788 protein-coding genes, 13 pseudogenes and 3 riboswitches (2 of these 804 only partly in view) are annotated in these 922,746 nt (G+C 48.1%); of the genes and pseudogenes, 387 read left to right on the top strand and 414 right to left on the bottom strand.

From position 1 onward, the window contains the following. The 29 genes and pseudogenes from NST99_RS19940 to NST99_RS19800 form a co-directional block, all read left to right on the top strand. Positions 1-323: the end of a 1-deoxy-D-xylulose-5-phosphate reductoisomerase gene (locus tag NST99_RS19940; protein WP_341093968.1), read on the top strand. 817 nt of this gene lie to the left of the window's left edge; the window shows 323 of its 1,140 coding nt (coding positions 818-1,140); its start codon lies beyond the left edge, outside the window; the stop codon is at positions 321-323. Between the two features lie 150 nt (positions 324-473). After that, the gene (rseP, locus tag NST99_RS19935; protein WP_341093967.1) at positions 474-1,748 is read left to right on the top strand and encodes an RIP metalloprotease RseP; all 1,275 of its coding nucleotides are present in this window, start codon (positions 474-476) and stop codon (positions 1,746-1,748) included. A gap of 105 nt (positions 1,749-1,853) precedes the next feature. After that, the gene (proS, locus tag NST99_RS19930; RefSeq protein WP_341093966.1) at positions 1,854-3,302 is read left to right on the top strand and encodes a proline--tRNA ligase; all 1,449 of its coding nucleotides are present in this window, start codon (positions 1,854-1,856) and stop codon (positions 3,300-3,302) included. Between the two features lie 306 nt (positions 3,303-3,608). Next, positions 3,609-7,937 carry a PolC-type DNA polymerase III gene (locus NST99_RS19925; protein WP_341093965.1) on the top strand — a complete coding sequence of 1,443 codons (4,329 nt, stop codon included), beginning with the start codon at positions 3,609-3,611 and terminating at the stop codon, positions 7,935-7,937. 233 nt (positions 7,938-8,170) lie between these two features. Then, on the top strand, positions 8,171-8,638 hold the full coding sequence (gene rimP / locus NST99_RS19920; RefSeq protein WP_038593427.1) for a ribosome maturation factor RimP: 468 nt from the start codon (positions 8,171-8,173) through the stop codon (positions 8,636-8,638). Between the two features lie 26 nt (positions 8,639-8,664). Continuing rightward, positions 8,665-9,762, top strand: coding sequence for a transcription termination factor NusA (gene nusA, locus NST99_RS19915; RefSeq protein WP_341093964.1), 1,098 nt, complete (start codon positions 8,665-8,667; stop codon positions 9,760-9,762). A 32-nt stretch (positions 9,763-9,794) separates the two neighbouring features. Further along, positions 9,795-10,103: an RNase P modulator RnpM gene (gene rnpM, locus NST99_RS19910; protein ID WP_038593419.1), complete on the top strand. Its 309-nt coding sequence runs from the start codon at positions 9,795-9,797 to the stop codon at positions 10,101-10,103. After that, positions 10,096-10,414: pseudogene (locus tag NST99_RS19905) on the top strand (YlxQ family RNA-binding protein); the annotation flags it as partial. The gene rnpM and the pseudogene NST99_RS19905, both read left to right, overlap by 8 nt. After that, entirely contained in the window at positions 10,412-13,117 is a 2,706-nt protein-coding gene (gene infB / locus NST99_RS19900; RefSeq protein WP_341097705.1) for a translation initiation factor IF-2, read from the top strand. The pseudogene NST99_RS19905 and the gene infB, both read left to right, overlap by 3 nt. Positions 13,118-13,135: 18 nt before the next feature. Beyond that, positions 13,136-13,489, top strand: a complete 354-nt coding sequence (rbfA, locus tag NST99_RS19895; RefSeq protein ID WP_341093963.1) for a 30S ribosome-binding factor RbfA — start codon at positions 13,136-13,138, stop codon at positions 13,487-13,489. A 20-nt stretch (positions 13,490-13,509) separates the two neighbouring features. After that, positions 13,510-14,487 carry a DHH family phosphoesterase gene (locus NST99_RS19890; protein ID WP_038593408.1) on the top strand — a complete coding sequence of 326 codons (978 nt, stop codon included), beginning with the start codon at positions 13,510-13,512 and terminating at the stop codon, positions 14,485-14,487. After that, positions 14,484-15,398 carry a tRNA pseudouridine(55) synthase TruB gene (gene truB / locus NST99_RS19885; RefSeq protein ID WP_341093961.1) on the top strand — a complete coding sequence of 305 codons (915 nt, stop codon included), beginning with the start codon at positions 14,484-14,486 and terminating at the stop codon, positions 15,396-15,398. The genes NST99_RS19890 and truB overlap by 4 nt, the downstream gene beginning before the upstream one ends. A 37-nt stretch (positions 15,399-15,435) precedes the next feature. After that, on the top strand, positions 15,436-16,383 hold the full coding sequence (locus NST99_RS19880; protein ID WP_341093960.1) for a bifunctional riboflavin kinase/FAD synthetase: 948 nt from the start codon (positions 15,436-15,438) through the stop codon (positions 16,381-16,383). 150 nt (positions 16,384-16,533) lie between these two features. After that, entirely contained in the window at positions 16,534-16,803 is a 270-nt protein-coding gene (gene rpsO, locus NST99_RS19875; protein ID WP_019910460.1) for a 30S ribosomal protein S15, read from the top strand. 302 nt (positions 16,804-17,105) lie between these two features. Then, on the top strand, positions 17,106-19,208 hold the full coding sequence (gene pnp / locus NST99_RS19870; RefSeq protein WP_341093959.1) for a polyribonucleotide nucleotidyltransferase: 2,103 nt from the start codon (positions 17,106-17,108) through the stop codon (positions 19,206-19,208). A 279-nt stretch (positions 19,209-19,487) separates the two neighbouring features. Further along, a complete protein-coding gene (locus tag NST99_RS19865; RefSeq protein ID WP_341093958.1) occupies positions 19,488-20,474 on the top strand; it encodes a polysaccharide deacetylase family protein in 987 nt (328 codons plus the stop codon). An 80-nt stretch (positions 20,475-20,554) separates the two neighbouring features. Then, positions 20,555-21,820, top strand: coding sequence for a M16 family metallopeptidase (locus NST99_RS19860; RefSeq protein WP_341093957.1), 1,266 nt, complete (start codon positions 20,555-20,557; stop codon positions 21,818-21,820). After that, positions 21,798-22,244: a dUTP diphosphatase gene (gene dut, locus NST99_RS19855; RefSeq protein ID WP_197073606.1), complete on the top strand. Its 447-nt coding sequence runs from the start codon at positions 21,798-21,800 to the stop codon at positions 22,242-22,244. Before NST99_RS19860 ends, dut begins: the two co-directional genes overlap by 23 nt. A gap of 212 nt (positions 22,245-22,456) precedes the next feature. Beyond that, complete coding sequence (gene dpsA, locus NST99_RS19850; RefSeq protein ID WP_341093956.1) at positions 22,457-23,353, top strand: dipicolinate synthase subunit DpsA; 897 nt, start codon at positions 22,457-22,459, stop codon at positions 23,351-23,353. After that, positions 23,354-23,950 carry a dipicolinate synthase subunit B gene (locus NST99_RS19845; protein ID WP_038593383.1) on the top strand — a complete coding sequence of 199 codons (597 nt, stop codon included), beginning with the start codon at positions 23,354-23,356 and terminating at the stop codon, positions 23,948-23,950. A gap of 171 nt (positions 23,951-24,121) precedes the next feature. After that, positions 24,122-25,021: a dipicolinate synthase subunit DpsA gene (gene dpsA, locus NST99_RS19840; protein WP_341093955.1), complete on the top strand. Its 900-nt coding sequence runs from the start codon at positions 24,122-24,124 to the stop codon at positions 25,019-25,021. 143 nt (positions 25,022-25,164) lie between these two features. Next, positions 25,165-26,385 (top strand): aspartate kinase, encoded by a 1,221-nt coding sequence (dapG, locus tag NST99_RS19835; protein WP_341093954.1) that lies wholly within the window; start codon positions 25,165-25,167, stop codon positions 26,383-26,385. 16 nt (positions 26,386-26,401) lie between these two features. Next, the gene (dapA, locus tag NST99_RS19830) at positions 26,402-27,277 is read left to right on the top strand and encodes a 4-hydroxy-tetrahydrodipicolinate synthase (protein ID WP_341093953.1); all 876 of its coding nucleotides are present in this window, start codon (positions 26,402-26,404) and stop codon (positions 27,275-27,277) included. Positions 27,278-27,888: 611 nt separating this feature from the next. Continuing rightward, positions 27,889-29,568, top strand: coding sequence for a ribonuclease J (locus NST99_RS19825; protein ID WP_038593375.1), 1,680 nt, complete (start codon positions 27,889-27,891; stop codon positions 29,566-29,568). 231 nt (positions 29,569-29,799) lie between these two features. Further along, the gene (locus NST99_RS19820) at positions 29,800-30,294 is read left to right on the top strand and encodes an RNA polymerase sigma factor (protein WP_341093952.1); all 495 of its coding nucleotides are present in this window, start codon (positions 29,800-29,802) and stop codon (positions 30,292-30,294) included. Further along, the gene (locus NST99_RS19815) at positions 30,291-31,301 is read left to right on the top strand and encodes an anti-sigma factor (protein WP_341093951.1); all 1,011 of its coding nucleotides are present in this window, start codon (positions 30,291-30,293) and stop codon (positions 31,299-31,301) included. Before NST99_RS19820 ends, NST99_RS19815 begins: the two co-directional genes overlap by 4 nt. A 130-nt stretch (positions 31,302-31,431) precedes the next feature. Further along, the gene (locus tag NST99_RS19810) at positions 31,432-32,211 is read left to right on the top strand and encodes a ClpP family protease (RefSeq protein ID WP_341093950.1); all 780 of its coding nucleotides are present in this window, start codon (positions 31,432-31,434) and stop codon (positions 32,209-32,211) included. Continuing rightward, the gene (locus tag NST99_RS19805; protein ID WP_341093949.1) at positions 32,208-32,423 is read left to right on the top strand and encodes a YlzJ-like family protein; all 216 of its coding nucleotides are present in this window, start codon (positions 32,208-32,210) and stop codon (positions 32,421-32,423) included. The genes NST99_RS19810 and NST99_RS19805 overlap by 4 nt, the downstream gene beginning before the upstream one ends. 124 nt (positions 32,424-32,547) lie before the next feature. Continuing rightward, complete coding sequence (locus NST99_RS19800; RefSeq protein ID WP_341093947.1) at positions 32,548-35,208, top strand: FtsK/SpoIIIE family DNA translocase; 2,661 nt, start codon at positions 32,548-32,550, stop codon at positions 35,206-35,208. Between the two features lie 56 nt (positions 35,209-35,264). On the opposite strand, the gene NST99_RS19795 is transcribed toward NST99_RS19800, so the two are convergent. Further along, entirely contained in the window at positions 35,265-35,432 is a 168-nt protein-coding gene (locus tag NST99_RS19795) for a hypothetical protein (RefSeq protein ID WP_341093946.1), read from the bottom strand. 234 nt (positions 35,433-35,666) lie between these two features. Between NST99_RS19795 and sleB the strand changes: the two genes are divergently transcribed. From sleB to NST99_RS19690, 21 genes are all read left to right on the top strand, one after another. Continuing rightward, positions 35,667-36,527, top strand: coding sequence for a spore cortex-lytic enzyme (gene sleB / locus NST99_RS19790; protein ID WP_341093945.1), 861 nt, complete (start codon positions 35,667-35,669; stop codon positions 36,525-36,527). Between the two features lie 205 nt (positions 36,528-36,732). After that, positions 36,733-37,971 carry an EF-P 5-aminopentanol modification-associated protein YfmF gene (gene yfmF / locus NST99_RS19785; RefSeq protein ID WP_341097704.1) on the top strand — a complete coding sequence of 413 codons (1,239 nt, stop codon included), beginning with the start codon at positions 36,733-36,735 and terminating at the stop codon, positions 37,969-37,971. A gap of 2 nt (positions 37,972-37,973) precedes the next feature. Further along, positions 37,974-39,254: an EF-P 5-aminopentanol modification-associated protein YfmH gene (yfmH, locus tag NST99_RS19780; protein ID WP_341093944.1), complete on the top strand. Its 1,281-nt coding sequence runs from the start codon at positions 37,974-37,976 to the stop codon at positions 39,252-39,254. Next, entirely contained in the window at positions 39,254-40,021 is a 768-nt protein-coding gene (gene ymfI, locus NST99_RS19775) for an elongation factor P 5-aminopentanone reductase (RefSeq protein ID WP_038593352.1), read from the top strand. The genes yfmH and ymfI overlap by 1 nt, the downstream gene beginning before the upstream one ends. A 153-nt stretch (positions 40,022-40,174) precedes the next feature. Further along, positions 40,175-40,435, top strand: a complete 261-nt coding sequence (locus tag NST99_RS19770) for a DUF3243 domain-containing protein (RefSeq protein WP_341093943.1) — start codon at positions 40,175-40,177, stop codon at positions 40,433-40,435. Between the two features lie 177 nt (positions 40,436-40,612). After that, positions 40,613-41,380, top strand: coding sequence for a DUF3388 domain-containing protein (locus NST99_RS19765; protein WP_038593346.1), 768 nt, complete (start codon positions 40,613-40,615; stop codon positions 41,378-41,380). A 91-nt stretch (positions 41,381-41,471) separates the two neighbouring features. Continuing rightward, entirely contained in the window at positions 41,472-42,452 is a 981-nt protein-coding gene (locus NST99_RS19760; RefSeq protein WP_341093942.1) for a RodZ domain-containing protein, read from the top strand. A gap of 83 nt (positions 42,453-42,535) precedes the next feature. Beyond that, the gene (locus NST99_RS19755; protein ID WP_341093941.1) at positions 42,536-42,697 is read left to right on the top strand and encodes a hypothetical protein; all 162 of its coding nucleotides are present in this window, start codon (positions 42,536-42,538) and stop codon (positions 42,695-42,697) included. Positions 42,698-42,905: 208 nt separating this feature from the next. Further along, complete coding sequence (locus NST99_RS19750) at positions 42,906-43,397, top strand: YajQ family cyclic di-GMP-binding protein (RefSeq protein WP_038593340.1); 492 nt, start codon at positions 42,906-42,908, stop codon at positions 43,395-43,397. A 150-nt stretch (positions 43,398-43,547) separates the two neighbouring features. After that, positions 43,548-44,135, top strand: a complete 588-nt coding sequence (pgsA, locus tag NST99_RS19745; protein ID WP_038593337.1) for a CDP-diacylglycerol--glycerol-3-phosphate 3-phosphatidyltransferase — start codon at positions 43,548-43,550, stop codon at positions 44,133-44,135. A gap of 46 nt (positions 44,136-44,181) precedes the next feature. Then, the gene (locus NST99_RS19740; RefSeq protein ID WP_341093940.1) at positions 44,182-45,471 is read left to right on the top strand and encodes a competence/damage-inducible protein A; all 1,290 of its coding nucleotides are present in this window, start codon (positions 44,182-44,184) and stop codon (positions 45,469-45,471) included. 297 nt (positions 45,472-45,768) lie between these two features. Further along, the gene (recA, locus tag NST99_RS19735; RefSeq protein ID WP_341093939.1) at positions 45,769-46,833 is read left to right on the top strand and encodes a recombinase RecA; all 1,065 of its coding nucleotides are present in this window, start codon (positions 45,769-45,771) and stop codon (positions 46,831-46,833) included. 114 nt (positions 46,834-46,947) lie between these two features. After that, positions 46,948-47,682, top strand: a complete 735-nt coding sequence (locus tag NST99_RS19730) for a regulatory protein RecX (RefSeq protein ID WP_038593328.1) — start codon at positions 46,948-46,950, stop codon at positions 47,680-47,682. 307 nt (positions 47,683-47,989) lie between these two features. Beyond that, positions 47,990-49,531 carry a ribonuclease Y gene (gene rny / locus NST99_RS19725; protein WP_038593326.1) on the top strand — a complete coding sequence of 514 codons (1,542 nt, stop codon included), beginning with the start codon at positions 47,990-47,992 and terminating at the stop codon, positions 49,529-49,531. Positions 49,532-49,657: 126 nt separating this feature from the next. Continuing rightward, positions 49,658-50,452, top strand: a complete 795-nt coding sequence (locus tag NST99_RS19720; RefSeq protein WP_038593324.1) for a TIGR00282 family metallophosphoesterase — start codon at positions 49,658-49,660, stop codon at positions 50,450-50,452. 200 nt (positions 50,453-50,652) lie between these two features. Then, positions 50,653-50,913, top strand: a complete 261-nt coding sequence (locus NST99_RS19715) for a stage V sporulation protein S (RefSeq protein WP_019910496.1) — start codon at positions 50,653-50,655, stop codon at positions 50,911-50,913. A 165-nt stretch (positions 50,914-51,078) separates the two neighbouring features. After that, positions 51,079-52,056: a dipeptidase gene (locus NST99_RS19710; RefSeq protein WP_341093938.1), complete on the top strand. Its 978-nt coding sequence runs from the start codon at positions 51,079-51,081 to the stop codon at positions 52,054-52,056. A gap of 164 nt (positions 52,057-52,220) precedes the next feature. Continuing rightward, on the top strand, positions 52,221-52,793 hold the full coding sequence (gene pduL, locus NST99_RS19705) for a phosphate propanoyltransferase (RefSeq protein WP_341093937.1): 573 nt from the start codon (positions 52,221-52,223) through the stop codon (positions 52,791-52,793). A gap of 606 nt (positions 52,794-53,399) precedes the next feature. Next, entirely contained in the window at positions 53,400-54,908 is a 1,509-nt protein-coding gene (locus NST99_RS19700; protein WP_341093936.1) for a DEAD/DEAH box helicase, read from the top strand. A gap of 548 nt (positions 54,909-55,456) precedes the next feature. Next, entirely contained in the window at positions 55,457-55,840 is a 384-nt protein-coding gene (locus NST99_RS19695; RefSeq protein WP_341093935.1) for a nuclear transport factor 2 family protein, read from the top strand. Positions 55,841-55,885: 45 nt separating this feature from the next. Beyond that, positions 55,886-56,299, top strand: coding sequence for a VOC family protein (locus NST99_RS19690; RefSeq protein WP_341093934.1), 414 nt, complete (start codon positions 55,886-55,888; stop codon positions 56,297-56,299). Between the two features lie 111 nt (positions 56,300-56,410). Here the strand turns inward: NST99_RS19690 and dapA (NST99_RS19685) are convergent, their stop codons facing one another. Beyond that, the gene (gene dapA / locus NST99_RS19685; protein WP_341093933.1) at positions 56,411-57,286 is read right to left on the bottom strand and encodes a 4-hydroxy-tetrahydrodipicolinate synthase; all 876 of its coding nucleotides are present in this window, start codon (positions 57,284-57,286) and stop codon (positions 56,411-56,413) included. A gap of 119 nt (positions 57,287-57,405) precedes the next feature. Here dapA (NST99_RS19685) and NST99_RS19680 point away from each other — a divergent pair, with 119 nt between their 5' ends. The 3 genes from NST99_RS19680 to NST99_RS19670 all read left to right on the top strand — a co-directional run bounded on the left by NST99_RS19680 (position 57,406) and on the right by NST99_RS19670 (position 61,500). Next, positions 57,406-58,302 carry a LysR family transcriptional regulator gene (locus NST99_RS19680; RefSeq protein ID WP_341093931.1) on the top strand — a complete coding sequence of 299 codons (897 nt, stop codon included), beginning with the start codon at positions 57,406-57,408 and terminating at the stop codon, positions 58,300-58,302. A gap of 387 nt (positions 58,303-58,689) precedes the next feature. Next, positions 58,690-60,570: a molecular chaperone HtpG gene (htpG, locus tag NST99_RS19675; protein ID WP_341093930.1), complete on the top strand. Its 1,881-nt coding sequence runs from the start codon at positions 58,690-58,692 to the stop codon at positions 60,568-60,570. Positions 60,571-60,768: 198 nt separating this feature from the next. Continuing rightward, positions 60,769-61,500 carry an MOSC domain-containing protein gene (locus NST99_RS19670; RefSeq protein ID WP_341093929.1) on the top strand — a complete coding sequence of 244 codons (732 nt, stop codon included), beginning with the start codon at positions 60,769-60,771 and terminating at the stop codon, positions 61,498-61,500. A 77-nt stretch (positions 61,501-61,577) separates the two neighbouring features. Here the strand turns inward: NST99_RS19670 and NST99_RS19665 are convergent, their stop codons facing one another. After that, positions 61,578-62,447, bottom strand: coding sequence for a LysR family transcriptional regulator (locus NST99_RS19665; protein ID WP_341093928.1), 870 nt, complete (start codon positions 62,445-62,447; stop codon positions 61,578-61,580). 151 nt (positions 62,448-62,598) lie between these two features. Between NST99_RS19665 and NST99_RS19660 the strand changes: the two genes are divergently transcribed. Together NST99_RS19660 and NST99_RS19655 are read left to right on the top strand one after the other, a co-directional pair. Further along, positions 62,599-64,335 (top strand): ABC transporter ATP-binding protein, encoded by a 1,737-nt coding sequence (locus tag NST99_RS19660; protein WP_341093927.1) that lies wholly within the window; start codon positions 62,599-62,601, stop codon positions 64,333-64,335. Continuing rightward, the gene (locus tag NST99_RS19655; RefSeq protein WP_341093926.1) at positions 64,332-66,071 is read left to right on the top strand and encodes an ABC transporter ATP-binding protein; all 1,740 of its coding nucleotides are present in this window, start codon (positions 64,332-64,334) and stop codon (positions 66,069-66,071) included. Before NST99_RS19660 ends, NST99_RS19655 begins: the two co-directional genes overlap by 4 nt. A gap of 165 nt (positions 66,072-66,236) precedes the next feature. On the opposite strand, the gene NST99_RS19650 is transcribed toward NST99_RS19655, so the two are convergent. Both NST99_RS19650 and NST99_RS19645 read right to left on the bottom strand, forming a co-directional pair. Next, the gene (locus tag NST99_RS19650) at positions 66,237-67,367 is read right to left on the bottom strand and encodes a YARHG domain-containing protein (protein ID WP_341093924.1); all 1,131 of its coding nucleotides are present in this window, start codon (positions 67,365-67,367) and stop codon (positions 66,237-66,239) included. 151 nt (positions 67,368-67,518) lie between these two features. After that, positions 67,519-68,385, bottom strand: coding sequence for an AraC family transcriptional regulator (locus NST99_RS19645; RefSeq protein ID WP_341093923.1), 867 nt, complete (start codon positions 68,383-68,385; stop codon positions 67,519-67,521). 213 nt (positions 68,386-68,598) lie between these two features. On the opposite strand from NST99_RS19645, the gene NST99_RS19640 reads away from it, so the two are divergent. Beyond that, the gene (locus NST99_RS19640) at positions 68,599-70,677 is read left to right on the top strand and encodes a beta-galactosidase (RefSeq protein ID WP_341097703.1); all 2,079 of its coding nucleotides are present in this window, start codon (positions 68,599-68,601) and stop codon (positions 70,675-70,677) included. Between the two features lie 139 nt (positions 70,678-70,816). On the opposite strand, the gene NST99_RS19635 is transcribed toward NST99_RS19640, so the two are convergent. After that, the gene (locus NST99_RS19635; protein WP_341093922.1) at positions 70,817-71,362 is read right to left on the bottom strand and encodes an NUDIX hydrolase; all 546 of its coding nucleotides are present in this window, start codon (positions 71,360-71,362) and stop codon (positions 70,817-70,819) included. Between the two features lie 233 nt (positions 71,363-71,595). Here NST99_RS19635 and NST99_RS19630 point away from each other — a divergent pair, with 233 nt between their 5' ends. The 5 genes from NST99_RS19630 (at position 71,596) to NST99_RS19610 (ending at position 76,609) form a co-directional block, all read left to right on the top strand. Further along, entirely contained in the window at positions 71,596-72,747 is a 1,152-nt protein-coding gene (locus tag NST99_RS19630; RefSeq protein WP_341093921.1) for a stalk domain-containing protein, read from the top strand. Positions 72,748-72,889: 142 nt separating this feature from the next. Beyond that, the gene (locus NST99_RS19625; protein WP_341093920.1) at positions 72,890-73,360 is read left to right on the top strand and encodes a hypothetical protein; all 471 of its coding nucleotides are present in this window, start codon (positions 72,890-72,892) and stop codon (positions 73,358-73,360) included. 63 nt (positions 73,361-73,423) lie between these two features. Further along, a complete protein-coding gene (locus NST99_RS19620) occupies positions 73,424-74,098 on the top strand; it encodes a response regulator transcription factor (RefSeq protein ID WP_341093919.1) in 675 nt (224 codons plus the stop codon). Next, positions 74,095-75,462 (top strand): sensor histidine kinase, encoded by a 1,368-nt coding sequence (locus NST99_RS19615; RefSeq protein ID WP_341093918.1) that lies wholly within the window; start codon positions 74,095-74,097, stop codon positions 75,460-75,462. Before NST99_RS19620 ends, NST99_RS19615 begins: the two co-directional genes overlap by 4 nt. Before the next feature lie 220 nt (positions 75,463-75,682). Then, entirely contained in the window at positions 75,683-76,609 is a 927-nt protein-coding gene (locus NST99_RS19610; RefSeq protein ID WP_341093917.1) for a phosphotransferase enzyme family protein, read from the top strand. Between the two features lie 126 nt (positions 76,610-76,735). Here the strand turns inward: NST99_RS19610 and kduD are convergent, their stop codons facing one another. The 3 genes from kduD to kduI all read right to left on the bottom strand — a co-directional run bounded on the left by kduD (position 76,736) and on the right by kduI (position 79,185). Beyond that, positions 76,736-77,491, bottom strand: coding sequence for a 2-dehydro-3-deoxy-D-gluconate 5-dehydrogenase KduD (gene kduD / locus NST99_RS19605; protein ID WP_341093916.1), 756 nt, complete (start codon positions 77,489-77,491; stop codon positions 76,736-76,738). A gap of 70 nt (positions 77,492-77,561) precedes the next feature. Continuing rightward, on the bottom strand, positions 77,562-78,317 hold the full coding sequence (locus tag NST99_RS19600; protein WP_076110042.1) for a DeoR/GlpR family DNA-binding transcription regulator: 756 nt from the start codon (positions 78,315-78,317) through the stop codon (positions 77,562-77,564). A gap of 34 nt (positions 78,318-78,351) precedes the next feature. Continuing rightward, entirely contained in the window at positions 78,352-79,185 is an 834-nt protein-coding gene (kduI, locus tag NST99_RS19595) for a 5-dehydro-4-deoxy-D-glucuronate isomerase (protein WP_038593270.1), read from the bottom strand. 258 nt (positions 79,186-79,443) lie between these two features. Here kduI and NST99_RS19590 point away from each other — a divergent pair, with 258 nt between their 5' ends. From NST99_RS19590 to NST99_RS19570, 5 genes are all read left to right on the top strand, one after another. Then, entirely contained in the window at positions 79,444-81,123 is a 1,680-nt protein-coding gene (locus NST99_RS19590; protein ID WP_341093915.1) for a hypothetical protein, read from the top strand. A gap of 145 nt (positions 81,124-81,268) precedes the next feature. Beyond that, positions 81,269-81,631 carry a hypothetical protein gene (locus NST99_RS19585; RefSeq protein WP_341093914.1) on the top strand — a complete coding sequence of 121 codons (363 nt, stop codon included), beginning with the start codon at positions 81,269-81,271 and terminating at the stop codon, positions 81,629-81,631. A gap of 77 nt (positions 81,632-81,708) precedes the next feature. Continuing rightward, positions 81,709-82,188, top strand: coding sequence for an SRPBCC family protein (locus tag NST99_RS19580; protein WP_341093913.1), 480 nt, complete (start codon positions 81,709-81,711; stop codon positions 82,186-82,188). A gap of 98 nt (positions 82,189-82,286) precedes the next feature. Further along, positions 82,287-82,487, top strand: coding sequence for a hypothetical protein (locus NST99_RS19575; RefSeq protein ID WP_341093912.1), 201 nt, complete (start codon positions 82,287-82,289; stop codon positions 82,485-82,487). A 729-nt stretch (positions 82,488-83,216) separates the two neighbouring features. Further along, positions 83,217-83,468, top strand: a complete 252-nt coding sequence (locus NST99_RS19570) for a YolD-like family protein (RefSeq protein ID WP_341093911.1) — start codon at positions 83,217-83,219, stop codon at positions 83,466-83,468. A 230-nt stretch (positions 83,469-83,698) separates the two neighbouring features. Here NST99_RS19570 and NST99_RS19565 read toward each other — a convergent pair whose 3' ends face one another. Further along, entirely contained in the window at positions 83,699-83,911 is a 213-nt protein-coding gene (locus NST99_RS19565) for a hypothetical protein (protein WP_076109421.1), read from the bottom strand. A 195-nt stretch (positions 83,912-84,106) separates the two neighbouring features. Between NST99_RS19565 and NST99_RS19560 the strand changes: the two genes are divergently transcribed. The 9 genes from NST99_RS19560 to ybaK all read left to right on the top strand — a co-directional run bounded on the left by NST99_RS19560 (position 84,107) and on the right by ybaK (position 99,782). Beyond that, a complete protein-coding gene (locus NST99_RS19560; RefSeq protein WP_341093910.1) occupies positions 84,107-86,407 on the top strand; it encodes a hypothetical protein in 2,301 nt (766 codons plus the stop codon). Positions 86,408-86,445: 38 nt separating this feature from the next. Beyond that, positions 86,446-89,532: a glycosyl hydrolase gene (locus tag NST99_RS19555; RefSeq protein ID WP_341093909.1), complete on the top strand. Its 3,087-nt coding sequence runs from the start codon at positions 86,446-86,448 to the stop codon at positions 89,530-89,532. Between the two features lie 225 nt (positions 89,533-89,757). Next, entirely contained in the window at positions 89,758-90,621 is an 864-nt protein-coding gene (locus tag NST99_RS19550; RefSeq protein WP_445745038.1) for an ABC transporter permease, read from the top strand. Between the two features lie 76 nt (positions 90,622-90,697). Then, entirely contained in the window at positions 90,698-91,600 is a 903-nt protein-coding gene (locus NST99_RS19545) for a carbohydrate ABC transporter permease (RefSeq protein ID WP_341093907.1), read from the top strand. Between the two features lie 108 nt (positions 91,601-91,708). Continuing rightward, the gene (locus NST99_RS19540; protein WP_445745037.1) at positions 91,709-93,337 is read left to right on the top strand and encodes an extracellular solute-binding protein; all 1,629 of its coding nucleotides are present in this window, start codon (positions 91,709-91,711) and stop codon (positions 93,335-93,337) included. Positions 93,338-93,477: 140 nt separating this feature from the next. Continuing rightward, positions 93,478-95,052, top strand: a complete 1,575-nt coding sequence (locus NST99_RS19535; protein WP_341093905.1) for a response regulator — start codon at positions 93,478-93,480, stop codon at positions 95,050-95,052. Then, positions 95,015-96,769 (top strand): sensor histidine kinase, encoded by a 1,755-nt coding sequence (locus NST99_RS19530; protein ID WP_341093904.1) that lies wholly within the window; start codon positions 95,015-95,017, stop codon positions 96,767-96,769. The genes NST99_RS19535 and NST99_RS19530 overlap by 38 nt, the downstream gene beginning before the upstream one ends. Positions 96,770-96,811: 42 nt before the next feature. After that, the gene (locus NST99_RS19525; protein ID WP_341093903.1) at positions 96,812-98,599 is read left to right on the top strand and encodes a glycoside hydrolase family 36 protein; all 1,788 of its coding nucleotides are present in this window, start codon (positions 96,812-96,814) and stop codon (positions 98,597-98,599) included. A 709-nt stretch (positions 98,600-99,308) separates the two neighbouring features. Continuing rightward, entirely contained in the window at positions 99,309-99,782 is a 474-nt protein-coding gene (gene ybaK, locus NST99_RS19520) for a Cys-tRNA(Pro) deacylase (protein WP_038593236.1), read from the top strand. A gap of 61 nt (positions 99,783-99,843) precedes the next feature. Here ybaK and NST99_RS19515 read toward each other — a convergent pair whose 3' ends face one another. Beyond that, on the bottom strand, positions 99,844-100,590 hold the full coding sequence (locus NST99_RS19515; protein WP_341097702.1) for a YdcF family protein: 747 nt from the start codon (positions 100,588-100,590) through the stop codon (positions 99,844-99,846). 248 nt (positions 100,591-100,838) lie between these two features. On the opposite strand from NST99_RS19515, the gene NST99_RS19510 reads away from it, so the two are divergent. From NST99_RS19510 to NST99_RS19485, 6 genes are all read left to right on the top strand, one after another. Further along, a complete protein-coding gene (locus tag NST99_RS19510; RefSeq protein ID WP_341093902.1) occupies positions 100,839-102,437 on the top strand; it encodes a response regulator in 1,599 nt (532 codons plus the stop codon). Positions 102,438-102,470: 33 nt separating this feature from the next. Continuing rightward, on the top strand, positions 102,471-104,219 hold the full coding sequence (locus tag NST99_RS19505) for a cache domain-containing sensor histidine kinase (protein ID WP_341093901.1): 1,749 nt from the start codon (positions 102,471-102,473) through the stop codon (positions 104,217-104,219). A gap of 30 nt (positions 104,220-104,249) precedes the next feature. Further along, the gene (locus tag NST99_RS19500) at positions 104,250-105,602 is read left to right on the top strand and encodes an ABC transporter substrate-binding protein (protein WP_341093900.1); all 1,353 of its coding nucleotides are present in this window, start codon (positions 104,250-104,252) and stop codon (positions 105,600-105,602) included. A 362-nt stretch (positions 105,603-105,964) separates the two neighbouring features. Further along, complete coding sequence (locus NST99_RS19495) at positions 105,965-107,320, top strand: ABC transporter substrate-binding protein (RefSeq protein WP_341093899.1); 1,356 nt, start codon at positions 105,965-105,967, stop codon at positions 107,318-107,320. Positions 107,321-107,404: 84 nt separating this feature from the next. Next, a complete protein-coding gene (locus tag NST99_RS19490; protein ID WP_052092152.1) occupies positions 107,405-108,337 on the top strand; it encodes a carbohydrate ABC transporter permease in 933 nt (310 codons plus the stop codon). A gap of 1 nt (position 108,338) precedes the next feature. Next, positions 108,339-109,175 (top strand): carbohydrate ABC transporter permease, encoded by an 837-nt coding sequence (locus NST99_RS19485; RefSeq protein ID WP_341093897.1) that lies wholly within the window; start codon positions 108,339-108,341, stop codon positions 109,173-109,175. Positions 109,176-109,206: 31 nt separating this feature from the next. Here the strand turns inward: NST99_RS19485 and NST99_RS19480 are convergent, their stop codons facing one another. Next, positions 109,207-109,575, bottom strand: a complete 369-nt coding sequence (locus NST99_RS19480) for a cupin (protein ID WP_341093896.1) — start codon at positions 109,573-109,575, stop codon at positions 109,207-109,209. Between the two features lie 24 nt (positions 109,576-109,599). Continuing rightward, entirely contained in the window at positions 109,600-110,538 is a 939-nt protein-coding gene (locus NST99_RS19475) for an AraC family transcriptional regulator (RefSeq protein ID WP_341093895.1), read from the bottom strand. A gap of 176 nt (positions 110,539-110,714) precedes the next feature. On the opposite strand from NST99_RS19475, the gene NST99_RS19470 reads away from it, so the two are divergent. The 3 genes from NST99_RS19470 to NST99_RS19460 all read left to right on the top strand — a co-directional run bounded on the left by NST99_RS19470 (position 110,715) and on the right by NST99_RS19460 (position 115,328). Then, complete coding sequence (locus NST99_RS19470; RefSeq protein WP_341093894.1) at positions 110,715-112,826, top strand: glycoside hydrolase family 52 protein; 2,112 nt, start codon at positions 110,715-110,717, stop codon at positions 112,824-112,826. A 217-nt stretch (positions 112,827-113,043) separates the two neighbouring features. After that, complete coding sequence (locus NST99_RS19465) at positions 113,044-113,412, top strand: BlaI/MecI/CopY family transcriptional regulator (RefSeq protein WP_445744976.1); 369 nt, start codon at positions 113,044-113,046, stop codon at positions 113,410-113,412. Then, positions 113,409-115,328 (top strand): M56 family metallopeptidase, encoded by a 1,920-nt coding sequence (locus NST99_RS19460; protein WP_341093893.1) that lies wholly within the window; start codon positions 113,409-113,411, stop codon positions 115,326-115,328. The genes NST99_RS19465 and NST99_RS19460 overlap by 4 nt, the downstream gene beginning before the upstream one ends. Before the next feature lie 82 nt (positions 115,329-115,410). On the opposite strand, the gene NST99_RS19455 is transcribed toward NST99_RS19460, so the two are convergent. Further along, positions 115,411-116,517, bottom strand: a complete 1,107-nt coding sequence (locus tag NST99_RS19455; protein WP_341093892.1) for a glycoside hydrolase family 88 protein — start codon at positions 116,515-116,517, stop codon at positions 115,411-115,413. A gap of 246 nt (positions 116,518-116,763) precedes the next feature. On the opposite strand from NST99_RS19455, the gene NST99_RS19450 reads away from it, so the two are divergent. Further along, on the top strand, positions 116,764-118,215 hold the full coding sequence (locus NST99_RS19450) for a glycosyl hydrolase family 28 protein (protein ID WP_341093890.1): 1,452 nt from the start codon (positions 116,764-116,766) through the stop codon (positions 118,213-118,215). On the opposite strand, the gene NST99_RS19445 is transcribed toward NST99_RS19450, so the two are convergent. Next, a complete protein-coding gene (locus NST99_RS19445) occupies positions 118,212-119,069 on the bottom strand; it encodes an AraC family transcriptional regulator (RefSeq protein WP_341093889.1) in 858 nt (285 codons plus the stop codon). The two genes, NST99_RS19450 and NST99_RS19445, sit on opposite strands and share 4 nt — an antisense overlap. A 136-nt stretch (positions 119,070-119,205) precedes the next feature. On the opposite strand from NST99_RS19445, the gene NST99_RS19440 reads away from it, so the two are divergent. Together NST99_RS19440 and NST99_RS19435 are read left to right on the top strand one after the other, a co-directional pair. Beyond that, positions 119,206-120,795 (top strand): glycoside hydrolase family 43 protein, encoded by a 1,590-nt coding sequence (locus tag NST99_RS19440; RefSeq protein ID WP_341093888.1) that lies wholly within the window; start codon positions 119,206-119,208, stop codon positions 120,793-120,795. A gap of 34 nt (positions 120,796-120,829) precedes the next feature. Continuing rightward, positions 120,830-122,263: a DUF5605 domain-containing protein gene (locus NST99_RS19435; RefSeq protein ID WP_341093887.1), complete on the top strand. Its 1,434-nt coding sequence runs from the start codon at positions 120,830-120,832 to the stop codon at positions 122,261-122,263. Positions 122,264-122,552: 289 nt separating this feature from the next. Here the strand turns inward: NST99_RS19435 and NST99_RS19430 are convergent, their stop codons facing one another. Beyond that, positions 122,553-122,747, bottom strand: coding sequence for a hypothetical protein (locus NST99_RS19430; protein WP_341093886.1), 195 nt, complete (start codon positions 122,745-122,747; stop codon positions 122,553-122,555). Between the two features lie 458 nt (positions 122,748-123,205). On the opposite strand from NST99_RS19430, the gene NST99_RS19425 reads away from it, so the two are divergent. Further along, on the top strand, positions 123,206-127,960 hold the full coding sequence (locus tag NST99_RS19425) for a LamG-like jellyroll fold domain-containing protein (protein ID WP_341097700.1): 4,755 nt from the start codon (positions 123,206-123,208) through the stop codon (positions 127,958-127,960). 101 nt (positions 127,961-128,061) lie between these two features. On the opposite strand, the gene NST99_RS19420 is transcribed toward NST99_RS19425, so the two are convergent. Continuing rightward, on the bottom strand, positions 128,062-128,376 hold the full coding sequence (locus NST99_RS19420; RefSeq protein ID WP_038593196.1) for a winged helix-turn-helix transcriptional regulator: 315 nt from the start codon (positions 128,374-128,376) through the stop codon (positions 128,062-128,064). Positions 128,377-128,576: 200 nt separating this feature from the next. On the opposite strand from NST99_RS19420, the gene zwf (NST99_RS19415) reads away from it, so the two are divergent. The 5 genes from zwf (NST99_RS19415) to NST99_RS19395 all read left to right on the top strand — a co-directional run bounded on the left by zwf (NST99_RS19415) (position 128,577) and on the right by NST99_RS19395 (position 133,738). Continuing rightward, a complete protein-coding gene (zwf, locus tag NST99_RS19415) occupies positions 128,577-130,115 on the top strand; it encodes a glucose-6-phosphate dehydrogenase (protein ID WP_341093885.1) in 1,539 nt (512 codons plus the stop codon). A 71-nt stretch (positions 130,116-130,186) separates the two neighbouring features. Beyond that, a complete protein-coding gene (gene gnd / locus NST99_RS19410) occupies positions 130,187-131,080 on the top strand; it encodes a phosphogluconate dehydrogenase (NAD(+)-dependent, decarboxylating) (protein WP_038593194.1) in 894 nt (297 codons plus the stop codon). 216 nt (positions 131,081-131,296) lie between these two features. After that, positions 131,297-132,586: an L-cysteine desulfidase family protein gene (locus NST99_RS19405; protein ID WP_341093884.1), complete on the top strand. Its 1,290-nt coding sequence runs from the start codon at positions 131,297-131,299 to the stop codon at positions 132,584-132,586. Between the two features lie 496 nt (positions 132,587-133,082). Then, complete coding sequence (locus tag NST99_RS19400) at positions 133,083-133,400, top strand: transposase (RefSeq protein ID WP_341093883.1); 318 nt, start codon at positions 133,083-133,085, stop codon at positions 133,398-133,400. Positions 133,401-133,411: 11 nt separating this feature from the next. Beyond that, the gene (locus tag NST99_RS19395) at positions 133,412-133,738 is read left to right on the top strand and encodes an IS3 family transposase (protein WP_341093882.1); all 327 of its coding nucleotides are present in this window, start codon (positions 133,412-133,414) and stop codon (positions 133,736-133,738) included. Between the two features lie 182 nt (positions 133,739-133,920). On the opposite strand, the gene NST99_RS19390 is transcribed toward NST99_RS19395, so the two are convergent. Then, positions 133,921-134,676 (bottom strand): DeoR/GlpR family DNA-binding transcription regulator, encoded by a 756-nt coding sequence (locus NST99_RS19390; RefSeq protein ID WP_341093881.1) that lies wholly within the window; start codon positions 134,674-134,676, stop codon positions 133,921-133,923. Positions 134,677-135,036: 360 nt separating this feature from the next. On the opposite strand from NST99_RS19390, the gene NST99_RS19385 reads away from it, so the two are divergent. From NST99_RS19385 to NST99_RS19360, 6 genes are all read left to right on the top strand, one after another. After that, entirely contained in the window at positions 135,037-136,188 is a 1,152-nt protein-coding gene (locus tag NST99_RS19385; protein WP_076109447.1) for an iron-containing alcohol dehydrogenase, read from the top strand. A 26-nt stretch (positions 136,189-136,214) separates the two neighbouring features. Then, the gene (gene rhaB / locus NST99_RS19380) at positions 136,215-137,693 is read left to right on the top strand and encodes a rhamnulokinase (protein ID WP_341093880.1); all 1,479 of its coding nucleotides are present in this window, start codon (positions 136,215-136,217) and stop codon (positions 137,691-137,693) included. Between the two features lie 205 nt (positions 137,694-137,898). Further along, positions 137,899-139,155, top strand: a complete 1,257-nt coding sequence (gene rhaA / locus NST99_RS19375) for an L-rhamnose isomerase (protein WP_341093879.1) — start codon at positions 137,899-137,901, stop codon at positions 139,153-139,155. 57 nt (positions 139,156-139,212) lie between these two features. Then, on the top strand, positions 139,213-140,058 hold the full coding sequence (rhaD, locus tag NST99_RS19370; protein ID WP_341093877.1) for a rhamnulose-1-phosphate aldolase: 846 nt from the start codon (positions 139,213-139,215) through the stop codon (positions 140,056-140,058). Between the two features lie 172 nt (positions 140,059-140,230). Then, positions 140,231-141,325: an NADH:flavin oxidoreductase gene (locus NST99_RS19365; RefSeq protein WP_341093876.1), complete on the top strand. Its 1,095-nt coding sequence runs from the start codon at positions 140,231-140,233 to the stop codon at positions 141,323-141,325. 154 nt (positions 141,326-141,479) lie between these two features. Further along, positions 141,480-142,670, top strand: coding sequence for a beta-ketoacyl-[acyl-carrier-protein] synthase family protein (locus NST99_RS19360; RefSeq protein WP_341093875.1), 1,191 nt, complete (start codon positions 141,480-141,482; stop codon positions 142,668-142,670). Between the two features lie 12 nt (positions 142,671-142,682). Here the strand turns inward: NST99_RS19360 and NST99_RS19355 are convergent, their stop codons facing one another. After that, complete coding sequence (locus NST99_RS19355; protein WP_341093874.1) at positions 142,683-144,260, bottom strand: alpha/beta fold hydrolase; 1,578 nt, start codon at positions 144,258-144,260, stop codon at positions 142,683-142,685. Positions 144,261-144,739: 479 nt separating this feature from the next. Between NST99_RS19355 and miaB the strand changes: the two genes are divergently transcribed. The 10 genes from miaB to NST99_RS19305 all read left to right on the top strand — a co-directional run bounded on the left by miaB (position 144,740) and on the right by NST99_RS19305 (position 156,598). Then, complete coding sequence (miaB, locus tag NST99_RS19350) at positions 144,740-146,347, top strand: tRNA (N6-isopentenyl adenosine(37)-C2)-methylthiotransferase MiaB (RefSeq protein ID WP_341093873.1); 1,608 nt, start codon at positions 144,740-144,742, stop codon at positions 146,345-146,347. Positions 146,348-146,365: 18 nt separating this feature from the next. Next, positions 146,366-146,824, top strand: coding sequence for a RicAFT regulatory complex protein RicA family protein (locus NST99_RS19345; protein WP_341093872.1), 459 nt, complete (start codon positions 146,366-146,368; stop codon positions 146,822-146,824). A gap of 138 nt (positions 146,825-146,962) precedes the next feature. Then, positions 146,963-147,733: an NUDIX domain-containing protein gene (locus NST99_RS19340; RefSeq protein WP_038593164.1), complete on the top strand. Its 771-nt coding sequence runs from the start codon at positions 146,963-146,965 to the stop codon at positions 147,731-147,733. A 161-nt stretch (positions 147,734-147,894) separates the two neighbouring features. Then, entirely contained in the window at positions 147,895-148,437 is a 543-nt protein-coding gene (locus NST99_RS19335) for a cysteine hydrolase family protein (RefSeq protein ID WP_341093871.1), read from the top strand. A gap of 52 nt (positions 148,438-148,489) precedes the next feature. After that, the gene (locus NST99_RS19330) at positions 148,490-149,941 is read left to right on the top strand and encodes a nicotinate phosphoribosyltransferase (protein ID WP_341093870.1); all 1,452 of its coding nucleotides are present in this window, start codon (positions 148,490-148,492) and stop codon (positions 149,939-149,941) included. Positions 149,942-150,264: 323 nt separating this feature from the next. After that, positions 150,265-151,494, top strand: coding sequence for a glycosyl hydrolase family 8 (locus NST99_RS19325; RefSeq protein WP_341093869.1), 1,230 nt, complete (start codon positions 150,265-150,267; stop codon positions 151,492-151,494). A 425-nt stretch (positions 151,495-151,919) separates the two neighbouring features. Next, on the top strand, positions 151,920-152,930 hold the full coding sequence (locus NST99_RS19320; RefSeq protein ID WP_341093867.1) for a 2-oxoacid:acceptor oxidoreductase family protein: 1,011 nt from the start codon (positions 151,920-151,922) through the stop codon (positions 152,928-152,930). 26 nt (positions 152,931-152,956) lie between these two features. Continuing rightward, a complete protein-coding gene (locus NST99_RS19315; RefSeq protein ID WP_341093865.1) occupies positions 152,957-155,263 on the top strand; it encodes a thiamine pyrophosphate-dependent enzyme in 2,307 nt (768 codons plus the stop codon). Positions 155,264-155,609: 346 nt separating this feature from the next. After that, a complete protein-coding gene (locus NST99_RS19310; protein ID WP_341093863.1) occupies positions 155,610-156,212 on the top strand; it encodes a DUF1349 domain-containing protein in 603 nt (200 codons plus the stop codon). A gap of 80 nt (positions 156,213-156,292) precedes the next feature. Beyond that, a complete protein-coding gene (locus tag NST99_RS19305; protein WP_341093860.1) occupies positions 156,293-156,598 on the top strand; it encodes a hypothetical protein in 306 nt (101 codons plus the stop codon). A 151-nt stretch (positions 156,599-156,749) separates the two neighbouring features. On the opposite strand, the gene NST99_RS19300 is transcribed toward NST99_RS19305, so the two are convergent. From NST99_RS19300 to NST99_RS19280, 5 genes are all read right to left on the bottom strand, one after another. Continuing rightward, the gene (locus NST99_RS19300; RefSeq protein ID WP_341093858.1) at positions 156,750-157,568 is read right to left on the bottom strand and encodes an ABC transporter permease; all 819 of its coding nucleotides are present in this window, start codon (positions 157,566-157,568) and stop codon (positions 156,750-156,752) included. Continuing rightward, positions 157,565-158,584 carry an ABC transporter ATP-binding protein gene (locus tag NST99_RS19295; RefSeq protein ID WP_341093857.1) on the bottom strand — a complete coding sequence of 340 codons (1,020 nt, stop codon included), beginning with the start codon at positions 158,582-158,584 and terminating at the stop codon, positions 157,565-157,567. The genes NST99_RS19300 and NST99_RS19295 overlap by 4 nt, the downstream gene beginning before the upstream one ends. A 22-nt stretch (positions 158,585-158,606) precedes the next feature. Continuing rightward, positions 158,607-159,404: an ABC transporter permease gene (locus NST99_RS19290; protein ID WP_341093855.1), complete on the bottom strand. Its 798-nt coding sequence runs from the start codon at positions 159,402-159,404 to the stop codon at positions 158,607-158,609. 31 nt (positions 159,405-159,435) lie between these two features. After that, entirely contained in the window at positions 159,436-160,470 is a 1,035-nt protein-coding gene (locus NST99_RS19285; protein ID WP_341093854.1) for an ArsR/SmtB family transcription factor, read from the bottom strand. Between the two features lie 274 nt (positions 160,471-160,744). Beyond that, entirely contained in the window at positions 160,745-161,278 is a 534-nt protein-coding gene (locus NST99_RS19280) for a MogA/MoaB family molybdenum cofactor biosynthesis protein (protein ID WP_038600027.1), read from the bottom strand. Between the two features lie 209 nt (positions 161,279-161,487). On the opposite strand from NST99_RS19280, the gene NST99_RS19275 reads away from it, so the two are divergent. The 6 genes from NST99_RS19275 (at position 161,488) to NST99_RS19250 (ending at position 165,989) form a co-directional block, all read left to right on the top strand. Beyond that, positions 161,488-162,519, top strand: coding sequence for a CobW family GTP-binding protein (locus NST99_RS19275; RefSeq protein ID WP_341093853.1), 1,032 nt, complete (start codon positions 161,488-161,490; stop codon positions 162,517-162,519). Between the two features lie 93 nt (positions 162,520-162,612). Next, complete coding sequence (locus NST99_RS19270) at positions 162,613-162,960, top strand: four-helix bundle copper-binding protein (protein WP_038593119.1); 348 nt, start codon at positions 162,613-162,615, stop codon at positions 162,958-162,960. 212 nt (positions 162,961-163,172) lie between these two features. Then, positions 163,173-164,132, top strand: coding sequence for an ABC transporter ATP-binding protein (locus NST99_RS19265; RefSeq protein ID WP_341093851.1), 960 nt, complete (start codon positions 163,173-163,175; stop codon positions 164,130-164,132). Then, complete coding sequence (locus tag NST99_RS19260) at positions 164,129-164,839, top strand: hypothetical protein (protein ID WP_341093850.1); 711 nt, start codon at positions 164,129-164,131, stop codon at positions 164,837-164,839. Before NST99_RS19265 ends, NST99_RS19260 begins: the two co-directional genes overlap by 4 nt. Positions 164,840-164,910: 71 nt before the next feature. Beyond that, positions 164,911-165,375, top strand: a complete 465-nt coding sequence (locus tag NST99_RS19255) for a hypothetical protein (RefSeq protein ID WP_038593114.1) — start codon at positions 164,911-164,913, stop codon at positions 165,373-165,375. Then, entirely contained in the window at positions 165,372-165,989 is a 618-nt protein-coding gene (locus NST99_RS19250; RefSeq protein WP_341093848.1) for a class I SAM-dependent methyltransferase, read from the top strand. The genes NST99_RS19255 and NST99_RS19250 overlap by 4 nt, the downstream gene beginning before the upstream one ends. A gap of 89 nt (positions 165,990-166,078) precedes the next feature. Here the strand turns inward: NST99_RS19250 and NST99_RS19245 are convergent, their stop codons facing one another. After that, complete coding sequence (locus tag NST99_RS19245) at positions 166,079-167,332, bottom strand: winged helix-turn-helix domain-containing protein (protein WP_341093846.1); 1,254 nt, start codon at positions 167,330-167,332, stop codon at positions 166,079-166,081. 176 nt (positions 167,333-167,508) lie between these two features. Between NST99_RS19245 and NST99_RS19240 the strand changes: the two genes are divergently transcribed. Beyond that, positions 167,509-167,865, top strand: a complete 357-nt coding sequence (locus NST99_RS19240; RefSeq protein WP_341093844.1) for a hypothetical protein — start codon at positions 167,509-167,511, stop codon at positions 167,863-167,865. Positions 167,866-167,901: 36 nt separating this feature from the next. On the opposite strand, the gene NST99_RS19235 is transcribed toward NST99_RS19240, so the two are convergent. Further along, positions 167,902-169,989, bottom strand: coding sequence for an ABC transporter ATP-binding protein (locus NST99_RS19235; RefSeq protein ID WP_341093842.1), 2,088 nt, complete (start codon positions 169,987-169,989; stop codon positions 167,902-167,904). 54 nt (positions 169,990-170,043) lie between these two features. Beyond that, positions 170,044-171,792 carry an ABC transporter ATP-binding protein gene (locus NST99_RS19230; RefSeq protein ID WP_341097699.1) on the bottom strand — a complete coding sequence of 583 codons (1,749 nt, stop codon included), beginning with the start codon at positions 171,790-171,792 and terminating at the stop codon, positions 170,044-170,046. A gap of 512 nt (positions 171,793-172,304) precedes the next feature. Between NST99_RS19230 and NST99_RS19225 the strand changes: the two genes are divergently transcribed. After that, complete coding sequence (locus tag NST99_RS19225; protein ID WP_341093840.1) at positions 172,305-172,622, top strand: HesB/YadR/YfhF family protein; 318 nt, start codon at positions 172,305-172,307, stop codon at positions 172,620-172,622. A gap of 141 nt (positions 172,623-172,763) precedes the next feature. Here NST99_RS19225 and NST99_RS19220 read toward each other — a convergent pair whose 3' ends face one another. Then, complete coding sequence (locus tag NST99_RS19220) at positions 172,764-173,279, bottom strand: ADP-heptose synthase (protein ID WP_076109478.1); 516 nt, start codon at positions 173,277-173,279, stop codon at positions 172,764-172,766. Positions 173,280-173,403: 124 nt separating this feature from the next. Here NST99_RS19220 and NST99_RS19215 point away from each other — a divergent pair, with 124 nt between their 5' ends. The 3 genes from NST99_RS19215 to NST99_RS19205 all read left to right on the top strand — a co-directional run bounded on the left by NST99_RS19215 (position 173,404) and on the right by NST99_RS19205 (position 176,281). After that, complete coding sequence (locus NST99_RS19215; RefSeq protein ID WP_341093839.1) at positions 173,404-175,152, top strand: ABC transporter ATP-binding protein; 1,749 nt, start codon at positions 173,404-173,406, stop codon at positions 175,150-175,152. 143 nt (positions 175,153-175,295) lie between these two features. Then, on the top strand, positions 175,296-175,715 hold the full coding sequence (locus tag NST99_RS19210; RefSeq protein ID WP_341093836.1) for a MerR family transcriptional regulator: 420 nt from the start codon (positions 175,296-175,298) through the stop codon (positions 175,713-175,715). Next, a complete protein-coding gene (locus NST99_RS19205; protein WP_341093834.1) occupies positions 175,712-176,281 on the top strand; it encodes a hypothetical protein in 570 nt (189 codons plus the stop codon). Before NST99_RS19210 ends, NST99_RS19205 begins: the two co-directional genes overlap by 4 nt. A gap of 87 nt (positions 176,282-176,368) precedes the next feature. Here the strand turns inward: NST99_RS19205 and NST99_RS19200 are convergent, their stop codons facing one another. Next, positions 176,369-176,812, bottom strand: a complete 444-nt coding sequence (locus NST99_RS19200) for a DUF441 domain-containing protein (RefSeq protein ID WP_341093833.1) — start codon at positions 176,810-176,812, stop codon at positions 176,369-176,371. Between the two features lie 21 nt (positions 176,813-176,833). After that, entirely contained in the window at positions 176,834-177,817 is a 984-nt protein-coding gene (locus tag NST99_RS19195) for a YpdA family putative bacillithiol disulfide reductase (RefSeq protein ID WP_341093831.1), read from the bottom strand. Between the two features lie 193 nt (positions 177,818-178,010). Here NST99_RS19195 and NST99_RS19190 point away from each other — a divergent pair, with 193 nt between their 5' ends. The 4 genes from NST99_RS19190 (at position 178,011) to rsgA (ending at position 181,643) form a co-directional block, all read left to right on the top strand. After that, on the top strand, positions 178,011-178,607 hold the full coding sequence (locus NST99_RS19190; RefSeq protein ID WP_341093830.1) for a DUF2087 domain-containing protein: 597 nt from the start codon (positions 178,011-178,013) through the stop codon (positions 178,605-178,607). 121 nt (positions 178,608-178,728) lie between these two features. Next, positions 178,729-179,184 (top strand): DUF3939 domain-containing protein, encoded by a 456-nt coding sequence (locus NST99_RS19185; RefSeq protein WP_038593064.1) that lies wholly within the window; start codon positions 178,729-178,731, stop codon positions 179,182-179,184. Positions 179,185-179,340: 156 nt separating this feature from the next. Further along, positions 179,341-180,012 (top strand): HAD family hydrolase, encoded by a 672-nt coding sequence (locus NST99_RS19180; RefSeq protein ID WP_341093827.1) that lies wholly within the window; start codon positions 179,341-179,343, stop codon positions 180,010-180,012. A gap of 539 nt (positions 180,013-180,551) precedes the next feature. Beyond that, positions 180,552-181,643: a ribosome small subunit-dependent GTPase A gene (gene rsgA / locus NST99_RS19175; RefSeq protein WP_341093826.1), complete on the top strand. Its 1,092-nt coding sequence runs from the start codon at positions 180,552-180,554 to the stop codon at positions 181,641-181,643. Positions 181,644-181,858: 215 nt separating this feature from the next. Here the strand turns inward: rsgA and NST99_RS19170 are convergent, their stop codons facing one another. Beyond that, complete coding sequence (locus NST99_RS19170; RefSeq protein ID WP_341093824.1) at positions 181,859-182,485, bottom strand: FMN-dependent NADH-azoreductase; 627 nt, start codon at positions 182,483-182,485, stop codon at positions 181,859-181,861. 292 nt (positions 182,486-182,777) lie between these two features. On the opposite strand from NST99_RS19170, the gene NST99_RS19165 reads away from it, so the two are divergent. Next, complete coding sequence (locus NST99_RS19165) at positions 182,778-182,951, top strand: hypothetical protein (protein ID WP_340899901.1); 174 nt, start codon at positions 182,778-182,780, stop codon at positions 182,949-182,951. 109 nt (positions 182,952-183,060) lie between these two features. On the opposite strand, the gene NST99_RS19160 is transcribed toward NST99_RS19165, so the two are convergent. Further along, positions 183,061-183,300, bottom strand: coding sequence for a hypothetical protein (locus NST99_RS19160; protein ID WP_038593052.1), 240 nt, complete (start codon positions 183,298-183,300; stop codon positions 183,061-183,063). A 255-nt stretch (positions 183,301-183,555) separates the two neighbouring features. On the opposite strand from NST99_RS19160, the gene NST99_RS19155 reads away from it, so the two are divergent. After that, positions 183,556-184,140 (top strand): hypothetical protein, encoded by a 585-nt coding sequence (locus tag NST99_RS19155; protein WP_341093822.1) that lies wholly within the window; start codon positions 183,556-183,558, stop codon positions 184,138-184,140. Here NST99_RS19155 and NST99_RS19150 read toward each other — a convergent pair. After that, a complete protein-coding gene (locus NST99_RS19150) occupies positions 184,127-184,399 on the bottom strand; it encodes an alpha-glucosidase C-terminal domain-containing protein (RefSeq protein WP_341097698.1) in 273 nt (90 codons plus the stop codon). The two genes, NST99_RS19155 and NST99_RS19150, sit on opposite strands and share 14 nt — an antisense overlap. A gap of 9 nt (positions 184,400-184,408) precedes the next feature. Then, positions 184,409-184,636: pseudogene (locus NST99_RS19145) on the bottom strand (alpha-amylase family glycosyl hydrolase); the annotation flags it as partial. Between the two features lie 281 nt (positions 184,637-184,917). Here NST99_RS19145 and NST99_RS19140 point away from each other — a divergent pair. The 8 genes from NST99_RS19140 to NST99_RS19105 all read left to right on the top strand — a co-directional run bounded on the left by NST99_RS19140 (position 184,918) and on the right by NST99_RS19105 (position 192,815). Beyond that, positions 184,918-185,157: a hypothetical protein gene (locus tag NST99_RS19140; RefSeq protein ID WP_341093819.1), complete on the top strand. Its 240-nt coding sequence runs from the start codon at positions 184,918-184,920 to the stop codon at positions 185,155-185,157. A 208-nt stretch (positions 185,158-185,365) separates the two neighbouring features. Further along, positions 185,366-186,373 (top strand): ABC transporter substrate-binding protein, encoded by a 1,008-nt coding sequence (locus NST99_RS19135; protein ID WP_341093818.1) that lies wholly within the window; start codon positions 185,366-185,368, stop codon positions 186,371-186,373. Positions 186,374-186,408: 35 nt separating this feature from the next. Beyond that, positions 186,409-187,188, top strand: coding sequence for an ABC transporter ATP-binding protein (locus NST99_RS19130; protein WP_341093817.1), 780 nt, complete (start codon positions 186,409-186,411; stop codon positions 187,186-187,188). Beyond that, positions 187,185-188,021, top strand: coding sequence for an ABC transporter permease (locus NST99_RS19125; RefSeq protein WP_341093814.1), 837 nt, complete (start codon positions 187,185-187,187; stop codon positions 188,019-188,021). The genes NST99_RS19130 and NST99_RS19125 overlap by 4 nt, the downstream gene beginning before the upstream one ends. Positions 188,022-188,110: 89 nt before the next feature. Beyond that, positions 188,111-189,091 carry an aromatic acid exporter family protein gene (locus NST99_RS19120; RefSeq protein WP_341093813.1) on the top strand — a complete coding sequence of 327 codons (981 nt, stop codon included), beginning with the start codon at positions 188,111-188,113 and terminating at the stop codon, positions 189,089-189,091. 226 nt (positions 189,092-189,317) lie between these two features. Beyond that, on the top strand, positions 189,318-190,340 hold the full coding sequence (locus NST99_RS19115; protein WP_038593039.1) for an HD-GYP domain-containing protein: 1,023 nt from the start codon (positions 189,318-189,320) through the stop codon (positions 190,338-190,340). Positions 190,341-190,645: 305 nt separating this feature from the next. Then, positions 190,646-191,203 carry an outer spore coat protein CotE gene (locus tag NST99_RS19110; RefSeq protein ID WP_038593037.1) on the top strand — a complete coding sequence of 186 codons (558 nt, stop codon included), beginning with the start codon at positions 190,646-190,648 and terminating at the stop codon, positions 191,201-191,203. A gap of 148 nt (positions 191,204-191,351) precedes the next feature. Then, complete coding sequence (locus tag NST99_RS19105) at positions 191,352-192,815, top strand: putative amidoligase domain-containing protein (RefSeq protein WP_341093812.1); 1,464 nt, start codon at positions 191,352-191,354, stop codon at positions 192,813-192,815. Between the two features lie 29 nt (positions 192,816-192,844). On the opposite strand, the gene NST99_RS19100 is transcribed toward NST99_RS19105, so the two are convergent. Next, complete coding sequence (locus NST99_RS19100; RefSeq protein ID WP_341093811.1) at positions 192,845-193,675, bottom strand: GNAT family N-acetyltransferase; 831 nt, start codon at positions 193,673-193,675, stop codon at positions 192,845-192,847. A gap of 256 nt (positions 193,676-193,931) precedes the next feature. Here NST99_RS19100 and mutS point away from each other — a divergent pair, with 256 nt between their 5' ends. The 15 genes from mutS to NST99_RS19025 all read left to right on the top strand — a co-directional run bounded on the left by mutS (position 193,932) and on the right by NST99_RS19025 (position 213,231). Further along, positions 193,932-196,763: a DNA mismatch repair protein MutS gene (gene mutS / locus NST99_RS19095; RefSeq protein WP_341093810.1), complete on the top strand. Its 2,832-nt coding sequence runs from the start codon at positions 193,932-193,934 to the stop codon at positions 196,761-196,763. Between the two features lie 70 nt (positions 196,764-196,833). Beyond that, positions 196,834-198,942 (top strand): DNA mismatch repair endonuclease MutL, encoded by a 2,109-nt coding sequence (gene mutL, locus NST99_RS19090; RefSeq protein WP_341093808.1) that lies wholly within the window; start codon positions 196,834-196,836, stop codon positions 198,940-198,942. 103 nt (positions 198,943-199,045) lie between these two features. Then, positions 199,046-199,825 carry a class I SAM-dependent methyltransferase gene (locus tag NST99_RS19085; RefSeq protein WP_341093805.1) on the top strand — a complete coding sequence of 260 codons (780 nt, stop codon included), beginning with the start codon at positions 199,046-199,048 and terminating at the stop codon, positions 199,823-199,825. Next, positions 199,815-200,795 (top strand): tRNA (adenosine(37)-N6)-dimethylallyltransferase MiaA, encoded by a 981-nt coding sequence (gene miaA / locus NST99_RS19080; protein ID WP_341093803.1) that lies wholly within the window; start codon positions 199,815-199,817, stop codon positions 200,793-200,795. Before NST99_RS19085 ends, miaA begins: the two co-directional genes overlap by 11 nt. Positions 200,796-200,814: 19 nt before the next feature. Then, positions 200,815-201,054: an RNA chaperone Hfq gene (gene hfq / locus NST99_RS19075; protein ID WP_019910673.1), complete on the top strand. Its 240-nt coding sequence runs from the start codon at positions 200,815-200,817 to the stop codon at positions 201,052-201,054. A 141-nt stretch (positions 201,055-201,195) separates the two neighbouring features. Beyond that, positions 201,196-203,847 (top strand): transglycosylase domain-containing protein, encoded by a 2,652-nt coding sequence (locus NST99_RS19070; RefSeq protein WP_341093801.1) that lies wholly within the window; start codon positions 201,196-201,198, stop codon positions 203,845-203,847. 89 nt (positions 203,848-203,936) lie between these two features. After that, positions 203,937-205,495 (top strand): IS3 family transposase gene (locus tag NST99_RS19065; RefSeq protein ID WP_341091255.1). Its coding sequence is split into 2 segments (ribosomal slippage): positions 203,937-204,570 and positions 204,570-205,495, totalling 1,560 coding nucleotides; the frame shifts between segments, so codons are not numbered across the junction. Between the two features lie 227 nt (positions 205,496-205,722). Continuing rightward, positions 205,723-206,277: a DUF402 domain-containing protein gene (locus NST99_RS19060; protein WP_038593019.1), complete on the top strand. Its 555-nt coding sequence runs from the start codon at positions 205,723-205,725 to the stop codon at positions 206,275-206,277. 3 nt (positions 206,278-206,280) lie between these two features. Then, positions 206,281-206,937 carry a YdcF family protein gene (locus tag NST99_RS19055; protein WP_341093798.1) on the top strand — a complete coding sequence of 219 codons (657 nt, stop codon included), beginning with the start codon at positions 206,281-206,283 and terminating at the stop codon, positions 206,935-206,937. 101 nt (positions 206,938-207,038) lie between these two features. Next, complete coding sequence (locus NST99_RS19050) at positions 207,039-208,010, top strand: AAA family ATPase (RefSeq protein ID WP_341093797.1); 972 nt, start codon at positions 207,039-207,041, stop codon at positions 208,008-208,010. A gap of 63 nt (positions 208,011-208,073) precedes the next feature. Continuing rightward, positions 208,074-209,360 carry a GTPase HflX gene (gene hflX, locus NST99_RS19045; protein ID WP_341093796.1) on the top strand — a complete coding sequence of 429 codons (1,287 nt, stop codon included), beginning with the start codon at positions 208,074-208,076 and terminating at the stop codon, positions 209,358-209,360. Between the two features lie 155 nt (positions 209,361-209,515). Then, a complete protein-coding gene (locus NST99_RS19040; RefSeq protein WP_341093794.1) occupies positions 209,516-210,769 on the top strand; it encodes a methionine gamma-lyase family protein in 1,254 nt (417 codons plus the stop codon). Between the two features lie 83 nt (positions 210,770-210,852). After that, positions 210,853-211,263: a MerR family transcriptional regulator gene (locus NST99_RS19035; RefSeq protein WP_036656080.1), complete on the top strand. Its 411-nt coding sequence runs from the start codon at positions 210,853-210,855 to the stop codon at positions 211,261-211,263. 30 nt (positions 211,264-211,293) lie between these two features. Further along, positions 211,294-212,622, top strand: coding sequence for a type I glutamate--ammonia ligase (glnA, locus tag NST99_RS19030; RefSeq protein ID WP_038593006.1), 1,329 nt, complete (start codon positions 211,294-211,296; stop codon positions 212,620-212,622). Between the two features lie 441 nt (positions 212,623-213,063). Beyond that, positions 213,064-213,231, top strand: coding sequence for a hypothetical protein (locus NST99_RS19025; RefSeq protein WP_341093792.1), 168 nt, complete (start codon positions 213,064-213,066; stop codon positions 213,229-213,231). Between the two features lie 69 nt (positions 213,232-213,300). Here the strand turns inward: NST99_RS19025 and NST99_RS19020 are convergent, their stop codons facing one another. Then, positions 213,301-213,459 (bottom strand): hypothetical protein, encoded by a 159-nt coding sequence (locus NST99_RS19020; protein ID WP_341093790.1) that lies wholly within the window; start codon positions 213,457-213,459, stop codon positions 213,301-213,303. A 104-nt stretch (positions 213,460-213,563) separates the two neighbouring features. Then, a complete protein-coding gene (locus tag NST99_RS19015) occupies positions 213,564-214,280 on the bottom strand; it encodes a sensor domain-containing protein (RefSeq protein ID WP_341093788.1) in 717 nt (238 codons plus the stop codon). A gap of 1,485 nt (positions 214,281-215,765) precedes the next feature. Between NST99_RS19015 and NST99_RS19010 the strand changes: the two are divergent. Further along, positions 215,766-216,267, top strand: a pseudogene (locus NST99_RS19010) (hypothetical protein). Positions 216,268-216,561: 294 nt separating this feature from the next. On the opposite strand, the gene NST99_RS19005 reads toward NST99_RS19010, so the two are convergent. Both NST99_RS19005 and NST99_RS19000 read right to left on the bottom strand, forming a co-directional pair. Continuing rightward, complete coding sequence (locus NST99_RS19005) at positions 216,562-217,014, bottom strand: hypothetical protein (protein ID WP_341093786.1); 453 nt, start codon at positions 217,012-217,014, stop codon at positions 216,562-216,564. A 96-nt stretch (positions 217,015-217,110) separates the two neighbouring features. Continuing rightward, positions 217,111-217,534 (bottom strand): annotated as a pseudogene (locus NST99_RS19000) (FtsX-like permease family protein); the annotation flags it as partial. A 189-nt stretch (positions 217,535-217,723) separates the two neighbouring features. On the opposite strand from NST99_RS19000, the gene NST99_RS18995 reads away from it, so the two are divergent. Continuing rightward, a complete protein-coding gene (locus NST99_RS18995; protein WP_341093783.1) occupies positions 217,724-218,143 on the top strand; it encodes a hypothetical protein in 420 nt (139 codons plus the stop codon). A 295-nt stretch (positions 218,144-218,438) separates the two neighbouring features. On the opposite strand, the gene NST99_RS18990 is transcribed toward NST99_RS18995, so the two are convergent. Next, positions 218,439-219,179, bottom strand: coding sequence for a hypothetical protein (locus tag NST99_RS18990; protein ID WP_341093781.1), 741 nt, complete (start codon positions 219,177-219,179; stop codon positions 218,439-218,441). Between the two features lie 297 nt (positions 219,180-219,476). Between NST99_RS18990 and NST99_RS18985 the strand changes: the two genes are divergently transcribed. Both NST99_RS18985 and NST99_RS18980 read left to right on the top strand, forming a co-directional pair. Next, on the top strand, positions 219,477-220,028 hold the full coding sequence (locus tag NST99_RS18985) for a TetR/AcrR family transcriptional regulator (protein WP_341093780.1): 552 nt from the start codon (positions 219,477-219,479) through the stop codon (positions 220,026-220,028). Next, complete coding sequence (locus tag NST99_RS18980) at positions 220,029-220,406, top strand: DMT family transporter (protein ID WP_341093779.1); 378 nt, start codon at positions 220,029-220,031, stop codon at positions 220,404-220,406. It begins immediately after the preceding gene. A 415-nt stretch (positions 220,407-220,821) separates the two neighbouring features. Here NST99_RS18980 and NST99_RS18975 read toward each other — a convergent pair whose 3' ends face one another. Beyond that, positions 220,822-221,160, bottom strand: coding sequence for a L,D-transpeptidase (locus NST99_RS18975; protein WP_341093776.1), 339 nt, complete (start codon positions 221,158-221,160; stop codon positions 220,822-220,824). Between the two features lie 175 nt (positions 221,161-221,335). Then, positions 221,336-221,962 (bottom strand): transcriptional repressor LexA, encoded by a 627-nt coding sequence (gene lexA / locus NST99_RS18970; RefSeq protein WP_038592979.1) that lies wholly within the window; start codon positions 221,960-221,962, stop codon positions 221,336-221,338. A 292-nt stretch (positions 221,963-222,254) separates the two neighbouring features. Between lexA and NST99_RS18965 the strand changes: the two genes are divergently transcribed. From NST99_RS18965 to NST99_RS18875, 19 genes are all read left to right on the top strand, one after another. Next, positions 222,255-222,668, top strand: coding sequence for a LysM peptidoglycan-binding domain-containing protein (locus tag NST99_RS18965; protein WP_341093774.1), 414 nt, complete (start codon positions 222,255-222,257; stop codon positions 222,666-222,668). 110 nt (positions 222,669-222,778) lie between these two features. After that, entirely contained in the window at positions 222,779-222,988 is a 210-nt protein-coding gene (locus NST99_RS18960; protein ID WP_038592973.1) for a DUF896 domain-containing protein, read from the top strand. 50 nt (positions 222,989-223,038) lie between these two features. Next, entirely contained in the window at positions 223,039-223,566 is a 528-nt protein-coding gene (locus NST99_RS18955) for a hypothetical protein (protein ID WP_341093773.1), read from the top strand. A gap of 35 nt (positions 223,567-223,601) precedes the next feature. Continuing rightward, positions 223,602-224,387: an HAD family hydrolase gene (locus NST99_RS18950; protein WP_341093772.1), complete on the top strand. Its 786-nt coding sequence runs from the start codon at positions 223,602-223,604 to the stop codon at positions 224,385-224,387. Between the two features lie 238 nt (positions 224,388-224,625). After that, positions 224,626-225,048: a FixH family protein gene (locus NST99_RS18945; protein WP_341093770.1), complete on the top strand. Its 423-nt coding sequence runs from the start codon at positions 224,626-224,628 to the stop codon at positions 225,046-225,048. 179 nt (positions 225,049-225,227) lie between these two features. Continuing rightward, on the top strand, positions 225,228-228,605 hold the full coding sequence (metH, locus tag NST99_RS18940; protein ID WP_445745036.1) for a methionine synthase: 3,378 nt from the start codon (positions 225,228-225,230) through the stop codon (positions 228,603-228,605). Between the two features lie 204 nt (positions 228,606-228,809). Next, positions 228,810-229,772: a ribonuclease Z gene (rnz, locus tag NST99_RS18935; RefSeq protein WP_341093767.1), complete on the top strand. Its 963-nt coding sequence runs from the start codon at positions 228,810-228,812 to the stop codon at positions 229,770-229,772. Between the two features lie 249 nt (positions 229,773-230,021). Beyond that, positions 230,022-230,810, top strand: coding sequence for an HAD-IIA family hydrolase (locus NST99_RS18930; RefSeq protein WP_341093765.1), 789 nt, complete (start codon positions 230,022-230,024; stop codon positions 230,808-230,810). 47 nt (positions 230,811-230,857) lie between these two features. Beyond that, on the top strand, positions 230,858-231,673 hold the full coding sequence (locus tag NST99_RS18925; RefSeq protein ID WP_341097697.1) for an Fpg/Nei family DNA glycosylase: 816 nt from the start codon (positions 230,858-230,860) through the stop codon (positions 231,671-231,673). Then, the gene (locus NST99_RS18920) at positions 231,663-232,526 is read left to right on the top strand and encodes a deoxyribonuclease IV (protein WP_341093763.1); all 864 of its coding nucleotides are present in this window, start codon (positions 231,663-231,665) and stop codon (positions 232,524-232,526) included. The genes NST99_RS18925 and NST99_RS18920 overlap by 11 nt, the downstream gene beginning before the upstream one ends. After that, positions 232,523-232,867 carry a cyclic-phosphate processing receiver domain-containing protein gene (locus tag NST99_RS18915; RefSeq protein WP_341093762.1) on the top strand — a complete coding sequence of 115 codons (345 nt, stop codon included), beginning with the start codon at positions 232,523-232,525 and terminating at the stop codon, positions 232,865-232,867. The genes NST99_RS18920 and NST99_RS18915 overlap by 4 nt, the downstream gene beginning before the upstream one ends. Then, positions 232,864-233,196, top strand: a complete 333-nt coding sequence (locus NST99_RS18910) for a thioredoxin family protein (protein WP_341093760.1) — start codon at positions 232,864-232,866, stop codon at positions 233,194-233,196. Before NST99_RS18915 ends, NST99_RS18910 begins: the two co-directional genes overlap by 4 nt. After that, positions 233,197-233,973 (top strand): ABC transporter ATP-binding protein, encoded by a 777-nt coding sequence (locus NST99_RS18905; RefSeq protein ID WP_341093758.1) that lies wholly within the window; start codon positions 233,197-233,199, stop codon positions 233,971-233,973. It begins immediately after the preceding gene. Position 233,974: 1 nt separating this feature from the next. Further along, on the top strand, positions 233,975-235,042 hold the full coding sequence (locus tag NST99_RS18900) for an SAM-dependent methyltransferase (RefSeq protein WP_341093757.1): 1,068 nt from the start codon (positions 233,975-233,977) through the stop codon (positions 235,040-235,042). Positions 235,043-235,212: 170 nt separating this feature from the next. Further along, positions 235,213-236,718 carry a serine/threonine-protein kinase gene (locus tag NST99_RS18895; RefSeq protein ID WP_341093755.1) on the top strand — a complete coding sequence of 502 codons (1,506 nt, stop codon included), beginning with the start codon at positions 235,213-235,215 and terminating at the stop codon, positions 236,716-236,718. 144 nt (positions 236,719-236,862) lie between these two features. After that, the gene (locus NST99_RS18890) at positions 236,863-238,416 is read left to right on the top strand and encodes an ABC-F family ATP-binding cassette domain-containing protein (protein WP_076109534.1); all 1,554 of its coding nucleotides are present in this window, start codon (positions 236,863-236,865) and stop codon (positions 238,414-238,416) included. A 78-nt stretch (positions 238,417-238,494) separates the two neighbouring features. Further along, complete coding sequence (locus tag NST99_RS18885) at positions 238,495-239,565, top strand: ThiF family adenylyltransferase (protein WP_038592940.1); 1,071 nt, start codon at positions 238,495-238,497, stop codon at positions 239,563-239,565. 18 nt (positions 239,566-239,583) lie between these two features. Then, positions 239,584-239,886, top strand: coding sequence for a Dabb family protein (locus NST99_RS18880; RefSeq protein ID WP_341093753.1), 303 nt, complete (start codon positions 239,584-239,586; stop codon positions 239,884-239,886). A 122-nt stretch (positions 239,887-240,008) separates the two neighbouring features. Then, positions 240,009-240,758: a response regulator transcription factor gene (locus NST99_RS18875; protein WP_341093752.1), complete on the top strand. Its 750-nt coding sequence runs from the start codon at positions 240,009-240,011 to the stop codon at positions 240,756-240,758. A gap of 42 nt (positions 240,759-240,800) precedes the next feature. Here the strand turns inward: NST99_RS18875 and NST99_RS18870 are convergent, their stop codons facing one another. Further along, positions 240,801-241,310 (bottom strand): C40 family peptidase, encoded by a 510-nt coding sequence (locus NST99_RS18870; protein WP_341093751.1) that lies wholly within the window; start codon positions 241,308-241,310, stop codon positions 240,801-240,803. Positions 241,311-241,592: 282 nt separating this feature from the next. Then, on the bottom strand, positions 241,593-242,234 hold the full coding sequence (locus NST99_RS18865; protein WP_341093750.1) for a thiamine diphosphokinase: 642 nt from the start codon (positions 242,232-242,234) through the stop codon (positions 241,593-241,595). A 170-nt stretch (positions 242,235-242,404) separates the two neighbouring features. Here NST99_RS18865 and NST99_RS18860 point away from each other — a divergent pair, with 170 nt between their 5' ends. Then, a complete protein-coding gene (locus NST99_RS18860) occupies positions 242,405-242,869 on the top strand; it encodes a low molecular weight protein-tyrosine-phosphatase (protein WP_341097696.1) in 465 nt (154 codons plus the stop codon). Between the two features lie 147 nt (positions 242,870-243,016). On the opposite strand, the gene NST99_RS18855 is transcribed toward NST99_RS18860, so the two are convergent. Further along, complete coding sequence (locus NST99_RS18855; RefSeq protein ID WP_341093749.1) at positions 243,017-243,748, bottom strand: alpha/beta hydrolase; 732 nt, start codon at positions 243,746-243,748, stop codon at positions 243,017-243,019. Between the two features lie 276 nt (positions 243,749-244,024). On the opposite strand from NST99_RS18855, the gene pdhA reads away from it, so the two are divergent. From pdhA to NST99_RS18820, 7 genes are all read left to right on the top strand, one after another. Further along, positions 244,025-245,092: a pyruvate dehydrogenase (acetyl-transferring) E1 component subunit alpha gene (pdhA, locus tag NST99_RS18850; RefSeq protein WP_038592926.1), complete on the top strand. Its 1,068-nt coding sequence runs from the start codon at positions 244,025-244,027 to the stop codon at positions 245,090-245,092. 15 nt (positions 245,093-245,107) lie between these two features. Then, positions 245,108-246,085: an alpha-ketoacid dehydrogenase subunit beta gene (locus NST99_RS18845; RefSeq protein WP_038592923.1), complete on the top strand. Its 978-nt coding sequence runs from the start codon at positions 245,108-245,110 to the stop codon at positions 246,083-246,085. 152 nt (positions 246,086-246,237) lie between these two features. Further along, entirely contained in the window at positions 246,238-247,878 is a 1,641-nt protein-coding gene (locus NST99_RS18840) for a 2-oxo acid dehydrogenase subunit E2 (RefSeq protein ID WP_341093747.1), read from the top strand. A gap of 3 nt (positions 247,879-247,881) precedes the next feature. Next, entirely contained in the window at positions 247,882-249,294 is a 1,413-nt protein-coding gene (lpdA, locus tag NST99_RS18835) for a dihydrolipoyl dehydrogenase (protein WP_038592917.1), read from the top strand. Positions 249,295-249,576: 282 nt separating this feature from the next. Next, complete coding sequence (locus NST99_RS18830; protein ID WP_341093746.1) at positions 249,577-250,086, top strand: hypothetical protein; 510 nt, start codon at positions 249,577-249,579, stop codon at positions 250,084-250,086. Beyond that, positions 250,058-251,032 (top strand): S66 peptidase family protein, encoded by a 975-nt coding sequence (locus tag NST99_RS18825; protein ID WP_341093744.1) that lies wholly within the window; start codon positions 250,058-250,060, stop codon positions 251,030-251,032. The genes NST99_RS18830 and NST99_RS18825 overlap by 29 nt, the downstream gene beginning before the upstream one ends. A gap of 413 nt (positions 251,033-251,445) precedes the next feature. Continuing rightward, positions 251,446-252,948 carry an alkaline phosphatase family protein gene (locus tag NST99_RS18820; RefSeq protein WP_341093743.1) on the top strand — a complete coding sequence of 501 codons (1,503 nt, stop codon included), beginning with the start codon at positions 251,446-251,448 and terminating at the stop codon, positions 252,946-252,948. A gap of 34 nt (positions 252,949-252,982) precedes the next feature. Here the strand turns inward: NST99_RS18820 and NST99_RS18815 are convergent, their stop codons facing one another. Beyond that, positions 252,983-253,759: an alpha/beta fold hydrolase gene (locus NST99_RS18815; RefSeq protein WP_341093742.1), complete on the bottom strand. Its 777-nt coding sequence runs from the start codon at positions 253,757-253,759 to the stop codon at positions 252,983-252,985. A 464-nt stretch (positions 253,760-254,223) separates the two neighbouring features. On the opposite strand from NST99_RS18815, the gene NST99_RS18810 reads away from it, so the two are divergent. From NST99_RS18810 to NST99_RS18800, 3 genes are all read left to right on the top strand, one after another. Next, positions 254,224-255,018, top strand: coding sequence for a thymidylate synthase (locus NST99_RS18810; protein WP_341093741.1), 795 nt, complete (start codon positions 254,224-254,226; stop codon positions 255,016-255,018). A 48-nt stretch (positions 255,019-255,066) separates the two neighbouring features. Then, positions 255,067-255,558 carry a dihydrofolate reductase gene (locus NST99_RS18805; RefSeq protein ID WP_038592908.1) on the top strand — a complete coding sequence of 164 codons (492 nt, stop codon included), beginning with the start codon at positions 255,067-255,069 and terminating at the stop codon, positions 255,556-255,558. 233 nt (positions 255,559-255,791) lie between these two features. After that, positions 255,792-257,279: a glutamate synthase subunit beta gene (locus tag NST99_RS18800; protein WP_341093740.1), complete on the top strand. Its 1,488-nt coding sequence runs from the start codon at positions 255,792-255,794 to the stop codon at positions 257,277-257,279. 118 nt (positions 257,280-257,397) lie between these two features. Here NST99_RS18800 and NST99_RS18795 read toward each other — a convergent pair whose 3' ends face one another. Continuing rightward, a complete protein-coding gene (locus tag NST99_RS18795; RefSeq protein WP_341093739.1) occupies positions 257,398-259,401 on the bottom strand; it encodes a methyl-accepting chemotaxis protein in 2,004 nt (667 codons plus the stop codon). A 569-nt stretch (positions 259,402-259,970) separates the two neighbouring features. Between NST99_RS18795 and NST99_RS18790 the strand changes: the two genes are divergently transcribed. The 4 genes from NST99_RS18790 (at position 259,971) to NST99_RS18775 (ending at position 267,519) form a co-directional block, all read left to right on the top strand. After that, positions 259,971-261,686, top strand: a complete 1,716-nt coding sequence (locus NST99_RS18790) for a proline--tRNA ligase (protein ID WP_341093738.1) — start codon at positions 259,971-259,973, stop codon at positions 261,684-261,686. Positions 261,687-263,251: 1,565 nt separating this feature from the next. After that, the gene (locus NST99_RS18785) at positions 263,252-264,511 is read left to right on the top strand and encodes a DNA polymerase IV (protein WP_341093736.1); all 1,260 of its coding nucleotides are present in this window, start codon (positions 263,252-263,254) and stop codon (positions 264,509-264,511) included. Continuing rightward, positions 264,508-264,981, top strand: a complete 474-nt coding sequence (locus tag NST99_RS18780; protein ID WP_341093735.1) for a hypothetical protein — start codon at positions 264,508-264,510, stop codon at positions 264,979-264,981. Before NST99_RS18785 ends, NST99_RS18780 begins: the two co-directional genes overlap by 4 nt. Before the next feature lie 255 nt (positions 264,982-265,236). After that, positions 265,237-267,519: a type IA DNA topoisomerase gene (locus tag NST99_RS18775; protein WP_341093733.1), complete on the top strand. Its 2,283-nt coding sequence runs from the start codon at positions 265,237-265,239 to the stop codon at positions 267,517-267,519. A 97-nt stretch (positions 267,520-267,616) separates the two neighbouring features. On the opposite strand, the gene NST99_RS18770 is transcribed toward NST99_RS18775, so the two are convergent. The 3 genes from NST99_RS18770 to NST99_RS18760 form a co-directional block, all read right to left on the bottom strand. Further along, entirely contained in the window at positions 267,617-268,345 is a 729-nt protein-coding gene (locus NST99_RS18770; RefSeq protein ID WP_341093731.1) for a DsbA family protein, read from the bottom strand. 96 nt (positions 268,346-268,441) lie between these two features. After that, positions 268,442-269,194, bottom strand: a complete 753-nt coding sequence (locus NST99_RS18765) for an HAD family hydrolase (RefSeq protein WP_341093730.1) — start codon at positions 269,192-269,194, stop codon at positions 268,442-268,444. 100 nt (positions 269,195-269,294) lie between these two features. Continuing rightward, positions 269,295-270,218 carry an ArsR/SmtB family transcription factor gene (locus NST99_RS18760; protein ID WP_341093728.1) on the bottom strand — a complete coding sequence of 308 codons (924 nt, stop codon included), beginning with the start codon at positions 270,216-270,218 and terminating at the stop codon, positions 269,295-269,297. 255 nt (positions 270,219-270,473) lie between these two features. Between NST99_RS18760 and NST99_RS18755 the strand changes: the two genes are divergently transcribed. The 5 genes from NST99_RS18755 to NST99_RS18735 all read left to right on the top strand — a co-directional run bounded on the left by NST99_RS18755 (position 270,474) and on the right by NST99_RS18735 (position 275,860). Then, on the top strand, positions 270,474-271,601 hold the full coding sequence (locus NST99_RS18755; RefSeq protein WP_341097695.1) for an MFS transporter: 1,128 nt from the start codon (positions 270,474-270,476) through the stop codon (positions 271,599-271,601). A gap of 90 nt (positions 271,602-271,691) precedes the next feature. Then, a complete protein-coding gene (locus NST99_RS18750) occupies positions 271,692-272,417 on the top strand; it encodes a phosphonate ABC transporter ATP-binding protein (protein WP_341093726.1) in 726 nt (241 codons plus the stop codon). Positions 272,418-272,452: 35 nt separating this feature from the next. Further along, the gene (locus NST99_RS18745; protein WP_341093725.1) at positions 272,453-273,736 is read left to right on the top strand and encodes a hypothetical protein; all 1,284 of its coding nucleotides are present in this window, start codon (positions 272,453-272,455) and stop codon (positions 273,734-273,736) included. Continuing rightward, entirely contained in the window at positions 273,729-274,427 is a 699-nt protein-coding gene (locus NST99_RS18740) for a response regulator transcription factor (RefSeq protein WP_038592865.1), read from the top strand. Before NST99_RS18745 ends, NST99_RS18740 begins: the two co-directional genes overlap by 8 nt. Then, positions 274,424-275,860, top strand: coding sequence for a sensor histidine kinase (locus NST99_RS18735; RefSeq protein ID WP_341097694.1), 1,437 nt, complete (start codon positions 274,424-274,426; stop codon positions 275,858-275,860). The genes NST99_RS18740 and NST99_RS18735 overlap by 4 nt, the downstream gene beginning before the upstream one ends. A gap of 121 nt (positions 275,861-275,981) precedes the next feature. Here the strand turns inward: NST99_RS18735 and NST99_RS18730 are convergent, their stop codons facing one another. Continuing rightward, a complete protein-coding gene (locus tag NST99_RS18730) occupies positions 275,982-277,211 on the bottom strand; it encodes a glucose-1-phosphate adenylyltransferase (protein WP_341093724.1) in 1,230 nt (409 codons plus the stop codon). 216 nt (positions 277,212-277,427) lie between these two features. On the opposite strand from NST99_RS18730, the gene glgB reads away from it, so the two are divergent. Continuing rightward, the gene (gene glgB, locus NST99_RS18725) at positions 277,428-279,353 is read left to right on the top strand and encodes a 1,4-alpha-glucan branching protein GlgB (RefSeq protein ID WP_341093722.1); all 1,926 of its coding nucleotides are present in this window, start codon (positions 277,428-277,430) and stop codon (positions 279,351-279,353) included. 34 nt (positions 279,354-279,387) lie between these two features. Next, the gene (glgA, locus tag NST99_RS18720) at positions 279,388-280,812 is read left to right on the top strand and encodes a glycogen synthase GlgA (protein ID WP_341093720.1); all 1,425 of its coding nucleotides are present in this window, start codon (positions 279,388-279,390) and stop codon (positions 280,810-280,812) included. Positions 280,813-280,899: 87 nt separating this feature from the next. On the opposite strand, the gene NST99_RS18715 is transcribed toward glgA, so the two are convergent. Continuing rightward, positions 280,900-282,645 (bottom strand): alpha-glycosidase, encoded by a 1,746-nt coding sequence (locus NST99_RS18715; RefSeq protein WP_341093719.1) that lies wholly within the window; start codon positions 282,643-282,645, stop codon positions 280,900-280,902. Between the two features lie 480 nt (positions 282,646-283,125). Between NST99_RS18715 and NST99_RS18710 the strand changes: the two genes are divergently transcribed. From NST99_RS18710 to NST99_RS18695, 4 genes are all read left to right on the top strand, one after another. Further along, the gene (locus tag NST99_RS18710; protein ID WP_341093717.1) at positions 283,126-283,947 is read left to right on the top strand and encodes a transporter substrate-binding domain-containing protein; all 822 of its coding nucleotides are present in this window, start codon (positions 283,126-283,128) and stop codon (positions 283,945-283,947) included. Between the two features lie 136 nt (positions 283,948-284,083). Beyond that, complete coding sequence (locus NST99_RS18705) at positions 284,084-284,743, top strand: amino acid ABC transporter permease (RefSeq protein WP_341093716.1); 660 nt, start codon at positions 284,084-284,086, stop codon at positions 284,741-284,743. Beyond that, positions 284,730-285,452, top strand: coding sequence for an amino acid ABC transporter ATP-binding protein (locus tag NST99_RS18700; RefSeq protein ID WP_341093715.1), 723 nt, complete (start codon positions 284,730-284,732; stop codon positions 285,450-285,452). Before NST99_RS18705 ends, NST99_RS18700 begins: the two co-directional genes overlap by 14 nt. A 117-nt stretch (positions 285,453-285,569) precedes the next feature. Continuing rightward, the gene (locus tag NST99_RS18695; RefSeq protein WP_341093714.1) at positions 285,570-287,099 is read left to right on the top strand and encodes a Ppx/GppA phosphatase family protein; all 1,530 of its coding nucleotides are present in this window, start codon (positions 285,570-285,572) and stop codon (positions 287,097-287,099) included. Here NST99_RS18695 and ppk1 read toward each other — a convergent pair. Further along, positions 287,047-289,161, bottom strand: a complete 2,115-nt coding sequence (ppk1, locus tag NST99_RS18690; protein ID WP_341093713.1) for a polyphosphate kinase 1 — start codon at positions 289,159-289,161, stop codon at positions 287,047-287,049. The genes NST99_RS18695 and ppk1 overlap by 53 nt on opposite strands. A 393-nt stretch (positions 289,162-289,554) precedes the next feature. Between ppk1 and NST99_RS18685 the strand changes: the two genes are divergently transcribed. Continuing rightward, positions 289,555-290,217, top strand: coding sequence for a 3D domain-containing protein (locus NST99_RS18685; RefSeq protein WP_341093712.1), 663 nt, complete (start codon positions 289,555-289,557; stop codon positions 290,215-290,217). Positions 290,218-290,405: 188 nt separating this feature from the next. Here NST99_RS18685 and NST99_RS18680 read toward each other — a convergent pair whose 3' ends face one another. After that, positions 290,406-291,293 (bottom strand): polysaccharide deacetylase family protein, encoded by an 888-nt coding sequence (locus NST99_RS18680; protein ID WP_341093710.1) that lies wholly within the window; start codon positions 291,291-291,293, stop codon positions 290,406-290,408. A gap of 190 nt (positions 291,294-291,483) precedes the next feature. Here NST99_RS18680 and NST99_RS18675 point away from each other — a divergent pair, with 190 nt between their 5' ends. From NST99_RS18675 to mobB, 9 genes are all read left to right on the top strand, one after another. Next, positions 291,484-292,524 carry an NADH:flavin oxidoreductase/NADH oxidase gene (locus tag NST99_RS18675; protein WP_341093708.1) on the top strand — a complete coding sequence of 347 codons (1,041 nt, stop codon included), beginning with the start codon at positions 291,484-291,486 and terminating at the stop codon, positions 292,522-292,524. A gap of 86 nt (positions 292,525-292,610) precedes the next feature. Then, on the top strand, positions 292,611-293,315 hold the full coding sequence (locus tag NST99_RS18670) for a dihydroorotate dehydrogenase electron transfer subunit (RefSeq protein WP_341093706.1): 705 nt from the start codon (positions 292,611-292,613) through the stop codon (positions 293,313-293,315). Then, the gene (locus NST99_RS18665; protein ID WP_341093705.1) at positions 293,308-294,240 is read left to right on the top strand and encodes a dihydroorotate dehydrogenase; all 933 of its coding nucleotides are present in this window, start codon (positions 293,308-293,310) and stop codon (positions 294,238-294,240) included. Before NST99_RS18670 ends, NST99_RS18665 begins: the two co-directional genes overlap by 8 nt. Before the next feature lie 90 nt (positions 294,241-294,330). Then, a complete protein-coding gene (gene lpdD / locus NST99_RS18660) occupies positions 294,331-294,663 on the top strand; it encodes a prenylated flavin chaperone LpdD (RefSeq protein WP_341093704.1) in 333 nt (110 codons plus the stop codon). A 76-nt stretch (positions 294,664-294,739) separates the two neighbouring features. Next, positions 294,740-295,408, top strand: coding sequence for a PspA/IM30 family protein (locus NST99_RS18655; protein ID WP_341093703.1), 669 nt, complete (start codon positions 294,740-294,742; stop codon positions 295,406-295,408). A gap of 127 nt (positions 295,409-295,535) precedes the next feature. After that, on the top strand, positions 295,536-295,946 hold the full coding sequence (locus tag NST99_RS18650; protein WP_341093700.1) for a DUF350 domain-containing protein: 411 nt from the start codon (positions 295,536-295,538) through the stop codon (positions 295,944-295,946). A gap of 23 nt (positions 295,947-295,969) precedes the next feature. Next, complete coding sequence (locus NST99_RS18645; RefSeq protein ID WP_076109570.1) at positions 295,970-296,476, top strand: DUF4178 domain-containing protein; 507 nt, start codon at positions 295,970-295,972, stop codon at positions 296,474-296,476. Between the two features lie 224 nt (positions 296,477-296,700). Beyond that, a complete protein-coding gene (locus NST99_RS18640) occupies positions 296,701-297,981 on the top strand; it encodes a molybdopterin molybdotransferase MoeA (RefSeq protein WP_341093696.1) in 1,281 nt (426 codons plus the stop codon). A gap of 61 nt (positions 297,982-298,042) precedes the next feature. Continuing rightward, entirely contained in the window at positions 298,043-298,759 is a 717-nt protein-coding gene (gene mobB / locus NST99_RS18635; protein WP_341093695.1) for a molybdopterin-guanine dinucleotide biosynthesis protein B, read from the top strand. A gap of 133 nt (positions 298,760-298,892) precedes the next feature. On the opposite strand, the gene NST99_RS18630 is transcribed toward mobB, so the two are convergent. Both NST99_RS18630 and xerS read right to left on the bottom strand, forming a co-directional pair. Then, a complete protein-coding gene (locus tag NST99_RS18630) occupies positions 298,893-299,759 on the bottom strand; it encodes a pentapeptide repeat-containing protein (protein ID WP_341093693.1) in 867 nt (288 codons plus the stop codon). Positions 299,760-299,864: 105 nt separating this feature from the next. Next, the gene (xerS, locus tag NST99_RS18625; protein ID WP_340899802.1) at positions 299,865-300,947 is read right to left on the bottom strand and encodes a tyrosine recombinase XerS; all 1,083 of its coding nucleotides are present in this window, start codon (positions 300,945-300,947) and stop codon (positions 299,865-299,867) included. Positions 300,948-301,439: 492 nt separating this feature from the next. On the opposite strand from xerS, the gene NST99_RS18620 reads away from it, so the two are divergent. From NST99_RS18620 to NST99_RS18610, 3 genes are all read left to right on the top strand, one after another. After that, positions 301,440-301,853, top strand: coding sequence for a TetR/AcrR family transcriptional regulator (locus tag NST99_RS18620; protein WP_341093692.1), 414 nt, complete (start codon positions 301,440-301,442; stop codon positions 301,851-301,853). Then, the gene (locus NST99_RS18615; protein ID WP_341093691.1) at positions 301,843-302,721 is read left to right on the top strand and encodes a hypothetical protein; all 879 of its coding nucleotides are present in this window, start codon (positions 301,843-301,845) and stop codon (positions 302,719-302,721) included. Before NST99_RS18620 ends, NST99_RS18615 begins: the two co-directional genes overlap by 11 nt. Positions 302,722-302,876: 155 nt before the next feature. Continuing rightward, the gene (locus NST99_RS18610; RefSeq protein ID WP_341093690.1) at positions 302,877-303,068 is read left to right on the top strand and encodes a flavodoxin domain-containing protein; all 192 of its coding nucleotides are present in this window, start codon (positions 302,877-302,879) and stop codon (positions 303,066-303,068) included. 772 nt (positions 303,069-303,840) lie between these two features. Here the strand turns inward: NST99_RS18610 and NST99_RS18605 are convergent. Further along, entirely contained in the window at positions 303,841-303,996 is a 156-nt protein-coding gene (locus NST99_RS18605; protein ID WP_341093689.1) for a Gfo/Idh/MocA family oxidoreductase, read from the bottom strand. 80 nt (positions 303,997-304,076) lie between these two features. Between NST99_RS18605 and NST99_RS18600 the strand changes: the two genes are divergently transcribed. From NST99_RS18600 to NST99_RS18565, 8 genes are all read left to right on the top strand, one after another. Continuing rightward, a complete protein-coding gene (locus NST99_RS18600) occupies positions 304,077-304,604 on the top strand; it encodes a GNAT family N-acetyltransferase (RefSeq protein ID WP_341093688.1) in 528 nt (175 codons plus the stop codon). A gap of 422 nt (positions 304,605-305,026) precedes the next feature. Further along, entirely contained in the window at positions 305,027-305,530 is a 504-nt protein-coding gene (locus tag NST99_RS18595; RefSeq protein ID WP_341093686.1) for a hypothetical protein, read from the top strand. A 372-nt stretch (positions 305,531-305,902) separates the two neighbouring features. Next, the gene (locus NST99_RS18590) at positions 305,903-306,523 is read left to right on the top strand and encodes a TetR/AcrR family transcriptional regulator (RefSeq protein ID WP_341093684.1); all 621 of its coding nucleotides are present in this window, start codon (positions 305,903-305,905) and stop codon (positions 306,521-306,523) included. 33 nt (positions 306,524-306,556) lie between these two features. Beyond that, positions 306,557-307,030 (top strand): flavodoxin domain-containing protein, encoded by a 474-nt coding sequence (locus NST99_RS18585; RefSeq protein WP_341093683.1) that lies wholly within the window; start codon positions 306,557-306,559, stop codon positions 307,028-307,030. A 221-nt stretch (positions 307,031-307,251) separates the two neighbouring features. Then, entirely contained in the window at positions 307,252-308,055 is an 804-nt protein-coding gene (locus NST99_RS18580) for an undecaprenyl-diphosphate phosphatase (RefSeq protein ID WP_038592788.1), read from the top strand. A gap of 165 nt (positions 308,056-308,220) precedes the next feature. Beyond that, positions 308,221-308,787 carry a MarR family winged helix-turn-helix transcriptional regulator gene (locus tag NST99_RS18575; protein WP_341093681.1) on the top strand — a complete coding sequence of 189 codons (567 nt, stop codon included), beginning with the start codon at positions 308,221-308,223 and terminating at the stop codon, positions 308,785-308,787. A gap of 108 nt (positions 308,788-308,895) precedes the next feature. Next, positions 308,896-309,405 (top strand): hypothetical protein, encoded by a 510-nt coding sequence (locus tag NST99_RS18570; RefSeq protein WP_341093680.1) that lies wholly within the window; start codon positions 308,896-308,898, stop codon positions 309,403-309,405. Continuing rightward, positions 309,402-310,268 (top strand): SDR family oxidoreductase, encoded by an 867-nt coding sequence (locus NST99_RS18565; protein ID WP_341093678.1) that lies wholly within the window; start codon positions 309,402-309,404, stop codon positions 310,266-310,268. Before NST99_RS18570 ends, NST99_RS18565 begins: the two co-directional genes overlap by 4 nt. A 344-nt stretch (positions 310,269-310,612) precedes the next feature. Here the strand turns inward: NST99_RS18565 and NST99_RS18560 are convergent, their stop codons facing one another. After that, entirely contained in the window at positions 310,613-311,560 is a 948-nt protein-coding gene (locus NST99_RS18560; RefSeq protein ID WP_341097693.1) for a Gfo/Idh/MocA family protein, read from the bottom strand. A 121-nt stretch (positions 311,561-311,681) separates the two neighbouring features. Here NST99_RS18560 and NST99_RS18555 point away from each other — a divergent pair, with 121 nt between their 5' ends. Next, positions 311,682-312,638 carry a helix-turn-helix transcriptional regulator gene (locus NST99_RS18555; RefSeq protein WP_341093677.1) on the top strand — a complete coding sequence of 319 codons (957 nt, stop codon included), beginning with the start codon at positions 311,682-311,684 and terminating at the stop codon, positions 312,636-312,638. 134 nt (positions 312,639-312,772) lie between these two features. Beyond that, a complete protein-coding gene (locus tag NST99_RS18550) occupies positions 312,773-313,474 on the top strand; it encodes a hypothetical protein (RefSeq protein ID WP_341093676.1) in 702 nt (233 codons plus the stop codon). 308 nt (positions 313,475-313,782) lie between these two features. Here the strand turns inward: NST99_RS18550 and NST99_RS18545 are convergent, their stop codons facing one another. Then, positions 313,783-315,012, bottom strand: a complete 1,230-nt coding sequence (locus NST99_RS18545; RefSeq protein ID WP_341093675.1) for an MDR family MFS transporter — start codon at positions 315,010-315,012, stop codon at positions 313,783-313,785. Positions 315,013-315,153: 141 nt separating this feature from the next. Here NST99_RS18545 and NST99_RS18540 point away from each other — a divergent pair, with 141 nt between their 5' ends. From NST99_RS18540 to NST99_RS18530, 3 genes and pseudogenes are all read left to right on the top strand, one after another. Next, on the top strand, positions 315,154-316,941 hold the full coding sequence (locus tag NST99_RS18540) for an ABC transporter substrate-binding protein (RefSeq protein ID WP_341093673.1): 1,788 nt from the start codon (positions 315,154-315,156) through the stop codon (positions 316,939-316,941). 125 nt (positions 316,942-317,066) lie between these two features. Beyond that, a complete protein-coding gene (locus NST99_RS18535; RefSeq protein WP_341093672.1) occupies positions 317,067-317,615 on the top strand; it encodes a hypothetical protein in 549 nt (182 codons plus the stop codon). Between the two features lie 231 nt (positions 317,616-317,846). Further along, positions 317,847-318,023: pseudogene (locus tag NST99_RS18530) on the top strand (cation diffusion facilitator family transporter); the annotation flags it as partial. Positions 318,024-318,121: 98 nt separating this feature from the next. Here the strand turns inward: NST99_RS18530 and NST99_RS18525 are convergent. Together NST99_RS18525 and NST99_RS18520 are read right to left on the bottom strand one after the other, a co-directional pair. Then, positions 318,122-318,289, bottom strand: coding sequence for a hypothetical protein (locus NST99_RS18525; RefSeq protein WP_341093670.1), 168 nt, complete (start codon positions 318,287-318,289; stop codon positions 318,122-318,124). A 222-nt stretch (positions 318,290-318,511) separates the two neighbouring features. Then, positions 318,512-319,261 (bottom strand): SDR family oxidoreductase, encoded by a 750-nt coding sequence (locus tag NST99_RS18520; protein WP_341093669.1) that lies wholly within the window; start codon positions 319,259-319,261, stop codon positions 318,512-318,514. A 215-nt stretch (positions 319,262-319,476) separates the two neighbouring features. Between NST99_RS18520 and NST99_RS18515 the strand changes: the two genes are divergently transcribed. Then, entirely contained in the window at positions 319,477-320,052 is a 576-nt protein-coding gene (locus NST99_RS18515; protein WP_341093668.1) for a TetR/AcrR family transcriptional regulator, read from the top strand. Between the two features lie 422 nt (positions 320,053-320,474). Further along, positions 320,475-321,695, top strand: coding sequence for an aminotransferase class I/II-fold pyridoxal phosphate-dependent enzyme (locus NST99_RS18510; protein WP_341093667.1), 1,221 nt, complete (start codon positions 320,475-320,477; stop codon positions 321,693-321,695). Positions 321,696-321,708: 13 nt separating this feature from the next. On the opposite strand, the gene NST99_RS18505 is transcribed toward NST99_RS18510, so the two are convergent. Next, a complete protein-coding gene (locus tag NST99_RS18505; protein ID WP_341093665.1) occupies positions 321,709-323,031 on the bottom strand; it encodes an outer membrane protein assembly factor BamB family protein in 1,323 nt (440 codons plus the stop codon). A gap of 175 nt (positions 323,032-323,206) precedes the next feature. Between NST99_RS18505 and NST99_RS18500 the strand changes: the two genes are divergently transcribed. Then, positions 323,207-323,563, top strand: coding sequence for a hypothetical protein (locus tag NST99_RS18500; RefSeq protein WP_341093663.1), 357 nt, complete (start codon positions 323,207-323,209; stop codon positions 323,561-323,563). A gap of 200 nt (positions 323,564-323,763) precedes the next feature. Here the strand turns inward: NST99_RS18500 and NST99_RS18495 are convergent, their stop codons facing one another. Continuing rightward, positions 323,764-324,714, bottom strand: coding sequence for an alpha/beta hydrolase (locus NST99_RS18495; RefSeq protein WP_341093662.1), 951 nt, complete (start codon positions 324,712-324,714; stop codon positions 323,764-323,766). Between the two features lie 182 nt (positions 324,715-324,896). On the opposite strand from NST99_RS18495, the gene NST99_RS18490 reads away from it, so the two are divergent. After that, the gene (locus NST99_RS18490) at positions 324,897-325,040 is read left to right on the top strand and encodes a hypothetical protein (protein ID WP_341093660.1); all 144 of its coding nucleotides are present in this window, start codon (positions 324,897-324,899) and stop codon (positions 325,038-325,040) included. A 204-nt stretch (positions 325,041-325,244) separates the two neighbouring features. On the opposite strand, the gene NST99_RS18485 is transcribed toward NST99_RS18490, so the two are convergent. After that, positions 325,245-326,540 carry an APC family permease gene (locus NST99_RS18485; protein ID WP_341093658.1) on the bottom strand — a complete coding sequence of 432 codons (1,296 nt, stop codon included), beginning with the start codon at positions 326,538-326,540 and terminating at the stop codon, positions 325,245-325,247. Between the two features lie 142 nt (positions 326,541-326,682). Here NST99_RS18485 and NST99_RS18480 point away from each other — a divergent pair, with 142 nt between their 5' ends. The 3 genes from NST99_RS18480 to NST99_RS18470 all read left to right on the top strand — a co-directional run bounded on the left by NST99_RS18480 (position 326,683) and on the right by NST99_RS18470 (position 329,935). Beyond that, a complete protein-coding gene (locus NST99_RS18480; RefSeq protein WP_341093657.1) occupies positions 326,683-327,618 on the top strand; it encodes a LysR family transcriptional regulator in 936 nt (311 codons plus the stop codon). 31 nt (positions 327,619-327,649) lie between these two features. Next, a complete protein-coding gene (locus tag NST99_RS18475; protein ID WP_341093656.1) occupies positions 327,650-328,567 on the top strand; it encodes a tyrosine-type recombinase/integrase in 918 nt (305 codons plus the stop codon). A gap of 396 nt (positions 328,568-328,963) precedes the next feature. Further along, the gene (locus tag NST99_RS18470; protein ID WP_341093654.1) at positions 328,964-329,935 is read left to right on the top strand and encodes a glycoside hydrolase family 113; all 972 of its coding nucleotides are present in this window, start codon (positions 328,964-328,966) and stop codon (positions 329,933-329,935) included. Between the two features lie 231 nt (positions 329,936-330,166). Here the strand turns inward: NST99_RS18470 and NST99_RS18465 are convergent, their stop codons facing one another. Further along, the gene (locus NST99_RS18465) at positions 330,167-331,093 is read right to left on the bottom strand and encodes an L-lactate dehydrogenase (RefSeq protein WP_341093652.1); all 927 of its coding nucleotides are present in this window, start codon (positions 331,091-331,093) and stop codon (positions 330,167-330,169) included. A gap of 147 nt (positions 331,094-331,240) precedes the next feature. Between NST99_RS18465 and NST99_RS18460 the strand changes: the two genes are divergently transcribed. The 18 genes from NST99_RS18460 to murB all read left to right on the top strand — a co-directional run bounded on the left by NST99_RS18460 (position 331,241) and on the right by murB (position 349,688). Further along, positions 331,241-331,867, top strand: coding sequence for a LysE family translocator (locus tag NST99_RS18460; RefSeq protein WP_341093650.1), 627 nt, complete (start codon positions 331,241-331,243; stop codon positions 331,865-331,867). 40 nt (positions 331,868-331,907) lie between these two features. Then, positions 331,908-333,290 (top strand): amino acid permease, encoded by a 1,383-nt coding sequence (locus NST99_RS18455; protein WP_341093649.1) that lies wholly within the window; start codon positions 331,908-331,910, stop codon positions 333,288-333,290. Between the two features lie 26 nt (positions 333,291-333,316). After that, a complete protein-coding gene (locus NST99_RS18450) occupies positions 333,317-334,609 on the top strand; it encodes a WD40/YVTN/BNR-like repeat-containing protein (RefSeq protein WP_341093647.1) in 1,293 nt (430 codons plus the stop codon). 149 nt (positions 334,610-334,758) lie between these two features. Further along, the gene (locus NST99_RS18445) at positions 334,759-335,385 is read left to right on the top strand and encodes a pyridoxamine 5'-phosphate oxidase family protein (RefSeq protein ID WP_341093645.1); all 627 of its coding nucleotides are present in this window, start codon (positions 334,759-334,761) and stop codon (positions 335,383-335,385) included. Between the two features lie 158 nt (positions 335,386-335,543). After that, positions 335,544-335,720 carry a hypothetical protein gene (locus tag NST99_RS18440; RefSeq protein ID WP_179091757.1) on the top strand — a complete coding sequence of 59 codons (177 nt, stop codon included), beginning with the start codon at positions 335,544-335,546 and terminating at the stop codon, positions 335,718-335,720. 221 nt (positions 335,721-335,941) lie between these two features. Next, positions 335,942-336,334, top strand: coding sequence for a DUF2500 domain-containing protein (locus NST99_RS18435; RefSeq protein ID WP_341097691.1), 393 nt, complete (start codon positions 335,942-335,944; stop codon positions 336,332-336,334). Positions 336,335-336,634: 300 nt separating this feature from the next. Beyond that, positions 336,635-337,057, top strand: a complete 423-nt coding sequence (locus tag NST99_RS18430) for a cell wall hydrolase (RefSeq protein WP_341093643.1) — start codon at positions 336,635-336,637, stop codon at positions 337,055-337,057. 152 nt (positions 337,058-337,209) lie between these two features. After that, entirely contained in the window at positions 337,210-337,719 is a 510-nt protein-coding gene (gerQ, locus tag NST99_RS18425; protein ID WP_445744975.1) for a spore coat protein GerQ, read from the top strand. Positions 337,720-338,170: 451 nt separating this feature from the next. Further along, entirely contained in the window at positions 338,171-339,487 is a 1,317-nt protein-coding gene (locus NST99_RS18420) for a hemolysin family protein (RefSeq protein ID WP_341093642.1), read from the top strand. A gap of 311 nt (positions 339,488-339,798) precedes the next feature. Continuing rightward, complete coding sequence (locus NST99_RS18415; protein ID WP_341093640.1) at positions 339,799-340,527, top strand: DsbA family protein; 729 nt, start codon at positions 339,799-339,801, stop codon at positions 340,525-340,527. After that, positions 340,527-340,958: a disulfide oxidoreductase gene (locus tag NST99_RS18410; protein ID WP_341097689.1), complete on the top strand. Its 432-nt coding sequence runs from the start codon at positions 340,527-340,529 to the stop codon at positions 340,956-340,958. Before NST99_RS18415 ends, NST99_RS18410 begins: the two co-directional genes overlap by 1 nt. 227 nt (positions 340,959-341,185) lie before the next feature. Beyond that, a riboswitch (cyclic di-AMP (ydaO/yuaA leader) is annotated at positions 341,186-341,345 on the top strand. 125 nt (positions 341,346-341,470) lie between these two features. Next, positions 341,471-343,288, top strand: a complete 1,818-nt coding sequence (locus NST99_RS18405; protein WP_341097688.1) for an APC family permease — start codon at positions 341,471-341,473, stop codon at positions 343,286-343,288. A 174-nt stretch (positions 343,289-343,462) separates the two neighbouring features. Further along, positions 343,463-344,494, top strand: a complete 1,032-nt coding sequence (locus NST99_RS18400; protein WP_341093638.1) for an iron-hydroxamate ABC transporter substrate-binding protein — start codon at positions 343,463-343,465, stop codon at positions 344,492-344,494. 225 nt (positions 344,495-344,719) lie between these two features. Next, a complete protein-coding gene (locus tag NST99_RS18395) occupies positions 344,720-345,781 on the top strand; it encodes a FecCD family ABC transporter permease (RefSeq protein WP_341093636.1) in 1,062 nt (353 codons plus the stop codon). Further along, entirely contained in the window at positions 345,778-346,812 is a 1,035-nt protein-coding gene (locus tag NST99_RS18390) for a FecCD family ABC transporter permease (protein ID WP_341093634.1), read from the top strand. The genes NST99_RS18395 and NST99_RS18390 overlap by 4 nt, the downstream gene beginning before the upstream one ends. A gap of 117 nt (positions 346,813-346,929) precedes the next feature. Continuing rightward, positions 346,930-347,736: an ABC transporter ATP-binding protein gene (locus NST99_RS18385; protein ID WP_038592689.1), complete on the top strand. Its 807-nt coding sequence runs from the start codon at positions 346,930-346,932 to the stop codon at positions 347,734-347,736. A 44-nt stretch (positions 347,737-347,780) separates the two neighbouring features. Next, positions 347,781-348,590, top strand: a complete 810-nt coding sequence (locus NST99_RS18380) for a (2Fe-2S)-binding protein (RefSeq protein WP_341093633.1) — start codon at positions 347,781-347,783, stop codon at positions 348,588-348,590. Positions 348,591-348,776: 186 nt separating this feature from the next. Beyond that, complete coding sequence (murB, locus tag NST99_RS18375; protein WP_341093631.1) at positions 348,777-349,688, top strand: UDP-N-acetylmuramate dehydrogenase; 912 nt, start codon at positions 348,777-348,779, stop codon at positions 349,686-349,688. Between the two features lie 83 nt (positions 349,689-349,771). On the opposite strand, the gene NST99_RS18370 is transcribed toward murB, so the two are convergent. Beyond that, complete coding sequence (locus NST99_RS18370) at positions 349,772-350,107, bottom strand: hypothetical protein (protein ID WP_341093629.1); 336 nt, start codon at positions 350,105-350,107, stop codon at positions 349,772-349,774. 163 nt (positions 350,108-350,270) lie between these two features. Here NST99_RS18370 and NST99_RS18365 point away from each other — a divergent pair, with 163 nt between their 5' ends. From NST99_RS18365 to NST99_RS18310, 12 genes are all read left to right on the top strand, one after another. Further along, positions 350,271-350,483 carry an ATP-binding cassette domain-containing protein gene (locus tag NST99_RS18365; protein ID WP_341093628.1) on the top strand — a complete coding sequence of 71 codons (213 nt, stop codon included), beginning with the start codon at positions 350,271-350,273 and terminating at the stop codon, positions 350,481-350,483. Between the two features lie 152 nt (positions 350,484-350,635). Then, positions 350,636-350,878, top strand: a complete 243-nt coding sequence (locus tag NST99_RS18360; protein ID WP_341093626.1) for a hypothetical protein — start codon at positions 350,636-350,638, stop codon at positions 350,876-350,878. Positions 350,879-351,009: 131 nt separating this feature from the next. After that, positions 351,010-351,053: riboswitch (PreQ1 riboswitch) on the top strand. Between the two features lie 172 nt (positions 351,054-351,225). Further along, positions 351,226-351,726 (top strand): preQ(1) synthase, encoded by a 501-nt coding sequence (gene queF / locus NST99_RS18355; protein ID WP_341093623.1) that lies wholly within the window; start codon positions 351,226-351,228, stop codon positions 351,724-351,726. 30 nt (positions 351,727-351,756) lie between these two features. After that, positions 351,757-352,419, top strand: a complete 663-nt coding sequence (gene queC / locus NST99_RS18350) for a 7-cyano-7-deazaguanine synthase QueC (RefSeq protein ID WP_341093621.1) — start codon at positions 351,757-351,759, stop codon at positions 352,417-352,419. Then, complete coding sequence (locus NST99_RS18345) at positions 352,419-352,901, top strand: 6-pyruvoyl trahydropterin synthase family protein (protein WP_341093619.1); 483 nt, start codon at positions 352,419-352,421, stop codon at positions 352,899-352,901. The genes queC and NST99_RS18345 overlap by 1 nt, the downstream gene beginning before the upstream one ends. Then, the gene (gene queE / locus NST99_RS18340) at positions 352,894-353,616 is read left to right on the top strand and encodes a 7-carboxy-7-deazaguanine synthase QueE (RefSeq protein WP_341093617.1); all 723 of its coding nucleotides are present in this window, start codon (positions 352,894-352,896) and stop codon (positions 353,614-353,616) included. The genes NST99_RS18345 and queE overlap by 8 nt, the downstream gene beginning before the upstream one ends. Positions 353,617-353,731: 115 nt before the next feature. After that, positions 353,732-354,250, top strand: coding sequence for a cysteine hydrolase family protein (locus NST99_RS18335; protein WP_341093614.1), 519 nt, complete (start codon positions 353,732-353,734; stop codon positions 354,248-354,250). Further along, positions 354,247-355,086: a VanW family protein gene (locus NST99_RS18330; RefSeq protein ID WP_341093613.1), complete on the top strand. Its 840-nt coding sequence runs from the start codon at positions 354,247-354,249 to the stop codon at positions 355,084-355,086. Before NST99_RS18335 ends, NST99_RS18330 begins: the two co-directional genes overlap by 4 nt. 7 nt (positions 355,087-355,093) lie before the next feature. After that, the gene (locus NST99_RS18325; protein ID WP_341093612.1) at positions 355,094-355,279 is read left to right on the top strand and encodes a hypothetical protein; all 186 of its coding nucleotides are present in this window, start codon (positions 355,094-355,096) and stop codon (positions 355,277-355,279) included. A 119-nt stretch (positions 355,280-355,398) separates the two neighbouring features. Beyond that, entirely contained in the window at positions 355,399-356,535 is a 1,137-nt protein-coding gene (locus NST99_RS18320; RefSeq protein WP_341093611.1) for a zinc-dependent alcohol dehydrogenase, read from the top strand. Between the two features lie 197 nt (positions 356,536-356,732). Beyond that, a complete protein-coding gene (locus NST99_RS18315) occupies positions 356,733-357,647 on the top strand; it encodes a DMT family transporter (RefSeq protein ID WP_445744974.1) in 915 nt (304 codons plus the stop codon). Positions 357,648-357,697: 50 nt separating this feature from the next. After that, entirely contained in the window at positions 357,698-358,531 is an 834-nt protein-coding gene (locus tag NST99_RS18310; RefSeq protein WP_341093607.1) for a class I SAM-dependent methyltransferase, read from the top strand. A 320-nt stretch (positions 358,532-358,851) separates the two neighbouring features. Here NST99_RS18310 and NST99_RS18305 read toward each other — a convergent pair whose 3' ends face one another. Continuing rightward, positions 358,852-359,748, bottom strand: coding sequence for a LysR family transcriptional regulator (locus NST99_RS18305; RefSeq protein WP_341093606.1), 897 nt, complete (start codon positions 359,746-359,748; stop codon positions 358,852-358,854). Between the two features lie 256 nt (positions 359,749-360,004). Here NST99_RS18305 and NST99_RS18300 point away from each other — a divergent pair, with 256 nt between their 5' ends. From NST99_RS18300 to NST99_RS18255, 10 genes are all read left to right on the top strand, one after another. After that, positions 360,005-360,958, top strand: a complete 954-nt coding sequence (locus NST99_RS18300; protein WP_341093604.1) for a phosphate ABC transporter substrate-binding protein PstS family protein — start codon at positions 360,005-360,007, stop codon at positions 360,956-360,958. 101 nt (positions 360,959-361,059) lie between these two features. Next, entirely contained in the window at positions 361,060-361,962 is a 903-nt protein-coding gene (gene pstC / locus NST99_RS18295; RefSeq protein ID WP_341093603.1) for a phosphate ABC transporter permease subunit PstC, read from the top strand. Further along, positions 361,959-362,855, top strand: a complete 897-nt coding sequence (gene pstA, locus NST99_RS18290) for a phosphate ABC transporter permease PstA (protein WP_341093602.1) — start codon at positions 361,959-361,961, stop codon at positions 362,853-362,855. Before pstC ends, pstA begins: the two co-directional genes overlap by 4 nt. A 37-nt stretch (positions 362,856-362,892) precedes the next feature. Further along, positions 362,893-363,669: a phosphate ABC transporter ATP-binding protein PstB gene (pstB, locus tag NST99_RS18285; RefSeq protein ID WP_341093600.1), complete on the top strand. Its 777-nt coding sequence runs from the start codon at positions 362,893-362,895 to the stop codon at positions 363,667-363,669. 195 nt (positions 363,670-363,864) lie between these two features. After that, positions 363,865-364,467, top strand: a complete 603-nt coding sequence (locus tag NST99_RS18280) for a nitroreductase family protein (protein ID WP_341093598.1) — start codon at positions 363,865-363,867, stop codon at positions 364,465-364,467. A gap of 182 nt (positions 364,468-364,649) precedes the next feature. After that, positions 364,650-364,850 carry a helix-turn-helix transcriptional regulator gene (locus NST99_RS18275; RefSeq protein WP_340898044.1) on the top strand — a complete coding sequence of 67 codons (201 nt, stop codon included), beginning with the start codon at positions 364,650-364,652 and terminating at the stop codon, positions 364,848-364,850. Between the two features lie 2 nt (positions 364,851-364,852). After that, the gene (locus NST99_RS18270; protein ID WP_341093597.1) at positions 364,853-365,317 is read left to right on the top strand and encodes a DUF6773 family protein; all 465 of its coding nucleotides are present in this window, start codon (positions 364,853-364,855) and stop codon (positions 365,315-365,317) included. A 92-nt stretch (positions 365,318-365,409) separates the two neighbouring features. Beyond that, a complete protein-coding gene (locus tag NST99_RS18265; RefSeq protein ID WP_341093596.1) occupies positions 365,410-366,126 on the top strand; it encodes an MBL fold metallo-hydrolase in 717 nt (238 codons plus the stop codon). A gap of 1 nt (position 366,127) precedes the next feature. After that, positions 366,128-366,700 (top strand): TetR/AcrR family transcriptional regulator, encoded by a 573-nt coding sequence (locus NST99_RS18260; protein ID WP_341093594.1) that lies wholly within the window; start codon positions 366,128-366,130, stop codon positions 366,698-366,700. Positions 366,701-366,756: 56 nt separating this feature from the next. Then, complete coding sequence (locus tag NST99_RS18255) at positions 366,757-367,446, top strand: AlkZ-related protein (RefSeq protein WP_341093592.1); 690 nt, start codon at positions 366,757-366,759, stop codon at positions 367,444-367,446. Positions 367,447-367,900: 454 nt separating this feature from the next. Here the strand turns inward: NST99_RS18255 and NST99_RS18250 are convergent, their stop codons facing one another. From NST99_RS18250 to NST99_RS18230, 5 genes are all read right to left on the bottom strand, one after another. Next, positions 367,901-369,046: an alpha/beta hydrolase gene (locus NST99_RS18250; RefSeq protein ID WP_341093590.1), complete on the bottom strand. Its 1,146-nt coding sequence runs from the start codon at positions 369,044-369,046 to the stop codon at positions 367,901-367,903. Positions 369,047-369,158: 112 nt separating this feature from the next. After that, positions 369,159-369,818: a TetR/AcrR family transcriptional regulator gene (locus NST99_RS18245; protein ID WP_341093589.1), complete on the bottom strand. Its 660-nt coding sequence runs from the start codon at positions 369,816-369,818 to the stop codon at positions 369,159-369,161. 233 nt (positions 369,819-370,051) lie between these two features. After that, positions 370,052-370,225, bottom strand: coding sequence for a hypothetical protein (locus NST99_RS18240; RefSeq protein WP_156130888.1), 174 nt, complete (start codon positions 370,223-370,225; stop codon positions 370,052-370,054). Between the two features lie 284 nt (positions 370,226-370,509). Then, complete coding sequence (locus NST99_RS18235; RefSeq protein ID WP_341093586.1) at positions 370,510-371,739, bottom strand: aminopeptidase; 1,230 nt, start codon at positions 371,737-371,739, stop codon at positions 370,510-370,512. Positions 371,740-371,771: 32 nt separating this feature from the next. After that, the gene (locus NST99_RS18230; protein ID WP_341093585.1) at positions 371,772-373,004 is read right to left on the bottom strand and encodes an aminopeptidase; all 1,233 of its coding nucleotides are present in this window, start codon (positions 373,002-373,004) and stop codon (positions 371,772-371,774) included. A gap of 163 nt (positions 373,005-373,167) precedes the next feature. On the opposite strand from NST99_RS18230, the gene NST99_RS18225 reads away from it, so the two are divergent. After that, entirely contained in the window at positions 373,168-373,446 is a 279-nt protein-coding gene (locus NST99_RS18225; RefSeq protein WP_038592629.1) for a hypothetical protein, read from the top strand. 84 nt (positions 373,447-373,530) lie between these two features. On the opposite strand, the gene NST99_RS18220 is transcribed toward NST99_RS18225, so the two are convergent. Continuing rightward, a complete protein-coding gene (locus tag NST99_RS18220; RefSeq protein WP_341093582.1) occupies positions 373,531-374,883 on the bottom strand; it encodes a TrkH family potassium uptake protein in 1,353 nt (450 codons plus the stop codon). A gap of 145 nt (positions 374,884-375,028) precedes the next feature. On the opposite strand from NST99_RS18220, the gene NST99_RS18215 reads away from it, so the two are divergent. Beyond that, positions 375,029-375,382, top strand: a complete 354-nt coding sequence (locus NST99_RS18215; RefSeq protein WP_341093580.1) for a VOC family protein — start codon at positions 375,029-375,031, stop codon at positions 375,380-375,382. Positions 375,383-375,418: 36 nt separating this feature from the next. Beyond that, positions 375,419-375,958, top strand: a complete 540-nt coding sequence (locus tag NST99_RS18210) for a GNAT family N-acetyltransferase (RefSeq protein ID WP_341093579.1) — start codon at positions 375,419-375,421, stop codon at positions 375,956-375,958. A gap of 65 nt (positions 375,959-376,023) precedes the next feature. On the opposite strand, the gene NST99_RS18205 is transcribed toward NST99_RS18210, so the two are convergent. Continuing rightward, the gene (locus NST99_RS18205) at positions 376,024-377,346 is read right to left on the bottom strand and encodes a hemolysin family protein (RefSeq protein WP_341097687.1); all 1,323 of its coding nucleotides are present in this window, start codon (positions 377,344-377,346) and stop codon (positions 376,024-376,026) included. 115 nt (positions 377,347-377,461) lie between these two features. Here NST99_RS18205 and NST99_RS18200 point away from each other — a divergent pair, with 115 nt between their 5' ends. The 5 genes from NST99_RS18200 to NST99_RS18180 all read left to right on the top strand — a co-directional run bounded on the left by NST99_RS18200 (position 377,462) and on the right by NST99_RS18180 (position 384,829). Next, positions 377,462-378,229, top strand: coding sequence for a DUF1836 domain-containing protein (locus tag NST99_RS18200; protein ID WP_341093577.1), 768 nt, complete (start codon positions 377,462-377,464; stop codon positions 378,227-378,229). Positions 378,230-378,318: 89 nt separating this feature from the next. Then, entirely contained in the window at positions 378,319-379,521 is a 1,203-nt protein-coding gene (locus tag NST99_RS18195; RefSeq protein ID WP_445745035.1) for an MFS transporter, read from the top strand. 195 nt (positions 379,522-379,716) lie between these two features. Beyond that, positions 379,717-381,306, top strand: a complete 1,590-nt coding sequence (locus NST99_RS18190; protein WP_341093573.1) for a TerB N-terminal domain-containing protein — start codon at positions 379,717-379,719, stop codon at positions 381,304-381,306. 8 nt (positions 381,307-381,314) lie between these two features. Further along, positions 381,315-382,634, top strand: coding sequence for an ATP-binding protein (locus NST99_RS18185; protein ID WP_341093571.1), 1,320 nt, complete (start codon positions 381,315-381,317; stop codon positions 382,632-382,634). Next, a complete protein-coding gene (locus tag NST99_RS18180) occupies positions 382,631-384,829 on the top strand; it encodes a DEAD/DEAH box helicase (protein ID WP_341093569.1) in 2,199 nt (732 codons plus the stop codon). Before NST99_RS18185 ends, NST99_RS18180 begins: the two co-directional genes overlap by 4 nt. Before the next feature lie 364 nt (positions 384,830-385,193). On the opposite strand, the gene NST99_RS18175 is transcribed toward NST99_RS18180, so the two are convergent. Next, entirely contained in the window at positions 385,194-386,135 is a 942-nt protein-coding gene (locus tag NST99_RS18175) for a zinc-binding dehydrogenase (RefSeq protein WP_341093568.1), read from the bottom strand. A 121-nt stretch (positions 386,136-386,256) separates the two neighbouring features. Between NST99_RS18175 and NST99_RS18170 the strand changes: the two genes are divergently transcribed. The 6 genes from NST99_RS18170 to NST99_RS18145 all read left to right on the top strand — a co-directional run bounded on the left by NST99_RS18170 (position 386,257) and on the right by NST99_RS18145 (position 393,713). After that, positions 386,257-387,129 carry a hypothetical protein gene (locus tag NST99_RS18170; protein ID WP_341093567.1) on the top strand — a complete coding sequence of 291 codons (873 nt, stop codon included), beginning with the start codon at positions 386,257-386,259 and terminating at the stop codon, positions 387,127-387,129. 320 nt (positions 387,130-387,449) lie between these two features. Beyond that, the gene (locus tag NST99_RS18165) at positions 387,450-388,814 is read left to right on the top strand and encodes an extracellular solute-binding protein (protein ID WP_341093566.1); all 1,365 of its coding nucleotides are present in this window, start codon (positions 387,450-387,452) and stop codon (positions 388,812-388,814) included. A 117-nt stretch (positions 388,815-388,931) separates the two neighbouring features. Further along, positions 388,932-389,822 carry a carbohydrate ABC transporter permease gene (locus NST99_RS18160; protein ID WP_038592609.1) on the top strand — a complete coding sequence of 297 codons (891 nt, stop codon included), beginning with the start codon at positions 388,932-388,934 and terminating at the stop codon, positions 389,820-389,822. Between the two features lie 17 nt (positions 389,823-389,839). Further along, entirely contained in the window at positions 389,840-390,664 is an 825-nt protein-coding gene (locus NST99_RS18155) for a carbohydrate ABC transporter permease (RefSeq protein ID WP_340898057.1), read from the top strand. A 77-nt stretch (positions 390,665-390,741) separates the two neighbouring features. Continuing rightward, positions 390,742-392,508: a cache domain-containing sensor histidine kinase gene (locus NST99_RS18150; protein WP_341093564.1), complete on the top strand. Its 1,767-nt coding sequence runs from the start codon at positions 390,742-390,744 to the stop codon at positions 392,506-392,508. Further along, positions 392,505-393,713 (top strand): response regulator, encoded by a 1,209-nt coding sequence (locus NST99_RS18145; RefSeq protein WP_341093563.1) that lies wholly within the window; start codon positions 392,505-392,507, stop codon positions 393,711-393,713. The genes NST99_RS18150 and NST99_RS18145 overlap by 4 nt, the downstream gene beginning before the upstream one ends. 86 nt (positions 393,714-393,799) lie before the next feature. On the opposite strand, the gene NST99_RS18140 is transcribed toward NST99_RS18145, so the two are convergent. From NST99_RS18140 to NST99_RS18120, 5 genes are all read right to left on the bottom strand, one after another. Next, positions 393,800-394,147, bottom strand: coding sequence for a DUF4190 domain-containing protein (locus tag NST99_RS18140; RefSeq protein ID WP_341093562.1), 348 nt, complete (start codon positions 394,145-394,147; stop codon positions 393,800-393,802). Positions 394,148-394,233: 86 nt separating this feature from the next. After that, positions 394,234-395,019 carry a GNAT family N-acetyltransferase gene (locus tag NST99_RS18135; RefSeq protein ID WP_341093560.1) on the bottom strand — a complete coding sequence of 262 codons (786 nt, stop codon included), beginning with the start codon at positions 395,017-395,019 and terminating at the stop codon, positions 394,234-394,236. Positions 395,020-395,037: 18 nt separating this feature from the next. Beyond that, positions 395,038-396,297 (bottom strand): MFS transporter, encoded by a 1,260-nt coding sequence (locus tag NST99_RS18130; RefSeq protein WP_341093559.1) that lies wholly within the window; start codon positions 396,295-396,297, stop codon positions 395,038-395,040. 55 nt (positions 396,298-396,352) lie between these two features. Then, the gene (locus NST99_RS18125) at positions 396,353-397,288 is read right to left on the bottom strand and encodes a LacI family DNA-binding transcriptional regulator (RefSeq protein ID WP_341093558.1); all 936 of its coding nucleotides are present in this window, start codon (positions 397,286-397,288) and stop codon (positions 396,353-396,355) included. Between the two features lie 162 nt (positions 397,289-397,450). Further along, on the bottom strand, positions 397,451-397,621 hold the full coding sequence (locus tag NST99_RS18120; RefSeq protein WP_341093556.1) for a hypothetical protein: 171 nt from the start codon (positions 397,619-397,621) through the stop codon (positions 397,451-397,453). Between the two features lie 166 nt (positions 397,622-397,787). On the opposite strand from NST99_RS18120, the gene NST99_RS18115 reads away from it, so the two are divergent. After that, complete coding sequence (locus NST99_RS18115; RefSeq protein ID WP_341093555.1) at positions 397,788-398,315, top strand: GrpB family protein; 528 nt, start codon at positions 397,788-397,790, stop codon at positions 398,313-398,315. Here NST99_RS18115 and NST99_RS18110 read toward each other — a convergent pair. After that, positions 398,258-398,911, bottom strand: a complete 654-nt coding sequence (locus NST99_RS18110; RefSeq protein WP_341093554.1) for a C45 family peptidase — start codon at positions 398,909-398,911, stop codon at positions 398,258-398,260. The genes NST99_RS18115 and NST99_RS18110 overlap by 58 nt on opposite strands. 137 nt (positions 398,912-399,048) lie before the next feature. Continuing rightward, entirely contained in the window at positions 399,049-399,240 is a 192-nt protein-coding gene (locus NST99_RS18105; RefSeq protein WP_341093553.1) for a hypothetical protein, read from the bottom strand. A gap of 234 nt (positions 399,241-399,474) precedes the next feature. On the opposite strand from NST99_RS18105, the gene NST99_RS18100 reads away from it, so the two are divergent. Both NST99_RS18100 and NST99_RS18095 read left to right on the top strand, forming a co-directional pair. After that, positions 399,475-399,873 carry a hypothetical protein gene (locus NST99_RS18100; RefSeq protein WP_341093551.1) on the top strand — a complete coding sequence of 133 codons (399 nt, stop codon included), beginning with the start codon at positions 399,475-399,477 and terminating at the stop codon, positions 399,871-399,873. A gap of 189 nt (positions 399,874-400,062) precedes the next feature. Beyond that, complete coding sequence (locus NST99_RS18095) at positions 400,063-400,386, top strand: YolD-like family protein (RefSeq protein ID WP_341093549.1); 324 nt, start codon at positions 400,063-400,065, stop codon at positions 400,384-400,386. 73 nt (positions 400,387-400,459) lie between these two features. Here the strand turns inward: NST99_RS18095 and NST99_RS18090 are convergent, their stop codons facing one another. Next, on the bottom strand, positions 400,460-400,681 hold the full coding sequence (locus NST99_RS18090) for a hypothetical protein (RefSeq protein ID WP_341093548.1): 222 nt from the start codon (positions 400,679-400,681) through the stop codon (positions 400,460-400,462). A gap of 369 nt (positions 400,682-401,050) precedes the next feature. Between NST99_RS18090 and NST99_RS18085 the strand changes: the two genes are divergently transcribed. Then, positions 401,051-401,311: a hypothetical protein gene (locus tag NST99_RS18085; protein WP_341093545.1), complete on the top strand. Its 261-nt coding sequence runs from the start codon at positions 401,051-401,053 to the stop codon at positions 401,309-401,311. 56 nt (positions 401,312-401,367) lie between these two features. Here the strand turns inward: NST99_RS18085 and NST99_RS18080 are convergent, their stop codons facing one another. After that, a complete protein-coding gene (locus NST99_RS18080; protein ID WP_341093543.1) occupies positions 401,368-402,228 on the bottom strand; it encodes an AraC family transcriptional regulator in 861 nt (286 codons plus the stop codon). Between the two features lie 273 nt (positions 402,229-402,501). Here NST99_RS18080 and NST99_RS18075 point away from each other — a divergent pair, with 273 nt between their 5' ends. From NST99_RS18075 to NST99_RS18055, 5 genes are all read left to right on the top strand, one after another. Then, a complete protein-coding gene (locus NST99_RS18075; protein WP_341093542.1) occupies positions 402,502-403,800 on the top strand; it encodes an alpha-glucosidase/alpha-galactosidase in 1,299 nt (432 codons plus the stop codon). Between the two features lie 169 nt (positions 403,801-403,969). After that, a complete protein-coding gene (locus NST99_RS18070) occupies positions 403,970-404,650 on the top strand; it encodes a succinylglutamate desuccinylase/aspartoacylase domain-containing protein (RefSeq protein WP_341093541.1) in 681 nt (226 codons plus the stop codon). Between the two features lie 164 nt (positions 404,651-404,814). After that, complete coding sequence (locus tag NST99_RS18065; RefSeq protein ID WP_341093539.1) at positions 404,815-405,195, top strand: GntR family transcriptional regulator; 381 nt, start codon at positions 404,815-404,817, stop codon at positions 405,193-405,195. Beyond that, complete coding sequence (locus NST99_RS18060; RefSeq protein ID WP_341093537.1) at positions 405,192-406,061, top strand: ABC transporter ATP-binding protein; 870 nt, start codon at positions 405,192-405,194, stop codon at positions 406,059-406,061. The genes NST99_RS18065 and NST99_RS18060 overlap by 4 nt, the downstream gene beginning before the upstream one ends. Continuing rightward, positions 406,054-406,692: an ABC-2 transporter permease gene (locus tag NST99_RS18055; protein WP_341093536.1), complete on the top strand. Its 639-nt coding sequence runs from the start codon at positions 406,054-406,056 to the stop codon at positions 406,690-406,692. The genes NST99_RS18060 and NST99_RS18055 overlap by 8 nt, the downstream gene beginning before the upstream one ends. Before the next feature lie 84 nt (positions 406,693-406,776). Here NST99_RS18055 and NST99_RS18050 read toward each other — a convergent pair whose 3' ends face one another. After that, positions 406,777-407,118: a ribosomal protein L7/L12 gene (locus NST99_RS18050; protein WP_341093535.1), complete on the bottom strand. Its 342-nt coding sequence runs from the start codon at positions 407,116-407,118 to the stop codon at positions 406,777-406,779. A 136-nt stretch (positions 407,119-407,254) separates the two neighbouring features. Here NST99_RS18050 and NST99_RS18045 point away from each other — a divergent pair, with 136 nt between their 5' ends. Then, positions 407,255-407,599, top strand: coding sequence for a hypothetical protein (locus NST99_RS18045; protein ID WP_341093533.1), 345 nt, complete (start codon positions 407,255-407,257; stop codon positions 407,597-407,599). 301 nt (positions 407,600-407,900) lie between these two features. Here the strand turns inward: NST99_RS18045 and NST99_RS18040 are convergent. Together NST99_RS18040 and NST99_RS18035 are read right to left on the bottom strand one after the other, a co-directional pair. Beyond that, positions 407,901-408,095: pseudogene (locus NST99_RS18040) on the bottom strand (SDR family NAD(P)-dependent oxidoreductase); the annotation flags it as partial. Positions 408,096-408,156: 61 nt separating this feature from the next. Then, positions 408,157-408,375: an SDR family NAD(P)-dependent oxidoreductase gene (locus tag NST99_RS18035; RefSeq protein ID WP_341093531.1), complete on the bottom strand. Its 219-nt coding sequence runs from the start codon at positions 408,373-408,375 to the stop codon at positions 408,157-408,159. A 590-nt stretch (positions 408,376-408,965) separates the two neighbouring features. Here NST99_RS18035 and NST99_RS18030 point away from each other — a divergent pair. Further along, the gene (locus tag NST99_RS18030; RefSeq protein ID WP_341093530.1) at positions 408,966-409,613 is read left to right on the top strand and encodes a FusB/FusC family EF-G-binding protein; all 648 of its coding nucleotides are present in this window, start codon (positions 408,966-408,968) and stop codon (positions 409,611-409,613) included. Positions 409,614-410,401: 788 nt separating this feature from the next. On the opposite strand, the gene NST99_RS18025 is transcribed toward NST99_RS18030, so the two are convergent. The 3 genes from NST99_RS18025 to NST99_RS18015 form a co-directional block, all read right to left on the bottom strand. Then, the gene (locus NST99_RS18025) at positions 410,402-411,067 is read right to left on the bottom strand and encodes a hypothetical protein (RefSeq protein WP_341093529.1); all 666 of its coding nucleotides are present in this window, start codon (positions 411,065-411,067) and stop codon (positions 410,402-410,404) included. A 564-nt stretch (positions 411,068-411,631) separates the two neighbouring features. Next, positions 411,632-412,000 carry a hypothetical protein gene (locus NST99_RS18020; RefSeq protein WP_341093528.1) on the bottom strand — a complete coding sequence of 123 codons (369 nt, stop codon included), beginning with the start codon at positions 411,998-412,000 and terminating at the stop codon, positions 411,632-411,634. 175 nt (positions 412,001-412,175) lie between these two features. Continuing rightward, the gene (locus NST99_RS18015) at positions 412,176-412,382 is read right to left on the bottom strand and encodes a DUF1657 domain-containing protein (RefSeq protein WP_341093526.1); all 207 of its coding nucleotides are present in this window, start codon (positions 412,380-412,382) and stop codon (positions 412,176-412,178) included. 205 nt (positions 412,383-412,587) lie between these two features. On the opposite strand from NST99_RS18015, the gene NST99_RS18010 reads away from it, so the two are divergent. Then, positions 412,588-413,448, top strand: a complete 861-nt coding sequence (locus NST99_RS18010; RefSeq protein WP_341097686.1) for a DUF421 domain-containing protein — start codon at positions 412,588-412,590, stop codon at positions 413,446-413,448. 400 nt (positions 413,449-413,848) lie between these two features. On the opposite strand, the gene NST99_RS18005 is transcribed toward NST99_RS18010, so the two are convergent. The 3 genes from NST99_RS18005 to NST99_RS17995 all read right to left on the bottom strand — a co-directional run bounded on the left by NST99_RS18005 (position 413,849) and on the right by NST99_RS17995 (position 420,630). Continuing rightward, complete coding sequence (locus NST99_RS18005) at positions 413,849-415,438, bottom strand: alkaline phosphatase family protein (RefSeq protein WP_341093524.1); 1,590 nt, start codon at positions 415,436-415,438, stop codon at positions 413,849-413,851. A 92-nt stretch (positions 415,439-415,530) separates the two neighbouring features. Beyond that, positions 415,531-417,144 (bottom strand): 2-hydroxyglutaryl-CoA dehydratase, encoded by a 1,614-nt coding sequence (locus NST99_RS18000; RefSeq protein WP_341093521.1) that lies wholly within the window; start codon positions 417,142-417,144, stop codon positions 415,531-415,533. A gap of 42 nt (positions 417,145-417,186) precedes the next feature. Continuing rightward, positions 417,187-420,630, bottom strand: a complete 3,444-nt coding sequence (locus NST99_RS17995; protein ID WP_341093520.1) for a BadF/BadG/BcrA/BcrD ATPase family protein — start codon at positions 420,628-420,630, stop codon at positions 417,187-417,189. 145 nt (positions 420,631-420,775) lie between these two features. Here NST99_RS17995 and cls point away from each other — a divergent pair, with 145 nt between their 5' ends. The 3 genes from cls (at position 420,776) to NST99_RS17980 (ending at position 423,808) form a co-directional block, all read left to right on the top strand. Beyond that, positions 420,776-422,188: a cardiolipin synthase gene (gene cls, locus NST99_RS17990; RefSeq protein WP_341093518.1), complete on the top strand. Its 1,413-nt coding sequence runs from the start codon at positions 420,776-420,778 to the stop codon at positions 422,186-422,188. 865 nt (positions 422,189-423,053) lie between these two features. Further along, the gene (locus NST99_RS17985) at positions 423,054-423,599 is read left to right on the top strand and encodes a class I SAM-dependent methyltransferase (protein WP_341093516.1); all 546 of its coding nucleotides are present in this window, start codon (positions 423,054-423,056) and stop codon (positions 423,597-423,599) included. 44 nt (positions 423,600-423,643) lie between these two features. After that, a complete protein-coding gene (locus NST99_RS17980; RefSeq protein ID WP_341097685.1) occupies positions 423,644-423,808 on the top strand; it encodes a DUF1657 domain-containing protein in 165 nt (54 codons plus the stop codon). A 349-nt stretch (positions 423,809-424,157) separates the two neighbouring features. Here NST99_RS17980 and NST99_RS17975 read toward each other — a convergent pair whose 3' ends face one another. After that, positions 424,158-424,502 carry a hypothetical protein gene (locus NST99_RS17975; protein ID WP_341093514.1) on the bottom strand — a complete coding sequence of 115 codons (345 nt, stop codon included), beginning with the start codon at positions 424,500-424,502 and terminating at the stop codon, positions 424,158-424,160. A gap of 34 nt (positions 424,503-424,536) precedes the next feature. On the opposite strand from NST99_RS17975, the gene NST99_RS17970 reads away from it, so the two are divergent. Next, positions 424,537-424,785, top strand: a complete 249-nt coding sequence (locus tag NST99_RS17970; protein ID WP_341093512.1) for a DUF3951 domain-containing protein — start codon at positions 424,537-424,539, stop codon at positions 424,783-424,785. Positions 424,786-424,827: 42 nt separating this feature from the next. Here the strand turns inward: NST99_RS17970 and NST99_RS17965 are convergent, their stop codons facing one another. The 4 genes from NST99_RS17965 to NST99_RS17950 all read right to left on the bottom strand — a co-directional run bounded on the left by NST99_RS17965 (position 424,828) and on the right by NST99_RS17950 (position 426,519). Then, complete coding sequence (locus tag NST99_RS17965; RefSeq protein WP_341093509.1) at positions 424,828-424,971, bottom strand: hypothetical protein; 144 nt, start codon at positions 424,969-424,971, stop codon at positions 424,828-424,830. Positions 424,972-425,066: 95 nt separating this feature from the next. Next, on the bottom strand, positions 425,067-425,237 hold the full coding sequence (locus tag NST99_RS17960; RefSeq protein ID WP_341093508.1) for a hypothetical protein: 171 nt from the start codon (positions 425,235-425,237) through the stop codon (positions 425,067-425,069). Positions 425,238-425,292: 55 nt separating this feature from the next. Continuing rightward, on the bottom strand, positions 425,293-425,502 hold the full coding sequence (locus tag NST99_RS17955; protein WP_341093506.1) for a hypothetical protein: 210 nt from the start codon (positions 425,500-425,502) through the stop codon (positions 425,293-425,295). A 159-nt stretch (positions 425,503-425,661) separates the two neighbouring features. Beyond that, positions 425,662-426,519: a DNA cytosine methyltransferase gene (locus tag NST99_RS17950; protein WP_341093505.1), complete on the bottom strand. Its 858-nt coding sequence runs from the start codon at positions 426,517-426,519 to the stop codon at positions 425,662-425,664. 225 nt (positions 426,520-426,744) lie between these two features. Here NST99_RS17950 and NST99_RS17945 point away from each other — a divergent pair, with 225 nt between their 5' ends. Beyond that, positions 426,745-427,092 carry a RidA family protein gene (locus tag NST99_RS17945; RefSeq protein ID WP_036684125.1) on the top strand — a complete coding sequence of 116 codons (348 nt, stop codon included), beginning with the start codon at positions 426,745-426,747 and terminating at the stop codon, positions 427,090-427,092. A 411-nt stretch (positions 427,093-427,503) separates the two neighbouring features. Here NST99_RS17945 and NST99_RS17940 read toward each other — a convergent pair whose 3' ends face one another. Continuing rightward, complete coding sequence (locus NST99_RS17940) at positions 427,504-427,650, bottom strand: hypothetical protein (RefSeq protein ID WP_341093503.1); 147 nt, start codon at positions 427,648-427,650, stop codon at positions 427,504-427,506. Positions 427,651-427,663: 13 nt separating this feature from the next. Beyond that, the gene (locus NST99_RS17935; RefSeq protein ID WP_341093501.1) at positions 427,664-427,903 is read right to left on the bottom strand and encodes a hypothetical protein; all 240 of its coding nucleotides are present in this window, start codon (positions 427,901-427,903) and stop codon (positions 427,664-427,666) included. 200 nt (positions 427,904-428,103) lie between these two features. Between NST99_RS17935 and NST99_RS17930 the strand changes: the two genes are divergently transcribed. From NST99_RS17930 to NST99_RS17920, 3 genes are all read left to right on the top strand, one after another. Continuing rightward, entirely contained in the window at positions 428,104-428,592 is a 489-nt protein-coding gene (locus NST99_RS17930) for a GNAT family N-acetyltransferase (RefSeq protein ID WP_341093500.1), read from the top strand. 105 nt (positions 428,593-428,697) lie between these two features. Beyond that, positions 428,698-428,907, top strand: a complete 210-nt coding sequence (locus NST99_RS17925) for a hypothetical protein (RefSeq protein WP_341093497.1) — start codon at positions 428,698-428,700, stop codon at positions 428,905-428,907. A gap of 205 nt (positions 428,908-429,112) precedes the next feature. Continuing rightward, the gene (locus tag NST99_RS17920; protein WP_341093496.1) at positions 429,113-429,529 is read left to right on the top strand and encodes a VOC family protein; all 417 of its coding nucleotides are present in this window, start codon (positions 429,113-429,115) and stop codon (positions 429,527-429,529) included. Positions 429,530-429,600: 71 nt separating this feature from the next. On the opposite strand, the gene NST99_RS17915 is transcribed toward NST99_RS17920, so the two are convergent. The 8 genes from NST99_RS17915 to NST99_RS17880 form a co-directional block, all read right to left on the bottom strand. Beyond that, positions 429,601-429,777 (bottom strand): hypothetical protein, encoded by a 177-nt coding sequence (locus tag NST99_RS17915; RefSeq protein WP_341093495.1) that lies wholly within the window; start codon positions 429,775-429,777, stop codon positions 429,601-429,603. 291 nt (positions 429,778-430,068) lie between these two features. Next, positions 430,069-430,647 (bottom strand): TetR/AcrR family transcriptional regulator, encoded by a 579-nt coding sequence (locus NST99_RS17910; protein ID WP_341093493.1) that lies wholly within the window; start codon positions 430,645-430,647, stop codon positions 430,069-430,071. A 107-nt stretch (positions 430,648-430,754) separates the two neighbouring features. After that, positions 430,755-431,525, bottom strand: a complete 771-nt coding sequence (locus tag NST99_RS17905) for an SDR family NAD(P)-dependent oxidoreductase (protein WP_341093490.1) — start codon at positions 431,523-431,525, stop codon at positions 430,755-430,757. Positions 431,526-431,663: 138 nt separating this feature from the next. Then, the gene (locus NST99_RS17900; protein ID WP_341093488.1) at positions 431,664-432,014 is read right to left on the bottom strand and encodes a thioredoxin family protein; all 351 of its coding nucleotides are present in this window, start codon (positions 432,012-432,014) and stop codon (positions 431,664-431,666) included. Further along, positions 431,998-432,318, bottom strand: a complete 321-nt coding sequence (gene trxA, locus NST99_RS17895) for a thioredoxin (protein ID WP_341093486.1) — start codon at positions 432,316-432,318, stop codon at positions 431,998-432,000. Before trxA ends, NST99_RS17900 begins: the two co-directional genes overlap by 17 nt. Positions 432,319-432,425: 107 nt before the next feature. Next, entirely contained in the window at positions 432,426-432,713 is a 288-nt protein-coding gene (locus tag NST99_RS17890; RefSeq protein ID WP_341093484.1) for a hypothetical protein, read from the bottom strand. 169 nt (positions 432,714-432,882) lie between these two features. Then, positions 432,883-433,842 (bottom strand): zinc-binding dehydrogenase, encoded by a 960-nt coding sequence (locus NST99_RS17885; RefSeq protein ID WP_341093483.1) that lies wholly within the window; start codon positions 433,840-433,842, stop codon positions 432,883-432,885. Positions 433,843-434,060: 218 nt separating this feature from the next. After that, on the bottom strand, positions 434,061-434,714 hold the full coding sequence (locus NST99_RS17880) for a metalloregulator ArsR/SmtB family transcription factor (RefSeq protein WP_341093482.1): 654 nt from the start codon (positions 434,712-434,714) through the stop codon (positions 434,061-434,063). Between the two features lie 731 nt (positions 434,715-435,445). On the opposite strand from NST99_RS17880, the gene NST99_RS17875 reads away from it, so the two are divergent. Genes NST99_RS17875 through NST99_RS17865 form a run of 3 tightly spaced genes read left to right on the top strand, consistent with a single transcriptional unit; the run spans position 435,446 to position 437,760 of the window. Continuing rightward, positions 435,446-436,111, top strand: coding sequence for a metalloregulator ArsR/SmtB family transcription factor (locus NST99_RS17875; RefSeq protein ID WP_341093480.1), 666 nt, complete (start codon positions 435,446-435,448; stop codon positions 436,109-436,111). Beyond that, a complete protein-coding gene (locus NST99_RS17870) occupies positions 436,108-436,428 on the top strand; it encodes a DsrE/DsrF/TusD sulfur relay family protein (RefSeq protein ID WP_341093479.1) in 321 nt (106 codons plus the stop codon). The genes NST99_RS17875 and NST99_RS17870 overlap by 4 nt, the downstream gene beginning before the upstream one ends. A gap of 45 nt (positions 436,429-436,473) precedes the next feature. Continuing rightward, complete coding sequence (locus NST99_RS17865; protein ID WP_341093478.1) at positions 436,474-437,760, top strand: MFS transporter; 1,287 nt, start codon at positions 436,474-436,476, stop codon at positions 437,758-437,760. Positions 437,761-437,852: 92 nt separating this feature from the next. Here NST99_RS17865 and NST99_RS17860 read toward each other — a convergent pair whose 3' ends face one another. The 13 genes from NST99_RS17860 to NST99_RS17800 form a co-directional block, all read right to left on the bottom strand. After that, positions 437,853-438,071: an SHOCT domain-containing protein gene (locus NST99_RS17860; protein ID WP_341093477.1), complete on the bottom strand. Its 219-nt coding sequence runs from the start codon at positions 438,069-438,071 to the stop codon at positions 437,853-437,855. Positions 438,072-438,085: 14 nt separating this feature from the next. Next, entirely contained in the window at positions 438,086-438,832 is a 747-nt protein-coding gene (locus tag NST99_RS17855; RefSeq protein WP_341093476.1) for a sensor histidine kinase, read from the bottom strand. Next, complete coding sequence (locus tag NST99_RS17850; protein WP_341093474.1) at positions 438,826-439,440, bottom strand: hypothetical protein; 615 nt, start codon at positions 439,438-439,440, stop codon at positions 438,826-438,828. The genes NST99_RS17855 and NST99_RS17850 overlap by 7 nt, the downstream gene beginning before the upstream one ends. A 324-nt stretch (positions 439,441-439,764) precedes the next feature. Continuing rightward, the gene (gene cntE, locus NST99_RS17845) at positions 439,765-440,946 is read right to left on the bottom strand and encodes a staphylopine family metallophore export MFS transporter CntE (protein WP_341093472.1); all 1,182 of its coding nucleotides are present in this window, start codon (positions 440,944-440,946) and stop codon (positions 439,765-439,767) included. After that, complete coding sequence (locus tag NST99_RS17840; protein WP_341093470.1) at positions 440,943-441,746, bottom strand: ABC transporter ATP-binding protein; 804 nt, start codon at positions 441,744-441,746, stop codon at positions 440,943-440,945. The genes cntE and NST99_RS17840 overlap by 4 nt, the downstream gene beginning before the upstream one ends. Continuing rightward, entirely contained in the window at positions 441,733-442,554 is an 822-nt protein-coding gene (gene cntF / locus NST99_RS17835) for a staphylopine uptake ABC transporter ATP-binding protein CntF (RefSeq protein WP_341093469.1), read from the bottom strand. Before cntF ends, NST99_RS17840 begins: the two co-directional genes overlap by 14 nt. 5 nt (positions 442,555-442,559) lie before the next feature. Beyond that, the gene (gene cntC / locus NST99_RS17830; protein ID WP_341093467.1) at positions 442,560-443,453 is read right to left on the bottom strand and encodes a staphylopine uptake ABC transporter permease subunit CntC; all 894 of its coding nucleotides are present in this window, start codon (positions 443,451-443,453) and stop codon (positions 442,560-442,562) included. Further along, complete coding sequence (gene opp1B, locus NST99_RS17825; protein WP_341093465.1) at positions 443,454-444,386, bottom strand: nickel/cobalt ABC transporter permease; 933 nt, start codon at positions 444,384-444,386, stop codon at positions 443,454-443,456. It abuts the gene before it with no gap. A gap of 25 nt (positions 444,387-444,411) precedes the next feature. Beyond that, positions 444,412-446,013, bottom strand: a complete 1,602-nt coding sequence (gene cntA, locus NST99_RS17820; RefSeq protein ID WP_341093463.1) for a staphylopine-dependent metal ABC transporter substrate-binding lipoprotein — start codon at positions 446,011-446,013, stop codon at positions 444,412-444,414. Further along, positions 446,010-447,302, bottom strand: a complete 1,293-nt coding sequence (locus NST99_RS17815) for an opine metallophore biosynthesis dehydrogenase (protein ID WP_341093462.1) — start codon at positions 447,300-447,302, stop codon at positions 446,010-446,012. The genes cntA and NST99_RS17815 overlap by 4 nt, the downstream gene beginning before the upstream one ends. 15 nt (positions 447,303-447,317) lie before the next feature. Beyond that, complete coding sequence (locus tag NST99_RS17810; protein ID WP_341093461.1) at positions 447,318-448,112, bottom strand: SAM-dependent methyltransferase; 795 nt, start codon at positions 448,110-448,112, stop codon at positions 447,318-447,320. Between the two features lie 29 nt (positions 448,113-448,141). Continuing rightward, positions 448,142-448,972 (bottom strand): diaminopimelate epimerase, encoded by an 831-nt coding sequence (locus NST99_RS17805; RefSeq protein WP_341093459.1) that lies wholly within the window; start codon positions 448,970-448,972, stop codon positions 448,142-448,144. A 962-nt stretch (positions 448,973-449,934) separates the two neighbouring features. Then, on the bottom strand, positions 449,935-450,246 hold the full coding sequence (locus NST99_RS17800; protein ID WP_341093457.1) for a MazG-like family protein: 312 nt from the start codon (positions 450,244-450,246) through the stop codon (positions 449,935-449,937). Between the two features lie 234 nt (positions 450,247-450,480). On the opposite strand from NST99_RS17800, the gene NST99_RS17795 reads away from it, so the two are divergent. Beyond that, positions 450,481-450,660, top strand: coding sequence for a hypothetical protein (locus NST99_RS17795; RefSeq protein WP_341097684.1), 180 nt, complete (start codon positions 450,481-450,483; stop codon positions 450,658-450,660). Positions 450,661-450,722: 62 nt separating this feature from the next. On the opposite strand, the gene NST99_RS17790 is transcribed toward NST99_RS17795, so the two are convergent. The 12 genes from NST99_RS17790 to NST99_RS17735 form a co-directional block, all read right to left on the bottom strand. Further along, a complete protein-coding gene (locus NST99_RS17790) occupies positions 450,723-451,715 on the bottom strand; it encodes an alpha/beta fold hydrolase (protein ID WP_341093456.1) in 993 nt (330 codons plus the stop codon). A gap of 18 nt (positions 451,716-451,733) precedes the next feature. Continuing rightward, on the bottom strand, positions 451,734-452,546 hold the full coding sequence (locus NST99_RS17785; RefSeq protein WP_341093454.1) for an alpha/beta fold hydrolase: 813 nt from the start codon (positions 452,544-452,546) through the stop codon (positions 451,734-451,736). Positions 452,547-453,204: 658 nt separating this feature from the next. After that, positions 453,205-453,963, bottom strand: coding sequence for an ABC transporter permease (locus tag NST99_RS17780; RefSeq protein WP_341093452.1), 759 nt, complete (start codon positions 453,961-453,963; stop codon positions 453,205-453,207). Continuing rightward, positions 453,960-454,745, bottom strand: a complete 786-nt coding sequence (locus NST99_RS17775; RefSeq protein ID WP_341093451.1) for an ABC transporter permease — start codon at positions 454,743-454,745, stop codon at positions 453,960-453,962. The genes NST99_RS17780 and NST99_RS17775 overlap by 4 nt, the downstream gene beginning before the upstream one ends. Further along, positions 454,742-455,455 carry an ABC transporter ATP-binding protein gene (locus NST99_RS17770; RefSeq protein WP_341093450.1) on the bottom strand — a complete coding sequence of 238 codons (714 nt, stop codon included), beginning with the start codon at positions 455,453-455,455 and terminating at the stop codon, positions 454,742-454,744. The genes NST99_RS17775 and NST99_RS17770 overlap by 4 nt, the downstream gene beginning before the upstream one ends. Before the next feature lie 92 nt (positions 455,456-455,547). Then, positions 455,548-456,549 carry a HAMP domain-containing sensor histidine kinase gene (locus NST99_RS17765; RefSeq protein ID WP_341093448.1) on the bottom strand — a complete coding sequence of 334 codons (1,002 nt, stop codon included), beginning with the start codon at positions 456,547-456,549 and terminating at the stop codon, positions 455,548-455,550. Continuing rightward, a complete protein-coding gene (locus NST99_RS17760) occupies positions 456,546-457,223 on the bottom strand; it encodes a response regulator transcription factor (RefSeq protein WP_341093446.1) in 678 nt (225 codons plus the stop codon). The genes NST99_RS17765 and NST99_RS17760 overlap by 4 nt, the downstream gene beginning before the upstream one ends. 677 nt (positions 457,224-457,900) lie before the next feature. Further along, positions 457,901-458,788 carry a sensor histidine kinase gene (locus NST99_RS17755; RefSeq protein WP_341093445.1) on the bottom strand — a complete coding sequence of 296 codons (888 nt, stop codon included), beginning with the start codon at positions 458,786-458,788 and terminating at the stop codon, positions 457,901-457,903. Between the two features lie 15 nt (positions 458,789-458,803). Continuing rightward, positions 458,804-459,601 (bottom strand): ABC transporter permease subunit, encoded by a 798-nt coding sequence (locus NST99_RS17750; RefSeq protein ID WP_341097682.1) that lies wholly within the window; start codon positions 459,599-459,601, stop codon positions 458,804-458,806. 25 nt (positions 459,602-459,626) lie between these two features. Then, a complete protein-coding gene (locus tag NST99_RS17745) occupies positions 459,627-460,541 on the bottom strand; it encodes an ATP-binding cassette domain-containing protein (protein ID WP_341093444.1) in 915 nt (304 codons plus the stop codon). Between the two features lie 81 nt (positions 460,542-460,622). Continuing rightward, positions 460,623-461,288: a response regulator transcription factor gene (locus NST99_RS17740; RefSeq protein WP_341093443.1), complete on the bottom strand. Its 666-nt coding sequence runs from the start codon at positions 461,286-461,288 to the stop codon at positions 460,623-460,625. A 639-nt stretch (positions 461,289-461,927) separates the two neighbouring features. After that, positions 461,928-462,083, bottom strand: a complete 156-nt coding sequence (locus NST99_RS17735; RefSeq protein ID WP_341093441.1) for a hypothetical protein — start codon at positions 462,081-462,083, stop codon at positions 461,928-461,930. 181 nt (positions 462,084-462,264) lie between these two features. Here NST99_RS17735 and NST99_RS17730 point away from each other — a divergent pair, with 181 nt between their 5' ends. Next, positions 462,265-463,923 carry a beta/gamma crystallin-related protein gene (locus tag NST99_RS17730; protein WP_341093440.1) on the top strand — a complete coding sequence of 553 codons (1,659 nt, stop codon included), beginning with the start codon at positions 462,265-462,267 and terminating at the stop codon, positions 463,921-463,923. A 154-nt stretch (positions 463,924-464,077) separates the two neighbouring features. Here the strand turns inward: NST99_RS17730 and NST99_RS17725 are convergent, their stop codons facing one another. Then, entirely contained in the window at positions 464,078-464,401 is a 324-nt protein-coding gene (locus NST99_RS17725; protein ID WP_341093438.1) for a winged helix-turn-helix transcriptional regulator, read from the bottom strand. 144 nt (positions 464,402-464,545) lie between these two features. Between NST99_RS17725 and NST99_RS17720 the strand changes: the two genes are divergently transcribed. Both NST99_RS17720 and NST99_RS17715 read left to right on the top strand, forming a co-directional pair. Beyond that, positions 464,546-465,430 (top strand): SDR family oxidoreductase, encoded by an 885-nt coding sequence (locus tag NST99_RS17720; RefSeq protein WP_341093436.1) that lies wholly within the window; start codon positions 464,546-464,548, stop codon positions 465,428-465,430. 1,167 nt (positions 465,431-466,597) lie between these two features. Beyond that, positions 466,598-467,563 carry an NAD(P)H-dependent flavin oxidoreductase gene (locus NST99_RS17715; RefSeq protein ID WP_341093434.1) on the top strand — a complete coding sequence of 322 codons (966 nt, stop codon included), beginning with the start codon at positions 466,598-466,600 and terminating at the stop codon, positions 467,561-467,563. 313 nt (positions 467,564-467,876) lie between these two features. Here the strand turns inward: NST99_RS17715 and NST99_RS17710 are convergent, their stop codons facing one another. From NST99_RS17710 to NST99_RS17640, 15 genes are all read right to left on the bottom strand, one after another. Beyond that, positions 467,877-468,308 carry a hypothetical protein gene (locus NST99_RS17710; RefSeq protein ID WP_341093432.1) on the bottom strand — a complete coding sequence of 144 codons (432 nt, stop codon included), beginning with the start codon at positions 468,306-468,308 and terminating at the stop codon, positions 467,877-467,879. Positions 468,309-468,981: 673 nt separating this feature from the next. Continuing rightward, entirely contained in the window at positions 468,982-469,479 is a 498-nt protein-coding gene (locus tag NST99_RS17705) for a hypothetical protein (protein ID WP_341093430.1), read from the bottom strand. A gap of 2 nt (positions 469,480-469,481) precedes the next feature. Then, the gene (locus NST99_RS17700) at positions 469,482-469,706 is read right to left on the bottom strand and encodes a hypothetical protein (protein WP_341093428.1); all 225 of its coding nucleotides are present in this window, start codon (positions 469,704-469,706) and stop codon (positions 469,482-469,484) included. Next, positions 469,699-469,821 (bottom strand): hypothetical protein, encoded by a 123-nt coding sequence (locus NST99_RS17695; RefSeq protein WP_341093426.1) that lies wholly within the window; start codon positions 469,819-469,821, stop codon positions 469,699-469,701. Before NST99_RS17695 ends, NST99_RS17700 begins: the two co-directional genes overlap by 8 nt. A 220-nt stretch (positions 469,822-470,041) precedes the next feature. After that, on the bottom strand, positions 470,042-470,236 hold the full coding sequence (locus NST99_RS17690) for a hypothetical protein (RefSeq protein WP_341093424.1): 195 nt from the start codon (positions 470,234-470,236) through the stop codon (positions 470,042-470,044). Beyond that, entirely contained in the window at positions 470,233-470,601 is a 369-nt protein-coding gene (locus NST99_RS17685; protein ID WP_341093422.1) for a transposase, read from the bottom strand. Before NST99_RS17685 ends, NST99_RS17690 begins: the two co-directional genes overlap by 4 nt. 110 nt (positions 470,602-470,711) lie before the next feature. After that, positions 470,712-471,008, bottom strand: a complete 297-nt coding sequence (locus NST99_RS17680; protein ID WP_341097681.1) for a helix-turn-helix domain-containing protein — start codon at positions 471,006-471,008, stop codon at positions 470,712-470,714. 163 nt (positions 471,009-471,171) lie between these two features. Next, positions 471,172-471,699: a hypothetical protein gene (locus NST99_RS17675; protein WP_341093420.1), complete on the bottom strand. Its 528-nt coding sequence runs from the start codon at positions 471,697-471,699 to the stop codon at positions 471,172-471,174. Next, complete coding sequence (locus NST99_RS17670; protein ID WP_341093418.1) at positions 471,700-472,254, bottom strand: CdiA C-terminal domain-containing protein; 555 nt, start codon at positions 472,252-472,254, stop codon at positions 471,700-471,702. A 640-nt stretch (positions 472,255-472,894) separates the two neighbouring features. Beyond that, a complete protein-coding gene (gene cdiI, locus NST99_RS17665; protein ID WP_341093415.1) occupies positions 472,895-473,278 on the bottom strand; it encodes a ribonuclease toxin immunity protein CdiI in 384 nt (127 codons plus the stop codon). 11 nt (positions 473,279-473,289) lie between these two features. Beyond that, the gene (locus NST99_RS17660) at positions 473,290-476,541 is read right to left on the bottom strand and encodes an EndoU domain-containing protein (RefSeq protein WP_341093412.1); all 3,252 of its coding nucleotides are present in this window, start codon (positions 476,539-476,541) and stop codon (positions 473,290-473,292) included. Positions 476,542-476,564: 23 nt separating this feature from the next. Next, positions 476,565-477,257 carry a PAAR-like protein gene (locus NST99_RS17655; RefSeq protein ID WP_341093410.1) on the bottom strand — a complete coding sequence of 231 codons (693 nt, stop codon included), beginning with the start codon at positions 477,255-477,257 and terminating at the stop codon, positions 476,565-476,567. Between the two features lies 1 nt (position 477,258). Then, a complete protein-coding gene (locus tag NST99_RS17650) occupies positions 477,259-477,783 on the bottom strand; it encodes a hypothetical protein (RefSeq protein ID WP_341093407.1) in 525 nt (174 codons plus the stop codon). Beyond that, a complete protein-coding gene (locus NST99_RS17645) occupies positions 477,776-478,927 on the bottom strand; it encodes a pentapeptide repeat-containing protein (protein WP_341093405.1) in 1,152 nt (383 codons plus the stop codon). The genes NST99_RS17650 and NST99_RS17645 overlap by 8 nt, the downstream gene beginning before the upstream one ends. A 27-nt stretch (positions 478,928-478,954) precedes the next feature. Then, the gene (locus NST99_RS17640; RefSeq protein ID WP_341093403.1) at positions 478,955-480,511 is read right to left on the bottom strand and encodes a contractile injection system protein, VgrG/Pvc8 family; all 1,557 of its coding nucleotides are present in this window, start codon (positions 480,509-480,511) and stop codon (positions 478,955-478,957) included. Positions 480,512-480,848: 337 nt separating this feature from the next. Here NST99_RS17640 and NST99_RS17635 point away from each other — a divergent pair, with 337 nt between their 5' ends. Together NST99_RS17635 and NST99_RS17630 are read left to right on the top strand one after the other, a co-directional pair. Continuing rightward, positions 480,849-481,511, top strand: a complete 663-nt coding sequence (locus NST99_RS17635; protein WP_341093402.1) for a TetR family transcriptional regulator — start codon at positions 480,849-480,851, stop codon at positions 481,509-481,511. Then, positions 481,508-482,788: an MFS transporter gene (locus tag NST99_RS17630; protein ID WP_341093400.1), complete on the top strand. Its 1,281-nt coding sequence runs from the start codon at positions 481,508-481,510 to the stop codon at positions 482,786-482,788. The genes NST99_RS17635 and NST99_RS17630 overlap by 4 nt, the downstream gene beginning before the upstream one ends. 178 nt (positions 482,789-482,966) lie before the next feature. Here the strand turns inward: NST99_RS17630 and NST99_RS17625 are convergent, their stop codons facing one another. The 19 genes from NST99_RS17625 to NST99_RS17535 all read right to left on the bottom strand — a co-directional run bounded on the left by NST99_RS17625 (position 482,967) and on the right by NST99_RS17535 (position 535,784). Beyond that, positions 482,967-484,439, bottom strand: a complete 1,473-nt coding sequence (locus tag NST99_RS17625) for an amidase family protein (RefSeq protein ID WP_341093398.1) — start codon at positions 484,437-484,439, stop codon at positions 482,967-482,969. Between the two features lie 23 nt (positions 484,440-484,462). Beyond that, complete coding sequence (locus tag NST99_RS17620; protein ID WP_341093396.1) at positions 484,463-485,218, bottom strand: GNAT family N-acetyltransferase; 756 nt, start codon at positions 485,216-485,218, stop codon at positions 484,463-484,465. A gap of 81 nt (positions 485,219-485,299) precedes the next feature. Beyond that, the gene (locus tag NST99_RS17615) at positions 485,300-486,058 is read right to left on the bottom strand and encodes a VOC family protein (protein WP_341093394.1); all 759 of its coding nucleotides are present in this window, start codon (positions 486,056-486,058) and stop codon (positions 485,300-485,302) included. Next, the gene (locus tag NST99_RS17610) at positions 486,055-486,939 is read right to left on the bottom strand and encodes a stalk domain-containing protein (RefSeq protein WP_341093392.1); all 885 of its coding nucleotides are present in this window, start codon (positions 486,937-486,939) and stop codon (positions 486,055-486,057) included. The genes NST99_RS17615 and NST99_RS17610 overlap by 4 nt, the downstream gene beginning before the upstream one ends. A gap of 28 nt (positions 486,940-486,967) precedes the next feature. Continuing rightward, positions 486,968-493,588, bottom strand: coding sequence for an amino acid adenylation domain-containing protein (locus tag NST99_RS17605; protein ID WP_341093391.1), 6,621 nt, complete (start codon positions 493,586-493,588; stop codon positions 486,968-486,970). A 25-nt stretch (positions 493,589-493,613) separates the two neighbouring features. After that, positions 493,614-500,186: an amino acid adenylation domain-containing protein gene (locus NST99_RS17600; protein WP_341093389.1), complete on the bottom strand. Its 6,573-nt coding sequence runs from the start codon at positions 500,184-500,186 to the stop codon at positions 493,614-493,616. Next, complete coding sequence (locus tag NST99_RS17595; RefSeq protein ID WP_341093387.1) at positions 500,186-503,341, bottom strand: type I polyketide synthase; 3,156 nt, start codon at positions 503,339-503,341, stop codon at positions 500,186-500,188. Before NST99_RS17595 ends, NST99_RS17600 begins: the two co-directional genes overlap by 1 nt. Positions 503,342-503,346: 5 nt before the next feature. Next, positions 503,347-506,682, bottom strand: coding sequence for a non-ribosomal peptide synthetase (locus tag NST99_RS17590; RefSeq protein ID WP_341093385.1), 3,336 nt, complete (start codon positions 506,680-506,682; stop codon positions 503,347-503,349). Positions 506,683-506,698: 16 nt separating this feature from the next. Further along, complete coding sequence (locus NST99_RS17585; protein ID WP_341093383.1) at positions 506,699-508,330, bottom strand: non-ribosomal peptide synthetase; 1,632 nt, start codon at positions 508,328-508,330, stop codon at positions 506,699-506,701. Beyond that, the gene (locus tag NST99_RS17580) at positions 508,327-509,649 is read right to left on the bottom strand and encodes an ACP S-malonyltransferase (RefSeq protein WP_341093381.1); all 1,323 of its coding nucleotides are present in this window, start codon (positions 509,647-509,649) and stop codon (positions 508,327-508,329) included. Before NST99_RS17580 ends, NST99_RS17585 begins: the two co-directional genes overlap by 4 nt. Before the next feature lie 37 nt (positions 509,650-509,686). Further along, positions 509,687-510,814 (bottom strand): acyl-CoA dehydrogenase family protein, encoded by a 1,128-nt coding sequence (locus NST99_RS17575; protein ID WP_341093379.1) that lies wholly within the window; start codon positions 510,812-510,814, stop codon positions 509,687-509,689. Then, positions 510,814-511,071, bottom strand: coding sequence for an acyl carrier protein (locus NST99_RS17570; RefSeq protein ID WP_341093377.1), 258 nt, complete (start codon positions 511,069-511,071; stop codon positions 510,814-510,816). Before NST99_RS17570 ends, NST99_RS17575 begins: the two co-directional genes overlap by 1 nt. Before the next feature lie 19 nt (positions 511,072-511,090). Further along, entirely contained in the window at positions 511,091-511,942 is an 852-nt protein-coding gene (locus NST99_RS17565) for a 3-hydroxyacyl-CoA dehydrogenase family protein (RefSeq protein ID WP_341093376.1), read from the bottom strand. A gap of 26 nt (positions 511,943-511,968) precedes the next feature. Further along, positions 511,969-516,420, bottom strand: coding sequence for a type I polyketide synthase (locus tag NST99_RS17560; RefSeq protein WP_341093375.1), 4,452 nt, complete (start codon positions 516,418-516,420; stop codon positions 511,969-511,971). A gap of 4 nt (positions 516,421-516,424) precedes the next feature. After that, on the bottom strand, positions 516,425-526,342 hold the full coding sequence (locus tag NST99_RS17555) for a non-ribosomal peptide synthetase/type I polyketide synthase (RefSeq protein WP_341093373.1): 9,918 nt from the start codon (positions 526,340-526,342) through the stop codon (positions 516,425-516,427). Between the two features lie 11 nt (positions 526,343-526,353). After that, positions 526,354-527,061 carry a thioesterase II family protein gene (locus NST99_RS17550; protein WP_341093371.1) on the bottom strand — a complete coding sequence of 236 codons (708 nt, stop codon included), beginning with the start codon at positions 527,059-527,061 and terminating at the stop codon, positions 526,354-526,356. Then, on the bottom strand, positions 527,058-528,623 hold the full coding sequence (locus tag NST99_RS17545) for a serine hydrolase domain-containing protein (RefSeq protein WP_341093369.1): 1,566 nt from the start codon (positions 528,621-528,623) through the stop codon (positions 527,058-527,060). The genes NST99_RS17550 and NST99_RS17545 overlap by 4 nt, the downstream gene beginning before the upstream one ends. A gap of 13 nt (positions 528,624-528,636) precedes the next feature. Next, positions 528,637-533,109: an amino acid adenylation domain-containing protein gene (locus tag NST99_RS17540; protein WP_341093368.1), complete on the bottom strand. Its 4,473-nt coding sequence runs from the start codon at positions 533,107-533,109 to the stop codon at positions 528,637-528,639. Positions 533,110-533,111: 2 nt separating this feature from the next. After that, positions 533,112-535,784, bottom strand: coding sequence for a type I polyketide synthase (locus tag NST99_RS17535; RefSeq protein WP_341093367.1), 2,673 nt, complete (start codon positions 535,782-535,784; stop codon positions 533,112-533,114). 397 nt (positions 535,785-536,181) lie between these two features. Here NST99_RS17535 and NST99_RS17530 point away from each other — a divergent pair, with 397 nt between their 5' ends. Continuing rightward, entirely contained in the window at positions 536,182-536,865 is a 684-nt protein-coding gene (locus NST99_RS17530) for a 4'-phosphopantetheinyl transferase family protein (RefSeq protein WP_341093366.1), read from the top strand. Positions 536,866-537,121: 256 nt separating this feature from the next. Here the strand turns inward: NST99_RS17530 and NST99_RS17525 are convergent, their stop codons facing one another. From NST99_RS17525 to NST99_RS17455, 15 genes are all read right to left on the bottom strand, one after another. Next, entirely contained in the window at positions 537,122-537,574 is a 453-nt protein-coding gene (locus NST99_RS17525) for a hypothetical protein (protein ID WP_341093365.1), read from the bottom strand. A gap of 308 nt (positions 537,575-537,882) precedes the next feature. Then, complete coding sequence (locus NST99_RS17520; RefSeq protein ID WP_445744973.1) at positions 537,883-538,446, bottom strand: hypothetical protein; 564 nt, start codon at positions 538,444-538,446, stop codon at positions 537,883-537,885. A gap of 120 nt (positions 538,447-538,566) precedes the next feature. After that, complete coding sequence (locus NST99_RS17515; RefSeq protein WP_341093364.1) at positions 538,567-539,337, bottom strand: ABC transporter permease; 771 nt, start codon at positions 539,335-539,337, stop codon at positions 538,567-538,569. Further along, positions 539,338-540,099 (bottom strand): ABC transporter ATP-binding protein, encoded by a 762-nt coding sequence (locus NST99_RS17510; RefSeq protein WP_341093363.1) that lies wholly within the window; start codon positions 540,097-540,099, stop codon positions 539,338-539,340. Beyond that, a complete protein-coding gene (locus tag NST99_RS17505; RefSeq protein WP_341093362.1) occupies positions 540,096-540,449 on the bottom strand; it encodes a DUF1048 domain-containing protein in 354 nt (117 codons plus the stop codon). The genes NST99_RS17510 and NST99_RS17505 overlap by 4 nt, the downstream gene beginning before the upstream one ends. A 2-nt stretch (positions 540,450-540,451) precedes the next feature. Beyond that, positions 540,452-540,826 carry a DUF1048 domain-containing protein gene (locus NST99_RS17500; RefSeq protein WP_341093361.1) on the bottom strand — a complete coding sequence of 125 codons (375 nt, stop codon included), beginning with the start codon at positions 540,824-540,826 and terminating at the stop codon, positions 540,452-540,454. A gap of 5 nt (positions 540,827-540,831) precedes the next feature. Further along, positions 540,832-541,134, bottom strand: a complete 303-nt coding sequence (locus NST99_RS17495) for a PadR family transcriptional regulator (protein ID WP_341097680.1) — start codon at positions 541,132-541,134, stop codon at positions 540,832-540,834. A gap of 430 nt (positions 541,135-541,564) precedes the next feature. Continuing rightward, positions 541,565-542,374 carry an AAA family ATPase gene (locus NST99_RS17490; RefSeq protein WP_341093359.1) on the bottom strand — a complete coding sequence of 270 codons (810 nt, stop codon included), beginning with the start codon at positions 542,372-542,374 and terminating at the stop codon, positions 541,565-541,567. 216 nt (positions 542,375-542,590) lie between these two features. Then, positions 542,591-545,215 carry an ABC transporter permease gene (locus NST99_RS17485; protein WP_341097679.1) on the bottom strand — a complete coding sequence of 875 codons (2,625 nt, stop codon included), beginning with the start codon at positions 545,213-545,215 and terminating at the stop codon, positions 542,591-542,593. A 29-nt stretch (positions 545,216-545,244) separates the two neighbouring features. Continuing rightward, positions 545,245-545,931: an ABC transporter ATP-binding protein gene (locus tag NST99_RS17480; protein ID WP_341093358.1), complete on the bottom strand. Its 687-nt coding sequence runs from the start codon at positions 545,929-545,931 to the stop codon at positions 545,245-545,247. 87 nt (positions 545,932-546,018) lie between these two features. Further along, positions 546,019-547,278: a HAMP domain-containing sensor histidine kinase gene (locus NST99_RS17475; RefSeq protein WP_341093357.1), complete on the bottom strand. Its 1,260-nt coding sequence runs from the start codon at positions 547,276-547,278 to the stop codon at positions 546,019-546,021. A 3-nt stretch (positions 547,279-547,281) separates the two neighbouring features. After that, positions 547,282-547,977 (bottom strand): response regulator transcription factor, encoded by a 696-nt coding sequence (locus tag NST99_RS17470; RefSeq protein ID WP_341093356.1) that lies wholly within the window; start codon positions 547,975-547,977, stop codon positions 547,282-547,284. A 182-nt stretch (positions 547,978-548,159) separates the two neighbouring features. After that, positions 548,160-548,348 (bottom strand): hypothetical protein, encoded by a 189-nt coding sequence (locus NST99_RS17465; RefSeq protein WP_341093355.1) that lies wholly within the window; start codon positions 548,346-548,348, stop codon positions 548,160-548,162. A gap of 111 nt (positions 548,349-548,459) precedes the next feature. Beyond that, the gene (locus NST99_RS17460) at positions 548,460-549,881 is read right to left on the bottom strand and encodes a flotillin family protein (protein WP_341093354.1); all 1,422 of its coding nucleotides are present in this window, start codon (positions 549,879-549,881) and stop codon (positions 548,460-548,462) included. Positions 549,882-549,903: 22 nt separating this feature from the next. Continuing rightward, positions 549,904-550,422, bottom strand: a complete 519-nt coding sequence (locus tag NST99_RS17455; protein ID WP_341093353.1) for a hypothetical protein — start codon at positions 550,420-550,422, stop codon at positions 549,904-549,906. A 186-nt stretch (positions 550,423-550,608) separates the two neighbouring features. Continuing rightward, positions 550,609-550,796: riboswitch (cyclic di-AMP (ydaO/yuaA leader) on the bottom strand. Between the two features lie 320 nt (positions 550,797-551,116). On the opposite strand from NST99_RS17455, the gene NST99_RS17450 reads away from it, so the two are divergent. The 3 genes from NST99_RS17450 to NST99_RS17440 are packed head-to-tail and all read left to right on the top strand — an operon-like array spanning position 551,117 to position 554,808. After that, positions 551,117-552,541: a spore germination protein gene (locus NST99_RS17450; RefSeq protein WP_341093352.1), complete on the top strand. Its 1,425-nt coding sequence runs from the start codon at positions 551,117-551,119 to the stop codon at positions 552,539-552,541. Positions 552,542-552,577: 36 nt separating this feature from the next. Beyond that, complete coding sequence (locus NST99_RS17445; protein WP_341093351.1) at positions 552,578-553,672, top strand: GerAB/ArcD/ProY family transporter; 1,095 nt, start codon at positions 552,578-552,580, stop codon at positions 553,670-553,672. Further along, positions 553,669-554,808, top strand: coding sequence for a Ger(x)C family spore germination protein (locus tag NST99_RS17440; RefSeq protein ID WP_341093350.1), 1,140 nt, complete (start codon positions 553,669-553,671; stop codon positions 554,806-554,808). The genes NST99_RS17445 and NST99_RS17440 overlap by 4 nt, the downstream gene beginning before the upstream one ends. 38 nt (positions 554,809-554,846) lie before the next feature. Here the strand turns inward: NST99_RS17440 and NST99_RS17435 are convergent. The 3 genes and pseudogenes from NST99_RS17435 to NST99_RS17425 form a co-directional block, all read right to left on the bottom strand. Further along, positions 554,847-554,948, bottom strand: a pseudogene (locus NST99_RS17435) (ABC transporter permease); the annotation flags it as partial. Positions 554,949-555,143: 195 nt separating this feature from the next. After that, on the bottom strand, positions 555,144-555,950 hold the full coding sequence (locus tag NST99_RS17430; protein WP_341093348.1) for an SPL family radical SAM protein: 807 nt from the start codon (positions 555,948-555,950) through the stop codon (positions 555,144-555,146). Between the two features lie 278 nt (positions 555,951-556,228). After that, positions 556,229-557,140, bottom strand: coding sequence for a helix-turn-helix transcriptional regulator (locus NST99_RS17425; RefSeq protein ID WP_341093347.1), 912 nt, complete (start codon positions 557,138-557,140; stop codon positions 556,229-556,231). A gap of 121 nt (positions 557,141-557,261) precedes the next feature. Here NST99_RS17425 and NST99_RS17420 point away from each other — a divergent pair, with 121 nt between their 5' ends. Continuing rightward, positions 557,262-557,717 carry a VOC family protein gene (locus NST99_RS17420; protein ID WP_341093346.1) on the top strand — a complete coding sequence of 152 codons (456 nt, stop codon included), beginning with the start codon at positions 557,262-557,264 and terminating at the stop codon, positions 557,715-557,717. Here the strand turns inward: NST99_RS17420 and NST99_RS17415 are convergent. The 10 genes from NST99_RS17415 to NST99_RS17370 all read right to left on the bottom strand — a co-directional run bounded on the left by NST99_RS17415 (position 557,706) and on the right by NST99_RS17370 (position 570,734). Beyond that, positions 557,706-557,876 carry a hypothetical protein gene (locus NST99_RS17415; protein WP_341093345.1) on the bottom strand — a complete coding sequence of 57 codons (171 nt, stop codon included), beginning with the start codon at positions 557,874-557,876 and terminating at the stop codon, positions 557,706-557,708. The two genes, NST99_RS17420 and NST99_RS17415, sit on opposite strands and share 12 nt — an antisense overlap. A 198-nt stretch (positions 557,877-558,074) precedes the next feature. Further along, on the bottom strand, positions 558,075-559,694 hold the full coding sequence (locus NST99_RS17410) for a response regulator transcription factor (protein WP_341093344.1): 1,620 nt from the start codon (positions 559,692-559,694) through the stop codon (positions 558,075-558,077). A 119-nt stretch (positions 559,695-559,813) separates the two neighbouring features. Next, a complete protein-coding gene (locus tag NST99_RS17405; protein ID WP_341093343.1) occupies positions 559,814-561,550 on the bottom strand; it encodes a sensor histidine kinase in 1,737 nt (578 codons plus the stop codon). A gap of 200 nt (positions 561,551-561,750) precedes the next feature. Continuing rightward, positions 561,751-562,596, bottom strand: coding sequence for a carbohydrate ABC transporter permease (locus tag NST99_RS17400; RefSeq protein ID WP_341093342.1), 846 nt, complete (start codon positions 562,594-562,596; stop codon positions 561,751-561,753). Next, positions 562,593-563,555, bottom strand: coding sequence for a carbohydrate ABC transporter permease (locus tag NST99_RS17395; RefSeq protein WP_341093341.1), 963 nt, complete (start codon positions 563,553-563,555; stop codon positions 562,593-562,595). The genes NST99_RS17400 and NST99_RS17395 overlap by 4 nt, the downstream gene beginning before the upstream one ends. 244 nt (positions 563,556-563,799) lie before the next feature. Beyond that, on the bottom strand, positions 563,800-565,872 hold the full coding sequence (locus NST99_RS17390; RefSeq protein ID WP_341093340.1) for an alpha-glucuronidase family glycosyl hydrolase: 2,073 nt from the start codon (positions 565,870-565,872) through the stop codon (positions 563,800-563,802). A 131-nt stretch (positions 565,873-566,003) separates the two neighbouring features. After that, positions 566,004-567,332, bottom strand: coding sequence for an ABC transporter substrate-binding protein (locus tag NST99_RS17385; protein ID WP_341093339.1), 1,329 nt, complete (start codon positions 567,330-567,332; stop codon positions 566,004-566,006). 454 nt (positions 567,333-567,786) lie between these two features. Next, complete coding sequence (locus NST99_RS17380; RefSeq protein WP_341093338.1) at positions 567,787-568,857, bottom strand: SGNH/GDSL hydrolase family protein; 1,071 nt, start codon at positions 568,855-568,857, stop codon at positions 567,787-567,789. A gap of 159 nt (positions 568,858-569,016) precedes the next feature. Continuing rightward, positions 569,017-569,835, bottom strand: coding sequence for an alpha/beta fold hydrolase (locus tag NST99_RS17375; RefSeq protein ID WP_341093337.1), 819 nt, complete (start codon positions 569,833-569,835; stop codon positions 569,017-569,019). 140 nt (positions 569,836-569,975) lie between these two features. Next, on the bottom strand, positions 569,976-570,734 hold the full coding sequence (locus tag NST99_RS17370; RefSeq protein ID WP_341093336.1) for an AIR synthase related protein: 759 nt from the start codon (positions 570,732-570,734) through the stop codon (positions 569,976-569,978). A 255-nt stretch (positions 570,735-570,989) separates the two neighbouring features. Here NST99_RS17370 and NST99_RS17365 point away from each other — a divergent pair, with 255 nt between their 5' ends. Further along, positions 570,990-571,760 (top strand): EcsC family protein, encoded by a 771-nt coding sequence (locus NST99_RS17365; RefSeq protein WP_341093334.1) that lies wholly within the window; start codon positions 570,990-570,992, stop codon positions 571,758-571,760. Between the two features lie 38 nt (positions 571,761-571,798). On the opposite strand, the gene ppsA is transcribed toward NST99_RS17365, so the two are convergent. The 5 genes from ppsA to NST99_RS17340 all read right to left on the bottom strand — a co-directional run bounded on the left by ppsA (position 571,799) and on the right by NST99_RS17340 (position 583,777). Continuing rightward, complete coding sequence (gene ppsA, locus NST99_RS17360) at positions 571,799-574,414, bottom strand: phosphoenolpyruvate synthase (protein WP_341093333.1); 2,616 nt, start codon at positions 574,412-574,414, stop codon at positions 571,799-571,801. A 308-nt stretch (positions 574,415-574,722) separates the two neighbouring features. After that, a complete protein-coding gene (locus NST99_RS17355; RefSeq protein ID WP_341093332.1) occupies positions 574,723-581,118 on the bottom strand; it encodes a rhamnogalacturonan lyase family protein in 6,396 nt (2,131 codons plus the stop codon). Between the two features lie 417 nt (positions 581,119-581,535). Then, positions 581,536-582,540: a phosphotransferase enzyme family protein gene (locus NST99_RS17350; RefSeq protein WP_445744972.1), complete on the bottom strand. Its 1,005-nt coding sequence runs from the start codon at positions 582,538-582,540 to the stop codon at positions 581,536-581,538. 269 nt (positions 582,541-582,809) lie between these two features. Then, on the bottom strand, positions 582,810-583,274 hold the full coding sequence (locus tag NST99_RS17345) for a hypothetical protein (protein WP_038592309.1): 465 nt from the start codon (positions 583,272-583,274) through the stop codon (positions 582,810-582,812). Between the two features lie 23 nt (positions 583,275-583,297). Then, complete coding sequence (locus NST99_RS17340) at positions 583,298-583,777, bottom strand: GyrI-like domain-containing protein (RefSeq protein ID WP_341097677.1); 480 nt, start codon at positions 583,775-583,777, stop codon at positions 583,298-583,300. Between the two features lie 109 nt (positions 583,778-583,886). On the opposite strand from NST99_RS17340, the gene NST99_RS17335 reads away from it, so the two are divergent. Next, positions 583,887-584,849, top strand: a complete 963-nt coding sequence (locus NST99_RS17335; RefSeq protein ID WP_341093331.1) for a helix-turn-helix transcriptional regulator — start codon at positions 583,887-583,889, stop codon at positions 584,847-584,849. A gap of 201 nt (positions 584,850-585,050) precedes the next feature. Here the strand turns inward: NST99_RS17335 and NST99_RS17330 are convergent, their stop codons facing one another. From NST99_RS17330 to NST99_RS17320, 3 genes are read right to left on the bottom strand one after another with little or no spacing between them, the layout of a single operon-like run. Next, positions 585,051-585,482: a protein-tyrosine phosphatase family protein gene (locus tag NST99_RS17330; protein WP_341093330.1), complete on the bottom strand. Its 432-nt coding sequence runs from the start codon at positions 585,480-585,482 to the stop codon at positions 585,051-585,053. 17 nt (positions 585,483-585,499) lie between these two features. Beyond that, positions 585,500-585,919, bottom strand: coding sequence for an arsenate reductase (thioredoxin) (gene arsC, locus NST99_RS17325; RefSeq protein WP_341093329.1), 420 nt, complete (start codon positions 585,917-585,919; stop codon positions 585,500-585,502). Positions 585,920-585,939: 20 nt separating this feature from the next. Beyond that, positions 585,940-587,229: an arsenic transporter gene (locus NST99_RS17320; RefSeq protein WP_341093328.1), complete on the bottom strand. Its 1,290-nt coding sequence runs from the start codon at positions 587,227-587,229 to the stop codon at positions 585,940-585,942. 303 nt (positions 587,230-587,532) lie between these two features. Between NST99_RS17320 and NST99_RS17315 the strand changes: the two genes are divergently transcribed. From NST99_RS17315 to NST99_RS17305, 3 genes are all read left to right on the top strand, one after another. Continuing rightward, entirely contained in the window at positions 587,533-587,982 is a 450-nt protein-coding gene (locus NST99_RS17315; protein WP_341093327.1) for a MarR family winged helix-turn-helix transcriptional regulator, read from the top strand. Between the two features lie 86 nt (positions 587,983-588,068). Continuing rightward, on the top strand, positions 588,069-588,875 hold the full coding sequence (locus NST99_RS17310) for an arsenite methyltransferase (RefSeq protein WP_341093326.1): 807 nt from the start codon (positions 588,069-588,071) through the stop codon (positions 588,873-588,875). A 20-nt stretch (positions 588,876-588,895) separates the two neighbouring features. Then, entirely contained in the window at positions 588,896-589,393 is a 498-nt protein-coding gene (locus NST99_RS17305; RefSeq protein WP_341093325.1) for an arsinothricin resistance N-acetyltransferase ArsN1 family A, read from the top strand. Between the two features lie 120 nt (positions 589,394-589,513). Here the strand turns inward: NST99_RS17305 and NST99_RS17300 are convergent, their stop codons facing one another. From NST99_RS17300 to NST99_RS17270, 7 genes are all read right to left on the bottom strand, one after another. Continuing rightward, positions 589,514-589,945: a GNAT family N-acetyltransferase gene (locus tag NST99_RS17300; protein ID WP_341093324.1), complete on the bottom strand. Its 432-nt coding sequence runs from the start codon at positions 589,943-589,945 to the stop codon at positions 589,514-589,516. A gap of 97 nt (positions 589,946-590,042) precedes the next feature. Then, positions 590,043-591,041, bottom strand: a complete 999-nt coding sequence (locus NST99_RS17295; protein ID WP_341093323.1) for an NADP-dependent oxidoreductase — start codon at positions 591,039-591,041, stop codon at positions 590,043-590,045. Positions 591,042-591,155: 114 nt separating this feature from the next. Continuing rightward, entirely contained in the window at positions 591,156-591,908 is a 753-nt protein-coding gene (locus NST99_RS17290; RefSeq protein ID WP_341093321.1) for an SDR family NAD(P)-dependent oxidoreductase, read from the bottom strand. Positions 591,909-592,284: 376 nt separating this feature from the next. Then, positions 592,285-592,872, bottom strand: a complete 588-nt coding sequence (locus NST99_RS17285; protein ID WP_341093320.1) for a sugar O-acetyltransferase — start codon at positions 592,870-592,872, stop codon at positions 592,285-592,287. A 228-nt stretch (positions 592,873-593,100) separates the two neighbouring features. Next, the gene (locus tag NST99_RS17280) at positions 593,101-593,475 is read right to left on the bottom strand and encodes a VOC family protein (protein ID WP_341093319.1); all 375 of its coding nucleotides are present in this window, start codon (positions 593,473-593,475) and stop codon (positions 593,101-593,103) included. A gap of 73 nt (positions 593,476-593,548) precedes the next feature. Continuing rightward, the gene (locus NST99_RS17275) at positions 593,549-594,070 is read right to left on the bottom strand and encodes an SMI1/KNR4 family protein (protein ID WP_341093318.1); all 522 of its coding nucleotides are present in this window, start codon (positions 594,068-594,070) and stop codon (positions 593,549-593,551) included. 15 nt (positions 594,071-594,085) lie between these two features. Continuing rightward, positions 594,086-594,622 carry a DUF2262 domain-containing protein gene (locus NST99_RS17270; RefSeq protein WP_341093317.1) on the bottom strand — a complete coding sequence of 179 codons (537 nt, stop codon included), beginning with the start codon at positions 594,620-594,622 and terminating at the stop codon, positions 594,086-594,088. A 323-nt stretch (positions 594,623-594,945) separates the two neighbouring features. Here NST99_RS17270 and NST99_RS17265 point away from each other — a divergent pair, with 323 nt between their 5' ends. Continuing rightward, positions 594,946-596,121 carry a serine hydrolase domain-containing protein gene (locus tag NST99_RS17265; RefSeq protein ID WP_341093316.1) on the top strand — a complete coding sequence of 392 codons (1,176 nt, stop codon included), beginning with the start codon at positions 594,946-594,948 and terminating at the stop codon, positions 596,119-596,121. Between the two features lie 39 nt (positions 596,122-596,160). Here the strand turns inward: NST99_RS17265 and NST99_RS17260 are convergent, their stop codons facing one another. From NST99_RS17260 to zwf (NST99_RS17245), 4 genes are all read right to left on the bottom strand, one after another. Further along, a complete protein-coding gene (locus tag NST99_RS17260; protein ID WP_341093315.1) occupies positions 596,161-596,679 on the bottom strand; it encodes a GNAT family N-acetyltransferase in 519 nt (172 codons plus the stop codon). 388 nt (positions 596,680-597,067) lie between these two features. Then, positions 597,068-598,486 (bottom strand): NADP-dependent phosphogluconate dehydrogenase, encoded by a 1,419-nt coding sequence (gndA, locus tag NST99_RS17255; protein ID WP_341093314.1) that lies wholly within the window; start codon positions 598,484-598,486, stop codon positions 597,068-597,070. 35 nt (positions 598,487-598,521) lie between these two features. After that, positions 598,522-599,190 carry a fructose-6-phosphate aldolase gene (fsa, locus tag NST99_RS17250; protein WP_341093313.1) on the bottom strand — a complete coding sequence of 223 codons (669 nt, stop codon included), beginning with the start codon at positions 599,188-599,190 and terminating at the stop codon, positions 598,522-598,524. 39 nt (positions 599,191-599,229) lie between these two features. Further along, the gene (gene zwf / locus NST99_RS17245) at positions 599,230-600,741 is read right to left on the bottom strand and encodes a glucose-6-phosphate dehydrogenase (RefSeq protein WP_341093312.1); all 1,512 of its coding nucleotides are present in this window, start codon (positions 600,739-600,741) and stop codon (positions 599,230-599,232) included. A gap of 99 nt (positions 600,742-600,840) precedes the next feature. Here zwf (NST99_RS17245) and NST99_RS17240 point away from each other — a divergent pair, with 99 nt between their 5' ends. Then, positions 600,841-601,728 carry a LysR family transcriptional regulator gene (locus tag NST99_RS17240; RefSeq protein ID WP_038592247.1) on the top strand — a complete coding sequence of 296 codons (888 nt, stop codon included), beginning with the start codon at positions 600,841-600,843 and terminating at the stop codon, positions 601,726-601,728. 129 nt (positions 601,729-601,857) lie between these two features. Here the strand turns inward: NST99_RS17240 and NST99_RS17235 are convergent, their stop codons facing one another. Beyond that, positions 601,858-603,030 (bottom strand): MFS transporter, encoded by a 1,173-nt coding sequence (locus NST99_RS17235; RefSeq protein ID WP_341093311.1) that lies wholly within the window; start codon positions 603,028-603,030, stop codon positions 601,858-601,860. A 439-nt stretch (positions 603,031-603,469) separates the two neighbouring features. On the opposite strand from NST99_RS17235, the gene nrdI reads away from it, so the two are divergent. Genes nrdI through nrdF form a run of 3 tightly spaced genes read left to right on the top strand, consistent with a single transcriptional unit; the run spans position 603,470 to position 606,900 of the window. Then, a complete protein-coding gene (gene nrdI, locus NST99_RS17230; protein ID WP_038592234.1) occupies positions 603,470-603,829 on the top strand; it encodes a class Ib ribonucleoside-diphosphate reductase assembly flavoprotein NrdI in 360 nt (119 codons plus the stop codon). Further along, complete coding sequence (nrdE, locus tag NST99_RS17225) at positions 603,816-605,900, top strand: class 1b ribonucleoside-diphosphate reductase subunit alpha (protein WP_341093310.1); 2,085 nt, start codon at positions 603,816-603,818, stop codon at positions 605,898-605,900. The genes nrdI and nrdE overlap by 14 nt, the downstream gene beginning before the upstream one ends. A 40-nt stretch (positions 605,901-605,940) precedes the next feature. Then, positions 605,941-606,900, top strand: a complete 960-nt coding sequence (gene nrdF, locus NST99_RS17220) for a class 1b ribonucleoside-diphosphate reductase subunit beta (RefSeq protein ID WP_341093309.1) — start codon at positions 605,941-605,943, stop codon at positions 606,898-606,900. Positions 606,901-606,993: 93 nt separating this feature from the next. Here nrdF and NST99_RS17215 read toward each other — a convergent pair whose 3' ends face one another. From NST99_RS17215 to NST99_RS17195, 5 genes are all read right to left on the bottom strand, one after another. Further along, positions 606,994-609,249 carry an excinuclease ABC subunit UvrA gene (locus tag NST99_RS17215; RefSeq protein WP_341093307.1) on the bottom strand — a complete coding sequence of 752 codons (2,256 nt, stop codon included), beginning with the start codon at positions 609,247-609,249 and terminating at the stop codon, positions 606,994-606,996. A gap of 466 nt (positions 609,250-609,715) precedes the next feature. Then, positions 609,716-610,756, bottom strand: a complete 1,041-nt coding sequence (locus NST99_RS17210; protein WP_341093306.1) for an NADH:flavin oxidoreductase — start codon at positions 610,754-610,756, stop codon at positions 609,716-609,718. A 57-nt stretch (positions 610,757-610,813) separates the two neighbouring features. After that, on the bottom strand, positions 610,814-611,842 hold the full coding sequence (locus NST99_RS17205) for an NADH:flavin oxidoreductase/NADH oxidase (protein WP_341093305.1): 1,029 nt from the start codon (positions 611,840-611,842) through the stop codon (positions 610,814-610,816). Between the two features lie 82 nt (positions 611,843-611,924). After that, complete coding sequence (locus NST99_RS17200; RefSeq protein WP_341097676.1) at positions 611,925-612,569, bottom strand: SDR family oxidoreductase; 645 nt, start codon at positions 612,567-612,569, stop codon at positions 611,925-611,927. A gap of 151 nt (positions 612,570-612,720) precedes the next feature. Further along, complete coding sequence (locus tag NST99_RS17195; protein ID WP_341093303.1) at positions 612,721-613,179, bottom strand: MarR family winged helix-turn-helix transcriptional regulator; 459 nt, start codon at positions 613,177-613,179, stop codon at positions 612,721-612,723. 176 nt (positions 613,180-613,355) lie between these two features. Here NST99_RS17195 and NST99_RS17190 point away from each other — a divergent pair, with 176 nt between their 5' ends. After that, the gene (locus NST99_RS17190; RefSeq protein WP_341093301.1) at positions 613,356-614,063 is read left to right on the top strand and encodes an alpha/beta hydrolase; all 708 of its coding nucleotides are present in this window, start codon (positions 613,356-613,358) and stop codon (positions 614,061-614,063) included. Between the two features lie 98 nt (positions 614,064-614,161). Here NST99_RS17190 and NST99_RS17185 read toward each other — a convergent pair whose 3' ends face one another. The 3 genes from NST99_RS17185 to NST99_RS17175 form a co-directional block, all read right to left on the bottom strand. Then, positions 614,162-615,037 (bottom strand): DMT family transporter, encoded by an 876-nt coding sequence (locus NST99_RS17185; protein WP_341093299.1) that lies wholly within the window; start codon positions 615,035-615,037, stop codon positions 614,162-614,164. Between the two features lie 146 nt (positions 615,038-615,183). Continuing rightward, complete coding sequence (locus tag NST99_RS17180) at positions 615,184-616,299, bottom strand: sensor histidine kinase (RefSeq protein WP_341093297.1); 1,116 nt, start codon at positions 616,297-616,299, stop codon at positions 615,184-615,186. A 1-nt stretch (position 616,300) separates the two neighbouring features. After that, positions 616,301-617,029, bottom strand: coding sequence for a response regulator transcription factor (locus NST99_RS17175; protein WP_341097675.1), 729 nt, complete (start codon positions 617,027-617,029; stop codon positions 616,301-616,303). Positions 617,030-617,221: 192 nt separating this feature from the next. Between NST99_RS17175 and NST99_RS17170 the strand changes: the two genes are divergently transcribed. The 4 genes from NST99_RS17170 to NST99_RS17155 all read left to right on the top strand — a co-directional run bounded on the left by NST99_RS17170 (position 617,222) and on the right by NST99_RS17155 (position 621,666). Next, on the top strand, positions 617,222-618,097 hold the full coding sequence (locus tag NST99_RS17170) for an ABC transporter ATP-binding protein (protein ID WP_341093295.1): 876 nt from the start codon (positions 617,222-617,224) through the stop codon (positions 618,095-618,097). After that, positions 618,094-619,692: a hypothetical protein gene (locus NST99_RS17165; protein ID WP_341093293.1), complete on the top strand. Its 1,599-nt coding sequence runs from the start codon at positions 618,094-618,096 to the stop codon at positions 619,690-619,692. The genes NST99_RS17170 and NST99_RS17165 overlap by 4 nt, the downstream gene beginning before the upstream one ends. After that, complete coding sequence (locus tag NST99_RS17160; RefSeq protein WP_341093291.1) at positions 619,689-620,300, top strand: DUF4097 family beta strand repeat-containing protein; 612 nt, start codon at positions 619,689-619,691, stop codon at positions 620,298-620,300. Before NST99_RS17165 ends, NST99_RS17160 begins: the two co-directional genes overlap by 4 nt. A 221-nt stretch (positions 620,301-620,521) precedes the next feature. After that, a protein-coding gene (locus tag NST99_RS17155; protein ID WP_341092810.1) for an IS3 family transposase occupies positions 620,522-621,666 on the top strand; the annotation gives its coding sequence in 2 pieces (ribosomal slippage) (positions 620,522-620,795 and positions 620,795-621,666; 1,146 coding nt in all). An 84-nt stretch (positions 621,667-621,750) separates the two neighbouring features. Here the strand turns inward: NST99_RS17155 and NST99_RS17150 are convergent. The 3 genes from NST99_RS17150 to NST99_RS17140 form a co-directional block, all read right to left on the bottom strand. Continuing rightward, positions 621,751-627,459 (bottom strand): HAMP domain-containing protein, encoded by a 5,709-nt coding sequence (locus NST99_RS17150; RefSeq protein ID WP_341093289.1) that lies wholly within the window; start codon positions 627,457-627,459, stop codon positions 621,751-621,753. 4 nt (positions 627,460-627,463) lie between these two features. Next, a complete protein-coding gene (locus NST99_RS17145; RefSeq protein WP_341093288.1) occupies positions 627,464-629,107 on the bottom strand; it encodes a response regulator in 1,644 nt (547 codons plus the stop codon). Positions 629,108-629,316: 209 nt separating this feature from the next. Further along, positions 629,317-630,627 carry a YheC/YheD family endospore coat-associated protein gene (locus tag NST99_RS17140; RefSeq protein ID WP_341093287.1) on the bottom strand — a complete coding sequence of 437 codons (1,311 nt, stop codon included), beginning with the start codon at positions 630,625-630,627 and terminating at the stop codon, positions 629,317-629,319. 161 nt (positions 630,628-630,788) lie between these two features. On the opposite strand from NST99_RS17140, the gene NST99_RS17135 reads away from it, so the two are divergent. The 8 genes from NST99_RS17135 (at position 630,789) to NST99_RS17100 (ending at position 640,572) form a co-directional block, all read left to right on the top strand. Continuing rightward, positions 630,789-631,568 (top strand): collagen-like protein, encoded by a 780-nt coding sequence (locus NST99_RS17135; protein ID WP_341093286.1) that lies wholly within the window; start codon positions 630,789-630,791, stop codon positions 631,566-631,568. Between the two features lie 253 nt (positions 631,569-631,821). After that, a complete protein-coding gene (locus tag NST99_RS17130) occupies positions 631,822-632,562 on the top strand; it encodes a LytR/AlgR family response regulator transcription factor (protein ID WP_341093285.1) in 741 nt (246 codons plus the stop codon). Position 632,563: 1 nt separating this feature from the next. Next, positions 632,564-633,847, top strand: coding sequence for a GHKL domain-containing protein (locus tag NST99_RS17125; protein WP_341093284.1), 1,284 nt, complete (start codon positions 632,564-632,566; stop codon positions 633,845-633,847). Between the two features lie 150 nt (positions 633,848-633,997). Continuing rightward, entirely contained in the window at positions 633,998-636,049 is a 2,052-nt protein-coding gene (locus NST99_RS17120; RefSeq protein ID WP_341093283.1) for a serine hydrolase domain-containing protein, read from the top strand. 251 nt (positions 636,050-636,300) lie between these two features. Beyond that, a complete protein-coding gene (locus NST99_RS17115; protein WP_341093282.1) occupies positions 636,301-637,896 on the top strand; it encodes a spore germination protein in 1,596 nt (531 codons plus the stop codon). 40 nt (positions 637,897-637,936) lie between these two features. Next, entirely contained in the window at positions 637,937-639,139 is a 1,203-nt protein-coding gene (locus NST99_RS17110; protein WP_341093281.1) for a Ger(x)C family spore germination protein, read from the top strand. A gap of 46 nt (positions 639,140-639,185) precedes the next feature. Next, entirely contained in the window at positions 639,186-639,437 is a 252-nt protein-coding gene (locus tag NST99_RS17105; protein ID WP_341093280.1) for a hypothetical protein, read from the top strand. A gap of 16 nt (positions 639,438-639,453) precedes the next feature. Next, positions 639,454-640,572, top strand: a complete 1,119-nt coding sequence (locus tag NST99_RS17100; protein ID WP_341093278.1) for a GerAB/ArcD/ProY family transporter — start codon at positions 639,454-639,456, stop codon at positions 640,570-640,572. A gap of 162 nt (positions 640,573-640,734) precedes the next feature. Here the strand turns inward: NST99_RS17100 and NST99_RS17095 are convergent, their stop codons facing one another. Together NST99_RS17095 and NST99_RS17090 are read right to left on the bottom strand one after the other, a co-directional pair. Beyond that, the gene (locus NST99_RS17095; protein ID WP_341093277.1) at positions 640,735-641,985 is read right to left on the bottom strand and encodes an MFS transporter; all 1,251 of its coding nucleotides are present in this window, start codon (positions 641,983-641,985) and stop codon (positions 640,735-640,737) included. 207 nt (positions 641,986-642,192) lie between these two features. Next, entirely contained in the window at positions 642,193-643,548 is a 1,356-nt protein-coding gene (locus tag NST99_RS17090; protein ID WP_341097674.1) for a DHA2 family efflux MFS transporter permease subunit, read from the bottom strand. A gap of 441 nt (positions 643,549-643,989) precedes the next feature. On the opposite strand from NST99_RS17090, the gene NST99_RS17085 reads away from it, so the two are divergent. Further along, complete coding sequence (locus NST99_RS17085; protein ID WP_341093276.1) at positions 643,990-644,262, top strand: hypothetical protein; 273 nt, start codon at positions 643,990-643,992, stop codon at positions 644,260-644,262. A 9-nt stretch (positions 644,263-644,271) separates the two neighbouring features. On the opposite strand, the gene NST99_RS17080 is transcribed toward NST99_RS17085, so the two are convergent. The 4 genes from NST99_RS17080 to NST99_RS17065 form a co-directional block, all read right to left on the bottom strand. Beyond that, positions 644,272-645,927 carry a DUF6138 family protein gene (locus NST99_RS17080; protein ID WP_341093275.1) on the bottom strand — a complete coding sequence of 552 codons (1,656 nt, stop codon included), beginning with the start codon at positions 645,925-645,927 and terminating at the stop codon, positions 644,272-644,274. Positions 645,928-646,052: 125 nt separating this feature from the next. After that, positions 646,053-646,475: a chemotaxis protein CheW gene (locus NST99_RS17075; RefSeq protein WP_076112872.1), complete on the bottom strand. Its 423-nt coding sequence runs from the start codon at positions 646,473-646,475 to the stop codon at positions 646,053-646,055. A 575-nt stretch (positions 646,476-647,050) separates the two neighbouring features. Further along, the gene (locus NST99_RS17070) at positions 647,051-647,593 is read right to left on the bottom strand and encodes a GNAT family N-acetyltransferase (RefSeq protein ID WP_341093274.1); all 543 of its coding nucleotides are present in this window, start codon (positions 647,591-647,593) and stop codon (positions 647,051-647,053) included. Positions 647,594-647,728: 135 nt separating this feature from the next. Then, complete coding sequence (locus NST99_RS17065) at positions 647,729-648,820, bottom strand: hypothetical protein (protein ID WP_341093272.1); 1,092 nt, start codon at positions 648,818-648,820, stop codon at positions 647,729-647,731. Between the two features lie 103 nt (positions 648,821-648,923). On the opposite strand from NST99_RS17065, the gene NST99_RS17060 reads away from it, so the two are divergent. Next, positions 648,924-649,157: an ankyrin repeat domain-containing protein gene (locus NST99_RS17060; protein WP_341097673.1), complete on the top strand. Its 234-nt coding sequence runs from the start codon at positions 648,924-648,926 to the stop codon at positions 649,155-649,157. 82 nt (positions 649,158-649,239) lie between these two features. Here the strand turns inward: NST99_RS17060 and NST99_RS17055 are convergent, their stop codons facing one another. From NST99_RS17055 to NST99_RS17030, 6 genes are all read right to left on the bottom strand, one after another. Continuing rightward, positions 649,240-651,891, bottom strand: coding sequence for an endo-beta-N-acetylglucosaminidase (locus tag NST99_RS17055; protein WP_341093271.1), 2,652 nt, complete (start codon positions 651,889-651,891; stop codon positions 649,240-649,242). Positions 651,892-651,903: 12 nt separating this feature from the next. Further along, positions 651,904-653,436, bottom strand: coding sequence for an ABC transporter substrate-binding protein (locus NST99_RS17050; RefSeq protein ID WP_341093270.1), 1,533 nt, complete (start codon positions 653,434-653,436; stop codon positions 651,904-651,906). A 70-nt stretch (positions 653,437-653,506) separates the two neighbouring features. Further along, positions 653,507-654,457, bottom strand: coding sequence for a carbohydrate ABC transporter permease (locus NST99_RS17045; RefSeq protein WP_341093268.1), 951 nt, complete (start codon positions 654,455-654,457; stop codon positions 653,507-653,509). Positions 654,458-654,484: 27 nt separating this feature from the next. Then, entirely contained in the window at positions 654,485-655,414 is a 930-nt protein-coding gene (locus tag NST99_RS17040; RefSeq protein WP_341093267.1) for an ABC transporter permease, read from the bottom strand. A gap of 253 nt (positions 655,415-655,667) precedes the next feature. Further along, positions 655,668-657,221, bottom strand: a complete 1,554-nt coding sequence (locus NST99_RS17035; protein WP_341093265.1) for a response regulator transcription factor — start codon at positions 657,219-657,221, stop codon at positions 655,668-655,670. A 4-nt stretch (positions 657,222-657,225) separates the two neighbouring features. Next, a complete protein-coding gene (locus tag NST99_RS17030; RefSeq protein WP_341093263.1) occupies positions 657,226-659,052 on the bottom strand; it encodes a sensor histidine kinase in 1,827 nt (608 codons plus the stop codon). Between the two features lie 232 nt (positions 659,053-659,284). Here NST99_RS17030 and NST99_RS17025 point away from each other — a divergent pair, with 232 nt between their 5' ends. Continuing rightward, the gene (locus NST99_RS17025) at positions 659,285-662,428 is read left to right on the top strand and encodes an alpha-mannosidase (RefSeq protein WP_341093261.1); all 3,144 of its coding nucleotides are present in this window, start codon (positions 659,285-659,287) and stop codon (positions 662,426-662,428) included. A gap of 74 nt (positions 662,429-662,502) precedes the next feature. Here NST99_RS17025 and NST99_RS17020 read toward each other — a convergent pair whose 3' ends face one another. The 7 genes from NST99_RS17020 to NST99_RS16990 form a co-directional block, all read right to left on the bottom strand. Then, complete coding sequence (locus NST99_RS17020; protein WP_341093260.1) at positions 662,503-663,972, bottom strand: glycoside hydrolase family 32 protein; 1,470 nt, start codon at positions 663,970-663,972, stop codon at positions 662,503-662,505. A 109-nt stretch (positions 663,973-664,081) separates the two neighbouring features. Continuing rightward, a complete protein-coding gene (locus NST99_RS17015; RefSeq protein WP_341093258.1) occupies positions 664,082-665,887 on the bottom strand; it encodes a hypothetical protein in 1,806 nt (601 codons plus the stop codon). A gap of 10 nt (positions 665,888-665,897) precedes the next feature. Then, complete coding sequence (locus tag NST99_RS17010) at positions 665,898-666,791, bottom strand: carbohydrate ABC transporter permease (RefSeq protein ID WP_445744971.1); 894 nt, start codon at positions 666,789-666,791, stop codon at positions 665,898-665,900. A 16-nt stretch (positions 666,792-666,807) separates the two neighbouring features. Beyond that, positions 666,808-667,710, bottom strand: a complete 903-nt coding sequence (locus NST99_RS17005; protein WP_340899813.1) for an ABC transporter permease — start codon at positions 667,708-667,710, stop codon at positions 666,808-666,810. A gap of 120 nt (positions 667,711-667,830) precedes the next feature. Beyond that, positions 667,831-668,811, bottom strand: a complete 981-nt coding sequence (locus tag NST99_RS17000) for a LacI family DNA-binding transcriptional regulator (protein ID WP_341093254.1) — start codon at positions 668,809-668,811, stop codon at positions 667,831-667,833. A 260-nt stretch (positions 668,812-669,071) separates the two neighbouring features. Beyond that, positions 669,072-670,049: an alpha/beta hydrolase gene (locus tag NST99_RS16995; protein ID WP_341093253.1), complete on the bottom strand. Its 978-nt coding sequence runs from the start codon at positions 670,047-670,049 to the stop codon at positions 669,072-669,074. 182 nt (positions 670,050-670,231) lie between these two features. Next, the gene (locus NST99_RS16990) at positions 670,232-672,847 is read right to left on the bottom strand and encodes a fibronectin type III domain-containing protein (RefSeq protein WP_341093252.1); all 2,616 of its coding nucleotides are present in this window, start codon (positions 672,845-672,847) and stop codon (positions 670,232-670,234) included. Between the two features lie 232 nt (positions 672,848-673,079). Here NST99_RS16990 and NST99_RS16985 point away from each other — a divergent pair, with 232 nt between their 5' ends. Next, entirely contained in the window at positions 673,080-673,988 is a 909-nt protein-coding gene (locus tag NST99_RS16985; protein ID WP_341093251.1) for an AraC family transcriptional regulator, read from the top strand. A gap of 118 nt (positions 673,989-674,106) precedes the next feature. Then, positions 674,107-674,448 carry a nitrous oxide-stimulated promoter family protein gene (locus tag NST99_RS16980; RefSeq protein WP_341093248.1) on the top strand — a complete coding sequence of 114 codons (342 nt, stop codon included), beginning with the start codon at positions 674,107-674,109 and terminating at the stop codon, positions 674,446-674,448. Between the two features lie 98 nt (positions 674,449-674,546). On the opposite strand, the gene NST99_RS16975 is transcribed toward NST99_RS16980, so the two are convergent. The 5 genes from NST99_RS16975 to NST99_RS16955 all read right to left on the bottom strand — a co-directional run bounded on the left by NST99_RS16975 (position 674,547) and on the right by NST99_RS16955 (position 678,087). Further along, entirely contained in the window at positions 674,547-674,675 is a 129-nt protein-coding gene (locus NST99_RS16975; RefSeq protein ID WP_231578275.1) for a DUF6254 family protein, read from the bottom strand. A gap of 106 nt (positions 674,676-674,781) precedes the next feature. Further along, a complete protein-coding gene (locus NST99_RS16970) occupies positions 674,782-675,525 on the bottom strand; it encodes an amino acid ABC transporter ATP-binding protein (RefSeq protein WP_445744970.1) in 744 nt (247 codons plus the stop codon). Positions 675,526-675,540: 15 nt separating this feature from the next. Continuing rightward, positions 675,541-676,200, bottom strand: coding sequence for an amino acid ABC transporter permease (locus tag NST99_RS16965; RefSeq protein WP_341093247.1), 660 nt, complete (start codon positions 676,198-676,200; stop codon positions 675,541-675,543). A 29-nt stretch (positions 676,201-676,229) separates the two neighbouring features. Continuing rightward, positions 676,230-677,000 carry an amino acid ABC transporter substrate-binding protein gene (locus tag NST99_RS16960; protein WP_340898263.1) on the bottom strand — a complete coding sequence of 257 codons (771 nt, stop codon included), beginning with the start codon at positions 676,998-677,000 and terminating at the stop codon, positions 676,230-676,232. 211 nt (positions 677,001-677,211) lie between these two features. Beyond that, positions 677,212-678,087 (bottom strand): LysR family transcriptional regulator, encoded by an 876-nt coding sequence (locus tag NST99_RS16955; protein ID WP_341093245.1) that lies wholly within the window; start codon positions 678,085-678,087, stop codon positions 677,212-677,214. A 110-nt stretch (positions 678,088-678,197) separates the two neighbouring features. Here NST99_RS16955 and NST99_RS16950 point away from each other — a divergent pair, with 110 nt between their 5' ends. Beyond that, positions 678,198-679,583, top strand: coding sequence for an MFS transporter (locus tag NST99_RS16950; RefSeq protein WP_341093244.1), 1,386 nt, complete (start codon positions 678,198-678,200; stop codon positions 679,581-679,583). Positions 679,584-679,664: 81 nt separating this feature from the next. On the opposite strand, the gene NST99_RS16945 is transcribed toward NST99_RS16950, so the two are convergent. Beyond that, the gene (locus NST99_RS16945) at positions 679,665-681,017 is read right to left on the bottom strand and encodes a sodium-dependent transporter (RefSeq protein ID WP_341093243.1); all 1,353 of its coding nucleotides are present in this window, start codon (positions 681,015-681,017) and stop codon (positions 679,665-679,667) included. Positions 681,018-681,218: 201 nt separating this feature from the next. Between NST99_RS16945 and NST99_RS16940 the strand changes: the two genes are divergently transcribed. Beyond that, a complete protein-coding gene (locus tag NST99_RS16940) occupies positions 681,219-682,421 on the top strand; it encodes an MFS transporter (protein ID WP_341093242.1) in 1,203 nt (400 codons plus the stop codon). Then, positions 682,414-683,052, top strand: a complete 639-nt coding sequence (locus tag NST99_RS16935) for a TetR/AcrR family transcriptional regulator (RefSeq protein ID WP_341093240.1) — start codon at positions 682,414-682,416, stop codon at positions 683,050-683,052. Before NST99_RS16940 ends, NST99_RS16935 begins: the two co-directional genes overlap by 8 nt. A 52-nt stretch (positions 683,053-683,104) precedes the next feature. On the opposite strand, the gene bshB2 is transcribed toward NST99_RS16935, so the two are convergent. Genes bshB2 through NST99_RS16920 form a run of 3 tightly spaced genes read right to left on the bottom strand, consistent with a single transcriptional unit; the run spans position 683,105 to position 684,487 of the window. Then, the gene (bshB2, locus tag NST99_RS16930) at positions 683,105-683,788 is read right to left on the bottom strand and encodes a bacillithiol biosynthesis deacetylase BshB2 (RefSeq protein WP_341093239.1); all 684 of its coding nucleotides are present in this window, start codon (positions 683,786-683,788) and stop codon (positions 683,105-683,107) included. 23 nt (positions 683,789-683,811) lie between these two features. Continuing rightward, a complete protein-coding gene (locus NST99_RS16925) occupies positions 683,812-684,156 on the bottom strand; it encodes a YojF family protein (RefSeq protein ID WP_341093238.1) in 345 nt (114 codons plus the stop codon). 22 nt (positions 684,157-684,178) lie between these two features. Continuing rightward, positions 684,179-684,487, bottom strand: coding sequence for a hypothetical protein (locus NST99_RS16920; protein WP_341093236.1), 309 nt, complete (start codon positions 684,485-684,487; stop codon positions 684,179-684,181). A 159-nt stretch (positions 684,488-684,646) separates the two neighbouring features. Here NST99_RS16920 and NST99_RS16915 point away from each other — a divergent pair, with 159 nt between their 5' ends. Together NST99_RS16915 and NST99_RS16910 are read left to right on the top strand one after the other, a co-directional pair. After that, the gene (locus tag NST99_RS16915; protein ID WP_341093234.1) at positions 684,647-685,168 is read left to right on the top strand and encodes an RNA polymerase sigma factor; all 522 of its coding nucleotides are present in this window, start codon (positions 684,647-684,649) and stop codon (positions 685,166-685,168) included. Further along, complete coding sequence (locus NST99_RS16910) at positions 685,152-686,765, top strand: DUF4179 domain-containing protein (RefSeq protein ID WP_341093232.1); 1,614 nt, start codon at positions 685,152-685,154, stop codon at positions 686,763-686,765. Before NST99_RS16915 ends, NST99_RS16910 begins: the two co-directional genes overlap by 17 nt. A 69-nt stretch (positions 686,766-686,834) precedes the next feature. Here NST99_RS16910 and NST99_RS16905 read toward each other — a convergent pair whose 3' ends face one another. The 18 genes from NST99_RS16905 to NST99_RS16820 all read right to left on the bottom strand — a co-directional run bounded on the left by NST99_RS16905 (position 686,835) and on the right by NST99_RS16820 (position 710,203). Next, a complete protein-coding gene (locus NST99_RS16905) occupies positions 686,835-687,287 on the bottom strand; it encodes a MarR family winged helix-turn-helix transcriptional regulator (RefSeq protein WP_341093229.1) in 453 nt (150 codons plus the stop codon). Between the two features lie 357 nt (positions 687,288-687,644). After that, complete coding sequence (locus tag NST99_RS16900; RefSeq protein ID WP_341093225.1) at positions 687,645-688,715, bottom strand: glycoside hydrolase family 76 protein; 1,071 nt, start codon at positions 688,713-688,715, stop codon at positions 687,645-687,647. A 24-nt stretch (positions 688,716-688,739) separates the two neighbouring features. Next, a complete protein-coding gene (locus NST99_RS16895; RefSeq protein WP_341093224.1) occupies positions 688,740-689,804 on the bottom strand; it encodes a glycoside hydrolase family 76 protein in 1,065 nt (354 codons plus the stop codon). A 42-nt stretch (positions 689,805-689,846) separates the two neighbouring features. Beyond that, positions 689,847-690,734 carry a carbohydrate ABC transporter permease gene (locus NST99_RS16890; RefSeq protein WP_038592017.1) on the bottom strand — a complete coding sequence of 296 codons (888 nt, stop codon included), beginning with the start codon at positions 690,732-690,734 and terminating at the stop codon, positions 689,847-689,849. 35 nt (positions 690,735-690,769) lie between these two features. Beyond that, positions 690,770-691,657 carry a carbohydrate ABC transporter permease gene (locus tag NST99_RS16885; RefSeq protein WP_038592014.1) on the bottom strand — a complete coding sequence of 296 codons (888 nt, stop codon included), beginning with the start codon at positions 691,655-691,657 and terminating at the stop codon, positions 690,770-690,772. Between the two features lie 74 nt (positions 691,658-691,731). Further along, positions 691,732-693,042, bottom strand: a complete 1,311-nt coding sequence (locus NST99_RS16880; RefSeq protein ID WP_341093223.1) for an ABC transporter substrate-binding protein — start codon at positions 693,040-693,042, stop codon at positions 691,732-691,734. A gap of 44 nt (positions 693,043-693,086) precedes the next feature. Further along, a complete protein-coding gene (locus tag NST99_RS16875; RefSeq protein WP_341097670.1) occupies positions 693,087-694,385 on the bottom strand; it encodes a glycoside hydrolase family 125 protein in 1,299 nt (432 codons plus the stop codon). A gap of 167 nt (positions 694,386-694,552) precedes the next feature. Next, positions 694,553-695,713 carry a GntR family transcriptional regulator gene (locus tag NST99_RS16870; RefSeq protein WP_341093220.1) on the bottom strand — a complete coding sequence of 387 codons (1,161 nt, stop codon included), beginning with the start codon at positions 695,711-695,713 and terminating at the stop codon, positions 694,553-694,555. Between the two features lie 201 nt (positions 695,714-695,914). After that, positions 695,915-698,005 (bottom strand): beta-galactosidase, encoded by a 2,091-nt coding sequence (locus NST99_RS16865; RefSeq protein WP_341093218.1) that lies wholly within the window; start codon positions 698,003-698,005, stop codon positions 695,915-695,917. Positions 698,006-698,064: 59 nt separating this feature from the next. Next, entirely contained in the window at positions 698,065-698,943 is an 879-nt protein-coding gene (locus NST99_RS16860; protein ID WP_341093216.1) for a carbohydrate ABC transporter permease, read from the bottom strand. A gap of 16 nt (positions 698,944-698,959) precedes the next feature. Further along, a complete protein-coding gene (locus NST99_RS16855; protein ID WP_076112903.1) occupies positions 698,960-699,841 on the bottom strand; it encodes a carbohydrate ABC transporter permease in 882 nt (293 codons plus the stop codon). A 33-nt stretch (positions 699,842-699,874) separates the two neighbouring features. Further along, positions 699,875-701,209, bottom strand: coding sequence for an ABC transporter substrate-binding protein (locus NST99_RS16850; protein WP_341093215.1), 1,335 nt, complete (start codon positions 701,207-701,209; stop codon positions 699,875-699,877). Positions 701,210-701,342: 133 nt separating this feature from the next. Next, positions 701,343-702,569 (bottom strand): response regulator transcription factor, encoded by a 1,227-nt coding sequence (locus NST99_RS16845; RefSeq protein WP_341093214.1) that lies wholly within the window; start codon positions 702,567-702,569, stop codon positions 701,343-701,345. Further along, positions 702,536-704,257 (bottom strand): cache domain-containing sensor histidine kinase, encoded by a 1,722-nt coding sequence (locus tag NST99_RS16840; protein WP_341093213.1) that lies wholly within the window; start codon positions 704,255-704,257, stop codon positions 702,536-702,538. The genes NST99_RS16845 and NST99_RS16840 overlap by 34 nt, the downstream gene beginning before the upstream one ends. A 108-nt stretch (positions 704,258-704,365) precedes the next feature. After that, the gene (locus tag NST99_RS16835; protein WP_341093212.1) at positions 704,366-707,368 is read right to left on the bottom strand and encodes a glycoside hydrolase family 2 TIM barrel-domain containing protein; all 3,003 of its coding nucleotides are present in this window, start codon (positions 707,366-707,368) and stop codon (positions 704,366-704,368) included. 29 nt (positions 707,369-707,397) lie between these two features. Beyond that, the gene (dgoD, locus tag NST99_RS16830) at positions 707,398-708,546 is read right to left on the bottom strand and encodes a galactonate dehydratase (RefSeq protein WP_341093211.1); all 1,149 of its coding nucleotides are present in this window, start codon (positions 708,544-708,546) and stop codon (positions 707,398-707,400) included. Positions 708,547-708,549: 3 nt separating this feature from the next. Further along, positions 708,550-709,215 (bottom strand): bifunctional 4-hydroxy-2-oxoglutarate aldolase/2-dehydro-3-deoxy-phosphogluconate aldolase, encoded by a 666-nt coding sequence (locus NST99_RS16825; protein WP_341093210.1) that lies wholly within the window; start codon positions 709,213-709,215, stop codon positions 708,550-708,552. 31 nt (positions 709,216-709,246) lie between these two features. Further along, entirely contained in the window at positions 709,247-710,203 is a 957-nt protein-coding gene (locus NST99_RS16820) for a sugar kinase (protein ID WP_341093209.1), read from the bottom strand. Between the two features lie 298 nt (positions 710,204-710,501). Between NST99_RS16820 and NST99_RS16815 the strand changes: the two genes are divergently transcribed. After that, complete coding sequence (locus NST99_RS16815) at positions 710,502-711,176, top strand: FadR/GntR family transcriptional regulator (RefSeq protein ID WP_341093208.1); 675 nt, start codon at positions 710,502-710,504, stop codon at positions 711,174-711,176. 141 nt (positions 711,177-711,317) lie between these two features. On the opposite strand, the gene NST99_RS16810 is transcribed toward NST99_RS16815, so the two are convergent. The 17 genes from NST99_RS16810 to NST99_RS16730 form a co-directional block, all read right to left on the bottom strand. Further along, positions 711,318-712,874: an extracellular solute-binding protein gene (locus NST99_RS16810; protein ID WP_341093207.1), complete on the bottom strand. Its 1,557-nt coding sequence runs from the start codon at positions 712,872-712,874 to the stop codon at positions 711,318-711,320. A gap of 56 nt (positions 712,875-712,930) precedes the next feature. Next, positions 712,931-715,222, bottom strand: a complete 2,292-nt coding sequence (locus NST99_RS16805) for a DUF4962 domain-containing protein (protein WP_341093206.1) — start codon at positions 715,220-715,222, stop codon at positions 712,931-712,933. 2 nt (positions 715,223-715,224) lie between these two features. Next, positions 715,225-717,309 carry a heparinase II/III domain-containing protein gene (locus tag NST99_RS16800; RefSeq protein WP_341093205.1) on the bottom strand — a complete coding sequence of 695 codons (2,085 nt, stop codon included), beginning with the start codon at positions 717,307-717,309 and terminating at the stop codon, positions 715,225-715,227. Further along, positions 717,306-718,067 carry an SDR family NAD(P)-dependent oxidoreductase gene (locus NST99_RS16795; protein WP_341093204.1) on the bottom strand — a complete coding sequence of 254 codons (762 nt, stop codon included), beginning with the start codon at positions 718,065-718,067 and terminating at the stop codon, positions 717,306-717,308. The genes NST99_RS16800 and NST99_RS16795 overlap by 4 nt, the downstream gene beginning before the upstream one ends. A gap of 46 nt (positions 718,068-718,113) precedes the next feature. Further along, positions 718,114-719,910, bottom strand: coding sequence for a cache domain-containing sensor histidine kinase (locus NST99_RS16790; protein ID WP_341093203.1), 1,797 nt, complete (start codon positions 719,908-719,910; stop codon positions 718,114-718,116). After that, positions 719,910-720,941 (bottom strand): response regulator transcription factor, encoded by a 1,032-nt coding sequence (locus NST99_RS16785; protein WP_341093202.1) that lies wholly within the window; start codon positions 720,939-720,941, stop codon positions 719,910-719,912. Before NST99_RS16785 ends, NST99_RS16790 begins: the two co-directional genes overlap by 1 nt. Positions 720,942-721,006: 65 nt before the next feature. Continuing rightward, entirely contained in the window at positions 721,007-721,888 is an 882-nt protein-coding gene (locus NST99_RS16780) for a carbohydrate ABC transporter permease (protein WP_445744969.1), read from the bottom strand. A gap of 24 nt (positions 721,889-721,912) precedes the next feature. Then, entirely contained in the window at positions 721,913-722,869 is a 957-nt protein-coding gene (locus NST99_RS16775) for an ABC transporter permease (RefSeq protein WP_341093200.1), read from the bottom strand. Continuing rightward, a complete protein-coding gene (locus tag NST99_RS16770; RefSeq protein WP_341093199.1) occupies positions 722,859-723,065 on the bottom strand; it encodes a tautomerase family protein in 207 nt (68 codons plus the stop codon). Before NST99_RS16770 ends, NST99_RS16775 begins: the two co-directional genes overlap by 11 nt. A 103-nt stretch (positions 723,066-723,168) precedes the next feature. After that, a complete protein-coding gene (locus NST99_RS16765) occupies positions 723,169-726,096 on the bottom strand; it encodes an alpha/beta hydrolase fold domain-containing protein (RefSeq protein ID WP_341093198.1) in 2,928 nt (975 codons plus the stop codon). A gap of 123 nt (positions 726,097-726,219) precedes the next feature. Beyond that, a complete protein-coding gene (locus NST99_RS16760; protein WP_341093196.1) occupies positions 726,220-727,776 on the bottom strand; it encodes an extracellular solute-binding protein in 1,557 nt (518 codons plus the stop codon). Positions 727,777-727,781: 5 nt separating this feature from the next. Then, positions 727,782-728,858: an SGNH/GDSL hydrolase family protein gene (locus NST99_RS16755; RefSeq protein ID WP_341093194.1), complete on the bottom strand. Its 1,077-nt coding sequence runs from the start codon at positions 728,856-728,858 to the stop codon at positions 727,782-727,784. Positions 728,859-729,079: 221 nt separating this feature from the next. After that, complete coding sequence (locus tag NST99_RS16750; protein ID WP_341093193.1) at positions 729,080-730,441, bottom strand: extracellular solute-binding protein; 1,362 nt, start codon at positions 730,439-730,441, stop codon at positions 729,080-729,082. 158 nt (positions 730,442-730,599) lie between these two features. Continuing rightward, positions 730,600-731,310, bottom strand: coding sequence for a Crp/Fnr family transcriptional regulator (locus tag NST99_RS16745; RefSeq protein WP_341093192.1), 711 nt, complete (start codon positions 731,308-731,310; stop codon positions 730,600-730,602). A gap of 46 nt (positions 731,311-731,356) precedes the next feature. Continuing rightward, the gene (rd, locus tag NST99_RS16740; protein ID WP_038591984.1) at positions 731,357-731,539 is read right to left on the bottom strand and encodes a rubredoxin; all 183 of its coding nucleotides are present in this window, start codon (positions 731,537-731,539) and stop codon (positions 731,357-731,359) included. Between the two features lie 28 nt (positions 731,540-731,567). Beyond that, positions 731,568-732,782 carry an NAD(P)/FAD-dependent oxidoreductase gene (locus NST99_RS16735; protein WP_341093191.1) on the bottom strand — a complete coding sequence of 405 codons (1,215 nt, stop codon included), beginning with the start codon at positions 732,780-732,782 and terminating at the stop codon, positions 731,568-731,570. A gap of 16 nt (positions 732,783-732,798) precedes the next feature. Continuing rightward, complete coding sequence (locus NST99_RS16730) at positions 732,799-734,037, bottom strand: FprA family A-type flavoprotein (RefSeq protein ID WP_341093189.1); 1,239 nt, start codon at positions 734,035-734,037, stop codon at positions 732,799-732,801. A gap of 314 nt (positions 734,038-734,351) precedes the next feature. On the opposite strand from NST99_RS16730, the gene NST99_RS16725 reads away from it, so the two are divergent. Then, entirely contained in the window at positions 734,352-735,368 is a 1,017-nt protein-coding gene (locus NST99_RS16725; RefSeq protein ID WP_341093188.1) for a CapA family protein, read from the top strand. Between the two features lie 116 nt (positions 735,369-735,484). On the opposite strand, the gene NST99_RS16720 is transcribed toward NST99_RS16725, so the two are convergent. Then, a complete protein-coding gene (locus NST99_RS16720; RefSeq protein ID WP_341093186.1) occupies positions 735,485-736,045 on the bottom strand; it encodes a GNAT family N-acetyltransferase in 561 nt (186 codons plus the stop codon). A gap of 144 nt (positions 736,046-736,189) precedes the next feature. Between NST99_RS16720 and NST99_RS16715 the strand changes: the two genes are divergently transcribed. Then, positions 736,190-738,115 carry a PAS domain S-box protein gene (locus NST99_RS16715; protein WP_341093184.1) on the top strand — a complete coding sequence of 642 codons (1,926 nt, stop codon included), beginning with the start codon at positions 736,190-736,192 and terminating at the stop codon, positions 738,113-738,115. Between the two features lie 200 nt (positions 738,116-738,315). Here NST99_RS16715 and NST99_RS16710 read toward each other — a convergent pair whose 3' ends face one another. The 12 genes from NST99_RS16710 to NST99_RS16655 form a co-directional block, all read right to left on the bottom strand. Beyond that, positions 738,316-739,179: an alpha/beta fold hydrolase gene (locus tag NST99_RS16710; protein ID WP_341093183.1), complete on the bottom strand. Its 864-nt coding sequence runs from the start codon at positions 739,177-739,179 to the stop codon at positions 738,316-738,318. A 254-nt stretch (positions 739,180-739,433) separates the two neighbouring features. Further along, positions 739,434-740,327 carry a hypothetical protein gene (locus NST99_RS16705; RefSeq protein ID WP_341093181.1) on the bottom strand — a complete coding sequence of 298 codons (894 nt, stop codon included), beginning with the start codon at positions 740,325-740,327 and terminating at the stop codon, positions 739,434-739,436. A gap of 179 nt (positions 740,328-740,506) precedes the next feature. Then, positions 740,507-741,712 carry an MFS transporter gene (locus tag NST99_RS16700; protein ID WP_341093180.1) on the bottom strand — a complete coding sequence of 402 codons (1,206 nt, stop codon included), beginning with the start codon at positions 741,710-741,712 and terminating at the stop codon, positions 740,507-740,509. A 70-nt stretch (positions 741,713-741,782) separates the two neighbouring features. After that, positions 741,783-742,997: a Xaa-Pro peptidase family protein gene (locus NST99_RS16695; protein ID WP_341093179.1), complete on the bottom strand. Its 1,215-nt coding sequence runs from the start codon at positions 742,995-742,997 to the stop codon at positions 741,783-741,785. Between the two features lie 5 nt (positions 742,998-743,002). Further along, positions 743,003-743,836, bottom strand: a complete 834-nt coding sequence (locus NST99_RS16690) for an ABC transporter permease (protein WP_341093178.1) — start codon at positions 743,834-743,836, stop codon at positions 743,003-743,005. Beyond that, on the bottom strand, positions 743,829-744,746 hold the full coding sequence (locus tag NST99_RS16685; RefSeq protein WP_341093177.1) for an ABC transporter permease: 918 nt from the start codon (positions 744,744-744,746) through the stop codon (positions 743,829-743,831). The genes NST99_RS16690 and NST99_RS16685 overlap by 8 nt, the downstream gene beginning before the upstream one ends. Then, entirely contained in the window at positions 744,743-745,870 is a 1,128-nt protein-coding gene (locus NST99_RS16680) for an ABC transporter ATP-binding protein (RefSeq protein ID WP_341093176.1), read from the bottom strand. The genes NST99_RS16685 and NST99_RS16680 overlap by 4 nt, the downstream gene beginning before the upstream one ends. Positions 745,871-745,911: 41 nt before the next feature. After that, positions 745,912-747,081, bottom strand: coding sequence for an ABC transporter substrate-binding protein (locus NST99_RS16675; RefSeq protein ID WP_341093174.1), 1,170 nt, complete (start codon positions 747,079-747,081; stop codon positions 745,912-745,914). Between the two features lie 72 nt (positions 747,082-747,153). Further along, positions 747,154-749,133, bottom strand: a complete 1,980-nt coding sequence (locus NST99_RS16670; protein ID WP_341093172.1) for a hydantoinase B/oxoprolinase family protein — start codon at positions 749,131-749,133, stop codon at positions 747,154-747,156. Further along, positions 749,130-751,196, bottom strand: coding sequence for a hydantoinase/oxoprolinase family protein (locus NST99_RS16665; RefSeq protein WP_341093171.1), 2,067 nt, complete (start codon positions 751,194-751,196; stop codon positions 749,130-749,132). The genes NST99_RS16670 and NST99_RS16665 overlap by 4 nt, the downstream gene beginning before the upstream one ends. A 5-nt stretch (positions 751,197-751,201) precedes the next feature. Beyond that, positions 751,202-751,945 (bottom strand): FCD domain-containing protein, encoded by a 744-nt coding sequence (locus tag NST99_RS16660; RefSeq protein ID WP_341093170.1) that lies wholly within the window; start codon positions 751,943-751,945, stop codon positions 751,202-751,204. Between the two features lie 323 nt (positions 751,946-752,268). Further along, entirely contained in the window at positions 752,269-755,079 is a 2,811-nt protein-coding gene (locus tag NST99_RS16655; RefSeq protein ID WP_341093168.1) for a sugar-binding domain-containing protein, read from the bottom strand. Positions 755,080-755,406: 327 nt separating this feature from the next. Here NST99_RS16655 and NST99_RS16650 point away from each other — a divergent pair, with 327 nt between their 5' ends. The 5 genes from NST99_RS16650 (at position 755,407) to NST99_RS16630 (ending at position 762,546) form a co-directional block, all read left to right on the top strand. After that, positions 755,407-757,176, top strand: coding sequence for a sensor histidine kinase (locus tag NST99_RS16650; protein ID WP_341093167.1), 1,770 nt, complete (start codon positions 755,407-755,409; stop codon positions 757,174-757,176). Beyond that, positions 757,169-758,728: a response regulator transcription factor gene (locus NST99_RS16645; RefSeq protein WP_341093165.1), complete on the top strand. Its 1,560-nt coding sequence runs from the start codon at positions 757,169-757,171 to the stop codon at positions 758,726-758,728. Before NST99_RS16650 ends, NST99_RS16645 begins: the two co-directional genes overlap by 8 nt. A gap of 124 nt (positions 758,729-758,852) precedes the next feature. Next, on the top strand, positions 758,853-759,812 hold the full coding sequence (locus NST99_RS16640; protein WP_341093163.1) for an ABC transporter permease: 960 nt from the start codon (positions 758,853-758,855) through the stop codon (positions 759,810-759,812). Positions 759,813-759,821: 9 nt separating this feature from the next. Further along, a complete protein-coding gene (locus tag NST99_RS16635) occupies positions 759,822-760,724 on the top strand; it encodes a carbohydrate ABC transporter permease (RefSeq protein WP_341093161.1) in 903 nt (300 codons plus the stop codon). Between the two features lie 76 nt (positions 760,725-760,800). Next, on the top strand, positions 760,801-762,546 hold the full coding sequence (locus NST99_RS16630) for an ABC transporter substrate-binding protein (protein WP_341093160.1): 1,746 nt from the start codon (positions 760,801-760,803) through the stop codon (positions 762,544-762,546). 259 nt (positions 762,547-762,805) lie between these two features. Here NST99_RS16630 and NST99_RS16625 read toward each other — a convergent pair whose 3' ends face one another. Both NST99_RS16625 and NST99_RS16620 read right to left on the bottom strand, forming a co-directional pair. Next, complete coding sequence (locus NST99_RS16625; protein WP_341093158.1) at positions 762,806-763,801, bottom strand: Gfo/Idh/MocA family protein; 996 nt, start codon at positions 763,799-763,801, stop codon at positions 762,806-762,808. Between the two features lies 1 nt (position 763,802). Next, complete coding sequence (locus NST99_RS16620) at positions 763,803-764,822, bottom strand: Gfo/Idh/MocA family oxidoreductase (protein WP_341093156.1); 1,020 nt, start codon at positions 764,820-764,822, stop codon at positions 763,803-763,805. Positions 764,823-764,967: 145 nt separating this feature from the next. Here NST99_RS16620 and NST99_RS16615 point away from each other — a divergent pair, with 145 nt between their 5' ends. Next, a complete protein-coding gene (locus NST99_RS16615) occupies positions 764,968-765,834 on the top strand; it encodes a MurR/RpiR family transcriptional regulator (protein ID WP_341093155.1) in 867 nt (288 codons plus the stop codon). A gap of 132 nt (positions 765,835-765,966) precedes the next feature. Here the strand turns inward: NST99_RS16615 and NST99_RS16610 are convergent, their stop codons facing one another. The 5 genes from NST99_RS16610 to NST99_RS16590 all read right to left on the bottom strand — a co-directional run bounded on the left by NST99_RS16610 (position 765,967) and on the right by NST99_RS16590 (position 770,626). After that, the gene (locus tag NST99_RS16610) at positions 765,967-766,377 is read right to left on the bottom strand and encodes a MerR family transcriptional regulator (RefSeq protein ID WP_341093153.1); all 411 of its coding nucleotides are present in this window, start codon (positions 766,375-766,377) and stop codon (positions 765,967-765,969) included. Between the two features lie 54 nt (positions 766,378-766,431). Further along, positions 766,432-767,502 (bottom strand): NAD(P)-dependent alcohol dehydrogenase, encoded by a 1,071-nt coding sequence (locus tag NST99_RS16605; protein WP_445745034.1) that lies wholly within the window; start codon positions 767,500-767,502, stop codon positions 766,432-766,434. 262 nt (positions 767,503-767,764) lie between these two features. Then, positions 767,765-768,640, bottom strand: coding sequence for a sugar phosphate isomerase/epimerase family protein (locus tag NST99_RS16600; RefSeq protein ID WP_341093151.1), 876 nt, complete (start codon positions 768,638-768,640; stop codon positions 767,765-767,767). A 41-nt stretch (positions 768,641-768,681) separates the two neighbouring features. Continuing rightward, the gene (locus tag NST99_RS16595) at positions 768,682-769,539 is read right to left on the bottom strand and encodes a sugar phosphate isomerase/epimerase family protein (protein ID WP_341093150.1); all 858 of its coding nucleotides are present in this window, start codon (positions 769,537-769,539) and stop codon (positions 768,682-768,684) included. Positions 769,540-769,567: 28 nt separating this feature from the next. Further along, positions 769,568-770,626 (bottom strand): Gfo/Idh/MocA family protein, encoded by a 1,059-nt coding sequence (locus NST99_RS16590; RefSeq protein ID WP_341093149.1) that lies wholly within the window; start codon positions 770,624-770,626, stop codon positions 769,568-769,570. Positions 770,627-770,709: 83 nt separating this feature from the next. Here NST99_RS16590 and NST99_RS16585 point away from each other — a divergent pair, with 83 nt between their 5' ends. After that, positions 770,710-771,558 carry an AraC family transcriptional regulator gene (locus tag NST99_RS16585; protein WP_341093147.1) on the top strand — a complete coding sequence of 283 codons (849 nt, stop codon included), beginning with the start codon at positions 770,710-770,712 and terminating at the stop codon, positions 771,556-771,558. A gap of 19 nt (positions 771,559-771,577) precedes the next feature. Here the strand turns inward: NST99_RS16585 and NST99_RS16580 are convergent, their stop codons facing one another. Both NST99_RS16580 and NST99_RS16575 read right to left on the bottom strand, forming a co-directional pair. Continuing rightward, positions 771,578-772,210: a type 1 glutamine amidotransferase family protein gene (locus tag NST99_RS16580; RefSeq protein ID WP_341093146.1), complete on the bottom strand. Its 633-nt coding sequence runs from the start codon at positions 772,208-772,210 to the stop codon at positions 771,578-771,580. A 127-nt stretch (positions 772,211-772,337) separates the two neighbouring features. Next, the gene (locus NST99_RS16575) at positions 772,338-772,550 is read right to left on the bottom strand and encodes a hypothetical protein (protein WP_341093145.1); all 213 of its coding nucleotides are present in this window, start codon (positions 772,548-772,550) and stop codon (positions 772,338-772,340) included. A 164-nt stretch (positions 772,551-772,714) separates the two neighbouring features. Between NST99_RS16575 and NST99_RS16570 the strand changes: the two genes are divergently transcribed. Next, positions 772,715-773,428: a YwiC-like family protein gene (locus NST99_RS16570; RefSeq protein WP_341093144.1), complete on the top strand. Its 714-nt coding sequence runs from the start codon at positions 772,715-772,717 to the stop codon at positions 773,426-773,428. Positions 773,429-773,504: 76 nt separating this feature from the next. Here the strand turns inward: NST99_RS16570 and ilvB are convergent, their stop codons facing one another. The 11 genes from ilvB to NST99_RS16515 form a co-directional block, all read right to left on the bottom strand. Beyond that, positions 773,505-775,181: a biosynthetic-type acetolactate synthase large subunit gene (gene ilvB, locus NST99_RS16565; RefSeq protein ID WP_341097669.1), complete on the bottom strand. Its 1,677-nt coding sequence runs from the start codon at positions 775,179-775,181 to the stop codon at positions 773,505-773,507. A 34-nt stretch (positions 775,182-775,215) separates the two neighbouring features. Beyond that, complete coding sequence (gene moaA / locus NST99_RS16560; RefSeq protein WP_341093143.1) at positions 775,216-776,232, bottom strand: GTP 3',8-cyclase MoaA; 1,017 nt, start codon at positions 776,230-776,232, stop codon at positions 775,216-775,218. Positions 776,233-776,251: 19 nt separating this feature from the next. Then, the gene (locus NST99_RS16555; protein ID WP_341093142.1) at positions 776,252-777,742 is read right to left on the bottom strand and encodes an MFS transporter; all 1,491 of its coding nucleotides are present in this window, start codon (positions 777,740-777,742) and stop codon (positions 776,252-776,254) included. A gap of 307 nt (positions 777,743-778,049) precedes the next feature. Further along, positions 778,050-778,577 (bottom strand): hemerythrin domain-containing protein, encoded by a 528-nt coding sequence (locus NST99_RS16550; RefSeq protein WP_341093141.1) that lies wholly within the window; start codon positions 778,575-778,577, stop codon positions 778,050-778,052. Positions 778,578-778,601: 24 nt separating this feature from the next. After that, positions 778,602-779,249 carry a response regulator transcription factor gene (locus NST99_RS16545; protein ID WP_341093140.1) on the bottom strand — a complete coding sequence of 216 codons (648 nt, stop codon included), beginning with the start codon at positions 779,247-779,249 and terminating at the stop codon, positions 778,602-778,604. Between the two features lie 7 nt (positions 779,250-779,256). Continuing rightward, positions 779,257-780,309: a sensor histidine kinase gene (locus NST99_RS16540; RefSeq protein WP_341093139.1), complete on the bottom strand. Its 1,053-nt coding sequence runs from the start codon at positions 780,307-780,309 to the stop codon at positions 779,257-779,259. 11 nt (positions 780,310-780,320) lie between these two features. Further along, positions 780,321-780,779 carry a GAF domain-containing protein gene (locus NST99_RS16535; protein ID WP_341093138.1) on the bottom strand — a complete coding sequence of 153 codons (459 nt, stop codon included), beginning with the start codon at positions 780,777-780,779 and terminating at the stop codon, positions 780,321-780,323. A gap of 49 nt (positions 780,780-780,828) precedes the next feature. Further along, positions 780,829-781,515, bottom strand: coding sequence for a respiratory nitrate reductase subunit gamma (gene narI, locus NST99_RS16530; RefSeq protein WP_341093137.1), 687 nt, complete (start codon positions 781,513-781,515; stop codon positions 780,829-780,831). After that, entirely contained in the window at positions 781,512-782,078 is a 567-nt protein-coding gene (narJ, locus tag NST99_RS16525; RefSeq protein WP_341097668.1) for a nitrate reductase molybdenum cofactor assembly chaperone, read from the bottom strand. Before narJ ends, narI begins: the two co-directional genes overlap by 4 nt. After that, a complete protein-coding gene (gene narH, locus NST99_RS16520) occupies positions 782,071-783,642 on the bottom strand; it encodes a nitrate reductase subunit beta (protein ID WP_341093136.1) in 1,572 nt (523 codons plus the stop codon). The genes narJ and narH overlap by 8 nt, the downstream gene beginning before the upstream one ends. Further along, a complete protein-coding gene (locus NST99_RS16515; protein WP_341093135.1) occupies positions 783,632-787,306 on the bottom strand; it encodes a nitrate reductase subunit alpha in 3,675 nt (1,224 codons plus the stop codon). The genes narH and NST99_RS16515 overlap by 11 nt, the downstream gene beginning before the upstream one ends. A gap of 319 nt (positions 787,307-787,625) precedes the next feature. On the opposite strand from NST99_RS16515, the gene NST99_RS16510 reads away from it, so the two are divergent. After that, positions 787,626-788,045, top strand: coding sequence for a hypothetical protein (locus NST99_RS16510; RefSeq protein ID WP_341093133.1), 420 nt, complete (start codon positions 787,626-787,628; stop codon positions 788,043-788,045). 16 nt (positions 788,046-788,061) lie between these two features. On the opposite strand, the pseudogene NST99_RS16505 reads toward NST99_RS16510, so the two are convergent. Further along, positions 788,062-788,487 (bottom strand): annotated as a pseudogene (locus NST99_RS16505) (RrF2 family transcriptional regulator); the annotation flags it as partial. A 151-nt stretch (positions 788,488-788,638) separates the two neighbouring features. Here NST99_RS16505 and hmpA point away from each other — a divergent pair. After that, positions 788,639-789,820, top strand: coding sequence for an NO-inducible flavohemoprotein (gene hmpA, locus NST99_RS16500; RefSeq protein ID WP_341097667.1), 1,182 nt, complete (start codon positions 788,639-788,641; stop codon positions 789,818-789,820). A gap of 57 nt (positions 789,821-789,877) precedes the next feature. Here the strand turns inward: hmpA and NST99_RS16495 are convergent, their stop codons facing one another. The 13 genes and pseudogenes from NST99_RS16495 to NST99_RS16435 form a co-directional block, all read right to left on the bottom strand. Then, the gene (locus NST99_RS16495) at positions 789,878-790,258 is read right to left on the bottom strand and encodes a DUF488 domain-containing protein (protein WP_341093132.1); all 381 of its coding nucleotides are present in this window, start codon (positions 790,256-790,258) and stop codon (positions 789,878-789,880) included. 212 nt (positions 790,259-790,470) lie between these two features. Then, positions 790,471-791,652, bottom strand: a complete 1,182-nt coding sequence (locus NST99_RS16490; RefSeq protein WP_341093130.1) for an alpha/beta hydrolase family protein — start codon at positions 791,650-791,652, stop codon at positions 790,471-790,473. A gap of 218 nt (positions 791,653-791,870) precedes the next feature. After that, positions 791,871-792,926, bottom strand: coding sequence for a HAMP domain-containing sensor histidine kinase (locus tag NST99_RS16485; RefSeq protein WP_341093128.1), 1,056 nt, complete (start codon positions 792,924-792,926; stop codon positions 791,871-791,873). 1 nt (position 792,927) lies between these two features. Then, positions 792,928-793,623, bottom strand: coding sequence for a response regulator transcription factor (locus NST99_RS16480; RefSeq protein ID WP_341093126.1), 696 nt, complete (start codon positions 793,621-793,623; stop codon positions 792,928-792,930). Positions 793,624-794,186: 563 nt separating this feature from the next. Further along, entirely contained in the window at positions 794,187-794,621 is a 435-nt protein-coding gene (locus NST99_RS16475) for a hypothetical protein (protein ID WP_341093125.1), read from the bottom strand. Next, positions 794,590-794,859 (bottom strand): hypothetical protein, encoded by a 270-nt coding sequence (locus tag NST99_RS16470; protein ID WP_341097837.1) that lies wholly within the window; start codon positions 794,857-794,859, stop codon positions 794,590-794,592. The genes NST99_RS16475 and NST99_RS16470 overlap by 32 nt, the downstream gene beginning before the upstream one ends. Further along, a pseudogene (locus NST99_RS16465) lies at positions 794,825-795,120 on the bottom strand (alpha-amylase family glycosyl hydrolase); the annotation flags it as partial. The gene NST99_RS16470 and the pseudogene NST99_RS16465, both read right to left, overlap by 35 nt. Positions 795,121-795,169: 49 nt before the next feature. Beyond that, positions 795,170-796,804, bottom strand: coding sequence for a glycoside hydrolase family 13 protein (locus tag NST99_RS16460; protein WP_341093122.1), 1,635 nt, complete (start codon positions 796,802-796,804; stop codon positions 795,170-795,172). Between the two features lie 62 nt (positions 796,805-796,866). Further along, on the bottom strand, positions 796,867-797,760 hold the full coding sequence (locus NST99_RS16455) for a carbohydrate ABC transporter permease (RefSeq protein WP_038591843.1): 894 nt from the start codon (positions 797,758-797,760) through the stop codon (positions 796,867-796,869). Between the two features lie 13 nt (positions 797,761-797,773). Next, positions 797,774-798,688, bottom strand: a complete 915-nt coding sequence (locus NST99_RS16450; RefSeq protein WP_341093120.1) for an ABC transporter permease — start codon at positions 798,686-798,688, stop codon at positions 797,774-797,776. Between the two features lie 60 nt (positions 798,689-798,748). Beyond that, positions 798,749-800,485: a sugar ABC transporter substrate-binding protein gene (locus tag NST99_RS16445; protein ID WP_341093119.1), complete on the bottom strand. Its 1,737-nt coding sequence runs from the start codon at positions 800,483-800,485 to the stop codon at positions 798,749-798,751. A gap of 370 nt (positions 800,486-800,855) precedes the next feature. After that, complete coding sequence (locus NST99_RS16440) at positions 800,856-802,262, bottom strand: response regulator transcription factor (RefSeq protein WP_341093118.1); 1,407 nt, start codon at positions 802,260-802,262, stop codon at positions 800,856-800,858. Continuing rightward, positions 802,259-803,971, bottom strand: coding sequence for a sensor histidine kinase (locus NST99_RS16435; protein WP_341093117.1), 1,713 nt, complete (start codon positions 803,969-803,971; stop codon positions 802,259-802,261). The genes NST99_RS16440 and NST99_RS16435 overlap by 4 nt, the downstream gene beginning before the upstream one ends. A 614-nt stretch (positions 803,972-804,585) precedes the next feature. Here NST99_RS16435 and NST99_RS16430 point away from each other — a divergent pair. Next, positions 804,586-805,242: a DJ-1/PfpI family protein gene (locus tag NST99_RS16430; RefSeq protein ID WP_341093116.1), complete on the top strand. Its 657-nt coding sequence runs from the start codon at positions 804,586-804,588 to the stop codon at positions 805,240-805,242. Between the two features lie 951 nt (positions 805,243-806,193). Here NST99_RS16430 and NST99_RS16425 read toward each other — a convergent pair. The 3 genes and pseudogenes from NST99_RS16425 to NST99_RS16415 all read right to left on the bottom strand — a co-directional run bounded on the left by NST99_RS16425 (position 806,194) and on the right by NST99_RS16415 (position 808,321). Next, positions 806,194-807,083, bottom strand: a pseudogene (locus NST99_RS16425) (IS110 family transposase). 220 nt (positions 807,084-807,303) lie between these two features. Then, positions 807,304-807,792 carry an NUDIX hydrolase gene (locus tag NST99_RS16420; protein WP_341093115.1) on the bottom strand — a complete coding sequence of 163 codons (489 nt, stop codon included), beginning with the start codon at positions 807,790-807,792 and terminating at the stop codon, positions 807,304-807,306. Positions 807,793-807,967: 175 nt separating this feature from the next. After that, on the bottom strand, positions 807,968-808,321 hold the full coding sequence (locus NST99_RS16415) for a hypothetical protein (protein WP_341093114.1): 354 nt from the start codon (positions 808,319-808,321) through the stop codon (positions 807,968-807,970). A gap of 570 nt (positions 808,322-808,891) precedes the next feature. On the opposite strand from NST99_RS16415, the gene fabV reads away from it, so the two are divergent. Beyond that, complete coding sequence (gene fabV, locus NST99_RS16410) at positions 808,892-810,085, top strand: enoyl-ACP reductase FabV (RefSeq protein WP_341093113.1); 1,194 nt, start codon at positions 808,892-808,894, stop codon at positions 810,083-810,085. A gap of 213 nt (positions 810,086-810,298) precedes the next feature. Further along, positions 810,299-811,363, top strand: coding sequence for a LacI family DNA-binding transcriptional regulator (locus NST99_RS16405; RefSeq protein ID WP_341093112.1), 1,065 nt, complete (start codon positions 810,299-810,301; stop codon positions 811,361-811,363). 8 nt (positions 811,364-811,371) lie between these two features. Here the strand turns inward: NST99_RS16405 and NST99_RS16400 are convergent. Beyond that, positions 811,372-811,482: pseudogene (locus tag NST99_RS16400) on the bottom strand (SDR family oxidoreductase); the annotation flags it as partial. 32 nt (positions 811,483-811,514) lie between these two features. Between NST99_RS16400 and NST99_RS16395 the strand changes: the two are divergent. After that, positions 811,515-811,709, top strand: a pseudogene (locus tag NST99_RS16395) (winged helix-turn-helix transcriptional regulator); the annotation flags it as partial. A gap of 78 nt (positions 811,710-811,787) precedes the next feature. Here NST99_RS16395 and NST99_RS16390 read toward each other — a convergent pair. The 4 genes and pseudogenes from NST99_RS16390 to NST99_RS16380 form a co-directional block, all read right to left on the bottom strand. After that, on the bottom strand, positions 811,788-816,614 hold the full coding sequence (locus NST99_RS16390; RefSeq protein ID WP_445745033.1) for a carbohydrate binding domain-containing protein: 4,827 nt from the start codon (positions 816,612-816,614) through the stop codon (positions 811,788-811,790). Between the two features lie 630 nt (positions 816,615-817,244). Beyond that, positions 817,245-818,804, bottom strand: a pseudogene (locus NST99_RS33740) (alpha-amylase); the annotation flags it as partial. 246 nt (positions 818,805-819,050) lie between these two features. Then, entirely contained in the window at positions 819,051-819,773 is a 723-nt protein-coding gene (locus NST99_RS16385) for a response regulator transcription factor (protein WP_341093110.1), read from the bottom strand. Between the two features lie 643 nt (positions 819,774-820,416). Continuing rightward, positions 820,417-820,902 (bottom strand): GNAT family N-acetyltransferase, encoded by a 486-nt coding sequence (locus NST99_RS16380; protein WP_341093109.1) that lies wholly within the window; start codon positions 820,900-820,902, stop codon positions 820,417-820,419. Between the two features lie 140 nt (positions 820,903-821,042). Between NST99_RS16380 and NST99_RS16375 the strand changes: the two genes are divergently transcribed. Further along, positions 821,043-821,486, top strand: a complete 444-nt coding sequence (locus tag NST99_RS16375) for a MarR family winged helix-turn-helix transcriptional regulator (protein ID WP_341093107.1) — start codon at positions 821,043-821,045, stop codon at positions 821,484-821,486. Between the two features lie 89 nt (positions 821,487-821,575). Then, the gene (locus tag NST99_RS16370) at positions 821,576-822,799 is read left to right on the top strand and encodes an epoxide hydrolase family protein (protein WP_341093106.1); all 1,224 of its coding nucleotides are present in this window, start codon (positions 821,576-821,578) and stop codon (positions 822,797-822,799) included. On the opposite strand, the gene NST99_RS16365 is transcribed toward NST99_RS16370, so the two are convergent. From NST99_RS16365 to NST99_RS16260, 23 genes are all read right to left on the bottom strand, one after another. Next, a complete protein-coding gene (locus NST99_RS16365) occupies positions 822,796-823,755 on the bottom strand; it encodes an NAD(P)H-dependent flavin oxidoreductase (protein WP_341093105.1) in 960 nt (319 codons plus the stop codon). The two genes, NST99_RS16370 and NST99_RS16365, sit on opposite strands and share 4 nt — an antisense overlap. 22 nt (positions 823,756-823,777) lie before the next feature. Further along, a complete protein-coding gene (locus NST99_RS16360; protein ID WP_341093104.1) occupies positions 823,778-824,581 on the bottom strand; it encodes an energy-coupling factor transporter transmembrane component T family protein in 804 nt (267 codons plus the stop codon). Beyond that, complete coding sequence (locus tag NST99_RS16355; RefSeq protein WP_341093103.1) at positions 824,582-825,454, bottom strand: ATP-binding cassette domain-containing protein; 873 nt, start codon at positions 825,452-825,454, stop codon at positions 824,582-824,584. After that, a complete protein-coding gene (locus NST99_RS16350; protein WP_341093102.1) occupies positions 825,415-826,215 on the bottom strand; it encodes an energy-coupling factor transporter ATPase in 801 nt (266 codons plus the stop codon). The genes NST99_RS16355 and NST99_RS16350 overlap by 40 nt, the downstream gene beginning before the upstream one ends. After that, positions 826,216-827,037 carry an SDR family NAD(P)-dependent oxidoreductase gene (locus NST99_RS16345; RefSeq protein WP_341093101.1) on the bottom strand — a complete coding sequence of 274 codons (822 nt, stop codon included), beginning with the start codon at positions 827,035-827,037 and terminating at the stop codon, positions 826,216-826,218. After that, entirely contained in the window at positions 827,037-827,387 is a 351-nt protein-coding gene (locus NST99_RS16340; RefSeq protein ID WP_341093100.1) for a MaoC family dehydratase, read from the bottom strand. Before NST99_RS16340 ends, NST99_RS16345 begins: the two co-directional genes overlap by 1 nt. Then, positions 827,380-827,754 carry an FAS1-like dehydratase domain-containing protein gene (locus NST99_RS16335; RefSeq protein WP_341093095.1) on the bottom strand — a complete coding sequence of 125 codons (375 nt, stop codon included), beginning with the start codon at positions 827,752-827,754 and terminating at the stop codon, positions 827,380-827,382. Before NST99_RS16335 ends, NST99_RS16340 begins: the two co-directional genes overlap by 8 nt. Then, positions 827,751-828,902, bottom strand: a complete 1,152-nt coding sequence (locus tag NST99_RS16330; protein ID WP_341093093.1) for a thiolase family protein — start codon at positions 828,900-828,902, stop codon at positions 827,751-827,753. Before NST99_RS16330 ends, NST99_RS16335 begins: the two co-directional genes overlap by 4 nt. After that, a complete protein-coding gene (locus NST99_RS16325; RefSeq protein WP_341093091.1) occupies positions 828,899-830,389 on the bottom strand; it encodes an AMP-binding protein in 1,491 nt (496 codons plus the stop codon). The genes NST99_RS16330 and NST99_RS16325 overlap by 4 nt, the downstream gene beginning before the upstream one ends. A gap of 6 nt (positions 830,390-830,395) precedes the next feature. Continuing rightward, positions 830,396-830,938 carry a biotin transporter BioY gene (locus tag NST99_RS16320; RefSeq protein ID WP_341093090.1) on the bottom strand — a complete coding sequence of 181 codons (543 nt, stop codon included), beginning with the start codon at positions 830,936-830,938 and terminating at the stop codon, positions 830,396-830,398. 452 nt (positions 830,939-831,390) lie between these two features. Next, the gene (locus NST99_RS16315; RefSeq protein WP_341093089.1) at positions 831,391-833,610 is read right to left on the bottom strand and encodes an NPCBM/NEW2 domain-containing protein; all 2,220 of its coding nucleotides are present in this window, start codon (positions 833,608-833,610) and stop codon (positions 831,391-831,393) included. A gap of 384 nt (positions 833,611-833,994) precedes the next feature. After that, positions 833,995-836,385 (bottom strand): polyprenyl synthetase family protein, encoded by a 2,391-nt coding sequence (locus NST99_RS16310; RefSeq protein ID WP_341093087.1) that lies wholly within the window; start codon positions 836,383-836,385, stop codon positions 833,995-833,997. A 177-nt stretch (positions 836,386-836,562) separates the two neighbouring features. Then, a complete protein-coding gene (locus NST99_RS16305; RefSeq protein WP_341093086.1) occupies positions 836,563-838,041 on the bottom strand; it encodes an Lsa family ABC-F type ribosomal protection protein in 1,479 nt (492 codons plus the stop codon). A gap of 313 nt (positions 838,042-838,354) precedes the next feature. Next, a complete protein-coding gene (locus tag NST99_RS16300; RefSeq protein WP_341097666.1) occupies positions 838,355-839,686 on the bottom strand; it encodes a voltage-gated chloride channel family protein in 1,332 nt (443 codons plus the stop codon). A 39-nt stretch (positions 839,687-839,725) separates the two neighbouring features. After that, complete coding sequence (locus NST99_RS16295; RefSeq protein WP_341093085.1) at positions 839,726-840,592, bottom strand: DegV family protein; 867 nt, start codon at positions 840,590-840,592, stop codon at positions 839,726-839,728. Positions 840,593-840,618: 26 nt separating this feature from the next. Beyond that, positions 840,619-841,197 (bottom strand): TetR/AcrR family transcriptional regulator, encoded by a 579-nt coding sequence (locus NST99_RS16290; RefSeq protein ID WP_341093084.1) that lies wholly within the window; start codon positions 841,195-841,197, stop codon positions 840,619-840,621. A 145-nt stretch (positions 841,198-841,342) separates the two neighbouring features. Next, positions 841,343-843,649 (bottom strand): histidine kinase, encoded by a 2,307-nt coding sequence (locus NST99_RS16285; RefSeq protein WP_341093083.1) that lies wholly within the window; start codon positions 843,647-843,649, stop codon positions 841,343-841,345. 70 nt (positions 843,650-843,719) lie between these two features. Continuing rightward, positions 843,720-844,340: a potassium-transporting ATPase subunit KdpC gene (kdpC, locus tag NST99_RS16280; protein WP_341093082.1), complete on the bottom strand. Its 621-nt coding sequence runs from the start codon at positions 844,338-844,340 to the stop codon at positions 843,720-843,722. 38 nt (positions 844,341-844,378) lie between these two features. Then, positions 844,379-846,412 carry a potassium-transporting ATPase subunit KdpB gene (gene kdpB / locus NST99_RS16275; RefSeq protein ID WP_341093081.1) on the bottom strand — a complete coding sequence of 678 codons (2,034 nt, stop codon included), beginning with the start codon at positions 846,410-846,412 and terminating at the stop codon, positions 844,379-844,381. Positions 846,413-846,431: 19 nt separating this feature from the next. After that, positions 846,432-848,108, bottom strand: coding sequence for a potassium-transporting ATPase subunit KdpA (kdpA, locus tag NST99_RS16270; protein WP_341093080.1), 1,677 nt, complete (start codon positions 848,106-848,108; stop codon positions 846,432-846,434). 72 nt (positions 848,109-848,180) lie between these two features. Beyond that, positions 848,181-848,258 (bottom strand): K(+)-transporting ATPase subunit F, encoded by a 78-nt coding sequence (gene kdpF, locus NST99_RS33735; RefSeq protein WP_076112028.1) that lies wholly within the window; start codon positions 848,256-848,258, stop codon positions 848,181-848,183. Then, on the bottom strand, positions 848,255-848,398 hold the full coding sequence (locus NST99_RS16265) for a hypothetical protein (RefSeq protein WP_341093079.1): 144 nt from the start codon (positions 848,396-848,398) through the stop codon (positions 848,255-848,257). Before NST99_RS16265 ends, kdpF begins: the two co-directional genes overlap by 4 nt. 91 nt (positions 848,399-848,489) lie before the next feature. Beyond that, positions 848,490-848,615: a hypothetical protein gene (locus NST99_RS16260; RefSeq protein ID WP_341093078.1), complete on the bottom strand. Its 126-nt coding sequence runs from the start codon at positions 848,613-848,615 to the stop codon at positions 848,490-848,492. 454 nt (positions 848,616-849,069) lie between these two features. Here NST99_RS16260 and NST99_RS16255 point away from each other — a divergent pair, with 454 nt between their 5' ends. Further along, on the top strand, positions 849,070-849,828 hold the full coding sequence (locus NST99_RS16255; protein ID WP_341097665.1) for a hypothetical protein: 759 nt from the start codon (positions 849,070-849,072) through the stop codon (positions 849,826-849,828). A gap of 265 nt (positions 849,829-850,093) precedes the next feature. Here NST99_RS16255 and NST99_RS16250 read toward each other — a convergent pair whose 3' ends face one another. The 7 genes from NST99_RS16250 to NST99_RS16220 form a co-directional block, all read right to left on the bottom strand. Continuing rightward, entirely contained in the window at positions 850,094-850,714 is a 621-nt protein-coding gene (locus tag NST99_RS16250) for a hypothetical protein (protein ID WP_341093077.1), read from the bottom strand. Positions 850,715-850,826: 112 nt separating this feature from the next. Beyond that, positions 850,827-851,537: a response regulator gene (locus NST99_RS16245; RefSeq protein ID WP_341093076.1), complete on the bottom strand. Its 711-nt coding sequence runs from the start codon at positions 851,535-851,537 to the stop codon at positions 850,827-850,829. Next, entirely contained in the window at positions 851,530-854,229 is a 2,700-nt protein-coding gene (locus NST99_RS16240) for a sensor histidine kinase KdpD (RefSeq protein ID WP_341093075.1), read from the bottom strand. Before NST99_RS16240 ends, NST99_RS16245 begins: the two co-directional genes overlap by 8 nt. 98 nt (positions 854,230-854,327) lie before the next feature. After that, positions 854,328-854,900, bottom strand: coding sequence for a 5' nucleotidase, NT5C type (locus tag NST99_RS16235; protein ID WP_341093074.1), 573 nt, complete (start codon positions 854,898-854,900; stop codon positions 854,328-854,330). 184 nt (positions 854,901-855,084) lie between these two features. Then, positions 855,085-856,068 (bottom strand): alpha/beta fold hydrolase, encoded by a 984-nt coding sequence (locus tag NST99_RS16230; RefSeq protein ID WP_341093073.1) that lies wholly within the window; start codon positions 856,066-856,068, stop codon positions 855,085-855,087. Positions 856,069-856,219: 151 nt separating this feature from the next. Continuing rightward, entirely contained in the window at positions 856,220-857,662 is a 1,443-nt protein-coding gene (locus NST99_RS16225) for a hypothetical protein (RefSeq protein WP_341093072.1), read from the bottom strand. Between the two features lie 21 nt (positions 857,663-857,683). Then, positions 857,684-858,193, bottom strand: a complete 510-nt coding sequence (locus NST99_RS16220; RefSeq protein WP_341093071.1) for a sigma-70 family RNA polymerase sigma factor — start codon at positions 858,191-858,193, stop codon at positions 857,684-857,686. A 223-nt stretch (positions 858,194-858,416) separates the two neighbouring features. Between NST99_RS16220 and NST99_RS16215 the strand changes: the two genes are divergently transcribed. Further along, a complete protein-coding gene (locus tag NST99_RS16215; protein ID WP_341093070.1) occupies positions 858,417-858,602 on the top strand; it encodes a hypothetical protein in 186 nt (61 codons plus the stop codon). Between the two features lie 50 nt (positions 858,603-858,652). Here the strand turns inward: NST99_RS16215 and NST99_RS16210 are convergent, their stop codons facing one another. Beyond that, positions 858,653-859,243: a TetR/AcrR family transcriptional regulator gene (locus NST99_RS16210; protein WP_341093069.1), complete on the bottom strand. Its 591-nt coding sequence runs from the start codon at positions 859,241-859,243 to the stop codon at positions 858,653-858,655. A 205-nt stretch (positions 859,244-859,448) separates the two neighbouring features. On the opposite strand from NST99_RS16210, the gene NST99_RS16205 reads away from it, so the two are divergent. After that, the gene (locus NST99_RS16205; protein WP_341093067.1) at positions 859,449-860,642 is read left to right on the top strand and encodes an MFS transporter; all 1,194 of its coding nucleotides are present in this window, start codon (positions 859,449-859,451) and stop codon (positions 860,640-860,642) included. Between the two features lie 206 nt (positions 860,643-860,848). Further along, positions 860,849-861,652, top strand: coding sequence for a polysaccharide deacetylase family protein (locus tag NST99_RS16200; protein ID WP_341093066.1), 804 nt, complete (start codon positions 860,849-860,851; stop codon positions 861,650-861,652). A 57-nt stretch (positions 861,653-861,709) separates the two neighbouring features. Here NST99_RS16200 and NST99_RS16195 read toward each other — a convergent pair whose 3' ends face one another. From NST99_RS16195 to NST99_RS16175, 5 genes are all read right to left on the bottom strand, one after another. Further along, positions 861,710-862,303, bottom strand: coding sequence for a TetR/AcrR family transcriptional regulator (locus NST99_RS16195; RefSeq protein WP_341093065.1), 594 nt, complete (start codon positions 862,301-862,303; stop codon positions 861,710-861,712). 43 nt (positions 862,304-862,346) lie between these two features. Beyond that, a complete protein-coding gene (locus tag NST99_RS16190; RefSeq protein ID WP_341093064.1) occupies positions 862,347-863,117 on the bottom strand; it encodes a flavodoxin family protein in 771 nt (256 codons plus the stop codon). Between the two features lie 196 nt (positions 863,118-863,313). Then, positions 863,314-866,760, bottom strand: coding sequence for a discoidin domain-containing protein (locus NST99_RS16185; protein ID WP_341093063.1), 3,447 nt, complete (start codon positions 866,758-866,760; stop codon positions 863,314-863,316). A gap of 165 nt (positions 866,761-866,925) precedes the next feature. Beyond that, a complete protein-coding gene (locus tag NST99_RS16180) occupies positions 866,926-867,603 on the bottom strand; it encodes a DUF6273 domain-containing protein (protein WP_341093062.1) in 678 nt (225 codons plus the stop codon). A 278-nt stretch (positions 867,604-867,881) separates the two neighbouring features. Continuing rightward, positions 867,882-870,554, bottom strand: coding sequence for a family 78 glycoside hydrolase catalytic domain (locus NST99_RS16175; protein ID WP_341093061.1), 2,673 nt, complete (start codon positions 870,552-870,554; stop codon positions 867,882-867,884). A 134-nt stretch (positions 870,555-870,688) separates the two neighbouring features. Here NST99_RS16175 and NST99_RS16170 point away from each other — a divergent pair, with 134 nt between their 5' ends. Further along, the gene (locus NST99_RS16170; RefSeq protein WP_341093059.1) at positions 870,689-871,561 is read left to right on the top strand and encodes an AraC family transcriptional regulator; all 873 of its coding nucleotides are present in this window, start codon (positions 870,689-870,691) and stop codon (positions 871,559-871,561) included. Positions 871,562-872,007: 446 nt separating this feature from the next. Here NST99_RS16170 and NST99_RS16165 read toward each other — a convergent pair whose 3' ends face one another. The 6 genes from NST99_RS16165 to NST99_RS16140 all read right to left on the bottom strand — a co-directional run bounded on the left by NST99_RS16165 (position 872,008) and on the right by NST99_RS16140 (position 880,060). After that, on the bottom strand, positions 872,008-874,269 hold the full coding sequence (locus NST99_RS16165) for an amylo-alpha-1,6-glucosidase (RefSeq protein WP_341093058.1): 2,262 nt from the start codon (positions 874,267-874,269) through the stop codon (positions 872,008-872,010). A gap of 33 nt (positions 874,270-874,302) precedes the next feature. Then, complete coding sequence (locus NST99_RS16160; protein ID WP_341093057.1) at positions 874,303-876,150, bottom strand: glycoside hydrolase family 13 protein; 1,848 nt, start codon at positions 876,148-876,150, stop codon at positions 874,303-874,305. A 44-nt stretch (positions 876,151-876,194) separates the two neighbouring features. Further along, the gene (locus NST99_RS16155) at positions 876,195-877,388 is read right to left on the bottom strand and encodes an MFS transporter (protein ID WP_341093056.1); all 1,194 of its coding nucleotides are present in this window, start codon (positions 877,386-877,388) and stop codon (positions 876,195-876,197) included. A gap of 152 nt (positions 877,389-877,540) precedes the next feature. Next, positions 877,541-877,843, bottom strand: a complete 303-nt coding sequence (locus NST99_RS16150) for an ArsR/SmtB family transcription factor (RefSeq protein ID WP_341093054.1) — start codon at positions 877,841-877,843, stop codon at positions 877,541-877,543. 31 nt (positions 877,844-877,874) lie between these two features. Beyond that, positions 877,875-879,074 (bottom strand): PdaC/SigV domain-containing protein, encoded by a 1,200-nt coding sequence (locus NST99_RS16145; protein WP_341093053.1) that lies wholly within the window; start codon positions 879,072-879,074, stop codon positions 877,875-877,877. Positions 879,075-879,154: 80 nt separating this feature from the next. Then, positions 879,155-880,060: an NAD(P)/FAD-dependent oxidoreductase gene (locus tag NST99_RS16140; protein ID WP_341093052.1), complete on the bottom strand. Its 906-nt coding sequence runs from the start codon at positions 880,058-880,060 to the stop codon at positions 879,155-879,157. A 149-nt stretch (positions 880,061-880,209) separates the two neighbouring features. Between NST99_RS16140 and NST99_RS16135 the strand changes: the two genes are divergently transcribed. Together NST99_RS16135 and NST99_RS16130 are read left to right on the top strand one after the other, a co-directional pair. Next, positions 880,210-881,259, top strand: coding sequence for an ArsR/SmtB family transcription factor (locus tag NST99_RS16135; RefSeq protein ID WP_341093049.1), 1,050 nt, complete (start codon positions 880,210-880,212; stop codon positions 881,257-881,259). A 149-nt stretch (positions 881,260-881,408) separates the two neighbouring features. After that, positions 881,409-883,121 (top strand): ABC transporter ATP-binding protein, encoded by a 1,713-nt coding sequence (locus tag NST99_RS16130; protein WP_341093048.1) that lies wholly within the window; start codon positions 881,409-881,411, stop codon positions 883,119-883,121. Between the two features lie 88 nt (positions 883,122-883,209). Here NST99_RS16130 and NST99_RS16125 read toward each other — a convergent pair whose 3' ends face one another. After that, positions 883,210-884,025: a GNAT family N-acetyltransferase gene (locus tag NST99_RS16125; protein WP_341093047.1), complete on the bottom strand. Its 816-nt coding sequence runs from the start codon at positions 884,023-884,025 to the stop codon at positions 883,210-883,212. 13 nt (positions 884,026-884,038) lie between these two features. Continuing rightward, positions 884,039-886,219 (bottom strand): PEP/pyruvate-binding domain-containing protein, encoded by a 2,181-nt coding sequence (locus NST99_RS16120; protein ID WP_341093043.1) that lies wholly within the window; start codon positions 886,217-886,219, stop codon positions 884,039-884,041. A 197-nt stretch (positions 886,220-886,416) separates the two neighbouring features. On the opposite strand from NST99_RS16120, the gene NST99_RS16115 reads away from it, so the two are divergent. Beyond that, the gene (locus tag NST99_RS16115; RefSeq protein ID WP_341093042.1) at positions 886,417-887,214 is read left to right on the top strand and encodes a YheC/YheD family protein; all 798 of its coding nucleotides are present in this window, start codon (positions 886,417-886,419) and stop codon (positions 887,212-887,214) included. A gap of 139 nt (positions 887,215-887,353) precedes the next feature. After that, the gene (locus NST99_RS16110) at positions 887,354-887,944 is read left to right on the top strand and encodes an AAA family ATPase (RefSeq protein WP_341093041.1); all 591 of its coding nucleotides are present in this window, start codon (positions 887,354-887,356) and stop codon (positions 887,942-887,944) included. An 86-nt stretch (positions 887,945-888,030) separates the two neighbouring features. On the opposite strand, the gene NST99_RS16105 is transcribed toward NST99_RS16110, so the two are convergent. Beyond that, on the bottom strand, positions 888,031-888,852 hold the full coding sequence (locus tag NST99_RS16105) for an AraC family transcriptional regulator (protein ID WP_341093040.1): 822 nt from the start codon (positions 888,850-888,852) through the stop codon (positions 888,031-888,033). A 165-nt stretch (positions 888,853-889,017) separates the two neighbouring features. Here NST99_RS16105 and NST99_RS16100 point away from each other — a divergent pair, with 165 nt between their 5' ends. Both NST99_RS16100 and NST99_RS16095 read left to right on the top strand, forming a co-directional pair. After that, positions 889,018-892,131 carry a glycoside hydrolase family 2 TIM barrel-domain containing protein gene (locus NST99_RS16100; RefSeq protein ID WP_341093038.1) on the top strand — a complete coding sequence of 1,038 codons (3,114 nt, stop codon included), beginning with the start codon at positions 889,018-889,020 and terminating at the stop codon, positions 892,129-892,131. A 218-nt stretch (positions 892,132-892,349) separates the two neighbouring features. Continuing rightward, complete coding sequence (locus NST99_RS16095; protein ID WP_341097664.1) at positions 892,350-892,922, top strand: acetylglutamate kinase; 573 nt, start codon at positions 892,350-892,352, stop codon at positions 892,920-892,922. Positions 892,923-892,997: 75 nt separating this feature from the next. Here NST99_RS16095 and NST99_RS16090 read toward each other — a convergent pair whose 3' ends face one another. The 9 genes from NST99_RS16090 to NST99_RS16050 all read right to left on the bottom strand — a co-directional run bounded on the left by NST99_RS16090 (position 892,998) and on the right by NST99_RS16050 (position 903,683). Then, positions 892,998-894,776 (bottom strand): ABC transporter ATP-binding protein, encoded by a 1,779-nt coding sequence (locus tag NST99_RS16090; RefSeq protein WP_341097663.1) that lies wholly within the window; start codon positions 894,774-894,776, stop codon positions 892,998-893,000. Beyond that, entirely contained in the window at positions 894,757-896,529 is a 1,773-nt protein-coding gene (locus tag NST99_RS16085; protein ID WP_341093036.1) for an ABC transporter ATP-binding protein, read from the bottom strand. Before NST99_RS16085 ends, NST99_RS16090 begins: the two co-directional genes overlap by 20 nt. Continuing rightward, entirely contained in the window at positions 896,526-896,978 is a 453-nt protein-coding gene (locus tag NST99_RS16080; RefSeq protein ID WP_341093034.1) for a hypothetical protein, read from the bottom strand. Before NST99_RS16080 ends, NST99_RS16085 begins: the two co-directional genes overlap by 4 nt. Positions 896,979-897,201: 223 nt before the next feature. Beyond that, positions 897,202-898,080, bottom strand: coding sequence for a metal ABC transporter permease (locus NST99_RS16075; protein WP_341093032.1), 879 nt, complete (start codon positions 898,078-898,080; stop codon positions 897,202-897,204). Continuing rightward, on the bottom strand, positions 898,077-899,000 hold the full coding sequence (locus NST99_RS16070) for a metal ABC transporter permease (RefSeq protein WP_341093030.1): 924 nt from the start codon (positions 898,998-899,000) through the stop codon (positions 898,077-898,079). The genes NST99_RS16075 and NST99_RS16070 overlap by 4 nt, the downstream gene beginning before the upstream one ends. Further along, positions 899,000-899,728, bottom strand: coding sequence for a metal ABC transporter ATP-binding protein (locus NST99_RS16065; protein ID WP_076109367.1), 729 nt, complete (start codon positions 899,726-899,728; stop codon positions 899,000-899,002). Before NST99_RS16065 ends, NST99_RS16070 begins: the two co-directional genes overlap by 1 nt. Position 899,729: 1 nt before the next feature. Further along, complete coding sequence (locus NST99_RS16060; protein WP_341093028.1) at positions 899,730-900,695, bottom strand: metal ABC transporter solute-binding protein, Zn/Mn family; 966 nt, start codon at positions 900,693-900,695, stop codon at positions 899,730-899,732. A gap of 290 nt (positions 900,696-900,985) precedes the next feature. Continuing rightward, positions 900,986-901,759, bottom strand: a complete 774-nt coding sequence (locus NST99_RS16055; protein ID WP_341093026.1) for a DUF817 domain-containing protein — start codon at positions 901,757-901,759, stop codon at positions 900,986-900,988. 139 nt (positions 901,760-901,898) lie between these two features. Next, a complete protein-coding gene (locus NST99_RS16050) occupies positions 901,899-903,683 on the bottom strand; it encodes an SgrR family transcriptional regulator (protein WP_341093024.1) in 1,785 nt (594 codons plus the stop codon). A 115-nt stretch (positions 903,684-903,798) separates the two neighbouring features. Between NST99_RS16050 and NST99_RS16045 the strand changes: the two genes are divergently transcribed. Further along, positions 903,799-905,043, top strand: coding sequence for an MFS transporter (locus tag NST99_RS16045; RefSeq protein ID WP_341093023.1), 1,245 nt, complete (start codon positions 903,799-903,801; stop codon positions 905,041-905,043). 7 nt (positions 905,044-905,050) lie between these two features. On the opposite strand, the gene NST99_RS16040 is transcribed toward NST99_RS16045, so the two are convergent. The 3 genes from NST99_RS16040 to tnpB all read right to left on the bottom strand — a co-directional run bounded on the left by NST99_RS16040 (position 905,051) and on the right by tnpB (position 908,920). Continuing rightward, entirely contained in the window at positions 905,051-905,659 is a 609-nt protein-coding gene (locus NST99_RS16040; protein WP_341093022.1) for a hypothetical protein, read from the bottom strand. 16 nt (positions 905,660-905,675) lie between these two features. Next, positions 905,676-907,655: a sedoheptulokinase gene (locus NST99_RS16035; protein WP_341093020.1), complete on the bottom strand. Its 1,980-nt coding sequence runs from the start codon at positions 907,653-907,655 to the stop codon at positions 905,676-905,678. 176 nt (positions 907,656-907,831) lie between these two features. Next, positions 907,832-908,920 (bottom strand): IS200/IS605 family element RNA-guided endonuclease TnpB, encoded by a 1,089-nt coding sequence (tnpB, locus tag NST99_RS16030; RefSeq protein ID WP_341093018.1) that lies wholly within the window; start codon positions 908,918-908,920, stop codon positions 907,832-907,834. Positions 908,921-909,147: 227 nt separating this feature from the next. Between tnpB and NST99_RS16025 the strand changes: the two genes are divergently transcribed. Next, positions 909,148-909,906: an SDR family oxidoreductase gene (locus tag NST99_RS16025; RefSeq protein WP_341093016.1), complete on the top strand. Its 759-nt coding sequence runs from the start codon at positions 909,148-909,150 to the stop codon at positions 909,904-909,906. Between the two features lie 134 nt (positions 909,907-910,040). Here NST99_RS16025 and NST99_RS16020 read toward each other — a convergent pair whose 3' ends face one another. Both NST99_RS16020 and NST99_RS16015 read right to left on the bottom strand, forming a co-directional pair. Further along, on the bottom strand, positions 910,041-910,373 hold the full coding sequence (locus NST99_RS16020; protein WP_341093014.1) for an antibiotic biosynthesis monooxygenase family protein: 333 nt from the start codon (positions 910,371-910,373) through the stop codon (positions 910,041-910,043). Positions 910,374-910,401: 28 nt separating this feature from the next. After that, entirely contained in the window at positions 910,402-911,184 is a 783-nt protein-coding gene (locus tag NST99_RS16015; protein WP_341093012.1) for a SagB/ThcOx family dehydrogenase, read from the bottom strand. Between the two features lie 127 nt (positions 911,185-911,311). Here NST99_RS16015 and NST99_RS16010 point away from each other — a divergent pair, with 127 nt between their 5' ends. Then, a complete protein-coding gene (locus tag NST99_RS16010; protein ID WP_341093009.1) occupies positions 911,312-912,187 on the top strand; it encodes a LysR family transcriptional regulator in 876 nt (291 codons plus the stop codon). A 184-nt stretch (positions 912,188-912,371) separates the two neighbouring features. Here the strand turns inward: NST99_RS16010 and NST99_RS16005 are convergent, their stop codons facing one another. From NST99_RS16005 to nirB, 5 genes are all read right to left on the bottom strand, one after another. Beyond that, positions 912,372-912,692 carry an iron-sulfur cluster biosynthesis family protein gene (locus tag NST99_RS16005; RefSeq protein ID WP_341093007.1) on the bottom strand — a complete coding sequence of 107 codons (321 nt, stop codon included), beginning with the start codon at positions 912,690-912,692 and terminating at the stop codon, positions 912,372-912,374. 95 nt (positions 912,693-912,787) lie between these two features. After that, the gene (gene cobA / locus NST99_RS16000; RefSeq protein WP_341093006.1) at positions 912,788-913,555 is read right to left on the bottom strand and encodes a uroporphyrinogen-III C-methyltransferase; all 768 of its coding nucleotides are present in this window, start codon (positions 913,553-913,555) and stop codon (positions 912,788-912,790) included. Further along, the gene (locus NST99_RS15995; protein ID WP_341093003.1) at positions 913,552-914,424 is read right to left on the bottom strand and encodes a formate/nitrite transporter family protein; all 873 of its coding nucleotides are present in this window, start codon (positions 914,422-914,424) and stop codon (positions 913,552-913,554) included. The genes cobA and NST99_RS15995 overlap by 4 nt, the downstream gene beginning before the upstream one ends. 29 nt (positions 914,425-914,453) lie before the next feature. After that, positions 914,454-914,765, bottom strand: coding sequence for a nitrite reductase small subunit NirD (nirD, locus tag NST99_RS15990; RefSeq protein ID WP_341097662.1), 312 nt, complete (start codon positions 914,763-914,765; stop codon positions 914,454-914,456). A gap of 19 nt (positions 914,766-914,784) precedes the next feature. Next, positions 914,785-917,214: a nitrite reductase large subunit NirB gene (nirB, locus tag NST99_RS15985; protein WP_341093001.1), complete on the bottom strand. Its 2,430-nt coding sequence runs from the start codon at positions 917,212-917,214 to the stop codon at positions 914,785-914,787. Positions 917,215-917,545: 331 nt separating this feature from the next. Here nirB and NST99_RS15980 point away from each other — a divergent pair, with 331 nt between their 5' ends. Further along, positions 917,546-918,142, top strand: coding sequence for an ANTAR domain-containing response regulator (locus tag NST99_RS15980; RefSeq protein WP_341092999.1), 597 nt, complete (start codon positions 917,546-917,548; stop codon positions 918,140-918,142). A gap of 12 nt (positions 918,143-918,154) precedes the next feature. Then, the gene (locus tag NST99_RS15975; protein ID WP_341092996.1) at positions 918,155-919,189 is read left to right on the top strand and encodes an anthranilate phosphoribosyltransferase; all 1,035 of its coding nucleotides are present in this window, start codon (positions 918,155-918,157) and stop codon (positions 919,187-919,189) included. 86 nt (positions 919,190-919,275) lie between these two features. On the opposite strand, the gene NST99_RS15970 is transcribed toward NST99_RS15975, so the two are convergent. The 5 genes from NST99_RS15970 to NST99_RS15950 all read right to left on the bottom strand — a co-directional run. Beyond that, a complete protein-coding gene (locus NST99_RS15970) occupies positions 919,276-919,770 on the bottom strand; it encodes a DMT family transporter (RefSeq protein WP_341092995.1) in 495 nt (164 codons plus the stop codon). 35 nt (positions 919,771-919,805) lie between these two features. Further along, entirely contained in the window at positions 919,806-920,519 is a 714-nt protein-coding gene (locus NST99_RS15965; protein WP_341092993.1) for a Crp/Fnr family transcriptional regulator, read from the bottom strand. A 19-nt stretch (positions 920,520-920,538) separates the two neighbouring features. Continuing rightward, positions 920,539-920,964 (bottom strand): DMT family transporter, encoded by a 426-nt coding sequence (locus NST99_RS15960; protein WP_341092992.1) that lies wholly within the window; start codon positions 920,962-920,964, stop codon positions 920,539-920,541. A gap of 170 nt (positions 920,965-921,134) precedes the next feature. Then, positions 921,135-921,536, bottom strand: a complete 402-nt coding sequence (locus NST99_RS15955) for an NUDIX hydrolase (RefSeq protein ID WP_341092991.1) — start codon at positions 921,534-921,536, stop codon at positions 921,135-921,137. Positions 921,537-921,639: 103 nt separating this feature from the next. Continuing rightward, positions 921,640-922,746: the 3' portion of a translation factor GTPase family protein gene (locus NST99_RS15950; RefSeq protein ID WP_341092989.1), read on the bottom strand. It continues 858 nt past the right edge of the window; only the last 1,107 of its 1,965 coding nucleotides appear in the window; its start codon lies off the right edge, out of view; the stop codon is at positions 921,640-921,642.

The raw sequence follows: 922,746 nt of genomic DNA, 5'->3' as shown, positions 1-922,746 counted from the left end.
ATCCGGAACGTTGGGAGTCGCCTGCCGCGCGGCTGTCTCTTGCCGCAATAGGACGCCTGACTTTCCGGGAAATGGATTTTGTACGGTTTCCAGCCTTGAAGCTGGCGATTGAATGCGGGAAAGCGGGAGGGACGGCAACCACAGCCTTCAACGCGGCTAATGAAATTGCAGTTGCCCGTTTTCTCCGGCATGAGATTCCCTTCCTGCGTATTGAAGAGATTATTGAAGAAGTGCTCCAGCGCCTGGTGAATGTCAATCAACCGGATTTACAGCAGATTCAGCATTGCGATGAGATGACCCGGGAGCTTGCAGCTAAACTTTAAATAAATCACTTTATGTACTTAAAAAATGGAAATATATGCTTTGCCCTGAAAAATTGGGTGGGACAGTTGATTCTCTTGTGCAAGGCCTTGGAATAATGATAAATTAAGAGGACATACTTCGGTCTTACACCTTAAGGGGGAATGTAACGCATGGAAATGGTAAGAGTCGTCTTTTTAACGGTGTTCATGTTCTTTGTTTTGGTGACCGTGCATGAATGGGGGCATTATTACTTTGCCAAACGCGCGGGTATCCTTGTAAGAGAATTTGCTATCGGTTTCGGTCCGAAACTGTTTTCTTATAAACGCAATGAAACCCAGTTCACGCTTCGCCTGCTGCCTTTTGGCGGTTATGCACGGATGGCCGGTGAAGATCCCGAAATTATTGAGATCGGTCCAGGGCAGACGATTGCCGTAAGACTGGGGCAGGATAACAAAGTTAAAAGCATCTTTCTAGACGCGCTCGATACCCGCAGAAATGTAATCCGTGGGGAAGCGCAATATACCGACCTTGAGAACGAGCTGAAGATCCGCCTTGATGTCGATGGAGATGTAACCACTTATGATGTTCATCCACAGGCAATGATGATCAAACGGGGTCAGCAGACACAGATTGCGCCCAAAGACCGTCAATTCGGCAGTAAAACTGTAGGTCAGCGTGCTTTGGCCATCGTTGCCGGGCCGGTGATGAACTTTCTGCTTGCTTTTGTGCTATTTGCAGTACATCTGCAGATGGCCGGTATCGTCATTGAGAATCCAACCTTTGTGAAGATTGGAGATCTCAGCGAAGGTATGCCTGCTCAGGAAGCCGGAGTACAAAAAGGTGACATTGTCGTCTCTATTAATGGAGAACAGATTGGCGGAGACTACCAGAAGATGATCTCATTAACTTCCGCTTCCAAAGGTAAAGAGATGCAGTGGACACTTCAGCGTGGCGATGAAACCTTAAATGTGGCCATGATTCCCCGCAGTATGGAGGGTGAAGAAGGCGGCAAAGTGGGGATCACTCCTGAGTTGCCTACAAGGCAGCCAGGTTTTGGCGAGACCATTACTAAATCAGGAACTGCCATGGTGGATTGGACCAAAACGATTTTTGTAAGTTTTAAAACACTGATTAATAACTTTAATATGGATGATATTTCAGGTCCGGTCGGAACAGCGAAGATGACGGGGCAAATCGCTCAGCAAGGCATTCAATACCTGACCTATTGGGCGGCTATTCTAAGTCTGTACCTGGGTATTTTTAACCTGCTGCCGATCCCTGCACTTGACGGAAGCCGTCTCGTCTTCCTGGGCGTAGAAGCACTTCGCGGCAAGCCGGTAGATCCAAGCCGTGAAGGGATGGTTCATTTTGTCGGATTTGCCTTGCTATTTCTGGTTATGATCGCCGTTACCTATAATGATATCCTGCGGCTAATCACCGGTTGATTTTTACTTGAATGAATATGAGCTTTGGCAGTCCCCGCAAAGGACTTGAACGATGTTGTGAAACCAAAGCCACACTTTGCAGGGCATTAGGAGGAGTTCCATCATATGGCAAAAGATAAGCAGTTTGTTACGGAAATCACCCCACAGAGCGAGGATTTCTCGCGCTGGTATATTGATGTAATTAAGAAAGCGGATCTGATGGATTACTCTCCGGTTCGCGGCTGTATTGTTTTCAAACCGGAGGGATACGAGATTTGGGAGCATATTCAGGAGGAAATGAACCGCCGCCTTAAGGCAACGGGTCACCGTAATGCTTATTTCCCGGTCTTTATTCCGGAAAGCTTCTTCCAGAAGGAGAAGGATCATATCGAGGGCTTTAACCCTGAGCTGCCTTGGGTTACGGAAGCTGGCGGTGATGTGCTGGAAGAACGTCTGGCGATTCGCCCGACCTCCGAAACCATGTTCGGGCATATGTATTCCAAATGGATTCAATCCTACCGCGATCTTCCGGTATTGATCAACCAATGGGCCAACGTAGTCCGCTGGGAGAAGCGTACGCTGCCGTTTATCCGTACCACAGAGTTCCTGTGGCAGGAAGGCCATACGGCGCATGAGAATGAAGCTGAGGCACGTGAGGAAACGATGCGGATGCTTGAGAATTACCGTGATTTTGTCGAGACCTATTTGGCAATTCCAGTCATCACTGGACAGAAGACACCTTCCGAGCGTTTTGCCGGGGCGGTTGACACGTATTCTATAGAAGCCATGATGAAGGATGGACGAGCTGTACAGGCGGCAACCTCACATTATCTGGGAACCAAGTTTGCTGCAGCATTTGATATTCAATATTTAAGCCGTGACAATGTGCTGGAATATGTTCATACAACCTCATGGGGCTCCACAACACGCTTAATCGGCTCGCTTATTATGGTGCACGGGGATGACCGCGGCTTGGCTTTGCCGCCTAAGGTCGCTCCAACACAGGTAATCATGATTCCAATCGGACCTCCTAAGACCCGTGAAGCGGTCATTGGACGGACGGACGAGCTGTTCAAGGATCTGAAAGACGCAGGCATCCGTGTGCGTGTAGACGACCGTGCTGATGTTACTCCAGGCTGGAAATTCAATGAATACGAAATGCGTGGAGTGCCAGTCCGTCTTGAATTAGGTCCTCGTGATATGGAAAACGGGGTTTGTGTTCTGGTATCGCGTATTACAGGCGAGAAGAAAATCATTCAGCAGGAGAACCTTGTCGCAGAGGTTAATACCATGCTGGAGCAAGTACACAATGAAATGTTTGAACGCGCGTTGAAATTCCGTGAGGACCATTTCTATTCAGTGGATACGTTAGCAGAAATGAAGGATTCGATGGAAGAACAGCGTGGTTTTGCATTGGCAGGCTGGTGCGGTTCCGAAGAATGCGAGTCTAAAGTCAAGGAAGAAACGGGTGCAGGCAGCCGTAATATTCCGTTTGAGCCTGCGGTGAATAAGGATACCTGTATTTGCTGCGGGAAGCCCGCTGCGCATACGGTTGTTTTTGCCAAGGCGTATTAATTCTTTGCCCAATACTATATAATTCTTCAGTATCTGAATGTAGCTTCTGGGAGAGGAGTCGGCGGGCCGAAAGAACCCAATGCTTTCACCTCCCGGGAGCTTTTTAAAATAGTGGACTCAAGGCTTCCTTATGTCTTCTTTGGTTTTGGAAATTAGGTTTTTCAAAATATATGAATTTATATGCTGCACGCTATAAATTATCCTTCTATTTCTCGCTGAAACGGTTTCCGTCCTTTTGAGGACGGCGAAGCCCTTTCTACTTGCGGGGAGATTTTATTATCTGTTTAAAAGTTAGGTGGGGGAAGCATGGAACAGAACGTGGAAAGAAGAAAAAGATTCGAGCTGTTGATGAAGCAGGGAGAGATTCCGCCTGCACTCATTGATCCCTACTTTTTGGACGGGCATATCGAACGTGTGGAAATCAGCCGCGGTAACCGGGACTGGCACATCGTCATTGCCAAAGATACTCTTGTTCCGGCACAAACCTACCGGACATTTTGTTTGAGAATGCGTGAGAAGCTACAGCATATCGCCAAAGTCAGCTTCTTGTTTCTATATGATGAAAAAGTAAGCAGAGCAGAGCTTGTACAGGAATACTGGGGTTTATTTCTGGAATGGGCGCAGCGCGAGATCCCTTCAGTGAATGGTTGGCTGACCCGCTCCACTCAGGAGCTTCAAGACAGTACACTTCTGCTCAGCCTAAATGATTCGATGTCGTTAGAGCTGGCCCGTAAAAAGGGAATCGAAGGCGCCATAATTAAATTTTACGATAAATATTTTGGCCTGCCCCTGAAAGTGAAGCTGCAGATTGCCGAGAACGAAAACAGCAAAGCGGATGCTTATGAAGAGTTCCAGCAGAAGCTTCAGCAGGAGCAGCGCGAACTCGTTGAAATGATGATGATGGCCAGCGAGCCGGATGAACCGGTTGATGAGGGAGATCCGAATGAAGTCATTAAGCTTCAGGTCGGATATGAAATCAAGGAGCAGGCTGTACCTATTCTGGAAATTCAGGATGAAGAGAAGAAAATCACAATTCAGGGTACGATCTTCGGACTGGACAGCAAGGAGCTGCGGAACGGTAATACCTTGTTCACCTTCTGTATCACAGACTTTACTGATTCTCTGCAAATGAAGATGTTTGCGAAGACCAAAGAAGATCTGAAGGTTATGGGCCAGCTGGCCAACGGCAAATGGGTTAGAGCGCGCGGCAAGGTTGAATATGACCGCTTTATGCAGATTCCGGAGCTCGTAATGATTCCATCGGATCTGAACGAAGTATCGGCACCGCCGGCACGTAAGGATAATGCGAAGCAGAAGCGGGTAGAATTCCATCTGCACACGACTATGAGCACGATGGACGCAGTGGCGCCAATTGACGCGTATGTCAAGACCGCAGCGAAGTGGGGGCATCCGGCAATTGCCGTCTCTGACCACGGGGTTGTGCAGAGCTTTCCGGACGCCAACCATGCTGCACATAAGCATAAGATCAAAATGATCTACGGCGTCGAAGCCAATGTGGTAAATGACTCGGTAAATATTGTGGAGAATGCTCAGCCGCTGGACCTGAAGACTGCCACCTATGTCGTATTCGATATAGAAACCACCGGTTTGTCGATCACCCGGAATAATATTACCGAACTTGCTGCGATTAAAATGACCGGCGGCCAGGAGATAGACCGCTACTCAACGTTCGTGAATCCGCATGAGAAAATTCCATACCATATTCAGCAGCTGACCAATATTACTGATGAGATGGTTAAGGACGCTCCTGATTTGGAGCCGGTGCTGAAGAAATTCGTAGAGTTCATAGGCGACAGTATCCTGGTTGCCCATAATGCCAGATTTGATATGGGGTTCATTCAGGCTTCCCTGGTGAAACTGGGTCTGCCTGTGCTGCCCAATCCTTCCCTGGATACGCTGGAACTGGCACGTCTGTTGTATCCGAGCATGAAGAACCACCGGCTGAATACACTCGCCGACAAATATAAGGTTCTGCTGGAAAGCCATCACCGTGCGGTGGATGATACCATTGCCCTGGGAGGTATTCTGAACGGTCTGCTGGCTGATGCCGAGAAGATGAAGGGGATGACCCGGCTTGACCGGCTGAATGATTATGTAGGCAATGACCTGTCGAACACCCGGCCGTTTCACTGCGGCATCTATGCACTCAACCCGACTGGCAAGAAGAACCTTTACAAGCTGATATCCATGTCGCATACGGAGTATTACAAGCGCGTTCCCTGCATTCCTAAGTCCAAGCTCGAAGAGCACAGGGACGGTCTGCTGGTCATTTCCGGCTGCGAACGGGGAGAGTTCTTTGAGGCTGTGCTCAATAAGTCTACTGAAGAAGCGATGGAGGTTGCCCAGTTCTACGATATTCTGGAGATTCAGCCGCTGACGATGTACATGCATTTGGTAGACAAGGGATTCGTGGCCAGCGCAGAGGATTTGCGGGGCGTAGTGCGCAAGGTTTGTGAAATCGGCGAACAGCTGAACAAGCCTGTTATTGCAACAGGCAATGTGCATTATCTGGAGCCGCGGGACAAGCTGTTCCGCGATATTACGATTCACGGGATTACAGGATTCAGCCCGCTGAAAGACCAGCGCAAGCCGGATGCCCATTTCCGCACTACGGAAGAAATGCTGGCCGAATTCGAATTCCTGGGCGCGGAAAAAGCAATGGAAGTTGTCGTCACCAATACGGTGGAGCTGGCTGACCGCTTTGAGGAATATGACCTGTTTCCGGACCAGCTGTTTACGCCGATTATCGAAGGCGCTGATGACGAAATCCGCAACACCTGCTATGAGACGGCAAAATCAATCTATGGTGAGGAATTGCCTGAGGTCGTCGTTGCCCGGCTGGAAAAAGAGCTGGCGCCGATTATCAAATTTGGGTTCTCTGCCAACTATCTGATTTCTGAGCGTCTTGTGAAAAAATCGAACAAGGATGGCTACCTCGTGGGTTCCCGTGGTTCGGTAGGTTCGTCTGTAGTTGCCACCTTCCTCGGAATCTCCGAGGTAAATCCGCTGCCTGCTCATTATATATGTGTAAATCCGGAATGCCGGCATAGTGAATGGTTCCTCGACGGCAGCGTGCCAAGCGGCTTTGACCTGCCGGACAAGGTATGCCCGGACTGTGGCGGCAAGCTCAAGGGTGAAGGCCAGGATATCCCCTTTGAAACGTTTCTGGGCTTTAAGGGTGATAAGGTTCCCGATATCGACCTTAACTTTTCGGGTGAATATCAGCCGAACGCCCATAACTTTACCAAAACAATGTTTGGTCCGGACAACGTATTCCGTGCCGGCACCATCGGTACGGTAGCGGAGAAAACTGCCTTTGGATTCACGAAGAAATATGAGGAACATCATCAGAAGCGCTGGCGGGGAGCGGAAGTGGGACGTCTGGCCGCAGGCTGCACCGGGGTCAAGCGAAGCACTGGCCAGCATCCCGGCGGTATTGTCGTTTTGCCGGATTATATGGAGATAGAGGATATTACACCGGTGCAATTCCCGGCAGATGATGTCAATGCGGAATGGAAGACCACCCACTTTGACTATCACGCCTTTGATGCCAACCTGCTAAAGCTCGATATTCTGGGCCACGATGATCCGACAATGATGCGGATGCTGCAGGATTTAACAGGAGTGGACCCTACAACCATCCCGATGAACGATCCGAAGGTCATGAGCATGTTCAACTCTACTGATGCACTTGGAGTAAGGCCTGACCAGATCCGGACCCCTGTGGCTACCTACGGAGTTCCGGAAATGGGTACAAAATTTGTCCGCCAGATGCTGGTAGAGTCGAAGCCTTCCAGCTTTGCCGATTTACTGCAAATCTCCGGGCTGTCGCATGGTACGGGAGTTTGGCTTGGCAATGCCCAGGAACTGATCAAGAACAACACCTGCAACATCAAGACAGTTATCGGCTGCCGCGATGATATTATGCTGTTCCTGATTTACAAGGCTGGAATGGATGCGGGACTGGCCTTCAAAATTACCGAGAGCGTGCGTAAAGGGAAAGGGCTGTCTGCTGAATGGATCGAGGAAATGAAAAAGTGCAAGGTTCCTCAGTGGTACATTGATTCCTGCCTGAAAATCCAGTACATGTTCCCGAAGGCGCACGCCGCCGCCTATGTTATTTCTGCGGTTCGTACCGCCTACTTCAAGTTGTATCATCCTATTGAATATTATGCGACATACTTCACGGTGCGGGCGGCTGATTTTGATATTGAACTTTGCTGCCAGGGTTATGAAGCCATCGCCCGCCAGATTGTAGATATTGAACAGAAGGGCTTCCAGGCGCTTCCAAAGGAAAAAGCGATGCTGCCGATTCTTGAAATGGCGCTTGAGATGACAGCCCGAGGTTTTACTTTCAAAAATATTGATTTGTACCGTTCCGATGCCAACAAATTTACCGTTGACGGCAAAAGCCTCATTCCACCGTTCTCAGCACTTGCGGGAATCGGTGAGAATGCCGCCTATAACATTGCCGCCGCCAAGGATGCCGGAGAGTTCCTCTCCATCGAGGATTTCCAGCAGAAATCCAAGGCGAGCAAGACGGTAATTGAGCTGCTGACCGGGATGGGCTGCTTCCGCGGCCTGCCGGAAAGCAACCAGCTATCCCTGTTTTAAACTACCCCCTAGTAGGGGGGAAGCTGCGAGTGCTTTGCGGGGCTAATGGGTAAAAACAAGTGAAATTGGATGCCTGAAAAGTGGCAGTCAAGGGCTAGCACTTGTCAGTGCTGATGCACTATGGTATAATTTTTTTGGTAATAATGAGATAAGTCCGTTGTGTAAAGAGTGGGGAAACCCACTCTTTATCTTTGGTATATAGCAAAAGACAAGTTCGTGGAGGTTAATTTCTTTTGAGCACACCCAAATCCAAAATTAAACAAACGGTAGAGCAGATGCTCGGGTCCTATCTCGAGGACAATGGTTTCGAACTGGTGGACGTTGAATACGTGAAGGAAGGCTCCAACTGGTTTTTGCGCATATTCGTAGATAAAGAAGGCGGCATAGATATTGACGACTGCGGTGCCATCAGCGAATATTTCAGCTCAAAGCTGGACGAGAATGATCCTATACCTGAGGCTTATTTTCTTGAGGTTTCCTCGCCGGGTGCTGAGCGCCCGCTTAAGAAAGCGGCGGATGTTGCCAAAGCGGTAGGCAAGGACGTGTATGTGACAGTTTATGAGCCGATTCAGGGACTCAAAGAATTCGAAGGTCGTTTGCTCTCATTCGAGAACGAGGAACTGCTCATCTCCGCGGGCAAAAAAGAACATGTAGTACCGTATGCCAAAGTCGCCAGCGCGAGATTGGCCATTATTTTTTAACGTCTTGAAAGGGGGACCGGATTTTCATGAGTATGGATTTTATCGAAGCTATGAATGAACTGGAGAGGGAGAAAGGCATCAGCAAGGATGTGCTGTTTGAAGCCATCGAAGCTGCGCTGATCTCCAGCTATAAACGCAATTTTAATGCGGCGCAAAACGTGCGTGTGGACATGAACCGCAACACTGGCGTAATCAAGGTATTTGCCCGCAAGCTGATTGTTGAAGAGGTTCTGGATACCCGGACCGAAATCTCACTGCCGGCTGCACGGGAAATCAACCCGCACTTCCAGCTTGAGGATATCGCCGAGCTTGAAGTAACGCCGCGCGATTTCGGCCGTATTGCTGCACAGACTGCCAAGCAGGTAGTCACCCAGCGTATTCGTGAAGCGGAGCGCGGACTTATCTATAACGCTTTTATCGACAAGGAAGATGATATCGTTACCGGGCTTGTACAGCGCCAGGATATGCGCAACATCTATGTTGACCTTGGCAAAATCGAAGCGGTTCTGCCGCTTAGCGAGCTGATGCCTGGAGAAAAGTTCAAGCAAAGCGAGCGCATCAAGGCTTATATCACCAAGGTGGAGAATACGACCAAAGGGCCGCAGATTATGTTGTCCCGCAGTCATCCCGGATTGTTGAAGCGTCTATTCGAGCTGGAGGTTCCGGAAATTTTTGACGGTGTGGTTGAAATTCGTTCTGTAGCCCGCGAAGCAGGCTTCCGTTCGAAAATTGCCGTCTTCTCGCGCAATTCCGAAGTGGATCCGGTTGGCTCCTGCGTAGGCCCAAGAGGCACACGCGTGCAGACCATCGTCACAGAGCTGCGAGGCGAGAAAATTGACATTGTCCGTTATTCTGAGGCTGTACAGGAATATGTGGCCAACGCGCTCAGCCCGTCCAAAGTTCTTGAAGTTCAAGTCTTTGAAGCGGAAAAAATGGCCCGTGTCATCGTGCCTGATTATCAATTGTCACTGGCGATCGGCATCAAGGGGCAGAATGCCCGTCTTGCTGCCAAACTGACCGGCTGGAAAATTGATATCAAGAGCGAGACCCAGGCAGAGCAGGAATACGGCAGACCTAGAACGGTAAGCGATGAAATGCATCAGGATTCCGTCTCCATTGATTAATTAACCTGCTCACTAGAGGGGAGGCGTTTATGATGAAGCAAAGAAAGGTGCCGCTGCGCAAGTGCGTTGCCAGCCAGGAGATGATGCCCAAAAAAGAGCTGATTCGCGTGGTTAGAACGCCCGAGGGCGAAGTGCTGATCGACCTGACAGGCAAAAAGTCAGGCCGGGGCGCTTATATCTGCGGCAAGCTTGAATGCTTTAAACTGGCACAAAAGAATAAAGCACTTGACCGTGCGTTAAAATGTCAAGTGAGTCCTGAAATCTATGCCCAGCTTGCCCGGGATTTTGCATCCGTGGAGGAGCAATTTTTGGCAGCAAAGGATAGTGAGGACGATGAGTAAGGCACTTTCTTATTTAGGGCTTGCGATGAGAGCAGGCAAGATTGTCACCGGCGACGAGGCCGTGCTTAAAGCGGTACGGTCTTCAGAGGCGAAGCTGGTCGTTCTGGCGGGTGACGCTTCAGATAATACCCAAAAAAAGTTCCGTGATAAATGCGGAACCTACGATATTCCACTAGTAATCGCATTTCACCGGGATGAACTCGGTGCAAGTATTGGTAAAGACCAGCGCGTTGTGCTGGCCGTTACGGATAAAGGATTCGCGGAAATGATCTCCAAGCAACTCGGAGATACTGTCGGAGGTGGAGTTATTGACTAAAGAAGACAATAAAGATAAGCTGCGCGTTTATGAATACGCGAAATCTTTGAACATGAGCAGTAAAGAAATTATTACAATTCTGAAGCGTTTGGATGTCCCTGTGAATAATCATATGAGTGTCATGGAGAATGGCTCTGTGACCAAAGTAGAACAGTTCTTCAAGGATATTAAGTCAAACGCTGCAGCCAAGCGGGATCCCGGCACCAGCAGCCGGCCGGTAACTACCGGCTCGGTAACAGCCGAACCTCAAAGTGCTCAGAATGCCAACAAAAATCAACCGGAAAAGCAGGTAGGTATGAACAGTAACCAAAACAACAACCAATCGACGACGTCCCCAAGGCCCCAAAGCGGACAAGATTCCCGCAGAACAACAGGATCCACTCAAAATTCCCGCCCTCAGGGCAGCTCCACTAGCGGCAGCCGCCCGCAAGGCAGCTCCACTAGCAGCAGCCGTCCGCAAGGCAGCTCGACTAGCGGCAGCCGTCCGCAAGGCAGCTCGACTAGCAGCAGCCGCCCGCAAGGCAGCTCCACTAGCAGCAGCCGTCCGCAAGGCAGTTCGACCGGCGGCAACCGTCCGCAGGGCAGCTCGACTGGCGGCAGCCGCCCGCAGGGCAGCTCGACTGGCGGCAGCCGTCCGCAAGGCAGCTCGACTGGCGGCAACCGTCCGCAAGGCGGCTCGACTGGCACCCGTCCGCAAGCTCAAGGCGGCGCACCACGCACTGGCGATAACCGTCCGCAAGCTCAAGGCGGCGGCACCGGCGGAGACTTCTCACGTGGCGGTGGCGGTGACAGAGGCGCTAAGAGAAACACTACAGGCGGCAGACCGAACAACAACAGCGGCCAAAAGCGCTTTGAAGACGGCAAAGGCGGCAACTACCGCGGCCGTGGCGGCAAGAACAACCGTGGCAGAAACCAGTCAATGGAACGCCGCGAAAAGATTGACAACACACCGAAGAAAATTATCGTACGCGGCAGCATGACCGTTGGTGAAACTGCCAAGCTGCTTCATAAGGATGCTTCTGAAGTGATCAAGAAGCTGATCTCGATGGGTGTTATGGCAACCATCAACCAGGAACTTGATATTGACACCATTCTGCTGCTGGCCGGTGAGTTCGGCGTAGAAGTAGAAGTGAAGATTCCAGTGGATGAAGACAGCTTCGAGACCGTTGAAGAGAATGACTCCGAAGAGGATCTTCAGGCTCGTCCTCCGGTAGTAACGATCATGGGTCACGTTGACCATGGTAAAACAACACTGCTTGATGCCATTCGTTCCACGAACGTAACTGGCGGCGAAGCTGGCGGAATTACTCAGCATATCGGTGCTTATCAAGTTGAAATCAACCACAAGAAAATCACATTCCTGGATACACCGGGTCACGAAGCGTTTACCGCGATGCGTGCTCGTGGTGCCCAAGTAACAGATATGACGATTATCGTAGTAGCTGCCGATGACGGTGTAATGCCTCAGACGGTTGAAGCCATCAACCATGCAAAAGCTGCAGGTCTTCCGATTATCGTTGCAGTCAACAAAATCGACAAGCCGGGTGCAGACCCTGATAAGGTAAAGCAAGAGCTTACAAGCTATGAGCTGGTTCCGGAAGAGTGGGGCGGAGACACCATCTTCGTTAACCTGTCGGCCAAACAGCGCATCAACCTGGAAGAACTGCTGGAAATGATCCTGCTCGTTGCTGAAGTGAATGAGTACAAGGCTAACCCGGACAAACGGGCACGCGGTACTGTAATCGAAGCTGAGCTTGACAAGAACCGTGGACCGGTTGCCCGTATTCTCGTGCAGAACGGTACGTTGAAAGTCGGGGACGCTTTTGTAGCAGGTAACTGCTTCGGACGCGTACGCGCCATGGTTAATGACAAAGGACGCAAGATCAAGGAAGCAGGTCCTTCCACACCTGTGGAAATTACCGGTTTGACTGAGGTGCCTCAGGCAGGCGATCCGTTTATGGCCTTTGAAGATGAGCGTAAAGCCCGTGCTATCGCAGACAGACGTTCTACAACCCAGCGTCAGTCCGAGCTGAACACGAATACCCGTGTAACCTTGGATGACCTGTTCAAGCACATCAAGGATGGCGAGATCAAAGACCTGAACGTAATCATTAAAGCGGACGTGCAGGGATCGGTTGAAGCGCTGAAGGGCTCTTTGGCCAAGATCGAAGTCGAAGGTGTACGCGTGAAGATCATTCACAGCGGTGCAGGTGCCATTACGGAATCTGATATTACACTCGCTGCTGCATCCAATGCTATTGTTATCGGCTTCAATGTTCGTCCGGATGCCCAGACGAAAGCGGCTGCCGAGCAAGAAAAAGTGGATGTTCGTCTGCACAACATCATCTACAACGTAATTGAGGAAATTGAAAGTGCGATGAAAGGGATGCTTGATCCGATCTATAAAGAGAACGTTATCGGTCATGCAGAAGTGCGCAACGTCTTCAAAATCAGCAAAGTGGGTACCATTGCAGGTTGTATGGTTACTTCCGGCAAAATTGCCCGCAATGCCGAAATGCGCTTGATCCGCAGCGGTATCGTTGTCTTCCAAGGCAAGATCGACACCTTAAAACGTTTCAAAGATGATGCCAAAGAAGTGGCGCAGGGTTATGAATGCGGCATAACTTTGGAACGCTATAATGACGTCCAAGAGGGCGACATTATCGAAGCGTTCATTATGGAAACGGTAGAGCGCTAAGCGAAGAGGTGAATATAGATGTCTAAAATCAGAGCGGGACGGGTTGGCGAACAGATCAAGAAAGAACTGAGCCAGCTTATCCAAAGCGGACTGAAGGACCCGCGCATCGGGTTCGTAACAGTAACAGGGGTAGATGTAACGAACGATCTCTCGCAGGCCAAGGTATACCTGAGCGTGTTCGGAGACGAAGAGCAGAAGAGCGATTCGCTAAAAGCGATTGAGAAAGCCAATGGCTTTCTCCGCTCCGAGCTTGGCAAGGCAATCCGCCTGCGCCACACGCCTGAGCTGATCTTCAAGATGGACGAATCCGTTGCTTACGGAAGCCATATTGAGAAGCTGCTCGGCGAGATCGGCAAGAACCAAGAAAGTTAGGAAAATAAAGGAGACGGCGAATGCAGAGCTATGAACAAAGTCTCCAGCAGACCCGTAAGTTTCTGCTGGAACACGACGATTATCTTGTAGTGTCGCATGTTCAGCCGGACGGAGATGCAGTCAGCTCCACCCTCGCGGTGGGCTGGCTTCTCTCATGTCTGGGCAAAAAATATACTATGCTGAATGAAGGCCCGATTCCCAAACGGATGGAATACTTATGGCATGCCGATGAGATTGTCAATCTGGCGGACGGTGAATTGCCCCGGACGTACAGTAACGTCATTTGCGTCGATTGTGCAGATTTTCAGCGTGTGGGGCTGACCCAGCGCTTTTTTGCTCAGGATGCCCTTATCGCAAACATTGATCATCATCCCACCAACAACGGTTACGGATTCGTTACGCTGATTAAGCCGGATGCTGCTGCCACTGCTGAAATTTTGTTCGACCTGCTGAAGACGTTTGAGGTGGAATGGGATATAGATATTGCTACAGCAATCTATACAGGATTGCTGACCGATACCGGCGGCTTCCGCTACACCAATACCTCACCTAAAGTGATGGCGGCTGTCTCTGAGCTGCTGGCACTGGGAGTTAACGGTCCCGAGCTGGCGGAGACGTTGCTGGAGGAAATGACATTAGCTCAGGTGAAGGTGCTGAACCGGGCACTGAACACTTTGCAATTAACTCCGCAGGGCGATGTTGCCTGGGTTTATGTAACACCACAGGATATGCTCGAATGTAATGCCGCCAATGAGGATCTTGAAGGCATTGTTAATTATCCGCGTAATATCCGCGGTGTAGAGGTCGGTATGCTGTTCAAGGTCATCGATGAGACTGCTGTGAAGGTCAGCCTGCGTTCGGCCGGCAAGGTCGATGTCGCGGCGCTGGCTCAAGTCTTCGGAGGCGGAGGACATACCCGCGCAGCAGGTGCCCGGGTTGAGGGGACGCTGGAGCAGGCAATACCACGGGTGCTGGAGGAGGTCAGACGTCTTTTATGAGTGAGCTTACAGGTGTTTTGGCTGTTTTTAAGCCAGCAGGGTACACTTCACATGATGTTGTGGCCAAAGCCCGGCGGATTCTTGGTATGAAGCGCATCGGACACACCGGAACTCTGGATCCTCAAGTGACAGGCGTATTGCCGCTTTGTCTTGGAAGGGCAACCCGGGTTGTGGAGTATATCCAGGAGCTGCCTAAGGAATATGTAGCCACACTGAGACTAGGTATGGCAAGCGATACCGAAGACTTAACCGGGACCATTACGGAAAGTGTGGATGAAGTGAAAGTTACCGAGGAAGAAGTTCTGGCGGTACTGAACTCCTTTAAAGGAGTAATCTCTCAGATTCCCCCGATGTACTCGGCGGTGAAAGTGGAAGGCAAACGCCTCTATGAGCTGGCTAGAGAAGGCAAGACTGTAGAGCGAAAGAGCCGTGAAGTGGAGATTTACGAAATTGAGATGACGGATATGGTGTACAGCGGCAATTATCCCGATATTACCTTCCGTGTGCTGTGTTCCAAGGGTACATACATCCGTACGCTTTGCGTAGATATCGGCCGGGCGCTTGGAGTGCCCGGTGTGATGGTCAAGCTGGAACGGACGATGTCCGCAGGGATATCTGCCAGTCACTGTCTAACTCTTGAGCAAATTGCCGAGCATAAAGAAGCAGGCACACTCGATGAACATCTGATCGCGGCGGATGAAGCGATTTCCCATCTGTCCCGGCATTCGGTAATGGATGAGAAGAGGAAGGCCGCCCTGCAGGGGCAGCGCCTTTCAACACGTTACGTAGCACCTGAAGTAAAGCAGGCCGGCCATTTTCGGCTTTATGATCTACAGGGAGAGTTCCTGGGCATTTATGAATTGGATGACACAGGAGCTATAGCCCCTGTAAAGGTATTCGCACAAGCATAATATTAATTTTATTAGTGAATTGTAGGTGAGAAACAGCGTGAGAACCGTAACCTTAAGTTATCCAATGCCAGCGGAGACCGCAGCGCAGTGGGCGCAGCCGCAAGTGACTGCCCTTGGCCAGTTTGACGGACTGCACCGCGGACATGCCAGCGTCATTACTTCCGCTGTAGCTCTGGCCCGTAAACAAGGCGTACCGGCAGCAGTCATGACCTTTCATCCTCATCCCAAGGATGTAATGGGCAAAGGTGACTATGATGGATATTTGACCCCAGCGAAGGACAAGCAGGAACTGCTTGCCGGCATGGGGGTCGATATTTTGTATGTAATTGAATTTAATGAGCAGCTGTCCCGGGTTAGCCCGCAGGATTTTGTCTCTGTAATGCTGCTGCCGCTGCATATTGTAACTGCAGTTATCGGCTTCGATTTCCGCTTTGGCTACATGGGCGAAGGGGATGCCGATATGCTCCGTGAGCTGGGGGACGGTGTGATGAATGTGGAGACGGTGCCTCCTTTTCTGCTTGAAGGAGAGAAGGTAAGCAGCTCCGGCATTCGGAAGAGCCTTCAGAACGGAGATCTAACTCTGGCCAACGCATGGTTTGGGCGCTGCTATCATCTGCGCGGAGTTGTAGGGCACGGCGAGAAGAGAGGCCGCACGATTGGTTTTCCGACTGCAAATCTTCAGCTTGAAGACCTTTATGTCATCCCGGCTAAAGGGGTGTATGCAGTGCGGGTCTTTTATAAGGAAGACGTTCTGTACGGCGTAATGAATGTCGGCGTGAAGCCAACGTTCCATGAGGGGATGATTGCCCCGAGCTTTGAGGTGCATCTGTTTGATTTTGCAGGAGACATCTATGAAGAGGAACTTAGGGTAGAACTGGTCTCCTTTATCCGGCCTGAGCGTAAATTTGAGTCGATTGATGCCCTGATTTCACAGATTGCTGCAGATGCCGAAACGGCTAAAGAGCTGCTGGGCTATCATTCTTAATCTGCACGGGACAAGCCGTTTACTTTTCTTTCCGATAATGCTATACTGATTAACGTTGCTGGAAAAACAGCATCATAACCATAGCTTGGTTGCGCGTTCTCACCGACGGTGACGAGGCTACTGGCGATTATAATGAAGGAGGTGAACAGGATGGCATTGACTCAAGAACGTAAACACCAATTGATCGACGAGCACAAAACTCATGAATCCGATACTGGATCCCCTGAGGTGCAAGTTGCTATCCTTACGGAGAACATCGTTAATTTGACTGACCACTTGCGTACGCACAAGAAGGATCATCATTCCCGTCGCGGATTGCTGAAGATGGTTGGACAACGTCGTAAACTGCTGGCGTATTTGAAGAACAAAGACATCAGACGTTACAGCGCCCTGATCGAAAAACTGGGATTGCGTCGTTAATTTTCCATAAGATTACCCTTAAAGCAGCCTGGTTGTATACCGTATGTCCTTCTCGGAGCGACAGCGGGACAGCCGGGTTGCTTTTTGAAAATTTAGGGAAAACTTTTACAATTAGGCAAGCTTAACTTATTCGCAAAAACGGCTATTTTACCTCTTATGGAGGACAAGCCGTTTTTGCTTGTATAAAACATAGAGAACCGGCCCTTGACCCCAAAGTGATCAAGACATCCGTTTCAACAATGACAATTCACTGAACCTGCGATAATGTACAGCGGGTCTACTACCATTCAAGGAGGGATTTTATGGAACAACGTGTAGAAATGCAGCTTGGCGGAAGACGCCTTGTGCTGGAAACAGGCCGACTGGCCAAACAAGCGAACGCAGCCGTAATGGTTCGTTACGGAGATACTGCTGTATTGTGTACGGTTACAGCGTCTAACGAACCTAAAGATCTGGATTTTTTCCCGCTTACGGTTAACTATGAAGAAAGATTATACGCAGTGGGTAAAATCCCGGGCGGATTTATTAAACGCGAAGGCAGACCGAGTGAGAAGGCTATTTTGTCCAGCCGTCTGACTGACCGTCCGATTCGTCCGCTGTTTCCGGAAGGATTCCGCAATGACGTGCAAGTATTGAATATGGTTATGAGCGTGGATCAGGATTGTGCGCCGGATATTGCTGCTATGATCGGTACTTCCGCAGCACTCAGTATTTCCGATGTTCCTTTCAATGGTCCTATCGGCGGTGTGGCTGTCGGCCGCATTGACGGTCAATTCATCATTAATCCTGACGTTGCACAGCAGGCTGCAAGTGACATCTACGTGGTGGTAGCAGGAACTAAAGACGCCATCATGATGGTGGAAGCGGAAGCCAACGAAGTGCCGGAAGATGTAATGCTGGAAGCCATCATGTTCGGTCATGATGAAGTCCGTAAGATCGTAGCAACAATTGAGCAGCTGGTAGCGGTTGCCGGCAAAGAGAAGATGGCTGTGAAGCTGCATGCGGTTAACGCTGATGTCAACACAGAGGTTCGCGCTTATGCTGAAAGCCGTCTGGTAGATGCCGTGAAAATTGCCGAGAAGCACGCCCGTCAGGATGCCATCGACTTGGTCAACAATGAAACGGTGGAGTATTTCGTTGAGAAATACATAGAGACACCTGAACTTCTTAAAGATGTGAAGGAAGTCCTGCACGATATCGTGAAGGATGAAGTCAGACGTTTGATTACACATGATAAGATTCGCCCGGATGGCCGTAAGCTGGATGAAATCCGTCCGATTGAATGTGATACTTCCCTGCTTCCGCGTACGCACGGTTCCGGACTGTTCACCCGTGGACAAACACAAATCCTTAGCGTATGTACACTGGGTGCACTGGGTGATGTACAGATTCTTGACGGTATTGATCCGGCAGAAACCAAACGGTTTATGCATCACTACAATTTCCCTCCGTTCAGCGTAGGGGAGGCACGTCCGCTTAGAGCACCGGGACGCCGCGAGATTGGCCACGGAGCCCTTGGAGAACGCGCGTTGTCCAAAGTCATTCCTAGTGAAACCGAATTCCCGTACACCATCCGTTTGGTATCTGAAGCGATTGAATCCAACGGATCTACTTCCCAGGCAAGTATCTGCGCAAGCATTCTGGCAATGATGGATGCGGGTGTGCCGATCAAAGCCCCTGTAGCGGGAGTAGCGATGGGTCTGATCAAGGATGGAGAGCATGTGTCAATCCTGACAGATATTCAAGGTATGGAAGATCATCTTGGCGATATGGACTTCAAGGTAGCAGGTACGGCTGAAGGTGTAACGGCGATCCAGATGGATATCAAAATCGACGGCATCGACCGTAAAATCCTGCAGGATGCTTTGCAGCAGGCTAAAGAAGGACGTATGTTCATCTTGGGCAAAATGATGGAAGCTATCTCCGAGCCTAGACCAAGCTTGTCGAAATACGCTCCTAAGATCATTATCATCAATATCAATCCGGACAAGATCCGTGATGTTATCGGTGCAGGTGGTAAGATTATCAATAAAATCATTGAAGAAACCGGCGTGAAGATCGACATCGAACAGGATGGCCGTGTCTTTATCGGATCTTCGGATGAAGAAATGATTCAGAAAGCCCGCGGCATTATCGAAGGCATTGTGCGTGAAGTGCAGGTCGGCGAAATTTATGTGGGTACCGTTAGACGCATCGAGAAGTTCGGCGCATTTGTTGAACTGATTCCGGGTAAAGATGGATTGGTGCATATTTCCCAGCTCTCCACTGAGCGCGTAGCTAAGGTAGAAGATGTTGTTGCCATCGGCGACACTATCACTGTAAAAGTTACCGAAATTGACCAGCAGGGCCGTGTGAATCTGTCGCGCAAAGCGGTATTGACTTCGGAAAGCGGAGCAAAGGCGTAAGCCGGCCTCTCCCTTTTGGAAACAGTGTCAATTGTATAATTGAGAAGAGACAGAAGCTTATGCATTCTGGCTCTTTTTTAAAAATATAAGAATTTATAGGCTTCACACTATAAATTATCCTTATATTTCTCGGGCCCCACTTTGTGGGGTTATTTTAATTTGCGTAAGGCGCAGGTTGTATGCATATTCTTCTCCAACCATACATAGGCTGGGACAAAGCGTCCTTGCACCCTGTGCGGGGACGAGCGTGAGACGTTTCTGCCGGGGAGGAAAGACGTCATGAAGACGGAAAAAGCTGCGCTTGTGCTTGCCTGTATTGCTGTAGTAATCGGCCTTGGCAGTACATTTGGACCGGTGAAGGAAATGCTGGCCGAGCTTAAGCCGCAGGATGGACTGGCTGTGTGGAGTAATATTCCGAAAGAGCGTGATCAGGAGCTGCGTTCTTTGATTGAAAGCAAAGCGGCCAAGCTGAATGCCGCACCGGTGGATGCTGTTGTAGACCGGGTGTGGAAGGCAATTCCGGGTTATAATGGCCTTGAAGTGGATGTAGAGGCCACGTACCGCAGTACACTGCTGCAGGGGCCGGGAGAGGGTCTGAAATGGGTGTACCGGCAAATCCCGCCAAAGGTGTCGCTGAATGATCTGGGTGCTCACCCGATTTACCGGGGGAATCCGGCTAAGCCGATGGTCTCGATGATGATCAATGTAGCATGGGGCAATCAATTCATTGTACCGATGCTTAACATTTTGGATGAGGAAAAGGTAAAGGTGACCTTTTTTCTGGATGGAAGCTGGCTTAGCCATAACCGGGAGCTTGCGGCCGAGATGCTGAAACGCGGGCATGAGATGGAGAATCATGCGTATACCCATCCCAATATGAGCACTTTAAGCCGGGCCCGGGCGACCGCCGAGATTGAGAAAACAAAGAGTCTGCTGAAAGAGAGTCTTGGAGTAACCAATACCTGGTTTGCGCCTCCGTCCGGTGATTTTGATCAGGAAACAGTGGATATCGCCGCCTCATTGGGGCTGAAAACGGTGCTGTGGACACTGGATACCGTCGATTGGCGTAACCCTTCTCCAGAATCCGTTGTCGTTAAAATCAGCAGCCAGTCCGAGCCGGGCACATTGATATTGATGCATCCGACAGCTTCCTCCTCCAAAGCGCTGAGAGGCATGATCCGGGGGATTAAAGCTAAAGGTCTTCAGCTGGGTACGGTCAGTGAAACACTGTCAGCGGAGCGGCTGGCCCCTTCAGAAGTTGAGTGAGCGGTTAATTTCTGGTAGGATAAGAGTCGCGCGTAACAAATACAAAGATAGATACAGGGCTATGCCAGGAGGACGTAGAAGTGGAAAAAATAGTATTGTCGAACGGCCTGCGGGTGGTTACGGAGAAAATTCCTACCGGACGCTCCGTTTCCTTTGGAATCTGGGTCAAGAATGGCTCCCGCAATGAGAACCCGCTGAATAACGGGATTTCTCATTTTATCGAACACATGCTTTTTAAAGGCACCGACCGGTTCAGTGCCAAGGATATTGCCGAGCAGTTTGATGCGATTGGCGGCAACGTCAACGCATTTACCTCGAAGGAATATACATGTTATTATGCAAAAGTATTGGATGAGCATCTGCCGATCGCCGTGGATGTGCTGTCCGATATGTTTTTCCGCTCGCGGATTGATGCCGAAGAGCTGGCCAGGGAGAAAAATGTCATCCTGGAGGAAATCGCCATGTGCGAGGATACGCCGGATGATCTGGTACATGATCTGATGTGCGCTGCGGCGTACGGCGAGCATCCGCTGGCTTATTCCATTCTGGGCTTGAAGGAACGGCTGGCGGACATGACGGCCGATGATCTCCACGCGTATATGAAACAGCAGTATACCATTGAGAATACGGTAATCAGCGTAGCAGGCAATATCAATGACGGACTGGTTGAACTGTTGGAGGCCCATTTCGGATCATTCGATAATCATGGTGAATCCGCGCCTTTGACAGCTCCTGATTTCCATGGCGAACTGCTGTTTCACCGCAAAAAGACGGAGCAAAACCATATTTGCCTTTCCCTCCCGGGCGTAGAGGGCGGCGGGCCGCTGCAATATGCCATGGTGCTGCTGAATAATGCCATCGGCGGCGGGATGAGCTCCAGAATGTTCCAAGAGATTCGCGAAAAACGCGGTTTAGCCTATTCCGTATACTCCTATCACAGCTCCCAGGCAGACAGCGGCCTGTTTACCGTCTATGCCGGCACTGCGCCGAAGCAGACCAAAGAGGTGACGGAGCTGATCAAGGAAATGATGCATGATCTTGCCGTTAACGGTCTTAGCGAAGATGAACTGAGAAAAGGCAAAGAGCAGCTCAAGGGAAGCCTGATCCTCAGCCTGGAGAGCACCAGCAGCCGGATGAACCGGATTGGCAAAAATGAGCTGATGCTTGGAAGGCATGATACACTTGACGATATGATCACCAAAATCGGACTCGTCACTATGGATGATATCAATCGATTACTGGACCACATGTTTGCTGAGCCCCTCGCATTAGCGATGGTCGGCTCCTCTGATAAAGCTATTGCCAATGTTAGGAGAGATGATCTTGTCTTATTACGTTCAAATTAACAAACTGCCCGGCAACGAAGATGTGCTGCTGCCCCGCAAAATGTCAGAACAGGCTTCCGGCTATGATCTGTATGCGTCTGTGGACGGTGAGGTTGTGCTTGCTCCGGGCGAGCGGGCCCTGATCCCTACGGGAATTTCGCTGGCGATGCCGGACGGGCTGGAGGCGCAGATCCGTCCGCGCAGCGGCCTTGCTCTAAAGCACGGCATTACCTGTCTGAATACTCCGGGAACGATTGATGCCGATTACCGTGGTGAAATTAAAGTTTTACTGATTAACCTGGGTCAGGAGCCGTTTGCCATCGCACGCAATGAGCGGATTGCCCAAATGGTGTTCCAGGCTGTGCCGTCCGTGAACATGGTGGAGGTGGACGAGCTGTCCGAGACACAACGCGGCGCCGGAGGCTTTGGCCATACGGGCAAATAGCAGACGGAATTTTTGTTTTACTCATACCTGGAGCTTGCGGATGTAGCCTGTAAAGGCCTTCTTCGCAGGCTTTTTTTGTTGAATTGACCTTGATTTGAGTCAATCCATTTATCAGTTTCCCCTGTATTTCTTCTCTGCTCTTCACCCATGGGCGGCCCCCGGCATAAGATGATTTATAGTCGATAGTGTATGTGGAAAGGAGCGTCATCCCTATGCTTACTGGCATCAGGATCGTGTTCCTGGGCGGGGACGCGAGACAGATTGAAGTGATTCGGAAATGTGTGGAAATGGATGCGACGGTAAGTGCTGCCGGATTCGATAAGTGGGAATCCCCTAGCCCGGGGGTGAACCTGGCAGAGCTGTCGGCAGAGCTCTTAGGCAATGCGGATGTGCTGGTACTGCCAACCGTTGGTTGTGATGATGAAGGGAATATTAATGCGCTGTTCTCCTCTCACCGTCTGCAGCTGCTGGATGAGCACATCGCTGCGATGCCGTCCCGATCCACGGTGTATACCGGTATGGCCAAAAGCTACTTGCGCAGCCTGTGCGCCAGACATTCGCTAAAGCTGGTGGAACTGCTAAACCGGGACGATGTGGCGATATACAACTCCATCCCTACAGCAGAAGGCGCGCTGGTTATGGCCATTCAGAATACCGATTTTACTATTCATGGTTCCACATCGATGGTACTCGGGATGGGAAGAACCGGGTTTACGATGGCGCGGGCGCTTCAAGGGCTCGGTTCCAGCGTAAAGGTGGGGGTAAGAAGACAGGAGCATTATGCGCGGGCGGAAGAGATGGGCTGGAAGCCTTTTATGACAGGTGAGCTGCTGCTTCATGTGCCGGATGTTGATCTAATCTTCAATACCATCCCAAGCATGATTATTACCGCGCAGGTGTTATCCCGCCTTCAGAGGCACTGCGTAATTATTGATTTGGCCTCCGCACCGGGCGGATGTGATTTCCGCTATGCGGAGAAGCGCGGGATTAAAGCGATGCTGGCTCCGGGATTGCCCGGGATCGTTGCCCCCAAGAGCGCCGGAATTATTATGGGTAGTGCGCTGGTACAGTCGATATCTGACGAGACTACAATCAGGGGGGACGATTAAATGGATTGGCATGGTAAAACAGTAGGTTATGCAATTACCGGTTCACATTGCACGTTTGCCGAAGTGATGCCGCAGATTCAGCGCTTTATGGACGACGGTGCAAATGTGGTGCCGATTGTTTCCGCATCGGTGCTGAACACGGATACCCGCTTCGGCACATCGGAAAATTGGTTAAAACAGTTGAAAGATATAACAGGGAATGATATCATTTCTACAATTGTTGAAGCGGAACCGCTGGGTCCTTCCAAGCTGCTGGACGTTCTGACGATCGCCCCTTGCACGGGGAATACGACGAGCAAATTGGCGAACGCCATGACAGACAGCCCTGTACTGATGGCAGCAAAGTCCCAGATGCGTAACGGTCGGCCGCTAGTGCTGGCCATCTCCACGAATGACGGCCTTGGCCTGAATGCGGCGAATATTGCAAAGCTTTTGGTAGCCAAACATATTTATTTTGTGCCGTTCGGCCAGGATAATCCTGTAGGCAAGCCCAACTCGCTTGTAGCACGTATGGATCTCATACCCGAGGCCTGCTACGCAGCTTTGCAGGGCAATCAGCTGCAGCCGATGATTATCGAACGGTTTCATTCAGCATAATTAGCATGTTTCGATACATTAATCATGCTCGAACATAGGCTTCACTTTTGCCGCCCTCATTCTGAGGGCGGTTCAGCTCTTTTTTAGCTTTCAAAGGTTGGACCTGGCCGCGTCTATTGTCATTACTTGATTTGGGCAGGTCCCGTGTAATTAGAAAGGAGCGTCATCCTTATGTTTACTGGCATCAGGATCGTGTTCCTGGGCGGGGACGCAAGACAGCTGGAGGTTATTCGTAAATGCGTAGAGATGGAAGCGACGGTAAGCGCCGCCGGGTTTGATAAGTGGGAAACTCCAAGTCCGGAAGTGAACATGAGTCAGCTTTCGGCCGGACTGCTCAGCAGCGCGGATGTGCTGGTGCTGCCTACGGTGGGGTGTGACGAGGAAGGAAATATTAATGCCGTATTTTCCTCGGATCGCCTACAGTTGCTTGACGAACATATCGCGGCGTTGCCGCCGAATTGCACAGTGTATGCCGGTGTAGCCAAAAGTTATTTGCGCAACCTGTGCGCCAGACATTCGATTAAGCTCGTGGAACTGCTGAACCGGGACGATGTGGCGATTTACAACTCCATTCCAACAGCAGAGGGTGCACTGGTTATGGCCATCCAGAATACCGATTTTACAATTCACGGCTCCTCTTCGATGGTGCTCGGCATGGGCAGAACCGGATTTACAATGGCGAAGGTATTGCAGGGACTCGGTGCCAGTGTAAAGATAGGCGTCAGGAGGCAAGAGCATTACGCACGTGCGGAGGAGATGGGCTGGAAGCCATTTATGACCGGAGAACTGCTGCTGCATGTGCCGGAGGCTGATCTCATCTTTAATACCGTACCGGGCATGATTATAACCGCGCAGGTACTTTCACGTCTTCAGAAGCACTGTGTAATTATCGATCTGGCCTCCGCCCCGGGCGGATGCGATTTCCGCTATGCGGAGAAGCATGGAATCAAGGCGTTGCTGGCTCCAGGTCTGCCTGGAAGGTTTGCCCCAAAAAGCGCAGGGATGATTATGGCTAATGCGTTGGTGCAGTCGATATCTGACGAGACATTGCGCACAGCGGACAATAAATGAATTGGCTTATAAATGAGTAGGTTATATTATTATTCAGCATTTCAAAGTAAAGATCTTGCGTACATGAGCCGTTCCTTGGATAGAGACAGTTCTTCAGTGCATATAACGCATGCTTGCTTAGAGAAGTAATGGAGGAATTATAAATGGGTATTTTGGTGCAAAAGTTCGGCGGAACCTCATTGTCCACACCGGCAGCGAGGGAGCATGTCATCCGCCACGTCAAACGGGAGATGGCCAGCGGCTTTGATCTGGTTATTGTCGTCTCCGCTATGGGACGCAAAGGGGAGCCTTACGCAACCGATACGCTGCTTGACTGGGCAGTGCAGAACGGGAATTCCCTGCCGGACCGGGAGAAAGATCTTTTGATGTGCTGCGGAGAAATAATCTCCGCCACTACACTGTGTGGTCTGCTGGAGCAGGAGGGCATCCGCTCTACTGTGCTTACAGGCGCACAGGCTGGCTTCCTTACCGACAACAACTACGGCAACGCAAGAATTCTTGATGTGCAGACCGAACGCATTTTACGGGAATTGCGAGAGCATAAAGTAGTTATAGTAACCGGGTTTCAGGGTCAGACCGAAGCCGGTGATTTTACGACCCTTGGACGCGGAGGAAGCGATACCTCAGCAACTGCGCTTGGTGCAGCGCTCCGTGCGGATATGGTCGATATTTACACCGATGTGGACGGGATTCTTACAGCCGATCCGCGGATTGTCGAGGATGCGAAGCAACTGACCTATGTCAGCTATACAGAAATCTGCAACATGGCCTATCAAGGGGCTAAAGTTATACATCCCCGTGCGGTGGAAATTGCCATGCAGGCCCAGATTCCTGTACGTGTGCGTTCAACGTTCTCGGAAGCCGAAGGTACACTTGTCACTCATCCTGAAGGGTTCAGCGATGTTTCACATGGGGTAGTGGACCGTTATGTGACAGGGATTGCTTATGTCAGTAACATTACACAGATCTCCGTGGAATGTCCGGACGGCAACGGTACCGGAGTACAGCTGCAAATCTTCAAAAGCATGGCCGACAATGAAATCAGTGTGGACTTTATCAATGTAACGCCTTCGGAGGCGCTGTATACTGTGAACGATGACAAATCGGAGCAGGCTATCGCTGCGCTGCAAGAGTTGGGGCTTCGTCCCAAGAGCTTGTCCGGCTGTGCCAAGGTCTCGGTAATCGGCGGAGGCATTAACGGCGTTCCGGGGATTATGGCCCGCATTGTCGAGGCGTTAACCTTGCAGAACATTCAGATTTTACAGTCTGCCGATTCCAATACAACAATCTGGGTACTGGTGAAGAAGGAAGATATGGTACAGTCGCTGCGCGCACTGCATGCCAAGTTTGAATTGCACCGCTGACAAGGAGGAATTCAAAGTGGATTTCGGAAGATTAATAACCGCGATGGTAACCCCTTTTGACGGGGATGGAGAAATCAACTGGGAAGCAACTTCACGCCTTGTTGACTATTTGATTGAGGAACAGAAATCCGAAGCGCTGGTAGTCTGTGGTACCACTGGAGAATCACCCACACTAAGCGAAGAGGAGAAGCTCCGGCTTTTTTCCTACGTTCTGGAGAAAGCGGACGGACGCTGTAAAATCATTGCCGGAACGGGTAGCAACAGCACGAAGAATTCGATTCATCTTACGAAGGAAGCGGAGAAAATCGGAGTAGATGGTGTTCTTCTCGTCGTTCCTTATTATAATAAGCCGAACCAGGAGGGGCTATACCGGCACTTTTCGGCGATCGCTGCGGAAACAAGCTTGCCCTGTATTCTTTACAATGTTCCAAGCCGTACCAGCGTAAGCATGAGTGTGGCGACGACATTAAGACTTGCTGAAATCCCCAATATTGTGGCGACCAAGGAATGTGCCTCAGTCGATCAGATTACTCTGATCGCTTCGGCTTGTGCGGATGATTTCCACGTATACTCGGGGGATGATTCTGCGGGACTGGCAACACTTGCCGTCGGCGGTCACGGCATTATTAGTGTAGCCAGCCATGTGGTGGGAGTTGAGATGTCGGAAATGATCGAAGCCTTTATCTCCGGCAATGTGCACCGGGCCGGCGAGCTTCACCGCCAACTGTTCCCTGTGTTCAAAGGGTTGTTTGAGTGCCCGCAGCCGCTGCCGAACCCTTCGGCTGTTAAGTATGCATTGGAACTGCGGGGTATTCCTGTCGGATCCGTGCGTCTGCCACTGGTGGGACCGAGCGATGATGAAGCCGAGTTCATTAAAGCGCTGCTGAATTAGAAGGTCAAATCTCTTGAATAAGCATTGCAGCAAGAAGCCGGCTTCCCGCGTGGGGAACCGGCTTCTTGCTTTTTGTATTAAAACTGTAAGCTGACGGTTAATTCTCAAACAGTCGAAATGTTGTGAAATAAGCGCAAATGTTAAGGATTGCAACATAGTTTCTGCTTGTCTTTTCCTCAAATAATGCAGGTTCTTTAAGGAAAGAATAGGCTTACGAAGCCGATGACTTGTCTTTTGCCAAAAAAATCATGTATAATGTTCTTAAGTGACTGGGTGCGGCAAAAATTAAATATGCGGTAATCTTCCGTCAATGTAATTTTACATTGTGTGACAGGATAGGTCCTTGTATAAGTCTGTGCAATTGCTGCCAGATTTACGCGCGAGGGGCGCGGCGGTGAAGTTTGACGGTGTTTGTCCGCTTCAAGAAGGTGCTCACTGCCCGAATTCGGGGGTTTTTCGCTTTGCGTAATTATGCAGACTTACGGAATTTCTTGTTCATCGTGGAAACTATCGGCAATTTGAAGAATGTGTTCAGCGCCGCTGAAATAATGAAGCTCATTGTTTACAAATAAAAAGTATGACGTCCAACATCATAGGAGGGTTAGATTCATTTGTCCAAAAAAAACAACAACGATAAATTGCTGATATTCGCATTGGGCGGAGTCGGAGAAATCGGGAAAAACATGTATGTCGTTCAATACGGAAACGACATTGTAGTCGTGGATGCCGGTCTGAAGTTCCCGGAGGAAGATATGCTCGGTATTGATATTGTAATACCTGACATTTCGTACCTGACAGAAAACCGCGACAAGGTAAGAGGTATTGTGCTTACCCACGGACACGAGGATCACATCGGCGGATTGTCTTATGTGCTTAAGAACCTGAATGTTCCGGTTTATGGAACAAGACTTACCCTTGGACTTGTGGAGAACAAGCTTAAGGAAGCTAATCTGCTCGGAGAAACGAAACGGATTCTAATTAACGAAGATTCGGAAATTGAACTGGGAACTTCATTGAAAGCAACCTTCTTCAGAACCAATCACAGTATTCCTGACTCCGTCGGAGTATGCATCGAAACACCGGAAGGCAATGTTGTCCATACAGGTGACTTCAAATTTGACCACACCCCAGTCAATGGTCAATTTGCCAATCTCCACCGTATGGCTGAAATCGGCCAGAAAGGCGTACTGGCGCTTATGTCTGACAGCACGAACGCAGAGAAGCCAGGCTTCACGCCTTCGGAGAAGAATGTCGGCATCGTACTGGAAGATATCTTCCGCAAGGCTGAACAGCGTGTTGTTGTGGCAACCTTTGCTTCCAACGTGCACCGTATTCAGCAGGTGGTTAACGCCGCTGAATCCACTGGCCGCAAGATTACGGTTATTGGCCGCAGTATGGTGAATGTGGTATCCATCGCTTCCGAGCTGGGTTATCTGCATGTGCCGGACGGCATGCTGATTGAACCGGAGGAAATGAATAGAATGGCCGGCAACCGTGTAGTTGTGCTGTGCACAGGCAGCCAGGGCGAACCGATGTCAGCTCTTACACGCATGGCGCGCTCCAGCCACCGCAAAGTGGATATTCTTCCGGGCGACACCGTTATCATTGCGGCAACGCCGGTACCGGGTAACGAGAAATATGTAGGCCGTACGATTGATGAATTGTTCCGTCTTGGCGCTAACGTGATTTACAGCGGTTCCAATTCCGGCGTTCACGTCTCCGGTCACGGCAGCCAGGAAGAGCTGAAGCTGATGCTCAACCTGATGAAGCCTAAATACTTTATTCCTATCCATGGTGAATTCCGGATGCAGCGCAAACATGCGCTTCTGGCAGAATCAGTCGGAGTGGAACCAAGCAACATTTTCATTACCGAAATCGGTGAAATTGTTGAAATTCAGGGCGGATCAGCCCGCAAAGCCGGCAAGGTTACTGCAGGCAACGTGCTGATTGACGGTCTTGGCGTTGGCGATGTCGGCAATATTGTACTGCGAGACCGCAAGCTGCTGTCCCAGGATGGTATCCTTGTTGTCGTTGTGACACTGAGCAAGCAGAACGGAGCAATCGTATCCGGACCGGATATTATCTCCCGCGGCTTTGTCTACGTGCGCGAGTCCGAAGGACTTCTGGATGAAGCGAACCGGATTGTCTCCAGTACGCTGCAGCGCCTGATGAGCGAGAAGGTCAATGAATGGGCTTCGCTCAAAACAAGCGTCAAAGATTCACTCGGCCGTTTCCTCTATGAGCAAACACGCCGCAGACCGATGATCCTCCCGATCATTATGGAAGTGTAAGAAGCAACTAGCTTCTTATAATATAAATATGCAGGGCCAAAGGCCCCTTCTCCCCGGAAATATTGGACGGTTTCTTGGGGAGGAGGGGTCTTTGTGTTGTGCAGCATTATCCCCTGTGTCTATGCAAAATTTGAATGGCAGGTCCGGCTCCGATGCCGATGTGCCCAAATAATTTATTGGCAGGGACAACATTTAGGCCCTTCAATCGTTATATAGCCAAGGAGGTGCAAGATGGGCCCGAAACTGAAGGAGCAGCAGCTTCAATCCAAAATGGCAGAAATCCGCAAGTATTTAATCCGCTTGGGCGCTGGCACCGCCGATGCGGAGGATATCGTGCAGGACACTGTGTACAAGGCACTGCTGTATCTTGACGGGATTGACGAACATAAGATCAGCGCGTGGCTCTACAAGGTGGCAATTAACAGCTACTATGATTTATGCCGAAGGCAAACACGGTTCCAGTATTCCGAAGAAATCGATCTTGAGGCACCTGCAAATGAGCTGCCCGAATCAATGCTGCTGCAGCAGGAGCAAAAGGTGCTTATCGAAAAGGTTCTTGGAAAGCTGAATCCGGCGAACCGCCAGCTGATATTGCTGAAATATGAGATGGAATTCTCCTATAAACAAATCGCGGCGCTTTTAGGCATAACGGAAGGGACGGTAAAGGCTTCACTATACCGCGCCAGACAGCAGTTTCAACAAAATTACGGAGGTGAGGCTGAATGACTGCTCCATGGGAAGAACAAGAGGATCAGAATCTGGTATATACACTGAAACAAGCCAAACGCAAAAGCCTGTTCCGCAGCATTGTCATTTCGCTGCTTGTTAGTATTCTTACACTGGTAGCTATTTTCTTCGGTGCTGCACAGCTGGTGGAGCGGAGATCGGCTGAGTCCCGCTACAGCGAATGGATGTATATGAGGATCAGCAGTCCCAATGAATTTCCGTCCGGATTTAGAGACAACCGTGGATTTCTGTCGGGTGTCATGGAAGTGAATACGTACAAAATCATTGAAGGTGTACCTGTTCCGTGGAATGAGAAATGGTTCAATTACAACGAGTGGTGGTTTCCGTTTGCTACCGGTGCATATGGAGGTACAACCCATCTTAGTGGGACTGACCCGCAGATGAAAGTGGAGGGCTATAAATACAACAGGCAGTACAATCCCTACAACGGACAGAGGGAGATGGCTTATTATATTCCGGAAGTGAATTACGGTAAAATCCTGAATGACCTTTCCTTGCTTACGAAGATGGAGCCTGACGAACTGATGGAGATGGCTTTATCTTTCGATAAGCCTTATTCCTTTGATGAAGTGAAGAAGATGCTGCCTGAAGGAGTGAGACCTGTATGGTATTGGGTCGATACGTATGATGAAACCTCACGGTTCAATTTGGAACCCCATGAAGACGGGAACGGCGGGATGATAGACCCAGAGCCTATGGCATCTTCATCTGGTGTATACGGTTTTGGGATCGGGCCTAACCGGGATGAGGCGTCACCGGATGATTTTCTTGAGCACATCAAGAGCGGGCTTAAACTAAAGGACAATTACCACAGTGAATACAAGCGGATCCATCAATACCTAAAAAAAGACAAAAATGAACCTGAAGCCGGAGATGTCCGCATTCTGGGTGTCGTGGTCACCGGCTCCGCAGCCGGTCTGAAGAACCTGAATGGGCAGTCCTATATCCGCGGTGTTGTGCTGGGAGCCGTTGCGGATAACTATTAAGATAGGAGGAACCAAGCTATTTTTTGTAGAAGTTCATTGCATAAGGGAGTCCCCTGGAATGTCATACTATTGAAAGATAGTACGGCTGCAGCAGATTAGCGCTGTAAGCGGAAAGGGTGAACTGTGCATAATGGACTTTACAGCAGATACTGATACTGGCAAGAATGAAGAGATCCTTCCGGGAGAAATAAAGCCCGTAACGAGTGAACCCATCCCACCGGGTACTGTGGGGGTTCTGAAGGAGCTGGGGCAGACGGTAGTTCCAACGGGAGAACCCGATATTTTCTGTATAACGATTATTGGGCAGATTGAGGGGCATTTCGTACTGCCTCCGCACAACAAAACGACTAAATATGAACATATAATTCCGCAGCTGGTGGCTGCCGAACAGAACAAAAATATAAAAGGGCTGCTGATAATTCTGAATACGGTCGGCGGTGATGTGGAGGCAGGGCTGGCGATTGCAGAAATGATCGCGTCTTTGTCGAAACCGACGGTGACCGTAGTCATTGGCGGGGGCCACAGCATCGGAGTTCCGATTGCCGTGTCTTCCAGCTATTCCATTATTGCGGAGAGCGCAACTATGACGATTCATCCAATCCGCATGAACGGCCTTGTTATAGGTGTGCCCCAGACCTTTGAATACATGGAGCGCATGCAGGAGAGGATGGTCAGATTCGTCACTTCCCATTCACATATTTCAGAACAGCAATTTAAAGATTTAATGTTTAAGACAGGGGAGCTTAATCGTGATATCGGTACAGCTGTTGGCGGCTCTGATGCCGTCAAATATGGTCTGATGGATGAGGTAGGAGGTATCGGAGCAGCGCTGGCGCATCTGAATAGGCTGATTGCCAAGGATGATCTCCAAAGAACAGATGTGTTGCTGCCGGGGGGGCTGACTCAATGACCTTCTATACGGTGCTTCCGATGGAACAAGTTTTTGAAGGGGCGATCCACTTTTCACAGCCCTTGCGGGAGGTCAGCATTCAGGGAATGTTGATGCAGGTTGAACCGCTGGAGGGGGGACAAGCACGGATTGTAAGGTTGCTTCAATGCCCGCTGGACAAATATTTGGACCCGGCATTCGCTCCGGGAGCCGTCGTGTTTTACGATAGATGACAACTACCCCCGGAATCCTTAAGGGAAATGCGAACAGAGAACATAAAGATGCATTTTCTGACAAAACAGAACATAGGTACGCCACGCCATTATATGGTATAATGTTGTTCCGGGGGTGGCTGTTGTGGCTAAACGAAAAAAGAAGAAGAAAAAAGCGCTGCTCGGCAGTGTTCTAAAATATGAAATTTACGGCATTATGCTGATAACGATTTCCGTCATTGCATTGTCCGGCGAGGCTGCGGTTGGACGTTCTCTTTCGAGTATGGCAGGTTATTTATTAGGCCGTTTTTATTTTGTGCTGCCGTTGGCCGGTATTTTTTACGGGCTGATGGTGATGATTCACAGAAGATGGCCTTCGAGTTGGAACAGCCGCCATTCCGGCGTGCTGCTGCTTGTGCTGTCCTTGTGTCTGATGAGTTCGATCTCAGCGATGGAGCAGAAGCTCGGTCCATTGTCGATGCTGCATCCTGGCAATGTTATGGCGCAAATACATACTGATCTTTCCGGTGCACTTTCGCCCGGTTCCAGCAACAGCAGCGTATATATGCTTGGCAAAGATATTAGCGGAGGCTATATCGGGGCGCTGGAGTTCGCAGCCCTGTTGTGGCTTTTCGGCACGCTTGGTGCCAAGCTGCTAATGATTGTAATGATGGCCATCAGCTTCATGCTGGTCACGAATCTGTCATATGTAGAGCTGTTCTCGCTGCTGCGGGTCCGTGCTGGGAAGCTGCTGGAAGGGATTCGCCTGAAAGCGGCCAACCGTCCAGCTGCAGTTCCCGTTGCGGCCCGTTCCTCCAGAACAGGCAGAACACCAGCACCACATCCTGTTCAAGAGCTTGAGGAGGATGAAGAGGAGGAGGACGAGCAGGCTTTGCCAAGACGAAGTCAACCGCTGTTTTTCCGGCGGATTGGGGGTTGGCTGAGCGGGACTTCACGGACAGAAGGGCAAGGCGAAGAAGACCGGGAGGAAGATCTCACAGCAGATTTGCTTAACGGTCCGCCCAATAGCCCGATTATTAGCGGACTCGATGCCGGGAGGGGGCGTGCTTCCCTCGATAATCTGGAGGATGATTTCGCTGGAGAAGAGCTGGAGCCCGTTACACCGATTATCCGCGATTTCTTCGAGCATATCCGTTCAGAAGGACTGAATGAAGAAGACCGTGAGGACTGGAGCGAATTCTCTCCTGCGGCGCGAAGCGGGAACGGCTTGAGAGGTTCTGTGTTAGACGGAGTTCCGGCAGATACCCAAGCTACTGATGGGGATGCGCCGGAAGATCCTGTGGTTGTGGAGCTGGACGGGCTGCTGGCTGCTGGCGAAGACGGAGTCCCTGTGCCTGCTGCCCCGCTTCCTCCGCCGCCCAAACCGTATAAGCTACCTTCCTTCCGGCTTCTGGCCAAGCCTAACAATGGAGCCAAGGCGGGAGACCAGAACGATTACATGCAGACTGCCCGCAAGCTGGAAGCTACACTAGAGAGCTTTGGTGTCCGGGCGAAGGTACTTGAGGTGGTAAGAGGCCCGGCCGTTACCCGTTACGAAATTCAGCCGGATATCGGTGTGAAGGTAAGCCGGATCGTCAATCTTACGGATGATATCGCGCTTGCGCTTGCAGCGAAGGATATCCGTATGGAGGCGCCAATACCGGGCAAATCAGCAATCGGGATTGAGGTGCCTAACTCTGAGGTATCCGTCGTAACCATGCGGGAGGTTATGGAAACACAGGTGTTCCAAGATGCCGAGTCCCGGTTGTCGATCGCGTTCGGACGTGATATCTCCGGCCAGACGATTGTCGGCAATTTAGCCAAGATGCCCCATCTGCTCGTAGCCGGTGCTACCGGATCGGGTAAATCTGTCTGTATCAACGGTATCATCACAAGTATCCTTTACAAAGCGAAACCAAATGAGGTCAAATTTCTGATGGTTGACCCGAAGATGGTTGAATTGAATGTATATAACGGGATTCCCCATTTACTTGCCCCGGTAGTTACGGATCCTAAACGGGCAAGTCTGGCGCTGAAAAAGATTGTCGTGGAAATGGAAAAGAGATATGAGCTCTTCTCCAAATCGGGCACACGCAATGTGGAAGGCTACAATACACTGATGAAGGATAATCCTGCTGCAGTTCTGCCTTATATTGTTGTTATTGTGGACGAGCTTGCCGACCTAATGATGGTTGCAGCGAATGATGTTGAGGATGCCATTTGCCGGCTGGCGCAGATGGCCCGGGCGGCAGGCATTCATTTGATTATTGCCACCCAGCGTCCATCGGTGGATGTTATTACTGGACTTATTAAGGCAAATATTCCCTCCCGTATCGCATTCGGTGTGTCGTCAAATGTGGATTCCCGGACGATCCTGGACATGCCGGGGGCCGAGAAGCTGCTTGGACGCGGAGATATGCTCTTCCTGCCGATGGGCGCATCTAAGCCAATCCGTGTGCAGGGGGCATTCATGAGCGATCAGGAAGTCGAGACCATCGTGCAGTATGTCAGCAGCCAAGGGGAAGCCAATTATGACGAGACCCTGGTGCCTGAAGTAGATGACATGGTCACAGAGGACCAGGAGCCGCAGGACGAGCTCTATGAGCAGGCGGTACAAATTGTACTGGAAGCGAAGCAGGCCTCTGTATCGCTGCTCCAGCGGCGGATGCGCGTAGGTTATACCCGTGCTGCGCGGCTGATAGATGCCATGGAAGCCAGAGCGGTTATCGGGCCGTACGAAGGCAGCAAGCCGCGGGAAGTACTTATGTCACTGGAGCAATATCAACAGAACAGAATAAGCTCATAATATAGCCAAAAGAGCTGTCCCCTTACCCGGGATCAGCTCTTTTTTGCATGTGATATTTAGTTTGCTTTTGGCGCTGCAAGGAGACGTTCAACGATGTATTCGAGCTGAGCATTAAGCGAAAAGATGTCGCTGTAGTACGCCAGTCCAAAGTCTATTTCCATTAAGCGGCCCGCTTTTACCGCGGTAATGCTGTTCCACAGCGGATCTTCGGTCAGATCAGCCATGCCGTCATAGGATGATCCAGAAGGAACTCTGCCGGATATCTATAATTTCTATAATTTTTATAAGTGCTTTATTCCGCAGCAAAATATGATCTTGCAAATTCATGGCCGTATCTCAACTCCTGTCGGTTCATCTTTTGCCTTCTCCGGGTTGCAATGCATAGGATCACCTGTCAGTCGTCATAATAACTTTAGCCATCAATGTTGAACTTACAAGAGAAAGGTAGAGCGAACCCAATGAAAAAACATAAGCAATGGATTTTTGCCGGCTTAACCCTTGCACTGGCCACCTTGCCGCTTGCAGGTCTATTCTTTGAGGATCAGAGTGCGGTCTACGCCAGTCCGTATCATGCTTCGTCTGATCTGTCGGAAACTGCTGCTCCCGATGGTGAGGCGTTGCCTGCTTTTGGAACAACACCGCTTAAGGTCGGCTCTTCCGGACAAGATGTTTACGAACTGCAGGGAAGATTGAAGCATCTGGGGTATTTCTCGGGCAAAATAGACAGCCAATTTGGATCTAAAACGAAAAATGCGGTAACCTGGTTCCAGTGGAAATTCGGCATAAAATCTGACGGTATCGTCGGTGCCAAAACAAAGTTGAAACTGTACAATGCCACCAAGGCTTGGAAGCCGACAGAGCCTTCAACCAGCACAGCAAATAAAAATACCGGAAACAAAAGTAAAACTGCCGATTCCGGCAAGTCGAATACAGCGGAACTGTCCTCAGGGAATACAATGGGCCTGACCGAAAATGATTTGAAAATCATGGCCAATGCCGTTTATGGGGAGTCGCGGGGTGAGCCGTTTGAAGGACAGGTTGCCGTTGCTGCGGTTATTCTGAACCGTGTGAAATCCCCAAGCTTTCCGAATACACCTTCCGGCGTTATTTTTCAGCCAGGGGCGTTTACGGCCGTAGCTGACGGGCAGATCTACCTAGAACCCAATGAGCAGGCACGCAAAGCTGTTCAGCAGGCGCTTAATGGCTGGGATCCTTCAGGCGGCTGCCTTTATTATTTTAATCCGAAGACGGCTACTTCCAAATGGATTTGGACCCGTCCGCAGGTGAAAACAATCGGGGAGCATATTTTCTGCATGTAGCAGCAGACCTGTACTTGCCGCAATTTAACCCCCTGTATAAAACCGACCCAGAGCAACCGGTAAGCTTTTCTTCCGGTTGCTTCCTTACTTTGGAATGGTTTAGAATGGATAATACTTCATAAACTTGTTGTAGAGCATCTATCCACGCCGTAAAGGAGTTTTAGACTTGACAAATAATGGATTTCAACATGGCAACGCCGCAGGCATGCGCATTCATGTATTGCCGACCAAGGCGTTCAAGACCTTCGCCATTTCACTTTATGCTGGGGTTCCGCTGGACGAAAGTACGGTCACTTCCACAGCGCTGGTTCCTTTTGTGCTTCGCAGAGGTACAGCCAACTATCCGGAAACAACCCAGTTCCGTGAACGTCTGGAGGAACTTTATGGTGCCGGATTTGGTTTTGATATCTACAAAAGAGGCGATTATCAGATTGTCCAGTTCCGGATGGATACGATCAACGACTCCTTTGTGCAGAGCAAAGAGAGCCTTCTCGGGGAGTCTTTTGCTTTCCTAGGAGAAGTACTGACCCGGCCTTTGCTGGAGGACGGAAGCTTCCGTGCATCGTATGTCGCAACAGAACGTGAGACGGTACGCAAAAAGCTGGAAGCGATTGTTAACGATAAGATCCGCTATGCGGCTGAACGCTGTATTGAAGAAATGTGCCGTAAGGAGCCTTACCGTCTGCATCCCCTTGGCCAAAGAGCCGACCTTGACAGCATTACTCCAGAAAACCTGTATAAATCCTACAATTCCTGGTTGAACGGAGCGATCCTCGATCTTTACGTCGTTGGTGACACTACACCTGAGGAAGTTGAAAAGCTGGTCGTTCGCCATTTTGGCCGTGCACATAAGGAGACCACAGCGTATTCCTCCAACTTTTCACCGGTAGCCGTTACAGAGGTCCGGACTGTGGAAGAGAAGCTGGATGTTAATCAGGGCAAGCTTAACATGGGGCTCCACACTTCCATAACTTACAAGGATGACAATTACGCCTCCGCGCTGATGTATAACGGAATATTAGGCGGTTATCCTCACTCGAAGCTGTTCGTCAACGTTCGTGAGAAGGAGAGCCTTGCCTATTATGCGTCCTCCCGCTATGACGGACATAAAGGCATTGGAACCATTCAATCGGGGATCGAAACCCAAAATTACGGCAAGGCCGTCGATATTATCCGCAAACAGCTGGAGGAATTGAAGGCTGGAAATATCAGTGACCTGGAGCTGAACCAGACCAAGGCAATGATCCGCAATCTGCTTTCCGAAATTCAAGATTCGGCGTTTGAACTGATCTCGTTTGATTTCAACCGTCAGTTGTCCGGAAAAGACCGTTCCGCACTGGAGCTGCTGGCTCAAGTCGATGGCACCGGAGTGGAAGATGTGAAGGCGGCTGCCGACACGTTCCAGCTGGATACGATTTATTTCCTGACAGGGAAGGAGGAATAGCGGTGAAACAGATTCATTACGAAAGACTTCAAGAAACACTGTACCACGAGGTTATGGATAACGGTCTGCAGGTCTATGTGCTGCCTAAGCCCGCTTTCCAGAAAACCTATGCCACCTTCGCCACTAAATATGGCTCTGTGGACAATCACTTCAAAGTTGCCGGCGGTGAAGAAACCACTGTCCCTGACGGTATTGCCCACTTTCTGGAGCATAAAATGTTCGAAGAGCCGGAAGGTGACATTTTTGCCACCTTTGCTTCTAACGGTGCGTCGGCAAATGCTTTCACGAGCTTTGACCAGACAGTGTATCTTTTTTCGGCCACAGAAAATATTGAGACCAATCTCAGTACCCTCGTTGATTTTGTACAGCGGCCTTATTTCACCGACGAGAATGTCGAAAAGGAAAAAGGAATTATCGGCCAGGAAATCAATATGTACGCGGATAATCCGGATTGGCGCGTCTATTTTGGTTTGATTGAGGCCATGTACGCCAAACATCCGGTACATATCGATATCGCCGGAACGATCGAATCAATTGCCACCATTACCAAAGAAACACTGTACACCTGCTACAATTCCTTTTATCATCCCAGCAATATGCTGCTGTTTGTAGTCGGCGGCGTAGAACCGGAGAAGGTATTCGAGCTGATCCGCAGCAACCAGGCCGGTAAATCATACGAAAAGCAGGGTGAAATCTCGCGTATTTTTGAAGAGGAGCCCGTTCATGTTGCAGAGAAACACAAGGAAAGCCGTCTCGCCGTATCTATGCCGAAATGTCTCTTCGGCTTTAAAGAGAAGGTAGAAGGCCTCACCGGTGAAGCGGCAGTCCGCCGTGATCTGACCACTAAGCTAATGCTGGATCTGTTGCTGGGCAGCAGTACGACGCTGTACCAGAAGCTCTATGACGAGGAACTGATCTCCGACAGCTTCGGACATGAATTCAACAGCTCACCGCAGTACGCGTTCTCGGCGATTGGCGGCGATACGAAGGATCCGGATCGGCTCATCAGCAGGTTGAAGGAAGAAATCAGTGTTATTCTGAAGACTGGCTTCGCCGAGAAGGATTTCGAGCGGGCGCGCAAAAAGAAAATCGGCGGCTATCTGCGCATGCTGAACTCGCCGGAGAGCATTGCTCACGAATTCACACGCTACCAGTTTAGAGGCGGCGATTTGTTTGAAGTGCTGCCGCTTTATGAATCCATTACGCTGGATGAGGTCAATGCCCGCTTGCGTGATCATGTAGACTGGGAACAACTCGCTGTGTCGCTTGTGGTGAGTCCTTAATGGCGTTATCGGGAGAGGGCAGCAAGCCTATAGGAGAAATGACCGTGCTTGTCACTGGAGGCAGCGGAGGAATTGGCGGGGCCATCGCCGAACGTTTTGCTTCCGTGGGGATGAACATTGTTATTCATTATATGAACTCGCACGAAGCGGCGAATGATGTGGCCCGGCGCTGTATGGCGCTGGGGTCCAAGGTGTTGACTGTGACCGCTGATATGAAGGACCGCAGCCAGCTTGTCCGCATGGCAGAAAAGCTGGAAAGCAGCGGAATGCAGCCGGATATTCTGGTTAATAACGCCGGAAAAGCACATTATGGCATGCTGGCTGATGTGACGGAGGAAGAGTGGGACGATATTATGGCGGTGAATCTGAAAGGCACTTTTTTGTGCAGCCAGATTTTTATGCCTTATATGGTCAGCCAGCGGTATGGGCGGATTATTAATGTCTCCTCCGTTTGGGGCATCTCAGGCGCTTCCTGCGAGGTTGCCTACTCCGCCAGCAAGGGTGGGGTGAATGCCTTCACTAAGGCATTATCCAAAGAGCTGGCACCCTCAGGAGTCACGGTGAATGCCGTGGCTCCCGGTGCTGTCCATACGGCCATGCTGGCCAATCTGCAGGAGGATGAGATGCGGATGCTTGAGGAAGAGATTCCTGCGGGACGACTGGCTTCCCCTCATGAAATCGCCTCGCTTGTTTATTTTCTCGCCTTGCCTGAATCCGGGTACATTACCGGCCAGGTAATCAGTCCGAACGGCGGATGGATCACCTGATGAATCCGGTTACTGGCGTGGAGGCTTGGAGAAATGCTCCAGCATAAAAACGTACCGCCCGAGACATATTATAACTGTTGCTTTTAAATCTCACGTAAGGCGGCTGTCACCTGAACAAGGCGGGCGGACCGTAAACATGAAGGAGGATTTAAGATGTCAACAGAAACCGTAGTGAAAAACTTTGATACCTGGAAAAGCTTTTTGGGTGAACGGGTCATTCAAGCTGAAAAAATGGGGATGAGCGAAGATACCATTTCCAAGCTGGCTTTCGAAATCGGGGAATTCCTTGATAAGAAAGTCGATCCGGGAAACTATTCCAACCGGGCAATCAAAGAGCTGTGGGATGTCGGTACAGACGATGAGAAGCATACCATTGCTTCCCTCATGGTCAAGCTGGCGAAGAAAAACGCATAGGCATGCGGAACAAGCTCCCCTCGCGGGAGCTTTTCTGCAATTATTACAGTAGTGTCCTTGCCTTTCAATTTCATTTTATATATCATTAACATGACCCGTGTTTCAGAACGCTTGCCGAAGCAGGTTTTTTTAATGTATGGCAAAGTGCAGGGAAAAGGAATCTATGAGGTGTAACAAGTGGAATATAAACAATGGTATATGGAGTACAAGATACATAAGAACAGACCTGGTCTGCTTGGAGATATCGCTTCTATGCTCGGAATGCTTGAAGTCAACATCCTGACTATCAACGGTGTGGAAGGCAAGACGCGCGGAATGCTCCTGGAAACAAACGATGACGAGAAGATTATGCTGATGGGTGAAATGCTCAAAAAAGTAGATAATATTACGGTTACGGCGCTGCGTTCTCCACGGCTTGTGGATAAGCTGGCTGTCCGGCATGGACGATATATTGACCGCGATTCGGATGACCGCAAGACGTTCCGTTTTACCCGGGATGAACTGGGACTGCTCGTGGATTTCCTCGGCGAACTGTTTAAAAGGGAAGGGAATCAGGTTATAGGACTACGGGGAATGCCCCGCGTCGGCAAGACGGAGTCTATTATCGCCGGTAGTGTCTGCGCCATGAAGCGCTGGACATTTGTTTCTTCGACGCTTTTGCGGCAAACGGTCCGCAGCCAGCTGGCTGAGGATGAGATGAACCCTCATAATGTCTTTATTATTGACGGGATTGTAAGCACGATCCGCTCCAATGAGAAGCATTATAATCTGCTTCAGAATGTGATGAGTATGCCCAGCACAAAAGTAATTGAGCATCCGGATATTTTTGTGCGGGAATCCGAATATACCTTTGATGATTTTGATATCATTATTGAGCTGCGCAATATGCCGAACGAAGAGATATTGTACGAGTCGTTTACGACAAGCTACAGTGATGATCTTTAGAATATAAAACAAAGCGGATGCTTTCGAAGCGGGTTTTGTACGATGCTCTTCAAGAAAGCAAATGCTGACAAAACTTTTAGGAGGTGATGGCATGTCGGAACTGGGCCGGCATTTGAAGGAGGCTCGTCTGCAAAAAGGGATGAGTCTTGACGATGTCCAGGAAGTAACAAAGATTCGAAAAAAATATTTAGAAGCCATCGAGGCGGGTGACTATAAAGTGCTTCCCGGGAGCTTCTATGTTCGGGCGTTTATCAAAACCTACGCTGAGGCAGTGGGTGTGAACCCGGACGAGCTCATGGAAGAGCATGGCAATGTCCCGGCTGCCCCGGTAGAAACAACAACGATGGAGACCGTGATTCAGAAGCGCAGCCGCAGACCTGAAACGGAACGGAATGCGAAGTGGCTTCCGACAGTCCTGATGTGGACCTTCCCTATATTGATTATTGTAGTAATTTATTTGTACGCTTCTTCGAATATGAACAAAGCTGATCCTGAAAATGCTGCTCCCGAGAATTTGACCAACGAACAAAAGGATCCTTCTAAGAATCAGCCTTCCCCGACAGCGGTCGGGGGCGGAGTGGTGTCTCCTTCGGAATCAGCAGGCAGCCCTGAAGCGACTGCAACGGCTACTGTGGCTCCGACGGCTACACCAGTTCCTTCACCAAGCTCTCAGGCGGTTACGGTCACACAGGACCGTAAATCGGGCAAAACGACGATTTACAAAGTTTCTGCTCCTTCCGGAAGCGCTGTGCAGGTTGAGATTGCAGCAACCGGTGTAAGCTGGCTTGAAGTTTACAAGGGTGAAAATTCCAAAGGTGAGAAGCTCAGCTTTGGCAACACTGCTGCCGGTGAGAATAAGAGCTTTACACTCGGCAGTGAAGGGATCTATATTAAATCCGGTTACTCGCCAGCTACAAATATTACTGTTAACGGACAAGTGATCACTGACGGCAAAACCTCCTCCCGCATTCTGCTTGAACTGGATGAGGGCACTTCAGCCGACAGTGAATCCGGAAACACAGATGAGTCACAGGACAGCGTTACTAGCCAGAATAGCAATTCAGGTCAATAAAGGTAACCACGTATAGACTTTGGCTTTTTGGAGAATATAAGAGTGATTTACAGTTCTTACGCCAAAGTGAGGTGTATACTCTCATGACCGTTAGCTGGATTGTAACAGGGCTGGGCATTATCGTCAGTCTCCTCGGTTATTACTTGACGCCGAGCGCCTGGGGCTATGGAATTCTTGGCTTCGGACTGGCACATATTGTGCTGGGGATTCTGGATATGTTTCGGTCTCCCGCTCGCAGCAGATAAAGCCGCTGTATGAACGTCTCCCGGCAGTAGTTATTGCCGGGGGGCGTGTTTTTAGCCTTTGATTATCAAAGGCTTGCACTTGGCTCCACATCTGTGGGGCTGTTTTGCATGCGGGGGTGCGGGTGCCTTATTCTTGCCATAATTAGACTTAAGAAGCCCTTTCTCATATAATAGGAGCAGAATAATTGTTAGCAAAGGACGTGGATTCATGAGTTCAGAAAGTTCATTTGACATTGTATCCAAAATGGATATGCAGGAATTGACCAATGCTGTTCACCAGACCGAGAAGGAGATTGATAACCGGTTTGACTTCAAGAACAGCAAAAGCAGCCTGAAGCTGGAAAAGGATGCGCTTATGATCGCCTCAGAGGACGAGTATAAGCTGGGCGCAGTCATTGATATTTTGCAATCCAAGATGGTCAAACGTGGGATTACCCTCAAGAATCTGGATTTCGGAAAAGTCGAACCGGCTTCCCTTGGGACAGTGCGCCAGCGTCTTGGCCTTAAGCAGGGAATCGATCAGGAGAACGCCAAGAAAATCAATATTCTGATCCGGGATTCCAAGCTGAAGGTGAAGAGTCAGATTCAGGGAGATCAAATCCGCGTTACCGGCAAAAGCCGCGATGATTTGCAGCAAATTATTCAGATTTTGCGCAAAGCCGATTTGCCGCTGGATTTGCAGTTTAACAATTTAAAGTAAGCTTTTGTACCCCGCAGTGCTTACGCACCGGTTTTTGCGGGGTGCTTTCTGTTTTTTTGACACGTACATATAGCTATAATATACTTGCTTAAGCAGTTTTGAAGAAAATAGTGGAATTTCGGATTCGTAACGATCAGGGGAGGAACTTCAGTGAATTTGCCCAACCGCATCACGCTAGCCCGCATTTGCCTTATCCCGATTATGATGTTTTTTTTGCTGGTGGATTTCAGATTTTATCCGGAGCCTTTACATTGGGGCTCGTTCCAGCTTTCAATTAATCATCTGATCGCGGCTGTAATCTTCCTGCTCGCGGCCAGCACGGACGGTATAGACGGCTATATAGCCCGGAAATATAACATGGTCACTAATCTCGGCAAGCTGCTCGACCCGCTGGCGGACAAGCTGCTGGTTTCTGCGGTGCTGATTTCTCTGGTTGAGCTGGGAAGATGCGATTCATGGATCGCCATTGTGATTATCAGCCGTGAGTTCGCCGTAACCGGGCTGCGCCAGGTAGCGCTGCTCGAAGGCAAAGTGGTTGCCGCCAGCAAATGGGGCAAGATAAAGACAGTCGTGCAGATTGTCGCCATTTCCCTTCTGCTGCTCAACAACTTTCCCTTCCAGTTCGTCAGTATCCCTCTTGATGATATTGCCATTTGGGCCGCTGCGCTCATCACTATTTATTCGGGGATTGATTATTTCGTGAAGAACAAGGATCTGCTCCAACTTCATGATGCTTAGAACTTAATCACCCATCCACTTTATAACCAGGAGGAGAAAGCCAGCTATGAAAGCGGAAATAATTGCCGTCGGGACGGAGCTTTTACTTGGACAAATCGTGAACAGCAATGCCCAGTTCTTATCTGTAGAGCTGGCCGCGATGGGAATTGATGTATATTTTCAAACTGTGGTCGGGGATAACAGCGGCCGTATTCAGGAAGCAACAGAGATTGCAAAGAGCCGTGCAGATGTCATTTTGTTCACCGGTGGAATCGGTCCGACCGAAGATGACCTGACCAAAGACGCACTGGCGTTAACGCTGGGCCGTTCGCTTTATATCGACCCGCTTGCGATGGATCATGTACAGCATTTTTTTGATGACCGAAAAATTGTGATGACAGAGAACAACCGTAAGCAGGCACTTATTATTGAAGGAACTACGCCGCTTTCCAATGAAATCGGCCTTGCTGTCGGGATCGCGTTCGCCCATGAAGAGAAGTATTATATCGTGCTTCCAGGCCCGCCGCGTGAGATGAAGCCAATGTTTACGGACAAGGCTAAACCATGGCTGCTGCAGCACGCACTGACAGACGAAATGCCGATTTACTCCAAAATGCTCAAATTTGCCGGTATCGGCGAGTCTCTGCTGGAGGACAAATTGATCGATTTGATCCGGAGTCAGACTGATCCAACTATCGCTCCTTATGCCAAGGAAGGGGAAGTGACGGTCCGCATCTCTACCAAAGCGACTTCTGAACACAGTGCCATGGAGAAGCTGGATGTGTTGGAGAAGACAATCAAGGATATTCTGCCGGAGCATATGTATGCCAATATAGATGTGCCGCTGGAACAGCTTATTGTCGATTGGATGGCAGATGCCGGACTGACCTTAAGCGCCGCAGAGAGCTGTACAGGCGGTTTGCTGATGGAGAGCATCACGAATATTCCGGGCAGCGCAACCATGTTCAATGGGGGTATAGTTTGCTATTCCAATGACATGAAGAAGAAGCTGCTGAATGTGCCTGCTGCTCTTCTTGAGGGTCCTGATGCTGCCGGAGCGGTCAGCCGCGAAGTGGCTGAGGTGCTGGCGGAACAGGTAAGAATGATAGGGGACAGTGATTTCGGGTTATCAGTTACAGGCGTTGCCGGTCCCGGCTATTCCGAACGCAAGCCGGTAGGGCTTGTCTATGTCGGCTTAGCCGAACGGGGGCAAAAGACTGAGGTGTATGAGCTCAATCTCAAAGGGACGCGTGAGAACATCCGGCTGCGTTCAGTCAAAGCGCTATTATACCGTCTCTGGCGCAGGCTCGAGGAGCGCAAGGTGGCTACTCCGCCGGATGGATCAGCCTTGCAATAACCTGCTAAGACGGTATATAATTGTATATACGGAAGAACCGTAGCACTGAGAACTCTCTGCTGCGGTTTTTTGTTTTATGCGGCGCCGTGGACTACAGCGGAGCTCCTGCGAGCATAGGCCGTTGATTTCCGGTGACTGAAGGATTTGTATTGAATTCAACATCCGGAAGGAGGCTTACAATAAAAGGGAGTATTCTCCCGGAAGACAAAAAAAACGAATGTATGTTCGAAAAAAAGCTTGGCAAGACCTCCAAAACACGTTATTATATTACTATAAACAGTGAAGGAAGTGGTCTGATTGTCAGATCGTCGTGCAGCGCTTGATATGGCGCTTCGTCAAATAGAAAAACAATTCGGTAAAGGTTCGATCATGAAACTGGGAGAATCCTCGCATATGAAAGTCGAAGTCGTACCTAGCGGCTCCTTAGCACTTGATATTGCTTTAGGTATTGGCGGACTTCCTAAAGGACGCATTATTGAAGTATACGGACCGGAATCTTCCGGTAAGACGACTGTTGCTCTACATGCGATTGCAGAAGTTCAGAAGCTTGGTGGACAAGCTGCTTTCATCGATGCAGAGCATGCGCTTGACCCTAAGTATGCTAATGCTCTCGGCGTAAACATTGATGAACTGCTGCTCTCCCAGCCGGATACAGGCGAACAGGCACTGGAAATCGCCGAAGCGCTCGTCCGCAGTGGCGCAGTAGACATTATCGTCGTGGACTCCGTAGCGGCACTGGTGCCGAAAGCGGAAATTGAAGGCGATATGGGAGATTCCCACGTTGGCTTGCAGGCACGTCTGATGTCTCAAGCTTTACGTAAGCTGTCCGGAGCGATCAACAAGTCGAATACAATTGCCATCTTCATTAACCAGCTCCGTGAGAAAATTGGCGTTATGTTCGGTAACCCGGAAACAACTCCAGGCGGCCGGGCATTGAAATTCTACTCTTCCGTTCGGCTTGATGTGCGCCGCGTAGAGAGCATTAAGATGGGAAATGATGTTGTCGGTAACCGTACGAAGATCAAGGTCGTGAAGAACAAGGTTGCACCTCCGTTCAAGCAGGCTGATGTTGATATTATGTACGGTGAGGGTATTTCCAGAGAGGGAAGCCTTGTTGATATCGGTACTGAAATGGATATCGTTAACAAGAGCGGTGCCTGGTATTCCTACGAGGGTGAACGTTTAGGCCAAGGTCGTGAGAATTCCAAGCAGTTCCTGAAAGAGCATCAGGACATTGCTCTGGTGATCGAGAATAAGATTCGTGAAGCCAGCAATTTGTCGACGATTGTAGCGGCTCCGAGTGAATCTGAGGTTGCTGCAGAGCAAGAGGAAGAAGAAAACTTGCTGCTCGAAATCGAATAAATTTAAGTGAATAATATATAAGGTATTAGGCGCCCTGTGAATGATCTTAACAGGGTGCTTTTTCATAAGATCAGAAGAGTATAAGAATCAATAGCTATGAGGTGACAGACAGCCATGGTAATACAATTGAACCCTGAACCGGAAGAACAGGAAGAACAACCGCTGGACAATTTCCCTGAAGGCGAGCTGCTTGTCATCACACGGGTTGAGCGGCAGAAGAAGTCCGATCACCGTTACATTATTCATTTCGGCGCATATAACATGACTGTTCATGAAGATGTCATGATTAAATATCGGATGATCACCGGCAGTTCGTTCATGAAGGAAGATCTGGTGGAAATTGTTGTTGCGGATGAACGGCAGCGTGCTTATGTAGAGGGACTGCGGTATTTGGAACGAAAGCCTCGGACGTCTCAGGAAATGGCCCGTCGTTTACGTGAGAAAGAAATAGGAGAGACTATTATTGCCGAGGTGCTGCTGCGGTTGCAGCAAGAGCGTTTCCTTGATGATCCCTTGTATGCCAAGCAGTGGGCGGAACAACGCATTGCAAACCAGCGTAAGGGCAAGCTATGGATCCGTCAGGAGCTGCGGGAGAAAGGAATCGACAAGTCGCTGATCTCGGAAGCGCTGGAGAATATCTCTCCGGAACAGGAACTGGAGAGTGCTCTGCAGACAGGGCGCAAGAAATGGAATCTGATTCGCGGAGACGTTAATGACAAGCGCAGAAAGACCGGAGCCTTCCTCATGCGGCGCGGATATTCCGGTGAAATGGTACGGCAGGTACTGAATGTTTTACGCCAGGAAGAGGATTTTGAGGGTGAAGAAGAGGAGATTTACTTCCCTGACTGATTCTCTTGACTTAAATGCGGTTATCGACTCTCTTGACAAGGTCTTTTTATAAATAATAAAATATAACATGAATCGGCATAAACTAAGAATCCTTTTTCCTTCCCAAAAAGCAGACTCTTATGTACCGGTTCGCGTACAACTCATATGAAATGTAATCGCCGGATAAGGCGGGCAGTGTGCATGTGCAGCATGTGCAGTATGGCAATCGGTGTATTACCGGTTTTTTGTATGGTGATGAACGGATAGTTTAACAACTGCACAATTCCCAAGGCATTTCCCTTGGAGGAACCAACGAGGAGGTGAACAGATGGTAACTGCAATCTGGGTCATAATCGTTCTCGTTGTAGCTGCATTATTCTTTGGATTCGGTTATTTTATTCGTAAATCCCTTGCAGAAGCTAAGATTTCAAGCGCAGAGAAAGAAGCCGTAGTCATCGTGGAGAACGCGAAGAAAGAGGCGGAGGCGCTGAAGAAGGAAACGGTACTCGAAGCTAAGGACGAAGTCCACAGAATCCGTACTGAAGCTGAGAAAGAAACTCGTGAACGTCGGAATGAAATCCAACGGCAAGAGAGACGTTTGCTGCAAAAGGAAGAATCACTGGATAAAAAAATGGAATCGCTTGAACGAAAAGAAGAACAAGTAGCTAACAAAGAGAAACGAATTGACGAAACACAACAGCAAATTGATGTAATTTACAAGAACCAGGTCACTGAACTGGAACGCATTTCCAATTTGAGCATCGATGATGCCAGAAGTATCATTCTTAGCAATGTAGAACAGGAAGTTCGCCACGAGACCGCTCAGATGATTAAGGAAATTGAACAGCAGGCCAAAGAGGAAGCGGACAAGAAAGCCCGCGAAATCATTACACTGGCTATTCAGCGCTGTGCAGCTGATCATGTGGCGGAAACAACCGTGTCTGTAGTTACATTGCCGAATGAAGAAATGAAGGGCCGGATTATCGGCCGTGAAGGCCGCAACATCCGTGCACTGGAAACTCTAACTGGTATTGATCTCATTATTGATGATACGCCGGAAGCTGTTATTTTGTCGGGCTTTGATCCAATTCGCCGCGAAGTGGCCCGTACGGCACTTGAGAAGCTGGTCGCTGATGGACGTATCCATCCGGCACGGATTGAAGAGATGGTGGAGAAATCCCGCAAAGAAGTGGATGAGCGGATTCGCGAATACGGTGAACAGGCTACCTTCGAGGTTGGCGTTCACGGATTGCATCCGGATCTGATCAAAATTCTGGGCCGTCTGAAATTCCGTACGAGCTACGGTCAAAATGTACTCAAGCACTCCATGGAGGTTGCTTATTTGACTGGACTTATGGCCGGTGAGCTTGGGGAAGACATCGTGCTTGCTAAACGTGCTGGTCTGCTGCATGATATCGGCAAAGCGCTGGATCATGAAGTGGAAGGTTCGCACGTCGAGATTGGCGTCGAACTGGCGAAGAAATACAAGGAGCATCCGGTTGTTATCAACAGTATCGCGTCTCATCACGGTGACTGCGAAGCTACTTCGGTTATTGCCATGCTGGTTGGAGCTGCTGACGCCTTGTCGGCTGCACGCCCTGGCGCACGCCGTGAGACACTGGAAACGTATATCAAACGTCTGGAAAAGCTGGAGGAAATCTCCGAAAGCTTCGACGGCGTCGAGAAGTCCTACGCCATTCAAGCGGGCCGCGAGGTTCGTGTGATGGTGCAGCCTGAGAAGATCGACGATGCGGAAGCATTCCGTCTGGCCCGCGATATTACGAAGATGATCGAGAGTGAACTGGATTATCCGGGTCATATCAAGGTTACCGTTATCCGCGAGACACGGGCTGTTGAATACGCTAAATAAGCAAGGAAATCGGCCCCCCTGCGGGGCCTTTTTTCTTTCATACAGAATATATGCTTACGAAGCCGGATGTGTACGAAGAACATTCAGCACGGATTAACCCATTAAAACTTTTAGGAGGAGAACAACATTAAAGTTTTATTTATAGGTGATATTGTAGGCAATACTGGCAGAAAAGCGCTGCGCGAAATGCTGCCTTCGCTGAAGAACAAATACCAGCCGCATATAATCATTGCGAACGGAGAAAATGCCGCAGCGGGAAGGGGTATTACATCCGCTATTGCCAATGAATTTTTCAACTGGGGCGTTCATGGCATTACAATGGGCAATCATACATGGGATAACAAGGACATCTTCGAATTTATCGACGACGAGCCCCGGATCATCCGCCCGGCTAATTTCCCTGCAGGAACACCTGGCAGAGGATATACGATTATTAAAGGCAATGGCAAAGAGCTGGCGATTGTCAATTTGCAAGGACGGACCTTTTTGCCGGCAATTGATGATCCGTTTCGGGTGGGCGAAGAGATTGTGGACGAGCTGCGCCGGAATCACAAGTGTATTCTGGTGGATTTTCACGCTGAGGCTACATCCGAGAAGATCGCCATGGGCTATTTTATGGACGGGCATGCTTCCATTGTTGTAGGAACCCATACACATGTGCAGAGCAATGACGATGTTATCCTGCCGGGAGGCACTGCTTATCTGACGGATGCCGGCATGGTTGGTTCAAGAGAAGGGATTTTGGGTATGGAAAAGGATGCGGTCCTCTATAAGTTTACTACCCAGCTTCCGGCCAGATTTGTGGTTGACGAAGGTAAATGGCAGTTGCACGGTTTATTCGCAGAGATTGACGAGGCTACGGGCAAGGCAACACGTCTGGAGAAGATTCGGCTGCGTGAAGATGAATGGGTAATGAGTTAATGAGGGCATCAAGGAATTAGGCTTTTCGGGAATAATCGCTGATTTTGGGTAAAGTGTGATATTTTTTATATCGGAAAAGAGTATCTTTTGTACCATTTTCTCCGGAGTAGTCCGCAAAAAGAAGGAATTATTTCTTCTCTCGCGAATAACATCTACAGTAGTGGAAGAACACCATCATTTTCCCAGGGGAGGTACTTACTATGGATGTATTAAAAGTATCAGCTAAATCCAATCCGAATTCCGTTGCCGGCGCACTAGCGGGTGTTCTTCGTGAACGTGGATCGGCCGAGCTACAAGCTATTGGAGCAGGAGCACTGAACCAAGCAGTCAAAGCAGTTGCCATCGCCCGGGGATTTGTCGCGCCAAGCGGTGTCGACTTGATCTGCATTCCAGCATTTACTGACATAGTGATTGATGGAGAGGATCGGACGGCGATTAAACTCATTGTAGAGCCTAGATAATTAATGAATGCCAGAACTTACGGGATGAACCTGTTTACCTATGTAAACAGGTTTTTTGCTGTGCAGGTGAAGTGCGGGTCATCCTCTGCATAAACTATAAGCAGGAGCGCTGGATGCGAAGTGGCGCGGCAACTGGATGACAAGTAAGAAAGTGAGGCCGATCTCATGGGAAGAGCGGAGCAACTACGGGTGGCGGATTTTCATTGTGATGTTCTGAGCAAACTGCAGGCTTCCCCCCATCTTAATTTCGACAAGGACAGCCGGCTTGATGTAACTGCAGAACGGCTTGCAGCGGGTGGCGTCGGCCTGCAAGTTTTTGCGATTTATCTGTCTATGGTTAGAGGGAGACCTAGTTTTGAAAGTGTGCTGGGACAAATTGAGCTATTCCAGGGCAAAGTACTAGGCTCAGGAGGCCTACAGTGGCTGCGCTGGAAGGAGGAAGCAGTGGAACTGGTTAGAGTGCCCCCCAGATGGGGGCTGCTGTCTCTGGAAGGCGTAGACGGTCTGGAGGGGAATCTATTCTATGCTCAGTTGTGTTTCGATCTCGGTGTGCGCTTCCTTGGAGTCACCTGGAACTATGCGAACTGGGCAGCGGATGGCGTACTGGAACAGCGGAATGGAGGATTTACCGAAAAAGGCCGGGAGCTGATCGAGTGGTGTAACAGCAGCGGTATGCTGCTGGATGTGTCTCATTTGGCCCCGGCAGGCTTCTGGGAGTTGGCTGAGCGGAGCAAGCGTCCGTTTATCGCCTCCCACTCCAACGCCGCAGCTGTGTGCGGCCATCCGCGTAATCTGAGCGATGAACAGATCAAAGCGTTGATTGCCATGGACGGCCGGATGGGACTTACCTTTGTTCCATGGTTTGTTAAAAATGGAGGCGGCGCCAAAGCTGATGATCTTCTAAGGCATATCGATCATGTCTGCAGCCTGGGGGGGACAAGGCAGCTGATGTTTGGTTCCGATTTTGACGGGATTGATGTCTGGGTAGAGGGACTGGAGCATCCTGGGAAATACGCCGAGTTTGCTGAGCTGCTGCTCCGCTACTATCCGGAGGATCAAGTGAAGGGGTGGCTGTACGAAAATGCTTGGAGTTTTTTAAGCCTGCATTTGCCGCCAAAACTAAACGACCATAAAATACCATAAAGTAGCAGAACATGACAAAATCGTGACAATCCAGCTTCGAAAGCTCAAAATGTCGAAAAAGGGACTCTCATTGTGCAGAGGGTCTTTTTATTTTTGGGTAATAAGAGGTATAATGTTCAATGGCTTGTACAGATACTAGAGAAAATACAAGGAGTGACTTTACAATGAGCAAGACTGTACCCGTAGGTGTGTCGGCTAGACATATTCACCTTACGCAAGAGCATGTGGAAGCGTTATTTGGCGCAGGTTATCAACTGACTGAGTTCAAACCACTCTCCCAACACGGACAATTTGCAGCTAACGAGCAAGTAGCAGTAATCGGCACCAAAGGTAAATTCGACAAAGTAAGAATTCTAGGACCTGTCCGTCCGGCATCACAGCTGGAGATTTCCCGCACAGATTCTTTCAGCCTCGGCGTGAAAGCACCTGTCCGTGAATCCGGACATATCGAAGGCACCCCGGGCATTACCCTTAAGGGACCAGCCGGTGAAGTAGAACTGGAGACTGGCGTAATTATTGCTGCACGTCACATTCACTTCCACACTTCTGAAGCAGAAGCTTGGGGCATCGCCGACAAGCAGCTTCTAAAAGTACGTTTGGGCGGCGAACGCGGCCTGGTACTGGAAAATGTTCTTGCCCGCGTATCGGACAAATTTGCGCTTGATATGCATATCGACACCGACGAAGCCAATGCTGCAGGTGCTAACAACGGCGACACAGCTGAAATTGTAGATTAGTATTTATTTATAAGCAGGTCAAGACGCGGAGGAGCCATCCTCCGCTTTTTTATGTTCTGTTATCTTATGGGTTTAGGATGATGCCTGGAGTTGAGGGTAGTGAGATGAGAAAGTGGTTATTTTGATATAGCTGCAGTGCTTACGATGGTTCCTACGGGCTGCGTTCTTCGAGCAAAGTCTTGCTGAGTTTGGCAGCGGCGCGGTTTTTGTACCACATATAGCTATAGTGCTTCTTGCAATAGCCCTTGGCATAATGTCTCGCTGAACAGTTGGGGATTGTGCATAATGATGGATTTGCTGTTCTTTTTTTACCCATGATTCAAAGCGCTCCTTTGCGTCATTTGTGATTTGCATAATTACTGTACACCAGCAATCTAAACCAAATCTGAACAACCCTGCTTTGCTGATGGAATAGGAGGCGTGAAAGGAATGGACGAAGGTAACACTAGGACTAACGTAAAAAATTTCCGATGATGTTTCTCTTATTGTTCAATTTGTGTTATCATTATGTGTTATGACTTTGATGAGCGCTATGTGGAGACGCTGCAAACAAGGTACAGCAGTTACCTGATTGATAATATATGTATTTAAAATTAAGGAGACAACATGACTTTTAATGATTTGAATTTGATCCCAGCGATCCTCAAGGCGTTAAGCCAAGAAAATTATACATCACCCACCCCTATCCAGGAGGAGTCTATTCCCGCGGCTTTGGCCGGCAGAGACGTTCTCGGCTGCGCACAGACCGGAACAGGCAAAACAGCCGCTTTTTCCTTGCCGATTATTCAGCTGCTAAGCCAGCAGCCTTCTGCAACCGGCGGCAGACGCCGGATTCGTTCGCTGATTCTCACACCGACAAGAGAGCTTGCACTGCAAATCTCGGAAAATATTCAGGCCTACAGCAAATTCACCAGTATCCGTTCAACAGCTATTGTTGGCGGTGTATCGCAAAAAGCTCAGGAGCGGGCATTAAGCCAGGGTGCGGATATCCTGATTGCCACGCCAGGCCGGCTCATCGACCTGATTACCCAGAAGCATGTTGATCTGCAGTATGTGCAGATTCTTGTACTAGATGAAGCGGACCGCATGCTGGACATGGGCTTCATTCATGATGTGAAGCGGATTATCGCCAAAATGCCAAGCAAAAAACAAACATTATTTTTCTCGGCTACGATGCCGACAGAAATTTCGAATTTGATCAAAACACTGCTGGTAAACCCCGTGAAAATCGAGATTACGCCAGTTTCCTCCACCGTGGACAGAATTGAGCAGTCGATCTATCTGCTGGAGAACGGCAACAAGCAGAATCAATTAAACCGCCTTCTTCAGGACAAATCGATTGTCTCGGCACTGGTCTTTACCCGCACCAAACGCGGTGCTGACCGGGTTACCCGTGATTTGACGCGGATTAATATAACTGCTCAAGCGATTCACGGCAACAAATCCCAGAATGACCGGCAAAATGCGCTGCGCAACTTCAAAAGCGGAGCTACCCGCGTGCTTGTTGCTACAGACATTGCCGCCCGGGGGATTGATATTGACGAGCTGTCGCATGTCATCAACTTCAATCTGCCGAACATTCCGGAAACTTATGTCCACCGGATCGGCCGTACGGGCCGTGCCGGTATGAGCGGAATCGCCATCTCTCTCTGTGAGGCCGAAGAGATCCCGTACCTCAAGGATATTCAGAAGCTGATCGGCAAGACGATCCCTGAAGTTAAGGACCATGCGTATCCGATGTCTAAGAGCGCACAGGCTCTGCTGAATGAACGCCCGGCAAAAGCTCCTGCGAAGCCGGCAGCCAAGGCGAAGACCAATCCGGCACGCAAGCCAAAGTCGGAATGGTTCACACAGGGCAACCGTTCAGGCAGCACTTCCGGCGGAAGCAAGAACAGCGGCCAGGGCGGCAGACCGAACGGAGAAACGGCTCATCAAGCAGGAGCGGGTGCAAGACCCGGGAGCGCTTCGGCCAGTGGAGCTGGTTCTAGCGGCAGAGTAAGCGGAGGGAACGGCAGCGGAGCAAGTGCTAGCAGCCGCCCAGGCGGCAGACCCGGTAACAACCACAGCAACCGCCCAGGCGGCAGACCTGCAGCCAAAGCGGGCAGATCGCAATAAACGGATGCTCATAGATTAGACAGCAGCCTTCCCTGAGCGGGAGGCTGTTTTTTGTGCGTTATGAGTTCTGCTTTTCGAAGCTGTAAGCTAAACTGGAATAAAAGAGGAGCTCCTGATATAGAGAAAAGTAAGGGGTAGTATCAAGTGAAATGAGGTGAGCAATGTGATAAATGAATTTGTTTGGGGAATTTTCGTCGTCTGATAATTATCAATTACTTCGAATGCCGATAAATAATAGCTTCGCATACTATCATAAAAAGAGTGGTGAATTGGTTGGTATGGACGGGATCCACCATGAACATTTTCATTTTAAAGATGGTTCTAAGTGAAGCTGAGTAAATTTGTTGCTAAGCTTGCGAGTCTCGTCAGTTACACAAAAACAGCGGCAGTCTAATACTTTATTTTCTCCGAACAGCTTTTATATTGGTATCGCAGGAGTACAGGCAGCTAGCTATCCGGTTCGAAAGCTTCACGAGACAGCAAATAAAGGGAAAACTATCCAATCTGAAGAATATGGATAGAGTACAATCTAAGAGAGGAGTATGACTATGATTAGTGGAGAAAACCAAGCAATCATTGATAATTATGTTGAGGCCTACAATGCGTTTAATGTCGAGGGCATGGTTAGACTTTTAGATGCTGATATTTTGTTTAAAGATTTTTCCAATGGTGAAATCACGACAGAGACCAGGGGAATTCAAGAGTTTAAAGAACTGGCAGAAAAGTCTTCACAGGTTTTCTCTAATCGTCGTCAGACCATTACCCATTACAGCGCTGTAGATGACAGAATAGAAATACAAGTTGATTATGAAGCAATACTGGCTGTTGATTTACCTAATGGATTAAAGACTGGAGATACACTTCAACTAAAAGGGAAGTCGGTATTTGAAATTAAAAATGGAAAAATAGCATTGATTGAAGATTATGGTTAAAGATTATAAAACAGTTGATATCTCTGAAAAGGTGGAATTGGGAGTATGAGATTGAAATTAGAAGGAATTACGGTTTTGGCGCATGATGTTCCTAGATTGACTAGCTTTTATCGTGATGTACTCGGATTTAAGACCGTTGTTGAAGAAAACCATTATGCTGAATTTGTAAATGGCGGCATTCGCCTTGCGATTTGTTCAACACCATTGATGGCGGATAACACAAACGGTCATTATTCCTTTATAGAAGAGCGTAAAGGGCAAGCCTTCGAGCTTAACTTCGAATGTGATTCACCGGAGGCTGTTCACACGATGTATGAGGAGCTTATTTCAAAAGGGGCTACAGGGATCACTGCACCGAAGCCGATGTCTTGGGGGCATACCACGGGCTTCTTCGCAGATCCGGAAGACAACATTCATTCTATTTTTGCGGTGAATCCGGTTGCAGCGGATAATCAATAATACCTAGATTACGCTGAAAATGGTAGTCATAACAACAACCGCCTTGGACAGTCTGTGACTGCACCGTAGCGGTTGTTGTTATGCGTAAATATCCGGTTATGGATTCAGGTGTTATCCGGCCAGATAAGCCCCCAGTTCCTCACGCAGCTCAGAGCTGATCGAGGTCATCGGCAAGCGGAGCGTATCAGAGGAAATCTCTCCGTAGGCGCTAAGCAGCCATTTGATCGGAGCCGGATTGGACTCCTTGAAGAGCAGCTTCATCAGCGGCAGCAGCTGGTCGAACGCTGCTGTAGCTTCAGCGGTCTGCCCGGCTTTGAACTGCTCGTAGATACCGAGGAACTTCGCGGTATGCACGTTGGCCGAGGCCAGCATGCCCCCGGCGGCTCCGCAGCCCAGCATATGCAGGAACTGCAGGTCGTCGCCGCACAGCACCGGCTTCGATCCCAGCCGGGACAGCTCGGAGACTAGCAGCGGAGAGCCGGAGCAGTCTTTTAAACCTACTACGTTATTCATCTCAAGGATGGTGCGTGCGGTATCAACCGACATGCCGACTCCGGCGCGGCCCGGGATATCATAGGCGATGACCGGAATGCCCACTTCGGCGGCTTTGCGGAAATGCTCAATAATGCCTTGCTGGGAAGGGCGGCTGTAATAAGGGACAACCACGAGTACAGCATCAGCACCTGAATCGGCAGCCAGCTCTGTGCGGGCTATAGTGGAGGCCGTATCATTAGTGCCTGTGCCGACCACCAGCGGAACCGGGCTCGATTTCAATAATTCCCGTGATGCATCCACGAGAGTCTGTAATTCCTGTATGTTGACTGTCGGCGATTCTCCAGTGGTTCCATTGACGACCAGACCATGAATATTGTTCTTGATGATGTTGTTCACATAACGCTGATATGATTCCAGATCAATCTCGCCAGCTGTATTGAACGGGGTTACCACGGGAACATAGATTCCATAAATCTGTTCTTCTGTTAACATGAATATCGTCCTCCAAAATGTTGAAATCCTTTTATCTTACTGTAGCATGGAATATTCCATCGGCGTTAGCTATAATAAATGATGTGGGTTATCAATAATATTGATGTTAGGGTGAGGTTATGGATTTAACATATATGCGGACCTTCCGCGAAGTCGCGAAACGGCAGAGCTTTACCCGCGCGGCTGAAGAGCTGGGCTATGCGCAGTCCAGTGTGACGATGCAGATTCAGAAGATTGAGAAGGAATACGGGGTTCCACTGATAGAGCGGCATGGACGTGCGTTGCGCCTGACTCCACCTGGAGAAGAGCTGTTGAAGCTGTTTGTGGAGATTCTGGATTTGTATGACCGTTCCAAGGAAACGATCGCCCAGCAAATTGGCGGGACGCTGACGATCGGGACCATTGATTCCTTGGCTGCGTTTTATTTGCCGCCGTTCCTGCAGCAGCTGCGCACGACTTTTCCCGGACTGAACATTCATCTGCAGACCGAGCAGGAAGCCAATCTGGTGGCGAAGATCCGGGACGGTGAAGTGGACATCGGCTTAATGCTGGACCGGAATGCCAATGACTCCGTGCTTGAGCGGACGATCATCAGAGATGAGCCCCTGGTGCTGGTTGCACCTGCCACCCATCCGCTGGCCCAACTTGCGGACGTGACACTGCAGGATCTGAACAACTGTGAGCTGATCGTTTCCGAGGAGAGCTGCATTTACCGCAGCCTGTTCGAGAATCTGCTGCGGGAGCACGGGATTATTTTCCGCATCGGCTTTGAGCTGTCGAATCTGGAGGCGATCAAGCGTTGCGTACGCAACGGGCTGGGCATAGCCTTGCTGCCAAGAATCGTCGCCGAGGAGGAGATCGAGCGGGGGAACCTGGCGGAGCTGTCTTTTGCCCATCCGGAAATTCATTTTGATCTGCAGCTGCTGCTCCATCCCAAGAAGTGGAAATCACTGCCGCTGCAATCGCTGATTCAGATGCTGCTGGCAGATGCAAAGGCGAAGACGGTGGCGCTGTGAAATGCTCGGATGAACGACAGTTAAGTGGATTTTTAATGGGCTATATAGATTGAACTTGAGAATTACATGTAGGGAAAAGTGGCGGAGGGGAATTTTGGAACTGGAGGAGCGACAGCGTCCGCTTTTAGGTTTGGATTTCTACTGCGATTCGTGGTTAATTCAAGAAATCCAAACCTAACAGCGGCCGGAAGTCCAAACATTCTCTGGAGTCACGGCCAATCCCAAAATAAAAGAATATAAGTTCAATCTAAATAGTATGCAGCAAGATATTGACATCAAAAACGAGAATATGGTATATAAAAGGAAGTGTTAGCACTCATTCGAGTGGAGTGCTAATTTCCAGAGAGCAAACAGAAGAGTTATTTTTGAAAGGAGATTATTTTATTCATGGCCAAAAAAGAGTTTAAAGCCGAATCGAAGAGACTACTAGAGATGATGATTAACTCCATTTATACACAGCGGGAAATTTTCCTGCGGGAGCTGATCTCCAACGCAAGCGATGCCATTGATAAAATCTATTACAAAGCGCTGGCAGACGATGCGCTGGTGTTCAATAAAGAGGATTATTTCATTAAAGTCACTGCCGACAAGGACAGCCGCACGTTGACCATCTCTGATACAGGGATCGGGATGACACAGGAAGAATTGGAGAACAACCTGGGGATTATCGCGAACAGCGGCTCTTTTGCATTCAAAAAGGACAACGAGTCGAAGGACGGCCACAATATTATCGGCCAGTTCGGTGTCGGGTTCTACTCTGCATTTATGGTAGCGGACGATGTTACTGTAATCAGCAAGGCGCTGGGCAGCGACCAGGCGTACAAATGGGAGTCCCAGGGCGCGGATGGATATACAATCGAACCGTACGAGAAGGATGCCGTCGGCACCGAGATTATTTTGAAGATTAAAGAGAACAGTGAAGAAGACAATTACGATGAGTTCCTGGAAGAATACCGCCTGAAATCCATCATCAAGAAATATTCTGACTTTATCCGTTTCCCGATCAAGATGGATATTACCGGCAGACAGCCTAAGGAAGGCAGCGAAGGCGAGTTCGAGGAAACCAAAGAAGAGCAGACTGTGAACAGCATGGTGCCGATCTGGCGCAAGAACAAAAACGAGCTGACCACAGAGGACTATGACAACTTCTATGCCGAGAAACGCTACGGCTTCGATAAACCGCTGAAGCATATCCATATCAGTGCCGATGGTGCTGTAGTCTATAATGCGATCCTGTTCATTCCGGAAAATACACCGTTTGATTATTACACCAAGGAGTATGAAAAAGGTCTTGAGCTGTACTCCAACGGTGTGCTGATTATGAACAAATGCGGGGATCTGCTGCCGGATTACTTCAGCTTTGTCAAAGGGATGGTCGATTCCGAGGATCTGTCGCTCAATATCTCCAGAGAGCTGCTGCAGCATGACCGCCAGCTGACCCTGATTGCCAAGAACATCAAGAGCAAGATTAAGAGCCAGCTCCTGAGCCTGCTGAAGGATGAAAGAGAGAAATATGAGACATTCTACAAGTCTTTTGGCAGACAGCTTAAATTCGGAGTCTACAATGACTATGGCATGGAAAAGGAAACCCTCCAGGACCTGCTGATGTTCCACTCCTCCAAGGAGAAGAAGCTGGTTACGCTGGCTGAATACGTGGAAAGAATGCCGGAAGACCAGAAGTATATCTATTATGCTTCCGGGGAATCGGTAGAGCGGATCGAGAAGCTGCCACAGACTGAAATGGTATTGGACAAGGGTTATGAAATGCTCTACTTCACTGATGATATTGATGAGTTCGCCATCAAGATGATCATGAACTATAAGGAAAAAGAATTCAAAAATGTATCCAGCGGTGATCTGGGGATTGAAGCGGATGCCGCTGACAAGCCTTCGGAAGAAGAGGAGAACGAGAACAAAGGGCTGTTCGACGCGATGCAGGGTATTCTGTCAGGCAAAGTGAAGGCAGTCAAAGCCTCCAAACGGCTGAAAAGTCATCCGGTCTGCCTGTCCACGGAAGGCGAGCTGACCATCGAGATGGAAAAAATCCTCAAAGCGATGCCGAACGGACAAGAGGTGCAGGCGGATAAGGTACTGGAAATCAATATTAACCACGATGTCTTCAAGTCCTTGAAGGCTGCTGCCGAAGGGGATCAGGAGAAGCTGGGCCTTTACACGAACCTGCTCTACAATCAGGCGCTGCTGATCGAGGGGTTGCAGGTTAATGATCCTGTACAGTTCACTAATGATATTTGCAAAATCATGGTATAGAATGGCGGCATTTGCCGAACTGGAGCATCACTAAAATGCTTCGCCCAACGGCTGCCCGGAGAGAGGACGTCTCATCGTAAAGATGAGGCTTCCTTTTTTTGTGGGGGCCTGAGGGCCTGCTTCAAGAGAGCTACAATTTAAAGCGAAATCGCGTACAATAAGCTTATGTAATTTCTAGAACAAATGGAGGAACAGACTTTGACATTGACTGTTGGTGTGATCCGTGAAATCAACCGGTATCCGGTCAAATCGTTCGCGGGAGAGCAGCTGGAGGCTTGCGACATTGAATCCTACGGCGTCGTAGGCGATCGGGTTTGCTCTTTTTATGATGAAGGGAAGCAGGGCTGGAAGCGATTCGTTACGGCCCGCAATATACCGGATATGCTCACTTATCAAGCGCGTTACCGGGAGGGGGAGGTGGCTGTCACTGCAGCGGACGGGCGGACCTTTCGCTGGGACGAGCAGCTGCTTGTGGAGATTCAAAGCCAGACAAAAATCCCGGTCAGCATGTCCGGCCTGAAGCAACCGCACCCGGAGAATCCGCATTTGCTGTCGGTGGATGAGGCCAGTATTCTGCTTGTTACCGATGGCAGTCTGAGAAAACTGGAGGCGCTCTGGGGACGCGAGGTCGATCAGCGCCGGTTCCGCGGGAATTTTGTGATTGCATTAAGCGATGAGTCGCTGTTTGAGGGAGACTGGACCGGGCGGAGGCTGCGGATTGGCGGGGTAGAGCTGCAGGTGAATGAGCTGTGCGAGCGATGCGTCATGACGACGATGGACCCGGATACTGCAGAGAAAACCCCCTCGCTTCTGAAAATTGTCAACAAAGAGCTGGGGCTTCATTTCGGCGTGTACGCTTCCGTTATCCAAACCGGGCGCATCTGCGTTGGAGATGAGGTTCATCTGGCTGATAGGCCGGCAAGCCAATAAGTTTAAGCGAAATGCCAGCGCTGTTCCGGGTAATGCCGGTTCAGCGCTTTTTTCATTTTGTGTATCCATACCCATGCCTACTCCGCTCTGAAGCATTCAATGAATTTCTCGGCCAGCGACGACAAATATTTATCCTTCATCCAGACAGCGGCGACCCGGGTGCGGAGCGATTCGCCACGGATTTCTTTATAACGCAGATTGTCGCTTCTCATGAGGCCGAAGGCTGATTTTGGAAGAATGCCGATGCCGAGACCGGCATTGGCCCAGAGCAGCGTGGTGCGGGCATCGTCGTTCATGCAGAACACATCCGGATTGAATCCGTGCTCCAGGCAGGTTTCACGGATCAGCTGCTCGAAGCGGCGGTAAATAATCAGCGGCCTATCCTTGAGTTCCCCGATATCAATGGAGGACTCTCCGCCCGTCCAGTCATAACCCTGAGTCATCACGGCAATCATAGGTTCAGCCCCGGCATATACACATTCGAGACTTGTGCTGTTAAAGGGCGTTCGAACAATGCCGACCTCGATGATTCCTTTGCTGAGCAGATCAATCACCTTATAGGTGTTGCCTTCATGGATTTCGAATTTGACGCCGGAATAGATTTTGTGAAAATCAAAGAGCCGATCCTGCAGCAGAGTTGCCGCGGAGGAGGATACTGTCCCAATGGAGAGCGTTCCCCGCAGCCCGCTTGCAAAATCACTAATCTCACGCGTGGTGGCATCGGCCAGCTCCAGAATCTGCTGTGCCCGGCCCCGCAGAATTACTCCGGCATCGGTCAGCTGTATACTGCGCGGTCCGCGCTCCACCAATTTTACGCCAAGCTCCTCCTCCAGCAGCTTCAGCTGCTGACTGAGCGGGGGCTGGGCCATTTGCAGCTTCCGTGCAGCGGAAGTAATCTGTCCTTCCTCAGCAATCGCCAAGAAGTATTTGAGCTGTCGGATATCCATTTGTTAAACCTCCGGATTTGGCATATGAATTAAGTATGGCATTGATACGAAACCAATATTATTAATATGTAAACAGGTATGACATAATCATAACGGGTCTTAACGCTATTTCATAGTGATTACATACTACATAAGTTAGGTGAGGGTTACTGTGTTCAAAATTGCCGTTTTTCTTAAACCGTACAGAAAAGAAGTTATACTCGGGCCGATCTTTAAGCTGCTGGAGGCGATCCTGGAGCTGCTGCTGCCGACCATCGTTGCGCTGATCGTGAACAACGGAATCGGCGGGCAGGATAGTGCCTATGTGTACCGGATGGGCGGGCTTATGCTGCTGATGTCGCTTCTCGGTTTCGGCTGCTCGATGGTCTGCCAATATTATGCCGCCCGGGCATCCCAAGGCTTTGGCACTTCGCTGCGCAACAAAATGTTCAAGCATATTTCTTCCTTGTCCTATGCCGAGCTGGATACCTTCGGTACACCGTCGCTAATCAACCGGATCACGAGTGATGTGAATCAGCTGCAGGTTGCTGTGGCCATGCTGATCCGTCTCGTAGTCCGTGCGCCGTTTATCTGTATCGGGGCCATCATAATGTCGATGATTCTCGATTTTCGGCTATCGCTGATTCTGCTCGCGGCCACACCTGTTTTTGGCGTCATCCTGTACTTTATCATTACCCGCAGCTCGCCGCTCTACCGCAAATATCAGCAGAAGCTGGATCATCTGGCACTGGTGCTGAGCGAGAATCTTTCCGGTATCCGCGTCATCCGCGCCTTTGCCGAAGCACGGCGGGAGAAGCAGCGCTTCAATGAAGCTTCGGATGATTTGACGGCAACGGCGATCCGGGTTGGACGCATCTCTGCCTGGCTTGGCCCGATGACTACTCTGGTGGTGAACGCAGCGATTATTGCCATTCTGTGGGTTGGCGGCATACACATTGATGCCGGCCGTTTATCACAGGGTGAAATCATTGCGTTTATCAACTATGTAACCCAGATTCTGCTGGCGCTGATTGTTGTATCGAATCTGGTAATTCTCTTTACCAAGGCTGCGTCCTCTGCGAATCGTGTGAATGAAGTGCTGGCGGCTGAAACCTCAATCTCGGATGAAGGGAACAGCGCCCTGCCAGTGATGGAAGCGGCAGCTCCTGCTATTTCTTTCGAGCATGTATCCTTCGGTTACAACAAGACTGGAGAGCTTGCACTGCAGGATATCTCAGTGGTGATCAACCGCGGAGAAACGGTGGGGCTTATCGGTAGCACCGGCTCCGGCAAGTCCACCTTCGTGAATCTCATTCAGCGTTTCTATGATGCGGTGGAGGGGGAAGTCAGAGTAGGCGGCGTCAACGTCAAAGAATACCGGCTGGATCAGCTGCGGAGCCTGATCGGCATTGTGCCGCAGAAGGCGCTCCTGTTCACCGGGACGATTGCCGATAACCTCCGCTGGGGCAAGCAGAATGCGACGAAGGAGGAAATGATGCAGGCAGCCGTTGTAGCCCAGGCCGATGAATTCATCCGCAAGCTGCCGGAAGGTCTGGATACACCAGTCGCGCGTGGAGGGTTGAACTTATCCGGCGGACAAAAGCAACGGCTTACCATTGCTCGCGCTGTCGTGGGTACCCCTCCGATCCTTATCCTTGATGATTCCTCCAGTGCGCTCGACTTTGCGACTGATGCGGCACTGCGCAGGGCACTGAAGGAGAGCAGCAGGGATACGACCGTGCTGCTGGTATCCCAGCGGGTCAGCACGGTGCGGCAGGCGGATCAGATTATCGTATTTGACGAAGGACGGATTGTTGGGAAAGGCAGTCATCAGGAACTGCTGGAGAGCTGCGGGGTTTATCAGGAAATCTGCCAGTCCCAGCTTTCCAGCGAGGAGGCGGGACAATGAGGGGCAATAATACCTGGAAGAGATTGTTTGGCTATACAAGTCATTTTAGAGGCATGACCATAACCGCGGTAATCTGCGCCATCATCAGCGTGATTGCCAGTCTGATCGGGCCGCTGCTGATCGGCCGGGCTGTCGATCATATGGCGGGTCCGGGCGATGTTGATTTCGCCGGAATCCTCCGGCTGCTGCTGATCCTGGCTGCAGTATATATTGTGGGCAGCTTTTTTGGCTGGCTGCTGACTTATTACACCAATCGGATAGCTTATAAGACGGTCTACGATATGCGCCGTGAGTTGTTTGACAAGCTAAATGTGCTGCCGCTGAAATTCCATGACAATCATCCGCAGGGCGACAGCATCAGCCGTTTTGTTAATGATATGGACGCTGTTTCGGACGGGCTGCTGCAGGGTTTCTCCACGCTGCTGACCGGTATTGTGACCATTGCCGGTGCAATCGGGCTGATGCTGTACATTAGTCCGGTGATGACGGTAGTCGTGCTGCTGTCGGCTCCGGCAACCTATTTTGTCGCCCGGTTCATCACTACGCGTTCCCAGAAGCTGTTTCGTGAGCAGGCAAAGATCCTCGGCGGATTAAACGGATATGTGGAAGAAATTATCGGCGGGCAAAAGGTGGTGCAGGCTTACCACTACGAGGACCGTTCATTCGCCCGTTTCTCGGACCGTAATAATGAACTGTACCAGACAGGCGTCAAATCCCAGTTTTACGGTTCATTGGCTAATCCGACAACACGGCTGGTCAATAATATTACCTTCTCGGTCATTGCGATGATCGGCAGCGCGCTTGTAATTGGTGGGCATTTTTCGGTCGGGGATTTGTCCAGTTTCCTGATTTATTCGAACCTGTTCGCAAAGCCGTTTAATGAGATTACCGGTGTCATCACCCAGCTGCAGTCAGCGACGGCTTCGGCACAGCGGATCTTTGCCATTCTAGACCTCCCGGCGGAGACGCCGGATGCTGCAGGGGCTCACGTCATGGACACCAGCCAGGGCACAATCACCTTCGATAAAGTAAGTTTTGCATATGATCCCGGGCGTCCGCTAATCAAGAATTTCAGCCTGGAAGTGAAGCCGGGTACCCGTATAGCGATTGTAGGACAGACTGGGGCAGGGAAGACGACGCTGGTCAACCTGCTTATGCGTTTCTATGACGTAGACAGCGGGACAATCCAAATTGACGGAATAGACATTAATAAGATCACCAGGGACAGTCTGCGGCGGAATTTCGGAATGGTGCTGCAGGATACATGGCTGTTCGGAGGCTCCATCCGCGATAATATTGCTTATGGCAAACCGGATGCGACAGAGGAAGAGGTCATAGCAGCAGCCAAAGCAGCGAATGCGCACAGCTTCATCAAACGGCTGCCGGAAGGGTACGCTACGAAGATCAGCGGTTCTGGAGACAATCTGTCCCAGGGACAGAAGCAGCTGCTTACCATCGCCCGCGTTATGCTCGTGGATCCGCCGATGCTCATCTTGGACGAAGCAACCAGCAGCATTGATACATTGACGGAGATTCGGATTCAGAAGGCTTTTCTCGCCATGATCTCAGGGCGCACCAGCTTCGTCATTGCCCACCGGCTGTCCACGATCCGCGAGTCCGATCTCATTCTCTACATGAAGGATGGAGACATCGTCGAGAGCGGCACACATGAGGGACTCCTGGACAGCGGGGGTCACTATGCCCGGTTGTACAACAGCCAGTTTGCGGTGGTGTAACGGCTTAACGTGGCAGGTTATGGAGGAGGAGTTGCTACTTTGGCAGAGCTTACGCTCTTTTATTGACCCCATATATACAAACAGCGGCAGTTCATGGACGGTAAAGAAACGTCCTGGACTGCCGCTGTTTTATTGAGAGTTAGTTCTTCGTTAGTTTAAGCTGCTTCAATCATATAATATCAGCCCTTCGAAATAATCCGTGAAATCATACTTATCCCCTACCTGAAACCAACCAGTTAATCCTGTGGAGAGCTCAAACTTAATATAACCCCGGTTGTCTTCTCCTAAGAAACTCACTTGATCACCAGGGTTGATTTGAAGAAATTCTTCATCTGAGTTTCTTAGTTTTTGCAATTTTAGTTCTTTTTTGGCGGTTAACACAGTAGGGGGAGACATAGAGTAGAAATCTTGTTCTTCTTCACGAAGCTGATGCTCTGCATCTAACCGGAATACGAGTTCACGATACCATGTCTGCAGCTCCTTCGCTCGGTCAATCCCTTTAACAGTGCCAAGCCCGTCAATCATAGAAGAATGTGCGGCGAAATCGGGAACGGTACCAACGGATCTGATTTTGTGACCGTCATAGTAATAAAAATAAGTCTCTCTAAAAAAATCATACTGACTATCAAATTGAAAAGCGATTTCAAAGTAAGGATCATTCATATTAAGATCGACAATTTCAAAATAAGGAAACATGTCTTCACCGTCAAATTGAAGAGATGCTCCATTTACTTTAAGCGTCCATGTTGTATCGCCTTTCGCAGCAGGGATCTTTAGCTCAACATTATCACTAATTCCATCTCCATTAAGATCAATAACCATATGTTGCTGTTTAAAGGTATTGGAACCCTCGTAATTTTTGACACGATAATCATCCGTATGTGTTGCGATTAACTGATAAGCTGCGTACTTTGCTTCATAGGTATGTAATAATTCGATATTTTTCTTTTCTATGTCCGTGAAAGTTTCCCTATAGTTTTGGTTCTTTCTGTACCATTTCTTTGAAGAAAAGTAGTCAGTCAAATCCTTACGTTTGAATATATATCCATGCCGGGCATAAATCTCATTACGCGCCAATTCCATGATATGACTATCCATATTACTAACGTTGTCGGCACTCAGCAATACCTTGTTACTGTCCTTTATGATGTATTCCCTGACCGGATTTGCCGGGCTTACACCCTTATTGCCATTTACTTCCTTTGATAAGTTCGATGGTTCCTTTGCGGAACAGCTTGACAAGAGAATCAGAACCCCAAAAATGAGACCCATTCTTCTGAGATTGTGGTAAAACAAATTGCATCCCCCTTAGTTGACTTCGACATCCTAAAATTTGGATCTAGAAAATATACCATAAAAAAGGGGGCAGCTCCAACGAGTTTTTTTATATTATCTTACCTGTTATTTTAAAAATAGCCCTAGAGCCTAGTATCTGGAGCAAAAGCACTTATTGCTTCTGCCGGTTCGCTGCTTGACTCTGGCTTCGCTGCAGCCGTTCCCTCATTACACCCGGCGTGCAGCCGTAAGTCTTGCGGAATACCCGGATGAAATAGTTTGTTTCCATCCCGAGATTCAAAGCGATATCCTGCACAGGGATGCCGGGACTTTCAGTCATCATTTGAAGCCCCCGCTCCAGCCTCAGGTTCTGGAGGTATTTATGCGGGGTTACGCCATACTCCTGCAAGAACAGTCGCTGGAAATGCTGCACGGAATAGCCGACGGCGGCAGCCAGATTAGCGACCAGTAACGGTTCGGTGAAATGCTCATTGATTAGTCTCACCGCTTTTTGCAGTGCCTCGTTGCGGACATGCTCATTTTCCAGGCGGCTGGCTGTACCGGCAGAAGGATCGCCCCGGCGCATCATAAGGATCAGCCGGTAGAGGCTGACGGACAGTTCCTGCGTGGCCTGTTCCTCCTGGCGGCTGACATTCCCTCCATTTACGGTCTGCCAGATTCCGCCGATGGCTTCCCAGCATTCCTCGAAGCGCGCAAGATGATAGGCGGAGGGCGGCAATAAGCCGAGGCTGTGAAGCATTGGCCCTGTCTGGCTGCCGTAGATGCCGGTAAAAGCTACATGCCACGGCTCATGAGACAACGGGTAATATTCATGTCCGCGGTCAGGCGGGAAAACGAAAGCCATTCCGGGTGCCAGCACCGTTTCTGTTCCGTCCGTGAGATCACGGAATATTCCCTTTCCACTGCGGATCAGGAAGAGCTGATGGACAGGGAATCCAGCCGGGCGGACATGATGGTACTGAATGTGCCTGCCGACAGAATAAGGGTACAGGGGAAAGTCCTCCAGGTTACGCGGCATTTCAACCAAAGAAAAGGGCAGCAAAGCTGTTCACCTCATATTCATTTTGTGCTATCTAATCGCGAGTATAATCCTACTGTGAATCTGCGGTTATCCTATATTATAAATAGTATAAACGTTTGTCCGTGAAAAAGACAGAGACACAGAATGACTTGAATCAGAGAAAAGTCTCATTCTGACACGGATCAAAAATGAGAGGATGAATATACAATGATGAGCAAAAAACTCCCTGCGGTCAGCAGCAAGGCTCCCGTGATGCTTCATGGGGCCGACTATAATCCCGAGCAATGGCTGAGATATCCTGAAGTTCTCCGCGAGGACATCCGCCTGATGAAGCTGGCGGGCTGCAATGCAATGTCTGTCGGGATTTTTTCCTGGGTATCGCTGGAGCCTGAAGAGGGCGTATTTACATTCGATTGGCTGGATCATGTGCTGAACACTTTTGCTGATAATGGTATATATGCTTTCCTGGCTACTCCAAGCGGAGCACGGCCAGCCTGGATGTCCGAGAACTACCCTGAGGTGCTGCGCGTGGAACGAAACCGTGTGCGAAATCTGCATGGATTCAGGCATAACCATTGCTACACTTCCCCGGTCTACCGGGACAAAACGGCAACGCTGAATGCCAAGCTGGCTGAACGGTATGCTCATCATCCGGCGGTCATCGGCTGGCATATTTCGAATGAGTTCGGCGGCGAGTGCCATTGTGATTTGTGCCAGACCGCCTTTCGGGAATGGCTGAAGGCCAAATATAAGGGCAGCCTCGACGAACTGAATCATGCCTGGTGGGCCGCTTTTTGGAGCCATACCTACACTTCGTGGGAGCAGATTGATTCACCGGCACCGCATGGGGAGACACAGGTCCATGGCCTGAACCTGGACTGGCGGCGGTTTGTCAGTGAGCGGACGATTGATTTCTGCCGGCATGAAATTGCAGCCGTACGAGATTTTAACCCGGATCTGCCCGTGACCACCAACATGCATATGATCGACGGTATTGATTACCGTGAGCTGGCCAAAATTCTGGATGTCGTCTCCTGGGATGCATACCCGGAATGGCATTACACCGAGGACGATGATGATGTCCGGCTGGCGGCTTGGACAGCTCTGAACCATGATATGTTCCGCAGCTTCAAGCATAAGCCGTTCCTGCTGATGGAGAGTACGCCTTCGCTCACGAACTGGCAGTCAGTCAGCAAGCTGAAACGGCCGGGCATGCATAAGCTGTCTTCCCTGCAGGCGGTCGCTCATGGCTCTGATTCTGTGCAGTACTTCCAGTGGCGCAAGAGCCGCGGCTCCAGCGAGAAGTTCCACGGTGCTGTGGTCGATCACAGCGGCCATGCAGAAACCCGTGTATTCAGGGATGTCGCCGAGGTTGGCAAAACTCTGGCGGGATTAACCGAAGTAGTGGGCACCGTCACACCGGCGGAGACGGCGATCCTGTTCGATTGGGATAACCGCTGGGCAATCAAGGATGCCCAAGGGATCCGTAATTCCGGACTGAAATATGAAGAGACCGTGCTGCAGCATTACCGTGCCCTCTGGGAGATGGGCATTCCAGTTGACGTGATTGGTTCAGGAGATGACCTCACACGCTACAAGCTGGTCATCGCTCCGATGCTGTACCTGATCAGTGAAGAGAACGGTCAAAGAATCGAGAAATATGTGGAGCAGGGAGGAACCTTCCTGGCAACCTACTGGTCTGGAGTAGTAGGCGAAACAGATTTGTGTCACCTCGGCGGGTTCCCGGGACCGCTGCGCAGAACGCTCGGCATTTGGGCTGAAGAGACGGAAGGCTTGCACAGCCGGGATGTGAACGGTCTTGTATTGCAGGCAGGCAACGCCTTGAAGCTCTCGGGCGATTACGATGCGCATGAAATTGCCGAGCTGATCCATCTGGAGGGGGCGGAGGCACTAGGCCATTACCGCAGCGATTTCTACGCCGGGCAGCCGGCATTGACACTCAACAAGCTCGGAGCAGGCAGAGCGTACCATTTGGCTACCCGCGTCAAAGACGCGGCGTTTTACGTAGAGCTGTATGCTGCAATTACCGCTAAGGCGGGAATTGGCCGCGTGCTGGAAAGCGAACTGCCAGCAGGTGTAACGGCGCAGCTTCGTACAGACGGTGAACATGACTATATTTTCCTGCAGAACTTTAGCGGTACTGAAGCGTCAGTGACACTGGATGGTCTGGTTTATACAGACCTGGAATCAGGCGAGCCAGCCCCGGGAGTTGTTGCACTTCCTGTGAACGGGCTAGTCATGCTGAAACGGAAAGTAGCACAGAAATAGATAGAATTACAAAAGGCAGGACCCGGTCATCAGGGTCCTGCCTTTTCATTGTGGAAACGGAAGCAGCCTGCGGGTGCAGGGTAGAATCTTGCTATGCCATAAGGGAATGGTAAAATAGGTAATGATTGAAGAAGGCTAATCAGCCAAAGGCTGCCTCAATGCCCTCAATGATGCGCCGATAATAATTGATCTCATGCGGCACAAAGTGGCTCCTGTCCACAGTCTGGCTGATTGGAATCCGCGTACCGCTGCTTTCCACACTAAATCCTTGGATTTGCAGTGTAGCGCTGTCTCCCAGCCACAAACTTCGAAAGCCGGTGAAATCGGCTGTTACAATTCCCGCAACCTCTTCCTGTTGCAGCTTAAAGTCACTTAAAGGGGTGGTGTTTGTGTACAAAAAGACATGCGCCCGCTCTCTGTCGAGAAAACCCTCCTTGTCCATGCTGTAAGGGATGATCCCAAGGGGGATCAGCTGCTCAAAAGCAACGCAGATTCCAAGCTCCTCCTGCACCTCACGGACGCCATCCTCCGGAACCTCATCAGATAATAAATGTCCGGCGGCCGTGATATCCAGCAGACCGGCATAATCTTTTTTGAGTTCGCTGCGCAGCTGAAGATAAATATGGAGCATGTCCTGTTCCTTGCTGACGAACCAGCAGTGGAAGGTTTCGTGCCAGAGTCCCAAACGGTGCCTTCATCACGGGGTGCGGTCCCGGTAATATTGCCATTGTCATCAAAAGTGGTCAGTAGCTCGTCATTCATGCGAAGGCTCCTTTATTAATGTTAACATCTGGTGATGCCGATCCTGCTTCGTCGGCTAAATATATCATAGCATTTGCCGCACAGGCAACGGCTTGTCCACATAGAATCCCGATATGAACGAGTAAGAATATCCCATCATCCCAAGGAGGAATTTTTATGAGCAACTCGTTACATTCAAGGCTAGGCAAATTGTTTCTGGTAGCTTCAATAGTTTTTTTTGGTTGTTTTTTTGGAAATAAACAGGAGACTGTGCATGCAGACTCGCCCATAACCTCGACGGCAATTTATGAAGCTTATCTTGATGTAGATATGGTTACTGAGGCCTTGAAGAACGGATTAGGTGTGAAAGTTAACGATTTTTTATCGTCGGGAACCACACCGCTGGATCAAAAAGCGGCAGTAATAAATGCGCTGTATTCAGTTCAAGGATGGGAGGATAGAGATCTGACAGAGGAGTATTCACTATCTGTTTATGGAAAGAAAGCAGATTCGCTGGATAAAGCGAAGCTGACACCGCAGGAGATTTTTGTCCTTGGCTATATGAAGGTTCTGGATCATTATCTTGATCCTGATTTGTATTGGATCACTGAGGCCAAGAAGGCGTCGCCGGACAGTATGACGGTAGCCCTGATCCATGCGCTTGCCGTGTCCCAAGAGAGCTTAATGTGCAGCTGGAATAATACGGAGGCGGTCCTTGCCGATAAAAGTCTGAAACAGGATATTCGACCAGAAGCTATCGACATTATCGTTAAGTATATGGAACTGTATAAGGGTGAACGATGTCAAAACGGTGGCCAGCAGCAGGCAGCAATCAATTCCTTGGTGGATGATATTAAGAGAGACGCTATCGTTCTGTCTATCGGCCAGGGTAACGTGCTTGCCAAAGGAAAGCAGACAATGATAGATGATACGAATTCAAAGATCACCCCTTATCTGCGGAAAGGGACAACAATGGTTCCACTGCGTTTTATATCAGATCAGTTCGGTGCCGCAGTACAGTTTGATTCCAAGAAGCATGAGGTCACGATTCAATACAGAAATCATAAGATCATAATCAATGAAGCGGATTCCACCATTTCAGTCAATGATCGTTCCCCAGCAAAAAACACAATGATCGTGACAAAAAACGGACGGACGTTTGTCCCCCTGAGAGTGATAATGGATGTGTTTAGCAAGAAAACGTATTATCATCGGGGATTGATTATCATCTCGGATAAGCTTGTGCTGAATCCCCTTAATGCAATGGACAATGAAGCGGCAGAGAAAATCAAAGTTGAACTGGCAGCTATCGGCAGTAAAATAAAATAGTGAACAGCCGGACTTGTGGAGTGTATGATAATTATTCGCTCTCGGTTTTATTAAATGAGAAAAGGGGAATGTAATGAGTTTAGTGACGATGAATCGGGAATCCTTTTATAGCTTAGGTGATGAAAAACTTGGGAGTGCGTGTATGGAGCCGACTTTTATGCAGATACGCGGTAAATCGCCGGCGGTTAAGGCAGAGGTGATCTCGCAGCTGACAAGGGGACAACAGGCACTCTGCATGTTCCGGGTGATGTATGGTCACAGTTATAAATCGGCGGCCGAGTATTATGCCTGGATCTCTTACATGCTGAGTATACCGGGGTATTGGGACCGGATGATGGAGGGGGTGCGGTTTTTTGACGAGCCGGGAATGGGAGCGCTGCTGGAGGAAACCAGGGGGCAGCTTGAAGCGAGAAACAGCAGGTTAAAGGTCAACTGGGGAGATGCAACGCTTATGGATCTGGAGCGGGATGACGAACTGATGCAAATGATAAAATCCCTGTTTGACCGATTTGAGCAGGTTGCCCCGATGACCCACTCCATTATTGCGAAATATATTCGTTCCCGTCCCGAGGAGTTTGTGTTATTGCATTTAACAGACGGTTCCTTTAGTTGAACGTTTATTTTGGGTTGATTCAAAGTATAATGCTAGGATCTACAACAGGAAAAGAGGGAACGAATGCCTACTATACTGGTTGCTGACGACGATGCGAACATTCGCGAACTTGTTTGCTTGTTTCTGCGCAACGACGGATTTGAGACAGTTGAAGCTGTGGACGGCAAAGAAGCACTGAACGTCTACGCCGCAACGCATGTTGATCTTGTCGTGCTCGATATAATGATGCCAATTATGGATGGATGGACGTTATGCAAGGAGCTCAGAAGAGCCAATCCTGATCTTCCATTACTTATGCTGACTGCGAGAGGTGAAACCTGGGAGAAAGTGAAAGGGTTCGAACTTGGGACGGACGATTATTTGACGAAACCATTCGATCCGTTAGAGTTGACCGCTCGTGTCAGGGCATTGCTGAAACGATACCGGATTGGCTCTACGCAACCGATCCAGTTCGGCAACGTCATCCTTGACCGGCAAACCTATAAGGTGATGAGAGGGACGGAGTCGCTCACGTTGCCGCTCAAGGAATTCGAGCTGTTGTATAAGCTTGCTGGAACACCGGGGCAAGTGTATACCCGTGAGCAGCTGATTGATCAAATTTGGGGGATCGATTACGCTGGAGATGACCGAACGGTCGACGTACATATTAAACGGCTGCGCGAACGGTTCGCGACTACACCACAGTTTCGCATCGAGACGGTGCGCGGGCTTGGCTACCGGCTTGAGGTTTACGAATGATCAGATCCTTATATACACGTATCGTCCTGACATTTCTAGTCTCCGTCATCGGGGGCACAGTCCTTGCCCTGTATGTGGCCGTTTGGGTATATAAAGATAAATTGAACGAAAACATGCTAATGCCTTTACTTCACTTTGGCCAGGATGTCGCCCGGCTTTACGAAACCCTTCCATTGACTGAAGCGGACGAGTTCGTAAGTGGAATGTATCAGCTCAAATCTTTTTATGTTCGAATTTACGAAGAAACGGGTAAATTCAAGTCTTTTGGATCGCTTAACGGAGACAAACCTGTCACTGTGAGTATGGAACAACTGAAAAAAGTAATAGATGGAGAGATAGTTCAAGTAAATCCCAGTGGTTATGCTACTGTTCTCTTAGGGCTGCCTTTGACAACTGAAACGGGTACGAAAGCGATGTTTTTAGAATCAATCGGCCCCCCTTCTGCCGCTTTCACCCGAAAGTGGATTTTGAATTTTATAACTTATTCGTTGATTGCAGGTAGCCTATTGATTCTGGTTGCAGCCATGTTCTTAGTCAGACCGATCAAAAAGCTGACCATAGCGACTAGGCGTATCGCTGATGGAGATTTCAGTGTGAAGCTGAATATTAAGCAAAAGGATGAGCTAGGTACTCTGGCTCGCAGCTTTGAAGAAATGACGCACGACCTGCAGCAGCTGGAGCAGCTGCGCAGGGAATTCGTATCGAACGTGTCGCACGAAATCCAATCACCGCTCACCTCGATATCCGGTTATGCTATAGCGCTCAAACAAGAAAACATCGGGGTTCATGAGCGAATACGTTATCTCGATATTATCATCAATGAAGCGGATCGGATGTCCAAGATGAGCGCTAGCCTGCTTAAGCTGAGTTTGCTTGAATCGCAGTCACAGCAATTGACTCTGTCAACACTCAGTCTTGATGAACAGATCAGGCGGGTCATTGTCGCGATTCAGCCGCAATGGTCGGCTCGCAACATCACCTTCGAGCTCGATTTGAAGGCAGTTATGCTAACGGGAGATCATGACCAGCTAAATCAGGTATGGACCAACATTCTCGGCAATAGCATTAAATTTTCCAAAGATGGCGGCATTATTACCGTCAGCATTACACAGGATAACACTAACGTGACAGTTACAATATCCGATACTGGCATTGGTATTTCCCCCGAGGACCAGAAACGTATATTTGAGCGGTTTTTTAAGGCAGATCGTTCCCACAGCCGTAAGTATGAGGGCAGCGGTATGGGGCTTGCCATCGTTAAACAGATCGTATCGCTTCATCAAGGTGACATCCGGTTAGAAAGCGAACCTGGCAGGGGAACAACATTCATTGTCACCTTACCAATCGTAACGCCGGCAGTGTGATAAGATTCATACTGCATCAATCTCCACGCTCCGGTAACCTGTGCAAACTCACTTGCCTGTGATACCGGGGTGTTTTTTCGTACGTGCTTAGATTGACGATTCAGCTTGAAATTAACGCACAATTATTTATAAAGAAACTTTACCTGCCATAGAGGGAGTCTGCTTGTTATAATCTTGTTGAATGATGAAGCAGCATTTAGAAAGTTGAGGTAAACAACGTATGGAAGAAAGAATTTTGCGATTTCTAAATAATACATATCCTATTAATTTTTATGATGTTAAAGCCGTAACAAATGAAATGTACCGTTGCCAATCTCAAAAAGGTGTTTTTTTTGTTCGGATAACGAATTATAAGTCCTATCAAGAACAATTAGATGAAGTGAATTGGACGAATTATCTTTTTAACCAAGGCATAGGGGTTCCCCAGGTTATAGGCACTATTAATAATTCATTCATTGGGAAAATAATGTTAGAGGAAGAGAAGCGGGTCGTTGTATTTCAGGCTGCATCAGGAATCCATCTGCCACGTTCAAAATGGAACAAAAAAGTATTTAGAGATCTTGGACAACAAATAGGCAGAATGCATCGAGTCAGTAAAGGATATATGAATTCTGAGACTACTGCACATATCAATCATTGGCATGAGTGTAAAGAATACGATTTTCTCAAGTACATTCCTACAGAAGAGAAGACCATACGGGAAATTGCATACGATGTTGTAAACAAAATTAAGGAACTACCGCAGGAGTATTCAAATTATGGCTTAATACACGGAGACCTATGGCTGGAAAATATCCTTGTAGACAGTGACTCCAACCTTACGATGATTGATTTTCAAGATTGTGAAAAACATTATTATGTATACGATTTAGCCGTTCCTATCTATTCTGCACTGGAGTTCTCCTTCTCAGGGGGAGAGAACCTTAGAGATTATGAAAGATCCATTACCAGGGCGTTAGTAGATGGATATAAAGAGGAGAATGAGCTCTCTTCCGAGATGCTTACGAAACTACCGCTGTTCATGAAATTAAAAGAATTGTTCGAATATAATTTAATGCATATGTATTGGAATGCTAAAGAGCTAAGCGAGGAGCAGGTCCGAATCTTGAATTTATATAGAAGTCGGATGGAGTACAGCCATTCTTGAACTATGGTGAATAAGGGGCAGAATGAAGTTGTCGGAGAACGATTGTCAAAAACACAGCAGCAATCTGGGACTTTACTTTCTCATCCCTGACTGCTGCTGTTTCTATTATTGAGTTCAGTAAAATACTTATCTGGCCAGCCATCCGCCGTCTACATTCAGGATATGACCGTTCAGGTAGTCGGAAGCAGCGGAAGCCAGGAATACGGCAGGTCCCTTAACATCTTCTGCAGTTCCCCAGCGTCCGGCAGGAATGCGGTCCAGAATCGAGTCAGAACGGCTTTGATCCGCGCGGATCGGAGCGGTATTCTCTGTGGCCATATAACCTGGAGCAATCGCGTTAATGTTCAGACCGGAACCGGCCCATTCGTTGGCGAAGGCTTTGGTCAAACCGGCAACAGCATGTTTGCTTGCAGTATAGCCCGGAACATTGATCCCGCCCTGGTAGGAAAGCATGGAGCAGATGTTGATAATTTTACCGGACCCTCTTTCCAGGAAGTGGCGGCCGGCAATTTGCGACAGCAGGAATACAGTATTCTGGTTCAGGTTGATGACATCGAACCAGTCTTTTTCGCTATGGTCTTTGGCCGGAGTACGACGGATCATGCCTGCACAGTTGACCAGAATGTCAACGTGGCCGGTCAATTCTAGCGCTTTGTCGAACATGCCCTGCAGGGTAGTGTGGTCACTCAGGTCAGCTTCGATGCTGAGAGCTTTCACGCCGAAAGCTTTGGCGGCTTCAACGGTTTCCGCACTTGTGTTCAGGGAGGCAGAAACAACGTCTGCGCCAGCTTCCGCAAAAGCAAGGGCAATACCTTGTCCAAGACCTTGGGCAGCGCCCGTTACGATGGCTGTTTTACCAGCCAGACTGAATAATGATGACATATTAATATTCTCTCCTTTGAGTGGGGATTGTGGAATTTGTACTTAAGTTTTTTAAATAAAGTGCAATTTATTATCCGCATTCAATATTGACGCCCGCACTGCGGAACTGTTCCACCGTTTCGGGTGCAAGGCCGCTGTCCGTAAGCAGCACATCCACTTCCTGCAGTGAAGCGAAGGTGCGCAAAGCGGTATGCCCGAATTTATGATGATCGCAGGCGGCGAATACTTTGCGGGCCGTGGAGACCAGGGCCTGTTTGAAATCAATTAAATCACCGGTGTAAATAGACAGCCCATGCTCGATATGCACGGCTGTAGCCGACAGAAATGCTTTTTCTATATTTAGCTTTTGCACGTATGAGACAGCTTCGGGACCTGCGAGCATGTTGCGGACGCGGTAGCCTCCGGGAACGACCAGACGTATGTTGTCTTTGGGAACCAGTTCGCTGATGATGTACACATCATTGGTGACGACCGTCAGAGGCATATTGTCCAGCCGCCGGGCAATTTCAAGCGTGGTGCTCCCGCCGTCCAGCGCAATGATGTCATCCTCTTCGATATGGGCAAGCGCGCGCAGCGCAATCTCCGTTTTCTCGTCGGAATATTTATCCAGCGGGTTCTTGGAAGGCAGAATGCCGAACTGATCACTTTGGGCCAATACAGCACCGCCGTGTACACGCACGATCAATCCCTGTTCCTCCAGCTTGCTTAAGTCCTCGCGGATTGTTTTTCCCGTCACCTGGAGCTTGTCGCTCAATTCGTTTACCGTTACGTCCTTCTGGTTCAGCATAACTTCCATAATCATCTCGTGTCTCCGTATCGGGTTCATCCGCCTGCCTCATCTTTCCGTAGTTGATTTCTTTCTATTGTAATTCTTTCATACCTACGGGGTCCATATCATCATAACGTTTGTTGTCCCCGGCCATGCTCCAGATGAAGGTATAGTTATGTGTGCCTACACCGCTGTGGATTGACCAGCTTGGGGAAATGACGGCCTGTTCATTGTGCATCACGATATGGCGGGTTTCGGTAGGTTCGCCCATCAGGTGGAACACGATAGAGTCATCTGGAAGATCGAAATAGAAGTAGGCTTCCATCCGGCGCGGATGAGTATGCGAAGGCATTGTATTCCACATGCTGCCCGGTTTGAGCTGCGTCATACCCATGACGAGTTGTGCGCTTTGTACGCCATTGGTATGAATGAAGCGGTGAATCGTACGCTCGTTGGAGTTCTCCAAACCACCCATTGCTCCGGATTCGGATTCGGCGAGTGTAGTTTTGGTTGTAGGATAGGACTGGTGAGCCGGAGCGGAGTTCAGGTAGAATTTCGCCGGTTTGGCGCTGTCTGCGCTTTTGAACACCACATCTTTGGAACCTTGGCCGACATACAGGCATTCTTTGAAATCTATTTCATATTCTGTTCCGTCTACAACAACTGAACCTTTGCCGCCGACATTGATGATACCCAGTTCACGGCGTTCCAGGAAGTAAGTGACTCCCAGTTCCTTCAGATCCGTGGTAAGCACAACATCTTCGGTTACGGGATTGGCACCGCCGACGATCATGCGGTCTTCATGGGTAAGCACGAGCTTCAGTTCATTCGGAGCAAAAATAACGGGAATGTGGAACTCTTTGCGCAGGCGCTCAGTATCAAACTGCTTAACTTCGTTGGGATGTGAGGCGAAACGTCTTTCCATTGGATATTCAATCTCCTTCAAAAACGTATTTTCGTTCGTATAGGTACAATTTAATCCATTTACGTTCATTTGGCAAGTGATAATCTTTTTTAGTGCGTTTAATTTAGTTTGTTTGTCGTTTTAGAGATTGCCATATGAACCGAAAGCGTGCACAATAGACTGAAATACAAGGTTCAGGGAGAGTGAAGGGGATGTTGTTGAAGTCGTGATTCCTGAGAGTGGGCAAGGATCGATAAAAAGAAACTTAAAATATGGAGGGTGAAGCCGGTAATGGTGGATTTCAATCATACTCAGAGTCCTTATAAAATTCGACAGGATGAAATTATATATAATGTAGCGCTGGAAGCGGAGAGCCGTCCGCTGCTGGAGAGCGGTCTTTGGTTCCACGATGATGTGCGTAATAATTTTTATTATGCCTCTTACCTGTTCGCAGCTGCCGCAGACCCGTCTCGCGAGCTGCCCTTTGACCGTGTAGCAGCGAAGCAGAAAGCAGAAGCCGTGCTGCTGGAAACCGTTCTGCTGCAGAACAGACAGCCCGGGACTGCGCTATACGGACACTGGCCGCTTGGCCTGAACCCGGTGCCGCGGGAGGCCTTGCCGCATGAGCTTCCGGTGGAAATTATGGGCAGCCTGATGGCTTGGTTCTGCAAGCGGTATTCCAGCGAGTTCAGTGCAGGACTCCGAATTGCTTTTCATACGGCCATCGGCCATATCTACCGTAGCGGATTTTACCGCAAACCGGTGGTGACCTTCGGGCATCATGAAGCTAAATATACTGCAGCGAAGCTGATCTTCGGCAAGCTGTTTGATGATGAGGAGTTATGCGAAGACGGACTGCTCAGCCTGCAGAATACACTGGCCTATATCCGCGGGAATGGCATGCCGGAGTATGGCAGCCTGCCGTGGTTCTGGCATTGGGTGCAGGCATTTACCTGTGCCTGGGAGCTGGAAGAGGACCCTAAAATCAAAGACATTCTGGCAGAAATGCTGGATTATCTGTGGAAGGAACGGGGGCACTTCTACCTGCAGGGCGCCTGGGTAGGCGCACATTCCCGGGGGTGGCCGCATGATGTTCCGGCGGACGGCAATGTGCTGCATGATTATGTGCAGTTTGGAGACTTCAAATTGCCTGCGGAGATGCCGCGAACCGAATATGCCGGATTATTATTCTATGAAGCGCCGGAGCAGGTACGGTCCGCTGCTTTGGACCGGAGCGTACCTGTCGAAGTCAAGAAGCTGACCCGGAAGGTTGTGCCAAGTGACCCGGATCCTCAGCCGCTGCTGCATTCATACGCTTATATCACGGAGGATTATGCGGCTGGAGGTATGTGGGGGCGGGTAGAGGAATTTGACAACGAACAGCTGCGCTGGGCCTTCTCACTGCCAATTGGCGTACAGGGAGGGAGCAACCGGCTGTATTTCTTCCATCCCGGTCAAGGCTATCGGGAAGGCGATCCCCGCCACCAGAGTCCGCATACGGAGGTGCTGTTTCACAAGAGTACGGTCCTTTCCTTGTATCCCGTTCCGGAAGGAGAGAAAGACTCCATCGTAGGGGTTTTGCCCAAAGGGGAGTGGATCAAGTCGCAGGAGGCGCTGTTCGGGAAGGCAGGCAAAGTCTACTTTGCTGTTTACTTGTCCCAGCGCTTCGAGTTGAAAGAACGGCAGGACTACCTGGAGGTTACGGCTACAGGAATGCCGGGAGGAGTTGTCGTGGAGGCTGTTCCGGTGAAAGAGGCAGCAGAGCTGGGATTTGGCGACTTGCCTGCTTTTGCAACAGTAATGACGAATAAAGCGCCGGAGTTCAGCACCGGAGATGACCTGTCGGTCCAATATCAGACTTTAAGCGGCGATCAGGTACAGCTGACCCTTGGGGTGGGTGCGGGCCCTCAAGCCAGTCTGGGCGGCAGCCGGATTTCACTGGAAGACTATGTTGTTTAATAAGTTTCTATCCTAAATACGGGTTAAATGAACGGGCAACCTTGCGGTTGTCCGTTTGCGTGTACGCTGCACCATAAACTGAAGGAGAGGTTTGCAATTTACATAAAGAACCAAATGGTTTAAGGTTTTCACAGGAGGGGATGAAATGGAGAAGACTTATGATGTAAACCCAGGAAGAACTACTCACAGATCCACTAAGAAAAAGACGGGTATGGTGCTCGGATTGATAATCATTCTGATCCTACTGGCAGTCTCAAATCCGACTAGAGCTGATTTTGTGGATTATGCAATGAATCGGCCAGATGAGATATTTAAAGTCGGGGAGTCAGGAGCAATTATGAACCAGATCGCAAAATCATTGCTGGATTCACTGACTTTAAGAGAAAATTTTATCTTGTTCTCCGTCTACAGCGTTCCTGATGTAAAAGACAATACTCATTTTATAGGTGATATTCAAGAAAAAAAGAAATATCTGGGTTTTTTCAAAATTATATTTATTGAACTTTAGGCATCACTTCTTCTTGCGGATCACTTTACAGTTTAAAGGATAAGCATATTATTGATCACAGGAAAGGGGGACTATCAATGATTGCTGAGATTATAGCGGTTAAGAAAGGCTTCACAGCCACCTTTGAATTCCATTACAAGCATTCTGTGGATCGCGTTTGGGCGATGTTGACTCAAAATGAACTGCTGAAGGAATGGTTCTCCGAGCTGAGGGTAAAGGATTTACGGACTGGCGGGATCATCGAATTTGATATGCAGGACGGTACCTTTTTGGAATTAGAGATTACTGATTTTGAGCGGAACTCCGTATTGGAATTTATATGGGGAGAGGACAAGGTTCGTTTTGAGCTGCTTACGGAGCGGGAAGGCTGCCGCCTGCAATTAATCGAAACCATAGGCAAAATTACGGACCATACAGCCAAAGACCTCTCCGGGTGGCATGTCTGTCTGGAGGTGATCTCAGCGCTGCTGGACGGTAAGCCATTCGATAACCGGAAAATAGTATGGGAGAACAGATATGAGGTGTATAGTGCGCTTGTGGACAAGTTCCGGAATTGAGTCCAACACGTTTTCGCATTCGCCAGAGGAGCCGTTCTTCATACTTTCGAGGTATGGAATCTCTTTTGCAGAACTATTGAGCAGGAGGGGTTTTTGGCATGTTATCCATTCGTGAACTATGTTTACTGATCATGCCGTTTCTAATTTTAGGGGCAAGCTTCATTATTCCTGGGTATTTCATCAACCGTATGAAAAAGGGTCGGCTTAGAAATATTCTTGGTGCGATATTTATTTTATTTTGGTTCTTAGCATTTGTAGCCCCACAAATATATTTTAATGTTTTGAGAGGAGGTCGCTGATTAATCAGCGGCTTTTTTCTTTGGAGCAAGCAGCATGCAGAATCAGAGCGAATTAAAGATCCGTAAATGATTTTGATTTCATCGAGCAGTTTCTGGATTACATGCTAAAAGAATAGTTGCTTCAGTGAGTTAATCGGTTTATTATCTGGATATGGAAAAATAAGGGGTGAATCAATGAAATTACTAGACGGACTCTAGCTTCCCTTAAGGAGGTTAGAGTTGATTTGAGTAGAAGCATTAAGAAAACACCCGTAAGTAAAGACCAGGCAAGTCGTTGGATAAAACGACAGGCAAGTAAGGCCGTACGAAGATACTCTCAAGACATTCCATTCGGAAAATTTTATCGAAAAATTTATTGTTCCTGGGATATTAGTGATTGGCGATTTTACACACCTTATAAGCAAGCTGTTAACGAGTGGGAAACCACTCATAGGACTTGGCGCAGACAGGTGAGTTTTCAAGAAATGACATTAAGTTGGGCTAAGAGCTATAAAAGAAAATAACAAAAGGAGTTGTTGGCAGGGAAGCGCCAGCGACTCCTTTTATTTGAGCGCGAACTGGAGCTGATGAGTTGCACCGATCAGCTTCCCAGGTCGATTCTGAGATTCGTGACATGAGTGGAACTACTCTCTACAGCAGAAGGAGTAAATCACGATTACCTTGTTCAGACCTGCAGGAAATGTTAAGCTACGTAGAGTGGAAACAGTTTTAATTTAACGGAGGAATAGTGTGGCAAAAGCAAAGGTGGCCAAACGGCCGACAAGAGATGAATTTGTGCTGGAGGAAATCGGCAATCAACTGACGGAAGCGATGCAGGAGGCCTCTGAAGTGCTATTGACGGTTTGGGGCAAGGAAGATCAGGTCCGGGGGCAGATTGTCGGCATGGACCCGCGCACGGGTAAGGTGCATCTCAGCTGTAAGGAAGAGCTGGTCAAGGTGCCTTTTATGGATATAATGGCAATGGATTATCCAAGAGATTAAAGCATGCGAAGATAGATTTCCAGAACTGGCACTCCGGCTACAGCCGGAAGAGCAGGAAAGCCGTGCTTAAGCCGTCTTGGCAACAGAGAACAGAGCATTCGGGGAGAGTCCCGGTGCTCTTTTTTTTTCGGATATAAAGGATCAGCCTACAAAAAAAGGGCATCCCAAAGGATGCCCGATAAACTATTTCACAGGATACCTGCTACTGCACTAACTTCAGCATAATCCGGTTACAGCACACTGCGCAAAAGCCGAATGGCGATGGCATTTAAACGCAATGCTTCTCTGATAGCTACCCTCGCTGCCAAAAGTTCCCGTCTGGCCCGGCTTGGATTAGGCACTCTGCGTAAATTCTCATTAATTTCTTCCAGCTGTTCGCGCAGAATGGCTCTTTGCGCACGCAGTGCAGCAATGGCCCTGCGAATTCTTGCACGTTCTGTCATAGTTAACACCTCTTTCCGGTTGGATAGTATAAGAGATGCAATGACTACCATTTCTGTTTGTGTGAATGGGTAGTTTTATAACTTTTTGATGAAAATATCTTCCTTGCCCAGCGGCACAATTCGTTGTTCGCAGGGATGCCCATAACTGAAGCCCGGGTGTAAGCTTGAAGAGATGTAGAGGAGGTATTAAGCATTATGGATAATATCGAAAATACCGCGCATGTCTGGACTCCGGCTACACTGGGTGGAGGCGGGTATATCACGGGGCTTATTCAGCACCCGGGCATAAGCGGGATTGTGTACGCCCGCTGCGATGTCGCGGGTGTCTTCCGCAGCTCCGATGGCGGGGAGACCTGGGAAACGCTGAATGGCGGGCTGACGAAGGCGTATCACCATCAGGTGCAGAGCTTTGCGATCAGTCCGCATCACCCGGAGGTGCTGTTTCGCTGCTCCGGGGAGGTCAGGAGCCGGAAGTTCTACGGATCGGTCCATAAATCCGCCGATGGCGGGCATAGCTGGCGGGAAGTCTGCACGGGTATGGGATTCTACGGCAATGGTCCTACCAGGATGTACGGTGAGGTGATCGCGGCAGACCCTCACCACCCGGACATAATGGCCGCCGGAGGGTATACCGGCGGCTTCTGGATCAGCCGGGATGAAGGCGAGACCTGGAGACGCACGGGGCTTCCAGAGGAACGGTTTGGCTGCGTTGCGTTTCACCCCTCTGTTCCCGGTGTCTTGTATGCCGGAACAATAAGCGATGACGATTTGAACATGGATTATGTAGAAGTCGGCGAAGGCGGTGTATTGGGTCTGCTTCAGGATCAGCCCCGTGGCAGGTCAGGCAAGCTGTATGTCAGCTCTGATCTGGGAGAATCCTGGGAGCTGCTGCAGGAAGGGCCCAGCTTTGCCGAGCTGTCATTCGACAGCCTTGATAACCAGCATCTGCTGGCGGCTACGATCTGGGGTGGAATCCGGAGCAGCACCGATGGCGGCAGGACTTGGTCTTCCACGGAAGAAGGTCTGCTGCCCGGCAGACAGAGATACGGGACCGTTGTGCAGGACTGCCATCGGACGGAAAGATGGTACACGGCCCCGGATCTGCGGCCGCATATGAAGGAGTGTCCGCCGATTCCACTGTATGTTTCCTGTGACGGGGGTGGACATTGGCAACTGCTCCATCCTTATTCCGATGAAGACCTCAGCGGCTTTCCAGCGTATATGGATCATTTCAGCGGAGGATCCCGGGCGGCGGCAACAGGCTGGGCGATCTCCAAAATCATCGTAGACCGCTTCAGCAAGGACCGCCTCTATCTATGCAACTGGTATGGAGTTGCAATCAGCGAGGATGGGGGGAAGAGCTGGCGGGCGAATCATTTCCGGGGGCTGGAAACGACCTGCATGGAAGCGGTGATCGCTGACACGGTGCAGCCGGGGAAGTTCTGCGTCACGATGGCAGACCATCCGCCCAAGATCACGGAGGATGGCGGGCAGACCTTCCGCAATTTACCGGGTCTGGATGGCTACTCAGGCAGTACTGCTGCCGTCATGTCCGGAACAGACGACAAGCATTATCTGTACGGGCTTGTCGGACATGGGCGAACGGCCTGCATTGCACGGAGCCGTGACGGAGGCGGCAGTGCGGCAGCCGTACTTTCCCTTGGTCCGGGTCTGTTCGTCCAGGCACTGCGTGAAGATAGGGGCAAGCCAGGGACATTCTATGCTTTTGTGGACGGTGAGATGGCCTCCGGAGCTGGAATCTACCGCTCCAGAGATGGGGGAGAATCCTGGGAACGGACGGCATTCCGTCCTCCGGTGCATATAACAACTTTGCCGCATCAGAAGAAGTGGATTGAAGCTGAGCTGCTGCCGGTAGTTGTCTATCAGGTCAAAAATGCCTGTGGAGCCAATCAACTGCTGGACACGGATTACCATCAGGCAGGACATCTTATGCTCGGGGAATGGACGGAGGGGATCTGGAGCTCGAAGGATAGCGGGGACACTTGGCAATCCATCGGTGCGGGACTTCCTTTTCAGTACAGCAGCCCGTCCTCTGTATTAAATGCAGTGGCGTTTTCGCCCACTCATGCAGGCACCCTATATGCGGGATTTATCTCGGAAGGGTTATGGCGCAGCGAGGATAACGGGCAAAGCTGGAGCAAGCTGTTCCCGGCCGGGGAGGGAGAACGGTTCAATGTGTCGGCGCTTGCTGTGGGGAAGGGGAACTCCGGCAAGGACCTGCTGATTCTGGCCTGTGAGCCGATGGTTCGTACCGGAACGGAGGCCCGGGTCGTCTGCAGCCGGGATGGAGGTTTGTCCTGGGAGGAGTGGGAGAATCTATCTCTTGGCGCCCCCCGCTGGAAGGGGATTGCTGTCGATTGTGCAGGCGGACAGGTGCTCGCCGTCTCCTGCGGCAACGGAGCTTTTCGTACATCGGCAGTTGCGGACAGGGATAAACAGCAGCAGGGGGGACCTTTTCAAATTAGTCGTTGCTAAAACAAACTTTTCGTTGCAAATGATTCTTGTTCAGTTAAATGGTAACGCTTACATTGAAGGGGCCGGACGATGTCAATATCGAATATAAACCGGCTTTTTCAAATGGAGGCCTGAACAAAGTGGTTGCACAAACGGGCAAAAAATGGTTCCATGGTTGGCTGGCCGTCGCTCTGTTTATTGCATCGATCGCTGTGTTTCCTGCTCCATCGCGTGCGGCAGGAGAGAATCTGCTCGGTAATCCGGGTTTTGAGTCAGGTGATGTCGGCTGGGAGAAGTGGGGTAGCCCTGTAGTGACTGCCAGTGAAAAGCATGGAGGGGATAAAAGTCTTCAGGTGAAACGGAATACCGGGGGAGCCTCGGCGTCTGTGGCGGTGCAGCAAGGCAAAACCTATCGTGTCGGTTTATGGGTCAAATTCGCCGGAGCAGGAGTGACTCATGCTGTAATTGATATGGATTCATTCGGCACGCAGCAGGGCAAACAAAGTCTTCAGTTCTCGGGTTCGACGAGTTGGGAATACCGTCAGCTGCTGTATACCCCCGCTCCCGGGGATCAGCATGTCCGTCTATCGTTCTGGAACAGCACCAGCAAGGATTACTATATTGACGATGCAGTCATTCGTGAAAATGTGGATATCGAACGGCCGACAACGCCCGGTGTCTGGCAGGCCGAGCATGAGCCGGAAGCGTTAAAGCTGACTTGGGCGGGATCAACGGATGATATGGGCGTAGCATCCTACCAGCTGTCGTACAAAAAAACAGACGCGCCGGACTGGAGCACAGTGACCATACCCCATCAGGAGACAGTCACAATGCACACTTATACGCTAAGTCAGCTGGATCCATTTTCAGTGTACGCTATTATGCTGTGCTCCAAGGATGCGTCAGGCAACATTTCAGATGCGGTGATGGGACTGGAAGCAACTCCGGGGACGAACCTTGTCTCTAATAGCGGTTTCGAGAGCGGAAGTACAGAACCTTGGGAAACCACGGGGACCGTGCAGACAGTAACTTATGACACGTACTCGGGAGGGTATGCGCTAAAGCTCCTGAACCCATCAGGAATTAAGACCTCTGAGATGGCCGCCGAAGGTGATGCTTCTTATCTGGTTTCGTACTGGAGCAGATCTTCAGCTGCCACGTCTGTCCCGCCTGCTACAGTAAGTCTTGCCGTCTATCAGGACAACGACATAATTACGCACCCGCTGCCAGCGGAGGCGTCTTTAGGCTGGAAACGGCTGGAGCAGCAGGTACTCACCGGCGCAGCAGCCCAGTCCATGCATCTTGCAGTGAGTAACACTACGGGTGCGGAGCTGTTCCTTGATCAGGTTGTTGTCGGCAAACTTCCGCAGCTTCCGCTGGAGCTTGCACCCGGGGCACCCGAGGGATTCTCAGTGACGGGTAAGGATGGTGTATCCGCCGATCTGGAATGGGAAGCTTCTACAGGTCCTTTTGGCGTAAAGTCTTACCAGATTTCGTATAAAAAAGAAGCCGATACCGAGTGGCAACATGTAACGGTGCCGTATGTTCCCGGTCAAGCACTATATGCGTACAAACTGGAGGGCTTGTCCCCGGAAGGTTTGTATGACATCGAGGTGAAGGCGGTCAGCGAAGGCGCTGCGGTGTCAGCTGCGAGTGCGCTCCAGGTGACCACAGAGAAGATGTATCCGGTGAATCCGAATGCTTCAGAAGAGGCGGTGGAGCTGCTGGACCGACTGTATGCCACGGTGGGCAATGCCGTTTATACAGGGCAGCATAATTATTACGAACAACCCAGCCTGTGGTATGACACGGCAGCAGAGCTGACCGGGTATTACCCGGCATTGTGGGGCTCGGATTTCGCCTATTACACCGGCGGGGACTTCGGGGCATTACGCCAGGCGATGATCGACGAGGCCATTGTGAAAAGCGAAGAGGGAGCCATGGTGACGCTGACCTATCATGAGCCTAGGCCGATGGATGCGCCGACGGCTGGCTGGGAAAGTGTCACGGGCGATGTTACGGTTGCCCAGATGACGGATATCGTAACTCCCGGTACAGCCTTGTATGACCAGTGGGCGGCACAAATGGACGAAGTAGCCTGTTATCTGCAGCAGCTAAGGGATGAAGGAATCCCGGTGCTGTGGCGGCCTTATCACGAGATGAACGCTGAATTCTTCTGGTGGGGGGCGCGTCCCGAGCTGTTCCGGCAGCTGTGGCACAATATGTACGACCGCTTCACCAACCTGCATGGGCTGGACAATTTAATCTGGGTGTGGAGCCCGAATGCGGAAAGCTCCTGGGCCTATGATTCAGCCCCTTATTATCCTGGACATGATGAGGTGGATGTGCTGGCGATGGATATTTACAACAACGATTACCGTGATACGTATTACAACAAGCTGGTGCAGCTGAGCGGCGGCAGACCCATTGCGATCGGAGAGAACGGGGAGCTGCCGGATATGGAGATGCTGCAGGAGAAACAGCCGAGGTACGTATATTTCATGACCTGGTCCGGATATTTGACCGATAAAAATTCACTCAGCGGCATTCAATCTCTTTACAGCCATCCCCGCGCATTAAACAACGGTGAAACCGGAAACGGTCCGTTTGTCCCTCCGCCGGTGGACAGCTATATGATCGATGATTTTGAGGAGTATGGCGGTTCGAACAGCAGTCTGCGTGCGAAATGGCAGCGCAACATCTCAGGCAACGCAGCGACGGTAACACTCGACACCTACCATACGAACAGCGGCACCTACGGCCTGAAGCTGGATTACACGATCGGGAATCCCGGCTACGCGGGGGTCTACCGCAGCATGGGCAAGGAATGGCCGGGGATGGAAGCGATATCCTTCTGGCTGCAGCCGGATGGCTCGAACCGCCAGCTGGCTGTCCAGTTCCATGAGACGAACGGTGAAGTGTGGGAAGCCGGCTTCAAGATCCAAGGTACTGCACCAGTGCTGGTCACTCTTCCATTTACCGGTTTTGCCAAACCGGGGTGGGCCACCAGCGGCAACGGTGTGATTGATCTGGGCTCTATCAAGGAATTTGCTTTCTATGTGGCCCAAGGCAGCGGAACCCAAGGCAGTGGTACGTTGTACATTGACAACGTGAAGGCCATCAAGCTGCCGGAGGAAGAGGAATAGATAATTGGGCCGCATTCAAGCTGCTGATTGTCATCATTGCCAGACCACATTTTTCGTTGACCACGGTACTGGTACGTCCTTCCTGTGCGACATAAGATTAAGGTGTAAAGCAAAGACACAGGAAGGATGACAAATGTGGAAATCGAACCAAGGGCCTTATCTTACAAGAAAGGGAATTCTGTTTCTTCCTGGTCCAGATGGATCAGGCAGTGGGATCTTCAGCTGATGGTTGTACCGGCAATGATCTTTATCTTCGTATTCAGCTATCTGCCGATGTATGGGGTGCTGATGGCCTTTCAGGATTATCAGCTGTTCGGCGGTTTTTTTCAAAGTCCTTGGGTCGGGCTGAAGCACTTTGAGGCATTCTTCAATTCGCCCGACTTCTGGACGGTGATGCGCAACACGATTGTCATCAGCCTGATGAAGCTATGCTTCGGATTCCCGGCACCCATCCTGCTGGCACTGATGCTGAATGAGGTGCGGAGGATGGCGTTCAAGCGGATCATTCAGACTGTCAGCTATTTGCCGCATTTTCTCTCCTGGGTCATAGTCGGCGGGTTCGTAGGGTCGATGCTTTCGACGGATAATGGAAGCGTAAACATGCTGCTGATGAGCCTGGATCTTACCTCAGAGCCGATCAGCTTTCTGTCAGTGCCGGAATACTTCTGGGGCATACTCGTTGGAACGGGGGTGTGGAAAGAAATCGGTTTTGCGGCGATTGTCTATCTGGCAGCCATTGCCGGCATTGACCCGCATTTGTATGAAGCCGCTTCCATTGACGGGGCGGGCCGCTTCCAGCAGATTGGGCTAATCACGCTGCCCTGTATCCGGCCGGTTATTATCATCTTTATGATTCTGGCAGTGGGCAACATTCTGAATGCCGGTTTTGAGGACATTCTGATTCTGGCTACCAATCCGATCCTGCGGGACGTCTCGGATGTCATCGACACCTATGTGTACCGCATGGGGATTCTGAACAGCCGTTTCTCTTATGCGGCGGCAGCAGGATTGTTCAAAGCGGTTGTCAGCGTCAGCTTGCTGGCTATCGCCAACAAAGCGGCCAGGAAAATGGGCTCAAGCCTATGGTAAGCAAAGGGACGTCGAATGGGTTTTTGGAAACTTGGTCTAGTGTGGGTACAGTCTATCGGAAAGCGGGGAACAGGTTATGATGAAGCTGTCGCGGGGAGATAAAGTACTGCAAGTGATCATCTATTTCCTGCTGATCCTGCTGGGTTTCGTCACCCTGTATCCCTTCTGGAATTCACTGGTGATCTCCTTCAATACGGGCGCGGATACGGCGTTTGGCGGCATTACATTCTGGCCACGCAGCCCGACGCTCGACAATTATGAAGTGGTGTTCCATGACAGCCGGATCAGTCAGGCGTTCCTGGTCTCCGTTCTGCGGACAATAGCCGGGACGATTCTGTCGGTGCTGTTCACAGCCATTCTGGCTTATGGGTTATCCAGACAGGAGCTGATGGGCCGGAAATTTTTCATGGTGTTCTGCGTCATTACAATGTATTTCAGCGGCGGACTGATTCCAACTTACTTGCTGCTGCGCGAGTTTGGCATGATGGACACCTTCTGGGTGCTGGTGATTCCCGGATTAATCAGCGTATATAACATGATTATTTTCCGGACGTTTTTTCTGGGGCTGCCCTCAGGTCTGGCCGAGTCGGCACGGATTGACGGCTGCAATCACATCGGTGTACTGATCCGGATTATTTTACCGATTTCCGGACCTGTTGTGGCGACCCTGTCACTGTTTACTGCGGTATGGCACTGGAATGACTGGTTCTCGGCCAGTATTTATATCAATAATCCGAATCTCATTCCGATCCAGACTCTGCTGAAGCAGATTTTGAATTCCAATATCGTAACGGATCAGCTGCAGTCCATCGGTGCCAATGCGGCGGCTCAGGACCGGCTGGCGCTGATGAAATCGGTCACATCCAAATCACTGATCATGGCCACAACCATGGTGGCTACCTTGCCGATTATTATGGTCTATCCGTTCCTGCAGAAATATTTTGTCAAAGGTGTGCTGATCGGTTCATTAAAGGAATAGGCGGCTTCACTTGAAGTGAATGGTTTGCTTATGATTCAGAGTTTGCGTGCGTATAGTAAGCATTAGAGAGGGGTTACTCATTTGAAGCGTAACAAGAGCTTGCCGGTAATGACGGCTGTATTGTGTTCGGTGCTGCTGATGTCGGGTTGTGGCGGAGCGAACAATGCAACCGTTCAAAGCACCGCTGAACCGACAAAAGAACCTGTTGCTGCGGAAACTGCCAAAGCTACTGATACTGCGCCTGCCATAGCGGTAGGAAGCACCGTAAAGCCGGTCACTTTCAGTTACTACAGCAATTACGATTGGGACACTACAGAGCCGTGGGGCAAGGATTCCACAACCGCCTGGATTAGAGATACCCTTAAGGTAAATATGACACCCATCCAGTCCAGCGGTGCCGCAGAAACCAAGTTCAGCACGATGATTGCCTCGGGCAGTCTTCCGGATGTTATTATGATGGACCGTGGTGCCAATGTGGAGCGTTTGCGGCAGGCAGGAATGCTTGTGGCGCTGGATGAATACCTTGATCAATATCCGAATCTGAAAAATAATGCCGGTGAAGCCACGCTGGGCATGCTCCGCTCCGACGACGGCAAGCTATACCAGTTCCCGAACTGGTACACCTCAAGTCCCAATGGCAATGGCGGGTGGATTATCAACCGGAAGATTTATAAAGAGCTGGGTTCCCCGAAGCTGGAAACCTATGATGACCTGTATGCCTACCTGAAGCAGGTCAAGGAAAAGTACAGTGATGTGATTCCGCTGGAGATTGGGGCTAAGGGCCGGGGCATTGATACGATGTATGGCGGTTTTGCCGAGAATAAGCCTTATCTGCCCAAGGCGAATCCGGTGGGAAATGCGCTGGAGTCAATTTTTGAGGATCCGATATTCACCGAGAACATGCTGTACGCCAGCAAGCTGTTTCGTGAGAAGCTGATCACCCAGGATGCGTTCACACAAACGGGCAATCAAGTAACAGAGAAGCTTGTGACGGGCAGGGTTGCTGTATTCGTGGAGGGTGATGTGGTCAATCCGGGCCGGGATGCGAACAACGCGCTGCGGACCCTTGATCCGGAGTCCGGGTACGACATCATCTGGCCGATTCATAAGGCAGGGCTTGACGCGAAGAAGATCACTCCGAACAATTACAGCTCGCTCGGCTGGAATGTGCTTGTGATTACGAAGAAAGCGAAGGACCCGGAAGCGATCTTCTCCTATTTGGACTGGGCAACGGGTGAAGAGGGACAGCGTATCCTGAATTTTGGACGCCAGGGCCTGTACTGGGATGAATCGGATGCTGATGGGGTGCCGATTCAGAATGAGGCCGGGCTGAACACTCCACAGGCTGATAAAGACAAGGAAAGAATCGGCCGTTTCAATTGGGTGGGCAATACCACCTTCATCGATCAGACCAAGGCTTTGATGGATGCGCAGCTGCCGGAAGAGAAACAAAATTGGACGACATTGGCCCAGAAAAAAGTCACATGGAATACTTCGAAGAACTTTACGGAGTTTGCGAATCTGGACCCGCTGCCGGATTCGGAAGAGGGAACGATTGCGACGGCTGTCAACGATATCTATCAGGAGGTTTTTGCTAAAGCGCTGTATGCCAAAAGCGATGACGAAGTGCGCTCCCTCTTAAGCAAAGCCAATGAGGATGCTAAACGTGCCGGCTATGACAAGCTGCTTAAATTCCAGACGGAAAGATGGCAGAACAACCTCAGCAAGATGAAATAAATAACGCTAGAGTCTACTGTACCTGTGGGGTATACTGTAACCAAGTATACCCTTTTGCTAAAAAATGTAAGGTTGGATAAGGAACTGCGTGGCAGACTATGGGTTAAGCTCATCTATACAGATTTGAAGGATGGGATGATATGTACAAGGTGCTGCTGGTTGACGATGAACTGCTGGATTTGGAAGGACTGCAGCGCTTCATGAACTGGGAGAGCCTGGGCATGGACGTTTGCGCAGCCGCGAGCAGCGGCTTTGAAGCTCTGGAGGTGCTGAGGTCACAGACCGTGGATATCATTGTCACCGATATCAGAATGCCGATTATGTCGGGGATGGAGCTGGCTCGCAGAGCACTTGCCTTGGAGCTTAACCCAAAGCCGAAGATCATCTTTGTTAGCGGTCATGAGGATTTTCAGTATGCCAAGCAAGCGATTTCGATGAGTGCTTCCGGCTATGTCCTGAAGCCAGTAGATGATGCAGATATGCGCAGGACGCTTGAAGAGGTGCGGGGCATGCTAGACCGGGAACATGCGCAATCCCAATTGCAGCGCTGCTTCTCAGATTCGGAGCCCCTGTTGAAGCGGGAGCTGTTCATGCAGCTGCTGGATGACGGCATGCCGGATGCAGACAAGATGCTGCCCCTGCTCCAGCAGGTTGGGATTACATGGAATCGGACCGTGCTGTACACCGCGCTGCTGGAACCGGATGATTTATCCTGGAAACTGAACGGCTTTGGGGGAGAAGCCAAGGCTGAGATGGAGAGAAGGCTGGAGACAGCGGTGGAGCAATTTTGTGCACAGGAACGGATTCAGTTCTGCCGGCTGGACCGGTTCCGGTATGCCCTCATCGTGGAAGAACGGGTGGACAGCAGCCGGCTGCAGGGACTGATTGCTATGGCGGTCAGCGGGACACCGCTTACAGTGACTATTGGGGTTGGTCCCCCTGTGACAAGTCTTACCAAGCTGCATCTCTCCTTCCGGCGGGCCAAAGAGGCGCTGGGACTGAAGCTGTTTCTGGGCAAGGGCAAGCTGATTCTCCATACGGATGCCAAAGGTCTGATCTCGGCCACGGCGAAGGATCTGGATGATATTCTGCAGTCTTTATTTCTGGCGGTATCTTCTTACCGTCTGGTCGCTGTCGACGATTGCAATGAGGAACTGTTCGTATGGGTCGGCAAAATGGAAACCAAGCTGGAAATCTACCAGCTGTTTCTGCACATTGTCTCCAAACTGGATGCTTTTTTGCATACGATTAACGAGGACTTTTATATTCTGCTGGGGCTGGACAGAAAACATCTCAGTATTTTATATCAATTTGAGACAACCCAGGATATGAAATCCTGGCTCCGCCGCCGGATGTTTGAGCTCTCTGAACGGCTTCAGCGGAAACGGCAGGGCAAGAAATACAAGCTTATCGAAGAAATTAAAGCCTACATTGAGGTGGAGCTGGAAAATAACGTCATGCTGCGGGATGCGGCGATCCATTTCTCGTTCTCCCCCAATCACCTGGGTCAAATCTTCTACGATGAGACAGGCATTTATTTCTCCGATTATGTCTCCATAAGGCGGCTGGAACGCGTCAAGCTGCTGCTCGGAGATCCGAAGCTGAAGGTCTATGAAGCTGCACACCAGGTCGGATATAAGAATCTGTCTCATTTCAGCAAGCAGTTCAAGGATTATTATGGCGTCAGTCCGGGCGATTACCGGAGGCATCTATAACATGCGCCGCATGCTGAATGTGCCTTTTGGATATAAGCTGATAGTACCTTATGTACTCTGTCTGCTGGTTGCCGTCCTTACCGTCGGCATGTTCGCCTATGCGCATTCCGTGAACTCACTTAGAGAGAAGACACGGGAAAATATACAAGGCACGCTGCAGCAGATACGGGACAACATTCGTTACCGTACGGATGATGTTGAACGGATTTCCAAAATGCTGTATTACAATTACAGTCTGCAGAGCGCTCTGCGCCGCTACGAGCAGGGATGGTACAGCTATGAGACGATGACGAAGACATTGATGCCGACGCTTGAAAATCTTCTGAATTACACAGCCAGCAATATCGGCTTGTCCCTTTACCTCCAGAACGATACCCTTCCGGAATTATACTACACAGATATTGATCAGAATCCGCTGCTTTCGATTAAACGTTATGAGATTTATCATCTGAAACGGATACAGGAGACAGACTGGTACCGTGAATTGGAGTTCCAAGGAAGCATGGCGGACCAAAGACTCTGGCGCCAGATTCTGCGTGATGAGAGCTACGGCAATATTTCGCTGCTGCAACAGTTGTACGATGTCCATCGGGGGCAGAACATCGGGCTGGTTCGCGTGACTGTCCAAATAAGCGACCTGCTGGACTCCGTGGATTATCACAAGATTGGAGAGCACACGACTCTTGAAGTGCTGGACGGCAGCGGAAATGTGGTGCTGGAATCAGCCCCGGTAGCGGAGGAACTGAAGGGTTCCCGGACCGGAAACCGGCTGCTGCTGAGTGAACCCCTGAACGGCCTGGGCTGGGAGCTGCGGGCCTACATTCCGAATAGCCTGTTCGACGAAAGTGCGAATAACGTGCGGAGGATGACATTGATCGTCTGCCTGATCAGCGCTTTTGTGCTGGCTTTCCTGGGTATTGGAGTCTCCAGTTATTTTTCCCGCCGAATCCAAAAAATTGTTGGTTCACTGAATGCTTTTCGCGATGGCGACTTCCAGAAAAGAATCCACTATAAAGGAAACGATGAACTGGCACAGATTGCTGCAGCGTTTAACCGGATGGGCAGCAATATCGAAGAGCTGATCCACAAAAACTATGTTGCCGGTCTCCAGAAAAAAGAAGCGGAGCTGGAATCGCTCCAGGCGCAGATCAATCCCCATTTTCTATATAATACCCTGTCCTCGATCAACCGTCTGGCACAATTCGGAGATATTCAGAAGCTGCACATTCTCGTTCAGGAATTGGCGAAATTCTACCGGCTCTCCTTGAACCGCGGGGAAATTCTCACTACAGTCGGCAAGGAAATTGAACATGCCAAAGCCTATATTGCCATTCAGTGCATCAAATATGGCAACCGGCTGTCCGTCTATTATGATATTGATCCTGCGGCGCTTGATTATATGACCGTCAAGCTGATTTTGCAGCCGATGCTTGAGAATGCGCTAGAGCATGCCTGGTTCGGAAGTACGATCGGAATCCGGCTTGTCGTGGAGAAGCGGGAAACGGACATTATATTCAAAATTATTGATAATGGTGTGGGCATGAACGCTGACACCATAGAGCAGATTCTGGCACCGGAAGGACCCCGGATCGGCTACGGCATCCGCAATGTCGATTCCCGGATCAAACTGCATGGAGGGAACGGGTACGGCGTAGCTATCGCCAGCCGATCCGGAATAGGTACCTGTATACAGATCACCATCCCCTGCCGGATGTAGCCCGTTACTGGCCTCATCCGCTTTAAAGGAGTTCGGATTTCATTGAAGACCTTAACCACGGATTGTTATGAAATCACACTGGAAGGCCATGCTGACGGATTCGATACTTCGCTTGCTCTTGAGAGCGGGGAAGACAGCTTGCAATATGTCCGGCTAACGCTTAAATCTCCCGTTCAGGCAGTTCCTGCTGCTCTTTCACTGCGCTGGAGCTGCCCCGCGCTGGATGTTCAAGGCTTATGGCATCCGGCAGCCGGACGCAGCAGAGAACTGATTCCCGACTGGCTCGAAGGTTTCGCTTCGAGGTCCACCTCCTCTGCACCAGTTGTATGTCTGTACGGTAACACGGGTAACAATGTCCTGAGCTTCGCCTGCTCAGATGTCCTGCATCCGCTGCGGCTGCATGCAGGACTTCATGAGGAGACGGCCACCTTTCATTGCGCTGTGACGCTGTTCACGGAGCCATGCTCTCCGTTTACAGATTATGAGGTTGTCCTGCGTCTGGATTCCCGCAACATCCCCTATTATGAATCGCTGGCGATGGTGGCAGAGTGGTGGGCTGGCCTTCAAGGAAACAAGCCGTCAGCGGTGCCGGATGCTGCCAGGGAGCCAATGTACTCCACCTGGTACAGCTTTCATCAGCAGCTGACGGCAGAAGAGATAGAAGCCGAGTGTAGAATTGCGGCAGAGCTGGGCTGCAAGGCGGTTATCGTAGACGATGGATGGCAGACCGAGGATGAGGCAAGAGGTTATGCCTACTGCGGAGACTGGCGGATCAGTCCCGGTAAAATACCGGATATGAAGGCCCATGTGGCCGTGGTCCATGAGCTGGGACTGAAATATTTGCTCTGGTATGCCGTGCCATTCATCGGTAAGCACAGTGAGGTTTGGCAGACCTTCGGTGACAAGCTGCTGTATTACGACGATGGGGTTGGAGCTGGAGTTGTCGATCCGCGTTATCCGGAAGTGCGGGCTTACCTGACCTCCATCTATGAACAGGCGCTGGTGGAGTGGGATCTTGACGGCTTTAAGCTCGACTTTGTAGACAGCTTTTATGAGGTACAGACCCTGGATGCTCAAGCGCAGAATGGGAGCGGACGCGATACCCATTCCGTGCCGGAAGCTGTTGATATGCTGCTCGGCGGCGTGATCTCCCGTCTGCGGCAGCTGAAACCGGAGATTTTGATCGAATTCCGCCAAAATTACATCGGACCGCTGATGCGCAAATACGGCAATATGTTCCGTGCCGGCGACTGCCCGAATGATGCTCTGCAGAACCGGATCAAAACACTGGATATCCGCCTGATCTGCGGCGGCACTGCGGCTCATGCCGATATGCTGATGTGGCATCCGAAGGAGTCTGCGGCTAATGCCGCGCTGCAGTTTATCAATGTGTTGTTCTCCGTTCCGCAGATTTCGGTCCGGCTGGACCGGCTCCCGCGGCCGCATTTGGAGATGCTGGCCTTTTGGCTGTCATTCTGGCGCCAGCATCGGGATGTGCTGTTAGACGGATCTCTAGAACCGTATCATCCCGAACTGCTGTATCCGCTGGTCATTGCCCGCACGTCTCAGAAGTGGGCAATGGCTGCCTATCAGGATACGGTTATTCCCTTGAGCGGGGACCTGCCAGATCTGGTCTTGATTATAAACGGTACCTTGCTCTCCCGTATCGTAGTGGAACTGGACCGGGAATCAAGTCAACGGGAGGTCATTGTCCGGGATTGCCAGGGAAACGTGGTTTCGATACAGTCAATGGCTTGGAACAGCGGGGTTTACGCCATGGAGGTTCCGCCGGCGGGGGTTATCACGATTCGTGCTGTTCTGGCGGAGTGACGAGCAAGTAAACCAGTACGTCCATAGGGATAGAATCGTATTATAACCGCTGATTGAATCAGGAATGAGCATAGATGCTGCCGATCCAGTCGATGTGGTGGAATGAGCGCGGATGTTGTGATCCAGCTGGAGTGGTGGAATGAGTGTGGTTGCCTTGATCCAACAGATCTAGTGGAAAGAGTGTAGAAGCCGCTGGCACATTTCGGCAGCGGTTTTTTGCCACACGGAGGCGGTTAGGAGGAAGGCATGCAATGAGCGGTTGTATAACATCAAACTACCGTCTCATAACACCGATCTTTTTTAACGGGAAAAGTTACCGCTAGGTAAAACTGAACAATCTGATTGGAGTAACTAGCGGGAATTTCGCCTGCTAATAATTCTTATAACAATAGAATTTGAATATTCATCAATATTAACGGTACGGATTCCCGCTACATAGTTCAAAAGAAGGATATATTCATAATTAGCGGGTGATATTCCCGCTACAAATGTTTAAGCATTTTTGATTAGGCGGTGGATGATTTTTACAGGTTGGACCTTATCTGTTTTGGTGTTTTTGATAATTGGTGTTGTTAATGTTTGAAGTCATTCATGAACTTGTTAAGGTTGATGTTATTGATGAAGTAAATGTCCATGATATAATAGATAGAAGCAATTACGCTGCAAAAAATCGGTAGCTAAGAGGGGCTGCCGGAAAGGCTGATGAAGGATGCAAATAACCAAAACGAATGCCATGCGGATGCTGGATGCCAAGGGAATCGGCTATGAAATACATACCTATGATAATGAGGACGGGGCTATCCACGGAACTGCGGTAGCGGAGAAGATTGGCAGACCGCCGGAAACCGTCTTTAAGACACTGGTCTCGCATAGCGGAGCAAACCTGTATGTGTTTGTCATTCCGGTTGCCGAAGAGCTCGATCTGAAGAAAGCCGCGAGAGCTGCGGGTGAGAAGAAGATTGAAATGCTCCCGCTGAAGGATCTGTTGAAATGGACCGGTTATGTCCGGGGCGGCTGTTCGCCGGTCGGGATGAAAAAGCTGTATCCGACCTATATCGAGCAAAGCGCGGAGGAGCTGGAGAGCATAGCGGTTAGTGGCGGTAAGATCGGTATGCAGATTGAGCTTGCACCGGATGAACTCGCCGGAATGGTCAATGCGAAGTATGGCGATCTGATTAAATAGAATGAAGCAGAAAAAGCAGCGGCCCGGGGAAGCTTGGGCCGCTGCTTTTTTGTGTCTGCTCTTAAAAATGTGCTGCCAGAATCCCCAGATATTCCTTCAGTGCGATTCCGGTGTTCTCCGCTGAACCGGGGGAAGGGGAGAACTTGCCGGGATAGAAGGAAGATTCCCGGCTGGCAATGTAATCAGTGGGAAAGGCCAGCGGAGATAGCCCGGCATGTTCAAACTCCAGCATGGCACGCGCCATATGAAAGCCTGAGGTTACAAGCACGGGACGGCTAAAGCCGTGAGCCTTCATCAGCGCAGCCGTATTTACGGCATTTTGCTCTGTGTTCAGCGACTGGTTCTCCGCCAGTACATCAGCCTCGGGGATTCCTAACCCGATGAACTGGCGTTTGGCGATGTCAGCTTCATTCCCGCTATCGGCATAGACCTGTCCGCCGGAGAATAGAATCGGCAGCCCGGTCTCGCGGTACAGCCGCGCAGCAGTCAGCAGCCGGTTCGCCGCCGGTCCCAGCAGGTTGCCTTCACCGTCCAGATCCCGGTTGCCGGAGGAAGCGCCGCCGCCTAGCACCACAATAACATCGCCGTCAATGGTGTTTGGCTGGTCATATTTCCGCTCCAGACTGCCGATTAGCGGATCGGCAATCAGGCTGGTCATGGACAGGTAGAGTAACAGCGTGATGCCCAGCAGCACCAGGGCGGGGCGGCGGTTTTTTCGCCATAACCACACGGCTACCGCGGCGAACAACAGTACAAACAGGCCCGGCGGCAGAATGAAGCTGTAGACGAATTTAATAATATAGATCAGCAGGATCAACCTCCGTTCCCTTTATATGTATACTCTATAGCCGTATTGTACCACGTAAGCTCCCCATATAGATGCTTAAGACATCTTAAAAAACTGCGCTTATCTGTTAAAAAAGCTGCACCCGGCATTCCTTTCTTCCGTGGTAAAGTATAGGTGGAGCAATCTGGTTATAATGACACTGTACAATAGGGGAAGCTAGTCTGCTAAGATGGGAACTAATGAACGAACATACAAGCGGAGGGAAAGCGATGAACAGAAATATTCGGGTGCTGCTGGCGGATGATGAACCGGTAATCCTGCGCGGGCTCAAGAAGCTTATTTCCTGGGATGCGCTTGGTCTGGATATTGTCGGAGAAGCGTGTGACGGCATTGAGCTGAAATCAATGATAGCTGCCTGCAATCCCGACCTTGTAATTAGCGACATCAGCATGCCGGGATTTACCGGAATTGATATTATACGCGATATTCATGAGTCGGGGCTTCCGATCAAGGTGGTGTTTATCAGCGCCTATCAGGAGTTTTCGTACGCCCGGCAAGCCCTGCAGTACGGGGCTCTTGATTATCTGGTGAAGCCGGTGAACACCGGTCAGCTGGAGCAGGTCGTGAGCAGAGCCGTCGCCGTAATCCGCCAGGAAACGGAAGAAGAGCGGAACAAGGAAATGCTCAAATCCTATGAACGGAAGAATCATTCCGTAACCATTGAAGAATTGCTCGAACAGATTACCGACGGCAGCAAAGGAGCGGCGGCGGCACTGGCACGAATGGGCAATATAGCCATCAGCCGTTATGCCACCGTATGTGTCGTGGAGATTGACGAATACAGCGGGATGCCCACCCGCTGGGAGGAACGCGAACGCAAGCTGGTAGAATTCGCTTTGTCCAACATTATCAAGGAAGCCGTAGAAGAGGCGGGCAGCGGTTATGTGTTCCGCAAAGGAGAGCGCTTCGGGATACTGCTTCAACACGAGCATGAAGGGGAGCCGCAGCGCTTGATGGAAGATCTTCACCACAAAATCAACAGCTTTCTGAAGCTGCAGGTGTCTATCGGTGTCGGCAAGTCCGTGAGTGGCATCGAAGAGGCGGTGGAATCTTACCGCAGTGCGCTCAAAGGCCTCAAGGCCCGATATTTTGCCGGATTAAACCGGGTTATCCCGGATATTGCGGAGCGCCAGGAAGCCTCGTTCCCATTATCCGAATTGGTCTCCCTACAAGCTTCACTTTCGGAAGCGCTTAAATCGCTGGATAAGGAGCAGCTTGCTGAGAGCTCCGGGAAACTGCAGGAAGCGGTACAGCTTCTGTCAGGAGACAGCCGGAATCAGGCGGTTTCCCATATCTACAATGCCATTATTCAGCTGGAGCAGGAGCTTGTCGGCTATGGTGTGGACGCCGGGCTGCTGGTTCAGGACGACAAGCCTCTGCTGGAGATATTGACCGATGCGCCAACCTATGCTGAGCTGCAGCAGTCATTTGAGGATGTCGTCAATAAGATGTATGACCAGCTGGCCTGTAAGGCTGGCGGGAAAGAGATGCCGCAGCTCATGCAGGTGAAGGCTTATGTGGAAGAGCATTATGCGGAGAACATTACTCTGGAGTCAACAGCGTCACTGGTTTATATGAATCCATATTATTTCAGCAGTTTCTTCAAAAAGCATACCGGGCAAAATTTCAAATCCTATCTCACAGAAGTCAGAATGGGCCATGCGCTGCGCCTGCTGCTGCAGAGCGACCTGATGGTGTATGAAATTGCCGAACTGGTGGGTTATAATAATGCCCGGCATTTCAGTGATATGTTCAAGAAGAAATATGGCAAGCTGCCGCAGGAATATAAACATTCAGTCAGAAATTAACAGATATTTTTCTTAGAGAAAAGAGGGGTGTTCGTGTTGATCTGGGGACGCAGATCCAAGAGCATTTTCGTGAAGTTTTCCGCTTCCTTTTTATTGGTCGGGCTGATACCGCTGCTTGCACTCAGCTTCTTCTCCGTGAAGACCTTCTCCGGCTATGTGGAGCGCTATACTACCAGTAATTTGCAGCAGATGGTACTGTATATGAGCTACAATCTGAATACCGCATTTAATCAATATAATGAAACCTCTAAGCTGATGTATACCGGCCGTTATGAAGGTTTTATTGAGAGCTATACACAGAACCAGGCGACCAATGTCAATGAGCGGGAGCAGATCAACACCATTCCGATCGACTCCTTTCTGAAGACGCTGCTATTCAGCGATCCTTATATTACAGGAGTGCAATTTGTCCGCCAGTCTGACGGCAAGATATATTCCCAGGAGAAAGAGAACCGGTCGTTGTCCGGTGAACCGGTCCCAATCCCGGCATGGCTGGCGAAGATGGAAGAGAACCCCTCGAAGGTAGAAATCTTTCCTACACATATAGATAACTATTTCTTCCAGTCGCAAAGACAAGTGTTCACCATCGGGCGCAGTCTGATTGATACCTCAGGGCGTGTGACTAAAGAACCGAAGGTTGTAGGAACACTTTTTCTCGATATCGATACCGCTTTGTTCCAGCAGTTCTTCAGAGAGCTGAATCTTGGGGAGAAGGATGAACTGTATTTGCTGGACGGTGAAGGCAGAGTCTATTTCAGCAATCAAAAAGAGACTTCAGACGTCATCGCTCAGCCAGTTCAGCAGAACAATGAAATGATTATCCTCAGTGAGGATATCCCTTTCTTGCAGGGAAAGTTAATCGCCAAGATCCACCGGGGCAGCTTGTTCGAGCAGCTTCTGTCTGCCAGAACCACCGTATACATCGCCATTCTGATCTGTGCCTTTGTAATGATTATTATGGGGGTCTGGTTTTCCCGCAGGCTTGCCGCTCCGATCCGTGAACTCATAAAGCAGATGACGGTGGTGGAATCGGGCAAACTGGACATTCAGGTCAGCGTGAACACCAATGATGAAATGGGCCGGCTGGCGCATGGATTCAACCGGATGGTGGAGCGGCTGCAGGTCTATATTGATGAGGCGTACGTGGCCCAGATCAAGCAGAAGCAAACAGAGCTGAATGCGCTGAAAAGCCAGATCCGCCCCCATTATCTATATAATACGCTTGAAGTTATCCGTATGAATGCGGTGGACAAGGAAGCCGGGGAAGTAGCCGATATGATTCTTGCCCTCTCCAACCAGCTGAAATATGTCATTGATTACGGGGAAGACCGTGTAAGCCTTGGCAGTGAGCTGGAGCATTTGCAGAATTACTTTTATATTATTTCCGTCCGTTTTGAGAACCGGTATGAGCTTCATCTGGACATTGCTGCTGACATTCAGATGGATTGGCAGATTCTGAAACTTTCGCTGCAGCCCATTGTGGAGAATGCGGTTCAGCACGGCCTGCGGCTAAAAGGAAAAGGTAAGGTAGGCATCACGGTGGAACGTCGGGGGAATGTCCTTGCGGTCACCGTGTACGATGATGGTATCGGCATGAACAGGGAAGAACTGGCGCGTATTACCCAATCATTGAATGACGCCGAAGCCCCCAGCAAAAATGTTGGTTTGAAAAATGTGCATGAGCGTATCCGATCCAGCTTCGGTGAGGCGTACGGATTGTCCGTCAGCAGCCGTGAGCATATAGGGACCTCCATTACACTGCTGTTTCCGATTAGCGAATAATCCCACATTACATCCGGGAGGTCCCTGCTTATGTTCTGTAAAAAAATGTTTAACCTGCTGTCTTTACTGCTGCTAATGACCACCGGCATTCTGACAGCTTGTGAAAGTAATCATGGCTATAACGGTAATTCTGCGAATCATGGGGCTGACGTTACAGGAGCTGACGATGCTGAAGCAGAGAGCGGGAGAAAGGTTCAATTCAGCATCGCTTATGCAGCCGGTGACCCGGCAACCAGACAGGCTATTGCGGCGGCGATCAAAAGCTACATGCAGCTCTATCCCCATGTGATGATCAACGATGTTGCCGAGATGTCCTCAAACGCTTACCTGGATTGGCTGAAAATCAAGGATGCGGTGGGCGAGTTTCCGGATTTGGTTGAAATGCGTGATACCGAAGCCTTTGCTGCTGCCGACAAAATTGTCCCGCTGCCGTCCGATTTAGTGGAACTGTTCGATCACCCGCCGCAGGTAGAGGGCAAGGTCTGGAACGCACCGCTTTTCATAAACATGCCAGAAGGGATTATCTATAGTAAAAAAGCCTATGCCGCTGCCGGGATTACCGGGCTGCCGGCAACTTACGATGAATTCCTGGACATCCAGGAAAAGCTGAAATCGAGCGGCATTACTCCCCTGGTTGTCGGCGGTAAGGATATATTCCACATGGGCTTCTGGGTGAATAAATTTCTGATTGATGAGGTGTACGCCAAGGACCCGGACTGGAACTCCAAGCGTACTGCGGGAATCGTCAGCTTCACAGATGATAATGTGATTCAGGCGATGAGTGATTTTAAGGATCTGTTCACTAATTATGTGAATAAAGACTGGCTCAGCACCGGAGATAACGAGACGGCTTCCATTCTCGTATCCGGCAAGGCGGCACAGCTCTTCTCCGGAACCTGGATGTTCTCGCAGATAGAGGAGGCTGATCCAAGCTTCGAATATGGCTTTTATGCTGTACCAGACCGTAAAGGCAACATAAATATTGTGGGACTGCCGTCTCCCTCAGGCTGGTCCTTGTCGGCGGAAGCCGCAGGTGACCCTGACAAAAGAGAGGCGATTAAAGACTTTATCCGGTTTTTCTTTGCCCCCGAACAATATTCCTCCTTCCTGGCCCGGCTGAACGTGATTCCCTCAACCACAGACAAGATTACCTATAATACGGGTGAACAAATGAAGGCAGCTCTGGACCTGATCAAGGATCCGAAGGTGATCAAATCACTGAAGATCAACAACTGGTGGGGCAGCAATCTTATCCCTCAGCAGTTCCGCAACTGGTACTACAAGCTGCTGCAGGAGATGGTAGTGAAGGGGGGCAGCGTAAGAGATTATATGAAGCTAGCGGATGCAGAATACGACAGGCAGGTAAAGGAAAACCAGCCTTAATAAGGGCAAGTATCTTGAAGAAACTTGATTATAAAGTAGCCTATTTATACAGACGGAGGTCCCCGGACCTCTGTTTTTTTGAGTTTTTTGGGAATGGACCAGCCATTGCTGCTTGGTTATTTCTCTTAAATTTACCGCACATGAGCCTTAAGAAACTTCATTCTAACCCGAATCGGCGGGTGCTATGCTAGTAGCAAGGAAACGCTTTCGAAAAGATGATGCGCACATCAAACCCCAGTTTCCAGTCTGAAGCCTACTTCCGGTTCCACAGCAGGTTCCAAAATTCATAGTCAGTTTTGTACGAAGGTACGAAGTGTTTTCCTGTAATGATGCTAACAAAATATTAGGGGGTTGTCCTACAGATGATTACAAAAACAATGACAAAGCTGTCTGTGACGCTGCTCGCTGCAACGGCTATCCTGTCGGCTTGCGGCAGCAACAACAATAATAACGGGAATGCCAATACCGGTGATAAGTCGGCGGCATCCAATGCTCCGAGCGCGGCAGCGACGGATACGAAGAAAGAGGTTAGTTTCACCATCGGATACGCCGCCGGTGATCCTGCAACGAAACAGGCGATTGCCAATTCGGTCAAAGCCTTTATGGCAGCTAATCCGAATGTGAAGATTAAAGATCTCAGCGAAACGACCTCCGCCGCTTATCTCGATTGGCTGAAAACCAAAGATGCGGTAGGCGAATTCCCGGATTTGGTGGAAATGCGTGATACCGAGGTATTTGCCGATGCCGGAAAAATTGTCGAGCTGCCAACCGACCTGCTGGATTTATTCGATAATCCTCCGCAAGTAGAAGGCAAGGTCTGGAACGCTCCTCTGTCCGTCAACGTGCCACAAGGCATTATTTACAGCAAAAAAGCTTATACCGATGCCGGAATTACTGAACTCCCCAAAACCTATGATGAGTTCCTGGCGATCCAGGAAAAGCTGAAATCTGGCGGAATCACCCCGCTGGTGGTTGGCGGTAAGGATATTTTCCACATGGGCTTCTGGGTGAATAAATTCCTGATCGACGATGTGTATTCAAAGGATCCGGATTGGAACTCCAAACGTACGGCCAAAACAGTCAGCTTTACAGATGCCAATGTGGTTAAGGCCATGACGGATTTTAAAGACCTGTTCAAGAATTACGTCGACAAGGGCTGGCTAAGCACCGGTGACAACCAGACGGCATCTATTCTGGTCTCCGGCAAAGCCGCTCAGCTCTACTCCGGCACATGGATGTTCTCACAAATTAAAGAGGCCGATCCAAACTTCGATTTCGGGTTCTATGCGATTCCTGACCGCGAAGGCAAAGTGAACGTAATTGGCCTTCCGTCACCTGCCGGCTGGTCTCTGTCCGCTGAAGCCGCCAAAGACGCCGACAAAACACAAGCCATTAAAGACTTTATCCGTTTCTTCTTTGCACCTGAACAATATTCACCGTATCTGGCCAGCGTCAATGCCATTCCATCCACTAAAGAGAAGGTAACCTACGAGACGGGCGAGCAAATGAAGATAGCCCTGGATTTGATTGCTGATCCTAACGTTACCAAATCCCTGGCGATCAACAACTGGTGGGGGGATAACCAGATTCCGCCGCAGTTCCGCAACTGGTACTATAAATTGCTGCAGGATTTGGTTGTGAATGATGAAGATGTAGCTAGTTATATGAAACAAGCCGATACAGAATACGATGCACAAGTGAAGGCTAACCAACAGTAAAGAAAGAGCGTCCGGAAGAGGAGTGCCTTCGTATAAGGTGAACCACTCCTCTTCACCGGCGCATCTCCGGGAGGGAGAGTAACTATGGCTACAGCAATAGAGAGAGCAGACAAGCCGCTGGCGGCAGCCGTTCCGAAGAAAAAGAAGAAGTGGCAGTCCTACGCATTCATGTTTATTTTGCCATCATTTTTGATTTATACATTGTTCGTTATTGTTCCTACTGTAGGAAGTATATATTTAAGCTTCACCTCATGGGATGGCATCAGCGAAGATGTGAGGTACATCGGGTTCGCTAACTTTGTGGAAATCTGGCATAGCCCCCGCGTTCACAACGCGCTGAAGAATACTTTGCTTATGACGGTCAGCCTGGTCGTGCTGGAGAATATCGCCGCTATTGCCTTGGCCATTCTCGTAGATAAAGTGCGCTGGTTCCGCAATCTGTTCAGAAGTATTTTTTATTTCCCTACTCTGCTCAGCGGGATTGTAATGGGGTTTGTCTGGGCCATGATTTTGAATTACAACTTTGGTGTGTTTAATCAGATTCTGGATAGTGTCGGGCTGGGAAGCTGGATGGTAGACTGGCTCGGGAATCCGAAGTATGCGATGATTTCGATCATTTTGTCCACGGTGTGGAAAGGCGCGGGGTATTACATGATCATCTATCTGGCAGGGCTGCAAGGCATTCCTGCTGAGCTGAATGAAGCGGCAAGCATTGACGGTGCGAACGGCTGGCAGCAATTCCGCCACATTACCTTCCCGCTGTTAGCCGGATCGATGACCGTATGTATGGTGCTCTCCATGATCAGTGCGCTGAAGATTTTTGATCAGATTGCAGTAATGACCGATGGGGGCCCCGGCTTTGATACCGAGACATTGACCTATATTATTTATAAAGTCGGCTTTGGCGAACTAAGGCAGGGCTTTGGTACGGCGCTGGCAATGGTGCTGTTCCTGATCATTATGATTATTACGGTCATCCAGGTTAAATTCCTCCGGAAACGTGAGGTGCAGATGTAATATGACGATTCATACGAAAAAAAGACTCTGGGAGATTTCCCTGTTTATTGTAACGCTGCTGCTGGCGATCATTTTCTTTTTCCCGATCTTCTTTAACCTGATGTCTGCCTTTAAAAGCAACGCTGAAATCATGAAGGATGCCATTGCGTTCCCTAAGGGATTATATCTGGACAGCTTTAAATATCTGCTCACAGAAACCGAATTTCCCCGGGCGATCCTGAACAGTCTGATTCTAACACTGGTTTCGATCGTTGCTCAGGTCTTGATCATTCCTATGGCAGGTTACGCCATCGAACGCAGAAATGTCCGCTGGACCAAATTTATGTTCCTGTATTTCCTGGCCGGGATGATGATTCCGTTTCAGGCATACATGATCCCTTTGTTCAAAGAGCTGAGAATGTTCGGGTTGTACGGAAGTCTTGCCGGTCCGATTCTGGTCTATGTGGCCGGGGCCGTCGGCTTTGGCTGCCTGCTCTACACCAGCTTCGTCAAAGGCATTCCGCAGGAAATTGAGGAAGCGGCAGAGATTGACGGCTGCTCCCGTTACGGGATTTTTTGGAAAATTGTCTTCCCGCTTATGGGACCGGTTACGGCAAGCATGGTTGTGCTTAACGGTCTGGGGATCTGGAATGATTTTCTGCTGCCGATGCTCGTGCTTCCTTCAGGCGAAGCCAAAACGATGGTCGTGGAAATCTACCGCTATATCGGTGAATTTTCCTCCCGCTGGGATATGATTTTTGCCGGAACGGCGATGTCCGTTGTGCCTGTGCTGATTGTTTTTGTATCGCTGCAAAAGTATTTTGTTAAAGGTATCGCCGCAGGCGCTACCAAAGGTTAAGCATAAATATATTGTTGAGGCTGCCCCTAGATCACAGGGGGCGGCCTTGCTGCATTTTCATAAATGCTTCCGGATTTAACGTCTCACTTTCAATAACAATCGCGGTTAATCCGGTATCTGTTCTGGTTTCATGCCATTCGTCTTTCTCCCAGAATACTGCATCCCAGGCCTGCACCGGGACATATTCTGCTGCTTCTCCCCGGACATATCCTTCTCCTTCTATGATCAGCAGCAGCTGCGGCACAACGGCTTGGTGATAACCGATTACGCCATTCTCTTGTAGATGCATACATCCGATATGGGCAGCCTGTTCGGTTTGTACAATACGCGACATTATAAAATTTGAATTGAAAGCCGTAATGGACTTACCGCTCTCTTTGGCAAAGCTGTATATCTTCATATGATCCTCCCGGTTCCCTGATGTTTAGCTTGATTTATCGTTTGACAGCTTAGGATCAGCTGTAAGCCTGCGGTAGCCCATTGGAGGCAGACCGGTCCAGCGCTTAAATTGTTTGCTGAAATGGGAGACGTCGCGATAACCGAGCCGATGGGCAATCGCTTCGACGGACAGGCTGTTGTCAAGCAGCAGCAGCTTGGCATGGCGGATAATCAGATCGGAGAGATATTGTCTCGGAGACATCCCGTAGATCTGGCGGAAGGCCCGGTTGCAGTGATTCGGGCTATAACCCAGCTGTGCTGCGATGCCTTCAATACCGTCGCCACGGCTGCCTGTAGCTTCTGCCGTGAAGACGGATTCCTGCAACAGGCCTTCGATGGCATTCGCCAGGGCAACGGTATTCTCCGTGACTCCCGGAAGTGCGCTTCCAGAAGCAACAGGCATTTCGGCCAAGACCCAGCCGCTGAGTGCGGTGAATAGCTGCAATGAGGCGTTCAGTATCATTAACCGGTTCAACTGCGAATCGCTGGCTTCGGAGAGAATCACCCTGCTGATGATAATGTCCAGCGCGGAACGGATAGACCGCAGCTCCGGGCTGCTCCCGCTGAGACTGACCGTATCCATCGTCATTAGGGAACGCCGCAGAATCAGATCATCAATATCAAAATGCAGGCAGAAATAAGTCATTTCATTGCCGGAATCCGCGCCGAGGCTGGAATGCTGTACACCGGGGCGGATGAATAGAATATCTCCGCTTTCCTGAACATAAGAGCGGCCGCCGACCGTCATTTGCTGCCTGCCCTGCAGAACTATATTGATTTCAAACATTGGGTGGGTATGTACTGGATACTGCCACTGCGTATTTACTTTGCGCCAGTGGGCGGCAAAAATATGAAAAGCTGCCTGGATGTCCGGAGACATCCGGCCGTCCAGGGAATGCTGAATGCCGGGATCATTTGACTTCATTGCCATCCTCATTTTCGAATAGAATATGGGTTTATTATAGCATAGCTTGCTCCAGGCGATTGATTTGCCCAAATAATAGGCGGCTTTGGCCCTGTCGCACCCAGGGCGGCATAGATAACATAGAGATAGAGCCCGGCCGCCGCCGGGAATCAGCCTGGAGGGAGTGTTTTTACGATATGCCGCAGAATCAGTTTTTCAACGCCCATCATTCACCGATCGGCTCTTTTGCCAGCTTTACATTAGGATTTAAGGGTGCGGGAGGCGGCTTTGATCTGGAAGCCGGGAAGCCGCCCAGACAGAATATATTTATCGGACTGCAGCGGAAGGATGGCAGCGGCTTTGATACACTGCCGTTTCACGAGCATGACGGGGAGGATGAGAGCAAGCGCTACGATATCGAGAATCCTGATCCTAAACCGTCTAAACCGCGGATCCTCTTTCCGTTTGCGGACGGGGAAATTGTCCGGGATTTCAAGCTGACTACAGACAGCTGGCAGGTCGGTGATTTGACCTTCCGCATTTATTCGCCGGTGCGGTCCGTGCCGGACCCCGAGACGGCCTCAGAAGAAGAGTTGAAGGGGATTTTGCTGCCGGCGCTGCTGGTGGAATTTGAAGTAGATAACACTGCCGGTGAAGTTGAGCGGCGTGCATTCTTTGGCTTCCAGGGCAACGATCCCTATAGTGCGATGAGAAGACTGGATGACTGCTCCGCAGAGCTTGCCGGTGTCGGGCAAGGAAGATTTGTGGCGATTGCCGCAGAGCAGGGAACGGCAAGGTCGGCCATGCATTTCAAATTGGAGGATATTCTGCTGTCGGAGCTGGAGGAGAACTGGACCTTTGGCCTTGGCCGGGTAGGAGCTCTTGTCATGGATGTTCCGCCTGGCGTCCGGAAGACCTACCGTTTCGCTGTCAGCTTCCACCGGTCAGGTTACGTTACCTCCGGTATGGATGCTTCCTATTACTACAACCGCTATTTCAACAATGTGGAGTCCGTGGCTGAATATGCGTTGTCGCATTTTGATGAATTGAAGCAGCAGGCGCTGCAGGCGAACAGCCTTCTGGAAAATACAGGCCTTAGTAGGGATCAGACCTTTATGCTGGCTCACGCTATCCGCAGCTATTACGGCTCGACGCAGCTGCTGGACTACAAGGGCAAGCCGTTCTGGATCGTAAATGAAGGCGAATACCGGATGATGAACACCTTCGACCTTACCGTCGATCAGCTGTTCTATGAACTGAAGATGAATCCATGGACGGTGCGCAACGAGCTGGATATGTTCGTGGACAGATTCAGCTACGTCGATACGGTCCGCTTCCCTGGCGACCAAACGGAGTACCCTGGAGGTCTCAGCTTTACCCATGATATGGGGGTGGCAAATGCTGTATCACGTCCTGGCTATTCCGCCTATGAGATGTACGGCATTGACGGCTGCTTCTCGCATATGACTCATGAACAGCTGGTCAACTGGGTTCTTACGTCGGCCGTCTACCTGGAGCATACAGGCGATCTTTCCTGGATGGAGCGGAATCTGACTGTGCTGGAGAGCTGCCTGCAAAGTATGCTGAACCGTGATCATCCGGACCCGGAGCAAAGGAACGGAATTATGGGCCTCGACAGCTCGCGCACAATGGGTGGTGCCGAAATTACCACCTATGACAGCCTGGATGTTTCGCTTGGCCAGGCCCGCAACAACATCTATCTCGCCGGGAAGTGCTGGGCGGCTTATCTGGCCATGGAGAAGATTTTCCGGGAGAATGGAAACACAGAACTGTCAGAAACAGCCGGAGTTCAAGCGGAACGCTGCGCAGCAACGATTGTTGCCAGCGTGACAGAAGAGGGTTATATCCCGGCAGTGATTGGGGAAGGGAATGATTCGAAGATCATCCCGGCTATTGAAGGTCTGGTCTTCCCGTATTTCACAGGCTGCAAGGAAGCACTGGAACGCGGAGGCCGGTTCGGCGCTTATATCGCGGCATTGGAGCGGCATCTCGAGGCGGTTCTTGTGCAGGGTGTCTGCCTGTTCGAGAACGGCGGCTGGAAAATCTCCTCCACCAGCAACAACAGCTGGCTGAGCAAAGTGTATCTCTGCCAATTCATCGCCAGACAAATTCTTGGGCTGGAATGGAGTGAAGCCGGCCGGGAAGCGGACCGGGCGCATGTGGAATGGCTCACACATCCGCAGCTTTCCATCTGGAGCTGGAGCGACCAGATTATCTCCGGGGAAATTACCGGCAGCAAATATTACCCTCGCGGGGTAACAGCTATCCTATGGCTGGATGAACAATAAGCAGAGGGCTCCTGCAACAAGCGGGTACCTGATATAGAGAAACACCAGAATAAGCGGTTTCTCCGGTTAGATCATGACCGGGGAACCGTTTTTGTTATTTTGAGATTAGGAAATCCTGTAAGAGAAAAAATATTTAGAAACTACTGTAATAGTCTTGATTATTGTAGACGATCGTAGTAGTATGGTGTTACAAACTATTGCAATAGTCTGAAAGGAGATGATCCACATTCAAATTAAACTTTTTGACTCTGAGCTCAAAGTCATGGATGTTTTATGGAAGGAAGGCACCATAACCGCCAAGAAGCTTGCTGAAATCCTGAGTGAGCAGGTGGGCTGGAACAAGAACACCACCTACACCGTAATCAAAAAATGTATCGACAAGGGCGCCATAGAACGGCTTGAACCTAATTTCCTCTGCCGGGCTATTCTTCCTAAAGAACAGGTACAGGAACAAGAAACGGCTGAATTGATTAACAAGGTCTTTGACGGCTCCACAGAGCTGCTGTTTGCTTCTCTTTTGAACACGAAAAAACTATCCGCTAATGAAATTGCCAGACTCAAGCAGCTAGTGGAGCAACTGAAATGAGCTGGCTTATGGATGTTTTTCAAATGAGCCTTACTGCGGCTGTACTCATTATTGCGATCGTGGTTGTTCGTGCATTGACCTTGCATAAGCTGCCGAAGAAAACGTTTCTTGTACTTTGGGGCGTGGTGCTCTGCCGCTTGCTTATTCCGTTCTCGATCCCGTCTACCTTCAGCTTCTACACAGGCTTAGATAGGCTGGAACGGGTATTGAAGACAACATCATCAACCCCGCCTCCTGCAGAAGCAACAAGAACCTTACATTATGTGAATTTTTCTGGGACAGCGGAGTCCATTGGAAATGTCACGTCTTCGGTACCAGCATCGGCACCAGCACCAGCATCCATTTCACTCCTTACGGTCATTGGGCTGCTGGGAATGTGTGCCTTTGCCCTGTTTTTTATCGTGACCTATATTAAATGCCGCAGAGAATTTCAAACCTCTTTGCCGGTCGGGAATGATTTCGCCGCTCGATGGCTGCAGGAACATCCCCTGCGCCGGCAGGTACAAATCAGGCAATCGGATAAAATCAAAGCGCCATTAACCTATGGGGTTTTTCAGCCTGTAATTCTCATGCCTAAAGATATGGATTGGACCGATGAAACGCGGCTGCGGTATATTTTCACCCATGAATTTGTGCATATCCGGCGTTTTGATGCTCTGACAAAGCTGGTGTTGACATTTGCCCTGTGTCTGCACTGGTTCAATCCTATGGTGTGGGTGATGTATATCCTGGTCAATCGTGATATTGAACTCTCCTGTGATGAAACCGTTGTGAGGACATTCGGAGAACCCATAAAAGCGGCGTATGCCATGACGCTGATTGGGATGGAGGAGAAGAAAAGCAAGGCGACTCCGTTATTTAACAGCTTCAGTAAAAATTCAATTGAAGAGAGGATTATCGCGATTATGAAAATGAAAAAAACGACAGTCTTTGGATCTGCTGCGGCATTGCTGCTGATTGCGGGTACCGTCACTGCTTTTGCAACCAGTGCGGCTAAGCCTGTTTCCGGCAGTGGTTTTGAAGAGAATTCGATGGCGGTTTATGAACCCTACGGCCTGGTCTATGATGCTAAAAGCCATGAGTTAATGTATCAAAATGAAGAAGTCCGTGATTTCTTTGATGAACAGGCGGGAGTCGGCCAGTCCATGATGGATGGAACAGTAGATGTATATGCAGTCTATAAGAATGGCAAACTGGCCGGTATCAAAAAGCGGAGCACGGAAGAGTTCAGCAAGACAACAGCCGAGAAGGAAGCATTGCAGAAGGAGTTCGCAGAGAAAAGAAAGGAACTCGGTATTGCGGACAATGAAGACTTCGCCTATTCGGATGATTCTGAGGGTGAGGCAGGTGCAACGGGTCAGTCGTCTGGTACTGCTTATTCCTATAGCGATGAAACTGGGGCAGTTCAAATCAGCACCGATGACGGGAAAACGTGGACGAGTGAAGAAGCCTATGAACAAGCAAATCCAAAGCCAAAGGTTGTATGGTGGACCTATGAAGAATATAAAGCATGGCTTGCGGAAGAAAAGAAATCGCTGCAATCCATCATTGGCGGAAAAGGCTGGAATCCGACCGATGGCTGGTATGAATGGACACCTGAGAAGGTTAATAAGGCCATAGCCATGTATGAGGGGATATTGGAGGATATTAAGAAGGGGGTAAAGGTTTCAAAATCGGTGGATGGAAAAGATGACATGATATTGTCGTATAACCCTGGAGAAATAGAGGTATCTACAGCTCACGAAATGACAATTTCCGATGACAACGGGAATACATCAGACATCGGTCCCTATGATACCAAAGAAGAATTGCTGGCTGCAATAAAGCTTTATTGCGAGAGACAGGTGAAAGCTGGAAAGTTAACTCCAATAGAAGCTGAAAAACTGATCAGCGAAGCTAATGCACAGCATCAATAGACTTATTAGTGTCAATAAGAAACGCCTTGTCCTCTTAGGGAGAGCAAGGCGTTTTTTATGGTCACATGCTTCATTCTCAAGCTTAGAAAATGCGATGTTTCCATCCGTTCAATTTCGAGACAGCTTCCACATAGTAGTAGTCTCCATAAATCAGTGACACGTCGATGAAGGAGGTTCCGCTGCCCGTACCGTGCAGCAAAATGGCTTCATGCTCCGGCTGGTCCCAGGTGGCGTAGTTCTCTGTCAGCGAGCGCAAGATCCGTTCTGCAGCATTAGCGTAAAGTCTCTTCTCACCGGGCGGAACAACTTCAGCGAGTTCCAGCAATCCGGAGGCAGCGATGGATGCAGCCGAGCTGTCTCTGAACATCCGCTTGTCATCCTCCAAACGGAAATCCCAATATGGCACCTGATCCTCAGGCAATGCCGCGATGAAATAATGGGCAATCCGCTTGGCCGTATCCAGAAAACGCTCATCCCCGGTGTGGCGGTAAGTGTTGATGAAGCCATAAAGTCCCCAGGCTGCCCCGCGGCTCCAGCAGGATTCGGCGGAATAGCCCTGCCCGCCAAAGTTCCCGATGTATTCTCCGGTTTCCGCATCGAAGGAAAGAATATGTTTGGTCGATCCGTCTTCATTGACGCCATATTTCATCGCCGTTTCGGCATGGCTCACAGCAATATGCTTGTACCGCGGATCGCCGCTGACCTTGCTCGCCCAGAACAGCAGAGAGATATTCAGCATGCAGTCGATAATCACCCAGCCGTATTTATCCTCATTCCACGCACGGATGAATTTGCCCACCGGATTGTAGCGTGCAGCGAGGAAATTGGCGGCTTCAAGTCCTCTGCGCAGCCCATCCTCATCTCCGGTCAAAGTATGCTTAATTACGGCTGTCGGCAGAAATTGAAAACCTACATCATGATGTAATTCAACGGTCGGTTTAACAAACCATTCCTCAAGTGTGGCGTCCCAATGCCAGGCGGCTTCCTTGTACAGGTCCTTTCCGGTCATATCATGCATAATCCACAGGAGGCCCGGCCAAAAGCCCGTCGTCCACCAGTCTGAGCCGATATCGTCAAATTTGCCGTCTGCTCCGGCGAAATGAGGACATTTGCCGCCGATTTGCTCCACCATGCGCGTTACCTTTGTATCGAGTCTGTCCATGACTTCCTGCCAATACGTTTTACTCATTGCGATTCCTCCATTGGATTAGATGTGCCCCCAGTATATCGCTATCCGTACGGTCAAAGTTGTGATTTGATATTCGAAAATATCGAAATATTGTCATGATCATAGCTGGATAAAGACCACTCGCGAATCCCACAACTGCTGCTAAAGCGACAAAATACAAACATTTTCTTATAACGTTGCCAAACTTTTGTGCAGTCCCTGAACTTTATAATATAAATAGGAAAATTACAGGGGGGACTCAGGTCAATGAACCAAGTGCAAATCTATAACGCTCCCAATAACATACCGCTCAGGGAGGATTTCAGGGTTAAGGTTCGTCCGGTTGGAGGGGAATGGCAGCCGCTTTTGATTTACGAGGTCAAAGTGGACATGCATCAGGTCCGCCAGGCATCGCTCGCTTTTTTTGATCTGCAGGGTATGGCTGAAGTGGAAATTACATGCCTCTATACAGAAATTACTCATGTGAACATTGCTCCGGCAGCAAGAAATATCAAATTTGAGCAGGATGGCCGCAAACTCACTTTCCTGTTGTATGGCCCGCAAAAGCTTTCGGTGGAAATTAACGGCGACCGTTTCCGTAATCTGCATCTGTTCGCGAATGAGCAGGAGGAAAATGTGCCTCAGCCTGGGTGTGCCAACGTGCACCTGATTCAGCCGGGGATTCACCGGACCCCTGATCTGTTAAGCCTGCTCGCAACGGCCAGAGAGGCCGAAGGCGGAATGCCGCAAACACTCTATTTTGCATCAGGCACCCATTACATCGAAGAAACGGTATTTCCGGTGCCCTCAGGAACGACCGTATATCTTGCCGGAGGGTCAGTCCTAGTAGGTTCACTGGTGTGTGAAGGAGTAGAGGATGTAACCATCCACGGGCGGGGTGTCATTTATTTGGCGGACTTCCACCGGTTTTCGGCTTTTCGCGGTGTGCGAATTGTCTTCTCGCAACGGGTGAATGTGGAAGGAATTACCGTCATTGATCCGCCGCATTACAGTGTGTTTATCGGGCAGTCTGCTAAGATTTCGATCAACAACCTGAAGTCATTCAGCACACGGGGCTGGAGCGACGGAATCGACATCATGGCGAGCAGCGATATTGACATCCGTGATGTCTTCATGCGGAATTCCGACGACTGCATCGCCATTTACGGCTCCAGATGGGATTTCTATGGAGACAGCCGGGACATTAGTGTACGGGACTCCATTCTATGGGCCGATGTGGCTCATCCGCTGATGATTGGCACCCATGGAGATCACCGGCGGAGCGGGGATTTGATCGAGAACATTGTGTTCGAGAATATCGATATTCTGGAGCATCATGAACCTCAGGAGAATTATTGGGGAGCATTGGCTATTAATGCCGGGGACCGCAATACGGTGCGGAATATCCTGTATAGCGATATCAGGGTGGAGCGGATTGAGCAGGGTCAGCTGCTGGATCTGCGTGTGGTGATGAACAAGGATTACAATCCGGAACCGGGCTCGGGCATCGAAAATATTACGTTCCGCAATGTACGCTTCGACGGCGCTGACATCCAACCTTCCCGTATTTATGGATACGATGGAAAACGGGGCGTAGACGGTGTATCATTTATCAATTTGCAGATCAATGGCGAAGTGATAGGAGAGGCGCGCACAGACCTAATGCTGATCAATGAATATGCGCGCAATATTGTTTTTGTGAGCGAAGATACCCGTTAGTTACTCTTCCGGTATTTTAGGGGAGTGGTGCCGAGGACTCTTTTGAACAGCTGGTTGAAATAGGAGGCATTCGGGAAACCGACCGTGATACCGATCTGCTCCACAGGCATGTCCGTTGTGCTGAGCAGGCGGCAGGCTTGCTTGATCCGCCGGGCGGTCAGATAGTCGACCAGGCGGCTTCCCGTTTCCTGGTGGAAGATCCGCGAGACATAAGACTTCGACAAATGGGTCTCCGCTGCGAGCTGCTCGAGGTTCACCTCTTCCTGGTAATGCTCCTCGATCCAGTTCATGATCTGCTCGGAATAGCGGAGATTCCGCCGTTCCTCCGGTTGGATCAACATGTTGCCGCCGGTTCCCAGGCAGCTCAGTAATTGCGTAAGCAGCATTGTAATATCCTCGGAATCTTCCACTGGGGAATGGGTCCGGCACTGATCATACTGGTTATAAATCCATTGTATGGCCTCATTCTGACTGCCGAGATCAAATCCGCAATAGGTGTTCTTGCCCTGCCATAAGGCAGAGAAGAGCGCCTTGCGCTTGGGGAAGTACTTCAGCAGATTCTCGGCGGTATGCGGATCCACATAGAAAATGCTGCGCACAAATGGGTATTCCGCAGAGACCTCCGAATAAATCCGGTGCAGCTGATAAGGCTGGAAAAAAAACAGCATGCCGGAGCGGATATCGTACATTTGCTGATTGACGACAACATTGCCCTGACCGCTGTGGATATACATGATCTCGCAGCACTGGTGCCAGTGGTAGTAGCCCTTGTAATAGTCATCAGTGTATAGCTGATAGTCCCAGATTAGCGACTTGTGATCCGTGAAAATAACAGGTTCGAATAGCTGCTTCATAGTTCCTCCATCATGACAAAATACAAACATTTTATAATAACTCATTATAACTTTCAACCGCTGCAAGCGCTACGATATTAACTGTAAATCCAAAATTTAAATAGACAATTCTATCATCCCTGGAGGTTTAGAATTTATGGCGCAACCGATTGTGAATCCGGTATTGACCGGTTTTCATCCCGATCCGTCCTTTTTACGGGTTGGGGATGATTATTATATTGCTACATCCACCTTTGAATGGTTCCCGGGTGTTGAGATCCACCATTCACGTGATCTGATTCACTGGCACTCGCTTACCCGTGTGCTGACGGAGTCTTCGCAGGTTGATCTGCGCGGCAACGTAAGTTCTGGTTCCATTTGGGCACCGGCGCTTTCATTTGATAACGGGTTGTATTATCTGCTGTTTACGGATGTGAAATCCCGCAAGAGCGTGTATAAGGATCTGCATAACTACCTCATTACAGCGCCCGATATTAGGGGGCCATGGAGTGAGCCGGTCCGGCTGAACGGCAGCGGATTTGATCCCTTTCTGTTCCATGATACAGACGGCCGGAAATGGCTGCTTAATATGCGCTGGGATTTCCGCAAGAGCCACAGCAATTTCTCCGGCATTATTATGCAGGAATATGATCTCTCAACCGGTAAGCTGACCGGTCCGGTGCACGAAATCTATAATGGGACACCGACCGGTGTTACGGAAGGTCCACAATTGTACAAACGTAATGGTTATTACTATCTGCTTGTTGCTGAAGGCGGCACAGGTGTGAACCATATGGTCACCATGGCGAGAAGCCGCTGCTTGACCGGACCCTATGAAACAGATCCCGATTATCCGATAATGACGACCGCCCATGATCTGACCTATCCCTTCCAGCAGGCCGGTCATGGGTCACTGGTGGAAACACAAAATGGCGAATGGTATATGGCCCATTTGTGCACACGGCCGATTCCCGGGACGGGGACGATGAATCCGCTCGGCAGGGAGACGGCGATCCAGCACTGTGTATGGACCGAAGACGGTTGGCTGCGGCTGGCGCATGGCGGGAAGCTGCCTGCTCTTGTGACAGAGGCGCCGGATCTGCCGCCGCATCCCTTTGAATCGTTGCCGGAACGTGATGAGTTCGATAGCGAAGAGCTAGGGTATCCCTATCAGGGACTTCGTATTCCTTTTGATCCTTCATGGGTCAGCTTGACGGAGCGTCCGGGTTTTCTGCGTCTGACTGGCAGAGAATCGCTGGCTTCCCTGCATAATCAGAGTCTAGTCGCCCGCCCGATCCAGCATTTTGCCTGCAGGGTGTCCACTTGTATGGAGTTTAGTCCTGTTAGCATGATGGAAATGGCGGGACTGGTACTTTATTACGATGACAGTGACTATTATTATTTGCGGGTGACGGCCGATGAGATCCGCGGCGTGAGCCTTGGCGTTGTGCTGTGCAGAGCCGGTAAATACGATGAAATCTCCTCCATGCAAATCTCGGTGAAGGATTGGGAGCGCTATTATCTCAAGGCAGAGATCAACGGGCGGGATATCGTGTTCTATGCTTCCCCGGACGGGGAGGTTTGGACAGCGATGTGCACACCGCTTGATTTCGGCACACTTTCCGATGAATATGGCGGCAAACTCGGGTTCACCGGCTCCTATGCAGGAGTCTGCGCTCAGGACCTGGACCAGCAGAGTAAAAAGGCGTATTTTGACTTTTTTGAATATAAAGCACTGGAAGGATAATGGCGCAGGTAATAAGAGGAAATGGGGCTTGTGAATGAAACAGGAAGCTGAACGCTGGGGTTTGTTTGAATTGGAGCTGAACGGGCCTTGCAGCGGCAATCCATTTGTGGATGTTGACCTGACCGCCGAGTTTAAATACAACAACCGCGTGCTCCGGCCAGATGGTTTCTATGATGGCGAAGGACGCTATAAAGTCCGTTTCATGCCTGACACCGTGGGGACTTGGACATATATAACCCGCTGCAACATCGCGGAGCTGGATGGTATCAGTGGAGAATTTGTCTGCGTGGAAGCTGGAGAAGGTAACCATGGGCCGGTACGTGTGAGCAATCAATATCATTTTGCCTATGCGGATGGCTCACCACATTTTTCCTTCGGCACCACTTGCTATGCCTGGACTCATCAGAGGGAAGAACTGCAGGAACAGACCCTGGCAACGCTGAAGTCCGGGCCGTTCAATAAAATCCGCATGTGCATTTTCCCCAAGCATTATGACTATAATCTGGTTGATCCAGCGGACTATGCTTTTCAGGGCTCTGTATCCGGGGGCTGGGACTTCCGCAGATTTAATCACGTCTTTTTTGCCAATCTGGAGCGGCGTATTCTGGATTTGCAGCAGCTGGGGATTGAGGCGGATATTATTCTTTTCCATCCGTATGACCGCTGGGGTTTCTCCTCAATGGACCGTGAAAGTGATGACTTCTATTTGCGTTATGTCGTTGCACGGCTGGCGGCTTTCCGGAATATTTGGTGGTCGATGGCCAATGAACATGATCTGATGCGGGCGAAAAAAACGGAAGACTGGGATCATTATTTTCAGCTGGTGCAGGAGCTTGATCCATACCAGCATTTGCGTTCCAATCATAACTGGCAGGGCTTCTATGATCACGGCAAACCGTGGGTGACTCATTGCAGTATTCAGCATCCTGATCTTCTGCGGGTCAAGGAATGGCGCAATACCTACCGCAAGCCGGTACTTGTTGATGAATGTTGTTATGAGGGCAATATCAACCATGACTGGGGCAATATCACAGCCCAGGAGCTAGTGCGGCGTTTTTGGGAGGCGGCGGTGCGGGGCGGATATGCCGGACATGGCGAAACCTATGTGCATCCCGGCGATATTTTATGGTGGTCTCATGGGGGAGAACTTCACGGGGACAGTGCCGAGCGGATCTCCTTCCTCCGCAGTATCATGGAGGAGGGACCTGAAGAGGGTATCGACCCGCTCCCCATGCCCATGCTGGATGGAGGTGCAGGGAAGGCAGGCGAATATTATCTCTATTATTACGGCAATCAGCGGCCGGCTTATAAGAAGCTGATTTTGCCACCCGATCATGATTACCGGCTTGAAATTATCGATACGTGGAATATGACCATCACTGCTGTGCAGGAGCTAGTAAGAGGAGACTACCGCATCGAGCTGCCTAATAAGCAATATATGGCCTTACGGATTACTGTAGTGAATTAGCCCAAGGACCTCCATTGCTTGCGGTAAGTAAGCGGAGTGCAGTCTTCGCATTTTTTGGATTCTGTACATGGATAGTTATCAAAGAAGCCTGCATGCGCATTTGTGCTTGCAGGTTTTTTTAAAAGATAAGAATTTATATGCTTCACGCTATAAATTATCCTTCTATTTCTCGCTGAAACGGATACCGTCCTTTTGAGGACGGCGAAGCCGTTTCCACTTGTAGTGACAATATAAATGATCCCGTTATCATTTAATGCCGACTCGATCTATAATAGTCATCGGTTTTTGCTTATTTCTTCGATGAATCCTTTAACTGCCGGATCTCTTTCTGCCGCTGTTCGTACCGCTTGAGAATATTCGGTATTGCCTCCTCACGTGCCTTTTGAAGCCGTTCCTCTGCCAGAAGCTCCAGCTGTTCTTTCTGCTCCGGGCTTACCTTGTACACATTCGCCGTGATGACCCCGGTTGTTTCAAACTTTGACACGAACTTCCACCTCCACATTTTGGCTTTCGTTAGTGTTCTTATTGTATCATAAGCACTCCCTCGTCAACGACTCCTGTAGCAGTGATATACATTCGTTTGCTAGCCTGAAGCTTATCACAGCGTTTCATTTCATATTTTTTATTTTGCTGAAGTTTATAATCAACATAAATATAAAACGATTTATTTTAATATAAAATTCTAATTGACTAATTGTCGATTGTACCGTTAAAATAAAACCGTTCAAGCCGACTTATGATATTTTAGTTTTAATTTATCTAAAATAAACTAAACCTTACGGCAGAACATTTTTTTAATGACTACATGAAAGCGTTTTATTTGTAGGTGATAAAAGGGGAGGTGCCGCATACCAGAAAGTAGTCCGCTAATTTCCTGATATTGTAATCGCAAGGCCAGGCATGACTATTTTTTAGAATCGGAGGATCTCACATTTGAACAAGATGACTGGCAAGCTAACGTCTTCGTTTCTTGCGCTGCTGCTGCTTGTACCTTCGCCGATCATGGCGGCTTCCGGGACTGTGAACGATAACAGCAAGGCGGGGCAGCTTACCGCCAAAATCTCAGCGCCTGACTATACAGGCCACTGGGCACAGGATGATTTTCAGACATGGGTAGATAATGGTCTGCTCACGGGTTATGGGAACGGTGTTTATAAACCGGAGCAGAACATCACCCGTGCAGAGTGGGTTTCACTTGTAGGCAGAGTCTTTAATCTGCTGACTCTGAGCGAGAGCAGGTTTAGTGATGTTGCGGAAGGAAGCGTTTATTATAACGATGTTATGAAAGCGGTATCAGCCGGTTTTTTGTCGGGTTACAGCGACGGAACCTTCCGTCCCAACCAAACGGTCAGCCGTCAGGAAGCGGCCGTGATGCTGTACCGGTTGTTCCAGCTTGATGCTTCGGCCGCTGCTACAGCGCCGAAGGATGCCGCGGAGCTGCCGGAGTGGAGCAGGGAAGCTGTACTTACTTTGCTGGGAGACGGTTTCCTCAGCGGGTATGAGGATGGCAGCATTAAGGGGAAACGAGCGGTAACGAGAGCTGAGGCACTACGGTTAATCAGTAAGCTGTCCGGGAAAATCATCCTTAAGAGCGGAACCTACAGCGATTTGACTGCCCGGAATGTTATTGTCAGCACCGCCGGAGTGGAGCTCAAGAACGCCAGCATTGCGGGCAACTTGTATCTCACCGAAGGCATTGCTGAAGGGGACATTACCCTCGACAACGTAAAGGTCGAAGGCAAAATAGTTGTCACTGGCGGCGGTGAAAACAGCGTTGTCATGAGCAATTCAACGGCTTCCAGGCTGGTGGTGAACAAAAAGAACGGGAAGCTGCGCGTCATAGCCAAAGGCAGCAGCTCTGTAACGGACGTCATTGTTCAGTCCGGCGTCAAGCTTGAGGAGGATGCAGCTGCAACCGGGACGGGCTTCAGTAAAATTACAGTGGAACAGACGTTGTCCAAAAATTCGGTGGTACAGCTTAGCGGCAGCTTCGACTCGGTAGTCGTGAATGCACTGGGTGAGCCGACATTGGTATTAAACAGAGGCAGCATCACGGACATGACGCTTAACGGTAAGACGGGACTGCGTGTGGAAGCGGGCACAGAGATCAAAAATCTGAAGGTCGGCGTGAAGGAGCAGATTACTGTCCAAGGCAGCGGCAAAGTGATTTTTGACCCGGCCTACAGTTCCCTGATCAAGCTGGAAACACCAGCGGCAACGGCAACGGCTACGGCGACTGCGGGCAGCTGGGGAGGGACCCCGATATCACCGACAGCGACACCAAGTCCGATGCCAAGTGCGACACCAAGTGTGACACCAACGCCGTCACCAACGGCGACACCGGTGGTTTCGCCGGAAGCGACCGCGCCGGTGTTCAGCAATGTATCTGTGCATGATCCCTCAGTTGTGAAGGACGGCGATACGTATTATGTCTTCGGTTCGCATATCGAGGCGGCTGAGTCGCAAGATTTGATGAATTGGAGCACTTTCACCAACGGCTATAAAACGCCGGATAATGTACTCTACGGTGATCTTTCCGCGAATCTGGCGGAATCCTTCGCCTGGGCCGGGGAGAACGATTCCGACAGCAAAGGCGGTTTCTCCGTTTGGGCACCTGATGTTTTCTGGAATACGGACTATGTAAACGAGGATGGAACCAAGGGCGCTTATATGATGTATTATTCCACTTCCTCCACCTATATTCGTTCAGCCATTGGCTACGCCGTTTCGCAAAATATTAAAGGACCTTACACCTACGGGGGAACCGTGCTGTATTCCGGCTTCACGGCAGGCGAAGCTTATGATACGAACAGTGATGTTAACAAAAAATGGACGAATACCAACATTCAGGCGCTGATAGATGATGGAACACTGGAGGCAATGAATCCGGCCTGGTTTAATACCGACGGTACGTATAACAATAAAATGTACACAAACGCCATTGACCCTACGCTGTTCTATGACAAGGACGGCAAGCTGTGGATGACCTACGGATCATGGTCGGGCGGGATTTTCGTGCTGGAGGTTGATCCTGCAACCGGGGGGCCAAAGTATCCCGGAGAAGACGGGATGACAGCGGACGGCAGAATCATCGACCGCTATTTTGGAACCAAAATCTCGGGAGGCAATTATAAATCCGGTGAAGGCCCGTATGTAATGTTCGACAAAAAGACTGACTACTACTATCTGTATGTAACCTATGGCGGTCTTGCGGCAGATGGCGGCTACAGTATGCGGCAGTTCCGTTCGAGCAGCCCAAGCGGACCTTACAAGGATGCAGCAGGGCAGGATGCTGTGCTCACCACAGATGGTGACCACTCGGCATACGGCAACAAGCTGCTGGGCAACTTCCTGTTCACCAACGTGAATGGCGATCCGGAATTCCCGGTCTATGGCTATGTCTCATCCGGTCACAATTCGGTATATTACGATGAAGACAGCGGGAAGACGTTTAACTTCTTCCATACCCGGTTCCCTTACCGGGGCGAAGCTCATGAGCTTCGCGTACATCAGATGTTTATGAACGAGGACGGCTGGCCGGTGGCCGCGCCGCACCGTTATTCCGGCGAAACTATCGGCAAAGTAGCGGCGGAAGACATTGCCGGTGCCTACCAGTTTATCAACCATGGCAAGGATATCAGTGCCAAAATTAAATCAAGCGTTGGTATTGAACTCCTGGCAGACGGAACCATTACAGGACCGGTGACCGGGACCTGGAAACTGAAAGACGATTATTATGCTGATCTGCTCATCAACGAGACACAGAACGGCACTGCCGTTAAACGGCTGTACAAAGGTGTATTCGTCAAGCTGTGGGATTCCACGCGCCAAGATCATGTCATGTCCTTCACCGCCATGTCAGATCAAGGTGTTGCCGTCTGGGGCAGTGCGCTGGAAACACTAAGCGATGAGCAACTGGTGGCTAATGCTACAAGCGGCCTGACACTTGGCAACACAAGTAAAGTGTACAAGGATCTAACCCTGCCGAGCGAAGGTGTACGCGGTATTGTGATTTCCTGGTCTTCGTCCAATGAAGCCATTGTTGGAAATGACGGGAAGGTAACACGGCCGGAGGCCGGCAGCGGTGACACGTCTGTGGAATTGACAGCTACGATTCGGCTTGGCAATGCGACTGCTACCAAAACCTTCACAGTAGGTGTTGTAGCACTTAGCGGCAGTCAACTGGAGGATGGTTTAGTTGGCGCTTATGACTTTGAGGGCAATCTCAAGGAAAGCGGCGGACGGCTTGAAGCGGGGACGGTAACGGGGGAGCGGGTGAACAACACCGGCGGTACGGTCACTTATGTAAGCGGTGAAGACGGACAGGCAGCACAATTAGATGGCAGCTCCGGCATCCGTTTGCCAAACGGTCTGATTTCCGGAAGCTCCTATACCGTGGGCATGTGGCTGAATCCGGATGAATTGACGGCCTTTACGCCTGCGTTCTTCGGAGCGGAGTCCGATACGAACTGGATCAGTCTGCTTCCATACGGCAACGGTGTCGCAACCACCCGGCTGTGGTTTGGCAGCGAGGCCTGGATGGATGCGGATACGGGCCTGCAGATTAAGGCAGGTGTATGGTCTCACGTGGCCTTTACCTACGATGCCGGTACAGTCAAAATGTATGTGAATGGTGTGCTGAAATCGACGAAAAGCGGATTTACCAACGTATTTACAGATGATTCCGGCGTGTTTGCCCTCGGCGTCAACTATTGGGATATCCCGTACAAAGGTCTGGTTGACAAGTTCCGGGTCTATGAAAAAGCATTGTCAGAGGAAGCCGTGGGCTGGCTGGTGAATGGTGAGCCGGAAACGGATACGAAGGTGACCTCGATATCCTTCGGTACAGCAGTTCAACAAGTAGCTGTAGGCAACAGTTATACCCCGGTGGTCAGCATACTGCCTGCCAATGCCGGCAACCAGCAGCTGGAGTGGAGCTCAAGCACTCCCGAAGTCGCAGTTGTCGATGCAGTTACAGGTGTAGTAACGGCTCTGAAGGTCGGGGATGCAAGTATTACTGCAAAGGCGACAGATGGCAGCACGGTTACGTCCAGCTATCAAGTGAAGGTTACAGACGGGAAAATAGCCTATTATGCGTTTGACGGCAATTTGCAGGATTCGCTGCAGCTGTCTGCGGCGGGCAAGGTAACTGGTGACAAAGTGGACAGTGCAACGGTCGGCAGTATTACCTATGGGACAGGTGTTGCCGGACAGGCGGCTGTCTTCGATGGTGCATCCGGGATCCGGCTGCCTGACGGGCTTTTGAACAGCAGCACCTACTCTGTCTCCATGTGGTTAAATCCTGCGCAGCTGACGGATTTCACTACCGCCTTTTTCGGTGCAAGCACCACGGACAGCTGGATCAGCCTGGTCTTGCAAAATGCCGGCGGACAGACGCTGCTGTGGTCAGGAACGGCCTGGTATGATGCTTTGACCGGTCTGCTAATCCCGCTGAATGAGTGGACACATGTCGCTTTTACAGTGCGTGAAGGTGAAGTCAAAGTGTACATCAACGGATCGGAGAAATTCTCCGGCACGGGTTTCCCGGATGTGTTTACCAATAAGAATGCCGTGTTTACTTTGGGCATTAATTACTGGAATCCACCGTTCAAAGGATTAATCGACGAACTGAAGGTCTATAGCAATACGCTTTCGGCGGAAGACGTGCTGGCAGAGTACATTCTGAACAGTATTTAGAAATTGAAAGACATTTACAAGCAATAGTAACCCAAAAAGAGGGAGAACCAGAAGCCTTTAAGGCTTGGGTACTTCCTCTTTTTTGCGGTAGGGGGCTGGAGCTACAACCATTTCATCGCCCATACCTCCACATGGCAGAGTGCTGCTCCAAGCTCCTGCCCTTTTTCCGTTAACGAGTATTCCGTTTTTACGGGGCGGTCCGGGATGACCACACGATTTAGCAACCCGCACTCTTCAAGCTCCTTCAAGCGTTCATTCAACATTCGTTTGCTTAAATCCGGGATGATGGCATGCAGCTCGCTGAAGCGCTTGGGCCCCTCCATTAAAACGTGGATGATAAGATTAACCCATTTCTTCCCGATGATATGATAGGCATGTTCCACCTTGGCGAGCAACGGTTTGAAATCCTGCTTCATAGCCTTTCCCACCCCTAACAGTTATTATTAATATCCTTCTTACTATAACATAGTGATAAGTTCGTGAAAATAAGTACTTTTCGTAAATGTCAGAATGAGGTTGACGGATACTTTTTGCAGTCGTATGATGGGTGTTATAAAAGTTTGCGAGTAATAATAAGTAACCTCATAAACATTTGATAACAACGGGAGGAATGAAAGTGGAATCATCAACCTTTGTACTTTTTGGCGCCACAGGAGATTTGGCAAAACGTAAAATATACCCTGCATTATATAACTTGTTCGCAGATGGCAAGCTTTCCGGTCCTCTCTCGGTCATTGGTCTCGGCAGAAGAGAGCTCAGCAACGAAACCTTCCAAGCGCAAGTGCTGGATTCGCTGCGCACCTTTTCCCGGCGGAAGGTAGAAGAATCGGCGGAGCTGCAGGATTTCCTGCTGGCTTTTGAATATAGCGTCCTGGACGTTGGACGTCCGGAGGATTATAAGAAATTGCTGGCGCATGTGCAGCGCCGTGAGGAACTGCTGAGCATTCCGGAGAACCGGATGTTTTATTTGTCTGTAGGTCCTGAATTTTTCGGGCCGATTGCCGGCAACATTAACACAAGCGGACTCGGTGACACCAAAGGCTGGAAACGCCTGATCATCGAGAAACCGTTCGGCAGAGATTTGAAATCGGCGCGGGAGCTGAATGACAGCCTGAATGCAGCTTTTACAGAAGAGGAAATCTTCCGGATCGACCACTTCCTGGGTAAACCGATGGTCCAGAATCTTGAAGTGCTGAAATATTCGAACCCGGTGCTGAGAGCGTTGTGGCAGAACCGCTATATCGCTAATGTTCAGATTACAGCCGCTGAGACGGTTGGGGTAGAGGAACGGGCAGGTTATTATGACAAAGCCGGCGCTCTGCGCGATATGTTCCAGAACCATATGCTGCAGCTGCTGATGATGATGGCGATGCAGCTTCCCAAGGGCAGTACGCCGGAAGATGTCCGCAGCAAGAAGCGGCATGTGATCCGCTCGGTGCGTCCCTTGCTGAAAGAAGATGTGGACCGGCATGTGGTCCGTGGACAATATGCCGCTGGTGAAATCCGGGGCAATGAGGTAGCCGGCTATACTTCCGAGCCGGGTATTGAAGCTTCTTCGCAGAATGAGACTTATATCGCGGCCCGCCTTTGGATTGATGATCCATTATGGAGTGAGGTGCCGTTTTATATCCGTACCGGTAAACGGATGAAAGAGAAATCAACAAGAATCGTTATAGAGTTCAAAGAACCGTTTAATGATTTGCATAACAAAAACAGAGGGAAGCTGGATCTTGATCCTAACCTGCTGGTGATCGAAATCGGTCCCGGCGAGGGCATCTCGCTGCAGCTGAACACCAAAAATCCGCGCCAGCACGGGCAGCTGGAGCCGGTCAGCATCAAGCATGAATCCGGCAATCCGGATCTGCCGGAAGCTTACGAGAACCTGATTTACGATGCTATGCTTGGAGATGCTACTTTCTTTGCCCATTGGGAGGAAGTCGAGCTGTCCTGGCAGTGGGTGCAGCCGATTATTGAAGCCGCTGAGGAAGGCACTCTGCCGCTTCATTCGTATGCTGCGGGCTCCTACGGACCAGATGCAGCCGATGAGCTGCTTGAAGAGGATCATTGGTGGTTGGATGAAGAGCTCCCTGCGGAGCAGCATGAGCCGAATGATGTTCATGAGACCGATCCTGTGGCCATCCGGCCGGGTGCTTGATTAAGCCCATTGTAACTACTTGCGCACTTGGTTTTATAAGATCCAATTAATATTTTTCGGAGGGATATCTAATGAAAGTAGGATTAGTCGGTTTAGGAAAAATGGGCTTCAATCTGGGCCAGAACCTGCTGGAGCATGATCATGAAGTTGTAGCGTTTGATGTGAATGCCGCTGCGGTGGAGGAGATGGGTTCTAAAGGTGCAGCTATGGCGAAAAGTCTCGCCGAGCTTGTTAATAAGCTGGAAACCCCGCGGGTTGCCTGGATTATGGTTCCGCATCAGTTTGTCGATTCTGTTATTGCTGAGCTTACACCGCTGCTGTCTAAAGGCGATATCATTATCGAGGCCGGAAATTCACATTACAAGGAATCGATCCGCCGCCATGAGGCGTTGAGCAAGGAGGGAATCTATTTCCTGGATGCAGGAACCTCCGGAGGGATGGAAGGCGCCCGCAATGGCGCTTGCTATATGATTGGCGGAGACGAGGAAGCCTGGGCAGTGGTCGAACCGCTGTTCCGTGATACGTCTGTGGAGAACGGGTATTTGTACGCCGGAAAGTCCGGCAGCGGCCACTTCCTGAAGATGGTGCACAACGGGATTGAATACGGCATGATGGCTGCAATCGGCGAAGGTTTTGAGGTGCTGGAGAAAAGCGGTTATGACTTCAACTTTGAAGAAGTTGCCCGCGTGTGGAACAACGGTTCCGTCATCCGCTCATGGCTGATGGAGCTGATAGAACGCGCCTTCTCCAAAGACGCCAAGCTGGACGAGATCAAAGGGATTATGCACTCCTCGGGTGAGGGCAAATGGACGCTGGAAACGGCATTTGACCTGCAGGCAGCGACACCGGTCATCGCCATGGCGCTGCTGATGCGCTACCGGTCGCTTGAAACCGATACGTTCACCGGCAAGGTGGTCGCCGCACTGCGCAACGAATTCGGCGGCCATGCAGTGGAGAGCAAATAAGAAGTTCTGGAAGCACATAGGATAACAAAAGGCAGCAAGACTTAATACCATCGCGGTATTGGGGCTTGCTGCTTTTTTGCAATGCAAACAGGTTAAGACCGCCAGAGAAATGGCATGAACGGACAATTTCCAGAGAAGAAGGGTCGATCTCTCGGCAATATTCCTGTACTATATAAAGAAATGCTCCGACAACAAGAGGAAATGGTGATATCGAACATGGTTAATTTATTGGATGTTTTGAAAAAGGAAGTAGTTCCGGCGGAGGGATGTACGGAGCCGATCGCCGTCGCTTATGCAGTCTCCTTAGCAGCGGAGCTGGTTCAGGAAGAAATCACGTCGATTCAGCTGTTTCTTAGCGGGAATATTATTAAAAATGCTATGGGGGTAGGTATCCCCGGTACCGGACAAAACGGTCTGCCCATTGCAGCTGCCTTGGGGGCGGTGATTCACCGTTCCCATAAGAAGCTCGAGATATTGTCAGGGCTGTCCCAGGCAGAGCTTAGTAAAGCCAACGAGATCATTGACCGGAAGCTGCTTGAAGTGGAGCTGAAAAACACGCCCGAGAAACTGTATATTGAGGCGCGGGTACACAGTGAGAGCCACACAGCTACAGCGATTATTGCCAAAGAGCATACGCATGTGATCTTTCTGTCCAAGGACGGGATCACACTTGATCTGCCAAAAGACAAGGCGGATTGTGAGGGATCCGAGGAATTGGACCCTGAGGTTTATGCGGTTTCCCTGGACGGGATTTTTGAGTTCGTCCGGACCGCCGATTTCTCCAGCCTTCAGTTTCTTTTGGAAGGTGCGGTAATGAACAAGGCCATCTCCGATGAGGGATTAAGGGGAGATTACGGACTGCAGGTGGGTAAAAAAATGTTGCAGCAATCGGCGGTCAATCTGTTTGGCAATGATGTGGCCAACAAGGTTATCGCTGCTACGGCTGCAGCCTCCGATGCGCGGATGGACGGCAGTGCAATGCCGGTGATGACAACGGCAGGCAGCGGGAATCAGGGCATAGCGTGTACGCTGCCGGTGATTGAGCTCGCCCGGCTCATGAACAAAGACGAGGAGACGCTGGCGCGGGCACTGGCCCTCAGCAATCTGATCACCGTCCATGTCAAACATTATATCGGGCGTCTGTCCCCGCTATGCGGATCGGGCATCGCAGGCGGAGTAGGGGCCAACAGCGGGATCATCTTTCTGATGGGCGGGAGCCTGGAGCAGATTAAGCACGGGATACAGAATACGATAGCCTCATTGTCAGGCATGATCTGCGACGGTGCGAAATCCACCTGCGCGCTGAAAATCTCCACAGCTACCAATGCAGCAATTCAGGCAGCTACACTGGCCATGAACAATATTTCGCCCACCGATAGGGATGGGGTGATTTTTGAAGAGGTGGAAGATACGATCCGCAACATGGAGAGGCTGGTCCAGGAAGGCCTTGCCGCAACGGATACGACAATTCTTAACATCATGCTGTCTAAGGGAGAGGTAATGTAATCAGGCAGATTGGGTAGGTAGTGAGACGAGGCTGCTGTCTGACGTTTTAGATGCTGTGAATGGGTGGCTGATGTGACTGATGTGAGAAGTGTGACTGATGTGAAAGGCGTGACTAACGTAAATTGATGCGACTGATACGACTGACGCAACTCATGCAACTGTTGTCTAAGCTCAAACGATACAGCATTCTGCGTTACCAGACCGGCTAACGGACCGTAAAGCCGCTATTCTATAATAATAGGCCGTAATGTCTTTCTTATGGACCGTATAGCCGTTATTCCCGGAAAAAACGGCGAAATGGCGCTGGGAATGAAAAATAACATCTCTGGAGTCCGCTTTGTGACCGGAAACAAGGTATTTTCCGAAATAACGTCACTGGAGTCCGGTACGCATTGTATAGAACCGCCGCCATGCACATATTGCGCTGCAATTAGAATAAATAGTGGATACCCGTTAACGGACGGACCGATAATGATAGCAACGGAGGTGTGTTCACATGGGAGAACAAAGACAACGGTATAACGAAGAATTCAAAAAGCAAACCGTGAAGTTCATTCAAGAACAGACGAAGACCTTGGGTGACTTAGCGGAAGAGCTTAACATCCCGAAAAGTACGCTGCATCAGTGGATGGGTCAATATCGGGAGCTAAAGAATGAACCGGTGGCGAGCATGGACCGGGTACGGGAACTCGAAGCACAGTTGAAAGAGGCGACCCGTCAGCTCCAGGAGAAAGCACTCAAACTTGCCGATACAGAAGAAGAACTGGCGATTGTAAAAAAAGCGGTGAACATCTTCAGCAAACCAAGGAACTAAGATTCCAGTTTATGGAGGACCATCGCTCCGAGTTTCGCTTGGAGAAGATGTGCGACACCCTACACGTTTCAAGGAGCGGTTACTACAAGTGGCGGACGGGAGAAACCAGCACACAGAAACTCCGCAAAGCAGCGATCATGGAGCGAATCCAGTATCATTTTGCCGATCATAAAAAGCGTTATGGAAGTCCGAAGATCACCCGTCTGCTGCACCAAGAGGGCTATACCGTTACCGAACGCACCGTGAGTGTGTACATGCGGCAAATGAAGCTCCGCTCTGTCGTGTCTAAACCCTACCGTGTACAGACTACCGACTCTAAGCATGAACTATCCCAATAAGAGCAGCCTTTCTCATCCTTAAAGGAGGGAAGTGCCGCTCTTATTTTTTATAACACCCCTATTGTAGCCCTGTTATTGCCCCAGTAATATCCTCGTATTGCCACTTTTTACTCTTCCATTGCTTTCATACGTTTCCTATTGCCACAACTATCTTCCTGGGCGTCCAGGCCTTCCCGCAGAGGTCAGTACAGCACCTCAACATGCTCCTTCGCGAGCCGCTTGAGCCAGGCTTCTGACGGTTTGCGGTCCGTGATCAGCACGTCGATTCGGCTAAGCTGGACCAGCTGTGTAAAGGCGGTCTTGTCGAATTTGGTATGGTCGGCGAGCAGAACAACCTTTTCGGCCTGGCGCAGCATGTATTTCTTAAGCTCGCACTCCGGTTCGTTGGAATCGGTGATACCGCGTTCCATATCAATACCCTTGCAGCTGATCACGGCAGTGTCGACATTGTAGCGCTGGATTGTGTCATGGGCGACTGGGCCCACAAGAGAGAGTGAACGATGGCGCAAAGATCCGCCGGAGGAAATAATATTCATACCGGAGCTGGCGAACTCATGCAAAATATTGATGGAGTTCGTAATGACCGTCAGATTGTTTTTGTTGCCCAGCAGCTTGAGGAATTCAAAGGAAGTCGAGCTGGGATCGACCATCAACGTATCACCGTCATTAATCAGCTCAAGCGCCTTAAGCGCGATGTTGCGTTTGATATCAGTATTGATAGCGCCCCGGGTGACAAACGGCAGATCCTCATTGGTATGCCTGTTCAGCATAGCCCCCCCGTATGTGCGGCTTAAAATGCCGTCCTTTTCCAGCTTCTCCAGATCCCTGCGGATCGTTTCTTCCGTTACTTCAAACATGCGGCTTAAATCAGAGACCAGAACTCTTTTATCCTGATGCACCAAATCTATTATTTTTTTGCGTCTTTCAGCTGCGAGCATATAATCACCTTTCCGGAGTTAGAACTATTTTATAAATATAGACCTAACGATCTGTGTTTTGCAATAAACTAAGGAGAAACAACATTAATTCTATTATAACCTTCGTGAAACAGACAATAAACAAATAAAAACAACATAATTATTATTTTAAATGTTGACAACAAAGATCGGGGGCGATACGATGAGGATATCATTATTCCTTTGAAAGCGCATGCCTCTTAGAGGAGCGCCAGAGCCGGTCCGCTGCGAATCTTCAGAGACCAGCCTGAAGTGCCACAGCCGAATGAAACCAAGCTTGCAGAGGAAAGAGTGTTAACTTGTAAACGCTGTATATAAATTGCCTGGGAGGCTGGTCAATCAATGAGTACTCATGTTTATTATGTTCCTTCTATCAACATTATGGGAAAAGGCTGTCTGAAGGAAATCGGCCCGTACATTCAAGAGCTGAATTTGCAGAAAGCGCTTGTGGTCACCGATAAGTTTCTGGTCAAGAGCGGAATCGCCGGCAAGCTGCTGGCTGTTCTGGATGAAGCAGGAATTAATTATGTCGTATATGATGAAGTCAAGCCTAACCCGACCTGTAAAAATGTCCATGACGGCGTTGATTTCCTGAAGCAGCATGAATGCGACTATCTGGTGTCTATCGGCGGTGGTTCGCCGCAGGATACAGCCAAAGCCATTGGCATCGTTGCTACCAATGGCGGACATATCGCAGAGTACGAAGGTGTACACAAGTCACAGCATAAATCGCTGCCTATTATTGCGGTGAACACTACCGCCGGAACTTCAAGCGAAGTGACGATCAACTATGTCATTACGGATGAGGAACGCAAGGTGAAGATGGTTATGGTGGATAAGAACAGCATTGCCACCATCTCGGTGAATGACCCTGAGCTGATGGTCGACAAGCCGGCCGCGCTTACTGCGGCAACAGGAATGGATGCCCTGACTCATGCTATTGAAGCATTAGTGACGCCAGGAGCTTATCCGGTCACCGATGCAACGGCATTAGCTGCGGTGGAGCTTATTTTTGCCAATCTGGCCCGCACGGTGAAAGACGGCCATGATATTGAAGCGCGTGAGCAGATGGTTTACGCAATTTTCCTTGGAGGCTTGGCTTTCAACAATGCCGGACTCGGATATGTGCATGCCATGGCGCATCAGCTTGGCGGAGTATATGATTTGCCGCATGGGGTGTGCAATGCGATGCTGCTGCCATATGTAGAAGAAGAAAACGCCAAATATGTACCGGAGAAATTCAGAAGTATCGCCAAGGCGATCGGCCTGCAGGTGAACGGCAAAAGCGACAAGGAATGCGCCGATTTCGTAATCGAATCAATTAAAGCGCTGTCCAAGGAAGTCGGCATACCGGCCAAATTATCCGAGCTGGGTGTAGATGAGGTTGATCTTGACCTGCTCGCTGAAAATGCGATGAAGGATGCCTGTGCACCAGGAAATCCATTCATTCCTACCAAAGAAGAAGTCATTGCCCTATTCCGCAAAATCCTCTAGAACATCTTTTAATAAGGAGATTCCCTATGAACAATCATATCGCCGTCGATATCGGCGCCTCCAGCGGGCGGCTAGTGCTCGGAACCATCGTGGACGGGAGTCTCACCCTGGAGGAGATCCACCGTTTCAGCAATGGATTCACCGAGCGCGACGATTCCTGCTTCTGGGATGTGGATTACTTACTGGAGCAGATCCTTATCGGGCTGCAAAAAGCAAAAGCCGGAGGCGTGACGAAATGCACCCTAGGGATTGACACTTGGGCTGTAGATTACGTCCTGCTGGATGCTGAGGGAAACCGAATCCAGGAGGTATATGCTTACCGGGACCGCAGGACGGATGGGGTCATGGAAGAGGTGGCGAAGCTCATTTCTCCGGAAGCTGTTTATGCCAAGACGGGGATTCAGCAGTTAACATTTAATACGTTATATCAGCTGTATGTCCATGACCGTGAGGAGCTGGCTAAGGCGGATCAGATTTTGCTGGTGCCCGATTATCTCTACTATAGATTGTGCGGCCGGAAGATCAACGAGGTCACCAATGCTTCGACCACACAACTGCTCAATCTCGCAAGCCGTGATTTCGATCCTGAGCTGCTTGCATTGCTTCAGCTTGAGCGAGAGCAGTTCGCCGGGCTGACCGAGCCCGGTGAAGATCTAGGCAGCATCAGTGATTCACTGATGCAGCAGTATGATCTGCCGGAATGCCGGCTCATTTGCGTGGCAACCCATGATACGGCTTCCGCCGTCCTTGGCATACCGGCGCAAAGCGGGCGATCGTCAGCATATATCAGCAGCGGCACCTGGTCGCTGCTTGGCGCTCAACTGGATCAGCCGATTAATAACCGGAGTGCAAGAGAAGCCAACTATACCAATGAATGGGGTGCTTATGGCACCTACCGGTTCCTCAAAAACATTATGGGACTGTGGCTGATCCAGGAGGTGCGCAGGCTGGACGGCAACCGCTACAGCTTCGCTGAGCTGGCTGAACAGGCCGCTGCCGCTGAAGGCTTCCGCAGCCTGATTGGCTGCAATGATCCGCGTTTTTTGAATCCGGACGATATGATAGAAGAAATCCGCCTATTCTGTGCCGAGAGCGGCCAGCCTGTTCCGCAGTCGCCGGGTGAACTGGCACGCTGCATCTTTGACAGTCTGGCGTTGTCCTATCGCAGCTATTTGAAAGAGCTCGAAGCGCTTACTGGCACAGCCATCGAAGTGCTGCAAATCGTCGGCGGTGGAGCAAACAACGAGCTGCTGTGCCAGCTGACCGCAGACGTAATCGGCAAGGAGGTCCTTGCAGGACCCGCTGAAGCTACCGCACTGGGAAATATTGCGGTACAGCTGATCCAGTCGGGCAAGGTCTCGGACATCCACGAGGCCAGAGCACTGATCGGGCAATCGTTTGAGATCAAATCCTATCTACCCCGGCCTATGCCGCAGCTTGGCGGGCTGCTGGTCCGCTGGGAGGAGCTGAATGCAGCGGAAACGGCTGCAGGTGAAAGCGCATAAGCTCCGCTTTCGAAGCGGGTTTTGCCCGAAGTAAACCGATGGAGCAGATGCTCACAAAACTAAATCGTATGCTTCCGGAGCAAGTTTGCTCGAAGAGTATTCCCGGAAGCATCGCTCACAAAACTAAGCCTATGCTTTCGAAGCGAGTTTTGCCCGAAGTAAACCGATGGAGCAGATGCTCACAAAACTTTTAGGAGGATGCACCATGGATCAGAGCATCATGAACAGCTTTAACGAAGCCAAGATACTGTACGCCGCTCATGGCATTAATGTGGATGAAGTACTGGAGAAGCTGGCACAGATCAAGATTTCACTGCACTGCTGGCAGGGAGATGACGTTAGAGGTTTTCTGTTTAAGGATAAGGAGCTTAGCGGCGGGATTGCCGTAACCGGAAGTTATCCCGGCCGCGCCGGCACACCAGAGGAGCTGCGTCAGGATTTGGAGAAGGCCTTATCGCTGATTCCGGGCAAGCATAAGGTCAACCTGCATGCGATTTATGCCGACACAGATGAAAAGGTGGATCTGGACGAGCTGGAACCGCGCCACTTTGCATCGTGGGTAGACTGGGCCAAGGAGCAGGGGCTTGGACTTGATTTTAATCCGACCTGCTTCTCCCATCCGAATGCGGCAGACGGGTTCACTTTGAGCCATGCAGACGAAGCCATCCGCAGCTTCTGGATTAAGCATTGCAAGGCTTCCCGGCGGATCGCCGAGCATTTCGGGCGTGAGCTTGGACAACCCTGCGTCACCAACTTTTGGGTGCCTGACGGTTATAAGGATAGCCCGGTGGACCGGCTGGCGCCGCGGATACGGCTGAAAGAATCGCTGGATGAAGTGTTCAGCGAAGAGATTGATCCACAATATAATATTGATGCCGTGGAGAGCAAGCTGTTCGGCATCGGCTCGGAGAGCTATGTGGTCGGATCGCATGAATTTTATATGGGCTACGGGCTGACCCGGGGCAAAGCGATTTGCCTCGATGCCGGTCACTTCCATCCGACTGAAGTGATTTCGAATAAGCTGTCCTCCATTCTGATGTTCAGCGAGCAGCTGCTGCTGCATGTCAGCAGACCGGTCCGCTGGGACAGTGACCATGTGGTGACCATGGATGATGAACTGCTGGAGATTGCCCGGGAGCTGGTCCGCGGAGATTTGCTGCCGCGCACGAATATTGGTCTGGACTTCTTCGACGGCAGTATCAATCATATTGCGGCATGGGTTATCGGCACACGCAACACGCTCAAAGCCTTACTGCGTGCGATGCTGGAACCAGTAGCGGAGCTTAAGGCTGTTGAACTGGCCGGTGATTACACTTCCCGGCTCGCACTTGTCGAAGAATTTAAGTCTTATCCATTTGGCGCGGTGTGGGATTATTACTGCGCTTCGAAGAATACACCGGTCCGTGAACAATGGCTGGCTGAGGTCAAGAGCTACGAGCAGGAAGTGCTGGCGGCAAGATAGGCAACGGCTAACCAAGACGTGACTAATTAAGCAGTGTATATAAAGGAGAGAAGACATATGAGTACATCCGTAATGAAGTCCAAAGGATACATTGCCGGCATCGAGGCGCCATTTATTCAGGAAATGTCGGAGATTACCCATCACATGTGGTCGCTCGGCTGGGATGAGCTGAACGGCGGCAACGTCAGCTATTTGCTGGAAGAGGATGAGGTAGCTAAATACATTAACGTACGGGAGCCGCTGCGGACGATTAACCTGACCTTCCCGGTCGCTGAGCTGGCCGGCAAATATTTCATCGTCACCGGCTCCGGCAAATATTTCAGGAATGTAATCAAAGACCCGGAAGCCAATCTCGGGGTGCTGCGTGTCACGGACAGCGGCGAGAGTGTAGAAGTGCTCTGGGGTCTGCGCAACAACGCCGTGCCAACGAGCGAGCTGGCTTCCCATTTCATGAGCCATATTGAGCGCCTGAAGGTGGACCCCAACCACCGGATCGTACTGCATACCCACGCTACCAATGTCATTGCCATGACCTTCACGCATGATCTGGATGAGCTGAAATTCACCAAAACCTTATGGGAAATGTGCACCGAATGTCTGGTGGTTTTCCCGGACGGCGTGGGTGTTATTCCTTGGATCGTTCCCGGCAGCAGTGAAATCGGCCGCGCAACAGCTGATAAAATGAAGGAATACCGGGTAGTTATCTGGCCGCAGCATGGCATTTTTGTGACCGGCGGCACGATGGATGCTACCTTTGGTCTGGTGGAAACGATTGAGAAAGCGGCGATTGTCTATAACCTGATCGCTGGCAGAGAAATCAAACAGAAAATTACCGACCGCCAGCTGGCGGATCTGGCGGCGGCTTTCCATGTTACACCGAAAGCCGGCATCCTGGAGTTATAAAATACACTTCATAGCGAAGGGCAACCGGACATGGGCAGATTATCTGCCTTTGTCCGGTTTTTTGCGCAGCAGCGGCTGTCCTGAAGATCTGCTGCCAGGATTTGCAATTGCCTTCAACTAGCGTCATAATATCCTTACTTAAAGTAATTATATTATTAAATGGAGGTAGTATATGAATACCGATAAATTGTTTACACCTTTTCAGGTTGGAACGCTTTCCCTTCAAAACCGGATCGTAATGGCGCCAATGACCCGGGCATATTCACCGAACGGGGTAGCAACCGAAGCAGTTGCCGAGTATTACCGCAAACGTACAGAGGGTGGAGTGGGCCTGATTGTAACCGAAGGCACAGCGATCAACCATCCGTCAGCCGTCAGCCATCCGAATATTCCGAATATTCACGGGGAGGCTGCTTTGGCCGGCTGGGCTAAGGTTGTGGAGGAAGTTCACGCCGCCGGCGGCAAAATCATTCCGCAGCTCTGGCATGTCGGCATGGCCCGCAACATTGGCGAGCTGCCGAATGCTGAAGCGCTGCCAATTGGTCCATCCGGGCTGAATTTGGCCGGCCAGCAGATTACAGAGCCGATGACGCAGCAGGAGATCGACGGTATCATCGCTGCTTTTGCCCAGGCGGCCGTAGACGCCAAGCGGATTGGTTTTGACGGCATTGAGCTGCATGGGGCACATGGTTATCTGATCGACCAGTTCTTCTGGGAGAAGACCAATCAGCGCACCGATCAATATGGCGGTGATCTTGAAGCGCGGACTACCTTTGCGGTCGAGGTTATTGATGCCTGCCGCCGTGCAGTTGGACCGGATTTCCCGATTGTGCTGCGCTTCTCGCAATGGAAGAGCGGAGATTACTCTGCCAAGCTTGCCCAAACACCGGAAGAGCTGTCCCGTTTCCTGACACCGCTCAGCAATGCCGGAGTCGATATCTTCCACTGCTCCACACGCCGCTTCTGGCTGCCGGAGTTCGAAGGCTCCGAGCTGAATCTGGCCGGCTGGACGAAGAAAATTACCGGCAAACCAACCATCACGGTAGGTTCTGTAGGTCTCAACAGCGAGTTCACCAGTACGGTGAAGGAGGAAAATGAGGAAGATAACATCGAACGCCTGCTGGAGAAGCTGCAACAAGCGGAATTTGATCTGGTGGCGGTCGGCAGAGCGCTGCTCAGTGATCCGCAGTGGCCGGCCAAAGTGCAAAGCGGCAGAATGGACGAGATCATTCCGTTTACGTTCGAGTCTACAAAGACACTGAACTGAACGGAAGCCGGCTAACTTTAGGAGGAAGGCAATCATGAGAGAGAGGGCTTCAACCGCATGGGAGAGTTTTGGATGGAGCATCCAAAACGCGCAAGTGGGAGAAGTCCTCTTTGTGTTTTCTTTTTATTAATTATCAGGAAAAGGGTGGAGAACGATGAATAAGCGAATAGCAATTACCGGTTTTGGCGTGAAGGTTCCTAATGGAGAGAACAACAACGATTTGTTGGAGCATCTGATCAGCGGCGAGTATGATTTCACAGCCAGAAATGATATTACACCGAATCAGGAGCCTTTATGGGTTGGTGAAGTTCTTGGGGATTTGGGGACGCTGGAGGATAAGCAGTACCGGGTTCTGCCGAGAATCTCCAAGCTGGCCATTAGTACAAGCGCCGAAGCACTAGTGATGGCTGGACTAGATTTGACGGACCCTGGTAATAAGACGGGGGTGTTCTTTGGGACCACCATGGGCGGTACAACTCCGCTGGAGGATATGGTCCATTACGCATCTGCCGGCAAGTTCAGAGAAATGCCTGTTTACTGCTGCGGGTTGGTGCATTATCACAGTCTGGCTTCCTCCATCTCCAGCTTTTTTCATCTGACAGGAATCTCGAAGACGGTAACGACCGGCTGCACTGCCGGACTTGAAGCGCTGGAGGACGCCATGCTGTATCTGCAAAGTGGAAAGATAAACACGGCAATTGTAGGGGCAGCGGATAGCAGCAACAATAAAGTGACAGTGTACGGGTTCGGAAAAATAAGAGCGCTGCCATTCAATCAGGAAATCTGGAACTCCGGCTCGCCGTTCAACAAAAAAAGCAAAGGCTTCATATTGTCGGAGGGGGCAGCCAGCCTGATTCTGGAAACCGAGGAACATGCGCTTAGCCGCAATGCAACTATTTATGGGTATATAGATGCCGTGTCTACGAATAATGACGCTGAATCGGTGAATGGCCAGGACAAAACCGGAAGGAATATGAAGCAGGCGGTAAATGATGTGCTGGGCAACAAAAGACCTGACTATTTTAACAGCCAGGCCTTGGGCTACGACGCTAATGACAGAATCGAGGATATAGTCTCCAGGGATATCTTTCAGCATGAAGTACCGCTGACCTCGATCAAAGGGCTGATCGGCCATCCGTTCAGTGTCAGCGGCCTGGCGCAGATTATTGCCTCCTTGCTCGGCTTTCAGCATCATTTTATTCCCGGAACCATCCGGACAGATCAACATGGCTATGAGCATCTTCCATTAATCACAAAGACTCTCCAGAAAGCCACATCCGAAGTACTGATTACAAGCCATGGGTACGGAGGCAATAATGCCTGTGTCTATTTAACGAAGCAATGATGATTTAACAATTTACATACTTTTGGTGTGCTGCAGCTGTTCCGCCTTGAGCCGCCATTTCTTCGCTTCATGCTTTTGATGGTTTTGTTCATACAGGTTAGCGATTCGCTCGTAGGCATCGAACTCTTCCGCATTAAATAAAAGTACATATTTTAAAAACGCTATAGCCGCAGTGAACTTGCCTTGAGACGCGAGATAATCTGATTGCTGATGGGCAAGTGTAACCAGTTGAATCTCTATCTTAACTCTCAGGTGCAGGTTCCATTCCTGGTTTAGATTTCTGAATAGGTCAGGCTGGATCTGCGCAAAAACAGAATGAATCAGTGGCTCCTTCAGTTCAGGATTAGTTTCCTCATTAGCCCGGTTAATCTCCGCCAGCAGAGTCAGCACATCGGAGTCTACGGCAGTCTGCAGAGCAATTTGCTGTTTATCGCTGTAGATCAGCTTCGTGGCTTCATTGTTCAGCAGCTGCTTCAGATGGGTAAGGCATACCCGAAGCTGACCTCTGGCTTTGACAAGATCCATATCCCGCCATAATTCTTCACAGAGCCGGTCTCTGGTGACGACGGGATTCAGCAGCAAATAAATCAGCAAATCCTTGGCGCTTCTCCTTCCCCAGCCACTAATAATCGGAATATCATCTACGGCAACCGTAAATCTGTTGAGTAAATTGATCTTCAATTGTACGGATGGGGCGTTATCGGCCGGATTATTGTTAACCATGTCCAGTAATTCGGAATGCAAATTTAACAGCAAAGGGTCCAAAGGAGCCCTGTTCATCCACTTACTCTTCAGAAAGACTTCAATCTGTTTAAAGGTTTCCTCCGGCTGATCATAAAAAACCATGTTGGATGCATTGTACAAGGTCATAAACCGGCAATTCGGATTGGCCGATGCAATCAGGCTGGACAGATAGGGAGGATACATCGGGTCCTGTTCCCCGGTCAACATTAATGTCGGATGGGTATGCTGTTTGAACAGATCCATAATCTCGTTATGTGCATACGCAAAGAAATCCAGCAGTTCCAGATAAACGTCAAAGGTGACTTTGGCAAAAGCGCTGTACAGCGCTTCCGTTTCAGCGCTATGGCGCGGATAAAGGGTGGCGTTAGGAATCACGTGATCCGCAAGCGCCAGCATGGATTGATAAGTCATCAGCTTTTTGCGGTAATCCTTATATTTATTGGCTGTCCCAGACGAATTGAACAAGGGAAGCGACAAAAGAACAGTGCTTCTTACTCGATCCGGATACGCTTTGGCAAAATAAAGGGCAATAATGCTCCCTGCCCCATGGGCGATGATATGGAAGGATTGAATCTGGAGATCATCCAGCAGCATTCGCAAATTTTCGACAAATAATGCGGCCAGTTTATCAAGGGTAGTCTTAGAGCTTCCGCTCAATCCATGTCCCCGGAGATCATATCTTACAATATGGTAGTTGTCAGTCATATATGGAACCATAAAGTCCCAGCTACTCAGATTAAAGCCCAGACCATGGATAAGTACCAAGGTTTCTGTGCGGTCACTGGTGTTTTTTGCCGTCTCGTATTCATAATGGATGTCGGTGTCATCCCTTGAAATATAAGCCATTGCTGTACCCCTCTACGTTGCGTTATAGAATGATTATATCTGAAAAATATATAATATTTTATCGTAATATGTGGTTTTTTGTAGAAATGTGTAACGTATGTGTAGCGGTGCTTTGTTAAACTTGGAACAAGCAATACTTTTCAGGGGAGATGATGTGCAGCTATGAAGATGTTTTACTGTATTTGCGTCAAGGATTCCAAGTTCGATTTGGTCTATTTACGGATGTATATCCGCAGATAATAGCAGATAATAAATGTACGGAATAATAATTTTAGACGAACCTTCTTACTTATTATGTAGGAGGGTTTATTAGTATGTAGAATTCTAATTGTATCAGGGGATTTAATTTATTCTACCAGATTGTCTTTTAAAATTGTAAAACTTGGATTGCATTTTATCCTTATGCTATAATTTTTTATTAGCAAGAATAAAATTCTAGAGTTTATTTTACAAAGCTTCAATATAAAGGACGTGGAATAATGACAATGGGGAATAACTCACCGGACTTAAAATTCGGCAAGGGTGGTTCGAAAGATTACTCGAAGTATTTTGATTTTTCTGATGCCAAAGTCATCAGTGAAGAAGAAGGCAAAACTACGTATAGAATTAAAGGACGTACCGTACAGATCAATTCCAACCCGGACTATAAAGAGGGTAAGCGCAGGGGTAAGCAGGAAATAGAAGTTATAGACTTTGAAGATACCGATACTAACCAGGCCATGGAGCAATTCCGGGAGATAAACCGCCACAAACAGCATTATTATTTCATCGCCACCTACGGCTGCCAAATGAACGAGCATGATACGGAGACGATGAAAGGTATGCTGGAGCAAATGGGTTATCTAGCCGCCGAAGACCGCAATGAGGCAGATATTATTCTGTTGAATACTTGTGCGATCCGCGAGAATGCCGAAGACAAGGTGTTCGGGGAGCTGGGCCATCTCAAGACGCTGAAGCTAGAGAAACCGGGTCTGCTGCTTGGAGTCTGTGGCTGCATGTCACAGGAGGAAGGCGTGGTTAACCGTATCATGTCCAAATACGGCTTCGTTGACATGATCTTTGGCACGCACAATATCCACCGGCTGCCGCAGCTTGTTAAGGAAGCGGTTTATAGCAAGGAGCTTGTAGTTGAAGTCTGGTCCAAGGAAGGCGACATTATCGAGAACCTGCCGAAGAAGCGGGAGGGGATGCGTGCCTGGGTGAATATCATGTACGGCTGTGATAAGTTCTGTACCTACTGCATCGTACCGTTTACCCGGGGCAAGGAGCGCAGCCGCCGTCCGGAGGATGTCATCGCCGAGGTTCGGGAGCTGGCCCGTCAGGGCTTTAAGGAAGTGACTTTGCTGGGGCAGAATGTGAATGCATACGGCAAGGATTTTACGGATTTGGATTATACATTCGGGGACCTCATGGACGATATGCGCAAGATCGACATTCCACGCATCCGCTTCATGACTTCGCATCCCCGCGATTTTGACGATAAATTGATTGAAGTACTGGGAAAAGGCGGCAATCTTGCAGAGCATATTCATCTGCCGGTACAGTCCGGAAGTACTGCCGTTCTGAAGAAAATGAGCCGCAAATACACACGCGAGGCTTACCTGGAGCTTGTCCGCAAGATTAAGGCCAGTGTGCCGGCTGCCGTGCTGACGACAGATATCATCGTGGGGTTCCCCGGTGAAACCGAGGAACAGTTCGAAGAAACACTGTCGCTGGTGCGTGAAGTAGGATATGATATGGCTTATACCTTCATTTATTCACCACGCGAGGGTACGCCTGCAGCTGCGATGGAGGACAATGTACCTGCTGAGGTGAAGAGCGAGCGCCTGCAGCGGCTGAATGACCTCATTAAAGAACAGAGCCGGATCAGCAATGACCGGATGCTGGGCGAACTGGTCGAGGTGCTGGTGGAAGGGGAGAGCAAGAATAACGCTCAAGTGCTTTCGGGCCGTTCCAGTGCCAACAAACTGGTGCATTTTGAAGGTTCGAAGGATCTCATCGGCAGTTTGGTGCAAGTCAGAATTACCGATACGAAAACATGGTACATTAAAGGGGATTGCGTGGCGGAAGCCGCGGCTGTCCTCTAATTATAGAGGAATGGAGCGATGTCAGTGACCCAGGAAGAACCGCGTTTGAACGAATACGGCATGCCGACCTACAATACCCGCGATCTGATCGTGCGCGAGGATATTATGGGCAAAGCCAAGGAGCTCGCTTCACTCATTTCGACCAGCGAAGAGGTGCAGCATTTCCAGCAGGCCGAGCAAAAGATTCTGAATCATGAGCGGGTGCAGGGACTGATCGCCACGATCAAGAAGAAGCAGAAGGAGATTGTGGCCTTTGAGAGCTTCAAGAATAAAGAGATGGTGGCCAAGATTGAGCGTGAAATTGAAGTGCTGCAGGATGAAATTGACGGCATACCGGTCGTGAACGAATTTCAGCAGAGCCAGAGCGATATTAACTATCTGCTGCAGCTCGTTATTTCTGTAATCCGAGACACCGTGTCGGAAAAAATCAATGTGGAAGCCGGCACTGAAGCGCCTCCGTCCACATGCGGCGATTAAATAAGTTTCTGGGGGCGGATGCAGATCCGTCCCTTTGTTCAGGTAGGACATCATAATTAATTGATTTTAGAAGTTCAGGTTTGGTACATTAAAAGATACGAACAGTTAAATTAAAGCTGCAGCAAAGGATGATCTAGAGTGAGCGAGAACGCGGAACAAAACTATAACGCCAAAAAGTACCGTACACCGGACGGAGTTCCGGCCGATATTGTCATGTTTACCTTGACCAAGCGGGAACGGAAGACGGTCACGAAGACACTTCCGCTGCGCGAACTGAAAGTCATGCTGATCCGTCGGAAGAAATGGCCTTGCGAGGGCATGTGGGCCTTGCCGGGTGGCTTCTGCCAGGAAGATGAATCTATATATGATGCAGCCACACGTGAACTGAAGGAAGAAACCGGTGTGGACGGCGGACATTTGGAATACCTTGGTGTCTACAGTACACCGGGCCGGGATCCGCGCGGCTGGATTATCAGCCACGCCTTTTTCGCACTGGTGGAGGAGTGGATGCTGGAGCAGAGACAAGCCTCCGATGACGCGGGTGAGGTAGGGCTGTTTACACTGCAGGAAGCGCTCGAAGAGCTGGAGCTGGCTTTTGACCACCGTGATATTATTAACGACGCCTATCTGCGGATTCAGCAGCAAATGCTGCAGACGACGATAGCCAGACAGTTTTTACCGCGGCATTTTACGCTGAGCGAGTTGTATCAGGTCATTCAGACCGTAGTGCCGGAATTTAAGGAACCGAACTTTATCCGCAAAATTACGTCAACCCGCAGCAGGCAGGGTATATTAAAGGAAGTAAGCGATGAAGCAGGCAATCCGCTCAGCTCCAACCAATACTCCCAGCGCCCTGCCCAGCTCTATATGTTTACGGACCACGAGCCATTATTATCAATTTATACTTAAAGCAGATACTTACAAAACCAGGCGGATGCTTTCGAAGCAGTTTTGTACGAAGCTATTCAATGGAGTAGATGCTCACAAAACTTAGCGTATGCTTTCGAAGCAGTTTTGTACGAAGCTATTCAATGGAGTAGATGCTCACAAAACTTTTAGGAGGTCACTAGATGAAGGCATTAATCGTGATCGATTTCACCAATGATTTTATTGACGGCAGCCTGCCTGTTGGACAGCCCGGCATAGACATTGCGTCCAGAGTGAACCAGTTGACGGAGCAATTTGTGAAGAGTGGCGATTTCGTGGTGATGGCGGTTGATTTACATGAAGCCAATGATTCCTATCATCCGGAGAGCAGACTGTTTCCACCGCATAATCTGCGCGGCAGCCGGGGGCGTGAGCTGTATGGGGAGCTGCATAACGTATATGAAGCGAACCAGAAAGACATCTATTGGATGGACAAAACCCGTTACAGCGCCTTTAGCGGCACGGAATTGGAGCTGAAACTGCGTGAACGCGGGATTGCCGAGCTGCATCTGATAGGGGTATGTACAGATATTTGTGTGCTGCATACTGCAGTGGATGCATATAACAAAGGTTTTGAAATCATCATACACGAAGATGCTGTAGCGAGCTTCAATGCCGATGGGCATGTCTGGGCGCTGGGTCATTTCCGGGGCAGCCTCGGAGCAAAAGTGGTTACTGCAAAATAGAGAAAACTATAGACCTGCAGATGCAGCAGTGAAGATACTAGGAGATGAGGATATGAGGAGAGAGCTTGCTCTACATACGGACAAATATCAGATTAATATGATGTACGCCCATTGGGTCAACGGGAGCCACAAACGCAAGGCCGTATTCGAAGCCTATTTCCGCAAGCTTCCCTTCGGGAACGGCTTTGCTGTGTTCGCAGGCCTGGAGCGGATCGCTCAGTACATCAGTGAACTGCGTTTCACTGAGGAAGACATCCGTTACTTGTCCGAGCAGGAAGAGAATTATGCACCTGCTTTTCTGGAGGAGCTGCTGCAGTTTCATTTCCAGGGCAGTATCCATTCCATGAAGGAAGGAGCGCTTGTCTTTCCCGATGAGCCGCTGATCCGAGTGGAAGGAACGATCATGGAGGCTCAGCTTGTGGAGACAGCCATCCTGAACTTCATGAACTATCAGACGCTGATCGCCACCAAAGCTTCCCGTATCAAGCAGGTGGCACCGAATGATATTCTGCTGGAGTTTGGCACGCGGCGTGCTCAGGAAGCCGACGCGGCGGTGTGGGGAGCACGTGCGGCTTATATCGGCGGCTTCCATGCCACCTCCAATATGCTGGCCGGTAAAATGTTCGGCATACCCACGAAGGGCACACATGCCCATTCCTGGGTACAGAGCTTCGCCAGCGAACAGGAGGCGTTTGATGCTTATGCCAAGGTGCTGCCGGATGGCGTTACGCTGCTGGTGGATACATTTGACACGCTGCGCAGCGGTGTGCCGCATGCGATTAACACCGCGAAGAAGCTAGAGGCGGAGGGTAAACGCATGAACGGCATCAGGCTCGACAGCGGAGACTTGGCCTATTTGTCACGCCAGGCACGCAAGATGCTCGATGAAGCTGGACTGCAGTATGTGAAGATCGTCGCTTCCAATGATCTTGATGAGAACACGATCATGAACTTGAAGTCGCAGGGAGCTGCCATAGATACCTGGGGTGTGGGAACACAGCTGATTACGGCATCTGATCAGCCTTCCCTAGGCGGAGTGTACAAGCTGGTGGAGATGGAGTCCCCTTCCGGTGAAATGGTACCAACGATCAAAATCTCCTCCAACCCCGAGAAAGTATCTACGCCAGGGAAGAAGGAAGTGTTCCGGATTGTCGGCACCAATGGCAAGGCGCTGGCCGATTATATCAGCTTCCCTGAAGAAACGGGCCCGCGCAGTGGTGCCCGGCTGAAGCTGTTCAATCCGCTGCACCCCTATATGAAGAAGCATGTGGAACGTTACGAGGCGCTGCCGATGCTGGAGCCAATCTACGTCAATGGTTTCCAGGTTTATAAATTACCGGAGCTGGATGAGATCCGCCGCTACCATCAGGAGCAGCTCGACCTGTTCTGGCCTGAGTATCTGCGCATACTTAATCCTGAGGTGTACCGCGTGAATCTCAGCGAGCAGGTGTGGGACCGCAAGCAGCAGCTGATTGCAGAGCATATGCAGCAGGATATCGAGTAGAAGAGGCTTTTTAATAGAATGTGATAGACAAGCTGTCCCCTGCAGGCAATCTGCGGATGGGGCAGCTTTTTACCTTCAATTCGGTGTGCAAGACACAATACGGATTGACAGAAAATAACAGAGATTATATATTAAAGATGTTCTTACTTTCATGACGAATTCAGGAAACTGAATTATCTTTTTTGTCATGAAAGTTAAAACGCTTTAACTTTCATTTCTGCTGCCGGAAAGTTTCATTGATCCAATTGAGAGGGGGGAGTTCTGGTTTCGCCGGTTTATTTTCGCAATTGATTCTTATTCTACTATTGAGGAGTGAATCATTTATGAAAAGTCGAGGCAAGCATAAACTTGGCTGGAAAAGCTTCTTGTTACTCTGTCTGGCGCTACTTCTCCTACCGGCTGGTTCGGCATTTGCTGCTGTAAACAAACCTTTCCCTCAGCATACGACTTATACGAGCGGCACAATCAAGCCTAACCATGTCACACAGACAAGTATGGACAACTCTGTAAAAACAAAATGGAATGCCTGGAAAGCGGCTTATCTGAAACCGGCAGGCACAGGCAAATATTACGTTAAATATAATTCGGCTGGCGAAACCGTTTCCGAAGCCCATGGCTACGGTATGCTGTTCACGGTACTTATGGGTGGTTATGACAGCAACGCACAGACTTATTTCGATGGACTGTATAATTATTACACTGCACATCCCAGCTCTCTTAATCCTTACCTGATGTCGTGGAAGCAGAACAGCAGCTTTGAGAATATCGAGGGGGAAGATTCTGCTACGGACGGTGATATGGATATCGCCTACTCGCTCCTGCTCGCAGACAAGCAGTGGGGCAGCAGCGGCACAGTTAACTATCTGCAGGCAGCCAATCATATTATTAATGCAATTATGGACGATGAAATCAATCAGACGCAGTGGACCATCCGTCTCGGCGATTGGGCGAACAGCGGCTCTTACAATACCGCTACCCGGCCATCGGACTTTATGCTGAGTCATTTAAAGGCATTTCAAGCGGCAACCGGGGATACCCGCTGGAAAAATGTTACAGATAAAACCTATACGATCATCAACAGCCTGTATACAGGCTATAGCGCTACCACCGGTTTGCTGCCCGACTTCGTGGTCTATTCCGGAGGGGTCTACAAACCGGCGCCAGCCAATTTCCTTGAGGATGCCAACGACGGGCACTATAATTATAATTCCTGCCGTACCCCATGGCGGATTACAACCGATTACCTGATCTCAGGAGACAACCGGGCCTTATCCCAGCTTAACCAGCTGAGCAGCTGGATCAAGACTAAAGCCAGCAATACGCCGGGCAATATTAAGGATGGCTACAAGCTCAATGGGACCACCTTCGGAAGCTACAACAGCGGTGCTTTTTATGCTCCGTTCGGGGTGAGTGCCATGACCTCTTCGGCTAACCAGAGCTGGCTGAATTCACTTTGGAGCCATACGGCAGGCAGCGCAGCGGAAGATTACTATGAAGACAGCATCAAGCTGTTCTCGATGATTGTGATGTCGGGTAACTGGTGGACTTACTAAACCTTTGAGAATTACAGCAATCCTAGCCCATCTCCGGATGGGCTTTTGCGATTTTCAGACCCGTTTTTTGCTGGGAAGTGTATGCTAACTGTGATATTTATCATGATTAATGTGATAAATTTAACATCTTAATTTTTAATTTTATTGCTAAATTAAGGGTGACCTTGTATCCACAAAAACCTTGGGAAACACGGATTTTTCACACAATTTTCATATATTGTTGCTTGTATGGCAGATTACCTTCTATTAAAGTAACGCCACTCTGTCGCGTATAAAGAAATCATCTAAAATCCATAAATAAATGTGATTCCCAAAGCGTGGAAAATGCAAGATATGTCACTTCGCGACTTGCAAATTCAAGTTACAATCGTTGAAAAAGTCAAAAGGATGTTATTCTACTTGACACTAAGGAAGGGGTTATGTCGGTGGTACAATTACCAAAATTGAACGATCTCGGTTTCTTTGAGATTCGTCTGGAGTCCATTGGAGGGCTGGGAGCGAATCTGGCCGGTAAGATGCTCGCGGAAGCGGGCGTGGTGGGCGCGGGTCTGAACGGCGTCAGTTTTTCGTCTTACGGCTCGGAGAAGAAGGGGTCAGCAGTAAAGGCCCATATCCGTTTCTGTGATTTGGACACACATATCCGCGATACTTCGCCGGTTGAGCGTCCACACGTCGTTGGGGTTTTCCATGAAGCACTGGCCAAAACCGTCAATGTGACCAGCGGCATTTATGAGCACAGTACCGTTCTTGTGAATTCGGCCAAGACGCCGGAGGAGCTGAAAGAGCTGCTCAAGATGAAGGCAGGCACGATCGCGGTGATCGATGCGACAAGCATTGCCCTGAAAGAAAAGAACCGGGTCAATATGGCGATGCTGGGTGCGTTGTTCCGGCTTTGTCCTTTCCTGGATACCGAAACCATGAAGGGCGTAATTGAGAAATCTCTTGGCAAAAAATATCCGCAAGCTGTACAATCGGCGATTACCACCTTTGAACGGGGCTTCAATGAAGTGAAGTTTATGGACTTTGAGCTGCCTGAGGGCGACAGCATGCCGGAATATGTACGTTCCGACATTTCAGCGCTGGGCTATGAGACCCAGCCGATGGGCGGTACCATCATTAACCCGGGCAGCAGCTTCCTCAAGAATCTGAGTATTTCCCGTTCCGGAATGATTCCTGCATATGAGAATGAATCCTGCATCCACTGTGCACAGTGCGATACTGTTTGCCCCGATCAGTGTTTTGTCTGGGAAGAACGGCTCGACCGCAAGGGCCGCTCGCAAATGTTCCTGCTGGGCATTGACTATCAATATTGCAAGGGCTGCCTGAAATGTGTAGGCGCCTGTCCGACCTCTGCGCTGTCCATTCTGCGTGAGAAGGAAGGCTATGCGGACAGTCATACGGTGCATCATCAATTCGATCTTATATCGCAGTCTTAATCTTCTGAAGAAAGGTGGAATGAACAGTGGCTATTGATTATGAAAAAGAAGTAGGTTCCGCCAAGGTGGAACAGAAATTCCTGTATGAATCAGGAAATGAAATGGCGGCATATGCCGCACATCAGATTAATTACCATGTCATGGGTTATTTCCCGATCTCCCCGTCGACGGAGGTTGCCCAGTTCCTTGATACGATGAAAGCTAGCGGACAGCATGATATTATGCTGGTTCCTTCGGATGGCGAGCACAGCTCGGCAGGGATTTGTTATGGTGCTTCTACAGCAGGCGGACGCGTATTCAACGCGACCAGTGCTCAAGGCTATATGTTCATGCTGGAGCAATTGCCTGTACAAGCCGGTACGCGGATGCCTATGGTCATGAACCTGGTCTGCCGCTCCATTTCCGGTCCGCTGAATATTCATGGCGACCATTCGGATTTGTATTTTGCCCTGAACACCGGATGGCCAATCCTGATGTGCCGTGATCCGCAGTCCGTCTACGACATGAACCTGATGGCGCTGAAGCTGGCAGAGCATGCCAAGGTCCGTCTTCCGGTTATGGTTGCTTCTGACGGCTATTTCACCTCCCACCAGAAACGTCGTGTGCAGGCTTTCGCCCACCGCGAGGATGTTCAGAAGTTCGTAGGCGAACAGCCGCCAACCGGTTTTACCGATACGTTGGACCGCAATAATCCGGTTACGGTAGGTCCTTATATGAATGAACCGGATTATATCAACAACCGTTACCAGCAATCGGTAGCGATGTACAATGCCGGTGAAGTGTTCGAGGAAATCGCCCAGGAATTTGCTGAGCTGACCGGACGCCATTACCCTATGATTGAGGAATACCGGATGGAGGATGCGGACGTAGCGGTATTTCTGATGAACTCCGCTTCCGAAATTATCAAGGATGTGGTAGATCAGCTTCGCCTGCAAGGCATCAAAGCCGGTGCGATCTCGCCAAATATGATTCGTCCTTTCCCGCAGAAGCAAATTGCCGAAGCGTTGAAGAATGTTAAAGCGATCACTGTCGGGGACCGCGCTGACTCTGTTGGCGGACACGGCGGCAATATGGTCAACGAAATCAAGGCGGCCCTGTTCACTTACGGCAACACCACTACCAAAGTAATCAGCCGCATTTATGGACTGGGCGGTAAGGATTTCTTCGCTGAAGATGGACATCATTTCTTCCAGCTCGCCATGGACGCTGTGGTCGCGGATCGTGTAGAAGTGCCGTTCGATTATTATGGACATAATCCTGGTGAAGCTGAAAAAGCTCCGAAACGTTTGCTGAAACCGATGAATTTCGAGTCGCTCAAGACCGGCCTGATTACGGTGAAGCAGGATGAAGTGACCGGCAAGCTGAGTGTGAAGGTGCCTCCGGTCCGTAGCCTGATGAAGAAACCTAGACGGTTGTCACCGGGTCATGGCGCTTGTCCGGGCTGCGGTATTTTCTCGGGCCTGGAGCTGCTCTTCAAAGGGATTGAAGGAGATATCGTAGCGCTTTATCATACGGGCTGCGCAATGGTAACCACAACAGGTTATCCGTACTCGTCCCACAAATCGACGTTTATCCATAACCTCTTCCAGAACGGTGCAGCTACGCTGTCCGGTGTGGTGGAAATGTTCTGGGAACGGAAACGCCGCGGTGAGCTGGATGGACTGGGCCTGCAAGAGGACTTTACCTTTGTCATGGTTACCGGCGATGGCGGGATGGATATCGGTATGGGACCGGCCATTGGTGCAGCGCTGCGCGGCCACAAGATGATCATCGTGGAGTACGATAACGAAGGTTATATGAATACAGGCGCACAGCAATCGTATTCTACACCGCTCGGACACCGTACTTCGACATCCAGCATCGGGAAAACCCAGCAGGGCAAAGTAACACAGCATAAAGACACCGCGCAAATTATGGCGGCTACGAACATTCCTTATGTGTTCACCGGCTGTGAGGCTTACCCGCAGGATCTGCTGAAGAAAGCGGCCAAAGCACAATGGTATGCTCAGAATGAAGGTCTGGTCTATGGCAAGATTCTGATTGCCTGCCCGCTGAACTGGATGTCTGAAGACAAGGATGGAACCGACATCGTATCCCTGGCTGTCGAGTCTTGTTTCTTCCCGCTCTATGAAGTAGAGCAAGGATCGACGAACATTACGTATAATCCGGAAGACAAGAATAAACGGGTGGAGGTCTCCGCATGGCTGAAGACGATGGGCAAAACCCGCCATCTGCTGAAGCCTGAGAACGAGCCTGCGCTACGCAGCTTTGAGAACGAAGTACAACGCCGCTGGAACCGTCTGAAAGCGAAACATGAGCATCCAGACTTGTAAGATCAAAGTCAACCTGTAAGCCATTATATATATTATTTTTCACTATTTAAAAGAATATAAGCACAAAGCCCGGCGGATTCTTCTGCCGGGTTTATTTGCACAGAATCAAGCTTACACTTGGCAATAATGCTTCTCCATAGTTCGGATCAGGCAGAGCTGTTGATAGAAAATTCATTAGCGTTCCCGCATAAATCAGGTATTATTTTGCCTCCACACCGTGTTTAACTTAAGCGGACAGCATTTATAAGCTTCATCCCGACGCAATGTTAGGTTATATTGTTGTTATGGTAACTTGTGCCTAGCTAAGTTAATGGCTGATGTGAAAACGGAATGTGGAGGTGCCTAAATGGTAAAGACGAACAACTGGCAGGACGGGATATGGACCAATGAACCGAAGAGCTGTACCGTACAGGGAGATCAATTGATTGTCGAAGCAGTAGAGGGCAGCGATTATTGGCAAAAAACGATGTATGAATTTCAGCATGACAACGGGCATGCACTGCTGGCTCCATGGAAGGAGGGAGAAGCTGTTGAGATCAGCTTTTCATTGCAGGACATCACGGAACTATATGATCAGGCGGGAATTATGCTGTGGCATAGCCCTACAGTCTGGATTAAAGCAGGCATAGAGATGAATGATGGCGTGCCTCATGCCGGTGCGGTTGTAACTGACGGATACTCCGACTGGTCGTTGTCTCCCGTGGCAGAATGGGCCGGAGAGACCGTAACTTTCCGCGCTTCGCGCATGAAGGATGCAGTCATCATCAGAGCCAGAACGCAGTCGCATCCCTGGCGGACCCTGCGGGTCGCCCGTTTTCCTTATGAGTCCGGTGTACAGGCGGGTCCTCATGTCTGTGCTCCTACAAGAGCGGGATTAAAGGTTGTCTTCACACGCTGGATAACCACGGATCCCGATAAAGACGTACATACGGATCCCCCGCTACTCTAATCCTGCTGTATATATTTTGAACCCCCAGCCATCCTATAGTTAACAGGATCTAAGAATACTTGGCTTAGGGGGTATCGGATATGAAGCGCTATATTGCTGGTTGGCTTGCTGCCGTTTGGACTGTAGGAACTATGCTGACAGGCTCTTACCAGCCTTCACAACATGATGCAGATCAATTATTCACCATCCGGGCAGAGCTAAGAGGCAATATTCCGGACGTATATGGAGCGGTCGCACCAGGAGAAACGTCTGTGACAGAATCAGAAACGGGCAACAAAGCCGGGATTCCAATTGTGTACACCTCGATGGATAAAGAGAGGGGCAAATATTCTAAAAAGGTAAAAGCGTTCTTTAACGGACTTTGGGGACATATGGGTGCCCATTGAATGGTGGTAAAATGCAAAGAACCAGCAAACTGAGGGAGATCCCGCAACGGATAGAAACAGGCCAGCCCGATTCCCGGCTGGCCTGTTTCTATCTGTATTTCTTGTGTATAAGGTGAGCTAAATCTTATCCATGCGTAATGCTGTGATAGTATCAAAATAAAGTCCAGTTGCCTTTCATTCTGGCATGTCTTTCTGCCCGGTGGAGCGTGTAGCGGGTGCAGCCGATCAGCGCGAGGCTGCCGATAATCAGGATGACGAGAGACCACCACCAGCCTGTGCCGATGTTGTTATATAGTGCCCCGCGTACCAGAATCAAGCTGTAGGTGACCGGGAACAGTGCAGATAATCCTGTAGCCCAAGCCGGGAAGACCGCCGGAGGTATGCGTACGCCCCCGAACAGCTGCATCGGTGCCTGGAAGATATAGTACAGAAACGAAGATTCCCTGGAGAACAAGGATACCGCGCAGAGCAAGGCTCCCCAGACTATGGCCGCTGCCAGCGTTACCAGGAGGACCAGCAGCAGCGCTAGCCAGTTTACAGAGGACATATCCGCTACAAAGATGAAGGTGAGCAGTGAAAAGGAGGCGAACATCCAGATGCCGTGAAGCAGAGAATACAGAGAACGCCCATACAGAAAACCCATCTTCGAGGACGGGGTCAGGAAGACGGTCTCCACCGTTCCGCCTTTGCGCTCCAATTCGAACAGCCATGCCGATTCTACAGCTGTCCAGAACAGCTGAAAGACTAGATAACCGCTCAGCAAAAAAAGGGGGATTCTGCCGTCAGGGATAACCTGCGAGAGCGTGGAGCCCTCTCCGCTGCGATAAGGCTTCATCGAATAATAGGAAGTCAAAAAGGCGAGCGCCGGCCAAAACAGCAGGGAGAAAAACACAGTCCGGCCCTTCGTTCGGTTCTGGTGCTGCTTGCGCAGCTCGGCTGCAACCGTCAGCCATAAACCGCCGGGCCTCATGACACCCGTCCTTCTGAGAGCAAAATGATCGCATCCTCCAGATTGGGCTTGTCGCAGGAAAAACCGGTGATCACCAGACCGTTGGCTGCGGTCCAGGGCAGCAGCTCCGTAATCAGCCTGTCGGCGGAAGGGGTCTGCACGGAGATGCGGTAGAAGGCATCGCTCCCGAATGAGGATTCATCGCTTCGGCAGCTGCCCGCCAGCTCTGCCGGATGGCCCAGCTGGCCCAGATGCTCCAGCAGTTGCGGGCGCAAGGCTTCATCCCAACCGGTGACATCGAGATGGGCGGTCTGCGATCCGGCAACCTGCCGGACAATCGCTTCCGGCTTGTCGCACAGCAGCAGCTCGCCGCGATTCAGTACATACACCCGGTCGCAGAGCTCTTCAACCTCCTGCAAATAATGGCTGGTCAGGAGGATGCCTTTGCCTTGCTCTTTGGCGAGCTGCCGCACAGTGCTGCGCAGCTGCCTGGCAATAGGCGCATCCAGCCCGAGTGTCGGCTCATCGAGAAATAAATATTGCGGGTCATTGATTAGACCGCGGGCAATCTGCAGGCGCTGCTTCATTCCTTTGGAATATTGCTCCACAGGCTGGTCTGCGGCTTCAGTCAGGCCGACTTCAGTAAGCAGTCGATCACTTTCCACACGAATTTTGGAAGCACTGAGACCGTATAATTTGCCGAAATATTGCAGGTTTTCTCTTCCTGTGAGTCTCCAGTAGAGCATGCGTTCTCCACCGGCTATCATGTTGACCTTCTGCTGCACATCACGCCGGTTTCCGGCCAAAGAGACGCCGTCAATCTGAATATTCCCTGAGGTGGGATCAAGCAGGGTGGATAACATACGGATGGTTGTCGTTTTGCCAGCACCATTCAGGCCCAGCAATCCGACAATTTCCCCTTTATCAATGTTCAGCGACAGGTTTTTAACGGCAGTCACTCTTTTTAGCTCGGAGCGGAATAAGCCGGTTCTGTTCCTCGTTTCGTACGTTTTGGTAACCTCATTCATTTGAATCATTTGCTATTCACTCCTTCACTGGCTAAAATCGTTCAAACATTCCACGCTCAACGCGCCGGTTGCACCATAAGCCTACTGCGATGTAAAGGAACGACAGCAGCAGGACCAGGGGAACATCACGCAGTCCAACTTCCTCCCCGGTAAGCAGACTGCTGCGCAGAAGCTCAAGTGCAGAGGTCAGCGGAAAAATCTCGGCTGCCTGCTGCAGATAACCGGGCAAATATTGCCGCGGGAACTGAAATCCGCAGAGCAGCGTAGTTACCGCAAAAAAAGTGTTTTGTACGATGTATGTATCTCTTGTGTACAGCATGATGCTTCCCAGCACCAGAGCCATCGCATAGCAGGACAGCAAGAAAAGCAGTCCGCTGGTCAATACCGACAACAGATGGGGGGTGGGGAGCCGAAGGCCTGCCAGATATCCGAACAACAGGATCGTGATCAGTTCAAAACCGCTGCGGTACAGCTGCTGGGCGGCGTTGCCCAGAAAATATCCGTTCCGCCTGGAAGGGGAGAGCAGCAGCGCTTCCAGAGTTCCTTCCCGCCATTCTGTCATCAGCGCACGGGAGACATTCATGATCATGCTGGTGGAGAAAATGCTTAGTGCTCCTCCAATGATTACATAGGCCAGATAGTTGCTGCTGCCTGCAAAAACAGAGAACTGCGTATCCAGTTCGCCCCGGATCAAATAGTAATACGAGAAATAAGAAATGAGGACAAGATAGCCTCCTTCAATAATATGACCGAAGGTAAAGGTCCAGGGGTAAGCTCTCAGATTGGATCTCTGGTTCCTGACTGCGGTTGCGATTGCGGTTTGCCACACAAAGAAACAACTCCTTTTTCAGTAATCAACGTTATTGTTCGAAAAATTGCCTTTGCAGGTTGATCAGACTGTCAAAGGCTTCCTTGTTGCAGAAGTAGAACAAGTAATTGCCTTTCCTCTCGGAACCCGCCAGTCCGGCCTCAACCAATTGCTTCAACTGCTTCGATACAGCCGCTTCTGAGATGCCGAGAAGCGGGGCCAGCTGTTTCGTGCAATGCGGAGCCTGCCACAGCAGCTTTAGAATTCGCAGGCGGCTTCCATCACCGAGCGCCTTCAACTGGCGCAGCAGATCCTCCGGAGGTGCTTCGCTGTAAGGCAGGCCAGGGATATCCACGGCCAGCGGAAGGGTCAGTGTATCCTCGCTCCAGTCCATTAGCAGATGCGGGTGGATGAAGGTTGAAGGCAATACATACACCTGCTGCAGACGCTCATAGGGAAAATAGTAGGTGACTGCCTTCTGGGCGGTAAAGGTTCCGTTCCCGGCGAGCAGGCGCGGGTGCAGCGAATTCAGTGCCTTCTCAGCCGAGCGGATTACATCTGCCTGAAACTGTGTGGCGGCTGTGCTAATCCACGGAGCGATGTAATCCCATTCCTTGCGGAAATACTCCCTCTCGTAGGTCTCCAGCACAACAAGCAGCAGGTGGCGGACGTCTTTCAGATTCTTCAGCAGAAACAGCCCGGCTTCATCCGGCTGTTCTCCGTGAGGGTTTGCTAACTTGCCCTGCTGCCATTCAAGAATCGTTCCAAGCGAGACCTTGCTGTTCAGCAAAAGGTGCATAAATTCTGCATCGGGCAGACTCTTGAGCAGTGCGATGCCTTCTGAGCATGTCAAGGAGGAGCCGGGACGTTCTGGTGTCATCAGGGACAGCCATCCGTCCGATATCTTCCCGATAGTCTGAATCTCCTCGCACAACAAGTGCGGCATTTGCGCTGTAAGTTCCCTGGCCCAATGCAGCCGTTTCGGATGATGCTGAGGCTGATGCAGCACATGCAGACTGCACAGCAGTTCATGATACGGACTAATGACGGTTTTGATCTTGCGTTGCAAGGTTAAGAGTGAGCTCATCTCGTTCCTTTCCGATTAACCATTTGGTTAATCAAAAACCACTTTCGCGTAAAGTGTTCAATAGTATAAATTTCACAGCCCCGGTTGTCAACGGATTTTTCCACAGCTGAAAAAGGCGAAAGAACACCGCGTGAATAAAGTACACGCATTTGTTCTTTCGCCTTTAAGGGCAGCATTATTGTGATCTGCAAGATCTGTTATCTCTTTATGGGATTGCTCATTTGTTCATCCTCCAGTAAAAATGGGCATTCCATTACTCTGTCCTATATTCCAGTTACGGCTGTTTATATATTTCACGCATGACATGGCGCAGCTCAGGAATAATCAGCCGTTCCATGGCCAGCTTAATTGCACCGGTGGAACCGGGCATGGAGAAGATAGCCGTATTGCCGATCGTCCCGGCTATAGCCCGGCTGAGGATCGCAGCGGAGCCGATATCTTCCGTGAAGCTCAGCAGCCGGAAAATCTCCCCGAAGCCCGGCAGCGACTTGTCAAGCAGGGAAGCGACGGCTTCGTAGGTGGTATCCCGCGGTGAAATCCCTGTTCCCCCGGTCAGCAGTACGGCTTCGATGCCGGAGTGCACGGAGCTTTTGTAGACCAGCTCGCGGATATCTTCGTAATCGTCCTTGACGATGTCGCGGCCTGTGACTACAAATCCAGCCTCTTTAAGCATAGATTCTATCAGGGCGCCTCCGGTGTCGGTCTCCAGGGTACGCGTGTCCGAGACCGTTATAATATGGCAGGCCACCGTTTGGGGCGCTTCACGCCGGTGTTCCTCTACAGATGACATGCAGACCAGCTCCTTCATCATTCATTATGGCTGACAGCTGTCCAACGGGACGGCATGCGCTCAGCCTAATCCTTCTTTAACCCATATTAGGGGAAGGATTAGTCAAAGACAAGCTGCGGCCTTGACAGGAGTCGAAATCCCCCGCTCGACTCCGGCCTCCTTGCGTGCATATGGGCACTTGTAGTACACTCGCTACCATAACGGAATTTTGTAGGGAGAGATGAAACTTGGAACAGGCATTGCCAGTTTACATATTGTCAGGATTTCTGGGGAGCGGCAAGACGACTCTGCTGCAAAGGCTGCTGGCTCACTGGAAGACACAGGGACTTAGCCCGGCAGTTATCATGAACGAGCTTGGCGAGGTGAACCTCGACGGGCTGCTGGTTGAACAATCCGTACCGATGGCAGAAATGCTGGGTGGCTGCATCTGCTGCACAAGCCGCGGTGATCTCAGTACGGAACTGACTACGCTGGTGAAGAAAGAATCACCCGATGTTGTTATCATTGAAGCGACAGGTGCGGCGAACCCGCTGGAAATCGTAGATGCCGTAACCGAAACCTCGCTGTATCAGCTGGTAGAGCTTAAAGGGCTGATTACCGTTGTGGATACCGCACATTTGCTGGAGCTGTACCGGTCCCAGCAGGGCGCTACCTACAGGCTGATGCAGGAGCAGATCCGCTGCGCGTCCGTGCTGATACTGAACAAAACCGACCGCGTAACCATAGAGGAAGCGGAAGAGATATCCGCCGTGCTGCGCAAATGGAATGCCTACGCACAGATCATGCCTGCGGTGCGCTGTGAATTGGAGCCGGAAGTGCTGCTTGGCAGCGTCGGCGGAGTTCATGCGGAGGCCCGTCCAGAGGCGGATGCAGAGGATGAAGCAGCCGGTCCGGCAGACGGCGGTTTAAGTACGGAGACTGGGGGAGAATCCCATCATACCCATGACCATGTAATGGCATATACCCATTATTTTAAACGTGCGGTGAACAGTGAGGAGTTCGAGCAGTTCGTTAAGGAGCTTCCACGGGATGTATACCGGGCTAAGGGGATCGTAACTTTTAATGACACTGCGAGCCGCTTTCTGTTCCAATATGCCTACAGGGAAGCTGATTTCATGAAAATAACTCCTCAGGGCGATGTCCCTGATGTTGCAGTATTTATCGGTGAGCACTTCTCTTCAAGCGAGCTGCGCAGCAGGCTGCTTCAGCTGGAGAAGCGTACTTTGATCCGGCCGGGTACAGTGAAGAGGAGCCTTTAATTAAGCTTCCTTTGACAGGGGAATTGGTTCGTTCCTTTTCTTGCAGGTTAATAGATAGGCATACCCTATAATAATTGCAGGAGGTATTAGGCTATGACCCGAATTCAATATCAGGAGTGCATTGACGCTTGTATAAAATGTATGAACGCCTGTAACTACAGCTATGTCTCAAGCCTGAAAGAATATGATCTAGCATCACTTCGGGAGAGCATCCGGCTTGACCGGGAATGCGCGGACATTTGCTCTTTCGCCGTTCAGGCAATGACCCGCCAAAGTCCATTTGTAGCGGAAATCCTTCGCTTATGTGCTGAAATTTGCGAACGTTGTGCCGACGAGAGCAGCAGACATGAGCATACTCATTGCCAGGAATGCATCGATTCCTGCCGCAATGCCGCATTAGCTTGCCGTCTAATCAGCGATGTCGTTGAGGTGTACGCATAAATTAAAATTTCTGTTTTGCAGCAGACTATACAAGACCAGACCAACCAGTAATTATACTGACGGTTCTGGTTTTTTTGTATGGAATGGATCCTCAATCTGTTCTTTCTCAAAGGAATTCAGTGCAGTTCCGGCGAATTATAGAGTGGAAGAACCAGTTGTCCATTAGATGCGTTAAGCAAGCTTGGCTTCTGGCTAAGGGGGAAGACAGCCGAATGGCGTTTCGAAGTATTAGTGAACACCGATTGACGGACTGCAGCGGCCCTTTGATTGAACTTACCCGGGCTACCAAGGTTTATGGAGGACGCCCAGTTTTACGTGAAGTCTCACTCGCGGTGGAAAGTGGAACGGCTCTGGCTTTGATCGGACGTAACGGTTCCGGCAAAAGTACGCTGCTCTCCATTTTAGCTGGACTTACCCAGCTTACATCCGGGGTAATTGAGCGCAGCAAGGGGACGATTTCGATTGGTTATGCACCCGAGGCTTTCCCGGGTCTTAAATTTTCTGCTGAACAGTACTTACGCAGTATGGGCCGGATCGGCGGGATGCCGGAGGCGGGACTGAAAGAGCGCATAACAGCGCTACTGGAGGCTTTTCATCTGGAGCAGTTCCGGACGTATCCCATGACCAGCTATTCGAAAGGTATGCTGCAAAAGGTGAATCTGATTCAAAGTCTGCTTCCGAAGCCAGAATTGCTGCTGCTTGACGAGCCTATGTCCGGCCTGGATCTTCCGGCACAGCATACGCTGATTGAACTTCTTCAAGAGTTGAAGCAAGGCGGTACAGCGATGGTATTCTCCGTTCATGAGCCGCTTTGTGTGGAAACCCTTGCCGATGGCGTACATGTGCTTCAAGCAGGCCAAACGGTCATGAAGGTATCAGAAACAGCGGATCTGCAGGATAAGCCTTCCACATACATAATGTGCACAGCTAATGCTCCTCAACAAAAATCGGCTTTGGCGGAGATGCCCGGGGTGATCTGTATAGAAGCGGTTCGGGATGAGTACGGGATGGAATGTTCCGGTTTAACTGTGGAAAGGGAATGGACAGATCAATGTCTCAGGTATGTGCTTGATGCGGGCGGATCGGTGATTTCTGTAGAACGGCGCCGCGGCTTATCGGGGCTTATGCAATGGATGGACCCGAAGACTGTCCAGGAGGAACAACCTTTATGAGATCGCTGATCGCGTATTTTCTCCGCAGTTATACCTTTTCTCAGCGGTATTTCGCTCCCGTTGCCGGAACTCTGATCGCTGTGCTGATTCTCTACTCCTATAAGCCTAACCCGGTGATGAACAGCTATGCGGCGTCGGCAGTGATGTTATTCGTCGGTTGTGCCTGGCTGGGACTGAGCTTTCTGAATCATCAGCAGGCGGTGCAGCGGCAGGTAGCTGTGGTTCATCTGCGAAGTGCGGTTAAGCACAGCATTGGGGAAATGCTGACAATGGGGGTGCTTACTCTGCTGCTCAGCCTCGTGATTGTGCTGTATCCTATAGTTACGGGGAATTTTAGCGATCCCGTGGGAGGGTACCGTTTATTTCTTGCTTTAGCCGGACATGCGCTGCTGGGGTTCCTGGGAATTGCAATCTCGCTCTATTTGCAGTCCTCCTGGGTTTCCAAAAACAGCTATGCTGCGGGATCAATGCTGATCATCATCACACTGTCTATAGGCGGTACCAAACTGCAGGAGCTTGTCCCGGGTCCTGTCATGCCTATCCTGCTGCCGCCGGTGTCACCGGTTATGGATGCTTTGATGAACGCGGATGATTTGCCTGCTTCATCACTGCTGGGTTCCTTCGCCCACGCGCTGGCCTATATTTCCGTGCTGATCTGCTTTTATTTGTACCGCACCAGCCGAATGGATGTTAACAAAAACTTGTGAGAAACAGACTTGGCGTGAAGCCATTAGAATTCATTTTATGAAAAAATGAAGAGAGAGAAACGGGAGGAAAGATGAAGGATACACAAATACCGGAGAGTGAACAATCCAAAGAGCTATTTGCTTATTTCGGGCTGGCAGTCTATTATTGTCAGGCTCTTGAGCAGCAGTTGACCAATTTGCTGCTGCTTACGAAGCTGTCTCAGGGGAAGACACCTACTGAAGCGGATCTCGCAGATCTGTATCAGCGCAAACTCAGCAATTCACTCGGCCAGCTCATCAAAGAAATCCAGCATCATTTTCCATTCTCGGAAGAGGAGACGGTGCAGCTGCAAGCAGTCTGGAAGCAGCGCAACCATATTGTCCATGACTATTTCAAGGAACGCATTCAGGAGACCTTCACTCCGGCCGGCAGGGCCCACATGATCCGTGAGCTGAAGCGTTTCAAGAACAAGGCCAGAAGATTGGAAATCAAGCTGCAGGGCTACTGCACGGAGATGTACACGAAATTGGGTCTTGAGGAGGAGGATTTAATGTGAATGAAGTTTATAAGCAAATTCCACTGTACAGATACCTTAGTTTCTGTAATGAAAGTGATCTTGAGCGGACTGTGCTGGATTGCGGAGCAGGTGGAGACAGTCCTCCACTTGGCTTATTCGCCCAGTATGGGTATGTGGCCAGCGGCATAGACTGTAATCCGGAGCAAATAGATATAGCTCAGACCTGGGCTGCAGAAAAGGGCTATGAACTGGATATACAGCGAGGGGATATGCGGCAGCTTGCCTTTGATGATGAGTCATTCAGCTTCGTCTACTCCTATAATTCTATCTTTCATATGAGGAAATTGGAGGTCGTCCAATCCATAGAAGAGATGAAGAGAGTGCTGAAGCCTGGTGGGATCATGTTTGTTAACTTTTTGACGGTGAATGATTTCCGCTGCGGTGAAGGCGGCGATCTTGGACAGAACCAGTACGAGCAGTTTGACGATGATCTGCCGGTGATCCACTCTTACTATACCGCTACAGAACCGGATGAATTGTTCAGCGGGATGAAGTTGCTGTATAAGGAAGACAGGGTGCTGGAGCGAATATATGACGGTCAACTGATCACTCAGGGCTTCGTAGATTATATCGTGCAGAAACCGCTTCGCTAACGTGTATACATAGAAGGGCAAAAAGACTCTCCCAGATAGCAGAAATGCTGTTCATAGGAGAGTTCTTTTGTGTTTAATGAGGAGCTGTGCTACAGATTTGCTGTCTCCAGCGCTTCAAGTCCACATGCCTTGATTACCTCCGGGGCAAATTGAATAGCGGATGCTCCAGTGCAGCGCGCTAGGGAGGACAAAGCTTGCCGCAGTGCGGGTACCCTCTCTGCAGTAAGCACCTCCTCAGGCTCCCACCACCAGCGGGTAATGGTAAGGATGCCGCTTTTTCTGTTCATGACCGGCTCAAACCGGCCGATAAAACGGTCACCATAGAGGAGCGGAAGCACGTAGTAACCATATTCCCGTTCCAACACAGGTTTGTATACCTCCCAGCGGTAATGAAATCCGAACAGCTGCCGGATCAGTTCTCTATCCCACAACAGATTGTCCAAGGGAGCCAGAGCAGCGGCGAAACTTCCCGGAGAAAAACTTCTTGAATCTTCAGCCTCTTCCCCCAGCTGCAGCACAGCTTCAAGCTCGGGCGCATCCATTGTCCGCATGTAAAGCGGCAGCTTAATACCCTCCACCTGCACCTCACGCAGGCTGTCCTTCTGCAGCAGACGCTGCACTGCCGCGGTCCGCTCTTTGCTCTTCAGACCGGAGATGCCAAGCCATCCGTCCCCCGACTTATTCCACTGGAGTCCGATGCTGCCAATGCGCCGCAGCACGTACCAGTCATGGTATTGTTCAGTCGTGGGATTGGGATCGGCTGCTGCAACGACCTGCTCCGGCAGCAGGCGTGACGTGAAATCGTAGTAGCGGCGTGTGTGCACACGGTGATGAATGGACACTTCACCCCGGAAGTACATGGTTTCCAGAGCTGCCCGAGACAATCTGGCAGGGGCCCAGGCCCAGTTAATCTTCTCTTTGCCTTCCAGGTCCAGAGAAGAGAGGGGGCCGCGCTGACTTAGCGCATCACGGACTTGCAGCACCGTTGCTTCCAAAGGTTCATTTCCCTGGTGACGCCCGGAGGCTGCTTCCCTCAGCCGCTGAAAGCAGGGCCAGTCCTCTGTGCAATAGATCGACATGTTCTTGTCCCAGCCGTCGATCAGCAGCCTGTCCTGGTACAGAAGCTCATTGGCTTGAGAGGGAATAAAGCCGGGAATCCGTGCCTGAAGCACAAGCTCATGATTATGCCCGGCAATATTGAGCGGATCATACTGAATACAGCCTACATGGCGCACGAATTCATAAATCCCCGTCTTGCCGCCAGGAAGACCACCGGAGATTAGCCCCTGATGCTGCAGCAAAAAAAGTCTAGCCTGCTTCTTGCTTATATTGTAAGTAATCATTATCAATCACTCCAATCCTATGAATTAGTTTCCATTATATAGAACAAATGTTCTGTATACAAATACAATTTAGCAGGACTAAGGGAAGTTTAGTGATAGACTGGAAAGTGTCATTAAGTTAATATGACAATTGGTGGTAAAGGGGATTTTTCGTGTGAAGACTGGTGGTGTTTAAAATGATCCATTTAATAATGATAATTCAAATAATAAGCTTCTTTTTTATTTATCAATCCGTTTCCCGCTATTACTTTAGTGTCAAAGAAATAATAATTTGGCTAATGATATTCATAAGCATTGGAGTTGGTTCTACATATTTTATCGGAGTATGGGGGGCCGTTGCTCTATTTTTCTGTTTTGTGGGCATGTCTTATTTTAAAAATCAAAAAACGTTTACCTCTTTAGGTGTGTTTTACGGTGCGTATGCCTTGGTCATGAATTCATTTTTAGGATATCTCGCAGCAGATCCGATTACAAACTTACAGGAAGTATTACTATTAAGTAAATTAAAAAGAGACAGGCTCCTCAATACATGAGGAACTGTCTCTTTTTGGGGAGAAGCTGTTGAATCACTAGCCCTGCTTGAACGAAGGCTGCAGGACTGCGGCAGAGGCGGAAGAAGATGCGGAAGCCGAGTTGGCTACTGCTTCGGCACCGGCACCGAGTTGAAGCTGGTACATGCGGAAGTAGCGTCCACCCAGCGCCATGAGCTCATCATGGCTGCCGCGCTCAACGATTTCACCGTGATGCAGGACAAGAATCTGATCCGCACTGCGGATCGTGGATAAGCGGTGAGCGATGATGAAGGTGGTGCGGCCTTTCTTCAGCACCTCCAGCGCTTCCTGTATGATGCTCTCTGTCTCCGTATCGATGTTGGAGGTCGCTTCATCCAGGATAAGAATGGCCGGATCAAAGGACAACGCCCGGGCAAATGAAATCAGCTGACGCTGGCCGGCTGAAAGCGTGCTGCCTTTCTCCACCACCGGCTCGTCGAAGCCCTTGGGCAGATGAGCCAGCAGCTTATCCGCACCGACTTCCCGCAGTGCCCGTTCCACCCGCTCCCGTGTGATCCGCTCGTCTCCGAGACTGACATTGGAAGCGATGGTCCCTGTGAACAAGTAAGGATCCTGAAGCACAATACCCATATGGCTTCGCAGCCACTGCTTCGGCAGATCTTTAACTTCTTGACCATCAATGGTAATGCTTCCGCGCTGCGGATCATAGAAGCGGAACAGGAGATTGATGATCGAGCTTTTACCGGAGCCGGTATGCCCCACCAGAGCGACAGTTTCACCAGAGCGGGCCTCAAAGGAAATGTCGCGCAGGACGAAGTCTTTTTTGTAAGCAAAGGAAACGTCTTTAAACACCACATCTCCCTTGTAACGCGGCATGGAACCATCGGTCACCGGTTCGCCGGGTTCATCCATAAGTGTAAATACGCGGCCGGCAGAGACCATCGAGGAATCCAGATTGGCCAGTTGGTTGACCATCCCGGTAATCGGCTGGAACATCCGTCCGAGCACGTCGACGAAGGCGTACAGCACACCCAGCGACACAAAGGTAGAGCCATCCAGGCTGCCGAATCCAAAGTACCATAATACCAGTACAAAGGAGAGGCTGCGCAGCGAGTTCACCAGGTTGTGCGAAGTGAAGGCATTCAGGTTAAGCATTTTATTCTGATATTTCAGATAATCATCGTTCAGGCGCTCGAATTCTTCACTGCTCTGCTTCTGGCGGCGGAAAATGCGGATGATTGACATCCCTTGAATCGATTCATTGATAATGGCGTTGATCTCACTAAGCCGCGAGCGGATGATGGTATTGTATTTGGTGGCAACTTTGCGGTACAGCACGATCCAGAGAATCACAATCGGGACAATGAACAGACTGACCAGTCCGAGGTGAATATCCAGCAGGAACAGGGCGACATAAACGCCGATAATATTGATAATCCCTGTGCTGAAGTTGGATAATACGGCAATGAACAGATCCTTGACCGCTTCTGTATCGTTCGTAACCCGGGAGACGACCTTACCCGCAGGCAGATTGTCGAAGAAATAAACCGGCAGCCGCTGGATATGGGCGTATACATCGGTCCGCAGCTTGCGGATGACCTGATTGGCCGACGATTGCAGCCAGTAGGTTTTACCGAATTCCGCTATGATCGAGATGACCAGGAATATCGCGTACAGTCCTACCAGTTTATAAATGCCGGGGAATTCAGGCTTGTAAAAAGCGAATAATTCATTTGCCGAGAGCTTCTCGGCAGGATAGACACTCAGAGTGTCTCCGTATTGGATATGCATCTCTCCGTCACGGAAGGTCCGCTCGCCTTCAGGCTGCGCTACGGCTTCATTGATAAAGTAGAAGCTTTTTCCAACCTGTAGCAGGCGGATTTCCTGGCCCTTGGCTTCGCCTTCGGCAAACCGGTCCCCGCGTTTGTAGAAGGAATTATTATATTCAGCGGCATCCTTGGAAGAGTCTGTCTGGAAGTAGGGCTTCTCTATGGCCAGCAGATGATTGTCGATCATGCTCTTGGCGATAAAAGGCCCTGCCAGCTCGGCTCCCACTCCGATAGTAAGCAGCAGTAGTGCTGCGATAAATGTTTTTTTGGCAGTTAATGCGTACTGCAGCAGGCGTTTGCCCGTACTTTGTGTCAACAGGGACACCTCCTAAACGTTTTTAGGGAGCTTCAAAAAGCCTATGCTCATCATTTATTCATTCGTTAAATTGTTCTCCACCTGCTGGCGGTCAAACTGCTCACGATACCAGCCGTTCATGTTCAGCAGCTCCTCATGGGTGCCCCGCTCTGTTATATGTCCGTTATCCAGCACAACGATCAGATCGGCATGCTCAATAGCAGAGAGACGGTGAGTGGAGATCAGCGTGGTTTTGCCGGCCCGCTCCGAGCGGATGTTCTCGATTATTTTGGCTTCTGTACGTGCGTCAACGGCAGAAAGCGCATCATCCAGGATCAGAATATCGGGATTTGAGATAAAGGCTCTGGAGATCGAGACACGTTGTTTCTGGCCTCCGGAAAGAGAGACACCGCGTTCACCCACTAAGGTATCCAGGCCGTCAGACAAGGTACCGAGGTCATTCTGGAAAGCTGCTGCCGTGATGGCTTCCATAATCCGTTCGTCGCTGGCGTTATTGTAGCCGAACTGGATGTTCTCGCGAACCGATTTGGAGAACAGAATTTGCTCCTGCGGCACATAACCCATCCAGCCGTGCAGGCGGTCGAGGGCAATTTGCCCAATCGGCACACCGGAGATCAGGATGTCGCCTTTACCGGACGGATATTCGTGAAGCAGCTGTTTCAGCAATGTCGATTTGCCGCTGCCTGTGCGTCCGACTACCCCGAGCGTCTGTCCCTGGGAGAGGGAGAAGCTGACGCCGCTCAAATTGTCGATGGTCGAAGTGGGGTAACGGAACGTTACATCCTTCAGCTCAATACGCGTCGGGTGTTCAACCGGAACCGGATGAGCAATATCCTCAACATCGGGACGGGAATTCAGCGTCTCATCGATCCGTTCAAGGGATGCTCCGCCGCGCTGCATAATATTGATCAGCTCACCGATCGCAAACATCGGCCACACGATCATCCCCAGATACATATTGAAGGAGACTAAATCTCCGAGTGTAATTTGATTGCGGAATACAAGATAAATACCGTAGGTAAGCGCGATAATATAGCTTAGTCCCACACAAAAGCGGATCGTTGGTTCGAAAAAGGCATCAACACGGGCTACCGCCATATTTTTGAGGTATACATCCTCCGTAATGTCGGAGAATCGTTTCTCGTCCATACGTTCCTGTACGTAGGCCCGGATCACACGAATACCGGATACGGATTCCAGTACCTGGTCGTTCATATCTCCGAAGGCATCCTGTGCCAGACTGTACCGGTCATGAATGGCCTTACCATAGTAAATCATGGCGATGGCGATCAGCGGAAGCGGCAGCACTGCCGCGAGTGTCAGCTTCCAGCTGACCAGAAAGCCCATGGCCAGCAGCACAACAGTAAGGTAAACCGTTGAATCTACCAGAGTCAGCATCCCGAAGCCTACGGTTGACGATACGGCCCGGATATCATTGGTTGCCCGGGCCATAAGGTCACCGGTACGGTTGCGCTCGAAGAAGGAAGGAGTCATCGTCATGAGATGATTCATAAAGCGGGAGCGGAGCAGACGCTCCACAAGGTTGGAACCCCCGAACAGTTTATGCATCCATATGTAGGTGATCCAATAAATAATTAGAAGCATGAGGACGATCAGGCCAATATACTTCATGAGGGAACCGGAGGTTATCGAGCCGCGTACGATTTCGTCAATGGCATTGCCGAGCAGACGAGGAGGCAGCAGTTCAAGCACACCAACTACAATTAATAAAATCAGGCCTACAGTGTAGCGCCTTTTCTCCCGGCGGAAGAACCAACCGAGATTTCGGAGAACGGAGAACAAGGGAAATCCCTTCCTTTCGTATTGAAGTATTGTCGGCTGTTGGAATGGTGTCAATAGTGGTTCAGCCCTTAACAGCATACAAAAAGGCATATCATCCGAAAACGGATGATATGCCTGTGATATACAGCAGTTATCATGTCAACGGTGCTAAGACAGCACTGAGACATGGAAGAGACTTGCATAACCTGAAATCAAGATGTACGCGTTACATACATGATTCTTCAGGTGCTTTCCACTACTTGGGCTGCTTTGGTATTCAGTTGTGTACAGTTGCCGACAATAGTATAAAAATCAACTTTAACAAGGTTAAACACCGCGCTCACCCTTTCCTTAGTTTTGGTAATAACTTGAAGACGCTTCGTTATGTTCAGAGTTTATCATCCGCAGTTAAGAATTGTCAAATGTAATTTTGAACAAATTTCGAATTAGCAGTATGATAAAATACGTTGCGATAATTTGGAATATGGACTTTTTTTCAGTATGATAAGTAAAAACGGGAGGAGCTAAAAGACATGAAGATGGTAATCAGCCCAGAAGCCGCCACCTGGTTTAAGCGGGAATTAGATCTGCAGACAGGGGCGCACATTCGGTTATTTCCCCGTTACAGTTCAGGAGGAGGCCTGCATCCCGGGTTTTCACTGGGGATCGCCACCGAACTGCCGGGACGTCCTGCTGTGAAGACTGAGCAGGGAGGCCTGATTTTTTATATGGAAGAGCAGGACTTGTGGTATATGGAGGGATACAGCCTATCCATTGTCTATGTGGAGGCTGAGGATGATATCGACTACCAGTATGAGCTTCTGCCGGTGGCCGGTGGAGTGCAGGAGTAATTCTGCCCAGTGCAGTCTGGCTATGCTACAGCACAGGTTGCTGTCTGAAAAAGCCCTTGCCAAAAGGCAGGGGCTTTTTCAGATAGAGAATTTACGGATACAAGAATCTATAAGGTTGGGCCTATAAATTCTAAAACGTCATTAGTGCGAGCTGCGGAAAGTCTCTTCCTCCATAGCGAAATCAAAGTCATCAATGTCATACACCTGGACGGGGACTCCGCCTTCGATGATGCGCTGAATGAGCTCGAACTGGTCGGTCAGAATCGGTACTTTCTCACGCTGGGAAGAGAGCAGCAGCTCAGTTTCAATCGGATCAAACAGTTCTCCGTATGTAGCATTATCAATGCTGTTGATGATGGTGATCTGTGCCTGCCCTCCTAGCAGAATGCCGGAGCTCTTGGCCCATGGAACAGCCAGACAGCGGTTGATCTTCTTGGAATTGAGCGGTTCCTCGAAATAGGCGATCAGTTCACGGATCTTCAATTTGACGTGCTGATCATCATCCGCCCGGTTCATTAACGGCTCGTCACTGTCCCGCAGTTCATACAATTCCATGATGGTTGTATAGGGCACTATATATTCTACAGGGCTTTGCGGGATGAGAAGCTGGCCATAAATTGCCATCATGACCGCTTCTGTCACAAATTGTCTAGACATCGTTATCCTCCTGAAGTTCAGGTACTGCAATCGTACTGATGGACTTAAAATTATAAAAACACTGTGGAGCGCAAATGTCAACAGTACCCAGTCAACAAGGTGAAGAGAAAGGGCGTAACCATCTGTGAAACAATGGAAATCTTATTTTGTTTTTGTCCGGCCTTATATGAAATGGATTGTGCTGACGCTTATTATCGGTATGATCAAATTTAGCATTCCGTTGACACTGCCGCTGATTCTGAAATATGTGGTGGATGATCTTCTGAGCAACTCCGCACTGACTGTCGCGGAACGTGTCTCGAAGCTGATGTATGTCCTCGGAGGCGCATTATTCCTATTCGTCATTGTTAGAGGTCCTGTTGAGTATTTCCGTCAGTATTTTGCCCAGCTGATCACAAGCAAAGTGCTGTTCGACATGCGCAACAAGCTGTACAGCCACTTGCAGCGCCTGTCACTGCGTTACTATCAGAATACTAAGGTTGGCGAGGCTATATCCAGATTCATCAATGATGTGGAGCAGTCAAAGAATCTCGTGGAAGTCGGGATGATGAACGTGTGGCTGGATATGTTCACGCTCGTGTTTGCACTAGGTTTCATGTTCTACCTCAATCCGGTGCTGGCGCTTGTATCCATAGCCATCCTGCCGCTGTACGGCATTGCCGTGAACACACTTTATAAGCGGCTCAAGCTGCTGACCAAGGACCGTTCCCAGGCGCTGGCAGCGATTCAAGGCTATTTGCATGAGCGGATTCAGGGCATAGCGATTATCCGCAGCTTCACGATGGAGCGGGTGGACCAGAAGCAATTTGAGGCTATCAACGGCAAGTTTCTGGAAAAGGCGATGGCCCAAACGCGCTGGAACGCCGTTACTTTTGCTATTATCAATACCTTAACGGACATCGCCCCGCTGCTTGTGATCGGTTATGGGGGATATCAGGTGATACACGGCAATCTGACGCTGGGTACCTTTGTTGCCTTCTTCGGTTACCTGGACCGGATGTATGCCCCGCTGCGGCGGCTGATCAATTCTTCCACCGTGTTGACTCAAGCCTCTGCATCGCTGGAGCGGGTCATGGAGCTATTGGACGAACCTTACGATATCGTCGATCAGCCTGGAGCAAAGCCGCTGAACAATCCGACAGGAGATATAGAGTTCGATCAGGTATGGTTCAAATATGGCGATGAGAACGAATATGTGCTGAAGGATATTAATCTGCGGATAAACCCCGGACAGACGGTGGCCTTTGTAGGGATGAGCGGCGGGGGAAAGTCCTCCCTAATCAGTCTGATCCCGCGGTTCTATGATATCAGTGAAGGCAATCTGCGAATGGATGGACATGATATCCGGGGGCTGACACAGGAGAGTCTGCGGCGGACTGTCGGCATGGTACTGCAGGATAATTTCCTGTTCAGCGGTTCGGTACGTGAGAATATTCTCTTCGGCAATCCGGCGGCTGGTGAGGCGGAAATTGTCTCTGCAGCGCAGGCGGCGAACGCGCATGATTTCATCATGCAGCTTCCTGATGGCTATGAAACTGAGGTAGGAGAGCGGGGGGTGAAGCTGTCAGGAGGCCAGAAACAGCGCGTGGCGATTGCGCGGGTATTTCTCAAGGACCCGAAGGTGCTTATTCTTGACGAGGCTACCTCGGCACTGGACCTGGAATCGGAGCATCTGATCCAGCAGGCGCTCCAGTCGCTTTCATCCGAGCGCACAACGCTGATTGTCGCCCACAGACTGTCCACGATTACCCATGCAGACCAGATTGTTGTGCTGGAGAATGGAGAGATCACCGAGCGGGGTACCCACGAAGGGCTTATGGCGCTTGACGGAAGTTACGCCCGGCTGTTCAATGTGCAGCGGCTGGATGCATGAATAGAGTGTACTGCCATGCGGTTCCTTCGGGAGCCGCTTTTTCTTTGCATTTGAATTTAAGTTACAGTATACTGTAACTATAACAGTGAAGTGTAACTAATGTCGGAAGTTTAAATCATTTTTGCGAAGTGGAGGATGGTTGGATGAATACCTATACCGGCAAACAGCTTGCCGATCTTCTTCAGCGGGAAGAGCCGGATATGAATCTAAGAACGATACGGTACTATACGCAAATTGGGCTTCTGCCACCGTTGGAATTATTCGGCAACAAACGGGTCTATACCGGCCGGCATCTGGAATATTTGCGGGCGATCCTCACCTTGTCCAAAAGCGGGGAGAGTCTGGCAGATATTCAAGAGAAGCTTGCGGAATTGCCTGCGGAGGAAGTGGCTAAGATTGGCGATCGTCTGCGTTTCTACCAAACGGAGCATATTTTCCGCAATGAGACCCTAGTCATTAATGAAGATGTGATGCTTACGGTTAGTCCGCGCATATCTGCAGAGTTAAAGTCCGAGTTGGTTGAAACGGTGAACCGGCTGCTGAAGGGAGGCAATACCCAATGACTGGAGCAGAAATTACGATCGAGGTGCGTCTTGCAAAATCTGTGCTGGAGAATGAAGAGGGAATGAATCACCTCTGGGTCCATTTGGAGCCACTTGGCGGGGTGAAGCAAGCGGTACTTGCACTGCAGCTTCCAGCAGGGATCCATTGGGACGGGGAAGCGAAGGGTTATCCACAAGATACCAGTGGCAGAGTCATTATCGAGCAGCCTGAAATGCCAAATGACCTTTTATTGGGGATCTATACAATGCAGGCTATAGATTGCGGCTCAGTCAGCTTGAGCATTCATGTGTCATTCATAGAACACAGTGGCATGGAGATCTGTAATACAGTGCTCGTCCCGCTTAGCATTGTTGATGCAGAAGTTGTGGATGAGGAAACGGTAGAAATAGACGAGGAGGTTGTCAGAAGAGTCAAGGAACAGGCCCTAACTGAGCCAACGGGCACTCATCCGGACGGCAGCGACAGCGGAATGCCCGATTGCTCACTTCCCAAGCTCATTCGCTATGACCCCCATTACCGCTCAGAACTCGAGGAGAAATACCGGGTTGAGGGAACAGGTTTATAAGCTTCATCCCCATCTGGACATGCCAAACAGGCAGGCCACTCCGCTCACAGTGAGTAGAGTGGCCTGCCTGTCTCCATCTTTAAACTATTATCCACGTCCAATCAGCAGGGAGAGGATACCTGCCGCGATCAGCGGACCTACGGGTACGCCCTTGAAGAAAGCGACACCGATAACCGTGCCGATCAGCAGGCCGGCAACGATCGTAGGCTGGCTGCCCATAAGCACTGCTCCACGCCCGCCCAAATAGGCAACAAGGATACCGATCCCAATGGCAAGCAGCGATTTCCAGTGGTAAAAGGAATGCCAGATCATTTGCAGCGATATTTTACCGCTCGCCAGCGGGGTCATCACGCCAATGGTAAGGATGATGATCCCGACAGTCAGGCCATACTTTTCGAGCCACGGAAAAGCCTGCTGCAGTCTAAGCACCCTCAGCAGCAGCAGCACAACCATTGCGATCGTTACCGGCGAATTGCTGCTGATAATGCCGAGGGCTGCGAGGCCCAGCAGGAGGAGCGAGGTGATATCCATCGTAACGAAACACTCCTTATCCTAAATAAGCCGTTTTGAAATGATGTGATCCGCAATCAGCTTCCCGTGACCCCGTCCGGTTTCGATGAATACCTCATTTGCATTACGTCCGGAGGCGATAACTCCGGCTACATAAAGTCCCGAAATGTTAGTTTCCATCGTGGACGGGTTATAGGCAGGTTTATCCTGTTCGTCGTCCATGATTGCCCCTGCGGAAGACAAAAGTGTCCTGCTGGGGCGGAAGCCGGTTAAGGCGAGTACAAAATCATTGTCGAGTTCAAGTGTCTCACCGTTTGATTTAGTAACAATGACTGAACCGGGGGTGATTTCGGTTACCCGTGACTCCAGATGGAGCGTTATCTTTTCTTTAGCCACCATGCTTTCAAAGATTGGCCGTACCCACGGTTTGATGTTCTGCGAAATGCTGGCTCCCCGGTAAACCATATCTACGGAAGCGCCCACCCGCATTAACTCAAGTGCCGCATCCACAGCTGAATTGCTGCCGCCGATGACAGTAACCTTCATCCCCGTATAGGGATGGGCTTCACCGAAATAGTGCGTGACCTTAGGGAGCTCCTCCCCGGGGATGCCGATCATATTGGGCTGGTCGAAGTAACCGGTGGAGATCACCACGTTTGAGGCTGCATGGGTTAGCTGTTCCCCCCGTTTAGTGATCGTATGTACTGCGAAGCTTCCGTCCTCCAGACGTTCGACTGTGAGCGCTTCTTCGTAAGCGGCAATATCGAGCCCATGCTGCTCGGCGGCGCGGCGGTAATAGACGAGTGCTTCATGGCGGTAAGGCTTGTCATTGGGTGAGGTAAAAGGTACATTACCAATCTCCAATAAAGAGGTTGTACTGAAGAACTGCATGCTGGTCGGATACAGATAAATGGAGTGGACAATAAAGTTTTTTTCAATAATCAGGCTGGACAGCCCTTGGCGCTGGCATTCCATTGCGGCCGAAAGCCCGCACGGACCTGCCCCGATAATAATGACGTCTTTCATATGGATGGCAACCTCCTGGTGTATACTTTCTTTTCTCTAAATCGTACCTTAAATTTAATGTTTTTGCTATCTGTGCAGCATATTCAGCTAATCGTTATTGCTCTGGAGTTTGGATTAGAGTATAATTAGATATATATCTAAACATAGTTTGATTGTGAAAATTGCTTGCAAATGTTATAGGAGAGTGACCCCGATGCAGCTGGAGAAAATTGTGAATTACCATAAAGCTTTATCCGACCCGACACGCCTGCGCATGCTGCTGCTGCTGTCCAAGGGGGAGGTGCACGGACAGGCGCTGGCAGAGAAACTTAATTTATCACAGCCTACCGTAACCCATCATGCTGCCAAGCTTCGTGAGGCCGCAATGATCAAGGAGCGCAGAGACAAGAATACGGTTTACTTTTCGCTGAACCCCGAGTTTATCAAGGCGGGTTCAGAGGCATCGCTTAAATTTATTTTTGCCAAGGGGGCAGACGATATGGACGAGTTATCTACAGACAAGAGTCTGAAGGACTCAGTGCTGCGCAACTTTTTTGCCAAAGACGGCCGGCTGCGCCAGATTCCCGCACAATACAAGAAGAAGCTGATTGCACTGCAATATATGGTTGAGAAGCTTGAACCCGGTGTGATGTATACGGAAAAAGAAATCAACGAGTTTATCAAACCATTCCATGAAGATTATGCCACGATCCGCCGGGAGTTCATCATGCACCAGTTTATGTACCGGGAAAATGACAAATACGAGCTTAACCCTCCGGAGATGTGGACTCACTGGGAAAATGTCAAATAATGATCTAATATATGGGGATTTTTTGTGACAATTGAAGGTTCGACTGATTAAATGTCCGAATAACGAATAAACTGGAATTGTAAGCGTTATCTGACATATACTTCGAAAGGAGACTTTCAGTATGATATTCAAACGCGCGAAAAAAAATACACCTCCCGTTCATCTCACTGTTACTTTGCCGCAGATCAAGCAAGCTGTTAGGCAATTTGAAGAAGATATGCCTGCTCCGATCAATCGTACCGCACTGATTCTGGAGGATAAGAGCATTGACCTTATCCGGCTCAAGAGATATTTGGGCGGAGTGCCTCATCAAAAGTTTTACATGTCGCGGGAAACCTTCGAAATTTTTGAGGAAGCTGACAAGATGGTGCCTTATTATATTGATATGGTTCAGTCGGCTGTGGATAATTATATTAACGACACCGGCAAGCTGCCGCTGCTTGAGGATACCTGGCTGCCGGAGGTTCATTACCGCCTGCTGCACACTGAACGTTATCTGAAAGAAACACCGCCATTTCCGCTGTACATCACGGAGGAAGAGATGATGCTGACCCATCGCCCGGAGCATTTTGAATGAATGAACGATTTACACTTAACACGAGGAAGACTGTTCAGTTGAGGGGCACTGAGGTGCCTGTCAGCAGAACGGTCTTTTCTTTGTTCATGCTGGCATAGTACAATGAATTACTGGTAACACGTTCCGGAAGAATTTATAGATTAGGAGAATTATTGCATGAACAAAGTACAAGCACTACTGTTTGATCTGGATAACACGCTCATGGACCGTGATTCAACCTTCCGCAGTTTCAGCGAACAATTTGTAAGTGATTTCCTCGGGCATTTGCAGCCGGAAGAAGCACGGCGGGTAGTAGAGGATATTATTGTGCGGGATGCCGACGGGTACCGGGACAAGGATGGTTTTTTTGCCGAGCTCAGCGAGGTGCTGCCGTGGGCGAAGGCAGTGTCGGCTGCGGACATCCGGGCCTATTATGATGAGACCTACACCGGGCACGGAGCGCTTATGAAGTACGCCGAAGATATTTTGAACTACTGCCGGGAGCAGGGGTATATTCTGGGTCTGGTTACGAACGGCAAGAAACAGATCCAATATGGCAAAATCGATCTTCTTGGACTGCGCGGCTTCTTTAAGACGATAGTCATTTCCGGCGAAGCCGGAATCAGCAAGCCGGATCCGGCTATTTACCGTCTTGCACTGGAGCGTCTGGGCACAACAGCGGAACAGACGCTGTTCATCGGCGATCATCCGGTGAACGATATCTGGGGTGCAGGCAAGGCGGGTATGGAAACAATCTGGCTGAAGCGTAATCATGAATGGGATGACAAGCTGGATGTGCATCCATGGAAAACCATCCATGAGCTTGATGAGTTGAAGGGGATTCTTTAGCTTTGATGTTGACAATATGCTGCCGGCAAGTTTATTATTACAGCATATTAGTTCGGAAGGAGACGATGTTATATGACAGTTTATATTGCAATTGCGCGATTGGTAACAACTGTTGTGGATACGTGTCTTCCGGGAACAGCAGCTGCAGTGTAAGTAACACGCAGCTTTGCGGGTAAGCTCTACGATGCCTTTTAGAGCCGCCGGGAACCGTATGTGTTCCGGCGGCTTTTTTGTGTGGATCGGTAAGTACGGATACGGTTATTGTATTCGTGCATACCGGATTCACGCACAGAAATGTGCTGATCCTCCTCTTCGTGGTGGGGACCGGCATGCTCTGATCTTGACTTCACAGAAATTGTCCCTTGCCATAGTGCAGGGGAGAGTTTCTGTGAAGTCCGCCGCCGGAATGAGGATTCCGGCGGCTTTTTGTGTTCCCGTAATACACGTTAGTCAGAAGAAACGAAGTGATTTATTTCCGCCGCCGGCTTCTTTCGAAGCCGGGCCGGGAGTGTACGAACTAAACAATCAGGAGGATTTAGATGACAATAGAACAATATGGCTGGAATGAAACCTGGATGAACAAGTGGAACGAATTGCATCAAAGTCTGGAAAACAAAACATTTGTACCCGGCAGAATTGTCGGCGATTTCGGCAGCAAGTACAGGGTTATGACAGAAACGGGAGAAACCTGGGGGGAGCTGGCAGGCAGGCTCAGACATACCTTAAACGATTCCGGGGATTATCCGGCAATCGGTGACTGGGTGTCGCTGGTGATGATGGATGGCGGAGAACATGCCGTTGTTCATGGCGTGCTGCCCCGGCAAAGTGTGATTTCGCGGAAGGTAGCGGGAAATACAAATGAGGAACAGATTGTGGCCTCCAACGTAGACACTTTATTCCTTGTCAGTGCGTTAAATGACGATTTTAATGTCCGGCGGATGGAAAGATATCTGATCATGGCCTGGAACAGCGGGGCAAACCCGGTGATCCTGCTGACCAAAGCGGATTTGTGTGATGATGCAGAGAGCAAAATTGCAGAGATGGAGCGGGCAGCACCCGGAGTGGCCGTGTACGCAGTCAGCGCCTTGCTCGGAGACGGGCGGGATAAACTGCTGCCCTATATTGGCAGCGGTCAGACAGTGGCCCTGACCGGCTCCTCGGGCTGCGGGAAGTCAACGTTGGTTAACTGGCTTAGCGGAGCAACCCTGCAGCTCACCCAGGATGTCAGGGAAGGGGACAGCCGGGGGCGGCACACGACCACTCACCGGGAACTGTTCATCCTCCCGGACGGCGGTATCATTGTCGATACCCCGGGAATGCGTGAACTGCAGCTGTGGGAGGATGAAGGCGGACTTGATCTCGCATTCGGGGATATCAGCAGTCTGGCAGCAGATTGCCGCTTTAGCGATTGCAGACATGAACGAGAAGAGGGCTGCGCAGTCCTCGCGGCAGTATCGACCGGAGAGCTGGAAGAAAAACGGCTGCTGAATTACCGCAAAACCCAGAAGGAGCTGCTGTACCAGAGCAGCAAAGAAGTGAAGCAGAAGCGCAAAACAGCAGCCGCTGCGACCAAGGCAGCGCCTTCCCGTTCCAGAAATTCCGGCTGGCGCCGGGAGCTGGAGGAATATTGAGGAACAGTATAATTAAGCTACAGTAACCTGAACAAGAGGGTCCCTTGAAGCCTTAGAATGGCTGTAAGGAGCCCCTCTTGTAACGCAAGGGCGCAGCTCCAGAGAAGCTGCGCCCTTGCTATATATAAATAAAAGTCCGGCTAATTGCAATGCATATATCTAATTAAAGTGCAGATGTCTATCTTTAGAACCGGACCTTTAATGCTGGCGTGTTCTTAGAACGATGCAGCAGCAGTCTTGGCCAGTTGCAATCCGCTTGCGATGATTTCTGCGGATTGTGCAGGGTTCTGGTTGTGGCCTTCGATGATCACTTGAGTAGTATCTTTGAAGCCCCAGAAGTTCAGGTTGCCCATGATGAAGTTGACGGCCATTTCAGCGCTTGCTGCCGGTCCTTCGGAATAGATGCCGCCTCTGGCATTGAGTACAGCTGCTTTTTTGCCAGTCAGCAAGCCAACTGGACCTTCAGCAGTGTATTTGAATGTAGTGCCAGCCTGGTTCAGGTAGTCGATGTAAGTGTGAAGTACAGCCGGAACGGTCATGTTCCAGAGCGGGAAAGCAAATACTACTTTGTCAGCGGCAAGGAACTGATCCAGGTATTTCTTAACCAGTGCAGCACCGGCAGCTTCTTCAGGAGTAGCTTCGTAGCCTTGTGCAGCTTTATAAACACCGGTAATCAGCGTGTTGTCATAATAAGGAAGTTGCTCCGCGAACAAATCCAGTTCAGTGATTTCGTCTTGCGGGTGGGACTCCTTGTAGCTTGCCAGGAATTCGTTGTAAAGCTGAACGCTTACGGATTGATCTGCAGGGCGGTTATTGGCTTTGATGAAAAGTACATTAGACATATGATTTCTCCTTAAATATATATTTAATACTTACTATCAATAATATAGCATTTAATAATTAGTTTGTAAATAACAGTCGAAATAAATTTTTATTCGCTCGACAGCAAAGGCCTTTTCTTTGCAGGGCTACTACATCTCTTTATAAACGAATTGTTTTTTTGGCAGAACATCAATATGTAGTAAAAGCGCTCTGACTCAGCTTCTTTTTCATTTTTGGGCAAAGTTTAAGGAATACAGGACCCGGTTATATAGGTGTTACAAGGATTATAGGAAAAGATTTCCTCACCTCAGGTTGGCAATACAACTTATTGAAGAAGGAGCGATTGATATGTCCATTGACCGTTTTATCATTAAAAAACTGGACAACTGTCACGAAGAGCAGACTCGTCGCAACTTAGTGAAGTTGTTCAAACTGCGGATTCAGAAGGCAGAAAAGGAAGAGAACAGAAATCACCGGATTAGTTGAGATATGCCGCTGACGTACAGATACCCGGCCAACATATAGAACGAGCGGAGCTCATCCCATCTTAATGAAGGGGTGTGCTTTTTTATTGCATAAAAAAATACCCCTCTAATTAATAGAGGGATAGAGCCAATGAATCATTTTCACTATAACTGTGCAATATAGCTTCAGAGCCTTTAATTTCGATACTAATCAGAGAATTTAAGCATTTCTGAAGAGCACTTTTGCCCTTCTGGATTTTGAGCTCCAGCGTGCTGTTCAGCAACCGGATAACCTTCTGGGTGGGCTGTTTGTTTTCTGTAGTGAAGTATACAGGTACAAGCTTGTTCTGAAATGTGATGAGCATTCTCATTTTGAAATCACCTCGCTACAAGTATTTCATGATATAGATCATACCCCTCGTTTCTTAATTTTACCTTAAAATTAGCTTATGATAACATAAAGATTACAAGTTTTATAGTTTGGGACTTTTTTATTGCAGTGTGATTCCAAGGTTAGCGGGATCCGGGAAGGATATATCAATGTGAATAAAAAGGATAAGGTATATTTAGCTAATTTTCTGTTCCCAGATAAGCCAGCGGGGAAGGAAATTTCGGATCTGATGCAAATGGCAGCATCCGCGGACCGAATATGCCGGTTAAAATACTGTGAAGGTGAGCAAGTACAGGATATCTGCCTGCAGGTACATAAGGATGTAACATTGATCGCAGGCATTGAGCCCTCAGATTCCTTCGTCTATAGACTGAGCGATCCACAGAAGGTGCAGCGTGCTTGTTATTATCTGTTTAATTGCTTTGAGCCTGCAGAGTTTACCGTAGAGGATGTACCATGTCTGCATCTGTCCAGACGGAGATATGAGGAGCTAAAAGAAAGCGCCGCAACCTACAGCTTGTGTTTTTTGGCAGAATGTCTGACAGCGGAAACAGGGGATTTGCTGCAATCCGCACAGCTTGCGAAGGTCATGAAGAACAAAACGGCTGAAGGAGAGCTTAAGCTGTGTTCACGCAGCAAAGAGGAGTGTAAGCTCCAGCATGCCTTTTTTATTGAAGATACCTCCAGCGGCTGGCTGCTGCGTATGAGCTGCGAAGCCGCGGAGGACTGGATGGTTGCCATTCCGGTTACGAAAGCGCAGATATGCTCTGCTCTCTATGAGTGGGTGCTGCAAACATCTCCAGTGTTTACTCCAGAATAATTGTGGAATAAGCAGGCAGTGTAAGCATGTTGTCCGCCTGACCCGCTTTTCCCCGGAACGTCTTGATTATTGAAGAATAAGTAACGGTGTTCGTGCCGGGATGTAGCGAAATGTTCTGTGTCCCGCCAGTTAAATTGTGAACCACCAATACCTGCTCTCCGGCAGTGATCCGTTCGAAGGCCATAATGCCTCTGTTTCCGGAAGAATATTCGCGAATTCCACCGTCTCTCAGTGCAGGTACTTCATTGCGCAAGGAAATAAGCTGACGTTAATGCTCCAGCAGAGAACTTCTGTTCTGCAGCTGACTCTCCACATCAGCACCGGAATTAGCGGTGTTATTCATCGCCTGCTCCCAGGTGGTCTGGCCATCTCCTTGACCATCGGCAGTCCATTTCATAGGCTCACGTAGGCCTTCATCGGGCTTCACTGCAAGCATTCCTATCTCTTCCCCATAATAAATAAACGGGTTGTCCGGCAAGGTCAGCAGAATAGCTGCGCCATTCTGGCATGATCCGGATTGTTCGCCAGTTGGCTAAGGCTCCCCCCTGAAATCTGCGAATATAGCTTATAAGTTCGCTCCAGAGTAAAAGGCAATCCCACTGTCTTTTTCTGTATTGGCAGAATTCAGCACTGCTTCGGCCAGGCTGAAATTAAACCCCGAATCAAAGGCATGATCCAGATAGGCCCCCTACGTAAACAGCTGAATTCTCCCATACCTCCCACACGATATAAGCTAGCGGTTTACCTCGATTATCGCTTTGCGGAATTCCTGCCACCATGCCACGTTTTTGGCAGTTGTTGCCTCGCTTCTATCCGATACCTGATCTTCGTAGATATGCTTTGCCTGCTGCCGCTAACCGGAATCATTCAAGTAATCCGCCGCTTGAAGGCGCAGGTGAAAGTTCTGGTGCCGTAGAAGCGGTAGCCTGGACGGCGTTTGTGTTGTTGTCAGAGCATCCGGCAAGCATGGTAGTGATATTCCTGCAAATGGTCAAAGTGCGCAGCATGAGCGATTAGGCAAGGTCAAAGGCTTGTATTTCATCTGTTGCGGACCCCTCCAATAAATAGCTTCATTAATATGAAAATATAGTAAGCGCTTTATTGATATCTTAGTCGAATCGCGCCAGTTCTTTCACTTGAAAGTTACTCTCTTTAACCTTTCTTTTGGTATTCGCATATGCTGTAAACAAGGGCAAAAAGACCCGGGAAGAAAGGAGAATGAAGAATGAAAAACAAGAAAAAGCTGTCACTGTCGCTCATGATTCTCGCCTTGTGTTTTTCAGTGCTCGCCGGCTGCGGCGGAGACTCGGCTGCGGTAAAAGTGAAGATCGGCGAAGTAACCCGATCCGTCTTTTATGCGCCCGAATATGTGGCATTATCCCAGAACTTCTTCAAGGAAGAGGGGCTGGATGTGGAGCTTCAGACTATACCCGGCGGTGACAAAACAATGACCGCATTGCTCTCAGGAGCCATTGACGTGGCGCTTGTTGGTCCGGAGACTTCAATTTATGTTTATCAGCAGGGAGCGGATGATCCCGTTATCACTTTTGCCCAGCTGACCCAGCGGGACGGTACATTCCTGTTCGCCCGCAAACCGGATGCGGACTTTAACTGGGATAAAGTAAAGGGGTCGACCTTCCTCGGACAAAGAAAAGGGGGTATGCCGCAAATGGCGGGTGCCTTTACTTTGTTTAACAAAGGGATTGATGCCGAAAAGGACCTCACGCTGATTCAAAATATCGACTTTGCCAATATTGCCGGTGCCTTTGCCTCCGGGACAGGTGATTATGTACAACTGTTTGAGCCACAGGCTTCCATTTTTGAGAGGGAAGACCGGGGCCAGGTGGTGGCATCCTTTGGGGTGGAGAGCGGTTACCTACCTTATACGGCTTTTATGTCCAAGGGTAGTTATATCAAGAAAAATAGTGATACTGTGCAAAAATTTACCAATGCAATCCAGCGTGCACAGCTATGGGTGAAAGAGCATAGTCCGGAAGAGATTGCCGATGCGGTACTTCCGTATTTTGATAAAACGGAGCGTGAGATTGTGATCTCCGCGATCAAGCGCTATAAAGAGCAGGACACCTATGCCGTCGATCCGGTCGTGGAAGGCGAAGAGTGGAACAATCTGCTGGATGTTATGGATAATGCCGGAGAGCTGAAAGAACGGGTTCCGGCGGAGAAAATTGTGAACAACAGCTTTGCGGAAAATGCGAAAGACAACGTCAAGTAGCGTTGTCTTCAGACTAAGGGTTAGGAGGGGCTGATATGCTGCCAGTAGTGCAATTGGAGGAAGTGACGCATGCCTATCTGGGTGACCGCGAGGCTTCTCTGGCCATTGAGGACCTCAGCCTCAGTGTAGAACAAGGAGAGTTCGTCAGTCTCGTCGGGCCGAGCGGCTGCGGCAAGACGACACTGTTGTCGATCATAGCCGGGCTGCTCAGTCCATCCCGCGGCGAAGTGTTCGTTAACGGACATCGTCTCAAGGGTCCCTCCCCGGAGGTAGGGTATATGCTCCAGCAAGATTACCTTTTTCCTTGGCGGACGATCATGGACAACGCTCTGCTTGGACTGGAGCTCACCGGAAATCTGAACGAAAACACACGTCAAAAGACGCTGGAGCTGCTGAAGGATATGGGGCTGGAGGGCAAAGAGCAAGCCTATCCGTCACAGCTGTCCGGCGGTATGCGCCAGCGTGTGGCACTGGTACGGACACTGGCTACCGACCCGGGCCTGCTGCTGCTGGATGAACCGTTCTCTGCGCTTGATTATCAAATCAAGCTGCAGCTCGAGGATCTGGTATCTGAGACGCTGCGCCGCCGCGGGACCACTGCGGTACTGGTTACCCATGATCTGTCAGAGGCGATCGCCGTCAGCAGCAGGGTGATACTGCTGCAGCGGAACCCGGGGAGAATACGTAAGATATTTACCGTTCCGGAGGAAATCCGCAATACGCCCCCGCTGTATGCGAGGGACTTGCCCGGTTTCGCGGAGCTTTTTCATGGCGTCTGGAAGGAAATGGAGTTGGCTGGGAGGGAAGACGTATGAAATCAAGTCAGCAAAGCGAAATAACGGCTTCCCGCGCACAATGGCTGGAGCAGAAACATAACGATTACAGGAAGAAAAAACGGCGCTGGCAGAGCAGGGTCATGGCCGTGCGTGGCAGTCTGCTGCTGCTGTTTTTTCTGCTATGGGAAGCAGGGGCCCGGCTGGGCTGGATTGACGAACTGCTGTTCAGCTATCCGACGAAGGTCTTCCGTCAGATCTGGGAAGACATGATCAGCGGAAGCCTCTGGCCGCATTTGGGCATAACCGTAGGGGAGACCGTGGTCGGCTTTGTACTCGGAACGCTGCTTGGAACATTGCTGGCAGTGATCATCTGGTGGTCGCCTTTTTTATCAGCGGTGCTTGACCCGTACATGGTCGTTTTCAACAGTATGCCTAAGGTGGCGCTGGGGCCTATCTTTATCGTGATGTTCGGTGCCGGATTTACTGCAATCGTCATCACTACTTTATCCATCACTGTTCTCATTACGACTCTTGTTGTGTATAACAGTTTTTGCAGCGTAGACCCGAATCTTGTGAAGGTGGTCAGGTCGTTTGGGGCGACAAGAGTACAGGAGTTTTTCAAGGTTATCCTGCCGGCATCCTTCCCTACGGTTGTTTCTACCTTGAAGGTAAACGTTGGCATGTCCTGGGTGGGTGTAATTGTCGGTGAATTTTTGGTAGCGAGGTCGGGGCTTGGATATCTGATTATATATGGTTTTCAGGTGTTCAATTTCACTCTTGTCATGTCCAGTCTGCTGATTATTGCAGCGGTGGCTACGGCGATGTACCAGATGGTTGTCTATGTGGAGAAGCTGTTATTGTCGAGACGGTGAGAAACATGTCATATTGTGTCTCCCCGGAAAATCTTGTACCATGTTTATATCTTTACCTGAATGATGAAACGCCAAGGAGAGGTATTTACATGGGATTTCGAATTATCAAAACAGCGGCGGCGACGCTGCTGTCCATTCTGCTGGCAGCCGCAATAGGCATACCTAACGCGCAGAGCGCAGGCCTGCTTGCGATCCTCGGAGTGGAAACTACGCGTAAAAGGAGTCTCCGAACGATAATGGCACGTTTCTCAGCCTCGCTTGTGGGACTCTTTTTAGGCTGTATTCTGTTTTTCATCCTGGGCTTTCATTATTGGGTACTTGGCTTGTATGTGCTGTTCGGTTTCCCGCTGATCGTTAAATCGGGCTTTAAGGAGGGCATCGTTACCAGCTCGGTAATCGTGTTCCGCGTGTTCGGACAAGCTGAACTGTCACTTCATGTTCTGCTGCAGCAGATTGAGCTGCTGGTTGTGGGCCTGGGATCGGCGGGGCTGGTCAATCTGATCTATATGCCGCAGACCGGCGGGGTAATTGCGGGTATCCGCAAGGAGGTCGACAAGTACTTTTCGATTATATTTGTACAAATGGCAAGGACGCTGCGGGACCCGGGTTATATCTGGGACGGTAAGGAGCTTATCGGTGCGAACGAGGCCGTACAGCGGGGGCTGACGGCTGCGTCCAGGGAAATGGAAAACCATGTGATTCATCCGGATGAGGCCTGGAATATTTATTTCTATATGCGAAAGGAGCAACTGGAGTCGATCCAGAATATGATGCAATTACTCTCCCAGGTGTACCGGCAGCTGCCGCATGGAGATATGGTTGCCGAATTGTTCGATCAGCTCTCTAATGATGTACTGGCAGAGGAATACACTGGACGGACGGAGAAGCTGTTGGATGCGCTTGAGCAGGAGTTCGAGCGGATGGAGCTGCCGGAAACCCGTGAAGAGTTCGAGGTCCGTTCTGCGATTCTGCAGCTCTGCCGGGAGCTGGCGCTTTATCTGAAAATTGCCAAACGCCATAAGGTTCCGGTTGAAGCCAAACCGCTGAAACGACCGGCCACTTTCCGGTGATCCTCGTAATCTAAAAAATGTAAATGTCGGTGAGGTATTAACATTGCCGCGTAAAATAACGATAAGAAATGTAAGAACTAAAAGTGAGCTGGTAATTGTCCCGTCATTCAGTTTTTGTTCAGGCAACAGGATTAACGTGTTATTCATTAGAAGATGGGGCAGTGAAAGTTCCAATTACTGCAGACAGTTCGCATAGGTGAATTTCTGCGCAGGTAGGTGAGGACTGTTGAACAACAGCAATGAACAATATATCGGTAAACAGCTTGTTGAGAATCTCTTCAATCATAATGGCGTGTTTGTTCTGCCCGCACTGACTTTGTTAAGCAGTGATCATATCCGTCTGATCAGTCAGCACAAAATCTTTCTCGAGCCGCATGATGTGGTTCAAGTGGACAGTGCAGCTTTCTATCAGATTGCGGTTGACGAGTGCACGTCTGCGATGGAGAGTATCTTTGAGCAACTACGTTTTAACAAGAGCAAACGGCTGCCCATGATTGAGCTGCGCAATGAAGTCATTCCCTTTATCCAGCGGGTTAGTGAGAAAAACGATTTTTACGGAATATTGGCTGCGTTGCAGTCTAAGGATGATTATACATACAGACATAATGTTGCAGTCGGAATTTTGTCTACACTTCTGGGGAAGTGGCTCAAGCTGAAACCGGAAGAACTAAGTATGCTGACCATTGCCGCAACGCTTCATGATATCGGGAAAATTATGATACCTGCTGAAATTTTGTCCAAGCCCGGACCCCTGAATGAAGAAGAGCTTGCGATGATGAAAAAGCATACCACTATTGGATACGAGATGATCAGGGACACGGTCGGCACCAATCATATGCAGGCACTCGTTGCGCTGCAGCATCATGAACGCATGGATGGCAGCGGATACCCTTTCGGTGTTCTGGGTCACCGGATTACGGATTTCAGTAAAATAGTTGCCGTGGTGGATATTTTCCATGCGATGACTTCTGACCGCTACTACCGGAAGGCCTCGCCTTTATATGAGGTTTTGAGGCAGATGGAGGATAATGTCTACGGCAAGCTTGACCCTTATATTTGCAGTGTCTTTATCAATAAGCTGATGCAGTCAATGATAGGCAACGAAGTAGTGCTCTCGGATGGGCGGATAGGCAAAATCATCATGATTCTCGCGCATGATCCGCTGCGGCCATTGGTTAATATTGATGAGGATTTCATTGATCTCAGCAGGCACCGGGATTTGGGGATTATGCGGGTAATACCGCTATAAAACCCCGTATGAAGACACCCGCAGGCGGTTGCTGCGGGTGTCTTTGCTGTTCTGATATTAAGAATAACGGCTACAATAGCGGGAGTGGAGTCGCGGCTTAACGGAAGTTCTACGGTTGCCCTATGGGCTGTCCGTTTTTTTGCTATGTACTCATAACCGGGGGATTTTTGCAATAAAATGAACTATGAATCTTATAACGGGGCGCATGGAGGGCTTACCCAAATTTATTTCTACTCTAACAATCAACAAATGCCCAGAACGTGCATACACTTGATAGTGAATGATTGTATGGAGGAGGTTTAAAGATGTCATTAAGTCATAAACGTCAAACAAGGGAGATCATTACGAAGGCAATTTGCGGCAAAGGTCGTAAGTTCTCTACCGCAACTCATACCGTGACTCCGCCACATCATCCGACAAGTATTCTGGGGGCTTGGATTATTAACCACCAGTACGAAGCGGTTGCCGCCGGAAACGGAATCGAAGTAATCGGTACTTACGATGTGAACATCTGGTATTCGTACGACAAAAACAAGCAGACCGAGGTAGCCAAGGAAACGGTCTCCTATGTGGAGCTCATTCCGCTGTCGTATCTGGATCCGAGACACCGTGCTTCCACGGTAGAGGTCTCTGCGGAGGCAACGCAGGAACCCAATTGTGTGGAAGCCGGTGTCTCTCCGGGCGGCGGCAGTGTGACACTTCGCGTAGAGCGGGAATTCGAAGCGGAACTGGTGGCTGAGACCAAGGTTCGCGTGTTTGTCACTGACCAAACGGATGATCCGGAAGACAAGGATTACGATTTCGACGGTGAAAGCTTTGATTTCGATGATCTGGATCCTGACGCCCTGGATGATGAGCTGTAAGGAAGGAATGCGCCGCCGCCAACTGAATATCGGGTGGGTTATAATCCATTATATGTAGTGAGGGCGGCGGCGAGAGGGCGAATGCCCTCCTTTTTATTTTTTATTTATTTCTAAAGTTAGGGGAACGAACCACTAGGGAGGAGCCAGCGTGAATGAAGGATTAAAGGAGTACCTGCAGCTAACTCCGGAGCAACAAGAGCTCCGGCTGCGGCGCTGTGGACTGGAGGCTGCTCTGTCTGCCGGCGGGAATCGCTTGGAGAGGGATGCAGGGCAAGCCGGAAGAATAGCTGTTGCAAATGGCCATACATATAAGAAGGGTCCCGATATGGACAGACACAAACAGCAATACTTGGTTAAAGTATTCAATTTGGCGGTGCTTGTGATCACACCGCTGGGTACCGGCCGGGCCATGAGTGCTGCAGCGGGGAATACCCGCCCAGCTGCCTCAATCGGTAGGGATAGTGTGTCCGGGGGCACCGGTGTTAGCTTGCTAGATGAGGGTGAAATTGATAGCCATGAAGATCATGGAGACCCTGGAAATCCCGGAGATTACGGAATACTCGGTGAACAGGCGCATTACAGTCCCGTCCCGGAGCGGCGCGGAACTGCCGGACTGGTGAGGGGAATTGCTGTTAGAGCTTTATACAGCCTGGGCCTGGACAGTGGTGAAGTCCGGCTAAAGGCTATGGGGGGAAGGCGATACCTTGTGGAACAGATCCTCCCGCTTGCGGAACCTGCCGGCAAGCCGCTGCCGGAGCCTTACCGTACAGCGTCGCTGGCGCTGGACCGCGACCTGGCCCGGGAGCTGCCTGGCCGTCCAGGCATGCTGATGGGCATGGACCCGGAGTTTCTTTTGCTCCGGGAAACCTCCGGCCGCGTCGTGCCCGCATCGCGGTTCCTGCCCGTAGACGGCGTCGCGGGCTGCGACGCCGGACCTCCGGGAACGCGCGGCATGTTCCCGGTCGCCGAGCTGCGCCCTGCGCCGCGCGGGGAACCGCGCGCACTGCTGGCGCAGCTGATGTCCGCCGCAGCCACGGCGGACCGGATGGTATCCGACCGCTCGCTCCGCTGGCGGGCGGGAGGCATGCCGCTGCAGGGCTGGGCCCTAGGCGGCCACCTGCACTTCAGCGGCGTCCGGCTGACGGCGCCGCTGCTGCGTGCGCTCGACAACTATCTGGCGTTGCCGCTGCTGCTGCTGGAGGACGCCCGGGCTGCGGCGCGGCGTCCGCGTTACGGGGTGCTCGGCGATTTCCGTATTCAGCCGCATGGCGGCTTTGAATACCGGACCTTGCCGAGCTTCCTGGTGTCCCCGGTCATCGCCAAAGGCGCGGTCTTCCTGGCTCACCTGATCGTGAGCCGCTATGAAGACCTGACCTTGCGCCCGCTGGACCGGGAAGAGCTGCATGCCGCCTATTACAGCGGCAGCAAAGATCCGCTGCGCCCCGCCTGGGCTCCATTGCAGGACCAGCTTCGCGCACTGGACGGCTACGCACGCGCAGCCCCTTACGTAGAACCGCTGTTCCGCTGCATCTCCGCGGAACAGACCTGGGATGAATCGCGGGATATCCGTCCGCTGTGGACCGGGAAAGAGTCCATGAGGAATCAGCGGTAATCGTGTTGGAAATTCTGTCGCCCTGAGGCTTATATACCTGCGCCTGTAAGTTGATTTTCTTTATGTAAATAAGTCATGGACCATTTGTCGATATCACGGAAACCGAGTTTTTTGTAGATTAAGCCTGCTTGAGGATTGTTATAAAAAAGGCATAGTGATTTTCCCTCGGCCAGAATATCGGCACAAAGCTGTGCGACTACCCGTGAAGCTAATTTTTGTCCCCTGTATTCCGGGTGGGTGGCTACGGCGACTATCATCGCCGACCGCGAATTTTCCGCTGCGGTTGACGCAGTAGCAATTACCTCCCCGTTCTGTTCGACGAAGTAGGTGCGTCCGGTTCCGCTTTCCAGCGTTTTATGCAGGGTTTTACGCGCGTCCTCCGGACTGCTGGTGAACTCTGAAATAACATCCGTCAATGCACAAATAGCATCCACATCCTGTGTCGTGGCTTTTCGGATGGGCACAGGAGCGGATGCCGCTGTACGGATTTCCTCATTCATCTCTGTCAGCTCGGCGAAAAGCATCTCTTTTTCCTGCCGGATATTCAACCATTTACTGAGTGTCCGCACGACCTCTAAAGAGCCGGAGATCATTTCGGCGTTTTTGTTTCTGCCCAGCAGTTCCGCAAAACCCTCCGCATCAAAAGGCCCCTCTGAATATGGCAAATAACTTCCGTAGAAACGCAGTATCACTGCTTTTAACGGCCCGTCTACAGAGTCACTTTCTCCCCAAAGCTCCATGAAATCCTGCTCGAACCCGAAATTTTCCACGTCTCCGATAATGTATAAATTGATAGCCGGATTTTTGCCTACCAGTTCCATCAAATTTTCCCGGTCGGCTTCATTCAGTTTGCGTATCAAGCTTGTACCTCCTTCAGTTTCAGTAATGTATAATAATTCCTTTATAATTTTACAGCAAATTATTGAAAAAGCACATCATATGGTCATGCTGATCTTCAATGGCTATAATTAACAATATCTGTAATGCACCCGATGCAGGCAGCGTTCCAGCTCTGGTGTTCTCTTGGTGTTCTCTTATTGTGACTTCCCGGGGTGACTTTGCCTTGCAGGTTTCTGTTATAATAGAGAACACAGAAGATAGGTATGGAGGTCAATGATGGCAAAATATACGCCGATGATAGAACAGTATTTAAAGGTAAAGGAAGGGGCAAAGGACGCTTTCCTTTTTTTCCGGCTGGGCGATTTTTATGAAATGTTCTTCGAGGATGCGGTTCTCGCTTCGAAAGAGCTTGAGATTACTTTAACCGGCCGTGAGGGTGGGGGCGAAGAGCGCATTCCGATGTGTGGAGTGCCATACCATGCCGCGGAAGGTTACATACAGCGTTTGATCGAAAAGGGATACAAGGTTGCGATTTGCGAGCAGCTGGATGATCCCTCTGTAACAAAGGGCATGGTGCGCCGGGATATTGTCCGCGTAGTCACACCAGGTACAGTAATGGACGGCAAAATTATTACGGACAAAAGCAACAACTACCTCGTTTGCGTGACCGAGCAGGACGGGATGATGGCTCTGGCTGCCTGCGATTTGACTACGGGTGAGCTGTATGTCACTTCCGTTCTTTCAGGTTCGGAATGGCTGCGTGACGAGATCGGCATTTATGAGCCAGCCGAGATTATCGGAGATGCTAACCTGCTCGAGAGTCTGCGCAGTGAGGCCTCACTTCTGGCGAAGCCGGTCGTGTACACACCTTGGGAGAAACGCGAAGAGGAATTGGCCCGCCGCCAGTTCGGCGAAGCGGCCTGGGTGCGTCTGGAGAGTGAACGGGGCAAATGTCTGGCGATGCTCATTTCCTATTTGAGTGAAACCCAGCGGCGTTCCCTGGGACAGCTTAGCCAGATTTCGCCGTATGAGCCTGGCAACTATATGATTCTGGATCCGTTCACACGCCGCAATCTGGAACTCACTGAAACGGTGCGCGAGCGCTCCAAAAAAGGTTCACTGCTCTGGCTGCTGGACCGCACCGAAACTTCGATGGGCGGGCGTCTTTTGCGCCGCAGAATTGACAAGCCGCTCCTGCAGCGGGCTCCGATTGAGCGTCGACTGGAGGCAGTAGATTATCTCTATAACCAGTTCATTGTCCGTGAGGATTTGCGCGGGGCGCTGAAAGAAATCTATGATCTGGAGCGGCTCGTCGGGCGCATCGCCTTCGGCAGTGCCAACGGACGCGATATGAATGCCCTGAAGCAGTCACTGGCACAAATACCGGCCCTGAAAGATATGTGTCTGACTTCAGGTTCAGAGACGCTGAGAGAGATCGGTTCCACCATGGATGAATGTGCAGAGCTGCGTGAGGATATCGAGCGGGCAATTACCGAAGATGCGCCGGTGTCTGTGCGGGACGGGGGAATTATCCGGACAGGCTATCATGAGCGCCTGGACGAGCTGCGGGAAGCGAGCAGCAGCGGTAAACGCTGGATCGCCGAGCTGGAGGCGAAGGAGCGCCAGGCTACAGGCATCAAGTCGCTGAAGATCGGCTACAACAAAATTTTCGGCTATTATATAGAAATTACCCGCTCCAATCTTGCTTCCTTGCCGGAAGGAAGATATGAACGCAAGCAGACCCTGGCGAATGCAGAGCGTTATGTTACCCCTGAGCTGAAAGAGAAAGAAGCGCTGATTCTCGAAGCCCAGGACAAAATGACTGATCTCGAATACAGCCTGTTTACCGAGCTGCGGGACCGTATTGGCGCACAAATTCCCCGGCTGCAGGCCTTGGCGGAGAAGGTTGCGGAAATAGATGTGTATCAATGTCTTGCTGCGGTCAGCGCCGAGCACCGGTTTGTAAAACCCAAGCTATCCGACGGTTATGACATGAGTCTTACAGGTGGACGGCATCCGGTAGTAGAAGCGGTGCTGAAAGATTCTGCATTTATAGCAAACGGCAGCACACTGAGCAAGAATGAAGGCAATATATTGCTTATCACCGGCCCTAACATGGCTGGCAAAAGCACATACATGCGCCAGGTGGCCCTGATCTGCATTCTGGCCCAAATCGGCTGCTTTGTTCCGGCAGAAAGCGCGGAGGTTCCGCTGATAGACCGGATCTTTACACGGATTGGAGCGGCGGATGACCTGATCGGCGGGCAGAGCACCTTTATGGTGGAGATGGCCGATATTCAGGTCATGACTGAGAAAGCAACATCGCGCAGCCTTATTATTATTGACGAGCTGGGCCGGGGCACCTCAACAAGCGAGGGCATGGCTATTGCCCAGGCGGTTATTGAATACGTGCATGATACCATTGCCTGCAAAGCACTGGTCTCGACGCATTTTCATGAGCTGGCCCATTTGGAGCAGAGCCTGCAAGGGCTGAAGAATTATTCTATGGCCGTGCAAGAAAGCGGAGACAAAGTGAACTTCCTGCGCAAGCTTGTGCCGGGAGCTGCCGACAGCAGCTATGGCATCTATTGTGCCCGGTTGGCCGGATTGCCGGAAGGTATTATTGACCGGGCATATGGTCTGCTCCAGAGCATTGAGCAGTCGGCACCTCCGGGCTCGCCTGCGCTGCAATACGGAACTGCCTATGAGAGTCGTCACAGTGTGAAGGAACAGGCAAGTGGACTATCTGCAAGCCGGACGCAAGACACGGATGTATTGCCATCAGGAGAGGATGCTGCCTTCATGCATGCGGGCAATGCAGCCGCCGTGAGCAAATCAGGCGGATCAGCTTACACCGAAGCTGCCGTCTCGCTGGCCTCCTTGCCGGATGCAGAAGACGCTGAAGTCGTACAACTGTCGATCTTTGGGGAAGAAGAGCCGCGCAGGAACCGTAAAGGTGGAGCGGCTTCCGCACCTGCACCTGTTAAAGAAAATCCGCTACTGAAAGAGCTGGTTGCCGCTGTTCAGGGTGCAGATCTGATGAATATGACCCCTCTGCAGGCAATGGGCCTGTTGAATGAGCTTAAGCAAAAAGCCAAGGAGCTGTAACTTAGGGTTTTTCCAAGTAAGCGTAATTCTAGCGAAGAACAAACATCACTATTGGCGAGGTGAATACAAAATGGCTAAAATTCATGTACTGGACGAGCATATTGCCAACCAGATTGCAGCGGGTGAGGTTGTGGAGCGGCCGGCTTCCGTTGTGAAGGAGCTGGTGGAGAACGCGATTGATGCCGGCAGCACCCGAATTGAGGTTTCTGTTGAAGAGGGCGGATTGCAGAGCATCCGCGTCAAAGACAACGGCTCAGGTATTGAGCCAGAGGACTGCGAGACCGCCTTCTACCGCCATGCGACCAGCAAGATTGCGAATGGACGCGATCTGTTCCTGATCACGAGCCTTGGCTTCCGCGGCGAGGCTTTGCCCAGTATCGCCGCTGTCTCGAAGGTGTCCCTTCTGACTGCCAGCAGTGATGATGGTAAAGGCAGATTGATTGATATCGAAGGCGGGAAGCTGATCCGCAACGAGGATACACCTTCCGGCAAGGGAAGTGATCTTGCAGTAAGGGAATTATTTTTCAACACACCGGCAAGGCTGAAATATATGAAGAGCATCCAAACCGAGCTGGGGCATATTTCGGATGCGATGTACCGGATGGCTTTGGCTCATCCGTCCATCTCCTTTACGTTGCATCACAACGGTAATCAGCTGCTGCATACACTTGGCAATGGCGATCTGTTACAGGTGATTGCTGCCGTTTACGGTACATCAGCGGCCAAGGCGATGCTGCCGATCTCAGCAGAAGATCCGGATTACCGGATTGCCGGCTTTGTCAGCAGGCCGGAGTGGACCCGCTCCAACCGCAATGCGGTCACCACGATTGTAGGCGGAAGATACATCCGCAGTAACGGGCTGAATGCGGCTATTATGCGGGCTTATCACACGCTGCTGCCGATTAACCGCTATCCGCTGCTCGTATTGCAGCTGGACATGCATCCGTCTCTCGTCGACGTCAATGTACACCCGGCGAAATTGGAGGTGCGTTTCAGCAAGGAGATCGAACTGTACGCATTTGTTGAACAGGAGATCCGCAAGGTTCTGCTGGGCCAGAGTCTGATTCCGCGGCCGGGCAAAGAAATAATAGGCGCCAAGGGCAGCAGTTCCTTTATCCAGGAGCAGTTTGCCTTTCCGAAAGGAGCCATTCCTCAGCCAGCCGATGGCCTGCCAGGAATGGCCCGTAATGACCAAGACAGTCAAGACCCGCGGACCGCTGGTCCGCGAAGTGATATGCCCTCCGGTGTTGCTCCGCAGAGTGATCTGCAGCAAGCGGGTACATTGGATGCTAACCATCCTGCAGAGAGACCGGGCTCCTGGAACAGCGGAATCAGCGGTGCTTCCTCCTTCGGTAGCGGTGCTGCAGGAGGAGAACGCTACTCGGGCAACACACAGCAGCGGACAGGAGAGCCTCAGAGCGCAATGCCGGTGGCCCGGGAGACTGCTGCGTCATACAGCGGCAGTACTTCTTCATTGCCGCGTGAAGGGACTGGCGGCAGCTACCGCCAGCCTGCCGGGGCAATGCCGACCCGGGGAGGGATGCCATCAGCAGAGGAGCTGTATGCTCCAGCCGGCAGTGAAGATCCTGCGCTTCCTCAGTTCCCTGAGCTGAATTATATCGGCCAGCATCATGGGACATATCTTATTGCCCAGAATGACAGCGGGCTTTATCTGATTGACCAGCATGCGGCACATGAACGGATTAATTATGAATATTATTATGAGAAATTCGGGCGTCCCGAGGATGCTTCGCAGGAGCTTCTCCTGCCGATCACCCTGGAATTCACCCCTTCGGAGAGCCGCCAGCTCAGTGAAAGGCTGCATTGGTTCGAACAGGCAGGTGTATTTCTTGAGCATTTCGGAGGACAGACTTTTCTGGTCCGTTCCTTGCCGTACTGGTTCCCTGAGGGAGATGAGAAGGCGGTCATTGAGGAAATGGCGGAATGGGTGCTGAGCGAACGTTACATCGACCTGGCCAAACTGCGTGAGAAATCCTCCATTCTCTGCTCCTGCAAGGCGTCCATCAAGGCCAATCAAAAGCTTACAGAGCAGGAGGTAGAGGCTCTGCTGTCCAGGCTGGCAGCTTGCCGCCAGCCATATACATGTCCGCATGGACGGCCGATCGTGGTTTCTTTCTCTTCCTATGACCTGGAGAAGCTGTTCAAACGTGTCATGTAAGTGCAGCTGCACTGAGGTAAGCCAGCTCACTTACAGCTCTTGATCTGCAATCTCTGTTCATTTCTATTTTTAGCGCTCTAATGCGTACCAGATCGGAGGCATCATGATTATAACAACGGGCTTTGACCCGATACCGGAAATTGAGCTGCGGGCTAAGCAGCTTGCCGGGCGCACGGGTGCACCTTATGTGCTTAGGGCTAGGTTCTCCATGCCAAAGCTGGCGGAACGTTACGGGGACGAGGAGATTCTGGTAGTTCTGCAGGAGGCGGTACGGCTGATCTCGCCGGGTCTGCCACCGATGGAGTTTCATCCCAGTATGGGCTTTGTCCGGGCGAAACGCATCCTGAAGGGCGAATCTGATCCCATGCTGGAAGCTGCCGGAATGCTGCCGGGAGACAGCGTGCTGGATTGTACGGCGGGGCTTGGCAGCGATTCTCTGCTGTTTGCCGTCCACGGCGGAGAAGATTCCGTGGTGACTGCGCTGGAAAGCTCCTTGCCGCTGTATGCGCTGCTGCTTGAAGGCATGAGCCAGTACATTTCCGGCCAGCAGAAAGTAAACGAAGCGCTGCGCCGCATCCAGGTTGTGCACAGCGAACATCTGGGGTACCTGCGGGAACAGCCGGACAATAGTGTCGATATCGTCTACTTCGACCCGATGTTCCGGGTTCCCTTGACGGATTCTGCGGCGATATCCCCCTTGCGCCGTTTCGCTAACACAGCGGCCTTGACCGGGGAGAGTGTCGCTGAGGCAGTCAGAGTAGCACGTAAGGCTGTCCTGCTCAAAGAGAAGGCCTTAAGCGGTGAATTCTCACGGCTGGGCTTTACCGAACAGCTGCGCAGCAGCTCCAAAACATCGTACGGGGTGATACACATTGACAACTGAGACTAAACCTAAGGTTCTGGTACTGCTGGGGCCGACTGCAGTCGGCAAAACAAGGCTAAGCCTGGAGCTCGCGGAGACATACAGTGCAGAGATCATCTCCGGTGATTCCATGCAGGTCTACCGCGGAATGGATATCGGCACAGCCAAGATCACACCAGCGGAGATGAAGGGGATTCCGCATCATTTAATTGATATCCATGATCCGCAAGAAGCCTATTCCGCCGCAGAATTTCAGGTGCAGGGCGTCCGGCTGATCGAGGAGATCAGCGCCAGGGGCAAGCTTCCTTTTATTGTGGGTGGAACGGGACTGTATATTGAATCCCTGTGTTACGGTTTCCGCTTCTCTGAGGCCGTGGCGGATGAGGCGTTCCGCAGCGAGCAGGACGCCTTTGCCGAGGAGCATGGAGCAGAAGCCCTGCACGCCAGACTGGCGGCTGTAGACCCTTCCAGCGCTTCCAGATTGCATCCGAATGACCGCCGCAGAATCATCCGTGCACTGGAAATTCATCACCAGACAAAGGTTACGCTTTCGGCGTCCCATGAGGCTCAGAAGAAGGAGTCTCCATATGAGTTATGCCTCATAGGTTTGACAATGGACCGGAAAATACTATATAAACGTATTGAAGACCGAATCGATCAGATGCTGGCGGAAGGTCTCGTCGCCGAGGTGAAAGGACTGCTGGATCACGGCTACAGCAGAACTCTTGTGTCCATGCAGGGATTGGGCTACAAGGAAATTGCCGCTTATCTCGCGGGAGAAACGACGCTGGACGAGGCTGTGACACTGCTGAAACGCGATACCCGCCGATTCGCCAAACGACAATTGTCATGGTTTCGCCACATGAAGGAAATCCAGTGGATCGACGATTTCAATGAGCAAAACTTTTCAGAGAATTTTGCAAAAATACGTGCTATAATAGCAGGAAAGTTTCTCTCAGGTCTTGAATATACTTCTGAACAATCTAATTGAACCATTGGGGGTACGTCATATGAACAAGTCCATTAACATCCAAGATACGTTCTTGAACCAGCTGCGTAAAGAGAATATCCCTGCTACAGTATATTTGACCAACGGCTTTCAAATCCGGGGAATCATCAAAGCATTTGACAATTTTACAATTGTCATCGACAGTGACGGACGCCAGCAAATGGTGTACAAGCATGCCATTTCCACCTTCACGCCACAGCGCAGCGTATCGCTGATGCAGGACAGCGGAAGCGAAGAATAACATTTTTTACAACCTTGTAGTGAAACCTTTTTGTTTATAAAGCGTTTGAATAGAGAGTGCGAGAGAGCAACCTGTGAAGGTTGTTCTTTTCATTCGTGTATACAATTTCAAGATGTTTCCGAAAGGGAGTCAGGAGGCAGCATGTCTAGAGACGATTTTTCCAGGACGAACCGCAATAGAGACAGGGGCACCACCCCTGCGAGTCCCAAAGGGAAGCCTAAGAAAAAGAAGAAGTTTCTAACCAAGAAACGCGTACTGTGGAGTTTATTTTTTGCAACGGCGCTGGCGATTTTTTGTGCGCTTGGCGGTTACCTGTTTATTATGCTGAACGGGCAGAAACTGCTGAATGAGAACGAGGATAAATTAAGCGTGAACCCGCCGACACAGATTTTTGACCGCAATGCAAATTTGATCGGTGAACTGTCACTGGAAAAAAGTGATCCGGTAGAGTATGAAGATATTCCGAAACAGCTGATCGAGGCTTTTGTTGCTACAGAAGACAAACGTTTTTTTGAACACAAGGGTGTGGATTTATGGTCGATCGGCCGAGCAGCCGTCAAGGATATCGCTGCACGCAGCATGGTGGAAGGCGGCAGTACGATCACCCAGCAGCTTGCGAAGAATATCTTTCTGACACGCGATAAGACATTTTTCCGCAAAGCGACTGAGGTTTCCATTGCTGTAGCGCTTGAGAATGAGAAGACCAAAAATGAGATTATTACGTTATACCTGAACCGGATTAACTTTGGTGGCACAATCTACGGCATCAAGGCAGCATCTATCCGTTATTTTGGTCAAAGCAATCTTAACCAACTTAAGTTGTGGCAAATCGCCACATTGGCTGCTATGCCGAAGGGGCCGTCCCGTTACAATCCGCTGCGCAATCCGGATTTGTCCAAGGAACGCCGCGGTGTAGTGCTCCAACTGATGTATGAACAGGGGAAAATTACTGAACAGGAGCGGGCTGAAGCCGCAGCGGTCAATTACAACTACAAACCGCCCGAAAGCAAACAGCGTTATCAGGCTTTTATTGATTATGCTATAGACGAGGCGGAAGATAAGTTTGGATTAACCGAAGATGATCTCAACATCGGCGGATACAAAATTTATACAACGATGGATAAAAACGCCCAGCAGACGGTAGAAGATGCATTTGCCGACAGCGACAATTTCGAAAAAAGTGTGGATGAGGAGCTGGTACAGGGTTCGATGACCATCATCAACCAGGAGAATGGCAGCATCGTTGCGCTGATGGGCGGACGGAATTATGAGAAGAAGGGCTACAGCCGTGTTAATGGCAGCCGTCGTTCTCCGGGCTCTTCCTTCAAACCCTTGGTTTCTTACGCTCCTGCTCTGGAGTCGGGGAAATTCTCAAGCTCCTCAATACTCAGCAATGAAAAGCAGTGCTTCGGCAAATACTGTCCGAGAAACCTGCATGGCTACTCATCAACGATCAGCATGAGTCAGGCGATAACGAAGTCGGAGAACATCCCGGCGGTCTGGCTGCTGAATGAGATTGGTGTGGATACCGGCTTCCAGTTTGCGAAGAAGCTGGGGATCAGCCTCAGCGATGAAGACAAGAACCTGTCACTCGCCCTCGGCGGGATGAGTAAAGGAACCAATACGCTGGAAATGGCTCAGGCTTACAGTGCTTTTGCCAGCGGCGGTGAACTGCGTGAGGCGTATTCGATTAAATCGATTGCCAACAGTGACGGGGACACGGTCTATAAGGCCAATACAAAGCCTGAGCGGGTGATGAGTAAGGATACAGCTTACCAAATGACCCAAATGATGCAGGAAGTTGTACAGGACGGTACAGGTAAAAAAGCGAAAATCAACCGTCCGGTTGCCGGCAAGACCGGTACTACCCAGAGCGGGTACGACGGGATCAAATCCAACCGTGACGTGTGGTTTGTCGGTTATACACCGGAATGGACCGCAGCAGTGTGGATGGGTTATGACAAGCCGAGCAAGACACATCTGCTCAAGAACAGCAGTCCGCTTGCAGCGGCCTTCTGGGGTAAAGTTATGGAGAAGGCTCTGGAGGGGATTCCGGAAAAATCTTTCCCTAAACCGGAAGGTGCGAGTGCGCCCGAACCAACGGCTACTCCAGAAACGGTACAGCCTGTCACGGGTCTATCCGCTGAATATGATCCTTCAACATTGACTGTGAACCTTGGCTGGGAAGCGGCTCAGGTTGCAGGAGTGGAATACCGGATTTACCGCCGGGAAACCTCGGAGACGGAATTCACTTCACTTCTCAGTACAAAGTCTCTCACAATGGGTGATATTAGTGCCATGCCTGGACTGACTTACGAATATTATGTAACAGCTTATTATCCCGAACTGGATGTGGAGAGCGAGCCATCGGGCACCGTTACCGTAATGGTTCAGGATGAACTGCAGACACCGGAACCGGAAGCAACGCCTGATCCGAATCTTCCGACAGATGATCAAGGCAACGGACAGGGTAACGGAAACGGCGAAGGCAACGGCAATCCCGGTGGAAACAATGGGAATGGCAACGGCGATGGTAACGGGAATGGCAACGGCGATGGTAACGGGAATGGAAATGGCAATGGGAACGGCAATGGCAATGGAGGTGGCAACGGTAACGGGGGTGGAGTTGTAACCCCGCCGGAAGCAACGGCTACTCCGCTTCCACCAACCCCGCTGCCAACTATTACACCTGTTGAAACCTCCGGTTCAGGAAATGCTGGTACGGATAACAGTACTGAGGCGGGAACAGTTCCGGAGAACGGATTTTCAAATGAGGGTCAATCTCCTCAATAACATCCAAAGGACTATCCTTTACTGATATGCTCCCCATATAGTAGACAGGTGAAATAATAAAAACCTGTTACTGTATGGGGAGTATTTTTATGGAACAAAAGAAGTTTACAGCATTTGAAAAATTAACGATTCTCCAAGAGGTTGAATGCGGCCAGATCGGGCTCAAGGCTGCAGCTCGAAAGTACGGATTATCTAAAACATCTCTAGTGAAGTGGCGACGACGTTATCAATTGTACGGTTTTGAGGGGCTGGAAGTCCGGTCCTGCAACCGAAAATATACTGTGGAAATTAAGCGCCAGGCCGTTAAAGATTATATGGAGGGGGCATTGTCGCAATATCAAATCATCGACAAGTATAAGATCGCAAGTCGAACCCAACTCGCCAACTGGATTAAGAAGTATAATGGTCATAGCAGCAGCTTAACAGCTAATTCAGGAGGAACTAGAGCTATGACCAAAGGACGCGTAACCACTTGGCAGGAACGGATGGATATCGTGCTGTACTGCCTGTCGAATGGACAAGACTACACAAAGGCAGCAAACCATTTCCAGGTTTCTTACCAACAAATATATAGCTGGGTGAAGAAGTACGAAATAGGGGGCGAAGAGGCATTACGAGACGGCAGAGGACGTACCAAAGCACCTGAAGAGCTCACAGAAGCAGATCGCCACAAACTCGCGATGCAAAAGCTGGAATATGAGAATGCGCGGCTGCGTGCAGAGAATGCTTTTCTAAAAAAGTTAGAGGAACTCGAAAGGAGGAGACGCTAAGTCACGTTCGTCAGGAGAACATCTACCTGGCTATTCAGGCCATTCAGCAAGAGGAGTCTTGCTCTATTCAGCTTTTGTGTAACATCGCAGGGATCTCACGGTCAAGCTACTACAAATGGTTGAATCGTGAACCCAGTTCCCGGGAGACCGACAACGTGAAGCTTACACAGGCCATGCTTCTCCTGTATGAGAAGGTGGAACGAATCTTTGGGTATCGTCAATTGACCCTGCATTTGCGCAGACAAATGGGTAGAGTCATTAACGCGAAGCGAGTGTACCGTCTCATGAGGCTCCAAGGCATCCAGTCCGTCATCCGCAGAAAGAGGAAGAAGTACGTAGGCTCTGCGCCTCAGCAGGTTGCAGAGAACGTACTGAACCGTAAATTCGAGGCGGAAATGCCAAACCAAAAGTGGGTAACCGATGTAACGGAATTTAAATATGGTAACGGGCGGAAGGCGTATTTAAGTGCAATAAAAGATCTGCATGACAAGTCCATTGTTGCTTACGTTCTGGGTCATTCTAATAATAATTCGCTGGTTTTTAAGACGCTGGAGTTGGCTTTGCAGGCAGCACCAGAGACCCACCCCTTACTTCATAGCGACCGTGGTTTCCAGTATACCTCTCTGCACTTTAAGCAGATGCTGGACGAGGCAGAACTAACGCAGAGCATGTCCCGGGTGGGCTGCTGCATTGATAACGGACCCATGGAATCCTTCTGGGGGACACTGAAATGTGAGAAGTATTACTTGCATACCTACCGGACCTTTGAAGAGCTCCAAAAAGACATTGATAATTACATACATTTTTACAATTACGAACGGTTACAGGCAAAACTAAACGGCCTCAGTCCCAATGAATTCAGGACTAAGGCCGCTTAAGGATCTTTTATTATTTACGCTGTCTACTTGACGGGGTGCAGTTCATACCCCTCCAAGATGGGGAAGGATAGTCCTTTTTTTTGAATGGACCTTTAAATATTTCCTTTAATCCAGAAGCAGTAACCTTTGATTACGTTACCGGCAGTTCTGTTTTTTTACGGGATGTTTTGAGTGTGTCTCTTAAATGTGTTAAGCTGAAGACACCATTTCTTGAGAGGGTAATTCATATGAAACGTAAATTCGGAGACCGGGCCAACTGGCGCCGGATTACGCGCCGACATTTCGCCTGCCGCTATGTGGAAACCCGGGAATTCAGCGGTTATATCACTCTTTATACGATTTACGGGCTGAAGGAACCACTGTGGAAGAGCTATGGAAGGCATACATACCGCATAGCGGACAAAGGGTATTCTTGGCTGCAATATTTTCCCAAGGATAGCCACTATATTGTGACGGCTATGTTCGACGAACGACAGAATATCGTACAATGGTACATTGACACCTGCAAAGTTCAAGGCGTCACGGATCAAGGCGTTCCATGGTTTGATGATTTGTACCTGGACGTTGTGGTTCTTTGGAACGGAGAGGTGTTTTTGCTGGATGAGGATGAGCTTGAGGAAGCGCTAGAAAGGGAAGACATTACGGACAGCGACTATAATTTGGCCTGGGCAACAGCCAAGAGCATTCTACGCAGTATTGACGCACATGCCTTTCCTTATTTCTCTCTCTCACTGAAGCATCGTGCCGAATTATTCCATCACGGAGAATTCAGGAGGAAATAAAAAATGGAATGGTACGTTTACCAAAGAGGTTCATCCCCAATACGCAAAGTGTCCAGAAAACGCCGCTCCCGGCGTAAGCGCAACCTGCTTATTGCAGGTATAACGATTGTGGCAGCAGGCCTCCTATGGTGTGCGGTTGTGTTTAATAACATTAACAGTGCAGCTACAACATCGCCTATGGCGAAAGCGGATGCAGGTATTATTCTCGGCATGTCCATGTGGGGGGATAAGCCAAGCCCGGGCCTAAAGGAGCGGCTGGATTGCGGGCTAAAGCTCTACCGGGAGGGAATGTTCAGCACCTTTATTGTTTCGGGGGGGCTGGATGATCCAGACTACAAATTTACTGAAGGTCAAGGAATGCGGAATTATCTGGTGGAGCAAGGTGTGCCGGAAGAAGATATTCTTATGGAGAACAAGTCTACCAGCACGTACGAGAATCTGCTGTTCAGCCAGGAAATCATGAAGCGTGAGGGGATGACGTCTTCGGTTATTATTACGCATAATTTTCATGGACGGCGGGCGCAGGAAATTGCCAGAGAATTGGGCTATGCTGCACCTGAGCTGGGGCTTACAGAGTCAGAGGTAATGTCGATGGCCAAGTATAAATCCCGTGAAATCCTGGCCTACACCAAATGGAAGCTGCAGCAGTTATTTCTGTAAATCATTTGCTAAGTATAAAAATCCTGAAACTGCTAATAAGACCTCATGTACCGGAATAGACTTACTTAGAGCAGTCAGCCCTGGATAATGAGGTGAATAAGGTGAACGGACGCGTAGCGGCAGCAAGCGGGCGGGAGGAAGGCAGACCGTCAAGGCAAATCAATATTGTGCTGCGGAATCAAGATCCCCCTCCGATGAGCAGTGCGGTGATCGACAGCAGCAGTGGAACCGCGCTCCCCAAAAATCACGGCCATAGCGGACTGTTCCAGGAGTTAAGCCGGGAACTTGATGGTCTTGTTGGCTTGGATAATATCAAGGAGCTTGTATTTGAGATATATGCGCTTCTGCAGATCACCCAGATGCGCAGCGAGGCAGGGCTTGCCAGTGGCGGCCAGGCTTACCATATGGTCTTCAAGGGCAATCCCGGAACCGGTAAAACGACGGTAGCGAGAATTGTCGCTAAGCTGTTCCAGCGAATGGGTGTATTAAGCAAGGGGCATCTGATCGAGGTAGAGAGAGCAGATCTCGTCGGCGAATATATTGGACATACCGCCCAGAAGACACGTGACCTGGTGAAAAAGGCGCTCGGAGGCATCCTATTTATTGATGAAGCCTACAGTCTTGCCCGCGGCGGGGATAAGGATTTTGGAAAAGAAGCCATTGATACGCTGGTAAAATCCATGGAGGATCACCGCAGCCAGTTTGTGCTGATCCTGGCCGGGTATTCCGGCGAGATCGATTATTTTCTGATGAGCAATCCGGGGCTGCCTTCAAGATTTCCTATACAGGTTGAATTTCCCGACTATACAATTGATCAGCTGCTGCAGATTGCCGAACTTATGGCCAAAGAGCGCGATTATATTTTGATGCCGCAGGCGATACTCAAGTTAAAGCAGCATTTGCTGGTGGAGAAGACGGAAAGCCTTCATGCCTTTAGCAATGCGCGCTTTGTGCGCAATTCGATTGAGAAAGCCGTGCGTGCACAAGCAGTACGTTTGCTGAACCAGTACGAGAGCAACAGCCCCGGCAAGCAGGAGCTGATGACACTGCGGACTGAAGATTTTAAGCTGTAAAACAAAATACGATTAACGGATGATATACCTCAGTGGGGTATGGAGATAAGGAGCATTGAATGCATGGCGACAACACATGATACACAAACAGATATCCAGGACCGGGCAATATTAGTCAGTTTGGTGACGGACAAAATTAAGCGCACCGGCATCGACCCGGAGCTTTCCCTGCAGGAATTGGTGCAGCTGGCAGAGACAGCCGGTGTCGAAGTGCTGGACGTGCTGCGCCAGAACAAGGAAACTCCTGATTCCAAATGGTTCATCGGCAAGGGGAAGGTAGAAGAGCTGCGGATGGCTGCAGATGGTTTCGGTGCGAATACGGCAATCTTTGACCAGGAGCTGTCCGGAGCGCAGGTGCGCAATCTGGAGGAAGCTCTGGATCTGAAAATTATCGACCGCACCCAGCTGATCCTGGATATCTTTGCCGGACGGGCGAAGACGCGGGAAGGTATTATTCAGGTAGAGCTGGCACAGCTCTCCTATCTGCTGCCGCGCCTCTCCGGGCAGGGCAAGAACCTGTCCAGGCTCGGCGGCGGTATCGGTACAAGAGGACCAGGGGAAAGCAAGCTGGAGACGGACCGCCGGCACATCCGCAACCGGATTGATGAACTGAAACGCCAGCTCGACGAAGTGGTGAAGACCCGTGAGCTGCATCGTGAACGCCGCCGCAAGAGCGGTGCCGTACAGGTGGCCCTTGTCGGATACACAAATGCTGGAAAATCGACACTGTTGAAGCAGCTTACGGATGCGGATGTATATATTGAGAATCAGCTATTCGCCACACTTGACCCGACTTCACGTGTACTGCAGCTCCCTTCAGGCAAAGAGGTTGTGTTAACAGATACGGTTGGATTCATACAGAATCTGCCGCATGATCTGGTGGCATCCTTCCGTGCCACTCTGGAGGAAGTGAATGAAGCGAATCTGGTGCTGCATGTAGTCGACGCCTCTTCTCCAATGCGTGAGGAACAAATGGAGGTTGTCCAAGCGATTCTCACGGATCTGGGAGCTGCCGGAAAGCCGCAAATTACATTGTTCAACAAAAGCGATATCTGTCAGCCGGAACAGCTGGAAATGCTTCCTGCGGGCCCGGGATATTTAAAGATCAGCGCTTTTAACCCTCAGGATCTAACCCTGATCCGGGAGATCATCGAAGATTCGCTGGCAGGGGATACTCTGACCTTCCGGATTCCGGGTGACCGTGGCGACCTGTCTTCATTGCTCTACCGTGTAGGAGAGGTGCTCGAGCAGCAGTACGAGGAGAATGATGTGCTCTACAATGTCCGCTTAAACAAAGAGGATTATGAGAAATGGGGCTACAAGTTAACGGAGTTCGTAGTGCAGGAATAAACCATCATTTTGAGCAAGTCTCAAATAAATTAAGGAATGCATTGAGTGTCCCCACAAAGCATGGATATCTCCTTCTGTTTTCGAAGCCGAATCCTACTGTGTGGGGCTAATTCTTGATGTTAAGTAAATGTAATGTAAGGGGAGAACAAGGGGAAATGGCTGTTTTTGCAGAGGATATTTTACATGCGGCGGAGGCTGCAGAACTTGAAATTGAAAGTGCGGTAAAAAAGCTCGACCGGATAGTGGATCACAATCAATGGAAGGTTATTGAGGCGTTCCAGCGGCAGCAGGTGAGCGATTTTCATTTTGCCGGTTCTACCGGCTATGCCTATAATGACCGGGGCCGTGAAGTACTGGATCTTGTATATGCTGAGGTATTTGGTGCGGAGGCAGCGCTGGTTCGGCCTCATTTTGCTTCTGGTACGCATACCATCTCTACGGCGCTTTTTGGCGTCCTGCGTCCAGGAGACGAATTGCTGTACATCACAGGACGCCCATACGATACGTTGCATAAAGTAGTTGGCAAGCCCGGTGACGGGACAGGCTCTTTGGCCGATTTTGGTATCGGCTACCGTGAGACCGCTTTAACTGCCGAGGGGAAAGTGGATTGGGACGAAGTAGCACTTACTATAAATGACCATACAAAAGTTATCGGAATCCAAAGATCGCGGGGCTATGATTGGCGTTCTTCCTTTACGGTCGCTGAAATCGGCGATATGGTAACAAAAGTGAAAACGTTGAAACCGGATGTCATTGTATTCGTAGACAACTGTTATGGAGAATTTACGGAAGAGCTTGAGCCTCCCCAGGTGGGAGCCGACCTCGTCGCAGGTTCACTGATCAAGAATCCGGGTGGGGGAATCGCTGAGACAGGCGGATATATTTGCGGACGCAGCGATCTTGTTGAGCTGGCGGCCTACAGGCTCACAGCACCGGGGATAGGCGGAGAAGTGGGCGCGATGCTGGGAACAACACGCGGACTCTACCAAGGGCTCTTTATGGCTCCACACACGGTGGGGCAAGCGCTCAAAGGGAGTATCTTTGCAGCTGCTGTCTTTCAGCGCTGCGGGTTTACGACCAAACCAGCCTGGGATGAACCGCGTACGGACCTGATCCAGGCGGTTGCTTTTGACGGGCCGGAGCATCTGATTGCCTTTGTGCAGGGGATTCAACGTGCTGCAGCCGTTGACAGCCATGTTGTGCCTGAGCCTTGGGATATGCCCGGTTATGAACATCCTGTCATTATGGCGGCAGGAACGTTTATTCAGGGTGGCAGCTTGGAGTTATCTGCGGATGCGCCGATCCGGGCGCCCTATATTGGCTATATGCAAGGCGGATTAACCTATTCTCATGTGAAGTACGGTGTGTTGATGGCACTGCAAAGTATGCGGGATAGAAATCTTCTGTAAGAAAAACTCACACACCATTGACACGCGAAACCAGGAAATGTACAATGAGATGAGAAAAAGATCATTGGAAGGTTGGATGAGTCATGGGTGATGAAATCCGCAGAAATATGGCACTATTTCCTATAGGTATTGTAATGAAGCTAACCGATTTATCTGCCAGACAAATTCGTTATTATGAGCAGCACAGTCTGATAGTGCCCGCTCGTACCTCCGGCAATCAGCGTTTGTTCTCATTTAATGATGTGGAACGCCTGTTGGAAATCAAAGCATTAATCGAGAAGGGTGTTAACATTGCCGGCATCAAGCAGGTGATGAACCCAGTCACGAAGGAATCCGAAGAAGCTACGGTTATTACCCCTGATACAGAGGTTAGACGTAGAGAGTTGTCCGATTCACAGCTTCATCGTTTGCTGAAGCAGGAACTGGTTTCCGGTAAAAGACCGGGACAAGTCTCTCTTATTCAAGGCGAACTTTCCCGGTTTTTTAATAAATAACATAAAGAGACATGAAAGGGAGAGGGTATAGTGAGCTTTTCTAAAGAGGATATTATGCGCATCGCCAAGGAAGAAAACGTCCGTTTTATTCGCCTGCAATTTACCGACTTGCTCGGAACGATCAAAAATGTAGAGATTCCTGTTAGCCAGCTCGAAAAGGCGCTCGACAATAAAATGATGTTCGATGGATCCTCCATTGAAGGTTATGTACGGATTGAAGAATCCGACATGTATCTCTATCCTGACCTCAGCACATGGGTAATCTTCCCTTGGGTGACGGACAGCCGGGTTGCCCGTCTGATTTGTGATGTGTACATGCCTGACGGAACACCGTTTGCCGGAGACCCGCGTGGTATTCTGAAGCGTTGTCTGGAAGAAGCCGAAGAAATGGGTTATACCGCGATGAACGTTGGACCTGAACCTGAGTTTTTCCTCTTCAAAACTGATGAGAGAGGGAACCCGACTACGGAATTGAATGACCAAGGCGGATATTTCGATTTGGCGCCGATGGATCTTGGAGAGAACTGCCGCCGCGAAATCGTTTTGACTCTTGAAGAGATGGGCTTTGAAATTGAAGCTTCCCACCATGAAGTTGCTTCCGGCCAGCATGAAATTGACTTCAAATATGCTGATGCCATCAAAGCTGCTGACCAAATTCAAACCTTTAAGCTTGTCGTGAAGACGGTAGCCCGCCAGCACGGCCTGCATGCTACTTTTATGCCTAAACCACTTTTTGGAATGAACGGATCCGGTATGCACGCTCACCAATCCCTGTTCAAAGGCAAAGAGAATGTGTTCTACGATGAGAGCGACACACTTGGCCTGAGCAAGACAGCCCGTTACTACATGGCAGGTATTCTGAAGCATGCCCGTGCGTTTGCTGCAATCACGAACCCGACAGTGAACTCTTACAAACGTCTGGTTCCCGGTTATGAAGCCCCTTGCTACGTAGCATGGTCCGCCAGCAACCGCAGCCCGATGATCCGTATCCCTGCTTCCAGAGGGCTGAGCACTCGCATCGAGGTCCGCAATCCGGATCCGGCAGCTAACCCTTACCTTGCACTTGCTGTAATGTTGAAGGCAGGTCTTGACGGCATCAAGCGCCAACTGGATCTTCCGGCTCCAATCGACCGTAACATCTATGTGATGTCCGAAGAAGAGCGGATTGAAGAAGGCATCCCTAGCCTGCCATCCGATCTGAAGGAAGCGCTGAACGAAATGATTCGCAGCCATGTCATCACCGAAGCCCTCGGCGAACATGCACTGGCTCACTTCTACGAGCTGAAAGAAATCGAGTGGGATATCTACCGCACCCAGGTTCACGAGTGGGAAAGAGATCAGTACATGACTCTTTACTAGAATACAGCAGCCCTTGACGCGTAAGCGTTGGGGGCTTTTCTTTTTGTGGGAAGGAAGGGCGATTTGTCTTCGAGGAGATGGGTTACCACAAACTCACCACAAATAGATGCGGGCATAAAGAAGTTATTTGCACATCATTTCAGCCCCGGAATAGGGGGTGATCCAAGATTAAAGTAGCTCGACAGCAGGCAGGAAGCACATAAAACATTCTGGAAGCCGAAAAGCAGATTAAGGAGAAAAAGACCTATAGTAGTCTGGGATCAAATAAACCGAAGGCCAAAAGGAAATTCCAGATTGGAAGAAGGATCTCCTTGCTCATCACAAAATCAAATCCAACTAAAGCAGACAGAGGGGAATTTACTGGAGATATCGTAAAAGCGGCTATTGACGATCAAAAGGCAGTTCCAGTATTATAAGAAAGATCTTTTGCGACGACTCATCATGTTTTGGTTCGCGGAAGAGGTTGACGTGGAGTTCTCAGTAACGCTTGTGAAGAGCTTCCCCGGAAACAAGCAATCCTACAACAGAAAGAACACGAGAAACAAGAACGCCAGAGTCAGATTAAGCCAGTTGTTGACCTACTCAGCACGGCTGCTGGCCGGAGCCTAAAGGCTAAGGAGTTGCGCTTGCTTCAATCATTTGAAGATAAGGATATTGCTGTATTTGCCACTCTTATGTCTACGTATTTGGAAGATCACTGGAAGGCATTGTTGCCGTGTCGGATTTGCTCACCGCCAGCCATAGAGAGATGGCAGAGGCGGCATATAACACGCTTAGTAGTGTTAAAGAGTAGATCAGTGTCGCAGTAGACGCAAACTGTGAAACTGCCTTCGCCATTCGGGACTTTAATGCAAGAGATAGCGCTAATACTGGGCGCACTAAAAAAATGAGCTGTCCCAGACAGCCATTTCATGGCTTAGGGACAACCCTCTTCATTACTATTAATACTGCTGTACTTCCTCGTAGGGTACAAGCAGCATTCTACGCTGTACATCCATAAGCAACCGAATCGCCCAAGATGCGATCACGGCAACGACCAATCCAGCTACAACATAAGAAATATACTGTTGAGGTAATGTCCAGTGGATATTAAACAAAGCAAACACACTATTCTCAAGAATGTTCAAATCCATCGTTTGCAGAAAAATCTGATGAAGCACAGGTAGTGTAATCAGACTCAATGCAGTCGCTACCATCGCTACCGTAAGTGAAAAGAAGACAATACTGGAAACGAACCGCCCCATAATCAACATGATGTTACGTGCAAAATCCGCACCATGAAAACCCAATTTTATTCGTTGAAGGAAGCTTGCTACCTCCTTCTGCATATCTGATCTGTGTTCCTCGGTCGATCTAGGAATATCCAGCAATGATCTTACTAGCTCTTGTTCAAAATTTACGATGTAATCTAATCCCTTAGCTACTGCAAAAAACAAGGGAATGCCGATGAAAATTGGTGTTAATCCAATGGATAACGCTAGCCCTGTCACCATAAACACGAAATAGACAATCGTGATCGGCAATGATATTAAGAAATACAAAATACTCCGATATGTCTTGGGACTTCCTCCACGTTTGCGAGGTTTAGATTGTGATTCTACAGGAACTTGTATGGAATCCAGCACTCCAATCGGCCTAGTATACACTTTATCATTCATTTTCCCTGTCCTTCCTCTCACGTTTTTCAATTACTTTCATTATACGTGGTGAAGAGAAGGCTCAAAACAGTCTTGGGAATGGAGTTGTACCAGACCTAAGGCTAGGATTTGTTTCTCCGAGCAGCAGGAAATATAAGTCCAAATATCCAAGGCAGCATGAATCCAATAATGTTATGACTAAAGCACTTATAACAAATCTGATTGCGTTGAGGTTAATGCACAGTGCGAAGATACATGACATAAGGGGATAGAGTAGGTTACAGCCCTTCTCTGCCTCCAAGGGAGGATAAGTAAGATGGACGTTCTACTTGACAAGGTAGTTAAAACACGGAAGCCTCATAAATGTTTCGGATGCAACGAAGTTATTCCTGAAAAAACGGAAGGCGTTAGGTTTGCAACTATGGCAAATGAAGGCAGTGTTTATTCCACTTATACGTATGCGATGTAAAGAATGGATAAAAAACAACCACGGATATTCCAAGAGGGCGAATATTACAGAGGAGATATCAAAGACACCTAAGTTTACGAGAGGGAAAGAGATCAGTACATGACTCATTACTGAAATAAAGGAGCCCTTAACGCGTAATTATTGAGGTTTTTTTGTTTGAGGGAAAATTTTATCCATGAGTGAAAAAAGGTCTATCGTATAGATTTTGTATAATTAGGTTTAAGGGGCTGTCATAGCCCATTAATTAAAGTCTAAGTGCTTACTCTGAGTAGGTAAAGGCATTAAACTCTCGATTCCTATCCGAATCCCATCTGCTGTGCAAAAAAAGGAATAGGGTATAAATTAATTCATTTGACGGTACGAAGGTCGTATTTGATTCAAAAATTACCGGACTATTTATTAACTCCAATTAAACCAGCCAAATTTATACCCGGCAATAAAAAATAAAATGATCCATTCCCACAACATCAACAGACGAAAGGTACGAGGGATAATTAAATACTCGGTGTACAGTTTATTTAGTATTCTCAAGGTAATTCCCCCTTTGTTTTCATAATAACACACAGAGGGGGTTAACCGCCCAATCCCCTTTATCAGTGATTCATTTTTTCTTACTCTGCTTTAGAATCAAGGGTGCAGCAGCTATGATGATTATTATCATAATGGAAATCCATGTAGTAGTAGTCAAGTATACACCTCCATACTCCAAATACTACCATCTTAAGATTTGTAACATGTGCTTTATTTTATAAGAAGAGGCATGATTGGTATGAGCGGGCAACCGAAATACTGCGCGTGGAGCAAACGCATTTGATCTCCTTTGTAGAGATGCATGTCTGGACCATACTACGAATATTTATTATTGAAGTAACCAACAGGGGAATCTAATAAGTTTCAGTAGAACATCTTACATTCATTTGAAGAAAATGTTATGATTATTAGATCAGTGTGTAGAGATATCGGTCTTTTTATTGACCGAAAATATATGTCTCATGATACGTCTGCCATCTGAAATATTATTCACGGAGATGACAAACATGCATGGAGACACAAGACTGCCTAGAAACGCAAAAGAAGGTATATTATTTTTATTGATTATTTCAATTCTTTCAGTAAATACTATTGCTCCTATTATTGTGGGGTTGGAACTTGGTTTCAGTAAGGAAGTGTATATAGATACACTAAAGATTATTCCATTCATGTGGATAATCGTAGTTTTATTGGTAAGATTACTTGCAGGACCAGTGGTTGGGAAAGTAATGCCAAAATTCATGGGACAAACCGACGGATTTAACGCCAGGGTTCTATTGAATACTTTATTGAATGTCACAGTGTTATCTATTTTATTATCGGATTATCGGTACATGGGTTGGGACCAAACAAATAAGCCTAGAACCGTTTAAAAACTTCCTTCACATCTGGCCAAGAAACTTTGGGATAGCTTTTTGGATTGAACTGTTGGTTGCGCAGCCAATAGCAAGATTTGCAATGAAAACATTACATGCAAGTCAAGAGCGTAAAACAGAAAGTAATGCGTAATTAGCTGGAATGTTGAAAATGAATAAAGAAAATTAGGGAACGTCCTTGGTGGACGTTCTTTTTTTGCACATTTGGACCATGCTGTGCAGAAGCTACTCGTATTAGACGATTATTCTTAGGAGAAGTATGCTGCAAATGTACCGGGGGATTGTTATGAGATTTATAAGTGTAGACAAGGAGCGCCGAGGTATAAAACTGCGGGCCTCAGAGGATGATTGGGATTGGATCAAGTTAGATGAGAGTGACTAAATAAAAAATCCCCGTAGTCTCCGGGGATACAAACTAAAAAGATCATTACCCATTACCTGCTACTGCGCTCCCACTGAAGCATCTTGCTCCTAAAGTAATGCCATAATTAGTAACTACATAAATGGTATATCTGAGTTGACCTGAAAGTACATCTGCAGCAGGAGGGTAGTCAACGGCGGTCAGTCCGCTCATTTCATAGATAGACTCAAATTGCGTAGCTGGCTTTTGGTAGACGGTGGAAAAGATCTGAGTACCGTTTCGCAGTATGGTAAAGGTAGCATTAGGGACGACAGTTGAACTTGAAGAAGCGGATAACGTTAGCCGGGCATACGCATTTAGTGTCACCCGGACCAAGCCAACATTTTCAGGGGAAACACTTGTTGTCTGTAATCCTATATCTCCAAACGTGTAGGGAAAAGAAGATGAACTTAGCCCTAACGCTGGTGTATCAGATGTACTATCTTGGGCAATACGCATATCTAAAAATTGAATACTCATATATTTCACCTATCCTCTCATGTAGCTAATACAGCTTATGAGAGTGAATGATAGATTGTTTGTATTAAGATAAAAAAAGTAAGAGAAATTAGCTATTTATTCAGCTGTCCGAAGCCGTTCCAAAATACTTTTTCTGCCGCTTAGAGAATAGCCGGCTAGTGGAATACAGATTCCAAGTAATAATAGAATAGGCAGTACACCGAGCAAGGGCCAGATAATGAATTTATAACTCATAAACCACATTAAATCAGTAAAGGGTTTTGCAATCAAGAGTAAGGATAGACTTCCTAATAAGCTTGAGCATACTCTGGTACCAAGTACAAAGTACAGCCCTTCATAGATAAGCATTGTTTTCAATTGTTTATTGGTCATACCAATGCTTTGCAATATGGCAAATTCCTGGCGACGGGTCAAAATACTAGTTAATATCGCATTTGCAAATCAGTACACCAATTAAACCAATAATCAAGCTAAGTGTTCCGCCAATCACTACTACTGTATTTTGCATACCTGTGATTTCATTCTTTACAATACCATCGCTCAAAGCGATATCATCTTCAACTATTAATATGTTATTCATTATTTTTCTCCGATCCTGTCAGTTTTACTTAGCGCAATAACTAAAAAAGATGTTTAGCCGGGTGTTATTAATCTACGCATTAACATCTCCCAAGAATAGTATAAAGCAGAACTGGGAGGAGATGATGAAATGGCAGAAACGGTTATTGCGTATAGTGATAATGTTGTAACTCCTATTACTAATGGTATCAGTTTGCCTATTCCTAATAATGGTGGAGGCGTACAGATTGCATCGTTGTCGGTGTTTATTGACCCTGCAAATCCCAAGTCATTCAACCATAGGGTGGAATTAAGGGCCTTAATTGGTGTTAGATTAGTCGGAGCCGGAAATATTAGACTTCTTGTGCGTATTTGGCGGGCTGGTACTGAAATTTACTATAATCTGGTAACTAATGTCTTTGATAATAATATAACACTTGAAGAATTGTTTATAGAAACAGCGCCACTGGGTGTACAAAACTATCAATTGATCATTGAGAATCAGACTCCGGCAACTACTGCTTTTGTCTCCGGACCTTTAGTCTTTACGGCTACTGTAACTGGAAAATAGTTCACCATCCTTTGACGAACAATACCCCGTCAGTGTTTATAATGACGGGGTATTGATGTCTATGTTTAAGCTTTTCCCATACAGGTGCCGAAAGTGATTATGGATTTTATGGAGCAAATGAAACATTTTGCACAATATATCGAATTACGAAGAATGCAATAATGAACACGGAGGCGAAACCAAGTAAAAAGGAAACGATAGCTTTGTCTGAACGCGTGAGTTTACTCATTGCGGTCACTCCTAGTTAATATTTAGTAGATTATACAATTAATCGGTGTACATCACAAACTACTTATTAATTTACTTGGATGAACTGCTCAACGAATTGTTGCCGGTCTCTTTTGTTGAAGTGTGGATTGCTTACTTTCTCTCTCCATATCTCATTGGAAGCCAGTGTACTGAAGTCCACGTTATAAAATCGCTCGATTTCTCCTTGCGTGAGAGCTACGGAATAGATTTGCCCATCGTAGGGAATCACCATGTCAATCGAAGCAGCTCCGGGGAATTGCGCAAATAATCGGCTTGTTTCTTCCATGAGCAGTTTGTTTATTTGGTCGCCTGTAGAAAAGTAATCGATGTAATCTTCTTTTGTAATGCCGGAGGTTGGGTTCGCTTCTTTATATGCTTGGTAAGTCTCAAAAAAAGTAACCGTTATATTGTCTGTCCCGACGTTTACGTCTTTTATAAAAGTTTTACCTGTAAGATTGGCAGTAAAAGCCAGCACCTCGTCAGCAGATAAAGGTACTTGATCAGCAGACGTTGCTTGAGTGGCGTTGACAGTTCGTTCGGCTGAAGGTGAAAGGGGTGGGGCAGTTGTAGGTTCTGCTGTAGGCTTAGTCGTTGGTTTTGTTGCTGGAGATGGACTTGATTCAGTTGTTGGCTTGGCAGTAACCATCGGTGTTGCTAGCGCCGTAATCGAAGAAGTATGATCATCTGACTTGTCATCGTTCCCGAGGGTAACCAACCCTATGATGCCGGCGGCTACTAAGACCACCCAGAACCACCAAATTGTATAGAATGGTTTGTTCTTTTTCATCTTTTTCCTCCCGCCTGTAAGGTTGAATTCCTGTATAACTCTAGGATAGCCCATTCATTCACCTTACATAAGTATGGATAAGACATATGCGCGTAACCAAACTTATAGAGAACGGCCAATAGCGGAACGAATAGCTGATCTTCAAACTATATGGTAGTTATTACCCATTTTGTGGGCATTGCAAGCGGATAGCGTATTCACAATATATTTTTGCTTGCGGAGTAGTCAGGTTATTTATACTTATATTTGTTTGACAAAAAACCGTCCAGACGGTACAGTTCAAATGGGGGTGATAAGGTGACTGTACATAACAACAGCTCTAAGAAAAAAATGATTTTGCAAGCGGCTTCCTCCATTGTTCGTGATCAAGGGGTGGAGCACTTAACTCTGGAAGCTGTGGCCAAAGCGGCCAACGTGAGCAAAGGCGGTTTACTGTATCACTTTCCTAACAAGGAACAACTGGTTTCCGGTATGGTGGATGAGCTGACCCGAAACTTTACGGAAGATGTTCAGAGCCGTGTAGAGCATGACCAGCGAGAAGCTGGTAAATGGAGCAGGGCGTACATTGAATCTACTTTTTATGGTTTTGGAGAAGGCAGTGACATGAACTCGGTGCTGGCAGCAGCTTTATTTACGAATCCAGGGTTGTTGACAAACATGCAGGAGAAATATGCTGAATGGCAACACAATTTTGAAAATGACGGTGTGGATCCACTTCGTGCAACCATTGCCCGACTGGTGACCGACGGACTCTGGTTTGCAGAAAAGTTTGGACTGGCACCGCCAGATCAGGAGTTAAAAGAACGCATTTACAAAGAATTGATGGACGGAGTAAAGGAGGAGAAGTAAGTGCCGTATCTGTTTTTGGCGATATCCATTGCCAGCGAACTTGTAGGAACTTCGATGCTCAAAGCATCGCAAGGATTCACCAAAATTATTCCTGTAATCGTAATGCTGATTAGTTTTATTTGCTCGTTCTTCTTTTTGTCGTTATCACTGAAGACTATTCCATTAAATACGGCCTATGCAATTTGGTCTGGAATCGGGGCGGTAGCTACAGTTCTTATCTCGGTACTGATCTGGAAAGAAAAAATAAATACAGGCAGCGTAATAGGAATAACCTTAATCGTCATTGGTGTGATTGTGCTGAATTTGCTGGGTCCCGGACATGGTTCCTCTGATGAGGCTGCCGAAACACAACAAACCAGCCTTTCCGATAGAGCCTAAGCTGAAGCTGATGAAATAAAGATCATATACAATTTGTTCCAAACAATAGTATAGTGACGAAATAACAGTACCCTGCCAGAATGGTGGGGTATTTTCATATTCAAGAATCCAGGGGAGTGAGTGAAAGTTGTTTGTGCATAGAGGAAATTTATTCCTTAATGGAATTGGCGTGTTTAGCGTATTGATGTGGCTCATATCGGTTGTAGCTTGTATTTACGCATTCGTACTGTTGGTTAAACTTGCCCGGAGAGGAATAATAGCTTTGGATTTGTACATATATGCTAAAAATCGTGAAATACGCGACCGGTATGAATCGGCAGACAGGAAGGACCCATATTAAGCACAATGAAAAACACCCTCGATCATTTTTTTGTGATCCTTAGGGTGTTTTTGCTTTTGTCTGATCACCATGCTGTTAATCCCTTATTGTAACCCGTGTTCCAATAGGCACGATTGCTGCAAGGGCCAGCACATCCTCATTGTACATGCGGATACAGCCATGGGAGACCATATGTCCGATGGAGGAAGGGTCATTCGTTCCATGAATGCCGTAATGTGGTTTGGATAGACCCATCCAGAATGCACCGAAGGGTCCGCCAGGCTTAGGCTGTTTGTTAATGATAGTGTATTCTCCCGCCGGTGTAACGGTAAGCATGGTGCCAATACCGACAGGGAACCCTCTGGTAACGATGTTATTGTCAAGCAAATAAAGCATGCGCTGCGACAAATCAACAATAATCCGATAATTAGGCATAGATTCAGCACTCCTTTGCTATCAGAATATGTGCGGAGTGCTGTTGCTGTTCGAAGGAATTGTTATATGGGATAAACAGAACAAATGTTCGTGATGAGTAAAATGACCATTTGAAAAGGGGAAAGGGCTGCTTCACTTTTTCAAGTGAAGCAGCCCTTAAATATGAACAAAAATATTAATGGATATCGCGGAAGAGACCGATAACTCGTCCCAAAATCGTAACGCGGTTAAGACGGAGGGGTTCATAAGCCGGATTCTCCGGCTGTAGACGAATGTGGTCACGTTCTTTGTAGAATGTCTTGACTGTAGCTTCGTCTTCTTCGGTCATGGCAACGACGATATCGCCGTTGTCAGCAGTCTGCTGCTGGCGGACGATTACATAGTCACCATTCATAATACCTGCTTCCACCATGCTGTCACCGAGAACGGAGAGCATAAATACCTTGTTATCTCCCACATAGTGGGAAGGTAGTGGGAAGTAATCTTCGATATTCTCCGTTGCGGTAATCGGCACCCCGGCGGTGACCTTACCTACGACAGGAATACGGGTAACCGTCTGTACGAATTGATGTACATTCTCGGAATCTTCCTGGCCGAGCAGCTCAATTGCACGCGGTTTCGTAGGGTCGCGGCGGATAAGGCCTTTCTTCTCAAGCCGGTCCAGATGGCCGTGCACTGTGGAGCTTGAGGCCAATCCTACAGCTTCACCGATTTCCCGGACGGACGGAGGATAACCCTTGCTACGGACTTCGTTACGTATAAATTCCAGGATCGCCAGCTGACGACTCGAAATCTTTGACATCGGAATCAACCCCATATAGTATGTTTGGGAAAATTATAACATAGAACTTCCGTTCGTACAAACATAAGTTCTAACAATCTGAGATTAATAGTGGAAATAGTAGCCTTTTACCATATTAGTATCCAATAACGGTTTGAAAATGGCGGGAAAAGGCAATGCCGGTGCTGAAAACTGACACATTTATGGATACGGAAAAAAGCGAACAATTGTTCTAAAAAATCTATTGATCAAAACACATGTTCGTGTTATATTATTTTCGAAAGTAAGAACAAGTGTTTGGAGGACGATGACAATGTTAAAATACAGTACATACCGCAGCATCTACGAAGAGGCCGGTGAAGTTAATTCAACTAGAGGACATTCTGCTTCTAATCATATGAATGAAATGAAACAATCCGCCGCCGCTTTATTTTCGGAGATCATAGGACTATGCCGGAAAGAGTATCTGGTGAAGCTAATGCTGGTCTTTATGCTTGTTGTATCGGGATTTACAGTTGTTGGTAATGTTTTTGCGAGTTCAGCATCATTAGTGAAGCAGGAAAAGCGGGTAGTAGTTGAACGCGGAGACACGCTCTGGAGTATCGCCCTTAAGAACAAACCAGCGGGAATGAAGACGGTCGTATATATAGAAGGAATTAAAAAAACAAGCGGTTTGAAGAACGGGAACATTCAGGCCGGAGATATACTGACATTGCCTGTGTATTAACTTCATCATAAGCAGTATAGACTGACGTAAAGAGCTTTCAGGGGGTAGACCTTGACAAGCTCTTTTTCTCATGGCAAAGTTAGAATGAATTTATAGGGGAGGGGAAAGCATTGAATATTGACGAATTGGTCGCACGCATCAATGAACTGGCACGCAAACAGAAGAATGGCGGCCTGAGTGAAGAGGAATTGGCTGAACGGGCCAAGCTCCGCGAGATTTATCTGGGCAACATCCGCAGCAACTTCCGGGCCCAGCTCGACACTATTGAAATCGTGGATAATGATGAGCATGAACAAGGCAACAAGGGACTCAAACATTAGTCCAGTGTGTCTTTTTCATAGATATTACAGGATGACTAGGGGGAACTGACATGGCCCGTTCTTGGGAAAGAATGGTTCAACGCAACACACAGCAGATCAACAAGCAAAGAAAGAAGCAGGGCAAGGATTCCATTTATGCTTCTTCGTCAAAATCAGCTGCGAAAAATAGTGATATCTTTAAGGGCCGCAACATTGCATTTCCTGTTGTTCTAATGCTGCTTGGAATTATGTTCTGGGTGGTAGGCTCGATCGACGAGGCCAGAGGCAGTGGCATCCTTGCCAATTGGCTGGGCGTCGTTCTTTACTTTGCGCTGGCGGCACTTCTATTCTTCCGGCGTCCGTATCTGAAGGTTGAGCGCAACAGAGTGTCTACGATTAAGTATAACCGTGAACGCTGGCTGCAAGCTGGAGATATTGAGAAGATCACTTTGTCCCGTGGAGTGGTCGTGCTTAAATATAAGGGCAAGCGCAAACAGTGGATTTTCTCCAAGCTGATTAACCGCTATAACACTGAGGCCATGGGTGTACGCCTGGAGGAGTTCGGCAAAGCCAATAACATCGAAGTAGTACACGAGTAGGAAGATATAACAGCGTAGGGAGAGGGAGAAATCTAATGCCAATTACCGCCGTACTATTTGATCTTGACGATACATTGCTCTGGGATGAACGGAGTGTTGAAGAAGCCTTCCGCAATGCATGTGAAGCTGCAGGTGACTCCATTGATCCTAAAGAGCTTGAAGTTGCTGTTCGCAGGGAAGCCAGGAATCTTTATGAAACTTATGAGACGTTCCCTTTTACAAAGATGATCGGGATTAATCCTTATGAAGCACTTTGGTCCAATTTCTCAGCTGGAGAACAGCCGGAGTTCCGTAAGCTCCAACAGTTGGCTCCTGTATACCGTAAAGAATCGTGGCGGCGTGGTCTGGCCTCCCTCGGTGTCGAAGATGAGGTGCTTGCCGAAACGCTGGCAGACAGGTTTGCTGCCGAGCGCCGTAGCCTGCCGTACATGTATGAAGAGACGTTACAGGTGCTTGATGCACTACGTGGTAAGGTGAAACTACTGCTGCTTACGAATGGTTGCCCGTCACTGCAGCAGGAGAAGCTCGACGGAGTGCCTGAGCTTATCCCCTATTTTGATCATGTAGTTATCTCAGGCAGCTTTGGCAAAGGAAAACCGGACAAGGATATCTTCCTGCATGCTCTTTCGCTGCTGGATATAACCCCTGAACAAGGGATCATGGTCGGCGACAAACTCACGACGGATATTAAGGGCGGCTTGGCCGCTGGTCTGACTACTGTCTGGATCAACCGTACCGGCAAATTACCAAATCCTGAGATTCAGCCGGATTATAGAATCGGCCATCTCTCTGAGCTCCTCCCCCTGGTACAATCGCTATAGTGTAACCTTTGAGAAGCCGGTATCCCTAATGGGATGCTGGCTTTTTTGCGCTCAAACAAAGAGGTTGGCCAATTATAATAGGGAGATAATCCATCTGTATATGACTAACTTCACGAAAAAGGCGTGAAAGTTTAAGCAATCTTCTAAAATTGCGAATATGTTGTGTATAATAGTAAAAGAATGCAACCACAAGCTGGAAATATCATTATAAATTCTACCTTGGTCGGGAGGACTCCGGATGATAAAACCCAAGAAGCTGATTACTCTTTTTACGATTGTGACGATGTCAATGATTGTAAGCTGTTCAGGTAATAGTGGGAAATCAAGCCATATGCATGACGGATCAGAGCACTCTATGGAGCCGATTCACGTCGAACTGAGCTGGAATCCGGTGGACGTATCGGTAAATCAAAAGGTGGTTTTTGAGGCTGTGGTCTCCCAGGGGAGTGAAGCTGTGGATGATGCGAAGGCGGTGCTTTTTGAGATTGTGAATAAGAATAATGAAGAAGACAAGCAGGAGCTTGAAGGCAAGCTCTCCGGCAACGGTACATATAAAGCTGAGGCGATCCTGATGAAGGAAGGCAAATATGATGTGACTTCGCATGTAACAGCTAGAACACAGCACTCTATGCCGACTAAAGAACTTACAGTGCAGCCATAATGAAATAGAGATAGCGGCTGGCTATAAAGAAAAACTATTATGCAGAGTGGAAAGGAAGGCTTTTCGATTCCGCTTTATTCTGCTAAACTTACTCTAATGTTTTACTGGGGGGATATGAAGTGGCTAAATACACACTTGCTGAAAGCTTGCAGCAGCGGATACTGATTTTAGACGGAGCAATGGGCACGATGATTCAACAGGTGCCACTTACCGGAGAGGATTTTGGCGGGGATGAGCTGGATGGCTGTAATGAGATGCTTGTGCTCACCCGTCCGGAGGTTATACAGACTATTCATGAGCAATATCTTGAAGCAGGCGCAGATCTGATCGAGACGAATACCTTCGGCGCAACCTCGGTTGTGCTTGCCGAATACGATATCCCTCAGCGGGCCCGGGAGATTAACCTGGAAGCTGCGAGGCTGGCCAGAAATGCTGTTGAAAAGATTGAAACGCCCGATCACCCGCGTTACGTAATCGGGGCGATGGGCCCGACAACAAAAACGCTTTCGGTCACCGGAGGCGTAACATTCCAGGAGCTGGTGGATAGCTACGAGGAGCAGGCTATAGCGCTGATTGACGGCAAAGTGGATGCCCTGCTGCTGGAAACTTCCCAGGATACTTTGAATGTGAAAGCCGGAAGCATTGGGATCCGCAACGCCTTTGAGAAGGCAGGCATCACTTTGCCGGTCATGATCTCGGGTACTATCGAACCGATGGGCACGACGCTTGCTGGACAGAATATTGAGGCGTTCTATATCTCGCTGGAGCATCTGAAGCCGATCTCCATCGGGCTGAACTGTGCAACCGGACCCGAGTTTATGCGCGATCATATCCGGTCACTCTCGGCAATCTCTTCGGCAGCAGTTAGCTGCTATCCCAATGCCGGGCTGCCGGATGAGAACGGGAACTATCATGAGTCACCGGATTCACTTGCCCGCAAGCTGGCCGGTTTTGCCGAGAAGGGCTGGCTGAATATTGCCGGCGGGTGCTGCGGAACGACACCGGATCATATCCGGGCGATGGCTGAGACATTAGCAGCTTATCCGCCGCGCCAGCTGGAGGGAAATCATCCGCCGGCATTGTCAGGCATTGAGCCTGTTTATGTTGAGAGTGACAACCGTCCTTATATGGTAGGAGAGCGTACGAATGTACTCGGCTCACGGAAATTCAAGCGGCTGATCGTGGAGGGGAAATACGAGGAAGCCTCGGAGATTGCCCGGGCACAGGTCAAAAGTGGAGCTCAGGTCATTGACGTCTGCGTACAGGATCCGGACCGCGATGAGATCGAGGACATCAAGCTGTTTCTGGAGCTGGTAGTCAAAAAGGTGAAGGTTCCATTGATGATCGATACAACCGATCCCAAGGTTATTGATCTGGCGCTGCAATATTGCCAGGGTAAAGCGATTATTAACTCCATTAACCTTGAAGATGGTGAAGAAAAATTCGAACTGGTTACACCGCTGATTCATAAATACGGGGCTGCGATTGTCGTAGGCACGATTGACGAATCCGGACAGGCCATTAAAGCGGAAGACAAGCTGGAGGTTGCCAAACGCTCCTATGATCTGCTGGTGAACAAATATGGGCTGGCGGCAGAGGATCTGATATTTGATACACTGGTGTTCCCTGTTGGTACAGGGGATGAGCAGTATATCGGCTCTGCTAAAGAGACTATTGATGGCATCCGCATGATCAAGGAAGCCCTGCCTTCCGTGCATACGATACTGGGGATCAGTAACGTTTCTTTTGGACTGCCGGAAGCGGGCCGTGAGGTGCTGAACTCGGTCTTCCTGTATGAATGTACGAAGGCCGGACTGGATTATGCCATTGTGAATACGGAGAAGGTAGAGCGTTATGCTTCCATCCCGGAAGAAGAGCGTCATCTGGCTGAACAGCTGATTTACAATACGAATGATGAGACTCTGTCTGCCTTCGTTGCCGCCTTCCGTGAGAAAAAGGTTGAGAAGAAAGAGAAGATCTCCAATCTTTCGCTGGAGGAACGGCTCGCTTCCTATGTGGTTGAAGGAACGAAGGAAGGTTTGATACCTGACCTTAACGAAGCGCTGACCAAAAGTGGTCCATTGGAAATCATCAACGGGCCGCTTATGGCTGGAATGTCCGAGGTGGGGCGGTTATTTAACAACAATGAGCTGATTGTCGCTGAAGTGCTGCAAAGCGCTGAAGTGATGAAGGCCTCTGTCGGCCATCTGGAGCAGTTTATGCAGAAGGACGAGACATCGGTGAAAGGCAAGATTATGCTGGCCACCGTCAAAGGGGATGTCCATGATATCGGTAAGAATCTTGTGGAGATCATTCTCTCCAACAATGGTTACCAGATCGTTAATCTGGGTATAAAAGTACCACCTGAAAATATCATTGAGGCTTTCCGCCGGGAGAAGGCCGATGCAATCGGCCTGTCCGGCCTGCTCGTCAAGTCGGCGCAGCAGATGGTCCTGACTGCCCAGGATTTGCGCTCAGCAGGTATTGATGTGCCGATCATGGTAGGCGGTGCCGCGTTGACCCGTAAATTCACTAAAAATCGTATCCGGCCTGAATATGACGGCCTGGTACTGTACGCTAAAGATGCGATGGATGGTCTGGATATCGCTAACCGGCTGATGAATCCGCTGGAGCGGGCCAAGATCGAAGAAGAGGTCCGCCTTGAAGCGGAGGCGGCGGTTGCGGTGGCACCGCAGCAGGAGCTTCCGGTGCTGACCCGGGCCGTCCGGTCCAAGATTTCAGCAGATGCACCTGTATTTACTCCGCCGGACGTAGAGCGCCATGTGCTAAGGGGTTATCCGCTTGGTCATATCATTCCATATGTGAATATGCAGATGCTGCTGGGCCATCACCTGGGATTACGCGGTTCGGTGGAAGCACAGCTTGCCGCAGGGGATGCCCGCACCGTGGAATTGAAGGAGACAGTGGATGACATCCTGCATCACGCGATGCTGGAGGGCACCATTAAGCCTCATGCCATGTATCAATTTTTCCCGGCACAGTCCCGGGGCAACGATATACTGATCTATAACCCGCAGAACACTGCAGAGGTTCTGCATACCTTTACTTTCCCGCGGCAGAATGTCGAGCCGTTTCTCTGTCTTGCCGACTTCCTGAAGCCAGTGGAGAGCGGAATTATGGATTATGTCGGGTTCCTGGTCGTTACCGCCGGTCATGGTGTCCGTGAATTATCGACCGAACTGAAAGACAGGGGGGATTACCTCCGTTCTCATGCTTTGCAGGCAGTGGCGCTTGAGGTTGCTGAAGGGCTTGCTGAGCGTGTTCATCACATGATGCGGGATACCTGGGGCTTCCCGGACCCTGCAGATATGACGATGAAGCAGAGACATGGTGCGCGGTACCAAGGGATCCGCGTTTCCTTCGGATATCCCGCCTGCCCGGACCTGGAGGATCAAGGGCCCCTGTTCAAGTTGCTTATGCCGGAGGATATCGGCGTCCATCTTACCGAAGGCTTCATGATGGAGCCGGAAGCGTCGGTATCAGCGATGGTCTTCGCCCATCCAGAAGCGCAGTATTTCAACGTAGAGAAGCTGTAAGCTTCCCACTCCCCATGGACTGGTCTGAAGGTGAAATCCTTCTAAGCGGAACCTCCCGTAATCGGGAGGTTTTTTGCTGGGAACGAAGCTGGAGCGGAAGAAATGCAGAGAAAGATGATTTCGCATCGTAAAAGAGGTAGAATGCATTTCATAGGTGTAAGGAAGATGTTTTTGTCTTTACAGAAAAAAGAGAGGAGGATTATTATGGAGGTTTATTTTCTGGGCACTAATGCAGGTGTGCCGACCCTACAGCGCAATGTTACCTCAATTGCCCTAAGGCTGCTTGAGGAACGGCGCAGTTTCTGGATGTTTGACTGTGGAGAAGCCACTCAGCACCAGGTCTTGCGTTCTCCATTGCGACTGGGTAAGCTGGAGAAGCTGTTTATTACCCATCTGCACGGTGATCACCTGTTTGGCTTGCCGGGTCTGCTGTCGAGCCGCGGATATCAGGGTGGAACTGCTCCGCTAACTGTATATGGTCCACCGGGCCTGAAGGCTTTTCTGGATATTTCATTATCCGTCAGCCAGTCCCGTATTCCATATAAGCTTGATATTGTAGAGCATACCGGAGGTCTCGTGTTTGAAGACGACAGCTTTAAGGTGGAGGCTGGCCTGCTGGAGCACCGGATTGACAGCTATGGTTACAGGGTAACAGAGAAAGACAGTCCGGGGAGTCTCAATACCGAACTGCTCCGAAGCTATGGGTTGAAGCCGGGGCCGCTTTACGGCAAGCTGAAGAAAGGTGAAAATGTTATTACCGATGAAGGAACGCTTATTAGCGCTGCAGATGTGGTCAACGAGCCGAAAAAAGGACGCATCGTGACCATTCTGGGCGACACACGGCCTTGTAAGGGAAGTCTGCCGCTGGCACAGGGTGCTGATCTTATCGTCCATGAGGCAACCTTCGCCCATGACCTGGCGGATATGGCCTATCAATATCATCACAGCACTGCCCGGCAGGCGGCTATGCTTGCTCATGAAGCGGAAGGACGGGAACTGTTACTGACACACTTCAGCTCGCGTTATATCTCGCAGGAACAGCTTGCTCCACTGCTGGAAGAAGCGCAGGCGATCTTCCCGAATACACTGCTTGCAGAAGAGTTCTGCACCTTTCCGGTGTATCGGCGAAACTCCCTGAAGCCAGAGGGAAATGGCCCGGGGAATTAAATTATTTTCCGGGAAAGCGCAGGAAATGACACTGTACTGCCATAAAAAGACCAACAGGACAGCGGTTCGCTATCGTTCGACGATGTATGTTAAATTTTAAAGATTAGACTCGTTAAAACAGCACGAAGCAGTAGAGAAAATGCCGAACCGTTGCGGGTTTGTCTGCTATTGCTGTGGTTTATTTAATGTTAATTAATTGAGTGATTTATTAATTGCATTAATTAATATTCTGGGGATGGAGGGAGCGGTATGAAAGATATCGGAGGTTTGCTGATTGATCTTGACGGGACATTATTTCACGGAGGCATGATGATTCCCGGCGCTGACAGACTGATAGCAGGACTGCGCTCAGCGGGAATCCCCTTTCTGTTTGTAACAAACAATTCGTCACGGACAGCGGCGGCTGTCGCCGCACATCTGAACGGGATGGGCATTGAAGCTAAGGCGGAAGAGGTCTGCACTTCCTCAATGGCTGCAGCCCGTTATATTGCCGAGGAATCACCGAAGGCAAGGGTGGCGATACTTGGGGAAGAGGGATTGATTGAAGCTTGTACAGCTGCAGGATTGTCAATTGTGACGGAGAAACCGGAGTATGTGGTGCAAGGGATTTACCGTTCTTTTACATATGATTCACTGGCGCAGGCTTCCCGCTGGATTCAGGAAGGTGCGAAATTTGTGCTGACGAACCCGGATTTGATGCTGCCTTCCGATGATGGGATCATGCCGGGAGCGGGATCACTGGGGGCGGCGATCGAAGCCGCAAGCGGTGTGTCCCCTGTAGTCATCGGCAAACCGGAATCGCACCTGGTCACCTATGCAACGGCGCTGCTGGGAATTAAACCGGAGACGGCTGTAGTTGTCGGGGATAATATGCGGACTGACATTTCGGCCGGGGTAAAAGCCGGCTGCCGGACAATATTGGTGCTTACCGGCCTGACTACAGCGGACAATTATGAACATTATCAACAGATAACAGGCGTAACACCAGATGAAATTTATGCTGATTTAGCTGAATTTATGGTAAGGCTCGGTGTATAATGTCAATGTTGTGATTGCTTTACCAACCTAGAAGGGACGATGTGAATATGCCGGAACTGCCGGAAATGGAGAATTACCGAAAGCTGCTTAGCCAGCATCTTATAAATGTTCCAATCACGGGTGTAACTGTGAATAGAGAAAAAACAATAAATATGGACACTGAAGCCTTTGTCAATGCACTGGTAGGTGCGCGCATTGTGTTTGTAGAACGCCGTGCCAAGCATATTCTGTTCCACCTTCACGATGGCCGCAGGCTACTGCTGCATTTAATGCTCGGCGGATTGCTTTACTATGGAACAGAGGAAGAACGTCCGGATCGCAGTACACAGGTGGAATTGGCCTTTGGCGAGAACATCCTGTACTTTATGGGTCTGCGGCTCGGATACCTTCATCTGTTGTCGGTTAAGGAAAGCGAAGCGGCAATGGGCAAGCTGGGCCCTGAGCTTCTGGACCGCAGAATGACCGCGGAACGTTTCGCAGGACTACTGAAGGGACGCCGTGGCGCACTTAAGAGCCTGCTCGTGAACCAGCAGGTTATGGCCGGTATCGGCAACTGCTATGCCGATGAAATTGCTTTTGAGGCAAGGCTGCTGCCCTCGGTATTGGTTCAGAATCTATCGCCGGAGGCGATTACACGCTTGTATGAGAGTATCCGCAAGGTACTGGCGGAGGCAACGGAAATCGGCGGTTATATGGAGATGCCGTTTATGGCCGGCGATATAGTTACCGGCTCTTACAATGACCAGTGCAAGGTATATGACCGTGAGGGCGAACCATGCCTGCGCGGCGGGGGAACGATAATTAAGACGGAGCAATCCGGGCGTAAAGTGTTCTATTGCCCGGATTGCCAGCATGAAGAATAACCCCAAAATCGGGGCTCATGTCAGCATTCGCGGCGGATACGGGCGTGCGGCCCGGTTCGCCTGGGAGAGCGGTGCGGCATGTTTTCAATATTTTCCGAAGAATCCGCGCAGTCTGAAGCTGAAGCCGGTGGACAGGCGGGATGCCGAGGACTGCGCTGCCTTCTGCAGGGAGAAGGGAATCGTGTCTATCGCGCATACCCCTTACCCGACGAATATGGCGGCCGGTACCAAAGGTGCGGCTCCCCGTGAGATCATGGTAGCGTCGCTGTTGAATGATCTGGAAATCGCAGAGGCCTGCGGTTCGCTGGGGATAGTCGTGCATTTCGGACATTTTGCCGGAATAGAGCCGTTACAAGGCTATCAAAATATTATACAATGTATGAATGACACGCTGGTCGCCTGGAATGGCCGGACCAAACTGCTTATTGAGAATCAGGCCGGGAATCATGGCAATGAAGGCATGACGCTGGAAGAGCTGGTTAAGGTACGCGAGCTTAGCCGCTTTCCGGAGAAGATCGGATTTTGTTTTGATACCTGTCATGCTTTTGCATCGGGGATCTGGAATCCGCAGCATACGGAGGAACTGCTGGAACGGGGGGCTGCGCTGCATTACTGGCCGCATCTCGTTGCCGTACATCTGAATGATTCCCTTTATCCCTATGGGCTGCGCCGTGACAGGCACGCGCAAATCGGACAAGGCCATATTGGTGCAGAGAATCTGCGGAAGCTGCTGACCTCAGAGCCGTTTCGTCATCTGGCAGTTGCCTTGGAAACCGGAAAGGGGCCGGACGGCACCCACCGTCAGGAGATTGCTGCCGTGCTGGACTGGTATGAAGCGGAGGACAGACCGTGATAAATATTTATATGGATGATCTAAGAAAGCTGCCTACCGGCTTCACGCTGGCCCGGACAACGGAAGAATGTCTGCTGCTCTTGCGTGAATGCGAGGTCGGTATCCTGGCGCTGGATTATGACATGGGGCCGGAAGATTACAATGGGGCTGAAATGGCCAGACGAATCGTGCTGGAAGGCTTGTATCCCCGGGAGATCTATCTGCATACCTCAAGTACAGCTGGCCGCAAAGAGATGTATGAGCTGTTGTATACTGCAAGACCTGAGGGAAGCGTATTGCATCATGGCCCGATCACAGCTGAGAAACTAGTGGGAATTGCTGCAGGAGCGGGATGCATATGACTGAAATTACTGAAATGGATCAATCCGGGCTGCTGGATTTGCTGAAGCAGGGGCGTGAACCACTTGTTGTTTTTCTGTATACCCCGCTTTGCGGGACCTGTAAGGCTGCCCGGCGGATGCTGGAGGTAGCGGCTCATCTGCTGCCCCAGGATTTGATAATGGCTGGCGGGAATGTGAACATGCTTCCGGAGCTCGTGAACCTCTACCGTATTTCAAGTGTCCCTGCACTGCTGGTGGTCCCGGCGGACCGCTGCTCTGAACCGGAGATTCATTATGCAGTGGGTTCTGTAGAACAAGTGCTGGAATACATAAGGAGAGTGACCTCATAAATGATATCTTTACAACATCTTACCCTTAGACGGGAGCAAAGCCAGATTCTTTACGATGTGTCGCTGGAAATGAAGCAAGGCGAAAACTGGGTTATTCTTGGACGGAACGGTTCCGGTAAAACAACGATTCTGGAGATGATGACTGGTTATTTGTTTCCAAGCAGCGGATCTGTTGAGGTTCTGGGCTATAAATACGGCCAGTGCGATCTGCGGGAAGTGCGCAAGGAAATCGGCTATATCGGCCCGTCACTGATGGAAAAGCTGTCGCTCACCGACCCTGTGTGGGAAGTGGTAGCTACCGGTGCTTATGCTTATCTGCGATTTTATCAGGCGATTCCACAATCTGTTCAGGATCAGGCGAAAAGGCTGCTTGAAGAGATGAATCTCGGAGAAATGGCCTATCATCCGTTTGGCACCTTGTCCCAAGGAGAACGCAAAAAGGCGATGCTGGCCCGCTGCCTGATGGCCGAACCGAAGCTGCTGATTATGGATGAGCCCTGTGCCGGCCTTGATCTATACGAGCGGGAAAAAATGCTCGCCGAGATCGACAAGCTGAAGCAGCGTGATGTATCCGTAGTTTACGTTACACATCATGTGGAAGAGATTGTGCCGCTCTTTACTCATGTGGCGCTGATCCGTGACGGGAAGCTGGCAGGCTCCGGCCCCAAAGAAGAAGTATTAACCAAAGAAATGATCTTGGCTACTTTTGATATTCCCGTAGAAGTTGAATGGGATAGCGGTCGTCCCTGGATTAAAATCAGACCTGGAGGCAAATGATTTGAACGATAGTATACAAGAGAACGGTGAGCAGACAGCTGCTCCGGAAGAAAAGACCCTTTCACGTTATATCTGCACCGCCAATCACGGCTTTGCACCTTATGCCCAGGAAGAGCTCCGCCGCCTGTTCGGCGCGGTGAAGAGTACGCTGCTGCTGCCGGGTGAGATCTTCTTGGCGACACTGGAAGCGGAGCCGGAAGAGGTATCCAGCCTGCTGGCGCAGAATCTGCCGATCTTTCTGCGGCATATTCAACCCGTGCAGTTCCAGGATCAGGGCAACCCGTCTGGCCTGGAACGGCTTGTAGCCTATCTGAGCCGGCGCAAAGAATTGGAAGGCGGGAAGGTTTCGCTGCATGTGCGCAAAGGCGGAAGCTCCTTCTGGCAGGACAGTCCCGGCGAGCTTCGGGAATGGCTGCAGGAGCAGCTCGTGAGTCTGGGTGCGGAATTCACCGTACAGGAACCGGCGTGGGTGATATCTGTATATGCAGACGGAGAAGCGCTGTATGCCGGAGTGTCCCGGCCTGAGGACAACCTGTCCAGCTGGAACGGAGGAATGATCCGTTTCCGCAAGGAGGATGGACAAATTTCACGCGCGAAGTTTAAGCTGATGGAGGCGGAGAAGGAATTTGCCATTCCGTTCTCCAGCTTTCGCAATGCGGTCGATATTGGTGCTTCTCCGGGCGGCTGGACATCATTCCTGCTGGAACGCGGCCTCAAGGTGACGGCAGTTGACCCGGCACTGATGCATGAATCGCTGCGCAATCAGCCAGGACTGAAGATTCTGCGCAAAAATGCGGGTGAAGTGAAATTCCGCGAGAACGAGTTTGATCTGCTGGTCTGCGATATGAGCTGGAGCCCCAAGCTGATGGCGAAGCTGGTTACGGGGCTGCTGCACAGTCTCACGCCGGGTGGAACGGCGGTTGTTACAGTGAAGCTAATGCATAAGAAGCCACTGGCGATGATTAAGGAAATCATCAGTATGTTTGAAGGTGAACGGATGCAGATTCAGCGGGCGAAGCAGCTGTTTCATAACCGTGACGAGATTACACTGTATATGATCAAGTATTAAGTGAATCTTTGTTTAGGTAACAGCAGTAGTTCATTCCATAAATAATTTAGTTTTAGAGGGAAAGCATCCCGTTATCTACGCTTCCGGCGAATCGCCGGATTAAGCTTGTATAACGGTGGCTCTCCCTCTTTTTTTTGTTTGTATCAGGCTAGGACAAGGAGGAAATAAGGATGAATTATGAATCGAAGCTTGTAGTGGGGCAGCTTCTTGGAGACAGGTACCAAATCACTGCTTTAATCGGTACGGGCGGAATGAGTTATGTATATCTAGCGGAGGATATAAGGCTGGCAGGCAAACGCTGGGCCGTGAAGGAAAGCATGTGCTTTGAAGGCGAAGTGAATTACGGATCCGTTCTGGCGGAGGCAGATATGCTCATCTCGCTGAACCACAAGCTATTCCCGAGAGTTGCCGACTTCTACCCTCCGGATGAAGAAGGATATTGTTATCTGGTTATGGATTATATCGAAGGTGTGACCCTTAGCCAATATATGGACGGGCATCCTGTACCGATACAGACTGAACGGCTGATCAGCTATGTCAAACAGCTGCTGGAGGTATTGTGTTATTTGCACGGGCATCAACCGCCGATTATTTACCGTGATTTGAAGCCCTCCAATATTATGCTGACCGGATCGAATTCGCTGATGCTGATTGATTTTGGTATTGCCCGCAGCTACAGAGGCGGTGCAGGTGAAGATACCGAGAAGCTGGGGACCGTCGGCTTCGCCGCCCCGGAACAATACGGCAGCGGGCAGAGCGGGCCTTTCTCAGACCTCTATGGTTTGGGAGCGCTAATGTTGTATATGGCCTCTGCAGGTCAATACAGCCGCTGGCAACCGGGCATGGAGGCCAAGCTGCGCCGGGTAATTCCAGATAAGCTGATTCCTGTCATCAGACGTTTGCTGCGCCATCATCCCGAAGAAAGATATCAATGCGCCGAGGAGGTGCTGCGTGCGCTGGAGCCGATTGAAGCAGCGGTGGAGAATTACACATTCCGGGAGATGCAGGTTTCCGGTCCGGAGACGAAACGGGAAATGATCATTGTGGCGCTGCTCGGGACAGCTTCGGGCCTCGGCACGACACATACCTCTCTGGCAGTGGCCAGCAGCCTTTCCAGGAAGGGGATGACGGCCTGGGTGGATTTCAGCCCGGATTCATCCGTTTATGATCGTATCCGCAGCCTATTTGATTTTCCGGTGGCCGGGGGATTCCCCACCAGTAAAGTTCTTCCTCTGGAATGGAAAGAGCTGCATTTCTGGCAGCGTCCAGAACATGGGAATATGAAAGAAATACTGGAGAGGGGATATCAGTTTGTAGTACTCGACCTTGGAACAGGCGGTTATGAGGCTGCGTTTGAGGCGTTCACGGACAGCGAGGTTCCGATGCTGATTACATCGGGAGCTGAATGGAGACTGGAAGATACTCTTCACTGGCTGCGCCGCAACGGGCTTGTACCACAGCCGAAGTGGCGGATTTGTCTGCCGTTTGCCGGGAAATCAGCAGCACTGTTACTGGAATCTGCGCTCGGTATTGGGAGGGTATACAATTTGCCGCTCCAGCAGGATCCTTTTCAACGGAAAGGGAAGCTGCTGGAGGTTCTGGATGAACTGCTAAGTGAAAGCATGAAGAAGAAGAATTATGAAAAACGCTATGGTTTTTTTCAGAAAAGAACGTAAATGAATGGAATTATATTGCAATATATCTTTCCTTCAGTTAAATTCCTATTTCAGGCTTGCGCTTACTTGTGCTAAAATGGTCGTTGTATGTATTGACAGAATACTGCTTATTTTTAAATATAGATAGGAGCTTACGGAGAATTTATGAGTTTACTTACAGTAGAAGACGTTTCCCACAACTTCGGAGACCGGCAGCTCTTCAAGAATGTGAATTTCCGGCTGCTCGACGGAGAGCATGTTGGTCTGGTGGGGGCGAATGGCGTCGGTAAATCGACGCTGATGAATATTTTGACCGGAACTTTGCTGAAGGACAGCGGGAGAGTGGAATGGACTCCCAAGGTGCGTTATGGCTATCTGGATCAACATACCAATCTTACGCCGGGTAAAACCGTGCGCGATGTGCTGAAGGATGCTTTCCTGCCGCTGCTTGAGCTGGAGAATGATATGATGGCGATTACCGAGAAAATGGGCGATGCCTCTCCGGAAGAGCTGGAACTGCTTCTGGAACAGATGGGGGAAATCCAGGAACAGCTGGATATCGGAGACTTCTATTTGATTGATGTGAAGGTTGAGGAAATGGGCAACGGGTTGGGATTGACGGCAATTGGCCTGGACCGTGATGTCGCTTCGCTCAGCGGAGGACAGCGGACTAAGGTGCTGCTGGCCAAGCTGCTGCTGGAGAAACCGAATGTGCTGCTGCTCGATGAGCCTACCAACTATCTGGACGTAGAGCATATTGACTGGCTTACTAACTACCTGAAGCAGTATCCTTATGCCTTTTTGCTGATTTCCCATGATACAGAATTTATGAACAAGGTTGTTAATGTCGTGTACCATCTTGAATTTGCCAAGCTGACCCGCTATACGGCCAACTATGAGCAATTCCTTGATATGGCTGACATGAACAAGAACCAGCATATTGATGCTTATGAGAAGCAGCAGGAATTCATTAAGAAGCAAGAGGATTTCATTCAGCGAAACAAGGCGCGTGCTTCCACCTCGGGACGGGCGAAGAGCCGTGAGAAGCAGCTCGACCGTCTGGAACGGATTGAACGTCCAGAAGAAGCGGCCAAGCCGACGTTTTCGTTCAAGGAAAGCCGGGCGAGCGGCAAGACTGTGTTCGAAGGCATCGACTTCGAGATTGGCTATGACCGTCCGCTGCTGCCAAAGCTGAATATGACGATAGAACGCGGGGAGAAGATTGCAATTGTCGGCTGCAACGGTGTAGGTAAATCCACGCTGCTGAAGACGATTCTCGGCGTGATTCCCGCATACAGCGGAAAAACGTACTTGGGCGATTTCCTCAGTTCCGCCTACTTCCAGCAGGAGGTTAAGGCTGCTAACATTACACCGATTGATGATGTCTGGAATGAATTTTCCAGTCTCAACCAGCATGAAGTGCGCGCCCATCTGGCCCGTTGCGGATTGAAAAATGAGCATATTACCCGTCCGCTGAGCATGTTGAGCGGTGGTGAACAGGCGAAGGTGCGTATATGTAAGCTGATGATGCGCGAAAGCAATTGGATTCTATTCGACGAGCCTACAAATCACCTTGATATCGTCGCCAAGGCAGAGCTGAAGCGTGCCCTGCAGGAATACAAAGGTACCATTCTGCTTGTATCTCATGAACCTGATTTCTACGAAGATTGGGTGACAAAGACTTGGGATGTTGAGCAGTGGTCGGCGCAATCTGTATAGTTGAATTTCAAAGTCCGGGGAAGAGCAATGTTATTGGTGCTGTTCCCCGGCTTTTAAATATGGGGGGCTGTTTCCGGGATGAGCCATAATGAACATGAAAAAGAGTCTGCTGTCCATTCTTCAGGCCGGGATGGACGATATTCACGCCAGGTACGCTTTACACCTTTCGGGATTGAGGGGCAGCAGGGGCTAGCACGTTCCAGTGTACTTATTGTTGGAGCTGGCGCACTTGGCACGGGGATTGCCGAGACACTGGCGCGTTGCGGAGTGGGACGCCTGATTCTTGCCGACCGTGATTATGTGGAGTGGAGCAATCTGCAGCGCCAGCAGCTGTACACCGAGGAGGACGCTATCGGGCGTATGCCCAAAGCGGAAGCGGCCAAAGCCAGGCTGGAGAACATCAATTCCGAAATAAAGGTTGAAGCGCATGTGCTGGATGTACGTGCTGAAGAACTGGAAAGCCTGCTTCACGGCGTGGACCTCATCATGGATGGCACTGATAACTTTGATACCCGGCTTATTATAAATGATATGGCGATGAAGTACGGTATTCCCTGGATCTATGGGGGCTGCGTAGGCAGCTATGGTATTACCTATACGATTCTGCCTGGAGAAACACCATGTCTGAACTGCCTGCTGGGGACTATACCTCTGGGTGGGGATACCTGTGATACGGCGGGGATTCTGCCGCAGGCAGTGCAGCTCGTTACTGCTAACGCTACAGCAGAGGCGCTGAAGCTGCTCGGAGGACGGAAGGAACAGCTTCGAAACAAGCTCTTGACCTTTGATGTGTGGCGCAATGAACATCAGGAGATCGGTGTCAAAGCTGCCAAGAAGAGTGATTGTCCGTCCTGCGGCAGCCAGCCGGTTTATCCTTATCTGACCGCGGCGAATACGGAACGGAGCGATGTGCTCTGTGGCCGGGACACCGTGCAGATCCGTCCGGCACGGCGGCAGAAGCTTAATCTGCAGGAAACGGCAGACCGGCTGTCCAGACTGGGGGCCGGCAAGGTAGAGAGCAATCCTTATCTTGTTTCCTATACAGACGGGCCTTACCGCATGGTCATTTTCACTGATGGACGGGCTTTGATTCATGGAACCAGTGATATTGCAGCAGCCCGCAGCTTTTATCACCGGTATTTCGGATAATGAAGGGGAGAGAATAGAATGAACAATGGAACGATCCGTCACATGGCAATCTTTACGTTAAAACATCCGGTGAATTCTGAGGAAACGGCGGCATTTCTGAAAGCCGGAGAGGATATTCTCAGCGCTATTCCGGTGGTGCGCAATTTTGAGATGCTGCGCCAGGTGAGTGCCAAATGTGAATATGACTTTGGCTTCTCGATGGAGTTTGATAATCAGGAGGCTTACGAGGCCTATAATAATCACCCCAGTCATCAGGCTTTTGTGCGTGAACGCTGGGACACTGAGGTGGCTGGCTTTCAGGAGATTGATTTTGTGAAATAATTGTTAATAGAAGTCAGCAAAGAGACCATTTCTTAGGAATGGTCTCTTTGCTTTGCGGGAACTCTAATGAATATCTGCGGCTGCACGGCCGCTATCGAACGATGAGTGAGGCGGGGATGTCCATGAATGAGGTAGTCGTATGGTTTGCGCCCGGGGCAATCCTTGGCAGTAAAGAATCTGCGGAAGACAGAACCAGGAGGGAAGAGGAGCATCAATTCATTGAGCTCACTCTGCATGAGCTTGGACTGCAAACAGCATTAAGCGAAGATCTTGAGGATCTTCGCTTAATGCTGTCCAGAGTGGAGCCCGTACTGCTCTTAACGGAGCTGTACGACGCCCGAGGATGGGAGGGATGGGAAATTATAGCGGATCTTAGAGAACGCGGCGTGTTTCTGCCAGTAGTAGTCATATCCAGCGGCAATTCGGAAGGAGAGGTAGTTGCGGCTTTTGAGGCGGGCGGCAATGAATACTTGAAGAAGCCGCTTCATGCAGGCGAGTTCAAATGCAGGGTAATGAATCTGTTATGGCTCACCGGACACCGGAGGGGCCATGAGACAAGGCTTAAGGTCGATGGACTGGTGCTGGACCCCAGCCGCAGGCTGGTTAGCCGGGACGGAAATTCCCTTACACTGACCCCCAAAGAATTTGATCTGCTGTATTACCTCGCCGTGCATTTGGGGGAAATCTGTCCCCGCGGCGAGATTCTAAAGCATGTCTGGGGATACCATTTTCAAGCGGATACGAATGTAGTAGATGTCTACATCCGGCATATCCGGTTGAAAGTGGACAAGGGCCATCGGAATAAGCTGATTCATACCGTACGTGGAACCGGATATGTAATGCGCGCACCGGAAGGGGGAGAGACGGAGTGACTTCCGGTGCAGAGTAAGCGCTAAAAAATATTTAATAGAAAACTACAGTACGCGACGGGCTTTGAGGTAGGTTCTTTTCCAGTTTCCGGAGTTCAAATCCGAAATCGTTACACCCGGAGAGCCATAAGTGTGAAGAATCTTGCCATTTCCTGCATATACAGCTACGTGAGTTACGTTTCTGCCGTTAGCTCTGCTGCCGCTGGAGAAAAATACCAGATCGCCTGGACGAAGGTTAGCTTTGGAAACATAAGTTCCGACTTTCGATTGCGCTGCAGATGTGCGCGGCAGATTGACGCCATATTTGGCGAAAATGTATTTGGTAAAGGAAGAGCAGTCAAAATATCTGGTAGTAGAAGTGGATGCGCCGAACTGATAACGGGTACCCAGATAGTTTTTACCGAAATTAACAACCTTTTGTCCAGTAGAGGACGACGTCACGGATGCAGCAGCAACGGGTGCTGTACCGGCTCCTGTCACCATCAGTGTACTCAGGCCAATTGTGGTGCACATTCCTACGACGATTGCTTGCTTAAACCATTGTTGCTTTTTCATGTTGTAATACCTCCCAGGTTTGTATCTATCTTTCATTCGTCTTTCTCTGTTTCGTAGTATAGCAGGTTATACATGCCCTAAAATATGGAACAGAGGGTTCAAAACCAAGCTGGGTATGGGTTGTAAGCGTTTTATTAAAATCGCATTAAAAGTTACAAAATATTAATATTTGACGGTTATCTCGATATAAAAAAGCCGGAAAACCCTGTTGTGACAAGGGTTATCCCGGCTTTTTCGTTTTGAAACAAAGGTTACAACGATGTCTCCAAATTCATATGTAAATCAATCTTTACTCTGAATAATCAGCAGCAGACCGCTCTCAATAGTAACTGTTCCGCACCCCTCTAACAGACGGTTGCTTACAGCAAGAGACTGGCCAAGCTTAAGCGTGGCATCGGTAAGCGGGTATTGGAAACCTTGAAGTGTAATCCCTGTAACTTCAGGAGTCAGAGGAAGTAAAGAGACATAAGTATACCCCCGCTCATGCACCAGCGCCTGTGAACCGGTCAGGGTGATATAATTATGAGTATCCATCACAGAGCAGCTTACCTGGCGCTGTAGTGCTCTTGTCATCATCTGGATCCCGGCCAGTGTATGGTCCATCCGTGTGCCGGTCACACCGATCAGCAGAATCGACTCGGGCTGGGTGTTGAGTGCAAGTTCAAGTGCCATCTCGCTGTCGGTCAAATCCTTGTCCACAGGGTCACAAGTGATAGTTTTTTTGCTTCCTGCCTCAATCTGCTGCAGGGCTTCCGGGGAGACAGAGTCGAAATCGCCAACGGCAATGTCGGGTGTATACCCATGGGATATTAGAAACAAGGCACCACGGTCAGCGCCGATAATAAAATCTTCTTCATCTAATAGAAGTAAAAACTCCTCTGACAGCTCGCCGCCGGCAAAGATAACAACACGTTTGGATGGCAATACAATCCCCTCCTTTAAATCTGCTATATAGTTTGTCATCCTGACCAAGTATAATGCAGATTGAAAAGTTGTACAATTGATGCGGACAACGCTAAAATGAATAGAGTACGTTTCGTTTATGAAATGTGCAGATTAAATAACTGAGGAAACAATTGCAGGAGGTGAGAGAAATCGTAAGTGTATTATTCGTTTGTCTGGGCAATATTTGCCGCTCGCCTATGGCAGAAGCGGTGCTCCGCCATAAAATTGGTGAACGCAAGCTATCCGATAGAATCTCGGTGGATTCTGCCGGTACTGGTGACTGGCATATTGGCAAAGCACCGCATGAAGGAACCCGCCGTATTCTCGATCAGTGGGGAATCAGCTATGAGAATATGACAGCTCGCCTGGTTAGCAGCGGTGATTTTGAAAAGTTTCAATATATAGTGTGCATGGACAAGTCGAATGCGGAGAATGTCCGCAAGCTTCCCGGGGGGAAGGACGCTGAGCTGCTGTTCTTCATGGATTTGCTGCCGGATGAAGAGCTTCGCGAGGTTCCAGACCCTTATTTCACCGGTAACTTCGAGCAGGTCTATGATCTGATCAGTGCCGGCTGTGATGTACTGCTGGAGCGGATTATTGCAGAGAAGCTCTAGACAGGGCGCCACATTCCAGAATATCGGTTGGCGCCCTTGCAAAAAAAGGAAGGGCACCGTAATGCCCGTCATGATTTGAAAGCGTAATCAGTTGGCAAACATACATATGTTCGCAGTATGTTCACTATTTTGCCCATTTTACCTGTTTCATGAGTTAAAGAAATAGAGTAATGATTCTGGGAGCTCTTTTTGCCAAAATCCCCAGAGATGACGCCCGTCTTTTTCGCGGTAGGATACTGTAGCGCCCCGCGATTCCAGCAAAGCCTTGGTATCCCTGTTCATCTGCACGAAATCGTAAACTCCGGTATCCGTCTGGTATTCAGTTTCTTGCAGTCCTACTACCATATTAATAGTAAGCCAGGAGAGGTCCTCTTCCTGCTCAATGATTTCGCGTGACTCCGGATAATATGCACCGGAAAGACTAAGGACACGGGTGAAAAGCCCGGGATATGCCAGTGCCAAATGCAGAGAAACACTGCCGCCCAAGGAGTCTCCGGCGATGATCCGCTCATCAGGGGTGCGGCGAACCGGATAATTATGTTCAATGAAGGGAATAATCTCTTCGGCAAAGCAAGACAGGTATTGCTTAAACCTGCTGCCAAAGGGGGCGTACTCCTGTGTTCGCACGGGGACATTTACTTCCACTCCAACAATAATGAAAGGTTCCACATCTTCTTCCACAATCAGCTGCCCGGCAAGAGTAGCGATGCGGCCGAAGTTGAAGAACTCCTCCCCATCCTGGCAGTACACTACCGGATAACTGAGGACTTCGTTATAACCGGGGGGGAGATAAATGCGCAGCCTGCGTTCTTCCTGGAGAAATTCGCTCCATAATGTTTGCTTAATAATTGTACGTTTCAGAAAAACAGGTTCGCTCATAGCTGAATCGTCACCTTTCTTGTCGGATTTTGCATTAAACGTAGCGGTGCGTTAAAATTACCCAAGCGGTAAATGTGGCATTAATCATTTACTTGCTTAAAAAACCCTAATCTGTTATAGGATATTTATCAACCTGTTATACATACAAAATTTATGAAAACATAAATTTTATGCGTATTTCTTTGACGAAACAGATAAAACAGGTGTATAATAATTCTATAACAGAGGCCACTGATATTCAAATGGTATTCAAATTTTTTTATTGAGGTGAAAATGATGACTAGAGTTCCTTATGAAGTGTATACAGAGGACGTAGAGGCCCTTTCGGTACTTTCCCCGGATGGAGAAGTTATCAACAAGGATAAGATGCCTACACTTACCGATGATCAATTGAAAGAAATCATGTATCGTATGGTATTTACCCGTACTTGGGATGACCGTGCGGTCAACTTGGGCCGTCAAGGCCGCCTGGGATTCTACGCGCCGGTATCCGGACAAGAAGCAACCATGGTGGGCAGTGAATACGCCCTGCAGAAAGAAGATTTCGTATGCCCTGGCTACCGTGACATTCCGCAGCTGGTATGGCATGGACTTCCATTATACCAGGCTTTCCTATATTCCCGCGGCCATCAACATGGCGGTGAGATTCCTGAAGGTGTAAATGTTCTTATGCCTCAGATTATCATCGGTGCACAAATTCTGCACGCTACCGGAATTGCAATGGGCTTCAAATTGAAGAAACAACAAAACGTTGCTATTACTTACACTGGTGACGGCGGTTCTTCTGAAGGCGACTTCTATGAAGGTCTTAACTTTGCCGGACGCTTCAAATTGCCGGTAATCTTCTTTGTTCAAAATAACGGCTATGCGATTACGACTCCGTTCGCGAAGCAAACGGCTGCCAAATCCATCGCACATAAAGCAGTAGCAGCTGGTATTCCCGGTATTAAGATCGACGGCATGGACGTCTTTGCAGTAATCTCCGCGGTGCAGGAAGCTGCAGAACGCGCACGCAAAGGCGAAGGAGCTACGCTGATTGAAGCTGTGACTTACCGTTTCCGTCCGCATTCCCTTTCCGACGACGCCAGCAAATACCGTTCCAAAGAAGAAGAAGGACAATGGAACGAGAAGGACCCGATTGCCCGTCTTGCCAAGTATTTGGAGAAGAAAGGCCTCTGGACCGAAGAAGATACGCTGCGCGTAAGAGAAGAAGCGAAAGCGACTGTTAACGAGCAGATTAAAAAAGCAGAGCAAACCGAAAAAATGACCGTTCCTGGCTTGATCGACAGCATGTTCGAGGTAACTCCGAAACATCTGGAAGAACAAAAAGCCGATTTTGAATAAGGGGGATATCAGGCAATGGCACAAATGAATATGAAAGAAGCAATTCGTGACGCAATGCGCGTTGAACTGAACCGTGACCCTAACGTTCTTATCTTCGGTGAGGATGTAGGGAATGTAGGGGGCGTCTTCCGTGTAACGGAAGGGCTGCAAAAAGAATTTGGCGAAGATCGTGTTTTTGATACTCCGCTTGCTGAATCCGCCATCGGCGGTCTGGCTTTTGGTCTGGGCGTGCAAGGATTCCGTCCGATTGCTGAAATCCAGTTTGTTGGTTTCATCTTTGAAGCACTCGATCAAATCGTCGTTCAGGCTGCACGCCTGCGCTGGCGTTCGGGGGGCAGATTCAATGCTCCTGTAGTATTCCGTACTCCATTTGGCGGCGGCGTAAAAGCGGCTGAACTGCATACCGATTCCCTCGAAGGCCTGATCGCTCAAAGCCCGGGGATCAAAGTGGTTATTCCTTCCAATCCATACGATGCAAAGGGACTTCTGATTGCCTCGATCCGTGATAATGACCCGGTATTTTTCATGGAGCACTTGAACCTGTACCATGCATTCCGTGCAGAAGTGCCTGAAGGTGAATATACCGTCGAGCTGGGCAAAGCAAATGTTGTCCGCGAAGGTTCGGATGTTACAATTATCTCTTACGGTCTAATGGTACATACTGCTACCAAAGCGGCCGATCAGCTGGAAAAGGAAGGCATCAAGGCTGAAATTATCGATCTGCGTACGGTTAGCCCGATTGATATTGATACCATCGTTGCTTCTGTGAAGAAGACAAACCGTGCGATCGTTGTGCAAGAAGCGCAAAAGAGCTCCGGTGTGGCTGCAGAGGTAATCGCACAAATCAATGAAAAAGCTATTCTTCATCTGGAAGCGCCAGTGCTTCGTGTTGCCGGTCCGGACACCATTTATCCGTTCGCGCAAATCGAGGATAGTTGGATTCCTACACCAGCACGCGTAGTTGCAGCTGTTAAGAAAGTTATGGAATTCTAAGAAGAAACGTCCTTGCCGTCCTTGTAAAAGGGCGGCACCCGTTTCTGATTTGCTTTTGAGGTATTCACAAACTAAGCGGATGTTTTTGAAGCGAGTTTCTGAGAAGTTAGTTGAAGAAGCATCGGCTATATAACTATTAGGAGGTTATCAAGGTGGCAAAATTTGAGTACCGGTTCCCTGAGCTGGGCGAAGGTCTGCATGAAGGCGAAATTATCAAAATGCATATCAAAGCCGGCGATAAAGTAACCGATGACGATATCGTAATGGAAGTACAGAATGACAAGGCAGTTGTAGAAGTTCCTTGTCCGGTCAACGGTACAGTGCTTGAAGTCTTCACCAAAGACGGTCAAGTCTGCCGCGTAGGCGAAGTAGTGGCAATTATTGATGCAGAAGGCGATGTTCCTGAGCAGGAGGGCGGCCATACGGAAGCACAGGCTACTCAAGAAGCAGATGCAGCCAAAGGCGGAGCTGACACTAAGTCTTCTCCGGCAACCAGCAGCCCTGCAACTGGCGGCGCTGTAAACTTTGAATACCGGTTCCCTGAACTGGGCGAAGGTCTGCATGAAGGCGAAATTATAAAGATGCATATCAAAGTCGGCGACAAAGTAACCGATGACGATATCGTAATGGAAGTACAGAATGACAAAGCTGTAGTAGAAGTGCCCTGCCCTGTTAACGGCACAGTGCTTGAAGTACGTGTGAAGGACGGACAGGTATGCCGTGTGGGCGAAGTTGTAGCGATCATTGCTGCAGAAGGCGAAGTTCCACAGCAGGAAGGCGGCCACGCTGAAGCTCCGGCTGCTCAAGAATCCGCACCGGCAGCAGCTGCACCAGCAGCGGTTCCTGCTCCAAACCGCGATGTACTTGCTACGCCAAGTGTGCGCAAGTTTGCCCGTGAGCAGAGTGTTGACATCTCCAAGGTGAACGGCTCCGGCAAGAACGGCAAGATCACTCATGAAGATGTTGAAGCCTTCCTGAAAGGCGGCTCCGCTGCACCGGCAGCAGTTGCACCTGCTGCTGCACCAGCAGCATCGGAAGCACCAAAAGCCAAGGCCAAAGAAGCTGCACCAGCAGCATCCGGCAATGTAAGCCTTGAAGAAGAGCGCGTTCCATTCAAGGGTATCCGTAAAGCGATCTCCAATGCGATGGTTAAATCTGCATACACTGCGCCTCACGTTACCATCATGGACGAAGTGGATGTTACCGAGCTGGTAGCTTTCCGTGCCCGTATGAAACCAGTTGCTGAGAAGAAAGGCGTGAAGGTGACCTATCTTCCGTTTATCGTCAAAGCACTCGTGGCCGCTTCCCGTCAATTCCCGGCGCTTAACGCCATGATTGATGAAGAGTCCAATGAAATTGTCTACAAGAAATACTACAATATCGGTATCGCTACAGATACAGACAACGGTTTGATCGTTCCGGTTATCAAGGATGCTGACCGTAAGAGCATCTGGATGATTGCCAGCAGCATTACCGATCTGGCTGTGCGTGGACGTGACGGTAAGTTGGCAGCTAACGAAATGAGAGGCAGCACAATCTCCATCAGCAACATCGGTTCCGCTGGCGGTATGTTCTTTACACCGATCATCAACTTCCCTGAAGTGGCGATCCTCGGTACTGGACGTATCACTGAGAAACCAGTTGTGAAGAACGGCGAAATCGTAGCCGCTCCTGTTATGGCGCTGTCCCTGAGCTTTGACCACCGCATCATCGACGGTGCAACAGCACAGAACTTCATGAATTATATTAAGACCCTGCTCGCAAATCCTGATATGTTAGTTATGGAGGTGTAATTAATGGTAGTCGGAGACGCTTCAATCGAAATCGACACATTGGTAATTGGTGCAGGTCCCGGCGGGTATGTGGCGGCAATTCGTGCCGCCCAGCTCGGCCAGAAGGTTCTGATTGTGGATAAATCGGAACTCGGCGGTGTATGTCTGAACCGCGGATGTATTCCTTCCAAGGCTCTGATCTCTGCAGCCCATCAATTCGAAGCTGCACAGCACGGTGAAGTTTTCGGTGTCACTGCCGAGAACGTCAAAGTGGACTGGGCAAAAACACAGGAATTCAAAAACGGCGTTGTCAAAAGAATGACAACCGGCGTAACCGGTTTGATGAAGGGCAACAAAATTGAAGTATTCAGCGGTGAAGCTATGTTCATCAATACAAACGAAGCCCGTTTGTTCAATGAACATGAATCTCCCCGCTACAAATTCAACAACTGTATCATTGCTACAGGTTCCCGTCCGATCGAACTGAAGCCTTTCCCATTTGGCGGACGTATTCTGTCTTCGACCGAAGCGCTTGATCTTCCGGAAATTCCGAAGAGCATGATCGTTATCGGCGGCGGCTACATCGGAGCCGAGCTTGGCCAAATGTACTCCAAATTTGGCACTAAAGTAACCATCATTGAAGGTCTGGATACAGTTCTGCCTGGCTTTGACAAGGATATGACCCGTCTGGTTGCCAAGAACATGGCGAAGACTGGGATTGAGATTGTTACTAATGCCAAAGCGGAAAGTGCTGTACAGAACGACAAGGAAGTAACCGTGAAATACTCCGTGGGCGGCGAGTCCAAGGAAATTACTGCGGATTACCTGCTTGTAACTGTAGGACGTCGTCCAAATACGGATGGCGAGCTGGGATTGGATCTGATCGGTATGGAACTTGACGAGCGCGGCTTGATCAAAGTTGACCATCAGGGCCGTACCAACATTCCTAACATCTATGCAATCGGCGATATTGTTCCAGGCCTTGCTCTGGCACACAAAGCTTCTTACGAAGGCAAAATTGCTGCTGAAGCGATCTCAGGACACAAATCCGTTGTTGACTACAAAGTCATCCCGGCTGTTGTGTTCACCGATCCAGAATGCTCCAGTGTGGGTCTGACCGAGAAAGAAGCGAAGGATAAGGGCTACAAAGTAAAAGCCGGCAAATTCCCGTTCGCAGGTAATGGCCGTGCAGTTTCCTTGAACGCTCCGGATGGCTTTATCAAGATTGTGGCAAACAGCGAGAACAACCTCGTATTGGGCGCACAAATTGTGGGTATCGAAGCTTCCAACCTGATTGCTGAACTGGGTCTGGCGATTGAAATGGGCGCTACGCTCGAAGACATCGCATTGACAATCCACGCGCATCCAACCCTTGGCGAAATCGTCATGGAAGCGGCTGAGCTTGTGGAAGGCCACCCAATTCACGTAATTAAATAATAAATTATAAATTATAGACTGCTTCGGCAGACAACAATAAGAGGATGTCCGCCGAGCCATGCAAATGGCTTGGTAGACATCCTCTTTTTTTAACGCATTACATATAGTTATTCAGATGGCAGCCGAAACTACTTGTGGTAAGATCAAGAAAGAAACGGGCCTATACAGCTGTCCTTTCATCGTAAGCGGGTAAATAAGGAGGAGAGGAACATTACACACAGAACTTGTGTTATCGCCATAGCAGCCGTCTCAGGGGGCGGCAAAACGACTGCCGTCAGAATCTTGCAGGAGCGGCTGGTGAACTCGGCTGCTTTGTTTTTTGATGACTATGATTTCCCTTGGCCTGATGAGTTTGACCGGTGGATGGAACGTGGGGCAGACTATAACGAGTGGAAGCTTGAGCCCCTGGTGGCTGACCTGAAAGGGCTGCTTGCCCGAGCGGACCGGCCGGAGTATATTTTACTCGATTATCCTTTCGCCTATGTACATAATGAACTAAGCCGGCTTATTGATTTTGCTATATTTATCGACACTCCGCTTGATGTGGCTATGGCCAGAAGATTCATCCGAGATTATAAAGATTCCGCAAGCAGCGATGTGACCCGGGAGATGGAAGGATACCTGCGTGGAGGCCGGGAGGCATACTTGGCAATGCTTCATACCGTTCTCCCCTCATCCGACTATGTGGCAGACGGTACGCTGCCTGTAAATGACCTTACAGATCTGCTGCTGGAGCAAATCAAGTACAAGGGGAGTGAAGACTATGAAGCCAGCAAAACTGCAAGCCGGTGATGAAATCCGGATTATTTCACCTTCCATGAGCTTAGGGGTTATAGCAGAAGAGCAAATCGTGGCAGCAACAAAGAAATTGGAGGCTTTTGGGTTTACCGTTTCTTTTTCCAAGCATGCTTATGAAAGAGATGACTCCGATTCGTCTTCGGTGGACTCCAGACTTGAGGATCTCCACAGCGCGTTCAGCGACCCTGCGGTAAAAGGGATATTGACGACGCTTGGTGGCTTCAATTGCAACCAGCTGCTGCGGGGGCTGGATTTCGGCTTGATTGCAGCAAATCCCAAACGGTTATGCGGCTATTCCGACATTACGGTGCTGCAGAATGCCATTTATGCCAAAACAGGACTGATCACCTACTCCGGTCCTCATTTCTCTACACTGTCCATGCGTCACGGGATTGAATACACTGTAGATTATTTTGTCAAAATGATGATGGAAGATGAAGAAGTGGATGTGCTGCCTTCGGTGCAGTGGAGCGATGATGCCTGGTTCTTAGATCAGGAAAATCGTGTATTCGAAGCAAACGCCGGGCCTTATGCCATTCACGAAGGTTATGCGGAAGGCATTATAATTGGTGGTAATCTATGCACACTGAATCTGCTGCAGGGGACAGAGTATATGCCCAGCCTGAAGGACGCGATTCTTTTTGTGGAAGATGACTATGAATCCCGCCCGGGGAACTTTGACCGCGATCTGCAGTCGCTGCTTCTTCAGCCCGGCTTCGCACTGGCCAAAGGGATTGTGATAGGCAGATTTCAAAGAGCATCACGAGTGACACAGGAGTCACTGCGTACAATTATCAACACCAAAAAGGAGCTGGCACAACTCCCTGTCATCGCCGATGTGAACTTTGGGCATACCTCGCCAATAATTACTTTTCCAGTAGGAGGAAGGGCTGTGTTAAAGGCAACGTCACAAAAAGTAGAACTGAGGATTAGTGAATAAAAAAGGCCAAAACCATGACTATATCGTATATTCCAATGCCTTGCGATATCCCAAGTATAGCTTGCCCTATTCTTCTGAGGCCGTCAGATTCGTGATAGAGGCTTGGCGTACAGCATAGAGTTTGGCTGGATCAGCCGATAATTAGTTCGTCCGGGAATATGGTGCAGTACCGCAATGATGAAAATGAGATCTACGGTTTGATCCGGTATCTGATCAGCTTTATGGAACAGTTTGCTCCGGTTGCGAGCTGAAATCCAATATATCCCTTGAATAACATTTAGATCTCCGCGACAAAATGTATATTAAGTAGGTGATCTGTTATGCGAAAAAAGTGGAATCGAATTTTGCCGGCGATGCTTATCTTTATCCTGGTTTTTGGATGCCAAAATCCGAAACCTAAAGAAACGGATTTAATGAGGATAAAATCAGCAAATGAAGAAAATACGAAGAAAGTCATTTTATTTGTTGCGGACTCTTTAATGGCTCAGGCAATCGACCAAGGAATCAGAAAGCAAGAGCTTCCCGCCTTTAAATTCCTGATCGATCACGGGCAATATTATAAAGACCTCGTCAGTTCTTTTCCCACGATGTCCGTCACGATCGACAGTTCGTTGCTCACCGGAAAGTATCCGGATGTTCACCGTGTACCGGGTCTGACCTGGTATTCTGCGGACAACAAGAAAATAATCAATTACGGGACCGGGCCGCTGGAAGTGCTCGGACACGGAATTCACCCGGTTTTAACCGATGCGCTAATCCATTTAAACGGGAGTCACTTAAACCGGAATTTACCCACGATCTATGAAGATTTAGCCCGGCTGGACTTAAAGTCCGGATCGATAAATGGCTTGATTTACCGGGGGGCTTCCGATCATAAGTTGTCGATTCCTGGCTGGATTCAAGGCGCTGCCTCTTTGCCGAAAGAAATTCAGGTGAAAGGTCCGGATTTTTTCTCCTTGGGTTCGTTGTCTAATCCGTTTGAAGGTATAAAAAATTTGCCCGATAGTGTGATAAACCGGATGGGGATTAATAATAATTTCGCTATAGAAGCCGTGAAATATTTGATTAAAAACAAGACATTGCCGGATTTTTTATTTGTATATTTGCCCGATATGGACCGTAAGCTGCACAAGCAAGGCCCTACGGAGTTAAATGGGGTTAGAAAGTTGGATCAACAGCTTCAGTCTCTGATGGAAACATTCGGTTCGCCGGAAAAAGCTTTGCAGGATGCGATTATCATCATTGTAGGGGACAGTGGAATGACTCAAATTCTGCCTGCTGAACAAAATCCGGTAATCGATCTGCCTTCTTTGTTTGGAGATGCCCAAGTTTTACGTCCGGGTGAACCCGTAACAAAGGAGACCGAAATCATTCTCGCAGTCAATGAAACCATGGCCTATGTGTATTCATTAAAAGCGGATCGTTCCCTTAGAGATGTGGCAAATGTACTGAAGAATGACCCGCGTATCGATTTTATTGCTTGGAAAGAAAAGGATTGGATTTACGTAATTCAGGGATCAACAGTCAAACAGCTCAAGTTCAAAGCCAAAGGCAATCTGACTGATGCTTATGGACAATCATGGACGGTCGAACAGAACAGTGAGGTACTGGATATCAAGGTAAACGCTGCTGCTCATTCACTGAATTATGATGAGTATCCCGATGTGCTGAAGCGGTTGTCAGGTGCGCTCCATTCACATCAAGGGGAATTTTTGGTGGTCACAGCAAAACCGGGATATGAATTGGCGGACAGAAGTTCTCCAACGCATAAGGGTGGCGGCGGGCACGGTTCCATTCGTAAAATGGAATCGCTTGTTCCCTTGATCATCGCCGGAACGGATCAAAAACCTGACTATTTACGAATTATCGATTTAAAAGCTTATTTGCTTAACCTTTTGACAAAGAGAACGGAGTAGATGTACTGCAGGTTATTTCAAATGCTTTCCTATATCATTGCCCGCAGCGATGAATAAACTGCTCGATTAGCACGTTCAATTTACCCGCTGCTTTTGTAGGAATTTGGTGTTTGGTGTTTTTGATAAAAACAAGCTCACTTACAGGCAGTCGTTCTTGCAGCAGCATGGCGTAAGGGTGGAAGGGTGTGTCCTTTTCTCCATAAATCAACAATACGGGTTGATGTATCTTTCCCAAATCTGCCGTACAGTTATAATTCAAACTGTATTGATAATACTGTTCAGCGTTTCTGGCGTTTGTTTTTTTAGCATCGTTAAATATTGATCGCATCAAAGACAGCTTGGGTTTCGCTTGAGTCCAAGCAGTGGAGAGGGCAATTGCAATGACAGCGCCGATTTGAGAGAGGAAGCGTCCGCGCGCTATTTTGTTTCTTAACCTATTGTCGCTTACTTCCGACATTCCGCCAATCACAATGCCTCCCAATGTCCGATCGGGACAGGTTAACATAAAATCGAGTACAACCGAGCCGCCGGTTGAGTATCCGCACAAAAATGCCTTTTCGATCTTCAAATGATCCATCAACTGCCTGATATCCTCAACGATTAACGGATAGGTAATTTCCTTCTTGGAAGCCTCGCTTCGACCATGGCCCCGAATATCAAAAGCGACCGTTCGAAAATTTGCCGACAATTTTCTCACCTGATATTGAAAATTCAAGCTTGTCAATACCGGAGGATGAATGAATACAATCGCTGTTCCTTTTCCGCAATCTCCATAATACATGTTGTATCCATTTATATAGTTTCGGGGCATTGAATATCACCTTCTTCATATTATCATCAGCCGGTTTATTAGATACCCGGCTGATTATTTTTGATGTTATTAATTTTGTACTTAGAATATTCTTCGCACAGGCTGAATCATCTGATTCCAGGCATTCCCGTTTAATCTGCGCCGCTGTCTAATCCCAAAAACAGTAACTCCAACACCTAATGCCAATAAAGAAGACATAATAGTTCTTCGATTATTTACCATTCCTAGAAAGGAACGCATCCATTGCATACCAGTTCACCGCCTCTTGTTGAGAATTTGTTCTTCATATATGTCGGTCTTTATTTTGCGGATGATCCGATCTCTTCATTCATGGAAATAATGTTGTCCATTCCCAATGTATCAGCAAAGATGGCGAGTATGATAATGCCTTTTTTTTGGCATGTTGCAAGGCGGCCAGCTCATGGTAAAATGATTAAAGAAAAAGAGGAGAGGAGCGCTGACTGTTGCGTAAATATTTGGATTTACTTCAGGATATATTGGATCATGGCACGGAAAAAAGCGACCGGACAGGTACCGGTACGATATCCGTATTTGGGCGCCAGCTCCGCTTTGATCTGCAAGAGGGTTTTCCGCTGGTGACAACCAAGCGCATTCACTTGAAATCGGTAGTTTATGAACTGCTGTGGTTTCTTAGAGGAGAGACGAACACTTCCTATCTGAAGGAGCACGGTGTTTCGATCTGGGACGAATGGGCAGATGAGAACGGGGAGCTGGGACCCGTATACGGGTCCCAATGGCGGTCCTGGGAGAGCGCCGACGGCCGGATTATTGATCAGATTTCGAATGTGATCGAGTCGATCAAACATAATCCCGATTCCCGCCGTCATATCGTCAGTGCCTGGAATGTGGGAGAGATTGAGCAGATGAAGCTGCCGCCTTGCCATTTTGTGTTCCAATTCTATGTTGCGGACGGCAAGTTGTCCTGCATGCTGACGATGCGTTCAGTGGACACTTTCCTGGGATTGCCTTTTAACATTGCCAGCTACGCCCTGCTCACACATATGGTCGCCCAGCAGACCGGCCTTGAGGTTGGTGATTTCATCTGGTCCGGAGGCGATGTGCACATTTATACAAATCATCTGGAGCAGGTCGCCAAGCAGTTGTCCAGAGAGCCTTATGCGCTGCCTACACTGAAGATTCTCACAAAGCCGGACAGTATTTTTGATTATACCTTTGAAGATTTTGAATTTACAGATTATGTTCATCATCCGGGAATTAAAGCACCAGTGGCCATATAGTCTTTGTTGGATACATTTCTGATGATTCCTTGAAAAGGGGGCTAAAATATGAGCATCAGCATGATATGGGCAATGGGTGCTAACGGTGTAATCGGCAAGGACAATGATATGCCCTGGCATTTGCCGCGTGATTTTGCCTTTTTTAAATCCGAAACTTTTGGCAAAAGAATGCTAATGGGCCGTAAGACATGGGAGTCGCTCGGGGGCAAGCCGCTTAAGGACAGAACGAGTATTATTATTACCCGGGACCGCAGCTATGCTCCGGAGGGAGCAAAGGTCGTGCATACCGTGGAGGAAGCGCTGGCTGAAGGCGGCAAGGGTGATGAACTGATGATTATTGGCGGTGCGGAGATCTACCGGATGTTCCTGCCGTATGCCGATAAGCTGATTGTGACCCGGATTGAACATGAGTTTGAAGGCGATACGAAATTTCCTGAGGTAGAGTGGAGTGAGTGGACAGAGATTTCCAACACCCCAGGAATTCGCGATGAGAAAAATCCGTATGATTACCGATTCTATGTTTATGAACGTACGGTTTGAAGAAAAAGCGTTTTCTCTGACACAACATGTGAAATAGTACAAATAATCAGCAGATTAATCCATTACAGTGCGAAAGTATAGAATGCTACTATAATTAAAATTAGAAATGCTAAACTTAAAAGTAGTATAGAATGTGCAGGTACTTCATTGCGCTGAAACGACATGAGTCTGCCGCAATATGTTACAATGTACTATACATCAACACGAAGAGAACGGATGGGGGAAACGTAAATATGTCTACACCTACTGGATTTATGGAGTATAAGCGCCAGCTCCCAGGAGACCGGGATCCTGAACAGCGCGTGAAAGACTGGGAAGAATTCCACCATCATTTAACCGAGGACGAGCTTCGGACACAAGGCGCCCGTTGTATGGATTGCGGAACCCCTTATTGTCATACAGGTATTGATATGGCTGGCGGAACTTCAGGATGCCCTGTCCACAATCTCATTCCCGAATGGAATAATCTGGTGTACCGGGGACTGTGGAAGGAAGCACTCGAACGCTTGCATAAGACGAACAATTTCCCTGAATTTACGGGCAGCATCTGTCCGGCACCTTGCGAAGGCTCCTGTACCGTCGGTCTGATCGGCCAGCCGGTTACGATCAAGACGATAGAGCTTGCCATCATTGATAAGGGCTTTGAGGAAGGCTGGGTTGTGCCTTGTCCGCCGGAGAAGCGTACCGGCAAGTCAGTAGCCATCGTCGGCTCCGGACCCGCTGGTCTGGCTGCAGCGGCCCAGCTTAACAAGGCAGGACATACTGTAACTGTATTTGAACGCAGTGACCGTGTAGGCGGCCTGTTGACATATGGAATTCCGACCATGAAGCTGGACAAACGTGTCGTGCAGCGCCGTGTTGACTTGCTGGCTGCCGAAGGCGTGAACTTCGTAGTGAATACAGAGATCGGCAAAGACATTCCGACACAGCAGCTGGTCGATGAATTTGATGCGGTTGTCCTCTGCGGCGGAGCGACTAAGGCACGCCGTTTCAACGTCCCGGGAGCTGAGCTTAAGGGCGTCATGTATGCGATGGATTATTTGAACGGCACGATTAAGAGCTACTTGAACTCCAATCTGCAGGATGGCAACTTTGTCTCTGCTGCAGGTAAGGATGTTATTGTGCTTGGCGGCGGTGACACCGGTTCTGACTGTGTGGCAACTTCGCTCCGTCATGGCTGCAACAGCATTACCCAGTTTGGTACGCATGACAAAGCCCCGCTTGAGCGAGATCCGATTGCCAATCCTTGGCCGCAGTTTCCGAATGTGTATACGCTTGACTATGCACAGCAGGAAGCCAAGGCAATCTTCGGTGATGATCCGCGTGAATTCTCCATCATGACTACGAAATTCGTAGGTGATGAAGAAGGCAACCTTAAGGAACTTCATACCGTGCAAATCCGCCGGATGGTGGATGAGACCGGACGTAAGATTTATCAGCCGGTTCCAGGTACTGAGGCTGTATATCCGGCTCAGCTTGCGCTGATTGCGATTGGGTTCGACGGACCGGAGCAAGAGATGATCGAGGAGTTGAACCTTGAGACAGACCGCCGCAGCAATGTGAAGGCCCGTTACGGCAAGTTCAACACGAACGTGGATAAAGTATTTGCCGCCGGTGATATGCGCCGCGGGCAAAGTCTTGTGGTCTGGGCGATCAATGAAGGACGCGAAGCTGCACGTGAAGTCGATAAATATCTGATGGGATCGACAGTTCTCGTCTAATCTATAATGAATATCTGAACATGAAACCTTAAAAGCCGTCTTTCACAGTATAAGCTGTGGAAGACGGCTTCTTTAAATTAGAGCTGATTTAGCTGACAGGTGAAGATTAGGCGGCTGCCTAATCTTCAAGCTTGAAGTGTTCGACTTTTTGCTGCAAATCTCCGGCCATTTTGGACAGCTCACCCGATGAAGAGGTGATCTCTTCCATCGAGGCAAGCTGCTGCTGGGTAGCAGCTGTTACATTCTGGAAGGCATCGGAAGCGGAACGCGAGATGTTCGAGATCTCCTGGACAGATGCTGCGACTTCTTCTGCACCTGCTGACATTTGTTCAGTGATCGCAGAGATGTCATGGATCTGTCCGTTGATCTTGGCTGTGGAATGTTCAATGCTCGCGAAGGCTTCTTTGGCTTCTTCGGTTACTTGCATCCCAAGCTCGACATCTGCCGACACTCTATTCTGGATAGTTTCATAGGTCTGATCGATTAGTTCAGTCATCTGAACAATAGTGTCTTGGATATTGCCGGCAGTCATTTTAGACTGATCAGCCAGCTTGCGTACCTCGGCGGCAACTACTGCAAATCCTTTGCCATGTTCCCCGGCGCGTGCGGCTTCGATTCCTGCATTCAATGAGAGCAGATTAGTCTGTACAGCGATAGTGGAAATGGCGCTGCTCATTTCCGAGACCTCGCTGTTTAGGCCATTTAATTGTCCAATCAGCTCAGCTGACAGTTGTGTGGATTCCCGGATGGCGTTCATCTGCTTGCTGACCTGCTCGATCTTGCGGCTCCCGACGAGCACATCTGCTCCTGTATCGGTCGAGGAATCAACGATGGATGAGGCGGCTTCGGCTATTTTTTGAATGCCGGAGGACATTTCTTCCATCGCCCGCGACGTTTCAATCATCGCTGCGGTTTGAGTTTCGGCACCATTCGAAGACTCCTCTGCCAGCCCGGCTACATAGGCTGTTGCTTTGGAGTTCTCCTCGGTAGTTGCTGTCAGCTGCTGGCTCGAAGCAGCCAAGAGTCCGGACGTATCCGAGATATCAATCACGATATTCCGTAAGGAGTCGACCATGAGATTGTAGTTCTCAGCTAATTGGCCGATCTCATCTGTACGGTCAATCACAATTCGTTCATTCAGATAACCCTCGCTTACACGGCGTGCCGAGTTGTTGAGGTTGGCGATAGGACGGGAGATTGCCCGGACAATAAAGTACATCAATACCAATGCAACAATCAGGGCTGCTCCAAGAACCATTAAGCCGGTATAGAGTATAGGCAGGGAGGCATCCGAGAATTCTTGTGTGGTTAAGACACCGACAATCGTGAAGCCGGTAATTGGATCAGTCGTGTAATATCCCCGCATTTCAAGACCCGAATCCGGATTAGTATAGGATAGCGTTCCACCCTCATTTGTAAGCAGCTTCACCACATAGTCGTCGATATCTTCTCCTGCTTTTTTGACGGGATGGGACACAAATTTATGATTGCGGTCAACGACATAGTAGTAGCCGTGATCTCCCAGCTTCACCTGGTTGATTCGTTCGCTCATCGCTTTAAGGCTAAGGCTGGTGGTGACTGCTCCTTTGCCGTCTTTTAGTGTTTCAGAGATGAACAGGTTATAGTTGCCTGTAGTGACGGAAACGAATGGATCCACGATGGTAACTTTGCCGGCATTTTGCATGGCCGCCTTGTACCATTCTCTGGTTCGCGGATCGTAATCCTGCTGCTTGCCGGGATCCGGAGCCTTCATCCAGGAGCCTTTTTCATTACCCACCGTAAGGATCTCCAGCTCTGGATGTTCTTTCATGAACAATTCAATGAGTTCACGGGCTTCCGGTGTTTGAGCATCAATGTCCGCGGAAGTGAGCTGCTGGCTGAGCTGCTGAACATTTTTCATAGCTGCATTTACCGTTTCATTGATTGTAGTTTTTAGCAAATTCACACTGGCCTGTGTAGATTCCTGCATCTTCAGCTCCAATTGTTTGCTTGCACTGGAGTAGGAGAAGTAACTCACGAGAAGGACTGGGATAACCAGCATAATCGTGAAGATTAACATCATCCTCCTCTGAAGTGAACGGGATGTGAGTTTGCGGATGATTTTTCTAATATTTGTGTACATTGTTATGACTCCCCCTTGATTGCATAGAAGCAGATTAGGTCGTAAGCAGCTGCTCCTTGAATGTTATAATGATATATTCGGTTTATTGACACAATAATTTCATATGTCTATATTTGAATATGAAAGAATTAACATACATTCTGATATAATTTTACATTGTAAAGGATTAATTGCACTGAAATTGGAGAGATTGGAAACTGATGGACCTCTCAGCAGGCTTGACGAATTTTTCATTATCCTTTAAATTGAATACCATACTAATAGCGTAATAGCGTTGATCAAGGATCTACGTTTCTGGAATCGCTTGGATCAGAGAGGGGACTCACCGGCTGAAAGGTCCTTCATGAAGCGAGAGAAGTGTACCCTGCCTTGAAAGCTGCTGCACTTTGGAAGACATTAAGGTGCTGCCGGCCCCGGCCGTTATCCGGATTTGAGGACTGCCAGGCACAGATTGGCGGTTGAAATAGGGTGGTATCACGACGCATTCGTCCCTGACGAATGTGTCTTTTTGCGTTTTCTTAAGAAGATTTGAGAAATTGCGTTAACCAAACCAGAGAGGGCTGAACCTTATGCGTCAAAGTCAACTACTTGCCACAACCCTTCGCGAAGCTCCGGCTGAAGCCGAGACCGCAAACCACCAGCTGCTGCTGCGTGCAGGATACATCCGCCAGCTGGCGGCCGGAATCTATACCTACTTGCCTCTTGGCCGCCGCGTGCTCCGCAAGATTGAACAAATTGTCCACGAGGAAATGGATGCCGCGGGTGCACAGGAGATCCTGATGCCCGCGATGCAGCCTGCTGAGCTGTGGAAAGAGTCGGAGCGATATGAGGTCTACGGCAAGGAGCTGATCAAGCTTCAAGACCGTCATGACCGGGAGTTTGTACTGGGGCCAACCCATGAGGAAGTAATAACTTCATTGGTGCGGGGGGAGATCAATTCCTACCGGAGGCTGCCACTGACTGTGTTCCAGATTCAGACCAAGTTTCGTGATGAACGCCGGCCGCGTTCCGGGCTGCTGCGGGGCAGGGAGTTCCTGATGAAGGATGCCTATTCGTTCGATACCAGCTGGGATGGGCTGGACGAATCTTATGTGCGAATGTATAACGCCTATCAAAGGATTTTTGAACGCTGCGGTTTGCTGTACCGGGCAGTACATGCCGATTCCGGGGCCATAGGCGGTGAAGGCGGGAGCCACGAGTTTATGGCGCTTTCCGAAATCGGAGAGGACACCATTGGCGTCTGCTCCGTCTGCGACTATGCTGCAAATCTGGAACTGGCTGAAGTTCGGTCTCCTGAGGGAGTGCAAGAAGTACGCACGATAAGAGGGGACCAACCTGCGGTGGAGAAGTTCCATACGCCGGACATCCGGACGATTGAACAACTCGAGCTCGAATTGCATATCCAGCCTGAGGAAATCATCAAGACGCTGATTTATGAAGCTGGCGGTCAATTTTATGCCGTACTGGTTCGCGGTGATCATGAGGTCAACGAACATAAGGTGGCCAAAATGATCGGGGTTAGCAACATCTCCCTGGCAGATTATCATGCTGTGCAGCATGCCGCGGGAGTAGAGAGCGGTTATATTGGTCCAGTCGGTCTTTCGCTGACCGTGCTGGTTGATTCGGCAGTTGCGGCCATGGAGTCAGGCATAACAGGTGCCGGAGAGAAAGACTACCATCTGCGCGGTGTCGTACCCGGACGGGATTTCAGCCTCAAGCATGCGGGTGATCTCCGAAATGCCGTGGAGGGTGAGGCTTGTCCGAATTGCGGCAAAGGGGTACTGCACTTTCATCAGGGAATTGAAATCGGCCATGTTTTCAAGCTGGGAACCAAGTATAGTGAGAAGCTGGGAGCCACGTATTTGAACGATTCAGGCAAAAGCGCTCCGATGATTATGGGCTGCTACGGGATCGGCATCTCGCGGCTGCTGGCTGCCGTAGCCGAGCAAAATCATGATGAACAGGGTCTTATCTGGCCCCAAGCGCTCGCGCCTTACAATGTTCATATTCTACTGATGTCAACAAAGGACAAAGAGCAGATTGCGGTGGCTGAACAACTGTATGCGCAGCTTACCTCTCTAGGGATTGACACGCTTTATGATGACAGGGATGAGCGTGCCGGGGTGAAATTTAAGGATTTCGGCCTGATCGGTATTCCGGTTGCGATTGTTGTAGGCAAGGATGCTACAGCGCAGAAGGTTGAATATATGGACCGCAAAGCCAGTACTAAGGAAGTACTGGATATTACAGAAGCGGTTATGCGGATTGCCGGGACTTTGAATTGAATTGAAAGTTTGATAGCAGCTTGCGGCGGTTTTGATGCGGCAATTCCGCTGAAGTTTCTCGCCTGAACGTTATTAATGTATCTGTGGCAGCTGCATTGGTGAAGATTTCAACCGTATACTGAATTTGCCCGGTTGCCACAATGGCAGCAGGGGGGACATCTGCAGCAGAGAAACCAAAAGCTTCATTTTCCCTGCTGATCGCCACCCCGAATGTTGTGGTAAAAATAATAATGGTTCCATTTCTGCGAACTCTAAGGGTATTCGTATTGAACAAGGGATTTGTCAGGCCACTCCAAAGCGCAAAATTCTCCTGAACGAGATCCGCTAAACAACAAATAATAAAAGGGTTCTAAATCATCGTCGATGCCAGACTCCTCTAAGACATTTCAAAGTTCATCAAGTTCATTTCGATCAAGGTAAAGAAGGGCAGCAGAATTGGGCTGAGACTGACAACGTTCATGTGGATAGAGATCAGTGAGAGAGTCTGGAGGTAGAAATGGCTGACCGGCGAGGGAGACGGCAATAAGTTAAAGATGAAGAAAGTGGAAGTGTTTCCGGAGGGAATGTCAGCGAAGGCAACCGGGGCGAGGAACAAGACACCGAATGCGATGGTACTTCAGAAGACGTAAGTAAGGAAGCGCTGAAAGCCTTTATCCTGACCAACTGCCTTGTTTATGACAACATCGAGATTGGATGTCACAACGATTCTGTTTCCCGAGCTACTTCAGGAACGTTTGGATCTGAAAAAGACTCGGAAGGAAATTGCCTAGGAGGAAAGAAGTTAGTCCGGCCTTTGTCAAAGTAATACGTATACAGGTTGCGCCTATTATAGATGGATAAAAAACATAAAACATTGGGAGCGACCTCATAGAGTGTGATAAGGAAACTCCCCTATGTGCTCTTTACTTAAAATCTTTACGGACTTTGTTACTAAGGAGAACAAGATCATTTTACTAACCTAATAAAATGAGAGTCAAAAACTCCTGACACGATTTCAAGATTTTATTGCTATTCACCCTCAAATATCCTCGAACCATGAGTAAGTACTATTAGTAATTTTAAAATCAACTTTAATATCTCGAATGAAAAGGAATCTGAGATTAGAGAGAATGTGTATAGAAATTTCGACAAGTAAAGATAAATTTGATAATTTGGTTCAATGTATTTTAATAGAGTAAGAAAAATAGTTTAATATTGCCCACTGCCTCCGGTGGGTTTTTTTGTAATTTAATCTTTTTCATTGTATGCAATAAGGTAAGTGAGTAATTCTTTTTCTTTTTTATCCCATTCGAAGAATATCTTACTTATTGTATAAGGAACGTATGTTTGGTTATAATACAAACAAATGTTCTTATTTTATCGGAGGCGATCAATCATGAAAATGAGCATCGGCCAAACCATCGAAATTATATACCTGGACAAATTGGGAGAGATCACTCAGAGGCGAATTGAAATATTGGACATACGAAATGGGCGTATTCGGGCTACTTGCTTAACAGTCTGCCGTCCACGAGTTTTTCTGCTTTCTAATATCCTCGCGTGGCATCCATCACGGGAGCAGCGATATGCCTAAGGACCGAATCATTTTACTTTCAGATTGCCAATCGTTTTACGCAAGCGTTGAAAAAGCTGCCCACCCTGAATACAAAGATAAGCCTGTCGCAGTCGGAGATCCAACGCGGATGAACGGCATTGTCTTAGCGGCCTGCCCCATAGCTAAATCCTATGGTGTAACCACCGCGTCACGAGTGGGAGAGGCAATGACTAAATGCCGGGATCTCGTGGTCATCCGGCCACGGATGAGTACGTATATAAAGGTCTCTCTGCTGATTTCAGAAATCTATCACGGGTATACCGACCTTGTTGAAGCCTTCAGTATCGACGAGCAATTTTTGGATGTGACAGGCTCATTGAGCTTTTTTGGAGGAGATTTGCAGGAGGTAATTCACTCCATTCAGCAGCATGTCATGTTATCAACTGGTGTTTGGACCCGAGTGGGGATTGGACCGACAAAAATACTTGCTAAGATGGCAAACAACTTTGCCAAGAAGAAGGACGGCGGAATTTTCAGGCTTGATTACGACAATTTAGATAAAGAGCTCTGGCCGTTGCCAGTGCATGAAATGTTTATGGTGGCTGGTCGAATGAGCAAAAATTTTTACCGCATGGGTATTACCACAATTGGAGATATCGCCCGTATGGAGTTGGGTGAGTTTAAGCGGAGAATGCGCACGACCATGGGCAAGCAGAGTGATATCCAGGCGGAGTATTACTGGCAGACTGCCCGTGGCATAGATCCCAGCCCGGTAGTTACCGGCATACGCCATCAGATCAAATCAGTAGGACACGGTAAGGCTCTACGCTGGAATTTGTATACCCGACTACCTGAAATTGAGGTTGTCTTGCTTGAATTGGTGATTGAGGTTTGCCAACGAGCGCGGAAATACCGTTATATGGGAGCAACGGTGTCTATAGCGGTATCAGAAACCGATGGTGATAAATCAAATTCATACAGCCGACAAATGACACTGCCGGAGCCATCGTCTTTAACTCATGAGGTGGCAGCAGCGGCATATCGCTTATTCTGTGATAATTGGACCGGTATGCCTATAAGCCGTTTAGCTATATCTATATCGCATTTGAGCGATGACAGTGTCATGCAGCTTACCTTATTTGATGACCGTATCCGCACATACAACAGAGAACGGGCAATTGATCAAATCAAAACCCGGTACGGTAGCCGAGCGCTTATACGTGCTTCTTCGTTGCTCGAATCTGGAGTTGCCCTGGAACGGGCCGAACAGATTGGAGGACATTATAAATGAGTAAATTAAACGGGAATGAGAGATGGAAAACCAAAATGTTAATGACCGAACATGTGGAGCAGTATGAGCAGAAGCAGGATGATGAGGTAAGTAAAATGATAACCGTCGCTGAACGGACAATGGTTCGTGACCTCATACTGCTCCCTTACCTAGATACTATGGTTAGCAAGAGCCTGAAGGAGATCGAACATTCAGGAAACATCCTTAAACGCGCCTTTTTAATGGCCGGGCAAGCCATACAGCGCAGAATTATTGAGGATACCTATCAGTTACAAAAAGAGCTGAAGCAGCGGAATATCAGGGTGCTGGCGGATGAACAGGAGGAATTTTTGGTATATTATAAAATTTTTTGCCGGGGGTACCAGGAACGCTTTGGACTAACTCGTGATGTTATGCGTACAGAGATAAGCTTAAGGTTGACCAAGTATACCGCTGACCTTGGGGCAGTATTAAGAGACCTGCAAAAATAAAACGACAACCCGTCAGTGATTATACTAGCGGGGTATTTTTTATTCACATCCGGTTCCATCACCGTTAACTGGAGTTGCAAAGGAAGCTGGAGCCGCTCTTTGTATTTAATGATAAAAAAGCTTGGTATTCTCCATGAACGCATGTATTTGGTGCTCAATTTATACTGATTAATAGCAGGTAATACGTTAAACATAATGGTATAATAGACTACTGGACGTATTTTGGAAGAATGAAAGGTTAAGGAGCGATACTTTTTGAAGACACTCATTATTGCGGAGAAACCGGATATGGGGCGGAATATCGCCGCCGCAATAGAACCGAAGGCCAAAAATTACCGTTCCTATCTGGAAGGGGAGCAGTACATCATCACATGGGCGATTGGACATCTTATCGGGCTGGCCGAGCCTGAAGCCTATGACGACAAATATAAAAAATGGAATATCAATGATTTGCCGATCATCCCCGAGCAGTTCAAGCTGGTACCCAATGCGCGTACCATTGACCAGTTGAAAGTTATTGGTGAACTGGCCAAACGCAGCGACTTATTGGTCAATTCCTGCGACGCGGGGCGGGAGGGGCAGCATATCTTTTCGCTGATACAGCGGCATCTGAAGCTGAATCAGCCAGTGAAACGGCTGTGGATTTCCGATTTGACTCCGGAGACGATCCGTAAAGGGTTCCAGGAGCTGAGGGACGGTTCAGAGTACGAAAACCTAACCAAAGCCGCCAGAGCACGCAGCGAGGCGGATTGGCTGATTGGCATGAACGGCTCACGGGCGTTTACGACCAAACATAATGTGCTGCTGTCCGTCGGGCGGGTGCAGACTCCAGTACTTGCGCTGATCTATGACCGCCAGAAGACGATCGAAGCTTTTTCATCGCTTAAATTTTTTGAAGTGGAGGGGCAGTTCGCTCAGAACGAGATGACCTACAAAGGGATGTGGCAAGGGGAACGCCTGACGGATGGAACCAAAGCTGAAGCGCTGGCCGCCAAGGTCAAGGGCAAGCCGGGCAGGATAGCTTCTTATGAGGTCAAAGAGACGAAAGAGTATCCGACTAAGTTATATGATTTGACGCTGCTGCAGCGCGAGGCGAACGGCAAGCATGCTTTTTCCGCCAAAAAAACGCTCGATATTGCTCAGGCATTATATGAAAAGCATAAGGTGATCTCCTATCCCCGGACCAACTCCAACTATGTGACCGAGCAGAACATCCCGGAGATGCACAAGACGCTTTCCGCCCTGCAAGGAACATCGTATGACGAATGGGTCAAAGGCGCCAACCGGAATCTGGTCCATAAAGGCAATAAGTTTATCTGCAATCCCTCGAAGGTTGAAGATCACCATGCCATTCTGCCGACTAACCGCAAAGCATCGGGACTTAGCACAGATGAGGCCAAGCTGTACGACTTGATTGTGCGCCGCTTCCTCTCGCAATTTTATCCGGCTGCTGAATATAAGGTTCATACCGTACTTACTGAGGTGGAGAACGAAAATTTCAAAACTACGGTCAAGGAGCTGCTGTCCCTCGGCTGGAAAGTGATTTACGGCGATCAGAAGAAGGACAAGGCCAAGCCGTCCAAGGGCAAAGGCAAGGAAGATGAAGAGGAAGAAGAAATTGAAGTGAATGAACCGTTCTCAGTGGTTCCTGCTGATGAGGTACTGTGCAGTGATGCGATCGTCAAAGAGAAGGACACCCAGCCGCCTAAGCACTACACGGAGGGCACGCTGCTGAAAGCAATGGAAAGTGCGGGCAAACAGATTGAGGATGAGGAGCTGCGCGACGCGATGAAGGACTCCGGCCTTGGCACACCGGCTACGCGCGCGGCGACGATTGAACGGCTTAAGAACGTGGGTTATGTGGAAATGCAGGGCAAAAAAATCGCCATTACGCAAAAGGGCAGGACTGCCATTGAGCTTATTCGTGGTGCAGGTGTTGAACTGCTGACGTCACCGGAAATGACCGGCCAGTGGGAGCGGCGGTTGAATGAAATCGCCAGAGGCACGGCGGCGGACGGGCAGTTTATGGAGAACGTCAAACGCTTCGCCTCGATGATTGTGGACAAAGTCCGGGTACAGTCCCGGGCAGCCAAAACCTCCTTTGAAGGGGAGACGCCATCCTTGAAAGGCGGAGCCAAGGGACGAAGCGGAGCCGGTGCGGCACGCAAGCCGGCAGGCAAACCGGTTGAGGCGAAGCCCCGCAAAGCGGCTGGAGAGTCAGGAGCGGAAGCTGCCGGAAAAGCGGCTGCGGCCAAAGGGGATGACGGACCAAAAATCATCGGGAAGTGTCCGCGGCCCGGCTGCGGTGGAACGATTTTTATGGGCCGCAAAGGGTATGGCTGTTCCCATTACAAGGAAGGCTGCAAATTTGTCATTTGGAAGGAAAATCACGGCCGCACCCTTAGTGATGCCCAGGTCAAGGCGCTGATTGAGAAAGGCAAAACAGGCAAGCTGAAGCTTGCCGGCGAGGACGGCTCGCCGCAAGAGGGCAAACTGGTACTCTCTGATGTGAGCACAGGTCAACTGACCGTAGAATAAAACGCAAAGTTTAAATCTTACGAGCAATCAAAGAGGATGCACCCTGGCCTAATGATTTCCGGCCGGAGCGCATCCTCTTTTTAAACGCATTACTTTCTTATTTGACCAGTTCGGCTTCGATTGCAGCGGCCAGTGTTTCATATGAAGAGTTCGGCAGGAGAACGCCGTTCACCATGAATTTAGGTGTGCCATTCACTCCATAAGAGCCGGCAATCTTAAAGTCTTCCTTCACATCATACATGTAGGTGTGATTCTGAACATCCTGCTCAAATTGAGCATAGTCCAGGCCATCGATATTATCCTTCACGAAGTCTAGGATGAACTTTTGGGTAATCCAGATCTTGCTCTCGTCACCCTGATTCTCATATAGCTTGTGAAGATACTCCCAGAATTTCTCGTTACTCTGCTTATAGATGGCTTCGCCGGCACTTGCGCCAAGATAAGAATCCCGGTCAATAAATGCAAAGTTCATGAAATAAAATTGTACTTTGCCACTATCTACATAATCTTTAATGAACGTATCCAGATAAGTTGCCGTCCATTTCTTGCAGGCAGGGCATTTGAAATCGGCGAATTCAATGACCTTGACCTTGGCATCTTCGCTTCCGAGATGCGGCTGCTTCTCATACTTCAGCCCGTCAACCACGATGGTGCCTTTTACATCCGTGTAGTTAGGCAGGTTGTCGAATACTATGGCCTCATCGTCTTTGTTGCCCGTCGTGATATAGACAAGCACACCAAGGAGGATAACCACAACTACAGCCAGCAGCATGGGGAGTAAGCGTCTGTTATCCGAAGCGTTCTTAGGGTTCGTCTTCTTGTTCATTCCTACCTCCTGCATGAGATGAAAATCTTCTCAAACAGTATAATCACACTGCCAGGAGGTTGCCTATGTCATTTGTAACAAGGACTTGTCTTTTTGTCACCCGTGATTTTGCCGCAGAGCCGCTGTCCGGATTACCGGGGTTACTTCGTGAATGGAAGAAATGGTTACTACAGATTGCTGCATTTCACGTTGAAGCTCGATCAGGTTATAGAGCCATTCGTTCTGCTGCTTCAGATAAATGCTGTTGATGCCTGCGGTCACGGCTGGGAGTACATCGGTGCGCAAAGAGTTGCCGATCATCCAGGTGCGCTGGCGCTCGAACGGGTAACTGCTCAGAATATTTTCCAGCGATTCTACATTTTTGTGCTGGCGGATAAAAATCCGGTCGTTGAAATATACATCCAGCTTCATCTGTTCAATCTTGCGCTGTTGAATCGTATCGTCGCCGCCGGTATACAGATATAAATCATGACCGTCCTGTTTCAATGAATCAAGCGTCTCCACCATGCCCGGATAGGCTTCGATTTCCTGATCATAGACACTGAGTCCAAGCTTCATCAGCTGCTGCTCCTGATAGGGATCGGTCGGCCGGTTAAATTTGGCGCAAAAATAGTGGTAGGTTGCGATGAGGGACTTGGGGAAATTTTCACTGGCCAGTCCGCTGGTGCTTACCGTCTCTACATCAATCTCGGCCTGTTTGGTGCGGACTTCACCCGTAGTAGGACCGAAGCCGCTGAACCAGTCGGACATGAGTTCGAAATACTGCCCCAGAATGAGGTCAAAATATTTGTTGCAGTGCACCAGGGTGTCGTCCAAATCGAAAATTACTTGCTGTGTTGAATATTTCATAACGCTCACTCCTAAAAGTTTTGTTAGCAGATACTTATCGGCCGGGCTTCGTACAAAACTCGCTTCGTAAGCATTCGCTTATCTCTGTTTGGTACTGTTATTATAAACGAATATAGGATTCCAGGAACATCTGAAGATCCGAGGCGCCGTCCGCGCGGATGCTGTAACGTTCATTGCCTTCTCCTTCACTGCCCAGATGGACGCGCAGGAGACCGGCGACCCGCAGGATAAGCAAATGATGCATAAGCATTTCACTGGACTGGCTCAAATCGGACTGCATGTCCCATAGGGTCTTGGGCTCATTAGCCACATAGCGCAGCAGTCTTAGACGCGTCGGGTCCGACAGCGCCTTGGTCAGGCGCAGCAGTACGGTAGGCGGCTCGTCCTCGTCTTCAGAAGGCACATCTACAGGGTACTGAATGATCATTAAGGTATTATAGAAGCAATACGTATTAATCGGCCTGTTGTGCACTGTAGGCAGCAGCACAATAGTCTGCAAATCCGGGATGTCTCCGACTACCACTCCGCCTGAGGCGTATTCAATCAGCGCTCCAGGGTCCATTTTACTCTCCAGCAGCTTCTTCTCCGAGGCGTCCTCGATCAGCAGCGGCAGAATCTTATGCTCCACATGACGGAAGTACTGATCATACCAAAGGCGAAGAAGCGGAGCATAGCTGTCCCTGATCCGTTTGCATTCTTCAATCGTAAAATCGGGGAACAGGGGAGACAGGCGCCCGAAGCGCTCCTCCAGTGAGGAGGACTCCAGTTCGTCCAGGAACTGCAGCACTTTGGAGCCTGGCCCGCGGTTATAAGCCCAGGCATACAGCACATCATAGTCAGTAAAAGGCCATTCGGCAGCCTGCTTCAGAGCGGATACCTGCTGCGGCGGTATGCGGCCGTCGAGATCACGGACCCAGTCGGGACCTATATCCAGATTGGAGATCCATTTACCGGTAACATATATCATGAAACTGTCCAGCAGTTCATATACAGGCGAGACATCAATTTTTAGTTCATAGCTCATGAAGCATACACCCCCAGGGAAATCCGTCACTTCTATATATTATCTCTTGTTTTGAAGAGGGTTGTCCACTATAATGTTCGGTGTTTGCCGTTTCACGTCCGTTGGCTTAACTATTGTATTACATAGCCCTGAGCTTCCGAAGCCAGGTTTGTTCGAAGTGACTAAGGAAGCATATGCTCACAAAACCTTTAGGAGGATTCATTCGTGTCAGACCGGCTCAGCGCAACAAGCAAACTGAACAACAAATGGAATTATATGATTCTAATTACAGTTATTATCGCTGCCGGGCTCAGCCAAGGGCTGCTGCTTCCGGTGCTCTCCATTCTGCTGGAGCAAAAAGGGGTTTCTTCCTCGCTCAACGGCCTTAATGCCGCTGCTTTATATGTAGGCTCTTTTGCGATGACGCTGGTAGCCGAGCGGGTTCTTGGCGCCATCGGCTTCAAGAGGCTGATCGCTGCCGGGCTCAGCCTTGTGCTGGTGGCGCTGCTCTTGTTCCCGCTGCTGCCGGGCATCAAGGTCTGGTTTGTCTTGCGCCTGTTTGTGGGCATTGGAGACTCAGCCATTAACTATGCCGCGCAGCTATGGGTGCTGCTCATGACACCTGCGGAGCACCGGGGGCGCAATCTCTCGCTGTATGGGATGTCCTACGGACTCGGATTTAGTCTCGGCCCGATTGGGATCAGCCTGCTGCGATATGGCCAGGCTGCACCGTTTTTGATCATCGCTGTGCTTTTTGTACTGGTGCTGCTGCTGGTCCTTATCAAGCTGCCGGATTCTCACCCGGATAAAGTGGAGCATGGGGAGGGACAAGCGCGGCGTTTCGGGCGGAGCTACAGCCTCGCTTGGTATGCCCTGATTCCTGCACTTCTTTACGGCTATATGGAAGCTAGTCTGAACAGCAATTTCCCTGTGTACGGACTGCGCATTGGCTACAGCACGGATCAGATTGCTGCGCTGCTGCCATTCGCCGGTATTGGCGGTCTGCTGCTTCAACTGCCGCTGGGGTTATGGAGCGACCGCTACGGCCGAAAGAAGATTCTGATCTTTTCCGGTGTGAGTGGCGGTCTGGCCTTTACCTTGCTGCCGCTGTCCGGTAATCATTTCCTGCTGACGCTGGTTGTGCTGATGGCGGCAGGCGGTCTGGTAGGTTCTTTCTTCTCGCTGGGTCTAAGTTACGCTGCGGATATTCTTCCGCGCAATTTGCTGCCTGCGGCAAATGTGGTTTCCTCCTTTCATTTTAGTATCGGCAGCATTGTGGGACCGGGCATCGGCGGACTGCTGCTAGAATTTGGCTGGGGAAGCGGTGTTTTTGTCCTGCTGGGCGCTTTTTATATATTGTTCGGTTTAGCAGGGTTATTATTCTCGCCACGCCAGCTGAATTGAGGTAAGATAAGAACGGATGCTCGCATGGAAATCGATCACGCTTTCAGAGTACACTATAGAGTAGAGTCAAAGACAGGGAGAGGCTGAACTATGATCACAGTTGAACATTTAGCCAAAGCAGTCGGGGAAGAAAAAATGCCTGTTCTGCAGGACATTGGCTTTCAATTAGAACCAGGTGAGCTTGTTGTACTGCTGGGAGCCAGCGGGAGCGGCAAGTCAACGCTGCTGCGCTGCCTTGCGCTGAAAGAGAAATGGGACAGAGGGAACTTCAGGGTGGATGGAGTCAATATTCTCGGAAATGTCTTTACCGGCAAACGGAAGATCCGCCGGGAGTGGGCTTATCTGGAGCAAAATGCAGAGCTCAATCCGAACCGGACTGCGCTTAAGAATGTGCTGATAGGCCAGTCCTCACAAACACCCCTCTGGCGGATGGTAACAGGAATGGTCCGTTCAGACGACTACATGGGCGCGATGGACGAGCTCGATTTATTGGGTCTGCTGGATAAGGCCAAGATGAAGACAAGCCAGCTAAGCGGCGGAGAACGCCAGCGGGTGGCGATTGCCCGGGCACTGGTTCACGGAGCCAAGGTGATTCTGGCAGATGAACCGGTTACCGGTCTTGATCCGCGTACAGCGGAGGGAGTGCTGGAAACCCTGCGCAAGCTCTGCAAAGAGACAGGGCTGACGGTAGTGACGGTGTTGCCCCTAGAGCTGGCGGAACGTTATGCTACACGGCTGTGGGTGCTTGAAGACGGCCGGATCAAACATGATGTAAAGGGCCGCCGTCTGACATCACAAGAACGCTTGCATCTGTAAACATTACACCACGAAACAAGGAAAGAGTGATGAAGTTGAATAATCGAGTTCTGAGACGTCTGGCGGCGGTAGCTCTTTCTCTGTCCATACTGTCGGGCTGCACCTTCATCAGCGATCCTGTTTTGCGGATGAAGGCGCCGGAGCTGTCTGCCGACAAGGCTTCGCTGATGACGGCGATCACGTCCCACATGCCGGCGGGAGCTTCGCTGATCCGTCCGGTGAGTGACGATGACAGCTCTATTTTCACTGAGGATCTGGACAAGGACGGAACGATGGAGACGCTCGTCTTCTATTCGACGAAGAACGAGGCCGTACTGATTCACGGCATGATCCTGGAGAAGCGGGATGATGTCTGGGAGAAGAAGCTGGTATTTGACGGTGGCGGAACGGAATTGGATTCCGTTGATTTAAGGGATGTAACCGGTGAGGGGAAGCAGAATATCATTGCCGGTTATTCACGCGGTGTAGAGAAAGGGATGGTGGTCTACTCCTATTCCGGCGGAGAACTGGAGGAAGTGCTCTCCCAGCCCTACACGAAATATATGGTCGATGATCTCAATGAAGACGGGATTGAAGACATCACGGTTGTATATTTTAAACGCAATGAGTTTGCGACAATTACTACCTATCAGTACAACGACGGCTTTAAGGTTTTGGATGAGCTTGACGATCTTGATCCTTATTTCAGTAATTATTACAATATTGTCTCAGGTAAAGTGGCAGAGCATAAAGAAGGTATAGTACTGGATTCGGCAGTGGATTCACGCTCAGCATACACGACAGTGGTAGTGATGGAGAATAATAAGCTGCGTGTGGTGATCCCCGGAGATGCCCGGACCTTTAAGGACAGGAAGATTGTCAGCGAGGATATCGACGGCGACGGTGTTATCGAAATCGGATTGCTGGAGCCGCCGAAGGGCTGGGAATATTTTGATCCTGAAACGATCCCCTATTTTAATTCTTATTACAAATGGGACGGCAAAAACGGCTTAACCTTTTCCGCGCTGCAATATCGTGATCCGTCGGACCGCTTCAGGATTGATCTTTTACCGGAATGGCATGAGAATGTTACAGTGGATACCAAGTCGGTTCAGGACAAATCACTTAAATTTATTTTGTCTAATACCGGTGAGACGGTTGCAGAAATCTCATTCTTTTCTCCGGCGGAGTGGGAGCGTGTAAAGAGCAGTGGATGGAAAATATTAGGATTTGATCTTGATAAGTTTATCGGCTACCGGGGAGAAGTTGAGCAGAACACAAGCGGGGGCGACAACAATAAAATCACCTCGCCTATAGAAAGGAAGGGAATCGATGAGTAAGGTATTAATCCTGGAGGATGAAGAATCCATCCGCAGTTTTATAGTTATTAATCTCAAGCGCAACGGATTTGAGGTGCTGGAAGCCGCTGACGGCAATGAAGCACTGCACAAGCTGACTACGGTTCCTGATATTGATATTGCACTCCTGGACGTAATGGTTCCCGGCATTGACGGGTTTGAGGTGTGCAGACGCATCCGGGAAACGAATGAACGGCTTGGGATTATCTTTCTTACGGCAAAAGTCCAGGAGCAGGATAAGGTTTACGCCCTTTCAGTCGGTGCGGATGACCATGTCAGCAAACCATTCAGTCCTACGGAGCTGATCGCCCGTATACAATCGCTGCTGCGCCGTGTCAATGTTCACCGGGAGCAGTCTGCAAAGGTCTCATTTCATTCGGGGCCGTTTACGCTCGATCTGATTTCTAAACAGTTTAAGCGCAGCGGAGAAGGCATCGAACTGACGCCAACTGAGTTTTCCTTGGTGCAATTTTTCCTGGAAAAAGAAAACACGCCGCTCAGCCGCGACTCGCTCTTGGATCATGTCTGGGGCAAGGAGTACATGGGCGATCCAAAAATTGTTGATGTAAATATCCGCCGGCTGCGCCAAAAGATTGAGAATAATCCCTCAGAACCCGAATACCTACAGACCGTATGGGGACACGGCTATAAATGGAAGGGTCAAGGACAATGATCAAGAAGGGGATGCGCAGACAGATTGTACTGCACTATATTCTTGTAGTCTTCGTGGCGCTCCTCCTCGTTGAGGTTATTTTTCTGCTGGCCATCCGGACGTATTATTACGATAGTGTTTATAATAAAATCACTACCCAGATCGGAATATCGGAAAACTTCTATAAATTTACATTTTCCAACGAGGGTTCGCCCGTTCATTTTCAGAAGCTGCTTGAATATTTCGATATGGATAATACGGAATTGGAAATACTGACCCTAAACGGTGATATCCTTACCGGATCTACGCCATTTCAGCCTGACCGTACGATTACTACCAGCGATGTATCAGAAGCGGTTGGCGGAAGCATCGGACGCTGGGTAGGCAGACAAGCAGGGACGAATGAGAGCGTTATGGCGGTATCCAAAATGCTGCACATTAACGGCCGCGATTCTTTTATTGTAAGGTACCTTACGTCCATGGAGAGAATCAACTCAGATTTGCTGAATCTTACCTTGGTATCCATCGGTATCGGTGGAGCAGTAATGGCTATTGTTATGCTCTTCAGCTTCGGTCTTGCCAATTCCATCGTAAAGCCGCTCAATAATATTACGGCAGTATCGGCGCAGATGGCCAAAGGCAGATTTACGACCCGGATCAAAGGTGACTACAAATATGAGATTGGTGATTTGGCAACCACACTCAACTATATGGCAGATGAAATTATCCGCAGCAATCAGATTAAGGATGATTTCATTTCCTCGATTTCCCATGAGTTGCGGACGCCGCTGACCAGTATCAAAGGCTGGAGCGAAACACTGGTTTCAGGTGGCTACGACCCGGAGGAAACTAAGCTGGGTATGGGGATTATATCTAAGGAAAGCGACCGGCTGATCGGGTTGGTGGAGGAAATCCTCGACTTCTCCAAGCTGCAGCAGAATGAGATGAAGTTATCCATTGCTCTTATCGATATCAAAGTGGTGCTTCAGGAGACGATATTGAATGTATGGGCCAAAGCGGAGAAGAAACGTATACATCTGCTGCTGGAATGTGAAGGGACGATCTATATCAAAGGAGATGCCAACCGGCTGAAACAGGTATTCCTGAATTTGGTGGACAACGCCGTGAAATTCTCCCCCGAAGATTCCAGCATTGTTTTGTCCACCCACATTCTCTCCAAGGAGGAGCTGGCTGTCATTGTCAGGGACAGCGGGATTGGCATCAGCGAAGCCCACCTCTCCAGAGTCCGCGATCGTTTCTTCCAGGTCGACGCGCTGAACGGAGGAACCGGACTGGGGCTTGCCATTTCCCAGCAAATTGTGGAGCTTCATCACGGAAAGCTGGAATTGGATAGTGAGCTGGGCAAAGGAACGCAGGTTACTGTTATTTTGCCGCTGACCGAGGAACAGCCTCCAGTTGCAGCAGAGGGTGGAACCGGACCCGAATTACTGTAATAGGCTCTTTATGAGTGTAAAGCGACAGGAAGTAAATATACAAGAAAAAAGCAGCAGCTCCGGTTATCAGAGACTGCTGCTTTTTCTTGTATAGGTTGGAGACTGACGGGATGCTGATAACTTAAGAAGGAAGTCCTTCAGCCCGCAGACGTCCGGTTTTTTCGTACACTTCCTGCAATAGGCGGGAAGGCTGAGTACGAATGACAGGTTTGGCGGCCACAATCTCATTAGGACCGACAACGACAATGTTGTCCACACTGCCCTTAATTACAGCACCGTCTTTGATAACAGCTCCTTCACCGATAATTGCATTTTCAATTACTACGCCCCGGCCGATACGTACACCCGGCATAATAACGCTTTGTTTAATCATGGTCATTTTGCCGATTTCCACGCCGCCGAACACTACAGAGCGCTGCAGGCTGCCTTCCAGAAGGCAAGTTTCATTTATGAGGCAATCTGCTGTTTTGATCTGCGACGGCATACGTGGTTTAACTGCAGCGGGTTTGGTCCGGCGGGCCCGGCTGTACATTGGCCACTTCGAGTTGTCGAGCTTAAAGCCATTATCGGCTTGCAGAAGATCCATATGCGCTTCCCAGAGGCTGCCTACTGTACCTACATCTCTCCAGTAGCCTTCAAAACGGAAGGCAAACAATTCATCATTGGCCTCCAGCATCGTCGGGATCACATCTTTGCCGAAGTCATGGCTGGAAGCCTGATTTGCGGCATCACGGAGAAGATGTTCTTTCAGGTATTTCCACTCGAATAGATAAATCCCCATCGAAGCGAGGTTGCTTTTAGGGACTTTTGGTTTTTCGGCAAATTCAGAAATTTGCAGCTCCTCATTCACATTCATCACACCAAAGCGGCTTGCTTCATCCCAAGGCACTTCCATTACCGAGATGGTGGCTTTGGCGGATTTGTCGATATGGTAATCCAGCATTTTTCGATAGTCCATATGGTAAATATGATCTGCCGAGAGGATCAGTACATGCTCAGGATTTTGATTGTCAATAAACTCAATGTTCTTATAAATGGCATCAGCTGTTCCAGAATAGCTCTCACGGCCTTCAACTCCCGAAGGAAGCAGTCTGACCCCCTGATCAGTTGTGCTGTGAAGCCCCCAGGGCTCCCCTTCACCAATATGTTGATGCAAGGAAGTAGCTTCGTACTGCGTCAGTACGCCTACAGTGTCGATATTGGAATTCACACAGTTGCTGAGGGGAAAGTCAATGATTCTATACTGTCCTCCGAAAGGGACTGCAGGCTTTGCCATTGTGCTGGTCAGGGGGGCCAATCTGCGGCCTTCACCACCCGCCAGGAGCATGGCGATACATTTTTTATTACTCATTTGTTATCCCTCCCATTTTTTTGTCAATGCTTGTAATATAAACTCCCCACAAGCGCTTGAAACGACATAGGTGAAATATATTGCGTTACCGCAAGAAAGATTACATGAATATTTTCTTTATTCTGTGAAAGCTTATTTTGCTTGTAAAATCATTTTCAAACGCCCAACATTCGGGTAATGTTATAGGTGCATCCTATATAATAAGGTGGTGATGATTTGCCTGACATACAAGAAGCAGAAAACCTCCCGTCATTTGAAGATATTTACCTGTTCCATGAGGGCACGAATTATCGCAGCTATACGATGCTGGGCGCGCACATTGCCGCTGAAGAAGGAATGACCGGCGTACGCTTTACCGTGTGGGCTCCTCATGCGACATATGTAGGACTGGCTGGTAATCATAACGGCTGGGATGGAACGCAGGACGTGGACTCGTTATATAAGATACCCGATTCAGGATTTTGGAGTCGTTTTTTTCCGGGCATAGAGCCGGGAACTTTTTACAAATACAGGATTGTCGCAGCGAATGGCGAAAGCTTCCTTAAAGCTGATCCTTATGCTTTCAAGGCTGAAGTGCGTCCGGCGACGGCATCAGTGGTGGCGGAGCTTAGCGGCTACAGCTGGGGAGACGCTGCCTGGAGGCGGCGGAATAAAGCACCATATAACGCGCCGATGAACATTTACGAAATGCATTTCGGGACTTGGCGTCAGAAGGAAGACGGAGAATTCTACACTTACCGGGAGATGAGCGATCTGCTGATCCCTTATCTGCAGGAGATGAGTTATACCCATGTGGAGTTTATGCCGCTGGCTGAACATCCTTATGATTTATCCTGGGGTTATCAGGGAACCGGATATTTTGCCGCAACGAGCCGTTACGGAGAGCCGCATGAGCTGATGTATTTAATTGATCAGCTGCATCAGGCAGGCATTGGGGTTATTCTTGACTGGGTTCCGGCCCATTTTGCGAAGGATGCACATGGACTGAGAATGTTTGACGGTTCACCACTATATGAGTATGCGGACCCTATGCTGGCCGAGAAGCCGGGCTGGGGCACGCTTTCCTTTGATTTCAGCAAGCCGGAAATTTCCTCCTTTCTGATTTCAAATGCCTTGTTCTGGTTCGAGCAGTATCATATAGATGGCATGAGAGTTGATGCGGTTACAAGCATGCTGCGGCTCGATTTTGAGAAGCAAGGCCATCAGTTCAGACGCAATCAAAACGGGGGTCTTGAGAATCTTGAAGCCATACGTTTCATACAACAGCTGAATAAAGCAATCTTCCAGTATTATCCGAAAGCATTGATGATGGCGGAGGAATCCAGCGCCTGGCCTGGCGTTACGTCTCCAGCTCATCAAGGGGGACTCGGTTTCAATTACAAATGGAATATGGGCTGGATGAATGACACACTGGGCTACATAGAACATGATTTCGGGGTACGGCCCGCTCATCATAATTTGTTGACCTTCCCAATTTGTTATGCCTATGCCGAGAACTATACGTTACCGCTCTCTCATGATGAAGTGGTCCACGGCAAGAAATCGCTGCTGGACAAGATGCCAGGCTCTTATGAACAGAAATTTGCCGGTCTCCGGTTACTGCTGGGCTACCAGATTACCCATCCCGGCAAAAAGCTGCTGTTCATGGGTGGAGAATTCGGACAATTTATCGAGTGGAAGGATCAGGAGCAGCTCGATTGGCTGCTGCTGGATTATGAAAGCCACCGCGGAATGCTGGCCTATACCGCTGCGCTGAACAAGCTGTATTTGGCGGAAAAAGCATTGTGGGAGCTGGATCATGATATGGAAGGCTATCAGTGGATTGATGCCGACGATAATGGCCAAAGTATTGTGTCCTATATCCGCAGAGGCAAGAGACCCGTTGATACCTTGCTTGTAATTATCAATTTTCAGCCGGTGGAACGGCGTCAGTACCGGATTGGCGTACCCCGCCCGGGAACTTATGAGGAGATATTCAGCTCTGAGGATATTCGGTTTGGCGGCTCGGGTGCCAGCAATGAGCCTATGAAGAGCAGCAAGCAAGAATGGCATAACCAGCTGAACAGCATAGAGCTGACCATTCCGGCACTTGGATTTCTGGTGCTCAAGAAATCCGGCCGCAAGGTGGTCAAACAAGCTTGAAATAGAGAATTCGTACATTTAAGGGGGAATCTGAATGAAAGTTTTATTTGCTGCAGCCGAAGCCCATCCTTTTGTTAAGACAGGTGGTTTGGCTGATGTCATTGGAGCTCTGCCCAAGGCGCTAAAGGGCGCAGGAGTGGATGTACGGGTGATTTTGCCAAAATACCGGGGAATTCCGGAGAAGTTCACTTCGCAAATGGAGCATGTAGCCGTAGTGGATGTTCCTGTCGGCTGGCGAAATCAGTATTGCGGCATTGAACAGATTATTTACGAGGGTATTCCGGTCTATTTTATCGACAATGAATATTATTTTGGCCGTGACGGCATCTATGGATATCTGGATGATGGTGAACGGTTTGCATTCTACAACCGGGCGGTTCTGGAATGCCTGCCGGCCATTAATTTTCAGCCGGATGTGCTGCATTGCCATGATTGGCATGCTGCAGTCATTCCGATGCTGCTTCAGGGCCATTACCGGCATGTTCCGTTCTACAGCGAAATGCGCACTGTCTTTACCATTCACAATCTGCTATACCAAGGCGTGTTTCCTTATTCCGTGCTGGGTGAGCTGCTTGGCCTGGATGACAGCTACTTCAGCGGTGTAGAGTATTACGGTAACGTGAACTATATGAAGGGCGGGATTGTCCACAGTGACCATGTGACTACGGTCAGTCCGACTTATGCGGAAGAAATCCGTACGGCCTATTATGGATATGGTCTGGATGGCTTGCTCTCTTCCCGGGCAGACAGTCTCAGCGGGATTGTTAACGGCATTGATACCAAGAGCTACAATCCCAACACCGATCCGCAAATCTTTACGCGTTACCGTTCAAATCTGGCGAAGAAGGCTGAGAATAAGCTGGGCCTGCAGCAGGAGTTAGGGCTACCGGTAGCCCCGTATATTCCGATGGTCGCAATGGTTACGCGGCTGGTTGATTCCAAGGGCCTTGATCTCCTGACACGCGTGCTGGATGAGCTGCTGTATTACGATGATATTCAATTTGTACTGCTTGGCACAGGGGACGAATCCTATGAACGCTGGTTCCGTGAAGCGGCATGGCGGTACCCGACCAAGCTTTCTTCGCAGATTCTGTTCAATGACGCTTTATCGCGCAAAATTTATGCGGCCAGCGATCTGTTCCTGATGCCATCAAAGTTCGAGCCCTGCGGAATCAGCCAACTGCTGGCGCTGCGTTATGGAAGTATTCCTGTAGTCCGTGAGACGGGGGGACTTAATGATACCGTTCATGCCTATAACGAGGAAACTGGCGAAGGCAACGGCTTCACATTTAAGGATTACAACGCACATGACATGATGCATACACTGCGCCGGGCTGTATCGTTCTACCGCAAGCCGGAACACTGGAAAAAAGTTACGAAAAACGCTTTTGCCGGTGACTACAGCTGGAATGTTTCCGCCCAGCAGTATATCGACATATACAACAAAATTACACAATAATTAAATTCGAGTGGATATAGCATAACAAAACCAGTCAGACACTTTATCGTGCTTGACTGGTTTTATTATGGGCTGACGCCTGTTTCTTCAATTTAACGCACGGCACAGAATCCGGTAACCATAAGGGTCAAGCGAGATATGCATAATCCCCTCTTTCGGGGCAACCGGTTCGCCGGTAAGCGCATCCTGCCAGTCATCAGTTTCCATCGGATGTCTAAGCGTGCGAGGCTCCGGGGAATTGTTCATCCAGACCGTGAAATGAATGATTTCATCCGCACGTTCGTACACGATGCAGGGGTCATTTTCACAGGCTACCAGAATGCGGAATCTGCCTTCCCGAAGGGCTTTGTGCTCTTTGCGCAGGAAGATCATCATCCGGTAAAAATCATACAGCTCGCGGTCTTGCTTCTTTTCATCCCACTCCATGCATTTACGGCAGTCGGGATCTTCTGATCCGGTCAGGCCGATCTCATCCCCGTAGTAAATACAAGGTGTTCCCATAAAGGTGAAGAGGAAAACAACCGCCAGCTTGAGGCGCCGTTTATCTTCTCCTACCACCGTCAGCAAACGGGGAGTGTCGTGGCTGCCGAGCAAATTGAAGACCACCTCGTTTGTCTGCTGCGGATATCTCATCAACAAAGCGCCGATCCGTTGTCCGAAGGTGATACCATCCATACCGCCATTAAAGAATTCCAGCACCGTTCCTGAGAACGGGTAGTTCATCACCGAGTCGAACTGATCGCCCAGCAGCCACGTAAGGGAGTCACTCCACACCTCCCCAACGATATAGGCCTCCGGATTGGCGGATTTCACTACTTTGCGGAAGTCGCGCCAGAAATGATGATCCACCTCATTGGCAACGTCCAGCCGCCACCCGTCTACTTTGATCTCCTTGATCCAATATTCGGCGACTTCCAGCAGGTAGGCTCTGACCTCGAAGTTAGCTGTGTTGAATTTGGGCATATTGCCAAAAAAGCCGAAAGTGTCATACGTAGGAATACCGTCGACTATCTCAGCCGGGAAGGAGTTGATATGGAACCAATCTTTATAAACCGAATATTCACCCTTCTCCAGCACGTCCTGAAAAGGCGGGAACTTGTCGCTGCAATGATTGAAGACGGCGTCCAGCATCACCCGTATTCCTCTTCGGTGGCATTCCTCGACTACATGTTTCAGCAGCTCATTATCTCCGAAATGAGGGTCGACTTTTTTATAATCCATGATGTCATATTTATGGTTGGAAGGGGAGAGGAAGAGCGGAGTGAAATATACAGCATTGATACCCAGCTCATCCAGATCGTCAAGATGATTCAGTACTCCCTGCAAGTCTCCGCCGAAAAAATTATCCAGCTTCGGAGTTCCGCCCCAGGCTTCGGTTCCTTCCGGGTCATTGGTGGGATCGCCATTGGCGAAACGTTCGGTCATAATTTGATAAAACACCGCATCCTTGGCCCAGTTGGGAACCTTGAACAGATCAATTTGATGTATATAGGGAAACTCGTAGAAGTGGTTAGGTGGCTGAGGGCATTCCGAACGGATGCCGTTATCAAGCAAATATACATTTTCCTGTCCTTTGCTGACGCGAAAAGTATAGCTGAGCCGTTTATATTTAGGCCGGACCGCAGCCTCCCAATAATCGAATCTGTCGTCGGAAGCGGCTTTTTCCATCATGATTTCATAAAAAGTATGATCCCAATCATATTTATCACCTGTAAGGGCTGCTACACAGTCCACATCGTCACGTTTGGTGCGAACACGCAGATGTATAGTTTTTGTATCGTAGGCATAAGCCCATTTGTCACGGGGAACATGGTACATTGCTTCCAACAGCATGGCCTGCACCTCCTAAATGTTTGTGAGCATTCTCATCATTGAAACACTTCGAACAAACTGACATCGAAAGCATAAGCTTATGTTTGTGAGCATTCTCATCATTGAAACACTTCGAATAAACTGACATCGAAAGCATAAGCTTATGTTTGTGAGCATTCTCAGTATTGAAACCACTTCGAACAAACTGACCTCGCAGGCATCCTTTTCACACAGTTTGCATGTTATTACCACTCCAGAGGTCGTTGTGAACCAATTCCGTTTATTCCAGGAAGTAGCTGGAGATAGTAAATAGTATATACTTCAAGTCAGGGTGTGTGCAAAATGAGGGAACGTAATGCATGCTTACACCATATTCTTCTAACCTTGATTTACGGGGGCTTTGTCACAAATTTGTCTTTGCATATTCATGCGGAGTGATTTATAATAAATCGGTCAAAGGCACAACTTAGAGTACCAAAACAGGATAGGGGAGATATACAGATGAAAAAATGGGGTAAACTTTCTTTAGGCATGCTGCTGGCGGTAGGACTTATGACCGGCTGTGGTACCAATAACAATGATGATAATAAAACTGCGGCATCGAATGGCAACGCGGGCAGCGAAACTGCAGCCAAAACACTGACGCTGGGAACCAGCGCAGAATTTCCGCCCTACGAATTCCATAAAATGATAGATGGCAAGGATACGATCGTAGGCTTTGACATCGAGATTGCCAAGGACATCGCTGCTGATATGGGTGCTGAACTGGTTATCAGGGATCTTCCTTTTGATTCCCTGTTGAATGAGCTGTCGAGCGGAAGAGTGGATATCGTTATCTCCGGACTGAGCTATACACCAAAACGTGCAAAAGCAGTCGGCCTCTCCGATGTTTACTTTAAAGCAGAGCAAGCGGTTGTCGTTCGTGAAGCTGATAAAGATAAATTTGCTACTATGGATGCCCTGAAGAATACCAAGATTGGCATTCAGACAGGTTCGATTCAGGAAGATATCGCCAAAGAAATTGAAGGGGCGAAGCTGACCTCGCTGACCAAAATGACTGAGATTGTTATGCAGCTGCAATCTAACCGTGTAGATGCTTCTATTATGGAAGGGCCTGTTGCCGAATCGTTCGTGAAGAACGTGAAGGGCCTCGTCATTACTGACGCCAAACCTGTGGTAGAAGATGACGGATACGTTATCGGAGTGAAGAAAGGCAATACAGAATTGCTGGATCAAGTGAATGCAACCTTGAAACGTTTGACGGCAGACGGCAAAATTGAAGAGTACGTATCGGCTGCAAGTGACCTTTCCATAAGCAAATAAAGGAAGCTCGGGTTCCGGCACTTTCAGAAGTAAAGACAGTTATGCAGAGTACAGTTACACTATTCAGAAAATGGCGGTGATCCGCTGTTTTCTATTTTTTTGAAATCCTACTTGAAGACAGGAGGTTAGACCTGCAATGAATTTATTCGATATGGCATATGAATACCGCAATCTTTTTCTCTCCGGTTTAAAATATACCCTGCTCCTGGCATTGATTGGGGTATTCTGCGGCTTTGTCCTGGGAATTATAGTTTCCCTGCTGCGCATGTCCAAGTGGAGCGTGCTGCGGTTTATAGCTACTGCATGGGTTGAATTTCTGCGCGGTACGCCAATGCTGGTACAGCTCTTTCTTATCCATTACGGCTTAGTGGAGTTAGGTCTGGAATTTTCGGCGATTCAGTCCGGTGCGATTACACTCACGATTAATAGTTCCGCTTATCTGGCCGAGATCTTCCGTGCCGGTATTCAAGGCGTGGACCGCGGCCAAATGGAAGCAGCCCGTTCTCTCGGGATGAAACAAGGGATGACCATGCGCTACATCGTGCTTCCCCAGGCGTTGAAGAATGTGCTGCCGGCTATCGGCAATGAGTTCATTACGATCATTAAGGAGTCGTCCATTGTGTCGATGATCGGGGTGGCGGATCTTCTTTTCCAGGCCAGAAATATTACAGCCATTACTTATGAGGGGCTTACACCGCTGATTATTATCTCCATCATGTATTTCATCCTTACATTTACTTTATCTAAGCTGCTTGGCATTCTCGAAAGGAGGCTGAATACGGATGATCGCCGTTAACAACCTGCAAAAACATTTTGGCAAGCTGGAAATCCTGAAGGGCATTGACCTAGAAATCCAAAAAGGCGAAGTCGTGGTGGTCATCGGACCCAGCGGCTCCGGCAAAAGCACCTTTTTGCGGTGTCTGAATCTGCTGGAGCAGCCCACTGGGGGAGAAATCACCTTTGAAGGCGAGTCCATCACAGCGAAGAAACATGATATTAATGTAACGCGTGAAAAAATGGGCATGGTGTTCCAGCAGTTCAACCTGTTCCCGCACAAATCGGTGCTGCAGAATATCATGCTGGCTCCGCTCAAAGTAAAAAAGCAACAGCCGGCGGAAGCTGAAAAAATTGCGATGCAGCTGCTGCGGACGGTTGGGCTTGAAGATAAACGCGATGCTTACCCGGCTCAGCTCTCCGGCGGGCAGAAACAACGGATCGCCATCGCCCGTGCACTGGCCATGCAGCCGCATGTGATGCTCTTCGATGAGCCGACATCGGCGCTTGACCCTGAGATGGTCGGCGAGGTGCTGGAAGTGATGAAGAAGCTGGCCGAAGATGGGATGACGATGGTTATTGTCACTCATGAAATGGGCTTTGCCCGTGAAGTGGGTGACCGGATTCTTTTTATGGATGGCGGCTATATCGTAGAACAGGGGACACCCGCGGAAGTCTTCGGCCATCCGAAACATGACCGGACCCGCGATTTCCTCAGCAAAGTCTTATAGAAACGCACAAAACGGCCCTTGGAAATAACTCCGGCGGCCGTTTTGCTTTTGGTTAAGACCTAAATGGGTGATATAGTATATAAATATGCTCGATCAACTTGAAGGGGGTACATACAGATGAGCGATGATCTCTGCCGGATAGGCATCATTGATATTGGTTCCAACTCCATTCGTCTTGTGATTTATGATACAACGCGGCAAGGAGGTTACAAAATCATCAAGGAATGCAAATACTCTGCAAGGCTAAGTGAGAAGATTACAAAAGCGGGCAGGCTCGAGCGGAAAGATATGGACACCATTATTCCTGTCTTGCGCCAGTTCAAGGAGATTTGCAGCGCTTTTGAGGTGGATAGGATCCGTGCAGGAGCGACAGCGGCCATCCGCAACGCCGCAAATTCTTCCGAGATCATTACATACCTTTCAGAGGCTTCCTTGATTCCAATTGAGGTGATCAGCGGCTATCAGGAAGCTTACTTTGGATTTCTTGGCGTCATTAATGCCTTTGATGTTCAGGACGGGTTCGTGATTGATATTGGCGGCGGCAGTACGGAGGTTACCCTGTTCCGCGGACGGCGCTATCAGCACAGCATTTCCTTTCCATTCGGTGCGGTCAACACCAACCTCATGTTCAGCCACCAAGGCAACTGGAACAGCGAACAAGTGAAGAAGCTCCAGGCTTATGTGACTGGCAGGCTAGTCGAGCATGAGTGGCTGGGCACCAGTGCTGGTCTGCCGTTATACGGCCTCGGGGGAACGCTCCGTTCATTAGGCAAGCTGGACCAGAAGATGAGGGAGTATTCCTTGCCGAATTCTCATGGTTATGTACTCTCCAGTGAAATGATAGACCGGTTTATGGAGATACTGCCTGATACGCCTTATGAGAAACGGAAAGATATGGAAGGGTTGTCCAAGAGCCGGGCGGACATCATTGTGTCGGGGCTGGTCATTTTCCATACAGTTTACAACTATATCCGAGCCAGTCAGGCACTCATCAGCGGGGAAGGTTTGCGGGAAGGCATGCTGCATGACCTCTTAAATCCTGAGCAGCCGGTGTGTGACAGTGCGCTGGAGTTCAGTCTGGATACGATAATCCGCTTCGATATCCGCACTTCTAAAGGGCATCTGGAACATATCTGCAAGCTTGCGATTAGTCTGTTTGGCGCATTGGGACATGAAGGTGACCGCGAAGAGCAGAAGATGCTGATCTATGTCTCCATCATGCTGCATCGTACAGGGTCGAATATTAACTACTACCAGTCGAAACGGCATACTCGCTACTGGCTGATGAATTCACCGATTCGGGGTCTTACCCACCGGCAATTGATTCTCAGTGCGCTTATTGCTTCCTACAGCACAAAAAGCCGGAAGCAGAAATTGTCCCAGACACATAAGGACATTTTACTGGCTTCCGACGAGGAGTGGATTCATAAGCTGGGTACGCTCGTACAGCTGAGCATTGCTCTGGACAGCACCGAGATCGGTGTAATCCGCGGATTGAATGCTGAGCTGCACGGCAATACTCTTCATCTGGAGCTTGAAGGTGTAGGTGAGGTGCATATCGGACAGGAAGACATTGAGAACGCCCTAAAAGCATTTAAGAATGCTTGGTCGGTGAAGGTAAAGCTCGGCTCCCTTTCCAATGACTGACCTCCAAAGCGGCTACTTGGCTCCGGAAGGGAGCCTTTTTGTCGTCCGGCCTTTCGTAGTATCCATTCGGCTGAAGGAAGCTGGCTTTCACGTTATCCTTAAGCGACAGATCAAGAATCTTGACGATCTGCTTACGGATGCCACTGTCTAACACCGGACACATCAGTTCAATCCGCCGGGTCAGATTGCGGGTCATCCAGTCGGCGCTGGATAAATACACTTCCGGCTTGCCGCCATTCTCGAAATAATAGATGCGTGAATGCTCAAGAAAACGGTCGACGATGCTGCGGACTGTGATCCGCTCACTCAGGCCTTCAATGCCCGGGCGCAGGCAGCAGACGCCGCGTACAATCAAATCGATGGAAACACCGGCCTGGGCTGCACTGTACAGGCTGTCGATGACCTCCTGATTGGACAAAGAGTTCATCTTGGCTATAATCCGTGCCGGTCTGCCGGCTGCCGCGTGCTCGGCTTCGCGGAGAATCAGCTTTTGCAGCGACAGGCTCATGTTGGTCGGAGCGACGATGAAGGCATTCCAGTCATAATTGGCGGAATAACCGGTCATTTGGTTGAACAGCTCTGAGGCATCCAGCCCAATTTCATTATTGGCAGTGAACAGGCTGAGGTCGGTGTAGGCTTTGGCTGTGCTGTCATTGTAGTTCCCGGTACCGACATGTACATAGCGGCGCAGCTCGTTCCCTTCCTGGCGGACGATCAGCGTTACTTTGGCATGCGTTTTGAGCCCGACCAGGCCATAGACAACATGGCAGCCGGATTGTTCCAGCTTGCGTGCCCAGGCAATGTTCCGCTCTTCGTCAAACCGGGCTTTCAGCTCTACTACCACGGTAACCTGTTTGCCCGATTCTGCGGCATTGGCTAGGGCGGTAATCAGCGGCGAGTTGCCGCTGACCCGGTACAGGGTCATCTTGATGGCCATGACATGCTCATCCTCGGAAGCCTGAATAATAAAGTCGCTCATCGCATCAAAGGATTCGTATGGATGGTACACTAGCACATCGCGCTCGCGCAGCACTTCGAAGAAATCCTCATTCTCCTCAAATTCCGCCGGATATTGCGGCACTATCGGAGCATCAAACAGGTAACTGAAGCCCTTTAGGCTGCCTGCGAATCCCCGCAGGAACCCTAGGTCAAGGGGCCCGTCAATTTCAAAGACAAAATCCTCAAGCTCGAACTCGGCCTGCAGCTGTTCAAGGGCATAAGGATGAATCCCTTTTTGCACCTCAAGCCGGGCGGGAACACCCCGGCGGCGTTTGCGCAGCTCCTTTTCAATCTCTTCGAGCAAATCCTCTGCGCCTTCCTCATCAATCGTCAGATCAGAGTTGCGGGTTAGACGGAACTCGCTGACTGCTACCGGCTCATAGCCGCTGAATAACGTTTGAATATGATGGCGGATAACATCCTCAATAAAGACGAACTGCCGTTTTTTGCTGTTGGAACGGTGAGGGAGTGGAATACACCGCGGCAGGTTGGAAGGGATCTGCAGGATGGCGAAATAGGGATCCTCTTCCTGGCTGTTCTTACGGGTCAGCACCACAGCCAGATAGATGAACTGGCTGTGCACAAGCGGAAACGGACGGCTCTGATCAACGGCCATCGGAGTCAGAACAGGGAAAATAATGTCGCGGTAATACTGCTCAATCGACAACTCCTGAGCATGGGTCAGATCCTCATAGTTAACAAAGACAATGCCTTCTTTATGCAAATGCCGGGAGATATCGCGGAAGGTGCGGTATTGGTCGGCAATAATTTTGGTGACCCGCTTGATCAGACGTTTATACAATCCGGAGGGGGTATAGCCGGTAAAATCTTTTTTCGTATAGCCGGCTCTAATCTGATCCTGAATTCCGGCTACACGCACACTGATGAACTCATCCAGATTGCTGGATACGATCGCGAGGAATTTGGCGCGTTCCATCAGCGGATTATCCAGATCTTGCGCTTCAAGCAGTACACGGCGGTTAAATTCGATCCAGCTTAAGTCCCGGTTGAGGTAAGCAGTAGCTGGACTGCTATGGTTGTTTTTTTTCTCTTCTGCGTTCATAGACCCTCCAAGTGTGCTTCAATGTCTTAATAACTTTATCGTATTCTACCATTCTACTATTTGCCGAAGGGGGAATTGTTAAATCTGTGTAAAATTTTCGCGGATAATATCCGAATATCTTAAAAAACCTCTTAATGTAATGGGAAAATATAATTACTATGTAAAAGTATTCCTCTGAATGCGTGGAGAAAAAGTAAATTCTATCAGAATGGTAACAATTTCTTAGGCATTGGTTACAAAATTGTGATATATTCAATACTGTTAGTTTACAAACTACTGCACTGGATATGCCGGCATAAGGCATAAGAAGAAGGTACATACGTCCAGAGTTATCTTGGTGCGAGATATTCCCTCACGGGAACCCTCTTGCACCCACTAATGAAGGAGGCAAATATGAAGATCAGATTCAGAGCCATTACAGCCCTTGCTGCTGCTGTTGGCATCAGTACATTGCTGCATGCAGTCCCCGCCAAGGCGGACAGCGTACATATTGCAGGAGAAACTACCACCTATTATACACTATCGAACTACTACGGTATCGGTGTCGATGAACTCATGAACGCCAACAAGTCGGTTGCGAGCATGAATATTTATCCGGGGCTTAAGCTCACCATTCCACGTGAGAATAAACTTATTGCTGCTGCAGACACCTCGTTCCCAGCTTCCGTCATTTCGACCAGCCTGAACGTGGAGAAGGAATCCAATATAGTACAAGCCTGGGGGAAAGAATTCAACTATGCCAAGATTATTCAGGCCAAAGCTACAGCTTACTCCTCAGCAGCCAGTGAGAACGGCAAATGGGGGGCGGTCGATTATTTCGGCGATGCGCTTAAGCTGGGCACGATTGCTGTAGACCCGAATGTGATTCCGCTCGGCACGAAGGTGCTGGTGACCGGACATTCGCATCCCGGGCTGCCGAAGCAGGCATTTCTGGCCACGGCCACGGATATGGGAAGTGCGATCAAAGGCAACCGTATAGATATCTTTATTCCCGGAAGCCAAAGCTTCGTATCGGATTTTGGATTTCAGTACGTGAATTTGTACATTATTGAATAGTCTGCTTTTAAGGCTCCACGCCGCTATTAAGCCACACTCAAAAGGAAACGATGAATGCCGGAGATCATGGCAGCTCGTTTCCTTTTTATTTTAATTTCATACGAACACCGTTCCTAAATGGACGGCGAAGCTTTTGCTATTATCAGTTGAAATAATGAACAACGTAGAGGCTAAAGCCAATTAAATAGTTACTTATTTTTATCCACCTGAAGCATCTGGGGGACCGTTACAAAAGTGTAGCCCCGCTTGCGCAAGATATTAATAACTTCCGGGAGCGCCTGGATCGTCCCCCGAAGATTGCTTCCTTGGCCGCCGCCGCCATGCTGCAGCACAATCGCCCCCTTGCCCGCATGGGACAGAATGTTGTTTCTCACCTGTGATTTTGACAACCCCCGCCAGTCCAAAGAATCAACATTCCAATGGATCAGCTTGTAGCCGTGACTTTTTGCCCATTTGAGTTGTTGCTCACTGATATCTCCATACGGTGGGCGAATTAATCGTGGCTTATACCCGGCAAGAGCAGCAATAATATTTTCGGTACGCACAATTTGTGTCCGGAATTCATTTACACTAAGCTTCCCGAATTCCGGATGATTATAGGAGTGGTTGCCGACAACATGGCCTTCCCTGATCATCCGCTGCACCAGTGCAGGATGTTTCTCCGCCCGGCTTCCGACGACAAAAAAGGTCGCTTTCACATGATATTTACGGAGAACATCCAGCAGCTGCGGTGTGAAACGCGGGTCAGGAACATCATCAAACGTCAGGGCGATCATCCTGTTCCGGGGCCCCTTGGTCATAATCGTCTCCGGATATTTGCGCATCAGCTGGCTTAGAGTCAGAGTTCTGCTGCGTTTTTGCCGCCGGGCAGCCGCTGCGGAAGAAGAAGAACCGGGTGCGATAGCCTCTACTTCGTCTTCGGCAGCATTTTGTGGCTGAGGGGTTCCGTGCTCTTCCGGTTGCTGCAGCAGGGGAGAAGAGGCTGAAACAAGCTCTGCAGAGGTCGCGGGGCTAAGCAGAACCATTGTAATTGCTAAGAGAATGAGCAGTTTCCGCCCTTTTAGCAGCTTATCCATTCATCCACACCTCCTATGTAACTTCGCGCACTGCTGTTTCTCCCTTGTTATCCCCAAGCGGAGGCTAATTTATGCTGGACTTCCATGCTCACAGTTTGAGATTTATTGCCGTGAATTTTACGTGTATACTAATGAAATGGGAGATTCGCTTCCACTATAAATCGGATAACCGGAAAGGTTGGAATCGGAAATGACTGATTTATTCAAGCCTTATGAATTGAAGGCTTTAGTTTTAAAGAATCGGATAGTTATGCCCCCAATGTGCCAGTATGCGGTGCACAAGCAGGACGGAATACCGGATGATTGGCATTTCGTGCATTATGTCAGCCGCGCCGTTGGCGGAACCGGCTTTATTATTGTAGAGATGAGCGGTGTGCATCCAGATGGGCGAATCACTAACCACGACACCGGGATCTGGAGCGATGACCAGATAGCGGCCTACCGTAAGATTACGGATGGGGTCCATGCGTACGGCGCCAAAATTGCTATTCAGTTAGGTCATGCAGGCCGCAAGGCTCTGGATGCGGAACCGCCGGTTGCTCCGTCGGCAATTCCGTTCGATGAGAAGTCCAAAACACCTCAGGCCCTCTCTAAAGAAGAGATCGCAGAGCTTGTCTTGGCTTACCGTGAGGGCGCGCGCAGGGCAGTGGAAGCCGGTTTTGACACGGTAGAGATTCACGGTGCCCATGGATACCTGATTCATCAGTTCCATTCACCGCTCACCAACATTAGAGAGGATGAGTACGGAGCTGATTTAGCACTGTTCGGCGAACAGGTGGTCCAAGCAGTTAGAGAAGTACTGCCCGCAGAGATGCCGCTGCTGATGAGAGTATCAGCCAGAGAATATGTCGAAGGCGGCTATGATGAAGCCTATGCTCTGGACATTTGCCGCCGGTATAAAGACGCTGGCGTAGATATGTTCCATGTATCTTCTGGCGGAGAAGGACCGGTCGGCTCTAATGGCGGACCTAACGCGGGTCCGGCTTATCAGGTGGATCTCGCTGAATATATCAGAAGCGGACTGCAGGTTCCGGTTATAGCGGTAGGACGTCTTGAGAACTACGCAGAAGCCCAGTCCATAGTTGCCGAAGAGAAGGCGGAACTCGTAGCTATTGGCCGGGCAATGCTCAGTGACCCTTACTGGGCGCTGCATGCAGAGGAAGCGCTTGGCGGGGTAGACGAAGCGAATGTGCCGAAACCCTATGAGCGCGGGGTATGGCACAGAAAATAGCACTCTACCAATGTGAAATATGTCACAGATTTTAAATTCCTTCTAGGGCATGGTTAATAAGATTAAATTTGAAGGAGCTTGATAACGTGGCGACAGTTATAACTAACGAGCGGCTGGCTGATGGAGTGTACCACCTTCGGGTTGAAGGGAATTACGGCGGTGAAATGGGTCAATTCTACATGTTGCGGGCATGGGGAGCCTATCCGCTGTTGTCCAGACCGCTTAGCATACATCAAGTAAACGATGACGGTGTCGAATTTCTCTATCATGTGGTCGGGGAAGGCACTGAAATCTTTGCCGGTCTGACACCCGGAGATAACATTGATCTTGAAGGGCCGTTTGGCAGTGGCTTTCCCGAAGTTGAGGGGAAGGTTGCTCTGGTAGGCGGGGGGATTGGCATTGCTCCGCTTTATTATTGTGCGCAGAAGCTTCCGAACAGCGACATTTATTTGGGATTCAGCCGGGAAGCCTTCCGTACGGAAGCATTTCGTCCCTTGGCGGCGGAGCTGACGGTCAATGTCGGCGGCCTGATTCTCGACAATGTTGATTTTACCAGCTATGATCATATTTTTGTCTGTGGACCGCACCCTATGCTGAAAGCAGCACAATTAAAAGGCTTCGCAGCCGAGACTGCAGGCAAAATACCGGGCGTGTATCTTTCACTGGAGAACCGGATGGCCTGCGGGATAGGTGCATGTCTTGTATGCAGTGTGTCCTGCCGAGACGGGCAGCGTAAGGCATGTGCGGACGGGCCGGTCTTTTTGGCGGAGGAGGTGCTCTTCCATGATTAATTTAACTGCCAATATAGCAGGCGTACATTTCAAGAATCCGATCGTCATGGCTTCTGGTACCTTCGGCTTCGGCCGTGAGTATGGCAAGCTTTATGATGTGTCCATGCTGGGAGGAATCTCCGGCAAAGGTCTTACTCTTAACGCCAAGGCCGGAAACCCCGGTGTTCGTGTCTATGAGACGGCTTCCGGTATGCTGAACAGTGTGGGTCTGGAGAACCCTGGAGTGGAAGGGTTTCTGGCCAAGGAACTTCCCTATTGGGAGACCCTGGATACTGCGCGGATTGTGAATCTTGGCGGCAATACATTGCATGATTATGTGCTCGGTGCCGAGCTGATCCAGCGGGATGCCGAAGCCCGGAGTCTAGCCGGTACAACTGCGGTGGACATGATTGAGCTTAATATTTCCTGCCCCAATGTAAAAGAAGGAGGCATCGCTTTCGGTGTCAAGACTCCTGCTGCACAGGAGGTCGTCCGTGCGGTCAGAGCAGCAACGAAACTTCCGCTCGCCGTGAAGCTGTCACCCAACGCCGAGGATATCGCCGAAATGGCTGTGATGTGCCAGGAAGAGGGAGCGGATGCGGTTTCGCTGATCAACACGATCTCAGGGATGAAGATCGATGTCCGCCGCCGCCGCAGCGTGTTCAATAATCTGTATGCCGGACTGTCCGGTCCGGCGATCAAGCCAGTGGCGCTGCGTATGGTGCATCAGGTAGCCAAACGGGTGTCCATTCCGGTAATCGGTATGGGCGGAATTACCTCGGCAACGGATATTATAGAATTTATTATGGCCGGAGCAACGGTTATCCAGGTTGGAACCTATAATTTCATGAACCTGCGGGCAGGCAGCACGCTTGTGGAGGAACTGCAGCAGTTCATGCTAACAGAGAACATCTCTTCCCTGGACGAGATCCGCGGTATTGTGTGAGCTCTCCCAAGTTTTGCAGGTACTGTTTTTCCGCTGACCTGAGATATCTTCGTGCTTCAAGGTTAATATAATGGGAAGGGGGAGATCGGGTTGGTTGCTTATGAGTTCCATCCAGAGGACATTGAACTGTCTGCAATAGCTGTAGGCCGTGATTTACTGCTGCTCATTACCGGAGGAGTCCGCCATATCGGTGCGGCAAGCACCGCATATGTTGACGGTGATAACATCAGCGTATCCACCTCTGCCGTCCCCCATCACAAAGAACATACAATCAGTGAAGCCATCGCGCTCAAGGTATCGGCTGCACTGGGTAAGACGGTCACGGTGGTTATGGGCATTCATTATGATGATTTGAGCAAAGAGGACATCACTAAAGTTGTAGAAATCGTATACAGCAAGGTGGATCAATATTTAACGCAATAAATTTGAAACGATTCTCGCCACTCTGCGTAAAAGATACCAAATGAGAAATTAACTTTTATTTTGGAGGAATGAACCGATGTCTATATTTAAAAGATTGCGTGATTTGACCATGTCCAATGTGAATGCGATTATTGACAAGGCGGAAGACCCGGTCAAAATGACGGACCAATATATCCGTGACATGACCGAGGATTTGGAGGATGCTGAGAAAGCGGTAGCTGCCCAGATCGCCATCGAGAAGAAATTCAAACAGCTGTATGAAGAGCAGGAAGCACTTGTAGCCAAGCGAAACCAGCAGGCGCATACGGCAGCCCAAGCCGGCAATGCCGATCTGGCCCGCCGCGCGCTGGAAGAGAAGAAATCCGCTGAAGTCAAGCTGGTGGAGTACAAAACAAGCTTCGAGCAGAATAAAGCTTCAGCCGACAACCTGCGTGCCAAGCTGGATGAAATGCGCAAGCAGCTCACACAGATGAAGAACAAACGTGAGACTCTGGTAGCCCGCTTCAATGCCGCAAAGGCGCAAACAGAAATTAATAAGGCAATGAGCGGTTTCAGCTCTGACTCGGCTTCTGCCGGATTGAAGCGCATGGAAGAAAAAATGCTGCAAGCTGAAGCTCAGGCAGAAGCCAGCAATGAGATGAGCTCGGGGAACAAATCGCTTGACGATGAATTCGAGAAGCTGGGCAAGGACCAAGCTGTAGAAGATGAGCTGGCTGCGCTGATGAAGCAATACGACAAACAATAGGATATGGACTTACCGGTCCTAAAGCCGGTGTTCACAGGCGAAGGGGAGACGGAACTAGCGGTTTCTCCTTCGCCTTCTCTATGTGGTCGGATAGGAGCAGCAATCTGAATAAGCGGGGGCTAAAGCAATGGATTTCCAAACACTGGTGTCCATGGTTGTATGGACGGTGAGCGGCGCAGTGCTTCTATGTGTACTGATGTTCGTGGATTCGCTGTTTACCCGTTATAATGATTTGGAGGAACTGAAGGCAGGTAATATGGCGGTCACAACGCGTTTCGTACTGAAACTGCTGGCCCAAGCCTACATATTATCGGCATCCATTTCCACTTCAAAGGGTCTGGGAGATGCGCTTATTGTCTCGATAGTATCTTTTGTTCTTTTGTTTTTCCTTGAAAAGTCAGTCCGCCTGCTGCTGAGCCGCTGGGGTAAGCTTAATCTTGATTATGGCACCCAGCTGGGCAAAATCGGTTATGGATTATTGGCTGGCTCGCTGCATGTAACGGGGGCATTAATTATTGCGGCTTATATACGAGGTTAAATATAGCAGGAGGATGATGGAGTTTGAGTATATGGAAACGTATAGGTAATCTTTTTTCCAAAACAGAAGCACCGGCTGCACCAAAAAGTATGCTGAATCTCTCCCCGGGAGATATTTGCGAAGTGTCGCTGGTTACTTATGAAGTAACGGGACGGACGAAAACCAGCGGCCGCAATGCGGTTGTCTTGACACTCCGTGACGGAAGCAAGATCTCCTATCTCTATATCGAGGAGCGTGAACAGCTGCAGTACAGTCTGTATCAACCGATTGACGGGCGGCTGGATGATCCTGCTGAGGTACCTTCTACGCTGGAGCTGGATGGTTACACGTTCCACCTTGAGGAAGAATACGAAGGGTTCGCAGCGGTAACAGGACAGACGCCGTATACCAATGGCGGAGAGCAGCATGTCTGGCAGTACCAGTCCGATGATTACCGGCTGCTGCGGGTGGAATGGCAGAACGGGCGGTTTATGCTTTATGAGGGCGAGAAAGTAATTCCGGGAGATGTCAAAGTGATCCGGGCTTCGTAATTCAACACCTGTTTTTTTTGCATCCCAAATGGGGATTAGAGGATACCTTCGCTTCTATAGCGGGTATCCTTTTTTCTTTGTCTTGTAAAGCTAAGGGGGAAATACCGAGAACAGACACTCATATCCAATATCACTTTCCCGGGCCTCATGTTAAAATAGTTCTGTACCGGAGCAGCAAACAGTAAGCACATGATGCCACATGAGACAGAGGACGGAGGGTTCTTATGAATAGCAGACAGGATACGCCGGATCGTAAATTTCATCGAAAAGCACTCCAGGTTAAAGAAGCACAAGCCCGGGTGATTGAATATGCAAAACTGCTGGATGGTGAGGAAGTACCGCTGAATCAGAGCTGCGGGCGTTTTTTGGCCGAGCCGGTGATTGCGCCGCATCCTTTTCCGGCATTTAACCGGTCAGGGATGGACGGGTATGCGCTGGTCGCCGGGGATACTAAGGATTGCGGGCCAGACCACGTGGTCTGGCTGGAAGTCGTGGATGATATTCCATGCGGAGCTGTACCTGCTGTGAGTATAACGTCCGGAACAGCCGCGCGAATTATGACAGGGGCGCAGGTGCCTGAAGGTGCAGATGCGGTTGTGATGCTGGAGATCACGGAAACCCGGGAAGCTGATGGCAAAAGTTTTGTCGGTCTCCGCAAGCCGCAGCAGGCTGGCCGCAATATTACCCCGCAGGGTTTTGAACTAAAAGAAGGGGCGATTGTACTTCAATCAGGAGGGAAGATTGCTGCGGGTGAGATCGCTGCGCTGGCAGCGCTTGGAGTACATACTGTCAAAGTACTGAGACGGCCTAAGATCGGGATTTTCGCTACGGGTACTGAGCTTTTGGAGGTAGATGAGCCACTTCAACCCGGAAAAATCCGTAATAGCAACTCACCGATGCTGGAAGCGCTGGTGCGGGAGACCGGGGGTGAGCCTGTCATGCTGGGTGCAATCATAGATGACTTGGAGCTGGCCCGGAGCAAAGTGCAAATGGCTCTGGACAGCTATGACATGGTGATCACTACGGGCGGTGTATCGGTGGGGGACTACGATATTATGGGTGATCTGGTCCGGGAGAACAGCGGCGACATGCTATTTAATAAAGTTACGATGCGCCCGGGAAGCGTCACAACAGCTGCTGTTCGCGGAGGCAAGCTGCTGCTGGCACTGTCCGGAAATCCCGGAGCCTGCTTCGTAGGTTTTCATCTGTTTGCGCGGCCGGTCATTTCCCTGATGCAGGGGGCTACGCTGCCTTTTTTGCCGGAATGGACGGCTGTGCTTGGCGCAGATTATTCTAAGGTGAACAATTATACACGTTATGTGCGCGCAAGGCTGGAATTCCGTGACGGCTGCTTGTATGCCTATCCGGCAGCGATCGACGAATCTTCGGTCATGGTAACGATCAAGGACAGCGATTGTCTGATTGTCGTTCCGCCGGAAGAACGCGGCTTGAGCGCCGGCGCTAAGGTAAGGGTGCTAAAGCTGCCGGGAGAACTTCAGGGCTGAATGGACTCTACCAGCCATGCGGGAGCGTGCGTGAATTAGAGATCAGGGGTGAAGCAGAAACATGATGAAGCGGGGCAAGAAAAGAAGTGAGACAGGCCGGGACTTTGCGCGGCTGAACATTGGCAACTCAAGGCTAGGAAGAGGCAGGGATGGAAAAAGCAAGAACAGCCATACCTGCAGCAGAAATGCAGGCAGGACAAGCCGGTTTCCCGTGGGAAGTCTTCGAACGGGTGCGGAATCGAATGGCGGTGGCGACAAGAGTCCACCTGCCGTATGCCAGATTGTCGGCTATAAAAACAGCGGCAAAACTACGCTGATCTGTGGCTTGATTCCGCTGCTGCAGCGGCACGGCTGCACTGTGGCGGTGATTAAACATGATGCCCATGACTATGAAATGGATCATCCGGGGACAGATACCTGGCAGCAACGGCAGGCCGGAGCATCCGCAATTGCCATCACCAGCGGCAGAAAAACATCGGTGATCGAAGAACGCAGCAGCAGTTTGGCAGAGCTGATTTCAGCTTTTTCCAGCTATGATTATGTGCTCGTTGAGGGCTTCAAACACGAAGCTTATCCTAAAATAGTACTGGTTCATAACGAAGAAGACCTGAGCCTGCTGAACAATGCGCAGAATAAGGTCGCTGCCGCATTTTGGGAGGAAATGAAGGACAACGTGTGGATTGAGCCGGGAATCCGGCAATTCAGCATCAACGACAGTGCGGCAATCGCTGATTTTTTGTGGCAGCAACGGAATTATTTTCAAAATTTCAACATATGAAAAATTCACAATAGAAAACCCAAAAAATTCTATCCGCGCTTCATTGAACAGTCTCTTCAAAATCAAGTCATAAGGAGCAGCAGCCCCAGTCCTCCATGGTAACGGAAGACTGGGGCTGCTATTGTTGAAGATCCTATGTCCAGTGACCAGGACGGGCAAGCGCTGGAGGCAGCTTGGTTAAGGTATTGCCCTTGGCTGCATTAAGCTGTGCTTGTGTAAGAAACAGGCTGCCGGTCAGATCAGCTCCGCTTAGGTTAGTATCCCGGAAATCTGCGCCAATGAGGTCAGCAGCCTGCAGATTTGCACCGCTGAGATCAGCGGCAATGAGATAGGCTCCCCGCAGGCTTACGCACCGCAGATCCGCACCCTTCAGTTTGGCGCCGATCAGATCCGCGCCGCGGCCATATTTTGCTTGTCGTTTGGGAACCGACTTCAGCTCCCTCCGGGCCGTATCACGCACAAGTTCACTGGTACGCAGGAGCAATTCGTTGACTTCCCCCCGGTGTGCAGCAACATCCAGCGCCAGCAGCGCCTCGGCCTTCAGGTTCGTGAGTTGTTCGGTCTTCTCCAGAGCGGTAGACAGCGCACTATGAAGCGGGGCAGCAGACTGGAAATGAAGTGCTTCGGTGAGATACCACAGCAGTTCATGTAGCTGACGCATTACCGGGAATACCTCGAACATCTGTGATGATGTTTTGGGAGCCTGCCGCCAGTCCTTGCCGCCATAGGTGATTTGGGATATCTTTTGGCCTGCCCCGAAACAGTCATACACTGTGCAGCCCCGAAAGCCCTTGTCTCTCAGAGCGGTATGAATACCGCAACGGAAGTCCGTCTGCAGATTGGGACAGGGCTGTCCGGCGTTCTTGTTCATCGCGAAGTCTACCGAAGCCGCGAAGGGCAGCGCCGCACAGCACAAGCCAAAACAGTTCTCGCAGTCAGATTGCAAAACGAGAGAAGCTCCGGCCGGGCCGGATGGTGAATAATTGTAATTCTCTGACATGGGTATGCTCCTTACAATAATAAAAATTAAATACTCTTCAGCATTAGAACAAAACTCCGCTCGAATGCAGCTTCACATGTTTCCTTCAGAGCAGCAGTGATGCCATCAGCTCTCTACACGCCGTTCAATCGCTTCGGACATCGTTTTGTCCGTAAGATGGGCATAGACTTCGGTAGTTTCGGTCGAAGCGTGTCCAAGCTGCTCCTTGGTTTTGTAGATATCATTTTGCAGATAATAGTCCGTGGCGAAAGAGTGCCTCAGCTTGTGCACAGTCAAATACGGCTTTCCGAAACGTTTGGCGTATTTGATAATCATCTCTTGAATCGCCCGTTTTGTCATCCGTTTCCCTTCCTGGCTGCCATTGGGCAATGCAATGAACAACGCCTTTTCCCTCTTTGGCGTCTTGTAGCGGGCCTGGCGGAGACTTAGATAGAGCGAGAGATCATCCTTGGCCTGCTCGCGGAAATACACAGGTGTTTTGAAGGTCTCGTCATTATTGCCCTTACGGTATACATAAAGCAGCTTGTTATTCACATCCAGATCATCCACGTTGAGATTAACCACCTCGGATACACGCAGGCCGGAATTCAAGATCAGACTGGCGATGCAGGCATCCCGTTCCCGGTTCAACTGAAAGGAGTAATATGCCTGCTTGTTAGCCTCAACGTCCCTGCCATAACCCTCATAGATGTAACCTACGAATTCCAGCAGTTCCTCGTCTTCGAGAATTTTCCCCTTTAGCTTGGCTGCGGTATCTTTCGGTTTATGAATGCGTTTGATTTCCACCTTGGCCATAATATTGCGCTTCAGCAGCGGGTAGAAATTCTCATCTTCGGCAATCTGGCTCAGGTAATGGAACAGGGAGCGCAGAGCAGACAGCTTGCGGGATACCGTCACCCGGGTGTTCGTTCCTTCGGCGCGGGTAGTTAAATGCAGCCGGTAGCCGACAATACTGTCCATATGGAGTGTTTCCAGATCAAGCAGAGTGATTTCAGCATTACTGCCGGCCGTTGACAGACCCTCCACACGCAGCCACCCAAAAAAAGATTCATAATCACGGATATACTCCAGTAGGGTTGAAGGCGACAGATCCGGCCGTTTATAGTCAATGAATTGCTGTACAAACCATGGCATAAGATGCAGCCTCTGGTCGAGATTTTTCCGGTCGCTGTTTTTTTGGATGCTGATAACAATCACCTTTTTCATAGTTTGCTTAGGTTTAAAGTGTTGCGGTCTAAATCTATCATATCATGTTTTGTGCTGGACCGGGAATGAGAGGCAGGCAGCTTACTCCAGAAGTGACAAAGTTATATGATGTGAAGTAAACGTGAAAGGCAGAGGTGAACCTAATGGAGCTTGGAATACTGGTTCCCAAGGAGCAAAAGCAGACGATCAGCAGGGTGTGTAATCTTCATAATTCATTCTAATGCTACCCTATAATTATGTTAACTTAATTCGGCAACTGAATGATAAATCTAAAGCTTGGGATGCCCGCCGGGGCTATCTCAGGCTCTATTTCTGTTAGGAAATTATACAATTTGGAAATGAGATTCCTTAAGAATATCAAAATAATCACATCCCGCAGCAGTATAGTACCATATAATGTATATTGAACATCGTTCAAAAACATTGCAGTGTTAAATTCACTGCTCTAAACGCAAATGGAGGAATTTTGAAATCATGAGCAAAGAACAAAGGCAAGAGCAGGAACGCGAAGCGATGCGTCATTTGATTCTGAGAATAGCCGGTGAGCTGGTGGCCGAGAAGGGGATGAAGCAGATATCTATCCGCAAGATTGCTAAACGGATGGACTATTCCGCCGGAATCATTTATCACTATTTTCAGGGAAAGGAGGCTATTGTGGAGCAGCTTCTACAGCAGGGGTACAGGAAGTTGATTGATGGACTAACAGCCCGATTACACACTTCGCAGAATGAAGAATCGGCTGAGGAGAAGCTAAGCCAGTCGCTGCCGCAGTTCATTCGGGTGACAACAGCGGAGGAATCGGGGGCTGGAACGGTTCCGTCCTTTAAAGGACGGCAAAGCCGTTTCTGCTTGACTATTCGACCAGGGGGAGACGCCAATGGAATATAGACGATCAGTTGGCATTTTAACGGGTTTAATTATTCTCCTTGCGATAATTACGTCGGGGTACGGATTGCTGTCAGGTCACGGCCCGGAGGCGGCAAGAAGGTCTGAATCTTTTACCTCTATCTGGGGTGACAAGGTCGAATTATATGGTAGTGGGATATATAAACACGATTCAGTTTCCGCTGCTGCTCAGGCGATAGCCCAGGATGGAGTTACGCTGGTATTGGGGGTTCCTTTGCTGGTTGTGTCACTGGTTATGAGCTTCAGAGGGAGGGTCAGAGGACGTTTGCTGTTAGCTGGAGCCTTGGGATATTTTACATATACTTATGCGTCTTACAGCTTCCTGTCTATGTACAATCAGCTGTTTCTAATCTATGTCATGTTGTTCTCAGCCAGCTTATTTGCTTTTATTCTGACACTGTTGTCCCTAGAGCGGGAGAAGGTAGAACGTTATTTTAAACACAGTTTACCGGCCACAAGCATCGGCGTTTTCCTGCTGTTTACCGCGTTTATGATTATGATGTTATGGCTGGGCAGGCTTGCTAGTTCTTTACGGGAAGAGACAGCCCCTGTAGGGTTGGAGCATTACAGCACATTAGTGATTCAGGCACTCGATTTAGCTATTGTTGTTCCGCTCACGGCAATTACCGGGGTACTGCTCATTCGCAGGCGGCCTTATGGTTATCTGCTTGCTTCTGTAGTCATAGTGAAAGCCGCTGCTCTCCTAACCTCCATCACAGCCATGATCATTGGGATGCTGAGGGCGGGAGTAAGTGTATCTACAGTAGAGCTGGTAGCGTTCCCTGCGTTTCATTTGGGTGTTATTGTTTGTTTGTACCTTGTATTGAGCAATGTACAGGAATCGGGATAGTCTTCAAACTCATTACCCATAGAATAGGGGCGGATATTATGAGGAATAGAACATTGATTATGTATGCCAGTAAATATGGATGTACAGAGAAGGCCGCAATACTTTTGAAATCCAGGCTTGGAGAGGCTGAGGTTATGAATCTAAAATAGGCCAGAGTGCCGGCCCTGGCTTCATATGACACGGTAATTCTGGGCAACTCCATCTACTTTGGCAAAATCCGCAAGGAAATGGCGTTGTTTACGTCCAAATATCAGCAGGAGCTGTTAAACAAGCGGCTGGGGATTGTTCGTCTATGCAGGAATGACAGGGGAGAAGGCGGAGGAGGAACTGAAGCAAGCTCATTCTGAGGTTTTGTACAACAGGGCATCTTCAAGGAGATCCTGGGTGATGAGATTGATCCGGAGAAAACATCAACATTGGACAGATGGATTCTGCGCAGGGTCAAGGGGAAGGGGCACGAAGCTGGAGCTGGATTATCGGTGGATAAGCTAGACAAATGCGTGCTTAAAATGTCCCGGAGTTGAGGGGAAGCAAGCCAATGGCAAGGAGTATCCTACGGATGCGATGAAAGAGCAAAAGAGCGGCAGCAAGAACAGATGATTCTGTTCAAATATAAGGATGTATAGGTTTCTGCTTGAAGTGCTGCCGCTGTATTGATTTTGGGAAGGTCACGAATTCACATAATAATAATTATGTTAACAATCTTCCGGTTTTGTCTAAAAGAGATAAATCACGAGCCGTCGGCATCAACGAATAAGTCCCCTTTTTCCACATTACTATAAAAATTCATTATATGAATATTTCACAATAGAAAAATCAAAACCTAATGCTTCATCTAGCCCATTCGCCCACCTACAACACATATCTTTACCTAATCACAATCACCAGGAAAAAGGATGAAATCACATAACGGGCGGCAAAAGTCAACGGATTCAATCGCGATGTACTTCCATTCAAGTAGCAAGCTTTTTTCATAGAAATTGTTCGGGATTAGCGGGAATATCTACTTGGCCCTCGGAAGTATAGCGCTTTATACAAGTACTCATAGACGTAATCGAATATGATGAATTGATTGACGAGAATTCTGCGGCCGTATTGCTGCTCATCCGGGAGCATAGCCTATACATCTTCCGGTTCAAGGGCAACCGGCGTTTCGCAAAATACATGTTTGCCGCATCTCATCGCCTCCACAGTGTAAGTCTTATGCAGCGGAGAGGGCAGGCAGATATCTATTACATCCATTCTGGGATCAGACATAATGTCTTCTATCGACATATGGCCTGATTCCGGTAAACGGAGAGGGCGGTGCGCTTGCTCCAGAAGTGACAAAGTTATATGATGTGAAGTAAACGTGAATGGCAGAGGTGAACCTAATGGAGCTTGGAATCGAACTGGTTCCCAAGGAGCAAAAGCAGACGATCAGCAGACTCATGCAATTCTATCTGTATGACTTTACCCGTTACCTGGATCTTGAGGTAGACCGTGATGGCGGCTTTCCGGCGTATCCCGGACTTGAAGCTTACTGGAACAGCGGCAACAATAAATTCGCTTATTTGTTTACGGTGGATGGGCATATTGCCGGATTCGCACTGGTGGACCGTCTGCTTCGCAACCCGGAAGGGCAGTACTACATGACTGAATTTTTTGTGATGCAGAAATACCGCCGCAGCGGTGTAGGCACATGGGCAGCCCACCGGTTGTTTGATATGTTTCCGGGTGACTGGAAGGTGTCGCAGATCCGCGCCAATACGCCTGCCCGCAACTTTTGGCACCGGGTGATCGGCAGCTATACGCATGGAGAATTTAAAGAGCGCTTTAATCCAAAGCAAGGTAACCCAAGTCAGTACTTCAGTACATTAAGTATTAATAAGATTAAAAAATAAATTGCGCTTCACTCTAAGTGTTTTCATCCACAACGGTATATCTGATACTGTTTGAAATCGCAACTTTTGCTGTTTTCCAGCGTCTGGTAATTGAGGCAGTTTTAGATGGATATGACGAAACAATAATTGTGGATCGTCTGTATTGCGCTATCGTCTGCGTTATTTACGGGTTGTAAGAATGGTGATGACAAGCTTGCGAATATGCCTTCTGATGTAGCGCAAGAAGCGGTTCAGACCGGAGTATCCTCAACTTCTGAACTCTCGCCAACGGCAGCTGCGAAGGACATACATAATTGAAGGGGAAGAAATCTCTGCTGATTTTTCCGCCCATCGGACCTTGCCGCTCGGAGTGTTGATGCCGGCGGAGGGCGTCTTTGTAGCAACTCCAGCACCTGCTTGGTCTGAAGAAATGGAGGGGTGAAATGAGATCACACAGATATTTTGGCATATGGATCGGCTTTATGTTACTGATTCTAATGGGCTGCAGTAAAGAACCTGCAAGGGATGAACAAACTGCATATGACTATGTTAAGGCGCAAGGCTATAAGATCATCTCTACAGAAGACGAGGCTTTTGAATACACGTTGACTAAAAAGCTGCTGTATGGAAGTCCAGAATCGACCCCTTATCAGCAGATGTGGGGTGTTCAAGCCGCTTCCCCGGATGATTATCTAGGCAAAAAAATAACCATTTATAAGTTCACCGTATCTAATCATCCGCTCGAAAAAATATATCTGACGGATACCACCAATGTTAACATCCTGATGGCCGATGGAGAAGTGATTGGCGGGACTTCGTTCCCGCTTAAAGAAGGCGAGTTGCTAATGGGAAGCGCCTATTCGCTGGACGGAAGGACGCTTGAAGAAGTGACAGGTCTAACCTTTAAGGAATGTTCTGACGATTGGAAAAAGAGGTACGATAATTAAACATCTATTTCATAAGGAGATTAGTCTGAAGCATCATTATCCACTATAGCTTGAGCAAGAGGCGTGATCCATACTTTATAGATCATGCGAGTGCTTGTAAACGTAACAGGCGTAAATTTGCTGATAACGGGGATGATGTAGCGTATTGGAGCGGATTAATTCATAGAGCAGTACATGGGCTAGCTTGGCACCGGTTGTTTTGTAGCCGCTGTAAAGTTAGCCTATTTCATTATATGCACCGCTGCTGATCCATTCAAAAGTTTTATACATGTTGACAATACGAGTTGTACAGATATATATTTGAATTACATATTGAACGTTGTTTAATAACATTACATTGTTTAATGAATCGGATTATTGAAAGGAGTCACCATGAGCAAAGAAGGCCGGCAAGAGCGTGAGCGGGAAGCTATGCGGATGCTGATTCTGGAAACGGCAGGCCAATTAGTGGCCGAGAATGGAATACAGAAGCTGTCGATCCGCAAAATAGCTGAACGTATGGAGTATTCACCTGGGATTATTTATCACTATTTTGAGGGGAAAGAGGATATCATCGGGCAACTGCTGGAGCAAGGGTATCGCAATCTGCTTCAGAAACTGAACGCTGCCACGGCACATAACAGTGAAGAATTATTACCGGAGGAGGCGTTGAGCCGCTCTTTGTCGCAGTTTATCCATATGGCTATAGCGGAGGGGACACAATACCGCAATATATTGCTTAATGATTCTGCGGCAGTCCTCAGGCATACTGCGGTGCTGCATATGGGGGCTTCACAGGAACGGAAAGCAATCGGCATGCTGTGCGCAACACTCCGCAGGTTCAAGGGCTTGGGGTCACAAAGTGAGCGTGAACTGGAGCTGACTGCCCAAGTTATTTGGAGCGCAGCCTTCGGGTTGATTATCAGACTGACTGTAGAGAATCCCCCGGAGGAACAGAAGGAAGCCTTGATTTCACGTCATTTGCAGGCGATGCTAACGATAGCATCAGGATAATTCCATTCTGGAAGCTGATAAGGAGCGGGTATAATGAAGACATTGATTTTGTATGCCACTAAATACGGATGTACAGAGAAGGCAGCCTATCTCTTGAAATCCCAGCTGCAGGGCGAAGTGGAAGCGATCAATCTTAAGTACGTCAAAGTTCCGCCGCTTACTGCGTATGACAATATTATTTTAGGCGGCTCCGTCTATTACGGGAAAATCCGCAAGGAAATGGCGCAATTCTCCCGAGAGAATAAGGAGATGTTAAAGAGCAAACGACTCGGGCTGTTCATTTGCGCAGGCTTGAAGGGAGAGCAGGCGGAGCAAGAGCTCCGACTTGCTTTTCCTGAAGAATTGTACAGCAAAGCCCTTGTGAAGGAAGTATTCGGAGATGAGATTTATACCGATAAAATGTCTGCAACGGACAAATTAATTCTCCGGATCGCCAAAGGAAAGGAAAAAGGCAATACAGGGTTAGCTTTGGACAGGATAACGAGCTTTGCTCAGGCGATGAATTGACTAATAAAAGAAGACGAAGACGACTAGTTAACATAATCAATACTATGTTAACTAGTCGTCTTTGTTTAATGATCACTTATTCAATAGAGAATATGAGCAATGTGACAATTATGTCATACTAAATTGAATATTGTTATGTTAAGCGATGGGAATATAGATATGCTCCCCCTTATACTAGAAATTGTTGTACGAGCTTATTTTCGAAAGGGGGCTATCCACTGATGAGTGATGTAATTAAAGCAATCATACTCGGCATAATTGAGGGCTTAACTGAATTTTTACCGGTATCGTCTACTGGACATCTTATTTTAGCAGGCAATTTGCTTAGCTTTGAGGGAGACGCGGCAATAACATTTAAAATTGTTATACAGTTGGGTGCAGTGATGGCAGTTCTAATTCTTTATTGGAGGAGATATTTGAAGATTGGGGCTAATATGATTAGAATGGACTTTTCCAAAAGTAAGGGATTAAATGTCATTCATATGATTTTGGCTATGTTACCAGCATTAATCCTATATCTTCTCTTCAAGGACACAATAAAAAGCAAATTATTCGGCCCAACCCCTGTCTTGATCGGTCTAGTTGTGGGTGGAGTATTGATGATCATTGCTGCACGGAGTAGGAGAACTGAAACCGCTGATACGATTGATGGGATTAATTATAAACAGGCTTTCGGGATTGGCCTGTTCCAGTGTTTGGCATTGTGGCCGGGATTTTCGAGATCGGGTTCGACGATTTCGGGTGGTCTTTTGCTTGGCACTAGCCAAAAAGCCGCTGCAGATTTCACGTTCCTCATTTCCGTGCCTGTTATGTTTGGTGCAAGCTTGTTGGATTTGTACGATAGTCGCGATTTGCTGAATTCTGACGATTTTTTTCTAATGTTAATTGGCTTTATGACATCCTTTATTGTGGCAATGATTGCAGTAGTGACGTTTATCAAACTGATTAAACGGCTTCGATTGGAATGGTTTGCGCTATACCGTTTTGTCTTAGCAGCTCTTTTCTATTTTATCGTTATATTGTAAAGGATTAACGGGCAGGACTACATAACCAAATACAACTGTATAACTCCATTATATTTGGTATCATCTTCGGTTGATGAGGCCCCGCCTTTCTTCATATCTGGAAATTGTGTTGATGTGTTATTAAAATGTGTTGACACAAAAGTAATTAGGGACCATACTATATATATGAACAACAATAATAAAATAATAAATGACATTGACGCTATTCCATCACTTGTACAATCTAAGCGTCAGATTGATCGCTATAACCTAGACATAGACGCACAGGCTATACTCGTCGCGTCTAGGCTAATGGCAGCGGGAGCCAAGCTTGGGCATGCCTCGGAGATTCATTTCTCTAGATTCGGTTTATCAACAGGGCGATATCGTTTATTGGCAGATCTTGAAGACAACGAAGGAGAAGAGTTGCCTTCGCAATTAGCGGAGCATCTAGGCGTTACACGTGCTACAGTGACTGGTCTTATCGACATTCTTGAACGGGATGGCCTAGTTTCCCGGCGATTAAGCTCAGACGATGGCCGTCAGAGAACGGTCATTTTGACGGAAGAAGGAGCGAAGAAGCTCCGTGAAATGGCTCCTGAGCATTTCGCTTGGCTGGAAGCAATGGTGGGCTTACTTAATATCGAGGAGCGCAGCGTATTTCTTGACTTGCTAGGCCGAGTTACACAAGGCATCTCAGCACTTACGGGCGAACTAGGCCCGAAACCAAAAGGAAAAATCAGTAATGAGTAAAATGGGCTAGTGATGCTAGCCTATTTTTACTCTTATATAGTTAGGAACCTAATTATATTTCACTGAAAGCAATCATTGAACTATTTCAAAGAAGGAGGGAGCAACTAAATGAACCAGATGAAATACCCGAATCAGTCAGATGATGTTTACGGCATCAAGGCTGTTGGCTCCAAGAAAAAGACTTTTGTACTATGGCGTGAAGTTGTAATGGCCTATGCCGCTCCCGCCATCATGGCAGGTATCGGGGGATTGGTTAGTGCCAATAGGGGGCTTCAAATAGGGGCATTGACCACAATCGGCGGTGCATCGGCCTTGATGGCCTTGATGATTGGCCTTTTGTTGCGCAGCCGGGTGGGGCATATGCGATGGGTCATCGGTGCACCTCACTTGGTTGTGGTAGGGGTGTTCGCATTGGCCGGGTCCTCGGTTGGCCTATACGCTGCATGGGTGACATCTGTTTCACTAGAAATCATGATTCCAAGCTATCACTTGGCCTGGGCCGAACGTGTCTGGATCGATTTCCCGTTGTCTGGATTCATAGCAAGCACGATAGTGACATGGCGGTGGCGTCTTGCCGTCACAACTAATTTTTCATCCAAAAGGAGAAGAAAAAAATGATAGTTATTATGGGAGCAACAGGTACGATAGGCAGTGCGCTTTTGGAACGTTTGGTTGATCTAGGCGTACCTGTCAGGGCGCTGAGCAGAGAGCCAGAGAAGTTGCGTGATCAGATCGGAGAAAAAGGCCGATTGACTATCGAGGTCGCATGGGTGGAGGCTTCCGACCCAGAATCGCTGCGCCGCGCGTTTACAGGTGCTAGCCAGCTCTTCCTTGCTATGTCTAACAGTCCAAGACAAATCGAATTGGAAACTTCGATCATTCAGATTGCCGCCGAATCTGGAATCAAACACATCGTAAAAATATCCAGCCCTGCCTTTGAGCAGAGCTCTCCAGTGGCTGTGGCGGGCTGGCATCAAGAAATTGAGAAAACGCTGAGGGAATCGGGCCTCATCCACACCGTGTTGCGCCCTTATGCGTTCATGCAAAACTTAATGCGCCTTGCACCAACGATCACAACCCAAAATGTATTCTTTGGCTCCATGGGCGATTCACCGTGTAACTTCATTGACTGTCGCGATATCGCAGATGTTGCCGCAGAAGTCCTAACCAACCGCGAGGTATCAGGCCAAATATATACGCTTACTGGTTCGGAGATTTTCAGTTATCCCCAGATCGCGAGTCAACTATCCGCCCTGCTTAATCGGCCGATAAGTTACATCAACATGGAACCTCAAGTACTACTCCGTAATCTTATCGAGCACGGTCATATGCCTCCTTGGCTTGCGAACCACGTTGTGGAAATTCAAACCATGTCTACGGTGGTGCCAGAAAGTCCAAATGACACTGTGAAGCGCTTGCTCGGCAGAGAGCCACGCACGCTAGGCGCCTTTCTGCATGAGCGTGTAGAAAATTTCCGGTAGAGGCGGAGTCCATTTGTTTTGACATTTGTGTAGTTGGCAGCATTTTATTCCGATTTCAGACAGGTCATTAATCTAAAGGGAAACGATAGCTCAAAAAACAGCGGCAGTCTAGGACTTTATTTCGTCCATGGCTGCCGCCGTTTCTTTTATTTAGGCCAGTCTGATGCTTGTATTTATTAGATAATATTTCAACATATGAAAAATTCACAACAGAAACCCTTTACTACAGCGTTTCTTTGATACTCCAGAGCCATACCTTACACACACCGAACTTGCATACTAAACCCAGGAAAAAGACCGGGGCACAGCCCCGATCGTTAAAAATTAATTCACTGATTTCGTACTTAGTCTGTAGAGCCGGTTAACCGCTGCTTCAAATCAAGCGCTATTTCCATGGACTGGAGTGCTAGATTCAGCGAAAGGACGGATTCCGAGCCGTCTTGTAAACAGTGAATCGCATGCTGGAGGCTTAGCTTGTATGGATCCTGTTTCTCCAGAACGATCTCTTGCTTGCCGGCCTTGCTGTATTCATACAATGCAGAATCGATGTTTCCCTGCATGTCATCACTTTCATGAAAGACCAGCTTTGCCTGTTCAAAGTAAGCCTCATATCCAACTGTAAAGGGGTAAGAATCAGGCATAAACGAAGAAACGCTAACTTCCGCCGAGACCCCGGATTCCTCAAAGGATACACGGACCAGTGCTTGTTCTTCCTTGCCGCCATTTGTTCCCCATACGGAGGAGGGAGCAGTTGAACCCAGCAGCCAGGTGATGAAATCCAGCTCATGGATCATCAGATTTGTAGGGAGGGTGCCAAGCCCCAGATTCCCCCAAAGTGGTGGGGTTTCTCTTTTGACAGACACATGCAGCAGCTTGCCATACTTCTCCTGTTGTGTGGTTTCATACAGATATTGATAGGCCGGATCAAATTTGATGAACTGATTGACGAGAATTCTTTTCCCATATTGAAGCTCAGCCTCTCTCATTGCCGTCGCATCTTCTAAACTTAGCACAACCGGAGTTTCACAAACTACATGTTTGCCGGCTTTCATTGCCTCTAGAGTGTATTTCTTATGTAGTGGGGAAGGTAGACAGATATCAATGATATCCAGTCTGGAATCTTGCATAATGTCCTCTATTGACGATGTGATCTCAACCCCAAGCTCTTCCTTCAGCTTATGCAGCTTGTCTTCGTTCCTCCCAAAGATGACAACCCGGTCAATGCTATCCAGTTTCTTTAATATGGCGGCATGATATGCTCCGAAACCTGTTCCTAATATACCAATATTCATTTGCAGCAGCTCCTTCTCTCTGATATATTTCATAGTACACTGCTATTGTTGACAACAGAGTGGCAAGAATTCGAGAAGCTTCAAACCCTAATAATTTCGTGGGCAGGACAGGAGTGAATATATGCGCTTGCATCGCTTGATTGGGATATTGTTACTGGTAGAATCCAGGGGGAAAATGAAAGCAAGTGACTTGGCGGCCGCACTAGAAACCTCGGTACGATCCATTTATAGAGACATAGACGTTCTGGCGGAGGCTGGAATTCCCATGATATCTGCACCTGGGCCGAGTGGCGGGATTTCGCTAATGGAGGGCTACACGGTCAACCTGCGGCAGCTGCACGGGGACGAGATGGTTCAGCTCTATTTAACGGGAATGGGCTTTCAATCAGGAAGGAACAGCGAATCGGGCCTCAAGTTGAGGAACGCGTTATTAAAGCTGGAAAAGTCCTTGCCAGCCGCTTATCAGGAGGATATCCGCAAAGCCCAAAATGTCTTTTATTTCGATGATACCCCTTGGTGGACGGAACGGAATGCGGTGCCGTGTCTGGAGACTCTGCGTGCTGCGCTGTGGAAATCACAAAAGATTAGCGTTCAATACCGAAAGGTCAATAACGAAATTTCTTCCCGGTTACTGCTTCCCTACGGCCTCGTAGTCAAACAAGGGGCTTGGTATCTGGCCGCTTATTGCGAGGAGGCAGAGGGCATGCGCACCTTTAAATGCGAGCGGTTCGAAGCGGTACAATTACTGGAGGAAAAATATAGAATTCCGGCGGAGTTTTCTTTGGAGAAGTATTGGAGCAGCGGGGAGGAGAGCTTTAAACAAAGCCGGAGGGCTGAAGAACACTATCCGGTGGTCCTTCGCATAGAACAGGGTAAGCAGGAACTTGTTAACAGGCTTGAGGTTATGCAAAAGGGTGAAGAGGATGGATTTCTCCTGTTGACTGTAAATATGTACAGCTATGAGAATGCCTGTCTGAAGGCGCTGGCGCTGCTCACCGATATCGAGATTCTTGAACCGCCCCTACTCAGAGAGTACATTAAGCAGAAAATAACTGCTTTGCAGCATAAGTATCTATGATCAAGCTCTGCAAATAGTTACTGGAATTTAAATGATTTGCAACTAAAATTACACATTATCCTCTAAAGCTTATGCGATAATTTAAGCATTGACATTTTATCAATCCTATTGGGGGCAGTGCGAGGAGGAGTAATGTGAACAAGATTGCTAGCGCTGTAGCAGCAGGGGTTATTTTACTTAGCGGATGTACAACGGACAAGTCACAGAATGCGGAGCAGAATAATAGTACAGGTAATCATAAGGTTCTTTTGACGGAAGATAAAGCTCAGAAAATCGCTGTGTACGGGGTCAGCAAGCCGGAGAGCGGCTACTCCCCGTTGACTGTTCAACTCGATAATGAGTCCAGAGATTATGAATGGAGCAATACCTCCAACCCCTCTTTTTATCCGAAGGTCATCCTCAGTGATTTGAACGGCGTAGAGGGAGATGAAATTGCTGTTGTACTTACGACAGCTACTGGTACAGGTGTACGTGAATCGGAGGTTCATGTGTTGACTGCTGATTTTACAGAGATTCCGGTTTCCGATCCTAAAGACAGTGTAAGAAATGAAATTTCCTCTGTGCTGCAAAAGGGAAACGGCGAGCGGGAATACACGATCTCAGTTTCTGGCAAGGATTATCCTTTTAAGTTCAATGAAAGTGATGCAGGTATATGGTTTGATCAACCGGTTGTCGGAAACATTGTCAGATACTTCATTCAGGATCATGTCCTTACGGCTGAACTGTCTATCCAGATTTCCCCCGGGATGTTCATTGGCAATGTGTTGATGAGATATGCTTATGTGAACGGAACTCTTGAACCGGATGACATTGGTTACCAGAAAGAAAGTTTATGAGAATAAGGTTACATAAATAATATTATGTAAACTATAGTTGAGGGAGATTGGATTTTGTTCAGAGATATTGAACATGCGTGGAACCCGACTCAAGAGGAAATTAAGAGATGGGCAAGTATCTTAAAACTTGGATTTATCGTTCAAAACATTTGATAAGCTATCCGCAAGAATATGATTACGACTACTGGGGGCTATTTTCAAAGTATGTCTTTAATGTGTGATTAAACGAACAAATTCCACTCTGCGTGTGCAATGTTCATCATTAGTAAACCCGGACAAGCTTCTAAGCTTATCCGGGTTTTTGGTTACTATACGTTTACATCACCAGCGCCCATTTCTCTGATCTTGAGTCGTTTGTGGGCTGTAATGAGGAACGGCAGCCCCAAGGCGGTGGTTAAGGCCAGGGGCACAAAGACAGCCGGTCCATTTGCGGCGCCGAATTGATCCAGCAGCAGCCCCCCCAGGATAGGAGCTATTACATTGCCGAGATTATTAAAGCCTATGGTTCCGAAATATGTACCTTTCCATTCCGGTTTGGCAATCCGGTCAATGAGCATGTCCATCATTGTAAAGAGCAGTACCTCGCCAATGGTGAACAATACGACACTGAACATCAGCAGTGCCACTCCACCGGCAATTCCGAACAGCAGCAGGCTCAGCGCTACGCAAAGATTCCCCAGAATCAAAGGGACAATCGGTGAGAATCGGCTTGCCGTGCGGACAATCGGGTACTGGACCACCAGTACAGTTACGGCATTTAGGGACAGCATATAGGAGAAGACCTGTCCTCCGTTCGTGAAATGGGTATTCATTGCTAAATACTGGGCCAGTGTGGAACTGAAATGCCCATATCCCAGTACACAGAAGATTGTACCCAGCAGTACGGGCAGGAATACCCGGTCCCGGGTGGTCGTTGCCAGTGCTTCGCGCAGCTTTGGAGCACGGACTTCGGAACGCTGCGGAAGAGTGGAATGATGGATGCGGAACTGCATAAACAGCACAAGCCCATAAGCGATATACACAATTCCGGCAATCAGAAACGGGAAGGTCGATTTTGCAGATCCCAGCTGCAGGCCAATAATCGGACCAAAAACAACACCCAGATTGACGGCGGCGTATCTTAAATTGAACACGAGCAGTTTATGGTCCGGTGGGGTAATATCCGACAGTAAGGCGCGAGAAGTAGGTTCAAATACGGCACGGCATAGGCCGTTTAGTGTATTAACCAGGAAGAATACCCATAAATACTGGGCGGCAGAGAAGCCGAAGAATACACAGGCCCAGCCGAAGACCGAGACCAGCATTACGATTTTACGCCCGATAACATCGGAGATATAACCTCCATAGAAACTGATCAGCACGCCAGCCAGTGAGCTGACAGCTACCGTAAAGCCTGTCTGGGTCGCGGAAGCGCCAAGCACCTGGGTGAGATAGATGGATAAGAAGGGGATGCTCATGGAGGTAACCAGGCGTCCAAACATTGTCCCGATAATAATGGTCCAGGCTAAGGGATGGATGTGCTGCAAATGTTGTTTCATATAATGTGAATCTCCTACTCTGGTTGCTGAATTTTTAAACCTGCTAATCAAAGCTGCTTTATGTATAATTGTAATGGTAAAAGGGGGAAGTAAAAGTGTAAGGATTGCGTTCCCCGTTTCACCTTTAAAGGAGCATGGATCATGGACAATAACGTTACACATTATTTACGGGTTGCCTCAGAGATTAATAATCCCTTTACTATTCATGTGCCTATTCCGGTGACAATTGAGCTGCTGGCATCTGTGCTGTGCTGCACGCCACGCAACGTGAAATTTATTCTGCGCAAGCTCGAGGAGAAGGGGTTCATCCAGTGGCAGGCAGGACGGGGAAGAGGCCACACCTCGGCGATGACTTTTTTACGCACTGTGGAAGAGATATTGGAGAATTATCTTTTGGAGCTGATTAGCAGCGGGAAGATAAAGCAGGCAATCGAGTTAATTGGGCTGCCTGAGGTCAAAGGTCCGCTAAAGGATAGGTTATTAACCTTGTTAAATAGACAAATGGGCTATCAGAGCGAGACAGAATCGACCACAGGACTTGATGTCCTGCGGATTACCCGCAACCGCAGCATGGAGAAGCTTGACCCCGCTTTTGTATACACAGCTTTTGAAGCCTATCTGATCGGACAAATCTGCAGTACTTTAGTTACATATGATGCCGTTAGCGATTCCTTTAACCCGGCACTGGCCCATATGTGGGAAGCGAATGAGGACCATACCAGCTATATCTTCTATTTGCGCAAAGGTGTTCGATTCCATCACGGCAGGGTGATGACCTCGCGGGATGTGAAAAGTACGCTGCAGCGGCTGGTGGAGCTGGACAGTTCGGCATTATGGCACTTTCGGGGGATTGAAGAAGTAGAGCTTGAGGGGGATCACCGGATCCGCTTCAATCTATCATCTCCCAATCTCTTTTTTCTTCATCTCTTAAGCTCCATTCACATGTCGATTCTGCCCTTTGATGCTGATAATGACCAGGAACCCCTTGGAACAGGTCCCTACCGGCTGATGAATTTGAATGAAGATGTGCTTGTGCTTGCAGCCTTTGATGATTACTACAGCATTCGTCCGCTGTTGGACCGGGTCGAAATCTGGTATTTGCCGGATCAGGGCTCCGGTACACGCCAATACCAGCTGCCGGATGCCGCCGTTTCAGGCTCCTATTCGGATGGTTGCTCCGGCAACAGTATTGATTACCCGGCGCTGGGTTGCAGATATATTATCGTGAATTTTCGCAAAGAGGGCATTCAGCACAATCTGCTTTTTCGCCAGGCGATGCGTCTTCTTTATGACCCTTCTGCGCTGATCAGGGAACTGGGCGGTAACCGGATTACACCGGCAGACAGCTTCCTGCCTTGGAATAGCCGCCGCATAATCTGGAAAGAGCATTCACTTGAAGAGGCGGCAAAGCTGCTGGAATCCAGCGGGTACAGCGGAGTAGAGATAACGCTTGCTTATGTTCCCAGAAAGGATGAGCTTGAAGAAGCTGAGTGGCTGCAGCAGCGTGCGGAGCGAATCGGTCTGCATATTTGCCTGATATCCTACAAGGAATACAACATGGAGGAAGTCAAGCAGCAGGCGGATTTCCTGTTTGCGGAAGAGGTACTCGAAGATGATTGGCAGTGGGGAATGATTAATTACTTTGTGAACAAGTCCAACCATCTGCACGCGTTGCTTCAAGACAGTCAGCGGGACCAATTACAGCGGGAACTGGAGCATTTTGCAGAACTGCCTGCAGAAGGCAGAGGCGAACTTCTGGAGCGGACGGAAGCGATTCTGCGCGAGAATTGTTGGGTCCTCTATGGCTGTCATATGAACAAAAGAGCCCAGCTGAATCAGAGTCTGTTCGGCTTGCATACGGGATCTTTTGGTTTTCTGGACATCTCCAGGCTGTGGATCAAACCGGGTTTCCCCGAGACCCGTATGTGAAGCATGACTAACCTGGCAATTAAAACAATAAAACAGGAAAGAAAAACCTGGTAATTTCTCTTTATTGCATCTGCTCCTGCTTATATCATTAGGCATATTACTGATGGAAAAGGGAGGGCCTTATGTTGTCCAAGCTGACTGCCCGCAAAAAAATAGCATTTCGTTTACTTGGAATCTTACTTGCTTCCGATGTACTACTTGTCCTTCTTGGACTGTTGGATTATTCGCCTGGACCGCGGCTTCACCCATCGGGGGGATATATTGTCCTTTATCATGTAATCCTGCTAAGTGTGTCTCTGGCTCTGCTCCAAAAACAGCTGCTCCTGTTCCTGACAGTTTCCTTAATCCTGTTGTTGTTCGGGGTGAAATACTTCTGCTCGTCGTTTATGGGCTGGCAATATGAATATTTGCATTTCCCCCGGAATCAAGAGTTGCTGGTTGTGAAATACCGGATCGCTACACTAGGGGAAAGCCAATATTTCGCAGAATTTTACCGGAGCCGGTATTTTGGATTATTCATGCATAAGCTGAAAAACCAGGACTACTCGGTTATGATTCGGGGTGAGGATCGGGATCCGGAGAACGTGCTTGGGCTGAGCAGCCCTACCTGGAAGCATGAGCGGGAAGTGATTCTGGATACGGCAAGCGGGGAGCGTACCATCAGATTGTATTGAAATGAGCGTGTAGCAGAAGAGAACAGGTTAATTCAATGCCTCCCCTGCCAGTGATAGAATTTGGCCGCAACGGGTTAATTAGAACCATAGACCAACTGCAAAAGGCCAAATCAAATCACTTGCGGCAGATAAAGCCGAATGAGGTGCAAACGGGAGTTTGATCAAAAAAGGCAATAAATCTTCAGGCTCGGCTGCCATCGGCAATACATGCATTGCTGTGGTGAAGGGAATTACCATGTAGAGGGACTGATTGAGCTGAGACGGGGAATGACACTTGCCGACGCAGATGATATCAAGTTCAAGGTAAGGGACAAGCTGCTGGCCGACCCGCATATCTCGGATGTTACTCTGGGAATTCTTGAAGATAACAGTGTCCGCAATTGGGTGCCCCAGCATGAATTGAATTAATTAGAAGAACAAAGGGGAGTGCCGCAACACCGGCACTCCCCTTTGTTCTTCCTGTCTTATGATTCAGAAAGAAGATTACTTTCTCCGGCATAATCTTCTCAACCTGCTTGTTTGCCCTCGCATTTCTTGCAGACATTAAGCTTCTCGCCGGTAACACCTTTGCCGATATAGAGCAGCTTGATTCGCGTACTGCCACAGATCGGGCAGGTTCCTCTGCTCCGGGAGGGAGTCCGCCATAATGCTTTGCCGCGTTTGTTCTTAGACATATTCTGTTCCACCTTCGCGCTTGATATCTTATCGTATGCCCAAATTGAGGGCAGCGTGAAAGGAACGAAGGGAGAAAGAGGTGTCTATTAATATTAATGCAAAGGACCTGTCGCTATTGAGATCAAAATAAACGATAATTGAACGGGCCGCAAGCCAAGCCATTTCTGAGTCAAAGCGCTTGATGCCGGGGTTACTGGCAGATTCAAAGAATTATAGGTGGATCAATGAATCTTTGGAGGTTTAGACTTCATCGTATCGTTAAACTGGGTCACAAAAACACCTTCATTCGGGCCAGGATTATTTCGAAACATTTTTGCTTCTTCAACCAGAACTTCGTCCGTATCCGTACCAAGTACCTTTATAGTTTCTTCAATGAATGATGTAAGTGGCATCGCACGCGGTTCATCGTTGTTGCTTTGAACCCATGGTGGCACAATTTCTAATACTTTTACCGTTGTGTCTTTAAGCATGTACCGTTGGGACAGCGTATAGGTGTGAAGTGCTGCCTTCGTTGCGGAATATAGAGCAGTCGCCGCTAATGGCATAAATCCAAGTATCGAAGTCGTGTTGATGACAACCGCTTCTTCTTTGGACTTCAAATGCTCGATCAATGCAGAAGTCATACGAATTGGACCTAGCAAGTTTGTCTTGACAGTCGAAACCAAAACATCCTCATCAATCACGCCCGCCGCGTCATCGGACTGGATGATGCCGGCGTTGTTAAACAAAACATTTACATCCGGGTGTTCTTCGATTAACTGCTTAGCGGCCGCCTTTATGCTGGCAGGATCTTGTACATTCAATTCCACTGCGGATATGCCGGGATTCGCTTTGATTGTCTCCTCCAGACGTTCTTTACTCCGACCAGCGATAATAACTTTATTCCCAAGATTGTGGAGAGCTTCTGCTAATGCACGTCCAATTCCCGAACCGCCGCCTGTAATGAAAATCGTGTTTCCTGTAAGTTTCATTTTGTAAACCCTCCTGATTTCTTTTAAATTAAAATATCGATTTTTTGTATACCTCCTCTTAAATTGAACATGTGTTGAATTAATAACATATGTTTTATATAGTGAATGTACCAGAGCGATAAATGGTGTTCAATGGTTAAAATAAGCTCGGTTGTTGATTTTTCAACAGAGGACTTCGATGTGTTCATTCTGTATGGGATAAAGGGGAGAAGGATATGGACAGGCGTATTCAAAAATCGAGGCAAGCGATTTTTGATGCTTTTATGAGGCTGATGTCAGAAAAGGAATTCGAGAGCATAACGGTCAATCAAATTGCTGAGGAAGCGAATGTCAATCGAGGAACGGTGTATTTGCATTTCAATGACAAGTACGATTTGCGCGATCAACACATGGAAGCTCAGATTAACCAGTTACTACGCAATTGTATGTCTGAAGATGATAAGATGGTTCATCTCCCTTCCAAAACTACGCTATTACGCACGTTTGAATATTTGGAGCAGCATGCTCCTTTCTATTCCTTAATGCTGACGAGCAAGGGAAACACGGTTTTTCGAAACCAAATGGAGACAATGTTTCGGCAAAGACTGAACGAGCATCTGGATTCGATCAAACTCGATGGGGAGTTGAACAGGGACATTACGGTCCAATTTTTAATTTCAGCGGCAGTGGGTGTATTGGAATGGTGGATAATCCGTTCGATGCCGTATCCGGCATCGGTCATGGTTGAACAATTTTGGGATTTGCTGAACCGAGGTGTCGAAGGACAACAACATGGTGCTATTTCAGATTAGATAACGATCTAAATTTATAATATAAGAACGTGCCTAAATAAAAGCTTATTGTATTTGGTAGTGTTAACGCAAATATTACGGCTAAGGGTACAAGTTCTTATCCTTCACGCATTGTGAAATGATGTCAGAGAAATCCAAATGATTGCCGCAAACGAGATTTAGAGAGTATATGCAAATAGTCTATTTAACGCCAAAAAAAACAGCGTATAACATAAATTATACGCTGTTTCATCTGAGATCCATTTTAATAGGTTCATCTAACCATCTGGTTGTGCCGAATTGAGGGTTGATATTGGATTAATACGGTATTTAATCTAGAATATGGTTTTAACTGTTTGCGGCCTTCTGATGTGAGCTTTGTGTAAAACCGGGTGAAAGAAATCATGCTATACTAATTGGAAAAACAGCTGGGGGTTTTGATTTTGACATACAGCAGTTCCAAACGGGGATGGCGATCGGATAAACTATCGCATTTGGGTTCATCCATATTCTCGGAGGTATCCGAATGGAAAGCAGAAGCACGGAGGTCGGGCATCGAGGTCATCGACCTTGGGATCGGCAGTCCGGATCAGGCACCTGCTCTTGAGATTCGCCAAACGTTAAGTGATGCAGTTCTCAGGGAGAACAGTTATTCCTATCCCGCTTCCAAAGGAAGTGACTTGTTCCGCAAGCAAGCGGCAGCCTGGATGAAATGGCGGTTTAATGTTGAAGTGGATGATGAGGAAGAGCTGGTGGCGCTGATGGGTTCACAGGACGGGCTGGCCCATCTTGCTTTGTCCATTTGCAACCCCGGAGATTTGGCGATTGTCCCTGATCCGGGGTATCCGATTTATTCCGGCTCACTGGCGATTGCAGGGGTCAAGGCCTGGCAGCTCCCTTTGCTGGAACAAAATGACTTTCTGCCTGATCTGGACAGCATTCCTGATGAGATATGGCAGCAGGCGGTTTTTATCCTGCTCAGCTTTCCCGGCAATCCGATTGCGGTTACGGCCGATCTGGCTTACATGGAGAAACTGATTGCATTAGCCGGGAAATGGGAGGTGCTGGTTATTCATGATTTGGCGTATTCGGAGATGGGGTTTGACGGCTACCGTCCGTTAAGTATCCTGCAAGTACCTGGAGCCCTAGAGACGGCGGTTGAATTTCATTCGTTCTCCAAGAGTTTTAATATGGCCGGATGCCGCGTTGGTTTTATGACCGGCAACCGCCAAGCTGTTGGCGCACTCCGTGAACTGAAGAGCAATGTAGACTATGGGGTATTTAATCCGGTACAGGAGGCTGCGGTATGTGCGCTGGAGCTGGCGATGGCTGGAGGTGGGGAACTGGAGGTGGCTCCGCTCTATGAGCATCGGCGCGATGTGTTCATTGAAGCTTTGTCTTTGGAAGGCTGGTCTGTTGTTAAGCCCAAAGCAACAATGTTTGTCTGGGCACGGCTTCCGGAAGCTTGGGGAACTCCAGGTGAAGTTGGCCGATCACGCAAGTTTGCTCAAGAGCTGCTGCTGAAGACTGGTGTTGCTGTAATCCCGGGGGATGCTTTTGGTTCGCAGGGAGAAGGGTTCGTCAGAATCGCGCTGGTTGAAGAAGAAAAGCGGCTCCTGGAAGCTGCCCGGAGAATCGGGGAGTTTCTTCGCAGGAACCGCTAAACGTAAAGATCATTTACTGCAATTCTTTAGGCAAGGCTACGGCCAGCAATTTACGCTCTGTCGGGATCAGTGCGATTCCTTTTTCGATCGTAACATTGCCAAAATAGTGGTAGCCGGCTCCGGTTTTGATAATCCCGTACAAGGCTCCGGTATCCGCATGATTAATGGAGAGGTACCCGTTCTCGTAAATGGCGAATACAGCCTTGCCAACCCGCTGCAGACGTTCAACCTTGCTTGCCGGATTGTTGAAATTCACAACACGGTCATTCTTAAGATTGACTCCGGTGATTTGGGTTCCTTTTTGAAAAAATGCCATTCCGTTTGTAGGGCCGGCCAGCCATCTGCCATAGCTTTCATAGCTTTTTTCCGCTGTTTCTTTGTCCTGGCTGCGTGTAAACCGTGTTAGCGTATATTCATCTTTATCAAGATTTCCAACTACCGTGTAGATATATGGATTCTGAATGGAAGTGTAGTAATTGCTCATTCTGTCAATGTCATTCAGAGGCTTGTAGTCTTCTTGGCCTGATATTTTGCCTGTTGCCGGGTCCAATTGGACCAGTGTTAATACATGACCCGCAACAGGGGTGGTTTCAGCATCATAATGTTCTTTTACTTGTTTCCGCAGCAGCAAATGTCCATCCTGAACACCCACATATTCGTAAAAGCCTTCTGTTCTCCATAACTTCTTGCCAGTAGCAAGATCTAGTCCGAAAAATTGTGTGCGTATATTATCTACGGTGCTGGAGACGACGAGTGCGCCTTTATATTCTCCGTAAATGGTCCCTACATACATGGGAATATCCGTATTCTCCCAAATTTTCTTTCCTGTAACCGGATGGTAGACAGCTACACCGCCACGTTCATTGGAGAAATATATTTTTCCGTTAATCAGACGGACCTGAGCACCAATTTCTATGGGGAACTTTGACACTTTCACCTTCCACAGCAGTTTCCCCGTGTCAGCGGATACTTTTACGAGTTGTTCGTTATTGTCAATAAAAAAGACGGAGTTGTTCGTCACGATCTGAGGCTCCCCGCCATTTTTGTAGGACCATTTCACTTGGCCGGTAGCTATATTTTTGGCGTACAGTGTAGGGTAGGCGGAGTAATAGAGGATACCGTTCAAGATAGGCAGTTTGTCATACATGCCAATGCCGTCCGTTGTTGTGGACCACTTTAAGGGGAGTGAGGTGTCCTTGGCGGGTTTCACAGAAGTGGCGCTGGCGGATGCTGCATAGGCGGTATCAGTGGCCGTTCCTTGCAACGTTAGGGTGGTACCGGATGACAATAGGGAAACAGCGAGAAGTGATGTGAGAATTGTTTTTACTTGTGGCAAAAGAGTCATCTCCTTGTGAATGTTCATATTTAGTTAGACGTATAAATGCTCATTAAGTTTCTAAAATAAGGAAGTTGTTTATTAGTTAACATAATAATTAATATGTAAATAAGTAATTCAACCGGTCCAGATTGGGGTAATAAGGGGCAACTAAGATTTTACAGGAGGGCTTGTTATGGGATTCAATTTTGGAGGATTCGGTGAGAAAATACAAGGTCTGGTGGATACGGTTAAAGAAGGCGGAGTGGGCGATCTGCTGCAAAAGCTGCCACTAGATCAGCTGCCGCTGGATCAATTGATGGAGAAACTCCCTTTGGATCAGTTGCTGTCAGGATCGTTTCTGCAACAGTTTACGCCTTTTGAGTCACTGCAGGAGCTGCTGCAAAGCGGAGGTTTCTCTGCATCTTCGGCGGAGGATTTGAAATCCCTGCCCCAGGATCAGTTGAATGAGCATGTCAGTCATACGACTTCCTTCAGTTCGTTGAAGGACATGCTGACCAAAGCGGCGGAATTTTACAGTCAGCGTAAATAACAATCGGAACTAACCCAGGCTACAGCTTCAGCGGATTTGTGCGGGAAGGCGGTTAAATATTTTATTTGTAAAAATAACTGCTGAGCAGCTGCACACTTTACTGAAATTAAGCCGTTTTTAAGGCATCAGGCCAGCTTCGGAATACACCCGAAGCTGGCCTGATTTCACGTTACATATATCTTGTCTTGTTTCTTTCAGCACTACTGCCGCAGCCACGCTGTTGCTAAGAGCAGTGCTCCTTTATTAGCATTCGTGTCCGCGAGCGCATTCAGCATGACAAAGTCATGGATGATGCCTTGAAACCGTACCGCTGTTACCGTTACGCCCGCTTCACGCAATTTGGCGGCATAGGCCTCGCCTTCATCCCGCAGTACATCGGCTTCTCCCGTAATAATCAGGGCTTCCGGCAAACCGCTGAGCTGCTCTAGGCTGGCCCGCAGCGGGGAAGCGGTAATCTGAGCCCGTTCCTGCGGATCTGTTGTATATTGATCCCAAAACCACTTCATCCCTTCACGCTGGAGGAAATAACCTTCGGCGAACTGGTGATACGATTCCGTATCGAATGAAGCGTCGGTTACCGGATAAAACAGCAGCTGCTTGCTGATTGCCGGGCCTTTGCGTTCTTTGGCCATCAGCGTGATGGCCGCAGTCATATTGCCTCCGACACTGTCACCAGCTACAGTTAATCGACCCCTGTCAAGACCATGTTCGGAACCATGATTGGAGATCCATTCCAGCACCGCATAAATTTCCTCAATTGCTGTAGGATACTTAGCTTCCGGGGACAGGCTGTATTCCGGAAAAACAACGGCCGCATCCGCGCCGGCGGCCAGTTCACGAATGAGCCGGTCGTGAGTATGGCTGTTACCGAATACCCAACCGGCACCGTGAATGTATAAGATAACAGGAAGTGATGAAGCAGAAGAGTTAACCGGACGAACAATTCGGATCGGAACCTCACCTTTGGGTCCACCGGGAACAGAGAGATCCTGGATATCGGTCTCCGGTTTTTTTATTTCACCGGATTGAACGGTATCCACCGTTTCTCGGCCCTTTTCAGGACCGAGGTCTGGAAGGAAAGGGGGCTTTGCATTGTCATCGGCAAACTTCTGCGCTGCCGGTTCGAGAACGATCTTTTTATTTTCGGGCATGTTTATCGTCTCCTTTAATGAAATATGGGTTCTATCTCTCTTCAATCCATAACCGTATGCGGTCTTCCTGAAACGAAACGCGTAGCAGTCCCCGTTAACCTCCCTAAAACTTTTAGCCCAAAAGCGAACGGTTTGCTAGGGATAAAGCGTATATTCATTGACTAACCGGGGAGGAAGAACGATTGAAAGACTATCCGATCACTGAACAGCAGGCCAATGAAATGTTCGAAGAGCATTCCGCATACGATTCCGCTGAAAGTATTGCCCTGCAGAGTGAAAGTGACCAGCTGCTGTGGGCGGCGGTCGCTTGTTTAGAATCAGCGTAAAGTCGTTACCCTTCATTTATTATGCCGCACTTCCACTGCCGGAAACCGCCTCAGTCAGCAGAGATTCGCTTACATTCCAGTTGATCTTCCCGCTTGCGCATCCTTTCCGTTATTTGGACAGTCCCTTCAAAAGAAAACAGGCCGCACCCTCCTTGCCCAGCAAAGAGGATGCGGCCTGCTCTATTCAAGGGTCCTGTGCGCCGACTAACGATGTTCCAGTGTCTGAGAGTAACCGCTGCCGGAGCTGCGTTTATTGCCCAACACGGCGACGACGATAAAGACGATCGTAATCAGCAGCGGATACAGTATTGCCCACCCCGTAAATGGAAACACCGCCAATGTGGCGATAAAAGATATCCAGCTGATCGTTACTCCAAGCCTGTTGCCTTTGAGCAGCCGGATTCCGGCTGCGCAGCCTCCAATGTACGTCAGGATGAAAGTGGCATTGGGGAACTGGATCAGCGTGGTGATGGAGAGCAGGCCACTGCCGTAAAGGAGCAGTACTGCAGCAAAACAAAGCAACAAGAAACCAATAGCCCCAGTGGGCGTCTTGTACCGGTTGGACAGGCGTCCCATCCACTTGGGAGCATAGCCCTGACGGGACAAGGCAAAGGCCACCCGTGATGCAGCGCTGGAATAGGCGATAATCGTCGCGGTGCAGATGAACAGGCCGGTAAGACCGGCGATGAAGCCGCCCCATGCGCCAAGCGGCTGGCTGATGATCCAGACGAGCGAGGAATCAGCGCCTCCACGGAGGTAGCTTTGGGTTCCAACTGTAGCCAGCGCGGATAAGAAATAGAGCACCCCTACGATAATAGCGGCGATGGTGACCCCCTTAACAGCTGCACGCTGCGGGTCCTTGAACTCTTCTGAAAGATGGGAGACTGCCTCCCAGCCGATGAAACACCAGAAGAGAATAGCTGCCGCCTGCCCGATGCTTAACCAGCCACGGGGAACAAAAGGCGTGAAATGCGTGCTTTCCATGCGGGGGAGTGCGGTGGCAAACGAGAATACCAGCACAGCAATGATTGCGATTACGACGGCAATTTGTACTTTGCCTGCGACCTGCATGCCCATCCAGTTCGTGATCAGGCCAATGGCCAGCATCACGGCGGCGATAGCGATTCGGGCTCCATCTCCCCAGCCCATGGCGGCCGTCATATACCCGGCTCCTGTCAGCGCAGCCACAGGTCCGCCAATGGGCACCGACATCAGGAAGAACCAGCCCACCAAGGCTCCGGCCTTGGGACCGAAGGCCAAAGTGACGAAATGGGACACACCTCCGGCATTTGGGAATTTAGCGGAGAGGAGACCCATAGACAAAGCCAGAGGCAGAATCAGCAGGGTCATGAATCCCCAGGCCAGCAGGGAAGCCGGACCGGCCATTTCCGCGGCCAGTCCGGGTACGATTAATATACCTGAACCAAGCACGGCTCCAATGTATAGGGCAATGGCTTGCGGCATACCGATGTTTCGTTGCAATGTATGAGTTTCCTTCATAAATAAGATCCCGCTTTCCTTTTACCTTGAATTTAGTTATAGAGTATCAGATAATGTATCCATAGGAAAAACGGAAAATTTGAATATTATCCATTCGAAAAACCGATGATACATTCCTTCCGGGAAGGTTGGTGAGAGTCATATGGAATCGCGGCATTTATTTACGTTTCTAGTAGTCGTAGAGGCAGGCAGTTTTACCCGTGCTGCTCAAAAGCTGGACTATGCCCAGTCCAGTATTACTGCGCAGATTCAAGCGCTGGAGGCAGAGCTTGGCCAGCCTTTGTTTGACCGCATCAGCAAAAAAATTATTCTGACCGATGCCGGCCGCCGCCTGCTGCCTTATGCGCAGGAAATTCACCGGATGCACTCTTTGGCCCAGAATGCCCTGCGTGCAGAGAATGAGGTATCGGGAGTCCTGCGGATTGGTGCGCCAGAATCGCTGGCCGCCTTCCGTCTGCCGGGCATCATTAAGGAATTCCGCGGGCAATATCCGCAGGTTCAAATCACACTGAAACCAGGCGTCTGCTGGGAGCTGGCAGAGTCCGTCCGCTCCGGTGAGCTGGATTTGGCTTTTCTGCTGCAGCCGGAGGCGGAATATAAAGACTTGTGCAGTGAAACATTGATTCATGAAGAGATGACGCTTATTGCACCGCCGGATCATCCTTTGCTACAGCAGGAGAGTGTCGAACCGCAGCACCTTAAGAATGAAACCATCCTGTTTACAGAAACAGGCTGTACCTACCGGATTTTGTTTGAGCGTCATTTGAACAGCCAGGGGGTGTTTCCCGATCCTAAGCTGGAATTCTGGAGTATCGAGGCGATCAAGCAGTGTGTCATGTCCGGCCTCGGCATCTCATTCCTGCCGCTGATTTCGGTAAGAAGCGAGCTGGCCGCCGGCAAGCTGGCCCGGCTGAACTGGAATGATGAATCGCAGCGGGTTGCTACACAGACTGTCTACCATCTAAAGAAATGGAAATCGCCGGCACTTCAGGAATTTTTGCTGACGGTAGAGAAACATGCGGCAATGTGGAGAAGTACAAATACTAATGAAGGTGTATTAAATTCCGTGGTACAATAAGTTGTTGAAATCATGGGGGAGGAGGACATACATGAACAAATTGGGGCCTGACTATGAAGAAGAGCTTGAGGCCTTTCTGATCTGGATGAAGGATGCCGGATTTACAGCGTACACACAGAAATCCTATCTTGCTGATGTGCGGGAGTTTCTTGGGAGCCTGAATGGCAGAAGTCTGGAATCCGTTAAAAAGCTTCAAGTAGTGTCCTATCTGACCTCGGTCCGTGAACGCGGGGTAAGCGATGCGACGCGTAACCGCAAGCATGCCTCGGTTAATTGTTTGTTTAAGGCACTCATCGAGCTGGAATTGCTGACAGCCAATCCGGCGGCCGGGATCAAGAAATCCAAAACCGAAAAAAACCGTGAGCCGGTCTATCTGGATGAAGTGGATCTGCAGCGGTTTTTGTCTGCTGTAGAAGGCAAATACCGGAGCCGCAATTTGGCTGTTTTCTTACTGATGTCCTATATGGGGCTGCGGGTGGGGGAAGTCCATACGCTGAATTTGAGTGATTATAATGCAGAACGGCGTACACTGCGTGTATTTGGCAAAGGACGCAAATGGCGCAATGTGCCAGTGCCGGAGGATGTCGCCCCTTTTCTGCAGCAAGCCTTGAACGAACGTCTCACCCCTTGGCTTAGCAAAGAGGAGGCGATGTTTATCTCTCAGAAAGGACGCAGACTCTCGATACGGGGAATACAGGGCATAGCTGCAGACACCTTTAGCCGTTTTCAGCAGGAAGTGCCGATGGTTCACCGCCGGCCGTACTCCAGCCATAAGCTGCGTCACTCCTTTGCCACAATGCTGCTGCGCAAGGGGGCGGATTTGCGTACTGTGCAGGAGCTGCTGGGACATTCGTCCATACAGACTACAACGGTTTATACGCATATTACAAGCCGGGAGAAGGAAGAAGCCATGTCCAGGCTGCAGATTCAGTTTCCGCAGAAGAACTAGAAAAATCATTATTTCGAATTGTTTACATAACTAATAATATGTTAATTATATCTTGTTTTGTACAATTGCCAGCTTAAACACAGATATGTGGTCATTTTGGAAGTGGATGCAGAATTCGCATCCTATCTTGAGGTCAACCAGCAAATAGAATAATTGTTATCCTCACTGATAGGCACGGCCGCTAAATGACTCACGCGGTTCGGGCCTTTTTTTATAACAAAAATAACTTGTTATTATTAATTGTTTGATTTATTCTAACTGTTATTAAGGTTTTTAATAATAACTATATTATTTGAACTAAAGAACTACATCTAATGTTTAATTTCTGTAGCAATGATTTACGGAAAATGGTACACGAAAGAACATGTTATTACTAACTAATAGGAGGACTTGGGGATGAAGGAAGTTTTTTTTAAAGGAATGACTTATGGCTGGGAAACAAAAAGAGGAGAGTACCGGAAAGATTATGCAGCGGATTCGATGAAAAAGCTGGCGGATACCGGAAGTGAGTGGATCGCTTTGTCCTTCTGGACCTGGCAGGATACAGTGTTCTCAACAGATATTCACTTTGATTACGGTTATACGCCGACAGATCGGGATATCGAACATGCGGTGCGAAACGCGAAGGAGCTGGGCCTGAAGGTCTGCTTGAAGCCTGTAGTCAACTCCAGAGACGGGATTTGGAGAGCGCGGATCGGATTTCCTGAGGATGGAGACGCCTATTGGGCAGCCTGGTTCGAGTCCTACACGAATTTCTTGAAGCATTATGCGGAGCTGGCAGAGGAGCTGGGCTGCGAAATGTTCTGTATAGGTTGTGAAATGGTAGCTACAGAATATAGGGAAGCAGAATGGCGGGAAGTTATCCGTGAGGTGAAGAGCCTATATACCGGCCCCATCGTTTACAATGCCAATCATGGCAAAGAAGAAGGGATTCAGTGGCTCGATGCGGTCGATCTCATCGGAACCAGCGCATATTATCCTGTAGCCTCTGTGCCGGGTGATTCCTATGCGAATATGCTCACTGTCTGGGAGAAGCAGAAACCCCGGCTTAAGGCTTTAGCCGAAAGATTCAACAAGCCGCTTGTTTTTATCGAAATTGGCTGCCGCAGCGCACTCGGCTGTGCCACTATGCCGTGGGACTTTACGCATAAGGATCTGCCTCATTCGGAAAGCGAGCAGGCTAACTTTTATCGTTCGGCACTTGAAACCTTTTGGAATGAGCCTTGGTTCGCCGGTTTCTTCTGGTGGGATTGGAGTACAAAGCTCTACGCTCTGGAAGAGGCTTCGTCCAACAATGGATTTGATATTTACGGTAAGGAAGCGGAACAAGTGCTGAAAGAGTATTACAAATTGCTAGTCACAAAATAACTCTGTCTCAAGGGTCGGGAACGCTCTTGGAAATTTAAAGCATTAGATTAATATCATTGTCAGGCAAAAAAGATTCATGTTATAGTACTTAAGGAAAATCCGTCCTTCTATTCGCGGGGTTAATATTCCATCCGCTTGAAGGGCGGTTTCTTTTGCGTGCGGGAAGCATAAAACAAGGCTGTCCCAGTCATTGAAATGACCAGGACAACCCCGTGCTAACCAGTAAAATGGTTACAATTCAAGCTTGGAAATTTCCGCTTTGAGCTTCTCTGCAGATTTCTGGAACATTGCCTTTTCGTCTTCACTCAGCGGCAGATCCAGCACTTCGCGAACGCCGGAGCGGTCAACGACACATGGAGCACCGAGGAACACATCTGAAACTCCGTTATAGTTGTTCAGCAGCGTGGAGACATTCAGCACAGCACCTTCATTGTTCAGAATGGAAACCACGATCCGGTCCAGGGCAAGAGCAATCGCATATGAGGTAGAACCTTTGGCGTCGATAATTTCATAGGCGGCGTTCTTGGTGTCTTCAAAGATCTCCTTGCGTTCCGCTTCATCAAAGCCCAAATCGATGCCGGCCACGTTGGCAAGGCTCCATACCGGAAGCTCGGAGTCACCGTGTTCACCGATTATTTGACCATGAATGCTGCGGGGATCTATTTCTTTATGAAGACCGATCAAATAGCGGAACCGTGCACTGTCAAGCACCGTACCGGAACCGATGACCCGTCTGCGGTCGAAGCCGCTGATCTTAAGAGTGGCATAAGCCAGGATATCTACCGGATTCGTTGCAATCAGCAGAATGGCATGCTGATTGTATTTCGTAATCTTTTGGATGATATCTTTAAAAATCGAGATGTTCTTTCGCAGAAGATCAATCCGGGTCTCACCCGGCTTCTGGGAGGCGCCGGCGGTTACGATAATAATATCCGCTTCCCGGCAATCTTCATAGGTTCCTGCCCACAGTTTTACACCGCCGACAAACGGCATGCCGTGGTTCATGTCAAGTGCTTCACCCAGCGCTTTCTGGTGATTGACATCGATAAGTACCAATTCAGGCATCCGTCTGCGCAGAAGCAGCGTATATGCGGTTGTTGTACCGACTGCACCGGTACCGATAACTACGACACGATTGGGCTTAAATGGGGGGGCCATTGTTCCATCTCCTCCGAATTTCGATTTTTTTGTGTCCAATCCTATCCATCATAAGCTCTGGAGTTAGTGTTTTCAAGCAGCTTGTTTTTAATCCATTACCCGAAAACGGGCAAGCTAACAACGTGCTTTCGCAGAGAGGAGGTAGCTATGTTTAGTATTGCTACACTATTTATGTACCTTGGGGCTGCCATTCTGCTGATCCTTATTCCGGGTCCGGATCTTATTTTCGCTGTTACCCAGGGGATTACGAATGGCCGGAAAGCAGGTGTCTACACCGCTGTTGGACTGGCACTGGGGAATACAGTACATACTTTGGCTGCAGCACTGGGATTGTCAATCATTGTGAAGACATCTCCGCTGCTGTTCACCCTGTTTAAGATTGCCGGTGCACTGTATTTATTTAACCTGGCCTACAAATCATTGAAGCACCGTAAAGCAACGCTCTTAGTGAACGATGGCGAGAAGAAGGATGAAAGGGCATTGCTGCGAAGAGGACTGATTATGAATATTCTCAATCCCAAAGTGGCCATCTTCTTTCTGACCTTTCTGCCGCAATTCGTGAATTATGACTATGGTGTTGTACCTTTGCAGATGCTTGTGCTTGGACTTATCTTTATTGTGCTGACCGCTCTGATCTTCGGAGCGCTTGCTTATTTTGCCGGTGCCTTCAGCAGCAAATTTCTGGAGAAGCCCCGTGTGCAGGAAGGCGCCAACATCGCAGCCGGAGTTATATTTGTCGGACTGGGCATGAAGCTGCTGACCACGGCACCCTAGGAGTTCCACATTCATATCATCGACAGGAGAGAATTTAAGAATGGATTTATTCCGCAAAAAACCGCTGACCGCGCCTCAAAGCGCCGATGGCGCTAAACTGAGCAAGACACTGGGTGCGCTGGATCTTACAACACTTGGTGTAGGGGCCATTATCGGCACCGGGATATTTGTTATGACAGGAGTCGCAGCCGCAGAGCATGCCGGGCCGGGCCTTGTGCTCTCCTTCATTCTCGCCGGGTTTGCCTGCGTGCTGTCCGCACTGTGTTATTCAGAATTTGCTTCAACGCTCCCGGTGTCCGGCAGCGCTTATGCCTATAGCTATGTCGCTTTCGGCGAGTTACTGGCCTGGATTCTGGGCTGGGATCTGGTGCTGGAATATGGGGTTGCGGCAGCGGCGGTAAGCAGTGGATGGTCCGGTTACTTCCAGGGCCTGCTGGATGGTTTCGGCCTGCATTTGCCCACAGCACTCTCCGGGGCTTATAATGCGGACAAAGGCACTTATCTAAATCTGCCCGCCATGATCATTATTTTGCTGATCTCCTATTTGTTGACTCGCGGAGTCAAGGAAACGGCCCGCTTTAATGCAATTATGGTTGTGATTAAGCTGTCTGTAGTGCTTCTCTTCATAGTTACGGGATTTTTCTATGTGAAACCGGAGAACTGGACGCCATTTTTACCATTTGGCTTTCATGGGGTGGTGAATGGGGCGGCTACCGTTTTTTTCGCCTATATCGGCTTTGATGCCATATCGACTGCTGCGGAAGAGGTGAAGCGCCCGCAGCGTGATTTGCCTATCGGAATCATTTCATCCCTTGCAATCTGCACCGTGCTGTACATTACTGTCTCGCTGGTTCTGACAGGGATCGTACCTTATCAAAGCCTGAATGTCAGTGATCCTGTTTCCTACGCCCTGCGATTCGTGGACCAGAATATGATTGCCGGTCTAATCTCTGTAGGCGCTATTGCCGGGATGACCACGGTTCTGCTTGTTATGCTCTTCGGCCAGACCCGTCTCTTGTTCGCGATCTCACGGGACGGGCTGCTGCCGAAAAGCTGGTCCAAAGTAAGCGCCAAAACGCATACCCCCGTGCGCAGCACCTGGATGGTCGGAGGATTGATCGCCGTGCTCACCGGATTTGTTCCACTGGACCGGCTGGCTAACCTGACCAGCATTGGAACACTGTTCGCTTTTCTCGTGGTGTCCTTGGGTGTAATTGTGCTGCGCCGTACCCATCCGAATCTGAAAAGAGGGTTCACGGTGCCTTGGGTGCCATACATCCCCCTGCTTAGTGCGGCAACCTGCGCTTATTTAATGTATAATCTGGGGAGAGAGACTTGGATCGGCTTTGTCATCTGGCTGGCTGTCGGACTACTGATCTATTTTCTGTACGGATACAAAAACAGCAAACTGAATCAAAAATAAACGATAACAGAAGAGGAGAGAGAGCTTTGTCATCCCAAACAGCAGATTTCAAGGTTCTGAGAACGCTACTGGTGGTTCTCCTGAGCCTACTCATACTCTCGGCTTGCTCTTCTTCTCCTGCTCCTGAGCCCACTCAGCCACCTCAGCCGACGGAAGCGCCGGAAGAAGGGCAGACGATTACCCTGATTACACCCGACGCCAAAAACTTAGTCAATAAAGATACACCTAAATATCAAATTCAGACCCGGCTTACGGATTTCAGATTGTTAACCGATTCTGCAGGACTGGCCTGGGGTGTTACCAAAAATGAACTTCGGATCTACATGACCAAAGATAACGGGGAAACCTGGGCGAATATTTCACCTTCTGTAAATGTGCAGTTTCTGTCTAATCCGGTGTACAGCCAAGAGATCTTCTTTACGGATCTAGAGAACGGCTGGATTGTAAGAAGTGCTTTTGGAACGACGGAAACCGTTGTGCTCCGAACAACCGATGGGGGACTGAGCTGGAAAATCTCTTCATTTCCGGATGCGAATACGATCTCTTCCATCTACTTCAGTTCTCCGAGCCATGGCTGGCTGATGACCTCCTGGGATATTAATGCCACTAAAGCAAGCAAAGCGCTGTATGCAACGGCAGACGGGGGGGCCACTTGGAATATGGTTATGCAGAACGAGCAATATAATCCGAAGCTGCCAAATCTTGCAATTCCGATGGCGGGCGTGACGACCGGGATGATCTTTAAGGATACAGACCGTGGATTCGTGACACTCCAGACCGGAGCGCTGCCCAAGATTTACATGACTCAAGACGGTGGAGCAACATGGAGTCAGGGACCGGAGTTTCTAGTGAATGAACAGTGGAGAGGCTGCGACAAAGTGGTCACCGGAGAACCGGAATTCTTCGGCAATAACAGCGCATCCGGGTGGTTGCCGGTGGCCTGCCAGAAAGATAAGGATGCTACCATCACATATAACGGATATTTTACCGCCAATAGCGGAGCAAGCTGGACATTTACTACGTTCGGTCTGGGCATCCAGACAGGGATCAACCGCCACCTGGCTCCTGCTTTTTTAAATTCTCAACTCGGCTGGGCTTTGAAAGGAAATCTGATGTACAAGACGATTAATGCGGGAGCAACCTGGACAACACTTCCGGCCAGCAGCGTTCTGCAATCCAAGCTCTTGGAATATCCGGAGATTGTGAAGCTGCAGTTTATTTCAAGGGATGTTGGCTGGCTCTTAATTGAGAAAAAAGAAACTCGGCGATCTATCCTGCTGCAGACAACCAATGGGGGCGTGAGCTGGAAGGTAATGTAAGTTGATTTAGCGGGGAGGCTGCAGATTGCAGTCTCTTTTTTTCAAAATATAAGAATTTTAGCTTCAACCGTTTCCACTTGTCATTATTTCCCTGTGTTACAATAAGTAGCAGGTGAATCTATGAAATTCATACATATGGAGTGAAGAAGATGCATGATTTTAATACAATCAAGTCAGAAGAGGAATTACGTGCTATACTCGGTTATCCAAGCGAACTGGTGAAGAACAAAGCGATTGATGCCCTGGATGAGCATTGCCGCCAGTTTATCGCTAAGTCACCATTGTTGATCATGGCCACTTCCGATGCGGAGGGGTTATGTGATGTCTCACCCAGAGGGGATGCGCCGGGTTTTGTGCTTGTTCTGGATGACAACCATCTTGTCATACCTGAACGGCCGGGTAACCGCCGAATGGATTCGTTAAGGAATATTCTGTCCAATCCAAACGCGGGCCTTATTTTCCTCATTCCGGGTCTGGAAGAAACGCTCAGAGTGAATGGTCGTGCTTATATTGTCCGTGATGAAGAGCTGCTTGTCCGAATGGAATCTCATGGGCGGACTCCGCTGGTAGGCATAGTCATTGAAGTGGAAGAATGCTATATGCATTGTGCAAAATCGTTAAAGCGCTCCAGCTTGTGGAATCCAGACTCTTGGATTGCGAAGGCTGAATTGCCGAATGTTCCTCAGATGATATCTGACCACGCCAAACTTCCTGGCATGAACGCAGAAAAAGTAAAAGCTTCACTGCAAGACAGCTATACCCACCGAATGTATTGATGCTCTGGGCTTTAAATGAAGCAAAAAAACGTATTTAAAATTTTCTTTAAAAATGTGAAAAAAATCACATGACAAAGCGCTGTCCGTGTGATATATTTAACACATAGAAAGCAAGTTCATTTTTTCACAAACTTTCATTCCGAATAGGAGAGATTACAATGACAACTTTTGAAACGGATTATATGACTAGAAACCTTCTGCAATTATGCTATAACTGTGATGATGCACACCTCTGTGAAACTGAAGAACAATGCAGAGCCTGCTGGGCGGACAACGGAATGCTTCCGGAAGAAGAGAACGAAACCAAGCAACTCTTAGATCTTGTACATGCTTAATATTGATAGGCAGAATGAACGTTTTTAAAGACCACTTGTGTTCTCAAATCTGAGAGCCGGGTGGTCTTTTTGGTTTGTAGCCTGTCGTCAGCTGACGGCGAATATGGTTTTCATCTATTTGTGATGCTGTATGAACCGGAACAGGCATATACATGTACAGAAGCGACTGCAGTTATGCGGAAAGCTGAAAAATGGGGATTAAGGAGGAATAAGTCATGGGGATAGGCCCGGATTCTTCTTGGATGTTTGATCTTACCGGGACGGTAATACCGATTTTTCTCGCCCTGATGATTGGCATTGTCGCTGTATCTGCTGGCAGGGGGCTGCTTCAATGGAGCCGGAACAACAGCTCACCCCTGTTGACCGTTCCTGCCCGGATCGTCAGCAAGCGCAGTGAAGTCCGCCAGCAGCAGCTTCAGGATGAGAATCAGAGCAGCCGCACCAGTACAACCTACTATTTAACCTATGAGACGGACGAAGGTGTCAGGATGGAATTTAAAGTGGACGGAAATGAGTTCGGCATGAGCGCTGAGGGAGACAGAGGTGTGCTGACTTACCAAGGCACAAGGTATCACGGGTTTCAGCGCAGCCTGCATTACTCCACAGCTGACTAATTTAACTGTCTGTGATATGTATTTGGTTCGGTTTACAATAGAGATGAGGTTTCGGATAATAAATTCGTTACAGGAGCACAGCTTATCATTGACGGCGGAATGACGCGCAAAATGATTTATGAGCCATAACTAAGCTATCCAGGTAACGGGAAGAAAATAGGCGTGAACTGTCACCTCTTAGGCGAATGCACATACAATACATCGAGCAGTCAAGAGATGTGGAAGCTTGCGAGGCAGGTAAGAAGTCCGGTAAGGAGCGGATGCCTTCAGAACTGCTACGAAGCAAAAGGAGGAGAATGTGTGGCCGTCATCAAAGCGAACTCGGAAGATGTGAAGGTGCTTGCGCGGCTGATGCGGGCGGAAGCCGAAGAGGACGGAGAAGCCGGGATGCTTATGGTCGGGAATGTCGGCGTCAACCGGATTCTCGGCAATTGCCTGGACTTCAACAATATCCGCAATATGAACGATATGGTGTTTCAAAGTCCAGGTGGCTTTGAAGCGCCTCAGAAGGGGTACTTCTATCAGCGTGCCCGGGAATCCGACATTCGCCTGGCCAAAAGAGTGATTGCCGGAGAACGACGATGGCCGGCCTCTAATGCCTTATGGTTCTTTCGTCCTGTAGGCGATTGTCCTGCCACCTGGTATAACCAGCAGAACACCGGCCGCTACAAAGCCCATTGCTTCTTTACACCAACCAGCGCGGATTGCCCGGCTGTATATTAGTACAGCCGGCCCTGCGGGGAGAGTCAGCGTGCTTCCGTAATCTGTCTCTCCCGCTGAAACTGGCAAGCGAAAATTGTGCTGTCGCACCATGTTCTACACGAAGTTAATCAAGGAAGCAAATGCTGACAAAACTTTTAGGAGGTTTTACACAAATGATAGGTCAACCTTACCGTCCCGTTACTTATATGATTGGCAGCACTTCTTCTTCCACTGGCATGAACGGAGGTGGAATGCCTGCCAGCGGCCACATGGGCAGCATGGGCAGCATGGGCAGTATGGGCAGCATGGGCAGCATGGGGAGCATGGGCAGCATGCCACCTCAGGTCACCAGCGGGAGCCCCATGACGCCTACAGGAAGCGTGGTGCCTACCACAGCCCCGGCCTTTGAACAATCCTACATTGAGAACATTTTCCGCCTCAACCTGGGCAAGATCGGGACCTTTTATTTCACATATGAGAACAACAAGGATTGGAATGCCAAGGTTTACAAAGGTGTGCTGGAAGCAGCCGGGCGGGATCATATCATTATCAGTGATCCGGCTACCGGACAGAGAACTGTGCTGCTGATGATTTATTTCGATTATGCTACCTTCGATGAGCCGCTTGCTTACCAGTATCCGGGAGTCATCGGAAATCCACCGGTCGCCCGAAACTTCCGTTAATCCACCTGAACAACTATCCATAGAACACAACTTGCAAACGGCAGCCCGCCTGTAAATGGGGGATGCCGTTTTTTGTGTGAAATTGGAGGATTAGATAATCACGCTGAAGGCAACAAGTTTGACGGAGCGGGTGCGAAAGATTTAACATATATAAAAGCGTATCAACAACCTTTTTTGCATTCGTTAACCTTGTTTTATACCTTTTATACGGAGTATGTCCATAAGAAGGAAAACTAGATCATATTTTTACTCCGGTTTACACCTGTTTTTATGGAGTGAGTAATAATATAATAATGTATATATTTATAATCCGTGATTCTAGTCAGGAGTTGAAGGCATTGGGAAATTGAAACTGAAAGGAACGTTTGGCGTTTCACTAGCTAACATTTTGAAAAATCGAAGGAGGTGGGCCTATCCACCTGATACGAAGAACGGTGGATAGGAGTATAAATTGAGCGACCCTTTACCCGGTATATTACATGTAGGTCTTATTCTTTTGCTTGTGCTGTTTAATGGCTTTTTTGTTTCGGTTGAATATGCGATGGTCAAGGTACGAAGCGGCCGCATTGAAGCACTGATTGAGGAGGGCAGTAAAAGAGCACCCGCAGCAAGAAAGATTGTCCACAATCTAGATGCTTATCTGTCCGCCTGCCAGCTTGGCATTACGCTTGCCTCGCTCGCACTCGGCTGGCTGGGTGAACCGGCTATAGCTACGATTGTGGGACCGCTTGTAACAAGCCTAGGCTTCGGTGAAACAACCGTATATGTGATCTCCCTCATTATTGCCTTTATGTTCATCACGGTGCTGCATATTGTACTAGGCGAGCTGGCACCCAAGACGATTGCGGTGAACAAAGCGGAGAAGGTGCTTCTGCTAACGGCCGGTGCGATGAACGTCTTTTACAGGATCATGTATCCATTTATCTGGCTCGTCAATGGGTTAGCAGGCGGACTGCTGCGTTTCTTCCGTCTGGCACCGGCCTCAGAGCTGGCCACTGCGCATACAGAGGAAGAAATCCGCATCCTCATGCAGGAGAGCAACAAGAGCGGGCTGATCGACAATACAGAAATGACTTTGGTGGACAATATCTTTGAATTTGCCGATACGATGGCCAGAGAGATTATGATCCCCCGAACCGAAATGATCTGTCTAAACAGTCATCTGTCGGCAGAAGAGAACCTTGAGATTGCCTTTGACGGAATGAGAACACGTTATCCGGTTTGTGATGGCGATAAGGACCATATTCTTGGCTTTATCCACATTAAGGATCTCATCCGGGATCAGGCGCCGAAGTACAATGAATTGATTCGTCCGATTCTTACCGTTCCAGAGTCCATTCAGATCAGTGCACTCCTGAAGGTGATGCAGCGGGCGAAGACTCAAATCGCCATTCTGATTGACGAATACGGCGGTACGTCAGGTATGGTTACGCTTGAGGATATTATGGAGGAGATTGTCGGAGAAATTCAGGATGAGTTCGATGAAGAGCGTCCCGGTGTTGAGCAACTGGGGGAGGATGAGTTTTCCATAGACGGCCTCATGCTGATTGAAGAGATCAACGACTCACTGGGGCTTCATATGGAGACGGAAGACTATGATACTATAGGCGGATGGCTATACTCCAAGTTAGAAGTCAATCCGCCGCAAAAAGGGCAAACCGTTGAATTCGACGGCCATCTGTTCGTGGTAGAGGAAACCGAGAATAAGCGGATTTCCCGGATTAAGCTATTGAAGCTGCAGTTTTTGACGGAGGAAGCTGGAGCATAAACTTATTAAGCATTACACACAAAAGGCACTAGCGCAGAATAAGCGCAGTGCCTTTTGTGTGTAATTGTACTTATCTATCCGAGAAAGGAAGGTCCAAATGCTAAATCATCAGAATAATTATAATGATCTGCTGGTCCTCTTTTCCATTGCGATAGCATTTCTATCCTGTGAGGAAGTTTACCTTTTATAATATTGATGGTGTGAGCTGAAGTTTGCTATGGAAGTTTGCCAAAGAGAGAACTTTAATTATATAATTTTAAATTATATGACTTTCATTACCCGGGTCCTGAGTGGACGGAAAGGAACTCTCTTTGAGCAAAAACAAACGAAACAGTGCCGCGGCTCCCCAACAGAGCAAGCAGGAGAAACGCAGGGCAGAACAGGAAAAGCAGAAGCAAAAAACCAAAATACTGATCTTCAGCACTGTAGCAGCAGTTATCATTATCTTTGTCGCTCTTATCATGCTGATTCCAAAAGCGAACTCTGACTTTAATTACAGCGAGATGCACAGACTTGGAAAAGAGGATGCTCCAGTCAAAATTGTTGAATTCGGGGATTATAAATGTCCGGCGTGTTCAGACTTTACCGGTACCATCAAACCTCAGCTTGTTGAAAAATACGTAACTCCGGGCAAAGCGGCCTTTTACTTCGTAAATATGGCCTTTATCGGACCGGATTCCGAAACAGCTTCATTAGCAGCTTTGTCTGTCTATCATCAGAACAGTGAAGCTTTCTGGACCTATTCTGACGCAATCTATGCTAATCAGGGCGAGGAGAGCGAAGAGTGGGCGACCGCTGATTTCCTGGTAAGCCTGGCGCAGAAGGAGAACCTGCCGATAGATTTTGACCTCTTGCGTAAAGACATTGAGGAACGCACCTATGAAAGTGAACTACAGAGAGATATGAAGTTAGCCGATGACAGCAAAGTGACCTCTACTCCTACTGTATTTGTTAATGGAGTGAAAGTAGACAAGGCCTTTGATATCGAAGCTATCGACTCACAGGTGCAAATCGCCCTTGATTCGGCGGATGCCAAATGATGAAATTCTCTACCTTCTGCAGACGCCACTGCCTATATCTGGCCTGGTTTGTTTCGGTAATTGCTGTAGCAGGAAGCTTGTATCTTAGTGAAGTGCTGCATTATGAACCCTGCAGGCTGTGCTGGTTCCAGCGTATCTTTATGTATCCTCAGCTGATTCTGCTCGGAATTGCCACATACCGGGGAGATAAACGCATCATTCCTTATGTGCTGCCTTTATGTCTGATAGGCGGGAGTATCTCCCTGTACCATTACGCAGAGCAGAAAATTCCTGCACTCAGTAAAATCTTGCCATGCACAATTGGTGTACCCTGCAATGAGGATTATTTGAACTTTTTAGGGTTCATTACAGTACCTCTGCTTGCGTTGATTGCTTTTGCTCTAATCGCAATTTTGCTCTGGACCGGGCGCCAAGAAGAGCCAGCTGAATAAGAAAAGGCTAAGCAGAATTTAGAGCATAAATATTCCCTAAATTTTTGTCACAATTAACATCCAAAACACTCAAAAATCACGGAACGCTGGGATAATGAAAGAGAATGAAAGATCCACTTATCCCGGGTCTTGGATTTGAGCTTTTTGGATGTTTTTTCATTCTTTTTTCATTTTTTTCACCGCTTTACTGAAAAGCTATTGTAGACTATCATTAGTCCTTGTGAGAAGTTGAATATGCGCTGAATTTTCCGCAAGGAAAAACGGGGGAACCAAATTTGGCGGCAACGTCAATGGGGTGAATCGGAGGCAGGTCAATTTGACCGGAACCGTAGGGCTACCACAGCCCGAATCCGCCAGCTAACCTCGTAAGCAAGGGTGGGATAATGAGCATGCGTAAGCATGCGGATCATTTCCGTATGCTTATTTTTGTGCCTGCATTTATGAAACCTGCCAATGAAAACGGCGCGCGGTATTACCGTTTCAACTCAACAAAGAGAGGAACTGTTACTACAATGGTAAGCAAGGTAAAACGACTATTGATCGGGCGTCCGATGAAGTCGAACGAACTCGATCATGAAAAGTTATCCAAGGTGAAAGCACTGGCTGTTCTGTCTTCCGATGCACTCTCGTCTGTGGCCTACGGAACGGAGCAAATTCTCATTGTACTGGTGGCCGCGGGCTTCACCGCCATCTGGTATTCATTGCCGATTGCATTAGCCGTATTGGGCCTGCTGGCCATCCTTATTTTTTCCTATCGCCAGACTATCTTTGCCTATCCGCAAGGCGGCGGAGCGTATATCGTGGCAAAAAGCAATCTCGGCGTTCCTACCGGCCTATTGGCTGGCGGCTCTTTATTAGTAGATTACATTCTTACAGTTGCAGTTAGTGCTTCGGCGGGAACGGATGCGATCACATCGGCCTTTCCGAGTCTTCATAATCATACTGTCCTTATTGCAGTCTCCGTCATTCTGATCTTGACGATTATCAATCTCCGCGGGGTGACGGAGTCCGCTTCATTTATTGCCATTCCGGTGTATCTGTTCGTGGTCTCTATCTTTGTACTCATCATTGCCGGGGTGTACAAATATATTACAGGCGGGACTCATGCCGAAATCCCGGAGATCGGTTCCGCCGTTTCCAACGTCAGTCTGTTCCTATTGCTCAAAGCCTTCAGTTCCGGTTGTTCGGCACTCACCGGGGTAGAGGCGGTATCGAATGCCATTCCGAACTTCAAAGCTCCAGCGGAAAAAAACGCCGCCAAAACCTTGATGCTGATGGGAGGCATCCTCGGTTTGATGTTCACCGGCATTACGCTGCTGGCATACTGGTATGGGATTACTCCTAATGAGAAATCCACCGTCGTGTCGCAAATTGCCGAATCTACGTTTGGCCGGGGCGGTTTGTACTTTTTCATCCAAGGGATAACGGCCGTCATCTTGTTCCTGGCGGCGAATACAGCTTACTCGGCGTTTCCGCTGCTCGCGTTCATGTTTGCCAAAGATAAATATTTGCCTCATGCCTTCATGGTCCGGGGAGACCGCCTGGGCTTCTCTAATGGTATTATCTTTCTCGGAGTATTGTCGGCTGTGCTTGTAGCTGCTTTCCACGGAAATACAGAAGGGCTGATTCCGCTGTATGCAGTCGGCGTATTTATCCCTTTTACGCTGTCGCAGCTTGGCATGATGGTGCACTGGTTCAAAACGAAGCCGAAAGGCTGGCAGAATAAATTTGTAGTCAATACAATCGGTATGCTGACCACCCTGACGATTACGCTTATCTTTATCATCACTAAGTTTTCCAGCGTGTGGATGGCCTTCATCTTCCTGCCGGTTGTCATGTTCGTATTCCACCGCATTCATAGTCATTATATGAATATAGCCGATCAGCTTCGCATTTGTCCTGCTACGGATAAACCGCTGATTAAAGGAAGTACCGTTGTTGTTCCGGTTGCGGGTGTGACACGCGCTGTGCTGCATTCGATCAGTTATGCGAAGTCATTAACAGATAATGTGGTGGCAGTCTACGTTGGTTTTGATGAAGAGGAAATTCACAAGATGGAGCAAAAATGGGAGGAATGGAACCCGGGTGTACGCCTGATTGTACTTCGTTCCCGTTACCGCAGCATTATCCGCCCACTGGTGAAATTTATCGATACCGTAGAGTGGAAGACCGCTTCTACAGATCATATTACCGTATTGATTCCACAGTTCATTACCAAACATTGGTGGCAGGCGATCCTGCATAATCAGACCAGCTTGTTCATTCGCTCTTATCTAATGAATCAAAAAGATATAGTTGTATCAACAGTGCCCTATCATTTGCACAAATAGGCAGTTAAATATGGTTAGCAGAGGTTGTTTCCGTAGCTTGCGGAGGCAACCTTTTTTTATAGAACGAATAATTTTGTTGACAGGGATAATGAGAATCAATATCATTTAAAAAGTAAGGCGAAGGTCTCGGACACCTTTGACCACTAATGCATGTGCATACAGGAGGGGTATTTAATGTTTTCGATGAACAATAAGAGATCAGGCAGCATGAAGCTCGCATTGATCGGATGTATGGCTATGACTTTGTTCTTGTCCGCTTGCGGCAATGGCAATAATGAGAAAGCTGCAAATTCCGGAACGGAAGCTACCGCCGCACCTACGGCTACGGCTGAAGCAACGGCAGCGCCAACGGAAACAACGGCACCGGCTACAGAGAAAACGGTGACAGACGCCATGGGACATAAAGTCACAGTACCAGCGAATCCGCAGCGCGTCCTTGCTTCTTACATGGAAGACTACCTGGTAACACTGGGCGTTACCCCGGTAGCGCAGTGGTCCGTGACAAACGGAACCCAGGAATATCTGATTGCTGAGCTTAAAGATGTGCCAACCATCAGCTATGATCTTCCGCTGGAGGCTGTGACCAGCTTTGCACCGGATTTCCACATTGTGCAGTCTGAGTCGAGTGTGCAGAACGGTCTGTATGACCAGTTGAACAAAATCGCACCTACTTATGTCCTTGGTGACAAGATTAGCAAAGACTGGCGCAAATCGCTGCTCAAAATCGGTGAGCTCCTGAACAAGAGCACTGAGGCTGAACAAGCCATTGCAGACTACGATCTAAAAGCAGCAGATGCAAAAGCCAAAATCAGCAGCTCCATTGGTGATGATTCGGTCGCCATTCTGTGGCTGGTGTCGAAGAACTTCTTTATAGTAGATGAAACACGCAGCAGTGGTGCTGTATTGTACGGGGATCTGGGTTTGAAGCAACCCAACCTGGTTACTGATATCCCTGCGGCATCCAGAGCGACCTGGAATCCGATCACGCTGGAGAAATTGGCTGAACTGACCGCAGATCATATCTTCCTGGTGAACAGTGACAAGACCGAAGCCTCTGACATTCTTAACGGTGCAATCTGGAAGGGTATCCCTGCGGTTAAGGCTGGAAAAGTTCATGAACTTAGCGCGGACAGCAGCTGGTTGTACAGCGGAGCCATTGCCAACTCCAAAACCATTGATGATGTCTTGAGTTTTCTCGTGAAATAATCAGCCTTAACTGTGTGTAGAGAGAACTCTTCAGCGGTGGAGGGATGTGCAGGTTCTTGTATCTTGAGATACAATGACCTGCACCTTTTTTTAGGACATTGACTTAATCGTTCACAGTGAAAGTGCGAGCTGTGAAAGCTTGTACATAATTCAGATATTTGCGATAATGAGAATGATATTTGTTCTCATTAAAACATTGAACTCATCCTATTAAGGGGAAAACTTATGGTGTCATCCACACGTTCTATAGCTGACAATACAAATTCGTCAGGAGATCAACCGCTGAAGACAAGGCCGGTTGCTGCGGTAGTTATTTTGATTTTGGGCCTTGCCGCTGTCGTCTTTGGTCTGGCACTTTCCGTTTCAGTAGGTGCCGCGGATATTAGACTGGCGACGGTATGGGAGGCAGTCTTCCGGTTTAATCCGGAGCTGCAGCAGCATCAGATTATTCGGGAACTGCGGATTCCCCGTGCTTTGGCGGGAGCGCTGGTTGGTGCTTGTTTCGCCGTCGCAGGAGCAATCATGCAGGGCATGACCCGCAATCCGCTGGCAGATTCCGGCTTACTGGGTCTGAATGCCGGTGCTAGTGCAGGATTGGCGTTAGCTTTTGCTTTTGCGCCATCTGCTTCCTTTCTCTACATTATGCTGTACTGCTTCATCGGCGCTGCAGCGGCAGCCATTCTTGTGTTCGGGATTGGCTCACTCTCCCATAGCGGTTTAACCCCGCTGCGTCTGACTCTTGCCGGAGCCGCCGTAAGTGCTATGCTGCTGGCGGTAAGCCAGGGAATCGCGATTCTGTTTCATTTGTCCCAGGATATTGCCTTCTGGATGGCAGGCGGGATCGGCGGGACGAATTGGACACAGCTTCGTATTTTGTTTCCCTGGATTGCGGCAGCTCTGATAGGATCTCTGCTGATCTCCCGATCCATTACTCTCCTTAGTCTCGGACGCGATGTAGCGGCGGGACTTGGACAGCGGACCGGGCTAGTGCAAACAGCCGGGATTATTATTGTAGTGATTCTCGCCGGTTCCGCGGTTTCGACGGTTGGACCGATTGCTTTTGTGGGGCTGATCATCCCCCATATTACACGTTATCTGGTTGGTGTCGATTACCGCTGGATTATTCCCTGCTCTGCAGTACTCGGCAGTCTACTGATTGTATTTGCTGATATTGCAGCCAGAATGATTAACGCGCCTTATGAAACACCGCTAGGTGCTTTAATCGCAGTGATCGGCGTGCCGTTTTTTATTTACTTGGCTAGTAGACGGAAGGGGGAGCTGTCATGAGCAGAGCTCTGCACTCACCCACCGGGAAACAACGCCGTATCCGGGAAGCAGCCATATTGACCTCACTTGCGGTTCTTATCGTGGTCATCTTTGTTGTCAGTATGAACACCGGGTTGATGCGATTATCACCGCTGGATGTCTTACACACAGTCCTTGGAGAGGGAACGCAGCAGCAAAAGCTGATTCTCTTTGATTTTCGGCTGCCGCGCATAGTGATCTCGCTGCTTGTCGGCGCAGGGTTTGCGGTTTCCGGCTGCATTCTGCAAAGCTTGTCGCGCAATGCGCTGGCAGAGCCTTCCACACTGGGGATTAATGCCGGTGCCGGGTTTGCGGTGATTATCTTTATCTCATTTGTTCCGGTAACCTCGGCAGCTCCAATCTTTGTTCTTCCGCTGCTGGCGCTGGCCGGAGCAAGTCTTACGGCTGCACTTATTTATCTCCTGTCTTTCCGGCGCGAGGATGGCCTCTCGCCGACAAGAATGATACTTATCGGGATCGCTGTAGGTGCGGGCATCTATGCTTTCCAATTGATCCTGTCGTTAAGGCTGGATCCGCAGAATTATCAGTTTGTGGCGATCTGGATGGCCGGTAAAATCTGGGGCGGCGACTGGAGATTTGTGCTTGCGCTGACACCATGGATAGCCATTTTGCTGCCATTTGCGTTCTACAAAGCCCGGGTGCTGAATGTACTTAACCTCGGGGACCAAACCTCGGCCGGGCTGGGCATGCCGGTGGAGAAGGAACGCATTCTGCTGCTGGCCGCCGCAGTTGCGCTGTCTGGCTCCTGTGTCGCCGTAAGCGGCGGCATAGGCTTTGTGGGGCTGATTGCGCCCCATCTCGCCCGCAGGCTCGTTGGACCGAAGCATCAGGTGCTGCTGCCTGCCTGTGCCTTAATCGGCGCGTTGTTGCTGCTTACCGCGGATACTATCGGCCGCTGGATTCTGCAGCCGGCTGAAATACCGACAGGTATTGTAGTTGCGCTGATCGGCGCTCCCTACTTCCTATATTTACTGGCCAAATCAAAGGCCTGATTATCTAAAGGAGCAAAATGCTCCATAAAACTAAGCGGATGCTTACGAAGTCAGTTTTATTACATTGCTAATCCAAAAGGAGCTCATGCTCCATAAAACTTTCAAGGAGTGAAGATCATGTCGGAACGTTTGAATACAGAACAGCTGAGTATTGGTTATGCGGAGGCTACGATTGTTAAAGGTTTGAACCTGTCTCTCCCAACAGGAAAGATCACAGCGCTGGTAGGAGCGAACGGCTCCGGGAAATCCACGATTCTTAAGACGATGGCACGGATTATGAAGCCTAAGAGCGGCAATGTTATGCTCGACGGTAAATCGATTCATACCCTATCTACTAAAGAAGTGGCTCGTCAACTGGCCATTCTGCCGCAAAACCCGACGGCTCCGGACGGACTGACTGTATCCGAACTGGTTGGATACGGGCGTTACCCGCATCAGAAAGGCTTCGGCACTATGACCCCTGAAGACCGTGCGATTATCGCCAATGCGATTTCCGTTACCGGGATGGAAGAGTTCCATGATCGTCCAATCGACCGCCTCTCCGGCGGACAGCGCCAGCGTGCCTGGATTGCCATGGCCTTGGCGCAACAGACAGATATCCTGTTCCTTGACGAGCCGACGACGTTCCTTGACATGGCTCACCAGCTGGAAGTACTACAGCTGCTGCAGAAGCTGAACCAGGAAGAGGGCCGCACAATCATTATGGTGGTGCATGATTTGAACCATGCCTCCCGTTACGCGCAGCATATGGTAGCGATCAAGTCGGGCACCGTAATCAGCGAAGGGAACCCGATGGAGGTTATGACACCAGATGTGCTTCGCAAAGTATTCGGAATCGAATGTGATATCGTTCCCGATCCGCGTACAGGTGTACCTTTATGCCTTCCTTACGAGCTTGCTGCTTATAAAGCTGTCGGCATGTAATTGACAATTGAAGGATTAGCTAGGGGAATTAAGGAGGAAACCGAATGAATGAGGCACAGATAAAGGACATAGGCAGCAAATTTGATCTTTATCCATCTCCCCCAGAGGAGGCGAGGTATTCATTTACAGCGCAGGATTTGATCAATGTAGAGGGTATGAGAGCATTTATGGACTGCTACAGACCGCTGATGAAGGCACTGGACGATAAGGCTGTGGCTGCATACTTCGGCGGCTGGTTCTCCAGCGTGGCGCTGGCAGTACAATATTCGGTCTCGTTATATTCCAATGTGCCGGCGATCAACTTATCTAATTTGCGCATTCATCTCATTCCGGCGAGCGGGTATTGCCGTATTGCCTTCTCTTTGAATTCCTGGGTGATAGAGCCAGCGCCTGCTGACGAACAGGGTCGGGTTACTTGGCGTAATAAAGTGTTTACAGAGTTCTACAGGAACACAGCAAGCCCGCTGCTGCGTACAATGTCTGCCGCCAGCGGTTTGAGACTGGGGGAGATCTGGGGTCAGCTCCCGTCTAAGTTCAACTACTACATTGAAATGCTTGCAGCAGGCAACAGCAATAAGGAATTTCTGATTCACGTGAAGGACGACTACAGTTATCTGAGGAAAGGCCTGGCTGCGGATGTGTTCCAGCTTCCCAGAAATCCATTTGATGTAGAGGTACGTAAGATTGAATCCCTTGCCGATCCAGAGCAGAGGGTACACATGCGTAACCGCTGCTGTCTGTATTATCGAACCGAAGGTGGAAGTGTCTGCTATACCTGCCCCCGTCTTAAAGAAGAGGAACGAGCCGCACGTAGAGCCGAATACCGTATTCAAGCTGCGTCGTCACAGGTTTAGGATATAACTGTAAGAATTGTTTCATACTTAAAATAGCAGGCATACCACAGCAGGCTCCCGTCATTGACAAGGGAGCCTGTTCGTTGTTAAAGTTGTGGTTGCCATAGTTCAAAGTAAAGCTGAATCAACATAAACATTATAGAAGGTAAGATTTATTATTTTCATAGCGTAAAAGGAGCATGAAGGATGAATATCAGCAAAATTCAAGAGGATCTGCAGCAACTGGCTCCAGCCGGTACGGTAAAAAGCCATGAAGTGCTTAAGGATTATGTATTCACCCAAATGGGCGGCTGTGCAGATATACTGGCTGAACCTGCCACTTATGAGGAAATTCAAAATATTGTTACATATGCCCGGAAGAATGATATTCCTCTTACAGTACTGGGAAATGGTTCAAATGTAATTATCCGTGACGGTGGAATCCGCGGGATCGTCCTGCAGACCTCAGGCTTAAACGGTATGGGAATTCATGGAGATCTTCTGTACGCCCAGTGCGGTGCCAAGATCATTGATGTATCCAGGTATGCCCTGGAGCAGGAACTGGCAGGTCTTGAGTTTGCCTGCGGCATCCCCGGAACAGTTGGCGGTGCTCTCTATATGAATGCTGGCGCGTATGGAGGCGAAGTTAAGGATGTGCTGCAAAGTGCGCTTGCCATCAATAAGACAGGGCAGCTGGTCACCCTGCAAGGGGATGAGTTTCAGTGGGGATACAGACAAAGTGTCTTTGCGAGCGGTGAATATATCGTGCTGGAAGCCAGATTCGCGCTGATTCCGGGGGATTCTGCTTTAATTAAAGCTTCCATGGATGAACTGACCTATTTGCGTGAATCCAAGCAGCCATTGGAATATCCGTCATGCGGAAGTGTCTTTAAGCGGCCGCCGGGCCGTTATGCCGGACAGCTGATCCAGGAAAGCGGGCTTCAAGGGACCCGGATTGGCGGTGCTGAAGTATCGCGTAAACATGCCGGATTTATTGTCAACGCAGATAATGCCACTGCGAGCGATTATATCGGACTTATTCAGCATGTGCGGGCTGCAGTGAAGGATAAATTCGGAGTCGAGCTGGAGACTGAAGTAGAAATTATCGGAGAAGAATAACTTCATTTTGTTGGCCGCGGTAGCAATTACCGCGGCCTATTTTTTTGCATTAAGTTATGTGCAGTGGACTCTCAGTATTCCGATTAGCTTGTGGAGAGAGCATACTTGGCTCTGTCTGTCTGGAGTTCCGCTTTATCTTCACTAATATTATCCAAATGTAGTCCGCTGACGGCAATTTCATAACTATGCTGTGGAAGCGGCACAAGTTCACCATCACCATTCAGGGTATTGCCTGATCCTCTTAAGATAAGCGCATCATCCAGATAATTATCGATCTTATCCTCAGCGGTGCGGTACTCTACGTTTTCCAATTGAAAGTGGACTGTATCGAGATCTTCAAGCTCCTGCTTTTTGATTACAACGGTTTGGTTTGCGTGAGCATCGAGCCAATCTAGAAGCTTCTGTACCGTTTGATCCATAAGTTGATCCCATCCTTATTTAAGAGATTATAAATTCTAAGTTACCCCTTTTGTTGAAATTGAATCCATATTTCTGCAACATCTAATTAGTTCCTTGGGATATTCTCAATTTCTACGAATAAGCTTGAAGGAAAGCAAACCTTAGGCAAAGGTGGGTAGGCCATTGATTCAGCTTACGGAAGTATCGAAATCGTTTCAGGAGAAGCGGGCGGTAGACCGGCTGTCCTTTTCAGTTGGGGAAGGGGAAGTATTTGGCTTTCCAGGCCCTAAAGGGGCGGGGAAAACAACAGCCATTCGCATGATGACCGGCCTGCTTCAGCCCAGTGAAGGACAAATATTAATTAATGGCATGAATATTTCACAATATAAAAAATAAGGTTCGCGCTCAGATTGGGGTTGTCTTTGAGCTGCCAAATCTATATGTACGCAGTTCATCCGCGACAATCTTGAACTTTTTGCCGATTTGTACGGTGTGTCCAAGGGTCGGGTGGATGAAGTGATTGGCAGCCTGCCGACAGAAATCCAAGGTTGGCAGCTGTCCAAAGGCTGGAAGCAGCGTGTGTTAATCGCCAGAAGCCTGCTGCGCTTGTCTTTTTCCTGCATGCTTCCGTATATCAGGCACTGCCGGACTGGACTTATCCGTTCTTCGCCGCTTTGCCAAGCATTGAAATCGTGGAAAATTTAAATCGTATTCTAAACGGTGATGGCCTGCTACTTTTCGAGAGTCTGCTGCTCCCGCTGTGGATGACCGTTCTGGTACTATGGATCTGAGAACCGGCAAAGAGTAGCAATGGCAATAAGTCTGTTAGCAGGCAAATTCTTATGGGTTGTCAATCTTCTGCCAATCATGTTATAGTTCAAGACGTTAATAATAAGCTTAAGAAGAAGTCTGCGTGTACATCGCAGGAGAGGTTCGCAAACTCCCTCTATAAAAAACTAAGACATCTTGATGCATAGGTAAAGTCTCCGGTTGAAGGGGGCTTAAGGGAGTATAGGGAGATGCCTATACTTATTTCCTGCTATGCTGCGTAATTTCTTAGTAGGGCCATGTTTTCGAAATCTCGTTCTTCTTTCCAGTTCCGGCAGTAAGCCGGGGGAAAAGAGAGGGGTTTTTTGTCATGTCAGAAGGCAGATTGAAAGAGGAAATGCAAGAGGTCACCCTGCTGGGCAATCAAGGGACGCAGTACAAATTCGGCTATGATCCGGGAATTCTCGAGGTGTTTGACAACAAACATCCCGGCCGCGATTATTTTGTGAAGTTTAATTGCCCCGAGTTCACCAGCCTGTGCCCTGTAACCGGACAGCCGGATTTCGGCGTGATGTACATTTCGTACGTTCCGGAGCAAAAGATGGTCGAGTCCAAGTCCCTGAAGCTTTATCTGTTCAGCTTCCGCAATCACGGTGACTTTCATGAAGACTGTGTCAACATTATTATGAATGACTTGATCTCGCTCATGGAGCCGCGTTACATCGAAGTATGGGGCAAATTTACCCCGCGTGGCGGAATATCCATTGATCCTTACTGCAACTGGGGGCGTCCGGGAACCAAGTATGAGGCGATGGCCGAACACCGGCTGATCAATCATGACCTATATCCAGAAAAAGTGGATAACCGATGATCCCAGACCGTGGAGAGGAGAGAGTGTGAAATGAATAAAAAAGCGCTCGTCGTATTCAGCGGCGGACAAGACAGTACAACCTGCCTCGTGTGGGCTATCCAGCACTTTGAGGAAGTTCAGGTCGTTACCTTTAACTATAACCAGCGCCATGCCGCTGAAATTGAGGTTGCCAAGGGAATTGCCGCCAAATTCAATGTGAAGCAGCATATTCTTGATTTGGGATTGCTGAATCAGCTGGCACCCAATGCTTTGACCCGTGATGATATAGAAATTGTATCCGGTGAAGGGGATGAATTGCCCAGCACCTTTGTTGATGGCCGGAACCTGCTGTTCCTGTCCTTTGCGGCAATTCTGGCGAAGCAGCTGGGATATGCCAATATCGTCACCGGCGTATGCCAGACCGATTTTAGCGGGTATCCTGACTGCCGCGATGTGTTTGTGAAATCATTGAATGTAACCCTCAATCTGTCTATGGACTATGAGTTTGTCATTCATACACCGCTGATGTGGCTGGATAAAAAAGAAACCTGGAAGATGGCCGACGAGCTGGGCCAGTTTGATTACATCCGTCAGCACACACTGACTTGCTACAACGGTATCATTGGCAGCGGCTGCGGTACCTGCCCGGCATGTTTGCTTCGCAAGCGTGGTCTTGAGCAGTATGTGGCTGAGCGAAAGAAGGTTGGCTTATAATGCTGGGCGAAGTATCGGTCTGTAAAATATTCACTTTTGACGCTGCACATCAGCTGATTGGACATAAGGGGAAATGCAGCAATCTCCACGGCCACACCTACAAGCTTGAAGTGGTCCTGAAGGGTAAACCTTCCGTGGAGGCGGGGCATTCGGACGAAGGCTTCGTGATTGATTTCAGCGATATTAAAAGCACGGTACAGCAGAGTCTGGTCGACCGGCTGGATCACGCTTTTCTGGCGATGGGTAACGAGCCTGTGCTGGATACATTGATAAATACGGGATCGAAGGTAGCGATGCTCTCCTTCCGAACGACGGTGGAGAACATGGCGTGTTATATAGCCTACAAGCTGAAGCAGGTGGCGTTGCCGTTATATTCCGTTAAGCTGTGGGAGACGCCCACTTCCTGGGCGGAAGTGCTGGCTGAGGACATTCCGGAGGATGGACCCTCCTACCGGATGCATGGGGGTTGTGACTGTGAGTAAGATTCCGGTCATAGAAATGTTCGGCCCAACCATTCAGGGGGAAGGCGCAGTTATCGGAGTGAAAACCATGTTCGTCCGTACCTATGGCTGTGACTATCGCTGTAGCTGGTGCGATTCCGCATTCACATGGGATGGTTCGGCCAAGGATAAGGTGCGGATGCTTACACCAGAGGAGATTATGGCCGAACTGCTCTCACTAGCCGGAAATAATTTTGACTGTGTAACCATCTCCGGTGGCAATCCTGCACTAATTGGTGAGGCGATGGGTACCTTCATCATGGGGTTGCACGAGCGGGGCATTCAAGCAGCAATCGAAACCCAGGGCAGCCGCTGGCAGGAATGGTTCAACGACGTGGATGTGCTGACAATCAGCCCCAAGCCGCCAAGCTCAGGTATGACGACGGATTGGGAGATCCTTGATGGCATTATGGGGAGGCTGCATGATAAAGGCAAAACTGCCCATAGCCTGAAGGTTGTTGTCTTTAACGGAGGCGATTATGAATATGCCAAAGCAGTGCATAAACGATACCCTGAGGTGCCACTGTTCCTGCAGCCGGGCAATGAGGATGTCACGGAGGAAGGTGACATTTCCGTACGTCTACTGGGTAGGCTGGAATGGCTGTTTAATCAGGTGATCGCCGATCCAGAGATGAACCGGGCACGGGTGCTCCCTCAGCTTCATGCACTCATCTGGCATAATAAGCGCGGGAAATAAAAAGGATGACAATTTCATAATGTTTGAGATGAATTTTGTGAAATCTCAAGGGGGATTCTTCAGGCAGTCTTCTGGTATAATTATTGGAAAACCAGGGAATAGCGAGGGATCATACATGACAACAGCCTTATTAATTATCGATGTCCAAGAAGCGATGTTCTCTTATAATGTGAAGCTGCATGATGAAGGAGGCGTGATGGACCGGATTATATCGCTATTGAATAAAGCCCGCTCCGCAGGGGCTCCGGTTGTCTATATCCAGCACACCGAGGATGAGGAGTATACGAAGGGTTTGCCCACCTGGCAGATCAGCGGCCGAATTACACCGAAGGAGGAAGACTCCATAGTCGAGAAACCGACTTGGGATGCTTTTCACCGTACCCGGCTGCATGAGGAGCTGCAGCGTTTGGGTGTGACCAATCTTGTCATATGCGGGATGCAAAGCGAATTCTGTGTCGATACAACCACCAGACGGGCCTACAGCATGGGGTATTCCAGCGTACTGGTCCAGGATGCGCATAGCACTTTCGGCAACGCCAATTTTAGCGGTGAAGAGATTGTCAGGCATCATAATTCAGTGCTGGGCGGGAGATTCGCTGTGCTTCGGCCGGAGCGTGAGGTAGAATTCCAATGAATGCAGGGAAATCTGCGATGAAGCCAGTGCGCCGGTCCAGGTTGAGATTGTTCGCCGGCAAGCGATATTTCACCTGGAAAAGATACTGGACATGGTTTATCCAGCGCGGTAACAAGGCAACAAGACATCGGTCTGAGGCACTGCCCTATAAGGCAGCCGGGCATTCAACCCCGCTCCTGCGCAGACTGCGAAATGTGGACATGCAGCTACAGTACAATAAGATTACAAATCTGCGTCTGGCCGTCGCCAGGCTGGATGGTCTGGTGATCTCGCCGGGAGAGACCTTCTCGTATTGGCAAACGATCGGTAAGCCAACCCGGCGTAAAGGTTACTTGGACGGAATGGTTCTATATTACGGTGGTTTTCGTTCCGGCACAGGAGGCGGATTATGCCAGCTGTCCAATCTGATCTACTGGATGACGCTGCACACCCCGCTGACCGTGACCGAGCGGCACCGCCACAGCTATGATGTATTTCCCGACGAACAGCGGACGCAACCTTTCGGCAGCGGGGCCACTTGTGCATATAATTATTTGGATCTGCAGCTTCAGAACAATACAGACCGGACATATCAGTTGAAGCTGCACCTGGATGATACTCATCTGTACGGCGAATGGAGATGCGATGACAAGCTGCTTTATCATTATGAGATATACGAGGCTGATCATGTAATCCGTCTGAAGCCATGGGGCGGTTATGTCCGCAGCAACAGCATCCGCCGCAGAGTATTTACGCGCAGTGGTGAGCTTGCAGGGGATGAAGCGGTGGCCGAAAATCATGCCCTGATGATGTACTCTCCGCTGCTGCATCCGCCCACTGGATTAGCGGAAGGGTGATGAGTTAATGAAACTTGACAGTGATTGGTACTGGAAATCAGATGATGAAGTGGGGATGGAACGCTCAAGCAGACTGAAACGCAATATTAGGGTATGGACTGTGTTACTTATTGCTCTATTGGCAGCGGCTGCGCTTGCAGGCTGGCTGGTGCTACAAGAAATATTTGATTTCTTTGAGTACTTAAGCATTTAGGAGAGACTTCGGAGGATAACGGATAAACACCGGGACTTTGGGGTTATAACATAGTATGCTGCTAACAAGTTTAGCCTTGCTAAGTTCTTAACTCTACTTCCGAAGGAGTGGTCCTCAACATGAAGGCAGTAACCTATCAAGGGAAGAAGAAAGTCGAAGTTAAAGAAGTAACCGACGCTAAGCTGGAAAAGAAGGACGACATCATTGTGCGCATCACCTCGACAGCGATATGCGGTTCGGACCTTCACATCTATAACGGGGAAATCCCCGGCATGCACGACGACTATATTATTGGCCATGAGCCGATGGGGATTGTCGAAGATATCGGACCGGACGTTACCAGAGTCAAAAAAGGCGACCGCGTCATCATTCCTTTTAATGTAGCCTGTGGACAATGTTATTTCTGCCAGCATGAAATGGAGAGCCAGTGTGACCATGCCAACGAGGCCAAGGATACCGGAGGTTATCTCGGCTTTTCCGATTCGTACGGCGGCTTTGCCGGCGGACAAGCGGAGCTGCTGCGTGTTCCTTACGGTAATTTTGGTCCTTTTGTTATTCCCGAGGATGCCGAGATGGAGGATGAGAAACTCCTGTTCCTTTCGGACATTGTGCCAACAGCCTGGTGGGGCGTGGAAAGTGCCGGGGTAAAACCTGGAGACACGGTCATTGTACTAGGCTGCGGGCCTGTCGGACTGCTCACGCAGAAATTCGCCTGGATGAAGGGAGCCTCGCGGGTCATTGCGGTAGATCATATCCCATACCGGTTGCAACATGCCAAGCAGAAGAATAATGTCGAGATTTTTAATTTTGCTAAGATAAAGAACTTAGAGGTGCATCTGAAGGAGATTACCCGTGGCGGGGCGGATGTGGTGATTGATTGTGTAGGACTAGATGCGAAGATGTCTGTAGTGGAGAAAATCGAAACAACGCTGATGCTGCAAGGCGGATCACTCAGTGCATTTCGGACGGCCGCCCAGGTGGTTCGCAAATTCGGAACGATCCAGCTTGTCGGCGTGTATGGGCTGAATTATAATATGTTCCCGCTGGGGCAATTGTTTGAACGCAACATTACGCTCAAGATGGGTCAGGCTCCAGTTATTCATTACATGCCGATGCTCTATAAGATGATTAAGGAGAACAAATTCGATCCGACAGACATCATTACTCACCGGCTGCCAATCAGCAGAGCGGAGTATGGCTACCAGGTATTCGGAGACAAGGAAGAGGATTGTATCAAGGTCGTACTTAGACCTTAACGTTAGAGGAGTTCATCGGTTACCGGAGGAACATACGAAGGCATGGGTTTCCGCCGCAGGTCGGGAGGCCATGCTTTTGTTGTTTTTCAGAAAGCTGCAGCCTCTGTTGCGGATTTTCATGAAAAAAGCTGCTTTTTTCCGGATTCTGAGGTAAATTTACATAAGTGACTTTTATCTGAGCCGAAAGGATGCCTGCCGTGACTTCAAAAAAACCGCCTGTTCCCATTCCGCTATTGATGCTGATTGGAATTGTGGCTATTTCTTTTTCTTCTATTTTTATAAAATGGTCATCCGCTCCGGTATCGGTTCAGGGGATGTACCGGCTGCTGTTCACCTCTCTATTGATGCTGCCCTTTGCCCGGCCTTACAGCGGTGCCGCTTTTGCCCTGCGCCGTAAAGACTGGCTGCTGCTGGTTGTGTCCGGGGCGATGCTTGCCCTGCATTTTTTATTATGGATGGGTTCACTGAAATTCACCTCTGTAGCCAGCTCGACGATGATCATGGCACTGGAGCCGGTGTTTATTATGCTTGGAGCTTATTTGCTGTATAAAGAAAAAAGCAGTATGGCCGCCATAGCGGGACTTGCCATTGCGATCTTTGGTGTTGTATTTATTGGCTGGGGAGATATCGGCCTGTCCTCTGACAATTTAAAAGGTGATTTGCTGTCCATTGGCGGCACAGCAGCGGTTGCCGCTCATTTGCTGATCGGACAGAAGCTGGTTGCCCGCATGCCACCGTATTTGTATAGCCTGATTGTATTTATCGCAGCGGTTATTGTTTTTGCGGTCTATAATCTGCTGGCGGGCATTCCGTTCTTTGATTATCCGCCAAGGGAGTGGGGAATCTTCGTCTTGCTGGCAGTCGTCCCGACCGTCTTCGGTCACATTCTGTTTAACTGGCTGCTGCAGTACACTTCGGCGACTACCGTCTCGATGAATATTCTGGGAGAGCCGGTTGGTGCAAGTATTCTGGCCTTCCTGCTGCTTGGCGAACAGTTGACAATCCTCCAATGGTCCGGTGGAGTATTGGTAATGGGAGGACTTGCAGTCTATTTGTATGCAGGACGCAGGAAAGCGGCGAAGAGAAGTGAGGCTCTGCCCAGCGTCTCCTAAAGCACACATTCTAACAGACAACTTATCAATATAAAGGGGTATTTCACAGTATGAAGGATCAAGACTTAGAGCAAGAACCGCAAGACAATCCGGGAGCTGCGCCTTCCAGTGAAGAACTCTGGAATGAGGATACCTATGCCGCATGGACCAGCAGATTCGGCACTCCGTCAGAGGCAGCAGCGAAGCTGACTAAAGACCCGGCGTCCCGGTTGTTCCCGTTAAACGCTTATTTCGGTGAGGTTCGCGGGAAGAAGATGATGAATCTGATGGGCTCGAACGGCATGAAGGCGGTAGCCCTAGGGCTGCTGGGGGCTGAAGTGACTGTTGCCGATTTCTCAGAAGCTAACGCCCGGTATGCGGAGGAATTGGCGCAGGAAGCCGGAGTCGGGCTGTCCTATATCATCTCGGATGTGCTGAAGCTGCCCGAAGAAGTGCTGGACAGCACGTATGATATCGTTTTTGCTGAAATGGGGATTGTCCATTATTTCACTGACCTGAGCCCATTTATGGAAATTGTCTGCCGTTTGCTGGCTCCGGGGGGAACCTTCGTGCTGCGTGATTTTCATCCGGTGACGACCAAACTGATTTCTTCTAAAGGATCAACCGCTAAAGTACGGAAGCACAAGGTAAGCGGCGATTATTTTGATACGGCGCTGGAACAGAAGAAGGTGTCTTACTCGAAGTATATGCCTGCTTCAGGCGGTCAGACGGGTGAGAAGCATAGTGTTGTTTATTGGCGGCGCTGGACTTTGGGGGAGATCGTTACGGCAGCCGCTGCTAGTGGTCTAGTCATCCGTGAACTGGTGGAGGAGCCCAACCTGTCGTCTGAGGTTTACGACAAAGGAATTCCCAAGACGTTTGCGCTGGTAGCAGAGAAACGTTGACTTTACGACGAATAGCTTTGGTGTCCTTTTAAGGACGGTGGCTGTTTCTGCGGAGAATCGAAATATAGTTAACGGCATGAATTAATAAGAAATGTTCATCATAGAACCGGTGGTCTGCTTTGAGCTGAATCAATCAGCCTGAGTGGATCACCGGTTTATTTAATTCACATCATTAATTAATATATATAGTTAACGACATTAAATAAAAAAGAAGTGCGTAGACGAAGATTGAAAAAAAATGCGTAAATTAAGATTGTTATGGATGCTGCTGTTTTCGTCCAGATACTATAGTGCTTAACTACAATATAACTGTTCTGTTATCAGACCAACACGCTCTCAGCAGCAGCCATTTCCACAAATGCCTGCTGCAAGGGAGTTAAGGTATAATCCTTCCGCCAAGCCAGTACATAAGTTGCAAGCCCGGGCGAAACCCCCGGAAGCGGAGCATAACTTAAACGGCCCAAGGCCACCTCGTCTTTAACTCCTGTTTTGGAGAATAGTCCCACATTTCCGCCTTCGCTAATCATCCCTTTAAAAGCCTCCGGTGAATTCACAACAGTATTATTCCATACACGCACATTGTTCAGCTGTGCCCATTGGTCGGCTGTTGCTCTCAGGCTGGAAGCGGGATCATGCTGAATCCACGGCTCCTGCGCCACCAGCTCCGGGGACAGCACTTTAATTTGAGCAAACGAATGACCGGGTGCAAATATAAGAACAACCTCATCCCGGGCAACCACCTGTGTATGAAAGGAGTCATCTCCACCATCACTGTCTTGCAGTACCCCCAGTTGGATCTCCCGCCCCCTCAGCCGTTCACGCACAAGGTGATCCGATTGTATCGTAAGCGACACATCTATCCCCGGATGAAGATTGATAAATTGTGACATTATATTAGGAACAAAGTAAGTACCAGGCATGTACCCGGCCTCAAGCGTAAGGCTCCCCGATGTGAGGGAGGAGAACTGTTTGACGCTCCGTTCCGCTTCTGCAGCGAGGGAAACAATACGAACTGCATATTGAAAAAGCGCCCGTCCGGCATCGGTTAACAGCACACGCCCGCTGCGGTATTGAAAGAGGGAGGCTCCAAGCTCATTTTCAAGGCTTTTCATATGAAAGGAAACGGTAGGCTGCTTTAGACCCATTTCGGCAGCGACATCCGTTACTTTTTTGTATTTTTCAATCAGGACTACAATTTGCAGCTTCACAATATTCATGAATTTCCTCCGGTCTGGATGGCAATAAGTTAATAAAACATCTTCTTAGTATAGATTATATCTATACTGTTATACATTTTCTATTAGAATTTTTATCTTTCGTTTTACAAACATAAGCTTTTTCTCTAACGAACGAGCTCTAGAATAGGAAGAGTCATAAGAGATACACAAAGAGGAATGCTTCCAAAGTGAGTTTTGTAAGAAGCAGATTCAATGGGTCAGACACACACAAAACCTTTAGGAGGAACAAACAAAAATGCAATTCAGAAAATCGTGGATCATGGCTTTGGCTTTAACCAGTGTAGTAGCACTTTCGGCATGCGGTAACGGAGGAAATAATGCGGCAACTAATAATGGGGGAACTAATGCAGCTGCGACAAATACACCTACAGAAAGCAGCGGCGCAGAATTAAGCGGATCGATTCTGGCTTCGGGTTCCACAGCGCTTCAGCCACTTGTTGAAATGGCAGCTGAAGGCTTTATGGATGCAAACGCAGGCGTTGATATTCAAGTGCAAGGCGGAGGAAGCGGCACGGGCTTAACTCAGGTTGCTGAGAAGCAAGTAGATATCGGTAACTCTGATGTGTTCGCAGAAGAGAAGCTGAAGGATGCAGATGCAGAAAAAGCAAAATTACTTGTTGACCATCAAGTTGCAGTTGTAGCGATTGCAGCAGTAAGCAACCCCAAAGCTGGAGTAGACAGCCTGACTAAACAGCAGCTGGTTGACATTTTCACAGGAAAAATTAAGAACTGGAGTGAAGTTGGCGGAGCGGATCAAGCGATTCAAATCATCAACCGTCCAGCAAGCTCGGGTACACGTGCAACCTTTGAAAGCTTTGCACTTGGAACTAAAACAGAAGACCAAGAAGGATCGATTCAAGAAGATTCTTCCGGTACTGTTAAGAAAATGATCGGTGAAACTCCAGGGGCTATCGGATATCTGGCATTGTCTTACCTTGATGAAACTGTAAAAACGCTGAACTATGAAGGTGTTGAGCCTTCTGTAGACAATGTTATCTCCGGTAAATATCCGGTGTGGGCTTATGAGCACATGTACACAAATGGTGAGCCTGCTGAACATGTCAAAGCATTCCTTGACTACATCATGACAGATGAAGTGCAGAACGGCGATGTAGTAGAGCTTGGATATATCCCGGCTTCGAAAATGCAGGTTTCCCGTGATGTAGAAGGCAAAGTATCAACCAAGTAATTCCCGGCTGACAAGCTTTACAGACTTCATCCATTAGAACTTCATGTGATTAGAGGCGGAATCCTTCTGCCTCTCTTTTCACTTTAGAAAGAGGGAGCAGCTTGAGTGTAAAACCTAAGAAATCCAAAATTGAAAAACATCATATCGAAGATTTTATCGGGCGTTCTTATATGTCCTTCTGTGTACTCCTATTGATAGTAATCATTGTATCGATGGTGTATTTTGTGGCGTCCAAAGGGATTGCTAACTTTACCAGCGGTGAAATTAAGCTTTCTGATTTCTTGTTCGGCAAAAAATGGTCCCCGGAAGGTGACAATCCCTCTTACGGAGCATTGCCTTTTATTACCGGCTCATTTCTGGTTACGCTGCTTGCAGCGCTTATCGCAAGTCCACTCAGTATCTGCGCTGCTCTGTTCATGACTGAGATTGTACCGGGTTGGGGTAAAAAGCTGCTGCAGCCGGTTATCGAACTGCTGTCAGGCATCCCGTCAGTCGTTTACGGCTTTGTGGGTTTAAGCGTCATTGTGCCGTTTCTGCGTAATACCTTGCCAGGGCAGGGCATCGGGGTTGCTGCAGGCGCGCTTGTCCTATCGGTAATGATTTTGCCGACGATTACAAGCGTGGCTGCAGACGCGCTGGCTTCTTTGCCGCAAAACTTAAAAGAATCCTCCTTTGCGCTCGGTGCTACACGGTGGCAGACGATCTCCCGGGTGATTCTTCCGACTACATTCCCTGCAATTATGACGGGGGTAGTGCTGGGGATGGCCCGTGCTTTCGGTGAAGCCCTTGCTGTACAAATGGTAATCGGAAATGCACCTTTCGTGCCGAAGTCACTTTTCGAATCGGCTTCAACCTTGACCAGCGTAATTACGCTTGGCATGGGGAATACAACGATGGGGTCAACGCACAATAATGCGCTGTGGAGTATGGCGCTGGTTCTTATGCTGATGACCTTTGCTTTTGTCCTCATCGTAAGAATGCTCGAAAGGAGAAATAAAATTTGAAGCCGAGAACAGCAGACAAGGTTGCCACCACCGTTATCGTCTTTTTCGCATTACTCATTGTAGCCATTCTGGTTGGATTGCTTGGATATATTCTGATCCGTGGCTTAAACCATATCAGTTGGGATTTCCTGACTTCCGCACCGCAAAAAATCCGCGCAGGCGGAGGTGTGGGGCCGCAGCTGTTCAACTCACTGTTCCTGCTGGTGCTGACGCTGATCATAACTGTACCGCTAGGTCTTGGAGCGGGGATTTTTATGGCGGAGTATGCACGTCCAGGCAAACTAACGAACTTTATCCGCCTGATCGTGGAAGTCCTGTCTTCCTTCCCTTCCATTGTCGTAGGTTTGTTCGGTCTCTTATTGATCGTAAACACCTTCAATCTGGGGTTCTCCTTAATATCCGGTGCTCTCGCACTTACCGTATTTAATCTGCCGCTGATGGTGCGTATTACGGAGCAGGCGTTCCGTACAGTGCCCAAGCAGCAGAAAGAGGCAGGGTTTGCCCTTGGATTATCCAAGTGGAAGATTGTTACCTCTGTACTGTTTCCCGTGGCACTGCCGACGATTATCACTGGTACGATTCTCTCCGCTGGCCGTGTCTTCGGTGAAGCGGCCGCTCTGATGTTCACGGCGGGCATGAGCAGCCCGCGTCTGGATTTCACCAACTGGAATCCGCTTAGTCAAACTTCACCGCTTAATCCTTTCCGTCCGGCTGAAACCCTGGCTGTTCACATCTGGAAAGTCAACAGCGAAGGGCTGGCGCCTGATGCCGTACAAATCGCAGCCGGAGCTTCGGCCGTGCTCGTTATTACAGTATTGATCTTCAATCTGGCCGCAAGGTATTTCGGCAGATATATTTACCGCAAGCTGACTGCTTCCAAAAGAATGAACTAAAACTTTGATTATAGAAACATTTTAGGAGGAGTAAGAGATGGGGATAGCGGAACCTGTGGTGCGTGAATCATTTCAAACAGAGGACCTAAGTATATTTTACGGCACATATGAAGCAGTGAAGGGAATCAGTCTTCCTTTTGGCCAGAATACTGTTACTGCACTTATTGGCCCGTCGGGCTGTGGTAAATCGACTTTCCTTCGTTCCCTTAACCGTATGAATGACGACATCTCCGGTTCGACAACGAAAGGGAGCATCTGGATTGACGGCGTGGACATCAACGCTCAAGGTACTGATGTGATCAAGCTGCGGCAAAAGATCGGCATGGTCTGGCAGAAACCGAATCCTTTCTATAAGTCGATTTATGACAATATTGCTTTTGGTCCAAAATACCATGGCATTAAAGGTAAGCAGGCACTGGACGAAATTGTGGAAAGCAGTCTGCGCCGTGCGGCATTATGGGACGAGGTCAAGGACCGCCTGAAGGATTCAGCGTTGGCGTTGTCCGGCGGACAGCAGCAGCGGTTATGTATCGCCCGCGCATTGTCAGTTAATCCGCAGATTCTGCTGCTGGATGAACCGGCATCGGCACTCGACCCTGTATCGACCGGTAAAGTGGAAGAACTGATCAAGGAACTCAAGGAAGAGCTTCGCATTGTTATTGTTACGCATAATATGCAGCAAGCTGCGCGGATTTCGGATTTTACCGCATACTTTTACCTAGGTTCACTTGTGGAATACGACAAGACAGAGAAAGTCTTCAGCAATCCGGAGAATCAAATGACCCAGGAATATATCATGGGCCGTTTCGGCTGATCGAAAAGAGCTACAGGCACTGCCCGTTCGGGTGGTGCTTTTTTTTGGCTGTACAGCAAAGAAGCGTATTTACCTCCAAGATACAGGATAGGCTTGAAGCGCATGATCAGGACATTCCCAAGTTTGAAAAAGCAATTGGAATCATGTACAATCACTGAGAATGGTTATCATAACTTAGTGCTGGAGGGAATCCTTATGAATCAGAACCAGTCTGCAGCTTACGGCAGCATTGCCGAAGTGATCAAGGAGCGCCGCTCCATTAAACAGTTTAAGTCTGAACCTCTGCCTGCAGGCCTGCTTGAGGAACTGCTGGATATCGCGGTATGGGCGCCAAATCACGGACTTCGGCAGCCGTGGAGATTTATTGCTTTTCAGGGGGAAGGGGCGGAATTCCTTGGGGATGCTGCTTATTCATTCTTGAAGCGCGGGGCAGCTGATCCGGAATTTGCAGCCAAACGCAAAGAATATCTTTCATCGGTTCCTTTAACAGTAGTCGTCGTGATCCCTGAGGACCCGCGTCAAAGAGAGTGGGATGAGGATTTTGCCGCTGCATCCGCACTTGTGCAGAACTTCCAGCTGGCGGCATGGGAACGGGGAGTAGGTACGATTTGGAAGACGGATCCTTATATTTACGCTCCGGAATTCCGCAGCAAGATTGGTGTGAAGCCGGGAGAGAAAGTGATTGCGATGATCCATGCCGGTTATCCGGAGATTATTCCCGCCAGCCGTCCACGCAAGGAAGCCGCTCAGCTACTTACAGTTGTAGACAGCTATCCGGAGAGTGGAGTTGTGGAATAAACACCTAAGCCGCTGTTAGGAACAAAAATCCGGACTAACACCTGGACTAGCTCTTATTGAAGCATCCTGCGGGATGCTTTTTTTCTATGGGATTGAAATGTAGATGCAATATATATTGTACATAATGACGGTTATAGATTACAATGGAGCGGTAAGTGAATTTATTCTCCGGGAGGGCTCTGGTGAGTGAGAAGAACATCAAACTGAAACTGGCGCGGATTCAGAAGGACCTGTCCCAGGAGCAGCTGGCGGAGGCGGTGGGCGTGACGAGACAGACGATAGGACTGATTGAAGCGGGAAATTACAACCCGACAATCCGGTTATGTATTGCCATCTGCAAGGAACTGGGAACAACTTTAAACGATATATTTTGGGAGGAGTAGTTATGAAAGGTAAGGGGATCAAGGATGAGCGGATTCAAGGTGAAGTACATAAGTTAATGGCGCACGGGTTTACGATTGTGTTTGTGGGCATAGCGGCCAGTGTTTTTGTTAAAGTATTTGTTCTGCACTTGGATCTGAAGTATTGGCTGGACAGCTTCCTAATCCTGATGGCAGCTTGTTTCTATGTTACGCTCCGGAGCATGCGTGGTGGACTATTCCTCCTGCCGAGCAAGGCCGGGGAAGTACAGCGGCTCAAGAAAACCAATCTGATCAGTGGAGCTGCAGGTGCGCTGATATGGGCAATATTGATGATCAGCTATGACCTGTTGGGTAAGGACGAAGTTGATGTAGTTGCGAGTGTAATGAGCACATTGGTTGGCTCCGTTGTCTTTTTCTTCGGGATTACCTGGATGCAATGGTTCATGATTAAACGCTCCAATCAAAATGCGGATAAGCACCTGGAATAGACGGATGAGCTCCTAAAGATGCTGTCTCTTGCAAAACTAATAAAATTAGTTTATATTGTAACTAATATCATTAGTTTTTAAGGGGTGTATTTATGAGAATCACTCAAGAAGGAAATTTGCTGCAGCTTACTTGGATGCCAGGATGGTTTCCGGTCAATTGCTATCTTGTTGTAGAAGAGCAGGAATTAACATTGATTGATGCGGCGATGTCTTTTAGTGTCCAAGGGATCCTCCGTACAGCTGCTAAATTAAACCTGCCGCTTACCCGAATCGTGCTGTCCCATGCTCATGGAGATCATGTTGGAGCGCTGGATGAACTGAAGAAACGGCTTCCTGACGCTGTAGTATATATATCTGAGCGGGATGCAGCTTTACTGGGCGGGGACCGTTCGCTTAGACAAGGTGAACCGCAGACTCCGATTAAAGGGAGTTTACCTAAAATATCCACCAAACCGGATATATTGCTCCATGACGGAGATACCGTCGGCTCTTTAACCGCAATCAGTACTCCCGGCCATACACCAGGCTCAATGTCTTTTCTGGATCAGCGAAGCGGGGCCCTGATTGTAGGGGATGCTTTTCAGACCTTTAGGGGAATTGCGGTGGCCGGGACGGTTGTACCATGGTTTCCATTTCCGGCAATGGCTACCTGGAATAAGGAGCAGGCTGTGGCCAGCGCAATTAAGCTTGCAGGGACGTCTGCAGCGGTGCTTGCCGTTGGACACGGCAACCTGCTGAAGGCGCCAGGGGAAGCCATGAAACAGGCTGTGAGCAAAGCTCAATTGCAACTAGGAAAGGAAGGGAGATAAGATGTCACCAAGGGCTGGACTGGATACACGTACGCTGGTATTGGCTGCGGCAGAATTAGCGGATGAGCGGGGGATGGGAGAAGTCACTCTGGCTTCACTCGCGGCCAAGCTGGGCGTACGCTCTCCGTCGTTGTATAATCACGTTAACGGACTGGCAGGGCTACGGACTCTGTTGGCCGTTCACGGCCTGGAACAGCTTCACGCTGCGATGACTAAGGCCTCTGAGGGGATAGCCGGTGATGCAGCCGTTCACGCTATAGGGCAGGCTTATGTGGACTTTGCAAGGCAGCATCCGGGTCTATACGAAACAACGCTGCGAGCACCAGATCAAGGGAACACATTGCTGGAAGAGACAAGTGAGCAGATTTTATCCTTAATCCTGCATGTGCTGTCCGGTTACGGGCTTGGGGAAGAAGGAGAACTGCATGCTGTTCGGGGACTGCGGAGTATTCTGCACGGCTTTACTGCACTGGAGAACAAGGGAGGCTTCGGCCTGCCGCTCGATTTGGAGATCACCTTATCCCGGCTGATTGATACATTTATTGCAGGGATCAGCTGCATGAAGACAGTGTAAGCAGTCCAGAACAACATCATTAAGTGATTTAACCATTCCGTTAGGGGGAAAGTGAGATGGAAAACGTGGAAGTGCAGGGCGGTGTAACAACATATAAGGAGATGAGTGAGGTCATTGCCAAGCTGGGTATTGTACCTCTTGCTTCGCTGATTCCGGAGCATCCGTCATTAAACGGGCTGACCAAAGCCGAGAACTGGCATACCGGTTCAGAGCTGGATCCATGGGGCTGGCGTGCACAGTTTCCGGGTGAGGGACTGGCCGGCTACGGCAAATTTATTAAGAAAAAGGCAATTCTCGTCTCGCGGGACTGGTTTCCGGCATTTGTAAAAGCCGCTGGCAGCGCTAAAGAACTGGAAGAACGGTACAATAACGGCTTGGCCAGCAGAGAAGCATTGACATTGCTGCAGGTGATCCGTGCCAACGAGGGTATAGATACCCGCCAGCTGCGTTCTTTGGGTGATATGAAAGCAAAGGAAAAGAAGACTGCTTTTGACAATGCGGTCACAGAGCTGCAAGGCACCCTTGATATTGTAATCTCCGGAGTTCAGGCACGCCAAAATGACTTGGGAGAAGTAAATGGCTGGAGCAGCACTTCGTTTGAGACCGTAGGCCACTGGATGGAAATTCACGGCCTTACCCCTTATGAAGGTTCCCGCGAGGAAGCTATAGCTTGGCTGCGCTCCAGAATGGATGCCAACTGGTCGCCTGCTGCCATAGCCTGGATCAGCAAAGCCTTGTCCTGGTAATCACTTGTCAATTTGTAATTTATATTGCACCTGTGTGATCTTGAGAAGTTTGTTTTAATGCCTTTCCATTATCTACAGATGCGGCTCCATTTATATGGAGTTTTCAAACAAGCCTTGGGCGAATCGCAGGAAGAACTTATTGCAAACTGCAAAGAGATGATAAGCGTTGTTTTTTGTTGGAGTGCCTCATTCAGCAAAACAAAGGGGAAACAGTCATAAGCGACATTTATTCTGCCAATGATTACAACCTATCCCTGCGCCGGGTAGTGGACTATATTGGACAGCACTGCAAGGACATCTGTACCGTGAGCAGTGGTATTTTAAAACTTTTATCGAACAGAAATTTTCATAGCCTGAAATATGAGAGAGCCGATACCCGCGTAATAGGGTTATCGGCTTTGTGTCTGTACGGCTAGCTCTTTGAGATGCGTTTATCAGCAACCTCCCGGTTATGTCACTTGTTGCTGGTCTTCTTGATCAAGTCCACGCCATCGTATGCCAGACTTTCCACACTCGCAGCCTTCTGCAGTAAGTAATGATCAAAAAAGTTCTTCGTATAGTCTGTAACAAGATTTCGCATCTCCATAGCATGCCGTTCGCCTCTGAGTTCCTCATTAACACTGGTAAACACGATGTCGCAGTAATCTAAATGCGCAACACGATCAACAGAGAAGTAATAGGTTTCCATGCTATTGTTAGCGCCAATTATCGCATTCATGTTATAGTTAGGTTCACAAAACAGTAGCAAGAAGGGTTTCTTAAGGTCGCTGTCGAGAAGGCCAAACGCACCGCTATCCAAGCCAATCCCGCAGGCGAACCGGTCGTCGTCCCGGCAAACAATCGCCGTCGTAGGCCCTCCATAAGAATGTCCGACTATGCCCATGCCGATGTCAAAGAGCAATCTGCCCTTAAAGATGGAATTCAGCTCTCCAGAGTCCAGTTTGTAAAGATAATCGGCTACATACCTTACATCTTCTGCCTGTAATTCACTATACTCTGTTAACTTGGCAAGTATCGGCAGTGTAAGCACGTTATGGCACATCTCAATGGCAGTTTCATCGTCAGGCCGCATCTCCATCTTACCAGCCAACGCCTGCATCTCCGGATCTTCAGAAAACGCCATAATGACATCCGAAAAATCCTTTGACACATTAAACAGGCGCCCATCTTTACGCTTATACATCGTGCTATTCTGATGGCCGATGCTTACCACAACATATCCCATGCTTGCCAAGTCCGTACAGATCACTGTACCCCATTCTGGAGAACCGCCCCCGCCGCAAACATAGAATAACACCGGATAGCGTTTTTCCTTCCCGGAGAGAGCAAGGTCGTCGTAACACTGGGTCTGGATATCTATAGAGAAAACATCCTTCCCTTTAAGATACGCAGTGACAAGTGGCTGCTCATTAAACATTTCGTAGACTTCAGGAAACATGTACGTTGATGTAGTCTTACCTTCGCTACTGTCGGACGGATAGTACACAAACGCCGTCAGTTCTCTTTTTGAGTGATCTGATGCCGTGTACTCAAAATCCATCTGGGTTCGACCGACAGTATAGCCGCCAATTGGTTCTGGAAATGCGTCATAAGTTTTCAATTTCTTGTTCCCCCTTAATTAAGAAAAGTGGCGAGCGTGAAATACATACATTGCGTTATGAGCGCTTATCAAAACTGTGAAACTATTACATCCTATCTTCAGTGAATCATATCTACTCCTTGGCTTTCTTGATATCGCTAACAATTTCAGAATATTTATGATCTTCAAGCAGCCCATGACCCATAAAGTCAGCAAAGTACTTGCTAATCTTATGTTGCAGCATAGAGTCCTTAATATCGAATTCCCTAAAAAACATGACTAAATTAAACTGCATGGACTCAAACATAAAAGAAATCAGGTCGTCGTCAATATCAGGTCGGAGATATCCATCAACCCTCATTCGGCGTAAAATATCCTTGATCAAGGGGAATGACTCGCCCTTTAGCACATTCAGATATATTTTAAGTAAAATGTTCTCGGGAATGTAAAAAAGTGTTGCAGTGAGTTTGATTTCCAACTCATTCAGTGGCTCGGTCACAATGCCATTAACGTTACCAAATAAGCCAGTAAGGAAAAACCGGAAAAGGGAATCTTCATTACTGTTATTAAAATACGCAGCTCTTTTCTGGGTCACATTACGTATTAACAGACAATAAAGGTCATCTTTGTCTTCAAAATACCGATAAAATGTTCCGGGGTGCATGGACAAACTATCCAAAACCATCTTCATAGTTATATCCTCGTAAAGATTATCAACAAAAAGATGCATAGCACTATTAGATATTTCCTCGCGCCTTGCTTCATCTAAACGAAAGAAAGTATTTTTTGGCATAGATTACTCCTTATTGTGAAGTGTGAATTCATTCACACCATACCGATAATTTATTCACATGTCAAGTAGTATTGAAATATTAATATCAATATTAAAGATTAAAACCATATGAACTTGGTTCATATTGGATGACAGTAAGATGTAACAACGCAAAAATAAAAACGGCTAATGGACTCCAGCAGGAGCTCAAAAGCCGTAAGCGCTTTCTATTAAAGCTATATAATGAAGCAACCTCATAGCATAGGAGCCAGGTATGCAATCAGAAAGTATAAGAAACCGAATAGTAGCATGATGTAAGCTGTGTATTTGATTGCATTGGATGCGATAATGCTTGAGTCTGTAGGGGCTTGAACACTTGGACGTTCATGCTCCGGCCGTTCCAGCTCTTGGGATATCGACTCTTTCATCAGGATGACCTCCTAAAAGTTTTGTGAGTATCATTCAGCACTGATTGGCTTCATCCAACACCTAAACTGGATTGGAAATACAATCCTTAATTGTATTGTGACATATTTGTGAATTAATTTCAACAATATTGTGAATATTATTTGAACAAAACTTTAAATTTGGGTTAATTATGCCTTTAACTATTCAGGCAAGCGCAAAAACACCCCGTTACCCTCTCTACAGAGAGTAATGGGGTGTAGCAATAAGGTATTCATCGAAAGGACATAATGGCCTAAGAACTTGCTTAAACCCAGTTACCTGCGCGGAAGATAGGTTCAGCAGTTCCATCGTCTGTAATTCCGTCTATATTCATTTCCGGGGAACCCATCATGAAGTCCACATGGGTCAGACTTTGATTCATCCCTTTGTCAGCAAGCTGTTCCTTGGTCATAGAGATGCCCTCCAGCAAGGTAAATGCATAAGCAGCACCAAGTGCCAGATGGCATGAAGCATTCTCATCATACAGTGTAGTGTAATAGAGAATGCCGCTTTCCGAGATTGGAGAGTGGTAAGGGACCAGCGCTACTTCACCGAAGTAAGCGGCTCCTTCATCCATGGCCAGCAGGGAAGCCAGTGCATCCTGGCCGACTTCTGCCGTAAAGTCAGTGACCTTGCCATTCTTCAGGGTAAGCGTAAACCGGTCGATGATGTTGCCTCCATAGCTGAGCGGCTTCGTGCTGCTGACTTTGCCATTAGCGCCAGTCTTGAGCGGGGCAGTGAATACTTCTTCTGTCGGAATATTGGCCAGGAAAGAGACCCCGCGTCCATTCACGGCTCCGGCCTGACACCAGATATGGCCTTCGGGTAATTCGATAGTCAAATCTGTTCCGGGAGCGGTATAATGCAGTTTGCGGTACTTTCTGGCGTTCAAAAGATCACAGCGCTGCTTTAAGCCGCCTAAATGCTGGCTCCAAGCCTCAACGGGGTTCTCTTGGTCTGCACGCACCGCCTTGAAGATCGCATCCCAGAGCAGGCCAACCTGTTCTTCCGGCGGTGCATCGGGAAACACCTTGGCCGCCCAGGATGGAGACGGAAAAGCGATGCCGCTCCAGCTGATGTAATTGTTCATCATCATTTCACGGTACGGGGCCATAGCCTGGCCTGCGGTGCGCTGATGATCGGATATCCGGCTGGCTTCTACACCGTTCAGAAGATCCGGATTGGCGGAGATTACCGTCAGGATGGCCGCGCCGTTGCGTGCCAGATCCTCCAGCTCATCCGCCTGCCATTTCGGCGGTTCAAGGAAGCTGGCCGACGGGGCCAGATCATAGCGGGTCCGTGTGACGAACTCGTCGGTATAATTGACCTTGACCAGCTTAGCACCGGCCTCATAAGCTTTCCGCACAATCAGGCGGACAAGCTCTGCGGCAACGATGTCTGCATTCAGTACGAGCGTCTGCCCGGGCTGTATATTGACTCCGATCTTTACAGCCAGCAGTGCGTAATTCTCCAGCTTTTGCTTGAAACTCAACATGATTTTGCTCCTCCGCTATCTGTAGTCTGTGTTTAAAACGCCCAATTTCCACTTTTGAATACCGGTTCCCGTGTACCGTCAGCTGTAATTCCGTAAATATCCATGTCAGGTGAGCCGATCATGAAATCAACATGGGTGACACTGGTATTCAGGCCATGGGCGATCAGCTCATCCTGGGTCATCTCTTTACCGCCCTCAAGGCAGAAGGCATAAGCTGTACCGATAGCCAGGTGGTTGGAAGCATTCTCGTCAAACAAGGTATTGAAATATAAAATATTCGATTCGGAGATCGGGGACTGGTGAGGCACCAGAGCAACCTCGCCGAGATATTTGGCTCCTTCATCCAGGCTGATCAGATACTCCAGTGAATCCTGGCCTTTACCGGCGCTTACACTGATGATGCGGCCGTTCTCGAAGGTGATGGAGAAATCATCAATAATGTTGCCGCCGTAGCTGAGCGGCTTGGTGCTTTTGACCGTGCCGTTAACACCTGTCTTAAGCGGTGCTGTGAACACTTCCTCTGTTGGCATATTGGCGACAAAAGTGTGGCCTTTGGCATTGATGCTGTCTCCTTGCGCCCAAATGTGACCTTCTGGCAGTTCGATAGTCAGGTCTGTGCCGGGTGCTATGTAATGCAGGCTTTTATACTTCTTGGCATTAAGCACATTAGCCTTCTGTTCTAGTGTATCAAGATGCTCCTGCCAGGCGGCAACCGGATCTTCGCGGTCAAGACGGACAGTGTGGAAGATAGCTTCCCATAGTTTATCCACACGTTCTTCGGCCGGAACATCAGGGAACACTTTGTCGGCCCAAGCTTGTGTAGGGATGGCAACAATACTCCAGCTGATTTTATCGGACATTTGGTAATCACGGTATTTCGTAAGCGCAGCACCGCGTGTTTTTTGGTAATTGGCGATACGTTCCGGATCAATGCCTTTTAGTGCGTCGGGATCTTCGGCGATTACTGTCAGAATAGCGGCTCCATTCTCGGCGAATTCGGTCATTTCTCCCGCGTACCACGTTGGAGCCTTCGTGAAGACTTCCGGTGCGGCATGTTCAAACTGCTGGCGGGTAATGCTCTCGTCACTCCAGTTTACTTTGACCAGACTTGCCCCTATGGCATAGGCTTTGGCCGTAATAAGCCGTACGAATTCTACTGCTGAAACGGGAGCGTTGACGACCAGTATTTGACCCGGTTGAACGTTGACGCCGATTTCGACTGCCAGATCTGCATATTTGCTAAGCTTCGCTTCTAAATTGAGCATTGGGTTTCCTCCATTTACTATATTTTAGTGCTGTATGAGCATTGTATTAAATTATTAACCGCCGGATGAAAAAAGTCAATTGCAGCGGAAAGAGAGGGATTTGCTTTCATTTCAATGCTATACTGGGAGAGTGTGGACGATCAGATGAAAGGAAGGAAAGCGCATGAACGTACAAATTATAAAAGCGGAATTGAAACGCGAAGAAGATAAGAGCTATGTCGGGAGGACGGTGTTCACGCTCGACAATCATAAGTCTCCGTATGAAATTACGTTCTTCAGCAAACGGGGAAGCGAATGGGATTACAGCTTCAGCTTTGCCGGCGAACCGGGGAGCGAAGAGCAGTTCCTGGAGATTGACACGCTGCTGGAGAATGATGACGATCTGTTTAATCAGCTGCTGGATGCCGCACTGGATACCCAGGACATTCAGGAAGAAGAATAGCATCGCAAAAATGCGACCGACGAAGGCATCCACTGCCGGTGAACGGTCGCATTTTATATTTATATAGGTATAAGTTCGAAAGCTCTACCCGATCGTAATATTGCCTTCAGGATAACGGTAGAGCTCCTTGCTGTTCTTCGGTTTAAGCGCATAGGCAAGTGTCAGCGGTCCGGTACGTCCGACAAACATCAGAATGATCACCATAACCTTCCCTATAGTCGTCAGCTCCGTAGTCAGCCCCATTGTAATGCCTGAGGTCCCAAAAGCGGACACCGCCTCAAACAACACGGTCAGGAAATCCGCACTCTCCGTCACGGACAACAGCATGGTGGCAATGACTACCAGCATCAATGAGAGCAGTGTCATCGTGATGGCCCGGTACACGTTTTCTTTGGAGATCCGGTGGCGGAACATGACGATGTCTTCCTTCCCGCGCAGTTTGGCATATGCTGTACTTACCAGTATGGCAAAGGTAGTAATCTTAATCCCACCACCGGTTGATCCAGGCGCCGCACCAATGAACATCAACAGAATCATCAGAAACTGAGTGGATTCCCGCAAGAGCGGAATCTCAATGGTTGTCACCCCGCCGGAGCGGGGGGTGATCGCCTGCAGGAAAGAGGCCATTATTTTGCCGCCGGCATGCAGCGGTTTTAGCGTGGTGTTCAGTTCAAGCCAGAAAAAAATTGCCGCCCCGACCAGAATCAAGATGGCTGAAGTGGAGAGAACCACCTTGGAATGCAAGGTCAGACGTTTGCGTTTGGGGAAGTCGATTACGTCGGATAACACGATAAACCCAATACCGCCTAGGAAAATGAGCAGCATGGAAGTGATGTTGATAATGGGATCCTCCACGTAGCGGGTAAGACCGCTGAATGGCCCGTGCACATCTCCGAAGAGATCAAATCCGGCGTTGTTAAAGATAGAAATGCTGTGAAACAAACCGTAATATACCGCTTTTCCGAAAGGCATATCCAGCATGAATCTTACGGCAAGCAGGGCTGATCCGCTAAGCTGTATGACCAGGGAATAGATCAGTACCCGGCGGATCAGCTTGACGATGCCCTGCATGGAGTTCTGGTTCATGGATTCCTGTAGCAGCAGCCTTTCTTTGAGTGAGATCCGTTTATTGAGTACAAGTGTAATCAGCGTGGCCATGGTCACAAATCCGAGACCGCCGAACTGGAACAGCACCAGGAGGACAATTTGTCCAAACACCGTCAGCTGTGTTCCGGTGTCGATGACAGCGAGACCGGTGACACAGGTCGCTGAAGTTGCCATAAAGAGGGCGTCGATAAAGGAGATTCGGTCTCCTGTCGAAGCTGCCGGGAGGCATAAAAGTACTGTTCCTGCCGCAATCAGCAGCATGAATCCGAGCGATAGTATTTTTGGTGGCGTCAGCCTTAGGTGCCCGAGGAATAGATTAGCCAAATTCATTCTCCTGACGTCTTGATATCATTTGTCCAGATTATATCATAAGTTCCAATCGATCAACTTGCGGGGGGAGGAAATTGGCATATTTTATCGAATTACTAAAAAGTAATACCTATTCTGAGAAAGCATAGAGGAGGCTGTACTTGCTGTGACAAGTCCGATTCTGAATCAGATTGGCGCCGTCTTCATTCCGGTCAGTGATATTGAAAGATCAAAGAACTGGTATTGCAGCTTGCTGGGGCTTCCGCTAGACGGTGAGGTATTGTTCGGTCATCTGTATGTGGTGCCGATGCAAGGACCGGGTATTGTGCTGGACAGCAGAATTTTCACGGCCGAGTCGGTTCTGAAGGTGCCGTCCTTTCATTTAAATACGGAGGACATCGATGCTGCTTATGATTTTGTCAAAGCCAGCGGTGCGGAGATCCTGACTGACATTGAGAATGATCACTGGTTTAACTTCAAGGACCCTGACGAAAATGTATTAATGATTTGCCGTTGTTAAGCGATGTGTGGAAGAAGTACATCAGCAATTAGTATTATGCCGAGCAAGATTGAGCAGGGGGAAATGATGAATATAACGCTGAAAGAGCTGGTTCCCGGGGATGCTGCTGAACTCCTGAGTCTGCAGCACCGGCTGGATGAGGAATCTTCATTTTTGCTGCTGGAGCCGGATGAGAGGCAGACTGGATTGCAGCAAGTAACAGAGATGATTGAGAGCTTCGCCAAAGCCGAAACTTCGATTCTGCTCGGCGCCGTGGCAGATGGCAGGCTGGCGGGTTACTTATCCGTCCGTGGAGGAAGCCTAAGACGTAATAAGCATAGCGCGTATATTGTGATTGGCATCTTGGCGGATTATCAGGGAATGGGTATCGGCAGCGGCTTATTCCGGGAGATGGAGAGCTGGGCAACCGGCGTCGGCATTGTGCGCCTGGAGCTGACCGTTATGACACATAATGATCGAGCGGTGTCATTATACACCAAGCGCGGCTTTGAAATTGAAGGCATCAAGAAGAAATCACTGATGGTCAGCGGGGATTGGGTGGACGAATATTATATGAGCAGGATTTTGTCTAACTAAGTTCAGCTACAACAAAAGGCGCTCCCTGACAGAGCGCCTTTGCCTTATTGATATATATTTAGCTATTATTCCGTTTTCTGCCCAGATTCCAGGGAGTCCTTATCCCCGATAAGCACCTCAACCTTGCGGATGCGGTTTTTGTTCATCTCACGGACGGTAAGCGTAACATGTTCGTAATTCATGCTTTTGCCGATAGTGGGCTCGCTTAGGTGACTGTATAACCAGCCGCCAATGGTTGTTACTTCATCATCGTGGAAGTCAAGACCTGTCAGCTGCTTGATCTCCAGGAGAGAAACCTTGCCGTCGAACAAGTAATTGACGTCGCTGAGCTTCTCGATATTCTTGCGTTCATCCCCGTCGAATTCGTCACGAATCTCCCCGACAATCTCCTCGAGAATATCTTCAATCGTAATCAGACCGGATGTTCCGCCGTATTCATCAAGCAGCAGGGCGATATGCACACGTTCTACCTGCATACGGGTTAACAAGTTCTTCACCGGGGTTACCTCAGACACAGTCAGAAGCGGCAATATCAGGCTTTTGAAATCGAAATCCGGGTTGTTGTCATACTGCAGGTACAGCTGTTTGGTATTGATCATCCCGATAATATTATCTTTGCTGCCGTCAGCGACAGGGAATCGGGTGTACTGCTCTTTACGGATGATGTTGAAATTCTCCGCCAGCGAGTGGTCGGTGAACAAGCACACCATGTCTGTCCGCGGCACCATAATTTCTTTGGCCAGCATCTCATCAAAATTAAAGATCCGGTTCACGTAGCCATATTCGGCTTTGTTGATTTTGCCGCTTTCATAGCTTTCGGACAGAATCAGACGAATCTCATCTTCACTGTGCGCATCGCCATGCTCGCTGGCTGGCTTCATCCCGAACAAGCTGACAAGCAGATTGGCGGAACCGTTCATGAGCCAGATCAGAGGGTACAATATTTTGTAGAACCAAATAATCAGCGGGGCTGTAATTTGACCGATTTTCTCCGGAATGTTGATAGCGGCCGTCTTCGGTGCAAGTTCTCCGACTACGACATGCAGGAATGTGGCAATAATAAATGCCAATGCAAAGGCAATAGGTTCGCTCACACTGTGACTGATATCAGCCAAATCGAATAAAGGAATCAGCAGCTGCTCAAATGCAGGTTCTGCCAACGCCCCGATACCGAGGGCAGTGATTGTGATCCCAAGCTGACAAGCAGACAAGTAACCGTCAAGGTTCGCTGCAACTCTTTGTACAGCTAAAGCATTCTTCTTTCCCTCGAGAACCATTTGACTTACTTGGCTGCCTCTCAATCTTACTACTGCAAATTCCGTGGCTACAAAAAAAGCGGTTAAAATAATCAAAATGGCCACCAACATCAAACTAAGTCCTATACCCATAAAATCTTTACCATCCCTCTCGTTATTAAAATAGGTTATACTCATATTATGAGTTCACTTGAACCTATTGTACGAACTTTTCATTAAAATATCAAATGGCGAAGGGGTGCCATCTATGGAAGCTTTTACTTTAAGCCGAAAAGAAATGTCTGGACTGCTGCTCTCGCTGACCGGAAGCTCAGAGCAAAAACCGCTGCATATTCTTCAGGAGGTCTGGACGAAATTTCATCACGAAGAGGTGAAACAGGGGATGTCCCTGCCTGCGTTCCTCTCTACGGATATCCCGCCGATCCTGCAAAAGATCATAAAAAGAGGGAACGTCAAAGGGTTCTCGCTCTCGGACATTGCTGCTCTTGGACATCTCATAGAGTATTCCACACTGAGTGCCAGCGCTATGCAAAATTGGGTGAAGCGCGACTTTAAGGAATATCTCGGCTCACCGAGGGAAGGGAAAAAGTATTCGGTTAATCAGGCTGCGCTGCTATTTATCATTGATGACCTAAAAGCAGCACTTGATTTCGAAAGTATACGTCAGCTATTCCGCCTGCTTTTCCTGAAACCGGAACGGGATGATGATGATTTGGTTGAACCGGCGCAGCTGTATCACGGGTATGCGGAGCTGTTCGAAGAGATTAAGCGCAGCCCTGCGCTGCAGGCTCAAGGGATGGCTGAACGCAGTGCAAACAGAGATTATTCCTGGAAAACGGACAGCTCACTAAGAAGTGCAATGGATAAATTGATGAACCGGCTGAGCCATCTGACAAGACCGCAAAGGGATGCTGTGCAAAATATGCTGATGATCTCGGCAATTTCTGTACAAACCTGTTATTTTCAAGCCCTGGCCCGGCAATACTTTAATGCTGCTTTATTCCTTGATTTTTAGAAGCAGCACTCTTAGAATGTGTAAGAGAAACTAGCAATATCAGGGTAGAATAGTCGGAGTAAGGGAAGAGGTGCTTGATCTTGAATCAAATGACGCTACTGCGAAATCCGAAGCAAAGGAAGCTGCTGTTCAGTGCGGGATTAAGCTGGATGTTTGACGCGATGGATGTCGGAATGATTTCTTTTGTGGTTGCAGCGCTCGCCAAGGAGTGGTCGCTTGAACCGGAGCAGATTGGATTTTTGACCAGTATTAATTCGGTGGGCATGGCAGCAGGGGCGGCAGCGGCGGGGATTTTGGCCGACCGTTTCGGACGCAAGTCAGTATTGCTATGGACCTTGTTGATCTTCTCGGCGGCCAGCGGCTTATCGGCTTTTGCTACAGGCTTCGGGATATTATGTGTACTGCGCTTTGTAGCCGGGTTCGGGCTGGGCGGAGAGCTGCCTGTTGCTTCAACGCTGGTGTCGGAAAGCATGCCTGCAAAAGAGAGAGGCCGGGCGGTTGTGCTGCTGGAGAGCTTTTGGGCGGTAGGCTGGATCTTATCGGCTTTGATTGCCTACTTTGTTATTCCGGATTACGGCTGGCGTATCGCCTTCGGCATAGGTGCCGTACCGGCACTTTATGCGCTATATTTGCGGCGTGCCATAGATGATTCCCCGCGGTTTGCGGAAATTAGGAAAGCTCCGGTTTCGCTGAGTAAACGCATTGCTATCGTCTGGTCGCCGGAGTACCGTAAATCAACGATCATGCTGTGGATTTTATGGTTCACGGTGGTGTTCTCCTATTACGGCATGTTCCTGTGGCTGCCTACGGTAATGGTGATTAAGGGCTTCAGCCTTGTTAAGAGTTTTGAGTATGTACTGATTATGACGCTTGCCCAGCTGCCCGGATACTTCACAGCCGCTTATTTCATTGAAAAGTTCGGGCGCAAGTTTGTACTGGTAATCTACCTGCTGCTCACAGCAGTCAGCGCTGCCTGGTTCGGAAATGCGACAACCGAGGGCATGCTGATGGCTGCAGGGATCTGCCTCTCATTCTTTAACCTTGGCGCATGGGGCGGCATGTATGCTTATACCCCTGAATTGTACCCGACATCAATCCGCTCGACGGGAGCAGGGCTGGCCACCTCCTTTGGCCGGATCGGCGGTGTGATCGCACCGCTGCTGGTAGGTTTTCTGGTAGGCGATAAGGTCGGCATCAGTTCAATCTTTATGCTGTTCTTCGTAACCATTATTATCGGTGCGCTGGCAGTGTTGTTTCTGGGTAAGGAAACGAAAGGAACTGAGCTGCTCTAAGAGAGTATTCCTTGCCGGATCTACTTGATGTTAATCCTGCAACAATGCTAATATTAGATGTGAAATGTACAGCGGTTTCGGATAATTCGAGAAGAACAAAACGGTTCCTTCACACCATGTGAACAGGACCGTTTTTTCATAAGAGCAGGAGCAGGGTCTTCTCGGATTACGTTTCAGGATTGGAGCGATGGAAGAATGAATAATGAAGGGAAGCTGCCGCACTTTACAGAGCTGGTCTGGGAAAGCACGGAGAGTAATGTGCCGATTCCGCCACGGGAAGCTGCCGGGAATGTGCAGCCGCAGTCAGCCGCCGCCAAGATGAAGAAGAAAGAACCGCCGAAGGAGACGGTACAGCTTCAGCTCTGGGATATGGAAGAGAAGCAGGAACCGGTAACTACTACGGAAAGCCAATTTGTACACCGGGCACGTGAACTGGCGGAACAAAGGGAAGCCGCGACACTGTTTGTTCCATTTAAGAGTTATTGGCCTACATACGGGCATATGACGGGAGCGCAATACAGATGGTATTTCTTCTGGCGGGATGAAGTCCGACATGGCAGATATCCGAAGACTGATCTCTCTTATATTTTTCTGCATGTCTATGAACTGATTAACGGAGTAGGCTGGGAAGAACCACAGGAAGGGTACAGACAGCTGTCCTTGCTATGGGAAGCTTACAGGGATCAATACAAGCGGTTGGATCAATATCTTGGCGGCTGGATTGCCGATTTCATCTTCGTGCATAAATTAGACGTGCCGCTGTCAGGCATCGTTGCCCGTACGCGCGGACTTGCCGGAGATCTGGCAGAGCTGGAGCTGATGAGGTGCCTGACTACTGCACCGGAGCAGCTGACCTTTGCAGTGCTGACGGTCATGTCGGATTACGATATCAGCAAATCCAAGTTCTACACCGGTGAAGGCAAAGCGGCGGCTGAGTGTTATATTCCTCAAGTGGTTGCATTAATAGACGCCTATGTAGCCCGCAAACATGGGTCCAAGCTGGTGGAGATGTTCCCGCCCGGCCCGCCGGTACTGCGGGAGCGTTACCTGTTCCGTAGTGCAGTTTATGATATATCGCTCTACGGCTACTCCGTACTTGTGCCTGTCGTAAGGATCAGTAAATCTCCGCCGCTGCGCAGCCTGATTACGCGGCTTTTCCGGCTCACCGAGAACAAGCTGCGTGAGCTGATGGGCTTCCGCGGACGGCTGAAAGACGTTAAGGTCGATGCGGATATGGACGAGCTGGTGACCCGTTTTCTGAAACGGGAATTCCGCAAGGCAGAGCAAGCCGGGAAAGGTCCGGCTGTCGTTATTGACAAGAGGAAGCTTGAACGGCTGGAGAACGATTCCGAGATTGTCCGGACGCTGCTCACTATAGAGGAGCCTGAGGATTCAGCAGAGTTGGAGGATTCAGAGAATTCCGGGGATTCGGAGCTTGATTACGCTGTCCCTTCCTTTATAGAAGAGGATCCTATAGAAGAGATTTATGCTGTTCCCGAGACCCTAAGTGTTCCAGTATCGCCCGCTGCCGCGAGCAGTACAGACAATGAGTGGGAGGCATTTGCTTTCGTATTGACACCTCTGCAGCGGCAAGCGGTGTCCGCGCTCGCGGATGAGGATGGAATGAAGGCTGTGCAGAAGCTGGCCGCTGCCGGGGGGACGATGCCGGAGCTGCTGTTTGACGAAATTAACGAACTTGCCATGGACATGCTCGGCGATCTGCTGATCGACGGTGAGGAATTGACTGAGGAATTTATGCCCGTGCTGCAATATTTGAAGAGGTGAATCCCTAGATGAATGAACTGAAAATACCGAAACGGATGACAACCGCACTCGTAAACTCGCTCACGGCGGGTGTAGTGCCGCGAATCGGACTGGAACATATTGCTGTCGGCCGGCGTCCCGAGGTGGAAGCCATCCTCAGGGATATGGACAATATTGCTGAAGGCGGAGCGGCTTTCAAGCTGATTACCGGTAAATTCGGCAGCGGCAAAAGCTTTCTGCTGCAAATTATCCGCAACTACGCCATGGACCGGGACTTTGTGGTCGCGGATGCCGATCTTTCGCCTGAACGGCGGCTGGTAGGAACGAAGGGGCAAGGCCTCGCAACCTACCGGGAGCTGATGAGCCACCTGTCGACCCGGACCCGTCCAGACGGTGGAGCACTCGAAATCATGCTGCAGAAGTGGATTATGACGCTTCAGCAGGCGGTGATGCAGGAGAAGGGGTATGGACCTGACTCTCTGCAGCTTGGCGAAGAGGTGGAGCAGCGAATTTATACAGTAGCCTCTGAGATGCGCGGTCTTGTGCATGGCTTTGACTTTGCCAAGGTGCTGGCGGCTTACTGGAACGGTCATAAGCTTGCCGATGATGAGCTGAAGCAGGATGCGCTGCGCTGGCTCCGCGGTGAATTCGCCACCCGCACCGAGGCGCGCAAGGCACTTGGCGTAGGCGTCATCATTGATGATGACAATTGGTACGATTATATGAAGCTATGGGCCGAATTTACAGGTGCCATCGGCTATAAAGGTCTGCTGCTCTTTATAGATGAGGGTGTTAACCTCTACAAGATTACCAACAGTATTTCCCGCCAGAGCAACTACGAAAAGCTGCTGACAATGTTCAATGATACGATGCAGGGCAAAGCGGAACGGCTGGGCATCTTTATTGGAGGTACCCCGCAGTTCGTTGAAGACGGGCGGCGCGGATTGTTCAGCTACGAGGCTTTGCGTTCACGGCTGGTGGCGGGCCGTTACGGCTCAGCCGAGCTGAATAATTTCACCGGACCGATTATTGCGCTGGACATGCTGTCCCATGAGGAAATTCTGGTGCTGCTTCAGAAGCTGCGGGATATCCACGCACTGCATTACGGCTATGAAGCGAGACTTGCCCAAGAGCAGCTGGTGCATTTCATGGAAGAAGCCGTGGGCAGACTGGGCGCTGACGAACTGCTGACCCCGCGCGAGGTCGTGCGTGATTTCATGGATCTGCTACACACCCTTCACCAGCATCCGGAGATTTCGTTCGAGAAGCTGGTGGGCGAGCGCACCGCAAACCCGGCGGAGACTGAGCAAAACGAACTGGACGGATTTCTTGCGGAGTTTGACCTATGAGCGACAATCCGTTCTACAGGCTGGCTCCTTTCATCAAGGAGTTTATTTATAAGAACCGGTGGGAGACGCTTCGCGAGGCTCAGGTAGATGCTTGCCGCGTGTTGTTTGATACCCCGCACCACCTGCTGATTGCCTCCGGTACGGCCTCAGGCAAGACGGAGGCGGCATTCTTCCCCGCATTAACTGAGCTCTATGAGCGCCCGTCCGATTCGGTGGGGATTCTCTATATTGCGCCGCTCAAAGCGCTGATCAATGATCAATTCACACGGTTAAATGATTTGCTGCGGGAAGGCAATATCCCGGTTTGGCATTGGCATGGCGATGTACCGCAAGCGGATAAAACGAAGCTGATGCAGAATCCTTCCGGGGTGCTGCAGATTACCCCTGAATCGCTGGAGGGGCTGCTCATGAACCGCCCGAATGCGATCCCCGCCTTGTTCCATGATCTGCGCTTCATAATTGTTGATGAAGTGCATGCCTTTATGGGGGCGGACCGCGGCATCCAGGTGCTCAGCCAATTGGCCCGGATCTCGCGGATGGCCGGCTGCCATCCCCGGCGGATCGGCCTTTCGGCCACACTGAGCGATTATGCTTCCGTGACCGAGTGGCTGGCCGCCGGAACGCGGGAGAGCGTGGAGGTATCCGCACCGCAAGGGGGGCGCAAGCTCCGGCTGAGTGTGGAGCATTTCTCCTTCCCTGATGCGCGGGATGAGGTGCAGGCTGAACACCTGGAGCGGGCCCGCCAGGCCTATTACGGGTTCATTTACGATCATACGCATCTGAAGAAGGCGTTGATCTTCACCAACAGCCGCACGGACGCCGAGGAGGCGATTCTGGAGATGCGGCGCATGGCAGCCAAACGCGGCGAGCGGGATGTGTTCCATGTGCATCATGGAAGCATCTCCGCGATGCTGCGCGAAGAGACGGAAGCCGCGCTCCGGCAAGGTCCCGGCCCGGCGGTAGCCGCAGCTACGCTTACCCTGGAGCTGGGCATAGATCTTGGCGAGCTGGAGCGGGTGCTGCAGCTCGGGGCACCTTACAGCTGCGCCAGCTTCGTCCAGCGGCTGGGACGCTCCGGCAGACGCGGTGACTCTGCTTCGGAGATGATCTTCGTCACCCCGGAGGAGGAGGATGAGGAGGCGCAGCTGCCCGCGCGGATGCCCTGGACGCTGCTGCGGGCGATTGCGGTCATTGAGCTGTATGTGCGGGAGAAGTGGGTAGAGCCGCTGAATGTGCGCCAGCTGCCGGTTGGGCTCCTGTACCATCAGACGATGAGCATTCTTAAGAGCATGGGGGAAGCCGAACCGGAGGATTTGAAAGCAGCTGTTCTGAGCCTGCCGTCCTTCCGGGGAATTGACCCGGCGGATTACGATACCTTCATGGAGTACATGGTGGGCATGGGCCATATTGAGACACTGGAGGAAGGCGGACTGCTGATCGGGCTGGCCGGTGAGAAGATCGTCAACAATTTCCGTTTTCTTGCTGTATTCAAAGACGATGAGGAGCATGTCGTCTATAATGGCACCGAGGAAATCGGCTCCATTACCACCGTACCCCCACCGGGCTACTGTTTCACGCTGGCGGGCAAGCTGTGGAAGGTGGAGGAGGTAGACAACCGACATAAGGCCGTCTATGTCAAAGGCTCGCGCGGCAAGGTTGATACCCTCTGGCTTGGTGCTGGCGGTGATGTGCATACCCGGATCATGGCCAAAATCCGTGAGGTATTGGGAGCGACGGCGCTGTATCCGTATCTGGCGCCAAGCGCAGCGGCCCGGTTGGAACGGGCCCGCCGCCTGGCCAAGGAGAGCGGTCTGCTCACGCGATCCGTCCTGCCGGCAGGCGGCGATTCCATGTTCATCCTGCCGTGGGCGGGAAGCCGGCAGTTCCGGACTTTGGAACGGCTGCTGAAGAATAACCTGAAAGGCCGGCTGGGGCTTCGTTCCATCACACCGATGGAGCCTTATTATATGGTAGTCGCCGGCAGTGTAGATGCGGATACGCTGGAGGAAGAGATCATGGCTGAAACAACCGCTGCGACGGACCCGCTTTCCTTGCTGAGCAAGGATGAAGCGCCATATCTCGGCAAATATGATGAATTCATCCCCCATGAGCTGCTGCGCAAAGCCTTTTCACTGGATGGGCTGGATGTGCCAGGGCTTCTGAATGTGATTAAGCAGTGGCGGGTGGAGAACTAGAGCGTTTACTACAATCTGTATTGCGGAAGCACTATGAAATCTAAACTTCATAGCATTAATGATGCGGCAGCAGCCACGGATGATCCATCCCGGGCTGCTGCTATTTTTCTGCAAAGGCATGCCAATATAGGGAAGAGAAATCCCAATATGCATGCTTTTGTCCGAAGAAATAAAGTGTCAGACTGAAACATAAAGTATTAGACTGGTGAGCACTTCATTAAGCCAACCGAAATATAAAGGTCAAATAGCCGGGTTCATTGAAAGGCAGCGGTACTCCCACTCAAACGAGTAAGGGTGTACTACTGCCGTTTCTTTTTCAGATTCGTTTTTAGATTCCTGGGATTATAGTTGCAAACTTATATAATCAATCTAAGTGAAGCACGGCTTTGCCCGAGAATTTCCGTTCCATAAGATTACGGGCAACCGTGTCAATTTCGGTCCAGGGCGCCTCCACTTGGATTCGTGGGATTAACCGCTCATCTGTGACCAGCCGGGCCAGCAAACTCAGATCGTCCGCGGCTGATTGACGAGTGAGTTCCTCACCTAAAAAGAAGCTGTACAAGGTTCTTCCTCCGCTGGTCACCATATTCTTCATATCGATCATTGCGGTATTTGAGGAAGAAAATCCTACTGCAACGCAAATCCCTTGGGGCGCTAGCTGCGGCAGCAACGCCGCCAGTGTATTGCCGCCTACTGAATCGATGATCAGATCGTACGGCCCAAATTTGCTGGCTGATGAAATTGCGGAATATCCAATGATCACTTCGTCGGATCCAACCTCCCGAACAAGCTCAGCCTTCTCTTCCGTGCTTGCCGTACCTACAACGTATGCGCCGGATTGGACTGCAAGCTGATGGGCGAATAGCCCAACTCCGCCGCTAGAGCCTGTAATGAAAATTCGTTTGCCAAGCAGCATGCCGCCTTTTCGAAGTGCATAAAGAGCCGTGAGCCCTGCTACGGGGAGGGTAGCCGCCATAGTGAAAGTGAGTTTGTCTGGGATTTCGGTCAACAACGATACGGGAGCAGCCACTTGCTCGCTCCAGGCTCCCATCGGGAGCAAACCAACAACCCTGGCCCCTTTTTGCGGTCCTGCGCCGTTCTCTGCCGGCTTGATGACAATCCCGGCGAGATCCCAGCCAGGACGGCTAGATATTTCCTGATTTTTAGCGTCACTCACTTCACCGCGGTTGAGTGAGACGGCCTTCACTTGCACAAGCGCTTCCCATGGCTTAGGCTGCGGGGCGTCAACTTCCTTGAAGGCCAAATGAGACGGGGCACGCGGATCAACAACAATAGTACGAATCATATCGGTTTTCCTCCATGTTGGTTATGGTCATTAGATGACCTTCATTTCAATGAGGAGTATACTTTAAATGAAGGCTCGGCCCAAGTGCAGAACTACACTTCATAAGAGAAAGGAAGAGAAGATGGATACGGAGAATTCCAGACATAGAATCGTAATGGGAGAAATTGAAGCCCTGCGGATAAAACGCCAGCAAAAGCTTGTCGATCGACCTCAACCGTCCTTGAAACGATTTACTCAACAAGAGCTGAACGACGAGGCTTTTCCTTCGTATAAAAATCTGCTGGTTGGACGTACCCGCCGCATACCGACCCGCCAGACGATAATAAATATTGCAGAATATCTTGAGTGTACATCCGACGAGCGCAACGATTTGCTTATGGCAGCCGGTTTTCTTCCAATTCAGACCGAATTGTATGGACGGTCGTTGGAGCGTGCATTAGAGTGGGCTCAGCAAACGATGAGGAGTATTCCTTTTCCAGCCATGGTCGTAACACATACTCAGGACATCAAGGGATTAAATGAGCCTTTTCATCAATTGTTCGAAATCCCTCTCGACCGTTCATATGACGGTTTAATGAATAGGGTCGATTTACATTTTAATACTGGTTTTCCTATCCGGTCCCGCTCCACGTTTGACAAGGCGTCGTTTAAGCAGTGGGAGGAGCACATTATAAACGGAATACAAGCCTTTAAGAGTGAGCACATACTCTCGCGTTATGATGCGTGGTATCAAAAAATGCTGGATAGAGTTCAGAAATATAACGCGTGCGAATATCTGAGTGTGCCGGATGTAGGGGGAAATGTTGATCAAATACAAACAATTCTAGCCAGAATGGAAAGCTCCGGAGGCCTTATTCCCGTACGCTACAGACAGATTTCGATTTCTGCAGGCGGCCGCTTATATCCGCAAATTGAGGTTTTCCTGCCGGTAGATTCTGCCGCGCGCACAGTTTTCGAGAACCTGGGATGTCCAGCTGATTGTGCATTTGTCTAATCCGACACTTACAAGAGGATGGAATCGAAAAAGTTATTGATAGCTGATAATTGAATAGGTGGTTTATTAAACTAATGGGGAACGATAGTTTAATGACAACAGCGGCAGTCTAAGGCTTTATTTATCAAGTCTTGGTCTGCCGCTGCTTTATATTAATTGTTCAGTCTAAATCAACAACTCTAGTCTAATACTTTATTTTCACTGAACAGCTTTATTTTATATATAGAAAAAACAAACCTTTATTCTGCAGTTCCCACCTTGTTGGAAGCGCTTAATCGAAAGATAATGAACATATCACGAAGACAGGGGGCAACAAACAAATGGTCAACAGAAAAATGCAAAAGACATTCTCCATCGGTTTAACTGCTGCTATGGCATTAACCTTGGCGGCATGCGGCAACTCCAACAACAACAATGACAAAGGGGGTAACAACGCAGCTCCGGAAAGCACCAAAAGCGCTGCGGAAGCTACCAAAGACAGCGGCAAAAAAGTAACGATTACCTTCCAGAACATCTATCCTGACCCTGCAACACCTGCCTACAAAATGATCCGCGAATTGGTGGCCGAATATGAAAAAGAAAAACCGAACGTTCATATTGAACTGGATACATTGAACACAGACCAGCAAAAAGTAAAGCTTAAAACACAAGCGGCCTCCAAAGAAGTGCCAGACATCACCATTGTTAACCCTGCTGCACAAATGAAGCCGTTTGTAGATGCCGGATTGTTCGCACCACTGAACGATATGCTGGAGCAGAACGGACTGAAGGATACGTATCAAACTGGATTGCTCGATTACTACAGCTTCAATAATAATGTGTACGCACTGCCTGACGGCAACAATATCGAGGTGGTGTATTACAACAAGGAGCTGTTTGAGCAAGCCGGAATTGCAAACCCGCCAACCACATTCGAAGAAATGCTTAAGGATGTAAAGATTCTCAAAGAGAAAGGAATCACACCCCTAGCGATCGGTGAAAAGGACTCCTGGACAGGCTCATTCCTGTTCATGAACATTCTGCTCCGTACCAACGGCGGCCCGGGTTTCCTGCAAGAGGTGCTTGACGGCAAGAAAACGTTCGAAGATCCAGCATTCGTAGAAGCAGTAGACGCCTTCCAGCAGTTGGTCCAAGCCGGCGCATTCCCTGATGGTGCAACATCCATTGATGCCAATGCAGGCGGCAATATCTTCAAAACAGGTAAAGCGGCAATGTGGTCTATCGGTTCATGGGAAACCGGAGCCATTGATGCTTCATCTGTAGCCGGCAAAGTAGGGGCCTTCCAATTCCCTACAGTTAACGGTAAAGGCGACCCTAATGAATTTATGCTTGCACCAGGCAGCGCATTTGCCATTTCCGCAAACAGCGAGCATTTGCAGGAAACCAAGGATTTCCTCAACTTCTTCGCATCCAACTATCCTAAGAAGCAATTTGAACTGAAAAATGCCGTAGGTCTGGGCCAAAAAGTAGATGGCGATTTGAAAGCTGCCGGTTACTCCGATCTTGCGATTAACATTGCAGGCCTGTTCAATGAAGTCAAAGGCGGTGACCTGGCGTTTGACAATACGATGAATCCGGCAACGGCGCAAGTTCACTTGAGCAGCATTCAGAACCTGTTTGTGCAAAAAGTGGATTCCGCCGCAGTGGGCAAGGAACATCAAACCGCATTCGAAGCTAATAAATAAGAAGCAATAGAAACATTCCCATGATCTATCGATGCGAAGCGAGCTGACCAGAGCTTCTTCGCATCGATCTATGATGGACATAGAAAAAGAAATCTGCTTGTTTAGGAGGCGGGAAAGATGAAAGTACTAAAGGTGCCAGGACGAACAATAGCCGTCTTCGTATTGCCAGGTCTGCTCTTATATGTATGCCTTGTGTTTGTTCCCATACTGGTTTCATTGTATACAGGCTTATTGAAGTGGGACGGTCTCACTTCTGCAGAGTTTATCGGTTTCGGCAATTTTAAAGATATGTTTTTTAATGATCCTGTCTTTTGGCCATCAGTAAGAAGAACACTGCTGTATGCGGTGGCTTCCATGCTGGAAATTCCACTGTGCCTGTTTATGGCTATTTTACTTAACCGTTATTTGAAAAGAGCAAATACTCTGGTTTCGATCTATTTCACACCGGTTATTCTTTCCGTCGTCATTATCGGCCAATTGTGGAAAACGGTCTACAATCCGGCTTCCGCAGGAGGTATGCTGAACGGGGTTCTGATCTCCCTGGGACTGGACAGCTGGACACATAACTGGCTCACTGAACCCAAGATTGCCATGTTCGCACTCTATTTCGTATCGCTTTGGCAGTTCTTCGGCTACCATCTGCTGATTCAGTATACCGGGGTGTCCAATATTCCAGATGAGCTTTATGAAGCGGCTAAAATTGACGGAGCAGATGGATTTAAGGCGGACCGTTACATCACCCTGCCGCTGATCGTTCCGATCTTTAAAATATCAATTGTACTGGCGTTTATCGGTTCACTGCAGGCCTTCGATCTGGTCATGGTCATGACAGCGGGGGGCCCGGCACATGCTACCGATGTAATCTCTACCCATATGTATAACAGTTCCTTTATGTCCTTCAAGTATGGATACGGCAGTGCGATTGCCACCTTCCTGGTTGTGGTCTGCCTGGTCTTTACCGGATTCATCAATACCGTATTCAATAAAATCGAGCGGAAATTCAATTAGAAAAGGAGTGCGCGATCATGCGAAAATTCAAAAAAGGAATCGTGTATCTTCTTTTCGCCATTCCTGTAGTGACCCAGCTGTATCCCTTGTTATGGCTGTTGCTGTATTCCCTGAAGACCAACGAAGAAATTATGGATGGCAGCTTCTTTTCCTTTCCAAAATCGTTTCAATGGCATAACTACAGCGAAGCTTATACTTCGGGGAGTTATCTGAAATACTTGTCCAACAGTGTGTTTGTTACGGCGGTTACGATGATTTTCGTCATTGTGCTGGCCTCCATGGTTGCCTATGCGATTTCACGGTTCCGCTGGAAATATGGAAACATTGTAATGATGGTCTTTCTGATGGGTATGATGATCCCTATGCAGGCGACTCTGCTGCCGCTGATGATCATTTTCAAAAATATGCATATCCTGAACACACATTTATCACTGATTCTGCCTTATATTGCATTCTCCACGCCAATTGCCGTGTTCATCCTATCCGGGTTCATGAGAGACATTCCGCATGAAATTGAGGAATCTGCATTTATCGATGGAGCCAGTGTATACCGCATCTTCCGCAGCATTATTCTTCCGGTTTCAATCCCGCCGGTGATGACGGTGTGCATCCTGACCTTCATCAACATCTGGAACGAATATATTCTGGCGGCAACCTTCATTTCTTCCGAGAAACTGAAGACCTTGCCATTCGGGGTCTACACTTTTGTCAGCCAGTATTCAGTCAACTATGGAAATATCGGCGCATTCCTCGTCATGGGCGCGCTGCCGGTCATCCTGATCTACTTCTTCCTGTCCAACCGGATTACAAAAGGGATGGTGGCAGGAGCTGTTAAGGGTTAATGGGCGTTGCAATTAAATTTGTATTGGATTTATAATAGGGAACGGCAGACACAAGATGTTGAAAGGAGGAGAGTCCTATGCGAAATGGCTTTCATTCCATCCACCATCGGTTGTTTCTGCTGTTTCTTTTTTGCATGTCCAGTATTCTGCTGATTGTCAGCCTGCTGTACTATAACCGGACTACTGTTCAGCTGCATGAAAAGATCAGTGATCTGTCGCAGAAGAACGTCGCTCAAACGGCCGGGCTGTTTACCCTGCTCTACAAGGGGTATGATTCCCTGTCCAAATCACTCAGCAATAACTTTGAGATGGTTCGCCTGCTTAATGAAACAACTGATGAACCGGCAGTGGCTTTTATCAATGAACAGACTATCACAAATATCATTGGCTCGATTTTTTATTCGCGGGACGATCTGGTAGGCATCCATGTCATCATGGACAAAGGCAAAATTTATAATTACGGCAACTACATGAACGTGGTTGACCCGGAGTACCACACCGAGGACTGGTACCATGAGCTTAAGGCTTCTACGGGGAAAATGGTCTGGCTCGGCGTGTACGAGCATTCGCTCATTGATGAGGTCGAGGACAGTCCTGTATTCGCTTTCGGGCGGCAAATTTATGATCTCAATGAACACAAGCCGATAGGCATCGTTCTGTACGAAACGAACCCGCAGCCTGTTCTTGATGCGCTGGATAATCTGAAGCTGGGAGCGCACAGCCAGGTTTATCTGATGTCTCAGGATGGGCGTTTTGTATCCTCGGCTACGGACCCGTCACCAGTCGTGGAGAATTTGCCGTCCCTGCAGGGGGATAAGGATGTCATTGTGCAGCAGGAAAGAGACCGCTTAATTGTAGCCTCCAAGCTGTCTTTCTCCGGGTGGTGGGTAATGAGCATCACTCCGGACAAAGATCTCAATGTGGAATTGATCGAGATGAAGCGATATCTGCTGATTGTTATTTCCATTCTGATTATCGTATCCACCCTGATTGCTTCGATTGTGTCGCAGACCATATCCTCACCGCTCAAGAAAGTGATCCGGGAGATGAAACAGGTGGAAATCGGAAACTTCCGGGGCGTGGTTAATGTGTCTTCCTATCAGGAAATCAATATTCTCGTCGCTTCTTTCAACCGGATGGTCCGGCGGATTGAGGAATTGATCGAACGGGTCAAGCTCTCTTCCGTCAGTGAGAAGAACGCCGAGCTGCATGCGCTGCAGTCCCAGGTGAACCCGCATTTTCTCTACAACACACTGGATATGATTTACTGGATGCTTGATGAGGAGGGGAATGAGCAACTGGGAGAGCTTGTACTCTCATTGTCCTCCATGTTCCGTTACAGCAGCCAGTGGGAAGACGGCGCGGAAGTTACCCTTGAGGAAGAGATGGAGCAGATCGGCCATTATCTAAAGATCATTTCCATCCGTCTTGAAGGCAGGCTGCAGATTGTCGCCGAAGTCGATGAGCGCTGGCTGAATATCCGCGTTCCGAAGATGACGGTACAGCCGGTGATCGAGAATGCTGTCAAGCATGGATTGGAATCGCTTAACCGTCAGGGTATCCTGAAGGTGTACACCCGTGAGGAAGGGAATGTTCTGAAGTTATTCGTTGAAGATAACGGCAATGGCATGAATGCGGAACAGCTGGAGCGGCTGCAGGATTCGCTAAACGGAGACAGTCCGAAAGAAGGCGGCAAAGGCGGCATCGGCTTGCAGAATCTCCACCGCAGGCTGCAGTATATGTTAGGGGATAGTTACGGTCTGCAGATTCAAAGTTTACCCGGAGAAGGGACACAGGTTGCCATCATGCTTCCGATTAGAGTGGAGGGAGACACATACAAGTGAACATTCTCATAGCCGATGATGAACGGGTTATCCGCGAAGGCATCAAACGCACGATTAAGCATCTGTATCCGGAGTATCAGGTTTTTGTGGCTGAAAGGGCCGAAGAAGCCGTCAAGGTGCTGGAAGAACAGCGTATCCACATCGTGTTGACTGACATCCTAATGCCGGGTATGAATGGCCTTGAGTTTATGAAAATTTCCAGACGCAGATATCCCTATGTGAAATGGATCGTGATCTCCGCTCATAGTGAGTTCTCCTACGCACAGGAGGCGATCCGTCTTGGAGCGAGGGATTATCTGCTCAAGCCGATCGGCAAAAACAAGCTGGAGGAGATTATCAATAATCTGACGCTGGAGATCCAGAAGGACAACGACATTTCACGGCAGGGGGAAAGGCTGAAGGCTAGCCTCAAATTTCTGCGGGAAGGTGTATTCCAGCGGCTGGCCTCTGGCCTTGATATCGGCAATTTGGATATTGGTCCGTTCATCGAAGATTATCACAACTTTTACTTGGTGATGGTACAGCTGGACCCGGGGGAAAAAAGCGCGCGCCTGGAGCATTTTATCGTGGAGAATGTACTTTCCGAGCTGATCGAGCTGCATGGGAACGGTTTTGTCGTCAATTTCGACCGGCAGAGTTTACTCGGCCTGGTTACCTTGAGGGAGAACGAGCGGACTGAACCGTTTCGGGAGGAGCTTCGTGCCCATCTCAACCATTATCTGAAGATGCCTTTTCAAATCCTGCATTCCGGCTTGAGTTATGATTTCAATACCGTGCCGCAGGTCGTGAAACGGATGAGGGAAGCATCCGCTTCACAAGCGTTTGAGGCGGAACCGCTGAAGGGAAGCGGAGAGAAGGCCATTGACGTTGCACTGCATTTTATCAGGGAGCATTACAACGAGGATCTATCGCTGGAGAAGATGGCCTCTGTCGTGTTCCTGAACCCGGCGTACTTCAGCCAGTTGTTCAAGCAAAAGACAGGGCAGGGGTACAAAGAATACGTCACCTCACTGCGGCTGGAACAAGCAAAGCTGCTGCTGCTGAACCCCAAGCTGAAGCTGGCTGAAATCGCAGAACGTGTGGGGTATCAGGACATGCGCCATTTCACTCAGATGTTCCGTAAAAGATTCCAACTGACTCCGACTGAATACCGCCAGCAGCAAAATATCAATATTCATCTGACCAAAGGCTGCCCGCCGCAATAAAAAAGGAAGCTGACACCGATTATCGAAACCGGTTCAGCTTCCTTTTTAGTCCATTTACTCGAAAATCCTGCATTTCTTACAGCCTATCAGATGTTGTTGGTGCTGAAGTGGAATATGCTACCAGAATCTATTTCATTAAAAGCAAAAAGGGCGAATAAAAACAGTAAAATAAGTAAGGTGTAAATAATCGTCCCGACAATCCCGCAGACGAGGCCGGCGATGGCTAGACCTCTTCCCTCTTCATAACGGGTACGAATCTCTTTCAGGGAAATCGCAGAAAGTATAATCGCAATAATCCCAAATAGAATCCCGATATATGGTGACACAATGGACAGAATCCCAAGCACCAATGAGGCAATGGATTTACCATTTGTCTGTGCCGGCGGCGGTGGCGGCGTGTAATAGTCCTGATGTCCAAACGGTTGATAGCTCATGAACAAACTCCTTCATAAGTAAATTGGTATTGCTGCTCCTCGCATTATATAACAATTTCCAGAATATTACGGTGATTAATTTTTGATCATTTCGGCTGTTCTATATAATTTAGCCAATGCTCCAGCTTCACAGCTAGCGTAAGGCCGACGGATTCGGCCAAACGAATGGAGGCGATATTGGTATCCTCCACCTGATATCTTGGAATATAACCTCTCTGCAGCGTATGGAATACCGCAGTGCGGACGACCCGCTGTGCAAGTCCGCTTCTTCTGCCGGCTTCGGCCGTACGCACGGCCCCGATTTCCCAGATTTGTTCCTCGTTGCGGAAGACGAGGCAGGTGCTGAGTGGCGTGTCTCCCCGGAATATAGATATGGAAAAAGCGCCGTCTGCAAAACAATGCTCAATTTCTTCCTTGCTGTAATCATTCGCCCGCCATAATGGGAGCAGCCGTTCATCCATCTGTTCGTTCAGTACGGCTTCGGCGTCCGGAGCGAACCGTTGCTCTGCTGTAGAACTATAGGAATAAAAGCATCGTACTTTGTGCAGCGGAAATTGACCGGCAATCGCAATCCGTGTCTGATCCTGAATTTTGAAGACTAGATTCGTTTCTCTGGGCAATCGCTGTAGCAGCTCGGGCAGCACTTCGGGGCTACTGTAATCCATCAGCACTATTTTCTCGGCATCCGGATATATCCGTTGATCAAAAGAGTAAGCGTCTGCAGGCAGAAGCAACAGAATACCCCAGTGTTCCTGCTGTTGAACCAGATAGCTGTCTATCACCTGATGATAAGCGGTCATCATCTTTAACGGGGTTACATTTTTTAGCGGATTTTCACGCAAGTACTTCATAATCAATTCAGTATGTCCCAATGAACTTCACTCCAGTTCTTATTTATATTCACGAACTACTTTAAGTCGGGATACAGCTCCGATGCCGAACAGAAAAAGGATAAGACCGGCAGCAAGCATGGTTCCAGAGGCTCCAAAATGGTCGGCTGACGAAGAAAAGACAGCAAGTCCCAAAGGGGGACCTACACTCATTAAGGACCCCAGTACACCGAACATCCGCCCTTGCAGGTCCTCAGGCACCTCGAGTCTCAGGATGATATTAATTAGTAAAGTGCTGAATGAGAAGGTGAAGCCGATTAGCAGAATGAGCGGGATGGCCAGCATCATTGAGGTAATAGCCGACAGCAGGGCGTACAGCGGACCCAGCAGCAGGAGACTGACAGCGACCAGCAGACCACGGTGCCTGATCCTGTTCCCGGCAGTCAATATCAAGCCCGATCCAAGCATGTACCCGAGCGGGATGCAGCTCTCCATCAGACCGAACTGAAACGGACTTGCCTTCCATACCTGCACGGCCATGACTTGTGTCAGCATGAGGCAGGAGAGGAAAAATAGTGTGAGTACGGGAAGCAGTAAGGTAACAGCTCTAGCAAATGGATTACTCCAAATATAACGGAAACCGCTGAAAATATCCTGCTTGAACGTTTTTTTGGGTCCACGTGCGGCTGTAACACCAGTGAATGAGCCTGAGGCTAGCACCAGCAGGAAGGCTAACAGAAAGGTCATCCCATCTACAAAGATCGCCCAAGCGCCACCGAAGGCAGCGACAAAGATTCCGCCGAGCGCGTAACCAACAGTACGGGAGATGTTCTCTGACAAGGTCATCCAGCCTGCTGCCTGCTGGATATGTTCTTTGCCGACAACAGTCAGCAGGGAAGCCTGAAAGGCAGGAGACTGAAATTGTCCGGCAGAGGTTACAATTCCGGTAAGACAAACAATCAGGACGAAGGAGAGATTAGGGCTGGTAAGGGCGTAAGCGATTCCCAGTACAGTGATGCTCTGTACCAGATAGGCACATACAATCAGTGTTCTGCGGTTGACGCGATCGGCGAGGGTGCCCGCTACGCTGCCCAGCAACGAACAGATGACAAGGTTGCTGACAGTCATGATGCTCATCATTTTTGCACTGCCAGTCTCCTGCAGTACCCATAGACTAAGAGCGAGACTGTGAAAGGCATTTCCCAGTATCGTAAGCGTACTGGCTGTGAACAACAGCAGGAAAACTTTGTTTTTACGTAAAACCGGATAGTTCACTTGGGGCATAGGGGCATTCACGATCTCAGCGCTGGTAGAATTCATCAACAAAACCTCCTCGTAATCACTTAACTTAAACGTTTAAGTTATTATAAAGAATTTATTGGAGAACTTCAACCAAAAATTGATTGCTGCCTGTCAGACTGGAATCGTACTGTTCGCGAATAACAGATGTCATTAATTCGTAGGCGGTCAGTGCTCTATCGTTCTGAAACTGAATGACTGTCGTACTGTCCAGCAGGATTTCCGGTACTCCGCAGGTGCAAATGGCTGTAATTGAAGAGGCCAAGGCAGTTTTTTCAACAGCTTTTGCCAAATATTCATTGATGGCGATGATATGCTTATCCCGGTTAAGGGTCAAAAAGCTCACGAGTTCACTTTGTGCCTCTTGGGAATTGTTGACAATATGAACTTGCTCCCGCGGCAATCCCGATCCAGCAAGGATCCACTCCGCTAACGCCTTGTTATGATAACTCTCCATGACCAGACAGGAGGGAGCTGTGGAGGAAGATACAGCGGCCTGCAACGCTTGGGGATAGTTATAATTAACCTGATTAAAAAGACTGTCATCGATGATGCTGTCGAGCAGAATCAGAGGAACGCCTTCCACAAAATTGGCGGATATCCGGTAGAACATCTCATCCATAACGTCCAGCACAAAGACAGCATCCAGCTTGCGTTCACGGATTACATCCATCGCAGGATTAAGGGGATTTAAACGGACAAGCAGAGTATGATAACCGGCTTCTGTTAGCATCGCTTCCAGACTTTCCACCAGCGACATGTAATTTTGGCGTTTCCAATAGGGCAAAGCGGATGTCCGGTTAATCAGAATGCCGACCAGTCCGGTCCGTTGTTTGACCAGGGAACGCGCCGCGAGATTCGGGACATAATTCAGCTCCCGGGCAATTTGCAGTATAATCTGCCGGGTCGGGTCAGGGATTGTCTGGTTCTTCACATTATTCAGCACATAGCTGACCGTAGCTACTGAAACGTTCGCCTGACGGGCAATATCCTTCATGGTCGCTTTTTTCATCGGGCATTCTCCTTAACAAGGCTTAGAAGAAAAGCCTATCATTCAGCCACGGGACAAGTCAACTGAATGAAAAACTAAAAATATTTACTTGGAGACAAGAAGAGGCTGCTCCCCGTTATTCAACGACGGGGGAGCAGCCTGTGTGCTGTACAATTTTACAGCTTAAGTTTCATTTTTGGTGACACCATTCAAACTGGGAACATAATCTTCAGCCTTATTGGTGTTTAACATCTGGGGTTCTTCAGTAAGATGTGCATGGTTTTGCTGGTTGTTTTTCTTATCTGCTTTATTATTTGCACGGTCGTGTTTGGGATCGGCACTATTTTTGGGCATGATTTCACCTCCATCTGCTAACAGATAGTATGAGAAACTGGTTTGCATTTTATCCCAGCCATCTGAAATCGGGGGTGCGTAGCCTCTCTGGAGTGTGTACCGGATCATTTACAAAGAGCGAAGGCTTAGAGTAAGCTGACAATAAAATAACTACCCAGCAAAGAAGGTGACGGTCATCGCTGTAAGCCCTGTTCCTATTGAAGTGGTTCCTTATAATCCCGCTTGGAAGGCCGAATTCAGCAGAATCAAAAAGCGGATGCTTGAGATCCTTGGAGATCTTGTCATTGCTGTCGAGCATGTGGGCAGCACCTCAATTGAAGGTTTGGCGGCCAAACCGATTATAGACCTGGATCTTGTGATGGAGAGCTATGAGGCACTGCCTGGTATTGTCGAGAGGTTCCGGGAATTTGGTTATGTGCATCTTGGAAATCTTGGGATTGAGGGCAGAGAGGTATTTGAGTGCGAGAAGGATGACGGTTTGATGCAATATCATCTTTATGTATGTCCCAAGGACGGTAAAGGTTATCTGGAGCATATTGCTTTCCGGGACTATCTGCGGAGTCATCCTGCTGCGGTTCGGGCGTATGAGGAAGTAAAGCTGGCCCTGGCAGAACAATACCGCAATGACAGAGAAGCCTATACGGAGGGCAAGACAGCTTTTGTACATTCCATCCTAAACAAAGCCATGCAGTGAGCGGAGAAAAAAGTATGAATAGAGCGGCAACCGGACCTGAATAACAGGCCAGCCGGCTGCCGCTCTGCCAGTTGTTTCATTGCTTCCAGCGGATTGTAGTCCGTTCCTGCTTTCCAGAGAGTAGAGTACATCGCCTCTTGTCTCGCTTGCGAGTTATGCATCAGCTGAAGGTTATGTTGCTGCATGGCTGGCAGCGTATAGTGGTTGGTGGATACGATAAGCTGGGGAAGGCTCGCCGCCCTGGCATCATAAACCTTAATTTCTTTATGTGCCCCAGCTACTTCGATCAATGCCATTGAACCGTGCCTGTCGGAAACCAGAAAGTTCCTGTAATCGGAGATCGGCATGCTGCGCAGCAGGGTAACAGCTTCTCTGGTTGTAGTGCAGTCATCGAGCAAGGCCCGAACCACTCCCGGGAACACAAAACCCTCACCTGTCATTTCTGGCCGGATTCTGCCGGAGGTCATGGTCACGCTGAGACCTTCGTCATTCATGCCGTCATACCGGCCGAAGAGCTGAAGTGAAAATCCGATATGGGCGGGCTTGCCCGTCACACGGGTGGTGCTCAGGCTACAGTTGAATTTTCTTGTATTCATGGCATTTGGATGGTAAATTATAGATATAAGTTTGGGATTGAAATTCAGCTAATAATTGCATGAAATGCGTACATTAAACAATCCGCCAGTCCGTATCTTGGCGGGTTGATTTTTTTAAAAAAGCAAGGCTGGTTTGACTATGTTCTGCTGTGAACAAAACGTTTTATGGTCCAAAAAGGTACCGTAAGGATACCTTTATTTGTTGAAATGCTTAAAGAATCCGAAGGATGATCAATTTCACAAAGGCCGGTAAAAGTTTCACCGCTCACAAGATGAACACGCTGCTTCATACTTTGCTCCAAGGCCGACTGTATTTCTATTTTTCTCATTCGTTTCACTTCCTTTTGAAACTGTGGCATTATGATCTCTACTTATCATTAAACAGGATTAGAAGAATTTAACAGACCTATTGGTTACAATATTGTATTATTATTATATACATTAGTTTGAAACCGGGTTATTCTTAAAGAAACTGTTTACAGTGAATCTAGACCCAAGCACCCTCCAGTTAGGACGGATAGGTTGATTTTCTCAGAAAAATGGAGTTGGAGAGGTGAATGGCTGTGGATACAAGGAATGTTATCAAAGGGATTTATCATGAAATCCTTGAACGGATCGAATTGCTGCTATTGAACTCAAGTCTTGAGTATGTGGAGCACTCTTCTGAAGTAATAGAGGGGGGCATGTATGCTTGGGGACAAGCTGACGTATTGAAAGATGCGTACCGGATGGCTTTGATTGAAGAATATTTGATTCTGGTTACCCAAATGCGGTTGGAGCTTGAAGAGAAAGACAGCAAAGCTCTCGCCAGTTTTGACCATAGCTGCAATATTGTATTGACTTATTTAAAGCAGGAAACGTTTGTGTACGAGAGTACGAAAGAAGATGTATTGAAGACGATTGAAAAAGAATTGGCTATTCAGTACTTCGTTATGAATCTGCCGGTGGAGAACATGAAATAATTGTCCCCATAACCTGGTCGTCGCGGTGAATCGGGCATACCTTTCTTGGTGTAATATTCAATCTAATAACGTTTAGCTCTCAGTCCGCCAGTGTTCAACTGGCGGATTTTTCCGTTGCTTTAATTTCTCTAAGATGGTTATAATACAAACAAGTGTTCTTATTTATAGGGACTGAGGAGGTCAGACAACATGAAGAAATTTGACAGCATATTCGACTGCAGCCGGGTGATGACTCCGGAGCACAAGCGCCGGATCATCCAGGATGAAGAAAGACAGCGCCTGCGAAGCAAACCCGTGCTCGATGCTCAGGAATGGGAGCTGATAGATCAAGTGCTTGCTTATTCCAAGCGTTACAACGAACAGATCACGATCACGCTGTTCGATCCAGAGAAAGATCATAAGATCAGGGGCGTTGTCATGTCAGTGGACCTGCAAATGCGACAGGTCAAATTACAGATTGAGTATGAATATGATTGGATTATGATTGACGATGTTATTCAAGCGACTACATAAATAAGGGTCCCAATCCTGGGACCCTTTCTTTAAAATTTATATGTTCATGTCATAAAAAATTGCGTTCTGCTTGTTACTTCAATGTTGCATATGGTTTGAATTCGTCCGGTATAGCCGTTACCCCTACTATAGCCTCGACAGCTTTCCAGGCCGCTTCAAAACTTGTTCCGCTGTAGATTGTTCTATCCCGCGCAGGGCCAAACAATGACATGTCAAACACTATAAATTCTCCGGACTCTTCAATGAGTCTGAAGCTTACGGCGCGGTCTTTTGATTGCATACGAATCTCCTTCAATTAGACAACCTCCTTAATCTTTTCTGCACTAGTATAAAGTCTACACAGCAGTATACCGCATCACCCTAATTGCATCAATTAACTAATACGCTGCAAGGAGCAACATTGACGGGAAGGTATTGAAACACTACAATTAGCACGAGTAGCCGTTGGAATAATTTAGGATTTCATTTTCTTTCATCGGATAAATAAGAAACCCATTAGGCGGGCTAACAGGAGGTGAAGCAAACAATGAAAAGCTCGGTTAACCTGTTTAAAGTTTTGCTTGTGATGATCATTGTCTACTTGCTGGTTAGTTTTGTCGCAGGTCTAATCGGGATGAATTTCAACAAATTATAATGAGTCTGTTCTGCAGATAGGAGGAAGTCAATGAAAGGCGAACATTTAAAATATTTAGGCGGCGGTATAATTGTTCTTGGATTGATTGCTTCGATTCCTGTCGCCATGAATATGGGTACATTATCTGCCGGTATCTATCTGTTCATCTGGTCCTGCCTGATTGGCGTGTTTTTTATCGGTTTCGGGGAGCTACTGTATTCGGTGCAACGGATTGAGCTTAAGATCGCCGGGGAACGTCCTCACTATGATCCATTGACAGGTCAATATGTTGACAAGACGGTAAGAAAGTAATAGGTTTTAAAACAACCCTGCCGGTGAATTCCGTCAGGGTTGTTCAGCATTTCCCCTTAACTCTCACGGAGAACGGCGCGATACTCGCTCGGCGGCATGCCAGTGTATTTGCGGAACTGCTTAGAGAAGTAGAGGGCGTCGTTGAATCCGACAGATGAGGCCACCTGATCGATGGTGAGTGTTCCCCCCAATAGTTCCCTGGCTTTGTCCATCCGCATCTTCAGCAGATACTGCTTGGGAGACAAACCGGTCTTTTGTTTGAATGCCTTGGACAGATGCACCCGGTGATAGCCCAACGTCGCCGCCATGTGGTCGATGCTGATCTGCTGGTGGAACTGCAGCGAGATCCAACGGATCGCCTGGTCGATCTGGCGGTCAATGACCTCAGGCATTTCTTTGGGACGGGCTGGAAGGACACTGAGGTTGGCCAGACCAAACTGGTGGAGCAGCAGCCGGGTCCAGCCGGAGGCCTCCAGGCTTTCCAGGCGGGGATAAGGGGATTGCTGGAAGGCCAAGCGAATATGTTCGTACAGGCTGTGCAGCTCACGGGTATTCCCCAAATGCAGCAGCGGACGTTCCTTGGTAATCCCGGCATCGGAGAGCAGTGCCGCAACAGCTTCACCCTGTAAGGCTACCCATACGTAGTGCCAAGGGCTGTCCTTGTCTGCCTGGTAACTGAATAGGGACCCCGGATAAATAACAAACGTGTCTCCGGTCCGGCAGTGCAGCGAGACATTCCCGCTTTGAAAGAAGCCCTCACCATCCAGCACGGTATGGATCAAAAAATAATCATGCACTGAGGGGCCGATCTTGTGACCGGGTACGGGTCTGCCTTCACCACTGAATAATACGGCCATGTCTTGCTCTTCTGGTACGAGATTAAAGCTGGCAGTGAAGTACGAATGTTCGAGATTCATTGAAGGGCCTCCCATACATAAATGACTGAGTCATATTGATATTGCAATTAATCTCAGGCTACTACATCACGATTCCAAATGCAACAAAGATCCATATCTCACTTGTATTTCTCCATACTCATTTCCGGCATTCTAATTTATAGTGAATATAGCAAGGAAACAGCGGATAATGACTGCCATTACTGCAATCATCTGCCCTATTCACCACTGCATAAACTCCTTATTTGCTTAAGGCAGGCATTCTTACCGCAACCAACAGGAGGCGTATTGTTCATGTCCAAAATTACATTTATCGGTGCAGGAAGCACTGTTTTCGCCAAAAACGTTCTGGGTGACTGCATAGCGACAGCGGCGCTGCAGGGTTTCGAGCTTGCCTTGTTCGACATTGATCATCAGCGGCTAAAGGACTCAGAGAACATGCTTAACTCCATTAAGAATAGCAGCGGCAGCACATGCAGGATTAACGCTTACTCCGACCGTAAAGAAGCGCTGCGCGGCGCCAAGTATGTCATTAACGCGATTCAAGTCGGAGGTTACGATCCCTGCACCATAACCGATTTTGAAATTCCGAAGAAATACGGTTTGCGGCAGACAATTGCGGATACGGTCGGCATCGGCGGTATTTTCCGCAATCTGCGCACCATCCCGGTGATGCTGGATTTTGCTGCGGATGTACGCGAGGTCTGCCCGGATGCGCTGTTCCTGAACTATACCAATCCAATGGCCGTTCTGACGAATGTAATGAACACCTATGGCAGTGTGCAGACAGTAGGACTGTGTCATAGTGTGCAGCAGTGTATCCCCGGATTATTTGGCCACCTTGGAATCGACCAGACGGGAGTGCAGGCGAAGATCGCCGGAATCAACCACATGGCCTGGCTGCTGGAGGTCACGAAGGACGGGAAGGATCTTTATCCGGAGATTAAGCGCCGTGCGGCAGAGAAACAGCTGGAGCCTCACACAGATATGGTACGTTATGAAATGATGCAGAAGTTCGGCTACTACATTACAGAATCGTCTGAGCATAACGCGGAATACCATCCTTATTTTATAAAAAGGAACTACCCGGAGCTGATCGAACGCTTCCAGATTCCGCTCGACGAATATCCGCGCCGCTGTGTGGAGCAGATTGGCCGCTGGCAGCAGCTGCGCGAGGAACTCGTCGGCAACCACGAGCTTCAGCATGAACGCTCGCATGAATATGCCTCTTATATTCTGGAAGCAATCGAGACAAATGTACCGTTCAAGATTGGCGGAAACGTAATGAATACAGGGCTGATCACCAACTTGCCACGGGAGGCCTGTGTCGAAGTTCCATGTCTAGTGGACAGCAGCGGGGTTACACCTACCTTTGTAGGGGATCTGCCTCCGCAATGCGCCGCTCTGAACCGCACGAACATAGGCACACAGCTGCTGACCATCGAGGCGGCAATCACCGGCAAAAAAGAGCATATCTATCACGCGGCCCTGCTAGACCCGCATACGGCGGCAGAGCTGTCGATGGATGATATTGTGAACATGTGTGATGAATTGATAGCTGCCCACGGCGACTGGCTCCCGCAGTATCAATAGCATAAAAGTATGACTAACAGAGCCCGGGAAACCGGGCTTTTTGTGTCTAGACAGGAGCCTGCTGAGGCTAATGGACGATGTTTTTCCCGGAGTGTCCAAACTTTAAGCAGCAATACGAATACTTATATATAGATATTCATTTACGGAACCGCTCCGGAGGTGAGATTTGGTGTTCGTCGAGAAAAGTATGCTTGCGCCAGATACGTCTTATGCAACTCCCTATTATGTCGTAAGTGGCCCACGTCCCGGCCCGGTCTTTATGGTGGTGTCTGGAATACACGGGAATGAACCGGCCAGCATCCGTGCAGCGCAAAATCTGGCGGGAATGTTCACCCGCAGAGAACTGATCCTCCTAAAAGGCAGACTTATTATAGTCCCTCTGGTGAATAAAAAGGCTTACCGTAAGAAGATCAGAGGCAAGCCGGATTTAAACCGGACCTTTCCTTACCGTGGTAAATCGAAGGCCAGCCATTCGCTGGCAGGAGCCTTATTTCAGCTGGCACAGCACCATGGCCCTTCGTGGTATCTGGATCTGCATGAAGCGAACGGACTTTCACAAAAAAATCCCAAACGGGTTGGCCAGACTTTAATTATTAGCCCAGGAAGCCGTACAGCTAGAGTGGCTAAGCAAATCGTTAAACGAATGAATCGGTCCATAACTAAGTCTTCCTATCATTTCAATATCCGGCGGCGTGAGCGAAATGGAACCTCGCGGAAGGCGGTTCAGGAAATTCTCGGTACGAAGGCGGTCACCGTTGAGACCTGCTGGAGTCTGGACTTCTCTTTACGGGTAGGGTACCAGTTGGACATCGTGTGCCATTTCTTAAGAACAACCGGATTTATTGGTTGAAGATGATGAGAAGAGACTGTTCACTTCAGGCTGAACCCGCAAGCAATTGAGGGTTCAGCCTGTTTGCATCCTATAATAGGATATTATTGACATGCTTATATATAATGTATATATTACATATATACACTAACTACATTGTTACAAAAGGATGATGGTGCAGCAACATGAACATTTTGATTTCGAGTACCTCGGGTGAGCCGATATACGCCCAGATTGTGGGGCAGATCCGCCAACTGATTCTACAGGGTGAATTGGTATCCGGGACACCGCTGCCGTCTATCCGCCTGCTGGCCAAAGAGCTGCAGATCAGTGTCATCACGACGAAGCGGGCATACGAGGAACTGGAGAGAGAAGGGCTGATCAATTCCATCGTCGGCAAGGGTTCCTTTGTGTCCGGGGCTGATCAGGAATTTATCAAGGAGCAGCGGCTGCGGATTATGGAGCTTAAGCTGAAGGAAGTCATTGATGAGAGCAGGGCGCTTGGACTCCAATACACCGAGATTGTGGACATGCTGAAACTGCTATTTGAGGAGGAGAAGGGATGAGTAACTGTATAGAGCTGAATCACCTGCACAAGCATTATGACCGTTTTGCGCTGCAGGATATTTCACTGGCGATGAAGGAAGGGTATATTACCGGTCTGATCGGCCCGAACGGAGCAGGCAAAACAACGCTGATTAAAATGATCATGGGCATGGTTCATCCGGATCAGGGAGAGATCACCCTATTCGGGCTTGATAACCAGGAGCATCAACCGGACATCAAGAGCAGAATCGGTTATGTGTCAGATGAGAATATTTACTACGAGCAGCTTACCGTTAAGCAGATGAAGAAGATTATTGCTCCTTTTTACAGCCGCTGGGATGAGAATACATACTTGAAATACCAGGAGCTGTTCAAGCTTCCGCCAGGCAAGAAGATTAAGGATTTGTCCAAAGGAATGAAGATTAAATTCTCGCTGGCAATTGCTTTATCACATGGAGCCGATTTACTCATTATGGATGAACCTACATCGGGTCTAGATCCTGTGTTCCGCAGAGAAATGCTGGATCTGCTCACTGAACATATCCAGGATGAGAAGAAGTCGATTCTGTTCTCCACGCATAACACAACAGATCTTGACCGGATTGCCGATTATATCGTCTTTATCAATGACGGGAAGATAGTTTTCAATGAGATGAAGGAAGCGCTGACTGAGAAATATCTGCTGGTCAAAGGCGGCAAGGAGCTGCTTGACCGCGATGTCCGCCGCTTGTTCCTTGGGATTCGGGAAAGTGCGCTCGGCTTCGAGGGTCTGGTCGGGAACCGGGCAGAGGGGGAGCGCTTCTTCAAGGATAATGCAATTTGTGAGACGCCAACGCTGGAGGAAATCATGTATTTTACTGTTAAAGGATGTGATGTGCATGTATAACTCGCTGTATCTAATCCGTAAAGACTTCATGTTGTTGCAAAAATTCCTGCTGTTGCTTGTTCCATACTATATCATTATGGGCTACACCAACTTTGACAACTACACCATGTTCGCCTTGTTTCCGGCCATGCTGATTTTAATCAATTCATGTACAGTGGATGTGCAGCAGAACAATCAGAAATTCCTGATCAGTCTTCCTATGCCGAGGCAGCAGATTGTAATGGCCAAATATTTGGTGCTGCTTCCTTCTTGCCTGCTCAGTTTAGCTTGTACCTTGCTGCTGTATGGTGTTGCTTTCATTGCCGGGCGGGCCACAGAGCCTATTGCCTGGAGAGAGCTTGCCCTGTGCATTGCGAGCTTCCCATTGCTAGCCGCAGTGTACTTGCCGCTGCACTACTGGCTGGGCCAAAAAGGGACTCAGGTGGTCAATTTTATTTTCATCATGTTAATTATGCTTAATTTCGCCGCTTTGACCAAGCTCATGACATGGTTACCTGATCTGGCGAACTGGGTCACCACGGGCAAGACCGAGAGCATTCTGATCCCGGTTATCAGCGGTCTGGCCTATATTATTATCCTATTTGGCTCTTATCTGATTTCGTTACGTATCTTCTCGAGTAAGGATATATAGGATTATTTATACTTGCAAAGAAACGGCTGCGCCATTCCTTTAAGGAAGGCGCAGCCGTTTCTGATTCAGGGGGTACTGCTTTTCTTATTTCTCCCGCTCCATATCATCAATATAATTTTTGGCATCCTTTAGGGATAAGTCCCGCGCTTCACGAAGTACTTTAATGGCTTGTATCTTCTTGCCTTCGGCCAGCAGCAGGCGCAGCCTGTTCTCCAAATCCGGCATTAAATCCATATTCTGCACAAATTGCGGCGTCGGGGCAGCGATCCCCGTCTTGATAAAACCTCCATCCATCGCTGACCGGCTGCCGATCCGTTCCAGCTGTGACTGCAATTCGTTGACTCGCTTATTGAGACTGATTACCCTGAGCATGAGCAGCAACGTGAATACCATTGCCGCGAGTGAGATCCAATCCGTGTTTTCCAAAGAGATAGCCTCCCTATTATAAATGGTGTGGTGCCAGTGATTGTTGGTGCCCGAGAATGAAGAATATCATATCCCTCTGCTGAAGAACATGATATTTTTGGAAAAAGTTTTTAGTGAAGCATAAGGGGGATTTGATATGATTACTTCACAAACGCTTGATGACTATTACGTAAGAATCGGCAGGCTGAAGCAACGTTATTTGTCGGAGCGGTTTGAACAGGATCTCCCTGTATTCAGCTCACATACGGAAGCTATTGAGTGGTTCAAGGCACTTTTTCCAGGCAGCTTCATCTTCGTGGAAGAGATGGAAGGTGCTAATTCCGAGAGCTACTATTTATATGACATTATCCATGACAGGGAAATCTGGGAACGCAGAGAGAGGGACTTAAGAGAAAAAGGTCAAGCTAATGGACTGGGCATGCTGCTCTGCGCGCAAAGAGTAGATATTTACAAAGACGGTGCAGTACATTTGGCGGTATAGCGGTGCATCACAAGATTTAAGTGTCCTACAGGGGAGACGATACTCGTCCCAGGAGGACACTTTGCTATGTGACTATTTAATTATTTAATTAGATACTGGGCAACGTATTGTTCTGCTCAATGCCATCCCTTGATCCGTACAGATTTCTCCGTCATTTTGGGGAGAGGGACATACAGGTGAGCACAATGCTCCCATCGGCCAGTTCCAGCTTCACCTTATTGGCGGTCTTTGGCGCTGCTCGACTCCAGGTAAGCCGCCGGAACCTGCAGCCGTAGAGGACAGAATCGCGCCCAATAATTATTTATTTGGCGTAGTATCCGCCGTCAATTGGCAGCTCAACACTTGTAATGTAGGAGGAATCATCCGAAGCCAGGAACAGAACGCCTTTGGCGATGTCCTCAGCTGTGCCCAGGCGCATAAGCGGAGTCTGTGCGAAGAAACACTGCTTCATTTTTTCATCCTTGAGCAGATCCTCGGTCATTGGAGTTTCAATATAGCCTGGATGTAAAGATTGGCGCGGATGTTACGCTTGGCATAATCTACAGCAGTAGCTTTGGTCAACATACGTACGGTACCTTTACTGGCAGTGTATGGACCTGCGCCGCTTCCGCCGGCGCGATCATGTGCGGAATGACTGCGTTTTGTCCAAGGAAAATGCTGGTTACATTGATGCCCATCGTTTTCTCCCAGCGTTCCACGGCTTGTTCCATAAATGGAGTCGGGTCAGAAACACCGGCGTTGTTGACGAGAATGTCGATGTGGCCATATGCCTTCAAGGTCTCATCAACGACCCGTGCCCAACCTCTTCGGAGACAACGTTTTGCCCCTTAATTCCAAGCTTCAAGTGCACCTGGCGCCTGTCAGTTTCAGATACCACACGTTCAATATACCTGCTTAAGCTTGAGTGACGCACTCATTGACTATTACAGATAACATGCTAAAAAGACCGCATAATTTATACGGTCCCTTTATTGTAAAGAGCTTATCTCCATTTGAGCTGAGGTATGAGCATGCAGAGCGGAGAGGAATTGAAGCTTACAGGTACATTTTCAAGAGAGCGGGGAGTATTTTTATCTTGATACCGCTACATGTGTTAGTAATAAAATAGGTGAGAGGGAAACAGAGAAATTGCACCTCCTGGTGTTTCTTGATATACTTTTCACATGTGAATTTGATTGGGGGTTTTACTGATGGCAAAGCAGAATTGCTCATTAGCTAGGAAGTCCTCATGCAAAGCCTAATCTGGGGCGATACTTTGCGTGGGGGCGGTAGGATGGATACGATCGCCCAACCTTAACTTTATCGTTTCTAATAATAGGCTTTGCACCTTATGTTTTTTATATAAAAAATAAGGGGCTGAAGAGCTATGAATACACCATTTATTAGAAACCATCAATATAACGTCATTAAGAAACAAACGGATTTTCTGCAGAAAACGCTGCGAACCGTCGCGGATCGAAACGTCTTGAAGACTGTAAGATATCGTGCAGCAGCGAATATTATTGAAGCCATTCCTGATCTTACAAATGATCAGCAGCAAATGCTCGAACAAATAACGACCTTCGAAAGTGCATATGATTTCCAGAGATACCTGAGCGCATTAGAACCCTGTCTGGAGCCATTTCCACCGATTACGTTGAAGCAGATTCAGAAACTATTCCCTAAGAATAAGAAGCTGAAGGTGCCTGACTTAGGATCTATCGACTTCCGATATGTAACGTATCTGAGTTGGGTAGACATAGCTACGAACAAATTATTTATTGTCTATCCGTTCGAAGGACAGTTCATTGGTATCGAGGGAAGAATCACGCCCACTAACAAGAAAGGGTACTGCTTGTTCTGTAATCGTCATCAAGAGCTTGCATTCCTCACGGTTAAGACCAAGCCAGCGAACGCTTCGCCGGATAATATTTCTTCTATTGGCCAGTACGTATGTCTGGAGAGCGATGCTTGTAATCAGAGCATTACCGATATAGGATCATTGGAGAAGTTCATTTTTTCGGTTCGGAAATAACATTAACTACGACAGGCTGCCCAAGAGGCAGCCTGTTTTACTTTGTTCTGTGTATAAGAGTGCTTATTTGATCGCGTAAACAGATATTTCATGCTACAACCAGTATGAAATTTTGGTTTAGGCAGCAGAAGGATGAAGAATTTAAAATACCTGACATGAATTCAAAATATTCAGATGGATCATGTTTTAAAATGCTATTATATGGTAAATATTTAATGATAAAAGAGGGAGGTGACATGAGTTGAAAAATAGGCTAATCTGAGAAAATGTAATCAGTAAACCTAATAATGAGGCAGCTAACAGTGTAAATGAAATTTTATTGCCAAATTAATTAACAGGACTAATTGAATCAATAGGTAAAGAAATAAATGAATTAACAGCAAATCGTGCAGTTGGGACTGCATGATCAGAATTAAGTAAGATCCGGAGAAATTCATTTGATAATTCAGACGAATCGAGTTACATAACCAAGTACAGTCTAATTACAGAATATCGTCTTGAATGAACACATTAAATAAATGAAAAGTATCATAGGTAAAAGAAATTAATATTCTAAAAAAATGATAAAGAGTTGTAAAATATCTTTATATAATACCACAGGCATAATTAAGCCGGATCAGATGCAAAAACTGCTTGAATTTAGACTGGTCCGGTTTATTTACTTGATACTTATTCACAAAACCCGTATTTTGTACATATGTATATAGAAGTAAGCTCATAAAGTGCAGCAGCCTTTTTGAAGCCTGTTTCATCTCCAAGTTTACTACTTAATATGATATTTTCCAATGTTAGGTTATTGCATATTCTGTTTTCCCCCGTTTAAATAAGTAAATGGATAACAGATGAATATATTCTACGTAGTAGCGAACATCCACAGCATGTGAATTATCATTAGCTTTCTCCACACCACCATGTAACTCTTCCAAAGCCCAATCCACTGAGTAACTGAATTTCAAAGCCGAGTCCAAGATGTTTAACAAGCCAGCGGTCAATTCTTCCCTGTCACATGCCTTTAGGAAACTCACGTATTCTGGCAATACTTCTTTATTTCCTTCAAGCAAATCAATAACAAAAGCATTCGCAACGGCAATACTCTTGTAGTATTCGATTTCGGCTAGAGACTCTTCGTCCTCAAGCTTAACCCAGCTCAAATCTGCATATCGTTTTATGCAATCTCTTGCATTACTATAAAATCCCCCAATTTCTGTAAGGCTATACCATTCGCACAAAGACTGAAGCCAAAATAATAAACCAAAGATCGTTTCAGCTTTTTGGCTTCTTTCCCTTGTGGGCTTGTCGCATGCAACACTGCTTTTATTCCGAAAAGTTTGTCTGCTACAATCAATCATTGCTGTCCAATTATCTAATGAGAATGAAGCTTTTAGCATATTCCCACTCCACTCCTCAATATACCAGTTTATACCAATTATAGCTCTTCTTTTTCCTATGGTCAATTAATTAGACACATACATATTCCTAAAATAACTTTATTTTACCAAATTGACTAAAAAATTTTACAACTCAGACACAGTTAATTGGATTAAAAAGATACAAAAACCAGCATTTAGCCGGCACAAAAAAGAACCAGCTATTGCTGCCGGTCCTTCACTTCGTCACGCTTTGGGGCTAACTCAGGTCTTAGCTCTGATAGCGTATATCGTGCATTATTATGGCTGTAGCTTCATTTGTCCATCTGCCGACCAACTCAGTTTCGCTCCCACCTAGAAACAGCATGGTTTCGAATATTACAGGTTTGTATTCGCCAACAAATTGCATGAAGTTATGGGATTACGATCCACACCGTTGACAGGAATACTCCATTAGGTTTGTGATCCTGCTTCACTCTTTGGTACTCCAGGTCATCGAACAGTTCCGCCCAGAGTGTGTAGTCATGACATATGCATTAGCGATCCTGGAAGACGTCCAGCTGATCGACTCCACCGCAGCCTCCAAATCCTAGGCGTCCGGTGTCGTGTAAAGCATAGTTAATTCATAGTAAGTTTCGGAATGCGTAACAGTCACATTCTCTTCACTTCAATTTGTTCCAAGCGGTCTGAAGACCGGTAATTCGTTAAGAGACATTGCTCATTTATTGATATCCGATGCACGTATCGATTATGATGGCACCGATTTCCGGATGCGGTATATACCATCCAATGTTCGATCGCATCGACAGATTCCCGGTTGGATAAAATGTTGTTCGAAGGGACTCTTATTGGCATTGCTTTTGTTATTTGTTCGTATCCTTTGACAAAAAGAATATCTTTGCCGATAGGAAACATGCCTGCTTGATTGGCTTGTACTGCTGATACCTTAAATGCTGGTGAATAGGTAATCGTCTTTTCAGCAACTCGCAGGACATTTGGATTATTCCCTAATTGTTCCAATTGTTTCTGTGTATACGTTATTCGTTCTTCAATGGTAAACTTCTCCGTTCATAACTTGTTATTTAGATTAAAACACAAATGACCCACAAGAAGGCCACTTTTTTTCAAAGTGTACATCTTGTGGGTCGCAGTTCAGTTGCTAGCTTTAAGACCCCTTTGATTGTTCAAATGATAGCTAGAAGCCTTTGTATTGAGGTTCTTCAGACTCTAATTCGGTTACCCGATTTTCAACCTGTGCTAGGATTTGTTGTGTTTGCTCAGCTGCATTTGTAAATAAAGTTTTTGCACTTTCGTTTTGTGTTTCAAGTGCAAATTGCTCAAGGCTCGCTTGAGCACCTTTTAAAGAAGATAAACATGTTTTTACCTGTGAGGCTACTGTCATTAAGTTTCTCTCCTCTATTTTGAATTTTTGCATGACGTTTCCTATTGTCTCAACTATAACTTAGTTATGCAGGAAAAAAATACAAGCGTTTCACGTTAACCGATTTCCATAAAAAAGTAGCTTGATTTAGGATTGAATGGACCTCTTTTGACAAATAATGAGTGTTAATAAACAAGGGTTGATTCAAAAAAGGAGGAAAATTGTGATGCCGGAGTGGTTGGAGGTAATAGTACGAACACTCTTTGCTGTGGTTGTGCTTTTCTTTTTAACTAAATTACTGGGGAAGAGACAAGTATCGCAGCTTTCGTTCTTCGAATATATTACGGGGATAACCGTCGGCAGCTTAGCTGCTTATATTTCTTTGGATACGGATAAGTATTGGCATTTAGGACTCATTGCACTGATTGTATGGATCGCTTGTTCTTTAGGGATTGAATATCTAAAGATGAAGAGTAAAAAAGCAAGAGACTTCATTGACTTTAAGTCTGCCGTTCTAATAAAGGACGGAAAAATACTCGAAGATCATATGAAAAAGGAACGTTTAACAACAGATGATTTATTGGAAGAGCTACGTAAAAAAGATGTATTCAATATATCTGAGGTGGAATTTGCGATTATGGAGTCTGATGGAGCGATTAATGTTCTGCTTAAGAGGGAGAATCAGCCGCTTACACCAAAACATCTCGGTATCAAAGTTGCTCCAGAAAAAGAGTCACAAGCCGTCATTATGGATGGAAAAGTATTAGATAAACCGTTAGATACCTTAAATCTGACTCGCAGCTGGCTTGATGGAGCTCTAGAGAAAATGGGGCTAACTGTCGAAAATGTATTTCTCGGTCAAGTTGATTCTTACGGTGAGCTGACGGTCGATTTGTATGCCGATAACTTTAAAGTTCCAAAGCCACAAGATAAACCACAATTATATGCTTTGCTCAAAAAATGCGAAGCTGATCTGGAAATGTTCAGTTTGTCGACGGAGAATGAAAGAGCTAAAAAAATGTATGAACAATGCTCAGAGCAATTGCAAGCGTCTTTAAAAGTTTTAAAGCCTTTAATCCAAAGTTGATGTGCTACAAACCTCATACAAAAAAATAAGAAAGAACCGGTTATTCTTTCACACCTAAGCAGTTTTTTCCATTCCCGGTTCCTTCAGCATGTAAGGTACATGCTCATTCATTGCTCTTTAATGCAGTTAATTTTAGAGCAAAATTGTTTGAGAGCGTCCCAGCGCCCCCATATGCAGTGTTGACATTTCATCGGTTGCTTCGGTTTCTGCGCTTCCATTGGGGGAATCCATAGTTTCATGTTACGTTCCTCTAATGATAATTTACATCAATTAAAATATCCATTCTTGCCGTAATTATGTAAAATCCAGATACGAATCCATGGGATGTGCCTGGATCGTATCCATTACGGCTAGTGCCATCAGTGGAGGGCCCCATTCCCATGGACCATCTATGTTGAATTTATCCGTTCACCAATTTAAGAATCCAGTCTTTGATATCAACTATTCGTAGTGTTTTAGGCCGGGTATTCGTTCCGGATACGATTAATGGAACAACGGAATCCAATTCATGCAGTGAACCATGGGCACCTCCACCGATGTGAGTAGGGGAACTTTCACCGACGATTTCATAACCGGGATTCACTGTAACGATAACGTATCGACCCTCATGAGAATGCATGGCCCCATATAATCTCGCGAGAACGTCAGGATACTTTCCATAACTGATCCGGTTGTTTGTTATCGAAATATCCGCGATCTTAGGGGCACCCGATAATGTCCACGACTGCCCATATTCATCCACGTATTTCCCTCCGGGACGATAAGAAAACATTTTATCGCTCTTCCCTGAAGTAACATGAATGTTTTTATCATCTTTCATAGCGATGATGTCGAGCTTGTCCTCGTTTTTCAAAAGCTTCACCATGTCGGATAACTCCAACTTGGAATCTATCGCATAGACATAGGCCATCCGTTCGTTAGCGGAAATCACGATTTGGTCCTCTTCGGGCCTTACGGGTTCACTTAATTTCGCTATGCGGTACCGGTCCAGAAGCGGCCTTAAATCAACAATGGATATGTCACGATCATCGTATACATAGCTTTGCGCACTGTCACCCATGACGATCCATGTCGCTTTATTCAAAGCTTGCTCCCATGAACCGTAAGCGTTCAGCACGTCTTGCAATGCTTGATCGGCTTTCTCGACTCCCTCCAGCTCGGAAGGGCCCTTTCTATGAAGGGTATTATCATTTTCCGGAAAGTAAGCAATGGTAACATTCGGAAGTTTATTTTGTTTAATAAGAAATACGATCTCTTGCGCCGAAAATTCGTCATTCATCCCTAATTTTTTCCAGATCCGAGTATTTCGTTCATTCTTAGGGTCTTGTCGCGCAAGCGCCGCATAGGATAACCATTTCGGTCCCGTTACTTTGAGTTGTTCCGGCAGACGCGTACTGTACGCGATCCATCGCGGCACAGTTAAGGCATGCTCCGTTTTTCCTCTGAAAATCACGGTATTGATCGATGCGGAGTCTTTCCCTTTATCAGCTAACTCTTCATGTATCGTTTTCGTTTTTTTATTCAATTGAACTTGATTTAACTGATAAACGGCATCCATAAAGACCTGCAGTTGGTCGATCTTAAGCGATTCCTTGGCACCATTGCCGTAGAAAATCATGCGGTTTTCTTTGCTGTTATACCAAACGAGTCCAGGCACATGATGCCGATCCGCATACGTTCCTGTCAATAACGAGCTGTCAATTGTCACGGACATCGTGGGAAACGAACTAACGACCCTTGGAAAATATTGCCCGTTCTTGAGCAGATACTGCATTGCGGGTGCGCGGCCTTCTTGAATCGCTTTTTGCAGAGACTTGTCCATTAAAGAATCAATTATGATCAATACCACAGGTTTGGCGGTTTGATTTACCTTAATGTTTGACTTGGCGTTCAGTTGATTAGTCCTTTCGCCGGTTTCCTCCCCACAGCCGGTAACAAGCAAACATAGACTTAACGCTAGAATACTGGCCATTTTCCCTCTTGCAATCATAGGAATCCCCCTTTATAAAGATTTTTCCTAATTGGAGGGAAGAGCCGTATAGATTGCGCTTTACATCACTCTTCCCTATTTCCTTCCAATGGTCAACTATGCTTTACATTTCCCAGTTCCCTCTTCTTGGTTCGGAAGAAAAACCGGTTGAACAATCCTATAGGCATGTCGTATACTGCGTTTGCGGCCGTACAAGCCACGAAGTGGCGAGTTGCGCGCAGCGGATTGGTAAACTTTGATCCTTTGGGCAGCATTTCCTCCGTGTACCCCTTCTTCGTCAGTGCTTCGTCGAGTTCTTTCTTTGCCGCCTGTTTGGCCTTAAACAGCATCATCTGCACCCTGCTATAAACGTTGATCGCTCCGTCCCCGGTCGTTTCGATCGGGAGGAAGATCACATCTGGGTATCTCTCGGTGATCAAGGATTGGACTCCGTCCGATACGCCCGAAGACGGCATGCATCCGAAAGGCTTGACGGAGATGGTCATGTTGACTTTCCGTTTGACCACGTTCAGAATCAATTTGCCCACTTCCATATGGCCTTCACCGCCACGCAGTTGGTTGTTGTAATGGTCATGCGCAACCTTGGCGATTTCCTCCATATCAGGTAAATGATATCCGCGCAAGCCGATCATTCTGGCATATGTCTGGAAAATCGCCCGAATCCCCCAATCGGCAAGAGTTAACATGCGCAGCGTTAATGCGGGATTTTTCCCTTTTAATCCGTGACGTCCGGAATCCACCTCCCGCAAGCTCATCCGCTTTCGGGTATCATAGCGTCCTGCCCAGATAAGGAACAGGATCCAGGCGGTAACCGATTGGACTTCAACTTCGGCCCCTTCATTTTCCAGAAACCGCTGCAATTGATAGTTTCCGTCCCCTTCCGTCGTCATCGCCCAAAACTCGCCGATAATGCTTACCTTCGGCCGCACCCTCGTCCGGTCTACCCGAACGGCTTGCAAAACCTTGCGGCATCGGATGAGCGCTGGAATCAAGTTTTTTCTCCGGCTTAAGGCATCTTGCAAATACTGCTTGCAGCGCTCCAGGGCGGCGTCGGTTGAACCCGCCTCCACTTCATAGGGACGGATGCGGTAACCGAGAGCGTTTAGGATATCCCCCAGCAGGACCGCTTTCAGGAAGCTGACAAAAAACGAAGTATCCAATTTAAGGGCTGATTCACCGCCGGTGGCTTGTTTCAAACCGTCGGTCTGTTGAAACAAGAGAACGCGAAAACCATCAAACCCCGCATCGCGCAACGCTTTCCGGTATTCCGTGACATACGTGCCGAAACGGCAGGGGCCACATGATCCGCTGGTCACGAACATGTAATTTCCGATGATCTCTTCCTTGGATTTCCCTTCCACGTCGCGGAGATGATGCAGGTACTTAATCAAATTTCCAACCATAAAATAAGTCGGATTGCATTGTCCGCGATTCCCGAACTCCTTGCCGAATCGAAGCGAATCACTATCCGGGCAGTCCATATGCTTCACCCGGTAGCCCAGCCCCGCCAAAGCGCCTTCTACCAAATAATCATGAGCCATCGTCAGCCCGCCGAACAGAATGGTTGTAATCGCTTTGTCTTTGGCCAAAAAACGGCGGGAAACGGGATCAAACCACTGATGCTTTGCTGACAGACCGAGCGCCTTTTCCTGTTCTTCCTGAAACAATCGGAGCTCGTCCTCAAGCGTCTTCTTCTCCACAGCCATAACTTGTTCACTCCTTGTTCGATATGATTTGTGGGGTTATTATCAGATGTTTTTTTTCAACAGTTCAGAACACTTCTGCTCGATAAGCTGCTGCAATTCCGCCTTTCTCTTGGCCAAATCCTGCAAGCGTTCTTCATGAAGCCCCAGGCTATGGGCATACGTCTTGACGCGGATTTTAATCGAGCCGCTCGGTTTGTTTGCATCGATATCGTGCAAAGCCGAATACGGAGTACCTGCGGTGGAGATGATCGAATCGATCAACCCGTAGGTGGGGGCGTCATGACCGCACTTGAAGCTAGACAAGTCCAGGACGGCCACATTCGGGTGCCGCACGGCGAATTTGGCCGCCCACACCTTCTGCACGCTGTTGGAACTGAAGTTTTCAGGCCACACGTCGGTCACTTCGAGCGCATATTCCACCCGCCCGCTCTGCAGGTCGCCCTTAAAAAAGCGGTGAAGCCATGCTTCGTCCTTGGGGATGGAACGCATGGACAAGACAGGATAACCCAGTACCTGAAACTCCTCCAATATGCCGTGATTCATGCCCGGATCGGAGTGATAGGGGCGGCCGATCAACAGAATGGCGAGACGGTTATCTTGTTCCACCTGCTCCAGAATCGCATGGCCTTTCTCTTGCATCTCTGTATCGAACAGGTCCATCGCCTTCCAAGCCTGATCCGCGGCAAAATCGCTCTCGTCCTCCGTAATCGATAGATTCTCCCTGAAAGCCTCAAACAACTGCTTCTTTAGCAGGTTTGGTTCCGTAAAGGTCACCGCCGGATCGACATAGGCAACCCCTTTGGTTTCAAAGAAGTTGACTTCTTTCGTAAAGGCCGCCTTGATCACATTAGGTGCGCCGGCAACGATGGGACAGCTTGCCGAATCCATCACGTTATGTAGATGAGTCGGAATGTGCGTGGTACACGGAAAGAAAATGTAATCGAGCGGTTTTTTCTCATGATGTTTAAACAATAAATTGTGGACATGCGCTTGGGCGACCTTCGACGGATAACAAGGATCGATCGATCCGTATTTGCCGCCTTGCTGCCACATTTCCTCGCTCGTGTTGTCGCTGAACACGATGTTTTTCTGGTCGATGCCAAGCGTTTCGAAGTAGGTCCGCCAAAATGGCGCCGTCGACCAAATGTTAAGCACCTTCGGAATACCGATTCGAATGCGGCTTCTGAGCTCTGCCGCTTCAGCGGAGGAACGTGCAAAATCCCGCCGGTACGACGTTTTTCGCATTCCGATCCAGTTTCGCTGCAGCCGAACGTCTTGGACCTGACGATCGGATTCAGGCAGCGGCTCCGGCTCGTAAAAATGCTGGTACATGCGGCGAGCTTCATATTCCACCAAATTCGGGTAATGTTTTTTCAGATCCTGCCGATGCCTGTTCAGTTTGACAACGGCTTCCTGGTCTTCGACGGTCCCTTTCTCGCAGCTGAAGCCGGAGATGTAACGGGCGGTCTGTCCGTCCGGCGTCTCGGAATCGATAAAGGTCCGGCTGCAATTGTTGGGACAGAAGTTGCATCGCGTGGATTCGTCGTTGCGCGACACATAGCTCAGCATTATCGCCGCTTCCAATCCTAAAAACGTGGAATATCCCCGCCGTTTCACCACACCCAGTGTTTCCCTCGCCGCCCCGATCGCTCCCGCTTCTCCCGGGTGAGGATGAACGTATACTTCCGCATCGGGAACCCGCTGTTTAATGTAATCCACTTGTGCCTTGACGGCGGCCAAGTTGTATTGCGTCCCTCCCTGCAGAACGAATTTGCTGCCCAGTTCCGCCATGCGCGGGATCTGCACGACATACTGCCATACGTTTTTCGGCAGGACGAGGGCGAGCCCGGCCAGCAGTTCCTGTTTGGAATACCCCTCCTTCTGAAAATTAACCCGATCCGCATCGAGAAATACGGCGCAACCGTATGAATATTTTGGAGAGAGATCCGCCGCGAACGCGGTATCCGCATATTCTTGAATCGGGATGCCGAACTGGTCCGCCATTGCCTGCAGCAGCATCCCGTTCCCGGCGGAGCATTGATTGGACAGCCTGAAATCCCGGAAATCCCCGTTTTTCAGAAAGAGCACTTTAATATCCTGACCGCCAACATCGCAAATGACGTCGATATCGCCGAATTCGTTTACGGCGCTCATCATATGAGCAACCGTCTCGACGATGTTGACGTCGGCTTTCAGCGTCTTTTCCAGAACATCAGCCGCATAACCGGTGGCGCCGAAACCGATGATCTCCAATTCGGCTCCCTGTTCCCTCACCTTGTCGCGAATCCGTTTCAGCATTTCTCTCGTATCCTCGAGCGGATTGCCTTTGGAAAGCTGGTATTCCTTTAGCAGAATTTCACCGCTTTCATCGACGACAACGGCTTTGGACGATGTGGAACCACCGTCCAGGCCGATCGCCGCCCTCACCTTTTGCCCGGGTGCGAAGGCAGCCGGCGTAAAGCGGGGAATGCTATACGCCCTGCGGAATTGTTCCAGTTCCGATGCATCTTTTACCAGCGGCGGGCCGGCGTTTTCACCCAGTTTCGCTTTCCGGCCGTGAGCGATAAATTGTTTCAAATCTTCCAATCCCTTGTAATTGCCCACGCCGACCGGTTCATGCATGCCGTACATGACGGCTCCGAAGGCGGCGTAGTACTGGGAATTGTCGGGCACGAAAATCAGTTCCTCGATCGGCATGTCTTGGGGATACTCGTATCCCCTGCCCCGCCACATTTGTGGAATGCGCAACCGCCAACATTCCTGTAGAAACGGCAGGTAAGTGTTGGGTCCTCCAAGCAGCAAAACGCGATGCCGCAACGTGTTTCCACGAGTGAGGACGGAAAGATTCTGCATGACGATCGCGTCGGCCAAGGAACACATGATTTCGGCGGAAGGGATCCCGCTTTTCACCAGATTGACAATATCCGTTTCGGCAAACACGCCGCATTTGGCGGCTACATGGTGCAATTTCGAATCGTCGAAGTACAGCTTGCCCACTTCTTCCATAGGCATTCCCACTTTAATCATGCACTTGTCGATCGTGGCGCCGGTGCCGGATGCGCATTTGTCGTTCATGGATGTCAGCGCCTGTTTGTTCCCCGTTTCCTCATTCACCTTAAAAATGATGATCTTGGCATCCTGTCCGCCGAGTTCAATGACGCTCCCCACGTCGGGATGAAGATGTTCGACAGCCATCGTAACGGCATTCACTTCCTGAACGAACTTCGCTCCGATATGCGGGGCAATCGGTCCGCTACCGGAGCCCGTCATAAACACGCGAATGTTTTCTTGCTTAACGTCTGGAAATTCATTTCCGATCGTAACCAGGAATTCCAGCACATTTTCCGCCTGTTTGGTGTGGTGACGCTGATAATCCGACCACAATATTTCATTGGTTGCCGGATCTACAACGGTTGCTTTGACGGTTGTTGACCCGACGTCAATGCCGATGATTAAAGTATCTGATCGTTGCGTTTTGCTTCCCACCCATCTTACTCCTTATCCATAAAATCACAATTAGTATCCTGCGTATAAATTGGTCACTCTATACAAAGAACATTTATCGGCGTATATGTACCAGCTATATTGAAGAAGCTCGATCGGGCATCTTGTGAGGAGGTGAGACGAACCATTGCTTTGGATCATATTGGTTCTCTTGTTATTTATCGTCCAAATTGCATCCATAATCATCATTGAATATCGCCAATCGAACAAAGCGATTGCATGGCTTATCATTTTGTTCATCTTTCCGCCGCTCGGTTTCCTCTTCTATTATTTTGTAGCGAAAGAATACTCATGCTACCGTACGCTTCGGCGAAAGAAAAATAAGCACTGGGCACAACTAAAGGCAGGCCTCATTGCTCGTTGCAAACAGAGAACGAAAAATATGCACGAGACAGCTAATTGGCGAGAGAACAACATGCATGCATCGCTCAAAAACATACCATCCGTACCCATTACCGCTTGCAATGAAACGACGGTCTATACCGAAGGGGAAGAGGCCTTTGAGGCGATGTTGGAGTCGATTTCCAGGGCCGAGCACCATATCCATATTGAGTTCTACATTATCCGCGACGACCGTCTCGGTACACGATTTGAGCGGTTGTTGATCCAGAAAGCACAAGAAGGGATAAAGGTGCGGTTTTTATATGACGGCATCGGCAGCCGTCGATTGGGAAAAGCCTATTTGAAACGGCTGCATGATGCCGGCGTGGAAACGGGGTGTTTTTTTCCTCCGCTGAAGACCTTCTTCGATAAACGGCTCAATTACCGTAATCACCGCAAAATCGTGGTTGTGGACGGAAAAATCGGTTTTTTCGGAGGTTTGAATATAGGAGATGAATACATGGGAAAGGCTTCGAAATTCGGCTACTGGCGGGACACTCATTTCAGCCTTAAAGGTGATGCGGTGCTGTGGATCCAATATACTTTTTTGATCGATTGGTTCCTGGTGAAAGAACAAATCATTACCGAATCCGCCTATTACCCCGTTCAGGATAGTCAAGGGAGGGAATGGGTGCAAATCGTAAAAAGCGGTCCGGACGAGACGATCCTGGAGCTTATTTTCTCCTTAATCGTTTCAGCAAAGAAGCGGATCTATATTGAGACGCCTTATTTCGTTCCCGATCCCGGTGTCTTATTGGCCCTGAAAACAGCAGTTGTCAGCGGAATCGATGTTCGCATCATCATACCGTCCGTTCCCGATAAAAAGCTTGTTTATTATGCTTCTTTGTCTTATGTCAAGGAATTGCTGAAGGCGGGCGTACGGTTTTATTGCTATCAAAAAGGATTCATCCATGCAAAAGTGATTATTTCCGATGACTTGGTTTGCTCAGGCAGCTCAAATATGGATATGCGCAGCTTTTGCGGGCAATTCGAACTCAATGCACTCTTTTTTGACGGGAAGGTTGTTAACCGCCTAGTGCAAGATTTTTATCGGGATCTTAGTGTAAGCAATGAAATGCTGCTGTCGGAATTCGAAAAAAGGTTCACATTTCAAAAGTTGAAAGAGGTTTTTGCCCGGTTACTATCTCCATTTTTCTAGCAGCACTTTAATACCTCCACTATGGGGTAAAACCAGCGAGTGTCAGCTTCGCTGGTAGGTCGGATTACTGGCTTCTTTCTCGGTAAGACCGGCCTAATGGCCAAACATCTCCTGAATGACTTGCCCAATCAAACAGATCGTCCCGCCGGAGACAAAAGCCGTATGCAGTTTTGAAAAATGGGCCTGGCTGGTTCTCTTTTTAGTTGCTGGTATTCCTTTTTGAACCGGAGTCAGCTTTTTCTTGTTCTCATTTTTCCATATCGCCTAACTGCCTCCTTTTTGTAATCAAATCCGTTTCTAAATGATGCAAGACCGGTTTTACTGCCGAAATGACGTCTTACAATTCCTTCGCGCTTTGCTCGTACATTTCATTCGTCTCTTTTTTGGGGTCGACAGAGCAAACATCTCCAAATCCGCTTCGCATTTTATCAATGTGGCAGGCTGAGGCACTTTGATCTGTCGTCAAACAGATCGACGAACAATTGTCCGTAAGTACCCACCTAGCTAAGAAACACATTTTTGACGCGACGTCCAATTTCTCCAATTCATTAACCAGGCTCGGTTCAATCCGATAGTGGCAAGCGGTTTGTGTAAAAGGTCATGCCTTTTCATCCATAATCCTGCCGTCCATGATCACCGCTTGCTGAAAGCATATTGGATTACAAACTGGAAGGATCGTGCAGCTTTCGGATAGATTAACAATTTTTCCCTTGCATTATTATGCCGGTAATGAGTTAAATTAGCGTTAAAAAAGGCGGTGCAATGAACGATCATGCCTCTTTCACCACGAATGTACCACTGGTTTGTCCGGCCGCGATGGTTTACGAAAAAATATATCCATGACCACATCGAAGGCCATGTCTGTTTGGATAATAAACTCATTCTCGATTTTGGTTCTGGCACCGGGGCAAATTGCTCTATATGCAAACCCGGCTTTTATCTTGGCATCGAACCGGATGTTAGTCGGGTTACGCTTGCTAAACGTCTTTACCCTGGCCATAGCTTTATGATTTTTGACGGTAAACGGATTTCCGTGCATAATGAAACGTTCGATTACATTTTCATCGTTGCGGTTCTTCACCATATAACGGACGACCAAATCAAAGACTATTTGCTTGAATTCAAACGGGTCTTGAAACCGGGCGGGAAAGTTATTGTGATGGAGCCCTATCTATGCGATCGTACAAAGTGGAATAACCGGTTTATGCAGTGGTACGATGACGGTGAATATATACGAAACGAGGACAGCTATATGAGCTTATTTCAAGCCGAACAGTTTGAATGCCGAATATTGAAAAAATTCACCAAATGCTTCGTTTACAATGAAATCTTTTTTTCCGCCATGCTGAAAGACGAACTCGAATACGTAAGTTATTCGGCCGAGATTTCCAGTCCCCCTGTAAGGAGGTGATTTCTATGACAGTCGCGTCTGAAGTATAAACATGCGTCGCTTCGCTGAAAAGCGCTCAAGCAAGTCTCGAACAATTTGCATTGGCAACCCAAAATCAAGAAGCCAAAACCCTTTTCACGAATGCCGCGCAGCAAAACCATTCCATCGTGCAACAAGTGGAAGGTCGTGTCCAACAATTAGAAAACGAAGAGCCTCAATATAAAGGGTGAGGGTCACCATGCAAGCGATGCTTGTTTTTGCTGCCATGAACCAAAAAGAATGGCGACCTGACTCTGGAAGACCGGTCGGCCATCTGATAAATTCAATTTCGTATTTGGAATATGATAAAAAACATAAAGAACTCTGTCGGCAAAATTCGAACATCTTAGAGGACCAAATAAGAATGACTTCCCCCCAATTATCAAGATCTTTTGAAGTAATGGGAAACGCTTGTTCGATAAACCAACAGTAGTCTAGGACTTTATTTTTCAGTTTAAGACAGCTGTTGGTTATTATATTGGGTCCATCAAAACGAGCTCTTTTGGAAATCGCTAGTGAGCAGTTTGCGTCTACTATTCTTTACGAATTTCGTTTTTTCATGGATCGCTCTGCCTGATGTTTTTGAACCTTAAGATCCTCTACCCGCCATACTCCCTGCAAGGAATATGTATTGACTAAGTTTTTTAGATGCTCATAATAACTCTCGTTTGGAGCAATTTCCTCCCGTATGAACGATGTAATCAAATTAATCTGACCACGTACAGATGATGAACTTTGTTGGTACTCTAGTCCGCTTAACGTTTTTTCAATACGAATAAACTCATTGATCAAATGGGTTAATGTTTCACGAATGGCGTTTGGAGATATTAAATCTCGGTCGAATGAATAGCACTCGGCAATCATATAAGTTGAAAAAATTAACATTAAATTATAAAATCTAACAAAGGCGGTGTAACCAATGAACTTGGTACAATTAATATTGGTTGGAGCATTCGGCATTGTTAATCTCTTATTAGGAATCATCATTGTAAAAATATTACTCACAAGAAAATTACCAAGTAATAATTACACTCCATTTGACTACATAACGGCCTATTCTCTTGTTGAGTTTCACGATGAGAAAAAAGAGATAGAAGAAAATGCGGATCATGGTGATGATAAGGACAAAAACATCATTTCGTTATCAAAACGACCTTCTCTTCCCTAATGCGCAATATGCATCTATTGTTCAGTATTTTCATACATTCAGTTACATATGGGAATACTTATCTTCACCCCAAGGTGTTCTATCGACTTCGCTAATATAATTTTTCTTTGTATCTGATACACGCTCTTTAAACATAATTGCTTTTGTCAATTGCGCTTCAACATCTGATTTTATTCTATTAATCAATAGTTCTTCACCTCTACGAATATCATCTTCTTTTGAACCAATAATAAACGTTTCAGCTCCAAAGGCATTCTCAACATAATGGTTTTTTACTTGTCCTATTTGACCTGCGTGTACAATTTAAAGTAAGTATTGTCTATACAAAAACCGCCTTCGCTAAACTGTCGAGTGACAATGTGCTCTGTGATATTCACTTCAATACATTGTTCAAAGCGCAAGCAAACCACAACTCTTGTTAATTTGTCTTCCAACTCCAAACTGATATTCATGATTCATTCACTCCTTCGCTATATGCATCTACCGCCAGTGTCTTCGAACTGCGCATCAATTATTTTCTATTAAATTCACTATGGATCGACGCTCCATGCCTTCCATCATGAATGCTAGTTTCATTTCATCTTCTTTTGACAATTCATCACTAGAAGTTGCTGGTACAGCTTTTTCTTCAGAGGGAAACAGCTTGTTTTTATCCCCAAACCTTGTTTTTACCACAGCACAGGCAATAGCTATGCCAATTGCCCTTTTTGTTAACAACCTTATGACCGATCAATTTACAGATAAACTTTTTTATCCTGGATATGATCCAGTAACTTGATAAATTTCTTGATTTGTGATACATCTTCATTCCATAGCCCATTCCGTTCCGCACCTTCCTTCCTGCGCTAAATGCGTCAACAGCTCGGTAACATCGGACTACGCAGTAAAGTATCGCTGAAGCTCTTGCCCCACCCATCTGCCCATCGGAACAGCAACGGCGTTGCCGATCTGTCGATAAGCGTCATTGTCAGTCCCAGCAAACCGGAACCAGTCCGGGAATCCTTGGAGTCGCGCATATTCTCGAACCGAATACGGCCGGACGCTTTTACCATCATCAACCAAGCGTGTAGAACGGTCTTTAGCATAATGGGCTACACATGTCGGTGCTTTACCATCCAGCCCCGTTACAATCGGTTTGTCCCGGTAACTACCGTCCAGCCGTTTCTGCACGTAATCCGGAGTGTATACCTCTGCCCCAACGTCAATAACTTCCCGCATGGAGAGCGGCGACCCTTCCGGGTATCGCAGCGTGTCGAACGGCTTCTTGGTTCCGATAACTATCAGCCGCTTACGTTCCTGCGGCAGCCACATATTCGCGTTAACTAGACACTCCACTCGAACATAATAGTTCGGCAGTTTCGTCATGCATTCCATTACAACCTGAAACTTCTTCATCCCTGGAACATTTTCAATGATATAGGCTTCAGGCTGGGCCAGCGCCACATGCCGGAAGAAGTGAAGGAATAAATCATCACCCGTTCGGGTCCCGTGAATATCGGCAATAGCGCTGTATTTCGTGCAGGGGAATGTCCCGATATAAACATCAGCGTCCTGCTGGTCCAGCACCGTAATCTGTGTGATGTCGCTTTCGTTCACTGTATGGCCGAAGTTTGTCCGCAGCGTGTCGCAGGCAGCACGGTCAATTTCATATGATTCAATGACCTCAATCCCGGCCTCAATCATTCCCAAATCCATGCCGCCAGCTCCGCTGAAATAGCTCTTAGCTGTAATCAATGTAATCCTCCTCCTTGGTGAATCGTATGCGTCTACCGCCAGTGTCTTCGTACTGTGCATTATCTAGCGGAACCATTTTTGTAAAAATAAAGTACTAGACTGATGCGCGTCCCATTAAGCTAACGGCAGGATTGCGTGGAGAGCCAACAAAAAGTAAATATTTACATTTAAAAACGTATGTTCTAAAATATAATATGGAACTTAATACATAGGAGGCTCATGTATATGATAAATCGAATTTCAACACCATTTAGTTATTCATCTGCTGTTGCGGCTGGTGACTATGTGTTTCTCGGATTACATCGGGGTTTTGGACAGAGCTTTACAGAACAGATTCACAATACTTTCTCTCACTTAAAAGAGACTCTTAATCAACTTGATGTACCACTGGATAATGTTGTTAAGGTGAATGTATACCTAAAGTACATTAAGGACTTACCTGAAATGGAACAGGTTTTTTGTGAGTATTTTGAAAAGGATAAATTCCCTGCTAGAATGACATCTACGACAGAGTTTTTTGACTCTGATTGTCTTATGATGATTGACGGAATAGCATACAAAGGATTGAACTAACGAGAAACGTTAGTTTAATTAAACAGCGGCAGTCTAGGACTTTATTATCTTGTTCACAGCTGCCGTCGATTATATATTTGGCAACGCCCCCCATTACTGCACAGTTTGCGTCTAAGCTTCAGTAATAACGTGCTTTTGTGCTGTTGATTAGACTTTTTCTGACTTCGTGACACTTTCAAAAACGAAACAATGATTACAAATTTCATCTGTGTTTATTAATTTTTCTTCTTCGCAAACAATACAAATCCCTAATCTACTGGCTGATGGATCATATCCATTCGATTCATTCGCTCCGCAATCAGTACATTCTAAGTGAGTCCAATCCATACGATCTGAACCACAGTTTCTACATTCCATAATCTTTCTTCCCTTCGTCACAGTATTCGTCTATTGTTCAGTATTTTCATACATTCAGTTCATATGGGAATACTTATCTTCACCCCAAGGTGTTCTATCGACTTCGCTAATATAATTTTTCTTTGTATCTGATACACGCTCTTTAAACATAATTGCTTTTGTCAATTGCGCTTCAACATCTGATTTTATTCTATTAATCAATAGTTCTTCACCTCTACGATTTTGAACCAATAATAAACGTTTCAGCTCCAAAGCCATTCTCAACATAATAGTTTTTTACTTGTCCTATTTGACCTGCGTACAATTTAAAGTAAGTATTGTCTATACAAAAACCGCCTTCGCTAAACTGTCGAGTGACAATGTGCTCTGTGATATTCACTTCAATACATTGTTCAAAGCGCAAGCAAACCACAACTCTTGTTAATTTGTCTTCCAACTCCAAACTGATATTCATGATTCATTCACTCCTTCGCTATATGCATCTACCGCCAGTGTCTTCGAACTGCGCATCATCTAGCGGAATCACTTTTGTCAAAAGAAGAAATATTAGTCTAAGGAAATAAAGCACTAGACTGTCGGGAGCATTAAGCTAACGTTCCATTACAAATAAAAAAGTAGTATTCTTAAAAAAATACACATAAAGGAGTTAATAAAATGATTACGTTTTATACTGATAGATATAAAGAAGAAGTCATTAAACTAATATTGCATGTACAAAATGATGAATATGGTGTAGGGATTAGTGTTGAAGAGCAACCAGATATACTAGATATTCAATCGAACTATGTTAAAGATGGAGGTGAATTTTGGGTAGCTTTAAACGATAACGGTGATGTTGTAGGCTCAATCGGGTTGCAAAAGAAAACTGACGATATTGCTGTACTAAAGAAATTTTTTGTTTATAAAGATTACCGCGGCAAAGAGCTTGCGATAGGAACAGGCCTTTACGAAGCTATGCTTGATTTTGCGCAGAAACATCGGTTTTCTAAGGTGATTTTGGATACTCCATCCAAAGCAACTAGGTCACACAGCTTTTACAAAAAAGTTGGATTTAAAGAAATTACTAAAGGCGATTTGGCAATTCAATATGATTATCCTGATAGAGATTCACTTATTTTCGAGTTAGACTTAATCAGTCAATAATATTGGGAGTAACCGGTTTAGATAGCCTTTGTACTAATTGACCCAACAGTAGTCTAGGACTTTTTTTATCAGTTCAAGACAGCTGTTGGTTTTTTAAAGGACTATGTGATTGCTGACCAAACCATCTATCACGATGCTGCACATCCATCTTCCATCACCTTACCTATCATACCTGCAGACAAGCAAGGTGAATGGTTGGATTGGCCATATGCTCCTGAAAAGACTGGCGGTTTTGACCATGCAGCTATGGCGGGAAAACCAGTATGTACTGAACCAGTTCCGATGAATACCGCAGATCTTCCTATCTTAGAGTAATTGAAAACACTCATTTTCATGGAGCTGCACTCTAACTAGTAAAACGTTGGAGTGTAGCTCCAGTTATATGTAATGCGCTAATATCCTAAACTCAAACTCCCCACGACCGAATCCATGAGACCGATGAATTCCCGGATCGGCTGTCGTCTATATAAACGAAGGCATAAATGAACACAAACTAATTTGACGAAGAGGTGTATTGAAAATGGCATTAACGTCCGCATTCACGAGCTTCAACCTGCCTGTAAAAAACGTAGAACAATCGAAAGCGTTCTTCACCGGACTCGGATTCGAGATCAACCCGCAATTCCCTGAGAATGAGAATTCGGTAGCCATCGTGATCGGCGACAACCTGCAGGTCATGCTGATCAATCAAACATTCTTTAATACGCTCACGGAGAAGGAATCCGTCGATACAAGCAAATATGCGCAGATGACGATCGCATTGGCCTTCGAGAGCCGGGAAAAGGTCGATGAAATCGTGAATACCGCGCTCTTCTTGGGGGGGGAATTACACGCTGAACCTGAAGATCATGGGTTCATGTATCATTGGGGCTTCGTGGACTTGGACGGTCATCTGTGGGCTATTAACTACATGAACATGGATGCGGCACAAAGTTAAGACTAACGGAGCGTAATAGGGTTAAAAAGAAAAACGCCGGGAAATCTTCCCCGGCGTCTTCTTCGCGATGATTAGTTTTGTTCGGTATAGGCTTTGAAATTGTCCATGATTGCTTGCCAGCCTGCTTGCTGCAACTCGACGGGATTGGAGCTCTCCGCGTCGAACGTTTCAACGACCGTCGTCTCATTCCCTTGATCGACAAAAGCAATATCTTGCTCGCCTACCGGTCTGTAACCTGATGAACTCAAATATATGCAGATCGTAAGATCTTGAGTCTGCTGGGAATACTCGGATAGCAGACTTAACAGGGGGAACGCCCGTCTGGGGTTGGTACTTCACCGGAAGCCCAGTACTATCGGGCTCCTTTCAAACAATAAGCTCACAAAGGCAGGTTATTATACTTTTTCCTGCGCAGTGCGAGCGTCTACGTAATTGCACTTATGCGGTTGAACCGCCGTATACGAACCTAGTACAGTGGTGTGAAAAGACGGCCTCTCAATTAGTGGATAGCGCCTACCCGATTAGAAAACAAGAGAACATTATTCATTAGACAAAATCCGCATGTAACTTAAGACAAGTGAATCATAATAGTCGATTTGACCTGAAGTTCTAGACATTAGTTGGGCACCTTGTACGAAAGCAATAAGTGTTTTCGCTTGATCCAAAGGCTCATTTGAAAAATTGAATTCGCCATCTGATTTTCCGTGACTTAGTACCTTCTCGATCCAACTCGTATTGGCATCAAAAAATATATTTAACTCGTTACGTATTTCGTCAGGAAAAGAATTCAACTCAGCAGCCATCATTGAACACAAACAAAGTTTAGTATTATTTTCTAGTGTCTCTCGGTATAAATCAAAAAATGATTTTAGCTTTTTTTTCCAACTATTATCATCTTCATGGATTCGTTGAAGTTTATCTATGAACTCTCTACGGTAACGAATCAGTACAGCTTGGACAAGGTCCTTTTTAGTTGGAAAATGATAATGAATGCTCGCCTTACGAATTCCTATGGCTTCAGCGATGTCAGCGTAACTAAACCCGTTATAGCCCCGTTCTTGAACCAGGGTAAGGCCTGTATCCATAATATATTGTAAAGTATTTTTCTTATTATTCATAATTGAAATCTACCATCCAGTAAATATACTGTCAAGATTCCCTCCATCCCCTCTTAGTTTTATAGAAAAGGCTGACCACCTAACGTGATCAGCCCATTCAAAGATTATTATCGAAGACGAGCAGTAACACCGCCATCCAAAGGCATTACTATACCGGTGATCCAAGAAGCCGAATCACTGGCTAGAAACAAGATGGCCTCTGCTACATCCATTGTTGTACCATTTCGACCGATGGGATGGAAGGCATTAAAGCTAGGCAATACTTCTGCTACTTGCTCCTCAGTCATGAACGTATTATAGATCGGTGTTTCAACGACTGCAGGTGCCACTGCGTTTACTCGGATCTGGTCTCCAGCTAACTCCACCGCTAAGTTTCTTGTCAATGCGTGTCTTCCTGCCATAGCTGCCGAATATGCAGCCGATGGAGTGGCTTCTACCGCTTGTATTGCCCACATGGAGCCAGTATTAACAATTGCTCCTCCACCTCTTTTTTTCATTTCCGGAATAACTGCTTGAGAAGGATAGAATGTTCCTTTAACAATGGTATCCAGGTACGATTGCAAATCCTCTGCTGTATGTTCAAGAAACGGTGTCGGATTAAATTTCCCAGTGTTGTTCACCAGTATGTCGACTCCTCCGAAAGCTTCTACAGCAGCTTGTACAAGTTTTCTCGATGTTTCCTGCAAGCTGATGTCGCCGGCTACAGCAATGACCTTCTTGCCTGATGGATCAATTTCCAGCGCAGTTTGCTTGAGAACATCCTCGCGCCGGCCATTGATTACGACATTGGCTCCCTCTTCAAAAAAACGTTGTGCTGTTGTCTTTCCAATCCCTGTTCCTCCGCCAGTTACAATTACAGTTTTGTTTTCAAATTTCATTATGTGCATCTCCTTCTGATTTTATTAATCTACCTACCAGTAGGTAGATTAGGGTCACAACGATTATAATAGGATAAATATTAAAAGGAAATATTATTTATAACAAGCAATCGCAGATGACATTAGTAGTTCCTGAGTTTAACTGAATAAAAAATTATACATACTATTAACTTGCTCAGATAACTGTTCTAATCGAACAAAGCGATCTGTTCGGAGATACTCTTTGCCGTCAATAAAAATCATTATAGTAGGAACACTGAACACAAGAAATCTTTCGGCTACTTGTTCTACTCTACTCGCGTTTATGTGTCCTACATAGATTTGTGGATAGCTCTCAAGCATTATAAGCAGTTTTGGTAAGATTGCATGACATACAGTACACTCTGGTCTAGATACATAGAGTAGACAAAATTGGTGTTTTTTCAGAAAGCCTTCAATCTCATCTACAGAATTAATTTCGTGTAAAAAATCCTCATTTTCCTGCGGCATTCAGAATTTTATCCTTAAGCAACTCTTTTTGTTTCACACCGACCATTTGATCAATTAACTTACCATCCTTAAACAGAAGTAAAGTCGGAATACTTTGCACCCCGAATTGGGCAGCCAATTCTTGCTCAGCATCCACATTGACTGTAGCAATGTTCGCTTGCCCCACCATTTCAGTGGCTAGTTCTTCAACAATTGGGAGTTGCACTCGGCATGGTCCGCACCAAGATGCCCAAAAGTCAACTAGAGAAACACCAGAAGTAATATATTCTTGGAAAGTATATTTAGTCAAAGCTGTTGCACCCATTAATATTCCTCCTCAACATAAAGTGGTTTACTCCATTCAATTAATCACTTGAATTACATTGGTTTACAAAAGACCTCGTCCCCGATGACGAGGCCTTTGAGTTCTAATTAGTATGCTGCGTAAATTCTGACTTCAGGATCTGCTTCCAACAAATTCTTTAGACCAACTACAACATCGTTATTAAAAAGATCACTTTGCAGATAAGCTTTTGCATCGGCTTCACTGCTAAAGCAATGTAAAACCTGTACATCATCATCACGAACCAACAGCTCTTTTGTCAGAGCGCCATCAATTCCTTTTAAAAATGGTTCTTTGTACGTAGTGTACACTTTTGTTGCCGCATCACGGTTTGCCGGTTCAACCTTTAAAGTGATCTCCAGATATGCTTTTTGCATAATACTTACTACCTCCGTTTAATAGTAAATTAATGTATGAATAAATAATCAATATTCAAATATTCAATCATACAATTGAATTGTAGTGTATGAAATGATATCTGTCAATAATCTTCTACGTGACCTTTATATTAACAGCGAAAATCACTAATACTATTCATATAATCTATTAGGATATATTTAACACCGCACGGAACCGTGTCTTAGCGGCCATCATTTTCTCATAAGCTTCACTAGCTTGTTCCAGTGGAAAAACTTCGATCATCGGTCGCACATCAGTTAAAACACTAAAGCGAATAGTGTCATTAATTTCCTTTGCCTGTCCAGTAAACGAACCTCTAACCGTACGTTGCCCTCGCACGAAATCCATTGAAGTTAATTCCAAAGGATCACTCGAACCCGCGACTATGATAAGTTCTCCATCGGTTCCCAGTCCGTTGATTAGTGAAGATATAACTTTGGGATTAGGCGCTGTAGCCAAAATGACTTTGGCACCACCCAGGCTTTTCAAAACCTCAGCAGGATTTTCTTTTTCTAAGTCAATATAATGATTCGCTCCAAGTTTTCGAGCCAGTTTCTCTTTATCAATGCCACGAGAAATAGCAACCGTTCGAAAACCAGCCTTATGTGCATACTGAATAGCAAGATGTCCTAGGCCACCAATACCTGAGACTGCTACTAGGTCCCCAAGTCGTGCTTTACTGTTTCTAATAGCGCTAAATGTTGTTTCACCTGCACACATAAGAGGGGCTGCTTCAATAGAGGTAACTTCCTTTGGAATGCTTGTTAAATAATCCTCAAATGCAACCATGTATTCTGCATACCCACCATTCATGGTTAGACCTGTTACGTGACTATGGCCACCGTTATATCCGATACCCACACGATCTCCAATATTCCATTTTGTCGAGCCATCTCCAAGCTCTTCTACAATTCCGATTACTTCATGCCCTGGAATCTTGGGATAGGTTGGGGCACCTCCCATAATCGTTCTCGAGTCTCCATTGCATACACCGCACGCTTCAACCCGTAGGAGAACCTGACCCATCTCTGGTTGAGGTATCGGTATCTCGACCAATTTCATTTTTTCTCCCTTGGCTTGTATTTGCATCGCTTTCATCTTTCGCATGTTTTTTCCTCCCTTATCCTTACATGTGTAGTGCTTTATCAGCATACATCAATTTATTATATTGATCTATTGTATAATTGAATAATATAATAAAGGAATTTATCCTTGTTATAATTCACCATATTTAATTGGAATATACTTTCGTGAACTTATTGTATTAAACTAAAATCAACAAAAAAGAACACCATCCCTGATGTTCTTTTGAAGTATTTTTTATATTAGCTAGATCGCCATTCCAATACACTTTCTTCAATACGATATGCTTTGAATCCCCTCTTTTGTATTTTCTCAACAGCTTGGGTTGTGAACACACAATAAGGACCGCGACAGTAGGTCGCCATCTCGGTATTATCCGGTACTGTATCAAGATATGCATCGAGTTCTTCCATAGGTACTGAAAGGGCTCCATCAATATGCTCCGTCTCATATTCATCTCTCGGACGTACATCCAATACTACAAAATTGCCTTTATTCATCCGTTCTAAAACTTCCTGCTTAGAGATGGTGTGAACAGTATTAAAGTGTTGTTCAATGTCTTGTTTAATCCGTATCACATCAGAGAGCTGGTTCTCAGAAAGCTTCCATAGAGATACCATAAATTCAGCAACCAATGGGTTTGCTAAGGAATAGATAACATAGGTTCCTTTTTTTGAAAAGCGTACCAAATTGGCATCTAACAAAATCTGAAGATGACGCGAAACATTAGCGACATTCATTCCAGATATGTGAGCCAAATTTTCGACTGCCTTAGGTCCGTTTGCTAATATATTCAAAATTTCTAATCTTCGTTCGCTGGATAAACATTTTCCAATTCGGGCGTACTGCAAAAATAATTGTTCTTTATAAAATTCAGCAATTTGTTTATCATCCATAGGTGTTCAACCCATCCTTTTGTTCAACTATATAACTGACCATATAACGTTCTGATCTAAATTTCAAGTTTATTGAAAGTCACTGCATTAATCTTATTTTATCATAGTTGGACATCAATATTCCTATCAAATTTGCACAACCACTACTTGCCTCATCAATCTCTGCAGAACTTTACACCCGCAGCGGTGTATAACCGTCAGGCTTTGCTCTTATCCCCAAGCGAATAATGGAGGGAACTTCGTTCCCCTCCCGCGCCTTCGCTTGGGCTTTGCCCCCCACCTATTCCTCGGGTAGCGCTGACTTTGTAACTATTTTCACAATTTAAAGATATTAAATTCTCTGTCTTGACATCGTGTAGCACCATATTTTGCCTGCTGTGTTAGTGGTTCTAAATCCGTTCCCGCATACCTAGCTGTAAATTTGGGCACACACCAAGAAGCTTGAGGAGGAATTGTTTTATTCTTTTGTAGCAAACTATGGGCTGCAAATTCTTATTAAAGGGTCTGTTTTCTTAAATACGAATGCAGGAAAATTTGGATTCCATTTTTCGGTTTAATAGTTAAAGCATACAACTATTAGGATTTAAAAGGTGTACTTACTTCAGCACACTTCTATTTTAAGATATTGGACTAATCGTTGATTTTTGTCTAAAAGTAAATTGACATTTAAACAGAAACAGCATAAAGTTAAAGCATTCAATAAATTAGTTGAATAGACAGGAGGGGTTAGTTTGAACGAGAGAGAATTTAAAAATGTGTTATTTACGGAATTTTCTCGCATTGGTAAATGTCTATCTAGTCCGAAAAGAATAGAGATTCTTGATGTACTTACACAAGGTCCAAAATCAGTTGAGAGAATATCACAAATTACTTCTATGTCTATCGCAAATGTTTCGCAGCATTTGCAATCGCTCTATTACGCGAAGCTTGTCGATTATAAAAAGCGTGGAAATTTCGTCTATTATGAATTAGCCGATCCAGCTGTTTTGCATTTCTTGAACTCTTTTTATGATCTATCAGAAAAACAGTTAATTGAAATACAACACATAAAGGATCAATTTATGGGCCAATTTTTAGAAGTTGAAGCAGTGTCAATGGATGAATTACTAAGTCGCTTAGAATCTGGAGAGGTCACTCTTCTGGATGTACGACCAAACGATGAATATGAAGCAGCTCATATTCCAGGAGCAATATCGCTCCCAATTGAAGAACTGGCTGATCAGTTATCCGCTTTGCCACAAGACACTAAAATTGTCGCTTATTGCCGTGGACCTTATTGTTTAATGGCTATTAAAGCTATTGAATTGCTTAAAGCTCAGGGATTTGATGCGTATCGTTTGGATAAAAGCGTTCATGAATGGAATGACTATGTAGGTAAGGAAGTGTTAGCTCCATGAAGTTAGGGATTATTCTCCAAACAAAAGAGTCCGAGAAAGCGTGGAATGCGTTTCGATTCGCTAACGCGGCACTAAAGAAACAACATAAAGTTAGGTTTTTCTTAATGGGAGAAGCCGTAGAATGTGAGTCTATTACCCATCCACAACATAATGTATTTGAACAAATGACAACTTTTAATGATCAAGGCGGAGAATTGTTGGCTTGCGGGGCATGCTTGAAGTCTAGAGAGTTGGAAGATTTAACTCAGTGTCCTATCTCCACAATGAATGATTGCGTAGAACTTGTTGAGTGGGCTGATAAGACGGTGACGTTCTAAAGTTGTTCAATACTATTAGCTCAATGCTGTGGAAGGATGTTTTTAATGCAGATCACGAAATCTTCAACTAAACAACAAGATATAATAAAAAGTTACATTGAATCACCTGATAAACAGAGGAAGCTGTATCGACGGACATTGATTACCGTGATTTTTTCCCAGATTTTTGGAGGTGCAGGACTTGCAGCTGGAGTAACTGTAGGAGCGATACTGGCTCAGGATATGCTTGGTAGAGATGACTTCACTGGTGTTCCGACAGCATTATTTACACTTGGTTCAGCAGCCGCAGCCTTGTTGGTCGGTAGAATATCTCAGAAGCATGGTAGAAGATTTGGATTGGGTTTGGGATTTATTACAGGTGGTATAGGAGCCATTGGCGTTATTATAGCTGCCGTTTTAAATAGCATATGGCTGCTCCTTCCCGCCCTTCTTGTTTACGGTGCAGGAACAGCAACCAATTTACAGGCACGCTATGCCGGTACGGATTTAGCAAACTCTAAACAGAGAGCAACGGCAGCAAGCATGGCTATGGTATTTACAACCATTGGAGCAGTAGCCGGACCGAATCTTGTTAACACAACTGGAGAGTTTGCGGTTTCAATTGGGATTCCAAGTCTAGGCGGGCCATTTATTTTAGCAGCAGTGGCATATATTTTAGCTGGTATTGTACTTCTCATATTTCTTCGTCCTGATCCGCTTTTGATCGCGAATGCTCTCGCCGTACATTCAGTTGATACCAAACAATATCCTGATCATCAATCGGAACAGTCTTTAGAGCGAAGAGGTGTAATTCTTGGGGCTTCGGTCATGATTTTAACGCAGATTGTTATGGTGGCCATTATGACAATGACACCTGTACATATGAAGCATCATGGACATGGGCTGGGAGATGTAGGTTTAGTTATAGGATTTCATATCGGTTCAATGTATCTCCCGTCTTTAATTACTGGGATATTGGTTGATAAAATTGGGCGCAAGATAATGGCTGTTGCTTCAGGTGTAACATTACTTACTTCGGGGGTTGTAGCTGCACTTGCACCTGCCAACTCCATGGTTATGTTAATAGTTGCTCTTTCACTTTTGGGATTGGGATGGAATTTCGGTTTAATTAGTGGAACTGCTTTAATCGTAGATTCAACTACGCCTGTGAATAGAGCCAAAGTACAAGGATCTGTAGATGTTCTAATAGCATTGGCGGGTGCCTCCGGAGGAGCATTATCAGGTATGGTGGTTGCACATTCGAGCTATTCAACTCTCTCTTATACCGGTAGTATCCTTTCTTTATTGCTAATTCCGATCATGTTTTGGCCGTATAAAAAATATCTTAAATGATAATAATAAGTCAAGCTAGAATTATAAATAACAAAAGAGCCGTTCACAAGAGTGAAGGGCTCATTGTTATTTTACCATATCTCCATTAATTTTTAATCCCGCAAAATGCTCTTCATCCGGTAATATTCTTCTTCCGTGATTTCACCTCTTGCAAAGCGTTCATCTAAGATTCTTCTTGGTGTATTGTCATTAAATCGTGAGTTCCCATTTCCCCTAACCCATCTTATCACCAAATAGATTACACCTACGATCAGTAAAAAATTGATGATTAATCCAAATATTCCAAATCCGAAGCCATAACCCATCATCATTTTCTCTCATCCTTTCATCGAATTAATGGAAGACGAACGTGAACGGTAGTTCCCTTTCCCATCTCACTTTCAACATGAATAGAGCCGGCATGAGCATCCACTATGGCTTTAACAACTGCAAGTCCTATTCCGGCTCCGCCAGTTTTCCGGTTCCTTGATTTCTCTCCGCGGTAAAAACGTTCAAAGATAAAGGGAAGCTCATCTTTAGATATACCCATTCCGGTATCGGAAACGATAATGACGCCTTCTGCATTCTCTTTTAACACTTCAATATGAACACTTCCAGAACTCGTGTATTTGAAGGCATTGCTTATCAGATTTACAAATACCTGAAGGAGCCGCGAACGATCCCCAGTGATCCAAACGTCACTTTTACTTATCAGGTCAGCTGAAAGTCTTTCCTGCCCAAACTGGCTGCATACCGTATTTAAAGACTCACTAACGATTTCGTTAAGTGAGACGACCTCCGTCATAAGCTGAACCATTGGATTCTCTACAGCAGCCAGATTTTCCAAATCACTGATGAGCCTGACAAGTCGCAGGACTTGATCATGACACACTTGTAATTTATCCGGCGTCGGTTCCCAAATGCCATCCTGAAAGGCTTCCAAATGGCTTTGAATTGTTGTTAAGGGTGTTCGCAGCTCATGGGCCACATCAGCGGTCAGTGATTTCCTTAGTTGATCTTGCTTCTCCAATCCATCAGCCAAATGATTGAGTGTACGCCCCACGCCATCAATTTCAGTATTCTGATTTAACACTTCAACCCGGAGCTGAGATCCCCCTCCCTCATTTTCGAAGCAATATCTTTAATCTCTAAGAGAGGTCGGCTAATGCTTTTGGCCATATAGCGGCTGAACAGATACGTCCCGACAATTACGAGTATCATTGCGGCCCATAACAAGGTGTTAAACATTCGCAGAAACTGCTGATCCAGACTTTGCGACGTTTCTTTCTCTGGTAGAAATTCCAATGTTCCTACCTGCTGATTTCCTTTTACGATTATTTTTTTAATGGTGTCTTGTGCAGACTGGGAATTCACTTGTATCTGCATGCCCATTTGACTAGTATCCCAAATCAAGCGACGGTTTTGGTCATAAACACGAACCATATAATCACTAATCATCGCTTGGTGCGAAATGGTCATCCAAATGTTTGTATTCCAGTGGCCGGTAGAGACATTATAAGCGTCTTCTAAATCATCCAGTAAACCTTGTATTTCTGTCTGCTGCTGGTTCTTCTGATATTGGTTAAACGAGATGTTCATTACCAAGTTCACAAGCAAGACAATAGACAGAAGAGCAGCAAGGGCAACACCGACATGGGAAATAAGAAGCTTTCTGCTCAATCCGCCTCTATTAAACATCATGACTCACCAAGAATTTATACCCCACTCCAAATACAGTTCCAATAAAAACATGGTCATCGGATATATTTGAAATGGCTGGACTGAACCACCGTTTACTGTTTGCATGATGGACTGTAGATCATGGCGTTTAGCAAAGCTTGAAGACATTTTCACAGTGATACCTTGAATGCGGCTCCCTGCATGATATCGGCCCATGCTTGTCGAGGGACTAAGGTTGAGCTGATGAAGTAATGCAATATACCTAACAAAAAAGCAGCCATTCTCTTGATGAGAATGCTGCTTTTTAGGTGCTACCTATGCCCAGCAGTCACAGCGATCACTCCGTTAACCGGAGCTTCTGAATTTTTCGCCTTGCTGGTTATATATAAAGAATAATAACGAGCCTCCCAATAATGAACAAATAAGGTACACACAGGTATATGATAATAAATCGGCAACCGGTCCCATAATCACTCCGCTAAGCGATACGCCGAGATCAGCCATTGCAATAAATAAACCGATCAGCACATTCCTGTTATTCTCCGGGAGCACGAACGTCAAATAAGTTGTTAAGGTCGGATAAAGCATGGCCTGGGCTAATCCCATTAATAAAGCGCCGCTATAAAAGACTGCAAATCCGCCGACAATAGAAAACCCCGTGCATAAGGACGCCACCGTGAGTGCGAGAATAATCCAAGTTACAAACACAGGATGCCATCGTCCGTCTGAAGGAATCTTTTTCCGCAAAAAAAACCGTGCCGCGACAATCATCGCCGCCTGCAGCATCAAATATACGGCTGCACTGCCATGATTAATCTGAGCTGCGTACAAAGGTATAAAGGTTGTGACTGCGCCAAACACAATGGATGATACCAGCATTAGTATACTGCAGCGAAATAAATGTGGATTCGTGAACAGTTGGGTAAACGAACCCCGCATGCCGGTTCTCTGAGCAGCCGGCCGGTTATCCGACTCCGTCTTCATCGTGGCACTGAAGCCTACAGCTCCAGTAAGGACAGCCATTCCGACAAGTGTTATTGTAAAAACACTCATTTCCCCGGTTTCCCAGATATTAATAGCCAGTAAAGGACCTATTACACCGGGCATCGATGCACAAAGCGAATACATGGAAATGCCTTGCGAGCGGTCTTTCTCTGATAAGGCATCAATTATGCCCAGCTGCAGCGACATAGAGAAGAAAGCCGTACATGCCCCTTGCAGCATTCGGGCGACAAAATATCCGCCTAATCCGGTAAATGTATAAAGAGACAAAGCGACTGCGTTCATTACCAAAATAACACGCAGTACTTTAACCGGACCCAGCTGATGAATCAACTGGCCGGCCCAGGGCCGCAGAAACATGGTCGTAAACAAATAGGCTCCCATAACTAGGCCAATGGTTGAGTTACTGGCGCCCAGGGACTCTCCCTTAAGAGGGATGATTACATTAAGAATAGAGTTTGCACTGAAATATAAGAGGGTCAATACATACAGGCGCAGAAAGGGCCAGGACAGGGCTCCCTTCACAGTATTCTCTCCTTCCGGTTCTCCAGGTCAACGCTGCGGTCTTCACCTGGGCCGGCTAAGCGTAAAGCCATCCGAAGCATGTCTTTGGAATACTCAGACCGGACATCGTTTAATTGGTGGGCAGATACGATCTCCTCGATTTGTCCATAGCGGACAAACATCAGGCGGTCACACAGATAGACTGCTGCCTGGATATCGTGAGTGATGAAGATATAGCTCATCCCGTACGATTCCTTCAGCTTCTTAAGCAGCTCCAGCACTTGAAATTGAACCGAAGCATCAAGTGAGCTGACTGCTTCATCCAGCAGAATGCATTTTGGCTCCGTCGAAACTGCTCTGGCAATACACACCCGCTGTGCTTCACCTCCTGACAGTTCATGGGGATATTTCTTACGGTAAGAAGGGTCCAGTCCCACCTGACGCAGCAGGAGGTCAATCCTCTCTTCGACTTCCCTGCCTTTCTGTCCCAACAGTTGAAGGGGTTCAGCCAAGGCTTTCTCAACAGTATAATAGGGGTGAATCGATGAAGTATAATCCTGGAATACCGCGCTGATCTTCCCCCTTCTGCCTGCCCGCTCACCTATGTTTATTCCTTCGAATTGTATGGTCCCGCGGTCAGGCTTCTCAATGCCAAGCAGCAAGCGCCCCAGGGTAGACTTACCGCTCCCGCTTTCGCCAATAATCCCTAATACCTCGCCTGCTTCTAATGTAAAGCTGATATTGTGTAATACCTTCTTGCTTTTGCGGGAGAACAACCCCCTGCCTGCATAGGATTTCTCCACCTGATCAACGGTCAACAAGGTCTAAGCCCCCCATCCTGCTGCTAAAATGCCGGTTCAGCACTTGCTTTGCTTCTATTAGGTGCCTGGTATATTCATGTCGGGTATTTGAAAATATATCAGCTGCACTTCCACTCTCCAGAATCTCGCCGTCCTTCATGACCACAATGTCGTCAGCGATCTGCTTCACCATGTCTAAATCATGTGAAACAAAGATCATGGAGCACCCTGTGTTTGCCCGCAAGGAAATCAGCTGTTCCATCACTTCAAATTGTGAAAGGGTGTCCAGGGCGGACGTAGGCTCATCGGCGATAATCAGCGTGGGCTCAAGAACAATAGCAAGCGCAATCATCATCCGCTGCAGCATCCCCCCGGAAAGCTGGTGCGGGTATTTGTTCATGAGGGCAACCGGATCTTTAAGCATGACGCTCTCCATTGCCTTGGCCATCCTGGACGTTATATCACTCGGGTTCCAGCCATAGTGCTGTTGCAGTGTCTCTCTGAAATGACTTCCGACTACACTTGAAGGATCAAAGGCTCGCATGCCGTTCTGCATAATCAGACACAGCTGCCTGCCTCTTTGCTTTCGCATTTCCGCTTCGGAAAGTTCAGCGAGATTAACCCCGTTCAGCCGCATACTCCCTGATTGATGAATATTGGATTTGTTCAACCTCATGATTGCCCGGCAGGTGACAGACTTTCCGCTGCCGCTCTCCCCCACAATAGCGAGGCAGCTCTCTTGTCTAACCTGGAATGAGCTATCCGAAACGATTATTTTGCCGCTCAGGTTGTCCCATATCCGTAAATTCGAAACATCCAGCGTAACCATTGAATCTATGCCACCTCTTCCCCTTTTGTTTTGGCGGAGAACATTGCCAAACTACGCGGGAATTTGCGGATTTTCCTTTGTAATTTAGGATCGAGTGCCGCTTGCAGCGCATCGGAGCAGAAATTAACCGCCGAAACTACGATAACGATAGCCAGTCCAGGGGCCAGCATAAGCTCTGGCCGTGAAAACATTACTCCTCTGGCCTCATTCAGCATCATTCCCCACTCTGCATGAGGAGCCTGAATGCCTAATCCGAGAAAGGACAAGCCGGAGATTTGAAGGATCATGGTGCCAAATGCGCTACTGGAGATCACCGCAATATCCGGAAGCGCTACCGGCAGAACTTGCTTCATGATGATGGCAAAGTTGCCCATTCCAAGCGCCTTAGCGAATCTTACATAATCAGCATCGGCATACTGCATGACCGAGGTGCGGATGACGCGTGCAAACCAGGCCCATTTCATAATGACGAAGGCAATCAGAATGTTCTGGATTCCCGGTCCCAATATACCGACTACAGCCAGCGACATCACATAACCGGGAAAGGAGAGCATGATATCGCAGATTCTCATGATGATGTTATCCGTCTTGCCCCTGAAATAGCCCGCCAGGAATCCGAGAAGGCCTCCAAAGATTGCAGATACCGCCAGCGCCACAAACACCCAGAGGACACTGGGACGGATTCCGTAAATTAATCTGGACAATACACAGCGTCCCAGATGATCGTTGCCCAGCAGGTACTGCCAGGACGGTGAAGCATAACGCAGCTCCATACGAACTTGTTCCGGGCTATAGGGTGCGAACCAGGGCGCACAAATTCCAATGATTGCGACCAGTGCGGTGACCGTCAGAGATAAGGCAGCCAACTTGTCGCTCCACATTTTATGAAATACAGTCATCTAGAACTCCTTCCTCAATCGGGGATTCAATGCTGCATTAATGAGATCTGACAAGGTGTTAAACATCACGAAGGAGGCAGCCAGAACCAGAACATAAGCCTGAATGACCGGGAAATCCCGGCCCAGGATTGAATTCACGGTCAATGTTCCCAGTCCCGGCCAGGCGAAGATACTTTCCACGACTACTGTGCTTCCCAGAATAATCGGAACGGCCATGCAGAACACTGATACGGCGACCTGCATGGAGTTCTTTAACATACGCATCGTAATTTTCCGTTCAGGCAGCCCGCAAGCCCTGGCATATAGCGTGTAATCCTCATATAACTGGCTCAACATGGAGCTTCGGACTATACGGAAGTAGATTCCGGCATAACTGACGGTCAGAATGATCACCGGCAGGATGTACCCCGCTAAGGAATCCATGCCGCTGGTCGGCAGCCAGTCCAGCTTGACAGAGAAATACCAGATCATCATTGCTGCAAGCCATGCGGACGGCATGGAGGTCAGGAAGAACGAAACACCGCGTACTGAACGGTCCAGCAGCCTGCCTTCTTTCAAAGCACAGAGGATTCCGAGTCCGACGGACAGCGCAAAAATCGCAACGATTGATACCATCGTCAATTTCAGAGTATTAAGAAAGGCTGGCCCGAGCAGGGACCACACCGGAGTACCTGTTATATAGGATTCGCCGAAATCCAGCCGGAAGCAGGAGCCCAGCCAATCGAAATAACGGATCAGAAACGGCCGGTCCATGCCCAGTGCTGTTTTGGTCTCTGCGATTAACGCTTCGGTAATTTGAGGTACTCCCTGTGACCGCAGAACAACCTCAGCCGGTTCCAGCGGCGACAGATGATTCAGAGCAAAGGTCAGAAACGAAATGATGATAAGCAGCGGAACTGCCAGCAGTGTCCTTTTGAGGATAAATCCGCTCATACAGACCTCCCCTTCCATTTCCGGTTTATTTAAAGTGCATGCTCTCGAAGGGCAGCTCGAATTGAGTCTGCTTGAAGGTAATTCCCTGCAGACTGCTCGGAGCAACCACGGTAAGATTACCATTTGTAAGCGGAATGAACACTGCCTCTTCATGGACCTTTGTTAAAATATCCGTATACAGAGATTTTCGTTTCTCCTCATCGGTGGTCACCATGACCTCTTCAATTTGGCTGATAAGCTGCTCCGCCTGGGCAATACCTTTTGTGGCATGATAATAAGCTGTTTCCGAAGTAAATGCAGAGACTGTACTTTGCGGGTCATAGGCAAGTCCCCATGTCTGGTTAAACAACAAATCATAATCCCCCGTTGATCTACGGTTCGCAATAGAGGAAGAATCCTCACCAATCAGCTCCAGCAGCATACCTATACCTTGAACGGTATTCTGAATCAGTTCCGCTTGTGTCTTCTGGGATAAGGAAGCCGCATCATAATATAGTTTCATGGTTAAGGCTTTGCCATCTTTCATGCGGATATCTCCGCTTGAATGCGTCCAACCGGCTTCTTCCAGCAGACCCTCTGCTGCCTGCAAATCATAGGCCCGCGGTTGTAGTCCGAGATCAGCATAGTTCACATTGGAAGAAAATAAGGTGCCGGCGGGAGTCTCCTTGCCGTTGAAGATTTGCCGGGCGATCGTTTCCCGGTCAATGGCATGCCAGATGGCTTCGCGGACGGCTTTGTCATGTGCGGGACTGTCTGCCTTGCCGCTGTTGGCCACGATCATTTTCGTGTTCATCGGCTCACTTCTCACTACCTGGTAGTCTCCGGATTCAGCCAGCCGGTCCATGGCCTCCGCATCAATACTGTCAGTCCCCCGGTCATCGGTAAAGACAAAGTTAACTTCTCCTTTTTGCAGGGCCAGGAATGTCGTTTCCCCTGTCGGAAGCACCTTTGCCGTGATTTTTTGGAGTTCCGGTGCGCCGTTCCAATAATGTTCATTGGCCTCGAACACCGCATACTGGTCCGTTTTATGCTCTGTTAGCCGGTAAGGGCCTGTGCCGTTATAACCGCTAACCCCATCCTTGGTTTCCCCATTCATAAAGTCCTTCGGGGAAAGGAAGACATAAGGTCTCGTCATGGAAAGCTCAAGCAATGCCGGATAATAAGGCTCAGACAAGGTCAGTTCAAAGGTGAATTCGTCGATGACCTTGGTATTCACGATTTTGGTCGACAATTTGATCCAGGTATGCTTGACGGCATTATGCTGGACTGCGTCAATATTCTGTTTAACAGCTTCCGCATTAAACGGCTCTCCGTCATGGAAGGTAACGCCCTCTCTCAGATGGAACGTATAGATAGTCCCGTCCGCCGAGATATCCCATGACTCTGCAAGCAAGGGCTTAATTCCTTCAGGTGTATTCTCAACCAGCGATTCGTACACCTTCCCTTGCGCAGGCATAGAGCCGGGATACAAATGCGGATTCATATCATTGATATCCTTTACAGTGGCGTAAACCAGTTCTTGGTTTGGCTTGGATGCATTCGTCTGTCCGTTCTCTGCTTTCCCGCATCCGGCTAATACAGCCATTGATGCCAGTGCTGCCAAGATAATAGTATATCTTTTTTTCATTTGAACCCCCCCATATTTACTATTCTGATATCTTCAGAAAATGATTGGACATGAAATGCCTTGGATACAGCCTGTCCTTGGAGTGCATGAGCGGTAATCACTAATTGTTGCTCGTAACGCTCAATGAACTTGTCAATCGTTGGACAACTCAGCTTCAACTGACCGGCGATCCCCTGAATGATTTTGATACGGTAATAATCTTCCTTGGGCATCCGTGGAATGTCCCATTCTCCCTCCCTGTTTATAAATACAGGATGGATCGGAACTGCGGAGAAATCATAGTATTTTCCCTCCTGGTCCGGCTCAGAGAACGGATCGATCAGCAGGGAAGCGTAACGGATATATAAAAGGTATTCCTGATGGATAGGTTCCATTGACAAGAAGTTGTCAATATCATGCTGTGGTAAGCTTTCCGCCCGGACCGGATAACTATCGTCTGTCATGAACTTCAGGAGATTTAAGCTTGGCAGGTTAAGCGCTTCGAACAGCCCCGATAATTCCTTCCAGCACTCCAGCATTTCATGAATTAACCGGGGGGTAATCGGCCCCTCCGGAAATAATTTGTATACATACTTCCTGCCGGGACTCTGAGCGAAGACTGCACTGAGCGAGAAGTGATTCATGACAAGCGGCGGATGAACAAATAAGGAGATATTCCTGCTCTCCGCCTCCAGCGGAGACCTCATGACACTAAGCGTAATCCCCAATACATTGTAAAGCTGGTTCAGCGAATCAAGATTGTATGAAGTGCCCCGAGTAGAGCCGATGAACACCTTTCTTTTAACTCCGGTAGTAATGGCACCGTTCGACGGTACACCGTGAATCCAGCGAGTATCCCCCAGATAAGTGGAGCAACTGATAACTTCTGCCTCAGACCCCATCTCTTTTATGTAATTGTGGACTAAGCTGTTAGAGCCCAAAGTAGGAGAAATTAGAATGAGGCATTTAACCTGCAGTAACAGATTTTTGTTCAGACTGCGCAATACATGCAGATATGCATCGGTTGTTACGGATAAAATTACAGTATCCCAAGCCCCCGTTATCGACTCATAGCCTTGAAATACCTGGTCCGCACAGCATTCACCTTTCATTAGGCGGTGTGATTCGTTCTGTACTGCAGTGAATAACCGGTTCCCGCTCTCACGAAGTGCGGCCATAACCTGTTCTGATCTGTGTGAGATTCTTCCGGCAATTCCAACCTGGGACTGGAAATGATTCTTGAACAGAACAGCCAGCTGAATGGTGACTGGCCCGGTTCCGAGTAATAATACACGCTTGAAGTCGTCCATATACAGCCTCCTTTGTTAAGATCCCGGCTGAGACTTGCAATACAGCGCTACATCAAAAACCTGATCAGGACACAGAATTTGCTCTGCAAGTATCCATTTCGTCTCATTAACAGTTTTCATAGGGTAATTGAAGAGGGATTTTAACCGGTTCCCGTATCTCATTGCTACAACGACCTGCTGGCCGGTTAACGCATACAACTGGTCCAGCAGATTATACTTTTCCGCCACGGTTGAACTGAATATGATATGTGTTGCCTGCTTCAATTCCGTTTCATACTGAATAACCAACCCTGTTACAAGACGTACCGGCAAATAATCTCCTAACTTGCTTAGCACTTTATTACTCAGGATTACCGCTTCTTCGTCTATATCAATTCCAAGGACTTCTGCATTCGTACGTCTGCTTATCAGCATCGGCGTCATTGGAAACGCGCCACTTCCTACCATGACTACCCTGGACTCTGAATCGATCTGAAAGCTTCCGAATTCACGCTCAATACCGGATTCAATATTAGCAAAATATTCGGTTCGTTCCTCACTCCCGTTCAAGACATGTAGAGCGCGGTACTTTTCCATAATGGACACGCATCTCGCCGAAACCTCTCTTAATTCTGCTGTAAGCCGCATCACTTCCTTGGAGCTTTGTGGTTCTAACTTTTCCCAAATTTCCTGATTGCGAGGATTCATAATAAACCCGGTGTAATCGTCTATAATACCCGTAAGTTCCACACTTCGCCCGGAGGTACCATCAAACTCATCTGCCATCTTACGGAACTTGGCTGCAAATTCATAGAGTGTAGATAAAAGCATCTCCAACCTTCTCCTCTCTCCTCCAGTGATTAAAGATCGATATATGCTGTTCCTTCTGCTACGATGCTGACATTGCCTGAAATGCTTAAGCCGGTGAGTTCACTTTTGTCCAGATGTGCAGATACCTTGATGAGTCCACCGGGCTGCAGTATAGCCCCTTCAAAGGGAGCAATGTTCTTCCAGGCCATATATGCACCAATGGAAGCTGTTCCTGATCCGCACCCTCTTTCCCAGACCATACTGTCCAGCATAGGAATATAAATAAGCGGTAAGAGCTCGCCGGAGCTTGGCTTGTACAGCAGAATGCCGATCAGTTGATTGGTCGACGTGATTTCAAGCAACTTCGCTAAGCTTTGTGCCATTTTCTTGACCGGCTTAGTAAACCGCTCCACTTCTAATACCACATGAAGGAAATCGGAGTACTGAATTAGACCGACCATAAATTGATTGCCGTCATACTTGAATATCTTGGCTTCAATGCTCCGGGGCGCAGGCATCATGACCTTGCAGCAATAACCCTCATCAGTATTCGTCACCATACATTGAATCAATTGATCTGTTCCTGAAGCCTCCAATTTAACCGACCTGCAGTCACTGGAGTTTGTCTGCTGATGGGCTATCAGTACGGCCAAGGCCATGCAGGCATTTCCGCAAAACTCACCGCCGGCCATGCGGAGAGCTGCATCTGCATCAGGATGCATAGTTTTCTTAATGAATCCGACTTGTTCGGCATATACGTTGTCGTATGACATCATTTTCAGGGCAATCGGTGCGTATTCGTCTTCCTCATGGCTGCTTCTGACTAGGATGGTCATATTCTGTGTAGGGCTTGCTTTAACAAAAGAGATTTCCCGGCGCATATCTCACATCCTTAAAAACGTAGATTCATTGATTCTCTAACAGGAACAAAACGATATTAAATAGTAATGATTACTATTATCATTGTAAATTATACCCATGAACCCTAATATGGTCAATACATTTATATTCACCCTTTCTCTTCTGTTCATCGCAATCAAAAAAACCCAACCCCGACTATAATCGAGGTTGGGTTTTGATTTGGACTTGCTCAAGTTGTTTGCTACTTTACGATCATTACTCACAAAATCGCGTATTAGAGTCACGTTTTTGGTCTTAACTGTCGTTCCATCTGAAGCGGATACCACGAAGAAGTATTTACCGGTTGGAGGTTTCTTCGATGTGAACACTCCCGTATTGCAAAGATCGGATGCCGGATCGTTGGCAGACTTAGGAGCTCCGATACAGTCGGCATGACATCAACACCGAGTACTGCAAGGTTTTAATGTACAGACAGGACCAGATCCTTGTAGGCCTTCAATACCCCCAATGGCACAGATATCATTCAGACAGAACAAAGCTTGCGGGAGTTGGCCATTTTTGTGCAACTGTATCACCGTTTCGTACCCAAAGTTTCCAGTCATATCCCGGTAATGACCGTTGTGAGATTAACCTTGATGCTCCATAAACATTTTACTTAGATAATCATCAAATCGGTAATAGTACTATGTTCTTGTCCATTTTCGGCAATGGGACCAAGTTCTTGTCCTGAGAAAAGGACAAGAACTTGGTCCCGTAAAATAGAAAACCCGCGCAGGGCGCGGACTCTTAGGGGACGATGTTTTTGTCCACCGACAAAAAAACAAACACAACTCCAGTGAGTTGTGTTCAATAAACTACTCTCATCATTTTGTCCATTAAGCGTAAAACTTCTTTGGTTGGAATGATGTAGTCACCTGCTTCAATTAGATGTGTCCCTATCTTTACATGAGGTGTCATACCGTTTGCCGAGTGAGGAATAGTTTTATTCTTTTACTTTTGTAAGTACACCATCTTTATTTTGGTATATTCTTTTTTCATTTTTTTCCATCTTACACACTATCTCTTCTTCCAAGTTAATTCCTAGAAGTTCCGAAAGTCCTATTAAGTAGAGTGCAACATCAGCCAATTCTTCACCCAAATCGTCTTTCTTTTTCAGATAAGCTTCGCAAGCTTCTGATAATTCGCCATATATAAAACAAAATTCTTGAAAAATATCAGTAACATTAAATCCTTTCGCAATTTTATTCTGATAAACTCTTTTTTGTAACTGTAATAAATCAATCACTTTATTCACCTATCCTATATATAATTTTTATTTGCGATAGATAAGTCTAGGTAGAAAGCTTTTTCATTTGTCGGGATTATGATTGATACTTCCGGCAACTCATATTCTCCTTTCATAAAATGAAATATAATCCTTTTTATTGCAAACCAAATTCTTTAATGTAATTAAATAGCTATTATGAATTACATTATAAAATATAAAATCTCTGTTATATATGGCTCGAATTTCGGATAGGGGTTCAATATTTCGGAGAAATCGGTTTATAATGCTGAGAGAACCTATGACTATCATCTCCAGCATTTTGGCAGCAACAGTCTGGACAACAACGGGCTACAGATCCGCTCCACGGTCCATTACTACACTTCATATAACAATGCCTTCTGGAATGGAGGAAAGATCATTTTCGCCTCCTTTTGTTCGTAAATGAGAGCAACTGCAACGCAAAAAAAATCGCGCAGCGCGCGATTTATGATGGTACCAGTCTGTTAATCTGTTGAGTTTATTCCTCCCGTAAAATCCCTTATTTTTTCAGAGATTTCTTTTGGATGGGAACGATACAGATAATGTCCCGCGTCCAATAAGACCACTTCTCCATGTACAGAGTTCTGGATCTGCTTCTCATGTTCCGGAATCCATCGGTCCGTCGTAGGGTGATTTGCCTGAAGAAAGAAAAGAACTGGTAAATTGGCAGGAAAAGTAAGCTTTTCTGCTGCTTTAAAGTTGGAATACATGCTCACTGCCTCATTTAATTGAGTTGTATTATACATGTTTTTGCGTATCAAGATGTCCAATTGTTCTTTAGTCGCTTTATCATAGGGCAGTCCTTCATAAGGGTCAGCACTCAGTTTCAATTGTAACCGGGCGAAGCCCAGGTTGCGGAACCATTTAACCGGTTCTGTATCAGACGAATCAATCTTCTGTTCACTTAGTGACGGAACACTGCTGTCCAGCCCGATAAAGGCTTTCACTTCATTTGGATATCGGTTCACATAATCCAGACTATAGAGCCCGGAAATGGAGTGGGCAATAAGGGTGTAACGATCGATCCGGAGACTTTGTAACGCTTCATGAATTTCACTTACAATGTTGGCTGAACTGCGCTCCTTCCGGGATTGATCGCTCAATCCGTAACCAAAAGGTTCGATCACGACGACTTTATAATAAGGGCTTAACTCTGATAGGAGTGGCTTAAAATCAAGTGCAGGCGCCGCTGTTCCATAACCGGGAAGAAGCACTACGGTTTCTTCGCCTTTGCCTTGGATGAAAACATTCATATGCTTACCATCTACAGACACAAGCTGACCATACTGTTCCATTCTTTTTTGTTCTGAATGACTGCTGATTTTGTTTACGGTAAATACGATGGCGATAAAAAGTAGAATAGCGATAACCACTGCGGCGATTACTTTTAATGAAATATGCAGCACTCTTTTTACTATTGAACCCTTCCTTACTTCCTCTCCTGCTGTTTGTGCCAAACTCTCTCTCTCCTCTTATTATTTGAATGGTTGTATTTGCTTCATGTACGCTTTGAATGCCCCGGCGATTTCTTTGAATTTCGTATGATGCAGGTAATGTGAGCCTTCCATCGGGATCATTTCTCCCTGTGCCGATTGTTTGACTTGTGCCTCGTGCAGCGGAACCCACTGCTCATTGTTCTCGTTATTCGACTGGACGAAGAGAAGCACCGGCAAATCGTTAGGGTAGGTAAGCTGTTCTCCATTTTTGAAATTGGTACCGAGATGTCTGAGCTCATCCATCATTGTTGGATTGGTCGCGACTTGATTCGAAATGAGACGCATTTGTTCTTTAGTATACTCATCCGGGTAGCTGTTCACGTAGGACACTCCGTATAGTCCAGTGATGTAATGTCCCATAAGAACGTAACGGTCAATACCCAACTGCTGCACTGCTTCGTGAACTTCACTGACGATATTCTCTGTTGTTCTTTCCTTCTCAGTTTCGTCGCTCAACCCGTATCCGAACGGCTCAATCGCTACGACTTTGTATTCTGGAGACAATTCATCGATCAGCAATTTGAAATCAAGCACTGGCGACGGAGTTCCTTGTCCAGGAAGAAGGACGATTGTCTGTTCGCCGCTGCCTTGAATAAACACATTCATTTTTTTACCATCCACATTGACATACTGGCCGTATGGTTCGATTTTCTTTTTCTCGACCCCGTTACTGATCACATTAACGATAAACAAGATGACCATGAACAGCACAAGCGCCCCGAGAAGACCTCCTATTATTTTCGACCATAGTTTCTGTTTTTTGCGGATTCTGTTCCCTTTCTTGATTTCCACCGGTCCCTGTCACGTTCATCTTCTCCTGTCCTTATATCTGTAGAGCCGCGTTATATAAATTGAACTTATAATTCTTCTATTTTGGGGTTGGCCATGACTACAGAGAATATTTGGACTTCCGGCCGCTGTTAGGTTTGGATTTCCTGAATTTAACCGCGAATCGCGGTAGAAATCCAAATCTAAAGGCGGACGCTATCGCTCCTCCAGTTCCAAAATTCCCCTCCGCCACTTTTCCCTAAATATAATTCTCAAGTTCAATCTATATAGCGACATATTCAAAGTGTAAACAACCAAAATGTCCCCTTCGTTACGGCAATATGAACGGAGTATGAACAGGCACAGAAGGAATGTTATTATGACAGCCAAACCTTATGTCCTGCATAGCAATGAACCGAAATATACAACTAATACTAGCTTTGGAATTACAAAATAAATACTTCGAGTACTACTTTACTTATCCAATATAATAAATACTCTCTTCTATTTGCTATACAAGCAGATAAAAGAGAGTATTTTTGTTCCTAAGCTATTCCCACTAAAACGTTGCTGGTGGTTTGGAAGTTATATCATACAATACTGGTTTACGTTTTCAGTTCGTTGACGATACATATAGAGTTTTTCTCAAGTACATCCCGTGGAATTCATCGCTGGAATAAACTTAGGCATCTCGTTTACGGTAAAATACAATAGCTGCTGTAAAAAAGATCAGTGTCCATACCATTGAAATACCTGTCCCTTGCATAGGTGTAAGGACATTTATTACATCAGAGGAAGGCGGCATATACATATAATATCCTGCCGTATCCGGAAAATAATTTCTAATACTAGGTTGAAAATCTCTCGACAATGGACTGACAATGAAATAATAACCAAGCAGTACCACTAAAGCAGGAGTGGTTCGTCTTAATAAAGCACCTATAGCTGCACTGAGAAGTGTGGTTAAGGTTAGATAGCCTGCTGCACCTATTAATGTTATTATCATTGTGTCTATTTCAATCATTACGGCTGTGTCTCTCATCATAATAAAAGTATATAGTACACCTGATGCAGCAATAATAAACGCAGCAGGAATAGATATAATGGCCAATGCCAAATGCTTCATGGATAATTGGAACCCGCGCCAAGGTATCGTGGTTAAAGTAGTTCGAATCTGTCCACCCGTATACTCCGAACAAGTAGCTATGATACCAAGAATAATGAACCCTGCTTGAATATGTCCCATAGAAGCAAGTCCTATATTCAGTATACTTTGCGTTCCTGCTGCCCCTTGTAGACCAACAGAAGTAAAAGCTGCAGTTAAAGCTAAATTAAGAATGAACGTCCCCATAAGAGTGAGCCATATCCATGGTAATGTAACTAATTTATCCAGTTCAGCACCAAGGATTTGTGTTATCTTTCTACTAGGTGAGACACTCATGATGCAACGTCCCTCCTATGGAATACAATAGCTGCAACAATGAAAATAACGGCTACCCAGGCAAACATGACTACACCGCCTGTGAAGGGAGTGTGAAATCTGTCGAATAAACTGCCTGTGGACGGGGTGTGAAGTCTGTCGCTCGTAAACATAAACATTTCAGCGCCAGCCCTATCTGGTAAGTAAAACGCCAACTTTGTAACCCTATAAAGCAGGACACTAAATGATACAACGGAAGAATTTATTATGAGCACAGCAAGCGGGATGATGCCATTCTTAGTTAGCAAAGTAATCCCAAGTGCTAAAAGAGCAGTGAATGTCCAGTAACAAACTGCACCGATAAGTCTGGACCATTCAAATGCAGGGGCATATTCGCCGAGAATAAGATGCGTTGCAGACACAGTTGTCATAATAGCAACAATACATAGCAGTATGCTGATCACTGTCACAGCGCCTGCTTTTGCCAGCAAAAAAAGAAATCGGGATGAAACAACGGTTAAACTTGTTGTAATCTGTTGTCCTCCACCAGATTCACTGCTCTCTGTCAAATACTCACTGCTGACAGCAAGCACACCAAGAATAATAACGCCTTGCACACCAAGAGCTAAGCCAATATATCCAACTTCCGATAGCCGTGTGCTAACTCCAGCTATAATCGCATCTTTTTCTGCTATACTGTCCAAGGCAGCAATGACCGCTGGGGCAAATGCTCCAATAAGCAAGGCAAGCCAAATGCCCGGCAGGGAGAACAATTTAGATAGTTCCGCGTTGAATGCTCTCATACAACCTCACCTGCATTTTCAGATGTCAGGGCAAAAAAGGCTTCCTCCAGCGTGGAATGGTTACCTATTACTTCTTCCAATGTTCCATCTGCAACGATTGTTCCATGCTTAATAATTACCACATCATCAACAGTCTCTGCAAGCTCTCCCATTAGATGACTGGACAGTAACACCGTGTTTCCAGAATCAGCACGTTCACGTAAAAATGTCCGAATCCAACGAATTCCTTCTGGGTCGAGCCCGTTTACGGGTTCATCTAAAATCAATATTTGTGGATCACCAAGTAATGCAGCTGCCATTCCAAGTCTTCTCCCCATACCAAGGGAATAATTCCCCACTCTTTTACCAGCTGCATTAGTAAGACCTACTATTTCCAGAACTTCCTCGACACGTGAGCGGGACAATCCTGCGGCACGGGCAATCCAACGCAAATGTGCCCGTCCTGTTCGCATACGATGAGCTCCAAATCCATCAAGTGCGGCACCTACTGTTGCCAGAGGATTATGTAATTCTGCAAATGGCTTTCCATTAATTAGCGCACTCCCTGAGGTGGCACGATCTAATCCAAGCAGGATGCGAAGTGTAGAACTTTTACCTGCCCCATTTGGACCTAAAAAACCAGTTACTCTACCTGGTCTAGCTTTAAAACTAATACCTGATAAGATTTCCCCAGTTCCGCGATGTTTGACTAAGTTATCAATTGTAAGCAACCATAACACTTCCTTTCTGTTATGGTTCTAATTATAAAGAAGCAAAGTTACATCCCGGTGATCATGCTGTTTAATTCTGGGTTACCTTTAGGTTAAGCTCTACCAATAACCACTCTTGTGCCATTTTCATTTGATGTAAAGTCAGCTTTCAGCTTCATTTTTTTCAACATATAATTTGAAGCCGATAAACCAATCCCCACCCCACGCTCATAGGAAGAGTTATCCATACCTGGACCTCTGTCTGCAACAAGGATCTGTTCTTTTTCTACATCTACCATAATGTGTACATATTTCCCCTCTGCTGCATGGCGAAGAATATTCTGAAATAAATTGTCCAGAACCCGTGTCATCCATTTAGGATCTGCTTTCCAATAAAAAGTCTCTTCTGCCGGTAAATCAACATCAACCTGAATTTCTTTTTCTTCAAATACAGGATACCACGCAGCAACAGATGCTCTTACTAAACGTCCAATATCTGTTGAAATGGGCCCAAAAGGATGTTTCCCTGATGTAAGCAATGTATAGGAAAGTAAATCATCCATTAGATCTCCGACTCTTGTAATCGTATGGTTCATCTCTGTTAATGAGTTTTGTCCTTCTAAACTTATTGCTTCTTTATTTAATCTGGTGATATGTCCTCTCAAAATAGTAAGTGGCGTTCGTAAGTCGTGAGATAAATTCGCAATGAGCCGATGTCGTAATAATTCCTCTTCATATTCTCGCTTGCGGCTGTCTTCAAGCTGCTGAATCATCCAATTAAAAGAACTTCCTAACTGGTCTATTTCATCCATACGATCTCTTTGAACAGATATTGGTTTAGGAAAATTATTAGCTGAAAATGACATGACTTCCTGTAAGCGGGTGAGACGTTTACGAAGCCTCAAGAAGAAAATCCAAGATATTACCACAAATGCTACAATAATAAAACCAAACAAAAGCAGTACAACGTAAAAATAATTTAACTTATTCAGCTCTTCTTCATTAAAAGGAGACTCAATGAACGCAGATAAGAAAATAAGTACAATCGGAGGAAAAAAGATAAATAGAAAATGTCCTTTTAGAAAACGGCGAAATAATGATTTAGTCTGTTTCATAGTTTCACCCGATAACCTATTCCCTTCAACGTTTCAATAATCTCTGGGGAATCCGGATGACGTTCCAACTTTTGGCGCAGTCGATGGATATGTACCATTAATGTTTTATCACCTGTTATATAAGTTTCTTCCCAAATGGCTTCATAGATTTGTTCTTTTGGTAAAACTTGATTAGGGTGGCGTAAGAAGTACATTAAAATTTGATGTTGTTTCCCTGTCAATATAATTTCTTCTCCTGTGATTTTGTCAAACACCATTTGAACTTCTGGATCTACTTCAATATAATTCCCTAATGAAATACGTTCGGAATGTGTTCCGCCACTTCGACGGATTAATACTTCTAATCTTGCAACTAATTCATCCGTATGGAATGGTTTCGTTAAATAGTCATCAGCAAATTGTAAACCTTCTACCTTATCATCTATCGATGTTCGGGCAGTTAACAACAAAATAGGAACAGCAGGAGCTGCCTTTTTTAATCGTTTTCCCACAGTAAATCCATCTAAACCGGGTAACATGATATCCAAAATAACGATTTCATGCTGATTCACTTCTTTTTCAGCTCCTTCACCAGAAAGCAGCCACTGAACTGAAAATCCCCGCTGTTCCAATTCTTCTTTTACCCAACTGCCTATTTTCTCATTATCTTCAATATATAATATATTTCTTTTCAAGTAACATCCCGCTCTCTAAATTGAGTTCACTAATAGACAGAATAACACAATCTAAAAACCAGCAGCACGTTGAATTTTAAAGTCCATTTTGATTGGTCTTAAGTCTCTTATAGAACAAGAACTTCTCTCTTCGTCGGAATAACAGAAATCAGTGAGTTCTTTCGAGAACAGTATAGATGAGGGTAAGAAATTCCCATAGTAAAAATACAATATGGGAAATGAGAAAAGTTGTATTTGACGTTGATATACTTTGATGATAAGAATCATGCGTACCAGTATTCCCCATCCCTTTGTAGAAGCCACGGACACTTCACATCTTCAAAAGAAAACACAGCACTGAAGCTGGTGGAAAACTACATTTGGTAGGCTTATAATGCATGTTCTTTTATCAAAAAATCAACTTTGTGTAATTTCAGGTCCGATGTATCAACAAATATGTTTAGATAATCATCTAATCGGCATAGTACCATGTTCTTGTTCTTGTCCATTTTCGGCAATGGGATCAAGTTCTTGTCCAGAGAAAAGGACAAGAACTTGATCCCTTAAAACAGAAAACCCGCGCGGAGCGCGGGTTCTTATAGAACTATGTTCTTGCCTACCGACGATGGTTTGCCAATGACATAAAGTTGCCTACACATATGGCACAAAGTTACCTCGCCGCTTGCGGCATTCTGCTTTTATTTAGGAAAATACAATACAACCGTTAGATTTCCATCTTGATAATAAGCGTTTATATATCCCTCCATACGTTCTGTAAGAATTTTTGCGATTGATAATCCTAATCCTGTGGAGCTTCTGCCGTCTTCAACGGTATAAAATCGATCAAACAACCTGCCCACCGTAACCGGAGATAACTTTTTAGCGGAATTGGTAAAAGTGATTTTCCCATCCCCACGTAAACTTACCTTCAAATCACCATCACTATACTTAATTACATTGCTTAAGATGTTTCCCAAAATACGGCTGAGGGCAGTGGGATCAAGCGACCGGTGAATCGGTGAATCCGGAAGCTCGATTTCCGGATCAATTTGCCGTGTCTTAAATGCACCGTAATAGGATAACAAACTTTCTTCCAGCGCCCGGTTCAGGGTCAACTTCTCATAGCTTATCTCTTGCACCGAAGTGATCAATGAATAGCGGAAAAGTTCTTCGGTCAATTGCTTTAAGACCTCGGTCCGATTCTGAATTTGGTCAAGATACCGCTGTACGGATTCCGACTTATTCTCCCCTTCCAATAAATCAAGATAACCGTATATTGCAGTCAAAGGGGTGCGCAAATCATGGGATATATTTGTGATTGCTTCCTTCAATTCAGTATCGCCCTGCTGATAACGGTGACGTTCTTGGCGCAGCAAACCAAGTTGGGTATTCAGGTTGTGCGCCAACTGCTGCATCTGTCCGTCACGGCTGGAAATACTAATCAATATATTGGTATCGGATGTGAGGATATCGTCGATCGAGTTCTTTATTTCCTGAGTAGACTTCCGTAAAAGGTACACCTTCCCTACAAGAAATACAATGATTAACACGAATACTCCGAATAAGAGCCACAATCCGATTTTCATTCCACACCTACTCCATTATTTTATGTCCTTTTTACGGAACCCTAACAATCCAATAACTGTGGTCATAACTGTAATTGCCAGAGAATAGACCCACATCTGGATAAAATCCGTTGCATTCCCCATAGCAATTTGATTGGCTTGACCTGTCGGAAGGAAATCATATAAGAATTGATATACTGCCTTTTTTGTGCCACGCGGATAACTGGGGTTCGCCACCAATTCCTGTACATACTTCCCTGTATCCGTAAGTGTGTCAACTGAATAAAATTCCTCTGCGCTGAGCCGACTCTGAAGCTGGGTTGCCGCTATGAGCAAAACAAAAAATGCAATCAAGGCAGTCACCGCCACCGCGGCTTTATTCTGAAACAGCATGCTCATCATGGTATAAATAGAAGCATATACCAGTATTAACAATACACTGCTTATTAGTAACAGCAATATTGTATTCCAATCCGCCTCAAAAGAAGCAAGTACCGCAATGCCGCCTACCATAAGAATGACAATATAGACAAGGGCAAGAATCAGTCCCGCAACAAAACTGGATATTAAATTGGACAGATAAAGGTCACTTTTTCGATGTCCCACGATCAGCTTATTTCTCATCGTACCGTCACTGTATTCCGTGCCCAAAAACAGACTTATAAACGTAGCCAGAGCTCCTCCAATTACAATGTTAAAAAGAAAGAGGGGCAGTTCATGAAGCTGCAGACTAGCATCGCTCATTCTTGTTTCTCTGTAGATAATGAACAGTATTGCACTGGCAAACAGCATCATAGCCGCTGTGCAAGACAGGAGCGTTCTGCTTTTCCGCATGCGTGAGAAATGGGAAGATAACAACTTATTCAACTTCGCCACCCCCGGTTAGACCGATAAAGTAGCTTTCCAAGCTCTCATCCTGCTCGTTCAAAGTAAAGACTTCGCAATTATTTTTTGCAAGTTCCATAACAAGGTCGGTTACGCTCACTTTTCCATACATAACGGCTTCGTTTTGCGTACGAATTATGTATTCTATTCCCCGCTGGTCGAGCACACGGGCGAGCACACCCGTGTCCGATACCTTAAGCCAGGTACATGTCCGACATGCTGCGTGCAATTCAGCTGCACTGATTTCCTTAACCATTTGCCCTTGATCAACAAAACCATAATGAGTCGCCAATCTGGATAGCTCATCCAGAATATGACTGGAGATTAGAATAGTGATTTGCCGTTCCTTGTTAAGTTTCAAAAGTAGCTCACGCATTTCAATGATACCCTGTGGATCGAGTCCGTTGATGGGTTCATCCAAAACAAGAAAATCGGGATCCCCCGCAAGAGCGACGGCAATGCCCAAACGCTGGCGCATACCGAGTGAGAAATTTTTTGTTTTCTTTTTTCCTGTATCCCCCAGTCCCACAAACTGCAACAGTTCCGGGATATTATGGAACGAAGGAAGTCCTAATACACGATATTGATCTCTGAGATTGTCCTCCGCAGTCAAATCGAGATAAATCGACGGCGTTTCCACCACAGCACCCATACGACGGCGGGATTTCACTATATCCTTAGCGGTGTGTTTTTTACCATACAGCGTATAGTCTCCTGCCGTTGGCTGCTGTAAACCACAAATCAAACGAATGAGCGTTGTCTTTCCGGCCCCATTTCTCCCTACAAAACCATAAATTGAGCCTTTGGGCACTTTCATGGTCAGCCCGTTCAAAGCTTTAAAATTCCCATATGACTTTTTTAAGTTATTGGTTGTTAAACAATAATCCATTAAATCGCCTCCTTACTACTGATGTATGGAGTGTATCGAGAAATAGTTAAGAAGGCAGTAAAGAAAACAGTAAAGAATCAGTTAAGATTTATGCTCAGACAGCTTAAAGCCAATTCCCCATACGGCCTCAATGTATTCATTCCCGCTGACTTCACGGAGTTTCCGGCGCATATTGCTGATATGGACCTTTAGAGAGCTTTCCATACAGTCAGCTGTATCCATACTGATTCGGTCAAGCAGAACTGATTTTGCTATCGCTTGCGTTGGGTTTAGCATCAGAAGTTTGATGATTGCAAATTCTGTTTTTGTCAAATGCACTGGATGGCCCTGTACGCTTAACGCATGAGAGGTCTTATTTAACGTTAAATCGCCAAAGGTCAGGACGGAGGCATGGTCACTTCGACTACGAAGCTGAACGGTAATTCGAGCCAGCAATTCTTTAATCTCAAAGGGCTTGGTTATATAGTCCGCGGCGCCGCCTAACAGAGAATTAACTCTATCATCAATCCCGGCCTTGGCACTGACTACAATTACCGGAATCCCTTTTAATTCAGGAAGCAATTCCTCACCGGATCGTCCAGGGAGCATCAAATCAAGCAACACCAAATCCGGTGTCCACTGCTGAAATAATAAGATTGCTTCTGTACCTGAGTAAGCCCGGACAACATCATATCCTTCACGGGTCAAAGTTTCTGCCAGAATATTTCCGATATGTTCATCATCTTCAATAATGGCGATTGTTTTCATAGAATCTGCTCCTTGTACAAGGGTGTGGATATCTTGTTTTTATTATGGTAGGCTATAGCGACCTCTTTAATTCAATATAGCTACGTTCTCTTTTTTTAAAAACCCCCTTTAGATTATTACATCTAGAAGGGTAAAGCGATGTGTTTTTTCTCAACACGTATACCTTATATTAACGCTTGGAGAAATCTGTGTGCTGCCAGACGGCAATATCGAGCATCGCAGATCGTACGCTGTACGGCTTGATATGCCGATGGTGTTAGTGCCATCTATGTATACATATCCAGAGTTGACTAAAACGAGCAACGGGATTCATAACTGCCTTTGCGTGACGATGGAATTTCACGAAATTCTTGTCCTCTTATATTTTACACAGTAAATAAAGTTCTAGTTTTGGTTGTAACGGCCGCCAACTCCCACTCAGATCAGCAGCTCTTAATAAGTTCTTTCACATCAGGATCATTACCTCCTACCTCTTAATTGGTTACCGAACAGTCCTCCATGGAAATAAATAAGGGGGCACAACATGGTGTTGTGCCCCCTCTTATTAGAGGAAAGAATTGGTTTATTGGTATTATACACTAATCGTCTAGAAAGTAAATATCTAGATAGTCATTCGTTTAAAACTTTTCAAAATCACTTTCAAGTCAATTCGATTGGTAGAACATATTCCGCGACCGCGATATGCCGAGCCAGCATCAGCAGGTCCTTGTTCTTCGTCTCACTCTCCTCGAGCGCGTCCAAGATGCGTCCGTCTGCCCAGTACAGGTGATCCATCATGCACTTGATTGTCCTCATTTCAGTTTACTCCTCTTCATCTCATCGATTACTTGAACCTACTGTTTGGTAACTGATTTTCAGTTTTGGAAAGTCGCTGAGGCCCGCTAAGAAATTTATATCATATTTACAACCTTGCTTTAATAAATTTAGTTGGAAAGTGTTTAGAAAATCATACCATATTTATAAAGGAGGATTATCCATGAACTTAAATGAAAATTCTTCAAATTCAGCAGAATGTGCACAGTCACAAACGATGAACGGCCACAGTCCTTTATTCGATCGTTTAAGTACAGATGGAAAACCTTACTGGGATTATCTTACAAGATATTCTCCTGTTATTTATCAAGATATTAATAAGGATTTTGCTGGTGGGATAGCGGATTTAATTGCGAAATTTAATGCAGACGGGAACTGGAACATGGCTGATCAATGGGAAACAATAGGAGTAGTCCCTCAAGTCCCATATGTATATGCTTCTGTTCAAGAAACGAAGACACATCTCTTTTTAGGCTATTATTTTTATCATGCACGTGATGATGGACCTGTTTCCGCCGAACAACACGAAAATGACTTAGAAGGAATGATGATGGCAGTTCGAAAAGATGGAAGCTATGGTGTTCCTGTGGCAATGGAAACAATTAGTCATTCTGATTTCCTACGGTATCGTTTAAAAGATCCTAATGTGCAGCCAGGATACGTTGGAATTGAAAGTACTTCAGTTCGTTACTCTGAAGTAACCCATCCAGAGGTGTTTATAAGTTCAAATGGACTTGGTGAGAACCATGGGCATGGTGTGAGTGCTTATACTAGTAACGAAGATGTTGGCGATGATGGGATTGTCTATAAATTTGGAGAGCCTTCATATTCTGGACAGCCTAATCAATTTTCACCAAAGTGGAAACACACTTATAATTATGGAATCCTGCCAATAGATGAATTATGGGAGAGGAAATTTCAATATAACAATACGCCTTTTCAATCGTTTGGTGTTTTTCCAAATACACACACAAGCAACAACCATGCAAATGCCCCTTGGAACTGGTCTGATAAAGACCAAGATGGAACACTAGGAATGGGAATCTTTTTCACCGATCCAGCTTATTTATTTGATATTGACTTTAATGGATTAGGGACATTCTCGCATGAATATGTATACAATCTCTATTGGACACATAAAGTAACCCTCAAGTCTGTCACCCCTAAAGTTTATAAGGACCCAAGCAATAATCTACCTGATATATATATTAGTATGGACACATATCCACTAAGTGGAAAGAGATATATAAGTGAAAGAGTGTGGATGAAAGCGGATGCGGCTTTAAATGTACCGCACCCCGTCATTTTTGGTGGTGACCAAAAAACCGCAAATACTACTTTTTCAGAGCGTTCGAATACACTTCATATCGCAGTGTCTAATAGTAGTCCTCGGTTGTGGTTGGAAGTAAAGGATTATGATTCATCATCAACAGATGCGGATGATTATATGGGATCTGTTGTAATTCCTTTAGATACAGGGAATATTGCAGGAAAAGCCGATTTATCAGAAGCTATAATTGATTATGAAGTAATAACAAACCCGAGTTTTCCATTAGCGCAACAAGGGGTCTATATTTACAAAGATTCTAACTTTTCAGGGACCTCTAAGCAATTGACAAGTAGTGTTACGAACTTTAAAGATATTGGTATGAATGATGCAGTGAGCTCTATTAAGATTGTTGGACCTTATGATGTTGTAGGTTACTCAGATGCGGACTTTAAAGGACGTTCTTCAACATTAGTAACAAATGATAATCTAAGTACTACCTATCTTAATAATGATGCCATGTCTTCAATTCGAATTACTCGAAGAACTATCTAGAATAAATTCAACTCTTTGCTGAAGCGGCAAGTTTTTAAAATAAACGACCATCCTAACAAACGGATGGTCGTTTCCTTTATCCAAATCAAGAAAAATCACGGTCTCTTATATGATCCCAATTGTTGTTGTGGAAATTCGAGGTTTTTTATTGCCGTCACATATGTTGAAGTCCCCAATCTCGCATTTGTAATAACATGGGAGTGAGACTTTTCCCTTTATCCGTCAACGAGTATTCTACACGGGGTGGTACTTCAGCAAAAGTAACTCGATTGACCACACCATCCTCCTCCAATTCACGCAACTGCCGCGTCAATGTACGATGTGTTACTGAAGAAAGCTTTTTCTGTAGTTGATTAAACCGGATCATGTCATTATCTAAAAGATGATATAAAATCATAATTTTCCATTTTCCGCCGATGATATTGACTGTAAATTCGACTGGACATGGGCTGCAATTTCCCAATAGTTCTGTCTCCATAAGTTTTCCTCCAATAGTATCACGAGAGATACCAGATATCTCTAATGTGCGTACTTACATAAAGTTTGTTGGTTGTTTAATATAAATATAACATTTAGTTCGATACTCAACCAATGAAATATACTTTAAGGAGATGTTGGATATATGGAATCCATTTTGGTTTATGGAGCATCGGGGGTACAAGGTGGAGCAGTAGCAAGATTGTTAGCTTCTAAAGGAGTAACTGTTCGTTCAATTACACGTCAGGAGAAAAACGCAGCAGTTCTGAAAGAACAAGGTATCGATGCTTATGTTGGCGACTTGTCTGCATTGGAGACCTTAAAAGAAGTTAACGCTGGTGTTGATAAAATTTTCTTGAATATGCCCATTGAATATGACACAGCATTGATCAAACTACACATCACCAATGCTGTTGAAGCCGCAAAGCAAGCAAACGTAAAATTGATCGTCGTCAATTCGAATGGCTTCTTGCCAGAACAGCCTACCGATACCAAAACATTGGATGTAAAGCGCGAAATGATTGAATACGTACAACAAAGCGGAATTCCGACCATCTTGGTAAAACCAACGCTTTACATGGAAAACTTCTTGATCCCAGGGCTTATCAATAATGGGATGCTGTTCTACCCTGTGCCAGCGGATATATCTATTCCTTGGATCAACTCCGATGACGCGGCGCAATATCATTATTATGCATTAAGTCATCCTGAGCTGGCAGGTCTAACGATACTGGCTCCAGGGCCTGAAGCATTGACTGGTGCAGAACTCGGGGATCGCTTTACACAAGCACTGGGCCAAAATGTCACATTCCAGTCTCTGAGCTACGATGATTTCGAAGCATCTCTCACGCCGGTGATGGGAGAAAAACAAGCATCTGGTGTTGCGAGCTTCTACCGTTGGATTGGAACGAATATTGATTCCCTGAACTATTATGATGTTAAAGATCGCGTGATTGTCCCTGATCTCCAATTGACCACGCTGAAGGATTGGTTGCAACAACCGCAGGTTAATAAAATGTTTCGTTCTTAAGAAGAACTGGTCGGTGGGTTTAATAAATTGAAGAAACTGGCAGTATCAGTCGTAAAATTAAAGGCAGCCCTAGCGGGTTGCCTTTTCCATAAATTATCGGAACAGATTCTTGTCCTCCAATATTGACTTGTACGTTGAAGCTGATTCAGGTACCTCCACCTATAAATAGACTTCTAAACCAAATTCACGACTTTCATTGGCCGCTTCCAGGAAACGAATGTATCTGAAGCGTTTGTTCAGTATCTATATCAGATATTCCTGTTATGAACAGCTTCATAATTTTCTCCATCAAGCTGGCATAATACGGTTTCGGATGGCTGGATTTGTCGATAAATTGTGTTTTCGTGTTCTTGTGCAGCAATGCTCCAAATCCGGACCGGTAATGAGGTCGTGATCGCCACTTGTGATAGCGGAAACCTTTACACAACCTGTTCCTAACGTTCTAAATAGCATCTCAGCCGAATGAACTCCATACCAGAATAGCCCACGCTGAGTAGGTTGTATATCAAGCGGACCATAACAATCCATGCCGTTAATGCTGCCGCCTCCTGCCTGGTATCCCTTTTCCTGTTGCGATCCAATGTAAATATTTCTCTGGAATAGGCCCAGCCCATTGTCCGCCGTTATCTTTCTGGCATTCAGCAAGCTCGTCCAAAATGAGATCCGCTTTTAGTTTCCCCGGATCTGACAGACTGGCGTCTCTCATCCCCCATGTGCATCATGTGGAATATCTCTACCATGATATCTTCCTGCCTCTACTTTATAGTTAAACAGGAGATTATCATTCGTTAGTTTCATTAAATACCGCCTGTTTGCTTCTTCCCCAGTTCTATCATCGCCTGCAGCCCCTGAATTGAGTTGGATTTATCTTCATTAGGATGAATCCATTAAAATTAGAAAGCGGAGATTCCTTCAATCCAATGATGAATACGAATATAAAATTGATCCATACTGATTATTAAAGCAAGCTTCACTTGTTTCTAAAAACTGTCATCTGCCCAAAAGGCGTTATAAATTTCATAAAAGAAATCAGTTGAAAGACATGATATTTAACATGGTTTGAGCATGCTCACAGTCACATCGGGAAAGACTTAACTGTGTTAAGTTATAGCTAATTACTCCAGAGGAGTTTTTATGATATCTACAACTTGTGAAAGAGGTGCGTAATTGAAACTTCCAACAATCCAATTCGGACATATTAAATCCAGAGTTCCTGTTATTCAAGGTGGAATGGGCGTAGGCATATCCTTAAGTGGACTAGCCGCTGCTGTAGCTAATGCAGGCGGGATCGGCACCATCTCTGGTACAGGGATCACTGCTGATGAGCTGAGAATGCATATTCGCAAAACAAGAGAACTCTCTAAAGGGATTGGCTATATCGGTGTGAATGTACTATTCGCAGTAAAGGATTTTGCCGAAAAAATGAAGGTTGCTTTGGAAGAAAAGGTTGACTTTATTATTTCCGGAGCCGGAATTTCTAGAGATATTTATGCTTGGGGTAAAGAACATGGTACTCCTGTAGTAACTATTGTTTCATCCGCCAAATTAGCCAGAATTTCCGAAAGACTTGGTGCCTCCGCAGTCGTTGTGGAAGGGTTCGAAGCTGGGGGCCATTTAGGTACAGACAGAGCCATGTTTGATATCCTTCCTGAAGTCTTAGAGGCCGTTTCGATTCCGGTTATTGCTGCGGGTGGGATTCTGACAGGGGATGATATCGCAAAAGCCCTTCGGATTGGCGCATCTGGTGTTCAAATGGGTACCCGTTTTGTGGCTAGCCATGAGTGTGATGCTCCCTTAGCCTTCAAGCAAAAGTATGTAGATGCTCAGCAGGGAGATACTGTCCTCATCAAGTCTACAGTGGGTCTAGAAGGTAGAGCGATTCGGAATGAATTTACGGACCGGATCAGTGATAATGCCAAATTAAAGATAGTCAAATGTTATGATTGTCTAAAGGTTTGTTCACATCGCTTCTGTACAATGGAATCCCTGCTTACTTCCCTTAGAGGAGATGTTAAGAACGGTTTAGTTTTTGCTGGGTCCAGAGTCCATGAGATTAAAGAGATTTTGTCCGTACAGCAGATTATCGACAATTTAATGAATGAGTATCAAGGGGCGTTGAACCCGACAACTTAAGGTTGTTATAAGATATAAAAGCACGATTAACCACTTAAGCTTGGGATTTCCGAGCGTGAGTGGTTTTTTATTTCTTCAGTTATCGAATCTGTAAGTAATTTAATTGGCTCAGACATTGGGAAGCTTTGCGGAGATAAATGTATACAGCATAACCCCCTTTTCAGCAATCGTTCTAATTACGTATAAGCCATGAAAAAAAGGACAGCTGAACCAGATCGGTTCAACTGTCCAATGCTTTTCACAGGGGCGTAATGAACTACTCCGGCGAATGTCGCTTTTGTTACCTGGTTGAACGAAAATCTTAGTGCACGACTTAAATTACGCCCTCTCCTCCAATAGCTGTTGCAGTAAATACTACTGGTCCAACTATATTGATGAAGGTAGTGCCCGGAATCGAATTTTCAATACCCAATTGATAGTTTATAACGCCCAAAGGGGCACCATCAACCCACAGAACATTTATTTGCTTAATTTCAGGATTTGCTGTACCCACAAGTCGAATATGAGAGCGATATATTACTGTCCCAGCTCTGAGAATTACAACATTGAAATTATCAGGAGTTGCAATCTGGTCAATGTTAATACTTGCTTTTAACTCAACTCTATTTGAGAAAGATGCAGGATTTTCCGGAGGAATAACTACTGAGGTATCAAGTATTCCAACATTTTGTCCCGGTGGAATTGTTAATACAGCAGCTCCTAATGGATTTAACGCTTTGGAACCATAACTTATAATTGTTGCCATCTTTCATTTCCCCTTTCAAGTTTTATACGTTAATATACGTAGAACTGAAAAGATCGCTTGGACTACATTCCTGGTAGTTATACACATTTTTGAGTTTAGCATTTTGCATAATTTACTTTCGAAGAATGCCCTATTTTCTGATGATAAAAATAGCTTCTACTTTAATGATAAAGATATAGATCTGAAGAATGTGGGGTTCTTTTCATTAAAGACAGCTCTTGAAAGTTTTCAGTTATCGGCTGACAAAAATATTGCATGGGTAATGTCTAATTGGAATCTGCCGCCTGATTCGTTCGGCACTGGGTGGGGGCAAATCATTAACAACTAGGATGGGGAATATACAAAAAATACCACAATAAGTGTAGCTATCTCGTATTGTGGTATTGAAAGACTGGATATACAAAATAATTGACAGACTCACAAAATTATTGATAGACCCTAATACTCTTAAATATGTTCAACAAAATATATCTTCTTAGTATCCTTAATAATACTTATAACACATTCTTTTTCTACAATTACAAACCCATTATTTACCTCCGTGAAAGTTATATCCTTAAATTGGTCATATGAATTTTCTTTGAGTATTCGTAGAAGAGGCAATTCACCAACATATAAATTGCATCAATGTGCATTACAACTTTATTTAAATCATCATCTTCCCGTTCAATTTTTACTCGATACAACCATTATCTAGCGCATCCAAGGTTTCATCACTAATATCTAGTGGTTCCTGTTCATCCCAAGCAACATCTGCAATTATAATAGAAATACCATTTATATATATATATCCTTCCCTTCTATAGAAAAAGCCACCTCTTTCATATAGCTTTATTGCTGGTTCAAACAAATCCTTGTTATCCATAGCAATTGGATTTTTTTCATCAATAAGAGCGCATAATTCAAGATAACTCGTAACGAGAGCTCTATGGTAAGAATTATTTATTTCATATACTATTTCAATCATCTCAATGTTTTCTTGTGGCTCAGTGATCGAATTTGAAATCATAATAAAAGGAGGTACACAAGTACCTGGATAATCTCTTAAAAATTTGGTTGCTCTTCTTAAGTACTCTCGACACAAATAACTTTGTGACATAGTTTCCTGTTCGCCAAGACAGCTCCAATCTATTGCGGAAATACGTTTAATCGCCTGATTTAAATATCCCACATTTATTCTCCCTTGTCATTTTCTAGTTGTTTTTCTATCTTCCCTTGTTCTTTAAGATTATAGCTAAACGCTCCATCAAACTCACCTTTAGGTTGAGGATCAGCTGCGTCGTGTGCTCCTGGAGGATCAAAACCAAAGGAATTCGAGTCAGGATTGTATGCACCAGGATTTTTATATGGATGCCCTTGCTTCATAAGTTTAATTTCCGTAAGTTCATGTTTAATCATTTGCTGCAACCACTCTTTTTGATTGTGTTAATTCTTTCTCTTTTTGTGCTTGCTTCCATGCGTAACCAAAATCAGCATCTGGAGTAAACTGCCCTACTTCTATAGCTTTTATCATCCAATGTTTTAGTTCTGGCTCTAACAGCTCATTCGGTACTGAGGGGGGGGCTAATACAAATAGCCGCCGCGACAGTGCGATGAGTAAAAAAATGTCACAACACGGGCGGCTAGCTTGCATTGTGGCATTTTACATGAGTTATACGTGTTATTGGTTGAATGATGGATTCATTCGTCACCCACCCCCCACCAAAAAGATCAAGACTAGTACTTTGACCAGATCAAATTTCAGGATATAAATGCTTTAACTTGCCTCGTGCCTGCTCAGTGGTAAATTGCCAATCGACGGATTTTTGGATTCGGTTGCGTTCGGTTTCCCAAGCCGACACCTCGACTTGCAATTCTTCAATGGAGGCAATTCGGCGGTTCAGGCATTGAATCGTCAGAACACTGAGTTCAATTTCTGCGATATTCAACCAGCTGCCATGCTTAGGGGTGTAATGGATTTCCAACGTTTTGCCAAGGCTAATGCGTGTTCAGGTGCAAAGGTTTCATACAAGGACGAGATCGTATGAGTATTCAAGTTCTCCATCACCAGCCGAACCCGTTTCGCCTCTGGATAGTGGACCTCCAGTAACTCCTGGATCTGCAGAGCCCAATCGGATTTAGTCCGTCTTTCCGAAGCCTGCACGTGACGCCACCCGGCGAGCGGCTCCGTGAACAGAAACAGGCTGCAGCTTCCTTTGCGAACATATTCGTAATCTTCTCGTGGAACCTGTCCAGGCTTCATGGTTTGTGGAGGCCGTGAATGATCTAACAGTTGGATCGACTGTTCATCCATACAAATGAGGGGGATTTCAGGGTCATACGCAAGGGCGTAGGTCTCTAGGACATCTTCCATCCGAGCGACGAACTCACTACTCGATTTGGAGGGAATGCACCATTGTTTTTTCAGGTGAGGTTTAAGTTTTGTTTTTTTAAAGTCGTCCGAATGATTTCTCGTCCGACAGATTCCAAAATATTCAGTTCGATGACTCGACGCGTCAACAAACGAATTGTCCAGCGAGCGTACCCCTTTGGAGGCTCGGAACAAGCTAGCGCAATAATTCGGGCTTCCACCTCACCGGTGATCGGTGAAGGACGTGCCGGTTCATCGCGTCGACGGTAACGGAGCGTCTGATCCAACCCGCGGGTACAATAGTCATGGGTTAAGTGTGTTATAGGTTGAATGATGGGTTCATTCGGCACTGGGTGGGGTATTTTTGAATAGCCGCCACTTGTATGACTATATTTTTTAGCATAAAGCGGCAGATAAAAAAGAAACCACAACACGGACGGCAAGCTCGCATTGTGGCGTGGTTAATATGGTTACACAGAATTATTGGTAGATACCAAAAATCTGGACAAACCTCTACTCTTCTACTTCACTTGTTATTAAGAAATCTTCTTCTTCATAAGGATAATTCAGTAGTTCTAGACTTTCTTTATTCATATACCACGCTCGATATTCATCTAGCCTACTATTTATAAATAAACACCCGTCAATTCTCTTCAATAGTGGATATGAGGAATCATCTTCAACAACTAAATCCTGACTACTAAATTGTAATAATTTCCCGATAAGTTCAAGGAATTTTAACCAACCGGTATCAAAAGTACGTGATATAAATTGGATACTAATATCAACGTTTGTATCTACACCATGCGCTTCAAGATTCAGCTTACGATAACGTTCTATATATTCATCCTCATCATCTAAATTAATGCTCATTGAAAAATATGTACAACCGACTCTTACGCATTGAGTATCAGAGTTATCCCTTACTTCTGCCTCATAATCAATTAATTCTACAAATAATACTTCGCTTATCATATTATAGAGTAATTTACTCAATTCTTCTCTAGGCAAATTAAAACCAATAGATAGCCAAAAGTCCATTTACTCAAACCTCCAGTACGCTCTAGTTACTTGGCGATCTTCGATGATCAATAGTTCATCTAAATGTTTTAAATCTTTTTTCGTTTGACTTTTTATAAATTCAATAAGCTCAGTTCTTTTTTTAACAGGATAATCATTTAAATTTAATACTATTCTTCTCGCTTGTTTTGTAGTTTTCTCTCTGAGGGTTCTGAGAATGTTGTTTAGTTTCGTATCTATATCCGGCGCATAACAATCATAAACCTGCCTTTCAATAATGAAGTCTGGACTTTTACCAGGATCAATACCATAGCCGTTTCCATCAAATCCATTTCCATTGGGGACTTCATCAAGCATTGTCGTACGATATCCATTTTCCGCTAGCACACTCGCGGCCTCATTTTGTCTTTTTAATCCTCTGACATCTTTACCTTTAATAGGAGCATAATTTCCTTCTGGCTTTCCTCCTTTAGGCAGTGACGGCTTAGTGATTACAGCATTGGATCTGATTTTAGGTGTATAAGGAATATACTTTTCACCATATGGCTTGTACTCAGAACTAGTTTTCCAGTCCACATTCTTATCGCCATATTTTGTACGGAAATACTCATCCCATTCTGGTCCTGTTCTAGGTATCTTAGCATCATTACCCGTCCCCTAAGTTGTTATCTTAAACTTGGAAATAAAGAAGGTGGTAACTGGTTCTTCCGATTACCATTATTATATCAGCTTGCTTGACGTTCTGTTAGAGTTGCCGCCGCTCGATACATGTCTTGTTCTTTCCTTTTGAAACTCGGTTGGTTTCATACTCCCGTTGCCGACAAACTCAAAGAAATTCTTGCTGATGTAGGAAGTGTTCTCCTGTGTTGATTCTGATGCGGAATTGAAATCCTCTGTATCTCCCCTAAAAGATGCGATTAACATTGCTATTTCATCTTTCTTATCGGGGCGGTGCGTATTCTGCAATTACATAGCATTTTGAAAATCCTGCGAGAAAGCGAACATAACAAAAAACAGGTCAATCATGGTGATATCTGACCATAATCGACCTGTTCAATGTAACGGAATATCGATATTTAGGTTATAAAATTAAAGCATTTGATGTGCGTACAGCCGAAATGGAGAAATCTTTATACGGGTATTACATAGGTTATATGTGTTTTTGGTTGAATTGGTGGGTTCATTCGGCACTGGGTAGCCCGCACCAACGTTTAAGCTATACAATACCCTTGATGTTCAGAATTTTTTTCATGTTTTCGAAATATTCTTGAAAATCTTGTTCATCCTCCTGTTTTTTTTCAATATATCTTTTCGCAGCTAACTCAAGATAATAATAAAAGATTTCATAATCAAGAATTACTGATTCACTTCCAAGTTCAATATGAATACCGTTAAACTCCTCTTCATATAAAGCCTTGTCATATTCATCCAAATCGTTCCAGAAAGTAAAATCACCCAAATCAATACCGAAACCAACTTTAGTACTTAAATACTTCACAGCTTTTTTAAAAGATCCTTGATGATAACAAGCATTAATTAAATGATGAATTGGTGAATGCTCTATATTGACCAAATCAGTAGAATCTAATAAGTTTTTCATTCTTCTTCCTCCTATGGATTAGGTGTTGCCGGAAAAAACGAATCAATTTTGCCATTTCTGAAATATCCAATCCATGATACACCTTTTGAATCCACGCCTAACCAAACAGTTGGCAAGACTCCAGATGACTCCTTTGCCAAAGCATCCTCTGCAGCTTCCAATCCACTTCTAATGTACTCGCCATCTGATATTATCTCTGGATCATAAATGGTTTTCGTATTAGTTTTTTGATTATAGTTACCAGTCGGTTGTCTTGTTTTTGCATCCAGCTCTGGAACACTATATTCAACTTGTGTAATTCCCTTCACTTCTCTTCCATAAATATCGTAAACCTTATTTGAGTCTACAACTTTTACATCATTTTTGTAAAACTCTTTCTCGTTATGTGCACCAACAATCCCTTTTTTATTTTTGTGAGGTTCTCCAGTAGCAGGATCGTAAAATTCCCTATCCCTTATATGTTTTTCTAGTTCAGGTGTTGATGTGAATTTCCATTTAACATTCCCATCTCCGTACTTAGCTCGAAAATAATCATCCCAATCCTCCTTAAACATGGGCATCTTAGATTGCCATGGAGGTACACCATCACCCGTCCCCTCAACCGACCGCGACGAACCCTCCGCTTTTGGTTTTCCCACTGTCCTGGCGTCATCTGCCCCTGCAAGACTCTTGCTCTTTGCTAAGTCATCCATCAAACCGCCATCTTTAACCACCATTTCATTGGGCAGGTTTGTTTTAAGTCTAGCAGTGGTGTCCGCTTCGTTCGTCAATGCCTTCAAAGCATCATCCAGCGCCGCAATATTCTTGCGGTTCGCTATTTTATCTGCAGCCTTATACAAGCCGTGCTTGAGCAGGCTGGCTAGGCTCACAAAGGCGATGCCAATCCCCAGTCCATCCAGCAGTGACTGGTCCATGCCGAGGAAGGTCGGATTCGTATAGGCGTTTCCGTTCTTGAGATCGTTCAACTTCTCCACGTTGACCACGATCACGCCTACGCTATAGGCGATGTCTGCAGCCGCCAAGAGATATAACGATCCTCCGGCTGTCGGAATCGCCGAGATGATCGCCACCACGCCGAATAAGAGGTTGAACTCCGCGACTAGCATTTGGGGGTCCAGGATTAATACCTGGAACGTATATCGAGATAAGTATACTGTTTTCTCCATTTTTTTGCTCAGATAATCTGGTTTCTGCGGCACGACATTCTGCAGCAGCCAGTCATCCAGCGCGGGCTCCAGGACAGGCTTCATCTTGTCCACTAGATGACGTATTCCCGTTGCATCCAGCAGTCGCTCCATAACTCCCGGCTGCTTGTTTTTCTGAGGTGCGCTTGCGGCCAGTTCTGGCCGCGCTGGTATCAACGCCTCGATCTCCGCTCGCGATTTACCTTCCTTTCTGCCTTGCTCTATGATCCTCTCCGCACTTTGATTCCAGGCATGAACCGCTGTCCGGTTCCGGTCCTCCACCTCATAGAGCTGCTGGTTCTTCTCCAGCTCCGCTTGTTTTTCTTCCTCGCCCTGCTTCTCCGGCTCGCTGGCGGTCTGCTGGCCATACCTCTTCTTATAGGCGCTCTGCTGTTCTTCCGCCGCCTTCCCGCCCATCCAGCTTCGTGCCGCTTCATGTGTACCCGGATTGCTGCTCGCTTCAGCCGCCACTTTGGAGCGGATATCGGCTCTTTGTCCTTCTGTTAATTGCGTGGCCGCACCTAATTTAAGGCTTAAATCTATTTCTTGCATCATGATTTCACCTTTGGCCAGCTCGTCAATATACAGCTCCTTCAGCTCGGCATCCGTCAGCAGCTCCATGTAATCCACTTCGACTTTCTGGAAGTCGATCTTGCTGCTATGGATGCCCACCCGCTTCTCGCTGACGACCATATAATGGGCGGCGTTCGTTTGCAGCGTAATCTGCTGCTTTGCCCGCATCCGGATGGATTCCAGTATACTCTTTCCGTCCCCGCTTCCCAGCTCCATCCGATTGCTCGCTACCAGCAATAGATCCTCGCTGGCATTAACGGTGATGTTCCCGCCATCTAAATGCAGGCTGACCGTCCCTTTCTGGAACAGGACGCCGTCGTCTCCCAGCTGCATTTTCGCTTCGCCCGGCATCTCGAACACCTTCGTCGTCGGCTTCTGGAACACTGTCCGGCTCTTCATCTCCTCGCTCCCGCCGCGAACCGAGTTAATCGCTATCGCCTTCTTCTCTACCCCGCTTGGAAAATACACCTTGATCCGCGCACCTTCCTCCGGCAGACAGTGAAAGATATTGTTCCCTTCCCCAGAGTACGGAAACCACCAGTTCCCTTGTGTGTCATGCCCGGCATCGATGTCAAGGTGCACCTTCACCATATTGTTTGCCCGTTTCACGACCCTGCCTTCAAGGGATACCCCTTGAATCGCCTCATTGCGCCGCGACTTCCTTCGCAATGTCTGGCGTTTCACCAGCACATATTCATACTGTAGCAGCCCGGATTCATAGCTGATCACCGATTCGGAGACGACCCACATCTGATTCTTAAAAAGAACATCGTCTCCGACCTGGCAATATTGACCGCTGACCACCCGGTAACGGACAAAATCCCCCTCATGGAGCTGATCCGCTTCCGTTCCTTCCGCATGCGCCTTCAGCTCTTCATAGGCGGCCCGGTCCTTTATGACCGTATAATGTTTGGACTTCAGCTCCTCTCCCCAGGACAGGTCCGGCACGCCGAAATAGACGCGCGGTGCATCCAGTGTGACATCCGGCAAGATCACTGTCCCCACCCGGGAAGCCAGCCGTTTCATAAACTGCCAGTCAGTTTCACCGTATTGAACCATTAAGGTGCCCAGGGCGTCCTGCTTGCCCGTCGCCATATTGTGCGCATCCCCTCCGGGATAGTTCGCAGCAAGCCCTGCAATGGCTTCCGAATAAGTCAGATGCTTATTCTGGTACGACCGGTTCTTCGGCTCCATATCCATCGCATAGCTGCGTGAGAGCGCCTCGATTTGCACATGCGAAATCCCGTCTTCCATTTGGATATCTACATTCGTAATGCCGCCGGCGAACCAGCTCTCCACCCGCGGCTTGGTCGGTTTGCGGAAGACAAGGCTGTCCTCGAAGCTGCTTCTCAGCAAGCAGGCTTCCGCTTCTTCTTCCGTCATGACCGCCGTAAACGTGCACCGCGCATGTGTATTAAATTTCCGTTCAATCCGGAAACTGCGGATCGCTTTTAGCTCATAAGGCCACTGCAGCTCGTAGCCATCCCCGTGATACTCTGCTCCCATGCCCTCACCATCACCTCTCTTCTTTATCTCGCGGAGAACTCAGGCGGCGCCGGGTCCATTCCATTCGTGAGCAACCGGATCTGACCTCCATACTGGCAAAATAAGCAGGACTTGCTGGTCAGCGCCTGTACCCCTTGAATAGAAACATTCGGACTGCCGTTGGTCCACTCTGTCTGAGCGCCTGCTAAGCGCTCCAGCAATGTGGTCAGCGCAGATACTGCACCTGACAGCTTGAATTGCGGTTCAGGGGATGGGCCTCCAGCAGAAGAAGGTCCCAGCACCGTTGGCATCAGCTTGGGCGCACAAGGATAAATAAACTGGCCTACTGTGGGTTCCTCCGGATCGGGGTCGACCATATACGAAGGATCTGTAAAACCCAAGGTTTTCTCAGCCGCCTTCAGCGGATTCATATCACTCCGGCAATAGCCGAACGAATAGAAGTTTCCATCGAGCGCCTGTCCCATTCGGTCAAAGGGAATAGCGCCCTGAACCGTTCCCGGTTCCGAGGTGGATAACGCACAATCCTTCACCGTCAACATCGGCCTGCCATTGATGTACACACCGTTCGGGTCCTGCTTGTTCAGCACTTCCTCATGTGTGCCTCGCGTGCAATGCATATACGCCCCCGCCGTCACATACGTATCCTCGCTTCGCCACGGGGATTCCAGGAGCTTGTTAAGCGTGCTTTTCGTCAACAAGGTATCCATAATTCCCATTTCAAGTTTCTCCTCTCGTCAACCGGATCGGTCTGACACTTAAGCCATACAGACTTTTTCTAAGCAAGCTCTCAGCGATGTCCACACGTGCAACCAGCACACGACTCCGGTAATATGGAATTTGAAAAATTGCCGTTTCCTTTAATGCTTCTGTGTCTGCCCAAAGGGTGTGAATCCGTCCATTTTCCGTCTCTGTGCGGTCAGGTGCAAGACAAGGAATTTCCGGAAAGTCCATCCATGCATAATAAAATTGCCCCTGCTGTTCCAGGTCCATTACGACCACACTTTTATAAGGAATGTCCGGTAGCTGCTTAGTTACAGTTGCCCGCAGCTCCTCGCTGACCAGCAATATCGGATGTTCGATCAGACTGCTGGCAGAGAGGAGATTGCCCGGCTTGGTGTAGACGATTTCCTGTGGCCCGGCATACCCATAACCTTTCAGCATACGTTCCGGGAATGCCAGATTCACTCCATTTGCCGGCAAGCGCCGGTCATGCTCCAGCACGAAGTACTTCATGCTACTCATGCTGCGCCTCCCCCACCCAGATCATCGTGCCACGCTGTTCCTTGGTCAGTGTTACCGAAGCAGCATCCCGCTCCAGCATTCGGCTTCCCGTCAAGTCTGCACCTGTGAAATTCGTCCCTTCCAGCTGTGCACCTGTGAAATCTCCGGCAATTCTCGCGCCCTGAAAGCTGGCAAACGTCAGATTGGCCTGTTGAAACAACACGCCATTCAAGCCGAATACCAAGCCATGTGCTTCTGCCGCCATGTCCCGAATTCCCAGCACATGGTCGAACCTTGCAGAAGTCAGGTCACAATCGCGAAAGTCCGCATCCACCAGAAGACTCTCGCGAAAATCGGCCTGATCGCACACACAGCGCTCGAAGCGGGTACCGAGCATTCGGCTGCCCCCGAAATGACTTCCGGTCAGCGTCACCTCTTCAAACCTTGCATAACTCAGATCAACGCCTTCGTAATAGCCACGGGACAAGTTGACCTTGGCAATATGTTCATAGATGTATTCCTGATCTGACTTATTTTCCAGCCACCCTTTGCAAGTAATGGAGGAACGTTGCCTTTCATTGACGCGGTACACAGATTCACTGACCTCAGGGTCCCGAAATTGACCGACACGCACTTCAAATGCACTGTCTTTCTCCAGGTTTTGGAAAGAAACAAGCTGCCGGATGGTATCCATGGCATAACGAACAGCATGTACCATATAGATGTGGAACGGATACAGCTGCCGGGCCTTCCAGACTTCGAACGAATGGCGGTGAATACGGTTTAAATAACGTCTGCGTTTCTCCTCACATGCTTGATCCCAAGCGTCCGCGAATCCGTAGATCCAGCCTGCATCATAATGAAAAGGTGTCAGCTGCACCTTGCTTTCCGTGTCCCTGTCGCTGGCCTCCAGCATATAGACGGGCTTCCCTTCGTTCAGGCTCGTCCGGAGCAGGGAGAGATGAAGATAGGCGCATTTCATTAATTTCCCCTCTTGCTGCTGGAGTTGTACCTTCTCGCAGAACTGGTCAAACAGCGGGACGAGTTGGGTGGTGATCTGTTTTTTATGCTGAACGTAATAGGTATGTAAGGATTTAATTTGCTCATTTCGCTGAGGCAGGACATCTTCTTCTATAAAATGGTTCCATATCTCCAGGTCGTGCATCCCGTGCGCTCCTCTCTTCGGTGTGTTCTATTGATTCATCAGCACTTCGATGCCTTTAATCACGACCTGCCCCTGATCCATCGTAAAGCCGCCGTTTCCGTCCTTGGTGGACATTTCAATCTGGTTGGCAACCATCATAATGGATTCCGAGACCATTTCAATTTGCTTGCTGGCCTGCAATGTAATCTTATTCTCACAATTCAGAATAATCGTGCCCGCACTCGTTAAAGTAAGCGTTGCGCCCCCGGTCGCACCGGTAATGATGATTTTATCTTCCTCGAACGTGATCTTCTGGCCGGTTGGCGTCAACAAGAACTTCGTGTTCGGATTGGCCATTAAATCTTCCTTTAGATCCTTGTCGTAATGAATAACAGGCTGCAGCTGTTCTTGCTGGACTACGGTCGTCGTCACATTTTGGCTGTGTCTGCCTGCAGCAGCGGATGTACTGCCCGGCTTGGATGCGGGAGCCATTGCTTCTTCCGGCACCTTCTTCCGCACAGAACTGAGTGCAATGCCTTCTGCTTCCTTCGCATTGGGGAAATAGATCCGGACAGTGTCGCCTTTTTCCGGCATACAGTACCATCCCGTCTGATCGTCCGAGGCATACATCGTGGAATACGGAAAAGGGCTAGCGATCGCGAGGCTCCAGTCCTGATCGTAATCGAGCTGCACCTTGACCTCATCCCGGACCACTTCCATGACTTTTCCTGAGAGGGAAGAGCCTATCAGCTTGGAATTATACTTCATGCGCCGGTAAGCTGCCCGTTTCAGACAGAGGGTGTAGTGATGTGTAAGCAGACCCTGCTTCATTTCGGTCCGTACCTCGAACACGTGAAGCTGCTGGCCTTTGAAGGTGACCTGATCTCCAAGTTCAAGCACCTGATTGTTCAGCATCACTTCATAACAAATATAATCCCGTTCACTAAGCCCGCTCTCTCCGTTTCCCGCCTCTTTTTTGAAGGCTAATATATCCTTGTACATCCGGTAATGGGTAGCTTCTATCCTGCCTGCGTCCCGATGATCTGGAATGCCCAAATACACGCGAACGCTGTCTTCCGTGGATACAGGAACCAGCACCGTGTGATAACGGGAGGCCAGACGCTTCAGAAACTGCCAGTCTGTCTCCTGATATTGCAGGGTATACGCATCCAGTCTTTTATCTTCCACAAACGTATTAAAGCTTTGCCCATTGGGGTAGTACCCGCTGATCTTCTGCATTAAATCGGGAATGAGCATAGAATTGTTCTGGTAGGAACGCGTCTGCGGTTTGAGATCCATTGCGTGGGTATGAGAGATGGCTTCCGCTTCCAGCCAGTAGGCTTCCTTATCGACCTTGACACGGAGTTTGAGGATCGTGCCATGAAACAATCGCTTCCTATTTCCTTTCTCGTCGGTATACAGAAGCTCTACCGGGGTATTCTCATCCGCCATCCGTACATAATGCTCTTCCCTATCTTCCGAGATCATGCCCGTAAACGTCAATTTGGCGTGGTCATTGATTTTCTTGACCAACGTCACATGATGCAGTCTCATCTCAAAAGGAAGTATATGCAAATGTTCATAGCTAACGGCTGACATTGCCATTGTGTCATCTCCTTCATGCAATTCCTTTAATTCCCTATATATCGTCTTTTTCCCATCTAATTTTAATATATCACCCTTAAATACTAAATTAAGTATGTAAAAGGATTTTTTATCAGACATTACTGGGCTGTAGAAGGCGGCACCAACTGGAATTACAACTCCGGAAACAACAGTCTGACCCTTGGAATTCAGATTCGATACTATAACATGGCACGGTAGGACGGCTGACTGCCTTCCTCTTCCAGCCTCCTATTTATTTGTTGCAAAATGAACCGCGTGTCATTAAAATAATAATGACACGCGGTTCATTTTGGATACTTAGAAAGGTGGCGGGTAAATGTCTCCCCGATTGACGGATCACCGGAAAGAACAGCGAAGCCGGCAGATATTGGATGCTGCTAAATGCGTATTTAGTAGAAAAGGCTACGGCGCGGTCTCGCTGAAGGATATTATCGAGGAAGCTGGCATGAGCCGGGGCTGGATTTACCTCTATTATCAAACGAAGGAGGAAATTTTTGAAGCCTTGCTGGATCGTCAGGATCTTGAGTATGAACAGTATCTTGAATACTTGAAGGCTGCTTCATCATCCATTTGGCAGGTCATTATCACACTCTATACCCAGCAGCTTCATGATTTGGAGCAAATGGAGGGCGGCGGAATGATGCCTGCTTTTTACGAGTATTTTCTAGTCGGCTGGCGTGATTCTTCACGCAGAGAGCTGCTTGAAAGACGGTACGAAAGAGGCATCGAACGTTTTGCAGATTTGCTTCGGACGGGGGTAAGCCGCGGTGAATTAACTCCAGTCATGGATCTTAGTGAGATATCCAGGGTGGTCTCATCCTTTCAGGAAGGTATCGTTACACATTCCATCACGGTTGGCACCAGGCAAGCGGATACCGGTATGCAATTCAATGCACTACTTCACTATCTGTACAGTCTGCTTCAACCGTCAGCCGGCCAAGCAATGGATTTCTTTGGTTTAAGGGAGGAGATTCAATGAAGTCACTTTTTCGCAATCCTGTGTTCTGCAAGCTGTTTATTGCGGCTTTTGCTTCCCAACTGGGTACGGTGGTCGGTAACATGGCTTTTGCCTATTATCTGGTAGACCGGTTCAGCGAGCGCCCCTCCCTGGCAACGACCGCGGAGTTGATGTATTCCTTGCCTACACTGGCAGTATTCTGGATCGTTGGTGTTGTGGCCGACCGGTTCGACCGAAAGCATATCGCCGCATACAGCGATTGGATCCGTGCCGGATTGACCTTGCTGCTGCTGGTATTCGTGCATTATGATTTAATCGTGCTATGCTTTCTGGTCCTGTTTCTGCGCAGCTCGATATCCAAATTTTTTGGTCCGGCTGAGATGGGGCTGCTGCAGGGAAGCATCGGTCATGACCAGTATGTTCAGGCATCGGGGTTAAACCAGATCGTTATGGGAATGTTCATGTTATTCGGGATGAGCCTGGGAGCGACTGCTTATCATTTTGTTGGAATTGAAGGCGCTATCATCGCCGACGGTGCCAGTTTTCTAATCTCGGGTCTGCTGCTGGCCTGGGGGGATTTTCCCGAGAATGCCCGGATGCCTAACGGCAAGAACCGCATTCGGGAGCTTCGCTTTTCGCACCTCATTACAGATTTCTGGCAGGGTCTTCGTTATATCACCGGAAATCGGCTGCTGCTCGTACTTATCAGCGGATTTTTGTTCTTCGGGATCGTAAATGGTGTGTTTGCTGTGCTTCCGATTTTTGCAATGAAATATAAGCTGAGTCCCGATAATTATGTCGTCTATTCCTCGATGATTACCGTTTTTCTTGGCATCGGCTTCCTGCTGGGCAGCATTCTCGGTCCTCGTCTCATTGCCCGCTTCACCCGGACTCCGGTGCTTATAACGGGGTTATTCGTAGCCAGCCTGCTTATTGGGGGGCTGGGTTATGCCGGTCAGGTCGAGGTATACTTAGTCATTATTCTGCTCGCGGGTATTGCAATTGCGCCAATCAATATCGTTCTTGGCAGCTGGATGCCCGAATTGGTTCCTGCCCGTAATATGGGCAGGGTTAATGCTTTGATTGATCCGGTCATAATGCTGGGCCACTCCATGGCACTGGGCATTGTCGCCCTGGCCTTTCCCGCCTGGATTTCGGTGACTTGGCTGCACTATATACTCGGGCTATGTACAGTAGCCGTCAGCTTCTTCTACCTTTTTTCACTTCCCTCCCTTGTCCGTAAGCTTGAGGTACAATCGGCCGCAGAACGCGAGGCATCGCATAGTGAACCGGCTTGAGCCGATTACATAACAGATCAGGCGAGCGGCTATACATGCACTGCCCGGCATAAGCAGCCGCCAAATAAAAAGCACATAGCCGCGGCCCTGTGCTTTTATTACTCATTTCTATCCGTAAACTATTGAAGATGAAAATAATATTTATCGTGATTTTGAAGATGTAAGGTGAGCAGTAGAGTTATGAATAGCCAGGAGGAATTTGAAATCCCTCTGTCAATGACTCGCATATTTCGGCAAAGTCAATGGTGATATGATCCTTGAAATGCCCACTGATGATCTGGATTCCACAAGGTAATTCATCGTTAGAGCGGTTCAGCGGCAAAATTGTGGCAGGCAGTCCAAAGACAGTCGCGAGGATATTCCAGATTAAATGCTCGTTATAACCAGTTGCTCGTCCATTCACTTCCAGAACCCTTCTAGTTACCGCCTGCTGCATGTGGGGAATTGCCAATACCGGACTGATGGGCAGCAGCAGAACATCATATTCCTGAAGTAAGGAAGTGATCACACGGTTATATTCCTGACGCAGACGGTCCGTTTCCGCTTGTTCTCCCTCACTCTGATTCATTGCCCGGTAATAGTCCTCTAGCCCTTCAGGAAAAGCCTTCGTCACCAAACGGGATGCCCGCAAGCCAAGGGAGGCCAGACTTGCAGTCAGGCGCTGCCTTGAATTGAACGAGGTGCCGACAAGCCGTCCAGACAGCTGCATAGCCAGGTCGAACAGCTTGTCCATCTGGATCTCAGGAGGCATTCCGTGGTGAACCTCCACCCCCTCCATCCTTGATAAACCTGCGGTAAAATCAGCATATCTGCGTTTAATATGTTCATCTATTTCATGCTCCGGAGTTTCAAACCAGGTCAGGACTTTAATCTTCGCTTGCTCCTTTAATGTGTTAGTGCGGAAATCAGGAGGGACAGGCACATCTACCCAGGGATCATACAGCACATCCATAATCAGCCGCAGATCCTTGGCGCTTCGGGCCAGCGGGCCAGCCGCCGACAAATCAGGCTCGCTTGGATCACCGGGAGGATTTCCGGGAACATGTCCTCTAAGCGACAGCATTCCAAGACTGCAGCGATGGGCATATACACCGGTATAATGCGCAGGAATCCGCAGGCAGCCGATCAGATCGCTGCCGAATTCCACAGGCGTGCAATCAGACGCCAAAGCGGCCGCACTGCCGCCAGATGAACCCCCTGGTGTCAAGTTTGTGTTCCAAGGGTTGTTGGTCGTGCCGTATAGATCATTATAGGTCTGCCAGTCTGCAGTCATCACCGGCACGTTGGTTTTCCCCATAACGATCGCTCCGGCCTGAATCAATCGTTGCACCGTGGCCGCATGTTCTGTAGCAATATTATGTTTTAAATGCGGGGCACCAGAGGTTGTAAGCATCCCGCTGACATTAAATGACTCCTTGACCGTAAGCGGCAGGCCATGCAGTGGCCCGTACCTCCGGCCTTCTTTTCTGTCCCGGTCGGCCTGATCCGCCTGGGCGTAGGCAATTTCCCGCTGCTGCTGCACTACGGCATTTAGCCCTTCATTCACAAGGTCCATCCGGCCATAATAGTAATCCAGCAGTTGCCTGGAATTCACCTCACCCTGTTCAAGCAGCCGGATCACATCGGAAGCGGTAAGATAAGCTAAATTCAAGTTTCTTCCTCCCTGTATCCTTACTATTTGGAGCTGTCGAGCAGTTTCGCGAACTTGCCCGGACTCATAATCTCGTGAGTGCTAAACGTACCATTAAGAAACAGACTGAAGGTTGTCCAGACCGAAGGGGCGGCCTGGGCTTCCTCCCGGGTAGTCAGGAGATGAGCCGTAAACGGGATACCCCTCTCCTTCGCCACTGACCGCAAATCCTCCAACACACCAACGGCAAAAGGACATTGTGCTGTGTAATAAATACAAATCCCGTCGCCCGAGGCTGGCGCAGACTTCACGGAATGTGCAAAAGACGGGTACTCCCCCTCATCGTTCCATTTGAGTACCGCCAACTCGAAATAAGGATCTGCTTCATCGGTGATTTGAAATCCCATATGCTCAAAAAAACGTTTATCGCTCAAATAAGGCATTTTCTTCTTGCTGACAATATGCACAATGCCATCCATGCCCAAGGCTTGGGCATCTGCCTTGCACTTATCCAGAAGCTGTTTGGAATGACCATTGTCCTTGTGTCTTCCAGATACCCACAGGCAGTTAATGTACATATAGTTAGGGGCATTAAGCGGGATCCAAGCCTTCTCGGCAGGCATATATTCAATAAAAACCTTCGCCCGGTCATTCAGCCGGTAAAAAACCAGCCCTTCCTCCATCCTTTCGCTCAGCCATTGCTTTTTGTCCCGGACTGCCTGCTCATATTGCTTCGCGCCCAGGGCGCAGCAGATATGTTCTTGTTCGATGTTTTCTTTGGTAATTTGCAAGTAGGTCATTGTGTCACTACCTCACTATTCTTTTTGAAATATCCGGGATAGCCAAACGGCTGTTTAGGACTATCCCGGAACAATTTGCGCCTAGAACCCGTGCTGGATCGAAAAGAAAGCTCCCTGCGGGTCTTGCAAAGTGGAACATGTCCCGCCACCCGGCACAGGCATTGGGGAGATCACCACAGAAGCTCCTAAGGCTACCGCTTGCTGAGCGACCTTCTCGCATCCGGAAACCTTGAAATATAATCCCCAGCCGCTGCTCATGTTCGCCATATCCTGGGGAATTGCCTTCATGCCGGCTACGTAGTCTGCTCCAACTTTGAACTGGAGATAACGGCCTGACGGAGTAGGTACTTCTTCCATTGACCATCCCAGTAGTTCCGTATAAAAATGAGCGGCGGCGTTCAGATCAGTTGTATACAGCTCATGCCAGTCGATAGAGTACGGCTCGTGCTGAACGCCCGATCCCAGATGCTCTGCCGCTTCCCATAAGGCCACCATCGCTCCGGTAGGATCACGGAATGCACACATAGTGCCCTTGTCCCCTATGCGTCTTGGGGCAATGAGCATTTCCGCTCCCAGTGACTGGGCACGTGCAGCCGAGAACTCCACGTCCTGAACAGCAATGTAGCAGCCCCAGAAAGAGGCCAGCTTGGGATCACCTAAGGAATACATGGCAGCCACATCTTGTTCGTCCGATTGGAATACCGTGTAGCTTCGCCCATCTTCCATAGTTGTCGTTTGTGTGCTCCAAGGAAATAATGCGGTATAAAATGCAGCGGATGCTGCCGGATCACCACTGCCCAGCTCGGCCCAGCAAAACGTACCTTCGTTATAATGCTTCATAGGTCTTTGAACCGGAGCTGAATTTCGGTAACCTGTTTACGGTAATCCTTCAGATCCTCATGCACATATACTTCCCGTGACGGTGATGTAAGCTGGACTCCTGTATTTTTAGCATATAAGTCCATTTGCGCCCAGACGTCACCCAGCGTATCCGGCGTTCCCTGGTGAACCACCGACAGGAAATAACCGCCTTCCAGCGTTTTGGTAACTATCGGAATCTTCTGGCCCTTGTATTCTATAGACTCGCCCTCCACAGCTTTGCTGACCGGAATGCAAATCTCTGTGTCATGTCCTAGTTCATAATTCTGCTCATAATACAAACTCATGCCTTGACCATTGATTACATCCTTCACTTTGCTGTCAAGCAGGGTAAAGACCTTGGTAATTTCCTCGTATTGGCCGCGGTAACGGATGCTTGCAACCTGAATTGGGAAAACGTACTTTTTAACAACGGTGAATTCCGGCTTCAGATCCACTGCGGTTTTCGCCGGATTCCAGGCTGTTACAAGCCCAATCGCCTCCAGCGCCTCCAGTGGAACGAGGATGGCGGACTGGTGCTGTCTAGGGGCTGCATGAAGAGTAATGGTCTGCTCATTGACCTTCATTTGCTTGCTGCCGATAACCAGTATTGCCGTTCGGGCAAATGTTGACAGGGTAAGCTTCTTTTCTTTGGCAGCCCATTGCAAATCTGCACCCAGTTCTTCGGAGACAGGCCGGATCGGTACAAGCCAGGTCTTGCCCTCCTGAACCGGTGAGGCCCCTGTAAAGGTTATCGGTGTTCCATTCCACGAGATCTTGACCGCTGGAGCGGCTGCCGATAAGGCAGTGTCACTCGGACAGGCCAGCAGCGCAATAAATAATAGCAGCATAAATTTCTTCATGTTCTGTTCCCTCCTGAATTTAGGTTGTTTATCGGCCTTGCCGCTGTTTGCCGGCTAACTGGGCCAGGGAACTGCGCCGGGAATCAGCCCGTTCACGCTCCAGGGGCAAGTCATCCTGCGGCGGTGAATCTGCTGCATCTTCCAGCAGAAATTCACAGAGATCTTTAATCGTCGGATACCTGAATAGTTCGATCATAGTCAGCCTGCTACCATAATCTTCCTGTAATTCGCGGAAGAGCGCAACCATACTGATCGAATCACCACCAAGATCGAAGAAGTTATCGTGCAGGCCAATATCCTGACGGTTCAGAACTTTGCGCCAGGCATCCGCAATCTGCTGCAGCAACATAGCTGATCCAGAGGGGAGTTCGCCGGTCGTCATAGCAGCCGCTTCATCGGTTTCCGGGAGCTGCGGTGCCAGAAGCGCAAGCCCTTTGCGGTCTACTTTGCCATTGGCTGTCAGCGGGAAATTCTCCAGCTCCTGTATAGCCGACGGCACCATGTATGAAGGCAATTTCTCTTTTAAATAACCGGTTAGGGCTTTGCCGATGTCCGGTTTGCTCTCCTTAGTAGTGGTTTTATTGGAAGAATAGAGGTTCATCTCTTCCACCTGTCCAGACAGAGTCATCTGCTCAGGCGTAATCCCGCCTCCAAGCAGGCAATGCAGATATACATCGTTACTACGCAGCCGGAACATTGGGCGGATGTGATCGAAGCCCAGGGTACCCATTTGAATTAAGCCAATTCCGTGTTCAGGGCCTTTATCTTCCAGGAGCTGCGAGATGATCCCGGCTTCCATCATCGAATAGCCCAGCCCATCCTTTTGTCCATACATAGGGACGATTGCATCCATGCAGCCGATCAGGAAAATCTGGAAGGCCGAAGCTTCAAAAACTTCACGGTTCCCCGGTGCATGAATGGCAGCATCCATCCTTGGATGTTCTTCGAGCAGTACAAGCTGATGCTGCTTGCGGTTGTAATAATACAGCCCGCCAGGCAGATCCTCTACCGCTCCAGGCTTCAGATGGAAATAGACCTGGACTGGATACAGCCCGCCTGCAGAACCATATTGGAATTTGGGAAAAGGAAGACCATCGAAAGTCCTTTGTGACAAAGCGGACGTAAATGCCCCGAATTGCTGCTGGGAAATCGGCTCCTGCACAAAGCTGCGGTAGCTGCGCCGCCGCAAGAAGGGATCGTTGCCTTCCACTGCATCGGCCAGACTGTAGCTTTTACCGGATAGATTATTTCGCAATGCGGGTTCATTCAGCTTGAACAACATCCGGTCCACTGCACCCGTAATCAATTCCTGCCCGGCCATCCCCTCGACACCGTAAGCCTGTTCACGGTCTACAGTCACATAGGCTGACAACCGTTTGCGTTCGCCTTCCCCTTGGCTGATTACGGTAGCCTCCTTGATATACGGATGGGATTTCAGGGCAGCTTCGATCTCGCCTAGCTCAATGCGATGCCCGCGTACCTTAATCTGCAGATCCTCCCGGCCCAAGAATTCTATATTTCCGTCCTCCGCATATCTTCCGAGATCGCCGGTGCGGTAGAGCCGCTGGCCGGTCAGAGGATGACGGATGAATCGTTCCAGGGTTCGCAGTTCATCCTGCCAGTAGCCCATAGCGAGGCCTTCTCCCCCAATATACAATTCCCCGCATACGCCAATAGGGCACTCCTCCATCCGTTCGTTCAGCACGTATACCCGTTGATTGGCGAGTGAACGTCCGTAAGGAATGCTGGTCCAGCCAGGCAACACCTCCTGAACCGGGTAAGCAATCGACCAGATGGCTGCTTCGGTGGCACCGCCTAACGAGACCACCTCAAGCCCTGGCTTCAACCGGCTGGTTGCTTGAGGCAAGCCCAGTGGTATCCAGTCACCGCTAAGCAGAGCAAGACGCAGCGAGCTGCAGACTGGCGAATTCGTATCTTTGACCAGTTCCGTAAGCATGCTGAGGAGTGCAGGAACTGTATTCCAGAGGGTTACACCTGTCCTGTTCATCAGCTCCAGCCAATGTTCAGGGTCCCGGAGATGATCCTTGTCTGGCAGAACGAGTGTGCCTCCTGCAGAGAGCATGCCGAAGATATCAAACACGGACAGGTCAAAGTTCAGCGCAGACAGGCCGAACATGACATCATTCGGTCCAACTATATAAGTGTGAAGAATATCTTCAATGGTATTGAGAACAGAGCGGTGATTGACCATGACACCTTTGGGAACGCCCGTGCTCCCTGAAGTGAACATAATATACGCCAGGCGGTCTGCCGCCTCTGGGTCCTCTGCCCCGTATTTGCCGTCCGGCTTGCACTGTCCGTTAAGAACAACGTGCATAAGCTGCGGCCAATCTGAGTGATCCAAATCGGGCTGAATGACAGCATTTGCGACTTGTCCAAGCCGCAGAAGCTCAGCTATCCGGGCTTGGGGAAGCGAGGCATCCACGGGTAGATACGCGCAGCCAGCCTTGAGAATCCCAAGCACGGCAGCAATCTGCTCCCAGCCCTTGTGCATCACAACGGCCACCGGTTCGCCCGGACGGATTCCATTTAGGATAAGCTGACCGGCAACGTAATCGGCATAGTCATTCAATTCGGAATAACTAAGCTGCCCTCCAGAAGTGATAAGTGCCACTGCGGACGGTCGTTGCCGTACATTGTTGTGGTAACGTTCCAGCAGTGATCCGGGTGACGGATTAGGCAGCAGTGGCCGGGTATGGAATGTTGCAACCTCATGAAGACGTTCGCGGTGCGGCATACTGCGCGAAAGCTCCATACTCAGGGGCAGTGGTTCATCCCAGACTTGGGCTTCCTTAGCCAGCATGTCCAGCAGCTCGCAATATGCAGCGAACATCTCGTCCAGCATGCCGGCCGGGAACAGTTCATCTACAGAATCCCAATTGAAATGCAATTCCCCATCCCGTTCCAGCACCTGGTGATCCAGCCACACCTGAGGAGTCTGCGAGACACTGTAGCGATCCTCCTGCAAGGCCTGGGCGGGCTGGCCTTCGGTCGCAACTTGTTCTGTCTGATTCAGAATGCTCGTGAAGATTACGGGTACAATCGCCTTCGATGGCTCTTTGTATTTGGCCAGCAGCTCCCTTGTCACCCGCACACCGCTGAAATAGCGGTGATCCATATCCTCAAGCAGCCTGCGCTGATGGCGCTGGGCCCGGCTGATGAAGGCACCCGGTTCGCGGTTGTCAATTTCCAGCAGAGTCAGGGAGGTGAAGTCCCCAATGACTTCGCCCACTTCGGGATGGATCGGCAGACGGTTGAATAAGGTCAGATTAAGGGCGAAATGCGCCTTGCGGCTCCATAACGTCAGCACCTCCGAAAAAGCAGACAGTAAAGCCACCGTAGAGGTAATGCCATAACCTTCCGCTCTCTTTTTGAGCTGCTTCCAGTGTGGTGCGGAGATGACATGCTGCCGCCGTCTGAATTCCGGCTTCAGCACTTGGGACGGTTCCTTCACAAGTTCAAACTGCGGTCCCATTGGCAGGGAGTCCAGCCGGCCCTTCCAGTACGTCTCGGAGCGGCGGAATAATTCGCTTTTTTCAATCTCTGCAGTGGCCAGCACATAATCGCGGAAGGACAAGGTCAGCGGCTCGAAGGCATGGGCAGGATTCAGATAAAGTACAGAGAGCTCGCGCAGCAGCAGCTCCAGGCTCCAGGCATCAGCGATTAGCAGATCGACGCTGATATGCAGCCGGACCCGGCCTTCAGGCAGCCGCGTCGCGCGGACATCAAACAACGGCCACTGGCAGCAATCCAGCACCTGGTGCGACATCTCTTCACGAATAGACCGCACATGGGCGCTTCGCTCCTCTTCCCCAAAAGCGGTGATGTCATAGGAACGGATTATATAGCTGGGAACTTGAGGCAGAATCTGCTGCTGCCCATCCGGAAGAATCACCGAGCGAAGCATGTCATGCCGGTCAATCAGCGCTTGGAACGCCTGCTGGAACGTGCTTAGATTAAGGTCAGCGACATCATTTTCAAAATACATATGGGTCGATACATTTCCAAGCTCCAGGCCCTCAGAACGGCCGATCCAGTAGGCCTTTTGCACATCGGTCAGTGGAAAGGGTTCATACCGCTCCGCCAAAGCAATCTGCACCTCAGGAAGATCAGTATACGCACTGATGCCTTGCCCGGCTTGCTCCGCTGCCAATGCAGCCAGATCGTCCACAGTAGGGTGATCGAAAAATTGCTGGAGCGTAATTTCTGTACAGAAGGTCTTGTTCATCACAAACAAAATTTGGGTCGCCAGCAGGGAATGCCCGCCCAGCTCGAAGAAGGTCTCCTGTCCATCCGCGATCTCGAGCCCAAGGCTCTGCTCCCAGATTTCTTTGACTTTCTGCTGATAATAGTTATTGTCTGCCGTTCTGTTTCCTTGGCGGCTTCCACTCTCAACATCTGCTGTGGAACGTCCGCTGGAAGGGCCAATCCAGAATACACCTCGTTCAAAAGGATAGGTTGGGAGCTCCAGCTTGCGTCTGTGTTCTCCTTCGTAATACAGCGCCCAATCCAGTTCAGCGCCTGCCAGCCATAATCGGGCGATTTCGCTTTGCAGCCAATATAGTCCTGGTGCTTGGCCTGCCGCTGCAATCTGCCCGTCGGATTGGCTGGGCTTGCCCAGGTTCAGGACATAGACCTGCTCCACCTGTTCAGGTGCATGACCGGAAGTATGATCCTTGTCTTCGCTGATGAGCTGATGTAAAGCATCCTCCAAGGCGCATTCGCCCTTCAACACCAGTCTGACCCAGTCGCCTATTCCTGTACCAACGATGGAAGAGGCTTGGATGCCCCAGCCAAGGAACAGGCGGCCAAGCGCCAATTGCAGCGCAAACGACAGCATCCTCCCGGTAGCGGAAGAAGCTTCAGGTGCAAGGGCGGACCGAACATAATGTCTCAGGTCGAGTGGATATGAGCGGCGGATTTGGTCGGACAGTTCGCTAATCAACTGCTGAAATGTCGGATTGGATTCGTATAAATCGCGGGCCTCCTCTGCAGAGAGCACACAGTTTTGTGAGAAGCTTAGACAAACTGCCGGCTTGCCCTCCGCTGCAGACCCCTGACGTGTAGTACCCGTTACACCCGCAGCCCTTAGCTGCTCCAGCAGATCGGTGCGCCCGCGAAAAACAATAGCTTTTGAAACGGCAAATACCGCCCGTCCTGTCTTAAGGGTATAGGCCACGTCGCTTAGATTAAGCTGCGGGTGTATTTCTATATGAGCCGCCATATTGGCGCACATCCGCTCCAGCGCACTTGCTGTCTTGGCCGACAGGACCAGAAGCTCGCAGCGGTTCTCCGCATCCCCTTCCGCCTGAACCGGTGCTTCCGTCAGCACCAAATGGGCATTGATTCCACCTAGTCCAAAGGAGCTGACTCCGGCATACCGCCCATGTTCACCGGCATCCCAGTCCGCAAGCATATCATTCACGTAGAAGGGGCTGCTATGCTCCTCAAGCTTGGGATTCGGTGTCTCAAAATGAAGGCTTGCCGGAATTTTCCGGTGCTTGAGCGCCAAGGCTGTTTTGATCAGACCGGCTGCCCCAGAAGCCATCTCGACATGGCCGATGTTGGTTTTGGCCGAACCAATTGCACAAAAACGGTTGGAGCGCGCCGCTGCAAACGCTCTGCTTAGCGCCTCAAGCTCTATATCATCTCCAAGCGGCGTGCCGCTGCCGTGAGCTTCAACGTAGCTGATTGCATCCGGCTGGACTTGGGCGATGCTCATGGCTTCAGCAATGACCGCCGCCTGGCCATCTACACCGGGAGCAGCGTAGCCGATCCGGTTAGCGCCGTCGCTGTTAATTGCCGAGCCTTTGATTACGGCCTGGATCGTATCTCCGTCCCGCAGTGCATCTTCAAGCCTTTTCAAGACGACGATTCCCAGGCCATTGCTGTATACAGTCCCAGTAGCCTCTGCGTCAAAAGCGTGAATCATCCCATCTGCTGCGGTCAGTCCCCCTTGGCGGTGCAGGTAGCCCGGAACTTGCGGGAATTTGAGCGTCACGCCCCCTGCCAGTGCAAGGTCGCATTGTCCGCTGAGCAGACTTTCACAGGCCAGATGCGTTGCTACGAGAGAAGTCGAACAAGAAGTCTGTACGGCAACGACAGGTCCGCAAATATTTAGGCGATAGGCAATTTGGGCGGTCATATGGTCCTTGTCGTTGGCGATCATAAGCTGCAAATCACTGACGGATTCGTTCCGGTCCCTGTCCGCAAGCAAGTGGTTAATCAGGTAAGTACTAGTGCTGACTCCTGCGAACAAACCAATCAGTCCGGGATAATTCAGCGGGTTATACCCTGCCTTCTCCAGTACCTCCCAGGCGCTCTCCATAAAAAGCCGATGCTGCGGATCGGTGATTTCGGCTTCCCTGCCGGTCAGCTTGAAGAAGGCAGCATCAAATTTCTCAGTATTCTTCAATGAAGTATTCACCGGGATCAGACCTTCGCTCCCCAGGCGGCTCAGGGGTTCTATGCCTGGTCCTGCCGGTGCGGGGCTTAGCTGCAGCGCATCCGTTCCACTAGCGAGAAGCTCCCAATACTGCTCCACGGAATCCACCCCGGGGAACCGGCACACCATGCTGACGATGGCGATATCATTACTTATATCCTGCTCCGACTGTTCCTTGCTCACTGTGTTTCCTCCCTTATGTTCAAAATCATCTGCGGCGCGTTTGTCTTGCATGAAACCGCCTGTCCGCGCGGTCCACCGCTTTTTGCTCCATACCTGTAGGGGACTTGTCCACTGAAGCACTTCCGAAAAATTCAACCAGCGCTGCGACGGAGGTATGTCTGAACAGCTCGATAATAGGAATCTCGCGGTTCAGCATCTCCTGCAGCTTCAATTGCATCTGAACCAGCTTGAGCGAATTGCCGCCAAGGTCGAAAAAATGCTCATCCCTGCCGACATGCGGACGGTTCAGCAGCTCCTTCCAAATGGAGATAATACCTTCTTCCAGTACGGATTGCGTCGGTCCCGCTGCCGGTTCAATCGTCTCAGGCAGAATGGCAAGCAGTGCTTTGCGGTCAGTTTTGCCGTTGGGAGTCAAAGGGAATTCTTCGAGAATGCTTATACTGTAAGGAACCATGTAGCCTGGAAGCCGGGAGCGCAGATGGGAGCGCAGTGCAGCCGGGTCCGGCAAGGGTTGCCGTTCCGAACCGACAATCACAAAAGCGCGCAGACGACTCGCGTCCTCCTCTCCTTCAGCAAGCACAGTAGCCTCTTGAACACCGGGACAGGTCTTCAAGGTGCTTTCGATTTCACTTAACTCAATGCGGTAGCCGCTAATTTTGACCTGGAGGTCGTCGCGTCCAAGGAATTCAATGACCCCGTCTGAACCATAACGGCCCCAATCCCCCGTCCGGTAGAGGCGTTCTCCGGTGATAGGCGACATGACAAAGCGTTCTGCAGAGCGGATCTCATCCCGCCAGTAGCCGCTGGCAACGCCCAGACCGCCAATATATAACTCTCCCGGCACCGATACTGGACATTCTTCCATCCGTGCATTCAGCACATATACACGCTGGCCGGACATGGACAGACCATAGGGAATGTTGGTCCAAGCCGGATCGACAGTGTGAACCGGGAACTGAATCGACCAGATCGCTGCTTCGGTTGCCCCGCCAAGCGCAATCACCTCCGCCTCAGGACTCAGGCGGCGGATGGCTCCCGGAAGAGTAGAAGGAATCCAGTCTCCGCTGAGCAGGCACAGTCTGAGGAAATCCAGCCGTACTTCAGATGCGGCATACATCAGCAGCATGTTCATGAAGGCTGGAACGCTGTTCCAGACCGTGACCCGGTGCTTCTGCATCAGCTCCAGCCAGTGTGCCGGATCGCGTAGCCGCTGCGGCTCTGGCAGCACAAGTGTGCCTCCTGCCGCCAAGCAGCCGAAGATGTCGAATACGGATAAATCGAAGCTTAGCGAAGAAAGTCCAAGCACGACATCCTGCGGGTTCAGCCCATGGCTGCGGTTAATGTCGGTCAACGTATTAACCGCGGCTATATGGGTGATCATCACCCCTTTAGGCGTTCCTGTACTGCCGGAAGTGAATAATACGTAGGCCAGTTGCTCGCCTATTCCGTCTGCATTGCCTCCATATTCCGGCGTCTCTTCGTTTCCGGTATTTTCGTTGACCTCTATGGTCTTAATACCGGTAGTGGCCCAATCACCTACAGGGACAGAGGACTGGACCAGTACCACTTGAACCTGTCCGAGCTCCAGCAGCTCTCCAATGCGGTAGGCTGGCAGACCTGCATCTACCGGCAGGTAGGCCGCTCCGGCCTTTAAGATCCCTAGGACCGCCGCCACCTGCTCCCAGCCTTTTTCCATCACTACGGCAACCAATGTCTCCGGCTGTATGCCACACGCCACCAACTGATGCGCTATAGCATTGGCTTTGCGGTTCAACTCTCCGTAAGAGAACGTAAATCCGCCCACAAGCAGGGCCGGAGCATTGGGCTGAGTGCGGGCCATCCGCTGAAAGCCATGATGCAGGGCAATGTCCTGCGTCTCCTGTTTGTGTTGGTGCCGTGTGTTAATTTCCGCCAGTTTCAGGCGGTGTGCGAATCCGGCTGAACCCGAATCGGCCAGCGGCAGGACCTCCTCCCAGGCCTCTTCATCTTCTGCCAAACGGCGCAGCAAGCTTCCATAGATGGCAAACATCTCATCCAGCACTCCCGGCGGGAACTTGCTCAGGGCCGCGTCCCAATTGTAGTGAAGCTCGCCGTCCCGTTCAGCTACCTGGTGATCCAGCCATACCTGAGGTGTCTCCGACAGACTGCGCGCTTCCGTCTCTGCTTCATTCCTCCGCTGGAAGATCTGATCAAATCCGGCTGTCGTCCTCTCCCTGTCAGATAAGTCCAGCAGGCTTGTGAACACCACCGGAACCGGTTCACTCAGAATGCTGTGGGCCATAAGCTGTTCTGTCACACGGATGCCGCTGTAAAGGCGGTGATCGAGATCGGTCCACAGACGTTTCTGGAGCTGTTCAGCCCTGCTGCCAAAAGGAAGAGGTTCACGGTAATCGACCTCCAGCAGACTGATGGTTGTGAAATCTCCAACCAGATGCTCCATTTGCGGATGCAGCGGGAGACGGTTAAACAGCGTTAAATTCAACAAAAAATGAGGCTGCTTGGCATACAGCGCAAGCACTTCTGCATAACAGGCGAGCAGCAATGCGGAGGAAGTTAACCCCCGTCTGCGTGCCGCCGCTGACAGCTTCGACCAGAGACTGGCCGGCAGAACGGCCTTCCAGCGCTTAAATTCCTGCCGCTTGAGGCCTTGAGAAACCGCAACAGGCAACTGCGGACCGGCCGGGAGGCGGGGAAGTCTCTCTTGCCAATAGGTCTGCGCCATTCTATAACGGTCTGCAGAGGTTACGGACAGCAAGGACAGCACATAATCACGGAAAGTTGCTTCCAGTGGCGGCAATTGGGCTGTTCCGGCATACAGCGCAGCCAGTTCCTCCAGAATAATCCGAAAACTCAGCGCATCGGCGATCATAAGGTCAAAGCTGATATGCAGCCGGGTCAGTCCTTCGGGCAGCCGGGTCGCTTCAATGGCGAACATCGGCCAACTGCCGGTATGAATGGTCTGCGACATCACTTGACGAATGTCGTCCAGCCGTGAGACGCGCTCCGCTTCGGAGCAGGCGCTTGCGTCTGCCATTCTCACCGGGTAAGGCGGGACCTCTTCCAGAATCTGCTGCATGCCGTCCGGCATGACCATTGCCCGCAGCATAGGATGCCGCTTAATGAGCGTCTGGAAGCACTGTTCGAAACGTTCAATATCAAGACCCGCAAACTCCATCTCCTGATAGACATGAGTGGCGGCGCTGCCTGTCCGTCTTCCGCTCCAATAGGCCATCTGCACTTCGGTCAAAGGAAAAGGTTCAAAGGCCTCTTGCGGCGACACTATAAATTCGGGTAAGTCCACTTTGGCTGAGCTTCCCGTCTCTGACAAAGGTGCCACCGCAGCATCATCCAGTTCAGTTGCCATGTTGGCAATGGTGGAGGCGATAAGCAGCTCCCGGAGCGTCAGCTCCACCTGCATCCTGGAGCGGATTTCAGTCAGCAGCTTGACAGCGAGCAAAGAATTACCGCCCAAATCAAAAAAATGATCGTGTATTCCCACGCTGGTCAGGTTCAGCACCTCACCCCATACCTCGGCGAGCCGGATCTCAGTTGTGCTTCGCGGCGCTGTGTAACTGCGGGTTAACACCGCCTTGTCCAGTGGCAGCCGTGAAAGGAATTGCCGGTCTACCTTGCGGTTTGGTGTCAAAGGCAGCTCAGCAAGCTTAACAAAACGTGCCGGGATCATATAACTGGGAAGCACCCCGCGGAGTGTTTCCTTCCAGTCTGTCTCGTCAGGAATGCTCTCCTTGCCAGAGGCTAAAGGGGACGGCACCCAATACGCAGCCAACAGTTGTTCTCCCTGTCCGTCGTCGCAAGTGACTACGGCGCTTGCCGCAATCTCTGGCTGAAGGTTCAACTGCTGTTCAATCTCAGCAGGCTCGATGCGGAAGCCCCGCAGCTTGAGCTGCTGGTCTTTACGGCCGAGATAAGCCATTTCTCCTCCAGGCAGCAGCCGGACCCGGTCCCCCGTATTGAATAGCCGCCCTCCCGCCTGGTCCAGCGGGTTCATGATGAACTTCTGCGCGGTCAGCTCCGGCTGACGGTGATAGCCGTCCGTTACGCCGTCACCTCCGATGTACAGTGTGCCTTCGGCTCCGAATGGCACAAGAGCCAGCGCTTCATCCAGGACCAGGCAGGTTGTACGGCCGATCGGTCTGCCAATCGGGACTTTGTACAGGAGGTCATCCGGCGTAAGCTTGTGGGCCAGAGACCATACCGCCGTTTCGGTGGGGCCGTACAGGTTCCATACCGCTTTACCCCGGTGTAACAATTGTGCAGCAAGCTCCGGCTTCAGTTCCTCACCGCCGCAGAGTACCGTCATGTGCTCTGAACCCTTCCAGCCCTCTGCCAGCAGCAGCCGCCACAATACCGGTGTTGCCTGCATAAAGGTCGGCTTATAACGATTCATATTCTCCATAAGCAGTCCTGGATCGCCGCTTCCCTCCTGTGGGAAGATCAGCGTTGCCCCTGCGGATAATGGCAAAAACAGTTCGAGCAAGAAAATATCAAACGAGCATGTCGTGACAGACAACAGCGAATCCTCGGATGTCATATGCAGCAGTTCCTGCATGGCATACAGGAAATGAACCGCATTCCGGTGAGTCACGGCTACCCCTTTGGGCTGGCCTGTACTCCCGGAGGTATAAATCATATAAGCGTGATGCGGTCTTTCAGATGCCTTGGAGTCAGACAGAGCACTATTAGTCTGCCAACACAGGCTGCCTGGGCTGATGTCGCAGCAGCGGTGGTTGCCGAACCGCTCGGCTTCCGCAGGATGATCTACCAGAATGCAGTCCAGTTCGGCGTGGCCCGCGATGTATTGCAGCCGCTGCTCTGGAAAGGCCGGGTCGAGCGGAACATAAGCGCTGCCGCTGATCAGAATGCCAAGGATGCCTGCCGCCAGCTCGAACGAAGGACGGGCGCAGATGCCAACGCGATGACCCGGCCCTGCGCCGGCTGACAATTGCAAATAGGCTGCTAACCGCTCTGCCGCCCCATACAATTCGGCATAAGTATAGGAACGGGGGCCGCATACAATTGCCACGGCCGACGGATTGGCTGCGGCTTGCCGCTCCACCAGTGAATACAGTGTCGATCGCTCCGGGTAAACAACACCCGGGCCGATGCCTGCCTTATGCAGCTCCGCTTCTTCAAACGGAGAAATCAATGGAAGCTGCGGGAGCGTCTGCTGCGCTTTCGCCGGCAAATGCCCAAGCATCCAGACATAGTTAGCGAGCAGTCCTTCTGCTATTCTTTTGTCATAGAGATCGGTGTTGTATTCCAGCATTACATCCAAATGGTGAGGATGCTCGATAACTTCCAGTGTGATATCGAATTTGGCAGAGTGCTGAGTCCACTTCTGCGGCGTGCAGACAGCACCGTCCAGTTGATCCAGTGACATATCGCCTTGCTGGAAGATAAAAAAGAGCTGGAATAAAGGCGAATAAGCCAAGTCCCGGGGCGGATTCAATGCATCCAGTACATGCTCGAACGGGATTTCCTGAGCTTTCAGAGCTCCAAGCACTGTCTGCATGGTAAGTTGCAGGACCTCTGTGAAGCTGCCTGCTTCGCGGATATCCGTTCTTAACACCACATTGTTCACGAAGCAGCCCAGCATCTCTTCGGTCTCCTCCCGGCATCTTCCCGCCGTCGGAGTGCCAACCACAACATCTCCCCTGCCTGTATATCTGTACAGCAGCACGTTAAAGGCAGCCAGTACAGTCATGAAGAGCGAGGCGCCTGCAGACCTTGCGAGAACTCTGAGCGCTTCAAGCTCCTCCGCTTCGATCCGCAGCGTGCAGCTATCTCCGCCCGAGGTCAGCAAGCGCGGGCGCGGGCGGTGTGAAGGAATTGTATAGAAAGGATCTGCGCCCCGCAGTTGCTCCTTCCAGTAATGCAGACCTTCCGTCAGCATCTCTGCCTGCATCCATTCTCTCTGCCAGCAGGCATAATCGGCATAGTCGTATTCACGCTGATTATGCGGTAGGCTCTGCCCCTTGCATAATACGTTATAGAGCTGCACCCATTCTTCTGTAAGCAATCTAAGCGACCAGCCATCGGCAACAATATGATGAATGACGAATACAAGCATGTGGTCATCCTCTGCCAGCTCGTACAATCCGGCGCGCAGCAATGGCGGTCTGCCGAGATCAAACGGCTGCGTAAGCAGCGGCTGGGCCGCTTGTTCGACCTGGTGCAGCAGCTCCGCTTCTGATTCCCCTGTGACCTTGACCTGCAGCAGCGGAATGGCGCTGTCAGCGGCGATGTGCTGCTGCGGCTTCCCCTCTTTGGCGGTGAATGAGGTCCGGAAGCTCTCGTGACCGGCCGCCAGCAGGCGCAGGCTGGCTTCCAAATGCCCCTTCTTAAGCGCACCGGTAATTCGGATGGCCTGATGCAGATGATAACTGGAGGCGGTGCCGCCGAGCTGCTCCATCAGCCATAAACGCTCCTGGCTGTAGGACAACGGTAATCCATTGTCATCGCGTGTTTGTTTTTCCAAGGGAATTTGCAGCACGGGAATTCCCCGTTCACGCATTTGCAGCCGGAACCATTGTTTTTGCTCAGGCGACAATGAGGATAAGGCTACTTGTTCGGCCATTACCCCTTCCCTCCGCTCGGTTTGAGTTTGTCCTCTGCAAGGCTGCTGGCGATTTCGCCACTGCTCATGGCAGCCACTTCCTGGAACAAACTTGCAATGGATTGCTCCTTGCGGGTCTCCCCGGAGGTATTCTCCAGCAATTGGGCCATTCCGCTTACAGTCGGACGCAGGAATATGCTCTCGATGGACAGTTGTACGCCCAAAGCTTGCCGAATCCGGTCAAGCACCTGAGTGGCCAGCAGCGAATGGCCTCCCAGCTCGAAAAAGTTATCATCCGCACCCACCGGTTGAATATGAAGCTCCCGTTCCAAAATCTCCACAAGCTGCTGCTCGATGCTCCCCTCCGGCGCACGGTACGCTGCCGTTATCTTGGGGCGGGCATGGCGTGATCCGGGTTGACGTTGCTCGGGAATGGAACTGAACGGTAAGAATATCCCGGATGTTTGTGTCCCTGACGTAACCGTAACCGAGGCGGTTGAGCCGGACGGGGCAGCTTCGGGATATACCCAGTAGCTCTGCCGGGAGAACGCATACGTTGGCAGCGGAACCCGCCGGCGCGTCTCATTTCCGAAATAAAGCCCCCAGTCCAGATCTGCACCGCATACCCATAGGTTGGCTATAGCCTGTGCCAACACCCGCGTGTCCCCGTCCTGTCCGTGGACAGAACGCAAGGCGGGCACCCACACACTGTCTTCAGCCGCTGCCGGGTTCTGCCGCCCCAGACCACATAATGTGGAGCCTGGTCCTAATTCCACAAACAACCGGTTTCCTTCGCGCAGCAGGGCCCCAAGTCCATCCATAAAGACAACCGGGTCGAGAATATGCCGGGTCCAGTATCCGGGATCGGTAGCCTCCTCAGCCTTCAGCCAGGTACCGGTAAGACAGGACATTATTGGAACAGAGGGTTCCTTTAATTCCACCTGCATCAACAACTCACGATAAGCGGCGACCATCGGCTGCATCAGCGGCGAATGGAAGGCGTGAGAGGTGGATAGTTTCTTATTAAAAACCCCTTCTTCCGTCAGCCGCTGTTCCAGTCCGGCAATGAAGGCTTCTTCTCCCGACAACACGCATAGACCTGGGCTGTTGACTGCTGCCAGCGTAATTCTCTCTTGTAGATATCTGTTTACTGCCTCACGGCTGAGCCCAACTGCCAGCATCGCTCCTCTTTCGGTCCGGGACATCCACTCTGCCCTGCGGCAGACCAGCAGAACGGCATCTTCGAGACGGAACACACCTGCGATTGCGGCTGCGGCGTATTCTCCCAGACTATGGCCGATCATGGCCTGTGGACGAAGTCCCCGGCTGATCAGGAGCTGGGCCATAGCGTACTCAACAGCAAATAACAGCGGCTGGGTAAGCGCGGTCTCGTTCACGTCCAGTGTTTGCGGGTGATTCTTCCCGGATTGCATCAATGGCTTGATATCCATCCCCGTCAGGCTTTGGATCTGCACTGCGCAGCGGTCGTAATACTCGCGAAAAACCGGCTCAGCAGCATATAGGCCTGCCGCCATCCCCATATATTGCGAGCCTTGCCCCGTGAACATAAACACCAGAGGACGGTTCCTGGAAGGACTTTCTCCCTGGTATACCGCTTGCGGGTCAGCCGCCTCCATTGCCAGGACAGCTTCTTCCTGCGTGGAGCAGACCACAGCCGCCCTGATCCCAAAAGCCTGCCGGCCAACCGACAGTGTATATGCCACATCCGCTAGTTTCGTCTGCGTCTCTTCGCGCAAATAATGCTGCAGCCGGGACAGATTACCAGCCAGGGAGGTCTCGGATTTCGCTGAGACTGGGAGAATATGCCACCCCGGCACGGCTGGTGCACTGTACATACGTGGACCCTCTTCAAGAACCACGTGGGCATTGGTGCCGCCCATACCGAGCGAGTTCACTCCGGCGCGGCGCGGGTAGGCTTGCTCGGGCCAATCCGTAAGCCCTGTATTTACGTAAAAAGGACTGCCGTCAAAGTCAATCGCCGGATTAGGACGCTCATAATTCAGCGTCGGCGGAATTTGCTTGTGGTGCAGCATGAGCGTCGCTTTGATGAATCCGGCAATGCCGGCGGCAGAATCGAGATGCCCTATGTTTGTTTTGACCGAACCGATCGGGCAATACCCTCGCTGATTCGTGCCAAGGCGGAACGCTTGGGTCAACGCCTCTATTTCAATGGGATCTCCCATTCGGGTGCCGGTGCCATGCGCTTCAACGTAACCGATCGTCTGCGGGTGAACCTCTGCCAGCGCCTGGGCCGAAGCGATGACTTCGGATTGTGCGCCTACGCTTGGCGCGGTATAGCTGATTTTATCCGCTCCGTCATTGTTGACGGCAAACCCCTTGATGACAGACCAGATATGATCCTTGTCGCGGATCGCTTCATCCAGCCGTTTCAGCACGACAAGACCGTAACCGTTGCCCGGAACAAATCCGCTGCTGTTCTCGTCAAAAGCGCGGCAGTGCCCATCCGCCGACATAATTCCTCCAGGCTCAAACAGGTAGCCTGCACGTTCAGGAGGGCCAACCGTGATACCACCAGCCAGCGCCATGTCACATTGATAGGTCAACAGGCTCTGTGCTGCCATGCAGACGGAGACCAGCGAGGTGGACGACGAGGACTGCACCGCCATAGACGGGCCTTTGAGGTTCAGGCGATAGGAGATCGTTGTAGCCATACTGTCCTTGTCATTGCCGATGGCTGCCTGCAAATTGCCGGTGGCCAGCATTTTTTGAATATGAGGATAGAGGTTCAGGAACAGATATGAGCTCATGCTTTTTCCGGCAAAAACACCCACGGAGCCTCCGCATTCCGAGGATTGGTAGCCAGCATGCTCCAGCGCTTCCCAAGCACATTCGAGCATCATCCGGTGTTGGGGGTCCATAAGCTCCGCATCCTTGGGATTGATCCCGAAAAAAGCGGCATCGAATGCATCGAGCTGGCCGATTTCCCCTTTAGCCCGGACATAATTCGGCTGACTCAGTATTCCGGGGTCAATGCCTGCCTCCTCCAGTTCCCGGCTGGAGTAATGGGAAATACACTCTTTTCCCTCGGTCAGATTGCGCCAGAAGGCCTCCAGGTTCTCGGACTGAGGGAACCTTCCCGCCATGCCGATGACCGCAATTTCATTTCCGTTATAAGGATACTCAGGATGACTCATAGCATCTATTCCTCCTTCTCTATGGTGCTGCGAACCGCTACGGAAGAAGCTGTTTTCCGGTAACGGAGAAATGCGTTTTTTTGCTTCGCGGCCGTCTCGTAAATGTAAGTCCCCAGAGCATCGCGCGAGCCTTCGCTGAGATATCCGGCGAGTGAACGGACCGTCGGGTATTTGAACAAATCCACCAGCGTCAGCGGAACGGGGAATTCCCGGCTGAGCCGGTCATGCACTTTGGCGAGCAGCAGCGAATGTCCGCCCAGATCAAAAAAGTTGTCTTCCACGCCAAAGTGCCGGAGCTGTAGAATCTCCTCCCAGACCTTTGCAATGCTTTTCTCAGTGGCGTTCTGGGGCTGTTCATAGGCGGCCCCGCTACGGGCAAGGCTCTCGCCAGGCTGTGGAAGGGCAGAAACCTCCAGCTTGCCATTGGCATTGTAGGGAATATGCTCCAGTTGAATATAAGCAGCTGGCTTCATATATGAAGGAATCCGCGACTCCAGCCAATGCGCCAATTGCTGGCTGATAATGCTCGCTTGGCTGCGGACCGTATAGTATGCGATCAGCCGCAGGTTGCCTTCGAAATCGGGCTGAGGATGCACGGCCGCCTCTTCGACTTCCGGGAATGTGCACAAATGCCGCTCTACTTCACTTAGCTCAATCCGGTACCCGCGGATTTGGACCTGCCGGTCGCTGCGGCCGATAAAGGCAAGCTCGCCGCCGGGAAGCCAATATCCGGTATCTCCGGTCAGAAGCAGCCGCTCGCCTTGACGGAACGGATGGGGAACAAATGCCGCTTCGGTCAAGTCACGACGATTCAAATATCCGCGGGCCAAGCCATGTCCAGAGATGCAGATTTGTCCCTTGACCCCAATCGGAACCGGCCGTAGATGAGAGTCCAGCACGTAGACTTGCTGATTGGCTACCGGTCTGCCCAGTGAGGCGGAAACGGCTTGCTCCCCATCCTGGTCGGGCTTCAGTAACTTATACGTACTGCACACGCCGGATTCTGATAGTCCATACCCGTTGGCAATATCCATTCCGCTTAGCCTATCCACATGGCTGGACTGCAAAGTCTCTCCACCACTCAGAATGAGGCGAAGCAGGGAAGAGGTTCCGCCGTCGCTATTCAAACGCCGAACCATAGAGGGTACGGTGCTGAGGATCGTAATGTGATGCCGCTCCATGTAGGCCCGCAGCTTGCCCGGGTGCAGCACTGTTTCGGTATCCGGCAAGACGAGTGTCCCTCCGGCAGCCAGAATCGGCAGCGACTCTCCGATGAAACTGGCTGAAGCAACCGATGTAATGGGCAGCAGACGATCCAAGTCCGTCGCCTGGTACGATGAAAGAAAGGAGTGGACCAGATTGTCGATGCTGCGCCGCTCCAGAAGGACTCCTTTAGGAACCCCTGTCGAACCGGAAGTAAAGATGATAAAAGCGAGCGTCTGCGGCGATAATCCATTGTCTGGTCCCCGCTCGTCCTGCTCACCGAACACTGGGATCTGTTCCTCCAGCAAGATCACTCGTTCTGGCGGGAGCGGCAGCAACTCGGAATGGACGGAATCACTAAGTGCATACACGTCGCCAAGCTCCTCCACCATCTGCCGGATACGCTCCCGGGGCATCGCAGGATCAACGGGCACCACTGCTCCTCCTGTTTTGGATACGGCAAGTGCAGCTGCCACAAAACGTCCCGAGGAGGGAAGGCAGACGATTACCGGCGTCTCCGCGTGCAGGCTCTTGTCTAAAAGCTGTGCCGCAAGACGGTTCGCCCACTGATTCAAGTCGCGGTAACTAAGTACATGTTCTCCCTCAAGCACCGCGCATTTCTCTGGAGTTTGGACAGCTCTGTGCTCGATCCAACTTACAAATCCATGTTCCGGTACTGGCTGCTCTGTTTCGTTCCATGTCTGTAAAATCATCTTCTCTTCTGAAGCCTCCAGCAGGTTGATCCGTCCAAGCGTCTCCTGCGGATCTTCCAGAGCTGCCACCGCCAGCCGGATAAAATGCCCGATCATTCGTCTCATCGTTGCTCTTGTGAACAGATCGGAGCTGAATTCAAAAGTCCCCCTCAGTCCTCCGTCCTCCTCCCAGCAGGATACGGACAGATCAGTCTGGGCAATTCCGATGTCCAGCGGGACGGCTGACAAGCGGAGACCTTGCGCTTCCATAACAGGCATCTCCAGATTATCGAGCTGGAACATGGTCTGGAAGACAGGCTGTACGCTTCGCTCGCGGTCCGGGTTCAGTCTCTCGACAAGCAGATCGAACGGCAGGTCCTGATGGTCAAAAGCCAGCAAAGCCTCTTCCTGAACGCTCCTTGCATAGTCTATAAAAGACAGGTCGTCCCGCGGCTGCGTACGGACTACCACAGTATTCACGAACATCCCTATCAGCGGCTCCAGCTCGGTTCTTGTCCGTCCGGCTACCGGTGTTCCGACGAGTAAATCTTCTTCTGCACAGTACCGGAAGAGCAGCGTCTTGAAGACGGTCAGCAGGAAATGAAACACCGATAAGCGTTCCTTCCGGCAAAAGCTGCCAATGCGCTCATACACGTCAGGCTCTATCCGAAACGACTCCATCCCTCCCAAGCCCGACATAGAGCTTGGCCGTTTAAAATCGGCGGGTATGTCCAGCATAGGAGGCGCACCTTCCAGCTTATCCAGCCAGAATGCCAGGTCCCGTGCATACGCCGTATCTTCACTCCGGCTCTCAAGCCACCGTACATAGTCCCGGTACTGGATCGTAAGCGGCTGCAAGTCTGGTGCTGTCCGGTCCAACTCTGCTCCATACAGACGTGTGAAGTCACGAAGGAGAATCCCCTTCGACCAGCCGTCCGCTACAATATGGTGCATGCGGATGATCCAGATATGCTCCTGCTCACCCACCTGCAGCAGTGTAAAAGAAATTAGCGGATCATGCTCCAGGTCTATCGGACTGCCTGCAATGCGTGTGATTTCGGCATGCAGCCATTCGGAAGAAGTGGCTTTGCCGCCGCCCTCCGCTCCCAATATTTCAAAAGCTAAGTCTCCTGCGTGAGGGCAGGCGCACGGTTCGCCCTGGTGCAGTCTGTAATTCACGTTCAGCAGTTCGTGGCGCTCCAGCAGGGAGTGCAGTGCTGCCCGCATGCAGTCTGTGTCGAGGTTCCCTTCGATCTTCAGTACTGCGCTGTTATTGAAGGCGGCGCTGCCCGGATGCAGCTGCTGGAGGAACCAGATCCCGCGCTGCGCGGGGGACAAACCGAAGGAACCAGACTCTCCTGTACGGGGAATTGCGGTGTGCTTGTTCCCCGGAACTGAAATGCCTTTGTTGCGCAATAATCTGTCATACAGCTCGTTGTTTATCATCTTCCATTCCGCCCCCTTAGCTTTGTGCGGCCTTACCCCCGTGGATGGCAAGCAGGAGGCTCCGGTCTGCCTTGCCGTTTGGTTTCAGTGGAATTTCATCCATCCAGATGATCTCTGACGGAATCGCATACGCAGGCAAATACAAAGCAAGCTCGGCGCGCAGCGCCCGCAGCTTGTCCTGTTCCGGAATGGGCTCCGCGCCCGCAGCCGCAACCACAAAGGCGGTTAGGAATTGTTCCCCGGCATCACCTATGCGCACCCCGGCAACGGCGGTTTTTACATGGGCTGCACGGAGCAAACAGCTCTCCACTTCACCCAGCTCAATGCGGAGTCCCCGCAGTTTGATCTGATCGTCCTCCCGTCCGGCGTACATGACCTCCCCATCCATAGTCCATGAGGCGAGATCGCCTGTACGGTACATGCGCTGTCCGGGTTCATAGGGATTGGGCACGAATCTCTCCAGCGTTAGCTGTGGCTGGTTCAGATATCCGCGTGCCAGCCCCACTCCTGAGATATACAGTTGTCCTGTCTCTCCAATAGATGCAAGCGTCAAATCATCCCTCAGAATATACAAGCGGATGTTGTCAATGGGGCGTCCGATGGGAACTGGTTTGTCCAGAGCATTCCGCTCGCAGACATGATAGGTTACATCAATCGCTGCTTCCGTAGGACCATAGAGATTGATCAACTTCAATCCTTGTCCGGGCGGGAAGGTATGATAGAACTGACTAACCAGCGGGACGGTCAACGCTTCTCCGCTGCAAAAGACATACCGCAGGCTGCGCAAGCGTTCCAGTGCAAAATCGCTGCCGATATATTCAAGGAACAAACGCAATACGGAGGGAACAAAATGAATGACTGTGATCCCTGTTTTCTCGATCAGTCTCACGAACATGCGCGGATCATTTTCCTTGCGCGGCTGCAGAAGACAGACCGCAGCGCCTGCGGTTGACCACCAGACCAGTTCCCAGACCGAGACATCAAATGTATATACTGTTTTTTGGAACAGGATATCTTTGCGGGTAATGGGGAAGTTTTTTTGCATCCATTCGATCCGGTTGGTCAAGGCATCATGTTCCACAAGCACACCCTTGGGGTTGCCGGTGGAACCGGAAGTATAGATTACATAAGCCAGGTCACCTGGATCTGGTCCGTCCGGCAGATTCGTCTCGGGCAGATCACGGTCTGCCAGACTATCCAGCGGGACCCATTCTGCTGTTGCAGGCAGCACAGACGGACGGGAAACGCCACCCTCCGTAATGACCCAGCCCGGGGCGCTGTCAGACAGCATGGTCTGCAGCCTCATAGACGGACTCTCCAGATCCAGCGGCAAATATGCAGCTCCGGCTTTGAGTACACCGTATATGGCAACCAGCATGTCAAAAGAACGCTCAAGCATTAAGGCGACAATCGACCCGTTTCCGGCACCGCTTGACCGCAGCGCATGAGCCAGCCGGTTCGCCGCACGGTTCAATTCCGCGTAAGTGTAGATGGCCTCCTTCACGTATACAGCCGGTGCGAGCGGCTGCTCCGCCACGCGTGCTTCAAACTGCTGGACAATGGTGGTGTCCTGTGAATAAGGCGCAGCGGTATCATTGAAGCCGCGCAGTGTATGCAGCAATTCGTTTTCTACAGTAGGCAGACTCATTCCGGTCCCCTCCTTGCAATGGGAGTAATCTCTGCTTGCCGCTCCACACCGGTCTTTTCCTTGATCTGCAGCCATCGAAGCTCCCGTTCACTGTCCGGGGTACGCTTATCTTCAAACACAGCCTGCAGCATGGATATTGCCAGGGCAACATGCTCTTCTCCAAGTGCTATTTCCCCTTGATCAAGCTCATGCTTCATCTGTTTGACTTCCGTATACAGCTCCAAGGACGGCATAACCGGAACATCAGCCTGGTTGTTATTGCGGGTGGTCATGGCATGGGTGAGACACATGCTTATTGCTTTAAGCCGCAAATCTGCGGCTGGTGGACTTGTCTCAGCCTTGTGCCTGGGCACAGGAATGGCTGAAGACGCAGCTATGTGATCTCTAATGGTCATCCGGTCCACCTTTTCATCATGGGCATATACACGGGTCTGCCCAGAAATTTCGGGCATCAGTGTTTTGAGGATGTTTTGCGGACCCATTTCAATGAATGTCTGAACACCGTTCTCCAGCAGATACATGATGGAGTTCTGCCACAGCACCGGTTTGTATAGCTGCTGCGCCAGCAGCCCCTGCATTTCCTGGATAGATGTATAAGGCCGTCCGGTTACATTGGACAGAAGCTGACATGCCGGAAGGCTCCAGTTATACTTGAGCAGTTCCTCCGTCATTTCAGCGGCTCTCGGCTGCATTAGAGCACAATGATAAGGGGCGCTTCCAATCAAGTGGCTGATCTGTGCATAATCTGACGCTTCTGTTACCCGCTGCTCCAGCTCGACCAGTGCAGCGTCTTGACCGGAAACCGCGATTTGGCTGCGGGAGTTCTGACAGGCAATGCTGACCTCCCGCCCTTCAGCTTGCAGTTTCAGGCATAGCAATGCGACTTGTGCAGGATCAACCGATTTCATAATACTCATGGCGCCGTCCGTGGCTTCCATAACCGCTTCCGCCAGTCGGGCACGGAAGCGGACCAGCATCAGCCCGTCCCTGAAGGACAAGGCACCGCTGCAGATTAGTGCAGAATATTCGCCCAGACTGTGTCCCGCCATGTAGGCTGGAAGCGGTCCGCCTTGCTCCCGGTATAGGCGGTAATGGGCAACACTCGCCGCACAGATGGCCGGCAGCATATGCCCGATCCGGTTCAGCTTGACCGTGCTGCCCTCCATCATCAGCCGGGATAATTCAAAACCGAGAATTTCATCTGCCTCAAGCAAGGTGTCCTGCACCCTGCTTGAGGATTCATAGAGGCTCCGCATCATTCCTTTATATTGGGACCCTGATCCAGGGAATAATAAAGCCAGGTCTGCTTGATGGTTCATCCGATCCTCACCCTTCTGCCAAAGATGCGGCATTGTGTCACAAACGGAAGGTGCGTGCTATTTGCAGCTCATGCATCTGTGAAGTCCCCTCAATAATCTCCATAATCTTCGCATCCCGGTAGAACCGTTCTACCGGATTGCCGCTCATACAGCCTGAAGCGCCGTGTATTTGCAGGGCATGATCTGCTGCATGGACAGCCGTTTTGGAAGCATGGTATTTGGCGACCAAGGTCTCTGTGATAGCCGCCGGATCACCTTGCTCCCGCAGTCTCCCGGCGGCGGCACAGAGCTCGCGGGCGGCTTTGGACTCCGTAATCATTTCGCTGAGCATCTTCTGCACAAGCTGATGCTTGCGCAGGGGTTCACCGAACTGGAACCGCTCACCGGCATACTGGATGCTTTGCTCCAGACAGGCCTGTGCCAACCCGACGCTGCCGCAGGCGGTGGTGTAACGGCCTTCATCCAGCGCATAGTTCGCCACATGGGTGAAGCCGAAGCCGATTTTGCCAACCAAATTTTCCACAGGCACACAGCAATGCTCGAAGGTCAGCTCGGCAACCATATTGGCCCTCAGCCCCATCAGCCCCCGCATTGGATCAATCTGCAAACCGGGAGTTCCCCGTTCCACCAGTACAGCGACCCCGCGCCCGTTCAAGCGGGCGAACACCAGGAACAAATCGGCGATTTGCCCGAGCGTGATGTACTTTTTGCGGCCATTCAGGATGATTTGTCCATCTTCCTGCACCGCTTCCGTCTCCAGCTTGGCAATATCGCTGCCCACCATCGGTTCGGTGATTGCAATCGCCGGAATTACCTCGCCAGCCGCGATGGCGGGCAGCCATTTTTGCTTCTGGGCTTCCGACCCAAACCGCGCCAGCGGTTTGCAGACCATGCCGAACACAGTACAGGCATTCTGCACCGAGGCATACCCGCGGCCCAATTCCTCATGAATGGCTCCAAGTGTGGCGTAGTCGACGGCAGTTCCCCCATATTTTTCTGGAATCGCAAGGCCTGTAAGTCCTTCGGCTGCCATCTCAGTGAACAATACGCGCGGAATCTCCTGCTCCTGATCCATCTGGGCGGCCTGCGGCAGGATGTGCGTGTCAACAAACTGGCGGACGGTAAGGGCGGTAGGGACGGAGGTCGATTTTAGCGGCGTAGTCATTAGATTTCAGCTCCCGTAGGTTGATGGCGTTCAATCAGAACTACCAGATCGCGGACGGTCTTGATATTTTCCATGTCCAAATCCTCTTCTTCCAGCTCCAGATGAAAGGTCTTCTCGATGAACATAATCAACTGGATCATGAACAGGGAATGCACAAGGCCCAGCTCCAGGATGTTATCGTCCTCCTTAAGTTCCTTGGTACGCAGTGAGCGGGTAAGAAATGTAGTCACCTGTGCTTTGATTTCCTCATGATTCATAGGGATCAGCCTCCTGTAATCAATTGTAAGAATAAAAACCCTGACCGGATTTCATACCGTGAAGCCCGGCATCGACCATTTTTTTGAGCAAGGGACAAGGGCGGTATTTACTGTCGTTATACCCTTCGTACAGCACATCAAGTGACTTGAGAATGGTATCCAGACCAATGAGGTCGGCTGTCTGTAAAGGGCCCATCTTGTGCCCGAAACACTGCTTGAACAAAATATCAATATCCTCCGGAGAAGCCACCTGCTCCTGCACCATGAAGATGGCCTCATTGACAAAAATCATCATCGCCCGGTTCGTCACAAACCCGACCGAGTCGTCAACAATTACACTTTGCTTGCCGAGGGTTCCCAGCATTTCCTGCGTCATCTGCAGCGTCTCCGGGGTGGTATGGTATCCTTTGATGACCTCAACCATAGGTTTGAGCGGCACCGGATTCATGAAATGAATCCCGACAACCCGTTCGGGGTGTTCCACCAATGCAGCAACTCGGGTGATTGAAATCGCCGACGTGTTGACCCCCAGAATACAATCCTTCGCGCAGACCTTGTTAAGCTGTTCGTATACCCTCTGCTTGATTTCCCAGCTCTCGGTCACATTCTCCACCACGAACGAACACGCAGTGAGGTCTTCGATCTCTTGGGTGAAGCGGATGCGGTCCAGCACCACCTCGGCACGTTCCCGCGGGGCCACACCCGTCATCATTTTCTGAAAACGAAGGCTCTCCCGGATCTTCTCCCGGGTTCGGCGCATCTGCGCTTCTGATACATCTACAACTACCGTGTCGTACCCTCCTTGAGCGAAGACCTGGGCTACGCCGCTTCCCATCACACCTGAGCCTACAACGCCAATCCTCTGTTCCATCGTTCTTCCTCCGTCCTAAATTCTGCTCACTGTACACCTTCATAGGTCAGCCGTTGATATTCCCGGTAGGCATCTGCAATGTCCGCTACGGTTCCGGCATCTCCCCACTCGCTCACCAAGCTGTGGATCATCCCTTCCACTGTTGGATTCTCCATCACGGTACGAAGCGGCAGTTCGGCGCGAAACACATCCTTAATTCGTGACAGGAGTCGTGTCAGCAGCAGCGAATGTCCACCCAAATCGTAAAAATGGTCGTCCACTCCCACCGGATGTACTCCAAGCAGTTCGGCTATAATCTCACAGATGATAGCCTCCTGTTCCGTCACTGGAGGTTTGTATGCCCCCAGATAAGCCGGGCGCTCACGACTGCCCGCAGCATGGTAAGGATGGGCAGAGGGATGGGCTTCCGCCGGAAGTGGCTGTCCCTCTGAGGCTTTCTTCAACCGGAATATTGGAGGCTGGGCAGAAATGATAGCCCGGCTGATCTGTCCCCGGATCGGCCACAGTTGCTCATATAAGACATACTCCTGTTCCCGGGTAATGCCCGGACCCGGTGCTGCCGTGCTGCGGATGAAATCCCGGCTCAGCGACAGCCAGGGGATATTCCCGCTGCCCGCATCTTCCGCAGCGGCATCAAGCACGCCTGCCGCCGCTGCCAGTTCGGTGAGGCCCAGTCCGCCAACTACGGAAGATAAGGAGGATAATATCCAGCCAAAACCGATCTCAGCACCGCAGCTCTGCAGCAGCTTGTTCAGTTCCTGGAAGGTGCGGGGCGCTGGAACCTTGGGTTTCACCGCCGTAGACAACACCGCAAGTGTCCGCCATTCCAAGGCTTGCAGCTCCGGTTCGTATACCACCCCGTCAATCCGGCCGCAGATACCAGCCGCTGCCGCAATGGCCTGGCGAAGCTGATCTGATCCTAGACCTTCGGATGCTATGACCTCTACACCAGGCCGGGCTGCCAAAAAGCTGCGGATCAACTCCGCGCCACCAGCGGGAGAGACAACCAGATAAACCTCCCCGGGTGTCGCTGCCGCTGTTTCGGAGAAGTTAGCAGGCTCGCCTAAATGAATTGGAGCTGTAAATGGTTCAAAAGCCTGCACCAGCCGCGTCCCGCCCCGGTAAGCGGCTACTATCGAAGTACCGGGGCGCGACATGAGCTCCAGCCAAAGCTTGTCTGTCAGACGTCTTTCGGGCTCCTCAGGCTGGAAGTCAACCAGCCGGCCCTGCCAGCCGGGCTGCTCTTGGCCCAAGGCCAGGAGCGGCCCAAGGATGGCCCGTCGTTCCGCCTCACCTCCTCCTGCTCCGAAGATTGTAAAGATCCGGCTGGCCGCCACTGTTAGCTGGACTTGCGCTCCGCAGAGAGCCTTATCCAGGGCGGGGACTAAATGAATGAGCGACAGGTATCCGCGCTCGGCTGCTGATGCTCCCGTCATCTCTGCAGCGGACGGAATTCCGGGCTGCGGCTGCTCTTCCAGCATCAAGGTATGGAGAATGCGGTCGATGACAATGCCGTCCCTTCGCAGGTCATCGGCGAGCCGCTGGTAATCCCCGGCATGGACCGGATTCAGCTCGATCAGATCCGGTGCGAGCCGTCGATACTGCGTGGCAGCCAGCACCTCAATACAGCGGTCTCCCTGTTCAACAAGCCGTTCTTTACATCGTTCGACTGTTCGGCCTTCTCCCCGCAGAATGAGCCAGGTTAAAGGATGCGAACGGGGATTGCTTGGTGCGTCCGGGAGCGGCTCCTGCTTCCATGCAGGCAGATAGAGCAAGGAAATGTCCGGCTCCGCCGTTGCCGCCTGGAGTGACATAGGAAGTGTTGGCCGGGGCAGATAGGTCTGCCGGTCAAAGCTGTACATAGGCAGGGGCAGCCGCCGGCGGGACTGCGGCGGATAGAGCTGCTCCCACTGGACGGGTACCCCGGCCAGCCATAGCTGGGACAAGGTCTGCACGAAAACGACTGCTTCACTTGTTGCTGCCGTGGCCCCCAGGCTGGACAGCACCAGCCGGTCACTTCCGCTCTGAGCTTTCGCTAGACGGCATAATGTCTGGCCTGGGCCTACTTCAAGGAAGACATTGTCCTCATTGGCTAGACAGCCGCTGATCATCGCCGAGAAGTTCACCGTCCCGCGAAGCTGCGCGGTCCAATACTCGGGATTCACTGCCATCTCGCTAGTGACAGGTTCTCCGGTCAGACAGGAATAGAACGGCAGCTCGGGGGTATTCAGGTGTTTGGAGCGGAGCACTTCGCCGAACGGCTCCAGAATGGCATCCATCCGTGCAGAGTGGAACGCATGAGAGGTGTTCAGCCTTGCTGTGAATATCCCCGCTTGGCTCCACTCCTCCTGCCGCAGCCGCAGCTCTTCTTCGTCGCCTGAGAATACGCATAACCCCGGCTGGTTAATAGCTGCGAGCGATACGTCTGCACTGACATAACGGCGAGCTTCAGATGCAGGGATAGCTGCGGCTAACATCATTCCACCTGGGGCGGACTGCATCAGTCGTCCGCGAGCCACAACAATATCGAGAGCATCCTCAAGGGTGAAAACCCCGGCGAGTGTTGCCGCAACATATTCCCCGATGCTGTGTCCCACCATGTGGGAAGGGCGGACGCCCAGCTTCATCCAGGCACGGGCAAGCGCATATTCCAAAACGAACAATGCGGGCTGAGCGAGCCAGGTCTGGTCTAGCTCCGAATCGGAGGAAGTGCCAGCAAGAGTCAGAGCTTTGGCCTCCGCCACGCCGATATAGCGGCGGATATCTAGGTCAAGCTTCGGCCGCAGCAGCTCCGACAGCCGGTCCACTTCCTGGCGATAGGACGGATGGCGCTGGTACAGCTCTGCGCCCATCCCCATGACTTGCGAGCCTTGGCCTGTGAACATGAACACCACCGGACGGTTGATATGCTCCTGAGAAGATCGAATCATTCCAACACCTTCAGAACCTCTTAGAAGGCGGACAGCCTCTTCCGTCTGCGCTGCAGCACAGGCTAGCCGGTATTTGAATTGCCCCCGTCCCATTTGCAGCGTGAACGCAACATCAGCCAGCGGTACGCTGCTTGAGATGTTCTCCAAATGATCTGCCAGTTCGCCTTGCATCCGCTCCAGGGCAGCAGGGCTTTTGGCTGAGAGAAGCAGAACCGCCGGAAGCTCCGCCGGCTCACTGAGTGCCCGGATAGGCGGCTCCTCGAGAACTAGATGGACATTGGTGCCGCCAACGCCAAACGAACTGATGCCTGCGCGGCGCGGCAGCTTCCCTCTAGGCCACGCCACAGGTTCCCGGCTGAGGTAAAAGGACGACTTCTCCATCTCCAGCAGCGGATTGGGTTCAGCATAATTGGCTGTCGGCGGAATCAACTCCCGTTCCAGAGACAAAGCAGTCTTGATCAAGCCGGCAATCCCGGCAGCGGCATGAAGATGTCCGATGTTGCCCTTGACCGAGCCGATGGGCCGGTGCTGGCTCTCCTGCCCGAACACTTGCTGTAAGGCGGTAAATTCAATCGGGTCACCGACTTTGGTGCCGGTACCGTGGGTTTCGATGTAACCGATGGTATCCGGTTCAATATCGGCGAGGTTCCAGGCCGAGCGGATGACCTCCTTCTGGCCCTCCAGGCTGGGGGCAGCAAAGCCTACTTTTCGACGCCCGTCATTGTTGCTCGACGAGCCTTTAATCACGGCATAGATATGGTCGCCGTCCTCTATAGCTTCCGAGAGGCGCTTAAGCACCACCGCGCCTGCGCCTTCTCCGAAGATGGTGCCATCGGCCCGGCTGTCGAAAGGGCGGCAAACGCCACTTTTAGAATAAATAGTGCCCTCCTGGTAGAGATAACCCGACTTGCCCGGCTGCTCCAGTGTCACCCCCCCGGCAACGGCCAGATTGCAGTCTCCAAGCAGGAGACCCTGGCAAGCCAGATGGACTGCTGCGAGTGAGGTTGAACAGGCGGTGTACAGGGTGTAGCTGGGTCCCGTCAGATTGAGCTTGTAGGAAATCAGTTGGCTTAAGAAATCCTTGCTCGACACGATGCCCGACTCCAGCACATCTTCTCCGTCTCCGTGACGGGACAAATGATCACTTGTCCATTTCAGGTCGAGCGGGGCCCCGGCATACATGCCTATTTGGCCGTCATAGCGGTCGGGGTGATAGCCCGAATTCTCTAGCGCATGATAGACAATTTCGTGGAACAGACGGATCTGGGGGTCCATGTTCTCGGCTTCCCAGGGGGCATATCCGAATAAAGAAGCATCAAAATCGTATACGTTGCCCAGGTAAGGCTTCGCTTTGACGTAATCGGGATGGTTCAAACGTTCTGGAGAAATCCCTTGTTCCCGAAGCTCTTCGAAGCTGAATTGGGTTACCGAGGATGTGCCTTGTATCAGCAGATTCCAATACTCCTCGATATTATCCGCGCCCGGAAATTTACCGCTCATGCCAATGATAGCAATCTCTAGTCCGGTTTCTGCGGTCTCTTCACTCATCACGTCACCTTCTTCCCTTGATGGACTCCAGTGTTTTCAAGCGGCTTGCCTTTCTTTTGCGGTCTTCGGAATCTTTGAGAACCTCGCTCTTGTCCGTCTGGTCTTCCCTGTCCGCGAACAAATAGGCATCCAGCAGATGAATCGTCGGGTAGGAGTACATTTTGACAATCGACGTATCTTTGATAGACAAAGCATTGATTTGGGCATTAATCTGAATCAGGTCAAGTGAGCTTGCTCCCGCTTCGAAAAAGTTGTCATGCAGCCCAATCGCCTCCAGCTCCAGATAGTCCATGAACAGTTCTGCCAGCTTCTTCTGCGTCTGCGTAAGCGGTGGTGCATATTCGGTGCTGCTAGCCATACGTTTCCGCTTGCGTCCCGCAGGAAGAGGCCTATTAGCAGGTCTTATACCCTCCGGCGTGTTGGCCTCAAGTAAGGAATACCGGGTGTTCAGGTCGGTCGTTGACAACAGCCACTGAACGGGAGACAACTCTGCACTCATGACTTTGGATAAAATATGCTCAAGCACTTCCATTCCTTCAGCATTGGTCATTCCACCCTGGAGCTGTACCGTCTCCGGCTTTTGAGCTGCGGCATGTTCCTGGGTAATGACGATTTTGCCGATATGCTTGGCCGATGCCATATACCGGAAAGCCTCTTCCGTATCTGCGAACCGGTAGGGAATCACAGGCAGCGGTGTAAAAGTGCCGTCTTCCACATGCCGGGTAATCTCGCGGAAAAGCCTTGTGTAGCCTGGCAGTCCGCTGTCCATGCTGATGGCTGACACAGAAATTCCTTTCTCGAAAATCCGCATTCCCAGCTTGCTGTTCTCCATAATGTCCTTTACGCCCATTTCCAGAAATCTGCCATGCGGGGCCAACAAGGAAAGCCCTTTTTCGACAGCCTCTCCCGTCAGGGAATTCAGAACCACGTCTACCGTTCCGGCAGACTCACGGATTTGGTCGGCAAAAGCAAGATCCCGAGAGGAGTACACATGCGAGATACCTAGTGAACGCAGGTAGTCTCGTTTCTCTTTGGTGCCAGCCGTTGCATAAATCTCCGCTCCAGCCCACTGGGCGATTTGCACGGCTGCCAGACCCACGCCGCCTGTTGCCGTATGAATCAGCACTTTCTCGCCCAAGGAGAGCTGTCCGCGGATAATTAGCGCGTAGTAAGCTGTCATAAAGGCAATCGGCAGGGTTGCCGCTTCAGCAAACGATATCCGGGAAGGCTTGCGCACCACCGAGCTTGCCGGCACTCGCGCATATTTGCCCAAGCTTGCTCCGGCTATCGCTATCACTTCATCTCCAGGCAGCCAACCGGTTACGCCTGCCCCCACCCTCGTTACCGTTCCTGCACATTCCAGGCCGAAGCTGAAACCATAGGTATCCGGTAGCTTGAGCACACCGAGTGCATACAGCACTTCCTTGAAGTTCAGGCCGTTAGCTACCACTCTAATCTCTACCTCATCCGGTTCCGGAGGTATCCGGTATTCAGACAGGATATGGAGGCTGTTCAGTTCACCTGGGACGGCTAATCCCAGCCGGTAATTGCCGAACGCAGGCAACGTTCCTGCGCGTTCCAGCGGCAACTTGTCTGACAGTGACTGGTCACGGACTTTTCTCATGACATATTCTTCAATCTCCATGAGTACACTGCCTTCCAGATCGGTAATGCGGCAGGTATACGTCCGAGCTTCCTCACTTTGTTCCCCTTCTTGCACAATGGTGCAGAGATTAGCAGGAAACGGCCGGAGAATCTGGAGGTTCTTATACGCAAAAGGCAGATAAGCACGGCGGTCCTCCGTTTGTTCGTTGAGCAGGCTCGTTGCCCGGTCCATCAGAGCGGGATGAACTCCGTAATCAGCCGAGTCCCTTGCCAGATCCTCTGGCAGTGACAATTCGGCAACAGCTTCATTCTCGTTTCGGAAGAACCGGCGCATGTTGTTCCAGTGAGGGCCATATTGCATGCGTACCTTCGTGCCCTCCTCGGATCGTTCTGCTTCTACAGGAACCGTTGCTGTCAGTAGGCAGTTATGGAGCTTATTGAGCTCTGCGTGGCTGAGTGTCCGATCAGTCTGCTCATCCAGGCGCTCCGCGCAGCCTTTGGCATGTTGTACCCATTCTCCTGCCGTTCCTATGGAGGACATGGAGAATTCCCAGCCGCTGCTATTTTTGGACCAAACGGTTCTTAGCTCACATACCTCTTCGACTACAAGCGGCTGCACAAAAAACAGTTCTACAATGTTCAGGCCGGTATCTCCGGTTAACTCTTCAAACGATGCCCTGAGAATCTCTACATAACCTGTTCCCGGTAAAATGGAGGAACCGAGCATCCGGTGGCCGTCCAGTACCCAATGATGCTCTGCCGACAATCTGGACACATAAACCGTCTGCGTCTCTCCTGCTGTCTCACTTTTGGAGGTCAGCAGCGGGTGGGTGATGCGCAGCGGAAGGTCCGTAGGCCCTTCTTTGAAGGCTGGGGTATCCAAATCATCTTTGTCGGAGCCGTTATATCGGTTCACAGCCTCGATAGCCATCCCCGTCTCTTTCCAAGTATCCCAATCCATGCTGACTACGCGCATTCCAGACGACTCCCCGGCATGTGCACGGGCGAATCCGTCCATAAAGGCATTGGCCGCTGCGTACCCACTCTGTCCGAAAGCACCGAACGTGCCGCTGATCGAAGAGAACAGCAGGAGAAATGCCGGTGGCTGCTGCATATCTGCAAGCACCTCATATAAGGCTGTGGTACCTGCGATTTTGGGCCGCAGCACCGCTGCGATTTGTTCTCTTGTTGCGATGTGGATCATGCTTCCATCCGGCACTCCTGCGGCATGGAATACTCCGTCCAGCGGGCCGAAGCGCTCCGCCGCAGCGCAAATGATGCGTTCCATCGAAGCTCGGTCAGCGACATCGGCATATTCCACATGCACCTTTGCTCCGCTCACACATAGCTGTTCCAGCCGATCCTGTACCGGATGCGGCTTGCGGCTAACCAGCACAAGCTTGGCCTGATATTGACTAGCCAGATAATCGGCAAGCGCAAGGCCGATTCCGCCAAGTCCGCCAGTGATCAGGTACACCGCTCCCTTGCGCAAAGCGCCGGACGGAAGGGTTCTCCGGGGAAGGGGCACCCGGATGAAGCCATGTTCATATCGGTGTGAGGACCGCAGCGCTTGCCGAGTGGGAAGCGGACAAGCCTTACTAACCGATCCTTTGAAAGGCAGTGTCAGCAGAAGTCCGGGATTCGCGGCGGCGGACTCCTTATCGAGATCCAGTGTATGCACCCCGATATGCGGGTACTCCAGCGGGATAACGCTGGCTACTCCAAGCAGGGTAGCTTTTAGCGGATCTACAATGTCGTTCGAATAGACCCGTTCCATTTGATTTGTGACCAGCGTAAGCTCCAGCGGCTTCCCTTGCACGGCTACAGCGGCCGCACGAACCAGTTCCAGTACACTGTACAGGCAGCGGTTAAGCACCTCAATGTCGGCAAGATTCCCCCCGTTTCGACTGGACGCTACTTGGGCCTGAGCCAAGGTTTCGGCTTGTCCCAACCCGAGACTCCACAGATGAATGATCCGTTCCGGCGGCTGTATCCCGGCTTCGGCAAGCACATCAAACAATTGAGTATAATGGGCCGGATTGCCGGGATCGAGGGTGTACTCAGCAGAAGATTCCCTCTGAAAGGTCCCTTCGGGGTAGATCTTTATCCAACGGTCCCCTTGCTCCTCCAGCAACGCTGCAAGCTGGTCAGAGAGAAGGCTCCGCTCAGTGAACAACAGCACCGTCTGTCCGTTGCAGGCAGGATGTTTGTCTTCCGAGCGGCCCTCTTGCTCACTCCAGTCGGGGGCATAAGCCCATTCTGAAACCGGACGTTTGCGGGAAAGCGAGCTGTCCGGTTGGATATTCTCTGCCTTCCCCTGCTGATATTTCCAGTAATATTGCTTCTCGAACGGGTATACCGGCAGGGAAACCCGCCGTCCTTTGCGGTTCTCAAATACTATCTCCCAGTTGATAGCCACCCCGCTCATCCATAGGTCGCCCAAGGCCTGAAGCAGATGGACACCTGCAGCCTGTGCCTCGGAGGCTTTGGGTACTATGCTAAGAATCTTACTATTACTGCTGATACCCGGATTGCGGCGGATCAGTTGACCCAGCGTCCGGCCCGGGCCGACTTCCAGAAATACAGGCTCAAGCTGTTCCGCCAGCGTTGCCACGCCTTCCGAGAACCTGACGGTTTGCCGGATATGATTCACATAGTATTCAGGGTCCACCGCTTGTTCAGCTGTGATGAACCCACCCGTAACATTGGAGATGTACGGAATTACCGGAGCCTCCAATTTGATTTCTTGGAGCGCTTTGCTGTAGGGGCCGAGCATCGGCTCCATCATCGCGGAATGAAAGGCATGCGATACCTGCAGACGGAACGGCTCATGGCCGTTTTGCCGCAGCTCGGCTGACAGGGCACGAATGGATGCGGGCGGTCCCGAGACCACTGTGAGTTCCGGGCTGTTGGTCGCAGCCACGGACAGATCGGGCCTTTCGCCCAGCAGTGGAAGCAAACGTTCATGCCCCAGGCCAATACTAATCATCTCGCCGTGTTCCATCTGCTGCATTAGCGAGGATCGGCGGATCACCAGCCGGATAGCCTCCTCCAGCGTCAACACGCCTGCGATGCAGGCCGCCGTGTATTCACCGAGGCTATGCCCGATCATAGCCGTCTGTGAGATGCCCCAATGCTGCAAAAGCCGGGCCAGCGCATACTCCACCATGAACAGCAGCGGCTGGGCAATTTCGGTCTGGTCGATAGCCTTCAAAGCTGTTGCCGGCAGTGTTGACCCTCCCGAGTCCGGCCCCTGCTGCGGCAGCCAGATGGACCGCAAATCGGTCGCCAAGATCGGTGAGGCCAGCTCCAGACAGCGATCCATTTCAAGCCGGAATAGCGGCTGCGTATCATACAGGTAACGTGCCATTCCTGCATGCTGGGTTCCTTGGCCCGGGAATGCGAATACTACATGCACAGCCTCCCGGATACGGGAAATGTTGCGTGTTCCGCTCTGGAAAGCACGCAGGCCGGCAGCAAGCTCAGCTGCATCCGCGGCAATCCATGCCACCCGGCAGTTCAATTCTTGACGGCCTGTATTCAGCGTATAGGCGATATCAGCAAGCTGTTGCTCTTGACCTTCTGCCGAACTGAGATAACAGAGCAAGTCTTCTGTTTTTTGCAGCAAGGCTTCTTCTGTCGCAGCGGATAATAGGAACAATTCGGGTGATCCCTCACTCCGGTTCTGTCTGTTCCCATGATCTGCGGTGACGGAAAGCGGTGCCTCCTCCAGGACGACATGCGCGTTGGTTCCGCCGATTCCGAAGGAGCTTACGCCGGCACGGCGCGGCGAACCTTCCGGCGGCAGCCAATCCTGAAGCTTGGCATTGACATACAATGAACTTTTGTCGAAGCTGATTGCTGGATTTGCCTGCATATAATGCAAGCTGGGAGGCAACTGCTTGTGATGCAGTGCCAGCACTGTCTTAATGAATCCGGCAATTCCCGCAGCAGCATCGAGATGTCCGATATTGGTCTTGACTGACCCGATGGCTGTTCCAGTTCCATTGGAGGCGGGGAACAACCCGGACAAGGCCTTGATCTCAATGGGATCACCCAGTGGGGTGCCCGTACCATGCGTCTCAATGTAACTGATGGATTCTGCAGGGACGGCTGCGGCTTCCAAGGCAGCCGTCACAACCTCTAATTGTCCCTGAACGCTAGGTGCCGTGAATCCAGCCTTGCGCGTTCCATCGTTGTTAATCGCAGATCCTTTAATAACAGCGTAGATATGATCGCCATCCCGAACAGCCTGATCCAGCCTTTTTAACACCACAAGACCTGCACCGTCGCCGCTGACTGTCCCTTTGGCATCAGCATCGAAGGCTTTGCAGTGCCCATCCGGCGATTTAATCATGCCATCCTGGTAGGTGTAGCCCGATTTCTTGGGTACTGAGATCGACACCCCTCCTGCCAGCGCCAGATCCGATTCTCCTTGCATCAGGGAATTACAGGCTAGATGTACCGCTACTAGAGACGAAGAACAGGCGGTTTCTACGGTTAACGACGGACCTTTCAGATTGAGCTTATAAGAGATGGGCATGCTCAAGGAATGTACATTAAGATTTGCCGCCCGCCAGCGTTCTGTATCGTCCTCCAGCGAATCGAACAGGCGGTTTACCCAGTTCAAATGGACCGTTGCGCCCACAAATAAGCCAATGGCATCCCGGTACCGCATGGGATCGTACCCGGCATCCTCCAGGCTCGCCCAGGCGAGTTCATGCAGAATGCGAAGCTGCGGGTCCATAAGTTCGGCCTCTTGCGGACTGTAATGGAACAACTCCGCATCGAAGTATTCGATATCCTCAAGCATCCCCTTGGCCTTCACATACCTGGAGTCACGCAACAGCGTCTCGGCAATTCCGGCAGCGCGCAATTCTTCATCGGAAAAGAACGAAATGCTCTCCTTCCCATCCCGCAGATTGTGCCAAAAACTCGTCGGATCGGCAGCACCTGGAAACCTTCCGGCAAGTCCGATAACAGCAATATCACGGGTTGTTGCGGAAGCACCTTCCATCGGCTGTTGCTCTACTTGAGAGGTAACAGCTACATGATCGGTGTCGTTCTTCGGACTCCCTTCGGTTTGCTTCGCCGCCATGTACGCGGCGAGCTCTCTGACCGTTGGATATCGGAATAAATCGGTTACCGACAGTTCAATACCGGTGGAGGTACGCAGCTTATCGCTGATACGGATCGTCAGGAGCGAATTCCCGCCGATATCAAAAAAGGGGGCATCAAGTCCAATCTGTTCCACCCCTAATGCTTCCTTCCAGGCTTCCAGCACCGTGATTTCCATAAAGGCCAATGATTTTGCAGGTGTACCTCCGGTGACTGAGGAAGAGAACCGCAGGTTGCGCAGCGCCTTCTTGTCAATTTTCCCGTTGATCGTCAGCGGCAGCGCAGCAAGCTGCATGTAACGCGTAGGCACCGCATAGGATGGCAGCCGTTCGAGCAACGCTTTTCTTAGCGAACCTGCTTGCAGTGTGTCACCCGCGACAAAATATGCAGCCAGCTCCTTCTCCCGGTCAGATGACTGAATCATAATAACCGTACAGTCTTCTATTCCGGGCAGCCGGCTTAATTCATGTTCGATTTCTTGCAGCTCAATCCGGTATCCCCGAACCTTCACCTGATTGTCGGCTCTCCCAAGAAAATCAATATTTCCATCGGGAAGCCATCGGGCCAAATCCCCTGTTCTGTACATCCTGTACTCTGGATAAAGCGGATCGGGAATAAATTTGATTTCGGTTAGCTCAGGATTGTTCAGATACCCTCTTGCCACGCCTTCCAGCCCGACGCATAGTTCACCAATTGCTCCCACAGGCAAAAACTGTTGATCCCGGTCCAGAATATATGCAGTGGAGTTCGAGACAGGTCTGCCGATCGGAATTCTGGTCTCATATTCCCGTTCAATTGCAAATGTGGTGGACAGCACCGAATTCTCGGAAGGACCGTAGCCATTGACGAGTGCCAAAGCCGGGCAGGCCTGTCTCACCTTGTTAATCTGTGTTGGCGACAACGTATCACCACCAATAATCAGATAACGCAGGGAACGGAACAGCGAAGCATCCACACTGGCTAATTGATTGAACAGCGGTGTAGTCATCCACATCAAGCTTATTTTCTGCTGGAGCAGCGTTTCTTTTAATACCTGAGGCATCAGCAGCTTGTCCTGAGCCATAAGGTACAGTGACGCTCCATTCAGCAGTGCCCCCCAGATCTCGAAGTTGGAGACATCGAATTCAAACGGACATGTCGGCAAAATCACATCGCTGATGCTGAAATTCACAAACTCTGTATGCTTGACCAGCCGCACGATGCCTCTATGCTCGATCATTACACCTTTGGGCTTTCCGGTAGATCCGGAAGTATAAACAATGCAGGCTAGACGGTGTCCGCCATCATGCGGAGAAGGGAAGCTGTCCAACGGTGCTGGATCTTCTTTCTCAAGGATATCTTGGTAACACAGCGTATCAACATTTATGGATTTCATAGAAGAAAGCCGGCTATCCGTGTCTGACAGCATAAGCCGCATTCCTGAATCTTCGATCATGAACCTGATCCGTTCTTCGGGATAATCCGGGTGCAGAGGCACATAAGCCGCCCCGGATTTCAGAATCGCGAGCAGTCCCATGATCGTCTCCGGGCTCCGCCGAGACTCGATTCCAATATATTGCTCCGGCCCGGCTCCATGACGAATCAGTGCAGCGGCTACCCGGTCAGACATCCGGTCAAGCTCAGCATAGGTCCACTTGACTTGCTCATGAATTATGGCAATGTTCTGGGGATGGCTCCGTGCCATCGTGGTGAACCACTGCGGAATAGATTGTTCACGGAACTGCTTCAGGGGTTCGGCGGCGGACAACAGTCCGTTCATTTTTAATGCGTCAGGTTCAGCGATCCTAATGTCTGACACCTGGACCTCTGGCTGCGCGACAAGATTATGCAGCAGTTGCACAAAGCACTGTGACATCTGATTTACCACAAAATACTCATAGCTTTCCTGATCATAGATGAAGTCCATTTCGAAACCGCTGCTCTCCCGAATGAGCAGAGTAAGCGGATAATGAGTGTGCTCCACCATTTCAAAGGAACTGATCGACAACGGAACTTGCCCGGTTAGATCTTCCGGTACTGAGTCTGCCATCGGCTGCTCTAGGAGCACCTTATCCAGCGGATAGTTCTCCATGACCAGTAAGGTATCAAATAACTCCTCCGTACCTTGAATCCCAGCGTATTCCCGGATCTCAGACAGACCAGCCATTTCATATGGACGCCTGGCCGCGATTGCTGAATGAACACCTGCGAAATACTCCTGAACACTTTCCCTCTTTCGGCTGGAAAGACGCAGCGGCACCGTATTGATCAACAGCCCGACTATACGCCCGATGCCGGTAAGACTAACACCCCTGCCGGATAACGTCGAGCCAAATACAATATCATCAACATGTTTGAACCGCTGGAGCAATATGCCCCACGCACCATTCATCAAGGTGGCTACCGAAATGCCATTGTTTTGGCAAAATAGCCGCATTCCCGCCGCTGCCGTTCCCGGTATGTTCAGGGATACCCGTTTAAATCCCGAACGCCGGGGTTTGTAGAACGGCTGTATCGTTTGCTTTATTTCATAATCCCGCAGGCAATCGGCCCAATACACCGCTTCGCGTTCCGGTTCGCGTGAGTTTTTGACAGCAGCCAGATAAGCCTTCATTCCCGGCTTTGCTGAAAGGGACACTTCCTGATCTTCAGCGAGTGCCCGGTAGGTTTGAAGCCATTCTTCCAGCACAATGCCGAGACTCCAGCCATCCAGCACAATGTGATGGTACGTAAAGAACAATCTGCATTCCCCGTCGAACTTACATAATACGATTCTTAGGGTTTCCCGGGTCAGGTCGAAACGCATCGTACGGTTCCGTTTGCCAATGATTTCTGCAGTTAGCTGCATCCGTTCTTCTATGCTCTTACTCTGCTTCAGAGCCTCTTGATCTTCACTGGAAATGACGGCCATAAATTCATCAGGGATAATTCCGCCCGTGAAATCATAGATTTCCGGCAACGGTTCAAGGCTCCGAAGCACCACCTGCACAGGTGACCGGAGACCCTCCCATTTGAACACGGACCGCAATGCGTCATTCGCACGGTAGACAGCGAGCCAGGCCTCATTGAACAGCCGGTTATCGACTTGCCCCTGCAGGCTAAGGACAAGGTGCTCCATGTATTCACTTTTGGATTCCCCCTGCAAATAATGAAACAGCATCCCTTGCTGCAGTGGCCGCAGCGGCCAAATATCTTGGACGTTGTTTTTCTCAACCTTCATCTTGGGCCTCCTCACTTATGAACGGCAAGTGCATCCTGAATGGCGGCGATCACATCATCCTGCCGGTCATGAATAAAAAAGTGGCCGCCGGGCAGATTTTTGATCACCATGCTCCCGCTGATATACTGCTCCCACTCTATCCCGTTCTCCGCAGGCATCAAGGGATCATCGGTGCCGAGCATGACTGTACAATCCACCGGAAGCTTCACGCACCGGCCGTTACCGGCATACAACTCGTAGATTCTATAGTCCGCTTTGATGATCGGCAAAAAAACTCTCACTAGCTCCGAATGATTAACCAGTTCCTGAGCAGTACCGCCCAGCTTGAGAATTTCTTGAAGGAATAGCTCGTCGGGCAGTTTATGCAGTTGCTCCTCTCCATAACGCAGGTGCGGGGGATTACAGCCAGAGAGGAAGACATGTACCGGAAGTGCCTGTCCGCTCTCCAGAAGCCGCACACTCAGTTCATAAGCCGCCAGTCCTCCCAGGCTGTGTCCGTACAGCGCATATGGACTCCCCTGAAGCTGGCTGCCAATATGCTGTACAAGATCGTCAATCAATTCCTCCATACTGTCGCATAGCTTGGACCCGAACCGTTTGCCTCTGCCTGGAAATTCAAGGGGTACCACTTCGATATTTTCCGGCAGCAGAGTCCTCCATTTCAGGTAAATGGCTGCTGAGCTACCGGAATACGGAATTGTAAAAAGCTTGATAGTCATAAGGAAGCCTCCTCTTGAATCACTTGCGGGTGTGTCCGGCGGTCCGTTTGCACCGCTGGGTGTAGCGGGAACCACATTTTTAACAGTCTTAAGGCCGAGAACATCGTTCCTGTAATTGCGATCAAAATCATAGCCGGGACTATCGTAAACGGTGCCCAAACGACAATAAATCTCCAAGGATAGCCCCAAAAAAGCATTTTGGGCATATACCAGGCCACGCCCATAATAAGAGCGGCTAGGATAACCAAACCGGATGTCTTGGCGTATAGGGCGAAAGAAGGTCCCCTGCGCATCCGTCTGCCATTGCGGATCAAGCGCAGATCCTTGACCCATACGTAGATCATCCAGAGACAAAGAGCCGCACAAATGAGGATGATGATCCGTCCTGCGAGATTCGCCGTGTCCATAGTATCCATTGGTGCAGCGGCAGGTTTCAGATCTTGCTGCAAGGCATACAGTCCCTCGCAGATGGCGTAAGTCGCCGTCGTGTTCCGATTCCCCAGGACAGCAACTCCGATTTGTTGTACTGGATCAAACAAGACGTAAGAAGAGTAATTGGGATTATTGCCCCCATGTGAAAAGAGGGTATGATCTCCTTTGTTAAACACAAGCCAGCCACCTCCATAGCTAAAAGGTGTCGTGTACGGAGGAGTTTCTGTTGCCTTGACCGTTACATCGGGAATCTGCGCACGGGCAATGGCCCTCCTAAGCTCTGAAGGTGCTGCTGCCGGGTTCATCTGTAGATTCAACCAGCGGGCCATATCCTTAGCGCTTGACAAAATGTAGCCTGCGGGTGTATTCCCGCGGTAGACGGGGGCTTGATACTCTCTGTTGCCGATAAGTCCAGGCTTGTAGCCTTGGGAGATTTTCGTGCCACCTTGCAAGATCGCTCTTCCTGCGGATGTTTGCTCTAAACCCAAAGGCTGCAAAACTTCAGCGGACATATAGGATTCATAGGACAACCCGCTCACAGCTTCAATAATCGCGCCAAGCACATCATAATTACCGGTGGAGTACAGAAATTGAGTCCCCGGTTTATACCAGAGCGGATTCTCGCTTAGTCCGAGCACCGTATCTTTGAGTGCGGTATCTTCGGTGGACGGATCAATCAGCGCAACGGAATCACTGCCCAGCCCACTGGTCTGGTGGAGGAAATGCCCAACCGTTGGTTCGGCAGACTCCCCCTTTGCTTGCAGTGCTAACCATGGCAGATAGCGGGTTACTGGCGCTTCCAGGTCTACAAGCCCTCTTTCGACAAGCAGCAGCAGACCGACGCCGGTAAAGGCTTTACTGTTGGAGCCAAGTTCGAACAAGGTGTCCGGGGTTACCGGTATATTCCGGCTGGTGTCAGCTTTGCCATACCCCTTAACATAAGTCTTGTCACCGCGAAGCACAGCTACAGAGACACCGGGAAGATCCATCTGATCCATCAGCTTAAGCACATATTCGTCGACGGACTCAGCCGAAATCCCGCTGCCAGCAGTATTTGCCGAAGCTGGCGGCAGCGCAGCTATGCCAAGCAGAATACAGGCACAGAGCATTTTGATTAGCAAGCGGTTCATGCCATCCCCCCTGTTACTTGAATAACGAATCCAATTCCTCCTGCGTCATATCTACCGCATCAAAATCGGCCGGTGTCCAGTTTGGCTCCCTCTGAACCGGCGGTTGAGTGAGAAGTTCCACAAAGAAGGCTTCATACCGCTCCATCCACTGCTCTATGACCTTGTCCGGCATACTGGAGGGATAACGTAACTCCAGATACAGTCTGCGCTTCAGAATATAAGCGTTGATCTCCAGTACGAATGGTGTTGCATTGTCTTCAGCCATATCCGGTCCTGTTGGCTCATTCAGAACACGCAACAGCCCATTTCCGTAATCCTCCTGAAATTCCCCAAGATAATTGAACAAAATCCGGGGAACAGCCGGTGTAATCTGCCCTAATCCATAAGCCCAAATGCCATATCCCAGACCTTTGCGGGGCACCGCCCTGAACTGTTGGAGGATGTTATCCCTCCTCTCGATTACACCTGTACCTGCCTCAACCGTAATTCTGACCGGATACAGACTGGTGAACCAGCCAGTGGTACGCGAGAGATCAATTTCAGGGAACAAGGGCTCCCGGCCATGTCCTTCCAGCCAAATGACCTGCGTCTGCCAGCCCCAGTTATCATGAAGTGCCAGGGCAAGCGCAGTCTGCAGCAGCTCCTGGGGCTGTAGCCCGTTAATCTGCCGACACTGTTCAAGCAATAGCCCCGTTTCAGTAGGGCCGAACGTCAGCGTACGAAGCGTCGTACGTCCACTACCCGGTTGCCCTAAACAAAGCCAATGATCATCTGGGAGGTTGTAATTTCCGTTCCAATACTCCCGCTCCCGCTGGACCAGCGGTTCAGCGCGTTCGCTCAGCGCCAGCGCCCAGCGCTTGTACGATGATGTTTTGGGCAGCCACTGGTGTTCTCCCCGAAGCAATCGTCCCAAGTCCTCCATAATAATCCGCCATGAGACACCGTCTATACAGACATGGTGAGCCGCCAGCATCAGACGATTAGCACGTCCCGGCTCCATAATCAGACAGGCGCGGAAAGGGAACTGATCCTGCTCAGTAAGGCGTATGCCTGCCTTCAGTACGGTGGTATACGACAGGAACTCTTGCTCTCGTTGTTTAGAATCAAATTCGGTCAAATCAAGTACATTTAACTTAAACTCACGCACAGAAAGGTCGTTGTTATAGGATAACTGCTGCTTTACAGAGTCATAATGCAAGCGCAAGGAGTCATGCATCCGAATCAACTGCCTTATACTCTCTTCAAGGGTATGCATGGCAACATCTTCTCTGATCTCCAGCAGCATCGATTGCAGATAGTAGTCTTTATTCTTAAGCTCCCGGGAGAAAAACCACGACAGGATCGGTGTCAACGGGATGATTCCCTCCGGCGGACCCTGCGGCTGAACCGCCTTATCTTCCGTGAGATGCAGCAACATTTCGCTTATGAGAGGATGATCCAGAATGTCTGCCGCGCTGAGTTGAAGTCCTTGGTTTTTGAGCAGGCTTGAAATCTGAATCGCTTTGATGGAATCCCCGCCCAGATTAAAAAAACGGTCCTCCAGGCTGATTTCCCTACGCTCCAGAACGGTCCGTAGTGCGGATAAAAGCCGTTCAGTTTGAGTCCCCCCTTCGTACTCCTGGACCTCTGCAGGGGCGGCATTTAAATCTTGTGCAAGCTGCCTCCGATGGGTCTTCCCATTAGCAGTAAGCGGAATCTCTGTCCTAAAAATGATGCGTCCCGGAACCATGTATCCAGGCAGGATGCCTGCCAGACGGCTGCGGATATCCAACGCTGTAAGCGAGCCTCCGACAATACAGGCGACCAGCTCCATGCCGGGACCTTCACCCTCCGTCAAGACAACTGCATTACGGATACCCTCCATCTCCAGCAGGTGATGTTCAATCTCTTCCGTCTCGATTCGGTAGCCTCTAACCTTAAGCTGGGTATCGCAGCGGCCGATATATTCCATCACTCCGCCTTCACCCCACCGGACCAGATCCCCCGTACGATACATCCGGTTGCCCTTGTTCACTGAATCCGGCAAGAATCGTTCCGCCGTCAGCTCGGGTTGATGGACGTAGCCAGCCGCAACACCGGGGCCGGAAATGTAGAGCTCTCCCCTCGCGCCTGGAGGCAGCGGCCGCAAATTCCTATCCAATATATATAGCTTCGCATTTGCAGCAGGTACTCCTATTGGAACCGCCGCTCCCTTGTCTTTTATGGGATCATAACGGTAAATCATACAGCCTACGGTTGCTTCCGTTGGCCCGTATTCGTTATAAATAGCCAGATTAGGCCCGTAGGCTTGCTGAACGGCTGCCGCAAGGCCGGTCTTGAGACTCTCCCCGCCCACAATCAGTGTCCGCAAGGCAGCATTCGGCCTCCGTTCTTCCCCCATAAGCGCAAGATGGGAAGGGGTAAGCTTGATTATTGTAGCTCTGTTCTCGCTCAGAATCCGGCTCAAGGTATAGTCCTCGCCGCTGGAAGGGTATATCCTCAACTGAGTGCCGCTGACCAGTGGTACGAACAAGGATGTCAGCGTCAGATCAAAGGCGATTGAGGAATAAAAGGCGAACACCTCGTGTTCAGAGGTCAAGTATTCTGCCGCTGCCCAAGTGATATAGTTGGCCAGGTTAGAATGAAGAACTTTCACCCCTTTGGGTGCTCCTGTAGATCCCGAGGTATATAGGATGTAAGCCGTTTTTTCAGGACTCGGCCTCTGCTGTTCCCCCGCAGGCAACGGGCTATGCCGGAGCAGATGCCGGGGATTGCGCGTTGGAATAGGCCAGCCGGAAGCCGGTTCCTCTGGCAGATCAGTCAACAGGCAGATTGCTTCCGAGTCTCGGAGCATATACTCCGCTCTGGCGGCCGGAACTCCGGGGTCAAGCGGCAGAAAAGCCGCGCCGCACTGAAGAATCGCCAGGATTGTAATGACCAGTTCGGGAGAATGATGCATCCGTACGCCTATAACGCCTGACACTTGCGGAAATTCTGCAGTCAGGGCTGCCGCAAGGCAATTGACCCGCTGCGCCAATTCTGCGAAGGTCTGCTTCTCATCAGCACAGCTAACGGCAATCCGATTCGGATGGAGCCGAACCTGATCTGCGTATAGATCCATAACCGTCTTTTCAAGTGGATAGTTATGGATAGAATGCTGGTTGTAATGAATCAAAGTTTGTTCCCATTGCCTTTCGGTAGACAGTGTTAGTTCCTTCAATGGGAGGTCTGGAGTATGCACCATCTGGTTCAACACATGCAGGAGACATTCCACCAGCGTTTCTGCCTCTTCCTTGCCAATGATCTGTGTCTGGTAGTCCAAAGTGAACAATAACGTGCCATCCTCGGACCAGTCCTTGATCATCAACTGTACAGGATAAGCCTGCTCGCCGGAGTAGAACTCCTCATTGCTAATCCTCATGCTGTCCACGGTTGTCAGCAGATGGGTATTATAATAATTCACAGCGGCCTGGTATAAGCTGCCATGCCCTTTTTTTCGCAACTGAAGATGCTTTGCAAGGAGATCGAACGGATACTTGTGATTGGCGAGATTACGTGAATATTCACGGCGTACCCGCTGTAAAAATGTCCGTATAGACAGGCCGTCCTTAAGATGCAGCGACAGCGGCAGATTGCCAGTGAACATGCCAACCGTTGCCTTGGTGTGAGCAGAGCGGTTGGATACAGGTATGGACAGGATTAGATCGTCTCTCTGGTAATACTTGCCTAGTACCAACCCGAATGCGGCAGATAAAAATAGGGGCAATGACACATTAAGCTCTGGCAGAATACGGATAATCTGCTCTGTGGCCTGCTTGTCGAGCAGGCGGGTATAGCGCCTGCCGGCTGGAGCAGTGGCAGTTTTGTCAAACAGCGGTTCGGGAAGAACATCAAATTTGTTCTCCCAAAATTGTTTGTTGCTCTGACAGCGCTGAGAGCTCAGGTATTGACTTTCGAGATCAAGATAAGTCAAATAGGAGGGTTCAGACACGGCACAGTCAGAAATGTCTTCCCTGCCCAGCGATTCATAATGTCCGAGAATTTGTCTGGTCAGCAGGTCCATTGACCAGCCGTCGCAGATGATATGATGGGCTTTCAGGAGAAAACCATTATCCTGCTCCCCCACCTTGAAGGTAGCAATGTGGTATAAAGGAGAATCGAAAAGTTCAAATCGTTTTGCCGCCTCTGCCTTCACCCACCTCTCATAAGCCGTCTGGGGATTGGCATATGAGCTGAAGTCGTAGCGGGGCAACGGCTGTTGCGAAGTAGTATCCGCTACATATTGTTGCGGTTCACCGTCTTGTGCCCGCAAACGCAGGCGCAGGCCATCATGAGACTGAATCACATTCTGGATCGAAGTTTCCAAACGGGGGAAGTCGAGCGTTCCGTGAATACGGACACAGCCACCAATATGATGTACGGCTGTCTGGGGATGAAGGCATTCTGTATACCAAATTCTCTTTTGGGGATGGCTTAAACGATGCAATGCCTTATTCACAAGATCCATTATCAGTGTCCGCCTTTCACAGATATAGAATTCAATCTCCAGGATTCAATGGATTCGGCTAATCGGGCTATCGTCTGCTGCTCCAAAAAAACTTCAAGTCTAAGCGTCACGCAAAACTGTTCACATATATGTGCATGCAAGGAAGCTGCCAGCAGCGAGTTGCCTCCCAGTTCATAATAATTGTCGTTGATTCCGATCGGGGACACCCCCAGATACAGCTCCCAAGCTGCAACCAAGTCCCGTTCAACCTCTGTTCTTGGTGCGATGTATCCATCCAACTGCTCTGGCCGCAAGTTGACGGGTTCCGAAATGGGCTGAAGCGGTCCGGTAGTATCAAGTGCAGAATCATCCCGATCCACCCAGCAGCGTGTTCTTTCAAATGGATAGGCAGGCAATTCAATGCGGCGGCGGCGTTCCCCTTGATAATAAGCCTTCCAATTGACGGGGCAGCCTTCCATCCAGACTTTGCCGAGAAGAAGGTAAACGCTCTTCCATTCGGTGGTTCCATGACTTTCCGAAGGTTCACCGAGATTCATATCAAGCACTAGCCGATCTTTTTCGTTCTTACTGCTGGTCTGTAATGAGGTTCCGTCTTCCAGGGCATCCGTCAGATACGCTGTCCAAAAATCGCTGTTGCTCCACTCCGTATGAGTCATCGGGCCCCTCCCCGGCGGTGCTGCGAGTGGAACCTTCATCGGCCCCGTTTTCAGACTGGAGACACGTTGCCGGTAGCTTCGGACAAAAGTACCCTGCGCCTCCCCCGAAGTTGCGAGTGCGGCCGTAAAGGAGCAGCCAAGATACAAAGCATCCGCATAAGTCAGGAGGCCACAGGCATAAGCGGCGGCAAATAAGCCACTGCCCGTACCCTGGCAGCCCGAGGGATGGATTCCCCAGCTCTCCCAGAGTTTGAATAAGGAGATCTGCACGGTTAATGCGTATGTGGCTTGTTCCTGCAATGCCGAATCTCCCTTGCCGGACCATTCCTCTGCCAGTTTCTTACCCTGCACGAAGTTGTTGTAGAATACCATTTCCTCAGCAATCCAACCCCCAAGCTCAGGAGCCTCGAAATTGGATAGATCCGGGAAGTGGAACAAGGGCATGCCCGCAAGATCGGGGTTATCTTTCTTCCCAGTCTCCCGTTCCATCCATTCCGTCTCACCTCCGCAGCCGTATAGCCAAATTGCCCGGTGCTCAAACAGCTTCCGTCCGGTTTGCAGTGTATAGGCTGCATCCGCTAACAGTTCTTCTGAAGCAGAGCTTAGAAATTGCTGCAAGGATTGCTTTTGCCTCTTGAGCGCCTCTGAACTTTTGGCGGAGAGGACGAACAATTTGCTACGCCGCAAGGAAGGTTCCTTCGGCAACACCGGCGCTTCTTGCAGGATAACATGTGCATTGGTACCTCCAAGCCCAAAGGAGCTGACCCCAGCAAGACGCCGCTGATTGGGGCTGCTCCACTCCAGCGGAACAGGATTCAGATAAAACGGGCTCTGGCCCGTCATTAACCTGTCATGTGGTGTATCTGCGTGAATAGCGGGTGGCAGTATCCTCTCTCGCAGGGCCATGACTGTCTTGATTAACCCAACAATACCTGCGGATGGCCCCGTATGACCGACGTTAGATTTAACCGAACCCAAAGCACAAAAAGCGTTTTTTTCAGTATGTCTGGCAAATACTTCATGTAGTGCCTCAAGCTCAATCGCATCTCCTAGAGGAGTGCCGGTACCATGTGCTTCTATGTAACAGATGTCCGCGGCGCTTACGCCGGCGTTCATCTGTGCGCGTTCAATAACCTGAATCTGACCTTTGACTGCGGGGGCTGCATATCCGGCTTTGAGGGCTCCGTCATTATTGACGGCTGAACCTTTAATAACGGCATGAATGGTGTCGCCATCCTCAAGGGCATCACTATATCGTTTCAGTACGACGCAACCTGCCCCGTCGCTGTACAATGTGCCGGTAGCCTGCTTATCGAACGCCCGGAGATGCCCATCAGCGGACAACAACCCGTTGTCCTGATAGTAATAGCCGTTGGCTTGGGGAATGCCGAGTGTTGCACCTCCACATACCATCATGTCACTGGAGTAAGTGAGCAGACTCTCACAAGCTAAATGTACAGCAACCAGCGAGCTGGAACAGGCAGACTGAACATTCAGCACTGGCCCGGTAAGGCCTAGCTTGTAAGCGGCCATCGTCGCCGCATGGTCTTTCTCACTTGCGATCTGCATTTGGAGTTCGGAGGCTGCTCGGTTGCCATTTAGAAGCGGCATAAGGTTGAACATTTGATAATAGTTCGCGTACACGCCCGCATACATCCCTATAAGACCTTCATAGGTTCCCGGATCATATCCCGCCGCCTCCAGCGCTTCCCAAGCCATCTCCAGAAGCAGACGATGCTGTGGGTCCATCAAGGACGCCTCTCTTATGTTGAAATTAAAGAAAGCAGCATCAAAGTTCTCAATGTTCCGAATGTTGGTGTTTGTGCGAATAAAGTTTTGCCTTCCCTCCGCAGAAGCAACTTCTGCTTTATCCTGCGAGGAAGTGTTTGCAACCACCTCTTCTCCACCCAGGATTGCTTCCCAGAACTGGGAAACGGTATCAATGCCAGGCAGACGGATGGAGAGGCCAATAATGGCAATATCCGCCTTATTATCTTCACATTCATTCTCCAATGACATGATATCACTCCCGTAATATTGCTTTTATTCAATATCATTGTAGTATTAAAACTAATTTTGACGACGTCTTGATAATACCAACTATACTATGAAAATATTTAAATAAATACCATTCTTTAGGACTATATAACAATAAAAATAATTATTTTAAATTAAAGTAAAATAACAGAATTGTGTATGTATCTGCAGCATTCGACGTCCTATTATGTCGTAATATGCCAGTAGTTTGATAATGTGCAAATTCCGGAAAGAGCTATTAGTACCAATTTAGATATGGAGTGAGTTCAAAATAATATGCTAGAATCGTATAGCTGTCCTGTTTAGAGAACGGACTTCATATTTCGCAACATTCACAATAACGAAAACAAATTAAAATCTCCTAAGACAGGTGTTGTTTATGTCCAAAATTCTTGCTTTTAAGCTCCCGGAGCAGCTAAGTCTGGAGAGCTATGCTTATTTTACAGCACAGGTATCGGAAGTCCGGCGCGCACGTCTCGCCCGGTTTTTCCATAAGGAAGATGCCTATCGTTCTTTATTTGGCGAGATACTGGTGCGGTACATCCTCTGCAGCCAGCTCGGTCAACGGAATGGCAAAATTCAATTCGAGGAGAATCCATTCGGCAAACCGGGGGTGTCTGGGCTGCCTGATTTTGAGTATAATGTGTCTCATTCAGGAGATTGGGTGTTGATGATCTGGGGAATGAATGAGGGTTCTCTCGGAGTAGATATTGAGCAGATACGGCCTATAGATATTCAAATAGCAGAGCGGTTTTTTTCTGTGGAGGAGCGAGAGGCGCTGCAAGGCAAGTCTGCCGGAGAGCGGCAGGATTTTTTTTATGACTTGTGGACCTTAAAGGAAAGCTATATCAAGGCGATTGGTACCGGGCTGTCCCGGCCGCTTGATTCATTTACGGTACAGCAGCGTGAAGATGGCAGCTTTAATCTGATCACGCAAGCGGAATCAATGTACTTACAGACTTATACTATAGCCCCAGACTACAAAGCCGCCGCTTGTTCAAGCTGCTGCAGCCTGCCGGAAGCTGCCACTTTTATTAAGCTCAGTGAGCTCTATGTGTGGTGAATGGATTTCATATTCCCATCACCTGTCCGGAGAATCTGTCCACTATCAAATGGACGAGATGAGCGGACAGTATTTTAGTAAAGAAGAAATGATCCGGATGGCTGAGCCATTTTTGAAATGAATCCTAACGATGCCACCAATGAATAATTAGACTGACACCAGAAGCCGAAACAGCGACAATAAAGGACGAGAAAATAAAATCCTAGACTGTCGCTGTTTTATTTAACTAACGTCTTAACGATCCTTCATTTTATTATTAGATTCGTTTCCAATTATTTTTCACAAAGACAATGACAATGACAATGACAAGGACTAGCAAGATTAAGCCGGCGGAATACCATAAAACTTTTTCCCAATCAAATCTGGAACCGGCATATTCACCCTCATAATTAGCTTTAATGAATGACCCATCATTTATCTTAATCGCAATTGCCTCATTTTTGTCCAAATCTTTGATATTATAATATTCAGTGCCCTTCGGATAGTAATTCGAAAAATTACCTGAGTATGTGCCTTCCTTGTCTGAAAATGATGTAACTTTGCCTATTATTGAACCGATTTGTTCCTTTTCCACTTGATTGTCAGAAATGATATAGGATTTCCCGTCGTTTACAACAAAATTGTATGCCCAATCCGCATGAATTGGCCAAATTGCAAAAAAAGTACTTGCCAGCCAGAGCGGAATTATCAAAAACAGAGATTTTCTCAAACTCTCCCCCCTTGTTTCTTCATTTAATCAGACGAAATTGAGAGCCATTTGCTCGCTCTGGTGATTTTCTATCGTACTCTCCCACTATTTCGTCCGTTGGGTATCACTTCGCCTTCTATTATAACAATGAACCGAAGCTAAAAAACCACAGCCTACAAAATTGCTTGTGCGGGTTGTGGTTTCTGCTTTTGTCTGCTGTTACTTTTTCCCCTGCACCTGCCGGGTAGGACCATAATTGACGGCCCCGGTGAAAAGAACATCTTCTGCGGACGGATAGTATTTCGGTATGTGTAAAATATAGGAGGGAATCAAACCGCCGCTGAAATACATAGTGAAGACCAATGCTGATAAAATAAAGTTTCTTCCCCCCATAGCCGCTTCTTCGTTAACGGATACGCTGCGCAAATGGTCAGGAACGCCGGAAATCCCGCGATCAAATCCAGAACATTCAGAACAAGCGTGTTCTTCTGTGCGCGATAGAAGCTGTCCTGCTGAAAAATAAACCGGAACACATCCAGTCCTACCCATTCGCTCCCTCCGATTCCTGCAAAAATGTTGTAATCCTGGAATGCCATAATCAAGCCATAGATGGGAGCATATTTAAAAATGGCAATGTACGACAGAGGCAGCAGCAAAAGGGCATACAGGATGGCATCTCTTTTTATTCTGAACCAAAAAGTATTTCTCTTTTTTATTACGACATGATTTCGTTGACTGTCTAAAACCGCTTTCATTTCTCTCATCCCAAGAAAATGTACTCCCTTAAATGAATTTTGTAATAACTTAAAATGTGGGAGGGCTACAGCAATTTTTTCTGAAGGATATGTTGATCTAATTAGGGGACTGTCGCATTCTCCTTTGCCGTCAATCATGTAGCTTAGGGAGTTATCATAAATAAAGAGCCGGCAACTGTGATTTCACTCACGGTTATCGGCTCTGCGTCTTAGCGTCTGGCTCTTTGATAACTGACATATTCAGTTCCTTTACATTGTTTAAGCCGCTTTCCGTTTGTATGTTCGCATTGCAAATAGATATGCGACGATCAATATCCCTAAGCACCACGCGAGTGCAACCCAAATGTCATTCCCGACAGGTTGCCCCGACAGGAGTGCGCGGATGGCTTCCACTATTGAAGTCACTGGCTGGTTCTCGGCAAAAACGCGGACAGCCGACGGCATTGATTCGGTAGGCACAAACGCCGAACTAATAAATGGAAGGAAGATAAGCGGGTAGGAAAAGGCGCCTGCGCCGTCCACCGATTTTGCGGACAGTCCGGCAATCGCCGCGATCCATGTCAAGGCCAGCGTAAACAGCGCAAGTATACCGGCCACGGCAAGCCATGACAATACTCCCGCCGGCGAGCGGAAACCCATAATGAGCGCTACAAGAATGATGACGGCAACCGAAATCGCATTGGACACCAATGAGGTCAGCACATGCCCCCACAGCGCGGCCGAACGTGCAATCGGCATGGAGTGGAACCGTTCGAAGATGCCGCTTTGCATATCCATAAACAGACGGTAAGCCGTATAGGCAATACCGCTTGCAATCGCAATCAGCAGGATGCCGGGCAACAGGTAATTTACATAGTTATCCGTGCCGGTTTGAATCGCGCCGCCGAACACATAAACGAACAGCAGCAGCATTGCGATCGGAGTGATGGTGACCGTGATGATGGTATCCATGCTGCGGAAAATATGGCGCATGGAACGTCCAAGCATAACGCTCATATCGCTGAAAAAGTGTTTCTTAATCGTTTCCATTTACTTTTCCTCCTTTTTGCCGATGATTGCGAGGAATATTTCCTCCAATGTGGGTTGTTTTTCAACATACACCACTTTTTCGGGCGGAAACAGCTTTTTCAGCTCCGCGAGGGTGCCGCTCGCAATAATCCTGCCCTCATGCAGAATGGCAATTTGATCTGCAAGCTGCTCAGCTTCTTCCAAATACTGTGTGGTCAGGAATACCGTCGTGCCATTATCCGCAAGCTCTTTGACTGTCTTCCAAACCTCGTTGCGTCCTTCGGGGTCAAGCCCGGTGGTCGGCTCGTCGAGAAAAATAAGCTGCGGTTTTCCCACAAGGCTCATGGCAATGTCGAGCCTGCGGCGCATACCGCCCGAATAAGTAGACACCTTGCGCTTGGCGGCTTCGTTCAGGCCGAAGCGGTTCAGTAAATCCTCCGCGATCTGAATCGGATTTGTCAGGTGTCGGAGCCTGGCAATCATGATCAGGTTTTCCCGCCCGGTCAATATCTCGTCCACGGCAGCAAACTGTCCTGTCAAGCTAATCGACTGACGTACATGGTCGGGCTTTGACGCGATGTCAAAGCCGTTTACGAAGGCAGTGCCTCCGTCCTGTTTAAGCAGCGTGGTGAGAATTTTAACAATCGTCGTTTTGCCCGCGCCGTTGGAGCCGAGCAGGGCAAAGATTTCGCCGCGCCGCGCCTCGAAATTCACTCCCTTTAGGACTTCCGTGGTCTTGTAGGATTTTTTTAAATCCTTTACTTGAATTGCGATGTCTTTCATTTAGAATCGTCCCCCCTTCCGAGTTTGTTCATCATGTCGCGGTTTAATTTATTGCGAAAGTTATCGGTCCACATTTTCGTGCCGCGCAGAAGCTCGTCGCAAAACCCGACAACATCTTCGCCCGTCACGTCGAGAACGTGTTTGCCGTCCGCCGCACTCGCTTCAAACAACTCGATCAATTCGTGCTGAATTTTCAACATATCAGAGCCGTCTCCTACTGCGAAACTCCACATGTATCCATGGATTTTTTCAAATACGAACCGATAGTCTTCAGGAAGCGCTTCTACCCTTGCCATTTGCTGCTTATACTCTTTTTTATCCCCGATCATTTTTTTGATAAGCTCCAGCATAGTTATTGCCCCTCCTTATTAAATTTTTCCATAATCTCTTTGTTTAGTTTTTCCCGCATTGTTTCGGTATTGGTAACCGACGCACGCATAAACTCATCAGAAAACTTGCCGACGTCACTGCCTATGACATCAAGAACCTGCCTGCCCTCTGCCGCACTTGCTTCAAATAAATCCACTAAGTCCTTAAACATCGTCAAGTCCGTAAATATCGTCATGTCACCGCCGCCTAGGGGGCCAACGCTAAACATATAATGTTGAATTTTGCGAAATGCAAACCGATAATCTTTCGGTAAGGCATCAACCCTCTTCATCATTTGTTTATAGGCCCGTTTTTCTTCCATATCGCCAATTATCAATTTTATGATCGAATCAAGCATTGTTCCTACTCCTCCTTTAATTGGTTGATTTTCGATGCAACAAATTGCCACTTTTCCCAAAACCTCCGCAGCTCCTCACGCCCCGCATCGTTGAGCGCAAAAAACTTTCGCGGAGGACCCATGTCGGAGGGTTTTTTGGTGGTATCCACCAGCTTGCTTTTTTCAAGCCGGATCAGGATGGTGTACACCGTTCCCTCCACAACATCTGTAAAGCCGAGGGCGTTCAGCCGCCGCGTGATTTCGTAGCCATAGGTTTCTTTGCGGCTTATTATTTCAAGGACACAGCCCTCAAGCACGCCTTTGAGCATTTCCGTCAGGTTTTCCAACACAATCCCCCTTGCTATTCTGTATGACTGGTATTAAGTATTACTTACTACCACTATATAGTAACACAAAGTAGTGGTTTGTCAATAGCGGTTGTTCGGATAATGCCGGTCTATATTTATAGTTTCCATTTCTATAACCACAAGATTCTTAGTTCTTCAAAATATTCCTTCGAAACTTTTATCATCGTCTCTAACTTCTGTCTGTTATCAAATTTTTAGCTATCCGATTCCCCCCTTCTATCAACCCTGATACGCAGACAGTAAAAAAACAACCGAGTATTAATCCCCAGTTGTTTTTTATCAATCATATGATATCCATTCATCAGATTCACTCAGAAATCAAGCTTACGGAGGAAGGTCTTAGAGCAAACCCTTCTCAGATGAAAAGCTACAATCTGTGTCTGTCCTACTCTCATTCAAACAATTGCTTATGCTTATTGAAAAACCGATAAAAAAATTGTACATTCTCTAGTTCAAACCACTCTGCTGTTTGAAGAGGTTTGGCATCCAGATTATAAGTTTTTGCATGTAATGTGCCTAAAACAAAGGGAGAATGCGTGGCAATAATAAATTGACTATCAAAATATCGTGCCAGCTCATTTATTTGTTCGGCCATCCGTATTTGATTGGCAGGAGAAAGTGACGTTTCCGGCTCGTCCAATAAATACAATTGCCCTGGTAGCAGATATTCCTCAAAAAACTGCATGGACGTTTCTCCGTTAGAGTATTTTTCTTGTGAAAATTGAATGTCCTCCAGCTTCTTTTTAAACGCATACGTAGCTTCATGTTGTGCCGCCTGAGCCTTGCTCATCCCTTTGTTAATCTGCTCATTTATTATTCCCTCACGCAGCACGGAAGATTGCTGTATCTTCTTGATCTCATATAAAATATCCTCTGATTTCAGATACCGGCTTCCTTTTGGAAGTTGCCTGATCTCATGCTCGTGCTCATCATGCCCAAGCTGATAGCTACTCAAATCAAGGAATCGCTGAGCATAAATACTATGCCCATAGCTTGTCATTCTTTCGGCCCCCGGAATTCCCAGCTTGTTGGATATTACATTGAGTAAAGTGGATTTTCCGCTCCCGTTATTGCCATACAACACAGTAATTCGATCAAACAAAAGTACTTCTCCAGCCAAGTGCTTAAATACATAATCAGGGTATATGTTGGGATTCCGATCCGTATAATCAGAAAGCTTAAAGCTTCTCAAATAAATCATTGCAGCACTCCTTCTACCTGGCTTATAGTATGAATTCTATTTTACCAGAAAAAAGACAATGTATTTTTTTCTAACGCTTTCGTTAGGACATTTGTAGTTAGGGATTCCTAAGACAGCTGTATTTTCAAAATACAGGCACCCCGTATGATAAAGGGTGCCTGTTTTAAATTCATTATTTATAGCTGGCTTTGTGTTACTATTTTTAACCAACCGATCCTAATTCTCGCTCCGGAGAGCATCTACGATATTTACTTTCTTCAACCTGTACATCGGACTAATTGTTGCGAGAAACGTTGTGATCAGCGAACCCGCGAAAGCGATCCCGATACTGGACCATGGGAACACCCACTCTGCATCTAAAGCACCGGTGAAGAGAAGATGTATTCCGTAATCCAGCGCTGTCCCTAGGATAGTTCCTATTACAGCGGCAAACAATCCATAAAATACGCTTTCTAAAATAATCATTTTCCTCACTTCCTTCTGCGTCATGCCGATGGCCTTGAGGGTTGCAAATTCATTCGTACGAAGAATTAAATTCGTGCTTACTGTATTGATAATGTTCAAGAAAGCAATTAGAACAATGACACCGATAAAACCGTAAAGCAAGATACTAAAAGTCTTTGCGTCGTTTTTAGCTTGAGCGACCTCTGCCACTCGATCATTGTAGTTAAAACCAGCGTCTTTCTCAGTTAATGATTTAAGATAGTCCGTTATAGGATGATTTGATATATCGGAATTAGCAAGGATAAAAATTCTAGAGTAAATATTGCTACCCATAATATTGGTGTATACTTGTGGGGTCGTAATGAATGTAACAATATGGCTACTAGTATATTCCTTTGATAACAAATCTTGATCGACGATTCCGGTCACTGTCACAGTTTGATATTCTTTATCACTTCCTTCAACTGTTCGAATTTTGATGTGATCTCCAACCTTAAATTGGGTTTGATCGAGAATTAGCTGTTTGCCTTCTTCTGTCATCATCTTTATTTTTTGTTGGACGATAACACCATTCTCTTGATCCATTTTCTCTTTGTCAATCTTCCCGGCCGTGAGCTTGGATTGCAGAGCATTTAAGCCATTGACTCCGTAGGACACAAGGAAATTATTATCTGTTCGATAACCTTCCCCTTCGTCAACGACGTATCGCTCCTTATGAAATCCATAATATTTGGGATTAATCTTATCTTTAGGGATGATTGCATCTACTTGATTACTGTAAAATTTGTAGGCTTGTTGAACAGCATCAAGCTTAGAAACATCCCGATACACAGTATTGTCTATTCGTTTTGAAGGACCATCATAGGAAAGCGAATAAGAATACTGCGCTCCTGAGAGCTGTGTTGTTCGCTGCATGAAATCAACCAAACCACTAAAGACAATAAATAAAATAATACTAATAATCATGGAAAAGGCTGTAATCCGAAAACGTTTCTTGTTCCGTTGCAAGTTTCTGCTGGCGAATTGCCCTACGATGCCAAACAGCTTATTAACGAACAGAGACTTTCTGACCTTAGTGATAGTTTCAACCTTCGTGCTTCCCACATTTTTCAGGGCTTCAAGAGGTGATACGCGAGCTGCTTGTTTAGCTGGTCCAACAGCGGAAAGGAATACGCTCAGCAAGCCCAATAAACCGGAGGAGATTAGAATCGGTACGGAAATGACCATTCTCATATCATGTAAAAAACCTAACGTTAACAAGCTGATATTGTAAAACAATATCTTCATAAAAAGAGTTCCCGTGAGAATCCCAATGGGTATGCCGATCAAGCTCAGCAGGGCCGCTTCTTGCATCACAATTTTGCGAATTTGGGCTGGTGTAGCTCCAATGCATCGTAACATACCGAATTGTGAAATCCGCTCCAGTACAGAAATATGAAAAATATTATAAATCATTGCAATCGTACAAATCATTATAATCGCAATGACAGCAGCGAATGATAGGATTAAGCTGTTATTCACACCTTCATAAATGCTTTTGCCATACAATCTAAGCAGCTCATTATTGTACTCAATTCTTACATTTTTAATATAGCTCTCCCTATCCAGTTGTATAGCAGAACCTTGTTCGACATCATTCAGCTGTAAAGAGGACATCAAATCTGCCGTCTTTTCTTTGATGTCATTCAAAGATTTCATTTTGACGTAAATAAAGTAATTTTTGTTGTTATCGATGTTTTTGTTATCATCGAAAGTAATTGCAGGAAAGATGTATCTGGAAGACCAGCTCCCTGTGCTTAAGGGCTTCATAAAGCCTACAACAGTATATTCTTTTTGGGATTGTGCTTGGAAGGCTTCGTCGAGATCCCAACCAAAATCGCCAAGTCCGCTTATCTTCTTGTCTTCACCCGTTGACGATACCTTCCGGATTCCAAGGTTTAGCGTAATCGTTTCACCAAGCTTTGGTTTTTTTGAAAAATAACTTAAACTCGATGTGGAGAGGATAATTTCATCCGAATTTTCCGGGTGGCGGCCCGAGTCTAGCTGTGACTGAAGCATTTGCATTGCATTCGCATCATATCGCTTGACATTCAGGTACCGGTAGGGTGCGGCAAACGGATCTTCCTTCTTTTCCTTCTCCTTTGACGCCCTAATAACAGCATATCCTTCTCTACTGATGACGCCTGCACTTTTTACGGTAGCATTGTTTTTGACTTTTGGGACCGCTTCTCCCGAAATACCATTGAGAGAGACGTGATAATCTCCGAAGTCCCGCAGGGTTTGTCTGACTGACTTATCCCAATAGCTCATCCCAATTGTACCAATGGATGTAAGCAGCGTAACCGACAAGATTATACCGAAGATCGTAAGCAGCGATCTTTTTTTCTGTCCCTTCAAGTACTTTCCGGTGAGAGCTGTGTAGCTTTTCAACGTTCACTCACCTCATTTGGCTGTAGAAGGACTCCGTCTTCAATTCTTACGACTCGATCTGCGATTTTAGCAATATTCAAATCGTGCGTGATCATGATTAAGGTCTGATTATATTTTTTAACGGAAAACGTAAGTAAATCCATAATGTCCTTGCTGCTTTTACTGTCTAGATTTCCGGTAGGTTCATCTGCCAAAATAATCGACGGTTTATTAATTAACGCACGCCCAATCGCCGTTCTTTGCTGCTGTCCGCCTGACAATTCGGATGGAAGATGATGTCTTCGCTCAGTCAGACCTAATATACCCATTAATTCCTGGACATACTTATCATCTACCCTTTTGTTCTCCAATAGCATTGGTAATTTGATGTTTTCCTCTGTAGATAGGACCGGGATCAGATTGTAGGATTGAAAAATAAATCCTATTTTCCGTCTTCGGAATATAGCGAGCTCCTCTTCACTTTTGGTATAAAGATCCGTACCAGCGATGATGACTTGTCCACTAGACGGGCGGTCCACTCCACCTAGGAGATGCATTAAGGTGCTTTTTCCTGACCCGCTGGCTCCTACAATGGCAACAAATTCTCCCTGCTGAACGGAGAAATTGACATTTTTTAAAGCTTCAACCTTTGCCTCTGCACTTCCATAGGTTTTGCATAAATTAATCGTTTTTAGTATTTCCACCTGTTTGCCTCCTGAGCTAATGTGCCTCTTTGTATGTTTGTTATTATAAAGATCGAAGCTTACATTACAGTGAAGAGGAAGCTTACGTTATTGTAAGCTTCCTCCACTATCCCAGGTATTAAACGAAACTCTAAATTCTGTTCCTAGCCCTAACTGACTTACAACGGTGATCATCCCCCCTTGTTCTTCAATAATGGACTTGGATAAGGACAAGCCAATGCCAAGACTTTGCGGCTTTGTCGTGTTTCTCCCTCTATAAAATCGTTCAAAAATGTGAGGCAAATCTTCTGGGGAAATGCCTTCTCCTTGATCTCGAATGATTACTGTCTGAAATAATGAATTTTTTTCTAAAGTAACATCAATTCCGCCCTCTAGTGGCGTATGTTCCAGTGCATTTTTAATCAAATTAATCAAGGCTTCTGTTAGCCATTCTTCATCCGCCCAAACATACATATCTTCTCCACCATGAAGGTGAATCTTCTGCTTCCTTTGCTCGGATAACATTCGCAACGAATGTACAGCATGATCGATCATTGCTCTTACTCGAACTCGTTCTATCTGGAACGTTATTGCTCCGGCTTCGACCCGTGCCAGCTTCAGTAAACTGATAATCAGCCATTCCATTCGCTCTAGTTGTTGACGGCTTCGATCCAGAAATTTCGTTCTCATTTCTTCCTTCATATGAGGATCATTCAGCAAATTTTCATTAAAAACGATGAGGGATGCAAGCGGCGTTTTGAGCTGATGCGAAATATCGGAAAGCAGGTTTCGTAGAAACGATTTCTCTTGTTGGAGTTGCCGAAGACTGTTGTGTAACCTTTCGGCCATCGCGTTAAAGTTTCGTCCTAGTGCACCAAAGTCGCCTTCATCCTTCTCCGGAAGCGGTTGATCAAACTGATGTTCAACAACTTGCTCCGCTGCAAAGGTTATGGTTCGGATCTTATCAAATATTTTGCGGTATTCCCATCCCAATAACAGCAGAAACGGAATACTAAAAAGCAAAACGTGAGCTGCCGTTTTCATGGGTAAGGCGGTATCCGAGAGTACAGGTTGATTGTTTACGGGCATATCATCTTTGTATGCATATTGAGCCAGGCTGCGTTTTCCCTCTTCGATTTCATCTTCTTGTGCACCCTGAGTGATAAAATGGATAATTTCATTTTCTAGTTGTGGAGCTTGCTTCAAAACATAACCAATCAATGCAGCATTCTGATTAACCACGGCCTTATTGATCTGACTGACTTGATAACTCATATAAAAGAACATGATTACTGCTAACATAACTTGTAATACGATCGCTTTAACAGTAATAGACTTCCACTCTGGATTACGGAAGAATTCATTCATGGTTTATCTCCCTACAACATCTGCATTCCATTTATATCCGACTCCTCGAACGGTAATGATGTATCTCGGTACAGCAGGAACATCCTCGATCTTCTCTCTTAACCTTCTAATATGAACCGAAAGGGTGTTGTTATCAATGAATTCTCCTGACATATCCCACAGACTGTTAAGAATGATACTTCTGCTGCAAATTTGCTTAGGGTGAGTCATTAACATTAATAGCAATCGATATTCCAGCCCCGTCAATAAAAGTTCCTGATTGTATTTAAGAACAGTTCCTTCTAGAACTCGAACTTCAATATCGTTGGATATCCATCTATTCGCTTCATCCGTGGGCTTATGATTGCGCCTTAAAACGGCTTTTATTCTAGAGAGAAGTTCTTTGGTACGGAGCGGTTTGGTCATATAATCATCTGCACCCAAATCAAGTCCAGCAACAACATTTGTCTCCTCATCCAAAGCTGTCAGGAATATGATCGGAACCTGGGATAATGTACGGATTTCCCTACACAGGTCATACCCTGAACCATCAGGTAAATTTATATCCAACAAGATTAAATCGACTGTGTCTGTTTTCAATACCTTCCTTGCTTCTTCCAAGCTACCGGCAATAACAACGGTATATCCTTCACTCGTTAAAGTATAATCAATACCGAACACCAAATTATCATCATCTTCAACCATTAAAATTCGATTCATTGAGCACCTCAGTTTAATTCAAGAAAGTTTTTAAAGTTAAGCTACACCCTTTTTTCACTGTATCATGAAAGATATCTATCACAAAGCTGTTTCGTGGAAAATTTATTTAAGGTAACTCTGGTTCATCCATTAGACAACGAAAAGCCGATCCAGAAAAGGATCGGCTTATTTTTATAGCTTTATCAATCACGTTTGTTCTCAACAGATTTCATACGGTTTTGATCGTCAGGCACCCGGTCAGTACTGAACTCCTGCCCTGCTTCTAACTCACCGTGGCCGCAAACACTTCGGGAAAAATTTGTGAACTGCCTTTTTTGCTCATCCATTTCGTGTTTTCGCTTAAGAAGCTCCTGCGGATCCTGATTTGTCATAATTAACCTCCTAGGAAATCAAAATAAGTCTCCAAAAACGGAATCATGCTGTTTATTCGGACTACAGAAGTTTTCCATAATAGAGAGGTGCTTATGCAAGGAAATTTAGAATTATTGCTCTTTATCCCGGCCGAGTAGCCCGCTGAGAGCCTCTGTCACGTTCATACCGGTAAGCGTCTGTGTCAATTCAGGAACCTGGGCCATGATTTTGGCGATATCGCCGGTAATTTTGTTTATGCCGGATGAAGCTCCATCCTGGGAAATCACTGTAATCTTATCGACCTTGGCCAGCGGGGAAGCGATTTTATCAGCCAGCTCTGGCAGAACCTTCAAGAATTCCACTATAAGGGCGGCTTGCGTGAACTGTTTGTACGCTTCAGCTTTCTTCTCCAGTGCCCCCGCTTCCGCTGCTCCGGCCAGCTGAACATTTTCCGCGTTGGCTTTTCCCTTCGCCAGTTCTGCTTCCGCTGTTGCCAGCCCCCGTTTGGTCATTGTGGCCGCCTCTGCTTCAGCCTCAAGAATTTTCCGCTGCTTAGCCGCTTCCGCTCTCATGATCGTAGCCTGGTTCTCCGCCTCAGCAGGCTTGATCACCGTGGCCTCCAGCTCCTTCTGTCTCAGCTCAACTTCGATTTCCCGGACGGTCCTATTGGCCTCCGCTTCCATCTGCGTAATCTTGACCTGTTCGGTAACCAGCGACTGCTTAATTTTGTTCTGCTGCAATTCGTACGCAAGATCCGCCTGTGCTTTTTTCACTTCAGTTTCCAGCTTAAAGTCTGCCTGCTTAATGTTCAAATCCTTCTCGAACAGAGATTCCTTGGCGCGGGCTGCGGTTCCAGCTTCAATGGTAGCCTGATGTGCATTGGCTTTGGCAATGGCGGATTCCTTCTCCGCCTCGGCTTGTTTGATCTGAATGTCGCGTTCTGCTTCCGCCTTGGCGATGCTGGCATCGCGGCGGATGCGCTCAATTTCCGGAACCCCCATATTGTCGATATACCCTTTGTCGTCAGTAATTTTCTTAATGGTGAAGCTGACTACCTCAAGCCCCATCTTGTCGAGGTCTTCCGAGCAGGTCTCCCGCATCTTGCTGTTGATTTCGTCAGGTGTCTTTAGAATGGATTCTACCGTTAATTGTCCGATCAAGCCGCGCAAATGGCCTTCCACCGAATGCAGGATAATCGTCTCACGGTCCTCTTCCGGCCTGTCGATAAACTGCTCACTGGCAGTAAGTATAGCGGTAGGATCGCTTTTAATCTTAATCTGGGCTACCGCCTCCAGGTTGAGCTTGATGCCCTGCCGGGAGAACATTGCCTGCGCTGGGATGACATCGAAGCTCATCAGCATCATAGAGATGGTCTTATTGTTCTGGAAGCCGGGAATGACGAACGTCCCGCCGCCCTGAACCACTCTTTTTCCGCCGAGGCCGAATACAATCATCGCCTGATTGGGCGGAACCTTTTTATAAGCGTTCACGATACTGAACAAAGCCAGCAGGATAACAACAACAATTGCCGAGATTAAATAAAGAATAACCATTTGGTTCGACACTCCCCGTTAGTTATAATTGTTCGTTTTCCCTCTCGAAGAGGGTGACTACCGCTAATCCTTTATCCACCTTCAAAATAATCACCCTGTCACCCTTGGCGAGCTGCTGGCCGGTTTCTGCCCGTACTCCAATGGAACGCATCGTTCCATGCAGCACGTATTTCATCTCTCCCACTGCTCCATCCCCTGCAGAAATGCTGATGTACCCGAGTTGTCCCGCCTGCTCATAATCCATTTTATTCATGCTACTGTCATACCGAGTCATCACCCGGGCCAGCACCGCATATATCAGACAGCCCAGCAGCAAGGCAACCCCGGTGCAGATCAGCACCACTGCAAGTATATTCATTCCGCTGAACCGGGTAAGCACATAACCACTGCCGCCCCAGACCGTGACAAACACCATTAGAGGGAGTATGGGCACAAAGCCCGGACCACCAGCATCGCCACCTCCCACATGCAGATGACCGGCCAGGCCATGCCCATGAAATCCGCCGCTAAGGAGAAGCAGCAATCCAACCCAGAAGCACACGATAAATACAGTAACGATACCAATCCCCCCCTTTAAAGGATTTTAGATAGTGCCTAATCACTCTGAATTTCGTTGTTATAAGATTTCTAAACTCTCATATAGATCGTTTTCCCTTTCTGCATGCGCAGCAAAAAGACCACAGAAGCGTCAGGGCTCTCCGTGGTCGGTTAATCGATCATGGCGCTCATCCTCTCTCTTCGAGGCTTACGGGGTTAGCTGACGGATTCGGGCAGCGAGATTGCCCTACCTTGTAAGAAGCGGCTTTTCAGCACGCAGCAAGGATTCACCCCAAGTGAGCGGCAGCTATCTGAGCAAAAGCCACATTCACCATTGGTTCCCCCGTTCCCATTATCGGAATTCAGCCATTTGAGAACAGTTATATTACATTCGGTTGTTGATTTGAATCTTACGCCTGTGACCATTTAATGTAAAACGTTGCGGATGGCAAATGAAGCCCAAAATGCCACCACTTCGCGAATGAATGCGCATTCTATGGTATTACTCTTAAGCGATCGATGATTTGCTCATTTTTGCTCCACTTCATGTCCTTAGGAAAACAAAACAGAAACGTCTGCTGGCTCAACATCATCCCCAATATTCTTCTATATCGCACATTAAAGTTCCCGTCAGGAATATTCTGCAAATCATTCGGGAACGTTAACCGCAAAACTAATCGAAAGTTGAGCGCCTTATAATGACTAACCAAACTCAGACCTCATCTCCTTCTGTAGATCAAAACTCCGATTATATCGAAGCAGCACTATTCTATACAAGTGACCTCAAAAAAAGAAGCTTATCCTTTCAGGGAAGGGAAGGGTTGGTCTTTTATCTGGAGTCCCTCACTGACACGGAATTGATTGAACGGAACGTGATTGTTCCTTTTAGCCGTAATCAGGACAAAGACCTTTCTGAGCTTTTCACAACACTTAGTTTCAGTTTGGAAACAGAACTAAACCAAGGCATTCAGGGACTTCTTGAAGGAAGCTGTCTTTATTTTTTAGAAGGAATGTCTGAATTTTATGTCCTCTTCACTCCTGCCAAATATGAACGAAGCATTAGCGAACCTGAGAATGAAGGGGTTATTCGGGGACCTCACAACGGTTTTATTGAACAGATGAAGGTTAACTTATACCTGATTCGGAAACAAATCGCCTCCCCAAACCTTATTGTCCGCTACTTCACACTTGGGAAATTCGCCCCCAAGCAGGTAGGCTTAGTCTATATGGAGAATATGGCCAACCCAGAATTGATAAAAATTGTAGAATCAAGGATAAAGAAAATTTCGCTCGATTGGATAATCTCCACTGGCTTTATTCAGGAATTAACGGAGGATAACTCCTTCTCCATATTTCCACAACTAATCAATACGGAGCGTCCGGACCATACCTCAGCTTATTTGCTGGATGGATATGTGGCTATACTGCTGGATGGGGACCCTACAGCTCTGATTTTGCCGGCGAGCTTTTTCAGCTTTTATCAGACACCGGATGACTATAACAATCGATGGATGATCGCTTCTTTTGTCCGGTTTATCCGTCTGATCGGCTTTGTAACAGCATTTCAGTTGCCAGCGCTCTACATTGCCACCGTTTCTTTCCACTCCAATGTCCTTCCCTTGCAATTGTTCTTTTCGATTCAAGGTTTATTGACCCGGGTCCCTTTCCCTCCGCTGATTGAAGCGATGCTGCTTGAACTTATATTCGAACTGCTACGGGAAGCAGGACTACGTCTGCCCAGTCGTGTAGGTCAAACTATTGGGATTGTTGGGGGGTTGGTTATCGGGGATGCAATTGTTAAGGCGGGATTGGTTTCTTATTCGATGATTATTGTTGTTGCGTTGACTGCCATTGCATCTTTTCTTATCCCTTCCAACGAAATGAGCTCTGCTATCCGGTTTATGCGGTTTCCATTGATGATTGCTGCCTCATTATTCGGATATATTGGGATATCATTTGGGTTAACACTCATTTTCATACATTTGTGCAAGCTAGAATCGTTTGGGCAAACCTACCTGAGACCATTAAGTCCGTTGAAATTTCAAGGCCTGAAAGATACCTTCGTACGCTTTCCAATTTGGTCCATCCGAAAGAGTTCAAGCAACCCAAAAACGGATAAATGATCATTAATCTACATAGTACTTACAGGAGTTGATACGGTGGCTCAAAAAGAAAAAATGATCACAAGGGGACAACTCTTCCTTTTTATTATTCAAGCCCAAATCGGTGTTGGTATTCTGTCTCTTCCTAACAAACTTAACGAAACTGCCAAAGGTGGAGGTGGACTTTCTGTTTTAGTTGCAGGGGTTATTACCCAACTTGTCATCATTCTTCTGTGGGTCCTGCTGAAGAAATTCCCCGGACTTAACCTATTCGGTATTTGCATGAAACTTGCAGGCCCGATTATTGGCAGTCTATTGATTATTCTGTATATTGGTTACTTTATTCTGCTTGGCTCTAATATTATGCTTAGTGCCGTTGAGGTGCTCCGGAGATGGATGCTGCAAACTACGCCAAGATGGGCTGTACTAGGTCTTTTTTCTATCATGACACTCTATCTTGCAAGAGAAAAGCTGACTGTATTAGCAAGATTTTATACATTGGCTTCCGTGCTTTTTATTCCACTATTTTTATTTATCATTTATGGATTAACTCAAGCCCATCTGGAAAATATGTTACCGCTATTGGAAAAAGGCTTCTGGAATATCGTAAGAGGAGCAAAGGAAACAACCATATCTATGTATGGTTTCGAATTAATGCTGATCATCTACCCGCTGTCTGAAGGTACAGATAAACAAAAATTGATAACAGTCAGTCTCTCTAACTTGTTTGTGACCCTATTCTATTTCTTTGTGGTCTCTACCTGTCTGATGTTCTTTAACTCCGAGCAAATCAAAATGATTCCCGAACCGGTCATTTATTTAATGAAATCTCTAAGCTTTTTCATTATAGACCGTGCAGATATCTTGTTTTTGCCGATCTGGGCCATAACCCTTGTATGTTCTATCGTAAGCTATTGCTATGCAGCGTCCATGGGGCTCAGTGCTTTACTGAGACGAAAAAGCCATCGGAATTTTACTCCATTTGTGAAAATCACTACATTTATAATCGCGCTTGCGCCAGTAACTTCTGTTGGCATTCATCTACTGGATACAGCCTCTACATATGCTGCCTATTTCTTTATTGGTGGGCTCCCGCTGGTAATGTTAATCATTTCTCTAATGATAAAGAGAAAAGGAAGTGGCCTTGCATGAGATGGTACGTGAAATTAGGAAAGGTTATGCTATCGGTGCTGATTATTCTTTCCCCCCTCAGCCTCACCGGATGCTGGGACCGGGAATATTTGAAAGACTTACATCTAGCCTACAGTGCGGGGTTTGATGTAACTGAAAATGGAATGATAAAAGAAACTGTGGAATTAATCATTCCGCCTGATATTGAGCAAAAATCCACTACGAACGAAATTCATACGAGTTATGGACATAACCTGCGTAGTGCCAGCAATGAGATGCGTAATCGGGTGAGGGGAAACATAAGATTTCTTAAAAATGGTTTTCAATTACTTGGAAAGTCAGTGGCAAAGCAAGGCCTTTACTCTAATTTGGATGTGAACTTTAGGGATCCAACCAACCCGACATCCAACGTTAGGGTAATTATAGCCGAAGGAAATGCCTCCGACATTCTTGAACAAAAGATGGTTGGGGAATTAAAGATTGGCGATTTCATTACACAAAAGATTGAAAGTCTTGAGGAAATGAGTGTATTTCCAAAAGAAACGTTAGATACCGTGTTCCGGTTCCTGAAGGATCCTGGACAGGACTTTGCTCTTCCCTATATAGCTATAGAAGGCAATGAGATTATCACGAAAGGATTGGCCCTCTTTAATGATCAGTATTATAGTGGGATGACGAACCCGGATCAGTCAATCTTACTAGTCCTACTGATGGGGCAAAAGGGAAAAAATGCGCGATTTACAAAGAAAATTGATCTGGGCTATCCGGATAATATACAGGAGTACATTACCATTAATGTAGGTTTGAAAAAAGTGAAACGGAAATTCAAGGTATCGGTTTCTGCTGACGAAAGTGTTGAAGTCAATTTGGAATTAAAACTTCAAGCCGTCGTAGAAGAGTTTCCCGGAGAGCGTTTGCTAAAAGAAAAAGATCTTCAAAAAATAAATCAAGCATTTTCGGAAATTCTCACAAAGGAAGCTGAATCGGTTGTGGAAGAAGTCCAAAAGGCTAACTGTGATATCTTTGGTGTGGGGAGAAAGCTTATTGCTTATCATCACAATGTCTGGAAGGAGAAAAATTGGTCTAAGGATTATCGTAAAGTACGATTCCATCCTAAAGTAGAGATTAAAATTGTAGATACCGGCATTCTTGAGTAAAAGAGATGTTACCAACCTTCTAAGGTGAATAGCTGCTAAAAACGCACGGCTATGACCGGATTGGCTCCAGAAATAATCATCCCGGTCATCATCCCGGGCAGTTGTACAAGCCCCACCTTCATGCCGTCAATCGTTGGAATCCTTGGAGGACAATCATTCTGTCTTCTACTTTTATTTCTTCTGAAGGCGGCTCACTGGTGTGGGTTGCTACACATCGGATTTGGAAGAAGGATGGAAGTCACTGGAATTAACATTGCTACTATTACAAGCAGATAAAAGGAAAATAATAAAAAGTATTATTAGTACATAACCAATCGTTCTCATAAAGACTACCCTTAGCCGGTTGAATTACTTGACTCGAATACAAACTTTACTCTCTCAGTTTTACCCCACTTTTCTTTGATATCTTCATAGTAAACATCCGTATTATTATAGATTATGTCTTTGTAAGTCTTAATTAAATGAGGGTAATGATTGTCGATGAAACGTTCCAACCTTAGTGCTGGTCTAGTGTTTCGTTTTAATCTAACCTTATCCAAAAATATAGGAATGTCTTGATCTATTGCGTTAATCATTGAATCTATATCAGTAATACCAGGTAAAATCGGAGTAATAAATACCCATACAGTAATTCCCATTCGGTGTAACTGATTTGCTGTCTGTATATTACTCATAAGAGTATAATCATCGATTTCACTCAACTGTTGCAGGTTAGTTAATCCTAAAAGTAAAGTGAATTTGTTCCCCATGGGTTTTATTACATCAATATCTCTAAAGATGAGTTTTGATCCGGCTTTAGTTGTAACCATACATTTCAAGTTTAACTTACTTAATTCAAGTAAACATTTTCTTGTTAATTGGTATTTCCGTTCTATCTCCATATAGGGATCACACTTACTACCCAAGTACACAGTATCTTCTTTATTCCATTGAATAAGTTCTTTTTGCAAAACATCTGGAATATTAACTTTAACATTCAAGTCAGTATTCCAAGTCTCATCTTCTAATTGGAAACAATAAGGACATCCAATTGTACATCCATCATACGGGTCAATAATCGGTACTATCCCTCCATCCGGCGGATATTCATACGTCATTGCATTCTTAACAAATATTTCTTTGAGCATTTTCACCATCTCCATTCATCATCTTATAACAAGATGGTAAATTAATTCTCAAAAAAAATATAGACTTATAATTGCTGATTTGCTATGATGTTGAATAAGGTCTTGAAAAAAATGACATACGAATCCATGGGTCATATATGATCTATGGTTTTTTTATGTTTTCGTTGATTTCAGCTATCGTACCTGCGTTTACGAACTCTCACAGGCTTAAAGGCGTTAACCCCGGGAGTCAATCCGTATGTATTATTTATTAGACTTCAAGGAAAGCGCATTAATGCCTCAATGGGGATTCTTTAGGCATATTTCTTTATCATGGCACTTAGAAACTCTCGAAAATCTTCAACATATGTTTGAGGCTCTATGATTTCTAATTCAGATCCAAAACTAGCCAAAAACCGGAATCCGATATGGTTTTGCGGCACATCTATTGTGGCTATTAAAAATTCAGAATTATAGGCTTCAATTCTTTTCTGCCCGTATCTTTCAATAAAGTGATCTTTTATGCTATGCGAGATCAATGCTTTAATTGTAATTAATTCCGGTTGATAATGTTGTTCGGCTTTTTGCTCAGTCAAAAAATCTCTAGGAACAAATGTTTTGATATCGATATTAAGATTATCCGTTCTGGACAATTTAAAAGTCCGATATTCCATTCGATTTAAACAAAACCCCTTCAAATACCAACTCATTTCACTAAAATGAAGCTGGTATGGCTCGATCATTCTATTCGTCTTCCCTCCACTTCGATCTATATAATCGAATGTAAGTAATCTTCCTTGCACTATTGCTTCTTGACAAGTCTTTAGTATTTGAAGAATTTCAGAACGACCGTCCCATTCATAAAATGACAGGTGAATTGAACCTTTCCAGGTTGCTGAGCCTATCATCGATTCAATTTTTTTAAGAGTTAGCTCAACTTCGTCACTAAATAGAATTTGTCCCAATCCGCCCAGTGCGGTTAGGATATTTTGTAAGTCTTTACTGCTTAGCAGTCGTTTGTCTAATTTGTATTCATCCATAATCCCGTATCCCCCCTTAACTCCATTTATAGAATAAATAGGTATGTTAGACAAACTGAGAGTTTCCATATCACGTAGAATCGTTCTTTTGGACACGTTAAATAATTGTGCAAATCCGGTTGCGGAAACAACATTCTTTTGCAGCAAGATCATTACTATAGATATTAGTCTTTCAATTTTATTCATATTGTCCCTCCCAGATAATCTTCTTAAGGTAAAAAAATTATCCCAAAGCTATAATAGGTGACAAAATAGCTGTCACCTATTATAGCTTATACTTCATGTATTACAAGAAGGAGGTTTTTTCATGTCAGTTATTGCATATTTGAACTTTGATGGGAATACAGAGCAGGTCATTGAGTTTTATTCAGAAGCTCTGAATTCAAGTAAAGTAAAAAAAGTGAAATTCAAGGATTTTCCACAAGATCCAAACTATCCTATGCCAGAAAATGAGTTGAACATGATTATGGAGTCATCGTTAGAATTCGCTGGTGGACAAATAATGATGTCGGATATTCTGCCTTCGATGAAGAAAGTAACAGGCGAGTTGGTTAAAGGCAACAATTTACTGATTAGTATCGTTATTGATGATAAACAGGCACTGGAAAATTACTTTTCCAATTTGTCTGTGGGAGGCTATATTATTATGCCGTTATCAGAAATGCCTTGGTCTTCCTGCTTCGGAATGTTGGTTGATAAATTTGGTGTTGTTTGGAAGTTTAATAGCGACGCTTATAAGTTCCTTGATCGTTTAGCCGTGTAGCCTTCGCTTGCCTGCAATCTGCTGAAAGAGCACAAAGTGGATGAAAAAAATAACCGGACCGGATAGGGATAATTCCCTACCCGGTCCGGTTTTCACTTCAGTTTCATATTGTTGTTGCTTTTCCAATTGAACTTCGTTTTCTTCCCACCATGCTTTCATGGCTTTTGGGTCAGTCCCATCCTCATTGTGCGTGTCACTTATAATCACCAACGCTACTTGACGTTTGCTTCCCAGTAGTCGCCGGCCAAGCCTTCTATAACACTTCCGCTGGCCCAAGGCATCAAACAGAACCAGGTACTTGCCGGAGAAACGTCGCTGTTGCTCTCCGTTTATAGAGCATGCTGTCCTTTGGGAGCGTTAGCTTTTTATAAGTTCTGTAGGGTTCATACCGGTTATTTTCTTGAACAATGTGCTGAAGTAGGGAATATTCTTATAGCCGACCCGTTCCGCCACCTCATACACCAGCATATTCCGCTCCATGAGTAACTCCCGCGCTTTCTCGATCCGAACCCGGGTCAGGTAGTTATTGAAGGTTTCTCCAGTAATATTTTTAAAAATAATAGACAAGTGGTTCCGCGAAATGAATACCTTATCCGAAAGCTCGGCGAGTGTCAGCTCTTCCGCATAGTGCTCATGAATGTAACTGGTCATGAAATCGACAACCTGCCGATGCTTGCTGCTTCCTTTCCATTGCCTGTTGCTGCAGATCTTGGTGATTTTGTCCATAAGCCAGCTTGCCAGCTGGTCCGGTACGATCAGGCTGCTGATCTCCTTGGCAATCTGGTCATTGGTGAACAGGTCATCCAGTACAAAGCCGGATTCATACAACGAGTAGGTAATAATTCCCCATAGCTCGCTTCCAAGCATTTGTACGTATCCCTGTGATATCCCCTCCTGCTTTTTCATTTCCGTTATATATTCCAGCACAAGCTGATGGGCTTCCGCTTCCTGAGATGCCTTCATTGCTGTTGCCAGCTTATACGAGAACTTGACCGGAAAAAGGGCGACATTTCCCGGTTCGCTGCTGCTGTTCTCCCGGTACATATACACTTCATGTGCGGAAGCGGCCCGTAATGCTCTTTGATCCATCGCGCGGAAAGCTTCCTCTGTCGAGTCGGAAAGCTTGGTCCATGTATCCTTCACTCCCCCGATTCCTATACGTGTAACCAGCTTGAGATAGCTGCCGATGCTGTCAATCAGCCGGATTCCCAGTTCTTCCAGCTTGTCTTCTAACTGTTCGAGCTGCCCTGCATCCGGATGAATAATCAGTAATGTTCTGGTACTGTGCAGCTCTGTGTATTCCAGATCCGGGAACAGCTTACGTGCTACTTCACAAGCAATATTGCTGACCGCAAACCGGAAAAGGTTCCAATCGGAGACGGATAGACATCTGGCTCGTTCATCACGGATCAGCTCGATGCCGACAGTGACATGCTTGCGCTCCTGCCAAAAAAGATATGACGGGGGAAGAGGTGTGTTGTCTCTGTATGCATGGCCCAGGGTACCAACAGCTGCGGAGCGAACCCACTCCAGTTCAACAAAAGGCTCATACATCGTCATTTTAAACTCAAGCTCCCACTGCCTGATTCGCTTCTCTTCCGCTTCCTCAAGTTCCTGTACGACATTACTTAGAATCGATTTTAACGTCGGCAGACTGATTGGCTTAGAGACATAGTCGGTCACATGAAACCTTAGAGCCTGTCTCGCATGCTCAAAATCTGAATATCCGCTCAGAATAATGATTTTACCTTGGAATCCTTCCTTTCTAAGCTGCTCCATCATATCCAGACCGCTCATCACGGGCATATAAAGATCAGTGATCACAATGTCCGGTTGGGTACGGCGAATTACCTCCAGTCCGTCCTCTCCATTCATAGCCTCTCCAACCCACTCAGCTCCCAGCTCATCCCAGGGAATCGCCCGTTTCATCCCCTTCAGGACTTGGCGCTCATCATCAATGATTGCGATTTTCCACATTACGCTTACCTCCTTAACTCCTTAAGTACGAAAGCACGGCTGCTTCTCATGTCAACGGAAGCGCTTACCAAAGTAATATGTGCGTTTGTATATTGACCATGGATCCTATCTATTAGGGATCAGTCCTTTTTGGTTAGAGGATCTGTCATCAGCGGGAGCGTTATTTCCACTCTTGTTCCACCTTCTTCACGTTCTCCAAGTGCAATTCCATAACTCTCCCCGAAGTAACCGGAAATTCTCTCTCTCACATTGCGTATACCGTAGCCTCCTGTATGACGGTTATGGGACCTGTCTTCAGGCTGCTTGAGTCCGGCACCATTATCCTCGATTACAATATGCAGAGCATCTCCCATTCTCTCCATTACGATAGACACATAGCCGCTTTTCTGTTTATTGAATCCATGAACGATAGAATTCTCCACGAACGGCTGTAGTGTAAGCTTCGGAATGTATAACTCCTGTAGCTCAGACGCTGCCTCAATCCTGTATTCAAGCCCTTCTCCCCAGCGAAGCTGCTGGATTTCCAGATAACACTCTATATGCAGCAGTTCATCTGCTATTGTGATGAAGCTGTTGCCGTTGGACAAGCCGATCCGAAACATACGGCCCATCAGCTCCAAAATGCGGCTAAGTTCGTCTTGTCCGGCCTCAATCGCCATCCAGTTGAGTTGATCCAGCATATTATAAAGGAAGTGTGGATTGATATTAGCCTGAAGTGCCTCAATTTCGGCTTTTCGCTGCTGTTCATAACGGCGCTCCAGGGAGAGATACAGTTCTTCAATCCGTTCGTTCTGCTTCCGGTAACCGGAGAATAAATAACCGAATTCATTCTCATAATCCACCGGAAGTTCTACATTGTCGCCTCCTACGGAATACAGCCGCATCGCAGTTACGAGCTTTTTGATCGGTTTGGTAAATTGCTTGCTTAAAAAGTGTGTCAAGAGCAGTACCAACAGCACTGCGGCAATACCAATTAAACCGATCCATTCTGCCAGCTTCAGGCTGCTTGCCGTGATCTGTTTCCAAGACGTAAATTCAATTAGTGTCCAGATGGAATTATCCATTCTGGAGTAGACGAGCAGTGTATCACGCGCTCCATCCTTTGCCGGAATATGGACATACCCGGATTTGTTACTTTTCAGATCAATCCACTGGGACCAGTCGTTCTGGTCCAGCGCATCGCCTATTTTCATAATTTGCTGTCCTTCGCTGCTTGCCATGATCCGGTTAGATCCGTCGGAATTTCCTTTTAATAGTTTGCGTATTTCGTCGGCTTTAATGTGGACCTTAAGGACTCCCAGATAGTCATTCTCGTAGACTATTTTTCTGAAAAAGCTAAGAACAGGGATATCGCCTTGCACACTGGGGTAATTATACTCCTTGGACCAGCAGAAATCGCTCTTCGCCAGACATTCGGCCCCTTCCTGCTTGTTAAGATCCGCAAGGTTCCGGAACTGAATGTAGTTTTGCCGCTCACTCAGGATAGGATTATCCATATACAGGTCAATTCCTTGAATCAGAGGAATGGCATAGGTCAAATTCGCGAGTGCGCTTTCTACACCCGCACGCCTGCGATACCTCTCAAATTCATCCTGCCTGTTCAGAAGAAAGTTGATCAGCTCGCTGTCACGGGAGCTGGACAGTGAAATTTGTTCGATCATGACCAACCTGGTCGTAATTTCATTATTCAACTCATCAAGCAGCTGTTGCTGGTAATGCGAGGTGGTCTGTACCAATGCCTTTGAAGAATTGCTGTAGCTTGTCCCTGCGGTAACACCAATTACTACTATAAGCACTATGGCAAAGCTATGAAAAAATAGACGGTCAATTCTATATTTTTTATAGGGATTGATCAAACGCTCTACCTTCCTTCAACTCCGGTTCAGACACAATAAACGGTAAAGCTGCGAAGGGTATTCGAAGCTTTACCGTTAACGGACTGAAGTTTTTTAAAAAGATAAGAATTTATATGTTTCACGCTATAAATTATCCTTCTATTTCTCGCTGAAACAGATACCGTCCTTTTGATGACGGAAAAGCTGTTTCCACTTGCATCTTATCCTTTTATTCCAGTTGTTGCAATCCCTTCAACAAAGTACTTCTGAAGGAACATGAAGACAATAGTTGCTGGAAGAATTGACACTAGTGACATGGCAAGCAGTTGACCCCACTCCGCCGCTGATTGCGAGTCATTGATCATACGCAGCGCGAGTCCAACAGTATACTTGTCCACGCTGTTGATGTACAGGAGATGACCCAGGAAATCGTCCCAATTCCACAGGAAGCAGAAAATTGTCACCGTAACAATCGCAGGAAAGGCGAGAGGCATAACAACCCTCCAAAAGATACCGAACCAGGAACACCCGTCAATTTTGGCCGATTCGTCAAGTTCTCTGGGAACACCGCGTATAAATTGAATCAGGAGGAAGACGAAGAAACTGCCGCCTGCCCCACCGGCAAGCAAATGGGGGACAATAAACGGGAGATACGTATTCACCCAGCCAAGCTGGTAGAACAATGCGTATTGAGGGATGATTAGCACTTGTCCAGGCATCATTAAGGTCAGCATCAGGATGGAGAACCAGAAATTCTTCAACGGAAAATCCAATCTCGCAAAACCGAAGGCAACGAGTGTGCAGGATAACAGTGTTGCGACGATTACGGCAAACTCAAGTCCGAAGGTATTGAGATAGAAATCTGTAAACGTATGTCCTGGAACCGAACTCCAGCCTTTTGTGAAGTTGCTCCATTGCGGGACAGCTGGAAAAATCGACGGCGAGCCAAGCTCTGTACTGTGTTTCAGTGATGCACCGATCCACCAGATAACCGGGTAAACCATAATGAAACTGAAGAGTATCATGAACAGATGGCGAAACGCAGGCTTCAATTTTAGTGTTGTCATTTGCGTTTTTTCCCTCCAGTGTCTGTTTCATAGAATACCCAATACTTCGAGGTGTAAGAAATCAGTACAGTGGCTGCAATAATTCCGACCAGCATAATCCAGGCAAGTGCTGAAGCATACCCCAGCTCGTAACGGCTGAATGCCCGTTCATACAAGTACATCGCATACACATAAGTGGAGTTCATCGGCCCGCCGTTCGTAATCACAAATGCGGAAGTGAACATTTGGAAGGCTCCAATAACTGCCATAATTAGGTTGAAATAAAGAATCGGTGAAAGCATCGGCAATGTGATTTTGAAGAATTGAGTTACTTTATTGGCCCCGTCCACAGAAGAAGCCTCGTACAGATCATTAGGAATTTGCTTCAGGCCGGCCAGGAAAATAACCATGGTGGAGCCGAATTGCCAGACCGTCAGCAGAATCAGCGTGGCAAGTGCCGTATCGGGACTTGTAATCCAGCCCTTCCCTTCAAAGCCGAACACGCCAATCAGTTTGTTAAAGACCCCGTCTACACCAAAAATGTTGCGCCAGAGCAGCGATACCCCGATACTTCCTCCGATAAGTGATGGAAAATAGATCGCCGTACGGTAGAAGCTGATTCCTTTTACCGCCTTGCTGAGTATCATAGCGACAAAGAGGGCCGCTATAAGCTTCAAAGGTACAGAAGCCAGCACATAAGTGAAGGTTACCTTAGCAGATTGGATGAATTTAGGATCCGCTGTAAAAATACGCTCATAATTGCGGGTCCCAACCCACTTCATAGGCTGCATTAAAGTGTAGTCGGTAAACGAATAGTACAGTGATAAAAATAACGGATATGCCGTAAGCGCTAGAAATCCGATCAGCCAGGGCGAAATAAATAAATAGCCTGCAAGCGGAGCGTTCCATCTGCTTCGAAAGTATGAGCTTTTTTTCGTCTTCGCAGCAGAGTGGGCTATAGTGGCTATGGAACGGTTCATCTGTGGTCACCTCTTGTGGTTAATTTTTATACTTTAAGTATATAATCCGCATATCATCCGCTAAAGGAGGGGAATGCTCGAATTCTTTCAAAATATAACGACAAGTGGAAACGGCTTCGCCGTCCTCAAAAGGACGGTATCCGTTTCAGCGAGAAATAGAAGGATAATTTATAGCGTGAAGCATATAAATTCTTATACTTTAAAAAAAGAAGCGGCATTCACCGCTTCCCGTTTACATGAATCATTAATAAATTGTTCTTCCCCATTGGTCAGCAATGCCGCTCTTCCGGAGGAAGTACGTATTGATTCTATCCCGCCACTCCTTAGCATGCTCAGCCTGCTCCTCAAGACGGTTTGCTACATGCTGGTACGCAAGTTCATCCATATGTCCTTTGACTAGCTTCCAGGCGTCTAACAATCCAGCTGCCCGCTTCGCGCCTTCAAAATGTGTGTCGTAAATATGCTGAATCACAGTTTTGCCAGAATGAAGCACATGGGTATATGGGACATGGTGGAAGAAAAGCAGCAGTTCATCCGGGCAGCTCTCGAGCGACTCGTACAGTTCCATGTTAATAAGGGCATATTGGGAGGTATACCCGGTTCCTGTTGCAGTAGTACGGTCCACACCTATACCATAACTGTCTGCGAAGTGATAGGTGCCCCACATTGAATATTCATATCCATCCACATTAGGGCCGTAGTGATGGTCAGGATTGACCATAAACCCAACGCCTAGCGGGGCAGTATACGATTCATAAATCTCCCAGGAGTTCATTAGGATGTCTAGTATGGTCTGAAGCAGAAGCTCATTGTTGCCAAAGGTTAGCGTAATCCATTCCACAGCAATTTTCTCAGCAGACAGCTCCGGATTCCAGGCCAGACGGCCGTAACCGAACAGATTCGCCTGTGCCAGCAGATGTCCCGTCCAATTTCTGTCATTTCCAATATTCGAGACGGCTGCAAAGCCGCTGTAAGGATTGCCGTGAACATCTCCTTCCACAATGTGCTGGACAGTAGTTCCTTCTCCTTGGAGCTGCGTATCAAAGTTCATAATCTTCTTCCACTGGGGTATCAGGTAGCACACATGACGCTGCTGGCCGGTATACTCCTGGGCAATCTGAAATTCGATTACCTGATTCGTCTTCGGCATAGCACCTAGCAGCGGCGAGACTGGCTCTCTCACCTGAAAGTCAATCGGTCCATTCTTCACCTGCAAAATGACATTGTCCATGAAGCGTCCATCCAGCGGCTGGAAATGATCATAGGCTGCCCGCGCCCGATCCGTGGTACGGTCGCGCCAATCCTGCTTGCAGTTATATACAAAACATCGCCAGATTACAATTCCGCCATGCGGCTTCAACGCTTCAGCCAGCATATTGGCCCCGTCGGCGTGATCTCTTCCATAGGTGAACGGTCCCGGCCGGTTCTCCGAATCGGCCTTTACCAGGAATCCTCCAAAATCAGGTATTGCTGCATATATTTCCGACGCTGCCGCGCTCCACCATTCACGAACGTTGGAATCCAATGGATCTGCCGTTAAGAGACCGCCGAGCTCTATGGTACTAGCATAATTAATACTCAGAAACAGCTTGATGGCATAGCTGCGGAAAATAGCTGCCAGCTTCGCCACGTCCGGCAGGAATTCTGTTAGCAGCCTGCTCTCCACCCGGTGGACATTCACATTATTGATGGCGATCGCATTGATTCCGCTGGAGGCCAGCAGTCGGGCGTAATCCTGAATACGCTGAAGATTGCTTATTACCCGGTTATCTTCATAAAAAATTGATTCCCCGGCATAGCCCCGTTCCACACTCCCGTCCATATTATCCCACTGGTTGATCATACGCAGCTGATTGACAGGGTTCTCTAAAATATTCAAATTCTGCACAGAGCCCCCTGTACCCATGATTCGCAGCAGATGGAACACTCCATATAATACACCTGCGGGAGTAGCTGCTCCGATGGCGATATTACCGGTAATGCTGTCCGTTTGAAGCGCATAACCCTCTGCCTTAACAGCACCGCTTACACCAGTGCTGAATGATTCATCTATCGCTAAGCCAGTTCCGAAGGTTCCTATAATGATACTGGGAGTTGTCTCTGTTTTTCCAGAGATGGATACTTTTCTCCCTGTGAATCTTTCCATGCCTTGAGTCAGCTCGTCCACTGCAGAACGAATAACAACATCATCCTGCTCAGTCACAACAAGATGATTGTATGCCGCATATTGATCAACATTTGCTCCCGTTGTGATCCGGCGGTACTGCAGCCAGGCCAGATACCCGTCTCCTGGTTGATACAACACAGAATTACCCATGTACACTCCCCCTATTCCTCAAACTCCACTTGATCTTTTTTGTCCCTGCGCCAGCATGGCCGGAATATTCGGTACAGCCTCTACACAGAAATAAATTCAAGGCCCGGAACAAGGCTGTTCCGGGCCTTGAATTATTTTTCGTAAGATTGCGCCGCTTCTTTCAACTGCTCAAAGGCTTTCTCTGGTGTAACTTTTCCAAAACTGAGCTGATCACGGACAAGTACCCAATCTTTGTCAATAAAGTTCGTCCAGCCTCCCGCTCCGGCCGACCAGGTCTGTCCATCCGTTTCAGTAGCACGGAGGAGTTCTAAGCCAACCTTATCCAAATCACTCATGCTAGCTTCCAGGGAAGTGGAAATTTCCTTGTTAGCCGGCAGGCCGCGGAAGGTTTGCAGAATCTTACCTGCCTCCTGATCATTCACAAACCAATTGATGAATTTTTTAGCTTCTTCAGCATGCTTGGAGTTTTTGGAGACGGACAGGTACATGGATGGTTTCAACCATCCGCCTGCTTGTTCTGAACGCGGCATGGTTACAAGTGCGTAAGCGCCTGGTTTAATACTGTCCCAAGTGCCCAGATTATTAGAGAAGCTATACCGGAACAAAACTTTGCCAGCTGCCATCAAGTCCATTTGCGGATCATTTTCCTTGTCGGATGCGTTTACGTCTGCCGGAGGAACCAATCCTTCCTTACGCAGCTCTTCAAACTTCTTGGTCCATTCCAAGTAGGCAGCTTGATCTACGTTAAAGCGACCATCATCAGTGATGACCTGGCCTTTACCCTTGGCGTATTGGTAGGCCGAATACATGAAGTAGTTGCCTGCATAGTCCAAGGTAAAATATTGCCCGCTTGGCAGCTTGGATTTGGATTCCTTGGCCAAGGCGAAGAAATCATCCCAAGTCCAACCATTGGCCGGATTCGCAATCCCAAGCTTATCCATAGCAGCCTTGTCATACACCATACCGAACGCTACCGAACCCAGGGGAACAGCATATTGCTTCCCGTCAAGTTGGCCTCCGGCCAGTAATTTCTCATCAAATTTACTTACATCAACCTCAGGAGCCAGCTCAGCCAATTGGTTACGTGACATCCAGTCCGGCATCCAGCCCGGATCAAGCTGAATGATATCTGGTGCGTTACTAGCCGCAGCTTGAGTCGATAATTTGTCCAAATATCCATCCATACCGGAATACTCCGGCTCAAACGTAACATTGGGGTTGTTCTTTGTGTACAAGTCCAGCGCAGCCAAGGTCGCCTCATGTCGCGGCTGGGATCCCCACCACATAATTCGTAGCTTAACAGGTTCATTGCTGGGTGCACCCTTTTCGGCAGTATTTGTGCTAGCAGGCTCTGCAGAAGTTTCTGCATTGTTTTTTGCCCCGCCGCCTCCGCATGCCGCCATCGTTCCCAGCAAGGCTGTCATGGCCAAGACTGTAAGAGAACGCTTCCATTTCAACATCTATAACCCTCCTAATTTAATCTGTATTATCTTGCTACACCGTTATAGTAACAATTATGAATGGAAGTTCATATGAGGGTGATGCACGATTTATTTTAAAATCTCACGGAAATACCACATCTAAGTTCCTCTATAATAAAATGCAAAAATCGGGATGGAATTTCTCCGTCCCGATTTATATAATACAAGATTAGATCACCGTAATCACAAGTATACAAAGGGTTGCGCGTTTGAGAATTCACTGAATAGATTGCAGCTGGATTATTTGGAAAATTGGAGGAATTATCATGTCGGAGGACATCCCGTACCTAGCTCACTAGTTACAAAGGAAATTCTTTATACCCTTCTGAAGAAGCCTTACGGTGTTATGCCTAGGTCAAATAGTAATGGAAGGCAGAAATACCTATCGAATCAGAAAAATAAATGAACACATGACTACAATGTTCTTCATTTTTCACCACTTCATAAGCTCTTTGATCTGAGCAGTCAGTTTATTCGCCGCTTTACTATGAGTAGCTTGAGACGGATGAAAGTCGGCGGCGTACCCGTCAGCTGCCAGCTGCTCATCAAACTTCATTGCGCTAATATTGCTGTCGCCTGTTTCCCGGCTATACCCGCTAACCGCTTGTTCGACATAAGGATACAGTCTATCCCCCATAATCCCCAGCGTACACAGAATTGAGGCATGAGGATTGTTGCGTCTGACCATTTTTAGAAATTTAATATATTTCCGGGCATATTCTGCTTGCTTACTAGCTTCCTCTTTGGTATAGGAATCATCGTTCGTTCCGAGGTTAACGACAATCAGATCAGGTGTAAACTTATTGAAATCCCAGTATACGTCTTGGGGCAGGAGTGTACCCTCAAATTCCCCCTCAGACTTGCCCACTTTTTCATAGTAATCCGGGATAAGATGAGTGGTAAGCTTTTGATCGTTTTCTGTGTAGCCTGTGATGATACCGTATCCGCTGTATGAAACCATGCTGTAGTCAGCCTGAAGCTGCTGAGCAGTCAGGTAGGCATAGGTTTTTGTGACATCTTCAGTAGCCGTGGAAAAAGAATGCAGCTCATATTCATCATCAACGCCATAGCCACAGGTAATGGAATCGCCGATGAATTCAATTGTATGTAATTTTGGCAGGGTTGGCTTAATGCCATCCGCAGCATCGACCGCGATCTCTTGAATTCCAACTGTTGACATCGCAGCCTCTGATAGTTTAATAACCGTTACCGTTATATCCTGCACAGTATCGCTTTCAAATACAGTATACGTTTTAATCGGTGTGTCCAGTTGATCGTCAATTACCCGTTTCCCGTTTACGCTGATGCCAATTCGAGCCAAGTTATTACCGGTTGAGGCGACAGCATCACCTTTTAAAGTAATCTCCGCTTTTCTGCCATAGAATGAAAATTCCACCCCGCCGCCTGAGAGAGCCAGCCACAGTACTTCGTTATAGTAGTGGGTCCGCCCGATGATCTTCACATGAGGCTCTGTTGCTTTAAACACTTGAGTTGTTAATGACATAACGTACCTTCCTTCTCAGCTTGTATATCAATAACAGTAACAAAGGTACTTTCTATTTTCAATAAGTCGCCCTAATTTAGATGGAGAGTAATCGCAGGAGAAAGGATATTTATTTCTTCCATTGACAAGCTAATGTTAGTTCAACGGATTAATACACAACTAAAATCCAAACTCTGTTACTCTTTCAAGCCATTCACGCATAAGCGACTCAAATAATAGAGCCTGTTCAATCTGAAGATTATGGCCTGCTCGGTCTAGAACGGCAAAGGTTGCTCTAGGATAATTAGCTAAAATTCTAAAAGCATCTATGTAACCAACGACTGCATCTTGCCGCCCAAGAGTAAATACTGTTGGTTTATCGAAAACTAATTCATCGATATTGGTGGAAAATCCATAGTTTCTTTGAATCTTGCTAAGAAAATCGTAGTCAGCGATTTTACAACCTGCCACTACCTCTTCAGAATACCTTTTCCAATTATATTCATTGAGAACGACTTGATTTGCGCTAAAATCACTTATTTGTTCTTCACTTAAAGTGTCCATAAACTCGCGATCAGAATGAACAACTAAATGCTCGGGAAGTATTCTTCTCTTGTGTTCAGGAATTATTAATGGACAAATCAGTGCAGCACCACCAATACGATCTTTATGTCTATTAATTATTCCTCTTGTAATATATCCACCGTATGATTCGCCTGCTATGAGATAATCTTGATTTGGGATCAGAGTTTCGATAAAATTTATAACTGCTTCCAGCATATCATCTGAATTACATATTTGATCGTAATCCTTTGTTTGTCCCATTCCAGGCAGGTCAAGATAGATACGACGCCAATCGGAATTATCTTGAAATATCGGTTCCATGCACCCACTCATTAAACGATGGTCTGGTGTAAAACCATGGATCATTATAATCGGTTTGCCTTTACCAATTTCCTCGTAATAGATATGGGCATTCTTGACTTTACAATATGGCATACAGACTCCTCCAAAATTGAGTTATTTATAATATTCTTACACTAAAGAAGAATCTACATTGCTTTATCGAGCAAACCAGATATCCTCATCTACTATCTTAAATACCATTATGGGATTCCCTCACATCATTGTTGCTTTCTCTATCGCCTGAGGGGTAGCAAACGACCGATAATCTCCATCTCGCCGCCAATTTCGGATTGGAGGTGTTCAAGCTTTTCCTCTGCTGCTGAAAAAATCACCGCTGTAGACGGACCTCCTGAGGCATTCAGCTTTTCTGTGATCCCTGGAACTGCCTGAAAAACGCAGCCGTTCAGCTCAGCCAGAAGTCTAGCTTCATACCCGGCCCCCTTAGAGCCGACCGGATGAATCTCATGCACCTCAGGCGAGGCTACTAGTGACTGCAGCTGCCGGATACTGCATAGTCTTGCCTCTTGTTCCAATACTGCGCTCCCGATCAGCGGCTCCCCCAACATGACCACGCAGTCTTCGGCAACCGACCGCATCAGCTTCAGCCGTTCCTCATCGGTTTCCCCGATTACGGTAATCCCTAAGCCGGTCTGGCATGATTTGAAATTTTCTTCCGTGCTGCCGTTCAAATGAGCCTCCGTGAGTCCAGCTTCGTCCAGCAGCCTTTGTACCCCGCGGATAATTTCGCTCCCTGTCGGATACTTTTCCACAGCTAGGGTATCCACTACGGTAAGTATGTCCGCGCCCACGGACAGAACTTCCATAACCGCAACTCTGGCTGTATAATAGCCGACTATATCCGGCGGAGTCTGCACAGCATCCATTGGCTTGTTCCCGATACTTGCGCTGGAATCACAGCCTATGACCAATAAGGGGCTTCCCGCTCTTCGTACTAAAGTTAAATCGCGAATTTTTTGTATTGATGGTTTCATTTAGTGCAATCCTCCTGACAACTTTGTAAGCATGGAAGTGCGGATTTTTCAACCCTGCTATATTTGTGATTATGAAAATGTTCGATATTATGGCCAAAGAAACCTTTAATGGCCTTTGAGTTGAACAGTTCATTCTAATCTATCCCTGTATGTGATGCTGGACTTTAGTCGAGGTCCGCTACCTACCGCGGTCTGTTCCGAATCACGGAGATATTCGTTACAATATGGCTATGTCTTTTGGAGGAGCGATTGATCATGAATTACGAACATAAAGTACAAAGGGAAGTTGCCAACTGGGAACAAAAAATGTTCAAACCGCCGGGATGGCTGGAAAAAACATCGAAAACAATCGGCAATCGAATAAATCATTTAATTCCCCCGAAGGTGCATAACATCATTACGACCACTATACGATCAATCGTGCGCACGGCATTGTTCGGTGCGGAATATACGCCTCGCCGTCCGGTGCAGAGCACTCCGGGTCTGGAGTCTGCCGATAAGGAAGCGAAAGAGTTGTTTGCCTTATACCAAAAAATAGCGGTTGCCGAAGGCGCTGGAACGGGAGCTGGCGGCATTATGCTTAGTATGGTAGACTTTCCAGCGTTAATTGCGATCAAAATGAAATTTTTGTTCGAGCTAGCTCATGTTTACGGTTATGACACCAATCACTTCTCCGAGCGGGTATTCATTCTCAAGGTATTTCAAATGACGTTTTCGGGACCGGAAAACCGTGCCAGGTTGCTCTATTCCATCACGCATTGGCATATTGAAAAGGAACAGTGGGTCTCCGACGCCGAATACTCCCGGAATATGGACTGGGAGACATTTCAGATTGAGTATCGTGACGCCATTGACTTCCGGAAAATGCTGCAGATGGTGCCTGGGATCGGTGCTGTCGCAGGCGCATGGGCGAATTACACCATTCTTGAGGAGCTGCGTGAATTCGCCATGAACGCTTACCGCCTGCGCAGATTGCACGATGATTTCAACTTGCGAACGACAGGATACCCGCCCTTCTATCTATGACAGGTTGCAGCTAAGGCCATATATGACGTATTCAGCCATTACAATATTTCGATATACCCTTCTGTTCCATGCACGCGAATTACTTGCCCATCTTTTATCAGTTTGGTAGCCTTATCCACTCCGACAACTGCAGGTAAGCCATATTCTCGTGCAATAACTGCTCCATGGGTCATCAGTCCACCTACTTCGGTGACTAGGCCTTTTATGGATACAAACAATGGTGTCCAGCTAGGGTCAGTAAATGCGGTGACTAATATATCTCCATCTTCCAGATCAGCATCTTCCATGGTTAAGATGACACGTGCCCGCCCCTCTATAACTCCGGAGGAAACAGCTAGACCTACAATAGCTTCGTCTGGCAGATTTTCTCGTTTGTACTCACCCGAAATGATTTCACCGTCCGACGTGATCACACGTGGTGGAGTTAGTTTTTCATACAATTTGTATTCGTCTTTTCGTTTGCTGATGATCTGGTAATCTAGTTTGTTTGTGCGTACGACTTCGCGAAGTTCTTCAAAAGTGAGGTGGAATATATCTTCCTTTCCATGAATGACGCCCGCTTGTACGAGTTGTCCCGCTTCTTTCAATAAAGCCTGCTTATAAACAAAGTAGCGGTTAACCATGCCGTATTTTGGATATTCCCGGTAACCGCTGAAATTACGGATCAGGTCGATCATTCGTTTGGTTTCATTGGCTTTTTGTTCACCATCCGGTAATTGCTTCAAACGCTCTAATAACTTTTGTTCTTTAGCCATAGCTTCCTGCTGCCCTTGCACAAATTTCCGACTGCTAGCATTTGGCTCAAAGTTTTTGATATTACTGAGAATCATAGGAATAAGTGTAGCTGGTTTTTCACTCCAACGGGTTTTCGTAAGATCAATTTCTCCGCTGCATCGCATTCCGAATTTGGCCAGATATGCATAGATAGCGTCTTGGGTTTCCTGTCCACCATCAAGCTTAGCCAGTTCATCCAAAAAGTTATCGTCTGTTATATGTTGTAAATAATCAATGACTTCCGGATAAGGACGAATCACATCTGCTACACCCAGTAGCGCCAGGCCCATTTCCGAAGTGATATTGTTCTGTACAGATTGGGAAAGCGTATCTGCTGCGTTTTTTTCACCTAACCACTCGTTCATTTTGTCATTGACCCAGGATGAAGCATCCATAGCAGCCATAATGATATCCAAGCTTTGCGGATTGAAAAGATTCTTCTTTAATTGCGGAATATCTTCCAGAATAAAATCAAATAAATCCGATCCTGATTTCGTTTGGATGTTTTGTTGTAACTCTTCTATTGAAGCTTCACTACTCTTAATCAAATCACGAACAATAGCCGGGTCGATTTCAGTTTGTAGTTGAGATCCCGCAGAAGGCATGCCTTTGTTGCTCCCACTTGGCCCCGGTGCTTTTTCACCATCTGTTGATGATTTGATAAAATCCCCCCGCTTTACGAGGGTCATCAGTGCGTCCTTTATGAGCGGATCGGATTTCCCCAAGGCATCTATTACCACTTTTCCGCTGACTGGCGAAGCCAAATGTGGTGTGACATCCACAAACAGCCTTCCGCCAGCTATACGCATAGGTGCAGGAGTCGTTAACAGGTAAAAAGACAAGCCCAATGGTTTCATAGGATCAGTCATCATTTGTTGATGGCCGACAGATACGTAAACGTGATTATCTTGATCATTTGCTTCAGGAATCGGGAATAAAGTAGTGATTGGCCGGCTCTGGACGATATAAAAGGTATCATGGTCCAGACACCATTCGATATCTTGTGGACAGCCAAAATAAGCTTCGATTTGTCTTCCGATCCGTGCCAGCTGTAAAATTTGATGTTCAGTAAGTGTTTGAGCCTTTTGCTGATCGGGATCGAGCTGCCGGGTTTCAGTGCCGCCTTCTGGTAGTCCATAGATAGCCAATTGTTTGGTTGATATTATCTTAACGGCGATTTCCTCTTCCTGTACTTTATAACAATCGGGAGATACCAGACCAGAAACCAGTGCTTCTCCGAGTCCGAAACTGGCATCGATAGATAACAGCTTCCTGTTGTTGCTAATTGGATCAGCGGTGAACAATATCCCTGAAGCTTGCGGGGAAATCATCCTTTGAACGATCACGGATAAATAAACTTGACTGTGATCAAATCCATTCCGCATACGGTAGATTACCGCGCGTTCCGTAAATAGCGAAGCCCAACATTTGCTGATATGCTGCAGGATGGCTTTTTTGCCGATGATATTTAAATAGGTGTCTTGTTGACCCGCAAAAGAGGCATGCGGTAAATCTTCGGCAGTCGCGCTAGAACGCACTGCATAGCCAAGCTCATCACCAAGCTGGGAGAGATAGTGAGTTACTGCTTTCACAACATCGGAAGGGATTTCTGCTTCCATAATGAGTTGTCGAATCTTCCGGCTGATTTCACTAATTTGATCCCGATCTTCTACTTTTAGCAAGGTTAACTGATTGAGCAAAGCAGAATACGTTTCGTTTTGTGCGATGGTTTTTTGATATCCCGCTGTTGTTACACAAAATCCTTCGGGTACATTTATTCCTGCTATTTTTGATAATTCCCCTAAATGGAGCCCTTTTCCGCCAACGAGCAAAAGCTGCGTATTGTCCACTTCCTGAAATCCGAGAACAAAAGAACTCATTTAACATCTCTCCTAATCATTAAATTGAGAAAAAAACAATTGACAAGAGTTCAGCGGCATGGTACATTTAAAATGTAAGATGTTATATTTATGTCTATACATGTTAAAAAAGACGCAGACTGATTATATCATCGAGTCTGTTTATATGCAATATAGAAGAACCTGATAAATTACTCAGGTTCTTTTTTAATTTCCCGCTTCCCTTAGTCTCATCATTAAGTAATCACTTTTTCACTTATATCAACACAAAAAACCGGCTGCCGATCATTTAGCAGCCGGTTTTTTGTGTTTTGTCGAGCCTCATCCAGTTACTTTTGGACCGTTACGATCATCTTCGCCGTTCTGGTTTCACCCGCCGTGTTGCGTAATACAACCTCGTATTCATAGGATCCAGGAACCTTTCCGGAGATTGCTGTTACTGCCGATTGGGCGCCGGGCGTATGAGCCTGCAGAGGTTGCGTGTCTACCAGAACTCCATTCTCATAGAGTTCATATTCGGTAGCATTTGTCCCCCACCACAGATTCATACTGACGTTAAAGCTGCCGTCTCCATCCCAGTTGTCGTTCGATAATACCGCTTGCCCCGGGGATGCATCGGTGACGGTCACAGTCAGCGGCGAACCTTTCGTCATACCCAGTGAATTGATTAGTTCACCGGTATAGACATACGTTCCGTTCCGCTTGCCGGTAATATCAATCTGCACGGACTGGGCGGATGGAGAGTGGTCAGTCAGGGGCACTTCTTTGATCAGCTTGCCATCCTCGTACAGCTTGAAAAGAGTCCCGTTATTGCCCCACCAGAGATTCATCGTAATAGTGTAATCTCCGTCTCTAAGACCCGTATCATGCCCGTTATTGTCGGACAACACTGGAGTGCCTGGAGCGCTGCTCGCCAGCGGCGTCACCTGGCTGAGCCATACGGCCCACTTACGCAGCGCGTCTGCCTGTTCAGCCGTAAACACCTTATCACTGCTGGCATCAACTTCATTGCCGTATGCCACTAGCAGCTGGCGCGCCGTCGCACCATCACGTGCATTCGCCGATTGTTCAGCCTGCTGCAGCTTACCGGCAAGCTGTTCAGCAACCACTCCTGCACCCGGGTCTTCCGATTCGGCTGCAAAGGTGCGTGTCAGCTCTGCCAGGCTTACGAAGGTAGCAGTAACTCCGAAGCTGAAGTCAACGCTGCTCTCCCGGCCCGCACGGTCATAGACCGCTGCAGTTACTGAATTCAAGCCTGGCTCCAGCGTATAAGCCGGGGCATTCACCATTACGCCATTCGGCTCGGCCACGCCGGAGGCTGTATCGGCGGCCGTGTAAGTGATATCTACGTGTTGATCAATAGTGTATTCCGTTTGACCCTGAATCGCGATGGCCGGAGGTGCGAGATCAATCGGCACCGAAAGCGACTGTTTGGTCTCTTTGTTGCCGTCCAGATCAACGCTCCAGTAGGTCACGGTGTGATTGTCCTCACCGCTCAGAATTAGATGCGTGCCACTCACAATTTCGCCGCCATCGACTTGGTAATAGGTCGCGTCAACTCCCGGGTCTTCATCCGTTGCGGTAAATGTTACTTTTACCGCTGAAGCATACCACCCGTTCCGCGACTCACCTTCTACTGCCGCGGTCGTATGCGGTGCTGTCGTATCCGATGGTTCCTCTTCCAGTGTGACAAGGTCAGACAGCGGAATATCCAGCTCTTGCACAAGCCGTGCCACCATCTCGGATACCTTGACCGCACCGTTCATCTGAAGATGGGTATTGTCCTCAGTTGTACCTACCCACATGAAAATAGCTTTGGTACCCTCAGGACCAAGCTCCTGGAAATATTTCCAGCTGGCCTGATTCAGATCGATCAGTAATGCTCCGGTTTCTTGCGCCGTCTCTTTCATTGCCTGCACATATTCCGGGAAGCTCTTGTTCAATACTTCTCCGGTAAAATCGCGTCGGTTGACCGGCGTAACCAGAACCGGAATTCCGCCTCTCTGTACAGTGCCTTTAATGTAATCTTTCAGATACACCTTGAACTGCTCAGGTGTAAGGTAACGCTCAGGGCGGGATGGTGTGGAATCATTATGGGACCACTGCATGAATAGATAATCCCCTTCGTGAATGCCCAGCAGAATGTTGTTGAGATATCCGCCTACGAGGAAGGTTTTACTGCTTAGGCCGCTTACAGCCCGGTTATCGATACTGATCTGATCCAGATCGAAGTACCCTTTAAGCGTTTCGCCCCATCCGGCCTGCGGACGATGGCTTTCCGCATAATTGGCTACCGTGGAATCACTTGCCAGATAAATAACCGGCTGATCGCCCGCACCGTTGCCCGGCAGACGCTCAATCTTCAGCGCGTTGATCTTTGGCGTGCTGCCTGAGAACTCAAAGTTAAAGACGCCGTCAATCAGGGCGATGTCATATGAAATTTCCTTGAATTCACCCTTCGGTACAGTTGTAACCGGCAATTTGGGCATTTGTTCTACAACAACCCCTGCGTTGGTCGATTCTTGCGAATCGCCAATGGTCATTGTTACCCGGTAATTGGCCGGCTCCATTTCCACCAGGAAGGAGGTGCCGTTCACGCGGGTGAAATCCTCCTTCAGGTCATCCCCGGTTTCCCGGTTCTCGTCCTGGAGTAGCGCAGTATTGGCAAAGCCATAGCCGTTTCCTTCCAGGTAAGCTCTTTTGGCGTCTACCTTTGTGTATCCTTCAGCAGCGTTCCCAGAGCCAAAATCAAACTTGTACTCGCTTATCTCACCTGCCGGTTCGCTTGTTAACGAATCCCTCGCGACCGTCAGCATGTTCATTGCATGGTCGACCTGGGCCTGCGTCGCTTCCGTACCGATGATCGCTTCCACAGCCGCCAAAGCTTTATTCAGCACCGCTTTGGATGCTTCTGTATAAGACGACAGATCCAATGCTTTGACCTTGTCATGAAGCGCTATCAATGCCTTCTGATTGCCGGCAACCGGCGGCAGCTTCGTCCCTTCAATCTTCACGTTATCGATCTGAGTGGTCCAGTTCAATGTGCCTCCCCCACCCTTTCTTGTTCCCAGAAAGCGGAGTGCCCTTGCGTTATTGGCGTAGACACCGGGATTCATCGGAATATCCCCGATCGTCTGTGTGACACTGGGGTCCGCCAGGCTAGTCAACGTCAAATCTATCTTCTTCTTGGCAAAATTAATATTGACATCCACATTGACCCACTGGTTTTTTAGGATGTTCGTGGCTGTGCCGCCTTCTGGAACAGCTGAAGTGCCGGTACCATAGTCTGCTGTATATGGGCCTGCAAAATAATGGATTTTCGTATCTGGACTTGTGGTGCCGGACTTTGTGAACAGAGTAAAAATAATATTCTCGTTCGCATCCTGGAGTGACAGATGTCCTTCCGACGGGGATGCGCCCACATTGCCGGAATGCCAGTCAAAATTGACATTGACGATGTCGCCATTCACTGCATCGAACAGGCGGAACACTTTCGCCCGGTGTCCGGAGCCGGAACCGCTAAGGGACAGCACCTTGTTCCCGTTCTGCTCTGCGACCGTTCCCGTCATCTGCCCGCCGATACCTGTGGCATTGACCAGCGCATATTCGGAGGCGGCAGGATCGCCCTCAAAGTTTTCCTCATAGACCTGGATCTCCGGTTCCGGCTCGGGTTCCAAAATGTCCGGGTCAATGACATACGGCGAAAGGCTTAAATCCATGTCTTTCACCGCTCCCGCAACTAATGCGGCAATGGCCTGCGCACCGTAGCTGCTGAAATGCGTATTATCGCCCACACCGTTCGGGTACTTCGGATATTCGCCCGGATTGGCGTACAGGAAGATTTTCTCCGTAGCACTCAGGCCGATCTTATCGTAATACGTAACGCTTAACTGGCTCAAATCAATCAGCGGCGCGCCCAGCTCTTCCGCTACTTCTTTGGCAGCCTTCACATATTCCGGGAAGCTTACGTTAAATTCTTGAGTTATTGTATTGAAATCTCTGCGCCCTACCGGAGTAAGCAGCACCGGTGTTGCACCGCGCTGTCTGGCGCCTTTCACATAACGGGCCAAGTATGTTTTGTAATCCGCCGGAGCTGCATACCGGTCCGGAATGCCTGCGCTGGCGTCGTTATGGCCGAAGGAAATAAAGAAGAAATCTCCCGGCTTGATCCGCTCTAGTATCGTATCCAGACGGCCGTCAACCATAAACGATTTGCTGCTTCTGCCGCCGATCGCATCATTTTGGACCACAACGCCTTTAGAGAAATAGCGCCCGAATTGCTGACCCCAGCCTTCCTGCGGAGCCTGCAGCGCGCTGTAAGACTGCATCGTCGAATCGCCAGCCAAATAGATCGTCGTCGCGGCTCCCGGTGATTTCTCCGGGTATTTCTCAATGATGATTTCCTGCACATCAATGGCCGTGCCGGAGAAGATGAACTCCAGCTGGCCGTCTACCAGCGCAACGTCATAAGAATAGATCCGGGGTTCTCCCGCGTTCACGCTGGTTACGGCCAGCTTCTGAACGAATTCGGATTTGACGCCTACGTTCGAGTCGCGTGCATCATCGCCCAGTTTGAACGTTACCTTGTAATTGGCATTGGGCAGGTCTACAGCGAATTTGGCGTTTTCCGGCAGAGAAACATGGTTTGCATCCACCGTAATTCCGCTTGTCTTCTCGAATCCGTAACCCGTAGCTTGTGCATAGAGTGTATCCTGCACGGCGGTTGTACCAGCCGCAGGGTCTGTACCGAAATCAAAGTGATAGACCTGCTCCGGTACTTCTTTTCCGCCGGTAAGAGCCAAATTCGCTTTAGGGAATTCCGTCGCTTCCGCCCCGAGATAAAATCCCGTGTGAGGCGGCTGGTTGTAACTTACATTCTGCCAGGCTACACCCAGCCGGTATACCGGATCTTGCATCAACGCGGGAATCCGGTAGCTTGTCGGAATTGTCGTCGTATAAAGTCTGTATTCCGTGCTGTCTTCACTGCGCAGCAGAAGCTCCTCACGCCAATCGCCCAATATATCCGCCTGAAGTGCCGGATTTCCTTTGGTATGGTTATTCGTTAAGCTCCCTGCTGCCCGGAGGATTTCCTTCAGCTGCTTATTCCCGTAATCCCACTTGTAAATGAGCGGAATACCTTTCGCTGTACTGTTGTTCCATTCGTGGTCGAACAGCTCCCGCTGGAGATCGCCATCCCACCAGATCGCAAAGTTTGCACTTCGCGGCACTTCATTCTGTTCATAAATGACTTCTCCGTTCGCCGCATATCCGCGGGATAAAGGGTCCATCTGTCCGTTGACAATCGTGGATGCCCAGGATTCGTAACCAGGATAATTCGGATCAATATCCGCCGACATTCCGCGGCCGGTATCTTTCCCTGTATACTGGCCCCAAATAATTTCTCCTGAAGCGGCATCGCGCATCTCCAGCCCGTATTCGGCATTCGTGTGTTCATGTACGCTGACGATCTGGTAGCCGTCCCGGTTCGGATCGAGCTTGCCGGCATGCATCGCATCGCCATGGCCGAGTCCGGTGCTATACAGCAAGCTTCCGTCGTCGTCTATCGCGAGCGCGCCGTACATGATTTCATCTTTGCCGTCAGCGTCGGCATCCAGCACACTTAAATTGTGATTGCCTTGTCCCTGATATTGTGCCCCTGCCTCGTTGGTATCAAAGGTCCAGCGCTGCACTAATTTGCCGCCAACATAGTCATAAGCCGCGAGCACGGTGCGCGTATAGTAGCCGCGGGCCATGACTACGCTTGGCTTCACGCCGTCCAAGTAGGCAATACCGGCCAGGAACCGGTCTACACGGTTGCCGTATCCGTCGCCCCATGCGCTTACATCGCCTCTTGGAGGCTCATATTCTACGGTGGACACGGCTGCTCCGGTCTGTCCGTCGAACAGCGTAAGATATTCCGGGCCCGTCAGGATATACCCGCCGTCGTTACGGTAATCCTTCGTTCCGTCTCCGATCACGGTGTCCTGACCGTCCTTCGTTCCGTCCGCTGTTTTGACGACAACCTCGGCTTTGCCGTTGCCGTCCAGATCATATACCATCAGCTGGGTATAATGAGCTCCGGCGCGGATATTGACACCCAGGTCGATCCGCCAGAGCTTGGTGCCATCAAGTTTAACAGCATCAATATAGACATTGCCGGTATAGCCGGCCTGGGAATTGTCCTTCGAATTGCTCGGACTCCACAGGAAAATGATTTCAAATTCGCCGTCACCATCCAAATCCGCCACGGAAGCATCACCGGCATAATAGGAATACGTGCCCCCGTCTTTGGTTCGGCCGTCGGCCGGTTTATCCAGCGGAATGGGTAAATAATCACTATGCCACACCGATACCGTCTCCGGCTGCATTTCTTCCTTGCCGGCAATGACGGCGGAAATCTGATACTGTGAGCTGTCTGCGCCTGTTGTGTCCACATAATTCGTGGCATCGCTGATGGGCGACGTGTTGACTTTATATCCGTTTTTATATACATTGAAAGCGATTTCATTTGGATCCGTATTTAAATACCGCCAGCTCAAGAACACGCCGTTGTCGGCCAGAATCGCAACCAGACCGCGGTCAAGATATTCCGCCTGACGGGCGGTCTGACTGCCCGCTGACTCTGCATATCCCGGAGATGGGGGAATTGCAAGCGAAATTACCATTAGAAATGACATAAAGAATGCAAGCACAGGTTTCTTGATGGAAATAGCTTTTATACTCATGTACTTAACTCCTCCTATTTATCTAAAATTCATTTTAGAAATCAGGGGAAAATCTGAACATGAAACCGCCATAACAGCGAAACTTCATTTTTCTTCATATCTTCAAAATGTTCTCTTTGCTCAGTCTTGTGATGATCCCCCTTTCTTGACCGTATCTGATTTGTACAGCTTTGACTTCATCCTGACACTTCATCTCCGGTCATGTCTTTCATATTTAGCGGATCAAACCCCGCATCCAAATATGCACAAAGTGTATCAAATAATGGAATGATGTTCTTCGCAATAAAACGCATTTTAGACCTACATTCGACTTTTTTGCATTTATCTTGATTCTGAACTAAAGGTATTTGGGAAAAGAACTTATTACATAAAAACAAAAAAAGCCGTCAATATGGCGGCTTCTGATGCATAAAAAGACTAAATATCTCGCTCCTCATACTGAAAAGGTTCTTCACACGAATAAATCTCATGGAAAAATCCGAAATACGGGATATCGTCTTCCATGCATTTTATACGATACGACAGCTCCTCATCACACTCCGGCTCTTCGCCGTTGTTTCGCATTACCTCGAACGCATCTATAATATTCTCCAAGAAGTTTGCTTGAATAAACAAGGGCAATGTATCCAACATCGAATTTTCGATCTTGGTCTCAGATCTGTATCCTGCGAGGACTGTTTCAAAATAATCCTCCATAAACTTTTTGCGTTTACCGGCGTCTGGTTCTGATTGTATCCAGCCCATTCCGTTTCCCCATATACTGGCCAAGTCAAACATATACCAACAGTAACATGAATTATCGAAATCATATACGGTTATTTGCCCGGTATCAAAATCTATCGAATAATTCCCATCGTTGTAATCAAAATGGTTCAACCCAAAAGTCTCCTGGTTCCTATCCAATCCTTGTAAGGTATCAAGGAGCCCTACCAACTTCTTTTTAAGCAAAGATAGGGAGCTGGGTATCAGTTTATCAATATATTCGGCATTGTATTTGTCAAAAAAACTATACCGGCGATGGATAGGAGTATACTCTTTCGATATGTGGTGCAGTTTCCCCAGGACTTTACCGCAATTATAATAATATTCGGTAATTGGAGCGCCTTCCCGGTACTGGTAATTATTTTCTACAAGCATTTTCCCCTTGGCCTTTTTAAACAGGCTGATAAAAAAGATATGATGACTGTGGGTGATCTCTTCCAGCAGATTCCCCTTCCTGGAGCTGACTACATCCGAGACACTACCTCCATGCTCGAATAAATACCTGATATACTCAAGTTCTCCCAGAAAATCTTCCCGGCTCCTGTCCGGTAAAAAAGCAATTCTGAGTATTTTTGCGTCAGCGCCCTCTTTCTCACAGGTGTATACGACATTCCGCCCTCCGTCATGTGCCTTAACCAGAGCGGTTTCATATCCTTCCAACCCGTATAACTCTGATATTAATGGTAGTAAATACGCATCAACGCTTTTAACAACCTCGTTATAAGTGATAATATCTCTCCTCTAGCTATAACGTATTTATAATAATCTTTTGTCCAAACCTCTTCAATATATATACAGTTTACCAGTTTCTGCCTATAAACAGGAAGGTGATAAACAATTATAATTGAAATATCCTTCTTCCGCAGTAGCCCCATAAAACAACTTACTTTAAATACAAAACCCGCGCGGGGCGCGGGTCCTTAATTACTTTAATATTCTCCTTTAATTACAAAAAACGAACCCCGGATGGTCCCAGCTAGTTTAGATTTCTGCCTGGCAAACTTAAACTTTGCTTCTAACTCCTTTGGAACCTCCATCCCCTCAGAAAGCTTAAAACCAACGGCCCGCTTCTTAGGGTCATCCACCGTATACATGACATTGATCGCAAGACCATCCTCATAAAAGACGTAGGCAAATTGGATATTTTCCACTTGAAAACGCGATGTTTCTAAAGGTTTGGCCGCAAACTCAATATCACGTTCTTCTTTCAAAATCCGGTTCACATAAGCAAGGGTTTCCTGGCTTTCACTGGCTGGGACAACCGTAAATTCATGCTTGTACTTATTCATAAAGTAACGGGCTTCATTCGCACGTAAACCGGCAAGCGTTTCTACTACAGGTGAAGATTCTAAACCAATCGTAGACACATTTTTAAAATCAACGATATAGGACATGCCTATGCCTCCTTCTATACTCTTTATTTCCTTATAACAGGAATCCACATTTCACCAAAAACTAATCCGTTTCGCTGCCCCATCAGAGCCGTTGCATTTGGCCCGCCAACATAGGCTACATTCTTTGCTTCCGGCAAGGCTTGACCAAAGGCAAGGCCGGCAAGGTTATTATTCAGTTCATCAGCCGTCTTCGCTTCTCCTTTAACAACCAGGTATTCCCCCTTAGGAAATTGAATAACTCTGGCTTCTTCTGGTGCAGCAGCCTCGGTCATGACGCCAGCATAATGCATCATCTTGCTATTCACCGCTTCGTTCACGGCAAAAATGTACTCATTTGTGGCTATGCCTTTTAAATAATCAAGCCTTCCATCTTGGCTGACGGCTTGCCAAAAATCAGACTTTTCCTTGTTTATGCCAGCATAGTCTGTGTAATCACTTGTGAGCTCCGTACCTAAACCTATAACAGTAAAGCTGTCTTTTTCTTCTAAGGTATATTCTGCCATATTCAAAACCTGCCTTCTTGTTAAATTAATCAAATGATTTGTCTTCTTCACTTGATAAGTATATGATAGCCTTAAATCATGTCAAAAAATGATACTGTTTAGGAGTCCGATGAAAAAAGTTGAACGAATTAATATCATCATGCGGTATATCAACAACCGTGCCCATTTTACAATTTCTGAAATCATGCGGGAATTTAACATCTCCCGTTCGACAGCTATTAGAGATATCAGAGAAATTGAGGCTTTAGGGATGCCGCTTGTCGCTGAAGTTGGACGGGATGGGGGTTATTTTGTCATGCGCAACTCAGTACTTCCCGTCGTTCGCTTTACCAATAATGAGGTCAAAGCCCTTTTTATTGCCTTTATGGCCACTAGAAATCAACAACTTCCCTATCTAAAAAGTCGTCAGTCTTTATCTGAAAAATTACTGGGCCTCATCTCAGAAAACCAGCAAGAAGAGCTTTTTCTTCTAAATCAAAGCTTGCTTTTTGAAGGGACCAACCCCAATAATCCCGACCTGCTTGATCTTTCAGACCTCCCCCATCCCATGTTAGAAAAACTGATCCAAATCCTTCTTTCAGACAGCTATTTATTGATTACTATCAAAGAAGGGAAGGTAATAAAGTCGTATCCAATTTATCTCTTGCACCTTTATCGTGAAAAAAGCCTTTGGCTGATCGAAGGTTTTGACTTGAAAGAAGAAAAGAAGCAGATTTTTCCTGTCGACCATCTCACTAGTGTCATACCCTACCCGACGAAAAAAAGATTAAGTAAAAAAAAGATATTAGAAAAGCTAAGTAAACAGGAAGAAGTAATCAATCTGGTCCTTGAGCTTGGTCCAAAAGCGATTGCCCAGTTCAAAAAATACCATCCCTTAAAGGTTTCAATTTCCTATACGAATCCTTACCAGACCACAGCCGTTCTAAAGACTTTTATCAATGTTAACAAGCCTGAAGAAATGACCGAAATAACAAATTGGCTACTTTTCCTCGGTGAGGATATAAAGGTTAGGGAAATGCCGGAAGAAGTCTTACAAGGTTTGCAAGAGAGATTATATATATACTGCCCATAATTAGTATCCAGTTATCCCCTATTTCTGCACACCCGCGCCAGGTGCGGGTTTTTAAATGAATATGTACTTATAGTTTTCCCTAAGTTACAGTACATAAAAAAACAACCCATTTTAAATGAGTTGATTAATAACCCTATTTTCTTTCAAAGGATTTAATGTAATTCTTAACTCAAGATCGTTTGAACTATCAAGGGCTATACTTTACTTGGATGGATAAAAGCCCTTTAGCACATCACGCATATCCTGCTTAATGTTGATGTCTGGACGCTTTTCTTTGGCCAAGGCTTCAGCTTCGTCAACCGTTGCAGCATGACCAAGTTCGAGCAATACACCTGTGGCTACCGTTCCCGTACGATTCCGTCCTCCAGCGCAATGAAAATACACAGTCTTTCCGCTATTCACTGCTGCTGTTACCGCCTGGATCGCCGCTTGAATTGAACCTTCCTGGCCGCCCTCATCTTCCACAATCGGAAAATGATGACGGGTTACTTTGGCAGGAAAGCCTTCTGCTTTAGTACCGGTATCTCTTAAATCAAACACATCGGTAATCTCTTGCTCCTGAAGAGCTTCAAGCAGTGCATTCTCCCCGCCGATATATACTTTGCCTTCGATTAGTTCGTGATAATTTGTCATTATAATTCTCCCCTCAATTATTCACCGGTTTCAGCAAATTGTTTGATGCGCTCACCCACTTGGTCACGAACCCGCTGAAAGACAGCCCATTTTTCTTCATCTGTTCCTTGCGCTTTCGCTGGATCATCAAATCCCCAGTGCTCACGTTTCACTTTAGGAGGGGTAATTGGACATTTATCTGCGGCATCTCCACACAAAGTAATCACGAGATCGGAGTTATTCAGCAGCTGCGGATCAATAATATCCGAGGTTTGACTTGAAATATCAATCCCCACATCGTTCATGGCTTGTACGGCCTTCGGATTTAAACCGTGAGCTTCAATCCCCGCACTGTATACATTCCAGTCGTCACTCAGGTATTTTTTCGCCCAACCTTCGGCCATCTGGCTCCGGCAGGAATTCCCTGTACACAAAAAGTAAATGGTTTTCTTATCCATGATGCATATCTCCTTTAGTGTTAAAATAGAATCAATGTAATATATAAGCCCAACAGTGTGATGAAAAGCGTGGGAATCGTCAGAATTATACCTGTTTTGAAATACGTTCCCCAGGATATCTTCACACCTTTGGTCGAAAGCACATGAAGCCACAGCAAGGTTGCCAGTGAACCAATCGGTGTAATCTTCGGTCCTAAGTCAGAACCGATGACATTCGCATAAATCAGGGCTTCCTTAATTAGTCCCGAGGTCTGCGTAGCCTCAATGGCCAGGGCATCAATCATAACGGTAGGCATGTTATTCATTACTGAGGAGATGATTGCGGCAATAAAGCCCATCCCCATCGTAGCAGCAAACACCCCTTGTTCCGATATAGTCTGAATGGCATCAGCCAATACATCCGTAAGGCCTGCATTTCGCAGCCCATACACGACGACATACATGCCGATGGAAAAGAATACGATCGACCAAGGTGCGCCCTTCACCACTTCCATGGTCGGAACAGCTGGACTTCTTCTTGCCATGATCAGGAAAAATATGGCGATAATCCCAGCCACCACAGAAACAGGAATGTTCAGGAATTCACTGACAAAGTATCCCACCAGCAGAACAGCAAGAACAACCCAGGACAACTTGAACATTTGATCGTCTTTAATGGCCTCTTGAGGACTTTTCAGCTGTGAGCTATCAAAGTTCCTTGGAATACTTTTACGGAAGAAGAGATAGAGCAAGATAATGCTTGCACCTAAGGAAAATAAGGTTGGCAATAACATCCGCCCGGCATATTCCATAAAGGTCAGTCCAAAAAAGTCTGCCGATACGATATTCACCAAATTGCTTACAACCAGCGGCAATGATGTTGTATCCGCAATAAACCCGCTGGCAATGATGAACGGAAATACTTTTTTTTCGTCGAAATGGAGTGCACGGACCATTGCGAGCACAATAGGAGTTAAGATGAGAGCCGCACCATCATTGGCAAAAAACGCGGCTACTACTGCTCCAAGAATGGTGACATAGATGAACATCCGGGTTCCGTTCCCGCGGGCAGCTCTTGCCATATGTAAGGCAGCCCATTCAAAAAAGCCGATTTTATCGAGAATCAACGAGATCAGAATGATCGCCACAAATGCCAAGGTAGCATTCCAGACAATCAGAGTCACATCAAGAACATCGTTAAAGCTGACTACCCCGACAAGCAAAGCTAGTATCGCCCCGCCGCAGGCAGACCATCCAATGGACAGATTTTTAGGCTGCCAAATGACAAAAATCAATGTGACTATAAAGATAAGGCTTGCAAGAGCTACCAAGTAATTACCCCCCAGTAATGTCTACACCGCACGTATCTCAGCTCTCCCTTCAAGAAAATTAGATCGGACCTCGAACATCATTATATAATTATGCGCTTATATAAGCAATAACCTAAATGTCACTTGTAGCAAACAACAGTTGGTATCTTGTTCATATTGTTCTTTTACTAATCCATTGTTTTATTGGTTTGTGTAGATGATGATCATTCGCTGGCTGAAAGATGTCAAAAAGATTCGCGAATTCACATTACACTTGCATTTTACAAGTAATTAAGATATAACTTAAGTCAAGAGGTGAAAACAATGGAAACCCCACGAGAATTATTCCAAATCATGACCCGTCGTTTAGGATTACTGAATAAAGATTGCTGCAGCGTAGGCGGATGTAATCTCTCCGCGAGCCAAAGCCATCTGCTGTATGAAATTGATCGGAGCCATAGTCCCTCCATGCAACAGGTTGCTGAAACACTCGGGACCGATATTACAACCTTTAGCAGACAAGTCCAATCTTTGGTGAAAATGAAGCTGGTTACAAAAACAGCTGACAAGGCAGATCGAAGAGTCTATACTCTGGCGCTTACTCCCGAAGGGAAAATGGTGGCAACAACGATTGATCAACAAATGAACGCCTACCTGAATGAAGCATTTTCGAATATGAGTGAGTTTGAAGTAGAAACTTTACTGCGTTCGATTAAGCTGTTCAACGAAGCTATGGGGAAATCCATCAATTGCTGTGCACCGGTAAAAGGGTGATTCCTCTTGACTTATACTTGCATTTTGCAAGTTATTTCAACAATAATGTGAACATCTAATCCAAACCTTTAAAGGAGTGTTCAATCATGACCCAAATCACAAATGACCAGATCCGCCAGAATGTACGGGGCCGCTACCAAAAAATCGCCGTAAAAAAGGTTGAAGCTGCCTCTTCCTGCTGCACCCCAGCCGACAGCTGCTGTGACTCCCCTTCTGATTTTGATGCCATATCCGCTAAAATGGGCTACTCCAGTGAAGAACTGGCTGCAGCCCCCGAGGGTGCCAATTTAGGCCTTGGATGCGGCAATCCTCAAGCTATTGCTGAACTGCAGGTTGGTGAACATGTTCTGGACCTCGGGAGCGGTGGCGGATTCGATTGTTTCCTGGCCTCCCGGCAGGTAGGTGACCAAGGCCATGTAATCGGTGTGGATATGACACCTGAGATGATCAGCCGCGCAAGGGAGAACTCTATTAAAGGGAAATTTATGAACACTGAGTTTCGTTTGGGCGAGATTGAGCATCTTCCCGTCGCCGACGATTCAGTAAATGTGATTATCTCCAATTGCGTTATTAACCTTTCGCCAGATAAACAACAGGTGTTCCGTGAAGCCTACCGGGTCCTTCAGCCGGGCGGTCGTCTGGCCATCTCGGACATCGTAACTACGGCGGAACTTCCACCTGAAATTAAAAATGATCTTGATGAACTCTACTCTGGTTGTATCTCCGGTGCCTCTTCCATTACAGTTGTTGAAGCGTTGCTTCGCGAAACCGGCTTTACTGATATCAGGATTGAGCCTAAAGACGAGTCCAGAATATTTATAAAAGACTGGGTTCCCGGTGCCAATGTTGACCAATACATCGTTTCAGCCGTTATTAAAGCAGTAAAACCTTAAACTGATTGGAGGTTATGGATATGCAGAACATTAGCGTTCGGAAGGCAACTTATGCAGATGTAGAGGATATTCTTCACATTTATAATCAAGGCATCGAAGATCGAATTGCTACTCTTGAAGAAGAAACGAAAGATCTTCCCTTCATAAATAACTGGTTTGATGATCATCAAGGAAGATTTGCGATTCTGGTCGCCGAAGATGATCAGGGCATCATTGGCTGGTCGTCTTTAAATCATTATTCTCTTCGCTGCGCATATCGTGGAGTGGCTGATTTGTCCATCTATATTCATAGGGAGTATCGAGGCCAAGGCATCGGATCCATACTATTGGAAGCTTTAGAAGAAGAAGCCCGAAAAAATGAGTTTTATAAAATCGTCTTGTTTACCTTCCCTTTCAATGGAAATGGGCAAGGTTTGTATCGAAAAATGAAATATCGTGAAGTCGGTGTATTTGAGAACCAAGGAATTTTAGATGGAAAGCCGACTGACGTGATGATTATGGAGAAGCTGCTTGTTTGACTTGATACGCCAAGAATGAGTCCGAATTCTGGATGAATTCAATCCATGGTACTAGACATTGATCTATTCGCCAATCAGACCAAGTTCTTGTCCTGCGCAAAGGACAAGAACTTGTATCCTTTATGACTCCTCCCATTCCATTAGATATTCCTCCTGATTAGTGTTTTCATCTAATAGAGTTTCTTTAATAGTAAAGCCGTTCTTCTCATAGAAGCGTGTTGCTGAAGTATTTTCTTTATATACTTTTAATGTGATTTTTGATTTTTGACTTTTCATGAAATTAATTAATTCTTTTCCATAACCATTTTTTTGATATGACGTATCAATAAAAAGTGCCGCTAAATAGTCATCAACCATAGAAACGAACCCAACAATTTCTGCTTGATTGTAAATTACATAGGTGTCCGACATGGGAATGTATTTATCTCTCATCTCCGTTTTTTGAGAAAGCCAATATTCTTGAGCGATAAAATCATGTGCTTGAATTGAGACTCTATACCAAATATCAGTTAAAATATCAATATCACTTTGCTTATGTAACTCTATTCTCATATTTATTTCCCCTTTTCGAATTCTTTGCTTCTGGGCGTTGGATATAATTTGTTTTTACTCAGAACACGCGAGCAACGTCGCTTAAGTTACTTGTTATTTAGAAGGTCAGAATAACTTTGCCCTGGGAATGGCCCGTCGACACTTTAAGCAACGCCTTGTTAATATCACCAAACGTATAAGTTGAATCTATAGAGGGTTTAATATTTTCTTTTTCAACAAGTTTGGTGATTTCTTGTAATTGACTTCCGTTGTCTTGCACAAATAAAAAACGATATTCATTTTGTTTCTTACGCGCTAAAGAATCTAAACGAGCACCTACTAGGCCAAACAATGCTTTTTTCCACACCGGAAAATGATTATCAGCCGCAAAGCGATAATTAGGTCCTGCTTTCAATGATACCAGTTTCCCTTGTGGTTTTAAAATGCCCAGTTCAGCTTTGATCTCTTGGGTACCCAAGGTGTCGATCACATAATCGATATTTGACAGTATGTTAGCATAATTCTCTGCCTTGTAATTTATGAATTGATCAGCCCCGATCGACAGTGTACGTGATTTTCCTCTTTCACTGCCGCTTGTAATAACATATAATCCCATTGATTTGGCAATGGGGATTGCCATAGCACCAAAACCTCCGGTTCCTCCAGGAATGAATAGCTTTTTATTCGGTTGGGCATGGAGTACATCGTGTAATGCTTGATAAGCAGTCAAGGCAGTAAGGGGTACTGCAGCTGCTTCAATAAAAGATAGATTTTCAGGCATGATGGATAAAGCATCTTCATTCACGGCTGCATATTCAGCAAAAGCACCGATTTTAATAAGCGGCAATCTCGTATAAACAGGGTCACCAACCTTAAAATTCAAAACATCATCTCCAACGGCTTCAATAATTCCTGATAGTTCATTCCCTAAAGTTAATGGAAACTTATAGTCGGCAATCATCCGAACACTGCCATTCAGATTAAGGATGTCCAGTGGATTTACACCTGCAGCTTTTACTTTGACAAGTACCTCATGGCTATTGATCTCTGGTATGTTAACATCATTTAATTCCACTTGTATTATTTTTGAATATTTCTGTATTTGAGCTGCTCTCATATTCATCCTCTTCCTTTGCTAAATTGGGGATAGCATCGAACATCTTTAGACTAAAAACATGGCGCACAATCTTCAGTTGTACGCCATGTTTCACCTTTATCCGGTTCTCTGAACTTAAGATTCTGAAATTATTGGATAGATTCTGCCCCTCAGATTGAAATCATAGTTCTGGTCTACAATCCCGACCCCTTCGTTGTTATCATAAAGATCCACCATAAAGCCCGCCATTTGTTTGGCAGTGTGGTACTTAGGCATGTTTGCTTTGTAATCAAACTCTTCAGCATCTAATGATTTCTTCACGAATTCTGTTTCCGTTATTGCTGGTGCTAAAACTTTTGCTTTTAGTTTTGCGCCTTTCATTTCTAGTTCTTTTGCAAGCCCTTCTGTGAAGGCACTAACGTAATATTTAGATGCAGAATAAGCAACATTCCCAACAGCAATGGCATATCCGAGTGCGGAAGAGACGTTAATTAACTGAGTTCCTTCTACATCAGCATAATCTCGCACATATAGTGTAGAAAGGATCGTCAAGGATTCGATGTTAACACGTAACATAGTTTCAACTTTATCTAAATTCTGCTCAACTACAAAAGCAGCTTCACCGAGCCCCGCATTGTTAATCCAGGTCTCAATTTGGTATTCCTTTAGACTGCTATACAGTGTGTGGGCCTGATCTGTAACAGACAGGTCACTTGTACGAACAATAACATTAACAGTAGGATCAATATCCTGAATTGCTGATTTGAGTTCTTCTAATTTGTCCAATCTTCTAGCAACCAAAATTAAGTTTTTGCCACGTGCAGCAAACGCCAATGCCGCCTCATATCCAATCCCTGAACTTGCTCCTGTAATAACTGTATACTTCATAATATTCTCTCCTCCATAACATGAAATTAGTGTAAATGAGCTTTAAGTACATTTTAGAACGATCGTTCTTATTTGGGCAAAAAAAACAGTATGTCTAGACGGCCATATTCATTTTCAATGAAACGTGGCTTTTTATCTGCGTATTCCTCCCATGCCAACAATATAACATAATTAGAACGGACGGTAAAGAATGATTTTATAACCGGAATTAAGGGGATAAGGATGGATGGAAGGATAACCTCAGGCTTTGTGGCAATAGGATAAGAACAGACTTTTTAGCCGATTCCCTCTATTTGGGGCAAAAAAAATCAACCCATTTAAATGAGTTGATGAATACCCTGTCTTCAAGATCGTCCGGAAAATCCATTCAATATACTTATCTTCTCCAAGGACGATCGGAAAATTTAATCGGTCTAATAACCTTGCACGGATTTCCTGCAGCAATGACATTAGGAGGAATATCTTTGGTCACTACGCTTCCAGCACCAACAATGCTGTTTTCGCCTATAGTCACACCCTGAGTAACTTTAACGTCTCCCCCCAGCCATACCCGATCCCCTAAAGTAATTGGTTTCGAATAGACTCCTTTATCCGCCCGTTCAAACGGATCCTCCGCATGATTTGCTGCATATAACCCCACTCGTGGCCCAATAAAGACATCATTTCCAATTTTCACTTCGTTACAATCAAGAATAATCATGTCGTGATTAATATACACATCGTGTCCCATAGAGATATTGAATCCAAACTCACAACGGAAGTTAGATTCAATATATACATTCTCACCCACGTCTGAAAACAATTCTTTCAATATAGACATATCGTAGCCTTCATTTGTATTTACTTTTTGATTATATTCCCGGCACATGGTTAAAGCGCGTGACCTAACTTCTGCTACATCATCACCTGCGTCATCATACATCTCCCCAGAATTTATAATCTGTTTGATTTTTTCGATGTCCATAACCTACTCCCTTTCGAGTTGTTTTTTGTGAATTCTGCATCCGGTATTCCGGTCTCACTATTTTTATGCTTCCCAACTGTCAAATATCCATCTTCATTAATACCTAATAAAGACACTTGGATATCAACTGACGCGGCTTGTTCATACCTTCACTGATCCACACCTCCAAAACACCTACCACCCCAGCGACAAGGAAAATAGCCTCCGTTTGTTTGAATTCATCAAAGATCAGCTGCCCTCAGAAAACATCGATATTGCGAACGATTCAGCGATTTCATGCACGTTACCAAACGGATCAACGAAAGCAGCATATCGCCCTTCAGTAGGTTTATCATGCAAAAATTGAATACCCTTATCCTTCATTTCCTTATAAGTTTGCTCAACGGACACGACCTCAAACACCAAAACTGTTCTAGCCTCGTTTGAATAATCTCCAATTTCTTTGGTCTTTTCACACTTGAAAGCTATAAGCTGACAGCCGTCAAGGGCAAATACAAGCTTGTTTTCTTGCTCTAACAGTGTTTGCAAACCTAGTAATTCAGAATAAAACCATCTCGCCTTTGTCATGTCATTGACGAAAATCATTATATGTCCTAGTTTCATAAGGCTATGCTGCCCCTTCACTTTTTGAGGATACCATTTTTTATGGTTCTATGCAGAATCTACCTCTATCTTCTCACTCCTCTTCATTCAAGCATTGTTCAATAAAGTCAAACAAGCCTGCCGCCTCAACAGACCGGTTTCCCCAGTCATGATAAAAATAGAGCAACTGCCCAAAGGTCCCTTCTCCAGTTGGGTCCGTGTCTACACAGAGATGATCGCCACCCCCGTTGCTGGCAATAGGGATCCACCGCGGATTCCACAGGAACGGCTTGATCTGCGGGGCAATCTCCGGTTCCATGTCATCCGGATCAAACTCTTCATTTAGAAATTCCCAATCCTCGAGAATCTTTTCAAGCGGCGACAGCGATAGATTTCGGACAAAACACTCCGAGCCTGCTTCCCAATCCTGACCATTATATATGCTGTAGAAGTCCCTCAACTCCTGCGGAAGTACAACCTCCAGCGTACTGGCAAGCCCATCAAGTTCTTCTCTGCTAGCGCCAGGCTGTAAATTCAAACTCGCTTCGTACCCCGGATTATTCCGGCTGCCTTTGGCAATAATGCGCTGCCACAGTGTCTTCGCCTTCTCTGTCATATGTCCCCATCCTCCTTATAAACCTTGGTTTACAAAATTTTTGTGTTCATCTATGTCCATATGTATCCGATGTCCGGCAAAATAATCCGGTTTGTTCCCAAGCTCAATTGACATCTTAAACGAACCGGCACCATCTACCTGCTCAAAAACAACACTCCATAGAAACAAGCTGTTTAAAAAAGCTTCATCCGAAATAGGGACTCTAACAGTATGCCCGTCCAGCTCCACATAGCCTTCATTGTCTGATAGCTCAACAAAATCCGGGTCATCCCATATCCATTCCTCGGCCCGCTCTTTAGCCCACTCCATCGCCTTACCGAGTTCTCCCTTGTTCATCTGAAGCCAGGCAAGCTCCTTCTCCAATAAAGGAACGGCACTTATAGCTGCATCTTTTGCCATTTCCTTACTTCCGATTGCCGTGGGCAGGAAGATTTCAACCTCAACATCGTCTCCCCAAATCTGTACAGGCTGGAAACAGCAGCAATATGTCTCCTTCGTCAATTCCGTTATTGACCACGATTCAACGGGTATCCGGATCACTACATCTGACATTTATTTTTCTCCTCCATCACAATGCTGAATTCATGCTCGTCCAATGAGTATCCGCGAAATCATTGAGCTAGCCTGTCCGGTACTACATTTGGATTGATTTACTCCTTCCAATATACCCCAAATAATGCCGAGGAGACAGCATATCTTATGGAAAACTATTCGGTGGAATAAGAGTTATATTGTATTCGTTTTGCAGGTTAACCGGATTGCGTTCCACCGTGGCACTATACAATCTGTCCGAAAGCGCTTAATATTTTCTATAACGAATGGTTAACATCCGCTTTAGTTAAAGTGAAGTTATTCGAGAAGGAGACATAAGTGACATGCTGGAGTCAAACTTAACCAACCAATTGAAAAAAACGCTGAAAACAAGTATCGGCAACAAGGAAATCGCAGGAGCAAACTTCATGCTGATCAAAAACGGCAAAGAAGTTTTTTACCATGAAGACGGCTTGGCCGATCTTGAGTCGGGACGTCCTATTACAAGGGATTCGATTTTTCGTTTATATTCGATGACGAAGCCGATTACCGCCACTTCCGTCATGATGCTGCTCGAGCGTGGGGATATTGATTTATTCGATCCTGTTAGCCGTTATATCCCGGGCTTCCAAAATCAACAGGTCGAAAAAAATGGCGAACTGGTGCCTGTCAGCCGGGAAGTCAACATTCACGATCTGCTGAACATGACATCGGGATTGGTATATGGCGGAACGGACAAAGCCGGACAGTATACGGATGCTCTGTTCCAAGAACTGGGCAGCCGTTTGTACAGTGAAAACGCGATGAGCACAATGGAATTTGCAAACTGCCTAGGTAAGGGCCCTCTTTCGTTCGAGCCGGGATCGTACTGGCAATACGGAACCTCGGCAGACGTCCTTGGTGCGATTGTGGAAGCGGTTAGCGGCATGCGGTATGGGCAATTTTTGAAAAAGGAAATCTTCGAACCGCTGGAAATGAAAGATACCGGTTTCTGGCTGCCTGAAGGAAAAAGAGAACGCCTTGTGAAAACCTATCAGGATGATGGTGAAGGCGGTTTGAAGCTGTATGCGGAAAGCCACCTGGGCATTGGCCATCAGATGGACCTTGATCCGGCATTTGAGTCGGGCGGAGCGGGACTTGTGTCTACGATTGACGATTCCGCCAAGTTTACAACAATGCTAATGAATCAAGGCAGCTTAAAAGGTGTTCAACTATTGAAGCCCGGAACAGTTAAATATTTAACGTCTGCAGCTTTAACCGATTGGCAGCAAAAAGGCTTCGATACGTGGCATACATTGCGCGGACATAGCTACGGCAATCAGATGCGCATCATGACCGACTGCGGAAAAGCCGGATTTATCGGCAGCCAAGGTGAATACGGCTGGGACGGCTGGCTGGGGGCGTACTTCAGCAACAGTCCTCAAGAAGGTCTGACTATACTATTTATGATTCAAAAAAAAGATGCCGGCACGATGGCAATTACGCGCAAGCTGCGCAATATCGTGTTCAGCACCTTGTAAGGGGCAATATGAAGGGAATCGCACAGTTAGGAATAACTTTCAGGCGAATGTTTTGGTCATGATAAGATCAATTTGTTCTTCATCACCCATGTAAAAAGAGTGAGCTCCCGTTTGAACAAAACCGATTTTTTTATAAAAATCAATGGCCTTCTCATTCTTTTCCCAAACTCCTAGCCAGATCATCTTTTTATTTTGTATCACCGCTACTTCCATTGCTTTGTCTATTAGATATTTTCCAAGCCCTTTTCTTTGAAAATTGTTTCTTATATAGATTCTTTCAATTTCTAGTGACTCATCACCTGCTTTTTCAGATTGGGAATCATTGATGTTTACTTTTAGATATCCGGCAAGTTCTTCATTAAAAAAGATGAAAAAGAATTCTGAAAAAACATTGCTCAATTCCTTTTCCAACTGTTTATAGGTAAATGCTTTTTCTAAATAGGTTTTCATATTTTCAGGTGAATTCTGATGTTTAAACGTATCATTGAATGTCTCAACGCTAATTTGCTGTAGTATTTGTAAATCTTCACGGCTGCACTTCTTTATTATTACTGACATTCTAGGAAGCTCCTTTATATAAGATTAAGATATTCTGCAATTCCATCAATTTTTAACTTGTCGCCCATGTTTAATATTTTATAATATTATTGTTGCATTTACAACATATTATTAGAGGGATTCTCATCTGGGCTACAGCCTTAGCTTAGGGGCAGTTTCACTTACGGACGCAGATCGGTGCATAATCACCAACTCATTAAAAGTGGTGGATTTGCTGGCTGTTTACTTTAATTTATTTTATGTATCCCACATAATCATTGAAATCGAGCTACTAAATGACTCAATGAAGGTTGAGCGGCTCTTTACTCCGTAATCCCTCAGATGCTAAAAAAGCCCGGGCTTATTCACCCGGACTTCTGCAAAGATATTTATATCTGATGATAGCTTATTATTCGTTGTTGTTCATCCATTGAAAATGGAAGCTTCCCGGCTGATCCACCCGTTCAAAGGTATGCGCTCCAAAGTAGTCTCTTTGTGCCTGCAGCAGGTTGGCCGGGAGACGTTCGGAGCGGTAGCTGTCATAGTAGGCCAGCCCGGAAGCGAAGGCCGGAACCGGAATTCCTCTTTTGACGGCAATCGCAACTACATCTCTCCACGCTTCCTGGTAGTTATGAACCACACTGCTGAAATACTCATCCAGGAAGAGGTTTTTGAGCTCAGGGTCGCGGTCATAGGCGTCCTTGATATTTTGCAGGAAGCCTGCGCGGATAATGCAGCCTCCGCGGAAGATCATCGCAATGCTGCCGTAGTTCAGGTTCCAGTTATATTCATCCGAAGCCACTCTCATCTGGGCAAAGCCTTGGGCGTACGAAGCGATTTTGCTGGCATAGAGCGCTTTGCGGACTGCCTCGATGAATGCCTTGGCGTCTCCGTCATAGCTCTTGACCTCAGGTCCCTTCAGGCGCTTGCTTGCAGCCACACGCTCTTCCTTCATGGCAGAGATGAAGCGTGCAAAGACGGATTCAGTAATGATGGACAACGGAACGCCCAGATCGAGTGCATTTTGACTCGTCCATTTGCCCGTCCCCTTTTGTCCGGCGGAATCCAGGATCACATCGACCATCGGCTTGCCTGTGTCCGGGTCTGCTTTGGCGAAGATGTCGGCTGTAATCTCGATGAGATAGCTGCTAAGCTCGCCTCGGTTCCATTCCGAGAAAATCTGATGCAGCTCATCGGTATCCAGTCCCAGTACATCCTTCAATAACTGATACGCTTCGCCAATAAGCTGCATATCGCCGTATTCGATGCCGTTATGGACCATTTTGACATAGTGACCGGCTCCATCTTCTCCGATGTAAGTGGAGCACGGATCGCCGTTCACTTTGGCCGAAATGGCGGTCAGGATTGGCTCCACCAGCTCATAAGCGTCCTTTTGTCCGCCCGGCATAATGGCGGGTCCCTTCAGCGCCCCTTCTTCACCGCCCGATACCCCTGCGCCGATGAAGCGAAAGCCTTGAGCCTGAAGCTCTCTGTTCCGTCTTTGCGTATCCGGGAAAAAGGCGTTCCCGCCGTCAATCAGGATATCCCCTGGCGACAAATGCGGCACCAGCTGCTGAATCGTATCATCGGTTGGCTTGCCGGCCTTGACCATAATCATGATTTTGCGCGGCAGCTCCAGAGACTGAACGAACTCTTCAATACTGTAGGCACCTGCGAAATTTTTGCCCGCTGCTTCTGCAAGCAGCTCATCGGTTTTCTCCCGGGAACGGTTATACAGTGCCACCGAGAACCCTTTGCTCTCCATATTCAAGGCCAGATTCTTACCCATGACGGCTAAGCCGACCACACCAATCTGCTGTTTACCCATCGTCAATAAACCTCCCTATGATATGTGCAGGACAATTAGACCTGCGGCGCTTTCTTCCAGTCGGCAGCGAACTTCTCCAGTCCCTGATCGGTCAGCGGATGTTTGGAGATCTGCTCGATCACGCTGAACGGAATAGTGGCAATATGCGCACCGGCCATGGCAACGCGGGTCACATGGTCCGGATGGCGGACCGAAGCAGCGATAATCTGCGCATCCAGGTTATGAATGCGGAATAGCTCGGCAACTTTTACGATCAATTGCACCCCATCCTCTGAAATATCATCCAGACGGCCCAGGAATGGCGATACATAAGTAGCTCCTGCACGGGCAGCCAGCAGCGCTTGGTTCACCGTGAAGATCAGCGTCACGTTTGTTTTCACGCCTTTTTTAGTCAGATACCGGCAGGCTTCCAGGCCTGCGAGCGTCATCGGGAGCTTGATCGTAATGTTTTTATCATAATTATTGATCTTGATCAGCTCGTTCGCTTGTTCAATCATTTCTTCCGCAGTGACGGCATCCGGTGTTACCTCAGCGGATACGGACTCTACCTCTGGCACAGTGCGCAGAATTTCGGCAATGCGGTCTTCAAATTTCACGCCTTCTTTGGCTACCAGAGAAGGATTCGTTGTGACTCCGGACAGTACACCGATTTGGTATGCTTTTTTAATGTCTTCCACATTTGCAGTATCGATAAAAAATTTCATATTCGTAAACCTCCATTTTTAGTTGAACTAATATTAGTTTTAAAAATTTGAAGCATCAGGCAAAGATAGCTCGCTTACTTCTTCAATCGCAGAGTCGAGCCACCAGTGATTTCCATCCTTCGCCAGCAGTTGGTTCGATTCTTCAGGTCCGAACGTGCCCGCAGCGTAGGAATGAAGAGGAGCCGTATTCTTGTCAAAAGCATTCAGGATCGGCTGCACCCATTTCCAGGACAGCTCCACCTCATTCCAATGTGCAAAAAATGACGGATCTCCGTGTAAGGCATCATAAATCAGGTTCTCATAAGCCTCAGGGATCTCAATAGATCTGGTATGGAAGTCAATATGCATTGCTTTGAACTTCCCCTTATGCTGGGGATCTCTTGCCTTGAGCTGTAGCGTAATCCCCTCGTTCGGGCTGATCTCGAACACCAGAAGATTGGGGATATCATCCTCGGCGGCTGACGAGTTCTGCTTGAGCGGCTCCTTGAATTCAATCACAATCCGTGTCGATTTCTCTTTCATTCTCTTCCCGGTTCGGATATAGAACGGCACACCTTTCCAGAATGGATCATCGATCGTAAGTCTGGCTGCAATAAATGTATCGTTCATCGAACCTGCCGGAATTCCCGGTTCAGAGAGATAGCCTGGAACCGGCTTGCCCTTGATGGTACCAGCAGTGTACTGCCCACGGATCACTTTAAACTGGATATCCGCTTCTTCCAACGGTTCCAGGGCTTCCATAACTTCTTTTTTCTTGTAGCGCACCTCGTCTGCGGAGCTGTCTTTCGGCAAGCGGATCGCAAGCATCATCAGCAGCTGCAGCATATGATTCTGGAACATGTCTCTCAGTGCACCCACATGATCGTAATAACCCGCTCTTTCTTCCACGCCCACCGTTTCCCCCGCAGTAATCTGCACGTTGGCAATGTAGCGGTTGTTCCAGAGTGCGTGAAGCACCGGATTCGTCTGCTGGAATACATCCAGCTCCTGCACCATAGGCTTACCCAGGTAATGGTCGATCCGGAAAATTTCATCCTCACTAAACGCTTCGCTCAGCTTCAGATTCAGCGCCTGCGCAGACTGCAGGTCATGTCCGAAGGGCTTCTCAATCAACAGACGTTTCCAGCCTTTGGCGGCACCCAGGCCACTTTCCTTAATGTTCAAGGCAATCGGCTCAAAAAACTCAGGACCGACAGATAAATAGAACATCCGGTTCGGGGAACTGCCCATGCTTTCTTCCTGCTTCTCAATCCGCTGCAGCAGTTTAAGATAATCCTCTGTATGCCCTACATCCAGCACATTATATCGGAAGGCCTTCAGAAAGCTGCGCACGGACGCAGAAACATTCACTTCCCGCCGGGAGAAATCCCGGATAGACCGCTCCACCATAGCCTGAAAGGCTTCATCAGCAAGTTCTCTTCTGCCAAGACCAATCACAGAGAATGAATGGTGCAGCTTGTGGTCGAGAAACAGATTATACAGCGCGGGGTAGATTTTTCTTCGGGCTAAATCCCCTGTCGCTCCAAATAAAACAAATGTGGTTGCCTCCATCTCCATTCTCCTTTTGCTCTGGTTTATCTTTCCTGGTTACACTATAATACAAATACGATCCATACAAGTAATTAATATATTTCACAGGAGCTATAGACCATGTCTATGAACAATTTCGAGCTATACAAGGTTTTTTACTGGGCAGCCAAGACTGGAAGCCTGACCCAAGCCGCCAAATCCCTGTACATTACCCAGCCAAGCGTCAGTCATGCGATTAAGCAACTGGAGGACAGCTTCGGCCTTACCCTCTTCACCCGGAATTCCAAGGGCGTCGTGCTGACACCTGAGGGGGCCACTTTGTACTCCTATATTGAACAATCCCATATCCTTATCACCCAAGCCGAGAAGAAAATGGCCGAGCTCAAAAACCTTGACAACGGCGAACTGCGGATTGGCGGCAGTGATTCACTGTTCAAGCATTATCTGCTGCCTTTTATCGAAATCTTTCACCAGCGCTACCCTGGCATCCGGCTTCATCTGATCCACGGAACGACGCCGGAGGTCATTTCATATTTAAAAGAAGGCCTCGTCGATCTGGGCGTAGTGCGCATGCCGATTACTGATCCCCAGCTTGAGGTGCGGCAGGGACTTCAGCTGCAGGACTGTTTCATCGCGGGCAGCCACTATGCCGAGCTGAACCAGAAGGTGCTCTCGATTGAGGAACTGCTTCAGTACCCCATTATCCTCTTCTCCCGCAGCAGCCGTGCACGTATGGCGATTACGGACTTGTTTCAAGGCTACGGATATGAGCTGAAGCCCGAATTCGAGGTCGGCAGCGTTGGCCTGCTGATAGAGTTTGCCCGCAAAGGACTCGGCATTTCGTTCGTGACCCGGGAATTCGTGTCCAAGGAGCTGGAGGAAGGTTCTCTCTTCGAGATTCAACTGGATGTTCAGCTTCCCCCAGCCCGGGTGGGCATGATGACCATGCGCAACATGCCGCTGACGACCGCGGCCAGCAAGTTCATTGAGATTACTAAGGGAGATTGAAATATACATTGAGTATGATTGAATTTAAGATTTCCCCATTTTGGGGAGAACGTAAAAAGCCGCCATTTAGGCGGCTTTCTATTTGACCTTTATAAAAGGATCGCTCCAGCAGTTCCAAATGCGCTTGTCCTATCGAACCTTACGTTTGTAAACTATGTTAACCATTTCAGAAGATACCAGCATGATGCTAAAAAGAATGAGCAGAATAACAGGAACCATAATCATTCCCAATTGACTTGCAAATATCCCCATCAACGATGGGATAAGTGTTGAACCAGTATAAGCGCTTGCCATTGCAAGTCCAATGACACTTGGGGAAGCTATTTTGCCAAAACGTTCCGGTGTGGAATGAACAATACTTGGATAAATTGGTGCTCCGCCCAATCCTACAATAAATAGGGCACCTGCAGAAATCCAATAAGGGACAGGTAAAACAAGAATCAAAAGTCCAAAACAGCCAACGATTCCACCATATCTTATCAGGTTTTTACTGGATACGTTTGTCGACAGAAATCCTGATATGATTCTTCCAATAATAATTCCAATATAGAATAAGGAGGATAAGGCCGCTGCTGTGCCAGGAGAAACCCCTTTATTCCCAATAAAAAAAGATGCCATCCATAGACCAGCAGCTGTTTCCGAGCCATTGTAACAGAGCATGGTAACCATGGACATTTTCACCCCTGGGATTCGCAAAGCCTCCCTGTTACTGACAAGCTTCTTTTCATCGCTTCCCTCTTCTATTCTTCCCTTCTCAAAAATCTTCCATAAAGACAAAGAGGCCAATAATATCACTGCTATAGTAAGCAGAAGTAAGCCTACTGTAACGTATCCTGCACGCCAGTTGTTATCACGGTTCAGCCAAAACGACATTATAATTGGACCCGTAAATGCTCCAATTCCCCAAAAACAATGTAACCAGCTCATATGCTTGGCTTTGAAATGCAGTGCTACATAGTTACTCAGTGCAGCGTCCACGGAACCTGCTCCCAAGCCCAAAGGAATAGCAAGTAGAATTAGAAATATGAAATCTGATGAAATAGAGAATCCAAGCAAAGCAATAGTCGTAGAGAGTATACTGAACAAGGTTACCTTCCCCGTACCGTATCTGTGCAACAATCTGCTGGCAAATAAACTCGATATTACCGTACAGAATGAGACTATTAACGATATATAACCTGCCATTTCCGTTGTAGCACCAATATCGTCTTGCATAATGGGCCAAGCGCTGCCTAGTAAAGCATCTGGCAATCCCAGACCCATAAATGCGAGATAAATAATCATTAGTAATAACGTAACCATCTTTAGGGTTCTCCTCTATTGGGGTATTTGTAATCTGATCCAACTTCAAATCGAAACACAAATATAATAATATTGATATTCTTTCATGGGATCTTGCTATATTTTGATTGATTATAGCAATATTCAGTCAACGGACCGTATAAAGACCAGATAATAAGGTAATGGGTAGCCCCCTTACAAACGTGTCAGCTACTTCAGAAGTGGAAAAGTGCTTGCACCGCCTGAAGTTATGGGATTCCGCTCCTCTAGCAAAGCGCTTACTAGTCGGATTTATAACGAATAAGGCGGTTTGTCAATATTGACTTTCCAACATATAGTGATTAAAATAAACAACGCACACTAAATATAGTGTTAATATGATTTTTCAGTATTTAAAACTAAGCAATTCAATCTTTACAATTTTAAGAGTAGTTTCAATATTTACAGGGGGACTGACACCATGCTAGTCGCGTATGATTCAAAAACAGGAAACGTCAAACGCTTCATCGGCAAGCTGAAGCTGCCGGCTGTGCAGATTGAGGAGCATATGACGATTGACGAGCCCTATGTGCTAATTACATATACCACCGGCTTTGGACAGATTCCAGAGAAGGTGTCTGCTTTCTTGGGGAATAATTATGCCAATCTGAAAGGCATTGCTGCCAGCGGCAATAAGAACTGGGGCAAGCTGTTCGCAAACAGTGCAGACTTGATTGCAGACCAGTACAATGTGCCGGTTATCGGTAAATTTGAGTTATCGGGTACATTTGGCGATGTGGAACGAATTAAACAGGAGGTGAGCCGGGTTGCGGCATATTGAACTGAATAACATGTTAATGAAGCGGGACGAGAGCGGCTTCTTTCAACTGGACAAAGACCTTGAGGCAGTAGCCGAATTTATGCGGGATGTAGAGCGGCGGAGCCTGGTTTTTGCAAATACAAAAGCTAAGGTCGATTACATGATTGAACAGGATTTCTACGAGAACTTTTACGGGCAGTACAGCGTAGAGGAAATTGAGCAAGTCTACCAGATCGCCCATAGCTACAACTTCAGCTTCCCTTCCTATATGGCAGCTTCGAAATTCTACATGGACTACGCTGTAAAAAGCAATGACCGCAAGCAATATCTGGAGCACTACCCGGATCGTGTGGCGGCAGTCGCCCTCCACCTGGGACGCGGCAACGCCGATACTGCCGGAGTGCTTGCCCGTTCGATGATGGAGCAGCGTCTGCAGCCGGCAACTCCTACCTTCCTGAATGCCGGTAAAAGCCGGCGTGGAGAGCTTGTCTCCTGTTTCCTTATCGAAATGGACGACTCGCTCAATTCGATCAACTACGTGCTCAATACCTGCATGCAGCTGTCCAAGATCGGCGGCGGTGTGGCAGTCAACCTGTCCAAGCTGCGCTCACGCGGGGAGACGATCAAGGGTGTCGAGGATGCAGCCAAGGGCATCATGCCTGTGCTCAAGCTCATGGAGGACGGCTTCTCCTATGCTGATCAAATGGGTCAACGCAAAGGCTCAGGAGCAGCCTACTATAACATTTTTGGCTGGGATGTCCTGGAATTCCTCGACAGCAAGAAGATTAACGCCGACGAGAAAACAAGGCTTAAAACTCTGTCCATTGGGCTGATCATACCGAATCGCTTCTATAAGCTGGCGAAGGACAATGAACCGCTGCATGTATTTGCCCCATATACTGTGTACAAAGCCTATGGCACACATCTCGACGATATGGATCTGGATGACATGTACGATAAGCTGCTGGCCGATCCGCGTGTCAAGAAAAAGAAGGCCATGAGTGCACGCGATATGCTGACCAAAATTGCCATGATCCAGCTGGAATCCGGCTACCCTTATATTATGAACAAGAGCAACGCCAATGCGGCCCATGCCCTGAAAAATGTCGGACAGATCAAAATGTCCAACCTCTGTACCGAAATCTTCCAGCTCCAGGAGACCACCGAGATTGCCGATTACGGACAGGAGGATACCATCCGCCGCGATGTAAGCTGTAATCTGGCTTCCCTGAATATTGTCAACGTGATGGAGCACGGCAAGATCCGTGAATCCGTACATGAAGGTATGATCGCCCTGACTGCCGTCAGCGACATGACCAGTATCTCCAATGCCCCTGGCGTAGCTAAAGCGAACAAAGAGATGCACTCTGTTGGTCTAGGCGTCATGAATCTTCACGGCTATCTCGCGAAGAACAACATCGCTTATGAAAGCGAGCAAGCCCGCGACTTTGCCCGGACCTTCTTCATGACAATGAACTTCCACTCCCTGGAGAAGAGCATGGAGATCGCTGCTGCAACCGGCAGATCTTTCCATGGCTTCGAGGCATCAGACTACGCCACCGGCGTTTATTTTGAGCGTTACCTGACAACGGATTACCGTCCGGCTACACCAAGAGTGCAGGAGCTGTTCGGGGATATGTATATCCCGTCGCCTGCAGACTGGGAACAATTGCGGGATGCAGTAATGTCTAACGGTCTGTACCATGCTTACCGCCTGGCGATTGCGCCAACAGCCAGTATTTCCTATATCCAGAATGCCACTTCGAGCGTTATGCCGATTGTGGAGCAGATTGAGACCCGGACTTATGCCAATTCAACCACATACTATCCGATGCCGTACCTGCGGCCGGACAATGTGTTCTTCTATAAATCGGCTTACCAGATGGATCAGTTCAAGGTCATTGACCTGATCGCGGAAATTCAGCCTCATATCGACCAGGGCATCTCGACCGTGTTGCATGTCAACAGCGATGTATCCACCAGGGAACTGGCCCGCTCCTACCTGTATGCAGCACATAAAGGACTGAAGTCGCTGTATTACACCCGGACCAAAAAGCTGTCCGTCGAGGAATGCCTCACCTGCTCGATCTAAATGGAAGGCTATTGCCGTAAAAAAAGGAGATTGCACGATTATGAGCGCTATTCAAGCCGTTAACTGGAACCGTCCCGACGACGATTTCTCATTGATGTTCTGGAATCAGAACATTATGCAATTCTGGACGGATGATGAAATTCCATTGTCCGATGATAAAATGTCCTGGCTCACGCTCAGTGAGCGGGAAAAGGACTCTTATATGAAGGTGCTGGGCGGACTGACACTGCTGGATACGATTCAAGGAGGGGTCGGCATGCCCCAGATTATGGAGCATGTTGAAGGCCTTCAGCGCAAGGCCGTGCTGGGCTTCATGGGCATGATGGAACAGATTCACGCCAAGTCGTACAGCAGCATCTTCACCACATTAGCCTCCACAGAGGAGATAGACAGTGTATTCCGCTGGGTGGAAGAGAACCCGTACCTGCAGTTCAAGGCGGAGACCATATCACAATATTACAAAAATATAGACTCGCCTAAAGACCTGTATCTCGCTATGGCGGCCTCCGTGCTGCTGGAGAGCTACTTGTTCTACAGCGGCTTCTTCTATCCGCTGTATCTGGCCGGCCAGGGTAAAATGACCTGCAGCGGTGAGATCATCGACCTTATTTTGCGGGATGAGAGCATTCACGGGGTATATGTCGGTGTGCTCGCGCAGGAAATCTTTGACGGAATTGCGGAAGACGAGCAGCGCGACCTGCATCAGACACTGGTAGGATTGCTCCGCCTGCTGCATGAGAATGAAGAACGTTATACGGAGCAGATCTATGCTCCCATCGGACTGGTGGACGAGGTTAAGACCTTCCTCAGATACAACGCTAACAAAGCGATGATGAATCTGGGCCATGATCCTCTGTTCGACGAGGAAGAGATCAATCCGATTGTTCAGAACGGCATCAGTACCCACACCAAGCAGCATGACTTCTTCTCGAAGAAAGGCAACGGATATATCCGGGCGCTTAACGTGGAACCGCTGAAGGATGAAGACTTTCAATTCTAACCTCATATGTAACTAACAATACCGCCCTTTTCGAGGGCGGTATTGTTAGTTACCATCATCTTAAATTAATTCGTTAACTCTTCCGGCCATTAATTACATCAGGTATCTTCCCGTGATCGACTGCTCCGCATGGATGATCTGCAGAGGTGTACCTTCGAACACAACCTGGCCGCCCTTGCTGCCTCCATCCGGTCCCATATCAATGATCCAGTCCGCTTGGCTGATCACATCGAGGTTGTGCTCGATAACAATCACCGTATTGCCGGTATCCACGAGGCGGTTTATGATCTCCAGAAGGTGACCGATATCTGACATGTGCAGGCCGGTCGTCGGCTCGTCCATCACATAGATACTGCCCTTCTTATGCAGCTCGCTGGCCAGCTTGATGCGCTGGCATTCCCCGCCTGAAAGCGTGCTGAGCGGCTGGCCGAGTGTAATATAATTCAGCCCCACATCACTCATCGCCTGGAGCTTTCGCACAACCTCTTTTAGCTTAAAAAACGCCAACGCCTGCTCCACATTCATCTCCAGCACTTCTGCAATTGACTTGCCGTTCAGCTTGTACGCGAGCACCTCTTCTTTGAATCGTCTGCCTCCGCATACTTCGCAGGGCAGCTTCACGCTGTCGAGGAAGGCAAGGTCTGTGTACACAACACCCAGTCCCTGGCAGTTCTCACAAGCCCCCTTGGAGTTGAAGCTGAACAAGCCTTGATTCACCTTGTTCGCGGATGCAAACGCCTTACGCACATCATCCATTATGCCTGTGTAAGTCGCGGGATTCGAACGTGTTGACACTCCTATTGCCGATTGGTCGATGACGATAGCGTCAGGATGCTGACTGAGGAAGACTTCGTTAATCATCGTGCTCTTACCGGAACCGGCAACACCCGTTACTACTGTCAGCACTCCGGTTGGAATATCTGCACTCACGTTCCGCAGGTTGTGAAGTGTCGCCTCCTTGATGGACAGCTTACCGGAAGGCTGCCTGCACTCTTGCTTCAACTGGAGCGGACGTTTCAGATGTGTGCCTGTCAGCGTACCGGCTTCCAGCAGGCCTTGGAAGCTTCCTTCATACACAATGCTGCCGCCATGGCTGCCGGCGTGAGGCCCGACATCGACGATATGATCCGCCACCTTGATTACATCGGGATCATGCTCGACAACAATCACAGTATTGCCCTTGTCACGCAGCTTCTGCAGAAGTTCATTTAACAGGTGAACATCACGGGGGTGCAGACCCACGCTGGGCTCATCGAAGATGTAGGTGACATCCACAAGACTGCCGCTTAGGTGCTTAACCATCTTGACGCGCTGTGACTCGCCGCCGGATAAAGTATCCGTTTCACGGTCCAGCGTTAAGTAATCAAGTCCGATATCCACCAGATGCTGCAACCGCTCCGTCAGCGACTTGACGACCGGCACGGCGACAGGGTTATCAATCTCACGAATGACGCGGATGAGGTTCCCGGCCTCCATGGAGGATAGCTCCGCAATATTGAGACCATTGATCCTGCAGCTGAGCGTAGCCTGACTGAGTCTCGCACCGTGGCAGCTGGAGCAAGGCCCCTCGGAAATATACGGCGCAACAGCTTTCTGTGTGCGCTCGGACTTCATCTTCACATCCTGCTTGATGTATTTATTGGTGAACTTCTCAATGACGCCTTCCACTGTAATATTTGTTGCCTTGCCGGCGAAATCCATCTTAACTTTTCTTGCCTTGGCGTACAGCAGCTGCTCCAGTTCCTCTTCCGAATAATCGCTCAATTTCTTGTCGAGATCGAAGTCTCCTGACTGCACGATCATGTTCCATTCCCAGCCGTTCACTGAATAGTCCGGCAGCAGAATAGCCCCTTCATGGAGCGACTTTGACTTGTCCAGCGCCTTGCTCATGTCGACGCCAAGCCGACGGCCAAGTCCGTTACATTCGGGGCACATACCTTGCGGATCGTTAAACGAGAATATGTGCGCTTGTCCAACATAGGGCTGGCCTACGCGGGAGAAGAGAAGCCGGAGAATGGGAGAAATATCAGTAATCGTGCCTAACGTGGAATGGGATCCCCCACCCAGCCGCTTCTGATCCACAATAACAGCCATGCTTAGGTTCTCAATCGCATCTGTATCCGGCTGCGGAACACGGGGCAGAAAATTTCGCACGAACATGCTGAAGTTCTCGTTCAGCAATCGTGTGGATTCTGCGGCGATCGTATCGAAGACGATCGATGACTTGCCGGATCCGGACACCCCGGTGAAGATCGTGATCTTCCGCTTTGGAATGCGCAAGGATACGTTCTTGAGATTGTTTTCCCTCGCACCCGAAATTACGATATACTCCTGATTCGATTCGCTCATGACAAACATCCCTCCGGGTAGTGTTAATTTCTATTTATATTCACATTGTACCATTCAACGTGTATAGATAGTCGGACAGCCCGAACTTCCACCCGTGTCCCCGTTAATTTAACATTTGGGGGCTGCATATTCTGTTACATGGATTGACGAACAAAAGAAAAACAAACAAAAGACCGGTATAATACCAGTCTTTTGTTTTCTATATTGAACTTGAGAATATACATTTAGGGAAAAGTGGCGGAGGGGAATTTGGGAACTGGAGGAGCGATAGCGCCCGCCTGAAAGCTTTCCGCAGGAAAGCTCGCTTCGGAAGCATGGGCAAGGTTGGATTTCTACCGCGATTCGCGGCTAAATTCAGGAAATCCAAATCTAACAGCGGCCGGAAGTCTAAACATTCACTGTAGTCACGGCCAATCCCAAAATAGAAGAATTATAAGTTCAATCTATATAGAGGTTTATTTACCGATCAATAAAGAGTTTTGAGTGCTTCAGGAGTAAATGGAATCAATTCATCCAATTTCCCATCCCGAATTTTACTGACCCATGCAGGGTCTACAAGCAAGGCTCTACCGATAGCAACCAGATCGAATTCTTGATTTTCGAGCTTTTGAACCAATCTCTCGATACTTGCATTCTCTGCACCTTTTCCTTCGGTGAAAAGAGTCATGAAATCACCATCAAGGCCAATCGAACCCACAGTAATAGTTGGTTTGCCTGTAAGCTTCTTAACCCAACCAGCAAGATTCAAGTCAGAGCCTTCAAATTCCGGTTCCCAGAAACGACGTGTCGAGCAATGAAAAATATCCACTCCAGCGTTAACCAAAGGTTGCAGAAATTGTTGAAGCTCGTCGGGTGTTTTCGCTAATTTGGCTGTATATTCCGTTCCTTTCCACTGTGAGATGCGCAGCACGATGGTAAAGTCGGGACCCACGGCTTGGCGGCAAGCCCGGATGACTTCTTCCGCAAAGCGGGTACGTGCAATCATGCTGCCTCCGTAACGATCTGTACGCTCATTAGTTTTCTCCCAAAAGAACTGGTCAATCAAATAGCCGTGAGCTCCATGGATTTCAATTCCATCAAAACCAATGCGCTTGGCTTCAGCTGCCGATTGTGCAAAAGCATCAACGATGTCACTGATTTCGGACTCGGAATAATCATTGACGTTGCCCCGTGCACCCATGTGCCAGATTTGAGGGATAATTTTGCCGCCGGCTTCATGAACCTCAGACACAACATTTGCCCAGCCATTCAATGCTTCTTCACCATAAAAGAAAGGGACATTCTCCTGATTTGATGCATCCGCATGATCAATAACCGTGCCTTCTGTTACGATCAGACCCACATTATTTTCGGCTCTCCGGCGATAGTATGCAGCAACGTCTGCTCCAGGAACCCCATTGGGCGACAGATTCCGGGTCATTGGCGCCATTACTGTCCGATTAGACAGATTAAGATTTCCTAAAGTAAAGGGACGGAGTAATGGTTGTACTGATTCGGTATTAAACATCATAAACCTCCTAAGTTTTTTTCGTATTAAACCCATTAATTTCTCGACAAATCGGGCTTAGAATCCAAATCCACTAGTATACTGTTTAGGAATTGCTGTTTCTTTTCTCAGCTTTGATGCAGCTTCTAAGGCCCAATATGGATTTCTCAGCATTCCTCTTCCGACAGCAATCAAATCTGCCTCTTCATTTCCTATGACTGCATTCGCCAAAATTGGATCATCCAATCTTCCAACAGCGATCACTGGAACATCGAGTGCTTGTTTGATATCTCTAGCGAGCGGTACTTGATAAGCTGCGTGAGTTCCTGGTCTGCCCCATGCAGCAATAGCTCCCTCGCCACCTGATGAAACATCAAACATGTCTACTCCTGCATCTTGATATTCCTTGGCAAAAGCAAGGCTTTCCTGAAGCCCATAACCACCTTCAACGTATTCTTTAGCTGATATACGCATGATTAGTGGCATGTCCTCCGGCATCTCGGCCTTTGCAGCCTGAATGACCTCCCGGCCAAATAATGTAAGATCTTTCCCATATTCATCGTCCCGTTTGTTCGTAAGCGGAGAATGAAATTGATGGATCAAATAGCCATGCGCGCCATGAAGCTCGATAGTATCGAATCCAGCCTGGACAGCTCGAGCTACAGCAGTGCGGAATTTCTCAACCATTCCTTTTACTTCTGCGGTGGTAAGTGCCCGGGGTTGTTTAGAATTTTCATCAAAAGCGATAGCTGACGGGGCTACGGGAACTTCAGCATCTTCCGCCTTGCGTCCAGCGTGCGCGATTTGGATTCCCACTTTGGCACCGTGACTATGACAAGCATCTACAATCCGTTTCAGAGCCGGAATCTGATCATCTGACCAAAGACCAAGATCGAAATCGGAAATGCGCCCATCGGGCTCCACATCAGTCATTTCAATTATGATTAAACCAGTTCCGCCTACAGCACGGCTAACATAGTGCATGTAATGCCAATCTGTGGAAATTCCATCTTTATTGTCGACGGAGTATTGACACATTGGAGGCATCACAACACGGTTTTTCAAATTTAAACTTTTAAAAGAATACGGACTAAACAAATCTTTCATGGATAAACGCTCCCTTTTGCTCTTATATGTTAAAGTTATCATGCATGCGCAAGCATGTATGTACTTTCAGGTTATGGTTTTTTCAGAACTTTTGCAATGCATCAGGAATCGGATCATAACCAGAAATCAGATCAAAAGCACGCTTATAGGTGTGCTTCTTTTCCAAAGCAGCCACAATGGTACGTGCTACATCTTCACGAGGGATACTGCCAACAGTGATATTCTCCGCAGCAGACACTTTTCCCGTTCCTGGTTCATTCAACAAAATTCCTGGACGTATAATCGTGTATGTCAGACTGCTGCTTTCGAGCACTTTGTCTGCATAATGCTTAGCTGCGTAATACGGTAGAATATTCTGGTGCCAGTTGTCCCGGTTATTCGCCTGAATTGCACTGACCATGATGAATCTGTCAATGCCTGCTTTTTCAGCAGCTTCAATAGTTTTTCCTGCACCGTCCAAATCAATTAACAGTGTTTTGTCATCACCCGTTTTTCCACCTGATCCAGCCGTAAACACAATAGCGTCACAACCCTTGGCGGCCGTTGCAATGGAGTCTACTGTCCCTTCCAAATCCGCGAGAACAGTTTCGACTCCCTGTTGTACAAATGCATCGGCTTGTTCTTTATTCCGTACCATCGCCCGGACGGTGTGATCTTTGCTTTCTTTCAACAGTTGAATAAGGTGCTGTCCGATTTGTCCATTCGATCCGACCACTAACACCTTGATAGCTACCCACTCCTCATCAGCTGAATTGAATTACAGTAACAATAAATAAGCATGCGCATGCATATAATTTAACGGATGAAAATAATTATGTCAAGTCTTATTCCTAAACTTAACCATCCACTCAACTCCAATAATAAGATCTCTGCACGGGTCACAAAAACAATTTTTTCGTGAGATTCTCTACTTCTGTATTAAATCCCTCTTTTTTCAGTTCTGTTTGTAAGACCTGATGAAAGGTCTGAAGTGCCCGCTGGTATTTATTCTCGCCTAACTCTGTAATTCGAGTATAAATACCACGCCGATCATCCTCACATATATGTCTTTCTAAAGCACCACATTTTTCAGCTTCCATTCTTACTACGAGTCTCGATGTAGCACTTTGACTTAGTCCCACAAGTTCTTGAAGTTGCTGTAGCCGTAATTTTTTATCCCCGGAATTGGTTATAAAATTTAAAACATAAAACTCCTTCAAAGATAAATTATAATTGTTCAGCAGAGCTTGTTCTAACTTTTCACTTAAATTTGTATTGATGCGGGACCAAGACAACCATACATCCAAAAGTTCGTTTTCATGTTGCAAGCTTAGATCACCACCTGTTTTTAAAGTCATTCGACATAGTTGCCTAATTGTATCAATCTAAATTGAAATGGTCAAAACTATGATTTGAATAAAGCAAAAAAAGGGACGCGTGATCATCCACGCGACCTGCTACTTCAATTATATCCTTAATTAACTATTAATTCATGGTATAATTGCTATTAATATTTTACAAAGAAGGTAATGAAATGATGAAGCAGGAATTGAAAATTGAGGGCATCCCAGCAATAGTATGGGGTGAGAAATCAAACAAACTATTTATTGCTGTCCACGGTAATATGTCCAACAAAGCAGATGATGCGATTGTTATCTTTGCTGAAGAAGCATCGGCACGGGGGTATCAGGTCCTTAGCTTTGATTTGCCTGAGCATGGTGACCGCGAAGAAGAGAAATACGCTTGCAAAGTTCAAAATTGTGTTCATGATCTTGAGATTATCATGCGTTATGCACAAAATCTATCGAATGACATCAGTATCTTTGCTTGTAGTATGGGGGCATACTTTAGCTTGCTTTCTTACAACAAGTTACCGCTTAAGCAGTCTCTGTTCCTTTCTCCAGTTCTGGATATGGAGCGAATTATCAAAGGTATGATGACATGGTTCAACGTAAGTGAAGAGAAATTAAAAGCTGAAAAAGAAGTTTCCACCCCTATCGGACAAATACTTTATTGGGATTATTATCAATATGTTAAATCACATCCTATCAATACATGGAAAAGTCCAACTGCAATTCTTTATGGCTCAGACGATAACTTGTGCGAGTTTGACGTAGTCTCTGCTTTTAGTGATCGGTTTCACTGTGAACTGGGCGTGATGGAGCATGGCGAACATTATTTTCACACCAAAGAGCAGCTGCAATTTTTCAGACAGTGGCTGCAAGAACATATCGCCGAATGATCTTCCCACTTAGGAATATGAAAAAGAGCCCTGCATAAGGGCTCTCCTACTCCGAAAGGAATGTGCACTTCATACATTCGAATGGAGTTTCCTAAATACTATTTTTTCTCGTTGATAACAAATAGAACACCTGTGAGAATTAGAATAGAGCCGATCCAAAACGCTACAACTATGTTCTCTCCTAGAACAAGCCATCCAAGTAATGTTCCAACCAGGGGTTGAAAGAAGAAAAATATTCCTCCACTTGAAGCGTTAAGCATTTGTAATCCACGATTCCAAAGTAGAAATCCGCCTGCTGTTGAAACAATACCCAAATATAAGAGTCCTCCCCAAATCGTCGGGTGAGCCAGTTGAGAGATACTAATCTCGTGTAACCGCGGCAATACAAAAGGAGTCAACACGATTAAGGCTACTAAGATGGAATAGGTGGTTACCACAATTTGTGAGTAATCACTTGGCAAACGTTTTACAAGTACAGACATGAGGCCCCATGTTAATGCAGCAATAAGCAGGGCAATACCTCCAAGTGTACTGGATAAATTCACATCACCAATTCCAACAATGAGAAGCACCCCAATTGTCGCTAATAAAACAGAGATTCCCTTTTTTAGTGTCAACTGTTCTTTAAGAATAAGGCGAGCAAAAATAACCATGAATGCTGGGGTTGAAGAAGTTATAATGGCTCCCATTTGTGCTGTGGATAACATGGTACCAGTTTCCTGTGCAACAATTGAAATCGTATTACCAATGAGCCCAATAGCTACGATTAAGATAAAATAACGTTTCTCAATTCGCCAGTTCTGTCGTGTGATGAAGCCGATAACTAGAAGTGCAACAATGGCTACTAAATATCTCATCCATACAAGTTCTAATGGAGGTATGACCGATACTACAATTTTAACAACAACGTACATACCGCCCCAGATCATGGAAGCTAAAGTTAAATATAAAGAACCTAATAAGGTGTTTTTCATCTTTTATGTCCAAAACATCATATTCACCCCTATTCAATTTTATCCGTTTGTCCGAAGTCAGCTAATACTGCTCATGGAAGTTCCGGGTTTGATACAGCAACTTATTTTTTCATATCTTGTTTAAAATTTCAACTGATCTCTCAAGCTCAAGTAGACTTTTCATGCTCCCGGACAGGTAGACGGATATGAAATGTGGTTCCTTTACTTACTTCGCTATCTACAGTCAGGAAGCCCCCGTGTGCGAGGATCAGGTTTTTTACAATAGCCATACCTAGTCCTGTTCCCAGCTTATGGGAGCTGCCTTTTGCTCCGCGGTAATATTTTTGAAACAGATTGTTCAGCGTATCTTCGTCCATACCAGTGCCATTGTCGGAAATCATGATATTCGCACTTTCCTCCCCTTCCCGCCGCACAGTCACGTGAATGGCAGTGCCTGCCGGATTGTGAAGTACAGCATTCATCAGCATATTCTGCAATGCCCGGTAGAGCACCTTCTCGTCGGCAACAAGCTCCAGCGACTCTATCTCTGCCTCCAGGCTCAACAGGTAGGACACCGCTCTCGGATCATTGCCAACATCGGCAATCAGCCGCTGCAGGAATCCGATCAACTCCAGCGTGCCAAAATGCATGGGGAAGGAGGCATGATCCTCATTCATCTGAAAAGAGAGGTTAATGTCGCTGATCAATTCCTCCATATGCAGCCCTTTGGACTGGATTTCTTGCAGAAATGTCCGCTGTTCATCCGCGTTCCAGCTATACTCCTCGTTCAGAAGCAGAGCTGAGTATCCCGTGACATACGTTAACGGTGTTTTGAGATCATGCGAGATGCCGGCCACCCAATCTTTTTTGTTATCTTCAAGCTTGCGGCGTTCGAGTTCGGACTGCTTCAGGCTGGCGGACAGCGACTCGATGTTCACAATCAATTCACTGTACAGCCGGTATCTGGATTTGAGTTTCTGGTTCCGTTTGAAGATGCTCTGTGCCGCAGGCGGAGGTTCGAAATTCCCGCCCGATAAGGAAGCAATCCAAGACATCATGAATCTTAACGGACTCCCGAAATACCAGCCGAACAGTACGCTGCATCCGGTAATATTAAGTACAAATACCGCCAGAATGTACAGATCATAATACTCCTGCCCTTCCAGAAGGCCCAGCAGAGGAAACAGCACATCCACGGTAATCATCATGGTAATGCCGAGTCCAAGCATCCAGGCAATTAATCCGATGGCAAAATGGACACTGAACCGAAATCCCGTTTTCATCTCAGGTTCCCTTGACCGGCGGCACAAATTTATAACCGATCCCTCTCAGGTTAATGATCAGCTCAGGGGCTTTCGGATTGTCATCCAACTTTCTCCGGATCTTGGAAATATGAATAGTGACTGTTTTCTCATCGCCATACCCGGGGCTGCCCCATACCAGTTCATAGATTTGAGAGGTCGTATAGATCCGGTTCGGGTTCCGGCAAAAGAAGCTGAGCAGCTCCAACTCCTTGGCCGTACATTCCACAGTCTGTCCATTCACGATCAATGCGGCGTCCGCAGGCCTCAGAATAAAACGCCCGTAATTGTATTCTTTGTCCCCGGTACCTTCCGAATTCCCGTAAGAAGAGGCTTGGGTGAGATTCTGCCTTCTGAACAAAGCTTTGATCCGGGCAATGACCTCAAGCGGATTAAAAGGCTTCGTAATATAATCATCCCCGCCGATCCCGAGCCCGGTCAATTTATCAAAATCACTTGCGCAGGAGGTGATAAAAATAATAGGTGTGTCCGTATGCTTGCGGATCTCACGGCACAGGTCAAAGCCATTCACATCCCCCAGCATTACATCCAGCAGGATCAGGTTATAGGTATGATTTTTCACGAAAAATAATGCTTGTTCCCCGGTTGAGCAGCTTGTGATGTTATGGTAGCGCTCTTTCTTCAACGAAATCTCCAGCAAAGTCAAAATCCCCAGCTCATCATCGACCAGTAGAATTTTCTCTGCGTTCATATTGTCATTCAGCAACAGTATTTCCTCCCTGAGTGCATAAGTACTCTCTCAGTTTATCATTCCTTTTGGAATTTCTCTTCCCTGCTGTTTCCTTTTAACCGCAATTTTGCTTTGTTTTTACTTTTGTGGGCTAATCTTATGTTACGCCGCCAAGGAATGGTATGGCAATTGGATTGTGACGGAGGAATAGAGATGGAACTACAGATTGAACAGGTATCGAAAAGCTACGGCGCAAAGCAGGCCCTCAGCGGCATTACCTTGAAGCTCAAACAGGGTGTGACCGGACTGCTTGGCCCCAATGGTGCAGGTAAATCCACATTAATGCGGATGCTAGCGACTATTGAGAAACCCGGTCAAGGGAGCATCAAATGGAACGGTGTGGATATTGCCAGACAGCCGCAGGGTTTGCGGAAGGAGCTGGGATATTTGCCACAGGATTTCGGTGTGTATCCGAATCTGACCCCGCTTGAATTTCTGGAATACATAGCGGCAATGAAAGGCTTATCCGCCCAGTCTGCCCGGTCACGAATCAACGAACTGCTGGAAATCTTGAATCTCTCAAATGACCGGAAGAGATTACTCGGCGGGTTCTCGGGCGGCATGAGACAGCGGGTGGGCATTGCCCAATCCCTGCTTAATGATCCGTCGCTGCTCATTGTCGATGAACCTACGGTCGGGTTGGACCCCGGTGAAAGAATTGGGTTCCGCAATTTATTGTCCAGCTTATCGGGGAACAGAATCATTATTTTATCCACACATATCGTGACCGACATTGAGTCCATCGCTCCCTCCATCGCTCTGATGGCTAAGGGACGGCTTGTCAAGCATGCGGCACCGGAGAACTTGATTCAGAGTGTGGAGCAGAAAGTCTGGAACTGTGTCTTGCCTGCCTCCGCCCTGCCGGACATGCAGGCCAAATACACGATAAGCAGCGCCATTCAGCGCAGCGACGGCATCCACACCCGGATCGTTTCTGATCTGCGCCCCAGCGCAAACGCCACCCTGCTGCCCGCTTCACTGGAGGATGCGTACCTGTATACAGTGTCCTCGTTAGGAGTTCAGCCATGATCCGAACGCTCTCTGCCTACTTTTATTTAATCAAAAGCAATTTGAAAAGTCAGATGCGCAGCTATTCCTTCCTGCTCGTCATAGGAATCAGTGTGTTTGCCGGCTATGCCTGCGTACCGGATGCTGCTGCCGGGTATGAAATCTTTTATATCGGCGGAGTCAGAGGGATCTATAACTCGGCCTGGCTGGGCGGGCTTGCGGCAATGCTGTCCACAATGATGCTTTGGCTATTCGGTTTTTTCATGCTTCGAAGCCAAATATCGGGAGATGTGCGCCTGAAGCTCGGGCCGTTAATTGCCTCCACCCCTGTCCGAAAAATCAGGTATATCGCTAGTAAGGCGGCGGCCAATTTTGTGGTAATGCTGGTGATTGGAGCTGTCTTGCTGGTGGCCTTTATGGCCATGCAACTGCTGAGGGCAGAAGATTCCCAACTCCGGCTGATGGATTATATGGCTCCCTTTTTTTATTTAACCTTCCCCTCCCTGTTTTTGCTCTCTTCTTTAACCGTCCTGTTTGATGTGTTTCCCGGTTTGAAGGGAGTTATGGGAAATGTGCTGTTCTTCTGCCTATGGATCGCTATCGGTGTGATGTCCATTGCCGCGCCAAGCGATTGGGGGGATTTGTTCGGCATCAACGGTATTTTGAAAACGATGGCCCATAGTGCAGCTAAGCATTATCCTACCCTCTCTAGTATTGAGGAGAGCGGAAGCTTTGGATATTATCCGACACAAGGCCCGATCTCCACGTTTGTGTGGGAAGGCGCAGCATGGGATCATTCGCTTATCCTAATCCGGCTAGTCTGGATAGCTGCGGGTATAGTAGGTGTCGTCCTCTCTGCCCTGCTATTTCGGCGTTTTGAAAACTCGGAAAGCTCATCCAAAGTTCATCCTCTACTTGCTTCGGGCAAGGAAAAAACAACACCTTTGCCGCTTGCGCGCATAGAACACAGTGTCTCGCTGAAGCTGTCTCCAGCAGTAAAAGTGAAGAGTGCAAGGTTGCCCGGGCGGGTCAAAGCCGAGCTGAAGCTTATGCTGAAAGGCATGTCCCTGTGGTGGACGCTGCCCGCCATAGCGCTCATTTCGGGGCCTATGCTGATTACGTCAAACTCCATAAACAACTGGCTGCCCTTTATTATGATATGGCCTCTTGCTTTATGGTCGCAGTTGGGTACGCGGGATAAACATAATTTTACCACTGAACTTATCTTGTCCAGCAGTTCGCCGCTGGTGAAGTGGTTGACGGAATGGCTCTCTGGCGTCCTCATCACCTTGCTGTTTTCGACAGGTGCAATCACCCGCTTTATCGTGGAGGGTCAGATGGCTTCCCTGTTGGCTTGGGGAACGGGTATCCTCTTTATTCCGACTTTGGCGCTTGCACTGGGCACATTAGGCGGCTCAAAGAAGCTGTTTGAGGTTATTTATTTGCTCTGGTGGTATGTGGGACCGCTCAATCATGTGCCCTCACTTGACTTTTTGGGGATATTCGAAAGGAACACTGCGCTTTATCTCATGTTGACTGTTCTTTTATTCGTTGCAGGCATAACCATCCGGCTCTTACAGACCGGTAATTTATCAATAAGAAGGAGATCCATATGACAAAATATAAAGGCAACAAATGGTTTGTCCTCATCGCGGCAGCATTCCTGATCCTCGTACTTGCGGGCTGCGGGGACAAAACCGTGGAGAAAACAGCTTCTTTCGAGGGCTCCAGGGTGCAGCAGATTGAAGTGAAAACTGAAGGACAATCCATTAAGGTGAGCCGTTCCAAAGATTCAGAAGTGAAGCTCCGTATGAAAACGAATGGCGGGCTGCCGGCGGCGCTGGAGGCGGGTGTGCTTACCGTTAACGTTGAACCGGCATCCGGATTCATCCATTTAAAGAATGAGACCGTATACCTGGAGCTGCCGGAACAAAGCTTTGAATCCATCCGTTTGGCCACAGCTTCCGGCAATATTACCTTTGAAGGCGAGGGACAGACAATCATGCTGGACGCTGATTCAGGCAATATCACCGTCAACGGTTTCACGGGGGAGATTGATGCATCTACCCAAACTGGCAAGATCAATTTAGGCATCGAAGCATCCACAGAGATTCACACGGATGGCGGCGGCCAAAGCCTGAAGGGCACGGTAGGCATAGCTAATACGGAAGCTTCTACACTGAGTGTACACTCAGCTTCAGGTAATATAAATTTGGAGAAGTAGATAGCCTCCGATAATCACCTGTTTATTCCGATGGCAGTTCTTCCATGGGCCAATCGGTCTGGAAATTAGTTATATTGTGTTCTTGGGAATCGTTTAGTTGGCAGTCTAAAAGCCCCCGTCTTTAACGGGACTGACCCCGTAACGTGAGACATATCAAAACACCTTCAAGAGAATGGAACCCTGTCGTAAGATAGGGAGATAATCTTGGAGGTGTTTTTGCGTTGGCAACTAGAGTGAGTTACCCGGTAGAATTAAAGATGAAAGCCATCGAGATGAGATTGGCAGGAGTTCCGGTAAGAGAGGTAATGGAGCAACTCGGAATACGGAACAAGACACAGTTAAAGACATGGATGAGATGGTATCGAAAAGGCGAAGTACATCGTCTGGAGCAGCCCGTGGGTAAACAGTACAGCTACGGAAAAGGTCCAGAACACTCTACGGAGCTAGAAAAAGTAAAGGCGGAGAACCGATTCTTAAAGCAGCAATTGGACGTGCTAAAAAAGTACAGGGAACTGGAAAGGGGGTGGAACCACAAGTCGTCATTGCCTGGATCGAGTCCATTCGAGAAGAAGTAACGGTGACTGAGGCCTGCGCATGGCTTGGGATTGCAAGAGCCACCTACTACCGCTGGAAAGCAGCCGTAGAAACCGAGCGTTCAGATGCTACAGTAGAGAAGATAAGGCAGGTTTGCGCACAGCATAAATTCCGATATGGGTACCGGAAAATCACTGCACTCCTTCGGGCAGAAGAATCCATAAACCACAAACGTGTTCAACAGATTATGCAGCGTGAAGGGCTACAGTGCCGCGTAAGGATGAAGAAACGCAAGACCACGGGGCAGCCCGCACATCCAGTAGAAAATCTGCTAAAGCGGCAATTCCATGCAGAGGGGCATCTGCAAAAGCTCGTCACGGACATTACCTATTTACCGTTTGGAGGCAAGATGTTGTACCTCTCGAGCATTCTGGACCTGTACAATGGGGAGATTGTGGCTTACAGTATAGCGGACAAGCAAGACACGTCTTTGGTTTTGGATACGCTGAATCAACTTCCAAAACGGGCAAATATGCTGCTTCATAGCGACCAAGGCAGCGTGTACACGTCTCAGGTGTACCAGGCTGCAGTAAAAGGAAAAGGCATTACCATGAGCATGTCCCGCAAGGGAACGCCCGCTGATAATGCCCCCATCGAATCGTTTCATTCCACCCTAAAGTCTGAAACGTTCTACCTCGAAGATCTCACGTGTACAACGACGGCAATCGTTGAACAGACCGTTCGAGACTACATTACTTACTATAACTCAATTCGAATTCAAGCGAAACTAAATAACCAGTCGCCAGTGGATTTCCGGCGACTGGCTGCTTAAACTTGCAAGGTGTTTTGATCCCTGTCTCATGTACGGGGGTCAGTCCCAACTTTAAGACGAGGGCTTTCTTGTCGAACGTATGGGTTATTGGTCTAGCCATGTGCGCATCATAGATAACAACTGTGCGCTGTTGACCGGTTTGGTGATGTAATCCGAGCAGCCGGCTTCGAGGCACAGCTCCCGGTCTCCCTTCATGGCTTTCGCCGTGAGTGCAAGAATGGGCAGGTTCTTGAATTGCTCTTTCTGCCGGATAGCGCGGGTTGTTTCGTAACCGTCCATTCCCGGCATCATGATATCCATCAGCACGATTTCGATGTCCGGACTCTGTTCCAGAAGGTTAATGGCATCCTGGCCGTTCTCAGCAGGAATGACTTTCATTTGATGGCGTTCTAAAATTGACGTGAGTGCAAAAATGTTACGGATATCATCATCCACAACAAGCACTTTCTTATACTCGATCATTTCATCCGAATTATGCAGTTTGACCAGCTTTTCCCTTGAGCCGGACGGAAGGTTCTCCGCCTTACTGTGCAGGAAGAGAGTCGTTTCATCAATCAATTGGAGATTCGACTTCACCTCTTTGAGAACCACCATCTTGACTAACTCATCCCACTCGTTCTCCTCCGCAGGTGTCAACTTCTTGCTCAGGCGGGCTACGACGGGAACTCTTTTGTTTTTAGCATTCTTGTACATATCCCGGGCGAACCGGATAAGATTCATATCCGGCAAACTGTTGTCCAGCACGACACAGTCAAAATCTTTTGTGTTGATCTGGTTCAACGCTTTGCGCCCTGTGTCCACTGCCGTAATCTTGAGATCCTGATTGCTTAGCAGGTCGACAATTTGCTTGCGCTCCTGCTCATCATTGACGATCACCAACAAGTTTTGAACCTTCTTGTCCGCGAATTGGTTCAGACGATCCAAAGCATTCTCCAGCTCTTCGTTCGTCACGGGTTTCCGGAAGTAATCATGAGCCCCCTTCTGCAGCAGAAGCACTTCGTCCTCGTCAACGGTCATGACGCAAATCGGAATATGCCGCACATGGATATCGTTCTTTAGCTGATCAAGTACCAGCCAACCGTTCGTATCCCCACCAAGATGCAGATCCAGCGTTATGGCGATCGGATTGTACTTTTGAACGAGTTCCAGGACATCCCAGCCGCTGGCCGTAATGACAGCTTTGATTCCTTTTTTGTGGAGAAGATCGAGAATAATTTCATTGAACTTCTGATCATCCTCCACAATCAGGAATACACGGTCACCCGGCTCAATGTTATCCCGGTCGTCAATCAAAGTGTCTTCCGCCGCTCTGCCTAGGCTGCTTCTGCGTTTGGGCGGGGTGATATCAATCACCTCTGGAACATGTATCCTCTTGGTCTCCGGTTCCGTGAATTCTGCTTCAGTTGGCAGGTACAAATTAAATACGCTTCCCTTGGTCACTTCACTGTACAGGGTGATTTCTCCACCCAGCATCTCGGCAATTTCCCGGGATATTGCAAGTCCCAAGCCTGTTCCGCCATATTCCCGGTTCGTGCTGCCGTCTGCCTGCTGGAAGGCTTCGAAAATGATCTGCTGTTTCTCATGCGGGATGCCGATCCCCGTGTCGCTGACAGAGAAGCAAATGACCGTTTTAGCACGATTCAGCGATTCATTTTCTTGGTGCCAGCCCTCGCCCGCTTTTCGGATCTGAAGCATAATCTGCCCTTGCTCCGTGAACTTAAAGGCGTTCGAAAGCAAGTTTTTCAAAATTTGCTGAAGCCGCTTGAAGTCCGTCACTAAGCTTGCCGGCACGCCGGGATCAATTTTGATACGGTAGTCAAGCTTCTTAGCGTCCACCATGTGGCGGAAGGTACGGTCGAGCCCGTCTGTCAGTTCGGCCAAAGATACATCGCTGTAATCTGGCGTGATTGTGCCTGATTCGATTTTGGACAGATCGAGAATATCGTTAATAAGATTAAGTAATTCGAGTCCAGAGTCCTGAATGGTTTTCGCGAACTTCACCTGAATCTCGTGAAGATTGTCCTCCGGGTTCTCGGCAAGCTGTTCTGCCAAGAGCAGCAAGGAATTCAGCGGGGTACGAAGTTCGTGCGACATGTTGGCTAAAAATTCAGATTTGTACTTGGACGTGAGGGCAAGCTGTTCCGCTTTCTCTTCCAGATATCGTTTGGCCACCTCTACCTCATGATTTTTGCTTTCCACTTCCGCCTTCTGCAGCACGAGCAACTTTGCTTTATCTTCGAGTTCGTCGTTCGTATTCCGCAGCTCCATCTGCTGTTTTTGGAGCTCTTCGGTGAGTGATTGGGATTGGATCAGCAGCTCCTCCGTACGTTGGTTCGCCTGCATCGTGTTAATCACGATTCCGATGGATTCCGTAAGCTGATCCAAGAAGGCGATGTCGATATCACTATATGGCCGGAAGGAAGCGAGTTCCAGAATCGCCAACACCTGATCTTCGAATATGATCGGCAGCAAAATGATGTTGAGAGGGGCTGCTTCTCCCAAAGCGGACGATATCACGACATAGTCACCTGGCACGTTAGTGAGCAGGATCCGCTGTTTCTCAATCAGGCACTGGCCGACCAAGCCTTGCCCGGCACGGAATTCGTTCGCCAAATGTTTGCGGCTTTGGTAAGCATAGCTGGCAAACAGCTTCAGCACCGGTTCGCCGTTAAACGGTTCATTGATGTAGAAGACACCATGCTGCATGGACACGAGCGGAGCCAGCTCGGACAGGATCATACGGCTGACCGCATACAAGTCTCTTTGTCCTTGAAGCAGCCGTGAGAATTTGGCGAGGTTGGTTTTGAGCCAGTCCTGCTCGGTATTGATCCGGGTCGTTTCCTTCAGATTCCGAATCATTTCGTTAATGTTGTCTTTCAGCGTTGCGACTTCTCCGGATGCGGATACGTCGATCGCACGTGACAGATCACCGTTCGTCACCGCTGTGGCGACATTGGTGATCGCACGTACCTGAGTGGTCAGCGTACTCGCCATGTAGTTAACATTGTCGGTGAGATCGCGCCAAGTACCGGCTGCACCAGGCACGTTCGCTTGTCCGCCCAGCTTCCCTTCGGCACCTACTTCCCGCGCTACGGTAGTCACCTGGTCGGCGAAGGTGGCCAGCGTCTCGATCATATTGTTGATGGTGTCCGTGAGTTCGGCGATTTCGCCTTTGGCTTCTACAGTCAGTTTCTGCTTCAGGTTGCCGTTTGCAACTGCGGTCACGACCTTGGCGATCCCGCGTACCTGATCTGTCAGATTGGTCGCCATGATGTTAACGTTATCGGTGAGATCTTTCCAGATTCCGCCGACGCCGCGTACTTGAGCTTGTCCGCCCAGCTTGCCGTCCGTACCGACCTCCCGCGCCACCCGCGTAACCTCGGATGCGAACGAATTTAGTTGATCTACCATCGTGTTTATCGTGTTCTTCAGTTCCAATAGTTCACCTTTTACATCGACGGTGATTTTCTTGGACAGGTCCCCGTTCGCAACTGCCGTTGTAACGCCGGCAATGTTGCGCATCTGAATAGTCAAGTTACTGGCCATATAGTTAACCGTATCGGTCAAATCTTTCCACGTACCCGAAACATCCTTAACTTCCGCTTGCGCGCCGAGTTTTCCATCTGTGCCAACCTCGCGCGCTACGCGCGTAACCTCGGAGGCGAAGGTCGAGAGCTGGTCCACCATTGTGTTAATCGTATTTTTGAGTTCAAGGATTTCGCCTTTGACGTCTACGGTGATTTTTTTGGACAGGTCACCCTTTGCTACCGCCGTCGTAACGTCCGCGATGTTCCGCACCTGGTCCGTCAGATTCCGGGCCATATTATTAACGCTTTCGGTTAAATCCTTCCAGGTCCCTCCAACCCCTTTAACCTGCGCTTGTCCGCCCAGTTTCCCGTCCGTACCTACCTCCCGCGCCACACGCGTAACCTCGGAAGAGAACATAGAAAGTTGGTCCACCATCGTATTGATGGTATTTTTGAGCTCGAGGATTTCGCCTTGGACATCCGCCGTAATCTTCTTGGACAGGTCCCCGTTTGCGACGGCCGTAGTGACGACGGCGATGTTGCGCACTTGGTTGGTCAAGTTCGAAGCCATATAGTTTACACTCTCGGTCAAATCCCGCCATGTCCCTGCAACGCCTTTAACTTGGGCTTGTCCACCCAGCATGCCCTCGGTACCAACCTCGCGCGCCACCCGGGTAACCTCGGAAGCGAAGGTGGAAAGCTGCTCCACCATCGTGTTAATTGTGTTCTTAAGCTCAAGGATTTCGCCTTTCGCATTAACCGTGATCTGCTTGGAAAGATCCCCTTTCGCAACCGCAGTCGTCACTTCAGCGATATTGCGCACCTGATCGGTCAGCGTACCAGCCATAAAGTTAACGCTGTCAGTTAAATCCTTCCAAGTGCCGGATACCCCTTTAACGTCCGCTTGCCCGCCCAGGATTCCTTCCGTTGAAACCTCCCGAGCCACCCGGGTAACCTCGGAGGCAAAGTTGCTGAGCTGGTCCACCATGATGTTGATTGTGCTTTTCAATTCGAGGATCTCGCCTTTCGCATCAACGGTAATTGTCTTCGACAAATCGCCCTTGGCAACGGCGGTGGTCACTTCCGCAATGTTACGCACCTGGTTGGTTAAGTTAGACGCCATGTAGTTAACGCTTTCCGTTAAATCCCGCCATGTGCCGGATACGCCTTTAACATCCGCCTGCCCGCCGAGTATCCCCTCCGTACCGACCTCACGCGCCATCCGGGTAACCTCGGAAGCAAAGGTCGACAATTGATCCACCATTGTGTTGATGGTGTTCTTAAGCTCCAGGATTTCGCCTTGCACATCAGCAGTAATCTTCTTCGACAGGTCGCCATTTGCGACCGCAGTCGTAACAACTGCGATGTTGCGCACTTGGTTAGTCAGATTGGACGCCATGTAGTTAACACTTTCGGTTAAATCTCTCCAAGTGCCGGATACGCCTTTAACGTCCGCCTGCCCGCCGAGTTTGCCCTCTGTGCCAACCTCACGCGCCACACGAGTAACCTCGGAGGAGAACATGGACAACTGGTCCACCATCGTGTTAATCGTATTCTTGAGTTCGAGAATTTCTCCGCGCGCATTAACCGTGATTTGCTTTGACAGATCACCGTTGGCGACGGCAGTGGTTACCGCCGCGATATTACGCACTTGATCCGTGAGGTTTGTCGCCATATAATTCACGCTGTCCGTAAGATCTTTCCAGGTGCCTGACACCCCTTTGACGTCTGCCTGGCCGCCTAAGATACCTTCCGTACCGACCTCGCGCGCCACACGAGTAACCTCGGAGGCAAAGGTACTGAGCTGATTCACCATCATGTTAATGTTGCTTGCCGTTCTCTGGAATTCACCCGTAAGAGCTCGTCCCTCGATTTCAAGCTCCACCTTCTGAGACAGATCGCCTTTGGCTACGGCGTTAATAACCCGGACCATCTCACTCGTCGGTTGAATCAAGTCGATGACCAGACCATTTAACGAATCTGTAATTGTTTCCCATGATCCACCCAGATTCTTCTGCACAAACCTTCTCGAAAGATTCCCTTCTTTTCCGACAACCTTGGCTACTGTCTGGACTTCAGACACCAGAGCTTCCTGAATATCCATGATCTCATTAAACGTATCCGCTACCTTTCCAGCCATACCCGTACGGTCATAGGGCATTCTGTAGGAGAAGTTGCCTTTCTTCATCGCCATTAAGGCGTTGAGCAGTTCGCCGACGACAATTTGATCGTCGCTCGTTTCGTTGATTTGGTCTTGATTGCTCATAAACTCAACACTGCCCCTTTTTCATCACATATTTTTGAATGACCTGTTTTATATCTTCTGATCGAACAGGCTTGGCGATAAAATCGTCCATGCCCGAGGACAAACACCGCTGCATCGTTTCCTTAGAAACGTTAGCCGTCATGGCAATGATCACAGTTTGTTTGTCTATAACTTTCGTTTTGATATCTTGTACAGTCTCCCAGCCCTCTTTAAAGGGAATACGGAGATCGAGGAAAAGCAGATCGTAAGGCGTTTGTTCCAAAGCTGCCAGTACCTCTGTACCGTTCTCCGCCAAATCGGCAAAGAAGCCGAGTGCTTCCAGCATTTGTTTCATTAGCCTCCGGCTTACGTTGTCATCTTCTCCAACCAGGACACGAATCGGAGCCGGCGTATGGTTGTCGGTCGTAGCATCCGTTTGCAGCGGCTTCCGATCTGACTCGTCTGGAGGTTGAACTGGGCTCATGAGCGTCTTGACTGCAATTGTAAAAATGAATGTTGCGCCGGGTTCATTCGACGGTTCTACCCGGATCGTGCCGCCCATTAGTTCCACCAAGGATTTGCTGATCGATAATCCGAGCCCCGTGCCTCCGAACTTACGTGTAGTTGAGGCATCCAGCTGGGAGAACGGCTGAAACAGTTCGTTTATCTTATCCGGAGGGATTCCGATCCCGGAATCTTTAATCATAAACTCAAGCGTCAGCGAATTCTCCGTCTCCGCGAGCTTGTTTACCATTATGTATACACTGCCTTCATGCGTAAACTTTACGGCATTACCCACCAGATTATTCAACACCTGACGGAGGCGATTCATGTCCCCTTTTATACATGGCGGCAGCGAAGGATCAACCAGCACCACCACTTCCAGATTTCGTTCCCTGATTTTAGCTGTAAACAAATCAATCGTTTCAATCAGGCAGTGCTGAAGAGAGAATGGTTCCTCCTCCAATTCCATTTTTCCGGATTCAATTTTTGAAAAGTCGAGGACATGGTTGATGACAGAAAGCAGTGCATTGCTGCTTGTATGGATGATCCCTGCCATCTCTGAATATTCTTCCGGTAAATCGGAGGCAAGAAGCAGATCAGACATGCCTATGATCCCATTCAGCGGAGTCCGGATTTCATGGCTCATCATGGCCAGAAACTCTGATTTCACACGGGAAGCGATCTCCGCAGTTTCCTTGGCTTGGATCAGCTCTTGATTGGTTTTCTCTAACTGCCTCGTTTGTTTCTTCAACATTTCACTTTGGATCTGAAGGGTTTTGTTAGCTTCATACATACTGACGTAACCCTCGATTTTGGATTTAAAAATTTGCGGAACGAAGGGTTTCGTCATATAATCCATAGCACCAACGGAATAGCCTGCGAAGATATGTTCCATTTTATTGCTGGTGGCTGTCATAAAGATGATGGGGACGAATTTGGTTTTCTCCCGGGTCCGGATGATGCTGGCTGTCTCTAACCCGTCCATTTCCGGCATTTGCACATCCATGACAATGACGGCAAACTCCTCTTCCAATAAACAGCGCAAAGCCTCAATACCGGAATATGCCCGAACCAGACGATAAGGTTCTCCGCTGAGAACGGCCTCAATGGCAACCAAGTTTTCCGGGTGATCGTCTACGAGCAGGATGTTGACTGCAGAATCCATGACGCCCCTCACTTCCCAACTTGTGACTTGCTTGCGGTTATATTTCGAAAATATAGCTTATATACCCCTATCTTTAAAGAATGAAACGCTAACTAGGGTATCATCGTTAGTTCTTACTGCACGTTAAAAAAACCGGTTAGAATAAACCGGTAATCTAAAGATAGAATAAGTTGATAAAGCTAAAAAACGTTGTCCATAATAAACTATATTTATGGAGTGCTGTATCCGGCAAATGCTTTTGCAAATTCTAACGGTCGTGTTATTACTTTACTATACATACTACTCTGTTGGCCAACTAGTGCAGCGATGTTATGCATATGCCTAAAATTGATCTCCAGTAACCACACCTTATAATTAGTATCAATTGCCACATCTAACCCTAAATCTGCATAGGGTCCATGTAACTCATCCAGGTTTTCGCAAACCAAAGTACATAAAGACAGAATCTCCTGAGTCTTGAGTTTAATCTGTTGATCATTTAAATTTAATGCATTTTTCAACCCATCCACTCCCAATTCCAGCGCACTTACATCATTGGTGTAGTGCTTTCCTTTCATACCATATCTAGCAATAATGCCAGTACAGTTCCAGGTTTGTGTATTGTTTTTCTGCATTATAACTCGAAAGTCGACGTGTTTATTATGGACCTTCAAACTTACTGATTGCTGAAACAAGTAAGCCCGCCGCCTCTTTTGGTAACACAATATCTTTATTAATTTTTTTTGACTCAACTTTTTTTTTGTATTTTTATGCTTCCACAGGTAACCCTTACTGGTTAATTCGATCTTTACTATACCTCTTCCGAAGGAGCCGCTCACCGGTTTAAGATAAACTGAACCATAGTCTTTTAACATGCAAATAACCTCTTTTGCATTTCTCAATACTGCTGTTTTAGGTAGATGGGGATTTATCTTAGGATTATCCTGAAGAGCCTTCCAAACTGCCCATTTATCTAAAAAGCTTGGATTAAAGATCTTCTGGCCAACAGTAACCAGCAAGTGGTCGTATTTATCGTTTCTGTTTACTCCAATCCTGCGATAGACAACATTAGGGTATGGAAATACCCCTTTCTTCCAAATTCCTGTGTTCCCTAATTCATCTGGTTGATAGTAGTAACCTTCTATTCCTGTTTTCGCAGGATTAATCCCCTCTAAGGGACAAAGGTAAATTAATCCTTGTAAATTCTTATAATCCCACAGGTATTCAAGGTACTTTGTTCTAATGCCTGGGGAAACATGTACTCTCGAAGTTAAAATAGCAATTACCGGGCCAAGATGCAGACCATTCTCATCTATTCTTAAATCATAAGGAAGTGTATCAGGAATCATAAAATTGAGTTTGATTGATATAGGTAAAACGATTGTATTCTTAGTTATTAGGGTACTTAATGTCAATTCTCTTTCTGTTTCAAACGAACCAAAGTGAAATTTTATTATTGGAGGAATCTGCGCACCCAGTTGCAAACTATATTTATTAGGTAAAACAATATGTTCTGAATCATTAGACCATTCTATCCACATTAGGATGCCCCCATTTAAGGTGATAACCCACAATATGATTAATTACGCTAAATAAACATCACATTTCAAAAATCAGGTATTTGCCCAATTTGAAATATGCCCAGACAAATAAACTCCTGGGTATATATACTAACGGCATATCGATTAGAGGGGATGATATTATGGGCGTGAAAAACCGAATAGCAGGTCCACAAGGACCTCAGGGACCTCAGGGACCACAAGGATTACCGGGACCCCAAGGAGTACCAGGGCCTCAAGGTCCCGAGGGACTTCAAGGATTATCAGGACCTCAAGGATCAACGGGACCTCAAGGACCAGCAGGACCTCAAGGACTAACAGGAGCTCAAGGATTATCAGGCTCAGCTGGACCAAAAGGATTACTAGGACCAGCTGGACCAGTAGGACCTCAAGGATTACCTGGCCCGGCAGGATCAACAGGCCCCCAAGGATTACCTGGTCCAGCAGGACCAACAGGATCTACTGGCCCTCAGGGAACCTTATCCAGCGCTTTTGCAGATTTGGTGTTAGGATCTGCAGCTCCAACAGTTATACCTCCAAATGTTTCTATACCATTATCTTCACTAATATCAGATCCGAAAAGAGGATTTACTTTTGATGCTGGTGCAAGAGCGGCAATAGCAGAGCAATCAGGATTTTATTATGTTAACTACATTTTGTACATTCAAGGGGATCCTCTACTACCAGGTGCTGCTTTTGTAGTCACAGTGAATAATTTTGAACAATCCATAACCATTTCCGGAAATAACACAAGCACGGCAAATGATGTACATCTGGTTGGGCAAGGGATCATTCCAATTAATGCCGGTGATGCAATACGTCTCACAAATACAGGTACTACTAATGCTGTATTACTACCATTTGCCGGAAATCAGCAGGTAAATATGAGCAGCTTTGTCATATTCAAAATAGCTGAATTGTAAATTATGCAAAGACTCAAATCACTTTTCATTAAATTCTGGTGAAATAATAAAAGCGTTCTGCAATTGCTGGCAGTGCGCTTTTCATACTGCAGTTTTGATACATAGGAATTTGAGAGGATTCGTTTCCACATGCACTTGAGGGATTTAAATCTGCAGTTCATCCAAAAATGATTCATTTAAACCCGAAAGCTTGTATTATAGTTAGAACAAGTTCCTAGAACAAACGGCATTAGAAATGAGAGGTGTATCCACTATGTATCGAGTGGCTATTTGTGATGATGAGGACAAGCAAAGGGAGATTGTCAGAGGCTTGTTGACTGCATTGTCGATCAAGGTGAATATTGATTTTGAAATTGAGGAATTCAGCTCGGGGGAGCAGCTTGTCTCTCATTATGAGCGTAATGAACCCCCTTTTCACATATTAATATTGGATGTTGAAATGGGTGGTATAAACGGGATTCAGACTGCCCGCCAAATAAGGAGTTTAAAACACCTGGATGAACAAATCATGTTTCTGACAAGCTACCCGGAATATATGGTGGAAAGCTTTGACGTAATGACCTTCCAGTATTTAATCAAACCTATTACTCCCCAGGTGTTGGAGGAGAAAATGATCAAGCTATGCCAGTACTTCCAAGCCCTTGATAAAAAGTTTATGATCATCAAGTCGGCCTTTGAAGAAGTTGTGCTGAAGCATGATGATATCATTGCGATCGAAGCAGCTAAAAGCCTAACCATAAAGAGTAAGCTGAATTTTATTACCCTCAATCAAATCTATGAAAGTAAAGGCATACTTGCCGATTATGCTCTGGCACTCAAACACAACAACTTCCTGCAAATCCACCGTTCCGTTATTATCAATCTGCTTCATGTGCGGAAGTTCTCCAGCGGAGTTGTGCTTATGTCGGGTGGGATTGAGCTGCCGATCGGCCGCTCTAAACTGAAAGAGGTTAAGGATTGTTACACCAAATTTATGATAATGAAGGTCTATTGAGATGATTACGAACAACTGGATGTTTGGGTTGTGTGTTGAGGTTGTGATGTGCCTTCAGATCCTTTATTTCTTTAACTCAGTGTTCGACAAATCTGCCCAAAAGCAAAAGCGGTGGATATACTTTATTATTTTCGGGGTGCTTGGTTACGTTTATATTTCCGTTCCGGTTTCCTTTGTGATTTCTTCGATCCTGGCTTTAGTGGTCATCTTTAGTTTGGCGTTAGCCTATACTGTGGAACTGAAAACAAAGATCATTTTTACTGTGCTGTATGGTGTGTTAATGTCTATTGTTAATTTTATTTCGATCTATTTTTTTTATCTGTTGGATTCGGTTGACCTAACCAGTCTTGATCCAGTAAATGAACAGAATCAGAGCTTGTTATTCAAGGCCACCCTGCTCAGCTTCACGATTATGTTTGCCGTCATTCAGATTATCCGGCTGATTGCGAAACGCAGAAGCTTCTCTTTGCATTATCGTTACTATATATTATTTATACTTGTCCCTATCATCAGCATCTACCAGTTGAATGTGCTCACGAATTACAATGAGATGAACGTCCATTATTTCCTTTCTGCTATTGGATTTCTTTTTATAAACGTGATGATCATCTACATTTTTGATACGATTATTGATAAATTCCAGTTCAAGCATGAGAATGCCCAGCTGCAGCAGCAGATGGACTACCAGGATGCAAATTATGAAAAGACTGTACACAGCTTTAAATCGATCAAAAGAATAATTCACGACACGAACCAGCAGTTTCTCTATATCGAGGAGTGTATTAAGCGAAATGAGCCAGCGGCAGCATTAGAGCATATCCGAACGACGTTAAATAAAGTCGAAGACGCTTATCAGCGGGTAAATACAGGCCACTTGGTAATAGACGCCCTCGTTACTAATACGCTTAACATCGGCCAAGCGAATGGCATTCGGATAGATACGAAGCTGAACTTGTATTCTCCTGAGATATTGATAGATCGCTATGACTTATGTGTCGTACTCGGAAATATGCTGGATAATGCGATTGAAGCTTCCAAGCATGTGAAAATCGCAGAGGACCGGTACGTCGTGATCAAGATATTTTCCCATGAATCCGCTCTGTTCATACACATTCTTAACCATATGGATAATGAAGTCGTTCCTTTGCGCAGCCAAAAGCCTAACCCGGAGAATCATGGCATCGGGCTCATGAATATCGCCAGACTCTGTGATAAATATGGCGGCCACATGACTATTGAAACCAAGCAAAAAACCTTTCACAATATGGTCATGCTGCCCTTTTGAACGAACAATCCCTAAACAAGCTGTTGTTTAGGGATTGTTTTTTAGCGTTTCGGGGTGTTTTTGCATATACCAGCCTCCTCTCTTGTATGCTGAATACAGACCATTAAACCCCGGTGAATTCCGGTAAAGGAACCTAAGGAGGAAGTTATCATGAAGAAAATCATTACTGTAGTAATGGCAGCTATGCTCGTGGTCATACCCATGAGTTCGGCTTCAGCACAAATCAGCAAGGAAACCGTACAGGAGAAGGCTCAAAAACTGGCTGCAAAAATCGTGTCCGACTATGGGGTAACCGGCTTGCAGTACGCCATTATGGATTCGGGATCGATTGTATTATCGGACAGCGCGGGTGTCCAGGATAAAGCCACCAACGCTCCAATTACGAAGGACACGATGTTTGGTATCGGCTCCGTCAGCAAAATGCATGTAACGGCAGCAGCGATGATGCTGGCTGATGAAGGCAAAATAGATATTGATCAACCGCTTGTCACGTATATCAGGGATTTTACCATGGCCGACGAAAGATATAAGAAAATTACACCACGCATGCTTATGAATCATTCGTCAGGGCTTTACGGAACTCATTATGCAAATAGCATGCTGTTCGATGACAATGATACCCGCAGTCATGATGAGTTATTGCTGAGGCTTCAATCCGAGCGCTTAAAGTCCAACCCGGGCGAATATTCGGTGTATTGTAACGATGGATTTCAGCTGCTGGAAATCCTCGTGGAACGAGTAAGCGGCTTAAGCTATACCGAATTTCTGGATCAGAAGGTTATCCAGCCGCTGAAATTAATCTCCACCCAAACGCCGCTTAGTGCTTTTGACAGAGAAAAACTGGCGAAAACCTATTACCCTACAATGGAACAGGCTTTACCCGTTGAGAATGCCAACGTCATTGGTGCAGGCGGGCTCTACTCCACTGCTGAAGAGCTTACAATTTTCGGGGATGTTTTGATCGGTAATCGGACGAATATTTTATCAGAGAAGTCATCCACCGCGATGCAAAATCCTGAATATAGAAATGGCTTATGGGTACCTGAGGAGACAAACATCTATAACTATGGTTTAGGCTGGGATGCCGTTAGCTTGGCTCCGTTTGATGATTACGGCATCAAGGCCTTATCCAAAGGCGGGGATACCATTATGTATCATGCTGCCTTAACTTCATTGCCTGAGCATAATATTTCAATCGCTGTCCTGTCATCGGGAGGGAGTTCGATCTACAATAGTATTTTTGCATCTAACGTTCTACTTGAATATTTGCAGGACAAAGGCAAGATTAAAGAGATTTTGCCGGATCGAACCTTTGAACCATCTGTGAAGGTCAACATGCCTGAGGAGCAGCTCGCTTATTCTGGATTATACGGCGCAGTTGGCACAACGATAGATGTGGAGATGAAGAACGGAGAGATGAAGCTTCCCGCTCTGGTCGGGGGGATTATCCCGCCACAAACCTATGTGTATACAGGCAAAGGACAATTCAAAAACAACGATGGCAATGTGACGATAAGCTTTGACAAACAATCAAATGGAAATACCTATATTAAGCTTGATTCATATGTGGATATCCCTGGAATCGGGCAAACGATTATGGTCACCTATGAATATCAGAAGCTTGAAGCCAATCCTCTGCAACCGGCAACCAAAGCCGCATGGGAAAAAAGAAACGGTAAAAATTACTATGAGTTGGGAGAAAAGATCAATTCGCTATTCTATCTCTCCCCTGCCATCTTAGTCAAAAATATAGCTGTGGATAGTGAAAACGGCTATGCATCAGGCACTAAAATTGTTGATGAGCATACAGCTGTAAATGCCGTTGAAATTCCGGTTATGAGCGGAAGGGATGCCTTCAATTTGAGCTTCCATACCGTGAACAACAAAGAGTATTTGACAATAGATGGTCAGTCTTATCTAAGTGAGGATGCTGTTAATCCGATCTACGGCGGAAAAACTTCAATCTGCACGATTGAGGATAGCGGTCATGCCGTATGGTTCAAAATCGGTGACAAATCAGCTGCTAAAATGATGAGCGTTGATGCTCCTGCAACCGGAGGATTCGTCGTTTACGATGAGAAAGGAATGCTTGTGTTCTCCTCTATCTTTAATAAAGATAAGCCAGTCGCTCTCCCAAAAGGCGGGATGATTGTTTTCGGCGGCGAGGCAGGAGATGTTTTTCAGATTAGTATGAAGAAATAGAGGTTTGGAACAACAGGATGATCCCTGGAGTTACATTAAAAAAACAGCCTGATTTCGGTGGAGACTCACTGAAATCAGGCTGTTTTTTTATCGAATCCTTAATTGTCCTTCAGGTTCTACATATTCAATAAAGGTGCAGTCACTTCTGATTTGTACCCGCCTTCTACAATGAAATTCCAACAATAAGTTTATCAGGAGACCTCTGCGCCCATACTGGATTAAAAGAATCCTTAAGGAGAGGGAGAACGTTCATGCGTTTTCGTAAAAGCAACCCCCTTAACAAAGTTAAAAAGCCCCAGGTCCAGCACAGCGAGAGTCAACCTGCACATTCAGAGGAACCGATCAGTGCATGTCTTGGACAAAACCTTCAGCAGATCAGACAAACCGTCGGTAACAGCACCGACATTATCATCAGAGAAGTTCGCATTGGCAAGGACGGGAGCCAAATCATCGCGATCCTCTATACCGACGGCTTGGTGGATAAAAATATAGTCTCCGACTTCATCATGAAGTCGATGATGCTCGATAGCAGCCTGTCTGAGGACGTGAACCGCAGGATTCAAATCTCCTCCAATGTCTTGCAGATTTTGAAAGATTACGCTCTGACCATCGGTGACATCCGGGATATTACCGACTTTGATACCTTATATAACGCTCTGTTGTCCGGGGATGCAATCATCCTGATTGACGGTGAGACAAAGGGAATAGTGGTCAGCGCACGTGGATGGAAGGATCGCGGTGTCACCGAACCTGCCTCGGAAAATGTCATTCGTGGACCGCGGGAAGGATTTTCGGAAACACTGGGCACGAATACGGCCTTGATCCGGCGCAAGATTAAAGATCCGAATCTGTGGCTGGAAACAAAACAAATCGGTCGCGTGACCAAGACCGATGTCGCTGTCATGTATATCAAAGGGATCGCGAACCATAAATTGGTCGAGGAAGTGCATGAGCGATTGAATCATATTGATATAGACGGTATTCTCGAAAGCGGGTATATCGAGGAGTTAATCCAGGACGAAACTTTCACCCCTTTTCCAACAGTGTACAACTCCGAACGCCCAGACGTCATCGCCGCCGAACTGTTGGAAGGAAAGGTCGCTATCCTAATTGATGGAACCCCGTTTGTGCTTGTCGTACCTGCGCTGTTTGTATCCTTCCTGCATTCGGCAGAGGATTATTATCAGCGTGCAGACATCAGCAGCTTCATCCGGATTATTCGTTACACCGGGGTTTTTATCTCCCTGTTCGGTCCATCCTTATATATTGCCATCACTACGTTCCATCAGGAAATGCTGCCGACCTCACTGCTGATCGGTCTGGCAGCACAGCGGGAGGCTGTTCCCTTCCCCGCTTTTATCGAAGCACTCATGATGGAATTGACCTTTGAAATATTGCGGGAAGCTGGCGTTCGCATGCCGAAGTACATCGGGGCAGCCGTCTCTATCGTAGGCACACTTGTCATCGGGCAAGCAGCCGTCGAGGCGGGCATCATATCTGCAGCAATGGTGATTGTCGTGTCTATTACCGCGATTTCCAGCTTTCTTCTCCCTGCCTATAATATGTCCATCGCTTTTCGTATGCTGCGGTTCCCCTTGATGGGACTAGCCGCTTCATTTGGGCTGTACGGGATCATCATCGGAGGCATTGCCCTCATCCTGCATCTGTGCAGCCTTCGTTCTTTCGGCGTTCCGTATATGAGTCCGCTTGCGCCCCTGATCCCGGCAGACAACAAGGATACGTTAATACGGCTCCCGCACTGGATGATGGTCTCCCGTCCCCGGTTACTTAATCAGAAGAACGTGAATCGCCAAAACAACGCTTCATCCCGAAAATCACGGGATTAAACCAGAGGAGACAAGTGCGGATGGAAAGGAGTGGACAAGCTTGAAACGGAAGGCCTTTCTTTTTCTAATTCTTACACTGGGCACGCTTCTGACTGGCTGTTGGAACCGCAAAGAATTGAATGAGCTTGCAATCGCCGTTGGTTTGGGAATTGATAAACAGGGAGATCAATTCCGGGTTTCTGTCCAAGTCGTAGATCCTGGAGAAGTATCTACCCAAAAAGGGGCAAGCGGGCGGGCCCCCGCCATATTGTATACATCGGAAGCCGATACCGTATTTGAAGCGGTCCGAAAAATAACAACGCTAAGCCCTAGAAAAATCTATTTTCCCCACCTTCGCATATGCGTGATCAGCGAGTCGATGGCCATGGAAGGAATAGCAAAAGCCATGGACTTCCTGTCCAGGGACCATGAATTCCGCTCCGATTTTTACCTTGTAATATCGAAAGGCGCAAGTGCGGAGGATACGCTCAAAATCATGACGCCCTTTGATCCTATTCCAGCAGACAAGCTATTCTCATCCCTGGAATCTTCGGAAAAAAACTGGTCCCCCAGTACAACGGTAACCTTAGACCAATTAATGGCCGATCTCATAAGTGAAGGAAAGCAGCCTATCTTGACTGGACTTCAAATCGCTGGAGATCAAGACTCTGGAGAAACAAAAAAGAATGTCGAAAAGATCTCCCCCCCTACTAGCCTACAATTTTCTGGGCTTGCTGTATTCAAAAAAGACAGATTGATCGGCTGGTTAAATGAAACAGAAAGTAAGGGTTACAACTTCATCCTCGGCAAAGTGAAAAGCTCTGTTGGCTTTGTAGCCTGTCCTAAAGGTGGCAAAGTCGTAATGGAAATCATCCGGACCCATGCCTCCATGAAAGGGTACATTTATAGAGGGGAGCCCCAGATCAATATTCACCTTAAGATTGAAGCCAACGTGGGGGAAGTTGAGTGTAGCGAACTGGATCTGACTAAGGTGAGCACGATTTATGACCTTCAGAAGAGAAGCGAAGAAAAGATAGCAGGAGTGATAGAGTCTGCCATCAAGAAGGCTCAAAAATCGTACAAAGCTGACATTTTCGGATTCGGTGAAGCCATTCACCGCAGTAACCCGAAGGCTTGGAAGTCACTGAAACAAAATTGGGATAATGAGTACTTTGCAGAACTGCCGGTGAACATCAAAGTTGATTTCAGGATTCGACGCTTGGGTACGACTGGAAGCTCATTCCTGAATGAAATTAAGAAGTAGGCTGCCAATCGGTATCATTTTACCATGCGAAAGAAGGTGATTAACGATGCTAACCCAGATGGCGGTCATACTGGGAATAATGCTGTCCGCTGCTGCGATCATATTTCTCGAAGTTCCCTACATGTTGAGAAAAAGGTTAAAAAAGGAGCTATGGGTGTTTTCCATCCTGCTCCTCCTTGGGGTGGGGATCAGCAGCGCCAAGGCATTGCAATGGGATATTCCCACCCCTTTGGATTGGATTACAATTGTGTATAAACCATTCACTGATTTTCTAACCCATATCGGTCTAATAAAATAAAAACGAGGTGAAAGTGGTGTCTAAGCAAGTCAAAATCTCCGGACGTCAATTTATGGTCTTAACGACTTTATTTACGATCGGCAGCGCAATCCTTGTCATTCCCTCAGGTATGGCCTTCCTGGCCAAACAGGATGCGTGGATCGCTGCGTTTGTTGGCGTGGGATCCGGTTTTTTCCTCGTATGGATTTACAACACAATAGCGACCCTTTATCCACGGATGACATTGGTTGAGATCATTGAAGCCCTTCTCGGAAAATGGTTGGGCAAAACCATTTCTCTTCTATTGATCGTTACTCTTTTCTTGAGTGGTCCTGCCTCAGCGTTGTATGATGTAGGAAATTTTCTAACTACCCAAATCATGCCGGAAACGCCGGCTCAATCCGTAAATATTCTTTTTGCCGTCATTGTAGTCATGGGGGCACGGCTTGGAATTGAAACATTTGCCCGTTCTGCTGAACTATTGTTCCCCTTATTTATCCTTCTTTATATTTCTTTAGTTATTTTAATTGGGCCTGAGATCAAACTGGAAAATGTCGAGCCCGTGCTGGAAGCAGGAATAGGGCCGATCTGGCCTGCTGCACTATCCTTTATCAGTGTTTTGTTTCTACCCCATATCGCTTTGTTAATGATTTTTCCGGCTGTGAATCGTATTGATAATGCCCGTAAAGCTTTTTTCAACGGAAGCATGCTTGGCGGGCTGATGATGGTCCTGATTGTTGCATTGTCGATTTTGGTTTTAGGAGCTGATTTAACGGCAAAAAGTATATTTCCAAGCTATTCGTTAGCCCAGAAAATCAACATCGGCAATTTTCTGCAGCGCATTGAAGCCATCATGGCCATCATGTGGTTTATTTCGCTCTATTTTAGGGTCACTATATACATATACGTAATTGTGTTGGCCATTGCTCAAATTTTTAAATTAGAAGATTATCGGCCTCTAGTTTCACCACTCGGAATGATCTTGGTTGTCATGTCGGTAGTCATATATCCGAATGTCCCTTACCAACAAACGTGGGATGGGACAGTATGGTTATCTTATACGTTATCTATAGGGCTTCTTTTGCCTTTACTGCTGCTCAGTATTCATGTGATACGAAAACTATGGTCAAAGAAAAGAACAGAATCCAACGGGTAAGTCACACTGGGCACCGCCTGGCCAGTCAGATGGCCGAGCTTAAAACAACCATCCCGATTCTTGCCGGTACTCCCTGAAGGTTAACCACCATGGAATGAAGAAGAACCGGCCACTTATTGATGGCCGGTTCTTCTTCATTTAAACCTTATAGAGATCTCGATATTATGTCTCTTGTGTCATATGTGCGTGATCTGGTGCTTTTTGGTTCATGATCGGCAACATGACCAGTGCGCCAAGAAGAAATAATAATCCTGCTCCGCTATAGATCGTACCCAGCGAGAAGGCATCTTTTAACACACCAGCGAAAGACATGGAAACGACCATCATCCCAACGAACATCGGATTCAGAACCCCATTCACCCGGCCGACAATGGAAGCATGTGACCATTTCAGAATCATTGTGCTAATCCCAATATGAATGCAAGGGAAAACAAGCCCATTGAGAAATTGAACAGTCAGCGTAACCGGAACGCTCGTCGAATACCCGACAATGACCGTACAGACCGCGCCTGCCAGCATCCCTATCGCAAGAAGTAGCTGCGGTGGAACCCGCTTCGCGAATACGGCTACGATCCCGCCCCCGATCAGCATGGCTGCACCATTCACCATCAGCAGATATTGCAGGAACTCCTCACTTTTGCCTAGCCGCTCCGTTACAATAAACAGGTTGAGCGCTTGGGCTATGCCAACAGCGAGTCCCGCGAGAATAAACGCAAGTCCAAGCATACGCAGCACTTGGCTTTGCCAGACATAACGGAAGCCTTCAATAAAATCTTTACGGAACTGCCCTTTTACAGCAGCTGTCTGAGGTTCCATATTATCCTCAGGCAGCCGGATAAGGACGAGTGCAGAAAGCAGAAATACCACGCCCATTACAGCGATCGAAGTTTCAAGGCCAAACTTGCTGTAAACGAAGGTGCCAAGCATAGGACCAAGCACCATGAAGATAGCCATCAGCGATTGGAATAAAGCCATCCCTTGCTGCAGCTGTTCTTCCCGCACATGATACTTAAACAATCGCATACTTGAAGGCTGCGAGAACTGCGAAAGAATAGCTGAGATGAAGGCGACAAGGTAAACGGAATGCCAGGAACCGTAATGGATAGTTAGAAGTACTACGAATACCGACACCGCGGATAGTAGATCGCACCAGATCATCGTTCGCTTCGGCCTCCAGCGGTCGGCAAATGTGCCACCGATGAAAGAAAAAACAAAAATAGGCGCGAATTCAGCTACGCTGATTAGCGAAATGGCATAGGGATCATTGTTTGTTCTATCCGCAACGTATAGGAGAATAGCGAAATTACGTACCCAGATGCCGATCTGCAGGAGCACACTTGATAATAAAATCGTCTGCAGGAACCGATTGCGAAACAGACTTGGTGCATTGGAGCTATTTTCATGCCTATTCAATCTTTTCAACCCCCAATTTGTCTAAAATACTTTTCTTAATGAATCGAATGACTCTCCTTTCAATTCCTAATTATACTGACCTCATCATCGTGCACATCCTTCTAAAGTCTGAAATTTCAGAATGCATATCCACGAGACGTTCAATCTGGAATTATCAAAAAACCCGGCAGAGGATTCTGCCAGGTAATGCAGGATTGATTTAAGAAATCAAATATTAGCAGGTTTGAGCCTTCTCGCTTCTTGCAGATGAAATGACAAGTATAATCCTAATCCGGCAAAAGCCGTCAATGTCCAGAATGCAATGTGGATGCCTTGGAGCATATCCAGCGGAAAGGATAAGGAACTGGCGCTCGCAGTTGAAGTCATTATCGTTACAAGTAAGGCACCTCCTATTGAACTGCTGAGCGAGCGTAGCGTGATCGTCATTGGAGAAGCATGAGCAACCATGGTGTTTGGGATACTTGCCATGGCATAGGCCGTAATTGGAGCCATCACTGTCCCTACTCCAAACATAAGCAGGGCATACATTATAACCAGTAGAATAAAGGACGTCTCTATTGATAACGTGAGGGCAAGAGCTAATGCCATGATCAGAATGAGCATAAATCCTCCCTGAGTTACGCGGCTAACCCCAAACCGGTCATATAGTCTGCCTGAGATCAGACCGGAGACACCAATCAGCAATGCACCCGGCAACAGCATAAGCCCGGACTCCCGAGGTGTTAAGCCTCTTATCGTCTGTGCATACAGAGGAAGAAGGAGTTCAACCCCCACCATCACCGCAAACAAGATCACCCCCACAATGGAAGATCGGGTAAAGGATCGGTGCCGAAACAGCTTGAAATCAAGCAAAGGTGCCGTGAGCTTGAGCTGTCTTTTAATAAACACCGCCACGATCAGGAATCCAGCCAGAAGGATGACCCCAGCGACAGCGGGATTTCCCTTTTCTTCCCCGACAATGCTAAATCCATACAAAATACCGGCGAATCCGAGTGAAGAATAGATAATGGACCTGGTGTCGAGCTTAGTCTGATGAGTCTCTCCTACATTCCGCAGCGTGAAATGCGCTAAGAATAAATTGGCGGCTGCAAGCGGCGCCACAGCGTAAAACAACAGTCTCCATGAATGGTTCTGAACCACGAACCCAGACAGAGTGGGCCCAAGCGCCGGAGCCAGCCCCAAGACCAAACCGACTACTCCCATCGCTGCACCGATTTTCTCCTTCGGAAAGACTCTTAGTATTGTCGTCTGAAACAGCGGAAACAGCAGACCCGCACCGATGCCTTGAACCAAACGCCCCGTCAGGACTAGCGGGAAACCCCAGGCGATCCCGGCAATCAGTGTTCCTGCTGTGAACGCTCCGACAGAAGCCATGAACAAGGCCCTCGTGGTAAACTTTCCGATCAAAAATCCGGCAACTGGAACAGTTATACCTATCATCAGGTAATACACTGTAATCAGCCACTGTGCTTGATTCTCATGAATTGCAAGATCCTGCATGACACGCGGCAACGCCGTGTTTAACATCGTTTGCATCAATTGGGCTAAAAAATTGGCAACCACCAGGGAGGCAACAATAATGCTGGGTTTATTAGTCAAGCTATCTTCACCGCTTTCAGAAGTACTATTCGGATGCAGCGAGCTGCTGCAAGGCGTGTATGGATACAGTTATCCCTTTCGATTGAATGAGTTATGAATCATCCTTTCAAGATTAATAAACTACATTATAGATACAATATATCTATAATCAAGATAAATAATAGACTTCGAATATCTACAATATATCTGATTGATTATTTTGTCAATCTGATTTTCACTTATTCCTGTGCTTGCACTTATAAAATAAAAAGATCCGTTAACTGCTTCAAGAGCAGTTAACGGATCTTTGATTGTAAATGATGCGGTCGAGAGGACTCGATCTCCATGATATTGCTACGATCCTCCCCCACTTTAATGTAGAATATAGTTAAATCTTCAATTTAATCGTCTATGGAGGTAGGAATAATGAAATTACGTATCAAATATATAAGTTTGAGTGCCCTACTATTTACTACTGTCTTCGTCTTTGGAAAGTCGGATACGCTCAATGAACAATATGTAGAATCACCAATGATAGACAACGTTAGCTCGGAATTAATTTCTGATTCTCAACTTCCAATTTCAGATCGGAATCTGATTGAAGTTCCGGTTGTTGACGAAGACAAAGGTCTCGTCCAACTCATTCCGAATTATAAGGAAGAGGATGCTCCCCCAATTAAACTTTTGCCATCCCAATAAGCCCCAGGGCTAACCATGGCGGGTGGCTTGCGCCAGCTCGGAAAGCCACTTTTCCCGATCCCCTTCGGCTTTGGCGGCTATCTTCTTCAGTTTGTCCGTTCCGCCCCAGATCAAATAAACGATATGCTCCACCTCATAGTTCTGAAGACCGCGTACTTGATCAAGCAGCAGCCGGAGATGAGCCTCAGCTTCCATATCGGTTTGGATCTTCAGCTTCATCGAATCCGTGCTATGCAGCATGCATTTCACTAGCGTAGGAATTGTCTCCAAGTGAATGCCCTGCCGTTCGGCCAACGCGACTGTGAAGTGATTCTGAACGGACTGGTGTTCTTCGTCAACCATCCCCATGTATTGTTCTACTAATGGAAAATAAATCCTATCTGTGAGTCCAAGGCCGAAGACCGCATAACTGCCCGGCATACAATTTTTTTCGCCTTCCGTATCCGTATACCATTCGAATGTTTCCATCGCCACCCGGGCGTACTCCTCCAGTAAGGGGTGCAAATTCGGATATTCCATAGCGTTGGCAAAGAAGCGGTGCGTGCTCGACTTGGCCAATCCTTTCATCGGCAGCCATTGCTTGACGCTTGATTTCAGCTTGATTTGATAGCTTTTCGGGAAGCCCAGGCTTAGTAAGTGAGTCAGAAACCGGAGTGCCCGCGCGTAGCTCTCCTCCGTTTCTTGCTTAATGGCTATGGTCACCTCGGCAAACACGTCGTTGGCTGTGTATTCCGCCAGTTCATCGCGAAAGCTGACGTCCTCCTTGGAGAACGTTCCACTGCCTTCCTTTGTCAGACGTTTTGCTTGGGAGCTTCCCAATTCGATAGCGCAATTCAAAATGTCCAGCCCCACACTTCTACTATAGGAAGGTTCGTATTTAAGAATCAGGATTGCAGCATAGAGAGCCAGTTCAATCGGACCTTTCTCCGTATTTTCCAGCCGGGCATCGCTTCTTTTCTTATATTCTTTCTGCCACTGTGTCCCTATATTATCGAAATAACAGGGTAACCAATGCTTCTCTACCCAATTCCTCAAAGCCCCGGTAACATTATTGCGATGCTCGGCAAGATGCTTGTTCCCTTTATTCACATGTTGAATGTTCTCGAAAATAGAAATGATTACACCGGGATCTGTGTCAGGGAACAGCCCCTCGTCCAACAGGTGCCTGGTGAGGAAGAATGTCTCTAAGGGTTTAGTCGGATATTTTCCGGCTTCGAGCTTATCCGAAATATAGGTGGAGATTTGTTCCAGCAATTGTTGTTTCTTCGTCTCGTCGACGTATTCGAGAATACGAACGTTGACTCTGCCTTCCCGCGTTCGAAACTTGCCGTCAAAAGTAAATTGATAATCAATTAGCGCCGAAGGCAGCGCATTCAATTTATGCTGCATATAAGAAGCAAGCTCAGGGACAATCTGCTCTCGCACTTCTTCCTCGCTCAGCAACTCGCCAGGGATGGCCTTACCTCCAGGTAAAGTGAAATTGAGCTCATCATCCGTCACGTCAACCCTGCCCTTGGCATATTCGAGCAGAGCATGATCGTGAATTCCCACCTGCAGCTTGGTACGTTTCACGATTTTTTCTGCGTCCTTATTGCTAATATAGGCTATCCATTTGTCAATCTCCTGTTTCATTTCGTCCAGAATTGTTTCTAAAGTGTGATCCATATCCATAAAGTGCTCCTTATAGTGCTGTTATGAGTTACTTTCTATCATAGCCTGTCCTCCAAGGCAGAACAATTAGGCGCGGGACCCAGTTATATGGCGGGTTCCAGAAAATTGTATGGATATCGTTACTCACTTGCCTTAAGAAGTGTTGAATCAATAAGTGCTTGGACATTCAAGACAGAAATCATACGATTCTTGGATTCATACCTGCACTCGATCACTTGCTTATTGGGATTATCAGGAGGTTCATGAACGACAGAATCAGCAGCGGAGGCAATGTCTTCAACAGAATCAACAACAAAAGCTAATTTATGTGTATGCAAGATGATGAACTTGTCTTGTTCACGGCGTTCCTGACGAGAAATATTCAGTTTTATTCTCAGGTTAATGACTGTGTAGAGTTCTCCGTAAATAGTTGCAAACCCTTCGTGCCAAGGTTCGGCGAATAGAAGCGGTGTGGATTTTTTAGAATCTTGGATTTCCCCGATAGTATTGATATCGAGTCCAAAGTCTTCATTTCCGAGTTTGAATACAATGATTTGGTCCATAAATTAGCCAGCCCCTTCTGATGTCAAATAAGCTCTTTGTTGTTTATTATAGTCAAACAAATTTATCACACTTTGATAAGGTCTTTCTATTTACTTTCGGAAGGAAGTGACGAAGATATGATACGATAATTTTTTTATTTTATAATGGATTGTTGAAAAAAACCTCGATAGGCACAAAGCCAATCAAGGTCGATTATATAATTGTTCAAGTTAGGGGCCTATAGTCTTGAGAGCTTCCCAAAAGCTTACAAGGGATAAACCTAAAAATATGATGCCTGCGAAAGCTATAATATTTATGATGGCAACCTCTGCAATAAACCTTTTACGCTTGGACGCCTCCTTCGGTGCCTTGCGAATTAAACGAACCCAACTAGAGGTCCCGTATCTTTTAACCAAGGAATAGTGCACAGGCCAACAAATGAGAGCAGAGATGATAGACAATATAAAGTAAGTCACAAAGATGTCCTCCCTAAAGATTTTTCTCGCTGCTAGAACCCACGTAATTTTCAATATGTAATATTATTCAGCACCGCGTTGAATGTTTTCCATACATGGATCATCCATTGGCCCCATATCTAGATGCGCTCGGAGGGATTGATAATGGCCAGAACCTGATGATCCTCCCAGACCCCATTGATCTTTACGTTGCTTTGAGCGATACCTTCTTTGTGGAAGCCGGCATTCTCAAGCACGCTCATGGATCCGGGATTCCGGGGAGAGGCCTCCCCTGTGATCCGGTGAAACTTCAGCTCCTCGAAGGCATAGCGCACCACCTGCTTCACAGCCTCCGTCATATAGCCCTTGCCGTTATAATCCTGGTCCAGGCAGTATCCGATCATGGAGCACTGAAGCGGACCCCGCACAACAAAGGACAGCCCTATGTTACCAATAATCCGGTCGTCCGCCATGTGGCATACTATGAAGTCATATTTCCGGTCCTCTGCTCTATCGGCCTTACTCTTCTTAATCATTTGGAGCTGCTGCTCCTCCGTATAGAACTCATCGGGGTTGGTTGGGGAAAACTTCTCAAAAAACTCCCGATTGCGCTTGAACATTGCTGTCAATTGTTCGGCATCCGCTTCCTCCGGGAACCGGACGTATACTCGCTGATCTAACATTTGCACCATCCCCTACTAACAAATATATTAAATAATCATATCACAGGAAGAAAGGTTGGGATATTAGCATTTTGCCACTTTCGGCTTATATCGTTACTACAAAAAAAGCCGCCAATATGGCGACTTCTAATGAAATCATAATTCCTTCATAATCGTAAATGTGCCGTCGTTACGGTTCTGGAACACAAGATTCCGCTTAATGCTACCTAAGTAGTCGGATAGTAAAAATTCATTGTTACCGACCTGACGCAGTCCTGAACCGTCCAGCCGAATGGCGAAAGTCCCTCCCGCTTCCAAGTTTTCAGCCTTTGCGGTGAAATACGCCCATCCGTGCAAGATGTCCAAAGGCTCAAGTTCCCAACCGATTATTTTACGAACAATTTCATTACCTTTTTTAAACAGATGAAGGTAAATCGTGTCTGCCTCCTCATCATGCTCTACAAAAACGAACGAATCGGAATCTGCATCACCCATGTAATCTGTCATATAGAAAAAATAAGTAGAGAGTTGCTCCTCATTGTTCTTCGGGGTTTTCCAGTTAAATTCGATTTCATCGTCTTTCTGCACGATATACTTCTCGCCAGTGGACGGCAAGGGCTGTCGCATAAGCGGAAAATAGACGTCCAACCCATCAGTTTGTATTCCTGAGCCAATGTAATACCGATACCTTTTATCCTGCGCATCCAATAGGGTTGAACTAACTCTAATCTTCGACTTTCCATCCAGCGCCATCCGGTACACGCCAGATTCGATAGTCATGCTATTGGTGATATAATAGATGCTCTTGTTCTTGAGGAAAAATTGATCGATTCCCCCTAAGCTGGTCAGGCGCGTCAATCTTTTGGAGGACACTTCTAGCTTGTAGATATCGCTTGTCTGGTTAACCCCATGCTTCAGAAAATATAATGTCTCGTAATCTTCATACAAGATATTGCTGTAAATACCGGTCATGACCATAGTGGTCTTCGTCTTGTCCGGACCGAAAATCGTCTTATACAGCCCCTCATTATCTTTTGCCCAAAAGATTGTCAACGGTTCCAAGGGTTTAGGGTAATCGATTTTTTGCACTCTGATATTTAATTCGGGTGCTTGTTCAAGATTTGGAGCGATTCTAGTTGCCCCGGTTAGCATTATGGATGTCAATACGGCCACAATAAGAACAATCCTCTTACGTTTAATCATGTCTGTCCACTTCTCCCCAGAAAATAATTCAAGCTCTCTCATCATACATACATTCGACAAAAGGGATTATTTTCCTCTACTGTTACATGCAGCGGTGTGGGTAGGGCCTTCAATTCACGATATATAAAATCAGAGGAAGCTCAAGCGTCTGGCAATAATACATCGATTTGGTCATGCAATACTGAATTGGCCGGAAGGCATTGATCTAAATCAGGGCGATTATATGGGAAGAACCCCGCTTCATTATGCTATTGGCGAAAACAATCCGAAGATCGCCTCACTCTTGCAAAAATTAGGTGCGAATCCCAATCAGCAAGATGTTAATCAAAAATCACCGCTGCTTTTTGACGCCGCTTCTATCTGGCATGAAGTGGATCAATAGACAATGCAAATAAACCGTACGCCTTATTGAAGGGCGTGCGGTTTATTTGCTTCATTATAAGGATGATATTTTAAGTGTTATATTACAGTCCCTTTACCTCAAACTCATAGATTCGCGCGGCTGTATCGGCACCTTGTGAGGGCTTAGTAATGATTAACTTTACATAGCGGGCTTTAACTAGCGCAATCGCGTCAGTCGTCTCGGCTGCCGTGTTTCCATGGACCTTGACGGCATCTGCCCAGTTCGTACCATCACTGCTCACCTGAATGGTGTAATCGCTGGTATTAAACCCGGACCACTCTCCTCCGCTCTGAGCATGCTTGATGACAAAGGTACTGATTTGATGCTCGGCGCCCAGATCGACTTGAAGCCAGTGAGGCAGATTGCCAAGTGCGCACCATTTGCTGTTGTCCGTCACTTTACCGTCTACGGCATTAGGCGCTCCTTCCTTTTCCCCGCAGGTATGATCGGCCGTTGCAGTTTTGCCAAGTGCCAGATTCTTCACCGCACCGGCTTCCTTGCTTACGGTGATAAGCGCCTTTTTCGTCATTGTGTCTTGACCCGAGCTGTTGGTGGCAGTCAGCGTCACGCTATACACGCCTTCCTGATTGAACGTTACCACTGGGTTCTTCGAGGTGCTGACAGCCGGGCTTCCGCTTTCGAAGGTCCATGACCAGCCTTCTGTCACTTCGGTCGACAGGTCGGTGAAGTTTACCGTCTCCCCTGGAGCCACCAGTGTCCGATCGGCCTTGAATTCCGCAGCCGGCTTCGGATAAGCCGGCCAGCTGATCTGCACGCTGGAGGCCTGACCTTGCTCGTATCTTCCATTGACCGCAACCACCTTCAATACCGTGACCGCTTCCTTGTCAATTCTTCTCATCTCAGGGACGTAAAACACATGATTTGGCGTTGCACCCATTAGCACCTCATTGCCATCCGGCAGTACACGATAGATTTCGTACTGCTTCACCTGCTGGTTAAGCGGTTTCCACTGCAATCTGGCATCTCCATACATCCCATTGCGGAAATCGGATTGAGTGGCTTTAAGCTCGCGAACAGCCGTGAGCGGTTGAATCGGTTCGTTGGCATTTTGGATGGAGAGCTGGCCAATTTGTATGGCATAATCACTTATCGTATCCTTGGTGTCAAAATACAGTGACAACGCCACGATCCGTTTCCCTTTATAAGGGGTCAAATTTAATGTTTCTGTAATCCAGCCTGGCGATGTCTTATCCTTCAGGTTAAGGAAGACAAATTGGCCGGGATGGTCTGCGAAAGCAAGGCCAACCTTCAGGCTCGGCTTGCTTTGCGTTTTGTACGTAACCGACAGCTTCGTACTTGCTTCAACCTTCAAATCAGTCTTGTAGAGCTTCAGATGTGTCGCATTGTCATGGCTCAGCACACCTGATACCTTCAGCGAGCTGCCGCCGTAATATGCATCAGACCAATCGAGCACCGGTGTAAGCGGTGTTCCTTTGCTGTCTGCGATCCAGCGCCATGTCGGCAGGACATCCTGCAGGCTCCGGTTGTTCCATCCCTTATCCCGCACCTGCTTCCCTCGAACATAATATTTCTGGCCGCTTCCAGTGTTGAAGCTGGTGATGAAGGGCAGCTCGTTTACCGGGGATGCTTCGATCACATCGTTCGCGATTCCTTTCCAGGCTTGGCTGCTCACAGTATTGCCCGGATTTCCGTTTGGACCCACCCAGAATTTGTTCTCGCGGATGAAGAAATCCTCCATACTCTCAGCGCTGTTAAAAGCCCAGTCCGGGCGGTAAATCCCCAGTGAAGTAACTGCAGGCTCTCCTTCCGGGAACAGCAGATTCCAGTTCACCTTCGTATCGTAACCCTTGGCTTCAACATCAATGCCTGCATATAGGTCAAACGGACTTCTGCCCAGGCTTTTGGACTTCTCCGCCGAGCTTTTTAGATCCTTCCACCAGAAGTTCAGGAACATGCTGTCTGTTATTTGCTTCCCATTGTCCTGCAGGAACATCGCATTTTTGTCATTTAATGCATTCTGCCAACTGATACTGCCTTCTTTAGTCATAGAATCGTACCATACGATGTGCATAGATGCAGACTTGTGCGATTCAAGATAACTCAGGAAAGCTTTCATTTGCTGTGCGTCAGCCGGCGTTCCACCCTCAGTCTCCTGGTTAATGAACCAGCCGTCAAATCCGTAATGCTTCGCCACCTGGATCAGCTTGTCAGCGGCAGGAAAGGAGCCGTCGCTGTTCTGCTGAAGCATCTGCTTCACCCATTCATATTTCCCGCCATACACTGTTGGCGGGAAAAATACCGTTCCGAGGATCGGCACGCCATTCTTATGAGCTGCGTCGATCGTATCGGCGCTTGGAGGCACGATGATCCCTTCGCCGGCCGAGCCCGCCCAATAGACCAGTTTGTCAACATATTGCCAATAGCTAAACGTGTTCGCCCCGAATTTGTCCGAGCCCTGTGAGGGTACTCCGCTTGTTCCCGAATTGAGTGCCGATAAAGCCATGACCTTAGGCGCTTTAGTCGCATGCGGGTTGACCCCTGCTCCCACAAAACGGTCCTGCAGCGGGACTGTACTGCGGTTGAATGCTGCATCCGGGTCGGATACCGGACTCCACTGAAGCAATTGCTCTGGAAACCAATAGGATGAATAAGGCTGTTTTGCAAACGCAGAAGTGGATAATGCAGCGCACATCACAACTAAGAAGATAAAACCTGCACTTATCTTTTTCATGCCATCCTCCTCTTATTTATTGGCTGCTTTCCACTCGTCGTATTGCTTCTGTGCTTCTGCTATAACTTTATCCAGACCGGCAGCCTTCATCTTGGAGATTGCCTTCGGCAGATGTTCATCCGGGTCGACTGCACCTGTCATGATAGGTGGGTAGAATTCTTTTACGATCGCCGAGATAGACGCCACTTCGGTCTTCACTGGATCAGGGTTAAAATTGAAGCCGAAGCTTGGAGCAACCTTGGCGGAATTGTTGAATTCTTTGAACGCTTCCCATTTATCCGCAGGGTCTTCCTTGTGGCTATAGGTCAGGAAAAGATTGCCTAATGCGAATCCCGGCATCTGGTATCCGTCTTTCATAGCCGGCAGATCTTCAATGACGTCTTCAGAGATCTTCTTGTAATGCGTACCTTCGATACCGTAGTTGATCAGATTGCGCAAATATTTGTCCGTATTGAGCAGGTTCAAGAACATCATCGCACGTTCCGGATTTTTGGAATTCGCCGAGATTGCGTGCATAGAGCCGGTAGCGGAGCCTGTAAAGATTACCGGATCCTGCATCGGAGAGGTCACGATGTCATAACCCGCACTTCTCGACCAGCCCAATTCTGCATAAGGCTGCGTTTGCTCGCGGTCAGCAAACCATTTGCCTGTCTTGATGTTATCAATGCCTTCCAGAGTTGCAACATCTTTGCGCAGATATCCGGCTTGATAGTATTTGCGAATGGTTTTGAGCGAGCTTTTCAGTTCACCGGATTCAAGGATATTGACGTATTTACCATCCGTTGAATTCATATTCATACCAACCGGGAATTCATCGCCCAGGAGGAAGTCGAACGGCATATATGGCTTGAAGCCTTTCGGTACGGCAAGTGGTGTAATGTCAGCCGGCTCGCCTTCCTTGATTTGTTTCAAATAAGGTTCGAGATCCTCTAGGGTGCGGATTTTTGTAATATCCATCTTATACTTGTCGACATACTGTTTGTTGAAACGCCATACCCATTGTGAAGCCAATTCCTTGTTCACCGGCACGGCATAATTTTTGCCATTCACCTGCGATCCGGTCAGGAAACGCGGGTCGAGTTCTTTTATAATATCCTGACCGTATTTTTCCAGTAAATCATTGATTGGCAAAAATGCACCCCGAGTCGCGTTCGGCAGGTAGTCAAAAGCCCAGGATGAGGTAAACGCGATATCGTAATTCTCCCCGGAAGCAGTGATAACTGGTAAACGTTTCGAGTAGTCGCCCCAGTCAATCATTGTGATGTCAACGGTTGCGTTGATTTTGTCTGTCAAATATTTATTCATTTCCTCTTGAACCGTTGGCAGGTCACGCTGTGGACCACCGATCAGGTATACCTTGAGCTTCACCGGGTCCAGCTTATCCCCGGTCTGGTCGCCGGATTCCGTTGGACTAGCCGATTGGGTCTCTGACGGCGTATTCCCATTACTATTTTCCTTCGTGTTGTTGCTGCCACAGCCAGCCAACGTGGAAGCAAGTGCAAACAGAAACACAACCATCAGCAATACCATTTTCTTGGACTTCATATGTCTCCCCCTAATCAATATAAATATCTATTGTCACTGCCCTGGATCGGACAGATTCAACTTATCCAACTTATTCTTTAACCGAACCAATCGTAAGTCCTTGGATAAAATACTTCTGGAAAAACGGATACGCCAGCGCGATTGGCAGCGTAGCCAGCACAACCATCGCCATACGGACCGTTTCTGTCGGCAAGGTCGCAGCAATGTCGTAAGATACTACCTGGCTGCTGTTCTGTACGATGAAGTCCATATTGTTCTGAATCCGGATTAAAAGTGTTTGCAGTGGAATTAAATTTGGATTATCAATATACAGAAGCGCATTGAACCAGTCATTCCAGAAGCCAAGTGTACTGAACAGCCCGATAGTCGCAATACCCGGCAGTGAGATTGGCAGCACAATACGTGTGTAGATGCCAAATTCGGTTGCTCCGTCAATCTTGGCCGATTCGATGATCGCATCCGGTACAGTTGTCGTAAAGAAGGTGCGCATAACGATAATATAGAATGCGTTCAGAATGGATGGGAATATCAGCGCCCAGATGGAATCCCGCAAGTGAAGTACTTGCGTAACGACGATATATCCCGGGACCAGTCCCCCTGAGAACAACATGGTGAAGAAAGCAAGAAAGCTGAAGAACCGGCGCTGGTCAAAGTTCTTGCGTGAAATTGCGTACGCATATGTAGAAACGAGATACAGCGTCAGAACAGTTCCAATGACCGTTACGGCCAGGGTCACGCCCAAGGATTGGACCATTTGTTCACCGGACCGCATTAGAAACCGGTAGGCGTCCAGACTGAGCACCTCAGGCAGGATGCTGAAGCCCTTGATGGCCAACGTCTTCTCGTCCGTAAAGGAAATGATAATGATAAATATAAACGGGAAGATACAGGATAGGGCGAATAAGCACACCCCTACATTAAATATAAAATTCCATAATGGACTAATCGCATTAATGTCCCTGGTCTTCTTCCTGGGAGCATAGAGCAACGATCTCTCCATAGATTCGCTTAAGTCATTCATTGCAGGCACCCCCCTTGCCGATTTTTTTTAGAATACGGCATAATCTTTTTCAATTTTGCGTACAGCGTAATTCGCGAGCAGAACGAGAATCAAACCGACAACGGATTGATAAAGGCCCGTAGCTGTACTCATACCTGTATCGCCCATGATCGTCAGTCCCCGATACACGAATGTGTCGATAACGTTGGTGACCGGATAAAGTGCGCCGGAATCCCGCGGAACCTGGTAGAATAGGCCGAAATCCGAGCGGAAGATGCCGCCCAGTGCCAGAACTGTCAAAATGATCATAAGCGGCCTCAACATCGGCAGTGTAATAAACTTGATCTGATTCCATTTGGTAGCACCGTCGATCATAGCTGCCTCATAATAAGAGCGGTCGATCCCGGCGATTGCTGCAAGATAGACGACACTCCCGTATCCGGCATTTTTCCAGAGACCCAGAAAGATAAGAAAATACGGCCAAAATTTCGTCTCGCTGTACCAACTGACCGGGTCTTCGCCAAAGAAGACAAGGAGCTGATTGAACACGCCCTTTTCTACATTCAGGAACGAGAATACAAAATAGCTAATAATAACCCATGAGAGGAAATACGGCATAAACATCGCGGTTTGGTATAATTTCGCCAGCCGTTTATTTAACAGCTCATTCATAATGATGGCAAGCGTAACCGCGAGAACCAGTCCAAGCATGATCAAACCGACGTTATAAAGAATCGTATTGCGCGTTATGATATAAGCATCGTCGGTCGAGAACAGAAACTCGAAGTTTTTGAAACCGACCCACTCGCTTTTAAAAACGCTTTCAAGAAACCCCCCCGGATGAATCCGGAAATCCTTAAAGGCAATAATCGTCCCAAACATCGGCAAATATGCAAAAATAATAAACCACGCTGCTCCCGGCAATACCAGCAGAAGAAACGCCCTATTCTTCATCAGTTTCTTCAAGATGCCTAGCACGGCTGTCCCTCCTTTGTTTCACTTGTAGCTGAGTTCATCCACTGTTTATCCCCTATAATCAACAATGGTTAACTTCAGCTCATTTGGTGTTTTGGATCTTCCCGTTCACCCCTGTCTTTATTATGAAAGCCGGGCAGCCGCCGAGATAGTTGAAAAATACAATAAAATGATGGATTAATTAAAGATAGCGCATTCATTTCACTAAAAAACACACCTTCGCAAGGTGTGTTTTTTAAAACCTACAGGTTACGGCCTATCTTTTCATATACATCGAACGCAGCTCCGTGGGGGAAACGCCGGCATATTTTTTGAACTGCCTGTAAAAGTAAGATGTATCCCAATAGCCTACCTCCGTAGCTACCTCTGCTGTCTTTTTGTCCGAGTACAGCAGCAGATGAGTGGCACGTTCAATCCGGTACTGATTTACATATTCGGAAAAGCTGGTGCCCGCCTCCTGTTGAAACAGCTGCCCCAGATAGTTCGGATGAAGGTCCAGTTTCTGGCTGAGCGTCTTCAGCGAAAGCTCCTCTTTGTAGGTGTTTTTTACGAAATCGAGTACAGCCATCACATGCGGGCTATAATCCCTTTCTGTCGCATGGTAGGTATCAAATGTTTGATGGATCACCTTTTTCACCAGCTGCTTCAGCCCGCTGCGAGTATGAATTCTGGATAAGGGACCGAATACGCCTCCGTAATCCGGAGTCTTTTCCAAAGTTTTGGCCGCCAGCATAAGCTGAATTGCGGAGTTGAAGAACGGCGTTCTTGCCGTGTGCCCTTCCTCTGCCTGAACTTCAAAGAAGTCGTCGATGAACCGGTCAACCTCAAGACTTTTCCCGTCCCGGAGCAACTTATGGAATTGATCCATAACGGGCTCCCTTTGCTCATATGCAGGATCGGCTTCTCTTCCGTTGTCCGATATCACTACGAAAGTTTCTGACTCGCCAAACAAATGATTCTGAAGCCACTGCTTCACTTGTTTGCAGCTTTGCGGAAACCCCAGGTAGGATTGCTTGGACTGCCCTTTCACGCCCCATACACAGGCGCCTGTATCTGCGGTGATCCACTGCTGCATCCCGCGAAGCGCATGATATTGCCATTCTTCTTCCATGCCGGTTGAAGCGAACAGCACGATGATATCTCCTTCCTGATCAGGGAAGCAGATGATCTCACAGCCGTGTGGTAATTGGTTTCTGCCTATGATTTCACACTGCTCGGCGATTATGGGTCTGTAAACCTGCGGATCATCCAATTCGTGATCGGTTACGATTCGCAGCGCAGCAGCGCTGTAATTTGACTTGGTCAAGGGGATTTCCAGCAGCTGCGCGCGCTCCCGGAACTCTTTGGCATCAATGGTTTCGTTAGCCCACCGCTGCAATATATTATTCCTCAGAATCCTCCAGCTCTGATCCATTTGAATTTGTCTGATTTCCTCGCGCTCCCAATCATTCTGCATATGCTTAATCGTCGCTTCCAATTCGTCGATATTGACCGGCTTGAGCAAATAGTTCTCGACACCCAGCGTAATGCCTTCCCGCACGTAATTAAATTCCTCATAACCGCTCAGAATGATGAACTTAGTGAGGGGACTACGTACTTTGACCTCACGGATCAGCTCAAGTCCTGTCATCTGGGGCATCATGATGTCCGTGATAACTAGATCTACGGATAAGCCGTCCAGTTTTGCTAGCGCTTCCACCCCGTTGCGCGCTGTATCTGCAATTTGCATATGATTCGCATTCCAATCGATGATGGACTGCATTCCTTCGACAATGAGTGGCTCGTCATCCACCAGCAATACGTTCCTCATTCGGTTAGTCCTCCCTTGTGAATGGAATTTCGATGATAACCTCACAGCCTTTGTCCTGCTCACTGATCACACGTAATCCAAACTCGCTGCCATAATTCAAACGAATGCGTTCATGTACATTTTTTAGACCCAGGGAATCACTTGATCGCGAAGGTGCTCCCCCCTCACTTTGCAGCGCTTTGCGCAGCTCTATCAATTTCTCTTGCGCAATACCTTTCCCGTTATCCTTCACACGAATAATGATGTGTCTCTCCTGTTCTGCAGCTGTGATGGAAATCCGGTTATCGTCGTCATCCGCCCGAAAGCCGTGAACGATATAATTTTCGATAATCGGCTGAATCAGCAGTTTAACCACGATACTTCCGGCGACCGGCATCTCGATGTTCGTTTCCACCTGCAGCTTGTTCTCATACCGGTATTGGATCAAGGCCAAATACATCCCGCATAGCTCGATTTCTTCGGCCAAAGTGACATGTGTTTGTTTTTTGATCAAATGCCTGAACATTGTTGCGAGAATATAGATCATTTGACCGACATCCCTGGCCCCTGAACTGATGGCCTTCATGCGTATACTCTCGAGCGTATTGTACAGGAAATGCGGATTGATCTGCGCCTGCAGAGCCACAAGCTGTGCGTTCTTCTGCTTGATCTCCGAGATGTAGACGGTCTGGATATAGGACTCCAGCCGGTCACACATATAGTTAAAGCTTTGCGAGATCTGCTGCAGTTCATCCTCCCCCTCCATTTTGATCCGCTTGCTCAAATCGCCATCCTGCCAGCGCCGCATGTAGACGATAATTCTGTGGATTTTTTTGGAGTAGCGGCGGATAACGGTGAACGTCACTGAGATGCTGATAATGATGCATAAGACCACGATCCCTGTGAGACTAAAACGTAAGGTTTGAAGGCTCTGTACGATTTGAGACTCTGGAATGATGGCAGCAGCGACCATCCCTGTATTCCCGATATTCAGCAATTGTACTTTGGAGCGTTCCTCCAGATTCACCCAATCGCCAGGCTTAGTCATCTGCTTCCAATACGGATAGACGGTATTATCGTATCGCCCCTGCGAATCAAAAATCACTTGTCCCTGCGACGTGATCAGCATTATCCGACTGCCCGTATTGTTCAATTTTTCCCGCAGCAGCCCTTTAATCCGGCTTGTATTGAGTTCGAACAGGATGGCACCGTATTCCTTCAGCGTCACAGGGTCCTTGAGCACATTCACGTAGCTGTAAGGTGTTGATTCCCCGGCGGCTTTTCCCTCGAACAACGGCTCGTTGCCCATATACTGCCAGGGCTGATTCCGGAACCGTTCGTACCAGTTCTGATGTGAGGCTGATAACGCCGGTTGATCGTAAAAATGCTGCGTTTCCCGGTTCAGAACGTAATAAAAGTCCTGGTCCGAGCTGTACAGCACGATGTTCGAGATAGATGCTTCCTCCTTCAGCAGCAGGCGTAAATGATAATCAAAGCTGTTGCGCTCCGTCCGGTAGCTGTTTGCATATTGATTCAGACGCCACTTGATGAAGTTCTCATAATCATGAGCCAAGAAATACTTCAGATCATCTCCAATCATCGCATCCGTGTAAATCTGCTGCACCGCTCCATACATCCGTTCGTTCTGCTGATTCAGACTGATGCTGATAATGTCTAGTTCCTGAAGACTCGCATCCATTTGCTCCCGTACGAGCCGCTGCTCATAATAGCGGTAAGCCAAAATAGAGACACTAATAAACAAGAGAACCATGACCATGGAGTAGAACAGGAGGATCTTGTTAAACATTTTTTTCTTCAGATGATTTTGATAAAAGGTCCGGATCTTGGACATTCGCGCCTGACCGCCTCCTTCGGAGCCAATTTTCAACTCAGTGTATCACCGTTCGTTAAATTTGCGCAATAAATAGAACATGCGGTGCCTTCCCCTCAACTTTCAATTGTCAAAAGGAAAAGAAACCGCTATAATGAGCGCATTCCCCTATACTATTCACTTTTTATCCCAATTTGGATCTTTCCCTATAAATCATTTCACCCTCCGATAATATGAACTGGGGGTCCACACGATGTTTCTTACCGAAAACAAATTACAGGCACGTATTCATGAATTATCCGTACTCCGTTACCGGGACCGGAAGACCCTGAGCATATTTCTTGCTTGTGAAGACCACCGGGAAGATATAAATCCTACTGTGCCAGGTGCCGAAGCTAATTGGCACGCTATGCACATTAACGAGACCTGGACTGGCCGGGATCTCTATTTGTGGCTGCGTACAGATGCTGAAATTCCTGTATCCTGGAAAAATAAGCGAATCGTCGGCTTGTTCGATTTCGGCGATACGGGAGGCGGCAACAACTCCGGATTTGAATCCCTATTCTATTGGGAAGGCAAGCCTTTTCAAGGCGTCGATTCCAATCATAAGGAAGTATTCCTTCCTGCTTCGGCGGCAGGCCACTCAGCTGAGCTGCTCTTCCGGTTATGGTCCGGTCTTGAAGGAGGCGGACAACCGCGCAATCAGACCCATACCTTCAAACAGGCGGAGCTGTGCTGGCTGGATGAGAAAATAGACGATCTTGTGTTCACCGGAACGGCCATTCTTGAAACCGTAAAAATCCTGGATCCAAATGTGCCGGAGCGGACGAAGCTGCTGCAGGCGCTCCAGCAATCCCTACGCATGATCGACTGGGCAGATTCCGAATCAGAGGCGTTTTTCATCTCTGTCTACGAAGCCAGAGATAATCTTAGCGCCTGTCTGGAAGCCATGGACAAACTATCCGATGTTACCATCACTTGTATTGGCCATACCCATATTGACGTTGCCTGGCTGTGGCGGCTTAAGCATACACGCGAGAAATGTGCACGGTCCTTCTCTACGGTGATGCGGCTGATGGAGATGTTTCCGGAATATGTCTTCCTCCAGACACAGCCCCAGCTATATGAATATGTGAAAGAAGACTACCCGGAGCTGTATGAATCCATCAAGGAGCGCATTGCGGAAGGCCGTTGGGAAGCTGGCGGTGGCATGTGGCTTGAAGCGGACTGCAATCTAACCTCGGGCGAATCTCTGGTTCGGCAATTGCTGATCGGTACACGCTTCCTAAAGGAGGAGTTCGGATCGGAGTGCAGGTACTTATGGTTGCCGGATGTATTCGGCTACAGCTGGTCCCTGCCGCAAATTCTGAAAAAATCGGGCATTCATACGTTCATGACCACGAAAATCAGCTGGAACCAGTATAACCGGATGCCATTCGATACTTTCCATTGGCGCGGCATAGACGGCTCCGAGGTATTGACCCATTTCATCACCACACCTGAACCGTGGTCTGAGCCGGGTTCATGGTTCTACACCTATAACGGGAAGATCATCCCCAAGACGGTTAAAGGAATATGGGATGCCTACCGCGACAAGGAGATGAATCAGGAGCTGCTGCTGTCCTATGGCTATGGTGACGGCGGTGGCGGCGTGAACCGCGAAATGCTCGAGATGCGGCGGCGGCTGGATCTGTTGCCCGGACTCCCAAAGGTAACGACCGGACGTGCAGATGCCTATTTCGAAAAGCTGCAGCAGACGGTAGCGGATACCGATTCATACATCCATACCTGGGACGGCGAATTGTATCTGGAGTATCACCGCGGGACGTATACCAGCCAAGCTTATAACAAACAGATGAACCGTAAGCTCGAACTGGCCTATCGTGAAGCCGAGTGGCTGAATGCCCTGCAAAGCATTTTGCAGAAAGACTGGAATCTGTATCAAGCCAAACCGCTGACCTCCGGATGGAAAATCATTCTGCGCAACCAGTTCCATGACATCATTCCGGGCTCATCCATCCGTGAGGTGTACGAAGACAGTACAGTCGAATACGAGGAAGCGTGGCAGATCGGCAGTCAGATCGACACACAAGCCCGGGCTGCAATCGCAGCAGGGAAAACGGCAGGCAGTTTCTCGGTGTGGAATTCCTCACCATGGAGTATTACGGAGCTTGTAGCTATTCCCGCTTCGGCCGGAATGGAGCAGGGATATTGGTTAAGCGATGCCGGGCTATGCTTGAATGCACAGCTGGATACAGGCATTTGGTATATTGAAGTGCAAGATATTCCTTCGCTCGGGTATACAACCATACATTTCCATGGCGAAGCTGAATCTATCAATTCGGAGTTGTCTCCATTCAGCCATACAGAACTTGGAATACAAACCCCTTTTTATCAATTGGCATGGAACGAAGCCGGGCAGTTGACCCGCATTTACGATAAAGCAGCACGACGGGAAGTACTGGCCAAGGGTGCTAACGGCAACCTATTACAGGTGTTTGAGGATAAACCTCTGGCACATGAAGCTTGGGATATTGATATCTTCTATCAGGAAAAAATGACTGAGATTCGAGATTGCTCAGCAATCGAAGTGATTGAGACCGGGCCGCTTCGGGCCGTCATCCGCTTCAATTGGCAGTACCGTAATTCTACAATTACGCAGAACCTGATTGTCTATGCCGGGAACCGGCGCATCGACTATGTGACCGAAGTAGATTGGCACGAGAAGCAGCAATTGCTGAAGGTGGCTTTCCCCGTCGGCATCCGCTCTACTGAGGCAACCTATGACATTCAGTTCGGCAACGTGAAACGGCCGACACATTGGAATACGAGCTGGGATTGGGCGCGCTTCGAGTCTGTCGGGCATCAGTGGGCAGATTTGTCCGACAAGGGTTATGGTGTCAGCCTGTTGAACGACTCCAAATACGGTTATGATATTAAAAACAATGTCCTGCGGCTCACGTTGATCAAAAGCGCTACTCATCCTGATCCGCATGCCGATCAGGGGCTGCATCGCTTCACCTATGCCCTTCTACCGCATCAAGGAGATTGGCTGACCGGTCAGACCGTCAAGCAAGCCTGGTTCCTGAATGCCCCGATTCGCTATACGGAGGGACATGCAGAGCAGCCAAGCCGCTCCATGTTCGCCTTGTCCGGCGATACGGCTATGATCTCTGCTGTCAAAAAAGCAGAGGATTCAGACTGCCTCATCGTGCGTATTCACGATTACTCCGGAAGCTCCAACATGCTGGAGCTGACGAGCAGCCTGCAAATTCATGGATGGAGAGAAACGAACTTGATGGAACAACCAGATGGCGAAATGCATAACGATGCTAGCATCTGCTTCGTCCTTGAACCTTATGAGATTAAAACCTTTGAAATCGACCTGCGATGCTAATTGTTATGTAACGATGGCTTTCCTCTAGGATACAGAACAAGGCGAACTCCTGTGAGTTCGCCTTGTTCTAATGTTCAGCCTAATTTATGGATTGCAATTTTATAGGACAGTAACTCCCCGCCTTCACAAAAGAACGATAAACCCAATGCGTCGGAGGAAGGATAGATCAAATCCGTTATCGCGAGGATTCCATCGTTGGCAAAGACTTCGACGGATGACCGGTCTACTATAAGTTGAAATTTCACGCACTGCTGGCTGGACTGTAATTTTGCTTGATGTCTACCCGAAAAAGCCTCATGAAAATCAATATTTCCGGAACGAGTACGATCGATAAATAAGCTTTCTTCTTTAACGGAGTAACCGACGACTGTTGCCTCCTGGCCCGAGGCTCTGATCTTGAAGCCTATAGAATCCACGGTCGCAGTCCATTTGAATTCGGCAACAAGCTCATAGGTTTCTAATTCCATGCCTTTGCAAATTGAATCGAGCTCAGCAGAGGAACTCCCTTCCGATTCAATCTGAGGCACCCGGATAGATTCCAATTCATTGACGGGATGCTGAATCAATGTAATACAGCCGTTCCTCGTTTCCAAAGTCAGTACCCTTGGAAATGTCATGGCTCCCCTCCATCCTTCAGTTGGAGTTTCGCCTGCATATTTCCAATTGTTCATCCAGCCGATATAAATCCGGCGTCCATCTTCAGCCGAGACGTCAGACCAGCTTACGCCAGCGTAATTGTCCTTTCCATAATCGATCCAGCGAGTCGTTTGAGAGGATTGATCCGGTATGAAAGCTAACCCGTCAAAGTGTCCGGTGAAATACTGGGTTCTAGACCCTTCCGGAATATGTGGCTCATTTCCAATACTCACGAACATGACCCATTTCAATGCCGTCTCCTCTCCGTCAACGGGTAATGCAAATAAATCCGGACACTCCCAAACACCGTCATGCGAACCCATCCCTTGCCCAAACTCGCTGCTGAAGCTCCATTCTTTCAGGTTGGGAGAACGGTATAAACAAACGGTTTGACCACTGGCAACAATCATCACCCACTGCTCAGTTTCTTTGTGCCAGAACACCTTAGGATCCCGGAAATCAATATGCTTATCCGAAGTAAGGACGGGATTCCCTTCATACTTAATCCAAGTTCTTCCCTCATCTCTACTGAAGGCAATACTTTGTTTCTCTATTGAAATCCCTCCAGGAGAATGGGCGTGATGCGTGAAAATAGCGACAAGACCGGGTTCCCCGTCAAAGAAACCGGTTGAATCGTTCCAATCCACCACTGCACTACCTGAAAAAATCATTCCCAGCTCATCGGATGCAAGTGCAACAGGGAGATGCTCCCAAGTGATCAGGTCTTTACTCACTGCATGTCCCCAATGCATCGGTCCCCAACTGGTTCCATGAGGGTGATGCTGATAGAAGAGGTGGTATTCCCCCTTGAAATAAACCAAACCATTCGGATCGTTCATCCAATTCGCTGGCGGACTAAAATGGAACTTGGGTCTGTATTTCTCTGCTTGTATAACTTCAGATGACATCTCTTCTCTCCTCATAACTTAGTTTTATCTCTATAACGTACTGGTCTTATCGAAACAATGAGTTCTGTTTTTGACAGAACTCATTGTTGTTCAATATTCTCTTAACGTGTTACTTATCTAACGACTGCTGGATCTCTTTCGTGACCTGATCGCCGCCTTGAGATTTCCACTTGCTTACGAACTCATCAAATGCGCTGATTGGAGCTTGGCCTACGATAATTTTGGAAAAGGTTTCATACTCCAGCTTGCTGAGATTCGACCAACGTTTTTCCATTGTTTTGGTTTGCTCATAGGTTAAGGTGTTTATGAACTGGAATTTACCTTCCACGTACGGCTTCAAGCCTACGCCAAATGCCCAAACCGTACCGAAATCGTCCGCTTTTGCTCCGGAGAAATCCCAGCCCGAGATGCTCATATTATCAAATGGTTCCGTTTTGGAAGCGATAATCTTACTGAATGCATCATCAGTGTAAGCATCGAAGTCTTGGAAATACGTATGAATCTCATCCGCTGTCTTTTTGCCTTCGAGATAATTGGTTGTCTCTTTCAGGACCATGGCAGGACCATCAGCCATGGAGAAGGTTTGGTACATCGGGAATGAAGCATCTCCCAGTACCTTTTGCTCTGCCGGATCAACATGTTTGTAAAGACCATCTTTGTAAATATTAAGCATTTTGATAACGGCTTCAGGGTTTTTGTTATCCTTACTGATGACTGTAAAGGTACGGGCAGCGTTGCCTCCCTTCGCCAAGTAGATTCCATCACTGCCGGAGGCCAGTGAATAAGGCTGCCAGTTCGCGGTTTTGTCATTCTTCCAGCTGTTTCCAAGATCACCGAACGGGAACCACCAAGGACCAAAGAACAACCCTGCCTTATTGTTCGACACCAGTTCTTCCGTCTTCGAAGTGAGCATGCCTTGTGAAATCAACCCTGCCTTGTACATATCGGCTAATTTCTGCAGTGCTGTTTTAGTTTCAGGCACAATGGATCCATAGACAGCCTTACCTTCACTGTCTTTGACCCAGATGCCTGGGAAGGAATTGAACGCAGCGAAAATTTGATCAAAGTGATAAGCGAAGTTAGAATTCGTCATGTCTTGATATAATTTACCGTCAATCGAAGGACCTGCAAGTCCAACCGAATCTGCCTTTCCGTTTCCGTCTGGATCTTGCTCAACGAAAGCTTTTGCAACGGCTTCCAGCTCTTGCAAATTCGTAGGCGCTTTCAATTTTAATTTATCCAGCCAGTCTTGGCGAACCCACATCACGGACAGGAAATCCGGCATTGGGTTTGAGGAAGGAATGGCATACATTTTACCGTCTTCTTTAACTAAGCTGTCAAAGAGTTCTTGGTTAGACTTGTACACTTCTTTTGTTTTCGTGCTCGCATATTTTTCCCAGACTTCGGAAATGTCCATTGCTAAGCCTGCTTTAACGATCGCTTTGTATTCTGTATAAGTCAGCTCGGTCAAGTAATCCGGAATTTCTCCGGTTGCGATCCCAAGATCAACCTTTTGGTGATAATCTGTGCCTGAATTAGATGCGGTAAAAGCATTTTTAATTTCAATATTGAATTTTGTCTTCAGCATTCTCGTATACGCATTGTCATCTACGTCTTGGCCGTCAGGGTACTTCTGGTTCGGATCGAGCGGGACTCCTCTTGTAAGTGTGGTTAACTGAGGTTGTTTTCCAAGAGGTTCTGCCGGTACTTCTGCAGCACTATTCTTTGAAGTAGAATTAGAACTGTTTTCCGAAGAAGACTTGCCATTGTCAGCATTTCCAGTACACGCCGTGAGAGACCCCATGAGTAGCAAAGCGAACGACAAAGTTGCAGCATAAACCTTTTTGTTTTTCATCTGCATATAACTCCCCTTTTGTTTTTTATGTTCAAGGATTTCTCCTCGGACAACATCCATAAACTACAAGTTAACCTTTTACGGAACCAAGCGTGATGCCTTTCACGAAATATCTCTGCAAGAACGGGTAGATTATCAGTACAGGAATCATCGCTACGAAAATTTTGGCTGCATTCAACGAATCGTTATTCAATTTGGACAAACGATTCATTTGCTCAAGGGACATGGAAGCCATTTGCTGCAGATTAGTGGAAACTACGAGTTGCTGGATATAGGTTTGTAACGGATAACTTTCTTCACGGGTGGAGAGAACCATGCCTTGGAAGAAGTCATTCCAGTATCCCACCATGGTAAACAAAACAACGGTAGCCAGTACGGGTTTTAATAGAGGTAATAATATGCTGAACAGGTATCTCCAAGGACCAGACCCATCTATCTTGGCTGCTTCCTCCAGCTCCTCCGGCAAATTCTTAACGAAGTTCATAATCAAGATCAAGTTGAATATCGGGACTCCACCACATAATACTAATCCCCAGATGTTATCGATCAGATTATATGATTTCAGAGTAATGAACCAAGGAATCAACCCGCCGTTAAAGAGCATGCAGAATACGAATAGCCACATCAGAAGGTTGCGTCCCGGAAAAAGCTTACTCGACTTTGATAAAGGATAGGCAGCAAGTACTAATGCCAGCATCGTGAAAGCGGAGCCCAAAATAACGCGTTCGAACGATACAAATATTGCTCTAAAAAACTTAGATTCGGACAGAATCACTTGAAATGAATACAAGTTGAATCCGATAGGATAAAAAAACACATTGCCTGCCTGGACCGCCGCCTTGTCACTCAGAGCGATCATTAGGCAATACCATATGGGTACTAAGCAAAGCAGTGTCATTAACAAAAGGAATACTAGATTGAAAATGTCGAAAGCCCTCGACCCCAGTGATCTGTTTTCTACCAACTTTCTCCCTCCTAGATTAGAATATTCGATACCCTAAAAGCTTCTTGGCTAACAGATAACCGTTAACAATAAGAATAAAGCTGACGACCGATTTCAATAATCCGACCGCTGTACCCAAGCTGAAGTCCAAATCTTGTAAACCGGCGCGATAAACATAGGTGTCGATAATATCACCCGTGCTGTACACCAGCGGATTATATAAGTTGAACACTTGGTCGAAACCAGCATCGAGAACGCTGCCGAGTGACAAAATGGCTAAAAGAACAACGGTTGTGCGGATTCCCGGCAAAGTAATATGCCATAATTTTCTCCAGCGGCTTGCCCCATCAATACCTGCCGCTTCATAGAGAGTACCGTCAATGCCTGCTAAGGCAGCCAAATAAATGATAGAGTTGTAGCCGAAGTTTTTCCACACATCTGAACCGATAATAAATCCTCTGAATAAACCAGCCTGCTGGAAAAATTGAACCGGTTCAAATCCGAACATTTCCAACACCCGGTTGAATGGGCCATTGAAGCCAAAGATTTGAATCATGATCCCTGACAAAATAACCCATGATAAGAAGTGCGGCAAATAGACACTAGTTTGAACGAACTTAACCATGTATTTTTGGCGAAGTTCATTAAGCATAAGAGCGAAAATGAGAGGAATGAGCAAATTCCCTGAAATTTTCCCCAATGCTATGATAAGCGTATTGATTAAGGCCTGACGCACATCGTCTAACTCAAGCATGTACCGAAAATTCTCTAATCCGACAAATTCTGAATGAAGAAAACCGGCACCCGGATTATAATCCTGGAAAGCCATTACAACTCCGAACATAGGAACGATTTGAAACATGATCAACCAAACCAAAGCCGGAATGAGCATGAACCAATAATGCTTGATTTCTGAATTTTTCTTTAGCCTTAATGGCATATTTTTCAGTTTAGACCCCACCACTAAGTTTCCTCCTTTATGCATATTTAACATATAAAGCACTTACATATATTGTCACATTCGCTATAAGAACAACGTTCTATAGCGAATATTGTAACCTTAAGTGGTCCCGCCTTTTCTGAAGGTTACCGGTAGGCGGTAGAGATCCTTATGAAGCTCCACGCCCTCTACTTTTTGGATTAGTAGACGTACTGCCGTCCGGGCCATTTCTTCAACAGGTTGTACAATGGTGGACAAGAAAGGATAAAACAAATCTTCTTTCTGAATTCCGTCATAACCTACTACCTTCACGTCTTCAGGAACATGGATTCCGTGTTCCCGTGCCCGCTTAATATATCGAGCCGCCAGCATGTCACCATTCACAAACACCCCGTCAACTTCTTTATACTGTGCAGCCGTTAAGATCTGATCAAGATGGGGGTTCAATAGATCCTCGTCGAGATCAGGAATTTCATAATCGGCTTGGGGCAGTCCCAGCTCCTTGGCAGCATCCATAAAACCGACTTTTCTCAAATCCACTTCGCCCCGGATTGACGTCGCAATATAACCTAGGTAAGCCGGATGCCGTACCCCTGCCTTGTGCAACTCTTGTAACGCGATACGCCCGCCGTTATAGTTATCCGAGGTGACGCAGGAAATCTCATCTTTGAAATGGCGGTCTATTGAAACCAGCGGGATGTCTTTGACAACACTATGTTCGATATCGTTGTAAGTAATGGCTATGATCCCTGCGACCTTATTCTGGTTCAGGATATCAAAATAATATATTTCTTTTTCGGGCTTGCCCTTGCTGTTGCAGAGAATCAATTTGTAGTCATGACGATCCAATTCATCTTCAATATAGTAGGCAAGCTCGGAAAAGAAGGGATGCCTTATTGTAGGAAGCAAAAGTGCAATCATCATAGACTTCTGCATCTTAAAATTTCTTGCCACCTCATTTGGTACATAATTTATTTCTTTGATCGCAGCTAGTACCTTCTCGCGGGTTTCCTGTTTGACTGAAGGGTGATTGTTAATGACTCTGGAAACGGTCCCAACTGCAACGCCGGCAATATCAGCAACCTCCTTAATACTAGCCATGTTGCACCTGCCTTTCTATTTGGAAACGTTTCATTCACTAAATGAAACGTTTCATTTACTTGTTGGATTTATTCTATCACCATTTTGGAAACGTTTCAATAGGATATTTTATTTTTTTTAATGCATCAAATATCTGCTCATTTGCCTGATGGGCAGATTAAAAAGCTTCCCGTCTTGCGGCGGGAAGCTTTACTTAAGACCGCTATAATTTTGTGATCTCGGTTTGCATCTAAGCTAAATGTCCGTTCCCCCTACTCGTCTCAGCTTGCTTGCCCCATGAACTCCCTGAAGTCTTCAACGATTTCTTTGGATTTGGTGTGGTGTAAATAATGCTCTGCATCGAGTTTTATGACTTTTCCACGTACAGAGTCTTTGGCCTGCGCTTCATGTAGTGGTATCCAGTTTTCAACAGATTTATTATCTGCTTGGATAAACAATAGAACGGGAAGATTTTTCGGGAATTTCAACTGTTGAGCCGCTTTAAAATTAGAAGAAATATTTTTCATTTCATTTAAGGTAGTGTCATTATTATTATTTTTATTTGCAATCATTTTCGATTGCTCTACGGTGTGAGCATCAAAGGGTAACGAAGCATAGGGGTCCTCCCCTACTTTTTTGATCAATCTTAAGAGACCGGATTTATTGAGGAATTTAAACGTTTTTAATGGGAATCCAGCATCCATTCCGCCTTGGGTTGGCACACTGTTATCGATTCCGATAAATGCATTTACTTCGTTTGGATATTTGTTAACATAATTCAATCCGTAAATACCTGCAATGGAATGGCCCATTAGCGTAAACCGGTCAATATTGAGCTGCTGCAAAGCTTCATGGACTTCAGTTGCCATATTGTCTGCGGTCCGCTCCTTATCGGTTTCATCACTTAATCCATAGCCGAACGGCTCAACCACGACAACTTTGTAGAACGGAGATAGTTCATCTACAAGCAGCTTAAAATCAAGTGCTGGAGCTGCTGTTCCAAAACCCGGCAGGAGCACGACTGTCTCTTCGCCTTCCCCTTGGATCAGCACATTCATATGTTTTCCGTCTACAGATACTAACTGGCCATAAGGTTCTATTTTCCCTTGTTCAATTTTGTTACAAACCAGATTAACGATAAAAACAACGGCTAGAAAAAGTACCATTAATCCTGCTAAAGCTCCTATAGATTTAAGGATTATGCGAAGTGGTTTGCGCATCCTTTTTTTTGTACCCTCTTCTTCTCGTTTCACACTCATCTTCTCCTGTCCTTATCTGTGTATTGGACTGCCTTAAGCGGGCCGTTATTGCAAAGCTTACATGACAAACATGTACTCCTTGTAACGGCAATGTGAACGGAGTATGAACAAACAAAATAAATGCAACGACGTAACATGCAAGGATGCTTGCACATGAGTCGTTGCATGGAGAATGAATCAAATTAATTAGCTGTTGTGCTTACCATGACTGGACTGGAATTGTCCCTTCTGCCGACGGACTTGATCACCAGGTTATATTGTATCTCTGGATTTAAATGCTCGATAACGGTGCTGTATTGCGTCGTTCCCGGCTTTACCGGCACATAAAGGCTCCAATACTTGCTGATTTTATCATCCTTTTCATAAATACGGAATCCCCTTATCTGTTCTTTGCTGGTCAAAGGCGTTTTCCAGGTTAATGTAGCCTTGGTCCCTTGAAGTTTCACCTTGAGTTCCTCCGCGGGAGCCGGTTTGGTGTCCGTTCGTTTGATGCCGTAATGATCGTATACCTTTAACCCGTTTTTTCCATAGCCACTCTTTCCTTCATCTTCTACAGCAGCCGTATAGGCATCAAACTTTAGAATTTGAGCTGAAACCGACACATCCGTAAACATTTTTTTCTCGGGTTGCTTATTTACTGCTGCAAAAAAGTCGTCATACGGTTCATTTTTGTAATAAAACTTGTTTCCAAAAGCATTGGGCATCAAATACACCGTTCCCTGCGGATTAACAACGTTGCCTGCCTCATCCTTCTCCAGCTTTTTCGGATCAATAACCTTATCCCCATACATCTGGAAAGAACGCATATACATATGATCGTGAGCCTCAAACACCATATCAATGCCAAGCTCGTCAAAGACTGGAATCAGATTCTTTCTGAAAAATTTAACGCGATCCCCTTCCCATTGTGCAGAATTATCACCGGATGCGTAAGGCGCCTTGTGAAATGCAACGAATTTCCACTTCTTATCAGACTTAGCAACTGTATTCCGCATCCAATCAATCTGGTTCCAGAACTGCTCATGCTTCTCATCATCCCAGTTCACAGAGCCATCTTCATTCAGCTTTCCGTCAAACTGAGAGTTGTATACCATATAAAGAGCGTCCCCATATTCAAAAGAATACACCGAGCCGTCATGCGTTGCTTCCACCACTTTCCGGGGCAGATTGAAGTGGTTGTAAAAGTTGTTATTCGGCGTTGTTTCATCCCCGTCCCAATCGGACACCTCATGTCCGCCAAGCACAGGAACGAAGGGTACTTTCATCAGTGACTGCTGTGCGAGCCCGAGCATCCACTGCCACTGCTCCTCCAGGTCACCGTTGTCGACCAAATCGCCGGCATTAATCAGAAATTTGGGGTTACCGATATGTTCATTTGCTTTGTTGAAGGTATCTGCCCAGGGTTCAAAACCCGATTTGCTTGAAGCCTGCGAATCGGAGCCGACAATAAAACGATAAGGCTGTGAGGTCGCCGTATCGGTCTCAAATGATCCGATGGAGCTCCAAACCGAGCCGTCACCCACTCTAAAAACATATTTGGTTCCCGGCTTTAATCCGTTTGCGGTTGCTTTATGGCTGAAGAACTTTTTCTTCTTTCCGGTCGTTCTGTCGCTCTTGGTCATATAAGTTGAAATTTCCTCAGAAGATCCGGTAAATTCGAGAACGCCATCATTCGGAAATTCGTTTCCGGTTCCCACTGCGATTTCAGCAGTTTGAACTTTTGTCTCCGCTGAGGAATCCGTGTACCATGCGAATGACATGCTCGTTTTGGTATCGCCGTTGAAAGTCATATTGATAAGAGTTGGCTGAGACGCGGATGGTTGAGTCGTAAAGCTCCATTCGACCTTACGGATCATGGGAGAGCCGTCTATTCCTTGGACCGCGGTTTTTGGAATGGAAACTCTGTACATTTTCCCTTGACCTAGTCCGCCATGCCCGATGCGCAAGGTCGTTTGGTTTATGACCTCAGCGGTAAGGGTTGGAACAGGCTGATTCTGGTCATCTCGAATCGTGATGGCCTCTTGATTCATCAGCTGTATTGATTTGTTGAATTTAACCTCAATCGGAGCCGTCACGGATACTTTTCCAGCTCCATCTCCAGGAGAATGAGACTTATCAATTGTCGGCGTTATGGGTGTTTTTCCAGGGATTAGATCACCCGTCACACGAATATTCCGGATTTTGCTGGACCCGCCTTCACCAATGCCTTCCGGATTATCTTTGGAGTTCGTGGCCAGATTAGAATTGACCAGCCAGCGGATATACAGCAGTTCCTTGTCGTCTGCGTTCGGCAGAGACAGCTTGCTGAGCTTACAGGATTGACCCGGACAACTGTAGCTTGAAACGGTCTTCATCTGAACAGTACCTCCCGGCACGTCGGTCCATACTGTCCGGTCCAAACTTACCTGTATTTTGAAATCGTTAGGACCGGAACCGGAGGAGCTTTGTTCTGAGGATAATTTGATATTCTTGTAGGCAGATGTAGCAAGGGTTGCCAGCCAATACTTTTTGCCCGCACCTTTGTCCCAGCCCTGATAGCTGATATCTTTAGCTTTGCTGTCGAAGTTTTCGAAATACCCTCCAGCCTGTTGAAGGCTCGAGGAAGACATGTACTCTCCTCCGGTGGCTGGGTGGCTTCCTGCTTCTCCTTTGTTTTTGAACACCCATTCGGCGATTACGCCTTCTGCAGCAGCAGTTTCCTTCTGTACAACAGAGGCTTGCTTGGGCTTGCCCGTCACGGGGCCGGCCAGTGAGTCTGCCGGGAATGACCAGGGGATCAACAGAAGTACCAAGAACATAAAGAATAGTTGTTTCGGATTACTTCCTCTCTTTTTCTGGATTTGCATGGTTTTGCAGCCCCTTTCCCGTTCAAATGAACGGATTCGCTTGAGGATTCATTAGGAATCCCGCTTTCTTGAATATATCCCATGCCCGCCTCAGGATTCTCAGAGAATCTTATTGAAAAACCGCCGTTTTCAACATATCTTGCTGTTAACATTTTGTTTAACAATTCAAACCGCTTCGGCTACAATGAGAATATCATTAAATTACCGGAGTGCCGGAGAGGTGTTTGATATGAACTTTTTTCATTCTGATCCCTTTTATATCAGCCGAGAAAGTAAATCCTATTCCAGCATTCCTTCATTCCACTATCATGATGCTTATGAAATTCTGTATATTGTCTCGGGCGAACTTCATTATCATATCGGAAGCCAGCCGTTTCAGCTTGTGGGCGGCTCCATGCTGCTCATCCGAAAAAAGGACGAACACCGGCTGATCAATCCCAATGGTGCAAAATTCGAGAGAGTAACACTGCTTTTTAAAGAAGAGTTTCTAGGCGGGTTGTTGAGCGGGGACTTGTCATTTCATCCGTTGTCCGCTTTCCAATCCGGTTCTGGCTCCCTCCGGTTAAAGGGTCAGGAGCAAGGTTATGTCGAAGCGATATTTGCAAAGATGGCCGCCGAGTCCGCGAATGAATTTCCGGAGTCTGGTTTCTATCTCAAAATCCTTTTGTCCGAGCTTTTAATATACATACACCGCTTATTAAACAGCGGACGTCCGTATATGAATTGCTCCACCAACCAGGTTTATCAGCGTATCTCCCATATCACCCATTTCATCAATCACCACTATGATCAGCGCCTGACCTTGGAGGAGCTCGCGGTCCGTTTCCATGTCAGTCCCTCCCATCTTAGCCGGACCTTCAAGGAATCAACAGGGTTTACCCTCATCGAGTATGTGAACCATGTTCGAATCAAACAAGCCTGCCATTTATTGAAAGAATCCAATTGGCAAGTTTCAGCTATTGCCGAAAGCGTCGGCTTCGGGAATTCAACTCATTTTGGCCGGACGTTTAAAAGCATCATAGGTCTCTCTCCCTTGAAATTCCGCAAGAATCCGCAGGCGGGATACATGGCCGTAAAACAACAAAAAGCCTGAATTCCATTAAAGGAGTTCGGCTCTTTGGGGGGATATCACCATCTAATTCACTGATATCCCGAATCAGTTCTGCTGAAGGAGTGGTCATAATTATAACAATGAAAGGAATCTTTCGCACATGACAAGAGAAGTGAAAAAGCAATTGAATGAGGGGCCTAGAATTCGAAGAGAACAAGAATTGGTATCAAAAATGATTCGTATCTATTGCAGGAAAAAACATCATCAAACGGCCTTCTGTGAGGAATGTCAGGAGTTAAATGTATATGCGAGGAACAGACTTTCGCTCTGTCGATTCGGTGAGGAGAAGACGGCTTGCGCAAAATGTCCTATCCATTGTTACAAACAAGATTACCGTCAAAAAATCAAGGACGTAATGCGTTATTCTGGTCCATGGATGCTGCTGTATCACCCTATTGAGTCCATTAGGCATATTCCAATCCCAGGCAAAGGAAGAAAATAGCCCAGTCTGGAACTATGTATTCTGGCAAATGCTCCAGATCAGCAGGCGGTCCGAATAGGCTGCCGAAGGAACTCGGCAGCCTACCGCCTTGTGCTAGGTTACGATGTAGTATGTTCCGCATCATACTCGCTGGAAAGCTCTTTCAGCGACTTGATTTTACCATGGGGGTGCTGGTCCTGCTTTCGGGATTTCCACCCAGCTTCTTTTCTTTGCTTCTGCTGGCTCATCTCGGGTAGCCTCCTCTGGAAATGCATCATGTATACTACAGTAATAGGATGCTGAATATTCCGTTTATTCATACGTGTTAGTTTGTTTTCATATTTGATGCTCTTGTTAATCCTGATTCAAAAACGTCCGGGTCCGCTCCAGCTGCGGGCTGCCAAAGATCTGCTCCGGTGTTCCCGATTCGGCAATTTCCCCGTTATCCATGAAGAATACACGGTCCGCCACATCGCGGGCAAAGTTCATCTCATGCGTGACGATAATCATGGTCATGTTCTCGTCCGCAAGCTGGCGGATGACACGCAGCACCTCTCCGGTCAACTCGGGATCAAGTGCCGAGGTCGGCTCGTCAAACAGCAGGATGTCCGGGTTCAGCATCAGCGCTCTGGCGATAGCTACCCGCTGCTTCTGTCCACCTGACAGCATAGAAGGGTACACCTCCGCTTTATCGGCAAGGCCTACTTTGGAGAGCAATTCCTTACTTTTCGCGGCAATATCCTGAGTGCCCTCCCGCTTCAGCGTTCGTGGAGCAAGCTCCAGATTCCCCCGTACGCTAAGGTGAGGGAACAGATTAAAGTGCTGAAACACCATGCCCATGGTCGCGGTAATCTCCCTTATATCTGCATTGCTGGAGTATTTTCCGTTCTCTACCAACGGTTTGCCATGGATAAGGATACTTCCGCCGGTAACCTCCTCCAGATGAACAAGACTGCGCAGCATCGTACTTTTTCCGGAACCGGAAGGACCGATCACTGCCACGACTTCTCCCGGTTTCACATCAAAGGTAATCTTCTTCAGCACATCGAGGCTGCCGAAAGATTTCTGCAATTGCTTAACTTCAATCATACTACTCATAATTGGACAGCCCTTCTACTCAAATTTGAAACGTTTCTCCAGTGCCTTGAAGAACAGCGTTAGTATTAATGTCATCAGCAAATAAATAACGCCAGCAACTACAAATGGGGTCACCGTAAAATCGCGGTTCACCGCCGTCTTCGCGTAATTCAGCAGCTCCGGTACAGCTACGGCATAGAGCAACGCAGTGTCCTTGACCAGAGTAATGGACTCATTGGCTACCGCAGGCAATGCAACCCGGAACATCTGGGCAAGAATTACCTTGCGAAGGGTCTGCCATTTGCCGAGCCCGAGAACCTTGGCCGCCTCATGTTGTCCTTTATCAATCGAGAGCATCCCGCCACGGAAGATCTCGGCAAAATAAGCACCATAATTAAGGATGAAGCCAAGACTGGCCGCAACGAAGCGGTCCATGACCAGATATTCCCCAATGACCGGAATCTGCGGCAAGCCGAAGCAGAAGAATAGCAGCTGCAGCAGTAGCGGAGTTCCGCGCATGACGTAAATATAAGTGTGCGCAAGCCAGGCTAGCGGTTTGATTGAGCTCTTGGCCATCAGTGTGACCAGCATCCCTAGCGGAATGGACAGCACGATGACAATCAGAAACAGTAAGGCAGTCGTCCGTGCACCTTCAAGCATCGGCCCGGCAATTTTAATAATGTAATCTATATTCATATCTTCAACCGACTCCTAAAGGAAACAATCTAGTTCAGTACTTTGTTCTCGCCAAACCATTTCGTTGAAATTTCAGCAGCCGTTCCATCACTGCTTAGTTCATCCAGAGCCTTTTGCAGCTCAGTAAGCAGTGCTTCATTGCCTTTCTTAATCCCGATGCCGTATTGCTCAGGAGCCAGTGATTCATCCAGAAGCTTGTAAGTACCGGTCTCCTTAGACATATAATATCTAGCCACCACTTCGTCGATAACCACTCCATCCAGGCGTTTCGACTTCAGGTCCGTCAGGGCAAGCACATTGTCCGGGAATTCGGATACCTTGTCAATCTCTGCTTTGATTGGACTGGCATTCAGGGCATCGGCAGCCGACGAAAGACTCTGCAGTCCGACTTCTTTTCCAGCCAGATCATTCAGCTTCGACAGCGCTGAATCCGCCAGCACGACTACAACCTGGCTGTTCTCCAGATAAGGCTTGGTAAACAATACCTTCTCTTTGCGCTCGTCTGTTATGGTGTACCCGTTCCATATCATATCAATGCGTCCGCTGTTCAGCTCCGATTCCTTGGCCGACCAGTCAATTGGCTGGAAGGTGATCTCTTTGCCCATTTTCTCGGCTGCTGCTTTTGCATAGTCAATATCAAAACCGACAATTTCATTGTTGTCATCTCTGAAGCCCATCGGAGCAAACTTATCATCTATACCGATCACCAGTTTGCCGTCATCACCTTTTGAACCGGAGCAGCCTGCGATCACTGCAATTGCCATAGCTACGAATAAAATTAATAATCCTTTTCTCTTCATCTCTCTAATCCCCCTAGTAAATGACACACTGTATGCTTCGCTTTAGCTCATTAACACGTTATCAGTTTATCATGATAACATATCATCTGAGCGGCGTCGATAGAGAAGAGAAACACTTCTGTGTCAAACAAGTGAAACGGCTACCGTCATCTAAGGACGGTAGCCGTTTCAGCGAGAAATACATTTTACAAAAATACCATCGCCTGTATTTTCAGGTGAATGGCTTAAAATAGTTTACAACGACCTCACGGAATTCCAGAGCAGCCGGTGAAATGTAACGGCTTTTGTGCCATAATAATGCGATCTCACGCGCCAAGTCATGATTTTTCACTTGGAGATAGTGAATCTGTTCCCTAGAATTCCTTGCCGTGCTTGGTATAAAAGCGATGCCGATTTCTGCCTCCACAAGGGCACTTAGCCTTGCTGGTTCATCCCCCTCATACACATATCTAGGTTCAAAGCCAACAGATTTGCATACATTGTCCACTAAATCGCGGGTACCATAACCTCTCTTTACACCGACAAACTCTTCATCTCTCAGTTCTGTCAAGGAAATGCTGCTTCGGTCTGCCAGCCGATGCCCTTTGGGAACCGCTACTAGAATGGGGTCAATGAAGACTATTTGGCATTCAATCTCCTCCTCCTCTATGGCAGGTGAGGACAAGCAGAAATCGACTTCTCCGCTGTGAAGAAGCTTAACCATTTCATGCGTGGTCAGCATTTGTACATGAAATTGGACATTTGGCCGCTTTTTTCGAAACTCCCGAAGGATATTTGGCAATGTGCTCGCGGCAGTCACCGCAAGTTCAAGAGTGCCTTGTTCCGGGGAGGAAAGATCATGCAGCTCCTGCTTTCCCTGTTCCAGTTCAAACAAAGCCCTTTCTGCCCTGCGGAGGAATTGGTTTCCGAACTCATTCAAGCGTAGCTTCCTTCCTATCCGGTCGAATAACGGGACTCCCAGATCTTCTTCCAGACGTTGAATCGTTTTGCTTAATGAGGATTGGGTAACGTGCAGGGTCCGTGCTGCTTCGGTCACATGCTCCAGCCGGGCTACTACGAGAAAATACTGCAGTTGAAGAAGTTCCATTTCATACCCCTCTCATTCCTTCTAGTCTATGAAATCATAACATAAAAGGCGTTGGAATAAATAAACGATCTCAAGTACGATGATATCAATACACTTGGGGAGGACCAAAAATGAATGCTCGCAGCAGGTGGCTGATGATCTCCGTGGGTCTGGGGATCCTTTTGAACCCATTAAATTCTTCGATGATTTCCGTGGCTATAGCAAGGCTGCAAAAGGTGTATCAGCTTGATTTTACAGAGGTATCCTGGATCATTTTCTCATTCTATATTGCGAGTGCTATCGCTCAACCTGTCATGGGGAAGGCCAGTGATCTATTCGGGCGTAGAAAGATCTTTCTAACCGGTCTTGTTGTAGCCTTCGTTGCATCATTATTAGCTCCGCTATCCCCCACCTTTGGGTGGCTCATTGTGTTCCGCATTGTGCAATCCATCGGAACAAGCATGATGGTTGCAGTTGGAATGGCCATTGTGCGAATTCATATTACGGAGAAACAGGCGACTGCGCTGTCCGTGATGTCCATTTTCCTATCCGGTGCGGCAGCTATCGGTCCCTTTATCGGTGGAGTTTTGATTCAATGGTGGGATTGGTCTGCGATTTTTCTCGTTAATATTCCGTTCGTGGTTACGAGCTTTGTGTTAGCTTGGAGGATGATTCCTAAGGACGAACCGCCAACATCCGTTTCATCCCAGATGTCGTTCCGTAAATGGTGTGATTTGATTGACGCGACAGGGATTCTGCTCTTTATCGTAGGTCTGGTCGCCTTGCTGGTGGGATTACTGTCAGCAAAATCTTCTGGCCATGTCTCGTTGGGTCCTGTCATTATCGGACTGATTGGCCTTTTTGCACTGGTGGCTTTCGTACGCCATGAGTTAAAAGCGGCATCACCCTTTATTCCTTTGCGCACATTCGCCAAATATCCTGAGATGACTTGGGTTAATATCGAATTCATGCTTGTTAACGTACTTTATTACTCACTCTTTTTCGGGCTTCCGTCCTACTTGCAAATGGTACGTCATGTCAACGAATCCCATACAGGGATTCTGATGTTAAGCTTAGGCTTGTGCTCGCTTATTGTTTCTCCACTAGCCGGACGATGGATTGATAAGTCAGGACCAGGGCCCGCATTGCTGACATCCGGAATACTAATGACACTAGGTTCGGTATGGATGGTGACCATGAACCCCACTTCACCGGTTATCAGTGTATGTGTGTCGTTGGCTGCATTCGGTGTTGGGAACGGGTTAAACAATGTCGGTATGCAAGTGGCTCTGTTCAAAAGTTCGCCAAAAGAAATGATCGGTGTAGCATCCGGCGTTTTTATGACATCAAGATATCTGGGAACCATTCTCTCTTCCTTATTGCTGGGCATCATAATGGGAGGTAAGTTCAGCGCTGGGGGATTTCGACTGCTTGGTGTGATCCTATCGGTCATTGCATTGTCTTTGGTATGTATGAGTTGGCGGCACAGGAACTCGCGACAACTGGAAGAGTCTTAGGTGATGCTCTAAACAAAGAAACTCTACAACCACATGGGTTGAAGAGTTCTTTTGTTCATTCTGCAATGAATGGTTGTTGAATTAGAATTTAAGGATTCCCGAGGTATGCAGCAACACCAGGAATACCAGAATCGGTGCAATATACCGGAGCATGAATAACCAGATGCGGAACCAGCGCGCCTGTAGTCCTGCCGCTTCTGCTGCCCCCTTCCAGAAATAACCGGCAAAAATGGTGATCAGCAGACCGCCAAGCGGCAGCATAATGTTGGAGGTGATGAAATCCATCCAGTCGAACAGGGCTTTACCGCCAAACGTAAGTTCAGGGAACATTCCCAGCGACATAGCTGAAGGAATACCGAGCAGAAAACAGACCAGAGACAATACCCAAACCGAACGTTGACGGCTCCAGTTCCAGCGCTCCATCGCGAAGGATACAGGCACTTCAAGCAGCGATACAGCTGAGGTCAAGGCGGCAATCGCCAGCAGGATGAAGAACAGACCACCGAAGAACGAACCGAAAGGCATAGCCGAGAAAGCCGCCGGCAGAGCGATGAAAATCAGCGAAGGCCCTTGGTCAGGAGCAATACCAAACGAGAACGTAGTCGGGAAAATAATCAATCCGGCGATAAACGCATAGATCAAATCTCCGGCTCCTATCGCAAGTGTAGCGGTGCCCAGCGACTGATTTTTATCTACATAAGAACCGTAGGTCAAAAGAATCCCCATGCCGAGTGACAACGAGAAGAAGGCATGTCCCAAAGCGACTAGCGCGGATTCTGCTGTCAGTACCGAGAAGTCCGGTTTGAGGAAGAAGGAAACCCCTTTATCTGCACCCGGTAAGGTCAGCGCACGAATCATCAATACAATAAGGAGAACAACCAGGCCGGGAATCAATACTTTATTGAACTTCTCAATCCCGCCCGATACTCCAAGGATAACAACTCCCGCAGAAATCAGGATGGCTACACCCTGCCAGACAATCGGCGAGTACCCTGAGATAAATGAGCCAAATTCACCTGCATAATCAGTCGTGCTGAACAGTTGTCCATTGAAGGCAATCATTGCATAGTGCAGCGTCCAACCTGCAACAATAATATAAAAGGAGAGGATTAGAAAAGGTGCAATCACTTGCAGTATTCCAGCTGCCTTCCACCCTTTTCCGCCTCCGGCACGGATGAACGACGTCGCCGCGCTTCCGCGTCCGCTGCGTCCGATGGCGAGTTCGGCCAACAGAACAGGTAAGCCGATTAGCACCAGACAGACGATGAAGAGCAGGAAGAAAGCCGCGCCGCCATTTTCTCCTGTAATATAAGGAAATTTCCACATATTCCCCAGACCCACCGAGCTGCCGATGGCCGCGAAAATAAAGCCGCTGGAGGAGAAACGTTCCTTTTTCTCTGAGAGCAGGCTTTTTTCACCTTTATACTGATTCATTTCATAACGCCCCATTTTCTTTTTTTAGAACTCATTATAGCTTAAGTAGCCATCGGAGTCATATGGTAATTTCTAATTTCTCAAATATTCATCCGTTAAAAGAGTTGTATTTATCATTTACAATGGGTTCTGTTTCAATTAGAATGGTTTACATTGTGTTATTAATTACTTGGTGTAAACCATTCACAGGAGGGCTTTGATATGAGCAGCATACCTAAGTCTGCCAGATTTCCACTTTTCATTCTAATGCTGAATCTGTTTATCGCTTTATTGGGACAAGGTATGGTCATCCCCATTCTTCCTGAATACTTGAAACAATTTAATGCCTCAGGGGCTGCAGCCGGGTATCTTATTGCTGCTTTTGGAGCCGCACAGTTTATTTTTTCACCTATAGGCGGGCAGCTTTCAGATCGGTGGGGCCGAAAATCAATGATCATATCCGGTCTGTTTTTAACGGTCATTTCTGATCTGATGTTTGCTGTATCTGCGACATTACCGCTTCTGTATATTGCCCGATTTATCGGGGGAATAGGTATTGGATTAATGGTTCCTTCCAATATGGCCTATGTCGCTGATATTACCACTCAGGAAACCCGCGCTAAAGGAATGGGATTATTGGGGGCTTCCATGAATTTGGGTATGGTACTTGGTCCAGGGTTAGGGGGGATTATCGCTGAGTTTGGCATACGTGTCCCCTATTTTTTTGCGGGTGGGCTTGGACTTGCAGCTACGCTACTTAGTATATTTATGCCAGAGACACTTCCCAGGGAAAGACGGAAATCCGTTAGTACACGGGTACATCGGGAGCCCCTTCGCAACCTGATCTTAAATTCTTTTCGGACTTCGTATTTCCGCTATCTCCTGCTCATTCTGATCATGACATTTGGTTTGATGAATTATGAAACGGTGTATGCCTTATTTGTGGAACAAAAGTACGGTTTTGATGCCACTAAAATCTCAATTATCATTACGGTAGGTGCAGTTATAGGCATCATTGTGCAGATCTGGCTGCTTGATTATCTTATTAAGCGGCTAGGCGAAATGAAACTTATACGTCTATCTTTGGTGATCACGGCAATAAGTTTGCTCTTGATGATCATCAAGTTTAATTTAGGTTATCTGATCGTAGTATCTGCCCTGTTTTTTGCCTTTAATGCATTCTTAAGACCAACGGTAAGTACGCTGATTGCCAACTCAGCTGGTGACCGGCAAGGATATGCTGCCGGATTAAATACAACGTATACCAGCATAGGAAATATACTTGGGCCGATTTTAGCAGGGCAGTTGTTTGACAAACACATGAATATACCCTATATTTTTGGTGCACTTATCCTTACATCTGCGCTTTTCTTAACCTTGCGAAAGCCAAAAAATGATAAAGAACGGATTGCTGCCTATGACTGAGAACTGGCATCAGAATTTGAGAAACAAAAACAGGGAAGAACTAATTGCTGCGGCTAAGGAACTTTTTATGAAGCAAAGCTTTCTCAAAGTTAATATTAAAGATGTATGCCGCGTAGCCGGAGTAAGCCGGGTTACATACTATAAGCATTTTCAATCCATAGACGAACTGATCTTTGAGGTCCAGATGGAAATCCTCCAGAGTATGACCCAATTTGTTGGAAGAGCAGCTTCAGCCGAAATGAATGGTAAGCAGATGCTTGCTTCGATGCTGGAGGCTTGGATTGATTATGCTTCGCAACATCCAGAGTACATCAAGTTTATTCTTCTCTTCGATCTGCATTATGAAGCCTATGACTCAAGCGATGAACTCAAAGTGCAGTATAATAATTTTGTTAACCGGGAAAAAGAACGTCATTTCCTAATGGATGCTCTGGACATTGGTTTTAAAGATGGATCGTTAAAGTCAGATACTGAGCCCTTGAAGACCGCTCATTTTATCTTCATGTCTATGATGGGTTTACTTCAGAAAATGAGCTTGATTCCCAAGGGCGATTGGAACGGCGAACTTCAGGATAAACAAATGGCTAAGCGGTTTGTTGGAATGTTGGTTCAGCATTTAAGTGGAAAATAACAAATCCCCCTGCCTTTTGGGCAGGGGGATTTGTCCATAAATCTGTTTCTATTCATATAGATGAATCGAACCGGTAGGTCCAGAACTGTTCTGTGCCGAACCTGCCGCGGATTTCTTCATCACTCAGCTCCCGGTTGCCAACGAGTTCCGCCGCTTGGAATTGCGAACGGTGCGCTGTAATCGAGGCCATTTTATTAACAAGGAATGATGTTACATCTACGGTCACATCTGCTTTCCCGATAACCGTCTCGTGATTGCTGGCGAAGGCGCTGCAGTGCACAAGCGGCCTTTCTGCCGCGGGGAGCCGGCTGATGGTTCGGATGACGGCTGCCCCGGTGGCATCATGATCGGGATGCACACTGTACCCTGGATAGAAGGTGATGACCAGTGACGGGGTCAATTCCTGGAGCAGTGACAGGATGCGGGAGTCCAGCAGCTGCTGGTCTTCGAACTCAATCATTTTATCATGGAAGCCGAGCATCCTTAAGTCTTGAATGCCAATCGCATGGCAAGACGCTGTCAGTTCCTCCTTGCGGATTGCTGGCAAGCTGACACGGCTCGCGAACGGCGGGATGCCCATATTGCGGCCCATCTCCCCTAGTGTCAGACAAGCATAGGTGACTTGAGCGCCGCCTTCTATGTACATAGCCAATGTCCCTGCTGCAACAAATGCTTCGTCATCGGGATGGGGAAATACCACTAAGATGCGCTCATGTTTGGCTTGTTTAGTATTCATGGCTGCTTGATCCTCCGCTTTCATTAGAACTTGTCCCGGCTTAATTGCAATGACACAATTAGCTTTCCTTGACTGTCGTGCCCAGCCATGATTAGGCGTTCATGCTCATTCTCATCAACATGCGTAAGGCCCTCTGCATAAATCCAGCCGTTTGCTGTCTTTAATCCGACCCGGTAAGGACCTGTGCCGGAGATGGAGCCGTGCGTATATGAGACGGCCGCGTTGGTGATGAACGCCGAAGCCGTTGGCCGGCTGCTGTCCAAATGACTGGCGTAGGCGCCTGTGGTGAGTTCAAGGTGCAGGTAAAGTTCCTGACCGGTGAGGCGGTCGATCACAGTTTGGATGTCTTGAGGATGTATCGGCAGCATAATGGCCTCCTTGATTGGTGTTTTACCCTTCAACTATATCAGCTTGCAGTTCCGTTGCAATTTCAATCATTTTGGGAACTACAGCTTCGTTGGAAATAGCTACATACAAATCACCCATGTAAAGCCGGAAAGGAATTTCCACATCCCCCTGCTTCCACATCCAAAAGTCTCCATCAATGGACATGTTGCTTTCCGGGCCTTTTACGGTAAAAACCTGTGAGTATGCAAAGTCGGGCTTTGCTGCAAAGTAATCTTTGCATTCATCCAAAGAGATGGATGGCTCCGCATTGTTTTCCTGCATTGATCGTGTAATACGAAAACGCTGATTCATTGATATGCCTCCAAATTTTTGTGAAATCTGTATCCTCTACAAAACAATATTCTCTCATTCTCGGAGTCTACTGTCAAAACTATAGTGTACATAAAATGAACGATTGCTAGCCTCTATCTGTCTTATTGATGAGAACAACAAAAAAGGGGGTGCAGCAGAATGACTGACCGGGAAATTTTCGAGCTCTATAAAGAAGATGTTTATTATTTTTGCTACTATTTGATGAAAAATCAAGCTGATGCTGAGGATATTAGCCAAGAGGTATTTGTCAAAGTGATTTTGGCAGATAGATCAAAGGTAAGAAACCTGAAATCGTGGATTTTGCGAATTGCTTCGAATGAGTGCAACAGCCTGATTAGAAGGCGTAAAACAGGAGTGATGAAAGAATTACGTAATTATTTACTATCCAGGTCTCAGGATTCCAACCCTGTCGAAGAGCATTTAAATCACCGGGAAACTAAAAAAGAAATTCAAGGCTTATATAGTAAGCTTCCCGACAAAATCAGAATGGTAGTAGTCCTTCGTTTTATTAACGAATTGACTGTACCCGAGATCTCTAAAGTGATGGACATACCCGAAGGAACTGCAAAATCCAGACTAAATAAAGGGCTTAAGCTGTTAAAGGGCAAAATGGCTGGAACTCAACTAAAGGAGATGAGCAGTAATGAATCAGTATATTGAAAAGGATAAGAACATTCCCCTGCCGGATTATGATTTAATGTGGACAGCCATAGAAAAAGAAGCCTATCAACGCCAAATAAATCTGCAGCCTTCGCAGAATATTCCTAGACATCGTGCGAAGGTTGTTCCCATCAGTATCGTTTTCTCATGTATCTTGCTTGTCGCCATTCCTGTATACGCTAGTGTGACGGTCAATTGGGATAAAATTGGCGGCCGTAGTGTGACCAATGCATTAAAAAACGGTATTGGCCAGCAGTATGATCTCCAAGCTTCCAGTTCTGGAGTTACAATGAACTTGAACGGTGTGGTGACGGATGGAGAAAAAATGAGAATGCTCATATCTCTGGATACTAAAACCGACCTAAGCCAATATATTGGAATTGCTACAGAGAAAAATACCATGACAAGTGAATCCGGTAGCGAGGCAAAAGTATACGGCAATTTAGAATACGACCCGGAAAGCAAGAAACTCCTTGGTGTATACGAAACCCCTGATACATTAAAGGATGATAAAAAAGACTACAAATTTGAAGCGGAAAATCTTATTTTTCTCCGTAATAGGGATATTCCCTTAAAATCTAATCATCAAGCTGGAGATACGATTGTTACCGGATCTACACAGTATCCAACCCTCCATATTGAATCCGTTAGACAAGCTTCAAATCAAACCATTATCCGCTATAGGGTCGCTGCATCACCGTCTGACTTGGGACGTGGCAACCCGCATCTGGTAGTTCATGCTGGTGGTCAAGTGAAAGAAGCAGTTCCCACCATCATGCCTAACGAAGGTTCGGATTTGTTTATTGAACAAGTATTCGATATGACTGAATCCGATTGGAAGGACGCCAGTCTTCATTTCAGTTACATTGAAGAAGCAAAACGGATTTCAGGCAGTTGGAAGTTTGATTTTAAAGCAGATGGAAAAAAGGCAAGTGAAGCTATGTACACTAAGAAATTGTCTACCAGTCCTGAAGTCCAGGCAAAGACAGGCATAACCTTCGATCAGCTGGTGATCACCCCTTTAGATATCCAGATCCTAATCAATGAAGAAGAATCGCTCAAAAAAGGAATTGTCCACTACAAAACTGCTCAGCTGGTTATAGGGGATAAAACAATCGCCGGGGATCGGGTTTTAAAAGGGGATCATCCCGGAAGCTATCAGCATTTATTTCAATTTGAAACTTCGGAGTGGTATAAGAACTGGTCGGACGTTCCAATAAAACTTAATTTGAAAGATGCTGTCATTCAGAAACGGGATACCTCTAAGAATTGGATCACGCTAAATAAACCTAAGAAAGAAAAGCAGTCCGCCAAACTTAATGTGGATGGCTTTGAAATTCAATTCACGTATTATACAGAGGGCGATAATTTGATGGTCGAGTCCCATTCCGAATCCCCTGGCTTCAAGGGTGTTAACCAAACTACGCTACGGATTAACGGCAAAGAAATAGTACCTGAAATTACACCTAAGGGTATGGTATCTACAGGGGTTAATATCGATAGCTACAAAGGTATTCCCTTTGATGAAAAGATTGAACTGAACCCTGGTATTTATAAATACAGCGATCCAAGCCGGAATGAAGAAGTTAAACTCTAACTGAATTTAATAATAAACCAGCGGCAGTCTTGGATTGGAAAATAAAATCCTAGACTGCCGCTTCTGATATCAGTACTCCCTTTTATTCCCCTTCTTTACGAATTCCCACTCGACCTCAACATTTTTTCTGACTCTTAGTAGAAGACGAAACAATGTTTCTTGTTCTTTTTCAGAAAATCCTGCTAACGCAACCAAATCGGTATGATCCCCTTCTCTCTTCAGAAAAGAGTACGCTTGCTTACCTTTTTCAGTTGTAAATAGCCTTTTGATTTTCCTGTTCGTTTCATCGTCTTTCTTTTCAATAAAGCCTTGGATTTCAAGCTTTTGAATCGCACGTGCTGCTGTTGTTCGGTCCACCTTTATCATTTCCGACAGCTTTTCTTGAATAATTCCCGGATTCTCATATATTCGAACCAGATATAAATACTGCCCTTTCGTAAGATCTAATTCCTTGAACTCTATATTACTTATAGAATCTAATGCCCTTGCAATCATTCCAACTTCACGAAGGATCTCCTTCATTCAAATCACCTGCCGTCCACTATTGTTGTACTTATAATTGTCGTTAATTCATTATGACGTTCTTCATATAAAAAATAAATACAGAATGGATCGGACAAGAATGAATCTCAAAGGAACCGAACGCCTTGGACCGATTGCTAAACCGTACATTAGCCAACTCTGCTAACTGAGTACAAGAGCTGAATACTATAGTCCGTTTACAGATTATATTCAAGACCCCCATAGTGTTTTTATGACGAAAGAATAGAAGCCTGCAAATTAAACAGCACGTCTCCCAGTAGGAATGGAAACGTGCTGTTTGCGATTCTCAGTATGGTTAGATTAGAAATGTATCCTAGATAAGCTGAAATCCCCTGCTCACTCGTTCTGCTGATTTTCCAAAGCGGTTGCACCTTCAAGCAGCATCAATCCACTCAGCTGCACGCTGAGCTGAACCGGCAGTATAGGCTTATGCTCCCAAGAAGGGCCGCAGAGTCCCAGCTCGTGGTCCAGTCCTTTCGTCCATATAGCATGGGCATTCGCCAGAATAACTTTACGGATAGGCAGTGTTCCAGGAAACTGCTTCTCCAGCTGAACCCAGTAGCGGATCAGAATTCCTTTGAACAATCCGGTGTCATCAATGCCTTCATCAGGCAGCATGAGTGTAACCGGGTGGCATAATCGGCGTATGCTTGTGTCGGCTGTCCACAGAGCATCGTCTGCATATTGCTGCTCTCCTTTAACACGGTACAGTTCCAGCGCCGCTCCAAGAAACACTCCCTGGCAGTAAGTGAATTCCCAGTCATAATCAATCTGGCCGTCTCCCAGCCTGTTGATTCCGTCCCATACAAAGCCGGAGCCGGGATCCACCAGATGGGCTTTGTTCCATTCGTAAATGCGGACCGCCCATTCCAGATCCTCCGGATCCCGGAACAATCCGTACAAACGGGCAGCCAGAATGGCGGCGGGCGCATTAGCCGGGGTGTTCTTATAATCCAGCTGATCCTTCTTCCAGGCCATTCCTCCCCCGAAATGGCTGTTCCACGCGGTTTGAATATCAGACCACAGCTCCAGCACAGCATTCTTGTATTCTTCTTCCCCGGTAGCCTGGTACGCCCGCAGCAGCGCAAGAGCCGTCCACTCCATATCATCATAATAATTATGGGAGAAGGTACCGCCATTATAAGCACGCAGACAGCGGCTGAATTCGCGGATACGCAGGGGAGCTGCGGGATCTCCCGTTCGTTCATAAGCATCGAGAAGCACATCCATCACATGGGCCTGCCACCAATAATAGAAGTTGTCGTCCAGACGGATATGCTCTTTGGGAAACCACTGATTCATAATACCGGTCTCTTCATTGTAATAATGCTGCTGGAGGCAACGCTGGAGCCAGTCCGCACGTGCCTTCCAGTCCGCCTGTGCTGAAGCTTCAGCAAAAATGTCCATAGAATCATCCCCATCTGGCGTTAATTATTCACCGGTAATAGTGCCAAGCTCAGCCATCCGCTCCAGCAGCTTTATGCCGCTGAGCTGAGAGCTTAACTGTACAATGCCGCCGGGCGGGTGGCACCAGTCCGTTCCAAACAACGCACTTTCCGCCGCCTTCCCTCTCTCCCAGAGAAGTTCCGCATTTCTGTGAAGAAAGGATGCAGCTTCTCTGGCCTCAGGATCGGACTTTACAAGTTCGGCGGTATAGCGGACCAGTATGCCCTTGAACAGACCGCCATCTCCGCCGCCCTCATCCGGCAACACCCTGAGCTGCGGACCGGTTAGCTCTTCAACGGCTGCCGTGAAGGTCTGCCGGGCATCTTCAAGGTAGCCGGCTTGATCCGTAATCCGGTACAGTTCAATTGCGGCGCCTATATACACTCCTTGATTGTAGGTGTATTTCCAGTCTTTATCAATTATGCCATCCCCCTCACGGTTCAGCCCATCCCAGACAAAACCGGTCTCCGGGTCGACGAGATGTTTCTTTTGCCAGCTTAGAATCCGTTCTGCCCATTCTAGATCCTGCGGATCACCGAAGGCCTGATACAGCCGGGCAGCCAGGATGGCGGCAGGCGCGTTGGCCGGGGTGTTTTTATAATCTAGCTGCGATTTCTGCCAGGCGATGCCGCCGCCCATATGATCGTTCCAGCCCGACTTGATGTCCCGCCACAGAATTAATGAAGTCTGCTTGTAGTTCTCCTTCCCCGTTGCCTGATACGCACGTAGCCATGATAGTGCCATCCATTCCATATCATCATAAAGCTCATTTGGCCAACTCCCGCCATTGCGGCGGAGAAGACCTTCATGCAGCGAGGCGAGACGCTCTTCGTACCGTCTGTCTCTTGTCCGCAGCAGACCGTCCACCAACGTATCCACGGCATGGGCCATCCACCAATAGTGAAATATAGTGTTGCATTCTCCATTCGGGCAAGGCGTCTCAATGTTGTACATGCCCATGTCTTCGTTCCAGAAATAATGATCCAGCGCTTCCTGCGCCTTGTCCGCCCGTTCCACCCACAGTCGTGGCTCAATTTTCAATTGCTTCATAAGGCTCTCTCTCCTCATATCTGATCTGGTTTCAGTAGCTGCTTACCCTTTAATACCGCTGAACGCAATGCCCTGTACAAAATAACGTTGCAGGGCCAAAAAGAGCACCAGTATCGGCAGAATCGCGACCAGCGCACCGGCCATCATCGGCCCGTAATCGGTCTGAAAGTTATAGGAAAAGGCCTGCAGCCCCATTTGAATGGTCGCTTTATCCGGATCATTTAAGACGATCATCGGCCAAAGGAAACTGTTCCACCCTGCCTGAAAGGTGAAGATGCTTAAGGTAGCCAGTGCAGGTTTCGTGAGCGGCAGATAAATGCGCCAAAAGATCTTAAATTCACCGCAGCCCTCAATCCGGGCCATTTCCAGCATGTCGCTGGGCAGGGTGAGGAAAAATTGCCGCATGAAGAACACCGCGAACGTCCCGGATGCGCCCGGCAGAATAATGCCCCAGAAGGAGTTCATCAGTCCGTTGCCGCCACTGCCGAAAAGATCATTGCCTCCGGCGAATGGAATATGGCGCATCACATAAACGGTCGGAATCATGGTTACAATGCCGGGGATCATCATCGCAGCCAGGAGGACCCGGAATACCGGCTTATTCAGCCTGAATTTCAGTTTCGCAAAAGCATAGCCGCTGAGGGAGCCAAAGAATAAATTGGCCAGTACACCGGATACGGCAAGAACAAGCGAATTCCAGAAAAATAAAGCAAATGGCACGGTCGAGAATGCTTTGCGGTAATGATCAAAGGTCAAATGCTTCGGAAACCATTGGATCGGCATCGCAAAGATCTCCTCATCCGGTTTCAGGGACGTTAGTACGCTCCAATAAAATGGCAGGAACATGGCAACAGCAATAACGATACATACGATATAATAAATGGATTTGTTAATGCCCCGCTTCAGGGCGGAGCCGCCGGTAACACCCATAGCTGTAAGCCTCCTTTTTTCCTGGGCAGCCCTGTTTAAATGACTGACTCTTCCGCTTTGGATATCCGCATATTGATCAGTGAAAAGACCAGGATGGCCATCGCCAGTACAAAAGCCTGCGCAGAAGCATAGCCCATTTGCAGCTGGTTGAAGCCTTGCTGGTAGATCAGATAGACCGGTGTCTTCGTGACATTGGCCGGCCCTCCCTGCGTCAGAACAAAAGCCTGGTCAAACAGCTGCAGTGCACCGATGATGGCCATGGTACTGACCAGGAAAGTTGTCGGCCGTAATTGCGGCCAAGTGATATACCGGAAGCAATCCATTTTGTTGGCACCATCCAGCCGGGCCGATTCATACAGATAATCCGGAACGCCTTGCAGACCTGCCAGATAAATAATCATATTAGAGCCAACGGACTGCCAGAGTGTCAGCAGGACTATTGAGAGCATGGCCGTTCTTGTCTCGGACAACCAGGCCGGTCCTGTAATCCCAACATAGGAGAGCAAACCGTTAATCAGCCCAAATTCCGGGTGCAGCAGCCAGATCCATACCGTTGCTGCCGCGACAGCTGAAGTCAGCGTAGGCAAATAATAAAAGGTGCGGAACAGCTTCACCCCGCGCCACGCCCGGCTGAGCAGCAGTCCCAGTAGCAGTGAAATTAGAATATTGAGCGGCACAAAAATCAGCGAATACAGAAACACATTGCGGAAGGTTTTCCACAGCAGATCATCATGAGCCAGCCGCCGGTAATTATCAAGCCCGATCCAGTCATTTCGGCTAAGCACATCATAATTGGTAAAGCTGAGATATAAGGCCATTACTACTGGAATAATTGTAAAGACCACGAACAGCAGCACTGTAGGCGTGATGAACAAATAAGCAGTCCGCGCCTGATGTCTTTCCACTTTTCTCATGGAAGCCATACAACTCCCCCCTTCATTATGCGGCAAGGTTCCATAACAGCAGGGAGGCACCGCCTCCCTGCTCGCTACAACTGCTACTTCACAACTTCGTTATCCTTAAGCATTTGGTCTCCCTGCTCCTGAGACTTCTTAAGTGTGTCCTCAATACTCAGTTTGTTCTGCTGGTTAAGCTGAAGATTCGGCGCCAATGCGTCCGTCTCCATCACGGAATAGCCGGGATGTGACGGGCGGACCTTAGCAAATTCCAGGGTTTCCATAAAAGGTTTCCACAGCGGATCATCCTTGAAGAACGGGTCCTCCATCGAAGGCTTGAAGCCAGGCAGGTTCAAGCTGGTCTTAGCCCACAGCAGAGCGTTGTCTTTGTTAGCCGTCCACCATTTGATAAATTCCCAGGCCTCATCGTGATGCTTGGAGCCCTCAGGAATAACCAGGCCGAAGCCGCCCATCACACTGCCTTTGTCACCGTTAGGGCCTGCTGGCGGAGGAACAACGCCGTATTCCAGGTCTTTGCCGTATTTATTGTAAGTGCTGAGCATCCATGGGCCTGAATAGAGCATAGCGACTTTTCCGGTAACAAAAGCATCCTGGCCTTCTCCGAGCCCCAGCTCAAAGCCCACTTTGTAGACTTTATCTTTGTTCATCATCCGGTCCCAGAATTCGAGCACCTGCTTACCCTGCTCATTGTTGAAGTTGGTCTTCCCGTCTTCGGTCAGCATGGTGCCGCCCGCCTGCTGGAGATACATGTTGAACAATCCCAGGTCTGCCATGGAGAAGCCTGCTACTTCAAGCTTGTCTCCGTTCCATTTCGTCAGCTTCGCAGCCGCCGCTTCAAGCTCATCCCAAGTCGTCGGCGGCTGAAGCCCGGCTTCGGCCAGCAGCTTCTTATTGTAGAATAGTGCACGAGCGTCTACTGTAAGCGGCAGACCGTATAATTTATTGTCGTAAGAAAGTTCGTTGAGCGATTCGCTGTAAAAGTCATCTTTGGAGATCCCATCACGTGTTAAATAGTCATCTACCGGATGCAGCACATTTTTGGGCGCATAAAGTGAAGTCCGCCAGCGGTCCCAGAAAAGTATGTCAGGAGCACCGCCGTTCGTGGCCGCAGTAAGAAATTTAGTGATCATATCCTGCTGCAGCACGTATTTCACGTGAATTTTATCCTGCGATTTGTTAAAAGCATCGACCATCGTTTCGAACTGCTTCTGGCCTTCTCCGCCCCAGTCCCCCCAGAAAGTAAGCTCTGTCTTCTTTGCACTCTTGCCGCCTTGCTCTGTTCCGCTTTTCCCTGCATTGGTATCCCCGGAATTACCAGAATTTCCGCCACACCCGGCTGCCAGGCCAGAGACCGTCACCAGAGTAAGTGCTGTTATCAACCATTTCTTCATTGTTTTCATCCCCCTCAGACTATTTGGTATGTCATTGTTGCCGTTCATTTAGCTGCACTTACTTCGATTCCGCAGCGCATGAGCACCAGCTCGCAGAACATCATATTGGCCCAAGAGAACCAGGGACGGGTGTACGCGCCGGGATCATCTGCATGAAAAGCTTCATGCATATACCCGGTACCGTCATCACACTGCGCCAGCAGGTCAAGAATGGATTGCTGTTCCTCTGTATTACCTGAAGTCATTCCTTGTACTGCTAAGGCGATTGGCCAGATATAGCGGTTTGGGGTATGGGGGCTGCCAATGCCTGCTGCGGCTATGCCTGAATAGAAATAGGGATTACTCTTGCTCAAAATGAAGCTGCGGGTATTCATATATACAGGATCATCAACTGGAGAGTAGCCAAGATAAGGAATGGAGAGCAGGCTGGGAACATTGGCATCATCCATCAAATTCACACTACCAAGTCCATCTGTCTCATAGGCATACACAGTCCCAAACTCAGGGTGGTTAACAGTCCCGTGTTGCCGGACACCTTCTTCGATCTGCTCCAGCAGATGTTGCGCAGAAGCCGCAAGCTCAGAGCTGTTTAACACCTCAGCGGCAATTTCACACACATACCGGAGAACAACGACAGCGAACATATTGGCCGGGATGAGATAACCATATTCGCAGGCATCGTCGCTTGGCCGAAACCCGGACCAGGTCATTCCTGTATAGGCCGTCAGGCTGCCTTTGCCTTCACGGACCAATGTATCCGTTGATGCTCCATTCATGCGCTGAAACGTATAGAGGGAATCGCGCTCATGGTTCTGTTCGGTGGTCCACAGTTCAATAATCCGCCGGACCCCTTTTACAAAAGAGGCATCAAATTGGCTGGTCCGTCCGGTATTCTTCCACAGTAAATAGCTGAGCTGGATCGGATAACATAAGGAATCTACTTCGTATTTCCTCTCCCAGATCCAGGGGTTCATTGCCGTGAGATCATCCTGATGCCCCCGTCCATCCGCCTCTTGATTAAAAGCGTTTGCATAAGGATCAATCTCGATAAAAGCAAATTGCTGCTTAACCAAGCCTTCGATCATTTCTGCTATTTCTTCATCTTCTGCGGCAAGGATCAGAAAAGGCCTGACCTGTGCGGCAGAATCCCTCAGCCACATGGCAGGAATATCACCAGTAATGACAAAGGTCTTTCCGTCTTTATTGCGTTTTATTGTTGTATTCCAGGTGTTCGATAAACATTGTTCGAACATGTCTGCCAGTTTTGGGCGGTCCTGCAATATTGTTCGAACCCGTGCAGCCAGACGCTGAATGGATTGGGGTAATTCATTTGAGGAGTACAGTAGAAACAACCTCCCTTTTGTATTGTTATTAAGCGCTTTCATTAAATAGTATATTGGTATATAAATAATATGTCAATCAATATTTTAGACTTAATGATATATCATTTCAAGAATCTGGATATAAAAAAACCCATTCGATTGAATGGGTTCGTCTTAATCTATTACCGTTACTTTCGAACTGCAGGTCCGGTCGAACTGCCGGGGATCAGCTTCGCCTCCAGCATTACCTTATTCGGCACAGAATGCCCGTTCATAATTGTCAGCACATTCTCTACCGCAAGCCGACCCATCTCTTCTTCATTCTGGCGCATATGGGTGAAGGCATAACCTCCTCCAAGCTGTGTCGGCGGACTGTCGAAGCAAATAATGGAGATATCCTCGGGGATGCGTAGTCCCAAACGTTCCACTGCTGTCTTTGCGAGCAAAGCAATATTGTACTCGATGGCAAACAGTGCAGTAATGTCTGGGTGACTCTTCAGATGGGATTCCAAGCGTACGAGATCATGTTCGATATTATCCGGGTTAAAAAACTTCGGCAATGTCGAGGTTAAGTCACTGACCCACAGCTCCTTATCGACCATGATTCCCCGCTGGGCGTGTGCCTGTATGAAGCCTTCAATCCGGTCCTCAACGGCAGTGGTATCGACCGGCGGAGGCGAAAGAAATGATATATGGGTATGTCCCAAATCAAACAAATACTCTGTAGCTACAAGCGCTGCCTGAAGATTATCCGTGCTGATCGATGCGGCGGCTACCCCTTTTAACTGTCTGTCCACCAGCACCAGGGGGAAACGGCCAATGACCAGCTTTAGTATTTCCGCGTTGAAATATTCGCCCTGCGCCGGGAAGATAATCAGCCCATCCACACCCAGGTTGAGCAGCTTCTGGATGGATTGCTCTTCATTCTCAGGAATACCGAAGGTTCTCCGCAAGACCAGAAAGCAGTCATTATCGCGTGAAGCCTGCTCCATGCCATAGATCAGCCCCGTACCGTAGCTGTTGCCAAAATCGGTGATGATCAGCCCGATGGTCTTCTCTTCTACATTGATTGCAGGGATTCCGGTACTTGTTCCGGGAGGCAGCTCCTGAAGTTCAGCGACCGGATCGGCCACAAACGAGCCCCTGCCCGGCTTACGGACGATCAAATGCTCGGCGGCCAGCAGCTCAAGCGCTTTTTTACTGGTAATACGGCTTACATTATAGCTATCAGCCAGTTCTTTCTCAGAAGGAACACGCTCTCCAAGCTTATAGGCTTGAGTCAATATGCTCTCCTTCACTTCGTCAAAAATCTTCTCATACATCGGCTTAGAAGACGTCGGTTCGTTCATGACCTTCACTATCTCCTGACTCTTATTATTCATGATTTACATAATAATATATCATGATATATTATGATTGTCGATGCATACCTAGTCTTTCTGTATTCATTATAGATCTGATGGCAAAAAAAACTAACAGACGGACGCAGAATAGCTGTGTCCGTCTGTTAGTTAGATTTTATGAACCGCCGCTAATGTAGTTCAACTTAATCAGGTGATCTCAAGAAACAATGCACAATCAAAAGGCTGAAGCTGGATGGGATTGAATTCATGCCATTCCTTGGAGGATTCAGACTTCAATTTCGGGTTGAAACCCTTGTTCATTCCACTTACTTCCGAAACCAGACTCCATCCCTTTGGAACATCCCATTCGCACACCGTCCGGTTATGATTCATGACAAAGAAATAAGTACCGTCCTTTCCCCGTCTCCGGGTAATCTCGACACCTTCCGGTGCGGCTGCGATTCCACAGACCCCAGCGTCGCCAATCATCTCCAAGATCAGCTTTTCCATCGTCTCCGGCCCCAATTCCGTCCCGGCATAATAGGCTCGTCCCCTGCCGTATGTATGGCGGGTAACCGCCGGTGTCCCGGCATAGAAATCCCTGGCGTATACGGCTAGTACCTCTGCGCCTTCCACTGTGATCACATCGCACCACAGCTCCGCTTCCTCTCCAGACCTCCCGCCTTCATCTTCCGTTTGGGCTGCCCTGGACATCCCCTCATCATTCAGCCATCTCACACTCTGCCCGAACTGGCGCAGACAGTCGTAATCGTAGATGCTTAGACCCAGTAGCTGCGAATATTTTCCCGGCAGCGTCAGTGGAATAGCGGCATTATTCCGGTCCTTGACTGCGGTCCGCATATCGAGCAGGACATGCCCGCCCGCTTCTGTATATTCATATAGTCTTCGGCATAGCTCTGAATCGGTGACGAACAGAAGCGGAAAAATCAGCACTTTGTATTTTGAGAAATCGTCATTTTCGGAAATCAGATCTACAGGGATATTGTGATCGAATAATGCTTTATAATAACGGTGCAGATGTGCGACGTAGTTCAGGTCGGGATGATGCGGCTGGATTTGCAGCGCCCATTCCTGGTCGTAGCTGAACACAATCCCCACCTCGGCTTCGGGAAGTCCCCCGCGGAAAGCCTCCATATGAGGAGCCAGTTCGGCTATGCTGTCGCGGATTTCCTCGTATCGGCGACCCGGAATACGGCTGTGGGGCAGAATGCCGTGCCAGTACTGCTCGCTGCCGAACAGGCAGGTATCCCACCGGAAATAGACGATGGTATCCGCACCATGGGCAACGGATTGAAAGGTCCAGAGCCGCATCTGCCCCGGCCGGGGCGTTGAGCCGAGAATTTCCGTCCCTGTCGGTCCGGCGAGCTGCTCCATCACCCAGAACGGCTTCCCTTTGGTTCCCCTCATAAGATCGAGCGCCATGCCGAGGTGGGAGGGCAAGCTGCGCTTGATCCGCTCCTCCAGAAACAGCATCGGGTATTGATCGTGGGAGATGAAATCCAGATCCTTCGCCAGCTCGAAATAATCAGTCTTGTCAAAGAAGCCCATAAAGTTATGCGTAATAAGATGGCCGGGACATACCTCCCGCAGTATATCCGCCTGCCACTTTTGGAACTCGACGACCAGACTGGAGCAGAATCGTTTCCAATCTAGCAGAAGCGAAGGATTATGGCTGTTAGGTGAAGCAAGTGGAACGGGAATCTGCGAGAAAGAGGTATAGGTCTGACTCCAGAACACCGTTCCCCACGCCTCGTTCAGGCCTTCGATCGTCCCATGCCGTTCCTCCAGCCATAGGTGGAACCTTGCCCGGCAGTGATCGCAATAGCACAAATTACGGTGACTGTTACCCAGCTCATTGTCAATTTGCCAGCCGACAACATAGGGGTTGTCCCGGTAGCGCTGAGCCATGGTCCGCACAAATTCTTTAATATGCTTCCGGTAGTCTGGATGCGACTGGCAGTCATGATGCCGACCGCCAAAGCCTACCCTCTGTCCTTCCGCATTCAGGGGATACAGATCTGGATGAAGCTCCATCATCCACACCGGCGGAGCCGCCGTCGGCGTGCCCAGCATGGTTGTAATCCCCTGCTCTCCCAGCAGTTCAATGGCTTCGTCCAGCCAGCCGAAATCATAGATGCCGGGACTCGGCTCCATCTTCGCCCAAGAGAACTCCGCCATCCGCACAACCTCGATGCCCATCTCCTTCATCATTACTGCATCCCGCTGCCACAAGTCGGGCGGACAATGCTCGGGATAATAATCAACACCAAATTTCATGGCTTGCGTAACTCCTTCCCATTCACGAGGTTATGTCCAGCTCTTTAATCTATTCGTGTTTATCCTTTAATCGCACCGTCAATCATGCCGGAAATAAGCTGTCTCTGAAAAATCAGAACGATAATAAGCAGCGGCAGCACGCTTACCACCGAACCGGCCATGATGAGATGATAAGGTGTATTGTTGCTGTCCTCCAGCGCCTTCAGCGCTACGGACAACGTCATATGCTCCTGGGAGCGCAGAATAACGGACGGCCACAGAAAGTTGTTCCACTGCTTGACGAACAGGATAATCCCCAGGGCGGCGAACGCCGATTTCAGGTTGGGAAGAATGATCCGGCGGAACATCCCAATCTCGCTGCACCCGTCGATTCGTGCCGCCTCCATCATTTCATCGGGAATGGAACTGCAATACTGCCGCATGAAGAAGATGCCAAAAGCATTGGCCAAATCGGGTAAGATTACTCCCCAGATGTTGTCGATGAGATGCAGGTTCTTATAAATGACAAACAGTGGAACCATCGTTGCTTCATGAGGAATCATTAGCGAAGCGAGCACGAAGACGAACAGAATGTCCTTGCCGCGAAACCGGTATTTGGCAAAGGCGAACCCGGCCAGGCTGCAGAACAGCAGCGCAGTAATCGTCATGGTCGTGGACAGCAGCAGACTGTTCCAGGTGATAATTCCAAATTTACGGTTCACGAACAATTCAGTAAAGTTCTCCCAATGCAGCGTTGTCGGCAGCCAGATCGGCGGATTAACGAAGATTTGACTGATATCTTTCAGCGATGAGCTGAATAGCCAGAACAGCGGAAACAACGTGATGAGGGAGACCACGGCCATCAGGACAAATGCTGCACCAGCGGTCAGGCCCTTCTCAGCTGAACGGCCGGCCCTTTTCGCCGCAGACTTCTTTTTCGTTTGAGTCAAAAGCGTCATTCGGTTCCCCCCCCCCTTATTTCTCATCGAATAGACGCATCTGGATCAGCGATATGCTCATCATCAAGATGAAGAAGCAGACAGCGATTGACGAGGCGTAGCCGAAGTTGAAATTCTGAAAGCTTTCGTTATACAGCATCAGCACCGGCGTCAGCGTCGAATTTAGCGGACCGCCTTTGGTGAGAATGTACGGCTCGGTAAAGAGCGAAAAGGTGCCGATTGTGGACAGCACGGTGCAGAATAGCAGCATTTTTTTGACCAAAGGAATGGTGATGAAGAAGAAACTTTTTACTTTCGTCGCTCCATCGACATAAGCCGCTTCGTACAGATCCTTCGGAATACTTTGCAGACCGGTCAGCAACAGCAGCATATTGTAGCCGAGCCAACGATACAACACCATTAACGCCACAGAAAAACGCGCCCACCACGGGGAATCAAGCCAAGGAAGCGGAGACTTGATCCAACTGAGGTTCAGCAGGAACGTGTTGATCAGCCCGTCTTGGGTATTAAATAGCAGCACGAATACGAATGATACGGCGACCACCGACACAAAATTCGGCACAAACAGAGCCATCCGGAAAAACCCTTTGCCCACCATCCATTTGGAGTTGAGCATACTGGCAAAGATTAAGCCAAGAAAGAGCATTAGCGGCACATACATCAGGAAGATGACTAAGCTGTTCCACAGCGACAGCCAAAAGTAATGATCCTTCAGCAGTGCCGTATAGTTGTCCAGCCCGATGAATAGCTTGTCACTTGCACCGTTCCATTCCGTGAGACTAAGATAAAACGAATAAATAATTGGATACAGTGAAAAGATGCCAAATAAAATAAAGTATGGGGAAATGTACAGATACGGAGCGTAACGGATCTGTCTGTTCCATCTTGTCTTACCCATAGATTTTCTCATCTCCTTGATCCTTGCTGCTGTCTACTCTCTTTTGGTCTTCTGCCGGAGTTCATCGGCCATTGTCTTTAACGCATCTCCGGAGGAGGCGTCATTCAGGAACACCTTTGCCCACACGTCCGTCATCAGCTTGTTGGCCATCGGGAAATCGGAGGTGTAAGCAAGCGGATAGGTGCTCTCCAGTGATTTGGCATACACTTTTAAGATAGGCTGGCCCTTGAAGTAATCAAATGGCTTGTCCATTGCCGAGTCGGAATATACCGTCTTCAACGAAGGGAATAGCCCCGCCTCCAGCATCATTTTGGTCTGAGACTCCTTATCACCGAGCATGAATTCGATGAATTTCCAGGCTTCTTCCGGGTGCTTCGAATTTTTATTTATCGCCATGTTGGAACCGCCCTGGTTAGCCCCGCCATATTTATCGTCCTCTGACCATTTCGGCATCGTCGTAACTGACCATTTGCCCGAATCCTGCGGCGAGTACTGCTTTTCAATGATCGCGTCATGCCAGGAACCGCCGACTACGCTGGCGATTTTACCCTCAGCGATGGCATTGCCCCAAGGATCGGAGTTGGCGCGGGCGTCATAGACAAGCCCCTCCTGCTGCATCTTGATCAAATAATCCGTGATCTCCTTTACTTCCGGGCTGTCGACCGAGACCTTGCCGTTCTCGTCAAAATACCAGTAGCCTCGCTGCCACATCATAGATTCGAACACGCGGTTGCTGGAATTGGTCTTCGAATCGCCGTACATGAACGCTCCCGTCTTCTCCTTCACCAGTTTGGCGGCTTGATAATAATCGTCCCAAGTTTTAATCTTGGCGGCGACCTCATCGGGATCGGTCGGCAGACCGGCCTTAGCAAACAGGTCATTCCTGTAGAACATCACCACCGGGCCGCTGTCCCATGGCATGGCATAGATTTTGTCGTCCATGGTGGCGTCCTTCCATTTGTAGGGCACGATATTATCTTTATATGGAGCCACATGTTCGGTAATGTCGAGCAGCGAATTGATCTCAACCATCTGTGATAGATTCGTGGATTCGAGCGCCAGCACATCCGGCACCGCGTCGTCAGTATTGGAGGACACCAAATACTTCTGATAGAGATCGGTGGATTTCATGGTTTGGAACTCAACTTCGATATTGGGATAAGCTTCCTTGAACCGGTCCATATTTAGATCAATCCCGGCTTTGGCCTGCTCCCAGATCCAGACGACAAGCTTCACCTCCTCCTCTCCCCCCTGATCCGTTCCAGCCGATCCGGAATTACTTGGTGTGTTGGAACCAGAGCAGGCGCTTAACACCATGGAAGCTGTAAAAAGCGTGGAAAGCAGCATTTTCCCTCTTTTGTTATGCATTGTTTGACCTCCTTGAGTGGGTTGATACCATCATAAGAGAAATGTAAGGGGTTTCAAATCCGACTGCCGTTCGAAAAAGGTTCACTTTTATTGGAATGTAATAAAAAAGCCCGTTTTCTACACGGGCGAAGGGTCAATTCATTGGATTTTGGTGTCTTTTTGTTTGTTGGCGGTATTGTCCCGGAGCGAATCCGACGCTTTTCTTAAACCATTTGGCGAAATATTTGACGTCTCCAATCCCGATCTTCTCCGCTACTTCCTCCATACGGTAGTCTGTCATTGCCAGCAGATTCTGTGCCCGTTCCAGCTTTTTCTGTGAAAGGAAATCAATCAGGCTGCTGCCTGTCGCTTCTTTGAATACGGTGCTGAAGTAGCTGCGGCTTATACCGATCCGGTCGGCGATTTCGCCGACTCGGGGATCGAGATGCAGATGGTGGTTGATATAGTCAATAGCGCTGAGAATATCCTCCTTATGCTGGCGGCTGACCAGACGGGTCTCGCGCTCGATTGCCCGCAGGCGCAACAGACGCAGCACGCCCTCTATCCATCGCACCCCGCCCTCAACCGGCCCCTCCAGTCTCCATCCCAATCCGGGATTACGTGAACTCTTCAGATGCAGCAGTTCATGCTCCGCCGTATCCCGTTCCGCCCAGTGGCAGGCCAGCAATGCAGTACCGTCTGGACACGGTAAGAACGCACGTCCTGGTGACCCGGGTGGAAATGCCTCACCAATCTTTAGACATGCTTTTTGCTCAGAAGTCGAAAAACTGGAATTGTTAGCGCTTCCATTATTATACAAATGAAAGATGCAGCCGCCTCGGGTCATCCAACCCCAATCTCCATTCAGCTTGGCTACCAGCCTCTCGTCTGCAGTGATATCCTGTACCCGAAGCCACTCCATTACAATTTGCATCTCGTCCTCAGAGGCTGCCATGGAGGACTGATTCTCCAGATGAAGCCCGCATTCACGCCGGATTTTATCGAGGCATCGCTCCATTTCCTCGTCGCCCATGCTGGTTTTTACAATATAGTCAGAGATACCGAGCTGGATCCCCTGCTGTGCGTAAGCAAAGTCGCGGTGACAGCTCAGAAACAGGATTTTGACATGGGGATATCTGTGTCTAATTTTATGAGCCAGCTCGATTCCGTCCATCTCGGGCATCACGATATCAGTAATGACAATGTCGGGTTCATGATTGACCACCTTCTCCCAGCCCAGGATGCCGTTGGGTGCATCGCCGACGACTGCCATGCCATGTCTGCCCCAGTCGACTGTCATCCTCAGCCCTTTTCTCACAAGCTGTTCATCATCAACGATAAGCACCTTCAGGGGTGAATCTCTCCGTAAGTCTTTGGCCATCGTATGATCACCTTACTTCCGTGGTTTCGTTCGGACTCTATCGTAAAATCGCAGTTTTCGCCAAAATGCATGTTAAAGCGCTCTCTGACATTCCGCATGCCAAGTCCTCCTTTCTTGCCCGGAATGACTTGGCCGTTCCTCACATAGAGCAAATGCTCCGGCTTGATACCGATCCCGTTGTCAGTTAACTCCGCCTTAATTTCGCCTGATCCGGAGACGAGTGACAGCCTAATTTCACCTGCTCCGTCTGTAAAGCCGTGAAAAAAGATGTTCTCCAGTAGCGGCTGGAACACCATCCGCGGCACCAGGCAGGACCTCAGCTCCGGCTCGGCCTCCAGCTTGAAACTAAAGGCATCATCGTACCGGAGCCGCTGGATTTCGATAAAATGAAGCACTAAAGCCAGTTCCTCCTCAAGCGGCACCAGTGTCTTAGACACTGCAAAAGTGCTCTCCAGGACGGCAACCAGATGCTCAATCATTTTCTGAATATCGCGGCGCCCGGCCAACCTCGCCTTCCACTGAATGCTGTTCAGAGTGTTAAATAGCAGGTGGGGGTTGATCTGGTAGTGAAGCGCCCGCAGTTCTGCTTCGCTCTTCAGCTTTTCGCTCCGGCTGATCTCACGCACCAGATCCTGGATTTGTCCGGTCATCCGATTGAAGGATTGACTTAAATAGCCCAGTTCATCGCTTGTGAGCACCGGGGTCTGGATGAACAGCTCCCCTTGTCCGAATCTTCGCATCGAATGGGTCAGCTTTTGAATGGGCCGCGTAAGCCGAAGCGAGAAAAAATGGGCCATCGCGATGGCGAAGAGCAGCGTGCAGCCCGCAACGATCAGCGTATAGTTCAGGATCACGCCCGAGGAGCGATAGAACTCAGCATGCGGCATTCTGGCCTCGACAGTCCAGCCCTCCCGCTCCATAACGCCGGACCAGACAATATCGTCCTCCGAACTACTGTATTTCTCCGAGCTTTGCAGCAGCACGCTTCCGTCCGCTGCCCGTATTTGCAGGTGAGCATTCATATTATGCTGAAACGCCCGAAGCAGATTCACCACGGAATCCGCCTTCGTGTCGATTAGAATCCGGCTGCCTGGCGGGAGTCCGAAGTGATCCTTGACCGGCACAACCAGGCTGATGACCATGTTGTCATTTACAAAGCGGTAATAGTAATCCGGCCGGTGGATGATAACTTGTCTTCCGCCATTCCCGGCAACTTGGTGCCAGAAGGAGGACTCCGTAAGCCTTGCCTGATCAAGTCCGCCGCTTCCGATAAATTTGCCCGAAGGCATCACAACCGAAACACTTACAATATTGACCGTTTCAAAAGATATAAGATATCGCTGGAGCGCCTGTTCCTCCTTATATCGGCTATAGTTCAGCGTTTCGCCATCTTCGATGACCATGGGTGCAGAGATCAAATAATTCAGTAGATTGCCCGTAATATTGTCCATCTGCGCGATGCTGGTATCCAAATGGAGCTTAAGCTCCTCAATGGCGTTCATTCCGTAGCTCCCGAACTGTGAATTCACGATCTGCGACGATTTATGATTGGAGAAATAACCCATTACGGCCAACGGAAGCAACGCAATGACTGTGAAGAACATCAGCAGCTTGGCGTACATGCTTCGGCCTATTGATAATGCCTGCGGTTTGCCTTTGTTCCGGGGGTGTGAAGCTTTCGTTTTCATTTCGTTCCCTCCACAGCATCGACTGGCCTTACCAATGCGTAAAAAGGGCAACCGGATCTACGTGATCCGGTCCCCCTTACCTATTTCCGCAAATCCGGTAAACCCGGTTTATTCGTCTTCTTTGAACACCGGTACAATATTCAGCTCAAACTGGAACTCCTTCTCATCCAGCCTGTAGGGAGCCAGCAGCGCGGGACCGCAGGAATTGGAGCCTACGCCGCTCATCTGATAATCCAGATGGACAATCGTCTCCGGCCTGCGGGTCAGCTCGTATTGGTGCGAGGCTTGGGTCAGATCCTCCGGCGTATAATGCGAAGCATTGAAGGAGAATGGACGGTCACTCTGGAATCTCAGTCCCATGCCGAGCTCATTCGAGACAATAACCCATTCCGTTTCATTGTGGGAACCGTTCTCCTGGGGCATGATATAATCCACAAACTGCTCATCGACGGTAGTCATGTATTTCCCAATTTTAGTGCTATGTCCCTTATCGATGTAGCTTTCATGGGGTCCCCGGCCGAAATATTCGATCTCCTCATTCCCTTCCGGCATCACGACGCATAGCCCGAACCGGGGCAAGAATGGAATACCGTCTCTGGTTGTTACGTTAGTACGGAGATAAAGCTCTCCTGTAGCGTCCACCTTCCAGCGGAACGTTCCCCGCAAGAACGGCGGACGCAAATAGCCTCCCATCGAGAAGTCCGCTTCCAGCTCTACGGCTTCACCGTCCTGCCGGATCGTGTCCACGCGGTAAATATGGGTTACAGCCCGTTCGTACCCCTCCTGCATCCATTCGTGCTTCACGAACCGGTCATTATCTGCCGGGGCGCGCCATACCGCAAAAGAAAGCGGCGCAAGCAGCATCTCCATTCCGTTCTTGACTAGGCTGTCAAACGTACCGGCGCCAAGATTAAAGCCGTATTTAAAGTCAAATCCCGTGATGACAAGCCGGTCGTCCCGGCGCTCCACTTGGAGTGGTGACCGGGCCTCAGGTAGGAATAGCACAGGCTGATTAGCCGGCAGTTCAAACTGGCCGAAGGAAATTTCATGGCCGGGTGATGCCCACCAGGTTTCTTCTATCGTCCTGCACGACAGAGTAACAAAGTACCTCCCCGGTTCCTCCGAAATTCCGAAGCCTGCTTCGACTGTCTGCGAGCCGTGAGGGCCGGCCGACAAACCACTGATTTCACCTTGATTTACCGTTTCACCGTCCTTTTCCAATTTCCACAGAACTCTCACATGAGACAGATCCCTAAAATCATAGCGGTTGTGAATTTCTATGAGCCCCGATCCGATTTCTTTGGCTTCAAATACAACGGGGGCAATCACCTGCTTGAGTTCCAGCAGTCCGGAATGCGGCTTCCGGTCGGGGGCAACCAGACCGTCAATGCAGAAGTTGCCGTCATTAGGCTGATCGCCGAAATCTCCCCCATAAGCATAATAAAGCCGTCCGTGCTTTATAATCTTGATGCCATGATCCACCCATTCCCAGACACATCCACCCATCAGCTTTGGATACCGGTTGATCACATCCCAGTAATCCTGCAAATCGCCGGGCCCGTTGCCCATGGCATGGCTGTATTCGCACAGAAACATCGGTTTGGTCGTATCCGGATCGGACGCGTACGCTGCAATCGCCCCGCTGGAGGCATACATCCGGCTCTCCATGTCGAGCACCTCCGTATCCGGGCTGCCGCCGTGACGGGGATCCGAACCCTCGTAGTGAATAGGACGAGAAGCGTCCCTTGCTTTGGTCCAGCGGGCCATTGCCATATGGTTCTCTCCATAACCGGATTCATTGCCCATGGACCAAATGATGATACATGGGTGGTTCTTATCCCGCTCCACCATCCGGGTTGCCCGCTCGACGAAAGTTTTCTCCCACTCGGGGTTGCGCGTGAACCAGTTGAAGTCCCCTGCTGGAAGCGCGCCATGACATTCCAGATCGGCTTCTCCGATCACATAGAAGCCGTATTCATCACAGAGCTCTAGAAAACGGGAGTCGTTCGGGTAATGCGAGGTTCGAATGGTATTGATATTATGCTGTTTCATCAGCCGCAAATCTTGGACCATATGATTGACCGGAATCGTTTGTCCAAGCTCCGGGTGGGAGTCATGACGATTGACACCCTTAAGCTTTACCGCTTGACCGTTGATCGTGAACACGCCATCCTGAATGGATATTTCGCGTAAACCTACGGGAAAATGCAGAACTTCATCGCCTGCGAACAAGTATAAATGGTATAAATGCGGGTTCTCTGCATTCCACAGCACGGGATTCTGCACATGCAGCTTCAACGTACCTTGGCCTTCGATCACGGCCTGCGTCCGCTCTATCTCAGCACCGTCTGCATCCTGCAGAACAGCTTCAACTTCAAGCCTGCCTGTTGACTCCACCTTGCAGTTTAGCTCCGCACTATCGAAGCTTGCGGACAGAGACGTGCGGTTGAATACATCGGAGATATGAGCGGAATCCCTGGCAAGCAGGTAGACGTCCCGGAAAATACCAGTGAATCTCCAAAGATCCTGATCCTCCACATAACTTCCGTCGCACCATTTCAGCACCATGACGGCCATCCGGTTCACACCAGGACGGACATAAGGCGATATATCGAATTCGGCCGGCATCCGGCTTCCTTGGCTGTAGCCAACAAATTGTCCGTTCACCCACAGGTAGAAGCATGAATTGACTCCTTCAAATACCGCTACCTTCTCCTTGCCGTTCCAATTATCCGGCAGTGTGAACTCCCTGACATAAAGTCCGGCAGGATTATCATTGGGCACGAAAGGCGGGTCAAACGGAAAGGGATAGTTGATGTTCGTGTAATGCAGTTGATCATAACCGTTTACTTGCCAGCAGGACGGAACCACCAGATCATCCCATCGGCTAATGTCATGTTCAGGGGCTACACAATCTTCCTTGACCTCTCTGACGCTGGCGTGATATTTGAACTTCCAGCGGCCGTTCAGCGTCTGATAATACGGGGAACGCCCCCGCTTTCTGCGGCGCGCGTCTGCAGCTGACGCGTATGGGATATAATAAGCTCTGGCTGCTTTCCTGTTTATCTGCAGCGTCTCGGTATCTTCCCAGTAATTCGGCATAAATGACATGACCATCCTCCTGAATATTGTAATTGGCCTTACCACTCAGCAATGCTGCCGTCCCGATGCCGCCATACCGGATTTCTCCAACGGTGGCCCGTCTCCGCCATCTTCCGCACATACTCCTCGTTCACCGTAATGCCAAGACCCGGTCCGGAAGGAATATTGACATGACCGTCACTGTAGGCAAAGACGGTAGGATCGGTGATATAATCCAGCAGGTCATTTCCTTGATTATAATGGATGCCGAGGCTTTGTTCCTGAATGACCGCATTATAAGACGTCGCATCTACCTGAAGGCAGGCGGCAAGAGCGATCGGCCCAAGCGGACAATGCGGAGCGACCGCAACATCGAACGCCTCGGCCATAGCGAATATTTTCTTGCATTCCGTGATGCCTCCCGCATGGGACAGGTCGGGCTGAATAATATCGACTACCCCATCCTTCAGCAGATTTTTAAAATCCCAGCGTGAGAACATGCGCTCACCCGTCGCGATCGGAGTGCTGGTATGATGTGCGATTTCCCTGAGTACTTCGTTGTTTTCCGGCAGTACCGGTTCTTCAATGAACATCAGACGGTACGGATCCAGCTCTCTGGCCAGTCCCCGTGCCATCGGTTTATGAAGCCGCCCGTGAAAATCGACAGCGATCCCGAATTCCGGTCCACAGGCCTCCCGGATGGCGGCGACCCGCTCAACGATTGCATACACCTTGTCATGTGTATCAATGAACTGCATCTCTTCCGAGGCGTTCATCTTAATCGCCGTGAATCCGGCGGCCTTCTTCTCCAGAGCAGATTTGACGACATCGATGGGGCGGTCTCCGCCTATCCAGGAGTACACCCGCATTGAACTTCGGCAAGCGCCGCCAAGGAGCTGGTACACAGGCGCATTGTAGATTTTCCCTTTAATATCCCACAACGCCTGATCGATCCCGGCTATCGCGCTCATTAATATAGCCCCGCCACGATAAAATCCTCCCCGGTACATCAACTGCCATAGGTCTTCAATCCGCTGAGGATCCTGTCCGATCAAAAGATCCATCAGCTCTTCCACTGCGGTCTGAACTGTATGCGCCTTGCCTTCGACCACCGGCTCTCCCCAGCCGGATATACCCTCATCGGTTTCAATCTTCAGAAACAGCCAGCGGGGAGGAACGATAAAGGTCTCAAATCCGGTTATTTTCATCAATTATTCAGCTCCTTTTGTGTTGTTCATTCTGGCCTTGCTGACTTCTTTCGCAAACTGGCGGGCGTTCTCTGTTATCTTCCCATAGTCGCCCCGCTCCACCGCTTTCCGGTCTACGAGAGCGCTTCCTAAACCGACGGCAACAGATCCGGCGGCAATGAAGGATCCGACATTCGCAAGTGTCACGCCTCCTGTCGGCATCATCCGGATATGACCAAGAGGCCCCTGCAGTTCCTTTATGTAGGAGGCGCCCAGCGAACCGCCGGGGAACACCTTTAGCAGATCTGCACCCGCTTCGTGCCCTCTGACAGCTTCGGTCGGCGTCATCACGCCTGGGATGGAGATTCGCCCGTACTTTAAGGTGAGATCCACAATTGCCTCATTCAAATTTGGCGAAAAAATAAAATCGGCTCCCGCCGCGATAGCCTGCTCGGCCTGCGTCAACTTCAGCACCGTACCCGCTCCCACCAGCAGGCGATCTCCATATTTCGCCTTCATGTCCGCGATCAACCTGTACACTTCCGGCGTATCGGCTGTAATCTCCAGCGCTCCGACACCCCCATCTGCCAGTGCCGCGGCAATTTTATCCGCCCTTTCAGGCTCTGGTCTGCGAATAACGGCGACCAGTCCGGAAGTTATCAACCGCTCAATCTGAAGATTTTTGTCCATTTCCTTCCTCCTCCTTTGGAATGCCCCTCATTTACCGGATAATATCCTCCAAGTCGGATCCCCCTGCCAGGAGAAGATCCACATCCTGCCGTGTCGGAAGACCCTCCACATCGCCGCTTACCCCGACAACAATGGAACCCACCGCGTTGCCGCGTCGCACCGCTAAGGGCAGGTCCTCCCCTTGCAGCAATCCGCTTATAAATCCGGCGGCAAAACCGTCTCCGGCACCCATCGGATCAATGAGCCGTTTCACTCGAAACCCTGGTTCATTTCCCGAGATTCGTCCGTTACTGTAATAAGCTCCGCCCGCGCCGAGCTTGATTACGACAGCACCGGCGCCGGATTTCAGCAGACGGTCTGCGATGTCTGCAGGCGTACAGCATCCTGTCAGAAACTGTCCCTCATCAATACCGGGCAACACGTAATCGGCAAGAGCCGCTATTTCGTTAAGCACAACGCAGGCTTCTTCTCTGTTCCAAAGCTTCCAGCGGATATTGGGATCAAACACAATGGCAGCACCGTGTTTTTTTGCCGCTTCGAGGGCTCGAAAGGTTAATTTCCTGCACTCCGGGCTAAGCGCCGGAGTAATGCCGGTAACATGCAGGAAGCGGGCTTTTCCAACATAAGCCTCATTAAGCTCATCCTCGTGCATCAGGCTGGCAGCCGATTGTTTGCGGTAGTAGTACACCTGTATTTTATCCGGGGATATTTGTTCTTTGAAAAACACTCCCGTCGGCGCTTCGTCTGTAATCCTGACTTCGGAAGTATCAACGCCATGTCCTCTTACGACCTGCCTAATATAGCGTCCAAATGGATCATTTCCGAGCTTGCTGAACCAGCCCACGGTATGTCCCATACGGGCAAGCCCAACTGCCACATTGGTTTCGGCTCCGGCAACATGCTTGTGAAAGCCGTTCACATACTCCAGGGGAACCATCCGGTCCGGTGCCAAAAGTACCATGGTTTCCCCAAAGGTTACTACCTCCATTGCCCCTCCTCCTTCTGCTTCATCACTGATAGAGTTTCTACATAAAGATCACATCTTTATTCTTGAATAAAATAGAATAACTTACTTTTCTGCCGTTTTACACAGAAAACTGTACGTAGCATCGTTTCCCAACGTTAAATGTAATTACTTTTTAGATATTGATACGATCTTTATGCTACAATCATATTATCTTGTTGTTTACTAGTCAATACTAAATCAATACATAGACATATCTACTTATCCTCAAGAAGCTCCTATGCTAAAATGAATTCATTCCAAGTGATAAGGACGGCTAAACATGAAACAGATCAAACAGACCGCGTTTCAGGCTACTATAGAGCTTATGAAACAGAAAATCCTTGATGGGGAATGGGCTCCGGGAGATCGGCTCCCTACTCTGCAGCAGCTAGCTGTCGATTTTTCCGTTAGCGTCACTACAGTACGTGAGGCGCTGCGGATATTAGAAAGTCAGGGGAATGTCAGCATTGAGCACGGACGTGGGATGTATGTACGAAACGATCCGCTGCTGTTGGATGATCCGGCGGTAGCCCTAGAGGAATTGGAAAACATTTCGATAGTGGATCTGCTGGAAGCTAGACTGCTCATTGAGCCTGAACTTGCCGCTCTGGCTGCGCAGCGGGCCGATGACGATCAGATCCGCAGGCTGCGGGTACTGGCAGAGCGAATGGTGCGGCAAATGGAGGAAGGTGGCCCCTTCTTCGAGACAGACCTCGCCTTTCATCAGTTAATCGCCGAAGGAGCAGCAAATCCGGTAGTGGCGCGGATGCTGAATTCGATTCTTCCATTGCTGGCCGAAGGACGCAAGCAGACCAATACGCTGCCCAATATGCGGACGAAAGCTTCCAATTATCATGTTCTGATCGCCATTGCCATTGAGGAACGACAAAGCGAAACAGCCCGGCAGCTAATGGAGAGCCATATCCAGAGTATGCTGACAACCCTGAAGAAGTAGATTCACCCTGTGACGCTGCAAAACAAGCTGCCGAGAATAATCTCGACAGCTTGTTTAGCACGCCTATAAGCTCGCTGTAGTAATGGATCTCCATCCGAATAAATGGTAACCGCATCGGTTTAAACTGTCAGGAGGGCTATCTTATCTGCGGGGCATGGTGACGCCCGCTTTAGAGTTGTATTTTTCCGTAGCTTCCTTGATGACGTCCTCGCCGCCCTTGGAAAGCCACTCTTCCACAACCTTCGGCCAGTCACTGATGGGTTCCTTGCCATACACCATCTTCACCATATGCGTCAGCAGCACCGGAGGAGCCGTGTCCGAGTTGGGAGCGATGTCTGGATTCTTCACTAGTGCGTCCAGACGAGGGTCGAATTGAATCCCGTCCCGGCCTTCATTAGCCAGAATCGTATCATATACTTTGATCAGGTTTTTGCCTTCTTCCGTCATGTTCAGAACACCCTTGTTATACGTGGTGTCTTGCACCAGCCACAAGAAAGACTGACGGTAGCGCTCTTCATCTATGGCAGCGGAATCCGTGGGGGCCGTATATACGATTTTACCGTTCTCTTCTTTGTAGGATTCGCCCTTGATCCCGAAGGTAAAGAAGGTTTCCGCCTCTTCGCTTAGCATCCAGTCAAAGAATTTCACAATATCCGCAGCATTTTTCGTACCTTCCTTGATAAAGTAGGTGCGCGTAGCGGAGCCGTACAAATAAGAGCCGCCTTTTCCGTCAGGGCCAACTGGCGACGGGATAATCTCCAGCTTGGCGGATGGCGTTGTAGCCTTCAATTGCTGCTCCCACTGCAGCAGCTCGTTGGCATTCATCGTCCACATGCCCGCGTTGCCTGAGAGAATCGCATTTTTGTAGTTGGTCGGGTTGATGGTGGCAAATTCCTTGTTGATCAACCCCTCTTTATACATGGTGTTGTATGTTTGTAACGCCTTCATCATATTTTCGTTATCCATAAACTTCGGCTGAACCTGGCCGTTTACTTCCTCGAACATCGTCAGGTACGGAAAAACATCATAAGCGCCAAAGAAAGCATCGGCATATTTGAAATCCTGGCGGCCCATGTAAGGGTTATCAACACCCAGTTTTTTGAAAGCCCGCAGCACATTCAAGTACTCATCGACTGTTTTTGGAACCTGCAAGCCGGTTTGATCCAGCAGGTCCTTGCGAATCCAAGTCGCGCGACGGGACGGATTGGACAGGAACTCCGGTATTGCGTAGATTTTCCCTTGATAGGTGACGTTTTCCCAGGCTTCCTTCGGGATTACTTTCAACAGGTTCTGACCGTGTTGCTCAAGCAGATCATCCAAGGGCATGAACACGCCGGCTTCAACGGAACCGGCCATTTCCTTGCCGTTCACACCGCCCGAGCCTTGAACCACATCCGGAATATCATTAGTGGCAAACATCTGAACCATTTTCTGCTCGAATTCTTTATGAGGCACCAGCACAATGTCCAGATCGGTGTTTGTCATCTCCTCCAGTTTTTTCACCCATTTATCCTTATTCAGATTAGGCGATTTCTCAACATAGTTAAAAGCCAGTGTCCGCATCGAGATGGAGAATTTAGTTTTTTGCGGCGCATTTGACGCTCCTCCGGCAGTCTCTTCTTTGTCCTTGTCCGCGCAACCTGCAACGGCTGTAGCAGCCATTAAAGCAGTCAGACAGACGCCAATCCATTTTTTCATGATAACCCTCTCCTTGTACAATGGGTGCCATACACAAATGAAAATGTTTTTTTAGACTAATATGCTTTAGGAATCTCAACCCGGCGGGTAACCCCCTGATTGGTAAAGTAAACATGAACCCCATGGTCCTGATCGTCCATGAAGTATGATACGTAATCCCGGCTTCCAGATTTTTGGGGAATCAGAAGCGTAACGATCCGATGGCTTATAGCCTCTTGAGTGGATGCGGTCAAATGCCAGTGCCCGGGCAGCCCTTCCCATTCCTTCGGATCTACATCGGTAAATTGGTCGTTTTGACTAAGCGCCATATCTCCAGAGGAGCTGTAGACAAACCTGCCCTCCATTTGAGCTTTTTGGCCCTTTACTTTGAAGGTTTGGTCCTTTAACTTCATGGGATAGAGCGTATGGAACAGCCAATCCAATTTTCCGGGACACTCCAGATCAACACTATCTGTAATGACAAAATAAGCGCTGTCAAAAAAGTAGATCTCCCGCACATACCGTTTGATATAGGGTACATTCTCCCGGTAGGCTTCCGTTGCATCCATTTGCGTGTAGCTGATCCCAGGTGCAGTGGACGCTTTCAGCACCTTGCCGTAGGCTGCCATGTTCTTCGACTTGTCTGTGCCGGCATATTGGCCTTTTCCGTCAATAAGAATAACGTTCTTGGAGCGGGTCTGCTTCCGCCACTGCATATGCATTGTACTGTTGAATGCGACGTAATGGCCGCTTTCGATAGCCAGAGGCTCGCCGAAGGCATGCAGCAGGAAGGCGTTCTGATCCCCGTGGCTATGGCTCACAGAACCGTAACGGCTGCTCTTGGCCAGCATCATGATATGTTCCTGCGGAGCTTCCATCCGGTGATGCATGGCGACCCAGCCAACATCCTGAAACCACTTGAGAGGCTCTGCGGCCAGCGGTGGTTCTGAAGGAATCTGCGGATAATCCGTACGGTAAACCATCTCATCGAACCGGAAATCCCACCAGCCGTAGTTATAGAAGATCATCTGGCTATCTGGATTCAATTCCTTTGTCCGTTCATAGTACCATTGGTACTGTCCATTTCCCGTTAAACCGGCAAATTGGCGGATATTGAAGCCCGTCTTGAGACTGACCGGATCTCCCAGCGACGATTGATCCCCGAAGCTGGCCCTCAAGGTATCCGGACTATAGCAATAGAGCGGAAAGTCGCCGGTTTTGCGGAAGAAGGGACGTTCATAGAAGTTGATTCCCATGTATTTGCGGACCAGATTAAGCGCCTCCGTAACAAAAGCCATTTGAGTGGTCCAATACATCGGGCCTTCGGCCCAGCCGCCATCCTTGCCACCCCATGGGGTATACATGGCGGAGAAGTACTCCAGCGTATAATCAAGCCATTCCTGAACCTCCTCCTCGCCCAACATGGAAATACAGCAGGGAACAAGCACGGAGGATAAAGAACGGATGGCATGGCTGTCATAAGGCACTTGATGAATTCGGGAGCGTTCGATGACATGGAAGGCGATCTGACCGGTTCTCCGCAGCAGTGCCTGCCGCACCTTTAGCCGTTCCTCTTCCGTAAGAGAGCCGTGCAGCCAATCATAGCCCCATGCCAACGCTCCGGCTATGCGAAAGGAGCATTCATCATTATAATCCCGGCTGGTGGTACCCTCCGTGTTCCAGCTTGCAGCATGAAGCAGCCACTCTCTGGCTTTAGCAATAAGCACTTCGTCCTCCAGCACAATCCCTGCTATGGCTAGATGCCGAACAGCATAGAAAACTTCCTGACAGTCCATATACATCTGCCGCCATAGCTTGGCGACACGCTTGTTATCCGGATACGGTGCAGGCTCGGGAATAAGCGCTCGTTCTGTCCAGGGCAGTACGGAATGCTTGAGGAAGTCACTCCAGCCCGTTAAGTCAGGATCTTGGCGGATGGTTTCCCGGTAGGACTCAAGTTGTTCCGCCTGAAGCCAAAGCCGCGGATGATTGCCGGAAGCAGCGGTGTATCGCTCCGTTCTGGATGGCAGAGGCGTTAGCGGAAGCTCATCCGCAACCACGAAAGCTCTTACTTTGCTCCACTCTGAACGGATATGGTTATCTCCGATAAGAGTGTACCGCCAATAATACATTCCTGGTTCCAGCGGTTTATCCGGAGTAAACAGATTATAGGGAATTTGACTGTAGGTCAGCGTGTATTCAGGCTCAAACTCTTTGTATGAGGAGATCTGCAGCTCATACATCCCTTCCTCCAGACTTGCGGGCATCCATGTAAAACGCGGCGGGTTCTCTCCAACATCCGAATGTTCATCAGGCCCATAAGGCAGGTCGAGCACGCCGCTGGCAGGTTGAAATAAAGGTTCTGACATCTCTACTCCTCCGTATTCAGGGACTTTTCCTGAATCAGTCCCTTTTTGGGATTCAGGCAGTAGACAACTCTTTGCCCGTTTGTTTCTATCTGGATTCGGACCTCTTCGCCCGCCTGACTCACAAGCTTTAGTGCAGCAGATTCATGACCGGCCCGATAAACTGTAATAAAATCAACCGACGGGCCTCTATGCCGAAGCATGATGCCCCGGATCAGACTGCTCGGGTCTTCAGCTACACCCGGTGTGCGGATTTCATGCAGAATGGAGCCGGGTGCCAGCAGAGTGCACGCGGAAACTTCATATTCCGCAGCGTGGCCCACTTGATCATAACGGCTGCTCCACCTGGCGCTTAACGCACAGTCCGACTCATTCTGCAGTACGGACAATACCTCTACCGAACCATAGCCCGCTTCCTGTCCGAGGACTGCCGGGGAGTCCTTCCGGATGCGGCGGGACTCGACCGGTAACAGCAAATCTCCTGTCGGATGTAACCATAAGTCCACCTCCTGATCCTGCTTCCGGTCCGTTGTCTGCTCAACATGAAACCAGTCCAGCAGCCAACCGTCAGTCAACAAAAGATGCCGGTCGAGAACCGCTCCTTCATAGGCGCCATCCGAGCGAATCCATAAATACGTATCATCGCTTTCCTGCCGGAATTCTCTGCAGCTGCCGGTATGGGCTGCTTGAGAGCAGCCTCCGATGGTGACCGTGTTATGACTCGCGGTTTCGGCATACCATTCCTTGCGCAATATAGAACCGTAAGGAACCATGCCAAGCTCGGGAGCAACCTCTCCCAACCGGTGCATAATCGTGATATGAAGCTTGTCATAATGCCCATGAGATCCGCCATGCTCACCGAAGTCTGCCAGTACGGACAGCGGGTTGCCCGGATGACGGAGCACGGCGAAGCCTGAATCCGGCAGCAGGATAGAAACCCTTGCCGTGGAGGTAGAATGAAGCTCCTTACGCTCTCCTTCTCCATACAGCACCGCCTCCAGACCGCTCCGCTCTTCCTTTCCGTATAAATACCGGTAAGCATTCGCCAGTATAGGCTGGTAGGTGGGGTCTTTGTAAGCCGTACACCCTATTTCAAGTACTTCAACGATTTCCCGCGCGAAAGGAATGCGTGCATAAGGACCATCATGCACAGCTGGAAGCTCCCCGTTGTCGCCGCTAAGCTCTACCAGCAGCTGAAACATACCGCGGATGGATTGTCCCTGATCCCCTTTGGCATCATATAGGTCAACCCCGAAGCGTCCGGCCATCTCGGCTGCTATGAGGTAAGCCCGCAGCACAAAAATATGGTAGTACGTGCTGCCTTCAAATTCAAAGCCGTCCGGCTTGACGCCGATAGAAAGATGATGATAGAAACCGCCTTCCCCCTCCAGCAGGGAACCGAGTTTTGCCCGGGTACCTTTGGCGGCATATACGCAGGCCAGGCTGGCGTTCAGCCATGCGGTATAATTGTTCTCTGCATTCTTCTTCTCGTGAATGAGAATGTGGCGGTATTGCTCCATGCTCTCCTCCAGCATCGTGAAGAACACCTGCAGTTTCAACTCTTCCTCTTCCGTGAACGTTACTCCATGGTCCACAAGAAGCAGATAAGCCCGAATAAGTGTGGTCGACCAGATCGCTTCCGTCAGCGCCTGATGAAAGGCACGGCCGCTAAGCATCCAGGGCTGGGCATCGGGATGAACCGGATACAGCGGGAACTGCTCCGCATATCCAACAAGAATCTTCTGGGCCAAGCCGCTATAGAAGTCTTCCCCGTCTGCGGCGAATACCGCGGCAGCCTGCAGTGCATAACGTGCTATCGCCTGATGCCGGTATACCAGCCAGGCTCCCCGGTAAGGCTCGCCTTCCAGCTTGCAGCCTTGCGGACAAGTAAAGACAAACGTGTCCTGCTCCGCAGCATTAAAGATTAGCTCGGTATGATGCCGGGGGCACACATATTGGTGCCACCAGCCGCCGGGTTCTGCCGGAAGCCGAATCTCTTCATCCCGGAAAAGGTCCAGCTCCCTCTTCAGTTTATCCACCACAGGGCCAACCCAGGAAAAAGTGTCTGCTTTCTCCTTAAGGTTCATCATCGCATGAACAAGCCTCCGTTAATTTCAATGATTTCTCCAGTCAGATAATCCGACAGCTCTGAAGCGAGGAAGAGTGTCACGTTGCTCACATCCTGCGGTGCGCCTTCCCGGCCCAATGGAATCTTTGCAATTGTCGCCTGTCTTGCCGCATCTGCAGTAAAGGTGGCATGGAATGCGGTCTGACCGATAAATCCGGGAGAGATAGCGTTTACATTAATCCCGTGAGGACTGAGCTCTTTGGCAAGTCCCTTGGTATAAGACCATACCGCCGCTTTGCCTGCTGCATAGATGGAAGCGCCCGGTCCTCCGCCGTCATGAGCCGCGAGAGAGGATACATTGATGATTTTACCGCTTTTTTTAGCGATCATTCCCGGTGCAACCGCTTTGCAGGCAAACACGCATGATTTAAAATTGACGTCCATCACCTTGTTGTAATGTTCTTCGTCCATTTCAGTATTGGGAACCCGCTTGACCATACCTCCGGCATTGTTGACGAGGATATCGATGGTTCCGCCGAATTGTGCCTCTATTTCCTTCACCATATTGTCCAGCTGGGCTGGATTTGTGACATCCGCCTGAAATGCATAAGCTTCTCCTCCAGCCTGGCGGACGGCTTTGACCGTTTCCTCCGAAGAACCGTACAGATAGTTTACGGCGACTTTGGCGCCGGAAGCTGCAAGCGTCTCTAAAATTTGTCGGCCTATCCCTGCATTGGACCCTGTAACCAGGGCGATTTTACCAGTCAAATCAATTTTCATTACATATTCCTCCAAGTAGTAGTTTTTTTCTTAATCATCCGTATTTTCACTCCGCAGGCATGGATAAGATCATCCGTGTTCCTTCATTCTCCTCACTTTCGACGCTTAACCCGTACTGTTCTCCGAATACCATTTGGATTCTCCGGTGGACGTTCATCAGCCCGATCCCACCTCGATGATAGAGAGAGTCACCTTCTGTATCCGCCAGCTGGTTCAGGTTCAGCTTCTCGCGGAGTTTATCTAGCCGTTCCCGGGACATCCCTGCTCCGTTATCCTCTACGAGAACGAGAAACCGGTCCCTTTCTATTCTGGCGTCGATACGAATATAATGCCTGTCTTCAATCCCATCAGGAAACGCGTGCTGAAAAATATTTTCAATCAAAGGCTGAAGCGTCAGCCTGACCATCTTGGCCAGTAGCAGCGTCGGCGGAATCACAACATCAATTTCGAACTCCCTGCCGTTCCGGTGCTTGAGAATCGTCATGTAGCTTAGTACATGATTAAGCTCATTGGCAATCGTAATCTCCTCCAGATTGGTCTGGATGGAGTAACGAAGCATGAACGCCATGGCCTCCACTATTTCTGTAATTTCGTCCGAATCCTGAACAACGGCGTAGCATTTAATAGTTTCTAACGTGTTATACAGATAGTGCGGGTTAATCTGCAGCTGAAGTGCCTGAAATTCAGCCTGATGACGCTCCAGGGCCTCCTTCTGGGTTGTAAGCTCCGCTTCATATACCCGCTCGATCATTTCGGACAGCCGGGACACCATAAGATTGTAGCTATGCATCAACCCCCCCAGCTCATCCTGACGGCCATTCATCTCAAGCCTGCGCCAGTTGCCTTTTTCCGTCTGCCTCATGCCTTCCTTGAGAATAAGGATCGGCTTCGTGATGGATCGTCCGAACCAGGTGGCAAGCAACAAAGTACCGATAAGGGTGAGAACTCCTACAACCAGCGTGGTCGTACGAATGGTAGAGATGGGCTTGCGCAGCTCGCCAACCGGTATGGATACCACAAGCTGCCATTTGGAATAATCGGATTTTCTCGACACGAACAAATACTCTTTCCCGTCTACCTTTTCCACAACAGAGTCATTGGGGTGCTGAAATACATTTCGGATGTGACCGGCAGATAACCCTGGATGGTTCTCATTTCCTTCGGGCTGATATAGGAGTTTGCCGAATTCGTCCATGATAAAGAAGGACCCGCCTTGTCCCAAATCAAGAGGTTCCCATATACGGGCCAGGTCTTCTGCCTTGAATTCGATAGCCACTATGCCCTTGGGGTGATAGGACGAAACCCCTCTGATCCGGCGGACCATCGTTATAATGTTCTGATCCCCTTCATTCATCACATTCGTGTTGAGAATGGTGATGCGGCCGCTCTCCGGCGTATGCTTGCTTAAGAACCGGTAGCGTTCCAGCGGATTGAACTTCAGGCTATACGCCTGATAGGAGTTATCGTCGCTAATGGCCTTGCCGTGTTCACCAATAACGTACATCAGGTTAATTTGAGGATAAAGAATGAATAAAGATCGAAATAAATCCTTCTGTATATCATTTGTATATTGATAGTAAGAGTAGCTGTCCTCCGGGTCCATATCCAGGAATTGTTTGACCTGATTGTAGGACAGGATGGAATCGCTGGCCTTTTCATAATTTTGCAAATACAGGTCCGTTTGATAGGACGCGCTCCTGATCACTTGGGCAATGGACTTCTCCGAAGATTTATCAAGCTCAGCCGAAGCCTGAAAATAAGAGATAAATCCTACCATGGCCAAGGATAGAACAATGACGGTCAGAAATGAGGCAAACAGCTTGTTCGACAGGCTCTTTCTCATCAATCAATTCCCAGCCGGTTGCGATACTCGGACGGAGCCTGCCCCGTGAACTTCTTGAACGTCTTCGTAAAATGAGGGTGGTCTGCATACCCGACCTCATAGGAAATATCGGTTATCCGATAGCTTGCATCGGCAAGCAGCCTTTTGGCCTTCTCCATTCTGCGTTTAATGCGGTAGTGTACAAAGGTCTCTCCTGTCGAGTGCTTAAACAACTGGCTGAAGTAAGAGGCATTCAGACCGAGCACCTCCGCCACCTCCTCCAGCGATACTTCCTGGGCGAGATGTTTTTCTATGAAAGCTTTAGCTTCCTCTATCGGGTCCTTTGCCTTGCCCTTGCGCTTGATCCGAAGATCTTCCAGTATAGCTGCCGACGCTTCTGCGAAGCAGTGGAATAACTGATCTGGTCCGGATGCTGCAGACAAGTCCAGCACACTATTACGGGGTGTGACCGAATTGATATGGAGCCTCTTCACGAGCAAGGTGTAGCCCTCTTCCAGAAGTTCTTTTTGCTGGCTTCGGCTCATCTTCCGCTGGAGGAAGTCCGTTTCCCATTCCTTTAATACAAGGTGAAGCTTCTCTTTATCCAAGGTCCAGATGGCATCATCCATACGCACGACCCATTCATCAAGCTTGGCGACAGAGACAAAGCTCTCCAGCTTCACTCTATTCGCCTCTAACTTGGCGATCACATTTTGAAGGCTCCCTTTGCTTACGGGCTTCAGGAGATATTCTTTCACTCCATAAGACACGCATTGGCGGGCGTATTCAAAATCTCCATAGCCCGAGATGACAACGGTCTGAATATCCGTCTCCATCTCCGACAATCGCCGGCACAGCTCCAGTCCGTCTACCTTAGGCATACGGATATCTGTAAACAGAAAATCCGGCGCTTCCTCCATAATGAGCTGAATTGCCTCTTCTCCATTCTGGGCCAGCTTGATGTTATACGGATGCCCGCCGCATTGAGAGATCATGATAGAAAGTCCCTTTCGAATCATGGGCTCGTCGTCTACGATCAATACACATCTCATCCATGGATACCACCTTCCGATTCGTCTCGCTACATGCGTTTCCTATTCTATCATATTATAATAGATCAGGATTTCACGGAGCCGACCATCATTCCTTTAACGAAATGGCGTTGAAGAAACGGATAAATCATGATAATCGGAATAGTTGCGACAATAATAACGGCCATTTTGATACCCTCAGGCGATGTGTGTGCCAGAGAGCTATAGACCGAGGAAGCCGGATCAATGCTGATATCGTCCGTCTCGAAGAGCTTCTTCAGCATCACCTGCAGAGGCCATAAGGACGGCTTGTTGATGTAATACAGCGCGCTCATGTAAGTGTTCCAATGTCCGACGGCGTAGAAAATCCCCAATGAGGCCATGACCGGTTTGGACAGCGGCAGTACCATACTGACGATGATCCGCAGCTCGCCGCACCCGTCGATCCGGGAGGAGTCAATCAGTTCCTGCGGCAGCTGCATGAAGAAGCTTCTCATCACGAAGAAGTTAAATGCGCTGATGGCGCCGGGAATCATGAGTGCCCATAGGGAGTTCATAAGCCCCAAATTCTTGATCAGAATAAAGTTCGGAATTAGGGGGGCGCTGAATACCATGGTGAACAATACCATCATGACGATGTATTTTCGCCCTACGAATTCCGGACGCGACACCGGATAAGCGAGAGACGCTGTCGCAATCAGATTGATGGCGGTGCCCAGCACCGTAATATAGACGGAGACACCGAACGCCCGCCAAATGGAGTGATCGCTGAAGACGTACTGATAATTGATCGCCGTAAAATCTTTGGGCAGCAAGCCTACCCTGCCATTAATAATTGCTTCGGAGCTGCTGAAGGACTGGGCAATCACATTCAGAAACGGCAGAAACATAGCCAAAGCAAGGGCGGTCAGAAACAAAAGATTAAACACATTAAATAGATTCTGGCCGCGAGTGTAGCGTACTCTCATCATCCCTACCTCCATAAAGAGCGATTAATACAGCGATTCACCGGTTGTTTTCTTGCTCAAAATGTTGCCGATGAGCACCAGAATGAGTCCCACTACCGACTTGAATAGCCCCACTGCTGTTGTATAGCTGTATTGCTGAGACAGCAGCCCCGCCTTATAGATATAAGTGTCCAGAATCTCCCCGTTCCCGGTATTAAGCGCGTTCAGGAATACCCAGACCCGCTCGAAGCCAAGATCAAGAAATCTCCCGATATGGAGAAGGAACAAAATCATAATTGTCGGTATAAGAGACGGGAGTGTAATCGCCATGGTTTGTTTCCAGCGCCCGGCTCCGTCTACTTCTGCAGCCTCATACAGATCCGGGTTGATTCCTGCTAATGCGGCCAGGTAAATGATCGTACCGTACCCGGAATCCCGCCAAATGCCGGAACTGATCAGAATCGTGCGAATGTATGAATTTTCACCAAGAAAATAAATCGGTTCAAACCCGAAAGCCTGTAAAACCTGGTTCACGATCCCTGTTCCCGGGGAGAGAATGCCCAAAGCGATTCCGCTGACAATTACCCAGGACAGAAAATGGGGCATATAAACCACTGTTTGCAAAAAGCGTTTGTAAAACACAAGACGGATTTCATTCAGCAGGAGCGCAAGCAATATCGGAGCAGGGAAGGCGAATAGAAGATCATACAAGCCCAGCAGAATCGTATTGCTTAAGATCCGTCCGAAATCCTGGTATTGAAACATGGTTCTAAAGTGCTCAAGCCCCACCCACTCACTGCCTGTGAAGCCTTTAAAAATGTTGTAGTTCTGAAACGCAATAACTGAACCGGCTAACGGCACATACTTGAAAATGATAAAGTACAAAATCCCGGGAATTGCGATCACGTACAGCGCTCTGAATTTCCACATGTTTAAGAGCAGGGACTTTTTCGTATCGGCCTTGTAGTTAATAAGGTCTACCCCAGTTAACTTAGCCTTCATGACCGTTTCCTCCAGGTCCTGTTTTCAACAGGTTTGCCGGAGCATTCTCATCTAGGGGAATTTCCTCAAATTCGACGGTTATGAACCGCTCCTCCCGTTCAATAATCCGGGATAGCTCCCGCGTGAATACAGTGACTATCTCCTCCTTCTGCTCACGCGTTCGGCCTTCGTACATTCTGATCTCAATATGTGGCATCGTCTTACCTCCATTTCCTCGAATAGTGATTGAATCTATCCTTATTCTACCTACAATAAAGCGCTTGCAATATGGGGTTTCTGTGAGTGTACTTGTGTTTTCTTTAGGGGTTAGCTTCGTTTTTGGAAGGCCAGCCTTCTACCACCACATGTTCGCTTTTGAAATAATTGAGACTTACGCTGTCAACGAAATTTCCCTGCAGGGTGATCCCGGTTCCAGCAAGAAGCCGTATGCCGTTCGTATTGCCGGTCAGCAAATTCCCGATCAATTGAACGTTCTGCGGGTCACCTTCCCCGATATTATTTGCTTTGCTGTCGCCGGGATCATGCTCAAGCGAGACAGCCCAATAATTAGGCGCGGTATTATTGCGAATGACATTCTCCTTGATGATCGTGCCCGGACCGTTCAGTACCCGAATGCCCTTGGCGTCCTCTATGTGGGCTGTGTTTTCAACCAGATTACGTTCGATGACTGTATCCGGGGTACCCATCGTTACATTGATTCCTTCTCTTGTATTGCGAATCGTATTGTCATGGATATAGTTGCGTGGTCCTGTCTTACTGTGGTTGCTGGGTGCTGTTCCGCCGGTGTTTCCCAGTCCGATCGCAGCGCCGTAAGGAATATCGCTAATCACATTGCCGTATATCTCGTTCAAATATTCGAGTTCCCCATGCAGATCGATGGCATCCAGCTTTGTATTCGTAAACTGATTGTTTCGCAGGACATTGTTATGTGCAACAAATTGGATCAGCGCACCATGCCGCAAATAAGGCCCTTCGAAACGAGAATCCTCGACTACGTTCCAAAGCGTGTCATTATCGTATCCGTTACGATCCTGTTTGGCCATGCCCTGAATCGACACGCCGTAGCCGGCACCACCCGGACCTACATCCGTCGCATTGCGGAACGTACTGCGGCGTACAACAATATCACGGCTGTTGTCGATACGCACGCCCATACGCGAGTATTTCTCAACAGTAATCCCGTCAACCGTGATGTTGTAGGACGGAAGCTCACCAAAATTCGCAATGGTGATCATACTGTCGGGACCGCCGGCGTCCGGATTGTTCACTTTATGATCTGCTGTGTAGTTACCCTTCCAGGTAGAGGTTAAGGTGAGATTAGATATGGACAGATCGTGCTGACCGGATACCTTCATTAGCGCACTGTTTTTCACCTTGTTGAGTGCCGTTTTGAGAATGGTTGCGGATTGATTTTCACCGCGAAGATTCACACCAGACTTTAGCTTCAAATTGACAAGGGTATCTAGTGTCGAGTTCAAATTATAAACCCCGGACGGCAAATAGACTTCGTCACCGGGCTGGGCACTGTTTATGGCAGCTTGAATGGCAAGACCGTCGTCTGTATCGTTATCAGCGGGATCGGCATGATAGTTCAGCACATTCAGGACACGGCCGGTTGTCACATGCGGGGAATGAACCGGATGTACCGTTCCGTCAGCTTCGGTTAATCCTGGAGCTGTGAACGGGACCGGTTCCCGGGGCGGACCCGGCGTGAAATTCGGGATACTGGCTACAGGTGTATCGCCATTCGCAAACGGCGCATAGACATCTACTTCCGATAAACTTGTAAACGCACTGCCATCGGAATTCCCAAGACCTACAATGCGTACAAATCTCGCTTCTGTGTCCGGGAGATCGAATGCCTGCATCTCTGTAGTCATGAACCGGCTGGCGCCGGACCATGCCGGAGTCCATACCGCACCGTCACTTGAAGTTTCGATATTCAATTGGCTCGTGCGCGTATCTCCTTTATAAACGGCAATACCTAAATAGCCGATCGGCTTACATTCGCCTAAATCGTATTCGATCCAAGGACCGTTACCGGCTGCGGACCAACGGGTAAACAAGTTATTATCAATAGTATTCGTTGCGATATTGCCATCGCTGTCACTGGCTGTTACGTTTACCGTCGCGTAAGGAAGGATGGGTTCTGCCAGCGTTGACCGGATGAAAGAAATGTTACCGGTGCAACTTCTAAGGTTGCCGGCGGGTTTACTGCTGTCGATGACCGCGTCGTCGCTCGGCGTCAGACTAGTGAGGTCCCGGTAGAGAACCTCACCCGGAGGTGTTGTTGTGGTACGGTTCTTCACATATTGATTCAAAAAGGCCCACGCCTCAGCGCTTGCCTGTTCAGCCGCCTCGCCGGTGAAGCCGTGTCCTTGTTTTGGCACGATTTTGACATCGACCACTTTTACGCCTGCATCCTTCAATTGATTGGAGAACGTAACGCTGTCCGTGTATGGGATCGTCGCATCGGCATCACCATGGCGGATGAAAAAAGGCGGATCGTCCGGTGAGGCATAAGTGCCAGGCATGGCCAGCCGAGCTTGGTCCGGCACAGAGAAGGCGTTATTTCCGCCTAAAAGCGCTTTCACGGATTTGTAGCTATTGGCGAAGTTTGTGGTGAAATCTGCTGGTCCGTACATATCGACAACGGCTTGGACTTGATCGGAATATTGCTGCCAACCGCCATTCCCGCTCAAATCCGGAACGTTGACGACATGTCCTGTATCCAGTGTGATCGTCTCACCTGAAGTGATCTGCGCTGTTGTACCGAGCAGCGAAGCAAGATGACCGCCTGAGGACGTACCCCATACACCGATTCGGCTAGGGTCCAGATGATATTCTGCTGCATGTGCGCGCAAATAACGAATTGCCAGCTTCACGTCCTGAATTTGCGCCGGAAACGGCGCTTCCGGGGTTAACCGGTAATCCAGTGAAACTCCGATGTATCCCCGCTTGGTCACATAGCTGCAGATACTGGCAAGGGCTTGCTTCCGGTCTCCGTGGTTCCAGCCTCCCCCATGGATGTATACCATCACCGGCATCGGTGCGTGAGGCGTGGTCTTCGGTACGGCTATCGAAGTATAAATCGGACGTGTTCCAGCATTTCCAATCAGCACATCTTCATACAGCTCAACGCCTTCCGGAACCGGAACCGGCTGAGGCTCAGCCGATGAAGAGATCGGCACCAGTGTCTCTGCATGTACCTGAGTAAGCGCTTGCAATTCAAGGGGTGGACATAACAATATCAAGGACAACAATACTCTTGTGCTGAATCGAAATACTTTCCTGCGCAGTCCGTTTCTCAAATGAATTCCTCCCTGACAAGGTATAGATATTATCAATGCTTATTGTTGCCGGGACAAAATGACACCGTCGTTGTTGTTAAAACGTTCAGTTGCTTCCTTGACGACATCACTCCCCCCTTTTTGCAGCCATTCCTCCACCACCTTCGGATAATCGGAAATTGGCTCCTTGCCGTATACCATATTGATCACATGCGTCAATATGACGGGCGGCAGTTTATCTCCCCCTGGAGTAATATCCGGGTTTTTCTGGTAGCCTTGCACCTGGGGTTCGAATTGAATCCCGTCACGCCCCTCACTCGCAAGTACCGTATCGTAGAGCTTCATCAAGTCTTTTCCTTCAGGGGTGAGGCTGAGCGCGCCTTTATTGTAGGTTGTATCTTGTACGAACCACAGCAGGATTTGACGGAACGTTTCCTCGTCGACCTCATCGGCGGTTTTCGGTCTTTTGTAGTTAATATTGCCGTTCTCTACCGTATAATTTTCCCCTTCAATCCCGAAGGTAAAGAACTTTTCCGCTTCGTCACTGACCATCCAGTTGAAAAACTTGACGATTCCGGCAGGGTCCTTCGCATTCTTGTTGATTAAATAGGCTCGCGGCACCGTACCGACAAGGCGAAGTCCACCCTTCCCATCCGGCCCTGTCGGGGAGGCGATCAGTTTCATTTTCGCGGTAGGTATCTGTTCCTTTAGCTGCTGGTCCCATTGGATCAAAAGATTGGCATTCATGTTCCAGATGCCCGCTTTGCCTGAGAGAATATCGTTCTTGAATTTCGTGGGATTAATCGTGACAAATTCCTTGTTGATCAGTCCTTCGTCGAACATTGTCTTATACGTTTGAATCGTCTTTTGCATATTCTCGATATTCATAAATTTCGGTACGATTTGATCCCCTTGTTTCATAAAGAAATTGCCAAAGGTATCGTAAGACCCGAAGAACATATCCGAATATACAAAGTCCTCCCGGCCCATATATGGATTCTCCACACCCAGCTTCTTAAAGGCACGCATGACGTTCAGGAAGTCGTCCACTGTTTTCGGCTCTGGCAGCCCCGTTTTTTCCAGAAGATCCTCACGAATCCAAGTCGCCCGGCGTGATGGATTGGACAGCCATTCGGGAATCGCGTAGATGTTGCCTTTCGCATCGGTCTCCTTTTCCCAAGCGTCCTTAGGAACTTTCTTGAGCAGATCTTGCCCATACTTCTCAAGCAGTTCATTAAGGGGCATGAATACTCCGGCCTCCACGGAACCGGCCAACTGGGGATTCGTCAGCCCGGAGCTTGCTTGAACGACATCCGGAATGTCGTTGATCGCGAACATTTGGATCATTTGCGAGTCAAAATTTTTCTGCTGCATCAAACGGATGTTAAGATCTGTATGGGTAAGCTCCTCCAGCTTTTTAACCCATTTGTCATCATTGATATTGGGGTGATTGTCTGCATACGAAATGTTTCCGCTGCGGAACGATATGGAGAATGCAGTGTTCTTTCCCGGATTCTCCCCTGCTTGTTCCTCTTCTCCCTTATTTGAAGTGGAACATCCGTTCATAGAGGCGGCTAATAATGAAACTCCCGCTATGGTAAGCATCCAACGCTTCATGTTCATCAACTCCCTGTTACAAAATTTTGGTCAGCGGCACTAGAATGACTAGATGTCCGGAGCGGCTCAATCACCGGCTGCAGCAGCTTTGCTAATTGCTCGCTCATCAGCGTGTGTCCGTAATCCGAAGGATGAATCAGATCGGACGTGAGCGATGTAAGATCGCACATAATCGCTGCGCCATCCAGCAGATGCAGCTGCGGATGTTTACTGCTTTCAAAGCAATGAAGCAGCGCTTTGTTAAAAATCCCCTCTTGGACATGAAGAAGATGACTTGTATCAAGAAAATAAGTTGCTCGATTCGGGTAAATCGTAGTGACAAAAACAGGTTTGGCGGGATGGCGTTCGATAACCCGGTCCAGCATGTAAGACACCCTGCGCTTAAATTCCCCGGGAGACACCACTGCGCGCATATTGACCCCAAGCTCCAGAAACAGGAAATCCCAATCCTCGCGTTCCGCCAGATGATCGGCAACAACGTTCTCGCAGTAACAGGATCCGCTGAGTGCAAGGTTAAGCACATCCACGCCGAGTCTGCGCGCCGTCTGCTGCAAGTATCCATTGAAATGATGCGTGGATCCTGCGCTCTGACTGATGGAAGATCCGTATGCCAGCATTGTAAGCTTCGGTACCTCATCTGGAGTTGGCACGCGCACTTCGCAGCCAAATGCATCCACATCGTAGAAGACAGCCCCGAAGCGGTCAAAATGCAAACGCCACACGTTAGAGGAAAATCCAGACTGATTCAGCCGCCCGCTCGGCACCTCCGCGAAACGTTCCGGCTGCTCCAAATGCAGGGTGGTTACCGCACCGGCTTGCAGTAAATGCTGGGAATGAAAAAAATCCCCTCTGCATACCACGACGCGTCCATTGCTATCATTCGAGCCGATGGTCACTCTGACATGCTTGGATTCGGTGACAAACCGCAATTCACAGCCGTTCGATTGTATGGCCTTGGTCCGTCCTTTCTCTGACAAACCGGTACGCACTTGCTGCGGAAAACGCTGCAGGTGCAATCCGGATTGATAGGGTTTATGTACCAGCTCCGAAACATTGTGAAAATAAACGCCGTCCTTCTCCATCGTTGCAGCTACACCACCTTAATGATTACGAGTCAGCGTTAACTCATAACTGACTTCTAATGAATCATATAATAACAATGTAAGCGCAGTCAATATGTATTTATGTTTTATATGAGTCTTTTATGAGTTAGTAATTGTTGATGAACAAATCATTCAACAAAGCAAAAAGCACAGGTTCAGAACTGAACCTGTGCCGTAATTTTCAAATCACAATGCACTACTCAAGAGAGCGGAGTCTCCTGATCCATCGTGTTCAATGTTTCCTCTAACCTGCCGCATAACTCATCGTTATTCAGCAAGCCAGAAACAAACATCATGATATCGCGCTGAATGTCTTTTAACTGGCGGTTGCTTAAGCCCAGCTCCGTGACCAGACGATAGGTGGGAAAGATCTCGCGGTATAACTGAAAGCGGGCCGGACGATAACCGGCTTCCTCCCCTTCCCATTCCATCGCCAAACGGCTGGCTGCAATATTCAGCGTCTTGCGCCGAAGGAGCAGTTGCGCCTCATGCGAGGTGAGAAAATCGACGAGAAGCATGGCAGCATCCTTATTCTGCGATTTACTGTTAACCGCCAGACCGTTTATGATCAGCAGCGTATTGGCATTTTGCAGCCTGGGCAGCGGGGCAATATCGAATGCCAGATCGGAATGACGCAATTGATTCAAGAAGTAATAAGTCGTCATAATCATGGATACTTTGCCTTGCAAGAATAACGCTTCCGCATCCGCGTCGCTCTCGGACAGTACGGCTGGAAATACATCCTTCATGCCGATCAGCTTTCGAATGGTACCTAAACTGTCGATTAGCTTTGAGCCACTGAGCCGGAATTTGCCTTCGCCGTCCTGTTCTGCCTCAAACGTCGTGCCGCTCTGCAGCAGGAACAACGGCCACCGGTTGCGGGAAGGCAAGTAAAAATAAAATCCGTACCAATTCTGACCCTCAGCTACCTTCCGGCCGTAAGCGAACAAATCATCCCAGGTCCAGCTGCTGTCAGGTGGTGATACGCCGGCTTCCTTAAAATGGTGTTTATTATAACAAAGCACGACCGGAGAATAAATAAAGGGCCGAACGCGATTACGGTCACCATACCGGAACGGATCGGAAAGAAAACGGTAGGTGTCCGGCTGCTCCTCCAGCGGTTCCAGCAGCTCCGTACAGCCTTGCTCCACAAAATCCTGATAATTATTATTGTTCATCAGTACGACATCCATGATTTCCGATTGCAAATGTTCCTTTAGCGATGATGAGTAGTTTCCTGAAGACAACTCGAGCGGCTGAACTTCGATATGCGGATACCGCTTGCCGAACTCATTCAGAAGCTCTTGCATCTCTACGAGCTTTGGGATCGTGTTCACATATCCGAACTTGATCGCCGTTCTGCCCTCCGGCACCGGAGAGAGTACCCGATTGCCAACGCGAGGGATTTTCTCAATTAAACCTTCGTCCACCAGCACCTTAAGCCCGTTGCGCACGGAAGCGTTGCTAAGTCCGAAGCGCACCTCCAGGTCACTCTCCGAAGTGAGATAACTGCCGATTGCAATACTCCCGGAACGAATTTCATGCCGCAAGGTTTGAATCATTTCCTCTAACCGAATACGGAAAAATTTCCTGCTATTCCTTTTCTGCATTGGGGTTCCTCGCCATCTTCCGATTAATCGAGCCCATAGGGACAAGTTATACAGTATTCATCATACTGAAAACCTCCGGGAACGACAAGTATCGGAGCTTGCTCCATATCTTAATACCCCATATAACTCTCCAAACCTGCCGGATCTATAATAACCATCTGCTTGTTTCCAATCAGCTCAATAAGACCCGAATCTTCGAACCTTGAGAATTTTCTGCTAATCGTTTCGCGGGTGACCCCGACATAACTGGCCAGTTCTTCACGAGACAGCGGAAGGTCAATATGAATATGACCGCCGCGTTGCTTGCCATATTTGTCGCTGAGTTCCATGATCATGTAAGCAATCCGTATTTCCGGATCTTTGGTTGCCAGGCTTTGCGCCAGATTTTCTGTATGGGCTAGTCGTTTGGTAACACTCTTCAGCAGCCTAAGCGAAATATCCGGATTATCAGTCATTAACTGCTCCATATCGGATCGGGTCAGCATGCAAATATTGGTGTCTTTCAGCGCATAAGCACTGAAGTTGCTCAGCTCATCGCTGTTAAATATGCTCAGTTCCCCGAAAAAATCCCCGTTCGTCAGGATGTGCAGAATTTGTTCCTTGCCTTCAGGAGTTGTTTTGGATAATTTCACATGCCCCCGCTGAATGATGTACAGCGTATCCGACGGCGCCCCTTCCAGAATTAACGGTTGACCTTTAGTGAACTTACGGTGCTTGATCATGGCGCTGATCCGGGAGAGATCGTCATCGCTCAACGCAGCGAAAATAGGCACCTTGCGGGTACAAGGTTCTGCAGCGTGTTGGCAAGAATGCTCATTCATAACTGTCCCCCCTTTTGTTCGTTTTTTGTACAACTCCTGCTTCTCTTTAGGAAGCAGAAGACTTTTTGTCCTCAACCGGCGCAAAGTGGCTTGTATCCTCACCACATACCGGACAAACCCAATCCTCAGGCAAGTCTTCAAACGCTGTGCCTGCAGCCACATCCTCATCAGGATCGCCTATTGCCGGATCATAGATATAACCGCAGGGTTGGCAGATGTATTTTTTCATCATTATCATCTCCTAAAAAGTTGGTAGTTTAGTTCAATCTGGTTTGTACTTCAGCCATAATTTCCACGATATTGCTACCGTTGAGATCAATTCCCGTAAGCGTGGTGCCTTGCTCGACAGCGGCTTTATATACCAGGGAAGCAGCTGCGCCTTGCCAGGATATCGCCCCGGTTATTGTGTTATCTTTCACATAGATGAGCGTATAAGCTCCATTGTCTTTTCCGCGCACCGCCATATCGCATTGCCGTTCATCAACGTTGCCTATTGAAAATAGTGAGAGGCCAAAGGCATTAAACAAGGTCACTGGAACAGCTCTACGATAAACAGTGAGATTAGCGGCCATATTATTGCCGGCAATCCGGCCCTGCTCGATCGCTCCGCCCCACAGTCCTTCCACATGCCCGTTAATTTCAGCAACATCTCCGGCTGCGTACACATGCGGATCACTTGTTTGCATTTGTTCATTTACGAGAATGCCCTGCCGGACTAGAATATTCGAGCCATTTACCAGCGCCGTATTCGGCACGATACCAATAGAGTAAACTACATGGTCACAGGAGAAGTGAGACTGATCGTCCAGCGTAATTCCGGTAACAAACTCTGTCCCTGTAATAGACGCCACCCCTGATTGCAGAATAACCTTAACACCTGATCGTTCGAGGGTGTCCTTAAGCAGCTGTGAGGATTTCTCATCAAGCTGTCTGCCCATCAGGCGGTGAAATGCTTCAATCACCGTTACCTGATAGCCTGCTTCATGCAGCGCCCAAGCGGTTTCGATTCCCTGTACTCCCCCGCCGATTACGGCTACACGGCTGCCATCCTGCAGGCTGTCTTTCAGCCGGTCCGCGTCATTCATATCACGGAGGGTATGAACGTTGTTCAGGCCTGCACCCTCAATCGGTAGCGCGCGGTTCCTTGCTCCCATACACAACAGGAGCTTATGATACGATACACTTTGCCCGTCTTCTGTCTCCACCAGCTGCCGGTCCGGGTGGACAGAACTGATTCGCGTAGAGGTCTTTACGGATATACGATTATCGCGATACCATTTTTCCTTCTTGATCAGCACCTTCTCACTGTGCAGGTCGGTAAACAGGCCTTTGGTCAGTTTAATCCGGTTGTAGGGCAGTTGGTCTTCCTCTCCGAGGATCGAGATTTCCGATTCTGCGTCTTGATCACGGATCGCTTTAGCGGCATGGACGGCGGCTACTCCGCCGCCGACAATAACGTAATGTTTTGTCATCCTATAATCCTCCTTCCTAAAATGAACTCAGCAGCAAATCCGATACAAATTCAGCCGCATTTTTAATTTTTTGTACTTTCTCAGGCTCTTTAGGGGAAAATCTGATTCTTAAAGGGAACTCCACATGTGTCATCCCTGTGGATTTAATCACATCAGAAGTACTTTGCACCGTCATGTTGGTTCCGTTCAGATAATCCTGAATGACTTCAATGGCTTCACCGCTCCAGCCGTATGAGCCAAAGGCTGCAGCAAGTTTGCCTTCCAGATTCATGTTTTGCATTTCTTTCAGAATGTTCTCCAGGTTTCCGATCATGTCCGCATATTTAGTGGAGCTGCCGATAAAGACTGCATCGGCTGACGCAATGCTGTTCAGAATATCGGCAGCGCTGCTTTTATCCGCATCCCAGACCTCTGTCGCAATATTATTTTCCTGCAAGCAGTCTTGTATAATTTTGGCCATCTTCTTGGTACTGTTTTTGATGGTGGTATACACAATGGCTGCCTTTTTTCCTTGAGTGGTTTCGCGGCTCAACGTGGCGTACATTTCGATATATTTACGGATGTCCTCCCGGATCACAAATCCGTGGGAAGGAGCGATCATCCGGATTTCAAGATCCTTGACAGCCTCCAGCAGTGTTCTTACATATCTTCTGTGAGGATGAATAATAGCGGCGTAATAACCCTGGAAATCTTCCGTGATATCAAATCCGGCTTCATCGCTGAACAGATTCTCCACCGCAACATGCGTACTGAAGATATCGCAAGGAAATAAGATTTGATCTTCGATACAATAGGTTATCATCGTTTCAGCAGTATGAAGGTACGGTGTTTCTTTAAACAGAAGTGTTTTTCCTCCGATATCCAGCTTATCTCCGTCTTTAACCACCAGGAAGTTCCGGCTATGAAGCTTGTACATTTCCTGCAATTCCGGTACGGCAATCTCAGTGCAAACAATTGTGGCATTTGCAGCCTTGCCAGCAAGCGCCGCCAGTCCACCGGAGTGATCAGGCTCTGTATGGTTAATCACGATGTAATGAATATCCAGAAGATCAATCATTTCACCCAGACACTCGGCATATTCACGTCCGAATTCCATATCTACAGTATCAATGACAGTCGGTTTTCCTGTTTTCAACAGGTATGAGTTATAGGTCGTTCCTTTTGATAGTACCAGACGGTGAAAGGGAACCTGACGGTTATCGATTTTGCCTATCCAGAAAGTATCCTCGGCGATTTTTTTGAACTGTGTACTCATTTCGTTAACCTCCAATGTTTGGTTGATAATGTTTATCAATAACCATATTCTATTATGGCCGCCAAACAAAAAAGAGGATTTGAATCAAATTATGAAAGTTTGAGAAAAAATTCGTATACCATAAATTTAGACGATACAAATGAAGTGATTATGCGTAGGGTCACATTTTATATAAAAAAGTATAAAAAAAGAAAAAATAAGCCTCATTCCGAGCTTTCGATGTCCCGAAACAGCCCTTGTTCTGCTGTGAATATTAATAACCCATATCCCCCTTCCGCCATATCCTAATCAAAACAATAAAAAGGTGGATAACGATGACGGAAATACAAATAAATGCTGTAGGAGACCTTATGGTCAAACGTCATATTATTTCAGATGCTAAACAAGCTGACGGTACCTATTCGTTCGGCCCCCTGTTCGCAAAAGTTGCTCCTTATCTGAAACAGGCTGATTTGACGATTGGCAATCTCGAAACCACCTTTGCCGGAAACGGGCGGAATAGCCGGAAAAGTCTGCGTTCAAGCGGTCCGATATTCAAGTGTCCAGACGAATTGGCCCCGGCCCTTAAGGAAGCCGGATTCGATGTATTAGTAACTGCGAACAATCACTGCATGGATTATGGTACCCAGGGTCTGATTCGCACGTTAAAGGTTCTGGACCATACTGGAATCGACCATACCGGAACGTCTAAGTCATTAGAAGAATCCAAGAAAACTCTTATCAAAAACGTAAAAGGGATTACGATCGGAATTCTCTCCTACACGGCAGGAACCAACAGGATTCCTGTACCGGCGAGTCAGCCATGGCTGGTCAATCGGATAGTAACCGGTAAAATCATCCGGCAAATTCGAAATTTAAAAAAGAAAGCTGACCTGGTCTTGCTTTATCTGCATTTCGGAAACGAATATAAGTACACTCCAAACAAGAGGCAAAAGCAGCTGGTCAACCTCTTCTTTAAAAATGGCGCGGACATCATCCTGGGTTCTCACCCGCATGTTCTTCAACCGTTAGCGGTTCGGGGAAAGAAACAATTTGTTATCTATTCACTGGGTAATTTTGTTTCGACTAAGCTAATGAATATTCCTTATACACAAAGCAGTATCATTCTAACTCTCAAAATCAAAAAGGATCAAAAAGGAAACACAAGTATCACTAACGTCGATTACATCCCGACCTGCGTAGTTCGTAAAGTGAAAAGCGGCAGAAAAATGACAGAGGTCATCCCCATCCGCGATGCGTTAAAGCGGAATGCCTCTGATTTAAACCCGGGGAAGCGAAATGCCTTGAATGGTATGTTGAAACATACAGAGACTATCTTAAAGCGGGGGTAGAGCCGTTTTATAATGAACAGTTTCGTCTGTAACATTCCAGATATGCTGATAGCCATCGTAATAATCTAAACAGCGGTAGTCCAGGACTGTATCTCTCGTCCAAGGTTACCGCTGTTTTAATTCGTTATATAACATTCTCCAGAATTAATAATTCCATAATGAATAAGGTCTACAAATTTATTTTCTTTATAGACATGCTGAAATAAAACACCTTCCTTCACCATGCCCGATTTCTGCATAACCCGTCCAGAGCCTGGATTTGAAGCAAAGTATCTCGCGTACACTTTATGGTAGTGCTTTTCTGTGAAGGCAAACTCAAGGATAGCTTTTGTTGCTTCTGTCGCATATCCTTTCCCCCAGTATTCCTCACCTATCCAATACCCTAGTTCGCCATTTTTGTGCGATTGGTTATTTGACAGTCCTATTGCTCCATAGAGCTCATATGTATTTTTATCAGTAATGGCGAACTCATAGGATTTATTACTGTTAAAATTAGCCTCTTGTGTTTGAATCCATGATAATGCACAATCATTGGAGTATGGATAAGGTAGAGTTAATGTACTTTTATAGATATTGTAATTATTGCAGAGCTCACTGACACGTTGTGCATCAGACTCTTTAAAGGGTCTTAAAATCAACCGTCCGGTAGTAAGCGTTCTTTCGGCTTGATTGTACATTGTTCTAATTCATCTCCTAGCTTGAAATTATATTACAGGTGTTTCTATTTTCTTCCTGTTTCAATAAAAAATCAATCGGGTAATTCAATTTCGGAGTTATATTCATTTCATTAGATTGGGGCCTTCCATATAGGAGGTCTATTTTTGACGCACACATTACCTTACCCTATGGAGGCCGCCATGCATCGCGTAAACCTGAACCAGGAACGATTCAACCAACAGGTATTTGATCACGCCTCCTTTGGCATCGCCCTTGTTGGGCCAGAAGGTGTGATTTTAACTGTTAACCCCGCCATTGAACAGATTTTTGGCTATTCCACTGCAGAATTTGACGGCATGAGGTTGGAAGACCTTTCCCATACCGATGATGATTTTAGAACTATACACCAACTCAAGACGCTCATGGGTGACCGAACCAACGTACAGCTCGAAAAGCGGTTTATTTCAAAAAATGGAGACGACTTGTGGGGGCTGCTATCTCTCAAGCTTTTCAGTGATGAGGCGGACCAGGCATTGTATTACATTTGCCAAATCATTGACATTACCAAGCAAAAGGAATCCGAGCAGCGCCTACAGGAGTCAGTTGAGCGGTATACATCACTCAAAAAATACAATCATGACACCGTGATTTCATTTGGGCTAGACGGCCGAATTATTAACGCCAACAGTATGGCGGAAAAGATCACAGGCTACTCCATAGAGGCCGATCTAATCGGGATGGAGCTTTCGAGTCTAATTGGCCACGAGAATGTCCAGAAGATTCTGAAAAAAGCGCTGTACGATGATTCGGTTGAACAGCACATTAATGCGCTTAGAACCAAAAGTGGCCAGATTGTTGAAGTGCTTACCAGTATTGCACCAATTTATGTGAGTAATCAAAATATCGGATTCTACCTCATCTGTAAGGACATCTCTGAACAGCGGCAATTGTTGCTTGCAAAGGAGGCTGCCGAGTCTACGAACAGAGCGAAAAGTGAGTTTCTTGCCATGATGAGCCACGAAATCCGCACCCCTATGAACGGGGTAGTCGGCATGACGGATATTCTGCTTGATACAACTGACCTTAATGAAGAGCAACGAGGCTATGTGGAGATCATCCGCAAAAGCGGGGATACCCTGCTCAATATCATCAATGATATTCTTGATCTTTCAAAAATCGAAGCAGGCCGAACTGAACTGCAAGAAGATACATTTGCTCTTCGCAAATGCATCAAGGACAGCTTCGCTGTTATTTCTATGAAGGCTGATCAAAAGCAAATCGAGCTCTCCAGTACGATAAATCACGATGTTCCGGACTACATTTACGGAGACTGCGACCGTTTGAAACAGGTTCTCCTGAACCTGCTCGGCAATGCCGTAAAGTTCACCTCCAAGGGCAATATATCGGTAAAAGTGAAGCTGCTAAAGGAAGATCCGACAAAGCTGGCCTTTACGGTAACAGATACGGGCATTGGGATTGATCCTATGCGGCTGAATGACATTTTTGAACCGTTTGCCCAAATTGACAGCTTTATGACGCGCAATCACGAAGGCACTGGTCTGGGCCTTGCTATCAGCCGCAGAATTATCGGTATGATGGGCGGCGAGATTTACGCGGAGAGTGACGGCAAGAGTGGCTCGTCTTTCACCTTCACCATCAAGCCCAAGAAAACAGCGGCAATTCCCGCTCAAGAATCTTCCTCGTACAAGCACCCTATTACACGAGAGATTAATATTTTGCTTGCTGAAGACAATTACATCAACCAACTGGTGTTAACCAAAACACTTGAAAAATTAGGTCATAGAATCACCCCTGTCTCAAACGGCTTAGACGCAGTTGAAGCAGCACACAAAGAGAAGTTTGATCTCATTTTAATGGATCTGCACATGCCGATTATGAACGGCTTCGATGCGGTGAAGTTGATAAGAGAAGAACACAAGGAGAACTGTCCCCCGATTATCGCAGTCACAGCCAATGCTTTGAAAGGTGATCGGGAAAAATGTCTCGCTGCCGGGATGGACGAGTATGTCAGCAAGCCTATTAAGCGGGAAGTCATCCTGAAGATTATTGACCAGCTTGTGAACAGATAGTAAAAGGTACTATTTTCGAGTGATAATTTTCCCTTTAGGAATACAGTAAAATGCTGGACATTACTGTTATACTTGGAGGGGATTTTTTCATATGACTGATTCAAATGGAAAAACAGAATCGATATAAACGACACAAAAAAGCGCGCGCAGCGTGATTCCATTAGTTTATCCTCTTACAAATTGACACAATATATATGTTCTCATTTTCTGAGAAATTGAAGAGTAAGCGCATTGACTTCCTCCGCATGCTCCATGGTCAGGGAATGGCTTGCTCCAGCTATCAAATAAGCTTCCATATGCGGGATCATAATTCGAGCGTTATCTAATGCCTTTTGAGCGGGATAAATCACTTCCTTGTCCCCGATGAGAAGTAATGTGGAGATATTAAAATTTTGGAATTCCGCTTTCTTAAATACTGAAGGCATCAGTTGCAAAAGTGGTTTTGCATTACAGTAACCTGCAATAATTTGAGCCCGGAATATAGGGTCCAACGGATCACCTGTTGCAGAGAACCATGAAAATGCATTATCGATCCACTTCTCTGTATGTAATAATAAAGCAGGATAGATCTTTGTGAAAAATTTAACACTTATCCTATGGAATGTGCCTGCTGGAGCATAAAGCATTAATTTAGATACTCGTTCCGGATGTGCTAGCGCAAAATTTAATGAAAGAAAACCACCCATCGAGTGACCGGCTAAGTCCACCTTGGTAAACATCAGTGAATCCAGAACCTCCAGAAGCCACTGCGTGGCAGCATTCCTGCTCTTTATGGGTAAGGTAGGCTTGCTTCTACCGAAGTCACCTATCACATCAACGGCGTAAATGCAGCGTTCTTTCGTCAGTTGTTTCACATTAGGGAACCACATAGTACTGCTCATGGTCATTCCATGCAGGAGTACAAGTGGTTGCTTGCTCGGATCACCGATACATATCACATACGTCATCCCATATGAAGTCGGAATATAGCGTGAGGACACTTCCATGTCAAAACGATCTATACTTCTCTGATATGTAAGCTCGTATTCTTTCTCAGCTGCTTCATTCTTAAAAATAGTTGCCATAAAACCACCGCCCTATTATTAATATTTCATAGGAAACCTTGGATAGTATGATCTGAGATTTTTATGTATTTTTTCACATTATTTTAGACTATACCACAAATTAACACACTGATTAAATCTATTTTTATCTCATCCTCAAGCACTTACATCTTCACCTCCTGAAACCGCTTGCTAGACTTCCTATGCCATAAGGAAATGCACATCAACCCCTTCGTATAAACTGAAGGGGTTGAGCATTTCACCTATTACGTACTCTATAAACTCAACCTCTGCTGGAGTAATACTGCCAGCTCCTCGGCTGTATCCCAAACCATCGGACGGATATCTTGGATTTGTACAAAAAGGTTATCGGCATCGCTCCCGTTTACGGTCCAGATCACTGGAATGTTTAAACCGAGCGCATATCCCGCTGCAAAATACACCTCGGGGGATTGACCGGATAAGTCCGCAATCATCAGCTTACTGTCCGCGATAAGCTCCAAGGAATACTGTTCACGGCTCTGCGTTTTTGTATGTGTAAGCAATCGCGGCAAATAACCGCACTGCTCGATTTTCGGCAACAGTATTTCCAGCCACTCCGTGCGCAAATCCCCCTCATCCGAAATGAGAACGACGCAAGGCTTTAATTTTTTCCCTCCGGCGTTCGCAGCGGCTTCGCTCCAGCCTTTGCCGGTAAGCTTAAAAGACATACCTTCCCTGATAAGCAGCTGCTCGTTGATCAGCTTATCAATGATATAAACCAGCTCTTGCAGATTGGGCGAATAGGTCAAATTATAGCTGCCGGAGAGTGGTTGAATGACAACAGGTTCCTCCGGCCCTTCGGAATGTCTGTATAAATATTGCAATAGACGGTTTCCTTTATCTTCAATGGTAACGGGTATTTTCGGAGAATTTGCAATCGACTCTAAGTCGTTGGCGGCTAGAGTGACCTTTTCATCACAATCGGTCAGCTCCCGGATATAAGCTGATATTAAATGAAGCATGTCGCGTTTCTTGGGGTGCGGCAACGAATTAATAGGTTCATAGCTGTCTCTCCGCAGGCTATAGAAACCGCCGGGTGAACAGGCACAGCCAATATATCTATCGTAATCGCCTTCCGGTTTAATGGGAACAATCTCATCGCAGAACAAACAGTGTTTCTTATTCATGACAACTTTTCACCTCTTATTGATTGCTAACCTCTACCTTACCAAGTTTTTTAAGGAAAGTAGACAAGCAGATATTTCCTTCACTGCTGAAAACGGACGTGATTTGATGAACTTATAGTTTATCCTCAATCGGCGATTATACAAAAAAGACAGCCGTCCGTCGGCTGCCTTTTCTTAGTTTATGGAATTAAAGTTTCTGAAACCCTCTCCCCGCTCTTATGCACTAGGAAGCCGCATAACATCAGGCTAATTGCCACATAGGCTGCGATCATGCCGATGATGCCGAACCAGCCAAAATGGCTGTACAGCAACCCGCCGCCTGTACCACTTACACTAGAGCCTACGTAGTAGAAAAAGAGATACAGTGCATTGGCCTGCGACTTATGATCATCAGCTACCAGGCCCACCCAGCTGCTGGCAATGGAATGGCCACCGAAGAAACCAAAGGCGAACAGCGCAAGGCCGATGATTTTGACCCATAAGAAGGGATGCATCGTGCAAAGTGCTCCCGTTAAAATGATGGCAAGGGTTAACCTAATGACACCGGTACGGCCATACCTGTCAGCCAGCCGCCCCATCCAGGTGGAACTGAAGGTTCCCATCAGATACACGACGAAAATGCTGCCGGCCAGTGACTGGCTAAGATTGTACGGTTCACCGGTCAACTCGAAGCCAATATAATTAAACAAGGAGACAAAGCTGCCCATTAGCAGGAAACCTAGCCCATATAGACAAAGGAGCCGCGGATTACGGCATTGCGACCAGAGCAGTGGAATCACCTGGCCCAGCTTGCCTGTCTTCTTCACGAAATGGCGCGAAGGCGGAATCACCCTCCAGAATATCAAAGCCGCAGCCAGACCCAACACGCCAATGACACCGACAGCTGCGCGCCAGTCAAACCAGTCGGTCAACAACCCGCTGATGATCCGGCCCCCCATTCCTCCAATGGAGTTGCCGCTAATGTAAAGACCCATTGCATAACCCAGACTGAGGGGTTCGATTTCTTCCACAAGATAAGTCATTGCTATAGCGGGCAATCCAGCAAGCGCAATGCCTTGTAATATACGCAACAGCAGCAATACGGGGAAAAACGGGCTAAAAGCGGAAATGATGGCGATCACGGAAGTTGCAACCAGAGAGGCCGTCATAATGGCTCTGCGGCCAACCGCATCGGATACGGAACCGATGAACAGCATGGTCAATGCCATGGATAGAGTGGTGACCGACAAGGTTAAACTGGATTCCGTCGGCGTGATTCCAAACGCTTCGGTAATTTCCGGCATCAAAGGCTGCAGGGTATAAAGAAGCGCAAATGTGACAAAACCTCCGGCAAACAGGGCAAGACTAATATTTCGGAACGATTTTGAACCCTGCTGAATTTTCATTGCTCCCTACTTTCTTTGCTGGAGAAACTCCGATTGTCGGAACAGGACAGGGTGACCGGAACCCTCCTTGTTATTTGCGGAACAGCTTTCGTTCCATCTGGGTTAAGAACTCGTAGCCGTCTGCTGTCACCACGATCGTATCTTCAATCTGAAATCCGCCTGCGCCCAGTTCATAATAAGGAACCTCCACACACAGCACCATCCCCTGTTGCAGAATGCGGTGATCTCCGGGCGACAGAGTTACATCATCGTACAATTCCAGGCCGATGGCATGCCCCACATGCTGGCGCCGGTAATGCGGAATGCCTTCCTTCTGAACTCTGGCTACAGCTGCCTGGAAGACGTCAGATGCTTTTACGCCGGGGCGGATCATTTCAAGCGCCTGCTCCCAGCCGCTGCGCACTGCATGAAAGTGCTGTTCCATCCAAGGTGTGGCTTCTCCAAGCACTACAGTCCGGCCTGTATCTCCCCAGTATCCGTCCAACTGAAGACAGAGATCAAAACGGATCTGGTCCCCCGGCTCGATGACGCGGAAATAATTCTCAATCAGCGGCAGAGCGCTGCGCGGACCCGCACCAACTGCCGTCATCGCGGGGGTGCCCCCTGCTTTCATCACGGCAAGCCGGTAATGGTCGGCCAAGTCCTTCTCGTGCACACCCGCGGCGATCAGACCGATTAGTTGCTGCTCAATCGTCTCGTTCAGAACTGCAGACTTCCGCAGACGTTCGATTTCAAACGGTGTTTTGATCTGCCGGATCTGGCGGAACAGCTGGTAGGCTGCAACAGCCTGTCCGCCGGGAAGTCCAGCGGCAAATTTAGCAAGCAGATCTGGAGCAATTCTCATTTCATCCACCCCTACTGCTTGTCCCTTGAGCCCAAGAGCTTCAAGAGCCGCTTCCAACGCTTCAATCGGCCCCGCATAGGTTGTCGTATTTTGCAGCAAAGTGTAAAAAAGATCAATATCCGGAGTAGATGGCTTGCCTTCGATAGACCCCTCCACAAAAAAATCGCTGTACACATATAAATCTGCTCCGGTAATCCCCAGCTGCGCAATTACACCCAGCCGGTTGGTAGGAATAATGACACAGGGACGGGTTTCCGGTTCACGCGGCAGTACAGCATAAATTTGCATCGTCCAGTTGCTGGCCCGCAGCTGCGAGCCAAGAATATAGTTGATGTTTTCCGGTGTGGTCGCCACAAGAGCGGCCAGACCTCTGGTTGCCATAAGTTCAGCGGCACGCGGCCGGTTGACTCCGGAAACAGGATTCGAGATTTGCTTGTCCATCAGGTTCAAGACCTCCTTTTCTTCGTTCGGCTGCCGAGCAGTTTTTCCAGACCCGGTGCGGAGCGGATGAGCAGTTTGATTGCAAAAAACAGAACAAGTGCAAAAGCGATAAGCACCATGGACACGACAGCGACCGTAGGATCCTGCCATTTTTCCATGTACAAGAAGAGCTGTATAGGCAAGGTATAACTTCCCTGACGTAAGATAAGCAGTGCCGTCTCGACCTGATCAAAGGTGAAGACAAAGGCAATCGAACCGGCTAAAACAAGCGAAAGCCGCAGCTGCGGCAATGTGATCGTAAAGAAAATGCGAAAAGGTCCGGCCCCCAAATCGGCGGCAGCTTCGCGGTGTGCCGGATTGAGATTGGCGAGAGCGCTGCCAACAATGGACAGGACAAACGGCAGGACGATGACCGCCTCCCCCAGGATCAGGGCAAATAATCCGCCAGCGATGTGCATCTTTGAGAACAGGATCAGATACGCCACACCTAATGTAATCTTGGGCATTACCATTGGCGACATGAAAAAGGCGCGTAAAAGTCCCCTGCCCGGAAAAGGATAATGGACTATCGCCAGCGCAGCCATTGTGCCAGTAACCAGAGCCAGCAGAACTGCACCCGCTGAAGACAGCATACTGTTCCGGAAGGCTTCCAGAAACTGCTTCTGATCACCCAGACGGCTGTACCATTCCAGCGTCAGCCCCTCGGGCGGAAACTTGCTGGAGGCTCCGCTGCTCACTGAGGTTACCAGGATCATCAACAACGGCAGCAGCAGATACAATCCGACGGCCCCTGCACATACGTAGAGAATCCATTTGTAATCCCGTGGTTTTTTAGTCATGGGTCTGCCCTCCCGTCCGGGTACGCCGGAACATCAGCCGGTCAGCTAACTTGTTCACAATCAATGATACAAAGATCGATGAAGCAAACAAAAAGAGGCTCGCCACAGCCGCCATCGGCCAGTTCGTATCCAATGTCCGCTGATAGATCAGTACCGGAAGCGTCATGACGCGCCCGCCTCCGATCAATTGAGGCGTTGTAAATGCGGTCAGGCAGAGTGTAAAGACAATCTGCACCCCGCTCGCAATGCCCCTCGCGGACAAGGGCAGTGTAATGGTTAGAAACGTGCGCCATTGACCTGCGCCCAGATCATGGGCTGCCGCTTTCAGTGAATCATCGGTTTGGGTAAGCACATTCAAGATCGGGAACACCATAAACGGCAGAAAGATATGTACAAGCGCAACGGTAACCCCGGTCTCGTTATACATCATCTCAAATCCGCTATCCGTCAGTCCCATCTTTATGAACAGCCAGTTCATAAAACCCTGCTTAGACAATAGCAGCTGCCATCCATATGATCTGACAACAGCACTGACGAGAAGCGGAAGAAATGTTAGCAGCAAGAAGAACTGTTGTAAGCCTTTCCGTTTCAGGCCGGCAATACAGTAGGCTAGCGGATAGGCAAGCAGCAGACTCCAAAAAGTTACCTTGGCGGCGACTCGAAAGGTGGTACCTATCAAGGTCCAATAATAAGGGTCACCCAGGAAAGAACGGTAGGAATCGAGATTCCAGTCCCGGATCAGCCTCCCGTTCTCGTAGAGATCAAAACTATACCGGCCGAAGATCAGCAGTCCACCTAGATACACGATGCCCATCAAGGCAAGCGCAGGCAACAGCAGCAGCAGCTGAGCCGCCCAGGTTCGGTTCCCCGGAGAGAACAGACCCGCGAGCTTGCCGGCAGCCTTCATCATAAGGAACCCACTCTTAGTGGAGGGCCATCAACGGGCAGGAGAAGACCGTCTTCGGGATTGAATCCGATTTGCAGCGAGTCGCCCGGAGCATACCGGGCATCCCCCCGCTGATACAGTGTGCTGGCATGCAGCTGGATATGGCCACCCATATCCAGCGTGTAGCGGATGCTTGCACCGCCATATGCACATTCGGTCACTCTTCCTTCCAGCCGGTTGTCGCAGTCACTTGCCGCTTCTCCGATCCGGAGATACTCGTAACGGACGGAGAGTGAACCCGTACTCCCCGCAGGGAGCGGGGGCAGCCCTTCCTGCGGGCGTACGGCAAGCTTCAAGCCGCCGGCTTGAACCCAGACCCGGCCTTCTTCCGCACCAAGTACCTTCACCCGAAGCAGGTTGGTGTCGCCGATAAACTTGGCAACAAAGCTGTCCACCGGCCGTTCGTAGATTTCATCGGGCGTCGCATATTGGAGCAGCTTGCCGCCCCGCATGACACCGATGCGGTCAGACATGTTCATCGCTTCATGCTGATCATGGGTAACGAAGATAAACGTGCCCCCGAATTCACGTTGTATCCTTTTCAGTTCACGCTGCATATCCAGCCGCAGCTGCAAATCCAGTGCAGACAACGGTTCGTCCAGCAGCAGCACTTCCGGCTTGTTGATTAAGGCACGGGCGATGGCAACGCGCTGCGCCTGTCCGCCGGATAGCTGGGAGACGGCGCGCTGGCTGTAGTTGCCGAGCTGCACCAGTTCCAGCATCTCCTGTACCCTCTGTTTAATTTCGTGCTTCGGGGTATTTTTGACTTTCAAACCGTAAGCGATGTTATTGTAGACATCCATATGCGGGAACAGCGCCAGTTGCTGAAAAATCATATTTGTATTTCGTCCATAAGCCGGAATCCCCGAGACATCTTGTCCTGACAGCAGCACAGTCCCCTCATCAGGCTGCTCCAGGCCGCCGAGAAGCCGGAGCAGCGTGGTTTTCCCACAGCCGCTGGGCCCGAGCAGAGAGACGAATTCTCCCCGTTTCACCTGTAGCGACACCTGATTAACGGCCGTATTTCCCGCATAACGCTTGCTCACATCACGCGTCTCGATTGCAATCGGCCCCACTCCGTCACTCATTGTCCCAACTCCCATCTCTCCGGTTGCTGCCAGCAGCCGGTTTATAATTTTGTTTTGACCAGACGGTCCCACAGTTCCTTCCAGGCGGAGCTGTTCTTGGCCAGCGTATCCCAGTCAGGATTCATTCCCTTACTCTGCTCCTCAACGGAGAAGGATGGATCATCCTTGTATTTATCCGGGATGACTGCTGCCGTGCTCGTCACTGGAGTGCCTGTCGCCTCGGCGTAACGGGACAGCGCATCTGCGCTAAGCAGCTCGTTAATGATCTCGTTGGCCACTTTTGCCTGCTCCGGCGTAGAACCTTTGACAACCTGCAGCGAATAAGGGAAGGAAATCGCACCTTCCTTAGGATAAGCTACGGCCAGCGGCGAGCCGCCGTCGATCCAAGTTTGTGCTACTTGTGAGCTGAACGGAGCAATCAGGGCATCGCCCGAATCGAGCAGACCCTTAAGCTGGTCGTTCGAGGTAACCAGTGTGCCGATCTGCTCGCTGTTATCCGCCCAGAACTGGAAGGCCGGCTCTGGATTCTCGTAGGATGCGCCGAGTTCTTCCCCTTTTACAGCCAGAAGCGGGGACAGATAAGAATAGAACATGTAATCCCACAATGCAGTTTTCCCTTTGAACTCTTCGTTTCCCCACAGGTCGTTCCAGCTTGTCGGCGGTGTTTTTACCAGATCTTTGTTGTAGACCAGCGCAAAGCTCGACACGCCCCAGACGATGCCCTTGTTATCAGCGGTGTGGAATGCTTCGGGAATGTCCTTCATATGGGTGACTATGGCCGGGTCAAGCGGCTCCCACATATCGTCATTGACGCCTTTGGCTGAAGCATCTGCGTTGAAATAACCGAAGTTTACAATCGGATTGTTCGGGTCAGCCTGCTTGCCTGCCAGCATTTTAGGATACATTACAGCATTGGAGGATTCTTCGAAGGTCACCTCAACATTCGGATGGTTCTTCACATACTCTGCTACGACTTCTTTAGGAACCACATCCTGATTGGAGCCGGCCCAGATAAACATGGTCAGCTTGACCTTTTCACCACTGCCGGCTGCTGTCGAATCTTCCGATTTCCCGGCAGGATTGTTATCAGCAATATTGTTTCCGGTAGCGTTATTCGCGTTGTTTCCCCCTCCACAAGCTGATAGTGCCACAATCATGGCAAGCGACATTGCCGGTAAGATATAAGAGCGTTTAAGTTTTTGAGTACTCATTCGGTTCTCTCCTTCAGGTTATTTAATATAATTCCTAATTTTGTCGCCTTCCGGTCATAGCCGCTGTTGTCATCAGCGCAGCCCTATTCCCCTGCGCAATTCTTCCATGATCTCTGGTACTGCTGAAGCCGAAACTGGATGGCCCGCAGCAACTCTGGACTCAGCTTCTGCCATCGTCTGTCTCTTCAAATAATCCCGAAGTGCCAGCGGATAGCTGCTCAGAGCAGCGTTCACGGCGAGCTGCATTTTATCCGTCCACACCGTTTCAAACGCAGTCCGGGCTTCCCCGAAGCTGAAAGCTTCCCGATTCTTACTGCGGCCATTACGCAGCAGCTTAGTGGATGCTTCATCAATGGTTTTGCCATTTGAATTTAGCACTACACCGTATTGCTCCCGCGCCTGATCTTCCGACAAAAGTCCTTTCTGCATATCATTCAGTACGAATGCAGGTTCCCGTTCATAAGGATCTCCATATCCGCCGCCGCCCTGGGACAGAAAAGTCACGGTATCTCCCGGTTGTAGTAAAAGCTCATCAATCCGGCCAAGGTTGCGTTCATCTGGCCGGCCTTCATTAAATATCGCTTCTCCATGCTTACCTACACCACCTCCCAAGCGGCCCCAGGGCTGGAATTCCATCCGTTCCATATTTCTTGCGGTCATCACGGTATCCGGACTGAGAATCCTGACGCGCAGGTCGATGCCGCTGCCGCCCCTGAATTTGCCGGCTCCGGCTGAATCCGCCCTTAAACCGTAACGTTCAATCAGTACAGGCATCTCCGCCTCAACCGTTTCAGCCGGGATATTCCGCAAATGGCCTACGGCGAAATCCATCCCGTCAATCCCATCCTTCATCGGTCTTGCCCCTGATCCGCCACAGATCGGCTGAATTACACCGACTTTGCTCTTGCCGTCGGAAGCATCGGTCATTGCCATCATCACAATGCAGGCTTGACCTGCTCCTGCAGCCGGCACCTTGCTGCTCTGCGCCTGGCTCAGCGCCCCTGTAATGACATCCATCACCCGGATAAAGGTCGCCGCTCGCGCACCTACTGCCGCCATCGGTTCCGGATTGAGCACCGATGCCGGAGGCGCGTAGTTGCGCACCATCCGCACCATCCCGGAATTCCATGGAATCGCCGGATCCAGTGTCCGGAAGTAGCGGATCAACGCCGGCACAAGCATATAGTGCCCTTGCTGGTTATGGGTCGGAATATTAAACGAAGCTCTAACCTGCGGGTCGGTTCCGCTAAAGTCCAGATAGATATCCGTGCCGGTAATTGTCATGCGGCAGCGCAGCCGGATCGGATAGCCGCCGGGACCCTTCTCCAGATAGTCCCAGAAGTCATAGGAGCCGTCGGGAATATCCTGAATGATCGCCCGGGCTTTAAGCTCCGCATACTCCAGCAGATTCTCAATGCCTTGCTCCACCTGCTCCGCACCATATCTGCCGATGAGTTCCTTCAGCCGCTGTTCCCCTCTGTTCAGCGCTGCCATAAGCGCATTGAGATCGCCAAGGTTCTGCCCGGGAATCCGGCTGTTGTCCAGCAGCAGCCGGAGCACCTGCTCATTCCTGCGGCCAGCCTCATACAGCTTGACCGGCGCAATCCGGATGCCCTCCATATGTATGTCATAGGCGCTTGGCGATACGCTGCCCGGAACCTTTCCGCCGACATCCGAAGAATGTACGAAGCAAAGTCCAAAAGCAATGATCCTGCCGTCATGGAAATAAGGCTTAATCAGGTGAATATCCGGCAGATGGGTAACCATCCCCCCCGTGGTATAGGGGTCATTACAGATGACTATGTCACCTTCCTGCCACTGGTGTATTGCCTTGATGGCGGTAGCCGCAGGAATTCCGAGGGAGAGGTTGTATCCCGTATTCAGCGGAGAGCCGAACGTCTCGCCTTCCGGCGATAACAGGTAGGTGCCGAAATCACCCGTTTCCTTGACAAAAGCGGTAAAGCCGGTGCGCAGCACAACGTTGGCCATTTCCTCTACTGCTGCCTGAATCCGGTTATTGAAGATTTCGAGGAAGACTTTATCCGTAATCATAGATCTGCCTCCCCGATAATATTTCCGTTAGCATCTCCGTGTATTGTGTAGCCGGGAGGTACAAACACCGTCGTATCATATTCCTCAAGGATAGCCGGACCGGAGATTCTTGTATCAGCGTTCAGATGCTCCCGATTAAGCACCTTAGCCTGGTAATCCAATCCGTCAAAAGTGATTCCCCGGGTCTCCACAGGTTTTCCACTGCCTGCTACCTGCGGAGAAGCTGCCCTAATCTTACTTGGCAGAAGCCCGACGATACTTGCCCGCAGATTGACAAACATGACTTCCGCCTCCGGCTGGCTGATTCCGAACACGGATTCATATTTGCGGTGGAATTTAATCTCCGCTTCTTTAGGATCAGAAATATCAGAATCTGAGAGGATAACCTCCAGATCAAATGCCTGTCCTTCATATCGCATATCCGCGCTGTAAATGACGTATGTACCGCCCAGGGTTACTCCGCCCTTAGCCTCATCCTCAATCCAGCGGCGTCCTTGCTGCTCAAGCGAAAAGAAATGTGTCTGAAGTTCTTCGGCATCCAGTCCACGGCTGCGCTTGTGAAGTGTGAAGACAAAGTCGTTGCGCAAATTGGCAACCGTACAGCCCAGAGCACAAAGCGTGCCAGGAGAAGGTGGAATTAGCACCCGGCGGATGCCAACTTCACGTGCCATCAGAAAAGCATGCATCGGGCCGGCCCCCCCATAGGCAAGCAGAGTGAAGTCACGGGGATCGACTCCTTTTCGCGCCATCAGCGGTGAGAATTGGGCATACATATTCGCAGTGGCCACATCCAGAATGGCCTGCGCCGTCTGCTTGGCAGTTAGCCCGAGCTGGTCACCCAAAATCGTAAGCGCCTGTTCAGCCAGTTCAGGGAACAGCTGCATCTGGCCGCCGAGAAAACGGTCGGCCTGCAGAATGCCTAAATACAAATAGGCATCCGTGGTTGTTGCCTGCTTGCCGCCGCGGTTGTAGCACGCCGGGCCCGGCTTGGCGCCGGCACTGCGTGGCCCTACCTTCAATACCCCGACCGAATCAACCCAGGCAATCGAGCCTCCGCCTGCTCCGATGGCGGTTACATCTACCGCAGGGATGATGACCGGGAAATCTCCCACCTGATTCTCTGTGGAGTAAGCAGGCTCCTTGTCGATTAAGGCGACATCTACGCTTGTCCCGCCCATGTCGAAGGTAACGACCTGGTTAATCCCTGCCTGCTCCGCGATAAAGGTTGCGCCAATCACACCCGAGGCAGGACCGGACAGGAGCGTCCTTACTGGCTCGGACGCAGCGCGGGCAGCGGTCATCATACCACCGTTTGACATGGTGGACAGCAGCGTCGCCGATACGCCGTAGGGTCCGATTCCTTCTTGCAGACGCTTGAAATAAGACCCCATCCGTTCGCCTACATAAGCATTCATCACTGCGGCCAGCGTCCGCTCGAACTCTCGCTGCTGCGGCCAGATTGCACTGCTTCTGCAGATGAACAGCTGCGGATAACGCTCACGGATCAGCTGTTCGGCCAGTTGCTCATGCCCGGCATTGGCATAAGAATGCAGGAAGCTGATGGCCAGCGCCGTAACCCCCTCCTGCATCAATTCATCCACTGCCTGGAGCAGTTGTTGCGGGTCCAGTGGGGTGAGCACTCTGCCGTCTGCGAGCTGACGTTCATCAATTTCTTTTACAAGCTGACGCGGGACAAGCGGCAGCGTTTTATCCCCATAGAGGTTAGTTGTATTCTCAAGCCGCAAGCGGCGTATTTCGAGTACATCCCGGAAACCTCTGGTCACCAGCAGCCCGGTAACTGCACCACTGCGTTCGATCAGCGTATTTACGCCAAGTGTAGTACCATGTACGAAGAGCTCAATTTTGCGTGTGTCCACTCCCTTCGACTGCAGCTGGTCTAATGCCTGGAATATCGCCTGTTCGGGAGCATCGGCTATCGAGGGTATTTTGAGCGCCGCGACAATCTGGCCCTGCCCGTCTGTAACAATGGCATCCGTAAAGGTTCCGCCAATATCTATGCCTAAGCGGTAATGGATCTCCACACTTTCCACTCCTTTATTCAAAGCATTTACAAATTGCGCTGTTCCTGATTTTGGATAGCGTAATAACGTTTGACATCCTCTATCATTTGATTGATATGCATAACCATTGCCGCTTCCGCCTGCTCAGGTGAACCCGCAGCAACGGCATCCAGAATTTTACGGTGATCAACCACAAGCTCGCTGCCCACCGTACGGCGAATATAGGCGGTTTCCAGGAAGTCCTTGCCGGTTTGCCATACCAGCTGAGCCGCATGGAGCAATACCTGATTACGCGCCGTAAGTGCTAGTAAAGTATGAAATTCACGGTCTTCTTCATAGGGAATGATATTTTGCGATAACAGCTTGTTCTGACTTGCAATAGAAGCCTCTAGCAGACTGATTTCTTCCTTTGTAGCCCGCTGTGCAGCCAGTGCGGCAATTTCCCGCTCAAGCGCCCGTCTGGCCACTAACACATCCACCAGTGCGGACTCTCCTGAATTATTCAATAGCTGCAGGAATTGAGAATTCACATTTTTCTGGTGCAGCTCTTTCTCCAAATATTCAATGCGCCTTGTTCCTTTTTCCGTCAGAATACGCCCTTTCCGGCCTTCCAGAACGGTATAGCCCTCGAAATCAAATTCCATCAGCTTGCGTCCGATGGTTGCCTGGCTGAGTTCATATTTCTTCCCCAGCGTATGAACCAGAGTGCTGGCTCCTAGCGGAACTTCAGCATTCCTCAGAGCCTTTAAGAATTCATACTCGAGCTGCAGATGATGCGATTCCAGTGCCACTCTGTTCATCCTTTCATGTTGCTAGATTGACGTCGTTACTCATTGATGATTAATAGAATTATAACTAAATAATGACAAATTTACAACAAAATACTCCCAAATAAAGCATGATTTTGACAATTTATTTTTATGAGCACTAACGGGCAAGAAAAGCCTACTCTGCGAGGTTATTATTCGATATCTATTTTCAATATGCTTGATTGATCTCCCTATCACAATCTCTCCTTCTTCTACTTCTGTATATCTAAAAAAACAGGAAGCCCATAAACGGCTCCCTGTAAAATTGAACTTAAGATCTATATAGATTGAACTGGGCCTGATGCTTATTGAATAAGCTTGTGCAGCTCTGATACGCTTGCTGTGTACTGCGGTTTGAATTCGCTGGATGCCATATAACCGGCTACGCTGGACAGGAATTGTCTTCCTTCCGGCGTTTCGCCTGCTTTACTGGCGTCGAGGGCACAGACCAGCAGATTGCCCGCCCTTACTCGGCACTCAAAAAGGAACCCCAGCTTATGATTACGCTCAAAGTTGTCGATTGTCTGCACAATTGGGCTCCACTCCCGATCGGTTCCGTCCAGGATAATTGATTTTGAGTTCTCTATGATACTCCACCAAGGGTACGTGGAATATTGTTCACACGGGAAATCACGGAACACAGGATGGCTGTTGTCGATCAGCAGCCCCAGGGTACCAACAGGTACCGGGCGGTTCATGCTCTCAGAGATGGAGCGAAACATAGGGTAGCACCAGAAATCCGTACAATAGAAGCCTTCAACAGCGTTATGAAGCGACTCCGGTTTCGGCATGAGCAGCACGTTGTCACCTTGCTCCAGCAGCGCAAGTGCCTCATCGGAAAGCTCTTCGAAAATGCGGATGCCATCCAGCACGGAACTGCTTTTCTCTGGATATACCCACAGGTCGTAGGATTTACGGATATCTGATCCGGCGATTCTCAGAGTAAGTACAGCTTTGGTCATCCTCTGGACGGCAGGAAGATCAATGACCAGCTGGCAGATATCGATGTAATTCAAACCCGCCGGGATGTTAACTTCACTTGAGCCTTCGGCCAGCGTTCTGCCATCTGTGGTCAACTCCCATTGCAGCACAAGGGAGTCTGGTGTTCCGGGCCGGAACCAGCTCAGCTCGACGCTGGCGCTGAAGACTTCTCCGGAGACGTAGTTGTATTTCGGGAATCTTGCCAACAGGACAGCATCGCTGCAGAAGGTGCGCCAATCTTCAGGCGTGATCATTCCCTTGGAATCCATAAAGGCATCGAGGATACCAACCAAGGCTGTACCCTGTCCGCTGAAATCCTGCAGATCCAGCAGCTGGAAGCCAGCAAGTCTCCGGGTGCGGAAAGCGGCCTCAAGCTCTTCTTTGTAACAAGCAGCCGCCAGCTGTCCAGAAGCCGCGAAATATTTGCCCGCGAGATGTCCCAGGCCATTGCTTTCCAGCCGTTCTTGGAAAATTTTGAAATTCCCAGCTTTGAGCGCTCCTGTATATTTGCCGATTTCCTCATAATTCGGATAAGTCGCGTATTGCCCGATCTCATGCGAGATCACAGGAATATGCGGAATCCATTCCCCGGATGTGTCTCCGACCTGCACCGTCTTGGCTTCGGTACCATACTGAATTTGGACAGTGCCTCCAGCTTCTGCTATCTCCCTGCCCTGCAGGGACGGTGGAACGAACTGGTCGTCATAATCCTTCATCGTACCCGGCAGCGCAGTCTGGACATGACCGAGCGGTGCGTCGCACATCGCATAAGAGCCTCTGAACAGACGATCCTTCGAGAAACGCACTCCGCAGAAGAAATCATCATGCTCCAGAATTTCCGGAACCCATTGGTGGTTGTTCGAGCCTTGAGTATACAGGGGTCTATTGTCGAATGCTTTATAGTCTTTGAGAATGGAATCGATCTTGGTTCTGCTGCCCCACAGCTCATTGCCTAGCGACATCATCACGAATGACGGATGATTGCCGAACGCTTTCAGAATTTCATATCCTTCACTGACCAGATAGTCTTGCTCCGCCTGGTTATGACCCTCGTCGGTTGGTTCCGTAATCGTTCCCCAGAACGGCAGCTCCGGCTCCATATAGATCCCGAGCCTATCGGCAGCGGTAAAGGCCGCTTCCGGCGGACAGCAAGTGTGGAAGCGGTAATGGTTGATACCATAGGATTTGGAAATCCCCAGGATTCTAAGCCATTCCTCTACGTCAGTCGGGGCATATCCGGTCAATGGGAAGATCAGCCCGTCATGTTTACCGCGGAGAAAAGTCTTCTCCCCGTTGATCGTGAATTTCTCGCCGTCCGCCTTGAACTCCCTCAAGCCGAAGAACGACTCATACAATTCGCCGGTTCCGACTGCTCCATCCTTCAGGAGGATGTTAAGGTTATAGAGATTGGGTGCGGTTTCACTCCAAGGAAGCGCATCCAAACCTAACGTGTAGTCGATCGTAAAGTTCCCCGGCGAGATTGTGAATTCCTGCTCAGCCACTGAATGGGCTGTCTGGCTATTAAAACTGGAAGCTGATACAGCAATCGTTGTTACAGCCGTTCCTTCCAGTGTTCCTGTGATTCGGACAGAACGTTCGGGCAGATTCGGATCGAGCCGAATTCCGCTCAAATAGGACTTGCCGTAGAACTGAAGCTCGATGCGTCCTGTGATTCCGTTCCAGTTGGTCTGAGTGTCCGGCGAAGTCATATGTCCGCCTTTGGTCGGATAACCGGTATTATCGACCCGGACAGTGAGTGTCTGACTGCCAGGCTGAAGCTTCCCTGTCAAATCATATACATGCGCGGTGTTCAGGCTATCACGGCTGCCAATCTCTTGACCGTTCAGCCAGAGTGTCGTAAGCCTGGTACGCTCCAAATATAGAAAACAAGTCTTTCCTGCGAGTTCTTCTGGAATGACTACTTCCTTCGAATACCAGGCCGACCCTTCGAACAGGTACTCATCTGTCAGAGCGCTGACCAGAACCTCTTCGTTCTTCGGTCCCTTGCGGGCATGTGATGTCGTTCCCGGCAAGGTAATGAAATCAGAAAAAGGCAGCTGCAGTCCCTGCTTCTCCTTATCTAATTGCAATTTCCACTCGCCTTCAAGGCTAATCTTTGTCTGCAACTCTTTCACTCCTAATCATGGTAATCTATGCAACCCTATGTTGTTACTCCTGATCTTTGGTTCCCCATTACTTTCTCCTTGAACATAGCTGTTTCCTGCTTCACCCATCTTACTTCTCAGCTTCTTTAGTCGCTCCGTAAGTATCCAAACTTCTCCTCCTTCACTTCCCCCCTTTTTAATTTTCCAAATTCAATCTATATAGTTCTTTCACGAGACAATAAATGCATATTGTATTACATTTAATGGATGATAGTTTAACGATGCGCTTAATTGAAAGCGCTATCAATTTTATTAATGGAGGTGTTTGTTTTTGTGTATGCCCGAATCATCACTCTAATGAACAATTTGCGGCTCAGGACGAAGCTGTTCTTGTCTTTTGGCTGTGTCGCCTTAATTCCAGTGTTGATTGTTGGGTTATTTCTGACGAGTGAACTACGGAATATGGCGATGGACAATGCTCTGGAGCAAATTACAGCCAATGTGGACCGGGTGAAAAAACGGACCGGCGAAATGCTGGGCGTCCCGCTCGACATTGCTTACCGGCTGTCCAATGACAGCCGGCTGGAGGAAGCTGCCAACCACCGGTACGAGTCGGTCTATGATGTTGTGAAGGCATATTGGGACTATCCTGACTTTCGTGATTTTATCCGTCTGTACAAAGAGATCTCCAGCATCCGCCTGTATATCAATAACCCCACGATTCTTGACAACTGGGAGTTTCTGCAGGCGGATGATACGGTCACACAGGAGCAGTGGTATCAAACCGCTATCGCCAAGAAAGGCCTGGTCTGCTGGAATTATATCCGTGACAACCGCGACGGCCGGTATTATCTCAGTCTGATCCGCAAAGTAGATTTTCTGAAGCAGCGTACCGCTGGAGTTTTAGTTGTAAATGTGAATACGGACGAACTAAATGCCATCCTGAATCAGGAGACTTTTGAAACCATAATAGTAGATGAGAACGACAATATAGTAGCCTCCAACCGTGCAGATACGCTGGGCAAATCACTGGATGATATTAACTTCAGCCCTGTATCTGCCGCGATCGCCGGACAAGGTCCCTATGATATAACGATTGAGGGCAAACCTTTCAAAATGCTGATTGATGATTGGCATCCAGGGGGAAGCCTGAACAGTCTGCGCATCATCTCCATCTTTTCCGTTGAAAGTATCGTGAGCGAACCCAACCGGATTATCTCACTGGCTTCCGCTGTCATTATTTCTGCATTACTGATGGCTATTCTGCTTATCTATTATTTCTCCCGGGTACTCACCGGACGGATGCTGCACTTAAGCAAACATATTTCCAAGGTCGCTTCCGGTAATCTAAGTGCTACGCTGGTAATTGACGGTAAAGATGAAATCGGCCAGCTGGCGAGACAGTTCAATCATATGGTGCGGAATATTAACGACCTCATGAGCGAGGTACAGGAATCCAACCGGCAAAAGAATGCAATCGAGCTGAAGCAGAATGAGATTAAATTCAAAATGATGGCCAGCCAGATCAACCCCCATTTTCTGTTCAATGCTCTGGAATCCATCCGCATGAAAGCTCTAGTCAGGGGCCAGTCTGATATATCCCAGGTCGTGCGGCTGCTCGGGAAAATGATGCGCAAAAACCTGGAGGTCGGCAATGGGATGATCAGCCTGGAAAGCGAGCTGGAGACCGTAAACTGCTACCTGATCATTCAGAAATTCCGCTATGATGATAGGTTAGCCTATGAGCTTCAAGTAGACCCCAAGGCTCACAGTATTCAGATTCCGCCACTGATCATTCAGCCCCTGGTGGAGAATTGTGTGATCCACGGGCTGGAGAACCGGATTGACGGCGGTATGGTCCGGGTGGATATCCGTATAGAAGACAAACAGCTCAAGGTGCAGGTATCCGACAATGGCATAGGTATTTCCAAAGAACGGATGCAAGAACTCCGGCAGATGCTGGAGAACAAGGATGACTATGAAACCAATAATATCGGGATGCGCAATATTCATTTGCGGCTTCAGTTAACCTACGGCCCGGAATGCGGACTTACCCTGTCCAGTCAAACCGGATTCGGAACGCAGATTAGCTTTGCCATCCCCCTGAGGAGCGATTCTTATGTATAGTGTGTTGATTGTGGATGATGAGCTGGCAATCCGTGAAGGACTTACTGCTCTGCTGGACTGGGAGAGCAGTGGATTTCAGATTATAGATACAGCGGCGAACGCCATAGAAGCCAAGTATAAATATGAACTCTATAGTCCTGATCTGATGATTGTAGATATCCGGATGCCCGGCAGAGATGGTCTGGAGCTTATTAAAGAGCTGCGGGAAAACGATCCGGAGATGCACATCATTATCCTCAGCGGTTATGCCGATTTCGACTATGCTAAGCGTGCACTGGCTTTTGGCATTGATAACTATTTACTTAAGCCGGTAGATGAATTGGAATTGCAGTTATATCTGGCAAAACTGTCCGCTGAGCTGGATGCGCGGAGCTCCCATCGCAAGAATCATGCTGCCGTCAAGGTATGGAGCCGTGAAATGCTGGTTCAATCCCTGCTGATGGAGAACAGCCCGCAGATGCTGCCATCAATGGAGGCATCCATCCATGAAGTAGGACTGCTATGGGATTCCTATCAGGTAGTCCTGATCCGGCTGCTGCTCCAGGACAATGCGGACAACGGGCCTTCAACGGCCGTAAAAGCCAGACTTGCAGCAAGCTTTGATGAACAGGCGTGGGGGATTGTCTTCTCGCTGGACTCCTATTTGGGGGTTCTCCTGCAGCCCTCTTATCAGAAGGAGCTTGTACGCAAATTAATGGTACAGAATATACAGCAAGCCGTAACTGCCCATGGGCTTGAATGCATCATCACAGCGGGTGATATGGTGGATACCCTGGAGGAGCTTCCCGTCTCCCGCCAATCCGCACTGGTACGGATGAAGGAGCATTTTTTCTACGACGAGTCAGGTATGATTGGACCGGATTCCCTAAAGCTGAAGAAAGTACTCAAGGTCAGACCGGAGGAAGTGGAATGCAGGCTTGATTCTGTGGTGGAGCGCCTGTATTTCGCCATGGATATCGGCAGCTTCGATGTACTCCCTTCCTTAATCCAGGAAACCGGTGAACTGATGATCGCCGCCAGTTACTCCGAGATGGCTATGAAATCACGCTATGTACGAATGGTCACGCATTTGATCAACAAACTCTCACTCCAATACAGTGAGCTGGCTTTGCAGCACAACCGGATGGATGAGCAAATCCAGCAAATCTATAAACACACCTCCTTGCCCCAGCTGTATCGCTACATCACCACTATGCTGGAGCAGTATGCCGGCGTAATTACCCGAGACGATATGGACGTCTTAATGAAGCGACTGCTAGACCTTATTCACCGCCATTACAATGAGAACTTGAAACTCGAAACGCTGGCGGATGTGTTTACTTACAGCAGCGCTTATCTGGGCAAGCTTTTCAAAAACAGTACAGGCCTTTCCTTCAATAGCTATCTGGACAAGGTCCGCATTGAAAAAGCCAAGGAGCTGCTGGATCAGGGCTGGAAAATCCATCAGGCTGCGAGCGAAGTCGGATTCAGCGATGTGGATTATTTTCGCGAAAAGTTCAAAAAAGTTGAAGGGATCTCTCCTTCCGTCTACCGCAGAGGAAGCTCTGTGTGAGCACGAAGTTTCAGAAATCGCTTACGAAAAGAGCTGATTTCCCCCTGTTTTTTATATAAAATGTTCGGGTGTTTCCCTGATTTACTGTAGCTTAAGATAATGCCATATCGAAGGAGGGACATAAATGAAAGCGATTACCACCACCAAAATGAAGCTGGAGCCGAAGAAGCCTGCCTCACGCTTTTGGGCAACGTTTCTACAGCAGAAATATCTCTATATGATGGCCATCCCGTTTGTGCTCTGGGCATTTGTATTTAACTACCTGCCGTTATGGGGATGGACTATGGCCTTTCAAAAATACAAACCCGGCAAATCCTTTTTCGAGCAGAAATGGGTCGGTCTGCAGTACTTTAGAGAGCTTTTCCAGGATGAGCAATTCTTCAATGCGCTGCGCAATACGCTCGCTATGAGTATCATGGGCCTGCTTGCCGGATTCATCATTCCCATCATATTCGCCATCCTTCTGAATGAGATGCGGCTGCAAATTCTGAAACGCTTCGTACAGACGGTCTCTTATCTTCCCCACTTCGTATCCTGGGTAGTTGCCGCCGGGATTATCAGCAAGATGCTATCTACCGACAACGGTGCGGTGAACGATCTGCTGATGGGCCTTCATCTTATCAGTGAACCTATTCAATTTATGGCCAAAGGCCATTTCTTCTGGGGGATTGTCACGGCTTCTGATGTCTGGAAGGAAACGGGCTGGAACACGATTATCTATCTAGCAGCCATTTCGGGTATAGGCCCGGAGCTGTATGAAGCCGCAAGGGTGGATGGTGCGAGCCGTCTGCAGCAGGTGCGTAACATTACATTGCCCGGCATCCGGACTACGATTGTTATACTGCTCATTATTTCAATCGGGCATTTAATCAGTATAGGTTTCGAGAAGCAGTTCCTGCTAGGAAATAATCTGGTGCGCGACTTCTCGCAGACATTGGATCTATATGCACTGAACTATGGACTGGGCATGGGACGTTTCTCCTTCGGTACTTCTATTAACATCTTTAACTCTGTGGTGAGTGTGATTCTGCTGTTTGTGGCCAATGGAATTTTCAAAAAAATAACGAAGGAAAGCATTATATAGGAGGCCCTTATGCTGAACAAAAAAATGGCCGCTGCGTCTTGGTCGGACCGCATCTTCGATTTGGTAGTCTATGTTGCGATTACTGTGGTGACCATAGCCACTTTGTATCCTTTTTTGAATGTGCTGGCGATTTCCTTCAACGACTCCACAGACAGCATCAAAGGCGGGATTACGGTTTTCCCCCGTGTCTTCACCTTTAAGAACTATGAGACGATCTTTGCCTATTCCGGGCTAATGACCGGACTTAAAATTTCTATCCTGCGCACCGTCATCGGCACGATCCTCGGGCTAGTCAGTGCCTCCATGCTGGCCTTCACCCTGAGCCGGGTAGACTTTCAGGCCCGCAAATTTGTCTCCACATTTCTGGCGCTTACTATGTACGTCTCGGGCGGACTGATCCCCATCTACATCCTGATCAAAAATCTGCATATGATGGGGACCTTCGGTGTCTATGTCCTGCCCAGTCTCGTAAGTGCATTTAATGTCTTCGTCATCCGTTCCTTCATCGATGGCCTCCCTTACGCCCTGCAGGAATCCGCCAAGCTGGACGGGGCTAACGACTTTACGATTTACTGGCGGGTTATTCTCCCGCTAACCAAACCGGCGCTGGCAACCATCGCCCTGTTCCTGGCTGTCGGCCAGTGGAATTCCTGGTTAGATACCTACCTCTATAACGGTTCCAAGGATGAGCTGACCACCCTGCAGTTTGAGTTGATGAAGGTCATCCAGAGCACGACGACCAATGCAGATAATTTCCGCGGCCGCAATATGACCGAGGTTATGGCTCAAATCTCTCCGGAATCGGTCAAAATGGCGATCACGATCGTCGTCACTGTACCTATTCTGGTCGTCTATCCGTTTCTGCAGCGCTATTTCGTCAAAGGCATGACTTTGGGTTCAGTAAAAAGCTAGTCCGTCTCCGGTATCGGCAGGCTTAGCCTGTGTATACAATACATTTTGTGACCAGAAAAAGGGAGGGTTTCTATTTATGACAAGAAAGACAGCGAAACCGTACGTCATTCTGATGGTCTTGACCTTGCTCCTCAGTGTGCTGGCTGGCTGCGGCGGCTCGAACAATACCAAGAATACCGCAGAGAATGCCGGAGGCACTAAGGCTACAAATGGTGGCAGCGCCACCGCAGAGGCTACGGCGAAAGCCGAAGATTTAAGTCCGCTTACCCTCTCCTTCTTCGCGGAGGACCCGAATCCGAACTGGAACAATATGAAAGACGAAGTCAGTAAAGTACTTACAGAGAAAACAGGTGTTACCCTCGATGCGGAATTTGCTGTCGGTGACCCGCAGCAAAAAATCGCATTGATCGCAGCCGGCGGCGAATATCCGGATATTATTTCCGCTAAAGCGGATATCGGCAAGCTTGTCGACGCCGGAGCGGTCATCGATCTGACCGAATTAATTGATAAATATGCGCCCAACATCAAACGTGTGCTCGGCGATAACCTCGCCCGGGCCAAGTATACCAATGAAGACCAGTCCATCTATGCCATTCCGACCTGGGCAGCAGTGGATGAGAAGAAATTCGTGGCCGGGGGCGGGTTCGAACTGCAGCACCGCGTGGTGAAAGAAGCCGGATATCCGGAAATCAGAACGGTTGCTGATTATGAGAATGTGATCAAAGCCTATCTGGAGAAGCATCCCACCGATGAGAACGGCAACAAAAACATTGGGGTTTCCCTGAACGCAGATGACTGGCATATGTATATTTCCGTCACCAACCCTGCGGTTGCCACGACAGGCGGCTCGGATGACGGGGAATATTACGTCGATCAGGAGACACATGAGGCCATCTACCACTTCCGCCGTCCAGAGGAGAAAGAATACTTCCGCTGGCTGAACCATATGAATGACATCGGCCTGCTTGATAAGGAAAGCTTCGTCCAGAAGTATGACCAATACAAAGCTAAAGTAGCCACCGGACGGGTGCTCGGCCTGATTGACCAGGATTGGGACTACAACGACGCCCAGCAGGCACTCAAGACGGCAGGGAAATTCGATCAGACCTACGGCCACTATCCCGTAACGCTTACGAAAGAATATAAGGAAACCAGCTTCTGGCCTACCGGCTTCATGGGTGGTTACGGCATCTCGATCTCCAGCACGAATCCAGATCCGGTCCGTACGATTAAGTTCCTGGATTACCTCGCTTCCGATGAAGGACAAATCCTGAACAACTGGGGGATTGAAGGAAAGCATTATGTAGTGGAGAACGGCAAACGTGTCATTCCTGCAGAAGTTCAGGACCGGATTAACAACGACAATACGGCGTTTACAAAAGAATCCGGGCTCGGCTTCTACTGGAATATGATGGTCCACTACGGTGATGGCGCCAAGGACTCAACCGGCAACTATTACACTAGAAATTTCCCGGAACAGCTTGTACTGGGTTACAGCGATGTCGAAAAAGAAACCTTAGCCGCTTATAAGGCTACCACCTGGAAGGATTTGTTCCCGAAAGAAGAAGAATTCACCGAAAAAGCTTATGGAGCGGCATGGAATATCGCGATTCCGGGCGAGGATGAAGTCTCCATTCTGGGTAACAAAATGAGGGATATTACGTGGAAACGCATTCCCCAGGCCATCCTGGCGAAACCGGCCGAATTCGATAAAATTTGGGATGCCTACATGGCTGAACTGGATAAAGCCGGCGTTGAGAAAATGGAAAAAGGCTACACCAAATTCGTTCAAGACCGTGTAGCCTTATGGAGCAGTAAATAAGGGTATTAAGTGTAGATAACGGCAGGGGGTGTCCCAAGCAGTCATTTATGGCTGTGGGTCACCCCTATTCGATTAAGTTGATTCACATCCAACTATATAAATATTATAATTATAAGTTGTGTGCATCAAATTGTGTTTTACTCTGCAGCTTTGATATAGGTGATGTAATATCCCCATAATGGCAGATGGAAATTCGGTGGCTAAATTTAATGATGAATATATTAAAGAAGCCGAATTTCTCAGTGGCCCTTCTTTATATTTATTGCTTTGATCTGTCCGGTCCAAACACAAGATTGGCAGACAGCTTGGCAAGCTCTATCACACGCATGACTCTCTCGCTATGTTCGAGCCTATCCGTAACCTTTTCCATATCCATTTCATTTATCATACGGTCAAAGGCGATGAATTCATCATACATCCGGTGGGGATGATCTTTACGATCCACCCGGATGGGTTGCTCCTTATTGGGAACATAATCAAAGCAATCTATACTGTTTGTCGAGCCTGTCAGGCGGATATATCCTTTATTGCCTTGAATGTTAGCTGCACTAGGAGCTGCGCTGTCTTTTGAACCTATGCAGACACATTTGAATTTACCATAATCAAGCATCAGAATGCCAGAAGTATCAATCCCACGCTCCATGTTCGCAAAGTACTCCACCTTCTCCGGGCTTCCGAAGAGGCCTATTGCCAAATGAATATTATAAATATTGATATCCATCAACGCTCCCCCGGATAGTTCCGGGTTAAACGCGGGCAGCACCTCTCCTGCTTTGAAGGCATCATAGCGGGATGAATATTGGGAATAATTGCATTCCACGATTTTAAGCTCACCCAGCTTGGGCAGAAATTCCTTCATGCTTAGATAGTTTTTTAAATATTGATTCGTGATGGCTTCTACCAGTATTAATCCACTCTGAAGTGCAATCTCTTTCAACTCCAGAAATTCACCCAAATTGGATGTGAACGGCTTCTCACAGATGACATGCTTGCCTCTCAGTAAAGCTTCTTTCACATAGGAATAATGCAGATGATTAGGCAGCCCGATATAGACCGTATCCACTTCATCACTCCCAAGCATCTCAGCATAATTGTAGAAGATCTGAGAGATTCCATATTGGCCTTGCAGGGTCAGCAATTTTTCCTGATGGTCAGGTTTTGAACAGATGGCCTGTAATGAAATAGTAGGAATATCACGAACAAAACTTAATAACTCCATCACTATATTGCCGGCTCCCACGATTCCTAATTTCATTCTAGCTGCACCCCTCTATCCCATTCTCGATGATCTCCATAACGGCAATCGTTTCTTCATCTTTTATTGTCTTATCTTTGCCCTGCATGATAGCTTGATACATATCGTCATATACCCGGGCATAGTCGCCCTTCTCAGAGACGACCTTTTCTTCATGATATTGGCCTGCATCATCCAGATAAATCAGGGTACCATAATGCTCCGGCAAATCAATGCCAAAATCAGCATGTCCCTTGGGCAAATAAAATAATTTCAGGTGCTCTTCCTGGCGGTCCTGCGTTTGTTTAACGAATACCCCCTTTTTTCCGTATACAACAAAACTTGGCCGCGCCTTCAAGCGGAAGAAGCTCGATTTAACCGATACCTTGAGTGTAGAATAATAGAAATCCAGATCAAAGTAATCATTCATTCTGCCGGTTCCCAGCAGTTGACGAACATCGTAATGTATATATTCCGGTTCCCCAAAGTAGGATAAGACCTGATCAATGGTGTGAACCCCATGTCCGTATAAATAACTGTTATTTTTGGAGTAATACTTAACTGAATTCGGGGTCTCCGGGCGATAATAATCGTAATGCATCTCCACCTCCAGCAAATCACCCAGTTTGCCTGATTCGATAACTTTTTTGGTCGTGAGGAAGTCCGAATCGAAACGTCTATTCTGATAACATTGGAGTACCAGCTTTTTCTCTTTGGCGTATTGGAAGATTGAGACTGCTTCTTCTTTGGTTGGCATAAAAGGTTTTTCGACAAGCACATTCTTCCCGTGGTCAAGCGCCATTTTGGCATAAGCATAATGCGAATCAATATGTGTACAAATCACGATCAACTGAATCTCTTCATCGTTCATTAAAGTTGCAAGTTCATCAGTGTAAAGGACGCCTTGCGCCTTCTCCCACTCTCCTTTATCCGGATTACGGGCGTAGATCGCCTTCACCTTTAAATTTTCCCGGTTTAATGAAAAAGGCAGATGATAACGGTTTGTGCTTTTGCCATTCCCGATATAACCGATCGTAAGCATATGGATTCCCCCTCAGGTCTTTTTCATTTATTATAGAAGAACTCAGTCTAACGTAAAGGATCAGCCGGCAAAACGGTACAATTCACCAGTTCCTTGGTTAGATCCCGGTAGCTTTTTGAACAAAATGTTTATAGGAGTGAATTAGTTGAAGATATTGACCCAATTATCGGAAATGCATAACTTTACACCAAATGAAAAAAGTATCGCTGCCTATATTCTGATGCATAAAGAAAGCATACTGCATTTAAATATTCAGGAGCTTGCAAAGGCTACCTATACGTCGCACTCAGCGGTCAGTCGCTTAACCCATAAACTCGGGCTGTCCGGATTTAAAGAGTTCATCATTAAACTTGCCCGGGAATTCCAGCAATATACCCAGAACATTTCCAGCGTCGACCCTAACTATCCGTTTAGTGATGAGGAATCTCCACTTCAAGTGGCGAAAGAAATTGCTGAATTGATGAAGGAAACGATCGACAAAACCTTTGCCTACGTGGATGATGATTTGCTGTCCCAAACAGCCGGGATGCTGGAGCAAGCCAAAAGGATCTTTATCTATGCCTTGGGCGATTCCCAAATCCGCGCGAAGAGTTTTCAGAATAAAATGATTAAAATCAACAAATACGTAGTGATCGCTACGGAGCTGTACGAATGGGTGTATCATACCGTTAATTTGACGGAAGAGGATTGCGCGATTTTCTTGACTTACCACGGAAAATCACCGATTTATGTAAGAGCCGCTCAGCACTTCAGACGTAAACAGATCCCTTTTATCACTATCACAGCTACCAATCAAAGTGAACTGGCAAAACTCAGTACGCTCTGTATTCAAGTGCCAAATGACGAAGTAAAACATGCCAAGATCGGAACCTTTTCCTCGCAAATAGCATTTGAATACGTCCTGAACGTGATATACTCCTGTATCTATAAAATTTCTTATTCGATAAACAGGGAATCCACAGTCCAATCGTTGAAAAGCACCTACGTTAATGAAATGATGAATGACTTATAGATAACGTTAAACTTGATATATAATGACCATTGCAGCAGCGAAAAGTTAACCAACAAAAGCGAACCAGCAGCACTGTAGCTGCGGGTTCGCTTTTTATTACGCCTTAAAGAGATCGTACACAGGTGTTTAATCCTAGATTTCGTTATCAAACTGCTCAGTAGATCTTCTTAGTGTTTTTTCTCTTTTTCCTATAGTTTCCTCATACCTTGAAATCTTAGAATCCAGGCGTTCCAGCGTTTTTTTCATGACTTCCATTCTTATGGCGAGCTGCTTGCGCTCTTCGATTAATAGATCTTTTCTGGCCTCGGCGGATTCATCACCCTGGTTAAATAAATCGACATATTCAATCAATACTTCTATCGAGAGACCGGCATGTCGCATACAGATGATAAACTCAACCCATTTGCAGTCTTCTTCCGTATAATCTCTGTTGCCGCTTTTGTTGCGATTTACATGAGGAATCAGCCCAATCCGTTCATAATAACGGAGTGTATCCTGAGAAACATCAAATTTCTCTGCTACCTGTTTAATGGCCAACGCCATACTCGCTTCACCTCCCGGTTTGCATCAACTATTATATTGCATGAAACTTCGTCCTTACAAGGTAGACATGTCGATGACAAAACGATAACGCACATCACTGCGGACAACACGTTCGAAGGCTTCGTCTACTTGGTTAGCAGAAATGACCTCGATTTTTGGAGCAATCCCATGCTCTGCAGAGAAATCGAGCATTTCTTGAGTTTCCTGAATTCCGCCAACGAGTGAACCCGCAATGCTGCGGCGGCCCATGATTAGTGAGAATACTTGATACTTGTCAGGCTCGGTTGGTGCACCGACATTTACAAGCGTTCCGTCGATCCGAAGCATAGACAGATAGGCATCGACATTAAGATTTGAAGATACTGTGTTTAAGATGAGGTCAAAATGATTTGCCAGCTCAGTAAATGTTGCGGGATCGCTGGTTGCATAATACTGATCTGCGCCAAGCTCCAGCGACTCACTTTTCTTATTCATAGATTGGCTGAGGACGGTTACTTCAGCACCCATGGCATGTGCGTATTGGACCGCCAGATGACCAAGACCCCCCATACCTACAATAGCAACCCTTTTGCCTGGGCCGGCGTTCCACTTTTTCAAAGGAGAGTAAGTGGTGATGCCTGCGCATAATAGCGGGCTTGCCACATCCAAAGCCAGGCTGTCGGGGATGCGGACAACGAACGCTTCTTTGACCACGATCTTTTGGCTGTATCCGCCATAGGTCACATTACCATCGTAATCATATGAATTGTACGAGTTCACAACGCCTTTCGTACAAAACTGCTCCTCACCACGTAGGCAGTACTCACATTCTCCACAGGAGTCCACAAAGCAGCCGACACCCACTCGATCGCCAATAGCAAATGTAGTGACTTCAGTACCCACAGCTGTTACGACTCCGGCCATTTCATGCCCGGGGACCATCGGGAAAATTCCGCCGCCCCATTCATCAAAAGCATTGTGAATGTCGGAATGGCAAATGCCGCAAAATTGAATATCAATTAAAATGTCATTGGGCCGCAGTTCTCTTCGCTCAATCGTTGTTTTTTCAAAAGGTGCTTTTGCACTTGCTACACTTAGTACATGAGTTCTACACATGTTTTCTTCACTCCTTAGTATCTGGTACATATCTCTAACGGTCAACAATTTGCTATAGCTACATAGAGGAGTTTACCCTCTGGAGTTAACTCTAAGTCAACACCCATTTTCCAAAAGTATAATAACCCTAGGGTTTGGTGAGTATGAAGAGGCTGACGGTGGCTGGGATTTAGCCGAAGGTGTGTTCACTTGGCTAGGTTGCCTAAGCTAAACGCAGAACAACAAAAAGAGGCAAGTCTCCATTATTCAGAGACTCGCCTTTTTTGGTTGTATTCAACACTGCCCTATTTCTTTAACGATATCGCCGGATAAAATCAATCGCTTTGGCAATATCAGCTTCCGGCTGATCGCCCACTTCGCGTTCAATGGTCAAATACCCGGTGTAGCCAATATCCTGGAGCGCTTTGAAATAGTTATCAAAATCCACATGGCCTTCCCCTAAAGCCAGTTCCCGATAGCTTGCGCCAGATGCAGCATCTTCAGCAATACGGTCGTGACTCATCGGCTCATAGCCTAACGCTCCATAGACTTCACGGGGATCTACTTCCCGCAGACGGATGCCATCCTTCACATGCGTATGAACAATATAATCTTTCAGATTGTGTACCCCTTGAACAGGATCATCCCCCGTTACCATGACCATGTTGGCTGGGTCAAAGTTGACAGAAACGCCATTCGTGCTCAGCGAATTGAGGAATTGCTTCAAATGTGCAGATTTTTCCGGTCCAGTCTCAATTGCAAAATAGGCATCCAAGCTCTTGGCATAGACACCAAGTTCTTCACACGCACGCTGCATCGTATCATAGACTGGATCATTCACCTGATTCGGAACAATACCAATATGCGTGGTAACAATCTGTGTTCCCAGATCAACTGCTAAATCGAGAATACGCTTCGATTTTTCGATTTTCGCCGAATTTACCTTTGCATCTTGAAAGCCATGGCCAGCCAGATCACCACACAATGCTGAAATACTCAGACCGAGGGATTCGATATAACTCTTCAATTCCTTTCGCTCTCGCGGGGACAGATTCTCAGGGTCCATCTCACCTTCAACTGCATAGATTTGTACACCATCTGCTCCCAGCTCTTTAGCTTTCGCCAGTCCATCCCGCAAGTTAAGACGCAAACTATCGACCATTATACCAATCGGGTTTGCCAAATTCATTATTAAGCCTCCTCTTTATTGGGTTCTGATCTCATCGCAGATTAACTTTCGTTCCAAAGCCTTCTCACATTATCAAGACCTATCCGGGTTCCCCGTTTACATTCCTCAAGCCCTTCAAATTCCAGTGAAATATATCCGTCATATCCTGACGCTTTAACCACACGAAGCACTTCACGCATATCAATATCTCCATGGCCTGCGATTGCACCTCTTAAATAATTACCGCTTGCCGTTTGGAACCAGCCCTCCCCGGGATTCTGATACGAAGGTCTCCAATAGAAATCCTTGACATGCACCACAGAAGCATATGCAATATTGTTCTTCACGGCAACCACAGAGTTCTCATCCACGCACATGAAATTGCCCACATCCAGCGTTGTACGGAAATTTGTCCGATTTACGCGCTGAATCAATGCCTGTACCCGGTCACTGGCTTGTATAAAATAGCCATGATTCTCCACGCTGGTTACTATACCGTACTGTGCTGCATAATCGGCAATTCGCCCGCAGGCTTCTGTCAGGCGGTCCAATTGACGATGAAAGTTGCCGATCGAAGTATCGCTACTGCTGGCTACATCATGGCGCATACGAGTTACACCCAGTCTTGCGGCAACATCGACTTCACCCATTACCCGCTTGATTTCCAGCTCAAAGGCTTCTTGTGAATCTGTTTCAAAATTAGCGCCGATGGCATAGTTGGAGACATCTATGTTCCGTGACTTTGCCTTTTCCCGAATAGCGTCCGCCAAGTCAGGATTACCAGTCAATTCGAATCCAATGGGTACAATCTCAATATGCTCGCCGCCTTGGTCGGCAATCCAATCAACTACACCCAAAATATCCATTTCACCTGATTCCAACTCATTTACCAAGCTGTATGAACTGACTCCCAGTTTCATGGTTTCACCCTCTTTTCCTGAAATTCTATTAGAGCTGAACTTCTTGTCCTTTGTTCGCAGACTCATAGATACCGCACAATATCTTCATGATTTGCAAGCCATCTTCTACCGGACTGATCGGTGTTGCACCAGTTTGCAGGCAGGCCAGAAAGTGATTCACTTCATTACAAAATGCCTCCGGCACATTTATGGATTTGCTGTCTGTTTGCGGAGCTACATTCAGAATAGTGTCATATTTTTCAGTAATCATGGTCAATTCAGGCTCAATTTCCACTCCGCCCTTATCACCGTATAAACGAATAGCAAGCTCATCTGACTTCGCATGAAGGGTAAAGCTGACATCAACCATAAGTGATGCCCCATTCTCAAAACGGATTAATGCATTGGCCATATCTTCCACTCCATTGATACTTGGATCATAATCGGCTGCCTGATAAAAGGATAAGTTCTTCACATTCGCGCGGTTGCCTAATTTATGATACGTGTTGCCGCTAACCGAAACGGGCTTTGGACGCCCCATCATATACCAGCACAAATCAATAACATGGACTCCGAGATCAATTAATGGACCGCCCCCGGAACGTTCAACATCTGCAAACCAGCCACCCGGATTCCCAAGTCTACGGATACAAGAAGCTTTAGCATAATAGATTTCACCCAGTTCACCTTTCTCAATGAAGTTCTTTACAAGCTGCGCATTTGCGTCGTAACGGCGTACAAATCCGACCTGCAACAATTTGCCAGTTTCACGTACCGCATTCTGGATGGCATTCGCTTCTTCAACGCTGCGGCATAAAGGTTTCTCCACTAGCACATGCTTACCGGCACGCAGGGCTGCAATACTGATCTCTGCATGACTGTTGTTCCACGTACAAATGCTGACCGCTTCCACTTCCGGATTGGCCAATAAATCATGATAATCTGTATACACGTTCGGAATATTGTACTGCTTCGCTTTATCTTCTGCCCGTTGCTGATTCAAGTCACATATAGCATATAGTTCTGCATGTTTATTCCCCTGATAGGCTTGCAAATGCAAGTCGGAGATAGAGCCGGCTCCGATCAGTCCAATTTTCTTTTTACTCATGCCGCGTGAACCCTCCTATATATTGGTCATATTTTATTATACAATTAAGATAACATGACTCTTCTGGAGGTAGAATAACCATCATGACCACCTACATGGACTATACAATCAGTTCTAAGCCTATTCGCATTATTGATCGCACGACAGATGAAAGTAAGCTGCAGCTAAAATCATTATCGATCGTCAATGTGGGGCACCTCCCCAACCGCTCGCTCTATCGACCCCATGCACAATTCGATCATTATGCTTTCGTCTACATTGCAGGCGGCAAGGGCACGTATCAGGTTAACAACAAGGAAAAGCAGCCTGTTCATAAAGGTTCTTTTTTTGTCTTTTTTCCAGATGCCACCTTTGACTATGGACCCGACCCGCAAGAGACTTGGGATGAATTCTATTTCACAGTTGAAGGATCACGAATTGAGGAGTGGCTCTCCACCTGGTTAACCGAACCTTACCGTGTTCGCCAGACAGGACTGGGTGATGAACAGCAGAGCAAAATTGATCGAATCTTCATGTTGATGGAAAGCGGCATTCCAAGCAATCTGGACCGGGCTTCCTTACTCCTGGAATCCCTTTTGTATGAATTTGTACACAGCAGCCAGCCAAATACTGATTCGACCGACTATATCACCAAGCTCATGGATGATATTGCGGCATCCCTGCATCAAAGTTTTGATGCTGCTGCATTTTGCGAACGCTACCACATTTCGATATCTACGCTCCGGCGTATCATTCAGAAACATACCGGGTACTCACTTAATAAGTACATTCACCGTCTCAAAATTTCCGAAGCCAAAAATATACTGCTGAATACAGATCGATCGATTAAAGATACCGCCGTTTCCCTTGGATACAATGATGTTTTTTACTTCTCGCGGCTATTCAAAAAATATGTAGGTGTTTCCCCCCAACATTTTCGCAATAATGTATAATCACATGTTGATTGCACGCTTACAAGGATATTGAACTCATTAACTGGAAAAAGTATTCAGGTTGTTGAGTCTTATTGAGTTTGTACCATGAATGCAATGTATCTGGTGTAAATACATCTAATTGTTTCAGTACCTCCATCGCAAATTCCAGAGAAGCTACCCCTGATGCAGTAACCAGATTCTCACCAGATACAGCAGGTCCTATCTCATGGAATTTTTCTCCTTTATAATTCGGACAGACCATTTTAAGATACTCCAAGTTATTGCTTGTATGCTTTCTAGAATCTAGGTATCCATTATTCGCCAGACCCTCAGTTGCCCCACAAATTGCAGCAACAATAGTGCCTAGCTGTAAAGCTTGGCCAACTTTTTTTAAGACAGGCTGGTGAATATCTTCTCCCCAAGTATTCCCTCCGGGTAAAACTAAAAGATCTTTACTCTGAAATGTACACTCATCAATGGAAATATCCGGTTTTATATTCAGTCCTCCCATCGTAGAAATCATTTCTTTATCAGCTCCTACCGTAACTACTTTTAAAGGCGCTAAATCTTTTTTGAAATATCTGCCTGTGTTTAGTTCAGCAATTAAATATCCGTATTCCCAGTCTGACATTGTATTAAATACATAAAGATAAGCTTTTTGGGTTTGCATTCTATAACACTCCAATCACATTTGATAAACCTATTATAATTAAACTTCCCTGACAGCTATCGTCAGGGAAGTTTATCAGGCCATATAAAAAAGCGCGTATCAGGTTAACCTGCACGCGCTCGATTCATTAATTATTGTCTTCCAGCTCATCCGGTACATCGTATTTATTGATATGTGAGGTCATAGCTACAACGGCTTCGTCGATCCCCTTTGGGGCAGACACACTACGGACTACATCGTCCGTTTGGTCGTGAAAGTTCAACTGGTCCGCTTCAATCGCATTCTGTTTAATTTCTTTTTCCTTCATGCTCCACAGCACTCCCTTCTTATTCCACTTCATTACCAGCGTTCTTCTTTACTATGCACGAGGTAAATGTCTGTTATTCATACATTATCGATACTTAGTGTCTCAAATCACTATAACAACATAGGTAAGGACGTATAGTTAAGTAGTGCGGCAACCTATGGTTGTCGTTTATTTTCAGGGAAGGAGGTTTTGTTCTCATGAGGAAGTACATACCCAACCAGCACGGGGCTTGGGCGATGCTTATCCTTCCATTTCTGTTCGGAGTTGCTTCATCGAAAGGGCAATTTATACATATTCCCCTGTTTGTTTGCTGGCTTCTGATTTATTTGTTCAGCTTCCCGTTGCTGCAATGGGTAAAGACAGGGAAATTGGAGCGTTACCTACAGCCCATGCGGGTTTACGGGATTCTGCTTCTGCCCTTTATCCTATATCTGGTGATTGCTGAACCTAAGCTGTTAGGATTTGTTCTGCCGCTTGTTCCCCTGTTCGCTGTTAATCTGTATTATGCAAAAACCAAAAATGAACGTGCCTTGCTTAATGATATTTGCGCCATATTGGCATTTTGCCTGATCATTTATCCTGTCTTTTATGTCGGCAAAGGAGAAAGCTGGGGAGCCGTGACAGAGCTGTTCCTGCTCAACGTACTCTATTTTATCGGGACCGCCTTGTATGTCAAAACGGTTATTCGTGAACGAAATAACATCCGCTTCTATTACGGATCTGTTCTGTATCATCTGCTGTTCGCTGTGGCTGGTCTGCTGCTATTCCCTTCATTGCTCGCTCCACTTGTTATCCTGCTGCTGCGGGCAGCCATTCTCCCCAAGACAGGGATCACCGCCAAGCGTACCGGAATGATTGAAATTGGCTTTTCCCTTATGTTGTATGTGTCTGTGCTTGTGCTGTACTTCTAGTGGTTGGCAGCAAAAGAAAGGATGTTCCTCTACCGGTGATTCGATAGAGAAACATCCTTTTTGAATTGGTCTGATGTTATTCAACAATCATGTCCTGATTGCTGGACCCCGGAGGTACGATGGGATATACATTCGTTTCCTCGGTAATATCGAACTCCATGACGACAAGTCCGTCCGTATGGAGGGCAAGATCAATAATATGCTCGGCCTCGGCAAGATTATCGGCCCGGAGCCCCTGAGCGCCAAAGGATTTGGCCAAGGCTACGAAGTCGGGTGAACTGATGCGTACGGAAGAATAACGGCGGCCAAGAAACAGCTGCTGCCACTGCCTTACCATGCCCAGATAGCCATTTTTGAAGATAGCGACTTTAACGTTCAGGCCCAGATCGACCGCTGTCATCATTTCCTGCATATTCATCTGGATGCTTCCGTCTCCCGTGATACACACTACTTGACGGTCAGGAAAAGCTACTGCAGCACCAATTGCAGCCGGTAAGCCATAGCCCATTGTCCCAAGCCCGCCGGAGGTCAGGAAAGAACGGGCTTCTGAGAAATTATAATGTGTGGCCGTCCAAATTTGATGCTGTCCTACGTCGGTAGAGATGATGGCATCGCCATCTGTTGCATTTTGTATACATCTTATCACCTCAACCGGAGTCAGCTTATTATCCTTCACCCGGGGTGATTTTGTTGAACGCTTGGACCAGATCCGGATTTGCTGATTCCAAACAGCAGGTTCTTGCATATGTATTTTTTCAGACAGTCCGGCAAGCACATCTGCGCATTCTCCTGTAATAGCAAGATCGACTGCAACGTTTTTATTTAATTCGGAAGTATCAATATCGACTTGGATCTTATAAGAGCCCGGCGAGAATGCTTTACGGTTGCCTGTAACACGGTCACTGAAACGAACCCCGAGACATAACACCACGTCAGCACCCTGCAGCGCACGATTGGCCGCGACTGTTCCGTGCATCCCAACCATACCCAGATGTAGGGGATGCCCGGATGGAAAGGCACCCAAACCCATGAGCGTACTGGCTACAGGAAGGTTGAATTGCTCGGCGAACTCTTTTAACAACGCCGGAGTATTACCTGTCATACAGCCTCCACCAATAAGAATAAGCGGGCGTTCAGAACGGTTTAACTGATCAGCTGCAAGCTGGATATCCAGAAGATCAATTGAATGCTTTGGCTGATAACCCCGGATATATGGCTGGGAATCCTGATTGCCAGAGAGTTCCTCCATGTTAAATTCTGCTGCCATTACATTCTTCGGCAAATCAATGAGGACTGGGCCGGGTCGTCCCGTTGTTGCCACATGGAATGCCTCGTTCACAATCTTCGGAAGATCGGCGACCTCCCTGACAATATAGTTGTGCTTGGTAATGGGCATCGTCATGCCATAAATGTCTACTTCCTGAAAGCTGTCCAGACCTATGAGATCGGTGGATACCTGGCCCGTCAGGACGATTAACGGAATCGAGTCCATAAAGGCTGTAGCAATGCCGGTAACCGCATTTGTGGCACCCGGCCCGCTGGTAACAAGCGCTACTCCCGGGCGTCCCGTTGCTCTGGCATATCCATCAGCGGCATGTACCGCTGCCTGCTCATGTCTAACGAGAACATGCTGTATGCTGTCGCAATCATACAAAGCATCATACAAAGGTAATACCGCACCGCCGGGGTATCCGAATAGGGTGTCAATTTTCTTCTCTATCAACATCTGAATTAGCAGCTGTGCTCCGTTCATTGGCACAATTCATCTCCCATCGTAATATCAGTCTTTAACCTCCAATATAGGACATCCCTATCTTTGTTCTATTCCTTACGGTTTGTTCCGTCCGGTCATCAGAATAGCGGTCTGTACGCTGCTCCCAGACGTTCCTAATAGCTTCGAGCAAGCTTTGATCATCCGCCCCGCTGCGAATCATCTTCCTGAGATCAAAACCGCTTGATGCGAACAGGCAGGTATAAAATTTGCCGTCAGAGGACAGCCGGGCGCGCGTGCAGGAAGAACAAAACGACTCAGATACCGAAGTAATAAAACCAACCTCTGCCTTGCTGCCCTTATAGCGGTAGCGTTGGGCAACTTCACCGAAATAATTGTTATCGAGTGCTTCCAGCTCGAATGTACTTTGGAGGCGCTCCATAATTTCTTTTTTCGTTACGACTTTTTCAAAGCTCCAGCCATTGTCGTTGCCGACATCCATGAACTCGATGAACCGCAACGTTATAGTTCTTTCTTTGAAATAGCGGGCCATCGGCAGAATCTCCGGTTCGTTCAGACCTCTTTGCACCACCATGTTCACTTTGACCTCAAAACCTGTTTCTATAGCATGATCAATCTGTTTTAAAATAAAACCGGGTTTGATGCCACGCCCGTTCATTCTCCCAAATAGCTCAGGATTCAGTGCATCCAGGCTTACATTCAGTCTGCGTAGTCCCGCCTCGTATAGAGGCTCCGCCTGTTGCCCTAGCAGCACCCCATTGGTCGTTAAACCGATATCTTCTACACCGTCCAAAGAGCCCATCTTGGCAACAAGACCGGGCAGACCCCGCCGCATTAGCGGTTCACCGCCGGTCAGCCTGATTTTGCTTACACCAAGCGAAACAAACAACCTCGTCAAGCGGTGAATTTCTTCAAATGTCAGCAGTTCACTTGTGGGAAGGAAGGCATAATCTTCACCGTACACTTCTTTTGGCATGCAGTAGGAACACCGGAAATTGCACCGGTCGGTTACAGATATCCGCAAATCGTGGATGGGCCGCCGCCGTTGATCTTGTGGTGGATGTACATTCATCTGGCATCGTCCCTTTCGGTTACTTCTGCGTGATATCGCTAAACGTGCCCACATAGCGGACATCTTCGCCTGTCTCGTCTTTGACAGCGCTGATATTTAGCCACTGCAAATATTCCTCACCATTTTTGCGTCGATTCCAGATTTCGCCCTGCCACATCCCCTTCGCCCTGATTTCACTCCACATGCCGCTGTAGAAATCCTTGGATTGGCGGCCTGACTTCAGGATACTGGGCTGTTTGCCGAGTACTTCTTCTTCGGTGAAGCCCGTGAGCTTCGTAAATGCCGGATTCACGGTTTTAATAAGTCCTGATACATCGGTTACCAGAATCCCCTGCCCGGTCGAGTTGAACACTTCAGAGGTAAGCGCAAGCCGATCCTGATAATACAGCCATACCACCAGCACCAGACTGGCTAGGGCCACCTGCGAGAGCAGCATGAATCCAATGGAATATTGACCTGTGACCGAATAAATCAACGACAGCATAATCGGCGGAAAAAAGCCGCCAAGACCACCCATCATTGACACAATCCCGTTGGCAATTCCAGCCTGCTTATTAAAGTACAAAGGCATCAATTTGAAAATAACACCGTTTCCGATTCCCGCACTTACTGCAATGGCAAGACAGCCCGCTGTATACAGACCCATGGAAGGCATAAATGCAAGAATGATCGCTGCAACCGTATAGATACTGAATGTGCCAATCAGCAGGAACAAAGGCTGGAATTTGTCGCCGAGCCAGCCACCTACCGGCCGGAAAAAGGTAGCAACTGCGATGAAGCCGGCTGTGCGCATGCCTGCATCCACCTTTTCCAGTCCAAAATTGGAGACCAGGAAGTTCGGCAGATAAATCGTAAACGCTACAAAAGACCCGAAGGTAATAAAGTAGAACAGCGAGAACAGCCAGAGCTTCTCATTTTTGGCAACGCCTTTGATTTGGTCGATGATTGGTGTTTTCATCTTGGGTTCGTGCCGGTCCCCGAAAAAGAAATTCAACGCAATAAAGATAAGTAAAAGGATCAGGTACATCTTGACAGTCGGCGACCAGCCGATTTGTGCGGCTACGAACGGGGCAGAGAAGGTTGTGACGGCAGTTCCGATATTGCCTATTCCGTAAACCCCGTTTACCAAACCATGTTTTTCTTTAGGGAAATACTTAGGCAGTGAAGTAACCCCTACTGAGAATACAGCCCCGCCGACTCCAAGAAAAGTTCCTCCAATAATTAAATGAGTCATTGTAGAAGCTTCACTAATAAAGTAGACCGGAAACAAGAGCAGAATAAAGCTGGTCATAAAGATAACCCGTGCTCCTAAAATATTTGCATAATAGCCAAGCGGAATTCTTAGAATCGAACCCAGGACAACCGGAATTGCGGTGACCATCGCCAATTTTCCTGGTGGAATGCTGATGTCTTCGGAAATAAAAGGCATCAGGGAGGAAATAATAACCCATACCATGAATCCGAGAATCAAGTTTAATGTTTGTAGCAGCAACTGCATTTTTTTAATCATTCAACTCACCTTTTCGCCATTTATTCTCCTGATTGTCTTTCTAGATACGTATTTCCTGATCTCATTGTATCCGCCGATCCCCCTGTTCAGATATAGGGGAGAACCCTTTCCCTGACAGGGTAAACCCTGAAAATAGGCAGGAACATCTTCGCCCTGTATGAAGACACTGGACTCACCTTCTTAAGTTCTATATAACTTGAACTGACAAGTTTAGAGTAAAGGTTCAGTCGCAGCTAGCTACAAAGCATAAAAAAGGGGCTGTCCCAAGCAGCCATTTCAAGGCTTTTGGGACAACCCCTCCTGTGTTTCAGGTGATGAGTGTATTTAGTTTCTGGCATAACCGCTCTTTGTCTAAGGCATTCATCTGATTTTCGGCCATCGGATAAATGACATTCTCCTCTTTTACAAAGTGCACAGTCAATACTTCAAAAGCTTCTCCGGCGTACTTCACAGCTTCGCGCATCTCTTCAAGTGACAGCAGCTCTATCCCGCCACCCGTGTGATGCAGGAAATGGCCGATGTAATCGTCAATTTCGCTGTGCTCCTCCTGAATACCGACAAGCGGCCCCTGTTCAAAACCGATATAAGTGCCAAGCAGCGGAAAAAAGTGTGTTTCTTCCTTCGCTGTATGCTTCTTCAGCGGACCGGTAAAATCGAGGACCCCTTTACGCAGCTCTTGAACCCGTGTCCTGCCTTCATCCACACTTATCGTTTCCTGTTCAAACCAAAGCACGATGGCATGCCATTCTTCCATAAGAAAAGACAGATAACGGTGTTCATTCTCAAGAATGCGCATGGCGGGTGTTGTAAACTGCAATTCTGAAAAATCCGGCACGCAAGCATAACCTCCATTCACCGGTTAGAAATCCAGCATTTTTTTCCTTAATGCATATTCAACCAGCTCAGGCCGGCTTTTAAGATTTAATTTCTCCATGATTTTAGCTTTGTGGGCTTCGACCGTTTTCACGGAGATGAACAGCTTCTCAGCAATTTCCTTGTTGCCGTATCCCTTGGCGATTAGCGGCAAGATCTCCAGTTCCCGTTTCGACAACAGTTCGAACAGGTCTTCTGTGCTGACGGTCTTATCCTTTTTGATAAACTCACGGACTAGAGAAGTCGCCATCTTGGGATGGATGTAGGTCCCGCCTTCATAAATGGTCCGAATGGCCAGCAATAGCTCCTCGTCCGGCGCGCTTTTGAGGACATATCCGGAAGCTCCGTTCTTGAGTACATGGAATAAGTATTCCTCATCATCATGCATCGTCAGAATCAGGATTTTGGTATCCGGGTAATCCTCTTTAATCTTGCCTGTCGCAGTCAGTCCGCTTTCTCCCGGCGGCATGCTCAGATCCATGATCAGAATATCCGGCCGGAATTTGGCTACCATGGCATAAGCTTCTCTTCCGTCTGCCGCCGCTCCGATTACTTCAATATCATCCTGAAAATTCAGGATCATGGAGAATCCGCTGCGTACTATCGCATGGTCGTCTGCAATGACGATCTTCATCAGAATCTCATTCCTTCCCTTGAGCAAATCCTACAGGAACCTGTAAAAGGATTCTTGTACCTCTGCCGATACCTGAATCTACATTGAAAGTACCGCCAACCAATTCCGCCCGTTCCTGCATGCCAAAGAGGCCAAGTCCGGTTCCGCTAGGTTCGTCCCCCAATTTGAAGCCGGTTCCTTCATCTTCGACCAGGAGCCGCAGGACATCGTCTTTCTCTGTAAGAGAAACTTTGACCGTGTCTACTTGGGCATACTTTAGCGCGTTCAAAACGGCTTCCTGGCAAACCCGGTACATGACGGTCTCGATTTCACTCTCATAGCGCTTCTCTGAAAGCTGAGATTTATATTCGATTACAAGGCCATAGCTTTGTTCCATCCGTTTGAAGTGGGACCGGAAAGCAGCTTCCAATCCGAAATCATCGAGTGCCGCAGGTCTAAGCTCTACTGAGAGGTTGCGGATATCATTCAGCAGCCGGGTCATTGATACCTCAGTCTGCTTCACTTTCCTCAGCAGTTGCTCGTCAGATGTCATATATTTGAGCACGCGAAGATCAATGACGGCGCTCATCAACTCCTGGGCAACACTGTCATGCAGCTCACGGGATATCCGTTTGCGTTCATTTTCCTGTGCTTCTATCACATGTTTCATCATTTTGTTCTGATAAAACTTCTCTTGTGTTTTGAACTGTCTGGTTAAATCTCTCAGCATAAATACCCGGATACCTTGCTCGTAATCAATGGTATGAAACGTAGCGGCATAAGGAACAATCCCTTTGTCTTTGGTTTCCAGGTAAACTTGATAGGATGTGAAATCCTCGGAGTCCGGAGTATTGAAATAACAGTTAAGGCAGGTGCGCAGTTCCGTTTCACTGGTATACCCCCGGCAAGTTCCACAAAGGGCCTGGGGATTTCCCTGATAAAGCTGCTTCAGGATATCCTTGTCTACGATATTTTCTGCAGCCGGATTCATTGCCAGGGCTTTCCCTTCCCGGTCAAAAAAGAACATGGCCTCCATGCTGTTCTCAAACAGCTTCGTCATTAACAGATTCGGCAGATCCATTCCGGGTACCCTCAACTCAGCAACAATTCCTTCCCGTTCAAGTCTCCAATACCTTTACGCGCAACTGTCTCCAAGGCGTGCAGCATTTCTTCGGTTACCTGCTCTTCTCCCCTGAATCCTCCAAGCAGTACACCTGCGACACGGGCATCGTTCCATATGGGGACAGCGCCAATGCTGTTCAAATTCTCCATCTTAGTAATGGGATAGTTAAACAAGGTATCAGGCTGCACATGTTTCTGTACAGAAGAGAGTAAGAACGGTTTTCCGGTCTTGAACACGATTCCCGCAATTCCTCTTCCCGATTGCAGTACAATCCGTTTGAAACGGTCATTCGTATTGCCGGAGGCGTATTTCCATCGGATCACATAGTCATATTCTGCCGGTTCAGCAAGGGCCATTGACATAAAATCATAACCTAAAACCTTACGGATCTGATCTAGCTCCTTTTGGTAATTCACCGTATTTGTCATCGTTCTCTCTCCTAATTGAACAGGGAAAGAAGTTTTCGCTTACTTTCCTTTAATTCGATTTATTTCTTCTGTATAGAATATAACTTCTGCCTACATAATTCAATGGAACACTCCATACATGGACTAAGCGGGTGAACGGCCAAAGGGCAAAAATGGCGAAGCCGGACAGGATGTGCAGCTTGAAGGAAAACGGCACACTTTCCATAAGTGACGGATCCGGTCTGAACATGAAGAGGCCCCGGAACCAGACGGAAATCGTCTCACGGTAATCAAACTCGGGCTGTACAGCATTGGTTACGATTGTGGAGTACATTCCCATAAAGACGATAAAGAGCAGCAGTGAATTGACAATCAAATCGGAGGCACTGCTGAGCCGGCGGACATTCTTGATCGTAAAACGGCGGGAGGTCAGAATGATCATCCCCAGTAACGTAGCTACTCCGAAAAATCCGCCAATATACAGCGCGCCTATGTGGTAAAGATGTTCATTGACACCGATGGCCTCCATCCATGACTTCGGTATGGCGAGACCCCCGATATGGCCAAAAATGACCGGAATAATCCCAAGATGGAATAAGATACTTCCATATTTCAACTGTTTCTTTTCAATGAATTCACTGGATTTCGCCGTCCAGTTAAACTGATCCTTGCGGTAACGGAAGATATGTCCGCCGATAAAGACCACCATACAGATGTAAGGGAAAATAACCCATAGAAACTGAGCAAACATATTCATTGACTGGGGGCCTCCTGTCGGGCACAAGCTTTGAATGTTTCACGCAATCCCTTCACCAGATGGAAATAGGGACTTTTATTCTTATCAAGCGCCTTGAGCAGATGATAGGTGCCATCCTCAAGAATCGCAATCAGCATGCCGAAATTCTCAGGTGCCGACGGATCTTCAAGCCATTCTGCAGCATACAGAAATTCACACATCAGCGGAAGATAATCGGGCAGCTCACCTTCTGGCATTTGCAGCCCGAACATCTCGTATAACAGCTTCAGTTTGGCCAGCATCTGTCCGCGTTCTTTGGCATCTTCAAATTTAAAATAGGTCATGTACAGGGCGCAGTCTTTCTGGAAATCAAAAGTGGCCGCATAACTCTCCTGAATCTCTTCCAGGCTGAAGTTTTGCATCATTGACCAGTAGGTGTGCACATGGGCGTAACCCGGGTGGCCGCTGCTGAACGCCTCTTCCAGAAAAGCCGGATGAAAATCCAGCTTCTCCGGGTACATAAGCTGCAGGGCGAAATATCCGAAGGATTGCTTGAAATCGTATAATTTGATCAGATCAATCACGCCAAATCCCTCCGTAGAAGTTCTCTTCATACATTTCCTTGCCGCTCTTCATCGTAGTTCCTGCAGTGCTGGCCGGGCCACAGCCGTCACAGCCGGAGCCGGAGCCCGTATCTCCCATGCTATTGCCATAGCCGGTCGAACCTTGAGCACGATAAGGGTTCATATGCTGTTCTCTATGGGAAGTCGGAATCACAAAGCGGTCTTCATATTTGGCGATAGCGAGCAGCCGGTACATCTGTTCCGTCTGATGCGCAGTCATGCCTACACGTTCCAGACGGCTTAGGTCGAAGTCCTGACCTGTAGATTTGGCACGCATATATGAGCGCATCATTGCCATCCGCTGTAAGGCTTCTTTGACCGTCTGCGTGTCACCTGCAGTCAGCATGTTGGCCAAATACTGGATCGGAGTGCGCATTTCTTCGATAGCCGGGAAGATCTGATCCGGATTCTTCAGCGAATCTTTTCCTTCAAAATAATTCATGATCGGACTAAGCGGCGGCACATACCAAACCATTGGCAGTGTCCGGTATTCCGGATGAAGCGGGAATGCCAGCTTGTGCTCGATGGCAAGCTTGTAGACCGGGGAGTTCTGGGCTGCCTCCAGCCAGTCTTCCGAAATGCCGTCTTTTCTTGCCTGAGCGATTACTTCCGGATCATGCGGATTCATAAACAGATCACATTGTGCTTTATACAGGTCCTTCTCATCCGGCGTCGAAGCAGCATCAAGTACTTTGTCGGCGTCATACAGCAGAACGCCCAAATAGCGAATCCGGCCGGTACAAGTCTCGGAGCAGACCGTCGGCAAGCCCGCTTCCACGCGCGGGAAGCAGAAGGTACATTTCTCCGCCTTGTTGGTCTGCCAGTTGAAGTACACCTTCTTATACGGGCAGCCCGTCATGCAATATCTCCAGCCGCGGCAGGCTTCCTGGTCGACGAGCACAATTCCGTCTTCATCCCGTTTGTACATCGCACCGGAAGGACAGGACGCGACACAACTCGGATTAAGGCAGTGTTCACATAGGCGGGGCAGATAGATCATAAAAGATTTCTCGAAGTTGAATTTGATCTCTTCCTCAATTTTCTGGATGTTCGGATCCAGCGGTCCCGTTACATGCGCTCCAGCGAGATCATCTTCCCAGTTCGGCCCCCATTCCAGATCCATTTTCTCACCCGTTACCGCCGAATGTGCCCGTGCGACCGGGGAATGTTTTTGCTCGCCTGCATTCGTCAAATGTTCGTAATTGTAAGTCCACGGCTCATAGTAATCCTTCATTTCCGGCATGTCTGGATTGTAGAAGATTTTGCCGAGCGCGATCTTGGACAGCTTATTGCCTGACTTCAGCTCCAGTTTTCCTTTACGCAGCTTCCAGCCGCCTTTATAGAGCTCCTGGTCTTCCCAACGTTTCGGATAGCCGATCCCCGGCTTCGTTTCAACGTTGTTGAACCACATATATTCCGCGCCTTTACGGTTAGTCCAGGTTGTCTTGCAGGTGACACTGCATGTGTGGCAGCCAATGCATTTATCCAGATTCATTACCATTGCTACTTGCGCTTTAATTTTCAAGCCAGTTAACCTCCTTCATTTTGCGTACGGCTACGTAGACATCCCGCTGGTTGCCGATTGGACCATAGTAGTTGAAACCGTAGCTGAGCTGTGCGTATCCGCCCACCATCTGAGTAGGCTTCAAATGAATTCGTGTAGGAGCATTATGGCTTCCGCCGCGAGTATCCGTGATCTCAGAGCCTGGTACTTGAATATGTTTGTCCTGGGCGTGGTACATAAACATGGTGCCTCTCGGCATCCGGTGGCTGACGACTGCGCGTGCGGTTACGACACCGTTGCGGTTGTATACTTCCAGCCAGTCATTATCGGAAATCTGATGCGCTTCGGCATCCTCATTGTTAATCCATACGGTTGGACCCCCGCGGAACAAGGTCAGCATGTGCTGGTTATCCTGGTAGGTAGAGTGGATATTCCACTTGCCATGCGGTGTCAAATACCGTAGAACAAGCGAATCCTGTCCGCCTTTCACAGCCTTGTCACGCGGTCCGAAGACCATCGGCGGTAAGGTTGGCTTATAGACTGGCAGCGATTCTCCAAACTGCAGGAAGATCTCATGGTCAATATAGAAATGCTGTCTTCCTGTCAAGGTACGGAAAGGAACAAGACGTTCGATATTGGTAGTGAACGGTGAATAACGGCGGCCCTGCTTGTTCGAGCCGCTGAATACCGGTGTAGGAATGACTTCCCTCGGCTGAGCGGTGATGCTCTGGAACGTAATCTTCTCTGCTGCCCGGTCAGCCGAGATATCTTTGAGCTCGACGCCCGAATCTTTCTCTGCTTGCGCGTAAGCCTTCTGGGATACGCGGCCATTGGTAGCCGATGACAGATGAAGGATCGTATCTGCCGCCTGACGGGCAGTTTGAAGTTTTGGCAGGCCGTTTTTGATCGAATCATCGTAATGAACTCCGCTTATCTGCTTCAATTCCTCATATTCTTCGGCGACAGAGAAGCTGATGCCATGTGCCCCAGCTTTGCCAGTTGCAAGGTTGGGTCCAAGCGTGATGTACTTATCATGAATTTGGGTATAGTCCCGTTCTATAATACTTAAGTTTGGCATTGTTTTGCCCGGGATCGCTTCTATTTCGCCTTTGGCCCAGTCCTTCACATGGCCCATAGGCTGTGAAATCTCGCTTACTGAGTCATGGCCGAGAGGTGTTGAGACAAGATCTTTGTAGACGCCAGGCAGATGCGATTTCGCCATTTCGGAGAAAACCTCCGCAAGCTGGCGGTAAATATCCCAGTCCGAACGTGATTCCCACAGCGGGTTCACAGCCGGATTGAACGGGTGAACAAAAGGATGCATGTCTGTTGATGACAAATCTGTTTTCTCATACCATGTGGCCGCAGGCAAAACAATATCCGCATACAGCGGCGTTGTGGTCATCCGGAAATCCAGGGCAACCATCAGATCCAGCTTGCCTTCCACATCTTCCCGCCAGATGATTTCCTCCGGCTTCTGCTCTTCATTCGGCTCGGCGAGCAGCCCGTCGGAAGCTCCCAGTAAATGCTTCATGAAATACTCCTGCCCCTTCGCGGAGCTTGAGATCAGGTTCGAGCGCCAGATAAACAGTGAACGCGGGAAATTCTCAGGAGCGCCCGGATCTTCCACCGCAAAGCGGGTTTTACGCGATTTGATCTCTTCCAGCGTGTGGTCAATTATTTCGGCATTGGATTTCTTGCCCTGCTGTGCAGCTTCTTCCGCAAACAAAAGACTGTTCTTATTGAACTGCGGAAAGGACGGCAGCCAGCCGAGACGTGCAGCCAGCACGTTATAGTCAGCCGGATGCTGATAAGCTACCTTTCCGCCAGTTGGCGACTTCAGCGAATCCGTGCCGCTCTCCTCATAACGCCATTGCTCTGTTGCAAAGTAGAAAAACGATGTGGCATTTTGCTGACGGGACGCACCCTGCCAGTCTTTAGCAAAGGCTACCGTTGACCATCCTTCGATCGGGCGGCATTTCTCTTGACCGACATAATGCGCCCAGCCCCCGCCGTTAACTCCTTGTGAAGCGGTGAGCATCACCAGATTCAAGATGGAACGGTAAATGGTGTCACTGTTGAACCAGTGATTGATCCCAGCCCCCATGATAATCATCGAACGTCCGCCCGTATCAATCGCGTTCTGGGCAAATTCCCGGGCGATTTGAACGACAACACTTGCTTTCACACTCGTAATTTTCTCCTGCCAGGCAGGCGTGTAAAGAGAGGATTCATCAGTGTAGTCCTTGGCATTCAGCGGGCTGGCTGTACGAGCGATGCCGTATTGGCTCATCATCAAATCATAAACAGTGGCAACAACCCGTTCTGTACCGTCTGCAAGCTGGATTGTTTTGACCGGGATCATCCGTCTGAACGTACCGTTACCGGCATTGTCGAAGTAAGGGAATACAATTTCTGCCCACTGCTCTCCATGACCTTCAATACTCAGCGCCGGCTCCACTTTGCTTCCATCTTCACGTTGAAGGATCAGGTTCCATTGCTTGCCTTCTTCCCAGCGCTGGCCCATGGTCCCATTGGGAACGATAAATTCACTGGCCGACTTGTCAAAGATGACCGGTTTCCAGTCTGAATGCTGTGACATCTCACCGAGGTCACTCGCCCGGAGGAAACGTCCGCCTTTCAAGGCATCTTCATGCGTGTCCAGCAAAATCAGAAAAGGCATGTCTGTATATTGCTTGGCATAATTCAGGAACATCGGTTCCTGGCGCTCATTGTAGAACTCATTCAGAATTACATGCGTCATGGCCTGAGCGAGCGCGGCGTCCGTACCGGGATTTGGCGCCAGCCAGTTGTCGGCGAATTTGACGTTTTCCGCGAGATCCGGTGCCACCGATACTACCTTGGTTCCCTTGTACCGCACTTCCGTCATGAAGTGTGCATCCGGTGTCCGGGTAAGCGGCACATTGGACCCCCACATCATCAAATAGCCAGCATTGTACCAGTCGGAAGATTCCGGTACATCTGTCTGCTCCCCCCAAATTTGCGGAGATGCCGGAGGAAGATCGGCGTACCAGTCATAGAAGCTCAGCATTTGCCCGCCCAGGAGCGAGATGAAGCGCGCACCAGAAGCGTAGCTGACCATCGACATGGCCGGAATAGGTGTGAAGCCGGCGATCCGGTCGGGTCCATATTTTCTAATGGTATAAATCAATTGTGCCGAAATGAGGTGGAGTACATCGTTCCATCCCACTCGGATATGGCCGCCTTTGCCGCGGGCCTTCTTGTAAAGATCAGACTTCGCAGGATCTTCTACAATGCTGGCCCACGCATCGACGTAATTGTCATGTTCGGACAGCGCCGTTTGCCACAGACGCCACAGCTTCCCTCTAACATAGGGATATTTCACACGTAGAGGACTGTATTCATACCACGAAAATGTAGCTCCACGGGGACACCCGCGCGGTTCGAATTCCGGCATATCCGGCCCGCAGGAAGGATAATCAATCTGCTGGTTCTCCCAGGTAATAATTCCGTTCTTCACAAATACCTTCCAGCTGCAGGAACCTGTACAATTGACTCCGTGAGTGGTGCGGACTACTTTATCATGAGACCAGCGCTGGCGGTACATATTCTCCCAATCCCGGTTTTTCTCCTCAAGAATGGACCAGTTCCCGGAATAGCTTTCAATTGGCTTGAAAAAGTTGAGACCATATTTTTTCTTCATCGATTACGAACACTCCTTTGCAGAATGAAGGACAGGGTTGCGTAAAAAAAATACATTCATTCAATTAATCTCATTATGGATCCCCCTGGCGATACTTCCCATTAGGGAATCGCCTATTGCGCCGCGGGAATTCCCTTGATCTGAATAAAAAGCAAAAAAAGCCTTCCCCGCTGAGAGAAAAGCTGTGTTGTGGACTTGATGATTAAGGATATTAGTTCCTATTAGGGAGTTCCCTGTTTGTGATCCGGGGAATTCCTTAGCGGGAATTCCACTGCTTTCTGGTGTGCTATACTGAAAAAAAAACGAGAGGATGAGCCACATGACAGGTCCTTCATTGCGCCAGTTGCACGCCCATCATGCCATTCATCAAGGCGGGCTGTCTGGTGCTATAGCTAAAACTGAAGAAGTGGAAGAGCTTCTGGAAGCAAAAGAATTCGAGGTGGCGCGCCAAGCAGCCGATCATTTGATTGAGTATTGGGAGACGCGAATCATTAGCCACGCCGATGCGGAGGAAGAGGGTTTCTATCAGGAAATGGCCGAGAAGAGTCCTCACTTGCAAGACGCAGTTAAACAGCTGACACGTGACCATGAACTGCTGCGAATCATAGTACAAGATGTGAAAGCAATGCTTGCTGAAGACGGCCTCACTCCTGAGGCGATTCATCAGTTCCATGCCCTGTTGGTTGTGAACTCCATTCATAGCCGGGATGAAGAACGGCTGTTGTTAGCGGAGGCGTGACCTTCTCCTGCTGTTGAAGAATAGCACGCAGGTCATCTTTGTTGATTAATAAATCCTGCAGCGTATATTCATTAAGTACCTGCAGATAGGCTTGAAGTGCTCTGGCAAGCGCTCCTTTAAGTCCACAAACCGGGGAGATCGGACAGCTGCCGCCTGAAGGATTGAAGCACTCGACAAGATAGAAGTCGTCTTCCATCCGGCGTACGACCTCCCCAATGTTTATCTCTTCAGGTGTCCGGGCAAGCCGTATGCCTCCCCCCCGCCCTCTTACAGTTTCAATATATCCTGCCTTTCCTAATTCGTGTGAGACCTTCATTAAATGATTTTTAGATATATGATAAGCGTTCGAAATGTCTTGTATGGTTGAAAGCTCACTTTGCTGTTTTGATCCAAGATAGAGGAGGATTCGCAAAGAAAAATCTGTATACAAAGTAAGTCTCATATTTCCCTCCATTTGTAGGTATAGTAAGTGATATTTATTACAAATAATATCATATATATTGTCCATTTTGTTAAAGTGGTATTTTAAATATATCTTTTAACTTAAAATGAGTATATATTAAATTTGTAACAATTGAGAGGAGCTGATCGTTATTTTATCACAGGAAACCAGGGATATTGTCAAATCCACAGCACCCGTATTAGCCGAACATGGCACAACCATTACATCTGTGTTTTACCGGAATTTGTTCGAAGCCCATCCAGAACTTCTTAATGTATTTAACCATGCCAACCAGGCGCAAGGCCGCCAGCAGGCTGCACTTGCCAATGCGGTGTACGCAGCAGCCGTCCACATTGACAACCTTGAGAATATTCTGCCTGCGGTTGTCCAGATTGCACACAAGCATGTCAGTCTTGGCATTAAACCGGAGCATTACCCGATCGTCGGCGAATTTTTACTGAAAGCCATCAAGGAAGTGCTGGGTGATGCCGCCACAGATGACATTCTCAAAGCATGGGAAGAAGCCTACGGCGTCATCGCAGGTGCCTTTATCGGCGTTGAAGACAGCATGTACAAAGAAGCGCGGGAACAGGAAAATGGCTGGAACTTCTTCAAACCGTTCACTGTTGCGCGCAAAGTACAAGAAAGCACCAACATTACATCGTTCTACCTCAAACCGGCAGACGGTTCCAATGTACCGGATTATAAGCCAGGACAGTATATCTCTGTGCGTGTTCTAATCCCTGGGGAGAAGTACACCATGATCCGCCAGTACAGCCTTTCACAAGCACCAAAAGCGGATGAATTCCGCATTTCCGTGAAACGCGAAGCAGATAATGATCCGAATGGTGTCGTCTCGCTTTATCTTCATGAGCAGGTTGCAGAAGGAGATACCGTCGAAGTAAGCGCCCCGGCAGGTGAGTTTTTGCTGGATGCCACCAAAACAACGCCAGTGGCCTTTATCTCTGGTGGTGTAGGCATCACGCCGATGATAAGCATGTTCGAAACCGTTGCGGCAGCAACGCCGGAACGGCCGACTGTATTCCTGCATTCTGCGCGGAATGAAGCACTGGCCGCTTTCCGTAAAGATGTCGAGAAACATGCATCTGTTATGAGCAATGTTAAGACCAAAACCTTCTATTCCGGTGGTCCGGATGGCGTAATTACAGGTGAAGTCCTAAAGACATATGTAGACATTACAGGTGATGCTTATGTTTGCGGTCCGGTACCTTTTATGGAAGCGATGATTCGTGAACTGCATGCGCTCGGAATGAAAGAAGAACAAATTCATTATGAATTTTTCGGCCCCGCCCTGCAGTTGGACAACAACTAGTAATAAAACACATAGGCCGCTTCCCGGATCTTAGTCGATCTGGGGGCGGCCTGTATTTTATCGGGAAACAAGCCATTCAAGCAGGACGTTCGCATGATTATGAACGGGATCTTTTGCTCCATAGACCAAAGTAACCTCTTGTTCCAGCACCAGTTCATCAATCTTTGCAGCAAGTCTGCCGCGCTCCGGGTCTTCCTCCAGCTCCCTGATATAGCTGCTTGTAAATCCCGCAAACCGCCCTGGCTCATGGCCGAACCATTTTCGCAGCTCCGGGCTGGGGGCAATCTCCTTCATCCATTCGTCAATTGCGGATTTTTGTTTGGAAATGCCACGGGGCCACAGTCTGTCTACCAGTATCCGGTACCCATCCTCTGGCTCAGCTTTCTCATAAATCCGCTTCAGCCTGAGATGATTATTTTGTTTTTTATGCAGCACCATGATTAACGATCCTCCTTCCTTATGCACATAGCTGTTGCTTTTATCTCTCTGTTTTATCATCATATTATAAACAATCAAGGCTTATTAAGGATATAAATAAAAGCTTCGATTTGTAGTGCTAGTTTCCGGCAACTCCTCCATAAGAGAGAGCTTATTCAGGAATCTAAGTACGACACTCCTGAACAAGCTCAATTAGAAACCTTTCAATAAATCTACTTTATGATGTCCTGGCAATCGCTTAAGCGAGGCGAGGCTGGCCCAAGCCCAATTGAGCAGAGCCAATTCAGCACTACCTCATGCAGCACGTTGATGTTGTCTACCTGACAGTGTTCTAATCCGCCAAGTCGTCTATCTTCTATCGGGTAGAACGTCTTGTTTTTTGAACCCGCTTGCTCGTAATTCTTCAAGGCTTGTGTCAGGGGATTTGGCTGAACCAATATCTCTTCCGCTCCGTGCATTACAAGAAGCGGACATTCTATCTGGTGGAGCTTGCCCTCAAGATCATAGGCAAAACGCGGATTCCCCGCAAAATCCTCCAAGCTTTTTGCCCCTAGAATTCTCATGCCGTGTGCGGCCAGACTCGGCGGCATCCAATTAAGCATGGCACCCCAGTCGAAGGCGTGCGTACCGCCGTCGGAGATGACGGCAGCAATCCTGTGATCGAACGAAGCGAATCGCAGCGAGTCGTAAGCCGCAAAACTCTCCCCGTGCACGATAATCTTATCGGGATCGACTTCCGGCCGTGTTAGAAGAAAGTCGATTGCCCGGGAATGGAAAGCCTCACTATCCGCCCGTCTCCCCTTTCCTTTTTCGTACAGCGAGAGGCCGGTGCCAGGCTGGTCATAGACCAGAAAGTTATATCCACACGAAATGAAGGCGGGACCTAGCCAGAAATAATTTTCAATTGACCACTCATCGCCACCGTTAAGAGCAAAAAGAGTCGGCTTTGGACCTTTTATCCAGGAAGGGGAAAAGAAGTACCCCTCCAGCTTGACATCCTCGTAATCAACCTCAATCTTCTCCGGGCGGACATCGAAGTACTTTCCGGCAGCTTCGAAGAGTTCATTTACCTTCTTAAAGATACGGATTTTCTCGATGTCATCATCCATCACCGCATACTCTGCGATTCTGTAGTAATTGCAGGCGCGAATGTAGCAGTTTCGTGCTGTATACCAGTTTCCAGCTGTTTCGGCCTCCTTGCCGTGTCTTTCCAGTGCCTGGGCGGTTATGAGCCATTCCCTGTGCCACGTATCCTTATCATCGGGGTCGATTTTTTTGCAGGCCTCGTAGATCTCGGTGACGTCCGTAGCACCTAGGCTTGCCATACCCAAAGCTTTGGTGACTTGGTATGACATCATGTAGTTATTGGGCCAACGGCTGAACTCAATTGACATTGTAGCATTCTCCTTTTCCAGTTCTAGTGATTGTAGTTTTTTTACTACAAGTAATTTTTACAACACAAAGATAAAGCTTCTTTAAAAGAAAAATAAATGTTTATAAAGAGAATATAAAAAACTATAAACCGCTGAAAAAACAAAAAAGGCAGCTTCCCGGGTGTGTGTGGCAGCAGCCTTTAACTTTGTTGTAAAAGAATATGTGTGCAAAAATAAGGTCAGCGCTGTGCCGCCCGGGGAAGGCTAAATCTTATCCCCAAACCGCCATATTCGGAAGGGTAGGCAACAATTTCGCCACCGTGATGTTCAATAATGGATTTACAGCTTGCTAGACCCAGCCCCAGCCCGCCCTTTTGGATTTGCCGCGATTTATCCACAGTGAAAAATTTGAGGAACAGAGAAGAAATATCCTTATCCGGCACTCCAATCCCATTATCCTCGATTTGGAAATAGGCATAATGTCCTAGCGGGTATCCGGTCATATACACTTTCAGCTTATTCTTCCCTCCATATCTTACAGCATTGCTAAAGAGGTTGCCGAAAACCCGACGGATCATCGGTTCATTGACCATTAGTAATATATTGTCCGTGAATGAGTGGCGGCAAGTAAGCTCGTTGTCAAGTCCCGCCAGCTCGTACTCATATTCAAGGGCAATTTTTTCGAATAATTTTGATGCATTTACAGGTTTAGCTACCATGGATTCCAACTCCAGTTTTTCTTTGGTGAAGCTGGAGAAATCATTGATGAGTTCGACCATATATCCTGACTTCCTTTGAATCAATTCATAATATTCCTGCTTTTCCGTTTCTGGTAAGTCCTTGTGTGCAGCCAGCAGTTCAGTAAAACCGTTAATAGAGGTCAGGGGTGTTTTCAAATCGTGGGCGATTGCGGCAATCATATCGGTTTGCTCTCTGTGGGCGAGTTGAAGCCTATGCTCCATCTTATTGAAGTGCTTATAAAGTTCTCCGATCTCGTCATTCCTCCTCAAAGCTAGCGGAGGCATTGGATGTACAATATTTACTTCTTCCAGCCTGGTATTCAGAAGCTGAATGGGTTTCTCTATGCAAAAATGAATATAGATAATCAGAATAATAAATATGAAAAAGGCAATGCCAAATATGGGCAGGAGCAATGCAATATATCGTGAGTCCAGCAATGAACTGCGTATAGGGGAATATACTGCAAAGACAAGCTTCAGGTACATTCCAATTGAAAACATAAAAATTATAAGCATCAGCAGGAATAAGAGAGGAATTTTTATTTTCAGTTTCATACTATTGCTCTCTTTCCGTGTATTTATATCCTATGCCCCATATGGTTTTAATAAAGTCATATTCAGGACCAAGTTTCTTACGGATATTTTTTATATGGACCGTTACGGTATTTATTTCTCCGTATTCGTCTCCCCAGACGTTTTGATATATCTGCTCACGAGTCAATACATGATTGGGGTGACGCATAAGAATAGACAAAATTTGAAATTCCTTCGTTGATAAGTCGAGCTTCCTGCTATGCAGGAATGCTTCAAACGTCTTATCGTTCAAAATGAGCGGAGCATCCGCCTTTTCGTTACTGGTACTAAGTTCATCCCACTCTTTAAACAGCCTGTCCACTTTTCTGAAGTGGGCCTTTATCCTGGAGGCAAGCTCCCGAATACTGAAAGGTTTGGTCATGTAATCGTCTGCTCCTATTTCAAGCCCGACGATTTTGTCAATGTCCTTATCACGCGCACTTAAAAACAAAATTGGAACATTATAAGATTTTCGGATACTTCTGCAGACATCAAGTCCATCCATATCAGGCATCACTATATCAAGAACGATGAAATCAATGTGGTTTTCTTCCAATGCAGATAAGGCTTCTTTCCCGGAACATGCCGAAATTATTGCAAATTGCTCGTACCTTAAACTCTTTGTGATGAGTTTTACGATTTCTTCATCGTCGTCTACAACTAATATCGTTTTTGGCATCTTTATACCTCCCAACCTCTTTAAATGGATCTTGTTGATGCAATTCCCAGTGCACCGCATTCTGTTATACCTCATCGTCGGTTGGATACTGGGCTGTAAGCGTCTGTTTCATTTTCGCCGATGGCTTGCCGGAGTTCTATTCGTATCCCCCTGTTAATACGGGCTTTCGAAATTCCGGATAATGTCTAATTCGCGGACTCTGTAGAATATCCTTTATATAAACATTACTTCTATATGGGGATTGACCGTAACTAAAGAGAATGTTTGGACTTCCAACCGCTGTAGAATCCGCTCATCCTCCTCCTCCCTGTTCACCCGATGCAATTTCATAGTAGGATATAGTAGTATTATCTTTCCTGTACATCTGAACAAATCAATGCATAGAAATTAGACATGTTAAAAAAGTCGCGTTTTCGTCCTAGCTACTAGACACGCTGCAGAAAAAAACAAACCCTTCAGCATGTTTTAGTTCGGTGGGTTATATCAGCATATAAAGAAGAAAAGCCAATCCTAACAATGGATTTGGCTTTTCTTAAGATAGAATTCCCCTTTTATATAGACCGTTAAGAAATCATTTGACATACGTCAGAAAAATCTGTATTAATTGTCCACTCTAAACGTCTAACCCATTCGTTTTGAACTTCTACAGGAGCATTACTTACCCTTATAAGGATATTCAATACTTTATATAAACAACATGCTTTTAATTGTTCTGACGAAATGGTTAAGGGATAATGGGATAGGTTTTCATTTATAAATGCTGTATTCAGTAAAAGTGCTTTTTCAGAGTAATGAAGCTTTGTAAACCAACATACCCAAGCTATATCATTCAAAGGATTTCCCCATTCAGCCCTACATAATATCTCCTTTGACTGCTTAGTTAGTTCAACTGGTACGTATTTCAAATCTAAATCCGCATCCTTTAACATAGCAATATTACTTTTTCTTATCCCTTTGCCATTTTCATTAAAGTGGTTTGTATGTATTAGAGTGTCCATGAATACCATTCTTATAGTCCATTAATACAATTCTCATATTAGAAATGTCCAATACATCATGAATGATAGGTATAACTCCCGACCCCTGTAAAAAATTCAAACAATTTACCTCATTAGCCACTAATAATGGATTAGTACCCTCGATAAGAAATGTAAGATTAGTGTATCCGCCTGTAAGACGGATCAAATTCACTTTTCCAAATCTTCCATTTAATTTTTCCGTTATTTCTTCTATCATAACTCCAGATGTAACAATCTCGTTTAGGGTTATCCAGCGAACCTCTGGATTCTATAAACCACGGGTGTTCGTCACTTATATGATTGATCACCAAGTCCATAATAAGTTTCACATGCCGCAGTGATGAACTTCATTTAGTAATTGATCAAAGTCCGCCATCGTGCCGAATTCAGCCATGATGGAACAGTAATCACTGATGTCATAACCATTATCATCGTTGGGTGCCTTATACATCGGGCAGATCCATATCAGATCAATACCGGATCTTGAATATAATAGCAGTTTTGAGGACTAAACTTTATTTAACGTATTATGCTTTATCATGGCTAAGGTACATTCTTGCTTCGTATGGACGCAATTCGCTCTCCGTCATATCACCTGTATAATTGCATATCAACAGCTGATTCGTCTGTGCCAATTGTCCCTGAAGCGGGAGTTCGGTCGTATATCCTTTGAAATTGCATACGACAAGAATTTTGGTACCATCCAATGTTCGGGTATATGCAAACACGTCTTGATTCTCTGGAAAGATCAGCTCATATTCACCATATACGATTACTTCATGATCTTTCCTTAATTGAATTAACTTCCGGTAATAATGGAATATGGATTCGGGGTTATTCAAACTTTGTTCGGCATGGATGTGCTTATAATTCGGATTCACCTTAATCCATGGTTCCCCTCGTGTAAAACCAGCGTTATCGGAAGTATCCCATTGCATAGGTGTTCGTGCGTTATCGCGTCCTTTGGCGTAGATGGACTCCATAATGTTGCGTTCAGGATAACCTTTCCCCATTCTTTCCTTATAAAAATTGAGCAATTCTATATCCCGATAATCTTCAATAGCATATTGAACATTCGTCATGCCCAATTCTTCACCCTGATAAATGTATGGCGTACCTTGCATGCCATGAAGAAGGGTGGCCAACATTTTAGCTGATTCGATCCTGAATTCTCCATCATTTCCCCAACGTGAAACGATTCGTGGCAAGTCGTGGTTATTCCAGAATAAACTGTTCCAGGCGTCACCCTTGAGCTCCGTCTGCCATTTGGACAGCACTTTTTTTAATGACATAACATCTAAAGGCTTTAGATCCCACTTTCCTTTGCCTTCTTGTTCATCCAAGCCGATGTGTTCAAATTGAAATACCATTGAAAACTCACTGCCGTCCGGGTTGCTGTACAGTTTGGCGATTTCCGGAGTGGCGCCCCATGTTTCTCCAACGGTTAGCAGGTCTTCCGCTTTTTGAAACGTCGCTTTGCTCAGTTCCCTGATATATTTATGCAGATTAGGCCCGTTTCCCGTAATCTTCAAATCCGGTTCTTTACCGATTAAGTCGATCACATCAAGTCGAAAACCACCAACACCCTTGTCGATCCACCAATAGATCATGTTGTATATCTCCTGTCGGACTTTGGGGTTTTCCCAGTTAAGATCCGGCTGTTTTACAGAAAATAGATGTAAATAATATTGCCCGATCTCAGGCACCCATTCCCAGGCTGAGCCACCGAATGTGGACCCTAAGTCGTTCGGAGGCGTTCCTTCAACGCCATCTCTCCAGACGTAGTAGTCATGGTACGGATTGTCTTTGCTTTTTTTGGATTCTTGAAACCAAGGGTGTTCATCCGATGTATGGTTCAACACCAAATCCATAATGATCCGAATGTCTCGTTTCCCGGCTTCATGAATTAACGTTTCCATATCTTCCAAAGACCCAAACATCGGATCGATATCCTGATAATCTGAAATATCATACCCATAATCATCTTGAGGGGACTTGCAAACGGGTGATAACCAAATCGCACCGATGCCGAGTTCCTGCAAATAATCCAATCGGGACACAATGCCCTCCAAGTCGCCGATTCCATCTCCGTTACTATCTTGAAAGCTCCGTGGATATATTTGATATACTACGGTTTCTTTCCACCATTTTTTATTTTTCATGTTTCATTCAACCTCTCTTTCACACGAAACGTGGTTTATTTTCATCAACTCACAGCATCTCGTTATTCTTTGACGGATCCTACGACAATGCCAGTCACAAAGTATTTTTGCAGCAGCGGATAAATCAGCAATAGCGGGATGACAGCGACTACGATTTTGGCCGCATTCAGGTTTTTTTTCGAAATTTCAGTCAGGTTGCTGAGCTCACTGGAATTCGTGCCGGCTTGAAGCAAATCGGCAATATTCACGTTAAGGGACTGAATATAGGTCATTAGCGGATAATTGCTGACTTTGGTCATATAGATCAAACCGCTGAAGAAGTCATTCCATGTACCCACGATACTGAATAGAGCGACTGTTGCCAGCGCAGGAATGGACACAGGAACATACACTTTGAACAAGACCTGGAGCGGATTCGCCCCATCGATGAACGCTGCTTCTTCAAGCGCTTTAGGTACAGCGGAGAAGAAGTTCATCACGAGGATGACACTGAATATCGGGACAGCGCCTGGCAGAACAAGTGCCCAAATCGTATTCAACATATCCAGGTTTTTGATCAGCAGGTAACTCGGAATCATGCCTCCACTGAACAACATGGCAAAAATCATAATATTCATATAAATGTTTCTGCCTTTAAAATCCCTTTTCGATTTGGATAACGGATAAGCCATCAAAATAATCAGAGTCATGTTAAGCACAAGGGTAAGCGCGACACGTAGAACAGATATGCCAAAGGAACGCCAGAACTGTGGATCATCAATAATTTTAGTATACGCTGCAGTTGTAAAATTGACCGGAACGAGACCTACAGCATTCGCTGATACCGCCTCGCTGCTACTGAATGAAATGGCAACGATATTCCATAACGGAAGAAGGCAGGCCAATGCCAGCATGATGACGATGGCATAGATGACAAACCGGCCAATTCGATCTTTTAAGTTTGCAGAATAGGACACAGGTTTCGCCTCCTTAGAATATTTTCCGGTCCGTATATTTTTTGGCCAACTGGTTGGCAGACAAGAGTAAAACAATGCCGATCACGGACTTGAACAAGCCAACAGCCGTACCGAAGCTATACTGTCGCCCAACGAGACCGATCCTGTAGACATAGGTATCCAGAATATCGCCCGACTCATAGACAACCGGGTTATACAGATTATAGATTTGATCGAAACCGGCGCTCAAAATATTGGTCAGGCTCATTACACCCATGAGCAGAATAATAGGGAGCATGCCCGGCAACGTAATATGCCATACTTTTCTCCACCAACTGGCTCCATCCATTCCTGCCGCTTCATACATACCGGGATCAATCGACGTAATAGCAGCCAAATAGACGATGGAACTGTAACCAAACTCCTTCCACACGTCTGTTCCGATAATCAGTGGCTGGAACCAGGTGTTGCTGCCAAGGAAATTAATATTTTCCAGGCCAAAGAACGCCAACATTTGATTCACAATTCCGTCCAAACTGAACATGTTGACAACGACGGATGCCAGTACAACCCAAGATAGAAAGTGCGGCAGATAAACAATCGTCTGCACAGATTTTTTTACGTATTTAATACGAATTTCATTTAACAAAACGGAAAAAATGATGGCCATCATCGTTCCGAGCAGAATCTTGCCAATAGCAATCACCAAGGTATTGCTGACGACCTGCGCGATATCCGGCAGCTTAAACATATAAATAAAATGCTTCAGCCCTACAAATTCGGAGCCGAACATGCCCTTGGCGGGTATATAGTCCTGAAAAGCCGTAATGATGCCGACCATTGGAACATAGCTGAATACAAGCAAAAACAAAATGCCTGGCAGCATCATCATATGGTACATGGCACCAGCGCCAAGCCGGCCCCTTGCTTTCAAATTCCCCTGTTTCATGGATGAACCCCTTTCTTCAAGAAAGGCTGCGTATCGCAGCCCTGCCACTGTTCATGATGTTTATTGTTTTGATGCGACCTCGTCTTCAATTTCCTGAATGATTTGATCACCACCTTGTTTCTTCCAATTGCTGACGAATGTATCGAAGTAATCGAGCGGTTCTGAACCGGTCACGATTTTGATAAATGATTCCTGCTCCAACTTCGTCAGATTGGCCCACGTCTGTTTCATGCTTGATGTAGTTCCAGAGAAAGCAGGTGTCATCCAGACGAATTTTTTTTCCTGTGTCAGTTTGTCGATCAGTCCAACTCCGTTGATCCGCGAATGATATTTCGACCAAGCAGTCGCGTCATCCGTATCCATGTCGCTTAAATAGGTTTTGATGCTTCCGATATTGTTCTTCGATTCGGTTGTACGAACCTCATCCAGGCCAATCTCTCCTTTAATCCCACGAACGACGTCAGAGTAATCATCCAGCAGCGATGTAGCCGAGTTGACTTCGATATTAAAAGGTCTCGTAGAACCGTCTACCCCGGTCTCTTGATACTTGGCAGCTTCCGGCATGGTTGCTGCGGCATCTTTATCATTAGCCAGTTTATCGTAGAACAGGTTTACAATCTTAACGGCCAGCTCAGGGTGTTCATATCCTTTTTTCACCACGATAAACTGATTGGATGGATTGGCATGTGCCACGTTGACATTGCCGTCTGCATCCTCCAACGTATACGCCGAGAATTTTGCATTTTTATCCATCTGCTTCACGCTGATCAGTCCCCAGTCAGGGATATGCCACGGTCCAAAAGCGATACCGCTTTGGCCATTGGTGTAGAGTGCAGTAATGTCATCAAACGTGCGGGTCCCAAATTGCGGGTCAATGATGCCATTCTTGAACCAATCCGCCATGATGCCCAGCATTTGCTTGGTTTCTTCTGTCGTGGAACCATACACGATTTTGCCCTCTTCACTATTCATCCAATATTGCGGGAACGCTCCCTCGGTTGAGGCAACACCCAGCATGGTATAAGCAGAGCCATTATAATCTGTTGTATTCAGCGTGTTCACAAATGGAATACCTACCGGGTTCCCGGATTGGCCAGGATCTCTTTTCAGGAATTCCAGCGCTGTTTTCTCCACTTCATCCAGCGAGATGGTCCCGTCTCCGTCTGCATCAAGTTGAATTCCCAGCAGATCCAGCCAATCTTGACGGACCCAAACCATCGTTGGTGCGGAATCCAGGGAAGTCGCCGGTAGGCCCATCAAACGTCCATCGATCGTCGCATTGTCTAATGCACGGCCATCATAGGAATCGTACATCTGCTTGATGTTATCCGTAGCATATTGATCATAAATGGCTGTCAGATCCTCAATCAGATCATTATCCACCAGTTCTTTCAGTTCATCTTTGGAATCGACGCGCATCATGTCAGGCAATTCCCCGGAGGCGATGGCGAGCGAAACTTGACGGCTATAATCTTCACCATTGGCTTCAAATTGATCTGTAATCTGAGCGTTAAACGTGTCTTTGACCAGCCGAGTATACGCGTTGTTCTCATAGGTATCTCCAGCCGGCAGTTTCGGGTTGGCTGTGGTCACCCGTCCCATGGTTACGGTGATTTCGTCTTTATAGGCACTGAACGGATCTCCCGGCGTTACCTCATATTTGCCTGCTTCCTCTGCAGTAGGAGGATTGGAAGAGTCTCCACATGCCGCGAGTGTTGCAACCATCAAGGCAGACATGGACAGCACGGCCAGTCGCTTCGTCAACCGTTTGCTTTTCATGGACCATTTTGTTCTCATCTAGTTCGATTCCCCTTTATTCTGATATCAATTTTGTTTACGCTTTCATTATAAAATGGATTGAAGACCAATCGAGATAGGGATTGCACGTCCGTTTGGATAGAGATATGGTTACAGTTTTCAGTCGGTAATATAATACATTGGTTAGCTTGTGAGCATATACCCTACCTACTGACCTACATTCGTCTATCTATCCTTATTCTTGATCAAAAACAAAGGCCAGCAGCTCCTAAAACAGGAAGCTGTCGGCCTTCATTTATCAAAAATCGATAAAATGTCTTTCGTATCATTTACATGACAGCCTACAACGATCATGGAATACGGTCACTTTTCTCATAAAATGGATGTTCGGTCATTGGGAAGATATCCGCTATTTATTTCCTCTGCCTAGCTGCCGATACTCGCTTGGCAGAAGACCTGTCAGTTCACGGAAAATCCGGCTGAAATATTTTTCATCCGTATAACCTACTCGCTCCGCAATCCAGAAAATCGTGTTGTTCGTATTGAGCAAATACTCTTTGGACTTCTCTACCCGGATGAACCGGGAGTACTCATTAAAGGTTTTCCCCATCAGATCTTTGAAACATTGACTGAAATAGCTTCGGCTGATGTTGAGTTGTTGGGAGAGACCTGAAGCTGTATATGCCTGCTCCAAATCATGTTGCACGATCATCACCGCTTTTTTCACGGCATCGATGATTTCCGGTGAATATGAAGTCTGTTCATCGGTCTTTCGAATGCCTGCAGCAGTCTGCTTGATCCACTCTTCGACCTCGAACCAGGACTCGAAAGAATGGATCATGGAGATTCTTCCAAGCGTAGTTTGGGCAAAAAGGTGGTTCCACTCCATAACGATCGAGTACAGCAATCCCATCAACTGACCTTTATGTAATCGTAATGATTTGAACTGGTCAATAAGTTGGTTGTAGTAACTGTCATGATGGGTCCATAGTGTTTGGAACCAACTTTGCTTAATCCGGTCAATGTCCTCATCCTGCGGTTCTTTTGAAAATATGTCTCCCTCTTTCATCGAAACGGGAATGACTTGGTCACTGGGGTTGTACGCATAGAATAAAGACGTCTCTGTATAATTCATAATCCAGTTTTTGATTTGCGACCACGTTCGCTCTTGTACATCAGACAAAACCAACAACGTACTTTGGGGGACTTGATTCAGGGATTCCTTTAATTGATGAAAAAGTTGATCCTCTTCGTACTGGGGTACTGCCCACATCCAGCTATTCCGCTCAACCTCCCACCTTATCTCATCTTCATGCGCAGTTAGCTCCATTGTCCACGTATGTTCTGATTTGCGATCCAGTGAAACAAGTGCATACACATTTCGATAATGGACATTAATTACATTCTGTGAAGGCATCTTTATTTTCGTGTTCGTCAACCCGTTAATTCGGGTATGTATCCGATGCAGAACATGTTCGAATTGCTCTTTTTCCAGCTGGACTTTGGCTATATAGTCGATGGCTCCCAGCCTGAGCGCTTCCTGGATATAATCGAAATCCTGATGCAGTGTTAACACAACGATATGAAGTTCCGGATAGAGCCGCCTCGCAGCATGCATCAGTTCAATCCCTGACATTACCGGCATGGCAAGATCCGTCAACATTAGATCGACCGGTTGGGATTTCAGAAAATCCAGTGCTTTCGCCCCGTTACTTGCTTCTCCTACAACTTCCATGTTGAACTCGTTCCATGGCATCGCAGAGCTAATGCCTTTGCGTACCAGCTTATCGTCATCCACAATCAATACCTTAATCATGCCGAGATATCTTCTCCTTTAATAGGCAATATGAGCAGTATGCTTGTCCCCGTTCCCACTTCACTCTCGATCACCAGTTGTGCTTGATCCCCGTACTGTGCCTTCAACATACGGTGAACGTAATTGAGTCCTATACCCATCCCTACTTTTTGTTGTTCAGCTACACGATTGTTCAGCAGTTTATGAATGGCTTCCTCGGTCATGCCTGCACCATTATCTTGTATCATAATGTTCAACGTTTCAGTGCGTGTAACTTCAATTTGAATAAAACCTTCGTCACTCAGTCCATGATATAGCGAATTTTCAACCAGCGGTTGCAAAATAAAGCGAGGCACAGGAATTTGAAGCACTTGTTCATCTGCAGTAATGCGGACATCAAATTCAAAGTCATATCGAATTTGCTGCAAAATCAGATACTGCCTTAACGCATCAATTTCCTCTTCCATCGTGGATACTTGCCCTAATTTGCCCAAATTGTAATACAACAGCTTGTTCAAGGACTGCACCAGCTTGTCGATCTCCCCTTGTCCGTTCATGACGGCCAGCCAGTGCACCGTATCCAGTGTATTCATCAGAAAGTGCGGGTTGATCTGATAGAGCAGTTTTTCCACTTCCAGGTCTGCACGAATCTTCTCTTTCTGCTGCACTTCCTTGAAGAGGTCACCGATTTGATGCTGCATATTGGAAAATTCACCCAGCAGAAAATCAAATTCGGGAATCTGAGTTCGAGCTCGGCTCCCTGTCGATTGTGGATTCTTGGACATCCCATTGATTTCGGAATGGAAGAGTCCGAGTGGTTTGTAGACCATCTTCCACAGAAGCCAAGCAAGAAATACGGTAAAACCAAGGAAAAATAAAGCGACCAGCAATATTTGAAGCAGCCACTGGTTTTTCTCCTGTTGATATTGAGCCTGTGAAATGACCGATACGACACTCCATTTCTGTGAGGAATCCTCTTTAAACCAGTGGTACCCGCGGTATATTCCGTCCTTCACAGGGTCGACTGTTAAGCTGGAGAAATTCTCCCCGACCTTCATGGCTTCCGGTATTTCACTGTACACAATGTTGCCTTCTCCATCCAGGATCAGATGAGATAAAGCGCCGTTGTATTGATTGTAACCCAAGATATCCTCTGTAAGACGAAAGCCGGATTCTACGTAAATGTACGCATCGTCCCTTTTGGGAAGTTGTACTCTTCGCATAGCAGACAGAACAAGTTTGTCATCGAATCGATTCATGCTGATATGGGGACCATAGTACTTAATTCCATAGGTTTGGAAGAGCACAGGCAAAGACTCAGGAGAAAAACGATCCTTGACCGGAAAGTTACCGAACTGCGTAGTGCCTTCTTTCTGGAAGTAATATAAGGTCAAACCGATATTTGGATTGGTAAACGTGACAACGCTTAATCCGCTCTTTAATTCGTCCCTGGCATCGATCAATTCGAAGATATCGGAGGACGGATTCAAAAATTCATCCATCCTTTTGCCTACAGTGCCACTGTAAGACAATTGCTGCGTAACGTGATTCAGATTGGTGATTGAATTCTCCAATGAGGATGTCACCTGCTGTAAATTGCTACGGATGCCATCATCGATCTTATTTGCGAAAATGGAGTCAATGGTATAGTAAGAAATTGCAAATATGCTGATAAAGGGGATAAACGCACTGAGAAAGAACAATAAAAAGATTCTTTTTTTAAGTGTCATTTTGACCTGTTCTCCTTCTAAAAATGAAACAACAAGCTCCTACTTATGGAAGCTTGCTGTGAATATACATACAGCTATACCGATTATCGTTTTCCTCATAGCCCTCGGCCATTTTGAAGCATGTCGGCATTTCAATCCATTCAGGAGGGCACAAATCAGGACAATCTGTCTGTGTCCTGTCCAAGTCCAATTTTCTTTCATAATTATAGATTGATATTCAAATTAGTCAAACACTTTCATACTGAACGGTGCCACAATGCTGCCCGTTAGCCAACCATGCAGCGCAAAATCAGCGCTGCATCACAGAGAATGAAAATTTTAGCTCGGTATTTTATACTGGAAGTACGGCTGGGAGAGGAAGGTCGATGAACTATGGTGCGATTAGAGCCCATCCGCTAGTCTGACTCCAACGACCACGGTGCACCACTGAATGTTGCTCCCGCTGGGAAGCACTCATAGTAGATTAATCCTATTCTGTTGTTGCACCAGTCTCCAATCATGATGCCGTAGAAAGGTTGAATGGCGTGGATGTAATTATTACATACCCTTACCCCGTATGGGTATGTTATAGTTTGTTTGTAAGAATAGAATCCCACTCCAAAGGAGAGATCATCTTGAAAATCGCAATCATGCTTTTCGATGGAATCACAGCATTAGATGCAATTGGTCCATACGATGTATTTGCTGCTACACTGAAATGTGAAGTGAAGTTTGTCGCTAAGAAAAAAGGGTTAATCAAACTGGACTCAAATATGGGTTATTTGCATGCCGATTACAGTTTTTCTGAAGTTACTTCAGCTGATATTCTCGTTGTTCCAGGTTGCAGTCCGCCAAATTATAAAACTCCAATGAATGACGAAGAAACGTTAAATTGGATTCGCCAAATACATGAAACTACGAAATGGACCACGTCGGTTTGTAACGGCTCTCTGATTTTGAGCGCCGCAGGCTTGTTAAATGGAATCGTAGCCACCAGTCATTGGGGATCCTTCGACCTGCTTCAATCTCTTGGAACAATTCCAACAGATGAAAGAGTGGTTCGTCAGGGCAAAATCGTTACAGCAGCCGGTGTCTCCTCTGGTATTGATATGGCACTTCAATTAATAGCATGGGAATTGGGAGATGATATGAGTAAAGGAGTCCAGCTGATTTTGGAATACGATCCTCAGCCTCCGTTTGACACGGGTTCCCCAAAGAAAGCGCCTGCTTTATTGGTAGAACAAATAAGAGGGATGTTACAAGAGTTTGCAAAACGGGAGCCCAATTTATAAATCACAAATAATTCAGCATATTCTCAATAGCGTTATTGGGGTAGGTTGGGGTAGGTTGGGGTAGGTTGGGGTAGGTTGAGGTAGGTGTAAGGTATCTGAGCAAGACCTCATTCCGGTATTAACGTGGCTTAAACGTTCAATATTGTTAGTACTTGGTAGCGGAAATATCCAAAGAAGAAGAAGGAGCGAAGTGCTCCTTCTTTTTTATAAATCGGGATCATTTGAATTAAAGAGAAACCTCTCATTGGATGCACCCCGGTGCTATATCTCATTAGTAGAATGTACATGTCTTAGCACGTTAAATTGTATAGTTACTAATTTTTCAAAAAAAGTTGTATGTGTCTTCGTTTCTAACGGTTACCCCTTAGCGGGGTGAAAACTGGTTATTTTAATGTTCAAATCCTCTTAACAGTGTAAATCTGCGTTTTGCTGGCGGTGCCCCACTAACGTCTCCCGATAGTTCAATGCTCTGAACTTGTTGTGATTAGAAGGACAAGTCCAAAAAAAAATATATCCAAATAAGACGGCGCCCCAAAAGGTGTTTCCAAAAGTATCATCACCATGCTTAATTTTTTTCAGAAGTGCCACTGTATTCACATAAAGGATAACACTTGCTATCGGGAGACTGAAGACAAAAAAGACTAGCATTAATTTAAGCTCATTAGACACCGTTGTCTCGATCTTGGGTATGCGGGAACAGAAGAAGCGTGTGGAACAGCTCTCCAAGTGTTATTCTTCTGCACGCATACTCCACAATTTCCTTGGGGGTTCACCATCCCATGACTCTACGGGTCTATGCCCTTACCTTCCTTCGTTTCACCTGACCAAGGCGTGGAGACCGATAACGTTTAGCTGACGGGTCTGAGCCCTTATCGGGCAGGAACTCGGTCCTCCGTGCTTTCTTTTTGAAATCCTACGAATGAGTCAATATACGTGATCGCTTAATCAGTCTTAGGCAGCTTGAATGCAAGTAGGGGCAGCTTTTCCAGGAGAAAAGGCTTCTCCCCTTTGAACGATGCCAATGATGATTCGTGCCAGTTTTCCAAGTAGTTTAAATACTGATTGTTGCTTTTTCATTTGCTTGACTTGAACATTATTCTCATGCAGCTGTCGGAACATCGGATGATTTCCAACGAGTTGGAGCGTGGCCAGATACAGGTATTTTCGCAGCGTAGCATCGCCCCTTTTAGAAAGCACAATCTGTCCCTTTCGTTTCCCTGAAGTACTTTCGGTTCAATTCTCTCTAGTATCTCTACCATCCGTTCGAACTCTTGTAATAGCCATTGTAAATCCTGTTTCGCTTCATTTAGAGCAGTCGTTTCGCCTATACTGTTCTTAGCTTGAGCGATGAGCTGCGCAGCCTTCTGCATGCCAGTCGAGCCACCAGCCCGTTTCATATGCTCTCTCCATCTCGTGATCACCTCTGATACGGAAAGAGACTCTAAATCCTGCGGAGAAGGGAATTCTTTAAGCGTAGCTATGGAACGTTTGCATGCCCAGTTTTTAAACACCGAGAAATACTCGGGGAACCGAATGTCTAACCAGCGAATGATCCGGTTCTGTAGCCGTACACTATTCGTCACCCAATATTCCCGGTCACTCATAATTGTTCGTAACTTCTGAAAGACGATAGCCTGTCGCGAGTATTCATAGTAGTAGCCTCGACTGATCACATCAGCAATGACAAGCGCATCCTTCGGATCACTTTTGGAGGGAGAATTATCGCGGTTCTCCGCTTGTGCAACATGAGTTTCCTTCGCGATATCTATACCCACAACAAGGTGAGATGTGGAAATTCGTTCAATGCGTTGATTTTGACCGTCTGATTGTTTAAACTTCATAATAAGAGCGCCTCCTTGATGGTGTTGGGTTATAAACCCGTCGACAAACCCATCATACCGAGGCGCTCCTTTTTTGACAAAGACCAAATCTTAGGCCTTACAGGAATGTTTAGTTCAATCAAAAGCAGCCTTTCCTTTTGGACTGAACTGCCGAGTTGGTTTTTTTCAACTATCGTTTCCGGTTAGTGCAAAGATTTTTAAAACACGAGCGCTCGTACAACTAAACAAGCCTTTGAAGTTTGACATTACATTCTGACGTTGTTGCAGTGACGTACTCTATATAATTCACAGAGCCATTATAGTTCAAATAAGTTTCATAACGCATACGGATGGCGGGTAAAGTAATCAAATCCAGAACATTTTCCTTTGGAACCCACCTGCACTCGCTGGTTTCATCAGAAGTAGCTAACTCTCCACCCACAGCTATGCACACAAAATCAAACATGACCTTCGTAGGAACATTAGTCACACCGTCATACCACTTATGGACCGCTGTATTCGAAACAACACTAATTAAATGGCTAACAGTGGCATCTATTCCACTTTCCTCTTTGATTTCACGAAGCACGCCATCAATCAGGTTTTCTCCAACTTCAGTTATTCCACCAGGATACACCCAACCATCGTTATGGGCTTTTACTAATAGGATATTACCATTTCCATCTTCTACAATTCCGCCTGCCGATACAATATGTGTCGGAAACGCCATTTCACGACCTCCCAATACGATAAGTTGTAGTTGTAAATTATTCCACATAGATCCTGTACTTTCCTGCTTCCGTGAATGTATATGCTTTAAGGTACTTACGAAACCGATTGAACTAAACTGCCCGCTACTACAAATAATAACGACTGCCGAAGCAACCGCTATTAAACTATAGTTTTCATTCAGTTTTGTATAAATGATCCATGAACTTATCGTGTAATTGTATTCCATCTCGTAAAGACTGCTTAGTCTCTTGATCGATCAAATCTACTTCAAAGTTCAACCCACCATAACCATCAATCATTTCCATAATGCGATAAATCACTTGCTCAACGAGCTCATTCTGAATTACAGCAAGTGCTTTTAGATCTTCTTCGGAGTTCAGCTTATTTCGAAGAAATTGATATGCCTCATCGGAATCGGTCCATCGAATGTTTGATTGAGGGTGGAAGCTTGCAACTGATAAATCAACATTAGTATCTTTAATTCCTTTTAAGTTTTCGAAAAGTAATCTCTGCTTCTCAGTCAACATATCATAGAACCCCTCCGTCAATATCTAATCTTTGTTCTATTATACACCTGTGTATTATTCAACCATCCTGCCGTTAGTTCAATCAAAGGCAGCCGTTCCTTTTGGATGGCTGCCGAGTTGGTTTGGTTGTTTTTAACTATCGTTTCCCGTTAGCCATACATGCAGCGCAAACGACGCACCACAGATGATGAAAATATATGTATCTGTTATACTGCTACTATGGCTGGGAGATGAAGGTGGATAAGCTATGGTGCCTACGACCTAATTTGAGCTTAATGAAAACAAGGGAGCAGCTCTGCCATGGCAAACTACTCCTTGTTTGATTCAACTATCCTTCATCTTTCACTCAATGATTCACTTTGTTTCTAACGAATCAGATTGTTCACTACGGAGGACTTCATTTATTTGACACCATTCAAAATTTAGGAATAGCTTCCTTTTGTGCATTTGAAATAAAAAGGGAGTATATTGTATTTTTGTCGAATTTGCAGTAATAAACATATGAGAAGTATTGAATACAAACAAGTGTTTCCTGTCACGACAATATATATAAAGTGAGGAGCATAGACCATGATAATCAAACCAAGAACACGCGGCTTCATATGCACAACTGCACATCCAGAGGGATGCGCCAGCCAAGTTCAACAGCAAATACAAGCGATAACAAAACGGCCGAAGATCCAGGGCCCCCGTAATGTTCTGGTAATTGGAGCCTCAACCGGATATGGTCTTGCTTCCCGCATTACATCTGCTTTCGGTGCGGGCGCAAGCACAGTGGGCGTGTATCGGCAGAGCAGTCCCAACGGAAAACGGACTGCATCCGCTGGCTGGTATAATTCAGCGGCGTTTGAACGGCTTGCCGAAGAAGCTGGCCTGCAGTCATACAGTGTCGCCGGTGACGCTTTCACGCAAGAAACCAAAGAGCGAACTATTGAGCTGATCCGCCAGAAGCTGGGACAGGTCGATCTTGTGGTCTACAGTGTTTCTACTGGACGACGGAGTGATCCGCAGACCGGTGAGGTGTATCAATCTGCGCTGAAGCCCATCGGGCACACCTACACTAATAAAACGGTAGACTTCCATACCGGTGAAGTAAGCACCATATCTATTGAGCCTGCCACAGAAGAGGAAATCCGCGGCACGGTCAAAGTGATGGGCGGTGAAGATTGGCTGCTGTGGATTAATGCTCTCCGGGAAGCGGGTGTGCTGGCAGACGATGCGACAACGATAGCCTACTCCTATATCGGGCCGGAGCTTACGGATGCAGTCTACCGCTCCGGAACCATCGGCCGGGCTAAGGATCATCTGGAAGCCACCGCCAGAGAGCTTAACGGGCAGATGAAGGTTCATGGCGGTCGCGCATTCGTCGTAGTTAGTAAAGGGCTGGTGACCCAATCGAGTTCCGCCTTGCCGGTTGTTCCTTTATACATCTCAGTCCTGTTCAAAGTCATGAAGGAACTGGAGCTGCACGAAGGTTGTATTGAACAGACATACCGACTGTTTGCAGATCGTCTCTATACAGGTGGAGAAGTTCCGCTGGATGAGGAAGGACGTATTCGTATTGATGACTGGGAAATGTCGCCTGCCGTTCAAGCTGAGGTAACCCGCCTCTGGAAACTATTGTCCACAGAGCATATGAATGAACTTACCGACCTGGAAGGCTACCGCAGAGAGTTCTTCCAGTTGTTTGGCTTTGAGAATGCAGATATCAACTATGAAGCAGACACGAACCCGGAAGTTGCTATACCAAACTTATTCCAATAAGTCTGACAAGTAAGTTAACCAAGTGTTTCCTTCCTCAGATAGCTAGATAGAAAGAAGCGCTGTTCCGGGCCAGGAGCTTTCCATAATAGGCGATAGGTCCTGCACGAGATCCTCTTTGTACCAGTCCGACTATAGCGTAATATCAGGGTGTTCCAATGCCGTTGCCTTTATTGATTTAACTCCCATTTTTGTTTCATTTGTAGGAGGGTCGATATGCCGATCAAGAAAAAGATCACCCTTAAACAGCTTGCCGATGAGCTGGGATTAACCGTTCATACTGTTTCTAAGGCACTTCGCGGGCTGCCCGGGATGTCGGAGCATACCCGAAATGAGGTTCGTCTGCTGGCCGACAAGCTCGGCTATCATACCAAAGAACAGGAACGCAGCCAGTTGTTCGAAAATACACCACTATATGCGGGTGCGGGACGCCGCTTTATCTTCTTGATTGCAGCGGACCAGGGACTGAAGTCGGAGCTGCACCGCATTCTGCTGGAGAGTGTACAGCAGCGTCTGGCTGAAGCCGGTCATGCGGTTGAAGTTGTTTTTGTGCCAGATGATCTTTGGCAGCCGGGAAGGTTCAAATCCTGGAGAGACAGGAACAACCTGAAGTATGCAGATGGAATATTTATCAGCCCGGTTATCCCTGAAGCTGTGGAAGCCCGACTGATCGGATTGCCCATGCCGCGCATTCTGCTTCATTTCCCGCCTCCGGGAGCAGGTGTGGACAGCGTGATCTGGAATGTGTATGACGCTATGCAGCAAGCAATCAGGCACTTAATTGCCATGGGACACCGCCGCATCATGTATATCGGAGATATCCGGCGGAGCCGGGGATACCGGATGCGCTGGCAAGCCTTCAACACTGCAATAGATGAAGCCGGAATGAGCTTACCCTTAGATGAGTTCCATATCTTTGAGCTGGATGGGCCGCAGGATAAATGGACAGGCAGATGGCAGGAAAAGATCAGCCGTTATGCCCCCACTGCCTTTGTGTGTGCTTCACAGGACGCTCTGACCCGTACCTATCTGGCCTGTCAAATCACAGGCCATACCATTCCAGGCGACTTCTCCCTGATTGGACTGGAGCCTGAAGCAGTATTGCCTGGCATCCTGCCCGATATCGCCCGGCCCACATTGCCTGTGACGGAAACCGGGTATCGCGCAGTGGACCGGATGTTGTGGCGGATCGCTAACCCGGCCCTCCCCTACGAGCAGATTATGCTTCAGGGCGGTCTTCATGGAGGGACCACCGTCCGCAAAGTTCTCCCTTTCACTTGACGGTAATCCTACTGCAAAAGATTACCCCCGTCCGGGAACAAGGTGCTGCCTGTTGTGAAGGGGTTCGTCATCAGGTAAAGTACTGTATGCGCAATCTCCCCATCATAGCCAACACGTCCCAGTAGCAGACAGTTTCTCGTATTCTTTAAGATGTTCTCTCCGCGAGCTGGAAGAGGCCATATTAATTGAACGGAAAGTGTTCCCCAGTATCCCCGCAAAGGTTGAATACAGCCTCTCCGCTCACGGTAAAACGCTGAGTACCCTTTTGGACAGCATGTGCGGCTGGGGGCGTTCTTTTGAGGACGGCGAAGCCGTTTCCACTTATTCAATGACGGTGTCTCATTGAAAAGAGGTCAGCCAGAAAACTGGCCGACCTCTTTGTGTTGTTACAGGGAATGTGTAATTCAATAATAGCCGTCCGCTATTATCTGCCGATGCGTGCGAATGGAGAAATCAATAAATCAATGTCGCTCCACTCTTTAGGGGAGTTGGACTCTGAAACCCCTGGCGTATCGGAAGTCGCTGGATCATTAGGAAGGGTATCCATTGGCGAGAACTCGCCTTGGTGCAGCATTACACCAATACCTGCATTCTCAATATCCGGATTTCCGAGTGCGCTAAGCGGGATTTTCGCTTCATAGAATGTGTCACGATTTGGATCGTGGCCAAGCGCCATGAAGTTTATAAGCTTGCTTGAATCATTAACATCATCAGCATCTTTCACGCCCCACAGGGATGTATAACCTTTGCCTTTAGCAAATTTAACGGTAATACCTGCTGCTGCGCCTGTCTTATAGTTCACTCCAGCATCGTCAACAGGGAACAAACCGTTTACGGCTCTGGAAATGTAACCGGAGTGGAACATATTCGAAGCGATGTTGAACTGATAATCAGGAAGATCCAGTCCGCCCCAGAGCGGCTTATTTCCATTCTTCTTCCACATATCATTTGTTGCACCAGCACCAGGAATTGTATCAATGGCAATCGTCTGCGGCATATCCATGGAGCGGATCGGTGTACCGCCTGCAGAACCAGCATTGGCAGGATCAACGATGTCTGTAACATCTACATACTGCCAAGCCAGATACACGAACTCACTATCCCATGCAGCCCACAGATGGCTAAGATCCATTGGCGTTTCATGTAGAGACCAGTTGCTGCCGAGTGTACGCGGGTCGTCACCGGCCATGTCGATGGCAATCAGCATGTCATCTGTCCATTCACCACTGTTCACTCCATCAATTGTGATCGGAGTGGATACGCGTTTACCGAATGAAGGATTAGTGGAATATGGCTTGTCACCACCAGGAATAACGATCGTTCCTTTCAATGTTACCACTGTAAGTTCAGCGCTTGCTGCTGAGAAGTTATTTGCAGCATCGAAAGCTTTTACCGTGTAGGTATACGATGTTTCTTCAGCCAAACCTGTGTCCGTGAAAGCAGGAGTTGTTGAAGTTCCTACTTTTACTGCATCACGATAGATGTCGTAACCTGCTACAGCCACATTATCTGTTGAAGCTGCCCAGGACAGGCTCACTGTTGAAGTTGTCTTACCGGTCGATATAAGACTGGCTGGAACACTTGGCGCCTCTGTATCGGTTCCGGCTGAAGTTTCAACGGTTACTTCGTTGCTGGCAGCTGAAAGGTTGCCTGCAGCGTCGAAAGCTTTAACTGTGTACTTATACGAAGTTTCTTTAGTTAATCCTGTGTCGGAATAGCTTGGAACTGTTGAAGTACCCACTTTAGCTCCATTACGATATATTTCATAACCCTCTACACCAACGTTATCCGTCGAAGCTGTCCACTGAAGGGCAACACTGGTAGTAGTTGCTGTACCTGTTACATTACTTGGCGCCGAAGGTGCGATGCTATCACCCGCACCCGATACTTGAATGATTACTTCATTGCTGTTCGCAGAGAAATTATTTGCAGCATCACGAGCGCGGACTTGGTACTTGTAAGTTGTAACATCCGTTACCGTGCTGTCGATGAATGTTGTTGCCTTCACCGTAAATGTCTCCGTGCTTATACCAGCCTTACGGGTTATTTGGTAATCTGCTACCCCGACATTGTCAGTTGAGGCCCCCCAAGTCAAGGTGATCGTCTTAGGCGTTCCACTGCTTAGATTGCCAGCCAGGTTAGACGGGACAGAAGGGGCAATCGTATCAGCTCCCACCGGTTTTTCCCCAAGCTTCACTTGTCCTGGAGCATTGTTGTTGCCAGGAACGTAAATATTGTCGCCTGCGTTGAAGAAGTAGTTCTTCTGACCATTGCTGTCCCAAACATTGCTTCCGTTATTGAAGCAAGCTTCCAGACGGCTAGCGGTTCCAATATCAACAGTTATTTTTTTGTAACCGGGATTCAACGAATCATTCTCCATCTTCACGCCAGGAGCAGACGTCCAAGTGCCACCCTCGGCGCGATAATGAATGTTTACATTCGTCCAGCCCTCTTTGTAGTACACGGTAACTTTATTGCCCGGATTTGCAGTTCCCGGTTTACCGGCAGTCACTTTACCTGCGTCATAGGTATTGTCGCCTATGTCGAAGAAATAGTTCTTCTGATTGTTGTTATCCCATTGACCGCTGCCATTGTTGAATGCTACCTCTGCGCGTGTTGCCGGTGAGGTTCCCAGGTCAATCGTGTGCACTGCATATCCCTGAATTTCAGAATCCTCCATCTTCACGCCCGGACTGGCTGTCCAGTTGCCACCTTCAGCGCGGTAGTGAATGTAAGGATTTGTGTATCCCTTTTTGTAGTAAACAGTAACGGTGTTGTCCGTACCTTGTTCAGGCGGATTGGTCTTAACGCTGAGCTCGTTACTCGGATTGGAGGTTCCGCCGGATTGGCTTCTGGCAATAACTTTAAAGGAATACGTTGTTTCTGCAGTCAAGCCTGTATCCTTATAAGTTGCAGTTGTCGACGAACCAACCTTCACATTGTTGCGGTATATGTCGTATCCGGCAATTCCGGAGCTGTCGGTAGATGCATTCCAAGTCAATGTTACTGTCTTGTCTGTCTTTACAGACACAGCCAGGTTCGATGGAGCCGTCGGTTTAGTCACGACACGCGGATCATTATCGGACCAAGCGCTTCCGTCATACCAGCCTGTTGCTGTTCTGGTGAATCCAGCTTGGTTCTGAGCTGGCACTTGTTTGCCTGTGCTGTCTTTAAAGATAATTGTAGCTTGTTCAGCCGTGTCGAAGCTGTAGACATACCAGTCTCCGCCAGCGCTTGTCATAGCTGGAGCTGTAGCCCAGGTTGGGTCATTGTCCTTAGGTGCTGTGTCGTAGTAGTAGATGGAAGGTGTTCCCCATCCAGCCGGTTTCTTGAGATAAACCTCCAGCTTGGCGTTAGGATCGCCCTTCGTAAAATCGTAAGACGCCGTACCTTCGCCATTTTCATTCGTAGCGTACATCTTCAGTGTTTTCGTGTCATTAATGGCCATGCCTGCGCCAATTGTGATTGTTGTTCCATTGGTAAATGCAGTTCCGTTAATCGGATCACTGCCATCCAGCGTGTACTTGCCGCTGTCCGTATTTTTGATCGAAAGCGTTACAGAGGTAGTTTCGGTTTTAAATTTACCGCCTGCTGGTGAAGCCGTCAGAACCGGGAACCTTTTGTTTACGCCAACATTTTCAATCAGAATAACGCCGTTGGCTCCAGCGGTAAATTTAGCCTTGCCTCCGCTTACAATCCCTTCGTTTTGCGTGTAAGTATCGCGTACAGTAGTGCCATCCGGGAAGATGCCGGATACATTCACATCCACAGTTCCGGAGACTCCTGTAGCAACTACTACTTTATCCAGGATATCATCCTTCTCATAGATGCGTGAGAATGTATACGGACTGTCCGCAATTTTCTTATGAGTTCCTGCGCCTACAGCAATGTGATTGTTTCTGAATTGTCCTATCTTCTGCCAGTGTGACAGAACACCTTGGTGAATACCGCTCCAGTTCATAGATGAACGCGCACCCTGATCCGGGTCAGAGCCGGTAGCTCCGAACGGTCTTGCCGTCTCATCTCCATAGAATGTTTGCACTCCGCCCGGAAGAAGCAGCAGCGCGGTGCCTGCTTGAATCAGGTTTCCACGGTTGTACAACCCTTTATCGTGGGAAGAAAGGTAGCTGAGCATATTGTAGTTAGGCAGATCTCCGTTTAATTCACTTGCATACCGGGAGAAGAGCCCTTCCAGGTCGCTCATATTTGCGCTTTGGAAGGAGAAGTTGATTAAGGAATCAAATCCGTTATCGAAATAAGTGCCGGTTCTTCCGAGGCCATGACCCCACACTTCCCCGGTCATCCAGAAGTTATCTGTCCAGTCTGCTCCCGGTTTCGTTGGGTTGTTCTGCCTCCATTTCGCAAGGGAACTGCTTGCGCTTGTCTTGAGCTCTTTCCATCTATCAGCTTGAACATGCTTCGCAGTATCGATACGGAAACCATCCACTCCGAATTCTTCGACCCATGAAGACAGCCATTTGATCATGTAATCCTTAGGGGCGACGTTCAGGTCTTTGCGGTATTGCTTGGCAGCCGGAACGATCCAGTTGTCGTAACCGCTTGTTTCTTTGTTGAACTTCGTCTTCAGTAGCGGCGGCAAACCGGTACCACTAGTGGATTCGGTCTTGATATCAGGCAGGAACCCTACGCACAGCGTCTGATCGTTACCGCTGCATTGATCGTATCCCGCAATAGTGTTGGCACGAATCCAGCTACTTCCCCACCAGGAAGCCCATGCACTGGAATTATTTGTGTTCATAATGTTATTGTGCGTGTGCCAGTTCTGGCCTTGGCTTTTATCCGGAATCCAGTTGCCGGCGAGTCCGCCGCGGTCACCGTATCCGTATTCCGCCATATCCACAAGTGTCGGATAAGCGACATGGTTCATCACCACGTCAAGGACAACACGAATTCCCTTGGTGTGGGCAAGGTCAACGAACTCGCGCATTTCATCAATGGTACCGATGCTCTTGTCCATCGCAGTGAAATCAAGTCCATAGTAGCCATGGTAGCCATAGTGAGCAAAGTCACCGTCTTTACCGCCTACCCAGCCGTGCATTTGTTCCCAAGGAGCTGTAATCCAAATTGCATTTGTACCCAGATCGGTGAAGTAACCTTCTTCCAGCTTTTTGGTCAAACCTTTAATATCTCCGCCGTGGAATGTACCCACATCCGAGCCCCAGGTATCTGTCTTAGGTCTGCCATAAGCGTTGTCATTGCTGGTATTACCGTTGTTGAAACGGTCTGTCATAACGAAGTAAACGTTTGCATTATCCCAGCTGAATGGGCTTACTTCTTGCTGCTGCCCGCCGTTGCCGATTTTAACGGCAGCAGGAGCACTGAATGCTGATCTCTGTCCAATCGTATCTACAGCTCTGACTGTGTAGGAATACGTTTTGTCATTTGCTACAGTGTTGTCTGAATATGCTGTTCCCGTGGCTTCGCCTTTCAGCATACCGTCACGGAAAATTTCATATTTCACAATACCCTTGTCATCCGTAGAAGGACTCCATATCAGGTTGACTGATATTGTGCCTGATGCGGTTCCCTTCACATTCATTGGCACAGTTGGAAGCTGATCTTGCGTTCCGCCGCCAACGGTAACAGCAGCCGCAGGGCTGAATCCTGATTTCTGACCGACTGTATCTACTGCCTTGACTGTATAGGAATAGGTCTTGTTAGCTGCTACTGTTGAATCGTTGTAAGTAGTGCTGGCGGACTCACCGATGAGAGCGCTGTCACGATAAACCTCGTATTTAGCAATTCCCTTGTCGTCAGTAGAAGCTGTCCAACTCAGATTTACAGAGGTAGTGCCTACTGCTGTTCCTTGTACATTTGTTGGTACTGTAGGGGCTTGATCGGTTGGAGTTGCCACATCTGGTACCCATACCGATACAGAACCGTCTTTAACCTTGAATGTACCATTGCCGCTAGAGCCGATAGTTACTTTATCAGAGAAGTTGCCTGTGATATCTTTCCATTGTTCACCGGCGTGGCTTGTTCCCACATACATAGTTTTCGATCCGCCGGCACGGTCTGTCATGACTGTTGCCAAGCCCGAGTTTGGTTTGGAAGCCAAACCTTCACGAGTCCAGCCGATCATGTCATCACTATCAAGATAGTCGTTTTGTTTACCGTAAGCGTAATCCTTGCGTGCTTTGAGAAGCGGATCAAGCTTGCTCTTCAGCGATTTAATTTTCCCTGTTCCAGGACCAGCAGTGTTGCTGCTTCTGGTTCCATAGTAGTCACCATAGAATACTGAGGGATAACCTTCCTGTCGTGTCAGAGTGTACGCATAAGCTAGCGGTTTAAACCAATCAAGAACCTGTGCGCCATGAGAATCTGAACGGTCAGGCTGCGTATCATGATTCTCAATGAAAGTAACGGATTTACCCGAATTTGTTCCCGTCAATGTTCCGCTGGCCAGGTTGCGCATGCTATAACCTCCGTTGGAACTGGAGGCTGCCGCAAAGTTGTTGCGGAGCGGGAAATCAAATAAGGACATGTTTTGATTCACTTTACCCAGGTAGGAGTTCAATTCAGCTGTACCACCGATAAATTCACCGACAGTGAACAACTCTTTGCCTGTTTTGGTACGGGCATTTTCTACAAATTCCTTCATGAAGCCGTATTTGATATGTTTAACAGCATCTAGTCTGTAACCATCCAGACCCATTTCGTTGACATACCATACGCCCCATTTTTTTATTTCATCTGCAACTGCAGTGTTGTCATAGTCAATGTCGGTACCCATCAGGTAGTCATAGTTACCGTTCTCGGTGCTAACCTCCCAATCCCATGCTTTGCCTGGAAAGCGGTAAATTTTATCGTAGTCCCCTGAACCGTCAAAGTGCGTCCAATTCCATTTGAAATTGGAATAGGCATTGTTGCGGCCATCAAAATTGTATTTTGTCCAAACGTTTGTATTGAACTCGCCGATCGTCTGGTTGCGGTTGTTCCCATGTACTTGCGTCACTTTAATATTCTCGCTTTGATCGCCGCCCATCAAATGATTGACAACGATATCGCCGTAGACTTGAACATTGTTGTTGTGAAGCGATTCGATCGCCGATTTCAGTTCAGCTTTCGTACCATATTTGGTACGTACGGTTCCTTTCTGGTTGAATTCACCCAGATCGTAGAAATCGTAAACGCCATAACCAACATCGTCTGTTCCCACATGGCCTTTATAAGCAGGCGGTATCCAGATTGCCGTGATCCCCACATCGCTCAGATTAGCCGCTTCAGCAGCAAGATGGTTCCAATGTCCACCATCCTTAGGTGTATTCCATTCGAAAAACTGCATCATCGTGTTATTAACCGGCGCGCTGCTGGTTGTTGCAGACGCTTCTATGGACGGTGCTGTCGGGGTCAATGTGGCCGCTGTTGCTTGGCCCGCTGGCAATACTGCAACGCTCCCCAGCATTGAGCAGAGCAGCATCATGCTTAGTAAAACTTTGCAACTCTTTTTCACCATTAGTTTTTTTCTCCTCCTGTACCCTTTGATATGAAACGAGTACGTGATCCGTAAACCAGCAAGCGATCTGCTGCTAAAAATCTGGTTTTTTTCGGACTGCAATCGTTTGCATCCAAGTCCATCTTACCAACTTATGTTAAAGTCTAGTTAAAGTAATGAAATAAGTTTTTAAGCAAAGTCTTTGATTATTCGATAAGCGGTGTTTTAATACTACGCATCCATGGATTCCATCAAAAGTGAAACCGATCCGTTAAATTTATAGCCGGCACCTCTGACAGTATGAATATATAGCGGTTTACTCGGTTTTTTTTCGATTTTTTGCCGCAAGTTATAAATATGAACCATGACGGTTCGTATGTCCCCATGCTTAATGTCTTTCCAAATTAGATCATATAAGGTTTCGGTGTGAAATACGCGATTCGGGTTCTTTGCCAGAACAACAAGGAGTCGGAATTCTTTAGAAGATAAAGAGACTTCCTTGCCATAGACAATTACTGAGTGGGTAGTAGGATCGATCTGCAGGCCTGGAAAAACTATTAAATGACGTTGATTAACAGGGAAAGCCCGTTTATACCTGCGGAGGTGTGCTCTGACCCGGGCGAGCAATACTTCAAAGCTGGAGGGTTTGGCAATAAACTCATCTGCCCCCCGGTTCAAGGCTTCAATCCTAAGATAATCTTCAGTATGATGACTTGTAAAAAGTACTGGTTTATCGCTGAATTTGCGCAATTCCGTGCATAAGTTCAAGCCCCCCGCGCCTGGCATTGACAGGTCAAGAATAATTAAATCAGGATCGTGAGAATGAATGATGCTTACCAATGCTTGTCCGCCGTGAGGATATCCAACAGCATCATATCCATGCTCTAGTAAGGATTGAACCAATATTTTGCGAGGTTCAGTATCATCATCAATGATTATGATTTTTTCCCGCATTCATTTTTCTCCTTTCATAAGATGTGTAAGCGCTTTCCTGATGATGTTAAAGAGACAGCCCTACTTCATTTACAGGGTGGTCGTTTGTTGGCCTATTCCTAATTTAATCAGTAGTAAAAACAATCTCAACCTCTTGTAGATATTAACATTACAAGGTGAACTTTAGAGCGTGTACAAAATCCTGTTATTTTCATACAAAAATATCATATGCTGTGGTATATCGCAACTATATAGACCACAATCTAATCGCCAAATGGGTTACAAGAATGATCAGCAGCGCATCCAGAAAACGAGCCAGGCCATTGAGGGATTTGTGATGTGCCAGTGCATTGCAATGAGACTCTCCAACTGGTGGCCTTGCAATTCTCAGGCCGCACCTCAGGGCTGTTTTTCCGCTACCTGCGAACGCCCTCCCATGCCGTGGTCTCCGAAGCCAGCGTTGCCGCTTATTTACGCAAGTCTATTTTTCGCCTGTTTGCTCATGGTTTCTTAGCTCTGTAGAACTTTTGACTGTCCAGTAAGATTATAAGGCGTTTTTTTCATTCGAATAGGCAGAGAGAAGATCCTGGAGAAATTGTATAAAGGCTTCTGTATCGGTCTTCCTCTCTTACTGGTGATGCATCGTGGTCCATCTCAGCACAACTCATCTATTATATTTACATAATGAAAGCACCTCACAGGGTAAGCCTGATAGAGTTGTTGAACTTATGCAGGTATACCCGTGTTCAACATAAAACCTCCTTAAATTTTGATAGCTGGCAACTAAGGAAATATGTATTTCTTGACAATCGTTGTTAAATAATTCATTTTCTGAATGCTCTAATAATAATCCTCCGTAATTTTCACCTCTGTAGGATGGGAGGATAGCCAGTCTATCAACAATTCCAATCTCTCCATCCCGCCGGGTGCCTATGGTCCCTATTGGTTCATCATTCACAAATAAAATTTTAACCGTTGAATTGTTAATTCTGGTTATTGCCATCCTTTCCGTTTCGAACGCAGCATGATTGGGATATTCTGTTTCTGATACCAGAAGTAATTCGGTTCGTCTTTTAAATGATTCAGTAATAATCTTTGATACGGCTATGCCATCTTTGACGGTGGCTTTTCTTATCTCTGGTTGCTTCATGGATCTTCACCTCAATAGTGGATATTAGGAAGCTATATAGATTGAAACTTTTGCCCTTTTGTGTAGTTATTAAGTTCATTCTAAATAAATCATACATATTTACATTAGTAACTTATATTAATTAGTGATATAATTTCAGCATGAAACCTAAAAACCATCCTAATGACCTTAATGTCGCCGATTTAACCCTGGTGCTCGAAAATTTGACTAGGATCCTGATTCGGTTGCCGTCCATTGAAAAACTAAGCTTCACAACATTATCTGTCCTGCACACCTTGTCGCGCAAAAGCCCCATGCGGCTGACTGAGCTGACAGCCACTGAGCAGGTTACGCAGTCGGCAATCACACAGCTCGTAACCCGGCTTGAACGGGACGGGCTCGTTGAGCGCCGCCCGGATCCGAATGATGGCCGGGTCGTTCAAGTGCACATAACCGGACTTGGCGCAAATGTGATCGATTCACGTCGCTTGGACCGCATGGCACAGCTCTCAACGTTCACCCAAGGACTCAGCCTGGAGGAACAACAGGCCATTACATCCGCAATCCCCGCATTGCAGCATCTGGCCGAACTGGGGAACGAATAGTCCCATAGAGGGATATTTCCTTTCTTCGAAATTAAAATAGTCATGCAGCAGTTAGCAAATATATTTCATACGTATAGGGAGGAACACTAATGACAAAAGCTCCATTTGCGCTTGAACCCACTCCGATCCACGTTTCGGATGAATTGCTTGCTGATCTTCAAACCCGTCTGAAGTCTACGAGATGGCCTTTAGACGCCGGTAATGATGACTGGTTTTACGGGGTAAACAGGAACTATCTTGAGGGACTCGTTGATTACTGGATTCACGAGTTTGACTGGCGCAAAGCCGAGAAAGCGATAAACCTCTATGAACATTATAAAGTAGACATTGAGGGAGTTTCTGTGCACTTTATGCGTAAACCAGGCGTAGGACCAGACCCTACACCCTTAATTTTGTCTCATGGCTGGCCCTGGACATTCTGGCACTGGTCCAAGGTCATTGATCAGCTTTCGGATCCTGGCGCCTTCGGAGGCGATCCAGCCGAAGCCTTTGACGTAATCGTCCCCTCACTTCCCGGTTTCGGATTTTCGGCGCCACTGCCGGACAACCCGGATATGAACTTTTGGAAAATTGCCGATCTCTGGCATACACTCATGACAGATATCCTCGGCTATACTAAATACGCTGCAGGAGGATGCGATGTAGGCGCTCTCGTAACAGGTCAACTGGGACATAAATATCCAGATGAGCTCTATGCGATACACATTGGGTCAGCGCTGAAACTTAACTTCTTCAACGGGGAGCGCGCTTGGGATTTCGCAGGAGGCCGACCTATACCCGGCAATATCCCTGAAGACATCCGAAAGGGGATTCTAAATCTGGATCGCCGTTTCGCCTCGCATCTCGCCGTACATGTCCTTGATCCCGCCACTCTTGCCTTTGGACTAAGCGATTCGCCCGCAGGCATGCTCGCATGGATCTTGGAACGCTGGGCAAGATGGAGTGATAATAAAGGTAACGTTGAGAATGTTTTTTCCAAGGACGACATCCTTACACACGCAACAATCTACTGGGTTAACAACGCCATCGAAACCTCAATACGCGTCTACGCCAACGCCAACCGCTATCCGTGGACGCCTGCTCATGATCGCTGGCCTGTCATTGAGGCACCAACCGGTATTAGCTTCGTGGGCTACGAAAATCCGCCAGGGATCACAACCGAAAACCGCATACAGAACTTCCTGGACAGCGATCGCGCACCCTGGTATAACCATGTCAATATCACAGCCCATGCAGAAGGTGGACATTTTATCCCCTGGGAAATCCCGGACAAATGGACCGAGGACTTGCGCCGGACTTTCCGTGGACGCTAGCTTCCCCATTTTCCGCGAACCTTCTCCGCCTCTTGAACCATTCTATTGATCAATTCGGCGACGGTTGGGATATCATGGATCATGCCGGTCACTTGACCTGCCCAACCAAACCCCTCTTCTTCACAATCCTCATAAATCCAGCGTTTGTTGGCTTCACCGCTAATATATTTTTTTAGTGCTTCATAGGTGGGGGTTACGCGCTCGATTTCGAGAATTTTCTCCGTGTAGGCACTTCGCAATACCCTGGCCGGTGAATGGATGGAACGTTTGATCACTGTTGTATCCGCCTCGGAACTCTCAATCAAGGCTTTTTTGTAAGAGGCAGAGGCGTCCACACATTCCTGAGTGGCGATAAAGCGTGTCCCCATCTCAATACCTTCAGCACCAAGTGCATGGGCAGCCATCCAGCCCCGGCCATCCCCAATTCCGCCTGAGGCAACAACTGGAATTTGAACAGCATCGACCACTTGCGGGACAAGTACCAGCGTTCCAACATCATCACGCCCTAAATGCCCGCCGCCTTCCTGCCCGACAACAATCACCGCCGATGCGCCCAGCTGTTCCGCTTTTTGTGCTTGTCTTCGTGAGGAAACGAGCACCAGTGTTTTAATAGCCGTGGGCTGCATCATCTCTAGTATCGGCGTAGGATCTCCACCAGTGATCGTCACAGCGTGGACCTGCTCATCAATAGCGGTCTGGACCCGATCCCTATAATTAATATTGTGGTTGCCAATAGCAAAATTGACACCAAAGGGCTGGTTCGTCAGGGTGCGCGCACGCTCAATTTCCGAGCGCAAGGCATCTGCATCCGGGAGACTCATAGCGGTAATTTGGCCTAATCCCCCTGCATTTGAAACCGCAGCCGCAAGATCTGCATAGGCTAGATAGGCAAGTCCCCCTTGAATAATAGGATACTTTATTTGTAATAATTCAGTTACCCGTGTAGCCCATTTCATCGTTATCTCTCCTTCTATCCACTTAAAATCCCCATATTTTCAACAGCAGCAGGATCACGGTCATTAGAATTACTGCTCCCCCTGCTTGATAATCGACACGCTGAAATGTCAATTGCTTATAGGAAGTTCTCCCTTTCCCATTCCCATAAGCACGCGCATCAATGGCGTGAGTCAATTGTTCGGCACGTTGAATCACCGTTAGAAGCAAAGGCACGAGAATCGGAATATAGGCAAATATACGTTTTGGCAGCTTTAAGGCTGAAATATCATAATCTCTGGCCTTCTGGGCCAGGAGAATCCGATCAAGCTCTTGCATAATCGTCGGGATAAACCGGATCGCAATCACAATCATTAGGGAAAACTGCTCCACCGGCACATTGAGTTTGGATAAAGGGGCCAGTAATTTCTCCAGCCCATGAGTTAAAGTCAGCGGTTTTGTAGTTAACGTTAAAATAGAAGCCAGCAAGATGATTAAGACAATACGCCAAACGAAACGTAACCCGTTCAGCAGACCCTCTTCTGTCATCTCTATAACAGACCAGGACCAAATGATATTCCCCTTCGTGGATAAGGCATTATAGAGAAAAGTAAACATCAAAATAATCAAGACCGGCTTCAAGCCTCTCCAAAAGACCAGTAACGGGATTTTGGATAACCATAAAATGCCGGCCAAGAAAAGGGTTGCGACAACGTAGCTGACGAACGTGTCCAGCATTAGGAAGCTCAGCATGATGATAATCATGCTTACAAGCTTTGTCCGCGGGTCCAGACGGTGAAATATGGAATGGGTCTCCAAATATTGTCCCATTAACAGGGTATTAGACATTTAGAGTCTCCTTGCCTGCCAGATGGGCAGCACTTTTGCGAAAATATCCTGCTCTCTGCAGCTCGCCACTTCAATTATCTCACCGGACATTTCCTCAACTATCTTTAACAGTTGCACAGGCTCCGGCAGGGATAAACCGAGTTGCTCCAGCAATTCTGCTTGTTCCAGAAATAAAGTGCCGGTCTCATAATGCCCCATGAGTTGCCCCTCGTGAAATACCATGACTTCATCCGAGTATTCGGCAACATCGTTCATTTGATGAGATACGAAGAGAACGGTGCGATTACCCTGCTGCTGCCATTTACTCAGCAGCTGAAGTAATGCGGCATGGCTTACTGGATCGAGACCTGCTGTAGGTTCATCCAGAATAAGCAGCTTCGGATCCATCATCAATACGGAAGCGATAGCCACACGGCGCTTTTGCCCCCCGCTTAGCTGAAACGGAACCAATGGCAGGATATCTTCTGTCAGACCTACTTGCGAAAGAATGACTTCTATCGACTTCTTTATCTGCTGAGGCGTATCCCCACGTTGCTTAGGAGCAAAGGCAAGCTCCTTGTACACCGTCGATTCAAATAATTGATGCTCGGGATATTGAAATACGTAGCCTATATCAGGCAGGACTTTTAGTTGTCCTTTACGGTCCTTGGGAATGGGATGATCATTAATCCAATACTCTCCGGCAATGTCCGGAATCAGCCCCTTCAGCACTTTAACAAAGGTAGACTTGCCGGCGCCTGTATGGCCAATGACAGAGATCCACTTGCCGCCTTGAATCGTGCAGCTGACATTTTGCAGAGCTACCCGACCGGCATAACTTACGCTTAGATTGTTTAGCTGGTAGACCATTGTGAGCGGATCATCTCCTTCCAATCTACCATTAGCGGCATGTCTGGATGCAGCATTCGATATACTCGGACCGCAAAAGGAAGTTCTAATTGGTAGTCTTCAACGGGCACCGTTTCAAAAAAGCAAACCGGATCTCCATCAAATACAAGCCGCCCCTTATCCATAAGTAAAACACGCCCCGCAGCCAGCACTTCCTCCATGTGATGGGTGATGTGGATAATGGTCATGCCTTGGCGGTGCAGCTCCTGCATGATCGAAAGCACTTGCTCCCTCCCCTGCGGATCAAGCATAGAGGTAGCTTCGTCAAAAATAATAATCCGGGGCTGCATAGCCAGGATGGCGGCAATAGCTACCCGTTGCTTTTGACCGCCTGAGAGCTGATGGGGCATCGACTCCAAATAATCCTCCATTTGCACAGCCTGTAGGGCTTGATCTAACCGGCTGCGTATTTCTTTCCTTGGCACACGAATATTTTCCAATCCAAATATCACTTCATCCATAACCGTTGTAGTAATGAATTGGTCCTCCGGATTCTGGAACACAAACCCTATTTGCTCATGGATCATCCTAAGGTCCGCGGGTCTGGAGGTGTTTAGATTCTGAAAGGTTACATCCCCTTGTTGTGGAAGCAGCAATCCATCCATTAGCTTGGCAATTGTAGACTTACCGCAGCCATTCGCCCCGACAATTGCCACGAACTCCCCCGTCTCAATCGTAAAGCTTAAATCCTCTAAGACGGGCTGCCCTTTTTTATAATAAAAATGAACGTGATCGAATGTCAGCATTTAATGACTACCCTTCTGCTGCCGCCATGTTGTCAAAAATGCCTCTATGCCGGTTTCGGTAAAGGCAGGCTCCGGCTTTTGCCACTTCGTTATCTTCGAACCATTTACACCAAAGATTTCACCTGTTAACTCAATATCCGGCTGTGCCAGCAATGCGGCTGCGAAGCGGGCAATATCGTCTGTTTCCCCCACCCGCCAGAACTCCGGGAACGGCTCATTGCGGCTGGCGTACTTTTCCTTCATATGCTGGATGACAGGCCGGGTCATATCTGTTAAGGCAGCAGGCGCAATCGCATTTACTCTAATACCGTTGCGCTTTAGTTCGGCTGCGAGCGTCCACATCATACCTAGCATTCCAGCTTTGGCTGCACTGTAATTCACCTGCTTGATCGAACCTGTTAAACCGGCAGTGGAGGTCATCAGAAGAATGTCTCCGCCATGATTTTGCATATGAGGCAGTGCCCGGCGAATGCTATAAAAAGCTCCATTCAGATGCACATCCAGCACCGAATTCCATTCTTCATCCGTCATATGCAGACATTGCTGGTCATGCAAATTACCGGCGTTATGTATCAATACATCTATACGGCCATACTCAGCGATGACAGCATCCACCATCGCAGTGACCTCAAGCGGATCTGCGACATTGGCACAAATGCCCCGCGCCTCGCCGCCTGTCCGGTGAATCTCCTGCACAACCTCGTCGATTAGCGCCTGCTTTGTCCCGTTAACTATTACTTTATAACCGGATTCGCCAAGCTGTAAGGCGATGCTGTGCCCAATCCCTCTGGTGGCTCCTGTAATTACGGCTACTTTATCCATCACTTCATCTCTTTCACTGAAAAGGTACCTGAAGCAATCACATCACCAGATTCTAATGTGACCTTCACTTCGATATGACCGTCGCGAGGCTCAAAGTGAAACACCACATCCGTATCTACTACAAGCGGCTTTTGAAATTTCATGCTATACGTTGTAATCCACTGTGCTGGATGATCGGTTAAATATAACGATTGTGCCAGCCCCATGATATACATACCATGTGCTATAGGCTGCTTATAGCCAGCCTTAACAGCAGCTTCGGCATTCAGATGAATGGCAGCCGTATCATTAGAGACAGCCGCGTATTGCCGGACAGACCCGGCAGTTACACGTTTCTTAATCTTAATCACCTGCCCGGATTAATAGGGTATCTGCCGTCCCTATGAGATTACCGCCACATGTATAAACAAGCGTGTGGTAATAAAAGGTCATCCATTCCTGCCTAACTTTTTTCTTATCCATCCTCGTTAAGAATAATTCACAATCCAGGATCATCCCTGCGGTAATTGGTTCCTGGTAAGTGAATTGCTGTGTGCCGTGAATTAAGGGGGCATCCGTCTTCAACCAGGGAATATCGAAGAACTGCCAGAAAATAATCGGCATTGTGGCAGGTGCGATCAGATCACCTTTTATCATTTGCAAGGGAGCACCGATACTTTGTGCAAAGTCAGAAATCCACTCCGCAGTGATATGAACCTGATGCCGGACTTTGTTCATTGGACCGCCTCCACCAGCGTGGCCAGACCTATCCCGCCACCAATGCCTAGTGTTGCCAGCCCCCGTTTATAAGGTTTATATAACATCTCGGAGCATAACCGTGTGATTAAGATACCGCCTGAAGCACCGTAAGGATGGCCAATGGCAAGTGCTCCGCCTCCACGATTCACCTTTTCCTGCGGAATCTGAAGCTCCTGTAGTGAGGCTAATACTTGTGAGGCAAAAGCTTCGTTAAACTCTACAATATCCAAATCGGCAACACTCAGGTGCTGGCGGTAAAGCACCTTCTGAACAGCTGGAACAGGCCCCATGCCTAAAAAATTGGGATCAACACCTGCCGCTTGGGCATCGACGATACGCAAAATAGGCTTTAGCTGAAGCTCCCGGCATTTCTCACGGGACATCATCAGAACCAGAGCCGCTCCATCATTCAGAGGACATGCATTGCCAGCCGTTACCGTACCCTGTTCCAGAAAGATTGGCGGCAGCTGCTGCAGCTTTTCCAGGCTAGTATTGGCTCTGGGGCATTCATCTAGGGTAACCCATCCGCCATTCGCTTGTACAGGAACGATCTCTTTCAGAAATCGGCCGGTTTGCTGCGAATGAATGGCTTTTTGATGGCTTTTCAAAGCATAACGGTCCTGTTCTTCACGGGAAATCGCGTATTTACGGGCGACATTCTCGGCTGCAATGCCCATATCCGGGTCGCCGTAGGCGCTTGGAGTGAAACGGGCCCGTGTATATAGCTGTGGTGCGCCCGTTAGCGTTTGCGGTTTGGCCATTTTCCATGGGGCACGGCTCGTACTCTCAACTCCACCGGCAAAATAAATCTCACCAGCACCACTTTGAATCAGCCTTGCCGCAAGATTGACTGCCTCCAGACCAGAACCACACTGCCGGTCAACTGTGACACCCGGGACCGTCACTGGCAGTCCTGCTTCCAGAGCAGAAAGCCGTGCGATGTTGCCGCCTGGACCTACTACATTGCCAATGATGACATCATCAATTAATTCCTTCGGCACATTCGTTTCTGCGACAATATGCTGAATAAGCGGTGCTAATAATGCTTCCGGCTCAAGAGCACTTAACACTCCGCCGATCCTGCCAATGGGCGTCCGTTTAGCGATCACAATTACAGCCTCTATCATAACAACCATCTTTTCGCGTAGTCTTTCATTGCCTGCCGGGCAATTTTTCCGCTACTTGTATAAATGAACTGCTCTACCGTGATAAGCTGTTTTGGGGCCTTGTAGTTCGCAATTTGCCGGCAGCAGTAATTCTTGATTTGTTCTACAGATAAACGCGTTTGTCCGCTCCACTTCACTATTGCTGTCACCTGTTCACCCCAATAGGCATCCTGTACTCCCAGTACCATCACTTCTTGAATTTCCGGCATCTGCTGCAGCACAGACTCTACTTCTTCCGGGAAAACATTAAGACCACCGGAAACCATCATGTTTTTTGAGCGGCCAGCCAAATACAAATATCCATCCTGATCCATATACATAAAATCTCCGATGATTAGCCATCCGTCACGAAAAACCGCTGAAGTCTCTTCCGGCAAATGATAATACCCTGTGAACATCATCTCACTCCGAATATAAAGCTGCCCGATGCTCCCTGGGGTTACCTCCTGCAGATGTTCATCACGAATGGATATCTGTACACCGGAAAAGGGTTTGCCTACTGAATCCGGCTTATTGTCGGCATGAACATCCAGGTAGCTGATATAACTAGCTTCAGATGAGCCATAAAATTCATATAGCTTCGCTGCGCCGAATATCTCCCTGCACCTATTCTTAGACATCTCTGACCATTTCCCGCCTGAGCTGATCAAAGCCTGGATTTGTGTCTGACCAAATTTATCCTTCTGTTGGAGCAGTGCTTCAATCATCGTCGGCACGACGAACAAAATAACATCGGGATTCAGTTTACACAACTGTAGAACCTTGCCGGCATCGAACTCTTTTATGATATGAAAGGTTGCACCGCTGTATAGACTCTGCATTACCGCAAATAAAGACAAGGAATGAACAAAGGGGCCAGGAGCTAACATATGCTCTATGCGGTTTAGCCGGAAAGCCTCTTTGGTCGCCTCGAAGCTCTGTATCCACGACAAGTGGGTGCGCATATACCCCTTAGGTGTACCTGTTGTGCCTGAAGTAAAGCCGATAAACAATAATTCATTCGATTCATCCATTTCAGCTTCCGGCTTGAGAGTGAGCAACCAGCTGTCATAAGAACTTGAACCTGTATCCTGATCAGAAAAAGTTAGAAGTTGAATTGCCGTGTCCTGTATGTCTAGAATCTTTGCCGAATGGGTCTCTGCAAAAATCATTTTCGGCTGACATTGCTGTAGAACAGCGTTCACTTGATTTATGCTCCATTTAGGATCCAAAGGGATAGGAACACACCCGGCATAAATAGCTCCTAAAAACACCTCTACAAATTCAATGCGGTTCGCAGATAAAATGGCAATCTTATCATGGTGAAGGCCATTTTGCCGTATACCCTGTGCAATTGTAGTCATACGCCGTACTAATGACCAATAAGTACGGCTCTCATCACCATCGGTTAAGGCGATATGGTCGGGCTGCTGCTCTGCATAACGCAGTAAGGGTTCAATCAGATTCATCGTTCATCACTTCTCTTCGATTGGACTGACGGCTTTTAATTGTAGCGCTATAATAGCAGCTATGACCGCTTTAATACAATCCCCCGGTAAAAATGCGGTTGCTCCCACAAGTCCGGCCCAAATAGAGGTATGTGTAATCAAAGCCATAACCGGCGCACCGATCAAACTAACAAGCACCACACCAAAAACTAAGTTAATGACGATAACTTTCCATGTTTTGACATTGGACCAGACTTTTTCTGTCGCATATCCGATACAAAATGCTGCTACGGGCCAGCTTAGAATATAACCGGCTGACGGCCCGACTAATGCAGAGAAACCTCCACGTCCGCCGGATAATAAAGGTAAACCCAGAGCGACTAACACGATAAATAAAATCAGGCTAAGACTTCCTGTCTTCTTACCTAAAAAACCTCCCGCCAGCATGACACCAAGTGTTTGTGCGGTAATAGGCACCGGGATAAACCCTAGTGGAATCGGTGGAATCATTCCTAATACCCCTATTAGTGCAGCAAATAATGCGGCAAATACCATCTCTTTTGTCTTCAACTTGCGACCTCCGTTAGTGTGATGAAAATATTAATCCCTATGAGATTTGTCATCTATATTTAGCTAAATCATAGTTTGATATGTTAGGATTGTAAACCTTATTCATATAATTTTTGGCTGGTATGTGAATCGAATAATACAATAACAACGGATCATCCGCATTATTCTGTTTTTCCAAAGCAAACACGAGATGAGGCATACCGATAAACAAATCAATTAACCAGGAAATGACGGTACATATCCGATGACTCCCGATAAAATCCATGCTGTCCCTATGCCCACCGCTACAAAACGCTAAAACTAACACTAAGCGAAAGTCATACAAAATAAGCCGGAAATCCTATACGATAAGGAAATCCGGCTTATTTTGTACAGCGCTATGGAAGATCACCTTTTAGTGTATTCGTGGCGAAGCTTTTACCAAGCCTATAATAGACTTTTATTCTTCAATACTATTTGATAAGACGAGCATTTACCCAATCGGCATGGTCACTATTTATACCATCTCCACCATCAGTTACAATAAGCTTTAGCTCATTCTTTCCAGAAAGATTAACGTTTACCTCATTTGGCTCTGTATTATTATGCATTACACCACTAAAGAATACAACTTGATTGTCTACAACAACTTTGAACTCCACAGAACCTACAGAACCTACTTCACCATCTACCCCAACTAGTGCGGCAAAGGACGTGTACTTCCCATCTAGTTTGTAGACAATTTCACTGTTAGCATGTGTGCTCAACCCTTTTGTATAGGTCTTGTTATTTAACTTAAGTGTATTTCCATCAAGACTACGATCTTTTTGAATCGTTCCCCAATCTGTTGTGGCAGAAAACCAATCAATATCGCTGAGATACGTTGTAACAGGTTGTGGTGTTATTGGATCGTTTTCAAAAATTTTAATTTCACTTGCAGATGCAAAACCATTTGTTCCACCACCTTGAGGAACTTCAAGTCGAACATATTTAGCAAGAGTAGGTGTGAAAGTTACTGTCTTTTCTGTGTTGTCCTTTGCCCAAGTGCCTGTTGCAAGCTCAGTGAATGTCCCCCCATCAAGACTAGTTAGGATTCTATAATTTGTAATAATTCCATTTTCTCCGGTTTGTCGCGGCAGATAGGTTAGTTTGGAAAATGTTGATGGATTTGCGTACTTTGCTGTAATACTGTAAGGGAATTGATTGGGTTTATTCCATTCACTGTGCCAGATACTATTTGTATTTCCATCAAATGCATTTATTGCGACATCATAATCACTTGAAGTCTCTTGGCTATTTGTTGTTATCTCAATGATACCTCTTACCTTATCCATTCCATCAGTCGGTTTAATGATGTTATACTCTGACCCAAACCAAATCGGTGCAGTTAGAAGAGGTAAATTCAATGATTTAATTTTGTTTCGTGTTTCATCTGTTGCAGACAGACCCCATTTGTCAAAGAAAGGCGTCAAGTCATAGTGCGCTACTTTTGAAGTGCTTAGAATAAAAGCCTGTTTTTTCTGAACATCTGTTGTTGGCAGTTCAGCTTCTGCCATCTCACGATATAATCGATGTAAGTCTGGGTAGAAGTTATCCCCAAAAGCAAGATTAAGTTGCCACAACATTTCTAATTTTGAATTAGAGTCTTTAAAATTCTTGGTTGGCTGCTCTACAAACGAGAAAGCGGTTAAGTACTCACCCTGCGACCTTGCAGGCTCAGTAGGTTTAAGAACCTTCTTAGCAGCCAGAGAATATAGATTTACTGTCACTTCAGACATCTCATCCCATGTCCAAGGTCCTTGTTGTCTCAAATGACCTGCCTCATGATACTGCCCCCAACCCATTCTTGTAAGGTTTAAAGCATCCGCATTGGCTCCAGTATTTGTAGGCATAATCGCTCCATCCCAGGTTGCATATGCATACGCTCCTCCTGTGTATGTTGGTGATTCAATGATGCCAATCAAATGCTTATCTAACCAATGTCTAGGATCAGAATCAGAATTCGATAGTCCAGAAATTTTATCCTGTGCTGCAATAAACTTATCATAAGTCTGTAAAACAGGATCTGGGTCTTGATTCAAGATATGGTCTTTAGCAGAAGCATATGTGAAGACTAAGAGAGCCTTTTCTGATTGAAGAACAACAGAAGGTGCATCAGGATAAGCACTCATCATTGCCTGCCAATCCTCTTTGGTATTCTTACCTAATACAAAAAATGGAACAGGGCTTCCCCCACTCACTACATTTACATTAATACTACCTTCATTGTTGCTGTTATCAAAAGACAACAAACCGCCATTTGGTGAGGAAATTGTGTTTGCACCTGTTTTTAATGGATACCTAATCGCCCACTCTTTATCATGTTGATGCATCCCAATAATCGCTGTAATTGGTTTGTCACCTGAGACCTCAATCTCAATTTGTTCATTGGCTTTTGCATATAGACCAGTTGGCTGAAATAATTTTCGTGCATCTGCATACCCCGCCGCTCTACGCTCCCGCTTGCCTTCTGCCCATATATCTCCAAGGGCTTTCACTTCAAAATTTCGCTGAACAACAAGATTACTTTGCTGTGTAATGGCTACCTCTGAAGATTGAGCTAGTCCCTCAGATGGTGAGTCAGCTACTACAACCGCTGTTGCTGTTACCACCATTAGAGATAAAATCTGAAGTGACTTCCTAAGTTTTTTCATCAAATCCTCCTAAAAAATTAATTTCACACTGATAAGACATCCTTGCATTACTTTTTTTACCATATACTAAATAACACCATTTATCTCTATTACTCCAAATCCATCTTTATTCTTCTTTTTATAACACGGATTGTAATATATGAAGTGCCGCAGTTACCTGTAAATAAAAAAATGGCTCATGATTGATCACTTCCATCCCTGCACTGCCGGTAGTCCGATGCCGGAGAGGAGAAAACATATCTGGCCTGGTTACGTAAAATTCCCGGTCCCCATAATGAACGGAATAACAGCTGCTGTAGTATGTAGGACGACAAAAAACCGGCAACCCGTATGGGTGCCGGTAATACTTGATCCTATTCCGTTCCGGGCAGGTTCAGCCGCAGTTCAGCGGTTCCTGTTAACCATATAATTTAATAAATGTTTCAGAAAAGCAATATTCCGCGGCAGCTCGCACAATGCTTCCGAGGCCAGACAGTAGTGTTCCCACAGCTCTTTCCGGGCATTCTCCAGCCCAAGAATGGATACGAAAGTTGAAGTGTTGTTTCCGGTATCCTGTCCAACGGGTTTGCCGAGCAATAGCTGGTCTCCCTCCTGGTCGAGCAAATCATCTTTTATCTGAAAAGCGATCCCCGCATGATAAGCAAATTTCTTCAGCGCCGCAATTTCCGCCTCCTTCACGTGGGCCAGCATAGCCGGCATGACCAGCGCCGCCTCGAAGGCAATCCCGGTTTTGTAAAAGCAGATCTCATTCAGTCGCTCCAGAGTTAACTCTTCGCCTTTAGAATGCAGATCCATCGCCTGCCCCATGCACATATCCCCCGTCTTTTGTGCTGAATACTGCATGAGCGCAAGCACGGTTTTCGGATCGAAATGACGGAGAGATGCTTGTTCCTCCGTGGCCTTCTGGATCAGAAACAATCCGGTTAATTCGGCAGTCGCAGCATCATGTACCTGATGCAAGGTTTCACGCCCTCTGCGGGTTGACGCATTATCCTGGGATGGCAGATCATCGAAGATTAAAGAAGCGGTATGCATATATTCCAAGGATCTCAGCAGCGGCACAATCTCCGCTGGCTCCAGTCCATATTCTCTTACGCCCATAACCCACGTTAAGACTGGGCGTATTCGTTTCCCATCACCTTCGAGACTGTAATTAGCAGCATCTATAAGCAGTTCCTTCATCGGTTGCATTCGCTCAGGCTTTGGGATTAGGAGCTGGCTGTTGATCACTCCGCGCACCGTTTTGATCGTATCGTGAAACTCCTCCTTTTCCTTCCGGTTGTTACGCAATGTGTTAAGCAACTGGTCCCGAAGCAGTTTGTCGAAGAAATCGACATCCACTGCTTTATGAACCATCCGGTTTACCAGTCGTTTGAACTCCGGGCTGCCAGACGCAAATATCTCCATGATTTCGTTGTATTTATCCCTGCCTAAACGTTCTTTAGAGCGTTTCAGACCGTTAATGACCCGGTCCAGAATTACCTCGCAAGTTTTGGGATCAGAATGAAACACGTTATGGAGCAGATGGGAAATGACCGTCCAGTACATTTCAAAGGGATTGATCAAATCGTTGCGCTGCTCGCGGTATTTTAAATAATAGGTATAAGGGGTAACCGCGCCACCCAGCATATCGTCGGACATATCGGCAAAATCATCCGCCAGCTGATTGTATAAGCCATAATAGAAGGTTCGATGATCAAAACCGTCATCTAGAGGCGCACTGATTACAGAGCGGACAATCAAGCGGGAGGAAGATGATTTTAGGATTACAGGAATATAAAGTTCCTCATTGGTATAACCATCATGAGACAGATTCTTTGCCCGGTCTATTTCCTGAGAGTGAAAAAACACATAGGAACGCTCAAAAAACGATTTCTGCGTCTCCATCCGCTGATGGTTCTTAATGTACTCAAAGGCTTCCCGCAGCTCCGAATGCACATACTCCATCAGCGGAATCTTTTCCCCATCCCACTCTCCAAGCTCCGGGACAATCCCGCTGAGAAGCGCTTGACGGATCAACCGGGAATATTGTTCTTTCTCAGAAGTGGTTAAGACCGCAGAATCTAAAAGATCGTCAATGAAAGGATAGGTAAGGCCATAGGAATACCCCAGCCGGATGGCTTCATCAAGTCTTAAGACACGTTCTGCAGGGGCAAGGTTATCTTCCATCTCTTCCATCTCTTCCATCACATGCATGACAACCCCGATAATAATCTTAATCAGCTTACGTTGGGCTTGCTCGGGATTCATTTCCACCGGCAGATTGGCGGAGACAGTTTTGAGTTTAGTTATCACCCAGATCGTGGCTGTTTCTACCCCTTCTTTCTGGGCCCAGCGGTACAGCTTTGCCAGATTCAGCATGTCCGGCTGTGTTTGCCCGCCTGCTGCGCCTGAGGGGATCAACTGATCTTTGATATCAGCAACCATCCGTTGAATCCTGTTTTGAGTGTCTGGAGAATCCAGCGCTTTGCCCAGATCCCTCATGTAGATATAGGAAATGCTTCGGTCGAGATAATCATTTAATTTTCCCGTGTAGTTCAGCCATTGAATATACCGGTGGTAATCGGCAGACCCGGGGTTCCTTTGGTTTCGCGAAAAAAAGGACAGCCATGAATGATGATGAATATGGCTCTTCTTCCACAAATGAAAGTCTGCAGTTAAGGCAGGCGCATAACTCCTATTCTTGACCTGTGTAAATAGTGATGCAAAATATTGAGCAGCTTTCTGCTCAGCCAGCTTATACGCTGTATCGGCATGCAGTGTAAATTCATTCATAAGATGGATTACCTCAACTTCTTTTAGTTTGGACCTTTAACATTCAATCCCTGCAGCTTCGCCGGATCATAGTTATATCATATACGTGAAAGAACTCATTGGGTTACGAGTTAGGAGTTATTTCGGGAGAGCCGAGAAAGTCTGCAGTGACCGGTCCTGAGAAATTCAGGTAATGGATTACAGATGAATGATTTTTGTAGCAATATTGTTGCAAAATTCACTGTCATGCTCGACAAAAAGAATAGTTGGTGTGTATTCCAGCAGCAGCTCTTCAATCTGCATCCGGGAAATAATATCAATAAAATTAAGCGGCTCATCCCAAATATGCAAATGGACCTTCTCACTTAGGCTTTTCGCAATAAGCACTTTCTTCTTTTGCCCGCCGCTAAACGCAGATATATCCTTTTCAAACTGTACTCTGGAGAAATCAAGTTTTCTTAAAATCGACTTAAACAGGCTTTCATCAATCCCGTTGCTTCTGGCGTAGTCCGTTAAATTGCCCTGTAAATGCGAGGTGTCCTGTGATACGTATGATATTGTAAGCTGACTGTCCTTCCTGAGTGTGCCTGTGTAGTCTAGCTCCTCGCCGCAAATCAGCTTGATAATGCTTGATTTACCGGAGCCATTTATACCGGAAAGCGCAATTCGCTCACCCTGCTCAATCGAAAAGCTGATATCTGCGAAGACGATCTTCTCCCCGTATTGAATCGAGACATGTTCAAGCTCAACCAGCTCGTTTTTATGATAATCAAGCTGTGAAATCTCCAGACTGTCGGAGTTTTCAATATTTTTCAGCAGTTTAGACTTTTCGGCAATGGCTGATTGCTGTCTTTGCTCAATGGCTTTAGAGCGTTTCATCATTTTAGCAGCCTTGTGGCCAACATAACCTTTATCCAACTTGGAACCGGAATTCCGTGTTCCATTTTTGCTTTTCTCCACCTCATGCGACCAGTTGCCCGTTCGTTTAGAAGAATCCGACAAGCGCTTGATGTCTCTTCTTAGTTTTTCATTCTCTGCCAGTTCAAAATGATCTTGCCGCCTTTTATTCTCCCACCAAGCGGAGAAATTCCCCTTTTGAATTTCTATGTTGGTTTTATTGATTGACAGGATGTGGTCTACACAATGATCCAGAAAGGATCTGTCGTGGGAGACCAGGATAAAGCCGCTCTTGGTATTCAGATAAGCACTGACCAGTTTTCTTGCATTCAGATCCAGATGATTGGTAGGCTCATCAATGAGCAGAAAGCTGTTTTCCTTAATAAATAATGCAGCAAGCAGCACCTTCGTCTGCTCACCGTTGGACAAGGAATCAAAGGGCCGGTATAGCACATCCTCGGACACTTTTAGTAAAGAAAGCTCCCGCATCAGCTTCCAGTGAATATAATCCGGGTAGATATCGCTGATTACGTCAAGGGTATTATTCCCCTTATTCTCGACAGGGAACGGGAAATAGTCGAAATCGACCTTAGCCGAAATCGTTCCGCTATATTCATATTTACCAAGCAACAAGCTTAGGAAGGTCGTTTTCCCTCTTCCGTTTCTTCCTGTAAATCCTAATTTCCAATCGGTATCAATTTGAAAACTTACGTTCTCAAATATATTATCGTAGCTGCCTTCATAGGCAAACGTCAGGTTCGCAACATTGATTAATGACATATATATTCCTCCTGTATATAAAAAAATAAGAGCTACAAGAAAGTTACTTTCTTGTAGCTCAAATAAATACAGCAAATCCAGCCCCAAAGCGGAGTTAGACAAGGATATTCGTCTGAGTGAAAAGAAATGCGTAACTTTCTTGCGTATAAAGAATAAAACACATGCGAAATAAAATCGCAGCTGTCGTTTTATTGTTTAAAAGATTCGCAAGAAAATTTCTACATTATCCTTTTCAACTCCAGTCATTAAAGTAACAGAATTTTACCATACCTTTTTTTTATTTTCAACCCAAGCATGGTTTTGATCAGCAAATCTACGTATGATTTTCTCCGCTGGCTTTTGTTTTTCGTTTGCGCAGACCCTTGACGGAGGCTAGGGTAGTCCCTTCTTGGATAGGGATCAGATGACTTTTCGATACGCCGATCTGCTGGGATGTATAAATACCGGTATGTCCTGAGAATAAAAAACTGACTACACAAGCGATAAACATATAAACCGCCCCGGTGGAACCAAATAGTTCAATCCCCATAATGAAACAGGCAATTGGTGTATTGGTGGCTCCGCAGAATACCGCAATAAAGCCAAGTGAGGCCAGGAAAGGAGCATATAAATGAAGCACACCAGCCAGGCTGTTTCCGAGTGTCGCCCCTATAGCGAATAAAGGAGTAACTTCACCGCCCTGGTAGCCTGTGCCTAAAGTAAGTGCAGTGAAAATGAGCTTCCACAGGAACGCAAAAGGCGGCATTTCTGTCTCAAAGGACCCGCTGATGAGTGGAATACCAAGTCCCAAGTAATCCCTGGAACCTATGACATAAACTAAGGCAATAATAATGAGCCCGCCTACCGCACTCTTTAGCATCGGGTTTTTAAAGATGTAGGTGAACGTTCGCTTTAAAAAGTGGGTCAGCTCGCTAAACAACATACTGACTAAACCAAACACTATTGCAGCAGCGATAACTTTTAACAGGACGACTACATCCAGATCTGGAAAAACATCCACCTGATAATGGGTATGATGCACCTTCCATAAGCGGGTAGTCACCAGATCGCCCACAAAACTGGCTGTGAAACAGGGCAGCAGCGCTTTATGGCTGATGAGTCCAATCGCAATCACCTCCAGCCCAAAAATGGTCCCGGCCAAAGGAGTCCCGAAGATTGAGCCGAAACCACCACTTATCCCGCACATCAGCAATATTTTCCGGTCCAGGGCATTGATCTTAATAAGTCTCCCGAATCCTTCGGCCAAGCTGCCCCCCATTTGTACCGCAGTTCCTTCACGCCCGGCTGAACCACCGAAGAGATGAGTGATAAGCGTGCCAAACAGCACCAAAGGAGCCATCCGCAACGGAATCGTTTCATTACCCTCCCGGATTTGCTCCAAAATCAGATTATTTCCCTTGGCACTGTTTTTGCCGTAGCGCATGTATAGAAAGCTTACCAGTGCACCTCCCGCCGGAAGCAGAAAGAGCAGCCATCCATGATTCAGCCGAACCTCAGTAACATAATCTAGACTCTTGAGGAAAAAAGCCGAGGCCGTTCCGGACAATACGCCTATTGTGCCGCCCAGGACAATCCATTTCAGAAAAGTGCTCCACAGCGCCAGATGGCTGCTTCTTTCCGTAAGCGTCGCCCATTTTGCATACATGTTCTTCATTTGCTGTATTCCCCGCTTTTCCGTAATGTATCAGCCCTGATCAGCTCTGCGGTAGTAGCTTACACCCAAACTTCGTGGTGAGGTGCGGGAGAGAAAGCCGCTGATGCTCGAAGTCACAAGCACTTCATCGCATCCCACTTTATTAATCAACGCTTCCCTTAAATATTCGGCTGGCTGCTCTGCCATCGTCTGTGAGATAAGCACAAGCTTCTGGTCAATCTCGTCTTTGTTGTCAAGTGCATTGTACAGCATCTTATCCAGCGCTTTTGTAACGCCGCCTTGTGGCTCATTCATGGAGAAATGCATTCGCCCCGACCTGACCGTTGCCGGACTTTTTAAATTCAAAGGACTTTTTATCCGATTATGCAATCCGTAAACATTCCCACCCTGATTTATAAAGTTAAGCTTATCAAGCAGCATTTCTTCCTCCAGGTTTGTCCGCGAGTGGTGCAGCTCTTTGGTTATAGTTGCGGGATGTCTTCTCTTCCTCGCCGCTGCGACTGCCCGCAGAACCATCATTGCCGTCCCTGAGGAAATGCTTGAGGAATCAATGACAGTAACTCTTCCTTCAGGGAATTGTTGGGCAGCTGCCACTGCATTCTTGTAGGTTGGGGATAACCCCGAGGCCATGCTGATGAATAACACATTGTCTCCGGCAGCAATACAAGGAGCAAAGAGAGTACTTAGGTCATGAGGTGTTGGAGCGGCAATACCGGGAATCGTCCCCTTCTCTCTTACGTAGGTGTATATCTCCTCAGTTGTTATATCGACCGTATGCCGAAATATCAGCTCATTGCTAAAAACAACATATACAGGAGCTATGCCAATCTCATATTGTTCAATTACGGTGGGCGGCAGATCTGAAAGACTATCTGTAAATATCTTTACTTTTGTCATTTGGCAGTCTCCTTAATACACTAGAATCATAGGATTCTAATGGCATTCCAACAGCTTTCTTCGACCCCTTCCAGCAGATCGGGGGTTTCGGTTAACACTCCAGACTTAATCAGTTTGAACAGCATCACGAACGCACCATATACAATGGCAATCAGCGCATCTGTGTTGAACTCTTTGATGACCCCTACTTTTTTACCATTCTCCAAAACTTGGCGAAACGTTCCAAGCAGCTCATCAAACACCTGCTTGCTTCGGTCGTCCAGATAATAAGCGCTATTATGGGATTCGATAAAGAGCAGCGCATTCACATTATTATCGGCAAACTTCACTAAACGCTGAAAAATATAATGAAACTGCTCCCGAATATCTGGCGTGGAATGAATGGCCTCATATTTTAACGTGTCCGAGAACACTTGCACGCAATGTTGAAACAATCCGTTAACAAGCGATTCTTTATTGGCAAAATAGCGATATATCGTACCTGCCCCTACCTTCGCACTTTCAGCAATCATCGGAACGGTTGTGCCGTCATATCCTCTCTCGGCAAACAGCACCAAGGCCGCTTTCATGATATCTTCCCGTTTGTTAGTAGCCAGTGTAATCACCCTTACCTTAGACTGGAATGGTTCCGGATTAAACCGGTATAGATTAGAGCGGAATGAATATTCATTCTCCTATTATAAGACTTTAAAATAAGAATGTAAAAGGAACCGATCTACAGGATCGGTTCCTTCTGTGTTCCTCACTCTACTATTGATCAGCCACAACCAGCATATCCATATGCCGGGCATGACGGAGCAGATAGTGGACGAAGCTTTTTTTGATGAGCGTCCGCCAGAGCGGCTTCCGTACCTGCCCGATGATCAGCTGTGTCGTCTTCACTTCATTGATCCTGATTAATAAATGCTCGTGCAGGTTCTTACGGCTTTCTGCCATAGTCACCTCTAAATTCCCTCCAAGCTGTTCTGTTAGACGACGCAGCGTCTCCAGCCGTTTCTGCTCCTCGGGAGTTTCTTTCGAACTGCAGTGCACATAATGAACATACCACTCGGCTTTCAAGCGATGCGCGATGCGGAATCCGCGGCGAATCAGCCGCTCTGCCCTCGCCCCCAGATCCACACAGACGAAGATCACCTCTTTCCTGCTCCATGGGCCCCGCAAGGAATTGTCCCGGTCCCAGGCCTCCAGCCGTTCGTCTACATCATCCGCAATTTCGCGGAGCGCCAGTTCACGCAGTGCAATGAGATTGCCGATCTTGAAAAACGATTCCAGCGCCTGGTTTACTTTCTCTGAGGCGTATATCTTCCCTTCCCGCATCCGCTCCTGCAGCATTTGTGGCGTTACATCGATCAGTTCGACCTCACTGGCCATTTTAAGAATCGCATCCGGCACGGTCTCCCTGACGCGTACGCCGGTTAATTGGGCTACCGCGTCGTTCAAGCTTTCCAGATGCTGCACATTTATAGTTGTTATGACGGAAATGCCGTTTTCGAGCAGACGGATCACATCTTCATACCGCTTTCTGGTTACACTTCCGGGCACGTTGGTGTGTGCCAGTTCATCCACCAGGACGACCTCCGGGCGGCGGGCAATAATTGCGTCCGTGTCCATTTCTTCCAAATGCGTACTTTGATATAGAATTTTGGCCCGGGGTATCATTATTAATTCGCCTATCTGCTCCTGGGTTTCCTTCCTGCCATGGGTTTCCAGCAGCCCGATGACAACATCGATGCCTCTGCTTTGAAGTATATTTCCCTCCTGAAGCATCTTGTAGGTTTTGCCGACTCCGGGAGCTGCACCGATATATACCTTAAAGGTGCCACGGCGGATCACTTCAATCTTCTTCTCCATCTCTTGACTGGTCAACCGGTGGAAAGGCTCCTTCTTTCCTTGCGGATTACGTTTGATCGGCAGAATCCGTTCTCCTTCCTGCTCGGCCCGGTCGGCCATCAGAAACACATCAATATTGCGTGTCTGGCGCAGCACACGGTCAGCAATCGAGCCCTGCCACCGCTCCTGCCACCGGCTTTTTTGAGAGTGGCCCATAACGATCCGGGTCACATTGTTTTTAATGGCATAACGCACCAGTTCGGAAGGAAGCTGGCGTTGAAGGGTGAGAGGAAGCTCTTCAAACCTGGCACCCACCCGCTCTACCAGCTTTACAATCGAACGCTTAAAGGTCTGCTGGTCCTTCGTCAGCGGCCGGTTAGGAATAGCAAATGTCACCACAATCAGATCACCGCCGAGCCGCTTGGCGATTTGCTGGCCTCTTCTCACATAAAGAGACCCGTTCCAATGGTACTGAGCGGATACCAGTATCCGCTCCATCGCGCCGGAAGGACCAATGAGCCCATGTTCTTCGCGATGTTTCTCTAGAGAATCGTTGACACCTTCGGCCACCAGACGCAGAGACAGCTCACGAAGCACGCCGAGATTGCCGGGCCGGGATAGTGCAGGATGCGTCTCATGGCCTAAAACACCTTCCTCGATCCGCTTCAGAATGGTTTCTGGTGAGACATCAATCAAGCGGACCTCATCCGCCAGCTCCAGAGTATGCAGCGGTACGGTTTCATCTGCACGGATTCCCGTCATTTGAAAGATGGTCTCACCCACTCCGGCCAATTCATACACATTGATGGTCGTAATCACGCTGATGCCGTTGTCCATCAAATAACGGATATCTTCCAGCCGCGTCTGAAAACGGGCTTCTTTGCGGTTCCGGTGCGCCAAGCCATCTACAAGCAGTACCTCGGGATTGCGCTCCAGCAGAGTCTCCAAAGGAAGATCCTTCTGCTCCTTGCCGTCCTTCAGCCAATGAATGCTGGGGACACGCTCCAGATCGGCAAGCTGCTGCATGGTTTCTGCTCTCTGCATCGTTGATACGGCACTGATTACAACATCAATGCCCTGCTTTTTCAATAACTTGCCTTCCTCCAGCATATGATAGGTTTTGCCTGATCCGCTGACGGAGCCGATGATAATCTTCAGCCTGCCCCGGTGCAAACGGTAAATGGAATACAGAATTTCTTCCGGGGTTTTGCGTTTGTAGGGTGCCACTCGTTAACCTCCAATCCTTAAGCGGAAACTACCCCTGTCCGCTGGAAGCGCAGGCAGGGGTGAGCCGGTTCTAATTCGCCGGTGTTTCCATTAAAGCGAGATTCAGCTTCAGCACATTGACACGTTCCTCACCAAACACCCCAAGATCGCGGCCTTCAGTATATTTTGCCACCAATGCTTCTAGCTTATCTGCTGAAATACCGGTCAGATTGCTGATTCTGGGGATCTGTACCGTAGCCGCAGCGGGTGATATATGCGGATCCAGGCCGGAACCGGAGTTCGTGACCAAATCTATAGGCAGCTCACTAACCGGAACGTCAGGGTTATTCGCTTTCCACTCAGCTATAGAATCGCTGGTGCGCTCAAGCAAAACCGGATTGGACGGTCCATAGTTATTCGATCCCGAGGCTTCAGCCTTGTACTCAATACTGGATACACGGCCCTGGAATAACGCCGGATTCTTAAAGTTCTGGCCAATCAGCTCAGACCCAATCACTTGGCCTTCTCCATTCTTTAGCAGGCTCCCGTTCGCCTGGGAAGGCATAAGAACCTGGGCAAGCGCGGTAGAAGCCAGCGGATAGATGATCCCGCATAATACAATGAACACTAGGCTAAGTCTTATCACACTAAATATATAAGAACCTTTAGATACAGGCTTTTGCTCTATTGCGCTTGAATTGACGATTTGCATTATTTATTCATCCTTTCTTCTAGCTAAGTGCAATGATCTTAAATCCATATGCTTACAACCAGGTCAATCAACTTAATGCCGACGAAGGGAACCAGGATCCCGCCAAGCCCATAGATGAAAATATTCCGGCTCAGCAGCTTGGTGGAGCTCATCGGCTTATACGATACGCCTCTCATCGCCAGAGGGATAAGCAATGGAATGATAATTGCATTAAAGATCAATGCCGAGATAATCGCGGAGCTTGGAGAACCTAGTCCCATTACGTTCAGCACTTCCATCTCTGGAATGGCCAGCGTAAACATGGCCGGAATAATCGCAAAATACTTGGCGATATCATTCGCGATACTGAAGGTTGTTAATGCTCCGCGTGTCATCAGCAGCTGCTTGCCGATCGCCACAACCTCAATGATCTTGGACGGGTCGGAGTCCAGATCAACCATATTGGCCGCTTCCTTCGCTGCTGTGGTTCCGCTGTTCATCGCAAGTCCCACGTCCGCCTGTGCCAATGCAGGCGCATCATTCGTGCCGTCCCCTGTCATCGCCACCAGCTTGCCTTCACTTTGTTCCTTGCGGATGACCTCGATCTTATTCTCCGGTGTACTTTCGGCAATGAATCCGTCGACTCCGGCCTCGAAGGCGATAGTAGCGGCAGTCAGCGGATTGTCCCCTGTGCACATTATCGTCTTGATGCCCATTTTGCGCAGTTCATCAAATCGTTCCTTCATCCCCGGCTTAACCGTGTCTTTCAAATAGATGAGTCCGTATATCCGGTTATCAACTGCAACAGCCAGCGGTGTTCCTCCTTTGCCGGCAATGGCATTCGTTTGCTGATCCAAATCATCTGGAATCTGCCCTCCTTGGGAGGACACCCAGCGTTTAATGGAATCTACAGCCCCTTTGCGGACCATCCGGCCGTCCTGCAGATCCATGCCGCTCATCCTCGTTTCGGCGCGGAATTCTATAAATTCGCCTCCAGCCATAAGGCTGCTGTCATAACTGTATCCTTGTTTCTTGGCCAGCTCAATGACGGAGCGTCCTTCCGGTGTCTCATCTTTCAGCGAGCTGACAGCTGCCCACCCGGCCAGATCCTCTACCGTCTCATTACCCACAGGAACAAATTCACTGGCCATGCGGTTGCCAAAGGTAATCGTGCCGGTCTTATCAAGAATCATCGTGTTAATGTCTCCGGCAGCTTCGACCGCTTTACCAGACATGGCAAGCACGTTGAACTGGGTAACCCGATCCATGCCCGCAATCCCGATTGCCGACAATAATCCCCCGATGGTAGTGGGGATCAGACAGACCAGCAGCGCAATCAAGACCGGAATTTCCAGGTTTACTTCCAGATAAGCGGCAATCGGCTGCAGGGTGACTACCACGATCAGGAAGATAATCGTCAAGCTGATCAATAGCGTGTTCAGCGCAATTTCATTCGGTGTTTTCTGCCGTTTGGCTCCTTCCACCAGTGAGATCATCCGGTCAAGGAAAGACTCGCCGGGTTCACTTGTAATCTGTACCTTGATCTGATCACTTACGACTCTCGTGCCGCCTGTCACGGAGCCAAAATCTCCGCCGGCTTCTTTAATAACGGGAGCCGATTCACCTGTTATAGCCGATTCATCCACAGATGCCAGCCCTTCAATGACCTCGCCGTCGCCGGGAATAAGTTCTCCTTGACTGACAACAACGACATCGCCTTTTCGCAGTTCGGAGGAAGCAACTATCTTAATGACGCCTCCTACCAGTCTATTCGCGGAAATATCCTGCTTGGTCTTCTTCAGTGTATCCGCCTGTGCTTTCCCGCGGCCTTCCGCCAGCGCTTCCGCAAAATTGGCAAACAATACGGTAACCAGCAGTATGAAGAAGACCGCTATATTGAAGCCTCTAGCCTCCTCTGCGTCGAAATAACCAGGGGCGAGAATCATCAGCAGAACAATAATCGTTCCAATTTCAACAACAAACATGACCGGATTCTTCATTAGCGTCATCGGATTCAGCTTGATAAAGCTGTCCTTGACTGCACTTCGTATAATAGGCCCACTCAGCAGCTTCTTTTTTTGTACAGTACTCATCTCTATTTCTCCCTCTTTCCTACCGTAGAGTCAAATGTTCAGCAATCGGCCCCAGAACCACGACCGGCAGAAATGTCAGCGCACCAATGATCAGCACCGTACCGATCAAGATGCCGGTAAACAGACCGTTGTCTGTACGGAATGTGCCGATTGTCTCCGGTACAGGCTGCTTGCGGATCAGGGAACCTGCAACGGCGAGCATTGCAATGATTGAGATATAGCGTCCTAGCAGCATTACAATACCAGTCATCACATTCCAGAATGTGCTGTTGTCCGCAAGTCCTTCGAAACCTGAACCGTTGTTGGCAGCAGAGGAAGTGTATTCATATAGTACTTGCGTCAACCCGTGGTACCCGCTATTACTAATAGCGCCTTGCCCCAGATCTGTCAGGAATGAGGCTGCTGTCGGTGCCAGAATGATCAGCGGATGAATCAGTATCGCCACCGCGATCAGCTTCATCTCCCTCGCTTCAATCTTTCGGCCGAGGAATTCCGGCGTCCTCCCCACCATCAGCCCGCACAGGAAGACCGCAAGCACGGCGTACATCAGCATATTGATAAGGCCAACGCCTTTGCCACCGAAGACGTTATTCAGCATCATTAACGCAAGCGGCGTAATACTTCCCAGCGGGGTTTGAGTATCATGCATATTGTTGACGCTACCTGTCGTCGCTGCGGTTGTTACTGCCGTAAACAAGGCGGATTGCGGTACACCGAAGCGGACTTCTTTTCCCTCCATGCTGCCTTGAGAAGTTTCAATGCCCAGGTCTGCCATTGCCGGATTACCTTTGATCTCCGCAGCATAATTGAGCGACAACAGCAATACAAACAAAGTCATCATGGCCGCAAAGATGCCCCAGCCCTGCCGTTTATTCTTAGCGAACAGTCCGTACATATAAGGCAAGGATGCGGGCAGCATCCACATGGACAGGATTTCAATCACATTGGTAAGCGGTGACGGATTCTCAAATGGATGTGAGGAATTCGCCCCGAAGAATCCTCCGCCATTCGTTCCCAGATGCTTGATGGATTCCAGTGAGGCAACCGGCCCGATCGCAATCTGTTGAGCAGCACCCTCCAGCGTAGTTACCTCCAGTGTAGGTTTCAATGTCTGCGGAACATGCAGTGCAACTAAAGCCATTGTTACAAGCAGTGCAAGCGGCAGGAACACCCGAATAATCGCCTTAGTGAAGTCTTCGAAGAAATTCCCCAGTGAATTTTTACCGGTAATCCCTCTCACAAAAGCTGCTGCTACGGAAAAACCGCTGGCTGCCGATGTGAACATCATCATGGTGATAACCGCCATCTGCGAGAAATAGGAAAGACCTGTCTCCCCACTGTAATGCTGCAGATTAGTGTTAGTCATAAAGCTGATTACCGTGTTAAACGTAAGGGTCTGCTCCAGCTCGGTAATTCCATTTGGATTTACAGGCAGTCCGCCCTGCAGGCGGAGAACCAGATAACCGAACACAACCAGCACAATGTTGGTTGAAAGAAAGCTGAGTGCATAGGTCTTCCAGGACATCCCTTCACGGTTTTTCAGGCCGCTTACCTTGTATATGCCTCGCTCGAATCCCCCAAAGATCCGATCCAACCGGTTTGGTTCATTTGAGAACACATGATATAAATAAGTTCCTACCGGTTTAACCAGTAGCAGCAGTATGGCAATGACTACGACGATTTGTATAATACCCACGAATGCCCCTCCTCCATTTAATGAGCTTCAGCTCAATGCTCTATATGTCTTGCTGTTTTTTTACCGCACTGCCTAAAATTTCTCCGGATGAATCAGGGCATAGACCAAATAGAGAAACAACAGCAGCGTTGCGATCAGGACCACTGTCATTGCTCTTTCCCCCCTTTATCGTCGATAACGTGCCCACACCACTGTGCAAATGCGTAGAACATACCGAAAAACACAGCGAGTGCCACCACCATATACATGTCCATCATATCCTTCGCACTCCTCTCCCAACATTCTCTCATCTCTGCTTTTAACTACTGATTCAGCGTAACATCTATGCCATTAGTTCAGGGTTAGGGTTTGCATGAGAGAATAAAGATTACATTAAGATTGTCAGAATTCATCATCTTCATAGTCGCCTGCCCTCTTTAAATCAATGTAGTCGTAAATCTTTTTAATGGTATAAAGCACCACGATCATGATTGCGATCAACCCGGCATTTTTCAAAAATTCATCCATCCTAAGGATCCTTTCCCGAATGTCATATTTAGCTACCGGTTAAGAATAGCACTCACGGCATTAATTCAGGGTCAGGGTTTGTATGAGCGGATAAAGATTGCATTAAGTTGGTCGTATAGACGGCGAGTTCTTCCTTTTTTGGAACGAAAAAAGCCGCCTTCCCCCAAGACGGTTAATTCCGTACTACAGTATCCAGTTAGTCTGTACATTCTTCCATGTACGAAAGTCACCTTACTTAATATATAATTTTTGTTACTAATTTACTATTTACATTAAGCCTAGTTAAAGTTATTGTATTTACAGGAATTGATTTCCATTCTGCAATTTACATTTTGGTTTCGAAGTGTTAAAGGAGGGATGATAGAACAATACCGCGTACAAATGTATGTCTTCCTTGTCGGCTCAGAATCAGATGTGAAAAATTGAAATTAGAGGAGCGAGAACTGTGAAAGCAATGAAAAAACTTTTTGCTGGATTGATGATGTTTACTCTGATTTTTGGTGTATCCTTTACCGGATCGGCATTTGCCAGCGGTAATGAGGTTAAGCTTATTGACTCAGATGTCGGCGTTATTTATAAACCTGGATATGTCGGATTCAGCGGCAATATTGAAGTTGCTAATCTGGGACCCGTGAAGAATGTGACTGTCCACTACACGACAGATAACACAAATTGGTATGATACGAGTGCATCTTATGTTGGGGCGACGGATGTAGACCATGAGAAATGGCATTTTGGCATTTCCAGAACTGATTCTTCAACAGATCATTTAGAGTTGAAGAATCTGGACTTCATTAAATTCGCAATCAAATACGAAGTGAATAACCAGACCTATTGGGATAACAACGGGGGAGCGAATTATTACAATCAAGTGAATCATAACGTACCCCTTAGATCCGTGATTTTGGGAGCCCCCAATGTGCTTAACGCCAATAGTACGTTGAGCAATGGTGAATTCAGCGGAAATATCTATGTGAAGAATCTGAATCCGGCGAAATCAGTAAAAATACTGTACACAACGGACGACTGGGCGACGACTCATGAGGCCTACGCCGTTTATACGGGCTCTTTGAATAATTTCAATAGTGTTGAAAACTGGAATTACAGTATCAATGTTCCAGGTGCTACAAATGTTAAATATTCGATTGAGTATACAACTGGCGGTCAAACGTATTGGGATAATAACTATGGCCATAATTACGAGGTATTCTAATTTATTTTAGTATCATTCAAAAGCAGGATCACAGGCGGTTTTTATCCGCTCGTGATCCTTTTCTCTGTGGGGACCAAGTATCTCCACTATTTATAACGCTGTTTGGTGGATTGAACTTATAATTCTTCTATTTTGGGATTGGTCGTGACTACAGAGAATGTTTGGACTTCCGGCCGCTGTTGCTCCTACAGTTCCAAAATCCTCACAAAGTGAATAAAAAAAATGCCCGTCAGCCGAAGCCGTTGGGCAGATAAATAATATTTTATTAGTGAAAAACTGTAAGCGATCCATCTATTGGGCTATCCATATCATTTAAAATACCAAAGTAATATGTCTTATTTTGATTGAGATTATAGAACATTGCATTTGCAGTTACGCCAACAGTCCCCTTATAGGTTGCAGCAACATTACCAGTTGTAAGTTCATAAGCAACAATTCTATATTTTCCAGTTGCCCCATGATTCACCGGGGTAGTAGTAACATTGATATATATTATTGTCTCACTATTAACAGGAAAATAATTATTCGTAAATTCATCGTCCTCTACATAAGAGAAAGAGCCTGCATAAGAGTTATTTGCCAAGTTCCAAAAGTCAGTTGGAGCATTACTTCCTCTTGCAGCAACGTTTTTCTCTGTCAGAACTTGCACAGGCTCTGCGGATAGAGGGACAGTGATATTAGGGACATCAGTAACTTGAGCAGTAGAATTAGTCTCAGTCTGTGTTGTATTCAAATCATCTACGAAATTGCTACTTGGAACAACCTGAGCAATTCTGGCAGGTGCATCCGAAGCATTTGGTGTAGAACTTGCCGCCGATACAGAAACAGAGATGGAAGTTAGCATAAATGCTGTAGCTAAAACGGTAAACACTTTTTTATTTTTCACCACTCAACCTCCTTTCTATATTATTGTAACATTACCATTTTAACACATAATTATAATAACAAAATAATAGATACACCCTATTAGTGTACTGAATTCTAAGCATTAACTCAGGTCACTTTGTATCGTCGCCAACCTGCAGCATACGGTAACCTACTCCGATATGGGTTTGAATGTACTTTGGCTGAGAAGGTTGCTTCTCTATTTTCTTTCTCAAAGTTGCCATAAATACGCGCAAGGCAGGGATGTCATAGGTATGACTGCCCCAGATTTCATGCAGGATGTAATTATGGGTCAATACTTTTCCCACATTTTTGGCCAGCAGGCAGATTAGCTTGTATTCAATGGGAGTGAGATGGATTTCTTCTTCGTCCAACAATACTATGCCTGCCGAATAATCGATTCTGAGACTTCCGTTAGTAAAAATAGATGCATCCTTCAGCAGCTTGTCACTATCGTAGCGGATACGCCGCAGGCTGACCCTGAGCCTTGCCAGCAGTTCTTCCACGCTGAAGGGTTTGGTCAGATAATCGTCTGCGCCTGCATCCAGCGCGTCGATTTTGTCCCGGTCTTCACTGCGGGCGCTGACCACAATAATCGGGATATTCGACCATGCCCGAACCTTCTTAATAATATCTACGCCATCCATATCGGGAAGTCCGAGGTCCAGTATCATAATATCCGGCTGCTTGGAGACCGCCTCCAGAATCGAGGCCTGGCCTGTTTCAGCTGTATGGTACTTATAGCCCTGCGTCTCCAGTGTTGTAGTAATCAATTTGCGGATGGGCTTGTCATCCTCGACGACAAGAATTAAAGGCTTATTCATGAACAACCACCTCCACGGCCTGCAGGGTAAAGCGGAATACTGTACCTTGCGGAACATTATCTTTCACACTTATAGTGCCTCCATGAGCAGTGACAATAGATTTACACAATGAAAGCCCGAGTCCCAGTCCGCGGCGGCCATCTCCGCGGATATTATCCGCCGTATAGAACATGTCAAACAGCTTAGCCTTCGCTTCTTCCGGAATACCGGGACCATCATCGGAAATCTCTACACTGACCATTTCTTTATCGCGTCTCGCCGAGACTGTAATATGCGACCCGGTCCCGGTATATTTAATTGCGTTGTCGACAATATTGATCAGGACCTGAATAATCAGCCGGGAATCCATTTTAGCCATAAGCAGCTCTTCATCAAGTACGGTGCTGATCATATGATCTATGCTGCTCCGATGAATATGAAGCAAAGCTTCCGCAATAACCTCCTCCAGAAGCTCTCCCTGCATATTCAGATTTAATGACCCATTATCAATCCGGGTGATGGACAGCAGGTTCTCCACCAGATTAATAAGCCACATGGAATCATCATAAATATCGGTGTACAGCCCCTTCTTCTGTTCCTCGCTCAACACCTTGGAATTCCCGATGAGGATTCCTGCATTGCCGGATATACTGGTCAGGGGGGTACGCAAATCGTGGGAGATTCCCCGCAGCAGGTTCGCCCGCAGCTGTTCCTGCTGGATTTGGATCGAGATTTCTTTTTGTTTTTCATTTAGCATTTCTTTTTCCAGCGCCAGCGCACATTCTCCCAGCATGGCAATCATCAGACTTTTCTCAAAAACCTCAAGTGGGTCTTCCTTATCCATGGCAATGGCTGCCACTGCAAATACGCAATCGCCGCCCCGCACCGCATGATACAGGCAACTGGCGGCCGAAAAGGTATCTGTGGTAGCCCCGGCCCGTTTGTTATTCTTATAGACCCAGTCCGCAACCGCTTGTTCATTTCCGCCCGAAAACTCCAAAGGGTCTACAGCTGACTCTTCCTTTAAAAAAACGAGCGGCTCAGATAAGCTGTCTTGCTGCACCGGATAAAAAATAATCGTTCTGTCCAGCAGCTTCACCATTTGCTGTGCCGTCTCATGAATGATTGCCGTGGTGTCTTTGGCCTGCTGCAGTTTACGGCTTGTCTCCAGAAGCACCTCTGTCCGGTAAGCCTTTTGCGCAGATTGCCGGGCCTGCTCTTTTACCCGCATAGTCAGAGTGCTCGTGATAAAGGAAGCCGACAGCATCACCAGGAAGGTAACCGGATAACCCGAACCATACGCCTGTAACGAAAAATAAGGTTTGGTAAAAAAGTAATTAAACACAAGCACACTGACAACCGAAGACACAGCGCTGTACAGCCGGCCTCCGGTAACCATCGCATTGAGCAGCACACCCAGAATATAGACCGTGATAATATTGGCTTCCCTGAAACCGAGATAATTAAACCACAGTCCGATTAAGGTGCAGACAACCAGAATTCCAGTCGTCTTGGCTGTATCAGCCAGCGACAGCTCGGGATAGCTCACATATTGCGGAAATCTTTTATAGAACGTAGGCTGGGTGTCCGGAATAATATAAATGTCGATGTTGGGTGCAGATGCGGTCAGCTTATCAGCCAAATTCGCTTTTGCAAACCACTTCTTTTTGTTATGGGAGCGCCCCACCACGATCTTCGAAACCCGGCTTGCTTTGGCATACTCCGCAATCTGTCCAGGAATATCTTCTCCGTAGACTGTGGCAATTTGTGCGCCAAGCTGCTCTGCGAGCCGAAAGTTTGCCCTAAGTTCCGCCTTGTTTTTTTGGGTTAGCTTTTGCGTCTTCGGTGTCTCCACGAACAATGCGGTGAATTCCCCGTGAAAAGCCTCCGCCATTCTCGCCGCCGTGCGGATTACCTTTTTATTGGTAGCCGCCGAAGAAAGGCAAACTAGGACATGGTCTTTGGCATAATATTCGTTGGTTTTTACCTGAGTACCGATGTGTGAAGCGATTCTGTTCAATTGATTTGCCGTGTACCGCAGTGCAATCTCACGCAAGGCAGTCAGTTTTTCTTTGTTATACAAATGGGCATTTGCCCTTTGTGCTTCTTCATCCGGATAGATGTTTCCCTTGTTCAGGCGGTCGATCAAATCATCGGGTTCAATATCAACCAGTTCAACCTGATCGGCACTATCGAATACACTATCAGGAATACGCTCATCTACAGAAATACCGGTTATTGAAGCAACTACATCCTGCAGGCTTTCAATATGCTGCACATTAATGGTCGTATAGACATGGATTCCAGCGCGTAGCAGCTCGCCTATATCCTGATATCTTTTCTTATGCCTTCTGCCAGCCGCATTGATATGGGCCAGATCATCCAACAGGATAAGATCAGGTCTTCTCCGGATCGCACGGTCCAGATCAAACTCCTTTGTAAGCGTTCCGTTATGGGTGACTTCCAGTAGCGGCATAAGCTCCAGACCCTTGAGCAGAATCAGTGTCTCCGGCCTGTGATGAGACTCAATATAGCCTGCAGCAACATCAATTCCGGCTTTTTGTTCCTCATGGGCGGCACTCAGCATGGCACAAGTCTTGCCGACACCTGCCGCGTAACCGAAGAATATTTTCAGTCTTCCAAGTCTTTTCTCTTCCGGCATATCAGGAATTTGTTCAAATACGGAAGCTGAGCCGGTGCGGTTTGTTGCCATTTGGCTACCCCTTTTACAATATCTTCGCTTTTAGCGCTAGTATATCATGAGCAAAATCTGCATAGTGTTACAACTTTGGCTGTGGTATTAAGATTGTATTAAGATAAAATGGGCTGACCCCCGAGGATTAGATCAACCTGCTCTTTGGCACCTTTCCAGGTGGTAAGCAGCGGAAACGCATATTGCTCCCGGGCCTTCAGGTTCCAAGGATGTGGAATGCAGAGTACTTTCCTTCCCTCCTGCAGTGCTGGCACCAAATTATGTACCCCGTCATCAATGAGCAGATCGTAGTTAATCAGCGACTTCCGCTTACAAGGAAAGAAGTTCTCGATTGGAATAAAGGGCATATGCTTCTGAAGCCAGTTCCACTTCTCTACGACAGTCTTCGGCTGTGCAGCCGTAACGATAATTACATCATAAGCGTTATGCAGCTTCTCCATTTCCCCGACGACATGTTCGTCGAACAGTTCAAGCTCCTCATACAGACCAGGTCGCCCGTAGAAAATTTCCTGAGTACAATCCGGATGACGCAGATGATCGGTATCCCAATCAAGCATATCTTCATAACGCAGCAGATGCGTAGGAAAATCATTGTTGTTATGGTATATCGCCCGCTTGACCAGATGACAAATCGTATCATCCATATCCACGGCAATAATTGGCTTTCTCATATATGTACCCCCATAGGTTGTTTCTAGTTTTTAGTATTGCTTTATTTATATTCGCTTATATTGCTGTTTTAGTCGAGAGCAACTTTATCGCAAGAAAAAATTCAAGGCAGGAAATATCAAAAGCCAAGCGCCTCTAGTAAGGGGTGCTTGACTTCTTTGTTTGGAGCGGCTCATTTGTGAACTATTAGTTCCCTGGATATGCAGTGGTTAGGAATTCATTTACTTCCTCTGCGATCTTCTTGGAATACGTCCAATGCAGATAATGATGTCCTTCCAATACGACGAGCTTGTTTGAAGCTACATTCTTCAGCTGGGTTTCGTAAAAGGTAATGTTGGATTTGCCTTCTTCATTCACTTTGTCAGGCTTGGTAGTAAAAATCATTACAGGTACGTTTGAAGGGAATGACAGGTTCTTTGTTTTTTTGATATTGTTGTTAATTTCGTTTGTTTCATTTACTACATTCTTATTATAGGCATTCCATGCAGTGAGGATCTTGGTCAGCTTTAAATTCTCTTCAGAATAAGTTCCATCAGCAGAAATAGGCAGAATACTCTTGGGATTGACATAAGATGCCAATCTTGCTAACCCGGTTGGTGCCGCCAAGCTCATATATTTTGGCATCGCGGGCGCAGACTCTTTGAAATACTCTATCGCCTGCGGCAAGGCTGGATCAACGCCTATAACTGCCTTTACCTCAGACGGATATTTATTGACATAATACATGCTATAAATTCCGGATATAGAGTGGGACATTAGAACATAAGGACCTTTTACATTAGCCTTTTGCAAAGCAGTCCGCCATTCCTCGACGATGTTTTCCACCGTTCGTTGCTTTGAAGTCTGCTCACTCCAGCCAGATCCGAAAGGCTCCAGGACGACCACTTTGTTGTTTTGAGCTAACGCATTCATCAAAGGTTCGAAATCCAAGACAGGTGCTGCCGTTCCCAGTCCGCTTAATAGAACAATGGTGTTTCCCGTCTCACCTTTGCTGTACACATGCATTTTCTTGCCGGAGACTTCCAAGAGTTGGCCCCATGCAGGGTATTTCTTTTGTTCGTATTTGGTCACAAGCATATTGGCAACCACACCGAGAATCAAGACTACTAATAATAGCAGTCCAATACTTCTAACAATTCTCCAAAATTTAAACTTCTTTTTCTCTTCCATTGGTTTCACTGCTCCCTGTAACAAGTCTTTGAATGTAAACGGATAATTGTCTCTCCCCTACTCTTCTATTGTAAAAGACATAGTTTAAAAGCCGGGTTGGTGAAAGGTTAAATTCCGTTTAAATTAAAATACCATTTACAGGAAACAGCGCCTATTTTTGCGATGAGAACTCTACAGTTTGCGTGTCCATAATCGGATTCCAATACCGCTCAATAGTTAAGGTTAGCGGTTGCGGGTATTCAGCGGCTTCCTTTCCAAAATTATAGAGGTATTGATCTACGGCCGTACTCTCCTTGTTCGAAGAACTTCTACTGATTTGGCCGTTCTCACCAGCCGTTTTGTGAGATTGACCATTAGCATCGGTAAAGGTATCCGACAGCCGCATACTAATGATACTGTTCAATGGGAATTTCTTAAACGTTTGCTGGAACAGGATCTTTCCAGCTTCCGCCCCCTCTTCAAATTCAATAATGGAAAGGTCTGTGTTCGGAGCTTCGATCATCTGCTTTTTGCTTAGATCGACTTTAATTTTCATTTGATCTTTATCAAGAGCGGCAATTCCGAAGGTCTTCAATGTGGCAGCGTCCGGCTGGCCGTCCTGGGTGTTCTTAAAGTAAAGCGTGGACTTGGAGCGGTCCGAATAGACCTCGGAATTATCTGCTGTAATTATCCCGGGGTAGTACGATTTCACCGTCTTTCCTGCGCTTTTAACAATCAGTACAGGCTCAATCAGGCTGAAGACTTGTTTATCATTATTCTTCTCAAATTCCAAATCCACATAGGTGTTCAGCGGAGTATAGAGCACCTGATTCACTTTAATGGTCTGACCATCAACAATCAGATTGCTTTCGGGATGTAGCGTTCGTGTCTGTTCCTTGAACATGTCCGGATCAAGCTCGAAAGGAATTGACAGGTTAGTCTGGAGTCCCTTGCCTGAAGTTTGGTACAGCATCACATTCCATGTCACTTCCTTAGGATAGTCAACCGTGGGTGACAGGTTATTCGTATAGATGAAATAGGAGGTTTGGCCCGCGTTGATTTGACTACTATGAGCAGTTATCTCTAAACTCGCTCCGACAGACGCTGCTTCAAAAGCTCCAAAATCCAATGAGAAATCAGCATGAGATACCGTTTGGTCCGTATTGTTGTGTACACTATACAGAATAAACAGCTTGCGTGTGTCCGCGACGGCGCCCATCACTTCGACCCGCAGGCCGTTTTTTTCCACGCTCTGGTAGACAGGCTTTATAAGATTCCGGTCTAGTATGCTTTGAAAAGACCTATCTCTCATTGAGGCTCTGCTAAACTTCGCGGAATCAGTCCATGATTTAGTGGTAGCCGTGTAGCTCGGCGGAGATTGTTCGGCAACTTCCGTTCCTGGAGCATCATTGATACTAAAAAGAAACAGTGCTGCTGCAGCGGCTGCGATTACTACACCCATTCCGTAGAAATAGCTGCGCCGCTTTTCGCGTTTTTTCCCCTGCATGATTCCTCCTCGCATTGCATTATAGAGTTTCATTTCCTCAAGGGATTCAGCCTTATGCTTTACTTCATCCACATTCTGGCGCAGAACGCGTTCTTCTTTGTCAATCATGTTCTTTCACCTCCCGTATCTCTACAGATATTCCCGCAGCTGCTTAAGTCCCTCGCGAAGCCAGGTTTTAACCGTACCCTCCGGTTTTTGCAGCACACTGGCAATTTGGGCAGTGGTCATGTCCTGGTAGTATTTTAGAATCACCACATGCCGGTATTTCGGCTTCAACCGGTCCATCGCCCGTTCCAGGTCAATCCGTTCATTGCTTTTCATTTCCTGCGCCGCTGTTTCTATCAGCGTCTCCGCCGGAAACACACGTTTTTTGCGCCGGAGTTCATCCATGCAGCAGTTGATGGTAATTCGTATCACCCAGGATGTAAAGGCTTGCTCGTCTTTGAGCTTTTTGCGCTTGATCCATGCCCGGCAAGACGCTTCCTGCACCACTTCCAGCGCGTCAGCTTCAGTTCTCAGGTAGCTGAACGCGATCGAGTACAGCTTGCGGTGCTCCACATACAGCCGTTGAAAAAAAGCTTCTTCATCCATCTGTGCAACATCCACCATTCTGACCTCTTTCATAGTATTTTCTACCATCGCCACTCCCCCTCTCTTTCTTTAGTGCTGGCATGTAGAAGAGGCCCTCTGAAAGAGTTCATGTAAGTAAGACGCCGTTCAACGGGAAAACGATTGATTTATTTTTATAAGGTGCAGCATACACGCAACAAACCGCGCTCATATGTTATACCGCAGATCAACCTTCCTTTAATGTTCTCAAAAGGGTATAATTAACTAATAATGAAGCAAGGAGCTGATTTATATGTTTGATGGCAATAGCTCTCCTCCGCCCCGTACAACAGACCATTTAGGCCATAAAGCCAACTTTGATGTAAACGAACAGAAGCTTCACTCCCGGGGCGTTCCCAGTCTGTGGGATGAAATATCCAGCTGGCTGATCATCGCCGGAATCATCGCTGTAATATATCTGCTGTTCAAAATATTTTAGCTCAATAAAATGACCGTATCCTGGCAAAATCGCCTGGGCACGGTCATTTTTCATTTATGCGTTGCATCGGGAGCAACTCCCTGAAACCCAAGCTTTACAAGTTTCTCAATATAGGCATCGTCAAGTGTTTCACCGGTTAATAATAATCTGTAGAAAATAGGCCCGTAAATGAGATCCGTACATATCCCGATATCGAGTTCTGCATGTAGCTCCCCCCGCTTGACGCCTTGCTCCAACAACTGTCTGGCCTCCAGCCTGCGCGGCTGAAAATACCGTGTGCGGTACGCCTCTGCCAGACCCTCATCGAGTTGTCCTTCACCGATAATCTCGGTAATCATTTTGCCTTCCCGGCTAATCAGGAAACGTGCCAGATTCGTGGCGTGGATAAGAATGTCCTTGTACACCGAACCTGTATCAGGCAACGGAAGCCTTTCTGTAGTCGCCGAAAGGAAGCCATCCATTACAACTGCTGCTTTATTGGGCCACCACTTATAGATCGTAGCTTTACTAACCCCGGCACGCTCTGCAATTTTCTCAACGGTTACTGCCGCAAAACCATGCTCAAGAAGCAGTTCATAAGACGATTTCAGGATCGAACTCTGAGTCTCCATGTTACGTGGACGCCCTCGTTTGGTATTCATACTATCAGTCCCTTCGCAAAATAACTTCACAATCCCACAATTATAAATACTATACGTTCATTATACTTAATTGCCAATAAAAAAGAAAATCAAAATCGTCTATTTACAAAACGATACGTTCAGTATATTATTTGATTATAAATTAATGAACTGAACGTTCAGTATATTATTTAAACCAAACTTTTAATGAACGAGGAGGATTACAATGCAAAATGAACAAGAAGTTAAGGATCAGCCTATTCCGGGATGGATTACCTTTCTGCTCGCGGCCTCATGTGGTATCATCGTTGCCAATCTTTATTACGCACAAACGTTAGTGGGTCCGATCAGTGCTGCAACAGGGCTGTCCTCAGCAGCAGCAGGATTAATAGTTACCATTACTCAAATCGGTTATGTTCTGGGTCTGCTGTTCATTGTACCGCTTAGTGATATTATCGAAAACCGGCGTCTTGCCGTGGTTTCGCTGATCGTCGTCATAATTGCTCTAGTGGCCGCGACTTTCGTCCATCATGCAGCCCTGTTCCTGACGGCTTCCTTTTTTATTGGATTAGGTTCTGTTGTCGCTCAAATTCTGGTCCCTTATGCTACTTATTTGGCTTCTGAAGAACAACGTGGACGTGTGGTGGGCAATGTGATGAGCGGACTTCTGCTCGGCATTATGTTCTCCCGTCCATTAGCCAGCTTTACTGCAAGCTTCTGGGGATGGCGGTCTGTATTTGCAATCTCCGCGGTTCTGATTGCTGTACTGTCGGTCTTGCTGTCGCGGATTCTTCCGAAACGTATGCCCTCGCGGGCAATGAACTATGGAGAGTTAACCCTGTCGCTGGTTACTTTATTCAAGCAAACGCCGGTATTGCGGCGCCGCGCCTTTTATCAAGCTTCTCTTTTTGGAGCCTTCAGCCTTTTCTGGACGGCAGTCCCTTTACATTTGGCAGATGAGTTCGGATTGTCCCAGCAAGGAATTGCATGGTTTGCTTTAGCCGGTGTGGGAGGAGCCGTAGCCGCTCCAATCGCCGGACGTCTGGCGGACAAAGGCTGGACCCGCCGTTTAACCGGACTGGCGATGGTTTTGGCTACACTCTCCTTTCTGTTGGCTTTTCTGCTTCAAGGCCATTCTAGAGCAGTCCTTCTCCTGCTTGTACTCGCCGCTATTGCCCTGGATATGGCTGTGTCGGGAAATCTCGTGCTTGGACAGCGTGCAATTTATTCACTCGGGAATGAGGCCAGAGGCCGGCTAAATGGTCTGTTCATGTCCATATTCTTTATGGGCGGGGCTATTGGATCCTCCTTGGGAGGCTGGTCCTATGCTCATGGCGGCTGGAGCTTCACCTCGCTGATCGGAACGGTCTTGCCGCTGCTGGCGTTGCTTTACTTTTTTACGGAGAAAAAAACGGAGTGAACAACATTTAACCCTTTGGTGAGACGCGGATGATATTTAGTGCTTTTTTGAAACGGTTCATAGTGGTAAAAAAGGCGTCCCCTCTGCAGAAACTCGGCTGAAGGGGCGCCTTCATTTGCAAATAATCCCCCAATTTTCCGGGGAGTTACATTATAATAAGGCTATACAGGCTTGTTTACATAAATGAACATTATTGGAGTGTGGTAATGATGAAGCTGAAATTTAATTTATTTCCTGGCGGGATGTCCAAAGCACTCACCATGAGTTATGATGACGGGCAAAAACACGATATTCGTCTGGCCGGATTATTTGATCAATATGGGATCAGAGGAACCTTTCATCTCAACAGCGCAATGCTGAACGCTCCCGGATTTCTTACGAATGATGATGTACGGGCCATAGCCCGCAATCATGAAATATCGGCGCATTCTGTAACCCACCCGCATTTGGACCGACTGCCATTACCCATGGTGGTAGAGGAGCTATTGGAAGACCGCAGACGGCTGGAGCAGCTTGTAGACTATCCGATTCGGGGAATGTCTTATCCCTATGGTTCGTATTCGGCAGCTATCATCCCTCCGCTACAAACAGCAGGTATTGAATACAGCCGTACTGTTGTTTCCACCAGGCAGTTTGATGTCCCTCTTGATTTTATGGAATGGCATCCTACTTGTCATCACAAGGACGAGCTTGAGGGGATTTGGGAGCGCTTTACTACCGAAGGACCTTCGCAGAAGTTCAGGCTCTGCTATGTTTGGGGGCACAGCTTTGAGTTCGAGCGTCAGAACAACTGGGAACTGATCGAAGCCTTTTGCCGGAAAGCCGGCGGTCACTCCGATGTATGGTATGCAACAAATGTCGAAATCATGGATTATATTCAAGCTGTCCGTTCCTTGAAGTTTAGTGTCGACCGCAAGATCATCCGCAATCTTTCCTCCGTGGACATTTGGCTATCCATTAACGACAAGCCCGTTTGCATTAAAGGCGGCGGTACCTATATCTCAAAGTAATTCAGTGAACAAGCTGCCGGTTCTCCCGGCAGCTTGTTGCGGCTGCTTAACTTCAATCTACATGGGTTTTGCCTGCGGATAATCAGTCAGCCCCTTCATTACAAACTCCGCCATGTAATCCATAATCTGCGGAAAATGCTGAATCCCGATTTCATCTTTATGGGTGTCTATAATAATAATTCCTGTGAAAAAAGCCATGATCAGCTCAACATCCAGGTCATTTCTTATCTTTCCTTCAGCTTGCCAGCGTCTGAACAGTTCTGCAAAACTGTCATATAAGAAATCAACCTGATCGACGCCGTTCTCTTCACGGTATTGCTGCTCAATCTTGACGAAAACGTCTTTGTTAAACCATTCTTTAAGGATCGGGTTTGAATTCATTCCATTAATGTTTAATTCTATTAATTTTTTGATCAGCGCCAGAGGTTCCTCGTTTAAGTCGATGGATTTCATAATGCTTTTTTTCAGCTTCACGTTTTCTTCCAGGAATATCTCCAGAAACAGCTTCTCTTTAGAAGAGAAGTAATTATAAAATGTGCCTACTGCAATCCCGGCCGCTTTTGTAATGTCGGAGACATTGGTTTGTTTAAAACCTTTCGTACTGAAGATTGCTTTACCATTGTTAAAAATCTCTGTTCTCTTATCCTCCACTCTATTGCCCTCCGATAGATAGATATATAGTTACTGTTATTTGCTATGAGCGTTTAGCCATTCTTTTTCCCATTCCATCGAAAATGCGACCAGCCATTTTTTTGACAAGCCCTAAGGAAACCGGGTAATAGTACCCCGATTCAAACCAGCCGTTTTCCTTGTAATACCGGTAATCCTTAGACTTATCGTCGAGCATTAGCTGAATGCTGGTACGGGACATACGGAATGTCATCAGCCTGAAAAAAGAAGGAACTGGTGGTGCTGGACGCATAAGGTTCTTGTAAAATCTCGCAGAAGCTTTATTGATTTCCCGGGTTATTTTATTCTGCGCAGCTTCACTTCGGGGCTCAAGCGTCGTCAGGACACAGTCTTTGGAGACCCGAAATCCGAAGTTCCCCCCCATACTGCTAAGATACTTGACGATAGCGTTGCCTCCAAAGATTCCCTGATTAACAATCGCCGTAAAGGTCTTCCCGAAAAAACGCGGTCTATGGAAAGTAAAAGCAAGCCGGTCCAGCAGGTTCTTTATTGGTGCGGATACATGAAATGCGTAATTGGGAGTGGCAAAAATAACTCCGTCTGATTGGATCATCTTTTCCATCAGAATGTCACGATCATCATGCAATGGGCAATATTCCTCCCCTTTATCAAAACATACCTTACAACCCCGGCAATATTCAAGCTGATAATCTTTCAGAAATACGATTTCGAACTCAATATTACCATAAGCTTTGAGATTACGCTCAAATTCACATACTGCCTTGTAAGTCGAATGCTTCTGATGATTTCCGATAAATGCAGTAACTTTTTTCATTGAAGCCCCTCCAGTATCTTCTGTGTTTAAGTCGAATTTCCTAGTGAATTAGCAAATGAATGAATTTATATTTATTCATTCATATCATAACATGAATATTCTACTCTGTCAGGATTGATATCCAGGTTTATACAAAAAGGCCTGCCCGAGATATTCCTTCATGGAATCATTCTCAGGCAGGAGCTTTTAGTTAATCTTATTGAATGGTCAACTTAAACCCATTTTGGATGAAGTATAACGCTGGATAAGCGATATTACTTGTCGTCAGGTTCTTAAACGTTGCAGAACCATTGCCGGTATAAGTGTAGATCGCCGCACCCAGATGAGGCCCCGCGAACCGCGAGCTGGTAATCCCGTCAAGTCCAGTACCGTTAATATTGATATTGTTAAACACAATATTCTCAAATCCGCTTCCGTAGCCGAACTGAACTGCATCCCGCTGAGTGTTGATGATATCAATATTGGTGAATGTTACGTTCTTGATCGGATCATTGGAAGCCTCCAGATCTATCGCTCCGCGTTCTCCATCGTACAAGTCTTTACTGGTTCCGCTGTTGATTATGGTTGTATCCGTGAATACAATGCCGGTGTTGTTCTGGAAATGATATCCCGGGAACACCGTGTTCATTCGGATTCCGGAACCTCCAACGGTGTCAATGATGTAGTTGTGATCCGCCTTATGCCCGCTTCCGCCAAAGAAGGCGATAGCCGCTGCACGCCAGTTATTCTCGATTGTATTGTAGGAGAAGACATTGTTTACACCGGCAGGTGCACCATTGGTATTGCTGGTCCACACCACAAGACCGTCATCTCCGTTATTCCGCACGCTGCTGTTACGTACGGTGGAGTTGCTTGTTCCTTGGGCGAAGTTGATTCCGTCGGCGAGGTTGTTGCGGATGCGGCTGTTCTCGACCACCAGCCCGCTGGCATAGATTGCCGGAGTATGCCCATAGTCCCCTACCCACATGCCGCATTCAAAATGCTCTACCCAGACGTCATGGATGATGGAATTGGTTCCGAAATTGTCCATGAAACCCTTGTAAATCGCATTTTGCCCATATCTGGAACGCAGATTCGAATTAAGATACACATTGCTGAAATCAAGCTTGCCTGTTATTCGGAGCGAAATGCCTCCACCCGCCGCATTTGGATTGGTAAACTGGAGATTTGTATGCCAGTAACCCGCTCCAGTAATTGTTATGTTGCTGATCATTTTACTGATTGAGCCAATCTGCCACATGCTGCTGAGGTTGAAGGTTCCTGCCGGAATGTAAAGTGTTTTCCCGCCTGCAACTGCTGCAGTAACGGCAGAATTGAAAGCAGCAAGATCATCCTTATTGTCATTCGCCATTGCCCCGTAATCCGTTACAGAAACTGCACCTGCCGGACGTGAGACAGCCGCCGGAACGGGCTCAATTTCAATGAAATCCACACCATATTCTAGGCTGTCCCCGTTATTCTTCTGAATGCGTATCGTATCTCCCGGTTGCAGCGCTGTGTCCATTTTCCAATGCACTTCATCAAACCTGAACAGCGGGCGTCCTGCACTAGGAGCATCTCCCGGCATATCGCCCGAGAAATACTGCCAGCTGTAATAGGAGCTCAGTGGAATAGTCTTGGCCTTGACTCCATTTACATATACATCCAGCGAACCGTTAAGTCCCATACCATCTGCCGAATCTGGCATGGTGAATCTCATGGTTACACCCGCACCGCCTTCACCCGGTCTTACTGTCCACTGGGCATAAGAACCGTTCGAGGGCAGTGCCACATAACGCTGGCCGGAAGCCTCCGAAGCAATCAATGCCTGATTGAACGTAGGTGCACTCTTCAGGGCTGCAGCTCCACCTCGGGCAGCGTCATCGGTGTCGTACCGTGTGTAGGGTACACTTGCCCCACGAAGAGAATATACAACCAGATTTGTTGTATTTACATTGTTAGCCTGCTTTGCCGTCACTTCGTTGGCGTCTGCGGCAACGGTAGTAGTTACGGTATAGTTGCCATTAAGCGCTGCCCAAGTCCCCGGAATTGCAACATGAACAGATGCTCCGGCAGCAAGGGTACCACTGTAGGAGCCGTTAAAGGTTTGAATGGTTGAACCTGCAGAATTCTTAAGCACTACAGTGACTCCATGAGCACCATTTGCTGAACCCATGGTTCCCTGATTTTTCAGATTCACAGTAAAGTTGACAGCTTTATTGGCAACCGGGTTGCTTGGTGTCCACGATACTCTACCCACCAGATCTGAGCTAGTCACAGGAGCGACAACAAGCGATGCTGGGTTCGTATAGCTGTTGTTGGTGTCGTTCTGCTCAATAATAAGGTTGCTCTTATCAACTTTGGCGTTTAAGGCGTAGGATGCAGCGGCTTTTGTTCCGATATTCAGCGAAACGTTCGCCGACCCGCCTGCCGCTAATACGCCTACCGGGGAAGTTCCGGCAAGTTCACTGTTCAGGTAAAAATTCACCGTTGAGGCTGCGGAACTTGCATTGCCGTTGTTCTTAACCGTTGCATTTAACGTGATCGCACTGCCCTCAACAGGGGCGGCAGGTGTCCAAGATATGCCGCTAATCAGGAGATCCGGGTTCGGTGCAGGTGTGCCGAACACTTGAAATTCAGCAATCTGTCCGGCGGGTGCACCGGAATTTGCTGTGATGTTAAGCTGTATGCGTTTGACCGTTGCGTTCACCGGAATAGTGACCGTATTGCCGGAGGACGGATTAAACGTATACGATTGTGCGGATACCAGACTGCCGAAAGCCGTCGTGTCCTGGTTATGGCCGAGCACTTGAATGGTTTGTGTGCGCTTACCCCATCCAGTGGACGGATTAAGCTTGAGCACGACCGATGTAACGTTGTAATTTGCGCCGAGATCAAGCGTTAATGTACTTGGCTTGCCGCTGCCTTCCCAGTATGTGCTCGTATTATTATCGTTTGCATTAGCAGCCACGTACGATTGTGTGCTTGAGGATGCGCTGATTGGTTTGCCGGTGGCAATGTTGCTGCCCGGAGAAGTCGTTGGAGTTGCTGTCGGGTTGACTGTTGGTGTCGGTGTAACCGTTGGTGAAGCTGTTGGTGTAATTGTTGGTGTAATTGTTGCTGTAGGAGTCGGTGTTGGCGTAATACTGCCGGTACCATAAATTTCGAATTCAGAGAGTTGTGCAGCTGGCCAGCCGGTATTGGCTGTTACGTTCAGACGGACGTAACGTGTACTGACAGCGGTAAAATGAATGGTAACTGAATTGCCTGCCACCGCCGGATTAAATACGTACTCCTTGGAACCGACAATATCTGTAAACGTGGTGCCGTTCGTGCTGCCTTGGATGGCCAGCGTTTGCGTACGGGTTTCCCAGCCTGCAGGAACTTTGAGTACCATTTGATCCATGCTCGTACTTGCTCCAAGATCGACACTAATCCATTGGGGGAATGCACTGTTTGTGCTTTCCCAGTAGGTTTCCTGCTTGCTGTCTTTGATGAAGTCCGGGCTGTACGTTTGAGATTGTCCACTCGACGTTACGTGCTTTCCCAGCGTCAGGTTCGTTCCGCCAGCCGCAGATACGGGTGCGAAAGGCCCAACGGCCAGGAACCAGCTTGAGATCAGCAGAATGACTACAAGTGAGCCTGCAAGATACTTGCTGCGCATGATACTCCTCCTCCAAAATGTGTAGGTGCCTGATCGTAGCTGTAGCCGATGCTCCTCCTTTCTATGCAATACACCTTCATTATAGAGATTACGCAGAATAACTTATGAGAGGTATTTCTACGGAAAAGATGGCCGATACCATGAATAATCCAGTGCCGATCGTTATCATTGAAGATGAATTATTAAAGCGGGACGCACACCGTAACAAGCTAAGTTGACACGTCCATAACTGCGAATACTGCTGCGAGGGCCAATAAAAAACGCGCGCGAAGAATTGCCAAGCTGAGTTCTCAGCCACCACCAGGAGCAGCCCAATTCTTCACCCTCCTCGGTGATATAGTCATTTTTCACTTTTTTATTATACACGTACAAGTGGCATCCATCGTTCTTTTTTATTCTGGCAAATTCTGTTGCTATTGCCCGCCGTTTCGCACTTAAAGAGACTTCATCAAGTTTATAGGTCAGTTCTTTCACCTCCAGAACACTGGGCAAAAAAACCTTGTCCTCCGTGTCTGCACTACCCTCTCCATTGTCAGCGCAATGTGTAGTCTTGATGAATCTCTTCTCGGAGTCATTGAACGCGGCATTATAAAACTCATCGTTCAGCCACCTTCGCAAATCAGAGTCACGCCATGTAATATCGGCATACTCCCCATGATATCGCCTGCAATCCAAAATGTACTCGCTCAAAATGAATAGCTCACTACCCGAATTTTGCAGCACCCGCCACTTAATCGGTGTTCTGTCCCCGCCGCCAACAGTCTGCGGATAAGTGCCGAAAGTAAAGATTTCGCCGGGCTTTGCGCTCAAGTGCAGCGTGAAAGCAAAATTTTCTTCTTCCATTTTAGATTTCCTCCTTTCGTTTCTAATGTAATCGTACAACATTTATGCAAGTGCTAAGCTAAAGCTGGTATACCCTTGATTAGTCGTAATATCAATTTAAAGAAGTTTAGCGCTGTACTTTAATGTTTTCCTCTAAGTTTTGTCTGCAGTTAAGACGTTTGCAGAGAGCGTAAGTGCAAAGATCAAAAAGCATAATTAAGCGAAAAAAACAGCATCAGGCTCTCACTGTGGAGTAAGAGCCTGACGCTGCCGAGTCTGAACGGCAGCAATTACGGCATTTACGAAGGATACCCGTAAGTAAATAGGTAGCTGCCCGATCCCATTTCTATTTGCACACCAGTTTCTGCAGGCAATGTGCTGTAGATGCCTTCAGCCTGCTCCACCGGAATGCGGCTCTCAAGCAATCCCTGCAGCATTGCTCCCGGAAGTATAACTACCGCACTTGTATTTGCGGGGACCGTAATCTGAACTTCCATGCCGCCATCCTCCAGCCGCCGCCATGACGAAGCCAATGTGCCATACATGGTTTCTAGACTGGCTCTAGCGAAATCCATGCCTTGGCCCGGTCTCGGACGGATGTGAACCTTCTTAAATCCCGGCTCAGCTTCGTCCGGCCCCATTCCGGCAACATAACGGTACAGCCATTCTCCGATTGCTCCGTATGCATAGTGATTAAAGGAGTTCATGTCTGCACTCCAGAAGCTGCCATCCTCCCGGATCCCGTCCCAATGCTCCCAGATCGTAGTTGCCCCTTTAGTCACTTGATAGAGCCAGGATGGATAATCCTTCTGAAAGAGCAGCTTGTAAGCAAGGTCGTTATGCCCGTTGTCACTAAGCACAGGATTCAAATAAGGTGTGCCGACAAAGCCTGTCGTCAGATGATCTCCGGCTTCGGAGAGCAGCTCTGCCAGTTTCAGGATCGCCTGCTCCTTCGCTACCCCATCTATAAGATCAAAGCGCAGCGCCAACACCTGAGCCGTTTGGGTGGGGACGGATAACTGCCCGTCTGGATTCACATATTCTTCATGGAAGGCTTCAAGTATTCTACGATGTAATTCGCGGTATTCATCTGCATCCTTTGTATTTCCCAGTGCGGCAGCTGCTTTAATTGTCAGTGAAACCGAATAGGCATAAAATGCGGTAGCTACGTAATTGGGATCTGTGGCTCCAACATAGCTGTCCGGCTTTGAATCCAGCGCCAGCCAGTCCCCGAAATGAAATCCGGTATTCCACAAATAAGGATTGTCTCCCTGGGCGCGAATATATCCCACCCAGCTTTTCATACTCTCATACTGTTCTGCTAGAAGCCGCTTGTCGCCGTACATTTCATAGATTGTCCAGGGACAGACTGCAGCTGCATCACCCCAAGCTGCCGACGAGTTGCTTGTCTCTCCCCAGCCGTCAGAGAAAGCTTCTGTCAGGTTGGGAACATAAAACGGAATACCTCCTTCAGGGGTCTGATCCGCCTTCAAATCCCGCAGCCATTTGGTGAAGAACGGCGCAGTGTTCATCAGATACGAAGCTGTACGGACAAACATCTGCGCATCACCGGTCCAGCCGAGCCGTTCATCCCGCTGCGGGCAGTCGGTTGGCACATCCAGAAAGTTCCCCTTCTGCCCCCAAAGAATATTGTGATGCAGCTGGTTCACCAATGGATCCGAACACTGGAAGTCCCCGGTACGCTCCATGTCTGAATGCACCACCACACCTGTGAAATCCTCAAGCTGAACGGTTTCCGGGAAGCCTGTAAGCTTCACATAACGAAACCCCTGGAAGGTGAAATGAGGCTCATAGCTCTCTATTTCACCACCCTTCAGCGTATAGCGGATGAGCTGCGTCGCACTACGGATGTTTTCCCGGTAGAAGTTGCCGTCCCGGTCCAATATTTCAGCATGCTGAAGTTCAACAGTCTCCCCGGCCTTCCCCTGTACCGAAAATTTAAGCCAACCGACCATGTTCTGCCCCATGTCCAGAACTTTATCACCTTGGGGAGTTGTCAGCAGTGCAATAGGCTGCAGATTCTCATTCCGGGTTACAGGAACATTTTCCTGTGCCACAATAATATCTTTGGTATGCCCGATGACAGCAACGGGATGCCATCCTGCTTCCGATGTACTCATAAGATTACGCTCAAGCCGCGCATCGTAAGTCTCACCCATATAGATATCCGACATGCGGATCGCGCTTTCTGCCGCCTCCCAGCCTTGCCCGGTATGGATGCGCTGCGTACTGCCATCCGTATATTTTATATGAAGTTCCAGTAAAAGCGCTGTTGTTGATCCATAGATTTTTTCCTCCTTTTTCCATCCCAAATGTCCCTTGTACCAGCCATTCCCCAGCAGCGCGCCTAGCACATTTGTCCCCCCGGACAGGAGATTGGTTACGTCATACGTTTGATACTGTAAGCGTTTGCCGTAACTCGTCCAACCGGGAGTGAAATAGTGATCTCCGACACGCCGGCCGTTCAACTGCAGCTCGTACAGACCCAGTGCGGTAACATAAATTCTTGCGCTTGCAACCATCCCTTTAAGCTCAACGAATGTACGAAGCTGCGGGCAAACCTCGGAATCTTCAGTGAAATACTCGGTTGGAGCACTGATCCACTCTCCCTCCCATGGCTCACCCATCAACCCGGTTTCAAAAAATGCAGTCTCCGACCAGCCGGAGCACACACCGCCTTGATCCCATGCCCTAATTTGGTAATAGTAACGTGTGCGCGCTTCCGGCTTCACCTGTTCCATCTCGACATGAATGGACTGCGATGACTCCACTCTGCCGGAATCCCAGCGCATTTCACGGTAGCCGTTATCCATAGCAACCTGAATCTGGTAAGCAGCCTGTTTGCAATCTCTGCGATCCGTTACCAGCTGCCAGCTGATTCGCGCTGCAGCGAGATCGATGCCGAGCGGGTTTTGTTTGTACTCACAGCGAAGTTTTTCTATTGCGAACATATCGGTGTGATCCTCCCTCTATAGCTATAATTTAATCATTGCTCTATAATTATAGCTTCGGCACCGCTTTCATTACCCGGCAATACGGTCAATATATCCCTGAAATCATGTCATTTTTTATGGGAGGAGATTACATGCAACGATCGGCACAATTGTTCAAAAGCGAGAGTTTTCTGCAGAATAATCTGCACTTGCTGGTCAACCGCTACGCGGAAAACTTCTTCGCTCCTTATCACTCCCACGACTTTATTGAATATTGCTACGTCGCTGAAGGGCGGGGTTTTCATCACATGGATCAAGCTGTTATTCCGGTCCGCAAAGGCATGCTGTTCGTGATTCCTGTGGGCGTGTCCCACGTATTCCGGCCGGCCACATCTCATCCAGAACAAGACCGTTTGATAGTCTATAACTGTCTTTTTGATGATTATATGGTGGACCGTTTGTCCGTCCTGCTGCAAGAAGAATCACCAATTATAGAACATCTGCAGTCACTCGGCAGCAGCGGATCAGCTTATTTTTCCGTCTCGGATTGGGACGGCTCGATAGAGATACTAATGCTGAATCTACACCGCGAAATGTCTGTGCCTGGCATCGGCTCCGTAACTATGCTGCAAACACTGCTAAGCCAGCTGATAGTCACTGTATACAGGCAACTATATGCGGATCAAGACAGGTCCACAATCGAGGCTTCCGATTTCGCCCAGGTCATTCTATTTATGGAGCAGAAGCTTTCCGAGGGAATCACTCTTGCCCATCTGGCCCAAATATCCCGCTGGAGCAGCCGGCATCTCCAACGTATGTTCCTCAAGCATACCGGCCAGTCCTTTGGCTCCTATCTGCAGCATCTGCGGATTCAAAAAAGCTGCGAACGGCTGCGCACCTCTGATCTCAAAATCAGCATGATTGCCGAGTCGGTAGGATACCGGGATATCGACACTTTTAACTCCGTATTCAAAAAAATTGTCGGTGAGCCGCCAATGGCGTATCGAAAGCGGCATCGAACGTAACCTTTGTTCTGCCAAGTGGAAACGGCTTCGCCGTCCTCAAATAAATTATGTTTTAAAAAAACCGCCCAAAAGGGCGGCTTCAACATTCTTTTATTCTAAGGCGTAGCTTCAAACCGCTTCCCCGCCAAAACCTGCTGCTGTATGCCCTAAGGAATCATGGGTGCTCTGAGCACGAAAGGACCGAGTTGCACTTATTTGGAGCTTTTAGCCTGTTACAGTAGGACAACGGACTCCAGCGCAGTTATTTCTTTCAGCTGGCCGTTTTTAGATCTAATGCAGAGCAGATAAGGCCGCCTGGGTCCGCAAAAGAGAATAAACAGGGGCTTTACTCTCCATAACGTCTCCTGAGTCCTCTACGAGAACGAACCCGCCGTGGGCTTTTAGGGACCCTACTTTCAATACTAAATCCCTGCTTCCCCAGAGCTCTTCCAGTTTGAAGACATCCTCTAGTCACTCGGGCTTTCTGCTGAAACATTGTACCGCCGCATCACCGGATGCGTATTCAGAGGCAATGGCTCTGCAAATTTGACATCCTTAAAGATCTGATCGCTTTGCGACTGCCACCGGGTTCTCTCTTCTGATAGTGGTATGGTAGCGTCTGTAATGATCTTGTCCTCCGCATCACGCTGAGTAATCTTTAATGTATGCCCAGTCCGGTTAATCTCCAGCATGGTATTGGACTCAACCTCTATTCTCGCGATCTCAAAAGGCAAAATATCAATAATTACAGTCAGCCCAATTCCATTAAAGCTGTATTGATAGGTTTGTCCGGAAGCTTCCGCGGAATAGGTCGCATTAATACTGCCGTCACCTACTTTGACCTGATAGTGCAAATCTTTGATCTCTTCAGGGATTCTGGGTGCAAGCGTAAGCGTACGGCGGATCATATCCGGCTGGATGCCAAGAAAATATTGGTACCAGACCCGCAGCTGCTCCGCATTGGACCAGGCCTGCAAATAAGCTCCAGTTAGCTTCGCCCAGTCCTCACCCTCCTGAGGGTAAGCATCCAGATTCTCACTCAGTCCTCCGACCACACCGAGATTCAGCGCTTGCCAGTTCATATTTCGGAACAGCTTGTATGCCGTTTCTGGCTGGCCTGCTTCAATCATCCGCTGCATGGCGATGCCGTTTAACCAGGTCCATACCGCGCCGTTGTGATAAGCTTCATCTTTGTGATAAAGCTCCGTTAGGTGAAAGGGATGGAACAACGGATGCTGACGGTCGAGTGAGGCAACTCCCCAAGGATAAGCCAGTTCCTCCCATGCGGTGCGGATAACTTTGCTCTTAAATTCACTGTCTTCGAGCATATCCAGAGCAAACAGCTGGTTCGGACGCAAGGAGAATTCCGCTTCGCCCTCCGCAGTCAAACGGTCTGCCAGATAAGGATGTGCCTGATCACGGAAATCCAGCTCGAAATTGCCCTTTAAATTCTCAGCAATCGCATCCCATTTGGCTGCATTTTCTTGATCGTTCATAACCTCCGCAAAATATACGCCCGCCCGAAGCTGATTGTACCAAAGCGCTTGTATATCATTGGCCCGGGTATCCCTTGGCGAATAAGAATTCAACTCCGCATCACGGGCATCCATCCACGTTTCATTGTCTTTATGTGTAAGATATCCTTTGTCATCCACCCAGTTGCGAATCGACCCTTCTATACTGTTCTGCACCGCCGGGTATAGCTGTGTGATGATTGCAGTGTCACCGGAGTATTTCACATAATCCTGCAGCTGGATAATAAAACGTGGTGTACCGTCAGTGGTATGGTAATCAATGTTCTGGGGAGCGAGAATATTCGGCACTCTGCCGAAAGTTCTGGACGACTCCTCCGTATCCTGAAATTCTGCAAAAGATAACAGGATGTGCTTGGCTGTCTCAAATTGTCCGTTTACGAGCGCTGCACCCGGAAGAGCAATAAATTGATCGCGCCCCCAGTACTCATTGAACCAGGGCAGACCAGCATAGATCCCCTCTCCCTGCTGCCTTGTCACCAATTGATCCATCGTGAGATTCAGCCAATTCAGCGCAAGGGTGAGCGACTCCGGGCTGGAATCTACATATACATTATGGTTCAAAAAGTCTTCCATCCGCTTCACACGATCCGCTTTCCAGCGGGCAGCATGTTTCTGGGCATCCTGAATCAAGGCAGTTGCCTCAGCGGCTGATTTGCCAACCGCAATGTAAAAGCCGTCTGAGTTGCCAGAGCTGGTTATAATCCCGTTGTCTATAGACAGCGGCTGGATATTTTTGGAGATTACAGCAATAATCCAGTCTCCCTCCATGGAGGCAAACAGAGCAATCTGATGATTAAGGCTTATAAATTCAACATCTTCACCGTTTAAAACAATACCGGCAGCCTGCCCGGAGCCGCCTTCCAGACTTACTTCTATTACATTTTTATAATCAAACATCCAGAGCTCTTCGGTCCGTTCCCCGTGTTTGCGAAGCATCTTATAGGGATACACCCAGACATCCGACTTTCGATTATCTAGCTTTTGCTTATCTATAAATAGAGAATATCCGCCGAAAATTCTGTTCTTGGCCACATTCAATCCTTCAAAATGGGCATGCTCCGGATGATTCGTCAGGTGCGATTGAGTGAAGTAAAAGGCCGCTTCCTTATTGGTAAAAGAAATGCCGCGATTGGCGTCTTGTGGAACAAACATTGTCATCGATTCTAGAATAGCTGGTTTGCCCTCTGCATTCATTAACTTTAACCTCCACAATTATTACGTTTTACTTTATTGAGCCAGCAACCGGAAGGAGTAAGGTTCCATGCTGATTTCATCTGACAGGCGAACGGATTCTCCGGCAAAAATGTCCTGAAGCACCTGATCCTTCAGATCAACGGGAAGGTTGAGGCTTGCCGCGACCGGTGAATTATGAATCAGCACATACAGAGTGCTGCCTTGTGATTCTTTTGAATAAATCAAGCTTCCGGTCTCATCATCAATGGACAGCCAGGAGATATCAGTTTCCTTGAACACGTTGTATTGCTTTCTTAATTCAATCAACCGGCGAATGGTCTGATAGAGATCCTGGTTTTGCTTCGCAGTATCCCACGGCATACATTGCCGGTTGTGGTGTTCATCCCCGCCCAGACCCACTTCGCCACCATAATAAATGCTTGGGGAACCACCGTACGTAAGCTGGAAGACATAGGCTAGCTTCACCAGTTCTGCATTGTCCCCGCAGATGTGGAGAACTCGTGCGGTATCATGGCTGTCCAGCAGGTTGAACATATTTTGCATCACAGGTTTGGGATAGCTGACGAGCAGCCCGTTAATCGCATATACAAAATCTGCTGCTGTAAACCGTTCCTGATTCTGAAGATGGACCCCGAAGAAACGGGTAACTGCTGCCGTGAACTCATAGTTCATAACCGAATCGAACTGGTCGCCCTGTAGCCAAGGGTTGGAGTAAAACCAGTTTTCTCCGAGAATATAGATCTCTTTGTTAATGCCTTTGATTTTTTTGCGGAATTCCCGCCAGAAATCATGGGGCACTTCATTGGCAACATCCAGCCGCCAGCCGTCTATATTATATCGCTCAGTCCAATACACAGCTACACTCAGCAGGTACTCTCTTGCTTTTGCATTTTCTGTATTCCATTTTGGCATATTTTCGGCAAATCCAAAAGTCCGGTAGTTCAGATGTGCTCCCAAATCATCGTCATCCGCCGTAGCCGCCATAGAATTTGATACCACAGGTTTGCCCGGGTCCATGATATAAAAGTAATCAAAGTAAGGCGAGTCTTGTCCATTCTTCAATACATCCTGCCAGAAGGGATGCTCCTGCCCGCAGTGGTTGAACACGGCATCCAGCATCACTTTAATGCCCCGTTTGTGCGCCTCCTCCACCAGCCGTCCAAAGCTCTCATTGTCGCCAAACTGGGGGTCGATCCGGAAATAATCCTTGGTGTCGTATTTATGCGAGCTAGGTGACTCAAAGATAGGCGTAAAGTAAATCCCATCACAACCAAGACCCCGGATATAATCCAGCTTCTCTGTCACGCCCTGCAGATCCCCGCCAAATTTCTTCTCAGGGCCGTCCAGTTCATCGCTGCCCCAAGCGAGCAGTTTGTCCTGTTCCCCGGCAGCTCCCCTGTTGAACCGGTCCGGGAAAATCTGATACCACACGGTATCCCTTACCCAAGCGGGTGCCCTATAAAGATCATCTTCTAGAATATAGGGATAGTTGAAATAATTCGTATGGTCGGCAGGCGGCGCCGAGTCTTCCTGCAGCGGGATGAAGCTATGGGATCCTGCAAAACACAGCTCCTGCCCGTCATCCAATATAAAGCCATAGCGGATTCTGCTCCATTTGAACCCCGGCACCTCTGCAAACCAGCAATCATGCAGACGGGTAACATATTCCTTCTTCATCTCCACAGGCTGTATGGTTTTTACTGCAAACTCCCATACATGTGAACCTTTGCTTACAGGCTTCCAGTTGTACGGGTCAATAGGAAGAAGCTTAACGGCTTGAATATCATCTCGTTTGGTCTTAATACGGATATGAAGGGTCTCCTGATTAACCGCATAGGAAAATGCCCCCTTCGGTTCGTGGATAAATGCTGCCAGTTCCATAATAATCGCTCCTTATAAATAAAATTAAAGGTCAACTTATACGTTTAAGTTAATTCATTATAAGATTCTAATGAGCAGGCTGTCAATTGATGTGCGGAATCCAGCCGATACAGAATAAAAGCAGCAATAATCGCCAGGGCAACGCCGGCAGCTCCAAACCATGTAACGGAGGACAAAGCAACTTGATTGATGGCTACACCGCCCAGCCCCGCTCCGGCAGCCATCGCGAGCTGCATCATGGACTGATTCAGACCTAGCATAACCCCAGAGGCTTCAGGCTCAATCGTTGTTAAATAATATTGCTGTGTCGGTCCTGACGACCAGGCAGCAAATGACCATAATACCAATACAGCCAATACTCCGGCCAAAGAGTCCTTAACTACAGCTAACAAGAGCAGCATTACGATATGAAGCGCCATTCCGCTGAATAAGGTACGGTGTACTCCCCAGCGGTCTGTACTGTAGCCGCCTACCTTTGAGCCAATCATACTGGCGATCCCAAAAGCCAGCAAAGCCCCGCTGATGTAGCCGCTGCTTATACCCGATACTTTGAGCAGGAACGGCGACAGATACGTATAAGCGATAGAATAACCGCCAAGCCAGAAGAAAGAAATGGACAATCCGAGTGCTACTTTTGGCTTTTTCAACAGTGCTAATTGGTTACGCAACGGTACAGGTGAATCTCCTTTAATATTCGGTATGGTGAACGAGAGAATGATCATTGCCAAGATGCCCAGCAGAGCAATTCCGCCAAACACAAACTTCCAGCCCAGGAGTTCCGCGGTCATCCGCCCCAGAGGGACTCCGATAATAAGCGATGCCGTAAATCCCATGACGACCGTTGCGATCGAGCTGGCCTGTTTGCCTTCAGGAGCGATTTTGGCAGCAATATTTAATGCCGTAACCACGACTACTCCGGCTCCAAGCGCCATCAGGATGCGTGCAGCCACGAATAGTCCATACCCAGGCAGCACGAAAGCAAGAATGTTGGATACAACAAATACACCGAGTGCAGAGACGATTAATTTGCGGCGGTCCATGCTTGCCGTCAAAGCCATTAGAACAGGTGTGCAGAGCGCATATACCAGTGAGAAAATCGTAATCAGTTGACCTGCAGACGCTATCGATACACCAAACGAAAGTGAAACCTTATCTAAAATCCCGGATAAAATATATTCCGAGGTTCCAACCAAAAAACTGATTATGGCGAGTGTGTATATCTTCCAGTTCGTAGACATATGTAATGTTCAGCTCCTAAGTTGTAATTGTATATAAAGATATATCGCGAATTGTAGATATGAATAATCATAAAAATTCTACATATTACGAAATATCGAATTGTTCACTTAAAACAAAACCGAATTCTTAGATCAAGAACTCAGTTTGTGCCTTACATTTCTTGCTTCATGTATTCAGCCATATTGAGAATCGCTTCTTCATCCCTTTGGTAATACGTAAATTTGCCAATACGTTTGGTTGTAATAAGCCCTGCTCTCTGCAGTATCGAAAGATACTGGGAGGCCGTTGATTGAGTCATATTCAGCTTATCGGTAATTTGACTGACACATACCCCGGTTTCCGTCATATCAATCCCTTCATGGGGTGTAAAATGAATATTAGGTTCCTTGAGCCATTGTAAGATCTGAATCCGCGATTCATTGGACAATGCTTTAAATACATCAATAGGTTTCATGAAATTTATTATATCGATATTTTGCGATATGTCAATTCTCAGTTTTCGAAATCCGGGAGAGCGGTATCCGCATTTCAAAGATTCCATCATGGATGAAGTGGGCAGCGTCTTGCTGAACATATACGACAATCCGTCCATCCAGCAGATACCAGCCTGTACTTGTGGTTTCGATTCCCGGAAACTGAAGTGGTGCGAAAGGGCCTGCTTCCCCGGAAGCAATCTTCAGGTTAATATACTGATTAATCTGTGTCTGGTAATTCGGATTATTCCCTGCAATCTGCTGCAGTGACAGCTCCTCTCCTGTGGCGAGATCAAAGGTCCAGCTGTACCGGATGCTTTTGTCCTGCTTGGATTCGCCCATATATTGATAAGTATCCGCGTATAAACTGAGCAAGCCCTTTTCATTGTAAGCGATCGTCCACGCCACTTGGAGCCCGTAGGGTAAGATATGCGCGTAGTCTATAATTTTGTCCTTGCTCGGATGTGCTGCCCAAGCTTGCGCAAGCTCTTGCTCGGCCTGTGTTTTCCAGCCTTCTGCCTTGTTCTGGAGGAAGTGATTGATCTTATCAATACCCTCTTTGTGCGCAGAACCGGAAAGAACGGGATAACGGATAGAAAATGAATAAGGCTCTGTAGATACCTCCAGCTCACCGGAAGCGGAAATCGTCAGCTCATTTTCCGGACGAACGTTGAGGATATAAGTATTTTTGCCCTGCAGCACAATGTTATAGCCGGACAGATTCGCTAAATGGCGTAGCGGTACATAAGTAGAACCATTTCTGACAAACGGTGTTTTGGCTGAAGAAGTCAGCCCGTTCACATTATACGTACTGTTGTTAAGGATTAACTTGATTACACGCCGCGGTTTGCTGAGCGTTAGATCACCGGTCCCAGCCTGATCTTCCACCGTATATCCCATGGCCCGGGCAATCGGCATCAGCTGGACCAACAGGGTTCCATCCGCACTGTACGCCAGTGCTTTCAGCTGTTTACCCTCAATGTTGAACGTATTGAGAACCGGTGCATAAGGTGAGACAGTAGCGGCAACCTGAGATTTAATTGCAGAACCTGAAATTGCCTTAGCTGCTTGCCCGCTACTCATTCGGGAAACTGCTCCGGCATCGGCAGATACCCGGGCAGGCGTGGCAAGACACATACTCAATAACACGCATGCAGCGGTAAGTCTGAAAGTGCGGACTTGCTTCTGTGAATTTTGAATAGGCAGTGACATGGTAAACCCTCCGTTTCCATTACTTACCTATAGACGAAGAATTGCTTGTTTTGTTTCGGTAACTAACCGGAAAGAAGATTTCAACTGTTGAAATCTTCCTCTGTCAGATCCATATTTACGTTCATACCAATTCGGCTGCCATCGGCTGCGGCAAAAATTAATTGGGAAGGTCCGAAATACGAAGCATCACCTGCGGCATATACACCGGAGACAGAAGCTTGTCCCTTGTCATCTGTCCGAATCCCTCCAAGCTCCGTTATTTCACAGCCTAATTGCTCTCCTAACGTTGAGCTTTGCACAAGTTTCGGAGCTACAAAGCCGCCAGTTCTGGCCACAATAGTTCCATCTGCAAAACGAATGTGCTCAAGCCGGCCGTTCTGGCCGAGGAAAGCCGCAACCGGTTGTTCAATCACGACGATTCCTTTAGATTCAAGCTGCATTTTTTGCTCCTCGGTCAAGGACGCCTGGCCATGTGTACACACAAGCAAATCCTTGCTCCAATTGAGGAGCAGTTTAGCCATATGGAATACGGTCGGATATTCCGAGACAATGGCCAATGGTCGATCCCTCAGCTCCCATCCGTCACAATAAGGGCAGTTAAACAGGCTTTTACCGTATAAAGGACTTAAGCCTTCGATCTCCGGAAAGATCTCCTTTAGACCCGTAGCCAGGATCAGCCTCCGGGCTTGAACACGGACTCCTCCCAAATCCTCTATCTCAAATCCACCTTGCGCTTGAGAGACCGAGACCACTTCGAACGGCAAATGTTCTACAGACGGATAACGCTGCAGTTCCTCATGCGCCACGCGCCTGAACTCAGCCGGTGTTACTCCATCCCTTGTAATAAAACCGTGAGACGCATGTGTAACAGCATTTCTAGGCCGGTTGTTGTCAATCAGAGCCACACTTCTTCTTGCTCTACCAAGCACTAGGGCTGCATTCAGCCCGGCAGGTCCCCCACCGATAATCGCGCAATCGTAAATCATAAATCTCATCCTCCTCAATGGTTATTAAAGACTTATTATATCTATAATATCTTTATATTTGCGACTGTCAAGCTGAAACTTGATAATCCTATTTAATGAAAATATAATGAATTAGATAAGCACCAAACTAATAAACCTATGGAGGACCTATGAACCTCAACATTCATGAACGGCTGGATCCCGTCTTTGAGACCTTGGGATTACTCTACGTCAGTTACCATGTGGAGACTTACAAGAAAGGGACGATTGAAGACCTGAACAAATTCGGGCTGGACGGAGAAGCCTTCTACAGCAAACATTTGAAAATAGTAGACAAGTACATACATACCTTTCTTAAATATCGTGTGCTTGATAAGGATGCGGACTTTTTTTTCGGGGATGAAAATGACTCCTTCTTCTCCGTTCTCCATCTGCTGCTCAGTGAAAATAAGGCTTGGCTAAACTCACTTACAGAAGTGCCGGATGAGGTGCTCCATGAAGAAATATGGAAGACCCTGCTCGGCATGGAAGACATGCAAAATTACCATCTCCAGAAAACCTCACCATCCGGAATTCTATCTTTGGCTGATATTATCACCTTCCTGAGCGACAGTCCTCTTGAAGAAGGGATGAAATGGAAAATGTTGAGGCTGCTGCAGCAGCCGCGTACACAAATCCAGGCGCTTGCCCGGATCATCAACAATAACTTGTCTGCATTTGACCAGGTGAGCCGGGAACTGGAGAAGCCGCTGAATAAGCTGATTTCCAAGTATGTTCAATCCGTGCAAAGGCAGGACGATGTACAATTCATTAAACTGGTGGAGATGTTCAGCGATGCCCCCTCTGTCCATCCATCCTTAATTGTTCCGCTAGGACAGGTGATGTTCGCCAAACATTGCTACTATGGCCTGTTCATCGATCTGCTTCCGGTAGCCAGCAAGGGCCATGCTGATTCTAAAGATTTTCTGCTGCTTCGGATGAAGGCACTCGGGGATAACAGCAAACTGCAAATCCTGGCGTCACTCAAGGTCAGTCCGAAATACAATCTGGAAATTGCAGATCAGATGGGCTTATCAGCTGCCACCATGTCTCATCATATGAATGTGCTGCTGGCCTGCGGTATGGTCGGAATTGAGAAAAAAAACGGCAAGGTGTATTATCACCTGGACTCAGACAACTTGCGGCAATTAATTGCTGACCTGGAGCATTTTCTGCTATAGCATTAACAGACTTCCCGAGAGTTTTTAGCGGGAAGTTTTTTTGCACATGAATAAGATTATCATCTAATATGTTTGACTTGATTATTATATATATGATACTGTCATCTTATAAATTTAATGATAATCTAATTCTAGGAGTTGGCTATTTGATGAAACAGTCCATCCGTCAAAACAAAATGCTGCTCGCGGTTACCCTGTTGTTCAGCATCATTACCTCGGCAGCAGGCGTACTGGTTGCGATCATTCTGCAAAAGGTAATCGATGCCGCCATGCAGGGTGACATGCTGCTTTTCAAAAGGATTCTGTTCCTGTCGGTTGCTTATTTGCTGCTGCTAAGCTTGTTCGGTTTCATATATGCCATTTGCAGCAAAGCCTTGATCCGCAATCTGACCCTTTCACTGAGGGAGCGGGTATTCCGTGGAGTATTCCGCAGGAATGCAGAAGAATTCACTTCGTCCAATACGGCTGATTATTTGTCGGCACTCACCAATGACATCAAACTGCTGGAGGATAACTATATCCAACCCCTGCTGCTTACCCTGCAGAATGTTGTGGTTTTTGCAGCCTCCCTCATTGCACTCCTCTACCTGAGCCCGCTGGTTACCTTAATCCTGGTGGTATGCATGATTCTGATGTTTACCGTCCCTTCTCTCTTCGGCAAAGCCCTACAGGACAAACAAAGCGCCGTATCTGCCCGGATGTCCATTTTTACCACTAGCGTTAAGGATTTATTATCGGGTTATGAAGTGATCAAATCCTATGCCATGGGCAAACACACGGAGCAGAAATTCCGACAGGAGAACACCGCGGCCGCAAACACCCGTTTTGCTGCTGACCGGCTGTTTGCCGCCAATGAGAGCCTCTCCGAAACTCTGGCTATTCTCACCCAGTTTTCAGTAGTCTTTATTGCCGCTTATCTGATTATTTCCGGAGACTTCTCAGCGGGGAGCCTGGTTGCCCTTGTCCAGCTGAGCGGCGGTTTTGTAGGACCTGTACTGGTCGTGATGCAGAATCTGCCCAAAATTCAAGGTGTCAAACCTGTTGTGCAACGGATCAATGATCTGGCAAGCGAAGAGGCACAGCCAAAGTCAGGTTTGCTCGAACCTGTGTTCCACGAGAATCTGGAGGTCAGCCGCTTACAATTTGCCTATCAGCAAGGAAATCAGGTGCTTTCGGACATCAATCTTTCCCTGCAAAAAGGAAAAAAATATGCACTGGTCGGACGAAGCGGCTGCGGTAAATCTACACTTGTTAAACTGCTTAGCGGGTATTATGACAGGTATGACGGCTCCATCACCCTTGATGGGATCAACCTCAAACAGCTTGATCCAGAGCGGCTGCAGCAAATTACAGCGACCATCCATCAGAATGTCTATATGTTCGATACGGACATTAAGCAGAATATTTGCTTGCACGAGGAATTTACCGAGGAAGTCATGGAAATAGCCCTTCGTACCAGCGGAGTCCATAAGTTCGTGGAGAAGATGCCCGATGGACTGCTGACTACCGTTGGCGAGAACGGCTCACAGCTCTCCGGCGGGCAACGGCAGCGGATTGCCGTTGCCCGGGCGCTGATCCGCAGCAAGCCGATCCTGATTCTGGATGAAGGAACTTCCGCGATTGATATGCAGACCGCTTATGAAATCGAAAGCAGACTGCTCACGCTTAAAGAGCTGACCTTAATTACGATAACCCATAATATGAATGAGGAATTGTTGGGATTGTATGATGAAATTATCTATATGGAGAACGGACGAATCGCTGAGGTTGGCTGCTTCCAGGAGCTTCGCGCACGCGGTGGCGGATTTGCAGCCTTTTGCTCATTGCACAGGGAGGATGTTGCGGAGGTTCTTCAAGCATAATTAGGTGAGATCATAGAAACAGCCAGCTCTCCATAAACCGGAGACTGGCTGTTTTCTTGTTGAGAAATGCAGTTAATTTTAATGGTAGCTATGCCATGCGTATCCAAACTGCTCTTGTCCAAGCCAGTTGAAACCCGGCCCGTTCCATATTGTTCTGGCTTGTAGAACCAAAACCCGCCTGAGCCGTTATGAGCTGACAACCTGCCAAGTGGGCTTCATGCATCCTTTTGTGCAATAATGCAGTCTGGATCCCCCTGTTTCTGTATTCCGGAATTGTTGCGGCGAGTGTGCAGGAGGCGATATCGCCGTTTATATGCATCGCAGCCACTCCTGCCGGAAGCCCCTCCCAATAACCTGCGAAAAGCTTCCACCCCGGCCTATTCAGCAATCCTATGTTATTATTCACGAAATGAAACTTATCGGACAACGCCATGCCGGAAGCCAGGCAATGGATTTCTGCATAAGTGTCAAAAGAATTTACGTTATCAATTTCGACAATTGTTATCTTGGATGGAAGTTCAGACGGCGTTTGACGCGGCAGTCCATACAGTACAGCATGAAAACCACTCTGGTAAAGTCCATGATCGGCTAACCCTTTAAAAAGCTTGGAGCTACAGTGAACAGGATCCACATCGATCTGGAAGGCTCTGTCTTTGGCCGTGTAAAATCGGACGATCTCCTCCAGCTTGTCCACGTCCTGATCAGAGATTCCTTTAACGGAATTAAACAGGCTCCATGGCATGGTCCTGATATAGAAACCAGTGGTGTGGCCGAAACGGACAATCTCAACACCCTCCGGGTTACCTTCGCGTTCGCGGATGGAGTTAATTCTTGAGGTTAGATAGGCAATTTCTGACTGCTGGATTTGTTCAGCAAGACCTTGGTTCAAGACTGGCAGCTTCATGAAAGATCACTTCCTATGATGGATTTGAGTTTCGCTTCAGTATTTCAATTACTCCCCGTTTTGCATCTACTTGTACTTCATCACCATTCTGGAGAAGACTTGTCGCAGCCTCTACCTGAACAATCGCCGGAATGCCCATCTCCCGGGCAAAAATAGCTCCGTGCGATAAGAAACCGCCCACTTCAGTTACGATAGCTGCACAGGCCAAGATCGCATAAGTCAGATTGGGCGTCAGGATTGGAGCTACGATGACCGCATTCTCCGGAATCTGGTTGTAGCTTTCCCGGTCTAGCGGATTCATTAATTTAAAGACCTTTCCACTTCTGCATCCTTGCGCCACAGCTACCCCCTGCAGTTTTTGGTCTTCGGACACCTTGCGCGCATTTCCGGGCTTCAGAAGTAATGGAGGGTTAATTGCTACTGCGGCGGCAAAGCTTTTTTCCCGTTGAAGGAGTTCCGATTCTTCCACACTTTGGCGGGAACCAGAGATCAGTTCATATATTTCATCGGGATAGAGGAAAAATATAGACTCCCTGCTTTCTATTTTGCCGCAGTCTACTAATCGCTGAGCGATTTCGAGCAAGATTCTTCTAATAGAGGATGCACCTTTCTGGAGCAAATAATCGTCATCTTCTGTTCGGATCACGTAGGCTCTATACTCTGTTAACAGCCTATGAAATTCCGTTTTCTCGTCATGCTCCATCCGTTGCCCAATCCTGGCAGCAGCCTCTTCCCAGCTCTCCGGACCTTTCTCCTCATGAGATACCTTACGGGTATGGAGTTCAGCAGTGATTCTGGACAACAACGTTTCCGGACTCTCGGCCAGGGTCTTCAGGTGCAGTCCCAAGGGATGCGGAAGCTCGTAGCCGTACTGGGAAATGAAAGCAGCGAATTGGTCTGCCCATGGATGAGGTTCACTGCTACTAACCTTGTTGCACAGTTCTCCAAAGTCAGGATATTTCCGCGCAGAGTTTACCAACTGGTTAAGCTGCAACGTTTTTTGATACGTGATCGTGTTCACTTCTCCAATCAGCGAGGACAATAAAAGCGGTACGTCTGCATTCTCTCCAGCATAGCGGCTGACGAGCTGTTCCAGCTCCTTCCCAATGATGCGTCGTGCCATGAACCAGTCCCGGTTCAAATACTCTCTCACATAAGACCGGTTGATCTCTACCCGAACAGCTGTCTTCTCCCATAAGTCCTCAAGTGAGGCTTGCGTAATATTTTCGTTCAGCTGTTGATCGAAGATCGGCTCGTATCTGTTTCTAAGCGCCTGCCATGTAAGCAGCATGCTTGTCCCGTCGTCCGGTTGTGAAGGCGCAGCGGCACCAACGTTCTTTTTCATACTGATGTAAGGGTAATGCTGAACGAACCGTATATCCCAATAAGGCATTTGAAAATAATTGCCCGGATCCAACTTCTTTACTAACGGAGTAACGGGTTCCGTGCACTGATCAAGAAGAAACCAGTCCTCTTCAAGGAAGGAGTCAGGGATATGTGCAAAATCGTAGTCCCACGAATCGGTATGGACTCCGGTTGTTACAGGACGAACCTGAAGCCAGTAAAGCGATTTGTTCTTGATGCAAAACTCCATATCCACCTGCTGCCGCATTAGCTCTTTTGCTTTCATAATCCATGGTTCCATATGCAGCAGGAGCTGTTCAAACAGTGGGCTGGAATCGCTCCATCTGCCTTCCCGGTAATGGACCATTGGATTGGCGTCCCCGCCCACTAGTGCTTCTCCTCTTCCTTCTACAAGTTCAATGATTATTTCGGATTCTCCCGTAAGCGGGTTGCAGGAAAACAGAACACCAGAATAATCCGGTTCAATAAATGTCTGAATGATTACAGGAATTGACCCCTCATGCACTTCAGCAACTGCAGCCGGCAGCTGAGTGGAATATTGAATAATTACGGTCTTGTATTGACCAGCCATGGACTTCGTTCCGCCGTCTTCGTCGATTGCCGTGGATCGGACGGCCCAGCCGTCAGCGGAAGGAAGCATTCTCTCCAGACGCTCAGACAGTCGATTCAACTTCTGCTGCAGTTCAGCTTCCGAACATGCGAAATAAGTTTGGGAAAGCACTACACCATCGGGCACGCTGAATTGTTCGTTTATTAGCTTGGACAAATTCAAGGCTTTGTTGCCAACTTCCGCTACTTTTAAACCCAGAGATTTCAATGATAACTCCAAGTCGCAATCCTCCTTTTATTAAACTTAATTATACATGAAACTTCCGCGCATCCCCCCGTCCTTTTGCCTGTGGTTGATGACCGATGACTTACATACGATATCCTATGTGCTGAAGGCTGCGGAATGATCCATTCCCGTAAGACAGGCAATAAGCGTGTAAAGCTATACTTCCACTATTAGAACGAGGTGACCTGCTGATGCTGTCCAAGAAAGCCGCGACCACCAAAAAACCAATTACCATTGCAAGCAAATGGTCCAAAACAAAAATGCTGCTTAATCATTCACGGCTCCGCCAATTCGTGCCCGATAGCCGGATCTATTCGTATGAAGCCCTGCAGTCCATGCTTAACAAGCATAAGATGGTATATGTAAAGCCTGTCAAAGGAACCGGAGGAAATGGTGTAATCAAAGTAATTAAGTATAGTGAACATAAATATGCCTATCACGTAGGCGAGACTCCCCGTTATTTTAAAACTTACGGCGCTCTGTTCACTTCGCTCGGCAGCAGTAAATTAAAGCGTGAATATTTGGTTCAGCAAGGAATAAATCTGCTTACTTATCAAAATCGTATCTTTGATGTGCGCATTATGACGCAAATGAACAGCACGAACCATTGGGAATGTACCGGATATATCGGGCGAATGGCACATCCCAAGAAAATCGTTACGAATTTCCACAATAGCGGAAAACCGCTTCCTCTGGAAACGCTGCTTAGCCCTTACCTGCAAGGAGACAAGAAAAAAGACTATATCAAAGGATTAAAAGCTTTAGGAGATCAGGTGGCAAAAGAATTCCATAAAAACCATAGCGGATTTAAGGAAATAGGCCTGGATATTGGATTGGATTCTGCTTTGAAGCCATGGATTATTGAGGTAAATACCCGGCCGGATGCTTATATCTTTAATCAATTGAAGGATAAAACGATGTTCCGCAGAGTGATCTACCTTAAAAAGTGGCATAAATTATTGAATTCTGGCAAGAAAGTTGTCAAATAAGGTGAACACTACCGGGTATAAAAAAGGTTGAACTTGAGCGCCCTCTTTGGCTCTGTTCAACCTTTTTTTGGATTGCAAAAAATGATAGGATATACTGGTTAAGGTGTGAACTGAATCGGGATTTGAGGAGAGCAGATGGATGAATAAACTGGTGTTTTTTCTGGGACCGGCAGGTGCGGGCAAAACGACGCTGGCCAAAGCTGTAGCCTCGCGCCGCAAAGCCGCCTTCTTCGATATGGACATTCTGCTGCGGCCGGCGGCAGACGCCATTATGACCATGCATGGACTGGACCCGACAGACAGAGATTCGGCAGAATATAAAAGACTTTGCCGAGACCTCGGTTACCGCATTACGATGGACGCCGCGCTTGATAATATCGGCCTGAATAGCGATGTATTCGTGGTTGGACCCTTTACTAAGGAAGCCGCCGACCCAGACTGGATTAGCAATGAGCTGTCCCAGATCGGTCTTACGTTGCCCGAGGTTGAGGTCAAGGTTGTCCTGGTCGGACTGGCCAACGAGGATTTGTACCGGGAACGTATTCAAGGCAGGCACTCGTCTTTGGATGACTGGAAATTTCAGCATTGGCAGGAATTCCGCTCTTCGCTTGGCAGCCGCACTGTCGCGTGGCCGCTGCCCGCGTCGAATGTCGCAATGATCGACAACTCAAATCCGGAGATCGAAGATACAGTAAGGACAGTTGAGCATTTTATTTATGCAGCACAATGAGCAGACGAAAGGCAGCCGTGGGCTGCCTTTTTTTTGTAATGTAGTATTCATGAAAGGTCCGCTTATATCCCCCCCTGTATTCACCTTTAATCCAAACCATGCAATCGTTTAAAATCCTCAGGCTTCATCCCTGTCATCCGTTTAAACACTGCACAAAAGTAGCTGGCATTCTCAAAACCGACATCCCGGGCAATTTCGTAGATTTTTTTACCGCGAACGTTAAACATTAATTGCTTGCTCCGGTTAATCCGCTGTTTATTAATGTACGTTACCGGCCGCTCATGAACCGTGTGCTGAAACAGCCGGCACAAATACTGCGGCGATACCGCTGCTACTTCTGCCAGTTCTTTTAACTGCAGCGGCCGGTGCAGATGGAGTTCTATATGCCGCAGGACGGGCTTAATCCGTTCCATTTCATCTTCCTCATTGGAAGAAGGCAGCAGCTTGCGTTTCAGATCCAGCAGCAATGCGTACAGCAGCTTGGAGCATTCCAGATCATCTTCAAGCGGATGTTCATTAGACAAAAGAAGCATCTCCCGCAAAGGCTCCAAAAGTGCTTCGTCCCTTAATCTCCCGGGTCCAGACTCGCGTATTCCCGCGTACATCAGCATCTGGGCAGCTTCTCTGCCGCTAAATGAAATCCACGCCAGCTTCCATTCTCTGCTAACCGGAGTATAGAAATGCGGAATTTCAGGATATAGAAAAAACACATCCCCGGGGCCTACGATGTAACTTTTGTCATTAATATTCAGTTCACCTTTGCCTTCAAGCACCTGATGCATCTGATAATCCGGAAAACCAGCCGGACGCAAAGTTTCGGCCTGATGCTCCCAATATCCGATGGTTGTGGCATATAAGGGCAGCAGCATCGTCTCATCAGTCTGGCAAAAAATCATTTTGCTTTTCACGAGGATTCTCCTTTCCTAATTGTTGCTTCTATATTAGCCTTCATTTCTAGCGAAAGAAAGCCCAATTTAGTTTCATATTGTGTTATTTGATAAGAATATCATTATATATACCTTGAGCCTTTCTCATTCTATAATATGAATATAACAATATAAGGAGATGTTAAAGTGCGTAAGAAGCTAGTCTATCAGCCACCTGCCAACGGATATCCCGAATGGAATAACAATCCGGAGATTTTTCAATTGAACCGAATGGAAGCGCATGCTTCGATGATGTCTTTCCCGACTGCTGAGCAAGCACTCCAAGGAAATAAACAATCCTCCTCCCGTTATCAATCGTTGAACGGCACTTGGAAATTCGCCTTTGCCGAAACTCCTGAGAAACGCAGCAAGGATTTCTATAAATCAGATTATGACAACAGCAGTTGGGCGGATATTCCTGTTCCTTCCCATTGGCAATTTCAGGGCTATGATTACCCTCAATATACCAATGTGCGGTATCCTTGGGCAGAGTCAGAACCGGATTTGAAGCCCCCTTTTGCCCCTACTTTATATAATCCTGTAGGTTCCTATGTACGTACATTTGATGTACCGCAAGCTTGGGACGGCCAGCCTGTATTCCTCAGCTTCCAGGGTGTGGAGTCTGCTTTTTATGTATGGGTGAACGGAGAACTGGTCGGCTATGGTGAAGATACCTTTACCCCGTCGGACTTCGATATTACAGCTTATCTGCAAGCAGGAGAGAATAAGCTGGCCGTTGAGGTGTACCGCTGGTGTGATGCGAGCTGGCTGGAAGATCAGGATTTCTGGCGGCTTAGCGGCATTTTCCGCGACGTTTATTTGTATACCGCACCTCCCGTACGTGTTGCCGACTTTTGGGCCCGGACCGATCTGGACAACGAGTTTGTGCATGCGGAGCTGAACGTGGACATCAAAGTGGAAGATTACTTTAGCCGCAAAGCTGGAGATTACTCGCTGCAAATGCAGCTTTATGACAACAATGGCCAAAAGGTCTGGGCAGCTCCGGTTGCTGCTGCAGTATCTTTTCAGGAAGGAGATTTGCAGCAGCTTAAACTGTCGGCACCTGTAGCTCAGCCTCATAAATGGAGTGCGGAGAAGCCATACCTTTACACCTTGGTGATCTCGCTAGTGGATGGTCAGGAGATCGTTCAAGAGGCGGTCAGCACAAAGGTTGGCTTCCGCTCCTTCGAGATTAGAGACGGCTTAATGAAGATTAACGGGAAACGGATCGTACTGAAAGGCACTAACCGGCATGAGTTCTCTTGTGACACTGGGCGCGCATTGTCTGTAGAGGATATGATCCGCGATATTCATCTGATGAAATCCCATAACATTAATGCGGTACGGACCTCTCATTATCCCAATCAGTCAGTTTGGTATGAGTTGTGTGACGAATACGGTCTCTATGTAATCGACGAAACCAATCTGGAGACACACGGCAGCTGGCAATATGGACAACAAGAGCTGCATGAGGGGAATGTTCCCGCGAGCAAGCCGGAATGGCGCGCCAATGTCATCGACCGCTGTAATTCCATGATGCAACGGGACAAAAATCATCCATCCGTTATCATCTGGTCACTCGGTAATGAGTCCTTTGGCGGCGATAATTTTATTGCCATGCATGACTATCTGCGGGCAGCCGATCCTACCCGTCCTGTTCATTATGAAGGTATTTTTCATTACAGACCTTCGGAAGCGGCGAGCGATATCGAGTCTACGATGTACATTAAGCCTGCCGGCGTTGAACAATATGCGACAAACAATCCGCAGAAGCCTTATATCCTCTGTGAATACAGCCATGCTATGGGCAATTCCTGCGGCGGACTGCATCTCTACACCGATATGTTCGACAAATATGATGTGTTCCAAGGCGCATTCATCTGGGACTGGGTGGATCAGGCCATCCGTACTACAACTCCAGAGGGGATTGAATATCTGGCGTACGGCGGCGATTTCGGTGAATCCCCACATGACGGGAACTTTAGCGGCAACGGCCTGCTGTTTGCGGACCGGACTGTAACTCCTAAGCTGCTTGAGGTCAAAAAATGCTATCAGAATATAAAAGTCACCGCCCAGGATCTTCAGAAAGGTCTTTATCAAATCCGCAATAACTTCTTATTTACGGATATCGAAGAATATGATTTACATTGGAAGATTGAATTGGAAGGCGTAACTTCGCAAGAGGGCTCTCTGCGGATTGCCGCTGCACCGGGGGAGACTGTCGATTGTATCATTCCGTATGAGCTTAGTTCCATAACCAATGATAAAGAAGCAGTGCTGACCTTGTCCTTCATTCAACCTGCTGCAGCAGCATGGGCAGGTGCCAACCATGAGGTTGCATGGGAACAGTTCATTCTAGTTCCAAGAGTTGCAGGAAGTCTTCCCGCTCCAGCAGGAGATCCCCTTCGCATCACTCAGCAAGAGGAAGCATTGATCATTGCAGGAGCTGACTTTTCATTTTCTTTCAATACGGCAACCGGAGATTTGTTCTCTTATCAAGTCTTGGGCAAAGAACGCCTAATTGAGCCTGCAAGACCGAATTTCTGGAGAGCCGTCACCGATAATGATCTTGGCAACCATCTGCAGGAACGTTCCGCAGTCTGGAGAAAGGCTTCCTATGAACGTAGCCTTGTTCAATTTACTACCCGGACTCAAGAGAATCTTTGTTTCGTATCGGCAACCTACTTGCTGCCCACAAATCCAGTGTCCACTCTACTGGTCACCTATGAAATCCGTCCTGACGGATCTGTGGAGATTTCGCAGGAACTGAACCCGGGCAGCAGCTCGCTGCCGGAAATCCCAGAGTTCGGAATGCTGTTTGTGCTGGATGGAAGCCTGGACACTGTGTCATGGTACGGACGCGGACCACATGAGAACTATTGGGACCGGCAAACTGGAGCCCGTCTGGGACGCTTTAGCGGCAAAGTCAGTGAACAGTTCACTCCTTACCTCAAGCCGCAGGAATGCGGGAACAAGACAGGTGTCAGATATGCTTCAGTTACAGAAGGCAACAATGGATCAGGGATCCATATTGAAAATGCAACATCGCTGGAAATCAACGTACTCCCTTGGAAACCAGAAGAACTGGAAGCCAGCGATCACGTCTATAAATTGCCGGCTTCGGATAAAACCGTGCTGAGGGTCAATTACAGGCAAATGGGTGTCGGCGGGGACGACAGCTGGGGTGCACCGACGCATGAACAGTTCACTCTGCCTGCAAACCGGCCGTACAGCTTCCGCTTCACGCTCGCTCGAATTTAATCTACTGTTGCACCAACAAACGAGATATCCGCTTAGCGGAATCTCGTTTGTTGGTTTAGGAAAAACGTAAAAACCACCTTCTCTTGCAGCCGTTTGTGAACACATGGGCGGAATCCCCATACTATGGGGATATAAGTATTCAGGGGAGGTTAGATTGTATGTATTCTTATGGGGGCTTTGGCCCCTCCGCAAATAGAACGTCTTACGCATGGCCCAATATGGCTCCTGCAAATGCAGGACAGGTGATCTGCTTGACCAAAGCTCAGATTGAATTCAAAAACCATATGCGCTTATTATGGGAGCAGCATGTGGCTTGGACACGAATGGCTATCACTAGCCTTGTTTTCGGATTGCCCGATACCGATGTGGTACTGGCGCGCCTTCTGCAGAATCCGACGGATATGGGGAACGCGCTTAAGCCCTTTTACGGGGAGAGTATAGCTAATGCTTATGCCAATCTTATCAAGGAACACTTGTTAATCGCCGCTGATCTTGTCAAGGCTGCGAAAGCAGGTGATACTAACGCAGTTGCCGCCGCAGAGAAAAAATGGTTTGCCAATGCGGATCAAATTGTTGAATTCCTTGCCCGTATTAATCCATATTTTCCAAAAGAGGCGTTCAGGCAAATGTTCTATTCGCACCTGGCTTTGGTTAAAGCAGAAGCAGTATCGATGTTGAACAAGGACTACAAGATGAGTGTCCAGCTGTATGACCGTATCGAGCGTGAAGCGTTGATGATGGCGGATATGATAAGCAATGCTATACTCATCCAATTCCCGCAGATGGTATAAACCGGATTATAGCTTTTTAAGCCTAACAAAAGCCCTCAATGCTCGCTTCAAAGCGGAAACCAGAGGGCTTCTTGGTTATACAGACTCTTGCATATTATACTGAAAAAGAGTCCGATACAGCACGTTGCGGCTCCATAATTCGCTGTGGCTTCCACGGTCCGCAATACATCCGTCTTCAAGCAGAATAATCTGGTCTGCCCGTATCACAGAGGAAAGGCGGTGTGCGACGATAATCATCGTCCGCTCGCCAGATAGATTATCAAGCGTGCGGTTAATCTCGGTCTCGGATTCATGGTCCAGCATAGAGGTCGCTTCATCCAATAGGATGATCTCTGCTTTCGATAGTAGAACTCGTGCCATAGCCAACCGCTGCTTCTGTCCGCCGGAGAGCTGGACACCTTTTTCACCGATAACCGTGTCATAATTCTGCGGCAGCTTCGTGATGAATTCGTCCATATTTGCCAGACGGCAGGCAGTCCGTATCTCTTCTACTGTTGCCTTCGGCCGGGCAAGCCTTACATTGTCCTGTATCGACATATTGAATATGGCCGGGTCCTGCATCACTACGCCAAGGGTCCGGTGCAGCACCGTTTCATCCACATCACGAAGCTCTTTGCCTGAGATTTGGATGTTCCCCTGCTCAGGTTCGTACATCCCTAACAATAGCTTCACAATAGTACTTTTCCCCGAACCGCTTCTGCCTACGATTGCTACTTTTGCTCCGGCTTCGATATCAAAGGATACCTCTCGCAGAACCATCTTCGTCATATCACTGTATTTGAAAGATACATTGTTGAAGCTTAGGATATCCGATTTAGCTTGATTAGCTTCCTTTGAACTGGTTGTGCTGGTTCTACTGCGCTTGACAGGCGCTTCTTCCAGAATAGCCTGCACTTTCTCCAGACCCGGCAGTTCGGCAGTAAATTTCATATCAAGATCATTGATGATGCCGAGCTGCGTGAACATTTGCTCATAATACTTCATGAACACTAACAGGCTTCCGATCGTCATCTCGCCGTGCAGGATGAGCAGCCCTCCGATGAAATACAGGTTCATCCGCGTAATGAAAAAATCCTTGAAGGCTTGAAGCGCGCGGTTTCCGAACCAATACATATGCTGCTGGAAAAATGATTTACTGATGGCATGCCAATACTCGGTAAATTTCAGCGACATCCGCTTCTCCATATGATTGGCTTTGATCTCACGCCAGCCCTGAATGGCGGTCTGCAGCCAGCCTTCATACTGCCCATAGATATTCCGGTTGGTTTCAGCAGCTTTCCGGGCACCTTTGCCAAGTTTCCTGGTGATCCAGAAGGAGACCGGAACCATCAGCAGACCGAATAAAGCAAGCTTCCAGCTGAACCAGATCATCAGCCCTGCACCGACCAGTATCATTGCACAGCTATAAGCGTATTCCAGCGCCTGAACCTTGAACAAACGATTTACGGACTCTACATCCTGATCCATTCGGGCTTTCAGATCTCCCGTATTCATCTGTTCATATTTCCTGAACGGCAAACGCATATAACTGCTCCATACCTCAAGACGTACGGCGAAGGTCAGCCTGTTGGAAAGCTTGTTCCCGATTGCCGTTTGTCTCCCAAGAACAACTGTTTCCGCAATATAAATTGCGGCGTAGCCCCCGCAGACATACCATAGCTTACTAAGGTGCTGGCCGACCATTACCTCATCCACGAGCAGCTTGAACAACAATGGCGTGATCATCCCCAGAGCAAGCAGCAGCACCTTAAAGACGATAAGGGACAGCCATTCCTTACGTTGGTCCACCCATTGAGCTTTAAACGCAAGGACCCACTGCAACCTGATTCTGATATTATGAAAAGACTTGTTCATCCGCTGTCCCCGCCCCGCTTTCCGAATATTGCTCATAAAAAAGCTGACGATACACGGCACTCTCCGCAAGCAGCTTGCGGTGATGATCGAAGCCGACGATGTGTCCATGATCGAGGACCGCCACCTTATCTGCGGTGATAATTGTTGAAAGCCGATGCGCAATAATTATCGTAGTTGTGTGTTCACCAAGATTTCCCCAGCTGGATTTGATGACCTTCTCCGCTTCCCCGTCCAGTGCAGAAGTGGCCTCGTCAAAAACAAAGATGGGCTGCTGCTTCAGAAACGTCCGGGCGAGTGCAATCCGCTGTTTTTGTCCTCCGGACATGAAGATACCTGAACTTCCCCCTATGGTTGTATGCAGTCCCTGCGGAAGCTCACGCACATATTCGGCAATAAATGCTTGCTCACAAGCATCCCATAATTCATTGTCAGTCCGGAATGAGCTTCCCCATAGCAGATTCTCCCGAACGGTCCCTTCAAAGAGAAAGGGCTCTTGAAAAGAAACGCTGACAGCCTTGCGCAGCGATTTCAAATCACAGTCAAGAATGGAGGTGCCGTCAATGAGGATGTCTCCCCCGGAAGGCTTGTATAATCCGAGCAGCAGTGAAATAAGCGTGCTTTTGCCCCCGCCGCTTTTTCCTACAATGGCTACCGTTTGCCCGCCTTCTATCCGCAGATTCACATTTTGCAGCACAGGTGTTTCCGGGCGGTAACCAAACAAAACATCCTTAAATTCAATCAAGCCCTTCGTTACCACAATCTTCGGTCCGCCCGGATTCTGATCCTCTTCCTCCTCTTGCAGCAGCTGGAACACGCGCTCAATCGAAACCTTGTTCTGCTGGATCCGGCTGTTGGCTCCGCTCATATTTTTCAGCAGCCCGCTGCCCTTGGAGAAATATTCAATAATGGCAATAAATGCGCCAATCGTTAAGTGGCCGTTTACGATCATGAAGCTGGCAGTTATGTATAAGGTCAGATCAGAGCCCAGGGTGATTAGACTGACGGCTCGTTCCGAAATGAAATCGATCCGGCTGGATTGATTCTTGAGACGCATATATTTAATTAAATGACTCACAAAAACTCGCGTGCTGTATTTCCCGGCACCAAGCAGCCGCACATCGCGCAGCCCCGCCAGCATCTCGACACACCAGCTCATGAACTGGCCGTACTGTTCACGCTGATTGGTGAGCCGGGATTTCATTGCCCGGCTGAAGCTCATGATGGTAAACACAACGACCGGAATTACAACAAGCATCAATAAACCCAAATACACATTGGCAACCATTACAAAAGCAATTGCCGTCACCATCCGGATGCTGTTGGCCGTCAGGTAAAAAATATTCCAATGAATCAGATTCATGACTTCGTCAGCATCGCGGTTGATGACTGCCATAAGTTCACCGGATTTACTCCGGGTGAAAAAGGCAGGCCGCAACGACATCAGCTTGTCATACAGCTTCTTCCGGATATCGAATGAAAATCTAGTAACCAGATACGACCACACACTGTTTAGAACGGTATGCAGCAGCTGCTCGGACAAAAAGATCATCCCATAACCGATGACAATAAAGATTAAGAATTGAAGATTCCGGTGATAGAAAACCTCATCCACCAGCAATCCAAAGATAAAGGGATATAACATACCGATTACGGAGGTTACCAGGATACAAATAAACAGATTGATAAAACTCCATTTATAAATGCGGATAATCGGCCAGAGAGTCTGCAGCTGGCTGCGCATCGAACGGTTCATTCCACCGCTCCTTTCTTAAACAGCTTGGCGAATACAGTTTTTTGGCCCTGGGGAAGCTCAACATAAACGGGCGGTTCAGCAGACTCCGTATCGGACTCCTTCTTGGCCCGTGTCCAATCTGAAGCAGTCACTTCAATATCAAGCCTGTCTGCATCTGTTGATGAATCAACATTTAGAACGGTTCCTTCGTAACGATCTCCACTTTCCTTTATGTACCAGGTAATCTTGTCTTGCATATGCAGCTGAGTATAATTATTGTTCCCCTGCACAGTAATTAACGTTGACTCCCCCTTCTCCACATGAGCACCAGTAACCGCCCAATAGCTCTGGATACGAATGCTGTTCATCAGAAGATACATCCCCATAGCCAATCCGACAATAATGAAGAGTGCCGCAATTGGCGTTTTGATAAACGTGAATGTATAGAGCTTCCATAGCCGTTTATGCATAATCCACCTTCCAATTTAATTGATATAATGAGAAAATTGTGGCCTAAATCCATATATTAGTGTAATGCTTGACAATCATTTTTGATAGTTATAATTCTGTGAGAGCCTTGTGGACTCGGTAGATTTGGTTGCTTCAACCTAAAAATCCCCGTTCTATCGCCCTTGAGCAATAAAATGGGGATCTTCATATTCGTAGGACACAAGCTCGCAACGCTGGCTTAAGCTATTCCTCGATCACTGCTGGAGCCCGGAAAAACCGGGACAACACGCCGCTTGAAGGAGAACCCAGGAAGCTTGCTATAAATACAAGTCCTGTAGCAAAGGCCATAGAGCCTGAAATCGAGGTGTCCAGCCACACTGCAATATAGTAACCGGCGACTGCAGAGAGGACGCCAAAACCGGCGCTGAGCATCAGCATGACTGAAAGACGGTCTGTCCACAGATAAGCAGACGCAGCCGGAGTAATCAGCATGGCCACGACCATAATTGCGCCGACGGCATCAAATGAGGCCACCGTTGTTACCGATACAAGCGTCATGAATAGATAGTGTATCAATACGACCGGAAGTCCAAGACTGGCCGCAAGCGCCGGGTCAAACGATGTAATCTTCCATTCTTTATACAATGCAAGAATAACAGCAAGCACAATAATGAGTACGATGAACAGCATTAGCGTTGCTTGAGGAACGGCACCTATCCAAGGCAGCTCCACTGTATTCCACGGAACAAATGTAATTTCACCCATCAATGCGTGTTTTACATCCAGATGCGCATTCCCTACCTTTGTTGCAATCAGAACTACACCGACTGCGAACAATGTGGTGAAGACTACACCAATGGAAGCATCCTGGGCTACGCCGCGGGAGTGCAGGAATTGGACCAGCATGGCTGTCAGCAATCCGGCGACGATGGAGCCGATCAGCATATGACCGCCGCTCAGCTGCTTGGTGATCAGGAAGGCAACGACGATCCCCAGCAGCACACTATGGCTGATGGCATCCGCCATCATTGCCATTCGTCTAAGGATGAGGAACGTTCCAATTATTCCGCAGGTAAGGCCGACAAGTGAAGCTGTAAGCAAGATCCAGGCTGTGTAGCTCATACCGCTTTCCCCTCCTCAGGCGTATGCAGATATGCTGATTCCGCCGATTTTTTCTTTTGCGCCCGCAGGTGAAGAAGCTTCGCCAGCCAGCCTTTCTGAAAGCCAAAGACAAGCGACACAAGGAACAGAGAAGACGAAACCAGAACGATAAAGGGACCTGTCGGCCAGCCTTTCCCCAGTGTGCTGACCCATGTTCCCACGGCCCCGGCACCCCCGCCGAATACAGCGGAAATGATAAGCATCCGCTTGAAGGACTGGGTCCAGTATCGCGCACTTACCGGGGGAATAATCAGGAGAGCCGACATCAGGATGACGCCAACCGCCTGAATCCCGATGACAATAACAAGAATCAGCATGCTCATATACATCCCGTTCATCACCCGCCCGGACAAGCCCAGCCCCTTGGCAAAATCCGCATCGAACAGAAACAGCTTCCACTCCTTGAAACCGATCCATATGAACGCGATCACAATCAATGCCAGCACCAGCATGATCTTAACATCTTTACCGGTCATGGAAGCTGCCTGGCCAAATATGAAGGAATCCAGCCCGCTCTGACCCCCGCCTGCCGTCCGGTTCACAATGGACAACAGCATGATCCCAAGTCCGAAAAAGATCGACAGCACGATTCCCATCGCCGTATCCTCTTTAATTTTGGTGGACGATTGAATCCACTGGATAAAGAGAAAACCGAGCACTGCGCTTAGCGCCGCTCCGGCGATCATTGCCGGAACGCTTTTGACACCAACGATCGTAAAAGCAATCACAATTCCCGGCAAAGCCGCATGGGAAAGTGCGTCGCTCATCAGGCTTTGGCGTTTCCAGTACGCCAGACAACCGATCAAACCTGAGGCGATCCCAAGAATTAAAGTACTGAATAATACCCAGAGTGTGTTGGGTGAGATGCCGGTTATATCCATTAGGTGCCTCCGATCCAGCGAAGCGAACCTCCATAGGCACGGTACACTTGCTCTTGGGTAAACGCCTCACGGGTACTTCCGTGGGCCACAATCGTACGGTTCAGCAGCAGCACGTGGTCGAAATACTCCTCTACCGTATGTAGATCATGATGTACGACCATCACTGTTTTGCCCTGCTCCTTCAATAGCTGGAGTGTCGTCATAATCGCCTTCTCCGTCGCGGCATCTACCCCGGCCAAGGGCTCATCCAGAAAATAAAGGTCAGAATCCTGTACCAGCGCCCTGGCCAGAAACACCCGCTGCTGCTGCCCGCCGGACAGCTGGCTGATCTGGCGGTGCGCATAATCGGCCATCCCCATCTGGTCCAGAGCGTGTAATGCCTGCTGCCGGTGGCTGGCTTTCGGCCATTTCAACCACCCGACTTTGCCATACAGCCCCATCATGACTACATCCAGCGCATCCGTCGGGAAATCCCAATCCACGGAGCCCCGCTGCGGCACATAACCGATACGTGATTTCACCTTGGAGAAGGCGGAGCCGTAAAAAGATACGGTGCCCGACAGCTTGGGATGCAGGCCCAGCATCACTTTGAGCAGGGTCGATTTCCCGGCGCCATTTGGGCCGATGATCGCCGTAAGCGTGCCGGGCTGCACCTTGAAGGAAACATCGTGCAGTACTTTATTTTGCCGGTAAGAGGCATTTAAGCCTTCTACTAGAACATCGCTCATCTTAGTTCCCTCCCCCGCTGAGTGCAGTATAGATCGTTTCCACATTATGTTTATACATTCCCAGATAAGTACCCTCAGCGGTATCTGCATTGCCCATGGCATCGGAGAACAGCTCGCCGCCGAGCTTGACCTCCAGCCCCTTGCTCTTGGCTCCTTCAATCACAGCCTCTATGGATTTCGGGTTAATACTGCTTTCTACGAATACGGCAGGAATTTTGTTCTGAATCAGCAAGTCAATGGTATCGTTAATGTCAGAGACGCCAAATTCATCCTCTGTACTCAGTCCCTGCAAGCCTATTACCTCAATACCATTTGCCCGGCCAAAATAACTGAATGCATCATGCGCGGTAACCAGTGTCCGCTGGGCTTCCGGAATCTGTGCCAATTTGGCTTTTGAATCCGTATTCAGCGTGTCCAGCTCTGCGAAGTATTTCGCTTTATTGCTCTCAAAATATTCTGCATGCTCCGGAGCCAGCTTCTTGAGCTCCTCTGCTGCATTGCCAAGTGCCTGCTTCCAGAGGTCAATATCAAACCACACATGGGGGTCCGTGTCTCCCAGTTCATTTTTGAGCAGCTGGTCTTCCGGGATACTCTCAGATATCGCAACAGTCGGCCTCGTTTTGCCGATCTCTTGGAACACCTCATGCATTTGGCCCTCCAGATGCAAGCCACTGTACAGGACCAGATCCGCACCGCCCAGCTTGGCTATATCTCCTTGAGTGGCATTATACAGATGGGGATCCACACCTGGTCCCATAAGACTCTGTACCTGTACTTTATCTCCGCCAATAATCGTTATAGGCTCTGCAATCTGTGAAATGGTCGTAACCACAGCAATGGTGTCTTTGCCTGTCCCTTCTGCTGCGTTCCCGCTCTCCTTCTCATTACAGGCCGTGATTACAAGTACCACGGACAGCAATGCACCCACACCTAATTTTCTCGTTCTCTCCACCCACAGGTTCCTCATTTGTTTCTCCTCCTGGTTCAAAGAATAGTTAAGATTCATAATGTGCATTAAGGAAAATATGTTTCCCTGATGAAACTTATTTATATATATAAAAATAAAGGTATTTGTTTCTACTGTCAAACTAATTTTTACTAGGGAAAGATTTATGTAATAATAATCCACCCTGTACTCATGCGCTGCGTTACCTGAACACAACAAAAAACAGCGGCTGCCAGGGACGAGATATTGTCCTGGACTGCCACTGTTTTATTGTGATATCCTGTCCCGTCTGCTTAATCTTAGCCAGACCCTTACCCTTTTGTAATACGGTTAGCTTTAACATGTTTTAGTTGGGCCACAATAATAACGCTGATGATGACCAGCAGGAACCACGAGCTGATTTTACTGAAGCTAACCACTTGCCAGGCTTGGTACTGGTCAGGATATTTCCAGGCATTAAAGAATGTAGCTATATTTTCGGCTAACCAGATAAAAAAACCTACGATGAAAAAAGCCAGTGTCAAGGGCATTCGATATGTAACAGTCCGTACCCGGTAGATGATCCAAGTTTTCCAAAAAACAATGAGCACAAGCGCCGTTAGCCACCAGCGAAAATCAGGAATGAAATGGTGTGTGAAAAAGTTCAGATAGATCGCTCCTCCCAGTAATCCCGCAGAAGTAAGCCCCGGCCAGCCGGTCATGTCCATCTTCAGTCTACGCCATACCTGGCACATAAAACTTGCAACACTTGCATACATAAAACCGCTATAGAGCGGTACACCGAATACCTTCGTAAGCCCGGGCTCCGGGTATGACCAAGATCCCATACTCACCTTATATATTTCCAGCAACAGTCCAATACAGTGAAATATACAGATCACTTTAATCTCATCCCATGTTTCTAATCCACTGCGGTACATGAGGTACTGCACAGTAAGCAGTATGAAAAGAATGGCATCATAACGGTAAACGAAAGGCACATCTATTAAACCGGAAAGAGCTAAGGTCCCAAAGATCGCAATCGGAAAAATGCAGCTCATCGCCTGATGGTAGCCAAAATGCAGAAGTTGTGTTATTGGTTTCAATGATGTTATCTCCTCGCCGGGCAGCTTTTAGCCTTTCTTTATTAATGACCGTTTTGAATTTAACATATAATTTATCGTTTTACAATATATTTTGATTGTTTTATGATAGAACAAGCTTTCTTGAAGCTATTATATATTCTTACTTCATCCATATTTCCTTGTAGTTGATTTTGCCCCAGGCATTCATCTCGATCCCGTACAGCGACTTCTCATGCCCGACTGTCTGCACACTATGATACATAAAAAGCACACTGAACTGCCGCTTCAGCTCCGCCTCGATCCCCCGCAAAATCTGCATTCTCTGCTCCGGCTCGGCAGTTTCCAGAGCATCCCGGATTCGTCCATCGACTTTTGCCAACGTGGCAGCATCTAAATGGTTGCGGATATAACCGTTAGGAGACCGGTACATCTCAATTAATGCAATCGGGGGCTGTCCGCCCAGCACTTCGCCAACGAAGATCATATCTGCCTGCACGAGCACCCCCGCTTGCGACAGTTCCAGAATAGGCAGCACATTTATTTCCACCTTAACGCCCAGCTTGCCGCACTCCTGCCGGATCCAGCGCACATCCTCTTCATTGCTGAAGTACTCATAGGTGTATAGCTGCAAGACTTCACCGGCATAAGTAGAGGATCGCAGCAGTTCTTTGGCTGCATCCAAATCAGAGCCATTCCCATATGCGGAGTCATTCCACCCGGGATCAAAGCCTGAAGAAGTCACGGCTCTTCTCCCCTGCAGCTCCCGAATCATTTGCTTCCGGTCCAGCGCAAGATGAATAGCCTCCCGTAACCGCCTGTCCTGCACTACTCCGTCTTTAGACAAATTGAACGTTAGCAATGTACTGCCCAGCTCATATTGGTTCAATGTCCGGTCAGAATCCCCCTTGCTAAGCGCTTCAAAATACAGCAGCTGTGTTTGATCTGAAGACCTCTCCCTGCTACGCAGCTGTTCTTCGTAATTAGGCCATACCCACATTTCAATCCGGTCCAAGAAAGGCCGTCCATTAAAATAACGTTCATTGGCCTCCAGCACCAGGATAGATTCATTATTCTCAGTCATTTGAAAAGGCCCAGTGCCCACAGGCAGCCTGGCGAAGTTATGTCTCGCAGCTATCTGCTCCAAATCATTCGGGATGATCGAAAACCTTTCGGTGGCTATAAAATGCGCAAACAGCGCATTCGGCTCAGCCAGCTGGAAACAAACACTATACGTACCCCTCATCTCCACCTGCAGCACACTTTGTGCCAGGAAATCGCCGGTACTCCAGTTCCTGATACGCTCGAAGGTAAACCGCACATCCTCCGCTGTCAGCCTTTTACCATGATGGAACATCACGCCCTTGCGCAAATAAAAGGTCCAGCGGCTTTTCGTTTCGTCACACTCCCAGTGATGGGCAAGTCCAGGCTTCAAGGTCTGCTGCTGCGGATCGTATTCCACCAATGTATCAAACAACTGGCGGATCATATGTGCTTCCGTTCTCCGGACAACTGTCAGCGGATCAAGATCAGGCACGGGCCTGTAAAAGGGAAACCGCAGCACATCCTCATCACTCCGCTGTTTATGCATGCCAAACTGGTCACCAAGCCAGCTGTGGAACTGCGTATGCAGAGATTCGTCACTACTAGCCTGCAGACATTCGAAGGCTTCACGAATCCGGCCTTGCTGCGCCCGTCTGCGCGCTTTTTCAAGTATCAGCTCTTCTTTGTCCCGGAGAAGTACAAGCTGTGAAGTATTCCCCCTGCCCAGTCCCGATTTCCAGTCAATATAACCATGCTCCTTCAGCTTCTGGACGAGAAATTGCGTATTGCGGCGCGTGCAGTCAAAGATAACCGAAAGCTCATCCATCGACACGGGAAACCAGGTCTTATCCGGCTTTAACTCATATTGTTTATGCAGCGTTAAGTAATGATCTTCAATATCCATCATCGTCACTCCTCTAAAAGGCGAAATCAATAAATTCACTTTTCTATTTTACTGCCACTTTTGTAAAAGTATAATTTGAGTCATTCCATCCGTAAAGAGGAGCGTGTATGAACTAATGTCATCCAACATAACGCAAGCACAGCCGGAGATATCCATTTGGCGCAGTCCGGCTTTTATGATTTTACTTGGGACAGGTGCGATCATGGCGCTGGGGAACAAGATCTATGAGCTTGCCCTACCGCTCATTTTGTATGATCTCACGAAGTCCTCCGTGGTTATGTCGACGATGAGGGGCATTGAATTCCTGCCGAATTTGCTGCTCGCGATGTTCATTGGCGTCCTGGTAGACAGGGTAAATAAGAAAAGGTGGTCTTTAACGGCTATTCTGCTGCAGATCGTAATTCTTGCGGGGTTATACGCGGCTATCGAACTGGGGATTCATTCTCTTTGGCTGTTGTACATTGCGGGTTTTCTGCTGATGACCTTTGGGTATGCCTATTCCAACGCCCGGGTTGCCATGGTGAAGCAGTCGCTTCCCAAGTCCATGCTCACCCCGGCAAATGCTTCCTACAATTTCGTGACGACCTTTGTCGGGATCGCCGGACCCGTATTAAGCGGCTTATTGCTCATCCTACCCAATCTCCATGTATCTCTGCTGATTACGGCGGTTGCTTTCACCATGGCCTTCATTACACTTTCCTGTATTCGAACCCATGAAGAGACCGCATCGCCTTCTTCGAAGCGAGACGGCTTCTGGAAAGAGCTGTATGCAGGCTGGATTGAATTACGCACCAACCGGTTATTATGGACGATGACGATCGCCGTTATATTTCTGAACAGCACTTCCGGGATGGTGGATACGACAATTATTTTTTTCGCAAAGGATGAACTGAAGCTCGGGAATGCGCTACTTGGCCTCGTTTTCTCGGCCGCTGGAATCGGAGGACTGGCAGGAAGCCTGCTGATCGGTAAATTGCGGGGGTATTTCACAGTTGGTCAGCTGATTACGTTATCCAGTTTATGCGTCGGGTTGACGAGTACCATCTTTTATTGGTCGCATTCTGCTTATGTACTTGCCTTCGGTCTGTTTCTATACGGTTTGTTTGAGACGATAAGCACGGTAAGCATCTGGACGTTCCGCCAGGAGACAACCCCTTATCAGCTAATTGGCCGGGTCAGCGGAATTACGGGATCAATCTTCAAGCTGGGGATGCCCTTCGCCATTATAGCGTCGGGCTGGATCTCTGAGCTTTCGGGTCCACGCACGGTGTTCCTGATTACAACAGGCATAAATATGCTTATATTCGCAGGTTGTCTGTTTAGCCCATTATGGAAACATCGCGGGGCGGTAAAGGGATAAATCAGCATCATTTCACGCAAAAAACAATTTCAGTACCTGTCTCTTTGTTCTTGAAGGGTCCGATGTATTCCTTAAATTTTAGTTCCACACCCGAAATATTGTCGGGTAATGGCGGGGAGATCACATAATTATAAGCGGCACGCCCCGTTGAGCTACCGCCATCTGACATTCGGCAGTCATAAGCTTCACCCAACTCAAGCTCAAAATGTTTGTGGTGCTTATAGGAATGTCTGATCAGATCATCTACAGTAACATCCCAATCTATATTGAAGGTAATTACGCTGGCATTGCTATATTGCCGCATGGAAGTGAGTGTGTAGAAATACTCACCCTGCTCAATAGACTGAAGCACGGGAATATGTTGTCTGAATCCGGAAGGCTCAATCAACGGTTTAAAATGCTCTTCACTTAACAAGGATCCGAATATCGCTTTTAAAAAATCCTCGTAGAGTTCGAAGTCCGCCGCCCATTTAGAAATTTGCTCTAAGGGCGGAAACCCCGGATTATTGCCGGAGATATCTTTCCGCTGCTTGATTAGCTCACAGATTTTCTCGTCAATATCCATGATCCGTGTATCATAATGTTCAGTTGGACGTTCAAAGGGCATCCGTTTCATCGTTAGCCTCCTTTTTTTATAGAACAAACACTGACACCGATTCAAAATACAGCAGCCGTTTCTCATCCTCATAAATATCGGGAGGAAGCGACAAATACTCTTCAGTAAGCAGATCCGCTTCGCTAAGGGCATCGGACCGCCATAACGTCAGACCCAGCTGCGGAAAAGTATAGGTGCATCCGGTTTCCGCAGGATTCCGTTCATAGGGAGATAATTGATCCACAATAACTGCCAGCTTCTCAGCCATGGTAGCAAATAGATCAATCCCGGCAAAACTGCAGGTCCACTCTTCCCCAGGATTGGCGATTTCGATGAATACCGCCGATCCTGCGTCGTTATATTCAACTTTATAAAATAACGGAAATTCCGCTGCGGCTTTCGCGATCTCCGTCTCGGTCATTCCAAGTTGCAGCGGGCCAATGGATTGCCCTGGCAGTACAGGGATTAGCCGGGAACCGGACTCCATTGAACCTGCACTCTGCGTGTAAGGAAGTACTGTATGCTCTGCTTGCTCAGCATCACTAATTAGCGGTATAACAGATTCCTGTGGCTCTGGAGCAGACAAACCGTATTTGTCCATCAGGCGAAGTTTATCCTTGCTGCTTATCTCTACCTCGCAGGTTTGATTGCTTTGTTCCAGCGTTATGTATTCTGCGGCTTCTCTGAAGCTGCTTAGGTAACCTGACCCTACCGCTGCGCATAATGCCGCACCCACTGCCGCTTCTTCCTGTGAGTCACTCAGACTAAAAGGAATCCTGAACGCCGACCGGACTTTGTCACATAATACTGTGTTGGCACGCAGTGCATTACCGGAGCCAACTATATAATCGAAGGTTTTGCCGGTTTTCATTCCAAGAGCTGTGTAGAATGCATGCAGCTCGTCAACCATCCCCTCCAGAAAGGCATGGGCAAGATTGCCGGGTGCGAAATTGTCCAGAGAAATACCTTCTATGCTGCCGCGTGTCTCAGGATTCGTTCGGGTTCCGAGAAACTGCGAGTGTACCGTAAGCCCCTGGCTACCCGCCGGATTATCCTGCAACAGCCGATCCATTATACTGTAAACCTCTTCCGCTGGTTCTCCGGAATAAGCTTCGATGATTTGCCGGTAAAAATGCTCTAAAAGAGCGTACGATTCACCTCCACTGAGTGCAGCACCTACCATGAGTACCCCACCTCCGGGATAAGGCCGCATTTCCATTCCGTCAACTTGCTCCATACCCTCCGGCAGCAGCACCGACAACTGGCTGCCTGTACCCATGTTCAGCAGCAGCGATTGGTCAGGAGCCGGGACACTTCCAAGAAAGCTTGCCTGATTATCTCCGAGCGAGGTGTATACAGGAATTCCGTGAGACGTGAGTCCTACTATCGTTCCTGAGGGTACAACCGGTGGCAGCACCTTCGGATCAATTCCTGCCTCAGCAAGGGCTGTCCGGTCAAAATCATTTAGAAGTAAGCTGTAGCAGCCAATCGCAGCAGCTTGTGTTGCGTCGATTCTTGGCACATTATACCCTGCTAACCTTAATGCCACATAATCGGCAATCGTACAGAAGCTGGAGGTATCATTCGGAACAAGATCATGCAACAGGTTATAATAGTGTGTTGCCAGCCCGTAGCCTGGAGCGACCGGGTAGCCGGTCGATTCACTCAGCTTCTGCGCATAAGAAAGCGAAGCCTCGCAAGGAAGCCCCCCTCTGCCATCTTGCCAAGTATAGAGCGGACTTACATGTTGCCCGCTTCTATTTATATATAGGATGCCGTGCATTTGTCCGGTCAAACCTATCCCGCACACCTCCGGTTCCCAAGATATCAGCTGCTCCAGAATCTCTTCCACTTGCAGGAGAATTTTTTCAGGGTCCTGCAGCCTTTCCCATTCTGCCGTGCCCGTAGGGGGATTTCCTCCCTCATCCGAAATGGTATGAAGCACAGTTCTTTGCTCCAGATCATACACCAATCCAGAAATTGATGTCGTTCCAATATCCAGCCCGATATACTTCACAATCGCTCTCTTCCTTCCACGTAGACTATCATAATTATTTCCAGAATAACTTGAATCTCCACCACTTAGCTGACGCTTGAAGGGGTGGATTCTTGCGAACAGAGGAGCAGCCTCCTTTTATGGGCAAGCGATCCCTGCGTTCCCGCAGTTCTACGTTTTATTTTTATAGGTAATAGCTATACCGCTACCTCTTTGATATTATGAGCCGAATTTTCATCCCGATCATGGTGTGTTCCGCAAGCTACACATGTCCATTCTCGAATCGAGAGGTTCTTCACTTCGGGATGGATCATGCCGCATACGTGGCACTGCTGACTGGTCGGCTCGAAGGTGTCGGCAACCCGGAGGGTTCGTCCATACCAGGATGCTTTATACGTCAGTTGACGCACCCATTCGCCCCAGGACGCATCAGCGATGGACTTGGAGAGTTTGGGATTTTGAATCATATTCGCCACACGCAGATGTTCGATGCTGATCGTTTGGCACTCACGGATCAGCTTCGTTGTCATCTTGTGGAGAAAATCGTTCCGGGAATTTGCAATGTGTTCGTGAATACGAGCAATGTGTTGCTTGGCTTTCTTCCAGTTGGAGCCCCCTGGTGTGCGTCTCGCCAAACGCCGCTGCCACAGCGCAAGCTTTTTCTCGTATTGACGGTAAAACCTGGGGTTGGCAAAATGCTCGCCGTTGGAGCACACAGCGTATTCCTTAAGCCCCAAGTCAATGCCGATATGTGCATCTGCTTGTGGGAGTGGGGTCTTTTCGACCTCACAAACCAGGGAGACAAAATACTTATCGCTGGCGTTTTGCCGTACCGTAGCGGACAGTATACGACCCTCCAGCTTCCGAGAGTTGGCGAAACGCATCCAGCCGAGCTTGGGAAGCTTCAACCGGTTGCCTTCAATGGCGATATTTCCGTTCGTGAATTTCGTGGTGTAGCTTTGTACTGGATGCTTCCGGCTTTTGAAGCGAGGCGCTTGATTTTGCTTTTTGAAAAAGCGGTCAAAGCTATCTGCCACATGCCGAACGGCGGACTGTAAAGCAATACTATCGACTTCTTTGAGCCAGCCATATTGTGTTTTTAGGACGGGGAGCTGTGTCGCACAGGTCTGATAGGACAACCCTTTGCCTGTCCCGGCATAGGTTTGGTTCCACTCTTCCAGGAAATGATTGAACACAAAGCAGCAGCAGCCAAACATTCGACGAATGAGTTGCTGTTGCTCGGTATTTGGGTAGATGCGGTATTTATACGCTTGATGAACGATCATGTGCGACACCCCCTTTTGTAGTGTTTTCTTACAGTATAGCACATATGTTCGCTGAATAATTGAAAACCGCCGATTCATCTCCGCCTATAGAGGTCGGAGTCTTTTCGGCTTTTGAAGATAAACCTAAGGAAGTGATCCACAGGTACAGCACAGTGATTCTGCATAAACTGGATACCTTTAAAAGATACTAGCGGTTGGAAGATATTCGCGACACTGGAGGAATTCAGATGAGACTTCAGGACAAAGTAGCTGTGGTTACGGGTGCAGCTTCAGGAATGGGTAAGGCAATCGCCATTCTTTATGCAAAAGAAGGTGCAAAGGTCGTGGTTTCAGACATTCACGAAGAAACTGCCCAAGGAACTGTGGACGAAATCAAGTCAGCCGGAGGCCAGGCTATTGCAGTAAAGGCGAATGTAGCGTCCGAAGCAGATCTTCAGAATTTGATAGATACTACAGTGAATACCTATGGCACATTGGATATTCTGGTGAACAATGCCGGAATTATGGATAATTTCGAACCGGCCGGAGATATTGAAGATGACAAATGGGACCGTGTCTTCGCTATCAATACGCACTCCGTGATGCTCTCAACGCGCAAAGCTCTCCCCTTCTTTCTTGAGAAACAAAAAGGGGTAATCATCAACGTCGCCTCGGCCGGCGGATTAAACGGTGCCCGGGCCGGTGCTACCTATACTGCTTCTAAACATGCCGTTGTTGGTTTCACCAAGAATACAGGCTTCATGTATGCCCAGCAGGGAATCCGCTGCAATGCCATTGCACCGGGCGCAGTTGAGACTAATATTGGCTCTACAATGACAAACATTAATCAATTTGGTATGGGGCGTACCCAGCCGGGACTGGCCCTGAACCCGCGGGTCGGCAAACCGGAAGAAATTGCTCAAGTGGCACTGTTTCTTGCTTCCGATGAATCCAGTTTCGTGAACGGAACCGTCATCGTAGCAGATGGCGGCTGGACGGCTTATTAAACATCGCGAATAGACATGCCAAAAACCCACCTATGCTGAAATGCTGAGATAGGTGGGTTTTTGGCATACAGATGATATTTTACTCCATCTCACTTAGCATCCGCTCGAAGGTTTAGATTTAGGAAAAGATCTTTTCACAATTCATTCAAGGAGTATTCTCTTTCTACTTTACAGATTCTTGTGATGTAATTTTTGTACCAATCCGTTTTTCCTTTTTCCTGTGCCAATCCATGTGCTTCGTTTGCTTTCCAATTTTTAATGGCATCCAAGGATTCCCAGTAAGAGATCGTTACCCCGAAACCAAGCGAATCCCGGACACTTTCCGCACCCAAAAAACCTGGTTGTTTGGACACCAATGTTACCATATTCTCTGCCATGCTATCGTATCCATGATCTCCTTCGGTACGTTGACTTGAGAAGATAACCGCATAATACGGCGGTTGTGGTGTTTTAGCAAAATTACTCATTATTTTCATCTCCTTCTCTTTACGCTACTTAAGTAGGCCGTCTATCATGCTTCCAGCCTTTTCCTGTTGTTTTGCCTACGGATGCCATCAGAACAGAGAGATGACTGCTCCCGTCGATACCCAGATATTCATTCATGTTTTTGTCAAACCAGTGGCCTATGGTGGCTACCCCCAACCCCAACCCGTTCCCGACAGTATGAAGATTCTGTGAGACATGGCCTGCATCCCACCATATGTACCGATATGCCCGTTCGTTGTACTTGTCTTCCGTGCGTCCAACCATAGCGGTCCAAACAAAGTTAACGGCAGCCCGGCGGGTCATCTCCTGCTCCTCCGTAAACAGATAGGCAACCTGCGCTACATCCTCCAGTTTTAACCCTTCCAAGGTCCAGCGCTCTACATCCAGGTGATACAGTCCTTTTTCCAACCCTACCACGTTATTCACCAGCAAATAAGTTTCAATCGGATAAAGTGCTCCTGCGGAAGGCGTTGTCCGAAGTTGATACCCCTCCATATTTGCAGTAATTCCCTGTGTTCCCCAGAGCAATAGGTTTAATTCGTTCAATGAAAGTGGCACGTTGGTGAAATTACGCTTGGTACGGCGGTTGTTCAGCAGTTCCCACAGGGCTGGAGCGTCCGGAAAATCCGGATTTCCCAATGGGATATGCACAATAGCGTCTTCATACCGCAAATACGTAGGCGGAGCTTTAGAAAAGTCATACTTCGCCGCCCAACCTTTTTCCAAATCACCGACAGCGTAAGAGGTTGCCTGGATAAAATCATTACAGATGCTTTTCCACTCAGGATGCATGAATATTCCTCCCTTTTTACAGTTAATTCACTGCTCACAAGGTAGATTATACGACGCAGTATACCATTAGTGAAATTATGCTTTATTATATATTTAATAAGTATTTACTAATGTCAAAGGAGAAAACATGACACTTACGCAGCTACAAGTTCTAATTGCAGTATCGGAGCACAAAAATTTTACCAGAGCGGCTGATGCCTTGGGGTTTACGCAGTCGGCGGTATCGCAAATGATCAATAGTCTGGAAAAGGAATTGGGAATCTTGTTGTTTCACCGCAACCGGCGCGGCATCTCCACGAGCTACATCGGTGAACGGATGATTCAGCATGCCCGGGAAATTTTGCGTATTACATCATGTATGAGAGAGGAATCCTCTGCTTCCCTGGGATTGGAAGCGGGAACGCTTCGCATCGGCGTCATTCCCAGCGTATCCGCTAAGGTGCTTCCCGGTATAATCGGTTCGTTCCGGGAGTTGTTTCCTCAGATTGATATTGTCTTGTTTGAGGGGAGTTACGAAGAGATTCACAGCTGGATCTCCGGCTCCGTAGTAGATGTCGGCTTTACCACCACGCCTGACAAAGAGCTACAGACGTTTCCGTTGCTTCAGGATCAAATGAAGGTGTTTGTTTCAAACGATAGTCCGCTGAAAGACGAACCGTTTCTCACTTTCGATCAACTGAGGGGCAAATGCTTTATTATGGTTAAAGACTACGGCATCCAAAAACTGTTACAGGAGCATGGCAATGTACCGAATGTCACCTTCGAGGTGAGGGATCCGGCCACAATCCTCTCCATGGTGCAGGAAAGGGTCGGGGTCACTATCCTGCCCGAACTGTATATGCCCGAGGTATTGCCAAAAGTGACGGCTGTTCCCCTTCGACCAGCTATAATACGCGAGGTCGTACTTGCCGTACGTGACTTTCAGTACGTTTCTCCGGTGACCGCAGAGTTTATTGTACACAGTCAAAATTATATGAAGAAACTGGAAACAACTGGACTCTGAGAGATCAAGTCCTTCCTGGCATCATAAGGAACACACTTTTTACAGAAATTTCAGGAGTACATCACCGGCAAAGGGACCCGTTCTTGTCCGAAGGGAAGGATAATAACCGAGCCCCTTACAATGAAAAACCGCGCAGAGCGCGGATTCTCAAAGGATTATGTTCTTGTCTTGTCTTCTGACAAATTTATTGCCGGCCATCCCTAACTCTGATATTGCTTCCGAATAAAGAGGAATCACTTGTCAGCTTATAGGATGGATAATGTTCGTCGGCCTCCAGCCGCATCACCTCATCAAATAATGATTCCTGCTGGCGGTCGCAGAGAAAGACGAACGGTTGCTGCTGGAAGACGATATCCGTAATATTAGGTTCAATTACGATCAACAAGACCAAAACACCGTTGCAGCCGCAATCTTCCGTGTCATAGAACAATTTGAAGGATCCGGGTTTATCATTAAGACTTTCTCCAAGACGTCCGGAAGTTAAGGGATCCAGTTGAATTTGCATATCCTCCACTCTCCTTTAGAGCAGGTTGCTCCTAAATAGATTATGGAATAAGTATAGATTTTATATTCAACCAAGGCCTGTGACTGCACTCACTTTTATCCAATTTGCGAACGTGCGGCATTCTCCAGAGCCAGCAGCTGTTCCCTTATTTTCACTGCTTCACCGATGATAATAAGTGCCGGATTGCTGATCTTCATAACCGCGGCCAGCTTGTCGATGTTGCCAAGCGTACCGGTCACCGTCCGCTCACGGTCTGTAGTCCCATTCTCGATCAGCGCTACAGGAGTTGCAGCATCCTTCCCATGCTTCAGCAGCTGTTCGCAGATCCCGCTCAAATGGCTTACCCCCATGTAAATGACAAGGGTATCCACGCTGTGAGCAAGCGCATCCCAGCGGACAGGAGCAGCATGATCGTGACAGCGGCTGCCGGTTACGATGGCAAATGAAGCGGCGAGGCCGCGATGAGTCAAAGGAATTCCAGCGGAAGCCGCTGCACCGATGGCCGAAGTAATGCCGGGAATGACCTCGTAGGGAATTCCCGCAGCAGCAGAGGCAAGCGCTTCTTCCCCGCCCCGTCCGAAGACGAAGGGATCACCGCCCTTTAAGCGGACAACATGGCTGCCGGCGGAAGCATGTTTAATCATCAGCCTTTCAATGCCTTCCTGGGGCATAGAATGCTGGCCCGGCGCTTTACCGCAATAGATGCGCAGTGCCTCCTTCCTGCCATAAGCGAGCAATTCTTCATTCACCAGCCGGTCATAGAGAATAACATCCGCAGTCTGAATGCGCCGCAGCGCTTTGACTGTAATCAGCTCCGGGTCCCCCGGTCCTGCTCCAACAATACTTATGCTTCCCTGTTTCATAGGCTTTTCTCCAATGCTGCCGTGCTTGAGATAACAGCATCTCTCCGTCCGGACGGCTGCTCCGCTGTGGAAGAAGCTCCGGACTTAAAGCTTTTTTGCGAAAGATAGAACAGCAGGCCCGTAAACAGCACCCCGCCGAGAAAATTCCCGAGCAGAACGGGGATACCGTTCCAGAGCCACCAGTCTCCAAAGCTGACTTTTGCCCCTAGCAGCATTCCAGCAGGAATCACGAACATATTGACCACCGTATGCTCAAAGCCTTGACCGAAGAACGTTAGGATCGGCAGCCACATCGCCAGTATTTTTCCGGCTGTGGATTTAGAGGTCATTGCCATCACTGCCCCGAGCGTAACCATCCAGTTGCAGAGCATCGCCTTGATTAAGGCGAGCGTCATCCCCTCTGCCCCCATACTCTTATAAGCAGTTGTTTTGCCTTCACTTGTTGTGATTAACGTCTGAATTAGCGGATTTGACATATCGGTCCCCATTTTTGTAATAGTGAGGCCATATAAGGCTGCATATACTGCACAGCCAATTAAGTGCCCGATAATTACCCAGAAGAAATTGTTCAGCATCCGGCCGGGAGACGTCTTTTTCTCCAGCACCGCCAGCGGAATCAAAGCAAAGCTGCCGGTAACGAGCTCCAGTCCAAGCAGTATAATCATTACAAAGCCGACAGGGAATAAAAGTGCTCCGATCATAGGTATCTTAGTTTGAGCTGTTGCTGTAAAAGCTAAGGTAGTCGCACACGCCAGTATCGCTCCCCCGAGGCTGCCGCGTACAATAAGCTGCGTGATGCTCAGCTCCGCTTTGGCCTTGCCGGCTTCGATCATTGCGGATAACACTTCACTAGGCTTCACGTAATCCATGACTATTCCCCCTGTAATCACTAGTTGTACTAGATAGTCAGATAGATGTGCCCGCTGCTGTGATCTACCTCTACCTCATAGGTTGTCACATGACCGGAATCGGGTGCCTGCACAGCACCGCTATGGAGGTCAATCCGCCAGTCGTGGAGCGGACAATGCACCTTTGAACCGCAGACCATACCTTCTGATAAGACGCCGCCTTTGTGCGGGCATTTATTCTCAACGGCCAGCACCTCACCCCCAGTAAGACGGAATAAGGCTATTTCCTTGTCTCCCACCTTGAACTTGCGTGAGCCTCTGATGTCGATATCCGTCAAATTGCCAACAAGCATTTTGGTCATAGTCATAGCAGTGGCCTCCTTATACCGTCTCGGGTTGTGAGAGTTCTTCGAAATTCTTGCGCAGCTCCGGCTCATTAACAATTTGTTTCCACGGATCGGTGGTGAGACTGAGTGTCTTCTGAATTCTTTCCTGGAGCGCCAGCCGTTCTTCCTTAAGCTCTAAGGCCTGCTTAATGCTGTCCAGACCTACACGTTCGACCCACTGGGCTGTCCGTTCGTTCCAGCCGGCATTCTCCCGGTAATATTGCAGAAATGCACTAGCCCATTCCAGCACTTCATCATCGGTCTTCACTACACAGAGGAGATCTGTTGCCCGTACATGCACACCGCCGTTGCCCCCGATATGCAGCTCCCAGCCGCCATCAATGGCGACAACGCCGAAATCCTTAATCGTCGCTTCCGCACAGTTTCGCGGACAGCCGGAGACTGCAAGCTTCACTTTGCCCGGCGTATTCAGCCGTTCGAAAGCTTTCTCTAAGCGAATGCCCATACCAAGGGCATCTTGCGTACCGAACCGGCAGTAGGTGGAGCCGACACAGGTTTTAACCGTCCGGAGTGTCTTGCCGTAGGCATGCCCGGAAGCCATATCCAGCTCTTCCCACATCTTCGGCAGATCCTCCTTCTTGACGCCGAGCAAATCAAGTCTTTGCCCGCCGGTGAACTTCACCAGTGGAACCTCGAACTTCGCGGCAACCTCTGCGATCTTGATCAGCTCAGCCGGTGAGGTCACGCCTCCATAAATTCGCGGTACCACCGAGTACGTGCCATCTTTCTGGATATTGGCATGGTAGCGTTCATTCGTGTACCGGGACTCCTTCTCATCCACATATTCTTCAGGCCAGAGCATCCCCAGATAGTAATTCAATGAAGGACGGCATTTGGCACAGCCCTCTTCATTATTCCAATCCAGTACATTGATGACTTCCTTGACTGTCTTCAGTTCCATCCGCTTGATCTCGGCGACAATTTCGTCGCGTCCAAGTGTAGTGCAGCCGCAGATGCCTTCCTTGACCGTGACCACATCATCACCGGCATAGAGCTGCAGCAGTCCCTCTACCAGCGGTTTGCAGCCGCCGCAAGAGGCGGAAGCTTTCGTGCAGGCTTTGATCTGGCCTACACTGGTGCAGCCCCCGGATTGAATAGCCTCGGCTATCGCCCCTTTGGACACACCGTTGCAGCCGCAGATGATCTCGTCATCAGCCATGCCCTCCAGCCGGTTTCCTTTGGGCGAGGCAAGTGCATCGCCGGAAATCCCAAGCAGCAGTTCTTTTTCCTTCCCCTTAATATTCTCGCCTTTCTTAATCATGGAGAATAGCTGTGCCCCGTCATTTGTATCGCCGAACAATACGGCACCGATCAGCTTGTCGTCCTGAATGACCAGCTTTTTGTAGACTCCGTCAATCTCATCCTGATAGCGTAAAGCTCTAGACCCCGGCTGCTCCGTGAACTGGCCTGCGGAGAATACATCGACCCCGGATACTTTCAGCTTGGTCGAGGTAATGGAGCCTGTGTAGCCTTCGGTCGGCACACCCGCCAGTCTCTTGGCGAGCACAGCCCCCTGCTCATATAACGGAGCTACCAGTCCGTAAGCAATACCCCGGTGCTCTGCACATTCTCCGACCGCATAGATTCCGGGAATATTGGTCTCCAGATAATCATTCACAATGATGCCGCGGTTAATCTTAATAGAGCTCTTGCGTGCCAGCTCAATATTCGGCTTGATGCCGACTGCCATCACGATCAGATCGGTTTCAGCCACTTCACCGTCTGTGAACAGCAGACCTTTAACTCTTTTTTTACCGAGAATCGCCTCTGACTGCTTCTTCAGCAGGAACTTCATGCCCTGTTCTTCCAGCTCTTTGCGGAGCATCACCGAAGCCGCTTCATCCAGTTGGCGTTCCATAATATAATCATGGATGTGTACAACCGAAACCTCCATCCCCAGGTGCAGCAGTCCTCTTGCCGCCTCCAGACCAAGCAGTCCTCCGCCGATGACCAGCGCTTTTTTATACTTCTGCGAGGTTTCCTGCATAATCCGGGTGTCCTTAATATCGCGGAATGCGATGACCCCTTCCTTCTCTGCTCCGGGCAGCGGCAACATGAACGGGTTAGAGCCGGTGGCTAGAATCAGTTCATCATAACGGGCTTCTATCCCTTTATCCGTATATACTTTACGCTCCACAGTATCTATGGAAGTGACAGTGTGGCCCGTATACAGCGTAATATTAAAACTGCGGTACCATTCAAGGTCATTGATAATAATCTCATCCATGCTGGCTCCGCCTGCGAGGACAGAAGATAACATAATCCGGTTATAGTTCGGATGCGGCTCGGAACCAAAAATCGTAATCTCGTAAGCCTCAGGAGCCAATTTGAGCAAATGTTCGATCGCCCGTACCCCCGCCATCCCGTTACCGACCAGTATCAGTTTTTTGCGTATTGCTGACATATGTCTCTCTCCTCTCCATGTAGACAACAGAAATAGCCCGCTTCACTCCGGCCGGAAAATTACGTTTCCAGGTAACAGATGTGAGAGCAGGCGCCATTGCCGCTTCGACCGAATACATCGTTGTATTCGTAGATTTGATGAATTTGTTAAAATGACTATACTACATGAATTCGTAATACGTCAACAATTATGACATATAAATTTTTATATATTTAATTTATCGACAACAACGCTCAATGTGTGTTATATAATATAACATTATAACTTATATTGTACGTTCAATAGCAGATCCATGACGTCGATCATTACGATGTAAAAGGAGCGTCAAACTATGCATTCCCTGCTCGTCATTCATAATGGTACAACAGAGAACGATACAGAAGCGCTCTCGTCCCGGAGCCCGGACGTCATTCTTCGCTCCTGCGGTTATGTGGTCGAGGTAGCTGATACTCTGGAACAGGCCTTGGCCCTGATCAGCGATGCCGATGCCTCCATTCTTCATTTACCTATCACCGAAATCAATGAATGGAGCACCCCGCTGATCCAGCACAAAATTGCACCAATAGTCTGGTGGTGCACCTCCCTGACCGCGACATTATCTGTCTCGGCCTGTGAAGACAATATCAGGGTCGACGGGATATTATCCCCCTTCATGCACCCGCAGGAAATTCACTGGATTCTTCATTTCAGCGCCAAGCAGTGCTTCGAACGCCATCAATGGCTAAAGGAGCGGGAGCAGCTGCTGTCCCGGATCGAAGAGCGCAAATGGATTGATATGGCTAAAGGCATCCTCTCCAAGGCGAAGAACATCAGTGAATCCGAAGCCTATGACCTTCTTCGCAAGCAGGCGATGAATGAACGCAAGCGTATAGTTGATGTCGCCACGTCGATAGTTAAAGTATATCAGCTGCTGCAGGATCAAACTTAAGGAGAATCCCATATGATCAATATTCTAAAAGAAGTTGCCAGAGGCAAACGGGGTGCCCGGGATTTAAGCTATGATGAAGCTTATTATGCTGCGGAATCCATTCTGGGCCAGACGGCCTCTCCCGTGCAGATTGGCGCCTTTCTAATTGCGGAGCGTATCAAGCTGGAAAGCATCGAGGAGCTGGAAGCCTTCGTAACGGTCTGCCGCAAGGTTGCCCTCCGGGAGCCGGTTCAGCAGGGCATGGATTGTGCCGGGCCTTATGACGGGAGAACGAATTCTTTTGTCGCCACCTTTCCTACCGCCTTCTTGCTGTCTGCTGCGGGAGTGCCGGTCACACTGCATGGTTCCCCTTCCTTGCCGCCCAAGTGGGGGGTTACGCTACAGGACATCATTCAAGCCTCCGGTATCGAGATTGCCAGGCTGTCCCGGACAGACGCGATCGAAGCTGCACAAGAAAGCGGCGTCCTCTTCGCTAAGGCTGAGCAGTGGTGTCCTCCGCTTGGGGCCATCCGCAGCCTCCGGGAAGACATTGGCATGAGAACGATCCTGAATACAGCCGAGAAATTGATCGACTATTCTTGTTCTCCTTACATCGTATTCGGGATCTATCATAATACTGTATTCGACCGGATTTCCAGACTTATCGTGAAGCTCGGCTATCAAAAGGGATTGGTTGTTCAAGGGGTGGAAGGCTCTGAGGATCTCTATATCGACCGGCCGAACCGCATATACTCCATTGCGAACGGCATAGCACAGCTGGATATCATTGATCCTGATGCGCTGGGACTTGAAACCGTAGTGCCTGAAATGGACTGGACTCCCCAGCGGCAGCTGCTTACAGCTGAAGCTGTGCTTCAGGGAGGCGGGCATATGGCCTTTTACAATCAGACGCTGTTGAACGGCGCAGCCCGGCTTCACGTGGCCGGAAAGGTCAATTCCATAGAAGAAGGCGTGTATACTTGCAAGCATTTACTGGACAATGGAGACGCCTGGACTGTCTACAGCAAGTGGAAAAACGCACTGCTCGGCAGTAAAGCACTCCACTAGAGCTGTAACAAAAAAAGCGCGCAACCGTAACAATACGGTGCACGCTTTTTGCTGCAAAAAAGACCTAAGACTAAGAATAACTGCTATTAATCGGTATGCAATGCTTGCCGCTGCTTGCGGGATTCGGCAGACTTTTGCGGCTCGCGGCCCCCTCCTAATTTGAAGACCAGAATCCCGCCTACAATCACCAGAACCCCTATGAGCTGATTCAATGTGAACGGAACCTTGGCCAGACCAAGCCAGCCCAGTGAATCCCACAACAGGGCGAAGCCAAGCTGAGACGTCAGTACAATCGAAATCGCATAAGTCGCTCCAAGCAGCCTTGTGGCCTGCACCAGACAGATGACAACACCGACCCCGATCATTCCGCTGATCCAATACCAGGGCTGCATATGCTGAAGAGTAAACATATTTTTGCCTTCAACGATGAGTCCCATTACCAGTGAAGCAATAAAGCCCATCCCTAGTACCAATGTTGTTGTGGACCATGATCCAGTATGTTCATTTACTTTGCTGTTGAATATGTTCTGCAGGCTCACAAGCGCCCCGGCAAACATGGCCAGTAGTAGTCCCAGTATCATTATCTATTACTCCCTTTTCGTCTTCTTTATGTTCATCAGTATGGTGTAGTTGCCTCGTAAATATTACGGTGTGCCAGCCTGCTAAGCCCTTCCCGGTCCTTCACCAGAATGTAGCCTTTGCTGCGCTCGGTCAGCCCCTGCTGGCAGAACTTCTGGATTACCCTGTTCAAATGCCTGTAGCTGGTGCTAATAAAATTCGCCGTATCCACCAGATTAATCGTGCTTAACTGCCCTGTAAATTTAGGATCGGATTCATCATAGGTGATGGATAAAAGATAACTCGCCAGCCGTACCTCAACGGGGTGCATCAGGTTCAAACTGAGGAAATCGGATTTTCTGTAGAATTTCCGAGTAATGATCTCCAGCAAAAATTGCAGCAAGGGCGGATGATTCCGCCCGTATTTTTTCAGCCATCTGTACGGTATGCAAATCATATGAACCTGCGATACGGCTTCAACCGTGTTCAGCAATTCTGTTCCCTGAATGTATTCAACATCCCCGATTAGCTCAAGCGGTGTCTTGAAGCAGATAATCAGCGTCCTGCCCTCGGCCGTCGTCGTATAAATCTTGAGTTTGCCTTTAACCAGCACGTACAGCGACTCGGAAGGATCTCCTTTGAAGCAAATCGTTTCCCCCTGCGTAAAGCTGTACAACGACAGATGCGCCTTCAGCGGTTCAATGAAAATATGCTCAAGCTGATGTTTCTGCAAATAGGTCTGCAGCAGACCTTGATCTTGAATTTCCTTCATGGCCGGCTTCCCTCCAAGGCTAGAACTTAAGAATGACTACACCTAAGATCATCATGCCGATTCCAATAAATTGCGGCAGCCGCATCTTCTGCTTCACCACGCCGAACCATCCGTTGCTATCTATCAGAAATGTAAGGAACAGTTGTGCGATCAGCAGTGCCGATATGGTAAAGGTAACACCGATATTCTGAATTGCGGTCACTTCGCTGAAAATAACAAAAGCGGCGAAGGCACCTCCTGTTAAATACAAAGGTTTGACCAGCTTGAAGCCTTGTTTCTTTCCGTCTCGAACGAACAGCAGGATGATAAAGGCCATAATAAAGCCCGTTAATTGGGTAATGGTCGCTGCCTGCCACGTGCCTATATCCTGGCTGATGCGGGCGTTGGCTACCCCTTGCAGCGTAATGCAGGCCCCGGCCAAGAATGCAAAAATAATTCCTCTCATTGCTTCTCTCTCCTCTATGTGATCTCTGCTTTAATTAAATGACATCTGGCGTTATCCGTGAAGGACATATGTCCTAAGTGGAAGAAAGAGTTGATTTGGAGAAACAGGCCAATAATTCGAAGGCCCGTTTCAAGCCATGGCATTGGCTGAAACGGGCCTGAAGAAAAATATTAGGAGAGTAGCTTCATTTCTTGTAATTGATCAAAAATGATCTGGCTGACAGCGGAAACACGTTCCCTGTCTTTATAGCTAAGCCATGCCAATTCTGCTATTTCCGCTGCCGGAGCAAGCTGCCCTGTGTAAGCTGCGGTGAGACAGGTCATCTGGACAAGCACGCCTTCCTCTTTGCCATGGGCTGCTGCTTCATAAGTGCCAAAAGACTGGATGCTGTCCGGCTCAATCCGGACCGTTAATTCCTCTTCGATCTCCCGGATTAATGTCTCATTGTCGGTTTCACCCGGTTCCCGTTTCCCGCCGGGAAAATAATAGGTATCCTTTCCGTGGGAACGGGCAGCCAATACTTTACCTCCCACGATGTGAATCCAAGCGATCTTGTCTATCGTTACTGTCATGTAAATCCCCCTCAAAATCTTGGCCTATGTTCTTTTAATTAAAAGCGGAATTTCTTGCTACGGAAAGGACATATGTCCTTGTTGCAATCCGGCCAGAGGGTTCTTACCATTGACGCTTCACATGCATATATTCCTCCGCTTCATCCCAAGGAACGGAGAAAGCTTGCCCTTTCGCGCAAAAAATCGAAATGGAGGTGTAAGCCGGATCGGCATTTTTATTGTATTGTTTACTTAGGATAACGGTTTCCGGTTCATGGCAATCCTGATAACCGGCAACCCTTAGCGACAATGAGCCTTTGCCTTGCGTCATTGAGGCCAGTCTGACGGAATAGTTCATAAAGGTGTCGACAGGCACCGTACCCGTGACGACTGCCACTTGATCGGTCATCTCGGGTGCAGCAAAGCTCCCGCTAGCCTGCTGGATATCCGCCATTACTTTGCCTACATGATCGATATTTATCCTGATCTTGAGCGCATACACCGGCTCCAGCAAAATATTCTCCGCCTGCTCCAGTCCTTGACGCAAAGCCCGAAATGCGGCTTCCCGGAAATCCCCGCCGTGGGTGTGCTTATTATGCGCTCTTCCACTTAGCAAGGTGATACGCAGATCCGTCAGCGGTGAGCCGGTAAGCAGGCCGCGATGCCCGCTTTCCAGTAAATATTGCTCAATCTGGTGCTGGTAGCCGGCAGCTAAATCGTCGGGGTGGCACTCATTCTGAACAGAGATACCGCTGCCGCGAGCGCCGGGCTCAAGCTTCAGATGCACCTCGGCGTAATGGCCGAGCGGTTCAAAATGGCCGCAGCCGTAGACTGTGTTATGGATTGTCTCCATGTACAGAATCTCCGGATCGCCAAATGTCACCGGGATACTGAAGCGTTCGCGCATAATCTGCTCCAGAATTTCCAACTGAATTTGCCCCATCACCTGAATATGCAGTTCCTGCAATTCCTCATCCCAGCTCACATTCAGCGACGGGTCTTCCGCACCCAGCTGCTGGAAGGCATTATGCACTTCCTTAAGGTGCACGGGCGGTTCAAACCGCACCTTTGATTTCAATGTCGGGACAAGCTCGCTGCTGAGGTGATCCTGCAACAACCCCACACCTTCTCCAGGCTTAGCGGATGTTAACCCCGTGACCGCAAACAGCTCACCTGCAGCGCCCCATTCCGCCGCTGTTGTCTTAGCCCCGTAAATTTTGCGGATACTGGT

The sequence above is a fragment of the Paenibacillus sp. FSL L8-0470 genome (assembly GCF_038008625.1).
In the GTDB taxonomy this organism is placed as follows: Bacteria; Bacillota; Bacilli; order Paenibacillales; family Paenibacillaceae; genus Paenibacillus_AQ.
Note: the sequence above shows the minus strand (reverse complement) of the source record. Positions and strands in the feature narration are given on the sequence as shown.

What these genes read in the sequence shown, in the direction of transcription:
- rseP (WP_341093967.1), top strand. Translation starts at nt 474, where the DNA reads ATGGAAATGGTAAGAGTCGTCTTTTTAACGGTGTTCATGTTCTTTGTT.
- proS (WP_341093966.1), top strand. Translation starts at nt 1,854, where the DNA reads ATGGCAAAAGATAAGCAGTTTGTTACGGAAATCACCCCACAGAGCGAG.
- NST99_RS19925 (WP_341093965.1), top strand. Translation starts at nt 3,609, where the DNA reads ATGGAACAGAACGTGGAAAGAAGAAAAAGATTCGAGCTGTTGATGAAG.
- nusA (WP_341093964.1), top strand. Translation starts at nt 8,665, where the DNA reads ATGAGTATGGATTTTATCGAAGCTATGAATGAACTGGAGAGGGAGAAA.
- rnpM (WP_038593419.1), top strand. Translation starts at nt 9,795, where the DNA reads ATGAAGCAAAGAAAGGTGCCGCTGCGCAAGTGCGTTGCCAGCCAGGAG.
- rbfA (WP_341093963.1), top strand. Translation starts at nt 13,136, where the DNA reads ATGTCTAAAATCAGAGCGGGACGGGTTGGCGAACAGATCAAGAAAGAA.
- NST99_RS19890 (WP_038593408.1), top strand. Translation starts at nt 13,510, where the DNA reads ATGCAGAGCTATGAACAAAGTCTCCAGCAGACCCGTAAGTTTCTGCTG.
- truB (WP_341093961.1), top strand. Translation starts at nt 14,484, where the DNA reads ATGAGTGAGCTTACAGGTGTTTTGGCTGTTTTTAAGCCAGCAGGGTAC.
- rpsO (WP_019910460.1), top strand. Translation starts at nt 16,534, where the DNA reads ATGGCATTGACTCAAGAACGTAAACACCAATTGATCGACGAGCACAAA.
- pnp (WP_341093959.1), top strand. Translation starts at nt 17,106, where the DNA reads ATGGAACAACGTGTAGAAATGCAGCTTGGCGGAAGACGCCTTGTGCTG.
- NST99_RS19865 (WP_341093958.1), top strand. Translation starts at nt 19,488, where the DNA reads ATGAAGACGGAAAAAGCTGCGCTTGTGCTTGCCTGTATTGCTGTAGTA.
- dpsA (WP_341093956.1), top strand. Translation starts at nt 22,457, where the DNA reads ATGCTTACTGGCATCAGGATCGTGTTCCTGGGCGGGGACGCGAGACAG.
- NST99_RS19845 (WP_038593383.1), top strand. Translation starts at nt 23,354, where the DNA reads ATGGATTGGCATGGTAAAACAGTAGGTTATGCAATTACCGGTTCACAT.
- dpsA (WP_341093955.1), top strand. Translation starts at nt 24,122, where the DNA reads ATGTTTACTGGCATCAGGATCGTGTTCCTGGGCGGGGACGCAAGACAG.
- dapG (WP_341093954.1), top strand. Translation starts at nt 25,165, where the DNA reads ATGGGTATTTTGGTGCAAAAGTTCGGCGGAACCTCATTGTCCACACCG.
- NST99_RS19820 (WP_341093952.1), top strand. Translation starts at nt 29,800, where the DNA reads ATGGGCCCGAAACTGAAGGAGCAGCAGCTTCAATCCAAAATGGCAGAA.
- NST99_RS19815 (WP_341093951.1), top strand. Translation starts at nt 30,291, where the DNA reads ATGACTGCTCCATGGGAAGAACAAGAGGATCAGAATCTGGTATATACA.
- NST99_RS19810 (WP_341093950.1), top strand. Translation starts at nt 31,432, where the DNA reads ATGGACTTTACAGCAGATACTGATACTGGCAAGAATGAAGAGATCCTT.
- NST99_RS19805 (WP_341093949.1), top strand. Translation starts at nt 32,208, where the DNA reads ATGACCTTCTATACGGTGCTTCCGATGGAACAAGTTTTTGAAGGGGCG.
- NST99_RS19795 (WP_341093946.1), bottom strand. Translation starts at nt 35,432, where the DNA reads ATGGCTGATCTGACCGAAGATCCGCTGTGGAACAGCATTACCGCGGTA.
- sleB (WP_341093945.1), top strand. Translation starts at nt 35,667, where the DNA reads ATGAAAAAACATAAGCAATGGATTTTTGCCGGCTTAACCCTTGCACTG.
- yfmF (WP_341097704.1), top strand. Translation starts at nt 36,733, where the DNA reads ATGCGCATTCATGTATTGCCGACCAAGGCGTTCAAGACCTTCGCCATT.
- ymfI (WP_038593352.1), top strand. Translation starts at nt 39,254, where the DNA reads ATGGCGTTATCGGGAGAGGGCAGCAAGCCTATAGGAGAAATGACCGTG.
- NST99_RS19770 (WP_341093943.1), top strand. Translation starts at nt 40,175, where the DNA reads ATGTCAACAGAAACCGTAGTGAAAAACTTTGATACCTGGAAAAGCTTT.
- NST99_RS19760 (WP_341093942.1), top strand. Translation starts at nt 41,472, where the DNA reads ATGTCGGAACTGGGCCGGCATTTGAAGGAGGCTCGTCTGCAAAAAGGG.
- NST99_RS19755 (WP_341093941.1), top strand. Translation starts at nt 42,536, where the DNA reads ATGACCGTTAGCTGGATTGTAACAGGGCTGGGCATTATCGTCAGTCTC.
- NST99_RS19750 (WP_038593340.1), top strand. Translation starts at nt 42,906, where the DNA reads ATGAGTTCAGAAAGTTCATTTGACATTGTATCCAAAATGGATATGCAG.
- NST99_RS19740 (WP_341093940.1), top strand. Translation starts at nt 44,182, where the DNA reads ATGAAAGCGGAAATAATTGCCGTCGGGACGGAGCTTTTACTTGGACAA.
- NST99_RS19730 (WP_038593328.1), top strand. Translation starts at nt 46,948, where the DNA reads ATGGTAATACAATTGAACCCTGAACCGGAAGAACAGGAAGAACAACCG.
- rny (WP_038593326.1), top strand. Translation starts at nt 47,990, where the DNA reads ATGGTAACTGCAATCTGGGTCATAATCGTTCTCGTTGTAGCTGCATTA.
- NST99_RS19715 (WP_019910496.1), top strand. Translation starts at nt 50,653, where the DNA reads ATGGATGTATTAAAAGTATCAGCTAAATCCAATCCGAATTCCGTTGCC.
- NST99_RS19710 (WP_341093938.1), top strand. Translation starts at nt 51,079, where the DNA reads ATGGGAAGAGCGGAGCAACTACGGGTGGCGGATTTTCATTGTGATGTT.
- pduL (WP_341093937.1), top strand. Translation starts at nt 52,221, where the DNA reads ATGAGCAAGACTGTACCCGTAGGTGTGTCGGCTAGACATATTCACCTT.
- NST99_RS19700 (WP_341093936.1), top strand. Translation starts at nt 53,400, where the DNA reads ATGACTTTTAATGATTTGAATTTGATCCCAGCGATCCTCAAGGCGTTA.
- NST99_RS19695 (WP_341093935.1), top strand. Translation starts at nt 55,457, where the DNA reads ATGATTAGTGGAGAAAACCAAGCAATCATTGATAATTATGTTGAGGCC.
- NST99_RS19690 (WP_341093934.1), top strand. Translation starts at nt 55,886, where the DNA reads ATGAGATTGAAATTAGAAGGAATTACGGTTTTGGCGCATGATGTTCCT.
- dapA (WP_341093933.1), bottom strand. Translation starts at nt 57,286, where the DNA reads ATGTTAACAGAAGAACAGATTTATGGAATCTATGTTCCCGTGGTAACC.
- NST99_RS19680 (WP_341093931.1), top strand. Translation starts at nt 57,406, where the DNA reads ATGGATTTAACATATATGCGGACCTTCCGCGAAGTCGCGAAACGGCAG.
- htpG (WP_341093930.1), top strand. Translation starts at nt 58,690, where the DNA reads ATGGCCAAAAAAGAGTTTAAAGCCGAATCGAAGAGACTACTAGAGATG.
- NST99_RS19665 (WP_341093928.1), bottom strand. Translation starts at nt 62,447, where the DNA reads ATGGATATCCGACAGCTCAAATACTTCTTGGCGATTGCTGAGGAAGGA.
- NST99_RS19655 (WP_341093926.1), top strand. Translation starts at nt 64,332, where the DNA reads ATGAGGGGCAATAATACCTGGAAGAGATTGTTTGGCTATACAAGTCAT.
- NST99_RS19645 (WP_341093923.1), bottom strand. Translation starts at nt 68,385, where the DNA reads ATGCCGCGTAACCTGGAGGACTTTCCCCTGTACCCTTATTCTGTCGGC.
- NST99_RS19640 (WP_341097703.1), top strand. Translation starts at nt 68,599, where the DNA reads ATGAGCAAAAAACTCCCTGCGGTCAGCAGCAAGGCTCCCGTGATGCTT.
- NST99_RS19630 (WP_341093921.1), top strand. Translation starts at nt 71,596, where the DNA reads ATGAGCAACTCGTTACATTCAAGGCTAGGCAAATTGTTTCTGGTAGCT.
- NST99_RS19625 (WP_341093920.1), top strand. Translation starts at nt 72,890, where the DNA reads ATGGAGCCGACTTTTATGCAGATACGCGGTAAATCGCCGGCGGTTAAG.
- NST99_RS19620 (WP_341093919.1), top strand. Translation starts at nt 73,424, where the DNA reads ATGCCTACTATACTGGTTGCTGACGACGATGCGAACATTCGCGAACTT.
- NST99_RS19615 (WP_341093918.1), top strand. Translation starts at nt 74,095, where the DNA reads ATGATCAGATCCTTATATACACGTATCGTCCTGACATTTCTAGTCTCC.
- NST99_RS19610 (WP_341093917.1), top strand. Translation starts at nt 75,683, where the DNA reads ATGGAAGAAAGAATTTTGCGATTTCTAAATAATACATATCCTATTAAT.
- kduD (WP_341093916.1), bottom strand. Translation starts at nt 77,491, where the DNA reads ATGTCATCATTATTCAGTCTGGCTGGTAAAACAGCCATCGTAACGGGC.
- NST99_RS19600 (WP_076110042.1), bottom strand. Translation starts at nt 78,317, where the DNA reads ATGAACCCGATACGGAGACACGAGATGATTATGGAAGTTATGCTGAAC.
- kduI (WP_038593270.1), bottom strand. Translation starts at nt 79,185, where the DNA reads ATGGAAAGACGTTTCGCCTCACATCCCAACGAAGTTAAGCAGTTTGAT.
- NST99_RS19585 (WP_341093914.1), top strand. Translation starts at nt 81,269, where the DNA reads ATGGAGAAGACTTATGATGTAAACCCAGGAAGAACTACTCACAGATCC.
- NST99_RS19580 (WP_341093913.1), top strand. Translation starts at nt 81,709, where the DNA reads ATGATTGCTGAGATTATAGCGGTTAAGAAAGGCTTCACAGCCACCTTT.
- NST99_RS19575 (WP_341093912.1), top strand. Translation starts at nt 82,287, where the DNA reads ATGTTATCCATTCGTGAACTATGTTTACTGATCATGCCGTTTCTAATT.
- NST99_RS19565 (WP_076109421.1), bottom strand. Translation starts at nt 83,911, where the DNA reads ATGACAGAACGTGCAAGAATTCGCAGGGCCATTGCTGCACTGCGTGCG.
- NST99_RS19560 (WP_341093910.1), top strand. Translation starts at nt 84,107, where the DNA reads ATGGATAATATCGAAAATACCGCGCATGTCTGGACTCCGGCTACACTG.
- NST99_RS19555 (WP_341093909.1), top strand. Translation starts at nt 86,446, where the DNA reads ATGGTAACGCTTACATTGAAGGGGCCGGACGATGTCAATATCGAATAT.
- NST99_RS19550 (WP_445745038.1), top strand. Translation starts at nt 89,758, where the DNA reads ATGGTTGTACCGGCAATGATCTTTATCTTCGTATTCAGCTATCTGCCG.
- NST99_RS19545 (WP_341093907.1), top strand. Translation starts at nt 90,698, where the DNA reads ATGATGAAGCTGTCGCGGGGAGATAAAGTACTGCAAGTGATCATCTAT.
- NST99_RS19540 (WP_445745037.1), top strand. Translation starts at nt 91,709, where the DNA reads ATGACGGCTGTATTGTGTTCGGTGCTGCTGATGTCGGGTTGTGGCGGA.
- NST99_RS19535 (WP_341093905.1), top strand. Translation starts at nt 93,478, where the DNA reads ATGTACAAGGTGCTGCTGGTTGACGATGAACTGCTGGATTTGGAAGGA.
- NST99_RS19530 (WP_341093904.1), top strand. Translation starts at nt 95,015, where the DNA reads ATGGCGTCAGTCCGGGCGATTACCGGAGGCATCTATAACATGCGCCGC.
- ybaK (WP_038593236.1), top strand. Translation starts at nt 99,309, where the DNA reads ATGCAAATAACCAAAACGAATGCCATGCGGATGCTGGATGCCAAGGGA.
- NST99_RS19510 (WP_341093902.1), top strand. Translation starts at nt 100,839, where the DNA reads ATGAACAGAAATATTCGGGTGCTGCTGGCGGATGATGAACCGGTAATC.
- NST99_RS19500 (WP_341093900.1), top strand. Translation starts at nt 104,250, where the DNA reads ATGTTCTGTAAAAAAATGTTTAACCTGCTGTCTTTACTGCTGCTAATG.
- NST99_RS19495 (WP_341093899.1), top strand. Translation starts at nt 105,965, where the DNA reads ATGATTACAAAAACAATGACAAAGCTGTCTGTGACGCTGCTCGCTGCA.
- NST99_RS19490 (WP_052092152.1), top strand. Translation starts at nt 107,405, where the DNA reads ATGGCTACAGCAATAGAGAGAGCAGACAAGCCGCTGGCGGCAGCCGTT.
- NST99_RS19485 (WP_341093897.1), top strand. Translation starts at nt 108,339, where the DNA reads ATGACGATTCATACGAAAAAAAGACTCTGGGAGATTTCCCTGTTTATT.
- NST99_RS19480 (WP_341093896.1), bottom strand. Translation starts at nt 109,575, where the DNA reads ATGAAGATATACAGCTTTGCCAAAGAGAGCGGTAAGTCCATTACGGCT.
- NST99_RS19475 (WP_341093895.1), bottom strand. Translation starts at nt 110,538, where the DNA reads ATGAAGTCAAATGATCCCGGCATTCAGCATTCCCTGGACGGCCGGATG.
- NST99_RS19470 (WP_341093894.1), top strand. Translation starts at nt 110,715, where the DNA reads ATGCCGCAGAATCAGTTTTTCAACGCCCATCATTCACCGATCGGCTCT.
- NST99_RS19465 (WP_445744976.1), top strand. Translation starts at nt 113,044, where the DNA reads ATGATCCACATTCAAATTAAACTTTTTGACTCTGAGCTCAAAGTCATG.
- NST99_RS19460 (WP_341093893.1), top strand. Translation starts at nt 113,409, where the DNA reads ATGAGCTGGCTTATGGATGTTTTTCAAATGAGCCTTACTGCGGCTGTA.
- NST99_RS19455 (WP_341093892.1), bottom strand. Translation starts at nt 116,517, where the DNA reads ATGAGTAAAACGTATTGGCAGGAAGTCATGGACAGACTCGATACAAAG.
- NST99_RS19450 (WP_341093890.1), top strand. Translation starts at nt 116,764, where the DNA reads ATGAACCAAGTGCAAATCTATAACGCTCCCAATAACATACCGCTCAGG.
- NST99_RS19445 (WP_341093889.1), bottom strand. Translation starts at nt 119,069, where the DNA reads ATGAAGCAGCTATTCGAACCTGTTATTTTCACGGATCACAAGTCGCTA.
- NST99_RS19440 (WP_341093888.1), top strand. Translation starts at nt 119,206, where the DNA reads ATGGCGCAACCGATTGTGAATCCGGTATTGACCGGTTTTCATCCCGAT.
- NST99_RS19435 (WP_341093887.1), top strand. Translation starts at nt 120,830, where the DNA reads ATGAAACAGGAAGCTGAACGCTGGGGTTTGTTTGAATTGGAGCTGAAC.
- NST99_RS19425 (WP_341097700.1), top strand. Translation starts at nt 123,206, where the DNA reads ATGACTGGCAAGCTAACGTCTTCGTTTCTTGCGCTGCTGCTGCTTGTA.
- NST99_RS19420 (WP_038593196.1), bottom strand. Translation starts at nt 128,376, where the DNA reads ATGAAGCAGGATTTCAAACCGTTGCTCGCCAAGGTGGAACATGCCTAT.
- gnd (WP_038593194.1), top strand. Translation starts at nt 130,187, where the DNA reads ATGAAAGTAGGATTAGTCGGTTTAGGAAAAATGGGCTTCAATCTGGGC.
- NST99_RS19405 (WP_341093884.1), top strand. Translation starts at nt 131,297, where the DNA reads ATGGTTAATTTATTGGATGTTTTGAAAAAGGAAGTAGTTCCGGCGGAG.
- NST99_RS19400 (WP_341093883.1), top strand. Translation starts at nt 133,083, where the DNA reads ATGGGAGAACAAAGACAACGGTATAACGAAGAATTCAAAAAGCAAACC.
- NST99_RS19395 (WP_341093882.1), top strand. Translation starts at nt 133,412, where the DNA reads ATGGAGGACCATCGCTCCGAGTTTCGCTTGGAGAAGATGTGCGACACC.
- NST99_RS19390 (WP_341093881.1), bottom strand. Translation starts at nt 134,676, where the DNA reads ATGCTCGCAGCTGAAAGACGCAAAAAAATAATAGATTTGGTGCATCAG.
- NST99_RS19385 (WP_076109447.1), top strand. Translation starts at nt 135,037, where the DNA reads ATGAGTACTCATGTTTATTATGTTCCTTCTATCAACATTATGGGAAAA.
- rhaB (WP_341093880.1), top strand. Translation starts at nt 136,215, where the DNA reads ATGAACAATCATATCGCCGTCGATATCGGCGCCTCCAGCGGGCGGCTA.
- rhaA (WP_341093879.1), top strand. Translation starts at nt 137,899, where the DNA reads ATGGATCAGAGCATCATGAACAGCTTTAACGAAGCCAAGATACTGTAC.
- rhaD (WP_341093877.1), top strand. Translation starts at nt 139,213, where the DNA reads ATGAGTACATCCGTAATGAAGTCCAAAGGATACATTGCCGGCATCGAG.
- NST99_RS19365 (WP_341093876.1), top strand. Translation starts at nt 140,231, where the DNA reads ATGAATACCGATAAATTGTTTACACCTTTTCAGGTTGGAACGCTTTCC.
- NST99_RS19360 (WP_341093875.1), top strand. Translation starts at nt 141,480, where the DNA reads ATGAATAAGCGAATAGCAATTACCGGTTTTGGCGTGAAGGTTCCTAAT.
- NST99_RS19355 (WP_341093874.1), bottom strand. Translation starts at nt 144,260, where the DNA reads ATGGCTTATATTTCAAGGGATGACACCGACATCCATTATGAATACGAG.
- miaB (WP_341093873.1), top strand. Translation starts at nt 144,740, where the DNA reads ATGACAATGGGGAATAACTCACCGGACTTAAAATTCGGCAAGGGTGGT.
- NST99_RS19345 (WP_341093872.1), top strand. Translation starts at nt 146,366, where the DNA reads ATGTCAGTGACCCAGGAAGAACCGCGTTTGAACGAATACGGCATGCCG.
- NST99_RS19335 (WP_341093871.1), top strand. Translation starts at nt 147,895, where the DNA reads ATGAAGGCATTAATCGTGATCGATTTCACCAATGATTTTATTGACGGC.
- NST99_RS19330 (WP_341093870.1), top strand. Translation starts at nt 148,490, where the DNA reads ATGAGGAGAGAGCTTGCTCTACATACGGACAAATATCAGATTAATATG.
- NST99_RS19325 (WP_341093869.1), top strand. Translation starts at nt 150,265, where the DNA reads ATGAAAAGTCGAGGCAAGCATAAACTTGGCTGGAAAAGCTTCTTGTTA.
- NST99_RS19310 (WP_341093863.1), top strand. Translation starts at nt 155,610, where the DNA reads ATGGTAAAGACGAACAACTGGCAGGACGGGATATGGACCAATGAACCG.
- NST99_RS19305 (WP_341093860.1), top strand. Translation starts at nt 156,293, where the DNA reads ATGAAGCGCTATATTGCTGGTTGGCTTGCTGCCGTTTGGACTGTAGGA.
- NST99_RS19300 (WP_341093858.1), bottom strand. Translation starts at nt 157,568, where the DNA reads ATGAGGCCCGGCGGTTTATGGCTGACGGTTGCAGCCGAGCTGCGCAAG.
- NST99_RS19295 (WP_341093857.1), bottom strand. Translation starts at nt 158,584, where the DNA reads ATGATTCAAATGAATGAGGTTACCAAAACGTACGAAACGAGGAACAGA.
- NST99_RS19285 (WP_341093854.1), bottom strand. Translation starts at nt 160,470, where the DNA reads ATGAGCTCACTCTTAACCTTGCAACGCAAGATCAAAACCGTCATTAGT.
- NST99_RS19280 (WP_038600027.1), bottom strand. Translation starts at nt 161,278, where the DNA reads ATGAAGGAGCTGGTCTGCATGTCATCTGTAGAGGAACACCGGCGTGAA.
- NST99_RS19270 (WP_038593119.1), top strand. Translation starts at nt 162,613, where the DNA reads ATGACCCGAATTCAATATCAGGAGTGCATTGACGCTTGTATAAAATGT.
- NST99_RS19265 (WP_341093851.1), top strand. Translation starts at nt 163,173, where the DNA reads ATGGCGTTTCGAAGTATTAGTGAACACCGATTGACGGACTGCAGCGGC.
- NST99_RS19260 (WP_341093850.1), top strand. Translation starts at nt 164,129, where the DNA reads ATGAGATCGCTGATCGCGTATTTTCTCCGCAGTTATACCTTTTCTCAG.
- NST99_RS19255 (WP_038593114.1), top strand. Translation starts at nt 164,911, where the DNA reads ATGAAGGATACACAAATACCGGAGAGTGAACAATCCAAAGAGCTATTT.
- NST99_RS19245 (WP_341093846.1), bottom strand. Translation starts at nt 167,332, where the DNA reads ATGATTACTTACAATATAAGCAAGAAGCAGGCTAGACTTTTTTTGCTG.
- NST99_RS19240 (WP_341093844.1), top strand. Translation starts at nt 167,509, where the DNA reads ATGATCCATTTAATAATGATAATTCAAATAATAAGCTTCTTTTTTATT.
- NST99_RS19225 (WP_341093840.1), top strand. Translation starts at nt 172,305, where the DNA reads ATGAAGATGGTAATCAGCCCAGAAGCCGCCACCTGGTTTAAGCGGGAA.
- NST99_RS19220 (WP_076109478.1), bottom strand. Translation starts at nt 173,279, where the DNA reads ATGTCTAGACAATTTGTGACAGAAGCGGTCATGATGGCAATTTATGGC.
- NST99_RS19210 (WP_341093836.1), top strand. Translation starts at nt 175,296, where the DNA reads ATGAATACCTATACCGGCAAACAGCTTGCCGATCTTCTTCAGCGGGAA.
- NST99_RS19205 (WP_341093834.1), top strand. Translation starts at nt 175,712, where the DNA reads ATGACTGGAGCAGAAATTACGATCGAGGTGCGTCTTGCAAAATCTGTG.
- NST99_RS19200 (WP_341093833.1), bottom strand. Translation starts at nt 176,812, where the DNA reads ATGGATATCACCTCGCTCCTCCTGCTGGGCCTCGCAGCCCTCGGCATT.
- NST99_RS19195 (WP_341093831.1), bottom strand. Translation starts at nt 177,817, where the DNA reads ATGAAAGACGTCATTATTATCGGGGCAGGTCCGTGCGGGCTTTCGGCC.
- NST99_RS19190 (WP_341093830.1), top strand. Translation starts at nt 178,011, where the DNA reads ATGCAGCTGGAGAAAATTGTGAATTACCATAAAGCTTTATCCGACCCG.
- NST99_RS19185 (WP_038593064.1), top strand. Translation starts at nt 178,729, where the DNA reads ATGATATTCAAACGCGCGAAAAAAAATACACCTCCCGTTCATCTCACT.
- NST99_RS19180 (WP_341093827.1), top strand. Translation starts at nt 179,341, where the DNA reads ATGAACAAAGTACAAGCACTACTGTTTGATCTGGATAACACGCTCATG.
- rsgA (WP_341093826.1), top strand. Translation starts at nt 180,552, where the DNA reads ATGACAATAGAACAATATGGCTGGAATGAAACCTGGATGAACAAGTGG.
- NST99_RS19170 (WP_341093824.1), bottom strand. Translation starts at nt 182,485, where the DNA reads ATGTCTAATGTACTTTTCATCAAAGCCAATAACCGCCCTGCAGATCAA.
- NST99_RS19160 (WP_038593052.1), bottom strand. Translation starts at nt 183,300, where the DNA reads ATGAGAATGCTCATCACATTTCAGAACAAGCTTGTACCTGTATACTTC.
- NST99_RS19155 (WP_341093822.1), top strand. Translation starts at nt 183,556, where the DNA reads ATGGCAGCATCCGCGGACCGAATATGCCGGTTAAAATACTGTGAAGGT.
- NST99_RS19140 (WP_341093819.1), top strand. Translation starts at nt 184,918, where the DNA reads ATGCCACGTTTTTGGCAGTTGTTGCCTCGCTTCTATCCGATACCTGAT.
- NST99_RS19135 (WP_341093818.1), top strand. Translation starts at nt 185,366, where the DNA reads ATGAAAAACAAGAAAAAGCTGTCACTGTCGCTCATGATTCTCGCCTTG.
- NST99_RS19130 (WP_341093817.1), top strand. Translation starts at nt 186,409, where the DNA reads ATGCTGCCAGTAGTGCAATTGGAGGAAGTGACGCATGCCTATCTGGGT.
- NST99_RS19125 (WP_341093814.1), top strand. Translation starts at nt 187,185, where the DNA reads ATGAAATCAAGTCAGCAAAGCGAAATAACGGCTTCCCGCGCACAATGG.
- NST99_RS19120 (WP_341093813.1), top strand. Translation starts at nt 188,111, where the DNA reads ATGGGATTTCGAATTATCAAAACAGCGGCGGCGACGCTGCTGTCCATT.
- NST99_RS19110 (WP_038593037.1), top strand. Translation starts at nt 190,646, where the DNA reads ATGTCATTAAGTCATAAACGTCAAACAAGGGAGATCATTACGAAGGCA.
- mutS (WP_341093810.1), top strand. Translation starts at nt 193,932, where the DNA reads ATGGCAAAATATACGCCGATGATAGAACAGTATTTAAAGGTAAAGGAA.
- mutL (WP_341093808.1), top strand. Translation starts at nt 196,834, where the DNA reads ATGGCTAAAATTCATGTACTGGACGAGCATATTGCCAACCAGATTGCA.
- NST99_RS19085 (WP_341093805.1), top strand. Translation starts at nt 199,046, where the DNA reads ATGATTATAACAACGGGCTTTGACCCGATACCGGAAATTGAGCTGCGG.
- hfq (WP_019910673.1), top strand. Translation starts at nt 200,815, where the DNA reads ATGAACAAGTCCATTAACATCCAAGATACGTTCTTGAACCAGCTGCGT.
- NST99_RS19070 (WP_341093801.1), top strand. Translation starts at nt 201,196, where the DNA reads ATGTCTAGAGACGATTTTTCCAGGACGAACCGCAATAGAGACAGGGGC.
- NST99_RS19060 (WP_038593019.1), top strand. Translation starts at nt 205,723, where the DNA reads ATGAAACGTAAATTCGGAGACCGGGCCAACTGGCGCCGGATTACGCGC.
- NST99_RS19055 (WP_341093798.1), top strand. Translation starts at nt 206,281, where the DNA reads ATGGAATGGTACGTTTACCAAAGAGGTTCATCCCCAATACGCAAAGTG.
- hflX (WP_341093796.1), top strand. Translation starts at nt 208,074, where the DNA reads ATGGCGACAACACATGATACACAAACAGATATCCAGGACCGGGCAATA.
- NST99_RS19040 (WP_341093794.1), top strand. Translation starts at nt 209,516, where the DNA reads ATGGCTGTTTTTGCAGAGGATATTTTACATGCGGCGGAGGCTGCAGAA.
- NST99_RS19035 (WP_036656080.1), top strand. Translation starts at nt 210,853, where the DNA reads ATGGGTGATGAAATCCGCAGAAATATGGCACTATTTCCTATAGGTATT.
- NST99_RS19025 (WP_341093792.1), top strand. Translation starts at nt 213,064, where the DNA reads ATGTTTTGGTTCGCGGAAGAGGTTGACGTGGAGTTCTCAGTAACGCTT.
- NST99_RS19020 (WP_341093790.1), bottom strand. Translation starts at nt 213,459, where the DNA reads ATGGCGAAGGCAGTTTCACAGTTTGCGTCTACTGCGACACTGATCTAC.
- NST99_RS19015 (WP_341093788.1), bottom strand. Translation starts at nt 214,280, where the DNA reads ATGAATGATAAAGTGTATACTAGGCCGATTGGAGTGCTGGATTCCATA.
- NST99_RS19005 (WP_341093786.1), bottom strand. Translation starts at nt 217,014, where the DNA reads ATGAGTATTCAATTTTTAGATATGCGTATTGCCCAAGATAGTACATCT.
- NST99_RS18995 (WP_341093783.1), top strand. Translation starts at nt 217,724, where the DNA reads ATGGCAGAAACGGTTATTGCGTATAGTGATAATGTTGTAACTCCTATT.
- NST99_RS18990 (WP_341093781.1), bottom strand. Translation starts at nt 219,179, where the DNA reads ATGAAAAAGAACAAACCATTCTATACAATTTGGTGGTTCTGGGTGGTC.
- NST99_RS18975 (WP_341093776.1), bottom strand. Translation starts at nt 221,160, where the DNA reads ATGCCTAATTATCGGATTATTGTTGATTTGTCGCAGCGCATGCTTTAT.
- lexA (WP_038592979.1), bottom strand. Translation starts at nt 221,962, where the DNA reads ATGTCAAAGATTTCGAGTCGTCAGCTGGCGATCCTGGAATTTATACGT.
- NST99_RS18965 (WP_341093774.1), top strand. Translation starts at nt 222,255, where the DNA reads ATGTTAAAATACAGTACATACCGCAGCATCTACGAAGAGGCCGGTGAA.
- NST99_RS18955 (WP_341093773.1), top strand. Translation starts at nt 223,039, where the DNA reads ATGGCCCGTTCTTGGGAAAGAATGGTTCAACGCAACACACAGCAGATC.
- NST99_RS18950 (WP_341093772.1), top strand. Translation starts at nt 223,602, where the DNA reads ATGCCAATTACCGCCGTACTATTTGATCTTGACGATACATTGCTCTGG.
- NST99_RS18945 (WP_341093770.1), top strand. Translation starts at nt 224,626, where the DNA reads ATGATAAAACCCAAGAAGCTGATTACTCTTTTTACGATTGTGACGATG.
- metH (WP_445745036.1), top strand. Translation starts at nt 225,228, where the DNA reads ATGGGCACGATGATTCAACAGGTGCCACTTACCGGAGAGGATTTTGGC.
- rnz (WP_341093767.1), top strand. Translation starts at nt 228,810, where the DNA reads ATGGAGGTTTATTTTCTGGGCACTAATGCAGGTGTGCCGACCCTACAG.
- NST99_RS18930 (WP_341093765.1), top strand. Translation starts at nt 230,022, where the DNA reads ATGAAAGATATCGGAGGTTTGCTGATTGATCTTGACGGGACATTATTT.
- NST99_RS18925 (WP_341097697.1), top strand. Translation starts at nt 230,858, where the DNA reads ATGCCGGAACTGCCGGAAATGGAGAATTACCGAAAGCTGCTTAGCCAG.
- NST99_RS18920 (WP_341093763.1), top strand. Translation starts at nt 231,663, where the DNA reads ATGAAGAATAACCCCAAAATCGGGGCTCATGTCAGCATTCGCGGCGGA.
- NST99_RS18910 (WP_341093760.1), top strand. Translation starts at nt 232,864, where the DNA reads ATGACTGAAATTACTGAAATGGATCAATCCGGGCTGCTGGATTTGCTG.
- NST99_RS18905 (WP_341093758.1), top strand. Translation starts at nt 233,197, where the DNA reads ATGATATCTTTACAACATCTTACCCTTAGACGGGAGCAAAGCCAGATT.
- NST99_RS18895 (WP_341093755.1), top strand. Translation starts at nt 235,213, where the DNA reads ATGAATTATGAATCGAAGCTTGTAGTGGGGCAGCTTCTTGGAGACAGG.
- NST99_RS18890 (WP_076109534.1), top strand. Translation starts at nt 236,863, where the DNA reads ATGAGTTTACTTACAGTAGAAGACGTTTCCCACAACTTCGGAGACCGG.
- NST99_RS18885 (WP_038592940.1), top strand. Translation starts at nt 238,495, where the DNA reads ATGAGCCATAATGAACATGAAAAAGAGTCTGCTGTCCATTCTTCAGGC.
- NST99_RS18880 (WP_341093753.1), top strand. Translation starts at nt 239,584, where the DNA reads ATGAACAATGGAACGATCCGTCACATGGCAATCTTTACGTTAAAACAT.
- NST99_RS18875 (WP_341093752.1), top strand. Translation starts at nt 240,009, where the DNA reads ATGAATGAGGTAGTCGTATGGTTTGCGCCCGGGGCAATCCTTGGCAGT.
- NST99_RS18870 (WP_341093751.1), bottom strand. Translation starts at nt 241,310, where the DNA reads ATGAAAAAGCAACAATGGTTTAAGCAAGCAATCGTCGTAGGAATGTGC.
- NST99_RS18855 (WP_341093749.1), bottom strand. Translation starts at nt 243,748, where the DNA reads ATGAGCGAACCTGTTTTTCTGAAACGTACAATTATTAAGCAAACATTA.
- pdhA (WP_038592926.1), top strand. Translation starts at nt 244,025, where the DNA reads ATGACTAGAGTTCCTTATGAAGTGTATACAGAGGACGTAGAGGCCCTT.
- NST99_RS18845 (WP_038592923.1), top strand. Translation starts at nt 245,108, where the DNA reads ATGGCACAAATGAATATGAAAGAAGCAATTCGTGACGCAATGCGCGTT.
- lpdA (WP_038592917.1), top strand. Translation starts at nt 247,882, where the DNA reads ATGGTAGTCGGAGACGCTTCAATCGAAATCGACACATTGGTAATTGGT.
- NST99_RS18825 (WP_341093744.1), top strand. Translation starts at nt 250,058, where the DNA reads ATGAAGCCAGCAAAACTGCAAGCCGGTGATGAAATCCGGATTATTTCA.
- NST99_RS18820 (WP_341093743.1), top strand. Translation starts at nt 251,446, where the DNA reads ATGAGGATAAAATCAGCAAATGAAGAAAATACGAAGAAAGTCATTTTA.
- NST99_RS18815 (WP_341093742.1), bottom strand. Translation starts at nt 253,759, where the DNA reads ATGCCCCGAAACTATATAAATGGATACAACATGTATTATGGAGATTGC.
- NST99_RS18805 (WP_038592908.1), top strand. Translation starts at nt 255,067, where the DNA reads ATGAGCATCAGCATGATATGGGCAATGGGTGCTAACGGTGTAATCGGC.
- NST99_RS18800 (WP_341093740.1), top strand. Translation starts at nt 255,792, where the DNA reads ATGTCTACACCTACTGGATTTATGGAGTATAAGCGCCAGCTCCCAGGA.
- NST99_RS18795 (WP_341093739.1), bottom strand. Translation starts at nt 259,401, where the DNA reads ATGTACACAAATATTAGAAAAATCATCCGCAAACTCACATCCCGTTCA.
- NST99_RS18790 (WP_341093738.1), top strand. Translation starts at nt 259,971, where the DNA reads ATGCGTCAAAGTCAACTACTTGCCACAACCCTTCGCGAAGCTCCGGCT.
- NST99_RS18785 (WP_341093736.1), top strand. Translation starts at nt 263,252, where the DNA reads ATGCCTAAGGACCGAATCATTTTACTTTCAGATTGCCAATCGTTTTAC.
- NST99_RS18780 (WP_341093735.1), top strand. Translation starts at nt 264,508, where the DNA reads ATGAGTAAATTAAACGGGAATGAGAGATGGAAAACCAAAATGTTAATG.
- NST99_RS18770 (WP_341093731.1), bottom strand. Translation starts at nt 268,345, where the DNA reads ATGAACAAGAAGACGAACCCTAAGAACGCTTCGGATAACAGACGCTTA.
- NST99_RS18765 (WP_341093730.1), bottom strand. Translation starts at nt 269,194, where the DNA reads ATGAAATATTCAACACAGCAAGTAATTTTCGATTTGGACGACACCCTG.
- NST99_RS18760 (WP_341093728.1), bottom strand. Translation starts at nt 270,218, where the DNA reads ATGAGCTATGAACTAAAAATTGATGTCTCGCCTGTATATGAACTGCTG.
- NST99_RS18755 (WP_341097695.1), top strand. Translation starts at nt 270,474, where the DNA reads ATGATTCTAATTACAGTTATTATCGCTGCCGGGCTCAGCCAAGGGCTG.
- NST99_RS18750 (WP_341093726.1), top strand. Translation starts at nt 271,692, where the DNA reads ATGATCACAGTTGAACATTTAGCCAAAGCAGTCGGGGAAGAAAAAATG.
- NST99_RS18740 (WP_038592865.1), top strand. Translation starts at nt 273,729, where the DNA reads ATGAGTAAGGTATTAATCCTGGAGGATGAAGAATCCATCCGCAGTTTT.
- NST99_RS18735 (WP_341097694.1), top strand. Translation starts at nt 274,424, where the DNA reads ATGATCAAGAAGGGGATGCGCAGACAGATTGTACTGCACTATATTCTT.
- NST99_RS18730 (WP_341093724.1), bottom strand. Translation starts at nt 277,211, where the DNA reads ATGAGTAATAAAAAATGTATCGCCATGCTCCTGGCGGGTGGTGAAGGC.
- glgA (WP_341093720.1), top strand. Translation starts at nt 279,388, where the DNA reads ATGAAAGTTTTATTTGCTGCAGCCGAAGCCCATCCTTTTGTTAAGACA.
- NST99_RS18715 (WP_341093719.1), bottom strand. Translation starts at nt 282,645, where the DNA reads ATGCTGTTGGAAGCAATGTACCATGTTCCCCGTGACAAATGGGCTTAT.
- NST99_RS18710 (WP_341093717.1), top strand. Translation starts at nt 283,126, where the DNA reads ATGAAAAAATGGGGTAAACTTTCTTTAGGCATGCTGCTGGCGGTAGGA.
- NST99_RS18705 (WP_341093716.1), top strand. Translation starts at nt 284,084, where the DNA reads ATGAATTTATTCGATATGGCATATGAATACCGCAATCTTTTTCTCTCC.
- NST99_RS18700 (WP_341093715.1), top strand. Translation starts at nt 284,730, where the DNA reads ATGATCGCCGTTAACAACCTGCAAAAACATTTTGGCAAGCTGGAAATC.
- NST99_RS18695 (WP_341093714.1), top strand. Translation starts at nt 285,570, where the DNA reads ATGAGCGATGATCTCTGCCGGATAGGCATCATTGATATTGGTTCCAAC.
- ppk1 (WP_341093713.1), bottom strand. Translation starts at nt 289,161, where the DNA reads ATGAACGCAGAAGAGAAAAAAAACAACCATAGCAGTCCAGCTACTGCT.
- NST99_RS18685 (WP_341093712.1), top strand. Translation starts at nt 289,555, where the DNA reads ATGAAGATCAGATTCAGAGCCATTACAGCCCTTGCTGCTGCTGTTGGC.
- NST99_RS18680 (WP_341093710.1), bottom strand. Translation starts at nt 291,293, where the DNA reads ATGGATAAGCTGCTAAAAGGGCGGAAACTGCTCATTCTCTTAGCAATT.
- NST99_RS18675 (WP_341093708.1), top strand. Translation starts at nt 291,484, where the DNA reads ATGACTGATTTATTCAAGCCTTATGAATTGAAGGCTTTAGTTTTAAAG.
- NST99_RS18665 (WP_341093705.1), top strand. Translation starts at nt 293,308, where the DNA reads ATGATTAATTTAACTGCCAATATAGCAGGCGTACATTTCAAGAATCCG.
- NST99_RS18655 (WP_341093703.1), top strand. Translation starts at nt 294,740, where the DNA reads ATGTCTATATTTAAAAGATTGCGTGATTTGACCATGTCCAATGTGAAT.
- NST99_RS18650 (WP_341093700.1), top strand. Translation starts at nt 295,536, where the DNA reads ATGGATTTCCAAACACTGGTGTCCATGGTTGTATGGACGGTGAGCGGC.
- NST99_RS18640 (WP_341093696.1), top strand. Translation starts at nt 296,701, where the DNA reads ATGAATAGCAGACAGGATACGCCGGATCGTAAATTTCATCGAAAAGCA.
- mobB (WP_341093695.1), top strand. Translation starts at nt 298,043, where the DNA reads ATGATGAAGCGGGGCAAGAAAAGAAGTGAGACAGGCCGGGACTTTGCG.
- NST99_RS18630 (WP_341093693.1), bottom strand. Translation starts at nt 299,759, where the DNA reads ATGTCAGAGAATTACAATTATTCACCATCCGGCCCGGCCGGAGCTTCT.
- NST99_RS18620 (WP_341093692.1), top strand. Translation starts at nt 301,440, where the DNA reads ATGAGCAAAGAACAAAGGCAAGAGCAGGAACGCGAAGCGATGCGTCAT.
- NST99_RS18615 (WP_341093691.1), top strand. Translation starts at nt 301,843, where the DNA reads ATGGAATATAGACGATCAGTTGGCATTTTAACGGGTTTAATTATTCTC.
- NST99_RS18605 (WP_341093689.1), bottom strand. Translation starts at nt 303,996, where the DNA reads ATGTCGATAGAAGACATTATGTCTGATCCCAGAATGGATGTAATAGAT.
- NST99_RS18600 (WP_341093688.1), top strand. Translation starts at nt 304,077, where the DNA reads ATGGCAGAGGTGAACCTAATGGAGCTTGGAATCGAACTGGTTCCCAAG.
- NST99_RS18595 (WP_341093686.1), top strand. Translation starts at nt 305,027, where the DNA reads ATGAGATCACACAGATATTTTGGCATATGGATCGGCTTTATGTTACTG.
- NST99_RS18590 (WP_341093684.1), top strand. Translation starts at nt 305,903, where the DNA reads ATGAGCAAAGAAGGCCGGCAAGAGCGTGAGCGGGAAGCTATGCGGATG.
- NST99_RS18585 (WP_341093683.1), top strand. Translation starts at nt 306,557, where the DNA reads ATGAAGACATTGATTTTGTATGCCACTAAATACGGATGTACAGAGAAG.
- NST99_RS18580 (WP_038592788.1), top strand. Translation starts at nt 307,252, where the DNA reads ATGAGTGATGTAATTAAAGCAATCATACTCGGCATAATTGAGGGCTTA.
- NST99_RS18575 (WP_341093681.1), top strand. Translation starts at nt 308,221, where the DNA reads ATGAACAACAATAATAAAATAATAAATGACATTGACGCTATTCCATCA.
- NST99_RS18570 (WP_341093680.1), top strand. Translation starts at nt 308,896, where the DNA reads ATGAACCAGATGAAATACCCGAATCAGTCAGATGATGTTTACGGCATC.
- NST99_RS18565 (WP_341093678.1), top strand. Translation starts at nt 309,402, where the DNA reads ATGATAGTTATTATGGGAGCAACAGGTACGATAGGCAGTGCGCTTTTG.
- NST99_RS18560 (WP_341097693.1), bottom strand. Translation starts at nt 311,560, where the DNA reads ATGAATATTGGTATATTAGGAACAGGTTTCGGAGCATATCATGCCGCC.
- NST99_RS18555 (WP_341093677.1), top strand. Translation starts at nt 311,682, where the DNA reads ATGCGCTTGCATCGCTTGATTGGGATATTGTTACTGGTAGAATCCAGG.
- NST99_RS18545 (WP_341093675.1), bottom strand. Translation starts at nt 315,012, where the DNA reads ATGAAACAACATTTGCAGCACATCCATCCCTTAGCCTGGACCATTATT.
- NST99_RS18540 (WP_341093673.1), top strand. Translation starts at nt 315,154, where the DNA reads ATGGACAATAACGTTACACATTATTTACGGGTTGCCTCAGAGATTAAT.
- NST99_RS18525 (WP_341093670.1), bottom strand. Translation starts at nt 318,289, where the DNA reads ATGTCTAAGAACAAACGCGGCAAAGCATTATGGCGGACTCCCTCCCGG.
- NST99_RS18520 (WP_341093669.1), bottom strand. Translation starts at nt 319,261, where the DNA reads ATGAAACTTACAGGAAACACGATTTTCATTACAGGCGGCGGTTCGGGA.
- NST99_RS18515 (WP_341093668.1), top strand. Translation starts at nt 319,477, where the DNA reads ATGGACAGGCGTATTCAAAAATCGAGGCAAGCGATTTTTGATGCTTTT.
- NST99_RS18500 (WP_341093663.1), top strand. Translation starts at nt 323,207, where the DNA reads ATGGGATTCAATTTTGGAGGATTCGGTGAGAAAATACAAGGTCTGGTG.
- NST99_RS18495 (WP_341093662.1), bottom strand. Translation starts at nt 324,714, where the DNA reads ATGCCCGAAAATAAAAAGATCGTTCTCGAACCGGCAGCGCAGAAGTTT.
- NST99_RS18485 (WP_341093658.1), bottom strand. Translation starts at nt 326,540, where the DNA reads ATGAAGGAAACTCATACATTGCAACGAAACATCGGTATGCCGCAAGCC.
- NST99_RS18480 (WP_341093657.1), top strand. Translation starts at nt 326,683, where the DNA reads ATGGAATCGCGGCATTTATTTACGTTTCTAGTAGTCGTAGAGGCAGGC.
- NST99_RS18475 (WP_341093656.1), top strand. Translation starts at nt 327,650, where the DNA reads ATGAACAAATTGGGGCCTGACTATGAAGAAGAGCTTGAGGCCTTTCTG.
- NST99_RS18470 (WP_341093654.1), top strand. Translation starts at nt 328,964, where the DNA reads ATGAAGGAAGTTTTTTTTAAAGGAATGACTTATGGCTGGGAAACAAAA.
- NST99_RS18465 (WP_341093652.1), bottom strand. Translation starts at nt 331,093, where the DNA reads ATGGCCCCCCCATTTAAGCCCAATCGTGTCGTAGTTATCGGTACCGGT.
- NST99_RS18460 (WP_341093650.1), top strand. Translation starts at nt 331,241, where the DNA reads ATGTTTAGTATTGCTACACTATTTATGTACCTTGGGGCTGCCATTCTG.
- NST99_RS18455 (WP_341093649.1), top strand. Translation starts at nt 331,908, where the DNA reads ATGGATTTATTCCGCAAAAAACCGCTGACCGCGCCTCAAAGCGCCGAT.
- NST99_RS18445 (WP_341093645.1), top strand. Translation starts at nt 334,759, where the DNA reads ATGCATGATTTTAATACAATCAAGTCAGAAGAGGAATTACGTGCTATA.
- NST99_RS18440 (WP_179091757.1), top strand. Translation starts at nt 335,544, where the DNA reads ATGACAACTTTTGAAACGGATTATATGACTAGAAACCTTCTGCAATTA.
- gerQ (WP_445744975.1), top strand. Translation starts at nt 337,210, where the DNA reads ATGATAGGTCAACCTTACCGTCCCGTTACTTATATGATTGGCAGCACT.
- NST99_RS18410 (WP_341097689.1), top strand. Translation starts at nt 340,527, where the DNA reads ATGAAATTCTCTACCTTCTGCAGACGCCACTGCCTATATCTGGCCTGG.
- NST99_RS18405 (WP_341097688.1), top strand. Translation starts at nt 341,471, where the DNA reads ATGGTAAGCAAGGTAAAACGACTATTGATCGGGCGTCCGATGAAGTCG.
- NST99_RS18400 (WP_341093638.1), top strand. Translation starts at nt 343,463, where the DNA reads ATGTTTTCGATGAACAATAAGAGATCAGGCAGCATGAAGCTCGCATTG.
- NST99_RS18395 (WP_341093636.1), top strand. Translation starts at nt 344,720, where the DNA reads ATGGTGTCATCCACACGTTCTATAGCTGACAATACAAATTCGTCAGGA.
- NST99_RS18390 (WP_341093634.1), top strand. Translation starts at nt 345,778, where the DNA reads ATGAGCAGAGCTCTGCACTCACCCACCGGGAAACAACGCCGTATCCGG.
- NST99_RS18385 (WP_038592689.1), top strand. Translation starts at nt 346,930, where the DNA reads ATGTCGGAACGTTTGAATACAGAACAGCTGAGTATTGGTTATGCGGAG.
- NST99_RS18380 (WP_341093633.1), top strand. Translation starts at nt 347,781, where the DNA reads ATGAATGAGGCACAGATAAAGGACATAGGCAGCAAATTTGATCTTTAT.
- murB (WP_341093631.1), top strand. Translation starts at nt 348,777, where the DNA reads ATGAATATCAGCAAAATTCAAGAGGATCTGCAGCAACTGGCTCCAGCC.
- NST99_RS18370 (WP_341093629.1), bottom strand. Translation starts at nt 350,107, where the DNA reads ATGGATCAAACGGTACAGAAGCTTCTAGATTGGCTCGATGCTCACGCA.
- queF (WP_341093623.1), top strand. Translation starts at nt 351,226, where the DNA reads ATGTCAGAAGGCAGATTGAAAGAGGAAATGCAAGAGGTCACCCTGCTG.
- queC (WP_341093621.1), top strand. Translation starts at nt 351,757, where the DNA reads ATGAATAAAAAAGCGCTCGTCGTATTCAGCGGCGGACAAGACAGTACA.
- NST99_RS18345 (WP_341093619.1), top strand. Translation starts at nt 352,419, where the DNA reads ATGCTGGGCGAAGTATCGGTCTGTAAAATATTCACTTTTGACGCTGCA.
- NST99_RS18335 (WP_341093614.1), top strand. Translation starts at nt 353,732, where the DNA reads ATGACAACAGCCTTATTAATTATCGATGTCCAAGAAGCGATGTTCTCT.
- NST99_RS18330 (WP_341093613.1), top strand. Translation starts at nt 354,247, where the DNA reads ATGAATGCAGGGAAATCTGCGATGAAGCCAGTGCGCCGGTCCAGGTTG.
- NST99_RS18325 (WP_341093612.1), top strand. Translation starts at nt 355,094, where the DNA reads ATGAAACTTGACAGTGATTGGTACTGGAAATCAGATGATGAAGTGGGG.
- NST99_RS18320 (WP_341093611.1), top strand. Translation starts at nt 355,399, where the DNA reads ATGAAGGCAGTAACCTATCAAGGGAAGAAGAAAGTCGAAGTTAAAGAA.
- NST99_RS18310 (WP_341093607.1), top strand. Translation starts at nt 357,698, where the DNA reads ATGAAGGATCAAGACTTAGAGCAAGAACCGCAAGACAATCCGGGAGCT.
- NST99_RS18305 (WP_341093606.1), bottom strand. Translation starts at nt 359,748, where the DNA reads ATGAATATTGTGAAGCTGCAAATTGTAGTCCTGATTGAAAAATACAAA.
- NST99_RS18300 (WP_341093604.1), top strand. Translation starts at nt 360,005, where the DNA reads ATGCAATTCAGAAAATCGTGGATCATGGCTTTGGCTTTAACCAGTGTA.
- pstB (WP_341093600.1), top strand. Translation starts at nt 362,893, where the DNA reads ATGGGGATAGCGGAACCTGTGGTGCGTGAATCATTTCAAACAGAGGAC.
- NST99_RS18280 (WP_341093598.1), top strand. Translation starts at nt 363,865, where the DNA reads ATGAATCAGAACCAGTCTGCAGCTTACGGCAGCATTGCCGAAGTGATC.
- NST99_RS18270 (WP_341093597.1), top strand. Translation starts at nt 364,853, where the DNA reads ATGAAAGGTAAGGGGATCAAGGATGAGCGGATTCAAGGTGAAGTACAT.
- NST99_RS18265 (WP_341093596.1), top strand. Translation starts at nt 365,410, where the DNA reads ATGAGAATCACTCAAGAAGGAAATTTGCTGCAGCTTACTTGGATGCCA.
- NST99_RS18260 (WP_341093594.1), top strand. Translation starts at nt 366,128, where the DNA reads ATGTCACCAAGGGCTGGACTGGATACACGTACGCTGGTATTGGCTGCG.
- NST99_RS18255 (WP_341093592.1), top strand. Translation starts at nt 366,757, where the DNA reads ATGGAAAACGTGGAAGTGCAGGGCGGTGTAACAACATATAAGGAGATG.
- NST99_RS18245 (WP_341093589.1), bottom strand. Translation starts at nt 369,818, where the DNA reads ATGCCAAAAAATACTTTCTTTCGTTTAGATGAAGCAAGGCGCGAGGAA.
- NST99_RS18240 (WP_156130888.1), bottom strand. Translation starts at nt 370,225, where the DNA reads ATGAAAGAGTCGATATCCCAAGAGCTGGAACGGCCGGAGCATGAACGT.
- NST99_RS18235 (WP_341093586.1), bottom strand. Translation starts at nt 371,739, where the DNA reads ATGTTGAGTTTCAAGCAAAAGCTGGAGAATTACGCACTGCTGGCTGTA.
- NST99_RS18230 (WP_341093585.1), bottom strand. Translation starts at nt 373,004, where the DNA reads ATGCTCAATTTAGAAGCGAAGCTTAGCAAATATGCAGATCTGGCAGTC.
- NST99_RS18225 (WP_038592629.1), top strand. Translation starts at nt 373,168, where the DNA reads ATGAACGTACAAATTATAAAAGCGGAATTGAAACGCGAAGAAGATAAG.
- NST99_RS18220 (WP_341093582.1), bottom strand. Translation starts at nt 374,883, where the DNA reads ATGAATTTGGCTAATCTATTCCTCGGGCACCTAAGGCTGACGCCACCA.
- NST99_RS18210 (WP_341093579.1), top strand. Translation starts at nt 375,419, where the DNA reads ATGCCGAGCAAGATTGAGCAGGGGGAAATGATGAATATAACGCTGAAA.
- NST99_RS18205 (WP_341097687.1), bottom strand. Translation starts at nt 377,346, where the DNA reads ATGGGTATAGGACTTAGTTTGATGTTGGTGGCCATTTTGATTATTTTA.
- NST99_RS18200 (WP_341093577.1), top strand. Translation starts at nt 377,462, where the DNA reads ATGGAAGCTTTTACTTTAAGCCGAAAAGAAATGTCTGGACTGCTGCTC.
- NST99_RS18195 (WP_445745035.1), top strand. Translation starts at nt 378,319, where the DNA reads ATGACGCTACTGCGAAATCCGAAGCAAAGGAAGCTGCTGTTCAGTGCG.
- NST99_RS18190 (WP_341093573.1), top strand. Translation starts at nt 379,717, where the DNA reads ATGAATAATGAAGGGAAGCTGCCGCACTTTACAGAGCTGGTCTGGGAA.
- NST99_RS18185 (WP_341093571.1), top strand. Translation starts at nt 381,315, where the DNA reads ATGAATGAACTGAAAATACCGAAACGGATGACAACCGCACTCGTAAAC.
- NST99_RS18180 (WP_341093569.1), top strand. Translation starts at nt 382,631, where the DNA reads ATGAGCGACAATCCGTTCTACAGGCTGGCTCCTTTCATCAAGGAGTTT.
- NST99_RS18175 (WP_341093568.1), bottom strand. Translation starts at nt 386,135, where the DNA reads ATGATTCGTACTATTGTTGTTGATCCGCGTGCCCCGTCTCATTTGGCC.
- NST99_RS18170 (WP_341093567.1), top strand. Translation starts at nt 386,257, where the DNA reads ATGGATACGGAGAATTCCAGACATAGAATCGTAATGGGAGAAATTGAA.
- NST99_RS18165 (WP_341093566.1), top strand. Translation starts at nt 387,450, where the DNA reads ATGGTCAACAGAAAAATGCAAAAGACATTCTCCATCGGTTTAACTGCT.
- NST99_RS18160 (WP_038592609.1), top strand. Translation starts at nt 388,932, where the DNA reads ATGAAAGTACTAAAGGTGCCAGGACGAACAATAGCCGTCTTCGTATTG.
- NST99_RS18155 (WP_340898057.1), top strand. Translation starts at nt 389,840, where the DNA reads ATGCGAAAATTCAAAAAAGGAATCGTGTATCTTCTTTTCGCCATTCCT.
- NST99_RS18150 (WP_341093564.1), top strand. Translation starts at nt 390,742, where the DNA reads ATGCGAAATGGCTTTCATTCCATCCACCATCGGTTGTTTCTGCTGTTT.
- NST99_RS18140 (WP_341093562.1), bottom strand. Translation starts at nt 394,147, where the DNA reads ATGAGCTATCAACCGTTTGGACATCAGGACTATTACACGCCGCCACCG.
- NST99_RS18130 (WP_341093559.1), bottom strand. Translation starts at nt 396,297, where the DNA reads ATGAATTCTACCAGCGCTGAGATCGTGAATGCCCCTATGCCCCAAGTG.
- NST99_RS18125 (WP_341093558.1), bottom strand. Translation starts at nt 397,288, where the DNA reads ATGAAAAAAGCGACCATGAAGGATATTGCCCGTCAGGCGAACGTTTCA.
- NST99_RS18120 (WP_341093556.1), bottom strand. Translation starts at nt 397,621, where the DNA reads ATGCCCAAAAATAGTGCCGATCCCAAACACGACCGTGCAAATAATAAA.
- NST99_RS18110 (WP_341093554.1), bottom strand. Translation starts at nt 398,911, where the DNA reads ATGAATACAAGAAAATTCAACTGTAGCCTGAGCACCACCCGTGTGACG.
- NST99_RS18105 (WP_341093553.1), bottom strand. Translation starts at nt 399,240, where the DNA reads ATGAGAAAAATAGAAATACAGTCGGCCTTGGAGCAAAGTATGAAGCAG.
- NST99_RS18095 (WP_341093549.1), top strand. Translation starts at nt 400,063, where the DNA reads ATGAAGAAATTTGACAGCATATTCGACTGCAGCCGGGTGATGACTCCG.
- NST99_RS18085 (WP_341093545.1), top strand. Translation starts at nt 401,051, where the DNA reads ATGAAAGGCGAACATTTAAAATATTTAGGCGGCGGTATAATTGTTCTT.
- NST99_RS18080 (WP_341093543.1), bottom strand. Translation starts at nt 402,228, where the DNA reads ATGAATCTCGAACATTCGTACTTCACTGCCAGCTTTAATCTCGTACCA.
- NST99_RS18075 (WP_341093542.1), top strand. Translation starts at nt 402,502, where the DNA reads ATGTCCAAAATTACATTTATCGGTGCAGGAAGCACTGTTTTCGCCAAA.
- NST99_RS18065 (WP_341093539.1), top strand. Translation starts at nt 404,815, where the DNA reads ATGAACATTTTGATTTCGAGTACCTCGGGTGAGCCGATATACGCCCAG.
- NST99_RS18060 (WP_341093537.1), top strand. Translation starts at nt 405,192, where the DNA reads ATGAGTAACTGTATAGAGCTGAATCACCTGCACAAGCATTATGACCGT.
- NST99_RS18055 (WP_341093536.1), top strand. Translation starts at nt 406,054, where the DNA reads ATGTATAACTCGCTGTATCTAATCCGTAAAGACTTCATGTTGTTGCAA.
- NST99_RS18045 (WP_341093533.1), top strand. Translation starts at nt 407,255, where the DNA reads ATGATTACTTCACAAACGCTTGATGACTATTACGTAAGAATCGGCAGG.
- NST99_RS18030 (WP_341093530.1), top strand. Translation starts at nt 408,966, where the DNA reads ATGAATACACCATTTATTAGAAACCATCAATATAACGTCATTAAGAAA.
- NST99_RS18015 (WP_341093526.1), bottom strand. Translation starts at nt 412,382, where the DNA reads ATGACAGTAGCCTCACAGGTAAAAACATGTTTATCTTCTTTAAAAGGT.
- NST99_RS18010 (WP_341097686.1), top strand. Translation starts at nt 412,588, where the DNA reads ATGCCGGAGTGGTTGGAGGTAATAGTACGAACACTCTTTGCTGTGGTT.
- NST99_RS18005 (WP_341093524.1), bottom strand. Translation starts at nt 415,438, where the DNA reads ATGATTGCAAGAGGGAAAATGGCCAGTATTCTAGCGTTAAGTCTATGT.
- NST99_RS18000 (WP_341093521.1), bottom strand. Translation starts at nt 417,144, where the DNA reads ATGGCTGTGGAGAAGAAGACGCTTGAGGACGAGCTCCGATTGTTTCAG.
- NST99_RS17975 (WP_341093514.1), bottom strand. Translation starts at nt 424,502, where the DNA reads ATGTTAATTTTTTCAACTTATATGATTGCCGAGTGCTATTCATTCGAC.
- NST99_RS17970 (WP_341093512.1), top strand. Translation starts at nt 424,537, where the DNA reads ATGAACTTGGTACAATTAATATTGGTTGGAGCATTCGGCATTGTTAAT.
- NST99_RS17960 (WP_341093508.1), bottom strand. Translation starts at nt 425,237, where the DNA reads ATGAATATCAGTTTGGAGTTGGAAGACAAATTAACAAGAGTTGTGGTT.
- NST99_RS17945 (WP_036684125.1), top strand. Translation starts at nt 426,745, where the DNA reads ATGATAAATCGAATTTCAACACCATTTAGTTATTCATCTGCTGTTGCG.
- NST99_RS17935 (WP_341093501.1), bottom strand. Translation starts at nt 427,903, where the DNA reads ATGAATATCAGTTTGGAGTTGGAAGACAAATTAACAAGAGTTGTGGTT.
- NST99_RS17930 (WP_341093500.1), top strand. Translation starts at nt 428,104, where the DNA reads ATGATTACGTTTTATACTGATAGATATAAAGAAGAAGTCATTAAACTA.
- NST99_RS17920 (WP_341093496.1), top strand. Translation starts at nt 429,113, where the DNA reads ATGGCATTAACGTCCGCATTCACGAGCTTCAACCTGCCTGTAAAAAAC.
- NST99_RS17910 (WP_341093493.1), bottom strand. Translation starts at nt 430,647, where the DNA reads ATGAATAATAAGAAAAATACTTTACAATATATTATGGATACAGGCCTT.
- NST99_RS17905 (WP_341093490.1), bottom strand. Translation starts at nt 431,525, where the DNA reads ATGAAATTTGAAAACAAAACTGTAATTGTAACTGGCGGAGGAACAGGG.
- NST99_RS17900 (WP_341093488.1), bottom strand. Translation starts at nt 432,014, where the DNA reads ATGCCGCAGGAAAATGAGGATTTTTTACACGAAATTAATTCTGTAGAT.
- trxA (WP_341093486.1), bottom strand. Translation starts at nt 432,318, where the DNA reads ATGGGTGCAACAGCTTTGACTAAATATACTTTCCAAGAATATATTACT.
- NST99_RS17890 (WP_341093484.1), bottom strand. Translation starts at nt 432,713, where the DNA reads ATGCAAAAAGCATATCTGGAGATCACTTTAAAGGTTGAACCGGCAAAC.
- NST99_RS17885 (WP_341093483.1), bottom strand. Translation starts at nt 433,842, where the DNA reads ATGCGAAAGATGAAAGCGATGCAAATACAAGCCAAGGGAGAAAAAATG.
- NST99_RS17880 (WP_341093482.1), bottom strand. Translation starts at nt 434,714, where the DNA reads ATGGATGATAAACAAATTGCTGAATTTTATAAAGAACAATTATTTTTG.
- NST99_RS17870 (WP_341093479.1), top strand. Translation starts at nt 436,108, where the DNA reads ATGAAGTTAGGGATTATTCTCCAAACAAAAGAGTCCGAGAAAGCGTGG.
- NST99_RS17865 (WP_341093478.1), top strand. Translation starts at nt 436,474, where the DNA reads ATGCAGATCACGAAATCTTCAACTAAACAACAAGATATAATAAAAAGT.
- NST99_RS17860 (WP_341093477.1), bottom strand. Translation starts at nt 438,071, where the DNA reads ATGATGATGGGTTATGGCTTCGGATTTGGAATATTTGGATTAATCATC.
- NST99_RS17850 (WP_341093474.1), bottom strand. Translation starts at nt 439,440, where the DNA reads ATGATGTTTAATAGAGGCGGATTGAGCAGAAAGCTTCTTATTTCCCAT.
- cntF (WP_341093469.1), bottom strand. Translation starts at nt 442,554, where the DNA reads ATGGTTACGCTGGATGTTTCGAATTTACGGATATGGGACAACCTGAGC.
- cntC (WP_341093467.1), bottom strand. Translation starts at nt 443,453, where the DNA reads ATGACTGTATTTCATAAAATGTGGAGCGACAAGTTGGCTGCCTTATCT.
- opp1B (WP_341093465.1), bottom strand. Translation starts at nt 444,386, where the DNA reads ATGAGCGGATTTATCCTCAAAAGGACACTGCTGGCAGTTCCGCTGCTT.
- cntA (WP_341093463.1), bottom strand. Translation starts at nt 446,013, where the DNA reads ATGAAAAAAAGATATACTATTATCTTGGCAGCACTGGCATCAATGGCT.
- NST99_RS17815 (WP_341093462.1), bottom strand. Translation starts at nt 447,302, where the DNA reads ATGGACGACTTCAAGCGTGTATTATTACTCGGAACCGGGCCAGTCACC.
- NST99_RS17810 (WP_341093461.1), bottom strand. Translation starts at nt 448,112, where the DNA reads ATGCTTTTATCTACACTCTATGAATTTGCAGCCAAGTTCCGTAAGATG.
- NST99_RS17805 (WP_341093459.1), bottom strand. Translation starts at nt 448,972, where the DNA reads ATGCGCCGGGAAATCTCTTTTGTTAAAGCAAGCCCTACACAGAATATG.
- NST99_RS17780 (WP_341093452.1), bottom strand. Translation starts at nt 453,963, where the DNA reads ATGAGTGTCTCACCTAGTAGAAAGATAACACAAATCCTTGGTGCTGAA.
- NST99_RS17775 (WP_341093451.1), bottom strand. Translation starts at nt 454,745, where the DNA reads ATGAGAGCATTCAACGCGGAACTATCTAAATTGTTCTCCCTGCCGGGC.
- NST99_RS17765 (WP_341093448.1), bottom strand. Translation starts at nt 456,549, where the DNA reads ATGAAACAGACTAAATCATTATTTCGCCGTTTTCTAAAAGGACATTTT.
- NST99_RS17755 (WP_341093445.1), bottom strand. Translation starts at nt 458,788, where the DNA reads ATGAAAATCGGATTGTGGCTCTTATTCGGAGTATTCGTGTTAATCATT.
- NST99_RS17750 (WP_341097682.1), bottom strand. Translation starts at nt 459,601, where the DNA reads ATGCGGAAAAGCAGAACGCTCCTGTCTTGCACAGCGGCTATGATGCTG.
- NST99_RS17745 (WP_341093444.1), bottom strand. Translation starts at nt 460,541, where the DNA reads ATGGATTATTGTTTAACAACCAATAACTTAAAAAAGTCATATGGGAAT.
- NST99_RS17740 (WP_341093443.1), bottom strand. Translation starts at nt 461,288, where the DNA reads ATGAAAACAATCGCCATTATTGAAGATGATGAACATATCGGAAATATT.
- NST99_RS17735 (WP_341093441.1), bottom strand. Translation starts at nt 462,083, where the DNA reads ATGAGGACAATCAAGTGCATGATGGATCACCTGTACTGGGCAGACGGA.
- NST99_RS17730 (WP_341093440.1), top strand. Translation starts at nt 462,265, where the DNA reads ATGAACTTAAATGAAAATTCTTCAAATTCAGCAGAATGTGCACAGTCA.
- NST99_RS17725 (WP_341093438.1), bottom strand. Translation starts at nt 464,401, where the DNA reads ATGGAGACAGAACTATTGGGAAATTGCAGCCCATGTCCAGTCGAATTT.
- NST99_RS17720 (WP_341093436.1), top strand. Translation starts at nt 464,546, where the DNA reads ATGGAATCCATTTTGGTTTATGGAGCATCGGGGGTACAAGGTGGAGCA.
- NST99_RS17710 (WP_341093432.1), bottom strand. Translation starts at nt 468,308, where the DNA reads ATGGCAACAATTATAAGTTATGGTTCCAAAGCGTTAAATCCATTAGGA.
- NST99_RS17700 (WP_341093428.1), bottom strand. Translation starts at nt 469,706, where the DNA reads ATGATTAAACATGAACTTACGGAAATTAAACTTATGAAGCAAGGGCAT.
- NST99_RS17695 (WP_341093426.1), bottom strand. Translation starts at nt 469,821, where the DNA reads ATGATAAAAGCTATAGAAGTAGGGCAGTTTACTCCAGATGCTGATTTT.
- NST99_RS17685 (WP_341093422.1), bottom strand. Translation starts at nt 470,601, where the DNA reads ATGGATGAACAGTCGATCCAACTGTTAGATCATTCACGGCCTCCACAA.
- NST99_RS17675 (WP_341093420.1), bottom strand. Translation starts at nt 471,699, where the DNA reads ATGGACTTTTGGCTATCTATTGGTTTTAATTTGCCTAGAGAAGAATTG.
- cdiI (WP_341093415.1), bottom strand. Translation starts at nt 473,278, where the DNA reads ATGAAAAACTTATTAGATTCTACTGATTTGGTCAATATAGAGCATTCA.
- NST99_RS17660 (WP_341093412.1), bottom strand. Translation starts at nt 476,541, where the DNA reads ATGGGAGCAGAGTATCACGGGGATGGCTACGAGCTGCAGTGGCCTTAT.
- NST99_RS17655 (WP_341093410.1), bottom strand. Translation starts at nt 477,257, where the DNA reads ATGGGAATTATGGATACCTTGTTGACGAAAAGCACGCTTAACAAGCTC.
- NST99_RS17650 (WP_341093407.1), bottom strand. Translation starts at nt 477,783, where the DNA reads ATGAGTAGCATGAAGTACTTCGTGCTGGAGCATGACCGGCGCTTGCCG.
- NST99_RS17645 (WP_341093405.1), bottom strand. Translation starts at nt 478,927, where the DNA reads ATGCACGACCTGGAGATATGGAACCATTTTATAGAAGAAGATGTCCTG.
- NST99_RS17640 (WP_341093403.1), bottom strand. Translation starts at nt 480,511, where the DNA reads ATGGCAATGTCAGCCGTTAGCTATGAACATTTGCATATACTTCCTTTT.
- NST99_RS17635 (WP_341093402.1), top strand. Translation starts at nt 480,849, where the DNA reads ATGTCTCCCCGATTGACGGATCACCGGAAAGAACAGCGAAGCCGGCAG.
- NST99_RS17630 (WP_341093400.1), top strand. Translation starts at nt 481,508, where the DNA reads ATGAAGTCACTTTTTCGCAATCCTGTGTTCTGCAAGCTGTTTATTGCG.
- NST99_RS17620 (WP_341093396.1), bottom strand. Translation starts at nt 485,218, where the DNA reads ATGACCTACTTGCAAATTACCAAAGAAAACATCGAACAAGAACATATC.
- NST99_RS17615 (WP_341093394.1), bottom strand. Translation starts at nt 486,058, where the DNA reads ATGAAGCATTATAACGAAGGTACGTTTTGCTGGGCCGAGCTGGGCAGT.
- NST99_RS17610 (WP_341093392.1), bottom strand. Translation starts at nt 486,939, where the DNA reads ATGAAGAAATTTATGCTGCTATTATTTATTGCGCTGCTGGCCTGTCCG.
- NST99_RS17600 (WP_341093389.1), bottom strand. Translation starts at nt 500,186, where the DNA reads ATGGCCGAACAAGTAGCCTTATCCTCATTGTCGCCTGAGCAAAAACAA.
- NST99_RS17595 (WP_341093387.1), bottom strand. Translation starts at nt 503,341, where the DNA reads ATGAGTCATCCTGAGTATCCTTATAACGGAAATGAAATTGCGGTCATC.
- NST99_RS17590 (WP_341093385.1), bottom strand. Translation starts at nt 506,682, where the DNA reads ATGATAAACAACGAGCTGTATGACAGATTATTGCGCAACAAAGGCATT.
- NST99_RS17585 (WP_341093383.1), bottom strand. Translation starts at nt 508,330, where the DNA reads ATGAGTCTGCCTACTGTAGAAAACGAATTGCTGCATACACTGCGCGGC.
- NST99_RS17580 (WP_341093381.1), bottom strand. Translation starts at nt 509,649, where the DNA reads ATGAACCATCAAGCAGACCTGGCTTTATTATTCCCTGGATCAGGGTCC.
- NST99_RS17575 (WP_341093379.1), bottom strand. Translation starts at nt 510,814, where the DNA reads ATGACTACGCCGCTAAAATCGACCTCCGTCCCTACCGCCCTTACCGTC.
- NST99_RS17570 (WP_341093377.1), bottom strand. Translation starts at nt 511,071, where the DNA reads ATGAATCATGAGGAAATCAAAGCACAGGTGACTACATTTCTTACCCGC.
- NST99_RS17565 (WP_341093376.1), bottom strand. Translation starts at nt 511,942, where the DNA reads ATGGAACAGAGGATTGGCGTTGTAGGCTCAGGTGTGATGGGAAGCGGC.
- NST99_RS17560 (WP_341093375.1), bottom strand. Translation starts at nt 516,420, where the DNA reads ATGAGTGAAGAGACCGCAGAAACCGGACTAGAGATTGCTATCATTGGC.
- NST99_RS17555 (WP_341093373.1), bottom strand. Translation starts at nt 526,342, where the DNA reads ATGAAGGTTGAGAAAAACAACGTCCAAGATATTTGGCCGCTGCGGCCA.
- NST99_RS17550 (WP_341093371.1), bottom strand. Translation starts at nt 527,061, where the DNA reads ATGACTATCAAGCTTTTTACAATTCCGTATTCCGGTAGCTCAGCAGCC.
- NST99_RS17545 (WP_341093369.1), bottom strand. Translation starts at nt 528,623, where the DNA reads ATGAACCGCTTGCTAATCAAAATGCTCTGTGCCTGTATTCTGCTTGGC.
- NST99_RS17540 (WP_341093368.1), bottom strand. Translation starts at nt 533,109, where the DNA reads ATGGATCTTGTGAATAAGGCATTGCATCGTTTAAGCCATCCCCAAAAG.
- NST99_RS17535 (WP_341093367.1), bottom strand. Translation starts at nt 535,784, where the DNA reads ATGTCATTGGAGAATGAATGTGAAGATAATAAGGCGGATATTGCCATT.
- NST99_RS17530 (WP_341093366.1), top strand. Translation starts at nt 536,182, where the DNA reads ATGTCCAAAATTCTTGCTTTTAAGCTCCCGGAGCAGCTAAGTCTGGAG.
- NST99_RS17520 (WP_445744973.1), bottom strand. Translation starts at nt 538,446, where the DNA reads ATGATTGACGGCAAAGGAGAATGCGACAGTCCCCTAATTAGATCAACA.
- NST99_RS17515 (WP_341093364.1), bottom strand. Translation starts at nt 539,337, where the DNA reads ATGGAAACGATTAAGAAACACTTTTTCAGCGATATGAGCGTTATGCTT.
- NST99_RS17510 (WP_341093363.1), bottom strand. Translation starts at nt 540,099, where the DNA reads ATGAAAGACATCGCAATTCAAGTAAAGGATTTAAAAAAATCCTACAAG.
- NST99_RS17505 (WP_341093362.1), bottom strand. Translation starts at nt 540,449, where the DNA reads ATGCTGGAGCTTATCAAAAAAATGATCGGGGATAAAAAAGAGTATAAG.
- NST99_RS17500 (WP_341093361.1), bottom strand. Translation starts at nt 540,826, where the DNA reads ATGCTTGATTCGATCATAAAATTGATAATTGGCGATATGGAAGAAAAA.
- NST99_RS17495 (WP_341097680.1), bottom strand. Translation starts at nt 541,134, where the DNA reads ATGCTCAAAGGCGTGCTTGAGGGCTGTGTCCTTGAAATAATAAGCCGC.
- NST99_RS17490 (WP_341093359.1), bottom strand. Translation starts at nt 542,374, where the DNA reads ATGATTTATTTGAGAAGCTTTAAGCTTTCTGATTATACGGATCGGAAT.
- NST99_RS17475 (WP_341093357.1), bottom strand. Translation starts at nt 547,278, where the DNA reads ATGAATGAATTCTTCCGTAATCCAGAGTGGAAGTCTATTACTGTTAAA.
- NST99_RS17470 (WP_341093356.1), bottom strand. Translation starts at nt 547,977, where the DNA reads ATGAATCGAATTTTAATGGTTGAAGATGATGATAATTTGGTGTTCGGT.
- NST99_RS17465 (WP_341093355.1), bottom strand. Translation starts at nt 548,348, where the DNA reads ATGACAAATCAGGATCCGCAGGAGCTTCTTAAGCGAAAACACGAAATG.
- NST99_RS17460 (WP_341093354.1), bottom strand. Translation starts at nt 549,881, where the DNA reads ATGGTTATTCTTTATTTAATCTCGGCAATTGTTGTTGTTATCCTGCTG.
- NST99_RS17450 (WP_341093352.1), top strand. Translation starts at nt 551,117, where the DNA reads ATGACTAACCAAACTCAGACCTCATCTCCTTCTGTAGATCAAAACTCC.
- NST99_RS17440 (WP_341093350.1), top strand. Translation starts at nt 553,669, where the DNA reads ATGAGATGGTACGTGAAATTAGGAAAGGTTATGCTATCGGTGCTGATT.
- NST99_RS17430 (WP_341093348.1), bottom strand. Translation starts at nt 555,950, where the DNA reads ATGGAGATGGTGAAAATGCTCAAAGAAATATTTGTTAAGAATGCAATG.
- NST99_RS17425 (WP_341093347.1), bottom strand. Translation starts at nt 557,140, where the DNA reads ATGAATAAAATTGAAAGACTAATATCTATAGTAATGATCTTGCTGCAA.
- NST99_RS17420 (WP_341093346.1), top strand. Translation starts at nt 557,262, where the DNA reads ATGTCAGTTATTGCATATTTGAACTTTGATGGGAATACAGAGCAGGTC.
- NST99_RS17415 (WP_341093345.1), bottom strand. Translation starts at nt 557,876, where the DNA reads ATGAAAGCATGGTGGGAAGAAAACGAAGTTCAATTGGAAAAGCAACAA.
- NST99_RS17410 (WP_341093344.1), bottom strand. Translation starts at nt 559,694, where the DNA reads ATGTGGAAAATCGCAATCATTGATGATGAGCGCCAAGTCCTGAAGGGG.
- NST99_RS17400 (WP_341093342.1), bottom strand. Translation starts at nt 562,596, where the DNA reads ATGACAACACTAAAATTGAAGCCTGCGTTTCGCCATCTGTTCATGATA.
- NST99_RS17395 (WP_341093341.1), bottom strand. Translation starts at nt 563,555, where the DNA reads ATGAACCGTTCCATAGCCACTATAGCCCACTCTGCTGCGAAGACGAAA.
- NST99_RS17390 (WP_341093340.1), bottom strand. Translation starts at nt 565,872, where the DNA reads ATGGGTAATTCTGTGTTGTATCAACCAGGAGACGGGTATCTGGCCTGG.
- NST99_RS17385 (WP_341093339.1), bottom strand. Translation starts at nt 567,332, where the DNA reads ATGTTGAAATGGAAGCGTTCTCTTACAGTCTTGGCCATGACAGCCTTG.
- NST99_RS17380 (WP_341093338.1), bottom strand. Translation starts at nt 568,857, where the DNA reads ATGTCATTAACAACTCAAGTGTTTAAAGCAACAGAGCCTCATGTGAAG.
- NST99_RS17375 (WP_341093337.1), bottom strand. Translation starts at nt 569,835, where the DNA reads ATGCCATATTGTAAAGTCAAGAATGCCCATATCTATTACGAGGAAATT.
- NST99_RS17370 (WP_341093336.1), bottom strand. Translation starts at nt 570,734, where the DNA reads ATGAAACCATCAATACAAAAAATTCGCGATTTAACTTTAGTACGAAGA.
- NST99_RS17365 (WP_341093334.1), top strand. Translation starts at nt 570,990, where the DNA reads ATGAATTACGAACATAAAGTACAAAGGGAAGTTGCCAACTGGGAACAA.
- ppsA (WP_341093333.1), bottom strand. Translation starts at nt 574,414, where the DNA reads ATGAGTTCTTTTGTTCTCGGATTTCAGGAAGTGGACAATACGCAGCTT.
- NST99_RS17355 (WP_341093332.1), bottom strand. Translation starts at nt 581,118, where the DNA reads ATGAGTATAAAAGCTATTTCCATCAAGAAACCTGTGCTTGCATTCTTT.
- NST99_RS17345 (WP_038592309.1), bottom strand. Translation starts at nt 583,274, where the DNA reads ATGTCCTATATCGTTGATTTTAAAAATGTGTCTACGATTGGTTTAGAA.
- NST99_RS17340 (WP_341097677.1), bottom strand. Translation starts at nt 583,777, where the DNA reads ATGGCAGAATATACCTTAGAAGAAAAAGACAGCTTTACTGTTATAGGT.
- NST99_RS17335 (WP_341093331.1), top strand. Translation starts at nt 583,887, where the DNA reads ATGAAAAAAGTTGAACGAATTAATATCATCATGCGGTATATCAACAAC.
- NST99_RS17330 (WP_341093330.1), bottom strand. Translation starts at nt 585,482, where the DNA reads ATGACAAATTATCACGAACTAATCGAAGGCAAAGTATATATCGGCGGG.
- arsC (WP_341093329.1), bottom strand. Translation starts at nt 585,919, where the DNA reads ATGGATAAGAAAACCATTTACTTTTTGTGTACAGGGAATTCCTGCCGG.
- NST99_RS17315 (WP_341093327.1), top strand. Translation starts at nt 587,533, where the DNA reads ATGGAAACCCCACGAGAATTATTCCAAATCATGACCCGTCGTTTAGGA.
- NST99_RS17310 (WP_341093326.1), top strand. Translation starts at nt 588,069, where the DNA reads ATGACCCAAATCACAAATGACCAGATCCGCCAGAATGTACGGGGCCGC.
- NST99_RS17305 (WP_341093325.1), top strand. Translation starts at nt 588,896, where the DNA reads ATGCAGAACATTAGCGTTCGGAAGGCAACTTATGCAGATGTAGAGGAT.
- NST99_RS17300 (WP_341093324.1), bottom strand. Translation starts at nt 589,945, where the DNA reads ATGAGAATAGAGTTACATAAGCAAAGTGATATTGATATTTTAACTGAT.
- NST99_RS17295 (WP_341093323.1), bottom strand. Translation starts at nt 591,041, where the DNA reads ATGAGAGCAGCTCAAATACAGAAATATTCAAAAATAATACAAGTGGAA.
- NST99_RS17290 (WP_341093321.1), bottom strand. Translation starts at nt 591,908, where the DNA reads ATGAAGTATACAGTTATTACAGGAGCAAGTTCAGGGATTGGATATGAG.
- NST99_RS17285 (WP_341093320.1), bottom strand. Translation starts at nt 592,872, where the DNA reads ATGGACATCGAAAAAATCAAACAGATTATAAATTCTGGGGAGATGTAT.
- NST99_RS17280 (WP_341093319.1), bottom strand. Translation starts at nt 593,475, where the DNA reads ATGAAACTAGGACATATAATGATTTTCGTCAATGACATGACAAAGGCG.
- NST99_RS17275 (WP_341093318.1), bottom strand. Translation starts at nt 594,070, where the DNA reads ATGACAGAGAAGGCGAAGACACTGTGGCAGCGCATTATTGCCAAAGGC.
- NST99_RS17270 (WP_341093317.1), bottom strand. Translation starts at nt 594,622, where the DNA reads ATGTCAGATGTAGTGATCCGGATACCCGTTGAATCGTGGTCAATAACG.
- NST99_RS17265 (WP_341093316.1), top strand. Translation starts at nt 594,946, where the DNA reads ATGCTGGAGTCAAACTTAACCAACCAATTGAAAAAAACGCTGAAAACA.
- NST99_RS17260 (WP_341093315.1), bottom strand. Translation starts at nt 596,679, where the DNA reads ATGTCAGTAATAATAAAGAAGTGCAGCCGTGAAGATTTACAAATACTA.
- gndA (WP_341093314.1), bottom strand. Translation starts at nt 598,486, where the DNA reads ATGGGTAAACAGCAGATTGGTGTGGTCGGCTTAGCCGTCATGGGTAAG.
- fsa (WP_341093313.1), bottom strand. Translation starts at nt 599,190, where the DNA reads ATGAAATTTTTTATCGATACTGCAAATGTGGAAGACATTAAAAAAGCA.
- zwf (WP_341093312.1), bottom strand. Translation starts at nt 600,741, where the DNA reads ATGGAGGCAACCACATTTGTTTTATTTGGAGCGACAGGGGATTTAGCC.
- NST99_RS17240 (WP_038592247.1), top strand. Translation starts at nt 600,841, where the DNA reads ATGTCTATGAACAATTTCGAGCTATACAAGGTTTTTTACTGGGCAGCC.
- NST99_RS17235 (WP_341093311.1), bottom strand. Translation starts at nt 603,030, where the DNA reads ATGGTTACGTTATTACTAATGATTATTTATCTCGCATTTATGGGTCTG.
- nrdI (WP_038592234.1), top strand. Translation starts at nt 603,470, where the DNA reads ATGCTAGTCGCGTATGATTCAAAAACAGGAAACGTCAAACGCTTCATC.
- nrdF (WP_341093309.1), top strand. Translation starts at nt 605,941, where the DNA reads ATGAGCGCTATTCAAGCCGTTAACTGGAACCGTCCCGACGACGATTTC.
- NST99_RS17215 (WP_341093307.1), bottom strand. Translation starts at nt 609,249, where the DNA reads ATGAGCGAATCGAATCAGGAGTATATCGTAATTTCGGGTGCGAGGGAA.
- NST99_RS17210 (WP_341093306.1), bottom strand. Translation starts at nt 610,756, where the DNA reads ATGTTTAATACCGAATCAGTACAACCATTACTCCGTCCCTTTACTTTA.
- NST99_RS17205 (WP_341093305.1), bottom strand. Translation starts at nt 611,842, where the DNA reads ATGAAAGATTTGTTTAGTCCGTATTCTTTTAAAAGTTTAAATTTGAAA.
- NST99_RS17195 (WP_341093303.1), bottom strand. Translation starts at nt 613,179, where the DNA reads ATGACTTTAAAAACAGGTGGTGATCTAAGCTTGCAACATGAAAACGAA.
- NST99_RS17190 (WP_341093301.1), top strand. Translation starts at nt 613,356, where the DNA reads ATGATGAAGCAGGAATTGAAAATTGAGGGCATCCCAGCAATAGTATGG.
- NST99_RS17185 (WP_341093299.1), bottom strand. Translation starts at nt 615,037, where the DNA reads ATGAAAAACACCTTATTAGGTTCTTTATATTTAACTTTAGCTTCCATG.
- NST99_RS17180 (WP_341093297.1), bottom strand. Translation starts at nt 616,299, where the DNA reads ATGAAAACGGGATTTCGGTTCAGTGTCCATTTTGCCATCGGATTAATT.
- NST99_RS17175 (WP_341097675.1), bottom strand. Translation starts at nt 617,029, where the DNA reads ATGAACGCAGAGAAAATTCTACTGGTCGATGATGAGCTGGGGATTTTG.
- NST99_RS17170 (WP_341093295.1), top strand. Translation starts at nt 617,222, where the DNA reads ATGGAACTACAGATTGAACAGGTATCGAAAAGCTACGGCGCAAAGCAG.
- NST99_RS17165 (WP_341093293.1), top strand. Translation starts at nt 618,094, where the DNA reads ATGATCCGAACGCTCTCTGCCTACTTTTATTTAATCAAAAGCAATTTG.
- NST99_RS17160 (WP_341093291.1), top strand. Translation starts at nt 619,689, where the DNA reads ATGACAAAATATAAAGGCAACAAATGGTTTGTCCTCATCGCGGCAGCA.
- NST99_RS17150 (WP_341093289.1), bottom strand. Translation starts at nt 627,459, where the DNA reads ATGAGCAATCAAGACCAAATCAACGAAACGAGCGACGATCAAATTGTC.
- NST99_RS17145 (WP_341093288.1), bottom strand. Translation starts at nt 629,107, where the DNA reads ATGGATTCTGCAGTCAACATCCTGCTCGTAGACGATCACCCGGAAAAC.
- NST99_RS17140 (WP_341093287.1), bottom strand. Translation starts at nt 630,627, where the DNA reads ATGTGGATAGAATGGTCTAATGATTCAGAACATATTGTTTTACCTAAT.
- NST99_RS17135 (WP_341093286.1), top strand. Translation starts at nt 630,789, where the DNA reads ATGGGCGTGAAAAACCGAATAGCAGGTCCACAAGGACCTCAGGGACCT.
- NST99_RS17130 (WP_341093285.1), top strand. Translation starts at nt 631,822, where the DNA reads ATGTATCGAGTGGCTATTTGTGATGATGAGGACAAGCAAAGGGAGATT.
- NST99_RS17125 (WP_341093284.1), top strand. Translation starts at nt 632,564, where the DNA reads ATGATTACGAACAACTGGATGTTTGGGTTGTGTGTTGAGGTTGTGATG.
- NST99_RS17120 (WP_341093283.1), top strand. Translation starts at nt 633,998, where the DNA reads ATGAAGAAAATCATTACTGTAGTAATGGCAGCTATGCTCGTGGTCATA.
- NST99_RS17115 (WP_341093282.1), top strand. Translation starts at nt 636,301, where the DNA reads ATGCGTTTTCGTAAAAGCAACCCCCTTAACAAAGTTAAAAAGCCCCAG.
- NST99_RS17105 (WP_341093280.1), top strand. Translation starts at nt 639,186, where the DNA reads ATGCTAACCCAGATGGCGGTCATACTGGGAATAATGCTGTCCGCTGCT.
- NST99_RS17085 (WP_341093276.1), top strand. Translation starts at nt 643,990, where the DNA reads ATGAAATTACGTATCAAATATATAAGTTTGAGTGCCCTACTATTTACT.
- NST99_RS17080 (WP_341093275.1), bottom strand. Translation starts at nt 645,927, where the DNA reads ATGGATCACACTTTAGAAACAATTCTGGACGAAATGAAACAGGAGATT.
- NST99_RS17075 (WP_076112872.1), bottom strand. Translation starts at nt 646,475, where the DNA reads ATGGACCAAATCATTGTATTCAAACTCGGAAATGAAGACTTTGGACTC.
- NST99_RS17070 (WP_341093274.1), bottom strand. Translation starts at nt 647,593, where the DNA reads ATGTTAGATCAGCGAGTATACGTCCGGTTCCCGGAGGAAGCGGATGCC.
- NST99_RS17065 (WP_341093272.1), bottom strand. Translation starts at nt 648,820, where the DNA reads ATGATGAGAGAGCTTGAATTATTTTCTGGGGAGAAGTGGACAGACATG.
- NST99_RS17055 (WP_341093271.1), bottom strand. Translation starts at nt 651,891, where the DNA reads ATGAAAAAGATAAGTGCAGGTTTTATCTTCTTAGTTGTGATGTGCGCT.
- NST99_RS17050 (WP_341093270.1), bottom strand. Translation starts at nt 653,436, where the DNA reads ATGAAGTCCAAGAAAATGGTATTGCTGATGGTTGTGTTTCTGTTTGCA.
- NST99_RS17045 (WP_341093268.1), bottom strand. Translation starts at nt 654,457, where the DNA reads ATGAATGACTTAAGCGAATCTATGGAGAGATCGTTGCTCTATGCTCCC.
- NST99_RS17035 (WP_341093265.1), bottom strand. Translation starts at nt 657,221, where the DNA reads ATGAGGAACGTATTGCTGGTGGATGACGAGCCACTCATTGTCGAAGGA.
- NST99_RS17030 (WP_341093263.1), bottom strand. Translation starts at nt 659,052, where the DNA reads ATGTCCAAGATCCGGACCTTTTATCAAAATCATCTGAAGAAAAAAATG.
- NST99_RS17025 (WP_341093261.1), top strand. Translation starts at nt 659,285, where the DNA reads ATGTTTCTTACCGAAAACAAATTACAGGCACGTATTCATGAATTATCC.
- NST99_RS17020 (WP_341093260.1), bottom strand. Translation starts at nt 663,972, where the DNA reads ATGTCATCTGAAGTTATACAAGCAGAGAAATACAGACCCAAGTTCCAT.
- NST99_RS17015 (WP_341093258.1), bottom strand. Translation starts at nt 665,887, where the DNA reads ATGGATGTTGTCCGAGGAGAAATCCTTGAACATAAAAAACAAAAGGGG.
- NST99_RS17005 (WP_340899813.1), bottom strand. Translation starts at nt 667,710, where the DNA reads ATGCCATTAAGGCTAAAGAAAAATTCAGAAATCAAGCATTATTGGTTC.
- NST99_RS17000 (WP_341093254.1), bottom strand. Translation starts at nt 668,811, where the DNA reads ATGGCTAGTATTAAGGAGGTTGCTGATATTGCCGGCGTTGCAGTTGGG.
- NST99_RS16995 (WP_341093253.1), bottom strand. Translation starts at nt 670,049, where the DNA reads ATGAGTGTGAAACGAGAAGAAGAGGGTACAAAAAAAAGGATGCGCAAA.
- NST99_RS16990 (WP_341093252.1), bottom strand. Translation starts at nt 672,847, where the DNA reads ATGTTCTTGGTACTTCTGTTGATCCCCTGGTCATTCCCGGCAGACTCA.
- NST99_RS16985 (WP_341093251.1), top strand. Translation starts at nt 673,080, where the DNA reads ATGAGAATATCATTAAATTACCGGAGTGCCGGAGAGGTGTTTGATATG.
- NST99_RS16980 (WP_341093248.1), top strand. Translation starts at nt 674,107, where the DNA reads ATGACAAGAGAAGTGAAAAAGCAATTGAATGAGGGGCCTAGAATTCGA.
- NST99_RS16975 (WP_231578275.1), bottom strand. Translation starts at nt 674,675, where the DNA reads ATGAGCCAGCAGAAGCAAAGAAAAGAAGCTGGGTGGAAATCCCGAAAG.
- NST99_RS16970 (WP_445744970.1), bottom strand. Translation starts at nt 675,525, where the DNA reads ATGAGTAGTATGATTGAAGTTAAGCAATTGCAGAAATCTTTCGGCAGC.
- NST99_RS16965 (WP_341093247.1), bottom strand. Translation starts at nt 676,200, where the DNA reads ATGAATATAGATTACATTATTAAAATTGCCGGGCCGATGCTTGAAGGT.
- NST99_RS16960 (WP_340898263.1), bottom strand. Translation starts at nt 677,000, where the DNA reads ATGAAGAGAAAAGGATTATTAATTTTATTCGTAGCTATGGCAATTGCA.
- NST99_RS16955 (WP_341093245.1), bottom strand. Translation starts at nt 678,087, where the DNA reads ATGGAACTTCTTCAACTGCAGTATTTTCTCGTAGTAGCCCGGCTGGAG.
- NST99_RS16950 (WP_341093244.1), top strand. Translation starts at nt 678,198, where the DNA reads ATGAATGCTCGCAGCAGGTGGCTGATGATCTCCGTGGGTCTGGGGATC.
- NST99_RS16945 (WP_341093243.1), bottom strand. Translation starts at nt 681,017, where the DNA reads ATGAATCAGTATAAAGGTGAAAAAAGCCTGCTCTCAGAGAAAAAGGAA.
- NST99_RS16940 (WP_341093242.1), top strand. Translation starts at nt 681,219, where the DNA reads ATGAGCAGCATACCTAAGTCTGCCAGATTTCCACTTTTCATTCTAATG.
- NST99_RS16935 (WP_341093240.1), top strand. Translation starts at nt 682,414, where the DNA reads ATGACTGAGAACTGGCATCAGAATTTGAGAAACAAAAACAGGGAAGAA.
- bshB2 (WP_341093239.1), bottom strand. Translation starts at nt 683,788, where the DNA reads ATGAATACTAAACAAGCCAAACATGAGCGCATCTTAGTGGTATTTCCC.
- NST99_RS16925 (WP_341093238.1), bottom strand. Translation starts at nt 684,156, where the DNA reads ATGCTGCCGATACATCCTCAAGACATCCAAACTGTGATCGACCGCCTC.
- NST99_RS16920 (WP_341093236.1), bottom strand. Translation starts at nt 684,487, where the DNA reads ATGAATCAGCGTTTTCGTATTACACGATCAATGCAGGAAAACAATGCG.
- NST99_RS16915 (WP_341093234.1), top strand. Translation starts at nt 684,647, where the DNA reads ATGACTGACCGGGAAATTTTCGAGCTCTATAAAGAAGATGTTTATTAT.
- NST99_RS16910 (WP_341093232.1), top strand. Translation starts at nt 685,152, where the DNA reads ATGAATCAGTATATTGAAAAGGATAAGAACATTCCCCTGCCGGATTAT.
- NST99_RS16905 (WP_341093229.1), bottom strand. Translation starts at nt 687,287, where the DNA reads ATGAAGGAGATCCTTCGTGAAGTTGGAATGATTGCAAGGGCATTAGAT.
- NST99_RS16900 (WP_341093225.1), bottom strand. Translation starts at nt 688,715, where the DNA reads ATGGACATTTTTGCTGAAGCTTCAGCACAGGCGGACTGGAAGGCACGT.
- NST99_RS16895 (WP_341093224.1), bottom strand. Translation starts at nt 689,804, where the DNA reads ATGAAGCAATTGAAAATTGAGCCACGACTGTGGGTGGAACGGGCGGAC.
- NST99_RS16890 (WP_038592017.1), bottom strand. Translation starts at nt 690,734, where the DNA reads ATGGGTGTTACCGGCGGCTCCGCCCTGAAGCGGGGCATTAACAAATCC.
- NST99_RS16885 (WP_038592014.1), bottom strand. Translation starts at nt 691,657, where the DNA reads ATGGCTTCCATGAGAAAAGTGGAAAGACATCAGGCGCGGACTGCTTAT.
- NST99_RS16880 (WP_341093223.1), bottom strand. Translation starts at nt 693,042, where the DNA reads ATGAAGAAATGGTTGATAACAGCACTTACTCTGGTGACGGTCTCTGGC.
- NST99_RS16870 (WP_341093220.1), bottom strand. Translation starts at nt 695,713, where the DNA reads ATGAACGAACCGACGTCTTCTAAGCCGATGTATGAGAAGATTTTTGAC.
- NST99_RS16865 (WP_341093218.1), bottom strand. Translation starts at nt 698,005, where the DNA reads ATGAAATTTGGTGTTGATTATTATCCCGAGCATTGTCCGCCCGACTTG.
- NST99_RS16860 (WP_341093216.1), bottom strand. Translation starts at nt 698,943, where the DNA reads ATGACGCTTTTGACTCAAACGAAAAAGAAGTCTGCGGCGAAAAGGGCC.
- NST99_RS16855 (WP_076112903.1), bottom strand. Translation starts at nt 699,841, where the DNA reads ATGGGTAAGACAAGATGGAACAGACAGATCCGTTACGCTCCGTATCTG.
- NST99_RS16850 (WP_341093215.1), bottom strand. Translation starts at nt 701,209, where the DNA reads ATGCATAACAAAAGAGGGAAAATGCTGCTTTCCACGCTTTTTACAGCT.
- NST99_RS16845 (WP_341093214.1), bottom strand. Translation starts at nt 702,569, where the DNA reads ATGGCCAAAGACTTACGGAGAGATTCACCCCTGAAGGTGCTTATCGTT.
- NST99_RS16840 (WP_341093213.1), bottom strand. Translation starts at nt 704,257, where the DNA reads ATGAAAACGAAAGCTTCACACCCCCGGAACAAAGGCAAACCGCAGGCA.
- NST99_RS16835 (WP_341093212.1), bottom strand. Translation starts at nt 707,368, where the DNA reads ATGTCATTTATGCCGAATTACTGGGAAGATACCGAGACGCTGCAGATA.
- dgoD (WP_341093211.1), bottom strand. Translation starts at nt 708,546, where the DNA reads ATGAAAATAACCGGATTTGAGACCTTTATCGTTCCTCCCCGCTGGCTG.
- NST99_RS16825 (WP_341093210.1), bottom strand. Translation starts at nt 709,215, where the DNA reads ATGGACAAAAATCTTCAGATTGAGCGGTTGATAACTTCCGGACTGGTC.
- NST99_RS16820 (WP_341093209.1), bottom strand. Translation starts at nt 710,203, where the DNA reads ATGGAGGTAGTAACCTTTGGGGAAACCATGGTACTTTTGGCACCGGAC.
- NST99_RS16815 (WP_341093208.1), top strand. Translation starts at nt 710,502, where the DNA reads ATGAAACAGATCAAACAGACCGCGTTTCAGGCTACTATAGAGCTTATG.
- NST99_RS16810 (WP_341093207.1), bottom strand. Translation starts at nt 712,874, where the DNA reads ATGAAAAAATGGATTGGCGTCTGTCTGACTGCTTTAATGGCTGCTACA.
- NST99_RS16805 (WP_341093206.1), bottom strand. Translation starts at nt 715,222, where the DNA reads ATGTCAGAACCTTTATTTCAACCTGCCAGCGGCGTGCTCGACCTGCCT.
- NST99_RS16800 (WP_341093205.1), bottom strand. Translation starts at nt 717,309, where the DNA reads ATGATGAACCTTAAGGAGAAAGCAGACACTTTTTCCTGGGTTGGCCCT.
- NST99_RS16795 (WP_341093204.1), bottom strand. Translation starts at nt 718,067, where the DNA reads ATGAAAATTGATTTGACTGGTAAAATCGCCCTGGTTACAGGGTCCAAT.
- NST99_RS16790 (WP_341093203.1), bottom strand. Translation starts at nt 719,910, where the DNA reads ATGAGAAAGAGCCTGTCGAACAAGCTGTTTGCCTCATTTCTGACCGTC.
- NST99_RS16785 (WP_341093202.1), bottom strand. Translation starts at nt 720,941, where the DNA reads ATGAGATGTGTATTGATCGTAGACGACGAGCCCATGATTCGAAAGGGA.
- NST99_RS16780 (WP_445744969.1), bottom strand. Translation starts at nt 721,888, where the DNA reads ATGAGAGTACGCTACACTCGCGGCCAGAATCTATTTAATGTGTTTAAT.
- NST99_RS16775 (WP_341093200.1), bottom strand. Translation starts at nt 722,869, where the DNA reads ATGAAGGCTAAGTTAACTGGGGTAGACCTTATTAACTACAAGGCCGAT.
- NST99_RS16770 (WP_341093199.1), bottom strand. Translation starts at nt 723,065, where the DNA reads ATGCCACATATTGAGATCAGAATGTACGAAGGCCGAACGCGTGAGCAG.
- NST99_RS16760 (WP_341093196.1), bottom strand. Translation starts at nt 727,776, where the DNA reads ATGAAGCGTTGGATGCTTACCATAGCGGGAGTTTCATTATTAGCCGCC.
- NST99_RS16755 (WP_341093194.1), bottom strand. Translation starts at nt 728,858, where the DNA reads ATGGAGAAGGACGGCGTTTATTTTCACAATGTTTCGGAGCTGGTACAT.
- NST99_RS16750 (WP_341093193.1), bottom strand. Translation starts at nt 730,441, where the DNA reads ATGATTCAAACCTTGCGGCATGAAATTCGTTCCGGGAGTATTGCAATC.
- NST99_RS16745 (WP_341093192.1), bottom strand. Translation starts at nt 731,310, where the DNA reads ATGAATGAGCATTCTTGCCAACACGCTGCAGAACCTTGTACCCGCAAG.
- rd (WP_038591984.1), bottom strand. Translation starts at nt 731,539, where the DNA reads ATGAAAAAATACATCTGCCAACCCTGCGGTTATATCTATGATCCGGCA.
- NST99_RS16735 (WP_341093191.1), bottom strand. Translation starts at nt 732,782, where the DNA reads ATGACAAAACATTACGTTATTGTCGGCGGCGGAGTAGCCGCCGTCCAT.
- NST99_RS16730 (WP_341093189.1), bottom strand. Translation starts at nt 734,037, where the DNA reads ATGAGTACACAGTTCAAAAAAATCGCCGAGGATACTTTCTGGATAGGC.
- NST99_RS16725 (WP_341093188.1), top strand. Translation starts at nt 734,352, where the DNA reads ATGACGGAAATACAAATAAATGCTGTAGGAGACCTTATGGTCAAACGT.
- NST99_RS16720 (WP_341093186.1), bottom strand. Translation starts at nt 736,045, where the DNA reads ATGTACAATCAAGCCGAAAGAACGCTTACTACCGGACGGTTGATTTTA.
- NST99_RS16710 (WP_341093183.1), bottom strand. Translation starts at nt 739,179, where the DNA reads ATGGCAACTATTTTTAAGAATGAAGCAGCTGAGAAAGAATACGAGCTT.
- NST99_RS16705 (WP_341093181.1), bottom strand. Translation starts at nt 740,327, where the DNA reads ATGAATAAGAAACACTGTTTGTTCTGCGATGAGATTGTTCCCATTAAA.
- NST99_RS16700 (WP_341093180.1), bottom strand. Translation starts at nt 741,712, where the DNA reads ATGAAAATTCAGCAGGGTTCAAAATCGTTCCGAAATATTAGTCTTGCC.
- NST99_RS16695 (WP_341093179.1), bottom strand. Translation starts at nt 742,997, where the DNA reads ATGGACAAGCAAATCTCGAATCCTGTTTCCGGAGTCAACCGGCCGCGT.
- NST99_RS16690 (WP_341093178.1), bottom strand. Translation starts at nt 743,836, where the DNA reads ATGACTAAAAAACCACGGGATTACAAATGGATTCTCTACGTATGTGCA.
- NST99_RS16685 (WP_341093177.1), bottom strand. Translation starts at nt 744,746, where the DNA reads ATGATGAAGGCTGCCGGCAAGCTCGCGGGTCTGTTCTCTCCGGGGAAC.
- NST99_RS16680 (WP_341093176.1), bottom strand. Translation starts at nt 745,870, where the DNA reads ATGAGTGACGGAGTGGGGCCGATTGCAATCGAGACGCGTGATGTGAGC.
- NST99_RS16675 (WP_341093174.1), bottom strand. Translation starts at nt 747,081, where the DNA reads ATGAGTACTCAAAAACTTAAACGCTCTTATATCTTACCGGCAATGTCG.
- NST99_RS16670 (WP_341093172.1), bottom strand. Translation starts at nt 749,133, where the DNA reads ATGATTACGGATAAAGTCTTCCTCGAAATCTTCAATAACCGGATTCAG.
- NST99_RS16650 (WP_341093167.1), top strand. Translation starts at nt 755,407, where the DNA reads ATGAACAATTTGCGGCTCAGGACGAAGCTGTTCTTGTCTTTTGGCTGT.
- NST99_RS16645 (WP_341093165.1), top strand. Translation starts at nt 757,169, where the DNA reads ATGTATAGTGTGTTGATTGTGGATGATGAGCTGGCAATCCGTGAAGGA.
- NST99_RS16640 (WP_341093163.1), top strand. Translation starts at nt 758,853, where the DNA reads ATGAAAGCGATTACCACCACCAAAATGAAGCTGGAGCCGAAGAAGCCT.
- NST99_RS16635 (WP_341093161.1), top strand. Translation starts at nt 759,822, where the DNA reads ATGCTGAACAAAAAAATGGCCGCTGCGTCTTGGTCGGACCGCATCTTC.
- NST99_RS16630 (WP_341093160.1), top strand. Translation starts at nt 760,801, where the DNA reads ATGACAAGAAAGACAGCGAAACCGTACGTCATTCTGATGGTCTTGACC.
- NST99_RS16625 (WP_341093158.1), bottom strand. Translation starts at nt 763,801, where the DNA reads ATGAAATTAGGAATCGTGGGAGCCGGCAATATAGTGATGGAGTTATTA.
- NST99_RS16620 (WP_341093156.1), bottom strand. Translation starts at nt 764,822, where the DNA reads ATGCTTACGATCGGTTATATCGGGAATGGCAAAAGCACAAACCGTTAT.
- NST99_RS16610 (WP_341093153.1), bottom strand. Translation starts at nt 766,377, where the DNA reads ATGGCGTTGGCCATTAAACAGGTAGCAGAGAAATTTGATGTTTCTCAG.
- NST99_RS16605 (WP_445745034.1), bottom strand. Translation starts at nt 767,502, where the DNA reads ATGTACCAGATACTAAGGAGTGAAGAAAACATGTGTAGAACTCATGTA.
- NST99_RS16600 (WP_341093151.1), bottom strand. Translation starts at nt 768,640, where the DNA reads ATGAATTTGGCAAACCCGATTGGTATAATGGTCGATAGTTTGCGTCTT.
- NST99_RS16595 (WP_341093150.1), bottom strand. Translation starts at nt 769,539, where the DNA reads ATGAAACTGGGAGTCAGTTCATACAGCTTGGTAAATGAGTTGGAATCA.
- NST99_RS16590 (WP_341093149.1), bottom strand. Translation starts at nt 770,626, where the DNA reads ATGAGTAAAAAGAAAATTGGACTGATCGGAGCCGGCTCTATCTCCGAC.
- NST99_RS16585 (WP_341093147.1), top strand. Translation starts at nt 770,710, where the DNA reads ATGACCACCTACATGGACTATACAATCAGTTCTAAGCCTATTCGCATT.
- NST99_RS16580 (WP_341093146.1), bottom strand. Translation starts at nt 772,210, where the DNA reads ATGCAAACCCAAAAAGCTTATCTTTATGTATTTAATACAATGTCAGAC.
- NST99_RS16575 (WP_341093145.1), bottom strand. Translation starts at nt 772,550, where the DNA reads ATGAAGTGGAATAAGAAGGGAGTGCTGTGGAGCATGAAGGAAAAAGAA.
- NST99_RS16570 (WP_341093144.1), top strand. Translation starts at nt 772,715, where the DNA reads ATGAGGAAGTACATACCCAACCAGCACGGGGCTTGGGCGATGCTTATC.
- ilvB (WP_341097669.1), bottom strand. Translation starts at nt 775,181, where the DNA reads ATGAACGGAGCACAGCTGCTAATTCAGATGTTGATAGAGAAGAAAATT.
- moaA (WP_341093143.1), bottom strand. Translation starts at nt 776,232, where the DNA reads ATGAATGTACATCCACCACAAGATCAACGGCGGCGGCCCATCCACGAT.
- NST99_RS16555 (WP_341093142.1), bottom strand. Translation starts at nt 777,742, where the DNA reads ATGATTAAAAAAATGCAGTTGCTGCTACAAACATTAAACTTGATTCTC.
- NST99_RS16545 (WP_341093140.1), bottom strand. Translation starts at nt 779,249, where the DNA reads ATGAAGATCGTCATTGCAGACGACCATGCGATAGTACGCAGCGGATTC.
- NST99_RS16540 (WP_341093139.1), bottom strand. Translation starts at nt 780,309, where the DNA reads ATGGATCTGCCGAATCTGTTAATGACGAAGCTGTTTGAGAACAGCATG.
- NST99_RS16535 (WP_341093138.1), bottom strand. Translation starts at nt 780,779, where the DNA reads ATGACAAATACGGTGAATTACCAAAAGGAGCTAGATCAGATCCGTAAG.
- narI (WP_341093137.1), bottom strand. Translation starts at nt 781,515, where the DNA reads ATGAATATGTTTGCTCAGTTTCTATGGGTTATTTTCCCTTACATCTGT.
- NST99_RS16515 (WP_341093135.1), bottom strand. Translation starts at nt 787,306, where the DNA reads ATGAAGAAAAAATATGGTCTCAACTTTTTCAAGCCAATTGAAAGCTAT.
- NST99_RS16510 (WP_341093133.1), top strand. Translation starts at nt 787,626, where the DNA reads ATGACAGGTCCTTCATTGCGCCAGTTGCACGCCCATCATGCCATTCAT.
- NST99_RS16495 (WP_341093132.1), bottom strand. Translation starts at nt 790,258, where the DNA reads ATGGTGCTGCATAAAAAACAAAATAATCATCTCAGGCTGAAGCGGATT.
- NST99_RS16490 (WP_341093130.1), bottom strand. Translation starts at nt 791,652, where the DNA reads ATGTCAATTGAGTTCAGCCGTTGGCCCAATAACTACATGATGTCATAC.
- NST99_RS16485 (WP_341093128.1), bottom strand. Translation starts at nt 792,926, where the DNA reads ATGAAACTGAAAATAAAAATTCCTCTCTTATTCCTGCTGATGCTTATA.
- NST99_RS16480 (WP_341093126.1), bottom strand. Translation starts at nt 793,623, where the DNA reads ATGCCAAAAACGATATTAGTTGTAGACGACGATGAAGAAATCGTAAAA.
- NST99_RS16475 (WP_341093125.1), bottom strand. Translation starts at nt 794,621, where the DNA reads ATGGACACTCTAATACATACAAACCACTTTAATGAAAATGGCAAAGGG.
- NST99_RS16470 (WP_341097837.1), bottom strand. Translation starts at nt 794,859, where the DNA reads ATGATAGAAGAAATAACGGAAAAATTAAATGGAAGATTTGGAAAAGTG.
- NST99_RS16460 (WP_341093122.1), bottom strand. Translation starts at nt 796,804, where the DNA reads ATGAAAAATAAAAAATGGTGGAAAGAAACCGTAGTATATCAAATATAT.
- NST99_RS16450 (WP_341093120.1), bottom strand. Translation starts at nt 798,688, where the DNA reads ATGAAACAGGGGAATTTGAAAGCAAGGGGCCGGCTTGGCGCTGGTGCC.
- NST99_RS16445 (WP_341093119.1), bottom strand. Translation starts at nt 800,485, where the DNA reads ATGAGAACAAAATGGTCCATGAAAAGCAAACGGTTGACGAAGCGACTG.
- NST99_RS16440 (WP_341093118.1), bottom strand. Translation starts at nt 802,262, where the DNA reads ATGATTAAGGTATTGATTGTGGATGACGATAAGCTGGTACGCAAAGGC.
- NST99_RS16435 (WP_341093117.1), bottom strand. Translation starts at nt 803,971, where the DNA reads ATGACACTTAAAAAAAGAATCTTTTTATTGTTCTTTCTCAGTGCGTTT.
- NST99_RS16420 (WP_341093115.1), bottom strand. Translation starts at nt 807,792, where the DNA reads ATGGCGTTTCCGACACATATTGTATCGGCAGGCGGAATTGTAGAAGAT.
- NST99_RS16415 (WP_341093114.1), bottom strand. Translation starts at nt 808,321, where the DNA reads ATGTTGACTGAGAAGCAGAGATTACTTTTCGAAAACTTAAAAGGAATT.
- fabV (WP_341093113.1), top strand. Translation starts at nt 808,892, where the DNA reads ATGATAATCAAACCAAGAACACGCGGCTTCATATGCACAACTGCACAT.
- NST99_RS16405 (WP_341093112.1), top strand. Translation starts at nt 810,299, where the DNA reads ATGCCGATCAAGAAAAAGATCACCCTTAAACAGCTTGCCGATGAGCTG.
- NST99_RS16390 (WP_445745033.1), bottom strand. Translation starts at nt 816,614, where the DNA reads ATGACAGACCGTTTCAACAACGGTAATACCAGCAATGACAACGCTTAT.
- NST99_RS16385 (WP_341093110.1), bottom strand. Translation starts at nt 819,773, where the DNA reads ATGCGGGAAAAAATCATAATCATTGATGATGATACTGAACCTCGCAAA.
- NST99_RS16380 (WP_341093109.1), bottom strand. Translation starts at nt 820,902, where the DNA reads ATGAAGCAACCAGAGATAAGAAAAGCCACCGTCAAAGATGGCATAGCC.
- NST99_RS16375 (WP_341093107.1), top strand. Translation starts at nt 821,043, where the DNA reads ATGAAACCTAAAAACCATCCTAATGACCTTAATGTCGCCGATTTAACC.
- NST99_RS16370 (WP_341093106.1), top strand. Translation starts at nt 821,576, where the DNA reads ATGACAAAAGCTCCATTTGCGCTTGAACCCACTCCGATCCACGTTTCG.
- NST99_RS16365 (WP_341093105.1), bottom strand. Translation starts at nt 823,755, where the DNA reads ATGAAATGGGCTACACGGGTAACTGAATTATTACAAATAAAGTATCCT.
- NST99_RS16360 (WP_341093104.1), bottom strand. Translation starts at nt 824,581, where the DNA reads ATGTCTAATACCCTGTTAATGGGACAATATTTGGAGACCCATTCCATA.
- NST99_RS16350 (WP_341093102.1), bottom strand. Translation starts at nt 826,215, where the DNA reads ATGCTGACATTCGATCACGTTCATTTTTATTATAAAAAAGGGCAGCCC.
- NST99_RS16345 (WP_341093101.1), bottom strand. Translation starts at nt 827,037, where the DNA reads ATGGATAAAGTAGCCGTAATTACAGGAGCCACCAGAGGGATTGGGCAC.
- NST99_RS16335 (WP_341093095.1), bottom strand. Translation starts at nt 827,754, where the DNA reads ATGAACAAAGTCCGGCATCAGGTTCATATCACTGCGGAGTGGATTTCT.
- NST99_RS16330 (WP_341093093.1), bottom strand. Translation starts at nt 828,902, where the DNA reads ATGATAGAGGCTGTAATTGTGATCGCTAAACGGACGCCCATTGGCAGG.
- NST99_RS16325 (WP_341093091.1), bottom strand. Translation starts at nt 830,389, where the DNA reads ATGAATCTGATTGAACCCTTACTGCGTTATGCAGAGCAGCAGCCCGAC.
- NST99_RS16315 (WP_341093089.1), bottom strand. Translation starts at nt 833,610, where the DNA reads ATGAAAAAACTTAGGAAGTCACTTCAGATTTTATCTCTAATGGTGGTA.
- NST99_RS16310 (WP_341093087.1), bottom strand. Translation starts at nt 836,385, where the DNA reads ATGAATGAATTTACACTGCATGCCGATACAGCGTATAAGCTGGCTGAG.
- NST99_RS16305 (WP_341093086.1), bottom strand. Translation starts at nt 838,041, where the DNA reads ATGTCATTAATCAATGTTGCGAACCTGACGTTTGCCTATGAAGGCAGC.
- NST99_RS16300 (WP_341097666.1), bottom strand. Translation starts at nt 839,686, where the DNA reads ATGTATGCAAAATGGGCGACGCTTACGGAAAGAAGCAGCCATCTGGCG.
- NST99_RS16295 (WP_341093085.1), bottom strand. Translation starts at nt 840,592, where the DNA reads ATGACAAAAGTAAAGATATTTACAGATAGTCTTTCAGATCTGCCGCCC.
- kdpC (WP_341093082.1), bottom strand. Translation starts at nt 844,340, where the DNA reads ATGCAAATCGTCAATTCAAGCGCAATAGAGCAAAAGCCTGTATCTAAA.
- kdpB (WP_341093081.1), bottom strand. Translation starts at nt 846,412, where the DNA reads ATGAGTACTGTACAAAAAAAGAAGCTGCTGAGTGGGCCTATTATACGA.
- kdpF (WP_076112028.1), bottom strand. Translation starts at nt 848,258, where the DNA reads ATGACAGTGGTCCTGATCGCAACGCTGCTGTTGTTTCTCTATTTGGTC.
- NST99_RS16265 (WP_341093079.1), bottom strand. Translation starts at nt 848,398, where the DNA reads ATGAGAGAATGTTGGGAGAGGAGTGCGAAGGATATGATGGACATGTAT.
- NST99_RS16260 (WP_341093078.1), bottom strand. Translation starts at nt 848,615, where the DNA reads ATGGATGAATTTTTGAAAAATGCCGGGTTGATCGCAATCATGATCGTG.
- NST99_RS16255 (WP_341097665.1), top strand. Translation starts at nt 849,070, where the DNA reads ATGAAAAAACTTTTTGCTGGATTGATGATGTTTACTCTGATTTTTGGT.
- NST99_RS16245 (WP_341093076.1), bottom strand. Translation starts at nt 851,537, where the DNA reads ATGAATAAGCCTTTAATTCTTGTCGTCGAGGATGACAAGCCCATCCGC.
- NST99_RS16240 (WP_341093075.1), bottom strand. Translation starts at nt 854,229, where the DNA reads ATGGCAACAAACCGCACCGGCTCAGCTTCCGTATTTGAACAAATTCCT.
- NST99_RS16235 (WP_341093074.1), bottom strand. Translation starts at nt 854,900, where the DNA reads ATGAGAAAGCCAATTATTGCCGTGGATATGGATGATACGATTTGTCAT.
- NST99_RS16230 (WP_341093073.1), bottom strand. Translation starts at nt 856,068, where the DNA reads ATGGAAGAGAAAAAGAAGTTTAAATTTTGGAGAATTGTTAGAAGTATT.
- NST99_RS16225 (WP_341093072.1), bottom strand. Translation starts at nt 857,662, where the DNA reads ATGATTGACAAAGAAGAACGCGTTCTGCGCCAGAATGTGGATGAAGTA.
- NST99_RS16220 (WP_341093071.1), bottom strand. Translation starts at nt 858,193, where the DNA reads ATGGTAGAAAATACTATGAAAGAGGTCAGAATGGTGGATGTTGCACAG.
- NST99_RS16215 (WP_341093070.1), top strand. Translation starts at nt 858,417, where the DNA reads ATGTTTGATGGCAATAGCTCTCCTCCGCCCCGTACAACAGACCATTTA.
- NST99_RS16210 (WP_341093069.1), bottom strand. Translation starts at nt 859,243, where the DNA reads ATGAATACCAAACGAGGGCGTCCACGTAACATGGAGACTCAGAGTTCG.
- NST99_RS16205 (WP_341093067.1), top strand. Translation starts at nt 859,449, where the DNA reads ATGCAAAATGAACAAGAAGTTAAGGATCAGCCTATTCCGGGATGGATT.
- NST99_RS16200 (WP_341093066.1), top strand. Translation starts at nt 860,849, where the DNA reads ATGATGAAGCTGAAATTTAATTTATTTCCTGGCGGGATGTCCAAAGCA.
- NST99_RS16190 (WP_341093064.1), bottom strand. Translation starts at nt 863,117, where the DNA reads ATGAAAAAAGTTACTGCATTTATCGGAAATCATCAGAAGCATTCGACT.
- NST99_RS16185 (WP_341093063.1), bottom strand. Translation starts at nt 866,760, where the DNA reads ATGCGCAGCAAGTATCTTGCAGGCTCACTTGTAGTCATTCTGCTGATC.
- NST99_RS16180 (WP_341093062.1), bottom strand. Translation starts at nt 867,603, where the DNA reads ATGGAAGAAGAAAATTTTGCTTTCACGCTGCACTTGAGCGCAAAGCCC.
- NST99_RS16175 (WP_341093061.1), bottom strand. Translation starts at nt 870,554, where the DNA reads ATGTTCGCAATAGAAAAACTTCGCTGTGAGTACAAACAAAACCCGCTC.
- NST99_RS16170 (WP_341093059.1), top strand. Translation starts at nt 870,689, where the DNA reads ATGCAACGATCGGCACAATTGTTCAAAAGCGAGAGTTTTCTGCAGAAT.
- NST99_RS16165 (WP_341093058.1), bottom strand. Translation starts at nt 874,269, where the DNA reads ATGAATGCAGAGGGCAAACCAGCTATTCTAGAATCGATGACAATGTTT.
- NST99_RS16160 (WP_341093057.1), bottom strand. Translation starts at nt 876,150, where the DNA reads ATGGAACTGGCAGCATTTATCCACGAACCGAAGGGGGCATTTTCCTAT.
- NST99_RS16155 (WP_341093056.1), bottom strand. Translation starts at nt 877,388, where the DNA reads ATGTCTACGAACTGGAAGATATACACACTCGCCATAATCAGTTTTTTG.
- NST99_RS16150 (WP_341093054.1), bottom strand. Translation starts at nt 877,843, where the DNA reads ATGAAACCTATTGATGTATTTAAAGCATTGTCCAATGAATCGCGGATT.
- NST99_RS16145 (WP_341093053.1), bottom strand. Translation starts at nt 879,074, where the DNA reads ATGTCACTGCCTATTCAAAATTCACAGAAGCAAGTCCGCACTTTCAGA.
- NST99_RS16140 (WP_341093052.1), bottom strand. Translation starts at nt 880,060, where the DNA reads ATGATTTACGATTGCGCGATTATCGGTGGGGGACCTGCCGGGCTGAAT.
- NST99_RS16135 (WP_341093049.1), top strand. Translation starts at nt 880,210, where the DNA reads ATGAACCTCAACATTCATGAACGGCTGGATCCCGTCTTTGAGACCTTG.
- NST99_RS16130 (WP_341093048.1), top strand. Translation starts at nt 881,409, where the DNA reads ATGAAACAGTCCATCCGTCAAAACAAAATGCTGCTCGCGGTTACCCTG.
- NST99_RS16125 (WP_341093047.1), bottom strand. Translation starts at nt 884,025, where the DNA reads ATGAAGCTGCCAGTCTTGAACCAAGGTCTTGCTGAACAAATCCAGCAG.
- NST99_RS16115 (WP_341093042.1), top strand. Translation starts at nt 886,417, where the DNA reads ATGCTGTCCAAGAAAGCCGCGACCACCAAAAAACCAATTACCATTGCA.
- NST99_RS16110 (WP_341093041.1), top strand. Translation starts at nt 887,354, where the DNA reads ATGAATAAACTGGTGTTTTTTCTGGGACCGGCAGGTGCGGGCAAAACG.
- NST99_RS16095 (WP_341097664.1), top strand. Translation starts at nt 892,350, where the DNA reads ATGGCTCCTGCAAATGCAGGACAGGTGATCTGCTTGACCAAAGCTCAG.
- NST99_RS16090 (WP_341097663.1), bottom strand. Translation starts at nt 894,776, where the DNA reads ATGAACAAGTCTTTTCATAATATCAGAATCAGGTTGCAGTGGGTCCTT.
- NST99_RS16085 (WP_341093036.1), bottom strand. Translation starts at nt 896,529, where the DNA reads ATGAACCGTTCGATGCGCAGCCAGCTGCAGACTCTCTGGCCGATTATC.
- NST99_RS16080 (WP_341093034.1), bottom strand. Translation starts at nt 896,978, where the DNA reads ATGCATAAACGGCTATGGAAGCTCTATACATTCACGTTTATCAAAACG.
- NST99_RS16075 (WP_341093032.1), bottom strand. Translation starts at nt 898,080, where the DNA reads ATGAGCTACACAGCCTGGATCTTGCTTACAGCTTCACTTGTCGGCCTT.
- NST99_RS16070 (WP_341093030.1), bottom strand. Translation starts at nt 899,000, where the DNA reads ATGGATATAACCGGCATCTCACCCAACACACTCTGGGTATTATTCAGT.
- NST99_RS16065 (WP_076109367.1), bottom strand. Translation starts at nt 899,728, where the DNA reads ATGAGCGATGTTCTAGTAGAAGGCTTAAATGCCTCTTACCGGCAAAAT.
- NST99_RS16060 (WP_341093028.1), bottom strand. Translation starts at nt 900,695, where the DNA reads ATGAGGAACCTGTGGGTGGAGAGAACGAGAAAATTAGGTGTGGGTGCA.
- NST99_RS16050 (WP_341093024.1), bottom strand. Translation starts at nt 903,683, where the DNA reads ATGGATATTGAAGATCATTACTTAACGCTGCATAAACAATATGAGTTA.
- NST99_RS16045 (WP_341093023.1), top strand. Translation starts at nt 903,799, where the DNA reads ATGTCATCCAACATAACGCAAGCACAGCCGGAGATATCCATTTGGCGC.
- NST99_RS16040 (WP_341093022.1), bottom strand. Translation starts at nt 905,659, where the DNA reads ATGAAACGGATGCCCTTTGAACGTCCAACTGAACATTATGATACACGG.
- tnpB (WP_341093018.1), bottom strand. Translation starts at nt 908,920, where the DNA reads ATGATCGTTCATCAAGCGTATAAATACCGCATCTACCCAAATACCGAG.
- NST99_RS16025 (WP_341093016.1), top strand. Translation starts at nt 909,148, where the DNA reads ATGAGACTTCAGGACAAAGTAGCTGTGGTTACGGGTGCAGCTTCAGGA.
- NST99_RS16020 (WP_341093014.1), bottom strand. Translation starts at nt 910,373, where the DNA reads ATGAGTAATTTTGCTAAAACACCACAACCGCCGTATTATGCGGTTATC.
- NST99_RS16015 (WP_341093012.1), bottom strand. Translation starts at nt 911,184, where the DNA reads ATGCATCCTGAGTGGAAAAGCATCTGTAATGATTTTATCCAGGCAACC.
- NST99_RS16010 (WP_341093009.1), top strand. Translation starts at nt 911,312, where the DNA reads ATGACACTTACGCAGCTACAAGTTCTAATTGCAGTATCGGAGCACAAA.
- NST99_RS16005 (WP_341093007.1), bottom strand. Translation starts at nt 912,692, where the DNA reads ATGCAAATTCAACTGGATCCCTTAACTTCCGGACGTCTTGGAGAAAGT.
- cobA (WP_341093006.1), bottom strand. Translation starts at nt 913,555, where the DNA reads ATGAAACAGGGAAGCATAAGTATTGTTGGAGCAGGACCGGGGGACCCG.
- NST99_RS15995 (WP_341093003.1), bottom strand. Translation starts at nt 914,424, where the DNA reads ATGGATTACGTGAAGCCTAGTGAAGTGTTATCCGCAATGATCGAAGCC.
- nirD (WP_341097662.1), bottom strand. Translation starts at nt 914,765, where the DNA reads ATGACCAAAATGCTTGTTGGCAATTTGACGGATATCGACATCAGAGGC.
- nirB (WP_341093001.1), bottom strand. Translation starts at nt 917,214, where the DNA reads ATGTCAGCAATACGCAAAAAACTGATACTGGTCGGTAACGGGATGGCG.
- NST99_RS15980 (WP_341092999.1), top strand. Translation starts at nt 917,546, where the DNA reads ATGCATTCCCTGCTCGTCATTCATAATGGTACAACAGAGAACGATACA.
- NST99_RS15975 (WP_341092996.1), top strand. Translation starts at nt 918,155, where the DNA reads ATGATCAATATTCTAAAAGAAGTTGCCAGAGGCAAACGGGGTGCCCGG.
- NST99_RS15970 (WP_341092995.1), bottom strand. Translation starts at nt 919,770, where the DNA reads ATGATACTGGGACTACTACTGGCCATGTTTGCCGGGGCGCTTGTGAGC.
- NST99_RS15965 (WP_341092993.1), bottom strand. Translation starts at nt 920,519, where the DNA reads ATGAAGGAAATTCAAGATCAAGGTCTGCTGCAGACCTATTTGCAGAAA.
- NST99_RS15960 (WP_341092992.1), bottom strand. Translation starts at nt 920,964, where the DNA reads ATGAGAGGAATTATTTTTGCATTCTTGGCCGGGGCCTGCATTACGCTG.
- NST99_RS15955 (WP_341092991.1), bottom strand. Translation starts at nt 921,536, where the DNA reads ATGACAGTAACGATAGACAAGATCGCTTGGATTCACATCGTGGGAGGT.